794 protein-coding genes, 14 tRNA genes, 2 other RNA genes, 1 riboswitch and 1 other annotated feature are annotated in these 759586 nt (G+C 66.5%); of the genes, 397 read left to right on the top strand and 413 right to left on the bottom strand.

The features are described 5' to 3' along the window. Window positions 1–89 precede the first annotated feature (89 nt). Complete coding sequence (locus tag FOA17_RS06375) at window positions 90–284, bottom strand: hypothetical protein (RefSeq protein ID WP_149140609.1); 195 nt, start codon at window positions 282–284, stop codon at window positions 90–92. A 102-nt stretch (window positions 285–386) separates the two neighbouring features. Next, complete coding sequence (locus FOA17_RS06370; RefSeq protein WP_149140608.1) at window positions 387–2552, bottom strand: hypothetical protein; 2166 nt, start codon at window positions 2550–2552, stop codon at window positions 387–389. Window positions 2553–2888: 336 nt separating this feature from the next. On the opposite strand from FOA17_RS06370, the gene FOA17_RS06360 reads away from it, so the two are divergent. The 7 genes from FOA17_RS06360 to FOA17_RS06330 are packed head-to-tail and all read left to right on the top strand — an operon-like array spanning window position 2889 to window position 12919. Next, window positions 2889–3344: a DUF2924 domain-containing protein gene (locus FOA17_RS06360; protein ID WP_149140606.1), complete on the top strand. Its 456-nt coding sequence runs from the start codon at window positions 2889–2891 to the stop codon at window positions 3342–3344. Continuing rightward, window positions 3341–4666: a recombinase family protein gene (locus FOA17_RS06355; protein WP_149140605.1), complete on the top strand. Its 1326-nt coding sequence runs from the start codon at window positions 3341–3343 to the stop codon at window positions 4664–4666. Before FOA17_RS06360 ends, FOA17_RS06355 begins: the two co-directional genes overlap by 4 nt. Next, window positions 4663–5082 carry a hypothetical protein gene (locus tag FOA17_RS06350; protein ID WP_149140604.1) on the top strand — a complete coding sequence of 140 codons (420 nt, stop codon included), beginning with the start codon at window positions 4663–4665 and terminating at the stop codon, window positions 5080–5082. The genes FOA17_RS06355 and FOA17_RS06350 overlap by 4 nt, the downstream gene beginning before the upstream one ends. A gap of 46 nt (window positions 5083–5128) precedes the next feature. After that, complete coding sequence (locus FOA17_RS06345) at window positions 5129–7594, top strand: N-6 DNA methylase (RefSeq protein WP_149140603.1); 2466 nt, start codon at window positions 5129–5131, stop codon at window positions 7592–7594. Then, the gene (locus FOA17_RS06340) at window positions 7587–8885 is read left to right on the top strand and encodes a restriction endonuclease subunit S (protein ID WP_149140602.1); all 1299 of its coding nucleotides are present in this window, start codon (window positions 7587–7589) and stop codon (window positions 8883–8885) included. The genes FOA17_RS06345 and FOA17_RS06340 overlap by 8 nt, the downstream gene beginning before the upstream one ends. A gap of 15 nt (window positions 8886–8900) precedes the next feature. Next, the gene (locus FOA17_RS06335) at window positions 8901–12167 is read left to right on the top strand and encodes a type I restriction endonuclease subunit R (protein ID WP_149140601.1); all 3267 of its coding nucleotides are present in this window, start codon (window positions 8901–8903) and stop codon (window positions 12165–12167) included. After that, window positions 12167–12919, top strand: a complete 753-nt coding sequence (locus FOA17_RS06330; RefSeq protein WP_149140600.1) for a M48 family metallopeptidase — start codon at window positions 12167–12169, stop codon at window positions 12917–12919. Before FOA17_RS06335 ends, FOA17_RS06330 begins: the two co-directional genes overlap by 1 nt. Before the next feature lie 369 nt (window positions 12920–13288). Here the strand turns inward: FOA17_RS06330 and FOA17_RS06325 are convergent. After that, window positions 13289–13378, bottom strand: a tRNA-Ser gene (locus FOA17_RS06325). 340 nt (window positions 13379–13718) lie between these two features. Here FOA17_RS06325 and FOA17_RS06320 point away from each other — a divergent pair. The 10 genes from FOA17_RS06320 to FOA17_RS06275 all read left to right on the top strand — a co-directional run bounded on the left by FOA17_RS06320 (window position 13719) and on the right by FOA17_RS06275 (window position 23562). After that, a complete protein-coding gene (locus tag FOA17_RS06320) occupies window positions 13719–14603 on the top strand; it encodes a DUF2059 domain-containing protein (protein WP_149140599.1) in 885 nt (294 codons plus the stop codon). Window positions 14604–14672: 69 nt separating this feature from the next. Next, window positions 14673–15761 carry an AI-2E family transporter gene (locus FOA17_RS06315; RefSeq protein ID WP_149140598.1) on the top strand — a complete coding sequence of 363 codons (1089 nt, stop codon included), beginning with the start codon at window positions 14673–14675 and terminating at the stop codon, window positions 15759–15761. Further along, the gene (locus tag FOA17_RS06310; protein WP_149140597.1) at window positions 15758–16432 is read left to right on the top strand and encodes a P-loop NTPase family protein; all 675 of its coding nucleotides are present in this window, start codon (window positions 15758–15760) and stop codon (window positions 16430–16432) included. Before FOA17_RS06315 ends, FOA17_RS06310 begins: the two co-directional genes overlap by 4 nt. Window positions 16433–16486: 54 nt before the next feature. Continuing rightward, a complete protein-coding gene (locus tag FOA17_RS06305) occupies window positions 16487–18679 on the top strand; it encodes an RNA degradosome polyphosphate kinase (RefSeq protein WP_149140596.1) in 2193 nt (730 codons plus the stop codon). Between the two features lie 97 nt (window positions 18680–18776). Next, complete coding sequence (locus FOA17_RS06300) at window positions 18777–20324, top strand: Ppx/GppA family phosphatase (RefSeq protein ID WP_149140595.1); 1548 nt, start codon at window positions 18777–18779, stop codon at window positions 20322–20324. Next, complete coding sequence (locus FOA17_RS06295) at window positions 20321–20920, top strand: VOC family protein (RefSeq protein WP_149140594.1); 600 nt, start codon at window positions 20321–20323, stop codon at window positions 20918–20920. The genes FOA17_RS06300 and FOA17_RS06295 overlap by 4 nt, the downstream gene beginning before the upstream one ends. Beyond that, on the top strand, window positions 20917–21405 hold the full coding sequence (locus tag FOA17_RS06290; RefSeq protein ID WP_149140593.1) for a GNAT family N-acetyltransferase: 489 nt from the start codon (window positions 20917–20919) through the stop codon (window positions 21403–21405). Before FOA17_RS06295 ends, FOA17_RS06290 begins: the two co-directional genes overlap by 4 nt. A 31-nt stretch (window positions 21406–21436) precedes the next feature. After that, complete coding sequence (locus tag FOA17_RS06285; RefSeq protein ID WP_149140592.1) at window positions 21437–22132, top strand: molecular chaperone DjiA; 696 nt, start codon at window positions 21437–21439, stop codon at window positions 22130–22132. Continuing rightward, complete coding sequence (locus tag FOA17_RS06280; protein ID WP_149140591.1) at window positions 22129–23136, top strand: endonuclease/exonuclease/phosphatase family protein; 1008 nt, start codon at window positions 22129–22131, stop codon at window positions 23134–23136. Before FOA17_RS06285 ends, FOA17_RS06280 begins: the two co-directional genes overlap by 4 nt. 69 nt (window positions 23137–23205) lie before the next feature. Then, window positions 23206–23562, top strand: coding sequence for an AAA+ family ATPase (locus tag FOA17_RS06275; RefSeq protein WP_149140590.1), 357 nt, complete (start codon window positions 23206–23208; stop codon window positions 23560–23562). Here the strand turns inward: FOA17_RS06275 and FOA17_RS06270 are convergent. From FOA17_RS06270 to FOA17_RS06245, 6 genes are all read right to left on the bottom strand, one after another. Beyond that, window positions 23559–24812 (bottom strand): helix-turn-helix domain-containing protein, encoded by a 1254-nt coding sequence (locus FOA17_RS06270; protein ID WP_149140589.1) that lies wholly within the window; start codon window positions 24810–24812, stop codon window positions 23559–23561. The two genes, FOA17_RS06275 and FOA17_RS06270, sit on opposite strands and share 4 nt — an antisense overlap. Before the next feature lie 107 nt (window positions 24813–24919). Then, window positions 24920–25894: an ABC transporter substrate-binding protein gene (locus tag FOA17_RS06265; protein WP_149140588.1), complete on the bottom strand. Its 975-nt coding sequence runs from the start codon at window positions 25892–25894 to the stop codon at window positions 24920–24922. A 34-nt stretch (window positions 25895–25928) separates the two neighbouring features. Then, window positions 25929–26744 carry an ABC transporter permease gene (locus FOA17_RS06260; protein WP_149140660.1) on the bottom strand — a complete coding sequence of 272 codons (816 nt, stop codon included), beginning with the start codon at window positions 26742–26744 and terminating at the stop codon, window positions 25929–25931. A 59-nt stretch (window positions 26745–26803) separates the two neighbouring features. Continuing rightward, window positions 26804–27667, bottom strand: a complete 864-nt coding sequence (locus tag FOA17_RS06255; protein ID WP_149140587.1) for an ABC transporter permease — start codon at window positions 27665–27667, stop codon at window positions 26804–26806. 78 nt (window positions 27668–27745) lie between these two features. After that, window positions 27746–28555 (bottom strand): ABC transporter ATP-binding protein, encoded by an 810-nt coding sequence (locus tag FOA17_RS06250; RefSeq protein WP_238991730.1) that lies wholly within the window; start codon window positions 28553–28555, stop codon window positions 27746–27748. Beyond that, the gene (locus FOA17_RS06245; protein WP_149140586.1) at window positions 28552–29049 is read right to left on the bottom strand and encodes a hypothetical protein; all 498 of its coding nucleotides are present in this window, start codon (window positions 29047–29049) and stop codon (window positions 28552–28554) included. Before FOA17_RS06245 ends, FOA17_RS06250 begins: the two co-directional genes overlap by 4 nt. A gap of 123 nt (window positions 29050–29172) precedes the next feature. On the opposite strand from FOA17_RS06245, the gene FOA17_RS19705 reads away from it, so the two are divergent. Further along, window positions 29173–29316 carry a hypothetical protein gene (locus FOA17_RS19705; protein ID WP_162528179.1) on the top strand — a complete coding sequence of 48 codons (144 nt, stop codon included), beginning with the start codon at window positions 29173–29175 and terminating at the stop codon, window positions 29314–29316. A 9-nt stretch (window positions 29317–29325) separates the two neighbouring features. Here FOA17_RS19705 and hydA read toward each other — a convergent pair whose 3' ends face one another. Together hydA and FOA17_RS06235 are read right to left on the bottom strand one after the other, a co-directional pair. After that, window positions 29326–30780, bottom strand: coding sequence for a dihydropyrimidinase (gene hydA / locus FOA17_RS06240; protein ID WP_149140585.1), 1455 nt, complete (start codon window positions 30778–30780; stop codon window positions 29326–29328). 75 nt (window positions 30781–30855) lie between these two features. Beyond that, complete coding sequence (locus FOA17_RS06235; protein ID WP_149140584.1) at window positions 30856–32106, bottom strand: Zn-dependent hydrolase; 1251 nt, start codon at window positions 32104–32106, stop codon at window positions 30856–30858. Between the two features lie 141 nt (window positions 32107–32247). On the opposite strand from FOA17_RS06235, the gene FOA17_RS06230 reads away from it, so the two are divergent. Beyond that, a complete protein-coding gene (locus FOA17_RS06230; RefSeq protein WP_149140583.1) occupies window positions 32248–32880 on the top strand; it encodes a TetR/AcrR family transcriptional regulator in 633 nt (210 codons plus the stop codon). Between the two features lie 5 nt (window positions 32881–32885). Here FOA17_RS06230 and FOA17_RS06225 read toward each other — a convergent pair whose 3' ends face one another. The 3 genes from FOA17_RS06225 to aptA all read right to left on the bottom strand — a co-directional run bounded on the left by FOA17_RS06225 (window position 32886) and on the right by aptA (window position 35416). Beyond that, complete coding sequence (locus FOA17_RS06225) at window positions 32886–33665, bottom strand: hypothetical protein (RefSeq protein WP_149140582.1); 780 nt, start codon at window positions 33663–33665, stop codon at window positions 32886–32888. Window positions 33666–33736: 71 nt separating this feature from the next. Beyond that, window positions 33737–34036, bottom strand: a complete 300-nt coding sequence (locus tag FOA17_RS06220) for a cupin domain-containing protein (protein WP_149140581.1) — start codon at window positions 34034–34036, stop codon at window positions 33737–33739. Between the two features lie 51 nt (window positions 34037–34087). After that, a complete protein-coding gene (gene aptA, locus FOA17_RS06215) occupies window positions 34088–35416 on the bottom strand; it encodes an omega-aminotransferase AptA (RefSeq protein WP_149140580.1) in 1329 nt (442 codons plus the stop codon). Window positions 35417–35649: 233 nt separating this feature from the next. On the opposite strand from aptA, the gene FOA17_RS06210 reads away from it, so the two are divergent. The 3 genes from FOA17_RS06210 (at window position 35650) to FOA17_RS06200 (ending at window position 38779) form a co-directional block, all read left to right on the top strand. Next, window positions 35650–36288 carry a TetR family transcriptional regulator C-terminal domain-containing protein gene (locus FOA17_RS06210; protein ID WP_149140579.1) on the top strand — a complete coding sequence of 213 codons (639 nt, stop codon included), beginning with the start codon at window positions 35650–35652 and terminating at the stop codon, window positions 36286–36288. Window positions 36289–36389: 101 nt separating this feature from the next. After that, on the top strand, window positions 36390–36812 hold the full coding sequence (locus FOA17_RS06205; protein WP_149140578.1) for a hypothetical protein: 423 nt from the start codon (window positions 36390–36392) through the stop codon (window positions 36810–36812). A 77-nt stretch (window positions 36813–36889) separates the two neighbouring features. Continuing rightward, window positions 36890–38779: a potassium transporter Kup gene (locus tag FOA17_RS06200; protein WP_203232271.1), complete on the top strand. Its 1890-nt coding sequence runs from the start codon at window positions 36890–36892 to the stop codon at window positions 38777–38779. Between the two features lie 81 nt (window positions 38780–38860). Here FOA17_RS06200 and preA read toward each other — a convergent pair whose 3' ends face one another. From preA to FOA17_RS06185, 3 genes are all read right to left on the bottom strand, one after another. Beyond that, window positions 38861–40162 (bottom strand): NAD-dependent dihydropyrimidine dehydrogenase subunit PreA, encoded by a 1302-nt coding sequence (preA, locus tag FOA17_RS06195; protein ID WP_149140576.1) that lies wholly within the window; start codon window positions 40160–40162, stop codon window positions 38861–38863. A 24-nt stretch (window positions 40163–40186) separates the two neighbouring features. Next, window positions 40187–41515: an NAD(P)-dependent oxidoreductase gene (locus tag FOA17_RS06190; RefSeq protein ID WP_149140575.1), complete on the bottom strand. Its 1329-nt coding sequence runs from the start codon at window positions 41513–41515 to the stop codon at window positions 40187–40189. Between the two features lie 64 nt (window positions 41516–41579). Beyond that, window positions 41580–41780 carry a hypothetical protein gene (locus FOA17_RS06185; RefSeq protein WP_149140574.1) on the bottom strand — a complete coding sequence of 67 codons (201 nt, stop codon included), beginning with the start codon at window positions 41778–41780 and terminating at the stop codon, window positions 41580–41582. A 16-nt stretch (window positions 41781–41796) separates the two neighbouring features. Here FOA17_RS06185 and accB point away from each other — a divergent pair, with 16 nt between their 5' ends. The 3 genes from accB (at window position 41797) to aat (ending at window position 44400) form a co-directional block, all read left to right on the top strand. After that, a complete protein-coding gene (gene accB, locus FOA17_RS06180) occupies window positions 41797–42294 on the top strand; it encodes an acetyl-CoA carboxylase biotin carboxyl carrier protein (protein ID WP_149140573.1) in 498 nt (165 codons plus the stop codon). A gap of 19 nt (window positions 42295–42313) precedes the next feature. Continuing rightward, window positions 42314–43660, top strand: a complete 1347-nt coding sequence (gene accC / locus FOA17_RS06175; RefSeq protein ID WP_149140572.1) for an acetyl-CoA carboxylase biotin carboxylase subunit — start codon at window positions 42314–42316, stop codon at window positions 43658–43660. A gap of 152 nt (window positions 43661–43812) precedes the next feature. Beyond that, on the top strand, window positions 43813–44400 hold the full coding sequence (gene aat, locus FOA17_RS06170) for a leucyl/phenylalanyl-tRNA--protein transferase (protein ID WP_275259730.1): 588 nt from the start codon (window positions 43813–43815) through the stop codon (window positions 44398–44400). 5 nt (window positions 44401–44405) lie between these two features. Here the strand turns inward: aat and FOA17_RS06165 are convergent, their stop codons facing one another. The 5 genes from FOA17_RS06165 to dnaG all read right to left on the bottom strand — a co-directional run bounded on the left by FOA17_RS06165 (window position 44406) and on the right by dnaG (window position 49965). Beyond that, window positions 44406–44831, bottom strand: coding sequence for a DUF2155 domain-containing protein (locus FOA17_RS06165; RefSeq protein ID WP_149140571.1), 426 nt, complete (start codon window positions 44829–44831; stop codon window positions 44406–44408). Then, the gene (gene mlaD / locus FOA17_RS06160; protein WP_149140570.1) at window positions 44828–45289 is read right to left on the bottom strand and encodes an outer membrane lipid asymmetry maintenance protein MlaD; all 462 of its coding nucleotides are present in this window, start codon (window positions 45287–45289) and stop codon (window positions 44828–44830) included. The genes FOA17_RS06165 and mlaD overlap by 4 nt, the downstream gene beginning before the upstream one ends. A gap of 19 nt (window positions 45290–45308) precedes the next feature. Continuing rightward, window positions 45309–45683: an NADH:ubiquinone oxidoreductase subunit NDUFA12 gene (locus tag FOA17_RS06155; RefSeq protein ID WP_149140569.1), complete on the bottom strand. Its 375-nt coding sequence runs from the start codon at window positions 45681–45683 to the stop codon at window positions 45309–45311. A gap of 165 nt (window positions 45684–45848) precedes the next feature. Further along, window positions 45849–47843, bottom strand: coding sequence for an RNA polymerase sigma factor RpoD (gene rpoD / locus FOA17_RS06150; RefSeq protein WP_149140568.1), 1995 nt, complete (start codon window positions 47841–47843; stop codon window positions 45849–45851). 124 nt (window positions 47844–47967) lie between these two features. Further along, window positions 47968–49965 (bottom strand): DNA primase, encoded by a 1998-nt coding sequence (dnaG, locus tag FOA17_RS06145; RefSeq protein WP_149140567.1) that lies wholly within the window; start codon window positions 49963–49965, stop codon window positions 47968–47970. Between the two features lie 97 nt (window positions 49966–50062). On the opposite strand from dnaG, the gene FOA17_RS06140 reads away from it, so the two are divergent. Together FOA17_RS06140 and FOA17_RS06135 are read left to right on the top strand one after the other, a co-directional pair. Then, window positions 50063–51913: an ABC-F family ATP-binding cassette domain-containing protein gene (locus tag FOA17_RS06140; protein ID WP_149140566.1), complete on the top strand. Its 1851-nt coding sequence runs from the start codon at window positions 50063–50065 to the stop codon at window positions 51911–51913. Between the two features lie 117 nt (window positions 51914–52030). Beyond that, window positions 52031–52633 carry a nitroreductase family protein gene (locus tag FOA17_RS06135; RefSeq protein ID WP_149140565.1) on the top strand — a complete coding sequence of 201 codons (603 nt, stop codon included), beginning with the start codon at window positions 52031–52033 and terminating at the stop codon, window positions 52631–52633. A gap of 32 nt (window positions 52634–52665) precedes the next feature. Here FOA17_RS06135 and FOA17_RS06130 read toward each other — a convergent pair whose 3' ends face one another. After that, complete coding sequence (locus FOA17_RS06130) at window positions 52666–53757, bottom strand: amidohydrolase family protein (protein ID WP_162528176.1); 1092 nt, start codon at window positions 53755–53757, stop codon at window positions 52666–52668. A 418-nt stretch (window positions 53758–54175) separates the two neighbouring features. Next, a complete protein-coding gene (locus tag FOA17_RS06125) occupies window positions 54176–55255 on the bottom strand; it encodes an RluA family pseudouridine synthase (RefSeq protein ID WP_149140563.1) in 1080 nt (359 codons plus the stop codon). Here FOA17_RS06125 and FOA17_RS06120 point away from each other — a divergent pair. After that, on the top strand, window positions 55254–55553 hold the full coding sequence (locus FOA17_RS06120; RefSeq protein ID WP_149140562.1) for a DUF6476 family protein: 300 nt from the start codon (window positions 55254–55256) through the stop codon (window positions 55551–55553). The genes FOA17_RS06125 and FOA17_RS06120 overlap by 2 nt on opposite strands. Here the strand turns inward: FOA17_RS06120 and FOA17_RS06115 are convergent. Further along, window positions 55543–56076: an SRPBCC family protein gene (locus tag FOA17_RS06115; RefSeq protein WP_149140561.1), complete on the bottom strand. Its 534-nt coding sequence runs from the start codon at window positions 56074–56076 to the stop codon at window positions 55543–55545. The genes FOA17_RS06120 and FOA17_RS06115 overlap by 11 nt on opposite strands. A 3-nt stretch (window positions 56077–56079) precedes the next feature. Then, window positions 56080–56403 carry an ArsR/SmtB family transcription factor gene (locus FOA17_RS06110; RefSeq protein ID WP_238991729.1) on the bottom strand — a complete coding sequence of 108 codons (324 nt, stop codon included), beginning with the start codon at window positions 56401–56403 and terminating at the stop codon, window positions 56080–56082. Window positions 56404–56601: 198 nt separating this feature from the next. Here FOA17_RS06110 and FOA17_RS06105 point away from each other — a divergent pair, with 198 nt between their 5' ends. The 7 genes from FOA17_RS06105 to FOA17_RS06075 all read left to right on the top strand — a co-directional run bounded on the left by FOA17_RS06105 (window position 56602) and on the right by FOA17_RS06075 (window position 65155). Next, window positions 56602–58038: an amidase gene (locus FOA17_RS06105; RefSeq protein WP_149140559.1), complete on the top strand. Its 1437-nt coding sequence runs from the start codon at window positions 56602–56604 to the stop codon at window positions 58036–58038. 28 nt (window positions 58039–58066) lie between these two features. Further along, window positions 58067–59185, top strand: coding sequence for an ABC transporter ATP-binding protein (locus FOA17_RS06100; RefSeq protein WP_149140558.1), 1119 nt, complete (start codon window positions 58067–58069; stop codon window positions 59183–59185). Window positions 59186–59189: 4 nt separating this feature from the next. Beyond that, window positions 59190–60101, top strand: a complete 912-nt coding sequence (locus tag FOA17_RS06095) for an ABC transporter permease (protein WP_149140557.1) — start codon at window positions 59190–59192, stop codon at window positions 60099–60101. Further along, window positions 60094–60897 (top strand): ABC transporter permease, encoded by an 804-nt coding sequence (locus tag FOA17_RS06090; RefSeq protein ID WP_149140556.1) that lies wholly within the window; start codon window positions 60094–60096, stop codon window positions 60895–60897. Before FOA17_RS06095 ends, FOA17_RS06090 begins: the two co-directional genes overlap by 8 nt. Before the next feature lie 22 nt (window positions 60898–60919). Then, window positions 60920–62581 carry a calcium-binding protein gene (locus FOA17_RS06085; protein ID WP_149140555.1) on the top strand — a complete coding sequence of 554 codons (1662 nt, stop codon included), beginning with the start codon at window positions 60920–60922 and terminating at the stop codon, window positions 62579–62581. Window positions 62582–62629: 48 nt separating this feature from the next. Next, entirely contained in the window at window positions 62630–63655 is a 1026-nt protein-coding gene (locus FOA17_RS06080; RefSeq protein WP_149140554.1) for an extracellular solute-binding protein, read from the top strand. 81 nt (window positions 63656–63736) lie between these two features. Next, on the top strand, window positions 63737–65155 hold the full coding sequence (locus FOA17_RS06075; RefSeq protein ID WP_203232270.1) for an amidase: 1419 nt from the start codon (window positions 63737–63739) through the stop codon (window positions 65153–65155). On the opposite strand, the gene FOA17_RS06070 is transcribed toward FOA17_RS06075, so the two are convergent. From FOA17_RS06070 to FOA17_RS06060, 3 genes are all read right to left on the bottom strand, one after another. After that, window positions 65156–65638: a hypothetical protein gene (locus FOA17_RS06070; protein WP_149140553.1), complete on the bottom strand. Its 483-nt coding sequence runs from the start codon at window positions 65636–65638 to the stop codon at window positions 65156–65158. Then, complete coding sequence (locus FOA17_RS06065; protein WP_149140552.1) at window positions 65635–66165, bottom strand: hypothetical protein; 531 nt, start codon at window positions 66163–66165, stop codon at window positions 65635–65637. The genes FOA17_RS06070 and FOA17_RS06065 overlap by 4 nt, the downstream gene beginning before the upstream one ends. A gap of 109 nt (window positions 66166–66274) precedes the next feature. Further along, window positions 66275–67312, bottom strand: a complete 1038-nt coding sequence (locus FOA17_RS06060) for a cytochrome-c peroxidase (RefSeq protein WP_149140551.1) — start codon at window positions 67310–67312, stop codon at window positions 66275–66277. Between the two features lie 181 nt (window positions 67313–67493). Here FOA17_RS06060 and FOA17_RS06055 point away from each other — a divergent pair, with 181 nt between their 5' ends. Then, window positions 67494–68723, top strand: a complete 1230-nt coding sequence (locus tag FOA17_RS06055; protein WP_149140550.1) for a 3-deoxy-D-manno-octulosonic acid transferase — start codon at window positions 67494–67496, stop codon at window positions 68721–68723. Here the strand turns inward: FOA17_RS06055 and thpR are convergent. Both thpR and FOA17_RS06045 read right to left on the bottom strand, forming a co-directional pair. Next, window positions 68708–69250: an RNA 2',3'-cyclic phosphodiesterase gene (gene thpR / locus FOA17_RS06050; RefSeq protein ID WP_149140549.1), complete on the bottom strand. Its 543-nt coding sequence runs from the start codon at window positions 69248–69250 to the stop codon at window positions 68708–68710. The two genes, FOA17_RS06055 and thpR, sit on opposite strands and share 16 nt — an antisense overlap. Then, window positions 69247–70365, bottom strand: a complete 1119-nt coding sequence (locus FOA17_RS06045; protein ID WP_149140548.1) for an arginase family protein — start codon at window positions 70363–70365, stop codon at window positions 69247–69249. Before FOA17_RS06045 ends, thpR begins: the two co-directional genes overlap by 4 nt. Window positions 70366–70666: 301 nt before the next feature. Between FOA17_RS06045 and FOA17_RS06040 the strand changes: the two genes are divergently transcribed. After that, window positions 70667–71173 carry an NUDIX hydrolase gene (locus tag FOA17_RS06040; RefSeq protein ID WP_149140547.1) on the top strand — a complete coding sequence of 169 codons (507 nt, stop codon included), beginning with the start codon at window positions 70667–70669 and terminating at the stop codon, window positions 71171–71173. A 70-nt stretch (window positions 71174–71243) separates the two neighbouring features. Continuing rightward, entirely contained in the window at window positions 71244–71663 is a 420-nt protein-coding gene (locus tag FOA17_RS06035) for a DUF1178 family protein (RefSeq protein ID WP_149140546.1), read from the top strand. 85 nt (window positions 71664–71748) lie between these two features. On the opposite strand, the gene FOA17_RS06030 is transcribed toward FOA17_RS06035, so the two are convergent. Both FOA17_RS06030 and FOA17_RS06025 read right to left on the bottom strand, forming a co-directional pair. Then, complete coding sequence (locus FOA17_RS06030) at window positions 71749–72402, bottom strand: FG-GAP repeat domain-containing protein (protein WP_238991728.1); 654 nt, start codon at window positions 72400–72402, stop codon at window positions 71749–71751. 50 nt (window positions 72403–72452) lie between these two features. Further along, window positions 72453–72776 (bottom strand): 2Fe-2S iron-sulfur cluster-binding protein, encoded by a 324-nt coding sequence (locus FOA17_RS06025; RefSeq protein WP_149140545.1) that lies wholly within the window; start codon window positions 72774–72776, stop codon window positions 72453–72455. Window positions 72777–72946: 170 nt separating this feature from the next. On the opposite strand from FOA17_RS06025, the gene FOA17_RS06020 reads away from it, so the two are divergent. From FOA17_RS06020 to FOA17_RS06010, 3 genes are read left to right on the top strand one after another with little or no spacing between them, the layout of a single operon-like run. Further along, window positions 72947–73489: a peptidoglycan-binding domain-containing protein gene (locus tag FOA17_RS06020; protein ID WP_149140544.1), complete on the top strand. Its 543-nt coding sequence runs from the start codon at window positions 72947–72949 to the stop codon at window positions 73487–73489. Continuing rightward, complete coding sequence (locus tag FOA17_RS06015; RefSeq protein WP_149140543.1) at window positions 73486–74121, top strand: HD domain-containing protein; 636 nt, start codon at window positions 73486–73488, stop codon at window positions 74119–74121. Before FOA17_RS06020 ends, FOA17_RS06015 begins: the two co-directional genes overlap by 4 nt. Beyond that, window positions 74121–74666: a L,D-transpeptidase family protein gene (locus tag FOA17_RS06010; protein ID WP_149140542.1), complete on the top strand. Its 546-nt coding sequence runs from the start codon at window positions 74121–74123 to the stop codon at window positions 74664–74666. The genes FOA17_RS06015 and FOA17_RS06010 overlap by 1 nt, the downstream gene beginning before the upstream one ends. Window positions 74667–74754: 88 nt before the next feature. Here the strand turns inward: FOA17_RS06010 and FOA17_RS06005 are convergent, their stop codons facing one another. The 4 genes from FOA17_RS06005 to FOA17_RS05990 form a co-directional block, all read right to left on the bottom strand. Further along, window positions 74755–75144 carry an acyl-CoA thioesterase gene (locus FOA17_RS06005; RefSeq protein ID WP_149140541.1) on the bottom strand — a complete coding sequence of 130 codons (390 nt, stop codon included), beginning with the start codon at window positions 75142–75144 and terminating at the stop codon, window positions 74755–74757. A gap of 129 nt (window positions 75145–75273) precedes the next feature. Then, a complete protein-coding gene (locus tag FOA17_RS06000) occupies window positions 75274–76752 on the bottom strand; it encodes a DegQ family serine endoprotease (protein ID WP_149140540.1) in 1479 nt (492 codons plus the stop codon). A gap of 151 nt (window positions 76753–76903) precedes the next feature. Next, a complete protein-coding gene (gene trmB, locus FOA17_RS05995; protein ID WP_149140539.1) occupies window positions 76904–77617 on the bottom strand; it encodes a tRNA (guanine(46)-N(7))-methyltransferase TrmB in 714 nt (237 codons plus the stop codon). A 63-nt stretch (window positions 77618–77680) separates the two neighbouring features. Beyond that, window positions 77681–78550: a LysR family transcriptional regulator gene (locus FOA17_RS05990; RefSeq protein WP_149140538.1), complete on the bottom strand. Its 870-nt coding sequence runs from the start codon at window positions 78548–78550 to the stop codon at window positions 77681–77683. Window positions 78551–78664: 114 nt separating this feature from the next. Here FOA17_RS05990 and FOA17_RS05985 point away from each other — a divergent pair, with 114 nt between their 5' ends. Further along, window positions 78665–78886, top strand: a complete 222-nt coding sequence (locus FOA17_RS05985; protein ID WP_238991727.1) for a DUF1127 domain-containing protein — start codon at window positions 78665–78667, stop codon at window positions 78884–78886. 118 nt (window positions 78887–79004) lie between these two features. Continuing rightward, window positions 79005–79793 carry a Bax inhibitor-1/YccA family protein gene (locus FOA17_RS05980; RefSeq protein ID WP_149140537.1) on the top strand — a complete coding sequence of 263 codons (789 nt, stop codon included), beginning with the start codon at window positions 79005–79007 and terminating at the stop codon, window positions 79791–79793. A 143-nt stretch (window positions 79794–79936) separates the two neighbouring features. Here FOA17_RS05980 and rpmG read toward each other — a convergent pair whose 3' ends face one another. From rpmG to FOA17_RS05915, 13 genes are all read right to left on the bottom strand, one after another. Next, the gene (rpmG, locus tag FOA17_RS05975) at window positions 79937–80104 is read right to left on the bottom strand and encodes a 50S ribosomal protein L33 (RefSeq protein WP_011750518.1); all 168 of its coding nucleotides are present in this window, start codon (window positions 80102–80104) and stop codon (window positions 79937–79939) included. 122 nt (window positions 80105–80226) lie between these two features. Then, complete coding sequence (locus tag FOA17_RS05970; protein WP_149140536.1) at window positions 80227–80937, bottom strand: DUF533 domain-containing protein; 711 nt, start codon at window positions 80935–80937, stop codon at window positions 80227–80229. Window positions 80938–81009: 72 nt separating this feature from the next. After that, window positions 81010–81438, bottom strand: an RNA gene (rnpB, locus tag FOA17_RS05965) — RNase P RNA component class A. 12 nt (window positions 81439–81450) lie between these two features. Continuing rightward, window positions 81451–82140 (bottom strand): N-acetylmuramoyl-L-alanine amidase, encoded by a 690-nt coding sequence (locus tag FOA17_RS05960; RefSeq protein WP_238991726.1) that lies wholly within the window; start codon window positions 82138–82140, stop codon window positions 81451–81453. 2 nt (window positions 82141–82142) lie between these two features. Then, a complete protein-coding gene (locus tag FOA17_RS05955; RefSeq protein ID WP_149140535.1) occupies window positions 82143–82811 on the bottom strand; it encodes a hypothetical protein in 669 nt (222 codons plus the stop codon). Between the two features lie 68 nt (window positions 82812–82879). Beyond that, entirely contained in the window at window positions 82880–84361 is a 1482-nt protein-coding gene (gatA, locus tag FOA17_RS05950; RefSeq protein WP_149140534.1) for an Asp-tRNA(Asn)/Glu-tRNA(Gln) amidotransferase subunit GatA, read from the bottom strand. Continuing rightward, window positions 84358–84645, bottom strand: a complete 288-nt coding sequence (gatC, locus tag FOA17_RS05945) for an Asp-tRNA(Asn)/Glu-tRNA(Gln) amidotransferase subunit GatC (RefSeq protein WP_149140533.1) — start codon at window positions 84643–84645, stop codon at window positions 84358–84360. Before gatC ends, gatA begins: the two co-directional genes overlap by 4 nt. A 73-nt stretch (window positions 84646–84718) precedes the next feature. Then, the gene (locus tag FOA17_RS05940) at window positions 84719–85789 is read right to left on the bottom strand and encodes an AbrB family transcriptional regulator (protein ID WP_238991725.1); all 1071 of its coding nucleotides are present in this window, start codon (window positions 85787–85789) and stop codon (window positions 84719–84721) included. Further along, window positions 85743–86042: a DUF4387 domain-containing protein gene (locus FOA17_RS05935; RefSeq protein WP_149140532.1), complete on the bottom strand. Its 300-nt coding sequence runs from the start codon at window positions 86040–86042 to the stop codon at window positions 85743–85745. The genes FOA17_RS05940 and FOA17_RS05935 overlap by 47 nt, the downstream gene beginning before the upstream one ends. After that, complete coding sequence (locus tag FOA17_RS05930; RefSeq protein WP_149140531.1) at window positions 86039–87400, bottom strand: acyclic terpene utilization AtuA family protein; 1362 nt, start codon at window positions 87398–87400, stop codon at window positions 86039–86041. Before FOA17_RS05930 ends, FOA17_RS05935 begins: the two co-directional genes overlap by 4 nt. 1 nt (window position 87401) lies before the next feature. Then, window positions 87402–88928, bottom strand: a complete 1527-nt coding sequence (locus FOA17_RS05925) for a tripartite tricarboxylate transporter permease (RefSeq protein ID WP_149140530.1) — start codon at window positions 88926–88928, stop codon at window positions 87402–87404. 3 nt (window positions 88929–88931) lie between these two features. Next, complete coding sequence (locus FOA17_RS05920; RefSeq protein WP_149140529.1) at window positions 88932–89372, bottom strand: tripartite tricarboxylate transporter TctB family protein; 441 nt, start codon at window positions 89370–89372, stop codon at window positions 88932–88934. Next, entirely contained in the window at window positions 89372–90331 is a 960-nt protein-coding gene (locus tag FOA17_RS05915; protein ID WP_149140528.1) for a Bug family tripartite tricarboxylate transporter substrate binding protein, read from the bottom strand. The genes FOA17_RS05920 and FOA17_RS05915 overlap by 1 nt, the downstream gene beginning before the upstream one ends. A 106-nt stretch (window positions 90332–90437) precedes the next feature. Here FOA17_RS05915 and FOA17_RS05910 point away from each other — a divergent pair, with 106 nt between their 5' ends. The 3 genes from FOA17_RS05910 to FOA17_RS05900 are packed head-to-tail and all read left to right on the top strand — an operon-like array spanning window position 90438 to window position 93495. After that, complete coding sequence (locus FOA17_RS05910; protein ID WP_149140527.1) at window positions 90438–91103, top strand: response regulator transcription factor; 666 nt, start codon at window positions 90438–90440, stop codon at window positions 91101–91103. Continuing rightward, window positions 91100–92482 (top strand): sensor histidine kinase, encoded by a 1383-nt coding sequence (locus tag FOA17_RS05905; protein ID WP_149140526.1) that lies wholly within the window; start codon window positions 91100–91102, stop codon window positions 92480–92482. The genes FOA17_RS05910 and FOA17_RS05905 overlap by 4 nt, the downstream gene beginning before the upstream one ends. Further along, the gene (locus FOA17_RS05900) at window positions 92449–93495 is read left to right on the top strand and encodes an ABC transporter substrate-binding protein (RefSeq protein ID WP_149140525.1); all 1047 of its coding nucleotides are present in this window, start codon (window positions 92449–92451) and stop codon (window positions 93493–93495) included. Before FOA17_RS05905 ends, FOA17_RS05900 begins: the two co-directional genes overlap by 34 nt. On the opposite strand, the gene FOA17_RS05895 is transcribed toward FOA17_RS05900, so the two are convergent. Further along, window positions 93492–93809, bottom strand: coding sequence for a MocE family 2Fe-2S type ferredoxin (locus FOA17_RS05895; RefSeq protein ID WP_149140524.1), 318 nt, complete (start codon window positions 93807–93809; stop codon window positions 93492–93494). The genes FOA17_RS05900 and FOA17_RS05895 overlap by 4 nt on opposite strands. Window positions 93810–93819: 10 nt before the next feature. Further along, a complete protein-coding gene (locus FOA17_RS05890) occupies window positions 93820–94911 on the bottom strand; it encodes a fatty acid desaturase family protein (protein ID WP_149140523.1) in 1092 nt (363 codons plus the stop codon). A 130-nt stretch (window positions 94912–95041) separates the two neighbouring features. On the opposite strand from FOA17_RS05890, the gene FOA17_RS05885 reads away from it, so the two are divergent. Beyond that, window positions 95042–96079, top strand: a complete 1038-nt coding sequence (locus tag FOA17_RS05885; RefSeq protein WP_149140522.1) for a LacI family DNA-binding transcriptional regulator — start codon at window positions 95042–95044, stop codon at window positions 96077–96079. Between the two features lie 84 nt (window positions 96080–96163). Further along, a complete protein-coding gene (locus FOA17_RS05880) occupies window positions 96164–96970 on the top strand; it encodes a TIM barrel protein (protein WP_149140521.1) in 807 nt (268 codons plus the stop codon). Window positions 96971–97050: 80 nt separating this feature from the next. Here FOA17_RS05880 and ade read toward each other — a convergent pair whose 3' ends face one another. Beyond that, the gene (ade, locus tag FOA17_RS05875; RefSeq protein WP_149140520.1) at window positions 97051–98751 is read right to left on the bottom strand and encodes an adenine deaminase; all 1701 of its coding nucleotides are present in this window, start codon (window positions 98749–98751) and stop codon (window positions 97051–97053) included. 109 nt (window positions 98752–98860) lie between these two features. On the opposite strand from ade, the gene FOA17_RS05870 reads away from it, so the two are divergent. Then, window positions 98861–99793 (top strand): DMT family transporter, encoded by a 933-nt coding sequence (locus FOA17_RS05870; protein WP_149140519.1) that lies wholly within the window; start codon window positions 98861–98863, stop codon window positions 99791–99793. A gap of 158 nt (window positions 99794–99951) precedes the next feature. On the opposite strand, the gene FOA17_RS05865 is transcribed toward FOA17_RS05870, so the two are convergent. From FOA17_RS05865 to ubiA, 4 genes are all read right to left on the bottom strand, one after another. Then, window positions 99952–101430: an NAD-dependent succinate-semialdehyde dehydrogenase gene (locus tag FOA17_RS05865; RefSeq protein WP_149140518.1), complete on the bottom strand. Its 1479-nt coding sequence runs from the start codon at window positions 101428–101430 to the stop codon at window positions 99952–99954. A 112-nt stretch (window positions 101431–101542) separates the two neighbouring features. Beyond that, the gene (locus FOA17_RS05860; protein ID WP_149140517.1) at window positions 101543–101872 is read right to left on the bottom strand and encodes a hypothetical protein; all 330 of its coding nucleotides are present in this window, start codon (window positions 101870–101872) and stop codon (window positions 101543–101545) included. A 42-nt stretch (window positions 101873–101914) separates the two neighbouring features. Next, window positions 101915–103930 carry an OmpA family protein gene (locus FOA17_RS05855; protein ID WP_149140516.1) on the bottom strand — a complete coding sequence of 672 codons (2016 nt, stop codon included), beginning with the start codon at window positions 103928–103930 and terminating at the stop codon, window positions 101915–101917. A 63-nt stretch (window positions 103931–103993) separates the two neighbouring features. Then, a complete protein-coding gene (gene ubiA / locus FOA17_RS05850) occupies window positions 103994–104959 on the bottom strand; it encodes a 4-hydroxybenzoate octaprenyltransferase (protein ID WP_149140515.1) in 966 nt (321 codons plus the stop codon). Between the two features lie 14 nt (window positions 104960–104973). Here ubiA and FOA17_RS05845 point away from each other — a divergent pair, with 14 nt between their 5' ends. The 3 genes from FOA17_RS05845 to FOA17_RS05835 are packed head-to-tail and all read left to right on the top strand — an operon-like array spanning window position 104974 to window position 107632. Further along, window positions 104974–105699, top strand: a complete 726-nt coding sequence (locus FOA17_RS05845) for a 16S rRNA (uracil(1498)-N(3))-methyltransferase (protein WP_149140514.1) — start codon at window positions 104974–104976, stop codon at window positions 105697–105699. After that, window positions 105696–106226, top strand: a complete 531-nt coding sequence (locus tag FOA17_RS05840; RefSeq protein WP_149140513.1) for a hypothetical protein — start codon at window positions 105696–105698, stop codon at window positions 106224–106226. The genes FOA17_RS05845 and FOA17_RS05840 overlap by 4 nt, the downstream gene beginning before the upstream one ends. Before the next feature lie 59 nt (window positions 106227–106285). Then, on the top strand, window positions 106286–107632 hold the full coding sequence (locus FOA17_RS05835; protein WP_149140512.1) for a glutamate--cysteine ligase: 1347 nt from the start codon (window positions 106286–106288) through the stop codon (window positions 107630–107632). Between the two features lie 88 nt (window positions 107633–107720). Here FOA17_RS05835 and FOA17_RS05830 read toward each other — a convergent pair whose 3' ends face one another. After that, entirely contained in the window at window positions 107721–110144 is a 2424-nt protein-coding gene (locus FOA17_RS05830) for an ATP-dependent helicase (RefSeq protein ID WP_149140511.1), read from the bottom strand. 236 nt (window positions 110145–110380) lie between these two features. Here FOA17_RS05830 and FOA17_RS05825 point away from each other — a divergent pair, with 236 nt between their 5' ends. Beyond that, window positions 110381–113821, top strand: a complete 3441-nt coding sequence (locus tag FOA17_RS05825) for a pyruvate carboxylase (protein ID WP_149140510.1) — start codon at window positions 110381–110383, stop codon at window positions 113819–113821. 150 nt (window positions 113822–113971) lie between these two features. On the opposite strand, the gene FOA17_RS05820 is transcribed toward FOA17_RS05825, so the two are convergent. Beyond that, entirely contained in the window at window positions 113972–114172 is a 201-nt protein-coding gene (locus FOA17_RS05820) for a hypothetical protein (RefSeq protein WP_149140509.1), read from the bottom strand. A 171-nt stretch (window positions 114173–114343) separates the two neighbouring features. On the opposite strand from FOA17_RS05820, the gene FOA17_RS05815 reads away from it, so the two are divergent. The 5 genes from FOA17_RS05815 to FOA17_RS05795 all read left to right on the top strand — a co-directional run bounded on the left by FOA17_RS05815 (window position 114344) and on the right by FOA17_RS05795 (window position 116825). Next, a tRNA-Gly gene (locus FOA17_RS05815) sits at window positions 114344–114418 on the top strand. An 18-nt stretch (window positions 114419–114436) separates the two neighbouring features. Further along, window positions 114437–114511 (top strand) — tRNA-Gly (locus FOA17_RS05810). A 103-nt stretch (window positions 114512–114614) separates the two neighbouring features. Further along, on the top strand, window positions 114615–115202 hold the full coding sequence (gene hisB, locus FOA17_RS05805) for an imidazoleglycerol-phosphate dehydratase HisB (protein WP_149140508.1): 588 nt from the start codon (window positions 114615–114617) through the stop codon (window positions 115200–115202). 70 nt (window positions 115203–115272) lie between these two features. Next, window positions 115273–115914: an imidazole glycerol phosphate synthase subunit HisH gene (gene hisH / locus FOA17_RS05800; protein WP_149140507.1), complete on the top strand. Its 642-nt coding sequence runs from the start codon at window positions 115273–115275 to the stop codon at window positions 115912–115914. Continuing rightward, window positions 115914–116825, top strand: a complete 912-nt coding sequence (locus FOA17_RS05795) for a glutaminase (protein ID WP_149140506.1) — start codon at window positions 115914–115916, stop codon at window positions 116823–116825. Before hisH ends, FOA17_RS05795 begins: the two co-directional genes overlap by 1 nt. On the opposite strand, the gene FOA17_RS05790 is transcribed toward FOA17_RS05795, so the two are convergent. Both FOA17_RS05790 and FOA17_RS05785 read right to left on the bottom strand, forming a co-directional pair. Continuing rightward, window positions 116822–117676, bottom strand: coding sequence for a DMT family transporter (locus FOA17_RS05790; RefSeq protein WP_149140505.1), 855 nt, complete (start codon window positions 117674–117676; stop codon window positions 116822–116824). The two genes, FOA17_RS05795 and FOA17_RS05790, sit on opposite strands and share 4 nt — an antisense overlap. A gap of 103 nt (window positions 117677–117779) precedes the next feature. Continuing rightward, window positions 117780–118166: a DUF2147 domain-containing protein gene (locus FOA17_RS05785; RefSeq protein ID WP_149140504.1), complete on the bottom strand. Its 387-nt coding sequence runs from the start codon at window positions 118164–118166 to the stop codon at window positions 117780–117782. A 145-nt stretch (window positions 118167–118311) separates the two neighbouring features. Between FOA17_RS05785 and hisA the strand changes: the two genes are divergently transcribed. Further along, complete coding sequence (hisA, locus tag FOA17_RS05780; protein WP_149140503.1) at window positions 118312–119031, top strand: 1-(5-phosphoribosyl)-5-[(5-phosphoribosylamino)methylideneamino]imidazole-4-carboxamide isomerase; 720 nt, start codon at window positions 118312–118314, stop codon at window positions 119029–119031. Here the strand turns inward: hisA and FOA17_RS05775 are convergent. Beyond that, window positions 119028–119933, bottom strand: a complete 906-nt coding sequence (locus tag FOA17_RS05775; protein WP_149140502.1) for a hypothetical protein — start codon at window positions 119931–119933, stop codon at window positions 119028–119030. The two genes, hisA and FOA17_RS05775, sit on opposite strands and share 4 nt — an antisense overlap. Before the next feature lie 117 nt (window positions 119934–120050). Between FOA17_RS05775 and hisF the strand changes: the two genes are divergently transcribed. Both hisF and FOA17_RS05765 read left to right on the top strand, forming a co-directional pair. Further along, window positions 120051–120812: an imidazole glycerol phosphate synthase subunit HisF gene (gene hisF / locus FOA17_RS05770; protein WP_149140501.1), complete on the top strand. Its 762-nt coding sequence runs from the start codon at window positions 120051–120053 to the stop codon at window positions 120810–120812. Continuing rightward, window positions 120809–121120 carry a phosphoribosyl-ATP diphosphatase gene (locus FOA17_RS05765; protein ID WP_149140500.1) on the top strand — a complete coding sequence of 104 codons (312 nt, stop codon included), beginning with the start codon at window positions 120809–120811 and terminating at the stop codon, window positions 121118–121120. The genes hisF and FOA17_RS05765 overlap by 4 nt, the downstream gene beginning before the upstream one ends. A gap of 201 nt (window positions 121121–121321) precedes the next feature. Here the strand turns inward: FOA17_RS05765 and FOA17_RS05760 are convergent, their stop codons facing one another. Both FOA17_RS05760 and rlmB read right to left on the bottom strand, forming a co-directional pair. Next, complete coding sequence (locus tag FOA17_RS05760; protein WP_149140652.1) at window positions 121322–121741, bottom strand: CoA-binding protein; 420 nt, start codon at window positions 121739–121741, stop codon at window positions 121322–121324. Between the two features lie 166 nt (window positions 121742–121907). Continuing rightward, the gene (rlmB, locus tag FOA17_RS05755; RefSeq protein WP_149140499.1) at window positions 121908–122696 is read right to left on the bottom strand and encodes a 23S rRNA (guanosine(2251)-2'-O)-methyltransferase RlmB; all 789 of its coding nucleotides are present in this window, start codon (window positions 122694–122696) and stop codon (window positions 121908–121910) included. A 119-nt stretch (window positions 122697–122815) separates the two neighbouring features. Between rlmB and FOA17_RS05750 the strand changes: the two genes are divergently transcribed. After that, window positions 122816–122899: transfer RNA gene (locus FOA17_RS05750), tRNA-Tyr, on the top strand. Window positions 122900–123014: 115 nt separating this feature from the next. Then, window positions 123015–123812, top strand: a complete 798-nt coding sequence (locus tag FOA17_RS05745; RefSeq protein ID WP_149140498.1) for a dimethylarginine dimethylaminohydrolase family protein — start codon at window positions 123015–123017, stop codon at window positions 123810–123812. Between the two features lie 55 nt (window positions 123813–123867). Here FOA17_RS05745 and FOA17_RS05740 read toward each other — a convergent pair whose 3' ends face one another. After that, window positions 123868–124269 (bottom strand): hypothetical protein, encoded by a 402-nt coding sequence (locus tag FOA17_RS05740; RefSeq protein ID WP_149140497.1) that lies wholly within the window; start codon window positions 124267–124269, stop codon window positions 123868–123870. Between the two features lie 87 nt (window positions 124270–124356). On the opposite strand from FOA17_RS05740, the gene FOA17_RS05735 reads away from it, so the two are divergent. Then, window positions 124357–125370 carry a hypothetical protein gene (locus FOA17_RS05735; RefSeq protein ID WP_149140496.1) on the top strand — a complete coding sequence of 338 codons (1014 nt, stop codon included), beginning with the start codon at window positions 124357–124359 and terminating at the stop codon, window positions 125368–125370. Here the strand turns inward: FOA17_RS05735 and FOA17_RS05730 are convergent, their stop codons facing one another. After that, window positions 125371–125964: a LysE family translocator gene (locus FOA17_RS05730; RefSeq protein ID WP_149140495.1), complete on the bottom strand. Its 594-nt coding sequence runs from the start codon at window positions 125962–125964 to the stop codon at window positions 125371–125373. It lies immediately after the preceding gene. An 82-nt stretch (window positions 125965–126046) separates the two neighbouring features. On the opposite strand from FOA17_RS05730, the gene FOA17_RS05725 reads away from it, so the two are divergent. From FOA17_RS05725 to FOA17_RS05715, 3 genes are all read left to right on the top strand, one after another. After that, a complete protein-coding gene (locus FOA17_RS05725; RefSeq protein ID WP_149140494.1) occupies window positions 126047–126490 on the top strand; it encodes an Lrp/AsnC family transcriptional regulator in 444 nt (147 codons plus the stop codon). A 75-nt stretch (window positions 126491–126565) separates the two neighbouring features. Next, a complete protein-coding gene (locus FOA17_RS05720) occupies window positions 126566–127924 on the top strand; it encodes a calcium-binding protein (protein ID WP_149140493.1) in 1359 nt (452 codons plus the stop codon). 104 nt (window positions 127925–128028) lie between these two features. Next, the gene (locus FOA17_RS05715) at window positions 128029–129318 is read left to right on the top strand and encodes an O-acetylhomoserine aminocarboxypropyltransferase/cysteine synthase family protein (protein ID WP_149140492.1); all 1290 of its coding nucleotides are present in this window, start codon (window positions 128029–128031) and stop codon (window positions 129316–129318) included. A 4-nt stretch (window positions 129319–129322) separates the two neighbouring features. Here FOA17_RS05715 and FOA17_RS05710 read toward each other — a convergent pair whose 3' ends face one another. From FOA17_RS05710 to FOA17_RS05700, 3 genes are all read right to left on the bottom strand, one after another. Further along, complete coding sequence (locus FOA17_RS05710) at window positions 129323–130849, bottom strand: trimethylamine methyltransferase family protein (RefSeq protein ID WP_162528175.1); 1527 nt, start codon at window positions 130847–130849, stop codon at window positions 129323–129325. A 138-nt stretch (window positions 130850–130987) separates the two neighbouring features. Continuing rightward, on the bottom strand, window positions 130988–131674 hold the full coding sequence (locus tag FOA17_RS05705; protein ID WP_149140490.1) for an HAD family hydrolase: 687 nt from the start codon (window positions 131672–131674) through the stop codon (window positions 130988–130990). A gap of 100 nt (window positions 131675–131774) precedes the next feature. Beyond that, complete coding sequence (locus tag FOA17_RS05700) at window positions 131775–132053, bottom strand: DUF3572 domain-containing protein (protein WP_149140489.1); 279 nt, start codon at window positions 132051–132053, stop codon at window positions 131775–131777. Between the two features lie 132 nt (window positions 132054–132185). Between FOA17_RS05700 and FOA17_RS05695 the strand changes: the two genes are divergently transcribed. Next, window positions 132186–133574 (top strand): diguanylate cyclase, encoded by a 1389-nt coding sequence (locus tag FOA17_RS05695; protein ID WP_149140488.1) that lies wholly within the window; start codon window positions 132186–132188, stop codon window positions 133572–133574. 24 nt (window positions 133575–133598) lie between these two features. Here FOA17_RS05695 and FOA17_RS05690 read toward each other — a convergent pair whose 3' ends face one another. From FOA17_RS05690 to FOA17_RS05675, 4 genes are read right to left on the bottom strand one after another with little or no spacing between them, the layout of a single operon-like run. After that, window positions 133599–134099 carry a periplasmic heavy metal sensor gene (locus tag FOA17_RS05690; protein ID WP_149140487.1) on the bottom strand — a complete coding sequence of 167 codons (501 nt, stop codon included), beginning with the start codon at window positions 134097–134099 and terminating at the stop codon, window positions 133599–133601. 2 nt (window positions 134100–134101) lie between these two features. Beyond that, a complete protein-coding gene (locus FOA17_RS05685) occupies window positions 134102–134473 on the bottom strand; it encodes a dihydroorotate dehydrogenase (RefSeq protein WP_149140486.1) in 372 nt (123 codons plus the stop codon). A gap of 34 nt (window positions 134474–134507) precedes the next feature. Continuing rightward, a complete protein-coding gene (locus FOA17_RS05680) occupies window positions 134508–135113 on the bottom strand; it encodes an RNA polymerase sigma factor (protein WP_149140485.1) in 606 nt (201 codons plus the stop codon). A gap of 60 nt (window positions 135114–135173) precedes the next feature. Beyond that, window positions 135174–135800, bottom strand: a complete 627-nt coding sequence (locus tag FOA17_RS05675) for an EF-hand domain-containing protein (protein WP_149140484.1) — start codon at window positions 135798–135800, stop codon at window positions 135174–135176. A gap of 201 nt (window positions 135801–136001) precedes the next feature. Here FOA17_RS05675 and FOA17_RS05670 point away from each other — a divergent pair, with 201 nt between their 5' ends. Together FOA17_RS05670 and FOA17_RS05665 are read left to right on the top strand one after the other, a co-directional pair. Next, window positions 136002–136403: a DUF983 domain-containing protein gene (locus FOA17_RS05670; protein ID WP_149140483.1), complete on the top strand. Its 402-nt coding sequence runs from the start codon at window positions 136002–136004 to the stop codon at window positions 136401–136403. Then, the gene (locus FOA17_RS05665; protein ID WP_149140482.1) at window positions 136393–137052 is read left to right on the top strand and encodes an NUDIX hydrolase; all 660 of its coding nucleotides are present in this window, start codon (window positions 136393–136395) and stop codon (window positions 137050–137052) included. Before FOA17_RS05670 ends, FOA17_RS05665 begins: the two co-directional genes overlap by 11 nt. Here the strand turns inward: FOA17_RS05665 and FOA17_RS05660 are convergent. Genes FOA17_RS05660 through FOA17_RS05650 form a run of 3 tightly spaced genes read right to left on the bottom strand, consistent with a single transcriptional unit; the run spans window position 137049 to window position 139281 of the window. Further along, the gene (locus FOA17_RS05660; protein ID WP_149140481.1) at window positions 137049–137570 is read right to left on the bottom strand and encodes a lipocalin family protein; all 522 of its coding nucleotides are present in this window, start codon (window positions 137568–137570) and stop codon (window positions 137049–137051) included. The genes FOA17_RS05665 and FOA17_RS05660 overlap by 4 nt on opposite strands. Further along, complete coding sequence (locus tag FOA17_RS05655; RefSeq protein ID WP_149140480.1) at window positions 137558–138193, bottom strand: hypothetical protein; 636 nt, start codon at window positions 138191–138193, stop codon at window positions 137558–137560. The genes FOA17_RS05660 and FOA17_RS05655 overlap by 13 nt, the downstream gene beginning before the upstream one ends. 56 nt (window positions 138194–138249) lie before the next feature. Further along, window positions 138250–139281 carry an aldo/keto reductase gene (locus FOA17_RS05650; RefSeq protein WP_149140479.1) on the bottom strand — a complete coding sequence of 344 codons (1032 nt, stop codon included), beginning with the start codon at window positions 139279–139281 and terminating at the stop codon, window positions 138250–138252. Window positions 139282–139424: 143 nt separating this feature from the next. Between FOA17_RS05650 and FOA17_RS05645 the strand changes: the two genes are divergently transcribed. The 3 genes from FOA17_RS05645 to pth all read left to right on the top strand — a co-directional run bounded on the left by FOA17_RS05645 (window position 139425) and on the right by pth (window position 142513). After that, window positions 139425–140006, top strand: coding sequence for a YceI family protein (locus FOA17_RS05645; RefSeq protein WP_162528174.1), 582 nt, complete (start codon window positions 139425–139427; stop codon window positions 140004–140006). A gap of 71 nt (window positions 140007–140077) precedes the next feature. Next, the gene (metG, locus tag FOA17_RS05640; RefSeq protein WP_149140477.1) at window positions 140078–141796 is read left to right on the top strand and encodes a methionine--tRNA ligase; all 1719 of its coding nucleotides are present in this window, start codon (window positions 140078–140080) and stop codon (window positions 141794–141796) included. Window positions 141797–141832: 36 nt separating this feature from the next. Beyond that, on the top strand, window positions 141833–142513 hold the full coding sequence (gene pth, locus FOA17_RS05635; protein WP_149140476.1) for an aminoacyl-tRNA hydrolase: 681 nt from the start codon (window positions 141833–141835) through the stop codon (window positions 142511–142513). 50 nt (window positions 142514–142563) lie between these two features. Here the strand turns inward: pth and scpA are convergent, their stop codons facing one another. From scpA to FOA17_RS05595, 9 genes are all read right to left on the bottom strand, one after another. Continuing rightward, window positions 142564–144693, bottom strand: coding sequence for a methylmalonyl-CoA mutase (gene scpA / locus FOA17_RS05630; RefSeq protein WP_149140475.1), 2130 nt, complete (start codon window positions 144691–144693; stop codon window positions 142564–142566). Between the two features lie 99 nt (window positions 144694–144792). After that, window positions 144793–146016, bottom strand: coding sequence for a Y-family DNA polymerase (locus FOA17_RS05625; RefSeq protein WP_149140474.1), 1224 nt, complete (start codon window positions 146014–146016; stop codon window positions 144793–144795). A 98-nt stretch (window positions 146017–146114) separates the two neighbouring features. Then, complete coding sequence (locus FOA17_RS05620) at window positions 146115–148118, bottom strand: acetyl-CoA carboxylase biotin carboxylase subunit (RefSeq protein ID WP_149140473.1); 2004 nt, start codon at window positions 148116–148118, stop codon at window positions 146115–146117. 126 nt (window positions 148119–148244) lie between these two features. Continuing rightward, window positions 148245–148514, bottom strand: coding sequence for a hypothetical protein (locus tag FOA17_RS05615; protein ID WP_149140472.1), 270 nt, complete (start codon window positions 148512–148514; stop codon window positions 148245–148247). Between the two features lie 334 nt (window positions 148515–148848). After that, complete coding sequence (locus FOA17_RS05610; protein WP_149140471.1) at window positions 148849–149247, bottom strand: hypothetical protein; 399 nt, start codon at window positions 149245–149247, stop codon at window positions 148849–148851. Window positions 149248–149313: 66 nt separating this feature from the next. Next, window positions 149314–149457, bottom strand: coding sequence for a hypothetical protein (locus FOA17_RS19870; protein WP_203232268.1), 144 nt, complete (start codon window positions 149455–149457; stop codon window positions 149314–149316). Window positions 149458–149665: 208 nt separating this feature from the next. After that, on the bottom strand, window positions 149666–150064 hold the full coding sequence (locus FOA17_RS05605) for a DUF6497 family protein (protein ID WP_149140470.1): 399 nt from the start codon (window positions 150062–150064) through the stop codon (window positions 149666–149668). Then, a complete protein-coding gene (locus tag FOA17_RS05600; RefSeq protein ID WP_149140469.1) occupies window positions 150061–150822 on the bottom strand; it encodes a class I SAM-dependent methyltransferase in 762 nt (253 codons plus the stop codon). Before FOA17_RS05600 ends, FOA17_RS05605 begins: the two co-directional genes overlap by 4 nt. 28 nt (window positions 150823–150850) lie before the next feature. Further along, on the bottom strand, window positions 150851–152383 hold the full coding sequence (locus FOA17_RS05595; RefSeq protein WP_149140468.1) for an acyl-CoA carboxylase subunit beta: 1533 nt from the start codon (window positions 152381–152383) through the stop codon (window positions 150851–150853). 169 nt (window positions 152384–152552) lie between these two features. Between FOA17_RS05595 and FOA17_RS05590 the strand changes: the two genes are divergently transcribed. From FOA17_RS05590 to FOA17_RS05580, 3 genes are all read left to right on the top strand, one after another. Beyond that, window positions 152553–152903, top strand: a complete 351-nt coding sequence (locus tag FOA17_RS05590) for a DMT family protein (protein ID WP_149140467.1) — start codon at window positions 152553–152555, stop codon at window positions 152901–152903. A 48-nt stretch (window positions 152904–152951) separates the two neighbouring features. Next, window positions 152952–154172: a multidrug effflux MFS transporter gene (locus FOA17_RS05585; protein WP_149140466.1), complete on the top strand. Its 1221-nt coding sequence runs from the start codon at window positions 152952–152954 to the stop codon at window positions 154170–154172. Between the two features lie 89 nt (window positions 154173–154261). Next, window positions 154262–155659 carry a helix-turn-helix domain-containing protein gene (locus FOA17_RS05580; protein ID WP_149140465.1) on the top strand — a complete coding sequence of 466 codons (1398 nt, stop codon included), beginning with the start codon at window positions 154262–154264 and terminating at the stop codon, window positions 155657–155659. A 55-nt stretch (window positions 155660–155714) separates the two neighbouring features. Here FOA17_RS05580 and FOA17_RS05575 read toward each other — a convergent pair whose 3' ends face one another. The 6 genes from FOA17_RS05575 to FOA17_RS05550 form a co-directional block, all read right to left on the bottom strand. Continuing rightward, a complete protein-coding gene (locus FOA17_RS05575; RefSeq protein ID WP_149140464.1) occupies window positions 155715–155951 on the bottom strand; it encodes an HP1242/YdcH family protein in 237 nt (78 codons plus the stop codon). 198 nt (window positions 155952–156149) lie between these two features. Beyond that, window positions 156150–156602 (bottom strand): Hsp20 family protein, encoded by a 453-nt coding sequence (locus FOA17_RS05570; RefSeq protein ID WP_149140463.1) that lies wholly within the window; start codon window positions 156600–156602, stop codon window positions 156150–156152. A gap of 132 nt (window positions 156603–156734) precedes the next feature. Further along, window positions 156735–157565: a trypsin-like serine peptidase gene (locus tag FOA17_RS05565; RefSeq protein WP_162528173.1), complete on the bottom strand. Its 831-nt coding sequence runs from the start codon at window positions 157563–157565 to the stop codon at window positions 156735–156737. 49 nt (window positions 157566–157614) lie between these two features. Further along, complete coding sequence (glcF, locus tag FOA17_RS05560; RefSeq protein ID WP_149140462.1) at window positions 157615–158910, bottom strand: glycolate oxidase subunit GlcF; 1296 nt, start codon at window positions 158908–158910, stop codon at window positions 157615–157617. Between the two features lies 1 nt (window position 158911). Continuing rightward, window positions 158912–159976 carry an FAD-binding protein gene (locus tag FOA17_RS05555; protein WP_149140461.1) on the bottom strand — a complete coding sequence of 355 codons (1065 nt, stop codon included), beginning with the start codon at window positions 159974–159976 and terminating at the stop codon, window positions 158912–158914. Between the two features lie 78 nt (window positions 159977–160054). Next, the gene (locus FOA17_RS05550) at window positions 160055–161488 is read right to left on the bottom strand and encodes an FAD-linked oxidase C-terminal domain-containing protein (protein WP_149140460.1); all 1434 of its coding nucleotides are present in this window, start codon (window positions 161486–161488) and stop codon (window positions 160055–160057) included. Between the two features lie 82 nt (window positions 161489–161570). Between FOA17_RS05550 and FOA17_RS05545 the strand changes: the two genes are divergently transcribed. Then, window positions 161571–162278: a DUF599 domain-containing protein gene (locus FOA17_RS05545; protein ID WP_149140459.1), complete on the top strand. Its 708-nt coding sequence runs from the start codon at window positions 161571–161573 to the stop codon at window positions 162276–162278. On the opposite strand, the gene FOA17_RS05540 is transcribed toward FOA17_RS05545, so the two are convergent. The 5 genes from FOA17_RS05540 to FOA17_RS05520 all read right to left on the bottom strand — a co-directional run bounded on the left by FOA17_RS05540 (window position 162275) and on the right by FOA17_RS05520 (window position 170281). Beyond that, the gene (locus tag FOA17_RS05540) at window positions 162275–163519 is read right to left on the bottom strand and encodes a flavin monoamine oxidase family protein (RefSeq protein ID WP_149140458.1); all 1245 of its coding nucleotides are present in this window, start codon (window positions 163517–163519) and stop codon (window positions 162275–162277) included. The two genes, FOA17_RS05545 and FOA17_RS05540, sit on opposite strands and share 4 nt — an antisense overlap. 72 nt (window positions 163520–163591) lie before the next feature. Further along, window positions 163592–165664: a glutamine amidotransferase gene (locus tag FOA17_RS05535; protein WP_149140457.1), complete on the bottom strand. Its 2073-nt coding sequence runs from the start codon at window positions 165662–165664 to the stop codon at window positions 163592–163594. Beyond that, complete coding sequence (locus tag FOA17_RS05530) at window positions 165661–168414, bottom strand: DUF4159 domain-containing protein (protein ID WP_149140456.1); 2754 nt, start codon at window positions 168412–168414, stop codon at window positions 165661–165663. The genes FOA17_RS05535 and FOA17_RS05530 overlap by 4 nt, the downstream gene beginning before the upstream one ends. Next, window positions 168414–169286, bottom strand: coding sequence for a DUF58 domain-containing protein (locus FOA17_RS05525; protein WP_149140455.1), 873 nt, complete (start codon window positions 169284–169286; stop codon window positions 168414–168416). The genes FOA17_RS05530 and FOA17_RS05525 overlap by 1 nt, the downstream gene beginning before the upstream one ends. Beyond that, a complete protein-coding gene (locus FOA17_RS05520; RefSeq protein ID WP_149140454.1) occupies window positions 169283–170281 on the bottom strand; it encodes an AAA family ATPase in 999 nt (332 codons plus the stop codon). Before FOA17_RS05520 ends, FOA17_RS05525 begins: the two co-directional genes overlap by 4 nt. A gap of 85 nt (window positions 170282–170366) precedes the next feature. Here FOA17_RS05520 and FOA17_RS05515 point away from each other — a divergent pair, with 85 nt between their 5' ends. After that, window positions 170367–170918, top strand: coding sequence for a DUF1285 domain-containing protein (locus FOA17_RS05515; RefSeq protein WP_149140453.1), 552 nt, complete (start codon window positions 170367–170369; stop codon window positions 170916–170918). Window positions 170919–171019: 101 nt separating this feature from the next. Beyond that, entirely contained in the window at window positions 171020–171205 is a 186-nt protein-coding gene (locus FOA17_RS05510; protein WP_149140452.1) for a zinc-finger domain-containing protein, read from the top strand. A gap of 115 nt (window positions 171206–171320) precedes the next feature. Here the strand turns inward: FOA17_RS05510 and FOA17_RS05505 are convergent, their stop codons facing one another. The 4 genes from FOA17_RS05505 to ccrA form a co-directional block, all read right to left on the bottom strand. Beyond that, window positions 171321–171560: an Lrp/AsnC ligand binding domain-containing protein gene (locus tag FOA17_RS05505; protein ID WP_149140451.1), complete on the bottom strand. Its 240-nt coding sequence runs from the start codon at window positions 171558–171560 to the stop codon at window positions 171321–171323. A 76-nt stretch (window positions 171561–171636) separates the two neighbouring features. Further along, the gene (locus FOA17_RS05500; RefSeq protein WP_149140650.1) at window positions 171637–173169 is read right to left on the bottom strand and encodes an ATP-dependent DNA helicase; all 1533 of its coding nucleotides are present in this window, start codon (window positions 173167–173169) and stop codon (window positions 171637–171639) included. Between the two features lie 57 nt (window positions 173170–173226). Continuing rightward, window positions 173227–173412 carry a hypothetical protein gene (locus FOA17_RS05495; protein ID WP_149140450.1) on the bottom strand — a complete coding sequence of 62 codons (186 nt, stop codon included), beginning with the start codon at window positions 173410–173412 and terminating at the stop codon, window positions 173227–173229. 180 nt (window positions 173413–173592) lie between these two features. Continuing rightward, window positions 173593–174885, bottom strand: a complete 1293-nt coding sequence (gene ccrA / locus FOA17_RS05490) for a crotonyl-CoA carboxylase/reductase (protein WP_149140449.1) — start codon at window positions 174883–174885, stop codon at window positions 173593–173595. 384 nt (window positions 174886–175269) lie between these two features. Between ccrA and FOA17_RS05485 the strand changes: the two genes are divergently transcribed. Next, window positions 175270–175476 carry a cold-shock protein gene (locus FOA17_RS05485; protein ID WP_149140448.1) on the top strand — a complete coding sequence of 69 codons (207 nt, stop codon included), beginning with the start codon at window positions 175270–175272 and terminating at the stop codon, window positions 175474–175476. Window positions 175477–175550: 74 nt separating this feature from the next. Here the strand turns inward: FOA17_RS05485 and FOA17_RS05480 are convergent, their stop codons facing one another. Beyond that, window positions 175551–175988: a hypothetical protein gene (locus FOA17_RS05480; RefSeq protein ID WP_149140447.1), complete on the bottom strand. Its 438-nt coding sequence runs from the start codon at window positions 175986–175988 to the stop codon at window positions 175551–175553. A 135-nt stretch (window positions 175989–176123) separates the two neighbouring features. On the opposite strand from FOA17_RS05480, the gene FOA17_RS05475 reads away from it, so the two are divergent. Beyond that, a complete protein-coding gene (locus FOA17_RS05475; RefSeq protein WP_203232267.1) occupies window positions 176124–177014 on the top strand; it encodes an alpha/beta hydrolase in 891 nt (296 codons plus the stop codon). On the opposite strand, the gene FOA17_RS05470 is transcribed toward FOA17_RS05475, so the two are convergent. The 7 genes from FOA17_RS05470 to FOA17_RS05440 form a co-directional block, all read right to left on the bottom strand. Then, a complete protein-coding gene (locus tag FOA17_RS05470) occupies window positions 177011–177841 on the bottom strand; it encodes an alkaline phosphatase family protein (RefSeq protein ID WP_149140446.1) in 831 nt (276 codons plus the stop codon). The two genes, FOA17_RS05475 and FOA17_RS05470, sit on opposite strands and share 4 nt — an antisense overlap. 1 nt (window position 177842) lies before the next feature. Continuing rightward, the gene (locus FOA17_RS05465; RefSeq protein ID WP_149140445.1) at window positions 177843–179492 is read right to left on the bottom strand and encodes an ABC transporter ATP-binding protein; all 1650 of its coding nucleotides are present in this window, start codon (window positions 179490–179492) and stop codon (window positions 177843–177845) included. Continuing rightward, complete coding sequence (locus tag FOA17_RS05460; RefSeq protein WP_149140444.1) at window positions 179485–180303, bottom strand: ABC transporter permease; 819 nt, start codon at window positions 180301–180303, stop codon at window positions 179485–179487. The genes FOA17_RS05465 and FOA17_RS05460 overlap by 8 nt, the downstream gene beginning before the upstream one ends. Next, entirely contained in the window at window positions 180300–181259 is a 960-nt protein-coding gene (locus tag FOA17_RS05455; RefSeq protein WP_149140443.1) for an ABC transporter permease, read from the bottom strand. The genes FOA17_RS05460 and FOA17_RS05455 overlap by 4 nt, the downstream gene beginning before the upstream one ends. A gap of 3 nt (window positions 181260–181262) precedes the next feature. Continuing rightward, on the bottom strand, window positions 181263–182849 hold the full coding sequence (locus FOA17_RS05450; RefSeq protein WP_149140442.1) for an ABC transporter substrate-binding protein: 1587 nt from the start codon (window positions 182847–182849) through the stop codon (window positions 181263–181265). A gap of 99 nt (window positions 182850–182948) precedes the next feature. Beyond that, window positions 182949–184937 (bottom strand): CocE/NonD family hydrolase, encoded by a 1989-nt coding sequence (locus tag FOA17_RS05445; RefSeq protein WP_149140441.1) that lies wholly within the window; start codon window positions 184935–184937, stop codon window positions 182949–182951. 94 nt (window positions 184938–185031) lie between these two features. Then, window positions 185032–185901, bottom strand: coding sequence for a LysR substrate-binding domain-containing protein (locus FOA17_RS05440; RefSeq protein WP_149140440.1), 870 nt, complete (start codon window positions 185899–185901; stop codon window positions 185032–185034). A 93-nt stretch (window positions 185902–185994) separates the two neighbouring features. Here FOA17_RS05440 and betC point away from each other — a divergent pair, with 93 nt between their 5' ends. Next, window positions 185995–187503, top strand: a complete 1509-nt coding sequence (betC, locus tag FOA17_RS05435) for a choline-sulfatase (RefSeq protein ID WP_149140439.1) — start codon at window positions 185995–185997, stop codon at window positions 187501–187503. Window positions 187504–187911: 408 nt separating this feature from the next. Here betC and metK read toward each other — a convergent pair whose 3' ends face one another. From metK to miaB, 8 genes are all read right to left on the bottom strand, one after another. Further along, window positions 187912–189078 carry a methionine adenosyltransferase gene (gene metK / locus FOA17_RS05430; RefSeq protein WP_149140438.1) on the bottom strand — a complete coding sequence of 389 codons (1167 nt, stop codon included), beginning with the start codon at window positions 189076–189078 and terminating at the stop codon, window positions 187912–187914. Window positions 189079–189085: 7 nt separating this feature from the next. Then, a riboswitch (SAM-SAH riboswitch) is annotated at window positions 189086–189134 on the bottom strand. Between the two features lie 33 nt (window positions 189135–189167). Then, the gene (lnt, locus tag FOA17_RS05425) at window positions 189168–190640 is read right to left on the bottom strand and encodes an apolipoprotein N-acyltransferase (protein WP_149140437.1); all 1473 of its coding nucleotides are present in this window, start codon (window positions 190638–190640) and stop codon (window positions 189168–189170) included. Continuing rightward, complete coding sequence (locus FOA17_RS05420; RefSeq protein ID WP_149140436.1) at window positions 190641–191552, bottom strand: transporter associated domain-containing protein; 912 nt, start codon at window positions 191550–191552, stop codon at window positions 190641–190643. It lies immediately after the preceding gene. A 45-nt stretch (window positions 191553–191597) separates the two neighbouring features. Beyond that, window positions 191598–192101, bottom strand: a complete 504-nt coding sequence (ybeY, locus tag FOA17_RS05415) for an rRNA maturation RNase YbeY (RefSeq protein WP_149140435.1) — start codon at window positions 192099–192101, stop codon at window positions 191598–191600. Window positions 192102–192176: 75 nt separating this feature from the next. Next, window positions 192177–193187, bottom strand: coding sequence for a PhoH family protein (locus FOA17_RS05410; RefSeq protein WP_149140434.1), 1011 nt, complete (start codon window positions 193185–193187; stop codon window positions 192177–192179). A gap of 237 nt (window positions 193188–193424) precedes the next feature. Next, a complete protein-coding gene (locus FOA17_RS05405; protein ID WP_149140433.1) occupies window positions 193425–193784 on the bottom strand; it encodes a hypothetical protein in 360 nt (119 codons plus the stop codon). Between the two features lie 5 nt (window positions 193785–193789). Beyond that, window positions 193790–194353 (bottom strand): OmpA family protein, encoded by a 564-nt coding sequence (locus FOA17_RS05400; RefSeq protein ID WP_238991724.1) that lies wholly within the window; start codon window positions 194351–194353, stop codon window positions 193790–193792. 178 nt (window positions 194354–194531) lie between these two features. Then, a complete protein-coding gene (gene miaB / locus FOA17_RS05395; protein ID WP_149140431.1) occupies window positions 194532–195860 on the bottom strand; it encodes a tRNA (N6-isopentenyl adenosine(37)-C2)-methylthiotransferase MiaB in 1329 nt (442 codons plus the stop codon). A gap of 138 nt (window positions 195861–195998) precedes the next feature. Between miaB and FOA17_RS05390 the strand changes: the two genes are divergently transcribed. Continuing rightward, a complete protein-coding gene (locus FOA17_RS05390) occupies window positions 195999–196871 on the top strand; it encodes a glycosyltransferase family 2 protein (protein WP_149140430.1) in 873 nt (290 codons plus the stop codon). A gap of 21 nt (window positions 196872–196892) precedes the next feature. Here the strand turns inward: FOA17_RS05390 and pepT are convergent, their stop codons facing one another. Then, window positions 196893–198131 carry a peptidase T gene (gene pepT, locus FOA17_RS05385; protein ID WP_149140429.1) on the bottom strand — a complete coding sequence of 413 codons (1239 nt, stop codon included), beginning with the start codon at window positions 198129–198131 and terminating at the stop codon, window positions 196893–196895. A gap of 182 nt (window positions 198132–198313) precedes the next feature. On the opposite strand from pepT, the gene FOA17_RS05380 reads away from it, so the two are divergent. From FOA17_RS05380 to FOA17_RS05370, 3 genes are all read left to right on the top strand, one after another. Then, window positions 198314–199108 carry a lytic murein transglycosylase gene (locus FOA17_RS05380; RefSeq protein ID WP_149140428.1) on the top strand — a complete coding sequence of 265 codons (795 nt, stop codon included), beginning with the start codon at window positions 198314–198316 and terminating at the stop codon, window positions 199106–199108. Window positions 199109–199167: 59 nt separating this feature from the next. Continuing rightward, window positions 199168–199242: transfer RNA gene (locus FOA17_RS05375), tRNA-Glu, on the top strand. Between the two features lie 239 nt (window positions 199243–199481). Then, window positions 199482–200243 (top strand): SH3 domain-containing protein, encoded by a 762-nt coding sequence (locus tag FOA17_RS05370; RefSeq protein WP_149140427.1) that lies wholly within the window; start codon window positions 199482–199484, stop codon window positions 200241–200243. A gap of 215 nt (window positions 200244–200458) precedes the next feature. Here the strand turns inward: FOA17_RS05370 and trpA are convergent, their stop codons facing one another. Together trpA and FOA17_RS05360 are read right to left on the bottom strand one after the other, a co-directional pair. After that, complete coding sequence (trpA, locus tag FOA17_RS05365; protein WP_149140426.1) at window positions 200459–201250, bottom strand: tryptophan synthase subunit alpha; 792 nt, start codon at window positions 201248–201250, stop codon at window positions 200459–200461. 83 nt (window positions 201251–201333) lie between these two features. Then, complete coding sequence (locus tag FOA17_RS05360; RefSeq protein WP_149140425.1) at window positions 201334–201744, bottom strand: VOC family protein; 411 nt, start codon at window positions 201742–201744, stop codon at window positions 201334–201336. A gap of 127 nt (window positions 201745–201871) precedes the next feature. Here FOA17_RS05360 and ychF point away from each other — a divergent pair, with 127 nt between their 5' ends. From ychF to FOA17_RS05345, 3 genes are all read left to right on the top strand, one after another. Further along, the gene (ychF, locus tag FOA17_RS05355; protein ID WP_149140424.1) at window positions 201872–202969 is read left to right on the top strand and encodes a redox-regulated ATPase YchF; all 1098 of its coding nucleotides are present in this window, start codon (window positions 201872–201874) and stop codon (window positions 202967–202969) included. Between the two features lie 175 nt (window positions 202970–203144). Next, window positions 203145–203324, top strand: coding sequence for a CTP synthetase (locus tag FOA17_RS05350; protein ID WP_149140423.1), 180 nt, complete (start codon window positions 203145–203147; stop codon window positions 203322–203324). 75 nt (window positions 203325–203399) lie between these two features. Continuing rightward, entirely contained in the window at window positions 203400–203882 is a 483-nt protein-coding gene (locus FOA17_RS05345; RefSeq protein WP_149140422.1) for a cytochrome b, read from the top strand. Window positions 203883–203900: 18 nt separating this feature from the next. Here FOA17_RS05345 and FOA17_RS05340 read toward each other — a convergent pair whose 3' ends face one another. Next, a complete protein-coding gene (locus FOA17_RS05340) occupies window positions 203901–204686 on the bottom strand; it encodes an alpha/beta fold hydrolase (protein WP_149140421.1) in 786 nt (261 codons plus the stop codon). A 96-nt stretch (window positions 204687–204782) separates the two neighbouring features. On the opposite strand from FOA17_RS05340, the gene FOA17_RS05335 reads away from it, so the two are divergent. Continuing rightward, complete coding sequence (locus FOA17_RS05335) at window positions 204783–205154, top strand: hypothetical protein (protein WP_149140420.1); 372 nt, start codon at window positions 204783–204785, stop codon at window positions 205152–205154. A gap of 31 nt (window positions 205155–205185) precedes the next feature. Here FOA17_RS05335 and FOA17_RS05330 read toward each other — a convergent pair whose 3' ends face one another. After that, a complete protein-coding gene (locus tag FOA17_RS05330) occupies window positions 205186–205941 on the bottom strand; it encodes an NAD kinase (RefSeq protein WP_149140419.1) in 756 nt (251 codons plus the stop codon). A 157-nt stretch (window positions 205942–206098) separates the two neighbouring features. Between FOA17_RS05330 and glyA the strand changes: the two genes are divergently transcribed. The 7 genes from glyA to FOA17_RS05295 all read left to right on the top strand — a co-directional run bounded on the left by glyA (window position 206099) and on the right by FOA17_RS05295 (window position 212428). After that, a complete protein-coding gene (gene glyA, locus FOA17_RS05325; protein ID WP_149140418.1) occupies window positions 206099–207391 on the top strand; it encodes a serine hydroxymethyltransferase in 1293 nt (430 codons plus the stop codon). A gap of 192 nt (window positions 207392–207583) precedes the next feature. Then, window positions 207584–208510, top strand: a complete 927-nt coding sequence (locus FOA17_RS05320; protein WP_149140417.1) for an AEC family transporter — start codon at window positions 207584–207586, stop codon at window positions 208508–208510. 9 nt (window positions 208511–208519) lie between these two features. After that, window positions 208520–209350, top strand: a complete 831-nt coding sequence (fghA, locus tag FOA17_RS05315) for an S-formylglutathione hydrolase (protein ID WP_149140416.1) — start codon at window positions 208520–208522, stop codon at window positions 209348–209350. After that, entirely contained in the window at window positions 209343–209798 is a 456-nt protein-coding gene (locus FOA17_RS05310; protein ID WP_149140415.1) for a YaiI/YqxD family protein, read from the top strand. Before fghA ends, FOA17_RS05310 begins: the two co-directional genes overlap by 8 nt. Window positions 209799–209958: 160 nt before the next feature. After that, window positions 209959–210897: a DMT family transporter gene (locus tag FOA17_RS05305; RefSeq protein WP_149140414.1), complete on the top strand. Its 939-nt coding sequence runs from the start codon at window positions 209959–209961 to the stop codon at window positions 210895–210897. Beyond that, complete coding sequence (locus FOA17_RS05300; RefSeq protein ID WP_149140413.1) at window positions 210894–211517, top strand: HAD family hydrolase; 624 nt, start codon at window positions 210894–210896, stop codon at window positions 211515–211517. The genes FOA17_RS05305 and FOA17_RS05300 overlap by 4 nt, the downstream gene beginning before the upstream one ends. Beyond that, window positions 211514–212428, top strand: coding sequence for an ornithine cyclodeaminase family protein (locus FOA17_RS05295; protein WP_149140412.1), 915 nt, complete (start codon window positions 211514–211516; stop codon window positions 212426–212428). The genes FOA17_RS05300 and FOA17_RS05295 overlap by 4 nt, the downstream gene beginning before the upstream one ends. Window positions 212429–212452: 24 nt before the next feature. Here the strand turns inward: FOA17_RS05295 and FOA17_RS05290 are convergent, their stop codons facing one another. Both FOA17_RS05290 and dapE read right to left on the bottom strand, forming a co-directional pair. Further along, window positions 212453–212878 (bottom strand): GNAT family N-acetyltransferase, encoded by a 426-nt coding sequence (locus FOA17_RS05290; protein ID WP_149140411.1) that lies wholly within the window; start codon window positions 212876–212878, stop codon window positions 212453–212455. After that, window positions 212875–214032, bottom strand: coding sequence for a succinyl-diaminopimelate desuccinylase (dapE, locus tag FOA17_RS05285; RefSeq protein ID WP_149140410.1), 1158 nt, complete (start codon window positions 214030–214032; stop codon window positions 212875–212877). Before dapE ends, FOA17_RS05290 begins: the two co-directional genes overlap by 4 nt. A gap of 223 nt (window positions 214033–214255) precedes the next feature. Between dapE and FOA17_RS05280 the strand changes: the two genes are divergently transcribed. Then, complete coding sequence (locus FOA17_RS05280) at window positions 214256–215323, top strand: Hint domain-containing protein (RefSeq protein ID WP_149140409.1); 1068 nt, start codon at window positions 214256–214258, stop codon at window positions 215321–215323. A 13-nt stretch (window positions 215324–215336) separates the two neighbouring features. Here FOA17_RS05280 and FOA17_RS05275 read toward each other — a convergent pair whose 3' ends face one another. From FOA17_RS05275 to rnr, 8 genes are all read right to left on the bottom strand, one after another. Continuing rightward, a complete protein-coding gene (locus tag FOA17_RS05275; protein WP_149140408.1) occupies window positions 215337–215699 on the bottom strand; it encodes a hypothetical protein in 363 nt (120 codons plus the stop codon). A gap of 41 nt (window positions 215700–215740) precedes the next feature. After that, entirely contained in the window at window positions 215741–216703 is a 963-nt protein-coding gene (gene lpxK / locus FOA17_RS05270) for a tetraacyldisaccharide 4'-kinase (protein ID WP_149140407.1), read from the bottom strand. Next, window positions 216703–217890, bottom strand: coding sequence for a 3-deoxy-D-manno-octulosonic acid transferase (locus tag FOA17_RS05265; protein ID WP_149140406.1), 1188 nt, complete (start codon window positions 217888–217890; stop codon window positions 216703–216705). The genes lpxK and FOA17_RS05265 overlap by 1 nt, the downstream gene beginning before the upstream one ends. A gap of 25 nt (window positions 217891–217915) precedes the next feature. After that, a complete protein-coding gene (locus FOA17_RS05260) occupies window positions 217916–218161 on the bottom strand; it encodes a DUF4170 domain-containing protein (RefSeq protein WP_149140405.1) in 246 nt (81 codons plus the stop codon). A 102-nt stretch (window positions 218162–218263) separates the two neighbouring features. Further along, complete coding sequence (locus FOA17_RS05255; RefSeq protein ID WP_149140404.1) at window positions 218264–219391, bottom strand: CaiB/BaiF CoA transferase family protein; 1128 nt, start codon at window positions 219389–219391, stop codon at window positions 218264–218266. 1 nt (window position 219392) lies between these two features. Beyond that, a complete protein-coding gene (locus FOA17_RS05250; RefSeq protein ID WP_238991723.1) occupies window positions 219393–220082 on the bottom strand; it encodes a DsbA family protein in 690 nt (229 codons plus the stop codon). 9 nt (window positions 220083–220091) lie between these two features. After that, window positions 220092–220637 carry a DUF721 domain-containing protein gene (locus FOA17_RS05245; protein ID WP_238991722.1) on the bottom strand — a complete coding sequence of 182 codons (546 nt, stop codon included), beginning with the start codon at window positions 220635–220637 and terminating at the stop codon, window positions 220092–220094. A gap of 78 nt (window positions 220638–220715) precedes the next feature. Continuing rightward, window positions 220716–222956 (bottom strand): ribonuclease R, encoded by a 2241-nt coding sequence (rnr, locus tag FOA17_RS05240; RefSeq protein ID WP_149140403.1) that lies wholly within the window; start codon window positions 222954–222956, stop codon window positions 220716–220718. Between the two features lie 146 nt (window positions 222957–223102). On the opposite strand from rnr, the gene FOA17_RS05235 reads away from it, so the two are divergent. The 4 genes from FOA17_RS05235 (at window position 223103) to FOA17_RS05220 (ending at window position 227108) form a co-directional block, all read left to right on the top strand. Further along, window positions 223103–224368, top strand: a complete 1266-nt coding sequence (locus FOA17_RS05235; RefSeq protein WP_149140402.1) for a lytic murein transglycosylase — start codon at window positions 223103–223105, stop codon at window positions 224366–224368. A gap of 230 nt (window positions 224369–224598) precedes the next feature. After that, a complete protein-coding gene (gene mutY, locus FOA17_RS05230) occupies window positions 224599–225645 on the top strand; it encodes an A/G-specific adenine glycosylase (protein WP_420841685.1) in 1047 nt (348 codons plus the stop codon). Between the two features lie 48 nt (window positions 225646–225693). Next, on the top strand, window positions 225694–226791 hold the full coding sequence (locus FOA17_RS05225) for an alkane 1-monooxygenase (protein WP_149140401.1): 1098 nt from the start codon (window positions 225694–225696) through the stop codon (window positions 226789–226791). A 74-nt stretch (window positions 226792–226865) separates the two neighbouring features. Then, on the top strand, window positions 226866–227108 hold the full coding sequence (locus FOA17_RS05220; RefSeq protein ID WP_149140400.1) for a hypothetical protein: 243 nt from the start codon (window positions 226866–226868) through the stop codon (window positions 227106–227108). A gap of 109 nt (window positions 227109–227217) precedes the next feature. Here FOA17_RS05220 and FOA17_RS05215 read toward each other — a convergent pair whose 3' ends face one another. The 3 genes from FOA17_RS05215 to FOA17_RS05205 form a co-directional block, all read right to left on the bottom strand. After that, a complete protein-coding gene (locus FOA17_RS05215; RefSeq protein ID WP_149140399.1) occupies window positions 227218–228342 on the bottom strand; it encodes a site-specific DNA-methyltransferase in 1125 nt (374 codons plus the stop codon). A gap of 87 nt (window positions 228343–228429) precedes the next feature. Then, on the bottom strand, window positions 228430–229080 hold the full coding sequence (locus tag FOA17_RS05210) for a ribonuclease HII (protein ID WP_149140398.1): 651 nt from the start codon (window positions 229078–229080) through the stop codon (window positions 228430–228432). Between the two features lie 40 nt (window positions 229081–229120). After that, entirely contained in the window at window positions 229121–229312 is a 192-nt protein-coding gene (locus FOA17_RS05205) for a hypothetical protein (RefSeq protein WP_149140397.1), read from the bottom strand. 212 nt (window positions 229313–229524) lie between these two features. Here FOA17_RS05205 and FOA17_RS05200 point away from each other — a divergent pair, with 212 nt between their 5' ends. The 4 genes from FOA17_RS05200 to FOA17_RS05185 all read left to right on the top strand — a co-directional run bounded on the left by FOA17_RS05200 (window position 229525) and on the right by FOA17_RS05185 (window position 233036). Next, window positions 229525–229806 carry a hypothetical protein gene (locus tag FOA17_RS05200; protein ID WP_149140396.1) on the top strand — a complete coding sequence of 94 codons (282 nt, stop codon included), beginning with the start codon at window positions 229525–229527 and terminating at the stop codon, window positions 229804–229806. Then, a complete protein-coding gene (locus FOA17_RS05195) occupies window positions 229778–230482 on the top strand; it encodes a response regulator transcription factor (protein ID WP_149140645.1) in 705 nt (234 codons plus the stop codon). Before FOA17_RS05200 ends, FOA17_RS05195 begins: the two co-directional genes overlap by 29 nt. A 77-nt stretch (window positions 230483–230559) precedes the next feature. Continuing rightward, window positions 230560–231870, top strand: coding sequence for a mechanosensitive ion channel family protein (locus FOA17_RS05190; protein WP_149140395.1), 1311 nt, complete (start codon window positions 230560–230562; stop codon window positions 231868–231870). Further along, window positions 231867–233036, top strand: coding sequence for a TIGR03862 family flavoprotein (locus FOA17_RS05185; RefSeq protein WP_149140394.1), 1170 nt, complete (start codon window positions 231867–231869; stop codon window positions 233034–233036). Before FOA17_RS05190 ends, FOA17_RS05185 begins: the two co-directional genes overlap by 4 nt. On the opposite strand, the gene FOA17_RS05180 is transcribed toward FOA17_RS05185, so the two are convergent. The 3 genes from FOA17_RS05180 to FOA17_RS05170 all read right to left on the bottom strand — a co-directional run bounded on the left by FOA17_RS05180 (window position 233012) and on the right by FOA17_RS05170 (window position 234919). Beyond that, a complete protein-coding gene (locus FOA17_RS05180; protein ID WP_149140393.1) occupies window positions 233012–233596 on the bottom strand; it encodes a GNAT family N-acetyltransferase in 585 nt (194 codons plus the stop codon). The genes FOA17_RS05185 and FOA17_RS05180 overlap by 25 nt on opposite strands. After that, window positions 233593–233991: a ketosteroid isomerase-related protein gene (locus FOA17_RS05175; RefSeq protein WP_149140392.1), complete on the bottom strand. Its 399-nt coding sequence runs from the start codon at window positions 233989–233991 to the stop codon at window positions 233593–233595. Before FOA17_RS05175 ends, FOA17_RS05180 begins: the two co-directional genes overlap by 4 nt. A gap of 94 nt (window positions 233992–234085) precedes the next feature. Continuing rightward, on the bottom strand, window positions 234086–234919 hold the full coding sequence (locus FOA17_RS05170) for an NAD(P)H-binding protein (RefSeq protein ID WP_149140391.1): 834 nt from the start codon (window positions 234917–234919) through the stop codon (window positions 234086–234088). Between the two features lie 98 nt (window positions 234920–235017). Between FOA17_RS05170 and FOA17_RS05165 the strand changes: the two genes are divergently transcribed. Next, window positions 235018–235407 (top strand): winged helix-turn-helix transcriptional regulator, encoded by a 390-nt coding sequence (locus tag FOA17_RS05165; protein WP_149140390.1) that lies wholly within the window; start codon window positions 235018–235020, stop codon window positions 235405–235407. Between the two features lie 3 nt (window positions 235408–235410). Here the strand turns inward: FOA17_RS05165 and FOA17_RS05160 are convergent, their stop codons facing one another. Both FOA17_RS05160 and FOA17_RS05155 read right to left on the bottom strand, forming a co-directional pair. Beyond that, complete coding sequence (locus tag FOA17_RS05160; RefSeq protein ID WP_149140389.1) at window positions 235411–235881, bottom strand: YbaK/EbsC family protein; 471 nt, start codon at window positions 235879–235881, stop codon at window positions 235411–235413. Window positions 235882–236056: 175 nt separating this feature from the next. Beyond that, the gene (locus FOA17_RS05155) at window positions 236057–237187 is read right to left on the bottom strand and encodes an S-(hydroxymethyl)glutathione dehydrogenase/class III alcohol dehydrogenase (RefSeq protein ID WP_149140388.1); all 1131 of its coding nucleotides are present in this window, start codon (window positions 237185–237187) and stop codon (window positions 236057–236059) included. 73 nt (window positions 237188–237260) lie between these two features. On the opposite strand from FOA17_RS05155, the gene FOA17_RS05150 reads away from it, so the two are divergent. From FOA17_RS05150 to FOA17_RS05135, 4 genes are all read left to right on the top strand, one after another. Further along, the gene (locus FOA17_RS05150) at window positions 237261–237623 is read left to right on the top strand and encodes a hypothetical protein (RefSeq protein ID WP_162528172.1); all 363 of its coding nucleotides are present in this window, start codon (window positions 237261–237263) and stop codon (window positions 237621–237623) included. Between the two features lie 105 nt (window positions 237624–237728). After that, on the top strand, window positions 237729–238016 hold the full coding sequence (locus FOA17_RS05145) for an I78 family peptidase inhibitor (RefSeq protein WP_149140386.1): 288 nt from the start codon (window positions 237729–237731) through the stop codon (window positions 238014–238016). Window positions 238017–238079: 63 nt separating this feature from the next. Next, window positions 238080–238367 carry an I78 family peptidase inhibitor gene (locus tag FOA17_RS05140; protein ID WP_203232266.1) on the top strand — a complete coding sequence of 96 codons (288 nt, stop codon included), beginning with the start codon at window positions 238080–238082 and terminating at the stop codon, window positions 238365–238367. Continuing rightward, entirely contained in the window at window positions 238348–238674 is a 327-nt protein-coding gene (locus FOA17_RS05135; protein ID WP_238991720.1) for an I78 family peptidase inhibitor, read from the top strand. Before FOA17_RS05140 ends, FOA17_RS05135 begins: the two co-directional genes overlap by 20 nt. 60 nt (window positions 238675–238734) lie before the next feature. On the opposite strand, the gene FOA17_RS05130 is transcribed toward FOA17_RS05135, so the two are convergent. Continuing rightward, complete coding sequence (locus tag FOA17_RS05130) at window positions 238735–239178, bottom strand: cytochrome c (protein ID WP_149140384.1); 444 nt, start codon at window positions 239176–239178, stop codon at window positions 238735–238737. Window positions 239179–239328: 150 nt separating this feature from the next. Here FOA17_RS05130 and acuI point away from each other — a divergent pair, with 150 nt between their 5' ends. Continuing rightward, the gene (acuI, locus tag FOA17_RS05125) at window positions 239329–240321 is read left to right on the top strand and encodes an acryloyl-CoA reductase (RefSeq protein WP_149140383.1); all 993 of its coding nucleotides are present in this window, start codon (window positions 239329–239331) and stop codon (window positions 240319–240321) included. Window positions 240322–240422: 101 nt separating this feature from the next. On the opposite strand, the gene FOA17_RS05120 is transcribed toward acuI, so the two are convergent. Further along, window positions 240423–240497: transfer RNA gene (locus FOA17_RS05120), tRNA-Thr, on the bottom strand. A 145-nt stretch (window positions 240498–240642) separates the two neighbouring features. Between FOA17_RS05120 and FOA17_RS05115 the strand changes: the two genes are divergently transcribed. The 6 genes from FOA17_RS05115 to FOA17_RS05090 all read left to right on the top strand — a co-directional run bounded on the left by FOA17_RS05115 (window position 240643) and on the right by FOA17_RS05090 (window position 244970). After that, entirely contained in the window at window positions 240643–240840 is a 198-nt protein-coding gene (locus FOA17_RS05115) for a hypothetical protein (RefSeq protein ID WP_149140382.1), read from the top strand. A gap of 9 nt (window positions 240841–240849) precedes the next feature. After that, complete coding sequence (murA, locus tag FOA17_RS05110) at window positions 240850–242118, top strand: UDP-N-acetylglucosamine 1-carboxyvinyltransferase (protein ID WP_149140381.1); 1269 nt, start codon at window positions 240850–240852, stop codon at window positions 242116–242118. After that, the gene (locus FOA17_RS05105; RefSeq protein WP_149140380.1) at window positions 242118–242591 is read left to right on the top strand and encodes a DUF2948 family protein; all 474 of its coding nucleotides are present in this window, start codon (window positions 242118–242120) and stop codon (window positions 242589–242591) included. Before murA ends, FOA17_RS05105 begins: the two co-directional genes overlap by 1 nt. A 61-nt stretch (window positions 242592–242652) precedes the next feature. Continuing rightward, a complete protein-coding gene (gene hisD / locus FOA17_RS05100) occupies window positions 242653–243957 on the top strand; it encodes a histidinol dehydrogenase (protein ID WP_149140379.1) in 1305 nt (434 codons plus the stop codon). A gap of 63 nt (window positions 243958–244020) precedes the next feature. Further along, window positions 244021–244500 carry a UPF0262 family protein gene (locus FOA17_RS05095; RefSeq protein WP_149140378.1) on the top strand — a complete coding sequence of 160 codons (480 nt, stop codon included), beginning with the start codon at window positions 244021–244023 and terminating at the stop codon, window positions 244498–244500. A gap of 62 nt (window positions 244501–244562) precedes the next feature. Further along, window positions 244563–244970: an arsenate-mycothiol transferase ArsC gene (locus tag FOA17_RS05090; RefSeq protein ID WP_238991742.1), complete on the top strand. Its 408-nt coding sequence runs from the start codon at window positions 244563–244565 to the stop codon at window positions 244968–244970. Here FOA17_RS05090 and FOA17_RS05085 read toward each other — a convergent pair. The 3 genes from FOA17_RS05085 to FOA17_RS05075 all read right to left on the bottom strand — a co-directional run bounded on the left by FOA17_RS05085 (window position 244967) and on the right by FOA17_RS05075 (window position 247430). Continuing rightward, window positions 244967–245398, bottom strand: coding sequence for a PACE efflux transporter (locus FOA17_RS05085; RefSeq protein ID WP_149140376.1), 432 nt, complete (start codon window positions 245396–245398; stop codon window positions 244967–244969). The genes FOA17_RS05090 and FOA17_RS05085 overlap by 4 nt on opposite strands. A 101-nt stretch (window positions 245399–245499) precedes the next feature. Next, window positions 245500–246447 (bottom strand): NAD(P)-dependent alcohol dehydrogenase, encoded by a 948-nt coding sequence (locus tag FOA17_RS05080; protein ID WP_162528171.1) that lies wholly within the window; start codon window positions 246445–246447, stop codon window positions 245500–245502. A gap of 101 nt (window positions 246448–246548) precedes the next feature. Continuing rightward, window positions 246549–247430: a DMT family transporter gene (locus FOA17_RS05075; protein WP_162528170.1), complete on the bottom strand. Its 882-nt coding sequence runs from the start codon at window positions 247428–247430 to the stop codon at window positions 246549–246551. Between the two features lie 135 nt (window positions 247431–247565). Between FOA17_RS05075 and FOA17_RS05070 the strand changes: the two genes are divergently transcribed. Together FOA17_RS05070 and FOA17_RS05065 are read left to right on the top strand one after the other, a co-directional pair. Next, window positions 247566–248324 carry an NYN domain-containing protein gene (locus tag FOA17_RS05070; protein WP_149140373.1) on the top strand — a complete coding sequence of 253 codons (759 nt, stop codon included), beginning with the start codon at window positions 247566–247568 and terminating at the stop codon, window positions 248322–248324. A 101-nt stretch (window positions 248325–248425) separates the two neighbouring features. Continuing rightward, window positions 248426–248635 carry a hypothetical protein gene (locus FOA17_RS05065; protein ID WP_149140372.1) on the top strand — a complete coding sequence of 70 codons (210 nt, stop codon included), beginning with the start codon at window positions 248426–248428 and terminating at the stop codon, window positions 248633–248635. Here the strand turns inward: FOA17_RS05065 and FOA17_RS05060 are convergent. Further along, the gene (locus FOA17_RS05060) at window positions 248616–249323 is read right to left on the bottom strand and encodes a TetR/AcrR family transcriptional regulator (protein ID WP_149140371.1); all 708 of its coding nucleotides are present in this window, start codon (window positions 249321–249323) and stop codon (window positions 248616–248618) included. The two genes, FOA17_RS05065 and FOA17_RS05060, sit on opposite strands and share 20 nt — an antisense overlap. Before the next feature lie 47 nt (window positions 249324–249370). After that, window positions 249371–249538: a hypothetical protein gene (locus FOA17_RS19700; protein ID WP_162528169.1), complete on the bottom strand. Its 168-nt coding sequence runs from the start codon at window positions 249536–249538 to the stop codon at window positions 249371–249373. Window positions 249539–249695: 157 nt separating this feature from the next. On the opposite strand from FOA17_RS19700, the gene mbfA reads away from it, so the two are divergent. From mbfA to FOA17_RS05045, 3 genes are all read left to right on the top strand, one after another. Beyond that, complete coding sequence (mbfA, locus tag FOA17_RS05055; RefSeq protein WP_149140370.1) at window positions 249696–250673, top strand: iron exporter MbfA; 978 nt, start codon at window positions 249696–249698, stop codon at window positions 250671–250673. A gap of 135 nt (window positions 250674–250808) precedes the next feature. Then, the gene (locus FOA17_RS05050; RefSeq protein ID WP_149140369.1) at window positions 250809–251972 is read left to right on the top strand and encodes an alpha-hydroxy acid oxidase; all 1164 of its coding nucleotides are present in this window, start codon (window positions 250809–250811) and stop codon (window positions 251970–251972) included. 169 nt (window positions 251973–252141) lie between these two features. Then, complete coding sequence (locus FOA17_RS05045) at window positions 252142–252729, top strand: 50S ribosomal protein L25/general stress protein Ctc (RefSeq protein ID WP_149140368.1); 588 nt, start codon at window positions 252142–252144, stop codon at window positions 252727–252729. 52 nt (window positions 252730–252781) lie between these two features. Here FOA17_RS05045 and FOA17_RS05040 read toward each other — a convergent pair whose 3' ends face one another. Then, a complete protein-coding gene (locus tag FOA17_RS05040) occupies window positions 252782–253270 on the bottom strand; it encodes a DUF1203 domain-containing protein (protein ID WP_149140367.1) in 489 nt (162 codons plus the stop codon). Between the two features lie 131 nt (window positions 253271–253401). Beyond that, the gene (mdh, locus tag FOA17_RS05035; protein ID WP_149140366.1) at window positions 253402–254364 is read right to left on the bottom strand and encodes a malate dehydrogenase; all 963 of its coding nucleotides are present in this window, start codon (window positions 254362–254364) and stop codon (window positions 253402–253404) included. 183 nt (window positions 254365–254547) lie between these two features. Here mdh and FOA17_RS05030 point away from each other — a divergent pair, with 183 nt between their 5' ends. From FOA17_RS05030 to FOA17_RS04960, 15 genes are all read left to right on the top strand, one after another. After that, a complete protein-coding gene (locus FOA17_RS05030) occupies window positions 254548–255294 on the top strand; it encodes a sulfite exporter TauE/SafE family protein (protein WP_149140365.1) in 747 nt (248 codons plus the stop codon). Window positions 255295–255399: 105 nt separating this feature from the next. Continuing rightward, window positions 255400–256260, top strand: a complete 861-nt coding sequence (locus FOA17_RS05025) for an HpcH/HpaI aldolase/citrate lyase family protein (protein WP_149140364.1) — start codon at window positions 255400–255402, stop codon at window positions 256258–256260. Window positions 256261–256298: 38 nt separating this feature from the next. After that, on the top strand, window positions 256299–256841 hold the full coding sequence (locus FOA17_RS05020; protein WP_149140363.1) for an NnrU family protein: 543 nt from the start codon (window positions 256299–256301) through the stop codon (window positions 256839–256841). 4 nt (window positions 256842–256845) lie between these two features. Continuing rightward, window positions 256846–257049, top strand: coding sequence for a DUF1737 domain-containing protein (locus tag FOA17_RS05015; RefSeq protein WP_149140362.1), 204 nt, complete (start codon window positions 256846–256848; stop codon window positions 257047–257049). Window positions 257050–257140: 91 nt separating this feature from the next. After that, window positions 257141–258172 (top strand): MaoC family dehydratase, encoded by a 1032-nt coding sequence (locus FOA17_RS05010; protein ID WP_149140361.1) that lies wholly within the window; start codon window positions 257141–257143, stop codon window positions 258170–258172. A 238-nt stretch (window positions 258173–258410) separates the two neighbouring features. After that, window positions 258411–258794 (top strand): succinate dehydrogenase, cytochrome b556 subunit, encoded by a 384-nt coding sequence (gene sdhC, locus FOA17_RS05005; protein ID WP_149140360.1) that lies wholly within the window; start codon window positions 258411–258413, stop codon window positions 258792–258794. 11 nt (window positions 258795–258805) lie between these two features. Beyond that, window positions 258806–259177 carry a succinate dehydrogenase, hydrophobic membrane anchor protein gene (gene sdhD / locus FOA17_RS05000; protein ID WP_149140359.1) on the top strand — a complete coding sequence of 124 codons (372 nt, stop codon included), beginning with the start codon at window positions 258806–258808 and terminating at the stop codon, window positions 259175–259177. 11 nt (window positions 259178–259188) lie between these two features. Next, window positions 259189–260991 (top strand): succinate dehydrogenase flavoprotein subunit, encoded by a 1803-nt coding sequence (gene sdhA / locus FOA17_RS04995; RefSeq protein ID WP_149140358.1) that lies wholly within the window; start codon window positions 259189–259191, stop codon window positions 260989–260991. Window positions 260992–261175: 184 nt separating this feature from the next. Further along, the gene (locus tag FOA17_RS04990; RefSeq protein WP_149140357.1) at window positions 261176–261532 is read left to right on the top strand and encodes a hypothetical protein; all 357 of its coding nucleotides are present in this window, start codon (window positions 261176–261178) and stop codon (window positions 261530–261532) included. 7 nt (window positions 261533–261539) lie between these two features. Continuing rightward, window positions 261540–261866 (top strand): hypothetical protein, encoded by a 327-nt coding sequence (locus FOA17_RS04985; protein ID WP_162528168.1) that lies wholly within the window; start codon window positions 261540–261542, stop codon window positions 261864–261866. Window positions 261867–261869: 3 nt separating this feature from the next. Then, window positions 261870–262163, top strand: coding sequence for a hypothetical protein (locus tag FOA17_RS04980; RefSeq protein WP_149140356.1), 294 nt, complete (start codon window positions 261870–261872; stop codon window positions 262161–262163). A 3-nt stretch (window positions 262164–262166) separates the two neighbouring features. Further along, the gene (locus FOA17_RS04975; RefSeq protein WP_149140355.1) at window positions 262167–262943 is read left to right on the top strand and encodes a succinate dehydrogenase iron-sulfur subunit; all 777 of its coding nucleotides are present in this window, start codon (window positions 262167–262169) and stop codon (window positions 262941–262943) included. Window positions 262944–263317: 374 nt separating this feature from the next. After that, window positions 263318–264949, top strand: coding sequence for an asparagine synthetase B family protein (locus tag FOA17_RS04970; protein ID WP_149140354.1), 1632 nt, complete (start codon window positions 263318–263320; stop codon window positions 264947–264949). Then, window positions 264946–265149, top strand: coding sequence for a hypothetical protein (locus FOA17_RS04965; RefSeq protein WP_149140353.1), 204 nt, complete (start codon window positions 264946–264948; stop codon window positions 265147–265149). Before FOA17_RS04970 ends, FOA17_RS04965 begins: the two co-directional genes overlap by 4 nt. Window positions 265150–265221: 72 nt before the next feature. Further along, entirely contained in the window at window positions 265222–266085 is an 864-nt protein-coding gene (locus FOA17_RS04960; protein WP_149140352.1) for an urea carboxylase-associated family protein, read from the top strand. A gap of 39 nt (window positions 266086–266124) precedes the next feature. On the opposite strand, the gene FOA17_RS04955 is transcribed toward FOA17_RS04960, so the two are convergent. Beyond that, window positions 266125–267102, bottom strand: a complete 978-nt coding sequence (locus FOA17_RS04955; protein WP_149140351.1) for an aldo/keto reductase — start codon at window positions 267100–267102, stop codon at window positions 266125–266127. Between the two features lie 53 nt (window positions 267103–267155). Continuing rightward, complete coding sequence (locus FOA17_RS04950; protein WP_149140350.1) at window positions 267156–268475, bottom strand: serine hydroxymethyltransferase; 1320 nt, start codon at window positions 268473–268475, stop codon at window positions 267156–267158. A 95-nt stretch (window positions 268476–268570) separates the two neighbouring features. Here FOA17_RS04950 and FOA17_RS04945 point away from each other — a divergent pair, with 95 nt between their 5' ends. Next, window positions 268571–269437 carry a LysR family transcriptional regulator gene (locus FOA17_RS04945; RefSeq protein ID WP_149140349.1) on the top strand — a complete coding sequence of 289 codons (867 nt, stop codon included), beginning with the start codon at window positions 268571–268573 and terminating at the stop codon, window positions 269435–269437. Window positions 269438–269440: 3 nt separating this feature from the next. Here FOA17_RS04945 and deoD read toward each other — a convergent pair whose 3' ends face one another. From deoD to FOA17_RS04925, 4 genes are all read right to left on the bottom strand, one after another. Further along, a complete protein-coding gene (deoD, locus tag FOA17_RS04940; RefSeq protein WP_149140348.1) occupies window positions 269441–270157 on the bottom strand; it encodes a purine-nucleoside phosphorylase in 717 nt (238 codons plus the stop codon). 64 nt (window positions 270158–270221) lie between these two features. Continuing rightward, window positions 270222–270593 carry a DUF1127 domain-containing protein gene (locus FOA17_RS04935; protein WP_149140347.1) on the bottom strand — a complete coding sequence of 124 codons (372 nt, stop codon included), beginning with the start codon at window positions 270591–270593 and terminating at the stop codon, window positions 270222–270224. Between the two features lie 96 nt (window positions 270594–270689). Beyond that, on the bottom strand, window positions 270690–271334 hold the full coding sequence (locus FOA17_RS04930) for a GntR family transcriptional regulator (RefSeq protein WP_149140346.1): 645 nt from the start codon (window positions 271332–271334) through the stop codon (window positions 270690–270692). A gap of 32 nt (window positions 271335–271366) precedes the next feature. Further along, complete coding sequence (locus FOA17_RS04925) at window positions 271367–272068, bottom strand: M48 family metallopeptidase (protein ID WP_149140345.1); 702 nt, start codon at window positions 272066–272068, stop codon at window positions 271367–271369. 160 nt (window positions 272069–272228) lie between these two features. On the opposite strand from FOA17_RS04925, the gene FOA17_RS04920 reads away from it, so the two are divergent. Next, window positions 272229–272564, top strand: a complete 336-nt coding sequence (locus FOA17_RS04920; protein WP_149140642.1) for a TIGR02300 family protein — start codon at window positions 272229–272231, stop codon at window positions 272562–272564. Window positions 272565–272679: 115 nt separating this feature from the next. Next, a tRNA-Ala gene (locus tag FOA17_RS04915) sits at window positions 272680–272755 on the top strand. A gap of 200 nt (window positions 272756–272955) precedes the next feature. Here FOA17_RS04915 and FOA17_RS04910 read toward each other — a convergent pair. Next, the gene (locus FOA17_RS04910) at window positions 272956–273576 is read right to left on the bottom strand and encodes a cysteine hydrolase family protein (protein ID WP_149140344.1); all 621 of its coding nucleotides are present in this window, start codon (window positions 273574–273576) and stop codon (window positions 272956–272958) included. Continuing rightward, a complete protein-coding gene (locus tag FOA17_RS04905) occupies window positions 273573–274019 on the bottom strand; it encodes a MarR family winged helix-turn-helix transcriptional regulator (RefSeq protein ID WP_238991719.1) in 447 nt (148 codons plus the stop codon). Before FOA17_RS04905 ends, FOA17_RS04910 begins: the two co-directional genes overlap by 4 nt. Before the next feature lie 256 nt (window positions 274020–274275). On the opposite strand from FOA17_RS04905, the gene FOA17_RS04900 reads away from it, so the two are divergent. From FOA17_RS04900 to FOA17_RS04845, 12 genes are all read left to right on the top strand, one after another. Further along, window positions 274276–275055: a 23S rRNA (adenine(2030)-N(6))-methyltransferase RlmJ gene (locus FOA17_RS04900; protein ID WP_149140343.1), complete on the top strand. Its 780-nt coding sequence runs from the start codon at window positions 274276–274278 to the stop codon at window positions 275053–275055. After that, window positions 275055–275969 (top strand): PhzF family phenazine biosynthesis protein, encoded by a 915-nt coding sequence (locus FOA17_RS04895; RefSeq protein ID WP_149140342.1) that lies wholly within the window; start codon window positions 275055–275057, stop codon window positions 275967–275969. Before FOA17_RS04900 ends, FOA17_RS04895 begins: the two co-directional genes overlap by 1 nt. Before the next feature lie 37 nt (window positions 275970–276006). Continuing rightward, window positions 276007–276456 (top strand): tellurite resistance TerB family protein, encoded by a 450-nt coding sequence (locus tag FOA17_RS04890; protein ID WP_149140341.1) that lies wholly within the window; start codon window positions 276007–276009, stop codon window positions 276454–276456. Between the two features lie 111 nt (window positions 276457–276567). Next, window positions 276568–277410 (top strand): ABC transporter ATP-binding protein, encoded by an 843-nt coding sequence (locus FOA17_RS04885; protein WP_149140340.1) that lies wholly within the window; start codon window positions 276568–276570, stop codon window positions 277408–277410. A 25-nt stretch (window positions 277411–277435) separates the two neighbouring features. Beyond that, entirely contained in the window at window positions 277436–278158 is a 723-nt protein-coding gene (locus FOA17_RS04880) for a transporter substrate-binding domain-containing protein (protein ID WP_149140339.1), read from the top strand. Between the two features lie 56 nt (window positions 278159–278214). Beyond that, complete coding sequence (locus FOA17_RS04875; RefSeq protein ID WP_149140338.1) at window positions 278215–279096, top strand: ABC transporter permease; 882 nt, start codon at window positions 278215–278217, stop codon at window positions 279094–279096. Beyond that, complete coding sequence (locus tag FOA17_RS04870) at window positions 279093–279920, top strand: ABC transporter permease (protein ID WP_149140337.1); 828 nt, start codon at window positions 279093–279095, stop codon at window positions 279918–279920. Before FOA17_RS04875 ends, FOA17_RS04870 begins: the two co-directional genes overlap by 4 nt. A 204-nt stretch (window positions 279921–280124) precedes the next feature. Then, window positions 280125–281459, top strand: coding sequence for a glutamine synthetase family protein (locus FOA17_RS04865; RefSeq protein WP_149140336.1), 1335 nt, complete (start codon window positions 280125–280127; stop codon window positions 281457–281459). A gap of 69 nt (window positions 281460–281528) precedes the next feature. Beyond that, window positions 281529–282215: a type 1 glutamine amidotransferase gene (locus tag FOA17_RS04860; protein WP_149140335.1), complete on the top strand. Its 687-nt coding sequence runs from the start codon at window positions 281529–281531 to the stop codon at window positions 282213–282215. Window positions 282216–282243: 28 nt separating this feature from the next. After that, window positions 282244–283599, top strand: a complete 1356-nt coding sequence (locus tag FOA17_RS04855) for a glutamine synthetase family protein (protein WP_149140334.1) — start codon at window positions 282244–282246, stop codon at window positions 283597–283599. Window positions 283600–283606: 7 nt separating this feature from the next. After that, window positions 283607–284905, top strand: a complete 1299-nt coding sequence (locus FOA17_RS04850; protein ID WP_149140333.1) for an NAD(P)/FAD-dependent oxidoreductase — start codon at window positions 283607–283609, stop codon at window positions 284903–284905. Window positions 284906–285044: 139 nt separating this feature from the next. After that, complete coding sequence (locus FOA17_RS04845; RefSeq protein WP_149140332.1) at window positions 285045–286235, top strand: DegT/DnrJ/EryC1/StrS family aminotransferase; 1191 nt, start codon at window positions 285045–285047, stop codon at window positions 286233–286235. Here the strand turns inward: FOA17_RS04845 and FOA17_RS04840 are convergent. From FOA17_RS04840 to FOA17_RS04825, 4 genes are all read right to left on the bottom strand, one after another. Beyond that, entirely contained in the window at window positions 286222–287178 is a 957-nt protein-coding gene (locus tag FOA17_RS04840; RefSeq protein WP_149140331.1) for a LysR family transcriptional regulator, read from the bottom strand. The two genes, FOA17_RS04845 and FOA17_RS04840, sit on opposite strands and share 14 nt — an antisense overlap. A 3-nt stretch (window positions 287179–287181) precedes the next feature. Continuing rightward, window positions 287182–287742, bottom strand: a complete 561-nt coding sequence (phaR, locus tag FOA17_RS04835) for a polyhydroxyalkanoate synthesis repressor PhaR (protein WP_149140330.1) — start codon at window positions 287740–287742, stop codon at window positions 287182–287184. 145 nt (window positions 287743–287887) lie between these two features. Continuing rightward, window positions 287888–288343 (bottom strand): Phasin, encoded by a 456-nt coding sequence (locus tag FOA17_RS04830; protein ID WP_149140329.1) that lies wholly within the window; start codon window positions 288341–288343, stop codon window positions 287888–287890. A 148-nt stretch (window positions 288344–288491) separates the two neighbouring features. Beyond that, on the bottom strand, window positions 288492–290285 hold the full coding sequence (locus tag FOA17_RS04825) for a PHA/PHB synthase family protein (RefSeq protein ID WP_149140328.1): 1794 nt from the start codon (window positions 290283–290285) through the stop codon (window positions 288492–288494). Between the two features lie 110 nt (window positions 290286–290395). Here FOA17_RS04825 and phaZ point away from each other — a divergent pair, with 110 nt between their 5' ends. Continuing rightward, on the top strand, window positions 290396–291667 hold the full coding sequence (gene phaZ, locus FOA17_RS04820; protein ID WP_149140327.1) for a polyhydroxyalkanoate depolymerase: 1272 nt from the start codon (window positions 290396–290398) through the stop codon (window positions 291665–291667). Here phaZ and FOA17_RS04815 read toward each other — a convergent pair whose 3' ends face one another. The 3 genes from FOA17_RS04815 to FOA17_RS04805 form a co-directional block, all read right to left on the bottom strand. Next, the gene (locus FOA17_RS04815) at window positions 291668–292366 is read right to left on the bottom strand and encodes an alpha/beta fold hydrolase (RefSeq protein ID WP_203232265.1); all 699 of its coding nucleotides are present in this window, start codon (window positions 292364–292366) and stop codon (window positions 291668–291670) included. 254 nt (window positions 292367–292620) lie between these two features. Beyond that, entirely contained in the window at window positions 292621–293364 is a 744-nt protein-coding gene (locus FOA17_RS04810; RefSeq protein ID WP_149140325.1) for an alpha/beta fold hydrolase, read from the bottom strand. A gap of 45 nt (window positions 293365–293409) precedes the next feature. Next, window positions 293410–294078 (bottom strand): DNA-3-methyladenine glycosylase I, encoded by a 669-nt coding sequence (locus FOA17_RS04805; RefSeq protein WP_149140324.1) that lies wholly within the window; start codon window positions 294076–294078, stop codon window positions 293410–293412. A gap of 146 nt (window positions 294079–294224) precedes the next feature. Between FOA17_RS04805 and thrS the strand changes: the two genes are divergently transcribed. Next, window positions 294225–296162, top strand: a complete 1938-nt coding sequence (gene thrS / locus FOA17_RS04800; RefSeq protein ID WP_149140323.1) for a threonine--tRNA ligase — start codon at window positions 294225–294227, stop codon at window positions 296160–296162. 216 nt (window positions 296163–296378) lie between these two features. Continuing rightward, a complete protein-coding gene (locus tag FOA17_RS04795) occupies window positions 296379–296585 on the top strand; it encodes a cold-shock protein (protein ID WP_149140322.1) in 207 nt (68 codons plus the stop codon). A gap of 46 nt (window positions 296586–296631) precedes the next feature. Here FOA17_RS04795 and FOA17_RS04790 read toward each other — a convergent pair whose 3' ends face one another. The 4 genes from FOA17_RS04790 to thyX form a co-directional block, all read right to left on the bottom strand. Further along, window positions 296632–296958, bottom strand: a complete 327-nt coding sequence (locus tag FOA17_RS04790; protein ID WP_149140321.1) for an arsenate reductase family protein — start codon at window positions 296956–296958, stop codon at window positions 296632–296634. Window positions 296959–296991: 33 nt separating this feature from the next. Continuing rightward, complete coding sequence (locus tag FOA17_RS04785; RefSeq protein WP_149140320.1) at window positions 296992–297732, bottom strand: BglII/BstYI family type II restriction endonuclease; 741 nt, start codon at window positions 297730–297732, stop codon at window positions 296992–296994. A gap of 6 nt (window positions 297733–297738) precedes the next feature. Further along, the gene (locus FOA17_RS04780; RefSeq protein WP_149140319.1) at window positions 297739–298380 is read right to left on the bottom strand and encodes an MT-A70 family methyltransferase; all 642 of its coding nucleotides are present in this window, start codon (window positions 298378–298380) and stop codon (window positions 297739–297741) included. 88 nt (window positions 298381–298468) lie between these two features. Then, on the bottom strand, window positions 298469–299374 hold the full coding sequence (gene thyX, locus FOA17_RS04775; protein ID WP_149140318.1) for an FAD-dependent thymidylate synthase: 906 nt from the start codon (window positions 299372–299374) through the stop codon (window positions 298469–298471). Between the two features lie 243 nt (window positions 299375–299617). Between thyX and FOA17_RS04770 the strand changes: the two genes are divergently transcribed. From FOA17_RS04770 to FOA17_RS04745, 6 genes are all read left to right on the top strand, one after another. Beyond that, entirely contained in the window at window positions 299618–300562 is a 945-nt protein-coding gene (locus FOA17_RS04770; RefSeq protein ID WP_149140317.1) for a thymidylate synthase, read from the top strand. Next, on the top strand, window positions 300528–301946 hold the full coding sequence (locus FOA17_RS04765) for a hypothetical protein (protein ID WP_149140316.1): 1419 nt from the start codon (window positions 300528–300530) through the stop codon (window positions 301944–301946). Before FOA17_RS04770 ends, FOA17_RS04765 begins: the two co-directional genes overlap by 35 nt. Window positions 301947–302002: 56 nt before the next feature. Next, a complete protein-coding gene (locus tag FOA17_RS04760; protein ID WP_149140315.1) occupies window positions 302003–302431 on the top strand; it encodes a VOC family protein in 429 nt (142 codons plus the stop codon). Between the two features lie 53 nt (window positions 302432–302484). Next, window positions 302485–304230, top strand: a complete 1746-nt coding sequence (gene recJ / locus FOA17_RS04755) for a single-stranded-DNA-specific exonuclease RecJ (RefSeq protein WP_149140314.1) — start codon at window positions 302485–302487, stop codon at window positions 304228–304230. A gap of 68 nt (window positions 304231–304298) precedes the next feature. Continuing rightward, window positions 304299–304373: transfer RNA gene (locus tag FOA17_RS04750), tRNA-Glu, on the top strand. Between the two features lie 113 nt (window positions 304374–304486). Further along, window positions 304487–305182 (top strand): metal-dependent hydrolase, encoded by a 696-nt coding sequence (locus FOA17_RS04745; RefSeq protein ID WP_149140313.1) that lies wholly within the window; start codon window positions 304487–304489, stop codon window positions 305180–305182. Between the two features lie 12 nt (window positions 305183–305194). On the opposite strand, the gene FOA17_RS04740 is transcribed toward FOA17_RS04745, so the two are convergent. Together FOA17_RS04740 and FOA17_RS04735 are read right to left on the bottom strand one after the other, a co-directional pair. Then, a complete protein-coding gene (locus tag FOA17_RS04740; protein ID WP_149140312.1) occupies window positions 305195–305560 on the bottom strand; it encodes a hypothetical protein in 366 nt (121 codons plus the stop codon). Between the two features lie 67 nt (window positions 305561–305627). Continuing rightward, window positions 305628–306065: a nucleoside deaminase gene (locus tag FOA17_RS04735; RefSeq protein WP_149140311.1), complete on the bottom strand. Its 438-nt coding sequence runs from the start codon at window positions 306063–306065 to the stop codon at window positions 305628–305630. A gap of 141 nt (window positions 306066–306206) precedes the next feature. On the opposite strand from FOA17_RS04735, the gene FOA17_RS04730 reads away from it, so the two are divergent. The 4 genes from FOA17_RS04730 (at window position 306207) to FOA17_RS04715 (ending at window position 310830) form a co-directional block, all read left to right on the top strand. Beyond that, complete coding sequence (locus FOA17_RS04730; RefSeq protein ID WP_149140310.1) at window positions 306207–307457, top strand: pseudouridine synthase; 1251 nt, start codon at window positions 306207–306209, stop codon at window positions 307455–307457. Between the two features lie 229 nt (window positions 307458–307686). Next, window positions 307687–308598: a 5-bromo-4-chloroindolyl phosphate hydrolysis family protein gene (locus tag FOA17_RS04725; RefSeq protein WP_149140309.1), complete on the top strand. Its 912-nt coding sequence runs from the start codon at window positions 307687–307689 to the stop codon at window positions 308596–308598. Window positions 308599–308670: 72 nt separating this feature from the next. Then, window positions 308671–309855, top strand: coding sequence for a toxic anion resistance protein (locus FOA17_RS04720; RefSeq protein WP_149140308.1), 1185 nt, complete (start codon window positions 308671–308673; stop codon window positions 309853–309855). A gap of 27 nt (window positions 309856–309882) precedes the next feature. After that, window positions 309883–310830: a DUF2927 domain-containing protein gene (locus FOA17_RS04715; RefSeq protein WP_149140307.1), complete on the top strand. Its 948-nt coding sequence runs from the start codon at window positions 309883–309885 to the stop codon at window positions 310828–310830. A gap of 87 nt (window positions 310831–310917) precedes the next feature. Here FOA17_RS04715 and FOA17_RS04710 read toward each other — a convergent pair whose 3' ends face one another. Both FOA17_RS04710 and FOA17_RS04705 read right to left on the bottom strand, forming a co-directional pair. Then, window positions 310918–312021 (bottom strand): TFIIB-type zinc ribbon-containing protein, encoded by a 1104-nt coding sequence (locus tag FOA17_RS04710; protein ID WP_238991718.1) that lies wholly within the window; start codon window positions 312019–312021, stop codon window positions 310918–310920. 105 nt (window positions 312022–312126) lie between these two features. Beyond that, a complete protein-coding gene (locus FOA17_RS04705; RefSeq protein WP_149140306.1) occupies window positions 312127–313233 on the bottom strand; it encodes an SPFH domain-containing protein in 1107 nt (368 codons plus the stop codon). Between the two features lie 180 nt (window positions 313234–313413). On the opposite strand from FOA17_RS04705, the gene FOA17_RS04700 reads away from it, so the two are divergent. Beyond that, the gene (locus FOA17_RS04700; protein WP_149140305.1) at window positions 313414–313704 is read left to right on the top strand and encodes a GNAT family N-acetyltransferase; all 291 of its coding nucleotides are present in this window, start codon (window positions 313414–313416) and stop codon (window positions 313702–313704) included. 3 nt (window positions 313705–313707) lie between these two features. Here FOA17_RS04700 and FOA17_RS04695 read toward each other — a convergent pair whose 3' ends face one another. Then, window positions 313708–314703, bottom strand: coding sequence for a lytic transglycosylase domain-containing protein (locus FOA17_RS04695; RefSeq protein WP_149140304.1), 996 nt, complete (start codon window positions 314701–314703; stop codon window positions 313708–313710). A gap of 372 nt (window positions 314704–315075) precedes the next feature. On the opposite strand from FOA17_RS04695, the gene FOA17_RS04690 reads away from it, so the two are divergent. From FOA17_RS04690 to FOA17_RS04630, 13 genes are all read left to right on the top strand, one after another. Continuing rightward, on the top strand, window positions 315076–315270 hold the full coding sequence (locus tag FOA17_RS04690) for a Flp family type IVb pilin (protein ID WP_149140303.1): 195 nt from the start codon (window positions 315076–315078) through the stop codon (window positions 315268–315270). Between the two features lie 133 nt (window positions 315271–315403). Further along, entirely contained in the window at window positions 315404–315586 is a 183-nt protein-coding gene (locus FOA17_RS04685) for a hypothetical protein (RefSeq protein WP_149140302.1), read from the top strand. A gap of 51 nt (window positions 315587–315637) precedes the next feature. After that, complete coding sequence (cpaB, locus tag FOA17_RS04680) at window positions 315638–316474, top strand: Flp pilus assembly protein CpaB (protein ID WP_238991717.1); 837 nt, start codon at window positions 315638–315640, stop codon at window positions 316472–316474. A 205-nt stretch (window positions 316475–316679) separates the two neighbouring features. Next, window positions 316680–318071, top strand: a complete 1392-nt coding sequence (locus FOA17_RS04675; RefSeq protein WP_149140300.1) for a type II and III secretion system protein family protein — start codon at window positions 316680–316682, stop codon at window positions 318069–318071. A 4-nt stretch (window positions 318072–318075) separates the two neighbouring features. After that, window positions 318076–318723 carry an OmpA family protein gene (locus tag FOA17_RS04670; RefSeq protein WP_149140299.1) on the top strand — a complete coding sequence of 216 codons (648 nt, stop codon included), beginning with the start codon at window positions 318076–318078 and terminating at the stop codon, window positions 318721–318723. A 222-nt stretch (window positions 318724–318945) separates the two neighbouring features. Then, window positions 318946–320205 carry a CpaE/TadZ family protein gene (locus FOA17_RS04665; protein ID WP_149140298.1) on the top strand — a complete coding sequence of 420 codons (1260 nt, stop codon included), beginning with the start codon at window positions 318946–318948 and terminating at the stop codon, window positions 320203–320205. A 22-nt stretch (window positions 320206–320227) separates the two neighbouring features. After that, on the top strand, window positions 320228–321688 hold the full coding sequence (locus tag FOA17_RS04660; protein ID WP_149140297.1) for a TadA family conjugal transfer-associated ATPase: 1461 nt from the start codon (window positions 320228–320230) through the stop codon (window positions 321686–321688). A 10-nt stretch (window positions 321689–321698) separates the two neighbouring features. Then, entirely contained in the window at window positions 321699–322661 is a 963-nt protein-coding gene (locus FOA17_RS04655; protein WP_149140296.1) for a type II secretion system F family protein, read from the top strand. Between the two features lie 12 nt (window positions 322662–322673). Then, on the top strand, window positions 322674–323648 hold the full coding sequence (locus FOA17_RS04650; RefSeq protein ID WP_149140295.1) for a type II secretion system F family protein: 975 nt from the start codon (window positions 322674–322676) through the stop codon (window positions 323646–323648). 49 nt (window positions 323649–323697) lie between these two features. Continuing rightward, the gene (locus FOA17_RS04645; protein ID WP_420841684.1) at window positions 323698–324234 is read left to right on the top strand and encodes a tetratricopeptide repeat protein; all 537 of its coding nucleotides are present in this window, start codon (window positions 323698–323700) and stop codon (window positions 324232–324234) included. A 48-nt stretch (window positions 324235–324282) separates the two neighbouring features. Next, complete coding sequence (locus FOA17_RS04640; RefSeq protein ID WP_149140294.1) at window positions 324283–325131, top strand: tetratricopeptide repeat protein; 849 nt, start codon at window positions 324283–324285, stop codon at window positions 325129–325131. 4 nt (window positions 325132–325135) lie between these two features. Next, window positions 325136–325624 carry a prepilin peptidase gene (locus FOA17_RS04635; protein ID WP_238991715.1) on the top strand — a complete coding sequence of 163 codons (489 nt, stop codon included), beginning with the start codon at window positions 325136–325138 and terminating at the stop codon, window positions 325622–325624. Window positions 325625–325697: 73 nt separating this feature from the next. Beyond that, on the top strand, window positions 325698–327026 hold the full coding sequence (locus FOA17_RS04630; RefSeq protein WP_149140293.1) for a P-loop NTPase family protein: 1329 nt from the start codon (window positions 325698–325700) through the stop codon (window positions 327024–327026). Window positions 327027–327083: 57 nt separating this feature from the next. Here FOA17_RS04630 and FOA17_RS04625 read toward each other — a convergent pair whose 3' ends face one another. Further along, entirely contained in the window at window positions 327084–327485 is a 402-nt protein-coding gene (locus FOA17_RS04625) for a SufE family protein (RefSeq protein WP_149140292.1), read from the bottom strand. Between the two features lie 126 nt (window positions 327486–327611). Here FOA17_RS04625 and FOA17_RS04620 point away from each other — a divergent pair, with 126 nt between their 5' ends. Further along, window positions 327612–328073 carry a hypothetical protein gene (locus tag FOA17_RS04620; RefSeq protein WP_149140291.1) on the top strand — a complete coding sequence of 154 codons (462 nt, stop codon included), beginning with the start codon at window positions 327612–327614 and terminating at the stop codon, window positions 328071–328073. Between the two features lie 99 nt (window positions 328074–328172). On the opposite strand, the gene FOA17_RS04615 is transcribed toward FOA17_RS04620, so the two are convergent. From FOA17_RS04615 to FOA17_RS04605, 3 genes are all read right to left on the bottom strand, one after another. Beyond that, window positions 328173–328667, bottom strand: a complete 495-nt coding sequence (locus FOA17_RS04615) for a gluconokinase (RefSeq protein ID WP_238991714.1) — start codon at window positions 328665–328667, stop codon at window positions 328173–328175. Beyond that, the gene (gene rnd, locus FOA17_RS04610) at window positions 328664–329824 is read right to left on the bottom strand and encodes a ribonuclease D (protein ID WP_149140290.1); all 1161 of its coding nucleotides are present in this window, start codon (window positions 329822–329824) and stop codon (window positions 328664–328666) included. Before rnd ends, FOA17_RS04615 begins: the two co-directional genes overlap by 4 nt. A 117-nt stretch (window positions 329825–329941) precedes the next feature. Then, window positions 329942–331042 (bottom strand): NADH:flavin oxidoreductase, encoded by a 1101-nt coding sequence (locus FOA17_RS04605; RefSeq protein ID WP_149140289.1) that lies wholly within the window; start codon window positions 331040–331042, stop codon window positions 329942–329944. 99 nt (window positions 331043–331141) lie between these two features. On the opposite strand from FOA17_RS04605, the gene FOA17_RS04600 reads away from it, so the two are divergent. Further along, window positions 331142–331531 carry a winged helix-turn-helix transcriptional regulator gene (locus FOA17_RS04600; RefSeq protein WP_149140288.1) on the top strand — a complete coding sequence of 130 codons (390 nt, stop codon included), beginning with the start codon at window positions 331142–331144 and terminating at the stop codon, window positions 331529–331531. 69 nt (window positions 331532–331600) lie between these two features. Next, entirely contained in the window at window positions 331601–331963 is a 363-nt protein-coding gene (locus FOA17_RS04595; RefSeq protein WP_149140287.1) for a YbaN family protein, read from the top strand. Between the two features lie 112 nt (window positions 331964–332075). On the opposite strand, the gene purN is transcribed toward FOA17_RS04595, so the two are convergent. After that, window positions 332076–332663, bottom strand: a complete 588-nt coding sequence (purN, locus tag FOA17_RS04590) for a phosphoribosylglycinamide formyltransferase (protein WP_149140286.1) — start codon at window positions 332661–332663, stop codon at window positions 332076–332078. Continuing rightward, entirely contained in the window at window positions 332660–333706 is a 1047-nt protein-coding gene (purM, locus tag FOA17_RS04585; RefSeq protein ID WP_149140285.1) for a phosphoribosylformylglycinamidine cyclo-ligase, read from the bottom strand. The genes purN and purM overlap by 4 nt, the downstream gene beginning before the upstream one ends. Before the next feature lie 141 nt (window positions 333707–333847). Between purM and FOA17_RS04580 the strand changes: the two genes are divergently transcribed. Continuing rightward, window positions 333848–333923: transfer RNA gene (locus FOA17_RS04580), tRNA-Ile, on the top strand. 22 nt (window positions 333924–333945) lie between these two features. On the opposite strand, the gene rpiA is transcribed toward FOA17_RS04580, so the two are convergent. From rpiA to FOA17_RS04530, 10 genes are all read right to left on the bottom strand, one after another. After that, on the bottom strand, window positions 333946–334728 hold the full coding sequence (gene rpiA / locus FOA17_RS04575; RefSeq protein WP_149140284.1) for a ribose-5-phosphate isomerase RpiA: 783 nt from the start codon (window positions 334726–334728) through the stop codon (window positions 333946–333948). A 126-nt stretch (window positions 334729–334854) separates the two neighbouring features. Then, window positions 334855–334931, bottom strand: a tRNA-Pro gene (locus FOA17_RS04570). A gap of 65 nt (window positions 334932–334996) precedes the next feature. Next, window positions 334997–335965 (bottom strand): DMT family transporter, encoded by a 969-nt coding sequence (locus FOA17_RS04565; RefSeq protein WP_149140283.1) that lies wholly within the window; start codon window positions 335963–335965, stop codon window positions 334997–334999. A 110-nt stretch (window positions 335966–336075) separates the two neighbouring features. Beyond that, window positions 336076–337182, bottom strand: coding sequence for a 3-isopropylmalate dehydrogenase (gene leuB, locus FOA17_RS04560; RefSeq protein WP_149140282.1), 1107 nt, complete (start codon window positions 337180–337182; stop codon window positions 336076–336078). A 99-nt stretch (window positions 337183–337281) separates the two neighbouring features. Next, window positions 337282–338427 (bottom strand): endonuclease/exonuclease/phosphatase family protein, encoded by a 1146-nt coding sequence (locus FOA17_RS04555; protein ID WP_338029103.1) that lies wholly within the window; start codon window positions 338425–338427, stop codon window positions 337282–337284. After that, window positions 338319–339155: a hypothetical protein gene (locus FOA17_RS04550; protein WP_238991713.1), complete on the bottom strand. Its 837-nt coding sequence runs from the start codon at window positions 339153–339155 to the stop codon at window positions 338319–338321. The genes FOA17_RS04555 and FOA17_RS04550 overlap by 109 nt, the downstream gene beginning before the upstream one ends. 291 nt (window positions 339156–339446) lie before the next feature. Continuing rightward, the gene (gene leuD, locus FOA17_RS04545; RefSeq protein ID WP_149140280.1) at window positions 339447–340052 is read right to left on the bottom strand and encodes a 3-isopropylmalate dehydratase small subunit; all 606 of its coding nucleotides are present in this window, start codon (window positions 340050–340052) and stop codon (window positions 339447–339449) included. 12 nt (window positions 340053–340064) lie between these two features. Continuing rightward, window positions 340065–341483: a 3-isopropylmalate dehydratase large subunit gene (gene leuC / locus FOA17_RS04540; protein ID WP_149140279.1), complete on the bottom strand. Its 1419-nt coding sequence runs from the start codon at window positions 341481–341483 to the stop codon at window positions 340065–340067. Between the two features lie 218 nt (window positions 341484–341701). After that, entirely contained in the window at window positions 341702–341926 is a 225-nt protein-coding gene (locus tag FOA17_RS04535) for a helix-turn-helix domain-containing protein (protein WP_149140636.1), read from the bottom strand. 1 nt (window position 341927) lies between these two features. Next, a complete protein-coding gene (locus tag FOA17_RS04530; protein WP_149140278.1) occupies window positions 341928–342458 on the bottom strand; it encodes a DUF2975 domain-containing protein in 531 nt (176 codons plus the stop codon). A gap of 66 nt (window positions 342459–342524) precedes the next feature. Here FOA17_RS04530 and FOA17_RS04525 point away from each other — a divergent pair, with 66 nt between their 5' ends. The 7 genes from FOA17_RS04525 to FOA17_RS04495 all read left to right on the top strand — a co-directional run bounded on the left by FOA17_RS04525 (window position 342525) and on the right by FOA17_RS04495 (window position 348853). Beyond that, window positions 342525–343109 (top strand): hypothetical protein, encoded by a 585-nt coding sequence (locus tag FOA17_RS04525; RefSeq protein WP_149140277.1) that lies wholly within the window; start codon window positions 342525–342527, stop codon window positions 343107–343109. 75 nt (window positions 343110–343184) lie between these two features. Beyond that, window positions 343185–343652 carry a ribosome silencing factor gene (gene rsfS / locus FOA17_RS04520; protein ID WP_238991712.1) on the top strand — a complete coding sequence of 156 codons (468 nt, stop codon included), beginning with the start codon at window positions 343185–343187 and terminating at the stop codon, window positions 343650–343652. Window position 343653: 1 nt separating this feature from the next. Continuing rightward, window positions 343654–344124 carry a 23S rRNA (pseudouridine(1915)-N(3))-methyltransferase RlmH gene (gene rlmH / locus FOA17_RS04515; protein ID WP_149140276.1) on the top strand — a complete coding sequence of 157 codons (471 nt, stop codon included), beginning with the start codon at window positions 343654–343656 and terminating at the stop codon, window positions 344122–344124. A gap of 80 nt (window positions 344125–344204) precedes the next feature. Beyond that, window positions 344205–345725 (top strand): 2,3-bisphosphoglycerate-independent phosphoglycerate mutase, encoded by a 1521-nt coding sequence (gene gpmI / locus FOA17_RS04510; RefSeq protein WP_149140275.1) that lies wholly within the window; start codon window positions 344205–344207, stop codon window positions 345723–345725. Further along, window positions 345725–346876, top strand: coding sequence for a murein hydrolase activator EnvC family protein (locus FOA17_RS04505; RefSeq protein WP_149140274.1), 1152 nt, complete (start codon window positions 345725–345727; stop codon window positions 346874–346876). The genes gpmI and FOA17_RS04505 overlap by 1 nt, the downstream gene beginning before the upstream one ends. A gap of 62 nt (window positions 346877–346938) precedes the next feature. Next, window positions 346939–348327 (top strand): S41 family peptidase, encoded by a 1389-nt coding sequence (locus FOA17_RS04500; protein WP_149140273.1) that lies wholly within the window; start codon window positions 346939–346941, stop codon window positions 348325–348327. Window positions 348328–348367: 40 nt separating this feature from the next. Then, window positions 348368–348853 carry an RNA pyrophosphohydrolase gene (locus FOA17_RS04495; protein ID WP_149140272.1) on the top strand — a complete coding sequence of 162 codons (486 nt, stop codon included), beginning with the start codon at window positions 348368–348370 and terminating at the stop codon, window positions 348851–348853. Window positions 348854–349031: 178 nt separating this feature from the next. On the opposite strand, the gene FOA17_RS04490 is transcribed toward FOA17_RS04495, so the two are convergent. Then, the gene (locus tag FOA17_RS04490; protein WP_149140271.1) at window positions 349032–350309 is read right to left on the bottom strand and encodes a bifunctional folylpolyglutamate synthase/dihydrofolate synthase; all 1278 of its coding nucleotides are present in this window, start codon (window positions 350307–350309) and stop codon (window positions 349032–349034) included. Window positions 350310–350400: 91 nt separating this feature from the next. Continuing rightward, entirely contained in the window at window positions 350401–351315 is a 915-nt protein-coding gene (gene accD / locus FOA17_RS04485) for an acetyl-CoA carboxylase, carboxyltransferase subunit beta (RefSeq protein ID WP_149140270.1), read from the bottom strand. 163 nt (window positions 351316–351478) lie between these two features. On the opposite strand from accD, the gene FOA17_RS04480 reads away from it, so the two are divergent. The 3 genes from FOA17_RS04480 (at window position 351479) to FOA17_RS04470 (ending at window position 353377) form a co-directional block, all read left to right on the top strand. Further along, window positions 351479–352075 carry a cation transport ATPase gene (locus tag FOA17_RS04480; RefSeq protein ID WP_149140269.1) on the top strand — a complete coding sequence of 199 codons (597 nt, stop codon included), beginning with the start codon at window positions 351479–351481 and terminating at the stop codon, window positions 352073–352075. A gap of 123 nt (window positions 352076–352198) precedes the next feature. Continuing rightward, window positions 352199–352972: a DUF6478 family protein gene (locus FOA17_RS04475; RefSeq protein ID WP_203232264.1), complete on the top strand. Its 774-nt coding sequence runs from the start codon at window positions 352199–352201 to the stop codon at window positions 352970–352972. Window positions 352973–352978: 6 nt separating this feature from the next. Next, on the top strand, window positions 352979–353377 hold the full coding sequence (locus FOA17_RS04470; RefSeq protein ID WP_338029099.1) for a hypothetical protein: 399 nt from the start codon (window positions 352979–352981) through the stop codon (window positions 353375–353377). On the opposite strand, the gene FOA17_RS04465 is transcribed toward FOA17_RS04470, so the two are convergent. Both FOA17_RS04465 and FOA17_RS04460 read right to left on the bottom strand, forming a co-directional pair. Continuing rightward, entirely contained in the window at window positions 353378–354121 is a 744-nt protein-coding gene (locus FOA17_RS04465; RefSeq protein WP_149140268.1) for a metallophosphoesterase family protein, read from the bottom strand. After that, complete coding sequence (locus FOA17_RS04460; RefSeq protein ID WP_149140267.1) at window positions 354121–354816, bottom strand: glutathione S-transferase family protein; 696 nt, start codon at window positions 354814–354816, stop codon at window positions 354121–354123. The genes FOA17_RS04465 and FOA17_RS04460 overlap by 1 nt, the downstream gene beginning before the upstream one ends. 173 nt (window positions 354817–354989) lie before the next feature. Between FOA17_RS04460 and mscL the strand changes: the two genes are divergently transcribed. Next, window positions 354990–355415 (top strand): large conductance mechanosensitive channel protein MscL, encoded by a 426-nt coding sequence (gene mscL / locus FOA17_RS04455; protein ID WP_149140266.1) that lies wholly within the window; start codon window positions 354990–354992, stop codon window positions 355413–355415. Between the two features lie 42 nt (window positions 355416–355457). Here mscL and ald read toward each other — a convergent pair whose 3' ends face one another. After that, complete coding sequence (ald, locus tag FOA17_RS04450; protein ID WP_149140265.1) at window positions 355458–356576, bottom strand: alanine dehydrogenase; 1119 nt, start codon at window positions 356574–356576, stop codon at window positions 355458–355460. A 158-nt stretch (window positions 356577–356734) separates the two neighbouring features. Between ald and FOA17_RS04445 the strand changes: the two genes are divergently transcribed. After that, on the top strand, window positions 356735–357193 hold the full coding sequence (locus FOA17_RS04445; RefSeq protein ID WP_149140264.1) for an Lrp/AsnC family transcriptional regulator: 459 nt from the start codon (window positions 356735–356737) through the stop codon (window positions 357191–357193). Between the two features lie 111 nt (window positions 357194–357304). Here the strand turns inward: FOA17_RS04445 and rpsU are convergent, their stop codons facing one another. Next, window positions 357305–357511, bottom strand: a complete 207-nt coding sequence (gene rpsU, locus FOA17_RS04440) for a 30S ribosomal protein S21 (RefSeq protein ID WP_023666753.1) — start codon at window positions 357509–357511, stop codon at window positions 357305–357307. A 106-nt stretch (window positions 357512–357617) separates the two neighbouring features. Between rpsU and FOA17_RS04435 the strand changes: the two genes are divergently transcribed. From FOA17_RS04435 to FOA17_RS04425, 3 genes are all read left to right on the top strand, one after another. Then, window positions 357618–358298: a COQ9 family protein gene (locus tag FOA17_RS04435; RefSeq protein ID WP_149140263.1), complete on the top strand. Its 681-nt coding sequence runs from the start codon at window positions 357618–357620 to the stop codon at window positions 358296–358298. Further along, window positions 358295–359290 carry an NAD(P)H-quinone oxidoreductase gene (locus FOA17_RS04430; RefSeq protein WP_149140262.1) on the top strand — a complete coding sequence of 332 codons (996 nt, stop codon included), beginning with the start codon at window positions 358295–358297 and terminating at the stop codon, window positions 359288–359290. Before FOA17_RS04435 ends, FOA17_RS04430 begins: the two co-directional genes overlap by 4 nt. A 141-nt stretch (window positions 359291–359431) precedes the next feature. After that, the gene (locus FOA17_RS04425) at window positions 359432–360337 is read left to right on the top strand and encodes a LysR family transcriptional regulator (protein WP_149140261.1); all 906 of its coding nucleotides are present in this window, start codon (window positions 359432–359434) and stop codon (window positions 360335–360337) included. Between the two features lie 4 nt (window positions 360338–360341). On the opposite strand, the gene FOA17_RS04420 is transcribed toward FOA17_RS04425, so the two are convergent. Genes FOA17_RS04420 through FOA17_RS04410 form a run of 3 tightly spaced genes read right to left on the bottom strand, consistent with a single transcriptional unit; the run spans window position 360342 to window position 362718 of the window. Next, a complete protein-coding gene (locus FOA17_RS04420) occupies window positions 360342–361286 on the bottom strand; it encodes an OmpA family protein (RefSeq protein WP_149140260.1) in 945 nt (314 codons plus the stop codon). Further along, on the bottom strand, window positions 361286–361993 hold the full coding sequence (locus tag FOA17_RS04415) for a GNAT family N-acetyltransferase (protein WP_149140259.1): 708 nt from the start codon (window positions 361991–361993) through the stop codon (window positions 361286–361288). The genes FOA17_RS04420 and FOA17_RS04415 overlap by 1 nt, the downstream gene beginning before the upstream one ends. Further along, entirely contained in the window at window positions 361990–362718 is a 729-nt protein-coding gene (locus FOA17_RS04410) for a competence/damage-inducible protein A (RefSeq protein ID WP_162528165.1), read from the bottom strand. Before FOA17_RS04410 ends, FOA17_RS04415 begins: the two co-directional genes overlap by 4 nt. 120 nt (window positions 362719–362838) lie before the next feature. On the opposite strand from FOA17_RS04410, the gene map reads away from it, so the two are divergent. From map to FOA17_RS04345, 13 genes are all read left to right on the top strand, one after another. Continuing rightward, window positions 362839–363648, top strand: coding sequence for a type I methionyl aminopeptidase (gene map, locus FOA17_RS04405; RefSeq protein WP_149140257.1), 810 nt, complete (start codon window positions 362839–362841; stop codon window positions 363646–363648). A gap of 2 nt (window positions 363649–363650) precedes the next feature. After that, the gene (ttcA, locus tag FOA17_RS04400; protein WP_149140632.1) at window positions 363651–364541 is read left to right on the top strand and encodes a tRNA 2-thiocytidine(32) synthetase TtcA; all 891 of its coding nucleotides are present in this window, start codon (window positions 363651–363653) and stop codon (window positions 364539–364541) included. A 75-nt stretch (window positions 364542–364616) separates the two neighbouring features. After that, the gene (locus FOA17_RS04395; protein ID WP_149140256.1) at window positions 364617–366161 is read left to right on the top strand and encodes a putative bifunctional diguanylate cyclase/phosphodiesterase; all 1545 of its coding nucleotides are present in this window, start codon (window positions 364617–364619) and stop codon (window positions 366159–366161) included. Window positions 366162–366326: 165 nt separating this feature from the next. Beyond that, entirely contained in the window at window positions 366327–368177 is a 1851-nt protein-coding gene (gene yidC, locus FOA17_RS04390; protein ID WP_149140255.1) for a membrane protein insertase YidC, read from the top strand. Next, on the top strand, window positions 368174–368920 hold the full coding sequence (locus FOA17_RS04385; protein ID WP_149140254.1) for an MOSC domain-containing protein: 747 nt from the start codon (window positions 368174–368176) through the stop codon (window positions 368918–368920). The genes yidC and FOA17_RS04385 overlap by 4 nt, the downstream gene beginning before the upstream one ends. Beyond that, the gene (gene yihA / locus FOA17_RS04380; protein ID WP_149140253.1) at window positions 368917–369567 is read left to right on the top strand and encodes a ribosome biogenesis GTP-binding protein YihA/YsxC; all 651 of its coding nucleotides are present in this window, start codon (window positions 368917–368919) and stop codon (window positions 369565–369567) included. Before FOA17_RS04385 ends, yihA begins: the two co-directional genes overlap by 4 nt. Then, window positions 369564–369923, top strand: coding sequence for a fluoride efflux transporter CrcB (gene crcB, locus FOA17_RS04375; protein ID WP_149140252.1), 360 nt, complete (start codon window positions 369564–369566; stop codon window positions 369921–369923). The genes yihA and crcB overlap by 4 nt, the downstream gene beginning before the upstream one ends. Continuing rightward, complete coding sequence (locus tag FOA17_RS04370; RefSeq protein WP_149140251.1) at window positions 369920–370957, top strand: RluA family pseudouridine synthase; 1038 nt, start codon at window positions 369920–369922, stop codon at window positions 370955–370957. The genes crcB and FOA17_RS04370 overlap by 4 nt, the downstream gene beginning before the upstream one ends. Beyond that, window positions 370957–371661, top strand: a complete 705-nt coding sequence (locus FOA17_RS04365; protein ID WP_149140250.1) for an ATP12 family chaperone protein — start codon at window positions 370957–370959, stop codon at window positions 371659–371661. Before FOA17_RS04370 ends, FOA17_RS04365 begins: the two co-directional genes overlap by 1 nt. 244 nt (window positions 371662–371905) lie before the next feature. Beyond that, window positions 371906–372922, top strand: coding sequence for an amino acid ABC transporter substrate-binding protein (locus FOA17_RS04360; RefSeq protein WP_149140249.1), 1017 nt, complete (start codon window positions 371906–371908; stop codon window positions 372920–372922). A gap of 115 nt (window positions 372923–373037) precedes the next feature. Further along, complete coding sequence (locus FOA17_RS04355; RefSeq protein ID WP_149140248.1) at window positions 373038–374315, top strand: amino acid ABC transporter permease; 1278 nt, start codon at window positions 373038–373040, stop codon at window positions 374313–374315. A gap of 1 nt (window position 374316) precedes the next feature. Continuing rightward, a complete protein-coding gene (locus tag FOA17_RS04350; protein ID WP_149140247.1) occupies window positions 374317–375624 on the top strand; it encodes an amino acid ABC transporter permease in 1308 nt (435 codons plus the stop codon). Window positions 375625–375636: 12 nt separating this feature from the next. Then, window positions 375637–376416: an amino acid ABC transporter ATP-binding protein gene (locus FOA17_RS04345; protein ID WP_149140246.1), complete on the top strand. Its 780-nt coding sequence runs from the start codon at window positions 375637–375639 to the stop codon at window positions 376414–376416. 71 nt (window positions 376417–376487) lie between these two features. Here the strand turns inward: FOA17_RS04345 and FOA17_RS04340 are convergent, their stop codons facing one another. From FOA17_RS04340 to argB, 3 genes are all read right to left on the bottom strand, one after another. Further along, entirely contained in the window at window positions 376488–376994 is a 507-nt protein-coding gene (locus FOA17_RS04340) for a SixA phosphatase family protein (protein WP_149140245.1), read from the bottom strand. Continuing rightward, window positions 376991–377647, bottom strand: a complete 657-nt coding sequence (locus tag FOA17_RS04335; RefSeq protein WP_149140244.1) for a ferredoxin — start codon at window positions 377645–377647, stop codon at window positions 376991–376993. The genes FOA17_RS04340 and FOA17_RS04335 overlap by 4 nt, the downstream gene beginning before the upstream one ends. 64 nt (window positions 377648–377711) lie before the next feature. Continuing rightward, entirely contained in the window at window positions 377712–378590 is an 879-nt protein-coding gene (gene argB / locus FOA17_RS04330; protein WP_149140631.1) for an acetylglutamate kinase, read from the bottom strand. 127 nt (window positions 378591–378717) lie between these two features. On the opposite strand from argB, the gene FOA17_RS04325 reads away from it, so the two are divergent. After that, window positions 378718–379449: an SDR family NAD(P)-dependent oxidoreductase gene (locus FOA17_RS04325; RefSeq protein WP_149140243.1), complete on the top strand. Its 732-nt coding sequence runs from the start codon at window positions 378718–378720 to the stop codon at window positions 379447–379449. Window positions 379450–379618: 169 nt separating this feature from the next. Here FOA17_RS04325 and FOA17_RS04320 read toward each other — a convergent pair whose 3' ends face one another. The 11 genes from FOA17_RS04320 to rplO form a co-directional block, all read right to left on the bottom strand. Then, complete coding sequence (locus tag FOA17_RS04320) at window positions 379619–380932, bottom strand: replication-associated recombination protein A (protein ID WP_149140242.1); 1314 nt, start codon at window positions 380930–380932, stop codon at window positions 379619–379621. A gap of 37 nt (window positions 380933–380969) precedes the next feature. Beyond that, a complete protein-coding gene (locus FOA17_RS04315) occupies window positions 380970–382352 on the bottom strand; it encodes a trypsin-like peptidase domain-containing protein (protein WP_149140241.1) in 1383 nt (460 codons plus the stop codon). A 73-nt stretch (window positions 382353–382425) separates the two neighbouring features. Next, window positions 382426–383013 (bottom strand): acyl-homoserine-lactone synthase, encoded by a 588-nt coding sequence (locus FOA17_RS04310; protein ID WP_149140240.1) that lies wholly within the window; start codon window positions 383011–383013, stop codon window positions 382426–382428. Window positions 383014–383065: 52 nt separating this feature from the next. Next, the gene (locus FOA17_RS04305) at window positions 383066–383677 is read right to left on the bottom strand and encodes an autoinducer binding domain-containing protein (RefSeq protein ID WP_149140239.1); all 612 of its coding nucleotides are present in this window, start codon (window positions 383675–383677) and stop codon (window positions 383066–383068) included. Between the two features lie 156 nt (window positions 383678–383833). Next, entirely contained in the window at window positions 383834–384253 is a 420-nt protein-coding gene (rplQ, locus tag FOA17_RS04300; protein ID WP_149140238.1) for a 50S ribosomal protein L17, read from the bottom strand. Between the two features lie 125 nt (window positions 384254–384378). Further along, window positions 384379–385395, bottom strand: a complete 1017-nt coding sequence (locus FOA17_RS04295) for a DNA-directed RNA polymerase subunit alpha (protein WP_149140237.1) — start codon at window positions 385393–385395, stop codon at window positions 384379–384381. 114 nt (window positions 385396–385509) lie between these two features. After that, window positions 385510–385899 carry a 30S ribosomal protein S11 gene (rpsK, locus tag FOA17_RS04290; RefSeq protein ID WP_054301602.1) on the bottom strand — a complete coding sequence of 130 codons (390 nt, stop codon included), beginning with the start codon at window positions 385897–385899 and terminating at the stop codon, window positions 385510–385512. A gap of 15 nt (window positions 385900–385914) precedes the next feature. Continuing rightward, the gene (gene rpsM / locus FOA17_RS04285; RefSeq protein ID WP_149140236.1) at window positions 385915–386283 is read right to left on the bottom strand and encodes a 30S ribosomal protein S13; all 369 of its coding nucleotides are present in this window, start codon (window positions 386281–386283) and stop codon (window positions 385915–385917) included. A 213-nt stretch (window positions 386284–386496) separates the two neighbouring features. After that, window positions 386497–387081, bottom strand: coding sequence for an adenylate kinase (locus FOA17_RS04280; protein WP_149140235.1), 585 nt, complete (start codon window positions 387079–387081; stop codon window positions 386497–386499). 29 nt (window positions 387082–387110) lie between these two features. Next, complete coding sequence (gene secY / locus FOA17_RS04275) at window positions 387111–388469, bottom strand: preprotein translocase subunit SecY (protein WP_149140234.1); 1359 nt, start codon at window positions 388467–388469, stop codon at window positions 387111–387113. A gap of 99 nt (window positions 388470–388568) precedes the next feature. Further along, entirely contained in the window at window positions 388569–389039 is a 471-nt protein-coding gene (rplO, locus tag FOA17_RS04270; RefSeq protein WP_149140233.1) for a 50S ribosomal protein L15, read from the bottom strand. Window positions 389040–389250: 211 nt separating this feature from the next. Between rplO and FOA17_RS04265 the strand changes: the two genes are divergently transcribed. Beyond that, window positions 389251–389841, top strand: coding sequence for a DUF998 domain-containing protein (locus FOA17_RS04265; protein ID WP_149140232.1), 591 nt, complete (start codon window positions 389251–389253; stop codon window positions 389839–389841). Window positions 389842–389855: 14 nt separating this feature from the next. Here the strand turns inward: FOA17_RS04265 and FOA17_RS04260 are convergent, their stop codons facing one another. From FOA17_RS04260 to secE, 37 genes are all read right to left on the bottom strand, one after another. Then, window positions 389856–390296 (bottom strand): GFA family protein, encoded by a 441-nt coding sequence (locus FOA17_RS04260; RefSeq protein WP_149140231.1) that lies wholly within the window; start codon window positions 390294–390296, stop codon window positions 389856–389858. A 155-nt stretch (window positions 390297–390451) separates the two neighbouring features. Continuing rightward, window positions 390452–390643 (bottom strand): 50S ribosomal protein L30, encoded by a 192-nt coding sequence (rpmD, locus tag FOA17_RS04255; RefSeq protein WP_149140230.1) that lies wholly within the window; start codon window positions 390641–390643, stop codon window positions 390452–390454. A 2-nt stretch (window positions 390644–390645) separates the two neighbouring features. Continuing rightward, entirely contained in the window at window positions 390646–391221 is a 576-nt protein-coding gene (rpsE, locus tag FOA17_RS04250) for a 30S ribosomal protein S5 (protein WP_149140229.1), read from the bottom strand. An 11-nt stretch (window positions 391222–391232) separates the two neighbouring features. Continuing rightward, window positions 391233–391592 carry a 50S ribosomal protein L18 gene (rplR, locus tag FOA17_RS04245; RefSeq protein WP_149140228.1) on the bottom strand — a complete coding sequence of 120 codons (360 nt, stop codon included), beginning with the start codon at window positions 391590–391592 and terminating at the stop codon, window positions 391233–391235. Window positions 391593–391603: 11 nt separating this feature from the next. Then, on the bottom strand, window positions 391604–392137 hold the full coding sequence (gene rplF, locus FOA17_RS04240) for a 50S ribosomal protein L6 (protein ID WP_149140227.1): 534 nt from the start codon (window positions 392135–392137) through the stop codon (window positions 391604–391606). Window positions 392138–392147: 10 nt separating this feature from the next. Next, window positions 392148–392546 (bottom strand): 30S ribosomal protein S8, encoded by a 399-nt coding sequence (gene rpsH / locus FOA17_RS04235; protein WP_149140226.1) that lies wholly within the window; start codon window positions 392544–392546, stop codon window positions 392148–392150. A gap of 11 nt (window positions 392547–392557) precedes the next feature. Continuing rightward, on the bottom strand, window positions 392558–392863 hold the full coding sequence (gene rpsN, locus FOA17_RS04230) for a 30S ribosomal protein S14 (RefSeq protein WP_054301612.1): 306 nt from the start codon (window positions 392861–392863) through the stop codon (window positions 392558–392560). 18 nt (window positions 392864–392881) lie between these two features. After that, the gene (rplE, locus tag FOA17_RS04225; RefSeq protein ID WP_149140225.1) at window positions 392882–393442 is read right to left on the bottom strand and encodes a 50S ribosomal protein L5; all 561 of its coding nucleotides are present in this window, start codon (window positions 393440–393442) and stop codon (window positions 392882–392884) included. Next, on the bottom strand, window positions 393442–393747 hold the full coding sequence (gene rplX, locus FOA17_RS04220) for a 50S ribosomal protein L24 (RefSeq protein WP_149140224.1): 306 nt from the start codon (window positions 393745–393747) through the stop codon (window positions 393442–393444). Before rplX ends, rplE begins: the two co-directional genes overlap by 1 nt. Window position 393748: 1 nt before the next feature. Further along, a complete protein-coding gene (gene rplN, locus FOA17_RS04215) occupies window positions 393749–394117 on the bottom strand; it encodes a 50S ribosomal protein L14 (RefSeq protein WP_023666245.1) in 369 nt (122 codons plus the stop codon). Window positions 394118–394203: 86 nt separating this feature from the next. Beyond that, on the bottom strand, window positions 394204–394437 hold the full coding sequence (gene rpsQ, locus FOA17_RS04210) for a 30S ribosomal protein S17 (protein ID WP_149140223.1): 234 nt from the start codon (window positions 394435–394437) through the stop codon (window positions 394204–394206). Window positions 394438–394448: 11 nt separating this feature from the next. Further along, complete coding sequence (rpmC, locus tag FOA17_RS04205; protein WP_149140222.1) at window positions 394449–394649, bottom strand: 50S ribosomal protein L29; 201 nt, start codon at window positions 394647–394649, stop codon at window positions 394449–394451. A 245-nt stretch (window positions 394650–394894) separates the two neighbouring features. Beyond that, on the bottom strand, window positions 394895–395308 hold the full coding sequence (rplP, locus tag FOA17_RS04200) for a 50S ribosomal protein L16 (RefSeq protein ID WP_149140221.1): 414 nt from the start codon (window positions 395306–395308) through the stop codon (window positions 394895–394897). A gap of 14 nt (window positions 395309–395322) precedes the next feature. After that, complete coding sequence (gene rpsC, locus FOA17_RS04195) at window positions 395323–396033, bottom strand: 30S ribosomal protein S3 (protein WP_149140220.1); 711 nt, start codon at window positions 396031–396033, stop codon at window positions 395323–395325. Next, the gene (rplV, locus tag FOA17_RS04190) at window positions 396033–396413 is read right to left on the bottom strand and encodes a 50S ribosomal protein L22 (protein WP_149140219.1); all 381 of its coding nucleotides are present in this window, start codon (window positions 396411–396413) and stop codon (window positions 396033–396035) included. Before rplV ends, rpsC begins: the two co-directional genes overlap by 1 nt. Before the next feature lie 3 nt (window positions 396414–396416). Then, complete coding sequence (gene rpsS, locus FOA17_RS04185) at window positions 396417–396695, bottom strand: 30S ribosomal protein S19 (RefSeq protein ID WP_149140218.1); 279 nt, start codon at window positions 396693–396695, stop codon at window positions 396417–396419. A 3-nt stretch (window positions 396696–396698) separates the two neighbouring features. Then, window positions 396699–397538: a 50S ribosomal protein L2 gene (gene rplB, locus FOA17_RS04180; protein WP_054301621.1), complete on the bottom strand. Its 840-nt coding sequence runs from the start codon at window positions 397536–397538 to the stop codon at window positions 396699–396701. A gap of 173 nt (window positions 397539–397711) precedes the next feature. Next, window positions 397712–398011, bottom strand: a complete 300-nt coding sequence (locus FOA17_RS04175; protein ID WP_149140217.1) for a 50S ribosomal protein L23 — start codon at window positions 398009–398011, stop codon at window positions 397712–397714. After that, the gene (gene rplD, locus FOA17_RS04170) at window positions 398008–398628 is read right to left on the bottom strand and encodes a 50S ribosomal protein L4 (protein ID WP_149140216.1); all 621 of its coding nucleotides are present in this window, start codon (window positions 398626–398628) and stop codon (window positions 398008–398010) included. Before rplD ends, FOA17_RS04175 begins: the two co-directional genes overlap by 4 nt. Next, the gene (rplC, locus tag FOA17_RS04165) at window positions 398625–399341 is read right to left on the bottom strand and encodes a 50S ribosomal protein L3 (RefSeq protein WP_149140215.1); all 717 of its coding nucleotides are present in this window, start codon (window positions 399339–399341) and stop codon (window positions 398625–398627) included. The genes rplD and rplC overlap by 4 nt, the downstream gene beginning before the upstream one ends. A gap of 15 nt (window positions 399342–399356) precedes the next feature. Beyond that, complete coding sequence (rpsJ, locus tag FOA17_RS04160; RefSeq protein ID WP_054301625.1) at window positions 399357–399662, bottom strand: 30S ribosomal protein S10; 306 nt, start codon at window positions 399660–399662, stop codon at window positions 399357–399359. A 203-nt stretch (window positions 399663–399865) separates the two neighbouring features. Beyond that, complete coding sequence (locus FOA17_RS04155) at window positions 399866–400399, bottom strand: hypothetical protein (RefSeq protein WP_149140214.1); 534 nt, start codon at window positions 400397–400399, stop codon at window positions 399866–399868. A gap of 147 nt (window positions 400400–400546) precedes the next feature. Then, window positions 400547–401722, bottom strand: coding sequence for an elongation factor Tu (tuf, locus tag FOA17_RS04150; protein WP_149140199.1), 1176 nt, complete (start codon window positions 401720–401722; stop codon window positions 400547–400549). Between the two features lie 83 nt (window positions 401723–401805). Continuing rightward, window positions 401806–403923 carry an elongation factor G gene (gene fusA / locus FOA17_RS04145; RefSeq protein WP_149140213.1) on the bottom strand — a complete coding sequence of 706 codons (2118 nt, stop codon included), beginning with the start codon at window positions 403921–403923 and terminating at the stop codon, window positions 401806–401808. 12 nt (window positions 403924–403935) lie between these two features. Then, complete coding sequence (rpsG, locus tag FOA17_RS04140) at window positions 403936–404406, bottom strand: 30S ribosomal protein S7 (protein ID WP_054303068.1); 471 nt, start codon at window positions 404404–404406, stop codon at window positions 403936–403938. Between the two features lie 11 nt (window positions 404407–404417). Next, window positions 404418–404789: a 30S ribosomal protein S12 gene (rpsL, locus tag FOA17_RS04135; protein ID WP_091303734.1), complete on the bottom strand. Its 372-nt coding sequence runs from the start codon at window positions 404787–404789 to the stop codon at window positions 404418–404420. 252 nt (window positions 404790–405041) lie between these two features. Continuing rightward, a complete protein-coding gene (locus FOA17_RS04130; RefSeq protein ID WP_149140212.1) occupies window positions 405042–405920 on the bottom strand; it encodes a DMT family transporter in 879 nt (292 codons plus the stop codon). Beyond that, window positions 405910–406740, bottom strand: coding sequence for a glycosyltransferase (locus FOA17_RS04125; protein WP_149140211.1), 831 nt, complete (start codon window positions 406738–406740; stop codon window positions 405910–405912). Before FOA17_RS04125 ends, FOA17_RS04130 begins: the two co-directional genes overlap by 11 nt. 3 nt (window positions 406741–406743) lie before the next feature. Further along, window positions 406744–407565, bottom strand: coding sequence for a glycosyltransferase (locus tag FOA17_RS04120; RefSeq protein ID WP_149140210.1), 822 nt, complete (start codon window positions 407563–407565; stop codon window positions 406744–406746). A gap of 129 nt (window positions 407566–407694) precedes the next feature. After that, a complete protein-coding gene (gene rpoC, locus FOA17_RS04115) occupies window positions 407695–411930 on the bottom strand; it encodes a DNA-directed RNA polymerase subunit beta' (protein WP_149140209.1) in 4236 nt (1411 codons plus the stop codon). 97 nt (window positions 411931–412027) lie between these two features. Beyond that, the gene (gene rpoB / locus FOA17_RS04110; RefSeq protein ID WP_149140208.1) at window positions 412028–416161 is read right to left on the bottom strand and encodes a DNA-directed RNA polymerase subunit beta; all 4134 of its coding nucleotides are present in this window, start codon (window positions 416159–416161) and stop codon (window positions 412028–412030) included. Window positions 416162–416419: 258 nt separating this feature from the next. Next, window positions 416420–416797: a 50S ribosomal protein L7/L12 gene (rplL, locus tag FOA17_RS04105; protein ID WP_149140207.1), complete on the bottom strand. Its 378-nt coding sequence runs from the start codon at window positions 416795–416797 to the stop codon at window positions 416420–416422. A gap of 69 nt (window positions 416798–416866) precedes the next feature. Further along, complete coding sequence (rplJ, locus tag FOA17_RS04100; protein WP_149140630.1) at window positions 416867–417382, bottom strand: 50S ribosomal protein L10; 516 nt, start codon at window positions 417380–417382, stop codon at window positions 416867–416869. A gap of 251 nt (window positions 417383–417633) precedes the next feature. Then, window positions 417634–418332, bottom strand: a complete 699-nt coding sequence (gene rplA / locus FOA17_RS04095; RefSeq protein WP_149140206.1) for a 50S ribosomal protein L1 — start codon at window positions 418330–418332, stop codon at window positions 417634–417636. A 4-nt stretch (window positions 418333–418336) separates the two neighbouring features. Next, complete coding sequence (gene rplK / locus FOA17_RS04090) at window positions 418337–418789, bottom strand: 50S ribosomal protein L11 (RefSeq protein WP_149140205.1); 453 nt, start codon at window positions 418787–418789, stop codon at window positions 418337–418339. Between the two features lie 91 nt (window positions 418790–418880). Then, a complete protein-coding gene (nusG, locus tag FOA17_RS04085) occupies window positions 418881–419414 on the bottom strand; it encodes a transcription termination/antitermination protein NusG (RefSeq protein ID WP_149140204.1) in 534 nt (177 codons plus the stop codon). 204 nt (window positions 419415–419618) lie between these two features. Further along, window positions 419619–419819, bottom strand: coding sequence for a preprotein translocase subunit SecE (gene secE, locus FOA17_RS04080; protein WP_149140203.1), 201 nt, complete (start codon window positions 419817–419819; stop codon window positions 419619–419621). A gap of 197 nt (window positions 419820–420016) precedes the next feature. Between secE and FOA17_RS04075 the strand changes: the two genes are divergently transcribed. Beyond that, the gene (locus tag FOA17_RS04075; protein ID WP_149140202.1) at window positions 420017–420862 is read left to right on the top strand and encodes a hypothetical protein; all 846 of its coding nucleotides are present in this window, start codon (window positions 420017–420019) and stop codon (window positions 420860–420862) included. 58 nt (window positions 420863–420920) lie between these two features. Here the strand turns inward: FOA17_RS04075 and FOA17_RS04070 are convergent. The 5 genes from FOA17_RS04070 to FOA17_RS04050 all read right to left on the bottom strand — a co-directional run bounded on the left by FOA17_RS04070 (window position 420921) and on the right by FOA17_RS04050 (window position 424339). After that, window positions 420921–420996, bottom strand: a tRNA-Trp gene (locus FOA17_RS04070). An 81-nt stretch (window positions 420997–421077) separates the two neighbouring features. Further along, window positions 421078–421719 carry a CatB-related O-acetyltransferase gene (locus tag FOA17_RS04065; RefSeq protein WP_149140201.1) on the bottom strand — a complete coding sequence of 214 codons (642 nt, stop codon included), beginning with the start codon at window positions 421717–421719 and terminating at the stop codon, window positions 421078–421080. A gap of 131 nt (window positions 421720–421850) precedes the next feature. Then, window positions 421851–422246, bottom strand: coding sequence for a VOC family protein (locus FOA17_RS04060; protein WP_149140200.1), 396 nt, complete (start codon window positions 422244–422246; stop codon window positions 421851–421853). 234 nt (window positions 422247–422480) lie between these two features. After that, window positions 422481–423656, bottom strand: coding sequence for an elongation factor Tu (tuf, locus tag FOA17_RS04055; RefSeq protein ID WP_149140199.1), 1176 nt, complete (start codon window positions 423654–423656; stop codon window positions 422481–422483). Between the two features lie 89 nt (window positions 423657–423745). Continuing rightward, window positions 423746–424339 carry a hypothetical protein gene (locus FOA17_RS04050; RefSeq protein WP_238991711.1) on the bottom strand — a complete coding sequence of 198 codons (594 nt, stop codon included), beginning with the start codon at window positions 424337–424339 and terminating at the stop codon, window positions 423746–423748. Between the two features lie 101 nt (window positions 424340–424440). Here FOA17_RS04050 and FOA17_RS04045 point away from each other — a divergent pair, with 101 nt between their 5' ends. Then, window positions 424441–425823, top strand: a complete 1383-nt coding sequence (locus tag FOA17_RS04045; RefSeq protein ID WP_149140198.1) for a cytochrome P450 — start codon at window positions 424441–424443, stop codon at window positions 425821–425823. Between the two features lie 138 nt (window positions 425824–425961). On the opposite strand, the gene FOA17_RS04040 is transcribed toward FOA17_RS04045, so the two are convergent. Next, complete coding sequence (locus FOA17_RS04040; RefSeq protein ID WP_149140197.1) at window positions 425962–426957, bottom strand: hypothetical protein; 996 nt, start codon at window positions 426955–426957, stop codon at window positions 425962–425964. A 17-nt stretch (window positions 426958–426974) separates the two neighbouring features. Continuing rightward, window positions 426975–427445 carry a transcription elongation factor GreA gene (gene greA, locus FOA17_RS04035; protein WP_149140196.1) on the bottom strand — a complete coding sequence of 157 codons (471 nt, stop codon included), beginning with the start codon at window positions 427443–427445 and terminating at the stop codon, window positions 426975–426977. Between the two features lie 275 nt (window positions 427446–427720). Between greA and FOA17_RS04030 the strand changes: the two genes are divergently transcribed. The 3 genes from FOA17_RS04030 to FOA17_RS04020 all read left to right on the top strand — a co-directional run bounded on the left by FOA17_RS04030 (window position 427721) and on the right by FOA17_RS04020 (window position 432108). Next, complete coding sequence (locus tag FOA17_RS04030) at window positions 427721–429364, top strand: electron transfer flavoprotein-ubiquinone oxidoreductase (protein WP_149140195.1); 1644 nt, start codon at window positions 427721–427723, stop codon at window positions 429362–429364. A 106-nt stretch (window positions 429365–429470) separates the two neighbouring features. Beyond that, on the top strand, window positions 429471–431222 hold the full coding sequence (locus tag FOA17_RS04025; RefSeq protein ID WP_149140194.1) for a tetratricopeptide repeat protein: 1752 nt from the start codon (window positions 429471–429473) through the stop codon (window positions 431220–431222). Next, window positions 431215–432108, top strand: a complete 894-nt coding sequence (locus FOA17_RS04020; protein ID WP_149140629.1) for a 4-(cytidine 5'-diphospho)-2-C-methyl-D-erythritol kinase — start codon at window positions 431215–431217, stop codon at window positions 432106–432108. The genes FOA17_RS04025 and FOA17_RS04020 overlap by 8 nt, the downstream gene beginning before the upstream one ends. On the opposite strand, the gene FOA17_RS04015 is transcribed toward FOA17_RS04020, so the two are convergent. Beyond that, complete coding sequence (locus FOA17_RS04015; RefSeq protein WP_149140193.1) at window positions 432084–433085, bottom strand: polyprenyl synthetase family protein; 1002 nt, start codon at window positions 433083–433085, stop codon at window positions 432084–432086. The genes FOA17_RS04020 and FOA17_RS04015 overlap by 25 nt on opposite strands. A 56-nt stretch (window positions 433086–433141) precedes the next feature. On the opposite strand from FOA17_RS04015, the gene FOA17_RS04010 reads away from it, so the two are divergent. From FOA17_RS04010 to FOA17_RS04000, 3 genes are all read left to right on the top strand, one after another. Then, window positions 433142–433363 (top strand): putative signal transducing protein, encoded by a 222-nt coding sequence (locus tag FOA17_RS04010; protein ID WP_149140192.1) that lies wholly within the window; start codon window positions 433142–433144, stop codon window positions 433361–433363. Then, the gene (locus FOA17_RS04005; protein ID WP_149140191.1) at window positions 433363–434121 is read left to right on the top strand and encodes a tRNA1(Val) (adenine(37)-N6)-methyltransferase; all 759 of its coding nucleotides are present in this window, start codon (window positions 433363–433365) and stop codon (window positions 434119–434121) included. The genes FOA17_RS04010 and FOA17_RS04005 overlap by 1 nt, the downstream gene beginning before the upstream one ends. Window positions 434122–434219: 98 nt before the next feature. Then, window positions 434220–434387 (top strand): YdcH family protein, encoded by a 168-nt coding sequence (locus tag FOA17_RS04000; RefSeq protein WP_149140190.1) that lies wholly within the window; start codon window positions 434220–434222, stop codon window positions 434385–434387. Here the strand turns inward: FOA17_RS04000 and yddG are convergent. From yddG to FOA17_RS03980, 4 genes are all read right to left on the bottom strand, one after another. Next, window positions 434378–435244 (bottom strand): aromatic amino acid exporter YddG, encoded by an 867-nt coding sequence (gene yddG, locus FOA17_RS03995; RefSeq protein WP_149140189.1) that lies wholly within the window; start codon window positions 435242–435244, stop codon window positions 434378–434380. The two genes, FOA17_RS04000 and yddG, sit on opposite strands and share 10 nt — an antisense overlap. A 94-nt stretch (window positions 435245–435338) precedes the next feature. Further along, on the bottom strand, window positions 435339–436064 hold the full coding sequence (gene phbB, locus FOA17_RS03990) for an acetoacetyl-CoA reductase (protein ID WP_149140188.1): 726 nt from the start codon (window positions 436062–436064) through the stop codon (window positions 435339–435341). Window positions 436065–436178: 114 nt separating this feature from the next. Beyond that, a complete protein-coding gene (locus tag FOA17_RS03985) occupies window positions 436179–437354 on the bottom strand; it encodes an acetyl-CoA C-acetyltransferase (RefSeq protein WP_149140187.1) in 1176 nt (391 codons plus the stop codon). A gap of 126 nt (window positions 437355–437480) precedes the next feature. Further along, complete coding sequence (locus FOA17_RS03980) at window positions 437481–438308, bottom strand: EAL domain-containing protein (protein ID WP_149140186.1); 828 nt, start codon at window positions 438306–438308, stop codon at window positions 437481–437483. Window positions 438309–438415: 107 nt separating this feature from the next. Here FOA17_RS03980 and FOA17_RS03975 point away from each other — a divergent pair, with 107 nt between their 5' ends. Next, on the top strand, window positions 438416–438985 hold the full coding sequence (locus FOA17_RS03975; RefSeq protein WP_149140185.1) for a DNA-3-methyladenine glycosylase I: 570 nt from the start codon (window positions 438416–438418) through the stop codon (window positions 438983–438985). Between the two features lie 149 nt (window positions 438986–439134). After that, entirely contained in the window at window positions 439135–439674 is a 540-nt protein-coding gene (locus tag FOA17_RS03970; RefSeq protein WP_149140184.1) for a DUF2087 domain-containing protein, read from the top strand. A gap of 4 nt (window positions 439675–439678) precedes the next feature. On the opposite strand, the gene FOA17_RS03965 is transcribed toward FOA17_RS03970, so the two are convergent. Beyond that, the gene (locus tag FOA17_RS03965) at window positions 439679–440227 is read right to left on the bottom strand and encodes a TlpA family protein disulfide reductase (protein ID WP_149140183.1); all 549 of its coding nucleotides are present in this window, start codon (window positions 440225–440227) and stop codon (window positions 439679–439681) included. A 24-nt stretch (window positions 440228–440251) separates the two neighbouring features. On the opposite strand from FOA17_RS03965, the gene argH reads away from it, so the two are divergent. The 6 genes from argH to FOA17_RS03940 all read left to right on the top strand — a co-directional run bounded on the left by argH (window position 440252) and on the right by FOA17_RS03940 (window position 446228). After that, entirely contained in the window at window positions 440252–441670 is a 1419-nt protein-coding gene (gene argH, locus FOA17_RS03960; protein WP_149140182.1) for an argininosuccinate lyase, read from the top strand. A gap of 54 nt (window positions 441671–441724) precedes the next feature. Further along, the gene (locus tag FOA17_RS19865) at window positions 441725–441862 is read left to right on the top strand and encodes a hypothetical protein (RefSeq protein ID WP_203232263.1); all 138 of its coding nucleotides are present in this window, start codon (window positions 441725–441727) and stop codon (window positions 441860–441862) included. After that, window positions 441859–442062, top strand: a complete 204-nt coding sequence (locus tag FOA17_RS03955) for a hypothetical protein (protein ID WP_149140181.1) — start codon at window positions 441859–441861, stop codon at window positions 442060–442062. The genes FOA17_RS19865 and FOA17_RS03955 overlap by 4 nt, the downstream gene beginning before the upstream one ends. Window positions 442063–442070: 8 nt before the next feature. Beyond that, a complete protein-coding gene (locus tag FOA17_RS03950) occupies window positions 442071–442388 on the top strand; it encodes a DUF2834 domain-containing protein (protein WP_149140628.1) in 318 nt (105 codons plus the stop codon). A 68-nt stretch (window positions 442389–442456) separates the two neighbouring features. Beyond that, the gene (gene lysA, locus FOA17_RS03945) at window positions 442457–443722 is read left to right on the top strand and encodes a diaminopimelate decarboxylase (RefSeq protein WP_149140180.1); all 1266 of its coding nucleotides are present in this window, start codon (window positions 442457–442459) and stop codon (window positions 443720–443722) included. 25 nt (window positions 443723–443747) lie between these two features. Next, a complete protein-coding gene (locus FOA17_RS03940; RefSeq protein WP_149140179.1) occupies window positions 443748–446228 on the top strand; it encodes a DUF4175 domain-containing protein in 2481 nt (826 codons plus the stop codon). Between the two features lie 13 nt (window positions 446229–446241). Here the strand turns inward: FOA17_RS03940 and FOA17_RS03935 are convergent, their stop codons facing one another. After that, the gene (locus tag FOA17_RS03935; protein ID WP_149140178.1) at window positions 446242–447027 is read right to left on the bottom strand and encodes a zinc-ribbon domain-containing protein; all 786 of its coding nucleotides are present in this window, start codon (window positions 447025–447027) and stop codon (window positions 446242–446244) included. A gap of 203 nt (window positions 447028–447230) precedes the next feature. Between FOA17_RS03935 and FOA17_RS03930 the strand changes: the two genes are divergently transcribed. The 4 genes from FOA17_RS03930 to FOA17_RS03915 are packed head-to-tail and all read left to right on the top strand — an operon-like array spanning window position 447231 to window position 449861. After that, window positions 447231–447902, top strand: a complete 672-nt coding sequence (locus tag FOA17_RS03930) for a cell division ATP-binding protein FtsE (RefSeq protein ID WP_149140177.1) — start codon at window positions 447231–447233, stop codon at window positions 447900–447902. A gap of 2 nt (window positions 447903–447904) precedes the next feature. Then, entirely contained in the window at window positions 447905–448801 is an 897-nt protein-coding gene (locus tag FOA17_RS03925) for a cell division protein FtsX (protein WP_162528163.1), read from the top strand. Continuing rightward, window positions 448801–449529, top strand: a complete 729-nt coding sequence (locus tag FOA17_RS03920) for a lysophospholipid acyltransferase family protein (protein ID WP_149140175.1) — start codon at window positions 448801–448803, stop codon at window positions 449527–449529. The genes FOA17_RS03925 and FOA17_RS03920 overlap by 1 nt, the downstream gene beginning before the upstream one ends. Further along, on the top strand, window positions 449526–449861 hold the full coding sequence (locus FOA17_RS03915; protein ID WP_149140174.1) for a TfoX/Sxy family protein: 336 nt from the start codon (window positions 449526–449528) through the stop codon (window positions 449859–449861). The genes FOA17_RS03920 and FOA17_RS03915 overlap by 4 nt, the downstream gene beginning before the upstream one ends. Window positions 449862–449945: 84 nt before the next feature. On the opposite strand, the gene FOA17_RS03910 is transcribed toward FOA17_RS03915, so the two are convergent. Next, window positions 449946–450905, bottom strand: a complete 960-nt coding sequence (locus FOA17_RS03910) for an acetyl-CoA carboxylase carboxyltransferase subunit alpha (protein WP_149140173.1) — start codon at window positions 450903–450905, stop codon at window positions 449946–449948. A 284-nt stretch (window positions 450906–451189) separates the two neighbouring features. After that, entirely contained in the window at window positions 451190–452152 is a 963-nt protein-coding gene (locus FOA17_RS03905) for an L-malyl-CoA/beta-methylmalyl-CoA lyase (RefSeq protein ID WP_149140172.1), read from the bottom strand. Window positions 452153–452343: 191 nt separating this feature from the next. On the opposite strand from FOA17_RS03905, the gene FOA17_RS03900 reads away from it, so the two are divergent. Beyond that, on the top strand, window positions 452344–453204 hold the full coding sequence (locus FOA17_RS03900; protein WP_149140171.1) for a D-amino-acid transaminase: 861 nt from the start codon (window positions 452344–452346) through the stop codon (window positions 453202–453204). 33 nt (window positions 453205–453237) lie between these two features. Here FOA17_RS03900 and FOA17_RS03895 read toward each other — a convergent pair whose 3' ends face one another. Then, window positions 453238–453975 (bottom strand): N-formylglutamate amidohydrolase, encoded by a 738-nt coding sequence (locus FOA17_RS03895; RefSeq protein WP_149140170.1) that lies wholly within the window; start codon window positions 453973–453975, stop codon window positions 453238–453240. Between the two features lie 234 nt (window positions 453976–454209). Here FOA17_RS03895 and pyk point away from each other — a divergent pair, with 234 nt between their 5' ends. From pyk to pheS, 6 genes are all read left to right on the top strand, one after another. After that, window positions 454210–455655 carry a pyruvate kinase gene (pyk, locus tag FOA17_RS03890; protein ID WP_149140169.1) on the top strand — a complete coding sequence of 482 codons (1446 nt, stop codon included), beginning with the start codon at window positions 454210–454212 and terminating at the stop codon, window positions 455653–455655. A 27-nt stretch (window positions 455656–455682) separates the two neighbouring features. Next, window positions 455683–455910: a hypothetical protein gene (locus tag FOA17_RS03885; protein ID WP_338029098.1), complete on the top strand. Its 228-nt coding sequence runs from the start codon at window positions 455683–455685 to the stop codon at window positions 455908–455910. 118 nt (window positions 455911–456028) lie between these two features. Further along, complete coding sequence (gene rpmI, locus FOA17_RS03880) at window positions 456029–456229, top strand: 50S ribosomal protein L35 (protein ID WP_149140168.1); 201 nt, start codon at window positions 456029–456031, stop codon at window positions 456227–456229. A gap of 12 nt (window positions 456230–456241) precedes the next feature. Next, window positions 456242–456607: a 50S ribosomal protein L20 gene (gene rplT / locus FOA17_RS03875; protein ID WP_149140167.1), complete on the top strand. Its 366-nt coding sequence runs from the start codon at window positions 456242–456244 to the stop codon at window positions 456605–456607. A gap of 185 nt (window positions 456608–456792) precedes the next feature. Continuing rightward, window positions 456793–458205 carry an alanine/glycine:cation symporter family protein gene (locus FOA17_RS03870; RefSeq protein WP_149140166.1) on the top strand — a complete coding sequence of 471 codons (1413 nt, stop codon included), beginning with the start codon at window positions 456793–456795 and terminating at the stop codon, window positions 458203–458205. Window positions 458206–458300: 95 nt separating this feature from the next. Continuing rightward, window positions 458301–459380, top strand: a complete 1080-nt coding sequence (pheS, locus tag FOA17_RS03865) for a phenylalanine--tRNA ligase subunit alpha (protein ID WP_149140165.1) — start codon at window positions 458301–458303, stop codon at window positions 459378–459380. A 34-nt stretch (window positions 459381–459414) separates the two neighbouring features. On the opposite strand, the gene FOA17_RS20285 is transcribed toward pheS, so the two are convergent. The 3 genes from FOA17_RS20285 to FOA17_RS19695 are packed head-to-tail and all read right to left on the bottom strand — an operon-like array spanning window position 459415 to window position 462847. Then, on the bottom strand, window positions 459415–460335 hold the full coding sequence (locus FOA17_RS20285; protein WP_149140164.1) for a calcium-binding protein: 921 nt from the start codon (window positions 460333–460335) through the stop codon (window positions 459415–459417). A 59-nt stretch (window positions 460336–460394) separates the two neighbouring features. Then, window positions 460395–462701: a DNA topoisomerase IV subunit A gene (gene parC / locus FOA17_RS03855; RefSeq protein ID WP_149140163.1), complete on the bottom strand. Its 2307-nt coding sequence runs from the start codon at window positions 462699–462701 to the stop codon at window positions 460395–460397. Further along, window positions 462698–462847, bottom strand: coding sequence for a hypothetical protein (locus tag FOA17_RS19695; RefSeq protein ID WP_162528162.1), 150 nt, complete (start codon window positions 462845–462847; stop codon window positions 462698–462700). Before FOA17_RS19695 ends, parC begins: the two co-directional genes overlap by 4 nt. Here FOA17_RS19695 and FOA17_RS03850 point away from each other — a divergent pair. From FOA17_RS03850 to FOA17_RS03825, 6 genes are all read left to right on the top strand, one after another. Next, window positions 462846–463298 carry an SH3 domain-containing protein gene (locus FOA17_RS03850; RefSeq protein WP_162528161.1) on the top strand — a complete coding sequence of 151 codons (453 nt, stop codon included), beginning with the start codon at window positions 462846–462848 and terminating at the stop codon, window positions 463296–463298. The two genes, FOA17_RS19695 and FOA17_RS03850, sit on opposite strands and share 2 nt — an antisense overlap. A gap of 50 nt (window positions 463299–463348) precedes the next feature. Beyond that, window positions 463349–464182 carry an SDR family NAD(P)-dependent oxidoreductase gene (locus FOA17_RS03845; protein ID WP_149140161.1) on the top strand — a complete coding sequence of 278 codons (834 nt, stop codon included), beginning with the start codon at window positions 463349–463351 and terminating at the stop codon, window positions 464180–464182. 69 nt (window positions 464183–464251) lie between these two features. Then, entirely contained in the window at window positions 464252–464464 is a 213-nt protein-coding gene (locus FOA17_RS03840) for a twin transmembrane helix small protein (RefSeq protein ID WP_149140160.1), read from the top strand. Then, complete coding sequence (locus tag FOA17_RS03835; protein WP_149140159.1) at window positions 464464–465042, top strand: cob(I)yrinic acid a,c-diamide adenosyltransferase; 579 nt, start codon at window positions 464464–464466, stop codon at window positions 465040–465042. Before FOA17_RS03840 ends, FOA17_RS03835 begins: the two co-directional genes overlap by 1 nt. A gap of 138 nt (window positions 465043–465180) precedes the next feature. Continuing rightward, window positions 465181–465942: an electron transfer flavoprotein subunit beta/FixA family protein gene (locus FOA17_RS03830; RefSeq protein WP_149140158.1), complete on the top strand. Its 762-nt coding sequence runs from the start codon at window positions 465181–465183 to the stop codon at window positions 465940–465942. After that, window positions 465942–466868, top strand: a complete 927-nt coding sequence (locus FOA17_RS03825) for an electron transfer flavoprotein subunit alpha/FixB family protein (protein WP_149140157.1) — start codon at window positions 465942–465944, stop codon at window positions 466866–466868. Before FOA17_RS03830 ends, FOA17_RS03825 begins: the two co-directional genes overlap by 1 nt. A 50-nt stretch (window positions 466869–466918) precedes the next feature. On the opposite strand, the gene FOA17_RS03820 is transcribed toward FOA17_RS03825, so the two are convergent. Continuing rightward, a complete protein-coding gene (locus tag FOA17_RS03820; RefSeq protein ID WP_149140626.1) occupies window positions 466919–467737 on the bottom strand; it encodes a DUF6473 family protein in 819 nt (272 codons plus the stop codon). 169 nt (window positions 467738–467906) lie between these two features. On the opposite strand from FOA17_RS03820, the gene FOA17_RS03815 reads away from it, so the two are divergent. Further along, window positions 467907–468782, top strand: a complete 876-nt coding sequence (locus FOA17_RS03815; RefSeq protein WP_149140156.1) for a 3-hydroxybutyryl-CoA dehydrogenase — start codon at window positions 467907–467909, stop codon at window positions 468780–468782. A gap of 3 nt (window positions 468783–468785) precedes the next feature. Here the strand turns inward: FOA17_RS03815 and FOA17_RS03810 are convergent, their stop codons facing one another. From FOA17_RS03810 to FOA17_RS03780, 7 genes are read right to left on the bottom strand one after another with little or no spacing between them, the layout of a single operon-like run. Beyond that, window positions 468786–469637: a lysophospholipid acyltransferase family protein gene (locus FOA17_RS03810; RefSeq protein ID WP_420841680.1), complete on the bottom strand. Its 852-nt coding sequence runs from the start codon at window positions 469635–469637 to the stop codon at window positions 468786–468788. Between the two features lie 10 nt (window positions 469638–469647). Further along, the gene (locus tag FOA17_RS03805; protein ID WP_149140155.1) at window positions 469648–469917 is read right to left on the bottom strand and encodes an HPr family phosphocarrier protein; all 270 of its coding nucleotides are present in this window, start codon (window positions 469915–469917) and stop codon (window positions 469648–469650) included. After that, window positions 469914–470333, bottom strand: coding sequence for a PTS sugar transporter subunit IIA (locus tag FOA17_RS03800; protein ID WP_149140154.1), 420 nt, complete (start codon window positions 470331–470333; stop codon window positions 469914–469916). The genes FOA17_RS03805 and FOA17_RS03800 overlap by 4 nt, the downstream gene beginning before the upstream one ends. Window positions 470334–470340: 7 nt before the next feature. Continuing rightward, window positions 470341–471249: an RNase adapter RapZ gene (gene rapZ / locus FOA17_RS03795; protein ID WP_149140153.1), complete on the bottom strand. Its 909-nt coding sequence runs from the start codon at window positions 471247–471249 to the stop codon at window positions 470341–470343. Window positions 471250–471263: 14 nt separating this feature from the next. Then, window positions 471264–471701 (bottom strand): HPr kinase/phosphorylase, encoded by a 438-nt coding sequence (locus FOA17_RS03790; protein ID WP_203232262.1) that lies wholly within the window; start codon window positions 471699–471701, stop codon window positions 471264–471266. A 3-nt stretch (window positions 471702–471704) separates the two neighbouring features. Further along, window positions 471705–473393, bottom strand: coding sequence for a sensor histidine kinase (locus FOA17_RS03785; protein ID WP_149140152.1), 1689 nt, complete (start codon window positions 473391–473393; stop codon window positions 471705–471707). Window positions 473394–473402: 9 nt separating this feature from the next. After that, window positions 473403–474104: a response regulator transcription factor gene (locus FOA17_RS03780; protein WP_149140151.1), complete on the bottom strand. Its 702-nt coding sequence runs from the start codon at window positions 474102–474104 to the stop codon at window positions 473403–473405. A 364-nt stretch (window positions 474105–474468) separates the two neighbouring features. On the opposite strand from FOA17_RS03780, the gene FOA17_RS03775 reads away from it, so the two are divergent. Together FOA17_RS03775 and FOA17_RS03770 are read left to right on the top strand one after the other, a co-directional pair. Beyond that, window positions 474469–476067 (top strand): phosphoenolpyruvate carboxykinase, encoded by a 1599-nt coding sequence (locus FOA17_RS03775; RefSeq protein WP_149140150.1) that lies wholly within the window; start codon window positions 474469–474471, stop codon window positions 476065–476067. Window positions 476068–476279: 212 nt separating this feature from the next. Continuing rightward, window positions 476280–477944 (top strand): acyl-CoA dehydrogenase family protein, encoded by a 1665-nt coding sequence (locus tag FOA17_RS03770; RefSeq protein WP_149140149.1) that lies wholly within the window; start codon window positions 476280–476282, stop codon window positions 477942–477944. A gap of 41 nt (window positions 477945–477985) precedes the next feature. Here FOA17_RS03770 and FOA17_RS03765 read toward each other — a convergent pair whose 3' ends face one another. The 12 genes from FOA17_RS03765 to folK form a co-directional block, all read right to left on the bottom strand. Further along, entirely contained in the window at window positions 477986–479203 is a 1218-nt protein-coding gene (locus FOA17_RS03765) for an MFS transporter (protein ID WP_149140148.1), read from the bottom strand. 61 nt (window positions 479204–479264) lie between these two features. Further along, window positions 479265–479999: a DNA repair protein RecO gene (gene recO, locus FOA17_RS03760; RefSeq protein WP_149140147.1), complete on the bottom strand. Its 735-nt coding sequence runs from the start codon at window positions 479997–479999 to the stop codon at window positions 479265–479267. A gap of 49 nt (window positions 480000–480048) precedes the next feature. After that, window positions 480049–480381 (bottom strand): DUF1491 family protein, encoded by a 333-nt coding sequence (locus FOA17_RS03755; protein WP_149140146.1) that lies wholly within the window; start codon window positions 480379–480381, stop codon window positions 480049–480051. A 9-nt stretch (window positions 480382–480390) separates the two neighbouring features. Continuing rightward, window positions 480391–481311 (bottom strand): GTPase Era, encoded by a 921-nt coding sequence (gene era / locus FOA17_RS03750; protein ID WP_149140145.1) that lies wholly within the window; start codon window positions 481309–481311, stop codon window positions 480391–480393. Then, window positions 481304–481993: a ribonuclease III gene (gene rnc, locus FOA17_RS03745; protein WP_149140144.1), complete on the bottom strand. Its 690-nt coding sequence runs from the start codon at window positions 481991–481993 to the stop codon at window positions 481304–481306. Before rnc ends, era begins: the two co-directional genes overlap by 8 nt. Continuing rightward, window positions 481990–482778 (bottom strand): signal peptidase I, encoded by a 789-nt coding sequence (gene lepB / locus FOA17_RS03740; protein WP_149140143.1) that lies wholly within the window; start codon window positions 482776–482778, stop codon window positions 481990–481992. Before lepB ends, rnc begins: the two co-directional genes overlap by 4 nt. A gap of 72 nt (window positions 482779–482850) precedes the next feature. Further along, window positions 482851–483261, bottom strand: a complete 411-nt coding sequence (gene acpS, locus FOA17_RS03735; RefSeq protein WP_149140142.1) for a holo-ACP synthase — start codon at window positions 483259–483261, stop codon at window positions 482851–482853. Beyond that, window positions 483258–483995, bottom strand: a complete 738-nt coding sequence (locus FOA17_RS03730; RefSeq protein WP_149140141.1) for a pyridoxine 5'-phosphate synthase — start codon at window positions 483993–483995, stop codon at window positions 483258–483260. Before FOA17_RS03730 ends, acpS begins: the two co-directional genes overlap by 4 nt. A 34-nt stretch (window positions 483996–484029) precedes the next feature. Continuing rightward, the gene (locus tag FOA17_RS03725) at window positions 484030–484737 is read right to left on the bottom strand and encodes a DUF2062 domain-containing protein (protein WP_149140140.1); all 708 of its coding nucleotides are present in this window, start codon (window positions 484735–484737) and stop codon (window positions 484030–484032) included. Window positions 484738–484762: 25 nt separating this feature from the next. After that, a complete protein-coding gene (locus tag FOA17_RS03720; RefSeq protein WP_149140139.1) occupies window positions 484763–486880 on the bottom strand; it encodes a RelA/SpoT family protein in 2118 nt (705 codons plus the stop codon). Between the two features lie 18 nt (window positions 486881–486898). Continuing rightward, a complete protein-coding gene (gene rpoZ, locus FOA17_RS03715) occupies window positions 486899–487258 on the bottom strand; it encodes a DNA-directed RNA polymerase subunit omega (RefSeq protein ID WP_149140138.1) in 360 nt (119 codons plus the stop codon). 100 nt (window positions 487259–487358) lie between these two features. Beyond that, the gene (folK, locus tag FOA17_RS03710) at window positions 487359–487898 is read right to left on the bottom strand and encodes a 2-amino-4-hydroxy-6-hydroxymethyldihydropteridine diphosphokinase (RefSeq protein ID WP_420841679.1); all 540 of its coding nucleotides are present in this window, start codon (window positions 487896–487898) and stop codon (window positions 487359–487361) included. 171 nt (window positions 487899–488069) lie between these two features. Here folK and FOA17_RS03705 point away from each other — a divergent pair, with 171 nt between their 5' ends. The 8 genes from FOA17_RS03705 to FOA17_RS03670 all read left to right on the top strand — a co-directional run bounded on the left by FOA17_RS03705 (window position 488070) and on the right by FOA17_RS03670 (window position 493056). Further along, the gene (locus FOA17_RS03705; RefSeq protein ID WP_149140136.1) at window positions 488070–488648 is read left to right on the top strand and encodes a LabA-like NYN domain-containing protein; all 579 of its coding nucleotides are present in this window, start codon (window positions 488070–488072) and stop codon (window positions 488646–488648) included. 54 nt (window positions 488649–488702) lie between these two features. Next, entirely contained in the window at window positions 488703–489140 is a 438-nt protein-coding gene (locus FOA17_RS03700; RefSeq protein ID WP_149140135.1) for a YqaA family protein, read from the top strand. A 43-nt stretch (window positions 489141–489183) separates the two neighbouring features. Then, window positions 489184–490140 (top strand): 4-hydroxy-3-methylbut-2-enyl diphosphate reductase, encoded by a 957-nt coding sequence (gene ispH / locus FOA17_RS03695; protein WP_149140134.1) that lies wholly within the window; start codon window positions 489184–489186, stop codon window positions 490138–490140. Window positions 490141–490309: 169 nt separating this feature from the next. Then, window positions 490310–490927, top strand: a complete 618-nt coding sequence (locus tag FOA17_RS03690; RefSeq protein WP_149140133.1) for a LysE family translocator — start codon at window positions 490310–490312, stop codon at window positions 490925–490927. Then, complete coding sequence (locus FOA17_RS03685) at window positions 490924–491352, top strand: DUF3429 domain-containing protein (RefSeq protein ID WP_149140132.1); 429 nt, start codon at window positions 490924–490926, stop codon at window positions 491350–491352. Before FOA17_RS03690 ends, FOA17_RS03685 begins: the two co-directional genes overlap by 4 nt. A gap of 29 nt (window positions 491353–491381) precedes the next feature. Continuing rightward, a complete protein-coding gene (rnhA, locus tag FOA17_RS03680) occupies window positions 491382–491846 on the top strand; it encodes a ribonuclease HI (protein WP_149140131.1) in 465 nt (154 codons plus the stop codon). A 28-nt stretch (window positions 491847–491874) separates the two neighbouring features. Next, a complete protein-coding gene (locus FOA17_RS03675) occupies window positions 491875–492501 on the top strand; it encodes a trimeric intracellular cation channel family protein (RefSeq protein WP_149140130.1) in 627 nt (208 codons plus the stop codon). 39 nt (window positions 492502–492540) lie between these two features. Next, entirely contained in the window at window positions 492541–493056 is a 516-nt protein-coding gene (locus tag FOA17_RS03670) for a TetR family transcriptional regulator (RefSeq protein WP_149140129.1), read from the top strand. Here FOA17_RS03670 and FOA17_RS03665 read toward each other — a convergent pair. The 7 genes from FOA17_RS03665 to def (FOA17_RS03640) are packed head-to-tail and all read right to left on the bottom strand — an operon-like array spanning window position 493046 to window position 496221. Further along, window positions 493046–493282, bottom strand: a complete 237-nt coding sequence (locus tag FOA17_RS03665) for a GlsB/YeaQ/YmgE family stress response membrane protein (protein WP_149140128.1) — start codon at window positions 493280–493282, stop codon at window positions 493046–493048. The two genes, FOA17_RS03670 and FOA17_RS03665, sit on opposite strands and share 11 nt — an antisense overlap. Beyond that, window positions 493283–493465 (bottom strand): EVE domain-containing protein, encoded by a 183-nt coding sequence (locus FOA17_RS19855; RefSeq protein WP_203232261.1) that lies wholly within the window; start codon window positions 493463–493465, stop codon window positions 493283–493285. A gap of 12 nt (window positions 493466–493477) precedes the next feature. Further along, entirely contained in the window at window positions 493478–493756 is a 279-nt protein-coding gene (locus FOA17_RS19850; RefSeq protein WP_203232260.1) for an EVE domain-containing protein, read from the bottom strand. A gap of 57 nt (window positions 493757–493813) precedes the next feature. Next, window positions 493814–494710, bottom strand: coding sequence for a methionyl-tRNA formyltransferase (gene fmt, locus FOA17_RS03655; protein ID WP_149140127.1), 897 nt, complete (start codon window positions 494708–494710; stop codon window positions 493814–493816). Next, window positions 494707–495210 carry a peptide deformylase gene (gene def, locus FOA17_RS03650; RefSeq protein ID WP_149140126.1) on the bottom strand — a complete coding sequence of 168 codons (504 nt, stop codon included), beginning with the start codon at window positions 495208–495210 and terminating at the stop codon, window positions 494707–494709. Before def (FOA17_RS03650) ends, fmt begins: the two co-directional genes overlap by 4 nt. Next, window positions 495207–495701, bottom strand: a complete 495-nt coding sequence (def, locus tag FOA17_RS03645; protein ID WP_149140125.1) for a peptide deformylase — start codon at window positions 495699–495701, stop codon at window positions 495207–495209. Before def (FOA17_RS03645) ends, def (FOA17_RS03650) begins: the two co-directional genes overlap by 4 nt. 1 nt (window position 495702) lies before the next feature. Further along, on the bottom strand, window positions 495703–496221 hold the full coding sequence (gene def, locus FOA17_RS03640; RefSeq protein ID WP_149140124.1) for a peptide deformylase: 519 nt from the start codon (window positions 496219–496221) through the stop codon (window positions 495703–495705). A 277-nt stretch (window positions 496222–496498) separates the two neighbouring features. On the opposite strand from def (FOA17_RS03640), the gene FOA17_RS03635 reads away from it, so the two are divergent. Both FOA17_RS03635 and FOA17_RS03630 read left to right on the top strand, forming a co-directional pair. Next, complete coding sequence (locus tag FOA17_RS03635) at window positions 496499–497680, top strand: MalY/PatB family protein (RefSeq protein ID WP_149140123.1); 1182 nt, start codon at window positions 496499–496501, stop codon at window positions 497678–497680. Continuing rightward, entirely contained in the window at window positions 497677–498228 is a 552-nt protein-coding gene (locus FOA17_RS03630; RefSeq protein ID WP_149140122.1) for a L,D-transpeptidase family protein, read from the top strand. The genes FOA17_RS03635 and FOA17_RS03630 overlap by 4 nt, the downstream gene beginning before the upstream one ends. Before the next feature lie 4 nt (window positions 498229–498232). On the opposite strand, the gene FOA17_RS03625 is transcribed toward FOA17_RS03630, so the two are convergent. After that, window positions 498233–498580 carry a hypothetical protein gene (locus tag FOA17_RS03625; RefSeq protein WP_149140121.1) on the bottom strand — a complete coding sequence of 116 codons (348 nt, stop codon included), beginning with the start codon at window positions 498578–498580 and terminating at the stop codon, window positions 498233–498235. 203 nt (window positions 498581–498783) lie between these two features. Between FOA17_RS03625 and FOA17_RS03620 the strand changes: the two genes are divergently transcribed. The 3 genes from FOA17_RS03620 to FOA17_RS03610 are packed head-to-tail and all read left to right on the top strand — an operon-like array spanning window position 498784 to window position 501214. Beyond that, a complete protein-coding gene (locus tag FOA17_RS03620) occupies window positions 498784–499749 on the top strand; it encodes a threonine-phosphate decarboxylase (protein WP_149140120.1) in 966 nt (321 codons plus the stop codon). Then, window positions 499746–500657: an adenosylcobinamide-phosphate synthase CbiB gene (cbiB, locus tag FOA17_RS03615; RefSeq protein ID WP_149140119.1), complete on the top strand. Its 912-nt coding sequence runs from the start codon at window positions 499746–499748 to the stop codon at window positions 500655–500657. The genes FOA17_RS03620 and cbiB overlap by 4 nt, the downstream gene beginning before the upstream one ends. Beyond that, window positions 500654–501214 (top strand): hypothetical protein, encoded by a 561-nt coding sequence (locus FOA17_RS03610; RefSeq protein WP_149140118.1) that lies wholly within the window; start codon window positions 500654–500656, stop codon window positions 501212–501214. The genes cbiB and FOA17_RS03610 overlap by 4 nt, the downstream gene beginning before the upstream one ends. A 30-nt stretch (window positions 501215–501244) precedes the next feature. Here the strand turns inward: FOA17_RS03610 and FOA17_RS03605 are convergent, their stop codons facing one another. Both FOA17_RS03605 and smc read right to left on the bottom strand, forming a co-directional pair. Continuing rightward, a complete protein-coding gene (locus FOA17_RS03605) occupies window positions 501245–501595 on the bottom strand; it encodes a hypothetical protein (protein WP_149140117.1) in 351 nt (116 codons plus the stop codon). Beyond that, a complete protein-coding gene (smc, locus tag FOA17_RS03600; RefSeq protein ID WP_149140116.1) occupies window positions 501592–505047 on the bottom strand; it encodes a chromosome segregation protein SMC in 3456 nt (1151 codons plus the stop codon). Before smc ends, FOA17_RS03605 begins: the two co-directional genes overlap by 4 nt. A 148-nt stretch (window positions 505048–505195) precedes the next feature. Between smc and FOA17_RS20400 the strand changes: the two genes are divergently transcribed. The 3 genes from FOA17_RS20400 to FOA17_RS03585 all read left to right on the top strand — a co-directional run bounded on the left by FOA17_RS20400 (window position 505196) and on the right by FOA17_RS03585 (window position 507193). Next, window positions 505196–506056 carry a GFA family protein gene (locus FOA17_RS20400; protein ID WP_149140115.1) on the top strand — a complete coding sequence of 287 codons (861 nt, stop codon included), beginning with the start codon at window positions 505196–505198 and terminating at the stop codon, window positions 506054–506056. A 67-nt stretch (window positions 506057–506123) separates the two neighbouring features. Next, complete coding sequence (locus tag FOA17_RS03590; RefSeq protein ID WP_149140114.1) at window positions 506124–506480, top strand: CidA/LrgA family protein; 357 nt, start codon at window positions 506124–506126, stop codon at window positions 506478–506480. Beyond that, the gene (locus FOA17_RS03585) at window positions 506477–507193 is read left to right on the top strand and encodes an LrgB family protein (RefSeq protein WP_149140113.1); all 717 of its coding nucleotides are present in this window, start codon (window positions 506477–506479) and stop codon (window positions 507191–507193) included. Before FOA17_RS03590 ends, FOA17_RS03585 begins: the two co-directional genes overlap by 4 nt. On the opposite strand, the gene FOA17_RS03580 is transcribed toward FOA17_RS03585, so the two are convergent. Continuing rightward, window positions 507187–509481, bottom strand: a complete 2295-nt coding sequence (locus FOA17_RS03580; RefSeq protein WP_149140112.1) for a transglycosylase domain-containing protein — start codon at window positions 509479–509481, stop codon at window positions 507187–507189. The two genes, FOA17_RS03585 and FOA17_RS03580, sit on opposite strands and share 7 nt — an antisense overlap. A gap of 260 nt (window positions 509482–509741) precedes the next feature. Here FOA17_RS03580 and FOA17_RS03575 point away from each other — a divergent pair, with 260 nt between their 5' ends. Both FOA17_RS03575 and FOA17_RS03570 read left to right on the top strand, forming a co-directional pair. After that, on the top strand, window positions 509742–510080 hold the full coding sequence (locus tag FOA17_RS03575) for a P-II family nitrogen regulator (protein WP_149140111.1): 339 nt from the start codon (window positions 509742–509744) through the stop codon (window positions 510078–510080). 31 nt (window positions 510081–510111) lie between these two features. Beyond that, window positions 510112–511461 (top strand): ammonium transporter, encoded by a 1350-nt coding sequence (locus FOA17_RS03570; protein WP_149140110.1) that lies wholly within the window; start codon window positions 510112–510114, stop codon window positions 511459–511461. Between the two features lie 54 nt (window positions 511462–511515). On the opposite strand, the gene FOA17_RS03565 is transcribed toward FOA17_RS03570, so the two are convergent. From FOA17_RS03565 to FOA17_RS03555, 3 genes are all read right to left on the bottom strand, one after another. Next, window positions 511516–512193 carry a fumarylacetoacetate hydrolase family protein gene (locus FOA17_RS03565; RefSeq protein ID WP_149140623.1) on the bottom strand — a complete coding sequence of 226 codons (678 nt, stop codon included), beginning with the start codon at window positions 512191–512193 and terminating at the stop codon, window positions 511516–511518. 67 nt (window positions 512194–512260) lie between these two features. After that, entirely contained in the window at window positions 512261–513874 is a 1614-nt protein-coding gene (locus FOA17_RS03560) for a D-alanyl-D-alanine carboxypeptidase family protein (RefSeq protein WP_149140109.1), read from the bottom strand. Window positions 513875–514045: 171 nt separating this feature from the next. After that, complete coding sequence (locus tag FOA17_RS03555; protein ID WP_149140108.1) at window positions 514046–514750, bottom strand: HAD family hydrolase; 705 nt, start codon at window positions 514748–514750, stop codon at window positions 514046–514048. 132 nt (window positions 514751–514882) lie between these two features. Between FOA17_RS03555 and clpS the strand changes: the two genes are divergently transcribed. Genes clpS through hemF form a run of 4 tightly spaced genes read left to right on the top strand, consistent with a single transcriptional unit; the run spans window position 514883 to window position 517881 of the window. Continuing rightward, the gene (gene clpS / locus FOA17_RS03550) at window positions 514883–515206 is read left to right on the top strand and encodes an ATP-dependent Clp protease adapter ClpS (protein ID WP_203232259.1); all 324 of its coding nucleotides are present in this window, start codon (window positions 514883–514885) and stop codon (window positions 515204–515206) included. Window positions 515207–515233: 27 nt separating this feature from the next. Then, entirely contained in the window at window positions 515234–516217 is a 984-nt protein-coding gene (locus FOA17_RS03545) for a class I SAM-dependent methyltransferase (RefSeq protein WP_149140106.1), read from the top strand. A gap of 15 nt (window positions 516218–516232) precedes the next feature. Next, window positions 516233–517021, top strand: a complete 789-nt coding sequence (locus tag FOA17_RS03540; RefSeq protein ID WP_149140105.1) for an SDR family NAD(P)-dependent oxidoreductase — start codon at window positions 516233–516235, stop codon at window positions 517019–517021. Window positions 517022–517029: 8 nt separating this feature from the next. After that, complete coding sequence (hemF, locus tag FOA17_RS03535) at window positions 517030–517881, top strand: oxygen-dependent coproporphyrinogen oxidase (protein ID WP_162528160.1); 852 nt, start codon at window positions 517030–517032, stop codon at window positions 517879–517881. A 9-nt stretch (window positions 517882–517890) separates the two neighbouring features. On the opposite strand, the gene FOA17_RS03530 is transcribed toward hemF, so the two are convergent. From FOA17_RS03530 to FOA17_RS03505, 6 genes are all read right to left on the bottom strand, one after another. Beyond that, window positions 517891–519117, bottom strand: a complete 1227-nt coding sequence (locus FOA17_RS03530; protein WP_149140103.1) for a glycosyltransferase family 4 protein — start codon at window positions 519115–519117, stop codon at window positions 517891–517893. Beyond that, window positions 519114–520709, bottom strand: coding sequence for an ABC transporter ATP-binding protein (locus FOA17_RS03525; protein ID WP_149140102.1), 1596 nt, complete (start codon window positions 520707–520709; stop codon window positions 519114–519116). Before FOA17_RS03525 ends, FOA17_RS03530 begins: the two co-directional genes overlap by 4 nt. Beyond that, window positions 520706–521812: an ABC transporter permease gene (locus tag FOA17_RS03520; RefSeq protein ID WP_149140101.1), complete on the bottom strand. Its 1107-nt coding sequence runs from the start codon at window positions 521810–521812 to the stop codon at window positions 520706–520708. Before FOA17_RS03520 ends, FOA17_RS03525 begins: the two co-directional genes overlap by 4 nt. Window positions 521813–521815: 3 nt before the next feature. Continuing rightward, window positions 521816–522967, bottom strand: coding sequence for a microcin C ABC transporter permease YejB (locus FOA17_RS03515; protein WP_149140100.1), 1152 nt, complete (start codon window positions 522965–522967; stop codon window positions 521816–521818). A gap of 39 nt (window positions 522968–523006) precedes the next feature. Further along, window positions 523007–524941 carry an extracellular solute-binding protein gene (locus FOA17_RS03510; RefSeq protein ID WP_420841678.1) on the bottom strand — a complete coding sequence of 645 codons (1935 nt, stop codon included), beginning with the start codon at window positions 524939–524941 and terminating at the stop codon, window positions 523007–523009. A gap of 160 nt (window positions 524942–525101) precedes the next feature. Further along, on the bottom strand, window positions 525102–525626 hold the full coding sequence (locus FOA17_RS03505; protein ID WP_149140621.1) for a c-type cytochrome: 525 nt from the start codon (window positions 525624–525626) through the stop codon (window positions 525102–525104). A 121-nt stretch (window positions 525627–525747) separates the two neighbouring features. Between FOA17_RS03505 and FOA17_RS03500 the strand changes: the two genes are divergently transcribed. Beyond that, window positions 525748–526578, top strand: a complete 831-nt coding sequence (locus FOA17_RS03500; RefSeq protein ID WP_149140099.1) for a prephenate dehydratase — start codon at window positions 525748–525750, stop codon at window positions 526576–526578. 92 nt (window positions 526579–526670) lie between these two features. Beyond that, window positions 526671–527378: a VIT1/CCC1 transporter family protein gene (locus FOA17_RS03495; RefSeq protein ID WP_149140098.1), complete on the top strand. Its 708-nt coding sequence runs from the start codon at window positions 526671–526673 to the stop codon at window positions 527376–527378. A gap of 18 nt (window positions 527379–527396) precedes the next feature. On the opposite strand, the gene FOA17_RS03490 is transcribed toward FOA17_RS03495, so the two are convergent. Together FOA17_RS03490 and nudC are read right to left on the bottom strand one after the other, a co-directional pair. After that, window positions 527397–527876: an SRPBCC family protein gene (locus FOA17_RS03490; protein ID WP_149140097.1), complete on the bottom strand. Its 480-nt coding sequence runs from the start codon at window positions 527874–527876 to the stop codon at window positions 527397–527399. A gap of 39 nt (window positions 527877–527915) precedes the next feature. Continuing rightward, a complete protein-coding gene (gene nudC, locus FOA17_RS03485) occupies window positions 527916–528851 on the bottom strand; it encodes an NAD(+) diphosphatase (RefSeq protein ID WP_149140620.1) in 936 nt (311 codons plus the stop codon). Window positions 528852–529096: 245 nt separating this feature from the next. On the opposite strand from nudC, the gene FOA17_RS03480 reads away from it, so the two are divergent. The 4 genes from FOA17_RS03480 to ffs all read left to right on the top strand — a co-directional run bounded on the left by FOA17_RS03480 (window position 529097) and on the right by ffs (window position 532757). Beyond that, on the top strand, window positions 529097–530986 hold the full coding sequence (locus tag FOA17_RS03480) for a bifunctional 2',3'-cyclic-nucleotide 2'-phosphodiesterase/3'-nucleotidase (protein ID WP_149140096.1): 1890 nt from the start codon (window positions 529097–529099) through the stop codon (window positions 530984–530986). 37 nt (window positions 530987–531023) lie between these two features. Next, window positions 531024–531653, top strand: coding sequence for an HAD family hydrolase (locus FOA17_RS03475; protein WP_149140095.1), 630 nt, complete (start codon window positions 531024–531026; stop codon window positions 531651–531653). Then, window positions 531650–532603 carry an alpha/beta hydrolase family protein gene (locus FOA17_RS03470; RefSeq protein ID WP_162528159.1) on the top strand — a complete coding sequence of 318 codons (954 nt, stop codon included), beginning with the start codon at window positions 531650–531652 and terminating at the stop codon, window positions 532601–532603. Before FOA17_RS03475 ends, FOA17_RS03470 begins: the two co-directional genes overlap by 4 nt. A 57-nt stretch (window positions 532604–532660) precedes the next feature. Then, window positions 532661–532757: signal recognition particle sRNA small type (gene ffs, locus FOA17_RS03465), an RNA gene on the top strand. On the opposite strand, the gene FOA17_RS03460 is transcribed toward ffs, so the two are convergent. Next, window positions 532753–533334, bottom strand: coding sequence for an NYN domain-containing protein (locus FOA17_RS03460; RefSeq protein WP_149140093.1), 582 nt, complete (start codon window positions 533332–533334; stop codon window positions 532753–532755). The two genes, ffs and FOA17_RS03460, sit on opposite strands and share 5 nt — an antisense overlap. 102 nt (window positions 533335–533436) lie before the next feature. Here FOA17_RS03460 and FOA17_RS03455 point away from each other — a divergent pair, with 102 nt between their 5' ends. The 10 genes from FOA17_RS03455 to FOA17_RS03410 all read left to right on the top strand — a co-directional run bounded on the left by FOA17_RS03455 (window position 533437) and on the right by FOA17_RS03410 (window position 542908). Further along, the gene (locus FOA17_RS03455) at window positions 533437–534276 is read left to right on the top strand and encodes a PaaX family transcriptional regulator C-terminal domain-containing protein (RefSeq protein WP_149140092.1); all 840 of its coding nucleotides are present in this window, start codon (window positions 533437–533439) and stop codon (window positions 534274–534276) included. Window positions 534277–534432: 156 nt separating this feature from the next. Further along, window positions 534433–535638: a 3-oxoadipyl-CoA thiolase gene (gene pcaF, locus FOA17_RS03450; protein ID WP_149140091.1), complete on the top strand. Its 1206-nt coding sequence runs from the start codon at window positions 534433–534435 to the stop codon at window positions 535636–535638. Window positions 535639–535656: 18 nt separating this feature from the next. Next, window positions 535657–536655 carry a 1,2-phenylacetyl-CoA epoxidase subunit PaaA gene (gene paaA, locus FOA17_RS03445; protein WP_149140090.1) on the top strand — a complete coding sequence of 333 codons (999 nt, stop codon included), beginning with the start codon at window positions 535657–535659 and terminating at the stop codon, window positions 536653–536655. A gap of 61 nt (window positions 536656–536716) precedes the next feature. Next, on the top strand, window positions 536717–537001 hold the full coding sequence (paaB, locus tag FOA17_RS03440; protein WP_119133894.1) for a 1,2-phenylacetyl-CoA epoxidase subunit PaaB: 285 nt from the start codon (window positions 536717–536719) through the stop codon (window positions 536999–537001). Next, a complete protein-coding gene (gene paaC / locus FOA17_RS03435) occupies window positions 537001–537768 on the top strand; it encodes a 1,2-phenylacetyl-CoA epoxidase subunit PaaC (RefSeq protein WP_149140089.1) in 768 nt (255 codons plus the stop codon). Before paaB ends, paaC begins: the two co-directional genes overlap by 1 nt. Window positions 537769–537772: 4 nt before the next feature. After that, window positions 537773–538300: a 1,2-phenylacetyl-CoA epoxidase subunit PaaD gene (gene paaD, locus FOA17_RS03430; protein WP_149140088.1), complete on the top strand. Its 528-nt coding sequence runs from the start codon at window positions 537773–537775 to the stop codon at window positions 538298–538300. A 33-nt stretch (window positions 538301–538333) separates the two neighbouring features. Continuing rightward, complete coding sequence (paaE, locus tag FOA17_RS03425) at window positions 538334–539410, top strand: 1,2-phenylacetyl-CoA epoxidase subunit PaaE (protein WP_149140087.1); 1077 nt, start codon at window positions 538334–538336, stop codon at window positions 539408–539410. Between the two features lie 8 nt (window positions 539411–539418). Further along, window positions 539419–540171, top strand: a complete 753-nt coding sequence (locus FOA17_RS03420; protein WP_149140086.1) for a Phenylacetic acid catabolic protein — start codon at window positions 539419–539421, stop codon at window positions 540169–540171. Window positions 540172–540239: 68 nt separating this feature from the next. Continuing rightward, window positions 540240–542291: a phenylacetic acid degradation bifunctional protein PaaZ gene (gene paaZ / locus FOA17_RS03415; protein ID WP_149140085.1), complete on the top strand. Its 2052-nt coding sequence runs from the start codon at window positions 540240–540242 to the stop codon at window positions 542289–542291. Further along, a complete protein-coding gene (locus FOA17_RS03410) occupies window positions 542288–542908 on the top strand; it encodes an acyltransferase (RefSeq protein WP_149140084.1) in 621 nt (206 codons plus the stop codon). The genes paaZ and FOA17_RS03410 overlap by 4 nt, the downstream gene beginning before the upstream one ends. A 47-nt stretch (window positions 542909–542955) precedes the next feature. Here the strand turns inward: FOA17_RS03410 and FOA17_RS03405 are convergent, their stop codons facing one another. The 4 genes from FOA17_RS03405 to paaG all read right to left on the bottom strand — a co-directional run bounded on the left by FOA17_RS03405 (window position 542956) and on the right by paaG (window position 546253). After that, on the bottom strand, window positions 542956–543555 hold the full coding sequence (locus tag FOA17_RS03405; protein WP_149140083.1) for a TetR/AcrR family transcriptional regulator: 600 nt from the start codon (window positions 543553–543555) through the stop codon (window positions 542956–542958). A 102-nt stretch (window positions 543556–543657) separates the two neighbouring features. Then, window positions 543658–544968: a phenylacetate--CoA ligase PaaK gene (gene paaK, locus FOA17_RS03400; RefSeq protein ID WP_149140082.1), complete on the bottom strand. Its 1311-nt coding sequence runs from the start codon at window positions 544966–544968 to the stop codon at window positions 543658–543660. Between the two features lie 30 nt (window positions 544969–544998). Beyond that, on the bottom strand, window positions 544999–545430 hold the full coding sequence (paaI, locus tag FOA17_RS03395) for a hydroxyphenylacetyl-CoA thioesterase PaaI (RefSeq protein ID WP_203232275.1): 432 nt from the start codon (window positions 545428–545430) through the stop codon (window positions 544999–545001). Between the two features lie 28 nt (window positions 545431–545458). Then, on the bottom strand, window positions 545459–546253 hold the full coding sequence (gene paaG, locus FOA17_RS03390; protein ID WP_149140080.1) for a 2-(1,2-epoxy-1,2-dihydrophenyl)acetyl-CoA isomerase PaaG: 795 nt from the start codon (window positions 546251–546253) through the stop codon (window positions 545459–545461). Window positions 546254–546367: 114 nt separating this feature from the next. On the opposite strand from paaG, the gene paaN reads away from it, so the two are divergent. The 7 genes from paaN (at window position 546368) to FOA17_RS03355 (ending at window position 554514) form a co-directional block, all read left to right on the top strand. Beyond that, window positions 546368–548017, top strand: a complete 1650-nt coding sequence (gene paaN / locus FOA17_RS03385; protein ID WP_149140079.1) for a phenylacetic acid degradation protein PaaN — start codon at window positions 546368–546370, stop codon at window positions 548015–548017. 35 nt (window positions 548018–548052) lie between these two features. After that, window positions 548053–549198, top strand: a complete 1146-nt coding sequence (locus tag FOA17_RS03380) for an ABC transporter substrate-binding protein (RefSeq protein WP_149140078.1) — start codon at window positions 548053–548055, stop codon at window positions 549196–549198. An 84-nt stretch (window positions 549199–549282) separates the two neighbouring features. Continuing rightward, window positions 549283–550155: a branched-chain amino acid ABC transporter permease gene (locus tag FOA17_RS03375; protein ID WP_149140077.1), complete on the top strand. Its 873-nt coding sequence runs from the start codon at window positions 549283–549285 to the stop codon at window positions 550153–550155. A 2-nt stretch (window positions 550156–550157) separates the two neighbouring features. Then, window positions 550158–551114: a branched-chain amino acid ABC transporter permease gene (locus tag FOA17_RS03370; RefSeq protein WP_149140076.1), complete on the top strand. Its 957-nt coding sequence runs from the start codon at window positions 550158–550160 to the stop codon at window positions 551112–551114. Continuing rightward, window positions 551111–551890 (top strand): ABC transporter ATP-binding protein, encoded by a 780-nt coding sequence (locus tag FOA17_RS03365; protein ID WP_149140075.1) that lies wholly within the window; start codon window positions 551111–551113, stop codon window positions 551888–551890. The genes FOA17_RS03370 and FOA17_RS03365 overlap by 4 nt, the downstream gene beginning before the upstream one ends. Continuing rightward, the gene (locus tag FOA17_RS03360) at window positions 551877–552578 is read left to right on the top strand and encodes an ABC transporter ATP-binding protein (RefSeq protein WP_149140074.1); all 702 of its coding nucleotides are present in this window, start codon (window positions 551877–551879) and stop codon (window positions 552576–552578) included. Before FOA17_RS03365 ends, FOA17_RS03360 begins: the two co-directional genes overlap by 14 nt. Before the next feature lies 1 nt (window position 552579). Continuing rightward, entirely contained in the window at window positions 552580–554514 is a 1935-nt protein-coding gene (locus FOA17_RS03355) for a 3-hydroxyacyl-CoA dehydrogenase NAD-binding domain-containing protein (protein ID WP_149140073.1), read from the top strand. 8 nt (window positions 554515–554522) lie between these two features. Here the strand turns inward: FOA17_RS03355 and FOA17_RS03350 are convergent, their stop codons facing one another. From FOA17_RS03350 to argE, 4 genes are all read right to left on the bottom strand, one after another. Then, a complete protein-coding gene (locus tag FOA17_RS03350; RefSeq protein WP_149140072.1) occupies window positions 554523–554909 on the bottom strand; it encodes an ankyrin repeat domain-containing protein in 387 nt (128 codons plus the stop codon). 145 nt (window positions 554910–555054) lie between these two features. After that, window positions 555055–555131, bottom strand: a tRNA-Met gene (locus tag FOA17_RS03345). A 68-nt stretch (window positions 555132–555199) separates the two neighbouring features. Further along, window positions 555200–557212, bottom strand: a complete 2013-nt coding sequence (locus FOA17_RS03340; RefSeq protein ID WP_149140071.1) for a hydantoinase/oxoprolinase family protein — start codon at window positions 557210–557212, stop codon at window positions 555200–555202. Between the two features lie 99 nt (window positions 557213–557311). Continuing rightward, complete coding sequence (argE, locus tag FOA17_RS03335; protein ID WP_149140070.1) at window positions 557312–558460, bottom strand: acetylornithine deacetylase; 1149 nt, start codon at window positions 558458–558460, stop codon at window positions 557312–557314. A 149-nt stretch (window positions 558461–558609) separates the two neighbouring features. Between argE and FOA17_RS03330 the strand changes: the two genes are divergently transcribed. Further along, complete coding sequence (locus tag FOA17_RS03330) at window positions 558610–559224, top strand: hypothetical protein (RefSeq protein ID WP_149140069.1); 615 nt, start codon at window positions 558610–558612, stop codon at window positions 559222–559224. Window positions 559225–559281: 57 nt separating this feature from the next. Here the strand turns inward: FOA17_RS03330 and iolG are convergent, their stop codons facing one another. The 7 genes from iolG to FOA17_RS03295 all read right to left on the bottom strand — a co-directional run bounded on the left by iolG (window position 559282) and on the right by FOA17_RS03295 (window position 567518). Next, window positions 559282–560283: an inositol 2-dehydrogenase gene (gene iolG, locus FOA17_RS03325; RefSeq protein ID WP_149140068.1), complete on the bottom strand. Its 1002-nt coding sequence runs from the start codon at window positions 560281–560283 to the stop codon at window positions 559282–559284. 38 nt (window positions 560284–560321) lie between these two features. Beyond that, window positions 560322–561104, bottom strand: a complete 783-nt coding sequence (locus FOA17_RS03320) for an SDR family oxidoreductase (protein WP_149140067.1) — start codon at window positions 561102–561104, stop codon at window positions 560322–560324. Further along, the gene (locus FOA17_RS03315) at window positions 561097–561861 is read right to left on the bottom strand and encodes an ATP-binding cassette domain-containing protein (protein WP_149140066.1); all 765 of its coding nucleotides are present in this window, start codon (window positions 561859–561861) and stop codon (window positions 561097–561099) included. The genes FOA17_RS03320 and FOA17_RS03315 overlap by 8 nt, the downstream gene beginning before the upstream one ends. Before the next feature lie 2 nt (window positions 561862–561863). After that, window positions 561864–562937, bottom strand: a complete 1074-nt coding sequence (locus FOA17_RS03310) for an ABC transporter permease (protein ID WP_149140065.1) — start codon at window positions 562935–562937, stop codon at window positions 561864–561866. 111 nt (window positions 562938–563048) lie between these two features. Continuing rightward, window positions 563049–563987: a sugar ABC transporter substrate-binding protein gene (locus FOA17_RS03305; protein WP_149140064.1), complete on the bottom strand. Its 939-nt coding sequence runs from the start codon at window positions 563985–563987 to the stop codon at window positions 563049–563051. A 337-nt stretch (window positions 563988–564324) separates the two neighbouring features. Further along, window positions 564325–566835: an ABC transporter permease gene (locus tag FOA17_RS03300; RefSeq protein ID WP_149140063.1), complete on the bottom strand. Its 2511-nt coding sequence runs from the start codon at window positions 566833–566835 to the stop codon at window positions 564325–564327. Further along, entirely contained in the window at window positions 566832–567518 is a 687-nt protein-coding gene (locus FOA17_RS03295) for an ABC transporter ATP-binding protein (RefSeq protein WP_149140062.1), read from the bottom strand. Before FOA17_RS03295 ends, FOA17_RS03300 begins: the two co-directional genes overlap by 4 nt. Here FOA17_RS03295 and FOA17_RS03290 point away from each other — a divergent pair. Next, the gene (locus tag FOA17_RS03290; protein WP_149140061.1) at window positions 567517–568203 is read left to right on the top strand and encodes an arylesterase; all 687 of its coding nucleotides are present in this window, start codon (window positions 567517–567519) and stop codon (window positions 568201–568203) included. The genes FOA17_RS03295 and FOA17_RS03290 overlap by 2 nt on opposite strands. A 4-nt stretch (window positions 568204–568207) precedes the next feature. Here the strand turns inward: FOA17_RS03290 and FOA17_RS03285 are convergent, their stop codons facing one another. Continuing rightward, a complete protein-coding gene (locus tag FOA17_RS03285; RefSeq protein ID WP_149140060.1) occupies window positions 568208–568843 on the bottom strand; it encodes a YceI family protein in 636 nt (211 codons plus the stop codon). Window positions 568844–568956: 113 nt separating this feature from the next. Here FOA17_RS03285 and FOA17_RS03280 point away from each other — a divergent pair, with 113 nt between their 5' ends. Next, window positions 568957–570369, top strand: a complete 1413-nt coding sequence (locus FOA17_RS03280; RefSeq protein WP_149140059.1) for an FAD-binding oxidoreductase — start codon at window positions 568957–568959, stop codon at window positions 570367–570369. 59 nt (window positions 570370–570428) lie between these two features. On the opposite strand, the gene FOA17_RS03275 is transcribed toward FOA17_RS03280, so the two are convergent. From FOA17_RS03275 to smpB, 3 genes are all read right to left on the bottom strand, one after another. Beyond that, entirely contained in the window at window positions 570429–571610 is a 1182-nt protein-coding gene (locus tag FOA17_RS03275; RefSeq protein WP_149140058.1) for an amino acid aminotransferase, read from the bottom strand. 4 nt (window positions 571611–571614) lie between these two features. Then, window positions 571615–572475, bottom strand: a complete 861-nt coding sequence (gene sseA / locus FOA17_RS03270; RefSeq protein ID WP_149140057.1) for a 3-mercaptopyruvate sulfurtransferase — start codon at window positions 572473–572475, stop codon at window positions 571615–571617. Between the two features lie 141 nt (window positions 572476–572616). After that, window positions 572617–573096 carry an SsrA-binding protein SmpB gene (gene smpB / locus FOA17_RS03265; RefSeq protein WP_149140056.1) on the bottom strand — a complete coding sequence of 160 codons (480 nt, stop codon included), beginning with the start codon at window positions 573094–573096 and terminating at the stop codon, window positions 572617–572619. Window positions 573097–573178: 82 nt separating this feature from the next. Between smpB and FOA17_RS03260 the strand changes: the two genes are divergently transcribed. From FOA17_RS03260 to selD, 3 genes are read left to right on the top strand one after another with little or no spacing between them, the layout of a single operon-like run. After that, window positions 573179–573619, top strand: a complete 441-nt coding sequence (locus FOA17_RS03260; RefSeq protein WP_149140055.1) for an ion channel — start codon at window positions 573179–573181, stop codon at window positions 573617–573619. A gap of 41 nt (window positions 573620–573660) precedes the next feature. Then, on the top strand, window positions 573661–574737 hold the full coding sequence (gene mnmH / locus FOA17_RS03255) for a tRNA 2-selenouridine(34) synthase MnmH (RefSeq protein ID WP_149140054.1): 1077 nt from the start codon (window positions 573661–573663) through the stop codon (window positions 574735–574737). Then, the gene (gene selD, locus FOA17_RS03250) at window positions 574724–575773 is read left to right on the top strand and encodes a selenide, water dikinase SelD (RefSeq protein ID WP_149140053.1); all 1050 of its coding nucleotides are present in this window, start codon (window positions 574724–574726) and stop codon (window positions 575771–575773) included. The genes mnmH and selD overlap by 14 nt, the downstream gene beginning before the upstream one ends. Here the strand turns inward: selD and FOA17_RS03245 are convergent. Further along, entirely contained in the window at window positions 575763–576632 is an 870-nt protein-coding gene (locus tag FOA17_RS03245; RefSeq protein ID WP_149140052.1) for a DMT family transporter, read from the bottom strand. The two genes, selD and FOA17_RS03245, sit on opposite strands and share 11 nt — an antisense overlap. Window positions 576633–576698: 66 nt before the next feature. Then, window positions 576699–577571, bottom strand: coding sequence for a 4-hydroxy-tetrahydrodipicolinate synthase (gene dapA, locus FOA17_RS03240; protein WP_149140051.1), 873 nt, complete (start codon window positions 577569–577571; stop codon window positions 576699–576701). 154 nt (window positions 577572–577725) lie between these two features. Here dapA and FOA17_RS03235 point away from each other — a divergent pair, with 154 nt between their 5' ends. Then, a complete protein-coding gene (locus tag FOA17_RS03235; RefSeq protein ID WP_149140050.1) occupies window positions 577726–579645 on the top strand; it encodes a lytic transglycosylase domain-containing protein in 1920 nt (639 codons plus the stop codon). Between the two features lie 4 nt (window positions 579646–579649). Here FOA17_RS03235 and FOA17_RS03230 read toward each other — a convergent pair whose 3' ends face one another. From FOA17_RS03230 to FOA17_RS03195, 8 genes are all read right to left on the bottom strand, one after another. Continuing rightward, entirely contained in the window at window positions 579650–579847 is a 198-nt protein-coding gene (locus FOA17_RS03230; RefSeq protein ID WP_149140049.1) for a hypothetical protein, read from the bottom strand. Window positions 579848–580007: 160 nt separating this feature from the next. Then, a complete protein-coding gene (locus tag FOA17_RS03225) occupies window positions 580008–581222 on the bottom strand; it encodes a phenylacetate--CoA ligase family protein (RefSeq protein WP_149140619.1) in 1215 nt (404 codons plus the stop codon). A 14-nt stretch (window positions 581223–581236) separates the two neighbouring features. Continuing rightward, the gene (locus FOA17_RS03220; RefSeq protein ID WP_149140048.1) at window positions 581237–582085 is read right to left on the bottom strand and encodes an ABC transporter ATP-binding protein; all 849 of its coding nucleotides are present in this window, start codon (window positions 582083–582085) and stop codon (window positions 581237–581239) included. Window positions 582086–582157: 72 nt separating this feature from the next. Beyond that, entirely contained in the window at window positions 582158–583447 is a 1290-nt protein-coding gene (locus tag FOA17_RS03215; RefSeq protein WP_149140047.1) for an ABC transporter substrate-binding protein, read from the bottom strand. Between the two features lie 70 nt (window positions 583448–583517). Next, window positions 583518–584594, bottom strand: coding sequence for a branched-chain amino acid ABC transporter permease (locus tag FOA17_RS03210; protein ID WP_149140046.1), 1077 nt, complete (start codon window positions 584592–584594; stop codon window positions 583518–583520). A 96-nt stretch (window positions 584595–584690) separates the two neighbouring features. After that, window positions 584691–585677 (bottom strand): branched-chain amino acid ABC transporter permease, encoded by a 987-nt coding sequence (locus FOA17_RS03205; RefSeq protein WP_149140045.1) that lies wholly within the window; start codon window positions 585675–585677, stop codon window positions 584691–584693. Further along, on the bottom strand, window positions 585670–586485 hold the full coding sequence (locus FOA17_RS03200) for an ABC transporter ATP-binding protein (protein ID WP_149140044.1): 816 nt from the start codon (window positions 586483–586485) through the stop codon (window positions 585670–585672). Before FOA17_RS03200 ends, FOA17_RS03205 begins: the two co-directional genes overlap by 8 nt. Then, a complete protein-coding gene (locus FOA17_RS03195) occupies window positions 586482–588437 on the bottom strand; it encodes a long-chain fatty acid--CoA ligase (protein ID WP_149140043.1) in 1956 nt (651 codons plus the stop codon). The genes FOA17_RS03200 and FOA17_RS03195 overlap by 4 nt, the downstream gene beginning before the upstream one ends. A 217-nt stretch (window positions 588438–588654) precedes the next feature. Between FOA17_RS03195 and FOA17_RS03190 the strand changes: the two genes are divergently transcribed. Both FOA17_RS03190 and FOA17_RS03185 read left to right on the top strand, forming a co-directional pair. Further along, window positions 588655–590595, top strand: coding sequence for a PAS-domain containing protein (locus tag FOA17_RS03190; RefSeq protein ID WP_149140042.1), 1941 nt, complete (start codon window positions 588655–588657; stop codon window positions 590593–590595). Then, window positions 590592–591293 carry a response regulator transcription factor gene (locus tag FOA17_RS03185; RefSeq protein WP_149140041.1) on the top strand — a complete coding sequence of 234 codons (702 nt, stop codon included), beginning with the start codon at window positions 590592–590594 and terminating at the stop codon, window positions 591291–591293. The genes FOA17_RS03190 and FOA17_RS03185 overlap by 4 nt, the downstream gene beginning before the upstream one ends. 44 nt (window positions 591294–591337) lie before the next feature. On the opposite strand, the gene FOA17_RS03180 is transcribed toward FOA17_RS03185, so the two are convergent. Both FOA17_RS03180 and FOA17_RS03175 read right to left on the bottom strand, forming a co-directional pair. Continuing rightward, window positions 591338–591937: an MlaC/ttg2D family ABC transporter substrate-binding protein gene (locus FOA17_RS03180; RefSeq protein WP_420841677.1), complete on the bottom strand. Its 600-nt coding sequence runs from the start codon at window positions 591935–591937 to the stop codon at window positions 591338–591340. A gap of 7 nt (window positions 591938–591944) precedes the next feature. Beyond that, window positions 591945–592664, bottom strand: coding sequence for an MlaA family lipoprotein (locus tag FOA17_RS03175; protein ID WP_238991710.1), 720 nt, complete (start codon window positions 592662–592664; stop codon window positions 591945–591947). Window positions 592665–592884: 220 nt separating this feature from the next. Here FOA17_RS03175 and FOA17_RS03170 point away from each other — a divergent pair, with 220 nt between their 5' ends. From FOA17_RS03170 to FOA17_RS03140, 7 genes are all read left to right on the top strand, one after another. Then, window positions 592885–594633: a type I secretion system permease/ATPase gene (locus FOA17_RS03170; protein WP_149140038.1), complete on the top strand. Its 1749-nt coding sequence runs from the start codon at window positions 592885–592887 to the stop codon at window positions 594631–594633. A 220-nt stretch (window positions 594634–594853) separates the two neighbouring features. Beyond that, complete coding sequence (locus FOA17_RS03165; RefSeq protein WP_238991735.1) at window positions 594854–596113, top strand: HlyD family type I secretion periplasmic adaptor subunit; 1260 nt, start codon at window positions 594854–594856, stop codon at window positions 596111–596113. A gap of 88 nt (window positions 596114–596201) precedes the next feature. Continuing rightward, window positions 596202–596672, top strand: a complete 471-nt coding sequence (locus FOA17_RS03160; RefSeq protein WP_149140037.1) for a RidA family protein — start codon at window positions 596202–596204, stop codon at window positions 596670–596672. After that, window positions 596672–597445 carry a glycerophosphodiester phosphodiesterase family protein gene (locus FOA17_RS03155; protein ID WP_149140036.1) on the top strand — a complete coding sequence of 258 codons (774 nt, stop codon included), beginning with the start codon at window positions 596672–596674 and terminating at the stop codon, window positions 597443–597445. Before FOA17_RS03160 ends, FOA17_RS03155 begins: the two co-directional genes overlap by 1 nt. A gap of 35 nt (window positions 597446–597480) precedes the next feature. Continuing rightward, the gene (locus FOA17_RS03150) at window positions 597481–598632 is read left to right on the top strand and encodes a GNAT family N-acetyltransferase (protein WP_149140035.1); all 1152 of its coding nucleotides are present in this window, start codon (window positions 597481–597483) and stop codon (window positions 598630–598632) included. A 43-nt stretch (window positions 598633–598675) separates the two neighbouring features. Then, window positions 598676–599284 (top strand): glutathione S-transferase family protein, encoded by a 609-nt coding sequence (locus tag FOA17_RS03145; protein WP_149140034.1) that lies wholly within the window; start codon window positions 598676–598678, stop codon window positions 599282–599284. Further along, window positions 599281–599634: a 4a-hydroxytetrahydrobiopterin dehydratase gene (locus tag FOA17_RS03140; RefSeq protein ID WP_149140033.1), complete on the top strand. Its 354-nt coding sequence runs from the start codon at window positions 599281–599283 to the stop codon at window positions 599632–599634. The genes FOA17_RS03145 and FOA17_RS03140 overlap by 4 nt, the downstream gene beginning before the upstream one ends. 36 nt (window positions 599635–599670) lie before the next feature. On the opposite strand, the gene FOA17_RS03135 is transcribed toward FOA17_RS03140, so the two are convergent. Next, window positions 599671–600159, bottom strand: a complete 489-nt coding sequence (locus FOA17_RS03135) for a peroxiredoxin (RefSeq protein ID WP_149140032.1) — start codon at window positions 600157–600159, stop codon at window positions 599671–599673. Between the two features lie 82 nt (window positions 600160–600241). Between FOA17_RS03135 and FOA17_RS03130 the strand changes: the two genes are divergently transcribed. From FOA17_RS03130 to FOA17_RS03085, 10 genes are all read left to right on the top strand, one after another. After that, window positions 600242–601444, top strand: a complete 1203-nt coding sequence (locus FOA17_RS03130; protein ID WP_149140031.1) for an NAD(P)/FAD-dependent oxidoreductase — start codon at window positions 600242–600244, stop codon at window positions 601442–601444. Beyond that, complete coding sequence (rsmD, locus tag FOA17_RS03125) at window positions 601441–602010, top strand: 16S rRNA (guanine(966)-N(2))-methyltransferase RsmD (protein WP_149140030.1); 570 nt, start codon at window positions 601441–601443, stop codon at window positions 602008–602010. The genes FOA17_RS03130 and rsmD overlap by 4 nt, the downstream gene beginning before the upstream one ends. A 6-nt stretch (window positions 602011–602016) precedes the next feature. Continuing rightward, entirely contained in the window at window positions 602017–602679 is a 663-nt protein-coding gene (locus tag FOA17_RS03120) for an HAD family hydrolase (protein ID WP_149140029.1), read from the top strand. Between the two features lie 98 nt (window positions 602680–602777). Continuing rightward, window positions 602778–603695: a manganese-dependent inorganic pyrophosphatase gene (locus FOA17_RS03115; RefSeq protein ID WP_149140028.1), complete on the top strand. Its 918-nt coding sequence runs from the start codon at window positions 602778–602780 to the stop codon at window positions 603693–603695. Between the two features lie 114 nt (window positions 603696–603809). Continuing rightward, window positions 603810–604478, top strand: a complete 669-nt coding sequence (locus FOA17_RS03110; protein ID WP_149140027.1) for a hypothetical protein — start codon at window positions 603810–603812, stop codon at window positions 604476–604478. 40 nt (window positions 604479–604518) lie between these two features. Beyond that, complete coding sequence (locus FOA17_RS03105) at window positions 604519–605400, top strand: TIGR01459 family HAD-type hydrolase (RefSeq protein WP_149140026.1); 882 nt, start codon at window positions 604519–604521, stop codon at window positions 605398–605400. A 116-nt stretch (window positions 605401–605516) separates the two neighbouring features. After that, window positions 605517–605960: a MaoC family dehydratase gene (locus tag FOA17_RS03100; RefSeq protein ID WP_149140025.1), complete on the top strand. Its 444-nt coding sequence runs from the start codon at window positions 605517–605519 to the stop codon at window positions 605958–605960. 30 nt (window positions 605961–605990) lie between these two features. Next, window positions 605991–606914 carry a bifunctional riboflavin kinase/FAD synthetase gene (locus FOA17_RS03095; protein WP_149140024.1) on the top strand — a complete coding sequence of 308 codons (924 nt, stop codon included), beginning with the start codon at window positions 605991–605993 and terminating at the stop codon, window positions 606912–606914. Further along, window positions 606914–607357, top strand: coding sequence for a YcgN family cysteine cluster protein (locus tag FOA17_RS03090; RefSeq protein WP_149140023.1), 444 nt, complete (start codon window positions 606914–606916; stop codon window positions 607355–607357). The genes FOA17_RS03095 and FOA17_RS03090 overlap by 1 nt, the downstream gene beginning before the upstream one ends. A 1-nt stretch (window position 607358) precedes the next feature. Next, window positions 607359–608378 carry a threonine aldolase family protein gene (locus FOA17_RS03085; RefSeq protein WP_149140022.1) on the top strand — a complete coding sequence of 340 codons (1020 nt, stop codon included), beginning with the start codon at window positions 607359–607361 and terminating at the stop codon, window positions 608376–608378. On the opposite strand, the gene FOA17_RS03080 is transcribed toward FOA17_RS03085, so the two are convergent. Next, window positions 608365–609138, bottom strand: coding sequence for an alpha/beta fold hydrolase (locus FOA17_RS03080; RefSeq protein WP_162528157.1), 774 nt, complete (start codon window positions 609136–609138; stop codon window positions 608365–608367). The two genes, FOA17_RS03085 and FOA17_RS03080, sit on opposite strands and share 14 nt — an antisense overlap. Continuing rightward, window positions 609135–609731: a 2-hydroxychromene-2-carboxylate isomerase gene (locus FOA17_RS03075; protein ID WP_149140020.1), complete on the bottom strand. Its 597-nt coding sequence runs from the start codon at window positions 609729–609731 to the stop codon at window positions 609135–609137. Before FOA17_RS03075 ends, FOA17_RS03080 begins: the two co-directional genes overlap by 4 nt. A 132-nt stretch (window positions 609732–609863) precedes the next feature. On the opposite strand from FOA17_RS03075, the gene FOA17_RS03070 reads away from it, so the two are divergent. Then, on the top strand, window positions 609864–610883 hold the full coding sequence (locus tag FOA17_RS03070) for a ribose-phosphate pyrophosphokinase (protein ID WP_149140019.1): 1020 nt from the start codon (window positions 609864–609866) through the stop codon (window positions 610881–610883). A gap of 51 nt (window positions 610884–610934) precedes the next feature. On the opposite strand, the gene FOA17_RS03065 is transcribed toward FOA17_RS03070, so the two are convergent. From FOA17_RS03065 to FOA17_RS03040, 6 genes are all read right to left on the bottom strand, one after another. Beyond that, entirely contained in the window at window positions 610935–611285 is a 351-nt protein-coding gene (locus FOA17_RS03065; RefSeq protein ID WP_149140018.1) for an H-type lectin domain-containing protein, read from the bottom strand. Between the two features lie 134 nt (window positions 611286–611419). Continuing rightward, window positions 611420–611821, bottom strand: a complete 402-nt coding sequence (locus tag FOA17_RS03060; RefSeq protein ID WP_149140017.1) for a F0F1 ATP synthase subunit epsilon — start codon at window positions 611819–611821, stop codon at window positions 611420–611422. A gap of 11 nt (window positions 611822–611832) precedes the next feature. Continuing rightward, the gene (gene atpD / locus FOA17_RS03055) at window positions 611833–613257 is read right to left on the bottom strand and encodes a F0F1 ATP synthase subunit beta (RefSeq protein ID WP_149140016.1); all 1425 of its coding nucleotides are present in this window, start codon (window positions 613255–613257) and stop codon (window positions 611833–611835) included. 21 nt (window positions 613258–613278) lie between these two features. Continuing rightward, a complete protein-coding gene (locus FOA17_RS03050) occupies window positions 613279–614151 on the bottom strand; it encodes a F0F1 ATP synthase subunit gamma (protein WP_149140015.1) in 873 nt (290 codons plus the stop codon). A gap of 21 nt (window positions 614152–614172) precedes the next feature. Further along, window positions 614173–615711: a F0F1 ATP synthase subunit alpha gene (atpA, locus tag FOA17_RS03045; RefSeq protein WP_149140014.1), complete on the bottom strand. Its 1539-nt coding sequence runs from the start codon at window positions 615709–615711 to the stop codon at window positions 614173–614175. A gap of 1 nt (window position 615712) precedes the next feature. Further along, window positions 615713–616273: a F0F1 ATP synthase subunit delta gene (locus FOA17_RS03040; RefSeq protein WP_149140013.1), complete on the bottom strand. Its 561-nt coding sequence runs from the start codon at window positions 616271–616273 to the stop codon at window positions 615713–615715. Window positions 616274–616645: 372 nt separating this feature from the next. On the opposite strand from FOA17_RS03040, the gene FOA17_RS03035 reads away from it, so the two are divergent. Continuing rightward, complete coding sequence (locus FOA17_RS03035) at window positions 616646–617194, top strand: L,D-transpeptidase (protein ID WP_149140012.1); 549 nt, start codon at window positions 616646–616648, stop codon at window positions 617192–617194. A 19-nt stretch (window positions 617195–617213) separates the two neighbouring features. Here FOA17_RS03035 and FOA17_RS03030 read toward each other — a convergent pair whose 3' ends face one another. Beyond that, window positions 617214–617975: a class I SAM-dependent methyltransferase gene (locus FOA17_RS03030; protein ID WP_149140011.1), complete on the bottom strand. Its 762-nt coding sequence runs from the start codon at window positions 617973–617975 to the stop codon at window positions 617214–617216. Between the two features lie 62 nt (window positions 617976–618037). Here FOA17_RS03030 and gloB point away from each other — a divergent pair, with 62 nt between their 5' ends. The 3 genes from gloB (at window position 618038) to FOA17_RS03015 (ending at window position 622247) form a co-directional block, all read left to right on the top strand. Continuing rightward, window positions 618038–618799 (top strand): hydroxyacylglutathione hydrolase, encoded by a 762-nt coding sequence (gloB, locus tag FOA17_RS03025; protein WP_238991709.1) that lies wholly within the window; start codon window positions 618038–618040, stop codon window positions 618797–618799. A 182-nt stretch (window positions 618800–618981) separates the two neighbouring features. Next, the gene (clpA, locus tag FOA17_RS03020) at window positions 618982–621303 is read left to right on the top strand and encodes an ATP-dependent Clp protease ATP-binding subunit ClpA (protein ID WP_149140009.1); all 2322 of its coding nucleotides are present in this window, start codon (window positions 618982–618984) and stop codon (window positions 621301–621303) included. Beyond that, window positions 621300–622247 carry a M23 family metallopeptidase gene (locus FOA17_RS03015; protein ID WP_149140008.1) on the top strand — a complete coding sequence of 316 codons (948 nt, stop codon included), beginning with the start codon at window positions 621300–621302 and terminating at the stop codon, window positions 622245–622247. The genes clpA and FOA17_RS03015 overlap by 4 nt, the downstream gene beginning before the upstream one ends. Here FOA17_RS03015 and FOA17_RS03010 read toward each other — a convergent pair. Next, window positions 622239–623207, bottom strand: a complete 969-nt coding sequence (locus FOA17_RS03010; protein WP_162528156.1) for a DUF2125 domain-containing protein — start codon at window positions 623205–623207, stop codon at window positions 622239–622241. The genes FOA17_RS03015 and FOA17_RS03010 overlap by 9 nt on opposite strands. 60 nt (window positions 623208–623267) lie before the next feature. Here FOA17_RS03010 and FOA17_RS03005 point away from each other — a divergent pair, with 60 nt between their 5' ends. From FOA17_RS03005 to FOA17_RS02995, 3 genes are all read left to right on the top strand, one after another. Then, on the top strand, window positions 623268–623789 hold the full coding sequence (locus FOA17_RS03005) for a gamma-glutamylcyclotransferase (RefSeq protein WP_149140006.1): 522 nt from the start codon (window positions 623268–623270) through the stop codon (window positions 623787–623789). A gap of 64 nt (window positions 623790–623853) precedes the next feature. Beyond that, window positions 623854–625014 (top strand): biopolymer transporter ExbB, encoded by a 1161-nt coding sequence (locus FOA17_RS03000; RefSeq protein WP_149140005.1) that lies wholly within the window; start codon window positions 623854–623856, stop codon window positions 625012–625014. A 1-nt stretch (window position 625015) separates the two neighbouring features. Then, complete coding sequence (locus FOA17_RS02995; protein ID WP_149140004.1) at window positions 625016–626599, top strand: peptidoglycan -binding protein; 1584 nt, start codon at window positions 625016–625018, stop codon at window positions 626597–626599. Between the two features lie 92 nt (window positions 626600–626691). Here the strand turns inward: FOA17_RS02995 and FOA17_RS02990 are convergent, their stop codons facing one another. From FOA17_RS02990 to FOA17_RS02960, 7 genes are all read right to left on the bottom strand, one after another. Continuing rightward, window positions 626692–627612 carry an extensin-like domain-containing protein gene (locus FOA17_RS02990; RefSeq protein ID WP_149140003.1) on the bottom strand — a complete coding sequence of 307 codons (921 nt, stop codon included), beginning with the start codon at window positions 627610–627612 and terminating at the stop codon, window positions 626692–626694. Between the two features lie 35 nt (window positions 627613–627647). Then, the gene (locus FOA17_RS02985; protein ID WP_149140002.1) at window positions 627648–628571 is read right to left on the bottom strand and encodes a prephenate/arogenate dehydrogenase family protein; all 924 of its coding nucleotides are present in this window, start codon (window positions 628569–628571) and stop codon (window positions 627648–627650) included. After that, on the bottom strand, window positions 628568–629653 hold the full coding sequence (gene hisC / locus FOA17_RS02980; protein WP_149140001.1) for a histidinol-phosphate transaminase: 1086 nt from the start codon (window positions 629651–629653) through the stop codon (window positions 628568–628570). The genes FOA17_RS02985 and hisC overlap by 4 nt, the downstream gene beginning before the upstream one ends. A gap of 114 nt (window positions 629654–629767) precedes the next feature. After that, window positions 629768–630304, bottom strand: a complete 537-nt coding sequence (locus FOA17_RS02975; protein ID WP_149140000.1) for a TIGR00645 family protein — start codon at window positions 630302–630304, stop codon at window positions 629768–629770. Between the two features lie 128 nt (window positions 630305–630432). Next, window positions 630433–631053 (bottom strand): 30S ribosomal protein S4, encoded by a 621-nt coding sequence (gene rpsD, locus FOA17_RS02970; protein WP_149139999.1) that lies wholly within the window; start codon window positions 631051–631053, stop codon window positions 630433–630435. Between the two features lie 149 nt (window positions 631054–631202). Then, on the bottom strand, window positions 631203–632309 hold the full coding sequence (locus FOA17_RS02965) for a Hint domain-containing protein (protein ID WP_149139998.1): 1107 nt from the start codon (window positions 632307–632309) through the stop codon (window positions 631203–631205). A 124-nt stretch (window positions 632310–632433) separates the two neighbouring features. Then, window positions 632434–633345 (bottom strand): lipid A-modifier LpxR family protein, encoded by a 912-nt coding sequence (locus FOA17_RS02960; protein WP_149139997.1) that lies wholly within the window; start codon window positions 633343–633345, stop codon window positions 632434–632436. Window positions 633346–633585: 240 nt separating this feature from the next. On the opposite strand from FOA17_RS02960, the gene FOA17_RS19690 reads away from it, so the two are divergent. The 11 genes from FOA17_RS19690 to FOA17_RS02910 all read left to right on the top strand — a co-directional run bounded on the left by FOA17_RS19690 (window position 633586) and on the right by FOA17_RS02910 (window position 641852). Continuing rightward, a complete protein-coding gene (locus tag FOA17_RS19690) occupies window positions 633586–633729 on the top strand; it encodes a hypothetical protein (RefSeq protein WP_162528155.1) in 144 nt (47 codons plus the stop codon). Continuing rightward, window positions 633726–633893, top strand: coding sequence for a hemin uptake protein HemP (hemP, locus tag FOA17_RS02955; RefSeq protein ID WP_420841676.1), 168 nt, complete (start codon window positions 633726–633728; stop codon window positions 633891–633893). The genes FOA17_RS19690 and hemP overlap by 4 nt, the downstream gene beginning before the upstream one ends. A 29-nt stretch (window positions 633894–633922) precedes the next feature. Beyond that, window positions 633923–635191: an imelysin family protein gene (locus tag FOA17_RS02950; protein WP_149140616.1), complete on the top strand. Its 1269-nt coding sequence runs from the start codon at window positions 633923–633925 to the stop codon at window positions 635189–635191. 16 nt (window positions 635192–635207) lie between these two features. Further along, the gene (locus tag FOA17_RS02945; protein WP_149139996.1) at window positions 635208–635507 is read left to right on the top strand and encodes a (2Fe-2S)-binding protein; all 300 of its coding nucleotides are present in this window, start codon (window positions 635208–635210) and stop codon (window positions 635505–635507) included. Next, window positions 635455–635940: a bacterioferritin gene (gene bfr, locus FOA17_RS02940; protein ID WP_149139995.1), complete on the top strand. Its 486-nt coding sequence runs from the start codon at window positions 635455–635457 to the stop codon at window positions 635938–635940. Before FOA17_RS02945 ends, bfr begins: the two co-directional genes overlap by 53 nt. Window positions 635941–636021: 81 nt before the next feature. After that, complete coding sequence (locus FOA17_RS02935; RefSeq protein WP_162528154.1) at window positions 636022–636729, top strand: cytochrome c biogenesis CcdA family protein; 708 nt, start codon at window positions 636022–636024, stop codon at window positions 636727–636729. A 12-nt stretch (window positions 636730–636741) separates the two neighbouring features. After that, window positions 636742–637149: a thioredoxin family protein gene (locus FOA17_RS02930; RefSeq protein ID WP_149139993.1), complete on the top strand. Its 408-nt coding sequence runs from the start codon at window positions 636742–636744 to the stop codon at window positions 637147–637149. 84 nt (window positions 637150–637233) lie between these two features. Then, window positions 637234–638754, top strand: a complete 1521-nt coding sequence (locus tag FOA17_RS02925) for a di-heme oxidoreductase family protein (RefSeq protein ID WP_238991708.1) — start codon at window positions 637234–637236, stop codon at window positions 638752–638754. Beyond that, window positions 638754–639707: an imelysin family protein gene (locus FOA17_RS02920; RefSeq protein ID WP_149139991.1), complete on the top strand. Its 954-nt coding sequence runs from the start codon at window positions 638754–638756 to the stop codon at window positions 639705–639707. The genes FOA17_RS02925 and FOA17_RS02920 overlap by 1 nt, the downstream gene beginning before the upstream one ends. A 4-nt stretch (window positions 639708–639711) precedes the next feature. Further along, on the top strand, window positions 639712–640782 hold the full coding sequence (locus tag FOA17_RS02915; protein WP_149139990.1) for a DUF1513 domain-containing protein: 1071 nt from the start codon (window positions 639712–639714) through the stop codon (window positions 640780–640782). Between the two features lie 101 nt (window positions 640783–640883). Further along, complete coding sequence (locus FOA17_RS02910) at window positions 640884–641852, top strand: type I glyceraldehyde-3-phosphate dehydrogenase (protein ID WP_149139989.1); 969 nt, start codon at window positions 640884–640886, stop codon at window positions 641850–641852. A 76-nt stretch (window positions 641853–641928) separates the two neighbouring features. Here the strand turns inward: FOA17_RS02910 and FOA17_RS02905 are convergent, their stop codons facing one another. The 6 genes from FOA17_RS02905 to puuE form a co-directional block, all read right to left on the bottom strand. Then, window positions 641929–643215, bottom strand: a complete 1287-nt coding sequence (locus FOA17_RS02905; protein ID WP_149139988.1) for an aspartate aminotransferase family protein — start codon at window positions 643213–643215, stop codon at window positions 641929–641931. Continuing rightward, window positions 643212–644222: a phosphotransferase gene (locus tag FOA17_RS02900; RefSeq protein ID WP_149139987.1), complete on the bottom strand. Its 1011-nt coding sequence runs from the start codon at window positions 644220–644222 to the stop codon at window positions 643212–643214. Before FOA17_RS02900 ends, FOA17_RS02905 begins: the two co-directional genes overlap by 4 nt. 62 nt (window positions 644223–644284) lie before the next feature. Then, the gene (locus FOA17_RS02895; protein WP_149139986.1) at window positions 644285–645766 is read right to left on the bottom strand and encodes a nucleobase:cation symporter-2 family protein; all 1482 of its coding nucleotides are present in this window, start codon (window positions 645764–645766) and stop codon (window positions 644285–644287) included. An 88-nt stretch (window positions 645767–645854) separates the two neighbouring features. Continuing rightward, complete coding sequence (locus FOA17_RS02890; RefSeq protein WP_149139985.1) at window positions 645855–646337, bottom strand: ureidoglycolate lyase; 483 nt, start codon at window positions 646335–646337, stop codon at window positions 645855–645857. Between the two features lie 34 nt (window positions 646338–646371). After that, entirely contained in the window at window positions 646372–647208 is an 837-nt protein-coding gene (locus FOA17_RS02885) for a bifunctional allantoicase/(S)-ureidoglycine aminohydrolase (protein ID WP_149139984.1), read from the bottom strand. Beyond that, window positions 647205–648623, bottom strand: coding sequence for an allantoinase PuuE (puuE, locus tag FOA17_RS02880; RefSeq protein WP_149139983.1), 1419 nt, complete (start codon window positions 648621–648623; stop codon window positions 647205–647207). Before puuE ends, FOA17_RS02885 begins: the two co-directional genes overlap by 4 nt. 152 nt (window positions 648624–648775) lie before the next feature. On the opposite strand from puuE, the gene uraH reads away from it, so the two are divergent. After that, a complete protein-coding gene (gene uraH / locus FOA17_RS02875; protein WP_149139982.1) occupies window positions 648776–649135 on the top strand; it encodes a hydroxyisourate hydrolase in 360 nt (119 codons plus the stop codon). Here the strand turns inward: uraH and FOA17_RS02870 are convergent. From FOA17_RS02870 to FOA17_RS02855, 4 genes are read right to left on the bottom strand one after another with little or no spacing between them, the layout of a single operon-like run. Continuing rightward, complete coding sequence (locus FOA17_RS02870; protein WP_203232258.1) at window positions 649120–649788, bottom strand: hypothetical protein; 669 nt, start codon at window positions 649786–649788, stop codon at window positions 649120–649122. The genes uraH and FOA17_RS02870 overlap by 16 nt on opposite strands. Further along, on the bottom strand, window positions 649781–650548 hold the full coding sequence (locus FOA17_RS02865) for a metallophosphoesterase family protein (RefSeq protein ID WP_149139980.1): 768 nt from the start codon (window positions 650546–650548) through the stop codon (window positions 649781–649783). The genes FOA17_RS02870 and FOA17_RS02865 overlap by 8 nt, the downstream gene beginning before the upstream one ends. Continuing rightward, window positions 650545–651462: a diacylglycerol/lipid kinase family protein gene (locus tag FOA17_RS02860; RefSeq protein WP_149139979.1), complete on the bottom strand. Its 918-nt coding sequence runs from the start codon at window positions 651460–651462 to the stop codon at window positions 650545–650547. Before FOA17_RS02860 ends, FOA17_RS02865 begins: the two co-directional genes overlap by 4 nt. A gap of 28 nt (window positions 651463–651490) precedes the next feature. Next, window positions 651491–652441, bottom strand: coding sequence for a LysR family transcriptional regulator (locus tag FOA17_RS02855; RefSeq protein WP_149139978.1), 951 nt, complete (start codon window positions 652439–652441; stop codon window positions 651491–651493). A 118-nt stretch (window positions 652442–652559) separates the two neighbouring features. On the opposite strand from FOA17_RS02855, the gene FOA17_RS02850 reads away from it, so the two are divergent. Continuing rightward, a complete protein-coding gene (locus FOA17_RS02850) occupies window positions 652560–653795 on the top strand; it encodes a urate hydroxylase PuuD (protein ID WP_149139977.1) in 1236 nt (411 codons plus the stop codon). 87 nt (window positions 653796–653882) lie between these two features. Here FOA17_RS02850 and FOA17_RS02845 read toward each other — a convergent pair whose 3' ends face one another. Both FOA17_RS02845 and FOA17_RS02840 read right to left on the bottom strand, forming a co-directional pair. After that, complete coding sequence (locus FOA17_RS02845; RefSeq protein ID WP_149139976.1) at window positions 653883–654851, bottom strand: aldose epimerase family protein; 969 nt, start codon at window positions 654849–654851, stop codon at window positions 653883–653885. A gap of 60 nt (window positions 654852–654911) precedes the next feature. Then, window positions 654912–655853, bottom strand: coding sequence for a zinc ABC transporter substrate-binding protein (locus FOA17_RS02840; protein ID WP_149139975.1), 942 nt, complete (start codon window positions 655851–655853; stop codon window positions 654912–654914). Window positions 655854–655922: 69 nt separating this feature from the next. On the opposite strand from FOA17_RS02840, the gene FOA17_RS02835 reads away from it, so the two are divergent. From FOA17_RS02835 to FOA17_RS02825, 3 genes are read left to right on the top strand one after another with little or no spacing between them, the layout of a single operon-like run. Further along, entirely contained in the window at window positions 655923–656396 is a 474-nt protein-coding gene (locus tag FOA17_RS02835) for a Fur family transcriptional regulator (protein WP_149139974.1), read from the top strand. Beyond that, window positions 656393–657172: a metal ABC transporter ATP-binding protein gene (locus FOA17_RS02830; RefSeq protein ID WP_149139973.1), complete on the top strand. Its 780-nt coding sequence runs from the start codon at window positions 656393–656395 to the stop codon at window positions 657170–657172. Before FOA17_RS02835 ends, FOA17_RS02830 begins: the two co-directional genes overlap by 4 nt. After that, window positions 657165–657959 (top strand): metal ABC transporter permease, encoded by a 795-nt coding sequence (locus FOA17_RS02825; protein WP_149139972.1) that lies wholly within the window; start codon window positions 657165–657167, stop codon window positions 657957–657959. The genes FOA17_RS02830 and FOA17_RS02825 overlap by 8 nt, the downstream gene beginning before the upstream one ends. 32 nt (window positions 657960–657991) lie before the next feature. Here the strand turns inward: FOA17_RS02825 and FOA17_RS02820 are convergent, their stop codons facing one another. Continuing rightward, a complete protein-coding gene (locus FOA17_RS02820) occupies window positions 657992–658468 on the bottom strand; it encodes a PRC-barrel domain-containing protein (protein WP_149139971.1) in 477 nt (158 codons plus the stop codon). 251 nt (window positions 658469–658719) lie between these two features. On the opposite strand from FOA17_RS02820, the gene FOA17_RS02815 reads away from it, so the two are divergent. After that, window positions 658720–661221, top strand: a complete 2502-nt coding sequence (locus FOA17_RS02815; protein WP_149139970.1) for a GcvT family protein — start codon at window positions 658720–658722, stop codon at window positions 661219–661221. A 142-nt stretch (window positions 661222–661363) separates the two neighbouring features. Next, complete coding sequence (locus tag FOA17_RS02810; RefSeq protein WP_149139969.1) at window positions 661364–661768, top strand: group III truncated hemoglobin; 405 nt, start codon at window positions 661364–661366, stop codon at window positions 661766–661768. Here FOA17_RS02810 and FOA17_RS02805 read toward each other — a convergent pair. The 3 genes from FOA17_RS02805 to FOA17_RS02795 form a co-directional block, all read right to left on the bottom strand. After that, window positions 661751–664492: a DUF2339 domain-containing protein gene (locus tag FOA17_RS02805; protein WP_149139968.1), complete on the bottom strand. Its 2742-nt coding sequence runs from the start codon at window positions 664490–664492 to the stop codon at window positions 661751–661753. The genes FOA17_RS02810 and FOA17_RS02805 overlap by 18 nt on opposite strands. A gap of 65 nt (window positions 664493–664557) precedes the next feature. Beyond that, the gene (locus tag FOA17_RS02800; RefSeq protein ID WP_149139967.1) at window positions 664558–665565 is read right to left on the bottom strand and encodes a YcjF family protein; all 1008 of its coding nucleotides are present in this window, start codon (window positions 665563–665565) and stop codon (window positions 664558–664560) included. Further along, window positions 665562–666977, bottom strand: coding sequence for a YcjX family GTP-binding protein (locus tag FOA17_RS02795; RefSeq protein WP_149139966.1), 1416 nt, complete (start codon window positions 666975–666977; stop codon window positions 665562–665564). Before FOA17_RS02795 ends, FOA17_RS02800 begins: the two co-directional genes overlap by 4 nt. Window positions 666978–667093: 116 nt before the next feature. Here FOA17_RS02795 and gph point away from each other — a divergent pair, with 116 nt between their 5' ends. Then, window positions 667094–667762 (top strand): phosphoglycolate phosphatase, encoded by a 669-nt coding sequence (gene gph / locus FOA17_RS02790; RefSeq protein WP_149139965.1) that lies wholly within the window; start codon window positions 667094–667096, stop codon window positions 667760–667762. On the opposite strand, the gene FOA17_RS02785 is transcribed toward gph, so the two are convergent. Further along, on the bottom strand, window positions 667740–668966 hold the full coding sequence (locus tag FOA17_RS02785; protein WP_149139964.1) for an RsmB/NOP family class I SAM-dependent RNA methyltransferase: 1227 nt from the start codon (window positions 668964–668966) through the stop codon (window positions 667740–667742). The genes gph and FOA17_RS02785 overlap by 23 nt on opposite strands. Window positions 668967–669038: 72 nt before the next feature. Here FOA17_RS02785 and FOA17_RS02780 point away from each other — a divergent pair, with 72 nt between their 5' ends. Next, on the top strand, window positions 669039–669218 hold the full coding sequence (locus FOA17_RS02780) for a DUF1674 domain-containing protein (protein ID WP_149139963.1): 180 nt from the start codon (window positions 669039–669041) through the stop codon (window positions 669216–669218). A 99-nt stretch (window positions 669219–669317) separates the two neighbouring features. Here FOA17_RS02780 and dapB read toward each other — a convergent pair whose 3' ends face one another. Beyond that, window positions 669318–670127: a 4-hydroxy-tetrahydrodipicolinate reductase gene (gene dapB / locus FOA17_RS02775; protein WP_149139962.1), complete on the bottom strand. Its 810-nt coding sequence runs from the start codon at window positions 670125–670127 to the stop codon at window positions 669318–669320. A gap of 88 nt (window positions 670128–670215) precedes the next feature. Between dapB and rbfA the strand changes: the two genes are divergently transcribed. Genes rbfA through truB form a run of 3 tightly spaced genes read left to right on the top strand, consistent with a single transcriptional unit; the run spans window position 670216 to window position 672332 of the window. Continuing rightward, window positions 670216–670653: a 30S ribosome-binding factor RbfA gene (gene rbfA / locus FOA17_RS02770; RefSeq protein ID WP_420841675.1), complete on the top strand. Its 438-nt coding sequence runs from the start codon at window positions 670216–670218 to the stop codon at window positions 670651–670653. Then, window positions 670646–671374 carry a phosphodiester glycosidase family protein gene (locus FOA17_RS02765; RefSeq protein WP_149139960.1) on the top strand — a complete coding sequence of 243 codons (729 nt, stop codon included), beginning with the start codon at window positions 670646–670648 and terminating at the stop codon, window positions 671372–671374. Before rbfA ends, FOA17_RS02765 begins: the two co-directional genes overlap by 8 nt. A 52-nt stretch (window positions 671375–671426) precedes the next feature. Continuing rightward, entirely contained in the window at window positions 671427–672332 is a 906-nt protein-coding gene (gene truB, locus FOA17_RS02760; protein ID WP_149139959.1) for a tRNA pseudouridine(55) synthase TruB, read from the top strand. Between the two features lie 5 nt (window positions 672333–672337). Here truB and FOA17_RS02755 read toward each other — a convergent pair whose 3' ends face one another. Beyond that, a complete protein-coding gene (locus FOA17_RS02755; protein ID WP_162528153.1) occupies window positions 672338–673336 on the bottom strand; it encodes a calcium-binding protein in 999 nt (332 codons plus the stop codon). Between the two features lie 323 nt (window positions 673337–673659). Between FOA17_RS02755 and rpsO the strand changes: the two genes are divergently transcribed. Beyond that, on the top strand, window positions 673660–673929 hold the full coding sequence (gene rpsO / locus FOA17_RS02750) for a 30S ribosomal protein S15 (RefSeq protein WP_149139957.1): 270 nt from the start codon (window positions 673660–673662) through the stop codon (window positions 673927–673929). 234 nt (window positions 673930–674163) lie between these two features. After that, window positions 674164–676314: a polyribonucleotide nucleotidyltransferase gene (gene pnp, locus FOA17_RS02745; protein WP_149139956.1), complete on the top strand. Its 2151-nt coding sequence runs from the start codon at window positions 674164–674166 to the stop codon at window positions 676312–676314. Window positions 676315–676509: 195 nt separating this feature from the next. On the opposite strand, the gene FOA17_RS02740 is transcribed toward pnp, so the two are convergent. Together FOA17_RS02740 and FOA17_RS02735 are read right to left on the bottom strand one after the other, a co-directional pair. Continuing rightward, a complete protein-coding gene (locus FOA17_RS02740; protein WP_149139955.1) occupies window positions 676510–676725 on the bottom strand; it encodes a DUF1127 domain-containing protein in 216 nt (71 codons plus the stop codon). A 240-nt stretch (window positions 676726–676965) separates the two neighbouring features. Then, window positions 676966–677625, bottom strand: coding sequence for a peroxiredoxin (locus FOA17_RS02735; RefSeq protein ID WP_149139954.1), 660 nt, complete (start codon window positions 677623–677625; stop codon window positions 676966–676968). A gap of 255 nt (window positions 677626–677880) precedes the next feature. Here FOA17_RS02735 and FOA17_RS02730 point away from each other — a divergent pair, with 255 nt between their 5' ends. The 5 genes from FOA17_RS02730 (at window position 677881) to trxA (ending at window position 683512) form a co-directional block, all read left to right on the top strand. After that, a complete protein-coding gene (locus tag FOA17_RS02730; protein ID WP_162528152.1) occupies window positions 677881–678660 on the top strand; it encodes a sulfotransferase family 2 domain-containing protein in 780 nt (259 codons plus the stop codon). Window positions 678661–678729: 69 nt separating this feature from the next. Then, the gene (locus FOA17_RS02725) at window positions 678730–680175 is read left to right on the top strand and encodes an aldehyde dehydrogenase family protein (protein ID WP_149139952.1); all 1446 of its coding nucleotides are present in this window, start codon (window positions 678730–678732) and stop codon (window positions 680173–680175) included. Window positions 680176–680378: 203 nt separating this feature from the next. Further along, window positions 680379–681326 (top strand): GAF domain-containing protein, encoded by a 948-nt coding sequence (locus tag FOA17_RS02720; protein ID WP_149139951.1) that lies wholly within the window; start codon window positions 680379–680381, stop codon window positions 681324–681326. Window positions 681327–681469: 143 nt separating this feature from the next. Then, window positions 681470–682987, top strand: a complete 1518-nt coding sequence (adh, locus tag FOA17_RS02715; RefSeq protein ID WP_149139950.1) for an aldehyde dehydrogenase — start codon at window positions 681470–681472, stop codon at window positions 682985–682987. A gap of 198 nt (window positions 682988–683185) precedes the next feature. Then, window positions 683186–683512, top strand: coding sequence for a thioredoxin (gene trxA, locus FOA17_RS02710; RefSeq protein ID WP_149139949.1), 327 nt, complete (start codon window positions 683186–683188; stop codon window positions 683510–683512). A 44-nt stretch (window positions 683513–683556) separates the two neighbouring features. Here the strand turns inward: trxA and FOA17_RS02705 are convergent, their stop codons facing one another. From FOA17_RS02705 to FOA17_RS02685, 5 genes are all read right to left on the bottom strand, one after another. Further along, entirely contained in the window at window positions 683557–684438 is an 882-nt protein-coding gene (locus tag FOA17_RS02705) for a hypothetical protein (protein ID WP_149139948.1), read from the bottom strand. Further along, window positions 684431–685204 carry a 3'(2'),5'-bisphosphate nucleotidase CysQ gene (locus FOA17_RS02700; protein WP_149139946.1) on the bottom strand — a complete coding sequence of 258 codons (774 nt, stop codon included), beginning with the start codon at window positions 685202–685204 and terminating at the stop codon, window positions 684431–684433. Before FOA17_RS02700 ends, FOA17_RS02705 begins: the two co-directional genes overlap by 8 nt. Continuing rightward, window positions 685191–686531, bottom strand: coding sequence for a TldD/PmbA family protein (locus tag FOA17_RS02695; protein ID WP_149139945.1), 1341 nt, complete (start codon window positions 686529–686531; stop codon window positions 685191–685193). The genes FOA17_RS02700 and FOA17_RS02695 overlap by 14 nt, the downstream gene beginning before the upstream one ends. A 56-nt stretch (window positions 686532–686587) precedes the next feature. Then, window positions 686588–688117 (bottom strand): M24 family metallopeptidase, encoded by a 1530-nt coding sequence (locus FOA17_RS02690; protein ID WP_149139944.1) that lies wholly within the window; start codon window positions 688115–688117, stop codon window positions 686588–686590. Window positions 688118–688225: 108 nt separating this feature from the next. After that, window positions 688226–689731 (bottom strand): DUF2125 domain-containing protein, encoded by a 1506-nt coding sequence (locus FOA17_RS02685; protein ID WP_149139943.1) that lies wholly within the window; start codon window positions 689729–689731, stop codon window positions 688226–688228. Between the two features lie 149 nt (window positions 689732–689880). Between FOA17_RS02685 and FOA17_RS02680 the strand changes: the two genes are divergently transcribed. Continuing rightward, window positions 689881–690621, top strand: a complete 741-nt coding sequence (locus FOA17_RS02680) for an SDR family oxidoreductase (RefSeq protein WP_149139942.1) — start codon at window positions 689881–689883, stop codon at window positions 690619–690621. Next, window positions 690618–691241 carry an enoyl-CoA hydratase/isomerase family protein gene (locus FOA17_RS02675; RefSeq protein WP_149139941.1) on the top strand — a complete coding sequence of 208 codons (624 nt, stop codon included), beginning with the start codon at window positions 690618–690620 and terminating at the stop codon, window positions 691239–691241. The genes FOA17_RS02680 and FOA17_RS02675 overlap by 4 nt, the downstream gene beginning before the upstream one ends. 40 nt (window positions 691242–691281) lie before the next feature. Here FOA17_RS02675 and FOA17_RS02670 read toward each other — a convergent pair whose 3' ends face one another. Further along, window positions 691282–693795, bottom strand: a complete 2514-nt coding sequence (locus FOA17_RS02670; protein WP_149139940.1) for a DEAD/DEAH box helicase — start codon at window positions 693793–693795, stop codon at window positions 691282–691284. Between the two features lie 527 nt (window positions 693796–694322). On the opposite strand from FOA17_RS02670, the gene FOA17_RS19685 reads away from it, so the two are divergent. Continuing rightward, window positions 694323–694835 carry a peptidoglycan-binding domain-containing protein gene (locus FOA17_RS19685; protein ID WP_162528151.1) on the top strand — a complete coding sequence of 171 codons (513 nt, stop codon included), beginning with the start codon at window positions 694323–694325 and terminating at the stop codon, window positions 694833–694835. Between the two features lie 27 nt (window positions 694836–694862). Here FOA17_RS19685 and FOA17_RS02660 read toward each other — a convergent pair whose 3' ends face one another. Beyond that, a complete protein-coding gene (locus tag FOA17_RS02660) occupies window positions 694863–695897 on the bottom strand; it encodes a LacI family DNA-binding transcriptional regulator (RefSeq protein WP_149139937.1) in 1035 nt (344 codons plus the stop codon). 279 nt (window positions 695898–696176) lie between these two features. On the opposite strand from FOA17_RS02660, the gene FOA17_RS02655 reads away from it, so the two are divergent. Further along, window positions 696177–696253: transfer RNA gene (locus FOA17_RS02655), tRNA-Arg, on the top strand. A 323-nt stretch (window positions 696254–696576) separates the two neighbouring features. On the opposite strand, the gene FOA17_RS02650 is transcribed toward FOA17_RS02655, so the two are convergent. From FOA17_RS02650 to FOA17_RS02630, 5 genes are all read right to left on the bottom strand, one after another. Continuing rightward, a tRNA-Arg gene (locus FOA17_RS02650) sits at window positions 696577–696653 on the bottom strand. Window positions 696654–696796: 143 nt separating this feature from the next. Beyond that, window positions 696797–697258 (bottom strand): GNAT family N-acetyltransferase, encoded by a 462-nt coding sequence (locus FOA17_RS02645; RefSeq protein ID WP_149139936.1) that lies wholly within the window; start codon window positions 697256–697258, stop codon window positions 696797–696799. Then, a complete protein-coding gene (locus FOA17_RS02640; RefSeq protein WP_162528150.1) occupies window positions 697255–698712 on the bottom strand; it encodes a DUF2125 domain-containing protein in 1458 nt (485 codons plus the stop codon). The genes FOA17_RS02645 and FOA17_RS02640 overlap by 4 nt, the downstream gene beginning before the upstream one ends. Window positions 698713–698844: 132 nt before the next feature. Further along, window positions 698845–700335, bottom strand: a complete 1491-nt coding sequence (locus FOA17_RS02635) for a SulP family inorganic anion transporter (RefSeq protein WP_149139934.1) — start codon at window positions 700333–700335, stop codon at window positions 698845–698847. A gap of 93 nt (window positions 700336–700428) precedes the next feature. Continuing rightward, window positions 700429–700486: a sequence feature (sul1 is cis-regulatory element that is thought to sense ions involved in sulfur or methionine metabolism; They are found in Alphaproteobacteria), on the bottom strand. A gap of 96 nt (window positions 700487–700582) precedes the next feature. Further along, a complete protein-coding gene (locus FOA17_RS02630; RefSeq protein WP_149139933.1) occupies window positions 700583–701446 on the bottom strand; it encodes a MurR/RpiR family transcriptional regulator in 864 nt (287 codons plus the stop codon). A gap of 152 nt (window positions 701447–701598) precedes the next feature. Here FOA17_RS02630 and FOA17_RS02625 point away from each other — a divergent pair, with 152 nt between their 5' ends. From FOA17_RS02625 to FOA17_RS02585, 9 genes are all read left to right on the top strand, one after another. Beyond that, window positions 701599–702384, top strand: coding sequence for an N-formylglutamate amidohydrolase (locus FOA17_RS02625; protein WP_149139932.1), 786 nt, complete (start codon window positions 701599–701601; stop codon window positions 702382–702384). Between the two features lies 1 nt (window position 702385). Continuing rightward, window positions 702386–702931 carry a TRAP transporter small permease subunit gene (locus FOA17_RS02620; RefSeq protein WP_149139931.1) on the top strand — a complete coding sequence of 182 codons (546 nt, stop codon included), beginning with the start codon at window positions 702386–702388 and terminating at the stop codon, window positions 702929–702931. Further along, a complete protein-coding gene (locus FOA17_RS02615) occupies window positions 702932–704275 on the top strand; it encodes a TRAP transporter large permease (protein WP_149139930.1) in 1344 nt (447 codons plus the stop codon). 54 nt (window positions 704276–704329) lie between these two features. Further along, window positions 704330–705367: a TRAP transporter substrate-binding protein gene (locus tag FOA17_RS02610; RefSeq protein WP_149139929.1), complete on the top strand. Its 1038-nt coding sequence runs from the start codon at window positions 704330–704332 to the stop codon at window positions 705365–705367. Between the two features lie 201 nt (window positions 705368–705568). Further along, window positions 705569–706933 (top strand): glutamine synthetase family protein, encoded by a 1365-nt coding sequence (locus FOA17_RS02605; protein ID WP_149139928.1) that lies wholly within the window; start codon window positions 705569–705571, stop codon window positions 706931–706933. A gap of 84 nt (window positions 706934–707017) precedes the next feature. After that, entirely contained in the window at window positions 707018–708403 is a 1386-nt protein-coding gene (locus FOA17_RS02600; protein WP_149139927.1) for an aldehyde dehydrogenase family protein, read from the top strand. Continuing rightward, window positions 708400–709560: an iron-containing alcohol dehydrogenase gene (locus FOA17_RS02595; RefSeq protein ID WP_149139926.1), complete on the top strand. Its 1161-nt coding sequence runs from the start codon at window positions 708400–708402 to the stop codon at window positions 709558–709560. The genes FOA17_RS02600 and FOA17_RS02595 overlap by 4 nt, the downstream gene beginning before the upstream one ends. A 51-nt stretch (window positions 709561–709611) precedes the next feature. Then, window positions 709612–710856: an NAD(P)/FAD-dependent oxidoreductase gene (locus tag FOA17_RS02590; RefSeq protein ID WP_149139925.1), complete on the top strand. Its 1245-nt coding sequence runs from the start codon at window positions 709612–709614 to the stop codon at window positions 710854–710856. 61 nt (window positions 710857–710917) lie between these two features. After that, a complete protein-coding gene (locus FOA17_RS02585; protein WP_149139924.1) occupies window positions 710918–711922 on the top strand; it encodes an NAD-dependent epimerase/dehydratase family protein in 1005 nt (334 codons plus the stop codon). A 79-nt stretch (window positions 711923–712001) separates the two neighbouring features. Here the strand turns inward: FOA17_RS02585 and FOA17_RS02580 are convergent, their stop codons facing one another. Continuing rightward, the gene (locus tag FOA17_RS02580; protein ID WP_149139923.1) at window positions 712002–712988 is read right to left on the bottom strand and encodes a 2-hydroxyacid dehydrogenase; all 987 of its coding nucleotides are present in this window, start codon (window positions 712986–712988) and stop codon (window positions 712002–712004) included. A gap of 169 nt (window positions 712989–713157) precedes the next feature. Here FOA17_RS02580 and FOA17_RS02575 point away from each other — a divergent pair, with 169 nt between their 5' ends. The 3 genes from FOA17_RS02575 to FOA17_RS02565 are packed head-to-tail and all read left to right on the top strand — an operon-like array spanning window position 713158 to window position 715286. Continuing rightward, complete coding sequence (locus FOA17_RS02575) at window positions 713158–713751, top strand: SH3 domain-containing protein (RefSeq protein WP_420841674.1); 594 nt, start codon at window positions 713158–713160, stop codon at window positions 713749–713751. A 1-nt stretch (window position 713752) separates the two neighbouring features. Beyond that, a complete protein-coding gene (locus FOA17_RS02570) occupies window positions 713753–714655 on the top strand; it encodes a cation diffusion facilitator family transporter (RefSeq protein WP_149139921.1) in 903 nt (300 codons plus the stop codon). Further along, complete coding sequence (locus FOA17_RS02565) at window positions 714645–715286, top strand: flavin reductase family protein (RefSeq protein WP_149139920.1); 642 nt, start codon at window positions 714645–714647, stop codon at window positions 715284–715286. The genes FOA17_RS02570 and FOA17_RS02565 overlap by 11 nt, the downstream gene beginning before the upstream one ends. On the opposite strand, the gene FOA17_RS02560 is transcribed toward FOA17_RS02565, so the two are convergent. Continuing rightward, window positions 715256–715723, bottom strand: a complete 468-nt coding sequence (locus tag FOA17_RS02560; RefSeq protein ID WP_149139919.1) for an OsmC family protein — start codon at window positions 715721–715723, stop codon at window positions 715256–715258. The genes FOA17_RS02565 and FOA17_RS02560 overlap by 31 nt on opposite strands. A gap of 27 nt (window positions 715724–715750) precedes the next feature. Here FOA17_RS02560 and FOA17_RS02555 point away from each other — a divergent pair, with 27 nt between their 5' ends. After that, window positions 715751–716389: a GntR family transcriptional regulator gene (locus FOA17_RS02555; protein WP_238991707.1), complete on the top strand. Its 639-nt coding sequence runs from the start codon at window positions 715751–715753 to the stop codon at window positions 716387–716389. Here FOA17_RS02555 and FOA17_RS02550 read toward each other — a convergent pair. From FOA17_RS02550 to bcoG, 6 genes are all read right to left on the bottom strand, one after another. After that, window positions 716386–717189 (bottom strand): carnitinyl-CoA dehydratase, encoded by an 804-nt coding sequence (locus FOA17_RS02550; protein WP_238991706.1) that lies wholly within the window; start codon window positions 717187–717189, stop codon window positions 716386–716388. The two genes, FOA17_RS02555 and FOA17_RS02550, sit on opposite strands and share 4 nt — an antisense overlap. Further along, window positions 717186–719174 (bottom strand): acetate--CoA ligase family protein, encoded by a 1989-nt coding sequence (locus FOA17_RS02545; RefSeq protein WP_149139917.1) that lies wholly within the window; start codon window positions 719172–719174, stop codon window positions 717186–717188. The genes FOA17_RS02550 and FOA17_RS02545 overlap by 4 nt, the downstream gene beginning before the upstream one ends. Window positions 719175–719448: 274 nt before the next feature. Further along, window positions 719449–720612, bottom strand: a complete 1164-nt coding sequence (locus FOA17_RS02540; protein ID WP_149139916.1) for an acyl-CoA dehydrogenase family protein — start codon at window positions 720610–720612, stop codon at window positions 719449–719451. A gap of 4 nt (window positions 720613–720616) precedes the next feature. Beyond that, window positions 720617–722074, bottom strand: a complete 1458-nt coding sequence (locus FOA17_RS02535) for a carnitine 3-dehydrogenase (protein WP_149140614.1) — start codon at window positions 722072–722074, stop codon at window positions 720617–720619. A 48-nt stretch (window positions 722075–722122) separates the two neighbouring features. Further along, a complete protein-coding gene (locus FOA17_RS02530; RefSeq protein ID WP_149139915.1) occupies window positions 722123–722446 on the bottom strand; it encodes a hypothetical protein in 324 nt (107 codons plus the stop codon). A gap of 8 nt (window positions 722447–722454) precedes the next feature. Then, window positions 722455–723369: a 3-dehydrocarnitine:acetyl-CoA trimethylamine transferase BcoG gene (bcoG, locus tag FOA17_RS02525; RefSeq protein ID WP_149139914.1), complete on the bottom strand. Its 915-nt coding sequence runs from the start codon at window positions 723367–723369 to the stop codon at window positions 722455–722457. Window positions 723370–723438: 69 nt separating this feature from the next. Between bcoG and FOA17_RS02520 the strand changes: the two genes are divergently transcribed. Next, entirely contained in the window at window positions 723439–724410 is a 972-nt protein-coding gene (locus tag FOA17_RS02520) for a GlxA family transcriptional regulator (RefSeq protein WP_149139913.1), read from the top strand. Window positions 724411–724470: 60 nt separating this feature from the next. Here the strand turns inward: FOA17_RS02520 and FOA17_RS02515 are convergent, their stop codons facing one another. The 10 genes from FOA17_RS02515 to FOA17_RS02470 form a co-directional block, all read right to left on the bottom strand. Beyond that, window positions 724471–726489 (bottom strand): M3 family metallopeptidase, encoded by a 2019-nt coding sequence (locus FOA17_RS02515; protein ID WP_149139912.1) that lies wholly within the window; start codon window positions 726487–726489, stop codon window positions 724471–724473. A gap of 101 nt (window positions 726490–726590) precedes the next feature. Then, on the bottom strand, window positions 726591–727373 hold the full coding sequence (locus FOA17_RS02510) for an amino acid ABC transporter permease (protein ID WP_149139911.1): 783 nt from the start codon (window positions 727371–727373) through the stop codon (window positions 726591–726593). Between the two features lie 9 nt (window positions 727374–727382). Further along, complete coding sequence (locus tag FOA17_RS02505) at window positions 727383–728171, bottom strand: transporter substrate-binding domain-containing protein (protein WP_149139910.1); 789 nt, start codon at window positions 728169–728171, stop codon at window positions 727383–727385. A 13-nt stretch (window positions 728172–728184) separates the two neighbouring features. Beyond that, the gene (locus FOA17_RS02500) at window positions 728185–730731 is read right to left on the bottom strand and encodes an AMP-binding protein (protein WP_149139909.1); all 2547 of its coding nucleotides are present in this window, start codon (window positions 730729–730731) and stop codon (window positions 728185–728187) included. Between the two features lie 76 nt (window positions 730732–730807). Beyond that, window positions 730808–731839, bottom strand: coding sequence for a HesA/MoeB/ThiF family protein (locus tag FOA17_RS02495; RefSeq protein ID WP_149139908.1), 1032 nt, complete (start codon window positions 731837–731839; stop codon window positions 730808–730810). Then, window positions 731839–732306, bottom strand: coding sequence for a dUTP diphosphatase (gene dut / locus FOA17_RS02490; protein WP_149139907.1), 468 nt, complete (start codon window positions 732304–732306; stop codon window positions 731839–731841). The genes FOA17_RS02495 and dut overlap by 1 nt, the downstream gene beginning before the upstream one ends. A gap of 65 nt (window positions 732307–732371) precedes the next feature. Beyond that, on the bottom strand, window positions 732372–732977 hold the full coding sequence (locus FOA17_RS02485) for a nucleoside/nucleotide kinase family protein (RefSeq protein ID WP_149139906.1): 606 nt from the start codon (window positions 732975–732977) through the stop codon (window positions 732372–732374). After that, window positions 732974–733768, bottom strand: coding sequence for an ATP-binding cassette domain-containing protein (locus FOA17_RS02480; protein WP_203232256.1), 795 nt, complete (start codon window positions 733766–733768; stop codon window positions 732974–732976). The genes FOA17_RS02485 and FOA17_RS02480 overlap by 4 nt, the downstream gene beginning before the upstream one ends. After that, window positions 733765–734838: an ABC transporter permease gene (locus tag FOA17_RS02475; RefSeq protein WP_149139904.1), complete on the bottom strand. Its 1074-nt coding sequence runs from the start codon at window positions 734836–734838 to the stop codon at window positions 733765–733767. Before FOA17_RS02475 ends, FOA17_RS02480 begins: the two co-directional genes overlap by 4 nt. Window positions 734839–734960: 122 nt before the next feature. Then, window positions 734961–735983 carry a sugar ABC transporter substrate-binding protein gene (locus FOA17_RS02470; RefSeq protein ID WP_149139903.1) on the bottom strand — a complete coding sequence of 341 codons (1023 nt, stop codon included), beginning with the start codon at window positions 735981–735983 and terminating at the stop codon, window positions 734961–734963. Window positions 735984–736166: 183 nt separating this feature from the next. On the opposite strand from FOA17_RS02470, the gene FOA17_RS02465 reads away from it, so the two are divergent. From FOA17_RS02465 to FOA17_RS02375, 19 genes are all read left to right on the top strand, one after another. Further along, window positions 736167–736670 carry an RbsD/FucU family protein gene (locus FOA17_RS02465; protein WP_238991705.1) on the top strand — a complete coding sequence of 168 codons (504 nt, stop codon included), beginning with the start codon at window positions 736167–736169 and terminating at the stop codon, window positions 736668–736670. Between the two features lie 54 nt (window positions 736671–736724). Next, the gene (locus tag FOA17_RS02460) at window positions 736725–737957 is read left to right on the top strand and encodes an ROK family transcriptional regulator (RefSeq protein ID WP_420841673.1); all 1233 of its coding nucleotides are present in this window, start codon (window positions 736725–736727) and stop codon (window positions 737955–737957) included. 164 nt (window positions 737958–738121) lie between these two features. Further along, window positions 738122–740977, top strand: coding sequence for a monovalent cation/H+ antiporter subunit A (locus FOA17_RS02455; RefSeq protein ID WP_149139902.1), 2856 nt, complete (start codon window positions 738122–738124; stop codon window positions 740975–740977). Then, entirely contained in the window at window positions 740977–741312 is a 336-nt protein-coding gene (locus tag FOA17_RS02450) for a Na+/H+ antiporter subunit C (protein WP_149139901.1), read from the top strand. Before FOA17_RS02455 ends, FOA17_RS02450 begins: the two co-directional genes overlap by 1 nt. Next, window positions 741312–742820, top strand: coding sequence for a monovalent cation/H+ antiporter subunit D (locus FOA17_RS02445; protein ID WP_149140611.1), 1509 nt, complete (start codon window positions 741312–741314; stop codon window positions 742818–742820). The genes FOA17_RS02450 and FOA17_RS02445 overlap by 1 nt, the downstream gene beginning before the upstream one ends. After that, on the top strand, window positions 742820–743311 hold the full coding sequence (locus FOA17_RS02440) for a Na+/H+ antiporter subunit E (protein ID WP_149139900.1): 492 nt from the start codon (window positions 742820–742822) through the stop codon (window positions 743309–743311). Before FOA17_RS02445 ends, FOA17_RS02440 begins: the two co-directional genes overlap by 1 nt. After that, on the top strand, window positions 743308–743577 hold the full coding sequence (locus tag FOA17_RS02435) for a K+/H+ antiporter subunit F (RefSeq protein ID WP_149139899.1): 270 nt from the start codon (window positions 743308–743310) through the stop codon (window positions 743575–743577). The genes FOA17_RS02440 and FOA17_RS02435 overlap by 4 nt, the downstream gene beginning before the upstream one ends. 4 nt (window positions 743578–743581) lie before the next feature. Continuing rightward, window positions 743582–743980, top strand: a complete 399-nt coding sequence (locus tag FOA17_RS02430) for a Na+/H+ antiporter subunit G (RefSeq protein ID WP_149139898.1) — start codon at window positions 743582–743584, stop codon at window positions 743978–743980. Window positions 743981–744041: 61 nt separating this feature from the next. Then, entirely contained in the window at window positions 744042–746852 is a 2811-nt protein-coding gene (polA, locus tag FOA17_RS02425; RefSeq protein ID WP_149139897.1) for a DNA polymerase I, read from the top strand. A gap of 34 nt (window positions 746853–746886) precedes the next feature. Beyond that, on the top strand, window positions 746887–747246 hold the full coding sequence (locus tag FOA17_RS02420; protein WP_162528148.1) for an MmcQ/YjbR family DNA-binding protein: 360 nt from the start codon (window positions 746887–746889) through the stop codon (window positions 747244–747246). A 45-nt stretch (window positions 747247–747291) separates the two neighbouring features. After that, on the top strand, window positions 747292–747750 hold the full coding sequence (locus tag FOA17_RS02415) for a hypothetical protein (RefSeq protein ID WP_149139895.1): 459 nt from the start codon (window positions 747292–747294) through the stop codon (window positions 747748–747750). Further along, window positions 747747–749939, top strand: coding sequence for a NosR/NirI family protein (locus FOA17_RS02410; RefSeq protein WP_149139894.1), 2193 nt, complete (start codon window positions 747747–747749; stop codon window positions 749937–749939). The genes FOA17_RS02415 and FOA17_RS02410 overlap by 4 nt, the downstream gene beginning before the upstream one ends. A gap of 12 nt (window positions 749940–749951) precedes the next feature. Continuing rightward, the gene (gene nosZ, locus FOA17_RS02405) at window positions 749952–751901 is read left to right on the top strand and encodes a TAT-dependent nitrous-oxide reductase (RefSeq protein WP_149139893.1); all 1950 of its coding nucleotides are present in this window, start codon (window positions 749952–749954) and stop codon (window positions 751899–751901) included. Between the two features lie 2 nt (window positions 751902–751903). Beyond that, on the top strand, window positions 751904–753232 hold the full coding sequence (locus tag FOA17_RS02400) for a nitrous oxide reductase family maturation protein NosD (protein WP_149139892.1): 1329 nt from the start codon (window positions 751904–751906) through the stop codon (window positions 753230–753232). Then, the gene (locus FOA17_RS02395; RefSeq protein WP_149139891.1) at window positions 753198–754094 is read left to right on the top strand and encodes an ABC transporter ATP-binding protein; all 897 of its coding nucleotides are present in this window, start codon (window positions 753198–753200) and stop codon (window positions 754092–754094) included. Before FOA17_RS02400 ends, FOA17_RS02395 begins: the two co-directional genes overlap by 35 nt. Further along, entirely contained in the window at window positions 754091–754921 is an 831-nt protein-coding gene (locus tag FOA17_RS02390) for an ABC transporter permease (RefSeq protein ID WP_149139890.1), read from the top strand. The genes FOA17_RS02395 and FOA17_RS02390 overlap by 4 nt, the downstream gene beginning before the upstream one ends. Further along, entirely contained in the window at window positions 754918–755475 is a 558-nt protein-coding gene (locus FOA17_RS02385; RefSeq protein ID WP_149139889.1) for a nitrous oxide reductase accessory protein NosL, read from the top strand. Before FOA17_RS02390 ends, FOA17_RS02385 begins: the two co-directional genes overlap by 4 nt. 4 nt (window positions 755476–755479) lie before the next feature. Continuing rightward, the gene (locus tag FOA17_RS02380; RefSeq protein WP_149139888.1) at window positions 755480–756400 is read left to right on the top strand and encodes an FAD:protein FMN transferase; all 921 of its coding nucleotides are present in this window, start codon (window positions 755480–755482) and stop codon (window positions 756398–756400) included. Window positions 756401–756467: 67 nt separating this feature from the next. Continuing rightward, the gene (locus FOA17_RS02375) at window positions 756468–757754 is read left to right on the top strand and encodes a glycerate kinase type-2 family protein (RefSeq protein WP_420841672.1); all 1287 of its coding nucleotides are present in this window, start codon (window positions 756468–756470) and stop codon (window positions 757752–757754) included. 14 nt (window positions 757755–757768) lie between these two features. Here the strand turns inward: FOA17_RS02375 and msrA are convergent, their stop codons facing one another. Together msrA and msrB are read right to left on the bottom strand one after the other, a co-directional pair. Beyond that, window positions 757769–758272, bottom strand: a complete 504-nt coding sequence (msrA, locus tag FOA17_RS02370; RefSeq protein ID WP_149139887.1) for a peptide-methionine (S)-S-oxide reductase MsrA — start codon at window positions 758270–758272, stop codon at window positions 757769–757771. Continuing rightward, the gene (msrB, locus tag FOA17_RS02365) at window positions 758269–758709 is read right to left on the bottom strand and encodes a peptide-methionine (R)-S-oxide reductase MsrB (protein WP_149139886.1); all 441 of its coding nucleotides are present in this window, start codon (window positions 758707–758709) and stop codon (window positions 758269–758271) included. Before msrB ends, msrA begins: the two co-directional genes overlap by 4 nt. Before the next feature lie 375 nt (window positions 758710–759084). Here msrB and FOA17_RS02360 point away from each other — a divergent pair, with 375 nt between their 5' ends. Further along, entirely contained in the window at window positions 759085–759480 is a 396-nt protein-coding gene (locus FOA17_RS02360; RefSeq protein ID WP_149139885.1) for an Arm DNA-binding domain-containing protein, read from the top strand. The last annotated feature ends 106 nt before the right edge of the window (window positions 759481–759586 follow it).

The raw sequence follows: 759586 nt of genomic DNA, 5'->3' as shown, positions 1-759586 counted from the left end.
AGACGTCATCGCCCGGATCTCAGACCTGCCGGTCTCTCGACTGCCGGAATTGCTGCCGTGGCAGTGGAAGCCGTCGGAAAAAGCCAACGTCAAGGCTGCATAACCGCGGCTCTCGGCGCATGCTTACCGTAGTTATGCCGCTGCAGCCGGATATGCAGACGTGCGCCATGACGCACGCCCAGCAGTTTGCCGCATTCAACGCAGCGCCATTCGGCTGGGTCGATATTGGCGGTCCAGGCGTGGGTTGCAGGGCGATCGCGGCGGTGGTCGAACGGATAGGCCATTTGAGGCTCCTCTAGTTGTCTGAGGAGACCTGAGTGGCTGATCAAATATCGGACCGTCGCCCGCGAAAGGTCGGACCCGCGTCCGACCTCATATGTCGGCTATCAGGCGGACTTCAGACGCCACAGCCCGCGCTGAGCGTTCTCGAAGTAGACGTCAACCACCGACTTCCTGACGTTTGATTTCCAGGCATCAGCGGGGCTGCGCACGCCTGTGCCCTCGATCAGCTCGCCTGTCGCAACCCCAGGAGCGCTTGCCTTGTGTGCCTTCACCAACTTGCTCAGAATCTTGATCTGATTTGGCCCCAGTACCGGCAACGGCACCTTTCCAGGAATATAGAGCATCGCAAGGTGGTTTCCGAAGCTCATCAGCGCGACCTCGGTTCCGCCCATCGCAAGCCACCGTCCTGCTGCGAACCGTTGCCTGAGATCGGCAATTGATGCGTCGTCGAGTTTTCCGTCTGACAGAATTTCCGGTAGTGGCACAACTACGTTCGGACCCAAATGGGTCAAAGGAGTTCCGACCGCCGTAAGTACTACTCCGATGCCACCGCCCTGCCTGCTGCGAAGCATATGGTCAGACATTTGAAGACGTTCAAGTTGGTCGATCCGACGCACCAGGAACAACGGAATGTCTTGGTGATCCCCACGCCAGGTGCCGAGCGAAATCAAGTCCTCGGTCACATTCTCAATCCGACCCCTGCCGATCAGGGGACGTAGCGCGTTTAGGACGATTTCGTCGAGCCAATCGCGCTTCAGAACGTAAAGGCGGGTGTCTTCAGATACCAGTTTCCCGGATGGTTCGTGAAAAAGGTCCTCCGCTTCGACCTCTCCTTCACGTTTGCCCATCTCGACGAGAATTTCCTCGTCGCCTTGATCCGAGAGAATTCTGGATTGCCTTGCCTTGAAGGCAATGACCCCACCGTCCATCAATCGCTGCGGATCGAGGCCAAGTCGCCTGAGATGGCCCCATGAGATTTCATCTTCCGGAAGGTCATGCAGTTCCAGCAGATTCGGCAGGATCTCGGCGATTTCCTTGTATTCGAGAGGCTGCAGTCGTTTCAGGATGCCCCAGAACTGCAACAGACGATATCCGAGATCGCGATCGTCGACCGATGGCTTGCTTTGAAGATTGGACCGACGATCGCCAAAGGATATCTCCAGGGATCGCAGCCTTTCTTTGGGTGGCCGCTTGTACTTCACCGCGAGATTGACCCGGCTGAAACCCTCTACCCGCTTCAGAAGGCGACCTCCGCCGATCCAACGCTCCGCCGTATCCTCGATATCATCATCGATTGTCACTCGAAGCGACAACCTTCGAGCCCAGGTCCCGAGGCGCATCTCGATTTCGATGATCTTGGCGAGCCCTACCTCCACGTCATCCCAAGGCGGCAGCGGCAGGGTCAACGAGGAATGGAATCGCGAGAGGTCGTAATATCGCCAGCTGAGCGGCTTCTTCGAGAGGTCGGTCTTGAACACGACCTCGGCAAACGTCTCTGCCACCGACATGCGAACCTGAGGGCTCGCCCCGCAAGCCTCGATCAACCCCTCGTCAGGCGTCCAGACCAGCGAGGCCTCGTTCGACGGGCGGAAGTAGATCGTCTTTCGCTGACCACCGTCCTTGTGATGGAACACGCTGGACAAGGGTCCGGCATGGCGGACAATGACCAGGAGCGAAGGACGATGGGTTGGCGTCGCCTGAAGATGAAGAGTGCTGATGTCAACTTTCGACGGCAGGTCCAGTCTTGTCGTCAGGAGCCCGGCGAGAGTCCCGGGGTCCATCTGCTGGACGCTGGTGATCGTGGCGGCGCCCGCATCAGCTTCGAACGCATCGTACATCCTGCCATGGTCGCGGTACTGACGAACCGCATGGAAGGCCTCCGCATCCCGGAAGTCTTGCTGACGTCCAAGAAACATCCAGATGCAGCGACACAATTCGTTGGGCTGCGCATCAAACTCTTGGTATTGCTCGTGGCTCAGCCGCTCTTTCGCAACATGGGACAGTGACTTAATGCCATTGGCAGACGCGAGCTGATTGATCCGGACGCAGCGGTCTTCGATTGGGCGCAGGAACTCTATCGTCTGCTCGTCGAGAAGGGACTTTACGGATCTGCGAAACGCATCTTCGTCTTCGGAAGCCGGCCAATCCAGGTCGCGCTGATCGTCCGTTTCGTCTTCTTGCCATTCGACGATCTGCCGTAACAATTCCATGGGGGCGGTGTCGGCAATCTGCAGGGTTTCACGACCAATCCTGTTGTAGCGCTGGCCCAAATTGACCTCCTCAGCTTCTGAAAACTGGTCCGATTAAGCAGGACGTCAGTGAGTCCCGCAAGAAAGCTTGTGCCAACTGTCCCATTTCGGGCACCGGATTGGCCTTTGACTGGCAGATGCACCCGAAAGGTCTGCCATGTCCGGCCCCAATGCCTTGTCACCTTTTCTGATGTCTCCCGCCGAACGCCGCGCCGAGTTGTGCCGCATCCTGGCCCTCGGGCTGGTCCGGTTGCGCTTGAGGAAGTCAAGCGAACTCTCTGACGACATGGGAGAAACTTCGCTACACCTTCCGCCCGCAAAGAGCGTTGGTCGGCATGCAAATCACCGGAGACCCGCATGACGACGCATGATCCCATCCCCGCGCGACTGGCCGCGCTGAAATCCACCCCGACGCCCGAGCTGAAAGCGCAGTGGCGCGATCTGTTCGACAGCGAGCCGCCGCCGTTCAATCGCCGCTACCTTGAATCCCGTCTGGCCTACCGCATTCAGGAACTGGCCTATGGCGGGCTGAAGCCGGAGACGATCCGGCGGCTGGAGCGGCTCGGCGAGGAACTGGACGGCGGCGACCGGGCGAAGCGCAGCATCCGCGCCGACCGCGACCGCCCTATCACCGGCACGCGCCTCCTGCGTGAATGGCAGGGCGTCGAGCAGGTGGTCACCGTCACCGCAGACGGCTTCGAATGGCAGGGGCGGCCGTACAAGTCCCTGTCCGCCATCGCGCGTGCTATCACCGGCACGCGCTGGAACGGCTGGGTCTTCTTCGGGCTCAAGAACCACAAGGGGCGGACATGACGAAGCCGCCCGAAAAATCGAAGGTTGTCCGCAAGCTGCGATGTGCCGTCTACACCCGGAAATCCTCAGAGGAAGGACTGGAGCAGGAGTTCAACAGCCTCCACGCTCAACGCGAGGCCTGCGAGGCGTACATCGCCAGCCAGCGGTCCGAGGGTTGGGTGCTCGTCCGCGATCAGTATGACGACGGCGGCATCTCCGGCGGCACGCTGGAACGCCCCGGCCTGAAGCGGTTGATGGCCGATATCGAGGACGGGCTGGTCGATGTGGTCGTGGTCTACAAGATCGACCGCCTCAGCCGCTCGCTGGCGGATTTCGCCAAGCTGGTCGAGGTGTTCGACCGGAACGGAGTCACCTTCGTCTCGGTAACCCAGTCCTTCAACACCACCACGTCGATGGGACGGCTGACGCTGAACATCCTGCTCTCCTTCGCCCAGTTCGAGCGCGAGGTCACGGCCGAGCGCATCCGCGACAAGGTCGCCGCCAGCCGGAAAAAGGGCATGTGGATGGGTGGGGTGCCACCCTTCGGGTATCGGGTGGAAAACCGGAAGCTGCTGGTCGACGAGGACACCGCCGCGCATGTGCGCTGGATCTTTGCCAGATTCATCGAGATCGGGTCTTGCACGGAACTGGCGCGAGACGTCGGCGCTCGCGGCATCCGGACGCCGCGCGGCAACAGGATCGACAAGAAGTACCTCTATCGGATGCTTTCGAACCGCGCCTACCTCGGCGAGGCGGTCCACAAGGGCGACAGTTATCCCGGCGAACACGATGCGATCATCGACCGCCAGACTTGGGACCGCGTTCACGCCATCCTGCAGGAGAGCCCCCGCAAGAGGGCTGCCCGGACTCGCGCCGACACACCCGCGCTCCTGAAAGGACTGGTCTACGGTCCCGATGGCGCGGCCTTCTCGCCGACACACACCCGCAAGGGCGGCAGGCTCTACCGCTACTACGTCAGCCAGACGGTGCTGAAGCACGGCGCGGGGGCGTGTCCCATCGGCCGCGTCCCGGCGGGCGAGATCGAAGCCGCCGTGATCGACCAACTGCGCGTGGTGTTCCGCCAGCCGGAGATCGTGGCGGGGACGTGGAAGGCAGCGCGTGCCTATGCCGAGGACATCTCCGAGGCCGACGCACGCGCGGCCTTGCAACAGCTCGACCCGCTGTGGGACGAACTCTTCCCCGCCGAGCAGGCGCGAATAGTCACGTTGCTGGTCGAGCGCGTCGATATCGGCACGAACGGGGTCAACTTCCGGCTCCGGATGGACGGCCTCGGAGGGCTCGCGCGCGAGATGCTGTCTGGCAGCATCGGAGCAGCAGCATGACCCGCGCGACGGCGGTCCCCGAGACGGTCACAATCCACGTGCCATTCCGCATCGTGAAGCGCGGCGGACGCAAGGAGATGCAACTGCCCGACCGCGTCCGACCAGAGCGCACGCCGGACAGCACGCTGGTCAAGGCGCTGGCCCGCGCCTTCCGCTGGAAGCGGATGCTCGAGTCGGGTGAGTTCGCCACCATCGCCGAACTGGCCGAGCGAGAGGGGATCGCGCCCTCCTACATGACCCGCGTCCTGCGCCTGACGCTTCTCGCGCCCGACATCGTCGAGGCGATCCTGGACGGGAAGAAGGGGCCAGAGGTGACGCTGGTGCGTATGTTCGAGCCGTTTCCCGCGAACTGGGATAGTCAGTCAAGCGAACTGACGCGTCTGGTCACGATTCAGGAGCCACAGACATTGCCCTAGGCTGAAGGCTGGTGCACTTTGCTCAGACCTTCCAAGCGAGCAACCAATGCCTTTGACCCTGCCACAACTTGAGCGCCACCTGTTCAGCGCTGCCGATATTCTGCGCGGCAAGATGGATGCATCAGAATTCAAGGAATACATCTTCGGAATGCTATTCCTGAAACGCTGCTCCGACGTTTTCGAGCAGGCCCGGCAGGAGGTAATTGAAAAGCGCATTGGAAACGGGATCGCGCCGGATCGCGCGGCCGAGGATGCAGAAAACAAAGTCTGGTATGGTCGCAGCGGCACGTTCTGGGTTCCACCGCAGTCCCGGTTTACCTTCCTTGTTGATGAAGCCCATGAAAACATTGGCGACAAGCTGAACAAGGCCCTTGGAGGGATCGAGTCCGAAAACATCGCGCTTGAAGGCGTTCTCGACCACATCGACTTCACGCGCAAGGTTGGCCAGAGCAAAATCAGCGACCAGAAGCTGCGCCAGTTGATCACCCATTTCGGGGAAATCCGCCTTCGGAACGAGGACTTCGAATTCCCCGACCTGCTTGGCGCCGCCTACGAATACCTGATTGCCGAATTCGCTGACTCCGCTGGAAAGAAGGGCGGTGAATTCTATACGCCTCGGTCCGTAGTCCGAATGATGGTGCGCCTCCTGAAGCCGACCCTTGAACATGACATCTATGACCCCTGCTGTGGGTCGGGTGGCATGCTGATCGCGGCCAAGGACTATATCGACGAGCACGGACAGGATGGGCGCAAGGCCAACCTTTTCGGGCAGGAAAACGCGGGCACCGTCTGGTCCATCGCCAAGATGAACATGCTGCTGCACGGGATCAGCAGCGCTGACCTGCGCAACGAGGATACTCTGGGCGAGCCCCAGCATGTCGAGAACGGCGAACTCCGCCGGTTCGACCGCATCCTGACCAATCCCCCGTTCTCCCTCCCCTGGGGGTCAAAGGACAAGGACCGGTCCGGCGAATACACGTGGCAGCCCAAGTTCCCCGAACGCTTTTTCCACGAGGTTCCGCGCGGCGCCAAGAAGGCCGATCTCATGTTCCTCCAGCACATGCTGCACGTCACCCGCGACGGCGGCATGATTGCCACCGTCATGCCCCACGGGGTGCTGTTTCGCGGGGGCGACGAGGGCAAGATCCGCCAGAAGATCATCGAACAGGACCAGATCGAGGCGATCATCGGCCTCGGTCCCCAGCTGTTCTACGGCACCGGCATCCCGGCCTGCGTAATTGTCCTGCGCCAGCGCGTCCATATTGGCGCGAACCTTGTGTCTGGCAAGCCGAAGGGCCGGCAGGGCAAGATCCTCTTCATCAACGCCGACCGCGAATATTTCGAAGGCCGGGCGCAGAACCACCTGATGCCTGAGCACATCGAAAAGATCGTCACCACCTTCGAAGAATACCGCGAGATCCCCGGCTTTTCGGCCATCGTCGACATCGACACCCTGCGCGACAACGACTTCAACCTGAACATCCGCCGTTATGCCGACAACGCGCCGCCGCCCGAACCGCATGACGTGCGCGCGCATCTGGTGGGCGGCATCCCGCGAGCCGAGGTCGCGGCGAAGGCCGACCTGTTCCGCGCCCATGGGCTGAACCCGATGGACCTGCTGGTCCCCCGCGATGACCGATACCTCGACTTCGCCCCGCACCTGACCGCGAAATCCGACCTGAAACCCGCCATCGAGGCCGACGCGGGCCTGCAAGCGCGCGAGGCGGAAATCCATACCGCCTTCAACGCCTGGTGGGTCGCGCATCAGGACGGGATCGTGGCGCTGGCCGGGGCTGATCAGGCCGCCGCCCTCATCCGGCTCCGCGATGAACTTCTGTCCAGCTTCTCGGAAACGCTGGAGGGGCTGGCCATGCTTGACCCATTCACCGTGCGGGGCATCATAGCGCAGTTCTGGCAGGCCTCGCGCTTCGACTTCCTCACCCTCATGGCGCGCGACACGCGGGGCGTGGTCGATGCCTGGCGCACCTCTATCGTCACCGCGCTGGAGGACAAGGGCCACAAGGAAAGCCCGCTGGACCACAAGCTGGTCAGCTTCCTGATGGGCGGCTTCGTGCGCGAGATTGCAGAGCTGGAGGCGCGCAAGGCCGAGCTGGACGCCCAGATAAAGGCCGCGACCGCCACGCCCGAAGAGGGCGAGGAGGAGGATGACGACGCGGAACCCGTGGACGAGGCGCAGGTGAAGCGGTGGAAAAAGGAACTGGCCGAGGTCAGGAAGACGCTGAAGGCCAGGCACGCGCAGTTCACCGATGCGATCAACGGGGCCGTGGACGGGCTGACCGAGGGGGATGCGGCGGCGCTGATCCTGAAGATCCTGCATGACGACATGGAAAAGATCCTGACCCGCTACATTGCCGCACAACGTGGGCAGATCGTGGCGGCGTTTGAAACCTGGTGGGACAAGTATCGCGTGACCCTGACCGAGATCGAAGGCGCGCGGGCCGAGGCGACGGGCAAGCTGGCCGGGTTCCTGAAGGGGTTGGGGTATGTCTGAGGTGGTTACCCCGCCAGATCATTGGCGAGACATATTGTTAGGCGACGTGGCCACTTGCACGCTTGGAGGAACACCGTCGACTGAAGTTCCTCTGTTTTGGGGGGGAACCATTCCATGGATGGCATCAGGTGATGTGAACCTTAAGCGGGTCCAGGATGTTCCTGGACGCATAACCGAGGCAGGACTCGCAGCATCGAATGCGACTCTGGTCGATCCTCCGGCGGTTGCCGTTGGTCTTGCAGGACAAGGCAAAACTAGAGGAACCGTTGCGCTCACGTTATCGCGGCTTTGCACCAATCAGTCGATCGCGCTGCTAAAGGGAAGGGATGAACTTCTCACCACTTTTCTCTTCTACAACCTCGAACGGCGCTATGAAGAATTGAGGGCGCGGTCATCGGGTGGTGGTCGAGGGGGACTATCCAAGGGCATCTTGGAAAAAGTGCCACTGAACCTTCCCCCTTTGCCTGAGCAAACCAAAATCGCCGAAGTCCTTGACACGCTGGACGCGGCGATCCGGGGGACCGAGGCGGTGGTGGCGAAGCTGCAGGCGATGAAGCAGGGGCTGTTGCATGACCTGCTGACCCGCGGCATCGACGCGAACGGCGACCTCCGCCTCCCACAGCCAGAGGCCCCCCACCTCTACCACCAAACCCCACTCGGCTGGCTGCCGAAGGAGTGGGATGTAGTGCCCCTTGGGTCCCTAACATTGGACCTTGCGCAGGGTTGGAGTCCAGATTGTCCGGCAGAAGCGGCGCTTGCGCATGAGTGGGGCGTTCTGAAAACGACGGCTGTGGTCTGGTCAGGCTACAACGATCATGAGAACAAGAGACTGCCTGAGGGCATGAAGCCCCGTCCACATCTGCAAGTTGAAGCCGGCGACATTCTGATTACGCGTGCCGGCCCATCGAGCAGGGTTGCGGTCGTTGCGCACGTTTCTGCAACTCGGGACAAGCTGATGATCTCGGATAAGCTTTATCGCCTAAGGGTTGTCCTGCAGCAAAATCCGGCGTTTCTCGCGCTCGCGATGGGCTCAACATCGGTTCAGCGCGAAATCACCAAGACAATCAGCGGCATGGCAGAGTCACAGACCAACATTTCGCAGTCCACCCTTAAGCCGTTGCCTGTGCCGCGCCCTTCGCGACCCGAACAAGACGCAATCGTTCAGGCTTTGCAGGCTGAGGTGAAGAAACTGGCGACAGAAGAGCGCCTACTCGACAAACTCCGCCTCCAGAAATCCGGCCTGATGGACGACCTGCTCACCGGCCGGGTTCCCGTCACGCCCTTGCTGTAACCGAAGGGTCCGGTCATGGGTCACGAGTATGACGATGTGGAACTGCCCTTCCTCAACCAATGCCGCGCCCTGGGATGGCAGGTGCAACAGGGGTCAAAGGACGACCCCAGCCTGACCGGGCGCGTCACCTTTCGCGACACCATCGCCGAAGCCTGTCTGCGCAACCGCCTGCGCGCCATCAACCCCGGCCCCGATGGCCAGCCGTGGCTGGACGATGTCCGCCTGTCCGAGGCCGTCAGCGCGCTCACCCGCCATGGCCAGCGCGGGCTGATGGAGGCGAACCAGGCGGTGACGGAACTGCTGTTGCGCGGCCTGACAGTCGAGGGCCTGCCCGGCTGGGACGGCGGGCGCGGCCAGACCATCCGCTACATCGACTGGGACGATGTGCGGGCCAACACCTTCACCATCGCCAACCAGTTCCGCATCGATTGCCCGCCCGGCCATGACGTGGGCAAGGGCTTCATCATCCCCGACCTTGTCCTGCTGGTGAACGGCATCCCGGTGGTGGTGGTCGAGGCGAAAAGCCCCGCCATCCCCGAACCGCTGGCCGAGGCGGTCAACCAGCTGCGCCGCTATCACAACGCCCGCAAGGCCGCGCTGGAGGTGGAGGAAAACGAAGGCGCGCCTGCGCTGTTCGCCTCCGTCCAGTTGCTGATCGCCACAAGCTTCGATCAGGCGCGCGTGGGCTGCATCGGCGCGGGGCTGGAACATTACGGAAGCTGGAAAACCGTGGTCGGCCCGGATGGCACCGGGTCCGAGGATGCGGTGGCGACGGCCCTAGGCAAGAAGGCCCTGTCGGAACAAGAACGGCTGATCGCCGGGATGCTCCGGCCCGCGCATCTGCTGGATATCCTGCGGCATTACCTGTTGTTCATGAATGTGGGCGGCCAGACCATCAAGACCGTCTGCCGATATCAGCAATACCGCGCCGTGAACCGGGCTCTGGAACGGCTGCGCACCGGAAAGACCCGCGCGCAGGATGGCGAATATGACCGGCGCGGCGGCATCGTCTGGCATACCCAAGGTTCGGGCAAAAGCCTGACCATGGTGTTCATGATCCGCAAGATGCGGACGGACACGGCCTTGCGCAAGTTCAAGGTGATCATGGTGACCGACCGCCGCGATCTGCAACGGCAGTTGTCGGAGACAGCGACCCTGTCGGGCGATGTGGTGGAACTGGCGACGAATGCGGGCGCGCTGAAGCGGCTGGCGCGGCGCAAGGGGCCGGGGCTGGTCTTTGCCACGATCCAGAAATACCGGACCGAGGACGATGTGCCCGAGGTGACCAAGGGCCCGGCCTTCGAGGTGCTGAACGAGGACGAGACGATCCTTGTCGTGGTGGACGAGGCGCACCGCACCCAAGCCGGCGACCTGCACGCCAACCTGATGGCCGCGCTGCCGAACTGCGCCCGGATCGGCTTTACCGGCACGCCGATCATCATGGGTGAAAAGAAGCGGACGGCGCAGATCTTCGGCGATTTCATCGACCGGTATACGATCAAGGAGGCCGAGACCGACGGGGCGACGGTGCCGGTCCTTTATGAGGGGCGAACGGCCGAGGGCGCGGTGAAGGACGGCGCCACGCTGGACGGGTTGTTCGAGGACATGTTCCGCGACCGGACCGAGGACGAATTGGAGGCGATCCGCAAGAAATATGCGACCAAGGGCAACATCCTCGAGGCGCCCGCACTGATCGCGGAAAAGGCCCGCGACATGCTGCGGCACTATGTGACGAACCTGCTGCCCAACGGCTACAAGGCGCAGGTCGTGGCCTATAGCCGCCTCGCCGTGATCCGCTACCATGCTGCGTTTCTGGAGGCGCGGGATGAGTTGCTGGCGCAGGCGGCCGCGCTGTCTGATTACGACAAGGCAATGGACGATGAGGTGCTGTGCACCAAGCCGCCGGTGACGCAGGCCCTCGTCCAGGCTTGGCGGTATCGCGACACGCTGGCGCGGATCGAGTTTGCACCGGTGATGTCGGGCGGCAATAACGATGACCCGACCTGGCGGCAATGGACGGACGGACATGCTCAGGAAGCCTGGATCAAGCGGTTCAAGAAACCCCTGTTCCACAAGGAACCGGCCAAGACCGATCCGCTGGCGTTCCTGATCGTCAAATCCATGCTGTTGACCGGGTTCGACGCCCCCATTGAGGGGGTGATGTATCTGGACCGGTCGATCCGCGAAGCCGAACTCTTGCAGGCCATCGCCCGGGTCAACCGGACAGGCTTCGGCAAATCCTGCGGCATCGTCGTGGATTATTTCGGGGTGGCACATCACCTGAAGGCTGCGTTGGCCGCATATGCGGACGAGGATATCGAAGGCGCCCTGGTCGGGCTCAATGACCAGATTCCGGTGCTGCGGGATCGCCACATCCGGGTCATCGACATTTTCCGCAGGGCCGGCCTTGAAGACCTTTCTGATGATGAGGGCTGCCTGAAAGTCCTTGCGACCGAGAAGGCTCGGGCCGAGTTTACGGTCAAGCTCAAGGACTTCCTGACCTCGCTCGAAATCATCCTGCCACGTCCCGAAGGCCTTCCTTTCGTCAAGGATGCGAAGCGCTTGGCCTATATCCATGCCCGTGCGCGCAACCGATATCGCGATGTCATGTCGCTTGGGTCCGATGTCGGGGCAAAGGTCCGCAAGCTTATCGATGACCATGTGATCTCCTTAGGGATCGACCCGAAGATCCCGCCGGTTCAGCTGACCGATGCGAACTTTGACAACCATGTTGGGCAGACGACCGGCAGTCGTGCCAAAGCGTCGGAGATGGAGCATGCGATCCGGTCGCACATCCGCAAGAACCTTGAAGCGGACCCTGTTCGTTTCAAGAAGATGTCGGAGCGCCTGAAGCAGATCCTGGAGGGGCTCGGCCAGCAGTGGGACCAGATCATCGAACAACTCCAAGCCCTTATCGATGAGCTTCGCTCCGAAGGCGCACCCGCTGACGGGACAGCGCCTGACATCCCCGAGATTTATCTACCCTTCTTGCGGACCGTGCTTGAGGCTTGCGCAGCGGGGCCGGAAACGGACTCAGCCCAGTTGCAGGCCATCCACCAAATTACCGTAGAGATTGTTGACCGGATCATTGAGGAGGTGGGCTCCAACCGTTCCATCTGGAGCAGCTTCAAGCTTGCGGATCAGGAAAATCTGCGCTCGGAAATATTCGAGATAATCTTTGACCGGCGACTGAGCGGGTTCACGGTGGCCAATGCTGAAAGCCTTGCCGATCAGTTGATACAGCAAGCCAAGGCAAACGATGAAAGGCTCAGGACAGCGTGATGCGTCACCTTCCGCTTTCACCGATTAGAACAGGCGGCAAGCAGACTCGAACCAGTGATCACAGGCTGGAGGTCGACGGCCTTTCTTTTGAGGTGCACAGGAGTGATCGGCGCAAGACCTTGCAGATCACGGTCGAGCGGACCGGCGCGCTTTCTATCATTGCGCCATCTCAGGCCGCAGACCAGCAGTTGGTGGAGTTCGTTGAGGAAAAGCTACTCTGGGTCCACACCAAGATCGAAGAGAAGGCAAGGCTCCAACAGAGGGCTCCGATCAAGGAATTCGTTGATGGCGAGGGGTTCCTGTATTTGGGCAAAAGCTACCGGCTCAGGCTTGTGGAAAACCAACTGGTGGATCTGTCGCTTCGCAACGGACGCTTCTGCCTTCGCAAGGCATCTGTGCATCGTGGACGAGAAATCTTGGTAAGCTGGTATACCCGCCGGGCGCAGGACTGGTTTGAACGACAAGTGACCGAGCAAGCGAACCGGATGGGCGTGTCCGTCAAGGAGGTCAACGTTCAAGATCTTGGTTATCGCTGGGGATCATTCGGTAGTTGCGGCCGGGTGTCCTTTCACTGGAAGGCCATTCTGCTGCCTCCGAGGATCGCCCAGTACGTGGTGATTCATGAGCTGGCCCATGGGCTATTTCCAGACCATTCGGTCAACTTCTGGATAAAAGTCGAGCAGCATCTTCCTGACTGGCGATGGCGAAAGAGTTGGCTGGCAGAAAATGGGATTCAGGTCGAAGGGTTGTAGGCCTTACTTCTTCACTGAAACGTTCAGAGACCCGTCCCCGGCCTGCTTCTCATCGACGGCAGGCGGCGTAACCGCAACGTAGAGTAGGTGCTTGATTACAATCATAGTTCGACGTCGGTTCCGTCACAACGAGTGCGACCGACGTCGAAATGTGCAGGGCTTCTTTTGAAAAAACATCACAAGTCCAGACGCTTACAACCTGAACACCAAAACCGCGCAGTCATCAGGTCCGGAGAATATCGGCCCTGAGAGACTGCTTCCGGACCTCCTGGCGCGGGGGCCAGTGCTCAGCCCCGCCCGCATAACCCTCGAAAATAACGGAAAAATCCGGCCGCAGCCTGATCGGGAGAACGCTTTCGTGAGGGCAAGTGGCGGAGAGACAGGGATTCGAACCCTGGGTCGGCGCAAACCGACAACGGTTTTCGAGACCGCCGCATTCGACCACTCTGCCACCTCTCCGCGATCAGGGGTCGTCGTGAGGCGGGGATTTAGCGGAGCTTGGGGATGGGCGCAAGCCCCTGTCGAAAGAAAAAAGATCCGGGTCCCGGGGGTGTCCTTTCGGCGTCCTGACGGGACCGATGACGGGTCGCCCGGCGGGGCGTCGTCTGGGCATGTCACGCAGCGCAGACCTGTGGGGCGCAAGGGCCGCGAGATGCGGGTTTTGCCTGGTCGGCGCACGGGCTCGTGTTCGGGCAACCCCCTGCGATCCCTTGGCAAGCGGGGGTGCAGCGATTAGCTGTTGCACAGGACAGGCGCGGGTTGTGAGCCTGGCCGAGTCGACAAGGGTAAGGAGCGTTCGATGCACAAGGGCCAAGGGCTGCGACAGGGCCTGCGCATGCTTCTCGGGGCGGGGCTGCTGGGCCTGGCCGGCTTGGGGGCTGCGCCGCTCCGGGCCGAGGTGACGGTGCCGCCGGCGCTGACGGCCCAGGCGCGCAAACTTTCGGAAACGCTGCTGCTGCCCGGCATTGTCGATGTCATGCGCGCCGAGGGCGTCGATTACGGCAAGCAGTTGCAGGACGAGATGTTCCCCGGTCGCGGCGGCCCCGACTGGGAGGCCAGCGTGGCGCGCATCTACGATCCGGCGGTGCTGCTGCGCGATATCGAGAACCGGCTGGCGCAGGAACTGGCCGCGCATCCGCAGGCGCTGAGCGCGGCGCAGGCGTTTTTCGGATCGCCCACCGGCCAGAAGATCCTCTCGCTGGAACTGGAGGCCCGGCGCGCCCTGCTGGACGAGGCGACCGAGGCCGCCGCCCGCGAGGCCGCCGCCGATCTTGAGACCCAGGCCGCCCCCCGGGTCGAGGCGCTGCGCCGCTTTGTGGCGACCAATGACCTGATCGAGATGAATGTGATGGGCGGGCTGAACGCCAATTTCGCCTTTTACAAGGGCCTGGCCGAAGGCGGCGCGCTGGACGGGCAGATGAGCGAGGCCGACATGCTGTCGGAAGTCTGGAGCCAGGAGGCCCAGGTGCGCGCCGATGCCGAGGAATGGCTCTGGCCCTATCTGACACTGGCCTATCAGCCGCTTTCGGATGAGGAAATGCAGGCCTATCAGGCCTTTTCCGAGACCGAGGCCGGCCGGCAACTGAATGCCGCGCTGTTTGCCGCCTTTGACGCGAGCTTTGTCCGCGTCAGCCGCGATCTGGGCCGGGCGGCGGCGCGCATGGTGCAGGGCGAGGATATCTGACGCCCCTGCCCCTTGAAACCTCGGGCCGGATCGGCAATTTCTGATAACTGGTCGAGTGAAGGAGCCGTCATGGCCTTGCCGGTGCGCGTTCAACTGAAATACTGGGGCATCGCGGCCCTGGTGCTGCTGGCCTTGCTCTGGGCGCTTGGCAATGTGATCCTGCCCTTCATCGTCGGCGGGGCCATCGCCTATTTCATGGATCCGGTCGCCGACCGGCTGGAACGTGCGGGGCTCAGCCGGGCCGCTGCCACGGGCACCATCTCGGTTCTGGCGCTCTTGGTGACGATCCTGCTGGCGCTGGCGATCCTGCCCATGCTGTTCAAGCAGCTGACCGGCCTTGTGAACGAGGCGCCCGAGATTTTCCGCCGCCTGCAAACCTTCATGACCGAACGCTTTCCGCAGATGCAGGACGAAACCTCGACCCTGCGGCAGACGCTGGAAAGCATCGGCGCGGTGATCCAGTCCAAGGGCGGCGAGCTGGCCAATGCGCTGGTCGGATCGGCGATGAGCGTGATCTCGGCCATCGTGTTCATCGTCGTCGTGCCGGTGGTGGCCTTTTACCTGCTGCTGGACTGGGACCGAATGGTGGCGCGGGTGGATGACATCCTGCCGCGCGACCATGTCGGCGTGGTGCGCCGGCTGGCGCGGGAAATCGACACGGTGCTGGCGGCCTTTGTGCGCGGCCAGATCTCGGTCTGTATCGTGCTGGGCACCTTCTATTCGGTGGCGCTGATGCTGGCGGGGCTGAATTACGGGCTGATCGTCGGGGCCATTGCGGGGGCGGTGACCTTCATCCCCTATGTCGGCGCCATCATCGGCGGCGCGCTGGCCATCGGGCTGGCGCTGTTCCAGTTCTGGGGCGACTGGCTGTCGATCGGCATCGTCGCCGGCATCTTTGCGCTTGGGCAGTTTCTGGAAGGCAATGTGATCACGCCGCGCTTGGTGGGCAATTCGGTCGGGCTGCACCCGGTCTGGCTGTTGTTCGCGCTGTCGGCCTTTGGCACGCTGTTCGGTTTTGTGGGCATGCTGGTCGCGGTGCCGGTGGCGGCGGCGCTTGGCGTGCTGGCCCGCTTCGGGATCGAGCAATACAAGCTCAGCCGGCTCTATACCGGCTTGCATGACACCCCCGCCCCACCACCCGAGGGCCCCGGCGCTTGACCGCACAACTGGCCTTCGACCTGCCTGCCCGCGCCGCGCTGCGACGGGAGGATTTCTTCCCCTCGCCCGCCAATGCGCTGGCGCTCGCCACGCTGGAGGCCGGCGGCTGGCCGCAGGGCAAGTTGCTGCTGATCGGGCCGGCGGGGTCGGGCAAGACCCATCTCGCGCATATCTGGGCCGCCGCCTCGGGCGCGGCGCTGATGCAGGGCGCGGCCTTGGCCCAGGCAGATATCGAGGCCCGCAGCCAGACCCCCGTCGCGCTGGAAGATGCCGAGGCCATCGCCGGCGACCCGCGCGCCGAAGCCGCGCTGTTCCATCTGCATAACCGGCTGGCCGAACGGCGGCTGCCGCTGCTGATCACCGCCGCCAGCCCGCCACGCGACTGGGGCCTGCGCCTGCCCGACCTGATCAGCCGGCTTCAGGCCACCGCCGTCACCCGGATCGAGGCGCCCGATGATGCGCTGCTGACCGCCGTTCTGGTCAAGCAATTCGCCGACCGGCAAATCGCGGTGCCGCCCGCGCTGATCGACTGGCTGACGGCGCGGATGGATCGCAGCCTGGCCGCCGCGCGGGCGCTGGTGGCCGATCTGGACGCGGCCGCGCTGGCGCGGGGCGGGCCGGTCACGCGGGCTCTTGCCGCCGAAATCCTGCGCCTGCGGGAGAGCGATTGACGCCCCCCGCCAGACTGTCATCATGGCGTTACAACGAAGGCACAAAAGCACGTCATGACACAGGCAGATTTCCTCCGCGCACCCTTCCCCGCCCCCGTCGAACGGCCCGAGGCCGAGATCACCGGGCGGCGGCGCTATTTCAACCGTGAACTCAGCTGGCTCGCCTTCAACTGGCGCGTGCTGGAAGAGGCGGCGAACCCTGCCGTGCCGCTGCTGGAACGGCTGCGCTTCCTGTCGATTTCCGCCACCAATCTGGACGAATTCTATACGGTGCGGGTGGCGGGCCTGCGCGCGCTGGTGCGCAACGGCACGCCGACCCCGTCGGAGGATGGCCGCACCCCGGCCGAACAGTTGCGCCTGATCCATGACGATGCGCGGCGTCTGATGAAGATGCAGCAGATCACCTACAAGAAGCTCAAGCGCGAGATGGAGGCGCAGGGGATCGAGATCCTGACCCGCTCCAAGCTGACGGGCAAGGATCTGAAACATCTGGAAGATCACTTCCTGCACAAGGTGTTTCCGGTGCTGTCGCCGCTGGCGATCGACCCGGCCCACCCCTTCCCCTTCATCCCCAATACCGGCTTTACCCTGGCGCTGGAGCTGGAGCGCGAGGAGGATCACCGCATCCTTCAGGCGCTGCTGCCCATTCCGCAACAGGTGGCCCGCTTTGTCACCCTGCCGGCGGCGCCGGGCGAACATCGCTGCCTGCCGCTGGAGGAATTGCTGCTGCTGCATCTCGACATGCTGTTCCCCGGCTATGTCATGCGCGGCCATTGCGCCTTCCGCGTGCTGCGCGACAGCGATCTGGAGGTGGAGGACGAGGCAGAGGATCTGGTCCGCAGCTTTGAATCCGCGCTGAAACGCCGCCGGCGCGGCGAGGTGATCCGCATGAAGATCAGCGCCGGCGCCCCGCCGGAACTGCGCCAGTTGATCATGGAGGAGTTGCACGCCGCCCCCGACGAGGTGGTGGAGGTGCGCGGCCTGCTGGGCGTGGCCGATCTCAAGGAACTGGTGCTGTCCTCGCGCCCCGATCTGCTCTGGCCGCCCTTCACCCCGCGCGTGCCCGAACGGGTGCAGGATCACGAAGGCGACATGTTCGCCGCGATCCGGCAAAAGGACATGCTGCTGCACCATCCCTATGAAACCTTCGATCTGGTGATCCGGTTTCTGGAACAGGCGGCGCGCGACCCCAACGTGCTGGCGATCAAGCAGACGCTCTATCGCACCAGCTGGGACAGCCCGATCGTCTCGGCCCTGTGCGAGGCGGCCGAGGCGGGCAAATCGGTCACCGCGCTGGTCGAGCTCAAGGCCCGCTTCGACGAGGCCGCCAATATCCGCCAGTCGCGGCGGCTGGAACGCGCCGGGGCGCATGTCGTCTACGGCTTCATGCACCTGAAAACACACGCGAAAATCAGCACCGTCGTGCGGCGCGAAGGCGACAATCTGGTGACCTATACCCATTACGGCACCGGCAATTATCACCCGATCACCGCCCGCATCTATACTGACCTGTCGTTCTTTACCTGCGATGCGGCGCTTGGCCGCGATGCGACCAAGGTCTTCAACTACCTGTCGGGCTATGTGCAGCCGCAGGGGCTTGAAAACCTCGCCATCGCGCCGATGACGCTCAAGCCCCGGCTGCTGGAAATGATCCGCGCCGAGGCCGACCATGCCCGCGCCGGACGCCCGGCCGAGATCTGGATCAAGCTCAACAGCCTGATCGAACCCGAAGTGATCGACGCGCTTTATGCCGCCAGCCAGGCCGGGGTGAAGATCAGCCTGGTGGTGCGCGGCATCTGCGGGCTGCGCCCCGGCATCAAGGGCCTGTCGGAAAATATCCGGGTGAAATCGGTGGTGGGGCGGTTCCTGGAACACAGCCGCATCGTCTGTTTCGGCAATGGCGGCGGGCTGCCGTCCCAACAGGCGCGGGTCTTCCTGTCCTCGGCCGACTGGATGGGCCGCAACCTCAACCGCCGGGTGGAAACCCTGGTCGAGGCGCTGAACCCCACGGTCAAGAATCAGATCATGGGGCAGATCATGGCCGCCAATCTGGCGGATGAGGCGCAAAGCTGGGTCTTGCAACCCGATGGCAGCTATCAGCGGCAATTGTCCAGCGCGACGGGCGGGCCGCTGTTTTCCTGCCACCGCTTCTTCATGGACAACCCCTCGCTTTCGGGTCGCGGCACGGCGGGGGCCAAGGATGTGCCGCGTCTGGCCCGCCCGCGCGACGAGGTCGCGGCGGAATGACGCCCCCGCCCGCGGGGCCGGCGCCGCGCGATTGCGGCGCTTGACCCCGGGGGGCGTCTCGCCCATCCTCGCCGCGACCTGACGGAGCCTGCCCCCAATGCCCCTTCCCTCGCCCCCTGACCCGCATGACGAAACCGGCTTGTTCGGCCAGCCGCTGTTTGACGATCCGTCGGCCCGGGCGCTCAGTCGGGTGGGGGTGGTCGATGTCGGCTCCAACTCGGTGCGGATGGTGGTGTTTGACGGCGCGGCGCGCTCGCCTGCCTATTTCTACAACGAAAAGGTCATGGCGGGGCTGGGCAAGGGCCTGGCGGAAACCGGTCGGCTGAACCCCGAAGGCGCGCGGCGCGCGCTGATCGCGCTCAAGCGTTTTGCCCTTCTGGCCGAGGGGATGGGGATCCACACGCTCAGCGTCGTGGCCACCGCCGCCGTGCGCGAGGCCGAGGACGGCCCCGCCTTTCAGGATCAGGTGCTACGCGAGACAGGCCTGCATATCCATGTGATCGACGGCGACGAGGAGGCGCGGCTTTCGGCGCAGGGCGTGTTGCTGGGCTGGCCGGGCGCGCAGGGCATTGTCTGCGATATCGGCGGCAACTCGATGGAACTGGCCCGCATCGGCGGCGGCAAGGTCGGCAAGCGCGCCACCTCGCCGCTGGGACCGTTCCGCCTGCAACAGGTCGAGGGCGGGCCGAAACAGCGTCGCGAACATATTCGGCGCATCCTCAAGAGCTTGCAGGCCGAACTTAAGACCAAGGATGAACGGGTCTATCTGGTCGGCGGGTCGTGGCGGGTGATCGCGCGGCTGGATATGGAACGGCGCAATTACCCGCTGACCGTGCTGCATGAATATCGCATGACGCCGAAATCGCTGCTCGACACGCTGGATTGGCTGGCCACCTCGGACCTGACGCTGCTGCGCGCGCGCACCGGCACCTCGGCGGAACGCATGGAACTGGTGCCGCTGGCCTGCGAGGTGCTGCGCGAACTGGTCGATATCCTGAAACCGTCGGAAATCGACGTGTCGTCCTACGGTATCCGCGAAGGGATGCTGTATGAACAGATGCCCGAACGGCTGCGCGCCCGTGACCCGCTGATCGAGGCCGCCCGCGCCGCCGAGGCCACTCAGGCCCGCCTGCCCGGCTTTGGCAAAAAGCTCTATGCCTTCATCGCGCCGCTGTTCAAGGCCAGTTCCGAGGAACGGCACCGGCTGATCAAGGCGGCCTGCCTGCTGCATGACACGACCTGGCGCGCCCATCCCGATTACCGCGCCGAGGCCTGTTTCGACAACGCCACCCGCGCCAATCTGGGCGGGCTCGACCATCCCGGCCGGGTCTTCCTGGGGCTGGCGCTGCTGCACCGCTACAAGAACAGCCGCGCCGGCAGCCGGATGGAACCACTGTTCCGCCTGCTGAGCGACGAAGAAATCACCGAGGCCGAGGTGCTGGGCAAGGCGATGCGCTTTGGCGCCATGTTCTCGATCGACCACCCGGAACAGGCGGGCAGTCTGGTCTGGTCGCCCAAGAAGCGCGTGCTGGAATTGCGGCTGACCGAACGCGGCACCGGGCTGATGGGCGAGGTGACGCAGGCCCGGTTCAGCGCATTGGTGCAGGCGCTGCGCGCCACGCCCAAGATCACCCTGCGGGAATGACCCTCGCGCTCGATCATCTGGCGCTGTCGGCCAGATCGCTGGACGACGGCGCGGCCTTTCTGGAAGCCGCACTTGGCCTGCCGGTGGCGGGGGGCGGGCAGCATGCGCTGATGGGCACGCATAACCGGCTGCTGGGTCTGGGCGATCTCTATCTGGAGGTCATCGCCATCGACCCCGCCGCGCCGCGCCCGGCCTTTCCACGCTGGTTCGATCTGGACCGTTTCACCGGCCCGCCCCGGCTGACGACCTGGATCTGCCGGACCGACGATCTGGACCGCGCACCGCCACAGGCGGGCCGGGCGCTTGACCTGGCGCGCGGCGATCTGCGCTGGCGCATGGCGGTGCCCGACAGCGGCATCCTGCCCTTTGACGGGGTATTTCCCGCGCTGATCCAATGGCTTGGCCCATTCCACCCGACACAGCGCCTGCCCGAAAGCGGCGCGCGCCTGACCCGGCTGGAGGTCGCCCTGCCCGACCCCGCCGCCCTGCGCGACGCCCTGCCGGGGCTCGACGATCCGCGGCTTGTCCTTGTCAGCGGCGCCCCCGCCCTGCGCGCCACCATCGCCACCCCGCACGGCCCGAGGTTTCTGGAATGATCCGCCCCACCCTTGCCGCCGATCTGGAGCCAATCCGCGCCTTCTGGAACCCGATGATCCGCGACACGGCGGTCACCTTTTCATCCGAGGAAAAGACCGAACAGGGCATGCGCGACTGGTTCGCGGCGCGTCAGGCGGCGGGCCACGGCACCTTTACCGCGCTGGCCGGCGACCGGCCCGTCGGCTTTGCCTCTTACAGCCAGTTCCGGGGCGGCAATGGCTATGCGCGCAGTATGGAACATACGGTGATCCTCGCCGCCGAGGCGCATGGCCGCGGTCTGGGGCGCGCCCTGATGGCGGCGGTCGAGGGGCACGCCCGCGATGCCGGCCATCACACGATGATCGGCGGCGTGTCGGGCGGCAACCCGGCGGGGCGCGACTTTCATGCCGCGCTCGGCTATCGGCTGGTCGGCACCGTGCCCGAGGCCGGCTGGAAATTCGGCCGCTACTGGGACTTGTGGCTGATGCAAAAAATCTTGACCTGACAGCTTGGTCTTTCACCGCTATTCTATGCCCATGTCGATCTGGACCCGCATCTTCGAGGCCATTTCCGCGCTGGCCCAGGGCGAGGGGCTGGGCGCCGTCTTTGACCGGCTGCGCACCCCGCCCGAGGCCTGCCCGGAACGCACCGTTGCCTTTACCATCGCCGTGATCGCGCTTGGCGCCAAGATGGCCAAGGCCGATGGCGAAGTGACCCGCAACGAGGTGGCGGCTTTCCGCGAGGTGTTCCACGTCCCCCCCGAGGAGGAGGCGAACGCCGCCCGCGTCTTCAACCTGGCCCGGCAGGATGTCGCGGGGTTCGATCTCTATGCCCGCAAGATCCGCGCCATGTTTCAGGGCGACAACAAGGTGCTGATCGATGTGCTGGAGGGGCTGTTCCATGTCTCGGTCGCCGATGGCAGCTATCACCCGGCCGAGGATGCCTTTCTGCAAGAGGTCGCGCGCATCTTCGGCGTCGGTTCGGCCTGTTTCCGCGCCATTCGCGCGCGCCATGTGCCCGATGCCCCGCGCGATCCCTATGACGTGCTGGGCCTGCCCGCAAATGCGACGCTGGCCGATGCCCGCGCCGCCTGGAAGGCCGCGGTGCGCGACAACCACCCCGACCGGCTGATGGCCCGCGGCGTGCCGGCCGAGGCGGTCGATCTGGCGCAGGAACGGCTGATCGCCGTCAATGCCGCCTGGGAGGAAATCTCCGCCCGCGAGGCGGCATGACCCCGCGCCCGCTGCGTCTGGCAAGCTGGAATGTCGAATGGTTCAACGCCCTGTTCGACGATAATGGCCGCCCGCTGGAGGATGGCGCCCCGGCGCAGCGCCATGGCATCAGCCGGGGCGACCAGCTGGCCGCCATTGCCATCGTGATGACCGCGATGCAGGCCGACGGGATCATGATCATCGAAGCGCCCGATAGCAACAGCAAGCGCAACTCGGTGCGCGCGCTGGAACGCTTTGCCCGCCGCTATGACCTGCCCACCAGCCGCGCGGTGACAGGCTTCAAATCGGAGACCGAGCAGGAGATCAGCTTTCTCTACAATCCCGACCGGCTGACGGTGCGCCACGACCCGCGCGGCGATCCGCGCTTTGACGGCACCTTTCACTATGACCTGAACGATGATGGCCAGCCCGAACCGATCCGCCCCTCCAAGCCGCCGCTGGAACTGGCGGTCGGCTTTCGCGGCCATGCGCTGCGGCTGATCGGGGTGCATGTGAAATCCAAGGCCCCGCATGGCGCGCGCAACGCGGTCGAGGCCAAGCGCATCGCCATCGAGAACCGGCGCAAGCAACTGGCCGAATGCCTGTGGCTGCGCGTGCGCGTTGAGGAACATCTGGCGGCGGGCGACGATCTGGTCGTGCTGGGCGATTTCAACGACGGCCCGGGCCTTGATGAATTCGAGCGCCTGTTCGGCCATTCCGGTGTCGAGGTGGTGATGGGTGTGGGCTGCCCGCCCGAACGGCAATTGTTCGACCGCCATGCCGACATGGCGCTGAAAAGCCGGCTGCAACCCACCAGCGCCCGGTTCTGGAACCCCGAGGAATCGCGCTATTTCGAGGCGCTGCTGGATTTCATCATGCTGTCGCCCGCGCTGATGCAGCGCCAACCGCGCTGGCGGATCTGGCATCCGTTGAACGACCCGAAATGCTGGGACGTGCCCGAACTGCGCGACGCGCTGCTGGCGGCATCGGATCACTTTCCGGTCACGGTGGATATCGCGCTCTAGCCTTTCCCCCTTTGCAGCGGGGCGGCGCGCGCCCATATTGAAGGGGCGCCCTTGTCAAGGAGCCTGCCCATGCGCCGCCTGTCGATTGCCGCCCTCACCCTCGCGCTTGCCGCGCCTCTGCCGCTTGCCGCACAGGACCGGCCCGAGGAACCCGGCCTGATGGAACGCGGGGTGGAAATGTTCCTGCGCGGGCTGATGGAGGAGGTCGGCCCCGAAATCGGCGAGATGCGCGACACGCTGGAACAGATGAAGCCCGAATTGCAGCGACTGGTGGAGCTGATGGGCGATGTGCAGCATTACGACATGCCCGAACGCCTGCCCAATGGCGATATCCTGATCCGCCGCAAGCCCGGCGCGCCCAAGCCGCCCGACTTGCCGAAGGTCACGCCCGACAAGACGCCCGAGGGCGACGCGATCGACCTCTAGCCCAGGATCGACGCCTCGCGCCGGGCGGCGCAGGCGGCTTCGGGGCAGATGCGGCAACTGGCCCCCACCCGCAGCACCGGCGCGGCGGTGCCGGGCAATTGCGGCGACAGCAGCATCCCGGCCCGGCGCACCTCGATCCCGTCAAAGCCCGCCGGGTGTTCGGCCTCGGCCCAGGCGCGGGCGCTGAACCGCTCGCCCCGCCGGCCGGCCATCTCGATTTCCGCACGGATCGGCTGCCCCAATCGGGTGAGCGCCCGGAAAAGCGGCCAGAGCGCGCAGGCCGCGCCAAAGCGGGGCGGGCTGAACCCCGCGACCGGCTTGCGCAGGATCAGCGCCCCCGCCCCGTCGCAGATCACCAACCCCTCGGCCGCGCCGGGGCGCAGCGCGATGCGCCGCATCACCGCCAGGGCCGAAACCCCGAAACGCGCGGCAAGGCGCAAGAGATCATCGGCCTCGGCACTGCGCGCGGCGCGAAAGGCGGCATCGGGCATCCGGGCGGCATCGGCCTCGGCCTGAAGGATCAGGCCCCGCGCCATGCCGCGCGCCGCCTCGGTCGCCAGTTGGTCCAGATCGGCCGCCGCCCCGTCAAGCTGCCAGTCGCGCGCGACCAGCCATTGATCCAGTTCCTCCTCGGGCGAGCCGCTGCCGGGGGTCGCGGTCTGCTCGGCGCCCTCCAGATAGGTCACCAGCGCCTCGGCCCCCTGGGCCAGCCGCTCGCTGTCCTGATAGAGATTGGCGTGAAACCGGGCGCGCCAATCGGCGGCGATATCCTCGGTTTCGGCCAGAATCCCGGCGGTGGAGCGGACCGAACTGACCGCCGACAGCACCTCATGCAGCGCGGCCCCCAGATGCGGGTCATGCGCGATCCGGTCGTTCAGCGCGGCCACGGCGCGTTCCAGCTGACCGATCCGGGTCTGCTGCCCGGCCAGCACCGCGGCCCAGCCGGGAAAGCGGCCCAGAAATTCCTCCAGCCGGTCGATCTCGGCCGCCTCGCCGCCCGCCTCACCCGCAGCACCCCGCAGCGCCTCGGCCAGACCGGCCGCCGCGCCCTGCTGCAAGACATCTGTCGCGACGCCCAGTTCCGCCGCCAGCCGCAGCAGCACATCCCCCGCGACCCGGCGCCGGTTATGTTCGATCAGATTGAGGTATGAGGCCGAAATGCCCACGGCCTGCGCCAGTTCCGCCTGCCGCAGCCCAAGCGCCAGCCGCCTTTCACGCACGCGGCTTCCGGTCAGTTCGCTCAGCGGCATCGGCAGGCCCCGCGCAAGAATTTACATGACCTGTAAACTTTACAAGCACGCCAGCCAAAAGAAAAGGCGCGGCGAACCCCGCCGCGCCCCTGGTCGCTCCGCCGCGCTTATTGCAGCGCCTTGTCGGTGATCTGATGCGTCCACGCCCCTTCCGGCGCCTTGGTGATGACCGGATCCGACCCGCCCGACATCAGCGCATCGACCGTGCGCTGATAATCGGCCTCGTCCAGCGCGCCATTGCTGCCCGCGGTCAGCTTGGCGATCTCGCCCATCATGCGCTTTTGATGGGTTTCGGTCTGGGCGCCGGTCTCGTCGTTTTCCAGCACGATCATCGCCGCCTCATCCGGGTTTGCCTCGGCATATTTCCAGCCTTTCATGCTGGCGCGGACGAATTTCACCATCTTTTCGTCAAAGGCCGGATCGGCGAGCTTGTCTTCCATGACATAAAGCCCGTCTTCCAGCGTCGCCACGCCCTCATCCTCGTATTTGAAGGTCACGAGGTCTTCGGGCTTCACGCCCGCATCAATCACCTGCCAATATTCGTTATAGGTCATGGTGGAGATGCAGGCCGCCTGTTTCTGCAACAGCGGATCGACGTTGAAGCCCTGTTTCAGCACGGTGACATCGCTGCCATCGGTCTTCAGCCCCAGCTTGTTCATCCAGTTCAGGAACGGATATTCGTTGCCGCCGAACCAGACGCCCAGCGTCTTGCCCTTGAAATCGGCCGGGCTCGCCACACCCGATTCCTTGAGGCAGGTCAGCATCATGCCCGACGATTTGAACGGCTGCGCGATATTGACCAGCGCCAGCCCCTTTTCCCGCGCGGCCAGGGCCGAGGGCATCCAGTCCACCACCACATCGGCACCACCGCCGGCGATCACCTGGGTCGGCGCCACATCGGGGCCGCCGGGCAGGATGGTGACATTCAGCCCCTCCTCCTCGTAGAACCCCTTGTCCTTGGCCACGAAATAGCCCGCGAACTGGGCCTGGGTGACCCATTTCAACTGGAGCGTCACATCCTCGGCATGGGCCGCCCCGGCCAGAAAGGCCAGTCCCGCCGCGGTCGTCATCAGGAATTTCATTTCAAACCTCCATGTTGCCGGTTGCCCCGGTTTTTCACTGTCTTCGTCTCTGCGACGGATGCCAGAAGGTCATCCGTTTCTCGATCAGCGCGACCAGCCCGTAAAAGGCCGATCCCGCCACGGCCGCCACCGCAATCTCGGCCCAGATCATCGGCAGGCCAAGCCGCCCGATCTCGGCGGTGATGCGAAAGCCCATGCCGACGATGGGGCTGCCGAAAAATTCGGCAACGATGGCGCCGATCAACGCCAGGGTTGTGGCGATCTTCAACCCGTTGAACAGAAAGGGCAAGGCCGCCGGCAGGCGCAGTTTCAGCAATGTCTGCCAATAGCTTGCCGAATAGGTCGCCATCAGGTCGCGCTGCATGGGTTCGGTCGCCTTCAGCCCCGCCACCATGTTGACCAGCACCGGAAAGAACACCATGACCACGACCACCGCCGCCTTCGACTGCCAGTCGAACCCGAACCACATGACCATGATCGGCGCGATGCCGACGATGGGCAGGGCCGCCACGAAATTCCCCACCGGCAAGAGGCCGCGTTGCAGAAAGGGCGAACGGTCGATCACGATCGCCGTGCCGATCGCCGCGGCGCAGCCGATCACATAGCCCGACACAGCACCCTTGACGAAGGTCTGCACGAAATCGGCCCAGAGCGTCAGAATGCTGCCCATCAGTTGCGCCCAGATCTCGCTCGGCGCCGGCAGGATGACCGGGCTGATCGCATAAAGCCGCACCGCCATCTGCCACAGAACCAGCAGCGTCACGCCAAAGATCACCGGCACCAGGCGCCGCAGCGCCGGGCTGCGCGCCTCGGCCAGACCGGCATTCAAGGCCCAGGCCCCGCCCCACATCGCCAGCAGGATCCAGCCGCGCGGATCGGTCAGAACGGCCCAGATATCCGGCAAGACGCTCATCGCACCAACCCCATGCGCTGCAAGACCACCCGCTCCGCCAGCCCGATCAGCGCGACCAGCCCGGCGGCCAGCGCCGCCGCCGCAAAGAGCGCGGCCCAGATCTGCACCGTCTGCCCGTAATAGCTGCCCGAGAGCAGCCGCGAGCCCAGCCCCGCCACCGCCCCGGTCGGCAATTCGCCCACGATCGTCCCCACCAGCGAGGCCGCCACCCCGACCTTGAGCGAGGCAAAGAGATAGGGCATCGACGAGGGCAGCCGCAGCTTGGCGAAGCTCTGCCCCCCGCTGGCATTATAGGTGCGCATCAGATCCAGCTGCATCGCATCCGGGCTGCGCAGGCCCTTCACCATGCCCACCACCACCGGAAAGAACGACAGATAGGCCGAGATGATGGCCTTGGGCACGATCCCCGTCACCCCCATGCTGTTCAGCACCACGATGATCATCGGCGCGATGGCCAGGATCGGAATGGTCTGGCTGGCGATGGCCCAGGGCATCACGCTCTGATCCATCGCGCGGTTATAGACGATCCCCACGGCGAGCAGGATCCCCGCGGCCGAACCGATGACAAACCCCAGAAGCGTCGCCGAAAGCGTCACCCAGCCATGATAGATCAGACTGCGCTTCGAGGTGATGGCCTGCCCGAACAGCCCGTCATACAGCCCCTTGGCCACCTGATGCGGCGCCGGCAGCACCGGGCGCTCCTGCATCATCGTCTCGCCCAGCAGATCGACCAGAAACACCTCGCGCCCCTCGCGCGCGGCCTGATCATAGACCCAGGTCGCATTCATCCAGACCGCGGCCAGATACCACAGCCCGACAATCGCCAGCACCACCGTCAGAACGGGCAGCAGATTGCGCATCCCTGGTCCCTTCTTGTTTTCTCACATATCCGCGGGGGGCAGACGGCCCCCCGGCGACGGCCCCGCCCGCAAGCGCGCTCAGATCTCATCGCCATGCCCCGCCCGCAGCCCCTCGCGCACCCGATGGGCAATCTCGATGAACTCCCGGCTGTCGCGAATTTCCAGCGGCCTTTCGCGCGGCAGCGGGCTGTCGATGACATCGGTGATCCGCCCCGGACGCGGGCTCATCACCACGATCTTGGTCGAAAGATAGACCGCCTCGGGGATGGAATGGGTGACAAAGCCGATGGTCTTGCCGGTCCGCGCCCAAAGCTTCAGCACCTCCTCGTTCAGCCGGTCGCGCACGATCTCGTCCAGCGCGCCAAAGGGCTCGTCCATCAAGAGGAGATCGGCGTCAAAGGCCAGCGCCCGCGCGATGCTGGCGCGTTGCTGCATGCCGCCTGATAGCTGCCAGGGGAATTTCTTGCCGAACCCCTCCAGATCCACCAGCTGCAACACCTTGCGCACGCGCTGTTCCTGCTCGTCGCGGGAAAAGCCCATGATCTCCAGCGGCAGCTTGATATTGCCGGCAATGCTGCGCCAGGGATAGAGCCCCGCCGCCTGAAAGACATAGCCATAGGCCCGCTTGCGCCGCGCCTCGTCCGGCGTCATGCCGTTCACCGTCAGGCTGCCCCCGGTCGGATGTTCCAGCGCGGCGATACAGCGCAGAAAGGTTGTCTTGCCGCAGCCCGAGGGGCCGATGAAGCTGACGAATTCGCCCTTGCCAATGGTCAGGCTCACGTCCTTCAACGCCTGCACCGGCCCGTCGGCGGTCTGGAACACCAGATCCAGCCCCCTTGCCTCGATCACCGGGTCGATCACCGGGCTCATGCTGTCATTCTCCTTCATTGCAGGCTCCGGGCCCGGCCAGACTGCCAGACCGGGTGATAGATCACAAACGCCGCCACCGCCCCGGCCAGCATCGCGGCCAATGCGATGACCGACATGCCCCGCGCGGCACCTGCCGAGGCATCGCCGCCCATGCCCAGCCCGAACAGCAAGCCGAGCGTGGCACCGACCCCCGCCGCCACCCCGGCCAGGGCCGCGCGCCCAAGCTCCGGCCAGCCCCGGCGCCAGCCCAGATACCAGGCCCCCGCCCAGAGCAACAGCGCCCCCGGCAAGGTCACCGGCCAGAGCAGGATCGCGACAGGTGCCATCCCCCGGACCGACGCGCCCGTCATCTCGAAAGCAGCGCCCGCCCCCTGGTCCAGCCCGGCCCGGACGATCGCCGGAACCGCCAGCACCAGCGGCATCACAAGGCTCGACGCGACCACCGTCAGCGCCAGCCGCGCGCCGATGCCGGTCCTGGCCTCGATCCGCGCCTCATGCGCGCGCGCGGTCACACCCCGGCCCTCCGCCGCGCCAGCTCTGCCGCCTGGGATGCCGGGCAAGGCCGATCCCTCATCGCGTCATACCCCTGTCACGCGCCGGGCGCAGGATGCCCCGGCAGGCTGGAGGAGGCCCCGATGTTTCTGCCATTTTTTCCGACATTCCTTGCCGCGCAAGGCCATCCCCTTTTCAATCCGATCTTTCTGCCCGTCTGGCCTGCAACCCTGCATCTGTGCCCCGACGCCGATCCCGAAGACGACCCCGAGACCGACAGCGCCTGAAAGACGCCCTCAGACCCCCGTCGCCGGGATGCCGCTGCGCGCCACCGGGCGCGGCGCGGTCAGTTCCTTCCAGGCGCTCAGCGCGCGGTTCACGGCCGGGCGCGGCGTGCGGCCGACGAACTGGCCATGGCCCTCCTCGGTCCGCATCTCGCCATCCTGCACCACCACCTTGCCACGCGACAGGGTAAACCGCGGCAGTCCCTTCACCGCCTGCCCCTCGAACACGTTGTAATCAATGCTCGATTGCTGGCTGCCGGCCGAGATCACCTTTTCCTTCGCCGGATCCCAGACCACCAGATCGGCATCCGCGCCGACCAGAACCGCCCCCTTCTTCGGGTAAAGGTTCAGGATCTTGGCGATATTGGTCGAGGTCACGGCGACAAACTCATTCGGCGTCAGCCGCCCGGTATTCACCCCATGCGTCCAGAGCATCGGCAAACGATCCTCCAGCCCGCCGGTGCCATTCGGGATCTTGGAAAAATCGCCCACGCCAAAGCGCTTCTGCGCGGTGGTGAAGGCGCAATGATCGGTCGCCACGCAAGACAGGCTGCCCGCCTGCAACCCGGCCCAGAGGCTCGCCTGATGCGCCTTGTTGCGGAAGGGCGGCGACATGACACGCCGCGCCGCATGGTCCCAGTCGGGGTTGAAATATTCGCTCTCGTCGAGCGTCAGATGCTGGATCAGCGGCTCGCCCCAGACCCGCTTGCCCGCCTGCCGCGCCCTACGGATCGCCTCATGCGCCTCCTCGCAAGAGGTATGGACCACATAAAGCGGCACCCCCGCCATATCGGCGATCATGATGGCGCGGTTCGTGGCCTCGCCCTCCACCTGCGGCGGGCGGGAATAGGCATGCGCCTCGGGGCCGGCATTGCCCTCGGCCAGCAGCTTTGCCGTCAGTTCCGCCACCACATCGCCGTTTTCGGCATGAACCATGGCCAGCCCGCCCAGATCGCCCACCCGGCGGAACGACGCGAACAGCTCGTCATCATTCACCATCAGCGCGCCCTTGTAGGCCATGAAATGCTTGAAGGAGGTGATGCCCGCCTTCACGCTGGCCTCCATGTCCTCCCAGACCTTCTCACCCCACCAGGTGATCGCCATGTGATAGGAATAATCGCAATTCGCCCGGCCCGACTTGTTGTGCCACATCTGCGCGGCATCCATCAGCCCCTGGCCCTGCCCCGGCAGCACGAAATCCACCACCATCGTGGTGCCGCCTGCCAGCGCCGCCCGCGTGCCGCTTTCGAAATCATCGGCGGAATAGGTGCCCATGAACGGCATTTCCAGATGGGTATGCGGGTCGATCCCGCCCGGCATGATGTAACAGCCCGAGGCGTCCAGCACCGTGTCGCCGGTCAGCCCGGCGCCAATCGCGGTGATCACGCCCCCCTCGACCAGCACATCCGCCTCATAGGACAGATCCGCCGTGACAACCGTCCCGCCCTTGATCACCGTCGATGCCATCCCGGCCTCCCTGCCTTCATCTGTTCCTAAATATCCCGCGGGGGTCCGGGGGCGCGAAGCCCCCGGGGCCTGCCGTCATTCGACCACTTCGGCCACCTGCAACACCGCATGCAGCAGCACATCCGCCCCCGCCGCCGCCCATTCCGGGCTGATCTCCTCGGCCTCGTTATGGCTCAGCCCGTCCACGCAGGGGCACATGACCATGGTCGTGGGCGCCACGCGGTTGATCCAGCAGGCGTCATGCCCGGCGCCCGAGACAATATCCATATGGGAATATCCCAGCTTTTCAGCCGATTGCCGAACGATCTTCACAAGGTCGGGGTCAAAGGTGACCGGGTCGAAATGCCCGACCGGCTCGATGCTGCACCCAAGGCCCAGCTCGGCGGCAACCGCATGGGCCGCGCGCTCCACCTCGGCGCGCATGGCGTCCAGCTTGGCCTGTTCGGGGCTGCGGATATCGACCGTGAACACCACCTTGCCGGGGATCACGTTGCGCGAATTCGGATGGACGAAGACCTGCCCGACCGCCCCCACGGCATTGGGCTGGTGGCTCATCGCGATCTGATGCACCCGCTCGGTGATCCGCGCCATGCCAAGGCCCGCATTCACCCGCATATTCATCGGAGTCGATCCGGTATGCGCATCCTTGCCGGTCAGGGTGATTTCCAGCCACCACAGGCCCTGCCCATGAGTGACGACACCGATGCTGCGGCCCTCGGCCTCCAGGATCGGGCCCTGTTCGATATGCAGCTCGAACATCGCCTTCATCTTGCGCGCGCCCACGACCTCATCCCCGACCCAGCCGATGCGGGCCAGTTCGTCGCCAAAGCGTTTGCCCTCGGGGTCGGTGCGGCCATAGGCATAGTCCTGGGTATGGATACCCGCGAACACACCCGAGGCCAGCATGGCGGGGGCGAAACGCGCGCCTTCCTCATTTGTCCAGTTGGTCACCACGATCGGATGCCGGGTCTTCAGCCCCATGTCATTGATCGTGCGCACCACCTCCAGCGCGCCCAGCACGCCCAGCACGCCGTCATATTTGCCGCCCGTGGGCTGGGTATCCAGATGGCTGCCCATATAGACCGGCAGCGCGTCGGGGTCGGTGCCGGGCCGCGTCGCGAACATGTTGCCCATGGTATCGACACCCATGGTCATGCCCGCCCCCTCGCACCAGCGCTGAAACAGGTGGCGGCCCTCGCCATCGGCATCGGTCAGGGTCTGGCGGTTGCAGCCGCCCGCCACGCCGGGGCCGATCTTCGCCATTTCCATCAGGCTGTCCCACAGGCGCGCGGGGTCGATGCGAAGGTTCTCTCCGGGTGCTGGCATCAGCTTGCTCTCCCTGTCTCCGCGCCCGTCTTTTGCGGGTCTTGCGGCGAATCTGATCCTGACCGTATGGTCAAGATGAAGGCTATACCTCCTGACCAACTGGTCAACAAAAATTCGCAACCGGATCGGAGCCCGCCGCGCGTGTCAGACAGCCCCCGCCCGCATCGCCGCAACGAGATCCGCGCCCAGAACGAGGCGCTTATTTTGCAGGCGGCGGAAAAAGTCTTTGCCGAGGCGGGGTTTGGCGGTGCCACCATGCAGTTGATCGCCGATATGGCCGGGCTGCCCAAGGCCAATCTGCACTATTATTTCGCAACCAAGGAAGAACTCTATCGCCGCGTCGTCGGCAATATCTTCGAGATCTGGCTGCATGCCGCCGACAGCATGGACGGCACCGACAGCCCGGCCGAGGGGATCGGCGCCTATATCGAGGCCAAGATGGAGATCTCGCGCCGGCATCCGCATGGGTCAAAGGTCTGGGCGGCCGAGGTGATGCATGGCGCGCCGGTGATCCAGGACTATCTGGAAACCACGCTGCGAGACTGGACGGCGGGGCGCGTGGCGCTGATCCGCGCCTGGATCGCGGCGGGCAAGATGCGCCCGGTGGACCCGGAGCGTCTTCTCTACATGCTATGGGCCACCACGCAGCATTACGCCGATTTCGGCCATCAGATCGAAACGTTGAACGGCGCCACGCCGCTGAGCGATGCGCAATGGCAAGAGGCGACCGAGACGGTCAAACAGATCATCCTGCGCGGCATCGGCGCGATCTGACCCTCTCACTCTCCGGCGACGGGGGCCGGGGTGCTGGTCCCCGTGCCCGGGGTCGGAATCGGGGTCGCGGTGATGCGCGGCTCGCCTTCCGGCAGGTTGGCGCCAGGGGCCACTTCGCCGGCGCGCAGTTTCGGCACCGGGTCGGCCTCCACCGCCGCCGCCGCCGCGCCCTCGTCAGAGCAGACATAGACCGCGCCGCCCACGGCAACCGCCGTCACCGCCACCGCGCCCAGGGCGGCCCCCGCGCCCATCCCTTCGACCGCCGTGGCGCCAAGGCCCAGCAGCTTTTCCCCGATCAGCGCCGCCGGCCCCTGCACCGACATCACGCCCGAATTGTAAAGCAGCGTCTCGGTCCCGGCATCCACCGCCAGATCGCGGGCAACGCCGGTCCAGCGCGCGGCGGCCTGTTTCGACCCGTTCACCCGCTGGCAGAACTGCTTTTTCGCGGTCTTGCAGGTCAGGAACCCGTCGCGCGGCCCCAGATCATAGCCCAGATAGGTGCCGAGGCCCCGGTCCCATTGCAGGCAGAACGGCGCGCGGTCGGCATCGGTCATTTCAGGGGTAAAGACGCGCAGCGTCACCAGACCCGGGCAGGTGACCCCGTCCCCCGCAGCGCCCGCCAGCTTTTGCCGCAGGGTCAGACTGTCTTGCAGATCGGGGCTGTCGGGATCGTAGACGAAGGACACCGCCTCGCCCCGCATGGAGGTCTGGCACGGAACCAGATCGCCAGCCGCCGCCACCCCCGGCAGCAGCAGACATGGCAGAACGGCAAGAATGGCACGCATCACGAAACCCCCGGGGCGCAATCCGGCCCGAGATAGGCCCGCCCCTGACGCCCGGCAAGGCCAGGTGCCGATCACTTCAGCTCGACCTCGATAAAGCTCATGGTCTGGTCCGAGGCGTTGATCACATTGTGTTCGGTGCCCTGCGGGCGCGAATAGGCGCTGCCGGCGGGGATGAAACTTTCGCGCACCTCGCCGCCCGGCAGTTCCAGGCGCAGCGCGCAATCGGTCAGGGTGGTGATGACATAATCATGGCCATGGATATGCCAGCCGGTTTCGGCCCCCGGGGCGAAATCGTAACGCCAGACCATCACCCGGTCGGTTTCCATCAGAAGCGTTCCGGTGGCCTGCAAACGGATTTCGCTGTCGGTCATCGTGATCTCCTGCCGGGGTAAGCGGGGCGGGAGGATCCCGCCCCTGCCCCATTAGTCCAGCGTTTTCAGCACATCCGCAAGGGTGCCGATCAGCGTGTCGATTTCCGCCCTGGAGATGATGAGCGGCGGCGACATGGCGATGATGTCGCCGGTGGTGCGGATCAGGATGCCCTTTTCATAGGCCTTGAGGAAGGCGTTGAAGGCGCGCTTGGTCGGCTCGCCCGCGATCGGCTCCAGTTCCACCGCGCCGATGAGGCCCATGTTGCGGATGTCGATCACATGCGGCAGGCCACGCAGGCTGTGCAGCGCCTGTTCCCAATAGGGGGCCAGGTCATTGGCGCGCTCGAACAGCCCTTCTTCCTTGTAGGTGTCCAGCGTGGCGATGCCGGCGGCGCTGGCGATGGGGTTGCCGGAATAGGTATAGCCGTGGAACAGCTCGATCATGTGTTCCGGGCCGTTCATGAAGGCGTCATGCACCTCGGCCGTGGTCAGCACCGCGCCCATCGGAATGACGCCGTTGGTCAGGCCCTTGGCGGTGGTCATCATGTCGGGCAGCACGTCGAAATGCTGGGCCGCAAAGGCCGAACCCAGGCGCCCGAAGCCGGTGATCACCTCGTCAAAGATCAGCAGGATGCCGTGTTTTTTGGTGATGGCGCGCAGCTTTTCCAGATAGCCCTTCGGCGGCATGAGCACGCCGGTAGACCCGGCCATCGGTTCGACGATGACGGCCGCGATGGTTTCCGCGCCATGCAGCGCCACGATGCGTTCCAGATCGTCGGCCAGGTTGGCGCCATGTTCGGGCTGGCCCCTGGTAAAGGCGTTCTGCGCCGGCAGATGGGTATGCGGCAGGTGATCAACCCCGCCCAGCAGCGTGCCGAACATCTTGCGGTTATTGACGATGCCGCCGACCGAGATGCCGCCGAAATTCACCCCGTGATAGCCGCGCTCGCGCCCGATCAGCCGGGTGCGCGCGCCCTCGCCCCGCGCCCGGTGATAGGCGATGGCGATCTTCAGCGCGGTCTCGACCGACTCGGACCCCGAATTGGTGTAGAACACATGTTCGATGCCCTTGGGCGCGATGTCGATGATGCGATTGGCCAGTTCAAAGGCAATCGGATGCCCCATCTGGAAGGCCGGTGCATAATCCAGCTCCGCCGCCTGTTTCTGGATCGCCTCGGTGATCTTGGGGCGGCAATGGCCGGCATTGCAGCACCACAGGCCCGCGGTGCCATCCAGCACCTGCCGCCCGTCCGAGGTGGTGTAATGCATGTCCTTGGCCGCCACGAACATGCGCGGCGCTTTCTTGAACTGCCGGTTCGAGGTGAAGGGCATCCAGAAGGCATTGAGGTCATTCGGCGTGGGCTTGCGATCAAGCGCCATGGTGGCTCTCCCGGTTGGCCGTGTCGTCGGGCGAAACGGCTTGATTTTTTTGACCGCGCGGTCAAATTGAAGCTGTCATGCGGCAAACCCTGCGTCAAGCGCGTTACAGACGCCTGCGTCGGGGTGCCGGTTCACGAATTGCATATTGACGGCTTTGCCGGCTTCGCTCAATCGGGTTCGGCCTTGCCGGCAGTCTGATTGCGACATTTTGATCAAATGCAGGACGCGCGCCCATGCCTCGCAGCCGCCCGAAAACCCGTATCCAGCAAAAGAACTCCGAAGCGATTCTGGAGGCCGCGCTGGAGGTGTTTTCCCAGGCCGGGTTCCGGGGCGCGACTCTGGACCAGATCGCCGAACGCGCGGGCCTGTCCAAGCCCAACCTGCTGTATTACTTCCCCTCGAAAGAGGCGATCCATGCAGAGCTGATCCGCGGGCTGCTCAAGGTCTGGCTCGATCCGCTGCGCGAACTGGATGCGGCGGGCGATCCGATGGACGAGATCCTCGATTATGTGCGCCGCAAGCTGGAACTAAGCCGCGATTTTCCCCGCGAAAGCCGGCTTTTCGCCAATGAGATCCTCCAAGGCGCGCCCCGGGTGCAGGGGCCGCTGCATGACGAATTGAAGCCGCTGGTCGATGACAAGGCCGCCCTCATCGCCAGCTGGATCGCCCAGGGGCGGCTGGCGCCGGTCGATCCGCATCACCTCATCTTCTCGATCTGGGCGACGACGCAGCATTACGCCGATTTCGACGTGCAGGTGCGCGCCGTGCTGGGCCCCGGCCATGATCCCTATGCCGAGGCCGACAGCTTTCTGATGACGCTGTTTCGCAACAGCCTGACCCCGCGCGGCGCGAATGCCCCGCGGGATGCGTAGAATGCCCCGCATTTTCCCGCGCGGTTAACCCTGTCAGGGCAGGCGTGACGCCGGGCCGCGTGGCAAGATGGCTGCGGGGGTGCCTGCAAGGGATGCGTGTGATGGAAATTTCTGCAACCGGCGCGGCGGCGGCCCTGCCGCCCCTGCCCGCAAGCGAGGCGCGGCAGGATGCCCGCGCCGCCACCTCTGCCGCCGAACGCGCCACCGCCCGCCCGGAGGAGGGCACCCCCAGCGACAGCCCCGCCCCGATGCTGATCGCGCATCTCGCCGCGACCGAAATCAGCCGCCTGGCCGTGGCACAGGACAGCACCCTGCGCCAGATGCCCGGTTCCCGGGCCGAGGCCGCGCAGGTCCGCGCCGTGCGCGCCTATGAGGAAACGGCGCTGCTGCTCAATTCCGCCAAGGCGCTGATCGACCGGGTGGTTCTGCTGCCCGAAAAGGGCGACATGGCGCTGGAGGCCTCCAAGCTGCCGCCCTGGGGGCCCCCGGCCTTTGGCCCGCCGCCACGCGGCAGCGAGGGCTGAGCCCGCCGATGCCCCGCTGACAAGCGCCGCGAAGCGGGATATGCCGGGCAAAGTGCGAATCCCTCCCGGACCTCATCGTGTCGCAACCAGCCCCCGGCGCGTCCGCCCCCCACAGCCACGGCTCTCTTGCCCGGCTGACCCTTGGCGCCATTGGCGTTGTCTATGGCGATATCGGCACCAGCCCGCTGTATGCGATGCGCGAATCCCTGCATGCCGCCTCGCGCGATGGCCTTGTGCGCGAAGATGTGCTGGGCGTGATCTCGCTCTTGGTCTGGACGCTGATGCTGATCGTGACGCTGAAATATGTCACGCTCATCATGCGGGCCGACAATAACGGCGAAGGCGGCACGCTGTCGCTGATCGCGCTGGTGCAACGCGCGATGAAGTCCCGGCCCCAGGCCCTGATGGCAATCGGCGCGGTCGGTATCGCGCTGTTCTTCGGCGATTCGATGATCACCCCGGCCATGTCCGTGCTGTCGGCGGTCGAGGGCAGCACCCTGGTCGCCCCGGTCATGGGCGATTACGTCGTGCCGATCACGCTGGGCATCATCGTGGCGCTGTTCGCGGTGCAGTCGCGCGGCACCGAGACCGTCTCGGCGCTGTTCGGCCCGATCATGATCGTCTGGTTCCTGGTGATGGCGCTGCTCGGGCTGATCCATATCCGCGACGATCTGGGCATCTTCGCCGCCCTCAACCCCGCCCATGCCATCGGCTTTCTGATCGACAACGGGCTGGGCTCTTTCATCGTGCTGGGCTCGGTCTTCCTCGCGGTCACCGGGGGCGAGGCGCTTTATACCGATATGGGCCATTTCGGCCGCCGCCCCATCCGAATTGCCTGGGTGGTGCTGGTCTTTCCCGCGCTGACCCTCTCCTATCTCGGGCAGGGCGCGATGGTGCTGGCCCACCCGGAACGCGCCAGCAACCCGTTCTTCCTGCTGGCGCCGGACTGGGCCCTGCCCTGGCTGGTCTTGCTGGCCACCGCCGCCACGGTGATCGCCAGCCAGGCGGTGATCTCGGGCGCGTTTTCGGTGGCGAAACAGGCGGTGCAGATGGGGCTGCTGCCGCGCATGCAGATCCGCCACACCTCGGAAACCCAGTTCGGCCAGATCTTCATGCCGCGCATCAACACGATCCTGCTGCTTGGCGTGGTCGCGCTCGTGCTGACCTTCGGCTCCTCCACCAACCTCGCCTCGGCCTATGGCATCGCGGTGACCGGCGACATGGTGATCACCTCGATCCTCGCGATTTTCCTCTTGAACCGCGCCTGGAAATGGCCGGTCTGGCTCAGCCTCGCGGTCATGCTGCCGCTGCTCGCGCTCGAGGGGCTGTTCCTCGCCGCCAACATGACCAAGGTCGCCGATGGCGGCTATATCCCGATCCTGTTCGCGGCCTTCCTCTGCCTCGTGATGTGGACCTGGGTGCGCGGCTCGGCCCATGTGCAGCGCAAGTCGCGCGACAGCTCCATCGGCTTTGACAACCTGATCGCCATGCTGGGCAAGTCGCATCCGGTGGATGTGCCCGGCACCGCCGTCTTCCTGACCGCCGATCCCGACCGCGCGCCCCCCGCGCTGATGCACAACCTCAAGCACAACCGGGTGCTGCACCGGCTCAATTTCATCGTCACCGTGGTCGTGGCCCCGGTCCCCTTCGTCCCCGAGGAAGACCGCCTGGTCCTGCACCGCGTCAATGACCGCTTCGTCAAGGTGCGGCTGAATTTCGGCTATCTCGACGATCAGAACGTGCCCCGCGCCCTCGCCCTGGCCCGCCGGCAGGGCGAACGCTTCGACATCATGACCACCTCCTTCTTCCTCAACCATCGCAGCTATCGCTCCGCCCCGAACGAGGGGCTGCCGCGCTGGCAGGAAAGGCTGTTCATCGCCCTGTCGCGCGGCGCCACCAACGCGACCGAGTTCTACCGCCTGCCCTCGAACCGTGTGCTGGAACTCGGCCAGCAACTCACCATCTGACGAAAGAGGGGCCCGCCGGCCCCCCTTCATCTGTTCACAAATATCCTCGGGGGGCGCGGGGGGCAGACAGCCCCCCGTTCCTCACTCTGCCGCCCGCGCCAAAGGGTTGTTCGGATGCGTGGTCCAGTTGGCATAATCGCCCACCGTCCGGCCGGTGCGCGGATCGACCTGCCCCTTGGGCATCTCGACCATGGTGATGCAATTCTCCACCGGGCAGACATTGACGCACAGGTTGCAGGCCACGCATTCCTCGTCCTTGACGGTAAAGGTGCGGTCCGGCCCCATTTCGATGGCCTGATGGCTGGTATCCTCGCAGGCGATGTAGCAGCGCCCGCATTTGATGCAGTCATCCTGCGAGATATGCGCCTTGGTCACATAATTCAGGTTCAGGAACTGCCAGTCGGTGACATTCGGCACCGCACGACCCACCAGTTCGGACGTGTCGGCAAATCCCTTGCGGTCCATGTAATCCGACAGGCCCGAGATCATTTCCTGCACGACCTTGAAGCCATAGGTCATGGCGGCGGTGCAGACCTGCACATTGCCCGCGCCAAGCGCCATGAACTCCGCCGCGTCGCGCCAGGTGGTGACGCCGCCGATGCCGCTGATGGGGATACCGGCGGTTTCGCGCGACCGCGCGATTTCCGCCACCATGTTCAGCGCGATCGGCTTGACCGCCGGGCCGCAATAGCCGCCATGGGTGCCCTTGCCGTCGATGGTCGGTTCCGGCGCGAAATCGTCCAGATCGACGGCAGTGATCGAATTGATGGTGTTGATCAGGCTGACCGCATCGGCCCCGCCGCGTTTCGCCGCCTCGGCCGGTTTGCGGATATCGGTGATATTGGGGGTCAGCTTCACGATGCAGGGCATGCGGGAATATTGCTTCACCCAGCGGGTGACCATCTCGATATATTCCGGCACCTGCCCCACGGCGCTGCCCATGCCGCGTTCGGCCATGCCATGCGGGCAGCCGAAGTTCAGCTCCACCCCGTCGGCCTCGGTATCCTCGATGCGCTTGAGGATGTCCTTCCACGATTCTTCGTCGCAGGGCACCATCAGGCTTATGATCAGGGCGCGGTCGCGCCACTTGCGCTTGACCTCCTTGATCTCTTGCAGGTTCACCTCCAGCGGGCGGTCGGTGATCAGTTCGATATTGTTCAGCCCCAGCAGGCGGCGGTCGGCGCCCCAGATCGCGCCGTAGCGCGGGCCGTTGACATTGACGACCGGCGGCCCTTCCGACCCCAGCGTCTTCCAGACCACGCCGCCCCATCCCGCCTCATAGGCGCGTTCCACGTTCACCTTCTTGTCGGTGGGCGGGGCCGAGGCCAGCCAGAACGGGTTGGGGGATTTGATGCCGATGAAATTCGATGCGAGATTGGCCATATGCTTGTCTCCTGATGCGGGCGCTCAGCCCGCTGCCCCCGTCAGTGCCGCGTGGATCTCCTCGGCGGCGTCGCGGCCCTCGGCCACGGCGGTCACCGTCAGATCCTCGCCGCCCTCGGCACAGTCGCCGCCACACCAGAGCTTTGGCCCCGGATGGCGCGGCAGCTTGCCCCCCGTCACCGACAGGCTGTCCGGCACACCGGCAAGGGTCTGGCCAATGGCCTTGAACACCTGATCGGCCTTCAGGGTGAAGCCCTGATCCATCAGCCTCAGCCCCGCGGGGCCGTCTTCGGTATAGGCGAACTCCACCGCCTCGGCCCGCGCGCCGCCCGTCACCTTCACCGGCGCCGCGCCATAGATGATACGGACGCCGGTCTGCGTCGCGTGTTCCTGTTCATGGCCCGAGGCGCTCATCTTCTCGCGCCCGCGGCGATAGACGATGGTCACATTCTCGGCGCCCAGCAGTTTCGACTGCACGGCGGCATCGACCGCCGTCATGCCGCCGCCGATCACCACCACATCGCGCCCCACGGCGACGGTCGAACGGTCGCCCGCCTGCCGCAGCCCGGCGATGAAATCGACGGCATTTTCCACCCCCGGCAGATCCTCGCCCGCCGCGCGCAGGGCGTTCACCCCGGCCAGACCGATGCCAAGGAACACCGCGTCGTAATCGTTCATCAGATCGGCCAGCGCGACATCCTTGCCAAGGGTGACGCCGGTTTTCACCGTGATCCCCCCGATCTTCAGCAGCCAGTCCACCTCGCGCGCGGCGAAATCGTTGGTCGATTTATAGGTGGCGATGCCGTATTCGTTCAGACCGCCCGCCTTGGGGCGGCGTTCGAACACCGTCACCTCATGGCCCTTCATCGCCAGACGATGCGCGCAGGCCAGCCCCGAGGGCCCTGCCCCGACCACCGCCACGCGCTTGCCCGTCGCCGCCGCGCGGGTAAAGGGATGCACGTCCCTGGCCATCAGCGTATCGGTGGCATAGCGTTGCAGCCGGCCGATCTCCACCGGCTTGCCCTCGGCCACCTCGCGCACGCAGACCTCTTCGCACAGCGTTTCGGTCGGGCAGACGCGGGCGCACATGCCGCCCATGATGTTCTGCGACAGGATGGTCTTCGCCGCCGCCTCCGGCGTGCCGGTGGCGATCTGGCGGATGAACAGCGGAATGTCGATCGAGGTGGGGCACGCCGTCATGCAGGGCGCGTCATGGCAGAAATAGCAGCGATCGGCCGCCACCCGCGCCTCGTGCCGATCCAGCGGCGGTTCGTGATCGGCGAAATTCGCCTCATAGCTGGCGGCGGGCAGACGCGCGGGCACGATGCCGGGCGTGAGCTGGCTGTTGGACAAGGCGCAAACCTCCCGTTTTCGGTTTCTTGTGGTTGGGATCACTGTGCCACAGGCGAATTTTTTATCAATCGGTAAATTTTTCCGGCCCGCATTTTTTCGCAGCCCCGCCCGAACCGCCGCGCGACTGCCCGAAAATGCGGCAAATCCGCCGGAACGACGCGGCGGCACAGTCAGGCTTTTCAGCCTTGACCGCCTCGCGTATAAGGACGGCCAGCCATGGCCGGGGCTGCTTGCGCAAACACCGCGCGGCCCACAGGTCGAACAACACCAATGAGGATGGCATGAGCAAACACTCCCCCGACGCCGACGTGGCCTTCATTCAGGCGCTGGCCGAGCTTCTGAACAAGAACGACCTGACCGAGCTGTCGGTGAAGCGCGAATATGGCGAGGATGACAGCCTTGAAGTGCGCGTGGTGAAACAGGCCAATATCGTGACGACCGCGGTCGCCGCCCCCATGGCGATGGCCCCGGCGGCCGTCGCGGCCCCGGCCGCTGCAGCGCCCGCCCCCGCCGCCTCCGCCGCGCCGGAAGACCCCGCCCAGCATCCGGGCGCCGTGACCTCGCCCATGGTGGGCACCGCCTATCTGGCGGCCGAACCCGGTGCCACGCCCTTTGTCGCGGTCGGCGCGACCGTGACCGAAGGCCAGACCGTGCTGATCATCGAGGCGATGAAGACCATGAACCACATCCCCGCGCCGCGGGCTGGCACGGTGAAGCGCATTCTGGTGGGCGACGGCACGCCGGTCGAATTCGGCGCCCCGCTGCTGATCATCGAGTGAGGCCGCGCGCGTGAGCCAGATGTTCGAGAAAATCCTGATCGCCAACCGGGGAGAGATCGCGCTGCGCGTGATCCGCGCCTGCCGCGAGATGGGCATCAAATCGGTCGCGGTGCATTCCACAGCCGATGCCGATGCGATGCATGTGCGCATGGCCGATGAATCGGTCTGTATCGGCCCCGCCCCCTCGGGGCAGAGCTACCTCAACAAGGCCGCCATCATCTCGGCCTGCGAGATCACCGGCGCGCAGGCGGTGCATCCGGGCTATGGCTTCCTGTCGGAAAACGCGAGCTTCGCGCAGGCCTTGCAGGATCACGGCATCACCTTCATCGGCCCGACGGCGGAACACATCCGCATCATGGGCGACAAGATCACCGCCAAGGATACCGCCAAGGAACTGGGCATCCCGGTCGTGCCGGGGTCGGATGGCGGCGTGCCGGATTTCGAGACCGCGCTGAAAGTGGCGGCGGAAATCGAATATCCGGTGATCATCAAGGCCACCGCCGGCGGCGGCGGGCGCGGGATGAAGGTCGCGCGCAGCGCCGAGGAGCTGGAGATCGCCTTCCGCACCGCCCGGTCGGAGGCCAAGGCCGCCTTCGGCAATGACGAGGTCTATATCGAGAAATACCTCCAGAAGCCGCGGCATATCGAGATCCAGGTCTTTGGCGACGGCAAGGGCAATGCGGTCCATCTGGGCGAGCGCGACTGTTCCTTGCAGCGCCGCCACCAGAAGGTCTTTGAAGAGGCGCCCGGCCCCTGCATCACCCCCAAGATGCGCGCCGAGATTGGCGAGGTCTGCGCCAGCGCGATGCGCAAGCTGCACTATATCGGCGCCGGCACCATCGAGTTCCTCTATGAGGATGGCCGGTTCTATTTCATCGAGATGAACACCCGGCTTCAGGTGGAACATCCGGTGACCGAGGGCATCTTCGGCGTCGATCTGGTGCGCGAACAGATCCGCGTGGCCTCGGGCCTGTCGATGTCGTTCACGCAAAGCGATCTGGAGATCAACGGCCACGCGATCGAGGTGCGGATCAACGCCGAACGCCTGCCGAATTTCACCCCCTGCCCCGGCAAGGTGAAGGTGTTCCACGCCCCCGGCGGGCTGGGTGTGCGGATGGATTCGGCGCTTTATGGCGGCTATTCGATTCCGCCCTATTACGACAGCCTGATCGGCAAGCTGATCGTGCATGGCCGCGACCGGCCCGAGGCACTGGCCCGGCTGAAACGCGCGCTGAGCGAGTTGATCATCGACGGGGTGGAAACCTCGGTGCCGCTTTTCCACATGCTGCTGGCCGAGCCGGATATCCAGAACGGTGATTACAACATTCACTGGCTGGAGAAATGGCTGGCGGAGCAGTTCGCCTGAACCGATCCCCGGCGCCCTTGCAGGCAGCGCCGGGGGTTTCACACCCCCAGAGCCCCGCGCCGAGCGGACAGGTTCCGGGGGTTTCACACCCCCGGACCCCCGTGGGATATTTATGAACAGATGAAGGGGGGTCGGCGTCAGCGGAGCCCCCTTTGTCTTTCGAGATCACGCCAGAGCTGTTGTTGCGGGCCTATGCGATGGGGGTTTTCCCCATGGCCGACAGCGCCGAGGCGGCGGAGTTGCACTGGGTGGAGCCGCGGATGCGCGGCATCCTGCCGCTGGACGGGTTTCACCTTTCGCGTTCGCTGGCAAAGGAGATGCGGCGCGGCGGATTCGAGATCGTTGCCAATCGCGATTTCGCCGGCGTGCTGGCGGGCTGCGCCGACCGGCCGGAGACCTGGATCAACGGGCAGATCCGCGACCTGTATCTGGCGCTGCATGCGCGCGGCCATGCGCATTCGCTGGAGCTGTGGGAGGATGGCGCGCTGCGCGGCGGCACCTATGGGGTGACGCTGGGCCGGGCCTTCTTTGGCGAAAGCATGTTCTCGCGCCGCCGCTCGGCGTCAAAGATCGTGCTGGCGCATCTGGTGGCCCGGTTGAAGGCGCGCGGCTTTGTGTTGCTGGACACGCAATTCCTGACGCCGCATCTGGCGACCCTGGGCGGGATCGAGATCCCGCGCGCGGCCTATCAGGCGCGGCTGGCCAAGGCCTTGCAGGGGCCTCCGGCGCGGTTCGACTGAACGGATCAGCCCTCTTGCGGGGCCTCGAATTCCTCGTCGGTGGCGGGGGGCGGCTCGACCTCGAGTTCCGGCTGATCCGGCGTCAGGCAGCGCAGCACCCAGACATCGTAGCGCGGATGTTCCAGTGCCGACAGCGCCGGGCTGGAGGCCACCATCCAGCCGGAAAAGGCGGGCTGGGCCTGACCTTCTTCCATCACCGTGAGATGGGCGAAGGCATCCGAGGCGGGGTTGGCGGTCGGGTAGCGGCATTCGTCGAGCTGGATGGTCAGCCGGCCCGAGATGGCGGCCTGTCCATCGGCCAGTTCGATATCGGCGGTTTCGCCGGTGACCTTGTCGAGCCAGCGCAGGATGCCGCCGGGGGCGGCCGTCACCTGTTGCGCCGCCGCCGGACCGGCCACCAGCAGCGCGAGGGCGAGCGCCGCCACCCTCATTGGTTCAGCGCGTCTTCGGCGCTTTTGCCGACGAATTTCATCAGAAGGCCGATCAGGCTGACCGAGCCTTGGGTATCCTCGATCTCGGCGCCCGCCGGCAGATTCTCGGGCGAGCCGCCGGGGCGGATCTCGATGTAATTGCCGCCAAGCAAGCCTTCGGAGGAGACTAGCGCCGCGGAATCGTCGGGCAGCGCGATGCTGTCGCGCAGGGTCAGCGTGGCATCGGCATAAAAGGTCTGCGGGTTCAGGTCGAGCTGCGAGACCGTGCCGACCTTCACGCCGGCCAGCCGCACATCGGTGCCGACCGAGATGCCTTCGGCCGACTGGAACGAGGCGCGCAGGTCATAGCCGCTGGCGCGGGCGGTCAGGCCGGTGCCCTGCGCCGCATAGACCAGAAAACCAAGCGCCACGGCCAGAACCGCGGTGCCGGCCAGAACTTCGGTGGTGTTTTCCGACATCATGCCCTCTCTTGCGGGGTCATTCGGGCTGCCAGGCCTCGTAATCCTGGCGGGCGACCGGGGCGCCCTTGCGGATCGAGCCGGCGGGGGCATAGGCCGACAGGGTGCCGGTCAGGTTTTCCTGATGCGGGCGTTCCCAGGCCTTGTGCGGCAGCGGCGCCTGGGTCGGCGGCTGGTCCCAGGTGAAATGCAGCCAGCCATGCCAGTCGGGCGACACGCGGCTGGCCTCGGCCTCGCCGTTGAAGATCACCCAGCGGCGCTTGCCATCGCGGGTCTGGTAATAGACATTGCCCTGATCGTCCTCGCCCACCTTCACGCCCTTGCGCGCGGTAAAGATCTGGGTGCCCAGCGTCTGGCTGTTCCACCAGGTGACGAGACGCTTGAGGAAATACATCACGGACCTCCGAAAGGTGTTTGCCCCCATATGACCCATGCCCGGCCCGGCGTCCAGTGCCAGCGTGGCCCATCGGCAGAATCCGGCGGGCGCGCGCAGCAAAACGCCCCCGCAAAGGGGGGCGTTCTGTCCGTCATGTCGGGTGCAAGGCGGCGCGGCGCCCCGTCACTGGTCGAGAAAGCTGCGCAGCTTGCGCGAACGCGAGGGGTGTTTCAGCTTGCGCAGCGCCTTGGCCTCGATCTGGCGGATGCGTTCGCGGGTCACGCTGAACTGCTGGCCCACTTCCTCCAGCGTATGATCGGTGTTCATGCCGATGCCGAAGCGCATGCGCAGCACGCGCTCCTCGCGCGGGGTGAGGCTGGCCAGCACGCGGGTCGTGGTTTCCTTCAGGTTTTCCTGAATGGCCGAATCCAGCGGCAGGATCGCGTTGGTATCCTGGATGAAATCGCCCAGCTGGCTGTCTTCCTCGTCGCCGATCGGGGTCTCGAGGCTGATCGGTTCCTTGGCGATCTTCATCACCTTGCGAACCTTTTCCAACGGCATTTGCAGCTTTTCGGCCAGTTCCTCGGGCGTGGGTTCGCGGCCGATCTCGTGCAGCATCTGGCGCCCGGTCCGCACCAGCTTGTTGATCGTCTCGATCATGTGGACCGGGATACGGATCGTACGCGCCTGATCGGCGATCGAGCGGGTGATGGCCTGACGGATCCACCAGGTCGCGTAGGTGGAGAACTTGTAGCCGCGGCGGTATTCGAACTTATCGACCGCCTTCATCAGGCCGATATTGCCTTCCTGAATGAGATCAAGGAATTGCAGCCCGCGGTTGGTGTATTTCTTGGCGATGGAGATCACGAGGCGCAGGTTGGCCTCGACCATTTCCTTCTTGGCCTGACGCGCCTCTTTCTCGCCCTTTTGCACCTGGTTCACGATGCGGCGGAATTCCGAGATATCGACGCCGACATATTGGCCGATCTGCTGCATGTCGTTGCGCAGGTCTTCCAGCTTGTCGCGGCTTTTCTCGACCAGCGTCTGCCAGCCCCGGCCCGCCTTTTCGGCCATGCGGTCGATCCAGGTCGGGTCCAGCTCATAGCCCTGATATTCGTCGATGAATTCGCGGCGGTTGATGCGGGCGGCATCGGCCAGCTTCACCATGCCGGAATTGATCGACATGATGCGCTTGTTGATGCCGTAAAGCTGGTCGATCAGCGCCTCGATCCGGTTGTTGTTCAGATGCAGTTCGTTGACCAGCTGCACCACTTCGGACCGCAGCGTCTGATAGGTCGCTTCTTCATCGGCGGTGAAACGCGCGGCCTTGCCCGACATGGTCGCGCTCATCCGGCGATCCTGCATGTCGGAGAGCGTCTCATAGTCATGGGCGATGCGTTCCAGCATCTCCAGCACCTTGGGGCGCAGCGCGTTTTCCATCGCGGCCAGCGACATGTTCGAGGCGTCGTCATCCTCGTCCTCGTCCTCGCTGCGGCTGATCGGGTTGCCGTCGGCATCCAGCTCCGGTTCTGCCGAGCTGGCGCGGCGCGGCGCGGCTGCGTTGTTGGCGGACATGTCCACCTCTTCCAGCCCGCCCATCTCGTCATCGCCATCCAGCGACCGGCCAAAGGTCGCCTCAAGGTCGATCACGTCGCGCAAGAGGATCTCTTCGTTCAGAAGTTCCTCGCGCCAGATGGTGATGGCCTGAAAGGTCAGCGGGCTTTCGCACAGGCCCGCGATCATGGTGTTGCGCCCGGCCTCGATGCGCTTGGCGATCGCGATCTCGCCTTCGCGCGACAGCAGTTCGACACTGCCCATCTCGCGCAGATACATGCGCACCGGGTCATCGGTGCGGTCGAGCGTTTCGGTTTGCGCGCCGGCAATCGCCACTTCGCGCGACCCGGAGGTGGCCTCAACCAGCTCGCCGCCGGTCTCGCCTTCCTCGGCCTCTTCGTTCTCGACGACGTTGATGCCCATTTCGGACAGCATCGCCATCACATCCTCGATCTGTTCGGACGAGGCATGTTCGGGCGGCAGGGCGGCGTTCAGCTGGTCATAGGTGATATAGCCACGCTCGCGCGCGTCGGCGATCATCCGTTTGACCGCGGCCTGACTCATGTCGAGCGAGACATCGGCTTCCTGATCCTCGGGTTTGCCGTCGTCGGTGTCTTTGACCATGGGATCTCCTGAAGGCGCGTCGTGGGGCCGAATCAGCCGTATCGGGTTACGAATCAACCCTGCGAATCACGGAAGGGCAAGGGGGGTGCGTGCGCCAGTTTCGCGGCGAGCGCAACATCGGGGGTCATTTTCGGGCCTTTCCGCCCCGGGTGAAATCAATGCTGGCCCAGATTTTCTGGGCATGATCCAGTTCTTCGCGGTCCAGTTCCACGCCATTGGCCGCCACCACGCCTTCGGCGCGGGCGGTTTCGGGGCCTTTTTCGGCATCCAGCGCGGCCTTGCGGGCCTGGCTGACCCGCCAGGTCAGCCCCTCATCGGCCAGACCTTCGATATCTTCCTCGGCCTCGCGCATCTCGGCCTCGGCACTCCAATGCGCCTCGAGCTTGGCCAGCTCCATCTCCAGGCATTTCTCGGCGCAATCGGTGTCGTCGGGGCGGCGGATATGCGGCTGGATACGGATTTGGGGATGGGCAAGCAGCGTTTCAAGATCGGGCCCGGCGGCACGGATCAGCCGGGCGGCGCGGCTGCCCGGATCGGCGTCATGGGCATGGGTCAGAATCACCTGCCGCAAATGCCGGTGCAGATCGTCGCGCAGCACCATGCGTTCCACCTGCGCCTCGTGCCGGTCGATCAGTTGCGACTGGGTGCAGAGCGTGGCCAGCACGACCGAAATACGCAGATGCAGCATCGCCGCATCATCGGGGGCCGAGGCCAGCAGCGAGGCGCGGGTGGTGGCCAGCGGCTCCACCACCATGGGACGACCGGCGCCACGCGGGCCGGGGCGAAAGCCGCCCGGCGCCCCCAGCGGGCGGGCGGGGTCGCGCGCCGGGCGACGGCCCTGCCGGAACAGCGACCAGCGCAATTCCTTGATATCCTCGCCGTAATGGCTGCGGATCGAGGGATCGGCGATCTTTTGCAGCGCCGCGCGCAGCCGCTTGTCCAGCGCGGCCTTGCGTTCGGGGCTGTCAAAGACCTGGCCCTCGGTCTCGCGCCGCCAGAGCAGCGTCACCATCGGCAGCGCCTGATCCAGCACCTCTTGCAGCGCGGGGGCGCCGCGTTCCTTGAGCAGGTCGTCCGGGTCCATGCCCTGCGGCAGCACGGCAAAGCGCAGGCCCTGCCCCGCCTCCAGCATGGGCAGCGCAAGGTCGATCACCCGCAGCGCCGCGCGCTGGCCGGCGGTGTCGCCATCCAGCGTGATGACGGGCTCGGGGCTGATGCGCCACATCAGGCGCAACTGGTCTTCGGTGATGGCGGTGCCCAGCGGCGCCACGGCGGCGGGAAAGCCCGCCTCCACCATGGCGATGACATCCATATAGCCCTCGCCCACGATCAGCGGCCGGCCCTTGCCCGCCGCCTCGCGCGCGGGGCCATGGTTGAACAGGTTGCGCCCCTTGTCGAACAGCTCCGTCTCCGGGCCGTTCAGGTATTTCGCCCGCGCATTGGGGTCGAGCGACCGCCCCCCCAGACTGATCGCCCGCCCCCGCGCATCGCGGATCGGAAAGATCACCCGGGCGCGAAAGCGGTCATACAGGCTGCCATCCTCGCCCTTGGCGATCAGGCCCGAGGCGACCATCAGGTCGGCCGGCACACCCTTGCCCTTGAGCGCGGTCAGCAGCGCGTTGCGGCTGTCGGGCGCCCAGCCGATTTCCCAGCGATCCTGCGCCGGCGCCGACAGCCGGCGCTTGCCCCCCACATAGTCGCGCGCCATCTGGCCGGCGCCCGCGCGATATTGCAGGCGGTAGAACTTGACCGCCTCCTCCATCACCTCGGCCAACTGGCTGCGGCGGTCGGCCTTTTGCGCCGCCGCCGGGTCGCGGGCGGGCATCTGCATGCCGGCCTCGCGCGCCAAAAGCTCCACCGCCTCCATGAAGGACAGGTTCTCGCTCTCCTTCACAAAGCCAAGCGCGTCGCCCTTGGCGTGGCAGCCAAAGCAGTAATAAAACCCCTTGCGGTCATCGACATGGAAAGAGGCCGATTTTTCCTGGTGAAACGGGCATGGCGCCCACCAGTCGCCCTTGGCCTGGTTCGACTTGCGCATATCCCAGACGACCTTGCGCCCCACCACGCTGGAGAGCGTGACGCGGTTGCGAAGCTCGTCAAGGAATCCGGGCGGCAGGGACATGATCCCTATATCGGCCCTGCGGGCGCCGCTGTCCAGTGCGGCGCCGGCGCCTCTCTGCGGTTGACGCCCCGGCGAAAGGCGGGCAAGTCGGGGCATCATGCTGCGCATCAACGACCTCACCTATTCCATCGAAGGCCGCCCCCTGTTCGAGGGGGCCACGGCCACCATCCCCACCGGGCACAAGGTGGGGCTTGTCGGGCGCAACGGCGCGGGCAAGACCACGCTTTTCCGGTTGATCCGGGGGGAACTGGCGCTGGAGGGCGGCGAGATCGCGATCCCCGCCCGCGCCCGCATCGGCGGCGTGGCGCAAGAGGTGCCCTCGTCGGCCACCTCGCTGATCGACACGGTGCTGGCCGCCGATACCGAACGCAGCGCGCTGATGACCGAGGCCGAGACCGCGACCGACCCGCATCGCATTGCCGAGATTCAGACCCGCCTCGCCGATATCGACGCCTGGAGCGCCGAGGGCCGCGCCAGCGCGATCCTGCGCGGCCTTGGCTTCGACGCCGAGGCGCAGCTGCGCCCCTGTTCCGATTTCTCGGGCGGGTGGCGGATGCGCGTCGCGCTGGCGGGGGTTCTGTTCGCGCAGCCCGATTACCTTCTGCTGGACGAACCGACCAACTATCTCGATCTGGAAGGCGCGCTCTGGCTGGAAAGCTATCTTCAGAAATATCCCCATACCGTCATCATCATCAGCCATGACCGCGGCCTGTTGAACCGCGCCGTGCAGGGGATCCTGCATCTCGACAATCGCAAGCTGACCTATTGGCAGGGCGGCTATGACCAGTTCGCCCGCCAGATGGCCGAGCGCCGCGCCGTGCAGGCTGCCGAGGCGAAAAAGGTCGAGGCCCGGCGGGCCCATCTGCAAAGTTTCGTCGATCGTTTCAAGGCCAAGGCGACCAAGGCCGCGCAGGCGCAATCGCGCGTCAAGATGCTGGAAAAGCTGACCCCGATCACCGCGCCCGAAGAAGCGCGCAAGATGGTCTTCACCTTCCCCGAGCCCGAGGCCCTGCCGCCCCCCATCATCAACCTCGAAGGCGCGAGCGTGGGCTATGGCGACCGCGCGATCCTGCGGCGGCTGTCGCTGCGGATCGACCAGGATGACCGGATCGCGCTTCTGGGCCGCAACGGCGAGGGGAAATCGACGCTGTCCAAGCTGCTGGCGGGCAAGCTTTCGGTCATGGGCGGCGATCTGCACCGCCATTCCAAGCTGCGCATCGGCTTTTTCGCCCAGCATCAGGTCGAGGAACTCCACATCGACGAAACCCCGCTGCAACATGTGCAGCGCCTGCGCCCCGAGGAACATCAGGCGCGGCTGCGCGCGCGGCTGGCCGGGTTCGGGCTGATGGCCGAACAGGCCGAGACGGTGGTGGGGCGGCTCTCGGGCGGGCAGAAGGCCCGACTGTCGCTCTTGCTGGCCACAATCGACGCGCCGCATCTGCTGATCCTGGACGAACCGACCAACCACCTCGATATCGAAAGCCGCGAGGCCCTGGTGGAGGCGCTGACCGAATATTCCGGCGCGGTGATCCTGGTCAGCCATGACATGCACCTGCTGTCGCTGGTCGCAGACCGGCTCTGGCTGGTCAAGGGCGGCGCGGTGACGCCCTATGACAAGGATCTGGAGGCCTATCGGGCCGAGCTTCTGGCCGGGGACGAGCCTGTGAAGGACGCCCCGAAACCCGTTGAAAAGCCCCGCAAATCCAGCCGGGACGAGGTGCTTTCCCTGCGCAGCGAGGTGCGCAAATGCGAGGAGCGTCTGGCGAAACTCTCCGAGATGCGGGTGAAGCTGCAAGACAAGCTGGCCGACCCCGCGCTCTATGACGAGGCGCGCAAGGCCGATCTGGCGCAATGGACCGCCAAATTCGCCGAACTGGAACAGGCCGAAGCCAAGGCCGAGGCCCTGTGGCTGGAGGCGCAAGAACGTCTGGAGGCGGCGGCGGACTGATATTCCGCCCTGCACAGGTGAACGCCAAACCTGCGGAAATGCACAGGTTTCAAGGCTTGAACCTGATGCCGCACAGCAGCATTTTCAGGGGGAACCGCCAGAAAAGGGCCTCCTCCCATGACCAATGCCACCATCACCAGCCTGAAGAACCGTCGCACCCAATATGCGCTTGGCCGCAACTCCGACCTGTCGAATGACCAGATCGACGCGCTGATCAAGGAGGCGATCCGCCTCGCGCCGTCGTCGTTCAATTCGCAATCCTCGCGTGCCGTGATCCTGTTCGGCGCCGCCTCGGAACAGTTCTGGCAACTGACCGAAGACGCCCTGCGCGCCATCGTCCCGGCCGAGGCCTTTGCCCCGACCGAAGCCAAGATGCGCGCCTTTGCCGCCGGCCTTGGCACCGTGCTGTTCTATGAGGACCAGGACACCGTGAAGGGCCTGCAAGAGAATTTCCCGCTTTATGCCGATGCCTTCCCGACCTTCTCGGAACATTCGGCGGGCATGGCGCAGATCGCGGTGTGGAATGCGCTGGCCGATGCCGGTCTGGGTGCCTCGCTTCAGCATTACAGCCCGATCGCCGACGAACCCGCCGCCAAGGCGTTCAACGTGCCGGCCAGCTGGAAGCTGCGTGCGCAGATGCCCTTCGGCTCGCATGAGGGCGATCTGGCCGAAAAGACCTTCATCGCCGACGAAGGCCGTTTCCTGACCATCGCGGCCTGAATCCGCCCCTGAATCGCGGGCGCTTGCGCCCGTCAGGCCACCGCCGCGCGGGCCGGGCAACCGGCCTGCGCCACCCGCGCCTCGCCCAGCCATTGTTCGGGGTTGGTCTCTGCGATCTGGCGAAACAGCGCCTCGCCCAGACCCGCGCGCAGCCGCACCGCCACCGCGCGTTCCGACAGCGCCTCTTGCCGCGTCATGTAGAAATCCGACCCGAACAGGGTGCGCGCCCGGAGCGCCGGATGATCGAGGAAAAGCCGCAGGAAGGGCAGGAAGGCCTCGGACTGGAACAGGGTATAGGACACATCCGTCCAGAGATTCGGGAAATCGCCGCTTTCGATCATCTCGCGCAGCGCGATCAGGAAATTGTCGGCTTGCGCCTGCGGGTCATAGGGGTCGATCCCCTCGGCGATATAGCTTTCCCAATCGGTCTGCCCGCCCATATGCGCCAGATTGACCTGCATATGCGGAAAGGCCCGCAAGACCGGCGCAAAGGCGCGCGGATGGCTGAGGGCATCGGCCTCGGCCCGGGTCACATTGCCGGTCACGCCGCCGCGCGAACAATGTGACACCACCGCCAGCCCCCGCGCATCCAGCAGCGGATAGACCTCGCGCATCAGCAGCGGATGATCGGGCGCATAGCCGAGGCGGGGGTAGAGCTTCAGCCCGCGAAAGCCCAGATCCTCGATGCAGCGGCGCACCTCCTCGGCGGCGCCGGGCAGGCGAGGGTCGCAGGCGGCAAAGGGAATGACGATGCCGGGGCAGGCGCGGGCCAGATCGGCCAGTTCGTCATGCTGGGCCGCCAGCGTGGCGCGGCAGGCCCCCTGCCCCATGCCCGCCATCTGCATGGGCAGCACCACAAAGCGCGTGCCGCGCGGATATTGCGCGATCAGCCGTTCCAGAATGGCGGCCTGCCCCGGCGCCCGCGCCTCGGCCTGAAAGCGGTGCAGCCGGCGCAGCCCGTCGGCGGCGCCTTCATGCCCCAGCAGCCGGGCAAGGCCCGCCAGCCCGCGCACCAGCACCGGCGCGCGCTTGAAGGGCATCAGCCCCCAATGCGGGTATCGGCTGGGGATATGAGCCTCGGTAAAGGTGTGGGTGTGGCAATTGGTGATGCGGATGGGGGTCATTGGGCAGGCTCCGGTCGTCAACCGCCCCAGCCTGCCGCAAGGCGGTAAAACCCCGCCTGCACCGCCGCACGTTCCGGCTTTGTTTGCGCCATGCGGGCGGGGAATGGCACGGGTCTTCCACGCCGCAGGGCCGGACAACCAAGGGAAACCCCTTTTGGTTGGGCGTGCCCCCCCACTGCCGCACCGGGAGCAATCGGCCGCCCTCCGCGAGGCGCCAGGGGATTCTAGCCGTCTCCGCAGGCGCGGCGCCGGCGAGGGCGGTTTCGGCCAGACCATTAGCCGAAAACCTGCGTAGCCACCTGCACCAAGGGCCGCCCCCTGGGGCGGCAACGGCACCAAAAGCACAAGCACCCCGGCACCATCGGGCAGGACGCCGCACAGCGGAAGTCAACATGCCCCGCCCCGCCCTGCCGGGGCCTTACCCCGCCGACGCCTCGGCCCCCAGGCGCAACAGATCGGCCAGCGCCTGCATGTCAGGAGGCAGCGGGGCCTCGAATTGCAACTCCTCGCCGGTCACCGGATGGGTGAAGCCCAGCGTCGCGGCGTGCAGCGCCTGGCGGGGAAAGGCATTCGCCGCATCAGCCGCCGCAGGCCCCACCGATTTCGCCGCCACCCGGCGCTTGCCGCCATAGGTCTGATCCCCGATCAGCCCATGGCCCGCATGGGCCATATGCACCCGGATCTGATGGGTGCGCCCGGTTTCCAGCCAGCATTCCACCAGACTGGCCGCCTCGGGCGTGCCATAGCTTTCCAGCACGCGCACGCGGGTCACGGCATGGCGGCCTTCGTTCCAGACCACGGCCTGCCGCTGGCGGTCGGTCTTGTGACGCGCCAGATGGGTGGCGATCTTGAGAATGCCACCGGATTCGAAACTGACGCCGCGCGTGCCGCGCAGGCGCGGATCGGCGGCTGAAGGCACACCCTGCACCAGCGCCAGATAATGCCGGTTCACGCTGTGGCGTTCAAACTGCGCGGCCAGCCCGTGATGGGCGCGGTCGCTTTTCGCCACGACCAGCAGGCCCGAAGTATCCTTGTCGATGCGATGCACGATGCCGGGCCGCCGCTCGCCCCCGACACCGGAAAGCGTGTCGCCACAGTGAAACAGCAGCGCGTTGACCAGAGTGCCCGACCAAGACCCCGGCGCGGGATGCACCACCATGCCGACGGGCTTGTTCACCACGATCAGATCGGCATCCTCCCACACCACCTCCAGCGGGATGTTCTCGGGCTGGGTCTCCACCTCGGCGGCATGGCCCACGACCAGGTCGAACACCTCGCCCTCGGCCACGCGGGTCTTGGGATCGGTCACCGGCACGCCATCGCGCGTGACCTCGCCGGCGGCGATCATCTTCATCAGGCGCGAACGCGACAGCGACGCTTTCTCTGGCACCTCCCGCACGAGTGCCTTATCCAGACGGTCGGGCGGGTCTTCGCCGATCACCACGCGCAAGCGCCCCTGCGGGGCGTCGTCATCGTCATCTTCAAGGGGCCGGGTCATGGACGATACCTCGGAAAAGCTGGAACTGCCGCCCAGCCTGCGTTGGCTGAAATGGCTGGTGACGGCGCTGACCCTCACCCTGATCCTGGGCGTCATAACCATCGTGGGCCTGCTTGTCACGCGCCTGCCGCTGGGCGTGGCGCAACCCTTCCCCGAAAATCTGGCCCTGCCCGCCGGGGCGGTGCCGCAGGCGGTGACGCGCGGTCAGGGCTGGGTGGCGGTCGTCACCCAAGACAACCGCATCCTGATCTTCGACACCGCCGGCACGCTGACGCAAGAGGTGGCGATCAGCCGCTGAACTGCCGGTCGTATTCGGCCCGCAGCGCCGCCCAATGCCCCCAGAACGAGGGCGCGGCGCCCCCGTCCAGCCGGGCGCGCAGGATGTCCAGATGGCTGTGCCAGCCCGCCGCGATCATGCTGCGCGGGGCCGGATCGCCCAGGCCGGAATGGGTGATGCGCAGCAGCACCCGGTCGCCCCGGGGCAGCAGGTCAAAGGCCACCTCGCCCGTCGCGCCCCAAGCGATCACCAACCGATGCGGCGGATCGAAGGCGATCACCCGGCTGGTCATCCGCTGTTCCTCGGCAAAGCCTTCGGGGCGCGGGTCGCCGGGGGAAGACAAGCCGTCATTGCGCCATATCAGTTCCAGCGGCGCGCCCGCCCGTGGCACCATCACGCCATCGGCCAGCCAGAGCCGGCGCAGATCCGCATCGGTCAGGTAACGCCAGATCCGTTCGGCCGGACCGGGTAGCCAGCGGCTGATGACCAGCGTGTCGCCCCCGTGCAGCCGGGCGGTGTCGTCGCGGATTTCCGTGTCATCCATGGTCTATTCCCCCTCTGATGCAGGATCGGCGCCGCGCAGGATCTGCTCCAGCGTATCCAGCCGCGTGGTCCAGAAATGTTCGTAAAAGGCCAGTTCCGCCTGTGCCTGCCGCAGCGGCGCCGGCTCCAGATGGCACAGGTGCCGGCGCCACTGCACCTCGCGCCGCAAGAGGCCCGCCGCCTCCAGCACCCTGATATGTTTCGAGGCGGCGGCCAGCGTCATCGGATGCGGCGCCGCCAGCTCGCCCACCGTGCGCGGCCCCTGCGCCAGATCGCGCAGCATGGCGCGGCGGGTCGCGTCACCCAGGGCGTGAAAGATGGCGTCCATGGCTCTCCTCATTCATCCTTTTGGTATAATGAACGCGCCCCGCCCCTGAGTCAACCATCAGGTATAATGAATTGACTTTTGCCCAACCTAGCCAAGGCTGAGGCAAAACCGACGCCAGCCTGTCGCCCAAGGCATTGCCGCAACCGCCTTGCGCCGCCAACATATGATCAAATAGCACAACAGGAAGGCACGGGAATCATGCTGGAGCGTTTCGGGGCCCGTGATGCGACCGACCTCGCCGCGCTGGTGGCCCGCCGTGCCGTCAGCCCGGACGAATTGCTGGACGCAGCCCTTGAGGCCTGCGCGGCGCTGAACCCGACGCTCAATGCCGTGGTCCTGCCGCAAGAAGGCGTGGCCCGCCGCGCCATCGCCGCCGGCCTGCCGCGCGGCCCCTTTACCGGTGTGCCGTTCCTGCTGAAGGATCTGGGCTGCGAGGCGGTGGATTTCCCGTCGCATAACGGCTCGCGCCTGCTGGCACAGACCCGCTATGACCGCGACAGCGCGATCTTTGACCGGATCCGCGCGACCGGCGTGGTGACCTGGGGCCGCACCACCAGCCCCGAAGGCGGCATTGGTGCTGCGACCGAGGCGGCGGTCTATGGCGGCCCCACCCGCAACCCCTGGAACCCCGATCACACGCCCGGCGGATCGTCGGGCGGCGCCGGCGCGGCGGTGGCGGCAGGGATCGTGCCCTTTGCCCATGGCTCGGACGGGGGCGGGTCGGTGCGCATTCCGGCCGCGTGCTGCGGGCTGTTCGGCTTCAAGCCCACCCGCGCGCGCCTGCCCGACGGCCCCTATGTCGGCGAGGGCTGGGCCGGCATGGCGATCGACGGCTTCCTGACCCGCTCGGTACGCGATACCGCCGCGATGCTGGATGCCTGCGCCGGGCCGGATGCCGGCGCGCCCTATCACGCGCCCGCCTTGCAGCGCAGCCATATGGACGCGATCAGCCGCCCGCCTCCCCGCCTGCGCATCCTGCTGGTCGAGGGCACCTTTACCGGCCAGCCGATCCACCCCGAAATGCGCGCCGCCGTGCTGGACGCCGCCGCCTGGCTGGAGCGGCTGGGCCATATCGTCACCCCCGGCCTGCCGCGCGCCGATGTCGCGCGCATGATGACGGCCTGGACCGATATCGTCGGCATCGGCACCGCGCTTGGCATCCGCAAGGCGCTGAAGGGCCGCCCCCTGACCCCCGATCTGGTCGAGGGTGTCGTGCGCGGCGCGCTGGCCCATGCCGAAACCCTGCACCCGACCCGCTATCTGGAGGCCGTGGGCGAAATTCACGCCTTTGGCCGGCAGATGGCGGCGGCCTTTGCCGATTGCGACATCATCCTGTCCGCGACCCTGGCCGAACCGCCCGCCCGGATCGGGCGCTTTGCCCATGCGACCGAGGATTATGTCGGCTATCGCACCGGCCCCGACGGCATCTTTGCCTATTCCCCGTTCTGCGCGGTGTTCAACGCCAGCGGCCAGCCGGCGGCCTCGGTGCCGATGGGGCTTTCGGCCGGGGGGCTGCCGCTGGGCATCCACCTCGCCGCCCCCTTTGGCGCGGATGAGACGCTGATCGCGCTTTGTGCGGAACTGGAGAAATCCGGTGCCTGGATCACGGCACAGCCGGGCATTCGCGCGAAATGACTTGCCAGACGCGCCGGCAGGCGAAAACATGATCAAAAGTTCCGACGAGAAAAGGAACGGCACAGGGGATGGGACGCGCGTGAACGAGATTGCCATTGAAGCCCGCAATACCATCAAGGCCTTTGGTCAGGGCGGGGTTGCGGTGCGGGCGCTGGACGATGTGTCGGTGGAGATCCGCAAGGGCGAGTTCTTTACCCTGCTTGGCCCATCTGGCTGCGGCAAGACCACGCTGCTGCGGCTGATCGCCGGGTTCGAGACACCGACCTCGGGACAGATCCTGCTGCATGGCACGGACATCACCCATCTGCCGCCCAACAAGCGCCCGGTGAATACCGTATTCCAAAGCTACGCCCTGTTTCCGCATCTGACCGTGGCCGAAAACGTGGGCTTTGCGCTGAAGATGCAGGGCCGCCCCCGGGCCGAAGTGGCGCAGACCGCGCGCGAGATGCTGGAACTGGTGCGCCTCGGCCATCTCGCGGATCGCCGGATCACCCAGATGTCGGGCGGCCAGCAACAGCGCGTGGCGCTGGCCCGCGCGCTGGCGGCACGCCCGCAAGTCCTGCTGCTGGACGAGCCGCTTTCGGCGCTTGACCTCAAGCTGCGGCAGGAAATGCAGGTGGAGCTGAAGCGCCTTCAGCACGAGACCGGCATCACCTTTGTCTTTGTCACCCATGACCAGGAAGAGGCGCTGACCATGTCGGACCGGATCGGGGTGATGAGCGCGGGCAAGATCCAGCAGATCGGATCCCCGCGCGAGATCTATACCCGACCGGTGAACCGCTTTGTCGCAAGCTTCATCGGCGAGACGAATTTCCTGCCCGCCACACTCGGCCCCGAAGGCGCGCGTCTGTCTGGCGGTGAGGTGATCGAACTGGCCACGCCTGGCCCCCGTCACGGCCCCGTCACCCTGACCGTGCGCCCCGAACAGTTGCGCCTGACCCCGCCGGACGAGCCGGGCGCCCTGCCCGCCACCGTGACCGACTGGGTCTATCTCGGCACCGATACGCATGTGCATCTGCAATTGCGCGATGGCACCGCCCTGGTCGCGCGGCTGCAAAGCAACCCCTCGGGCGAAACCGACCTGACGCGCGGCGGCGCCATGGGGGTGCGCTTTGCCCCCGGCGCCGTGCAGGTGGTGGAGGATTAGGGCCATGAGCGCGCTGGAAGATCAGGCCCGGGCCCGTTCCGTCCGCAATGCCTGGGCGCTGTCGGCGCCGGCACTGGTGATCCTTGCGGTGGCGGCGGTCGGGCCGCTGCTGATCGTGCTGGTCTATTCCTTTCTGACGCCCGGCAAATACGGCAATGTGGAATGGCAGTTCAGCACCGATGGCTGGCTGGGCATCCTGTTCACCCGCGACATCTTTGACGAGACGCTGAAACTGGCCGATGCGCATCTGACAATCTGGTGGCGCTCGGTCCGGCTGTCGCTGCTGACCACGCTGTTCACCTTTGCCGTGGGCTTTCCGACCGCCTGGTTCATCGCCACCCGCCCGCCCCGCGCGCGGGGGTTCTGGCTGTTCCTGATCACCATCCCGTTCTGGACCAACCTGCTGATCCGCACCTTCGCCATCAATGAGGTGATCCGCAACGAGGGGCTGTTCAACACGGTGATGATCCGGCTGGGGTTGTTTTCCGAACCGCTGCGCATCATCAACACCGATGCGGCGGTGCTGATGGGCATGACCTATGTCTATCTGCCGCTGATGGTGCTACCGCTTTTTGCCGCGATCGACCGTTTCGACATGCGCCTGCTGGAGGCGGGCTATGACCTTTACGCGAACCGCTGGCAGGTCTTGCGCCATGTCATCCTGCCCATCGTGAAGCCGGGCATCGTGGCCGGGTCGATCCTGGTCTTCGTGCCCTCGCTGGGGGCCTATGTCACGCCGCGCGTGCTGGGCGGCGGCAAGAACATGATGATCGGCAATTTCATCGAGCTGCAATTCGGTCAGGGCCGGAACTGGCCGCTGGGCGCGGCGCTGTCGGTGACGCTGCTGCTGATTACCACGGCGGCGCTGCTGTTCTATGTGCGGGCCGCGAACAAGGGGGGCAATGGCCATGGCTGAGACCCGTTTTCAGCCTGCGCGCATTCCGGGCTTTGCCGCCATCGCCATGCTGGCCTTCGTGGCGCTTTACCTGCCGATCTTCACGCTGGTCGCCTATGCCTTCAACGGCGGCACCTCCATCGCGGTATGGGAGGGGTTGTCGCTGCACTGGTTCAGCAAGGCCTGGGCGAACGAGGCGGTGAAATCGGCGACCTTGCGGTCGCTGGTGATCGCGGCCTCGGCGGCGGCGGTGGCGACCACGGCGGCGACGCTGGCCGCCCTTGGCACCACGCGGCGCGCCGGGTTCAAGGGGCAGACCTTCATCTATGTCATGATCAACCAGCCCCTGATGGTGCCCGAGATCGTGACCGCGGTCGCGCTGCTGATCCTGTTCGGCATGGTCAAATCCTGGACCGGCTATCAGGGGCTGGGCTACCTGATCCTGGCCCATGCGGCCTTCTGCATCCCCTTTGCCTATCTGCCGATCCGCGCCCGGCTGGAGGGGATGGACCTGAGCCTGGAGACCGCGGCGGCCGATCTTTACGCCTCGCCCTGGCAGACTTTTCGCCATGTCACGCTGCCGCTGCTCGCGCCGGGGATTCTGGCCGGGGCCATGCTGGCCTTCGTCATCAGCCTCGATGACGTGGTGATCACCGAGTTTGTGAAATCCGGCGGGCAGGATACCTTGCCCACCTACATGCTGGGCCAGATGCGCCGCGCCATCACCCCCGAGGTGAACGCAATCTCCACCGGGCTGCTGGGTCTGACCGTGATCCTGCTGACCGCCTTTTTCCTGCTGACCCGAAAGAGAAACTGACCCCTCATCCCGGAGCGTCGCAATGCCCAGATATTACGTCAGGCTCGGCCTGGCCACAGTGCATGAAGACCTGCCCGGCGGGCGGAACGTCGCGCTGACCTATGCGGGGGCGGCGGTCTATTACCTGAACTCGGACGGGACGCTCGGCGCCGGCCCCTATCAGCGCTATTACGATTTCTACGACGCCACGAATGACGTTGATTACGACGAGTTGAAGGTGATCGCGGTCTATTCGGAACGGCCGGCGGGGTTCAACACCACCTGGGCAGAGGGCGCGCACTCGCTGGTGGGCGGCTGGGGCGTGATCGACACCGACGCGCCCGTGCCACAGCCGCCCGATGATGGCGGCGGCACGCCGACCACACCCACGACCCCGACCGAACCCGACCCGCCCGCCGACCGCTATATGGGCCGCTGGAGCGACCATTGGATCGACGATGCGGGCATCGTGCATTACTACCCCAGCAGCGATGGCTATGCCGCGCTTTACCCGGTGATCCACCAGCAGACGCTGGCCGCCATCGCGACCTTTCTCTCCGGCACCACCGCCGCCACGCCCGAGATTTTCGCGGCCGTCGCCGCCCTTCTGGGGATCGAAAGCTCGGCCTCGGCGATTCATCCGGCGGTGAACCGGGGGCCAAGCCAGGCCGCGGGCGACTTCGCTTCCGCCGCCGATCTGCTGGATAATGTGCTGGACCGCGCGCTGGACGTGGCCGATGCGCTGACCCAGACAGACCAGAACGGCGCCTTCAGCGGCGATTTCCGTCCGGCCTCCGCCGCGCTCTGGCAGGCGCAGATCACGGCACGCGACGGGCTTGTGCGCGCGCTGTCCGGCCAGCCGGAGCTTGCCGGCATGGCACCCGAACAGATCGACGGCCTGGCGCGGCTGCTGACCAGCCAGAAGGTCTTTGTCTCCGAAGGCTACAACCGAGACAGCATCGCCGACCGCGGCTATTTCATCGCGGTCGAGGCCGGGCGCGGGCTCAGCGTCATCTCCGACGTGCTGGCCTCGGTCATCGGTTCCGCCTGGGCCGACCGCATCGCCGCCGAGGATCGAATCGCCGCCGTGACCGGCAGCGGCGACGACACGCTGCGCCAGACCGATGGCCGCAGCGGCAGCGTCGTTCTGGCCGGGGCGGGCAATGATCGCGTGATCCTGCGCGGCGCCGATATCGCCGATCTCACCAGCCATGTGGAGGGCGGGCGCGGCGCCGACCAGTTACATGGATCGCGCTTCGACGACATGCTGGCCGGCGGCAGCGGCACCGACAGCCTGCGCGGCTGGGGCGGCAGGGACAGCCTGCGCGGGGGCAGCGGCGCCGACGACCTGGGCGGCGGTCTGGGCGCCGACATCCTGCTGGGCGGCAGCGGGCGCGACCGCCTGTCGGGCGGCGCGGGCGCCGACCGTCTGGACGGCGGGGCCGGCAGCGACCGGCTGACCGGCGGCGCCGGGGCCGACCGCTTTGTCTTTGCCAATGCCGGGGCGGCGCGCGACGTGATCACCGATTTCCAGGACGGGCTGGACCGGATCGTGATCGACCGCGACCTGGCCCGCGGCTTTGGCGCGCTTCACCTCGACCGGTTATCGGCGCAGGACTGGCTGATCGGCTGGGGCGATCAGTCGATCCGGCTGCATGGCAGCACCGCCACCACCCTGACCAGCGCCGATTTCCTGTTCACCTGATCCCGAACCGGGCCGACCGAGCCCGGATTTACCAGCAAGGAGAGACTGATGAAAAGACTGATCACCGCTACCGCGCTTCTGATGGCCACCACCGGGCTTGCCCGGGCCGAGGGGGTGCTGCAACTCTACAATTGGGGCAATTACACCAGCCCCGAACTGCTGACGAAATTCGAGGCCGAGACCGGCATCAAGGTCACGGTGACCGATTACGACAGCAACGACACCGCACTTGCCAAGATCGAGGCCGGCGGCCATGGCTTTGATCTGGTCGTGCCCTCGGCCAACTATGTGCCGATCTGGATCGAGAAGGGTCTGGTGACCGAACTGGATGCCGCCAAACTGGCCAACAAGGGCAATATCGCCCCCGAATGGCAGGATGTGAGCTGGGATCCGGGCCGCAAATTCTCGGTTCCGTGGCAATGGGGTTCGACCGGGGTCGCGGTGAATACTTCGGTCTATGGCGGCGACATCAACACCTCGTCGGTCTTTCTGGAAGTGCCGGCAGAGCTGAAGGGCAAGATCAATGTCGTGCCCGAGATGAACGACATCGTTGCCATGGCGACGATGTGGGCCGGCGGCCAGCCCTGTTCCGAAGATGCCGAAGTGCTGAAAAAGGCGCGCGACGCCCTGATCGCCGCCAAGCCCGACTGGATCAGCATGGATTACGGCGCGACCGAAAAGCTGTCGAACAATGACTGGGCGGCCAGCGTGAACTGGAACGGATCGACCATGCGGGCACGGGTCGCCAATCCGGCGGTGGCCTATGGCTATCCCAAGGAGGGCTACCCGCTGTTCATGGATTCGGTGATGCTGCTCAAGGATGCGCAGAATGTGGACGCGGCCTACAAGTTCCTCGACTTCATCATGGTGCCGGAAAATGCCGCGATGATCTCGGCCTTTGCGCGCTATGCCAATGGCATCGCCGGGTCCGAGGCCTTCATGCCGGAAGACATGAAGACCGCGCCCGAGGTGGTGATCCCCGAGGCGTTCAAGGCGGCGGGCGTGTTCCTGCCCACCTGCACCGGCAAGGCACAGGACTATGTGACCGCGATCTGGACCGAATTGCAGAAATGAACCACACGGGTTGCGCCGCCTTGCGGCGGCGCGCAGGTGGGGGGCTTTGCCCCCCACACCCCCCAGGATATTTTTGAACAGATGAAAGAGGATATCGTGCTGCTGGATCGTTCGGCCTCGGATCTGGCGCGGATGATCGCCGCGCGTGAGATAAAGCCCTCGGAGGTGATGGAGGCGCATCTGGCGCGCAGCGCGTCGGTGAACGGGGCGGTGAATGCCATCGTGTCGCCGCGCGCGCCCGAGGTGTTGATGGATGAGGCACGGGCGGCGGATGACGCGCCGGTTCGGGGCTGGCTGCATGGTCTGCCGCTGGCGGTGAAGGATCTGGTGGCGGTGAAAGGGCTGCGCACGACCTATGGGTCACCAATCTTTGCCGATCATGTGCCGGGTGCCGACGATCTGGTCGCGGCGCGGATGCGGGCGGCAGGGGCGATCCTTGTCGGCAAGACCAATACGCCGGAATGGGGCCATGGCAGCCACAGTTTGAACCCGGTCTTCGGGGTGACGCGCAACCCCTATGATCTGACGCGCACGGCGGGCGGCTCCTCGGGCGGGGCGGCGGCGGCGCTGGCGGCACGGCTGGTGCCGCTGGCCGATGGCAGCGACATGATGGGGTCGCTGCGCAATCCGGCGGCCTTTTGCAACGTCTATGGCATGCGCCCCTCTTACGGGCGGGTGCCGGGCGATGCCCTAGGCGATACCTTCATGGCGACGCTGGCGACCGAAGGCCCGATGGCGCGCACGGTCGAGGATGTCGCGCGGTTTCTGGGCGTGCTGGCGGGCGAGAACCCGACCGTGCCCTTTGGCCTGCCCGGCGGCGATTTCCTGCGCCCGCCCGCCGATCTGAAGGGGCGGCGCATCGGCTGGCTGGGCGATTGGGGCGGGGCCTATCCTTGCGAGCCCGGCATCCTGGATCTGTGTCGCGCGGGGCTTGCCGTGCTGGCCGATCAGGGCGCGGAGATCGACGAGGTGGCGCCGCCCTTTCCGGCGGAAAAGCTGTGGTGGGCCTGGCTCACGCTGCGGGCCTTTCTCAATGCCGGGGCCAAGGGGGCAATGCGCGACGATCCGGCGCAATGGGCGCAGCTCAAGCCAGAGACGCAATGGGAGATCGAACAGGGTCTGGCGGTGACCGCGGCAGAGGTGCATGCGGCCAGCGTGATCCGGTCGCGCTGGTATGCACGCGCGGCAAAGCTGTTTGCCCGATATGACGCGCTGGTGATGCCTTCGGCGCAGGTCTGGCCGTTTCCGGCCGACTGGCGTTGGCCGCAGGCGATCAATGGTCGGGCGATGGACACGTATCACCGCTGGATGGAGGTGGTGGTGCCGATCAGCCTGATCGGCCTGCCCAGTCTGGCGGTGCCTTGCGGGTTTGGCGCGACGGGCCTGCCGATGGGAATGCAGATCATCGGCCGCTTTGGCGCCGATGCCGAGGTGCTGGCAATCGGGCAGAGCTACCATGCCGCGACCGACTGGCCCGGCCGCCGCCCGCCGGCGCTGTGATCAGCCGGGCGGCAGCGGCGTGCAGCTCTGCGCCGCGCCTTCGGGCGGGGTCAGGATCAGGCCGGTTTCGGTGATCCGGCCCCGATGACCCTGCAAGGGGCCGCTGTCAAACCCGATCTCGCCCCCGCTCTGGCGGAGACTGCCGGCCCCGCCCTGCGCCAGGATGTAGAGCCCCGGCGCAAGCGCCAGAAGCCGCGCGTCCCCTGCCCCCGTGCAGCGCAGAAAGGCCGGCGGCAGCGCCGGCTCCGGCGGGCTGTCGCCCGCGGCCAGCGGCACCAGCGCGGCGGGCGGCGCCTCGAACAGACGGCCATCGGCCAGCCGCACCGCGCAATCGCCCGAGGCGGCGGTGGCCTCTACCACGCCCTCGCCCTGCCCCGGCACCGTGACAAGCGTGGCCTGCGGACAAATCGGCGTCGCCTGCGCGCCGACCGGCAGCGCCAGCATCAGCGCCACCGCCCGCCCGAAGCCGTGCAGCGCTGTCACGGTTTCAGCTTGCAGGTCAGCGCCAGCCCCTCGGGCGGGGTGATCATCAGCATGGCATTGCTGACCACCGCATGGCGGCCGTCCCAGGGCCCGCCGCTGAACAGCACGCCCAGCGGATCGTCCGGCGTGGCGGCCATGGTGCCGCCCGAACCATCCATCATGTCATAGCTGCCCGGGGCGATCAGGATGTCGAACCCCTCGCCTGCGGTGTTGGCACAGGCCCAATAGCCCTCGACCAGCGCGTCGAACCCCTCGGTCGGGGCGGCGGGGCCGCGCGGCAGGTCAACCCCCTCGGCCCGGGTCAGGGCATAGGCCGGCATCACCGTGATATCGCCCGATTGCAAATGGATCTCGCACATGCCGCCATGATCGGCCTCGATCACCCCCGGCACCGCATGACCGGGCGACATGACCGTGGCGCCGATCTCGCAGGTTTCGAGCGCAGCACCCGTGGCGGCAAGGGCGGGCGGCGCCAGCAGCGCGGCGCAGATGAAGGCAGGCAGGGAAAGCCGGAAATGCGGGATCATGAAACCTCCTGGATCGCAATGCCGGCAAGATGCCAATCCCGCCCCGCCCTGCCAAGCAAAAAGACCCCCGCGCCGGGCTGGCGCGGGGGGTGGGATGCGTCACGGCGGATCAGCGCAGTTCAGAGGTCGGGCGCGGGGTCGTCGCGGTCTCAGACGGCAGCCTGGGCAGCGTGATCGTCGGCAGCGTGCCGGTCAGGCTGTCGAGAAAGGCAACGAGCTGCGCGGTTTCTTCGGGCTTCAGCGCCTCGCCCAACTGGCTTTCGGCCATGATCTCCACCGCGACCGAGAGATCCCAGACCTTGCCGGAATGGAAATAGGGCGCGGTCAGCGCGATGTTGCGCAGGGGGGCCGCGCGGAAGACATAGGCGTCATCCGCGGTTTCGGTCACGGCAAAGCGCCCCTTGTCGCCCGGAGGCAGCACATCGGCACCGGGCTTTTCGACCAGACCGAAGGGGTAATAGCCGTGGCCGCCGACATTCACGCCGGAATGGCACGACGAACAGCCCTTGTCGATGAACAGCGCCAGCCCGGCCTGCGCCTCGGGCGTGAGGGCGTTGTCATCGCCGTTCAGCCAGGCGTCGAAGGGCGCAGGGGTGATCAGCGTCGCCTCGAAAGCCTCGATCGCGCGGGCCATGTTGTCAAAGCTGACCGGATCGGGTTCATCGGGGAAGGCGGTCGTGAACCCGGTGACATAGGCCGGCATGGATTTCAGCGTGGCCACCACATTGTCGGGCGTATTCGCCATCTCCACCCCGGCCTGCACCGGCCCCTTGGCCTGGGCCTTGAGATCCTCGGCCCGGCCATCCCAGAACTGCGCCTCGTTCAGCACGGCATTGAGCGCGGTCGGCGCGTTGCGCGGCCCCTTCTGCCAGCCATGGCCGACCGAGGTCTCCATATTGTCATCGCCGCCCGTGGTCAGGTTGTGGCAGGAATAGCAGGAAAACACCCCCGAGGCCGAGAGGCGCGGATCGAAGAACAGCGCTTTGCCCAGGTCGATCTTTGCCGGGGTGACCGGGTTGTCCTTCACCGCCGGCACGGTCGAGGGCAAGGGCTTGAAGATCTCCAGCGCGCTGTCACGCAGCGTCTGTGCCGCGGCGGCACCCGTCATTGCCGTGCTGGCCAGCACAAGGGCGGTAAGCCACTTCATCGCAATACTCCATCCTGGGTCATGCGCGTTCGGTGGCACCCTGCCCGCCGGCCTCGGGCGCCGCATTGATTTAGATCAATTCTAATTCCAATTCCAGATTATACCCGCCGCAGCGCATCCGGCTTGCGCGGCAGGGGCGCTGTGGCTATGCCGCAGGGGATCACCGCGCCGGAGGGGCATCTTGGGTCTCTATCGCCTTCTGCTCAGGCTGCTGATGCCTGTCCTGATCCTGCATGTGCTGGGGCAGCGGCTGCGCGGGCGCGTCGGGGCCGGTGCGCTGCGCGAAAGGCTGGCGCTTGGCGCGGCGGAGGGGGCCGATCTGTGGCTACATGGCGCCTCCAACGGGGAACTGACCTCGGTCCGCTGGCTGCTGGAGCGGCTGCTGGCCGAGACGCCGGGGCTGCGCATCATCGTCACCTGCAACAGCTGGACCGCGCGCGCGATGGTTGCGGGCTGGGGCCTGCCGGGGCTGCGGGTGCGGCTGGCGCCCTTTGACAGCCCCAGCGCGGTGCGGCGCTTCATCGCGGCCTGGCGCCCCCACGCGCTGATCCTGATCGAGAGCGAACTTTGGCCCGAACGCATCGCCCGCATGGCCGAACGCGGGCCGGTGATCGCGCTTGGCGCGCGCATGTCCGAAGGGTCGGCGCGCAACTGGCGGCGGGTGGCGGGCGGGCTGGCGGCGGCGATGCTGGGGCGGATCGCGCTGCTCTCGGCACAGGATGCCGGGTCGGAGACGCGGTTTCGCGCCCTCGGCCTGCCGCAGGATCGGATCGCGCCGCGGCTGATGCTCAAGGCCCGGGCCACGGGGCAGGCGGCAACCCTGCCCTTTGCCCCCCCCGCGGCGCGGGCGCGCCTCCTGCTCGCGGCCTCGACCCATGCGGGCGAAGAGGCGGTGATCCTCACGGGTTTCGCCCAGGCCCGCGAGGTCTTTGACCTGCTGATCCTCGCCCCGCGCCACCCCCGCCGCAGCGCCGAGGTGGCGGATGCGATCCGCGCCAGCGGCCTGTCCCATGCCACCCGATCCGCCGGCGAGGTGCCGGGGCCGGGCACCGCCGTCTATCTGGCCGATACGCTGGGCGAGATGGACGCGTGGTATGCAATGGCCGGCGCGACGGTGATCGGCGGCACCTTTGGCGATGCCGGCGGCCATACGCCCTATGAACCCGCCGCCCATGGCTCGGCCATCCTGCACGGTCCGGGCACCGCGAATTTCCGCGAGGTCTTTGCCCGGCTCGATGCCGCCGGCGCGGCGCTTGCCGTCACGGCAGAAACGCTGGGCCCCGCGCTGAGGGGCCTGACCCCGGCGCGGCAGGCCGCGCTGGCCGCCGCCGCCCCGGCCGTGCTGGCCCCGGCGGACGAGGCCGCGCTGCTGGCGGCGCTGCGGCCTCTGCTGCCTCAGCCCAGCGAATAGCTGGTCAGCAGGTCATAGCGCGGCCCCCGCGCCCGGGGATAAGACGCATAAAGGCCCAGTTCGGTGACCGGCCATGGCCCGGCGGAAAAGCCCTGCTGCGCCACCATCGCCGCCTCAAGCCGTGCCAGCAGATCCGGGGCGGGCGTGGGAAACCGCCCCAGCGTCACATGCGGGGTAAAGCCCGCGCTTTTCACCGCGATGCCCGCGCGCACCGCCACCTGCGCCACCTTGGCTTGCAGCCGCATCAGCGGATCCGAGGGCGCAATCCCCGCCCAGACCAGCCGCAGCTTCGCCCCGCCAAAGCCGTTCACCCCGGTCAGCCGCAGGGTGAAGGGCGGCATGTGCAGCGCCTCCAGCCCCTCATGCACCTCTTGCAGCACATGATCGGGCTGATCGCCGAGAAAGGCGAGGGTCAGGTGAAAATCCTCCGGCTCCACCCGGGCGGGCAAGGGCAGGCGCATCTGCACCAGCCGCAGGGCGGCATGCAGGTCTTCGGGCAGTCCAAGGGCGATGAAGCTTCGGGTCATCGGCGCTCCAGCAAGGCAAGGCGGTCGCGCAGTTCGGCGCGCACTGGCCCCGGGCGCGGGGCGTCGAGGAGCGTGGTGTAAAGCGGCTCGGGCGGCAAGGGGCGGCCGCCGCCGCGCCAGTCCAGCCCGCGCAGCACCGCCTCCGCTGCCGGGGGAAGCCGGTCGGGCGGCGCATGGCCCGCGATCAGCCCCCAGATCGCCGTCCACAGCCGCCCGACCGCCCAGGGGTGATAGCCGCCCCCGCCGGTCACGATCACCCGCGGCGCCAGCGGCAACAGCGCGGCCAGCGTCGCCAGATAGGCGCGGTTCGACAGAGCCAGCCGCGACAAGGGATCCTCGGCCAGCGCATCGGCGCCACACTGGATCACCAATGCCTCGGGCGCATGGGCGACAAGGCGCGGCACCAGCAGCCGGGCGCAGACCTCGGCCGCCTCGCTATCATTATAGCCGCGCGGCACCGGCAGGTTGAACACCTGCCCCGCGCCGCGATCCGCCACCCCGCCGGTAAACGGCCAGCGCCCCTCTTCATGCACCGAGATCAGCAGCACCTCGGGCGCATCGGCAAAGGCGGCCTCCACCCCGTCGCCGTGATGGGCATCAAGATCGACATAGGCCAGCCGCCGCAGCCCGGCATGCTGCAAAGCCCGCAGCCCCAGCACCAGGTCATTGAGGTAACAAAACCCCGCCGCCCGCCCGGCAAAGGCGTGATGCGTGCCCGCCCCCGGCACATGGATCACCCCGGCAGGCGCATGGGCCAGCGTCTCGGCCGCCCAGATCATGCCCCCGGCGCCGGTGGCGGGGCGGCGGAACATCTCGGGATAGGCGGGGTTCGACGGGGTGCCAAGACCAAAGCGCCGCGCCCAATCCGCCGGCAGCGCCCGGCCCGCGCGGGTCAGCGCCTCGGCCTGTTCCAGCGCGGCGATATAGGCCGGGTCATGCCAGCCCGTCAGCGCGGCGGGGCGCGCGCGGGGGCTGCTGCGATACTGCGCGGCCGGCAGCCAATCGAGCGCCCGGGCCAGATCCATCACGGTCGAGACCCGCGGCACCCGCAGCGGATGGCCCCCGCCATAGGACGAGCCGCGATAAATCTCCGATCCGAGGAACAGCGGCGTCATGCGGCGCCCGCAGACAGGAAAACCATGGGGAGTGCCGACCTTCCTTCTGCCCGGATCCGGCGCCGATCATCAACGCGCCGCGCGGGCCGGTCAACCGCCGATGCGGCGCGCCTGCCGCCCCGACGCCGCGTCTGGTCAGCATGGGGTTGAAATCCCGCGCAAAGGCTTCATACTTTGTCAATAGGACAAGGCGACACTGGGAACCAATCCAGGGCGCCGCCCGATCCGGCCAGACGCAGGCGATGCGGCACGCGGCCGGGGCGGGTTTGGTAAACGGTATCCGAAGCAGGCAGGCAGACCCGTGACTGGCCAGACATCCCCGAAGGCCCCGCCTCGCGCGGCCGAGGCGCCCGACGCCCGTGACATCCGCACGCAATATGCGGCGCTGTGCTGGCGCCCCGCGCTCAAGGGGGGCGCGGGGGTAGAGGTGCTGCTGATCACCAGCCGCGATACCGGCCGCTGGGTGATCCCGAAGGGCTGGCCGATCCGCGACCTGAACCCCGAAGCCTCGGCCGCGCGCGAGGCCTGGGAGGAGGCGGGGGTCGAGGGCGAGCCCGATCCGCATTGCCTGGGGCTTTATTCCTATGACAAGGGCCTGGGGCCGGAACGCAGCCCCCTGCCCTGCGTGGTGGCAGTCTATGCGCTCAAGGTGCGCGGGCTGGCCGACCGCTTCCCTGAAAAGAAACAGCGCCGCCGCAAATGGTTTCGCCCGGAAAAGGCCGCCCGCAAGGTGGCCGAGCCGGAACTGCGCGCGCTGCTCAGTTCGCTGGCGAACTGGCCCGGGCACGAGGCCGCAGCCCGGGGCTGAGCAACGCGGGCAGTTGCATTCCGACGCCGCAAGCGCCATGTGGAGAGAACAGCTTTCCGGCAGCACTGGCATGATCCGCTACGCCCTGACCTGCGCCGAGGGACACAGCTTTGAAAGCTGGTTCCAGTCGGCCACCGCCTTTGACACGCTGCAGGCGCGCGGCCTGGTCGCCTGCGCGATCTGCGGCAACAGCACGGTGGAAAAGGCGCTGATGGCGCCCTCGGTCGCGGCCAGGACCGAAACCGGCGCCGCGCTGCGCGACCAGAACAGCCCGCAGGAACAGGCGCTGGCCGCGCTGCGCCGCGAGATCGAGGCGAAATCGGAATATGTCGGCACGGAATTCGCCACCGAGGCCCGCCGCATGCATGAGGGCGAGGCACCGGAACGCGCCATCCATGGCGAGGCAAAGCCCGACGAGGCGCGCCGCCTGATCGAGGATGGCGTGCCGGTGCTGCCGCTGCCATTCCTGCCCGGCCGCAAGACCAACTGAGCCGGGGCAAGGGGGCTGTCTGCCCCCTCTTGGGCCTGCGGCCCAATTCACCCCCGAGGATATTTTTGAACAGATGAAGGGTGGATCAATTCGCGCAAGCCAGCGCCCGGGCCAGCCCCGCATCCGTGGCGGGCTGGTTCAGCGGGCGTGGCGGCATATCGAGGCGCAGCGCGACCAGGCGGCCCGTCGCATCGGGCAGGACAAGTTCGGCCCCCGCGCCGCAATCGCGGCTGCCGCTGAGGATGCGTTCCTCGCCGATGCGGTGATTGGCATAGCCCGGCAGGCGGGCGACCTCGGTCAGCTGCGGGCCATCAAGCCGCAGGAAGACCAGTTCCCGCCGCAGATGCGGGCGATCGACATAGGCGATCTCGATCCGGCCATCGCCGTCAAAATCGCCCGCCCCCGCCGGTGCCAGCCAGCGATGCGTCTGGCCGATCGGGGCGGTGGCGGCGAGGCGCCCCGCGGGCCCGTAGATCGCCAGCGCCGCACCGCGCGCGATGTCGGTTTCGACCACCACCGCCTCGGGGGCGCCATCGCCGGTCACATCCCACAGGCGCGGCGCGACATCCTCGAACACATGGGTTTCGGGCAGGCGAAAGCGGCGCTCCTCGGGCGCGCAATCGCCGCAGGCGCGCAGCGTCAGGACAAGCGCGCCATGGTCGCGCAGCCGCCCGAGGATGTGATGATCATAGCGCGCGACCGGCTCGGCATAGCGGGCCGCGACCAGGGTCTCTGCCACGGCGGGCCAAGCCCCCGCCGCAAGCCAGAGCCCCGCCAGCAGGGCGCGGATCAGATCTGTTTTTCCGGCAGTTGCACGACCAGCCCGTCCAACGCATCGGACACCTTGAGCTGGCAGGTCAGACGCGAGCGCAGCGGATCGGGCTGCCAGGCGAAATCGAGCATGTCCTCTTCCATCGCGTCCTTTTTCGGCAGGCGGTCCACCCAGTCGGCCGCGACATAGACATGGCAGGTCGAACAGGCGCAGGCGCCGCCGCAATCGGCCTCGATCCCCGGCACGCCATTGTCGCGCGCGCCTTCCATGACCGTCAGACCATTCGGCACGTCGATGACATGCTCTTTGCCGTTATGCTCGATATAGGTGATCTTCGCCATCGCAGCGGCCTCTTTCCAGGTTGCTCGCCGCAGACATAGGCCAAAAGCCCGGCCGCTTCCAGCCCGGGCACGACATGGCGCGGCAACATGGCGCCAACCCCTTTCCGCGCCGCAATTTTGTGTCTATGGTGCCGGGTCGAAACGGGCAGAACCCAGGGGCAGACCGACCGATGACCCTCTTGAAGACCGCCGTCCTGCTGGCCCTGCCGCTGCTTGCCGGCTGCACCGGCGGCGGCCCCGCGGCCCCCGGCACCGCCGACCTGTCAAAAGGCGTGATCCGCGTCGCCGGGACCAAGACCCCGCCCCCCCCCTCGCGTCCCGGTCGGTGCTGGACCACCGACATCACCCCCGCCGTGATCGAGACGGTTTCGGAACAGGTGGTCGTGACCCCGGCCGTGACCGATGCGGCGGGCGCGGTCGTCACCCCCGCGACCTATGCGACCTCGACCCATCAGCGCATCCTGCGCGACCGGCAGGCGATCCATATCCGCACCCCCTGCCCCGAGGAACTGACGATGGATTTCATCGCCTCGGTGCAGCGCGCGCTCAAGGCGCGGGGCTATTACCTCGCGCCGCTGACAGGGGCGATGGACGCCGCCACCCTGGACGCCGTCCGCCGTTTTCAGGAGCCGCTGGGGCTCGACAGCCCGGTCCTGTCGCTGGCGGGCGCCAAGACGCTGGGCCTTGTGAAGACGGAGTTGGACGAGCTGTGAGCCTGACCGAACGCGATTACGAGGCTGCGCTGGCCGACCTCTGGCAAGGCCAGTCGGATGCCGCGCATGATATCGGCCATCTGCGCCGGGTCTGGGCCAATTGCCGCCGCATCGCCGCGGCCGAGGGCGGCGCCGATCTGGAGGTGCTCTGCGCCGCCGCCTATCTGCATGACCTGGTGAACCTGCCCAAGGATGCGCCCAACCGGCACGAGGCCTCGGTCCTTTCGGCGCGGGCGGCGGTGGACTGGCTGCGCGAGGCCGGCTTTCCCGCGGCCAGGCTCGACGCGGTGGCCCATGCCATTGCCGCCCACAGCTTTTCCGCCGGCATCGCCCCCGAAACGGCCGAGGCGCGCATCTTGCAGGATGCCGACAGGCTGGAGGCGCTTGGCGCCATCGGCCTTGCGCGGATGTTCGCGGTCAGCGGGCTGATGGGGGGCCAGATCTATGACCCCGACGATCCGCTGGCACAGCACCGCCCGCTGGACGACCGCGCCTTCGCGCTTGACCATCTGGAGGTCAAGCTGTTTCCCATCGTCGCCACGATGCAGACCGCAACCGGCCGCGACATGGCCGAGGAACGCGCCGACTGGGTCGCCGCCTTCCGCACGCGGCTCTTGCGGGAAATCGGCTGATGCGGCGGCGCTGGTGGCTGGGCCTGCCGATCGCCCTGTTGCTGGGCCTGCCGCTTTATACCAAGGCCATGGCGCGGCTCGCCCCCGGCACACCGCCGCCGATGCGCCCGGTGGCGGAACAGGCCGACCGCATCATCGTCGAGAAATCCGCCCGGCGGATGGAGCTGTGGCGCGGCACGACCCGGATCGCCAGCTATGACATCGCGCTTGGCGGCGCGCCCGGCGATGGTCCCAAACGCCAAGAGGGCGATGAACGCACGCCCGAAGGCAGCTATGTCATCGACTGGCGCAACCCGCGCTCGGTCGCGCATCTGAGCCTGCACATCTCCTACCCCGATGCCCGCGACCGTGCGGCGGCGGCGGCGGCCGGGGTCAGCCCGGGCGGCGCGGTGATGATCCATGGTCTGCCGAACGGCTGGGGCGCGCTTGGCAGGCTGCACCGCATGGCGGACTGGACCGATGGCTGCATCGGCGTCACCAATACCGAGATGGAGGCGATCTGGGCGCGGGTGCCCGATGGCACCCCGATCGAAATCCGCCCCTGACCGCCCCCTTCATCTGTTCAAAAATATCCTGCGGGGAGGTCCGGAGGGGTGCAAAACCCCTCCGGCGCTGACCACCCCGCGCCAGGCGTCAGTCGCGCGGGATTGGCCGGGGCCGCCCCTCGGCATCCAGCGCGACAAAGGTGAAGGACGCATCCGTCACCTTGATGCTTTCCGACCCGTAGCGATCGCGTCGCCAGGCCTCGACATGGATGCGCATCGAGGTCCGCCCCATCCCCTCCAGATCGGCGTAAAGCGATACCTCATCCCCCACCTTGACCGGCTTGAGAAAGGTCATCCCCTCTACCGCGATGGTGGCCGACCGGCCGCGCGCCAGCCGGGCGGCCAGATTGCCCGCCGCCAGATCCATCTGCGCCATCAGCCAGCCGCCGAAGATGTCGCCCGAAGGGTTGGTATCGGCGGGCATGGCGATGGTGCGGATCACCGGCTCCGAGGTCGGCGGAAGAACGGGGTCTGTCATGGGCGCTCCTGTCGGTTTCGGCGCAGCATGCCGCAGCCGGGCGGGGCCGCCAAGCAAAAGCGGCGGCTGGTCGCCCCGCCGCCGCCCCGATGATTTCCGCGAACTGTCGCGCCCCTGTTCGCCGTGCGCCTATTCGACCGACAGCGCGACAAAGCGCGGATCACCCTCGCGCCGGATCAAGAGCAGGATCGACTTGCGCCCCGCCTCTTTCGCCTCGTCGATGCGCGCTTGCAGATCCTCGATCCGGGCCACCTTCTGCTGGCCGGCCTCGGTGATCAGGTCACCTTCGCGCAGCCCCTTGGTATAGGCCTCCGAGGTGCCATCGACCTTGGTCACGACAAGGCCGCCCTCATCGCCCTGAAGCCCCAGCTTCTCGCGCAGCTCGGCAGAGACCGGCTCCACCGTCAGGCCCAGCAGCTCGGCCTTGGCCGGCGCCTGCGGGGTGCCGGGTTTGGCGGCGGCGGCCTCGGTCGCCTCGGCCTCCTCGCGGCGGCCCAGCGTCACGGTCAGCGTCTCGGTCTTGCCCTCGCGCAGCACCTCGACCTTGACCGCCTCGCCCACCGGCGCATCGGCCACCCGGCGGGTCAGGTCGCGCACATCCTTGATCGGCTTGCCGTCGAACAGCGTGATCACATCGCCCGCCATCATGCCGGCCTCCTTGGCCGGGCCCTCGGGCACATCGGTGATCAGCGCGCCCACGGCGCCATCGCCCAGGCCCATGGCCTCGGCCACGTCGGGCGTCACGTCCTGGATGCGCACACCCAGCCAGCCGCGCCGCGTCTCGCCAAATTCGCGCAGCTGGTTCGTCACCTTCTGCACCACATTCGACGCCATCGAAAAGCCGATCCCGATCGAGCCGCCGGTGGGCGACAGGATCGCGGTATTCACCCCGACCACCTGCCCGTCCATGTTGAACAGCGGCCCGCCCGAATTGCCCTTGTTGATCGCGGCATCGGTTTGCAGGAAGTCGTCATAGGTGCCCTGCAATTCGCGCCCCCGCGCCGAGACGATGCCCGCGCTGACCGAAAAACCCTGGCCCAGCGGGTTGCCCATGGCCATGACCCAATCGCCCACGCGCATCAGATCGCTGTCGCCAAAGCTGACAAAGGGCAGCGCCTCGGGGCTTTCGACCTTGAGCAGCGCGATATCGGTCTTGGGATCGGTCCCGACCAGCTTGGCCGGCAGGCGCTTGTGCGAAAAGAACTCGATCTCGATCTGGTCCGCGCCCTCGATGACGTGATTGTTGGTGACGATATAGCCATCCTCCGAAATCACGAAACCGGAACCGAGCGCCTCGGACCGGCGCGGGCCGGTATCGCCGTTGCGGTTCTGGAACTGGTCGAAGAAATCCTGAAAGGGCGATCCCTCGGGCAGTTGCGGCATCGACTCGGTCGAGGCTTCGACCACCGCCGAGGTGGTGATGTTCACCACCGCCGGGCTGATCTTTTCGGCCAGATCGGCAAAGCTCTCGGGGGCGCCCCGGGCCTCGACGAAATGCGCGGGGCCCATGGCCACGGTCAGGCCCAGCAGCAGGGCCCCCATCATCCGCACCGCCCGCTGCCGCGGGGCGAGGGCCGGAACATCCAAGGAAATCGCTCTGGATTGCACCGCAGAACTCCTTTCGGTCGCAAGAACGTGCCCGGCCTCCCGCCGGGCTTGGTCACAGCAAACAGCTAGGATGCCGGGAACGCAATGCAAACCCCGGTCGCGCGCCGTCAAACGGATGTGATTCATTGTTTCAGTCGCGGCCAGCGCGGCTTCAGCCCTGCCGGCGGAAGGTCAGGTAATGCGGGTCGCGCCCCTCGCGCAGCGCCTTTTGTTCATAGCGCGTCGAAAGCCAGTCCTCCCAGGCGGCGCCCTGGCCGAAACCGGGGCCGGCCTTTTCGACCAGATCGAAGCCCGCGACCGGCACTTCCTCCAGCGTCTGACGGACATAATCGGGGATATCGGTCGCCACCCGGAATTCCGCGCCCGGCTTCAGGCTGCGCGCCAGCGGCCCGAGGTAATCGGGCGTCACGAAGCGGCGGCGGTGATGGCGCGCCTTGGGCCAGGGATCGGGGTAGTTCAGAAAGGCCTTTGACACGGTTTCGGGCGGCAGCACGTCGAACAGGTCGCGCACATCGCCCGGATGCAGCGCCAGATTGGTGACCCCGGCCGCGCGGATCTTGCCCAGCAGCATGGCAATGCCGTTCACAAAGGGCTCGCAGCCGATCAGGAACACGTCCGGGTAACGCGCCGCCATATGGACCAGATGCTCGCCGCCGCCAAAGCCGACCTCAAGCCAGAGCGGCCGCCCCCCCGTCAGCGCCGCCAGATCCAGCGGCCTGCGCCCCGGGTTCGACTGCACGGTCACACCGTCCAGGCTCAGCTTGCCCAGATCCTCGGCCAGATAGGTCTTCTGGCTGGCGCGCAGGGTCTTGCCATGGGTCCGGCCATAGAAGTTGCGGCGTTCGGGATGGGGGGCGTGGGGCATCGGTCTGTCTTTGCTCAGGCGTGGCGGCGGATCGGGTGGCCCTACCCGCCGCCCCGGCCTGCGTCAAGCCGCCTCGGCCCGCGCCGTGCCGCCATAGGCCAGCCGCAGTTCCGACAACATCGTCTCGATCGCCTCGCCGCGCGCCGTGGGGGCGGCATAGAGGCAGATCGACAGGCTGCCCAGATCGGGCAGGCCCTGCCCCGTCACCTCGGCGGTGCCGGGCGGGCAGCGCCCCTCGATCCGGGCCGAGATCGCCAGATCGGCGGCCACCATCGCCTCGGCGGCCTGTTCGCTGTCGCCCTCCAGCGCGGTTTCCCAGGGCAGGCCGGCGCGATCCAGCGCGCCCTGCGCCAGCGGGCGGAAGATGCAGGTATCCTTGAACGCCAGCCGCAGCGGGCGACGGGTGGCGGCGGCGCCATCCTGCGCGCCGATCCAGACTAGGTTCTGCCGCGACAGCACCTCGCCCTCGGGGCCGGGGCGGTCTTCGGTGGTCAGGATGATGTCGAAATCGCCGCGGGCAAACCCATCGCGCAACAGCATGGTGAAGGACGAGGCCAGATTGACCCGCAGCCGCGGGAACTGCCCGGCCAGCCGCTTCAACACCGCGGGAATCGCCGGATAGACGATGTCATGCGGCACGCCCAGCCGGATCTCGCCCTCAAAGGCGGCAAGGCCCATGCGTTCCAGCGCGGCATCGTTCAGCTCCAGCATGCGGCGCGCATAGCCCAGAAGTTGCTCGCCCTCGGCGGTGACGCTCAGCCGGCGCGCGGCGCGCAGGAACAGCTCCACCCCCAGCCCCTCCTCCAGCCGCTTGATCTGCATCGAGACCGCGCTCTGCGTGAGGTTCAGCAACCCCGCCGCCCGCGTGACCCCGCCCGCATCCACCACCGCGACGAAGGCCCGCAGGGCCGTCAGATCCAGATTGCGCGCCATATCAAGCCTCGTGATTCATGTACCAACAATCATTCATTTTCATTATTAAGCGTCGCCTGTCAATATCACCGTATCGAATGAATACCCCGCAACCCATGACGAAACGGAGTGATCATGTCCGAGATTTCGCACCTTCCCGCCCGCCCCTTCCGCCTGTCGCCGAGCGCCCTGCTGCGCGGCTGGATGGCCCGCCGCGCCTTTCGCCGGTCGCAGCGGCATCTGCTGGCACTGGACCGCCACTTGCTGCGCGACATCGGCCTGACCCGCGCCGAGGCCGAGGCGCTGGCCACCCGCACCGACTGGGACGCGCCGGGCCATTGGCGGCAAAAATCCTGATCCGGCGCAGAGATGCGCCGCACCGCCTTGAAAACCCGCCCGACGCTTCCGATATTGACCCCATAACGCGCGCGCGCAGGATCGCGCGCCATGGAACAGTCTGAACTCGGAGGCACGAATGGCTGAATATGATACCCTTCGCACGGGCACGGTCGGCGCCCGCGCGGCGCAGATCGACCAGGGCCTTCGCGCCTATATGAACAAGGTCTATGGCCTGATGTCGGTGGCCATGGTGATCACCGGCGCGGCGGCCTGGGCCATCGCGGGGCTGGCCGTCACGGGCGATGCGGCCTCAGGTGTGGTGCAGATCGGGGCGGGCGAATACCTCACCTCCTTCGGGGCCGCGCTCTATACCTCGCCGCTGAAGTGGGTGGTGATGTTCCTGCCGCTGGTCTTTGTCTTTGGCCTCAGCGCCATGATCAACCGCCTGTCGCCGGCCGCGGCGCAGCTGGCCTTCTATGCCTATGCGGTCGCCATGGGCGTGTCGCTCAGCTCGATCTTCCTGGTGTTCACCGGCGCCTCCATCGCGACGACCTTCCTTGTGACCGCGATCGCCTTTCTGGGGCTGAGCCTTTACGGCTATACCACCAAGCGCGATCTGGGGCCGATCGGCACCTTCCTCATCATGGGGGTGATCGGGCTTCTGGTGGCCTCGCTCGTCAACATGTTCTTCAACATCGACGGGCTGTCGAGCGTGATTTCCTTCCTCGGCGTGCTGATCTTTGCCGGTCTGACCGCCTATGACACGCAGCAGATCAAGGGCCAGTATCTCGCCTTCGCCCATCAGGGCGATGCGGGGGGCGAGGCCTGGATCGGCCGCTCGGCGGTGATGGGGGCGCTGAACCTCTATCTCGACTTCATCAACATGTTCATGTTCCTGCTGCAATTCCTCGGCAATCGCGACTGAACGAGAACCGCTTGAAACGACCAGAGGCCGGGCCCTGTGCCCGGCCTTTTTCATGCGCGCCCTGCCCCGCCCATGCGCCACCGCAAAAGCAAAAGGGCCGCGGCTTGCGCCACGGCCCTGCAATCCTTGCGGAGCGGCAGATCTTACTTGATCTTGCCTTCCTTGTATTCGACGTGCTTGCGCACCACCGGGTCGTATTTGTTGACCGTCATCTTTTCGGTCATGGTGCGGGCATTCTTCTTGGTCACATAGAAGTGCCCGGTGCCCGCCGTCGAGTTCAGACGGATCTTGATCGTCGTCGGCTTCGCCATAGTCGTCTCTCCTGCATCCGGGGAAACAGCGTCGCCCGGTCTAATCCTTGAAGCCTGCCTTTTACGGATGCGGGCGGCAGAGTCAACAGCGAAAACCCCTGCCGCCCTTGGTTTTTACCGCCTTACAGCGCGGGCTTGCCGGCGCCGGCGTGAATGGTCGCCACGGTGGCGTCATCCAGCCCCAGGGCGCTCGCCAAACCCTTGAGATAGGCGCGTTCCGCGTCGGTATCGACGGTGATCGCCATCAGCGCGGCCGAATAGACCTGCGCCTTGGCGTGATCGCCGACCGAGGCGGCAAAGCCCATGATATCGAGCGGCGCGTCCAGCTCGGCCTTCACGAAGGCGATTTCCTCGTCGCTGGCATCCTTGAGATGCGAGAGAATCGTCGCGCGCTCCTCGGCGTCGATCTCGCCATCGGCCTTGGCGGCCTGGATCATGGCGCGGATCATCAGCTTGGCGTTTTCTTCGGCCGCGGCGCCCAGCGGCGTGGCGCCGGTGATCGCGCCCAGCATTTCGCCCATGTTGCGCGCGCCCGCCGACGCCGCGCCCGTCATCGCCGCCATCAGGCTGCCCAGCCCGGCCTCGGCCTGTTCGGTCGCCTGCGCAGCCTGCGGGCCCAGCTTGCCCATCATGTCGCGCACACCCTGCGCACCGCCCGGGATGCCCAGCTTTTCGGCCATGGCGCCCATCTGGTCAGCCACGCCGCCCGGCGCACCGGCCCCGCGCAGGGCATCCTTCATGCCGGTCATGCCGCCGGCCTGCTGGAACTTCTGCACGCCCTTGGCGGCGGCAAAACCGACAGCAAGCGTTGCAAGGGTCTTGATGAAACTCATGGGATATCCCTCCTGAAGACCGAGTCGCCGCGAAGCATAGCGCAGGCTTGGTCGCCTTCAGGGGGAAAAATGTCGCGCGGATGGCCTGTAAGCCGGATTCTGTCCAAGGCGTCGCCGCCTCTGGATGACCATTCCTCTGCCCCCGCCCTTGCGGACGGGATCTAGCTGCCAACCCGGGCACTCTTGGGCTGAAACGTCCCTTGCGGAGGTCTCCGGCAGGGTTGCCCCTGTGGTCCCGGACCTTTCCGCGCGAGGCCCCTATTCGGCATTGCTCCGGGTGGGGCTTGCCGTGCCGTCCCGGTTGCCCGGTCCGCGGTGGGCTCTTACCCCACCGTTTCACCCTTACCATGTCCGCATCCGGCGGATGCAATCATGGCGGTATCTTCTCTGTGGCGCTTTCCCTGAGGTTACCCCCGCCGGGCGTTACCCGGCACCCTTGTTTCATGGAGTCCGGACTTTCCTCGCACGCCTTGCGGCGCACGCGGTCATCCAGCCATCCGCGCGAGGGGCGGATTACGCCCCGGCGGCGGGCGCGTCAACCGGAAAGCGCGCGGCCAGATCGGCGGCAAGGCGGGTATCGGTCGCATCCAGCGGCCCGGTCGCCCAAGGGCGGAAGCGCAGCCGAAAGGCCGCAAGCAAGGCATCCTCCGGCGCGTCGGGATAGCCAAAGACCCGCAGCGCGGCGATGAAATCGCCCGCCTCGGCGCCCGTATCGGCGCCCTGTTCGGGCCAGACCGAAAGCCCCGCCCGCGCCAGCCGGCGCCAATCGAAATGTGCCCCCGGATCGCCCTTGCGCGTGGGCGCCATGTCGGCATGACCGATCACCCGTTCCGGCGGGATCTGCCAGCGATGCAGGATATCGGCCAGCAGGCGTTCCAGCGCGGCCATCTGCGGCTCGGGGAAGGGTTCATCGCCACGATTGGCCAGTTCGATCCCGATAGAGCGCGAATTGACATCCGTGCAGCCGCCCCAGCCCCCCGCCCCGGCATGCCAGGCGCGCAACTCTTCGGGCACCAGGGCCGTCACCACGCCATCGGGGGCAATCAGGTAATGCGCCGATACTTCGGCGCCCGCATCGCAGAGCCGCGCCTCGGCCTCGGCGCAGGTCGGCATGGCGGTGTAATGGATCACCACCAGATCGGGCAGCGCGCCATGTCGGCGCGGGCCGCGATTGGGCGAAGGGTAGCTGTCGAACGCGGCCACGATTATTGCACGGCCTTGCGGAAGCGCGTCGGATCCCAGGCGCAGGCGAAACCGTCGCCATCGGGATCCAGCCCCTTGCGATCCTTCTCCGGCCCACCGGCATCCAGGAAGGCCGCCTGCGCCTGATCGGGCGAGGGATAGGCGGCGCAGGCCCGTTCGGGGTTGCGCAATTGCAGCGAGCCGCGGTCATAGATCGCCTGCCCCACGCCATTGGTGGTGCTGAGCGCGAATTGCACGATATTGGCCGAATTGCCGGCCCGGGTCGGCAGGTTGGCCACCGGCACCGCCGGCGCCAGCGGCGGCGGGGTGATCGCCGTGGCCATCGGCGCGCCCGTCAGCGGCTGGGCCATGGGATCGAGCGGCGCGCCGACACCCGGCGCAGGCGCCCCGCCTGCATTGTCGATCGCGGCACCGATCCGTTCGGCCGAAAAGCCCGAAGCCGCCGGGGCGGCCGCGCCCAGCGGTTGCCCGGTGGTGACCCCGCCGCCCATGATCGGCTGCGCCCCCGGCGCCACCATCGGCGCGCCGGTGGTCAGCGCGGCCTCGCGCTGAGCGTTGTAGCTGTCATAATCGCCAAAGCCGACGCCCGCGCCCGAATCCGGCACGGTCGGGCCACAGGCAACCAGCGCCAGCGGCGCAAGGGCAATCAGGGCAAGAGAGACGGCGCGCATCGCATATGGTCCTTCGGAAGGGGAACCGGCCCCGGATCGGGGCCGGACTGCGTCTATCGGGCGGGGCCTTACCACCATTTCGCGGGCTTGGAAACAAAGCCCGCCGCACGCTCCAGCACATAGGCGTGATTGAGCAGCGCGCCTTCCTCCCAGGGTTTGCCGATCAGTTGCAGGCCCAGCGGCAGCCCGTCGGGATCAAGCCCGACCGGCACCGACACGCCCGGCAACCCCGCCAGATTCAGCGTCACGGTGAACACGTCGTTGAGATACATCTCCACCGGATTGGCGCTGTGCATCTCGCCCAGGCCAAAGGCCGGGGTCGGCGTGGCCGGGGTCAGGATCGCGTCCACCCCGGCGGCGAAGGCCTGTTCGAAGTCGCGCTTGATCAGAGCCCGCACCTTGCGCGCGCGGTTGTAATAGGCGTCATAGAAACCGGCCGACAGCACATAGGTGCCGATCATCACGCGGCGCTGCACCTCGGCGCCGAAACCTTCGGCGCGGGTCTTTTCATACATCTCGGTGATGCCGTCGCCCGCCGCCAGTTTCGCGCGGTGGCCGTAGCGCACGCCATCATAGCGCGCCAGGTTGCTGGAGGCCTCGGCCGGGGCGATGACGTAATAGGCGGGCAGCGCATATTTCGTATGCGGCAGCGACACTTCGACGATCTCGGCCCCGGCGTCGCGCAGCATCTCGGCGCCCTTGTCCCAGATCTTCTGGATCTCGGGGCGCAGGCCCGGCAGGCGGTATTCCTTCGGAATGCCGATCTTCTTGCCGCGAATATCGCCGGTCAGGGCCGCCTCGAAATCCGGCACGGCGATTTCGGCACTGGTGCTGTCCTTCGGATCGTGCCCGGCCATGGCGCCCAGCATGATCGCGGCATCGCGCACCGATTTGGTCATCGGCCCGGCCTGATCCAGCGAGGAGGCATAGGCGATGATCCCCCAGCGGCTGACGCGGCCATAGGTGGGCTTGATCCCCACGATGCCGCAGAACGCCGCCGGCTGGCGGATCGACCCGCCGGTATCGGTGCCGGTCGCCGCGATGCACAGATCGCCCGCCACCGCGCTGGCCGACCCGCCCGACGACCCGCCCGGGGTCAGTTCGCGGTCATCGACGCGCCAGGGGTTCACCGCCGGCCCGTAGCAGGACGATTCGTTGGACGAGCCCATGGCGAATTCGTCCATGTTCAGCTTGCCCAGCATCACCGCGCCCGCATCGAACAGCTTGGACGTAACGGTGGATTCGTATTCCGGCCGGAACCCCGCAAGGATGTTCGACGCCGCCTGCGAGGGCACGCCCTTGGTGCAGAACAGATCCTTGATGCCCAGCGGAATGCCGCACAGATCGGGCGCATCGCCCGCCTTCAGCCGCAGATCGGCGGCGCGCGCCTGATCGAGCGCAAGATCCGGCGTCTTGTGGACATAGGCGCCAAGCTCGTCGCCCGCATCCATCGCGGTCAGGCAGGCCATGGTCAGGTCGGTCGCCGTCAGGTCGCCCTTGCGCAGCGCGTCACGCGCCTCGGCCAGGGTCAGTTCGTTCGCATTCGTCATTCCACCACCTTCGGCACGGCAAAGAACCCTTCGCGGGCATCGGGGGCGTTCTTCAGCACCTTGTCCTGGATATTGCCGTCGGTCACCACATCGGCCCGGCGCTTCAGCCGCATCGGCGTGACCGAGGTCATCGGCTCCACCCCTTCGACATCCACTTCGTTGAGCTGTTCCATGAAGCCCAGGATATTCGACAATTCGCCCGCCAGCGCCGGCAGGTCGCCATCATCCACCTGGATGCGCGCGAGCTTGGCCACCCGCCGCGCGGTTTCGACATCAATCGACATGGGACATGCCCCTTCTGACAGTTTGCTTCCGTTTAACGGCGCAGGCCCGGGCGTGCAAGGCGCCCGCAGGGGGCTAGGGCCGTCCGGGGCGGTCGAACAGGCGGGAAATCAGCGGCGACAGGGTGATGACGATGATGATGCGCAACAGGTGGTGGCTGACGACATAGGCCAGATCGGCACCGGCGATGATGGCGATGACCACCATCTCGGCCTGCCCCCCCGGCAGATAGGCCAGAAAGGCGTCGAGCGCGGGCGCGAGCCCCAGCCAGACGATCAGTTCGATGAAGATCAGGCTGATCCCGGCCAGCACCAGCGCATAGACCAGCCCCGCCGACACATCGACCCGCAATTCGCGCCAGGTGATGCCGGCATATTTCACCCCGACCGCGATCCCGATGAAGAATTGCGCGGCCTGGATGATCTCGGCCGGGGGGCGGTGCGTGATCAGGCCCGACAGCGACAGGACCGCGGTCAGGATCATCGGCCCCAGGATCGAGGCGCCGAACAGCCCCACTCTTTCGGCGATCTTCCAGCCAAAGAAGCCCGCCGCGACCATGACGCCCACCTCGACCGGGTCGGTGGCGCGCAGCGGCGCGCCGGGGGGCTGCGACAGATCCACGCCCCAGTAGAAGGTCATGATCAGCGGCGCCACGGTGACGATGACCAGCACCCGCGTCGCATGGATCAGCGACAGCGCCCGCACGTCGCCGCCCGCCTCCTCGCCAAAGACCAGCATATCCTGCAAGCCGCCGGGCATGGCGGCATACCAGGCAGTCGGGTGGTCAAAGCCGAAGACCCGGCGAAACAGCGGATAGCCGACCAGTGCGATGACCGCGATGAACAGCGGCACGATGGCAAGCGAGCCCGCCAGATCGGGCAATTCGGCCAGCACCGAGGGCGTGATCGACGATCCGACCGCCACCCCCAGAAAGGTGCGCATGAAGATGCCGAACTGCCCCGCGCCGGCCAGCGGGGCGCCGATCAGCGCGGCCAGCAGGCAGGCCAGCATCGGCCCCAGCAGAAACGGCAGCGGCAGCCCCGCCACCAGAAAGAGCGCCGCCCCCAGGGCGGCCAGCGCAAAGGTCAGTGCGCGGCGTCTAGACGAGGTCATGTTCTTCCAGCAGCGCCGCATATTGCGCGCCATGCATGTCACGATCCGCCGCCGAACCCTGGATCACCGGGCGCGGCAGGCTGAATTTCACCACCCGCAGATCGGGAATGTCAAAGCGCTTGAGCAATTGCTCAGGCACCTGATACAGCCCCGCGACCGTGGCCGTGGCCAATCCTTGCGTCACCCGGGCATAGGCCTCGGGCGTGTCGCAGAAGATGTCGATGGTCACCCAGAACGGCCCGGCATTCTTGGACCGCACCTTCAACACCAGATCGCCCAGTTTCATGCCATGCCCTCCGGGGTCAGGTCGGTGACGGTCAGCCGGAAGGCCGCCATCGGATCGTCGATCCGCATCACGTGGTTCAGCGCGAATTCATACAGCGCGCCGCGGTCGGTGGTGGCCGGCGAATAGGGAAAGGCGAAGGTCGGCAATTCCTCGTCATCGGTCAGCGGGTAATGCAGCACGAAGGGGTTGATCAGCTTGCCGATCTCGGCCGCGATCTCCTGGCTTTGGGCGGTGACGATGCCCAGCACGCCCACCTCGACCGGATCGCCCCGGCGGTTTTCCAGCGGGCCAAGCGCGCCATCGACGCCGATCAGGCGGAATTCCAGATCGTAGGCGTCCCTTTCCAGCCCCATGCGGCTGGCGATTTCGCCATGCAGAAAGCCGGTCAGCCGATCGACCCAGGCCCGGGCATTCGCCACATAATGCGCATTGCGCAGAATGGCGAGAATCGTGGTCTGGTAGCCCGCGACCCGCGCGCCCTCCAGCTTGACCGTATAGGGGCCGGGCACCCAGGCCGACCCTTCGACCCGCACGCGGCGCGCATCAACTGCGGTGTAGCGCGCGCCGGTCACATCCAGATGGCCGCCGGGTTCATACAGGCGGAACGGATCGGAATTTTCATACAGCATATGCGCCGAGACCGAATGCGGCGTGCAGGCCGCACCTTGGGCCAGCGGCTCAACGGTGAATCCGGCCGCGTCGAAATCGACCAGGATCACCCCCGAGGTCGGGTTGGTGGAACACAGCGCGCCGCATTCCGCGATCTTGGCGCCATGCCAGACCCCGCCGGCATGATCGCCCCGCAACAACGGCAATGCGGCGATGGTCGCGGTATCGGTGGTGCGCCCGGCAATGACGATATCGGCGCCGGTCGCCAGCGCCGCCTGAATCTGTTCGGCCCCCGCCAGCGCCACGATATTGCCCAGCCGGTCAAGGTCGATCTCGGGGGCGGGTGTCAGGGGGGCGATGCGGCTCTCGGCCAGCGCCTGGGCGATGCGCGCCTTGGGCTGACTGGAATAGAGCCGCGCAACCTTGACCTTTTGCCCCAGCTCCGCCGCCAGTTCGGCGGTGATGTCGAACATCCAGTCCACCGTGCTGTCGGTGCCGCAGGTGCCGGCGGTGCCGATGACCAGCGGCACGCCCGCGTCGGCCCGCGCCTGCATCAGCAGCCGCCATTCCGCCTTGGACGCGGCGCGCGAATATTTCGACACGCCCGCCCCAAGGCTGAAGGGCCCACTATCCGTGGACCCCCCGTCGATGCAGATGATGTCAGGCCTTGCGGCCACGCCGCGCGCCAGCGCCTTGCGGTCGAAACCCAGCCCCAACACGCCCGAAGGCACCAGAACGCGCGTCGTCATCTCAGTCCTCATTCGCCATCGGATCGGTCTGCGGCAGCGGCGGCTTTTTCAGGAAACGCCGCAGCACCAGCGGGGCAATAAAGCCCAGCACCGCCGCGATCCAGAGCCCGATCGAGATCGGCGAGGAAAACAGGATCTTCCAGTCGCCATTCGACAGGACCATCGCGCGGCGCAGGTTGTCTTCCATCGCATTGCCCAGCAGGATGCCCAGGATCACCGGCACCGTCGGCATGTCGAGCTTTTTCATCACATAGCCCAGCACGCCGAAGCCCACCATCATGAGCATGTCGAAGCCCGACCCGGTCAGCGAATAGATCCCCACAAAGGCGACCATCGTGACCCCCGGCAGCAGGATCCAGGCCGGCACCGACAGGATATGCACGAAGATCTTGACCATCGGCACGTTCATCAGCAGCAGCACGACGTTGGCGATCAGCAGCGCCGCGATCAGCGACCAGACCACCTCGGGCCGTTCGGAGAACAGCAGCGGCCCCGGCGTGATGTTGAGCGTGAGGAGCAGCGCCAGCAGCACGGCCGTGGTGCCCGAACCCGGCACACCCAGCGTCAGCATCGGCACCAGCGCCCCCCCTGCGGCGGCATTGTTGCCGGCCTCGGGTGCGGCCACGCCGCGCGGATTGCCCTTGCCAAAACTCGCCTTGTCGGACGACAGCGACTTTTCGCCCATATAGGCCAGGAACGACCCGAGCGAAGCCCCCGCCCCCGGCAGAACGCCCGCGATGAAGCCGATCCCCGTGCCGCGCAGCATCGCGCCCGAGGTCTGTTTCAGCATCTTCCACGGGATCAGGATCTTGCCCAGCTTCACCCCGATGGCGCTGTTGCTGCCATGGCTTTCGATGAAGAAGAACACCTCGACCACCGCAAACAGACCGACGATGGCGACCAGAAAGTCGATCCCGTCCATCAGGTGCAACTGCCCGAAGGTAAAGCGCGGCATGCCCGTGGTCTTGTCCAGCCCGATCATCGAGATGGCCAGACCGATGGCGGCGGCCAGCGCGGCCTTGGCCTGGTTGTTCGACCCCATGCCCCCAAGCGTGCAGAAGGCCAGCATATAGAGCGCGAAATATTCGGCCGGACCGAACTTGTAGGCCACGCCCGCCAGATAGGGCGCAAAGATCATCAGGCCGACAGTGGCCAGGAACGACCCCACGAAGGACGCCACGCCCGACACGACCAGCGCCTCGGCGGCCATGCCCTGTCGCGCCATCGGATAGCCGTCCAGCGTGGTCATCATCGCCGGTTCATCGCCGGGGATATTGAGCAGGATCGAACTGATCCGCCCGCCATACATCGCCCCGTAATAGACCGAGGTCAGCAGGACCAGCGCCGAAATGGCATCAAGCCCCAGCGAAAACGAAATCGGAATGAGCAGCGCCACCCCGTTCGACGGGCCAAGGCCCGGCAGCGCGCCGATGATGGTGCCGACAAAGGCGCCGATCACCGCCAGCAACAGCGTATAGGGCGAGGCGGCGATCTCGAACCCCATCGCGAGATTGGAAAGAATGTCCATGGCTCAGAACCCCCAGCCGGCGGGCAGGCCGCGCAGCCCCAGCCCCAGAATGATGCGGAACAGCACGAAAAGGCCGATCCCCAGGCCCAGCCCGGTCAGGGCGGCGGGCACGGGGCGGCCGCTGATCTGCCAGCTCAGCACCCCGGCAACCAGGATGGTAGGCAGGATGAAGCCCAGCGGCGTGATGAGAAAGGCATAGGCCAGCAGCATGACCAGCGCGAGGGCAAGCTGCCCCAGCACCGCGCCACTGGGCCAGTCCGCATCCGGGTCGGGTTTCAGCACCATGACCAGCGAACACAGGATCATCACGCCCGCGATCATATAGGGAAAGATCCGCGGGCCGACGGGATCGGACATGAAGCTGGTCTCGATGCCGTGGGCGCTGAGGATATACCCCAGCGCCACAACGATGATGACCAGACCGAAGATACGGTCGCCGCGCATTATTGCAGCAGCCCGATCTCTTTCGAGATCTCCTGGATCTGGGCGATGTTCTCGGTCACGAAGGTTTCGAAATCGGCGCCCAGCACGGTGTAGGGGGCCAGGCCGTTTTCGGCCATCACGGTCTTCCACTGCTCGCTTTCGCCGACCTTCTTCAGCGTATCGACCCATTTGGCATAGGCGTCATCGCTGATCCCCTTGGGCACATAGATGCCGCGCCAGTTCATCGCGACGATATCGACGCCCTGTTCCTTGGCGGTCGGCACGTCGTCAAAGCCCGGCACGCGGGCATCCGACAGCACGGCCACCGCGCGCACATCGCCCGACTTGATGAAGCCGGTGACCTCGGACAGGTCGCCCGTCATGGCCTGGGTAAAGCCGCCAACCGTCTGGGTGATCGCATCGGCGCCGCCATCGAGACCGATATACTTGACCGCGCGGGCGTCTTCGAACCCGGCCTTGTCCATGGTCATCAGGACTTTCAGGTGGTCAAACCCGCCCACGGCCGAACCGCCGGCAAAGGTCACCTTGGTCGGGTCGGCCTTCACCGCCGCGACCAGATCGTTCAGGTTCTGGAAGGGCGAATCCTTCGCGACCACGATGACGCCCGGATCACCGCCGATCGTGCCCACCCAGCGCACCTGGTCGGCGCTGGCGCCGGCAAAGGCGTTCTGCGCCAGGCGCGTCGTGGTGGCCGAAGAGGCGGCCACGAACACTTCGGCATCCTCGTTGCGGTCGGCCACGATCTGCGTGAAAGCCACGCCGCCGCCGGCGCCCGCGAGGTTGGTGACCTGCACCAGATTGGGCGTGATGCCCAGTTCGGTCATGATGCGGCCGATCTGGCGGCAGGTGAAATCCCAGCCGCCGCCGGGGTTGGCGGGGGCGATGCATTCCTCGGCCATGGCCGGCGCCGCAGCCCCCATCAGAAGTGCGGCAAGGGTCGCACGGGTCCAGATTTTCATGTTGTCCTCCCAGACGGTTATTCGCGCCGCAGCGCAGGCTTGCGGAAAACACACTTTGCTGAAAAGCTGACACGAACCTGTCATCCACTGCCGAAAATCCGGTCAAATGCGATTCCTGCTGGTCGAAGATACCGACGAACTGGCCCAAGCCGTCGCGTCGCGGCTGGCGCTTGAGGGGCATGGCGTGGACCGGGCCGCCACGCTGGCCGATGCGCGCGATCTGCTGCGCGCGGCCCCCTATGACCTGATTCTGCTCGATATCTCGATGCCCGATGGCGACGGACGCGATTTTCTGGCGCAGGACCGGGCGGCGGGCGGCAGCGTTCCGGTGATCATGATGACGGCCAGCGCCTCGGTGAATGACCGCGTGACCACGCTGGATCGCGGCGCCGATGACTACATCGTCAAACCCTTCGACTTTGCCGAATTGCTGGCGCGCTGCCGCGCCGTGCTGCGCCGCCATGCCGGCGCCGCCGACAGCCTGCGCCGCTTTGCCGGTTTCACCTATGATCCGCTGGGCGCCACCATCACCGTGGGCGACGAGACGCGCGAATTGCGCGCCCGCGAATTGCGTCTGCTGGAAATCCTGCTCAGCCGTCCCGGTCAGGCCTATTCCAAGGCGCATCTGATCGACCGGCTGTTTTCCTTTGACGAAATGGTCAGCGACAACGCGATCGAGGTCTATGTCGGCCGGCTGCGCCGCAAGCTGGAAGGATCGGGCGCGCGGCTCGAGACGCTCCGCGGTGTCGGCTACAGGTTCTTTCCCGAATGATCCCGCTCTGGCCCGGCCAGCCCTCGCTGCGGCACCGGCTGATCTGGCAGATCGTCGCGCTGTCGGCGCTGCTGGCGGCGCTTTTGTTCATCGCGGTCCGCTACAGCGCCGAGACCGCCTCCAGTGCCTCGCAGGATGCGGTGCTGGCGGCGGCGGTCAATTCCATCGCCGACGGGGTGCGCAGCGGCGATGACGGGCTGGTGCTGGATCTGCCCTATGCGACCTTCTCGATCCTGGGCGCCATGGGCGAGGAACGCATTTTCTACAGCCTGCGTCTGGGCAATGCCTTTCTCAGCGGATACGAGGGCCTGCCCGCGCCCCCCCAAATGCCCGAAGACCTGTCGCCCGTCTTTTACGATGCCGCCTATCGCGGCGCCGATCTGCGGCTGGCGGCGATCACCCGTTCCGCATTGGTGGAAAACCAGACACAGCTTGTGACGGTGGTGCTGGGCCAGACCCGCTTTGGCCAGGCCGAGATCGCCCGCCATACCGCGCGCAACGCCGCCTGGCTGGGCCTGGGCTTTCTGGTGCTGGCGCTGCCGCTGGCCATGCTGTCGGTCCGCAATGTGCTGCGCCCGGTCGAATTGCTGACAGAGGCGGTGTCGCGGCGCGGCCCGCATGATCTGCGCCCGGTGCGTCACCCTGCCCCGCGCGAATTGTCGCCGCTGCTGCGCGCGCTCAACGGCTTCATCGCGCGGCTGCGGCTGTCGCTGCAACTGGCCGAGACCTTCATCTTCGAGGCCGCGCATCGCATCCGCACCCCCCTGTCGCTGGTGCGCACCGAGGCGGAACTCGCGCTCTCCGAGGCGCAGGACGAAGCGACCCGCATGCGACTGCGCCGGATGATCCGTGCCATCGGCGAAAGCAGCCGCTCTGCCAGCCAGATCCTCGATCATGCGATGGTGCTGTATCGGTCGGATCAGTTCGAGGCGGCGGGTTTCGATCTCGCCGCCCTGGCGGCGGGCGCGTTGCGCGACATTACCCCGGTGGCGGAAATGCGCGAGATCGGCCTGCGCGCCGAGGGGCTGGAAACACCCTGCCCGCTGACCGGCGACGCCCGCATGATCGAGGTGGCGCTGCGCAACCTGCTGGACAATGCGCTGAAATATTCCGACCCCGACAGCACCGTGACCCTGCGCCTGAGCCAGACCGACGAGACCCGGCTGAGCATCTGCGATCAGGGCCGGGGCCTGCCTGCCGATGCGGGCGATCTGACCGAACGGTTCCGCCGCGGGTCGAATGCCGGCGATGTGGTGGGGTCGGGCCTGGGCCTGACCATCGTGTCAGAGGTCGCCCTCGCCCATGGCGGGCGCTTCACCCTGGAACCGGGAAAGGAGGGGGGCACATGCGCCACGCTCATCTTGCCGCGCGCCGATTGATCGGCGGCCTGCTGGCGCTCATGCTGGCCGGCCCGGCCCTGGGCTTCGAGATGGAGCTGGAGCGGGTCTTCGGCCCCGCCGACGCGCCCGAGGAAATCGCCGTCCTCTCCACCACCGATGTCGCGGCCATCGCGGGCGTGCTGGAAAGCTATGCCGCGCGCCACCCCTGGCAGCGCATCCGCTATGTGCAGGCCGCCAGCCTTGAGACCTTTCGCGCCATCGGCACCGAGGGCGCCCCCTTCGATCTGGTCATGTCCTCGGCCATGGATTTGCAGATGCGGCTGGTCAATGACGGTCTGGCCGCCGGTGTCACCCCCGATGCGACCGGCCTGCCCGCCTGGGCGCGCTGGCGCGACCAGCTGTTCGGCGTGGCACTGGAGCCGGTGGTGACGCTGGCCTCGCGGCGGGTGCTGGGCGATACCCCCCTGCCCCGGTCGCGCCGCGACCTGATCGCCATGCTGCGCGACGACCCCGCCCGCTTTGACGGCCGCGTCGCCACCTATGACCCGGCCACATCGGGCGTGGGCTATTTCCTGATTTCGCAGGATGCCCAGCAATCCGAAGGCTTCTGGCGGCTGGCCGAGGTGATGGGGCGGCTCAATGCCCGGGTGTTCTGCTGTTCGGGCGAGATGATCCGCGAATTGCGCGAGGGGCGCGTGTCGATCGCCTATAACGTCGTGGCCAGCTACACCGCCCGCTTTGCCCCCGACGACCCCGATCTGGTGAAGCTGAGCTTCGAGGATTACACCCTGGCCATCGTGCGATCGGCCTTCGTGCCGGTGCAGGCGCCCAACCCCGATGGCGGCACCGCGCTCCTGTCGCATCTGCTGTCACCCGAGGCGCAGCGGCAACTGGCGGAACTGTCGGGGGCGGCGCTGATCCCCGGCGCGGGGCCGGCACCCGCGCCCAACTTGCGGCCGATCCGGCTGGATGCGGGGCTGCTGGTCTATGGCGACCAGCTGCGCCGCACCGATACGATGAACGAATGGCGCGGCGCGATGATCCAGCCCTAGCCGCTGATACCGATAAAGACCTCGCCGCCTTCGACCTTGATCGGATAGGTGCGCAGGTTCACACAGACGGGGGCGCGTTTCGCCTCGCCGGTGCGGTAATCGAACTGGCCATTATGTTTGGGGCATTCGATCAGATGACCCATCACCAGCCCGTCGCACAGATGCACATCCTCATGCGTGCAGCGCCCGGCGGTGGCGTAGAAATCGCCCTCGGGCGAATGATAGATCGCAAAGGTCTGCGATCCGTGGTCAAAGCGGATCAGGTCCTCGGCGTCGATATCGTCGGTGGCGCAGGCGCGAATCCAGTCGGTCATGTCACTTTCCTCATGCGGCAGGGGTTACGGCGGCGTCGCCCAGGGCGGCGCGGTGAAAATCCTCGCGATAGGGTTTAGCGGTGGCGGGCAAGTCGCGCTTCAGAAAGAAATCCTCATAGACCAGCTGGCGCCGCAGCGCCGGCCACATCTCGGCAAAGGCCGCGGGGATGGAGCGGTTGGGCGCCGGCAGGTCATGCCGGATCACCGCATGCAGGCGCGGCAGCGCATGATAGGGCACCATCGGGAACATGTGATGTTCCACATGGTAATTCATGTTCCAGTAGATGAAGCGGCTGACCGGGTTCATATAGACCGTGCGGCTGTTCAGCCGGTGGTCGATCACGTTGTCGGCCAAGCCGCCATGCTGCAAGAGCCCGGTCATCACATGGTGCCAGGCGCCATAAAGCCGCGGCAGGCCGATGACCATCAGCGGCAGGATCGACCCCATCCACAGCGCCAGCGCCAGCGTCGCCAGATAGATCGCCACATAGATCCGCGCGACGCGCGTGACCTTTGCCCATTCGCTTTGCGGCACGAAGCTGCGCTCCTCGGCCGTGGGGCCCGAGACCGCGTTCACCACCATGCGCGGCAGCGCCGCCAGCACATCGAACACCCCAAAGAAATTCAGCACCAGCTTTGCAAAGGCCGGCGGGCGCATCACCGCGATTTCCGGGTCGCGCCCGACGATATAGGTGTCGGTATGGTGGCGGGCATGGCTCCAGCGCCAGGTCGCCGAATTGCGCATCATCATGAAGGACGCGATTTCATAGACCGCGTTGTTCATCCAGGGCGTCTTGAAGGCGGTGCCATGGCTGCATTCATGCCAGCGCGAATCCGAGGCGGAGCCATAGAGCACTCCATAGGCCAGCCAGAACGGCACCGACCAGACCGAAGGCCAGAGCGCGATGCCGATCCCCGCCAGCACCACCATGCTGCCCAGCCAGATCACCGTGTCGCGGATCGCCGGCTGGTCGGATCGCTGCATCAGATCCTTCATCACCTTGCGCGGCACCTCGGTATGATACCATTCGGCGGCGGCAAGGCCGGTCTCCACCGCGCGGGCGCCATCCGGCCCCAACAGGCTGTAATCGCGTTTCGTCATCCTCGTCCTCCCTGACCCGGTGGGATCGCATCCGGGGTCTTGACGAAAATAGAATACACATTCCATCATGGCGAAAGACGGCGATGCCGTATTTTCATCAAATCTCGTCATCAGGCAAAAGGGGGCGACCATGGCCAGACGGCCCGGCATGGCGGCATTGGCGGCGGCGGCAGGCGTGTCGGTCGCCACAGTGGACCGCGCGCTGAACGGGCGCGAACAGGTCGCCGCCGATACCCGCACCCGCATCGCCGAGGCCGCGCAGCGCATCGGCCACCCCGCCGCCTGGCGATTGCACGGCAGCGGCCCCGCCCCCGGCCGCACGCTGCGCTTTGGCGTCGTGCTGCACAAGCAGGGCCAGGATTTCTACCGCGCCTTCGCGCAGGAACTGGAACGCGCCATCGCCGAGATACCGGGCCTGCGCGGCGAACTGGTGCTGGAGTTTTCGGCCTCGCAGGCTCCCTCCGACATGGCCGCCAGCCTGCGCGCAATGGCCGGGCGCTGCGATGTGCTGGCCGCGACAGCGGTCAACCACCCCGAAATCACCGCCGCGGTGGAGGAATTGCGCGGCACCGGCCTGCCGGTCATCGCCCTGCTCTCGGACTTTGCCCTCGGGCTGCGCGCCGGCTATCTCGGCCTCGACAACCTCAAGATCGGGCGCAGTGCCGGCTGGATCACCGCGCTTTCCGCCCGCGCCACTGGCGCCGCACAGGGCAAGGTCATGCTGGTGGTGGGCGGTCATCGCTGGCATGGCCACGAACTGCGCGAGGCGGGCTTTCGCAGCTACCTGCGCGAGATCGCCCCTGGGCTGGAGGTGCTGCCCACCTTCGTCAATCTCGAAACCCGGCAGTTGACGCAGGATGCGGTGCGCGTGGCGCTCGCGCGCCACCCCGACCTGCGCGGCATCTATGTCGCCGGCGGCGGGATGGAGGGCGCGATCGCCGCCCTGCGTGCGCATCGCGACCCTAGCGCGGTTTCGCTGGTGGTCTCGGCCCTCACCCCCGAATCGCGGCGCGGGCTGGCGGATGGCCTCGTCACCATGGTCACCGACACCCCGCTGGAACGGCTCTGCCGCCAGTTGTTCGGCCAGATGGCCCGGCTGGTGCAGGACAATGCCGATTTCGGCGAGATCTTCCTGCTGCCCGAGATACATATCGGCGAAAGCGTCTGACGATATCCCATCATTCCCGGCGATCCGGGGCTTTGCCCACGCCCCGAACTGGAATATTCATTCCGAAAATAGCCCGAGGTCACCATGCTCCCCTTCGCCCTGAACCACATGACCGCCCCGCGCCTCGACTGGCGCGCCTTTGCCGATCTCGCGGCCACGCTGGGCTGCGTCGGCGTGGAATACCGCAATGACCTTTCCGGCCCGCTGTTCGGCGGCACCGACCCGGCCGAGGTCGGCGCCACCCTGCGCGCCCATGGCCTGCGCTTCCTCGCGCTGGCCGAGGTCAAGATGTTCAACGACTGGTCCGACACCAAGGCCGCCGAGGCCGAGGCCCTGATGCAGATCGCCGCCGCCGCCGGGGCCGAGGCGATCAGCCTCATCCCGCGCAATGACGGTGTCGCCACCGACCGCGCCGACAGCCGCCGCGTGACCGAAACCGCCCTGCGCGAGGTGCTGCCGATGCTGCGCGCCCACGGGCTGAAGGCCATGGTCGAACCGCTGGGCTTCGAGGTCTGCTCGCTGCGCTACAAGGAGGTGCTGGCCGATTGCATCGAGGCCGTGGGCGGCGCGGGCACGCTGTTCATGGTGCATGACACCTTCCACCACCACCTCGCCGGCGGCGGCACGCTTTTTCCTGACCTCACCGGCATCGTCCATGTCTCGGGCGTCACCGCGCCGGTGCAGGTGAATGCCCTGCGCGACCCGCATCGCATTCTGGTCGATGCCGATGACATGCTCGGCAATGTCGCCCAGATCCGCGCCCTGCACCGGGGCGGCTATCGCGGCCCGATCAGCTTTGAACCCTTCGCGCCCGAGATCCACGCCCTGCCCGACCCGGCAAAGGCCCTCGCCGCCTCGATGCGCTTCATCGAGGCCGGCGCCGCATCCTGATCTTCATCTGTTCACAAATATCCTGCGGGGAGGTCCGGAGGGGTGCAAAACCCCTCCGGCGCCCACCACAGGCGCCACGGTCAGGGCATGACCTCGAAACGATCCACATCGACCATACCGTGATCGGTGATCTTCAGATGCGGGATCACCGGCAGGGCCAGAAAGGCCAGTTGCAGGAACGGCTCCTCCAACACCACGCCCAGCGACCGCGCGGCGGCGCGCAGCGCGATCAGATCGTCGCGCACCACCTCAAAGGGCTCCAGGCTCATCAGCCCCGCCACCGGCAGCGCCAGTTCCGCCAGCACCCGCCCGCCCTCGGTCACCACGAAACCGCCCTCGATCTCTGACAGCCGGTTCGCCGCCAACGCCATATCGGTATAATCCGCACCCACCACCGCGATATTGTGGTGATCGTGACAGACGGTGGAGGCGATGGCCCCGCGTTGCAGGCCAAAGCCCTTGACGAAGCCGGTCGCGCGATTGCCGTTCACCCCGTGGCGCTCGATCACCGCGATCTTGATCAGGTCGCGCGCCAGATCGGGGCGCTTGTCGCCATCCTGCGGCGCGATCTCGAAGGTCAGATGTTCGGTGATGATCTTGCCGGGAATGACCCCGATCACCGGCGTTTCGCTGCGATTGCCGCCGGTGCGGAAATCGGTCGCCGCCACCCGGGGCGCCTTGACCGAATGCCGCGCGACCGGCGGCACCACCTTGCGCGCGGCAAAGGCCGCCTCGCCCGCGCGCACCCCGGCCGAGAATACCATCTCGGGCCGACACGCCGCCAGATCGGCCAGCACCACGATATCGGCGCGCTTGCCCGGCGCGATCTGGCCGCGATCCTTGAGCCCGCAGGCCTCGGCCGCCGAAAGCGAGGCCGCGCGATAGGCCGCCAGCGGCGGGCAACCAAGCGCGATCGCGGTGCGGATCAGGTAATCCAGATGGCCATGTTCCGCGATATCCAGCGGGTTGCGGTCATCGGTGCAGAAACAGCAATAGGCCGAGCTGCGTTCGGTCAGCACCGGCGCCAGCGCGTGCAGATCCTTGGAAACCGACCCCTCGCGGATCAAGACCCGCATCCCCTTGCGCAACTTCTCCCGCGCCTCCTCGGCGGTGGTCGCCTCATGCTCGGTGCGGATGCCGGCGGCGATATAGCCGTTCAGGTCGCGCCCCGACAAAAGCGGGCTGTGCCCGTCGATATGCCGGCCGCGAAACGCCTCCAGCTTGGCCATGCAGCCCGGATCGCCATGCAGCACACCGGGATAGTTCATGAACTCGGCCAGCCCGATGACGCGCGGATGATCCATCAGGGGCAGCAGATCTGCCGCCTCCAGCCGGGCGCCCGTGGTCTCCATATGGGTCGAGGGCACGCAAGACGACAGTTGCACCCGGATATCCATCACCGTATGGGCGCTCGCCTCCAGAAAATAACCGATCCCCGCCAGACCGCAGACATTGGCGATCTCATGCGGATCGCAAATGGCGGTGGTCACGCCATGGGGCAGCACACAGCGGTCGAATTCATAGGGCGTGACCAGCGAACTTTCGATATGCAGATGGGTGTCGATGAAGCCGGGCACCAGAATGCGCCCGGTCACATCCACCACCTCGCGCCCCTCGTAATCGGCACAGATCCCCACGATGACGCCGCCGCAGATCGCGACATCGCCCTCCAGCAGATCGCCGGTCACCACATCCAGCACCCGCCCGCCCCGCAAGACCAGATCGGCGGGATCCAGCCCCCGGCCCTGGCGGATCAGATCGGAAAGCGGCGGTTTCGGCATGGTCGTCTCCCTCGGCTTTGCCCCGACTGAACCCGATCCCGGCGGCCGGGTCCAGCCCCAAGGCGGCGCCCCCTTGCCAAAGCGCGGCCCAAAGGGCAGGACCAGAGCCATGCAACCCGAAACACCCCCGCAACGCCCCTTGCGCGGCATCGCGCTGAAACTCGGCTCGGTGCTGGTCTTCATCGTCATGTCGGCGCTGATCAAAGCGACCGCCGATCGCGTGCCGCCGGGCCAGGCGGTCTTTTTCCGGTCGTTCTTTGCCCTGCCGGTGATCCTGGTCTGGCTGGGACTGCGGCGCGAGTTGACCACCGGGCTGGGCACCAGGAACCCGGTGGGCCATGTCTGGCGCGGGCTGATGGGCACCGCGGCCATGGGTTTCGGCTTTGCCGGCCTCGCCTTCCTGCCGCTGCCCGAGGTGACCGCCATCGGCTATGCCGCGCCGCTGCTGACAGTGATCTTCGCCGCGATGTTCCTGGGCGAGGAGGTGCGCGCCTTCCGCATCGGCGCGGTCGGCCTGGGGCTGGCGGGGGTGCTGATCGTCGCCAGCCCGCGCCTGACGCTCAACAGCGGCGCCAGCGCGGCCGAGGCGCTTGGCGCGCTGCTGGTCCTGTTCGGCGCCGTCTTCGCCGCCCTGGCCCAAGTTTTCGTCCGAAAACTTGTGAATGGCGAAAAGACTTCGACGATCGTCTTCTGGTTTTCGGTAACGGCCTCGCTGGTCTCGTTACTGACACTGCCCTGGGGATGGGTCTGGCCGCATCCCGACGAGGCAGCGCTGATGGTCACCACCGGAATCCTCGGCGGCATCGGCCAGATCCTCCTGACCTCCAGCTACCGCGAGGCCGATGCCTCGCTCATTGCGCCTTTCGACTATGCCTCGATGCTGTTCGCGCTGCTGATCGGCTATTTCGCGTTTGGCGAGGTGCCGACCGCCACCATGCTGGCCGGGGCTGCGCTGGTGATCACGGCGGGCTGCCTGATCATCTGGCGCGAACGCCAGCTGGGTCTGAAACGCGACCGCCAGCGCAAGGCGATGACGCCATGAGAAAGGGGGGCTGTCTGCCCCCCACGCGCCTGCGGCGCTCCCCCCGAGGATATTTGTGAACAGATGAGGGCAAGGCCCGCCTTTTCATCTGTTTTCAAATATCCTCAGGGGGTGAATTTGCGCAGCAAAGAGGGGGCGCGAGCGCCCCCTGCGGCGGTTCAGATGCTCAGGCAGATATATTTCATCTCGAGGTAATCTTCCATGCCATGATGGCTGCCCTCGCGGCCGAGGCCGGATTGCTTGACCCCGCCAAAGGGCGCGACCTCGGTCGAGATCAGGCCGGTATTGACGCCGACCATGCCATATTCCAGCGCCTCCTGGACGCGGGTGATGCGGCCGATGTCGCGGGCGAAGAAATAGGAGGCAAGGCCGAAGATGGTGGCATTGGCCTTTTCGATCACCTCTTCTTCGGTCTCGAAGCGGAAGAGCGGCGCGACGGGGCCGAAGGTTTCCTCGTTCGTCACGGCCATCGCATCGGTGACGCCGGTCAGCACGGTGGGCTGGAAGAAGCTGCCTCCCAGTTCGTGCCGCGCGCCGCCCAGCAGCACCTCGGCCCCCTTGGCGCGGGCATCGGCGATATGTTCCTCAACCTTTTCGACCGCGTCCATGTTGATCAGCGGGCCGAACTGCACCGCATCCTTCAGCCCGTCGCCCACGGCGGCCTTGGCCACGGCGGCCTTCAGCCGGGCGGCGAATTCGTCATAGACCCCTGCCTGCACATAGATGCGGTTGGCGCAGACGCAGGTCTGGCCGTTATTGCGGAACTTGGAAATCATCGCCCCTTCGACCGCCTTGTCGAGATCGGCATCGTCGAACACGATGAAGGGCGCGTTGCCGCCCAGTTCCATGGAGCATTTCATCACCTGATCCGCGGCCTGACGCAGCAGGATGCGGCCAACCTCGGTCGAGCCGGTGAAGGTCAGTTTGCGCACGGCGGGGTTTTCGCAGAATTCCTTGCCGATATCCGAGGCGCGTTCCGAGGTGATGACCGCCAGCAGCCCGCCCGGCAGGCCGGCGCGTTCGGCCAGCACCGCCAGCGCCAGCGCCGAAAGCGGGGTTTCAGAGGCCGGGCGCGCGACAAAAGCGCAGCCGACGGCCAATGCCGGGCCGCATTTGCGGGTGATCATCGCATTGGGAAAGTTCCAGGGCGTGATCGAGGCGACGACGCCGATCGGCTGTTTGATCACCGTGATGCGCTTGTCGCGCTGATGGCCGGGGATGGTTTCGCCATAGACGCGCTTGGCCTCTTCGCCGAACCATTCGATGAAGCTGGCGCCATAGGCGATCTCGCCCTTGGCCTCGGCCAGGGGTTTGCCCATTTCGGCACAGAGGATGGTGCCCAGGTCGTCCTGGTTGGCCATCATCAGCTCGAACCACTTGCGCAGGATGGCGGCGCGTTCCTTGCCGGTGCGGGCGGCCCATTCCTTTTGCGCGACGACGGCGGCGGCAATGGCGCGGGCGGTCTCGGCGCGGCCCAGATTGGGGACGCGGGCGATGACATCGCCCCGGGCCGGGTTGGTGACGGCAAAGGACGTGCCGTCGTCGGCCGCGATCCATTCACCGGCGACATAGGCCTTTTCGGCCAGCAGCGACGGGTCTTTCAGCAACGAGCGCAGATCGGTGACGGAATCAAGCATGGGGGCCTCCTGCATCGGGTTGGCAGAGACAAAGCACGCGGCCCCGCCGCTGTCCAGTTCGGCGGCGCGAATTGGTCGGGATTTTGATCAAATCGCCGAATGTCGGGCCGGATCAGGCGTTGGAATGCATCCGCTCGATATAGGCGCGCATCTCCTCGGCCTCTTGCCGGGCATCGCGCAGCCCTTCCATCGCGGCGCGCAATTCGGCCTCGGTCTGCGCGATCTGGTTCGACAGTTCCGATTCGCGGCTTTCGAGATAGACCAGCGCCTGATCGCGGGTTTCCTCGGCCTCGTGCAGGGCCTGGGCCAGACGCTCCAGCTCGCCCATATCGGCGGCAGAGACGCGGCGCAGTCGCTGGATCACCAGATGCGCGAACCAGCCCAGCGTGAAGGCCAGCATCAGCACGATGGCCGTGGCAATGACAAATTCGTTGCGGTTCATGGGCGGTCCTTCGCAGGGGCGGGCATCGGCGGAAAGGGCGGATCAGGGCCGTTCCGGGCGGGGTTTCGGGCGGGTGGTGATTTCTTTCGGGGCGACCGAGGGGCTGGTATCGTCCGAGAAATCGGGGGCATGGGTCGTCGGGCCGCGCGTCACCAGCGGGGCTTGGGGCGCCTCACCATCAGCCGGGGTTTCGGGCGTGGCTGCCGCCGGGGCCTCCGGCGCGGAAAGCAGGGTGAATTCGATCCGACGATTGGCCTCGCGCCCCTCTTCGCTGCCGTTATCGGCGACGGGCACGCCCTCGCCATAGCCGCGCGCGACCAGGCCCGAGACATCGACCCGCCGGCCTTGCAGCGCCAGCACCACCGCCTCGGCCCGCGCCTGGCTGAGCGTCAGGTTCCCTTCGGTAGAGCCCTGCGCATCGGTATGGCCCGCCACCTCAAGCTTCAGCGCGGGGCAGCCGAGCAGGATCTTGGCCAGCTCATCCATCGTGGCATTGGTATCCGAGGCGATCTCGGCCGACCCCGGGGCGAAGGTGATCTTGTGTGCCGCGACCGCCGCATTCAGTTTGGCCGCGCATTCCTGCGGACTGGGCAGGGCGGCGAAAGGATCGAACGCCTCGTCATATTGCACCGACACCTTGAAGGGCATGCCCTGCCCCAGCTTGTCGGACAGGATCTGCGACACCCGCGCCCGCCCGTCCTGACGGCCGCTGACACCGCTGACCTCCACCGTATCGGCGCGCACGGTCAGGTTGCCGTGATGCAGGATCGACAGCGCCTCCAGTCCGGCCAGCACCCGCACGGGCCAGCCATCGGGCAGGGCCTCGTCAAAGCGGGTGGCGGTATAGACCTTGTCGGCGCCGAAACGCGCGCGGGCAAAGGCATCGACCGCCGATTTCAGCAGATCGTCGGTCAGCCGGCCGCGCAACTGCACCTGACCCTGGTCCGAGAGGCTGGCGGTGAACTCCGCCGGGCCGGCCAGCGCGCCATCGGTGCGGGGCGGCAGGGTGGATTTCAGCGAAAAGACCGGCGGCAGCGCGGCCTGCAATTCCCCCACCACCCGGTCAAAGGTCGCCTGCGCGGTGCCGGGATCGGCCAGCAGCGTCACATCCGCATCGGAAAAGGTGACGGAGCCGCCGCCCAGATCGGCCACGGCCTTGATCCCGGCCTCGGCCGCCTGCGCCCAACTTGGGCTGGGCACGCCAAGGCCGATGGTGCAGATCGTCGTCCCCTCCAGCCCCGCGACCTTGGCCGCCGCCAGAATACGGTCGCGCGCGGCATCGGTGTCGGCGGAACAGGCGTCAAAGCGCACCCCCTCGCCATCCTTGAGAAAGCGCAGCGTAAAGGGCGTCAGCACCGGGCGCGGCGCCGAGATCTCGATTGCCACATCCAGCCCGGCGGGCTTGAGCTTGGCCAGTTCGGTTTCAAAGCGGCGCTTCTGCGCGTCACTGTCGGAAATCGCGGTGATCGCCACCTTGTCCGCCGCGACCGAGATCTTGGAACGCGGCAACAGCTTCAGCGCCTCGGTGCCGAACGCGAGCGCGGCGTCCCAACCCTCGGGCGCGGGAAAGGCCGCGGTTTCCAGCATGTCCGACACCGGCAGGATGCCGGCCATCGCGGCGACCTCGGTCATCAGCACCTGGTCCGGCCCTTCGGGCGGCGGGGCGGCGGGGTCGGTGACGCGGGCCGCCGGCAACAGGCCGATGATCGAAAACCCGTCACTGTTGCGCAGCATCTCGACCGAAAAGCGCGGCGCCTCGATCGCGCGCACCGGCGTCACGTCCAGCCGGTCGCGCAGGCGTGCGCTATCGACCACCTCGCCCGCGACATTCACGGCGCGAAAGCGCGCGGCCTCATTCGGGGCGGTGCCCAGAAGCCGGACCTGAAGCCCCGAGGCCTTGACCTCGACCCAGGTCATGCCTTCGGTCAGCAGACGCGAGCGCACCTGCGCGACCGAGCGCCCCTCGATCAGCGCGGCCCCGGACCAGGCGGTGACGATGGCCACCAGCCCCGCCCCGACGAACATCGTGGTCTGAAGCAGTGAGGGCGGGATTCGCATCGCAAGGGGCCTTTGGAACCGGAACGTCAGGGTTTCCTTACGGCCCCGGGCGCGGCGGATCAATCAAACCATTGCGGCACCGGCAAGAAACAGCGCAAGCAGCAGCCCCGCATCGCGATTCGACCGAAACAGCCGCAGGCAGATTTCGGTGTCGGTCGTGTCGAGCCGCGCCAGTTGCCAGCGCAGGTGCCAGCCAAAGACCCAGACCCCCGCAAGGCCCAGCACCAGCGGCAGCGCCGGCCCCTCGATCAGCGCCTTGGCCACGGCAAGCCCGGCCAGCAGCAGTGCCGCCACCAGAAACCGGCGCAGCCAGCCCGGTGTCTCGGCATCGCCGAACAGGCGGGCGGTGGATTTGACGCCGATCAGCGCGTCATCCTCCTTGTCCTGATGGGCATAGATCGTGTCATAGAACAGCGTCCAGGCGATGCCCGCCAGCCAGAGCAGCACCGCCGGCCAGCCCAGACTGCCGGTATGGGCGGCCCAGCCCACCAGCGCGCCCCAGTTGAAGGCGATGCCCAGAAAGGCCTGCGGCCACCAGGTAAAGCGCTTGGCAAAGGGATAGACCAGCACCGGCAGCAGCGCCACGATCCCCAGCCCGATCGCCGCGGGCGGAAAGGTGATCAGCACCGCCCCCCCGATCAGCGCCTGCACGGCCATCCAGACCAGCGCCTGCCGCGGCGTGACCTGCCCCGAAGGCAGCGGCCGCGACCGGGTGCGCGCCACCTGCGCGTCAAAATCGCGGTCGGTATAATCGTTCCAGGTGCAGCCCGCGCCGCGCATGACAAAGGCGCCCAGCCCGCAACCGGCCGCGATCCACAGATCGAACAGCCCCGGCCCCGCCGGATCGGCGGCAATCGCCAGCGCCAGCCCCCACCAGCACGGGATCAGCAACAGCCAGGTGCCGATCGGCCGATCGGCCCGGCTCAGCCGCAGATAGGGGCGCAAGGGCGCAGGGGCGAAGCGGTCCACCCAGTTACCCGCCGGGGCGTCGGCCACCTGACCCTCTGGCAATTCGGCGCGGTCGGACATAGGTTCATCCCATCATGACAGATGCAAAGATCCGCCTCTCTGTAGACCACCCGCTTGGCCCGGGGCAATCGGTGCCTTTGACCGAGGATCAGGCGCTTTACCTGTTTTCGGTGATGCGCAAGAGCGTGGGCGAGGCGATCCTGCTGTTCAACGGGCAAGACGGCGAATGGCGCGCGACCGTGGCCCAGGCGGGGAAGCGGCGCGGCATCCTGGTCTGCGACCGGCAGACCCGGCCCTTGCAGCCGCCGCCCGACATCTGGCTGTGCTTTGCCCCGGTCAAGAAGGCCGAAACCGTCTATATCGTGGAAAAGGCGGTGGAACTGGGCGTGGCGCGGCTGTGCCCGGTGCAGACCGATTTCACCAATTCCGACCGGCTGAACCGCGACCGGATGCAGGCCAATGCCCGCGAGGCCGCCGAACAATGCGGCGCGACCGCTGTCCCGCCGGTCGAGGCGCTGCAACCGCTCGACAAACTGCTGGCGGGCTGGCCCGAGAGGCGACGCCTCTTGTGGTGCAATGAGGCGAAGGCGGGGCTGGCCACGCGGCTGGCCGGGGCGGAGCCTGGCCCCTGGGCTATCCTTATCGGCCCCGAAGGCGGGTTTTCCGACCGCGAAAAGGCCCGCCTTGCCGCCCATCCGGCGGTGGTGCAGGCGAGCCTCGGCCCGCGCATCCTGCGCGCCGAAACCGCCGCCGTCGCCGCGCTGACGCTGTGGCAGGCCGCCCTGGGGGATTGGGCATGATCCGCCCAGAGGCATTGGTCACGCTGTCACGCTATCGTGACCTCGCGCTGGCGGCGACCGTCTGCGCGGCGGGGCTCTGGCTCTTGCGGCTGGGGGGCTGGCTGTTCCTGCCGCTGGGGGCGGCGCTGCTGGCACTTGGCGCGGCGCTCGGGGTGATCGCGCTGCGGCGGCTGCGCTTTGCCCGCCCGACCGCCAGCGCCGGGCTGATCGAGGTGGACGAGGCGCAGATCGGCGTCTTCGGCCCCGAGGGCGGCGGCTTTGTCTCGTTGCGCGAAATGACCGAATTGCGCCTGTTGTCGCGCGGCCAGCGCCGGTTCTGGCGCGTCAAGCAGACCGACGGCCAGGCGCTGCTGATCCCGGTCGATGCCGCCGGGGCGGACCGGCTGTTCGACGCCTTTGCCACGCTGCCCGGCATGAACAGCCAGGCGCTTGTCGCCGCGCTCGACGCGCCCGGCGGCGCCGAAGATACGCTGGGCCCGGTGGTCTGGCGTCGCGAACGGGCGGCAACGCGTCTCGGGCCGGCTTGACTTGCGCCGCGCGCCGCGCCACCTGTTAGCGCCCGGAACCGGCCAGAACGGAGAGCCTCATGTCCATCCCCCAAAACGGCGGCGGCCCGATCGAAAGCTTCGACCAGCTGGCCGGGATGATGGAATCCGGCTGCAAGCCGCGCGCCGACTGGCGCATCGGCACCGAACACGAAAAGTTCGGCTTTCTGGAGGGCAGCCGCGCCCCCCTGCCCTATGACGGCCCGCGCTCGATCAAGGCGCTGCTGGAAGGGCTGCGCGACCGCTTCGGCTGGGCCGAGGTGCTGGAACAGGGCAAGATCATCGGCCTGTCGCGCAACGGCGCCAGCGTCAGCCTGGAACCCGGGGGCCAGTTCGAACTGTCGGGCGCGCCACTGGTCGATACACATGCCGTGAAGGCCGAACTGGAAAACCACCTGGCCGAGGTGCGCGCCGTGACCGAGGGCTGGGGCGTGGGCTTTCTGGGCCTGGGCGCCGCGCCGGAATGGCATCATGACGAAATGCCGGTCATGCCCAAGGGCCGTTACCGGCTGATGACCGATTACATGGGCCGCGTCGGCACCCATGGCACGCAGATGATGTATCGCACCTCGACCGTGCAGGTGAATCTCGACTATGCCTCCGAGGCCGACATGGTGCAGAAACTGCGCGTGGCGCTGGCCTTGCAGCCGGTGGCGACGGCGCTGTTCGCCTCCAGCCCGTTCTTCGAGGGCAAGCCCAACGGGCACAAATCCTGGCGTTCGCGCATCTGGCGCGATCTGGATGCCAGCCGCACCGGCATGCTGCCTTTTGCCTTTGAACCCGGCATGGGCTTTCAGCGCTATGTGGACTGGGTGCTGGATGTGCCGATGTATTTCGTCTATCGCGACGGCCATTACATCAATGCCCTGGGCCAGAGCTTCCGCGCCTTCCTGCGCGGCGAATTGCCCGCCCTGCCCGGCGAAAAGCCGACGCTCAGCGACTGGGCCGACCATATGACGACGGTTTTCCCCGAGGCGCGGGTGAAGAAATATATCGAGATGCGCGGCGCCGATGTGGGCGATGCGGCGCATATCGTGGCGCTGCCGGCCTTCTGGGTCGGGCTGACCTATGACCAGACCGCACTGGATGCAGCCTGGGATCTGGTCAAGGGGTTCGATGCCGCCACCCGCGAAGGCTTGCGCGTTGCCGCCTCGGTCAAGGGATTGCAGGGCGAGGCGGGCGGCGTGAAGCTGATGGATCTGGCGCGGGCGGCGGTGGCGCTGTCACAGGCCGGGCTGGTCGCGCGCGGTCTGGGCGAGGAGGTGCATCTGGCACCGCTGATGGAAAGCCTGGAGACCGGGCAGACGCAGGCCGACCGCTATCTGGCGGCCTGGCAAGGCCCGTGGAAAGGCAGCCTCGCGCCGCTTTACCAGGCCGCGCGGCTGTGACCCCGACGGGGCGCTGATGGCAGGCGCCGGAGGGGTTTTGCACCGCTCCGGACCTCCCCGCAGGATATTTTTGAACAGATGAAAAGGGTCAGAACGGCAGGTCGTCGGCCTCATGCGCGGGGGTGACGTAGCTGGCCACCACATGCTTGACCCCGGCCTTGTCAAAGGCCACTTCGAGCTTGTCGCCCTCGATCGACACGATCCGGCCATAGCCGAATTTCTGGTGGAACACCCGGTCGCCCGGTGTGTGGCGCGACACGGCCTGAAGGTCGATCACCGGCGCGCGGCTTTCGCGGGGCTGGGCAATGGGGCGGGCGGTCGCGCGGTCCTGCATCCGTTTCCAGCCGGGCGAATTGTAGACATCGGCCTTGGTCGCGCGTTCCTCGACCCGGCTGAAGCCGGATGCCGCGCCATAGCCGCCACCATGCAGCCCCGGCGGCGTCAGCACATCGACATGATCGGCGGGCAATTCGTCGATGAAGCGCGACGGAAGCTGGCTTTGCCATTGGCCATAGACCCGGCGATTGGCAGCAAAGCTGATGGTGCAGAGCCGCTCGGCCCGGGTGATGCCGACATAGGCGAGGCGGCGTTCCTCCTCCAGCCCCTTGCGGCCGCTTTCATCCATGCTGCGCTGGCTGGGGAACAGGCCATCCTCCCATCCCGGCAGGAAGACGACCGGAAATTCCAGCCCCTTGGCCGCGTGCAGGGTCATGATCGTGACCTTTTCCGCCGCATCCTCGGTTTCATTGTCCATGATCAGCGCGACATGTTCGAGAAAGCCTTGCAGGCTGTCGAACTGTTCCAGCGCCTTGACCAGTTCCTTGAGGTTTTCCAGCCGGCCCGGCGCCTCGGGCGTCTTGTCGTTCTGCCACATCGAGACATAGCCCGATTCCTCGAGAATGACCTCGGCCAGGCGGACATGGCCCAGATCGGCATGGGGGGCCGTATCGGGCAGGAGTGGTTCGATCACCGCATCGGCCAGTTGCGGGCGGGCGTTCAGGATCGCCGCGTGCCAGCGATCGACGCCTTCGACAAAGGCGCGCAGCTGGCCCGCGCCCTTGCCGCCGATGATGCCGCGCGCCAGCACCTCGCGCGCGCCTTCCAGCAGGCTGACGCCGCTGGCCCGTGCCGCGCGCTGGATTTCCTGCTGCGCCTTGTCGCCCAGGCCGCGCTTGGGCGTGTTGACCACCCGTTCAAAGGCCAGATCGTCCTCGGGGCTGACGGCGAGGCGGAAATAGGCCATGGCATCGCGGATCTCGAGCCGTTCATAGAAACGCGGGCCGCCGATGACGCGATAAGGCAGGCCGATGGTCAGGAAACGGTCCTCGAAGGCGCGCATCTGGTGGCTGGCGCGCACCAGGATCGCCTGATCGTCCAGCCCGACCGGATCGCGGCGCCCCGACCCGCGTTGCAGCGCCTCGATCTCGTCGCCGATCCAGCGCGCCTCCTCCTCGCCGTCCCAATGGCCGATCAGGCGCAGCTTCTCGCCGCCCTCGGCCTCGGTCCAGAGGGTCTTGCCCAGCCGTTCGGCGTTGCCCGCGATGATGCCCGAGGCGGCAGCAAGGATATGTTCGGTCGAGCGGTAATTCTGTTCCAGCCGCACCACCTGCGCGCCTGGAAAATCCTTTTCGAACCGCAGGATATTGCCCACTTCGGCACCGCGCCAGCCATAGATCGACTGGTCGTCATCACCCACGCAACAGATGTTGCGATGACCCTGCGCCAGCAGCCGGAGCCACAGATATTGCGCGACATTGGTATCCTGATATTCGTCCACCAGAATATAGCGCAGCCAGCGCTGATATTGCTGCAAGACATCGGGATGGGCCTGAAAGATGGTGACGCAATGCATCAGCAGGTCACCGAAATCGCAGGCATTCAGGCTGCGCAGGCGGTCCTGATATTGTTCATACAGTTCCGTCCCGCGGTTGTTGAAACCCGCCGCCTCGGACGCGGGCACCTTGGCCGGGGTCCAGGCGCGGTTCTTCCAATGGTCGATCAGCCCGGCCAGCTGCCGCGCCGGCCACCGCTTTTCATCCATGTTGGCCGCGACGATCAGCTGTTTCATCAACCGGATCTGGTCGTCGGTATCCAGAATGGTGAAGTTCGACTTCAGCCCGACCAGTTCGGCATGGCGGCGCAGGATCTTGACACTGATGGAATGGAAGGTGCCCATCCAGGGCATCCCCTCCACCTGGCCCAGCATGCGCGCCACGCGGTCCTTCATCTCGCGCGCGGCCTTGTTGGTAAAGGTCACGGCCAGGATCTCGTTCGGGCGGGCCTTGCCGGTGAACAGCAGATGCGCGATGCGGCTGGTCAGCGCCTTGGTCTTGCCGGTGCCCGCCCCTGCCAGCATCAGCACCGGCCCGTCCAGCGCCAGCACCGCGGCGCGCTGCGCCGGGTTCAGGTCATCGAGATAGGGCGCAGGGCGCGCCGCCATGGCGCGTTGCGACAGGGGCACGGCCGCCGCAAAGGCGCCCTCATCATGCTGCGAGTCGTCATATCCGGTCATGGCGCCACTGTAACCGCGCCCGACAGCCTTGGGAAGATCGCGTTCCGCGAATGTTCCCTTCTGGCTGGCCGCCCGATGTTAGCGCTAACTTCACAAAATGCCCGGAGACTGTTTGCAACTGCAAAGTTCCGCTGCATATTTCGCAAAACTTCGCAAAATGCCGCTGCGTGACCTTGCGCCGCAGTGCAGCACGCCTAAAGTGGCGCGAAATTTCAGCCACGGCCGAGGGGAAAGCCATGCCCGAGTTCCGCAAGATCCTGATCGCCAATCGCGGCGAGATCGCTATCCGCGTGATGCGGGCCGCCAATGAGATGGGCAAGAAGACCGTCGCGGTCTATGCCGAGGAGGACAAGCTCTCGCTCCACCGCTTCAAGGCGGACGAGGCCTATCTGATCGGCCAGGGCCTGTCGCCGGTGGGCGCCTATCTGTCGATCCCGGAAATCATCCGCGTCGCGAAACTGTCGGGCGCCGACGCGATCCACCCGGGCTATGGCCTGCTGTCGGAAAACCCCGATTTCGTCGAGGCCTGCGAACAGGCGGGCATCACCTTCATCGGCCCGCGCGCCGAAACCATGCGCGCCCTGGGCGACAAGGCCAGCGCCCGGCGCGTGGCCGTCGCGGCCGGCGTGCCGGTCATCCCCGCGACCGAGGTGCTGGGCAATGACTTTGACGCGATCCGCAAGGAGGCGGCCGAGATCGGCTATCCGCTGATGCTCAAGGCGTCCTGGGGCGGCGGCGGGCGCGGCATGCGCCCGATCAACACCCCGGAGGAGCTGGAGGCAAAGGTGCTGGAAGGCCGGCGCGAGGCCGAGGCCGCCTTCGGCAATGGCGAGGGCTATCTGGAAAAGATGATCCTGCGCGCCCGCCATGTGGAGGTCCAGATCCTCGGCGACAAGCAGGGCGCGATCTATCACCTCTATGAACGCGACTGCACCGTGCAGCGCCGCAACCAGAAGGTCGTCGAACGCGCCCCCGCCCCCTATCTGACCGACGCGCAGCGGACCGAGATCTGCGAACTGGGCAAGCGCATCTGCCAGCATGTGAATTACGAATGCGCCGGCACCGTCGAATTCCTGATGGATATGGACAGCGGCAAGTTCTACTTCATCGAGGTGAACCCCCGCGTGCAGGTGGAACATACCGTCACCGAACAGGTGACCGGCATCGACATCGTGCAGGCCCAGATCCTGATCGCCGAGGGCAAGCCGCTGGCAGTGGCGACCGGCGTCGCCCGGCAAGAGGATGTGCGCCTGATGGGCCACGCGCTGCAATGCCGCGTGACGACCGAAGACCCGCAAAACAACTTCATCCCCGATTACGGCCGCATCACCGCCTATCGCAGCGCCACCGGCAACGGCATCCGGCTGGATGGCGGCACCGCCTATTCCGGCGCGGTGATCACCCGCTATTACGATTCGCTGCTGGTCAAGGTCACGGCCTGGGCGCAAACCCCGCAACTGGCGATCAGCCGGATGCACCGCGCCCTGTCGGAATTCCGCATCCGCGGGGTTTCCACCAACATCGCCTTTGTCGAGAACCTGCTGAAGCACCCGACCTTCCTGGACGACACCTATACGACCAAGTTCATCGACACGACGCCCGCGCTGTTCCAGTTCAACAAGCGGCGCGACCGGGCAACCAAGATCCTGACCTATATCGCCGATATCACGGTGAACGGGCACCCCGAGACGGCGGGCCGCCCGAAACCCGCGGCCGAGGTCAAGGCGCCCAAGCCCCCCGTCCCGCGCGCCGAGCCCGCCATGGGCACGCGCAACCTGCTGGAACAGAAGGGCCCGCAGGCGGTGGCCGACTGGATGAAGGCGCAGACCAAGGTGCTGCTGACCGACACCACCATGCGCGACGGCCACCAGTCGCTCTTGGCCACGCGCATGCGCTCCATCGACATGATCCGCGTGGCGCCGGCCTATGCCGCGAACCTGCCGCAGCTGTTCAGCGTCGAATGCTGGGGCGGCGCGACCTTCGATGTCGCCTATCGCTTCTTGCAGGAATGCCCCTGGCAGCGCCTGCGCGACCTGCGGGCGGCGATGCCCAACCTGATGACGCAGATGCTGCTGCGCGCCTCCAACGGCGTGGGCTACACCAACTATCCCGACAATGTGGTTCAGGCCTTCGTCAAACAGGCGGCCGAGACCGGGGTCGATGTGTTCCGCGTCTTCGACAGCCTGAACTGGGTCGAGAACATGCGCGTCGCCATGGATGCGGTGATCGAGGCGAACAAGGTCTGCGAGGGTACGATCTGCTATACCGGCGATCTGCTCGACCCGGCCCGCGCCAAATATGACCTGAAATATTACGTCGCCATGGCGAAGGATCTGAAGGCCGCCGGCGCGCATGTGCTGGGCCTGAAGGATATGGCGGGCCTGTTGAAACCCGCCGCTGCCCGCGTGCTGGTCAAGACGCTGAAGCAGGAGGTCGGCCTGCCGATCCACTTCCACACCCATGATACCAGCGGCGCGGCGGCGGCGACGATCCTCGCCGCCTGCGATGCCGGGGTGGATGCGGTGGATGCGGCGATGGATGCGTTTTCAGGCGGCACCTCGCAGCCCTGCCTTGGCTCGATCGTCGAGGCGCTGCGTCATACCGACCGCGATACCGGCCTCGATATCGGCGCGATCCGCGAGATTTCCAACTATTGGGAACATGTGCGCGCGCAATATGCCGCCTTTGAAAGCGGCCTCGCCGCCCCGGCTTCGGAGGTATATCTGCACGAAATGCCCGGAGGCCAGTTCACCAACCTCAAGGCCCAGGCCCGGTCGCTGGGGCTGGAGGAACGCTGGCCCGAGGTGGCGCAGGCCTATGCCGATGCCAACCGGATGTTCGGCGATATTGTGAAGGTCACGCCCTCGTCCAAGGTGGTGGGCGACATGGCGCTGATGATGGTGGCGCAGGGTCTGTCGCGGGCACAGGTCGAGGATCCGGCGGTCGATGTGGCCTTCCCCGATTCGGTCGTGGACATGATGAAGGGCAATCTGGGGCAGCCCCAGGGCGGCTGGCCCGAAGGCATCCAGAAAAAGGTGCTGAAGGGCGAGGCCCCGTTGACCGCACGCCCCGGCCTGGGCATGGCCCCCGTCGATCTGGAGGCGACCCGGGCCAAACTTTCGGCCGATCTCAACGGCTTCAAGGTCGATGACGAGGATCTGAACGGGTATCTGATGTATCCCAAGGTCTTCCTCGACTATATGGGCCGTCACCGGCAATACGGCCCGGTGCGCACCCTGCCGACTCGGACCTTCTTTTACGGCATGGAACCGGGCGACGAGATCAGCTGCGAGATCGACCCCGGCAAGACGCTGGAGATCCGCCTGCAAGCCGTGGGCGAGACCGGCGATGACGGCGATTGCAAGGTGTTCTTCGAACTGAACGGCCAGCCGCGCGTGATCCGCGTGCCCAACCGCGCGGTCAAGGCCAAGACCGCCGCCCGGCCCAAGGCCGATACCGCCAACGCCAACCATATCGGCGCTCCGATGCCGGGCTCCATCGCCTCGGTCTCGGTCACGCCGGGGCAGAAGGTGCGGGCGGGCGACCTGCTGCTGACCATCGAGGCGATGAAGATGGAAACCGGCCTGCATGCCGATCGCGAAGCGACAATCAAGGCAGTGCATGTTGCGGCCGGCAGCCAGATCGACGCCAAGGATCTGCTGATCGAGCTGGAGTGACCCCCCTGCCCCGGTCTGCCGGGGCGGCAGCACGCCACCGGGCTGCGGCCCGCGTCATGCGTGAGCCACCGCCAATCGCCTTGCCACACCGCCCCACCGGGGCGGCGTTCCGCATCGCGATCCTGTCTGCGCGGCCCCGGCTTCCGCCCCTCAGGGCGGCACATGACAGAGACGGGGCGAGGTCACGCCGGCCCGGGCCAGCGGCGCGGCACCGAACTGCGCCCCGCGCCGCGCCAGCCGGCGCCGCAAGGCGAGCATATCAGCCACGGCCAGCACCCGACGCCGCACCCCAAACGCCGGCGCCCGCGCGATGGCGATCAGCAGGCGGATCAGGGTCAGACAGGGCAACATCGCAGGGCCTTTCGCAACCGTCTCTGCCCCCTATGCTGCACCCCATGTCTTAACAGTGGCTTAGCGCAGCAGGGCTTTTCGCCGCCGCAAAGATTTTTCGCCGGGCAATGCGTTTTCCCCCTTGCGGCCACCGCGCACCCGGACTAAATCCCGCTCCACCGAACCGGCAGCGCGGGCGTAGCTCAGGGGTAGAGCATAACCTTGCCAAGGTTAGGGTCGTGAGTTCGAATCTCATCGCCCGCTCCAGTTCGGACCGATTGTAGCGCGGGCGTAGCTCAGGGGTAGAGCATAACCTTGCCAAGGTTAGGGTCGTGAGTTCGAATCTCATCGCCCGCTCCAATCGAAAAGAGGCCGCCTTCGGGCGGCCTTTTTCGTTGCGCACAGGCTTCCCTCGCCCGGCGGGCCGCCCTATAAGGCGCGCATGTCCCCAGCGGAGAGCCCCATGCGCAAGGCCGAGATCACCCGCCGCACCTCGGAAACCGAGATTTCCATCGCCATCGACCTGGATGGCACCGGGCGTTACGACATGCAGTCGGGCGTGGGTTTCTTCGATCACATGATGGATCAGCTGTCGCGCCATTCGCTGGTCGACATGACCCTGCGCGCCAAGGGCGACCTGCATATCGACGACCACCACACGGTCGAGGATACCGGCATCGCGCTTGGTCAGGCACTGGTGCAGGCGCTTGGCGACAAGAAGGGCATCCGCCGCTATGGCGAATGCAGCCTGCCGATGGATGATGCACAGGTGCATTGCGCGCTCGACCTGTCGGGGCGGCCGTTCCTGGTGTGGAACGTCCCCTTTCCGAGCCAGAAGATCGGCAGCTTCGACACCGAACTGGTGCGCGAATTCTTTCAGGCCCTGGCGACCCATGGCGGCATCACGCTACATATCGACATGCGCCACGGGGTGAACAGCCACCACATCGCCGAAGCCGCCTTCAAGGCGGTGGCGCGCGCGCTGCGCATGGCGGTTGAAACCGACCCGCGCAAGGCCGACGAGATCCCCTCGACCAAGGGCGCGCTCTGACCGCAAGTCTTCGACGAAGACTTGCCCTTGCGGATTTTCGTCGAAAATCCGTCGCCGGAAAGGATGGAACATGGCCCTGACAGTGCTGGTCGATTACGACAGCGGCAACCTGCATTCGGCCGAAAAGGCGTTTCAGCGCATGGCGGCCGAGACCGGCGGCGGCGAGATTGTCGTCTCCTCCCGCCCCGAGGATGTCGCCCGCGCCGACCGGATCGTCCTGCCCGGCGACGGCGCCTTTCCGGCCTGCCGTCAGGCGCTTGGCGCCCATGGCGGGCTGTTCGAGGCGATCTCGGAGGCGGTGCGCGACCGTGGCCGGCCCTTCATGGGCATCTGCGTCGGCATGCAGATGATGGCCAGCTGGGGCCGCGAATATACCGACACGCCCGGTTTTGACTGGATCGCCGGCGAGGTCACGCGCATCGCCCCGAGCGATCCGCATCTCAAGGTGCCGCATATGGGCTGGAACGATCTGGTGATCGACCATCCGCACCCGGTGCTGGCGGGGGTCAAGACTGGCGATCACGCCTATTTCGTGCATTCCTACGCCTTTCGCGTGACCAACCCGGCCGAGCGTCTGGCCCATGTCGATTACGCGGGCGACATCACCGCGATCATCGGCGCGGGCACCATGATCGGCACCCAGTTCCACCCTGAGAAATCGCAGGCGACCGGGCTGCGCATCATCGCCAACTTCCTCACCTGGGCGCCCTGATGGATCTTCAGGCCATTCTGGACCGGATCGGGGCCGAAATGGCCGAGGCGCCCGATCGTGGCCGCGTGGCCGATTACATCCCCGAACTGGCCGATGTCTCGACAGATCATTTCGCGATGGCCGTCTGCACCGCCGACGGGCAGACCTTCACCACCGGCGATGCCGAGACGCCCTTTTCGATCCAGTCGGTGAGCAAGGTCTTCACCCTTGCCATCGCGCTTGGCCGGCTGGGCGACCAGCTCTGGTACCGGGTCGGGCGCGAGCCGTCGGGCCTGGCCTTCAATTCGATGATCCAGCTGGAGCATGAGCGCGGCATCCCGCGCAATCCCTTCATCAATGCCGGTGCCATCGTCGTGACCGATGCGATTCTGGCCGGCCACCAGCCGCGCGAATTGCTGGGCGAGATCCTGCGCTTTCTGCGCGAGGCGGCGGGGGAAGACGCGATCCACATCAACCGCGCCGTTGCCGCCTCGGAACAGGCGACGGGGCACCGCAATCTGGCGCTGGCGCATTTCATGGCGGCGCATGGCAACCTGCTGCATGCGCCCGATCTGACCTGCGGTACCTATTTCCACCAATGCGCCATCGAGATGAGCGCGCGGCAACTGGCACTGGCCGGGCGGTTCCTGATGGCGGCGCCGGGCATGCCGCGTCTGTTGTCGCCGGCACGCACGCGGCGGATCAATGCGCTGATGATGACCTGCGGCCATTATGACGGATCGGGCGAATTCGCCTATCGCGTGGGGCTGCCCGGCAAATCCGGCGTGGGGGGCGGCATTCTGGTGATCGCGCCGGGCCGCGCCTCGATCGCGGTCTGGTCGCCGGGGCTGAACGCGCAGGGCAATTCGCAACTGGGCACTCTGGCGGTGGAGCGGCTGGCACGGGCGACCGGCTGGTCGGTCTTTGGCTAGGCGCGCCGCCGCCCCGCCACCGCCCAAAGCCCGGCGACGATCAGGCCGAACCCCGCCGCCTCGCGCCAACCTACGCTTTCCCCCAGGAACAGCGCGCCCAGGGCCGCGGCCGAAACCGGGATCAGAAAGGTCACCAGCAACAGGTTCACCGCCCCGGCCGAGGCCAGCAGCCGGAAATAGAGCGCATAGGCCAGCGCGGTGGACAGCAGCGCGATGCCCGCGACCGCGCCCCAGACCGGCGCCGCCGGCAGGGGCAGCGCCCAGGGCTGGTCATGCAGCAGCCAGACCGGCGTCAGGATCAGGCTCGCCGCCATGACCTGCCCGAAGGCGGCTTGCAGTGGCGCCACGCCCAGGGCGCGGAACCGCCGCCCCCACAGCCCGGCCAGCGCATAGCTCAGCGCCGCCGCGAGGCAGGCCAGCATCGCCAGCGGCGCCCCGGCCCCGCCGCCCAGCATGGCCGCCACCCCGGCAAAGCCGATCCCGACGCCCGCCACCCGCCTCGGCGTCGCGGCTTCGGCCCCTGCCAGATGGGCGACCAGCACCCCCCAAAGCGGCGTCGTCGCATTCAGGATCGCGGCGAGCGTGCCGCTGATCTGCCCCTGCGCCAGCGCGAACAGCGAAAACGGGATCACGTTGTTCAGAACACCCATCACCGCCAGCGCCCGCCACAGACCGGCGCCGCGCGGCAGATGCCCGCGCAGCATCACCGCCAGGGCCAGCGCGCCCAGCGTGACCCGCCCCCAGACCACCGATAGCGGCGGCAGCCCGGTCAGCGCCACCTCGACAAAGAAGAACGACCCGCCCCAGAGCAGGGAAAGCAGGATCAATCGGCCCCAGTCGGACAGGGACATGACGCAGGCTCCGTTTCAGGTCGGGCCAGCCTTGCACGGCGCAAAGCCCCCGCGCGACCCGAAGCCTGCGCATAATCCGGGCGACAAGGCCGCCCGGCGCGGCTTACTTCACCCGCTTCCAGCTCTGCGCCTTGCAGATCAGACCGCCGGCGACACAGCCCGACAGTTTCATCCCGCTTCCCGCGATCTGCGCCTTGCCGACATAGATCTTGTTGTTGGACGGGCGCCAGACCTTGCCCTCATAGGCACCACCCCCGGCGGCAACCATGTCGATCACGATCTGCTTGCCGATATTGGGCGAGGCGAAGTCCTTGCCGTTCTTGAAGGTCTGCGTGATGTTGCCGCAAAAGGCGGCCCCGCAGGGCTTGATCGTGACATGGGCATAGGCGCCGTCATCCTCTTGCGTCTGCCACACCCCCTCGATCGGGTCGGCCAGCGCCGCCCCCGCCATCAACCCCAGCCCGATCACCGCCAACACCAGTTTCCGCATCGGTTTCCTCCTCCCCGCTTGCCCGGCCATCATCCGGCCCGCTGCCGGATTCCCGCAAGCGTGACGTTACGGCCCGCGCTTCGCCCTTGCCGTCACGTCGCCTGCATGCGAAACCGCCGCCAGCCAGCGACGACGGAGCCCGATCATGATCCTTTACCCCGCCATCGACCTGAAAGACGGCCAATGCGTGCGGCTCTTGCGTGGCGAGATGTCGGCGGCGACCGTCTTCGGCGACGACCCCGCCGCACAGGCCGCGAAATTCGAGGCCGCGGGCTGCGACTGGCTGCATCTCGTCGATCTGAACGGCGCCTTTGCCGGCCAGCCGGTGAACGCCGCCGCGGTGGAGGCGATCCTCGCCCGCGTCAAGGTGCCCGCCCAGCTGGGCGGCGGCATCCGCGACATGGCGACCATCGGCATGTGGCTGGAAAAGGGGCTGTCGCGCGTGATCCTCGGCACGGTGGCGGTGGAAAACCCCGCGCTGGTGCGCGAAGCCGCCCGTGCCTTCCCCGGCAAGGTCGCCGTAGGCATCGACGCCCGCAAGGGCTTTGTCGCGACCAAAGGCTGGGCCGAGGAAACCACGGTGCAGGCGACCGACCTCGCGCGCAGCTTTGAAGATGCCGGGGTGGCCGCGATCATCTATACCGATATCGACCGCGACGGCGCCATGCAGGGCCCGAATATCGAAGCGACCGAGGCGCTGGCCCGGGCGGTGTCGATCCCGGTCATCGCCAGCGGCGGGGTCAGCCGGATGGAAGACCTGATCGCGCTGCGCGACACCGGCATCATCGCCGGCGCCATTTCGGGCCGCGCGCTTTACGATGGCGCAATCGACCTCGCCTCGGCGCTGACGGCGCTCAAGGGCTAGGCGGGGCGCCAGAGCGCGCGCCACAAAAGCCAGAGCCACAGCCCGAGCCCAAGCGCCGAACTGACCAGCGCCACGGCGATATTCGTGGGCAACCCACCCAGGGCCGCCCAGCCGGGCACCGCCAGCAGCGCCACGATCAGCGGCGCCAGCGCAAAGGACAAGGCCCGCATCAGCGGCAGCGGCGGCCCGAACAGCGCCACCGCGCCGCCGCGCCGCCCCAGCCGCCGCATGACCCAGAGCGTCAGCCCCGGCATCACCAGCCCCAGCAGATGCAGCGGGCTGGGCCCCATCGCCACCTGCGCCGCCCAAAAGGCAAATACCCCCAGCGGCGCCAGCCCCATCCACCAGCGCGGCTCCGGCCAAGTGCCGCTCCGGCTCAGCCCCCAGAAGGCAAGGCCCACGCCCAACCCCGCCAGCGGCTGATAGAGCAGCATCGCTGGCAGTCCCACGGCCACCTCCTGCTCCGCCGGCCAGAACAGTGCCCAGACGGCGCCGAAAAGCCCCAGCAGAACCAGCCCCGCCGCCTGCCGCCAGACCGGCCCGCGCGGCAAGCGCAGCCCCACCGCCAGAACCCACAGCCCGCTGATCAGCGCATGCCAGGCCAGCGGCGTCCAGACCAGCTGGAACGGCACCGCGTCATAGATCGTGCCGACCACCGCCCCCTCGCCGCCATAGCCCAGCAAGGCCCCGCCCAGAAAAGCCGCGCGCCAGCCCCCCAGCCCCGACCAGATCACCGCCGACAGCGCCGCCGCCGCCAGCAGCGCATAGGTCAGCCAGGTCCAGACCAGCACCGGCAGGGTCATGTCGGCGCGCGGAAAGCTCCAGAACAGGGTCTCCGACGCCCAGAGCGCGCACCATCCGAGACAAAGCGCGGCAAGAATATAACGCAAACCCGCAGTCATCCGACACTCCGGCAGCCAATGCGGACCAGCCTAACAGAGATGCGCCGCCCCGGCATCACCATCTGGCCCTTTCGCCCCGGACGGGCTAGAAGGGGCCGGCAAGCGACAGGACCAGCCATGCTGAAAACCCGCATCATCCCCTGCCTCGACGTGGCCGATGGCCGCGTGGTCAAGGGCGTCAACTTCGTCAACCTGATCGACGCCGGCGACCCGGTAGAGGCCGCCCGCGCCTATGACGCGGCCGGCGCGGACGAACTGTGTTTTCTCGACATCCACGCCACGCATGAAAACCGTGGCACCATGTTCGATCTGGTCACCCGCACCGCCGAACAATGCTTCATGCCGCTGACCGTGGGCGGCGGCGTGCGCACGCATCACGATGTGCGGGCGCTGCTGCTGGCCGGGGCCGACAAGGTCAGCTTCAATTCCGCCGCCGTCGCCAACCCCGATGTCGTGGCCGAGGCCGCCGACCGCTTTGGCAGCCAATGCATCGTGGTGGCGATCGACGCGAAGACCGTGGAACCCGGCCGCTGGGAAATCTTTACCCATGGCGGGCGCAAACCCACCGGCATCGACGCGGTGGCATTCGCCCGCACCGTGGCGGCAAAGGGCGCGGGCGAAATCCTGCTCACCTCCATGGATCGCGACGGGACCAAGGGCGGCTACAACCTGCCGCTCACCCGCGCCATCTCTGACGCGGTGTCGATCCCTGTCATCGCAAGCGGCGGGGTCGGCACGCTCGACCACCTGGTCGAAGGCGTGACTGAAGGCGGCGCCAGCGCCGTGCTGGCCGCCTCGATCTTCCATTTCGGCACCTTCACCATCGGCGAGGCCAAGGCCCATATGGCCGCGGCCGGCATCCCCGTGAGACTGGCATGACCACGCTTTCCACCCTCGCCGCCACCATCGCCGCCCGCAAGGGCGCCGATCCCGACAGTTCCTGGACCGCCAAATTGCTGGCCAAAGGCCCCGAGAAATGCGCCGAAAAATTCGGCGAGGAGGCGGTCGAGGCCATCATCGAGGCGGTGAAGGGCGACCGCGCCCGCCTGACCTCGGAAGCCGCCGATGTGCTCTATCACCTGCTCGTCATGCTCGCTGCCCGCGACGTGACCCTGGCCGAGGTCGAGGCCGAACTGGCCCGCCGCGAAGGCATCTCCGGCATCGCCGAAAAGGCCGCGCGCGGCTGACCCAGGCGCATCGTGGGCCCCCGACCTTGCCTGAGTATTTGCACAAGGAGCAAGACCAGAACGCAAGGCGGGGCGGCCAAACGGCGCGCCCCGGTCTGTTTTGCTTCTTGCCCAAATACTCAAAAAAACCCGAGCCTCCTGCCGCAGGCAGGGGGCGAGAGGAAAGGCTTGCGCGCCGCAAGGCGCGCGCCGCATGGCAGGTCAGAGACCGAGCCGCGGGATCTCGATCGCGGGGCAGCGATCCTCGATCACCTCGACCCCGGCCGCTTCGGCCAGGCGCGCGGCCTCGGCATTGCGGATGCCCAGTTGCATCCAGACCGCCTTCACCCCCGGCAGGCGCAGCGCCTGTTCCACCACCGGCGGCACATCCTCGGATCGGCGAAAGATATCGACCAGATCGACCGGCGCGTCGATATCGGCCAGCGTGGCACGCACGGTTTCGCCCAGGGCGCTTTGCCCCGCCACGCCGGGATTGACCGGGATCACCCGATAGCCGCGCGATTTGAGAAAGGCCGCAACGCGGTGGCTGGGGCGATCGGGGTTCGGCGACCAGCCCACCACCGCAATCACCCGCGCCGCGCCCAGAATGCGGCGAATTTTCGTGTCGATATCCTGCGTCATGACCAGCCTGCGCCCGATAAAAAAGCGCCCGGGCGAACGGGCCACGGGCGCAAGGTGTGGAACGAGGGACAGTAAAGGGAAGGGACGGGGGTTCCAGACCCGCTCTCCGTTACTGTGATATGGGAATCTTTCGGAACGGTTAAAGCCCGGTCGCGATCTTGTGACCTCACCGCTGGCTGACCGCGTAAAGCGCCACCGCTGCCGCGTTGGAGACATTGAGCGACCCGAAACCGCCGCTGAACGGGATGCGCACCAGATGGTCGCAGGTCTCGCGGGTTTTCTCGCGCAGGCCGGGGCCTTCGGCGCCCATCACCAGCCCGATCGGGCGGGTGCCGGCGGCGGCCACCGCCTCGGCCACGGTCTGCTCCGCCTCGCCATCGAGGCCCAGCAGGATATAGCCCATCTCGCGCAGCTCCTCCATCGCCTCGGCCAGGTTGGTCACGCGCAGATAGGGCTGCCGCTCCAGCGCGCCGCTGGCGGTTTTCGCCAGCGCGCCGGTTTCGGGGGCCGAATGGTGACGCGGCGCGATCACCGCACGGGCGCCGAACACCTCGGCCGAGCGCAGGACCGCGCCCACATTATGCGGATCCGTCACCCGGTCGAGCAGCACGACCAGCGGCGCCCCCTGCCCCGAAATGGCGACATCGGCGAGCCGCCCCCAGTTCAGCGGCTTGACCTCCAGCGCGGCGCCCTGATGCACCGAACCTTCGTCGATCGGCACATTGAACTTGCGCGGATCGGCGATTTCGGGCTCGATCCCGGCATGTTCCACGGCATCGGCCAGCTTGTCCCAGGCGTTCTTGGTCAGCACCAGGCGCAGCTTTTCACGCGCGGGGTTCATCAGGGCATCACGCACGGCATGCAGGCCGAACAGCCAGACGGTTTCCTTTTCCGAGGCGCGCCGCGCGCGTTCCTTGTCGATCACCCAGGCCGGTTTCTTGGCGCCGCCGCTCATCGCATCATCCCTTTTGACGTGGCGCGGACAATGCGCCGGGGCGCGGGGGCGGTGCAAGTGAAAATCCTGACATTTCACCCTTGACGCCCCCGCCGCCCCCGGCTAAATCCCCCGCCAGTGGGCGACGTGCTGCAAGGTGCGGCAGCGGACTGTAACTCCGCCGAGGCGACTCGTGCCTGGTTCGATTCCAGGGTCGCCCACCATCCTTCTGAAATTGCCGGAAATTTTGCGCAAGTGCGCGCAGCGACCGCTGATGTCGCATGTGGCCTGTGCGGCGGCCCCGTTTTGCGCTACCACAGGCGCAGCAGGAGGGGCCCCATGACCGACCGTTCGTTCCGTTTCAGCCATGCCATCACCCGCAAGCCCGCGCGCTCGATCACCGAAGGGCTGCGGGCGGTGGATACCGGCGCGCCCGATCTGGCGCGGATGCAGGCGCATCATGCCGATTACATCGCCACCCTGCGCAGCACCGGCGCCACCGTGGTCGAGCTGGACGCCCTGCCCGCCTACCCGGATTCGGTCTTTGTCGAGGATACCGCGCTCTGCCTGCCGGCGGGCGCCATCGTCATGCGCCCCGGCGCGCCCAGCCGGCTGGGCGAAGCCGCCGAGATGGCACCGCATCTGGAGACGCTTTATGGCGAGGTGCGGCGGATCACGGGCGCGGACAGTTTCATCGAGGGCGGCGACATCCTGATGACCGAGACCGAGATCCTTGTCGGCCGGTCGGCCCGCACCAATGCGGCCGGCATTGCCGAACTCGCGCGGCTGACCGCCGATTGGGGCGAGGTGGTGCGCGAGGTGCATACGCCCCCCGGCGTTCTGCATTTCAAGACCGATTGTTCGCTGCTGGATGCCGAAACCATCCTGTCCACCCCGCGGCTTTCGGCCTCGGGCTGTTTCGCCAGTTACCGCGTGATCGACGTGGCCGAGGGCGAGGAGGCGGCGGCGAACACCATCCGCTTCAACGATCTGGTGCTGATGCCCGCGGGGTTCCCGCGCACCCGCGACCGGCTGCTGGCCGCGGGCTTTGACCTCCGCGAGATCGGCAACAGCGAATGCGCCAAGCTGGATGGCGGCATGTCCTGCCTGAGCCTGCGCTTCACCCCGCGCGGCTAGGCCATCTGCACGGCGCCGCCGCGCAGTCAGGCGTTTGCACGGCGGCGCCGCGCGGTCAGGGCATCAGCACGGCGGCGCGGTCAAAGCTGGCGCTGTCGGCGCTGCCATCGTCATAGACCACCATCACATCCACCCGCTGCACCTGGCCCAGCGGCTGTTCGATGAAGGGCAGATGATCGGCGGGAATGGCATTGGGCTGGGCGGTGCCCTCGGCGCAGGGGGGCAGCGGCCAATCGCTCAGCGCGCCGCCATTGATGGCGAACACCACCCGGTCCAGCCCGCAGCGCCAGCTTTCCAGATGGGTGAAATAGACCAGATCCTTGCCATCATATTCCCGCACCGCGATCCAGTTGGCGCGGGTTGCCTGCAAGATCGGCTTGACCTCGGCGGCCGTGGTAAAGGACTGGGCAAAGGCAGGCGCCGCCACAAGGCAAAGTGGAAGAAGGAAGCGCAACATCCTGAAATTCCTTTCGGAACGAAGGTTTTGACGCCGGCCGCCCCCCCCTGTAATCTGGGGAAAAGCAAGAAGGCAGGCCGTTCCATCATGTCAAAGGTATCCGCCCCGGCGCAAGCGCCCCGGCAGGCGTTCAACATTCTGGCCGTCGTGCAGGGCGGGCGGCTGCAATATGAGGCGGTTCTGCTGGCAGCCTCGCTGCGCCAGACCAACCCCGATTTCGCCGGCACGCTCTATCTGGCCGAACCGCAGCCCGGGCCGCGCTGGTCCGCCGATCCGCGCGTGACAGACCCGGCGGTGCGGGCGCTGCTGGCCGATCTGGGCGCGGTCTTCCTGCCCTTCGAGAACCGGGTGTTCGGCGAAAGCTACCCCTATGGCAACAAGATCGAGGCGCTGACCGCGCTGCCTGACGCCCCTTTCCTGTTTCTGGATACCGACACGCTGATCTGCGGCGATTTCAACTCGGTGGGCTTTGATTTCACCCGCCCCTCGGCCTCGATGAAACGCGAAGGCACCTGGCCCGAGATCGAGCTTTACGGCCCCGGCTACAGCCAGATCTGGAAATCGCTTTACGATCGTTACGGGCTGGATTTCGCCAGTTCGCTCGATCTCGGCAAGCCCGACGAATATTGGCAGCGTTATCTTTACTTCAACGCCGGCTGGTTCTTTCACGAAAGCCCCCGCGCCTTTGGCGAGCGGTTCCTGCTTTATGCCCGCGACATCCGCTGGAACGCCCCGCCGGAACTGGCCTGCCAGAGCTTCGATCCCTGGCTGGACCAGATCGCCTTGCCGCTGGTGATCCATTCCTTTGACGGCGGGCGGCCGGGGCCGGAACTGGCGGGGCTGGATGGCGATGTGACCTGCCATTACCGCAGCCTCAGCCTGCTTTATGCCCGCGAAAGCGACCGCGCGGTCGCGGCGCTGGAGGCCGCCTGCGCCCCCCAGGCGATCAAACGGGTGCTGAAGGAGAGCGAGGCCTTCAAGCGGCTGGTCTATCAGCCCAAGGGCCGCAAGGCGCGCGCGCTGTTCGACCGCGCTGCCCTGCCCCGGCGCGAACAGGTGATCCGCAACACGCTCAAGAAAGGAGGCTGCTGGTTCCGCTGATCACATCCGCAGCACCGGCAGCAGCGACAGGACCAGCAGCGCCGCCATGGTCCAGTTGAAGGCGCGCAGGCGGGACGGCCGGTCCAGCCAGCGCCGCATCCCCTGCCCCATCAGCGCCCAGAGGCTGACCGTGGGCAGGTTCACCAGGCTGAACACCACCGCGACCCAGATCAGCGCCATCAGGCTGCGATCGGCGGCATAAAGCGCGATGGCGCCAAGCGCCATGGTCCAGGCCTTCGGGTTCACCCATTGAAAGGCCGCCGCTTGCAGAAAGGTCATCGGTCGCCCGGGTGCGGCGGCGGCATCGGGTGGCGCGGCCCGGGCAATGCGGGCCGCGAGCCACAGCATATACAGCACCGAGACCAGCTTCAGCACCATTCCCGTCGCCGGCAACGCCAGCATGGCCCCGGCCACCCCCAACCCCATGGCAAAGCACATCACGCCGAAACCCAGCGAAATGCCCAGCATATGCGGCAGGGTGCGGCGAAAGCCGAAATTGGCGCCCGAGGCCATGAGCATCAGGTTATTGGGCCCCGGCGTGACCGAGGTGACGAAGGCAAAGCCCAGAAGGGCAAGAAAGACATTCTGTTCCATGCGCCGCATTCTGGCGGCTTTGCCACGCCGGCGGGTTGTTTTGATTGCAACAAATGCTCACATCATGCAACTATTGCGCATCATGGACCTGATCGACCAAAAGATATTGCGCACCCTGACCGCCGAGGGGCGCATCCCTAATCTGGAACTGGCGGCACGGGTGGGCCTGTCGCCCTCGGCCTGCCTGCGCCGCGTGCAAGAGCTGGAGCGGCAGGGCATCATCAAGGGCTATCGCGCGGTGATCGACCCCGCCCGCATCGGCATCACCTTTACCGCCTATGTCACCGTCGGGCTGAACCAGCATACCAAGGCCGCGCAAGAGGCGTTTGAACGCGCCGTCGCCCGGGCGCCGCAGGTGCGCGAATGCCATAACATCACCGGCACGGTCGAATATCTGCTGCGGGTCGAGGCCGCGGATCTGGCCGCCTACAAGCATTTCCATACCGAAATCCTCGGCGCGTTGCCGCAGGTGGACCGGCTGACCACCTATGTCGTGATGGGCAGCCCCAAGGACGACCGGGCCTGACCTGCCGTCGGAAAGGGGTGCAAGCCGGCGCAAAGCCCGTTATGGTGGCGGCGCTTGTCAGGTAACGAGGCCACGATGTCTTTGTATGTCCCTACCACCGATCTTGAGGGGCGCGGTGTCCAGATCCGGCTGGACCCGGCCGAGGATCTGCTGGTGCCGCGCGCGATCACCATCACCTCGCTGTCGGGCAGCGCGGTGACGGCGGCGGGCAACGGCCATCTGCTGCGCGTCGCGGGCGAGGTGTCGGGCACCACATTCGGCATCGAACTGGGCACCGACGCGCAAAGCAGCGGCAACCGGCTTGAGGTTTTTGCCGAAGGCAATGTGCTGGGCAGCTTCATGGCGGTGATGCTGCGCGGATCGGCCGATCTGGCCAACCGGGGCGAGATCATGGGCAGCGCCTATGGCATCGGGCTGCGCAGCGGCGCGGCCGACCATGTCTTTCTGGAAAACCATTACCGCATCGGCGGCGGCGATATCGGCATCGTGCGCCATGGCGCCCGCGATTCCGCGCGGGTCGATTTCTACAATGCCGGCTTTCTCTGGGGTGGCACCGCGGCCTATGACGGGCTGGACACCGCGCGCGGCGTCGATGCGGTGGTCAATCGCGGCCTGATCACCGGCCATGTGCTGCTGGGCGGCGGCGCCGATACGCTGGACAATCGCGGCGGCTGGATCGACGGCTGGGCGCGCGGCGAAGGCGGCAGCGACACCTTCATGCCCGGCGCACAGGCCGAACGGTTTGACGGCGGCAGCGGCTTTGACTGGCTCGATTTCTCGGACGGCGCGGCGGTGGTGGTCTCGCTCCTGCGGGGCGGGCTGGCCAGCGGGGACGCGGCTGGCGATGTCTATCGCAATTTCGAGGGGATCCGGGGTTCGGGTCAGGATGACCAGCTGACCGGCAATGCCCGCGCCAACCAGCTGGAGGGCGGCGATGGCGCCGATACCCTGCTGGGCGGCAATGGCAATGACCGGCTGACCGGCGGGGCGGGCGCCGACAGCCTGCTGGGCGGCAATGGCAGCGACCGCCTGCTGGGCGGGGCGGATGCGGACCGCCTGCTGGGCGGCAATGGCCGCGACTGGCTGGAGGGCGGCGCCGGTGCCGATACGCTGATCGGCGGCAACGCGCCTGACCGTTTCGTGTTCCGCGATCTGGCCGATGCGGGCGATGTGATCGTCGATTTCGGGCGGGGCCCCGACCGGGTCATGGTGTCGCAGGCCATCGCGGGCCTGCCCGCCGGCGCGCTGGCGGCGGCGGCCTTCAGCAGCGGCACGACCGGGCTTGCCCAGGATGCTAGCGACCGTTTCGTGTTTCGCAGCACCGATGCGACGCTGTGGTTCGACGCCGATGGCACGGGGGCGGCGGCGGCGGTCTTGCTGGCGACCTTTGCCCCCGGCACGCAACTGACGGCGCAGGATATCCTGATCTTCTGATCCGCCCCTTCTCTGGCGCGTTTTCCGGGCAGGCCGCCGCGCCTGCCCCATTGCCTGCGCGCAAGGCTGCGCCTACCCTCGCGCCAGCAACGGAGGATACCGCTATGACCGATCGCCCCCTTGGCTTTGACACGCTGGCCATTCACGCCGGCGCCAAGCCCGACCCCGCGACCGGCGCCCGTCAGGTGCCGATCTACCAGACCACCGCCTATGTGTTCCGCGATGCCGATCACGCGGCGCGGCTCTTCAACCTGCAAGAGGTGGGCTATATCTATTCGCGCCTGACCAACCCCACCGTCGCGGCCCTGGGCGACCGCGTGGCGGCGCTTGAGGGCGGCGCGGGCGCGGTCTGCTGTTCCTCGGGCCATGCGGCGCAGTTGATGGCGCTGTTCCCGCTGATGCAGCCGGGCTGCAACATCGTCGCGGCGACCCGGCTGTATGGCGGCACGATCCAGCAGTTTTCCAACACGATCCGCAAATTCGGCTGGTCGGCGAAGTTCGTCGATTTCGATGACGAGGCCGCGATCCGCGCCGCGATCGACGACAATACCCGCGCCATCTTTTGCGAAACCATCGCCAATCCGGGCGGCGTGGTCAGCGATCTGGCGATGCTGGGCAAGCTGGCCGCCGATGTCGGCCTGCCGCTGATCGTGGACAACACGACCGCGTCGCCCTGGCTGTGCCGGCCCATCGACTTTGGCGCCACGCTGGTCGTGCATTCGGCCACCAAATACCTGACCGGCAATGGCACCGTCACCGGCGGGATCGTCGTCGATTCGGGCAAGTTCGACTGGTCGGCCTCGGGCAAGTTCCCCTCGCTGGCCGCACCGGAGCCGGCCTATCACGGGCTGAACTTCCACGCGGCGCTCGGGCCGATGGCCTTTACCTTCCACTCCATCGCCGTGGGGCTGCGCGATCTGGGCATGACCATGAACCCGCAAGGCGCGCATTACACCCTGATGGGGATCGAGACGCTGGGCCTGCGCATGGCGCGCCATGTGCAGAACGCCAAGACCGTGGCGGAATGGCTGGAGGCCGACCCGCGGGTCGAGGGCGTGACCTGGGCGGGTCTGAAATCCTCGCCTTATCATGGCGTTGCCGGGCGTATCGTGCCCAAGGGCGCGGGCGCCCTGTTCACCGTGGCGGTGAAGGGCGGCTATGAGGCCTGCGTCAAGCTGGTGGACAGTCTGACCCTGTTCAGCCATGTCGCCAATCTCGGCGATACGCGCTCGCTCATCATTCACCCGGCCTCGACCACGCATCGCCAGTTGGACGAGGCGGCGCAGGTTCGCGCCGGGGCCGCGCCGAATGTCGTGCGCATCTCGATCGGGATCGAGGACGCCGCCGACATCATCGCCGATCTGGATCAGGCGCTGGCCAAGGCGACCGCCTGACCGGTCAACCCGCGAGGCGCGCGGCGACGAATGCGTCGAGCGCCTCGGCCGCCGCATGATCGAGGGCGGGGTCTTCGGCCCCCTCCAGCAGACGTGAGGCCAGACGATGCGCGCGCTCGGACGTCCAGAGCGCGCCATCCAGCTCCCAGGCCTCGTAGGACCGCAGATCGCTGAGAAATCCGCGCAGCGGGGCTGCATTGCCCTGACGGGCAAAGCCCTGCGCGCAGCCCCGGGCGATGCTGGCCGGATCCAGATCCTCGGGCGTGATCGCCGCCAGATCCGGCGCAGATGCCCGGGCCATCTGTTGCAGGATCTCGCAATCCATCAACAGCTTGTCGGGGCTGGCGGTCAGCCCGCCCTCCAGCCAGCCGGCGGCGTGATAGATCATGGCCGCCCCGGCCTGTTCCGCCCCCGACAGCGCACGCGCGGTTTCCCACATGCCCTGCCCGTCGGGAATGGCGGCGGTGCAGCCGCCCGAGGCGCGGAAGGGCAGCCCCAGCCGCCGCGCCATCTGCCCCATCATCCGCAGCGCCAGCGCGGTTTCCGGCCCGGCATAGACCGGCGCCCCGCTGGCCCCATCGGCCATGGGCATCAGTGCCCCCAGCATGACCGGCGTGCCCGGCGCCAGGAATTGCAGCAGCGCAATGGCCGACAGCGCCTCGGCCAGCGCCAGCACCACCGCGCCCCCGACCCGCGCCGGGGCATTCACCCCCGCCACCACGAACGAGGTGACGATCACCGGTTGACCTTGCCGGGCAAAGCGCAGCGCGGCCTCCAGCACCTGCCCGTCCTGGCGCAGCGGCGTGACCGGGTTGATATTGGCGAACATGCGCGGCGCGGCGGCGAATTCCGCCGGCGACAGGCCGGCGGCCAGCCGCACCAGCTCCATCGCCTCTTCGGCCTGGGCAGGGGTCAGCGCATAGGCATGGCAGACCTTGTCGCTCAGCCGCAGCACCTCGGCCATGCAGCGCAGATGCCGTTCGGCGGGCGGGATATCGGCCGGCTCCACCGGGTAGCCGCCGATGAAATGCAGGCTGTTCATCTGCTGCGCCAGCCGGATCATGTCGCGAAACGCGGCCCAGTCGCCCAGCCGCTTGCCGCGTTCGATATCCCAGACATGCGTGGCCGAAGAGACAAGGCCAAAGCTGGTCAGCCCGGTGCCGAACTGAAGCGCCCGGTCAGGGTTGCGCGGCGTGATGGTAAAGCGCCCAGGCGCGCGGGCCAGCATCTCGGTCACGAAATCGGCACCCATGCGGACCGTGGTGCCGCTGACCCGTACCCCGGCGGCGCGCAGCGCCCGGCAGAGATCGGGGCTGCCCATGTCGATGCCGGTCTCCTCCAGCAGCGTCAGCGCGGCGGTCAGGATCGCCTCTTGCTGCTCGGGCGTCAGCGGTGCGGGGGCGTCGGGCTGATGCGGCTGCTGCCAGGGGCTTTGCGGCAGGCCCTGCGCGGCAGGGCGGGCGCGCGGGCGGCGCTCGGGCGTGGCCGGATCATGGGTGTCGCTGTCGCGGCTGTCGGTCTCGCGGGCCATGGGGCGCCCCCTTCTATGACGCGCCGGCGGCCTTGCACCAACCGGGGCTTTCCGGCAGCATGGCGCAAAGCGGATTGTAATGCAGACAATATTCGCGACACAAAATGTCGCAAACATGCCGCAATACGCCCTCCACGCCTATTGCTGATCCAACCAGCCGGGCAAGGCGCCGATATCTTCCAGCACGACATCGGCATGGGGCGCCAGATCGTCATGCCCGGCGATGCCGGTCAACACCGCGACCCGTCGCATCCCGGCGGCGCGGGCGGCCTCCAGGTCATGCAGGCTGTCGCCCACCATCGCGATATGCGCGGGCGGAAGGCCGTTCGCGCGGGCAAAGGCCAGAAGCTGCCCCGGCCCGGGCTTGAAACCATGGCCGGAATCGTAACCGGCGACGAAATCGAACAGATCGCGCAGATCATGCGCCGCCAGATGCGCCTCGGCCGGCGCCTCGGTGTCGTTGGTGGCAAGACCGATCGCCAGCCCCCGCCCGCGCAGTGCCTCGAACAGCGGGCGCAGCGGCACCGCCTCGGCCATGCGGGCGGTGGCGGCCACCGCATTGATCCGGTCGATGACCTGCGCCGCGCTCAGCCCCGGCAGCAGCGGCAGCATGGCGCCCGCCACCTCGGGCGCGGTGCCGGCGATCACCGGGCTTTCGGGATGGAAATCCTGCGCCTCGGGGTCATAGCCAATCGCCGCCGCCAGCCGGCCTTGCAACGCCGGATCCGCCGTCAGTTCCTGCAAGACTCGATTGGCCCAGCCGCCCCAGCTGCGCCGGAAATCGAACAGCGTGCCGTCCTTGTCGAAGATCAGTCCCTGAATCATGCGCCCTGCCCTTTTCTGTCCTATCCTGCCATGCCCGCCGCGCGGCCGGTGGCCCATCCCCGACCCGGATTGGCCCGCCCGCGTCACCCCGGGCTGGTGTTCAGGTCCAGTGTGGCCCCGCGCCCCCGGGTAGGGCCGCCCGCGCCATCAGCGGCATTTCCGGCGCAATTCCCGCGCTTTGTGCGAAATCCAGCACCATGCCATCCTCGGTCAGCAGGAAATCCAGCACCGCCCCCAGAAAGACCGCATCCCCCGCCAGTTGCGGCAGATCCTGCGGCGCAGCCCCCGAGGCAGCGAGGAACTGCCCCAGCCGCTCGTCCTGCCCCAGCAACCATCCAAGCACCTGAAGCGCCAATGTCTCGGCGGATTCCTGCCGCATCGTCGCAAAACCCCGTTTGAGCCCTTCGATCCGCGGGCTTGATGCCCGTTGAGTTAACAAATGGAAAGCATTTCTTAACCAGTTGAGGTAAAACTGGCGGTCAAGGTAGCAAGTGGCGCGATGGACAGGGTTATGGCGGGCAGGATTCTCATCGTCGATGATGTGGCGACCAATCGCATCGTCTTCAAGGTCAAGCTCGGGGCGGCTTGCTATCACCCCCTGCTGGCGGCCGATGGCGAAACGGCGCTGCGGCTGGCCCGCGAAGGCCAGCCTGATCTGGTGCTGTTGAACATGGCGCTGCCCGACATGCCGGGCATCGAGGTGCTGCGCCAGCTCCGCGCCCATCCTGCGACGCGGGCGATCCCGGTTGTCATGGTCACCACCGGCGGCAACACCGAGGCGCGTCTTGCCGCGTTGGAGGCGGGGGCCGAGGATTGTCTGGAAAAACCCATTGATGACGGGCTGTTGCTGGCACGTCTGCGCAATCTTCTGCGCAGGCATGAGGCCCTGGCCGAGCTGGGCCAGCAGGATGGCGCGCTGCATGCGCTTGGCCTTGCGGAAAGCCCGGCAGAGTTTGACCGCCCCGGCTGCATCGCCCTGATCGCTGACCGCACCGAAACCGCGCTGCGCTGGCGCAAGGACCTGGCCGGACAGTTGCGCGACCGGATCTGCGTGCTGACCGCCGACGAGGCGCTGACCGAGGCGCCCGGCAATGATGCGGGGCTGCCCGACCTTTTCGTGATCGAGGGCGGCGGCGCCGGCACGCATGGCGGTTTGCGGCTGATGTCGGACCTGCGCTCGCGCACAAGGACGCGCCATGCCGCGATCGTGGTCCTGCAAGACCAGGCCACGCCGGCCGATCTGGCCATGGCCTATGACATGGGCGCCAGCCTCGCGCTTGGCCAGCCGGTCGCGGGGCGCGAACTGGCGCTGCGGCTGCAAGGGCTGGTGCGTCACAAGATCCGCGCCGACCGGCTGCGCGCCTCGGTGCAGGACGGGTTGCGCCTGGCGCTGATCGACCCGCTGACCGGGCTGTATAACCGCCGCTATGCCCAGCCACGGCTGACCGCCATCGCCGAACGCGCCCGGGCCGAGGGGCGCAGCTTTGCCGTCATGGCCATCGACCTCGACCGCTTCAAATCGGTGAATGACCGTTTTGGCCATGCGGCGGGCGATGCCGTGCTGATCGAGGTGGCGCGGCGGTTGACCGACAATCTGCGCCCCGCCGATCTGGTCGCCCGCATCGGTGGAGAGGAGTTTCTGGTCGCCCTGCCCGATGCCGGCATGAATTCGGCGCAGCGCACCGCCGAACGGCTGTGCCGCGCGGTGGAGGAAACGCCGTTCCGCCTGGCCGACGGGCGCGGGCTGTCGCTGACCGTGTCCATCGGGCTGGCGGTATCATCCTTCGAGGAACAGCTGCCCGAGGATATCGCGCAGGTGGTCGATCGCGCCGACCGCGCCCTGCTGACGGCCAAGGCCGGCGGGCGCAATCAGGTCATCTCGCATCACACCGCGGCCTGAACCCGCCGCCGGCGCCCGGTGAAATCAGCGCTTGTCGTCATGGCCGCCCTTGCGACCGCGCCGCGCCAGGCTTTGTTCCAGCCGGTCGGCAAAGGCGCGCCGTTCGGCCACCGTCATCGCGACCAGCCGGTCGCGCATCAGGGTCTGGCCAAGCGCCACCTGATCCGACAGGCGGCGGCTTTGCTGGGCAAGCGCGCTGTCCAGCGCCGCGCTCTGGAACGGGTCGGCCCGCAGTGCCGCCAGCACCGCCTCCATATCCTGCTTCAGCGCCGCGCGCAGCGCCTCGCCGCCGTTCACACGCTCCAGAAAGGCGCGGCGCAGCGCCTTGCGGTCGGCCTCGTCCAGCGCGCCGGCAAAGGGGCCAAAGCCCGGATCGCGGACCACGCGCCCCTCGGGCGGGCCCTTCAGGATCGCGCCCCCGACCACACCCAGGCACAGAAGATTGACCGCCAGCAGCGCCAGAAACGCCCGTTTCCAGCGCAGCGCCCGCTGTTCGGGCGACAGCGCCCCGGCCTGTTTCGCCATGATCACCCCTCCGCCAACCAGCCATCCAGGCTGGGGATCAGTTCCACCACATCATCCACCGCCGTTTCGGCCCCAAAGGCCGCCGAGACGCTGGCCACCGGGGCCGACAGCGCCGCCGGCTGCGCAAAGCCCAGCCAGATCCCGGCCAGCGTCGCCGTGGCCAGCCCCGCGGCCGCGCCGCCAAAGCCGCCGACCCAACCGGCCAGCAGCGCCAGCAGGGACCGCCCGCCGAGCCGCGTCACCGCGTCCGCGGCCGCCGTCACCGGCTGCGCGGCATAGGCATCCTCCAGCACGCGCGCCAGAAAGTCGGGGGCGGGCCGGGTTTCCGTCGCACGCGCCTCGGACAGAAGCGCATCGAGATCCTGCATTGTCATCTCGCTTCTCCTGACTGCGGGCCAAGGCTGTCTGTCATGCCTCTGCCCCTTCATCCTCATAGCCCAGGGCGGCTTTCTGCCCCGAAAGCAGGGCCGCCAGGGCGCGTTTGCCGCGCGCCGTCAGGCTTTCCACCGCCTCGACCCCGATCTCCATCACGCTGGCGATCTCGGGGTTGCTCAGGCCCTCGATATGGCGCAGCACCACCGCCTGCCGCTGCCGGTCGGGCAATTGCACCAGCGCCGCGTCCAGCGCCGCCATGCGGTCGGCCTCGATCAGCCGTGTCACGACGCCCGGGCTGCCATCGGGCACCTCCGGCGCCTCGTCCAGCCCGTTGGTGGCGCGACGTCGGCGGGCGCGCTGGCGGTCGGTCACCAGATTGGTGACCACGCGGTAAAGCCAGGTTGTCACCTGCGCCTCGCCGCTGCGCCAGTCGGGCGCGATGCGCCAGAGCCGCATCATCGCCTCCTGCGCGACGTCCTCGGCCTCGGCCCGGTCCCCCAACAGGCGCGCCGCATAGCCCAGCACGCGCGGCGACAGTCGCAAGACCAGCGCCCGTGCCGCCATGCGGTCGCCCTGCGCATAGCGCGCCAGCAGAACCTCGTCGCCAAGGTCAGAGAGATCATCAAGCGGCATCGTCATCCGGCAAGATCGTTACCCGCGGCGCCCCTGCCCGGCAAGCCCGGGCAGGGGCATGTTCAATCAGTTGGCCGGGGCCTCCGGCGGGGGCATCATCGGGGCGCCCTCCATGCCCGCCGGCCCGCGGCCTTCGCCAGGGCCATGCCCGTGGCGGCCATGCTTGCCGCCCATGCCGCCCTCGGCGCGCATCTGCTCGAACCGGGTCTTCGCCGCCTCAAGCTCGGCCTTCGACACGGCGCCATCGCCATCGGTATCCAGCCGGCGCAGCATCTTGCCGCTCAGGCCCGGGCCCGGCGCGGCCAAAAGCTCGGTCACCGTCACCGCCCCGTCGCCATCGACATCCAGCGCCTGCATCATCTCGGCCGACATCGCGCGGGCGCGTTCCTCGGCGCGTTTCATCTGCATCGCGACCAGTTCATCGGCGCTGATCTTGCCGTCGCCATCGGCATCCACGGTCTTCATCCGCTCGGCGCGGCTGACCTTGAATTCCTCGGGCGTGATCTTGCCATCCTTGTTGGCATCCATCGCGTCAAAGTCAAAGCCCGGACCGCCGAACGGACCTTCGGCCATGCCCATCATCATGCGCGCATGCCCGCCATCCCGGCCGCGATCGGCCAGGGCCGCAGACCCGAGGCCCCCGGCCAGAATGGCCGCCAGAGCCACCGAAAAGGCAATCGTGCGTTTCTGCATCGTCGTCTCCTGATCTAGAGGTCGCGGCGACCTCTGCCTGTCGCCGTCAAAGTGCAAACGGCGGGTGCGGGCAATTCCGTCGCCGGTTTTTTCCCGCGCCGTAAATTGCGGCTTTCCGGCGCATCTTTGCGCTTGGCCCTTTGCCTGCGCGCGCCGCTTGCCTATTGTCGGCCCGCAGCCCGCGACTCGGATGAGGGACAGATGAGCCAGACCACCACCAATACCCTTTCCGACGAGGATGACCGGCCGATCTGGCCTGCCCTGCTGCGCGGCTGGCGGCGCTGCTGCCCGCAATGCGGCGAAGGGCCGATGCTGCGCGGCTATCTCAAGGTGCGCGATACCTGCCCCGTCTGCGGCGAGGCGCTGCACCATCACCGCGCCGATGACGGGCCGGCCTATATCACCATCCTGATCGTCGGGCATGTGGTGGTGCCGGCGATGCTCTGGACCTTCATGGCCTGGCGGCCCGATCCGGCGATCATGCTGTCGGGTTTTTCGGTCTTTACCGTGGCGCTGACGCTGTGGCTGCTGCCGCGGGTCAAGGGCGCCTTCATCGCGCTGCAATGGTCGCGCCGGATGCACGGGTTCGGGCGTGACGACTGACCTGCCGATCCGGGCCGCCGCGACCGTCGTCCTGACCCGCCGGGGCGCCGATGGCCCCGAGGTGCTGATGGGCCAGCGCGGCGCGGGGGCGGCCTTCATGCCGTCGAAATACGTCTTTCCCGGCGGCGCGGTCGATGCCGCCGATGCGGGCGTGCCGCTGGCCGCACCGCTGCCCGCCGTCTGCACGGCGCTGCTTGCGCCCGATCAGCCCGGACCTGCGACGCTAGCCGTGGCCGCCATCCGCGAGGTGCATGAGGAAACCGGGCTGGCGCTTGGCCGTCCCGGCGCCTGGCCCGACCCGCCCCCGGGATGGGAGGGCTTTGCCCGGCGCGGGCTGCGGCCCGATGCCTCGGGGCTGCGGCTGATCTTTCGCGCCATCACCCCGCCGGGCCGCCCGCGCCGCTTTGACGCGCGGTTCTTTCTGGCCGATGCCGCCGCCATTCAGGGCGACCCCGAGGATTTCACCGACGCCGAGGACGAGCTTTCGCATCTGCACTGGATCGCGCTGTCCGAGGTGCGGCGGCTGGATCTGCCCTTCATCACCGAGGTCGTGCTGTCCGAGGTGGCGCTGATCCTGTCGGGCGGGGAACAGCCCGGCGTGCCGTTCTTTGACAATTCCGGCACGCGGCCAACCTTTCGCCGGCTCTAGAACAGCTGAAGCCGGGTCAGGTCATAGCCATTCCAGTCGAGGATCTCGCGCGCGGCGATCAGGCGGTCGCCGGGCAGCGCACCACCACGATTGAGGATGAAGCCCATCTCGCCCGTCGGGGTGCCGATGACCAGCGTGCGCAGGTCGGTATCGGCCCAGAGGATCCACCAGGGCTGGGTGATGCCCTGCGCGTTTTCGGCCTGCGGCACCAGCCGCCCCGGCGCCGGCAGCGCGGCCAGGCCCTGAAACTGCTGCCGGGTGCGGCCCAGGCACAGATCGGCGATCAACGGCACCGCCCCGCCCTGCGGCGCGCCGATCCGCACTGCGCCCGCCGCGCAACCGCCAGGCGCGGCGGCAAAGGCCGCAACCTGCCGCCAGTCGCCGGCAAGCCCCGCCGGATCCAGCACCGCATTGGAATAGATCGGTTTTTCCCGATCGCGCCAGGTCGTCCGGGTCTCGGGCGCCGGGCGTCCGCAGGCCGCCAGCAGCACAAGCAGGCCAATGATCAGTCGAGACATAGCGTCACCTGCCGGCCATCGGCCTGAAGGATGTCATTGCAGCCAAACAGCGGCTTGTAGGGCGAACAGGTCATTGACCGGGCAAGGCAGACGCCATCGCAATCACCCTCGCGCTTGCAGGCCTTGCCGCCGTCTCGGGTGCGAAAGACGCAGGCCTTGACCCCCTTGCCCGATGCGTCGAGCCATTGGCCGCGATCCCCCTCGCAGGCCAGCTGCGCGGCGGATTTGGGGGCCTCGGGCGCGGCCGGATCGGCGGGGGCGCCGGCGGATGGATCGGCGGGTTTCACAGGCTCCGTCGCGGCGGCGGCGGGCGGCGCGGGTGGCGTGCCCCGGGCCTTGATCGTGCCCGGCGGGATCGGCGCGCCCTGCGCGGGCGATGCCACGGGGGGCGCAACAGGCGCCGCCGCGGGGGCAGGCTTGGCGGTTGCGCCCGTCGTGGCGGGCTTGGCGGTTCCCGGCGCGGCGATCGCGGTGGCGGTGACCGGGGCGCCGGCAATCGCGCCGGGCGCAGCGGTCACCCCCGCCGCCGGCGCGGGCTGCGGCGCGCCCTCGCCCCTGAACGGCGCGGTCAACTGGCACCCGGCCAGCGCGACACACAAGACAAGACCGACAAGCCGACGCATTCCCACCCCTCACCCGATTGCAGACAGATGGCCGAAGGACGGCCGCTTTGGCAAGGTCAGAACGGCGCCGGATGGTCGCGCCAGACCGCCCGCAGCGCCGCCTGCACCTCATCGCCCAGCACGAGCCCGGCCGCCGCGATATTGCTCGCCAGTTGCGGCAGCGTGGTGGCGCCGATGATAGGCAGGCAGGGCCAGGGTCGGCTGCGGGTGAAGGCCAGCGCCATCTGGCAGGGGTCCAGCCCATGTTCCCGCGCCACGCCCAGATAGGCCGACACCGCCGGAAACACCTGCGGCGTCACCCGCCCGCCCAGCGTGGGGTTCACGCTGCGCCGGGTATGATCGGGGATCACATCGCCCGCATATTTGCCCGACAAAAGCCCGGTGGCCAGCGGCGACCAGGCCAGCAGCGGCATGTCCTCCATCGCCGAAAGCTCGGCCCAATCGGTGTCGAACTGCCGGCACAGCAGCGAATATTCGTTCTGGATCGTCGCCATGCGCGGCAGGTTCAGATCATCGGCCAGCCGCAGCCATTGCGCCGCCCCCCAGTCCGTTTCATTCGACAGGCCAAGCGCGCGGATCTTGCCCGCCGCCCGCGCGGTTTCGGCGGCATTCAGCACCTCGGCCATGTTGTCCAGCACCGCCTGCCGGTCGGTCTTTGGCACATAGGACCAGTTTTCGCGAAAATGATAGCTGTCGCGATTCGGCCAATGCAGTTGGTAAAGGTCGATGTAATCGGTCTGCAACCGCCGGAGCGAGGCATCGAGCGCAGCGGTGAAACTGGCCCCGGTGATGCCGCCCGGCCGCACCTCGCCATCGCCGGCGATCTTGCTGGCCAGCACGACGCGATCCCGCCCGCCCTGCGCGGCAAACCAGGCACCGATGATTTCCTCGGTGCGGCCCGCCGTCTCGACCCGCACCGGATTGACGGGGTAAAGCTCGGCCGTGTCCCAGAAATTCACGCCGTGATCCAGCGCCAGCGCGATCTGGTCATGGGCCTCGGCCTCGGTGTTCTGGGTACCCCAGGTCATCGTGCCCAGGCAGAATTCGGAAACGGTCAGGCCGGATCGGCCCAGGGGGATCTGCTTCATGTTCTGCTCCTGTTGCGGACCAGCCTAACCGCCTTGGCGGACGGCGCAAGCCGCCGCGCGGGTCAGACCAAAGTCCCCACCCGAAAGTGATGGGCGCGCGGACGATCCAGCGCTATTCTGGGCGCGCATCCCGGGGGTTTGCCATGCCGCGCCTGCCATCCCTTGCAAGCTGGATCGTCGCGCTGGCGCTGCTGCCCGGTCTGGCCCCGGCCGGCCCCCGACAATATGACCTGCTGGCCGAGACATCTTCGGTGCGGTTCCAGACCAGCCTGAATGGCGCGCCGCTGCGGGGCAGTTTCGCGATCCGCGCCGCGCATGTGGTGCTGGACATGGCGCATCTGCCCGGCAGTTCGGTCGAGGTGACGCTGGATGTCGCGGGCGCCCGCACCGGCCTGCCCTTCGCGACCGAGGCGATGCGCGGCGCCGAAGTGCTGGATGTGCGCCATTTCCCCGAGGCGCGCTTTCGGTCCACCGCGATCCGGGCGGCGCGCGGCGGGGCGCGCATCTCGGGCCTGCTGACGCTGCGCGGCGTGACGCGGCCGCTGGATCTGCGCGCCGAAATCCTGCGCCAGCATGGCCAGCCCGAGGGCGACCTGTCGCGCCTTGTCGTGCATCTGACCGGCACGCTGAGCCGCGCCGCCTTTGGTGCGACCGGCTTTCGCGACATGGTGGGCGATGCGGTCGCGCTTGACATCACGGTGCGCATCGCGGCCCATGGCGGCTGAGGCGCGGAACCCCCTTTCCCCTTGGCCCCTGCGGCGTTAAACAGCCCCCTGCACGGCAAAGGGACAGGCGCATGGCTCGGATTCTCATTACCTCGGCGATCCCCTATATCAACGGGATCAAGCATCTCGGGAATCTCGTCGGCAGCCAGTTGCCCGCCGATCTGTTCGCCCGCTACATGCGCGCGCGCGGGCATGAGGTGATGTTCATCTGCGCCACCGACGAACACGGTACCCCGGCCGAGCTGGCCGCCGCCAAGGCCGGCAAGCCGGTCGCGGAATACTGCGCCGAGATGCACACCGTTCAGGCCGATCTGGCCAAGGGCTTCCGCCTGTCCTTCGATCATTTCGGCCGGTCCTCCAGCCAGCGGAACCACAAGCTGACCCAGGCCTTTGCCGGCCGGCTGGCCGAGAACGGGCTGATCCGCGAAGTATCAGAAAAGATGATCTTTTCCATCGACGACAACCGTTTCCTGCCCGACCGCTATATCGAGGGCACCTGCCCCAATTGCGGCTATGACAGCGCGCGGGGCGATCAATGCGACAACTGCACCAAGCAGTTGGACCCGACCGACCTCATCAACCCGCATTCGACCATTTCCGGCTCTACCAATCTTGAGGTGCGGGAAACCAAGCACCTTTACCTGATGCAGCGCGCGCTGCGCGACAAGCTGGAGGCCTGGATCGACAGCAAGACCGACTGGCCGGTGCTGACCACCTCCATCGCGAAGAAATGGCTGAATGACGGCGACGGTTTGCAGGATCGGGGCATCACGCGCGATCTGCATTGGGGCATTCCGGTGATGAAGGGCGACCAGCCCTGGCCGGGGATGGAGGGCAAGGTCTTCTACGTCTGGTTCGACGCGCCCATCGAATATATCGCCGGCACGGCCGAATGGGCCGATGCCAATGGCAAGCAGGACGCCGATTGGGAACGCTGGTGGCGCACCGACAAGGGCGCCGCGGACGTGACCTATTATCAGTTCATGGGCAAGGACAACGTGCCCTTCCACACCCTGTCCTTCCCCGCCACGATCCTGGGGTCGGGAGAGCCGTGGAAGCTGGTCGATTACCTCAAGTCCTTCAATTACCTGAATTATGATGGCGGCCAATTCTCCACCTCGCGCGGGCGCGGGGTGTTCATGGATCAGGCGCTGTCGATCCTGCCTTCGGATTACTGGCGCTGGTGGCTCTTGTCTCACGCCCCCGAAAGCGCCGATAGCGAATTCACCTGGGAAAACTTCCAGGCGTCCGTGAACAAGGATCTGGCCGATGTTCTGGGCAATTTCGTCAGCCGCGTCACCAAATTCGCCAAGTCGAAACTGGGGGAAACCGTGCCTTCGGGCGGCGAGTTCGGCCCCGAGGAAACCGCGCTGATCGCCGATCTGGGCGCGCGCATCCGCGACTACGAACGCCATATGGACGCGATCGAGGTGCGCAAGGCCGCCGCCGAATTGCGGGCGATCTGGGTGATCGGCAACGAATATCTGCAAGCGGCCGCCCCGTGGAGCGCGATCAAGACCGATCCGGCCCGGGCCGAGGCGATGATCCGCCTGAGCCTGAACCTGATCCGCATCTATGCGATCCTGTCGCGGCCCTTCATCCCCGATGCGGCGCAGGCGATGATGGAGGCCATGGGCTCGGATGACTGGAGCTGGCCCGCCGACGTGCCGGCGGCCCTGCGTGCCCTGCCGCCGGGACACGCCTTTACCGTGCCGGAAAACCTGTTCCGCAAGATCACCGACGAGGAACGCGCCGACTGGCAGCAGCGTTTCGCCGGCAAGCGCGATTGATGGCGGCGCGGGTTGGCCTCTGACGGGAGGGGTGCGATGAAACTCTGGGTCGGTCTGGGCAATCCGGGCGCGAAATATGCCGGCAACCGGCACAATATCGGCTTCATGGCGCTGGACCGTATCGCCGCCGATCACGGCTTTTCCGGCTGGAAGCGCGGTTTTCAGGGGCTGGTCGCCGAAGGGCGGTTCGGGTCCGACCGCGTGCTGCTTCTGAAACCCGAAACCTTCATGAACCTCTCCGGCCAATCGGTCGGCGAGGCGATGCGCTTTCACAAGCTGACGCCCGGTGATGTGACGGTGTTTCATGACGAGCTGGACCTGGCGCCGGGCAAGATCCGCGCCAAGACCGGCGGCGGCCATGCCGGGCATAACGGGTTGCGCTCCATCCATGCCCATATCGGCGAGGCCTATCACCGCATCCGCCTGGGCATCGGCCATCCCGGCCACAAGGACGCGGTGGCGGGCTATGTGCTGCATGATTTCGCCAAGGCCGATCAGGACTGGCTGGATGATCTGATGCGCGGCATCTCTGACGGCGCGGCGGCGCTCGCCTCGGGCGACAGCGCGCGGTTTCTGAACGCGGTGGCGCTGCGGGTGGCGCCGCCCCGCCCCTCGACCGGGCAACAGGCCCCACCCCCGCGCAATGCCACGCCGCAACCCGCGCCGGCCGAAGACACCCGCACCCCCCTGCAAAAACTGGCGGACCGGTTCCGCTAAAGGAAAAGGCGGCGGGTTGCCCCGCCGCCCTGCCCTGCCCCTGCGGCCAATCAGCCCCGCGCGGCGCGGATCAGCTTGAGGATATCGCGGGCGGCATTGGGGATATTGGTCCCCGGCCCAAAGATCGCCTTCACGCCGTTCTTGTAGAGGAAATCGTAATCCTGCTGCGGGATCACCCCGCCGCAGATCACCAGAATATCCTCGGCGCCCTTGTCCTTCAGCGCCTGCACCAGTTTCGGCGCCAGCGTCTTGTGGCCGGCGGCCTGGCTGGAAATGCCGATGACATGCACGTCATTGTCCACCGCATCCTGCGCGGCTTCCTCGGGCGTCTGGAACAGCGGGCCAACATCGACGTCAAAGCCGATATCGGCAAAGGCCGTGGCGATGACCTTGGCGCCGCGGTCATGGCCATCCTGGCCCATCTTGACCACCAGCATACGCGGGCGGCGGCCCTCGGCCTCGGCAAAGGCCTCCACATCCTGCTGGATCTGGGCGAAACCGTCATCGCCCTCATAGGCGGCGCCATAGACCCCGGCGAGGGTTTTCACTTCCGCGCGGTGGCGGCCAAAGACCTTTTCCATGGCGTCCGAAATCTCCCCGACCGAGGCGCGGGCGCGCGAGGCCGCGACCGCCGCTTCCAACAGATTGCCACCCTCGGCGGCGCGACGGCCCAGCTCGGCCAGCGCGGCCTGACAGGCGGCCTCATCGCGGCTGGCGCGCATGGTGTTGAGCCGCGCGATCTGCGCCTCGCGCACCTTGACGTTGTCGATATCCAGAATGTCGATCGGGTCTTCCTTGGCCAGGCGATACTTGTTCACCCCGACGATGACCTCTTCGCCCCGGTCGATCATGGCCTGGCGCCGCGCGGCCGATTCCTCGATCCGCAGCTTGGGCATGCCGCTGGCGACCGCCTTGGTCATGCCGCCCATGGCCTCGACCTCCTCGATCAGCGCCCAGGCCTTTTCGGCCAGTTCCGCCGTCAGGCTTTCGACATAGTAAGACCCCGCCAGCGGATCGACCACCTTGGTCACGCCGGTTTCTTCCTGAAGAATCAATTGGGTGTTGCGCGCGATCCGGGCCGAAAACTCGGTCGGGAGCGCGATCGCCTCGTCCAGCGCATTGGTATGGAGCGATTGCGTGCCGCCAAGCGCCGCCGCCATCGCCTCATAGGCGGTGCGGACCACGTTGTTATAGGGGTCTTGCTCCTGCAAGGACACGCCCGAGGTCTGGCAATGGGTGCGCAGCATCAGGCTGCCGGATTTCTTGGGCGCGAACTCGCTCATGATGCGGTGCCAGAGCAGACGCGCGGCGCGCAGCTTGGCGGCCTCCATGAAGAAATTCATGCCGATGGCAAAGAAGAACGACAGCCGGCCCGCGAAATCATCGACATTCATGCCCCGCGCGATGGCGGCGCGCACATATTCGCGCCCGTCGGCCAGGGTATAGGCCAGCTCCTGCACCAGATTCGCGCCTGCCTCCTGCATGTGATAGCCGGAGATCGAGATCGAGTTGAACTTGGGCATCTCGTTCGAGGTATATTCGATGATGTCGGCGATGATACGCATCGAGGGTTCGGGCGGATAGACATAGGTATTCCGCACCATGAATTCCTTGAGGATATCGTTCTGGATGGTGCCGGACAGCACCGAACGGTCATGGCCCTGTTCCTCGCCGGTGACGATGAAATTCGCCAGGATCGGGATCACCGCGCCGTTCATCGTCATCGAGACCGAAACCTTGTCGAGCGGGATGCCGTCGAACAGGATCTTCATGTCCTCGACGCTGTCGATGGCCACGCCCGCCTTGCCGACATCGCCCACGACGCGCGGGTGATCGCTGTCATAGCCGCGATGCGTGGCCAGGTCGAAGGCGACCGAGACGCCCTGCTGCCCGGCAGCCAATGCCTTGCGGTAAAAGGCATTCGATTCCTCGGCGGTGGAAAAGCCGGCATATTGCCGGATCGTCCAGGGCCGGCCGGCATACATCGTCGCGCGCACGCCGCGGGTGAAGGGGCCGATGCCCGGCAGGCTGCCCATATGCGGCAGGCCGGCGGTATCTTCGGCGGTATAGAGCGGCTTGACCGCGATACCTTCCAGCGTCTGCCAGGTCAGGCTGTCGGGATTGCGGCCCTTGAGTTCTTTCTCGGCAAGCTTGCGCCAGGTTTCAATCGGGTCAGTCATGGCTCTCGTCCTTGGCTTCTGCCGGATGGGCACCGGCACAGGGAGTTGCGGCGCGCGCGAACGCACCGATGCAAAGCGGCCGCTGGTCGGGACCAGAGCCTATTCCAGAAAATCCTCGGCGGTCGGGATGCGCCCGAAGGCAATCTTGGCGCCGGTATAGGGCACATGATGCGGCGGCAACTGGCCATAGCGCACGGTATCCTGCCCGAAGCGCTGGTTCAGACGATCTACCACCGCGCAAAGCGCGCGCCGATCCTGCGCCGGGGCAAACAGATCCGCCGAAACCTCGGCATCCGGCACCAGCCCGCCCAGCGTGACCGAAACCGAGAGCGGCCGGTGCGGCGGCAGCGCCATCCAGTAGCGGCCCAGCACCTCCAGCAGGAAAAAGGTATCCTGCGTGGCGCGGATATCGCCGCCATGGCCGATATAGCCCGCCTCGGCGCATTTCACGCTCAGATGCAGGCTGCGGGCATGGAAACCCTCGCGCCGCAGCCGCGCCGCAGCCTTCACCAGCAGACGCCGCGCCACCAGACGCGCGCCCTCGGGCGTCTTGTTGCCGGCGGTCAGCACCTGGCCATGGCCGATCATGCCACGATGGGTTTCCGGCCAGATCACGGTTTCGCCCCGCAATTCGCGCAGGAACCGCTCGCCCGCCACACTGCCCCAGATCGCCCGCGCGCGCTTGGGGTCCAGATGGTAAAGCATGGGCACATCCGTGACGCCCGCCGCCTCCAGCCGCGCCTTCATCCGCCAGGACACGCCCGGCAGATCGTCCAGCGCCAGATGGGCCAGCCGGTCGGGCAGCACATGCGGCAACAACCAGTGCAGCCCGCCCGGCTTTTCCAGCCCGGCCGCCAGCTTGGCCAGCAACCGCGTCGGCGCCAGCCCGACCGAGCAGCGCAAGGCCGGGCTGACCCGGTCCAGCACCGCCTGTTGCAGATCGCGCCCGATCTGCATGGCCCGCGACAGTTCCTGCTGCGAGCCGGTCAACAGGCACGAACATTCGTCGATCGACCAGACCCGATGGATGGGCAGCACCGTTTCCACGGCTTGCAGGATGGCATGGTGATAGCGCACGCAGACATCGTGCTTCACCGCACGAAAGACGATGCCCGGGCAAAGCCTGCGCGCCTCGTCCTGCCTTGTGCCCATGCCGACGCCCCGGCGCTTGGCGTCGATGCTGGCCGCGATACAGGCCGCGCCCGGCGCATCCGTCGTCAGCACCCCCACCGCACGCCCCATCAGCGCCGGTTCCTCGGCCTGCGCGACCGAGGCGTAAAAGCTGTTCATGTCGAAGAACAGGGTGGAAACGCGCAGCGTCATGGCAAGACGACTCGGACAGGAATTGCGCCCCCATCATAGAACAAAATGGGAACTCAATTCCAGCCCGAAGCCGGTATGCCGTGACGCTGCGCGCCACCTTATTCGAACTCCATGATCACATCATCGACCTTGAGGCTGGCCCCGGCGCTGGCGTTGATCTTCTTCACCACGGCGCGCTTTTCGGCCTTGAGGATGTTTTCCATCTTCATCGCCTCGACCGTGGCGAGCGCCTGGCCCTCCTGCACCTCCTGGCCTTCCTCGACGCTGATCTTCACCACCAGGCCCGGCATCGGGCAGAGCAGGAAGCGCGAGGTGTCGGGCGGCAGTTTTTCCGGCATCAGCAACGCCAGATCATGCTGGCGCGGGGTGCGGACATGCACCTTGAGATCGGCGCCACGCACCCGGATGCGGAAGCCCATCGGCACCTTGCCGACCTTGAGGACCAAGGGTTCGCCATCGACCGCGATCCGCGCCAGCGGCTGCCCCGGCACCCAGTCGCTTTCGACCCGCATCGCGGCGCCATCGGCGAAGGTGACGGTGGAGCCGGCCTTGTCGGCGGCGATGGTCACCGGGAAGGCGGCGCCTTGCAGGCTGACCACCCAGCTATCGCCGACATGGCGTTCGTGATTGTCCATCGTGCCGGAGATACGGGTGCGCCGGATCTCGGCCACGCGGTTCATCGCGGCGGTCGCGGCGGCGATGCGGCGCAGCATCGTGTCATCCAGCGTCACGCCCCGGAACCCCTCGGGGTATTCCTCGGCGATGAAGGCGGTGGTGATATTGCCGCTGGCAAAGCGCGGGTGATCCATCACGGCCGAGCAGAACGGCAGGTTATGGCCGATCCCCTCCACCTCGAACGTGTCGAGCGCGAGGCGCATTTCCTCGATCGCCGCTTCGCGGGTCGGCCCCCAGGAACAGAGCTTGGCGATCATCGGGTCGTAATACATGCTGATCTCGCCGCCCTCATAGACGCCGGTATCGTTACGCACGATCCCGCCGCGCGGGGTCGCGCCTTCGACCGGCGGGCGGTAGCGGGTCAGCCGCCCGATCGAGGGCAGGAAGTTGCGATAGGGATCCTCGGCGTAAAGCCGGCTTTCCATCGCCCAGCCGTTGATCTTGAGGTCTTCCTGCTGGAAGGGCAGCGGCTCGCCATTGGCCACGCGGATCATCTGTTCGACCAGATCGACGCCGGTGATCAGTTCCGTGACCGGATGTTCCACCTGAAGGCGGGTGTTCATTTCGAGGAAGTAGAAGTTCCGCTCGCCATCGACGATGAATTCCACCGTGCCGGCCGAAGTATAGCCCACGGCCTTGGCCAGCGCGACAGCCTGTTCGCCCATGGCCTTGCGGGTGGCCTCATCAAGGAAGGGCGACGGCGCCTCTTCGATGACCTTCTGGTTCCGCCGCTGGATCGAGCATTCGCGTTCATGCAGATAGACCGCATTGCCGTGCTTGTCGGCCAGAACCTGAATTTCGATGTGCCGCGGTTGGGTCACGAATTTCTCGATGAAGATGCGGTCGTCGCCAAAGCTGTTGGCGGCCTCGTTCTTCGAAGATTCAAAGCCCTCGCGCGCTTCCTGGTCATTCCACGCGATGCGCATGCCCTTGCCGCCGCCGCCGGCGCTGGCCTTGATCATCACCGGATAGCCGATCTGGGCAGAGATCTTCACCGCCTCATCGGCATCGGCGATCAGGCCCATATAGCCGGGAACGGTGTTCACCCCGGCCTCCATCGCGATCTTCTTGGAGGTGATCTTGTCGCCCATGGCCTCGATCGCGGGGCTGGGGGGGCCGACGAAAACCACGCCCTCTTTCTCCAGCGCGGCGGCGAAGTTCATGTTTTCCGACAGGAAACCATAGCCCGGATGCACCGCCTCGGCCCCGGTCTGGCGGATCGCCTCCATGATCTTGTCGATCACGATATAAGACTGGTTGGCGGGGGGCGGCCCGATATGCACGGCCTCATCGGCCATCTTCACATGCAGCGCGTTGCGGTCGGCATCCGAATAGACGGCGACCGTCTTGATGCCCATCAGCTTGGCGGTCTTGATCACGCGGCAGGCGATCTCGCCCCGGTTGGCGATCAGGATTTTCTTGAACATCCGGTTTCCTTCCCTCAACGGCATGCGGGCCTGCATGCGCGGCTCAAATACGAAGGGCCAGCCGGGGGGATACCCCGACTGGCCCTGGTGACAGGTTGCAGCGCCGCCTTGCGGGCGGGCGTCAGATCAACGGCAGGGCGGCAGGCCCGGAACGCCGCAAGTGGCGCCACCGGCCAGCGCGCCAAGCGCGGCCCCGGCGACCATGTTTTCATCAGTCGCGTCGGCGATGGCGGCGCCGACAACGGCCCCGGCCAGCGCACGGCCGCCCTGGGTTTGCAGCGGGTTGGCAGGCGCAGGCTGATAGCCATAGCCGCCATTGTAGCCGCCGCCCGATTGCACGCAGCCGGCAGTTGCCAGCGCGAGTGCCGCGAAAAGAGTAAGGGAAGAAAGACGCATGCTCGGCCTCCGTTCAGGATTGTTCTGTGGGCCAAGTGTAGCGCATGGATCGGCGGCGAAAAGCCGTGTTCGGTGGCGGGCACGCAATCGTGCGCGGAGCCTTGCCGATCCGGGGAAAGGCGTCCGGTCCGCGCGGGACCGGACGAAGGGTCAAGGGAAGGGTCACAGGACGGGTTCACGACAAACCCCGCCCTGCGGATGGCGGACACAAGGGGACGCACCGCCTCGGACAGAAGATGGGCACGCAACCCGGCCACGGCAAAGGGAATTTCCGCCGCAAGCCATGCTTGCGCGAAAAGCCGCCCGAAGACCCCTGGGTTGCGCGGAAACATGCTCAGTCTTCCTCCTCGTCGTCCCAGTCGTCGAAGGCCGGTTCTTCGGCGTCTTCGGCAAAGACTTCGGGGAAAGAGGCCTGTGCGCGCTTGGCGTCGATGCGCAGCAGCGCGTCGTAAGAGCTGGGGTCGAACGGGTCTTCGGCGGCGACCACCTCGCGCCCGAACAGCCAGGACAGCCGCCCGGCATCCAGATTGCCGCGTTCAAAGGGTTCTTCGCCGAAATAGGCCCAGAGTGCGGCCATGAAGGCGCTGTCGGCAGCACGGTCGAGGTTCTTGCGATCCTTGAAGCGTTCACGCCGGATCAGTTTCGTCGCACCTTCCTTCACATTGGCGCGGCGGATGGTGAACTGGTAATCGGTGCCGGTCATCCGGCCGGGAAAGCCACGATGCTTCAGCATGCCGCGCCCTCCTGTCCGAAGGGGCGGGGATGGGCGGGCCGCGCCTGCGCGGCCCGCGCCGGAAGATTACTTGTATTTGCCGGTGAACACGGGCTCGTTCGAGACGGCCGGTTCATCCACATAGACGACTTCGTCCTGCTTGGCACCGCCGCAAGCGGCGAGGAAAGCCAGCGTGCAGACAGCCAGCGTGATACGGATACTGTTCGACATCCTCTGCTCCACTTTTCTTGGAGGGTCGGGGCCGGGATGCGGCCGCGCCCCCGTTTCGGGATCCGAAGCGTTTGCTTGCGCTTCGCCCCGAGAATACCGCCAAACCCGACCGATTGACACGGCGAAAGCGGCGCGCCGGCCGGCTGTGTCCGGCCTGCATCAGAATGGCCAGCACTGGAAGAACGGCCCACAACATATTGCGTTTTCATCAGAACATCTCCCAGATGCAGGTGCCGTTTTCGATGCGATAGGCCTCGAAATACTGGGTGACATCGGGGGCCGCCTCGCCAAAGGGCAAGGGCTGCGCCGCAAGCGAGATGATGACCTGCCGGGGCGCCGGACCGAATTCCGCGATGCGCGGCAGGGCATAGCTCTCGCACAGCGCCATCATGTCCTCCGAGGCGACCTCAAAGGCGATGTCGCCGCCCATGCGCGCGATGCGCGGCGCCACGAAGCGAAAACGCAGCGCAAGGCCCGCGGGGCCGGCCTCGCTCCAGATCACGTCCTGCAAGGTCACGTCCTGTCCCGACGGCACGGTAATCGCCTCGTTGCCGCCGACCAGCACGACCAGCCCGTCTTCGGGTGTGCGGAAGGGTTCGCCGGTCATGCCCTCGCCCCCTTGCGCAACAAGACGCGCCGCGCCTTGGGCGGGGCGGGAAGGTCGGTCAGGCTGCCCAGCCGGGCCAGCTTTGCCGCCTGCTCAACCGCCGTCGCCTCGCGCAAGTCAAGGATCGCGGCACCATCGGGGGCCAGCGCCTGTTCCAGGAAAGGCAGGTAAAGATCGACCGGATAGTGAAAGCCGCAAGACAGGAAGCTGACCGCCAGATCGACCGGCCCCGCCGTTTCGGGCGCGGTGTCGCGGGGGTTGAGCGTGGCGACCCGATCCGCCGGAATACCGTTATCTTCCAGCAGCTTGCGCGCAACGGCCAGGCTGGAATAGGCGGCGCCCTCCTTGGCGAAACCAAAGTGGCGCCGCTCATTCGATTCAAGGTCGATCAGCAGCAGTTCGCAGCCCAGCTCCTGCCCGAGGAACAGGTCGAACAGCGCATAGCCACAGCCGATATCGGCCACCCGCCGCGGCGCCAGGTCGCGCAAGACCGGCTCCAGCGCGCGATATTCCGCACGGATCACCCCGGCGGCACGCTGCGCGATGGTCTGGCCCATATCGTCGATCACGGCATTGATCGGCGCCTCGTCGCCCTCGTTCCAGGCCTTGATGATGCGGCCCGATTTCGGACGATCGAACATGACCTCCGACCTTTGCAGGATCAGGTTCATCAGGTCGCCGCGTGACAGGGCCGCAAAGTCCAGCGCCGCGATGACGCTGTCCCTGGCCTCTGCCCCGATGTCGATCTCCAGCCGCATGGACTACCCCCTTGTTTGCGGTAACGCGTTACAGGGGGATGTTATCGTGCTTCTTCCAGGGGTTTGCCAGCTTCTTGCCGCGCAGCGACGCAAAGGCCCGGGCGACCCGCCGGCGGGTCGAACGCGGCTGGATCACCTCGTCGATGAAGCCCCGTTCGGCCGCGACAAAGGGATTGGCGAAGCGATCTTCGTAATCCTTGGTGCGGGCGGCGATCTTGTCCTTGTCGCCCAGTTCCGAGCGATAGAGGATCTCTGTCGCGCCCTTGGCGCCCATCACCGCGATTTCCGCCGTGGGCCAGGCATAGTTGAAATCGCCGCGCAGGTGTTTCGACGCCATCACGTCATAGGCACCACCATAGGCCTTGCGGGTGATGACCGTGACCTTCGGCACCGTCGCCTCGCCATAGGCAAACAGCAGTTTCGCCCCGTGCTTGATGACGCCGCCATATTCCTGGCTGGTGCCGGGCAGGAAGCCGGGCACATCGACCAAGGTCAGGATCGGGATCTCGAACGCATCGCAAAAGCGCACGAAACGCGCGGCCTTGCGGCTGGAATCGATATCGAGACAGCCCGCCAGCACCATCGGCTGATTGGCGACGACACCCACGGTCTGCCCTTCGATGCGGACAAAGCCGGTGATGATATTCGCCGCGTAATCCTTTTGAATCTCGTAGAAATCGCCCTCATCGGCGATCTTCGCGATCAGTTCCTTCATGTCATAGGGCTGGTTCGGGTTGTCGGGGATCAGCGTATCGAGGCTGTCCTCCACCCGGGCCGGATCGTCAAAGAAGGGGCGCACCGGCGCCTTGTCGCGGTTGTTGAGCGGCAGGAAATCGACCAGACGCCGCACCTCGGCCAGCGCCTCCACGTCGTTTTCAAAGGCGCCGTCGGCCACGCTCGACTTGCGGGTATGGGTGCTGGCGCCGCCCAGCTCCTCTGCGGTGACCACCTCATTCGTCACCGTCTTCACCACATCGGGGCCGGTCACGAACATGTAAGACGTGTCCTTCACCATAAAGATGAAGTCGGTCATCGCGGGGCTGTAGACCGCGCCGCCGGCGCAGGGGCCCATGATGACGCTGATCTGCGGCACCACGCCCGAGGCCATGATGTTGCGCTGGAACACCTCGGCATAGCCGGCAAGGCTGGCCACGCCCTCCTGGATACGGGCGCCGCCGCTGTCGTTCAGCCCGATCACCGGCGCCCCGTTCTGCATCGCCATGTCCATGATCTTGCAGATCTTTTGCGCATGAGTTTCCGACAGCGAGCCGCCGAAGACGGTGAAATCCTGGCTGAACACATAGACCTGGCGGCCATTGATCGTGCCCCAGCCGGTCACCACGCCGTCACCGGCGGGGCGGTCGGCCTCCATGCCGAAATCGGTGCAGCGATGGCGCACGAACATGTCGAACTCTTCGAAGCTGCCCTCGTCCAGCAGAAGCTCGATCCGTTCGCGGGCGGTCAGCTTGCCCTTGGCATGCTGGGCCTCGACGCGGCGCTGGCCACCGCCGGCGCGGGCGACGGCGCGGCGGGTCTCAAGCTCTTGCAGGATGTCTTTCATGGCGGTCCTCCCGGGGAATCGTGCGCACAATATTCTTGCGCGGCCGCCCTGCAAAACGAAATTCCGAAAATTTGCAAATTATTGGCAGATCGCAAGTTGCAAATTGCAAACTTACGCCCCCTTGCCAAGTTCCGCGCCCCGCGCCATGCCAGCGGGAAAGGAGACCGCCATGCCCGCCCTGCCCGTTCCTGTCGTCACTATCGGCTTACTGCTCGCCTCCAACATCTTCATGACATTCGCCTGGTATGGCCACTTGAAGTTCAAGGGCGCGCCACTGATCGCGGTCATCTTCATCTCCTGGGGCATCGCGCTGTTCGAATACATGCTGATGGTGCCCGCGAACCGGATCGGCCATAGCCATTTCTCTGCCGCCGAATTGAAGACCATTCAGGAGGTCATCACGCTCTGCGTCTTCGGGGTGTTTTCGGTGTTCTTCCTGAAGGAACCGTTAACCTGGAACCATCTGGTCGGATTTTCCTTCATCGCGCTTGGCGCCTTTTTCATTTTTCACAAGTGGTAGTCGCGGACGGGATGGACAGGGCGCCCCCCACGGCCTAGCCCTGTCCCCATGTCCGATCTTCCACAGTCCCGCCTTCTGGACCCGACCACCCCGCCCACCGTGCTGACGCTGACCCTGCTGGCCGGGGTTTCGGCGCTGTCGATGAACATCTTTCTGCCCTCGCTGCCCTCGATGGCGGCCTGGTATGGCGTGCCCTATGCCACGATGCAGCTTTCGGTCGCGCTCTACCTTGCGCTGTCGGCGGGGCTTCAGGTGCTGATCGGCCCGATCTCCGACCGGTACGGGCGGCGCAAGGTGGTGCTGGGGTCGCTTTTGCTGTTTCTGATCGCGACTGTCGCGGTGCTGCTGGCCCCGACGGCGGAGACCTTTCTGATCGCCCGCATGGCACAAGCCGTCATCGCCGCCGGCATGGTGCTCAGCCGCGCCATCGTGCGCGACATGGTGTCGGATGCCCGCGCGGCCTCGATGATCGGCTATGTCACCATGGGCATGAGCCTGGTTCCGATGATCGGCCCGGTCATCGGCGGCGTGCTGGACGAGGCCCTGGGCTGGCAGGCCAGTTTCGGCTTCCTGCTGCTGGCGGGGCTGGCGGTGACCTGGCTGTGCTGGCGCGACCTGGGCGAGACCTCGCGCCCCTCGGGCCTTGGGCTGGGGGAACAGATCGCGCAATATCCGCGGCTGCTGACATCGCAGCGCTTCTGGGGCTATTGCCTGGCGGCGGCGCTGTCCTCGGGCTGCTTCTTCGCCTATCTCGGCGGCGCGCCCTATGTCGGGACCGAGGTCTTCGGCCTCGGCTCCACCCAGATCGGGCTGCTGTTCGCGCTGACCGCCGTGGGCTATGCGGGCGGCAATTTCTTTGCCGGGCGCTATTCGGTGCGGATCGGCATGAACCGGATGGTGCTGATCGGCACGCTGATCACCACGCTGGCCTGTTCGGGGCTGCTGGCCGTGTCGCTGGCCGGGGCGATGGGGCCCTTCCTGTTCTTCGGGCTGACGCTGGTCATGGGGGCCGGCAATGGCGTCTGCCTGCCCAATGCCAATGCGGGCATCCTCTCCGTGCGCCCCGATCTGTCGGGCACCGCCTCGGGGCTGGGCGGGGCGATCAATATCGGCGGCGGCGCGGCATTGGCAGCCCTGGCCGGCATCCTGCTGCCCCCCGGCGCCACCGAACGCCCGCTGGTCGCGCTGATGCTGGCGACCTCGGTCGGCTCGGTGCTGGCGATCCTGTGGGTGATCCGGCGCGCGCGGGCCCTGGGCCTGCCGGGCTGATCCCGTTTACGCGGCCTTAACCCTGTTGCGGCAGCTTGACAGGCAAGATTTGCAAAGGCGACATGCTCTTTAGCAAAGGGAGGGGCAGTATGACCACGCAAAAGCTCTATGCCGGGGTGAAGCTGCGCGAATTGCGCGGGCGGCTGGGGGTGACGCAAAAGGCCTTTGCCGACAAGCTGGGCGTGTCGCTGCCCTATCTCAACCAGATGGAAAACAACCACCGCCCGGTCTCGGCTGCGGTGGTGCTGTCGCTGGTGCAGGAATTCGGCTTTGACGTGACCGAACTGACCACAGGCGATGCCGAACGCATCGTGTCGGACATGCGCGAGGCCCTCGCCGATCCGGTATTCCAGAGCGGCAGCCCGCCTTTGGCCGATCTGCGGCTGGCCGCTTCCAACGCGCCGGCGCTGGCGCGGGCCTTTCTCGACCTGCACCGCGCCTATCGCCAAACCCATGAACGCCTGGCCTCGCTGGATGAGGCCCTGGGCCGCGAAGACGCCGCCCTCCGCCCGAGCCCGTGGGAGGAGGTGCGCGATTTCTTTCACTATTGCGACAATTATCTTGATGCGATCGACCGCGCCGCGGAACATTACGCAATGCCCGCAGGCACCCGAAAAGACCCGCTTTTCATCGCAACAGATACCCTGTCAAAGGCCGGTATCGACTTGCAGTTTTCCGACACCGGACAATTGCGCCACTTTGACCCCGCCACGCGGCGCCTTGCGGTGTCGGGCCGTGCCTCGGGGCCAACCCAGCGGTTCCAGTTGCTCTATCAGGTCGCCCTCGCCACACAGGATGACCTGCTGGAGGCGACGCTCGATCTCGCCCGTTTCGCCACGCCCGAGGCCCGCGACATCGCCAAGATCGGGCTGGCCAACTATTTCGCCGGCGCGGCCCTGCTGCCCTATCGCGCGTTTCAGCAGGCGGCACTGGACGAAAGACACGATCTGGAACGGCTGGCCGACCTGTTCGGCGCCAGTATCGAACAGGTGGCGCATCGCCTCTCCACCCTGCAACGGCCGGGGGCCAAGGGCATCCCCTTCTTCTTCGTGCGCGTCGATCAGGCCGGCACCATCACCAAACGCCACTCCGCCACGCGGCTGCAATTCGCCCGCTTCGGCGGGGCCTGCCCGCTCTGGAATGTGCATCGCGCCTTTGAAACCCCGGGGCAATTCCTGCGCCAGCTGGCCGAAACCCCCGACGGGGTGCGCTATCTCTGCCTCGCGCGCGACGTGACCAAACCCGGGGGCAGCTTCAATGCGCCGGTGCGCCGCTATGCGATCGGGCTGGGCTGCGAGGTGCAGCATGCCGATGCGCTGGTCTATGCCGACGGGCTGGACCTGCGCGGCGCCTTTGAACCGATCGGCATCTCCTGCCGCATCTGCGAACGCCGCGACTGCCACCAACGCTCGGTCCCGCCGCTGGAACGGCGGCTGCGCGTCGATCCCGATCAGCGCGGCATCCTGCCCTATCAGATCGCCGAATGACGCCATGAAAAAGGCCCGGCAGCGCCGGGCCTATTCCTGCGGAAAGGACGCGCGATCAGGCGCTGATGCGCTGCCAGATCTGGTCCTTCAGCGCGCCACGCTTCTTGCGCAGCTCCGCCTCATGCTCATCCGACACTGCCTCGACCCGGGTTTCGGCCCGATGCACGGCGCGGTTGATCTCGTGATATTCCTCGACCAACCGGGCGAAATGCGCGTCCTGTTCCTTCAGCGCGGAAATCCTGAGCGCCTGCGCCGGAAATTCCTCGGCAAGCTCATGCGGGGTGTTCGACATGCGTGTCTCCTTCGTCGTTTCGGTAAAACCCTAGCCCACCCCCGACGCCCCCACCTTGACGCGGATCAAATGGCGCAGATTCCGCACATCTTCTCGCCGCTGTCCTTCATCTGTTCAAAAATATCCTGCGGGGAGGTCCGGAGGGGTGCAAAACCCCTCCGGCGCCCGCCAAAGGGCCGCGCGTTCGGCCCTTTGCGATCAGTTCACCTTCGCATCCACCAGATCGGCGGCGCGGGCGATCTCGATCCGGCGGGGCTTCAGCGCCTCGGGCGTCTCGCGCACCAGGTCGATATGCAGCATGCCATGTTCATGGCTGGCACCAGAGACGCGCACATGATCGGCCAGGGCAAAGCGGCGCTCAAAGGCGCGGGTGGCGATGCCGCGATGCAGGAAATTGCGCTCAGCCTCGTCGGGGGCCTTGCGCGCGGTGACGAACAGCGCCCCGTCGCGCACCTCGACATTCAGTTCCTCGGGCGTGAAGCCCGCGACCGCGATCGAGATGCGATAGGCATTCTCGTCGGTCTTTTCGATATTGTAGGGCGGATAGGTCGGCTGGGCGACATCGGCGGCCAGAACGCGATCCATCAGATCGGCGATACGGTCAAAGCCCACAGTGGCACGATAGAGCGGGGCCAGGTCGAAATTACGCATGGTCATCCTCATTGAGCGATGCAATCAGGCCCCCCGCATCCGGGCGGGCCTTCGGGTTGAAGCCGGGCCCGTCATGGCGCCCGGCTCCCCTCATCTGTGCAATGGGGATCGTGGTTTCAAGGGGGAGGGCGTTCAGCCGCCGGGGCGCAGGAATTTGGCCCCGCCGCCGCCCGCCGTGCCTGCCCCCGCCGCCCCACCGCGCAACACACTGGCGCCGCTGGCGCGCAAGGGCCCCTCCTCGCGCAAGAGCGCCGCGCGCAGCACCGCCAGCGGCGCCTCCAGCGCGGTGCCAAGCGCCACCTTGCGCCCGTCCATCTCGGCCTTGGCCGACACGACCGAGACCACCCGCGCCACGCCGCCCTCCAGCGAAAAGATCGGCGCGCCGGAGGATCCGAAATCCACGTCGCAGCTCAGCATCAGCATGTCCGACCGCCGCGCCAGCACCTCGCAGACCTCTTGCAGCGACGGCGCCTCGGCGCGGTCGCGGGCATAGGACACGACGCCGACCTGCGCGCCGCGCCGCGGCTCCGGCGCGGTATCATAGGGCCGAACCGAGGGAAGCCGGATCGGCTGATCCAGATGCAACAGCGCCACGTCAAAAGGCACCCGCGCCTCCAGATCGCCGCCGCTATAGACATAGTCGGGATGCGCGACCGCGCGTTTCACCCGGCGATAGGCCACCGCCCGACCATTGCGCCAGCCGGCCAGAAACTCGATCGTCGTCGGGTCGATGCGGGCGCCGGTTTCCTTGTCGAACAGGCAATGCCCCGCCGTCAGCACCTGATCCGGCGCGATCAGAGCCCCGGTGCAAAAGCCGCGCGTGCCCAGATTGAGCCGCCCGACCGCCTCCCATCCTCGCCCCATATCGCTGGATTCCAGGCTCTTGAGCCGTGCATCCTGCGCCCCGGCCGGCAGGCCAAGGCTCAGGCAGATGGTCAGGATCAAACCGAAAACGCGCATCATCCGCCCGTATTACCCCGTTGATCCGGCAGGATTGTGGCAAATCGCGCGTTCAGGCAAGCCCCGCCGCGACCAGCGCGCGCGGCGCCGGCCCGCCTGTGGCCCAATCCAGCAATTCGACGGTATGGACGACGGGCAGCCCGGTGCCCGATCCGATCTGCATCATGCAGCCGATATTGCCCGCGGCAATCACCTGCGGCGTCTTCGCCTCCAGCGTTGCCACCTTGCGGCGTTTCAGCTCCGACGAGATCTCGGGTTGCAGCAGGTTGTAGGTGCCGGCCGAGCCGCAGCACAGATGCGGGTCGGCCGGCTCCACCACCTCGAACCCCGCCTGTTTCAGCAGATCCTTCGGCGCGGTCTTGACCTGCTGACCATGTTGCAGCGAACAGGCGGCATGATAGGCCACGCGCAGCCGGCGCCGACCCTCGGGCAGACCCAGTTTCACGAGCAGTTCTGAAATATCCATCGCCAGGCCCGACACTTCCGCTGCCGCGTCTGCCTGCGGATCGTTGCGGAACATATGGCCGTAATCCTTGACCGTGGTGCCGCAGCCCGAGGTGTTGATCACGATCGCATCCAGCCCGCCCTCGGCCTTCACCCCCATCCAGGCACCGATATTGGCCGCCGCCTGGGCATGGCTTTCGCCCTCGCGCCCCATGTGATGCGTCAGCGCCCCGCAGCAGCCCATGCCCTTGGCCACCACCACCTCGCAGCCGATGCGGCGCAGCAGCCGGATCGTGGCATCGTTGATATCGGTGTTCAGCGCCTTTTGCGCGCATCCCGTCAACAGCGCCACCCGCGCCCGCCTCGGCCCGGTCGGGGCAAAGACCTGCGGGTCGTCATTGCGGCTGACCGGCGGCACCTCCTTCGGTGCCATGGCGATCATCGCGCGCAACCGCGCATCGGGGATCAGCCGCGCAAAGGGCCGCGCCATCTTGGCCCCCAGCAACGACAGGCGAAACAGCGTCGGATGCGGGATCACTTTCGCCAGAACCCATCGCAAGGCCCGGTCATGCCAGGGCCGGCGATAGGTCTTTTCGACATAGGCCCGCGCCTGGTCGATCAGATGCATGTAATGCACCCCCGACGGGCAGGTGGACATGCAGGCCAGACAAGACAGGCAGCGGTCGATGTGCTTGACCGTCCTTTCATCCGCCGGGCGGCCGCTCTCCAGCATTTCCTTGATCAGGTAGATACGGCCGCGCGGGCTGTCCAGCTCGTCGCCCAGCACCTGATAGGTCGGGCACGTCGCGGTGCAAAAGCCGCAATGCACACAGCTGCGCAGGATCTGGTTGGCCCGCGCCAGGCCGGGATCCTGCAATTGCTCGGGGGTGAAGAAGGTCTGCATGTCAGGCTCCCGCCGGGTCGGAGAACAGGCCGCGCGGATCGAACTGCGCGCGCAAGCCCGCGGTCAACCGGGCGATTTCAGGGGATTCGGGCACCGCGTCGGGGCGGCTCAGACAGGTCGCATGACCCCGAAACGCCCCGGCCCGCGCCCGCAGATCGACGCCCGGCGCCATGCGCAGCCACACGAGCCCGCCACCCCAGTCATAGACCGCCGCCTCGGCGCCCAGCCGCGCCACCACAGCCGCCGCCTCCGAAGGCACCAGATGCAGCCGCCACAGATCGCCCGGCACCTCGGCCAGCGGCGTCACATCGCGGATCGCGCTCCAGGGCGAGGCCACCTCCGCCGCCGAGCCGAACCCCGCCAGCAGATCGCGCAGCCGCCCGGCGCGATAGCGCACCGAGCCCTCGAACCCCTCGACCCGCAGATAGGTGCCGCGCCCCAGCAGATGCGCCGCCCCCGTCACCTCCCAGGGCGAACCCAGCGCCGCCGACATCGCCGCCACCGCGCGCGCATCGTCAAGCCCGGGCAGGCACAGCGTCGCCTCTGCCTCGGGGCGCGGCAGCACCTTCAGCGCGACCTCGGTCAGCACGCCCAACTGCCCGCGGCTGCCCGCCATCAGCTTGACCAGATCATAGCCGGTGACATTCTTCATCACCCGCCCGCCATTGCGGATCACCGTGCCCCGGCCATCGACCATCCGCAGGCCCAGACAGAAATCGCGCGCCGCCCCCACGGCCACCCGCCGCGGCCCGGCCGCATTTTCGGCCACCACGCCGCCCAGGGTCGAAACGCCCGCCCGCCCCAGCACCGCCCGCAGATCCGGCACCTCGAAGGGCAAGCGCTGCCCCTCGGCCGCCAGCGCCGCGTCGATCTCGGCCAGCGGCGTCCCCGCCCCCGCCACCAGCGTCAGCGCGCCCGGTTCATAAAGCCGGATACCGGCAAGCCCTGCCGTCTCCAGCACGGCGCCTTCGCGCGCCGCTCCGCGCGTGCCGCCGCCTCGCACCCGCAAGGGCCCGGACGCGGCCCGGATCGCCTCACTCAATTCCGCTTCATCACCTGGGCGCATGTCATTCATCTGTTCAAAAATATCCTCGGGGGGAATCCTGCGCAGCAGGATGGGGGGCAGACAGCCCCCCGCGCGGTCTCAGCCGGCACGCCGGCTGGCGGTCACATGCAGCGGAAACACCTTGGCGGGGTTAAGCAGCCATTGCGGATCGAACACATCCTTGACCCGCAACTGCGCCTCCAGATCGGCGGGGCCATATTGCACCTCCATCAGGTCGCGCTTTTCGATCCCCACCCCATGCTCGCCGGTCAGACAGCCGCCCGCCTCGACGCAAAGCCGCAGGATATCGGCGCCAAGCGCCTCGCATTTCTCCTGCTCGCCCGGGGTATTGGCGTTGTAAAGGATCAGCGGATGCATGTTGCCATCGCCCGCATGGAACACATTGGCGACATCCAGCCCGTAATCCCGGCTCAATTCACCGATCCGACGCAAGACCATCGGCAGGCTGGAAACCGGGATCGTGCCATCCAGACACATGTAATCGTTGATCTGCCCCATGGCGCCAAAGGCGGATTTGCGGCCCAGCCAGATGCGCTTGGCCTGATCGGCATCCGCCGCCTCGCGCAGTTCCACCGGGTTGTGACGCCGCGCGATATCGGTGATCAGGCCAAGCTGGTGGCGGATCTCGGCCTCGGCCCCCTCCACCTCGACGATCAGCAGCGCCTCGCAATCGGGATAGCCCGCCTTGGCAAAGGCTTCGCAGGCCTTGATGCAGGGCCCGTCCATGAACTCGATCGCCACCGGCAAGACACCGGCCTTGATGATGTCCGACACGCAGGCCCCCGCCACTTCCGAGGAGTCAAAGCCGATCAGCACCGGCAATGCGCCTTCGGGCTTGGGCAGGATGCGCAGCGTGGCCTCGGTCACCACGCCCAACTGCCCTTCGGATCCGCAGACCAGCCCCAGCAGATCAAGCCCCGCCGCGTCCGACCAGGGTCCGCCGATCTCCAGCACCGTGCCATCCATCAAGACCATGGTCACGCCCAGCAGGTTGTTGGTCGTCACCCCGTATTTCAGGCAATGCGCCCCGCCGGAATTCATCGCGATATTGCCGGCGATGGCACAGGCAAGCTGGCTCGACGGATCGGGGGCGTAGAAAAAGCCCTCTTCCTCCACCGCGCCGGTCACGCTCAGATTGGTGCGGCCCGCCTCGACGCGGATATAGCGGTCGGGATAGCTCACCTCCAGCACCGCATTCATGCGGGCAATGCCCAGGATCACGCTGTCGGCCGTGGGCAGCGCCCCCCCGGCCAGCGAGGTGCCGGCGCCGCGCGGCACCACCGGCACGCCTTCGGCATGGCAGACCTTCAGCGCCGCCGCCACCTCGGCGGTGTTGCGCGGCAGGATCGCGGCCAGCGGCGGACAGCGATAGGCGGAAAGCGCATCGCATTCATAGGCGCGCAGTTCCACCCCGTCCTCGATCACGGCGTCGGCGGGCAGAACCCTGCGCAACTCGGCCACGATACGCGCCTTGCGATCCAGGATCGCGGCATTCGGAATCGGCATGTCCATCGGCGCCCCCCTGAATATTGGTAAGTTTATATATCCAATTTTTGCATTTGGCAACGCTTTCTGGTCAGGCTATGCCAAGTGGATGGACGCGCTGACACTGCTGCATCAATTCTCGACCGCCGATCTGGCCGCTGCCGGTTACACGCTGGCAGGGTCGGCCCTGCTGGGCTGGGCGATCGAAAAGCCCGACCTGCCGCGCCCTTCGGTCTCGCAGATCCTCGCCCATTACCGGCGCGACTGGATGCGCGAATTCGTCACCCGCCAGCCGCGCATCTTTGACGCCACCATTCTGGACGGCTTGCGCCAGGGGATCACCTTCTACGCCTCCTCCTGCCTGCTGGCGCTTGGCGCCGGGCTGGCGCTGCTCGCCGATACCTCGCCCTTGCAGGGCCTCGCCATGAGCTTTGAGCTGCATTCCGATCCGGCCCTGCTGATCAAGGCAAAGATCCTGTTCGTGCTGGGTTTTGTCGTCAACGCCTTTCTGAAATTCGTCTGGTCGCACCGGCTGTTCGGCTATTGTTCGGTCCTGATGGCCTCGGTGCCGAATGACCCAGACCACCCGCGCGCCCATGACCGCGCCGCCCGCGCGGCCGAGGTCAACATCACGGCCGCGCGCAATTACAATCGCGGCCTGCGCGCGGTCTATTGCGCGCTTGGCGCGCTTGGCTGGCTGGCGGGGCCCTGGGTGATGTTCCTGACCATGACCGCCACCTTTGCCACGCTGATCCGGCGCGAATTCGCCTCGCAAAGCCGCGCCGCCATCGTCGCCCGGCTGAGCGAGGACAGCTAGGCCGCCGCCAGCCGCGCCGCCACATCGCGCGCGACCGCAGCCCCCGAAAGCCGCGCGCCGGCGGCGGTCTGCATCAGCCCCGCCCCGGCCAGCGCCTCGCCCGCGAACCAGATCCGCTCGCCCACCGGATCGCGCAGCGCGGCCCGTGCCGCCGCCTTGCCCGGCCGCGCCGCCGCATAGGCGCCGCGCACCCAGCGTTCACCGCCCCAGCGGGTCATCATGCCCGGGCCGATATGGCGGCGGATATCCGATCCGAACATCTCGACCAGCCGGTCGCCCACGAAATCCAGCCCGGCCTCGACGCCCGCCGCCTCCATCTCCCAGGCGAAATCGCCACCGACAAAGCCGACCATGAGGTCAAGGTTGAAGGGAAAGCACAGGAAGAACAGGTCATGCCGGGCATGGCGTTCCATCAGCAGATCGTCGAACGGCCGAAGCCCCAGCCGCGTGCCGCTGACCGTGATGGGGATCTTGGTCAAAAGCCCCATCGGCAGATCAAAGATCGCCTCCTGATGCCGGTCGGGCAGTGCCGGGGTAAAGGCGATGCCGTCGAATTGCAGCACCCCTGTCGAGACCGTCACGATCACCGCCCGCGCGGATTGGGTGCCGCGATCGGTTTCCACGGCGACGCCCGGCCCATCCCAGCGGATGCCGCGCACCGGGGTTGCCAGATGCACCGGCACATCGGCGCCCCAGCGATGGATCAGCGCACCGAACCCCTCGCGCGTGAAATAATTGGGGTCGAGATCCGCCGCCGCCCGGAAATCCGCGATGGAGATCTCGTCATCATCCGCGCCGAAATCCATCGGCCCGGCAAAGGTCGATGAGGCGCGCAGATAGTGGCAATCGGCCAGCACCGCCGACAGCCGATCCTCGGCGCCCCGATGCGTGGCGATGCAATCGGCCATCGCGACCTCGGCCGCGCGCATCCGCGCCAGATCGTCGTCCGACGCCCGCCGCCCCCCGAAATAGAGGTGATCCAGCGTCATGTCGTGATGATAGAGCGTCCAGCCCGCCGCCTGCGCCTCGGGGAAAAACGGGTTGCGGTCGGCGGCATGAAGCCAGGCACAGCCGATATCGAAGGGCACGCCGAAATCGGTGCTGGTGGTCCAGGCGCGACCGCCGATGCGGTCCATCGCCTCCAGCACGGTAAAGCTGAGCCCCTGTTCGCGCAGTGTCTTGGCGGCGGCCAATCCCGCCGCCCCGGCCCCGACAATGACAACATCAACCGTCCCGGTCATGAACGCCTCCGTCTGAAACACTGCCTGAAACACCCCTCAAGCATGCCCCAGACCGGGGATTCGCCCAAGCGTTCAGCGCCGCGCGCCCATCCGCCCCTCGCGCAGCCAGGCAACCAGCGTCAGGCTTGCTGCCAGCAAGAGCCAGAGCCAGGGGGGCAGCACTTCGCTGATCCGCACATCCTGCGTCAGATAGGCGCCGCGCGGCGTGATGCCCAGCCAGCCGCGCCCGGCCGCCACCCGCCCCGCGCCCACGGTGCGCAGATCGGGCAGGCCCTCCTCCAGCCGGATCACCCCGCCGCCCGTCGTCTCCAGATAGGGGCGGAGCGGGTCGGCACTGGCCAGCGTCTGTTCAAATTCGCGCGGTGCCGGCGGCCCGAGCGCCACGACGGTCGCCAGATCGCCCTGTTTCAGCCGGTAAAGCCCGACCAGCGGCGCCGGCCATTCCGTGCTGAAAAGCCCGGGGCCGCGTTCGGTCAGGGTGACGCTGGCGATCTGCCCGTCCGGCCCGGTGATCTCCACCGGCGGCGGGGGCACGGCGGCCAGCGTATGCCGGGTGATGCGCAGGCTTTCCTCGCCCGGCACGGCGGCCAGCGTCTCCTCCTCCAGCTCCGGCTCTTTCAGCATCCAATGGGCCAGTCGGCGCAGCAGTTCCAGTTGCGGCCCGCCGCCCTCATAGCCGCGCCCCCAAAGCCAGGCGTGATCCGAGGCAAGAACCGCGACCCGCCCCTCGCCCTCGCGCGCCAGCACCAGCAGCGGCTTGCCCTCCAGCCCCTGCATGACCACCTGGCCCTGACCGCGCGCCGCGATCTCGATCTGGCGGAACCAGCGGCCCCAGCCGCCCTGCGGCGCCAGTTTCTCAAGGCCCTGCGTCACCGGATGGCGCTGCCCCAGATCGGTCAGGCCGGGGCGAAAGCCGCCTTCCAGCACGCGGCTGGTGGTGGTGACCGGCAATATATCGGCCAAAGGCGAACGCCACAGGCTGTCGGCGGTGCCGAATTCCGGCCCCGCCGCCACCAGCACCGTGCCACCGCGCTGCACATAATCGCGCACGTTTTCAAGGTATTGCGTGGGCAGAATGCCGCGCAGCCGGTAGCGATCAAAGATGATGAGGTCAAATTCCTCGATCTTTTCCACGAACAGTTCGCGCGTGGGAAAGGCGATCAGCGACAATTCGTCCACCGGGATCCCGTCCTGCTTTTCCGGCGGGCGCAGGATGGTGAAATGGACCAGATCGACCGAAGGGTCGGATTTCAGCAGGTTGCGCCAGACTCGCTCGCCGGCATGCGGTTCGCCCGAAACCAGCAGCACGCGCAGCCGGTCGCGCACCCCGTTGATCGTGGTGACCGAGGCATTGTTGCGGGTGGTCAATTCGCCCGGCGCCTCGGCCAGTTCGAATTGCAGGATGTTCTGCCCGCCATGCGGCAGCGTCACCGGCAGGTCCAGATCCTCGCCCACCGGCACGGCATACCATTCCGGCGCGCCCCCATCGACGGCGATGGAAATATCGGCCAGCCCCGTGACGCCGGGGGGAACCTGCCCCTCATCCTCGACCCGCAGGGTCAGCGTCACCGGCTCGCCCAGAATGGCAAAGGCGGGGGCGTTCTTGACGATCAGCCGGCGATCCCAATCGGCGCGGCGCCCCGTCAGCATCAGATGCACCGGCGCCGGGCTGGCCGGCGACAGCGCCAGATCATGCGCCCGCCCGTCTGATATGAGGAAAGCCCCGGCGATCCGGTCGCGCGGCTCTGCCGCCAATGCCTCGGTCAGGGCCGCCATCAGCGCGGTGCCGCCATCGCCGGGCGCATCGCGCAGCGTGACTTCGCGCAGTTCGGTATCGGGCAGCGCCGCCACCTCGGACCGCAGGCGCGCCAGCGCCGCCTGCGATTGCGCGGCCCGGTCACCGACCGACTGGCTGGCGCTTTCATCCACCACGGCGATCACGATATCGCTCAGGGGTTTGCGGTCTTCCTGTTGCAGCGCGGGGTTGGCCAGCGCCGCCAGCAGCGCCAGCACCGCCAGCCCGCGCCAGGGCCAGCCCGCCAGACCGCGCGCCAGGGCCAGCCCGACCAGCAGCAGCGCCACCGCCCCCAGCCCCGCCAGCAACGGCCAGGGCAGCAGCGGCGAAAAGACCAGAACCCCGCTCATTGCCCCAGCCTTTCCAGCAGCGCCGGCACATGGACCTGATCGGATTTGTAGTTGCCGGTATAGACATGCATGATCAGGTTGATCCCGAAACGGTAGGAAATCTCGCGCTGGCGTTCGCCGGTCGATCCGCGCCCCACCGGGTAAAGCGGCAGGCCCTGGTCGTTCACCGCCCAGGCGGCGGCCCAGTCATTGCCGCCGATCACCACCGGCGTCACCCCGTCATTGAGGTTGCGAAACGGCATCCCCTCTGCCGCCTCGGCGTCGGGGGGCGGCGCCTCGACCCAGATCGGGGCATTCTGCCGGCCCGGAAAATCCTGGAGCAGATAGAAGGTGCGGGTCAGCACATGATCGGGGGCAATCGGCTGCAAGGGCGGAATATCAAGCGCCGCCGCGATGAATTGCAGCCGCCGCGCCTCGGGCGAGGTGCCGCCCGCCATATCCGCGTCGCGGGTGTCGAACAGGATCATGCCGCCGGTGCGCAGAAACTGGTTCAGCTTGCCATAGGCCGCGACCGAGGGCAGCGGCTGATCGGCCGAAACCGGCCAGTAGAGGAAGGGAAAGAACGCCAGTTCGTCGCGCTCGATATCCACCGCCATGGGGGCTGCGGGTTCGATCGTGGTGCGGCCGAACAATTGCTGGCCCAGCCCGATCAGCCCGGCCTTGGACAGATCGTCCAGCCGCCGGTCGCCGGTCACCACATAGGCCAGCCGCAATTCGGTCGTGGCCTCGATGGCGAAGGCGTCGCCGGGTTGGGGCGCGTCCTGCGCCCGCGCGCCCTCGGGCTGCGGCAGGATCAAAGCCAGCGCCAGCGCCGCCGCCCCCAGGCGCAACCGCCCCGAAAGCCACAGCGCGGCAAGGCTGTCCGCCGCCAGCAGCGCCAGCGCCAGCGCCAGCAAGGCGCCTTTCAGCGGCATTTCGCGCGCGGCCTCGATCCCCTCCACCGGCACAGAGACCGGCCAGACCGCCGGGGCCAGCGTGGCCTCTGGCCCGATGACGTTCAGCGCGACGCGCCGGTCGTCGCCGGCATATAGCCCCGGCAGACGGCCCGGCCCCGGCGCCGCCCCGGCCAGATCCTCGCCCGCGATGCCGGGCAGGCCCTGCGGTTCCTGCGGCTGGCCATAGGCATCCAGCACCGTATCGGGCGTGAAGGTCTGGCCCTTGAGATCGGCCGCATCGGGCAGCGCCGGGCGGGTGGACACCGCCAGCCGCTCCAGCATCTGCACGAACAGGCCCGATAGCGGCAGCGACGACCATTCCGCATTGGCGGTGACATGGAACAGCACCACCTGCCCCTGCCCGATCGCCTTGCGCGTGACCAGGGGCGTGCCATCCTCCAGCATGGCGATGGTGCGTTCCGCCAGGGCGGGGTCGGGCTGGGCCAGCACCTGCGCCTTGATCGTCACCTCGCCCGGCACCGGTAGACCGAAGAACGGGCTTCCCTCGGGAAAGGGCGCGAGGGTGCGCGGATCGCCCCAGCTCATTGCGCCGCCCAGCGACCGCCCGCCCTCGCGCAGCCGCACCGGCAAGAGCGGGTCTTCCTCGCTGCGCGCGATGTCCGAGGCCGCCAGTTTCGGCCCGGCAAAGCGCAGTAAAAGCCCGCCGCCCTCGGCCCATTTCAACAGGCCATTGCTTTCCTCGCCGGTCAGCCGCGCGACATCGGTCAGCACGATCACATCGGGATTGGCCAGCAACACATCGGTCAGATTGCCGTCGATCAGCTCGGCCACCGGCGCCAAAGCCTGCCGCAGGTAATGCGTGGGCGACAGCAGCAACAGCCCCTCTTTCCCCGCGCCCCCCCCGATCAGCGCGACCTTGCGCCGCTTGAGGCTGTCATCGGTCAGCGTGACCGCCCCGGCGGTGCGCGTCTCGGAAATCTCGAACCGGGTCAAACGGTTGCGCAATTCGGGCGGCAGGGCCAGCGCGGTGTCGGCGCTGGTCTGGCCGGTGGCAAAGGTCAGGGTCGCGCGGGCGAGTTCACGTTCGATCCCCGCCGGGTCCAGCCCCCGCGCGGCGACCGCGATCTCGGCCTGCGCGCCGGCGGGCTGGCGCAGCGCGGTGATCTGCACCGCGCCATCCTTGAACCCCACGGGCCGCAGCGCCAGCACGGGGCGCGGCGTTTCGAACACCCGCACCGCGCCCCGCGCCTGAAGCGCGTCCAACAGCGCGTCGCGGCCCGGATGATCCAGCCCGTCGGAAATCCAGTAGCTGTCAAAGGCATCACCCGGCAGCGCCGCCGCCCAGCCCGCAAGATCCTGCGGGGCATAGGGTTCGGGCCGCGCCGCCCCCAGCCGCGCCAGCAGCGGTTGCGCCGCCTGAAATACCGGGGTCTGCGGCGGATCGGTCAGCCGCGCCAGCGCCACGGTGCGCCCGGCCCGGCCCGCCGCCTCGGCCACCGCCAAGGCGCGGTCCACCCGGCGCGGCCAGTCGCGCGCATCGGCCCAGCCCGCATCCATCACGATCAGCAGCGGCGCATCCGAGGCCGCCTCTTGCCGTGCGGGGTTCAGCACCGGCCCGGCAAACCCGATGATCGCCGCCGCCAGCGCCGCCGCCCGCAGCAACAGCAGCCAGAGCGGCGTGCGCTCGGTCTCGGTATCCTTGTCCTGAAGGCCCAGCAGCAGCGCCACCCCGGGAAAGCGCCGCCGGATCGGCGCCGGCGGCACGGCGCGCAACAGCACCCACAACAGCGGCAGCGCCACCAGCGCGGTCAGGACCAGAGGCGAGGTAAAGCCCAGCGGGCCAAGCATCCACATCAGAGCGCGGCCTCCAGCGCGGAATAAAGCCAGAGCAGCGCGGGCTGCGCCGCATCGCCGGTGTGATGGGTCGAAAGGTGCCAGCCCGAGGCCCGCGCCAGTTGCGAAAGCCGCGCCCGCCGTTCTGCCAGCCGCGCCAGATAACGCGCCCTCAGATCGCCGGCGCGCTGCGTCTCGTGCTGGAGACTGCCGCCCATGGATTCAAAGATCGTGCGCCCGTCAAAGGGAAAGCTCTCCTCGGCCGGGTCCAGCACCTGCAACAACACGCCCCGCGCGCCCCGGTCGGCGGCCGCGCCAATCGCGGCCTCCACCCCCGCCGGATCGCCCAGAAAATCCGAAATCAGCACCACCCGCCCATGCGCCGCGATGCCCTCGCTGCGCGGGCGCCCGTAATCGGCGGCATCCTCGGCGGCCAGCGCCAGCGCCAGCCGTTCGGCCTGCGCCCGCCCGCCCCGGGGCGGCGTCATCGCGCCCAGCAGGCCCACCCGTTCGCCGCCGCGCAGCAAGAGGATCGACAGCGCCAGCGCCAGCAGCCGCGCCCTGTCGATCTTGGGCGCACGCGCGCGGTCGCCCGAAAAACGCATCGCCGCCGAGGTATCGACCCAGAGCGACACGCTCTGCGCCGCCTGCCATTCGCGTTCGCGCACGAATTGCTGATCGCCCCGGGCCGAGCGGCGCCAGTCGATCATCCGCGCGCTGTCACCGGCATGGGCCTGCCGGTATTGCCAGAATTCGTCGCCCATGCCCGCGCGCCGCCGCCCGTGATCGCCCAGAGCGACCGAGGCCGCCAGATGATCGGCCGCCGCCAGGAGGGGCGGCAGGGCCTGACCCAGCCGCTCGGCCCGGGCGCGCAGGTCGGCGGGGGTGGTCACGCCGCAGCCTCCAGCCCCAGCACGCGGCCCGCCACGCGGTCGATCAGCCCCGACAGGCTGTCGCCCCGCGCCCGCGCGGCAAAGTTCAGCGCCATGCGATGCGTCAGCACCGGCCGCGCCAGCGCCGCCACATCGGCGACCGAAGGCGCCAGCCGCCCGTCAAGCAGCGCCCGCGCCCGGCAGGCCAGCATCAGCGCCTGCGCCGCGCGCGGCCCCGGGCCCCAGCTCAGACTGTCGGCCAGGGCGGCGCCCTCCGGCTCGCCCGGGCGGCAGGCGCGCACCAGATCAAGGATCGCCTCCACCACCGTCTCGCCCACCGGCATGCGGCGGATCACCTCTTGCGCGGCCATCAGCTCCGCCCCGGTCAGCACCTGATGCGCCTGCAAATCCTCGGCCCCCGTGGTGGCCAGCAGGATATCGCGTTCGGTCGCGCGGTCGGGATATTCCACGTCGATCTGGAATAGGAAACGGTCAAGCTGCGCCTCGGGCAGCGGATAGGTGCCCTCTTGCTCGATCGGGTTCTGCGTCGCCAGCACATGAAACGGCCGCCCCAGCGGGCGATGCTGGCCGGCGATGGTGACCTCGCGTTCCTGCATGGCCTGCAACAGTGCCGATTGCGTGCGCGGGCTGGCGCGGTTGATCTCGTCGGCCAGCAGCAACTGGCAGAAGATCGGCCCCTCGATGAAGCGGAAGGCGCGGCTGCCATCAGCCGCCGTCTCCAGCACCTCGGAGCCGAGGATGTCGGCCGGCATCAGGTCAGGGGTGAACTGGATGCGCCCGCCCTGCAAGCCCATGACGGTGGACAGCGTATCGACCAGCCGCGTCTTGCCCAGGCCGGGCAAGCCCACCAGCAGCGCATGCCCCCCGCACAAAAGGGCGGCCAGCACCAGATCCACCACCTTTTCCTGCCCGATGAAGCGCCGGTTGATCGAGACCCGCGCCTCTGCCAGCCGGGCCCCAAGGCTTTCGATCTGCCCAATCAACTCTTGCGCCATGACTTTTCGCCCCTTGAAGGTTTATACTGCGTATTTAAGCGGTTCGCGCCGCGCACTACAAATGACAAAAGCGAAAGGCCCGCAAATGGCTGAAACCCCCTCAATGCTGGACGAGGTGAAGCGCGCCTCGAAAAAGGGGCCGCCGCCAGTGCATCTGTGGAATCCGCCCTATTGCGGCGAGATGGACATGCGGATTGCCCGCGACGGCACCTGGTTTCACGAGGGCACCCCCATCGGCCGCGCGCCGCTGGTGCGGCTGTTCGCCTCGATCCTGAAGCTGGAAGACGGGCGTTATTACCTCGTCACCCCGGTCGAGAAGCTGGGCATCCGGGTGGAGGACGTGCCCTTCATCGCCGTCGATTTCACGCGCGACGGCACGGGGGCGGCGCAAAACCTGACCTTCACCACCAATGTCGGCGACAGCGTGACGCTTGGCCCCGACCACCCGCTGCGCATGGCCGAGGGCGCGCCCTATATCCTGATCCGCCGCGGGCTGGAGGCCCGGGTGGACCGCAAGAGCTTTTACCGCCTGATGGAGATCGGCGAGGAGGCCGAGGCGCAGGGGGAACGCTGGTTCGGCCTGCGCTCGCAGGGGGCGTTCTTTCCGGTGATCCGCGCGGCGGAACTGGCGGGGTAACCGCCTTTGCGCCTGCCCTGCCCCTTCGCTCTTGCCCCGGCGCGGCTGGCTTCGTAAAAGGACCAAAGGCGCAGCCAGTGGCCATATTCAGGAGGTCCGCCATGTCGATCGAAGCCCCGGAAACCCAGGTCGTGACCCATTGGAAAGTGGCCTGTGACGGGGGCGAGGGCGCATTGGGCCATCCGCGCGTCTGGCTGACCATCCCGCAGGATAGCGGCTTTGTCGAATGCGGCTATTGCGACAAGCGCTATGTGATCGACCGCGACCACGCCCACGACGACCACTGAGGCGCCCGGCCCGGGCGGGTATGGGGCTTTTTCAAAAGCGCCGGAAACCGCTTGGCGGGCACGGAATTGCGCTGAACGGAAGCGATTTTTCGTCGAAAAATCGCGCCGTTGCGCGTCAGAATGCCTTGAAGGTCATCGTGGTCAGCGTGCGCATGATGCCCGGGATGTCGAACAGGTTTTCCGAAAGATAATGCCCGACATCGGCCCCGTCGGGGATATAGACCTTGGCCAGAAGGTCATATTCCCCCGAGGTCGAGAACAGTTCGCTCACCACCTCGCGGTCATAGATCGCATCAGCCACCTTGTAGGTCTGGCCGGGGGTGCAACGGAACTGGACGAAGACGCAGATGGACATGGCGGGCTCCCTTTTTTGCGGCAGCTTATGCCGGGGCGCGGGCGGGGGAAAGACCCTGCCGCCCCTTCCGCGCCGCTTACTCCTCGGCGCTCAGCGCAAAGGCCGCCGGGGCCTGGGCGCGCAGATCCTCGACCCCCAGCGGGGCCTGCGGCCGGCCCAGCCGGTTGCGGATCACCCAGTGCAGCCGCTTTTCCGCGCGGGTGATCGCCACATAGGCGAGCCGTTTCCACAGCGCGATGCCGGCCTCTGACCGCCCGGCCTGCGCGGCGGCCCAAAGATCGGGGGCAAAGACCTGCACCTCGGGCCATTGCGACCCCTGCGCCTTGTGGATCGTCACCGCCGCGCCATGCAGGAAGGTGGCGCCCATGGTCGCGGCCTGCGGGATGAACGGCTCTTCCTCATCGGGCTTTTCGATCTTGATGATCGAGGCGGCGGAAAGCTGCGGCTCCTCGGCGCCGATCACATGCAGCTTGGCAAATCCAGGCCGCGTGCCGGGGCCGAGATAGATCACCTGCGCGCCCTTGATCAGACCGCGCGCCTCAAGATCAATACGTTTCTTGCGGTGCTTCAGCGGCAGTTCGATACCGTCGCAGATCAGCGGCTCGCCGGGCAAAAGCGCATCGGCCGGCGCGCCGTTCACCATGCGAAAGGCGTTGATCAGCCGGATCCGCGTCGCATTGCGCCAGACCAGCACCGGGCTGCGCGCCATCAACCCGGCATCCACCCTTTCGGCCATCACCACCCGGTCATCGCGGGCGGCAGCCTGTTCGACCATGCGCTCAAAGCGGTCAAAGCTCAGATCCGGGTCGGCCAGCGCATGCGCCAGATCGAGGATCGGGTTACCCTCGGCCTGCCGGTGGATGCGCGACAGGTGCAACTGCCGCTCGGCCCCCAGCTTGTCGAACACCATCTGCCCCGACTGGTTCACCGGCGCCAGCTGCGCCGGATCGCCAAACAGCACCAGCGTCGGAAAGATCTCGCGCAGGTCATCAAATTGTCGGTCATCCAGCATCGAGCTTTCGTCGATGAAGCCGATATCCAGCGGCTCCTCGCGCCGTTTCCAGCCCTGGATGAAATCCGACCCGCGCAGCCCCGCCGCCGCCAGCGCCCCGGGAACCGAGGCATTGCTGTCGTAAAACGCCTTGGCGCGATCAAGCGCCAGATCGGTCAGCCCCTCGACCACCGGGCGTTCGCCATTGCCCGTCAGCCAGTCGGCGATGCGTTCATATTGCGGATCATAGACCGGGGTATAGAGGATGCGGTGAATCGTCGTCGCCGGCACGCCGCGCATGCGCAGCACCGAGGCCGCCTTGTTGGTCGGCGCCAGAATCGCCAGGCTGCGGCGCTCCTTGCGGCGCTTGCCCTCGTAATCGCCCGAAATGATCTCCACCCCGGCGGCCTTCAGCGCCTTGTAGAGACTGGCAAGCAGCATGGTCTTGCCCGAACCCGCCTTGCCCATCACCCCGAGGACCGTGCTTTTACCTTCGGTCGCGGGGGTCAGGCTGCCTTCGACCAGATCGACGCCCATGCCGCGCAACTGGTCGGCCACGCGATCCCAGGCCTCGGCCTGATCGTCGGAAAAGGTCATGTCGGACGTGCGGTCGGGCATCTGCATGGCGCGCACCTTAGGCCAGCCGCCCCGGAATGGCGAGGGGCGGCGGCGCCTTCAGTTCGCGCGCCCGAGCGGCTGGTCGGGCAGCGTCGCACCGCCAAACCCTTCGGCCCGGGCGGCCAGTTCCACCTCGGCGACGCGAACGGCGGTTTCGACCTGCGCCGCGAAAGCCGGAAGCCCGTTGGCCAGCGCAAAGCTGCGCAGATCCGCCAGTAGGTCGAAAATCCAGTCATCCGCCATATGCATTGCAACCCCGCCGATTGTATATGAATCGGAAACAACCCTACCGATTACCGTGACAATATCGGGGGATAGGTCAATAGAACGTCACCAAACGCCGCGCTCCCGAATGGAAACCGCCGCCCCGGTGAACCGGAGCGGCGGAAAACTGCCTTCGCAAAGGTCAAGGCCCCTGGCGGATCAGCCCTGACGGCCGGCCTCCAGCGCGTCTTCAAAGGTGCGCAGCCCGGCGCGCGGCGCCTGCACCAGCACGGCCATGTTGCCGGGCTTGTGCTGGTTGCGCAGCATCAGCGTATGGGCCTGCGGGATCTCGGCCCAGGGGAACACCTCGGACATGCAGGGGTCGAGCCGGCGTTCGCACATCAGCTTGTTCGCCGCCGCAGCCTGTTTCAGATGCGCGAAATGCGACCCTTGCAGACGCTTCTGGTGCATCCACATGTAGCGCACGTCGAAGGTGCAGTTGAAACCCGAGGTGCCGGCGCAGATCACCACCATGCCGCCCTTCTTGCAGACCAGGGTGGAGACCGGGAAGGTCGCCTCGCCGGGGTGTTCGAAGACCATGTCCACGCTCACGCCCTTGCCGGTGATATCCCAGATCGCCTTGCCGAACTTGCGGGCCTCTTTCAGCCAGTCGTTATATTCCTCGCTGTTGACCTTGGGCAATTGGCCCCAGCATTTGAAATCCTTGCGGTTGATCACGCCCTTGGCGCCCAGCGACATGACGAAATCGCGCTTGTCCTCTTCGGAGATCACGCCGATCGCATTGGCGCCGGCCGCCGCCGCAAGCTGGATCGCATAGGAACCAAGCCCGCCCGAGGCGCCCCAGACCAGCACGTTCTGACCCGGCTTCAGGTCATGCGGCGCATGGCCGAACAGCATGCGATAGGCGGTGGCCAGCGTCAGCGTGTAGCAGGCACTTTCCTCCCAGGTCAGATGCTTGGGCCGCGGCATGAGCTGCTGGGCCTGCACGCGGGTGAACTGCGCGAAAGATCCATCATGCGTCTCATAGCCCCAGATCCGCTGCGTGGGCGAGAACATCGGGTCGCCGCCGTTGCATTCCTCGTCGTCGCCGTCGTCCTGGTTGCAATGCACCACGACCTCGTCGCCCACCTTCCAGCGCTTCACCTTGTCGCCCACGGCCCAGACGATGCCCGAGGCATCGGAACCGGCGATGTGATAGGGCTGCTTGTGGCCGTCAAACGGGCTGATCGGCACGCCGAGACCGGCCCAGACACCGTTATAGTTCACGCCCGCCGCCATCACGAGAACCAGCACTTCGTGGCTGTCCAGCGTCCAGGTCGGCACGACCTCCAGCTGCATCGCCTGTTCCGGCTCGCCATGGCGTTCACGGCGGATCGCCCAGGCATACATGTTCTTCGGCACATGGCCGAGCGGCGGCATTTCGCCGATTTCATACAAGTCCTTGATCGGCGCGTCATAAGGCGCAATCGCGGGCTGGGTATCCAGGGCCATGGGGCGCTCCTCTCTCTGTCGATGCCGCGCCGCAGAATCGGCGCGTGCCATGGGCATAGAGATACATTCGCGACGCAACATTGCAACTGTATTTAGGTCGATCTTGAAATTTTATGTCCGCCGCATTGCGGCGATAGCGCATGACTTGCGGCAGTGCAGCGGCGAAGATACCCCCCATGCCGCAGATGCAAGGCAGCGCGCGCGCGCCCTATCTGCCGCCCTCGTGCTTTATTGCTTGCCTTTATGGCCAGACGGCCCCACATTACGCGCGCGACGTTATCTCTTCTCGACCCCTGTTACCGAATCCCGGCCACAGCTCGAATGCGCTGACGATGCCGAGCCGCCGCATCCTGCGGGCGGCAGATCGAAACAGGAGTATGCACGATGGCCAAGGGCACCGTGAAATGGTTCAACGCCACCAAAGGCTATGGCTTTATTGCCCCGGAAGGCGGCAAGAAGGACATTTTCGTTCACATCACCGCGCTTGAGCGCGCCGGCATCCGCGCGCTGGCCGACGGTCAGGCCGTGACCTTCGATATCGAAGCCGGCCGTGACGGCCGCGAATCGGCGACCAATCTGGCGCTGGCCTGAGCCTTCGCCCGATCGAATGTGAAAAGGCGGGCCTCGGCCCGCCTTTTTTCATCTTCCGGGGTCGGGCCCTGCAATCAGGCGGCCGACCACAGCATCCGTTCGCGCAGCGCATGTTCAAAGCCCACCCTTAGCGACACCGCCGAAAGCGGCGCCCGCAGCAGGACAGGCTCGTCACGATGTTCGGGAAAGCTCTGCTCGGCCAGCCCCGAGGCGACCAGGATGCAGGGCACCGTGCAGCCCGCCCCGCGCAGCAGCGACACCGCCCGATGGCCGGCCTCCAGCCCGCCGAAATCGTCGCAAAGCAGCACGAAAAGCCCGTAGCCGCGCGGATCGTCCATCAGCGCCGACAGACCGGCGAAAAATTCACCCTCAAGGTCCACCTGGCCGCCCATCCCCGCCACCCGCTTCATCGCGGTATCGGTCGCCGCCGCGCCCTCTTGCGCCACAAGCAGGACACGCACGCCCCACCCGACCAGATCGGCCCCGGAAATCTCGGTTCGCAACACTTGCATCTCGTCACCCGCCACATTGCCCACGCGGTCAGGATCACCGCCGATTATGTCGGCAATATGGGCAGGGCGCGGCGTTTTTGATGCAGTGCCGCCGGGGCATTGTGGCAAGATCGCCGAAATGGACAGGGGGACGGCGTGCCGTATCAACAGCAGATCGACGCGGCGACCCGCGACTTCATCCAGCGCAGCGAAAGCTTTTACCCCCCCGATGCCGTGGACCTTTCCATCGCCGATCAGCGCGCGGTCTATGACCGGATGTGCGCGGCCTTTCGCGCCCCCCGCCCCGCCGGGCTGGAGGTCGCGGACCTGACCATCGCGGGCGTGCCTTGCCGGCGCTATGGGGCGACGGTCCCGCGGCTGCTTTATGCCCATGGCGGCGGTTTCGTGGTGGGCGGGCTGGACAGCCATGACGATGTCTGCGCCGAACTGGCCACGGCCTGCGGCGCGCAGGTGATCAGCGTCGATTACCGTCTGGTGCCGGAACACCCCCATCCCGCCGCCTATGAGGATGTGCTGGCGGTGGCGCGCGCCCTGCCCGGCCCGCTGGTGCTGGCGGGCGATTCCGCCGGGGGCGCGCTGGTCGCCTCGGTCGCGCATGCGCTGCGCGGCAAGGCCGATCTGCGCGGGCTGCTGCTGATTTATCCCGGCCTTGGCGGTGACCGCGGCAAGGGCAGCTATGTGACCCATGCGCGGGCGCCGATGCTGACCACGGCGGATGTGATCTGGTATGCCGCCGCGCGCCATGGCGGCGCCGAACCCGCGCAGCCCGATGTCACCGTGGGCGTGTTGCATGACCATGATTTCACCGGCCTGCCCCCGGTCATAGCTTTCAGCGCGGAATGCGACCCGCTGGCCGATGACGGGGCCGAGTATGTGGCGCGCATCCGGGCGGCGGGCGGCCGCGCGGAATGGCTGCTGGATACAGGGCTTGTGCATGGCTGGCTGCGCGCCCGCCATTCCGTGCCCCGCGCCCGCGCCGCGTTCGACCGCATTTGCGACCGGCTGCGCGGCCTGCTGCCAGCCTAGCGCAGGAACGGCGGCGCCCCCATCGAGGCCGGCACCGGCACGCCCAGCCGGGTCAGGATCGTCGGCGCCAGTGCCATTTGCCCGATCACCGCATCGGGCGGCGGCCCCTCGGCCGGTCCGAAATAGTAAAGCGCGGTATCACGCTGCACATCCGCCGCCCCGCCATGATGGCCGCGCATGTCCTGCCCGTGATCGGCGGTCACGATCACCTCATACCCCGCCGCGCGCCAGCGTTGCACAAAGGGCGCAAGCTGGGCATCCAGCGCATAACAGGCATGGTCCATTTCACGGCAGTCATGACCAAAGCGGTGGCCCATGCTGTCCAGAGTGCAGGTATGCAACATGCCATAGTCGATGCCGAACCTTTCACACAGCCGGGTCAGCGTGGCGAACAGGTCATGATCGGCGGGCGTGGCCTGATTGATCAGGTTATAGCCCTGCATGGTGTGAAAGCGGCCATGGGTAATCGGCCCGTCAGCCTCGTCATATTCCAGGTCGCGCACGGCATCAAAGGGCGCGCGGTTGAAGAATTCCGACCAGAAGCTGTGCGCCACCGCGCCAGTCTTGCGCCCGGCCTGCCGGCATTCGGAAAAGATGTCGGGGTGATCCAGCCGCCGCACCGCCTCATTGCCCCAGACCTGCGTCACCTGCGGCGGCAGCCCGGTATGAAGCGAAGCATAGCAACTGGCCGAGGTCGAGGGCAGCACCGACCGATGCCGCCAGACCCGGGCCGCGCCCTGCGCCACCCAGCCCTCCAGATTGCCGAACAGCCGGCGGAAATTGGCATAGGGCACACCGTCGAGGATGATCAGAAGCAGCTTTGCCACCTCAGTTCCCCGCGCTTTCCATCCGCCGCGTCTCCAGCACCTGTTCCAGCCAGCCCAGCTTCATTTCGGGCACCGAGGACAGCAGAAGGTCGGTATAGGCGTCAAAGGGCGGCGCCAACACATCGGATTTGGCGCCGTAGCGCTGCACCTGACCCTTGAACATCACCGCGATCCGGTCGGCAATCGCGCGCACCGTGGCAAGATCATGGGTGATGAACAGATAGGCCACCCCCTCGCGCGCCTGCAAATCCAGCAGCAGCTTGAGGATGCCATCCGCCACCAGCGGATCGAGCGCCGAGGTCACCTCGTCGCAGATGATGAGCTTGGGCTTCGCCGCCAGCGCCCGCGCGATGCAGACACGCTGTTTTTGCCCGCCCGACAATTCCGCCGGATAGCGGTCGGCAAACCCCTTGCCCATCTCGATCTGGTCCAGCAATTCCTGCACCCGCTTGCGCTTTTCGGCGCCTTTGAGACCGAAATAGAATTCCAGCGGCCGGCCGATGATGGTTTCCACCGTCTGCCGCGGGTTCATCGCCACATCGGCCATCTGATAGATCATCTGCAATTCGCGCAGATCGTCGCGCGACCGCCCCGCCAGATCGGCAGACAGGTCGCGCCCGTCAAAGGTGATGCGGCCCTGACTGGCCGGCAAAAGCCCGGTGATCACCCGCGCCAGCGTCGATTTGCCCGACCCGCTTTCACCCACCACCGCCAGCGTCTGCCCCGGCGGCAGATCGACCGAGACGTTTTTCAGCACGTCGAAAGCGGTGCCCTTGTAGCGCGCGGTCACGTTCTGGATGCGCAAGAGCGGCGGCGCCTCGGGCTTTTCGGCATGGTCGATCGACCGGACCGAGACCAGCGCGCGGGTATAGTCCTCGCGCGGGGCCTCGATCACCTGCTGGACGCTGCCATATTCCACCATGCGACCATGGCGCAGCACCATGATGTCATCGGCCACCTGCGCCACCACCGCCAGATCATGCGTGATATAGAGCGCGGCCACCCCGGTTTCATGGATCGCCCGCTTGATCGCCGCCAGAACGTCGATCTGCGTGGTCACATCAAGCGCGGTGGTCGGTTCGTCAAAGATCACCAGATCGGGCTTCGGGCACAGCGCCATCGCCGTCATCACCCGCTGCAACTGCCCGCCCGACACCTGATGCGGAAAGCGCTTGCCGATGGTTTCTGGGTTCGGCAGGCCCAACTGGCGGAACAGATCGACCGCCCGCGCCTCGGCGGCAGCGCGGGTCATCTGGCCACTGGCCAGCGTGGTTTCGATCACCTGTTCCATCAGCGGCTTGGCCGGGTTGAAGCTGGCGGCGGCACTTTGCGCGACATAGGTCACTTCCTTGCCGCGCAGCTTGCGCAGGCCGCCGGCGCCGATCTTCAGGATGTCGCGCCCGTTGACGATGATCTGCCCGCCGGTGATGCGCACACCGCCCCGGCCATAGGCCATCGAGGACAGCCCGATGGTGGATTTGCCGGCGCCGCTTTCGCCGATCAGGCCCAGCACCTTGCCCTTTTCCACCGCCAGCGACACGCCATGGACCAGCGTCACGGTCTTGGGCGGCTCACCGGGCGGATAGCTCGTGGCCTCCAGCACCAGATCGCGGATCTCCAGCAGGGTTTGCGGATCGGCTTTGTCAGGCACCGCGGCCTCCTTTCAGGCTGGCGGTGCGGTTCAGCACCCAGTCGGCCACGAGGTTGACGGAAATCGCCAGCGTGGCGATGGCAAAGGCCGGGATCAGCGCGGCGGGGATGCCGTAGACGATGCCCTCCTTGTTTTCCTTCACGATGCCGCCCCAATCGGCCATCGGCGGCTGCACCCCCAGCCCGAGGAACGAGAGGGTGGAGATGAACAGGACGGCAAAGATGAAGCGCAGCCCCATTTCCGCGACCAGGGGCGACAGCGCATTGGGCAGGATCTCGCGAAAGATGATCCAGGCCTGTTTCTCACCGCGCAGGCGGGCGGCCTCCACATAATCCATCACCGCGATATCCACCGCCACGGCGCGCGCCAGGCGGAAGACCCGCGTGCTGTCCAGAATGCCCATGACCAGGATCAGGATCGGCAGCGTCACCGGCATCACCGACAGCACCACCAGCGCCGAGATCAGCGAGGGGATCGACATCATCAGATCGACAAGCCGCGACAGAACCTGATCGACCCAGCCCCCGCGCACCGCGGCAAAGAAGCCCAGGATCGAGCCGAGACCAAAGGACAGGATCGTGGCACAGGCCGCGACAAAGATCGTGGTGCGCCCGCCCCAGATCATCCGCGACAGCAGATCGCGCCCGATACTGTCGGTGCCCAGCCAGAACTGGCTGGAGGACGGTTCCCAACTGTCGCCCACGATCTCGGCCATGCCATAGGGGGCGATCAGCGGCGCGAAAAGCGCCGTGGCGAAATAGGCGCCGGTGAAGGTCAGGCCGATCACGGCAGAAAGCGGCAGACGGGTCATTTCGGGTGCCTCAGTCGCGGATTGGCCAGGATGGAGACGATGTCGGCAATCAGGTTCAGCCCGATATAGACCCCGGCAAAGACCAGCCCGCAGGCCTGCACCACCGGCACGTCGCGCTTGGAGACGTGATCGACCAGATATTGCCCCATGCCGGGATAGACAAAGACCACCTCCACCACCACGACACCGACCACCAGATAGGCCAGGTTGATCATCACCACATTCACCACCGGCGCGATGGCGTTCGGAAAGGCGTGGCGCGCGATGATGGTGAACGGGCGCAGGCCCTTCAGCTCGGCCGTTTCGACATAGGCCGATTGCATGACGTTGAGGATGGCCGCCCGGGTCATCCGCATCATGTGCCCCAGCACCGCCAGCACCAGCACGATCACCGGCAGGCCGATCGCATAAAGCCGCTCGCCCAGCGTCATGCCATCATAGACCGTCGAAAGCGACGGCAGCAGACGATACTGCACCGCCAGAAAGAAGATCACGATATAGCCCAGCAGAAATTCCGGCACCGAAATGGTGGCCAGCGTCACCGCCGAGATCAGTTTGTCGGGCCAGCGGTTGCGATAGCGCACCGAGACCAGCCCCAGCAGAACCGCCAGAGGCACCGCGATCACCGCGGCACAAGAGGCGAGGAACAACGTATTGGCCAGCCGCGCGCCCAAGGCGGGGGCAATCGGCTGGCCATTTGAAAGTGCCGTGCCAAGGTCGCCATGCAAGACCCCGAAAAGCCACGAAAAATAGCGCGACACCACAGGCTCGTTCAGGCCCAGTTCGGCGCGCAGGTTGGCCAGCGTCTCGGGCGTGGCGGATTGGCCCAGAATGGCCTGCGCCACGTCACCGGGCAGGATCTGGGTGCCGATGAAGATCAGCACCGAAGCCGCGAGAAGCAACAGGAGGCCCAACGCAACGCGTTGGGCAACCAGTTTCAGGATCGGATGCGCCATGGATCAGGCGAACCAGGTCTTTGCCGAGGCAAAGCCGTTCATCTGATCCAGGTTCGGATCGTCGAGCCAGCCGGCGACGGTGTCCGACACCCCGTCGATGAAGTCGTTGAACATCGGGCAGATCACCCCGCCTTCTTCCCACAGGATATGGGCGACCTTGGAATAGATCTCCTTGCGCTTGGCCTCATCGGTTTCGGCGCGGGCCGCGACGATCAGATCATCGAACTCCTTGTTCTTGAACTTGGTGTCGTTCCAGTCGGCGGTGGAGAGATAGGCCGTGGAATACATCTGGTCCTGAACAGGACGCCCGCCCCAATAGCTTGCGCAGAAGGGTTTGACGTTCCAGACATCCGACCAATAGCCGTCATCGGGCACGCGCTTGATTTCCAGCGGGATGCCCGCCTGTTTCGCCGTGGCCTGGAACAGCGCCGCCGCATCGACCGCACCGGGGAAGGCGCCATCCGCCACGATCAGCTCGATCGGGCTGCCGTCATGGCCCGAGGCCTTGTAATGCTCGGCCGCCTTCTCGATCGAGAATTCGCGCTGCGGCAGGCTCTCGTCAAAATAGGGGTAGGACTTGTTGATCGGAATGTCGTTGCCGACCGAGCCGTAGCCGTCGAGGATCTTGTCCACCAGTTCCTGCCGGTTGATGGCGTATTTCAGCGCCAGCCGCAGATCCTTGTTGTCGAACGGCGCCTTGTCCACATGCATGATGAAGACGTAATGCCCCGGCCCGGCCACCGATTTGACCTGCACACCCGGCGCGCGCGACAGCAGTTTTGCGACCTTGGGATCCACCCGGTTGATCATATGGACCTGGCCGGATTGCAGCGCCGCCGTCCGCGCCGTGGTGTCATTGATCACCAGGAATTCGACACCATCGTAATGGCCGCGGGTGGTATCCCAATCATCGGTATTCTTTTCAAAGACATAGCGCACGCCGGGTTCGGCCGACTTGACCTTGTAGGGGCCAGTGCCGATGCCCGCGTTCACATTGTCCGCCCCGCCTTTGGGCTGCACGACAAGGTGATAGTCGGCCAGCAGGAAAGGCAGGTCGGCATTGCCGGTGGAAAGCGTGAAAACGACATTGTCACCATCGGCCTTGATATCGGAAATGCCCTGCATGATGCCATAGGCGCCGGATTTGGCGTTCTCGTCCGAATGGCGCTTGAAGGTGGCGACCACGTCATCCACCGTCATCTCGCTGCCATCGTGGAACTTCACGCCCTTGCGGATCTTGAAGGTCCAGACGGTGCTGTCATCGTTCGGGGCAAAGCTTTCGGCGAGGCGCGGCTCCACCTCCTTGGAGGGCGAGACATTGACGATCGTGTCGCCCCATTGCCGGTTCACGTTGAACGACACCGGGCCGTCGGCCAGACCGGGGTCCAGCGCATCGGTGCTTTCGCCGCCACCCAGGCCGATCTTCAGCACGCCACCCTTTTTAGGCTCTTCGGCCCGGGCCTGACCTGGCAGAAGCGAAGAGCCAAGCGCGGCCGCCAGACCAAGCGCCGAGGCCCGGCCCAGAAAGGCGCGGCGGCTCATCCCGCCGGCGTCGATCCAGTCCACCAGTTTGGCCAGTTCGTCCTTCATTTCGTCACTCCCTGTAGGTTTTTTGATGTTTGCGTTAGCATGGGGCCAAGGGCCGGCATGCGTAAACTGTTTATTTCCGCCCGCGATGTCGCAATATTCCTACACATGGTCGCGTTGGGTGTTGTCAAAATACTCGCGCGTAAAGGCCCGAGTCTCGCCTTCCCAGGCCTCAAGCCGGGCGGAATGGCGCAACACATCAGCCGCTGATTCGAGCCGCGCCTCGGCTCGCGTCCGCACCGACCAGTCGCCCCGCGACAGCCGCTGTTCATAGGTGATCTCGACCCGCGCGCTGAGCGGGTCGTCGGGATGGATGCGCCAGACCTCACGCACCGTCTCGCCCGAGACCAGCCCGTGATCGAGGTTTTCGGTATCGCCGGTATCCTCCTCCACGATCAGTTCCCACTGGCCGGTCAGGAGATCCTGCGCGATGCGGCGGGTGGAATGGCCGGGGCGCCGCACCTCATGCCGCCAGGCCGGCGCGGTCTGGGGCGGCGGCGGCACCCATTCGTCGCCGCGGCTGCCCTGATGGACGGGCAAGGTCAGCGCCCCCCCCTGCACGGTCAGGGTCGCCGCGACCGGCGCGGGCCAGACAAAGGGCCAGTAGGTCGTCGAAAGCGCCAGCCGCAGCCGGTGCCCGGGCGCCAGGCGATAGCCCGTCTCGTCCAGATCCAGCACCACGTCAAAGGCCCGGTCCACCGGCACCGGCGCGGGGTCGGCCATGCTGTCGCGATGGCGCAGGTTCAGGATGCCATGGGTGATCCGGGTCGAACTGCCGTCGGGCGCCACGTCGCAAAGCCGGGCGATCAGATGGGCAAAGGGCTGGTCGCTGCGCAGCCGCAGGTTCAGGCGCGGGCGGCCCAAGAGGTCGATCCCCTCGGGCATGTCCAGATCGAGACAGACCGACATCGCATCCTCGTCCCGCTGGTCGCCGGGCAGTTCGGCATTCATCCCCATCGGGAAATATTCGCCCGCATGCATGCCCAGATGCTGCGGCGTGCAGATCGTGCGCCCCTCCAGCCCGGCCAGATCGACCGGCCGCGCCGACCGCCGGTCGCTGTGCGGCCAGTCGGGTTCGGCCACCCAATGCCCGGCGCGAAAGGCCGGCGCTGCCGAAACCGGCTGCGAATGCAGCATGTAGGCGCGGTATCGCGGATCGGCCTCGGCGCCATTTTCGATGCCCTTGAGCCAGCGATCCCACCAGCGGATCGCCAGTTGCAGAAAGCCGATCTGCGGCCCCGGCACCGCGCTATGCGGGTATTGGTGGACCCAAGGCCCCATCAGCCCCTGCCCCACACCGCGATGATGCGCCATGACCTGCCCCAGCGTGTTCAGGTAATTGTCGGCCCAGCCGCCGATATTCAGCACCGGCACCGTCATGCGCGCCCAATCCTCGCAGATCGAGCCATGGCGCCAATAGGCGTCGCGGCTTTGATGGCTGGCCCAGCGGGGGGCGAGGAACGGCTCGGCCTCCAGCCGCGCCAGCCAGTCGTCGCGCCAGTCGGGCCGCAGCGCCGGGTCGGCCGGGCGCGACGAAAACGACAGCATGACCGCGCCCCAGCCGATGTTTTCCCCCAGCAGGCAGCCGCCCTTGAAATGGATGTCATCGGCGAAACGGTCGCTGGTCGAACAGACCGACAGCACCGCCTTCAGCGCCGGATGGCCGTTGAACGCCGCTTGCAGGCAGTTGAAGCCGCCCCAGCTTTTGCCCATCATGCCCACGGCGCCGCTGCACCAGGGCTGCGCCGCCAGCCAGCCGATGACCGACAGCGCGTCGTCCATTTCCTGCTGGCTGTATTCGTCGGTCATCAACCCTTCGCTGTCGCCATTGCCGCGCATGTCCACCCGGACGCAGGCATAGCCATGACCCGCGACATAGGGGTGCATCAGCTCATCCCGCGGCAGGGTGCCGTCGCGCTTGCGATAGGGGATGTATTCCAGCACCGCCGGCACGGGGCGGGACGGCGCATCCTCGGGCATCCAGACCCGGGCCGACAGGGTGATCCCGTCGGGCATCGGAATGCGCATATCCGCCACCTCGGTCAGGCGATGCGGCAGGTCGGACAGGGGAATGGCTGGAACGGGGGTCATGACGGCCTCTGCGGAATGGGTGCTTTCCAAGGGGTAGAAAGCGCGGCGGGCCAGATCATGTTGTTTTGCGACACGACATGTCGCGAAACATATATCACCCCGCCTCCTCGCGCAACCAGTTCGCCAAGGTGCGATGCGCGGCGGTCTCAAGCCCCGGCGCCTCCACCCAATAGCCCGATTGTTCGCGCACCATTTCCGGCCCCAGGGCGACCAGCGCGCCGCTGGCCAGATGCGGGTCGATCAGCGGGCGCCACCCCAGGGCGATGCCCTGCCCCGATAGCGCCGCCTGCACCACGAAGTCGTAGGTGTTCAGGCCCAGCTCGCCCGGCCGCCGCCCGCGGCGCAGCCCATGCGCAGCGAACCAGCCCGCCCAGGTGATCCAGCGCGCCTCGTCAGGCGCATCGAGATGCAACAGCACCTGCCCGGCGATGGTCTCGGGCGTTTCCGTCCCGCTGCGCCCGGCCAGCCAGCCGGGGCTGCAAACCGGCACCACCCGTTCCGCCAGCAAGAGCCAGCCCTCCAGATCACCCGCCCGGGCAAAGCGGATCGCCACCTCGCCCGGACGCGGGGCGCGCTGTTCCTGCGCGGCGGTGATCTGCACCTCCACCTCGGGATGGCGCGCGCGGAACCGGGCCAGCCGGGGCATCAGCCACAGGCCGGCGAACCCGAAATCGGTCAGGATGCGCAGCGCCGGCACGCGCGCCAGCGCCTGCGCCTCGGCGATGCTGGCGTCGATCTGCGCCAGCGCCGGCAGCAGACCGCGCAACAGCACCTCGCCTGCCGGGCTGGGCCGGCATCCCGCCCGCGACCGCTGAAACAGCACAAGCCCCAGATTTTCCTCGGCCCGGCGCAGCTGATAGCTGATCGCCGGTTGCGACAGGCCAAGCGCCGCCCCGGCGCGTGTCAGCGTGCCATGCCGGGCCACCGCCTCGATCACCCGCAGGGCGGCAGGATCAAGTTGCATCGAAATTGTTTATGCAAAACATCGAAATTCCCTGCCTTTTCTGAATCAGCTATCCAGTGGATCAATGGTAGCACATGCGAAAGGCGGCGAAAGATGGCGTATCGGCCCAATATCCTCATTCTGATGGTGGATCAGCTGACGGGAACCCTGTTTCCCGATGGCCCGGCCGACTGGCTGCATGCGCCCAACCTCAGACGGTTGGCCGAACGCTCGGTCCGCTTTGCCAATGCCTATACCGCCTCGCCGCTTTGCGCGCCGGCGCGGGCCAGTTTCATGTCCGGTCAACTGCCGCGCCGCACCCGGGTCTATGACAATGCCGCCGAATTCACCTCGGACATCCCGACCTTCGCCCATCACCTGCGCCGCGCCGGATACCAGACCGCCCTGTCGGGCAAGATGCATTTCGTCGGCCCCGACCAGCTCCACGGTTTTGAGGAACGGCTGACCACCGATATCTACCCCGCCGATTTCGGCTGGACCCCGGATTACCGCAAACCGGGCGAGCGGATCGACTGGTGGTATCACAACCTCGGTTCGGTCACCGGCGCCGGCGTGGCCGAGATCACCAACCAGCTGGAATATGATGACGACGTGTGCTTTCAGGCGGTGCAGAAGATCTACGGCCTGTCGCGCGGGCAGGACGGGCGGCCCTGGGCACTTTGCGCCAGTTTCACCCACCCGCATGACCCCTTTGTCGCCCGCCGCAAATACTGGGATCTCTATGAGGGCTGCCAGCACCTCGACCCGCCTGAGGCCCTCGCCTATGAGGAGATGGACCCCCATTCGCAACGCCTGATGGATGCCTGCGACTGGCGCGGGCTGGAGGTGACGCCCGACCATATCCGCCGCGCGCGGCAGGGCTATTTCGCCAATATCTCTTACGTCGATGCCAAGATCGGCGAGATCCTCGACACGCTGGAGGCGACGCGACAAGAGGCGATCATCATCTTCGTCTCGGATCACGGCGAGATGCTGGGCCGGCGCGGGCTGTGGTTCAAGATGAACTTCTTCGAAGGCTCTGCCCGCGTGCCGCTGATGATCGCCGCCCCGGGGCTGGAGCCAGGCCGGGTGGAAACCCCGGTCTGCACCATCGACGTGACGCCCACGCTGTGCGATCTGGCCGGCATCTCGATGGATGAGGTCATGCCCTGGACCGATGGCGAAAGCCTGGTGCCGCTGGCCAGGGGCTTTGACCGCACCAGCCCGGTCGCGATGGAATATGCGGCCGAGGGCAGTATCACGCCGCTGGTCTGCCTGCGCGAAGGCCGCTGGAAATATGTGCGCTGCCTCGTAGACCCGGAACTGCTGTTCGACCTGGAGACGGATGTCGAGGAACGCAGCAACCTTGCGCAAGACCCGGCACATGCCGGCACGCTTGCGCATTTCCGCGCCATGGCCGAGGCCCGCTGGGATCTGAACCGCTATGACGCCGAGGTCCGCGAAAGCCAGGCCCGCCGCTGGGTGGTCTACGAAGCACTGCGCAATGGCAGCTATTTCCCCTGGGATTACCAACCCCTGCGCGCGGCCTCGGAACGCTACATGCGCAACCATATGGACCTCAACGTGCTGGAGGAAAACAAGCGCTTCCCCCGCGGCGAATAATGCCACCAGCGCTTCTTGCAAGGAGCGCCTGCGGCGCAAGCCTTTCCTCTCGGTGCCGGGCTGCGCCCGCCCCCTCGGGCTTTGCCTCCGGCGGGAGTATTTCGGCAAGAAGCAAAGGCAAGGATGCGCCCCGGCGGCACGGGGTCTCGTTTCAACCCATGTGAGCGCTTCACACGGCGCCGGGGCGGCTTTGCTCCTTGACGGTCATCGGGGCTCCCCCCTGTACCGCACTGTCATATGACCCGGTCGAGGTTAACAAAGCGTTATGCGTCTTGCTCCTTGTGCAAATACTCACCTTGCGCCCGCGCCATATGCGAAAGGCCCGGTCGTGGTGACCGGGCCCCGTCATCCGTGGCAACGCCTTTGACGGGGGCTCGATGCCCCCGGCGAAGGCCCCTGCCATTCGGGTCACACCGCCTTTTTCAGCGCCTCGACCAGATCCGTCCGTTCCCAGCTGAAGCCGCCATCGGCTTCGGGGGCGCGGCCGAAATGGCCATAGGCGGCCGTCCGGGCGTAGATCGGGCGGTTCAGCGCCAGGTGTTCACGGATGCCGCGCGGGGTCAGGTCCATGCACTCCGCCACGGCGCGTTCGATCACGGCCTCGTCCACCTGGCCCGTGCCATGGGTATCGACATAGATCGACAGCGGTTTCGCCACGCCGATCGCATAGCTGACCTGAAGCGTGCAGCGATCCGCGAGGCCCGCGGCGACCACGTTCTTGGCCAGATAGCGCGCGGCATAGGCGGCCGAGCGGTCCACCTTGGTCGGGTCTTTCCCCGAAAACGCGCCGCCGCCATGCGGGGCCGCGCCGCCATAGGTATCGACGATGATCTTGCGCCCGGTCAGCCCGGCATCGCCATCCGGCCCGCCGATCACGAAGGTGCCGGTCGGGTTCACCCACCATTCGGTCTTGTCGGTGATCCAGCCCGAGGGCAGCACTTCGCGGATATAGGGTTCCACGATGGCGCGGATATCGTCGGAGGTCTGGCTTTCGCTTTCATGCTGGGTCGAGAGCACGATCGAGGTCACCTCGACCGGCTTGCCGCCTTCATAGCGCAGCGAGAGCTGCGATTTGGCATCCGGGCGCAGCGTCGGCTCCTGGCCGGATTTGCGCACCTCGGCCAGGCGGCGCAGGATGGCATGGGCGTATTGGATCGGCGCCGGCATCAGTTCCGGCGTCTCGCGGCAGGCGTAACCGAACATGATGCCCTGATCGCCCGCGCCATCACGATCGACGCCCTGGGCGATATGGGCCGATTGCTTGTGCAGGTGGTTCTTCACCTTCAGCGTGGCCCAGTGAAACTCGTCCTGTTCATAGCCGATATCGCGCACGCAATCGCGCACGATCTGTTCGACGCCGTCCAGCATCTCCCGCAGCTTCTTCTTGTCGGACAGCCCGACCTCGCCGCCGACGACGACACGATTGGTGGTGGCGAAGGTTTCACAGGCGACGCGGGCATTGGGTTCCTCGGTCAGGAAGGCATCCAGCACCGAATCCGAGATGCGGTCGCACACCTTGTCAGGGTGCCCCTCGGAAACGGATTCCGAGGTGAAGACGTAGTTCAGTCTGCTCATGGGGAAGTGCTCCGTTGATTGATCCCCGTCACGCCAGGAAGCCGTTGTGACGGTTCGATGGCACGGGTTACGCCCGCGCCGCGGGGAGGTCAAGCGCGGGGGCGGCGCCGGCGGCGGATCAGGGTTGCGACGAGTCCGCACAGCAACACCACAAAGGGCACCTCGCCCAGGCGGCGATAGGGGGTGGGCGGCAAGGCGCCCGGAAGGGCCGCATCCAGTGCGCCCTCGGTCCCGAAGGGCAGCGCGGCGGTGACGCGGCCCCTGGCATCGACCATCTGCGTGACGCCGGTATTGGCCACCCGCACCAGCGGCAGCCCCTGTTCCACCGCGCGCAGTCGCGCCAGCGCGGCATGCTGGAACGGGCCGGTCAGCGTGCCGAACCAGGCGTCATTGGTGATATGCAGCAGCCAGCCGGGCCGCGGTTCGGGCTGGTTCACCTCTTGCGGAAAGACCGCCTCATAGCAGATCAGCGGGAGCACCCGGCCCAGCCGCCCGAGATCGAGCCCCCGCGGCCCCGGTCCCGCCGCATAGCCAAAGCCCTGGCGGGCGGCAAAGGCGCTGATGCCGAACCAGGCATGAAGCCTTTCGCCAAAGGGCATGTATTCGCCAAAGGGCACCAGATGCGCCTTGTCATAAAGCGCGATCTGCACCCCGTCCGCGCCGATCACCGCGAGGCTGTTGAAAGCCGCCGCCCCTTCCAGCCGCTGCACGCCCATGGCCAGCGGCGCACCGCCCGCCGCCGCCACCGCGCCCGCGACCGCCTCGCCCCCCGGATCATAGAGATATGGCAGGCTGGTTTCCGGCCAGATCACCAGATCGGGCCGCGGGCCTTGCGCGGTCAGCGCGGTCAGCCGGCGATAAAGCCGTTCGGCCTGATCGGGATCCCATTTCAGGTGTTGTTCGGCATTGGGCTGCACCAGCCGGAAGGTCAGGCCCGGCGCGGCGGGCTCGGGCGCGGCCAGCCGCGCGGCGCCACCGCCCCAGACCGCCGCCAGCACCAGAACGGGCAAGACCCGCGACAGGCCCGGCAGCGCCACCACAGCCGCCGCACTATAGAGTGTCAGCAGCGTCAGCCCGTTGGCCCCGATCAGCGCCGCCGCCTGCGCGACCGGCGTGTCGATCCAGATATGGCCGGGCAGCGCCCAGGGAAAGCCGGTCAGCACCACACCCCGCAACGCCTCGGCCCCGGTCAGTGCCAGCGCAAAGGCGAACGCGCGCCGGCCCCGGCCCGCAAGCCCCCCCGCCAGCGCGCCTGCCACCGCCCAGAACAGCGCCAGCCCCCCCGCAAGGCCGATCAGCGCAAAGGGCGCCATCCAGCCATAGGTTTCAGGCTCGACCAGAAAGGGCTGCACGATCCAGCTCAGCGCCAGCGCGAAATGGCCCAGCCCCGCCGCCCAGGCCCGCGCGGCAGCCTGCCGCGCGTCGCGCGCCGCCACGACCTGCGCCACGATGCCGGCAAAGGCCGGCAGCGCCAGATACCAGGCGCCCAGCGGTGCCTGCCCCGCCGCCGCCAGCGCGCCCAGCAGCAGCGCCGGCACCAGGGATCGCAGGGCGCGGATCAATCAGGCCTCGACGGTTTCGGCCGGCAGATCGGGCAGCCGCAGCCGCAACCGCTTGATCCGGCGCGGGTCGGCATCCATCACCTCGAATTCCACCCCGCTTTCATGCGGCACGATCTCGCCCCGCGCGGGCACACGGCCGGTGCGCAGGAAGACCAGCCCGCCCAGGGTGTCGATCTCCTCGTCATCGGCATCGGTGCGCAGCTTCACGCCGATCTCGGCCTCCACCTCGTCCAGCGGGGCGGTGGATTGCATGATCCAGACGCCGGGCTTTTCCTGCTTCCACAGGTTGCCCTCCTCCTCGTCATGCTCGTCCTCGATCTCGCCGATCACGGTCTCGATCAGATCCTCGATCGTGACCAGCCCGTCCACGCCGCCATATTCGTCGATGACCAGCGCCATATGCACCCGCTCCTTCTGCATCTTTTGCAGCAGGACATGCAGCGGCATCGAGGGCGGCGCATAAAGGATCGGCCGCAGCAGCTTTTTCAGGCTGAACCGCCCGCCGCTGCCGAACCCATGTTGCAACGCCAGATCCTTGAGCAGCACCAGCCCCTGCGGGTGGTCCATCGTGCCCTTGTAGACCGGCAGGCGTGAAAAGCCCTGGGCGCGGAACACCTCGACCAGATCGTCGCGGCCGATATCCAGCGGCACGGCGGCGATATCGACCTTGGGAATCGCCACATCATCGACCCGCAGCTTGCGCAGATTGGCCAGACCCGGCAATTGCACCGGCGGCGGCGCGACCGGGGTCGCGGCGGCGGGCGCCTCGTCCGGCGGATCGGCGGAGGAAAAGGCAGAGAGAAGTCGCCCGAAAAAACCCTGTCGTGCCGCCTCGGAAGAGTCGCCCTCTCCCGGATTGGCCTCGGCTGGGCCGGCCTGCGCTGCCGGCGATCCGTCGTAACTACTGCCCATCTGTCCTTCTACCTGCGTTATCCCCGCGCCCTTTCAAGGCGTGGCCTAATATGGGTCCGCGATACCAAGCGTTTCAAGAATGCGCCGCTCGGTTTCCTCCATCAGCGCCGCATCGTCATCGTCGATGTGATCGTAGCCCAGAAGGTGCAATATGCCATGTATCAGCAAATGTGTAACGTGATCGTCAACGCTCTTGCCCTGATCGGCGGCCTCTTGCGCGCAGGTTTCCCAGGCGATGGCGATATCGCCCAGCGTCGCGGGGTCATCCTGCGTGCCGGGGGCGGGCAAGGCCGGTGCCTCGCCGGCATATTCGCTGCCGCGTTCCTCTGACGGCCAGCTCAGCACATTGGTCGGGCGCGGCTTGTCACGGAAATCGGCGTTCAGCCCGGTGATGCGGGCATCGTCGCAGCCCATGACGACGGCCTGAAACAGCGCGGGGTCAAGGCCCAGATGGCCCAAGACCGCCTGCGCCGCACGCAGCGCGCAACGCTCAAGCCCGAAGGCCAGCCAGCGGTCATCCTCGATCACGATATCGACGGTTGCGTTCATGCCCGCCTCATAGCATGGCGGCGCGGAACCGCAACGGGCTGAAAGGGCCGGGGCGCGCCCCCGGCCCGATCGCGGTCAGGCCTGCGTGTCGTCGCGGTCATAGGCCTCGATGATGCGGGCAACCAGCGGGTGCCGCACGACATCCTGCGCGGTAAAGTAGTTGAAGCTGACGCCCTTCACCCCTTTCAGGATGCGTTCGGCATCCTGCAAGCCCGAGGGCACGCCGCGCGGCAGATCGACCTGCGTGCGGTCGCCGGTGATCACCATGCGCGACCCCTCGCCCAGACGGGTGAGGAACATCTTCATCTGCATGGTCGTGGCATTCTGCGCCTCATCCAGCACGACAAAGGCATTCGACAGCGTGCGCCCGCGCATGAAGGCCAGCGGCGCGATCTCGATCCGCTTTTCCTCGATCAGCTTCTGCACCTGCTTGGCCGGCAGAAAATCGTTCAGCGCGTCATAGAGCGGCTGCATATAGGGATCGACCTTTTCTTTCATGTCGCCGGGCAGGAAGCCCAGGCGTTCGCCGGCCTCCACCGCGGGACGGGACAGGACGATCTTTTCCACCATGCCGCCGATGAACATCGTGACGCCGACCGCAACCGCCAGATAGGTCTTGCCGGTGCCGGCCGGGCCGATGCCAAAGCCCAGTTCATTGGCGAACAGGTTGGCGACATAGGCCTTTTGCGCCTCGGTCCGGGGTTCGATGGGTTTCTTGCGGGTGCGCAATTCGACCGAGGATCCGAACATCTCGATCTGTTCGCCGGCGCGGGGCGTGTCGGGCATGGGATGGCCCATGCGGATCGCGCCCTCGATATCGCCGGCCGTCACCGCGCGCCCGGCCTCCAGCCGCGCATAAAGCGCGCGCAGCACCGCTGCCGCCTGCTCCCGCGCGCCCTTGTCGCCGATCACCGCCAGCCGGTTACCCCGTCGGAGGATATGCACCCCCATCTGATGCTCGATCTGCGCCAGATTGCGGTCATACTCACCGCAGAGGTCGATCAACAGCCTGTTGTCGGGAAATTCCAAAAGGGTTTCAACGACATCCTCGGCACGGGTCGGGGGGGTCAGCGCACTGATGCCCAAGGGGTCTTCCTTTGCGGCTAGAGGGCTCCTGTCCCTTGAATCTGCGCCTCGATGGTTAAGGAAACAAGACAAAGCTGGACGATGGGAAAGGTTTTTCAGCGGATTGATCAAAAATCAGGCAAATTCGCCACATGCTTTCCACAAGATGTTGCGGCCCCGGAATCACCGCCCCCAGCCCCTTGAAAATGACACGGGCCGCGCAATGGCGCGGCCCGGGATCACAGTCTGGTGTGCGGCTCAGCGCGTGCGGCGCCCGGCATAGGGCACATAGTCGCGCAGCCCCGCATCCCGGGTCTGGTAGTTGCGCACCACCGTGCCCGGCGGATAGTGGTTGTTGCAGACCGGCAGGCCCGAAACCGGGTCGAAGCGACGGCCCGAATAGCCCTCGACGCCGTCGTCGATGATCCAGCCCTGGCAACCATCGGGGTCATAGGCGATGCCGCCGCCACCCGGCGCCAACGCGACATTGTCACGCCCGCGATCCTGCGCGGTGGCGATCACCGTATCGGGGCTTTGCACATAGGGGCTCAACCCGTCGACACAACCTGCCAGCGCGGTGACGGAAACAAGGGCGAGGCCCGGAAGAAATTTGGTCATCTGGATCACCACCGGTAGCAAACGACTTCGACACGACGATTCTTCTGCATGTTCGCAGCGGAATCATTCGGCGCGATCGGCTGGCGCTCGCCATAGCCGATCTCGCGCTCCACCATCGCGCCGACCGAACGGGCGACATCGGCCACGGCCTTGGCCCGGCGCTGCGAGAGCGACATGTTGTATTCATCCGAAGCGCGGCTGTCGGTATGGCCATAGACGGCGTAACCAAAGGCTCCGGCCTGCTGGAAGAACTGTTGCAGATAGGACCGGCCCGACGCGGTCAGCTTGTGGCTGTCGGTCGCGAACAGCGTATCGGTGTTCTGGACAAGGCAGGTATTGCGCTTGAGACAGACGGGCTTGCCGGTCTTGGGGTTGACGCGGTCCAGCATATAGCCCTCGACCCCGCCATCTGCCCACCAATGCATGCAGCCATCGTCATCGACCCAGACGCCCCAGTCGATCTTGCCCGCAACCTCGGGGGAGTTTTGTGCATTGGCCGAACACGCCAGCGCCGCCGTGACGGCAAGCCCCCCCAAAATTCCACGCACTGCCTTGGAAAACCGTTCCACGCCGCAGCTCCCTTGTTCACTCAAGTGACTTGATATGCTTTTTACGGGGTTTGACCTCACGCAAACGCGATGTAAAGCAAAATCTATGGGTATCAGCCGCTTGCGCCTACCAATTGTTGCGCATGGCGCGGCTGGGCGGAACAAAGCATGACATTGACGCAAAAGCGGAAACAGCGCCTCAGGCGCTGATTCTCTCGCCCGCCAGCGAATTGGGGGCTGCGGCCACGATCCGCACGCGCACCAGATCGCCCACCTTGCCCGCCGGATCGGCGACATGAACGGCATGAAGATGGTCCGATTTGCCCACCATCTGCCCTGGCAGCCGTCCCGGCTTTTCATACAGCACGCCAACCTCGCGCCCGACCATGGCCACCTGTGCCGCCTGCTGCTGCGCGGTGATCAGCGCCTGAAGCGCGTGCAACCGCGCATCGGCCAGATCGGCCGGCAGTTCCGGCTTTTCCGCCGCCGGCGTGCCGGGCCGCGCGGAATACTTGAAACTGAAGGCCGCGCCAAAGCCGACCGCGCGGATCAGGTCCATCGTCGCCTCGAAATCGGCATCCGTCTCGCCCGGGAAGGCCACGATGAAATCCGAACTCAGCAGGATGTCGGGCCGCGCGGCGCGGATACGTTCGATCAGCCGCAGATACTGTTCCGCCGTGTGCTTGCGGTTCATCGCCTTGAGGATGCGGTCGCTGCCCGATTGCACCGGCAGATGCAGATAGGGCATCAGCTGCGGCACCTCGGCATGAGCGGCGATCAGGTCGTCATCCATGTCATTGGGGTGGCTGGTCGTGTAGCGCAGCCGCTCCAGCCCGTCGATCGCGGCCATCTCGCGCACCAGCCGGCCCAGGCCCCAGGTGCCGCCCTCGCCCGCGCCGTGATAGCCGTTGACGTTCTGGCCCAGAAGCGTGATCTCGCGCACCCCGCGGCTGACCAGATCGCGCGCCTCGGACAAAAGCCGTGCCGCCGGGCGGCTGACCTCGGCCCCCCGCGTATAGGGCACGACGCAAAAGGCGCAGAACTTGTCGCAGCCCTCCTGCACCGTCAGAAAAGCAGTCGGGCCGCGCAGGGCCTTGCGCTGCGGCAGGTGGTCGAACTTGTCTTCCTCGGGGAAATCGGTGTCGATCACCTTGCCCTTGGCCTCCACCATCTCGGGCAGGCGGTGATAACTTTGCGGCCCCACCACCAGATCGACCAGCGGCATGCGGCGCAGGATCTCCTCGCCCTCGGCCTGGGCCACGCAGCCGGCGACACCGATCTTGAGATCGGGCTTGGCCTGTTTCAGCGGACGCAGGCGCCCCAGATCGGAATAGACCTTTTCCGCCGCCTTTTCCCGGATGTGGCAGGTATTGAGCAGAACCATGTCCGCCTCCTCCGCCACCTCGGTCGTGACATAGCCCTTGGCGCCCAGGGCCTCGGCCATGCGCTCGCTGTCATAGACGTTCATCTGGCAACCATAGGTCTTGATGAACAGCTTTTTCGGCGTGTCGGTCACGTCGTCGGTCATGGCGGTGGCCCCTTCAGGATCAGCGCGCCTTCTAGCGAAAACCGCCCGCCGCCGCAACATTGGCCGCCCGCACGCTTGCAAATGCGCGGCGGCTTGCCCAAAGCTGGCGGCGACAGAGCTGACGGTGGAGCGTGGCGGATGCGGCACAACGGGTTGGATGCCTTCCGGGATCAGGCGGCGGCGGTGCTGGCCAAGGGGCCGGTCGCGCTGATCCTGGCCGAAGACGGGGTCGAACTGGCCTCGACTCTGCGGCACCATCTGGATGCCGGATTCCGCACCGTCCTGCTGTTCGCCCATCCCGAACTTGACCTGCCCGAGACGCTGGCCGCGCTGGTGCATCGCATTGATTACGATATCCATCAGGATGACGCGCTGCCGCTGGCGGTGAATGCGGTGACCGCCCTCGCCCCGCCCGGCACCTGGATCTATTACTGCTACAACGCCGAATACCTGTTCTTCCCTTTCTGCGAGACGCGGACAGTGTTCGACCTGCTGACCTTTCAGGCCGAGGAACGGCGCGAGGCGATGCTGACCTATGTGATCGACCTCTATGCCGGCGATCTGGACAAATACCCCAATGCCGTCTCGCTGGAGGATGCGCATCTGGATCGGTCGGGCTATTATGCGCTCGCGCGCAAGGATCCCGATCGGAACTGGGCGCCCAAGGAACGCCAGCTCGATTTCTATGGCGGCCTGCGCTGGCGGTTCGAGGAACATGTTTCCTGGGCCAAGCGCAAGATCGACCGCATCTCGCTGTTCCGCGCGGCGCCGGGGCTGGAACTGCGCGCCGATCACACCTTCAACATCGAGGAATACAACACCTATTCCTGCCCCTGGCACCACAACCTGACCGCCTGCATTTGCAGCTTTCGCACCGCCAAGGCGCTGAAGACCAATCCCGGCTCGCGCTATGACATCCAGAATTTCCGCTGGCACAGTTCGACGGAATTCCTCTGGCACAGCCAGCAATTGATGGATCTGGGGCTGATGGAACCGGGCCAGTGGTTCTGACGGCCCGGCCCTGACCGCCCGTCAGGCCTGCGCCGCCTCTTGCGTCAGCCGCAGGCAGACCCGCAGCGCCCGCGCCATGTCCTGCACGCTGATCCATTCCAGCGGGCCATGGATTTCCTGCATGCCGGTAAAGATATTGGGCGTGGGCACCCCCATTTCCGTCAGGCGCGACCCGTCGGTGCCGCCGCGGATCGGCACGGAAAGCGGCTCCACCCCTTCCGCCCGGCAGGCGGCGCGGGCCAGATCGACCGGGCGCATGTCCTTTTCCAGCCAATAGCGCATGTTGCGATATTGCGGGCGGATCTCGCAGGTGATCTGCGCGCGCGGCTCGGCCGTCTGCGAGGCCGCGCAGGCGGCGCGCAGCACCTCGCCCTTCTGCGCCAGTCCGTCCAGCTCGAAATCCCGCAGGATGAAACGCAGTTCGGCCTCGGCCGCGCCGCCCCGGATATCGGTCAGATGCAGGAACCCTTCGCGCCCCTCGGTCACCTCGGGCGTCAGCGTCCCCTGCGGCAGAAAGCCGATCAGCCGCCCCGCCAGCGTGGCCGCGTTCACCATCTTGCCCTTGGCCGTGCCGGGATGGGTGGAAACCCCGATGATCCTGACCACTGCCCCGTCGGCCGAAAAGCTTTCATATTCGATCTCGCCGACGGCGCCGCCATCCAGCGTATAGGCGAAGGCCGCCCCCAGATCCTGCGCCAGTCGCGGATCGACGCCGCGGCCGATTTCCTCGTCGGGGGTAAAGGCCAGCCGGATCGTGCCGTGCGGCAGGTCGGTATGGGCCAGCAGATGCCGCGCCATGGTCATCAGGATCGCGATCCCCGCCTTGTCATCGGCCCCCAGCAGCGTGGTGCCCGAGGCGGTCACGATGTCATGCCCAAGGCGCGTGCCCAGATAGGGCGCGACCTCGGGCGACAGGACCAGCCCCGGCGCATCGGCAAAGGTGATGTCGCCGCCATTATAGCCGCGATGCACCACGGGCTTCACCCCGGTCGCATGATAGGCGGGCGCGGTGTCCATATGCGCCAGAAACCCGATGGCGGGGCCCGTCGCCGTGGCGGGAATCGTCGCCAGCACCACCCCGTAATCGGTGATCCGCACATCCGCGGCGCCGATCTCGTGCAGTTCGGCCTCCAGCATCCGCGCCAGATCAAGCTGGATCGCCGTGCTGGGCTGGGTCGGGCTGTCCTCGTCGCTCTGGCTATCCACCGCCGCATAGCGGATCAGGCGGGTTTCCAGTTCGGTGTCGAATGCGCTGCGCATGGGGCCTCCGGTCTTTTGCGGCCCGAGGGGACGCGCGGGCGCGCGCCAAGTCAAGCGCCGACTGCGGCCGGTTGGCGCCGAAGTGATCGCGCGGCGCGCAAATTCCCCCTGCCCCGCGCTTGCGCCTTGTCGGCAAGATCGTAAACTGCCGCAAACCAGATGGAGTTCTTCAGGTGTTTCAGATGAAGTCATTGGCCGCGGGTCTGGCGCTTGCCGCCTTGACCACGGGCGGCGCATTGGCCGCGCCATGCAGCAATACCGGCGGCAATTACGAATCCTGGAAGCCCGTCATGGCGCAGGAAGCCGCCGCCGCGGGCGTGGGCGAGCGCGGCATCGCGGCGCTGATGGGGTCGAGCTACGCGACCAAGACCATCGCCGCCGACCGCAACCAGAAAAGCTTCAAGTATTCGCTGCAAAAGTTCCTGTCGGTGCGCGGCGCCGATACGATCGTGGCGCAGGGCCGCAAGCGCAAGGCCGCCAGCGCCGCCTTCTATCAGGGGCTGGAGGCGCGCTATGGCGTGCCCGCCGGCGTGCTGCTGGCGATTCACGGCATGGAGACCGGCTTTGGCAGCTTCATGGGCGACAGCAATGTCGTGTCCTCGATCGCGACGCTGGCCTATGATTGCCGCCGCAGCGACTACTTCACCCCCCATCTGATCGCCGCGCTGAAGCTGGTGGATCAGGGCGTGATCTCGTCGAAATCGGTGGGCGCCAAGCATGGCGAGGTGGGCCATACCCAGTTCCTGCCGGGCAATGTGCTGCGCTATGGCGTGGATGGCGACGGCGACGGACGGGTGGACCTGACCAAACAGGCCGACGCGCTGGCCTCGACCGCGAATTTCCTGGCCTCGAAGGGCTGGCGCCCCGGTGCGGGCTACCAGGAGGGCGAGCCGAATTTCGCCGTCATCCGCGAATGGAACGCCGCCACCGTCTATCAGCAGGCCATCGCCCTGATGGGCGCAAAAATCGACCGCTGAGCGCGTTTTTCCCCCTTGCACCGGGCGGGCGGCTGACATAGACAGCCCCCACCCAGCGTGGCCCGTTCGTCTATCGGTTAGGACGTCAGGTTTTCAACCTGAAAAGAGGGGTTCGACTCCCCTACGGGCTGCCACTTATCCCCGCAAGTGTCTGTTTTTGCAGGGTAAAATTCAAACACCCCCTCTGTCTATGCATTGCTTTGCGAAGCAAAAGGCATCGAACGACCCCGCCCACTTGTGAATGATCACGAAGACCTAACCGCATTTCGCGCCCTGCGAAGTCGTGTGTCGTCAAGCTTCGCCCGTAAAACGCCACACGAACACGTTATCCGTGCTAGGGTCGCGGCATTGAACCGCTAAAGGGGATAAGGGCTTGGGCGGAAATTCTGTGGTTGTTTTGGTGTTGACGTTAGCGTCAATCGTGTCGTTGGCCGGGGTGATCTACCCATTCAAGCCGTTCAAGAGCCGTTGGGTTGCCTTGGCGTCATTCGTCGGTTGCTTCGTTCTTGTCGGCGTGACCGGACCATCACCGGAAACGGCGGACACCGCTATGCCGAAAGTGAATGAACGTCCATGGGCCGCGCCCGAAGGTGACGAACAGCTTTGGGTTACTTCCGAACGCTTGAACCGACGCACATGCCCGTCGGAAAGCTGCGGTGTGGTAGGACGATTGTTCTTCCGCGAAGGCGTGACCGTGCTTGAAGAACGCGACGGTTGGGCGCGGATAACGCAGACCTATGACGCGTCGTGCGTCGGAGGTCGCAGCGAATACGTCGATACTGGTAATGCAGCCTGCGACGATGCAAACGGCATTATTGACGGGCAGTTCGCCGAATGGGTTTCGATTAAATACCTATCAGAAACGCGTCCGCCCGATCCCGCTGCGGATGCGTCGGGGGTTGAAGAACTAGTGGCCGGGTCCGACGACTTCGCACGATACCGAACCGTGTTCGCGGAAGCGGCCCAATCACTTATCGCGCAACGCCGATGCACCGAACGCAACTTCCGCGACATGGGCGGTTGGGTGAAGTCTACAAGCCATAGCAACCAACCCGTCTACTTCACTTACTGCGGCGGTGCGACGGCCACCAACCGCCTGTATTTGAACGCCGATACGGGGGAAGTCTTCCGGTGAAAAGAACGCCTGGTGCGTCGGTGCACGCAAACCGGGGCTAGTTGCCGCTGGCAATAAACGGCTCAATGCCGAAGCACCGGCGCTGTTCGCATTATCCTACAGGACCCGTGGATAGGTTCAGCACAACGGCAACAACGGGCGCCGTTTCAGCGTCACATCGGCCGGGAGGCTGACCACGCCCCACTCCGCGCAGGTGGCAGCGACCATGCCGCCCTTCACGCGCTATGCGCGCCCGATGCCAGGTCGGCGACGCGGGCGAGGACTTCGGCGACGGATTTGCCGGCGCCCACTTCCTTCACGATGGCAGAGCCCACCACGCAGCCATCCGCGATGCCGGCGATGGCGCGGGCGTTTTCGGCGGTGTTGATGCCGAAGCCCACGATGACCGGCAGGTCGGTCGCGGCCTTGATGCGGGCCACCTCCGGCGCCACGTCGCCGGCCTCGGCGGCGGCCGATCCGGTGATGCCGGTGATCGAGACGTAATACACGAAACCGCTGGTATTCTTCAGCACCGCCGGCAGGCGCTTGTCATCGGTGGTGGGCGTCGCCAGGCGGATGAAGTTCAGCCCGGCCGCCTGGGCGGGGATGCACAGCTCGTCATCCTCCTCGGGCGGCAGGTCCACCACGATCAGCCCGTCGATCCCGGCGGCCGTCGCCTCGGACAGGAAACGGTCCACACCGCGCGCATAGATCGGGTTGTAATAGCCCATCAGCACGATCGGCGTCGTGGCATCGCCGGCGCGGAAATCGCGCACCATGGCCAGCACCTTGTCCATGGTCATGCCGCCTTCCAGCGCGCGTTGCCCGGCCAGCTGGATCGTCGGGCCATCGGCCATGGGATCGGTGAAGGGCATGCCCAGCTCGATCACATCGACCCCGGCGCCCGGCAGGCCCTTCATCACGGCCAGCGAGGTTTCGACATCGGGGTCGCCCCCCATGATATAGGCGACGAACGCCTTCTTCCCCTGCTGCCGCAGCCGCGCGAAGGTGTCGTCGATTCTGGTCATGTCCGGCCCGTCCCCTTGATCTCCCGCCCGGGTTTGCACGGGCGGGGCGGGAAAATCAATGGGGCGCGCGCGGCGGCGGCCCGTCAGCCCTGCCGCGCCGGCCCGCTGACCATCCAATGCGTGCCGAAACGGTCTTTGACCATGCCGAACCCGTCCGACCAGAAGGTCGGCGCGAAATCCTTCAGCACAGCCCCGCCATCCGACAGCGCGGTGAAGATGCGCTGCCCCTCGGCCAGATCGGCGACCGGATGGCTGACCGAGACGGCGGCCTGGGCATCGCCCTGCATCCCCGGCGGAAAATCCGACGCCATCAGCATGCGCCCGCCCGTGGTCAGGCAGGCATGCATCACGCGGGCAGACCCCTGCATCTCGGGCGGGGCGCCCGGCATCTCGCCATAGGTCATCAGCGCGAGGTCACCGCCGAACAGGCCCTGATAGAAATGCATCGCCTCGGCGCAATTGCCCTGGAAATGGATATAGGGATCATAGGCCATGAGCATCTCCTTTCCAGCGCAACGCTGACAGCGGCAGACCGTTCCCTCCAAGGGGAAATCCCGCGGCGACTTGCGCAAAGCCCCCGCCCGGCCTAGAAGCCGGGCTGAATGCGAAAAGGGGAACGCCATGGGCTTCAAGATGGGCATTGTCGGCCTGCCGAATGTGGGCAAATCGACGCTCTTCAACGCGCTGACGCGCACCGCGGCCGCGCAGGCGGCGAACTTCCCCTTCTGCACCATCGAGCCGAATGTGGGCGAGGTGGCGGTGCCCGATCCGCGGCTGGACAAGCTGGCGGCGATTGCCGGGTCGAAACAGATCATCCCCACGCGCATCACCTTTGTCGATATCGCGGGCCTGGTGCGTGGCGCGTCCAAGGGCGAGGGCCTGGGCAACCAGTTCCTCGCCAATATCCGCGAATGCGACGCCATCGCCCATGTGCTGCGCTGTTTCGAGGATGGCGACATCACCCATGTCGAGGGCCGCATCGACCCGGTTGCCGATGCCGAGACGATCGAGACGGAGCTGATGCTGGCCGATCTCGAATCGATCGAACGGCGCCGGGCCAACCTTGCCCGCAAGCTCAAGGGCGCCGACAAGGAAGCCGCTGATCAGGATCGCCTGCTGGCACTGGCGCAAGAGGCGCTGAACAACGGCCAGCCCGCCCGCACGGTCAAGGTGGCCGAGGATGACCAGAAGCAATGGCGCATCCTGCAATTGCTGACCGCGAAACCCGTGCTTTATGTCTGCAATGTCGAGGAGGCGAGCGCCGCCGAAGGCAACAGCCAGTCGGCCCGCGTGGCCGAGATGGCGGCGCGGCAGGGCGCGGCAACCGTGGTGATCTCTGCCCGGATCGAGGAAGAGATCAGCCAGTTGCCCGATGACGAAGCCACGATGTTCCTGGAGGAGATGGGCCTGCACGAGGCCGGGCTCGACCGGCTGATCCGCGCCGGCTATCAACTGCTGGGCTTGCAGACCTATTTCACCGTCGGCCCGAAAGAGGCCCGCGCCTGGACCATCACCAGCGGCACGCTGGCGCCGCAGGCGGCGGGCGTGATCCATGGCGATTTCGAAAAGGGCTTCATCCGCGCCGAAACCGTCGCCTATGACGATTACATCGCCCATAACGGCGAGGCCGGCGCCAAGGAGGCGGGCAAGTTCCGCGTCGAGGGCAAGACCTATGAGGTGAAGGACGGCGACGTCCTGCATTTCCTGTTCAACGGCTGATCCCCGGCGCGACGCGATCCGATCCTTCGTCGAAGGATCGGGCGCCCGGCCTTCAGGGGCGGGACAAGCTGTCGCAGGGCGGGGCGCGCGGTTTTGACATGGGTCAAAGTCGCAAAGGGGCGGTGCGGGCAGTCTGGCGGCGAACGCGTCTGCCCGCATGAAAGGGGTGCCCGACATGACCCGCCTGATGATGATCATCTTTTCCATGGCCTCGACCGCGCTGATGGGCGCCTTCATCGTCGCGGCGCTGACCATGGGCATGGTCACGCTCAAGCCCATTCTGGTTGCCGCCGTTCTGGGCTTTGTCGCCGCGATCCCGGTCAGCTGGTTCGTTGCGCGACAGATTTCCGGCTGATCCGGCGGGATCACGCGACGGAAGGGCCACGCCCGGACGTAGGATCTTCACGTCACATCGTAACAGGAGTGCCCCATGCCGACCGGATATTCTCGCAGCCAGATCGTGCTGCACTGGCTGACCGCCTTGGTCATCCTCTGGCAGTTTGTCGCCAATGACGCCATGGGCGCCGCCTGGCGTGCGGTGCGGCAGGGCAATACGCCCGCCTTCGACCCGCTGGTTCTGGCGCATGTCGCCGGGGGGGTGATCGTCCTGGCCTTTGCGCTGTGGCGGCTTGTCCTGCGCAAGACGCGCGGCGCGCCGCCCCCGCCCGCCGATGAGGCCCCCGCGCTCAAGCTCGCGGCGGCGGCGACGCATATCGGGCTTTATCTCGTGATGATCCTGCTGACCGTCTCGGGCGGGATGGCATGGTTCGGCGGCGTCACCTCGGCCGGCGAGGTGCATGAGGTGCTGACCACGCTGCTTCTGGTGCTGATCGGGCTGCATGTGGTGGCCGCGCTCTGGCACCAGTTCTGGCTGCGCGACGGTTTGATGGACCGGATGCGCCGCGCCGAATAAGGCGCGGCGGGGCGGGTCTCAGGCATCGAGGAAGACGCGCAGCGTCTCCTCGAATTCGCGGGGCTTGTCGGCATGAAGCCAGTGCCCCGCCCCCGCCAGCTTGGCGAAATGCGCCGCCGGAAACAGCGCGCGGATCGCCGGGCGGTTTTCGGGCCGGACATAGTTGCTCTCGCTTCCCGACAGGAACAGCGCCGGTCCGGGGAATTGCCCCTCCGGGTCGTGCCAGCCGACGATCTTTGGCATCTCTGCCTCCAGCACGTCGAAATTCAGCCGCCAGCGCGGGCCGCCCTCGGCCCGCAGATCCAGCGATTGCAGGAAAAAGGCCCGCAGCGCCGGGTCGTGCACGGTCAGCGCCAGGCGGCGATCGGCCTCGGCCCGCGCCTCCAGGCCGCGCAGATCCATCGCGCGCATGGCCTGGATATACTGGGTCTGGTCATGGCCATAGGCGACCGGCGCGATATCGGCGACAACCAGCCGCCGCACCCGTTCGGGCCAGGTCAGCGCCAGCGTCATCGCGGCCTTGCCGCCCATGGAATGCCCGATCACATCCGCGATGCCGCCCTCGGCCGCGATCACCTCGGCCAGATCGGCGGCCAGATCGGGGTAGCCATGCGTCGGCAGATGCGGGCTGCTGCCATGGTTGCGCATGTCCACCGCCAGCACGTCGCGCCGGGCCGACAGGCGCCGGGCGATGACGTTCCAGTTGCGGGCAGAGCCGTAGAGCCCATGCGCGATCAGGATCGGCGGCAGATCGGCCGAAGCGGCGTCGGGGGCGATGGCGGGGTGGCGCAGAACGGTCAGCATGCCCCCTGTGTAGCGGCTCTGCCCGCGCGCGGCCAGACCCGTTGCACCCTGACCGCCGGCTGCTTAGACTGCGCGAAAACAGCCGGGGCAGGACAGATGAGCGCGATCACGATTCAGCAGATGGCCGACCGCGTGGCAGGGCTGATGGAAGACCGGCTGCGCCTGCGCGGGGCCGGGCTGGCCGAAAAGCTGCGCAGCGGCGGGCGGCGCCTGCCGCGCAAGGTGCGGGCCGCGGCCGAGGAACTGGCCACCGCCGCGCATATGTCGCAAAACCCCAAGCTGCTGCTTCAGATCGACGAGGGCCGCGTGGCCGAGGCCTATGACATCTGCCTGCGCCACCTCGCGCCGCTGGGGGCGGCCAGCCGGCGCAAGGGGCTGATCGGATCGGTCGCGGCGCAAGTGGCCTTTGGCCTGATCGTGCTGGCCGGCGCCGTCATCCTGGTGATGAAGGCGCGCGGGCTGATGTGAGCCCCCCTGCCCCCGCCCGGCGGGCCGGGGGTCACATGAACTGTTCATGCGTCAGCCGTTCTTCAAGCCCGTGACCGGGATCGAACAGGATGCGGTGACGGATCGCGGGTTCGGAGCGGATCTCCACGCTCAGCACATCGCGGAAGGATCGGCTGTCGGCATCGGCCATGACCGGACGCTTGGCGGCCTCCAGCACGTCGAAACGCACCACCGCCGTCTTGGGCAACAGCGCGCCGCGCCAGCGCCGGGGGCGAAAGGCGGCCATCGCGGTCAGCGCCAGCACATCCGACCCCATGGGCAGGATAGGCCCATGCGCCGAATAGTTGTAGGCGGTCGATCCCGCCGGGGTGCAGACCAGCGCACCGTCGCAGACCAGTTCCGGCATGCGTTCGCGCCCGTCCACGCTGATGCGCAGCTTGGCGGCCTGCGGACCGGCGCGCAGCAGGCTGACCTCGTTGATGGCCAGCGCGTGATGCTGCCGCCCATTGGCCGACACCGCCGTCATGGCCAGCGGGTTGATCGCGGTTTCCTCGGCGGCGCGCAGCCGGTCCTCCAGCCCGTCCTCGCCATAGGCATTCATCAGAAAGCCGATCGTGCCGCAATTCATGCCATAGACCGGCAGGCCAAGGCTCTGCGTCTCGTGCAGGGTCTGCAACATGAACCCGTCGCCACCAAGCGCCACGATCGTTTCGGCCGATTTCACCGGCGCATCGCCGTAACGCGCCGAAAGCGCGGCATAGGCCGCCAGCGCGGCGGGGCTGGTGCTGGCCCGGAAACTGATGCGCATCGGCCTCTCCCTTGTCGCGTTGCCAGTCTTGGCCCCGCCCGCCGGCGAAGGCAAGAGGCGCGCCAGATTTGCCGCAGGTCGCTTTCTGCCCTTTGCAGCCGCCGCTCCCATGGTCTAAAGGTCGCGCAAACGGCCCAGCACAACAGGAGACGCCCCCATGAGCGCCAGCCGCGACCCCGGTTTCTTCACCGAAAGCCTTGCTTCCCGCGACCCGGAGCTGTTCGGCTCGATCACCGATGAGCTTGGCCGTCAGCGCCACGAGATCGAGCTGATCGCGTCGGAAAACATCGTCTCCCGCGCCGTGATGGAAGCGCAGGGTTCGGTGATGACCAACAAATATGCCGAAGGTTATCCCGGCAAGCGCTATTACGGCGGCTGCCAGTTCGTCGATGTGGCCGAGAATCTGGCCATCGAACGCGCCTGCAAGATGTTCGATTGCGGCTTTGCCAATGTGCAGCCCAATTCGGGCAGCCAGGCCAACCAGGGCGTGTTCAACGCGCTGCTGAAGCCCGGCGACACCATTCTGGGCATGAACCTTGCCTCGGGCGGTCACCTGACCCATGGCGCCGCCCCGAACCAGTCGGGCAAATGGTTCAACGCCGTGCAATATGGCGTGCGCAAACAGGATAGCCGCATCGACTATGACGAGGTCGAGGCCCTGGCCGTCGAACACCAGCCCAAGCTGATCATCGCCGGCGGCTCGGCCATTCCGCGCCAGATCGACTTTGCGAAATTCCGCGCCATTGCCGACAAGGTCGGCGCCTATCTGATGGTGGACATGGCGCATTTCGCGGGCCTCGTGGCCGGCGGGCAGCATCCCTCGCCCTTCCCCTATGCCGATGTGGCGACCACCACCACCCACAAGACCCTGCGCGGCCCGCGCGGCGGCATGATCCTCACCAATAACGAGGAGATCGCCAAGAAGGTCAATTCGGCCATCTTCCCCGGCATCCAGGGCGGCCCGCTGATGCATGTCATCGCCGCCAAGGCCGTGGCCTTTGGCGAGGCGCTGCGGCCGGAATTCAAGGCCTATGCCGCGCAGGTCGTGACCAATGCGCAGGCGCTGGCCGATCAGCTGATGAAGGGCGGGCTGGATATCGTCACCGGCGGCACCGACACCCATGTCATGCTGGTGGACCTGCGCCCGAAAGGCGTGAAGGGCAATGCGACCGAAAAGGCGCTTGGCCGGGCCAATATCACCTGCAACAAGAACGGCATCCCCTTCGACCCGGAAAAGCCGACCGTGACCTCGGGCGTGCGCCTGGGCACCCCGGCCGGCACCACCCGCGGCTTCGGTGAGACCGAGTTCCGCCAGATCGCCGACTGGATCGTCGAGGTGGTGGACGGGCTGGCCGCCAATGGCGAAGACGGCAATGGCGCCGTCGAGGCCGCCGTGCGCGCCAAGGTCGAGGCGCTGTGCGAGAAGTTCCCGCTCTATCCGACGCTGTGATCTGACACCAGGATCGGGGGCGCGCCAAATCCGCCGCGCCCCCCTTGATCGACCGCCGGAGGGGTTTTGCACCCCTCCGGACCTCCCCGCAGGATATTTTTGAACAGATGAAGCAAGGGGCGCCGCGGCGCGATTCCGCCTTGCATCCCCCTGGCGCCCGTGAAAGCCTGCGGGCAAAGGCGCGCCGTTTCGATGCTTCCCATCCTCCTCAAGACCCTGCCCTTCTTTGCCCTGATCGCGGTCGGCTACCTGGCCGGGCGGCGCAATTTCTTTCCGCCCGAAGGCGTGGCCTGGCTGACGAAATTCGTCTTCTATTTCGCGTTGTCGGCGATGCTGTTCCGCTTTGCCGCCACGCTCAGCCTGTCGGAGATCTTCGATCTGCCCTTCGTGCTGGCCTATCTGTCGGCCTCGGCGCTGCTTTATGCGCTGGTCATGATCCTGTCGCGGCTGCGCGGGCGCGGGCTGGAGGAAGCGGCGATGGAGGCGCAATGCGCGCAATCGGGCAATACCGGCTTTCTGGGCGTGCCGATGCTGGTCGTGCTGCTGGGGCCGGCGGCGGCGGGGCCGGTCCTGATGGTGCTGACGGTGGACATGGTGGTGTTTTCCTCGCTCATCACGCTGATCATCACCGGGGCGCGGGGCGGCGCGCTTGGGCTGGGCACGCTGAAGGCGCTGGCGCTTGGCTGGCTGCGGAACCCGATGGTGGTGTCGATCGTGGCGGGGCTGGTCTGGTCGGGACTGCATCTGCCGCTGCCCGGGCCGGTGAACGATTTTCTGGCGATCCTGGGCGGGGCGGCCACGCCCGGTGCGCTGTTTGCCATCGGCGCCTCGCTGGCCGGGCGCGGGCTGACGCGGCTGCCCGATGCGATCTGGCTCTCGGTCGCCAAGCTGGTGCTGCATCCGGCGCTGGTGGCCATCGCGGCCTTCCTGATCTTTCCCGTGGAGCCGGTCGCCGCCGGCGTCATGGTGGCCGCGGCCAGCCTTCCGGTGGCGGGAAATGTCTATATTCTGGCCCAGCATTATGGCGTGGCGCCGCAGCGCGTTTCGACCGCCATCCTGATTTCCACCGCGGCCAGCATCCTGACCGTGACGACGATCATCGCCTGGATCACAGGCTGAGGAGGACCGATGAAAACCATCAGCGAGAACCGCGCCTTTGGCGGCGTGCAGGGCGTCTATACCCATTCATCCGCGCTGTGCGACTGCGACATGACCTTCGGCCTGTTCCTGCCCGAACAGGCCGAAAGCGGGCCGGTGCCGGTGGTGTGGTATCTGTCGGGCCTGACCTGCACGCATGAGAATGCGATGGTGAAGGCCGGCGCGCAGAAATGGGCGGCCGAGGCGGGGCTGGCCATGGTGTTTCCCGACACCTCGCCGCGCGGGCCGGGCGTCGCCAATGACGAGGCCTATGATCTGGGTCAGGGCGCGGGTTTCTATGTAAACGCGACCGAGGCGCCCTGGGCGCCGCATTTCCGCATGTGGGATTATGTGACCGAGGAATTGCCCAATATCCTGTTCTCGGCCTTTCCTGTGGCGGAGGAGCGGCAGTCGATCATGGGGCATTCCATGGGTGGCCATGGCGCGCTGACCATCGCCATGGGCTTTCCGGGGCGGTTCCGGTCGGTTTCGGCCTTTGCGCCGATCGCCAACCCGACGGCAAGCGATTGGGGGCGCAAGCAGTTCACCGCCTATCTGGGCCCGGATGAAAGCAAATGGGCGCCGCATGACGCGACGCTTTTGATGCGCAAACGCGGTTTTGACGGGCCGATCCTGATCGACCAGGGCGCGAGCGACCAGTTCCTTGACCTGCTGAAGCCCGAGGCCCTGGCCGAAGCAATGGCGGCGCGGCGGCAGGGCGGCATCCTGCGGATGCAGAAGGGCTATGATCACAGCTATTTCTTCGTCTCGACCTTCATCGAGGATCACATCGCCTTCCATGCCGCGGCGCTTTATGACTGAGCCGCGGCTGTTCATCGACGCCGATGCCTGCCCGGTGAAATCCGAGGCCGAGACGGTGGCCACGCGCCACCGTATCCGCATGGTGCTGGTGTCGAATGGCGGGATCCGGCCCTCGGCCAATCCGCTGGTCGAAAGCGTCTTCGTGCCCGACGGGCCGGACGAGGCCGACAAATGGATCGCGGCCCAGGCCGGGCCGGGCGATGTGGTGGTGACATCGGACATTCCGCTGGCGGCGAAATGCGTGGCGGCGGGGGCCGCCGTGCTGAAACCCAATGGCGAGGCGCTGACTGCCGCGAATATCGGCATGGCCCTGGCCACGCGCGACCTGATGGCCGATCTGCGCAGCGCCGATCCGTTCCGCCAGGGCGGCGGGCGGCCGTTTTCCAGGGCCGACCGATCGCGGTTTCTGGATACGCTGGACCGGCTGTTGCGGGCGGCGCGGCGCTAGGCGGGCCTCTGCGCGGGCCTCTGCGCGGGCTCTTGACCCCGGAGGGGTTTTGCACCCCTCCGGACCTCCCCGCAGGATATTTGGGAACAGATGAAGGGGCAGCGGCATCTTATGTCGCGGGCGGGACAGATCCGGGGCCGGGCCGGCGGGATGCTGCGGCATGACCAGCCTTTCGCCCGCCCCTTCCAGCCTGAATGGCATCCTGTTTGCCGTGGCGGGCGCGGCCATCCTGTCGGTCAATGATGTGGCGATCAAGGCGCTGTCGGGATCTTATGCGCTGCACCAGGTGATCCTGACGCGGTCGGGGATCTCGCTTCTGGTGCTGCTTCTGGTCATGCGCTTGACCGGCGGATTTCACCAGTTGCGCACGCGGCGGCCGGGGGCGCATCTGATCCGGGTGTCGCTGGTGATGCTGTCGAACATCACCTATTTCCTCGGGTTGGCGGCGCTGCCGCTGGCCGATGCGGTGGCCATCGCCTTTGTCAGCCCGCTGGTGGTGACGCTGCTTTCGGTGCTGGTGCTGGGGGAAAAGGTCGGGCCGCGGCGCTGGACGGCGGTGATTGTCGGGCTGCTGGGGGTGTTGGTGATGATGCGGCCGGGCAGCGGGGTGCTGCATCCGGCGGCGGTTCTGGTGTTCCTGTCGGCCTTCACCTATGCCGCGACCCATATGATGACCCGCCGGATGCGCGACAGCGAAAGTGCTGCGACGTTGAATTTCTATGTGCAGATGGGGTTCATCCTGGTCAGCACCACGATGGGGCTGACGGTGGGGGACGGGCATCTGGCCGGATCGGCGAACCCGTCGCTTGCCTTTCTGTTTCGCGGCTGGATCTGGCCGCCGCCCGCCGACTGGCCCGCCTTTCTGGCGACCGGGCTGGCGGTCGGCATCGGTGGGCTCTGCGTGAGCCAGGCCTACCGGCTGAGCGAGGCCGCCACCATCGCGCCCTTTGAATATGCCGCGATGCCCCTTGCGATTTTCTGGGGGCTGGTGATCTTTGGGCAGGTGCCCGATGCAACGGCTTGGGCCGGTATGGCGCTGATCTGCGGCGCCGGGCTATACGTTCTGGGGCGCGAAGGCGTCTTGAGGAGACAGCGATGACGACCGAGGCGGTGATCTTCGACATCGGCAATGTGCTGATCGAATGGAACCCGGAACGCTTTTACGACTGGCAGATCGGCCGCGCCGACCGCGAGGCGCTGTTTGCCGAGGTCGATCTGCACCGCATGAACGATATCATCGACGCGGGCGGCCCGTTTCGCGAGACGATCTATGAATGGGCCGATTGCCACCCCGACTGGCGCGACGAGATCCGCATGTGGCACGACCACTGGATCGAGATGGCCTCGCCCCGGATCGACGGCTCGGTCGCGCTGTTGCGGGCGCTGCGGCTCAAGGGGGTGCCGGTCTTTGCGCTGACGAATTTCGGCATTGATTCCTTTGCCTATGCGCAAACGCAATACGATTTCCTGACCGAATTCGACCGCGCCTTCGTCTCGGGCCATATGGGGGTCACGAAACCCGCGCCGCGCATCTTTGAAATGGTCGAGGCCGATTGCGGCATCGCGCCCGGGCGGTTGCTCTTTGTCGATGACCGCCCCGACAATATCGCCGCCGCCGAGGCGCGCGGCTGGGCCTGCCACCGCTTTGACGGCTGGCAGGGCTGGGCGCGCCGGCTGGTGGCCGAGGGATTGCTGACCGAGACGGAGGCCGGGCTGTGACGATGCGGATGATCGGACCCGAGGTCGAACCCCGGCTGGACTGGCTGGCGCTATGCGCCGCCTTCGAGGCCGGCCACGCCCTGCCCCGCGCGGAAATCGCCGACAGTTTCCTGTATCGCGGCTCTGATACCATGCTGACCCGTGCGGCGATCATCGACGGGCTGGGCAGTCTGGTGAAATGCGCCACCGTCTTTCCGCGCAATGCGGCGCAGGGCCTGCCCACGATCAACGGCGCGGTCACGCTCTATGCCGACCGGACCGGCATGCTGGATGCGGTGGTCGATTTCCACCTCGTGACGAAATGGAAGACGGCGGGTGACAGCCTGCTGTCGGCGCGGCATCTGGCCCGGCCCGAGGCCCGGCAGATCCTGCTGGTCGGCGCGGGGGCGGTGGCGCGCTCCATGGTGGCGGCCTATGGCGCGGCCTTTCCCGGCGCCCGGTTCACCGTCTGGAACCGCTCCGCCCCGGCAGCCGAGGCGATGGCGCGCGATCTGGGCGTCGCCGTCGCCCCCGATCTGGCCGAGGCGGTCGCCGCGGCCGAGATCATCTGCACCTGCACCATGTCCACCGAACCGCTGATCCGCGGCGAATGGCTGCGCCCGGGCCAGCATCTCGACCTGATCGGCGCCTATCGCCCCGACATGCGCGAGGTGGACGACACCGCCCTGACCCGCGCCACCCTGTTCGTGGACAGCCGCGCCACCACCCTGCATCACATCGGCGAATTGAAAGATCCGATCGCGCGCGGCGTGATCTCCGAAGCCGATATCCAGGCCGATTTCTACGACCTGCCCGCCGGCCATTACCGCCGCCGCAGCGCCGAGGAAATCACCATCGCCAAGAATGGCGGCGGCGCGCATCTCGATCTGATGACCGCCGCCTATATCCTGCGCACGGCGCAGGCCGGCTGATCGCGCCGCCTGCGCGGGCAGAGGTCAGCGCAACGGGCGCAGCATGTCGCGATGCGGGATGCCCGCATCGTCATAGGCCGGGCCATAGGCGGCGAAACCCAGCTTTTCATAAAAGCCGATCGCATGATCCTGCGCGCTCAGCCGCACCGCGACCAGCGCGGGATCGCCCGCGAAATGCGCGATCCCCGCGCGGATCAGCGCCGCCCCCAGGCCGGTGCCCCGCGCCTCGGGCAGCACGCAGACCCGGCCGATCTTGCCGCTGTCCCCCTTGCGCAACAGCCGCGCAGTGCCGACCGGGCGCCCCGCGATCCTGGCCAGCAGATGCACCGCCTGCCCGTCAAGATCGTCAATCTCGTCCGCCTCGGCGATGCCCTGCTCGTCGATGAACACCGCGCGGCGCAGCGCGAGGCAAGTGTCGATCTCCGCCGTTTCCGCGATTTCCCAGCTCATGCGAAATAGTCCCGCAGGATGCGGCCATAGATCGCCTTCAACTGCACGATCTGCGCCACCTCCACCCGCTCATCGACCTGGTGCATGGTCTTGCCCACCAGCCCGAATTCGACGACCGGGCAATGATGCTGCACAAAGCGCGCGTCCGAGGTGCCGCCCGAGGTCGAAAGCTCGGGCACGCGGCCCGTCTCGGCCTGCACCGCGCGCGCCACCATGTCGGACCATTCCCCCGGCGGGGTCACAAAGCTTTCGCCCGAGATCTGCACCCGCATGCCGATCCTGACGCCGGTTTCGGCCTCCACCGCCTGCGCATGGTCGCGCAGCCAGTCGGTCAGGCTGGCCCCGGAATGGGCATCGTTGAAGCGGATGTTCACCGTGGCGCTGCCGCGTGCCGGGATCACATTGGTCGCCGGATTGCCGCAGTCGATCGTGGTGATGGCCAGTGTCGAGGCATCGAAATGCGCCGTGCCCGTGTCCAGCGGCTGCGCCTCCAGCCGCGTGAGCAGCCGCACCAGTGCCGACATCGGGTTGCGCGCGCGATGCGGATAGGCGCTGTGGCCCTGCACGCCCTCGGCGGTGAACCAGCAGGTCATCGACCCGCGCCGGCCGATCTTCATCATCTCGCCCATCTCGTTCGGGCAGGTCGGCTCCCCCACCAGGCAATGCGTCATCCGCTCGCCTTCGGTCGCCATCCAGTCCAGCAGCGCGACGGTGCCATGTTCGGCATCCCCCTCCTCATCGCCGGTGATGGCCAGGATCACCGCGCCTTCGGGCGGGGTCTGGCGCACGAAATCCACCGCCGCCGCGACAAAGGCCGCGACGCCCGATTTCATGTCGGTTGCGCCGCGCCCCCACAGCACGCCCTCCAGGATCTCGCCGCCAAAGGGGTCGTGCGTCCAGGCCGCCGCATCGCCCACCGGCACCACATCGGTATGGCCGTTGAAGCCGAGACTGCGATTGGCACCCTTGGCGCCCCAGCGGGCAAAGAGATTGGCGATCCCGCCGCGATCGACCCGCGTGCAGGCAAAGCCCGCCTCCGTCAACACGCGCTCCAGCAATTGCAGCGCGCCGCCTTCGGCCGGGGTGACCGAAGCGCAGCGGATCAGATCGGCCGTCAGGCGCACCGGATCCAGGGGGGCGGGGGTCGGGGTCATCGCGTCTCCTTCCGGGCAGGCGGGGTGGGCCGGGTCATCCCGGGTTGCGTCACAGGGATATGCGCTGCCGCCCGGGGCCGCAAGCGCCGAGGCTGCCCGTGTCGCCGCTGGCACCGGGCTGCGCTTTGCCGGTGGCGACGATCCAAAAGAAAGGCTACGCTGACAGAACGAGTGATGTTACAACTGTTGGGTGAGTTCATGCCGCGCAGGACGAGGAATACGGGTGGAAATCAGCCCCGGCATCCATCACGCCCGCAGCCCCGACCCGGGGCCGCAGCCGCATGACTGGCTGGCGCTGTCGGATCAGGCGCAGCCGGTGCGCGATGCCGTGCCGCAACATGGCGCCGGCACCGAACCGCTGTCCCGTGGCGCGCTGATCTGCGAGGTGGCCGCCCCCTTCGCGCCGGGCGTGGTGCTGGATCTGCGGCAGGGGGACCGGGTCTTCTCGCTATTCCTTGACCCGACGGCGGGGCTGGAGGCGCTGCTGCGGCGCGAGCGGGTATTGTCGCGCGCCAGCCTGCCCGGCCCGTTGCCCCTGGCCGGCGAGGTGGGGCGCCTGACGCTGGGCTGGAACCGCCCGATGAATCGCTGGGCGCTGCGCTATGAACGGCCCGGGCAAGAACTGCCGCCCCTGACCGCCTCGGGAGAGGGCGATCTGGCGCTGTCGCTCGACGATCTGGATCTGCTCTGCCGTCGCCCGGATCAGGCGCTGCGCAGCCCTGCCCTGCTGTGGTTCGGTGCGACACGCGGCGCGGCCCTGCCGCATTCGGCGCCCTGGATCGGCCAGCGGATGCCCGTCGCCACACCCACCGGGCTGCGCCCCGCCGGGCAGTTGCAGCGCGGCGACATGGTGCTGACGGCTGACGGGCGGGCACGGGCGCTGCGCTCGGTCCGGCAACTCGACCTGCCCAGCCGGGGCTGGCATACGCCGGTGCTGCTGCGCGCGCCCTATTACAGCCCGCAGCGCGACCTGCTGGTCAGCCCCGATCAGAAGATCCTGCTGACCGGCGGCGCGGTGGAATATCTGTTCGACCGGGACGAGGTGCTGGCCGAGGCGCGCCACATGACCGATGGCCGCGCGGCACTGTTCGATTCGCGCCGCCCCATCACGCGGACCGTCTCGCTTGATACCGGCGAGGCCGATCTGATCGCGGGGGATGGCATCGCCTTTCTGGCCGCCGATCACCGGCAAGACCGGCCCCGCCCTGCCCCGCGCCCGGTGCTGCAAAGCTATGAGGCGGTGCCGCTGTTGCGGTTGCTGGGCCGCGCCGGCGCGACAAGGCTGGACTGACGCCGCCGCGCGGTCAGTCGAAGAACGGCGTCATCTGCGCCACGATGACCGAGTTTTCGTCCAGGGCGCGCTGCATCAGGGCGCGTTCCTCGGCCTCGATCTCGTCCCCGGCCGCCTCGCGCTCCTCCAGCGCGCCATAGCCCGACACGTCCAGCGGCGCGAGATCGGCCTGTTTCAGGATGGCCACGGTCTCGCGCACGGCCTCGGCCTCGTCCACGCCGCTGGCATAGATCATCAGCGCGGCGCCCGTCGCCTTGTCGGGCAGGCCGTCGCCGGCCTTGCGCCCAACCTCGACCACCAGCGTATAGACCTGCTGGCGGCGCCGGGTCTTGCCCGGTTCGGCCGTGTTTTCGGGATGGGTTTCGTCCGTCGCCATGCGCGCCTCCGCTGTCTGCCCCTTTAATGCCCAAGCGCGGGTCAGAAGCCAAGCCCCGCCAGTGCGGCATCCAGGGGCGCCCGTTCGGTCAGGCGCAGCCGCACCGGCAGGGTCAGCACGCGGGGGCGAAAGGCCGCCGGCAGGCGCACCGCATCCTTTTCGGTGGTCACCAGCTGGGCGCCAAGCGCCAGGGCCTCGGCCTCCAGCCGGGCCAGCAAGGCCGGCGACAGCGGCTGGTGATCGTCCAGCGCCTCGGCGCGCACCAGTTCGGCGCCCAGCTCGCGCAGCGTGGCAAAGAATTTCTCGGGATGCCCGATGCCGGCAAAGGCCAGCACCCTTTCGCCCTGCCAGCCCATGCCGGTGGGCAGCGGCTCCAGCCGGCCGCGCAGGCGGGGCAGCGACACGGGCCACTGCGCATCGAATGCCGCTTGCGCCGCAGGGGCGCCGATCGACAGCAGCAGGTCGGCCCGAGCCAGCCCCGCCGCCACCGGCTCCCGCAGGGGGCCGGCGGGCAGGCACAGGCCATTGCCAAAGCCGCGCGCCGCATCGACCACGACGATGGACAGATCCTTGACCACGGCAGGATTCTGGAATCCGTCATCCAGCAGGATGACCTTCGCCCCCGCGGCCTCGGCCGCGCGCACCCCGGCGGCGCGGTCGCGCGCGACCCAAGTGGGTGCGAAGGCCGCCAGCAACAGCGGCTCGTCCCCCACCTCGGCGGCCAGATGGCGCGGCAGCACCCGCACCGGGCCTGCCAGCGTGCCGCCATGGCCCCGGCTGACGACATGCACCCCCGGCAGCCTTTCGATCAGCGCGATGGCGGTCGGCGTCTTGCCGGTGCCGCCCACATTCAGATTGCCGATGCAGATCACCGGCACCTGCGCGCGATAGCCCGGCCGGGCCACCCGCCGCGCCGTGGCAGCGGCATAAAGCGCCCCCAGCGGCGCCAGCAGGCGGGCCAAGGGCGTGGGGTCGGGCTGATACCAGAAATCGGGCGCGCGCATCATTCCTCCCCCAGCATGCGGCGGATCAGACTGTGGGCGCGCTGCGTCACCTCCACCCCTTCCGAGGCCACGCCCCAGGCCGCCTGCGCCAGCCGCGCCGCCCGGTCGGGCGACAGAAGTTCGGCCAAGGCCTCGGACAGATCGCCGCCCGAGGCGACCGAACGCGCGGCCCGCGCGGCCCCCAGCCGGCCAAAGACGGTGCCATAGGCCCCCGGTCGCGGCCCATGGATCAGCGAGGCGCCAAGCGCCGCCGCCTCCATCGGGTTGCGCAGACAGCCGGTGCCCGCGAGCGACCCGCCCAGAAAGGCGATCGGCGCCAGACGATACCACAACCCCATCTCCGAGGCATCGGCGACAAAGACCTCGGTCTCGGTCTCGGGTTCCTCGTCCAGGCTGCGCTGCGCGACGCGCCAGCCCTCTTCGTTCTCCATCCGGGTGACCAGATGCGGGATGCGGGCGGGGTCTTCCGGCACCAGGATCAGCAAGAGCCGATGCGCCAGCCGCAGCGCGGCGCGATGCGCCTCGATCACCGCGTTTTCCTCGGCCTGCGGCACGCTGACAGCCAGCCAGACCGGCCGCGCCGCCATGCCTTCGGCCAGCGATTCACGCTCGGCCTCGCTGGCGGGCAGCACGGCCGAGGGCTGTTCCATCCGCCCGCTCAGGACAAGATTGGGCGCGCCGGCCTTGCGCAGCGCCCGGACCGAGGGTTCGTCCAGCGCCAGCACCTCTTGCATGGGCGCCAGCGCCGCACGGATCAGCCCCGGATACCAGCCTTCACGCCCCTCGGGCAATGCGGGCTTGCGCGCCTCGACCATGCCCATGGGCAGGCGGCGCTCGGCGGCCAAAGTCACCAGCGTCGGCCGCAGCTCGCCCCCCGAAAACAGGATCGCGTCAGGGTGCCAGTGATCGAGAAAGGCGCGCGCCTCGTCAAGAAAATCACCCGGCGGCGGTTGCCAGATCACGCCTTCGGGCAGATCCGGCGCTGCCGGTGCGGTCAACAGCACGGGATGGCCGTCCTCCTCGCGCAGATGGCGGGCCAGTTCGACCAGCGATCCGGCCTGTTCGGCCTCGGGCGCATGCAGCCAGACCAGCCGCCCGGCCGGACGCGCAGGCCAGCCGGCCAGGGCCGCCCCCGCGACGCGGCGCCGGGTCGCCAGCTGATAGAGCGACAGGCCGATGGGCGACATGGATCAGGCGCGGGTCAAGCGGCGCTCAGGCGCCCAGTTCCTCGGTCGCGGAACCCGCCTGCCCTTCGTCGCGCAGGCGGTGGATATGGGCGATGAAATAGCGCATATGCGCATCGTCCACGGTGCGCTGTGCCTCGGCCTTCCAGGCGTTGAAGGCGCTTTGATAATTCGGGAACATGCCGACGATGTGGATTTTCGCCACATCCTTGAACACGTTCTGCGTCGGGCTGACCAATTCGCCGCCAAAGACGAGGTGAAGGCGCTGCACCATGGGAAAACTCCGTTTCTTGCTGGCGCGACGCTAGCGGAACTGCGCGGAAAGGAAAAGCCGCGACCCCGCCGCAAGGGGCCGAAATCGCGCCCTCGCCCCGATTCAGCCCAGAATTTCAGCCTGATGTTCGCCGAGCTTCGGCGCAGGCCGGTCGAGCGCCAGCTCGGCCCCGGAAAAGGTAAAGGGCGCGCGCACGCCGGGAATGCCGTCCGGGGCGATCTGCATCCCCCGCGCCACGATCTGCGGATCGGCAAAGACCTCGGCCAGATCGTTGATCGGGCCGGCGGGCACGCCTGCGCCTTCGCAGGCGGCCAGAAGATCGGCCTTGGCAAAGCGCAGCGTCGCCGCGGTCAACAGCGCGGTCAGCTCAGTCCGATGCGCGATGCGGTCGGCATTGGTCAGAAAACGCGGGTCGTCCGCCAGCGCCGCCTCGCCCAGCAGGGCGCAGAGCTTGCGATACTGGCTGTCATTGCCGGTGGCGAGGATGATCCAGCCATCGGCGCAATCGAACACCGCATAGGGCGCGAGGTTGGGATGGGCATTGCCCATCTTGCGCGGCGCGGTGCCGGTGGTGAGATAGTTCATCGACTGGTTCGCCATGATCGCGGTCGCGACATCCATCAGCGCCATGTCGATCTGCTGGCCCGCGCCGGTGACGCCGCGCTGCACCAGCGCCGCCAGAATGGCGGTGGCGGCATAGATTCCGGTGAAGACATCCGTCACCGCCACGCCCACCTTTTGCGGCTGGCCCTCGGGCTCGCCCGTCACGCTCATCAACCCGGCCATGCCCTGAATGATGAAGTCATAGCCGGCGCGATGCGCATAAGGCCCGGTCTGGCCAAAGCCGGTGATGGAGCAGTAGATCAGCCGTGGATTGACCGCGCGCAGGCTTTCATAATCCAGCCCGTATTTCGCAAGGCCGCCCACCTTGAAATTCTCGATCACCACATCGGCATCCGCCACCAGCCGGCGCACGGTTTCCTGCCCCTCGGGCGTGCGGAAATCGCAGGTGATGCCGCGCTTGCCGCGATTGGTGGCGTGGAAATAGGCCGCCGCGCGGTCGCCGTCGCGGTCGATGAAGGGGGGGCCCCAGCGGCGGGTATCGTCGCCTTCGGGGGCCTCGACCTTGATCACATCGGCGCCCAGATCGGCCAATGTCTGCCCCGCCCAGGGCCCGGCCAGAATGCGGGCAAGCTCGATGACGCGGATACCTTGCAGCGGGGCCGACATGTTACTTCGCCAGCTCCGCGTCGAGCAGCGCCTTCAGGTCTTCGTAGGACATGTTGGAATGCTTGGTGCCGTTGATGAACAGCGTGGGCGTCCCGTCAACCTGATCGGCCTCCATGTCCTTCTGGAACTTGGCGATCATCGCCTCGACGAATTTCTGGTCCTTCATGCAGGCATCCAGTTGGTCGTTCGACAGGCCCGCCGTGCGGCCGATGGTCTTGAGGTTTTCCACCACCACGGTCGGATCGTCCGAGGCCGCCCATTCCTGCTGTTTCTCGAACAGGATGCCGTTGATCCCGAAATACCGCATGTCGCCGCCGCAGCGCGCGACGATGGCGGCCCACAGGCCGTAACGGTCGAAATAGACCTCGCGATAGACGAACTTCACCTTGCCGGTATCGACATATTCCGCCTTGAAGGGCTTGAACACCGCCTCGTGGAAATGCGCGCAATGCGGGCAGGTATAGGATGCGTATTCGGTCAGCGTGACCTTGGCATCGGGGTTGCCCAGCACCAGTTCGGGCACCTCGACCGGCGCATCGGTGGCGGGCGCCTCGGCCGCGGGGGCTTCGGTCGCGGGGGCCGGCGTCGTGGCGGTGGCCTCGCCCTCGGCCCAGGCCGGCAGGCCCATGGCGGTGGCAAGGGCGGTGCCCCCGGCCAGAACCATCACATCACGACGAGTCAGTTTGATCATATCGGCCTCTCAGAATCTGCGGCGAGTTAAGATATTCTGCGCAAGGGTTTCAAGCGCCTTGCGCAACCCCTCGTCCTGCACGCCATCGGCGGTATCGCGCGCGCGGGCGACGATTTCGGGCGGGGGGGGCGGTTTTTCGGCCTTGGGGGCGGGGGCGAATTGCGCCTGCCCCTCGGCAAAGCCCATGGGCGCGGTCTGGGTCAGCACCACGCGGCCAATGGCGGCATAGCCATAGCAGGCATTCACCCTTTCGCGGATGCGCGGCAACTGCATCTGCACCATGGGCGCATCGGTCGGCTTGACCAGCAGGGTGAGCGTGGCGCCGAAGGCCCCCTTGGCATAGCCGACCTTCACCGGCCGGGTGGTGCGGGCCAGATCGGCGCCGACCACATCGGGCCAATGCGTCAGCAGCCGGGTCACGGCAAAGCCCCGGCTTTCGCCGGCATTGCGGATCCGGTCCTTGAGCAGGCCCGAGGCCGCCTCGAAGCCGCGCATGCGCCGGCCCTTGGCGGACCAGCGCGGACGGTCTTCGGAGGACGGATCTTCGGCGGCCATGCAAGCTCCCTTTCGGGGTATCCTAGCGGGCGCGGCCGGGCCAGACCAGCCGCGCGCCCATAAAGATTGCGTGACGCGTCAGCGCCGCTTGCGCACCACCTTGCGCTTGGCGATCGCCGCGCGGGCCGGCTTGCGCGGGCCGCCCCGGCCCTTGAAGCCGCCGGGTTTGCCACGCGGGCCAGGCATCGCGCCGCCCTCGATCTCCAGCAGTTCCAGCGTCAGCCCGCCGGTGACCGGAATGGCCTCGGCCAGCCGCACGGTGACCCGCGCCCCTGCCCCGATCACCATGCCGGTATCGGCGCCGGTCAGCGTCTGATGATCGGCGTCATAATAATAGAACTCGCGCCCCACCTCGCGGATGGGCACCAGCCCGTCGGCGCCGGTCTCGTCCAGCTTGACGAACAGGCCGAATTTCTGAACCCCCGACACCCGCCCGGTGAAGGTCTGCCCCACCCGATCCGACAGGTAAGACGCCAGATATCGGTCGATCGTGTCCCGCTCCGCCGCCATCGACCGCCGCTCGCTGTCGGAGATCTGCTTGGCGGTGTCGTCGAGATTCTCGATATCCCAGAGGCTGAGCCCATCCGGCCCCCAGCCGTGGCCCGCGATCAGCGCCCGATGCACGATCAGGTCGGAATAGCGCCGGATCGGCGAGGTGAAATGCGCGTAGTTGCGCAGGGCCAGCCCGAAATGGCCAAAATTCTGCGGGCTGTAATAGGCCTGCGTCATCGACCGCAGCGTGGTGATGTTGATCAGCTCATCCTGATCGCTGCCCTGCGCCTGCGCCAGCAGCCGGTTCAGGTGCTCGGTCTTCAGGACCTGCCCCTTGGCCAGAGTAAAGCCCGACGCCTCGGCCACCTCGCGCAGCGCCTCCAGCCGTTCGGGGCTGGGCTCCTCATGCACGCGGAACAGCAGCGGGCGTTTCAGGCGGACCAGTTCTTCGGCGGCGCAGACATTGGCCAGCACCATCGCCTCTTCGATCAGCTTGTGCGCGTCGAACCTTTCGCGAAAGGCGACCGACAGCACCTTGCCCTCATCCGACAGGATGATCTTGCGTTCCGGCAGTTCCAGATCCAGCGGCTGCCGCACCGCGCGGGCCTGTTTCAGCGCCGCATAGGCCGCGTAAAGCGGGCGGATCACCGGATCCATCAGCGGCTCCAGCTTCGGCTCCACCGCGCCGTCGATGGCGGCCTGCACCTGCCCGTAATGCAGCGACCCGCGCGACCGCATCAGGCCCCGGGTAAAGCGGTGGCCGATCTTGTTGCCCCGCGCGTCGATGCGGATCGCCACCGCCATGCAGGCGCGATCCACGCCTTCATGCAGCGAACACAGATCGCCCGACAGCACATCGGGCAACATCGGCACCACGCGGTCGGGGAAATAGGTGGAATTGCCGCGCCGCCGCGCCTCGCGGTCCAGCGCGGAACCGGGGGTGACGTAATGCGCCACATCGGCAATCGCGACCCAAAGGATGAACCCGCCCGGATTGCCCGGATCGGTATCGGGCAGCGCCAGCACCGCATCGTCGCGGTCGCGGGCATCGACGGGGTCGATGGTCACCAGATCCAGATGGCGCAGATCCTCGCGTTCGCCCAACGGGGCGGGTTCGGCGCGGTCGGCCTCGGCCAGCACCGCCTCGGGGAACTGGTCGGGAATGCCGTGCTGGTGAATGGCGATCAGGCTGACCGCCTTTGGCCCCGACGGGTCGCCCAGCCGCGCCACGATGCGCGCCGTGGGCAGGCCCATGCGCTTGGGCCCGGTCTGTTCGGCCTCGACCAGCTCGCCATCCTCGGCCTCCAGCGTCAGGCCGGCGGGCACCCGCCATTCCTTGTCGGCGCCCTTGTCGATGGGCAGGATCCGCCCGCCTTCGTGGCTGGCGCGGAACACCCCCAGCACATGAATGGCCGAGGTGCCCAGCTTGCGGATCAGCCGGCCCTGATAGCCGTCTTCGGTCTTGTCCAGCCGCGCCAGGATACGGTCGCCGGCGCCAAGCGCGGGATCGCCCTTTTTCGGCACCAGCTGGATGCGCGGCGCGTCCTCACCCGTCCATTCGTTCGGCAAGGCCCAGAGATCGCCCGAGGCATCGGGCGCCAGCACCCGCAGGATCGACACCGGCGGCAGTGCGCCCGCCTCGTGAAAGCGGCGCTTGCGCTTTTCGATGCCGCCCTCCTGCTCCAGCTCCTTGAGCAGGCGCTTCAACTCGATCCGCGCGGGGCCGCCCTTGATGCCAAAGGCCTTGGCGATATCGCGCTTGGAGGCGAGGGTCGGGTTGTCGGTGATCCACTGGCGGATCTGGTCTTTGCTGGGCAATTGGTCCATGCCCCTGCCTATCACGCGCCCCGCCCACCCGAAAGCGCCTTTCGGCGTGGAAATGCCCGCGCCGGGAATGCCCGCTTTCCGCCCCGCGCGGATGCCGCTAGACTGGTGCCAGAGCAGAACCAGACCATGCCGCAAAGGGCAGATTGATGCGCATTTCCAGACCGTTCCTTTCCCTCGCGCTTGTGGCCGCCCTCTCCGCCTGCGTCGGCGGCGGCAGCACCGTCTCGCAATCAGGACATAACCCGACCGTGATCAAATATGGCCGCGACCAGAACCCCGATCCCGCCAAGGTCGCCGGGCTGAATGCCTGGATCGAGGCCTTCCGCCCCCGCGCGCTGGCCAATGGCATTGCCCCCGCCACCTTTGACGCGGCCTTTCGCGAAGTGGTCTATAACCCGACGGTGATCCAGCGGTCGCAGAACCAGGCCGAATTCACGAAATCGCTCTGGGAATATCTGGAAACCACGACCTCGGACAAACGGGTCGCCACGGGGCGCGCGATGCTGGCGCAATATGCCGGCCCGCTGGCGCAGATCGAGGCGACCTATGGCGTGGACAAGGAGGTGGTCGTCGCCGTCTGGGGCATGGAATCGAGCTATGGCGAAAAGCGCGGCGACCTGCCGCTGATCGAGGCGCTGGCGACGCTTTCCTATGACGGGCGGCGGGCCGAATTCTTTCAGGGGCAGTTGCTGGCCGCGCTGAAGATCCTGCAATCGGGCGATACAGACGCCCGCCACATGATCGGCAGCTGGGCCGGCGCCATGGGCCATACCCAGTTCATCCCCACCTCCTACCTTGCCTTTGCGGTGGATTTCACCGGCGACGGCAAGCGCGACATCTGGTCGGACGATCCGACCGACGCGCTGGCCTCTACCGCCGCCTATCTGGCGCGGTCGGGCTGGCAACAGGGCCAGCCCTGGGGGATGGAAGTGACCCTGCCGCCGGGATTTGGCGCCGCCGTCTCGGGCAAGAGCGCGAAGCGCGCCGGCGCCGACTGGCGCGCCATGGGCATCACCCGGGCCGACGGGCGGCCGGTGCCGGATGGCCAGGCGGCGCTGCTGCTGCCCTCGGGCGTGAAGGGCGCGGCCTTCCTGATCTATCGCAACTTCCACGCGATCGAGCGCTATAATCAGGCCGACAGCTATGTGATCGGCGTGGGGCATCTGTCCGACCGGCTGAAGGGCGGCGGGCCGCTGCGCACCCCCTGGCCCGCCGGCGACGCCACGCTGCGCCTGGCCGAACGGGTGGAATTGCAGGAACGCCTGACCCGGATGGGCTATGACACCGGCGGCACCGATGGCAATGTCGGCCCCAAGACCTATGCTGCGGTCAAGGCGTTCCAGTCCTCGCGCGGTCTGGTGCCGGACGGCTATCCCGACCGCGAGTTGCTCGATCTGTTGCGCCGGTCCTGATCGTTGCAGGGGGGCTGTCTGCCCCCCACGCGCCTGGCGGCGCTCCCCCCGAGGATATTTTTGAACAGATGAAGGCTCATGGCGCTTTGTCAGCCTTGCCCGGGTGATAGCAGGGGACTTGATGGGTGAGCTTGAGCGGCGAAGCCCCGCAGGCAGCGTCAGGGGCGGCGCTGGCCCCTCTCGCCTTTTGCGCGCGATCGCTTATCTTGGGTCGGCCCTGCCCTAGCCGGATCCCGCCCGTGACCGACCTGCCTGCCCTGTTGCTTTCCTGGTATGACCGCCATCACCGCGTGATGCCCTGGCGCATCGCGCCAGCCGACCGGGCCGAGGGCGCGCGGCCCGATCCTTATCGTGTCTGGCTGTCCGAGGTCATGCTGCAACAGACCACGGTCGCCACGGTGCGCGACTATTTCCGCCGCTTCACCGCCCGCTGGCCAGAGGTCGGCGATCTGGCGGCGGCGGCGGATGCCGAGGTCATGGCCGAATGGGCGGGCCTGGGTTATTACGCCCGGGCGCGCAACCTGCTCAAATGCGCGCGCGCCGTGGTGGCGGAGCATGGCGGGCAATTTCCGGCGGATGAGCCGGGCCTGCGCGCGCTGCCCGGCATCGGCCCCTATACCGCGGCGGCCGTCGCGGCGATCGCCTTTGACCGCCCCGCCACGGTCGTCGATGGCAATGTGGAGCGGGTGATCACCCGGCTGCGGCGGATCGAGACGCCGCTGCCCGCCGCCCGCCCGCAGATCGCGGCCGCGGCGGCGCAGCTGACCCCCGCCCTGCGCCCCGGCGATTACGCGCAGGCGATGATGGATCTGGGGGCCACGATCTGCACGCCGCGCAACCCGGCCTGCGGGCTGTGCCCCTGGTCGGGCGCCTGCGCGGCACGGGCGGCGGGCGATGCGGCCAGTTTTCCGCGCAAGGCGCCGCGCGCCGAAAAGCCGCTGCGCCGCGGCCCGATCTGGATCGCCCGCCGCCCCGATGGCGCGGTGCTGCTGGAACAGCGGCCGCCGCGCGGCCTGTTGGGGGGGATGCCGGGCTTTCCCACCTCGGGCTGGGATGGCAGCGACCTGCCGCCCCCCGCCCCGGCCGACTGGGCCGAGGCCGGTATCGCACGCCACACCTTTACCCATTTCCATCTGGAATTGACCGTCCTTGTCGCCACGATCGGCACGCCGCCGCAGCGCGGGGCCTTTGTCGCAGCCGACAACTTCTCCCCCGCGGCGCTACCGACCGTGATGCGCAAGGCCTGGGCCGCCGCGACGACGCGCGCAGTTGAGTGAGGGCGCGCGCGCCCCTACACTCCGCCCCGACCCGGACCGGAGGACAGAATGCCCGAGATCGCCACCTTTCGCCGCGCCATGCCCTTCTGGCTGTCGCTGGGGCTTGTGCCGCTTGCGGTGATCGGGGTCACGCTGGGCGGCTGGACGGTGATCCTGATGCCGGCCTATGCTTGGACGCTGGTGACCTTGCTTGACCTGCTGCTGGGCCGCAACGAGGAAAACCCCGACCCGCAGACCGATGAGGAAGACCTGTTCTGGTATCGGCTGGTCACGCTGATCTGGCTGCCCTTGCAGGCGCTGATCATCTATGGCGCGATCTGGTGGATCACCCGCAGCGGCCATCTGAACGCCGTCGAAATCGTGGCGCTGATGTTCGGGATCGGCGTCGCCTCGGGCACGATCGGCATCGTCTACGCGCACGAGCTTTTGCACCAACGCAACAATCTGGAACGCTGGCTGGGCGATTTGCTGCTCTCGACTGTCCTTTACAGTCATTTCCGCACCGAACACCTGCTGGTGCATCACGTCCATGTCGGCACACCGCGCGACGCGGTGACCGCGCGTTATAACGAGGGGTTCCACCGCTTTTTCTGGCGCGTGCTGCGCGCCTGCCCGGCCTCGGCCTGGGCGGCGGAGCGGGCAAAGCTGGCTCGGGCGGGGCGGCCGGTCTGGCACCGCTCCAACCCGTTCTGGCGCTATGGCGCGCTTCAGGTGCTGGCGCTGCTGCTGGCCTATGCGGTCGGCGGCTGGATGGGGATCGGGCTGTTCGTGCTTCAGGCCTTCTTTGCCGTCTGGCAGCTGGAGCTGACCAATTACATCGAACATTACGGCCTGACCCGCCGCCGGCTGGACAACGGCAAATACGAACCCGTCCGCCCGCATCACAGCTGGAACGCGCCGCATCGGGCCTCGAACTGGCTGCTGATCAACCTGCAACTCCATTCCGACCACCATTACAAACCCGACCGGCGCTTTCCGCTGCTTCAGACCTATTCCGAGGAGGAGGCGCCGATGTTGCCCTTGGGCTATCCGGCCATGGGGGTGCTGGCGATGATCCCGCCGCTGTGGCGCCGGCGGATGAACCCGCGCGTGCGGGCCTGGCGGCGGAAATATTACCCCGACATCACCGACTGGTCGGCGGGCTGATCGCCGCTCGCCCGACTCGGGCAGGCAGGCTATGCTTTCGGCATGGCCATCCGGCCCTATAGGAGGACACACAGATGCGTTGCCTGCCCGTTCTTGCTGTCGCCTTCACTTTGCTTGCCGCCCCCGCCCTGGCCTTTCAATGCCCGATGGATATGGCGGCCATCGACGCGGCACTTGCCGCCAACCCGACCCTGAGCGCCGAACAACTGGCCGAGGTGACCGCCTTGCGCGCCGAAGGCGAAAGCCTGCATGCCGCCGGCGATCACGATGGTTCGGTGGCGGCTCTGGCCAAGGCAAAGGCCATTCTCGGCCTCTAGCCGCTGCGGCACCCGTCACGAAAAAGCCCCGCCATGCAAGCATGGCGGGGAGGTGTGCCCCCGGCGGAACCGGGGCACAGGCGTAAGCGTATCTGCGGGGAACGGGGCGTCAGTGGCGCTGACGCTCGTCGGCCTCCATCTCGGCGCGGATCTGCTGGCGCAGGATGTCGATCGGGATCAGCTTGCCATCCCTCTTGAAGTGCCAGTAGGTCCAGCCATTGCAGGAGGGCGCGCCTTCATAGGCGGCGCCGACCTGGTGGATCGAGCCCTTGATGTCATTGCCGACCAGCGTGCCATCGGCGCGCACCTTGGCCTTGAAACGGTTGCCGGTGGAGAACAGCTCCTCGCCCGGGCGCAGCATGCCGCGTTCGACGACCTGGCCGAAGGGCACCCGCGGCTCGGCGCGTTTGCTGCCGGTGATCTCCAGCGCGCTTGCGTCGAATTTCCGTATCTTTGCAATACGTTCCGAGGCGACCTTACGGTAAGCTTCCTCACGCTCCAGCCCGATGAAATCGCGGCCCAGCATCTTGGCCACCGCGCCCGTCGTGCCGGTGCCAAAGAACGGGTCCAGCACCACATCGCCCGGATTGGTCGTGGCGATCAGGATGCGGTGCAGCAGGCTTTCGGGTTTCTGCGTCGGATGGGCCTTGTCGCCATTGTCATCCTTCAGCCGCTCATGCCCGGTGCAGATCGGCAGAACCCAGTCGCTGCGCATCTGCACACCGTCATTCAGCGCCTTCAGCGCCTCATAGTTGAAGGTATATTTCGCGCCCTCGTCCCGGCTGGCCCAGATCAGCGTCTCATGCGCATTGGTCAGGCGTTTGCCACGGAAATTCGGCATCGGGTTCGACTTGCGCCAGACCACGTCATTCAACATCCAGTAGCCGGCATCCTGCATAGCCGCGCCGACACGGAAGATGTTGTGGTAGCTGCCAATCACCCAGATCGCGCCATTGGGCTTGAGCAGCCGCCGCGCGGCCCTGAGCCAGTCACGGGTGAACTGGTCATAGGCCGAAAAGCTGGAGAACTGGTCCCAGTGGTCATCGACCGCATCGACCTTGCTGTTGTCAGGCCGATGCAATTCGCCCTTCAACTGAAGGTTATAGGGCGGGTCGGCGAAGATCAGATCCACACTGCCGGCGGGCAGACCATTCATCAACTCGATACAGTCACCGGCAAGGATCTGGTTCAGCGGAAGGGACATGCCCCCCGCAGCGGATTTCCGTGTCGTCATTACTGCCTCTGCTTTCGGCCTCTTTGTGCCGATTTCTTGTGTCCCAAGATGAGTCAGAGGCGATTCGCAGTCAAATTCTTTTTTGAATCAACCACTTACAGAAACATCTTGATACAAGATATTGTGGACAGGCCGAAACGAACGCCTATGGTGAGGGGTCACCCCAAGATTTAGAAGCGCGGCCAGATGATCCTGTGTCGGGTAGCCTGCGTTCTTTTCCCAGCCATAGCCGGGGTGCTGTTGCGCCAAATCCACCATGATGCGATCGCGCATCACCTTGGCCACGATCGAGGCCGCGGCGATGGACAGGCTTTTCGCGTCGCCCTTCACCACCGCTCGCGCCGGGCAGGGCAGCGACGCGGGCAGGCGATTGCCATCGACCAGCACGAAACCCGGTGCGACCGGCAGCCCCGCCACCGCGCGTTCCATCGCCAGATGGCTGGCGCGCAGGATGTTCAGGCGGTCGATCTCCTCGACCGAGGCATGGGCGACACTGACCTGCGCGGTGGCGAGGATCTCGGCACACAGCCTTTCGCGGGTTGCGGCCGACAGCGCCTTGCTGTCGCCGATGCCGGCAGGGATGCGCGCCGGGTCAAGGATCACCGCCGCCGCCGTCACCGGGCCACAAAGCGGGCCGCGCCCGACCTCGTCCACCCCCGCGACGGGGCCGAGGCCCTGCGCAAGCGCTTCCTGTTCCAGACTGTCATCGGTGGCGGGGCGGGGGATGCGGCGTGTCATGCCCCATTCTGCCGCCGCGCCGGGGCGAAGAAAAGCCCGCTCAGCGCGCGGCGCAGGTGCCCGCCAGCGGCCCGCCGATCTGCATCCGGCACACCCGTGCCTCGGACGCGCCCGGCATCGAGGACAGGATCAGCCCCACCAACAGGCAAAGCGCCCCCGTCATGCCAAGCGCAAAGCGCAGCCGCGCCACGCGGGGGGTTGGCCGGAATGCCTGTTCGGGGGATTGCCGCATCTGCCTGCTCCTGTTCCGGCCGGATCGCGGTCCGGCCTGTTCTGGGATCCTTGGTCGGGGATCGTGGCAAAAGCCTGTGTCGCGGCGGTGACGCCACGCAATAACCGGGGCTTGTTATCGGATAACCGTCCCTATCCCCCCGGTATGATATTGAATTGCCAAGCCGCATTGCCCATCCTCAGCCCAACCCAAACCCGCGAGGGAATCCGCCGATGCGCCTCAGACCGATCCTTGCCGCCGCCGCGCTTGTCTGCCTTGCCGGGGCCGCACAGGCCGAGTGCTATGCCGATTACAAGGCCAAGCGCGACAATCCGCTGCGGCTCCATTACGGTGTTGCGCAGGTTTCCGCCTGCAACAAGAAGGCGGCCAAGGCCGAACTGGCCCCGCGCCTTGCGGCCGGCGGCTGGAAGTTGTTGAACGTCATCTCCACCTTCGGCCCCGAGGGCCTGAATGAAAGGCAATCGAGTGCCGGAGACTACTTCCTCCGTTTCTGACAGCCTGCGCGCGGGCAATCGCACCGTGACCTTTGGGGTCGCGGCGGTGGTGGTCATTCTGGCCGCCGCGGCGACCTTCCTGTTTCTGGCGCTGCCCGATGCCAATGCCTTCAACGCGCGCGTCGAACAGCTTTTCGTCGCCGATGACGCGCTGAAGACCTTTACCGAGATCCGGCTGCTGGAAATCATCGCGCAATCGGGCACCACCTTTCAGGAGGTGCTGGCCAGCTATCGCATGGTGATCTTTGTGCTGCTGGTGTTTTCGGCGGCGCTGCTGGTGGCCTGCCTCGTGTTCCTGCTGACCATCGTCACGCTGAACCGCCGCATCTCGGCCATTCAGCGCTCGGGGATCACCGTGTCATCGCTGATGATCAGCCGCGAGGCGCGGGCGGTCTATATCAACGATCTGGAATTCCAGTTGACCGAGGCCGCCATCGAGACGCTGTCGGTGCTGGCCGAGGCGCGGATGGATGACGAGGTGCTGAACGGCGCGCAGATCGAGGCCGTGATCTCCGGCCGGTCCGAGGCCGATTGCGAGGAAGCCGCCGGCGCGACCCGGGTCAAGCGCCTGCGCGACGCGCTTGGCAATCAACTGGTGTCGGAACTGCTGGTCAAGACGATTGCCCGTCGCGGCTATGTGCTGTCGGTGGAAAAGGACACGATCCGCATGCTGTGACGCCGGGCGCGGGCGCCCTGCCCCTTGCGCGCCGCGCCGGCCTCTGGCACCCCTCGGGCAGTGACCGAGGACTGCCGATGGACCCGACAACCGACCCGCTTGAACCGATCCGTGTCTGGCTGGACCCCGGCCTTGCCACCGCGCAGGACTGGCTGACCTCGCCTGCCGCATTGTCGCAATTCGCCCTGCTGCTGGCGGCGCTGCTGCTGGCGCGGCTTTTGGCGGCGCGGCTGTCGGGCTGGCTGACCCGGGTGCTGACCCCGGCGGGCGGCAAGGCCGGGCCGCTGGCGCAAGGCCGGCGCGGGCTGATCCGGTTGATGCCGCTGCTGCTGCCGCTGCTGGCCTTCGTCCTGACCGCGGCGGGCGAGGAACTGACGCGCAGCCTGTTCGGTTCCGGCGCGGTCATCGCCCTTGGCAAACGCGCCTTCCTGCTGCTGGCGGCGCATATCTTCGTGCATCGCGTGTTGACCGACCCCTTCCTGCGCTTTCTCGGACGGTTCGTGCTGATCCCGCTGGCGCTGCTGCATGTGTTGGGGGTGCTAGACGATCTGTCGGCCAGCCTGGATGCCACGGTGATTTCGCTGGGCAGTATCCGGTTTTCGGCGCTGGCGCTGGTGCGCGGGCTGATTGCCGGGGCGCTGTTGTTCTGGCTGGGCGGCTGGTCAAACCGGCAAAGCGCCGATTACATCCGCAAGCAACCCGACCTGCGCCCCGCCACCCGCGAACTGGCGATGAAGGCCGCCGAGGTCGCGATCTATGGCGCGGCCTTCCTGCTGCTGATGTCGATCATGGGCATCGACCTGACTGCCGTCGCGGTGCTGGGCGGCGCACTTGGCGTGGGCATCGGGCTGGGCCTGCAACAGATCGCGGCCAATTTCGTCTCGGGCATCATCCTGCTGGTCGAGGGGCAGACCACGGTCGGCGATTATGTCGAACTGGATGGCGGCGAACAGGGCACCATCGTCAAGATGACCGCCCGCGCCTGCATTCTGGAAACCTTTGACGGCAAGTGGATCGTGGTTCCGAATGAGGATTTCATCACCACCCGCGTCGTCAACTATTCCGATCAGGGCAGCGCCAACCGCTATGAGGCGGCGTTTTCGGTCAGCTATGACACCGATATCAACCGCGTGCCCGACATCATCGAAACCGCCGTTGCCGCCCTGCCCTTCGTGCTGAAAGCGCCCGATGGCCCCGATTGCGAATTGCGCGGCTTTGGCGAAAGCAGCGTGGATTTCGCGGTGGAATATTGGGTGAACGGCATCGACGACGGCAAGAACAGGTTCGGAAGCCCGGTCCTGTTCGCGATCTGGAACGCGCTGAAAGAGGCCGGGATCGAAATGCCCTATCCACATCGCGTGGTGGAGATCAAGGGGCAGCGCCCGTGACCGCATGGGTGATCGGCGCGGGGCCTGCCGGCCTGATGGCGGCCGAGGAGCTGGCCGATGCCGGCCTGCCGGTCGTGCTGGCCGAGGCCAAGCCCTCGCCCGCGCGCAAGCTGCTGATGGCGGGGAAATCCGGCCTGAACGTCACCCGGGACGAGCCGCTGGCGGATTTTGCCGCGCGCTATGATGTCGATTGGCTGGCGCCGATGTTGGCCGATTTTGGCCCCGATCAGGTCCGCGCCTTTTGCGAGGGGCTGGGCCAGCCGGTCTTTGCCGGATCGTCGGGCCGGGTCTTTCCGGTGGCGATGAAGGGCTCGCCGCTGTTGCGGGCCTGGCTGGCGCGGCTGGCGGAAAAGGGGGTGGCGCTGCGCACCCGTTGGCGCTGGACCGGGTTTGACGGCGCCGCGCTGACCTTCGACACGCCCGAGGGACGGCAGGCCGTGTCGCCCGCCGTCACCGTGCTGGCCCTGGGCGGCGCCAGTTGGCCGCGCCTTGGCTCGGATGCCGCTTGGCTGCCCTGGCTGCGCGAAAAGGGCGTGACCATCACCGATTTCGCCCCGGCCAATATGGGCTTTCAGATGAACTGGTCGCCGCATATGGCGCGACATTTCGGCCAGCCGGTCAAGGGCGCGGCGCTGATTGCCGGCCCCCGGCGCGAGCGCGGCGAATTCGTGATCTCCGAACGGGGCCTCGAGGGCGGCGGCATCTATACCGTCAGCCGCGACTTGCGGCTGGGGGCGCCGCTGGCGCTCGACCTGTTTCCCGATCTCGATCTGGCGGCGCTGCGCGCCCGTATCGCCCGGCTGAAACCCGGCGACAGCGCGGCGAACCGGCTGCGCAAGCTGGGCCTTGGCCCGGCGGCGCTGGCGCTGGTGCAGGAACTCGCCCGCCCGCTCCCCGCCGATCTGGCGCCGCTGCTCAAGCACCTGCCGGTGCCGCATCACGGCCCCCGCCCGCTGGAGGAGGCCATTTCCTCCGCCGGCGGCATCGCCCGCGCCAGCCTGACCGCGGATCTGGAACTGCGCGCCCTCCCAGGCATCTTTGCCGCCGGCGAGATGCTGGACTGGGAGGCGCCGACCGGCGGCTATCTGCTGACCGCAAGCTGGGCCACCGGGCTGCATGCCGGCCGCGCGGCGGCGCGGGCCTATAGCGCGCGCATCCAGAACTGAAGCGGCTTTTTCGTCTCGGCGGTTTCGCCGATGTCGCGCCAGGAAAATTCCGCCATCACGCCGGGCAGCACCTCATAGCCCCGCTTGCGCCAGAAGGCATCGTTGCCGCGATAGACCGACGGCTTCAGCGGATGCCCCTCGGGCCGCGTCACGCTGCAAAAGGCGACATGGCTGCGGCCAAGCGCGCGGGCGTGATCCTCGCGCGCGTCAAAGAAGCGATGCCCGATGCCCTGCCCCCGATATTCGGCCAGCAGCACGGATTCGGCGCAATAGAAGATACGCTCCAACGCGATGCCCTGCCCGGCAAAGGGCGCGGCGAATTCGCTGGCGTGATCTTCCATCGGCGTGCCGGTCGCCGCCCCCACCAGGCGCGGCCCGTCAAAGGCCCCCACCAGAATGGCGCCCGGACTGTCACGATAGGTTTGCAGATAGGCCCGCTCATAATCCAGCGAGCCATCATAGAGATAAGGCCAGTCGCGGAAGACGGCGATGCGCAGCCGCGCCACATCGTCCAGCGCGGCATCCAGCGCATCGCCCGTCAGAACCCGCGTGGCGATCATGCCGAAACCTGCGCGACCCAGTCATTCAGGTTGTAGAAGGTGGTCACCCGGGCGATCTTGCCGTCGCGCAGGTCAAAGAACGCCCCCGCCGGCAGGACATAACGCTGACAGCGGGCCTCGGGCAGACCGGGATCGGTCTTCAGATATTCGCCATGCACGACAAATTCGGCGGCGCCGCGGGTCGCATCCTCGTTCACGAAGATCACCATGTCGGCCAGCCGCTCGCGATAGCTCACGCCCATATGCGAACAGAATTCGGCGAACAGCTCCTTGCCGCGCCGGATGGCGCCCTCGTTCACGCGATGCTCGATATCATCGGTCAGACAGGCCAGCATGCCGGCGGCATCCCCGGCATTGAAGGCGGCGTAATAGGATTCGAGCGTGGCACGGCTCATCTTCGGCTCTCCTGCGGGATCATGCCGCGCCATCCTACGCAAATAGGGCGCGCCGCCAAGGCCCGGGCAGACCCTTGGCGGCGCGATTGCGACCTCAGACCAGCGCGCGGCGCAGGGTCTCGGCCATGGGCGTGGTCGGCCGGCCGATCAGACGCGACAGCGTGCGGCTGTCATCGAACAGCGCCCCCTCGCCCGCACGGGCATCGGCATCGGCCAGAATGGCGGCGAAACCGGCAGGCAGGCCGAAACCCTCCAGTGCCTTGGCATAATCGGCCTCGGGCAAATTGACATAGGCGACCGGCTTGCCGCTTTGCGCCGCCAGTTCCGCGGCCATCTCGGCCTGGTCATGCGCGGTATCGCCCGCCAATTCATAGGTCTGGCCGGCATGGGCAGCATCCAGCGCGACCACGGCGATCGCCTCGGCATAATCGGCCCGCGCGGCCGAGGCGATGCGCCCCGCCCCGCTGGACCCGATCATTGCGCCATGTTCCAGCACCGCCGGCAGGGCGCCGGTATAATTCTCGGTATACCAGCCGTTGCGCAGCAGGGTCACCGCAAGGCCCGATTGCGCCAGCGCCTGTTCCGTCGCAATATGATCTGCCGCCAGCAACAGCGGCGAGGCATCGCCCTTGAGGATCGAGGTATAGACGATCCGCCCCACGCCCGCCGCCCTGGCCGCCGCGATGACACGGCCATGCTGCCCGGCGCGATCGTTGAAATCGTTGGAGGAAATCAGCACCAGCACCTCCACCCCGGCCAGCGCGGCAGCATCCGGCGCGGCATAGTCGAAGACGCGCACCGGCACGCCCAGATCGGCGGCCCGGGCCGGGTCGCGCGCCAGCGCGATCGGCAACGCCCCCCGCGCCTTCAATGCGGCAATGGCAAGGCGGCCCAGTTGGCCGGTGGCTCCGGTCACGGCGATGGTCATGGCAAAGCTCCTGTGGATCATGGTCTGACCTCAATCTGGGGGCTTTACTTACGAAAAGGAAGTGCCTACATTTTTGTAAGTATACCGCAGAGCCGCACATGACCCCGTCAGACAATGCACAAAAGACCCTGTCGCAGCTCAGCCCCGATGTGCTGGCCGCCGAATGCCCCTCGCGCCAGATCCTCGCGCATCTGACAAGCCGCTGGGGCACGCTGGTCATGCTGGTGCTGCTTTCGGGCACACACCGCTTCTCGGCGCTGCGCCGGCGCATCGGCGGGGTCAGCGAACGCATGCTGGCCCAGACCCTGCAACAGCTGGAGGCCGACGGCCTTGTCACCCGCCGCGTGCATGACGTGGTGCCGCCGCATGTGGATTACAGCCTGACCGACCTGGGGCACGAGGCCGGCACCCATCTGGCGGCCCTGACCGGCTGGATCGAAGACAACCTGCCCCGCATCCTCGCCCGGGGGCAAGATCGCGCCGCCTGACGGTCACGCCACCAGCGCCGCCGCCCGCGCAGCCGTCACCCCCACTGCCTCTTGCGGGTCGATGCCCAGCAGCAAACCGCGCTGGCCCGCATTGATCCAGACCCGCGCATGGCCGCAGGCGGCAATCTCAAAGGCGGTCGGCACCGCGCGCTTCTGCCCAAAGGGCGAAATGCCCCCCACGCGATAGCCGGTCAGCTTTTCCGCCCTGGCCGGCAGCATCATCGCCGCCGCCTTGCCGCCAAAGGCCGCCGCCACCCGCTTCATTGACAATTGGCAATCGGCCGGGATCACGCAACAGACCGGCTTGCCGTCCAGTTCCAACATCAGGGTCTTGAGCATCTGCGCCGGCGCGATGCCAAGTGCCGCCGCCGCCTGCATCCCCACCGCATCGGCGGCGGGGTCATAGTCATAGGGATGCAGGCTGACGACAACGCCCTGCGTCTCAAGAAATTTCAGCGCCTGGGTCGCGGCCATTTCACCTTCCCGCCAAACAGACAGGGGGCGCTCGCGCCCCCTCTTGAGCCTCACGGCTCAATTCACCCCCTGAGGATATTTTTGAACAGATGAAGGGCAAAGCGCGCCCTTCCCCTTCATCTGTTCAAAAATATCCTCGGGGGTGCGGGGGCAGACAGCCCCCGCGTGCAACGGATCAATAGACCACCACGGCCCGGATCGACTTGCCCTCATGCATCAGATCGAAGGCTTCGTTGATGCGCTCCAGCGGCAGAAGATGGGTGATCATCGAGTCGATCTCGATCTTGCCATCCATATACCAGTCCACGATCTTCGGCACATCGGTCCGCCCGCGGGCGCCGCCAAAGGCGGTGCCTTTCCAGACGCGCCCGGTGACCAGCTGGAAGGGCCGGGTCTGGATCTCGGCCCCCGCCGGCGCCACGCCGATGATGATCGACTGCCCCCAGCCACGATGGGTGCATTCCAGCGCGTCCCGCATGACCTTGACATTGCCGGTGCAGTCAAAGCTGTAATCGGCGCCGCCGATCTGATCGGCCTCGGTCTTGGTCAGATCGACAATCGCCTGCACGACCGAACCTTCGATCTCTTTCGGGTTGATGAAATGGGTCATGCCGAAGCGTTCACCCCATTCCTTCTTGTCGTTGTTCAGATCGACCCCGATGATCATGTCGGCGCCGGCCATCTTGAGGCCCTGGATCACGTTGAGCCCGATGCCGCCCAGCCCGAAGACCACCGCCTTGGCGCCGATCTCCACCTTGGCGGTGTTCAGCACAGCGCCAATGCCCGTGGTCACGCCACAGCCGATATAGCAGACCTTGTCGAAGGGCGCGTCGTCGCGGATCTTGGCCAGCGCGATTTCCGGCACCACCGTATGTTGCGCAAAGGTGGAGCAGCCCATGTAGTGATGGATCGGCGTGCCATCCAGCATGGAGAACCGCGTCGTGCCATCGGGCAGCAGGCCCTGGCCCTGCGTGGCGCGGATCGCCGTGCAGAGGTTGGTCTTGCGCGACAGGCAGGACGGGCATTGCCGGCATTCCGGCGTATAAAGCGGGATGACATGGTCGCCCGGTTTCAGCGTGGTCACGCCGGGGCCGCATTCGATCACCACGCCCGCGCCCTCATGCCCGAGAATCGCGGGGAACAACCCTTCGGGATCGGCGCCCGACAGGGTGAATTCGTCTGTGTGGCAGATGCCGGTGGCCTTGATCTCCACCAGAACCTCGCCGAATTTCGGCCCTTCGAGGTTCACTTCCATGATTTCAAGCGGTTTGCCGGGGGCGACGGCGACGGCGGCACGGGTGCGCATGGGCTCCTCCCTCTGTCATTTTGCGTCAAGGTGTGCGAAGACACAGGCGAAAGCAATGCGGGAATCGGCACTTATGACGTCACTTGCGAAATCTTCGGCGCTTTTGCTGGCGCTGTTTCTGGCGGCCTGCGGATCGACCAGCGAAACCGAGCCGGTGCAGCCGGTGCAGGTCGCGCCGCCGGGCATCGACCCGGTCACGGGCCTGCCGATCGACCTGACCCCGGGCCTGAACGACCGCGAGCCCGACACCTGTCATGCCGCCGATTACCAGAGCCTTGTCGGCCAGACCGAGAATGAGGTCCGTGCCGCCGGCATCACCCGGCCCACGCGCATGGTGACGCTGACCACCATCGTCGATCAGGAGCGCTACGATTCGTTCCGCATCAATTTCCACACCGATGCCACCGGGCGGATCTACAAGATCAGCTGTGGCTGATCGACCGCGCCCGCGGATCAATCGCGCTGCGTGTAACGGGTCGCCCCTTGTCAGGGCGGCCCGTTCTGATTCACCCTGCTTGCGGGACAAGGTGGGACTGACAGCATGACCGTGCGACCCGTGCCGGGCGCGGCCCTTCTGGCCGTGTTCGGGATGATCGCCCTGGGCGAATGCCTGGCGCGACCTGCGGCCGAGCCGCCGGCAGAGCGTTGCGGTGCGACGCGCCTGCACGGCTGGATCGGCCAGCCGGTTGCCGCGCTGGATGACCAATACCTGCCCGAAACCATGCGCCTGATCCGGCCCGGCGACATGGCAAGCCCCGAGCAGAACCCGGGCCGGTTGAATGTGACCCTGGATGGTGCCGGGCGTGTGGTGGCGTTTCACTGCGGCTAGGCACCCCTCCGGGGAGGAGACAGACGAGTGCAAAGACCTTTTCTTCCGTTCATCCCGGGCCTGTTGGCCTGCGCCCTGGCCCTGGTGGGGGCCGGCTGCATCCGCCCGGCGGCACAGGCGCCGGTGTCGCGCGCCATGACGCCCGATCTCATGTTCGCCGAGCCCTGCGGCGCTGCCATGTGGCGCCCCGATCTGCTGGACCGCCGCGCGCAGGTTCTTGCCGATGCCGATCTGCCGGCCCGGCATCGCATCTTGCGCCCCGGCAGTCTGATTGCCGATGATATCGACCAGATGCGGCTGACGGTCACCGTGAATGGAAAGGGCAAGGTCGATGGGGTTTTCTGTGGATAAGGGCGCGCTTGCGCTGCTGCTGTGCCTGGGGCTGACGGGCTGCATCGGCGGCGGGGGTGAGGTCACGCCGCCCGAAATGCCCGCCGCGCCGCCCGCCGCCCCGGACGGCACCGGCGATGCCTGCGGCGCTGCCACACTTCAGCATCTGGTCGGCCAGCCGCGCGGCGCGATTTCGGGCATGCGCTTTGCCCATCCGCTCCGGGTATATGAGGAAGGCCAGCCCGTGACGATGGATTTCAGCCCCGAGCGGCTGAATGTCGAACTCAGCCCCGGCGGCGCGCGCATCCGGCGCATCAGCTGTGGCTGAACGCAAAAGACCCCCGGCGCAACCGGGGGTCTTTCCTTTTCTGCCGCGCGATGCGGTGGATCACATGCGATAGGCGGTGTGGCAGGCCTTGCAGGCGCCGCCCAGAGCGCCGCCCATGGCCGCCTTGACGCCGTCAAGCGTGGTGGCATCCATCCCCTCGGCCGCGACCTTGAGCGCGTCGGCCTTGGCGGCGAAATCATCCCAGTTCGTCCAGATCTCGGGCTTGGCCTCCGAGGCGGGGTCGCTGGCCTGCGGCTCGAACTTGGCGGGGATCTCCGCGGCGGCGGCGACCAGCGCGGCCTTGGCCGCCTCGGCCGCGGCGGCGTCGAAGGGCGCCTTGTCGCCCGCCATGCCGCCCAGCGTCTTGGCCGCGGCACCCACCCCCTCCATCAGTTCCTGACGGGCCTTGACGGTGGGGTCTTGCGCCTCACCCTCGGCCCAGACCGCCGTCGCGGCCAACGCGGTGAATGCCGCGCATGCGACAACCTTGGAAAATGCCTTCATCTTCTGGCTCCCTGCTTGAATTCTGCCGACTATAGCCAGGGTTGTAACGGCCCGGCTACGGACCAAGGTCCGATCCACCGCCAGTCACGCGATTGTGTTTCCCCGCGCGGGGTGCTTGACTGCCCCCGAACCGCAAGGAGGAGAGCGCAGATGTTCCGGGCCCTGGTGATGGAAAAGGCGGGCGAAGGCCCCGCAACGGCGCGGCTGGCCGAGCTGGACGAGACCGCCCTGCCTGCGGGCGATGTGACCGTGGCCGTCAGCCATTCGACGCTGAACTACAAGGACGGGTTGTGCCTGTCGGGCAATGGCGGCGGGCTGGTCCGGGCCTGGCCGCATGTGCCGGGCATCGACCTGGCCGGCGTGGTCGAAACCAGCGACGACCCGCGCTATGCCCCCGGCGACCGGGTGGTGCTGACCGGCTGGCGCGTCGGCGAGGTGCATTGGGGCGGTTATGCGCAAAAGGCCCGCGTCAAGGCCGACTGGCTGGTGCCCCTGCCCGAGGGGTTGACCGCGCGACAGGCCATGGCCGTCGGAACCGCGGGCTTTACCGCCATGCTGGCCGTGATGGCGCTGGAGGATCACGGTCTGACCCCCGACCGGGGCGAGGTGCTGGTGACCGGCGCCGCCGGCGGTGTGGGCTCGGTCGCGGTCGCGCTGCTGGCGCATCTGGGCTATCAGGTCGCCGCCGTCACCGGCCGACCGGAAACCGAGACCTATCTGCGCGATCTGGGCGCCAGCCGCATCGTGCCGCGCGCCGATCTGGCCGAAACCGTGAAACGCCCGCTGGAAAGCGAGACCTGGGCCGGCTGTGTCGATGCGGTCGGCGGCGCGATGCTGGCGCGGGTGCTGGGCCAGATGAAATACGGCGCCTCGGTCGCGGCGGTCGGGCTGGCGGGCGGGGCCGCACTGCCGGCGACGGTGGTCCCCTTCCTGCTGCGCGGGGTCAACCTGCTGGGCATCGATTCCGTCATGCAGCCCTTCGCTAATCGCCAGCGCGCCTGGGCCCGCATCGCGCGCGACCTGCCGATGGACCGGCTGGAGGCGATGATCCGCCCCGCCACCCTGTCGGACCTGCCGGCGCTTGGCGCCGCGATCCTCAAGGGCGAGGTGCAGGGCCGCGTCGTGGTGGATGTGAACGCCTGACCCAGCTAGCGGGGCCACAAGGCCCCGCGGCACATCAGGCCAGCGAGGCGCGCAGGTCAAACCAGACCGCGACAATTTCCGTGCATGTTCAAGGGTAAGGATGGTGCTGCAGGAGAGGATTGAACTCTCGACCTCTCCCTTACCAAGGGAGTGCTCTACCACTGAGCTACTGCAGCACGGGCGCCATTTTGCGGGTTGTTTGCCCCGTTCCGGCGGTGCTTCGGCGGTTCATCGCCGGGCGTGGCGGGGAAATAGACGTATTCGCCGGCGGGTGCAAGCGCAATCTGGACCCTTTTTTGTGGCTGCGCTAACAGAGGGGTCATGAACACGGATGCAACGCCCCCGCAGGATCCAGATACCCCCGCCCCGCGCCAGCCCCGCAAGGGCCAGGGCGCCGGCACGGGTGCCGAAACCGCGCGCGAAGACCGGCTGAAAGCCGCGCTCAAGGCCAATATGGCGCGGCGCAAGGCTCAGGCCCGGGCCCGGTCGGCGGCATCCGACAACAACGAGAAAGAGTGAGGCGGGACGATGGATTCGATTCTGGTAAAGGGTGGCGGCGCGCTGAACGGGGAGATCCCGATCGCGGGCGCCAAGAATGCGTGCCTCACATTGATGCCCGCCACGCTCTTGACCGAGGAGCCGCTGACGCTGACCAATGCGCCGCGCCTGTCGGATATCGCCACCATGACCCAGCTACTGCAATCGCTGGGCTCCGAGGTGGCGGGGCTGCAAGGCGGCAAGGTGCTGGCGATGTCGAGCTATCGCATCGGCAATCACACCGCCGATTATGACATCGTGCGCAAGATGCGCGCCTCGATCCTGGTGCTGGGGCCGATGCTGGCGCGCGATGGCCATGCGGTCGTGTCGCTGCCCGGGGGCTGTGCCATTGGCGCGCGGCCTGTCGATCTGCACCTCAAGGCGCTGGAGGCCATGGGCGCCGATCTCGACCTGCGCGACGGCTATGTGCACGCCAAGGCGCCGGGTGGGCGGCTGAAAGGCGCGGTGGTGGAGTTTCCCTTCGTCTCGGTCGGGGCGACGGAAAACGCCCTGCTGGCCGCGACGCTGGCAAAGGGCACGACCGTGCTGAAGAACGCCGCGCGCGAGCCGGAGATCGTCGATCTGGCGCAATGCCTGCGCCGCATGGGCGCCCAGATCGAAGGCGAAGGCACCGCGACCATCACCATTCAGGGCGTGGACCGGCTGGGCGGCGCCACGCATCCCGTGGTGACGGACCGGATTGAACTCGGCACCTATATGCTTGCCCCCGCGATCTGCGGCGGCGAGGTGGAATGCCTGGGCGGCCGCATGTCGCTGGTCGCAAGCTTTGCCGAAAAGCTGGATGCCGCCGGCGTTTCGGTCACCGAAACCGAACGCGGGCTGAAGGTCGCGCGCAAGAACGGCCGGGTCAAGGCCGTGGACGTGACGACCGAACCCTTCCCCGGCTTTCCGACCGACCTTCAGGCGCAGATGATGGCGCTTCTGTGCACCGCCGACGGCGTCTCGGTGCTGGAGGAGAAGATCTTTGAAAACCGCTTCATGCACGCGCCCGAGCTGATCCGCATGGGCGCGAAGATCGACGTGCATGGCGGCCATGCCACCGTGACCGGGGTCGAAAAGCTGCGCGGCGCGCCGGTCATGGCGACCGACCTGCGGGCCAGCGTCTCGCTCATCCTGGCCGGGCTGGCGGCCGAGGGCGAAACCGTGGTCAGCCGGGTCTATCACCTGGATCGCGGCTATGAACATGTCGAGGAAAAGCTGGGCGCCTGCGGGGCGAAGATCGAAAGGATCAAGGGCTGATGGCGGATGCGCGCTTCGAGGACGGGGCCGAGGCGCCGCTTTGGCTGGGGGCGGCGGATGCCGAGGATCTGAAGGTGCTGGCGGCGCTGACGCAAGATGCGGTGCTGCCGATCACCGATATGACCTTTGCCCGGGGGCGGCGCGAATTTGCCTTGCTGATCAACCGCTTCCGCTGGGAGGATCACGATGCCGCCACCCGGGCCGGGCGCCCGCCGGAACGGGTGCGCAGCATGATGCTGGTGCGCGATGTGCGTGCGGTGCAAAGCCAGGGCATCGACCGCAATGACCGTGACACCATCCTGTCGCTGCTCGATCTGGTCTGGACCCCGGGCGCGGATGGCACCGGGCGGCTGGAACTGCTGCTGGCCGGCGATGGCGCCATCGCGCTGGAGGTCGAATCGCTGGATGTGACGCTGCGCGACGTGACGCGGCCCTATCTCGCCCCGGCGGGCAAGGCGCCGGATCACGGCTGACCCGCTTGAGACGCCTGGCCTTCGCGGCTATGCAGGGCCAAACCCCTGCCGGAGGCCCGCCATGCCGCAATTCCTGACCACGTCCGACGCCGGTTTCGACGCCGCCTTCTCCGCCCTTCTGGGCATGAAGCGCGAAGACAGCCCCGATGTCGATGCGGTGGTCGCCGGGATCATCGCCGATGTGCGTGACCGCGGCGATGCGGCGGTGATCGAGCTGACCGCGCGCTTTGACCGGCTGGAACTGACGCCCGAAACTCTGGCCTTCTCAGCCGCCGAGATCGCGGCAGAGGTGGCCAAGGTCGGCCCCGAGGATCGCGCCGCGCTGGAGCTCGCGGCTGCGCGCATCCGCGCCTATCACAGCCGCCAGATGCCCGAAGATGCCAGCTGGACCGACGAAAGCGGCGCCACGCTGGGCTGGCGCTGGACGCCGGTTTCGGCGGCGGGGCTTTATGTGCCGGGCGGGCTGGCCTCCTACCCGTCCTCGGTGCTGATGAACGCCATTCCCGCCAAGGTCGCCGGGGTGGAGCGGCTGGTCATTGCCTGCCCCACGCCGGGCGGCGTGGTCAATCCGCTGGTCTTGCTGGCGGCGCAACTGGCCGGGGTGGACACCGTCTATCGCATCGGCGGCGCGCAGGCGATTGCGGCGCTGGCCCATGGCACCGCCACCATCGCGCCGGTGGACAAGATCACCGGGCCGGGCAATGCCTTTGTCGCCGCCGCCAAGCGCCGCGTCTTTGGCAAGGTCGGTATCGACATGATCGCCGGCCCGTCGGAAATTCTGGTGATCGCCGATGGCACCGCCGATCCCGACTGGATCGCGCTTGATCTGCTGAGCCAGGCCGAACATGACGAATCGGCGCAGTCGATCCTGGTCACGCCGGATGCGGCACTGGCCCGTGCCGTGGCCGCCGCGGTGGACAAGCGGCTGGAAACGCTGGAACGCCGTGCCATTGCCGGGGCAAGCTGGCGCGATTTCGGCGCGGTGATCGTGACCCGCGACCTGACCGAGGCCGCCGCCCTGTCAAATCGCGTGGCGCCCGAACATCTGGAACTTTGCGTGGCCGACCCCGAGGCGCTGTCGCAACAGATCACCCATGCCGGCGCGATCTTCCTCGGCCAATGGACGCCCGAGGCGATCGGCGATTATGTCGGCGGGCCGAACCACGTTCTGCCGACCGCGCGCTCGGCGCGGTTTTCCTCGGGCCTGTCGGTGATGGATTTCCTCAAGCGCACCACGCTGGCCCGGATGACGCCCGAGGCGCTGGCCGCCATCGGCCCCGCCGCCGAACGGCTGGCCATTTCCGAAAGCCTGGAGGCCCATGGCCTTTCGGTGCGGGCACGGCTCGACCGGCTCAATCGCAGCTAAGGCTTGATCCGCCAAGGCGGGTCGGGCATGACTGGCGGGCGCCAAGATCGGAACCTCCTCCTCATGTCCAATCGCATCTGCCATATCGAGATCGACGAAAGCGGCCTTGCCCGCCCGACGCCCCAGATCGAACAGGAACGCAAGGTCGCCATTTTCGACCTGCTGGAAGACAACAGCTTTGGCCTGCCCGCCCGCGACGGGCGCGCAGTGCCCGAAGGCCCCTATCGGCTGGCGCTTGCCATTCGCGAAGGGCGGCTGGTCTTTTCCATCGCGACCGAAGCCGCAGCCCCGGTGGGCGAATTCCACCTGAGCCTCGGGCCGTTCCGGCAGGTGGTGAAGGATTACTTCCAGATCTGCGAAAGCTATTTCGACGCGGTGAAACGCCTGCCCCCCAGCCAGATCGAGGCCATCGACATGGCGCGGCGCGGCATCCACAACGAAGGCGCCCGCGTGCTGCAAGAGCGGCTGGAGGGCAAGGCCGAGGTCGATACCGACACGGCACGCCGCCTGTTCACCCTGATCTGCGTCTTGCACTGGGGTTGATCTTGGCTGCATTCCCGTCGTCCGTCCTGTTCTGTTGCGACCATAACGCGGTGCGCTCGCCCATGGCGGAAGGCTTGATGAAGCGGCTTTATGGCCAACGCGCCTATGTGCAATCGGCGGGCGTGCATAATGACATGGAGGTGGACGGCTTTTCGGTCGCCGTCTGCCGCGAGATCGGGGTGGAGCTGGATCGCCACCGGTCGCGATCCTTTGAGGAAATGCAGGAATGGGGCGATGATCTGGGCCAGTTTGACCTGATCATCGCGCTGTCCCCCGCCAGTCAGCGCATGGCGCTGGAACTGACGCGGTTCTTCCACATGGATGTGGAATACTGGCCGATCCTCGATCCGACCGGCATCGGCGAAACCCGCGAGGCTAAGCTGGCCGCCTATCGCCAGACCCGCGACATGATCCGCGACCGGATGATCGCGCGCTTTGGCCCCGCGACCGAAGCGCCGGCCGAAGCCTAGCGCCCGGCCGCAGGCAGCGGCGGCGCCGGAAACAGCCGGTCCCAGGCCCAGTTGAAGCCAAGCGCATAGACCATGTAGAACAGCGCGAAGCCCAGATCGAGCAGCACCGCCTGCCACAGCCCCACCCCCAGCACCCAGGCGATGAACGGCGCCAGCAGGATCAGCAGCCCCGTCTCGAACAGCACCGCCTGCACGATCCGCGCCGGCCAGCCCTTCTGCGTGCTGCCGGTCAGCCGCGCCAGCGCCAGATCGAACAGCCAGTGGTAAAGCCCGGTCCAGGCCATCGCCAGCAGCGCGCTGCCGATGGTGACCAGCCAGACCTGCCCTGCCGGGTGGTGCAGCACCAGTGCCGCCAGCGGGGTGATGATCAGAAGGCCGATGATTTCAAAGGCTAGCGCATGGCGCAGCCGGTCCCGGAAGGTCCGCATGGGTCTGGTCCGTCAAGGGGCGGGCCGTCCCGCGACACTGCGTAGGGCGGGGGTCGTCCCCCGCCCGGGCAGTCTAGCACCCTGCGCAGCGGCGGGGCAAGTCAGCCGCAGCGCAGCACCACCGCGCCATGCAGGCCGCCGGCCTCGTGCCGCGCATGGGCCTCGGCCGCGCGCTCCAGCGGCAGGCAGGCGGCGACCGGCGGGCGCAACAGGCCGGCTTCGGCCCAGGCGGCCAACTGCGCCAGATCCGCCGCGCGTTCGGGGGCGGTGCCGGTCAGCACCGCGCGCCGGGTCAGCGATTGCACCATCTCGGGCAGGCCCGCCGCCAGCAGCGCCATCCGCCCACCCGGCGCCAGCAGCGGCCAGAGTGCTGCGGGCGCGGCGCCCGTCGTATCCAGAATGACATCCCAGCGGCGCCCGGTCTGCGCCAGCGCCTCCATGGCCAGCGCCTCGGCCTCCAGGTCTGCAACATGGGTCAGACTGCGCGGGCGGGCGGCGCCGGTGACTTCGGCCCCCAGGATGCGGCCGATCTGCACCGCCATCCCCCCCACCATGCCCGCGGCCCCCAGCACCAGCAGCCGCGCGCCGGGCCACAAGGCTGCGCGGTCACGCAGGAAATGGAGCGCGGTCGTGCCGCCGAATGGCAGGCTTGCGGCCTCGGCCTCGGTCAGGGTGGCAGGCATCGGCGCCAACGCCGCGCGCTCGGGCAGGCACAGATAGTCGGCATGGGCGCCCATCCGCATCCCGCTTTGCCCGATGACGCGCTGACCGGGGCGGAACTGCGTCACGCCCGGGCCGACCGCGGCGATCTCGGCGCAAAAGGCATTGCCCAGAATGGGCCGGCGCGGCCCGCGCCAGCCCAGCACCAGCCGCGCCGCAACGCCCATGCCGCGCGGAAAGTCGCCCGCCCGGATACGCCTGTCACCCGCCGTCACCGGGCTGGCGCAGATCCGCAAGAGGATGTCCTGCGCCCCCGGAACCGGGTCGGGGCAGAGCCCGGTCACCACCTGCTCCGGTCCGCCATAGGCCCGCACCATGGCTGCCCGCATATCCCTTTGCCCCGTCCTTGCCGCCTGTCGCCCGCAAGATTGCCGCCTGCGGGCGCGCCGGTCCATCCGCCCTGCGGCAGAAAGGCGGGCCTTGCGCGCCTCTAGACCGCGGGTTTAGCCGCCACCCGCCTTTCGCGCGACGAGATATAGAGCGCGCAGCCGATCAGCACGCCGACACCGACAAAGGTCCAAAGATCGGGAAAATCGCCAAAGAACCACCAGCCCGCGACCACCGCCATCACCATCTCGGTATAGGCCAGCGGCGCCAGAAGACTGGCCTCGGCGCGGTCATAGGCCATCACGATCAGCCCGTGCCCCAGCGTGGAAATCGCGCCCAGCGCCAGGAACAGCCCCCATTGCCCGGGCGTCGGGCGCTGCCACACCAGCCAGACCAGCGCGGTGACGATCAGCGCCCCCAAGAGCGAGGTGCGAAAGGTGGTGACCATGGCCGCGTCGCGCCCGGCAATCCGCCGCGTCAGCAGGAAATACAGCGCCAGCGCACAACCCGCCCCCAGCGCCAGCAACGTGCCGGGGTTGAAGGCCTGCATGCCGGGGCGGATGATGATCAGCGTGCCGATGAACCCCACCGCCACCGCCGCCCAGCGGCGCGGCCCGACATGTTCGCCCAGGATCAACGGCGACAGCGCCGTCACCACCAGCGGCTGCACGAAGAACACCGCCAGCGCATCGGCGATCGGCAGGAATTTCAGCGCGGCAAAGAACAGGAAAGTCGCCAGGATCAAGAGCGCCGCCCGCAGCCCGTGAATGCCCGCACGCTCCGGCCAGAGCCCGCGCGGCCCAGCCGCCCGCAGCGCAAGCGGTGCCGTCATCACCGCCCCCATCGCCATGCGCGCCCAGACGATCTGCAACACCGGCACGCCCTGTTCGCCCAGCGTCTTGGCCACCACATCGAGGAATGGCAGCACCGCCATCGCCCCCAGCATCAGCCCGACCCCTGCCAGACTGCCCTGCGCCTTCGCCATGCCCGCGTCTCCTGTTTCCCGCGCCGTTATCGCCGGCCCGCCCGGCCGACGCCTGCCCATCCGCGACATCGGGCGGCGATTTGGCTGGCCATCGCCCGCACAAGCTGTGACAATGCCGGAAAACAAGAGGACATCATGCCCGAACCCCGTGCCCCCCGCCTTTGCGTGCTGATCGACGCCGACAATGTGCCCGCGGGCTATGCCGAAGCCATTTTCGAGGAAATCGCCAGCCTGGGCGAAGCCAGCGTGCGCCGCATCTATGGCGACTGGTCGGCGCAGCGGCTGGGTGGCTGGGCGCGCAAGGTCGCGGCACTTGGCATGGTAGCGGATCAGCAGTTTTCCAACACCAAGGGCAAGAATGCCTCGGATATCGGTCTGGTGATCGCCGCGATGGATTTCCTGCATTCGGGTCTGTTCGACGGCTTTGTGCTGGTCAGCTCCGACAGCGATTTCACCCGCCTTGCCGCGCGGATCCGCGAACAGGGGCTTGATGTCTATGGCATCGGCGAAAAGAAGACGCCCGAGGCGTTTCGCATGGCCTGCAAACGCTTCATCTATGTCGAGAACCTGAGCGGCGATGATGCCGACGACCCCGCCCCTGCCCCCGTCGCCGCCGGCCAGCCCGGCCCCGAGCCCAAGCCGCCCACCCGGCGCGAGAAGGAGTCGCCGCAAAAGGCGATCCCGCTCATCGTCGCCGCGATGCGCGCCATCGACCCAGAGGGCGAATGGTATTCGCTGGGGCAGATCGGCCAGTTCATCACCCAGGCCAACCCCGATTTCGACACCCGCACCTATGGCAGCGCCAAATTGTCGGATCTGGTGCGCAAGATCTCCAGCCGGTTCGAGGTCAAGCCCGGCCCGGGCGGTCAGTTGCTTGCGCGCGACCTGTCCTGACGACAAAATCGCGCCGCAATGGGACGCGGCACCGGGCTTTCGCCTTGTCCATGCCCCCACCGACCAATAACGCGGCGCAAAAAAGGGCGAGCAAGGATCAGGTGCTGAAACTGGTGGGGGATGCACTGAAAAAGGCCGGGGCGCAGGGCCTTGCCGTCGCCGACCTCAACCCTTTGCTGCACCGGCAATACGGGCATGGCATCACCACTTTGGGCTTCAAGACCTGGCACGCCTTCCTAGCAGCCCATCCCGACCGCTTTGTCTGCGACCCTCGCGGCAAGGCGGCCAAGGTCAGGCTGAAGCCGGCCTGACCCCATAGCGCGCCAGGAACATCTCCACCGCGCCGCGCACCACCTGATCGGCCATCTTGGGCGGGCAGCAATCGGCGACGCCGAAGATCACCTGTTCATGCAGCGTCACCTTGCACAGCGCTGCGAACTGGTCGGCGGCAAAGGGCAGGTCATCAATCGCCAGCTCGCCCCGCGCCACGGCCTTGGCCAGATATTCCACCAGCCGCTGCTGCACCAGAAGCGGCCCGGAATGGTAGAATTCATGCCCCAGTTCGGGAAAGCGGTCTGCCTCGGCCACGCAGATGCGAAACACCTTCTGCGCGAATTCCGAGGTCAGAAAGGCCACGATCCGCCGCGCCGCCTCGGTCAGCACCTCGCGCGCGGGGGCGTTCTGGTCGATCAGCTTCACCGCTTCTTCGGCCTGCCGGGCACATTCGGCCTTGGCGACCTCCATGAACAGCAGGCGCTTGTCGGGGAAATAGGCGTAAAGCGTGGCCTTAGATACCCCGGCCTCGCGCGCGATGTCATCGACCGAGGCCCCCTCATAGCCGCGCGCCAGAAAGATGTCGCGCGCCCCGTTCAGCACCTGCTGGAACTTGCGCCCGCGCCGGATCGCGGCCTCGGCGCCCTGCAATACCCGCTCCAGCGCCTGACCGGGGCGGGTCAGGGGCGGCGTGGCGGTGGGGCGGGTGCGCGGCCGGGCAGTCATGCCCCGACCCTAGCCGAGCCGCGCCCCTGGCTGCAAGCACCCTGGCATCACTGCCCCTGCGGCACGCAGCGCGGCGCGCCCGCCGGATCCAGGCAGGATTGCGTCACCGGCGCCTCGGGCGGCGGAAAATCCAGCCGCGGCAGATCGAACGGCGCTCCCTGCGCCACCGCCAGGGTGGGGGCCAGACTGACAAGAATGACAAGAAGCGCTCGCATGGATCTTCCTCCAGAAAACTGAACGATACGGTTCAGAAATGATATTGAACCGATCAGTTCACTTTGCAAGCGATTCTGAACTCATCAGTTCATTTTTCCGCATTGCACCCCCAGAATCATCGCCGTATATTAGAACCATTCTAATAAATGGTGCCGCATGCTCTCTGCCCTGACCAGCCGCCGCCGCTTTGCCGACCTCAGCGAACAGGAGGTTCTGGCCCTCGCCATCTCCTCCGAAGAGGACGATGCCCGCATCTATCGCAGCTATGCCCAGCGCCTGCGCGACGATTACCCCGCCACCGCCGCTGTCTTTGACGGCATGGCGACCGAGGAAGACGGCCACCGCCAAAGCCTGATCGACCTGCACCGCCACCGCTTTGGCGACACGATCCCGCTGATCCGGCGCGAACATGTCGCGGGCTTTTACGCCCGCCGCCCGGTCTGGCTGCAACAGGGGCTCAGCCTGGTAACCATCCGCGCCGAGGCCGCCGGCATGGAAAAGGATGCCGAAGCGTTTTACCTGCGCGCCGCCGCCGCCACCACCGATGCCGGCACAAGGCGCCTGCTGGGCGATCTGGCCGCGGCCGAAGGCGGCCACCAACGCGCCGCCGAAGGGCTGGAGGCCGCGCATCTGGCCGGCACCGCCCGCGAGGAAGAAGACCTCACCGCCCGGCGCCAGTTCATCCTGACCTGGGTGCAACCCGGACTGGCCGGGCTGATGGATGGCTCTGTCTCCACCCTCGCGCCGATCTTTGCCACCGCCTTTGCCACCCAGAACAGCTGGACCACCTTTCTGGTCGGCCTCGCCGCCAGCGTCGGCGCCGGCATTTCGATGGGCTTCACCGAGGCCGCCCATGATGACGGCGTGCTGTCAGGCCGCGGCAGCCCCTGGAAACGCGGCCTCGCCTCGGGCGTGATGACCATGCTTGGCGGTCTCGGGCATGCGCTCCCCTATCTGATCCCGGATTTCTGGACCGCCACCGCCCTTGCCATCGCCGTGGTCTTTGTCGAGCTTTGGGCCATCGCCTGGATCCAGAACCGCTTCATGGAAACCCCGTTCCTGCGCGCGGCGCTGCAAGTGGTGCTGGGCGGCGCCCTTGTCTTTGCCGCCGGCGCGCTGATCGGCGGCGGCTGACCCGTTTTCTTTCACCAAGTATTCTTGGGGGTGCCAAAAGGGCGCATGGGGGGCAGCCTGCCCCCCGCCCACGTCCGCCTTGCGCGAATCTGTCAATATTGGTAAAAACATCATACCAATTAGCCGGAGACGCCCATGCCCGTCATCACCTGCATCGAGGATCTGAAACGCCTGCATGCCCGGCGCACGCCCCGCATGTTCTATGACTACGCGGAATCCGGCAGCTATACCGAACAGACCTTCCACGAGAATGTCAGCGATTTCAGCCGCATCCGCCTGCGTCAGAAGGTGGCGGTCGATATGTCGAACCGCTACACCGGCGGCACGATGCTGGGGCAAGAGGTGACGATGCCGGTCGCCCTCGCCCCTGTGGGTTTCACCGGGATGCAATCCGCCGATGGCGAGATCAAGGCCGCCCGCGCCGCCGAGGCCTTCGGCGTGCCCTTCACCCTTTCGACCATGTCGATCTGCTCGATCGAGGATGTGGCCGCGCATACGACCAAGCCCTTCTGGTTCCAGCTCTATGTCATGCGCGACGAGGAGTTCGTGGACAATATCATCGAACGCGCGCGCGTCGCGGGCTGTTCGGCGCTGGTCCTGACGCTCGATCTGCAAATCCTGGGCCAACGCCACAAGGATCTGAAGAACGGGCTTTCGGCCCCGCCGCGCCTGACGATCCCGAACATCCTCAACATGATGACCAAGCCGCAATGGTGCCTGGGCATGCTGGGCACCAAGCGCCGCACCTTCGGCAATATCGTGGGCCATGCCAAGGGCGTGGGCGATCTGTCCTCGCTCTCCAGCTGGACCAGCGAACAGTTCGACCCCAAGCTCGACTGGGGCAAGATCGCCCGCATCCGTGACAAATGGGGCGGCAAGCTGGTGCTGAAAGGCGTGCTGGACGAAGACGACGCCCGCAAGGCCGCCGATTTCGGCGCCGATGCGATCGTGGTCAGCAATCACGGCGGGCGGCAGCTTGACGGCGCGCTGTCCTCGATCCGCGTGCTGCCCTCCATCGCGCGGGCGATCAAGGGCCAGACCGAGATCTGGATCGACAGCGGCATCCGCTCGGGTCAGGACGTGCTGAAGGCCCGCGCGCTTGGCGCCGATGCGGCGATGATCGGGCGCGCCTATATCTATGGTCTGGGCGCCATGGGCCAGCAGGGCGTGACCAAGGCGCTTGAGGTGATCCAGAAGGAACTGGACATCACCATGGCGCTGTGCGGCGAACGCGACATCCGCAATGTCGGGCCGCACAACCTGCTTGTGCCGCAGGATTTCGAGGGTAGCTGGGCCTGACCGCGCCCCCCGCGCCTGCCCCGCCGGGGCGGGCGCCACAGCGCCGCTTTGCCGCCGGAAACCGCGCATTTTCCCCTTTCCCCACTGGCGATTCCCCGCTATAGCCCCCCGATCCGCCACGCACCCTTGGAGGGTGGCGGATTCATGCATGCTAATGATGGAGTTACCAATGGCACGCGAGATCGAAGATCTGATCGCCGAAGTGCGCGCGGGGACGGGCAAGGGGGCCGCTCGCCAGGCACGTCGGGAGGGCTTCGTGCCCGGGATCGTGTATGGCGACAGCAAAGAGCCGGTCGCGATCAAGATGAACTACAACACCCTGCTCAAGCGTCTGCGCCAGGGTCGTTTCCTCTCCACCCTGTTCAACCTGAAGGTCGAAGGCCAGCCCGACGTGCATGTCGTCTGCCGCGGCGTTCAGCGCGACGTGGTGAAAGACCTGCCGACCCATGTCGATTTCATGCGCCTGCATGACGACAGCCGCATCAACCTGTTCATTCACGTGACCTTCATCAACCACGACGCGGCCCCGGGCCTCAAGCGTGGCGGCACGCTGACCGTGGTGCGCCCCGAGGTCGAACTGGAAGTGCTGGCCTCCGACATCCCGTCGGAAATCGTGGTCGACCTGACCGGCAAGACCTTCGGCGACGTGATCCACATCAACGATGTGGTCATGCCGAACGGCGCCAAGCCGACCATCGAGCGCAACTTCGTGATTGCCAACGTCACCGCGCCCTCGGGTCTGGTGGCCGAAGAGTGATCCTTCCCCCAGGGGAAAGACCGGCGCGGCGGGGGCAACCCCGCCGCGTTTTTCATTCCGGCAGGCGGGCAGATGCGCGCAGGATCCGGGTCTGAAAACAGTTGTTGCGCGCCGAGCGCACATCGACAAAGGCGATCTCGGGCCGGGCCAGCAGGGCGCGGGCATAGGCCACCAGTTCCGCCTGCGGCACCACCCGGCCCGTGCCATAGCAAATACGCCAATCGGCGCCATAGCCCTTGAGCAGATAGTCCGGGCTGCTCCGCAGGATCGGCGGCACGCCCGGCCCGTCCCATGCGGCGCAATCCTGCGCACAAAGAAAGATCGGCCCGGTTTCCGCATAGGGCTGGGCGGCGGGAAAGGGCCGCCAGGCCAGGATCAGCATCTCCTGCCCCTCGGGGATGAAGTCGAGGCAATGCCGGCAGGGATTGCCGGCGCCTGTCGCCCGGGTCCGCTCTGCGGGCTGGCCATGGGCATCCGGCCCCCCCGCGCGCAGCGCCCGGACCGCATCGCTGGGCAGGGGCATGAAACACAGATCCGTCATGGCAGAACTCCTTATGGCTGGGATCAGTTCATCCTGCCCCCTCCCCCGCCCCGGGCCGACCCGTATCCTGCGCAAAAGGAAAAGGCGCGCCCGAGGGGGCGCGCCTTTCGATTTCGTCGATTGCGATGCGATCAGGCCAGCGACGGGTCGATGCCCTTGCAGGCGGCCACGAGGCCCTTCACCGCATCGACCGACTTGTCGAACATCACCTGTTCGTCCTTGTTCAGCTTGATGTCCACGATACGCTCGATCCCGCCGGCACCGATGATGGTCGGCACGCCGACATACATGCCGTTCAGGCCAAAGGCGCCATCCACATAGGCCGCGCAGGGCAGCAGGCGCTTCTGGTCCTTCAGATAGGCTTCGGCCATTTCGATGGCCGAGGTGGCGGGCGCATAGAAGGCCGACCCGGTCTTCAGCAGGCCCACGATCTCGGCGCCGCCATCACGGGTGCGCTGCACGATCGCATCCATCTTTTCCTGCGAGGTCCAGCCCATGCTGACCAGATCCGGCAGCGGGATGCCCGCGACGGTCGAATAGCGGACCAGCGGCACCATCGTATCGCCATGGCCGCCCAGCACGAAGGCGGTGACATCGCGCATCGACACGTTGAATTCCACCGACAGGAAGTGGCGGAAGCGCGCGGCATCCAGCACGCCGGCCATGCCGACGACCTTGTTATGCGGCAGGCCCGAGAATTCGCGCAGCGCCCAGACCATCGCGTCCAGCGGGTTGGTGATGCAGATCACAAAGGCGTTCGGCGCATGGGCCTTGATGCCCTCGCCCACCGATTTCATGACCTTGAGGTTGATGCCCAGCAGGTCGTCGCGGCTCATGCCCGGCTTGCGCGGCACACCGGCGGTGACGATGCAGACATCGGCGCCCGCGATATCCTCATAGCTGTTGGTGCCCTTCAGCACCGCGTCGAAGCCCTCGACCGGGCCGCATTGCGCCAGATCGAGCGCCTTGCCCTGCGGGGTGCCCTCGGCAATGTCGAAAACGACGATATCGCCAAGCTCCTTGGTCGCGGCGAGATGGGCGAGCGTGCCGCCGATCTGACCAGCGCCAATCAGTGCAATCTTGGGTCGTGCCATGATTCCGTCTCCGGCTGGGATTGTATGCAATGGTATGCCTTCTAGGGGCTTCCCGGCGATCACGCAAGAAACTTGCGCCGATTCCCGAAGCCGCCGCGATGCGGCATGACAGGACGGGATGGCGGGCGCAAGTTGTTTGCGCTAAACCCGGCGCAATTCAGCCGGCCACGACGGGAGAGGCGCATGCACGACTTGTGGTTCTGGCTTCTGGCCGGGTTTGCCTCGGTTCTGGTCGGCATGGGCAAGGGCGGGGTGCCGATCGTGGCCATGCTTTCCGTCCCGTTGATGAGCCTCGTGATGCCGGCGGGGATGGCGGCGGGTCTGCTGCTGCCGATCTATGTCGTGTCCGACATGTTCGGGCTTTATGCCTATCGCCATGCCTATGACCGGCGGGTGCTGGCGATCCTGGTGCCCGCGACCACGCTGGGCGTGGGGCTGGGCTGGGCCACCGCGCATCTGGTGCCGGGCTGGGTGGTTACCGGGCTGGTCGCGCTGATCGGGCTGGTCTTCGCGCTGAACCTGCTGCTGCGCAGGGGCGTCCAGGCCGATCCCCGCCCCGCCCGGGTGGCGCCGGGCCTGTTCTGGGGGGCGCTGACCGGATTCACCAGCTTTGTCAGCCATGCCGGCGCGCCGCCCTATCAGGTCTACACCATGCCGCTGGGCCTGCGCAAAGAGGTCTATGCCGGCACCGCCACCATCCTGTTTGCCTGGGTCAACGCGGTAAAGCTGATCCCCTATTGGGCGCTTGGCCAGATCAACCTCGCCAATCTGAAACTCTCGGTCCTGCTGGCGATCCCGGCATCGGTCGCGGTCTTTGCCGGGGTCTGGCTGGTGCGCCGCCTGCCGGAACGGCTGTTCTTCCAACTGGTCACCTGGGCCTTGCTGCTGCTGTCGCTCAAGCTGCTCTGGGATGTCGCGCGGGCCCTGTGACCGCCGCCGCGCACGCCTTTTTTCTGCGGCGCGGCAAATCGGGCCTTGCCCATAATGCCGTTTTCATGCTTCCTCGCGCAAGAATATTACCAGACGGAGAGACTCATGTCCCGGCCCTACCGTTCCGTGCTTTATATTCCCGGCTCCAAGGAGCGCGCGCTGGAAAAGGCGCAGGGGCTTGCCACCGACGCGATCATCTTCGATCTGGAAGATGCGGTGGCCCCCGATGAAAAACCCGCCGCGCGCAAGCTGCTGGCCCGGGTGTTGACGGATTGGGATTTCGGCCGCCGCGCCCGCATCGTGCGGATCAACGGCTTTGACACCGAATGGGGCCGCGATGACGCCAATGCCATGGACGAGGCGATTGCCCGCGGCGCCCGGATCGACGCGATCCTGATCCCCAAGGTCAATTCCGCCGCCGATCTGGATGCCGTGGCCGAGGCCGTGCCGGGCGCCGATCTCTGGGCGATGATGGAGACCTGCCGCGGCATGCTCAACGCCGCCGAAATCGCCGCCCATCCGCGCCTCAAGGGCATGGTGATGGGCACCAACGATCTGGCGAAAGAACTGAACAGCCGCTTCCGCGCCGACCGCCTGCCGATGCAGGCCGGGCTGGGCCTGTGCCTGCTGGCCGCCCGGGCCGAGGGGCTGGTGATCGTCGATGGCGTCTACAATGCCTTCAAGGACGAAGACGGGCTGCGCGCCGAATGCGATCAGGGCCGCGACATGGGCTTTGATGGCAAGACGCTGATCCACCCCGCGCAGCTTGACATCGCCAATGCCGCCTTTGCCCCGTCCGAGGCCGAGATCGACCTCGCCCGCCGGCAGATCGCCGCCTTTGACGCCGTGATGGCCAGCGGCGGCGGCGTCGCCGTGGTGGATGGCAAGATCGTGGAGAACCTGCACATCGTCACCGCCAAGGCGACGCTCGCCAAGGCAGAGGCGATTGCGGCCATGGCCGAATGATGGGAGTGTGACCCGGTTCACATGACTGGAGCCTTCCCATGACCCTGCTTGCCCTCGGCCTCATCCTCTGGATCGTGCCGCATCTGTTGAAACGCCTTGCGCCGGATCTGCGCGCGGGCTGGGGCGAGGCCGGCAAGCTGGCGATCACGCTGGCGCTATTTGCCGGGCTGGTGCTGATGGTGATCGGCTACCGGCAGGCCGAAGGCACGGTCTACTGGGGCCGCAACCCGGCGCTGGTGGGGATCAACAACCTGCTGATGCTGGTCTCGGTCTATCTGTTCGCGGCCGCGGGCATGAAGACCGCCTTGGCGCGCAAGCTGCGTCATCCGATGCTTCTGGGCGCGGTGCTGTGGTCGGTCGCGCATCTGCTGGTGAATGGCGACACGCCCTCGTTCCTGCTGTTCGGCGGCATCGGCCTCTGGGCGCTGCTGTCCATGGCGCTGATCAACCGCGCCGGTCCCTGGACCCCGCCCGCCGCCAAGCCCGCGAAATTCGAGGCGATGGCGCTGGCCGGCACGCTGCTGGTCTATGGCGCGATTGCGGGGGGGCATTACGCCCTCGGCTATCCAACCTTCGGGTGAGACGATGAAACTCTATCGGTTCCTGTCGGATGACGACACTTCGGCCTTTTGTCACAAGGTGACAGCTGCGCTGAACAAGGGCTGGGCGTTGCAGGGCGGCCCGACCTACGCCTTTGACGCGGCACGCGGCGTCATGCGCTGCGGTCAGGCCGTGGTGAAAGAGGTGCCGGGCGATTACAGCCCCGATCTGAAACTGGGCGAGCAATAGGCCCGCCCCGGGGGCGCGACAAAGGCGCCCCTTTCCCCTGCCGCGGATGGCCCCCGCCGGCACGCCCCGCCGACACGCAAGGAGTGAGAGCATGAAAACCAATCCCGGCCGATTTTTCGAGGATTACCGCATCGGCGAGGTGATCCGCCACGCCGTGCCGCGCACGGTGTCGGGCGGGGAACGCGCCCTGTATCATGCGCTGTATCCCGCGCGGCATGCGCTTTATTCCAGCGATGCCTTTGCGCAGGCTTGCGGCCTGCCCGCCAGCCCGCTGGACGATCTGGCCGCCTTTCACATCGTGTTTGGCAAGACCGTGCCCGATGTCAGCCTGAACGCGGTGGCCAATCTGGGCTATGCCGAAGGTCGCTGGCTGCGCCCGGTCTGGCCCGGCGATACGCTGCGCTCGGAATCCGAGGTCATCGGGCTGAAGGAGAATTCCAACGGCAAATCCGGCGTGGTCTATGTCCGCACCCGCGGCCTCAATCAGCGCGATGAGGTGGTGATGGACTATGTCCGCTGGGTCATGGTGCGCAAGAACCGGCTGGACGCCGCCGCCCCTGCCCCGCAGGTGCCCGATCTGAAACCGGCACTCTCCGCCGCCGATCTGGTGATCCCCGAAGGGCTGGATTTCACCGGCTATGATTTCGGCCTGGCGGGCGAGCCGCATCGCTGGGGCGATTACGCCATCGGCGAGAAGATCGACCATGTCGATGGCGTCACCATCGAAGAGGCCGAGCATATGATCGCCACGCGCCTGTGGCAGAACACCGCCAAGGTGCATTTCGACGCGACCTTCCGCGACGATGGCAAGCGGCTGATCTATGGCGGGCATGTGATCTCCATGGCGCGGGCGCTTTCGTTCAACGGCCTGGCCAATGCGCAGATGATCGTCGCGCTGAATGGCGGGGCCCATGCCAATCCCTGTTTCGCCGGCGATACCGTCAAGGCCTGGTCCGAGGTGCTGGACAAGGTCGATACCCCGGCGCCGGGCGTGGGGGCGATCCGGCTGCGGCTGGTCGCGGTCAAGCAAGGCGCCACGCCCTTTGCGCTGCGGGGCGACGATGGCAAATACGCGCCCGAAGTGCTGCTCGACCTGGATTACTGGGCGCTGATGCCGCAATGACCCGCCGCCGGGGGCTGAGTCTCGCGCCAGGCCGACGACCCCCGCCCCACCGGGAATTTGTGATCACGCGCTTAAAATTCGTGATCACAAGATTGATTTTTTCCGCCCTGATAGCGTAAACGGGGGCGGGCCTGCGGTTTTCCACAGGTGACTTGCAGAAAAAACGCGCTATTGAACAAGCAGAATTCCTGCCAGTGCGCGACCTCTGTGCCGCGCCAAGCGACAGAGGGACAACATCATGGCCGAAGCAAAGCGGGTCGAACGCCCCCTTTCCCCCCATCTGCAAATCTACCGTCCGCAACTGACCTCGATCACCTCGATCCTGACCCGCATCACCGGGAACGGGCTGATCGTCGGCACGCTGCTGGCGGTGTGGTGGCTGTTCTCGGCCGCTGTCAGCCCTGAATATTTCGCCTTCGCCGATGCGGTGGTGACCTCGTGGTTCGGGGATCTGGTGTTCTTCCTGTCGGCCTGGGCGCTGTGGTATCACTACCTCGCCGGGCTGCGGCATCTTTATTACGATGCGGGCAAGGGGCTGGATATCCCCACTGCCGAAAAATTGGGCTGGGCCTGCGTCATCGGATCGGTCCTGCTGACCGTCATCACCGTCATTCTGGTCTGAGGGGGGCAACCATGCGTTACCTGACCGCCCGCAAACGCGCCGAAGGCAAGGGCGCTTCCGGCACCGGCACCGAACATCACTGGTATATGCAGGTCTCGGCCGTGGGCCTGGCCTTCATGATCCCGGTCTGGATCTACATCTTTGGTTCGACCCTGGGCAAACCCTATAAGGAGGTGCTGGAAACCTTCTCGCATCCCTTCCCGGCGATCCTGACCGGGCTGGTGCTGTTCGTCGGCATGCGCCATTTCGCCAAGGGCGCGCAGATGATGATCGAGGACTATGCGCGCGGCAGCGCCAAGAAGGGCCTGATCATGCTGGCGATTTCGATTTCCTATGCCGTGATCGCCGTGGGCTTCTACGCCCTGGCCAAGATCGCGCTCTGAAAGGCTGACCGATGACTGCTTATCCCTATGAAGTGCATGACTACGACGTGGTCGTGGTGGGCGCCGGCGGGGCCGGTCTGCGCGCGACGCTGGGCATGGCCGAACAGGGCCTGCGCACCGCCTGCGTGACCAAGGTCTTTCCGACCCGTTCGCATACCGTGGCCGCGCAGGGCGGTATCGCCGCCAGCCTGGCCAATATGGGCCCCGACAACTGGCAGTGGCACATGTATGACACCGTCAAGGGGTCGGACTGGCTGGGCGATACCGACGCGATGGAATACCTCGCGCGCGAAGCCCCTGCGGCGGTCTATGAGCTGGAACATTACGGCGTGCCCTTCTCGCGCACCGAAGAGGGCAAGATCTACCAGCGCCCGTTTGGCGGCCACACGACCGAATTCGGCGAAGGCCCGCCGGTGCAGCGCACTTGCGCCGCCGCCGACCGCACCGGCCACGCCATCCTGCACACGCTTTATGGCCAGTCGCTGAAGAGCAACGCGGAATTCTACATCGAATATTTCGCGCTGGATCTGATCATCACCGACGGCCGCTGCACCGGCGTCGTGTGCTGGAAACTGGATGACGGCACGATCCACGTCTTCAACGCCAAGATGACCGTGCTGGCGACCGGCGGTTATGGCCGCGCCTATTTCAGCGCAACCTCGGCCCATACCTGCACCGGCGACGGCGGCGGCATGGTGGCCCGCGCCGGTCTGCCGCTGCAAGACATGGAATTCGTGCAATTCCACCCGACCGGCATCTACGGCTCCGGCTGCCTCATCACCGAAGGCGCGCGTGGCGAGGGCGGGTATCTCACCAACTCCAAGGGCGAACGCTTCATGGAGCGTTATGCGCCGCACTACAAGGATCTGGCGCCGCGCGATTACGTCAGCCGCTGCATGACGCTGGAAATCCGCGAAGGCCGCGGCGTGGGCGCCGAGGGCGACCATATCCACCTGCACCTGAACCACCTGCCGCCGGCCACCCTGGCGGAACGCCTGCCCGGCATTTCGGAATCGGCCAAGATCTTTGCCGGCGTGAACGTGAACAAGGAACCGATCCCGGTTCTGCCGACCGTGCATTACAACATGGGCGGCATTCCCACGAACTACTGGGGCGAGGTGCTGAACCCGACCGCCGACAACCCCGACGCCGTGTTCCCGGGCCTGATGGCCGTGGGCGAGGCGGGCTGTGCCTCGGTGCATGGCGCGAACCGTCTGGGGTCCAACTCGCTGATCGACCTCGTGGTCTTCGGCCGCGCCGCCGCGATCCGCGCCGGCCAGATCGTCGATCCCAAGGAACGCAACGTCCCGGTCAACAAGCCCGAGGTGGACAAGGCGCTCAGCCGCTTTGACGCGATGCGCAACGCCAACGGGTCGATCCCGACCGCCGATCTGCGGCTTGAGATGCAAAAGACCATGCAGCGCGACGCTGCCGTCTTCCGTACCGAAAAGACGCTGGCCGAAGGCGAGGTCAAGATGACCGAGATTGCCGGCAAGATGGGCGATCTCAAGGTCACCGACCGCAGCCTGGTCTGGAACAGCGACCTGATGGAGACGCTGGAACTGGCCAACCTGATGCCGAACGCGCTGGCGACGATCTATGGCGCCCATGCCCGGACCGAAAGCCGCGGCGCCCATGCGCATGAGGATCACCCGAACCGCGACGACGTGAACTGGCGCAAGCACACGCTGGCCCATGTGGATGGCAACAAGGTCGCGCTCAGCTATCGCGCGGTGCATGTCGATCCGCTGACGACCGAGGCCCAGGGCGGCATCAGCCTCAAGAAGATCGCCCCCGCCGAGCGGAAGTTCTGATGCAGACCGCCGGCGCGCCCCTCCTCCCGGCGCGGGCTTTCGCCCCGCAGGGGTGCGCGCCGGCGGTGCCTTGCCACCCGGAGCGGCCCCGCCGCAACCGAGGCTGGACGGCAGGCCGGGTTTCTGGTGCTGTAGGTGCAGCAGCCGGGGCGCCCGCAGCCCCTCTTTCGCACAGGAGTATCCGATGATGCGCGTATCCCTTTCCCGTTCCGCAAGGCTGGCCCTGATGGCGCTGGCGATCGGGCTTGTGCCCGCATCGGGCGCGATGGCGCGCAGCGGCAAGGATCTGGTCGTGGCCTGCATCCACGCCAATGGCGTGGTCGGCGCCTATGACTTCGGCGCCGATCAGGCGCTGCCGGTGGTGCGCCCGCTGCAAGGTGGCACCGCCGAGGGGGCGGCCCGCATCAATGCCTGCATCCGTAAAAGCGCGGCGCAGCAGGGCCATGTCCATCAGGCACGGGCGATGATCCAGGAATGGGCGCCCTGCCAGTTGGTGATGGTCGGCGGCACCGGCTTTGACACTTGCCACAAACCGTGGTGAGGCGCCGATGACCCTGCGCCCCGCCCTTCTCCTCCTTGCCGCGCTGCCGCTGGCAGCCGCCTGTTCGCCGCAGACGATCACCGACAATGTGACCGACCGCGCCGCGCGGTCGGTGGTGGTGCCGGTCTTGCAGAATTACATGACCGCCCCCCAGGCCGAGATCGCCGCCGATTGCGTGCTGTCCAGCGCCGCCCCCGCCGAAAAGCGCGCTCTGGCCCGCGATGTCGGCGTGCAGGCCGGATCGCTGACGGTGCAGAACGTGACGAATATCGTCCGCCGGCCCGCGACCGGCGATTGCATGCGCGCGCGCGGCGTGACGCTCGGGGGGGCCTGATCCATGTGGCGCGCCGCCCTTCTCGTGCTGCTGCCGCTGGCCGCCTGCGGGCCGGTCAGCCGCGAACAGGCCGAGCGGGATTGCTTCGCGCGCGCCCGCCTTGCGCAGCAGCCGCGCGGCGAAGTGGGTCTGGGCATGGACAGCCGCGGCCGCGCCGCCGGCAATTTCGAGATCACCGTGACCTCGGATTACATCCAGGGCCGCGACCCCGCCGCCGTCTATGACGCCTGCGTCTATCAGAAATCCGGGCAGTTGCCGTCGCAGCCGCTCTATACCCGTCCCGATTGGAGAGACTAGCCAATGGTCCAGTTCACCCTGCCAAAGAACTCCAAAATCCGCACCGGCAAGACCTGGCCGAAGCCGGAAGGCAAGAACGTGCGCAAGTTCCAGATTTATCGCTGGAACCCGGATGATGGCGAAAACCCGCGGGTCGATACCTATTTCCTCGACATGGACAAGTGCGGCCCGATGGTGCTGGACGCGCTGATCAAGATCAAGAACGAGGTCGATCCGACCCTGACCTTCCGCCGGTCCTGCCGCGAGGGGATCTGCGGGTCTTGCGCGATGAATATCGACGGGATCAACACGCTGGCCTGCATCTATGGCCTGGACGAGATCAAGGGCGATGTGAAGATCTACCCGCTGCCGCATATGCCGGTGATCAAGGATCTGATCCCCGACCTGACGCATTTCTACGCCCAGCATGCCAGCATCATGCCTTGGCTGGAAACCAAGACCAACACGCCGGCGAAGGAATGGCGCCAGTCGATCGAAGACCGCAAGAAACTGGACGGTCTTTATGAATGCGTGATGTGCGCGAGCTGCTCCACCTCCTGCCCGAGCTACTGGTGGAACGGCGACAAATACCTCGGCCCGGCCGCGCTGCTGCATGCCTATCGCTGGATCATCGACAGCCGCGACGAGGCGACGGGCGAGCGTCTGGACGGGCTGGAAGACCCGTTCAAGCTGTATCGCTGCCACACGATCATGAACTGCGCCAAGACCTGCCCCAAGGGTCTGAACCCGGCCAAGGCAATTGCCGAGATCAAGAAGATGATGCTGGAACGCGCCGTCTGATCGACGCCCCGGACAAGAATAAGGCCCCGGCACGCGCCGGGGCTTTTTTCGTTGGAGGGCGGGCATTCCTCTGCCAGTATGCCGGCCGCCATAGTGGCTTTTGCGGCCAGTAACCTGACGGTTCATGCCTGTGCTTCGTCGCGTCCTCTGCTCCACGCTTCTGGCCATCCGACCGATTCAGGCTGGCAGAAAGGGAAGCCGGACGGCGACAGGGGGCATGATCCATCGAGGGGTCAGACCTTCCCGGGGTCGCAAAGCGCATCACGCGCAGCACCGCGCACATCCCGCAACGCGGCCCGGCTGCCACCCCGCATCCACCATTGCCGCCCCGCCCGCAGCAATGCTAGATCGGCCCACTGACGACGGAGCCGATCTTGGACAGTTTGACCTTTCTGGTGGTGAACGGCTGCAATGCAAGGGGCAGGCCCCTGCCGGATGAGCTTCTGTCGGGCTATTTCTTCCATGGCGCCGATTTCGTGCTGGGCAAGGCGGGCTATGCCGCCTTTCGTGCGGCGGGCGGCCCGGCGCCGCTGGCCGAGGACGGCTGCTATATCCATGCCCTGCGCGAGGGGGACGGCTATCGCTTTGCCGCCGATTACTGCGGCTATCGCAAGATCTTCTACATCCACCGCCCCGGTTTCTGGGCGGTGTCGAACAGCCTGTGGCAAATCGCCCGCGCGATGCGCGCGGCAGGGCTGGAGCCGCGACCCGACCCGGTCGAACTGGCCGCGATGGAGGCCGAGGGAACGCTGATCCCCACCGGGCGCGGCATGTTCTTTTCGCAACTCACCACCTTTCGCACCGTGATCGAGGGCGTGTGCCTGCTGCCGCGCGACTCTGCGCTGCGGATCGGCCCCGGCGGCGCGACCGAACTGCCGCTGTGCCCCCGCCCGACGGGGCAGGATTACGCCGCCACGCTGGCCCGGGCGCTAGGCCTCTGGTCGGCGCGGATCGCCGGGCTGGTGCAGGCGGGCTGGCAACTTTCGGCCGATCTGACCGGCGGGATCGACAGCCGCTCGGTGCTGGCGCTGCTCATGGCCGGCAGTGGCGGGCAGGCGCTGTTTCCCCGGTCGAACCTGAATGACAGGGGCCGCGCCGATCTGCGCGTGGCGCAGGATCTGTGCAGGCATCTGGGCCTTGCCCATAACGCGCCGCTGCCGCAGCGCCCCCCCGCCCTGCCCGCGCCCGAGGCCTTTGCCGCCTGGCGCGACCTCTGCCTCGGCGCCTATCACCCGATCTATTTCCCCCGGCACCGGCTGACGCCCGGCATCGCCCATTTCGGCGGCGGCGGCGGTGGCAATCAGCGCAGCGTCTATGACCGCTCGGTCTGGGCGCGGCTGCGGCGGCTGGGGCGGCCTGACCGTTTCGTCGCGGCGCGCATGGCCAATCTGCGCCCGGCGGCACAACGCGCGCCCTATGGCGCCGCCCTGCGCGCAACGCTGGCGCGGATCGCCAGCACCGCCCCCGCCGGGATGGACCCGCTGCTGCTGCATTACCGCGAATTCCGCAACCGCTTTCACGCCGGGCGGACACCGCAATATCAGCTGTCGATCAACCCGCTGGCCTCGGCCCTGCTGGATGATTGTGCGGCCCTCGCCGGCGCTGCGCGGATCGAGACCGCGCAGATGTTCTATGACATGCTGGAAAGCCTGCATCCCGGCCTGGTCGATCGCCCCTTTGACAAGCGCCACAAGGCGATCGGCGCTGCCCGCCGCGCCGCGCTGACGCGCGTCACGCCGGACCCGCTGCCACCGGGCCGGGCCTTTGCCGATTGGGCGCCGCGCCCGCCCCGTGCCCAGGGCGGCCCGGGGCTGATGGAGCGGATGGCCAATCTTTACGCCCGGGCCCGGCCGCTCGCGGCGCAGCATCTGCCGGCGCGCTATCTGGCGCAGGCCGATCGCGAGTTGGAGCGCGCGCGCAAGACCGGCGCCTTTTCGCATCCCAATGCCTCCAAGCGGGTGGGCGTCGTCGCGGCCTTCGCGCTGTTTCTGGCGCCCGATCCATGATCCTGCTGCTGCCGCTTCTGGGCCTTGCGGTCGTGCTGTATCTCTGGCTGTCGCGGCGCGGATCGACACTGACACGCGACTGCCGCTGGCGCGAATATCGGGCGGAAGGGGCATGGCGCTGCGCCGCGTGCGGGGCAGAATGGCGCGGCGCGGGCACCCCGCGCGACTGCCTGCGCGAAAGGCGCCCGGCCGGCGATTGACGGCGCATCAAAGGCGACGCAGATTGGCGCAAAAACACAATCTCTCAGCACCAGCCAGGGATGCCCCGCGCCATGTCACGCCTGCCTGCCGAACACCAGCCCCCCGCCGATGCCGATGCCCGCCGCGCCATCGCGCCAGTCATCTGCTATCCGGTCGAGGCGCTGACGCCCCCCGACCTGCCCGCCTACCGCGCCGCCCGCGACGGGTGGGAACAGACCGACGAGGTGGTGATCCCCGCCCGTGACGGCAGCGCTTTCGAGGTGCCGGCAGGCCATTTCTTTCGCATCAGCAGCATCGAGGGGCCGCAGGTCGGCGATCTCAATCTCTGGAATGCCGCGAACTTGCGCGAGCGGTTCTATTCCGGCAAGACCCGCGCGCTGCACCGCACCCATCTGACGACGGGCGACCGGCTCTGGACCGCGCATCCCTATCTGCGCCCGATGGCGACGATCACCGAAGACACGCTCGACTGGTATGGCATGGATGCCTTTGGCGGCTCGGTCCATGACGTGATCGGCACGCGCTGCGACCCCTATACGCATAACCTGCTCAGCCATGGCGGGCAGTATCACCATTGCTGCCATTCCAACCTGACGCGCGCGCTGGCCGATGCCCGCGGCCTGACCCTGGCCGAGGCCGAGACCCATGTGCATGACGTGCTGAATGTCTTCATGTGCACTGGATTTACCCGCGATACAGGGCAGTATTTCATGAAGGCCTCGCCGGTGCGGCCCGGCGACTATCTGGAGTTCTTTGCCGAGATCGACCTTCTGGGCGCGCTGTCGGCCTGCCCGGGCGGCGATTGTTCGTCCGAACATTCCTCGGACAGCACGACCTGCCACCCGCTGCGGGTGCAGGTCTTCCGCCCCAAGGCGCCGCCCGCCGGCTGGATCAGCCCGCCCGTCAATGGCTATGACCGGAGCCATGGCCGCTAGGGCACCGATTTTTCGTCGAAAAATCGGATCGCGCGGGGGTCAGCAATAGCGCTCGATCGCGAGGATCTGGCCATCGCCATAGCGATCACCGGCAGCGAAACCGGCGGGCAGGATCGTTTCGATCTCGGCCCGTTCCGCGGGGCCCAACCTTGGCAGGTCCAGCCATTCGCGCAGCCGTTCCGCCCGCCGGGTGCCCGGGATCGGCACGACATGCGGCCCCGCCGCCATGACCCAGGCCAGCGCTGTGGCCGGCACCGACCAGCCGCGCGCGGCGCACCAGGCCCGGAAACGGTCGATCCGGGCAGTGTTGCGCAGGAAATTCGCGCCGGTAAAGCGCGGATTGTCGCGGCGAAACCAGTCCGTCACCGCCGCGGCCGGCAGCGGCGCATTGCCCAGCATCCCCCGCGCCAGCGGCGAGAAGGCGACAAAGCTCACCCCCAGGCGCGCGCATTCCTGCACAAGGCCAAGCTCGGGCTGCCGGCTCCAGAGCGAATATTCGTTCTGCACCGCCCGGCAGGGATGCAGCGCATGGGCCTCGCGCAGCGTTTCCGGCGCGATTTCCGACAGGCCATAGCCGCCGATCTTGCCCGCGCGTTCCAGGTCTTGCAGCGTGCCGATCACCTCGGCCAGCGGGCGGTCGGCCTCGCGGCGGTGGAGATAGAACAGGTCCACCCGCTCCACCCCCAGCCGGCGCAACGAGGCCTCCAGCTCGGCGCGCAGATAGGCGGGGCTGTTGTCGATACGCCGTGGCGGGCCGCTGACGATGCCAGCCTTGGTGGCCAGCACCATGCCCTGCGGCCGGCGGCTGGCCAGCCATCGGCCGATCACCTCTTCGCTGACGCCCATGCCATAGATATTGGCGGTGTCGATGAAGGTGATGCCGGCCTCCAGCATCGCATCGAGACAGTCAAAGCTCTCTGCCTCGGTCGTCGGGCCGAAGGTGCCGCCCAGCGACATGGCGCCAAAGCCGAGGGCCGAGATCTCCGGCCCCCGGATTCCAAGCGAACGTTTCTGCATTGCGGCATCCTTCGGTCAGGGGGATGCCATCCAACACCCGCGAATCGGAAGGATCAAGCGCGGATGTAATGCAGCCCGGTGAAACCGCGCCGCCATTCGGCCACGCGCGGCGCAAGGCTGGCGGGATCATTGCCGCGCAGGGCCTCGGCGATCAGCGCGGCCATGCGCGGGGCGTCAGCCGGGGTGACGCCGCGGCGCACCAGTTCCGGCGTGCCGATGCGCAACCCGTTCAGATCGCCCGGCACCGGGTCGATCGGCAGTCCGATGCCGCAAGCCAGGAAACCGGCCTTGCGCAGCGTCTTCGACGCCGCCTGACCGCCGCCAAAGGCCGCGGCCTCCAGGGCGAACTGGTGGCTTTGCGTCATGCCGCGCGCGGCGCCAAAGACCGGCAGGCCCAAGGCCGCCAATTCGCGCGCCAGGGCCTGCGCCAGATCGACCATGGCCTGCGCATAGGCCGCGCCATGATCGCGCCAATCCAGCAGCGACAGCGCCAGCGCCGCCGATTTCGCCGCGTCGAAATTCGCGGTCATGCCGGGAAAGGCGATGGCGTCCAGCCGTTCGGCAATCGCCGCGTCATTGGTCACGATCAGCCCGCCCGCCGGGCCGCCCAGCGATTTATAGGTGCTCATCGTCATCAGATGCGCGCCCTCGGTCAGCGGATTGGCCCAGACCCCGCCGGCGATGATGCCGCATTGATGCGCGGCATCGAACAGCACCTTGGCCCCGACGGCATCGGCAATCGCGCGCACCTCGCGCACCGGATGCGGAAACAGGTTGAGACTGCCGCCGATGGTGATGATCTTGGGGCGCACCGTCTCGGCCAGCCGTGCAAGCCCTTGCAGATCAAGGGTGTAGCCATCGGCATTCACCGGCGCCGCATGGCTTTCCAGACCATAGAGCCCGGCACAGCCCGCCTTGTGATGGGTGACATGGCCGCCCACGGCGGGGGGCGGCGCGATGATCACATCGCCCGGCTGCGCCAACGCCATGAAACCATAGAGATTGGCCAGCGCGCCCGAGGCCACGCGGATCTCGGCATGGCTGGCGCCAAAGACCTCGGCGGCGAGTTCGGCGGCGATCACCTCAATCTCCTCGATCGCCTCCAACCCCATCTCATATTTGTCACCCGGATAGCCCAGCGAGGGGCGCGACCCGAGGCCCCGGGCCAGCGCGGCCTCCGCCCTGGGGTTCATCACATTGGTCGCGGGATTGAGGTTGAAGCACTCCGCGTCATGGATGCGGGCATTCTGCACGATCAGCGCCTCGATCCGGTCGGCGACCTGATCCGACGGGGCCGCCACGGCGGCGGCAAGGGTCTGGATATGGCTTTCGCAGGCGGCGGGCACCCAGGGGCGGGCAGCAAGATGGGGCATGGCGATCACTCCTTTTCCGGCCCCATGAAACCGCAGGGCAGGCTTGCGCGCAAAGCAGATTTGCGAAAAACTAGGGTGAGAAAAATTGATCCATCATGCCCGTTGCCCCACCCCGCCCCAAGGATCTGCCGCTGACCGCGCTGCGCGCCTTTGAGGCGGCGGCGCGGCTGGGTGGCTTTGCCGCCGCCGCGGCAGAGCTGGGCGTGACCCCGGGCGCGATCACCGCCCATATCCGCCAGTTGGAAGACCGGCTGGGCGCCCCGCTATTCGAACGCGGGGCGCGGGGCGTGCGGCTGACGCCGCTGGGCGCGCGCAGCCTGCCCGCCTTCAGCGCGGCCTTCGATGCGCTTGGCCAGGCCACGCAGGCCCTGCGGGCCGAGGCGGCGCCGCGCATCGTGCATATCGCCACCCTGCCCGCGCTGGCACAGCTTTGGCTCTCGCCGCGCCTGCCGGCGCTGCGGGCGCAGATGGCGGGGGTTGAGATCTCCATCACCGCGCTGGAACGCCCGCCGAACCTGAAACGCGCGCCCCATGACCTGAGCCTGTTCTATGGCGAGGCCGGGCGGATCGTCGCGCAGGATATGCTGTTTCCGGTCTGCGCCCCCGCGCTGGCCGCGCGGCTGACCCGGCCCGAAGACCTGCGCGCCCTGCCCTGCCTGATCGACAGCAGTTGGGCCGGCGATTGGGCGGTCTGGGCGGCGACCGCCCTGCCCGGCCAGGCCTTCCAGCCGCGCGGGCCGGTCTTTTCGCTCTATGCCCTGGCGGTGGAAGAGGCGGTGAACGGTGCCGGTGTGCTGATGGCGCGCGGCGCGCTGGTGGCGCCGCAACTGGCGCGGGGAGCGCTGGTCGCGCCCCTGCCGCAGCGCGTGGGTTTCGGCCCGGCGCTGCGGCTGTGGTCGGCCCGGCCGCTGCGCCCGGGCCAGCCCGCCGAACGGGTGGCGCGCGCCCTGATGGCCGGCTGACGATCAGGCAAAGGCCGCGGTCAGCGCGATTTCCACCATGTCGCCAAAACTGGTTTCCCGCTGATCGGCGGGCAGCGCCTCATGCGTCAGGATATGGTCCGAGATGGTCAGCACCGCCAGCGCCCGGCGGCCATGGCGGGCGGCCAGGGTGTAAAGCTCGGCCGCCTCCATCTCCACCGCCAGGACGCCATGGCGCTGCATCTGCTCAGACAGGTCGGGCCGTTCGTCATAGAACGTGTCCGAGGAATAGATCGCCCCGGCATGCAGCCCGATGCCCCGTGTGTCGGCGAGGGTCTGCCCCGCCTCCCATGCGGATCTGAGCAGGCCGAAATCGGCGGTCGGGGCAAAGTTTAGTTCGCGAAAGATGGTGCGCGAGGGCGATCCGGCGGTGCAGCAGGCCTGCGCCAGCACCACGTCGCGCACCTTGACCCCGTGCTGCAATGCCCCCGCCGATCCGATACGGATCAGCGTCTGCGCGCCATAATCGCGGATCAGTTCGTTCACATAGATCGACAGCGAGGGCATGCCCATGCCGGTGCCGTGAATCGTCACCCGTTCGCCCTTCCAGGTGCCGGTATAGGCCAGCATGCCCCGCACCTCGTTGACCAGCACGGCGTCCTTGAGAAAGGTCTGCGCGGCCCAGCGGGCGCGATAGGGGTCGCCCGGCAGCAACACGGTTTCGGCGATCTCACCGGGCTTGGCTCCGATATGAACGGTCATGCGGCTTTCTCCTGTCCTCCCCGGACTATAGCCGGGAACGCGGCAAGGAAAAGACCCCGTCGGATCACGCGGCGCGGGTGGCCTTCATGGCGGCGCGGTCAGCGAAATCACGGGCATTGGGGCAGAAACCGCAATCCGCAGGCTCCGCCTGATCGGCATGTGCCAGGGTTTCGGAACACTGGCGCCGCACCCCGCAATGACCACAGGTCTGCACCATATGCAGATAGGCGTCATATTCGCGGCGCATCTCGTGCGGGGTCAGCCCGAAGATCCCTGCCATCGCGCGCATCCGCTGTTCGGTATCGGCGGGCATCATGGCAAAATCCACGATCTGTTCGCGCGACATGCCCAGATCGGCAAGGTCACGGTCCGACATGGCGTCGATTTCTTTCAGGGCGCGCCAGCGGGTGAAGAACATGTTCAGACGTTCGCGCATTCGAGCCTCCTGTCGCGGTCTGGCCCAGTGATACGTCGCGCGCCCCGGCGCCGAATTGATCGAGGTCAAGTCGTCAGCGCGCCTGACGAAATCTCGTCAGCTTGCCAGATGCCGCAGCCCCTGCGTGACATCGGTGCGGATGGCCAGCCGCAAGCCCGGCTCATCGCCGGCGCGCAGCGCCGACAGGATCATCCGGTGATGCTGCGGTGGTTCGTTCCGGCGCAGACGGGAGTAAAGCGCGCGCATCGTCGGCCCGAGTTGCAGCCAGACGGTTTCCAGAATCGCCAGCATGGCCGGCGCCTGCGCCCGCAGGTAAAGCGTGCGGTGAAATTCCAGATTGGTGCGGATATAGGCCACCGAATCCTGCCGGGCCACCGCATCGGCATTGGCGGCATTGATCACGGAAAGCCGGTCGATCAGCGCGAAATGCGCCCGCGGCAGGGCACGGCTGGCCAGTTCCGGTTCCAGCAGCGCGCGGATCGCCGCCAGTTCCTCGATCCGGTCCGGGGTCAGTTCCGGCGTCGCCACCCGCCCCGAGGATGACAGCGTCAGCGCCCCCTCGGCCACCAGCCGCCGCACCGCCTCGCGCGCGGGGGTCATCGAGACACCATATTGCTTGCCCAACCCGCGCAGCGTCAGCGCCTGTCCGGGCGCCAGTTCGCCATGCATGACCTGCGTGCGCAGGGCGCGATACAGCCGTTCATGCGCGGCAGGGTCCGAGGCGGGGCGTGTCATCGTCATGGCCCGAGCGAAACACCCGCGCGAGGGCGCGGTCAAGACCCGTCAAAGCGATAGGCGTGCAGCGCCTGCCCTTCGGTCTTGAGCCAGCGGCGCGGCGCGGCATAGCCGGGCATCAGCCGCGCCACCTCGGCCCAGAAGGCGGGGGAATGGTTCATCTGCGCCAGATGCGCCACCTCATGCGCGCAGACATAGTCCAGCACCGCCGGCGGCGCCATGATCAGCCGCCAGCTATACATCAGCCGCCCGTCATGGGTGCAACTGCCCCAGCGGGACCGGGTATCGCGCAGGGCCAGGCTGGCATAGGGCCGCCCCAACCGCGCGGCATAGTGATCCGAGGCCGCCGCCAGCCGGTCACGCGCCCGCGTCTTCAGAAAGGCCGCGACGCGCCGCCCCAGCTGCGCCGGATCGCCCGGCACCAGCAGCGCCTCGTCGGTCAGTTGCACCGCCCGCCCCTGCCCCGGCATCAGGCGGCGCATCTGCCCCTCTACCGGGATCGCGGCGCCATGGGCCAGCACCGCCTCGGCCGGCACGGCCTCCAGCGCGCGGCGCAGCCAGGCCTCTTGCCCGCGCGCGAAATCCAGCGCATCGGCCTCACGCGCGCGAAGCGGCAGCGACAGCGTGACCCGCCCGTCCAGCCGCGAGACCCGCAATGAAAACCGCCGCGCCCGGGCCGAGCGGCGCAGCGTGATCTCGATCGGCGCAAGGCCGGGGGTGGAAGGGGGCAGAAGGGGCATGTCTGGCCTTGGCAAAGCGGCGTCAGCATAGCCGCTTCGCCCGGCCCCGCAAGCGGCGAGAAAAGGCTTTGACAGTGATTGCGCGCTATGGCATGGGCCAGCATTCGCGGGCACGCCGCCCGATTCCGGCCCGTCCGGGGCCATGAGCAAGGGAACCACCATGCCCAACGAAGACTGGGGGACGAAGCGCCTCTGCCCGACCACCGGCAAACGCTTCTATGACATGAACCGTAGCCCGATCGTCAGCCCCTATACCGGCGAGATCGTGGATATCGAAAGCGCCCGGCGCAAGCTGGCCGCCTCGGTCATCTCGCGCGGCGCGCCGGAAAAGGACGATGACGTTCTGGTGGACGATATCGACACCGATGACGATCTGCTGGCCGAAGGCGTGTCGGACGATGCCGACATGGACGATGATCTGCTGGAAGACGACGCCGACGACAATGTGTCGCTCGACGATCTGGCCGATGTGGCCGGCGACGAGGAAGACGTCTGACAGGGCGCAAAAGATTGTCGCGGGGGGCCGCAGATTTCCTCTTGCACCCCCCCGCGCCATCCCCTAGATAGCCCGCATTGCCGCGCCGCACCCATATGCGCAGGCGACACCCGGTGGGGTCATAGCTCAGATGGGAGAGCGCTTGAATGGCATTCAAGAGGTCGGGAGTTCGATCCTCCCTGGCTCCACCAAATCTCTCCTGAACAACGCGCGGCAGATTTGCCATTGACGGTGGAAGTTCTCCATGCCGTCCGGTATTCTGCGCCCCTGATGACGCCACGGCCGGCCGCCATCGCCCCGCCAGCACGGCAGAAAGCGCTGCATCGAAGTCAGGCGCGGACGGCGTTGATACGGACGGAAAGGACTTCTGTTCTTGGGGATCAATGTCCGCTCAACAAACGGCCACCCCCGCTGACGACATCTGCTTTTCAGCACTTTCCGTCGAGGCGGCTGCGAGCGTTCCGTTCTTAACGACGGTAACGCCATAGCCTCGGCTTCTCGCCGCCAGCGCCGTCTTTTTCACACAATAGTTAAGGTCCAGTCCAGCGAGACGCAGCTTGCCAACCTTCAGGCGCTCCAAAAGAGCATCCAGTTCGCCGGTTTCAAATGCATCCTGCACGCGCTTTATAATGACATGTTCGGGATAGGACGCGAATTGCCCGGCAAGTTCTGTCCCCTCACTGCCTTCTATCGCCTGCCCTCGCATCATGAGCCTCGCCAGAACTTTCGTGGAAGGGATCGACCATTCCTGACGAACGGCAATGACCGGATGGCCCTGGGCCCGCGCCGCCTCTACTTCCTCAAGAATGGTGGCGGCAGCGACTGCTTTTGCAGAGTCCGAATAAGGACCGCGTTCCCAGAATACGGATTGCAGATCAATCAGCAGAAGGGCTGACCCGGTCCGGTCCGGGATCCTCGCCCCGACACTGACCGAGCCGATGCGCCTGACACCGTTGCCGAGCCAGAATATGAGGAGCAAAACCGCAGCACCCAACACAATGCCGAACGTCATTCTCTGTCTCCTGCCCGCTTTTTCAAGCTGTCCGTCACTGCGAGCACGACCTCAAGCGCCGTCGCGATGTCTTCTTTGCTCAAATTTCCGCCTATCTCCTCCACGAGTTTCATTTCCCTTGAAATGATTTCTTCGATGAGGGTGCGGCCGTGATCGGTCAACGCCAGGATGGGCGAGCGCTTGTGGCGGGGATTTGCGCGTTGCTCCGTGAAACCTGAAGCCAGCGTTTCGTTGCACATGATCTGGACATATTGCCGTTTGATTTCGAGCCTTGCCGCAATCTCCGGGACGGTCTGAGCGCCATACTTGTTCAGCATCTCCAGAACGGCGCGCATCCGGACTGTAAGGTTGGTTCCGATCAGACCAGCCTCAACGCAGGCTTCTGCGGCCTGCATCAAGGGGCGCGACATCCAGATCAGCTGGTGGAGATGTTCGGCTTTCATATTGACACTATACATGTCATTTTGACAGGCGCAATGTCGAATATTGCGAAGCCCGATTGGTGCATCTTGCTGCATCCGGTCGTATTAACTCGAAGCAAAAATTCACCGCGCGCGTCATGACAGGCTGCCGAGGACTCGACGCGGTCACGATCATGCAGCGAAGCAGCACCCCACCCGACTGCGCCACAGCACGCCGGCCCGGCATCACGGCGCCGCCGCGCTTGCATAGGGGCGGGGCTGGCGCTAGGGCTAGGGGATGCTGTCCTATCAACACATCTATCATGCGGGCAATCTGGCGGATGTGCAGAAGCATATGCTTCTGGCGCATGTGCTTGATTACCTTGCGCAAAAAGACAAGCCGCTGACCTATATCGAAACGCATGCGGGCCGGGGGCTCTATGATCTGGGCAGCGACGAGGCGCTGAAGACCGCCGAGGCCGCCAGCGGCATCGCCCTGCTGGAGCCGCGCATCCGCGCCGATCACCCCTATCGCCGCCGTCTGGCCGAGGTGCGGGCGCGGTTCGGGGCGCGGGCCTATCCGGGATCACCGCTCATCGCCGCGCTGAGCCTGCGCGACATGGACAGCCAGCATCTGAGCGAACTGCACCCGCAGGAATACGAGGCGCTGCGCCGCAACCTGCACGATTTCCCGGTGACCTTTCGCAAGGAAGACGGGTTTCAGCGCGCGCTGGCGCTGACCCCGCCGATGCCGCGCCGGGGGCTGCTGCTCTGTGATCCGTCCTATGAGGTGAAGGAGGATTACGCCACCATCCCCCGCCATTTCGCCGCCATCGCGCGCAAATGGAATGTGGGCATCCTGATGCTGTGGTATCCGATCCTGACCTCGGGCGCGCATGAGGAAATGCTGGCGATACTGGAGCGCAACCACCCCGACGCGCTGCGCCATGAGGTGCGCTTTCCCCCGGTGCGCGAGGGGCATCGCATGATCGGATCGGGCATGTTCGTGGTGAACCCGCCCTATGGGACCGAGGCCGCGCTGGCCGAGATCGACGCGCTGTTCCGGGGGGTCGTGTGATGCTGGAATTCCACACGCTCGATGTCTTTACCGACCGGCCCTTTGCCGGCAACCCGCTGGCCGTTGTGCTGGGGGCCGAGACGCTGTCGGCGGCGCAAATGCAGATCATCGCGCGTGAATTCAACCTGTCGGAAACGATCTTCGTGATGCCGCCGGTCAATCCCGCCCATACGGCGCGGGTGCGCATCTTCTTTCCCACGGCCGAGATCCCCTTTGCGGGGCACCCGACCATCGGCTGCGCCATCCTGCTGGCCTGCCGGATGCAGCCCGAGGGCGACTTCACCCGCGATCTGGTGCTGGAGGAGGAGGCCGGACCGGTGCCGGTGCGGGTCACCCGGCGCGGCACCCGCTGCGAGGCCGAATTCACCGCGCCGCTGCTGCCGACCGCCGCCCCCGGCAGCGCCCCGCGCGACCTGATCGCCCGCGCGCTGGACCTTGACCCCGGCGCGATCGGCTTTGGCCAGCATGCGCCGGGCATCTGGCAGGGCGGGCCGGCGTTTCTCTATGTGCCGGTCGCCGATCTGGCGAAGCTGGCCCGCGCCCGCCCGATCGAGCCGCATTGGTCGGCCCTGATGGACAGCGCCGGGGTGGACAGCGCCTATCTGTATACCCCCGGCACGGATTGCGATTTCCGCGCGCGGATGTTTTCGCCCACGGCCGGTATCCCCGAGGATCCCGCCACGGGATCGGCGACCGCGATCCTGGCCGCGCAGTTGCGTGCCGCCCGGGCGCTGCGCAGCGGCGTCCAGGCCTTCTCGCTGCGTCAGGGGGTCGAGATGGGGCGCCCGTCGGAACTGCGCCTGACGGTGGATTACACGCCCGAGGGCATCCGCGCGGCACATATCCGCGGCGCCGCGGTGCCGCTGTCGCAAGGGCGGATCGCATGCCCGCCCGCGGACGTGACCACCCCGTGATTGGACAGGGCCACGGCCCCGCGATAAGGTTCTTCCCATGTTCGACCAACTGCTGCGCCGCCTGCTTGCCCCCGCTCCTGCCCCGCTGCCGCTGGCCGAGGGCCGGCTGGCGCTTGCGGCGCTGATGGTGCGGGTGGCGCGGGCCGATGCCGATTACACAGAAAGCGAGGCCGCGCGCATCGACCGGGTGCTGGCGCGGATGCATGGCCTGTCCCCCTTTGAGGCCGCCTCGCTGCGAGCCGAGGCAGAGCGGCTGGAACGCGAGGCCCCCGATACCGTGCGCTTTACCCGCGCGCTGAAGGACAGCGTGCCGATCGAGGACCGCGCCGCGCTGATCGAGGCGCTGTGGTCGGTCGCGCTGGCCGATGGCAGCCGCCATGACGGCGAGGATCAGGTGATCCGGCTGACCACCGCCTTTCTGGGCCTGACCGACCGGGATTCGGCCGAGGCCCGCCAGCGTGCCGCCGGGGCCACCGGCACGACCTGACCTCTGCCCGCGATTGCCCGTTCCGTCAGGGCAGATTGCCCAAAGCGGCGGCATTTCGGATTGTTCCGGCACAATTGCCGTTGCAAGGTGATCAAAATTCCGCCCTATTTGATGGAACAGGGAAGCCTTTCGGCCAACGACAAGCGAGAAACCGTGTCTGCCAATCCATCGACCACCGCATCGGCGCGGGACGTGCCGGTTATCGAAATTCGCGATCTGCACAAGAGCTATGGCCAGCTTGAGGTTCTCAAGGGCGTGGATCTGCGTGCGCCCAAGGGGCATGTGATCTCGCTCATCGGGTCGTCCGGTTCGGGCAAATCGACGCTCTTGCGCTGCTGCAACCTGCTGGAAGACAGCCAGCAGGGCGAGATCCTGTTCGAGGGCGAGGCCGTCCACTGGAAGGGCGCCGGGCTGAACCGCCACCCCGCCGACAAGGCCCAGGTGCTGCGCATCCGCACCAATCTGTCGATGGTGTTCCAGCAATTCAACCTGTGGGCGCATCTGACCATCCTGCAAAACGTGATGGAGGCGCCGGTCACGGTGCTGAAGCGCGACCCGAAAGAAGTCGAGGCCAAGGCCCGCGAATATCTGGCCAAGGTCGGCATCGCCGACAAGGCCGACAACTGGCCCGCGCAGCTTTCGGGCGGCCAGCAACAACGCGCCGCCATTGCCCGCGCGCTCTGCATGGAGCCGCGCGCGCTGCTGTTCGATGAACCGACCTCCGCGCTCGACCCCGAGCTGGAACAGGAGGTGGTCAAGGTGATCAAGGCACTGGCCGAGGAAGGCCGCACCATGATCATCGTGACGCATGACATGAAGATGGCGAATGACGTGTCGGACCACGTCGTCTTCCTGCACCAAGGCAAGATCGAGGAGGAAGGCCCCCCCGATCGGCTGTTTGGCAACCCGCAGACCGAACGTCTGCGCGGTTTCCTGTCGGCCACCATGGCCTGAACCAATGACCAACGGGAGTATCATGATGAAAAAACTGCTGCTTGCCACCGCGCTTCTGGCGCTGACCGGCGGGGCCGCCGCCGCGCAGACCGTGCGCCTTGGCACCGAAGGCGCCTACCCGCCCTTCAACTTCATCGACGATGCCGGCAATGTCGCGGGCTATGAGCGTGAATTCGGCGACGAGGCCTGCAAGCGCGCCGGCCTGACCTGCGAATGGGTCACGAATGACTGGGATTCGATCATCCCGAACCTGCAATCGGGCAATTACGACGTGATCATTGCCGGCATGTCGATCACCGACGAGCGCGAAAAGGTTGTCGATTTCTCGGAAAACTATTTCCCGCCGGCCGACAGCGCCTATGTGGGCCTGACTGCCGATGCCGATATCAAGACCGGCGTCGTCTCGGCGCAGGTGGGCACGATCCAGGCCGGCTATGTGGCGGAATCGGGCGCGACGCTGCTGGAATTCCCCACCCCGGATGAAACCGTCGCTGCCGTGCGCAATGGCGAGGCCGCGGCGGTCTTTGCCGACAAGGACTATCTCGCGCCCTATGTCGCGGAATCGAATGGCGAGCTGGTCTTCGTCGGCGACCCCGTGTCGCTGGGCGGTGGCGTGGGCCTTGCCTTCCGCGAAAGCGATGACGAGCTGCGCGAGAAATTCAACGCCGTCATCAAGGCGATGAAGGAAGACGGCACCATCAACGCCCTGATCGAAAAGCACTTCGGGCCTGAAACCAAGAAGTTCTGAGCCCTGACGCCCCGCCCGCCCATGGGCGGGGCCCCCTCTGGCCGACAAGATCCCCCATGTTCAGCTTCTGCGCCGATCCCAAAAGCCTCGAGGGCTTCAGCTGGCTGTTTTGCTATCTGACCTCGGGCAAGCACATTGATTTCTACTGGTCGTTCCTGACCGTGCTGATCCTGCTGGCGGTCACCGCGCCCTCGGCGCTGCTGTTCGGCTTTGGCGGCGCCATGGCGGCGCGCAGTCATGTCGCGCCGCTGCGCTGGTTCGGCAAGACCTATACCGCCATGGTGCGCGGCGTGCCGGATATCGTGTTCTTCATGTTCTTCGTCATCGCGCTCGATCAGGGGATCGAGTGGATGAAGCATCAGATCGTCTGCCCCGACTGGAAGGAACCGATCCGGCAGGGGCTGGAGTTCCGGGTTTGCCCGCAGGCCAAGGTGCCGCTGGGCACCAGTTCGCAGATCTGGCACCAGCTTTATGGCTTCGCGCTGGCGGTGTTTACCTTCGCGCTGGTCTTTGGCGCCTTTGCGGCCAATGTGCTTTATGGTGCGATGAATGCCGTGCCCAAGGCGCAACTGGAAACCGCCGAAAGCTATGGCATGAGCCACGGCCAGGTCTTTCGCCGCATTCTGGTGCCGCAGATGTGGACCTACGCCCTGCCCGGCCTGTCGAACCTGTGGATGATCCTGATCAAGGCCACGCCGCTGCTGTTCCTGCTGGGGGTCAAGGATATCGTCTACTGGGCGCGCGAACTGGGCAGCGCCAAGACCCAGGCCTATGCCTATCCGCACCCGGACTGGCGGCTGTGGTATTTCCTGTTCCTGCTGGTGGCTTATCTCTGCATGACCCGCCTCTCTGAAATCGTGCTGAACCGCCTGTCGGCCCGGCTCAATCATGGCCAGGCCACCGCCGCCGGCGAAGCAATGCGGAGGGCCGCGCAATGACCTGTCTGGAAACCATCCAGGCCTATGCCTTTCGCAGCCTCGGCTTTGGCGAAAACTTGTTGCCGCGCACCGATTTCAACCTGTGCCAGCAATTCACCCTGATCGGGTCGGGGCTGATCTGGAACATCTATTTCGGGGTCATCGCGCTCAGCCTCGGGTTCTGTCTGGCGACGGGGCTGGCCATGGCCAAGGCTTCCGGTCGCAAATGGCTGCGCAAACCGGCGGAATGGTTCATCTTTGTCTTCCGCGGCTCGCCGCTGTTCATCCAGTTCTTCCTGGCCTATTCGGCACTGGTGATGCTGCCCCGCGCCGGGATCGACCTTTTCGGCCTGCATATCGCGACGTCGTGGCTCACCTCGGCCTGGGCGGGGGCGGCCTTCGTGCTGTTCCTCAACACCTCTGCCTATGCCGCCGAGATCTTTTATGGCGCGCTGATGTCGGTGCCAAAGGGCGATCTTGAGGCAGCCGAGGCCTATGGCCTGACCGGCTGGGACAAGTTCCGCCGCATCCAGTGGCCGACCATGCTGCGGCTGGCATGGCCCGCCTATACGAATGAGGCGATCTTTCTGTTCCATGCCACGACGCTGGTGTTCTTTTCCGGCTTTCCGGCGTTCCAGCAGCGCGGCGACGCGCTCTATTACGCCAACTACTTCGCCGACAAGACCTTCAACCCCTTCGTGCCCTATCCGATCGTTGCCTTCTATTTCATCCTGCTGACCTTCACGCTGATCACGATCTTTGGTCTGGTGAACAAAAGGCTCAATCGGCACCTGCCATCGAACACGCGCAGCAAAATCCGCTTGCGTCCACAGCTGATCCGGTAGTAGCCTGCATTTGATCAAATTCTTCGGGCCGTCGCCCGAACCATGGGCCCTGGGGGGCCTGTGGCGTCCCCTGCCCCGTCGGGCGGGCGTGGATGGCAAGGATCGAACAAGGGAGAAAGGGCCAAGGGCATGGCTCTCACCCCGGCGGGCGCAAGGGCCCACGACGGTGAACCGGCGCCTGCGGTCTTGAACGACGCAATGAATATGAAGGATTATCTTCGCAAACACCCCGAGGTCCGCACAATCCGTGTGGCGGCGGCGGATCTGAACGGGCAGGCCCGGGGCAAGCGGGTGCCCGCGCGCTTTGCCGAAAGCGTGGTCAAGAACGGCACGCGCTTTCCTTTCTCGGTGCTGAACCTGGATATCTGGGGCGAGGATATCGACGATAGCCCGCTGGTGTTTGAACAGGGCGATCAGGACGGGGTGCTGAAACCCACCGAACGCGGCTTCATGCCGATGCCCTGGCTGGAGGCGCCGACCGCGCTGCTGCCGATCTGGATGTTCCGTGAAAACGGCCAGCCCTATGAGGGCGACCCGCGCCACGCGCTGAACGCGGTGGTGCAGCGCTACAAGGCGCGCGGTCTGACCCCGGTCTGCGCGATGGAGCTGGAATTCTTTCTGATCGACGATTCGGGCAAGACGATGCAGGTGCCCGCCTCGCCCCGCTCGGGCAAGCGCCGCAAGGCGGCCGAGACGCTGTCGATCCGGGCGCTTGATGCCTTTGACACCTTCTTTACCGATCTCTACGACGCCTGCGAGGCGATGGACATTCCGGCCGACACCACCACGTCGGAAACCGGGCTGGGCCAGTTCGAAGTGAACCTGATGCATTGCGACGACCCGCTGCGCGCGGCCGACGATGCCTGGCTGTTCAAGATGCTGGTCAAGGGGCTGGCCCGGCGCCACGGCTTTGCCGCCAGCTTCATGGCCAAGCCCTATCTGGAATATTCCGGCTCGGGTCTGCACACCCATTTCAGCGTGATCGACGACAAGGGCGAGAACGTGTTTGACAGCGGCGGGCCGAAGGGCACCGCCATGCTGCGGCACGCGGTGGCGGGTTGCCTGAACGCGATGGCGGATTCGACGCTGATCTTTGCGCCGCATCAGAACAGCTATGAACGGCTGGTGCCGGGCAAGCACGCGCCGACCGCGATCGCCTGGGGCTATGAGAACCGCACGGCGGCCATCCGCATTCCCGCCGGCAATCCGGCGGCGCGGCGGATCGAACATCGCGTGGCGGGCGGCGACGTGAACCCCTATCTGATGCTGGCCACCATCCTGGGCGCCGCGCTTTGCGGCATCGAGGATCAGGAGGAGCCGCCGACCCCGATCAGCGGCAACGCCTATTCGCTGGACCTGCCGCAGATCCCCGATAGCTGGGAAGCGGCCATCGACGCCTTTGAAAACAGCGACATCCTCTATCGTTTCCTGCCCAAGGAGCTGATCCGCAATCTGGTGCAGACCAAGCGGCAGGAGCTGCATTATCTGGCCGAACTTTCGCCAGAGGAACGGATCGAGCTGTATCTCGATACGGTTTGACGGCACGGCCCCCTTGCCGTAGCGGGGGGGCCATTGCTACATTTTCTCTGTTGGAAACGCGGACCTCCCATGCTGATCGGCATCCTTCAAACCGGCGAGGCGCCGGAAAACCTTGCCCCTGTCTCGGGCGATTACCCCGATATGTTCCAGCGCCTGCTGGCGGATCAGGGCCTGTCCTTCCGCGTCTATCGCGTGCTGGACATGGAATTTCCCGCCTCGGTCACCGAATGCGACGGCTGGCTGATCACCGGCTCGCGCTTTGGCGCCTATGAGGGCCATGCCTTCATCCCGCCGCTCGAAACCTTCATCCGCGACGCCTATGCCAGGGCGGTGCCGATGGTCGGCATCTGCTTTGGCCATCAGATCATCGCCCAGGCGCTTGGCGGCAAGGTCGAGAAATTCGCCGGCGGCTGGTCGGTGGGACCGACAGAATACGATTTCGCGGGCCGCACCCTGCGCCTGAATGCCTGGCACCAGGATCAGGTCGTGGCCCGCCCGCCCATGGCCGAGGTCGCGGCCTGCAACGACTTCTGCGAAAATGCGGCGCTGGTCTATGGCGACCGCATCTTTACCGTGCAGGCCCATCCCGAATTCAAGACCGATTTCGTGGATGGTCTGATGAAGACCCGCGGCAAGGGCCTTGTGCCCGATACCCTGATGGAGGCCGCCGGCGCGCGCCTCGATCAGCCGGTTGACAGCCAGTTCCTCGCGCGCCGCATCGCTGACTTTTTCAAGGCGCCTCGCCACGCTGCCTGAGGCGGGGCCGAACCCAAGAGTGTGACTCATGTCCGACTGGACGACCAAGCTGCCCGAGGCAGCCCGTGCCTTCATCGCCGACCGTCGCGTGGACGAAGTGGAATGCATCATCGGCGACATTGCCGGTGTGGCACGCGGCAAGGCCATGCCCGCCGCGAAATTCGGCAAGCAGACCAGCTATTTCCTGCCGAATTCCATCTTTCTGCAAACCATCACCGGCGAATGGGCGGATAACCCCTTTGACGCCTTTACCGAACCCGACATGATCCTGGTGCCGGATTTCACCACCGCCACCGCCGCGCCCTGGACCGCCGACATCACGCTTCAGGTGATCCATGACGCGCAAGATCAGCAAGGCAAGCCGATCCCGTTCAGCCCGCGCAATGTGCTCAAGCGCATCATCGCGCTGTTCGAGGCCGAGGGGCTGCGCCCCGTCGTCGCGCCCGAGATGGAATTCTTCCTGACCGCGCGCAACATCGACCCCAATCAGCCGGTGCAACCCCCGATGGGCCGCACCGGCCGCCGCGCCGCGCAGAAACAGGCCTACAGCCTGTCGGCGGTCGATGAATATGGCAAGGTGATCGACGACATCTATGATTTCGCCGAGGCGCAGGGGCTGGAAATCGACGGCATCCTTCAGGAAGGTGGCGCCGGCCAGATCGAGCTGAACCTCGCCCATGGCGACCCGGTCCGCCTGGCCGATGATGTGTTCTTCTTCAAGCGCATGATCCGCGAGGCGGCCCTGCGGCATGACTGTTTCGCCACCTTCATGGCCAAACCCATCGCGGGCGAGCCGGGCAGCGCCATGCACATTCACCATTCCATCGTGGACATGAAGACCGGCAAGAACATCTTCTCCGACCCCGATGGCGGCGAAAGCCTGGCCTTCCTGCATTTCATTGCCGGGATGCAGAACCACATGAGCGCGGCGATTGCCGTCATGGCGCCCTATGTGAACAGCTATCGCCGCTACGTCCCGGATTTCGCGGCGCCGATCAATCTGGAATGGGGGCGCGACAACCGCACCACCGGGCTGCGGGTGCCGATCTCCGGCCCCGAGGCGCGGCGGGTCGAAAATCGCCTGCCGGGCATGGATTGCAACCCCTATCTCGGCATCGCAGCCAGCCTTGCCTGCGGCTATCTGGGCCTGAAGGAAAAGAAGATGCCGCGCGCCGAATTCTCCGGCTCGGCCTATATCGACAGCGACGACATCCCCACCAATCTGGGCGACGCGCTTGACCTTCTGGAAGAGGATGCCGGCCTGCGCGAAGTGCTGGGTCTGGAGTTCTGCACCGTCTATGACAGTGTGAAGCGCAACGAATACAAGGAGTTCCTGCAAGTCATCAGCCCGTGGGAGCGGGAACACCTGCTGCTCAACGTCTGAGGCGCGCATGAACCTGCTTTACGCCAATGACCGGCCGGGCGAATACCCGGCCAGCTACTATGCCGCGACCCGCGCCGAACTGGCCCCCTTTGCCCCCTTGCGGGGCGAGGTGCGTGCCGATGTCTGCATCGTGGGCGCCGGCTATACCGGCCTTTCCGCCGCGCTGCATCTGGCGCAGTCGGGCTTGCGCGTCGTGGTGCTGGAGGCGCACCGCGTGGGCTTTGGCGCCTCGGGGCGCAATGGCGGGCAGGTCGGCAGCGGCATGCGGCTCGATCAGGTCGCGATGGAACGGATCGCCGGGCGCGAGAATGCGCATCGCTATTGGGCGATGGCCGAAGAAGCCAAGGCCCTGGTCAAGGGCCTTATCACCGAACACGCCCTGCCCTGCACCTTTCACCCCGGCGTCGCCCATGCCTGCTGGCATGACCGCGAAGTGCGCGACACCCATGCCTATGCCGAAAAGCTGCACCGGGACTATGGCTATGACCAGCTGGAACCGCTGGACCGTGCCGGCATCCGCGCCCTGATCGGATCGGAGGCCTACAAGGGCGGCGAGATCGACCATGGCGCCGGCCATGTCCACCCGCTGAACTACGCGATCGGCCTGGCGCAGGCGGCGACGCGCGCCGGGGCGGTGCTGCATGAGGCCAGTCCCGTGCATCGCATCGACCATGGCGCGAAAGTCACCGTGGCCAGCGATCGCGGGCGGGTGGTGGCCGATCATGTGCTGCTGGCCTGCAATGGCTATCTCGGCGGGCTGGACCGGCAGGTCGCGGCCAAGGTGATGCCGATCAACAATTTCATCCTGGCGACCGAACCGCTGGTTGATCCCGCCGCGATCCTGTCGCGGCCGGTGGCGGTGGCCGATACGAAATTCGTGGTGAATTACTGGCGGCTTTCCGAGGATAACCGCCTGCTGTTCGGCGGCGGTGAAAGCTATGGCTGGAAATTCCCCGACATCGTCAAGACCGTGTCCAAGCCGATGCTGGAGGTCTATCCACAGCTGAAAGGCGTGAAGATCGACCATGCCTGGGGCGGCACGCTGGCCATTACGATGAACCGCCTGCCCTGCTTCACCCGTGTAGCGCCAAATGTGCTGTCGGCATCGGGCTATTCCGGGCATGGCGTGGCGATGGCGACCCTGGCTGGCAAGCTGATGGCCGAGGCGATCCGCGGCCAGGCTGAACGGTTCGACCTCATGGCCGCCCTGCCGCAACCGCGCTTTCCCGGCGGCGTGGCGCTGCGCTGGCCGCTTTTGGTGGCGGCGATGACCTGGTTTTCGCTGCGCGACCGGCTGGGCGTGTGATCCGATTTTTCGACGAAAAATCGGGCGCCTGATCTGGGCGGAAATTCTCCGTCCGGGCGGGCGTCATGAAGTTGTCGCTGGAAAAACCGGCGCCGGCGGTCTACAGGTTTCCTGAAGAACAGTTTCAGGAAAGCCGCAAATGGCCGCCAGCTCCGCCGCCCCGAATGTCTATGATGCCGAACCGATCCCCGAGGCCGCGCGGGCCGAGATCGAGCGGCTGCTGACCTCGGGCGACCTGTTCCGCTACACCGCGCCCGACGGCGCCCCCGTCGCCTTGCTGGAGGCCGAATTCGCAGCGCTTCTGGGCAGCCGCTACGCGCTCGCCGTCTCGTCCTGTTCGGCCGCGCTGTTCCTGTCGCTCAAGGCGCTGGACCTGCCGCGCGGGGCGCGGGTGCTGACCCCGGCCTTCACCTTTGCCGCCGTGCCCTCGGCCATCGTGCATGCCGATTGCACCCCGGTTCTGGTGGAGGTGGGCGAGAATTACCGCGTGGACATGGCCGATTTCGCGGCCAAACTACCCGGCGCCGGCGCGGTGATGATCAGCCACATGCGCGGCCATACCAGCGACATGGACGCGATCATGGCGCTGTGCAATGCCGCCGGCATTCCGGTGGTGGAGGATGCGGCCCATAGTCTTGGCACCGAATGGCATGGCCGCAAGATCGGCACCATCGGCAAGATCGGCTGTTTCAGCTTTCAGTCCTACAAGATGATCAATGCGGGCGAAGGCGGCATTCTGGTCACCGACGACCCGGAACTGGCCGCGCGCGCGGTGATCATGTCGGGCGCCTATGAACATAACTGGAAAAAGCATCCGGGCCTGCAAAACAGCTATATGTTGTGGCAGAACCGCTTGCCGCTTTACAACATGCGGATGCAGAACCTGTCGGCGGCGGTCATTCGCCCGCAATTGCCCGAACTGGCGCGCCGGGTGTCGCAGGGGCGGTTCAACCATGATCATGTCGCGGCGCTGCTGAATGCCACCCCCTTTTTCGAGGTGCCGCCGCCCCTGCCGGGCGAGGCGCGCGCGCCGGATTCGATCCAGTTCAACCTGACCGGCTTTGCCGGCGATGCGCAGGCGCTGGCCTTTCAGGCCGCCGCCAAGGCGCGCGGGGTCGCGGTGCAGATCTTCGGGCTGAGCGAGGACAATGCCCGCGCCTTCTGGAACTGGCAGTTCCTCGGGCCGCAACCCGATCTGCCGCAGACCCGCGCCATGCTGATGCGGGCCTGCGACGTGCGCCTTCCCACCCGGCTGAGCCCGGCTGATCTGGATTTCATCGCCCGCGGCCTGATCGACGCCGCGGCAGAGGTTCAGGCTAAAGCAGCCTGAACTGCCCCTTGAGCCAGGGCCAGCGCGCCAGCGACGGCGCGACCACCTGCGCCTCCAGCAGGCTGCGCAGGCGGGCGGCGATGGTTTCGGGCATGGATTGCAGCACGCCGGCCCGGGCCGAAAGCGTGATCTGACGCTCCAGCCGGCCATAGGGCATCGGCAGCACCTCCAGCGCGCCCTGGAACCGCGCGACATGATGCAGCGCCAGCGGCGTCAGGATCGCCCAGCCCTGCCCCGCCGCCACCATGGCCAGAATGGCGTGATAGCTGTCCAGCTCGAACCGGCTGGCGGGCGTCAGGTTCTGCGCGGCCAGATGCGCGGCAATCTGGCGACCCATGAAATGCCGGGTGGAATAGCGGATGAAGGGCAGGCCCGTCAGCCCGCGCGCCCTTGTGCCGGGGGGCGCCACCGCCACAAAGGGGTCAGCCAGCAGCGGATGGATTTCCAGCCCCGACTCGGGCGGCTGCGCGGCGCCCAGATCGGCCGCGACGACAAGATCCAGCGCCCGCGCCTCCAGCTGCGCGCGCAGCCGGTGGCTCGGCCCGGTTTCCAGCAGGAAATGGCAGGTGCGCAGGTCGCTGGCCAGCCCCGCCAGCAGATGGGGCGTCACATCGGCATCCAGATCCTCGATCACCCCCAGCCGCAGCGTGGTCAGCCCCGACAGGTCTGACAGCGCCAGTTCGGCCTGCGCCTCTTGCGCGGCATTGACGATGGTCTGGGCATGGCGATGCAGGATGCGCCCCGCCGGGGTCAGCCGCATCGGCCGGGTGGCGCGATCGAACAACTGGCTGCCAAGCACCGATTCCAGCCCGGCAAGCTGCTGGCTGACCGCCGAGACACTGCCCCCCACGCGCCGCGCTGCGGCAGAGATCGACCCCTCTTCCGCGATTGCCAGAAAGACCTCGATCCCCCAGAGGGTGACCCGGCCGGCCGCCTGCACCATGGATCAGAGCTTCGAGAGTTTGGCCTGAAGCTCGGCAAGCTGCTTCTTGATCGTGGCCAGATCGTCGGCCTCGGTCGCGGGCTTGTCCTCGCCCTCGGGCGCGGGGCCGGTGCTGCCCCAGGCGGGCATGCCGCCCATCATGGTTTTCATGAAGGCTTCCTGCTGCTTGCGCATCGCCTCAAATCCCGGCATCGCAGACATGGGATTGGGGAAATGCGCCAGGTTTTCCATGACCTTGGACTGACCATCGCGCAGCATCTCGAACGAGGCCGCCAGGAATTGCGGCACCACCGACTGCATGCCGGTCGTATAGGAGCGGACCAGATCGTTCAGCACATTCACCGGCAGAACGCTTTCGCCCTTGCTTTCATGCTCGGCCACGATTTGCAGCAGATATTGGCGCGTCAGGTCATCGCCGGATTTCAGATCGACGATCTGCACCTCGCGCCCGGCGCGGATGAAGCCGGCGATATCCTCCAGCGTCACATAATCGCTCGTCTCGGTATTGTAGAGGCGGCGGCTGGCGTAACGCTTGATCAGCAACGGTTTATCGGTATTTGCCATGGCGGCCCCTCCCCGGTCGTTTTGCGCTTGCAGAGAATGTTATGTGACGCCGCAGCGAAAAAGCAAAGGAAAAGAAAAGGGGCGAGCTAGGCTCGCCCCGGTGCATCCCGCCGACAGGGAGGAGTGTGCAGGGATGCGCGAAGGATTACTTCGCAGCCGCAGCGGTGGCTTTCTTGACCGCGGCGGTGGCTTCGGTCGTGGCTTTCTTGACCACGGCCTGCGCTTCTTCCGAGGCGTCCTTGCCGGCGGCCAGCATCAGCTCGACGGTTTCCATCTGCACTTTCTTGGCGACTTCGGCGAAGGCGGCCAGGTTTTCAGCAGCCAGCTCGGCAGCGGCCGAAGCGAAATCGGTCACGGCTTTCGAATATTCCGACGGATCGGCCTTGGCTTTCGACGCTTCGCCAACCTTGGCGATGGTTTCCTTGGCCCATTTCGACGAGATCTCGGTGGTCTTGTCGGCGGCTTCGAGAGCGACCTTGGTCAGCTTCTCGCCCATGGCGGCCTGGGTCTTGAACGCGTTCTGGAACGCGGTCGCATCGACCGGGAAAGCGGCCATGACGTCTTGGAAGGCTTTGGTGAAGTCGGGGGTCTTGGTGGTCATCTGAGGTCTCCGTTATGCGGGCGATCAGAGCAACGGCCCGTTTCATGAGCACAGATATAGATGCTGCGGTGCAGAAAATCAACCTTTTTTCTGCACCGCAGCAAAACGCGAGGTTGTGTCGCACCCCCGCCGCCAAGCCTCGGGAAAGTCAGGCTTTTGGCGCCGCGATGACATAGGTGCCCGGTGCGGCGGCCAATACGGGATTGCTGGAATCACCCGGCACCCGGGCCGCCACCTGCTTGCCGGAGCGACTCGCCAGCCAGTCCTTCCAGCGCGGCCACCAGCTGCCGGGATGGAAGCTCGCCCCCGCCCACCAGTCATCCGCCGTCGTCATTTCGGCCTCGTTGGTATAGTGGCCATACTTGCCCTTGGAGGGCGGGTTGACGATGCCGGCGATATGCCCGCTTTCCGACACGATGAAGGTCTTGTCCTTCGACCCCATCTTCTTGATGCCGGTAAAGCTGCCCCGCCAGGCGGCGATGTGATCGGTTTCGCAGGCAACAGCGCAGAGCGGCACCTTCACGTCGGACAGCGACACGTTCTCGCCCAGAACGGGGAAGCTGTCGGCGGCGAAGCGGTTGCTCTGGCACAGGCCGCGCAGATATTCGACGGCCATCCGCGCCGGCAGGTTGGTGCCATCGCCATTCCAGAACAGCAGGTCAAAGGCCGGCGGCGCCTCGCCCATCATGTAGCTCTTGATCGCGGGCTGATAGATCAGGTCGTTCGACCGCAGGAAGCTGAAGGTGCGCGACATGAAGAACTTGTCCAGCACGCCATCCTGCGCCACCTGCCGTTCGATCCCGTCCACGAAATCATTGTCGAGGAACACCCCCACCTCGCCCGGATCGCTGAAATCGGTCAGCGTGGTGAAGAAGGTCGCGGATTTGACCGTCTTGTCGCCCTTCTTCTGCATATGCGCCAGCGTCAGGCTCAGCGTGGTGCCGGCGATGCAATAGCCGACCGCGTTGATCTGCTTTTCGCCGGTGATGCGCTTCACCTCCTCCATCGCGGCCAGATAGCCGTCGCGGACATAGTCATCCAGCCCCACATCGCGATAGCGCGCATCGGGGTTCACCCAGCTGACCACGAACAGGGTAAAGCCCTGATCGACGATCCATTTGATCAGGCTGTTCGCGGGCTTGAGGTCAAGGATGTAGAACTTGTTGATCCAGGGCGGAAAGATCAGCAGCGGCGTCTGATAGACCTTCTCGGTGGTCGGCGTATACTGGATCAGCTCCAGCATGTGAGTGCGGAAGACGACCGAGCCGGGGGTGGTGGCGATGTTCTCGCCCACGCGGAACGCCTCCTTGTCGGCCAGGGTGACCAGCAGGTCGCCGCGGCTGGCCTCGATGTCGCGCACCAGGTTTTCCAGCCCCTTGACCAGGCTTTCGCCATCGGTCGCCACCGCGCGTTCCAGCGCGTCCGGATTGGTGCCAAGAAAATTGGTGGGCGACATCAGATCCACGATCTGCCGGGTGAAATATTCGATCCGCCGGCGGTCATGGTCCTCCAGATGGTCCAGCCCCGAAACCGCGCCGGTGATCGCGTCGGAGTTGAACAGATATTGCTGCTTGAGGAAATTGAAGAACGGATGGGTATCCCAGAGCGGATTGGCGAATCGACGATCTTTCGGGCCGGGATTTTCGGGGGCCTTCAATTCGCCCTTGGTCAGCGCCTGCTGCGCCTCCACATAATGCTTCAGCGTCTTGCCCCAGTAGCCGACCTGCTGCTCGATGATTTTCGAGGGGTTCTGCATCATTTCCGCCACATAGGCGGTCGCAGCCTTCAGATAAACCTCTTGCGAAGGGCCCGAAAGCGCCGGATCTGCCTGTTTTTTCGCTGTTAGCGCTGCCGCGAGACGCTTCGACAGATCCTCGACCCGGGCGATATTGGCATTCAGCCTTTGCAGACGCGCATCCTCATCCTTGGTCTCGGTTGTCATATGAAGAATTCCCCCCTAATCTATTTCGCACATGCAGCATTCGCCTCCTCCCTCCGGCCACCCACCCGGAACCGAGGCAAAGCCACGGCCCGGCGGGCAAGGAGACGTGTATGAAGTATATGGCGACTTATGACGTTATGGAAACTGCCCGCAACACGAATGAGTGGCTTGGCGCCACCGCGCGGGCGATGGCTTCCTACCCGGTCTTCGCCCTGGCTGCCAACCCGATCTTCCAGCTGACCGCCGCCTGGGGCGAGGTGACCGAACGCACCTTCTCCCGCATGGTCACCAAACCCGACTGGGGCATCCGCTCCATCGTCGGCCCCGATGGCACCGATCACCTGGTGGACATCAAGCCGGTGGTGGAAAAGGATTTCGGCAACCTGATCCATTTCTCGGTCCGGCGCCGCGAAAAGATGGCGCGCCAGATCCTCGTGGTGACGCCGATGTCGGGGCATTACGCCACGCTGCTGCGCCCGACTGTTGCGTCGCTGCTGCCCGATGCCGATGTCTATGTGACCGACTGGCACAATGCCCGCGACATTCCGGTTTCCGCCGGCAAGTTCGACGTGGAGGATTACGTTCTCTACCTCGTCGATTTCATGCGCCATCTCGGCCCCGACACCCATGTCGTTGCCGTGTGCCAGCCGGTGCCGCTGACGCTTGCCGCGACCGCCTATCTGGCCGCCGAAGACCCCGAGGCGCAGCCGCGCTCGCTCACCCTGATGGGGGGGCCGGTCGATCCCGACGCCGCCGCGACCGAGGTCACCGATTTCGGCCGCCGCGTCACCATGGGCCAGCTGGAACATATGGCGATCCAGCGCGTCGGCTTCAAATACAAGGGCGCCGGGCGGCTGGTCTATCCGGGTCTGCTGCAACTTGCCGGCTTCATGTCGATGAATGCCGAACGCCACGGCAAGGCGTTCCAGGAACAGATCCTGCGCGTCGCGCGGGGTGAGGCGGGCGACCATGACGCGCATAACCGCTTTTATGACGAATATCTGGCCGTCATGGACATGACCGCCGAATTCTACCTCTCCACCGTGGAGCGCATCTTCAAGAACCGCGAGATTGCCCGCAACGAATTCGTCGTGGCCGGCAAGAAGGTGGATATGGGCGCAATCACCAGCGTCGCGGTCAAGATCGTCGAGGGCGAAAAGGACGATATCTCGGCCCCCGGCCAATGCCTTGCCGCGCTCAAGCTGCTGACCAACCTGCCCGACAGCAAGAAGGCCAGCCATCTGGAGCCGGGCGCCGGCCATTACGGCATCTTCGCCGGCAAATCCTGGCGCCTGAACATCCGCCCGCTGGTGCTGAACTTCATCGACGCCAATTCGGGCAAGCCCGGCAAGGCGCCGATCAAGCTCGCCTCGTCGAACTGATCAGACCAGAAGCATCGGGCCGCGCAGGAAGGTTTCCAGCGCGGCCGTCACCGCCTCCGGCGCCTCCAGCGGCAAGAGATGGCCCGCGCCCTCCAGGATCTTCATCCGGCCAAAGGGCATCATCTTGGCCACGAATTCATGCCGGCGCGGCGGCACCAGCGTATCGCTCCCGCCGCCCATGATCAGCGCCGGCAGCATGGCGCGACGCAGGGTCTTTTGCTGATCGGGCCGGCGCTGCATGGCGCGCGATTGCGCCAGGAACACCCCCTCGCCCAGAAACTCCGCCATTTCGCGCAGCCGCGCGGTCGTGCCTTCGGGGTTGGCCATGTCGGCCGGCGGATATTCCTCGGCCAGCGCCTGCCAAAGCCGCCCGGCCCGCGCCGCAACCATCCGCGCCTCGCGCGCGGCGGCAACCTGCGGCGCCTCGGGCAAGGGGTCGGTGGACAAAAGCGCGATGCGGCTGACACGGTCCAGCCCGCGGCGCAGCACCTCCAGCGCGATGGTGCCCCCCAGCCCCAGCCCCACCAGCGCGAAACGCGACGGCGCCTGGTCCAGCAGGCTGGCCGCCATGTCGGTGGCGCTCGCGCCGGTCGGCTGCATGACCATGACCGGGCGATGTTGGCTCAGATGCAGCAACTGATGCGCCCAAAGCCGGGCGTCACACATCAGCCCAGGCAGCAGGATGACCGGCTCCGTCATGGTGATTCTGTCTCTCATGCCTCTGCCCGAAGGTCGGCGCCCGCGGGTCATTTTCCGCCATCCTACAGCCCCCGCGCGGCCGAGACCAGTGGCGGCAACCGCACCGCGCGCCGGATCGGCTTTTGCACCACAGTATCGGATTTCGGCAATTCGACCAAAGGGACCAAAGATGAAGATCCGGGCAGAACGCACTGATTTTCGTCGAAAATCAGCGGCAATTGTCGCGCTCCGAAAGTTCCAAAATTACCGCAAATTCACAAGCCCGGCAAAATTTCCTCGATCGCCCGGGTCATGCGGTCCAGGCAATCCGGCGTCGAAAAGCGGTGATCGGCACCCTTGACCAGCGTCAGCACCAGATCCGGGCTATCGGCATGGTTCAGCAGCCGCAGCGCCACGGCGGGCGGCACGTCCACATCCGCCGTGCCCTGCAACAGCCGCACCGGAAAGCGCAGCGGCAGCGGGTCGCGCAGCACCAGATGGCGTCGTCCGTCCTCGATCAGCTTGCGGGTGATGATGTAAGGCTCATCGGAATATTCCGAGGGCTGCTCCAACCGCCCGGCCATCACTGCCGCGCGCTCGGCCTCGGTGAAACCCTGCCACATCAGATCCTCGGTGAAATCCGGCGCGGCGGCGATGCCGACCAGCCCGGCCACCCGTTCGGGCATCGCCCGTGCGACCAGCAGCGCCATCCAGCCCCCCATGGAGGAGCCGACGAGGATCTGCGGCCCCTCGGTCAGGCCGGCCACCGCCGCCATCGCATCCGCGGCCCAGTCACCGATGCAGCCATCCAGAAAATCGCCTGACGACTGGCCATGGCCGGAATAGTCAAACCGCAGGAAGGCGCGGCCCTGCGCCTCGGCCCAGGCTTGCAGATGCAGGGCCTTGGTGCCGGTCATGTCGGATTTGAACCCGCCAAGGAATACCACCCCCGGCCCCTTTCCTGCCGTGCGGTGATAGGCGATGCGGCGTCCTTGCGGCGTGGTCAGAAACTCGGGCATGGCATTCTCCTTTGCCCGTGTCATAGCAGAGCCGCGCGGCGCGGCTCAACCGATGCTCTGCGCCAGAACGCGGCCGATCTCGTTGAAACTGCGCCCGCTTTCGGCGCGCCATTGGTTGAAGGCCGCCTGCACCGGCAGCAGGGCCTTCTTCGACTTCGGCGCCGCATCCACCACGCCCTCCGCCACCAGCCGCGCCACCACGTCTTGCGACAGGATGAAGCTCTCTTTCCCCAGCCAGCGCAGCATATAGGCGCCGGTATTGCCGCCCAGCCGGCTGCCGTTCTTCGTCAGCCAGTCCAGCAGGCCGACATAATCCTCAGCCGGCCAGTCGGCGATGCGGCGGGCGAAGCCGCCCTCGCTTTCATCGACCCGGCGGATGAAGGCGGCATTGTCCCGGATCGCCGCGATCTTTGGCCCGCTGCGGATGACCCGGCTATCCCCCAGCAGCGCGTCGAACCAGTCATCATCCATCATCGACACCCGCCCCACATCGAAGCCGCCAAAAGCCTCTTCGATGCCCGGCCATTTGGCATCGACCACCGTCCAGCTGATGCCCGCCTGAAAGATGCCCCGCGCCATGGTGGCAAGCCAGCGATCCCCGGGAATGGCGGCCAGCTCTGCCGCCGGTTTCACCGGCATGGCGCCGGCCAGCACCGCTTCAGTGCTGCCCTTGCGGGCGGCGGCAATCGCCAGAATCTCGTCGAAGCTGCGCATCCCTGTCTCCGTCGTCACCCCCCGGCAGCGTGGCAGAAGGCCGGCGCCCGAACAAGACTTGACGCCGCCCCGCGCAAGGCGCAAAACCGCGCCACATACCCGCAACCGGGCGTTCCGTGGGCGCCAAACCGACGAGGAGGATGGCCATGAGCCAGATTTCCCTGACATTCCCCGATGGCAACAAGCGCGATTTCGCGGCCGGCGTCACGCCCGCCGAAGTGGCCGCCGCCATTTCGACCAGCCTTGCGAAAAAGGCGATCAGCGCGACGGTGAACGGCGCGCATTGGGATCTGCAATGGCCGATCCCGGCCGATGCCACCATCGCCATCCACACGATGCAGGACGAGGCACAGGGACTGGAACTGATCCGCCACGACCTCGCGCATATCATGGCCCGCGCCGTGCAGGAGATCTGGCCCGATGTGAAGGTCACCATCGGCCCGGTGCGCGACTATGGCTGGTTCTACGATTTCGACCGGGCCGAACCCTTCACGCCCGAGGATCTCGGCCAGATCGAGGCGCGGATGAAGCAGATCATCAACGCCCGCGAACCTGTCAAAACCGAACTTTGGGAACGTGCGCGCGCCGTCGAATACTATCGCGGTCGCGGCGAACCTTTCAAACTCGAACTTCTGGACCGGATCCCCGAGGGGCAGGACATCCGCATGTACTGGCATGGCGACTGGCAGGATCTGTGCCGGGGCCCGCATCTGCAACATACCGGCCAGGTGCCGGCCGATGCCTTCAAGCTGACCCATGTCGCCGGGGCCTACTGGCTGGGCGATGCCTCGCGCCCGATGCTCCAACGCATCTACGGCGTGGCCTTCCGCAACCGCGACGATCTCAAGGCGCATCTGACCATGCTGGAGGAGGCCGCCAAACGCGACCACCGCAAGCTGGGCCGCGAGATGGATCTGTTCCACCTTCAGGAAGAAGCGCCGGGGATGATCTTCTGGCACCCGAACGGCTGGACGGTCTATCGCACACTGGAAGATTACATGCGCAAGCGGCTGCGCGCGGCGGATTACAAGGAAATCAAGACGCCGCAAGTGGTTGACCGCGTGCTGTGGGAGAAATCCGGCCATTGGGAAGCCTATCGCGAGAACATGTTCATCGTGGAGGTGGACGAGGAAGGCGCCAAGGAAAAGCGCATCAACGCGCTGAAGCCCATGAACTGCCCCTGCCATGTGCAGGTCTATAATCAGGGCCTGAAATCCTATCGCGACCTGCCGCTGCGTCTGGCGGAATTCGGGTCGTGCCACCGCTATGAAAGCTCCGGCTCCATGCACGGGCTGATGCGGGTGCGCGGCTTCACGCAGGACGACGCGCATATCTTCTGCACCGAGGACCAGATCGAGGCGGAATGCGCGGGTTTCATCGGGCTGCTGTCCTCGGTCTACCGCGACCTGGGGTTCGAGAAGTTCGACATCAAGCTTTCGACCCGCCCCGATGTGCGTGTGGGCAGCGACGAGATCTGGGACAAGGCCGAAAGCGCCCTGGAAAAGGCGATCAAGGGGCTTGGCCTGCCCTATGAGATCAACCCCGGCGACGGGGCGTTCTACGGGCCGAAGCTGGACTTCAAGCTGACCGACGCGATCGGGCGCGAATGGCAATGCGGCACCTTCCAGGCCGATTTCAACCTGCCAGTGCGGCTGGATGCGGAATATGTCGGCGAAGATGGCGCGAAACACCGCCCCGTCATGCTGCACCGCGCCGTTCTGGGCTCGTTCGAGCGGTTCATCGGCATCCTGATCGAGAACTACGCGGGCAAACTGCCATTCTGGCTGGCGCCGCGTCAGGTGGTCGTGGCCTCCATCGTCTCGGATGCCGACGCCTATGTGCATGAGGTGGTCGCGGCGCTGAAGACCGCGGGCATCCGCGCCGAGGCGGATACGCGGAACGAGAAGATCAACTACAAGGTCCGCGAACATTCGGTCGGCAAGGTGCCGGTCATTCTGGCCATCGGCATGAAAGAGGTCGAGGAGCGCACGGTTTCGGTCCGGCGTCTGGGCGAACAGCGCACCGAAACTGCCTCGCTCGAGGCCATTCTGGCCGAGCTGGGCCGTGCGGCGGAAATGCCCTGAGCATCGACCGCGATGAGGTTCTGACTGGGCGGTTCCGGGCGCATCCCGGGCCGCCCAACCAAATTTTATTGCGTTTTTCAAAAGCCATGGCATCATTTCCTGCGTGACGACAGACTTTCGACCGCCTCCTGCCGACAGGCAGCCTGAGAAGTGGAAGACCTGGCTGCACGGCCCGCGGCAATTACGCCCCGGGATGGCTGACAAAGGAGAAGCGGCATGCCGACCGGCACCGTGAAATGGTTCAACGCCACCAAGGGTTATGGTTTCATTGCCCCCGATGATGGCGGCAAGGATGTGTTCGTTCATATCTCGGCGGTGGAACGCGCCGGCCTCAAAGGCTTGAACGACAATCAGAAAATCGCGTTCGAGCTGCAATCGGGCCGCGATGGCCGGTCCTCGGCCAGCGATCTGAAACTGCTCTGAACCCGGGCGGAAATGCGTGAAGCGGCCCCCTTTTCGGGGGCCGTTTTCATGCCAGCAGCGCCGTTTGCACCGCCTCGTCCCAGCCCAGCCAGAATTGGCCGTCGGCCTCGATCACCGGGCGTTTCATCACCGTGGGCTGGGCCGCGATCTGCGCCTCAGGCTCTGATTCCCTGAGGAAATCCGAGAAAGACCGATAGGTGGTGGAGGATTTGTTGATCAGCCCCCCGCCGAATTCGGCGACCAGCCGGGCGATTTCGGCCTCGGTCAGCGGGGTCTTGCGGATATCGCGAAATTCAACGCGGCGCCCTGCCCCCTCAAGGGCCTTGAGCGCCTTCTTGCAGGTGTCACAGGTCGGGATGCCATAGAGGATCATCGAGGGCTCCTTTCAGCCAGGTCCGCGGCGCGGTCAGTCCGCGGCCACACAATGCGGGGTGATGCCGATCGCCAGCACCGGGCAGCCGCCATTGCGCCCGGCATCCAGCCGATAGAGCAGCTTGCCCATCCAGGTCGTCGAGGCGCCATATTTCTTGTGGACATCGCCGGCACCTTCGCTGCCATCCTTGGCCAGAACCTTGCCAAGGCCGCGAAAGAAATCGGTATTCATCGCAGTGCCCCGCGTGATGATGATGCCCACATCAATCGCCCCGGCCTCATAGAACGCCGAAAAGGCATAGAGATCGCGGTCATAGGTCTGGTCCTTGCTGTTCCATTCCAGATCCAGCGCGACGCGGCCTTTCACGAAATCAATCCGGTGCCCATCCAGATAGCCTTCGCGGGTATAGCTGGAAAAGGTGGCGTCGCCCTTGGGCGACATCAGCCGGACATGCAGATCCGCCGCGATCCGGGTCTCGCGCCACTCCGCGTCAAACAGCGTGTCGATATATTTCGCGATCTCGGATTTGCTGCCGCCGGGTGTGCGGATCTGGCGCCGCGTGATGCGCAGCTGGCGCAGCGCGCTGACCAGATCGTCATATTGCGCGGGAAAGCTGTGCTTCAGGATGCCCGCCGCATTGCGGTAGGAAAACACCTCATACCGCGCCAGAAGGTCGGCCGGCAGCAGCGGGGCCAGCGTCTCGGCGCGGTCGGCATTGCGGCCGGCGGAAACGTCATCCAGCCGCGCGGGCGCGTCACCCTCGTCCTGCGCCATGGCAGCTCATTCCGCCGCGCTGAGGCTGGAATTGTATTTGTAGGTCTTCCAGGTCGGTTCATAACTGTCATCGGCCTGATTGCCCCAGACCGACCAGCCCGGCCGTTCCCCCCGCGCGAACAGTTCGAGATAGGGGCCGAAAGAGCAGGATTCGATGATGCCATATTGCTCATCCGGCTTGCGCGAATGTTCGCGCTTGCGGGTCTTGAGCAGATCGCCGTCCGGCTCCTCCGCCTCCAGGAAATTCACCTGCGACCGGCCCGGGGCCAGGGTGCGGGCGTTCTTGCCGCGGGTGCCGAACAGCAGGATCTCGGTCACATTGCGGAAATAGAAACCGACGCCGCGCCCGTCTGGCCCGCCATCCTTGCGGATCTTCTGCCAGATCAGGTTGGATTTGTAGGTAAAGCCCCAGGCCGCCATCACCCGCAACCCGTCAGGCAGCAGCGCATTGGGCACCCAGAGGTAAAGATGCGCCGGATCGTCGGCCAGATCGGCCACCGGCATGGCGCAGATGTCATCCAGCGTCATGGTCACATAGCGGTTCAGCCGCTTGTGTTCGGGGGCGACCTTGCCGGTCTTGTTCTGGAACTGCCAGGGCGGGTCGGCCATGATCGTTCCGAATTTCTGGCCGTTCAACTGGTCGAACATGCTGTGCCTTTTGTGGTTCGGAGCGCCCGCTGCGCCAAAGGATGCCAGTGAAAGGTTATCGCGCGGCAAATCGCCTCTGCAAGCGGGATCAGCCCCAGACCTCGGTGAACTCGCGCCATTCGCCCTTGCTCATGCCGCTGTCCTCTTGCCCGACCACCTCGCCGGCAAGGCGGCGTTTCAGCACCGCCACGGCCTTGCCCGACAGCGTGGCGCCGCCCATGCGGTAATCCTCGAAGGCGGCAAAGGCCACCGGCACCCAATCGGCGACCACGCGGGCTATCGCCTCGGCATAGACGCGGATTTCGTATTGCGCATGGGCATCGGCACGCAGGCGCAGGAAATGGAACAGGTTGTGCAGATCGACCTTCCAATACCATTGCGTATAGATATTGGCGGGCAGGTTCATCCGCGCCAGTTCGCGCGCCAGGCCCTGCTGGCCGTCCTGGCTGAGCATTTCCTCGTAATGGTCATAGCTGCGCGCCGCGTCGGATTTCAGGATCTCCAGCACCCGCGCGGCCTCGGCCCCGGCCAGCACCGCGCCGCGGCCCTGATTGTTCACGGTCGATTGCGCCGCCAGATGTTCGGGCTGCGGGATGTAGAATTCGCGGTCCATGATCGAATAGCGCGCGCTGTATTCGTTCACATTGGCGGTGCGGTGGCGGATCCATTGCCGCGCGACAAAGATCGGCAGCTTCACATGCAGCTTCAACTCGCACATCTCGAACGGGGTCGAATGCCAGTGCCGCATCAGATAGCGGATCAGGCCGCTGTCATCGTTCACCTTCTTCGTGCCCGCGCCATAGCTGACCCGCGCCGCCTGCACGATGGCGGCATCATTGCCCATATAGTCGATCACCCGGACAAAGCCGTGATCCAGCACTTCATGCGCGCGATAGAGATGCGCCTCTGCCCCTTCGGAGACCGCCCGCAGCGTGGGGCGCGGCGTCGCGCGCAGATCTTCGATTTCGGCAAGCTGTTCGGGCGTCAGCGGCATGGGGGCGTGTCCTTGATCAGAATCACGGCACTATAACCCGGCTTGCCCCGGCATGAAACGCCAAGGCCATATATAGGGGGCGAAAAGCCGCAGATCTCCAGATACGGGGGTGCGTTGCCGGCCCAAACCCCGCGCGCGGCACAGAGGCCACGCCGGACACGAAACTGCACGCCTCACATTGACTTGAGGGGCGGTTGCAGGGACATTTGTCGCAACACGACAAAGGCAAGAGCGGGCGAGATCATGGATGCGAGAGTGACGATTGCGGCGCTGCTGCTGCTGGCTGCATGCGGCGGCAATCCCTTTCCGACGGACGGAACGGATGGCGGCACCGACGGGGGCACCGATGGCGGCACCGACAGCGTGGCGGTGCCCGAAGCGCTGGCGGCCAGCGTCAGCGCCGCGGCCTATGACGCCAGCAAGGACGAGCTGAAACTGGCGGTCACGCTGGATTCCTCGCCCAAGATGGTGACCTACAAGCGTTACAAGAAACTCGACCTTGCAGGCTACAAGGCCTTCAAGATGCAGGAAGACCCGCTTGACCGCATGTTCGTCGCGCTGACCGCGCAATCGAAAGACGGCAAGACCCGCGCCGTCACCGCCGCCGATGGCGGGCAGTTCTCGCATTACTATGGCGGCGGCTACTACGAACGCGACGGCAATTTCGACCGCCCGCCGGTCACCTCGGCCGACAAGGGCACCGGGCTTGTCAGCTATGCCGGCAAATATGTCGCGCTGCAAAACCTTGATGCGCCGGGCAATCCCGATGTGCTGCCCGTGCCGGTCGGCACCGATCCGGCGATCCTGCCCAGCCAGCCCGCGCGCGTGCGCGGCGACATCTTCCTGAACGCCGATTTCACCGACAACGCGATCAACGGCAAGATCTACAACCGCGTGATCGTGGACGGGCGCATCGCGCTCAATGACGTGATCCTGGTCCCGACCGAAATCACCGATCAGGGCACCTTCGAGGGTGAGACCGCTGCGGTGAACCAGAATCAGGACCAGATCTCGGGCAGTTATGGCGGGATCTTCGGCGGCAAGGATTCGTCCAGCGTCGCCGGGCTCGTGCATCTGGACCAGTTCCTTGACGATGCCGATCTCGAGGAAGAACACGGCGTCTTCGTGCTGACGCAATGCGGGCAAAAGGGCGATGCGGCGATCTGTGACGCGGTCGAACCCAAGTAACGGGTCGCGTCAGGGCGCGGGGCGGCTGGCCGCCCTCGCCGCAGCGCTGCTTCTGGCCGCCGCGCCCCTGCGGGCCGAGGATGTGCGCCTGCCGGTCGAAACCGTGCGCGCCGCCGCCGTGGCCGCCGTGCAGGCCGGCGCGCTGGATGATGCGCAGGCGCTGGCCCAGCGTCTGCTGCTGGTCGATGGGTCTGACCCGCTGGCGCGGCAGGTGCTGGCCATGGTCGCACTGGCGCGCGGCGATCTGCCCGCGGCCCGGCAGGCCGCCCGCGCCGCCTATGGCGCCGCCCGCAGCCCCCGGCAAAAGCATGAGGCCGCAAAGCTTGCCGCCGTCGTCGCCGCCCGCGAGGAGCGCGGGATCGCGCTGCGCTACTGGCTGCGGCAGGCGGGCGATGCCAGCCCCACCACCGCCGAGCGGCGCGAGACGGTGGCCGCGCTGAACGCGGTGCGCGACCGTTCCCCCTGGGAGGCGCGGCTGCGCTTTTCCGTCAGCCCGTCGGACAATGTGAATGGCGGCGCCGACAGCGCCTTCAACATCATCGACGGCCGCCCCGAGGTGGGGATGCTGAACGGTGACGCGCAGGCACTGGCCGGGGTGGTGGCGCAACTGGGCGCCGACCTGTCCTGGCGGCTGGCGCGCGGCGCGCGCAGCGAAACCCGCTTGACCTTCGGCCTTGATCTGGAGCGCGTGCGCCTGACCCGCGCCGCCCGGCGCCAGGCGGTGCTGCTGACCAATGGCGATCTGGCGGAAAGCGATCTGGAAATCGGCCTCGATCATCAGCGCATCGACGCCGACGGGCGCGGCAGCTGGGATTTCGGCCTGACGCTGGGGCTGGGCGACGATGGCGGCAGCGGCACGCGATCGGCCAGCCTGTCGGTCAGCCGGGCCATGATGGCGGGCAACCGCACGCGGCTGCAATTCGGTGCCGAATGGGCGGTGGAACAGGGCGCGCAAAGCGGCGCGCCGGTGCAGCGCATTCCGCGCCTGTCGCTCTCGGCGCAGCATCGGCTGGAAAGCGGGGCGCGGCTGGGCCTGTCGCTCGCCGCCTATGAGGTGCAGAGCGTCAGCCTGCAACGCGCCCGCCATGGCGGCTATGCGCAGCTGAGCTTTACCCCCGCCTCGGGCATCGGCCCCTTTGACATCAGCGGCGCCATCGGCGCGAGCTTTGCCACCTATCCCGATTACCGCGTCGGCATCATCACCCCGCCGGGCGGCCGGCAGGACCGTTCGATCTTTGGCGAGGTGACGCTGGTCGCGCGCGAGGTCAGCTGGGCCGGCTTTTCGCCGCAACTGACCCTGCGCGCCAGCCGCAACGACAGCAATATCTCGCGCTTTGACACGGTGACGACCGGGGTGCTTCTGGGGCTGCAATCGCGGTTCTGACATTGGTATCCGTGCTGCACGGCCCTATGTTGGGCCGACAAGGAAGGAGACCCGAGATGACCATCCGCTACCTGCACACCATGGTCCGCGTGCTGGACCTGGAAAAATCCATGGCCTTTTACCGCCTGCTGGGGCTGGAGGAAACGCGGCGCATCGACAATGACAAGGGCCGCTTCACCCTGGTCTTCATGGCGCCCCCCGGCCAGCCCGAATGCCCGGTCGAGCTGACCCATAACTGGGATGGCGACAGCGGCCTGCCCGCCGACAGCCGGCATTTCGGCCATCTCGCCTATGCGGTGGACGATATCTATGCCACTTGCGCGGCACTTCAGGCGCAGGGCGTGGTGATCAACCGTCCGCCGCGCGACGGGCATATGGCCTTTGTGCGCTCGCCCGACAATGTGTCGATCGAACTGCTGCAAAAGGGCGAATCGCTGCCCCCGGCCGAGCCCTGGGCCTCGATGCCCAATACCGGCCACTGGTAGGCGCCGGCACAGAAGCGCTTGCCATTGCGGCGGCGCCACGGCAGGACAGGCAGATGCAGGATCGTGCTTTCTTGAATGTCACGGCGTCGCTGACCGGGCGGCGCTGGATCGGCCCCGCCCCCGAGGCGCTGCGCCTGGCCGAGGCCATGGCGCAACAGACCCGCCTGCCGCCGGCACTGTGTCAGGTGCTGGTGGCGCGCGGCGTGACCCCTGCCGATGCGGCAGGGTTCCTTGCCCCGGCGCTGCGCGATCTCTTGCCCGATCCGCTGACGCTGCGCGACATGGCCCCGGCAGCGGCACGGCTGTTGCAGGCGGTCGCGGGGCGCGAACGCATCGCGATCTTTGCCGATTACGATGTGGATGGCGGCGCCTCGGCGGCGCTGCTGCTGGTCTGGCTGCGCGCGCTTGGCCGGCCCGCCACCCTCTATATCCCTGACCGCATCGACGAGGGCTATGGCCCCAACGAACCGGCGATGCAGGCGCTGGCCGCGCGCCATGACCTGATCATCTGCGTCGATTGCGGCACGCTCAGCCATGGCCCGATCGCCGCCGCCAAGGGCGCCGATGTCGTGGTGCTGGATCACCATCTGGGCGGCGAGACCCTGCCCCCCGCCCTGGCCGTGGTGAACCCCAACCGCCAGGACGAGGATGGCAGCCTCGCCCATCTCTGCGCCGCCTCGGTCGTGTTCCTGCTGCTGGTCGAGGCCAACCGCCGCCTGCGCACCGAGGGGCATCAGGGCCCCGATCTGATGGCGCTGCTCGATCTGGTCGCGCTGGCCACGGTGGCCGATGTCGCGCCGCTGATCGGCGTGAACCGCGCCTTCGTGCGTCAGGGCCTGCGCGTCATGGCGCGGCGCGACCGGCCGGGCCTTTGCGCGCTGGCCGATGTGGCGCGGATGGACAACGCACCCACGCCCTATGCGCTTGGCTTTCTGCTGGGGCCGCGGGTGAATGCCGGCGGGCGCATCGGCCAGGCCGATCTGGGCGCGCGGCTGCTCGCCACCGATGACCCGGCCGAGGCCGCCGCGCTGGCGGAACGGCTCGATCAGCTCAATACCGAACGGCGCGAGATCGAGGCCGCCGTGCGCGCCGCCGCTCTGGCCCAGGCTGAGGCGCGGGGCCTTGATGGCCCGCTGGTCTGGGCCGCCGGCGAAGGCTGGCATCCCGGCGTGGTCGGCATCGTCGCCGCCCGGCTGAAAGAGGCGACCAACCGCCCCGCCGTGGTGATCGGGCTGGACAAGGGCATCGGCAAGGGGTCGGCCCGGTCGGTCACCGGCGTCGATCTGGGCGCCGCCGTGCAGCGCGTGGCGTCCGAGGGGCTGCTGATCAAGGGCGGCGGGCACAAGATGGCCGCGGGCCTTACCGTGGCGCAGGACCAGCTTGAACCGGCGATGGAGCGTCTGGGCGCCCTGCTCGCCCGGCAAGGCGCCGGCACGCAAGGCCCGGCCGATCTGGCGCTGACCAGCCTTCTGGCCCCGGGGGCCGCCACGCTCGATCTGGTCGAACAGATCGAATCGGCCGGCCCCTTTGGCGCCGCCGCCCCCGCCCCGCGCTTTGCCTTTGCCGATTGCGCGGTGCAGGCGCGGCGCATCGGCGAAAACCACCTGCGACTCAGCTTTGGCGACGGCATGGGCGCGCGGCTTGAGGCCGTGGCCTTTGGCGCCTTTGACGGCCCGCTTGGCCCGGCGCTCGACAATCCCGGCCATCAGCGCTTCCACCTGGCCGGCAAGCTGGAGATCAACAGCTATGGCGGCCGCAACCGCGTGCAATTGCGCCTCGAAGACGCGGCGCGCGCCTGACATGCGCGCCTTCATTTTTCCTCTTGCAGCCCCCGCGCCGCCCGGCTAAACACCGCCTCACCCAGCGTGGCCCGTTCGTCTATCGGTTAGGACGTCAGGTTTTCAACCTGAAAAGAGGGGTTCGACTCCCCTACGGGCTGCCACATTCCCACAGGACTTTCCTCGACGCGCCCCATGGCGGCGAATTTGCGCTTTTGCAAACCGGGCCAGCGGCTTACCCTGCCTGTGCAGCAGAGGCGCAGAAAAGGGGCACCGCATGAACATCATCTGGCTCGGCCATTCCGGCTTTCGGATCGAGATCGAACAGGCGGTCCTGCTGGTCGATCCCTGGCTCGACGGCAACCCGATGTTCCCCGAGACCCGCCGCGCCGAGGCACTGCGCGGCGCGACCCATGTCCTGCTGACCCATGGCCATGGCGACCATACCGGCAGCGCCCTGTCCATCGCACGCGAATGCGACATCCCGCTGGTGGGCAGCTATGACATGGTCAGCTTCTGGCAAGAGGATGCCGAGGTAAAGGGCATCGGCTTCAACAAGGGCGGCACGGTCGATCTGGGCGGCGCCCGGGTCACGATGGTGAACGCCGCGCATTCCTCGTCGATCCAGGGCCAGCAGGGGCCGATCTATGCCGGGGGCGAGGCCGGCTTCATGATCGCGGGCGAGGGCCACACGATCTACCTCTCCGGCGATACCGACATCATGGCTGACATGGCCTGGATGGCCGAATACCACCAGCCCGATATCGGCATCCTGTCGGCCGGCGGCCATTTCACCATGGACATGCGGCGCGCGGCCTTTGCGGTGCGCAAGTATTTCAACTTCCGCATGGTGATTCCCTGCCATTACCGCACCTTCCCGCTGCTCGCGCAGGATGCGTCGGAATTGCGCGCCGGCGTGCCCGCCGGGGTGCAGGTCATCGAACCCGAGGTGCTGGTGCCGATCCAGGTCTGAGGCGCGCGCGCCTCAACCCGCGGGGGCGGCCTCGCAATCGGGGTTGCCGAATTTCGCCGTGCAGGCCCTGACGGTGCAGGCCTTGATCTGCACCTCGCGCCGGTCACGGTTCAGATCCACCGTCTCCACATCGGTATAGGGCACATCCTCCAGCCGCATCTGCGGCACACAGATGCGCTTGTCGCCCTTGCCCTTGCAGATCTCCTGCCCGGTCGGGATCTCGATATATTTCACCCGCTGCACGATGCGCTGCACATATTTCGGCGGGATCTTCTGCATCCACTCCGCCCGGCAGACCGATTGTTCGGCGCGGAATTCGGGGGTTCCGCAGGATCCCAGTAACAACAGCGCGGGCAGAACCAGGACAACGGCACGCATGATGGCTCCTTGCGAACGGGCCCGGACACGGCCCTTGCGAAAAGGGAACGCCCGGCCCGGGCCGATGTCAAGCCCCGCGCCGCCCTGCGAAGAAGTCGCGCAGCAATGCCGCCGCCTCGGCCTCGGCCAACCCGTCATAGACCTCGGGCACATGATGGCATTGCGGATGCGCAAAGACCCGCGCGCCCACGGCCACCCCGCCCGATTTGGGATCGGCAGCCCCGTAATACAGCCGCCCGATCCGCGCCGCCGCGATGGCCGCGGCGCACATCGGGCACGGCTCCAGCGTGACATAGAGGTCATGCCCGGTCAGCCGCTCCTGCCCCAACCGCGCACAGGCGGCGCGGATCGCCAGCATCTCGGCATGGGCGGTCGGGTCGTTCAGCTCCCGCGTGCGGTTGCCGGCCCGGGCCACCACCGCCCCGCCGGCATCGACGATCACCGCCCCCACCGGCACCTCGCCCCGCGCCGCGGCCGCCCGCGCCTCGTCCAGCGCCTGATCCATATATGAACGAAAACCGCGCACCGTTGCCCTTTCCGCGTTCCGACCGTAATTTGCACCTTGCCGAAATACTCTCGGGGGTCCGGGGGCAGACAGCCCCCGGGGCATCCCGCCCCGATCCCCCTTCTACATGCCGGGAAAGCCATGCCAGAACAAGACAAGCCCAAAGCGGCCCGCAAACCCGTGGCGCAACCGGCGGCGAAAACGCCCGAGGGCGAACGCATCGCCAAGGTTCTCTCGCGCGCCGGCGTCGCCTCGCGCCGCGAGGCCGAAAGGCTGATCGAGGCCGGCGAGGTCAAGGTGAACGGCCGCGTCATCACCTCGCCCGCGCTCAATATCACCGACAAGGACCGCATCACCGTCTCCGGTCAGCCGCTGGCGGAAAAGGAACCCGTCCGCGTCTGGCTCTATTACAAGCCCGAGGGGCTGGTCACGTCGGCCTCCGACGAAAAGGGCCGCGAAACCGTGTTCGACGCGCTGCCGCCCGACATGCCGCGCGTGATGTCCATCGGGCGGCTTGACCTCAATTCCGAAGGGTTGCTGCTTCTGACCAATGACGGCGGGCTGAAGCGCAAGCTGGAACTGCCCTCGACCGGCTGGCTGCGCAAATATCGCGTGCGGCTGCATGGCAACCCGACCGACGCGGATTTCGAGCCGCTCCGCAAGGGGATCGAGGTCGAGGGCGAGCGTTTCCAGCCGATGCAGGTCACGCTTGACCGGGTGCAGGGCGCGAATGCCTGGGCCACGGTGGGCCTGCGCGAAGGCAAGAACCGCGAGATCCGCCGCGCCATGTCGGCCATCGGGCTGACGGTGAACCGGCTGATCCGCATCTCCTACGGCCCCTTCCGCCTCAATGAGCTGGAGCCGGGCCAGGTCGAGGAAATCCGCCCCCGCGTGCTGCGCGACCAGCTGGGCTTTGACCCCAATGGTGACACCCCCGAGGGCGCCGCGCCCGCCCCCGCCGGCGACCGGCTGCGCAAACCCAGCCGCAGCGGCAAGATCCACCCCGAGGAGGACCGCGCGCCCCGCGCCCGGGCGACTGCCGCGAAACCCGCGCGCGGCGTCGCCGACAGCGCCGCCGACCGCCCCGCCCGCAAGGGCAGCGCCGGCGCGCGGCTCAAGGCCTCGGCCGATCGCTATCTCGACGCGATCGACACCCGTCCGCCGCGCGGCAAACCCGCCGCCGCCCGGCCCGAAGGCCCGGTGGCCCGCGGCAAGCCCGCCACCACAGACAAATCCGCCCCCCGCACCGCCGGCAAGCCCGCCACCGGCAAGCCGGAGGCCAAATCCGGCCCGAAATCCCCGGCCCGGTCCGGCACGGCCAAGCCGCGCAGCGCGGGCCCGCGCACGACGCCGCCCTCGGGCGGGTCGCGCGGCCCGTCGCGGCGCGGCTGACTTTCAGGCGTTCAAAGGGGGAGCATCGCGCGCTTTTTCCCGGTCACGGCACTGGCACGACGCCCGGGCCGTGCCTATAGTCAACCAGGGTCGCCAGACCCATTTCCCGCCCGGCCGCCCGCCGGCCCTGCCCCGGAGGCCCGATGTCCGCATCCGCCCTGCAAACCCTCAGCTTCGTGCTGTTCGTCGCCTTGGCGCTGTATACCGCCTTTGGCGGGGGGATGTGACCATGGCCCAGCGGTTCGGCGGCAAATACTCCCCGACGGGCGATGTGGGGCGCGATCACCCCGCCGCCCCCCCGGGCCAGAGCGTGCCCAATCTCTATGACAGCAAGCGCCCGGCCCCGGCCGGCGCGCGGTCGAACATCCTGTTCCTCGTGCCGTTGATCTTTGCCGCCAAGGCCTTCTTCTCCGATGCCGGGGGGCTGGTGCTGAACCTCGGCGCCGCGGCGCTGCTGCTGGGCGCCGCTCTCCTCACGCGCGAAGGGCTGCGGGCCGAGGCCGCCTATGCCCTGCGCAAGGTCGCCCGTCGCCCTGCCTTTCCGCGCAAGATCTTCGGCTCGGTCCTTGCCGGCCTCGGCATCGCCACCGGGGCCCTTGCCGCCACCGGATCGACGGCTTTCGCCGCGCTGTTCGGCCTGCTGGGCGGGGCGCTGCATCTGGGCGCCTTCGGCCCTGACCCGCTGCGCGACAAGGGCGCCGAAGGGATCGACGATTTCCAGGCCGACCGCGTCGCCCGCGCCGTGGACGAGGCCGAGGCCTATCTCGCCGCGATGAAGGACGCGATCCTGCGCGCCCGCGACCGCAGTCTGGAAACCCGGGTCGAACGCTTTGCCGCCGCCGCGCGCCAATTGTTCCGCCGGGTCGAGGATGACCCGCGCGACTTGTCGGCGGTGCGCAAATATCTGGGCGTCTACCTGATGGGTGCCCGCGACGCGACGGTGAAATTCGCCGATCTTTACGCGCAGAACCGCGACCCCAAGGCCCGCACCGATTACGAGGCGCTGCTGGCCGATCTGGAAACCAATTTCGCCGACCGATCCGCCCGGCTCCTGACCAATGACGCCTCCGCGCTCGATGTGGAGATCCAGGTGCTGCGCGAACGTCTGCAATACGAGACCCCGCCCCCGAACCGAGATTGAGAAGCCGCGCCCGCCCTGCTAAGCCGGGCCCGTAACCCGTAGCGCCGCAAGGCATGATGAGGGAGTTTGCCGATGTCCGAAACCGTCCGCGCCGCCGCCGAAGCCACCCTGGCCGAAGTCCAGGCCATTACCGCGGTCGTGCTGCCCGAACCGGGCGCCGAGATCGTGCCGCTGGACGCGGCCCCCGCCCCCCAGGCCGAGGAAATCCGCCGCCGCATGGGCGAGATCGACATGGGCAATACCCAGTCGATCATCTCTTTCGGATCGGCCGCGCAGAACGAATTGCAGGTCATCAGCCAATCCATGCTGGCCGATGTGAAGAACAAGGATGTCGGCCCCGCCGGCGACAGCCTGCGCAACATGGTCTCCACGCTCAAGGGCTTCACCGTCTCCGAACTGGATGTGCGGCGCGACCGCTCCTGGTGGGAACGTCTGCTGGGCCGCGCCGCGCCCTATTCCAAATTCGTGGCGAAATACGAGGAAGTGCAGGCCCAGATCGACCGCGTCACCGCGCAGCTTGACCAGCATGCCCATACGCTCCTGAAGGACATCAAGTCGCTCGATCAGCTTTATGCCAAGACGTTGGATTTCTACAACGAACTGGCGCTCTATATCGCTGCGGGCGAGGCGAAATTGCAGGAGTTGGACAAGTCCGACATCCCCGCGCTGGAGGCCGCCGTCACCGCCGCCCCCGAGGATGAAAAGGTCTTGCGCGCCCAGGAACTGCGCGACCTGCGCGCCGCGCGCGACGATCTGGAACGCCGGGTCCATGACCTCAAGCTGACCCGCCAGGTCACGATGCAATCGCTGCCCTCGATCCGGCTGGTGCAGGAAAACGACAAGTCGCTGGTCACCAAGATCAACTCGACGCTGGTCAATACCGTCCCGCTCTGGGAAACCCAGCTGGCCCAGGCCGTGACGATCCAGCGCTCGCGCGAGGCGGCGCAGTCGATCAAGGCCGCCAATGACCTGACCAATGAATTGCTGACCGCCAACGCGAAGAACCTGCAAGAAACCAACCGCGTCGTCCGCACCGAGATGGAACGCGGCGTCTTCGATATCGAGGCGGTGAAGCAGGCCAATGCGACGCTGATCGCCACGATCAATGAAAGCCTCGCCATCGCCGATGAAGGCAAGGCCAAGCGCGCCGCCGCCGAAGCCGATCTCGAAAAGATGGAAACCGAACTGCGCGACACGCTGGCCTCGGCCAAGGCGCGCAAGGATGGGCTGGGCACCGCGACCGGCTCGGCGGTCTGAGCGGGCCAGGGGGCAAAGGGTGGGATGATGGGCAAGAATTCACGTCTGGCCGCGTTCGGTCTGGCCGCCATGCTGGCGGCCTGTTCGGCCGCGCCCGATATCTCGCCCCGCCCGGCCCCGCGCCCCGCCCCGGCGGCGCCCGATCTGGCGCCCCCGCCTACCCCCTCGCCCGAAAGCGAGGCACTGACCGCCTATTACGCGCAGATCCAGGCCGATCTGTTGTCACAGGGCCTGCTGCGCACCGATGGCGGCGGCGCGGATACGCCTTTCACCGACACGATGCTGACCGAGAACTTCATCCGCGTCGCGCTGTTTGACGAATATACCCGCAGCCCCGCCGGCCTTGTCGCGCATGAAACCCAAAGCCGCCTGCGCCGCTGGATGGTGCCGGTGCGGGTGGATGTGACCTTCGGCCCCTCGGTCCCGCCAGAGAAACAGGCGACCGACCGCGCCCGCATCCGCTCCTATCTCGCGCGGCTCGCGGCCCTGACCGGGCACCCGATCTCCATGGTCGAAAGCGGCGGCAATTTCCACGTTCAGGTGGTGAACGAGGACGAGCGCCGCGCGCTTGGCCCGCTGATCGCGCGCACCCTGCCCGACCTCTCCCCGTCCGAGATCGGCGGCCTCACCAACCTGCCGCGCTCGACCTATTGCATCGTCTATGCCCTGTCACAAGGCTCGGCCTCCAGCTACAGCGCCGCCTTCGCGGTGATCCGCGCCGAACATCCCGACCTGCTGCGCCTGTCCTGCATCCATGAGGAAATCGCGCAGGGCCTGGGTCTGGCCAATGACAGCCCGCTCGCCCGTCCGTCGATCTTCAACGACGACGAGGAATTCGCCCTGCTCACCCGGCAGGATGAACTGATGCTGCGCATCCTCTACAATCCGCGCCTGCGCCCCGGCATGACCGCGATCGAGGCCCGCCCCATCGTGCGCGAGATCGCCGCGGGCCTGATGGGCGGCGGGCCAAGCTGACCCCCCTTCATCTGTTCATAAATATCCTGCGGGGAGGTTCGGAGGGGTGCAAAACCCCTCCGGCGGTCACCACCGGGCAGACCGATCCTAGCGGATCGCCCCCGATTGCTTCAGGTAGAACAGCCCCAGGCCAAGCGTCACGGCGGCCAGCACCGCGAAACCGATCTTCCACGCGCTCCAGGGTCGCTCGCCCTGCACCCGGCCGGTCTGGCCATTGACGATGAAGCGATAGCTCTTGCCGTTGTATTTATAGGCCGCCATCCAGATCGGCAGCAGCACATGCTTGAAGGTCTCGGCGGAATATTCGGTATCGACGCGATGCACCTTCTGCACATCGCCGCCGATATCGCGCCGCACATCGCCCTGGATCACCCCCGCCATCACCTCGCGCGCGCGGGCCCAGCCCTCTTCCAGCCCAATCGTATAGCCCTCGGCGGTAAAGCCCGACAGGTAGTCCTCGCGATAGGCCTGCAAGGCGCCCAGATCCCAGGGCGCCAGCGCATCGGTATAGCGCCGCGGCAGCGACCCCGAGGCCAGCACCAGCACATCGTCGAACACCCGGCTGACCCAGCCGCGCCGCCCGCTCCAGCGGGTTTTCTGCACCTGCCGCTGTTCCGACCGCCCGTTCACGTTCACCGTTTCGGTGACATAGTAATGGTCGCCCCGCTCGCCCACATAGGCTGACCGCGTCGCGGCATCGAAGGTCCAGTAAGGCACATAGAGCCCGTTCAGCGCCCGGCCCTTGCGGGCATATTCCACCAGCCCGTTGGGGGCGAACCACAGGCCGCCCAGCCAGGACACCATCGCCTGACGCGCGGTGCGTTCGTCCAGCGCGAAGGGCAACACCGCCTGCGGCTTGATCTGGCGATTGGTGCCGGTGCCGATCACCACCGGGGTGGCGCAGAACGGGCATTCGGTGGCGTGATCGGCGCCCTGAAACTCCACCAGCGCACCGCAGCCCGGGCAGCGGGTCGTGCGCACCTCCTCCATCGCGCCGGGGGGCAGGCTGTCGCGCAGCGCGCGGTGCAGGTCATGTTCGCCAAGCGCCAGCATGCGCCCCTCGGGGGCGGCGGGGATGTCCTGCTCATGCCCGCAATGGTCGCAGCGCAGATGGGTCTGGCCCGGCGCATATCGCAGGTCGGCGCCACAGGATTCGCAGGGGAAATGACGTTCGGCCAAAGGTTCGGTCACGGCGGGGTCGTCCTGAAAATCGTGGCGCGGGCCGGAAGGGTGGCCCGCGCAAGGGTCGTGCAACAGGCGGGGCAGCGCCGGGCGCCACCCCTCCCCCGGTTTGGCTCAGGCGCCCGGCGGCGGCGGGGGCGGCACCATCGCGAACAGGCGACCCAGCTCGGTTTCGGCGGCGGGCTTCCAACCCTCCATCCCGGCGGCCCAGACCATCGTGGCCCGCGTCAGGGCCCCCGATTGCACCAGCGCGGCCAGATCGCCTTCGCCGAACGGCCCCTTGGTGGCGCCGTTTTCCGCCAGATGCCACTGTTTCGCGGCCGGCGGCGGCGGGGGCGGCGGGGCGGCAGCGGCCGGGGTGGCCCCGGCGGGCGCCCCCCAGGGCCCCATGTTCTGCCCCATCGAAACCCCCATGCCGGCGGCCATTCCGGCCCCCATCATCGCGCCCATGCCGCTGCCGGGCTGGGCCATGCCTTCGGCCGCGTTGAACTGCATATAGCGGTTCAGATCGCCGACGATGCCCATGGAGGTGCGCTTGTCCAGCACCTTTTCCACCTCTTCGGGCAGGCTGACATTCTCGATATAGAATTCCGGCAGGACCAGCCCGTATTCGGCGATCTTGGGCGCAATGGCGGTCGCGATCAGCTTGGCCAGGTCGCCGGTATTGGCCGCCATATCCAGCACCGGAATGCCGGAGGACGCCAGAACGCGGCTCATTTCCTGCACGATCACATTGCGGATCTGGCTGGAGATTTCATCGGCGGTAAATTCGCCATCGGTGCCGACGATCTCTTTCAGGAACACCCCCGGATCGGAGACCCGCATCGAATAGGTGCCAAAGGCCCGCAGCCGCACCGGCCCGAATTCCGCGTCGCGGCACATGATCGGGTTCTTGGTGCCCCATTTCAGATCGTTGAACCGGGTCGTATTGACGAAATAGACCTCGGATTTGAAGGGTGAATTGAAGCCGTGATCCCAATGCTGAAGCGTGGTCAGGATCGGCATGTTGTTGGTTTCCAGCATGTAAAGGCCGGGGCCGAACACATCGGCCAACTGCCCCTCATGCACGAAAACCGCCGCCTGCCCCTCGCGCACGGTCAGCTTGGCGCCGTATTTGATCGCCTGGCCGCGCCGCTCGAACCGCCAGACCATCGTGTCGCGCGTATCGTCGAGCCATGAAATGACATCAATGAATTCGCCCTTGAGGAAATCGAATACCATGGCAATGGCCTTTCCGAACTGGCGGGTCTGCCCGCGATGACGCCGGGCCGCGGCCCGTTCCTGCCCCTCAACATATCGCAGCCCTCGCGTCTTTGAAGGGGGAAAGAACGAAACCCCGCGCAGGGGACTTGTCGGCGGGCGGTTTCCCGCACCAGACTGCACCGCAAAGAGGAGAACAGGATGACCGCATTCACCATCGAACGCGAGGCCGGGCCGTCCAAGGGGCGCTATGTGATCCGCAAGGATGGCGAGGAGGCGGAACTGACCTGGTCGGTCACCTCGCCCACGCTGATCATCGCCGATCATACCGGCGTGCCCGACAGCTTTCGCGGCACCGGCGCGGGGCTGGCCCTGGTCACCCGGCTGGTCGAGGACGCCCGCGCCGAGGGGTTCAAGATCATGCCGCTCTGCCCCTTTGTGAACGCGCAGCGCCGCAAGCATCCCGAATGGGCAGACGTCTTCGCGGTCTGACCGCTAGCCCCCGGCGGCGATGATGCGAAAGACGCAAGGATCGGAAAAGATCTCGGGCGGGGTCTGGCACAGGCCCTGCGCCACCTGCCAGGCGGCCAGAACCTTGGGCACATAATCGCGGGTTTCCGGGTAGGGCGGCACGCCGGCATTGGCCTCCACCGCGCCCTCGCCCGCGTTATAGGCGGCCAGCACCATCAGCGGATCGCGGTCGAACCGCTTCATCAGCCAGTCGAGATAGGCCACCCCGCCCTTGATGTTCTGCGCGGGCACCATGGCATCGGTCACGCCAAAACGCTCTGCCGTGGCCGGGATCAGCTGCATCAGCCCCTGCGCCCCGGCATGGCTGAGCGCCTCGGGGCGGCCCGCGCTTTCCACGCCGATCACGGCCAGCGCCAGCGCGGGCGACACTTCGGTGCCGATCGTGGCCTTGAGGATGTCGGTGCCGTATTTCTCGGCGATCTCCTGCATGTGCTGCATGCGCGGCGCCCGGACCTGGCTGCCGCCCGGCCCCTTGGACAGCGTCGCCAACGCCAGCGGAAAGCGGCCCTGGATCGCCTCGCGCGCGGTCGGCACGTTGTCCCAGAACCAGGTATAGGTGGCGGCGACCTTGGCCTGATCGGCGGGCACTTGCGGCGCCAGCGCCGGCGCGGCGGCATCGGCGACCGACTCCGCCTCTTTCTCGCGGTCCACCTTGGGCGAGGCGGCCAGACGGCGGGCCTGCTCCGCGGGGTCGATCTGCACGGTGATGCGCTTGCCGCCCAGACCGGGCGTATGCGCCTTCACGCGGCGAAAGGTGAAATCCTCGAATGCGGGCGGCGCGGGGGCGACGATCTTGGGCGCCGGGGTCGGTTCTGCCGCCGGCGCCGGATCGGCCTGAGTCGCCGTTTGCGGGGCATCCTGCGCGCGAACAGCCGAAAACGGTGCGCCAAGGCCCGCGACCCCGCCCGCAACCGTCAGAATCAGCCCGCTGATGCTGCCTGCTCGTGTTCCCCTGCCCATGGGGTGCCTGTCCGTTTTCCGGTTTTATGGGGAAATCCTCGCAGAAAGCGCGACTCCGATCCAGACAAAACGGCCCCTCCCCCCGTCAAACGTGGCAGTTTTGCCGCAATTCTGCCCAACTGCGCCGGTTTCGGGTGGCGGGCCGAAAGGGCGCGACAGGGTTAACAAAATTCTAATTGCTAAAAATCAATGTGTTACGAGATTTTCGCCAGTTTTTTGCGGTTTTTCCGATCGGCCCCAATGCCTCCCAACTCCCGCCACCTTTGGGGGGCTATATGAGCCCATGCCGCAACGAAGAGCGGATCGGAACAGAGGCCGGTCAGATGCAGCGGGCGGTAGTAACCGAGCAAACCGAACCAAGGGACTGAAACCATGAAACTGCTGAACTTCTTCAAAAAATTCTCCAAAGACGAGTCGGGCGCCGTGACCGTTGACTTCGTGGTTCTGACCGCGGGCATCGTGGGCCTTGGCATCCTGATCGTGCAGGCCGTGACCCCGGAAGTCCAGGCGACCGCCGACCAGATCGCTGCTGACATGCAGGAAGCCCGCACCGTCGGCCGCAACTGATCCGACACGCACGTTTCCTGTAGTGCGAACGTGACAGGCAGGCTGCGGCTCCAACGGGGTCGCAGCCTGTTGCCATGTCAGAGGTCGGGCAGAACGCAAGGCCGCACACCGACAAACGTTCAAGAGGCCAGTAATGATCAAAGCAGTAACCACCCGTTTCATCCGCGACGAAGAAGGCGCCGTGACGGTCGATTTCGTCATCTTGACCGCCGCGCTTGCCGTCATGGCATTGGGGGCAATTGCCGTGATCGTGGCCGAGGGCACGCAATATGGCGATCTGATCGCCGGCATCATTTCCAGCGTGCTGCGCTCCTGACCCGTTTTCCGGACGCGCCGCGTCCACGATAGGATGATAAACATGCAGACGATGCGGATTGGAATTCTGATGGCCGGCCTCGCCCTTGCGGGTGCGTCGGTCTACCTGGTCCAGCAATATGTGGGCCAGACCGAAGCGCAGATGCAGCGCGACCAGCAGACGCTGAAGCAGATCGGCAAGCTCACGCAGGTCTATGTCGTCAACAAGCCGCTGAACTATGGCGACACGCTGACCCCCGAAGACGTGCAGGTCATCTACTGGCCGGAAAAGGCCCTGCCCGAGGGGATCTTTACCGCCGACAGCCCGCCCTTCGACGATGCCGACAAGGAACCGCGCTATGTGCTGCGCCAGTTCGAGGCCTTTGAGCCGCTTCTGGCCGTGAAGGTGACCGCCCCGGGCGAAACCGCCGGCCTGACCAACATGCTCAAGCCCGGCCAGCGCGCCTTTACCATCAATTTCAACGACACCGCCGGTGCCTCGCGCATGTTGCAGCCGACGAACCGCGTCGATGTCTACTGGACCGGCGTGACACTGAACGGCCAGGAAAAGACCATGCTGATCGAAAGCGCGGTCGAGATCATCGCGGTGGACCGCCCCGAGGGCAAGGCCCGCGACGGCAGCGCCATGCAGGTGCCCAAGGCGATGACCGTCGCCGTCAGCCCCGAACAGGTGGCCCGCCTCGCCCAGGCGCAGACCTCGGGCAAGCTGAGCGTGTCGCTGGTCGGCCTGAACGAGACCGAACTGACCAACGCCGCGGTCGAGGTCGATACCAGCATCTTCGGCGAAAAGGCGGTCGAAGTGGTGGAGGCCCCGAAGGAAAAGGTCTGCACCGTGCGCAAGCGCGTGGGGACCGAAGTGATCGAGGATCAGATCCCCTGCACCAACTGATAGCCTGAAAAACCACGCGCGCCCCAACATCTTGTGGGCGCGCGTTTGGTTTTCAGGGCGGTCAAACTGGATTGTTGCGGTTTATCCACACGAACATCCCGCTTCAACCATTTGATTCTTGCAAAAAAATGCCACCTCCGGCATTTTAATGGGCAAAATGGGCGCAAAGACCCGGTAACGAGGCGTGATCCGAAAGGCAGGTCACATGCAGTTTAGGACTTATCTTGGCGCGGGCCTGTTGGGCCTGGCGCTGGCGACGACAGCGCTGGTTCCCGCGCAGGCGCAGAACCTGCGGGTGATGCAGGGCACGGCCTCGGCACCGCTGAACGTGCCCATGAACCGCGCGGTGGTGGTCGAAAGCGATGTTCCCTTTGCGGAACTGTCGATCGCCAATCCGGGCATCGCCGATATCTCCACCCTGTCCGACAAGTCGATCTATGTGCTGGGCAAGGCACCGGGCCGCACCACGCTCACCCTGCTGGGCGGGGACGGCAAGCTGATTTCCAACGTCGAGGTGCAGGTCGCCCCCGACGTGGCCGAATTCAAGGAACGCCTGCGCCAGATCCTGCCGGGCGAAAAGATCGAGGTCCGCACCGCCAATGACGGGATCGTGCTGTCGGGGGTGGTGTCCTCCACCGCCAAGCTCGACCGCGCGCTGGATCTGGCCGAACGCTACGCGCCGGAACGGGTTTCCAACCTGATGAGCGTGGGTGGCACCCAGCAGGTCATGCTGAAGATCCGCTTTGCCGAAATGCAGCGCTCGGTCTCCAAGAACCTGTCCTCGTCGCTGGCGATTACCGGCGGGTCCAAGGTGGGCGTGGGCGCCGAGACCGGCACCTGGCTGGAGGGCGACAACGCTCTTTCCAACACCGATATCAAGGCGCGCAGCACGGCCAATTCGGCCCTGGCGCTTGGTTTCACCGCCGGGTCGCTGCAATTCGGCGTTCTGCTGGAAGCCCTTGAATCCAAAGGTGTCGTGCGCACGCTGGCCGAACCCAACCTGACCGCCCTTTCGGGGCAGGAGGCTAAGTTCCTGGCGGGTGGGGAATATCCGATCCCGGTCGTGTCCTCGGACGGGATTGCCATCGAATACAAGCCCTTCGGCGTGGAGATGAACTTCACCCCCGTCGTGGTGGATAGCGACATCATCAACCTTCAGATCAACGCCGCGGTGTCGTCGATCGACAGCTCGATCACGCTGTCGAATGGCGGTTTCTCGGTCAACGCCTTCAAGCGGCGCGAAACCTCGACCACGGTCGAGATGCGCGACGGCGAGAGCTTTGCCATCGCAGGCCTGTTGCAGGATGACTTCCGCGACCTGAACGGCCAGGTGCCATGGCTGGGCGACATTCCGGTGCTGGGCACGCTGTTCCGCAGCGCGGAATATCAGCGCGCGCAATCCGAACTGGTCATCATCGTCACGCCGCATCTGGTCACGCCCACCCGGGGCGAGGCGCTGGCGCTGCCGACAGACCGCGTGCGCCTGCCGACCGAGAAAGAGCTGTTCCTGTTCGGCAAGGTCGCCGGGCGCAAGGGCGCGGCGGGTGAAGTGGCGCGGCAGGATTATTCCAGCCCCTACGGCTATGTGATGGAGTAAGGCGATGCGGGGGCACATGCGAACTCTTCTGACCCTGACTTCGGTGCTGGCGCTGGCCGCCTGTGGCGACATGAGCCGCGAACTGGGCGCCGAGGTGGATAGCGGCACCTTCGGCAATGCCACGATGAACAATTCGCTGGTGCAGATGGGCGCCATCGACGCGCAGAACATGCTGGCGCAACGCTTTGCGCAAGAGGTGCCCTCGACCATCACCTTCCCGTTCAACTCGTCCGAACTGACGGCCGAGGCGCGCGCGGTGCTGGATCAGCAGGCCGGCTGGATCCGCCAGTTCCCCGAACTGCGCTTCTCGGTCTATGGCCATGCCGATCTGGTGGGGGGCAATACCTATAACAAGGCGCTTGGCAAGCGGCGCGCGCAGGCGGTCGTGTCCTATTTCGCGGCGCGCGGGATTTCCACCTCGCGGCTGGAGGCGCTCGTGTCCTTCGGCGAGACGCAGCCGGTGGTCTATACCCAAAACCCCGAGGAACGGAACCGCCGCACCGTCACCCAGGTCTCGGGCTGGTCGAACCGCAAGTCCGGCCCGCTGGACGGCAAATATGCCGCCGTCGTCTATCGCGAATACATCAAGTCCGCGATCATGCCGGTCAACCCGCCGACAGAGGTGAACCAGCTGGTCATCAACGGCAACTGACGCTAGGGAAGAATCAACGGGAACGGCGGGCTTTGGCCCGCCGTTTTTTGTTCCGCATCGGCGATAATTCCCAGAAATACGAAAGTTTAGCCCCAATCTCGCCCATTTTGCCCGTCAGTTTGAGCCCAATTGAATCCAGCAGCGGGGCATTAGGCCCTGCACGTCCGGTCTGCCATGGGGGGTGTCCATGGCCTCCGGGCGGACAGAAAGGACTTGAGGCGCATGACGAGTGTGGCAAATCTTCAGCCGGAACCTGCACCGATCCTCGCGTGCACAATTTCGCGCGACGTCCAGAATTTCGAGCTTCTGATCGACGACATGGAGCAGGAACTGGGCGAGAACTGGGGCGATCTGTCCTTTGAGGACGCCCTGATCTTTCTGGAACAGCCCGACGCCGCCAGCCTGCAATTTGTGGCCGTGGCCGTGGATGCCGAGGATGAGGGCGATCTGACCCGCATCTCCGACATCATCCGCGCCGCCAAGGATCACAGCGTGCGCGTGATCCTGATCGCCGATCAGGTCAGCCCGGTGGCCCTGCATCAATTGCTGCGCCTGGGCGCCGATGATTTCGTGCCCTATCCGCTGCCCGATGGCGCGCTGCATGACGCGATCGACAAGCTGAAACAACCCGCCGCCGTCGCCCCGCCGCCCGAACCGCCGGTCGAGGAACATCACGCGCCCCGCTTCAAGGCCAAGGGCGACCGTGACGGCATCATCCTGCCGGTGCATGGCCTGGCGGGCGGGTCGGGGGCGACGACCTTTGCCACCAACCTGGCCTGGGAACTGGCCAATGCCGACAAGACCAACCCGCCGCGCGTCTGCGTGATCGACCTCGATCTGCAATTCGGCGCCGTCGCGACCTATCTCGACCTGCCCCGCCGCGAGGCGGTGTTCGAGGTGTTGCAGGATCTGGAAAACGCCGACAGCGACCTGTTCCTGCAATCCATGGTCAGCTTCAATGACCGGCTGAGCGTCTTTACCGCCCCCGCCGACATGCTGCCGCTGGATATCGTCGGCCCCGAGGAAGTGGGCAAGCTGCTGGACATGGCGCAGGCGAATTTCGATTTCGTCATCGTGGACATGCCCAAGACCATCGTCGCCTGGACCGAGGCAGTGCTGAACCGCGCCCAGGTCTATTTCGCCATGATGGAGCTGGACCTGCGGTCGGCGCAGAACGTGCTGCGGCTGGTGCGCGCGCTCAAGGCCGAGGGGCTGCCGCATGAAAAGCTGCGCTTCGTGCTGAACCGCGCGCCGAAATTCACCGACCTGACGGCGAAAAGCCGGGTGAAGCGGCTGGCGGAAAGCCTGGATATCGCGCTGGAACTGCAATTGCCGGATGGCGGCGCGCAGGTCACGCAATCCAACGATCACGGTCTGCCCCTGTCGGAGACGGCCGCCAAGAACCCGCTGCGCCGCGAGGTCGGCAAGCTTGCAAAATCGCTGTTCGATCTGAGCAAGGCCGCTGCGGCCGCCCGGACCTGAGCCCATTCAAGGGGGAATGACGATGTTTTCGCGTTTCAAGAAACCCGAGGCCGGTCCTGCCAGACCCGCCGCCACGCTGGTTCCGGTCGGCGCAGCCCAAGCCGCGCCCAAGGGCCCGGCACCCACCACGGTCAAGGCCCCCGCCCCGGCCCAGGCGCCCAAATCCGCCCCCAAGAGCCCGGCCGAGGCCGCGGCGGCGGACAAGGAGCGCAAGCGCAAGGAACGCCTTCAGGATCTGAAGGTGGAGTTGCACAAGCGCCTGCTGGAAAACCTCAATCTCGCCGCGCTGGAAAAGGCGTCGGAGACGCAGCTGAAATCCGAGATCGCCTCGATCAGCGCCGAGGCGCTGGACGAGATGTCGGTGGTGCTGTCCGGGCCGGACCGGGCGCAGCTGCATCAGGAACTGTACGACGAGGTGATGGGCCTTGGCCCGCTGGAGCCGCTGCTGAAGGATGAAACCATCAGCGATATCCTGGTGAACGGCCCGCAGCGCATCTTCGTGGAACGCAGCGGCAAGTTGCAGCTGTCGGATGTGACCTTCAAGGATGAACGTCACCTGCTGCGCATCATCGACAAGATCGTGTCGGCCGTGGGCCGGCGCGTGGACGAATCGAACCCCTATTGCGACGCGCGCCTGGCAGACGGGTCGCGCTTCAACTGCATGGTGCCGCCGGTGGCGGTGGATGGTTCGCTCGTCTCGATCCGGAAATTCAAGAAAGACAAGCTGGGCATTCAGGATCTGGTCCGCTTTGGCGCCTTTACCGAGGAAATGGCCCTCTATCTGGAGGCCGCCGTGTCAACCCGCCTGAATATCATCGTGTCCGGCGGGACGGGTTCGGGGAAAACCACCACGCTGAACGCGCTTTCGTCCTTCATCGACAACACCGAACGGGTGCTGACGATCGAGGACACGGCGGAACTTCAGCTGCAACAGATCCATGTCGGCCGGATGGAAAGCCGCCCGCCGAACGTGGAAGGAAAAGGCGCCGTGACCCAGCGGGATTGCTTGCGCAACGCCCTGCGGATGCGCCCTGACCGGATCATCGTCGGCGAAACCCGCGGCGAGGAGGTCATCGACATGTTGCAGGCGATGAACACCGGCCATGACGGGTCGATGACCACGATCCACGCCAACAACCCGCGCGACGGCATCAGCCGTCTGGAAAACATGGTCGCCATGGCCGGCATCGAGATGCCGCTGAAGGCCGTGCGCAGCCAGATCGCCAGCGCCGTCAACCTGATCGTGCAGGCCAGCCGCCTGCAAGACGGCTCGCGCCGGATGACCTCGATCACCGAAATCACCGGGATGGAGGGCGAGGTGATCTCCATGCAGGAGATCTTCCGTTACGAACGGCTGGGCCTGGCCCCCGATGGCAAGATCATCGGCCGCTTCAACGCGACCGGCGTGCGGTCGCATTATTCCGACCGGTTCAAGCAGTGGGGCTTCAACCTGCCGCCGTCGATCTACGAACCCATTCACTGAGGGACGCGCCATGGAATCCGTTCTGATCGTCTATGTCATCGTCTTTGTCGGGGTCGTGCTGCTGATCGAAGGCGTCTATCGCGTCTCATTCGGCAAATCCATCAGCCTGGACCAGCGCATGTCGCGCCGCCTGGCGCTGCTGGAAAAGCATGGCAGCAAGGAACAGGTGCTGGACCAGCTCCGCAAGGAGGCCGGCCAGCACCTCAAGGCGCAGTCGATCCCGCTGTATTCGCTGCTGGCGCGCAAGGCCCAGCAGGCCAATATCGCGTTTTCGCCGACCGCGCTGATCGGCGTCATGCTGGCGGTGACGGCGCTGGCCTTCGTGGGCCTGACCGTGGGCACCGGCGTTTCGCCCGCCGTGCGCGCGGTGATGGCGGCGGTCGCCGGCATCGGCGGCGTCTATTTCTGGGTCAACCGCAAGGCCAAGAAGCGCATGTCGCTGCTGGAGGAGCAACTGCCCGACGCGGTGGAACTGATCGTGCGCTCGCTCAGGGTGGGCCATCCGTTTTCGGCCGCGCTCGGCATCGTGGCCAAGGAAATTCCCGATCCGATCGGCACCGAATTCGGCCTGATCTCGGACGAGGCCGCCTATGGCCGCGACATCGCCGAAAGCCTGGAGGAATTCGCCGAACGGGTGGATAATCAGGACTTGCGCTTTCTCGCCGTGGCCGTGTCGATCCAGCAGCAATCGGGCGGCAACCTGGCCGAGATCCTGCAAGGTCTGTCCGACGTGATCCGGGCACGGTTCAAGCTGTTCCGCCGCGTGCGCGCCATCACCGCCGAGGCGAAATGGTCGGGCATGTTCCTGTCGGCCTTCCCGGGTCTCGCGCTTGGCATGATCCTGATGATCAAGCCCGACTATTTCGACCAGGTGAAGGAAAGCGCGCTGTTCACCCCGGTTGCCATGGGCGTGGGGGCGCTGCTGGTCGTCAACGTGATCTTCATGAAGATCATGGTCAATATCAAGGTCTGAGGAGGTTTCGACATGTCTGGGATCCTGTCTTCCGTGACCGGCACCTTCGGCCCGCTGGCGCCGGCCTTCCTCATCCTGATCGTGGCGGCGGGGCTTCTGGCCTTTGTGCTGCCCTCGATCCTGCAAAAGCGGGTCGATCCGCTGGACAAGCTCAAGGCGCTGCGCACCAGCAGCGGCGGGGGCACCGGCAACGCGCTGCGCGGCCGCAACAAGGCGGCGGCGCGGCTCGACAAATACGCGCAATACCTGGAGCCGCAGGACATGGCCACCATGTCCAAGGCGCGGCTGACCATGATGCGCGCGGGCTATCGCGACAAGAACGCGGTGCGGCTTTTCCATTTCGCGAAATTCGCGCTCGGCCTTGGGGCGCTGGTCGCGGGCGTGCTGTATACGCTGGTGCTTCAGGCCCAGCAGGGCGATCTTCCGATGAAGACCATCATCCTGCACACGCTGCTGCCCGGCGCGATCGGCTATTACCTGCCGCAATACTGGGTGCAGCGCCGCGTTCAGACCCGGCAGCAGCAGATCATCTCGGGCTTTGCCGACGCGCTCGACCTCATGCTGGTCTGCGTCGAAGCGGGCCAGTCGCTTGACCAGTCGATCAACCGTGTCGCCAAGGAAATGCGCGTGGGCTACATGGCCCTGGCCGAGGAATTCGAGATCGTCGCCCAGGAGGTGAAGGCCGGCAAGGAACGGGTGACCGTTCTGAAGGACATGTCGGAACGCATCGGCGTGCCCGATGTGTCATCCTTCATCACGACGCTGATCCAGTCGGCGACCTTCGGCACCTCGATCTCTGACGCGCTGCGGGTCTATGTGGCAGAGATGCGCGACAAGCGCGTGATGCGTGCCGAAGAAAAAGCCAATACCTTGCCGACGAAACTGTCTCTTGGCACAATGGTCTTCACCCTGCCGCCCTTGATGGTGATGCTGGTCGGACCGTCGGTCTACAGTATTGCCGTGGGGTTGAGCAGCGGGTTCAAGTGACCCCGGAGACGATTTGAGACCCTGCCCCGCGCTGCTTCTGAGCCTGATCCTGACCGCCGCCTGCACGCCGCTGGGCGGCGGTCTCAAACCTGCCGTAAACGCCCCGCCGCCCGCTGATGCGCGGGGCGAAGGGGTGGACGGGCTGTTGGTCGGCCACCGCCTGATGGCCGCGAACGAGCCCGAGCTGGCGCTCAAGGCCTATTACCGCGCGGCGGCCGAGGATGGGGTGAATGTCGATACCCTTTCGGCCATCGGGTCGGCCAATCTGGCGCTTGGCCGGCTGGGCCAGGCCGAACAGGTGCTGCGCCGCGCGCTGGAACAGGATCCGACCTTTGTGCCCGCGCTGAACAATCTGGGTTGCGTGCTGATGGAAAAGGGCGCCGTGCAAGAGGCGCGCAACGTGTTCCAGCAGGCCTATGCGCTGGACAGTGGCGCGTCGGACTCGATCCGCGAAAATCTGCGCCTGGCCATAGCCAGTTCCGAAAAACCTGACTATTCTGACCCGCAAGAACCGGCAAAAGAAGCCCCGAACCTGAAACTGGTGCGGCGCGGGCAAGGCGAATTCGTTCTGCTTTCCGCGCTGTAGCGTCAGGCGATCGGGGCCGCCCCGAGCGAGCAGTAAAAAGGACGCGAGATGCGCCATTCCCCTTTCGTCGCGCTGTGCCTGACGGGCGCCGTCGCGCTGTCGGCCTGCAACCGTGGCCCTTCGGATGCCGAGGTGCAGAAGGCGCTGAAGGATGTGAACGTCATCGACGAAAGCAACCTCAGCGATATCATGCTGACCGTGGGCGACCCGAACGAGGCCGTCGCCTATTTCACCCGCACGCTGCAACAGAACCCCGGACGCCCCGATCTTCAGCGCGGCCTGGCCAAATCGCTGATGCGGGCCGGCAAATCCGAAGACGCGGCAAAGGTCTGGGCCGGTCTGGTCAATTCGCATGAAGGCACCAATGACGACCGCGTCGGTTATGCCGAGGCGCTGATCCGGTCGAACAACTGGTCGGCCGCCGCGGCCGAACTGAACAAGATCCCCCCCACCCACGAAACCTATGACCGCTACCGGCTGGAGGCCATGGTCGCCGACAGCAACAAGCAGTGGAAAAAGGCCGACAGTTTCTATGAAATCGCCGCGGGGCTGACCACCAAACCCGCCAGCGTCTTGAACAACTGGGGTTTTTCCAAGCTCAATCGCGGCGAATATGCCGGGGCGGAAAAGCTGTTCATCGAGGCGCTGTCGAACGACCCGACGCTGTTCACCGCCAAGAACAACCTCGTTCTCGCCCGCGGCGCACAGCGCAAATACGATCTGCCGGTGGTCGAGATGACCCAGACCGAACGCGCCGAACTACTGTATACGCTGGGTCTGACGGCGGTGAAGCAGGGCGATGTCTCGGTCGGGCGCAACCTGCTGGAAGAGGCGGTGGAAACCCATCCGCAATATTTCGAGGCCGCGGCGCGCAGCCTGGAAGCGCTGAAAGGCTGATCCGATGATGTCCCTGACCTCGGCCCTGTGGCTGGCCCCCGCCTGCATTCCGCTCGCGCTCTGGATCGCGCTGACCGACATGCAGCGGATGAAGATCCCCAATCTCGCCTCCATCCTGATGGTGGCGGCCTATGCCACGCTGGGCTTCATGGCCTTTCCGCTGGAAAGCTGGCTCTGGGGCTGGGCGGTGCTGGCCATCGCGCTGGTGATCGGCATTCTGGGAAATATGGTCGGGCTGTTTGGCGCGGGCGACGCGAAATTCGCCGCCGCCATGGCGCCGGTCTTTGTCACGGGCGACCTGCGCTTCATCCTGATGCTGGTCTGCGGCTGCATGCTGGGCGCGCTGGTCACCCACCGGCTTGCCCGCAACATCCCACCGATCCGCCGCGCCACTCCCAATTGGGAAAGCTGGACGCGCAAGGATTTTCCCTTTGGTCTTGCGCTGTCGGGGACGCTGATTTTCTACGTTCTCGCCCCAATTCTGGCCAAATGATGCGGTTTGATCATCCCTGACACCGCGCCTGCCCCGCATCGGGCGCGCACATTCTTGCCAGGGACCGCCGCCGATGAACGTGCAGATCAGCCCCGCCGCGATCACGCCGACCGTGATCGCCCCGCCCGCCCCCCGCAACTTGCAGGAGACGGGCCTTTCCATGGTGATGATGCGGGATATCCTGCTCAAGACCATGTTCCGCATGAATGTGGACCTGGTCACGCAGATCTCGCGCGTGGTCTGCCTGCCGGTAACCGCCGTGCAGGAGCTGGTGGACATGGCGCGCGGCCAGCGCCTGTTGGAGGCGACCGGCACGCTGCACGCCACCAGCGGCAATGAAATGGGCTATCAGCTGACCGATGCCGGCAAGGCGCGCGCACTGGATGCGCTGGCGCAATCGGAATATTACGGCGCGATGCCGGTGCCGCTGGAGGATTACGCCGCCCAGGTGAAACGCCAGTCGGTGCGCAACATGAAACTGACGCGCGACCAGTTGCTGACCGGCATGGGGCATCTGATCCTGCCCGAGGATCTGATCGGCAATCTCGGCCCCGCGGTCGGCTCGGGCCGGTCGATCCTGATGTATGGCCCGCCGGGCAACGGGAAATCCTCGATCTCCAACGGCATTCGCGATTCGCTGGGCGACAAGATCTTCATCCCGCGGGCGGTGGAATATTCGGGCCAGGTCATCACCGTCTATGACCCGATCGTCCACAGCGCCGCCGAAGAGATCTCGGACGATCCCAACAGCCTGCGCAAGACCTCCAACCGTTTTGACCAGCGCTATGTCTATTGCCAGCGGCCTTCGGTGATCACCGGGGGTGAACTGACCCTCGACATGCTGGATCTGAACTACAATTCGGTCGCGCGCACCTATACTGCGCCGCTCCAGATGAAATCGAATGGCGGCATCTTCATCGTGGACGACCTTGGCCGTCAGGCCGATCCGCCGCAAAAGCTGGTGAACCGCTGGATCGTGCCGCTGGAAGAAAGCCGCGACATCCTGCAACTGCAATCGGGGGAAAAGTTCACCGTGCCTTTCGATACGCTGGTGATCTTTTCGACCAACTTCCACCCGAACGAGATTTTCGACGGCGCGGCGCTGCGGCGGATCTTCTTCAAGATCAAGATCGACGGGCCCAACCAGGAAAACTTCCTCAAGATCTTCGCCATGGTGGCCCGCAAGAAAAAGATGCCGATCGACCAGGCGGCGATCCTGCACTTGCTGAAGAACAAGTATCCGACGATCAACAACAATTATGCGAATTACCAACCGGTCTTCCTGATCGACCAGATGATCGCGGTCTGCGAATTCGAGGGCATCCCCTATCAGATGAGCCCCGAACTGATCGACCGGGCCTGGGCCAACATGTTCGTCAAGAACGAGGCCATCGCGCGCTGACCCCGCCGCCGGGTTTTCGTCGAAAACCCGGGGCCGATCCTTCGACGAAGGATCGGATCAGGCGGCAGTGTCGCGGATGCGCTGGACCATGGCACGAAGCCCGTTGGAGCGTTGCGACGAAAGATGTTCGTTCAGCCCCAGCCGCGCCAGTTCCGCCGGGGCATCGACGCGCGCCAGTTCGGGCAGCGTGAGCCCGGCATAAAGCGCGTGCAGCACCGCGATCAGCCCGCGCACGATCATCGCATCCGAAGTGCCCTGAAAATCGAAGCGTCCATTCTCGATCTGCGGGCGCAGCCAGACCTGGCTGGCGCAGCCCTCGACCTTGAAGGCCGGCACCTGAAAGGCAGGGTCGAGATCGGGAAAGGCTTTGCCCAGCTCGATCACATGGCGATAGCGGTCTTCCCAGTCCTCGAGGAATTCAAAGGTCTCGACGATCTCTTCAAAGGCGGGGGTGGCCATGGCGCGCTCCTTCTTTGCCCTATCGCTATGACGCGGCGGGCAAAACGTCCAGAGGGGCGCTTTTCAAATGCCGCATCTTGCGCTAGCCAAGAGGGGCGCCGCTGAACGGCCGCGAAGGGGATTGGCATGAGAAAATCGCTGCTGGCCGTCATGGCCCTGGTGCTGTTCACGTCGGCTTGCGGCGGCTTCCGTCAGTCGCGGTTCAATCCGCTGAACTGGTTTGGCGGGGCGGAGCCGGCGGCCGCGGCGGCGCCCAGCGTGGTCGATCGCGAAGACCCGCGCGCCCTGGCCGGGCAGATCACCGCGCTGAAGGTCGAGCCGATGCCCGGCGGCGCCATCGTGCGTGCAACGGCGGTGATGCCGACCCAAGGGTGGTGGGAGGCCGAGCTGGTGCCGGTGGAAAAGGAACCGGTGGACGGCAAGATGGTCTATGAATTCCGCACCTTCCCGCCGGTGACGCAGGCCGATATCTCCACCCCGCAATCGCGCAGCATCACGGCGGCGGTGTTCCTGTCGGATATCCGGCTGTCGCAGATCGCGTCGGTGACGGTGCAGGGGGCGACGAACGGGTTGACGGCACGGCGCTAGGCGGTCGGGCGCGCGCCCGGTGTCTGGCGCCGGAGGGGTTTTGCACCCCTCCGGACCTCCCCGCAGGATATTTTTGAACAGATGAAGAAGGGCCCGGGGTCAGCCGAGCGCCACAAGCGCTGCTGCGAGCAGTTGATCGGCTGGCAGGGTGCCGTCGAGTTGGTGGCCCTCGGACGCCTCCGGCGGTTCAAGGCTCGCCAATTGGCTAAGCAGCAGGCTGGGCGGCATGAAATGGCCGCGCCGATCCGCCAGGCGCCGGGCCAGGATGGGTTCGGGCAGGGCGACATGCAGCACGGTCAGGTCGGGCAGGGTCTGGCGCAGGCGGTCGCGGTAGCGGCGGCGCAGGGCGGAACAGGCCAGCACCCCGGCCGGCTCAGCGGCGAGTGCTCTGGCGCAGCGGGTGAGCCAGGGCGCGCGGTCCTGATCGTCAAGCGGATGGCCCGCGCGCATTTTCGCAATGTTTTCTGCCGGATGCAGGTCGTCACCCTCGATGAAGGCAGAGCCGAGCCGCGCTGCCAAGGCCGAGGCCAGGGTGCTTTTGCCGCTGCCGGACACGCCCATGACCAGGATGTGCCGGCGGTGCGGCAGGGTCACGGCAGGGCGACCACCTGCACCAGATTGCCCTTGGCGGTCAGCGCGATTTCACCACGGCACAGACGCAGCGCATCGTCGCCGAAGGCCTCTTGCCGCCAGCCGCGCAGTGCCGGCAGATCGCGTTCCCCGGCGGCAATCGCATCAAGTTCCGCCGTCGCCGCGATCAGCTTGGCCGCAACACCCAGGCTTTCCGATTTGGCCTTGAGCAGCACGCGCAAGAGATCGGCCAGCGCCGGATTGACCTGCAACTGTTCGCGCGACAGATCGGGTTTGGGCATGTCTTCGGGCTTCATCTCCAGCCCGGCCTTGACCGCAGCGATGATCCCGTCGGCGATGTCGCCCCGCCGCCCTTCGCGCAGCAAGAGGCGCGAGCGGCCCAGTTCCTCGTGGTTGGTGGGGCGGGTCGAGGCCACCTCCAGCAACGCATCATCCTTCATCACGCGCGACCGTGGCACATTGTTCTTCTGGGCATATTCCTCGCGGAACTGCGCCAGCGCCTTGACCATGGCCAGAAAGCGCCCCGAGGTGGTGCGGGTCTTGACGCGCTGCCAGGCCTCTTCGGGCCGGATCGTATAGGTTTCGGGATCGGTGAGCAGCGTCAGCTCCTCGGCGACCCAGGCCTCGCGCCCCGATTTGCGGATCTGTTTCGACAGGCTTTCGTAGACCACGCGCAGATGCGTCACATCGGCCAGCGCATATTCCTTTTGCGCGTCGCTCAGCGGGCGGCGCGACCAGTCGGTGAAACGTGATGTCTTGTCGAGGCTTTCGCGCGCGATCTTCTTGACCAGCGTTTCGTAGCCCACCTGTTCGCCATAGCCGCAGACCATGGCGGCGACCTGGGTATCAAACAGCGGGGTCGGGAAGACGCCGCCCTCCACGAAGAAAATCTCCAGATCCTGCCGGGCCGCGTGAAAGACCTTGACCGTGCCGGTATGGCGGAACAGATCGTAAAGCGGCGCGAGCGACATTTCCGCGCCCTCGATCGGATCGACCAGCACCGCCTCGCCCTCCTTGCCCGGCAGCGCCATCTGGATCAGGCAGAGCTTGGACCAATAGGTCCGCTCGCGCAGGAACTCGGTGTCGATGGTGACATAGGGCTGGGTCTTGGCGACCTCGCAATAGGCGGCAAGGTCTTCGGTCGTGGTGATGGTCCGCATCCGGCGTCTTTCTCTGGCTCACGGGGGCATCCCGCCCTTTCGCTATAGGGTCCAGCCTGCGGCCTGAAAACCTTTTTCGCGTCGGCGGGGCGGGAAAATCCCGCCCCGGGCGCGTTTTCACACCAGTTCGGCCAGATCGGCGGCATCAAAGCCTTTCAGATCACTGCCCGCGCGCACATGGCGCACCCAGTCCGGGTCCGAGATCAGCGCCCGTCCGACCGCGATCAGGTCGAATTCCTCACGCTCCATCCGCGCCAGCAGACCCGTCAGCGGCGAAGTGCCCGATCCCTCGCCGGCAAAGGCGCCGAAGAATTCCGAGGACAGGCCCACCGACCCGACCGAAATCGTCGGGGCGCCGGTCACCTTCTTGGCCCAGCCCGCGAAATTCAGCCCCTCCGCCCCGTCAAGCGCCGGAAACTCCGGTTCCCAGAAGCGGCGCTGCGAGGCGTGAATGATATCGACCCCAGCCGCGACCAGCGGCCCCAGCCATGCCTCCAGTTCGGCGGGATCATTGGCCAGTTTCACGCCGTAATCCTGCTGCTTCCACTGGCTGACCCGCAGGATGAGCGGCAGGTCCGGACCTATGGCCGCGCGGGTGGCGGCAACGATCTCGGCCGCGAACCGCGCGCGGTCCCGGATCGTCGCACCGCCCCAGCGATCTTCGCGCAGATTGGTGCCGGACCAGAAGAACTGGTCGATCAGATAACCATGCGCGCCGTGCAGTTCCACCACGTCAAAACCCAGTTCCCTGGCCGCGCGGGCAGAGGCCGCAAAGGCCGCGATCGTATCGGCGATATCCTCCTCGCTCATCGTTTTGCCGCGCGGTTTGCCCGGTCCGATCAGGCCCGAGGGGCTTTCGACCGGGGATTGCGGCTCCCAGGCGCCGCCGCGCGTGCTGCCGGTATGCCAGATCTGTGGCCCCATCTTGCCGCCCGCCGCATGCACCGCGTCGATCACGCCCTTCCAGCCCTCCAGCCCGGGGCCGTGAAAGAACGGGATGCCCGGCAGGTTGCGCGCGGCTGGCCGGTCGATCACCGTGCCTTCGGACAGGATCAGACCGACGCCCCCTTCGGCCCGCCGGCGATAATAATCGGCCTGCTTCTGGCCCGGAATCCCGCCCTCCGCCATGGCCCGGGTCATCGGCGCCATCACGATACGGTTGGCCAGCGTCACGCCCTTGATGGTGAAGGGACGGAAAAGCACATCGGTGGAAGTCATCACTTGCTCCTGTTCAAACCTTGCGCTCTTAGGTATATTTCAGATACCTGGTGTCAATGAGGCACCTTCAATTCACCAGGTCACCCGGAGGTAACCGCCATGAAGGACAGCGCGACGCCCACCTGCACACCACGGCAGTTTTCTGCCACCTGCCCCTCGCGTGAGCTGTTTGACCAGATCGCCGACAAATGGTCGATGATGGTCCTGACCGTGCTGGATGGCGGTCCGCAACGGTTCAACACGATCCGCCGCAGCCTTGAAGGCGTGTCGCAAAAGTCGCTGAGCCAGACCCTGCGACGGCTGGAGCGGAACGGACTGGTCACGCGCCGCGTCCTCGCCACGGCCCCCGTCGCGGTCGAATATGAAATGAGCGCGCTTGGCCGCACGCTGTTGCCGCCGTTTCGCACGCTATACCGCTGGACGCGCGACAATATTCCCGCCGTCGAAGCCGCGCGGGCCGCGTTCGACGCAGGCCATGACCCCCGATGAGACGCGGATTTGACAAGCCCCGACCGCGCGCTACTGTGGCGCCATGATGCACCCGCAAGGCCTTTTCTGATGCGCCCGCTCTGGCTTGCCGCCGGCCTTGCCTCGGTCGGGCTGGGCCTGGCCGGGATCGTGCTGCCGCTGCTGCCCACCACGCCCTTCATGATCCTTGCCGCCGCCTGCTTTGCGCGATCCTCGCCGCGCCTGCATGACTGGCTCTGGCATCACCGTATCTTCGGCCCGGCGATCCGCGACTGGCGGCAATATGGCGCCATCCCGCCACTGGCCAAACGCGCCTCGATCCTGGCCATGGCGCTAGCTTTCGGGCTGAGCCTGCTTCTGGGCCTGCGATGGGAAATCCTGCTGGTGCAGGCGGTGGTGCTGCTGACCATGGGCGGCTGGATCCTCACCCGCCCCGACACCCCGCGCGGCTGAACCCGCGTAAAAGGGCGCTTCCGCCCCCTTCATCTGTTCATAAATATCCTCGGGGGGAGGCCCGAAGGGCCGTGGGGGGCAGACAGCCCCCCTGCCACCGCCCCGCCCGGCGCTACAGCAGGACCGGCCGACGGTCGCCCGCCGCATAGCGGCGCAGCACGGCAGGATAAAGCCGGTGTTCCTGCACCAGCACCCGGGCGGCCAGACTGTCCGCGGTATCGCCCGGCAGCACCGGCACCCGCGCCTGGCCCAGCAGCGGCCCGTCATCCAGCACAGCCGTCACCTCATGCACCGTGCAGCCCGCCTCGGCATCGCCGGCGTCGATGGCGCGCTGATGGGTATGCAGGCCGGGATATTTCGGCAGCAGCGAGGGGTGGATATTCAGCATCCGCCCCTCGAACCGACGAACGAAATCCGGCGTCAGCACCCGCATGAACCCGGCTAGGCACAGGATATCCGGCGCCGCCGCCTCGAGGTGCTGCACCAGTTCCGCCTCGAAACTGGCACGATCCTTGCCGTAGGGGCGGTGATCCACCGCCGCGGTCGCAACCCCGGCCGCCGCCGCCTTGACCAGCCCGCCGGCGCCCGGATCGTTCGACGCCACCAGAACCGGCCGCGCCGGATGATCCCCGGTCATGGAGTTCAGCAGCGCCACCATATTGGAGCCACCCCCGGAAATCAGGATGGCAACGCGTTTCACAGCAGCCGGCCCTTGTAGATCACGCCCTCGCCCGGCACCACGCGCCCCAGACGGCAGACGGTCTCGCCCTCGGCCCGCAGCAGCGCCTCGATCTCGTCCGCGCAATCGTCGGCAACGACCAGCATCATGCCGATGCCGCAGTTGAAGGTCTTGAGCAGCTCCGGCTCGGTCATGCCCGCGGTTTCCGCCAGCCAGCGGAAGACCGGCGGCAGGGTCCAGGCGTCAAGGTCGATCTCGCAGGCCAGCCCCTCGGGGATGACACGCGGCGGGTTTTCGGTCAGGCCGCCGCCGGTGATATGCGCCAGCGCATGCACGCCGCCCGCCCGCACGGCCTTCAGCGCCTGTTTCACATAAAGCCGCGTCGGCGCCAGCAGCGCCTGGCCAAGTGCGCCCTCGCTGAAGGGCGAGGCCGCGTCCCAGCCAAGGCCCGAGAGTTCGACGACCTTGCGCACAAAGCTGTAGCCGTTGGAATGCACCCCGTCCGAGGCCAGCCCCAGCAGCACATCGCCCGCGCCCACGCCACGCGGCAGGTCGGCGCCGCGCTCCATCGCGCCGACCGCAAAGCCGGCCAGATCGAAATCGCCCTTGTGATACATGCCCGGCATCTCGGCCGTCTCACCGCCGATCAGCGCACAGCCCGAGCGCGCGCAGCCCTCGGCGATGCCCTCGATGATGCGGGTGGCCTGATCGACATCCAGCTTGCCGGTCGCGAAATAATCAAGGAAGAACAGCGGCTCCGCCCCCTGGCAGACCAGATCGTTCACGCACATGGCGACAAGGTCGATACCGATCGTATCGACATTGCCGGTGTCGATGGCGATGCGCAGCTTGGTGCCGACGCCATCGGTGGCGCCCACCAGGATCGGGTCGTTATAGCCCGCCGCCTTCAGATCGAACAGCGCGCCAAAGCCCCCAAGCCCCGACATGGTGCCGGCCCGGTTGGTGCGTTTCGCCGCCGGCTTGATCCGCTCCACCAGCGCGTTCCCGGCGTCGATATCCACCCCCGCATCGGCATAGGTCAAACCTGTCTTCGGCGTGGTCATCTGGCGGCTCCCGCTGGGTTTCGGAACGGTGATGCGACGGCCCGCATCCTCGGGCGACCGCATAGACGATAAACGGCGCGCAGGCAACGCCCCGCGCTTGACCCCCTGCCCCGCGCCGCATAAGCGTTGCGCAGTAGGTTCGGGCCTGTAGCTCAATGGTCAGAGCAGGGCGCTCATAACGCCTTGGTTGGGGGTTCGAGTCCCTCCGGGCCTACCATCCCCCACCCTGCGCGGCCCGATCAGAAATCGGCAAAGATGTTGTCGCTGTCGGCGAATTCGATCTGTTCGTCGAAGGTCTCGCCGGAATTGATGTCGCGGGTCACCACGCGGCCGTCGCCATGGCCGATGATGACCTTGTCGCAGATGTCGATGAACAGCCCGTTTTCCACAACACCGGGGATCTGGTTCAGCACCAGCGCCAGCTGCCGCGGGTTGCCGATGCGCTTGAGATGCAGGTCCACGATGTAATTGGCCTCGTCCGTCACCAGCGGCGCCTGGCCGTTCATGCGCAGCGTCACGTCGCGGTCCAGCACATCCATGCTGACCAGCGTTTCCTCGATCAGCGCCTTGGTGGTCTGCCAGCCGAAGGGAATCACCTCGACCGGCAGCGGAAAGGCGCCCAGTTGCGCGACCTCTTTCGCGGCATCGGTGATGACAATCATCTGGTCGCTGGCCGTCGCCACGATCTTTTCCTGCAAGAGCGCCGCCCCGCCGCCCTTGATCAGGTTCAGTTGCGGGTCGAATTCATCGGCGCCGTCGATCGTCAGATCCAGCCATTTCGCGTCGTCGAGCGACACGACCGGCACGCCCAGGCTCTGCGCCAGTTCGGCGGTGCGGGTCGAGGTCGGCACGCCCTTCACGCGCAGCCCTTCCTCGCGGATGCGTTCGGCCAGGCAGCGCACCATCCAGGCGGCGGTGGAGCCGGTGCCAAGGCCCAGTTTCATGCCATCCTCGATGAAATCCACCGCCCGGCGGGCAGCGACGAATTTGGCCTTGTCGATGGGCGAAAGCTCGGCGGGCATGGGCGACTCCTGTTGGCGGCGAGATGCGGCGCTTATAAGCCCGCCGCGCGGATTAGGCGAGTGCGGAATCCCCGTGCGATCACGCGGAACATGCTGGCTGTCAGGGGGATTTTCGGGATTTTCAACTGGTCGGAGCGAGAGGATTCGAACCTCCGACCCCCTGCTCCCGAAGCAGGTGCGCTACCAGGCTGCGCTACGCTCCGACCGTGAGCGGGGGATTACCCGCTGCCGCCGGCCTTTGCAAGAGGGGCAGGCAGATTTCTTTTGGCTAATCGCGCCCGGGTGTCGAGCGCTCAGGCCGGCGGCGCAGCAGCAGCGAGATGCGCGGCATCAGCCCGGTTTCCGGGCGCGAACGCGATTCCAGCACGGGGCGGTTTTCCGACACCTTGGCGCGCCCCTCACGCAGCACGATATAGATGCCAGAGGCCATGATGACCGCCGCCCCGATCATCGTCCATTCGTCGGGCGTCTCGTCAAAGATCAGGTAGCCGTAGAAGATCGCCCAGATCATCTGGGAATATTGCATCGGGGCGACGATCACCGCCTCGGCACGGCGATAGGCGGCGATCACCAGCAGCGTGGCGACAAAGCCGAAGGCCGCGATGATGCCCAGCATGCCCAGATGCGCGACCGGCATCGGGCGATAGACAAAGGGCAAGGCGCAGCCCAGCACCAGGAAATTCGCCACCATCGGATAAAGCAGCAGCACGGCCGAGCGTTCCTCGGCCCCGATCTTGCGCACGATCACCGAGGCGAGCGACGAACAGATCGCCGCCGTCAACGCCGCCAGATGGCCAAGGCTGAGCGGCGCCGCCCCGGGGCGCAGCACGATCAGCACGCCGATCAGCCCGATGACCACGGCCAGACCGCGCCGCAGCCCCACCTTCTCGCCCAGGACCGGGATCGCCAGCACCGTGATCAGCAGGGGCGCGGCAAACAGGATGGCGTAGGTCTGCGCCAGTTCCAGCACCGAAAAGGCGTAAAAGGCCGATACGCCGGTGATGACGGTGGACACGGTGCGCAGCGCCGTCCACCAGGGATGAACCGGGCGCAGATGGCCTTCGGTCCCGTCCTTCATCAGCATCATCGTCACCAGCGGAAAGCTGAGCAGACCGGCAAAGAAGATGATCTGGATCGCGTGGTAATCCGCGCCCAGGAATTTCACCACCACGTCATGTGTGGCATAGATGCCAAAGGCGAGAAGCGCGAAAAGCGCGCCCTGGACATTGGGGCTCATGCGGTGGACCTGCGGCTGGTGTTTGCGCTACCACTTGTCGCAAAATTTCGCCCCGCCCTCAATGGAAAAGGCCCGCCGAAGCGGGCCTTGCCAATGACTTTTCAGCCCGATCAGAGGCTGGCATCCAGCGCGGCGATCACCGCATCGCCCATGGCCGAGGTCGAAACCGGGGTGCCGCCTTCGGGGCCCATCAGATCGGCGGTGCGCACGCCATCGGCCAGCACCTTTTCGACCGCCTGTTCCAGGCGCGTCGCCTCGTCGCCCAGATCGAAGCTGTAGCGCAGCGCCATGGCGAAGGACAGGATGCAGGCGATCGGGTTGGCCTTGCCCTGACCGGCGATGTCGGGGGCCGAACCATGCACCGGCTCATACAGCGCCTTCGGGCGGCCATTGGCCATCGGCGCACCAAGGCTGGCCGAGGGCAGCATCCCCAAGGAACCCGTCAGCATCGCGGCCGCATCCGACAGCAGGTCGCCGAACAGGTTGTCGGTCACGATCACGTCGAACTGCTTGGGCCAACGGCAAAGCTGCATGGCGCCGGCATCCGCATACATGTGCGAAAGCTGGACATCCGGGTATTCCTTGTCGTGGATTTCCTGCACGACCTGGCGCCACAGAATGCCCGATTCCATCACATTGGCCTTCTCCATCGAGCAGACCTTGTTGCCCCGGCGCCGCGCCAGTTCAAAGGCCGACCGCGCGACGCGGGCGATCTCCGACTCGGTATACCGCTGGGTGTTGATGCCCACGCGCTCATTGCCTTCGGTGAAGATGCCGCGCGGCTCGCCGAAATAGACGCCCGAGGTCAGTTCGCGAACGATGACGATATCGAGCCCGGCCACGACCTCTTTCTTGAGACTGGAAAAATCGGCCAGCGCGTCAAAGCATTGGGCCGGGCGCAGGTTGGAATAGAGGTCCATTTCCTTGCGCAGGCGCAGCAGGCCGCGCTCGGGCTTCACGCTGAAATCGAGATTGTCATATTTCGGGCCGCCCACGGCGCCCAGCAGCACGGCATCCACCTCTTGCGCCTTGGCCATGGTGTCGTCGTGCAGGGGCGTGCCGTGCTTGTCATAGGCGCAGCCGCCGACAAGATCTTCGCTCACGTCAAAGGTGATGCCGCGCTTGGCGTCATACCAGCCGATGATCTTTTTCACCTCGGCCATGACTTCGGGGCCGATGCCGTCGCCGGCGAGGATGAGGATGGAAGGATTGGCCACGGAAAGGCTCCCTTGAAACTGCGAATGGGCTGGGCGGTGGCCTAGCCCGTGGGGGCAGTTGGGTCAAGCGGGCTTGGGCGGTTTCAACGGGTTTCCCCGTCAGGGCAGGTCGATATCGACCCAGACCGGCAGGTGACGCGAGGCGCGGGCCAGCGCCCCGGCCAAGGGGCCGTCCGCCGCCGACAAAAGCCCCGCCCCGGTCACCCGCAGATCGGCCGAGGGCAGGACGTAATCGACCCGCAGCCCGCCCGGCCCGTCGGGATAGACCGCGGTATCCAGCGCAGGATCGCCCTTGTGGCCGTCATCGCGACGCGGCAGCGCGCTGCGCGGCGCCGGGTCTTGCAGCCGCGCATCGGCGAGCAAGGCCCGCAGCGCCGCCGGCCGCCCGTCGCCATCGACCGGATCCAGATTGGCGTCCCCCAGCAGCACGAAAGGCGCCTCGGGCGCGGCAAAGGGCAAGGCCCCGTCCAGCAGCCGCGACCAGAAGGCCGTCTCGTCATGGTTGCGGCGGCCATTGCGATCTTCCGGCCCGTCAAAAACCGGCGGCGTGGCGGCAAAGCCCATCACCGTCAGCCGCCGCCCCGAAGGCAGGCGCAGCGGCACCAGCCAGTGATTGACCGAAGACAGCCGCTGCATGCCGCGTTCGGCCTCGGTCATGTCGGGCGGCAGCAGCGCGCCGGGCAGATCGGCCCAGAGAAAGGCGGTGAAATCCTGTGCGGCCTCCGGCTCCAGCGGCAGGCGCGACAGCAGCGCCATGCCGCCCTGCCCCTGAAACCGGCCATAGCCCATGGCGTCGCGTGCATCGCCCCGCCGGCCATTACGATCGAGATCCAGCCCCGTGGGCAGCCCGGCATTGGGCGCCTGCGCAAAGCGATAGGGATAGGCGATCCCCGCCGCCGCCAGCCGGTCGGCCAGGGCGGTCAGCGCGACCTGATCGGTGTCGAAATCCATCCCCGTGAGCAACAGCAGATCGGCATCCAGCGCCTGCACCACCTGCACCACGGCGGCGATGCCCTCATGCCCCGGGGTCAGCAGATCCTGCACCAGCAGCCCCGGCCCCTGCCGCGTCAGATCGGCGTTCCAGGTGGCCAGGCGCAGCGTCTCGGCCCCGGCCTGCGCGGCGATCAGCGTCAGGATCAGGCCGGCAAGTAATCCGAGCCTTCCTCGACCCCTTCGGTCCGCCGCCGCTCGCGGATCATCGCGGCGATCTTGCTCATGGCGATGCCGCGCATGAACAGGCTGCAAGGAAGGAAGGACCATGCCGTCATCATCCAGATCAGGGTTTGCGGAGAGGTCAGCGTCAGCGGCTCGAACCCGGACGAACCGATCTTGACGATGGCCGGGATCAGGAAGGGCAGCAGGAAACCCAGCGCCGCGTTCAGCCGCGCATCCCGTTCCAGCCGCAGCACGATATCGCCATTGGCCGTGGGATCGAAGGTCGGCAGGTTCACCCAGACGTTGAAGCCGCCATTGCGCGACGGCCAGCCGCGCAGCTTGAGCAGCAGCACGAACACCATCAGCCCGATGAGCGAAATCAGATAGGCCATGCCCGCCGCCGTCGCCACCGCCGCCATCTGCGCCTCGGAGGCGCCGTCCGCCAGCATCAGCTTGGCCAGCCGCACCGGCGAATAGGGAAAATCAAGCGCATTGCCCACCACGATGCCAAGCGCATTGATCAAGAGCGACAGCGAGGTCGGCGCGACATGGGCCTTTTCGATCACGGTCAGCAGGAAGACGGTCAGGAACAGGATCAGGAACCGCACCCGGTTGAAGGGCGGCGCATCGCGAAACTCCACCAGCCCCGGATAGGTCGTCTTGTATTCCGCAAAGGTCAGCGCGCCGGCGAACAGCGCGACCAGCGCGACCATCTGCTTGCCATCAGACCCGGTGCCGGGCAGCAGCACCGAAGGTGTGGCGACCAGCACCATCACGAAAAATGCGCGCGCGGCGGCGCCTGCCAGCCGTGAGACCACTGCCTTGCCTTCCTCGACCCGAGCGGATCCGATACTTTGCCGGACCCTTTTCCCGATGATTTCCCGCGCATTGTGGCGGGCTGCCTCAATCTTGCCCAAGTTTTGCCTTCTTTCGTTCCCAGCCGCAACGGTGGAGACGATAAGACCTGGTTAATGCGGCATTTCCTTGGTGAAACTGTCGCCAGATTGCATCAAATTGCGGATGAAAAAAGGCCGCCAAGGGATTGAAACCCTTGGCGGCCCTATATCTTGTGGCTCATGCCTCCGGGGCCACCAGGCGGCCCCGTCGCATCATACCCAGGGGCGCAGCAGGCCGGCCCTGGCCTCGAACGTGTCGATGCTCGCGGCCTTTTCCAGCGTCAGCCCGATATCGTCCAACCCGTTCAGCAGGCAGTGCTTGCGGAAGGGATCAACCTCGAAGCCAAAGCTCTGCCCTTCCGAGGTGGTCACGGTCTGCGCCTCCAGATCGACGATCATCCGGGCATTGCCGCCCTTCTGCGCGTCCTCCATCAGCACCGCGACCGCCTCTTGCGGCAGCACGATCGGCAGGATGCCGTTCTTGAAGCAGTTGTTGAAAAAGATATCGGCAAAGCTGGTGGAGATCACGCAGCGGATGCCGAAATCCAGGAGCGCCCAGGGCGCGTGTTCGCGCGACGAGCCGCAGCCGAAATTGTCGCCGGCGACGATGATCTCGGCCTTGCGATAGGGTTCGCGGTTCAGCACGAAATCGGCGATCTCGGCGCCGTCCTGCGTGTAGCGCATCTCGTCAAACAGGTTCTTGCCCAGGCCCGACCGCTGGATCGTCTTGAGGAACTGCTTGGGGATGATCATGTCGGTGTCGATATTGACCAGCGGCATGGGCGCCGCGATCCCGGTGATGGTGGTGAACTTGTCCATTGCCGTTTCTCCTCAGACCGTCTCGGCCATCATCTCGCGCACATCGGTCAGGTGGCCGGTCACCGCCGCCGCCGCCGCCATGGCGGGCGAAAGCAGGTGGGTGCGGCCACCGCGGCCCTGACGGCCCTCGAAATTGCGGTTCGAGGTCGCGGCGCAGCGTTCGCCGGGCGACAGCTGGTCGGGGTTCATGGCAAGGCACATGGAACACCCCGCCAGACGCCATTCAAAGCCCGCGTCGATGAAGATCTGCGCCAGACCTTCTTCCTCGGCCTGTGCGCGCACGAGCCCCGAGCCCGGCACCACCATCGCGCGCATCCCCGGCTTGATCTTCTTGCCCTTCAGGATGGCGGCGGCGGCGCGCAGATCCTCGATCCGGCCATTGGTGCAGGAACCGATGAACACGGTGTCGATCTTGATGTCCGACAGTTTCATGCCGGGGGTCAGGCCCATATATTCCAGCGACCGGCGCGCGGCCTCGACCTTGCCGCCGGTGAAGTCTTCGGGCGCGGGCACGGTGCCGGTGATCGGCAGCACATCTTCGGGGCTGGTGCCCCAGGTCACGACCGGGGCGATGTCTTCCCCCTTCAGCACCACCACCTTGTCGAAATGCGCGCCCTCATCGGTGAACAGCGATTTCCAATAGGTCATCGCGGCCTCCCAGGCGGCGCCTTTCGGGGCGTGGGGGCGACCCTTGATATATTCAAAGGTCTTTTCGTCCGGCGCGATGAGGCCGGCGCGCGCGCCCCCCTCGATCGCCATGTTGCAGACGGTCATGCGGCCTTCCATCGACAGGTCGCGGATTGCCTCGCCGCAATATTCGATGACATAGCCGGTGCCGCCAGCGGTGCCGGTCGCGCCGATGACCGACAGCGTGATGTCCTTGGCGGTGACACCCGGACGCAGCTTGCCGGTGATCTCCACCTTCATGTTCTTCGATTTCTTCTGGATCAGCGTTTGCGTCGCCAGAACATGCTCCACCTCGGAGGTGCCGATGCCATGCGCGAGCGAGCCGAAGGCGCCATGGGTCGCGGTGTGGCTGTCGCCGCAGACCACGGTCATGCCCGGCAGCGTCCAGCCCTGTTCGGGCCCGACGATATGCACGATGCCCTGACGGATATCCGACACCGGGTAATAGTTGATGCCGAAGTCGCGGGCATTCTTGTCGAGCGCCTCGACCTGGATACGGCTTTCCTCATTGTCGATATGGGTGTCACGGCCCGGGGTGGTGGGCACGTTGTGATCCGGCACGGCAATGGTCTTTTCCGGGGCACGGACCTTGCGGCCGGTCATGCGCAGCCCTTCAAAGGCCTGCGGGCTGGTGACTTCATGCACCAGGTGGCGGTCGATATAGAGCAGGCAGGTGCCGTCTTCGGCCTGATGGACGACATGGTCGTCCCAGATCTTGTCATACAGCGTGCGCGGAGCGGTCATGGCTCTCACCTTCATCATGGGGATGGCTGGGAAATGCGGTTGCGGGCTTTCGGGACGCGATTTTTCGTCGAAAAATCGCCCCCGGCGTCAAAGCCGCGCGAGGATGGTGCGGGTCATGCCGAAAAAGCGGGCCGGAAGCCGCGCGTGATCGGTGATGTTGAAATAGATGAACCCGTGCATGCGCGGTTCAATACTCCCGAATCCCCTTGCAAGGCAAGTCAACTCTGTGGCTGGCCCTGTGGCGCCACCGCCTCCAGCAGATCGCCGGGCTGGCATTCCAGCACCGTGCAGATCGCGGCCAGTGTCTCGAAGCGGATACCCTTGACCTTGCCGGATTTCAGCAGGCTCAGATTGGCCTCGGTGATGCCGATCCGTTCTGCCAGTTCGCGAGACCGCATCTTGCGCCGCGCCAGCATCACATCCAGCCGCACCACGATTTCCAGCTCAGACAAAGCCCCGGTTCTCCTCTGCCACGCGCGCGGCCTCGTGCATGGCCCAGCCGATCGTCACGAGCAAGCCCGCCGCGAGCGCCAGCCAGAGCATTTCCGAGGTCAGCGCAATCGACACCTCGCGGCTGCCGGGCGGGTTGTCCCAGGTCAGGACAAACCTTTGCACGCTGGGCAGCAGGATCTGGATCGCCGCCAGCACGGCGAGCCAGAGCCCGATCGCCCGGATCCGACGGGCCGAGGCCGGTGTCAGCACCTCGCCCTTCGCATAATGCGCGAAAAGCCCGCGCATCTGCCACAGCGCGGCCAGCATCGGCCCAAGCGCCAGCGCGCCGACCGCCAGGACAAGTGTCGATTTCGTCCCGCTCAGAACCGTGCCTTGCGGCAGGCCGGGAAAGGCGGTGACAAGCCAGCCGGGCGCCTGCGCACCACGCCACCCGGCCTGAATGACCACAAGCGGCAACACGGCCAGCAACAGGGTCGCAACCCATTTCAGCAGGCGGACCAGACGCAGGGCATGGGGCGGCATGATTTTCTCCTTGCACAATAATTTTTATGTAAAACAATAATTATTATCTGTCAAAGGAGATTCGACATGTTCCCCTTCCGCTCCATGGTCCGACGCGCGCACCGTGCCCTGGCCCTGGCCTTCCTGTTGCCGGCCTGCTCCAGCCTCGTGCCGTCCACCTTGCTTGATCTGCGCAGCCTTGACCCGCTCAGTGCCGATCCGGCAGAAATCGAACTGGCCCTGATCCTGCCCCCCGGGTTGATGCCCCGTCCCGATGGCGCCAGGCTGGAGATGAAGGCGACCTGTCCCGGGCATGAGGTCGCGGAAAGCTTCCTGCTGACGACACGCCCCGCGCCCGACCTGCCCCGGCCCGACGGGGCGACCCTGCTCTCCTATGGCCTTTCGCCCGAGGGGGCCACGCGGATGCGCGCCGCGCAATCGGCGATGGCCGCCTGGCCGCAGGATGGCCAGACCCACGGGATACTGGCCGCCGCGCTGGATGCCTGTCTGACCGGCGGCCCCTTGCCCGCCGAGGCAGAAGGCGCCGTGCTGATCCGCCTTGCCGCCGATGCGGAATTCCAGCCGCTTTTGCGACCGACCCCGATCGTGGCCCTGATCGGCCCAGAGGCGATGGCGACCCTCACCCCCTGCACCGACAAGCCCTTGCCCTGAGCGCACGATACCTGTAAGCGCCGGCCCCTGCCCCGCGCGGATTGAGTCGCGCGGGCTTCGGTGCTACCTTTTCGCATGACCCCGGCGCCGGGGCGTTTGGCGCGCTATCTGGAGGACGATGTCCTGTCTCATTCTGATCCTGCGACCGGGCTTCCGGTCGGACCGAGGGCCGCGCGCATGACCGACGCGGATCCCACTAGCGAAGTGCTTCTGGCCCGCATCATCGCCTCGCTGGAGGATGACAAGGCCGAAGACATCGTGCAGATCGACCTGCGCGGCCGGTCGGACATGGCCGATTACATGGTCATCTGCTCGGGCCGGTCGTCGCGGCAGGTCGCGGCCATCTCGGAAAAGCTGGTGGACCGGCTGAAGCAGGAATTCGGCCGCCTGAGCAAGATCGAGGGCAAGGAAACCGGCGACTGGGTGCTGATCGACACGGCCGATGTCATCGTCCATGTCTTCCGCCCCGAAGTGCGCGAATTCTACCAGCTTGAAAAGATGTGGCTGCCCGCCGACCAGCAACGCGGCGGCGCCAAGGCCTGACATGCGGGTGCATCTTTGCGCCGTGGGGCGGCTGCGTGCCGGCCCCGAGCGCGACCTGATCGACGATTATGTGACGCGGTTCGACCGCACGGGCCGGGCGCTCGCGCTCGGCCCGTTTCATGAACATGAGGTCGAAGACCGCAAGGGCGGCGGCATGGAGGCCGAGGCCGCGCTGCTGGAACGTGCGCTGCCCTCTGGCGCGCTGCTGGTGACGCTGGACGAACGCGGCAAGCTGCTCTCCAGCCCGGAATTCGCCGATATGCTGGCGAAATGGCGCGATGGCGGGCGGCAGGACGTGGCCTTTGTGATCGGCGGGGCCGATGGCATCGCGCCGGGGCTGCGCGCCCGCGCCGATGCCTCGATCAGTTTCGGGCGCATGGTCTGGCCGCATATGCTGGTGCGGGTCATGCTGACCGAACAATTGTATCGCGCGGCCTCGATCCTGGCCGGCGCCCCCTATCACCGGGCCTGAAGGCAAAGGCGCCGCGCCTTCCCGTTGCACAGCCGCCCGGCCCGGCGTAAAACCCCTGCAAAGCAAGGAAAGGGCCGCGCATGACCACCCCGAAACCCGTCGTTCTGTGCATTCTGGATGGCTGGGGCTATCGGGAGGACCGGACCGCGAACGCCCCTGCCTTGGCGCAGACCCCGAATTTCGACCGGATCTGGGCGGAGTGCCCGCATAACCTCCTGATCACGCATGGCCCCGATGTCGGGCTGCCCAGCGGCCAGATGGGCAATTCCGAGGTGGGCCACACCAATATCGGCGCCGGGCGCGTGGTGGCAATGGATCTGGGCCAGATCGACCTCGCGATCGAGGATGGCAGCTTCAACATCAATCCGCAACTGACGGATTTCATTGCGAAGATGCGTGAAACCGGCGGCACGGCGCATCTGATGGGCGTGATTTCCGATGGCGGGGTGCATGGCCATATCCAGCATGTGCTGGCCGCCTGCCGGGTGATTGCGGGCGCGGGCGTGCCGGTCGTGCTGCATGCGATCACCGACGGGCGCGACGTGCCGCCCTCTTCCTCGGTCAGCTTCATGCGCGAACTGACCGAGGCCCTGCCGGCTGGCGCGCGGATCGGCACTGTGATCGGTCGGTACTGGGCGATGGATCGCGACAATCGGTGGGAGCGCGTGCAACGCGCCTTTGACGCCATGGTCGCGGCAAAGGGCGAAACCGCGGCGGATGCCAATCGCGCGGTGGACATGGCCTATCAGCGCGGCGAGACCGACGAATTCATCGCCCCCACCGTGATCGGCGATTATGCCGGCGCGCGCGATGGCGACGGGTTTTTCTGCCTGAACTTCCGCGCCGACCGGGCGCGCGAAATTCTGCTGGCGCTTGGCCAACCCGGCTTTGCCGGCTTTGACGCCAGCGCCCGCCCCGCCTGGGCGGCCATGCTGGGCATGGTGGATTATTCCAAGGATCACAACGAGTTCATGACCACCTGCTATCCCAAGCAGGATATCGTGAACACGCTGGGCGAATGGGTGGCCAAGCAGGGCCGCACCCAGTTTCGTCTGGCCGAGACCGAGAAATACCCCCATGTCACCTTCTTTCTGAATGGCGGGCGCGAGGCGCCCTCGGCGGGCGAGGACCGCTTCATGCCGCTGTCGCCCAAGGTCGCGACCTATGACCTGCAACCCGAGATGAGCGAACCCGAGGTCGCGGCGCAGCTCGTGGCGGCCATCGAAAAGGGCTATGACCTGATCGTGGTGAACTTTGCCAATCCCGACATGGTCGGCCATACCGGCAGCCTGGAGGCCGCGATGAAGGCCTGCGAGGCGGTCGATGAAGGGCTGGGTCAGGCGCTGGCGGCGCTGGAAAAGGCGGGCGGCGCGATGATCGTCACCGCCGATCACGGCAATTGCGAGGTGATGGTGGACCCGGTCACCGGCGGGCCGCATACCGCGCATACCACCAATCTGGTGCCGGTCATTCTGGTCGGCGGCCCGGCGGGGGCCCGGCTGCGCGACGGCGGCCGGCTGTCGGATCTGGCGCCGACGGTGCTTCAGTTGATGAACCTGCCGCAACCCACAGAAATGACCGGGAAAAGCCTGATCTCCTGATGTTGCGCCCCGTTGCCCTTGCCCTGATTGTCGCGCTGGCCCTGCCGGGGGCTGGCGGCGCCGTGACGGTGGCCGAACAGGCCCAACAGGCCGCGGTCAGCCTGCAAAAGGCGGTCACCGCGCTGGACAAGGCGCGCGAGGCCAAGGATCGCGTCCGCGCCCTGACCCAGACGATCAGCGCCTATGAACAGGGCCTGACCGCACTGCGCGAAAGCCTGCGCCAGGCCTCGATCCGCGAAGCGACGCTGCTGTTGCAGTTTCAGGCCAAGCGTGACCGCGTGGCGCAGCTTGTGGGCGTGCTGAGCCAGCTTGAATCCGACCCTGCGCCGCTCTTGATGCTGCACCCTTCGGGGCCGCTGGGCACGGTGCGGTCGGGCATCATGATCGCCGATGTGACCCCCGCCCTTCAGGCTGAGGCCGAGGATCTGCGCCGCCAGTTGCAAGAGGTGCGCGACCTGCGCGCGCTTCAGACCTCGGCCGGCAAGACCCTGGCCGAAGGGCTGCGCGTGGCCCAAGCCGCCCGCACCGCGCTGAGCCAGGCGATATCGGACCGCACCGACCTGCCCAAACGGATCACCGAAGACCCGGAGGTGCTGAAGGGCCTGCTGGAAAGCGCCGATACGCTGGATGCCTTTGCCGCCGGGCTAGCCCTGAACGATATCGAGATCGAGGGGATCGAGGATTTCGGCTTTGGCCATGGCAAGCTGCAACTGCCCGTGCAAGGCACCCTGCTGCGCCGCCCGGACGAGGCCGACGGCGCCGGCGTGCACCGCCCCGGCATGGTGCTGGCCACCCGCAAACAGGCGCTGGTCACCGCGCCCTGGCCCGGCACCATCCGCTATCGTGGCCCCTTGCTCGATTTCGGAAACGTGATCATCCTCGAACCCGGCGCAGGCTATCTTCTCATTCTCGCCGGGCTGGAGACGGTCTATGGCGAGGTGGGCGAGGTGGTCGGCGAAGGCGCGCCGCTGGGCCTGATGGGCGGCGGCGAACCGGGGATGGAGGAATTCCTGGTTTCGGCGCAGGATGGCGGCGGTGCGCGCGACACCGAGACGCTCTATGTGGAATTGCGCCAGGGGGGGGAGCCGATCGACCCGCTGCCCTGGTTCGCGATAACCGCGCCGCTGGCCGAACGCCAGCAGGTGCCATGACAGGATGAACGGGCGGGAAACCGGCCAAACCGGCAAATGCCACGGGAAGGAATGCTGAGGCGATGAAGAAGTATGTGATGGCCGCCCTGGGCGGCACGGTGGCCGGGGTTCTGCTTTCCACCCAGGTCGCGGGCCCGCTCATTGCCCAGGAAGCGCAGAAAAGCTCCTCCGTCTATGAACAGCTTGACCTGTTCGGCGACATCTTCGAACGCATCCGCGGCCAGTATGTCGAGGAAGTGGACAGCAAGAAGCTGATGGAGGCCGCCATCAACGGCATGCTGACCTCGCTTGATCCGCATTCCAGCTATATGGCGGCCGACGATTTCAGCGACATGCAGGTGCAGACCCGTGGCCAGTTCGGCGGTCTCGGCATCGAGGTCACGCAGGAACAGGGCTTCGTCAAGGTCGTCTCGCCGATGGATGACACGCCCGCCGACAAGGCCGGCATCCAGGCCGGCGACTTCATCACCCATGTGAATGGCGAAAGCGTGCTGGGCCTGACGCTGGATCAGGCGGTGGACCTGATGCGCGGCGAGGTCGGGTCGGAAATCGTGATCACCGTGGCGCGCGAAGGCACCGAGGAGCCCTTCGATGTGTCGATCATCCGCGACACGATCAAGCTGACCGCCGCCAAGGGCCGCGTGGTGGGCAATACCGTCGTGGTGCGCCTGACCACGTTCAACGACCAGACCTATCCGGGCCTGCAAGAGGAATTCAAGAAGGCGGTGGAGGAGCTTGGTGGCATCGACAAGGTGAACGGCCTGGTGCTGGATCTGCGCAACAACCCGGGCGGGCTGCTGACCCAGGCGATCTCGGTCTCGGACGCCTTCCTCGACAAGGGCGAGATCGTCTCGACCCGCGGACGCGAACCGCAGGACAGCGAACGCTTCAACGCCGAAGCCGGCGACATGCTGCAAGGCAAGCCGATGGTCGTGCTGATCAATGGCGGCTCGGCCTCCGCCTCGGAAATCGTGTCGGGCGCGCTTCAGGACCACCGCCGCGCCATCGTGGTGGGCACCAAGAGCTTTGGCAAGGGTTCGGTCCAGTCGGTCATCCCGCTGCGCGGCGATGGCGCGATGCGGCTGACCACGGCGCGCTACTACACCCCCTCGGGCCGGTCGATCCAGGCGCTTGGCATCTCGCCCGACATCGTGGTGAACCAGCCGGTCAAGAAGGCCGGCGAGGAAGGTACCGAAGCCGCCGCGGCGGCGGCCGAGGCCGAGGCCAAGGCACGCACCGAGGCCGATCTGCGCGGCGTGCTGTCGAATGACAGCATGACCGAGGACGAAAAGCGCCAATATCGCGAGGAACAGGAACGCGCGGCCGAAACCGCCAAGCTCCGCGACGAGGATTATCAGTTGGCCTATGCAGTCGATATCCTCAAGGGCGCCGCCGCGATCGTTCCCGGCGCGGCAGATCCCGCCGCCCCGGCGGAAAAGCCCGCGAACTGACATGGAAAGGGGGGCCGGGCAACCGGCCCCGAAGCCGCGCATGAACCATCCCGACCCCGCCTCCCTGCCCTATCGCCCCTGCGTCGGCGTCATGCTGATCAACGACCGGGGCCTGATCTTCACCGGCAACCGCAAGGACAGCACCCTGCCCGCCTGGCAGATGCCGCAAGGTGGCATCGACGAGGGCGAAAAGCCCCGCAAGGCCGCACTGCGCGAATTGTGGGAAGAAACCGGCGTGACCGAGGATCTGGTGGAATTCATCGGCAAGACGGCGGATTGGGTCACCTATGATCTGCCGCCCGAATTGCTGGGCAAGGTCTGGGGCGGCAAATATCGCGGGCAAAAACAGAAATGGTTCCTGTTCCGCTATCTGGGCCGCGACGATCAGGTGAACATCGCCACCGAGCACCCGGAATTCGACCGCTGGCAATGGAGCCGGGCCGAGGAGATGATCGCCTCCATCGTGCCGTTCAAACGCGCGGTCTATGAACAGGTCGTCGCGGATTTCCGCGCCCATCTGGCGTAACCAGGGCTTATGAGAAGGAGCGCGCCTTGGGGCGCGCGCGTCTTTTGTCTCGGCATCCGCTGCCGCGGATTGCCTCGGGGCAAGATGAGTATTTGAACAAGGGGCAAAACCGCCTCGTCTTTGCTTCTTGCCCAAATACTCCCGCCGGAGGCGTCCTGTCGGCGCCGTTTGCGCAGGATCAGCCGTTTTCGCGCAGGATCGTGCCGGCAAGGTAAAGAGAGCCGCAGATCAGCACACGCGCGCGCGGGTCGGTCTGCGCAATGTCGCGCAGCGCCGCCGCGACCGAGGGCGCAACATGGGCAGGGATGCCGGCAGCGGTGGCGGCAGCGGCGGTGACCTCTGCCGGCAGGGTGTTCTGTTCCCCGGGGATCGAGACCGCGTGCAGGCTGGCGAGTTGCGGCGCCAGCGGGCGCAGGTAGCCGCTGATATCCTTGGTGTTGAGCATGCCGCAGATCGCATGGGTGGCGCGCGGTGCCATGCCGGCCAGCGTCGCCGCCACGGCCTCGCCCCCGGCGGGGTTGTGGCCGCCATCGAGCCAGAGCTCCACCCCCGGCGCGCTGTCGGGCAGTGGCCCGCGGGTCAGGCGCTGCATCCGGGCCGGCCATTCGGCGCGGGTGACAGCGGCTTCGCAGGCGGCCTCATCCGCGCCCAGATGGCGCAGGGCGGCCAGCGCGGCCCCGGCATTCTGGAGCTGGTGCGGGCCGGGCAGGTTGGGCAGGGGCAGATCCAGCAGGCCGGTTTCATCCTGATAGATCAGCCGGCCGCGTTCCGTCGTGACATGCCAGTGCTGGCCATGCACCAGCAGGGGGGCGCCCAGGCGCGCGGCCCGGGCCTCGATCACCGCAAGTCCGGCTTCGGCCTGCGGACCCACCACGCAGGGCACGCCGCGTTTCAGGATACCGGCCTTTTCGCCCGCGATCTCGGCCAGGGTTTCGCCCAGATATTGCTGATGGTCGATCGAGACCGGCGTGATGATGGTCAGCGCCGGGCGATCCACCACATTGGTCGCGTCCAGCCGCCCGCCCAGCCCGACCTCCAGCAGCGTATATTCCGCCGGCACCCGGCTGAAGGCGAGCAAAGCCGCGCAGGTGGTGATTTCAAAGAAGGTGATCGGATCCTGCCCGTTCGCCGCGATACATTCATCAAGCAGCGCGCTCAGCGCGTCCTCGGAGATCAGCGCGCCCGCCAGACGGATGCGTTCATGGAACCATGCCAGATGCGGCGAGGTATAGGCATGCACGCGCTTGCCCTGCGCCTCCAGCCCGGCGCGGATCATCGCCTGGGTGGAACCCTTGCCATTGGTGCCCGCGACATGGATCACCGGCGGCAGGCGGCGTTCGGGGTGATCCAGCGCCGCCAGCATGCGTACGACGCGGTCCAGCGTCAGGTCGATGATCTTGGGATGGAAATCCATCATCCGCTGCAAGAGCGCGTCGGAGCGGGACGTATCGGTCATCTGGGCCCTCGGAAGGCAGGGGATACGCCCGTGATGCCCCGGGCGCCGGGCCGCCGCCCGCCGGAAACCGGCAGGCCAGAGGCAGGAGGCGTCAGGCCTTGGCGGCTTGTGGCCGGGCGGGTTCGGCCGGCACGGGCAGTTCGCCATGAACCGCCGGCGATTGCCGGGTCAGCATGCGCAGGATCGTGACCAGTTCGTCGCGCAGCGCCTTGCGATGGGTCACGCGGTCCAGCATGCCGTGATCGAGCAGATATTCCGCGCGCTGGAACCCTTCGGGCAGTTTCTCGCGGATAGTCTGTTCGATGACGCGCGGGCCGGCAAAGCAGATCAGCGCATTCGGCTCGGCGATCTGCACATCGCCCAGCATGGCATAGCTGGCGGTGACGCCGCCGGTGGTCGGATGGGTCAGGACCACGATATAGGGCAGGCCCGCCTCTTTCAGCATCTGGATCGCGACGGTGGAGCGCGGCATCTGCATCAGGCTGAGAATGCCCTCTTGCATGCGCGCGCCGCCGGCGGCGGAAAACAGCACCATCGGCCGCTTGAGCTTCACTGCCCGTTCGGCGGCCGCGACGATGGCATTGCCGACATACATGCCCATCGAGCCGCCCATGAAGGCGAAATCCTGCGCGATGGCGACGATGGGGGTGCGCAGCACCTCGCCCTCTGCCACCAGCATGGCATCCTTTTCGCCCGTCGCCTTCTGCGCGGCCTTCATCCGTTCGGGATATTTCTTCTGGTCACGGAAATGCAGCGGGTCGGCGACCGGCTCGGGCACCTTGACCTCGACGAAGACGCCGCCGTCGAACAGCGCGGCAAAGCGGTCGCGCGGGGTGATCGCCATGTGATGATCGCAATGGGTGCAGACATTCAGATTGTCCGCCAGTTCGCGATGAAACAGCATGGTCCCGCATTCGGGGCATTTCGTCCACAGGTTCTCGGGCACCTCGCGGCGCGAGAACAGCGAGTTGATCTTGGGGCGGACGTAGTTGGAGATCCAGTTCATGCAGGCTGGCCCTTTAGCGGTTCGGGTCTTGGACATAAGGCCAGAGCCGGCGGAATGCAATCTTTGCCGGCGGACCGGCCTCTCTCCGCCGATCGACGCCGCGCGGGCTTGCCCGCAGACCGCAGGCGGCCTAAGCGCAAGATACCCTGCCGGAAAGCCCGCCATGCCGATTCCCGCCCTGCCCCGCCGCCCTGTCCTTGCCAGCCTCGCGCTGCTGTCGCTGCTGGCCGCCTGTGTCGTGCCGACCGGCACCAGCCTGTCGCAACAGCCGGTGCTGGCCGGGGCGATGACGCTGGCCGCCCCGCAGGGCTATTGCATCCAGCCCGGGTCGCGGCGTGAAAGCGGCGACAGCGCGCTGGCGATCCTGGGGCGCTGCGCCGGGCAGGAAACTGTGGCCCCCGCCGTGCTGACCGCCACCTTTGGCGCCGCCGGCAGTGCCGAGGGGTTGCAGGACGGTCAGGCCGTGCTGGCGGCATGGTTCCGGTCCGATCGCGGCCGCGCGGCGCTGAGCGACCGGGGACGCGCGCGCGACGTGACGGTGGACAAGGCCTTTGGTCAGGGCGGCGCGCTGTTTCTGCATGTGCGCGATACTGGGGCCAATGCCGGTGTGCAGCGCGAAAGCTGGCGCGCGGTGCTGCCGCTGCGCGGGCGGCTGGTGACGCTGACCGTGGCCGGGCCGGCGGATCAACCGCTTGCCCCCGCGGCCGGTCAGGCGCTGCTTGAGCGCTTTGTCGCCGCGCTTCGGCGTGCAAACCCCTGATTTTCCCCCTTTCCGGGATGCCGCCCCCTCTGGCCATGGCCGGAAGGACGTTGTTAATTGTATAGGAATACAAACGAATCGTTTCCGGATTGCAAACAATCGGAGGAGACGGGCAACAGGCAGATGGCAACGAAGATCGACTCATTCCTGGATCGGATCCTGCACCGGCGGTCGCTGAAACGCTGGGAACGCTGGGCATCGGTCGCCGATACGCTGAGCCTGGAGCGGCTGCGCGAGATGCGCGGGCGCGCCCGGGAATCGCGCCGGCATCTCGACAAGGTGATCCATATCGCCGAACACCGGCTGGCGCTGCCGGTCATCGGCTCCAACGCGCTGCGCCGGCCGATGGGCGCCGACTGGGTCTGGCGCCCGTCGCTGTGGAAGGGCGAATTGCCGGTGCCCGGCTTTTCCTCGGTGCCGTCGAAACAGCAGATCATCGACGGCGCCGTGGTGTTTCACGATTGCCGCCGCTCGGAACTGACCGTGCGCCAGATCCGCAACACGCGCGAGGCCGATCTTGCGCCCTTTGGCCTGCGGATGGATGTGTTCCGCTTTGACGGCTCGTTCCTGTCGCTGGTCGTCGATCTGCCCCCCGATGCGGTGCAGGGCCTCAAGCTGCGCCACATCATCCGGCTCGATGTGATCGTAGAGATGGAAAAGCCGCTGGAAATCTTTGCCCGGCTCAACATCAAGCACGGCCCGAATGTGGAACAGATCGTGCGCGAATTGCCGCTGGCCGCCGAAGAGGTGATGGTGGAATTCGACCTCGCCTATACCAAGATGAACGAAAAGCGGGTGGAACGGCTCTGGGTCGATCTGATCTTCGAGGGGCCGGAGATGAACCAGATCATCCTGCGTGACCTGACGCTGTCGCGCAGGCCAAGGGCGGATGTTTGACGGCGAATGTATGACACGGGTAGCGATGGCATGGCGGATGTGAAACTGACAAAGACCCGCGTGCGGGCGGGTGTCTGGGAAGGCGTGCTGGTCAGCGACGGGGCCAGGCCCGCGCTGGAAGTGCTGCATCTGGAACAGAAACTGCCCGGGCTGAGCGTCACCGACCTGCCCGGCCAGCCCGGCCATTACGCCGTGCGCCTGCCGATCCCCGCCGCCGTGCTGAGCGAAGGGGTGCAGACCTTCCTGTTCCGCGATGCCGGCACGGGCGAGAAGCTGGGCCATTTCACCATCATCACCGGCGTCGCGATGGAAGACGACCTGCGCGCCGAGGTCGATCTGCTGCGCGCCGAACTCGACATGCTCAAGCGCGCCTTCCGCCGGCATTGCCTGGAAACCACGGGCTGATCAGTCCGAAAGCCGCCCCGTGGCCAGCGCCCGCGCCCAATCGGCACGCCCCGCGCGCTGTGCCAGTGCCACCATCCGCGCGGGGTCATAGGCGACACTGCGAAACCGCACCTGCCACCCCGCCGGCCCCTGCTCCACCAGCGCATAGCACGCCTCGGGCGTGCCGCTTTCCATCACATGCGGCACCGGGGTATCGTCGTGATAGGCGGGCAGGCCCACCGAACCGGGATTGACGATCAGGCTGTCGCCCAGCCGCACCGCGCGCGCGACATGGGTATGGCCACAGAGGATCAGCGTCTCCGGGCAATCGCCGCGCAGGGCCGCGACCTCGGCCAGCGGACGCGGCGAGACCTGCCCCTCTGGCCCCACCTTTTCCAGCCAATAGGTCAGATCGTCGCCGGGTGTGGCATGGCAGAGCCGGACCCCGCCGCGCGCCCAGCCCGCCGGCAAGGCGCGCAGCCAGTCCAGATCGGCCGGGGTCAGCTGGGCATGGGCGGCGCGATCCGACGGCCCCATCGCTTCGGGAAGCTGCTCCACCAGCCAGCGGTCGTGATTGCCCCGGATGCAGCGCATCGGATGCGTCCGGAGCAAGGCCATCGTTTCGGCCGCGGCAAGCGGGCCGCTCAGATGATCGCCCAGATTGACGATCTCTGCCACGTCCTGCGCCGCGATATCCTTCAGCACAGCCGACAGCGCATCGGCATTGCCATGCACATCGGCGATCACCGCCAGCCGGCGCGGCATCAGCCGCGCGCCGGTATGTTCAGCCCGCGCTGCACCGCCGGGCGGGCCAGAAAGCGGCCCAGATAGGCCGGCACATGGCGCAGCGCGCCCCAACCCGCGATGTCAGCCGCCTTGTAAAAGGTCAGCAGCGTGTTCAGCCAGGGCCCGATCGCCATATCGGCAATGCTGTATTCCCCGGCGATCCAGTCCTTGCCCTCCAACGCGCCATCCAGCACCCGCAAAAGCCGTTCCGCCTCGGCGCGATAGCGCTCTTTCGGGCGCGGGTCTTCAATGTCCTTGCCGGCAAAATGGTGGAAAAAGCCAAGTTGCCCGAACATCGGCCCCAGCCCGCCCATCTGGAACATCAGCCATTGCAGAATGGTGTAGCGCTGTGCGTCGGGCAGGAACTTTCCCGATTTTTCAGCCAGATAGATCAGTATCGCGCCGCTTTCGAACAAGGGGAGCGGCACCCCGCCCGGCCCGTTCGGGTCGATGATCGCGGGGATCTTGTTGTTGGGGTTCAGACTGAGAAATTCCGGCGTCATCTGATCGTTGCGGCCGAAATCCACCAGATGCGGCTCATAGGGCAGGCCCATCTCCTCCAGGGCCACGGCCACCTTGATTCCATTTGGCGTGGGCAGCGAATAGAGCTGGATCACATCGGGCCGGGTCGCAGGCCAGCGGCGGGTGATCGGAAAATCGGCAAGAACAGTCATCATGACCCCCTGATTGCATTGGGGTGAAGGCTAGGCATGTTTTCCCCATCACAAAAGCCGCAATCTTGTGCGATAACAGCGCTGCCCCTGTGCAAAAATGAGGATCGACCCGGAAACCCGGCAATGATCCCGGCCGGGGGCACAAATGGGGGCAACCAAAGGAATCCCGAGAAATGCTTAACGAATTCAAGGCTTTCATTGCCAAGGGCAACGTCGTTGACCTTGCCGTCGGTATCATCATCGGCGCGGCCTTCACGGCCATCGTCAACTCGCTCGTGGCCGATCTCATCAACCCGATCATCGGCGTGATCACCGGCGGGATCGACTTCTCCAACCTGTTCATCAATCTGGGCGATGGCGACTACACCTCGCTGGCCGCCGCCAAGGACGCGGGCGCCCCGGTCTTTGCCTATGGCTCGTTCATCACGGCCATCATCAACTTCCTGATCATCGCCTGGGTGGTGTTCCTGATCGTCAAGGCGGTCAACCGGCTGAAAGAGGCGACCGCCCGCAAGGAAGCCGCCGCCGAAGCCGCCGCACCGGCCGGCCCGACCGAACTGGATGTCCTGCTGGAGATCCGCGACGCGCTGAAGAAATAAGCCGCCGCATCAAGGCCCCCGCAAGCGGGGGCCTTTTTTCTGTCACAGTGCCAGTGCCTCGGCCGCGGGGATCGTCGGCAGGCCAAGCGCGGTGCCCACGGCGGCATAGGTCAGCTTGCCCTTGTGGGTATTGAGCCCGTTCAGCAGATGCTTGTCCTCGGCGCAGGCGCGTTTCCAGCCCTTGTCGGCCAGCGCCAGCATGAAGGGCATGGTCGCATTGCCAAGCGCCTGGGTCGAGGTGCGCGCCACCGCGCCGGGCATGTTCGCCACGCAGTAATGCATGATTCCGTCAACTTCATAGATCGGATCCTGGTGCGTGGTGGCCCGGGATGTTTCAAAACAACCACCCTGGTCGATGGCCACATCCACCAGCGCGGCACCCGGTTTCAGCTCTTTCAACTGCGCGCGGCTGATCAGCTTGGGCGCCGCCGCACCAGGGATCAGCACCGCGCCGATGATCAGGTCGGCCTCACGCGCCAGCGCGATCGTATTGGCGGCGCTGGCATAGGCGTTCTTGAAATCGCGGCCGAACACATCGTCCAGATAGCGCAGCCGATGCACCGAACGGTCGATCACCGTGACATCCGCGCCCATGCCGGCGGCGATCTTCGCGGCATGGGTGCCCACCACCCCGCCGCCGATCACCAGCACCTTGCCCGGCAGCACGCCCGGCACGCCCCCCAGCAAGACGCCACGCCCGCCATTGGCCTTTTGCAGCGTCCAGGCACCGACCTGAGGCGCCAGCCGCCCGGCCACCTCGGACATCGGCGCCAGCAGCGGCAAGCCGCCGCGATCATCGGTCACGGTTTCATAGGCAATCGCGGTCACACCGCTTTCCAGCAGGTCGCGGGTCTGGTCCGGGTCGGGCGCCAGATGCAGATAGGTGAACAGAACCTGCCCTTCGCGCAGGCGCTTGCGCTCCACCGCCTGCGGTTCCTTGACCTTCACGATCATCTCGGCCAGGGCAAAGACCTCTTCGGCGGTGCCAAGGATGGTCGCGCCGGCGGCAATGTAATCATCATCAGAAAAACCCGCGCCGGCGCCGGCACGGGTTTCGATGACCACCTGATGACCGTGACCAACGGCCTCTTTCACCGCGTCGGGGGTCATCCCGACGCGAAATTCTTGCGGTTTGATTTCTTTCGGACAGCCGATCTTCATCTGGAACCTCCCTTGTGGCCGCACCCTCCCGCGCGGCCCTGTGGGATCAGCCTGCGGCAGAATCGGCGGCGATTTTTCGATTTTTGTGGCGCGTCGGGGCGAAGTGATCGTAGCTTCTTGCGCAGGATCGCCCATTTACCGCAGAAATCGCCCCCGCCATGGACCTTGACGCAACAGACCGCCGCATTCTGACCGTGCTGCAAAAGAACGGCCGCATCACCAATGCCGAACTGTCGGATCAGGTGAACCTCTCGGCCTCGGCCTGCCATCGCCGCGTGCAGCGGCTGGAGGAGGAGGGCTATATCGCCGGCTATGTCGCGCTGCTCGATCCGCGCCGGCTGGGCCGACCGACCACGGTCTTTGTGGAAATCACCCTGTCGGGTCAGGCCGATGATCTGCTGGACGCCTTTGAACGCGAGGTGGCGCGGGTGCCGGACATTCTGGAATGTCACCTGATGGCCGGCAGCGCGGATTACCTGCTCAAGATCGTGGCCGAGGATACCGAGGATTTCGCCCGCATCCACCGCCAGTATCTGTCGCGCCTGCCCGGCGTCGCGCAGATGCAATCCAGCTTTGCCCTGCGCACTGTGGTGAAGACCACCGCCTACGCGGTGTGAGGGGTCAAGACCACCGCCTACGCGATGAGACCCCTGCAAAGAAAAACCCCCGGCCGAAGACGGGGGTTCCTCAAGGGCGGCGGGTTGCCCCGCCCAGTGCTATGACGCGTCTCAGAGAGCGCCTTCGCGCTGCGCCTTCTTCCGTGCGAGTTTGCGCGCACGGCGGACGGCTTCGGCTTGCTCACGGGCCTTCTTGACCGAAGGCTTTTCGAAATGCTGCTTGAGCTTCATTTCGCGGAACACGCCTTCGCGCTGAAGTTTCTTCTTCAGGGCGCGGAGCGCCTGTTCGACGTTATTGTCACGAACGCTGACCTGCATGTGGTTGTCACCACCTTCCTAAGCTAGAGTTGCACTGATGTGCAGGCCCGCGCCCCATAGCAAAGCTGCGCGGACTTGTCTACCATCCGCAGGGACAGGAGGCCCGATGCAGACCGAAACCCCGCTTTCCGCCGCCCGCGACGCGATTCTGGCGGCAGCCCTGCCGCATGTGCCCTTTGATGGCTGGTCCGATGCCACGCTCAGGGCCGCGCTGGCCGATTCGGGGCAGCCGCCCGGCATGGCCGCCGCGCTGTTCCCGCGCGGGCCGGTGGATCTGGCGCTGGCCTATCACCGGCGGGGCGACGCGCGCATGGAGGCCGGGCTGGCGGAGGCCGATCTTTCGGCGCTGCGCTTTCGCGACCGGATCGCCCATGCGGTGATGGCCCGCCTCGATCTGGTGGAGGACAAGGAACTGGTGCGCCGTGGCACCGCCCTCTTTGCCCTGCCGCAACACGCGGCCGAGGGCGCCCGCGCGATCTGGGGCACCGCCGATGCGATCTGGACGGCGCTTGGCGACCGTTCCGACGATCTGAACTGGTATTCCAAACGCGCCACGCTGTCGGCGGTCTATTCCGCGACCGTGCTGTTCTGGCTGGGCGACAGCAGCGACGGCCATGCCGAGACCCGCGCCTTTCTGGACCGCCGCATCGACAATGTGATGGCCATTGAAAGCTTCAAGGCCAGCCCCCTGGGCAAGACCCTGCTCAGCCCGCTGAAACTCTTGTCCGGGTTGCGCGCACCGCACCCGGCTGTTGACCTTCCCGGCACCGTGAAAGACGACGCATGACCCTTCCGCCCCCCCATACCATGCAGGCCATCGAGATCAGCGAGCCCGGCGGCCCCGAGGTGCTGAAGCCGGTGGAGATGACGGTGCCGGTGCCCAATCACGGCGAGATCCTGATCCGCATCGCCTGGGCCGGGGTGAACCGTCCCGATGCGCTGCAACGGGCGGGGCTTTATGCGCCGCCGCCCACGGCCTCGCCCCTGCCGGGGCTGGAGGCGGCGGGCTGGGTTGCCGCTGTCGGGCCGGGGGTCACCAAATGGCAACCGGGCGACAAGGTGACCGCGCTGTTGCCGGGCGGCGGCTATGCCGAATATGCCGTGACGCCCGAGGATCACGCCCTGCCGGTGCCCGAGGGCATCACCCTGCGCGAGGCGGCCTGTCTGCCCGAGACCTGCTTTACCGTCTGGTCCAATGTGATGATCCGCGGCGGCCTGCGCGCGGGCGAGCGGTTTCTGGTTCATGGCGGCGCCTCTGGCATCGGCACGACGGCGATCCAGATGGCGCGCGCGCTTGGCGCCCGCGTCTTCGCCACCGCCGGCACGCCCGAGAAATGCGCCGCCTGCGAGGCATTGGGCGCCGAACGCGCCTTCAACTACCATCACGAGGATTTCGTCGGCGCGATGAAGGCCGAAGGCGGCGCGCATGTCATCCTCGACATGGTCGGGGGCGACTACATCCAACGCAACGTGAAATCGCTGGCCGATGAAGGGCGGCTGGTGCAGATCGCCTTCCTCAAGGGCACCCGGGCCGATCTGAACTTTGCCGAGGTGATGATGCGCCGGCTGACCATCACCGGATCGACCCTGCGCCCGCAAAGCGATCTGGCCAAGGCCCGCTATGCCCGCCACCTGGCCAAGCATGTCTGGCCCATGGTCGAACGCGGCACCCTGCGCCCGGTGATCGACAGCGAATTCCCGCTGGCCGAGGCCGCCGCCGCCCATGCGCGACTGGAAGGGAACGGCCATATCGGCAAGATCGTCCTCAAGGTCGCCTGATCCGGGGGGCTGCCCCCCGTGTTTCCGCGGCATGGACGATTCCCGGGAATTCCCCCAAACCGTCGCGCCCGTGCCGCTATCTCGCCCGATTTCACGGTCAATAAGGTCTTCAGACAGCGCTAAAGCCGCAAGAGGAAGACAATGGACCGACTGACCGAGATGGAAGCCTTTGCCACCGTGGTGGATCAGGGCGGATTTACGGATGCGGCCAAGAAGATGGGCATTTCCAAATCCGCCGTGTCCAAGCATGTCTCCGCGCTGGAGGCACGGCTGGGCGCGCGGCTGCTCAACCGAACGACGCGGCGGGTATCGCCGACAGAGATCGGTCTGGCCTATTACGACCGCGCGCGGCGGGTGCTGAACGATGCGGGCGAGGCCGATGCGCTGGTCACCTCGATGCAATCGGCGCCGTCTGGCCTGCTGCGCATCTCGGTCGCCACCGATTTCGGGGTCAATCTGCTCTCGCCGATCCTGGGGGACTTCCTTCAGGAATATCCCGATATCACCGTGAACATGGTGCTGAACAACCGTTATGTCGAACTGATCTCCGAAGGGTTCGACATGGCGATCCGGGTGGGCGAGCTGGAAGACAGCAGCCTGCGCGCCCGCAAGCTGACCGAGACCTCCAAACGGATGATCGGCGCGCCGGGCTATTTCCAGCGTTTTGGCCGGCCGATGAAGATCGACGATCTGAACGAACACAAGCTGCTGCACTATTCCAACCAGGCCAATGGCAATGTCTGGAAGGTGGTCGCGCCCTCGGGCGAAAAGCGTCAGGTGCGGTCGAATGGCTGGCTGACGGTGAATGACGGGCAATCGCTGCTCAATGCGGCCATCGCCGGTCTGGGCATCGCCTACCTGCCGTCCTTCCTTTATGCCGATGCGATGCGCGCGGGCCAGGTCGAAGAGGCGATCCCCGGCCTGCCGACCGAGACGCTGGGCATCTATGCCGTCTATCCGCCGGGCCGCTTCACGCAGCCCAAGGTGCGCGCCTTCATTGATTTCCTCGCCCGGCGGTTCCTTGAAAAAGGCCCCGACAACTGGTGATCCTTTACGGTGCGGCGTCCAACTGGGTCGAGGTGAGCATCACCTCGACCCTTCTGTTTTGCGCCCGCCCCGCCTCTGACAGGTTCGAGGCGCGCGGCGCCAGATAGCCCACGCCCTCGGCCTCGATCCGGTCGCCGGCCACGCCAAGCGCGATCAGCGCCTTGCGCACCGCCTGCGCCCGGGCGCGCGACAGGGCGATATTGCCCGCCAGCGTGCCCGAGGCATCGGTATGGCCCACCAGCGCGATCCGCGCCCGGGGCTGCGCCGCCATATAGGCGGCCAGCGTCGCAAGGCTGGGCGCATCGGCCTGCGTCAGTGTGGCCTTGCCCGAGGCAAAGGCCACATCCGGCAGGACAAGACTGCCCGCCCCCTCCAGCCGCGCGGCGAAACTGTCATCGACCGGCAGGGCGGGCTGCGACGGCGCGGGCGCCACCGGCGCGGCCGGGTCGGGTTCGACCGGCGCCGCCGCGCCCGGCGCGCTGACGGTGGTCAGTTGCACAAAGGCCGCCTCGGTGGCGCGGCTGATGGTCAGGCTGGCCAGCGCCCCGTCCCGCCGCAGCGCGACATAGCGAAAATCGCCCAGATCGACATGCATGTCGGGCTCGGTGATCAGCGGCAGCCAATAGCGAAAGTCAAAGCCCCCGCAATCGGCATCCGCGCAGGCAAAAACCTCTTGCCAGCCCGCCGCGCGCATCTGCGCCGACAGCCGTTCTGCCAGGGCGCGGGTGGTCTGGTCGGTCACGATGCGCCAGGCGGTCTGGGCCACGTCGCCCGCCCGCTCCTCACCCGGGGCGCTGCCGTCGCGCCAGGGGCCGGTCGCGATGCGAATCGTCGTATCGGGTTCGGAAAGATCGGCGGTGACCGCCGCCGCGGCCCCGAAATCGGGCACGAAGCCCTGCGCCAGCGCAGGGGCCGCCGGCAGCAGCAAAAGGGGCAGCAGGAACCGCATCAGATCACCCGGTAATGATAATGCCCGACCGCTATCATCCCCAGCCGCTCATACAAGGCCCGGGCGGCGGCATTCTGCTCGGTCACCACCAGGGCAAGGCGCGCCGCGCCCTGATCTTGCGCCCAATTGGCTGCGGCACACAGGATGTTGCGGGCGGAACCTTGCCGACGCAGATCGGGCCGCACCTCCAGCGCATGCAGCATCGCGGTATCGCCATGCAGCGCGACAAAGGCCACGCCCGAGGGCGTATCCTGGGTGCGGCCCAGAATGGCGGTCTTGGGGCCGATGACCCGCTCCATCACCGCGATGCGGGCCGGGCCGATACCGCCCTCGGCCCAGAGATCGCGGGCAATCGCCAGCGGCGGCCAATGGGCAAAGGCCGCCATCGGGCTGACCTCGCCCGCCAGCGCGGCCACCGGCGCGGCATAGGCGACCACCGGATCGTGCCGACGATACCCCCGCGCCGCCAGCGCGGCATCCAGCCGCGCCTCCCCCGCGCGCAAGACCCAGAGCCGCCCCTGCCCCAAAGCCTCCATCGCGGCCTCGGCCTGGGCAATGTCGGCCTCCTGCCAGTCGCCCTCGGCGCTGGCCGCGCTGACGCGCTGACCGCCGCCCGCGCCTTCGCGGATGCGCCAGGGCCCGACACGCCGGCTGTGGCGCGGCGGCCAGGTCGCCTCCATGGCTTCGGCCAGGGCTTCGGGCGTCATTGGCCGGCCCCGAACAGCGCCTGCAACCGCAGCATCGCCGCATCCAGCCGCCCCGGATCGGTGCCGCGGATCACCAGATTGGTGCCATAGGCGCCATTCTGGACAAAGGGATAAGACCCCATCGACAGATCGGGAAAGGCCGCCGCCAGATCGGCAAAGGGGCCGGCAATCTCGCCCTCGCCACGGTCCACCCGCAGCGACTGGCTCAGCAAGGGCGCACCGCCGGCGATGCCCGCCAGCACCCCCGCTACCATGGCCTGAAAGATGTTGGGCACCCCGGCCATGACATGCACATTGCCCAGGCTAAAGCCCGGCGCGGTGGAGATCGGGTTGTCGATCAGCCGCGCGCCCTCGGGGATGCGCGCCATACGGCGGCGGGCGGCGTTGAATTCCTGCCCCGCTCGGTCGTAATGCGCCTGCAACAGCGCCAGCGCGTCGGCCCGGTGGTCGATCGCCACGCCAAACGCCGCCGCCACCGCATCGGCGGTGATGTCATCATGCGTCGGCCCGATGCCGCCGCTGGTGAAGACATGATCCCAGCGCGCCCGCAACGCATTCAGCGCGGCCACGATCTCGGCCTGGTCATCGGGGACCACGCGCGCCTCCATCAGGCGGATTCCACGCGCCGTCAGCTCCCCAGCAAGGTAATGCGTATTGCCGTCGCGCGTGCGCCCGCTGAGGATTTCATCGCCGATCACCAGCATTGCGGCGGTTGGGTTCGTCATCACGGCCTCCCTCATTGCGGCGCAGGCTAGCGCGGCGGCGGGCGGGGATCAAATCCCTGCCTCTGGTCTTTTGTCCCTTCAGCCTTTATCTACTGGCCGAAATCAAGGAAAGGGCATCCCGTGAACGAATTGCGCGGCCGCATCACCAAGGACGGAATCCGCATCTATGAGGACGCGGATTTCGCCGGCATGCGCGCGGCGGGTCAGGTCGCGGCCGAGATCCTCGATGCCGTGGCGCCGCTGGTCAAGCCGGGCGCGACCACGGCCGAGCTTGACGCCTTCATCACCGCTGAGGTGACGCGCCGCGGCGTCATTTCGGCCACCATCGGCTACAAGGGGTATCAGCACGCCTCCTGCATCAGTGTGAACCATGTGGTCTGTCACGGCATTCCGGGCGGCAAGGTTCTGGCCGATGGCGATATCCTGAACATCGACGTGACGGTGATCGTGGATGGCTGGTATGGCGACACCAGCCGCATGTTCGCCGCCGGCACCCTGCCGCGCAAGGCCGAACGCCTGATCGAGGTCACGCATGAAGCGCTGATGCGCGGCATCGCCGCCGTGAAACCCGGCAATACTTTCGGCGATATCGGCTTTGCCATTCAGGCCTATGTCGAGGCCAACCGCATGAGCGTGGTGCGCGATTTCTGCGGCCACGGCCTTGGCCGGGTGTTCCATGCGCCGCCGAACGTGCTGCATTACGGCCGCGCGGGATCTGGCCCGGTGCTGGAAGAGGGCATGTTTTTCACCATCGAACCCATGGTCAATCTGGGCCGCCCCGAGACCAAGGTTCTGGCCGATGACTGGACCGCCGTCACCCGCGACAAGTCGCTTTCGGCGCAATACGAACATTCGATCGGCGTCACCGCGACGGGCTGCGAGATTTTCACCCTGTCGCCGGCGGACAAGTTCTTTCGCACCTGGGAATGACCATGGACGATCTGGCCGATATCGGGGATGACATCCATCCGCTGTTCCACGGCGCCCCGACCGGCACCGAATTCCGCAAGCTGCGCAAGCGGCTGGTGCGCGAGGTGCGCGAGGCGATCGACCATTACGGCATGATCGAACGCGGCGCGCGCTGGCTGGTCTGCCTGTCGGGCGGGAAGGACAGCTATACCTTGCTCGCCGTGCTGCATGAATTGCAGTGGCGCGGCCTGTTGCCGGTCGATCTGCTGGCCTGCAACCTCGATCAGGGGCAGCCGAACTTTCCCGCCACGGTCCTGCCGGAATTCCTGTCGCGGATGGGCGTCACGCATCGCATCGAATACCAGGACACCTATTCGGTCGTGATGGACAAGATCGGCCCGGGCAAGACGATGTGCAGCCTGTGTTCGCGGCTGCGGCGCGGCAATCTTTACCGAATCGCCCGCGAGGAAGGGTGTTCCGCCGTGGTGCTGGGGCATCACCGCGACGACATTCTCGAAACATTTTTCATGAACCTGTTCCACGGGGGCCGGCTGGCGACGATGCCGCCCAAGCTGTTGAACGAAGAGGGCGACCTGTTCGTCTATCGCCCGCTGGCCTTCGTGGCCGAGGCCGATTGCGACCGTTTCGCCCGGGCGATGAACTATCCCATCATCCCCTGCGATCTCTGCGGCAGCCAGGAAGGTTTGCAGCGCCAGCAGGTCAAGCAATTACTGGATGGCTGGGAGGCACGCAGCCCCGGGCGGCGGCAGGTCATGTTCCGCGCGCTGATGAATGCACGCCCTTCGCATCTGCTCGATCCGTCGATCTTTGATTTCGCCGGGCTGATGCGCGGCGCCGCTCCCGAAACCGGAACAATTAGCGAAAATCTTAGGAACTTGCGCGAGGCGCATTAACTTCCCGTTCCGGATGAGTCGCTTAGCGTGCCCTCATCCGGGTGCTGCGTGCCCGGCTTCGGCAGGAGGCATGAAATGGGCGGTTGGGCGCGACGGCTGGACCTGTGGCAGGGGTTGTGGCACCTGTTGGGGCGGCGGGAAATCTGGGCGGCCTTGCCGGCCCTGATGCTGGCTGCCTTCTGGCTGTTCGGGGAAGGCGCGCTGCTGGTCGTGGCGCTGCTGGCGCCGCTGGTGCTGATGCTGGGCCAGGGCAACCCGCGGGAGGAATCCGGCATTTCTGCCCATCTGCCTGATTTCGAGGCCGGCCTCGCCCTGCGACCGCAACTGCTCAGCGCGATGGATCGCATCCTGCGCGACCTCCCCGTCTCGGGGCTGCAAACCGGCTGTCTGGTCATCCAGTTCGACGAGGCAGAGACGCTGCTCGATCGCCATGGCCGCGCAACCCAGGCCGAAATCCTGTCGCGCAGCGCCGAACGGCTATGCGCCGCGCTGCGCGGCGGCGATGTCGTCGCCCGGCTGGAGGGCGGGGGGCTGGCCGTGGTGCTGGCCCCGCAGAAACGGCTCGATCTGGAAACGCTGGTGCAATTGGCGGCACGGTTGCAGGCCAGCCTCTCAGCGCCGATCAGCCTCAACGCGGCGCGAATCTATGTCACCTGTTCCATCGGATTCTGCCTGGGCAGCGCGGCGCCCGATGCCACGGGCCATGCCCTGCTGAACGCCGCCCAGATCGCCGCGGACGAGGCCTTGCGCAACGGCCCCGGCGCAATCCGGGTCTGGTCGCCCGACATGCCATCGAAGCGCGCGGAACGCGATGCGATGCGTGCGACGCTGGAATCTGCCCTGGATGAAGGCCAGATCCTTGCGCATTTCCAGCCTCAGATCGACGCCCGCACGGGCGCCGTTACCGGGTTCGAGGCCCTGGCGCGCTGGCATCACCCCGAACGCGGCATCATCCCCCCCGGCGAATTCCTGCCCGCAATCGGTGATGCCGGCCTGTCGGAGCGGCTGGCCGAGATCATGCTGTTTCATGCGCTGACCGCACTGACCCGTTGGGATCGCGCCGGGCTGCCGGTGGGCACGATCGGCGTCAACTTCTCGGCCGCGGAACTGCGCAATCCGCGCCTGGTGGAAAAGCTGCAATGGGAACTTGATCGTTTCGATCTGCCGCCGTCGCGGCTCTGCGTGGAGATTCTGGAAAGCGTGATCGCCGCCTCGGATGACGATATCCTGGTGCGCAATATCGCGGCGCTGTCGCGGCTGGGCTGCGGCATCGACCTTGACGATTTCGGCACCGGTCACGCCTCGATCACCAATATCCGCCGCTTTGCCGTGCGGCGGCTGAAGATCGACCGCAGCTTTGTCAGCCATGTGGACAGTGACCGCGAACAGCAACGCATCGTCGGCGCCATCCTGTCGATGGCCGAGAAATTCGATCTCGAAACCCTGGCCGAAGGGGTGGAAACGCCCGCGGAACTGGCGCAGTTGCAGACCATGGGCTGCGGTCAGGTGCAGGGATTCGGCATCGCGAAACCGATGACCTTCGACCAGGCCTCGGAATGGATGCTGGCCCGCCGCAGCGGCGCGGGCAGCAAGCTGCGCCGCGCCAGCCGCCTTGCCTGAGGGTGCCGCGCAGCGCGCCGCCCGGCCCCGCCACGCCATTTCCCGCCCGCAGCGGGCCGAACCCGCCCGCCCGGGATGCGAAAGCGCTTGACCTTTGCGCCCCCCTTCTGTTGAACCACGCCTGACCCGAAGACGGGCAAGCTCCAAATAACGGCGGGCATGCGGATGGAAGATCAGAACAAGAATCTCATTCTGGCAACCGTGCTCAGTTTCCTTGTGATCCTGGGCTGGTTCTGGCTGTTCCCGCCGCCGGAACCCTCGGTTGACCCGAACGCACCCGCCGCGCAAGTTCAGCCCGTGACCCCGGCCCCGACGACCGCACCGGCCACCGCTGCCGTCGCCGCCGTGCCGCAGGCACCGCGCCTCGCGATCGACACGCCGCGGCTCGAAGGTTCCATCTCGCTGCTGGGCGGGCGGATCGACGATCTGAAACTGAAAGGCTACAAGGTCAGCCTCGACGCCAATGCCGAGACCGTGCGCCTGCTGTCCCCGGTCGGCGAAGATCACGCCTATTATGCGCTTTACGGCTGGTCGGCGGGCGGCACGCTGGAGGCGACCGACGCCCCCGGCGCCGCGACCGAATGGACCCAGGTCGAGGGCAGCACCTTGGCCCCGGGCCAGCCGGTCAAGCTGCAATGGCAGAATGGCAAGGGCCTGACCTTTACCCGCACCCTGACGATCGACGACCATTACATGTTCGCCATCACCGACGCGGTGCAGAATGACGGCGCCGCCCCGGTGACGCTGCAACCCTATGGCGTCGTCGCCCGCCACGGCAAACCCGCCGATCTGCAAAACTTCTATGTGCTGCATGAGGGCGTCGTGGGCCGTGTGGACGGCACGCTGCAAGAGGTGAAATACAAGGCGCTGGACGAGCTGCCGCTGGTGGAGCGCGAGGGCGCGCAGGCCGAGGTGCTGGAGGCCGGCAAGGACGGCTGGCTGGGCTTTACCGACAAATACTGGATGACCGTGCTGGTGCCCGAACAGGGCAAACCCTTCACCGCGGTCATGAAATACGATCCGCGCTCGTCGATCTACCAAACCGAGACGCGCCTGCCGGCGCTGACCGTCGCCCCCGGCGCCAGCGCCGAGGTGACCTCGCAGCTGTTCGCCGGCGCGAAGGAATGGGAAACCATCCGCAACTACCAGAACGACCCCAGCCTGCTGGAGGGCCTGTTCGGCATGAAGGCCGACCCGGCGCGCCCGCAGATTGGCGGTTTCATCGACTCGATCGACTGGGGCTGGTTCTTCTTCTTCACCAAACCGATCTTCTGGGTGCTGCACCTGCTGCATGGCTGGATCGGCAATATGGGCCTCGCGATCATCGCGCTGACCTTCGTGCTGAAGCTGATCGTGCTGCCGCTCGCCTACAAATCCTATGTCTCCATGGCCCGGATGAAAGAGCTTCAGCCCGAGATGGAGGCGCTGAAGGAACGCGCGGGGGACGACAAGGCCAAGCTGCAAAAGGAAATGATGCAGCTTTACAAGGACAAGAAGGTCAACCCGGCTGCGGGCTGTCTGCCGATCTTCCTGCAAATTCCGATCTTCTTCAGCCTTTACAAGGTGATCTTCGTCACGCTCGAACTGCGCCAGGCGCCGTTCTTCGGCTGGCTGCGCGACCTGTCTGCGCCCGATCCCTCGTCGCTGTTCAACCTGTTCGGCCTGCTGCCCTGGGCGGCGCCGGCGCATCCCTCGCTGATGGCCACCATCTTCATCGGGCTGCTGCCGATCCTGCTCGGCATCTCGATGTGGCTGCAACAAAAGCTGAACCCCGCGCCCACCGACCCGGCGCAGGCCATGGTCTTTGCCTGGATGCCCTGGGTCTTCATGTTCATGCTGGGCAGTTTCGCCAGCGGGCTGGTGCTGTACTGGATCACCAACAACACCATCACCTTCATCCAGCAATATGCCATCATGCGCAGCCACGGGCACCGGCCGGATATCTTTGGCAATATCAAGGCGGGGTTCGGCAAGAAGCCTGCCGCCGCCAAGGCCCCGGTGAAAGGCAAGAAATGACGGCACGGCTTTCCCTGATCTGCCGTCACCCGATCAAGAGCCACGGACGCGAAGACCTCGCGTCCGTTCGGCTTTTGGCGGGCGAGGGCCTGCCCTGGGACAGGGCCTGGGCCGTCGCACATGAGGCTGCAAAGCTGCGCGAGGGCTGGAGCCCCTGCGTCAACTTCGCCCGGGGGGCCAAGGCCCCTGCCCTGATGGCGATCACCTGCACCCTGGACGAGGAAGCGCGCCGCGTCACGCTGCGCCACCCCGAACGTGGCGAGATCACGATCCGCCCCGACGCCGCCGAAGACCTGCCGCGCTTTCTGGATTGGGTCACGCCGCTGAACCCGCCCGAACGCGCGCAGCCCGCGCGCATCGTCAGTGCCGATCGCGCCATGACCGACAGCGCCTGGCCCTCGGTCTCGGTGCTGAACCTGGCCTCGCTGGGCGATCTTTCGGCGCGGATGGGCCTGCCGCTGTCGCCGCACCGTTTCCGCGGCAATCTCTGGGTCGAGGGCTGGGCGCCCTGGGCCGAATGGGAGATGCTGGGCCGCCGCGTGCGGATTGGCGCGACGGTGCTGGAACTGCGCGAACGCATCACCCGCTGCAAGGCGACGACGGTGGATGTCGAAACCGGCCTGCCGCGCGGCGATACGCTCGCTGCGCTGGAAACCGGCTATGGGCATCAGGATTTCGGGCTTTACGCCGAGGTCATCGAAGGGGGCGAGATCGCCCTCGGACAAGAGGTTGAACTGCTATGAGCCTTCCCTTCCCCCTGGCGCCCGAGCCTGACGAATTCGCCCGCGAACGCGGGCGGCTGATGTTCGCGGGCCCGGTGGATTTCGTCAAAGGCGTGGTCGCCATGTCGGGCCTGCCGCCGGCGGACCGGATCGAGGTCTGCTTCGCCGGCCGGTCAAATGTCGGAAAATCCAGCCTGATCAATGCGCTGACCACGCGCAAGAACCTCGCGCGCGCCTCCAACACACCGGGGCGCACACAAGAGATCAACTATTTCTCACTGGGCGAAAGCCGCTATCTGGTGGACCTGCCTGGCTATGGCTTCGCAGAGGCGCCGGTCGCCACGGTGCAGAAATGGCAGGCCCTGCTGAAACAGTATCTGCAAGGCCGCCAGACGCTGCGGAGGGCCTTCGTGCTGATCGATTCGCGCCATGGCGTGAAGGCCGTCGATGACGAGATCCTGACCCTGCTCGACAAATCCGCCGTCACCTTTCAGGTCGTGATGACCAAGATGGACAAGCTGTCGCGTCCTGAACGGGAAAAGAACCTGGATCAAGTGCGCGCGGCGCTGGCGAAACACCCGGCCGCCTATCCGGAAATCGTGATGACGAGTTCCGAAAAGGGCGACGGGATCGAGACGCTGCGCGCCATCATCGCGGGGCTGGAATGAGCCTGGTGCAGGTGGCCCTGGGCGGCGCGATTGGCGCCAGCCTGCGCTACGGCGTGAACCTGACGCTGTCGCGCGGCGGGTTTCCGTGGCATACGCTGGTGGTGAACATCCTTGGCTCGGCGCTGATGGGGGCGCTGATGGTCTGGCTGGCGCATCGCGGGCACCAGGCCCTCGCCCCCCTGCTGATGACCGGCTGCCTGGGCGGATTTACCACCTTTTCCGCCTTTTCAATGGACACCATGGCGCTGATGCAGCGCGGCCAGACGGTGCAGGCGGTGCTGTATGTCGGGGCCTCGGTCCTGCTGTCCCTTGCGGCCTTTGCGCTGGCCGCCCAACTGACCCGGAGCCTGACATGAGCGGCGTGAAACTTCTGACGGTCTCGGCGGATGAGGGCGAGCAGCGGCTCGACCGCTGGTTCAAGCGCCGCTTTCCGCAGGTGACCCAGGGCGCGGTGGAAAAGATGTGCCGCACCGGCCAGGTGCGTGTCGATGGCGCCCGCGCCAAGGCCGCCGATCGCGTCGCCCCCGGCATGGTGATCCGCGTCCCTCCCCTGCCCGAGGCCGAGGCCCCCAGCCGCCCGCGCGCCGATGGCGTCAGCGCGGCCGATGCCAGGATGATCCAGAACTGCATCATCTTCAAAGACGAACACATGATCGTGCTGAACAAGCCGCCGGGCCTGCCCTCGCAAGGGGGCTCGGGTCAGGGCGACCGGCATGTCGATGGCCTGACCGAGGCGCTGAAATTCGGCTACAAGGACCGGCCCAAACTGGTGCATCGGCTGGATAAGGATACCTCGGGCGTGCTGGTTCTTGCGCGCACCGATCGCGTCGCCCGCGCCCTGTCCGAGGCATTCCGCCACCGCAACACCCGCAAGATCTATTGGGCGGTGGTCGCGGGCGTGCCGCAGCCGAAACAGGGCAGCATCAAATATGGTCTGATGAAGGGCGGCGGGCGCGGCGATCAGGAAAAGATGATCTGCATCCACCCCGCCAAGATGGCCGATCACCCCGATGCCAAGCGAGCCCAGACCGATTATTTCACGCTCTGGTTCCTCGGCAGCCGGCTGAGCTGGATGGCGCTGGAGCCGATCACCGGCCGCACCCACCAGCTGCGCGCGCATATGGCGGAACTGGGACATCCCATTCTGGGCGACGGCAAATATGGCGGGTCGAACAGCGAGAATCTGGGCGATGGCTGGGGCGCCGGCACCGGGGGCGATCTGTCGCGCAAGCTGCATCTGCACGCGCGCCGCCTGACCGTGGAACACCCGATCCTCAAGACCGAAATGACCTTCACCGCCCCCCTGCCCGAACATATGGCCCGCACCTGGAAACTGCTCGACTGGAACGAGCGGGACGTGCCCGAAGACCCGTTCGAGAAGCTGCACTGATGTCTGACTGGAAGCCGAAACGATTCTGGAAATCCGCCACTGTCGCCCCGGTCGAGGGCGGCTTTGCGGTGTTGCTGGATGGCCGCGCGGTCAAGACCCCGGCCAAGGCCGCGCTTGTCCTGCCGACCGAAGCCATGGCCCGCGCCGTTGCCGCCGAATGGGATGCGCAGGAAAAAGTGGTGGCGCCCGAAACCATGCCCGCCACCCGAGCCGCCAATTCCGCCATCGACAAGGTCGGCGTCCAGTTTGAAGAAGTCGCTGAAATGCTTGCGGAATATGCGGGCACCGATCTGCTGTGCTATCGTGCCGAGGGGCCCGAGGCGCTGATCGCGCGGCAGGCGGCGGGCTGGGATCCGCTGCTCGATTGGGCGCGCCAGCGCTTTGCCGCGCCGCTGGTCGCGACGGCGGGCGTGATGTTCATTGCCCAGCCCCCCGGCAGCCTCGCCGCCCTGCGGGCCGAGCTGCTGCGCCAGACCCCCTTCCAGTTGGCCGCGCTGCATGACCTGATCGCCATCACCGGGTCGCTGGTTCTGGGCCTTGCCGTGGCCGAGGGCCGGCTGAGCGCGGACGAAGCCTTTGCGCTGAGCCGAATCGATGAACATTGGCAGATCGAGCAATGGGGCGAGGATGAAGAGGCCGCCGCGCTCGAAGCCGCCAAGCATGCCGCGCTGCACGACGCCGCGCGATTCTACGGATTGTGCTGATAACAATCTTGCCCAAAGGCCGCGCAAGTCATCCGCAAATTGCGCCATGCTGCGGGCAGATCGGTCCTGAACACGACGTTAGCGCTAACGCAAGGGTTTCACTTGACCTGTCAAAGCGCTTTGCATGAAACTGAGCGGCACTGAGGGGGGCTGCCACCAGCGTTTCCCCCTTTGTCAAACGCCCCGCGCAGGGGATTTTATAATCGCCGTCCGAAAACGGACGGGAACTCAGGAAGAGGTACGCATGAAAAAATCCGTATTCCTTGGCACGCTGTCGGCCGCCGCATTGTTCGCGGGCATCGCCGGGGCGGGCACGCTGGAAGATGTGAAGGCGCGCGGCGTTCTGAACTGCGGTGTGAACGTCGGCCTGACCGGCTTTGGCGCCCCCGATGCCAATGGCAACTATCAGGGCTTTGACGTGTCGCTGTGCAAGGCGCTGGCGGCGGCTGTCCTGGGCGACGCGACCAAGGTGAAATACGCGCCGACCACCGGCGAGACCCGCTTTACCGCGCTGGCCTCGGGCGAAGTGGACGTGCTGATCCGCAACTCCACCTGGACCTTCTCGCGCGATGTGGACCTGAAGTTCGACTTCGTCGCGGTGAACTACTATGACGGCCAGGGCTTCATGGTGAAGAAAGACCTCGGCGTGTCTTCCGCCAAGGAACTGGACGGCGCCACCGTCTGCATCCAGACCGGCACCACGACCGAACTGAACCTGGCCGACTTCTTCAAGGCCAACAACATGAGCTACACCCCGGTCAATGTCGGCGACGACACCGAGGCGCAGCGTCAATATCTGGCCGGTGCCTGCGACGCCTATACCACCGATGCCTCGGGCCTCGCCGCCTCGCGCGCGACCATGCCGGATGCCGACAATCACATCATCCTGCCGGAAATCATCTCGAAAGAGCCGCTCGGCCCGCTGGTCCGCCATGGCGACAACGTCTGGGGCGATGTGGTCCGCTGGACCTATTTCGCGCTGGTTGCCGCCGAGGAATACGGCGTGACCTCGGCCAATATCGAGGAAATGGCCTCGACCACCACCAACCCCGAGATCAAGCGCCTGCTGGGCACCGAAGGCGATCTGGGCGCGATGCTGGGGCTCGACAAGGAATGGGGCAAGCGCGCCATTGCCGCCTCGGGCAACTATGGCGAGATCTTCGAGGCCAATATCGGCTCGGCCACCCCGATCAAGCTGGCCCGCGGCCTGAACGCACTGTGGACCCAGGGCGGTCTGCAATACGCGCCGCCGTTCCGCTGAGACGGATGGAAACCGACAGGGGCGCAATCGCGCCCCTGTCCACATAAGGACTGACATCCTGTCCCGATGAAAGCCCCGACAGAATGGGCAGGGCAGGATCAGGGGGTACACTCACATGGCTTTTGTCCAAGACACGCCGAAAGATTCCTTTCGGCTGGGAATGCTTATTTACGATACGCGCTACAGGTCCATCACGATCCAGGTGATCGTGCTGGTGCTGTTTCTCGCGTTTCTGTCGTGGCTCGTGAACAACACGATCGAAAACCTCGCCGCGAAGGATCGCACCTTCGATTTCGGCTTTCTCTGGTCGCGCGCGGGCTATGACATCAACCAGACGCTCATCCCGTATACCAATGACAGCACGCATATGCGCGCCGCCATGGTCGGGCTGCTGAACACGCTGCTTTCGGCCTTTGTCGGCTGCATCATCGCCACCTTTCTGGGGGTGTTCATCGGCGTGCTGCGCCTGTCGAAGAACTGGCTCGTCAGCCGTCTGATGACGGTCTATGTCGAGGTGTTCCGCAACGTGCCGGTGCTGCTGTGGATCCTGCTGGCCTCGACCGTCCTGTCCGAGACCACGCCCGCGCCGTCGGATTTCCGTGTGACCGAGGCGATGCAGGCCGCGGGCGAACAGCCCAAGGCGCATATGCTGTTCAACGGCAGCGTCGCCATCACCAATCGCAGCATGAACCTGCCCGCCCCGCTGGTGGAACATGGCCTGCCGCGGCTGGAATTCCTGGGCCTGTCGCTCAACAGCAATGTGCTGGCCTTCCTGATCGTATTCGGCGCCAGCATCTATGCCAATCACCTGCTGCGCAGCAATGCGCGACGCGTGCAGGAACAGACCGGCCGCCGCCCGGTGACCTGGTGGAAAAGCCTCGCGATCCTGCTGATCCCTTCGGCGGCTCTGTTGTTCGCACTTGGCTTTCACCTCGATTATCCGGTGATGACCAAGTTCAACTTCCGCGGCGGGATGGAGCTGTTGCATTCCTTCACCGCGCTGACACTGGCGCTGGCGCTCTATACCGCGGCCTTCATCGCGGAAATCGTGCGCGCCGGCATCATGGCGATTTCGCGCGGCCAGCACGAGGCCGCCGCCGCCCTGGGCCTGCGCCCGGGCCGCACCATGAGCCTGGTGATCCTGCCGCAGGCGCTGCGGGTGATCATCCCGCCGCTGATCTCGCAATATCTGAACCTGACCAAGAACACCTCGCTGGCCATCGCGGTGTCCTACATGGACCTGCGCGGCACGCTGGGCGGCATCACGCTGAACCAGACCGGCAAGGAGCTGGAATGCATGCTGCTGATGATGGCGATCTATCTCACGATCAGCCTGCTCATCTCGTCGCTGATGAACCTGTTCAACCGCGCCGTGAAGCTGAAGGAGCGTTGAGATGACCGAGTTCACTCCCTTTGTCCGCACGGACATGCTGGAACAGCGCGAGCCCCCCGCCGGGCAGCGCGGCATCATCCTCTGGGCACGCGAGAACCTGTTCTCCGGCCCGATGAACACGGCGCTCAGCCTGATCGGGCTGGTCGTCATCCTGTGGCTGGCCTCGCATATGGTGCCCTGGCTGCTGCATGGCGTCTGGAACGCCAATTCGCTGACCGAATGCCGCGAAATCATCACCGCGACCTGGGGACCGGATGCAACCGGCGCCTGCTGGGCCATGGTGCGCGAACGCTGGCACCAATATGTCTTCGGCTTCTACCCGATGGACCTCTACTGGCGCCCGACGCTGGCCTTCGTGCTGATGCTGGTGGCCATCGCGCCGATCCTCTATCAGTCGCTGCCGCGGCAGATGATGTGGTTCACCGCGCTTTATCCCTTTGTCTGCTACTGGCTGCTCTGGGGGGGCACGATCTGGGCGCCGGTGGTGGTGCTGATGGGCTTTGGCCTGTTCGCGCTGGTGTTCCGGCTGCTGGTCTCGGGTCTGGGCGTGCCGGTTTCGGCCGGTCTTGGCCTGGTAGCCGCGGCGGCCTGGTGGCTCCTGGTGCAGACCCCGCTCAGCGCCGCGATCCATTCGGTGCTGCCGGTCGGCCTGCGCAGCGTCGACAGCGACCAGTTCGGCGGCTTCCTGCTGTCGATCGTGATCGGCGTCACCGCCATTGCCGCGTCGCTGCCGATGGGCATCCTGCTGGCACTTGGCCGCAAGTCGGACATGATGCTGGTGCGCACCCTGTCGGTGGGCTTCATCGAGTTCATCCGCGGCGTGCCGCTGATCACGCTGCTGTTCACCGCCTCGCTCCTGCTGCAATACTTCCTGCCGCCCGAGACGAATTTCGACATCATCCTGCGCGTCATCATCCTGGTGACCCTGTTCGCCGCGGCCTATATCGCCGAGGTGATCCGGGGCGGCCTCGCGGCCCTGCCGCGCGGCCAGTATGAGGCGGCGGATGCGCTCGGGCTCGATTACTGGCAGGCGCAGCGGCTGATCATCATGCCGCAGGCGCTCAAGATCTCGATCCCCGGCATCGTGTCGTCCTTCATCGGACTGTTCAAGGATACCACGCTGGTCGCCTTTGTCGGCTTGCAGGATCCGCTCAAGGGCATCACCGCCGTCGTGCGCGCCGACATCAACTGGAAGGGCATCTACTGGGAGCCCTACATCTTTGCCGGCGTCATCTTCTTCCTCATCTGCTTCGGCATGTCGCGCTACTCCATGTGGCTCGAACGCAAGCTGAAGACCGACCACCGTTAAGGAGCCACAGTCATGGCCGAACAAGCAATCGACCGCAGCAAGATGATGGTCTCGGACGAGGTCGCCATCCAGATCAACAACATGAACAAGTGGTATGGTCAGTTCCATGTGCTGCGCGATGTGAACATGACCGTCTACAAGGGCGAACGCATCGTGATCTGCGGCCCTTCGGGGTCGGGCAAATCGACGCTGATCCGCTGCATCAATCGGCTGGAGGAACATCAGGCCGGCCAGATCGTCGTGGACGGGACCGAGCTGACCAATGACCTGAAGAACATCGACAAGGTGCGCTCCGAGGTCGGCATGGTGTTCCAGCACTTCAACCTGTTCCCGCATCTGACGATCCTGGAAAACTGCACCCTCGCACCGATCTGGGTCCGCAAGATCCCGAAACGCGAGGCCGAGGAAACCGCGATGCACTTCCTCTCCAAGGTCAAGATCCCCGACCAGGCCCATAAATACCCGGGCCAGCTGTCGGGCGGCCAGCAGCAGCGTGTGGCCATCGCCCGCTCGCTCTGCATGAAGCCGCGCATCATGCTGTTCGACGAACCGACCTCGGCGCTCGACCCCGAGATGATCAAGGAGGTGCTCGACACCATGATCGAACTGGCGGAGGAAGGGATGACCATGCTCTGCGTGACGCATGAAATGGGTTTTGCCCAGGCCGTCGCGAACCGCGTGATCTTCATGGACAAGGGCCAGATCGTCGAACAGAACGAACCGCGCGAGTTCTTCAACAACCCGCAATCGGAACGGACCAAACTGTTCCTGAGCCAGATCCTGGGGCACTGATCCCGGGGTTCGCCCCCCGGGTTTTCGTCGAAAACCCGAAAAAAGGCGCCCCGGGGGGCGCCTTTTTGCTGTCACACCGCCAATTCGCGCGGCACGATGAAATCATCCACCGATCCCGTGCCCCAACCGACCTCGGCCCAGCTTTCGACCGCAAAGTCGCAGACCAGCGTCGCGCCGGTCGGATAGCGGTGGAAATCCGCATTGGCCGGCGCCCGAGCCACGATCCGGCTGGCGAATTCGGCGATGCCGGGATTGTGGCCGATGATCATCACCGTCGGCGCCGTCGCATGGCGCAACACCGCAAGCATCACATCCGGCCCGGCATGATACAGCGTCGGCTTCAGATCGACGATCGGCGTCCCCGGCAGGGCTGGCGCAATTCCCGACCAGGTCTTGCGCGTGCGCAGCGCATCGGAACACAGAACCTGCTCCGGCACATAGCCGCGCGAGGCCAGCCATTCCCCCAGATCGGCGGCGGCGGCCTTGCCCCGCTCGTTCAGAGGGCGGTCATGGTCGCTCATCAGCGGGTCGTCCCAGCTGGATTTTGCGTGGCGGGTCAGGATCAGCCGCAGGGTCATTTGTGGAACTGCCTCATGTGATAGGCGGAATGTTCCGGCAGTCTTGCATAGAGGCGGGATCGCGGGCAAGCGCGACGCACAAGACAGCCCCCTTCCATGCAGTCGCGGCCCCCGGGTTGATCGAGCAGCGCGTGACAGGCAGGCAGGTCATAGCCGGCCCCGGTCAGGGCGCCGGCCGGGCAGGCGCTGAGGCAGGGTGCGTCGCAACTGTCACAAGGGCGCGCCGGTGGCGGCGGCAGGTCCAGCCGCACCCGCAACGCGAGCGCGCCCCGAAAACTGACCAGAAGCCCCTGCCCCGCATGGACCAGCAGCCGCACCGGGCTGTCCCAGACCGCGCCGCTGCGCAACGCCCATTGATAGAACGGATGCCAGGGCGGCCCGCCAAAGGGAAACAGCGCCTTGGCCCCCAGATCGCAGGCCAGCCGCCCGATCACCCGGCGCGACCAGCGGTCCACCGGATCGGCCTCGCCATCCTGCCATTCGGGCCCCGCAGTCAGATGCCGCCAATAGCCCGGCTCCGCCGGCCCGAGCAACAGCATCGTCTGCGTGCCGGGCGGCAGGCCGGGTTCCTCCGCCTCGGGGTGAAACCCGCCCAGAATCTCCAGTCGCTCTGCCGCCAGCCGCGTGGCGATGGTCTCCAGCGTCACGGTCATGGCTTGCTCCTTGCCAAATACTCCCGCCGGAGGCGTCCGCCCGCGCCGCAACGCCGCCCTTCGATCAGCGCCGAACCCGGGGGGTCACCCGCGGCACGGTCGAACGGATCTGGCTGCCCGCACCGTGATCGGTAAACAGCTCCAACAGACAGGCATTCGGCAACCGCCCGTCCAGAATGGTCACCGCCCGCACGCCCTGATCCAGCGCCAGCAGCGCGGTCTCGGTCTTGGGAATCATGCCGCCGGCGATCACGCCATCGGCGGTCATCTGGCGCACCTCCTCGGGGGTGATCTGCGTCATCACCTCACCCGCGGCATTCTTCACCCCCGACACATCGGTCAGCAGCAACAGACGATCGGCCTGCAATGCGCCGGCAATCGCCCCCGCGGCAGTGTCGCCATTAACGTTGAAGGTCTCGTTATCCTCCATCCCGGTCGCCACCGGCGCCACCACGGGGATGATCCCGGCATTATAGAGATCGCGCAGCACCTGCACGTTCATCTCCACCGGCTTGCCGACGAAACCCAGCTCCGGGTCATCGGCCACGCAGACCATCAGATCGTCATCCTTGCCCGAGATCCCGACCGCCCGACCGCCCTGATCGTTGATCGCCTGCACGATCCGCTTGTTCACGAGACCCGACAGGATCATCTCCACCACCTCGACCGTGGCCTTGTCGGTGACCCGCTTGCCGCGCACGAATTCCGACTTGATGCCCAGCTTGTTGAGCATGTCGTTGATCATCGGCCCGCCGCCATGCACCACGACCGGGTTCACCCCAACCTGCCGCATCAGCACGATGTCGCGGGCGAACTCGGCCATGGCATCATCGTCGCCCATGGCATTGCCGCCGAATTTCACGACGACCACGGCACCGGAATAGCGTTGCAGATAGGGCAAGGCCTCGGACAGGGTTTTCGCGGTGGCGATGGAATCTTGCATGCTGCGCATCTGCTTTTTCATGATGGGCCCTCGGATGTCGCGCTTTTGGTAACGCCTTTGCGCGGCCCTGCCAAGCTTGCAAATCCCCTCGCGCCGCGTAGGGTGGCGGCAAAGCGCGGAGGCTGCGATGAGCGAACAGAAGGTGATGGTGCTGACCGGGGCCAGCCGGGGCATCGGCCATGCCACGGTCAAACGCTTTGGCGCCGAGGGCTGGCGCGTGCTGACCTGTTCGCGCCAGCCCTTCGACCCGCGCTGCCCCTGGCCTGGCGGCGAAGCGAGCCATATCCAGATCGACCTCGCCTCGCCCGATGCCACCATCGCCGCCATCGCCTCGATCAAGGCCCGGATCGGCGGGCGCCTTGATGCACTGGTCAACAATGCCGGGATCAGCCCCAAGGGGCCGGGCGGTGCACGGCTGAACACGCTGGAAACCGATCTGCGGACCTGGGGCCATGTCTTCCATGTGAACTTCTTTGCCTCGATCGTGCTGGCGCGCGGGCTGAAGGACGAACTGTCGGCCGCGCGGGGCGCGGTGGTCAACGTGACTTCGATCGCGGGCAGCCGGGTTCACCCCTTTGCCGGCGCCGCCTATGCCACCTCCAAGGCCGCACTGGCCGCGCTGACCCGCGAAATGGCCCATGATTTCGGCCCGCTCGGCGTGCGCGTCAACGCCATCGCCCCGGGCGAGATCGAGACCTCGATCCTGTCGCCCGGCACCGAAAAGATCGTGGAGGGCCTGCCGATGCGCCGCCTCGGCCAACCGCGCGAAGTGGCCGACGCGATCTGGTTCCTCTGTTCGGATCAGGCCAGCTACATTTCGGGCGCCGAGATCGAGGTCAATGGCGCCCAGCATGTCTAAGGCAGCGCGGCCGGCGGACCTTGTCTGAGTATTTGGACAAGGAGCAAGGCAGCAAACAGCCAAGGGGGCGGAGAACGGCTTGATCCGCGCGCCGTTTTCCGGCCCCGCCGCGCGTTCCGGTCTTGCTCCTTGCCCAAATACTCGTCTTCGCGGGCCAGTGGCGCCCCGGTCAGGCCCCGGCACCGCGTCGTCTGGCGCGCAGGCCGGCGAAATATTCCACCCGTTTCTTCAGCTCGCGTTCAAAGCCGCGTTCGGGCGGCGCGTAGAAGACCGGGCGCTTCATGCCTTCGGGAAAGTAATCCTGCCCGGAAAAGCCGTCTTCGGCGTCATGGTCATAGGCATAGCCCGCGCCATAGCCGATCTCTTTCATCAGCTTGGTCGGGGCGTTCCGGATATGCAGGGGCGGCGGTTGGCTGCCGGTCTCGCGCGCGGCGGCGCGGGCGGCCTTGTAGGCCACATAGGCGCCGTTCGATTTGGGCGCCAGCGCCAGATAGATCACCGCATTGGCCAGCGCGAGTTCGCCCTCGGGGCTGCCCAGCCGTTCATAGGTCTGCCAGGCGTCGAGGCAGACCGCCTGCGCCTGCGGATCGGCGAGGCCGATATCCTCCACCGCCATGCGGGTCAGGCGGCGGGCCAGAAAGCGCGGGTCTTCGCCGCCTTCCAGCATCCGCGCGAACCAGTAAAGCGCGGCATCCGGGTCGGATCCGCGCACCGATTTGTGCAGCGCAGAGATGAGGTTGTAATGTTCCTCGCCGGATTTGTCATATTTCGTCGCCCGTCGCATCAGGCGCTGCGCAAGTTGATCGCGCGTGAGCGGCGCGCCCTTGTGGGCCATGACCTGCTCGATCAGGTTCAGCAATGCGCGCCCGTCGCCATCGGCCATTTCCAGCAGGCTGTCGCGCGCCTCGGGCTTCAGCGGCAGCGCCTGGCCCAGTTCCTGTTCCGCCCGCTGGGCCAGGCGTTCCAGATCGGCGAGGTTCAGCCGCTCCAGCACGATGACCTGTGCGCGGCTCAGCACGGCGGCATTCAGTTCAAAGGACGGGTTTTCTGTGGTGGCGCCGACCAGAAGGATGGTGCCATCCTCCATATGCGGCAGGAACCCGTCCTGCTGGGCCTTGTTGAAGCGGTGGATTTCGTCCACGAACAGCAACGTCCCCTGCCCGTTCTGCCGCCGGATGCGGGCCTGTTCGAACACTTTGCGCAGCTCCGGCACGCCGGTAAAGATCGCGCTGATCTGCACGAAGGCAAGTTGCGTCTGGTCGGCCAGCAGCCGGGCGATGGTGGTCTTGCCCACCCCCGGCGGCCCCCAGAGGATGAGCGAGGACAGGCTGCCCGCCGCAAGCATCGCGCCCAATGGTCCGTCGGGGCCAAGGACATGTCCCTGACCGATCACCTCGGACAGGGTGCGCGGGCGCAGCCGGTCTGCCAGCGGGCGCGGCGCGTCCGGGCGGGCGGCATGCGGGGTGTCGAACAGGTCGGCCATGCGGTGATCCTATGCCCTGAAAGGTGGCGGCGAAAGGTCAGATGCGAAAGCGCAACAGCATCTGCCGGCCCTCGCGCAGCACCTCGATCCCCCAGCGACGCGCGGTCGGTGCGCTGAGCCGTTCGGCATCGCCGGGGCTTGCGACGGGCGTCCCGTTGATCGCGAGCAGGATATCACCGGGCCGCAGCCCGACCCGCGCCGCCAGCCCCTCGGCCCCGGTGACCACCACCCCGTCGGTGATCGTGGCGGGCAGGTCCATCTCGGCGGCGACGGCGGGGTTGATGCGGGCGAGGCTCAGCCCGTGCAGCACCGAATCGCCGCCCAGCGTGCGGGCCTCGCGCGGGGGGCTGTCCGGCGGGGCGACCAGCGTCACCCGCGCCTCGGCCTCGGCGCCGCGCCGAAGGTAGCGCACGCGCACCTCCTTGCCGATGCCGATCGCGGCGAGGCGGAACATCACCTCTTGCGGGCTGTCGGTCGGTTCGTCATCCAGCGTCAGGATCACATCGCCGGTTTGCAGCCCGGCGGCGCGGAACGGGCTTTCGGCATGCAGGCCGGACAGCACGACGCCTTCGGGGCGCGGCAGGCCCATGGCCTCGGCCAGCGCGGCATCCATCGCCTGCCCCTGCACCCCCGCCCAGGGCCGCTGGAACCGGGTGCCACCGGCCTCGGCCTGGTCAATGAAGTTCTGCACGAGATTCGCCGGAATCGCAAAGCCGATGCCGTTCGACCCGCCGCCCCGCGTCAGGATCGCGGTATTGATGCCGATCAGGCGGCCCTGCACATCGACCAGCGCGCCGCCGGAATTGCCCGGGTTGATCGCGGCATCGGTCTGGATGAAATAGCCCCGGCCCGACCCGATCGCGAGGGTAGAGCGCCCCAGCCCCGAGATGATGCCCGAGGAGACGGTCTGCCCGACGCCAAAGGGGTTGCCGATGGCCAGCGCCAGTTCGCCCACCTCGACCTCGTCGGAATTGCGCAGGGTCAGCGCCGGCAGATCGGCCGCGCCCTCCAGTTGCAGCACTGCCAGATCGGCCTCTTCATCCGCCAGCAGGACATGGGCGCGGAACTCTCGCCGGTCTGCCAGTTCGACCCGGATCTCGGTCGCTTTGCCGACGACGTGGAAATTCGACACCACGATGCCGCCCGGGCTGACGATCACGCCCGAGCCGAGCGCGTTTTCCACCCGCGGCGTGCGCCGCCCCATGCCCTGAAAGAACTGTTCAAAGAACGGATCGCCCGCAAAGGGGTTTTCGCGCTGTTCGACCACGACGGTCGCGTAGATATTCACCACCGCCGGCGCCGCCGCGCGCACCACCGGCGCGAAGCTGAGCGAGATTTCGGCGGGCGATGTGGGCACGGTTTCCGCCCGCAGCGGCAGGGCAGTCAGCAGGCAGAGAAGCGGAAGGGACAGGCGGATCATGGGCAAACCGGATCATCGCGGCCCCGACGGCCGCCCCTCCGATATGGAAGGGCGGCCGGGATGTTGCAAGAAATCAGTGCAGTCGTTCCGCCAAGTTGATCGACACGCACTGGCTGTCATAGCCGTCGAATTCCAGCACGCGGCCGGCGGCGGCGATTTCCAGCCCGCAGCGGCTGGCCCAGCGGGGCCAGTTCGACGGGATGATGCCCAGCACCAGCTTGGCGCCCAGATCGCGGGCAGAGCGCGTCATTTCGGTAATCAGAAGCGCATGCACCCGGCGGCGGATCGCCATCGGCGTATCCTGCGCGACGAAGACCCGGCTCGATTCCCAGATATCGGGGTGAACCGGGGCCTCGAAATTCAGGAGGTCGTCGGGGATCGTGTCGAGAAGCCCGTTCTGCGCATCGCGGATCATGTAGCTGTAGATGCCGCAACGCGCAGTGGTCGGGGTCAGGCGGATGCCCGCGAGGATTTGCAACCCGTCATGCACCGCGATCCAGCGGCTTGCCGGGGTGTCATACTGGTCATATTCCATGCCAAGCGCCTCGGGCAGTTCCCATTGGTTGCGCAGGATGAAGCTTTGCCGCCGCGCGCGAAAGAGGTTCGCCATAAGCTCGCCATGGTTGTGCATGTTGGCAAAGGAAAGGGTAGTCGTCTGCATCGGTATCTCCGGCATGAGGAAACCCTGCGTCCCGCAGGGCAAGGCCGGCGCGTCAGATCAGACGGTAATCCTTGGCTCGCTGTATGGCTTCGGGGGTCGTTCGGGCCAGAAGCCGCGCCCGGGCCGAATTGAGCCGCACTTTCAGGGCGCTTTCCGAGATCCCGAGCTTTGCCGCCGCCGCCGCGTGACGATGCCCCGCGGCGATCAGGCGCAGCGCGTCGATCTGCGCGTCGGTCAGGTGATCCGGGGGTTGGGTCACGTCATGCAGGCGGTCGATGATGACAAGTGCCTCGGCGATCTCGGGATCGGTGAATTCGCGATCCGATCGAGCCAGCCCGGAAATGGTGCGCGAGGAAACCGGGCCGCAGGCCACGACCAGCCCATAGGCCAGCCCGTGTTGCGCGGCCTCAGCCATGATGCCGAAACTGTCGGGGATGGTGATCTCGCTCCAGCGCGTCGCGCCCAGGGCGGAAAAACCCCAGGCGATCATCGGATCGCGCATGGCATAGCCACGTTCGGTATAATGGTCGGTCCAGGCCTGCGGATAGGTCTGGAACGTCATGAGCGGCGAGGTGAAGCGGATATGCAGCCCGACGAAATAGCCCGCAGGCGACAACCGCGCGAGGTGTCGCAGATCCTTGTCCAGATTTTGCAGGGCAGACATTCGTAAAGACAAACCGGCAAGAGAATCGTGAATATGCAACCATAAGGCGCAACACCAGCGCAAGTCCATCACCAGCGCGCGAAATTTCGGCCTGTCGTAACGTCAATGAAAAAGGCCCGCCAGAACGGCGGGCCCAGCAGATGCCAGTCGAAAGACTCAGTCTTCCGCGGCTTCTTCCGCTTCGACGCGCGCACGGTCGGCGGCGCCTTTGGCGGCGGGATCACGATCCACGAATTCGATGATCGCCATCGGGGCCATGTCGCCATAGCGGAAACCGGCCTTCAGGATGCGGACATAGCCGCCGGCGCGGGTCGCATAGCGCGGGCCGAGGATTTCGAACAGCCGGGCGACGTGCTTTTCGTCGTTGAGCTGCGCCGAAGCCTGACGGCGGGCATGCAGGTCACCGCGCTTGGCCAGCGTGATCAGCTTTTCGACGATCGGACGCAGTTCCTTGGCTTTCGGAAGCGTGGTCTTGATCTGCTCGTGCTCGATCAGCGAGCCGGCCATGTTGGCAAACAGGGCCTTGCGGTGTTCGTGGGTGCGGTTCAGACGGCGGTAGCCGCGAGCGTGACGCATGGTGGTCTCCTAAGGTTTTGCTTTGTGTTGCAGCCCTGCGTTGGGGCCACGTCGTTGGGGCGGAATTGCCCGGGTCTTCCCCGCAAAGGCGGGCATTGCGGGGGGCGTCACCGCCCCCCGATCTCTCAGAACTGGTCTTCGAAGCGCTTGGCCAGATCTTCGATGTTTTCCGGCGGCCAGTCCTCGACATCCATACCGAGATGCAGGCCCATGCCCGAAAGCACTTCCTTGATCTCGTTCAGCGACTTGCGGCCGAAGTTCGGAGTGCGCAGCATCTCGGCTTCGGTTTTCTGGATCAGGTCGCCGATATAGACGATGTTGTCGTTCTTCAGGCAGTTGGCCGAACGCACCGAAAGCTCCAGCTCGTCCACCTTCTTGAGCAGAAGCGGGTTGAACTCCAGCCCGGTATCCAGTTCGGCCTTGATCGCCGATTCCGGCTCGTCGAAATTGACGAAGATCGCCAGCTGGTCCTGAAGGATGCGCGCGGCATAGGCCACGGCGTCTTCCGGGGTCAGCGCGCCATTCGTCTCGATCTTCATGGTCAGCTTGTCATAGTCCAGCACCTGGCCCTCGCGGGTCGGGGTGACTTCGTAGCTGACCTTCTTGACCGGCGAGAAGATGGCGTCGATGGCGATCAGGCCGATCGGCGCGTCTTCCGGCTTGTTCTTGTCGGCCGAGACATAGCCCTTGCCGGTATTCACCGTCAGTTCCATGTAGACATCGGCGCCGTCATCCAGGTGGCAAACGACGTGGTCCTTGTTCAGAACCTCGATCCCGTTCGATTCCGAAATGTCACCGGCGGTCACGACACCCGGCCCCTTGGCCGAAATCGACAGACGCTTCGGCCCTTCGACTTCCATCTTCAGGGCGACGCCCTTGAGGTTCAGCACGATGTCGGTCACGTCCTCACGGACGCCGGCAACGCTGGAGAATTCGTGCAGCACATTGTCGATCTGCACCGAGGTGATCGCCCCGCCTTGCAGCGACGACATCAGTACGCGGCGCAGCGCGTTGCCCAGGGTCAGGCCGAACCCGCGCTCCAGCGGTTCCGCGACAACGGTCGCCACACGCGACGGGTCGGCACCCGGCTTCACGACCAGCTGCATCGGCTTGATCAGCTCTGCCCAATTCTTGTGGATCATGCTTTCGCCTCCATACTTGTCCCCTGCCCATGTCCCGAAGCAGGGAACGCCCGAGGTTCAGAAATGCGTGAACGGGCCGCGCATTTTCAGCGCGGCCCGATCGGAAATCATGCGTCAGACGCGGCGACGCTTCGGCGGACGGCAGCCGTTATGGGCCAGCGGCGTCACGTCGCGGATCGAGGTGATGGTCAGGCCAACCGCGGCCAGCGCGCGCAGCGCCGATTCGCGGCCCGAACCCGGACCCTGCACTTCGACTTCGACGGTCTTCATGCCGTGTTCCTGCGCCTTGCGGGCAGCGTCCTCGGCGGCCATCTGGGCGGCGTAGGGGGTCGATTTGCGCGAACCCTTGAAGCCCATCGTGCCCGACGACGACCAGGAGATCGCGTTGCCCTGCACGTCCGAGATCAGGATCTTGGTGTTGTTGAACGAGGAGTTCACATGAACGACGCCGGCGGCGATGTTCTTGCGCTCTTTCCGCTTCATGCGGGTCTTGTCACGAGCCATATCTGAACCCTCCCCTTACTTCTTCTTGCCAGCGATCGGCTTGGCCGGGCCCTTGCGGGTGCGGGCATTGGTGTGGGTGCGCTGACCGCGAACCGGCAGGTTCCGGCGGTGACGCAGGCCGCGGTAGCAGCCGAGGTCCATCAGGCGCTTGATGTTCATCGACACTTCACGGCGCAGGTCGCCTTCCACGGTGAAGTTCGCGTCGATATATTCGCGGATCGCCAGCACTTCGGCATCCGAGAGCTGGTTGACGCGGCGGGTGCGGTCGATGTTCAGAGCTTCGCAGATCTGCTCGGCGAAATGGGCGCCGATGCCATGGATATACTGCAGAGAAATCGGAACCCGTTTCCCGGTCGGGATGTTGACGCCAGCAATACGTGCCACGCGTATCTTCCTTCATTGTTGCGGTTCCGTAATGCCAGAACCTTTTTTCACAACCCCGGCACGGCGTGGAGAATTGCATTAGACGCCGCCCGGATCGAACATCCCCGGAAACGAATCCCCTTGCGGGAAAACGAAAGCCACGGACGATTCCCTTTCGGGACGCCGTGGCTTAGGGGGTTTTGCGTCACCCGTCAAGGGCGCGGCGCGCAAGTTTCACTTGCTGTCAAGAAGTTTCGCAATCGCCGCGCCGACATCCGCCATGGGGGCCATGCCATCCACCTGCTTCAGGTCGCCCTTGGCATAGTAATACCCGGTCAGCGGCGCGGTCTTCTTGTAATATTCGCGCAGACGGCCGGCAAAGACCTCGGGATTGTCATCGGCGCGCACGGTCTGACCGGCGGCGGCGGCCTCCTCGGCCCGGCGCACGATGCGGGCGACCAGCGCCTCGTCATCGACCACCAGCTCGATCACCGCATCCAGCTTTTGCCCGGTCCGCGCCAGAAGCGCGCCCAGGGCATCGGCTTGCGCCAGCGTGCGCGGGAAACCGTCAAAGATGAAGCCGCCGCCCGCGGGCCCGGCCATCTTTTCCTCGATCAGCCCGATCACGATCTCGTCGGTAACCAACTGGCCCTTGTCCATCACCTCGGCGACGCGCTTGCCCATTTCGGTGCCCGAGGATTTGGCCTCGCGCAGCATGTCGCCGGTGGAAAGCTGAACCATGTTCCGCTCATCGACGAGCCGCTTCGCTTGCGTTCCCTTGCCAGCGCCGGGCGGTCCGAGAAGGATGATATTGGTCATGGGTCAGTCTCTCTCCCTTGCGAACTGGCTCAGCGACGTGTCGGTGCCTTGCTGCCCGAACGCTTGCGTCCGCGCAACTGCGACTTTTCGATCAGGCCCTCATATTGATGGGCCAGAAGATGCGACTGGATCTGGTTGATCGTGTCCATCGTCACCGAGACCACGATCAGAACCGAGGTGCCGCCGAAATAGAACGGGATCGCCAGCTGGTTGCGGATGATCTCGGGCAGCAGGCAGACGAAGGCCAGATAGGCCGCGCCGATCACCAGCACCCGGTTCACCACATATTCCAGATATTCCTCGGTCTTCTTGCCGGGACGGATGCCCGGAACGAAGCCGCCCTGGTTCTTCAGGTTGTCCGCCACCTCATCGACCTTGAAGGCGACGTTATGAGTGTAGAAATAGGCGAAGAACACGATCATGGCCGCGAAGAACAGCAGATAGAGCATCTGCCCCGGCCCGAAATAGGCGAGGATCGTGGACATGATCGGGCCGCTTTGCGTATGCGAGAAGGCCGCGATCGTGGTCGGCAACAGCAAGAGCGACGAGGCAAAGATCGCCGGGATCACGCCCGCCGGGTTCACCTTGATCGGCAGGTGGCTGGAGCCGCCATCATAGATCTTCATCCCCACCTGGCGGCGCGGATACTGGATATGGATCTTGCGCAGGGCGCGTTCCATGAACACGACAAAGGCGATCACCACCACGACCATGACGATCACGCCGATGATCACGGCCGGCGAGATTGCCCCCGAACGTCCCTGGCTGAAGAACTGCGCCAGTGCGGCGGGGATCTCGGCCACGATGCCGACAAAGATGATGAGCGAGGTGCCGTTGCCGATGCCGCGCGCGGTGATCTGTTCACCCAGCCACATCAGGAACATGGTCCCGCCGACCAGCGTCACCACCACCGAAAGCTTGAAGAACAGCCCCGGCTCATGCGCCAGGTCGCCCGCTTCCAGGCTGACCGCGATACCCCAGGCCTGAAACAGCGCCAGCGCCACGGTGCCGTAGCGCGTATACTGGTTCATCTTCTTGCGGCCCTGCTCGCCTTCCTTCTTCATCTGCTCCAGCGACGGCACCATGGAGGCCAGAAGCTGCACGATGATCGAGGCGGAGATATAGGGCATGATGCCGAGGGCAAAGATGCCCATCCGGCTGATCGCGCCGCCCGTGAACATGTTGAGGATGCCGCCAAGACCGGCCGACACATCCGACATGAAGTTGCGTAGCGCCGCGCCGTCGATGCCGGGAACCGGAATATAGGTGCCCAGGCGATAGACGATCAGCAGCCCGATGGTAAAGAAGATGCGTTGGCGAAGGTCGGTCGCCTTGCCAAGGGCGCCCCAGCTCAGGTTCGCCGCCATTTGCTCTGCAGCAGATGCCATGCCGATGCTCTTTCATGCGAGCGCCGCCGAACCGTCTTCCGGGTCGGCGGCGCGGGAAAACTTGATCCCATGTAAGCGGTCTTGCGACCGCTCACAACATCATTCCGCAGCTGCCTGCGCCACGTTCAGTTTGCCGCCCGCCTTCTCCACGGCCTCGATGGCCGATTTGGAGGCGCCGGTGACGGTCAGGGTGATCTTCGAGGTGATCTCGCCCTTGGCCAGCACGCGGATGCCGTCATGTTTGCCCTTGGTCACGCCGGCCGCGATCAGCGCGTCCTCGGTGATCTCGGCTTTCGCGTCCAGCTTGCCGGCGGCGATGAATTTCTCGATCAGGCCCAGATTGACGACCGCGTATTCCTTGGCGTTCGGCTTGTTGAAGCCGCGCTTCGGCAGACGACGGTAGAGCGGCATCTGGCCGCCTTCGTAGCCGCCGATGGCGACGCCCGAACGCGATTTCTGGCCCTTGATACCACGGCCGGCGGTCTTGCCCTTGCCCGAACCGGGACCACGCGCCACGCGCTTCTGCTTGCGGGCCGCGCCGTCGTTGTCGCGAAGTTCATTCAGTTTCATGTCGCTTCTCCTTGGCCGGAAATGCCCCCACAAGCGACAGAGGGACACACACGGCGTTTCTTGGTGATTCTTGTGGCGAGCCGCCACCGGGGGCGTATAGCCGCCGCCGCCATGCAACGCAAGTCTCGGAACTGGCCCGGGCGCGTGCCCAGGCTTGACCTTTGGCCGCGCCGCCCCTTTCCTGTCACAAGCCACGGCCCGGAGAGAAAGGATGACCGCGCTCTATCTGTCATCGGCGCTGGCATATCTGGCGGTGCTGGCCCTGTTCGCTGCCCTGCATCTGCGCGGCGAATACAGCCCGATCCGCCAGGCACTGAGCGATTATGCCCTGGGCGCCTCGCAGCTTCTGTTCCTGCGCTACGCCGTGGCGGGGATCGTGGCAAGCACCCTGCTGGCCGCAGCACTGCTGGTGGATGGGCGGTTCAGCCTGCGGGCGGGGCTTTGCCTGCTGGGCATGGCCGCGCTGCCGCTGGGCGTGATCGTCTATCCCACCGATCTGGAGGGCAGGCCGCACAGCCGCACCGGCCGCTTGCACCTGGCCTTCGCGGTGGCGAATTTCGCACTGGCCTATATCGCGGTGGATGACCTGCTGCCCGATGCGCGCCTCTTGCCGCCGCCCGGTTTCCGCACGGTGCTGGGCGCGCTTTACTGGCTGGTCACCGCCTCGCTTCTGGGCGTAGCGATAAGCCTGGTCCACGCGCTGCGCCACCGTATGTTCGGCCTGCTGGAGCGGGTCTATCTGGCCAGTTCGGCGCTCTGGCTCGGTCTGTTCGCCCTCGGCATGGCCTGGCCGCGGCTCTGATCCCCCTGCCCCGGCTAGCGCGAAGGGGGCCAGGCGAATTCCGGCCGCAACCCCGCAAAGACCGGGCGCCCGTCATCGGGTTTGGCATAGCCCTTTGTCTCGTCCCAGAAGGCGTGATAGCTGGCTTGCGGGAAATGCCCCACATCATAGCCCATCACATTGGGCACCGCGACACGGATGCGGTGCTGCCGGTCATCCAGCAGGATCGCCGCGCCACATTCCTTGCAGGTGCAAAGCTCCAGCGGACCGTCGGGATTGGCCGCGTTGAACGGCTGGCGCGCCAGCAATTCCGGGTGATCCACCGTCAGATCGCCATAGTCAAAGAAAGCGACATGCGTGGTCTGCTGGCCGGTCACGGCCTTGCATACATTGCAATGGCAGACATGGTTGTCGATCGGTTCCTTGTCGGCTGTCACATGCACATGCGCACAGCCGCCTTCGTATTTCGCGCCCATCTTCGCAGCCCCCTTTTCGCCGGACCGGGGCGAAGGGCCCCTCCGGGCAGGGTCATGCTACCACGGCGCGGGCCAAACGCAAAACGCCCCGCGACATCTCGCGGGGCGTTCTGATTTCGGGCTGCCGGGTGCGTGCCGGGCACGCACCGCCGCAATCAGCCGCGCTCTTCGATGATCTTCACAAGATGCGAGATCTTGTTGACCATACCACGGACCGAAGGGGTATCCTCCAGCTCACGGGTGCGGCGCAGCTTGTTCAGGCCCAGGCCCTTGAGCGTCGCGGTCTGGATCGCGGGGCGACGGGCCGCCGAGGCGACCTGCTGAACGACGATGGTTTTCTTCGCCATGATCAGGCCTCCACGCTTTCAGCTTCGGGCTTTTTCAGGATCTCGGCCACTTTCTTGCCGCGACGCTGCGCGACCGAACGGGGCGAGGCCTCATGCTTCAGGCCGTCGATGGTGGCCCGGATCATGTTGTAGGGGTTTTGCGACCCCAGCGATTTGGCCACGATGTCCTGGATGCCGACCATCTCGAACACGGCGCGCATCGGACCACCGGCGATGATCCCGGTGCCCGGCACGGCCGAGCGCATGACGACCTTGCCGGCGCCATGACGGCCTTCCATGTCGTGATGCAGGGTGCGGCTGTCCTTCAGCGGCACGCGGATCAGCGAGCGCTTGGCCTGTTCAGTGGCCTTACGGATCGCCTCCGGCACCTCTTTCGCCTTGCCCTTGCCGAAGCCCACGCGACCGCGCTGGTCGCCGACCACCACGAGCGCGGCAAAGCCAAAGCGTTTGCCGCCCTTCACGGTTTTCGACACGCGGTTGATGGCCACCAGACGATCGGCGAATTCCGGGGTTTCTTCCCGGGCATCGCTGCGACGGTCATCGCGACGGCCTTCACGACGGTTTTCACGTTCTGCCATTTTTCAACTCCTCAGAACTTCAGGCCGCCTTCACGGGCAGCATCGGCCAAAGCCTTGATCTTCCCGTGAAAGAGGAAACCGCCACGGTCGAAGTAGCACTCTTCGACACCGGCCTTTTTCGCGCGTTCCGCAATCGTGGCGCCCACCTTGGCGGCGGCCTCCAGATTGTTCTTGCCGACGAAGCCCAGATCTTTCTCCAGCGTGGACGCCGCGGCGAGGGTGACCCCGCGCACGTCGTCGATCAGCTGGACGCTGATGTTCTTCGACGACCGATGCACCGACAGACGCGCACGCCCGGCAGACATCGATTTCAGTTTGTTCCGGACGCGCAGGCGGCGCTTGAGGAACAGCTCTCTCTTGTTGTTCGCCATCTTCGCTATCCTTACTTCTTCTTACCTTCCTTGCGGAAGACGAACTCGTCCTTGTAGCGGATGCCTTTGCCCTTGTAGGGCTCGGGGCGCTTCCACTCGCGGATGTTCGCGGCGACCTGACCAACGAGCTGCTGGTCGATCCCTTCCACAACGATTTCGGTCTGCTTCGGGGACGTGACAGTCACGCCCTTCGGCACTTCGAAGTTCACTTCATGCGAATAGCCGAGCGACAGTTTCAGAACATTGCCCTGCATCGCGGCGCGGTAACCCACACCCTGAATTTCGAGCTCTTTCTTGAAGCCGTCGGTCACGCCGATGACGAGATTTTCGACCATCGAGCGGGCCATGCCCCATTGCTGGCGGGCGCGCTTGGAGGTGCCACGCGGGGTCACCTTCACCGAGCCCTCTTCCAGCGTCAGGGTCACGTCGTCGGTCGCGGTGAAGGAACGGGTGCCTTTCGGCCCCTTCACTTCGATCGACTGGCCTTTGATTTCGGCCGAGACGCCCTTGGGAAGTGCGACGGGTTTTTTGCCGATACGAGACATCTAACCCTCCTCAGAACACGGTGCAGAGCACTTCGCCGCCGACATTGGCGGAGCGTGCAGCTGCATCGGACATCACGCCCTTCGGGGTCGAAACGATGGAAACGCCCAGGCCATTGCGGACCGACGGGATTTCCTTGACGCCCATATAGACGCGGCGGCCGGGTTTCGACACGCGCTTCAGTTCACGGATGACGGGCTCGCCTTCATAGTATTTCAGCGAGATCACCAGCTCGCCCTGACCATTGTCGGTCGAGGCGCGCTCGTAGCCACGGATATAGCCTTCCGAGGCCAGCACATCCAGAACCCAGGCACGCAGCTTGGAGGCCGGGGTGGAGACGGTCGATTTACCGCGCGCCTGAGCGTTGCGGATGCGGGTCAGCATATCGCCGAGAGGATCGTTCACAGACATGTCGGTCCTCCTTACCAGCTCGACTTGACCATGCCCGGGATCTGGCCGAACGAGGCCAGTTCACGCAGCATGATCCGCGACAGTTTCAGCTTACGGTAGTAAGCATGGGGACGGCCGGTGAGCTGGCAGCGGTTGTGCAGCCGGGTCGCCGACGAGTTGCGGGGCAGTTGGGCCAGCTTTTGCGCGGCGGCGAAACGCTCCGCGACGGGCAGGTCCTGGTTCGAGATGATCTCTTTGAGAGCAGCGCGCTTGGCGGCGTACACGTCCACCAGGTGCTGACGCTTCTTCTCGCGTTCGATCATGGATTTCTTGGCCATAATGATTTCCTCGCGCGATCAGCTGGAGAACGGCATGTTGAAGTGCTTGAGCAGCGACTTCGCTTCAGCGTCGGTCTTGGCGTTGGTGCAGATGATGATGTCCATGCCCAGAACGTCGTCGATCTTGTCGAAGTCGATCTCGGGGAACACGATCTGCTCTTTCAGCCCCATGGCATAGTTGCCACGGCCATCGAACGACGTGCCCTTGACGCCGCGGAAGTCGCGGACGCGCGGCAGCGCGACGTTGATGAGACGGTCGAGGAATTCATACATCCGGTCGCCACGCAGGGTCACCTTGCAGCCCAGCGGCATCTCTTCCCGCACGCGGAAGCCGGCGATCGACTTCTTGGCGTGGGTGATGACAGCCTTCTGACCCGCGATGGCGGTCAGCTGCTCGGCGGCAGCCTTCACCTTCTTGGTGTCCTTCACGGCTTCGCCAACGCCCATGTTGATCACGATCTTGTCCAGACGCGGGATCTGCATGTCGTTCTTGTAGGCGAACTCTTCTTTCAGAGCGGCGCGGATGGCGGCCTTGTAGGTGGCCTTCAGACGCGGGGTGTAGTCAGCAGCGTCGAGCATCAGATCACGTCCCCCGTGGTCTTGGCGAAACGCACCTTCTTGTCACCTTCCATGCGGAAGCCGACGCGGGTGGCCTTGCCGTTCTTGTCCAGGATCGCCAGGTTCGACAGGTCGATCGGCATCGCCTTGGCGACGCGGCCGCCCTGTGCGGTCTGCGATTGCTTGGTGTGGCGGATCGCGATGTTCACGCCTTCGACAACGGCTTTGTTCGCCGACGGATTCACCGAGGTGATCTCGCCTTGCTTGCCCTTGTCCTTGCCGGCCAGAACGACGACCTTGTCGCCTTTTTTCAGTTTCGCAGCCATATCACAGCACCTCCGGCGCCAGCGAGATGATCTTCATGAAGTTCTTGGCACGCAGCTCGCGCACGACCGGCCCGAAGATACGGGTGCCGACCGGTTCGCCCTGGTTGTTCAGGATGACGGCGGCATTGCGGTCAAAGCGGATCGAGGTGCCGTCTTCACGACGCACTTCTTTCGCGGTGCGAACGACGACGGCCTTGCGGACATCACCCTTCTTCACGCGACCTTTCGGAATCGCCTCCTTGACCGACACCACGATGATGTCGCCCACGGATGCGTAGCGGCGATGCGAGCCGCCCAGAACCTTGATGCACTGAACCCGGCGAGCGCCAGAGTTGTCAGCAACATCCAGATTGGTCTGCATCTGGATCATTTGGTTTCTCCCGACCTTTGGAGCGGCTGATCAGCACCACCCCAGGGTTTCGTTCAGATACTGAACGTCGGGATCGAAGGGCCTTTTCAGGCTTCGATCACGACGGTCCAGCGCTTGGTCTTCGAGATCGGCGCGCATTCTTCGATACGCACGGTGTCACCGACCTTGAATTTGTTCTCCGCGTCATGGGCGCGGTATTTCTTCGACTTCCGCACGGTCTTTTGCAGGAGCGGGTGCTTAAAGCGGCGCTCGACCAGAACGGTGATGGTCTGTTCGTTCTTGTCCGAGGTGACGACACCTTGCAGGATACGCTTGGGCATGGGTCTTCTCCTCAGTTCGCAGCAGCAGCGGCTTGCTGGTTCAGAACCGTCTTGATACGGGCCACTTCCTTGCGGACGGCACGCATGCGGGCGGTGTTCTCAAGCTGGCCGGTCGCTTGCTGGAAGCGCAGATTGAACGCCTCCTTCTTGAGCGCCACGAGCTGATCACGCAGCTCGGCCGGCGTCTTGGCCTTCAGTTCCTTGGCGGACATGCGCCTTTTCCTTTCACAATCGCCAGCAGGCCCCTGGGTTCAGGGTGACCGATGATCTGGCGGATCAATGATATACCGACGAATCCGAGTCGCCCCGGAGCCGCAGATGCGCCCGTTTACGGGGGGTGGCCCGGAAAGGCAAGCAGATTCTGCCCCCGTTGCCGCCCCCCTGCCCCGCCGAGCGCGCAAAGCAAAACCCCCGCCCTGTCGGGCGGGGGTTCCGGTCTCGGGCAAGCCCGTAAACCTTACCAGTCTTCGCGGGCCACGATGCGGGTGGTGACCGGCAGTTTCATCGCGCCGAGGCGCAGCGCTTCACGGGCGATCGTCTCGCCCACGCCGTCGATCTCGAACATGATGCGGCCCGGCTTCACCTTGCACGCCCAGTAATCGACCGAACCCTTACCTTTACCCATACGGACTTCGGTGGGTTTCGACGAAACCGGAACATCCGGGAAAATCCGGATCCAGACCCGGCCCTGACGTTTCATGTGGCGGGTGATCGCACGGCGCGCGGCCTCGATCTGGCGCGCGGTGACGCGCTCCGGCTCGGTGGCCTTCAGGGCGAACGAGCCGAAGTTCAGGGCGAAACCGCCCTTGGCTTCGCCGTGGATCCGGCCCTTGTGCTGTTTGCGGAACTTCGTCCGTTTCGGTTGCAGCATCTTTTTCTACTCCCTTACGCGCGCTCGCGCTCGCGGCGCTGCGGACGCGGAGACGGGGTCTCCTCCGACAGACGACGGTCATGCGCTTGCGGATCGTGCTCGAGGATCTCGCCTTTGAAGACCCACACTTTCACGCCGATGATCCCGTAGGGGGTCTTGGCTTCCGACAGCGCATAGTCGATGTCGGCGCGGAGCGTGTGCAGCGGCACACGGCCTTCGCGATACCACTCGGTCCGGGCGATCTCGGCGCCGCCGAGACGGCCCGAAACGTTGACACGGATGCCCAGGGCGCCCAGACGCATCGCGTTCTGCACGCCGCGCTTCATGGCGCGACGGAAGGACACGCGGCGCTCCATCTGCTGGGCGATCGACTCGGCCACCAGCTGGGCGTCAAGCTCGGGCTTGCGCACTTCGACGATGTTCAGGTGCAGTTCCGACGCGGTGAATTTCGCGAGCTTCTTGCGAAGGCCCTCGATATCCGCGCCTTTCTTGCCGATGATCACGCCCGGACGCGCGGTGTGAATGGTCACACGGCACTTCTTGTGCGGACGCTCGATGATCACCTTGGACACGCCGGCCTGCTTGCATTCTTCATGCACGAACTCGCGGATCTTCAGATCCTCGAGCAGCAGGTTGCCATAGTCCTTCGAGTCGGCGAACCAGCGGCTGTCCCAGGTGCGGTTGACCTGGAGACGCATCCCGATGGGGTTGACCTTCTGACCCATTACGCAGTCTCCCCTTGCTGACGCACCTTGATGGTGATTTCCGAGAACGGCTTCATGATCTTGCCGAACCGGCCACGGGCACGCGGACGGCCGCGCTTCATCACCAGGTTCTTGCCGCACCAGGCTTCCGCAACCACCAGCTCGTCAACGTCGAGACCGTGGTTGTTTTCGGCATTGGCGATGGCCGATTGCAGGCACTTCAGCACGTCTTGCGCGATCCGCTTCTTGGAGAAGGTCAGATCGGCAATCGCCTTGTCCACCTTCTTGCCGCGGATCAGGCCGGCGACGAGGTTCAGCTTCTGCGGCGAGGTGCGAAGCATGCGGGCTTTCGCCAGCGCTTCATTGTCCGCCACGCGGCGCGGATTCTTTTCCTTACCCATGGCTTACTTCCTCTTGGCTTTCTTGTCGGCGGCGTGACCGTAATAGGTCCGGGTCGGCGAATATTCACCGAACTTCTGGCCGATCATTTCTTCGGTCACAGCAACCGGGATGTGCTTCTTGCCGTTGTAGACGGCGAAGGTCAGACCCACGAAATGCGGCAGGATGGTCGAACGACGCGACCAGATCTTGATCACTTCCGATTTGCCCGACTCGCGCGCCTTTTCTGCTTTCTTCAGCAGATAGGCATCGACGAAGGGGCCTTTCCAGATAGAACGTGCCATGGATCAGCGCCCCTTCTTCTTGGCGTGGCGCGACCGGACAATATACTTGTCGGTCTGCTTGTTCGAACGGGTGCGGTTGCCCTTGGTGCCCTTGCCCCACGGGGTGACCGGGTGACGGCCGCCCGAGGTCCGGCCTTCACCACCACCATGCGGGTGGTCGATCGGGTTCATCGCGACGCCGCGGACCGTCGGACGCACGCCCTTGTGGCGCATACGACCGGCTTTACCGAAGTTCTGGTTCGAGTTGTCGGGGTTCGACACGGCACCAACGGTCGCCATGCATTCCTGACGCACCATGCGCAGTTCGCCCGAGGACAGGCGGATCTGGGCATAGCCACCGTCACGGCCGACGAACTGGGCATAGGTGCCGGCGGCGCGGGCCAGCTGGCCGCCCTTGCCGGGCTTCAGTTCGACGTTGTGGACGATCGTGCCGATCGGCATGCCCGAGAAGGGCATCGCATTGCCCGGCTTCACGTCGGTCTTGGCGCCGGCGACAACGGTGTCACCCACGGCCAGACGCTGCGGCGCCAGGATGTAAGCCAGTTCGCCATCGTTGTATTTCACGAGAGCGATGAAGGCGGTGCGGTTCGGATCGTATTCGATCCGCTCGACGACCGCCGGAACGTCGAACTTGCGACGCTTGAAGTCAACGACGCGGTAGAGACGCTTCGCGCCACCACCCTTGTGCCACATCGTGACGCGTCCGGTGTTGTTACGGCCACCCGTCTTGGTCAGACCCTCGGTGAGGGCTTTGACCGGACGGCCTTTGAACAGCTCCGAACGGTCGATCAGAACCAGCCCACGCTGGCCAGGCGTCGTCGGTTTATACGACTTGAGTGCCATGCTTTCTGTCTTCCGTCTGCTTGCGCATAACGCCCCCCTACCCTTGCGGATGTCGGGTCGCCTTCGCGCGGTTGAAGGGCTCCGAAGATCCCCGGTGAGCTGCGGAACCGTGATTCCGCAAAAAACCCGCGGCCCCGGTTATCCCGGGGCCGCGCGATTCGTGGGGCCTTCTATCAGAGGCCCGAAGCCACGTCGATAGTGTTCCCCTCTTCGAGGATCACATAGGCTTTCTTCTTGTCGCTCCGCTCGCCGGGACGGCCGCGGAAGCGCTTGACCTTGCCCTTCGCGATGACGGTGTTCACGGCCTTCACCTTCACACCAAAGACCGCCTCGACGGCTTCCTTGATCTGGGGTTTGGTCGCGTCCATCGCCACGAGGAAGGTCGCCGCATTCGAGGTTTCGGCCGCAAGGGTCGATTTCTCGGTGATGATCGGCTTCTTGATCAGGTCGTAATGTTCGGGCTTGGCGGTCATTTCAGACGAGCCTCCAGAGCTTCGATCCCGGCCTTGGTGATGACCAGTTGGTCACGGCGCAGGATGTCATAGACGTTGGCGCCCATCGACGGCAGCACATCAATGGTCTCGATGTTACGGGCAGCCTTGGCGAAGTTTTCGTTCACTTCGGCGCCGTCGATGATCAGAACGCGCTTCCAGCCCAGTTCCTTCGCGGCCTTCGCCAGCTGCGCGGTCTTGGCTTCCGCCAGGGCCAGCGTATCGACGATGATCAGTTCACCCGCCTTGGCTTTCGCCGAGAGCGCATGACGCAGACCGAGCGCGCGGAACTTCTTCGGCAGGTCATGGGCGTGCGACCGCGGGGTCGGGCCCTTGTAGACGCCACCGTGACGGAAGATCGGGGCCTTCTTGGAACCGTGGCGGGCGCCGCCGGTGCCTTTCTGGCGATAGATCTTCTTGGTCGAGTAGGAGACTTCCGACTTGCCCAGAACCGAATGCGTGCCGGCTTGCGCTTTCGCGCGCTGCCAGCGCACCACACGGTGCAGGATGTCGGCGCGCGGCTCGAGGCCGAACAGCGCTTCGTCCAAGTCGATGGAACCGGCCTTGCCGCCGTCCAGCTTGATCACATCAAGTTTCATGCTTCACCCCCTTCGACGGCGGCTTCAGCAGCCGGAGCGGCCGAACGCACGGCAGCCGGCAGCGGCAGACCGGCCGGAGCCGCTTTCTTCACCGCATCCTTGATGGTGACCCAGCCACCCTTGGAACCGGGCACGGCGCCCTTCACCAGGATGAGGCCGCGATCGGCATCGGTCTTCACGACTTGCAGGTTCTGCGTGGTGACGCGAACGGCACCCAGATGACCCGCCATCTTCTTGCCCTTGAACACCTTGCCGGGGTCCTGGCACTGGCCGGTCGAACCATGCGAACGGTGCGAGATCGACACACCGTGCGAGGCCCGCAGACCGCCGAAGTTGTGACGCTTCATCGCACCGGCAAAGCCTTTACCGATCGAGGTGCCGGCGATGTCAACGAACTGACCCGCGAGATAGTGGTCGGCGGTGATTTCCGCGCCCACATCAATCAGGTTTTCCGCCGAAACGCGGAACTCGGCCACTTTGCGCTTCGGCGCCACATTCGCTTTCGCGAAATGGCCACGCTGCGCGGCGGTCGTGTTCTTGGCCTTGGCATTGCCCGCGCCCAGCTGGACGGCGGTGTAGCCATCCTTGTCGGCGGTGCGTTGCGCGACGACCTGAAGGGCGTCGAGCTGGAGGACGGTCACAGGAACCTGCTTGCCGTCTTCGAGGAACAGCCGGGTCATGCCCAGCTTCTTGGCGATAACACCAGAACGCATCGGTTTCGCCTCCCCTTACACTTTGATCTCGACATCCACGCCAGCGGCGAGGTCGAGCTTCATCAGCGCGTCCACGGTCTGGGGGGTCGGATCGACGATGTCGAGAAGACGCTTATGCGTGCGGATTTCCCACTGGTCGCGCGACTTCTTGTCGATGTGCGGACCACGGAGAACCGTGAATTTCTCGATCTTGTTCGGCAGCGGGATCGGGCCGCGCACTTGCGCGCCGGTCCGCTTGGCCGTGTTCACGATTTCCTGCGTCGAGGCATCCAGGACGCGGTAATCGAAGGCTTTGAGCCTGATGCGGATGGTCTGAGACATATGTGCCCCTTGGGCTCGGCGGGAAGCTTCGGGCCGGCGCACCGCCCCCAAACCCCTCTTCCGTAGGTTTCTTGCATAGGGATGAAAGAAACGAGTCGGCCCCGAAAGGCCGACCCGTTCACATCGAGGGGGCGTTTAGACCGCCTGCGCCCGTAAAGCAAGGGGGGAATCGCGGATCGTGCGATTTCAGGCGCGCGGACGGCCTAAAGATCGTCCACTATATCGAGCAGGCGCACCGGCCCGCGCCTGCGGCCGCTCAGCCGCAGCGGCAATTCCCGCACCGGGAACCCGTGCGCGATCATCACCGCCTCTATCAGCAATGCAGCGCCCAAGGGCTGTAACAGCAATCCCAGCCACAGCGTCATGCCGATACGCACGCGGCTGCGCATCTCGCCGGTGGTCGGATCATAGCGCCCGGGCAGGATCTCCCCCTGCCTCGGCGGGTTGCCCTTGAGCCATACCTGGCCGACATATTCGACGCGCGGTGGCGGGGCGTCGGCCAGTGCAAATGTTGGCCGATAGAGCGGCTCGTCACCTTCCCGCCCGATCTTTTGCACGTCAACGACGAGCAGTTGCGCGGGATCAGAGCGCAGAAAGAAGCCCGGTCCGTCGCCCATCAAGTGATAACCGAGAAAGATGCCCGCGGCGCCAGACAGCGCATAAACGAATGTAAACCAGACGATACCAAGAAGACGCATGACGCAAGGCCCCAGAACCAGAGCGCCGATTTCGCCCATCACTGCGGCCAGATTATGTCACCCCGCCCCCCCCCCCCGATCCTTCGTCGAAGGATCGGCTGTTGCGCGGGGGGGGAATGGAAAAGGCCGCCCCCGGGGGGGGGGCGGCCTTTCTGTCCGATGACCTTGCGGGTCACCTGAACATCATCACTCGATGATCTTCGACACGACGCCGGCGCCGACGGTGCGGCCGCCTTCGCGGATGGCGAAGCGCAGCTTCTCTTCCATCGCGATCGGCGCGATCAGCGACACGTTGAACTTCAGGTTGTCGCCCGGCATCACCATCTCGGTGCCTTCCGGCAGCTCAACGGTCCCGGTCACGTCGGTCGTGCGGAAGTAGAACTGCGGACGGTAGTTCGCGAAGAACGGGGTGTGACGGCCGCCTTCTTCCTTGGTCAGGATATAGGCCTCGGCCTCGAACTTCGTGTGCGGCTTCACCGAGCCGGGCTTGCACAGCACCTGGCCGCGCTCGATCCCGTCACGGTCCACGCCACGCAGCAGCAGACCCACGTTGTCGCCCGCTTCGCCCTGATCCAGCAGCTTGCGGAACATCTCGACGCCGGTGCAGACGGTTTTCTTCGACGGACGGATGCCGACGATTTCCAGTTCTTCACCAACCTTCACCACGCCGCGCTCGATACGGCCGGTCGCCACGGTGCCACGACCCGAGATCGAGAACACGTCCTCGACCGGCATCAGGAAGGGCTGATCCACGGCGCGCGCCGGGGTCGGGATGTATTCGTCCACCGCCGCGATCAGCGCGCGGATCGCGTCCTCGCCGATTTCCTTGTCGGTGCCGTTCATCGCCGCCAGGGCCGAGCCCTTGATGATCGGAATGTCATCGCCCGGGTAGTCGTAGGACGACAGCAGTTCGCGGATTTCCATTTCCACGAGTTCCAGCAGCTCCGGGTCATCGACCTGGTCCACCTTGTTCATGAACACCACCATGTAGGGGATGCCCACCTGGCGACCCAGCAGGATGTGCTCGCGGGTTTGCGGCATCGGGCCGTCAGCGGCCGAAACCACCAGGATCGCGCCGTCCATCTGCGCGGCACCCGTGATCATGTTCTTCACATAGTCCGCGTGGCCGGGGCAGTCGACATGCGCATAGTGGCGCGATTCCGACTCGTATTCCACGTGGGCGGTCGAGATCGTGATGCCACGAGCACGCTCTTCCGGCGCGCCGTCGATCTGGTCATAGGCGCGGAATTCGCCGAAATACTTCGTGATCGCCGCCGTCAGCGTCGTCTTCCCGTGGTCAACGTGGCCGATCGTGCCAATGTTGACGTGCGGTTTGTTCCGTTCAAACTTTGCCTTTGCCATTTGGCAAACTCCTCATTGGTTCAGATGCGCCGGGCAAGCCCGGCCTACAGGGTGGTAGGGCGGGGTTGCCCCCGCCGCACCGATCAGGCGTATTTCTTCTGGATTTCCTGCGAGATGTTCTCGGGGACGGCGTCATAATGATCGAAGATCATGGTGAACACCGCGCGGCCCGACGACATGGAGCGCAGGTTGTTGATGTAGCCGAACATGTTTGCCAGCGGCACCATCGCGTTGATCACGTTGGCATTGCCGCGGGTGTCCTGCCCCTGCACCATGCCCCGACGCGAGGTCAGGTCGCCGATGATGGAACCGGTATATTCTTCCGGCGTCACCACTTCGACTTTCATGATGGGCTCCAGCAGTTTCGCGCCGGCCTTTTTCAGACCTTCGCGCATGGCGGCACGCGAGGCGATTTCAAAGGCCAGAACCGACGAGTCGACGTCGTGGAACGCACCGTCCACCAGCGCGACCTTGAAGTCGATGACCGGGAAGCCGGCCAGCGGGCCCGAATCCATGACCGACTTGATGCCCTTTTCGACGCCGGGGATATATTCCTTCGGCACCGCACCACCCACGATCTTCGATTCGAACGAATAGCCTTCGCCCGGCTCGGTCGGGGTGATCTGGAGCTTCACGCGCGCGAACTGGCCGGTACCACCGGTCTGTTTCTTGTGCGTATAGTCGATTTCATGCGCCTGCGAGATGGTCTCGCGATAGGCCACCTGCGGGGCACCGATATTCGCCTCGACCTTGAACTCGCGACGCATGCGGTCCACGAGGATGTCGAGGTGAAGTTCGCCCATGCCCTTCATGATGGTCTGGCCGGATTCGAAGTTGGTCTCGACGCGGAAGGACGGGTCTTCGGCGGCCAGACGCGCGAGGGCGAGGCCCATCTTCTCCTGGTCGGCTTTCGACTTCGGCTCCACCGCGATCTCGATCACCGGCTCCGGGAAGGTCATGGTTTCCAGAACAACCGGGTTGTTCGGGTCACACAGGGTATCCCCGGTGGTGGTCTCTTTCAGACCGGCCAGCGCGATGATGTCGCCCGCGAAGGCTTCTTCGATTTCCTCGCGGTTGATGGCGTGCATCATCATCATGCGGCCCACGCGCTCGCGCTTGCCCTTGGTCGCGTTCAGCATCTGGTCGCCCTTCTTGAGGACGCCGGAATAGATGCGCGTGAAGGTCAGCGAGCCGACGAAGGGGTCGTTCATGATCTTGAACGCCAGCGCGGCATAGGGCTGCGCGTCATCGGCCGAACGGGCGATGTCGCGGGTTTCGCTTTCGTCGCCCGGTTTGAAGCCCATATAGGCGGGCACGTCCAGCGGCGAGGGCAGATAGTCGATGACCGAGTTCAGAACCGGCTGCACGCCCTTGTTCTTGAACGCCGAACCGGCGGTGACCGGCACGAAGGCCATTGCCAGCGTGCCCTTGCGGATCAGCTTGCGCAGCGTTTCCACATCGGGCTCGTTGCCTTCCAGGTAGGCTTCCATGGCGTCGTCGTCTTGCTCGACCGCCAGTTCGACCAGCTTGCCGCGCCATTCCTCGGCTTCCGCCTTGAGGCTGTCACGGATATCCTGGATGACCCAGGACGCGCCCAGGTCTTCGCCTTGGTAGACCCATTCCTGCATCGTCACGAGGTCGATGATGCCTTCCAGCTTGTCCTCGGCGCCGATCGGCAGAGCGATCGGGGCGGGGGTCGCGCCGGTGCGGTCCTTGATCATGTGGACGCACTTGAAGAAGTCGGCACCGATCTTGTCCATCTTGTTGACGAACACGATGCGCGGCACCTTGTAGCGGTCAGCCTGACGCCACACGGTTTCGGTTTGCGGCTCCACGCCGGCATTGGCGTCGAGCAGACAGACCGCACCGTCCAGAACGGCCAGCGAACGTTCCACCTCGATGGTGAAGTCCACGTGGCCGGGGGTGTCGATGATGTTGAAGCGGTGCTTCGGGCTCAGCGGGGTGGAGCCATCTTCGGTGCGTTCCCAGAAAGTGGTGGTCGCAGCCGAGGTGATGGTGATCCCGCGCTCTTGCTCCTGCTCCATCCAGTCCATCGTCGCGGCGCCGTCATGGACTTCGCCGATCTTGTGGGACTTGCCGGTGTAATACAGGATGCGCTCGGTCGTCGTGGTTTTACCCGCGTCGATATGCGCCATGATCCCGAAGTTGCGGTAGAGGTTCAGCGGATATTCGCGTGCCATGATGGCGACCCCTTACCAGCGGTAATGGCTGAACGCTTTGTTCGCGTCGGCCATCTTGTGGGTGTCTTCGCGCTTTTTCACGGCGGTGCCGCGGTTGTTCACCGCGTCAGCCAGTTCGGCGGCCAGACGTTCTTCCATGGTGTTTTCGTTGCGCTTGCGGGCCGCGGTGATGACCCAGCGGATCGCCAGGGCTTCGCGGCGCTCGGTGCGCACTTCGACCGGAACCTGATAGGTCGCACCGCCCACACGGCGGGAACGGACCTCGACGGCCGGCTTGACGTTGTCCAGGGCTTCATGGAAAGCCTGAACCGGCTCGCGCTTGAGGCGCTTTTCCATGCGCTCCAGCGCGCCATAGACGATCGATTCGGCGACGGATTTCTTGCCGTCGATCATCAGGTTGTTCATGAACTTGCTCAGCACGCGATCGCCATATTTGGCGTCGGGCAGGATTTCGCGCTTTTCGGCGGCGTGACGACGGGACATCTCTCAGTTCCTCACTTCGGACGCTTCGCGCCGTATTTCGAACGACGCTGACGACGGTCTTTGACGCCCTGGGTATCCAGAACGCCGCGCAGGATGTGGTAACGCACACCGGGAAGGTCTTTCACGCGGCCGCCACGGATCAGAACCACCGAGTGCTCCTGAAGGTTGTGCTTTTCGCCGGGAATGTAGCTGATGACCTCGAAACCGTTGGTCAGGCGCACCTTGGCGACCTTCCGCATAGCGGAGTTCGGCTTTTTCGGGGTCGTGGTGTACACGCGGGTACACACGCCGCGCTTCTGGGGGCAGGACTCCAAGTGCTGCGACTTGGACCGCGTCTTCCGTGCTTCCCGCGGCTTGCGGATCAGCTGTTGGATCGTCGGCATTAAACTAGCCTCTATCTTGCAACCCGTTCAATCACCGCTCGTCAACGGCGTTTCCGGGGGCATTTCTTCAAGATGTGCCCTGCGCGTCCGCAAAACACGAAAACCGCACGCGCCCCTTGCCTGGGGCCGACGCGGTGGAATTTCAGAGGATCGAGGCCGGGGCCCGGATCTTGTCCACATCCATACGAATACCCCGCCCTGCGCCGGGCGCAGATCGAGGTAGGCGGCGTATAGGGGGAGTCGCCGGGGTTGTCAACTGGCGCCACGGCGGCGCAAACGGCCCTCGCGCAGCAGGGTGAACAGCCCCGCCAGCACCACGATCGCCGCCCCGATCCAGGTCAGCCGGTCGGGCCAGGTGCCAAAGATCGACCAGCCCAGCAGCAGCGCCCACAAGAGCGCCATATAGCGGAAGGGCGCCACGGTGGCCATGTCGCCGCCACGCATCGCCATGACGATAGTCAGGTATCCCACGATCAGCGCGGCGCTGGCGCAAAGGATGAGCAGCGCCTCGGCCGGTCCGACGGGCGCCCAGCCGGTGAAGGCCATGCCGACCAGCCCCAGCACGGTGACAGCGCCCCCTGCCCAGACCGCGACCGCCACCGAAGGCACCCGCGGATCAAGCCCGCGCGTCGCCAGATCGCGCACCACCACCGCCGCGACCGACAGAAGGCCCAGCACCGACCAGCGGTCGAACCCCGCCGTGCCCGGCTGCACGATCAACAAGACCCCGACGAAGCCCAGCAGGATGGCCATGGTCCGGCGCCAGCCGATGCGGTCGCCAAAGACCAGCGCCGCGCCCAGTGTCACCGCCAGCGGCAGCGACTGCATGATCGCCGAGAGGGTAGCAAGCGGCATCTGGGTCAGCGCGGTCAGAAAGGTGACGGTCGCGGCGACCTCGGCCAGGGTGCGCATCGCGACGATCCGCCGGTCGCGCGGCGCGAGATCCAGCACCCGCACCCCCTTTGCCCGCGCCACCAGCCACAGCGTCAGCGTGCTGGTCACCCCGCGCAACACGATCGCCTGATAGAGCGGCAGGCTCTGCGTCACCAGCTTCATGCAGGTGTCGTTGATCGTGAAGGCCAGCATGGCGACATTCATCAGCGCCACCGCCCGCAAGGTGTCAGCGCCCATCACGCCCCTCTTCTGCCGCGGCAAGGGCGGCGGCAAAACCATCGAGGTCGATGGCAAACCGCTCGGCCAGCAGGCGCGGAATCTCCTCTTGCGGCACCCGAAATCCGCGTTCGACCCGCAGGATACGGCTGTCATTGCCGTCATGCGCGCCGCGCACGAACATGATCTGGTCCACCAGCGACAGAACCGGCATGCGTTTCCAGATCTGGTGATGCGGGTAATCCAGCACGAAACGCCCGCCGTCGCGCGGCAGGGCCAGCACCAGCCCCGGCGCCCAGTTCTGCGCCAGCACCGGCGCGGCCGTCAAGCGCCCGCCTTCGTCGCGGATCAGGAACCCCTTGGCATAATCCAGCGCCAGCGCGCCATGCCGGCCCTGCACCCGCTCTGCCAACGCCAGATCGCGGCGGATGCGTTGCACGAAATTGCGGCTGATCGCATCGTCATCGTCGAGCCGGAACTGCGCGACGATCTGCGCCGCCGGATCGACAAGCGGTCGCATCGCCGCCGCACAGATCGCGCGATGTTCGCCGGGCGCGGTCGCCACGACCCGGATCTGCGGCAGGTCCGCGACCAGACGCCGCAACCGTCCCTGCCACGGCTCGGGCAGATCCGCGCCGATCAGCAGGACCAGCGTGAAATCCGGGTCGGTTTGCAGCGCGAGGCCCGGCAGCGCCACATGTTCAAACCAGGCCAGCCGCCGCGCCAGCCGCCGCGGATCATACAGCGCCGCGCGGCGCGCGCCGATCTCCTCGGGCATCGACTGAAAGGCGCCGAGGCTTGGCACCGAAAACCGGCACAGGCCCATCACCTGCACGGTCATCGCCTAGAACCCCCGCAGAAAATCGGCAGTAAAGGGGAAATGCGCCTCCAGTTGCGGCGCCACCTCCTCCCAACGGCTTTTCTCGATCCGGCCCGAGGCATGGGGGTCGCTGTCATTATCGGCATGGACCGTGCGGATGAAGGCCGGCGCCTCCGCATCGGTGAAGGTATTGTAGAACTGGCCGCAAAATCGGTGATTGCGGCGAAAGATGTTCTCGCTGACCCCGCGCGGCGTGGTCATGGCCAGGCCCAGCCCGATGGGGGTCTTTTCCACCACCTCATAGATCTCGTTGCCGCCCGCCTTGCGCTCCAGAAAGAAGCCGCGATTGCAGCCGGTCACCAGCGGCACCTCCTGCCCCACCACCGGCAGCAGCGCCGCGACCACGCGGCGCATCCGGGCGATATGGTCGATATCCAGCGCATCGTCATCGTCCAGCCGAAAGCCGGTGACATGGCTGGCCGCCTCCGACGTCGCCAGGGCAAAGGCCTTGCGGATCGCAAGGTAATGCTGCATCGGCGCCAGCGCCGCGACACGCGCGCCCTTCAAGGGCGCAATCGCATCATTCAGCCGGTCGCGCCATGGCGCCGGCAGGCTGCGGCCGATCAGAAAAACCATGCGGAAATCGCCATCCGACTGCGCCAGAAGCGCCGTCATGGCCAGCTTTTCGAACAGTTGGAACCGGCGCTCCAGCCGGGCGGGATCATAGAGCCGCGCCTCGAGCGCCGCGATATCCGGCGCCTCCTGGGCAAAGCCGCCGATCGACGGATAGGAAAACCGCATCAATCCGATGATCTGCGGGCGAATGCCGTCCTTGACCGCTGCCACGTCCTGCTCCCTGCACTATGGCGCGAGGATGGCCGCGAAGCCCGGCCCTGTCAAACCGGCGCGCTGCACAAACCGCACAAGCAAAAGCCCCCGCCACGGGGGCGGGGGCTTTCGATCTTTCAGAACCGATCAATCGCGGCTTTCGACCGTATCGACCAGACCGCTGTCGCTGTCATTCTCCATCACGTCGAAGGAGGGCGCGGTCAGCACGGCCGAGGCCTCGCTGCGACGCTCTTCGATGACGGCATGGTCGCGCTCATGCGCGATCTTCTTCACACGGCTGGTGGCACCGCCGGTGCCGGCCGGGATCAGACGACCCACGATGACGTTTTCCTTCAGGCCGACCAGCTTGTCGCGCTTGCCCTGAACCGAAGCCTCGGTCAGCACGCGGGTGGTTTCCTGGAAGGACGCCGCCGAGATGAAGCTGCGGGTTTGCAACGACGCCTTGGTGATGCCCAGCAGGATCGGCTCGGCATGCGCCTCACGCAGACCATGGGCGCGCGCCTTCTCGTTCACCTCGTCCAGCTCGGCCTTGTCAACATGCTCACCTTTCAGAAGCGTCGTCTCGCCCGAGTCCAGAATCTCGTATTTCTGGAGCATCTGGCGCACGATCACTTCGATGTGCTTGTCGTTGATCTTCACGCCTTGCAGGCGATAGACGTCCTGCACTTCGTCGATCATGTAGTTGGCCAGCGCCTCGACACCCATGATGCGCAGGATGTCATGCGGCGCGGGGTTGCCGTCCATGATGTAGTCGCCCTTCTGGACGAAATCGCCTTCCTGCACCGGAATATGTTTCCCCTTGGGGATCATGTATTCCATCGGCTGCAAGGTCTCGTCCACCGGCTCGATGGTGATGCGGCGCTTGGACTTGTAGTCCTTGCCAAAGCGCACATAGCCATCGTTTTCGGCGATGATCGCGTGATCCTTCGGACGACGGGCCTCGAACAGTTCCGCCACGCGGGGCAGACCCCCGGTGATGTCCTTGGTCTTGGCGCCTTCGCGCGGGATCCGCGCCACCACGTCACCGGCCTTCAGTTCCTGCCCGTCCTCGATCGACAGAATGGCATCGACCGACATCGGATAGGTGATCGGGTTGCCCTGATCGTTGCGCATCGGCTCGCCCGTGGCGGGGTTGACGATGATGATCTCGGGCTTGAGATCGCTGCCCTTGGGCGCCGACCGCCAGTCCGACACGATCTTCTGCGTCATCCCGGTCGCGTCGTCGGTATCGTCGCGCACCGAGATGCCCGAGATGAGGTCCACGAACTTTGCCACACCGGCCTTTTCGGCGATGATCGGCAGGGTATAGGGATCCCATTCGAACAGCTTGGTGCCGCGCTTGACCTGCGCGCCTTCCTTGATGTGCAGCTTGGAGCCGTAGCCCAGCTTGTGAACCGCGCGCTCGCCGCCACTCTCGTCGATGATGGCGATGGACATGTTGCGGCCCATCACGATCTGTTCGCCGCGGTCATTCGTCAGAGTGTTGCCGTTGCGGAACTCGATCTTGCCCTCTTGCGAGGCTTCAAGGAACGACTGCTGGCCGCCCTGCGCCACGCCGCCGATGTGGAAGGTCCGCATCGTCAGCTGGGTGCCCGGTTCGCCGATGGACTGGGCGGCGATGATGCCGACCGCCTCGCCGATATTGACCAGCGTGCCACGGGCCAGGTCACGGCCATAGCACATCGCGCAGACGCCTTCCTCGGCGTCGCAGGTCAGCGGGCTGCGGATGCGGCAATGCTGCACGCCATGGGTGGCGATGGCATCGGCCTTGCGCTCGTCGATCAGCTCGCCTGCCTTGACGATGACCTCCTCGGTGCCGGGCACCAAGATGTCATCGGCCGCGACACGGCCCAGCACGCGCTCGGACAGCGAGGCGACGACCTCACCGTCATTGACCGCGGCCTCGGCATTGATCGCACGCTCGGTGCCGCAATCGTGCAGACGCACGATGCAGTCCTGCGCCACGTCCACCAGACGGCGGGTCAGGTAGCCCGAGTTCGCCGTCTTCAGCGCGGTATCCGACAGACCCTTCCGGGCGCCGTGGGTCGAGTTGAAGTATTCAAGAACGGTCAGACCTTCCTTGAAGTTCGAGATGATCGGCGTCTCGATGATCTCGCCGTTCGGCTTGGCCATCAGGCCGCGCATCGCGCCCAGCTGCTTCATCTGCGTGACCGAACCCCGGGCACCGGAGTGGGCCATCATATAGACCGAGTTCGGCTCTTTCTCGGCGCCGTTCTCTTCGTATTTCGACGCCGAGATGGTGGCCATCATGGCCTCGGTCACCTTGTCGTTGCACTTCGACCAGGCGTCCACGACCTTGTTGTACTTCTCGCCCTGGGTGATCAGACCATCCAGATATTGCTGCTCGAAGCCGGCAACCTGATCCTTCACCTCATTGACGATCTCCCACTTGTTGTCGGGGATCACCATGTCGTCCTTGCCGAAGGAAATCCCGGCGCGGAAGGCCTCGCGGAATCCCAGACCCATGATCTGATCGCAGAAGATGACCGACTCTTTCTGGCCGCAATAGCGGTAGACGGTGTCGATGACGGTCTGCACGTCCTTCTTGCGGAGCAGGCGGTTGACCAGCTCGAAGGGCGCCTTGGCGTTCAGCGGCAGCAGGTTGCCCAGCCGCAGGCGGCCGGGGGTCGTCTCATAGCGCTTCCAGACGATGTTGCCTTCGTCATCGACCTGACGCAGACGCGCGGTGATCTTGGCGTGCAGATGCACGGCGCCACCGGCCAGCGCGTGTTCGACTTCCTCGATGTCGCGGAAGATCTTGCCTTCGCCGACCATGCCCTTGCGTTCCATGGTGACGTAGTAAAGACCCAGCACCATGTCCTGCGACGGCACGATGATCGGCGCGCCGTTGGCGGGCGACAGCACGTTGTTCGTGGACATCATCAGAACGCGCGCCTCAAGCTGGGCTTCCAGCGAGAGGGGGACGTGGACCGCCATCTGGTCACCGTCAAAGTCGGCGTTGAAGGCCGAGCAGACCAGCGGGTGAAGCTGGATCGCCTTGCCCTCGATCAGGATCGGTTCAAACGCCTGGATGCCCAGACGGTGCAGCGTCGGCGCGCGGTTCAGCAGCACCGGATGTTCGCGGATCACCTCATCCAGGATATCCCAGACCTCGGGACGCTCTTTTTCGACCAGCTTCTTCGCCTGTTTCACGGTCGAGGACAGGCCCTTGGCCTCCAGCCGCGAATAGATGAAGGGCTTGAACAGTTCGAGCGCCATCTTCTTGGGCAGGCCGCATTGATGCAGCTTCAGCTCCGGCCCGGTCACGATGACCGAACGACCCGAGAAGTCCACCCGTTTGCCGAGCAGGTTCTGACGGAACCGGCCCTGCTTGCCCTTGAGCATGTCGGACAGCGATTTCAGCGGGCGCTTGTTGGTGCCCGTGATCACGCGGCCACGGCGGCCGTTATCGAACAGCGCGTCCACCGCCTCTTGCAGCATGCGCTTTTCGTTGCGCACGATGATATCAGGCGCACGCAGTTCGATCAGCCGCTTCAGGCGGTTGTTCCGATTGATGACGCGACGATACAGGTCGTTCAGGTCAGAGGTCGCAAAGCGGCCCCCGTCCAGCGGCACCAGCGGACGCAGTTCCGGCGGAATCACCGGCAGCACGGTCAGGATCATCCATTCCGGGCGGTTGTTCGATTCGAGGAAGCTTTCCACGATCTTCAGCCGCTTGATGATCTTCTTCGGCTTCAGCTCGCCCGTGGCTTCCTTCAGCTCCTCGCGCAGCGTCTCGGCGGTCTGCTCCAGGTCGATCGCCGACAGCATGTCACGGATCGCCTCGGCGCCGATATTGGCGGTGAAGGCGTCGGCGCCATACTGGTCCTGCGCGTCGAGGAACTCTTCCTCGGTCATCAGCTGGCCATAGGTCAGGTCGGTCAGACCCGGCTCGATGACGACATAGTTTTCAAAATAGAGGATCCGCTCCAGATCGCGCAGCGTCATGTCGAGCATGAGGCCGATCCGGCTGGGCAGCGATTTCAGGAACCAGATATGGGCAACGGGGGCGGCCAGTTCGATATGGCCCATCCGCTCGCGCCGCACCTTCTGGAGCGTGACTTCGACGCCGCATTTCTCGCAGACGACGCCGCGATATTTCATGCGCTTGTATTTGCCGCACAGGCATTCGTAATCCTTGATCGGGCCAAAGATACGCGCGCAGAACAGACCGTCACGCTCCGGCTTGAACGTGCGGTAGTTGATGGTTTCCGGCTTCTTGATCTCGCCATAGGACCAAGACAGGATCCGCTCAGGCGAAGCGAGAGAGATCTTGATCTCGTCAAAGGTCTTGGCGGGCGCCACCGGGTTGAACGGGTTGGTGCTGAGTTCCTGGTTCATTTTCAAATCCTTGAAAGGGCGCGGGGGGCGAAGCGGGGAGACCGCAATTCTTCGACGAAGAATTGCGATCCCGGGTTTTCAGTGAAAACCCGTTCCCTCACTCCTCCTCCGCATCCAGGAGTTCCATATTCAGGCCGAGGCCGCGGACTTCCTTCACGAGCACGTTGAAGCTCTCGGGAACGCCCGCCTCGAAATTGTCCTCGCCCTTCACGATCGACTCGTAGACCTTGGTCCGGCCGGCCACGTCGTCCGACTTCACCGTCAGCATCTCTTGCAGGGTATAGGCGGCGCCATAGGCTTCCAGAGCCCAGACCTCCATCTCCCCCAGACGCTGACCACCGAACTGCGCCTTGCCGCCCAGCGGTTGCTGGGTCACGAGACTGTACGGCCCGGTCGAACGCGCGTGCAGCTTGTCATCGACCAAGTGGTGCAGCTTGAGCATGTATTTCACGCCCACCGTGACCTTGCGCTGGAACTTCTCGCCGGTGCGGCCGTCGAACACCTCGGATTGGCCCGACTTGTCAAAGCCCGCGCGGATCAGCGCGTCATTGACATCGGCTTCCTTGGCGCCGTCGAAGACCGGCGTGGCGATCGGCACGCCGCGACGCACCGCATCCGCGCTTTCGATCAGCGCCGCGTCATCGGCACCGCCAAAGGCCTCGTCAAAGGTCTCGTCGCCATAGGCAAAGCGCATGGCTTCCTTGACCGGGGTCAGGTCGCCCGAGCGGCGATAGTCTTGCAGCGCCTCGTCGATCTTCAGGCCCAGACCGCGCGCGGCCCAGCCCATATGGGTCTCGAGGATCTGCCCGACATTCATCCGCGACGGCACGCCAAGCGGGTTCAGCACAAGATCGACCGGGGTGCCATCCGCGAGGAACGGCATGTCTTCCATCGGCACGACCTTGGAGATGACGCCCTTGTTGCCGTGACGGCCGGCCATCTTGTCGCCCGGTTGCAGCTTGCGCTTCACCGCGACAAAGACCTTGACCATCTTCATCACGCCCGGGGGCAGATCGTCGCCACGGCGGACCTTCTCCACCTTGTCCTCGAAGCGCAGATCCAGCGCGCGGCGTTGTGCCTCGAACTGGTCGTGCAGCGCCTCGACTTCCTTGGCCAGATCCTCCTCGCCGACGGCAAGCTGCCACCACAGGCCGCGCGACAGCGTGCCCAGCAGTTCGTCGTCGATGGTCGAACCGGCCTTGATGCCTTTCGGCCCCTTGACCGCCACCTTGCCGAGGATCAGCGATTTCAGGCGCGCATAGATGTTGCGCTCCAGGATCGCCAGCTCGTCGTCGCGGTCGCGCGACAGGCGTTCGACTTCCTCACGCTCGATCTGAAGCGCGCGCTCGTCCTTGTCCACACCGTGACGGTTGAAGACACGGACCTCTACGATGGTGCCATAGGCCCCCGGCGGCAGGCGCAGCGAGGTGTCGCGCACGTCCGACGCCTTTTCACCGAAGATGGCGCGCAGAAGCTTTTCTTCCGGCGTCATCGGGCTTTCGCCCTTGGGGGTGATCTTGCCGACCAGAATGTCGCCCGGCTGCACTTCGGCCCCGATATAGACGATGCCGGCCTCGTCGAGGTTGCGCAGCGCCTCTTCACCGACATTCGGGATGTCGCGGGTGATTTCTTCCGGGCCCAGCTTGGTATCGCGGGCGGCGACCTCGTATTCCTCGATATGGATCGAGGTGAAGACGTCATCGCGCAGGATGCGTTCGCTGATCAGGATCGAGTCTTCGTAGTTGTAGCCGTTCCACGGCATGAAGGCCACGATCACGTTCCGGCCAAGCGCCAGTTCGCCCATGTCGGTGCAGGGGCCGTCGGCCACCACCTCGCCACGCGCGACCACATCGCCCACCTTCACCAGCGGACGCTGGTTGATGCAGGACGACTGGTTCGACCGCTTGAACTTGCGCAGACGATAGATGTCCACGCCCGGCTCGCCAGGCTCCAGCATCTCGGTCGCGCGGATAACGATCCGGGTCGCATCGACCTGGTCGATCACGCCCGCCCGGCGCGCCATGATCGCGGCGCCGGAATCGCGGGCCACCACGGCCTCGATCCCGGTGCCCACAAAGGGCGCGTCGGATTGCAGCAGCGGCACGGCCTGACGCTGCATGTTCGACCCCATCAGCGCGCGGTTGGCGTCGTCATTCTCCAGGAAGGGAATGAGCGAGGCCGCGACCGACACAAGCTGCTTGGGCGACACGTCGATCAGGTCGATCGCGTCGGGGGTGTTGAGCATGAATTCCCCGGCCTTGCGGCTGGAGATCAGGTCATCCTGGAAGCGGCCTTCACCATCCTGCGCGGCGTTGGCCTGGGCGACGGTGTGGCGCATCTCTTCGGTCGCCGACATGTAGACCACATCGTCGGTCACCTTGCCGTCCACCACCTTGCGGTAGGGGGTTTCGATGAAGCCATACTTGTTCACCCGCGCGAAGGTCGCGAGGCTGTTGATCAGACCGATGTTCTGGCCTTCGGGCGTTTCGATCGGGCACATCCGGCCATAATGGGTCGGGTGAACGTCGCGCACCTCGAAGCCCGCGCGTTCACGGGTCAGACCGCCCGGCCCAAGCGCCGAAAGACGCCGCTTGTGCGTCACTTCGGACAGCGGGTTGGTCTGGTCCATGAATTGCGACAGCTGCGACGAGCCGAAGAATTCACGCACCGCCGCCGCCGCCGGTTTGGCGTTGATCAGGTCTTGCGGCATGATCGTGTCGATTTCCACCGACGACATGCGCTCCTTGATCGCGCGCTCCATCCGCAGCAGACCGACGCGATACTGGTTCTCCATCAGCTCGCCGACCGAGCGCACCCGGCGGTTGCCGAGGTGGTCGATATCGTCGATCTCACCCTTGCCGTCGCGCAGTTCGACCAGCGCCTTGATGCAGGCCACGATATCCTCGCGGTCCAGCGTGCGCTGCGTGTCGGGCTTGCCCAGATCCAGACGCATGTTCATCTTGACCCGGCCCACGGCCGACAGGTCATAGCGCTCGCTGTCGAAGAACAGCGTGTCGAACAGGGTCGAGGCGGCCTCGACGGTCGGCGGCTCGCCCGGACGCATCACGCGATAGATGTCCATCAGCGCGGTTTCGCGGTTCCAGTTCTTGTCCGCCGCCATGGTGTTGCGGATATAGGGACCGACGTTGATATTGTCGATATCCAGCACCGGAATCTCGGCAATGCCTTGATCCAGCAGGGTTTTCAGGCTGCCACCCTTGACGTCGCCGTCACGGTCGTAATCCAGCGTGATCTCGTCGCCGGCTTCGGCCCAGATCTCGCCATTGCTTTCATTGATCAGATCGCGCGCGACATAGCGACCCAGGATGTGATCGAAGGGCACCAGCAATTCGGTGATCTGGCCCTCGTCGATCCATTTCTTGACCATGCGCGGCGTGGCCTTTTCGCCGGCCTTGAGGATGACCTCACCGCTGGCGGCATCCACCAGATCGTAGCTCGGCCGGGTGCCGCGCACGCGATCGGGGAAGAAGCGGGTGACCCAGCCCTTGTTCTTCACATGCTTGAAGGTGACCGTGTCGTAATAGGACGACATGATCGTGTCCTGATCCATGCCAAGCGCATAGAGCAGCGTCGTCACCGGCAGTTTGCGGCGACGGTCGATACGGGCGAACACGATATCCTTGGCGTCGAACTCGAAGTCCAGCCAGCTGCCGCGATACGGGATGATGCGGCAGGCGAACAGCAGTTTGCCCGAGGAATGGGTCTTGCCCTTGTCATGGTCGAAGAACACGCCGGGCGAACGGTGCATCTGGCTGACGATCACGCGCTCGGTGCCGTTCACGATGAACGTGCCGTTCGCGGTCATCAGGGGCATGTCGCCCATGTAGACGTCCTGTTCCTTGATGTCCTTGACCGAGCGGGCCCCGGTGGTCTCATCGACATCGAACACGATCAGGCGCAGCGTCACCTTCAGCGGCGCGGCATAGGTCATGTCGCGCTGCTGGCATTCGTCCACGTCGTATTTGGGCTTTTCCAGCTCGTATTTCACGAATTCCAGAACGGCCGTCTCGTTGAAATCCTTGATCGGGAACACCGACTGGAAGACGCCCTGAATGCCCTCGCCATCTGCCGCCTTCGGGCCGTCGCCCGATTTCAGGAACAGATCGTAAGAGGATTTCTGAACCTCGATGAGGTTCGGCATTTCAAGGACTTCACGGATCTTGCCATAGTAGCGGCGGACCCGCTTCTGGCCAACGTAGCTCTGAGCCATGCTCATCGTCACCTTTCTGTTTCGCCGGCGCGCCACCTGTCGGGGTTCAGGCGCGCACCGAATGCGAGGTCAGGGGGGAGGTTCCATTCATGCGGCCCCTCCCGAAGGGCCGCTCCCGAACCTCTGAACCGCGCCTGGGAAGGGGCTGCGCGCAGCCGCTTCCGAACCGGGTTCCCGAGACGGCGCAAGCTGGGCCTGACCAAAGGTCAGACCCAGCCCGGACCGTAAACCTTGCGGCGCCCGAGGGCACCGAAGGAATTACTTCAGCTCGACCTTGGCGCCAGCCTCTTCGAGCTTCTTCTTCATCGCTTCGGCGTCGGCTTTCGAGACAGCCTCTTTCACCTTGCCGCCAGCTTCGACGAGGTCTTTGGCTTCTTTCAGGCCCAGACCGGTGATGCCGCGCACTTCCTTGATCACGTTGATCTTGTTGGCGCCGGCGTCGGTCAGGACGACGTCGAATTCAGTCTTTTCTTCTTCGGCGGCAGCAGCCGGGCCAGCGGCCGGGCCAGCAACCATCACGGCGCCGCCAGCGGCGGGCTCGATGCCGTATTCATCCTTCAGGATGGTTTTCAGTTCCTGCGCTTGCAGGAGGGTCAGACCGACGATTTGTTCGGCAAGAGCTTTCAGATCAGCCATTTTACACTTCCGTTCAGTTGAGATGGGTTCCAACGAGATTGGATCGACCCACGCAGAGTATCCCGAGGATCAGGCCGCAGCCTTTTCCTCGATGGTTTTCAGGATGCCAGCGATGTTCGAAGCAGGCGCGCCAATGGCACCGGCGATGCTGGAGGCGGGCGCACCAATCATCGACACGATCTGAGCAATCAGCTCTTCGCGCGACGGCATGGCGGCCACGGCTTTCACACCGGCCGAGTCCAGGACCGTGTCGCCCATAGCCCCGCCCAGCAGAACGAACTTGTCGTTCTTCTTGGCATAGGCCTCGCAGACCTTCGCCGCAGCGACGGGGTCTTCCGAGAAGGACAGCACAGTCATGCCCGTGAGGAGATCACCCATCTTTGCAGCGGGGTGGCCCTCGAGGGCGATCTTGGCGAGCTTGTTCTTGGCAACGCGCACGGAACCGCCGACGGCGCGCATTTGCGCCCGGAGGTCCTGCATCTCGGCAACCGTGATACCTGCGTAATGTGCAACCACAACCACGCCAGAGCTTGCGAAGATCTGGCCGAGTTCCTCGACCACTTTCTCTTTCTGGGCTCTATCCACAGTTTCACTCCAAGTTTGGGGGTTTCCCCCCGGCTCGTCATTGCCCCTGTTGCCAGGAGCGTTCGGGTCCGCTTGGGTCCCGGCCAGGATCGCCAAAGGCGTCTCAAGTCCCGTTCCCCATCTCAGGCTGGATATTAAGGCGTTTGCGCGCCACCCGCCGTCTCGGACAGGACGGGGCGAATTCGCCCCGCCATCCCCCTGTCACCAGAGGGAATTCATCGGGCAAGGGGCGCCGCCCCCTGCCCCGCGCCTCAGTTGCCCGAGGCCGAAGCCAGGTCCAGCGACACGCCCGGACCCATGGTCGAGGACAGCGAGACCTTCTTCAGATAGGTGCCCTTGGCGCCGGTCGGCTTGGCCTTGGTCACGGCGTCCACGAAGGCGCGCACGTTCTCGGCCAGTTTGTCATCGGTGAAGGAGACCTTGCCGATACCGGCATGGATCACACCGGCCTTTTCGACCTTGAACTGCACTTCGCCGCCCTTCGCCGCTTCGACAGCCGTTTTCACGTCCATCGTCACGGTGCCGACTTTCGGGTTCGGCATCAGGTTGCGCGGGCCCAGGATTTTACCCAGGCGACCGACCAGCGGCATCAGATCCGGGGTGGCGATGCAGCGATCGAATTCGATCTTGCCGCCCTGGATGGTTTCCAGCAGGTCTTCGGCGCCCACGATGTCGGCGCCGGCGGCCTTGGCTTCGTCAGCCTTGGCGCCACGGGCGAACACCGCCACGCGCACGGTCTTGCCGGTGCCGTTCGGCAGTTGCACGACGCCCCGGACCATCTGGTCGGCGTGACGCGGGTCAACGCCCAGGTTCATCGCGATTTCAAGGGTTTCGTCGAATTTCGCCGTGGCGGCCGACTTGATCAGCTTCACCGCGTCTTCGACCGAGACCAGTTCCTTGCCAGCGAAGGCTTCGCGGGCGGCTTTGGTGCGTTTACCGAGTTTCGCCATGATCTCAGCCCTTCACTTCGATGCCGCAGGACTTGGCCGAGCCAAGGATGATCTGCATCGCGGCCTCGACCGAGTTCGCGTTCAGGTCTTTCATCTTGGTTTCGGCGATCTGGCGGATCTGCGCCGCGGTCACCTTGCCAGCCACTTCACGGCCCGGCTTGGTCGAACCTTTCGGGCGGTTCCGCTTGCCGACGGCCGGCAGACCGGCGGCGACCTTCAGCAGATACGAGGCCGGCGGGGTCTTCAGGTCGAGCGAGAAGGACTTGTCCTGATAGTAGGTGATCACGACCGGCACGGGGGTGCCCGGCGTGTAATCAGCCGACTTCGCGTTGAATTCCTTCACGAAGGCCATGATGTTCAGGCCACGCTGACCGAGGGCGGGGCCCACCGGCGGCGACGGGTTGGCCTGCTGGGCCTTCACTTGCAGCTTGAGGCTGCCGATAATCTTCTTGGCCATTGGCCATCTCCTTTGTCACCGCACCCCGATCGGGGCGCATGGTTTAGTGGTCCGGTCCGGGGTTACCCCCTCGCCTCCCACGCGAAACACATCAGATCTCTTTCGAGACCTGCGTGAATTCCAGTTCGACCGGGGTCGCGCGGCCAAAGATCGACACGGTCACCTTCAGGCGGCTGTGTTCTTCGTCCACGCCCTCGACCATGCCGTCGAAACCCTCGAACGGGCCGTCGGTCACTTTCACCTTCTCGCCGATGTCGAAGCGAATCAGCGTGCGCGGCGCGGCCTCGCCTTCCTCGACCCGGTTGAGGATCGCGTTCACCTCGGCGTCGCGCATCGGCATCGGCTTGCCCTGCGGCCCCAGGAAACCCGTCACGCGGTTGATCGACGAGATCAGGTGATAGCCGCGATTCGTCATCTCCATGCGCACCAGCACATAGCCCGGCATGAAGCGGCGCTCGCTCGACACTTTTTTGCCACGACGGACCTCGATCACCTCTTCGGTGGGCACGAGAACTTCCTCGATTTCTTCCTCGAGGCCGTTTTCCGTCACGGCTTGCTTGATCTGCTCGGCGACCTTCTTCTCGAAATTCGAGAGGACGCTCACCGAATACCAACGCTTGGCCATGCTTGCCGCCTTCACATTCCTGCCGGACCGAGGCCCGGAAATTCTTTCATTTTCAGGGCCTTGCCGCCCAGATCCGAACAAAAAACAGCGCGCGACACGAATCGCCGCGCGCCGGTTCCCGTTCTTTGAGCGCGGGAATAGCCCGCAACGCCCATGAATTCAAGGGAAAACGCCGCGCCGGGGCCGCCCCCGGCAAAGTCCGGCTCAGGCGCCCAGACCGCCCACGATCGCCGACAGGCCGGCGCGGATGCCGAAATCCACCAGGCTGAAGAAGGTCGCCGCCAGTGCCGCCATGACAAAGACCATGACCGTGGTCAGCATCACCTCGCGGCGCGTCGGCCAGTGAACCTTGCCCACCTCGGTGCGCACCTGCTGGATGAACTGGAGGGGGGTGACCTTCGCCATGTCTTTACGTCCTGATCATGCGCCTGACGCGCTTTCAGTCGGCGGAAATAAGGCCTCGCCCCCGGAAATTCAAGCCATTCCGGCCATGGCGGGTCAAGTCGCGCCGCATGGCCACCGCCCTGCCGCAAATCCGCCGCGCTTTTGCCCGGCCGGCAAGGCAGGCTGCGCCCCGAGGCAATCATCGGGGGCACAGGATCATGCACGAAGATTTCGCGGCGCGCGCGGCCCGCCTGGCAGAGCGTCACGCCCAGCCCGGCCACCCGCAGAACCCCGATCAGGGCGCCGGCAGCGGACGCGGCGGCGGCATGGTGATGGGGCTGATCCTGGGGCTGGTGGGGGTCTGCGGCGCGCAGGTCGCGCGCTATCACTTCTTTCCCGACACGATGACCGGCATCAGTGCCGATGCCGATCTGGGCCTCGCGCTTGGCGGGGGGCTTGTGCTGTCGCTGGCTCTGGCGCTGGTGCTCGGCATCGGCGGCAAGGGCGCGCTGCTGACGCAGCTCATGGGTGCGGCGCTGATGGCCGCCAGTTTCCACAACGTGTTTCACTGGCTGCCCGGCCCGATGGCCGCGGCATTTTCGCCCGAATATGCCGCAACGATCCAGGCCCAGACTCAGGTCAACACGCTCCGCTTCCGCGACCGCAGCTATCCGCTGCTGCCGGTGCGGGGCGACACCGCCGCGCCCGGCCCGCAAGCCACGCATGAGGAACCGAGCATGGGCAAGCTGGCCATGGCCGCGCTCAGCCTGATGGACGGCAGCGCCGGTCTGGGCAGCCCCTCGGCCAACTCTCCCGAGGCGCAGGCCGTCGCGGCCGCGATGGCCCAGGCGATCACCGGCGGCGATATGGGCGGGCTGCATCCCGACATGCAAAAGGCGCTCCAGGCCATGCCGGCGGCCGCGCTCGCCAATGCAGTCCCTACCACCGGGGCCGCAGAAACCGACTGCGCCACGGGCGAGGACAGCACCCTACCCCGCCGGTTGGAGTTGGATTCGCACAAGAAGACCGGAAAGCCCGCCAGTGCACGCTGCGCCAATCGCTGAGGCCACCCGACGGCGTGGCCGAGGGCGGATCAACCTGCGACGATGTGATGGAAGGTCCTGGCAGGGGCAGCAGGACTCGAACCCGCGACCCTCGGTTTTGGAGACCGATGCTCTACCAACTGAGCTATACCCCTAGGCCTGCGGGGGAGTTACGGCACCCGACGGGGGAAATCAAGGGGCAACCTGCCAGAGATCCGCCGAATTTTCCGCCCCCCTCAACAGTGCTGCAAAGCCGCCAGATCCGCCCCGGCCAGGGCGGGGAGGGCCGCCTCGATCCGCGCTACCGGCCAATCCCACCACCGCAGCGCCAAAAGCGCCTCGATCACCTCGGGGGCAAAGCGTCTTCGCAGGATCCGCGCCGGATTGCCCGCGACGATACAATAGGGCGGCACCTCGCCCGCAACGACCGCGCCCGCCCCGACGATGACACCGGCCCCCAGACGCGCGCCCGGCAGGATCAGGGCACCATGGCCGATCCAGACATCGGCGCCGATCACCGTATCGGGCAAGGGGCCGCCCCCCTCCATCATCACCGCGAGCCGCGCGGGATCGAAGATATCAAACGGATAGGTGCTGATCCCCGTCATGGCGTGATTGGCCGACGCGGTGATGAAACGCACACCATGGGCAATCTGGCAGAACGGCCCCAGCTCCAACCGCTCCGGCGCGCCCGGGTATAGATAGGGCGCAAGACGCGCCGCCCAATCCTGCGGCGGATCGAAATCATTGGCGTAGGAGTGGCGCCCGACCGTGATATTGGGGTGGTCGATCACCGCCGCCAGATGGACGATGGACGGATTGCTGGCGCCCGTGGCAAAGCGCATGGGGTGCCGCAGCGCGGCGTTCAGAAACGGCATGACAAGACCCTGTGCTGGAAACCTGGATGAATCGGTTCAGACGGTCCTGTTCATGCGCTCCTCCCCTGAAAGCCCGGTCAGGGTGACACAGGCCGCGCGTCCGGGCAAGGGCCGGTTGCGGGCAAGACGCCTCAGCGAAACCGCCCGCCGCGTTCGATCACCTCGATCTGATACCCGTCGGGATCGGCGATGAAGAAAAACCGCGCCACCGCCGCCTCGCCCCGCCGGAAATCCACGATGTCGCGCGGCGCCAGCCCCGCGGCGCGCAGCCGCGCATGTTCGGCGGCGAAATCCGCCACGGTCAGCGCCAGATGGCCATAGCCATCGCCCAGATCATACGGCGCGCTGCGGCCCTTGTTCACCGTCAACTCCAGCTCAAACCCGGTTTCGGCATTGGCCAGATAGATCAGGGTAAAGCTGTCGAAATCGAGCCGGTCGGCAACCTCCAGCCCGAAGGCCTGCCGGTAAAAACCGACCGAGCGCGCCTCATCCAGCACGCGGATCATCGAATGCACCATTTTTGCCATGTCCAGCCCCGTCTTCCTGATGACGCAACCGTCCTAGCACCGGATCGCAACCGGGTCACCCCGCCCCCCCCCCCCGATCCTTCGTCGAAGGATCGGCTGTTGCGCGGGGGGGAATGGAAAAGGCCGCCCCGGGGGGCGGCCTTTCCTTTCACGCGGGACACACCTTTGCTGGCGTGTCTCGGGATCATCATTCGATGATCTTCGACACACCGTTGCGGGCGCGTCTCGGGATCATCACTCGATGATCTTCGACACGACGCCGGCGCCGACGGTGCGGCCGCCTTCGCGGATGGCGAAGCGCAGCTTCTCTTCCATTGCGATCGGCGCGATCAGCGACACGTTGAACTTCAGGTTGTCGCCCGGCATCACCATCTCGGTGCCTTCCGGCAGCTCAACGGTCCCGGTCACGTCGGTCGTGCGGAAGTAGAACTGCGGACGGTAGTTCGCGAAGAACGGGGTGTGACGGCCGCCTTCTTCCTTGGTCAGGATATAGGCCTCGGCCTCGAACTTCGTGTGCGGCTTCACCGAACCGGGCTTGCACAGCACCTGGCCGCGCTCGATCCCGTCACGGTCCACGCCGCGCAGCAGCAGACCCACGTTGTCGCCCGCTTCGCCCTGATCCAGCAGCTTGCGGAACATCTCGACGCCGGTGCAGACGGTCTTCTTCGACGGACGGATGCCGACGATTTCCAGTTCTTCACCAACCTTCACCACGCCGCGCTCGATACGGCCGGTCGCCACGGTGCCACGACCCGAGATCGAGAACACGTCCTCGACCGGCATCAGGAAGGGCTGGTCAACGGCGCGCGCCGGGGTCGGGATGTATTCGTCCACCGCCGCGATCAGCGCGCGGATCGCGTCCTCGCCGATTTCCTTGTCGGTGCCGTTCATCGCCGCCAGGGCCGAACCCTTGATGATCGGAATGTCATCGCCCGGGTAGTCGTAGGACGACAGCAGTTCGCGGATTTCCATTTCCACGAGTTCCAGCAGCTCCGGGTCATCGACCTGGTCCACCTTGTTCATGAACACCACCATGTAGGGGATGCCCACCTGGCGACCCAGCAGGATGTGCTCGCGGGTTTGCGGCATCGGGCCGTCAGCGGCCGAAACCACCAGGATCGCGCCGTCCATCTGCGCGGCACCCGTGATCATGTTCTTCACATAGTCCGCGTGGCCGGGGCAGTCGACATGCGCATAGTGACGCGATTCCGACTCGTATTCCACGTGGGCGGTCGAGATCGTGATGCCACGAGCACGCTCTTCCGGCGCGCCGTCGATCTGGTCATAGGCGCGGAATTCGCCGAAATACTTCGTGATCGCCGCCGTCAGCGTCGTCTTCCCGTGGTCAACGTGGCCGATCGTGCCAATGTTGACGTGCGGTTTGTTCCGTTCAAACTTTGCCTTTGCCATCGTGGCCCTCGCGGATTGGGGGGCCCGGCACGCCCGGACCCTATCTAGACAGGGCGCGACTTAGCCATGAAATCGGGGAAAATCAAGCCTCACTTCGCCGCCGCCGCGAGTTCGGCCGCCTCCGGCACGGCCCCGGCTTTGACCGCCGCGCCCGCCGCCGGCAGGCCGAACCAGTCGGGATGTTTACGCAGCCAGCCCTCCACCGCCTTCACCGCGTTGAAGGACAGCGCCTCCATCTGCTGCTCGCGCGTCTTGGTCAGCCCCGAGCCGATCACATTCGCCCCATCGAGATTTTCAAAGACGGTGAACTGCTCGCCCGTTTCATTGAGCTTTTGCTGCCGCGCGTCGTCCCAGAGGTTCGCAGTCACCACCAGCACCGATTTCGGCGCCGCGATCACCGGAATGCCCGGCGGCGCCAGCGCATAGGCATCGACCGAAATCCCGAGATTGTAGATGCGATTCCCGTCATAGCGCCCGAAACGGTCATCCACCGCCTTGCGCATCGCCGCCTCCCATTCGTCGGGCGTCGCACTGCGCGAGATCGGCACCTTCTGCGCCTTGTCGGCCACCACCACATTATGCCCCAGCACGAAATCCCCCAGATCGGCGGGCGGATCGGCCAGATCGTTGCGCCCGCAGGCGGCCAGCAGCGGCAAAAGGCAGATCAGGGCAAGGCGGCGCATCGGCGGGCTCCCGTAACTCGACCGCCCAGCCATAGCCGCCCCGTCGGCGCCGCGCAATCATCCCCCCTTGCCCGACGCCACCGCCGCGCTATCGTGGCAGGATGGACAAGGCCCCCGCCCTTCCCGCCCGCTGCCCCGTGCGGGTGCCGTTGGCCACCGCGCCGCTCGGCCTTTTGGGCTCGCTGCGCGCGGGCCGACGCAATGTGCTGGAGCTGATCCCCGAAATCGCCACCCATGCGCCGATCCTCTCCGGTCGCACTGGCCGCCGCTGGCATATGGTGATGAACCCCGAAGCCCTGCACCGCGTGCTGCGCGAAAACGTGGACGCCTACCCCAAATCGCTGGCAACACGGCTGATCCTGGAACCCGCCATCGGCGACAGCCTGTTCGTGGCCGAGGGCGCGCATTGGCGCTGGCAGCGTCGCGCCGCGGCGCCGGCCTTCGCGCAACGCCATGTCGCGGCGCTCGGCCCGGTGATGACGGCGGCGGCCGAACGCGCGGCAGAGCGGGTGGCCGCCGCCGGCCCGCGCGCGATCAACCTCTTTGACGAGATGGTCGCCACGACCTTCGAGGTCATCTCCGATGTCACCCTTGCGGGCACCGGCGCCGGCGCGGATCGCACCACATTCGACCGCGCTGCGGTGCATCGCGCGATTGACGCCTATATCGCCGGCACCGCCCGGCTCTCGCTGCTCGATCTGCTGGGGCTGCCGGGCTGGGTGCCGCGTCCGGGCCGCCTGTTCGGCGGGCAGGGGATCAAGGCGATGCAACACATGGCCGATGCGGCGATCGAACGCCGCCGCGCCGCCGGGCCCAGCCCCCTCCCCGACCTGCTCGATCTGCTGCTGGCCGGCGAAGACCCCGAAACCCGCCGCCGCATGTCCACCTCGGAACTGCGCGACAACCTGCTGACCTTCATAGTCGCCGGGCACGAGACCACCGCGCTGACCCTTGCCTGGGCGCTCTATCTCTGCGCCTTCGACCCAGCCGAACAGGAACGCGCCCGGCACGAGGCCCGGGCCGTGCTGCACAGCCGCGCCGCCACCGCCGCCGACCTGCCCGCCTTGCCGATCTGCCGCGCGCTGATCGAGGAAACCCTGCGCCTCTACCCGCCCGCCGCCTTTCTCTCGCGCAGCGCCACCACCGAAGACCGGCTCTGCGGCCGCGAGGTGCGCCGCGGCGATACCGTGATCCTGCCGATCTACGCCCTGCATCGCCACCATGCGTATTGGCCCGATCCTGATCGCTTTCGCCCCGATCGCTTTCTCGGCCCCCGCCCGGCGCGCTACACTTGGCTTCCCTTCGGCGACGGCCCCCGTATCTGCATCGGCGCCCAGTTCGCCCTGCAAGAGGCGGTGATCATCCTCGCCACCCTGCTGGCCCGCTTCCGCTTCACCGCCCTGCCCGGGCGCGATCCGAAACCCGTGATGATCCTGACCCTGCGCCCCGAAGGCGGCGTCTGGCTGACCGCCGAACCCGTCTGATCCCGGCCTTGCTTCTTGCCCGAAATACTCCCGCCGGAGGCAGACCCGAGGGCTTTCCCGCCAGGGAAAGACCGAGAGGAAAGACCCGCGCGCGCCAGCGCGCTCCGCTTCAAAAGCCCTGCAAGGCAGCGCGGCGGCTCAGTCGAACACCCCGGCCACGCGGCCAAACAGCATGAAGGCCCGCGCCGTGCGGCTGTCGGCCAGCGCGATCAGCTCCGCATCGCTCGCATTCTTCTCGAACTCGGCAAAGGTCTTGTCGAAGGTGCGCAGGAAGTGATGCGCCGCATCGCGAAACACCGGATCCTCGCGCATCCGCCCCGCCGTCAGCGCCAGCGAGGACCGGTCGCGAATACCGCCCAGCCCCGACACCGCCCCGCCCCGCGCGCCTTCGGCGAAGCTGCGCCACAATTCGGGCCGGGCGCGATCGGGCTTGAGGTCATCCATATAGATGCCCTCCTGCGCCAGCAGCGTCAGCACGTCCTGCGCGGCCCGGATCAGCTTGGCAACCTTGCGGTCCTCCAGCGCCAGCCGCAACGCGCGAAACCCTTCCTTGTCTTCGGGGCTTTCGGGGAATTGCAGCGCGCGCACGAAATCCGCGATCGACAGCGGCGGGCGCAGGTCTTCGGCCGGGGTGCCCAGGGCCAGCGCCGGCTGGTCATCCACCGTCGCCGGCCGGCCCGCCAGCGCGGGCTTGCGCTCGCCCCCCGCCGCCAGCGAGGTATCGCGCCGCGAGGTAAATGTCGCCAGAACCGTCTCGGTCGTCCGGGCCGAGCGCTCGATCTCCTCCAGCTTCTTCTCGACCGAGGGCTGCACCTGACTCTGCACCCAGGTCGCGCGCATCGTCTCCACCGTCGATTGCAGCCGCGCGGCCTCGGCCCGCAGCTCCTGCACCGACCGCAGCGTGGTCACCGCCACCCAGATCACCGCAATGGGCAGGAACACCATCATCAGCGTCATCACCAGGCCCAGCGTGCCCACGCCCTCGGGCGCGACAAAGATATAGGCCGCCACCGCCACCAGCCAGATCACGCTGAGCGCCGAGGCGACCATTTCGGTCCGGCTCGACCGCAATTCCGGCTGCGCCGGCGGCGAAGCCTGCGGCGTCACGATCTTGCCTTGCTGAGAATCGGGCATGGCGGCCTCCTCTCGCGTCAGATGTAGCGAATGCTCAACACTTCGAAACTGCGATCCCCGCCGGGGGTCTTCACCTCGACACTGTCACCCTCGTCCTTGCCGATCAGCGCCCGCGCCAGCGGCGACTTGATGTTGAGCAGCCCGCGCTCCAGATCGGCCTCGACCTCGCCGACGATCTGATAGGTCTTTTCCTCGTCGGTATCCTCGTCCACCAGCGTCACCGTGGCGCCGAACTTGATCGGCCCCGACAGGCGTTCGGGGTCGATCACCTCGGCCAGCGACAGGATGCCTTCCAGTTCCTTGATGCGCCCCTCGATGAAGCTCTGCTTCTCGCGCGCCGAATGGTATTCCGCGTTTTCCGACAGGTCGCCCAGTTCGCGCGCCTCGGCAATGGCCTGGATCACGGCGGGACGTTCCACCGATTTCAGGCGCTTCAGCTCTTCATCCAGCGAGACATGGCCCGCACGGGTCATCGGAATCTTTTCCATCGGTCTTCCACGAAAAAAGCAAAGCCACGGCCCGCGGGGACCATGACTTTCGTGCATGTTTCCCGCAACTGACCCGAGAGCCCGCATAATTGCAAGGGGGCGTGGTGCCAAAACGGCATCTTGCCGCCTGCCAGCGGCATGATGCCCGAAAGAATATTACGCCTATGCCGCAATGCGGCGTTTTGATGTTGCGTCATGATTGACGCCGGGCTTCCCTTGCGGCACAGAACTTGCGCACCCAGCAGCGCGCGGCAAGGCAGGAAAAGGATCAAGGGATGAGCGGGATCGAACGCGAGAGCATGGAATATGATGTCGTGATCGTGGGCGGGGGGCCTGCGGGTCTCTCCGCAGCGATCCGCCTGAAACAGCTCGACCCCGATCTGAACGTCGTGCTGCTGGAAAAGGGCTCCGAGGTCGGCGCACATATCCTTTCCGGGGCGGTGCTGGATACCTGCGGCCTGGACGCACTGCTGCCGGACTGGCGGTCGATGGACGCGCCGGTCAAGACCGAGGTGAAGGAGGACAATTTCTATGTCCTCGGCCCGGCCGGGCAGATGCGCATCCCGAACTGGCCGATGCCGCCCTTCATGAACAATCACGGCAAATACATCGTCTCCATGGCGAATGTCTGCCGCTGGATGGCGGGCGTGGCCGAGGGGCTGGGGGTCGAGATTTTCCCCGGCATGTCCTGTTCGCAACTGGTCTATGAGGGCGACCGGGTGGTCGGCGTCGTCGCCGGCGAATTCGGCCTGGGCGAGGATGGCCAGCCCGGCCCGGCCTATGAACCGGGGATGGAACTGCGCGGCAAGTATGTCTTCCTGGCCGAGGGCGTGCGCGGGTCGCTGTCGAAAGAGGTGATCGCGAAATACGATCTGTCGAAGGGTCATTGCCCGCAGAAATTCGGCATCGGCATGAAAGAGATCTGGGAGATCGACCCCGCCAAGCACCGCGAGGGCACGGTGACCCATACGATGGGCTGGCCGCTGGGCAGCAATGCCGGGGGTGGCTCGTTCATTTACCATCTGGAAGGGAATCAGGTCTATGTTGGCTTCGTGGTTCACCTGAACTACGAAAACCCGCATCTCTATCCCTATATGGAGTTTCAGCGCTTCAAGCATCATCCGATGGTGGCGGAACTTCTGGCAGGCGGCAAACGCGTGGCCTATGGCGCAAGGGCGATCAGCGAGGGCGGCTGGCAGTCCATGCCCAAGATGGTTGCGCCGGGCGTGGCGCTTCTGGGCTGTTCGGTCGGCATGGTGAACGTGCCCCGGATCAAGGGCAACCATAACGCCATGCTCTCGGGCAAGGCGGCAGCCGAAGCCGCGTTCGAGGCCATCCAGGCGGGCCGCGAGGGCGACGAACTTTCGACCTACGAAACCGAAGTGCGCGAGGGGGCGATCGGCAAGGATCTGAAGAAGGTCCGCAACGTCAAGCCGCTCTGGTCGAAATTCGGCCTCGTCGCCTCGCTGATGGGCGGCGGCGCCGACATGTGGCTGAACACGATCGGGCTGACGCTGTTCGGCACGCTGAAACATGGCAAGACCGATGCGGCGGCAACCGGCAAGGCCAAGGACTTCAAGAAGATCGACTATCCCAAACCCGACGGGAAGCTGTCCTTCGACCGGCTGACCAACGTCGCTTTCAGCTTTACCAACCATGATGAAAACCAGCCGGCGCATCTGAAGCTGAAAGACCCGACACTGCCGATCCGCGTCAACCTTCCCGAATATGACGAACCGGCGCAACGCTACTGCCCCGCCGGCGTCTACGAAGTGCTGGGCGAAGGCCAGGATGCGACCTTCCGCATCAACTTCCAGAACTGCGTCCACTGCAAGACCTGCGACATCAAGGATCCGTCGCAGAACATCAACTGGACCACGCCCCAGGGCGGCGACGGGCCGAACTACCCCAACATGTGATAAACTCTGCGCGACAACGTGCCCAGGCGGGGCGTCCTTCGGGGCGCCCCGCATTGCGTTGCGCCAGTGCCGCCTTTAGGGTGCGGGAACACCGCAGGAGAACCCCATGCCGCGCATCCGCCCCGCCCTCGCCCTTGGTCTGGCGCTCAACCTGCTGCCGCCGCTGGCCTGGGCCGAAGAGGCCGCCCGCGACATGACCGCGGAAAGCGTCGCTGTGTCCGAACCGATGAATGCCGGCGCCTATCTTGCCGCGCGCATCGCCGCCGCGAATGGCGATTACCGCGCCGCTGCGCATTGGTTCACCGAGGCGCTGAAGGCCGACCCGGCCAACCCGCGCCTGCTGGAGGGCGCGACGGTCAGCGCCATGGGGCTCGGCGATTTCACCGCCGCCGCGGTGACCGCGCGCGGTCTGGCCGATCTGGGCGACAAGAGCCAGGTCGGCGCGCTCGCCCTGCTGACCGATGCGGCCGGGCGCAAGGATTACGCCGGGATCAAGCAGCTTCTGGCCGAAGGGCGCAGCGGCGGCGCGCTGCTGGATGCGCTGGTCACCGCCTGGGCCGAGGCCGGCGAGGGGCAGGTCAGCGAGGCGGTTGCCGCCTTTGACAAGATCGCCAAGACCCCCGGCCGCGAGATTTTCGGCGCCTATCACCAGGCGCTCGCCCTCGGCATGGCCGGCGATTTCGAGGGCGCCGACAAGGCACTAAGCAGCGACAAGGCCAAGGCCGCCCGCGTGCTGCGCCGCGTCGTGCTGGCCCATGTCCAGATCCTCAGCCAACTGGAGCGCAACCCCGAAGCGCTGGCCCTGCTGGACGAGGTATTTGCCCCCGGTCAGGATGTCGCGGTCGAGGAGCTTCGCACCCGGCTGCAAAATGGCGAAACCCTGCCCTGGACCATGGTGCAGACCCCCGAACAGGGCATGGCCGAGGTGTTCTACACCTTGGCCTCCGCCACGCGGGGCGAGGCCGATAGCGGCTATACGCTGCTGCTCAGCCGCGCGACCGCCTTTCTGCGCCCCGATCACACCGAGGCGCTGCTGACGGCGGCAGCGCTGCTGAATGGCGACGGCCAGCCGGATCTCGCGGCCGAAACCTATGCCCAGGTCTCCAGCGAGGCGCCGGAACATTACCTGGCGGAGCTGGGCCGGGCCGAGACACTGGTCGCCGCCGGCAAGCCCGATGCCGCGCTGGAGGTGATGCAGGCGCTGTCCAAGGCCTATCCGAAGCTGCGGGTCGTGCATGTCACCTATGGCGACATGCTGCGCCGGCAGGACCGTTTCGAGGATGCGACCAAGGCCTATGACGCCGCGATCGCGCTGATCGACACGCCCAATGCGGATGACTGGCGCCTGTTTTTCAGCCGCGGCATCTGCCATGAACGCCAGAAACGCTGGGATCTGGCCGAGGCCGACCTGCGCAAGGCGCTGGAGCTGAGCCCGGATCAGCCGCAGGCGCTCAATTACCTCGGCTACAGCTATCTGGAACTGAACCGCAACCTGGACGAGGCGCTCAAGCTCATTGAACGCGCAGTGGAGGTGGAGCCCAATTCCGGCGCCATCACCGACAGCCTGGCCTGGGCCTATTTCCGCATGGGCCGCTATGCCGACGCGGTGGAGCCGATGGAACGCGCCTCGATGATGGAGCCGGTGGACCCGGTGGTGACCGATCATCTGGGCGACATCTACTGGGCCGTCGGCCGCCAGCTCGAGGCGCGGTTCCAGTGGCGCCGCGCCCTGTCCTACGGCCCCGAGGAAAAGGACGCCACCCGCATCCGCCGCAAGCTGGAACTGGGCCTCGACAAGGTGCTGGCCGAAGAAGGCGCCGCCCCGCTGGAAACCCGGAATGCTGAAAACGATCACTGAATTCGCGCATGCGAAGATCAACCTCTGCCTGCATGTGACCGGGCAGCGCGACGATGGCTATCACTTGCTTGATTCGCTTGTGGTCTTCGCCGGCATCGGTGACGGGCTGCGCGCGACCGAAGCGCCCGCGATGGCGCTGGCGGTGGACGGGCCCTTTGGCGACGGGGTGCCGGGCGGCGACGACAATCTGGTGCTGCGCGCGGCGCGGCTGGTCGCGGGCGACCGGGCCTATGCGCTGGAACTGACGAAACGCCTGCCCCCCGCCAGCGGGATCGGTGGCGGATCGGCCGATGCCGCCGCCGCCATCCGGGCGGTGCTGCGGCTTCAGGCCATGGCCGGGCGCATCGCGCCGATGTCCCTAGATGCGGCGCGGCAGATTGCGGCGCTTGGGGCGGATGTGCCGGTCTGCCTTGCCTCGCATCCGACCCGGATGCGCGGGATCGGCGAACAGCTCGACTGGCTGGCGCCACTGCCCGAACTGCATGTCGTGCTGGCCAATCCAGGGGTGGAGGTGCCGACACCTGCTGTCTTCAAGGCCTTGGCGCAAAAGGAAAACCCGCCTTTGCCCGAGGCCCTGCCCGGCTGGATCGACGCCGCCGCCCTGGCCGACTGGCTCCGCGAAACCCGCAACGATCTGGAGCCGCCGGCCCTGACGCTGCAACCCGTGATCGGGCAGGTGATCGCCGCCTTGACGGCGCTTCCCGGCGCGTTGTTTGCCCGCATGTCCGGCTCTGGCGCGACCTGTTTTGCGCTTTTCGCAAAAGAGGCCGAGGGCGAAGCCGCGGCCGAGACCCTGCGCGCGGAATATCCCGGCTGGTGGGTCGCGGCAGGGCTGATCTATCCCGGCCGCGCCGATATGGCTCAGCTGATCCGCGAGACGACGTAGGCCGCAAGTTCCGACAGCATGCCGCGGATCGGATGGTCGGGCAGCGCCTCCAGCGCATGACGCGCGGTATCGGCCCAGGCCAGCGCATCGGCACGGGCGGCCTCCATCGCGCCATGCCGCGCCATGATCGCCAGCGCCTGCTCCAGATCGCCCTCGGCCTGATGGCCCTTGGCAATCGTGCGTTCCCAGAAGGCGCGCTCCTCGGGGGTGGCATGGGCGACGGCCTTGATCACCGGCAGGGTCAGCTTGCGCTCGCGGAAATCGTCGCCGACATTCTTGCCGATCGTCGCGCTGCTGCCACCGTAATCCAGCAGGTCATCGGCGATCTGAAAGGCGACGCCAAGCGCGTCGCCATAGGTGTAAAGCGCGCGCACCTGCGCCGCATCGGCCCCGGCAATCACGCCGCCCACCTCGGTCGCCGCCGAGAAAAGCGCCGCCGTCTTGCCGCGCACGACTTGCAGATAGATCGCCTCGGTCGTCGCCAGATCCTGCGCGGCGGTCAGTTGCAGCACCTCGCCCTCGGCGATGGTGGCGCTGGCATTCGACAGGATCTCCATCACCCGCATCGAGCCGGTCTCGGTCATCAGCTGAAAGCTGCGCGCGAACAGATAATCGCCGACCAGAACCGAAGACTTGTTGTCCCACAACAGGTTGGCCGTCGGGCGGCCCCGGCGTTGGCGGCTCTCATCCACCACGTCATCATGCAAAAGCGTCGCGGTATGGATGAATTCGACCGTCGCGGCGAGGTGGATGTGAAAGGGGCCGTCATAGCCGCAAAGCCGTGCGGCAGCGAGGGTCAGCAGCGGGCGCAGACGCTTGCCCCCCGCCTCGACCAGATGGGCGGTCACCTGCGGGATGCGCGGCGCATGTTCCGAGGCCATGCGGTCGCGGATCATGACATTCACCGCTTCCATATCGGCCGCCAGCCACGCCATCAGGCGCTCATGCGGTTTCCGCGCCACCTCGTCCAATCCCATCTGCCCCTCGCGTCATCCCCTCGACAACCCCGGGGATTGCCGACATGTCTAGCCAAATGAAAGAGATTCTCCGCAGCACCGACCCCACGGTCATCGCCTTTGCCACAGCCCTTCTTGAGGGCGAGGGTATAACGGTGTTTCGGCTGGACGTCCACATGAGCATCCTTGAAGGCGGCATCGGTTTGTGGCCCCAGCGGCTGATGGTCGCGGAGCGGGACGCCTTTCTGGCCGCTGCCATCCTGCGCGACAACGAGATTGATCCCGGGCGGAGCGGCTGATGTTTACCGAAGATCAACTTTCGGATGACAAGTTCCTCTGCGGGCGGTTGCGATTGTGGCAGCCGGTGCAGGGCTATCGCGCGGCGACCGATCCGGTGTTGCTCGCCGCGGCCTGTCCGGCGCAAGGCGGGGAAAGCGTGCTGGATCTCGGTTGCGGGGCCGGGGCGGCGGCGCTGTGCCTCGGGCGGCGTGTGCCGGGGCTCGCCTTGGCAGGGCTGGAACTGCAACCGGGCTATGCCGCGCTGGCCCGACGCAATGCCGCGCGCAACGGCATCGCGCTGGACGTGGTTGAGGGCGATCTGCGCGCCATGCCAGCGGCGCTGCGACGCGACTTTGACCATGTGATCTGCAACCCGCCCTTCTATCCGGCGGGCGGCACGCCCTCGCCCGTTGCGATCCGCGCCACCGCGATGCAGGTGGATGCGGTGCCGCTGACCGAATGGGTGCAGGTGGCCGCGCGCCGTCTGCGGCCGGGGGGCTGGCTGACCCTGATCGCCGGCGCAGATGCGCTGCCTGAACTGCTGTCCGGGTTGGGCAAGCTCGGTTCGGCAGCCGTCTTGCCGCTGGCCGCGCGCGAGGGACGTGCGGCGAAACGGGTGATTCTGCGCGCCCGCAAGGGCGGAAAGGCGGCGTTCCGGCTGCTCGCACCCTTTGTTCTGCATCACGGCGCATCACATGACGGCGACCGTGAGAGCTATACGCCCGCCGCCAGCGCGATCTTGCGCGACGGCGGCGACCTATCAGCGCAGTTTGGCTGAATGCCCTGCAATTGCTGCGCTGCGGCGGTGACATTTTGATGACAGAGGCGCGAATCCGTGCTGCAATCAACCTACCGAACAGAGCACAGGAGGTTTGGATGACCGTCGCTTCGCATATTGTCGAACTGAAAAAGAAGCACGAACACCTGTCCGACATGGTCGAGAAAGCGCAGCGCGCGCCCGGCAGCAGCGATCTGGAAATCGCCAGCCTGAAAAAGCAGAAGCTGAAGATCAAGGAGGAGATCGAGCGTCTGACTCACGCCTGATTTTTTCGCGCGCTGGCCCAGGCGGCCAGCGCGGCCCCCCCGGCGATGAGGAGCGCCGCGACAAGGAGGAGCAGCGAAGGGGGCGCGATCCCGGCCAGCACCAGCGCCAGCGTGGAGAGGAGCGGCGCAGCATAGGAGGCGACACCGAGCAACTGGATGTCGCCTTTTTTCATGCCGATATCCCAGGTGAAAAAGGCGAGGCCGACCGGCCCCACCCCAAGCGCGAGGGTGGCCGCCCAGCCCAGCCCGGTTTCCGGCCAGCGCGTTTCCTCCAGCAGGGCATGAGACAGCAGCGACAAGAGCGCGGTAGCCAGGCAATAGACCGTGACCGCGACCGTCGGCACCTGCCCCAGCCGGCGCGAGGCGACCGAATAGACCGCCCAGGTCACCGCACAGCCAAAGGCCAGCGCCAGACCCAGGGCATTTGCCTCGCCGCCCTCACGCCCCAGCACGATCAGGGCAGCACCGCCAAAGGCAATCAGCGCGCCCAGGACATGCGCGACGCTCAGCCGCTCTCCCGGCAGCAGGCCCGAAAGCAGCACGATGAACAGCGGCCAGAGATAGGCGATCAGCCCGGTCTCCGCGCTTGGTGCGATGCGAAAGGCGGTGAAATACAGAAAATGATAGCCGAAAAGCCCAGCCGTGCCAAAAAGATAGACCTGGACGGGCACACGCCGCAGCGCCGCCACCTGCCCCGTGGCCAGCGTCCAGATCAGCCCGACCCCCCCGCCGATGGCAAAGCAGATCGCGTTCAGCTGAAACGCCGGCACGGGGGCCGAGCCGATGGTGAACAGGGCCAGCAGCGCCCAGAGCAGGACTGCCGTAAAGCCGATCAAGGTAGCGCGTGCGCGGGTCATCCGATCCTCCGGTCGCGGCACCTTGCCGCTGCCGACGCCCCCTCGCAAGCAGAAAGGCCCGCCGAAGCGGGCCTTTCGCGGCATGTCGGATCGGTCAGACGAAGAACTGGCCGCCATTCGCGCTGATGGTCGAACCGGTGATGAAACCGGCCTCGTCCGAGGCGAGGAACACGACGCAGCGGGCGATCTCCTCCGGTTCGCCCAGACGGCCGACCGGAATTTGCGGAATGATGCGCTCATTCAGCACTTTTTCATCAATGGCGCGCACCATCTCGGTGCCGATATAGCCCGGGCAGATCGCGTTGACGGTGATGCCGGCGCGCGCGCCCTCCTGCGCCAGGGCCTTGGTAAAGCCCAGATCGCCCGATTTCGCGGCGGAATAGTTGGCCTGACCGGCCTGCCCCTTCTGGCCGTTGATCGAGCTGATATTGACGATGCGCCCGAACTTGCGGTCGCGCATCCCCGACCAGAGCGGGTGGGTCATGTTGAAGAGCCCGGTCAGGTTGGTGTCGATCACCTCTTTCCACTGCGCGGGCGTCATCTTGTGGAACATCGCATCGCGGGTGATGCCGGCATTGTTGACCAGCACGGCGACCGGGCCCAGATCAGCCTCGACCTGCGCGATCCCGGCGGCACAGGCGTCATAGTCGGCGACCGACCATTTATAGGTCTTGATGCCGGTCTCGGCCGTGAATTTCGCGGCGGCCTCATCATTGCCGGCATAATTGGCGGCAACGGTATAGCCCGCATTTTTCAGCGCGATCGAGATGGCAGCACCGATGCCACGCGACCCGCCGGTGACCAAAGCAACTTTCGACATGATTCCTCCTCCGGAATAAGACCTTTGAAATCTAGCTATCGAATAAGAAAAGAGGGCGCAACATTGTTGCGCCCTCTTTTTTGCTTTTGCAGCAATATTACGCACACATGACAATCAGGCGCGTTCGAGGCACATGGCCACGCCCATGCCGCCGCCGATACACAGCGTGGCAAGGCCCTTGCGGGCACCCGAACGGCCCATTTCGAACAGCAGCGTGTTCAGGATACGGCAACCCGAGGCACCGATCGGATGGCCGATGGCAATCGCGCCGCCGTTCACGTTCACCTTGGCCGGATCCCAACCCATGTCCTTGTTGACCGCGCAGGCCTGCGCGGCAAAAGCCTCGTTCGCCTCGATCAGGTCCAGATCGGCGACCGACCAGCCGGCCTTTTGCAGCGCCTTGCGGCTGGCATGGATCGGGCCAACGCCCATGATCGACGGATCAAGACCCGCCGTCGCATAAGAGGCGATGCGCGCCAGCGGCGTCAGACCGCGCCGCGCCGCCTCGGCCTCGGTCATCAGCACGACCGCCGCCGCACCGTCATTGATGCCCGACGCATTGCCCGCGGTCACCGACCCGTCCTTCGCGAAGGCGGGCTTCAGCTTTTGCATCGCCTCGATCGTGGCGCCGAGACGGATATATTCGTCGATGTCCACGATCACATCGCCCTTGCGGGTCTTGATGGTGAAGGGAATGATCTCGTCCTTGAACTTGCCGGCCTTCTGGGCGGCCTCGGCCTTGTTCTGGCTGGCCAGCGCGAATTCATCCTGCGTTTCGCGGCTGATCTGCCATTGCGTCGCCACGTTTTCGGCGGTCTGGCCCATGTGATAGCCGTTGAAGGCATCCCACAGACCGTCCTTGATCATCGAGTCGATGAACTTCATGTCGCCCATCTTCTGTCCCGCGCGCAGATGCGCGACATGGGGGCTGAGCGACATGCTTTCCTGGCCGCCGGCCACGACGATCTCGGCATCGCCGAGTTGCACATGCTGCGCCCCGAGCGCGACCGCCCGCAGGCCTGAGCCGCAAACCTGGTTCAGCGACCAGGCGGACGCTTCCTTTGCGAGGCCGGCCAGAATATGCGCCTGGCGGGCCGGGTTCTGGCCCTGACCGGCGGTCAGCACCTGGCCCAGAATGGTTTCCGACACCTCGGCCTTGTCGATGCCGGCGCGGGCGACCACCGCGTCGATCACCGCGGCGCCCAGTTCATGCGCAGGCGTATTTGCGAAAGCCCCGTTGAAGCTGCCAACCGCCGTGCGGCCCGCAGATACGATAACGACATTGGTCATGGCTGGTCCTTTCCCTTGGCCGAGGCGGCGACATGCGCCGCGCGTCAGCAGCATGGGTAGGCCGGAACCCGACGTCACGCAAGAAAATTGCGCAACCTGCGCGGTCTGCTTTGCACATATCCGCCGTCACGCGCGTCGCCGCCGTTCCTCGGGCAGGAAAGCCGGGCGCAAGCTGGGGGCGCCGAACAGATAGCCTTGCAGGCAATCCATGCCGATGGATTGCAGAAAGGCCGCCTCTTCGGGGGTTTCGACCGCTTCGGCCACGCAGAACATCTCGAACTGGCGCGCGATGGACAACAGCGCCCGGGTCAGCACCTGATTATCGGGGTCGCGATGGATGTTGCGGATGAACTGGCCGTCGATCTTGATGATGTCAAAGAAGAAATCCTTGAAATGCCGAAAGGCGGTATAGCCCGCACCGAAATCGTCAAGCGCGAAGGCGATCCCCTCGCGTTGCAGATCGTCCATGAAGGCGGTCACCACCTCGGGCACCAGAATGGCAGAGCTTTCGGTGATTTCGAGGATCAGCCGCTCCCCTATGGTGGGCGAGGTCTGCAAGCCCTTTTTCAGGATGCGCATCCAGCGCGGATAACCGATGGAGCGCGCCGACATGTTGACCGACAGCCGCACATCGCTGTGCCGCGCCAGCGTCGTCAGGGCCTGGCCCAGTGCCGCGCAGTCGATCAGCCGGCCGAGTTCGGTATTTTCGATGACGGGCATGAAGTCGCGGGCCGGGATCACCCGCCCCTTGGGATCCAGCACGCGCACCAGCCCTTCCCAAAAGGCAGTGCGATCAGGGCTTTGCGCCAGCACGACGGGCTGAAAGGCCAGCCGCACGCGGCTTTCGGCCAAGGCGGCCTGCACCATATCCAGCGTCTGCCGGTCCTGTTCGGAGATCACGAAAGCCAGCGGGCTACCCGAAACCCCTGCCCTTTCCTGCCCTTGCCCCGCCATCCGATCGTCCTTTCATGCCCCGCATGTCTCGACAGACTGCGCCGCGAAAGGTAAAGACGGGGTGAAAGTTCACATTTAGTTCCAGTTTTACGCATTTGGAGGTTCCCGTGGAACAGCGTTGCACCTGGTGTGGTTCGGACCCGCTTTATGTCGCCTATCACGACCATGAATGGGGCGTGCCGGAACGCGACGGCCGTGCCCTGTTCGAGAAGCTGATTCTCGATGGTTTTCAGGCCGGGCTGAGCTGGATCACCATCCTGCGCAAGCGCGAGGCCTTTCGCGCGGCCTTTGCCGGATTTCGCCCCGAGATTATCGCAACCTGGGGCGAGGCCGAGGTGCAGCGCCTGCTGGGCGATGCCGGCATCGTGCGCCATCGCGGCAAGATCGAGGGCACCATCGCCGGCGCGCAGGCCTATCTGCGCATCGAGGCGCGCGAGGGATTCGCGCCCTTCTTGTGGCGCTTTGTCGGCGGAAACCCGATCCAGAACTGCTTTGCCAGCATGGCCGAGGTGCCGACCGAAACCGCACAATCGCGCGCCATGTCCAAGGCGCTGAAGGCCGAGGGGTTCAAGTTCTGCGGGCCGACCATCGTCTATGCCTTCATGCAGGCCACCGGCATGGTGAATGACCACATGACCCATTGCCCCTGTCACGCGCGGCTTGCGGCGCGGGCCTGACGGGCCTAGATTGACCGAAGGGTCGGCAGTTCACCCAGGCGTCACCAGCCGCAAGGCCAGCTAAACCTGCTTGCGATCCGCGCCATGGTTCCCTCCATGCCAGCGCGCCAAGGGTGACCCGCGCTGATCCGGGCTGACATGAGGTTGCCATGACACGCCTTGCCCTGCCCTATCGGGCGGATGACATCTCTCGCCTTGCGCGCCACCTGAAGACCGAACTGGCCGCAGACGCGGCGACCCCCGGACATCTGAGCCTGATGAACATGCTTGCACGCGGGGCGGGATACCGCAATTTCCAGCATTTCCGCGCCCAGGCCACGGCGGCCGAAAGGCTGGCGGCGCCCCTGCCCGCGCCGCCTGCGGTCGATCTGAAAGAGGTCGCGCGGGTGCGGCGCTATTTTGACGCCGAGGCGCGGTTGAAAAGCTGGCCCGCCAAGACCGGCGCGCAGCATCTGGCGCTTTGGGGCCTGTGGGCGCAACTGCCACGCGGCACGGTCTGGACGGAACGCGGCTTCAACGCGGCGCTGCATGACCTGCATCTGTTCGGCGACCCGGCGATCCTGCGACGCAGCATGGCGCAGCGCGGGCTGATCTGGCGCACCGCCGACGGCCGCGCCTATCGCCGCATCGAACAGGCCCCGCCGGCCGAGGCACAGGCCCTGATCCGGGCCCTGCACCCCTCTGGCTGAGCCGTCAGTTCATCAGCGCCGAAAGCACCGCATGGGCCTCGGCGCTGTTCCAGTCGGCATCGCCGATCAGCCGCCCGACCTCCTGCCCCTCTGGGTTCAGGATCACCGTCACCGGCAGGCCGGCGATGCCGATACTGCGCGCCAGCGTCGATTTCGGATCGCGCAGGGCGGTCAGATGCGTCACGCCGGTTTCGGCGAAAAACTCCTCGATCGCGGGCACGGCATTGCGCCCGGTGGCCACGGTCACCACCTCGAACCGGTCACTGCCAAGCGCGGTCTGCAAGGCACCGAGCGAGGGCATCTCGTGGCGGCAGGGCGGGCACCAGGTGGCCCAGAAATTCAGCACCACCCATTTGCCGCGAAACTCCGACAGCGTGCGCGGCGCATCATCCAGCCCCACAAGCCCGATTTCCGGCAAGGCCTGCGCCTCGGCGAAGTTCAGTTTCTGCATGTCGCCCGCCCGCAGGGCATCGGCGGCTGCCAGATCGGCGGCTGCCGGGTTTGCACCGAACATCAAGGCCGTATAAAGAACGGCGGCACGGAAAGTCAGCATATCCCCTCCAAAGGCAGGCCCGCGATGAGCGCAGAAGACAAGACCCCGACCGCCAGTGCCCAGACGGCGAATGCCATGTGGGGCGGGCGCTTCCAGACCGGGCCGGATGCCATCATGCAGGCCATCAATGCCTCCATCGGTTTCGACCAGCGGCTTTACGCGCAGGATATTGCAGGTTCCCGCGCCCATGCCGCGATGCTCGCGGCACAGGGCATCCTGACGGATAAAGATGCCGAGGCCATTCGGGAAGGCCTGCTCACGGTGTTGTCAGAGATCGAGGCCGGAAATTTCGTGTTCCGGGTCGAACAGGAAGACATCCATATGGCGGTCGAAAGCCGCCTGACCGAAATCGTGGGCGAGGCCGGCAAGCGTCTGCACACGGCGCGGTCGCGCAACGATCAGGTCGCGGTGGATTTCCGGCTTTGGGTGCGCGACCAATGCGATGCGGCGATTGCCGGGCTGACCGCGCTGATGCAGGCCTTTCTGGCCCAGGCCGAGGCCGGCGCCGACTGGATCATGCCGGGCTTCACCCATCTGCAAACCGCCCAGCCCGTCACCTGGGGCCATCACATGCTGGCCTATGTCGAAATGCTGGCCCGCGACCGGAGCCGGTTCGAGGATGCGCGGCGGCGCATGAACGAATGCCCGCTGGGCGCGGCGGCGCTGGCCGGCACCGGCTTTGCCATCGACCGCCACATGACGGCGGCGGCGCTTGGCTTTGACCGGCCGACGGCCAACAGCCTCGACAGCGTGTCGGACCGCGATTTCGCGCTGGAATTCCTGTCGGCCGCGTCGATCTGCGCCATGCACCTGTCGCGCTTTGCCGAGGAACTGGTGATCTGGTCCAGCGCGCAATTCCGCTTCGTGCGGCTGAGCGACAAATGGACGACCGGATCGTCGATCATGCCGCAAAAGAAGAACCCCGACGCGGCCGAACTGCTGCGCGCCAAGCTGGGGCGCATCCTGGGGGCGACGGTGGCGCTGTTCACGGTGATGAAGGGCCTGCCGCTGACCTATTCCAAGGATATGCAGGAAGACAAGGAACAGGTCTTTGACGCCGCCGATACGCTGATGCTGGGGCTGGCCGCGATGACCGGCATGGTCAGCGACATGGTTCCGCAGATCCAGACGCTGCGCGCGGCGGCGGCCAGCGGCTTTTCTACCGCGACCGATCTGGCCGACTGGCTGGTGCGCGAACTGGGGCTGCCCTTCCGCGAGGCGCATCATGTCACCGGCACGCTGGTCGCGCTGGCCGAGAAAAAGGGCTGCGACCTGCCCGAACTAACCATGCCCGAGATGCAATCGGTTCACCCCGGCATAAACCAGAGTGTATATTCGGTGCTGGGCGTGGAGAATTCCGTAAACTCCCGGCAGTCTTACGGCGGAACTTCGCCGGTGCAGGTTGCGGCGCAGATTGCCCGCTGGAAGGCGCAACTCGGCTAAGGCAGCCTGAGCGCGGGTCGCAGGTTTCGGCCCGCGTCACACAAGGATCATTGCATGCGTATCACCCTTTCGCTTTGTCTTCTGGCCCTGCTGGCGGCCTGCGGTGCCGATGGCGCGCCCGAGGCCCCCGGCGCCACGCCCGGCGTTTCCGTCTCGGGCGATGCGCGCATCGGCGTGGTGGGCACGCTGTGATCCGGCTGGCGGCGCTGGCATTGCTGCTGGCGGCCTGCGCGGCGCCGGAGCCGCATGTCGGTGTCGGCGTCTCCCCCGCCGGGGTCGCGGTCACCCCTTCGGTCGGGACCAGGGCCGGGCCGCTGCGGCTGGGCGTGACGCCGCATGGCGCGCGCATCGGCGCGGGCTTCGGCCCGCTGGGCATCGGGCTCGCGCTGTGACGGGCCGGCTGTCGGTGCTGCGCGCGATGTATCTGGGGCTGGCGCTCTGGGGGGCGGTGCATCCAATGCTGTGGTTCTGGCGGCATATGGAGGCCACGGGCGGCGGGCTGAAGGATGTGGTCGCCGCCTGGTCGGCCAATGCCGCCACCATCGGCCTGACCTGGGATCTGGTGATCGCCGCCTGCGCGCTCAGCCTCTGGGTCATTGCCGAAACCTGGGTGCGGCGGAACTGGATCGCGCTGCTGGTCCTGCCCGCCACCTGGGGCATCGGCCTTGCCTGTGGCCTGCCGCTTTATCTCTATCTGCGCACCGCCCCGATCCGCTGACCCGGTCGCGGATTGCGTGGCCTTGTGCTTCTGCTATTAGGCGGGACAACAGGGTTCAGGAGCCGCGCATGGATCATTTCCTCTATCGCAATGGCAGCTTGCATGCCGAGGATGTCGCGCTGAGCGAAATCGCGGCCAGTGTCGGCACGCCGTTCTACTGCTATTCCGCCGCCACGCTGACCCGCCATTACCAGCTGTTCAAAGAGGCGCTGTCGCCGCTCGACAATCTGGTCTGCTTTGCGATCAAGTCGCTGTCCAATGTCGCGGTGCTGAAGCTGCTGGGCGATCTGGGCGCCGGCATGGATGTGGTTTCGGTCGGGGAATATCTGCGCGCCAGGGCCGCCGGCGTGCCGGGCGAGCGGATCGTGTTCTCCGGCGTCGGCAAGACGCGCGAGGAAATGCGCACAGCCCTTGAGGGCGGCATCCGCCAGTTCAACCTGGAAAGCGAACCCGAGATGCGGGCGCTGTCCGAGGTGGCGGCCTCGATGGGCCTGCGCGCGCCGGTCACGGTGCGGGTGAACCCCGATGTCGATGCCAAGACCCATGAAAAGATCGCGACCGGCAAAAGCGAAAACAAGTTCGGCATCCCGATCGCCCGCGCACGCGAGGTCTATGCCGAAATCGCCCGCCTTCCGGGGCTGGAGGCCGTGGGCATCGACGTGCATATCGGCAGCCAGTTGACCGAACTGGAGCCCTTTGGCCAGGCCTTTGACAAGGTGGCCGACCTGACCGCCGCGCTGCGCGCCGATGGCCACACCATCCGCCGGCTCGATCTGGGCGGCGGGCTGGGCATCCCCTATACCCGCTCCAACGAGGCCCCGCCCCTGCCGCTGGATTACGGCGCGCTGATCAAGGAAAAGCTCGGCCATCTGGGCTGCGAGATCGAGATCGAGCCGGGGCGGCTGATTTCCGGCAATTCCGGCGTGCTGGTCAGCCGGGTGATCTATGTCAAGAACGGCGAGGGTCGCGATTTCCTGATCCTGGACGCCGCCATGAACGATCTGGTGCGCCCCTCGATGTATGGCGCGCATCACGACATCGTCGCGGTGGCCGAACCCGCCCCGGGCGCCCCTACCCAGCCCTTCGACGTGGTCGGGCCGATCTGTGAAACCGGCGATACCTTTGCCAAGGCGCGCGATCTTCCGCTGCTGGCCGAGGGCGATCTGGTGGCTTTCCGCTCGGCCGGGGCCTATGGCGCGGTCATGGCCAACGAATACAACTCGCGCCCCCTTGTGCCCGAGGTGCTTGTGCGCGACGATCACTTCGCGGTCATCCGCGCGCGTCCCGACTATGACGAGATGCTGAAACGCGATATCGTGCCGGAATGGCTGTGACACGGCCGGAAATGTGACGGAGGGCATGGAGCAGGCGACGACCCCCGAAGTGCTGCGGCGCATCCGTTGGCCCTTGCGGCTGACCTGGGCCGGGCTTTGGGCGGAGCGCCTGTCGCGGGCCTTCTGGCCGCTCTGGTCGCTGCTGATCACGACGCTCGCGCTCCTGTCATTTGGTCTGCCGGACCTTCTGCCGCTGGAGGCCGCATGGACAGCGCTGGTCGCGGTGCTGCTGGGGCTGGTCTGGGCGCTGGTCAGCGGCCTGCGCCGCTTTCGCCCGCCGCAGCGGACCGAGGCGCTGGCGCGTCTGGATGCGTCCTTGCCAGGGCAGCCGCTGTCGGCGCTGGCCGATGATCTGGCGATCGGCGGCAACGATCCCGCCGCCCGCGCGGTCTGGCAGGCGCATCGCGCCCGCATGGCCGCCCGCGCCGCCGGGGCGAAACCCGTGCGCCCCGATCTGCGGCTGGCAACGCGCGACCCGTTCGGGCTGCGCTATCTGGCGCTGACCGCGCTGGTCATGGCACTGGCCTTCGGGTCGCTCTGGCGGGTGGTCGCGGTCACCGGGCTGGCACCGGGCGCGGCCGAGGCGATGATGAACGGCCCCACATGGGAAGGCTGGGCGCAGCCGCCGCTGCATACCGGCAAGCCCGCGCTTTACCTCAATGACATTGCCGCCGGCCCGCTGGATCTGCCGCGCGGCACGCGGGTGCAGGTGCGGCTTTACGGCGAGGTCGGCACGCTCACGCTCAGCGAAACCGTCTCAGGCGCCACCACGCCGCCGCCTGCCTCGGATCTGTCGCAGAATTTCGAGGTGATGCAGGACGGCGCGATTGCGATCAACGGCCCGGGTGGGCGCGAATGGCAGGTCGTCGCGCTGAAGGATGCCGCCCCCAGCGTGCGCGTCACCGGCGAGGCCAGCCGCGAACGCGATGGCAAGATGAAGCTGCCCTTCGCGGCCGAAGACGATTTCGGCATCACCGGCGGCACGGCCACCATCACGCTGCATCTGGCGCAGGTGGACCGCCGCTACGGGCTGGCCGCCGACCCCGAACCGCGCGCCGATCTGGTGCTGGACCTGCCGCTGCCGATCAGCGGCAACCGCGCCGCCTTTGAGGATGCGCTGCGCGAGGATGTGTCGGAACATGCCTTTGCCAACCTGCCCGTGCAGGTGCGGCTGGAGGTGAAGGATGCCCAGGGGCAGACCGGCACCACGCCCCCCCTGCCGATGATCCTGCCCGGCAAACGCTTTTTCGACCCGCTGGCCGCCGCCATCATCGAGATGCGGCGCGATTTGTTGTGGAACCGCGGCAATGCCCCGCGCGCCACCCAGATCTTCAAGGCGGTCACCCATCTGCCCGATGACCTGATCCGCGACCAGAAGACCTTTGCCCGGTTGAAACAGGCCATCGCCAAGCTGGACGCCGCGCGCGCCGACCTGACGCCCGCGCTGCGTGACGAACTGGCCAAGGAGCTGTGGGAGATTGCGCTTCTGGTCGAGGAAGGCGATCTCGCCTCGGCCCGCGAACGCCTGCAACGCGCGCAGGATCGTCTGAACGAGGCGATCCGCAATGGCGCCGATATGGCGGAAATTCAGAGTCTGATGGATGAATTGCGCGCCGCGACCGAGGATTACATGCGCCTTCTGGCCGAGGAGGCCGAGCGCAACCCCGATGGCGCGCAAGGCGATCAGGGCGAGCAGATGCAGATCACCGGCGACCAGATCCAGAAGATGATGGATGAGATCCAGCGTCTGATGGAGGAGGGCAAGATGGCCGAAGCCGCCGAGGCGATGGCCATGTTGCAGCAGCTGTTGCAGAACCTTCAGATGACCGAAGGCGGCGGCGGATCGGGCGGGCCGCAGATGCCCGGCATGAAGGGCTTGCAGGAAACGCTGCGCGACCAGCAGGGCCTGTCGGACGAGGCGTTCCGCGATCTTCAGCAGGGCGATCAGGGCCAGCAGCCGGGCGAGCAAGGCCAGCCGCAGGATCAGCCGGGCGAAGGTCAGGACGGTCAGTCGCTGGCCGATCGTCAGCAGGCGTTGCGCGACCGCCTGGATCGGCTCAATCAGGGGCAATTGCCCGGTGCCGGCACCGAACGCGGCCGCGAGGGGCGTGACGCGCTGGACGAGGCCGAGCGCCGCATGCAGGAGGCCGAACGCGCCCTGCGCGACCGCGACCTGTCGGGCGCACTGGACCGGCAGGCCGAGGCGATGGATGCCATGCGTCAGGGCATGCGTGCCCTGGGCGAGGCGCAGGCCGAGGCCGACCGCCAGCAGCAGGACGGCAGCGGCGAACCCTTTGCGCAGCGCGACCCCAATGGCCAGCGCGATCCGCTGGGCCGCGAAACCGGCAATGCCGGGCGCATCGGATCGGACCGCAACCTGCTGACCGAACAGGAAGTGCAGCGCCGCGCGCAGGATTTGCTGGATGAGATCCGCCGCCGTGCCGGCGAACAGCAGCGCGCCGATTCCGAACGCGATTACCTCAAGCGGTTGCTGGAACTGTTCTGACCGGCGGCGCGGTTCAGCCCTGCACCGCCGAAACCGCGGACTGGATCATCGCATCCAGCTTCAGCCGCAGCCCGTCGATCAGAACGACATAGCTTTCCATCGGGCCCGCCAGCGCCGGCACGCTCTGCGCCAGTTTCGGGGCCGCGACGTAAAGTCCAACCAGGAGCAGCGCCAGGATCAGCATCAACCCGAAACCCAGCCGGAACCCGCTGCCGCGCCGGCCTTGCAGGACCGGGCCGTCGCCCTCGGGCTCTTCCTCGATCGCGGCGGGGCTGAGGGTGGAATTGATCTCCTCGATATCGGGCAGCAGGTCGCGCCCCTTGGAGGCCCGGGCCAGCGGCTCGGCATGTTCCTCGGCCTCATCGCTTTTCATCTGGGCGATACGGCGGGCGGCGGCCGAAGGGGCCGCCATTTCCAGCCCGAGATCGCCCTGCATTTCCAGCGCGGCACCTTCGCGGGCGCGGGCCTGTTCCTCGCGCTCGGCCTCCTCGCGCAGGACCGCCATCACCGACTCGTCCAGATTGCGCTGCGGCATTGCCGGGGCCGGCGGCGGCGCCTCGGTTGCGGGCTCGGCCCAGGCCGGCTCCTCCTCCGGCAGGCTCACTTCGGGGGGCGGCGGGGCGACCGGCTCGGGCGGGTCGAACAGCGCGGCCTCTGCGGCCTGACGCGCCAGCGCCTCGGGCGAAAGCTGATACCAGGCATGGCCGCAGGCCGAACATTGCACATCGCGCCCCTCATCGGGGATCGCATCGTCCGCCACCTCATATTGCGCATCGCAATTGGGGCATATCAGGCGCATGGGGACCGCTCCTGCCGTTCAACGGCTTGTGACTTTTGCGCGAGTCTAGCAACGATATGTTTCCGATCCAAGCCTGAGACCGGCAGGAATTTCCGTTTTGCGATGGCGGACCGTTGAATCCGCCGGGCATCCGCGCGATTGTGCGCCAAAACCGAACGGGCGCGACGGGCGCGGCCGGACGGACGGGCCGGAAGGGGTGGACCGTGATCTCGTTTGAAAATGTCGCCTACAGCTATGGCGGCGGCGAATTGCTGTCGGAAATCTCGCTGCGTCTGGCGCCGGGGTCGTTCCATTTCCTGACCGGGCCATCGGGCGCCGGCAAATCGACCTTTCTCAAGCTTTGCTATGCAGAGCTGCTGCCGACCTCTGGCCATGTCACGATCTTTGACCGCGAAGTGCGCAGCCTCAGCCGCGACGAGGTGGCGCAGACCCGCCGGCGCGTCGGCGTCGTGCATCAGAACTGCCAGTTCCTAGATCATCTGCCGCTGGCGGCCAATGTCACCCTGCCGCTGACCGTCGCCGCGCGCGAGGTGCGCAATGACGATCTGGGCGACCTGCTGACCTGGGTCGGGCTGCGGCATCTGGCCGATGCGCTGCCCCCCTCGCTGTCGGGCGGGGAACGGCAGCGCGCGGCCCTGGCCCGCGCCGTCATCATGGACCCCGAGGTGATCCTCGCGGACGAACCGACCGGCAACCTCGACTGGGAAATGTCGCTGCGGCTGCTGACCCTGCTGGTGGAGCTGAACCGCATGGGCAAGACCATCGTCATCGCTACCCATGACCTGAACCTGATCCGCCAGGCCAAGGCCCAGGTCGCCGCCCGGGTGCTGCGCATCCGCAACCGGCGCATCCAGCTGGCGGGGGCGGATCTGTGATGATGAAGCAGCTTCTCTCGCGCCTGCTGCAAGGCGACCGCCAGGCCGATCGCGTGGTGCCGCCCTCGGGACATACCGCCTGGCTCACCTCGTTCACCGCCGGGGCCATGACCTTTCTCGCGGTCTTTGCGCTGGCGCTGTCGCTCGCGGCGGGGCGCATGGCCGACCGCTGGTCCGAGGCACTGGCCCGCACCGCGACGGTGCGCATCTCGGCCCCGCCCGAACAGTTGGACCTGCAAACCCGAGTGGTGCTGGATGTCCTCTCCACCACCCCCGGTGTCGAAAGCGCCCGCGCCCTGACCGATGAGGAACAGCGCAAGCTGCTGGAGCCGTGGTTCGGCCCCGACCTGCCGGTGGAGGCGCTGCCGATTCCCCGCCTGATCGAACTGACCGAGGCGTCAGACGGCTACGATGCCGAAGGGCTGCGCCAAAGGCTCGCGGCCGAGGCACCGGGCGCGGTGCTGGATGACCATACCCGCTGGCGTCGTCCGCTGGTCAGCGCGGCGGGGCGGCTGCGGCTGCTGGGGCTGATGTCGATCCTGCTCATCGGTGGCACCATGGCCGCGATGATCACGCTGGCCGCCAATGCCGCCCTCGCCGCCAATGCGCAGGTGATCGAGGTGCTGCGCCTGGTCGGGGCGCGCGACAGCTATATCGCCCGCGCCTTCGTGCGCCGCTTTACCCTGCGCGCGCTTGGTGGCGCGCTGGCCGGGGCACTGGCGGGCATGATCGGCGTGGCGCTGCTCCCCTCGGCCGAGGCTGCGGGCGGCTTTCTTACCGGGCTGGGCTTTACCGGGGCGGGCTGGCTGCTACCGCTGCTCCTGCCCGTGATCGCCGCCGCCGTGGCCTATGCCGCCACGCGCCGCGCCGCCAATGTCAAACTGCGGGAGCTGACCTGATGCGCCAAATCCTGCCCCTGCAATGGCTGCTGTCGCTGATCTTCATCGTGCAGATGTATCTGGCGATGCTGGTGATCGGCGTGGTCTTCCTGATCCCGGCGCTGCTCGACCGCCGCCATGCCCATACCGCCTGCCGCAGCTTCTGTGCCTGGGTGCGCCTGTCGCTGGGCGCGCTCTGCGGCCTGCGGACCGAGGTGCGCGGCACCGTCCCGCAGACCGAAGTGCTGATCGCCGCCAAACACCAGAGCTTTCTCGACATCATCCTGATCTTCGGGGCGGTGCCGCGCGGCAAGTTCATCATGAAAAAGGAACTGGTCTGGGCGCCGATCCTGGGCTGGTATGCAATGCGCATCGGCTGCGTGCCGGTCGATCGCGGCAAGCGGGGTGCCGCGATCACCCGCATGATGGCCGATGTGAAATCCGGCGCCAGCCTGCCGGGCCAGTTGATCATCTACCCGCAGGGCACGCGGGTCGCGCCGGGCGTCAAGGCCCCCTACAAGGTTGGCACGGCGCTGCTTTATCAACAGCTTGGCCAGGATTGCGTGCCGGTCGCCACCAATGTCGGACTGTTCTGGCCCAAGCGCGGCATCCTGCGCCGCCCCGGCAATGCGGTGGTGGAATTCCTGCCCGCCATCGCCCACGGCCTCGACAATGCCGCCTTCATGCAGCGGCTGGAAAGCGCGGTGGAAACCGCCTCCGACCGGCTGATGGCGGAAACCGCGCGATGACCACCAGCAAGGCCACCATTGCCGCCCTGCTGGACGGTCTGGCCGAAGCCGGGCCGCTACGCGCCCGGGCGATGTTCGGGGAATATGCGCTCTATCTGGAGGACAAGGTGGTGGCGCTGGTCTGCGATGACCTGCTCTGGCTCAAGCTGCTGCCCGAAGCGCGCGCGCTGCTGCCCGATCACCCGCTGGGCGCGCCCTATCCCGGCGCGCGGCCGCATATCTGCCTGGAGGATGCGCTGGATCAGCCCGATCTGGCCGCCACGGCCCTGCGCCGCGTCGCCGCCGCATTGCCGCCCCCCAAACCGCGCAAACCGCGCCGCCGTCCCGCCTGAGGGTGCGGCCCGCAAAGGCCGGACCCGAGGCATGGCGCGCGGGCGGGGCCACCGGCCCCGGCCGCTCCGCAAGACGGGCCGCGATCAGGCCGCGAGGCCCTTGGACCCCATGTCGAGGAATTTTTGCCGCCGGTCCTTGACCAGGGCGTCGGGCTTTTTACCCGACAGTTCTTTCAGCATGGTTTCCAATGCCTTGCCGACCGCGTCGATGGTTTCCTTGCGGCCGCGCTGCGCGCCGCCCAGCGGCTCTTTCACGATGCGGTCGATCACGCCCAGCTTCTGCAAATCCTGCGCGGTCAGGCGCAGCGCCTCGGCGGCCTCGCGCATCTTCTCGGCGTCCTTCCACAGGATCGAGGCACAGCCCTCGGGCGAGATCACAGAATAGACGCTGTGTTCCAGCATGGCGATGCGGTTCGCCGTAGCAAAGGCCACCGCCCCGCCCGAACCGCCCTCGCCGATGATGATCGAGATCAGCGGCACGCCGATTTGCAGGCATTTCTCGGTGGACCGCGCGATGGCCTCGGCCTGGCCGCGCTCCTCGGCGCCCTTGCCGGGATAGGCGCCGGGCGTATCGACCAGCGTCACCACCGGCAGGCCGAAACGGTCGGCCATGTCCATCAGACGGATCGCCTTGCGATAGCCTTCGGGCCGCGCCATGCCGAAATTGCGTTCGATCCGGCTTTTGGTGTCATTGCCCTTTTCATGGCCGATGATCACGACCGGCTGGTCGTTGAACCGCGCCAGCCCGCCCATGATCGCATGATCGTCGGCAAAGGCGCGGTCGCCCGCCAGGGGGGTGTATTCGCTGAACAGCGCGTCGATGTAATCCTTGCAATGCGGCCGGTCGGGGTGCCGCGCGACCTGGCATTTCCGCCAGGGCGTCAGATCCTTGTAGAGATCGCGCAGCAGGGTTTCCGCCTTGCGGTCCAGCGCGGCGGCCTCTTTCTCGACATCCATTTCCGCATTGGAGCGGGCCATCGCCCGAAGCTCCTCGGCCTTGCCCTCGATCTCGGCCAGCGGCTTTTCGAATTCGAGATAATTCATCGGCAACTCCTCAACAGGCGCGGGTGCGGGCGCGTGGCGCCAGACGGCTTCCTATATGGCCGCCGCGCGACAAAGATGCAACTCGGCATGATGGCAGGGCAGCGACAGGCCGCGCCGGAAACGGCAACGCCCCGCAGTTTGGGCTGCGGGGCGTGCTCCTCCCGTGATGCCGCCGGGGGCCTCCTCTCCCCGCTGGCGGCGCGGGTATCGTTTCGAGAACGATCAATTTTCGTGCTATCGCCCCTGAAGCCTGCGCCTTTGCCGGGCAATCTGTCAACGAATATTTACACGCCCGCCGCAATCATCTCGGCCTGACGGACGATGACTTCGGCCTGCTTGATCGAGGCGATATCGACCAGACGCCCCTTGTAGACCGTCGCCCCCTCGCCCCGGGCCTTGGCGGCCTCCATGGCGGCGAGGATCTCGCGCGCCTCGGCCACGGCGGCGTCGGAAGGGGTGAAGACCTCATTGGCCAGCGCGATCTGCTTGGGATGGATCGCCCATTTGCCCACCATGCCCAGCGTGGCCGAGCGGCGGGCCTGGGCGCGATAGCCCTCATCGTCGCTGAAATCGCCGAAGGGGCCATCGACCGGCAGCACGCCATGGGTGCGGCAGGCTGCGACGATGGCCGCCTGCGCCCAATGCCACGGGTCGGACCAGTGCTTCACGCCCTCGCGCAGCATGTAGTAGTTTTCCTGCGTGCCGCCGATGCCGGTGGTCTGCATCCCCATGCTGGCCGCGAAATCGGCGGCGCCCAGGCTCATCGCCTGCAAGCGCAGGCTGGAGGCGGCGATTTCCTCGACATGGGCGATGCCGGCAGCCGATTCGATGATGACCTCGAAACTGATCGGTTTCGCCCGTCCCTTGGCGCGCTCGATCGCCGTCACCAGCGCATCCACCGCATAGACATCGGCGGCGCAGCCCACCTTGGGGATCATGATCTGGTCCAGCCGGTCGCCGGTCTGTTCCAGCAGATCGACGACATCGCGATACCAGAACGGGGTGTCCAGCCCGTTGATCCGCACCGAAAGGGTCTTGCGACCCCAATCCAGCGTGTTCACCGCCTCGATGATATTGGCGCGCGCCTGATCCTTGTCGGAGGGCGCCACCGAATCCTCCAGATCGAGGTTGATGACATCCGCCGCCGAGGCCGCCATCTTTTCAAACAGCGCGGGGCGCGAGCCGGGGCCAAACAGTTGGCAACGGTTCGGGCGGGCGGGGGCGGCAGGCTGGATACGGAAGCTCATCGGCGTCTCTCGGCAAGGAAATTTCAGCGATTGCTGCGATTGCGATATTATGTTGCGCACGCGAAATCAAGCGCGATTTGCACCCGCAGCATGGCTGCTGCGCGGCAGAAACACCCCATTGCCGCTTGACGCGCCCGCCCCGCTGCCGCAAACCGCCTTGCAATCAAGGGCTGCGCAAAGGGGATCGCGTGATGAGCCGCACCGTTTATGTCAATGGCGACTGGCTGCCGGAAGCCGAAGCGAAGGTGTCGGTCTTTGACCGCGGCTTCCTGATGGCCGATGGCGTCTATGAGGTGACCAGCGTGCTGGACGGCAAGCTGATCGACTTTGCCGGCCATTGCACCCGCCTGGACCGCAGCCTGTCCGAGCTGGAAATGACCAACCCCCATTCCGATGACGAATGGCTGGAGATTTTTCGCCAGATCGTCGCCAGGAACGCGATCAGCGACGGCATGGTCTATCTGCAAGTCACCCGCGGCAATCCGGGCGACCGCGATTTCGCCTATCCGCCGGCCGACCTTCCGCCGACCGTGGTGCTGTTTACCCAGTCGAAGCCCGGCCTGGCCGACAGCCCGGCGGCCAAGACCGGCTGGCGCGTGATCTCGGTGCCCGATATCCGCTGGCACCGCCGCGACATCAAGACGGTGCAGTTGCTTTATCCCTCCATGGCCAAGATGGCGGCCAAGAAGGCCGGTGTCGATGATGCCTGGCTGGTCGAGGACGGGTTCGTGACCGAGGGCACCTCGAACAACGCCTATATCGTCAAGGGCAACAAGATCATCACCCGCGCGCTGTCGTCGGACATCCTGCACGGCATCACCCGCGCCTCGGTGCTGCGTTTCGCCAAGGAAGCGCAGATGGAGGTCGAGGAGCGCAATTTCACCATCGCCGAAGCGCAAGCCGCCGACGAGGCCTTCATTACCTCGGCCAGCGCCTTTGTCATGCCGGTGGTGGAGATTGACGGCACCGCTCTTTCGGACGGCAAGGTCGGCCGCGTCGCCACCCGGATGCGCGAGATCTATCTGGACGAGATGCGCAAGGCCGCGCTCTGACGCCCCGCCGGGCGCCCGGGACCGGGCGCCCGCCTACAGCCCCGCCAGCACCTCTTGCAGCATCGGCGCCAGGCGCAGCGCCCAGGCCTCTTGCTGGGCCTCGGTCGCGATCAGGTCGTTGCGCAATTCGATCAGCGTATTGTGTCGCCCCGGCTGCAAAGCGTGCCGGTCGATGGCATCACCCGGCAAATGGCCGGAATAGGGCTGGTTATCCCCCACGCACAAATCCGCTTCGGCCTGAAGCCGCGCAATCAGCGGGCGCGAAAGCCGCTCATCCAGATGGCTATAGAGGATGCCGATCTGCCAGGGCCGTGGCCGGCGCCCGCGCAGGCAGGGGGTAAAGCTGTGAATCGCCACGATCACCGTATCGTCGCGCCGCGCCGCCAGTTCGGTCAGCGCGCGGTGATAGGGATGATAGAGCATCGCCATGCGGCGATCCCGCTCCGCCGCGTCGGCATGGCGATTGCCGGGGATGATCGTGCCGTCATACAGCTTCATCAGCAGGGTCGGATCGTCCTCGCCCCGGTTCGGGTCGATCACCAGACGCGAGAAATCGGAACAGATGACCGGGCTGTCCAGCGCGCGCCCGAGCGCCCGCGCCACCCCCGCCGCCCCCGGATCCCAGGCGATATGGCGGGCCATGTCGGCCGGGTCGATGCCCAGCGTGCCGCCATTCACCTCGGGCGGGACACGGTTCGTCGCGTGGTCACAGGTCACCAGCCAGCGGCCCGGCCGGTCGGCCCCGTCGATCTGCAAGGGGGGATGTGTCATCAGCGCGTCACCTTTTGCCCGAAGTGTTAGGCCATGACCGGACCGAACGGAATCCTGAAAACCACGATATCGGACAAAGACCGCCGTTTTCCCGCTTTGCCGCTGGACGCAGGGGGGTAAAAACGCGTATGTTACCGCTAACACCGTTATCGCTAACGCCGCGCAGATTGCCGCAGGGTCCGATATCGGCCATAAGGGCGCTGGCCCGCCAGACACGAGACAAGGAACCGCAGCATGAGACGGATGCGCAACGTAAAGATCGTGGCCACGCTTGGCCCGGCCTCCTCGGATTATGCCATGATCCGCGGGCTGTTCGAGGCGGGGGCCGATGTGTTCCGCCTGAACATGAGCCACGGCACCCATGAGGATATCCGCGCCCGGCACGAGATCATCCGCAAGGTCGAGGCCGATCTGGACCGCCCGATCGCGATTCTGGCCGACCTTCAGGGGCCGAAACTGCGCGTCGGCACCTTTGCCGCCGGCGCCGCCGACCTGGAAGAAGGCCAGAGCTTCCGCTTTGACCTCGACCCGACCCCGGGCGAAGGCCATCGCGTGAACCTGCCGCACCCCGAGATTTTCGCGGCCCTCGAGGCCGGCTCCACCCTGCTGGTCAATGACGGCAAGCTGCGCCTGCGCGTCGATAGCTGCGGCAAGGATTTCGCCGATTGCACCGTGATCGTGGGTGGCACCATCTCCAACCGCAAGGGCGTGAACGTGCCCGACGTGCTGCTGCCGCTGGCCGCGCTGTCGCAAAAAGACCGGGTCGATCTGGAATTTGCCTGCCAACTGGGCGTGGACTGGCTGGCGCTCAGCTTCGTGCAGCGCCCCGAGGATGTGATCGAGGCCCGCGCCCTGGCCAATGGCCGCGCCGCGATTCTGGCCAAGATCGAGAAACCCGCCGCCGTGAAGACTTATGATGCCATCCTGGCCGTGGCGGACGGGATCATGGTCGCGCGTGGCGATCTGGGGGTGGAGCTGCCAGTCCATGCTGTGCCGCCGATCCAGAAGCAACTGGTGCGCAAGGCGCGCGCCGCGGCCAAGCCGGTGATCGTGGCGACGCAGATGCTCGAATCCATGATCGAAAGCCCGGTGCCCACCCGGGCCGAGGTGTCGGACGTGGCGACCGCGATCTATGAAGGCGCCGATGCGGTGATGCTCTCGGCCGAAAGCGCCGCGGGCAAATTCCCGATCGAGGCCGTGAACACCATGAACAACGTGGCGATCAGCGTCGAAAGCGATGCGACCTATCGCGACATCATCGAGGCCAGCCGCCGCGTGACGCGCAAGACCGTGGCCGACGGCATCGTCGCCGCCGCGCGCGAAATCGCCGAGGCCGCCGATATCAAGGCGATCTGCTGCTTCAGCCAGTCGGGCACCACGGTCAGCCTGGTCGCCCGCGAACGGCCACGCGTGCCGATCATCGGCCTGACGCCGCTGCAATCGACCGCGCGTCGGCTCTGCCTGACCTGGGGCGCCCATTGCGCCATCACCGAGGAGCAGGAACGCTTCAAGGGCGCCGTCATCTCGGCCGTGCGCGCCGCGCGCACCTATGGCTTTGCCGAAGCGACGGATCAGATCGTGGTCACCGCGGGCGTGCCGTTCAACGTGCCGGGCACGACGAACATCCTGCGCGTCGCCCCCTGTGACGAGCGGTTGATTCACCGCGCCGAAGCGGAGTAACCTTACCCCGGGGCAAGCGGGGGGCGCGTGGTGAATACCGATCTCTATCTGGTCTTCGGCATCATCCTGTGCGGATTGGCCGTGCCTTCGGTGTTGTCGGCCATCATCGATTCCCGCGCGCCCCGGGCCGCCGCCATCGTCGCCATGATCGGCGTGGGCCTTGTGGCCATCGCCTATCAGAAAAAGCCCGGCGGCTATGAATTGCGCGATATTCCCAATGCCTTCTACCGGGTGATCGGGAATATCCGCCTCTAGGCCCTGAACCGGGCTTGCACTTTTCCCAAAGCGGCCCTATACGGCCCGCTCTATCCCCGCGCGACCGGCCGGTGTGGCATTGCCGAGTCGCGCGTTCACCCTCAACGAGGAGATGGAAATGCCCAAGATGAAGACCAAATCGGCAGCCAAGAAGCGTTTCAGCTTCACGGCTTCCGGTCGTGTGAAGGCCGGCCCGGCGGGCAAGCGTCACGGCATGATCAAGCGCACGACGAAATTCGTCCGCGACGCATCGGGTGCGATGATCCTGTGCGAAAGCGACGCGAAGATCGTCAAGAAATACATGCCCTACGACCGCTGAGGAGCCTGAAACATGTCCCGCGTCAAATCCGGTAAGGTGACCCACGCCCGTCACCGCAAGGTGATCAAGCAGGCGAAAGGCTACTATGCCGCCCGCTCGACCAATTTCCGCACCGCCACGCAGGCGGTGGACAAGGCGAACCAATACGCCACCCGCGACCGCAAGACCCGCAAGCGCAACTTCCGCGCCCTGTGGATCCAGCGGATCAACGCGGCCGTGCGTCTGTTCGACCTGGAACTGACCTATTCGCGTTTCATCAACGGTCTGGCGAAAGCCGGCATCGAGGTGGACCGCAAGGTTCTGGCCGACCTGGCCGTACACGAGCCCGAGGCGTTCAACGCCATCGCCGCGCAGGCCAAGGCCGCGCTGGCCGCCTGATCCGTCAGGCACGAACTGCCCAAAGGCCCCGCTTCGGCGGGGCCTTTTGCTTTGTCCAGGCCCGATGTTATCGCAAACATGCACTTTCCCTTTGCCCTGACCGTCGTTTCGATGCATCGCAGGGTTGAGAGCCTCATGGATCGCTGCATTGGCCCTGCCCGATCCGCCAGCCAGAGGGACAAGGCATGACAGCACTGATCGGATTTCTGAACACAATCTTCTGGGGCTATGTCCTCATATACGGGCTGCTGGCCGTCGGCGCCTATTTCACCATCCGCCTTGGCTTTGTGCAGTTTCGCCACTTCCCCGAAATGTTCCGCTGCGTGATCGGCTCTGGCGCGCAGGATCGTGCCGGGATCTCGCCATTTCAGGCGCTGACGGTCAGCCTCGCCTCGCGCGTGGGCACCGGCAATATCGCGGGCGTCGCGGTCGCGCTGTATCTGGGCGGGCCGGGCGCGATTTTCTGGATGTGGATGGTGGCGCTGGTCGGCATGGCGACCGCCTATGCCGAAAGCACGCTGGCCCAGCTTTACAAGACCCATGGCGAGGGCGGCATCTATCGCGGCGGCCCGGCCTTCTACATCGCGCGCGGCCTGGGCCTGCCCTGGCTGGGTGCCATCTTTTCGGTCTGTCTGATCCTGTCCTTCGGGCTGGTCTTCAACGCCGTGCAGGCCAATTCCATCGCCGATGCGTTCCAGGGCGCCTTCGGCGTGCCGAAGCTGGCGACCGGCCTCGGCCTTGCTGTGCTGACCGGCATCGTGATCTTTGGCGGTATCCGCCAGATCGCCCGCGTCGCGGAATATGTCGTGCCCTTCATGGCCGGCGCCTATCTGCTGCTGGCAATCTGGGTGCTGCTGACCAATATCGCCGCCGTGCCGGGCGTTCTAGCCACGATATTTGCCAGCGCCTTCGGCTTTGGTCCTGCGGCGGGGGGCGTGGCGGGCGGCATCGCCGCGGCGGCGCTGAACGGCATCAAGCGCGGCCTTTTCTCGAACGAGGCCGGCATGGGCTCGGCGCCCAATATCGCGGCCACCGCCAGCCCCGACCCGCACCACCCGTCCAGCCAGGGCTTCGTGCAGGCGCTTGGCGTCTTTATCGACACGCTGCTGGTCTGCACGGCGACCGCGATCATGATCCTGCTTTCGGGCGTGCTGGACCCGACCAATGGCGTCACCGGCACCGCACTGACCCAGGCGGCGCTGACCCATCACTTCGGCAGCTTCGGCGCGACCTTCGTGGCGATCGCGATCTTCTTCTTCGCCTTCACCTCGATCATCGGCAATTACGCCTATTGCGAAAGCGCGATGGACTTTCTGGGTCTGGGCAAACGCGGCCCGATCACCGGGTTGCGCAGCCTTGTGCTGCTGATGGTGATCTGGGGCGCCTTGCAGGCCGTGGCGACGGTCTTTGACTTTGCCGATGCCTCGATGGGGCTGATGGCCACGATCAACCTGATCGCCATCGTCGCGCTTTCGGGTATCGTCGTCACGCTGACCCGCGATTATGTCGCACAGCGCAAGGCCGGCAAGCTGCCGCACTTCCACATTGCGCAGCATCCGGGCCTGGCCAAGGGTGTCGAGGCGGAAATCTGGAAATGACCGCGGGGGGCCTTCGGGCCCCCTGCCCCCCCTCTGCGCTTGCAAATCCGCCCCCGCGCGGCTAGCTACCGGGACCAGACGACCGGAGGCGCGAGATGGAACTGACCGAACTGCGTGGCAAGTATATCGAGGCCGTGGCCAAGGCCGCCGACGAGAGCGCACTGGAAGAGGTGCGGATCGCCGCCCTGGGCAAGAAAGGCGAGATTTCCGCGCTGATGGCGACGCTGGGCAAGATGGAGCCCGAGGCCCGCAAGGCCGCCGGCGCCGCGATGAACGTGGTCAAGGACGAGATCGACGCCGCGCTGCGCGCCCGCAAGGTGGCGCTGGCCGATGCGGCCCTGGACGAGCGTCTGAAATCCGAATGGCTGGATGTCACGCTGCCCGGCCGGCCCCGCCGCATGGGCACCATCCACCCGGTTTCGCAGGTGATGGATGAACTGACCGCGATCTTTGCCGATATGGGCTTTGCGGTGGCCGAAGGCCCGCAGGTCGAAAGCGACTGGTATAATTTCGACGCGCTGAACATCCCGCCCGAACATCCGGCGCGGCAGGAACATGACACCTTCTTCATGCACCGCGCCGAGGGCGACGCCCGCCCGCCGCATGTGCTGCGCACCCATACCAGCCCGGTGCAGATCCGCGCCATGACCGAACAGGGTGCCCCGATCCGCGTCATCGCGCCGGGCCGCGTCTATCGCATGGACATGGACCAGACCCATACCCCGATGTTCCATCAGGTCGAGGGGCTGGCGATCGACCGCGATATTTCCATGGCCAACCTGAAATGGACGCTGGAGGAATTCTGCCGCGCGTTCTTTGAGGTGGACAAGGTGGAGCTGCGCTTCCGCGCCAGCCACTTCCCCTTTACCGAACCCTCGGCCGAGGTGGATATCCGCTATTCCAATGTCGGCGGCCAGTTGAAGATCGGCGAGGGCGACAAGTGGATGGAGATCCTCGGTTCCGGCATGGTGCATCCCAAGGTGTTGGCCGCCGCCGGGGTGAACCCGGATCAATGGCAGGGCTTTGCCTTTGGCATGGGCATCGACCGCATCGCCATGCTGAAATACGGCATCCCCGACCTGCGCGCCTTCTTCGAGGCCGATCTGCGCTGGCTGCGCCATTACGGCTTTGCCGCGCTTGACCTGCCCGATCTGGCAGGTGGCCTGAGCCGCTGATGCGAAAGGGCGCCCGCGGGCGCCCTTTTCCATTTCAGATGATGAAGATATCGGCCGCTGTCAGTGCCGCGCCATCGCGCAGGTCGGCGACCAGCATCTTGGACGCCGCCCCGGTGCCATCGGCATCATACCAGAGCCGCCCGGTGGATTGCTGATAGATCAACCGGTCGCCGGCATCCTGTGCCGCAGTGCCGGTGACGAACTGCGCCTTGCGCAGCGCGCCGGTATAGGCAAAGCCGGTGAAGGCGTCATTGTCGAAATGCAGCGCATCGGCACGCGCGTCGAAATCCTTGATCACATCGCGATTCGTGCTGCCGCGCGCGACAAAGACAAAGATATCGGCCCCGGCGCCGCCGGCCAGCGTGTCGATCCCGGTGCCGCCAATCAGCACATCGGCCCCGCCGCCGCCATTGATGCTGTCGGCCCCCGCCTCGCCCAGCAGCCGGTCATTGCCGGTATCGCCGTTCAGCCGATCCTGCCCCAGCCCGCCAAAAAGCGTGTCATTGCCCGCGCCGCCGCTGATCGTGTCCGACCCGGCATAGCCGCGCACCAGATCGGCGCCGGCAAAGGCATTCACCCGGTCGGTGCCATCGGTCGCACTGATCTGGTCATTCCCGCCCAGCATCAGCCGGTTCAGCAGCGTCCAGTTGCTCTGGAACACCGCGTTGGCCAGATCGGGGGCGCCAACGGACAGCTTGCTCCAGTCCAGCATGGTGGCGCCGTTGAAGGTGATGGTGATGCGGCTGACCGTGCCCGCCGTGACGCCGGTCAGCACCCCGCCGGAAAAGCTGTAGCTCAACCCCGAGCCGAAAAAGGTGACCACATCGCCCTCGTCCCGAAAGGCGAGCCGCGTGCTGCTTGAGGTGACGATGTCAAAGTCGAAAAGTTCCGAAAAGGCCGAAGTCGAAACCATTTCGACCCCATCCACGCCGCGTGCAAATTTGATGACAGACATATAATTACCTTATCTTTCATACAGTTGAACAGGAACGCACGCCGCGGTCACGGCTGGCGTCAATCGGTAAAGCGGTTGTCGCGCGGAAAGCCGCGCGGCGCCATGGCCCCCGCCCCGGCCCGGGCCCCTTGCCATTGCGCCAGGTCGGTTTCCAGCCGGGTGCGCCCGGCCGGGTCTTTCCAGGACAGGCCATTGGCAAGGGTAAAGGTCGTGGCGTCCGACAGGCCGCCATCCTTGTATTTCTGCAAGCGCACGCCCTTGCCCTTGGCCATTTCCGGCAGTTCCGCCACCGGAAAGACCAGAAGCTTGCGGTTCTCGCCGACCACGGCGACGTGATCGCCGCTGACGCGGCGGCACAGCGCGGTCCTGACCCCTTCGCGGAAGGTCAGCACCTGTTTGCCCGCGCGGGTCTGCGCCACGACCTCCTCCGAAGGCACGACAAAGCCGTCGCCCGCGGTCGAGGCGACCAGCAGCTTTTCGCCGGCGCGCCAGATCAGCATATCGGTGATCTCGGCATCGTTGGGCAGGTCGATCATCAGGCGCACCGGTTCACCCATGCCGCGCCCGCCGGGCAGGTTGGCGCCCAGCAGCGTGTAGAACCGCCCGTTCGCCCCCACGACCAGAATCCGGTCGGTGGTTTCGGCATGGAAGATGAAGCGCCCCTCATCGCCATCCTTGAACTTCACATCGGTATCCAGCGGCTGATGCCCTTTCATCGCGCGGATCCAGCCCATGCGGGAACAGATCACGGTGATCGGCTCGCGCTCGATCATGGCTTCCAGCGGCACTTCCTCCACATCGGCCATGTCCGCAAAATCGGTGCGGCGCTTGCCGATGACGGTCGCCTTGCCGAACTGGCCCTGCACCTCGGCCAGATCGCGGCCGATCCGCGCCCATTGCAGCCCCGCATCGCCCATCAGCGCCAGCAGATCCTCACGCTCCGCGCGCAGCTCGTCGCGCTCCGCGATCAGCTCCAGCTCCTCCAGCTTGCGCAGGCTGCGCAGCCGCATGTTCAGGATCGCCTCGGCCTGCACCTCGGACAATTCGCCCTTGCCGGGCTTGGGCGGAACGTAATCCTCCTCCGACAGGGCGCGCTTGTGCTTCTTGCCCCAGACCTCGGCCATCAGGGCGGCCTTGGGGTCGGTGTCGTAGCGGATGATGTCGATCACCCGGTCGAGGTTCAGGAAGGTCAGGATGAACCCGTCGAGGATCTCCAGCCGGTGTTCGATCTTTTCGATCCGGTGGCGGGTGCGGCGGCCCAGAACATCGCGGCGATGATCGAGAAAGGCCCGCAGCACCTCTTTCAGCGAACAGACCTTGGGCACCTTGCCGTCGATCAGCACGTTCATGTTCAGGCTGAAGCGAATCTCCAGATCGGAGTTCTTGAACAGCATCCCCATCAGCATGTCGGGGTCGATCGTGCGGGCGCGCGGTTCCAGCACGATGCGCACATCCTCGGCGCTTTCGTCGCGCACATCGGCCAGCGCCGGCACCTTCTTGGTCTGGATCACCTCGGCCAGACGCTCGATCAGCTTGGATTTCTGCACCTGATAGGGGATCTCGGTGACGACGATCTGCCATTGACCGCGGCCCAGATCCTCCACCGACCAGCGCGACCGCAGACGAAAGGCGCCGCGGCCGGTGCGATAGGCCTCCAGAATGTTCTCGCGCGGCTCCACGATCACGCCGCCGGTCGGGAAATCGGGGCCGGGCACCAGCTTGACCAGTTCCTCGTCCGTGACCTCGGGATCCTGGATCATCGCCTGACAGGCGTCGATCAGTTCATGCAGGTTGTGCGGCGGGATATTCGTCGCCATGCCGACCGCGATCCCGCTGGAGCCATTGGCCAACAGGTTGGGAAACGCCGCCGGCATCACCACGGGTTCTTCCAGCGTGCCGTCGTAATTGGGGCGGAAATCGACCGCGTTCTCGGTCAGCCCCTCCATCAGCAATTCCGCGATATGGGTCAGCCGCGCCTCGGTGTAGCGGCTGGCGGCGGGGTTGTCGCCGTCGATATTGCCAAAATTCCCCTGCCCGTCCACCAGCGGGTAGCGCACCGCGAAGTCCTGAGCCAGACGCGCCATGGCGTCATAGATCGCGGCATCGCCATGCGGGTGATAGTTGCCCATCACATCGCCCGAGATCTTGGCCGATTTGCGGAAGCCCCCGGTCGGTGACAGCCGCAGCTCGCGCATCGCATACATGATGCGCCGATGCACCGGCTTCAGCCCGTCGCGCGCATCGGGCAGCGCGCGGTGCATGATGGTGGACAGCGCATAGGTCAGATAGCGCTCACCGATGGCACGGCGCAGCGGCTCCGAATGGGTTGCGGGCTCGATCTGGGGGACGGCGGGTTCTTCGGTCATGGATGTTGTGTAATCTCTGGTCCTGCGCCGGTCCAGCCGGATTTCCCGAAGCGGGGAATTCGGGAACCTTTTTCCACCTCGGCGGTTAAACTTTCGTGATAAAAGATCACAGTTTCGAGTGATTCAGGGCCTGTCATGATACGCATGCTGCTTCTTCTCTGTGCCGCCATCTTTGTGGTTCTCGCGCTCTGGGGCGGGGAGGATGCGCCGCGGCGCGTGGCCGCCACCCCCGCGGCCGCACCGGCCGCCGAGCCGATGGTCGTGCAGGCCAGCTATATCAGCGAGGCACCCGCCCCCACCGGCCCCGTCGTGCCGCTGGTCCTGCCGCTGGTGCGCAGCGACGCCGCGGTGGTCGAGGCGCTGAGCGACGCGCCTGCCCCTGCCGAGACCGAGGCCGAAATCCGCTACATCACCGCCAGCTCGGTGAATGTCCGCGAGGGGCCCTCGACCGAATTCCCGGTGGTCGGCAAGCTGAGCCGGGGGGAGGCCGCGCGCCTGCTCTGGACCGAGGAAAACGGTTGGGCGCGCATTATTCTTGAAGGCGACGGGATGACCGGCTTTGTCTCGGGCGACTTCCTGTCAGACAGCGCACCCTGATTGCACCCTCGCGGTTTTGCGCCTATCCCGACAGAAAACCGGAGCAGCCCATGACCGCCCCCCGCCACGTCCTGATCACCGGATGTTCCTCCGGCATCGGCCTCGATGCCGCCCGCACCCTGCATGCCCGGGGCTGGCGCGTCTTTGCCACCTGCCGGCAAGAGGCCGATTGCGACCGCCTGCGCGCCGAGGGACTGGAGAGCTTTCGCCTCGATTACGCCGATGAGGACAGCATCGCCACCGCCCTGGACGAGGCGCTGCACCGCAGCGGCGGCCGGCTTGAGGCGCTGTATAACAACGGCGCCTTTGCCTGCCCCGGCGCCGCCGAAGACCTGCCGCGCGGCGCCCTGCGCGAGATTTTCGAGGTCAACCTGTTCGGCTGCCACGACCTGACGCGCCGGGTGATCCCGGTCATGCGGGCGCAGGGCGGCGGCCGGATCGTCAATTGCTCCTCGGTGCTGGGGCTGGTCGGCATGCGCTGGCGCGCGGCCTATGTCAGTACGAAATTCGCGCTCGAGGGCCTGACCGATGTGCTGCGGGTCGAGATGCGGGGCACCGGCATCCATGTCTGCCTGCTGGAACCCGGCCCGATCCCGACCCGAATCCGCGAAAACTCCATCCCGCATTTCGAACGCTGGATCGACTGGGAAAATTCGGCCCGCGCCGCAGAATATCGCGCGCTGCTGCATCGTCTTTATGAACCCAAACAGGGGCCAGACCTGTTCGAACTGCCCTGTTCCGCCGTCACCGCCAAGCTGATCCACGCGCTTGAAAGCCCGCGCCCGCGCGGCCGCTATCACATCACCCGCGCGACACAGCTGATGGGTCTGGCGCGGCGCATCCTGCCCACCCCCGCGCTTGACTGGCTGATCGCGCGGGCCTGAAAAGGCAATTCCCTCTCGCCTTTCGTGGCCAAAGCGCTATGTCTCGGGCAGCTACAGGAAAGGGTGCCCATGCTCCTGCAAGATCCGCTGTTCCTCCTGGCCGCCCTGGCCTGCCTTGTCGTCGTCATCATCCTGACCATCGGCATCGGCGCCTTCGGCAAGGGGGGCGAATTCAACCGCCGCCACGCCAATCGCCTGATGCGTTATCGCATCATCGGGCAGGCGGTGGCGGTGATTCTGATCGTCATCTTCGCCTGGCTGCGCAGCAAGGGGGGGCAGTGATGGTTGTCCTGTCAAAGATCTATACCCGCACCGGTGACAAGGGCGATACCGCGCTTGGCAATGGCGCGCGCGTGCCCAAATTCTCCGCCCGGGTGACTGCCTATGGAACGGTGGACGAGGTGAACGCCACGCTTGGCCTTGCGCGGCTGCATGCCGAGGGCGATCTGGCCGCCGCGATCGCGCGCATCCAGAATGATCTCTTCGATCTGGGCGCCGACCTCTGCACCCCTGACCGCGACCAGGATGCAGAGGCCAAATACCCGCCCTTGCGCATGATTTCCGCGCAGGTGGACCGGCTGGAGGCTGAAATCGACGCCATGAACAGCCATCTCACGCCCCTGCGCAGCTTCATCCTGCCCGGCGGGTCGGCGCTGGCCGCCCATCTGCATCTGTCGCGCACCGTCGCCCGCCGCGCCGAACGCGAGACCGTGCACCTCGCCACGACCGAGGATGTGAACCCCGAGGCGATCAAGTATCTGAATCGCCTGTCGGATTGGCTGTTTGTCGCCAGCCGCATCGCCAACGATGCGGGCAAGGCGGATGTTCTCTGGGTTCCCGGGCTGACCCGGGACACATGACGCTGCGTTAATAACGCGGCGTCGCGACGCCGCGGCGCGTCGCTTTTGGATTGTTTTTGCACTCCCCCCCGGGCTAACAACGCAGCGGAGAGCTTGGACGGGCCCCTGACCGGGCCGAAACCTGGGAGATTGCCGCCGATGAAGGTATTGGTACCTGTCAAACGCGTGATTGACTACAACGTTAAGGTTCGCGTGAAGGCGGACGGTAGCGGTGTCGATCTTGCGAATGTGAAGATGTCGATGAACCCGTTTGACGAGATTGCGGTGGAAGAAGCGATCCGTCTGAAGGAAAAGGGTGTGGCGTCGGAGATCGTGGTTGTCTCGATCGGCGTGAAACAGGCGCAAGAGACGCTGCGGACGGCGCTTGCGATGGGTGCGGACCGTGCGATCCTGATCGAGGCTGCGTCGGACGTGCATACGGATATCGAACCCCTTGCGGTGGCGAAGCTTCTGGCGGCGGTGGTTGGGGCCGAGGCGCCCGGGCTGGTTCTGGCCGGCAAGCAGGCGATCGACAATGACATGAACGCGACCGGGCAGATGCTGTCGGCGCTGCTGGGCTGGTCCCAGGCGACCTTTGCCAGCGAGCTCTCGGTCGCGGGCGACAGCGCGACGGTGACGCGCGAGGTGGATGGCGGGCTTCAGACCATCACGGTGAAGCTGCCTGCGGTTGTGACGGTGGATCTGCGGCTGAACGAGCCGCGCTATGCCTCGCTTCCGAACATCATGAAGGCCAAGAAGAAGCCGCTGGAGGAGAAGACCGCCGCCGATTATGGCGTCGATGTCACCCCGCGTCTGACCGTAGTGAAGACCAGCGAGCCTGCCGGGCGGAAGGCGGGCGTGAAGGTCGCCTCGGTGGACGAGCTGATTGCGAAACTGAAAGACGAAGCGGGGGTTCTGTGATGGCTGTTCTCCTTCTGGCCGATGTGAATGGTGGTCAGCTTGCCACCGATTCGGTTGCGAAAACGTTGACGGCGGTGGCCGGTCTTGGCGAAATCCACGTCCTTGTGGCGGGTCAGGGCGGCGATGCGGCGGCGGCCGAAGCGGCGGGTCTTGCGGGTGTGAGCAAGGTTCTGTTCGCCGACGGGCACGATTATTGTCACGGCATGGCCGAGGCGACGGCGGCACTGGTTGTGGGTCTGGCCAGTAGCTACACCCATATCTGCGCCCCGGCGACGGCGGCGGCCAAGAATGTGCTGCCGCGTGTGGCGGCGCTTCTGGATGTGATGGTGCTGTCGGATGTGACGGCCGTTATCGATTCCGAAACCTTTGAACGGCCAATCTATGCCGGGAACGCGATCCAGACGGTGAAGTCGGGCGACAAGGTGAAGGTGTTCACCGTGCGCACGGCGGCCTTTGCGGCGGCGGGCACGGGCGGTGCGGCCGCGTTGGAAAAGGTGACCGGCGCGACGGCCGAGGGGCTGTCGTCCTGGGTGGAAGACAAGGTGGCGGCGTCGGACCGCCCGGAACTGACCTCGGCGAAGATCGTCGTGTCGGGCGGCCGTGGCGTGGGCTCCGAGGCCGACTTCGCGCTGATCGAGGCACTGGCCGACAAGCTGGGCGCCGCCGTCGGCGCGTCGCGCGCGGCGGTGGATTCGGGCTTTGCGCCGAATGACTGGCAGGTCGGCCAGACCGGCAAGGTCGTGGCCCCCGCGCTCTATGTCGCCATCGGCATTTCGGGCGCCATCCAGCACCTCGCCGGCATGAAGGACAGCAAGGTCATCGTCGCCATCAACAAGGACGAAGAGGCCCCCATCTTCCAGATCGCCGATTACGGCCTCGTGGCAGACCTCTTCCAGGCCGTCCCCGAGATGACCCAGAAGGTCTGAGCAAACAAAGACACCAGAAAAATCAGACCCGCGCCACCGCGCGGGTCTTTTCATTTCAACATCTGGCTCAGGGCCATTTGCAACCGTGCCGCAACCTCGGCATGCGCCGCACGACCGGGCAAGGACAGCGCTGCCGTGCGCTCCAGATCGGGAACCAGAAGCGCCTGCACCGGATCATCGGTGGCGATCACCTCCTGATAAGAACGCACCTGCGGACGCAGTTGCAGGATCATCTCCGCATCCACCAGCAGCGGATCGCGATGCAGATCAGCGGCCCGTCCGGCCCGCGGTGGCCGATGGCCCGCAAAATACAGCAGCACCGTCCGGTCCGGCGCAAGCGCCAGCAAAGCCGCCATCCGTCGCAACCAGACATTGCGCAGCTCGGTCGCCACCTCCTCGAACCGCTCAGCCGAGCTGCGCTGCAAGGCCTGCAACATATGGCGCGTAAAGCTGAAATCGGTGAAATCAACCTCGGGGAACAGCTGCCGCAAAGCCGCTGTGGCACCCAGAAATCGGTCATTCCGCCGCCGATGCACGCGGTAGAACCGGTTCGACAGATTCTGCGCGCCCATCACCTGAACGACCACAGCCTCTGCGCCCGCGACAATCCCGCGCAGCGCGCTATCCTCCAGAAACAGGTCGGGGCCGGCATTGACCGCGCCCAGATTGACCACCTGGCAACAGCCCTTCGCCTCCAACAGCGCCGGAAACGGCTCCGGCACGAATTTCCCATAGGTCTCGATCCCGCCGAGGACCGCGACATAGGGCTTTTCCAGATCGCGCGCCGGTCCGCGAAAGACCGCGCGCGACGCGCCATATCGACATGGCGCATAATCCAGGGCGACCCCGCCCTGATAGACATAGGCCATCATACCCACCCAATTTCATCTCACCCATGCCCAGCTTGCGCCCAACCCCTTTCCAAATCGCTAAATACGGCATTTCCCTCAAATTTCCGGTATTTGACACGGCGTTTTCCACCCTTGCGCTTTCGCCCCCGCGCCGCATACTCTGACGCGGACAGTGTGGAGAAAACGCATGGCAATCGAGACGGTGGGCGTCATCGGCGCAGGGCAGATGGGCAACGGCATCGCGCATGTCTTCGCGCTGGCGGGCTATGATGTGCTGCTGAACGACCTGAACGAAGACAGTCTCGTCAAGGCCATCGGCACCATCGACAAGAATCTGGAACGTCAGGTCAGCCGCGGCAAGATCAGCGCCGAAGAAAAGGCGACCGCGCTTGGCCGCATCCGCACCACGCTCAACCTGCCCGATCTCGGCCAGACCGATCTGGTGATCGAGGCCGCGACCGAGAACGAACCCGTCAAGCAGAAGATCTTTGACGCGCTGCTGCCGCATCTGAAACCGACAACGATCCTGACCTCCAACACCTCGTCGATCTCGATCACGCGGCTGGCCTCGCGCACCGACCGGCCGGAAAAGTTCATGGGTTTCCACTTCATGAACCCGGTGCCGGTGATGCAGTTGGTGGAACTGATCCGCGGCATCGCGACCGACCAGCCCACCTATGAGGCGCTGCATGAGGTGGTGCGCAATCTTGGCAAGACCGCCGCCAGCGCCGAAGATTTTCCGGCCTTCATCGTGAACCGCATCCTGATTCCGATGATCAACGAGGCGGTCTATACGCTGTATGAGGGCGTCGGTTCGGTGAAAAGCATCGACGAATCGATGAAGCTGGGCGCCAATCACCCGATGGGTCCGCTGGAGCTTGCGGATTTCATCGGGCTCGACACCTGTCTCGCGATCATGAATGTGCTGTATGACGGGCTGGCCGATACCAAATATCGCCCCTGCCCGCTGCTCACCAAATATGTCGAAGCCGGCTGGCTGGGCCGCAAGGCGGGCCGTGGCTTTTACGACTATCGCGGCGAAACCCCGGTGCCGACGCGCTGAGCCTCAGCGGCCAAGCGCGAGGGTGTGTTCCCGGATCCAGGCGAGGAAGCCACGCGGGTTGCCCTCCCATGGCTTCAGCGCCTCGGGCAGGATCGGCTCACCGATGAAGGGGCGCTGCGGCTTGAACAAGGCGCGCTTGATTTCATAAAGCAAAAGCCCCTGCCGCAGTGTCGCCGACAGCTTGTCCGCGATCTGATAGGCGCGGCTGTTCTGCCCGGTGAAGTGGATCGGCACCACCGTCGCGCCCGACCGCATGATCATCTTGTGGGTAAAGGGGTTCCATTCCGGCTCCACCGCCGGGCCGAACCACCCCTCGGCCACCGCGACCTTGCCGGCGGGGAACAGGATGATCAAGCCGCCCTGCTTCAGATGCGCCATGGTCTGATTCCGCATCTCCAACCCCAGTTCGCGCGCATTTTCCTCATGCGGGAACGGCACCGGGATCATGAATTCCTCGATCTCGGGGATGCCGGTCAGGAGCGAGCGGGTCAGGATCTTGAAATCGGGCCGCACCCGCGCGACCATTTCGGCCATGACCATGCCATCGACCAGCCCATGCGGATGGTTCGCCACCACCACCACCGGCCCGGTCGCGGGAATGCGCGCGATTTCGGCCGGCGGGGTCTGGATGTCGATCCCCATCGTGCGGATCGCCTTGGGCCAGAACGGCGCCCCGAACGGCGCACCCGATGCCTCGAACTGGCGGATCAGCCGCAGCAGCGTGACCTTGGCCGTCAGCCATTCGATCGCGCGAATGGTGCCGGCCTTGAAAGGGTTGGTAAAGGTGCCGGCATAAGACAGGCGCCGCATGTCATATTGGCGCTCGGGCACGGTGGCGGGTCTGTCGCTGGTCACGATCGGCGCCTTACTGATCTTCACCAAAGCGATTGGCCACCAGACGCTCCAGCGCGTCGGCCAGATCGGCGGCCTGGCTGCCCATGGTCGTGATGTCGATGAACGTCCCGCGCGACGCGCCCAACATGAGCAGCCCCATGATGGAATCGCCCGAGACCGTCATGCCGTCCTTGCTCACCTCGGCCTGGGCATCGAACCCCTCGACACATTCGACGAACTTGGCCGAGGCCCGCGCATGCAGGCCCTTTTCGTTGACGATCTTCAGTTGCCGGTTGGTCATTTCAGCTCTCCCTCGCCGGGCGGAACGTCGCCGCCCAGATCAAGGCTGTTGATATACTTGCGACCGGCGTCCAGTGCGAGGCCGACCGCTTCGGCCAGCGGAAGTTCGCGCGACTTGGTCAGTTTGATCAGCATGGGCAGGTTCGCCCCGTAAAGAATGCGGCGATTGCGCGCGGTGCAGGCCGGCAGCGACAGGTTGGAGGGCGAGCCGCCGAACATGTCGGTCACCACAACCACGCCCTCGCCCCGATCCACCGCATCGGCGGCGGCCGAGATCTCGGCCGATTTGCGGCCGCGATCGTGGTCATCCTCGATGGAAATCGCGCTCATCGCATCCTGCGGGCCCACGACATGCTCCACCGCGGCGAGGTATTCCTTCGCCAAACCGCCATGCGCAACGATCACAATCCCGATCAAGCCCAGATCACCCAGCTGCAATAGGCCGACCGGCGGTCAGCCTGCGTTCCAGTTCCCTGTGACGTTTTGACACCGACCAGCCGGCTTCTGCAAGCGCATTGCCCATGATTTCTGCGACAGCAACCGAGCGGTGTTGCCCGCCGGTGCATCCAAAGCCGATGGCAAGATGCGACTTGCCTTCGGCCAGATGCGCCGGAAGGAGAAAGAGCAAAAGCTCACGCAGCCTTTGCGAGAATTCCGGGAACCGGGAATCAGCCGTCACATAGGCCGCCACCGCCGCATCGCGCCCGTCGAGCGGTCGCAACTCAGCCACCCAATGCGGATTGTTCAGAAAGCGGCAGTCAAAGATCATGTCCAGCCCGCGCGGCACCCCCCGCTTGTAGCTGAAGCTCTGCACCGAAACCGCGAGCCCGGGCGCACCGTCATGGCCAAACCGGTCGCCCAATTCACGGCGCAGGTCATGCGGCGACATGTCGGTCGTGTCGATCAAGTGGTCGGCGCGCACGCGGATCGGCGCCAGAAGGTCGATTTCGCGCGCGATGCCATCGGCCGGCGTCTCGCCAGGCGCCAGCGGATGACGCCGCCGCGTCTCGCCATAGCGCCGGATCAGCTCGTTCACGCCGCAATCCAGAAACAACAGCGACAGATGCACGCGCTGGTCGCGGGTCAGCCGGTCCACCAGTTCGATCAGCGCGGTCGCGTTGAATTCACGGTTGCGCACATCGAGGCCAAGCGCGACGGGCCGGTCCAGCGGCGGACCGTCGATCAGCCGCGGCACCAGGCTTAGCGGCAGATTGTCGATCGCCTCGAAACCCAGATCCTCCAGGGCCTGAATGGCGGTGGAGCGACCAGCGCCCGAAGGCCCGGTGACCAGCACCAGTTCATGTTCGGCCGAGGGGTCACGGGCGGGGGGCATTGCATCCTTCATCGTCAAGCGGCGCGTCCGGCGCGCAGATATTGCAGCAGCGCAGGCGCAAGATGATGCGCATCCCGGCCAAGGACAAGGGGCAACGGGCATCCCAGCAGCACGATCTCGCGACGCGGGGGCAGGCGATCAGGCTCCGGACGGTCCAGATCCACGACAAGCGCGAGCGGCACCTCAGGCAGGTGATCGGCGCGCAACAGCCCGACCCCCCGCGCCTCGATCAAACCGGCGATCCGATCAGGGCAGCGGGCGTGCAGCGCGCGCCCGGCACGATGAAGCCACACCTGATCATCGGCCACGAGTTGCGCGCCAAGCGCCATCAGCCGCAGCGCCAGCCCCGACTTGCCCGCCCCCGACGCGCCGGTAATCAACAGCCCCCGCCCGTGCAGCGCCACGCAAGAGGCGTGATGCAGTTCCGGCGCCTCGGGGGCTGCGCTGACCACCGCTCAGACCGGCAGACCGACGACAAAGCGCGCGCCCAGCGGCTCCGACGTGATGTCGGCCTGGGTCGGACGGATGTTCTCGGCCCAGATCACGCCGCCATGCGCCTCGATGATCTGCTTGGAAATCGCAAGGCCGAGCCCGGAATGATTACCGAAATCGCCCTGTGGCCGCTCGGAATAGAAGCGCTTGAACACCTTGGTCAGCGCCTGTTCGGGGATGCCGGGGCCCGTATCCTCCACCACGACCAGCACGCGATTGTCGCGGCGCCGCGCCCAGACGCGCACGGCATCGCCCTCTTCGCAGAACGAGATCGCATTGGTGATGAGGTTCACGAAAACCTGCGCCAGCCGGCCTTCCAGCCCGCGGATCATGATCGGCTCCTGCGGCAGGTCGGTGATGAATTCCACCCCCTTCTCCCCCGCCTGCTGACCCAGATATTCGGTCAGATTGGCGATGGTTTTCAGCAGGTTGAACTCTTCTTCCTCCTCCTTCACCAATTCGCTGTCCAGACGTGAGGCGTTGGAGATATCGCTGACCAGACGGTCCAGCCGGCGCACGTCATGGTCGATCACCTCCAGCAGGCGGCTGCGTTGGTCGTCACGCTTGGCCAGATGCAGCGAGGCGACGGCAGAGCGCAGCGAGGCGAGCGGGTTCTTGATTTCATGCGACACGTCGGCGGCGAATTGTTCATTCGCGTCGATCCGGTCATAGAGCGCTGCCACCATGCCGCGCATGGCGACCGACAGGCGGCCGATCTCGTCGGGGCGGGCGGTCAGGTCGGGGATACGCACCCGGCCCGGTGCCATCTTGCGGGCGTCGCGGTCACGGCCCAGCTCCGCCGCGGCGGCCAGATCGGAAAGCGGGTTGGCAATGGTCGAGGCCAGCACGAGGCTGAGACCGATCGACACCAGCAATGCGATGACGAACATCTGCAATACCTGCTCGCGCTCATAGCGCACCAGGCGGTCGATCTCCCCCTCGGCCGAGGTCATGGCGACCACGCCGACCACCGCACCGCCGACATGGATCGGGGTCGCGACGGAAAACACCGTGCCCCCCTCGGGCGTGCGGTCGGTCGTCGCAGCCGTCTCGCCCGCCTGCGCGGCGGGCAGCAGATCACGCGCCAACAGCGCCGCGTCAGGCCCGTTACCGGGCGTTTCGCCGCCCGAAAGCAGACCCGAAACCCCCTCCCAGATCGCGTTCAGGAAATCGGTGATCAGGGTGGAGCGTTCGCGTTGCAGGCTGGGTCGGGCATTGCCGCGCCCTGCGGCAACCATCTGCCCCGTGGCATCATAGACCCGCAGTTCCACCCCCGGGCCAAGCGCTGCATGGTTCAGGATCGCCGGCGCATCGGTCATGCCTTCTGCCCCGGCCAGCCGCGCCTCGAAGATCCCGGCGACCAGCTCTGCCTCGGTCACCAGGCCCTGTTCACGCTGGATGACCAGGCTGTCGCGAAACGGGTTGAGAAACAGCACCCCGGCCACCATGACGACGATCGCCATCATGTTGAAGATCACGATCTTGCGCGCCAGCGGCGAATGGTTCAGCGCGACCAGACCGCGCCGCGACTTGCCCGCGCGCAATTCCTGTTCGGCCAGCGCCTCGGGGCTGACCCAATCCTCACCCAGCACCACCTCGCCCTTGCGGACGGGTTGGGCACCTTCGGTCCTGATGCGTTGCGCCAGGGTCATCGGGGGCACTTATTCTTCGTTGTAGCGATAGCCGATGCCATAAAGCGTTTCGATGGCCGAGAAATCGGGGTCGGCCGTCCGCATCTTCTTGCGCAACCGCTTGATATGGCTGTCGATCGTGCGATCATCGACATAGACCTGATCGTCATAGGCCACATCCATCAGCTGATCGCGGCTTTTCACGATGCCAGGGCGCTGCGCCAAGGCCTGCAACAGCAGGAATTCGGTCACGGTGAGCGAGACATCGGCGCCCTTCCAGGCCACGGCATGCCGCAGCGGATCCATCCGCAGATGGCCACGCTCCATGATCTTGGTTTCTTCGGTGACGGCGGTTTCGCCGGAAACCATCGCCTCCTGCCGGCGCAGCAGGGCGCGGATACGCTCCACCAGCAGGCGCTGGCTGAACGGCTTCTTGACGTAGTCGTCAGCGCCCATCCGCAGGCCCAGAACCTCGTCGATCTCGTCATCCTTCGAGGTCAGGAAGATCACCGGCATGCTGGTCTTTTGCCGCAGGCGTTGCAGCAGATCCATGCCATCCATCCGCGGCATCTTGATATCCAGCACCGCCATGTCGGGCAGGCGCCGGTTGAACGCATCAAGCGCCGACTGGCCGTCATTATAGGTGTCAACCTCGAAGCCTTCGGCCTCAAGAGTCATTGATACCGACGTCAGGATATTCCTGTCGTCGTCCACGAGGGCGATCCTGGACATGTCCTGCTTTTCCTGTGCTGCTCTTATTGTGCTTTTTTAGACATAGTCGGTTTTCCTCCTGCAAGAATCAACAGCAAACTGCGAATCACCCCCGCCCGCCGTTCCATGAGACGCAAAATTCCTCAAGGAATGGCTAATTTGTCTCACCTCGCGGGCCCGACAAAGGGGCCGCGCAAGATGATTGCGCTAAATGCCTCTCTGGTTGCGCTAACTGACAAAAAGGTCGCTATTCTTTCCCGAAAGCGACGTGGTATAGCGCCCGTGTCGGCTCCGTCGTCCGGAGCGCGACCGGTAGTCAACTGGCCCCGACTGCCGACTTGAACCGAAAGACGCCGCGCCAGACGCGGCACCGGAGAGCAAGCACATGACGCATGGACGCGTGAACCCCCGCCAAACCCTCGAAACCCAGGGCATCAGCGGACTGGGCAACGTCTATTACAACCTGATCGAACCGTCGCTGGTGGAGGCGGCGGTGCAGCGCGGCGAAGGGCGCCTCGGGCGCGGTGGCGCCTTCCTCTGCACGACCGGGCAATTTACCGGCCGCTCTCCCAAGGACAAGTTCGTGGTCCGCACCCCCGCGGTGGAAAACACGATCTGGTGGGAAAACAACGCCCCGATGGAGGCCGACGCCTTCGACCGGCTGCATGGCGACATGCTGGCCCATATGAAGGGCCGCGATTATTTCGTGCAGGATCTCTATGCCGGCGCCGATGCGGAACACCGCCTCGACGTGCGCGTGATCACGGAGCTGGCCTGGCACGGGCTGTTCATCCGCCACCTGCTGCGCCGCCCGGCCCGCGAGGAACTGGACAGCTTTGCCCCGGAATTCACCATCATCAACTGCCCCAGCTTCAAGGCCGATCCGGCCCGGCATGGCTGCCGCACGGAAACGGTGATCGCGCTCAATTTCGACAAGAAGCTGATCCTGATCGCCAATACCCAATATGCGGGCGAGAACAAGAAATCGGTCTTCACGCTGCTGAACTACATCCTGCCCGGCAAGGGCGTCATGGCGATGCACTGCTCGGCCAACCATGCCATCGGCAACCCGGCGGACGCCGCGGTGTTCTTCGGCCTGTCGGGCACCGGCAAGACCACGCTCTCGGCCGACCCGTCGCGCATCCTGATCGGCGATGACGAACATGGCTGGTCCGACAAGGGCATCTTCAACTTTGAAGGCGGCTGCTACGCCAAGACGATCAACCTGTCGGCCGAGGCCGAGCCGGAGATCTATGGCACCACCTCCAAATTCGGCACCGTGATCGAGAACATGGTCTACGATCCCGAGACGCTGGAGCTGGATTTCGACGATGCAAGCCTGACGCAGAACATGCGCTGCGCCTACCCGCTCGATTACATCTCCAATGCCTCGGAAAACGGGCTGGGCGGCGAGCCGAAGAATGTGATCATGCTGACCTGCGACGCCTTTGGCGTGCTGCCGCCGATCGCGCGGCTGAGCCCGGCGCAGGCGATGTATCACTTCCTGTCCGGCTTCACCTCCAAGACCCCGGGCACCGAGCGCGGCGTGACCGAGCCGACGCCGACCTTCTCCACCTGCTTTGGCGCGCCCTTCATGCCGCGCCGCCCCGAGGTCTATGGCAAGCTGTTGCAGGAAAAGATCGCCGCGACCGGCGCCGAATGCTGGCTGGTGAATACCGGCTGGACCGGCGGCAAGCATGGCGTGGGCAAGCGGATGCCGATCAAGGCGACCCGCGCGCTGCTGACCGCCGCCCTGGACGGGTCGCTGTCGAAGGTCGAGTTCCGCAAGGATCCGAATTTCGGCTTTGAAGTGCCGGTTTCGGTGCCGGGCGTCGATGCGACCCTGCTGAACCCGCGCGACACCTGGGCCGACAAGGCCGCCTATGACGCGCAGGCACAAAAGCTGGTCACCATGTTCGCCGACAATTTCGGCCAATATGTGCCCTTCATCGACGCCGATGTGAAGGCCGCCGCGATCGGCTGAGCCGCAGCGGGGGTTCTGCCGCCAGAGGCCCGGAATATTTGGAACTGAAGAAAGGCCCCGGCATTGTCCGGGGCCTTTTGCCTATGGGGAAGACAGGAGAATCCATTGACAGGACATAATCTTGTAGGTTGACGGCGCGAAATTGAATTTTTCTTGCGCTGCAACTGCGAAGGGATTACCAATCTCGCAACCGCAGAATTCGAGGAATCGCCATGCCGCATGATGGACAGACCGCGCCCGCTTCGCCCGTTTTGCCGGACCTCACCGCCCTTACCGCCGCCGCCCTGCCCGAAGTCGAGGCGCTGTTCGTTGCCGGGCGCGAGGCGCTGCGCGCGCGGGTCTCGACCAATGGCAAGATCTCCGGCGCCGCACTGGAGACCGAGCAATATGCTGCCCATGCGCTGAGCTGGCTGGCAACCTATACCGAGGCGCTGCGCCAACTGAACGCCTGGGCCGGTCGGCTGGCCGAACAGGGCAATCTGGGCGCGATGGAGGCGCTGATCCTTCAGATCGGCTTTGGCGAATATCTGGCGCAGATCGCCGGCGGCATCCCGATGTCGCAGAACGAAACTGCGCGCCTTGCGGATCTTGACCAGAGCTGGACCCCCGGCCCCGCCGCCGCCACGCTGATTGCACAGGGCAACAGCCCCGCCGCGCGTGCAGCGCTCGTGGCACTGATGCGGGATAATCACGGCCGCGCGACCTTTGGCGCCACCGGGCTCGACGAAGAGCTGGAGATGATCCGCGACCAGTTCCGCCGCTTTGCCGATGAGCGGGTAATCCCCTTCGCGCATGACTGGCACCTGAAGGACGAGCTGATCCCGATGGAGATCATCGAGTCGCTGTCGGAAATGGGCGTGTTCGGCCTGACCATCCCCGAGGAATTCGGTGGCTTCGGCCTGTCCAAAGCCTCGATGGTGGTGGTGAGCGAGGAGCTGTCGCGCGGCTATATCGGCGTCGGCAGCCTGGGCACCCGCAGCGAGATCGCCGCGGAACTGATCCTGTGCGGCGGCACGCCCGAGCAAAAGGCCGAATGGCTGCCCAAGCTGGCCAGCGGCGAGATCCTTCCGACCGCCGTCTTCACCGAGCCGAATACCGGCTCCGATCTAGGCAGCCTGCGCACCCGCGCGGTCAAGGTCGGCGACGATTGGGAGGTGACGGGCAACAAGACCTGGATCACCCATGCCGCGCGGACCCATGTCATGACGCTGCTGGCGCGCACCGACCCCGACACGACAGACTGGCGCGGCCTGTCGATGTTCCTGGCCGAAAAGACCCCGGGCACCGATGAGGTTCCCTTCCCGACCCCCGGCATGACCGGCGGCGAGATCGAGGTGCTGGGCTATCGCGGCATGAAGGAATACGAACTGGGCTTTGACGGGTTCAAGGTGAAGGGCGCCAACCTGCTGGGCGGCGTCGCCGGTCAGGGCTTCAAACAGCTGATGCAGACCTTTGAAAGCGCCCGCATCCAGACCGGCGCCCGCGCCATCGGCGTGGCGCAATCGGCGCTGGAAACCGGCATGGGCTATGCCGAGGATCGCAAGCAATTCGGCAAATCGCTGATCGAATTTCCGCGCATCGCCTCCAAGCTGGCGATGATGGCGGTGGAGATCATGATCGCGCGCCAGCTGACCTATTTCAGCGCCTGGCAAAAGGATCATGACAAGCGCTGTGATCTGGAGGCCGGCATGGCCAAGCTGCTGGGCGCCCGCGTCGCCTGGGCCTGCGCCGACAACGCGCTGCAAATCCATGGCGGCAACGGCTTTGCGCTGGAATATCGCATCAGCCGCATCCTCTGCGACGCCCGCATTCTCAATATCTTTGAGGGGGCGGCCGAAATTCAGGCGCAGGTCATCGCCCGCCGCCTGCTGGACTGACCCCTGTTGAGAGCGGTCTGCCGGATGGCCCCCGGCAGACCTCAGGCCCCGCCCCGGGATGGCCGCGCCACCCCGAGGCGGGGATGCAATCGCCCCGCCACCACGAATGCCGCGACAAAGCCCAGGCCGCTCGCCAGAAACACCGCGGCGATCGGCGCGACCAGCAGCACGCTCCAGGCGACGCCGGGGGTGAGAATGCCCGACACGTCGCGAAAACTCGAATAGACCGCCGCCATCTCCACCCGTTCCGACGGCTTGACCGACATCATGAAGGGCAGCCCGCCCGCAGTATCAAGCATGATCAGCCCGACCGAGGCCAGCATCAGGCAGGCGACGGTCAGCCAGGGCAGGGCTGACAGCGCGGCGGCGGCGCAAAACAGCACCATGCACCAGGCCATCGCCCCGCGCACCACGCGCCGCACCGAATGGCGATAGACCAGCCGCAACAGGACGGGCGTCAGGAACAGTGTCGCATTCGACACCGACAGGGCAAAGCCCCCCACCTTGTCGCCCAACCCGGCCTCGATGCAAAAGATCGGCAGGTAGACGATATAGACCCACCAGCCGCAGCTGCGCACCACCGCGAACATCCAGCCCGCGATCAGCCGGGGCTGGCGCAGGAAACGCCCCAGATAGGCCAGCGGGTTGATCGCGGGGCCGCGCGCGCGCTGGATCTGCTTGCCATTGCCCAGCCGCAGCACCCAGAAGGTTGTCAGCAGCAGCAGCGCGAACAGCGCCGCGACGACAAAGGGCAACGGCGCCCAGAGGCCGCGCAACCAGACCCCGGTCATCGGCCCGATCGCCCAGGGTGCAGCGGCGTAAAACATCTGGAGGCTCTGCGTGCGGCCCAGATCGGCGCGGGCGACATAATCCAGCACATAGGCGTTGAAACAGACAAAGCAGGTCGCCGTCGCCAGCACCATCGACAGCAGCGCGACCGGCATCAGCAGCGGCGGGCCGAACCAGGCCAGCGCCATCGCCAGCAGATAAAGGCAGCAACCCAGCGTATACATCCAGCGGCGCGGGATATAGCGGGTCAGCCAGGGCACCAGCAAACCCCAGCAGAGCGAGGCCAACCCGACCAGGAAATAGACCTGGCTGACCGTCGCCGCATCGCGCAGCGCGTCATACATGGTCAGTGGCATGACCGAGATCAGCACGCCGCGCACTGCGGCCTCCAATCCGGCAAGCGTCGCAAAGGACTGGATCCTCGGCGTAGGCGAATGCTGCAAGAACAGCGGTATGTATCTGGTGGCCATCAGCGTCTCCGCCCGCATTTGGCGACAAGTCACGCCGCCGGTCTGCGTCAGGATCGACATTTCATGTCGGTTCGGGTCGATCCCGCCGGTTCAGCCGGTCGATCAGCCGCGCCCGCGCCTCGGGCAGCGGCAGGCCCGGATCCAGCTGCGCCAGTTCCCGCCCGAGGAAATGCCCGGTAATCGCAAGGCCCTCGCGCAGTTCCTGCCCCGTCAGCGGACCCTGTCCCAGCATCCCTTGCGGCAAGGGAAACAGCCGCGCGGCCCAGTCGCCCGCGCCCTGCCGGCTGACCGCCCGCCCGGTTTTCGGGCTGACAAAGGCCAGATCGTCACGCGCCCCCGTCACCGCGCAGCGCGACAGATCCAGCCCGAAGCCCAGATCCTCCAGCAGCGCCAGTTCCCATCGCAGATAGTCGGGCGGCCAGTCCGCCCCCTCCATCCCCGCCAGAAGCGCCTGCGTGCGTCGGTAAAGGTCTGGATGTGCCTCCCGCTCCGCCAGGGCGAAGCGCAGCATGGCGCAGACCGCGTTCAAGCCGGCCAAAGCCAGCGGATCGCCCATCAATACCGCGCGGCTGCGCAGGGGTTCGACGGTGAAGACGCCCAGATGATCGTCCAGCCGCGCCCGCCAGGCCACTGCAACCTGGCTGCCCGGTTGCAGCACAGCCGCCACCTTGCGCGAGGCGCCGCCCCGCACCACGCCCGCATGGCGCCCGTGCAGCGCCGTGAATACCTCGATGATTGCCGATGTCTCGCCGAACGGGCGCGAGGCGATCAGCGTGCCTTCATCCGTCCACTCCATGCCGCACTATCCGATGACGGCAATCTGGCGGCAAGCCATGAAGGAAGCCCTAACGCAGCCCATCTTCATCCAGCAGGGTGCGGCCCGCGCGATCCTCGATCTCGATCACCCAGAGGTCGGGATCGGACCGCCGCGCGCGGTCGATCGCGGCATCGACCTCGGGTTCCGGCCCCTCGGCCAGAACCATCCAGACCCTTGCATCGGCCTGAAAATCATAGCTGCGCTGATAGGCGCGCGCGCGTCCATCCAGCAGGGCGCATTTCACCACCACGGCGCCCGCCTGATCGTCGCCCCGCGCCGTCACATAGACCGGAATATCGGCCAGCCGTAGCCGGGTCAGATATGCCGAGACCCAGACGCCACTGGCCAGACGCGCGCCCATGGCCCGGCCTCAGTCGCCATCCTTGAAATCAAGGCCCATTTCGGAATAGCGATCCGGCTCATCCAGCCAGTTCGGCCGCACCTTGACCTGAAGGAACAGATGCACGGGCCGATCCAGAAATTCCATCAGATCGGCGCGGGCGGCCTGACCGATGGCCTTGACCGTCTCGCCCTTGTGGCCCAGCACGATGCCCTTGTGCCCGTCGCGCGCGACATAGATCACCTGGTCGATCCGGGTCGATCCATCGGGCCGGTCTTCCCATTTCTCGGTCTCGACCGTCAGCTGATAGGGAAGTTCCTCATGCAGGCGCAGGGTCAGCTTTTCGCGCGTGACTTCGGCCGCAATCATCCGCATCGGCAGATCGGCGATCTGATCCTCGGGGTAGAACCACGGCCCGTCGGGCAGCTGGCTGGCCAGCCAGGCGCGCAGCTTGTCCACGCCATAGCCGCGCTCGGCCGAAATCATGAAGGTCTCGGCGAAGGGATAGGCCTCGTTCAGGGTCTGGCTCAGCGCGAGCAGGCTTTCGGCCTTGACCCGGTCGATCTTGTTGATGGCGAGCGCGACGGTCTGGCTGGCCGCGCGATCCTTCAGGGCGTCCAGAATGGATTGCACGCCTTCGGTCAGGCCGCGCTGCGCCTCGATCAGCAGCACCACGATATCGGCATCCGCCGCCCCGCCCCAGGCCGCCGCGACCATGGCCCGGTCCAGCCGGCGGCGCGGGCGGAACAGGCCCGGCGTATCGACAAAGACGATCTGCGCCGCGCCTTCCATGCAGACGCCGCGAATACGCGCCCGCGTGGTCTGCACCTTATGCGTGACGATCGACACTTTCGCCCCGACCATGCGGTTGAGAAGCGTGGATTTTCCGGCGTTCGGCTCTCCGATCAGGGCAACGAAGCCCGCCTTCTGCCCTTGGTTCTGATCAGCCATTCCGGCCCTCCATCCGCGCCAGAAGCGCCTTGGCAGCGGTCTGCTCCGCCGCCCGTTTCGTTCCGGCCTGCGCCTGTTCGGCCTCGCCCGAGGCCAGCCGCACCTCGACGGTGAAGACCGGCTCATGATCCGGCCCCGCGCGGCCAAGCGCGGTATAGACCGGCGGGGTCTGCCCCCGGGCCTGCGCCCATTCCTGAAGCGAGGTCTTGGCGTCGCGGGCATCGGCCTCGACGGCGCCGATCCGCCCGCCCCACAGCCGCAGCACCAGCGCGCGCGCGGCCTCCAGCCCGGCATCCAGATAGACGGCGGCGATCACCGCCTCCATCGCGTCGCCCAGCAGCGCATCCTTGCGCCGACCGCCCGACATCATCTCTGACCGGCCCAGTTTCAGCACATCGCCCAGACCGATGCCGCGCGCCACATCGGCGCAGGTTTCCTTGCGCACCAGCGCGTTGAAGCGCGGCGCAAGCAACCCTTCGGCCGCCCCCCGGTCGGCCGCCATCAGCGCCTCGGCCATGACAAGGCCCAGCACCCGGTCGCCCAGAAATTCCAGCCGCTGATTGTCGGACCGGGTCGGCGAGGAAAACGACGAATGCGTCACCGCGCGCGACAGCAGATCCGGCCGGGCAAAATCATGTCCCAGCCGGGTCTGAAAATCACGGAGATCCGCCGACAGTTTCACTCGATCGCCTTGAAATAGCGGTCAGACCGCCAGGTCCAGAAGAACAGCATCGACCGCCCCGCCGAGGAAAAGATGATCCGGTCGGCACGGCCGATCAGATATTCCGCCGGCAGCATGCCCACGCCGCCCACGGCCTGACTATAGCGGCTGTCGGTGGAATTGTCGCGGTTGTCACCCATGAAGAAGTAATGCCCCGGCGGCACGGTAAAGACATCGGTATTGTCGCCATAGCCGTTGCTGTCGATGTTCAGCACATGATGGCTGCGCCCTTCCGGCAGCGTCTCGACAAAGCGCGAACGGGTGCAGATGCCGCCCTGCCCCACCGGGCCATTCTCGCAGCGCGGCAGGTTGCCCATCGGGCCCTGCGGCTCATAGATTTCCTCGAACTGGCCATCGGGCACCTGCGGCACCTCTTGCCCGTTCAGCCAGAGCACGCCGTTCTTCATCTGGATGGTATCGCCCGGCAGGCCGATCAGCCGCTTGATGAAATCCGACCCGTTGACCGGATGCCGAAACACCACGACATCGCCGCGCTGCGGTTCGCTGCCCAGGATGCGGCCAGTGATCGGGCACATCGAAAAGGGGCAGGAATATTTCGAATAGCCATAGGCCATCTTGTTCACAAAGACGAAGTCGCCGATCAGCAGCGTGTCCTTCATCGATTCCGACGGAATCCAGAACGGCTGGAACAGCAGCGTGCGGAACAGCCCCGCGATGACAAGCGCCCATGCGATCGTCTTGCCCCAGTCGGCAATGCTCTCGCCCGACTTTTCCTTGCTTGCCATTGCTGCCTCATTTCTGGTTCCGGCGGCTTCATGCGCGCGCGGGGGCGCGGAGTCAAGTTTGCAAGGCCACCTTCACGCCGCCGTGCGGGGCCGGGCCTCTATGACGACAAAGGCCTGCGCCCAGGGGTGATCGTCGGTCAGCGTCAGATGCAGCACGGCCTCATGGCCCGGCGGGGTCATGGCGGCCAGACGTTCGGCCGCCCAGCCGCTCAGATGCAGGGTCGGCTGGCCGCTGGGCAGATTGGTGACCGCCATGTCGCGCCAGGAAATCCCCATGCGCAACCCGGTGCCAAGCGCCTTGGAACAGGCCTCTTTCGCGGCCCAGCGTTTCGCATAGGTGGCCGCGACCGCGCGGCTGCGGCTTTCGGCCTTGGCCTGTTCGACCGGCGTGAAGACGCGGTTACGGAAACGGTCGCCATGCCGTTCCAGCACGGCGGCGATCCGGTCGATATTGGCAAGATCGGTGCCGATACCGAGGATCATCGCGCCGCATCCATGCGGCGGCGCATTTCCTCGATCGCGGGGCCAAGACCCAGATAGATCGCCTCGCCGATCAGGAAATGCCCGATATTCAGCTCGTGCAGTTCCGGGATCGCGGCGACGGGGGCCACGTTTTCATAGGTCAGACCATGGCCCGCATGTACCTCCAGCCCGAGCGAGGCCGCAAGCCGCGCGCCCGCGCGCAGGGCGTCCAGCTCGGCCTCGGCCTCGGCCTGGCGGCCTTCGGCATGCAGGTCGGAATAATGGCCGGTATGCAGTTCGACCACCGCCGCGCCGATCCGGGCCGAGGCCTCGATCTGGCGCGGGTCATGGCCGATGAACATCGACACCCGGCAGCCCGCCGCGCGCAGGGGCGCGATGTAATCGGTCAGCCGCGCCTGGTCGCCCGCGACATCCAGCCCGCCCTCGGTGGTGCGTTCCTCGCGCCGTTCGGGCACCAGACAGACGGCATGGGGCCGCAGGCGCAGCACGATATCGGCCATTTCATCGGTCGCGGCGCATTCGAAATTCAGCGGAATGCCGATCCCGGCCTTAAGCGCCTCCATATCGGCATCGCGGATATGGCGGCGGTCTTCGCGCAGATGGGCGGTGATGCCGTCGGCACCGGCGGCTTCGGCCAGCAGCGCCGCGCGCAGCGGGTCAGGCCAGGCCGAGCCGCGCGCATTGCGCACCGTCGCCACATGGTCGATGTTCACGCCCAGCCGCAATTTCTGCATCGCCCTCTCCCTGTCGCAGTGTCGCGCGCCGACCTTACGGCGCGCCGGGCGCGTCGTCACCCCCCGACGCGGCCTTGCGGCCATTCGCGGCGGCGCCACCACCATGCGCCGCATTCAGCCGCGCCCGCAGCGCCCGCCGCTTTTCCGCCCTTTCGGAAAACCGCGCCGCGCGCAGCTTCTGATAGGCATGAACCAGCGGGATCGTCATGTAATAGGTCGCGATGCTGGCCAGAATGCCCGGAATGATGGACCCGATCGTATAGGGCCAGAACAGATACCAGAAAAAGTCGATCAGCTTGTCCCAATGCGCGACATCGTCGGTGAACATGGCGGTGAAATTGTGCCAGAGCTGCCAGCCCGCATCGGTAAAGGCCGCCAGCACCTCGCCAAAGGTCAGCGGGCGTTCGATCCCCAGCATCCAGTGCCCGAGCTTGAGCGACCCCATCGCGATGAAGGGCGTGGTCAACGGGTTGGAGATGAAGGTGGCCAGCAGCGCCGCCAGCACATTGCCGCGCATCACGAAGGCCAGCGCCGCCGCCGACAGCATCTGCACCCCGTAGACCGGGGGGAAGTTCACGAAAGTGCCCGCCGCCACCCCGCGCGCGATGCGATGCGGCTGGTCGGGCAGGCGGCGCATGCGGTGCAGCACATACATGACCGCGCGCCGGATCCCGCCCTTGGGATAGACGAGTTCCCGGGCAAGCCGGGCATAGCTGCGTTTGTCGCGCCGTTTGAAAACCACGTCGTTCTTCCCAGACAGGCCGCGATCAGGGCTTGCGGCTCAGGTCACGATGGCGCGCAATCTGCGCCACATCGGTTTCCGCCTCAAGCGCCGTCATGACCAGATGCAGATGCTCCAGATCCCGCAGATCGACATCAATCACCAGTTTGTAAAAGTCTGGCTTGCGATCGACGAAATTCAGGTTCGAGATATTGGCCTTCTGCTCGCCGATCAAGGTGCAGATCCGCCCCAGCACCCCCGCATCGTTGGAAATGGTCAGCATCAGGCTCACCGTATGCACGGCGGCGTGCTGCCCGGCCTGCCAGCGCAGATCGACCCAGCGTTCGGGCTGTTCCTCGTATTCGGCCAGCGCGGGGCAGTCGATCGCATGGGCGACCACGCCCTTTCCGCGATGGGTGATGCCCACGATCCGCTCGCCCGGCACGGGCTGGCAGCAGGGCGCGCGGCTGAAATGCTGTTCGGCCGTCAGACCCAGAACCGGGCGCTGCGCATCCACCACCTCGGGCAGGCCGACCTGCAATTCCGGGTAAAGCGTCTCGATGATCTTGCGGGCGTTCAGTTCGGCCGAGCCGAGCTGGGCCAGCAACTCCATCTCGTCGGGCAGGCCCAGCATGCGCGCGGCGGTGCGCAGCGCCTTGTCGCTGGCCTTCTTGCCGGCGTGATCAAAGGCCGCGCGGGCCAGTTCCTGCCCCAGCTTGATGAAGCGGCCCCGGTCCTCCTCGCGCAGGCTGCGCCGGATCGCGGCCTTGGCGCGCCCGGTCACCACGATATCCACCCAGCTCGCCTGCGGGCGCTGGCCTTCGGCCGTGATGATCTCGATCGACTGGCCGTTCTTCAGCCGGGTCCAGAGCGGCACGCGAATGCCATCGACCTTGGCCGAAACGGTGGAATTGCCGATGCGGGTATGGATCGCATAGGCGAAATCCAGCGGCGTCGCGCCGCGCGGCAACTGGATCACATCGCCCTTGGGGGTGAAGCAGAACACCTGATCGGTGTACATTTCCAGCTTCACATTCTCCATGAAGTCGTCGGTATCTTCGTCGCCCAGCCTTTCGTTCAGACTGCTCAGCCATTTGGCCGGGTCGATGGCAAAGGGGTTCTGCACCCGCACGCCCTCGCGATAGGACCAATGCGCCGCGACGCCGGATTCGTTCACCTCATGCATCTGGCGGGTGCGCACCTGCACCTCCACCCGCTTGCCGTCGCGCCCCGAAACGGTGGTGTGGATCGACCGATAGCCGTTCGATTTCGGCTGGCTGATGTAATCCTTGAACCGCCCCGGCACCGCCCGCCAGCGTTGATGGATCACCCCCAGCACGCGGTAGCAATCGGCGACATTGGCGGTGATCACGCGAAAGCCGTAGATGTCGGACAGGCGCGAAAAGGCCAGATCCTTTTCCTGCATCTTGCGCCAGACGCTGTAGGGCTTTTTCGCGCGGCCATAGACATCGGCGTCGATCCCGGCCTTTTCCAGCTCGTGCCGGATGTCGGCGGTGATCTTGTGGACCACATCGCCCGCCTCGCGTTGCAGCGTGATGAAGCGGCGGATGATGGAATTGCGCGCCTCGGGGTTCAGCACGCGGAAGGCCAGATCCTCCAGCTCCTCGCGCATCCACTGCATCCCCATGCGGCCGGCCAGCGGCGCATAGATCTCCATCGTCTCGCGGGCCTTCTGGGCCTGCTTTTCCGGGCGCATCGACTTGATCGTGCGCATGTTGTGCAGCCGGTCGGCCAGCTTGACCAGAATGACCCGTAGGTCTTTCGACATCGCGACGAACAGCTTGCGGAAGTTCTCCGCCTGCTTCGATTCGGTGGAGGTGAGCTGAAGGTTGGTCAGCTTGGTGACCCCATCGACCAGCTCCGCCACCTCCTCGCCGAATTCGCGGGCAACGTCAGAGTAATTGGCCTTGGTATCCTCGATCGTGTCATGCAGCAGCGCGGTGACCAGCGTCGCGTCATCAAGCCGCTGTTCGGTCAGGATCGCCGCCACCGCGACAGGATGCGTGAAATAGGGCTCGCCCGATTTGCGGAACTGCCCCTCATGCATCTGCTTGCCATAGGCATAGGCCCGACGAATCAGGTCTGCATTGGTTCGCGGGTTGTAATTGCGAACAAGGGCGACGAGGTCTTCGACGTCGATCATTCCCCGCCGCCTGCCGCCTTAGCGGTCGCCCTGTGCTTCCATCAGCGCGCGCAGCAGCTTTTCTTCCGACATGTCGTCGGTCGCCGGCCGGTCCACCGCATCGCCATTGCCCATCAGAAGCGCCATCTGGTCTTCCTCGGGTTCGTCCACCTCGATCTGCGTCTGGTAGCTTTCGATCATCCGCTCGCGCAGGACATCGGTGGACTGGCTTTCCTCGGCGATCTCGCGCAGGGCGACGACCGGGTTCTTGTCGTTGTCACGGTCCACCGTCAGGGCCGAACCCGAAGCGATCTCGCGCGCACGATGGGCGGCAAGCATCACCAGTTCGAAACGGTTGGGCACCTTGTCAACGCAATCTTCGACCGTCACGCGGGCCATGGGATACTCCAGTGGTGGATGGGCATGGAAACGCCTCTCTAACGCCCGACAAGAGGCTTGACAAGGGCGGAATCCGTTGCAAGCGCCGCAGCGGCACCGTTCACAGGGGTTTGACCGCCGCCACATCCGCCGCCGGCAGCGCGGCCAGCAGCTCTGCCACGGTCTGCCCCAGCACCGGATGGCGCCAGTCGGGCGCCACTTCGGCCAGCGGCACCAGCACGAAGGCGCGGTCTTGCAGGCGCGGATGCGGCATGATCAGCCGGTCGGGCGCCTCTTGCGCCTGCCGGTCGGGCGGCAAGTCGCGCCAGGCAGCGTATCCCGCCAAATCGGGCAAGACCCGCGCGCCCGCCGCCAGCAGGTCGAGGTCGAGCGTCCGCCCCGCCCAGCGGGCCTGCCGCGCCCGGCCAAACCGCGCCTCGACCGCATGAAGCGCGGCCAGAACCGCCTCGGGCCCGCGCCCGTCATCCGCCAGCACCGCCGCAGCGTTCACATAATCGGGACCGGCCCCTGCGGGAAAGCAGGGCGTGACATATATTCTGCTCATCCGCAGCGGGAGTAGCCCCTCTGCGGCCAGGGCCTGCACCGCCAGCCGCAACACGTCGGCGGGTGCCTGCCCGTCATGCGGCAAATTCGCGCCCAAGGCGACAAGTAGGGGATTTCCAGCGCTCATCGAAGGTGGCACTCTCCAAAGTAGGGGTTGTGTTCATTGTCAGCAGATTGATATCCAACGGCCTTCCGTAACCGGTTTGGCAAAAAGGGGGCCACCACTCCCGCCGCGACAGGTGCGGATCGGAATTTGAGGGGATGTGTTATGTTTTACAAGGACGAACGGCTCGCGCTGTTCATCGACGGTTCCAACCTTTACGCAGCAGCAAAAGCACTCGGCTTCGATATCGATTACAAGCTGCTGCGTCAGGAGTTCATGCGCCGCGGCAAACTTTTGCGCGCTTTCTATTACACCGCTCTGCTTGAAAACGACGATTACTCGCCGATTCGTCCTCTGGTTGACTGGCTGCATTACAATGGCTTTACCATGGTGACCAAGCCGGCCAAGGAATATACCGACAGCCAGGGCCGCCGTAAGGTCAAAGGCAACATGGATATCGAACTGACGGTGAACGCCATGGAACTGGCGCCGCGTCTGGATCATATCGTGCTGTTCTCGGGCGATGGCGATTTCCGGCCGCTGGTGGAAAGCCTGCAACGTCAGGGCGTGCGCGTCTCGGTCGTCTCGACCATCCGCAGCCAGCCGCCGATGATCGCGGACGAGCTGCGCCGTCAGGCCGACAACTTCATCGAACTGGACGAGCTGCGCGAAGTCATCGGCCGCCCGCCCCGCGAACCGCGCCCCGAGCGCGATGAGGCCGCACCGCAGGTTCATGCGAAGTAAGGGCCGCCCCGGGGCCGGATCGCCCCTTGCCCGCGCCAGGGTCGCGCGGGACTGATGCTGGCCGCGCTGATCGGTCTTGCCTCGGCGGCCTTTCTGGCCGCGACGCCGCTTCCCATGCAGTCGGAGGCGGTTTTTGTCGCCCTGCAACTCGCCGGCGCCGCGCCGGTCTGGCTGCTGGTCGCGGTCGCGGGTCTGGCCAATACCGCCGGGTCGGTCGTCACCTGGGCCATGGGCCGGGGCCTGCGCGGGCTGGAGGGGTGCTTTGCCGCCGCCGAGGCCAGCCTCGCCCGGGCCGAGGCGCTGTTTGGCCGCTGGGGCAAATGGAGCCTTCTGCTCAGCTGGGCGCCGCTGGGGGACGTAATCTGCTTCATCGCCGGCGCGCTGCATGTGCCGCTGTGGCAATTCGCGGCCATCGTGGGCTTTGCGAAAACCGCGCGCTATGCCGTGCTGGCGGCCGTCACCTCGGGCGCGGCCGCTTGGCTCTGGACGTGACCGGCCCGAGGCACTACCTCTGGGCCACGCGAACGAGGCCCCGATGACCCAACCCCTTCCCCCCCTGACCCTGTATCTCGCCGCACCGCGCGGCTTTTGCGCCGGCGTGGACCGCGCGATCAAGATCGTGGAAATGGCGATCCAGAAATGGGGCGCGCCGGTCTATGTGCGGCACGAGATCGTGCATAACAAATTCGTCGTGGACGGGCTCAAGGCGCAGGGCGCGGTCTTTGTCGAGGAACTGGACGAGGTGCCCGACGACCGCCCGGTGATCTTTTCCGCCCATGGCGTGCCGAAATCGGTGCCGGCGGCGGCCGAGGCGCGGCGCATGGTCTTTGTCGATGCGACCTGCCCCTTGGTCAGCAAGGTGCATATCGAGGCCGAGCGCCATTCCGAGAACGGCTTGCAGATGGTGATGATCGGCCATGCCGGCCACCCCGAAACCATCGGCACGATGGGGCAATTGCCGGCGGGCGAGGTGCTGCTGGTGGAAACCGTCGCCGATGTGGCGCGGGTGACGCCGCGCGATCCGGCGCAGCTTGCCTTCATCACCCAGACCACGCTGTCGGTCGATGACACCGCGGATATCGTCGCCGCGCTGAAGGCGCGCTTTCCCGCGATCGTCGGGCCGCACAAGGAAGACATCTGCTATGCCACCACCAACCGCCAGGCGGCGGTCAAGGCGATTGCCGGGCGGATCGACGCACTGCTGGTGATCGGGGCGCCCAATTCCTCGAATTCGCGCCGTCTGGTCGAGGTGGGCCGCGCCAATGGCTGCGCCTATGCGCAACTGGTGCAGCGGGCCACCGATATCGACTGGCGCGCGCTGGAGGGCATCCGCGCCGTGGGCATCACCGCCGGCGCCAGCGCGCCCGAAGTGCTGGTGAACGAGGTCATCGACGCCTTCCGCGCGCGGTTCGACACCAGGGTGGAGCGGGTCGAGACCGCGACCGAGGACGTGGAATTCAAGGTGCCGCGCATCCTGCGCGCCGCGCAATAGCGCAGCCCGGACAGCGCGCGCGGGCGGCACCCCCGGAGGGGTTTTGCACCCCTCCGGACCTCCCCGCAGGATATTTGGGAACAGATGAAGGGGGCGCCGGTCAGGAAGCCCGCTTGCGGCACCAGGGGAAACTGGCCTAGGCTTGAATGTCCGCTTGCCAAGGTGCCCCATGTCGTCGCTATCGCCCGAATTCCTGCTGACCGCCTTCATCGTCTGCATCTCGCCGGGGATCGGCGTGGTCTATACCCTGTCGATGACGCTGGGGGGCGGCTTTCGCGCCGGGCTCTGGGCGGCACTAGGCTGCACGCTGGCCACCATCCTGCATATGGTCGTGGCGCTGGCGGGACTGGCCGCCGTGCTGCTGGCCAGCGCGCTGCTGTTCCAGACGGTCAAATATGCCGGGGTCGCCTATCTGCTCTGGATGGCCTGGGCTGTGCTGAAGGGGCGCGGCGGCCTTGACATCGCGCCTGCGGCGCCCGCGCCGGTCGGGCAGGTGGTGTGGCGCGGGGTGTTGCTCAATATCCTCAACCCCAAGCTGCCGCTGTTCTTCGTGGCCTTCCTGCCGCAATTCCTGCCCAGCCAGGGGGCGACGGTGGCGCAGATGGCGGAACTTGGTCTGGCCTTCGCCGCGATGACCTTTCTGACCTTCGTGATCTATGCGGGGCTGGCGGCCTCGGGACGGCGGGCGCTGCTGGGGTCAGAGCGGGTGATGACCTGGCTGCGCCGCGCCTTTGCCGCCTCTTTCGCGGCGCTTGGGCTGCGCCTTGCGCTGGAGCGCGCGGCATGATCCCCCGGATCGCGGCGATCTGCGGCATCCTGGCGGTGGTGCCCTTTCTGGCCGGCGCGTCGCTGGCGCGCTGGACGACCGAGGATGCCGCGCTGAACGCGCTGGCGGCGGATAACTGGCTGCTGGTGCATTACGGCACAGTGATGCTGTGTTTTCTGGCGGGGGTTCTATGGGGTTTCGCCACCCGCGCCGAGGGGGCGGAGGCGGTGCTGGCCTATACGCTGGCCACGCTGCCCGCCTTGTTCGCGGCCACCGCGCTGCTGCCCCTGCACAGCTTTCGCATCGAATTGCTGCTGGCGGCCTATATCGCGCTTTTGGCACTGGATTTCTGGTTCTGGAACGAGGGGCTGGCGCCGGGCTGGTGGATGCGGTTGCGGGCGCTGATGTCGGTGGTTGTGCTGGTATCGCTCGGCTCGGCGCTGTAAAGCGCGGGCGAGACTGGAAGGGAGCGACCATGCCCGAGCTTTTCGCCTATACTGACGGCGCCTGTTCCGGCAATCCCGGCCCGGGGGGCTGGGGGGTGCTGCTGCTGGCGCGCGAGGGCGACGCGGTGGTGAAGGAGCGCACGCTGAACGGCGGCGAGGCCGACACGACCAATAACCGGATGGAGCTGCTGGCCGCCATCTCTGCGCTGGAGGCGCTGAGCCGCGCCTCGGACATCACCGTGGTCACCGACAGCGCCTATGTGAAGAACGGCGTGACCGGCTGGATCCATGGCTGGAAGCGCAATGGCTGGCGCACCGCCGACCGCAAGCCGGTCAAGAATGTCGATCTGTGGCAGCGGCTGGATGCGGCGCAGGCGCGCCACCGCGTGATCTGGAAATGGATCAAGGGCCATGCCGGTCATGCCGAGAACGAACGCGCCGACGAGTTGGCGCGCGAGGGGATGGCCCCGTTCAAGAAAAAGGGCGCGGCATGAGCGCGCCGGGCAAGAAAAAGGGCGCGGCATGACGCTGCTTTCCGCGCTCGATTACGCATCCGTCGCGGTTTTCGCGCTGACCGGCGCGCTGGTGGCCAGCCGGGCGCAGCTGGATATCGTGGGTTTCGTCTTCATCGCCTGCCTGACCGCCGTCGGCGGCGGCACGGTGCGCGATGTGCTGATCAACCGCGATCCGGTGTTCTGGATCGGCCAGCCCGCCTACCTGGCGGTGGCGGGGGCGGCGGCGATCCTCGTGTTTTTCTGGGCGCCGCGTCTGGAGAGCCGGTATCGCACGCTTTTGTGGCTGGATGCCTGCGCGCTGGCCGTGGCGGTGCCCGCCGGCGTGGGCGTGGCGCTGGCCGCGGGGCTGGGCTGGCCGGTGGTGCTGGTCATGGGCATGGCGACGGGCTGTCTGGGCGGCCTGATGCGCGATGTGGTCTGCAACGAGGTGCCGCTGGTGCTGAAGGCGGGCGAGATCTATGTCACCGCCGCCTTTGCCGGCGCGCTGGCCGCCGTGCTGCTGGAAGAAGCGGGCCAGGGCGGCGCGCTTCTGGCCTGCGCGGCGGTGACCTTTGGCCTGCGCGCGGGGTCGGTCGCCTTTGGCTGGCGGCTGCCGGTCTATCGCGCGCGCCCGCCGCGCGACGGACGTCGCTGACCCCCTTTCCGTCGCCGCAGAACCCGCTACAAATGGGGAATGCCGCGCCCGAGGATTATCCCTGACCTGACCGTCTTTGCCGAGACCCGCCGCCTGCTGGCCGCCGGCGGCGACAAGGCGGTGTCCTTTGCCACTGTCGCGCAGGCGACCGGGCTGGCGCCGCCGACGCTGGTGCAGCGTTTTGGCAGCCGCGATGCCATGGTGAGCGCCGCATTGCACGCCGCCTGGGCCGCGATCGAGGCCCGCACCACCGAGGCCGAGGCCGAGGCGCCGCTTGGCGCCAAGGGCGCGCTGGCGCTGCTCAAGACGCTTGGGCCCGAGGCGCCCGACCTGGCATTGCTGGCCGCCGATTTCCGCGACCCCGCGCTGCGCGAACGCGCCGCGAACTGGCGCGCCCGGGTGGAGGCCGCGCTGGCCTTGCGGCTGGGGGGCGGCGACAAGGGGCGGGACATCGCGGCGCTGCTGTTTGCCGCCTGGCAGGGCCAGATGCTCTGGCATCCCGCCGGGGGCAAGGCGTTCCGGCTGAAGGACGCGCTGCGCCGGTTCAGCGCCTGAAGGTGGTTTTCCACAGCCAGATCAGGGCCATGGCCCCCAGGATCGCGCCGATGAACATCAGCCCCGACCCCATGATCCGCGCCACCAGCCGCAGCACCATCCATGACACTGCCGCCCCCGCCATGCCCAGCAGGACCGTGGTCACCACATCCAGTTGAACCCGCATGAAACGGGTGGCCAGAAACCCCGCCGCCGCGCCAATGATCAGGATCAGAAGAAAGGTCATTCACGCCTCGCGCATACTTGCCCCGCCAGTCTGCCCCAGAGGCGCGGCGCTGTCCATCGCCGCCGCGATGCGGGTGAAATCCGCCTCGGTCAGCGCGCGCAGGCCAAAGCGGAAGGCCATGCCCCACTGTGCCTCGCCGCGCGTGAGGTCGAGCACCGGCAGCAGCGGCCGGATCGGCGCCATCCGCGCCGGCGATCAATGAACCGCGCGGCGGAACGGGCGAAAGCCGCCTGCCATGTCTGCCTGCCAGCCCCGGTCATCGGCCACGAGGCCCAGGGCGACAAAGGCCTGCAAGGGGCGGCCACCGACAAAGCGGTCGCGCGGGGCATAGATCATCACGCCATCGCCCGCCCGCATCCGGCGCAGCGGGGCGGATTTGCCATGGCAGGCCTGCACCATGCCCAACTCCTGCCCCACCCGGGCATGATCGGCCGAGGTGGTGACAACCCAGTATCGCGGAATGTGTATCGACATGAGACGGCTCCCTTCGTCGCCGTCATGCCATGGCCCTGCTGACAGATTCTGTCAGCGTCAGCTCAGCCGGTCGGGTAGCGCGAAACCGCGCAGGAAATCGCTGGGCACCATGGCGCGTTTGCCCTCGCGCTGCGCCAGGGTGATCTCGATCGCGCCGGTGCCGCAGGCCACGCGCAAGCCACCCAGCACCTGCCCCGGCGCGCCCTGCCCCTCAACCAGACGCGAGGCCAGCAGTTTCACCCGCTCCTCGCCCGCCAGACACCAGGCGCCGGGAAAGGGCGACAGGCCACGGATCAGCCGATCCACCTCGGCGGCGGGGGCGGACCAGTCGATGCGCGCCTCGGCCTTGTCGATCTTGGCGGCATAGGTCACGCCGGTCTCGGGCTGCGGCGCGGGCACCAGATCGGGCAGACGCGACAGTGCCGACAGGATCAGCCGCGCGCCCATCCCGCTCAGCCGGTCATGCAGCGCGCCGGTGGTTTCCTCGGGCCCGATGCGCGTCGCCTCGCGCAGCAACACCGGGCCGGTATCGAGACCCGCCTCCATCTGCATGATGCAGATGCCGGTTTCGGCGTCGCCCGCCATGATCGCCCGATGGATCGGCGCCGCCCCACGCCAGCGCGGCAAGAGCGAGGCATGGATGTTCAGGCAACCATGGCGCGGCGCGTCCAGCACCGGCTGCGGCAGGATCAGCCCATAGGCCACCACCACCGCCACATCGGCCTTCAACGCCGCGAATTCGGCCTGGGCCTCGGGGCTGCGCAGGCGGGTCGGGTGGCGCACAGGCAGGCCAAGCGCCTCGGCCCGGGCCTGCACCGGCGAGGGGCGATCCTTCTTGCCCCGCCCGGCAGGGCGCGGCGGCTGGCTGTAGACGCAAACCACCTCATGCGCGGCGGCCAGCGCCTCCAGCACCGGAACCGCGAAATCCGGCGTGCCCATGAAGACGACCCTCACGCGCGCCTCCGCAGCTTTTCTGCCTTCTGGATCAGCATCTTGCGCTTCAAGGGCTTCAGATGGTCGAAAAACATCCGGCCATTCAGATGGTCGATCTGATGCTGCACCGAGGTCGCCCAGAGGTTCACGAAATCGCGTTCCTCGATCCCCCCGTCGGCGTTCAGAAACCGCACCGTCACCGCGCGCGGGCGGCTGATCACGGCAGAGACGCCGGGCAGGTTGGGGCTGGCCTCCTCATGCTCGCGGAACTGCACGCTGGCATGCAGCACCTCCGGGTTGGCCATCAGCACGGCCTTGCCGCGCTCCTCGCTGCAATCGACAACGGCAAGGCGCTGCATCACCCCGATCTGCGGCGCACCGAGGCCATAGCCCGGCATCGCCTCCATCGTGTCCACCATGTCGCGCCAGATCGCGCGCACCTCATCGGTGATCGCCTCGACCGGCGCGGCGGGGGTTTGCAGCCGCTTGTCGGGCCACAAGAGACAGGGGCGCGGGCTCATGCGCGATACTCCGCTTCGGCGCGGGCGCGGGCCTCGGGCAACAGGCGCCGCAGGGTCACGATCCCGTCGAGATGATCGAATTCATGCTGGGCACAGATGGCGGCAAAGCCGGTCATGTCTTCCTCGCGGGTCACGCCGTCCAGCCCGGTCCAGCGCAGCCGGATCGCGCGGGCGCGGCTGACCTCGGCGGTGATCCCGGGGATTGAAAGACACCCCTCCGGGCCGGTCGCGCGCTCGTCCGACATCCAGAGGATATCGGGGTTGATGCAGACCAGCGGGCTGCGCGGCCCGTCCTTCCAGGTCACATCCATCACGAAGACCCGTTGCAGGGCGCCGACCTGTGGCGCGGCCAGACCCCGCCCCGGCGCGGCATACATCGTATCGAGCATGTCAGCCGCCAGGCGTCCGATCTCCTCGGTGATTTCGGCCACCTCGGCACAGCGCATCGACAGCCGGGCATCGGGCCACAGGACGATCGGCAAGACCGCCATGTCAGGCCTGCCGCGCGCGTTCGCGCTTCAGCTTTTCCATCTTGCGGGTGATCATCTGACGCTTGAGCGGCCCGAGGAAATCAATGAACAGCTTGCCGTTCAGGTGGTCGATTTCATGCTGAACGCAGGTCGCCCAAAGCCCGGCGAACTGTTCCTCCTGCACGCTGCCATCCATCGCGGTCCAGCGCACCCGCACCTCGGCCGGGCGTTCGACCGGGGCGTATTGATCGGGGATCGACAGGCACCCTTCCTCATAAGAGGACAGATCCTCGGAGGACCAGAGGATTTCCGGGTTGATCATCACCAGCGGGCGCTGCGGCTCCGGCTCCTTGCTGCAATCCAGCACGATCAGGCGCTTGGTCACGCCGATCTGCGGCGCGGCAAGCCCGACGCCCGGCGCGTCATACATGGTTTCCAGCATGTCCTCGGCCAGCTTCACGATCTCGGGCGTCACTTCGGCCACGGGATCGCAGAGCTTTTTCAGCCGCGGGTCGGGATGGATCAGGATAGGGCGTATCATGGCAATGATTTACGCGCTTGCCCGCCCGCGCGCAATGCCGCCACGCCGGTGGGAAAGCTGTTGGCGGGTGCGGGGGAACAGGGGCGTTGCGGGAAACATTATCTCAGAATTATCTTAAACTCCGCCAGAATATCCCATCATATCACGCTTTATCGTGGTATTTCCGACACAAGACCGGCAATCTTGCACCAGATAGGCCCGCCGCCTACCCTTGCCGCGCCGGGCCTTGCGGCCCATGGCCAACCCGCTAGGCTTGCCGCGAACAGGAAGGACAATCATGACTGCGCCCAATTTCGACGAAACGATCGACCGCATCGGCACCCATTCGGTGAAATGGGACATGATGGAAAAGCTCTATGGCGTTTCCGCGCGGGATGGCATCGCGATGTGGGTCGCCGACATGGAGTTCCGCCCCCCCACCTGCGTGCAACAGGCGGTGGAGAAGATGGCCGCCCATGGCATCTATGGCTATTACGGCGATGACGCCGAATATCTGGCCGCCGTGCAATGGTGGATGAAGACCCGCCATGGCTGGGATGTGCCGGCCGAGGCGATCTTTACCACGCATGGCCTGGTGAACGGCACGGCGATGTGCGTCGATGCCTTCACCCAGCCCGGCGATGGCGTGATCCTGATGACCCCGGTTTACCATGCCTTTGCCCGCGTCATCCGCGGCGCCGGGCGCGAGGTGATCGAATGCCCGCTTTCCGTCACCGAGGGCCGCTATACCTTTGATACGTCGGAATGGGAGGCCAAGGTCACCCCCACCACCCGGATGCTGATCCTCTGCTCGCCGCACAATCCCGGCGGCAGGGTCTGGAGCCTGGCGGAACTGCGCGAGGTCGCCGATTTCTGCCGCAAACACGATCTGATCCTGGTGTCGGACGAGATCCACCACGACCTCGTCTTTCCGGGCGCCAAACACACCGTCATGCCGCTGGCGGCACCCGAAATCGCCGACCGGCTGGTGGTGATGTCGGCCACGACCAAGACCTTCAACATCGCCGGCAGCCATTCGGGCAATGTCATCATCCTCGACCCTGCCTTGCGGGCGCGCTTTGCCGCGCGGATGAACGCGCTTGGCATTTCGGCCAATTCCTTTGGCCTGTTCATGGCGACGGCGGCCTACAGCCCCGAAGGCGCGGCCTGGGTGGATGCGCTGGTGGACTATCTCGACGGCAATCGCCGGCTGTTCGACGCGGGCGTGAACGCCATTCCGGGCCTGCGGTCCATGCCGCTTGAGGCGACCTATCTGGCCTGGGTCGATGGCAGCGGCACCGGCATGGCGACGGCCGAATTCATCGACCGGGTGCAAAAGGGCGCCAGAATCGCGGTGAACCACGGCGCGAGCTTCGGTCTGGGCGGCGAAAGCTTCCTGCGCTTCAACCTTGCCGCGCCGCGCGCCCAGGTGGCCGAGGCCGTGGCCCGGCTGCAAGACGCCTTCCGCGACCTGCAATGACGGCAGGGCGGCGGCGGCCCCGGCAGGTCTGGCTTCTGGCGCTGCTGGCCGCTCTGGCGGCGGCGGCGCTGTTCTGGCCGCCCGCGCCCCGCCCGTCGCAGCCGCCCCCGCCCGACATTGCGCTGCAAGGCCCGGTGGACCGCATCCTGATCGAGAAATCCGCCCGCCGCATGACGGTGTTCCGCGACGGGCGCGCGCTCAAGACCTATCGCATCGCGCTTGGCTTTGCCCCAGAGGGCGACAAGACCCGCCAGGGCGATGGCCGCACCCCCGAGGGGCGGTTCCGCATCGACCGCCGCAATGCGAACAGCGCCTATCACCTGTCGCTCGGCCTCGATTACCCGCAGCCCGAGGACGTGGCGCGCGCGCGTGCCGGCGGCTATAGCCCGGGCGGCGACATCTTCATCCATGGCCAGCCGAATGGCCGCAAGGGCCAGCCGGTGCTGCGCCGCGACTGGACCGCTGGCTGCATCGCGGTTTCGGACCCCGAGATCGAGGAACTGTGGCGCGCCGTCGCAATCGGCACAGAGGTCGAGCTGCGCCCCTGACGGATCAGTGGCGCGGCAACAACCCTGCCGGCGCATCGGGGTCGCGCGCATAATCCAGCGGCGGATGGTCGGAAATCAGCGTGCTGCGCTTGAAATGGCAGATCATCCGGCCATTTTCCGATTCCGACGCCACGATCAGCGCCTGAAGGATATGGCGCGCGCCATCATAGACATCGACCAGCCCGCGCAGGCGCGGCACCCTGTCGGCGTCAAAGGTCAGCGTCGAGTCGGTGAGCCCGATCACCGGAAACACCGCCTCGCCGATCTGCACGCGCAAGCGCGAGCGACGCAGGCGGCGCGCCAGCGCAAGTTTCAGGCCTTCCCGCACGTCTTCCGGCAGATGTTCCAGCATGGCCTATCCTCCGCTTGCCCTGCTTTGACCAAGTCTCGGGCAGAATGGATTAAAATCAAGTCAACGCTGCGACACTCTGCCGCCGCTTCACGACAGGTGCATGAATGTGACATGACTGTTGCACGAATGCGACGCGCAGCCCCGGTTGCCTTTGCCGTGCGGATCGGCAATCTGGCAGCGAAGACAAGGCTCGGGGGGCGCGGGTGGAAAAAGCCGATCACGGTGGCGGGATTGACGCGGCGGCGGCCCGATTCGGCGGCAGCCGGGCGGAGTGGATCGACCTTTCGACCGGCATCAACCCCGAAGCCTGGCCCGTTCCGCCCCTGCCGGCCGAGGCCTGGACCGCCCTGCCCGATCACGGCGCGCAGGCCGCGTTGCTGGCGGCCGCGCGGGAATTCTGGCGCGTGCCCGACGGGGCCGAGATCGTAGCGGCGGCCGGCGCCTCGGCGCTGATTGCGCGGATGCCGGCACTCAGCCCGACGGCGGCCAGCATCCCCGGCCCGACCTATAACGAACATGCCCGCGCCTTTCGCGCCGCCGGCCTGACCGTCGGCGACGGCCCCGCCCCGGCGCGGGTCATCGTGCATCCCAACAACCCCGACGGGCGGCTCTGGCCCGCCACCGAAACCGCCCCGCGCCTGCTGGTGATCGACGAAAGCTTTTGCGACGTGACGCCAGAGGCAAGCCAGATCGCCCGCGCGGCGGAACCGGGCGTGGTGATCCTGAAAAGCTTTGGCAAGTTCTGGGGCCTTGCGGGGGCGCGGCTGGGCTTTGCCATCGCGCGGCGCGACACGCTGACCGGCCCCTCGGGGCATCTGGCGGATCTGCTCGGGCCCTGGGCGGTCTCTGGCCCCGCGCTGCATATCGGCGCGCAGGCGCTGCGCGACACCGCCTGGGCCGAGGCAACCCGCCGCCGCCTGGCACAAGACAGCGCGCGGCTGGATACGCTGATGACCGCACAGGGCGCGGCCCTCGCGGGCGGCACGACGCTGTTCCGGCTGTATGAGGTCGAGGACGCCGCGCGCTGGCAAACCCATCTGGCGCGCCACCGGATCTGGAGCCGCATCTTCCCCTATTCGACCCGCTGGCTGCGTCTTGGCCTGCCGCCCGCGCAGGGCTGGGCGCGGCTTGAGGCCGCCCTTGCCACCACGCCGGAGCCCGCCGCATGAGCGCGGCGATCCTCTTGCCCGCCATGCTGCTGGATGCCGCCCTGGGCGAGCCGAAATGGCTCTGGGATCGGTTTCCGCATCCGGCGGTGCTGATGGGGCGGGTGGTCGCGTTCTGTGACCGCCAGCTGAACCGCGGCCCGGCGCGACGCCTGCGCGGGGTGCTGGCCATGGCGCTGATGGGGGGCGGGGCCTTGTTGCTGGGCGCCGCGATCCATGCCTTGCCGGATTTCGGCCTGCTGGAACTGCTGGTGGTGGCGATCCTGCTCGCGCAGCGCAGCCTGGTCGATCACGTCGCCGCCGTGGCGCGCGGCCAGCGCGACAGCCTGCCCGAGGCCCGGCGTATGGTGGCCCGTATCGTCGGCCGCGACACCGCCACAATGGAAGGCCCGGCCATCGCCCGCGCCGCGATCGAAAGTGCCGCGGAAAACCTGTCGGACGGGGTGATCGCACCGCTGTTCTGGTATCTGCTCGGCGGCCTGCCGGGGCTGATGCTCTACAAGATCACCAATACCGCCGACAGCATGATCGGCCACCGCACCCCGCGGCACGAGGAATTCGGCTGGGCGGCCGCCCGCTTTGACGACCTGCTGAACCTGATCCCCGCGCGCCTGACCGCGCTATTGCTGGCTGTGGCACATGGCCGCTTCGATGCCGCGCGCATCATCCTGCGCGATGCCCCCCTGCACCGCTCCCCCAATGCCGGCTGGCCCGAGGCCGCGATGGCCGTGGTGCTGGGTGTGGCACTGTCCGGCCCGCGCAGCTATCATGGCGAACGGCGCGAATTTCCCTGGGTCTTCCCCGAAGGCCGGCGCGAGATCGGCGCGCCCGAGGTGGAGGCCGCCTGCCGCGCGCTCTGGCGGGCCTGGGGGGCGATGCTCGTCCTGACCCTTTTGCTGGTGCTGACATGACAAACCCGGATTTCGTGACGATGGAAAGCCTGATGCAGGCGCTGCCCGATGTGCTGGCGGCCCCCCGGACCGCGACTCCGGTCCTGCAACTGTGCTTTCGGCCCGGCTTCAACCAGCGCAGCTTTCCCGACAGCCTGAACCTGACCCGCGACGCGGGCGTGCCGGGCGAAAGGTTCACCACCGCGCCCTGGCTCAAGGGTCCCGATGGGCGCGGCGATCCGCGCATCCAGGTGTCGATCCTGCCGCGCCGGGTGATGGATCTGGTCTGGCGCGACCGCATAGCCACGCCGCACCCCGGCGACACGATCATCGCCGATCTGGAAACGTCAGAGGCCAACCTGCCCGCCGGCACCCTGTTGGGCATCGGCAGCGCGGTGATCCGCGTAAGCGACGTGTTCAACGATGGCTGCGTCAAGTGGAAGGCGCGCTATGGCAGGGATGCAAAGGACTGGATCACCGCCCCCGGCCACCCGCCGCTGCGGCTGCGCGGCATCCTCTGTTCGGTGGAACAGGATGGCGTGATCGCCTGCGGCGACCTCATTCACAAGCTGGACTGACGCCGCAAAAAGGCGGGGCAAAGGCGGGTGTCACATCCCCTCGGCCGGGCGCCGCGCCCGGCGCCAGCGGATGAAATGCGCCTCCGCCTCGGCCGCCAGCGCCGCCCATTGCGCCAAATCCTCGGGCCAAGGCAAGACCAGCGCCGCCTCGCCCGCGATGACCTGCATCCGGGCAGAGCCCATGCGGCTGTTCCAATCGTCCATCGCGGCGGCAGGTGGGCGCACGTTCCAGGGCAGCACCAGCCGCCAGCCGGCCTCGGTCGCCTCGGCCCTGAACTCCGGCGCCTGTGCGGCGATGCGGGCATAGATCACGCCCGCCTCGGCCTCGATCCCGCAAAATCCGGCCGCCCTCAGCGCGGCCTCTGCCTCGTCATCCGTCATGCCACCAATGCCTCGGCCTTCTTCAGATCGACCGAGACAAGCTGGCTGACCCCCTGTTCCTGCATCGTCACCCCGAACAGCCGATCCATCCGCGCCATGGTCACGGCATGGTGGGTGATGATCAGGAAACGGGTCTCGGTCCGCCGCGTCATCTCGTCCAGAAGGTCGCAAAAGCGCGTCACATTGGCGTCGTCCAGCGGGGCATCCACCTCGTCCAGCACGCAGATCGGCGCGGGGTTCGCCAGGAACACCGCAAAGATCAGCGACAGCGCGGTCAGCGTCTGCTCGCCCCCGGACAGCAGCGACAGGGTAGAGAGTTTCTTGCCCGGCGGCTGGCACATGATTTCCAGCCCGGCCTCCAGCGGATCGTCGGATTCGACCAGCACCAGCCGCGCCTCGCCGCCACCGAACAGATGGGTGAACAGCGCACCGAAAGACCCGTTCACCTGCTCGAACGCGGTCAAAAGCCGCTCGCGCCCCTCGCGGTTCAGGCCCTGGATGCCGGCGCGCAACTTCTTGATCGCCTCCTCCAGGTCGATCTTTTCCTGCGCCAGCGTGTCATGTTCGACCTGCACCGCCTTGGCATCCTCCTCGGCACGCAGGTTGACGGCGCCAAGCGCCTCGCGCTGGCGTTTCAGGCGGTTCACATCGGTTTCCAGCGCCTCGGCCCCCGGCATCGCCTCAGGATCGACGGCCAGCCGCTCCAGAAGTTGCGCAGGCGAAACCTCCATCTCCTCGCGGATCCGCTCGGCGCAGGCGGTCACCGCCAGACGCGCGGCCTCGGCCCGGGCATCGGCGCGGGCGCGGGCCTCGCGGGCCTCACCCGCCAGCCGTTCGGCCTCGCGCTCCGCGATCTGCGCCTCGCGCAGGGCGGTTTCAGCGACGGTCAGCGCCTGCTGCGCGCGGGCGCGCCGCGCTTCGGCGCCCTCGATCGCCTCGGCCAGATCCTCGCGCCGGATCGCGATTTCCTCGGGCAGTTCAAGCGCTTCGACCAGTTCCGCCTCGGTCTCCGCCTTGCGCCCGGCCAGTTCGGCGCTGCGCTTCTCGGCGGTCTCCAGCCGGTGCTTCCAGCCCGACAGCTCCTTCTGCACCTCTTGCCGGCGGCGGATGCGGGCCTCGCCCTCGCGCCGCACCTCATCCTGCCCGGCGCGGGCCGACATCATGGTGATGCGCGCGGCCTCGACCGCCATCTTGAGCTGCTCGACCGCGCTGCGCGCGCCGTCCAGATCGGGCAACGCCACCGCCCCGGCCTCGGCCTCGGCCAGCCGGCGGCGGGCGGCAAGGCTTTCATCCTCGAACCGGGTGACCGACAGGCGCGCCGCCTCCAGCCGCCCGCCTGCCAGCGCGCGGTCGGCCTCGGCCCGGGCCAAGGCCCGCCCGGCCTCGGTCAGCCGCGCATCGGCCGAGCGGCGGGCCTCACGCGCCATCTGATCGGCACGGTTGAGGTCGGAAAGCCGCGCCTGCAACGCCTCATGCGCCTGCCGCGCGCCCTCGGCCCGGGCGGCCACCTCCTCCAGATCGCGCTTGAGCTGCACCAGACGATTGAGCTGCCGCAGCCGCAGCGCCGCGGCCGAGGGCGCATCCTCGGCCCCGGCGCGGAAACCGTCCCATCGCCACAGATCGCCCTCCAGGCTGACCAGCCGCTGCCCCGGGCGCAAGGCCGATTGCAACGCATCCCCAGCCGCGCGGGAGACCAGCCCGATCTGCGCGATGCGCCGGCGCAGCACGGCGGGCACGGTGACATGATCGGCCAAGGGCGCCACGCCGGCGGGCAGCGGTTGGTCGGCGTCGTAATCGGGCAGTCGTGCCCAGCCCGACCGCGCCGCCCCCGCCAGTTCCGGCGCGCGCAGATCGTCCGACAGCGCCGCCCCAAGCGCCGCCTCATGGCCGGGCGTCACCGTGACCTGATCCAGCACCTGCGTCCCGGCGCTCGCCTCACGCTCCACCAGCCGCGCCAGCGCCGCCACCTCGGCCCGCAGCGCATTGGCCTCGCCCTCGGCGCCCGAGCGCGCGGCGCGGGCCTCGGCCTCGCGGGTCTGGGCGCTGGCGCGGGCTTCTTCGGCGGCGGCCAGCGTCTCTTCGGCGGCGATGGCCAGTTCGGCGGCCTCCTCCTGCGCGATGGCGGCGGCCTCCTGCGCCTCGGCGGCCACTTCCTGCGCCTCGGTCGCAGCCTGCACCGCCTCCCGCGCGCGCGAAGCCTCGGCCTCGGCCCGGTCCAGCGTCACCCGCCCTTCGGCCAGCAGGCGTTGCGCCGACTGGTGCCGCGCCGACAGCCGCGCCACATCTTCGGTGCGTTCGCTCAGCTGCGCCTCGCGATCGGTGAGGATGGCGCCGGCCTCGCGCGCGATCTCGGTCGCCTCGGCCAGCTTGTCGTCATGACCCTCATGCGCGCGCAGAAGCTGCGCCAGTTCCCAATCCAGCCGCGCGATGGTCTCGCCCGCATCGCGGTTCAACCCGGCCTCGCGCTCCATGTCGCGGACCAGTTGCGCGATACGGCCATTCAGCGTCTCGATCACCTGCCGGGCGCGGGTTTCCTGATCGGTCAGCGCATCACGCTCCACCACCAGCCGTTGCAGGATGGCGCCGGCAATGGCCTCCTCCTCGCGATGCGGGGGCATGGCGGCCTCGGCCGCCTCGCGCGTGGTCTGGGCGGCGCGGGCCGCCTTCTCGGCTGCTGCCGCCGCCAGCAGCCTTTCGCGCAGGCCGCCCTCGGCCTCGGCCCGGGCCTGATCTGCCTCGCGCCAGCGGCGATAGAGCAGCATCCCCTCGCTGCGGCGCAGATCCTCGCCGATCTCGCGATACCGCGCGGCCTGCCGGGCCTGACGGGCCAGCGTGGCCAGTTGCGTCGCCAGTTGCTCCAGCACGTCATCGACGCGCGACAGGTTCTGCTCGGTCGCCGAAAGCCGCAGCTCCGCCTCGTGCCGGCGCTGATACAGGCCGCTGATCCCCGCGGCCTCCTCCAGGATCCGGCGCCGCGCCTTGGGCTTGGCGTTGATCAGTTCGGAAATCTGCCCCTGCCGCACCAGTGCAGGCGACTGTGCCCCGGTCGAGGCATCGGCGAACAGCATCTGCACATCACGCGCCCGCACATCCTTGCCATTGGCCTTGTAGGCGCTGCCGGCATCCTTGGTGATGCGGCGCACGATTTCCAGCGTATCGGCCTCGTTGAAGCCCGAGGGCGCCAGCCTGTCCGCGTTGTCGATGATCAGCCCGACCTCGGCGAAATGGCGCGCGCCCCGCGTGGCGGCGCCGGCAAAGATCACATCCTCCATCCCGCCGCCACGCATCGCCGTGGGGCGGTTTTCGCCCATCACCCATCGCAGCGCCTCCAGCAGGTTGGACTTGCCGCAACCATTCGGCCCCACGACGCCGGTCAGCCCGTCATGGATCACTAGCTCCGTCGGATCGACGAAGCTTTTGAAACCGTTGAGGCGCAGGCGGGTGAACCGCAAGGGAATCTCCTGTCAGGGGGGCGTATGGTCAGGCGTTTGGGGCGTGAAAGTCAATGACCTTACCCCAAATCCTTGCTGGGCTGCGGGCGGTTATCCACAAGATGTTGCCCCTCTTGACCGCGTGCGGCGCCTGTCGTGTCATCGGTCGATGACCCTTGAACCGCCCCTCTCCGGCGCCTGCCTCTGTGGCGCCACCCGCTATGAACTGACCGCGCCGCCGCTCTGGACGGCGCATTGCCATTGCCGGTCCTGCCGCAAGGCGACCGGCGCCGGTTTCGCCAGCTATCTGGGCGCGCCAGAAGCGGCGCTGCACTGGCACGGCCCGCCACGCCAGAGCCATTCGACCAGCCCGGGCACCTTCTGGGATCGCTGCGGCATCTGCGGCAGCCCGCTGGCCTATCGCGCCGCCCGCTTCCCGGGCGAGGTTCACCTGCATGCCGCCACGCTGGACCGCGCCGCCGATTTCCGGGCGGAAACGCAGGTTCACATGCAGGATCACCTGCCCTGGACCGCACTGGCCGACCCGCCGCCGCACCGGATGCGCCCCGAGGATGACGCCGCCCCGGTGCTGGCGCTGATCCGCGCGGCCTTTGCCGATATGGAGGGGCGGATCGACCCGCCCTCGTCAATGCAGCGCCTGACCGAAGACGATATCCGCAGGCAGGCCCGTGACGGCGAGGTCTGGCTGATCGGCCCCGAACCGCGCGCCTGCGTGTTTTTCACGCTCAAACCCGGCGCGCTGTATATCGGCAAGCTTGCCACCGCCGGTTCTGCCCGGCGGCGCGGGCTGGCGCGGCGGCTGATTGATCTGGCCGCGCGCCGGGCGCAGGATCTGGGCCTGCCGGAGCTGGAGCTGCAAAGCCGGGTGGAGTTGGTGGAAAACCACGCGGCCTTCCGCGCCATGGGCTTTGCCCAGATCGGCGAAACCCGCCATCCCGGCTTTGACCGCACGACCAGCCTGACCTTCCGCCGGCCAGCCGGAATGTCGAACCTGAACAATCGCACCTGACCGGCACGGCGGGGGCTTCCGGTCCCGCACGGTTGCGGGCATCCTGCGCACGATTTCAGGAGGCCCCATGATCCCCGCATTGCTGACCCTGCTTGCCGCGCAACTGGCGGGCGAAACCCTCACCCGCCTGACCGGGGCACCCCTGCCCGGCCCCGTCACCGGCATGCTGATCCTGCTGCTGGGCTTTGCCCTGTTCCCCCGTCTGGTCGAGGTGCTGCGCCCGCTGGCGACCGGCATCCTGGGCAACCTGTCGCTGCTTTTCGTGCCGGCGGGCACCGGGGTCGTGGGGCATCTGGACAAGATCGTGGCTTACGGCCCCGCGCTGGTGGTGGTGCTGTTCGTCTCGACCCTGGCCGCCATTGCCGCCGGGGCGCTGGCCTTTGCCGCCGTGGCCCGCCTGACCGGAACGGAGTTCGAGCAATGACCGATTTCGCCGAGATCTGGTCCTATCTCGCGCAAGGGCCGCTTCTGTGGCTGACCGCAACGCTGGCCGCCTATGCCATCGGCGCTGCCTGCTTTCAGGCGGCCGGGCGGCGGCCCTGGGTGAACCCGGTACTGATCGCGGTGGTCTTGCTGGCCAGTCTGCTGGCGCTGACCGGCACCCCCTATCCGGTCTATTTCGAGGGCGCGCAATTCGTGCATTTCCTGCTGGGCCCCGCCACGGTCGCGCTGGCGCTGCCGCTATGGGACAATCTGGGCCATGTAAAACGCGCGGCGCTGCCCTTGCTGGCCGCGCTGCTGGCGGGATCGTCGGTGGCGGTGCTGTCCGCGCTTGGGCTGGCGGTCGCCTTTGGCATCGACGGCGAGGTGCTGGCCTCGCTCGCGCCGAAATCGGCCACGGCGCCGGTCGCGCTTGGCATTTCAGACCGGCTGGGCGGGTCGCCCACGCTGACGGCGGTGCTGGTGATCCTGACCGGGATCATCGGGGCGATCTGCACCACGCCGCTGCTCAATGCGCTGCGCATCCGCGACTGGCGGGCGCGGGGCTTTGCCACCGGCGTGGCGGCGCATGGCATCGGCACCGCCCGCGCCTTTCAGGTGCATCCGACAGCGGGCGCCTTTGCCGGGCTGGGCATGGGGCTGAACGCGGTGCTGACGGCGTTTCTGGCGCCGCTCGCGCTGCGGCTGTTTCAGTAAAGCCCGCCGGTCGCGCCAAGCGCCTCTTTCAGCGCATCCTGAAGCGGGTCGCCGCCCGAGGGGGGCGCGGCCTGCGGCACCTCGCCATTGGTCCAGGCGCCGGGCACATTGCCCGAACTGGCCCCCGCCCCACCCTGCGGCAGACTGCCCGCCGGGATCGCCGCCCCGACCCCCGATTGCGCCGCCAGATTGCCCCGGCGCGGTTGCGGCGGCAGCATGGGCAGCGGCGTGGCCGGCACCCCCTTGTGGATGCGCGCCATCACCTCTTTCCAGATCTCGGCCGGCAGACCGCCGCCCGTCACCCCGGCCAGCTTGCGATTGTCGTCATAGCCCATCCAGACCCCCACGACATAATGCGCCGAAAAGCCGATGAACCAGGCGTCGCGCGCGCCATTGGTGGTGCCCGTCTTGCCCGCGACCGGATGATCGCCCAGCCGCGCGCGGGTGCCGGTGCCGCGTTCGACCACCTGATTGAGCATGTAGATCAACTGCTCCGCCGCCTCGGTCTGGATCACGCGCTCGCCGATACCGCCGCCCTGGCCGATCAGATCGGTATCCTCGCCCTGCAATTGCAGGCTGATCAGGCCATAAGGCGTGACCGACGACCCGCCGTTCAGGATGCCGGCATAGGCGCCCGTCATCTCCAGCAGCGTGCTTTCCGAGGCGCCAAGCGCCAGCGCCGGCCCCGCCGCCAGATCGGATTTCAGGCCGAATTGCGACGCGACCTGCCGCACCACATCGCGGCCCACGGCCTCTGACACCTTCACGGCGGGGATGTTGCGGCTTTCGGCCAGGGCCTGCAACAGCGTCACCGGCCCCTTGAACTTCTTGTCGTAATTCTCGGGCGTCCAGGCGCCAGAGCCCTTGATATTCATCGTCAGCGGGCTGTCATCCACGATGTCGAGCGGGCTGTATCCCAGATCGAGCGCGGCTGCATAGACAAAGGGCTTGAAGGTCGATCCGGTCTGGCGCAGCGCCTGGGTCGCGCGGTTGAAGCTGCCCGCCCCTTGCGTCTTGCGCCCGCCGACCATGGCGCGCACGGCGCCATCCGCGCTCATCACCACGATCGCGGCCTGGGCCTCGGACCCGGCCTTGACCTTGGTGTCAAAGATCGCGGCCAACCCCGCCTCGGCCTGCCGCTGGATCCCCTGATCCAGCGTGGTGCGGATGATCACATCCTCGGTGGTTTCCTTGGTCAGGAAGGTCGGGCCGGATTCCATCACCCAATCGGCAAAGAAACCGCCCGCATTCTTGGCCGCCGCCTCGGACAGTTGCGCGGGGCGGCTGCGGGCATCATCGGCCTCGGCCTTGGTCAGATAGCCCTGTTCCTGCATCAGACCGATGATGACATTCGCCCGATCCTGCGCGCGTTGCAGGTTCGAGGTGGGCGCATAGCGCGACGGCGCTTTCAGAAGCCCCGCCAGCATCGCCGCCTCGGACGCATTCACATTGGCCGCCGATTTGCCGAAATAGCGCTGCGAGGCGGCCTCGAAGCCGCGCGCCCCGGCGCCCAGATAGGCGCGGTTGAAATAGATCGTCAGGATCTCGGCCTTGGAATAGCGGGCCTCCATCGCCAGCGCGAAGGGGATTTCCTTGACCTTGCGCCAGACGCCGCCGGCGCGGCAATCCTCCTCGTAATCGGCTTCGGATTTCCAGGCCTTCGGGTCATATTCCACCCCAAGGCAAAGCAGCTTTGCCACCTGCTGCGTGATGGTAGAGCCGCCATTGCCCGAAAGCGGCCCCCGCCCCTCGGCCAGGTTGATGCGGATGGCCGAGGCGATGCCGCGCGGGCTGATACCGAAATGCTGGTAATAGCGCTTGTCCTCAGTCGCGACGACGGCCTCGCGCAGGTATTTCGATACATGATCCGAGGTGATCATGCCGCCAAAGGTTTCGCCGCGCCAGGCAAAGACCTGGCCATCGCGGTCCAGCATGGTGACCGATCCGCGCGCGCGGGCATCCACCAGATCGGTGACCGGCGGCAGTTGCTGATAGAAATAGAACGACGCGCCCAGCACGATCAGCCCGATCAGCGCGGTGACACGCCAGCCGATGCCCCAGACCACCCGCCAGACCAGCGAAACCAGCCCGAGGATGAGCGACATCACGATGCCATGCTTGCGCGGGCTGCGCCGGGGCTTGCGCGGCGCGGCTTTCTTGGGGGCCGGCTTGCGCGGCGCACCGCCCCGCCCGCCCGTGCCACCAGACCCGCCGGCGCCGCCACGCCCGGAAGCCCCGTATCGACGGTCCGCCACCAGCGGCGCACGCCACTTTCCCGCTCCACTCATCCGCATACGCCTGCATTGCTTTTTTGCTTGGGCGGAATCCTAACCCGCCACGCCGGAAATGTGGAGTGGCCAGCGACACGATTCGGAAACCGATTTCGCCCATTTTTCAGGCATACCCCTCGAATTGTGCAAATAATGTGCAACTTCACCCGGCAAGGCCCGGTCAAACCCGGCTGATTTCTTGTGCAGTTGCAGCAAGCCCCGCCTTCTATCCCTCGCAAGGCCCCTCAAAGGGCCGCCTGCCAGAGAAGGGGACGCACGTGAAACTGATCATCGCAGCAATCAAGCCGTTCAAGCTGGAGGAGGTGCGCGAGGCGCTGACCACCATCGGTGTGCGCGGCATGATGGTGACCGAAATCAAGGGCTTCGGTTCGCAGTCCGGCCATACGGAAATCTATCGCGGGGCAGAATATGCCGTGAACTTCGTGCCGAAGATCCGGCTGGAGATCGTGGTGACCGACAGCCTGGCCGATCAGGTGGTGGATACGATCCGCACCACGGCCCGCACCGACAAGATCGGTGACGGCAAGATTTTCGTCCTCGATGTGCAACAGGCCGTGCGAGTGCGCACCGGCGAAACCGACGATGACGCGCTCTGAGCGAATACGGGTGGAAGGGGAAGACAACACCATGAAAAACCTGACGAAACTTTCCGGCCTGACGGCGCTTGGCGCGCTGACGGCCCTGCCGCTCTGGGCGCAGGAAGCCACGACCGCCGCGACCGAGGTGGTGGCCGAGGCCGCCCCCGTCATGGACAAGGGCGACGTGTCCTGGATGATGATCTCGACCGTGCTGGTGCTGTTCATGATCCTGCCGGGCCTCGCGCTGTTCTATGGCGGCCTGGTGCGGACCAAGAACATGCTGTCGGTGCTGATGCAGACGACGCTGATCGCCGCGATCATGATGATCATCTGGGTGATCTACGGCTATTCCTTCTCGTTCGGGGGCAGTGAATCGGCCTTCTGGGGCGGCACGGCCAAGCTGTTCCTCGCCGGTGTGACCATGGAAAGCATGTCGGCCACCTTCTCGGCCGATTATGTGATACCGGAATTCGTGTTCATCTCGTTCCAGATGACCTTCGCGGCGATCACGCCCGCGCTGATCATCGGCGCCTTCGCGGAACGGGTGAAATTCTCGTCCGTGCTGGTGTTCATGATCCTCTGGGCGACCTTCTGCTACTTCCCGATGGCCCATATGGTCTGGGATGCCAACGGCCTGCTCTACAAGCACGGCGCGATCGACTTTGCCGGCGGCACCGTGGTGCATATCAACGCGGGTGTGGCCGCGCTGGTCGGTTGCCTCGTGATCGGCAAGCGCGTGGGCTATGGCAAGGAAAACATGGCCCCGCATTCGATGGTGATGACCATGATCGGCGCCTCGATGCTGTGGGTCGGCTGGTTCGGCTTCAACGTCGGCTCCAACCTCGAAGCCAATGGCAATGCCGGCCTCGCGATGATCAACACCTTTGTCGCCACCGCCGCCGCCACCGTCGCCTGGACGCTGCTGGAAGGCGTGCTGCGCGGCAAGGCCTCGATGCTGGGCGCGGTGTCGGGCATGGTGGCCGGCCTTGTGGCGATCACCCCGGCCTGTGGCACCATCGGTCCGATGGGCGCGATCATCCTGGGCGTCGTGGCCGCGGCGGTCTGCTACTTCTTCGTGACCGTGATCAAGATCAAGATGGGCTATGACGACAGCCTGGACGTGTTCGGCATCCATGGCATCGGCGGCATGATCGGCGCGATCCTGACCGGCGTCTTCTCGGCGGCCTCGCTGGGCGGCGTCAAGGGCGACGACTATTCGATCGGCGCCCAGACCTGGATCCAGATCGAATCGGTTGCGCTGACGATCGTGTGGACCGGCGTCATCTCCTTCCTGCTCTACAAGCTGGTGGACATGACCATGGGCCTGCGCGTGGACAGCGACAGCGAGCGTCAGGGCCTCGACCAGACCTCGCATGGCGAAAGCGCCTATCACGGCTGATCCCGGCCGCAAGACAGGAAAGGCCCGGGCACCCCGCCCGGGTCTTTTCGCATTTCAGACCAGCGTCACGGTCGCGGGGGCCAGACCGTCGATTTCCACCACGCAGGTTTCCCCCCGCAGGATCGGCCCCACCCCGGCAGGCGTGCCGGTCATCACCAGATCGCCCGGCTCCAGCCGCACCAGCCGCGACAGATGCGCGATGATATCGGCGACCGGCCAGATCATGTCCGACAGCCGCGCCTCTTGCCGCAGTGCCCCACCGACAACACAGCGGATCGCGCCATCGGGAAGCCCGGCCCCGGGCCGGATCGCCCCGATCACCGCCGAATGGTCAAAGCCCTTGGCCATGTCCCAGGGTCGCCGCGCCGCCTTGGCCGCCGCTTGCAGATCGCGCCGGGTCAGATCGTTGCCGGCGGCATGGCCGAAGACATGATCCAGCGCGCGCTCCGGTGCGATATCGGCGCCGCCTGTGCCGATGGCGACCACCAGCTCCGCCTCGTGGTGCAGGTCAGCGGTCTGCGGCGGATAGGGCACCCGCGCACCCGATGGCACCAGCGCATCCCCCGGCTTGCTGAAAAAGAACGGCGGTTCGCGGTCGGGGTCATGACCCATTTCGCGGGCATGGTCGGCATAGTTGCGCCCGACGCAATAGATGCGCCGCACGGGAAAACGCGCCGTGCTGCCCTCGACAGGCAGGCTGGGGCGTTCGGGCGGGGGAAAGACGTGGTCCATCAAGGCGAAACCTCCGGGTCAGGGGGTCACCCTGCCCGGAGGCCTGCCGCACCGCAAGGGGCCTGGATCAGGGCCCGATGGCAAAGCACTGGGTGCCGCGCGCCTGAAGACGCAGGCAGGCCAGTTCCGCCTGTTTCTGGCTGAGCCCCATGAAATTCGCGTCATAGCCGCTGGAGCGCTGCACGATCTTGCGCAGCGATTCGTTCAGCGTGGCGCTTTCCTCCAGCATGGTCTTGGTCAGGGCGCGTTCGGCGGCCACCCGGCTGGGGAAGCGGCCGATATTCACCCCCCAATGCCGCCCGCCCGAGGTGGAGATGCGGGTGACCACCTCGACCGGGGTGGGTTCGACCGCGGCCAGTTCCACCACCTGCCCGACCGGGGTCGAGGTATGGATGACCACCGGCACATGCGCGGGCTCCGGCTCGGGTTCCGGCATCGCGGCGGGGGCGGCAGCGGCCAGCGCGACGACGCTGCCATCATCCAGCGGCGGCATCCCCGGCACCGTGGCGCCCATGGAGGCCGGCGCTTCGCCCGTGGCCTCGGCCAACGCGCCAAAGATATCGTCCTGCATCGCGTTCACCGCGACCTCGGCCGCGATCATCTCGGCCATCGGATCGTCGCCCGCACCCGCTTCGGGGATCGCGGCCAGTTGCACCGGCTCGGCCGCGATGACCGGACGGGCGCGCGGCCGCGGCGAGGCGGCAACGGCGCTGCTCACCCGCAGGGTCTTGGCCCCCACGACGCGCGTGCCTTCGCCGGTGGCCTCGGCCACCAGGGCCGGGTCTTCGACCGGGGCGGCGGGCGCGGCCTCATAGACCGGCGGCGCCGGCGGCACGGCCTTCTTGCCGGGTTTCACCCGCGAAAAGCCCAGATCCAGCAGCTCTGCCATCTTGGCATTGCGCTGCGCGGTCGAAGTGCCGCCAAACACCGTCGCGATGATCCGCACCCCGTTGCGTTCCGCCGAGGCGGTCAGGTTGAACCCCGCCGCATTGGTGAAGCCGGTCTTGATCCCATCCGCGCCCTTGTACATGTCGAGGAACTTGCGGTTGGTGGACACGACATCGGTCACGCCGGCATCGGTCTCGCGGCGCGAGAAGATGTTGTAATATTGCGGGAAATCGTAGAACAGCCGGCGGCCCAGCGTGGACATGTCGCGCGCGCTGGACAGGTGGCCCTTGCGCGTCAGGCCATTGGCGTTCTGAAAGGTGGAATGCGTCATGCCGATCGCCTTGGCGGTGCGGTTCATCCGCTGGGCGAACTTGTCCTCCGACCCGCCGATGGCCTCGCCGATGGCGGTGGCGGCGTCATTGGCCGATTTGATCGCGGCGGCCCGGATCAGGTGGCGCAGGGCGATGCGCTGCCCGGGCTTCAGCCCCAGCCGCGAGGGCGGCTCCGCCGCGGCATGTTTGCTGATCGTGACCATCGTATCCAGGCTGATCTCACCGCGTTCGATCGCCTCGAAGGCGATATAAAGCGTCATCATCTTGGTCAACGAGGCCGGATGCAGCCGCGCATCGGCATTCGTTTCATAGATCGTTTCGCCCGTACGGGCATCCATGACATAGGCCGCATAGGGCGCGGCCCCCGACGGGGTCGGTCTGGATGCCGAACAGGCTGCGATGACCACGAATGTAGCCAGCAATGCGAAATTGCGGACGAACTGCCCAAGTCGCGAAACCACGTCGCTTCCCCTTGCCTTCGTTTCTGCCTCGTCGCCCCTGTTTCCGGGGCTTTGACAGAAACTCTAGCACAGGGTCGATGGGTCCAAAACCCCATAAATTCGGCACAGTTAGCCTGTGGCATTCCTGCATTCCACCAGATATGGAGGGTCGAAGCCGTGTCCGACACAAGATCAGGTGGAAAGCCGCGCCAAAAGCCCCGGCAGGCCCGACAGATCGGCGATTGCCGCAAAGCGCGGATTTCCGCGCGGCGCCTCGGCATGTTCCAGCGCCCATGTCAGCGGATGGGGCACATGCACGCCCCAACCGCCGGTTTCGATCACCGGGATCACGTCGGATTTCAACGAATTGCCCAGCATCATCGCCGCTTCGGGGCGCACGCCATGGCGGTCGAACAGCCGGGCATAGACGGCGGCGCGCTTGTCGCTGACAATTTCCACCCCGTCGAACAGATCGCCCAAGCCCGATTGCGCCAGCTTGCGTTCCTGATCCAGCAGGTCGCCCTTGGTGATCAGCACGACCTTGGCGCCATGGGCGGCCGCCACCTCCACCGCCTCGCGCGCATGGGGCAAGAGGTGGATCGGATGGGCCAGCATCTCGCGCCCCGCCGCCATCAGCTCCGCGATGACACTGGCGGGCACCCGGCCCTCTGTCACCTCGATCGCGGTTTCGATCATCGACAGCACAAAGCCCTTCACCCCGAAACCATACTGCCCGACATTGCGCCGCTCGGCCGCCAGAAGCCGGTCATGCAGGTGATCGGCGGCGGCATAATCGGCCAGCAGTGTTTCAAACCTGTCCTGCGTCAGCCGGAAAAAGGTCTCGTTCTGCCAGAGCGTGTCGTCGGCATCAAAGCCGATAAAGGTGATCGCGGTCATGGCGGCACCCTGCCGGATGTGGCGGATTTGCGCCACCCCCTTTTCGTTCCGGCCAAGCGCGCTATAATAGTGGCCCTGACCTGTCCCGATTCCGCTGCCAACCGGAGGCTGCACTTGCCCCTTCGCCCGATGATGACTTCGGAGAACGACAATGGCACGGGATCGGATCCTTCGATCCTGACCAAGGCCAAACCGCGCACGCAACGCCCGCCTCTTTACAAGGTGTTGCTGCTGAACGACGATTACACCCCGATGGAATTCGTCGTGCATATCCTGGAGCGGTTCTTCGGCATGAACCACGCCCAGGCGTTCGAGATCATGCTGACCGTCCACAAGAAGGGCCTTGCCGTTGTCGGCGTGTTTTCCTTTGAGGTCGCCGAGACCAAGGTCGCGCAGGTGATGGATTTCGCCCGCCGCCACCAGCACCCCCTGCAATGCACCATGGAGAAAGAGTGACCGGCGCGCCCGGCACTCGTCGCTGACATGCGCGCCGCCCGCCTCTCCTTCGCGCTGGACAGTGGCGCCTTTGACCTGCCGCCCGAGGGGCGGATCGTGGTCATGCGGCCGCAATCGGGCGATGATCTTTCGGTATTGCCGCGCGACCGGCTGCTGGTCGTCACCGGCTTTCGCCCGGATTTCGATCATTTCGCCGCCCGCGGCCTGACCTGCGCCGAGACGATGCCCGACAGTGCGGCGGCGGTGATCGTCTGCCTGCCGCGCGCCAAACCGCTGGCTCGCGCCATGCTGGCTGCGGCCTGTGCCGCCCTGCCCCCCGGCGGGCTGGTCGTGGTGGACGGACAAAAGACCGATGGCGTGGATGCCGTCTTCAAGGAACTGCGCGCCCGCGTCCCGCTGGGCGAGGCGCTGGCCAAGGCCCATGGCAAGATCGCGGCCTTTCCCGCCAGCGACGCCCTGGCCGATTGGGCGGCGCGGCCCTTGACGACCGAAGGTTTCACCACCCTGCCCGGCGTGTTTTCCGCCGATGGACCAGATCGGGGATCGGCGCTGCTGGCGGCGGTGCTGCCGGCAAAGCTGCCCTCGCGCGTGGTCGATCTGGGGGCGGGCTGGGGCTATCTGTCCCGCGCGATCCTGACCCGCGCCGGGGTCAAGGAACTGCATCTGGTCGAGGCCGAAAAGACCGCGCTCGATTGCGCGCGGATCAATATCGACGATGCGCGCGCCCAGTTTCACTGGGCCGATGCGACCACCTGGCAGGTGCCGCACCTGGCCGGGGCGGTGGTCTGCAACCCGCCCTTCCATGCGGGCCGCGACGCCGATCCGGCGCTTGGCCTTGCATTCCTGCGCGCCGCCGCAAGGATGCTGGCGCCCGATGGCACGCTCTGGCTCGTGGCGAACCGGCACCTGCCCTATGACGCGGCGCTCAAGGCCGCCTTCCGCGAGGTCGAGGAAATCGGGGGCGACAACGCCTTTCGCCTGACCCGCGCCGCCCATCCCAACCGCCGCTGAGGCAGAGAGGCCGCCATGTCACTTTCCATTCAGGGCAAGACCGCCATCGTCACCGGCGCGGCGCGCGGCCTCGGCCTCGCCATTGCGCGGCATTTCGTGGACAAGGGCGCCAATGTGATGTTCGCCGACATGGACGAATCCCGGCTGGAGGTCGAGATCGGCGACGAGGCCCGGACCGAAGGCCCGGTGCGCATGTTCGCGGGCGACCTGCGGCAGAAACTGGCCATCACCAACCTGCTCTCGGCCACGATGGATGCCTTTGAACGGGTGGATATCCTGGTCAATGCCTCGCGCCAGGTCGTGATGTCGGACCCGCTCTGCATCGAGGATGACGCGGTGGAGGTCATGCTGCAGCAGAACCTGTTCACCAGCCTGCGCCTCAGCCAGCTGGCCGCCAAGCGCATGATCGCACAGGGCGAAGGCGGCGGCACCATCATCAACCTGTCCTCCATCGCCGCACGCCAGACCCGGCCGGAACTGCTGGGCTATTCGGTTTCCTGCGCGGCCATCGAACAGATGACCCGCGCCATGGCACTGTCGCTGGCGCCCAAGGGCATTCGCGTGAACGCCGTCGCCTTTGGCTCGGTCATGAGCGCCAGCCTGCAAGGCATTCTCAAGGACAACCCCGATTACCGCGGCGCCATCAGCGAGGGCACGCCGCTGGGCCGCATCGCCGCCGCCTCCGAAGTGGTGGAGACGGTGCAGTTCCTGGCCTCGGATGCCTCTGCCTTCATGACCGGCCAGATCGTCACGCTGGATGGCGGGCGCAGCCTGCTCGATGTCGTGCCCGCCCCTGCACATTGAGGCCCCCGATGGACGACCAGAAAACCCGCGCCGCCGCCTGGTTCCGCAGCCTGCGCGACGAGATCGTGACCGCCTTTGAGGCGCTCGAGAGCCGTTTCGGCGGCGACCGCGCCGGCAGGTTCGAGGTGACGCCCACGCAGCGCGACAATGACGGCGGCGGCGGCCTGATGAGCGTGATGCGCGGCGGTGCGGTGTTTGAAAAGGTCGGGGTCAATGTCTCGACCGTGCATGGCGTGCTGGGCGATCGGGCGCAGAAATCCATGGCCGCGCGCGGCGTGCCCGGCATGGCAGAGGATCCGCGCTTCTGGGCCAGCGGCATCAGCCTGGTCGCCCATATGCAGAACCCGCATACGCCGGCGGTCCACATGAACACCCGCATGTTCTGGACGCCTCATGCCTGGTGGTTCGGCGGCGGGGCCGACCTGAACCCCTGCCTCGAATATCCCGAAGATACCGCGCATTTCCACGCCCGCTTGCAGGCGGCCTGCGATGCCCATGCGCCCGATTATTACCCCCGCTTCAAGGCCTGGGCGGACGAGTATTTCTTTGTCCCGCATCGCGGGCGGGCGCGCGGTGTGGGCGGCATCTTCTATGACGATCTGAATACCGGCGACTGGGAGGCCGATTTCGCCTTTACCTGCGATGTCGGCCGCGCCTTCCTGCCGGCGTTCCTGCCTGTGACCGAGCGTCGGCTGGGCACGCCCGCCAGCGCGGACGACCGCGAGGCACAGCTGCGCCATCGTGGTCTCTATGCCGAATATAATCTGGTCTATGATCGCGGCACCAAATTCGGGCTGGAAACCGGCCATAATGCCGATGCCGTGCTGATGAGCCTGCCGCCCGTAGCCAAATGGTATTGACCGCGCGGTTCAGCCCTTCGGGCCGAACCCCTCCACCCAGTCGATCATCCGGGGCAGGCAGACCGTCTTGAGGTCATAGCGCGTGCGGATCGTCTCGCGCGCCGCGCGGCGCAGATCGTCAAAGCGGTCGGGCCGGGCCAGCGCGCGGCTGATCAGATGCGACCAGCCCGCCACGTCAAAGAAATCGACCAGCCGGCCATTCACCCCGTCCTCGATCAGTTCCTGCACCGGCGCGGTGCGCGACCCGATCACCAGACAGCCCGCGCTCATCGCCTCCAGCATCGACCAGCTGAGGACGAAGGGATAGGTCAGATAGGCATGGACGCGGCTGACCTGCATCATGCTGACAAAGGTCGGATAGGGCACCTTGCCCATGAAATGCACGCGGTTCAGATCCAGCCGGCCCTGCACCTCGGACAGGAAGATTTCCTTCCAGGTCTTGCCCTGCGGCGCGGCGCGGCCATAGCTCACGTCATCGCCGCCCACGATCACTACCTGCGCCTCGGGGCGGGCGTCCAGAATGGCGGGCAGCGCGCGCAGAAAGACGTGATAGCCGCGATAGGGTTCCAGATTGCGGTTGACGAAGGTCAGCACCTCATCCCCCGCCCGCAGCACCTGCCCATTCGGCAGGGCCAGTTCGGCCTGCGGGTTGGGCACCATCACATCGGTATCGACCCCGTCAAAGATCACCTCGATGCGGTCGCGCAGCACCGGCGGATGGGTGCTGGCCTGCCAGCGCGTCGGGCTGAGCCCGGCATCGGCATGCACCAGCGCCTGCCCCAGATGCGCCGCCCGCCCCTGCGAGATCATCGCCTGATCAAAGCTCGGCGCGTCGAATTCGGGGTCGAACCCCACATCGGCGCCACGGCCCTTGTAATAGAATTCCGAATAGACCAGCAGCTTTGCTTCGGGCCAGACTTCCTTGAGGAACAGCGTCTCGCCCCAGCCGGAATGGCCAAAGATCACATCGGGCACATAGCCCTTTTCGCGCAGTTGCAGGCAGGCCCGGGCGACGGTCACGCCCCGGTCGCTCATCTGCGTGTAATTGCGGCCCAGGCGGCAGGCGGCGGGATCGGGCGCCGTGGCGCTGTGGCGGTATTTCACCACCGGGATCGTCGCGGCGCGATTGTTGCCCGCATCGGTCAGCGCCAGACAATCATGCCCTCGCGCCTTGAGCGCCGGCGCCAGATGCAGGAACTGCCCCGGGAAATTCTGGTGAATGAACAGGATCTTCATGCCGCCCCCCCCTGACCGAAGGCCGCCGCCAGCAGGGCGCGGGTATATTCCTCGCGCGGGGCGTCAAAGACCTGCGTGCCCTCGCCCGCCTCGATCACATCGCCGGCGCGCATCACGATCACCTTGTGCGACAGCGCCCGCACCACGCGCAGGTCATGGCTGATGAACAGATAGGCCAGCCCCCATTTGCGTTGCAGATCGCGCAACAGCTCCACGATCTGCACCTGCACCGTCATGTCCAGCGCACTGGTCGGCTCGTCCAGCACTACCAGCTTGGGTCGCAGGATCATCGCGCGCGCAATCGCGATGCGCTGCCGTTGCCCGCCGGAAAATTCATGCGGATAACGCCCCATCATCGCGGGGTCGAGGCCGACCTCGGCCATGATCGCGGCGACCATCTCGTGCTTGTTCTGCCCCGGCGCCACGCCATGCACGCCCAGCCCCTCGGCGATGATCTCCTCCACCGTCATGCGCGGCGAAAGCGAGCCATAGGGATCCTGGAACACGATCTGCAAGTCGCGCCGCAGATCGCGCAAGGCGCCGGCCCGTGCCCCCGCGATGTCGCGCCCCAGAAAGACGATGCGCCCGTCCGAATGGATCAGCCGCAGGATCGCCAGCGCCAGCGTGGTCTTGCCCGACCCGCTTTCGCCCACGATGCCCAGCGTCTCGCCGGCGCGGACCGTCAGCGTGGCGTCGTTCACCGCCTTCACATGGCCGGTCACCCGCCGCATCAGCCCGGTCTTGATCGGGAACCAGACGCGCAGATGTTCGGTTTCGGCCACCACCGGCGCGCCTTCGGGCACCGGATCGGGGCGCCCCTTCGGTTCGGCCGCCAACAGCTTTTGCGTATAGGGGTGCTGCGGGGCGGCAAAGATCTCGGCCGTCGGCCCTTGTTCGACGATCTCGCCATCCTTCATCACGCAGACCCGGTCGGCAATGCGCCGCACAATGCCCAGATCATGCGTGATGAACAGCATCGACAGCCCTTCGCGGGCTTTCAGATCGGCCAGAACCTCCAGGATTTGCGCCTGAATCGTCACATCAAGGGCGGTGGTCGGCTCGTCGGCGATCAACAGTTCCGGCCCATTGGCCAGCGCCATGGCGATCATCACCCTTTGCCGCTGCCCGCCTGACAATTCATGCGGATAGGCGCTCAGCCTCGTTTCGGCGTCGCGGATGCCGACCTTGGTCAGCAATTCCACGATCCGCGCCCGCGCGGCCTGCCCCCGCAGCCCCTGATGCAGCGCCAGGCTTTCCGCGATCTGCTTTTCGATCGTGTGCAGCGGGTTGAGCGAGGTCATCGGCTCCTGAAAGATGAAGCTGATATCATTGCCGCGAATGGCGCGCAGATCGGCCTCGGGCGCGCCGGATATTTCGCGCCCCTGATAGGCGATCCGCCCCTCGACCGCCGCGCTGTCGGGCAACAGCCGCACGGTGGACAGCGCCGTGACCGACTTGCCCGAGCCGCTTTCACCGACCAAGGCGACCGTCTCGCCCTTGTTCACCGCGAAACTGACGCCCCGCACCGCATGGATCACGCGGCCATCCTGCCGAAAGCGGATATTCAGATTCTCGACCGAAAGCACAGTCATCGGAAGGTCTTTCTCGGGTCGAAGGCGTCGCGGATGCCTTCAAAGACAAAGACCAGCAGCGACAGCATCAGCGCAAAGGTGAAAAAGGCGGTAAAGGCCAGCCAGGGCGCCTGAAGGTTTTCCTTGGCCTGTTGCGTCAGCTCCCCCAGCGAGGGCGCCGAGGCCGGCAGGCCAAAGCCCAGGAAATCCAGCATGGCCAGCGTGCCGATCGTGCCAGTGACGATGAAGGGCAGCATGGTCAGCGTGGCGACCATGGCATTGGGCAGCACATGGCGGAACATGATCACCCGATCCTTCACGCCAAGTGCCCGCGCCGCGCGCACATATTCGAAATTGCGCGCCCGCAGGAATTCGGCCCGCACCACCCCGATCAGCGAGGTCCAGCCGAACATCACCATCAGCGCGACCAGCAGCCAGAAATTCATTCGCCAGATCGCGGCCACGATGATGATGACGTAAAGCGTGGGTGTGGCGCCCCAGATCTCGATCAGCCGTTGAAAGACCAGATCGACCCAGCCGCCGAAATAGCCCTGCACCGCCCCCGCCGCGATGCCCACGACCGAGGTCAGCACGGTCACGATCAGCGCGAACAGGATCGACAGGCGAAAACCATAGATCACCCGCGCCAGCACGTCGCGCGCGGTATCGTCGGTGCCCAGCCAATGCTGCGCATCCGGCGGCGAGGGCGCGGCGCGGCCCAGATCGTTGATTGTGGTATAGCTGTAGGGGATCGGCGCCCAGAGGATCCAGCCCGGGTCAACCGGCTGCCCCTCCACGGTGCCGGCCTTTGCCTCGGCCAGCACGCCCTCGGGGTCATCCCAGCAGGCCTCGGCCCCCTGCGCCACGATCAGGCATTGCACCTCAGGGTCGCGATAGGCGGCCTCGGTGCGGAAATCGCCGCCAAAGGCGGTTTCGGGGTAGAATTTCAGAAAGGGCGTATAAAGCTCGCCCTTGTGGCTGACCAGCAGCGGCTTGTCATTGGCCAGCACCTCGGCGAACAGCGACAGGCCGAACAGCGCGGTGAACAGGATCAGCGACCAGAAGGCCCGGCGATTGGCCTTGAAATTGCGCCAGCGACGCTGGTTGAGCGGGGAAAGCGCCATGCCCTAGCCCCGCTTTTCAAAGTCGATGCGCGGATCGACAAAGACATACATCAGATCCGACAGGATGCCGACCAGCAGCCCCAGCAGCGAAAAGGCGTAAAGCGTGCCGAACAGCACCGGATAGTTGCGCTTCACCGCCGCCTCGAACCCCAGCCGCCCCAGCCCGTCGAGCGAGAAGATGGTTTCGATGATCATCGACCCGCCAAAGAACACCGCGACGAACAGCGCCGGGAACCCCGCGATCACGATCAGCATCGCATTGCGGAAGACATGGCCATACAGAACCCGCGCCTCCGACAGGCCCTTGGCGCGGGCGGTCATCACATATTGTTTGCGGATCTCGTCGAGAAAGCTGTTCTTGGTCAGCAGCGTCATGGTGGCAAAGCTGGAAATGGTGGAGGCGGTGATCGGCAGCACCATATGCCACAGATAATCGGTGATCTTGCCCCAGAGGCTCAGGCTTTCCCAATTGTCCGACACCAGCCCGCGCAGCGGAAACCACTGGAAATAGGTGCCGCCGGCAAAGACCACCATCAGCAGCACCGCGAACAGGAAACCCGGGATCGCATAACCCACGATGATCACGCCCGAGGTCCAGGTATCAAAGGCCGACCCGTCCCGCACCGCCTTGCGGATACCCAGCGGGATGGAGATCAGATAGGCGATCAGCGTGGACCACAGCCCGAGCGAGATCGAGACCGGCATCTTTTCCACCACCAGTTCGATCACGCCCTTGGAATGGAAATAGCTCTGCCCGAAGTCAAAGCGCAGGTAATTGCCCATCATGATCCAGAACCGTTCCGCCGCGCCGATCTTTTCCTTGGCGCACTCGGGCGATTTCAGGTTGGGTGTGCCGGTAAAGCCTTCGGCGCAGGTGATGCGGGCAAAGCCGAACTGCACCTCCAACTGGTCGATGAATTCGGGCGGCAGGCCCCGCGCGCCGATATAATCGGCATTGCCGGCGCCCTGATCCTCGATCCCCGCATCATTGCCGCCAGAGACGGACTGAAACGCATCCTTGTTGCCGTCAAGCTGGGCCAGAACCTGTTCGATCGGCCCGCCGGGCACGAATTGCGTCAGCCCGAAATTGATCAGCATGATGCCGAACAGGGTCGGGATGATCAGTGCCAACCTGCGTAGTATATAGGCGCCCATCGGCTGCGTTCCGCCTGTCTTGTTCTGCCCGGCCGGGATTTATCGGATCGCGCCTGCGGCCTTCAGCTGCGCGGCCTTTTCGGCGTCATACCACCAGAAATCCATCTCGCCCAGCCCATAGGGCGGCAGGGATTCGGGGTGGCCGAACATGTCGTAATAGGCGACGGTAAAGGTGTTCTTGTACCATTGCGGCACCCAGAACCGTTCCGCCCGCAGCACGCGGTCCAGCGCCATGGTGGCATGGGTCAGCTCGTCGCGGGTCTTGGCGGCGATCACGACATCGACCAGCCGGTCCACCGCCGGGCTTTTCAGCCCCATCAGGTTGAAGGCCGATTGATCGGCCGTCGCACCGCCGTAATACTGCTTGAGTTCGGAGCCCGAGAAATAACCCGACCGCGCGCTGCCGGAGATCACGTCGAAATCATATTGCGGCGGGCGGGTGCGGTTCTCGAACTGGGCGGGATCGACCTTCACATTCGTCGCATCAATGCCCAGCGCGCGCAGGTTTTCGACAAAGGGATTGATGATCCGATCGAAAGACGGATCGTCATTGAGGATCTCCAGCGTCAGCACCTCGCCCTTGGCGTTGCGGCGCAGCCCGTCATTGCCGACCTCCCATCCCGCCTCGTCCAGCAGGGCCGAGGCCCGGCGCAGATTGCCGCGATCCAGCTGGCGCGTGCCCGAAACCGGCGCCATGACCGCCTCATCCGTCAGGATGGCCGCGGGCAGCAGCCCCTCATCCACCAAGGGCTTGAGCAGCGCGGTTTCCTCTGGCCCCGGCACGCCCTGCGCCTGAAGCCAGCTGTTTTCCCAGACCGAGTTGATGCGGCTGTAAAGGCTGTAGAACAGCGTCTCGTTCGACCATTCGAAATTGAACATCAGCCCGACCGCCTCGCGCAGGCGGGGATCCTGGAATTTGGCGCGGCGCAGGTTCATTAGGAAGGCCTGACCATTGGCCTTGGCGCCGCTGGGCAGTTCGACCTTGACCGCATGGCCCTTGGTGATCGCCGGAAAGTCGTATCCGGTGGCCCATTGCTTTGACGAATTCTCGGTGCGGAAGGTGTAGACGCCCGATTTGAACGCCTCGAAGGCCGCCGAACTGTCAGCGAAATATTCGATGCGCAGATGATCGAAATTGTTGCGGCCCACATTGATAGGCAGGCTGGCGCCCCAGTAATCAGGGTTGCGCTTGTAGACCAGCGTGCGCCCGACCTCCATCCGGTCGAACATATAGGGGCCGGTGCCGATGAACGGCGTCAGGGTGGCTTCCTCAAGATCCAGCTTGTCACGCTCGAACTGCGCTTTCGACAGGATCGGCAGCCCGCCGACATCCTGGATCAGGTCACGCTTGGGGAAATCGGCCTTGAAGGTGAACTTCACCTGATGCGGCCCCAGAATCTCGGCCTTTTCGACCTGCTGGGCCAGCACGGTGCGGAAATCCGACAGGCCCTTGGCGAGGAAGGTTTCATAGGAAAACAGCACATCCTCGGCCGTCATCGGCGTCCCGTCCGAGAATGTCACCTCGGGGCGCAGGTTGAAGATCGCCCAGCTGCGATCCTCGGGGTATTCGATGCTTTCGCAAAGCAGGCAATAGGCCGCGCCGATCTCGTCCGAGGTGCCGGTCAGGATCGGCTCCAGCATGACGGTGGAAAGCGCGCCGGCCAGCCCCTTGACGGTAAAGGGGTTCATGCTGTCGAACCCGCCCATCGTCCACTCGCTGATCTCGCCGCCCTTGGGCGCGTCGGGGTTCACATAATCCAGATGCGCAAAATCGGGCCCGTATTTCAGATCGCCAAAGGTCGAGATGCCATGCGCGGTGATCGTCGCGCCCTCGGCCCGGGCCATCGTCGCCGCGCCTGCCAGCACCAGAAGCCCCAGCCCGAGGCCGATCGCCAGCCCCCAGGCGGGGCGCGGCAGCGCGCGGGCGACGGGCAGGGCGGATGGGCGGGCGGGTCGGCGGGCGGTCTGGTGCAAGGGGCACTCCTGTCTGGGGCGGCGCGGCCGTTCTTGATGCGGCAGCCTGCCGGTCAGACTAGCGGAAAATCCCGCCCCCTCAAGGCGCGATTCCGTGAAAGCCCGTGAAAAGCAAAGGCCGCCCACGGGGGGCGGCCCATCTTCGGCGATCTGCCGATACTCAGTTCAGCGTGGCCAGCCAGGCGATCAGGTTGGCGCGATCCTCGACCTTGGGCAGACCCGCGAAGGACATCTTGTTGCCCGGGGCAAAGCCCTTGGGGTTTTCCAGCCAATGCGACAGCTCTTCCGGGCTCCAGGGTTTGCCGGCATGGGCCTTCATCGCATCCGAATAGCCAAAGCCCGCGACGCCGGCGATTTCGCGGCCGACAACGCCGTTCAGATGCGGGCCGGTGCCGTCAGCGCCGTCAACCTTGTGGCAGGCCTTGCACTTGGCAAAGACCTTTTCACCCTTGGCCGGATCGGCCGCGGCATAGACCTCCTCGAACGAGGGGCCTTCCGCAGCAGCCGCTTCGCCGCCGCCTGCCGCTTCGACGGGAATCGTGTAGGCTTGGGCTTCCTCACCCTCGCCATGGCCGCCGGCCGACATGGTATAGAGGCCATCGCCCGCCCAGCTGAACAGCAGGAACACGAGCAGCGACCCGCAGACCGCGCCCAGACCTTTGGTGATTGTCATCGTGTCGAACATGTCGCGTCCCGTCTTTGGCATGAAGCTGAGGGGCTTCTATCCGCTTCCTCCCCCGCTTTTCAAGGTGTAGTAGCGCGGCGATGAATGCAAATGCGGCGATTTGACCGTGGAGTGTGACAAGATGGCAGGACGGATCGCGTTTCAGGGGGAACTTGGGGCCTATTCGCATCAGGCCTGCGCCCAGGCGCGGCCCGATTTCACCCCGGTGCCCTGCACCACCTTTGAAGACGTGGTTGAGATGACCCGGTCGGGCGAGGTCGATCTGGGGATGCTCGCGGTCGAGAATTCCACCTATGGCCGCGTGGCCGATGTGCACAGCCTGCTGCCCAAGGCCGGGCTGCATATCGTGGACGAGGCCTTTGTGCGGGTGCATGTCAACCTGCTGGGCGTGCCGGGCGCCCGGCTCGACCAGGTGCGCGAGGCGCATGGCCATGTGGTGATCCTGCCGCAATGCGCGCTGTTCCTGCGCGAACATGGCATCAAGGGCGTGGTCAGCAGCGACAATGCCCGCGCCGCGCGCGAGACCGCCGAGGCCGCCAACCCCGCCCGGGCCGCCTTGGCCAGCGAACTGGCGGCCGAGATCTACGGGCTCGACGTGCTGGCGCGCCATATCGAGGATCAGGCCAACAACACCACGCGCTTTCTGGTGATGAGCCGCAGCCCCGATCACAGCCGCCGCGCCGATCAGATGATCACCACCTTCACCTTCCGGGTGCGCAACATCCCCGCCGCGCTCTACAAGGCGCTTGGCGGTTTCGCGACCAATGGCGTGAACATGACCAAGCTGGAAAGCTACATGGTCGGCGGCAGCTTCACCGCGACCGAGTTCTATGCCGATATCGAGGGCCACCCCGACGATGCGCATGTCGCCCGCGCGCTGGAGGAGCTGGGCTATTTCACCACGCAGCTCAATATCCTCGGCGTCTATCCGGCGGATCGTCAGCGCGACTGAAGGTCGCAGGGGCAAGGGCGGCGTTCGTCAGCGGGGCGTAAGGTTGGCGCGCCACAAGGGCGCCGCCTGCCGAACCGCCCAAAGGACCGATCATGACCGCCAGCTACGAATCCGCCCATGAAGCCCCGCATTTCATCAACCGCGCCGGATGGTTGCGCGCGGCGGTGCTGGGGGCCAATGACGGTATCGTCTCGGTCGCTTCGCTGATCGTGGGGGTGGCGGCGGCCGATCCCTCGCCGGCGGCGGTGCTGATCGCCGGCACGGCCGGACTGGCTGCCGGGGCCATGTCGATGGCGGCGGGGGAATATGTCTCGGTCAGTTCGCAGGCCGATGTGGAACGCGCCGATATCGCCCGCGAAAGCCACGCCCTGCGCACCATGCCCGAAGAAGAGGAACGCGAACTGGCCTCGATCTTCGAGGGGCGCGGCCTCAGCCCCGCCACCGCCGCGCTGGTCGCGCGCGAATTGACCGAAAAGGATGCCCTGACCGCCCATGTGCGCGAGGAACTGGGGCTGAGCGAGGTGCATGCCGCCAACCCGCTTCAGGCGGCGCTGGCCTCGGGGCTGACCTTTTCGGTGGCGGCGGCTCTGCCCCTGCTGGCGGCGCTGCTGGCGCCCGAGGGGCAGATCATTCCGGTCGTGGTCGCGGCGACGCTGCTTTGCCTTGCCGCCCTCGGGGCGCTTGGCGCCCAGGCAGGCGGGGCGCCCAAGGGCCGCGCCACGTTGCGGGTGCTGTTCTGGGGGGTCATGGCCATGGCGATCACCGCCGGGGTGGGCCATTTCTTCGGCGTCAGCGTCTGACCGCCGCCGCCCGGCCGTTCAGCGCGCCTTGGCGACCGAGAGGCGATAGCGTTCCTCGATCTCGTTGCACAGGGCGCCGACGCGGGCCTCGTATTTGCGGTCGAGCTTGCCGCGCGCAAGCTTCATGGATTGCAGGAAGACCCGCGCCGCCAGGGTGCGGGGCTTGATCTCGGTGCCCAACGTGACCCGGGTGCGCCGGGCCGAAAGCTCCACGAAATCCACCTGCACCGTCACGTCGGCCATGCTGCCAAAGCCCTGAAATGTCAGGCTGTTGGGCCTGTCCACCGCCGCCAGCTTGACCGAGGCGCGCCGCATCTTGCCGCGAAAGGTAAAGCCCAGGTTCCAGGCCATGCCGGGGCCAAAGCCCTGCACACGGTCGGTCCGCGTCACCTCGGCCCCGCGCCGCATCGCCGCGCGTTCCCAACCTTCGGTATCGGCAAACGTGTCGAACACAAAGGCCAGCGGTGCCTCGATATCTTCGCGGGTGCTGAGTTTCATGCGCCTGTTCCTGTGCAGTCTGACGCGACTGTTTTCCCCTCAATCCCCGCGATCCGCAAGCCAGTTCAGGATCAGATAATGGGCAATTGCCCCTTTTCGCGCCATGCTGAGATCCGGCCGTTCGCCCGCCACGACCGCCAGCACCTCCTCGCGGGTGAGCCACATCGCGTGGTCCAGCTCCGCCGGGTCATGGGTGATCGTCTCGGTTTCGGCCTCGGCCACACAGCCGATCATCAGCGAGGCGGGAAAGGGCCAGGGCTGGCTGGCGACCGGGCGCACGGCGCCGATGCGGATGCCGGCCTCCTCCATCACCTCGCGGCGGACCGCCGTCTCGATCGTCTCGCCGGGTTCGACAAAACCCGCCAGACAGGAATACATCCCCTCGGGCCAGCCGGGCGACCGGCCCAGCAGCACGCGGTTGCCGCGCGTCACCAGCATGATGACCACCGGATCGGTGCGCGGGAAATGCTGCGCCCCGCAGGCCGGGCAATTGCGCTGCCAGCCCGCCATGGCCAGATCCGAGGCCGCGCCGCAGGTGGCGCAGAAACCGTGGCTGCGATGCCAGTGCAGGATCGCCCGCGCCGTGGCGGCAAGGCTGGCCTCATCGGGCGCAAGCCGGGTCATCACCGCGCGCAATTCGTGAAAACCGGCCTCGGGCGGCAAGGCCGGATGGGTCTGGACGCTGGCATCCAGAAAGCCCTGTTGCACCGCCTCGGCCCCGGCTTCGGGTGTCCAGTCGGAAATGTCTTGCGTGAACCAGCCGGTTTCGCCGCTCAGCCCCAGAAAGACCGGCGCCCGGCCATGGGCCAGCACCGGATGGCCCTGCGGCAGCCAGCCCAAACCACCCGACGCCGACAAGAGCGGCTTGCCCCGCCACATCGGCAGGATGCGCCCTGTTTCCAGCAACCGCGCCAGCGCCGCCGCATCGCCGCGCAGATGCGCCGCGCGATCCGGTCCCGGCGCGGTGAAAGTCATCGTTGCGTCCATCCGGCATATCCCCCTCGCAGGCTGCACAGCCTCTATAGGCCCGCGCGGGACGGCTCGCAATTCTCCGCGTTGGCACCATAAAAACAACCACAGGAAGATTATTCGCGCGCATGTGATTGACTTTGCGCGCATTACCGCGCCTTATTGACGGGTCCGCGCGTTGTAAAAGCCCGGGTCGATGCGATCACAGACGTTTCCCGTGCCGTTATGTGCCCCGCCGCCCAGAGGTTCCCTTGCTACAGTCCCGCCCCGCACCCGCGCCCCCCGTCACAGATACCACCGCACGGCTGCGCGTGCTGGCCACCACCGACATCCATGTTCACCTGCTCAGCTATGATTATTACGCCGATGGCCCCGACGATCATGTGGGTCTTGCCCGCACCGCCAGCCTGATCGCCGAGGCGCGGCGGGAATGCCCCAATTGCCTGCTTCTGGACAATGGCGACTTTCTTCAGGGCAATCCGATGGGCGATCATTCGGTGCGCGCGCTGGAACGCGGGGCGGCCTGTCCGATCCATCCGGCGCTGCGGGCGATGAACCGGCTGCGCTATGACGCGGCCACGCTGGGCAATCACGAATTCAACTATGGCCTGCCCGTGCTGGAGGCGCTGCTGCCCGGCGCGGGCTTTCCCATCGTGTCGGCCAATGTGGCGCGGCGGCTGGGGGCGCAGCCGCTGCTCGATACGCCCTTTCTGCCGCCCTATGCGCTGCTTGACCGGCTGATGACCACCGACGAAGGCGCGCTGCTGCCGCTGCGCATCGGCATCATCGGCTTTGCCCCGCCGCAGATCGTGCAATGGGATCGCGCGCTGCTGGAAGGGGTGCTGCACAGCCGCGGCATCGTCGAGACGGCGCAGGCCTGGGTGCCGCGCCTGCGCGCCGCCGGGGCCGAAATCGTGATCGCCCTTTCGCATTCCGGCATCGGCACGGTCGAGGAAGGGCCCTGGGCAGAAAATGCCAGTTCGGCCCTGTCGCTGGTGCCGGGAATCGACGCGATCGTGGCCGGGCACAGCCATCTGCTGTTCCCCTCGCATGTCTTCGCCGAAACCGAGGGCGCCGACATCGCGCAAGGAAAGCTGCACGGCAAGGCCGCGGTCATGGCAGGGTTTCACGGCTCACACCTGGGGGTGATCGACCTGCAATTGCGCCATGCCACCGGGGCATGGCAGGTCACCGGCAGCCAGGGCAGCCTGCGTGCCATCACCCCGCAAACCCCGCCCGCGCCCGAGATCCTGGCCGAGGTGCGCCCGGATCACGAGGCGACGGTGGCCTTTGCCCGCCGCCCGGTCGGGCAAAGCCTGATCCGCCTGCACAGCCATTTCGCCACCATCGCCCCCTGTTCCGCCCTGGGTCTGGTGGCCGAGGCGCAAGCCAATTTCGTCGCGCGCGAACTGGCGGGCCGCCCCGAGGGCGCGCTGCCCATCCTGTCGGCCGTGTCGCCCTTCAAGGCGGGCGGGCGCAGCGGGCCGGGGCATTACATCGACATTCCGCCGGGCGAACTGGCCATGCGCCATATCTCGGATCTCTATATCTTTCCCAACACCATCGCGGCGCTGCGCCTGACCGGCGCCGAACTGGCCGACTGGCTGGAACTCTCGATGGGGCTTTACCGACAGATCCGGCCGGGCAGTCGCGACGGGTTCCTGATCGACGACGATTTCCCCTGCTACAACCATGACCGCATCATCGGGCTGAAGGTGGAGATCGACCTCTCCTCTCCCGCCCGCTATGATCGCCACGGCGTGCTGCGCAACCCCGCGGCGCAGCGCGTGCGGGCGCTGCACTGGAACGGGCATCCCGTCGATCCGGCGGCGGAATTCGTGCTGGTGACCAACAGCTATCGCGCGGCCGGCAGCGGCGGCTATCACCACGCCCGGCCCGAGCGGCTGATCGACGTGGGGCGCCAGCCCGTCCGCGACATCCTGCTGCGCCATGTGCCGGCAGCCTCGCCCATCCGCTCCTACGCCGATGACAGCTATCGCTTCATGCGCATGCCGGGCACGACCGTCCTGTTCGACAGCGCCCCGCTTGCGCCTGAAACCTGCGCCAAGATCGCGCATCTGCGCCCCGAACTGCTTGGCCCCACACCCGAGGGCTTTGCCCGCTTCCGTCTGCATCTTTGATCCGCTAACAGGGACGCGGACAGCAACGGGGGCCCGCATGTTCGACGCCGTGATCTTCGATCTGGATGGCACATTGCTTGATACCGAGGCGGTGGCGCTGCGCCTTGGCCATGACTGCCTGCGCGAGATGGGCCAGACCCCCGACATGGCGGTGTTTCACGCGATGATCGGCAAGGATGCCCCGACCAGCGACCTGATCCTGCAAGCCGCCTATCCGACGCTCGACATCGCCGCCTTTTCGACGCTCTGGCGCGGCGGGTTCGAGGCCGCACTGGAACACGACCTGCCGCTGAAGCCCGGCGCGCATGACATTCTGTCGGCCATCGCGCTACCCAAGGCGATCTGCACCTCGTCGCGGCGCGACAGCGCGCTGCGCAAGCTCGATCTGGCGGGGCTGGCCGGGCATTTCACCGCCGTCGTGTCGCTTGACGACGTAAGCCGCGCGAAACCCCATCCCGAACCCTATCTGACCGCCGCCGCATGGCTGGGCGTCAACCCGGACCGCTGTCTGGTGTTCGAAGACAGCGAGACCGGCGCCGCCTCGGCCCGGCAGGCGGGCTGCACCGTGGTTCAGGTGCCCGACATGCTGCCCGCGACGGGCGATCACGCCCATCACGTCGCCGCCACGCTGCTGGAGGGCGCACGCCGCGCCGGGGTGCTGGCATGATCCCGCTGCGGTCACGCTGGCCCCGCCGCATCGCCATCGGGCTGGCGGTGCTGGCCTGTCTTGCGGTGGTGTTTTCCACCTGGTTCAGCCACCGCCTGATGAGCGAGGTTCTCTCTGGCCGCGCCTTTGCCGAACCCGAGGCCGGCATCACCGATCCGATGATCCTTGGCTATCGCGGCACCCCGGAACAGGCGCTTGGCCTCCCGTTCGAGGAGATCAGCCTTGACACCCCGCTGGGCCGCGCCCCGGCGTGGCTGGTGCCCGGCGCCCCCGGCGCGCGCATGGGCGCGATCATCGTGCATGGCATCGGCGGCGCGCGCGAGGATGGCTATCCCTATCTGCCGGCGCTGCATGCGGCGGGCCTGCCCGTGCTGATGATGACCTATCGCAACGATGCCGGCGCGCCAAAGGCGCCCGAGGGACTGCGCCTGTTCGGCCTGACCGAATGGGAGGATCTGGAGACCGCGATGGCCACCATGCAGGCGCGCGGTATTGACCGGGTCGTGCTGGTCGGCGCCTCGATGGGCGGGGCGATCGTGGGGCAATTCCTGGGCCGGTCCAGCCGGGCCGATCGTGTGGCCGGGCTGATCCTCGACGCGCCGGCGCTGGATTTCCCGGCGGTGCTGCGCCATGTCACCGACCGCCTCGGCCTGCCGCTGCGCAGCATCGGCGCGCGGCTGGCCCTGCCCGCCTTCGCCCTGACCCATGGCGAGAACATGGGACAGGCCACGGTGATTCCCGTGATCGCGGCGTTCAAGGGGCCGGTGCTGCTGTTCCATGGCCGCGCCGACCGCATCGTGCCCGCCACGACCAGCCTTGCCCTGCTGGACCAGCGCAATGGCGGCACCACCCTGTTGATGACCGAGGGCGACCATCTGCAAAGCCACCGCGCCGAGCCGCGGCGCTTTGCCAGCCTGATGCGCGATTTCCTGGCCGATCTGGCGCCATGACCGGATCGGGCGCGCAGGGGCTTGCAGAATCCGCACGCCTGCCCTATCTGCACGCTTGAGAGGTTGGCGCGGGCAGGCACCTCGCCAACCCGGTCAGGTCCGGAAGGAAGCAGCCGTAACGAGCCCCGCTTGGGTCGTTGTCCAGCCTCTCACCCCTTCCCCCGTCTTTTGCCGCCCCCGCGCGGGCGCCGCAGGTCCAGCGTGACCACGCCATCGGCATAGCGGCCCGGGATCAGGGTGCCGGGGCGGCGCACCTCGGGGAACTCCGACATCCAGTCGCGATAGCGGTCATTCGTGACAATCGGCGCCTTTAGGTCGCGCGCGGTGCGCAGGATCGTCGGATCGGCCGGCTGGCCCGAGGGCACCAGCGCCACCTGCCGCGGCGGCAGGTCAAGCAGACGCGCCAAGGCCACATCGCCCATATGCCGACCGGCGATCTTGAACCCGGCATTCGCGTCAAAGATCACCACCGGCTTCCGACCCTTGCGCCGCAAGGTGGCCAGCACCGCGCGCAGCGGCGCAGGATCAGGGCGGTTGTCGCGCCAGTGCAGCACATTGGACCCATCCACCACCACCCAATGAATCCGGTTTCGCCAAGCCCGGACCAGCAGCCACAGGCTCGCCAGCAGCGCAGACAGGGCGACGACATCCCATCCCTGGCCGAAGGGGTGAAGAGCCGCGGCGACAAGCCCGGCAAGGCACAGGATCGAGAGCAGGACAGGCACAACCATATGGCGACCATCGCGCGCCACCGAGCAGCCGTCAAGCCGACCCGCGATTTGACAGCGGCAGGAAACATGCCTACCCCGGCATATCGCCCGCAATCAGATGCCATGTTGACACCCGATCCGATCCGCCCCCTGCTTGACGATCTGCCGATGACGGCGGCCTCGTTCATTGTCACCATCTATGGCGATGTCGTGGTGCCGCGCGGCGGGGTCTTGTGGATGGGCAGCCTGATCGAGATTTGCGGCCGCGTCGGCATCCGCGAAAATCTGGTGCGCACCGCCGTTTCGCGGCTGGTCGCGGCCGGGCGCCTGACCGGCGAACGCAAGGGGCGGCGCAGCTTTTACCGCCTGACACCCGACACCCAGGCCGAATTCAGCCGCGTCGCGGGGCAACTTTATGCCCGCTCCATCGCGACCGAGGGCTGGTTCCTGCTGCAAGGCGCCCCCCCGGCCGACGATGTGCAGCGCCGCTTGCGCATGGCGCGGCTGGGCGGCGATGTCTGGCTTTGCCCCGATCTGGGCGAGGCCCCGCCCGCCCCCGCCCTGCGCCTGCCGCTGCAAGACGCCCCGCCCGAGGCGCTGCGCGGCTTTGCCGCCGCCTGGAACCTGGAGGAGGTGCAGGCGCGTTATGACCGGATGCTCGCGCGCTTTGCCCCCTTTCAGGCGGCGATGCAGACCGGCACCCTGCCCGACGGGTTTTCGGCGCTGATCGCGCGGCTTTTACTGGTGCATGTGTTCCGCGCAGTGCTGCTGCGTGACCCCTGCCTGCCGCCGCAGGCCCTGCCACCCGGCTGGTCAGGCACAGGCGCGCGACAGCTGTTCCGCACGCTCTACCCGCCGCTTTCCGCCCCGGCAGAGCAGGTGATCGGCAGTTTGCTGGAGGGGCCGGACGGCCATCTTCCGGCCCGAACCAGCGAAAGCGACCGCAGGCTCCGCCAACTCTGACAAGAAAGAATCCATGTTTTTCAGAAGCATGGACACAAACATTACACGATTCTAAAAAAATCATTTGATTGCGTAATGTTTCAGTCTATAAATCGACCAATCGGTCGATGAATTGGGAGAGTCGTCGGCCCCTCTGCAAAAATCTGGGAGAGCGGAATGCGCGACGCCTTCATCTGCGATGCGGTCAGGACACCCGTTGGACGCTATGGCGGGGCGCTGGCCTCGGTCCGGGCCGACGACCTTGCGGCGCTGCCGCTCAAGGCCCTGATGGCGCGCAACCCCGACGTTGACTGGTCGGCGGTCGATGACCTGATCTATGGCTGCGCCAATCAGGCGGGCGAGGATAATCGCAATGTGGGCCGCATGGCGGTGCTGCTGGCGGGCATGCCCATCGGCGTGCCGGGCACCACGGTCAACCGGCTTTGCGGGTCCGGCATGGATGCGGTCGGCATGGCCGCGCGCGCCATCAAGGCGGGCGATTGCGATTTCGTGCTGGCCGGTGGCGTCGAAAGCATGAGCCGCGCCCCCTTTGTCATGCCCAAGGCCGAAAGCGCCTTTTCGCGGTCGAATGCGGTCTATGACACGACGATCGGCTGGCGCTTCGTCAACCCCTTGATGAAAAAGCTGTTCGGCGTGGACAGCATGCCGCAGACCGCCGATAACGTGGCCGCCGATTTCGCCGTGAGCCGCGCCGATCAGGATGCCTTTGCCGCCCGGTCGCAGGCCCGCTGGGCCGCCGCACAAGAAGCCGGGATCTTTGCCGATGAAATCGTGCCGGTGACGATCCCGCAGCGCAAGGGCGACCCGCTGGTCGTGTCGATGGACGAACACCCGCGCCCCGGCACCACGGCCGAGACGCTGGCGAAGCTCAAGGGCGTGAACGGCCCGGATCTGAGCGTCACCGCCGGCAATGCCTCGGGCGTCAACGACGGCGCCGCGGCGCTGGCGATCCTGTCGGGCGCCGCAGCCGAGCGGCAGGGCCTGACGCCCAAGGCCCGCATCGTCGCCATGGCGGCGGCGGGGGTGGAGCCGCGCATCATGGGCATCGGCCCGGCGCCGGCGGCAAAAAAGGTGCTGGCCCGCGCCGGCCTGACCATCGACCAGATGGATGTCATCGAACTGAACGAGGCTTTCGCCAGCCAGGCCCTTGCCACGCTGCGCGACCTGGGCCTGCCCGACGATGCCGCGCATGTGAACCCCAATGGCGGGGCCATCGCGCTTGGCCATCCGCTGGGCATGTCGGGGGCCCGGCTTGTCACCACCGCGATGTACCAGCTTCACCGCACCGGCGGGCGCTATGCGCTTTGCACCATGTGCATCGGGGTGGGCCAGGGCATCGCCATCATCATCGAACGTGTCTGAACAGGGAGGGATCGGCCCATGTATGCACAGATGGTCAAATCCGAGGGGATGAAACCCCGCGAGGAGATGACGCCCGAGGAAATCGCGTTTCAGGAACGCATTGACCGGGGCGAGAAGATCGAACCGAAGGAATGGATGCCCGAGGGCTATCGCAAGACGCTGATCCGCCAGATCGGCCAGCATGCGCATAGCGAGATCGTGGGGCAGCTGCCCGAAGGCAACTGGATCACCCGCGCCCCCACGCTGGAACGCAAGGCGATCCTGCTGGCCAAGGTGCAGGACGAGGCGGGGCATGGCCTTTACCTCTATAGCGCCGCCGAAACGCTGGGCGTGAGCCGCGACGAGCTGCTGGACGCGCTCCATGCCGGCAAGATGAAATATTCCTCGATCTTCAACTATCCGACGCTGAACTGGGCCGATATCGGCGCGGTCGGCTGGCTGGTCGATGGCGCGGCGATCATGAACCAGGTGCCGCTGCAACGCACCTCTTACGGCCCCTACAGCCGCGCGATGATCCGCATCTGCAAGGAGGAAAGCTTCCACCAGCGGCAGGGCTACGACATCATGATGAAGATGGCCGCCGGCACCCCGGAACAGAAGGAAATGGCGCAGGATGCGCTCAACCGCTTCTGGTATCCGGCGCTGATGATGTTCGGCCCGTCCGACAAGGATTCGGTCCATTCGGCGCAGTCGATGGCGTGGAAGATCAAGATCAACACCAATGACGAACTGCGCCAGAAATTCGTCGATCAGACCGTGCCGCAGGCGCATTACCTTGGCCTGACCATCCCCGACGAGGGGCTGGCCTGGAACGAGGAAAAGGGCGGCTGGGATTTCAGCGAACCGGACTGGAGCGAGTTCTTCGCCGTCATCGCCGGCAATGGCCCCTGCAATACCGAACGGCTGGAGGCCCGCGTGACCGCCTGGGAGGACGGCGCCTGGTTCCGTGACGGGCTGATGGCGCATGCCAAAAAGGCCGATGCCCGCCGCGCCGCGGCCCGCATGGCCGCAGAATAATCATCGAACACAGGGGGGCGCTTGCCCCCCACAGCCAGACACCCATCACCGGGAGGAACCCATGTCCAGCGAATGGCCCCTTTGGGAAGTTTTCATCCGTGGCCAGCACGGCCTCAACCATCGTCACGTCGGCAGCCTGCATGCGCCGGATGCCGAAATGGCGATCCGCAACGCCCGCGACGTCTATACCCGCCGCAACGAGGGCGTCTCGATCTGGGTGGTGAAGTCGAATGACATCACCGCCTCCAGCCCCTCGGACAAGGGGCCGCTGTTCGAGCCGTCGAATAGCAAGGTCTATCGTCACCCGACCTTCTTCGACATCCCGGCCGAAGTGGGGCATATGTGATGGGCAGCGCAGTCAATCAGGCCGCCTTCTTTGAATGGCTGTGCCGGGTCGGCGACAATTGCCTGATCCTTGGCCACCGGGTTTCGGAATGGTGCGGGCATTCGCCCGTGCTGGAGGAAGACATCGCGCTGGCCAATCAGGCGCTTGACCTGATCGGGCAGACGCAGTTCTGGCTTGGCCTCGCCGCCGAGGTGGAGGGCAAGGGCCGCAGCGCCGACCAGCTTGCCTATCTGCGTGATGCGGCGGCCTTCCGCAACGTGCTGCTGGTGGAACGTCCGAACGGCGATTTCGGCCATACGCTGATGCGGCAATTCCTGTTCGACGCCTGGCATATCGAATTGCTGCGCGCGCTGGAAAAATCCTCCGATGCCCGGGTGGCGGAGATTGCCGCCAAGGCGGTGAAGGAAGTGGCCTATCATCTGGAACGCTCCGCCGATCTGGTGATCCGGCTGGGCGACGGGACCGAGGAAAGCCGCGCGCGGATGCAAAAGGCGCTGGACACGCTCTACCCTTATACGGGCGAGCTGTTCATGGCTGACGCCTCGGACGAGGCCGTGGTCGCGGCGGGTATCGCGCCCGCACCGGCCAGCCTCAAGGCCGCCTGGGATGCCACGGTCTCGCAGGTTCTGGCCGAGGCCACGCTGACCCATCCGGGCGAGACCTACCAGCACAAGGGCGGCCGCAAGGGCGTGCATTCGGAACATCTGGGCTTCATCCTGGCCGAGATGCAGTTCCTGCAACGCGCCTATCCCGGCGCGACCTGGTAACGCCATGCAGCGGGGGGAGGAACGCCCGGGCATCGCGGAAATCCGGGGCTGGCTGTCAGAGGTGCCAGACCCGGAGATCCCCGTGATCAGCCTGACCGATCTGGGCATCATCCGCGATGTGGCCTGGCAGGGAGAGACGCTGGTTGTCACCGTGACGCCCACCTATTCGGGCTGCCCGGCGACCGGGGTCATCAACCTCGACATTGAAAAGGCGCTGCGCGACCGGGGCATCTCTGATCTGCGGCTGGAGCGGCAGTTGTCGCCGCCCTGGACAACCGACTGGATCACCGCCGAAGGGCGCGAGAAGTTGCGCGCCTATGGCATCGCCCCCCCGATCGACGGCACCGCCGCCGACGGGCGGCTGGCGGGCAGGATCGCGCGGCTTTCGGGCATGTCGAACCTGACCATCGCCTGCCCGCGCTGCGGCTCCACCCAGACCCGCAAAGTCAGCCAGTTCGGCTCGACCCCCTGCAAGGCCAGTTACGTCTGCAACGACTGTCTGGAACCCTTCGACTATTTCAAATGCATCTGACGATGCGCCCGACCCCATAGGCAGGAGCCCATCATGGCACGCTTCCATTCCCTGAAGGTCACCGAGGTCCGCCGCGAGACGCGCGACGCCGTGGTGGTGACCCTCGCCCCGCGCGACGAGGACCGCGCCCTGTTCGACTTTACCCAAGGCCAGTATCTGACTTTCCGCCGCGATTTCGACGGCGAGGAACTGCGCCGCAGCTATTCCATCTGCGCCGGCACCGATGAGGGCGTCTTGCGCGTCGGCATCAAGCGCGTCGATGGCGGCGCCTTCAGCACCTGGGCGAACGAAAACCTCGCCCCCGGCGATGAAATCGACGCCATGCCGCCGATGGGCAAGTTCTTTACCGCCATCGAACCCGGGGCGGCAAAGCACTATCTTGGCTTTGCGGGCGGGTCCGGCATCACGCCGCTTCTGTCGATCATCAAGACCGTGCTGGCGCGCGAACCCGCCAGCCGTTTCACGCTGGTCTATGCCAATCGCCAGATCAGCACGATCATGTTCCGCGAGGAACTGGAGGATCTGAAGAACCTCTATCTGGGTCGCCTCTCGGTCCTGCATGTGCTGGAGGCCGAGGCGCAGGAGATTGACCTGTTCACTGGCCGGGTGGACGGCGAAAAGATGACCGCGCTGTTCGACCACTGGATCGACGCGAAATCGGTGGATACCGCCTTCATCTGCGGCCCCGAACCGATGATGCTGGCCATCGCCGCCAGCCTGCGTGACCACGGGCTGAGCGACAGCCAGATCAAGTTCGAGCTGTTCGCCAGCGGCCAGCCGGGCCGGGCGCGCGCCAAGGCCGTGTCCAGGGTCGCGGTGACGCCGGGCAGCGGCACGCAGGCCACCGTCACGCTGGACGGCGCCACCCGCAGCTTCGAGATGCCGCGCGAAGGCCAGTCGATCCTGGATGCCGCCATCGCCGCACAGATGGACGCGCCCTATTCCTGCAAGGCCGGCGTCTGTTCGACCTGCCGCTGCAAGGTGCTGGAGGGCGAGGTGGAAATGGCCGTGAACCACGCGCTTGAGGATTACGAGGTCCGCGCCGGCTATGTGCTGTCCTGCCAGGCGATCCCGCTCAGCGACCGTGTGGTCGTGACCTATGATGAATGAGGTCTGAAATGTCTGACACGATGAATATCGAAGACTATCTCGCCCAGGGCGGCATTCTGACCGCGCCGGGCAATGTGCCGGCCCGCTATCGCGGCGAGCTGATGCGGCTGATGGGGTCTTTCGTGGACAGCGAACTGGCCGGGTCGGCGGGTTTCGCAGCCGCGATCAACTTTGCCCCAGGCATCAAGGAACGCATCAGCGCCAGCCGCATCACGCTGGAAAAGGCCGATCATGCGGAACGTGTGCTGGAGGTGATGGGCAGTTTTGGCACCGATACCGCGCGCTATCAGGGCCAGCATGACTGGGCCGCCCGCGTGGCACGGGACGCCGATCTGGGCGCCGCGCGGCAAGCCGGCGACATGCGGCTGTCGGTGTTCCATTACCCGATCACCGGCTGGACCGATGCGGTGGCGATGAATGTGCTGATGGGCCTCGCGACCGGGGTGCAGATGACCGAACTGACCCGCATCTCCTATGCGCCGCTGGCCGAGGTATTCCGCGAGATCGCCCCGCGCGAGGCGCGCCATGCCGAACTGGGGCTGGAGGGGCTGGAGCGTATCGCCGCGACCGATGCGGGCCGCGCCGAGGCCGGGGCCGCCATCGCCTATTGGCGCCCGCGCGTCGCCGCGACCTTTGGCGTCGCGGGCTCTGCCCGGCATGACACCTTGCGCAAGTTCGGCCTGCGCCACAGCCCGAACGAGGCCCTGCTTTCCCGGTGGGAGGCGCTGGTGGCCGAGAAACTGGCCCCGCTGGGCCTCTGACACACTCTCTGCGGGCGCGGGGGAACAGGCCGCGCCCGTCACTGACCGACATTCTCGAAGGAAACGCCATGACCGCCGCGCCGCGCCGTCTTGAAAGCTATCTCTGTGGCCGCTGGATGGCCGGGCAGGCCGAGGGGCAGACGCTGCTCGACGCCGCGACCGGCGCCCCGGTGGCGATGATCGATTCCACCGGCCTCGATTTCGCGGGCGCGCTGGATTACGGCCGCCGCGTGGCCGGCCCGCGCCTGCGCGCCATGTCCTTCCACGACCGCGCCGGGATGCTCAAGGCGCTTGGGCTCAAGCTGATGGAGTGGAAGGAGGAGTTCTACACCGAAAGCTTCCGCACCGGCGCCACCCGCACCGATGGCTGGATTGACATCGAGGGCGGCATCGGCACGATGCTGACCTTCGCGTCGAAAGGCCGGCGCGAATTGCCCAATACCCGCGTGCTGACCGATGGCGAGGTGGAGGTGCTGTCGAAGGATGGCAGCTTTGTCGCGCAACATATCCTGTCGCCGCTGACCGGCGTCGCGGTGCATATCAACGCCTTCAACTTCCCCATCTGGGGGATGCTGGAAAAGATCGCCCCCACCCTGCTGGCCGGGGTGCCCTGCATCGTGAAACCCGCAAGCCAGACCGCCTATCTGACCGAACTGATGGTGCGCCGCATTGTCGAAACCGGCATCCTGCCCGATGGTGCGCTGCAACTGGTTTGCGGCTCGGTCGGGGATCTGCTGGATCATGTGACGGGGCAGGATGCCGTCACCTTCACCGGGTCGGCCTGGACCGGGCGCAAGCTGAAATCGCACAAGGCGGTGGTGGAAAACTCGGTCCGCTTCACGATGGAGGCCGACAGCCTGAACGCCTCGATCCTTGGCCCCGATGCCGGGCCGGGCACGCCGGAATTTGACCTGTTCGTCAAGGAGGTTTCGCGCGAGATGACGGCGAAGGCCGGGCAGAAATGCACCGCCATCCGCCGCGTCATCGCCCCCCGCGCCCATGTTCAGGCGTTGCTAGAGGCGCTGCGCGACCGGCTGGGCAAGACCCTGCCGGGCCTGCCGGGCGACGAGACCACCCGCATGGGCGCACTGGCGAGCCTCGACCAGCGCGACGAGGTCCGCGCCCGCATCCGCGACCTGCAAGCCGATGCCGAGATCGTGGCCGGCAACCCCGACGAGGTGCGCGTTGCCTCGGGCGATGCCGCCACGGGCGCCTTCCTCAACCCCGTTGTGATGTATTGCGACCGCCCCTTCACCGCCACCGCGGTGCATGAGGTGGAGGCCTTCGGGCCGGTATCCACCATCATGCCCTATGACGACCCGGCCGAGGCGGCGGAACTGGCCGCCATGGGCAAGGGCTCGCTGGTGTCCTCGGTCTTCACCGATGATCCGAAAGTGGCCGAGGAGGTCGTTCTGGGCCTTGCCCCGTTCCATGGCCGCGTGCTGATCGGCAACCGTGCTTCGGCGAAAACCTCCACCGGGCATGGCTCGCCGCTGGCGCCGCTGGTCCATGGCGGCCCGGGTCGCGCCGGCGGCGGCGAGGAGATGGGCGGCATTCGCGGCGTCAAGCATTACATGCAGCGCAGCGCCGTCCAGGGCAGCCCGCGCCTGCTGTCGGCGGTGACGGGCCGTTGGATCGACGGCGCGCCGGTCGCCCATGACATCCACCCCTTCCGCAAATCGCTGGCCGAACTGCGGATCGGCGACCAATTGGTCACCGCCAGCCGTCAGGTGACGCAAGAGGATGTGGAGCATTTCGCCCATTTCACCGGCGACACCTTCTATGCCCATATGAACAGCGAGGCCGCCAAGGCAAACCCGTTCTTCGACGACCGCGTGGCGCATGGCTATCTGATCGCGAGCTTCGCGGCGGGGCTGTTCGTGGAACCGAATCCCGGCCCCGTTCTGGCCAATTACGGGGTGGATAACCTGCGCTTCCTGACCCCGGTCTATTTCGGTGACACGTTGCAAGTGCGGCTGACCTGCAAGGAAATCAACCCGCGCGCCAATGCCGAACATGGCGAGGTCCGCTGGGATTGTCAGGTGACCAACCAGAACGGCGCGGTGGTCGCGCAATATGACGTGCTGACCATGGTCGCGAAGCACTGGCCCGCCGCATGAGCCGCGTCTACGCCTATGACGGCGTGGTGCCGGTGATCGACCCCATGGCCTTTGTCCACCCCGAGGCGGTGGTGATCGGCGATGTCATCATCGGCCCGGCCGTCTATGTCGGCCCCGGCGCGGTGCTGCGCGGCGATTTCGGCCGCATCGTGCTGGAGCGGGGCTGCAATGTGCAGGAAACCTGCGTGGTGCATTCCTTCCCCGGCAAGGATGTGGTGGTGGAGGAAAGCGGCCATATCGGCCATGGCGCGGTGCTGCATGGCTGCCATATCGGCAAGAACGCCATGGTCGGCATGAATGCCGTGGTGATGGATGAGGCGGTGGTGGGCGAAAACACCATCATCGCCGCCATGGCCTTCGTGAAGGCCGGCGCCCGGATCCCGCCCAACAGCCTTGCCGTCGGATCGCCCGCGAAAGTGGTGCGGGAACTCAGCCCCGAGGAAATCGCCTGGAAACCGCAGGGCACCGGCGTCTATCAGCGCCTGGCGCTGGAGGCGCGCGACAAGCTGCGCCCGGCCGTGGCGCTGACCGAAGTGGAACCCGACCGCCGCCGCACGAAGGCGCCGGATTACGACCCGCTCGTGCTGGCGCGGGCGGGGTTCTCTGGCGGGGCCTGATCGACCGGCGCGGGCTGGATGCGCCAGCGCCGCGACATCGTCCCCCCTTACCTTACCGCCTTGATCCCTTCCAGGATCAGGGTCGTCGCGACATCGGCGTAATCGTCGCGGCTGATGCGGCCGCCATCGCGGAACCACATGTAGACCCAGTTCATCATGCCGAAAAGCGACATGGTCACCGGCATCAGCAGCGGGCGTTCGCGGCTGTCGAGGCCGGGGTTGATCTGATCCAGCACCACCGAGAAATGCTTTACGATGCGGCGTTCCAGCGCGGTGATTTCGGCCTTCTGGTCGTCCGACAGGGCGGCGGTGGCATTGAGCTGCACCTTGTGTTCGTTATCGGCGCCGCGATAGTTTTCCAGCACCGCCCCGACCAGCCCGCGCAACCGCTGTTCCGGCACCAGCCCCGGGTCGTCGGCCTGGGCGATGGCGGCTTCCAGCCCCTCCAGATGGGTCATGATGATCGCAAAGATCAGCGCGTCCTTGCTGGGATAGTAGTGATAGAGCAGCGCCTTCGACACCTGCGCATGGGCGGCGATCTGCGACATGGAGGCCTTCTCCATGCCCTGTTCGGCAAAAACCGCGGCGGCATTGTCCAGAATGCCGCGCTGCTTCTCCTCGAAATCCTGTGCCCTTGTCCGTGCCATATCCGTATCTTCCTTCGCAGGCTCTGCAAAAAAGGGGGGCTCGCGCCTCCCTTCCCTTAGCGGTCGATCCCGCGCAAGTCACCACCCTTGCGCGGATTTGCCTCATTCCTTGGGGCGGTTGTCCACCACGCGCTTGGCCTTGCCCTCGGATCGGGCAACGGTGTTCGGATCCGCAACCTCGATCCTGGTCGAAACGCCGACGATCGCCTTGATGTGATGCGCCAGTTCCTTGGCCGATTTCGCCCGCGCGTCCTGATCGGTGAAGGCCGGGTCGCATTCGACATGGACGGTCAGGTTGTCCATCCGCCCGGCGCGGGTCAGTTCCAGCTGGAAATGCGGGGCAAGGCCGCGGCATTTCAGGATCTGCTCCTCGATCTGGGTCGGGAAGACATTGACCCCGCGCAGGATGATCATGTCATCGCTGCGCCCGGTGATCTTTTCGATCCGCCGCATGGTGCGCGCCGTGCCGGGCAGCAGGCGGGTCAGGTCGCGGGTGCGATAGCGCACCATCGGCAGACCTTCCTTGGTCAGCGTGGTAAAGACCAGCTCGCCCATCTCGCCATCGGGCAGCACTTCGCCCGTCACCGGGTCGATGATTTCCGGGTAGAAGTGGTCTTCCCAGATATGCAGCCCGTCCTTGGTTTCCACGCATTCCATGGCGACGCCGGGGCCCATCACCTCGGACAGGCCATAGATATCGACCGCGTGCATATCGAAGGCTTCCTCGATTTCCTCGCGCATGGCATTGGTCCAGGGCTCGGCGCCGAAGATGCCGACCTTGAGCGAGGATTGCCGCGGGTCAAGACCCTGGCGGCGGAACTCGTCCAGGATCGACAGCATGTAGCTGGGCGTCACCATGATGATGCGCGGCTGGAAATCGGTGATCAGCGTGACCTGCCGTTCGGTCTGCCCGCCCGAGATCGGCACGACCGTGCAGCCCAGCCGCTCGGCGCCGTAATGCGCGCCCAGGCCGCCGGTGAACAGGCCATAGCCATAGGCATTGTGCAGCATGTCGCCCGGCCGCCCGCCGCCCGCCCGGATCGACCGCGCGATCAGGTTGGCCCAGACGTCGATATCGCTGGCGGTATAGCCGACGACGGTCGGCTTGCCCGTGGTGCCCGACGATCCGTGAATCCGCACCAGCTTGGTCTGCGGCACGGCGAACATGCCGAAGGGGTAGGTCTCACGCAGATCCTGCTTGGTCGTGAAGGGGAATTTCGCGATATCCTTCAGCGACTTCAGATCCTCGGGATGCACATCCGCCGCGATGAAGCGGTTGCGATAGAAGGGCGAGTTTTCATAGGCATGCTTCAGCGACCGCTTCATGCGGTGGAATTGCAGCGCCTCGATTTCGTCGCGCGAGGCGATCTCGATCGGGTCGAGATCCTTGGGGTTCGGGGTCAGGTCTTCCACGGTCTCTCCTCCCTTGGAAATGCGGTGCGGTCAGGATTCGACCGGCAGATGGGTGCCCTTGACGGTGCGCGAATGGCCGCGGAATTCGGCCACATGCGCGCCCTCCTGATTGGTGATGCGGATGTCATAGATGCCCGACCGGCCGCGCCGCGACACCTCGGTTGCCGTGGCGGTCAGCCGGTCGCCGATGCGCCCGGGGATCAGATAGGTGATCGAACAGTGCTGCGCGACCGTCACCTGATTGTAGCTGTTGCAGGCAAAGGCAAAGGTGCTGTCGGCCAGCGTGAAGATATAGCCGCCATGGCAATTGCCGTGGCCATTCGACATGGCCTCGGTCACGGTCATCGACAGGGTCGCGGCGCCCGGCGCGATCTTCTCCAGCACCATGTCGAGCCGCTGGCTCGTGCTGTCATCGTTCCACATGGCGCGGGCCGATGCCTCGGCCAGTTCCTGCGGCGTCATTTCGGATACGGGTTTCATCGCCATTGCCTCAGTTGCCCTTGAAGGCGGGTTTGCGCTTTTCCAGAAAGGCGGTGACGCCCTCGGCGTAATCGGCGCTGCTCCCGGCCTGTTGCTGGCAATCGCGCTCCAGATCCAGTTGCGCGTCAAGGCTGTTGGTCGCGGCGGCCTGGATCAGCCGCTTGGTCAGGCCCAGCCCCAGCGTCGGCCCGGCGGCCAGCGATGCCGCCAGCGCGCCCGCCTCGGCCATCAGATCGGCATCCGGCACGGCGCGCCAGATCAGACCCCAATCGGCGGCGGTTTCCGCCGGCAGGGGCGCGGCGGTCAGCGCCAGCGCCTTGGCGCGCGGCTCACCCAGAATGCGGGTCAGGCTCCAGCTGCCGCCGGCATCGGGCACCAGCCCGATCTTGGAAAACGCCTGGATGAATCTGGCCGATTGCGCCGCCAGCACGATGTCGCAGGCAAAGGCGATATTCGCCCCCGCCCCGGCGGCCACGCCGTTCACCGCGCAGACCACCGGCTTTTCCAGCGCGCGGATCAGGCGCAGGGTCGGATTGTAGAAGGTTTCGATCGTATGCCCCAGATCGGGGGCCGGTCCGCCCTTGCGCGGATCGCGGTCGCCCAGATCCTGCCCGGCACAAAAGCCGCGCCCCGCCCCGGTCAGCAGCACCGCCCGCACCGCCGCATCGTCACGGGCGCGTTCGAATCCGGCGCGCAGCGCCAGATGCATTTCCTCGTTGAAGGAATTGAGCTTGTCGGGCCGGTTCAGCGTCAGCGTCAGCACGCCATCGGCCAGCGCCGTCAGCACGGTGTCGGATTCGGTCATCTCTGTCTCTCCCCCGGGGCAAATTCTGGCCCCGCTCAAAAATCATGTTGCATAAACCGACCGGCCGGTCAATGATAATCCTCGCCGGAAGGGGAGCCCGGCCAGGAGGACGCCATGACCGCATTTTTCGACCGCCATCGCCCGATGCTCGACGCCGCCGTCGCCGCGATAGAGACGCGCGGATTCTGGTCGCCTTTCCCGGAGGTTCCCAGCGGCAAGGTCTATGGCGAGACCGCGCGCGACGACGGGCAGGCGGCCTATGACGCGCTGCTGAACCAGCCCTTCGCGCTGCCCGGTCACCCCGAATCGCAGCGCCTGGGGGCCGAGACCTCGCCCTTTGGCCCGGCGCTTGGCGTCACCTATCCGGCGGCGTCCCCCGCGGTGCTGATCGCCGCCGCCCAGGCTGCGGCCCCGGCGCTGGCCGCCGCGCGCGTCGAATCGCGGATCGGCGTCTGTCTGGAAATCCTTGCCCGGTTGAACCGGAACAGTTTCTTGCTGGCCCATGCGACGCAGCATACCACCGGGCAGGCCTTTGCCATGGCCTTTCAGGCGGGTGGCCCCCATGCGCAGGATCGCGGGCTGGAGGCGGTGGCGCTGGCCTGGCAGGAAATGACCCGCTTTCCCGCCGCCGCGCTTTGGGAAAAGCCGCAGGGCAAGGCCGCGCCGCTGGTGCTGGAAAAGCACTGGACGCTGGTCCCCGCCGGCATCGCGCTGACCATCGGCTGCAACACCTTTCCGACTTGGAACAGCTATCCCGGGCTGTTTGCCAGCCTCGCCACAGGCAATCCGGTGATCGTGAAGCCCCACCCCGCCGCCATCCTGCCGCTGGCGCTGACCGTGCGCATCGCGCGCGAGGTGCTGGCCGAGGCCGGCCTGCCCGCCGATGCGGTGCTGCTGGCCGTCGATGCGCCGGGGGCCGAGGTGACCAAGGCGCTGGCCACCGATCCGGCGGTGCGGCTGATCGACTATACCGGCTCGGGCGCCTTTGGCGGCTGGCTGCGCGACCATGCCCGGCAGGCCCATCTGTTCACCGAAGAGGCCGGGGTCAATTCGGTCGTCATCGCCGCCACCCCGGATCTGGAGGGGATGTGCGCCAACCTCGCCTTCTCGCTCGCGCTTTATTCCGGGCAGATGTGCACTGCGCCGCAGAACATCTATATCCCCCGGGACGGGATCGAGACCGATCAGGGTCATCTGGGCTTTGACGCCGTCGCCGCAGCACTGACCGCCGCGCTGGACGGCCTGCTGGCCGACCCGGCCCGCGCCGCCGGGGTCTGCGGCGCCATCGCCAACCCCGCCACGCTGGACCGCATCGCGGCGCTGCGCGGCACAGGCCGGGTGCTGCGCGACAGCGCGCCCCTGGCCGAGGGGCGCAGCGCCACGCCGCTGCTGCTGGCCGTCAGCGCCGACGATCCGCTGGCCGAGGCCGAATGTTTTGGCCCCGTAGCACTTCTGGTCGCGGTGGACAGCGCCGAGGACGGCATCGCCCGCGCCGCCGCTCTGGCCCGGCAAAAGGGGGCGATCACCGCCGCGCTTTACGACACCGACGAGGCCCGCATCACCCGCGCCATCGCCGCCTTTGCCGGCGCCGGGGTGAACCTGTCGATCAACCTGACCGGCAATATCTTTGTCAATCAGTCGGCGGCCTTCAGCGATTTTCACGTCACCGGCGCCAATCCCGCCGGCAATGCCAGCCTGACCGACCCCGCCTTCATCGCCCCCCGTTTTCGCCGCGCCATGTGGCGGCGACAGCGGGCGGCCTGAGCCTGTTCATCCGCAATTCTCTGGGAGGAGACATGATGAAACTGACCAAGACCACCACCGCCCTCGCCACGCTGGCCCTGCTGGGCCTCGCTGGCCCCGCCCTGGCCGAGATCCGCATCGGCGCCACGCTGTCGGCCACCGGCCCGGCCTCGTTCCTGGGCGACCCCGAGGCGAAAACCCTGGAAATGCTGGTGGAGGAAGTGAACGCCGCCGGCGGCATCAATGGCGAACAGGTCGAACTGGTGCTGTATGACGATGGCGGCGACCCGAACAAGGCGCGCACCTTCGCCACCCGCCTGGTCGAGGATGACGAGGTTTCGGCCATCATCGGCGGCACCACCACCGGCACCACCATGTCGATCATCGCCGTGGCCGAAGATGCCGAGATCCCGTTCATCTCGCTCGCCGGTGCGGTCGATATCATCGACCCGGTGAAACCCTATACCTTCAAGACCCCGCATACCGACCGCATGGCCTGCCAGAAGATCTTTGAAGACATGCAGAAGCGTGGCTTCAGCAAGATCGGCATGATCTCGGGCACCGACGGTTTCGGCGCCTCGATGCAGGCGCAGTGCAAATCGGTGGCGGGCGAGTACGCGATCGAGATCGTGGCGGATGAAACCTACGATCCGAAAGACGCCGACATGACGGCGCAGCTGACCAAGATCAAGGGCGCCGAGGGCATTCAGGCCGTGCTGAACCCGGGCTTCGGTCAGGGCCCCTCCATCGTGACGCGCAACTACAAGCAGCTCGCCATCGGCCTGCCGCTGTATCAATCACATGGCGTGGCCTCGGACGGGTTCATCGACCTCGCCGGCGCCGATGCGGCCGAGGGCGTGCGCCTGCCGGGCACCGCGCTGCTGATCGCCGGCATCCTGCCGGACAGCGACCCGCAAAAGCCGGTCGTCACCGCCTACAAGACCGCCTTCGAGACCCGCACCGGCACCCCGGTCGGCACCTTTGGCGGCTATGCGCATGACGCCTTCCTGATCCTCAAGGACGCGATCACCCGCGCCGGCAGCACCGAACCGGCGGCGATCCGCGACGCGATCGAGGCGACCTCGGGTCTGGTCGGCACCACCGGCACCTACACCATGTCGCCCGAGAACCACCTCGGCCTCGACCTGTCGGCCTTCCGCATGCTGGAAATCAAGGGCGGCACCTGGTCCATGGCGGAGTGACGCGCCCCTGAACGACCCGGGCGGCCCCGTGCCGCCCGGGCCTCGCGCGCCCCTTCCCGCCCCCAGATCACGGAACCTCGATCCATGTCGGAACTCCTGCAATTCCTCCTGTCGGGGGTGACGGTCGGCGCGGTCTATGCGCTTGTCGCGCTCGGCTTCACGATCATCTTCAACGCATCAGACGTGGTGAATTTCGCGCAAGGCGAATTCGTCATGCTGGGCGGCATGACCACGGTCTTTGCCCATGCGGCGGGGCTGCCACTGCCGCTGGCGGCACTTGTAGCCATTCTGGCGACGGCGGCCATCGGTGTGGCGCTGAACAAGCTGGCCATCGAACCCGCGCGCGGCGCGCCGGTCGTGTCGCTGATCATCATCACCATCGGCGCCTCGATCTTCATCAGGGGCGCGGCGCAACTGGTCTTCGACAAGCAGATCCACAAGCTGCCGGCCTTTTCCGGCGACGATCCGATCGTCCTTCTGGGCGCGACGATCCTGCCGCAAAGCCTGTGGGTGATCTGCGGCGCGCTGGTGGTCTTTGCGGGCCTGTGGTTCTTTTTCACCCGCACCCTGCTGGGGCGGGCGGTGCTGGCCACCTCGAACAACCGGCTGGCGGCGCAACTGGTGGGGATCAACACCAATTTCGTGATGACGCTGTCCTTTGCGCTCTCGGCAGGGATCGGCGCGCTGGCCGGCGTTCTGGTCACGCCGATCACGCTGACCTCGTATGACGTGGGCCTTGGCCTCGCGCTCAAGGGCTTTGCCGGGGCGATGCTGGGCGGCATGGGCAACCCGAAAGGGGCGCTGGCGGGTGGTTTCCTGCTGGGTCTGCTGGAGGCGCTGACGGCGGGTTATCTGAGTTCGCAATACAAGGATGCCGCCGCCTTTGTGGTGATCCTCGCGGTGCTGTTCTTCATGCCGCAGGGCCTGTTCGGCCGCAAATCGACGGATCGGGTGTGACCATGAAACTGACCCCGAAACAAGCCACCCTTCTGGTTCTGGCGGCGCTGATCGCGCTGACCCCGTTCTTTTTCCCCTCGGGCTATTACTACCGCGTGGGCGCGCTGATCTTTGTCAACGGGCTGGCGGTCACGGGCATCGTGATCCTGACCGGCTATGCCGGACAGGTCAGCCTGGGCCATGCGGGTTTTGCCGGGATCGGCGCCTATGCCTGTGCGCTGGCCCCGGTGCATCTGGGCCTGCATCCGGCGCTGGCCGCCGTGCTGGGCGCCATCCTGTCGGGCTGCATGGCCTGGCTGGTGGGCCGGCCGATCCTGCGGCTCAAGGGCTATTACCTGGCCGTGGCCACACTGGGCTTCGGCATTCTGGTGTCGATGGTGCTGAACAACGAACGCTGGCTGACCCGGGGCCCCGACGGCATCGACGTGCCCGATCTGGGCCTGCGCGGGCTGCTCAAGGGCTGGGGCCTCGATCTGTCGAATGGCGAGTTCTGGTATTTCTTCAGCGGCCTCTGCCTGCTGGTCGGCGCCTGGCTGGCGCTCAACCTTTATGACAGCCCGACCGGCCGCGCCCTGCGCGCCCTGCACGGGTCGGAAATCGCGGCGCGCGTGGTGGGCGTCGATGTGGCGCGGGCCAAGTTGCAGGCCTTTGTCATCTCGGCGGTCTATGCCTCGTTCTCCGGCTCATTGCTGGCGCTGCAAAACAAGTTCGTCACCCCCGATGTTGCGGGCTTCATGCATTCGATCGAGATGGTGACCATGGCCGTGCTGGGCGGCGTCGGTTCGGTGCTGGGGGCGATCTTTGGTGCCGGCATCCTGACGCTGCTGCCGCAGGCGCTGACCGTCTTTGCGGAATATGAGCAGCTCTTGCTGGGGCTGGTGATGATGCTGGTGATGATCTTCCTGCGCGAAGGGCTGCTGCCCTCGATCCTGCGCAAGATCCGGGGGACGGGCGAATGAGCGCTTTGCTGTCGATCGAAGGGCTGGGCATCACCTTTGGCGGGTTGAAGGCCGTGCATGATGTGGGCTTCAGCGTCCGCGAGGGCGAGATTGTCTCGGTCATCGGGCCGAATGGCGCGGGCAAGACCACGCTGTTCAACATGATCTCGGGCGTCTATCAGCCCGGCGCGGGCCGCGTGAGCCTGTCGGGCGAGGATGTGACGGGCATGCGCCCCGATCTGCTGGCCCGGCGCGGCCTGTCGCGCACCTTCCAGAACCTGCAAATCTTTCAAAGCATGACGGTGCTGGAAAACGCGATTGCCGGCTATCACCTGCGGGAAAGCGGGTCGGTGCTCGCCGATCTGCTGGGCCTGCCGGCCTCGCGCCGTCGGGCGCTGACCGCGCGCGAGGGCGCCCGCGCCCTGCTGGCGCGGGTGGGCCTTGACCGCGCCGCCGAACGCGAGGCGGGCAACCTCTGCTATGGGGCGCTGAAACGGCTGGAGATTGCCCGCGCGCTGGCGCTGAACCCCAAGGTTCTGTTGCTGGATGAACCCGCCGCCGGCTGCAACGCGGTGGAAACCGAGGAAATCGACCACCTGATCGCCGAGGTCGCGGCCTCGGGCGTGGCGATCCTGCTGGTGGAACATGACATGAAGATGGTCATGCGGATTTCCAATCATATCGTCGTGCTGGATCACGGCGAAAAGATCGCCGAGGGCGACCCGGCGACGGTCAGCCGCGATCCGGCGGTGATCGCGGCCTATCTGGGAACGGAGGCGGACCATGCTGACGGTTGAGGGGCTGCGCTCGCGCTATGGGCGCATCGAGGTGCTGCATGGCATTGACCTGCATGTGGACAGCGGCGAGATCGTGACCGTGGTCGGCGCCAATGGCGCGGGCAAGACCACGCTTTTGCGCTGCCTGTCGGGCGTGCAGCCGGTGACGGGGGGCGCCATCACCTTTCGCGGCGAGGTGCTGACCCCGGTGCCGGCCTATAAACGGCTGAAACGCGGCCTTGCCCAATCGCCCGAGGGGCGGCAGATCTTCACCAATCTGACGGTCGAGGAAAACCTGCGGCTTGGCGCGTTCCTGTTCTCGGATGACCGGGTGGAAAAGGACATGGAAGACGCCTTCCAGATGTTCCCGATCCTGCGCGAAAAGCGCAATCTGGCGGCGGGGGGCCTGTCAGGCGGGCAACAGCAGATGCTTGCCATGGCGCGGGCGCTGATGGGGCGGCCGTCCTGCCTGCTGCTGGACGAGCCGTCGATGGGTCTGGCCCCCATCGTGGTGCAGCAGATCTTTGACGTGGTGAAGGGGTTGAAGGCGCTGAATGTGACCGTGCTTCTGGTCGAACAGAACGCCTTTGGCGCGCTCAAGATCGCCGATCGCGGCTATGTCATGGAAACGGGCCACATCACCATGAGCGGGCCCGCCGCCGAACTGATCGCCGATCCGCGCATCCGCGAAGCCTATCTGGGGATTTGACATGACCATGGTTTCCATCGACCGCGACGGCGAGATTGCCGTCGTCACCGTGAACAACCCGCCGGTCAATGCGCTTGGCCAGGCGCTGCGGCAGGGGCTGTGGGATGCGGTCGCCACGCTGGACGCCGACCCCGCGGTGCGGGCGGTGGTGTTGATCTGCGCCGGGCGCACCTTCATCGCCGGCGCCGATGTGCGCGAATTCGGCCTGCCACCCAGCGAACCGCACCTGCCCGATCTGGTGAACCGGATCGAGGCTGCGACGAAACCCTGGATCGCGGCGATCCACGGCGCGGCGCTTGGCGGCGGGTTCGAGGTGGCGCTTGGCTGCCGGTTCCGCGTGGCGCTCGATACCGCCTCGGTCGGCTTGCCAGAGGTAACCCTTGGCATCGTGCCCGGTGCCTCGGGCACCGTGCGCACCCCGCGTGTCGCGGGCGTGGCGGCGGCGGTCGATCTGGTGACGACGGGCAAGCCCGCCCGCGCCGCCAAGGCGCAGGCCATCGGGCTGGTCGATGCCGTGCTGACCGGCGATCTGCGCGCGGGCGCCATCGCCTTTGCCCGCGCCGCGCTGACCGCCCCCCTGCCCCTGCCGGCGTCACAACGCCCCGTCACCGATCCGGGGCCGGATTTCTGGGCCGAACAGCAGGCCGCCGTGTCGAAACGCGCCCGGGGCGAGGTCGCGCCGCTGCGCGCGCTGGCCTGCGTGCAAAAGGCCGCACAGGCGCCCTTTGACGCGGCCCTGGCCTTTGAACGCGCGACATTCCTAGAACTCCGCGCCTCGGATCAGGCCGCCGCGCTGCGCCATGTGTTCTTTGCCGAACGCGCCGCGCCGCGCCCGCCGCATCTGGGCGAGACCCAGCCCCTGCCGCTGCGCCGCGCCGGCGTCATCGGCGGCGGCACCATGGGGGCAGGCATCGCCGCCGCCCTGCGCGACGCGGGCCTGCCCGTGGTGCTGATCGAACGCGACGCCGAGGCGCTTGCCCGCGGGATCGCCAATCTGCAAGCCATCTTTGACGGCGGGGTAAAGCGCGGCAAGCTGACCCCCGACCAGGCGGCGGCACGCATGGCCGGCATCACCGGCGCCACCGATTACGCGGCCCTGGCCGACAGCGATCTGGTGATCGAGGCGGTGTTCGAGGAAATCGGCGTGAAACGCGCGGTCTTTGCCGAACTCGCCCGCCATTGCCGGGCCGATGCGGTGCTGGCCACCAATACCTCCTACCTCGACCCGCGCGCGATTGCCGAAGGATTGCCCGATCCCGGACGCTTCATCGGGCTGCATTTCTTCAGCCCCGCCAATGTGATGAAATTGCTGGAAATCGTGCCGACGCCCGACACCGCGCCCGCCACGCTGGCCACCGGATTTGCGCTCGCCCGGGCGCTTGGAAAAATTCCCGTGCAGGCCGGCATCTGCGAAGGATTCATCGGCAACCGCATCCTCAAACGCTATCGCGCCGCCGCCGAGGCGCTGCTGCGTCAGGGCGTGGCGATTGCCGAGATCGACGCCGCGATGCGCGGCTATGGCTTTGCCATGGGCCCGTTCGAGGCGCAGGATCTGGGCGGGCTGGACATCGCCTTTCTGCAACGCGAAGGCGCCCGCGCCGCCGGGCAGAACGTGCCGGAAACGCTGGGCGACATTCTCGTCCGCGCCGGTCGCAAGGGCCAGAAGACCGGCGGCGGCTGGTATGATTACGCCCCCGGCCAACGCCAGCCGCAGCCCTCGGACACGGTGGCGGCCCTGCTGGCCGGGCAGATCACACCCAAGGCGCCGCCGGCCGATATCGCCGCGCATCTGGTGGGCGAAATGGCCGCTGAGGGCGCGGCGATCCTGGCCGAGGGCATCGCGCTGAACGCCGCCGATATCGACCTGGTCGAAATCCACGGCTACGGCTTTCCGCGCTGGCGCGGCGGCCCGATCTTCGCCACCACACCGCGCTGAGCGCCGGCTCAGCGTGCCGTCAGCAACCTGCGAAACGCACCGCCGAGGACCAGCGCCAGATCCCTCGGCGATTGCCCGAATTCCGAAACGCGGTCCGTCTCGGCCCCCGCCCGCAGCAACAACTCTGCGGCGGCCAGATCTTTGCGCCGCAAGGCGACATGCAGCGGCGTCTCCGACATGTCGCCCACGGCGTTGACATCGGCGCCGGCCTCAACAAGGCATTGAACTGCATATGTATTTCCGCGCCACACCATCACATGAAGCGGCGTATCGCCATCGGCGCCGCGGCTCTGGGGCGTGACCGGCGCCTTGCCGCATTCCGCCGGGAATAAAGTGTCAGAGCAAGAGGCCAATATGTCTTGCAGCGAAAGACGGGTCTTGGGCTTTCGGGACATCGGATCAGACTCCGCGCAGCCAGGATGCGCCAAGGCTAACGCGCGCGGGGAGCAGGGTCCAGCCGATCGGGGCAACGGCAGCGTCAAGGCGCGACCGCGCCCGACCATTGCCGGCCGAACCACTGCGTCACTTGAAGGTTATGAGTGGTGGCGAGGGGGGGATTTGAACCCCCGACCCCACGATTATGAGTCGTGTGCTCTAACCAACTGAGCTACCTAGCCACTGGCGCGGTAACTAGGGGACCGCGCGGAGGAGGTCAAGCGCGAATCGCACCTAATTCGCACCTCTTTCAGATCGCCGCAGCATGGGCCACGCGGGGGCGGCCGGCGGCGGTGGCGGTCACCATGGCCTCGATGAACATGCGCTGGCCCTCGACCTCGGCCTCGCGGATCTCGCGCGTCAGCGTCACGCCCATATCGGCGGCGCCGGCCTGTTCCGCCCGTGCCCGCGCGGCGGCGGCCAGCGCGGTTTCCAGCGCGGCCAGCGCGGTTTCCGCGTCGGAAAACAGCCGGTTGCCCTCGGGCAGATGCGCGACGAAGCGGCCCTCGCCGGGGCTGCTGACCAGACCCGAGACGCGCTGACGCACCTGCCCCACCACCGCGCCGATGGCATTGGCGACACCGGCATGGGCCGGCAGCACCATGCGCGCGCCCAGCCTTTCGCCGACCGCCCCGTAATAGGACGGCGCCGAGGCGCCCAGCCCGATCACCGGCACCCCCAGCGCCAGGTCGATCTGCACCACGCCGCGATGCCTGGTCAGGCCGCGCCGCGCCAGCAGATGCCGCGCCAGCCCCTCGGGCGCCTCGTCGCCAAAGGCACCGTCTTCGGCAAAGGCGGCCTCCAGCAGGCAATCCACCGTCTGCGCGGTCAACTGGTCGATGATGCGCTGCGCCAGATCGGCGGGGTCGGTCGCGAAACGCTCGCCCCGGCCGGTGCGGCGGCGGCCCATCAGGGTCAGCGCCTTGCGCGCCGCCCCGGCATCCCAGCTGTTCAGCCGGCCCAGAACGTGACTGGCATCCGAAGGCGTGACGCCCGCGATCATCACTAGCCCGCGCGCCACCAGCCGGTCCATCGCCGCCACCTCCAGCCGCGAGGTGATGGGCCGCGCCAGCGGCATCGGCGCGTCGATCCGCGCCAGCAGCGCCGCCTCGCGCGCATTCAGGCCGCCCGCATTGCCGCCCATCGGAATGACGAAGCGCCCGTCGAATTCGCCCGCGACCGTCGCCGACAGCGCGCGGTCCAGCGCCTCATGCACCATGGCGCCATGATCGACCGCCAGAAGCGAAACCGGCACCAGCCGGCGCGGGCCAAGCCGCAACCCGCCCTCCAGCCCCGACTGGATCAGATGCGCCTCGCTGTCGCCGCCCAGGCCGGTGGTGCGCATCGCCACCGCCTCGACCATGGTGCGGAAGCCGCCGACGCGCGCGCCTTCGGGGTCGATCTCGGGCAGGCCATCGCGCAGCAATGCGACATCGGTGGTGGTGCCGCCGATATCCGACACCAGCGCATCGGCCTCGCCCGTCAGCCACCGCGCGCCGACGATGCTGGCGGCGGGGCCGGAAAGGATGGTCTCGATCGGGCGTTCGCGCACCATGGCCGCCGAAATCAGCGCCCCGTCGCCCCGCACCACCATCAGGGGAGCGGCGATCCCCAGCCGGGTCAGATGCACCTCGCAGGCCGTCACCAGCCGGTCGATCATGCCGATCAGCCGCGCATTCAGCACCGCCGTCAGCGCCCGTTTCGGCCCGTTCAACCCGGCCGACAGCTCGTGCGAGCAGGTGACAGGCCGGCCCGTCGCGGCCCGGATCGCGGCCCGCGCAGCCACCTCATGCGCCGCGTTGCGGGTGGCAAAGCGCGCGGCGACGGCAAATCCCATGACATCGGGCGCCAGACGGCGCACCTCGGCCTCCAGCGCGGCCAGATCGAGCGGCGCGGTCTCGGCGCCGGAATGTTCGTGCCCGCCCGCCAGCCGGATCACCGGATCGCCACCCAGGGCCTCGGTCAGCCCGCCGCGCTCCAGATCGGCGGCATCGAAGCCGATGAAGACCAGCGCGACACGCCCGCCCTGCCCCTCGACCAGCGCATTGGTGGCCAGCGTGGTCGAAAGCGACACCATGGCGATATCGCCCGCGCCCAGGCCCGATTGCGCCAGCGCGGCATCCACCGCGCGCCCGATGCCCAGAGACAGGTCGCCCCGCGTGGTCAGCGACTTGGCGCTGCCGATCACCTGATTGGCGCCCTCATCCAGGATCACCGCATCGGTATAGGTGCCGCCGGTATCGACGCCCAGAAAATATGCCATGCCTGCCTCCGTTCGCGCGCCCCCTGAATAGGCGCGGCGCGGCGCGGCGTCACCCCCGCCCGCGACACGGAAACGGGAAAAGGCGGCAAAATCAGCGCGTCAGAACCCGGCCTCCAGCCGGTCGAGCAGCGCGGCCAGCATGGCCTCGCCCCGGGCCATCTGTTCCAGCGTCACAAATTCGTCCGGCTTGTGCCCCTGCGCCATGGAACCTGGGCCACAGATTACCGTCGGCACGCCGACATCGCGCGAGAACAGCCCGCCTTCGGTGCCGAAGGCCACCTTGATCGTGCCATTCGCACCGGTCAGCCCCTTGACGAAATTCACCACCGCCGCCTCGGACGGCGTGCCAAGCCCGGGGTAATCCCACAGCCGTTCCACGCGGATCGCGGCCTCGGGAAATTCGGCGCGCAGGGGGGCCACGATCGCCTCGGCCCGGGCGCGCATCTCGTCGATCAGCGCGGCGGGGTCATCCTCGGCCAGGCTGCGGATCTCGAAATCCAGCGTGGCCTGGTTGGGCACGATATTGACCTGCACCCCGCCCTGCATCTTGCCGACATGGATCGTGGTATAGGGCACGTCATAATCGCCGTCCCGCGCGCCGGTGGCGGCGATCTCGGCCTGCATGGCGCGCAAGGCGCCCATGAAATCCGCCGCCAGATGCAGGGCATTGAGCGCGAGCGGCGCCAGCGCCGAATGCCCCTCGCGGCCGATACAGGTTGCCCGCAGCGCCACCTTGCCCTTGTGCCCCGTGGCCACCTGCATGCCGGTCGGCTCACCCACGATGCAAAAGCGCGGCCTGACCGGCGCCTGCGCCAGCGCCGCCACCAGACTGCGCACGCCCATGCAGCCGATCTCCTCGTCATAGGACAGCGCCAGATGCAGCGGCACCTTCAGCGGACGCGTGGCGGCCTTCAGCATGGCGTCGATGGCCAGCGCGCAAAAGCCCTTCATGTCGGCCGCGCCGCGCCCGTAAAGCCGGCCCTCCGCCTCGGTCAGCGCAAACGGCGGCTTCGTCCAGGCCTGCCCCTCGACCGGCACGACATCGGTATGGCCCGACAGCATGACCCCGCCCACACCCTCGGGGCCGGTCGTGGCAAAGAGGTTGGCCTTTTGCCCGGTGGCATCGGGGATCAATGTCACCGCGATGCCCGCCGCCTCGAGCCGCGCCTTGACCCAGAGCATGAGGTCCATGTTGGGCTTTGCGCTGACCGTATCGAACTGCATCAGCCGGTCGAAGATCTCGCGCATCGGGCGGCTCCTGTCTTGCCGGGGATTTGTCTGCACATATACGCGCCCCCCCCCGCGCCCGAAAGCCCCCTTCGGCGAAGCCGGGCTTCGGGCTTTCCTTTCCCCGCCGCGCCTGCCACTCTGGCCGCCGCAACCGACCGGACACTGCCATGCGCCCCTTGCCCCTGATCCTTGCCGCCCTGCTTTGCGCCCCCGCCGCCCGGGCAGAGGCCCCCGCCCCCGGCGCGGTGGAACAGTATCTGCTGGCGCACCGCCTGTTCGCCGCCGGCCAGTCCGCGCGTGACGGGCTGGACCAGATCGCCGGCGCCCGCATGGCCGCCGCCCTGACGCTGCGGCCGCTCGACCTTGCCCCCGAGGTGGCGGGCAAGGGCAAGGCCGGCGCTGCCGCCCCCCTGCCCGATGCGGCGCAGATGCTGGCCGCCGCCGCTCAGGCGGTCGAAACGGACGAGACGCTGTCCATCCTTCTGGGCAGCGCCACGATGACCGCCGATCTGCTGCCCAAGGCCACGCTGCGCAGCGTGGCCGGCGCGTTGGCCCCGGGGCAAAGCCACCGTTACCGCCTGCCCGTCGATGGCGGCGCCGCGACCGAGATCGGCCTTCTGGCCGACAGCCCCGCGCTGCTGCTGGAAATCGCCACCGAGAGCGGGCTGCTCTGCAAGGGTCAGGCGCTGTGCCGCGTGACCCTGCCCGAAAGTGGCTTTCTGGCGGTCACGGTGCAGAATGGCGGCGACAGCGCCGCACCCTATCACCTGCTGACCAACTGAAAGACCGCGCGAGGAACCCCGCGCGGTCGCCCTGCCCCGGAGGAGGGAAGGGAGAGGTCAGAGAACCTCGCTCACCAGAACGGTGCGCTTTTCCGCCACCGCCTTGACCGCCGCATCGGCCAGCGCCAGCGCGATCAGCCCGTCCTCGCCCGACGGCGACGCGCTGCCCTTACCGGCAAGCGCTGCGATGAAGCTGGCGATTTCAGCCGCATAGGCCTCGGTATAGCGGGTCATGAAGAAATCATGCAGCGGCGGGCGGGTATAGCCCTTGCCATTGGCGACCCCAATCGACACCGGGCGCTGGTTTTCGGCGAAAACCAGCCCCTCCGACCCATGCACCTCGATGCGTTGATCGTAGCCATAAGTCGCGCGGCGCGAGTTGGAGATCATCGCCTGCTTGCCGCTGGCGGTTTTCAGCATGACCTGCACGCTGTCGAAATCGCCCGCCGCACCGATGGCCGGATCGACCAGCACGGCGGCGGTGGCGGCGACCTCGGTCACCTCTTCGCCCAGCAGGAAACGGGCCATGTCGAAATCATGGATCGTCATGTCGCGGAAGATGCCGCCCGAGCGTTTGATATAGTCCACCGGCGGGGCGCCGGGGTCGCGGCTGGTGATCACCACCATTTCCACCGCACCGATGGCGCCGGCGTCGATCTGGTCGCGCACCGCGCGGAAATGCGGGTCGAAGCGGCGGTTGAAGCCCACCATCAGCGTGCCTTTCTCGGCGCGCACGACCTCCAGGCATTGCTTCACCCGCGCCAGCGACAGGTCGATGGGCTTTTCGCAGAACACCGCCTTGCCGGCCTTCACGAAACGCTCGATCAGGTCGGCATGGGTGTCGGTGGGGGTGCAGATCACCACCGCGTCGATATCCTTGGCGGCCTCGATCGCCTCGATCGAACGCACCTCGCAGCCATATTGATCGGCAATCGCCTGCGCGGCCGCCGGAAAGGCATCTGCCACCGCGACCAGCCGCGCCTGCGCGTCGCCCGTCACGGCCTTGGCATGCACCTTGCCGATGCGTCCCGCGCCCAGAAGCCCGAAATTCACAGTCATGTCGTCCTCATATGGGGCATTTCATCCCCGTTTGGTTGTCACTCCGGGTAGGCCCCGGCGATCTGCTGATCGAAATCCACCAAAGCGCCAGTCATCACCCCCGACGCCTCCGACAGCATGAAGCTGGCAAGCTCTGCCACATGCGGCGGCTTGAGCAGCATGCCCATCGGCTGTTTCGCCTCGGCCCGCGCCAGCCAGTCGTCGCCGCCGCCGTGATACTTGCGCTGGATCATGTCTTCGCCCGGCGTATCCATCCAGCCGCAATTGATGCCGTTCACCCGGATGCGGTCATGGCGCAGCGTCAGCGCCGCATTCTTGGTGATATTGGCCAGCGCCGCCTTGGACGCCGAATAGGGCGCCAGAAAGGTCTGTCCGCAATGGATCACCATCGACAGGATGTTCACTGCCTGCGCCGGATGGCCGTTCTGGATCGCCAGTTGCGCAAAGCGCTGCAAGGCAAAGAAGGCCCCGCGCGTGTTCACCGCAAAGATATGGTCGAACCGCTCCGGCGTGGTATCGAGGATCGAGCCGCGATCCGTGGCCGCCGCCGAATTGACCAGCGCCGTCAGGCGGCCAAAGCGGGCGGCGGCCTGATCGACCAGCCCCGTCACATCAGGCACCGAGGCCATGTCGGCCGCGATAAAGGCCACGTCGGCACCGCTGGCCCGCAGCGCCGTCGCAGCGGCCTCGCCCCGGGCCACATCCCGGCCCGAGACGACGATCCGCCGACATCCGTCGGCCAAAAGCCGTTCGGCGATGGCAAGGCCCAGGCCCTGCGTTCCGCCGATGATCAGCGCGGTGGTCCGGGAATGATCACGCATCGGCCGTTTCCGCTCCTTTGACGCCGGTGATATAGCTGACGATATCGTTGCCGTCGGTTTCGTGCTTGTTCAGGCTGGCAACGATGCGGCCGCGCCGGAACACCACGATACGGTCCACCAGATCGAAGACCTGCCGCAGATTGTGCGAGATCAGGATCATCGGGATACCGCGTTCCTTGAGCCCGCGGATGATGTTTTCGACCTGCGCGGTTTCCTGCACGCCAAGCGCCGCGGTCGGTTCATCCATGATCACCAGCTTTGACGCAAAGGCCGCCGTCCGCGCGATGGAGACGCATTGCCGCTGCCCGCCCGACATGTTGCGGATCGGATTGTCAACATTGGGGATCTTGACCGCCGTGGTCTTGAGCGCCTCCAGCGTGCGATCACGCATCGCCTTGCGGTCCAGGATCGAGAACGGCCCCATGCGGAACTTGTAGAGCTCGCGCCCCAGAAACAGGTTCGACGGCACATCGAGATCGTCCGCCAGCGCAAGCGTCTGGAACACCGTCTCGATCCCGGCCTCGCGCGCCTCCAGCGGGCCGGTGAAGTTCACTTCCTTGCCGTCAAAGAACACCTGCCCGGCGCTGCGCTGTTCGACCGCCGTCACCTGCCGCACGAAGGTCGATTTGCCGGCGCCGTTATCGCCCACCACCGCCACATGTTCGCCCGCGCGCAGGGTGAAATTGGCATCCTCCAGCGCATGCACCCCGCCATAGCGTTTGCTCAGCCCGCGCGTTTCCAGAATGATATCGCTCATGATTACCCCCGCGCCCGGCCTTTTTGCCGCCATTGATCCAGCACCACGGCCGCGACGATGATCACGCCCTTCACCATCTCCTGATAATAGGCATCCAGCTTGAGGAAGGTGAAACCCGAGATGATGACGCCAAAGATCAGCGCGCCCAGCACCGTGCCGATGATCGAGCCGCGCCCGCCTTGCAGCGACACCCCGCCGATCACCGCCATGGCGATGGCGTCGAGTTCATACATCACCCCCATGCCGGCCTGCGCGGTCAGGTTCTTGGACGACAGCACGATGGCCGCCAGCGCCGACAGAAGCCCCGCGATGACATAGATCAGCACCTTCATCTTTTCGACATTGATCCCCGACATGCGCATGGCCTGTTCGTTCGACCCGATGCCGTAGCAATGCTTGCCATAGCGCGTATAGGTCAGGATCAGGTGGAACAGCACCGCAAGGCTGACAAAGATGATGACCGGCATCATGCCCTTGCCGATGGCGGCATAGGCGTCGGTCGGGAAGGAAATCGGGTTGCCCTTCGACCACCATTTCGCGATGCCGCGCGCGGTGACCATCATGCCCAGCGTCGCGATAAAGGGCGGGATGCGGGTATAGGCGACCAGCGCGCCATTGATCATCCCCGCCGCCGCGCCGCAGGCCAGGCCCACCAGCACCGGCACGATCACCGGCAGATCCATCCAGCCCTGCGCGGCAAAGATCGCCTTGGGGTTGGGGTTGCCGTTCACCATCGCGACCTGCGCAAAGCTCATGGCGACCATCGCCGTCGCCCCGACGATGGAGCCCGAGGAAAGGTCGATCCCGCCCGAGATGATGACCTGCGTCACGCCCAGTGCGATGATCCCGGTGATGGAGACCTGAAGGATGATGATCTGAAGCCGCTGCTCGTTGAACAGCGTGTCCACATTGGCCCGCGTGTTGAACAGGAAGCTGTCGCCCATGAACACCCGGCCGACCAGTTCAAAGATCAGGATGATGCCGACCAGGGCAAAAAAGACGTTCCATTCCGGCGCGCGCGCCCGTCTGCTCGGGTCGTATTTCAGCCCGCCCAGGCCATGCGTCGTGGTGGCCATGCCGAACCCCTCCCGCGATATGTCATGCGAAAAATACTGCGCCCGCGCCCCGCGCCGCGCAAGAGTGATGGGGCGGCGGCCTGGCGCCGCCCCGGATCGCCTGGCGGCCGATCAGTTCTTCTTCAGGAAATCGCCGATATTGGCCGGGGTCACCAGCTGGAACGGGATATAGACCTTCTGGTCCACCGCCTCGCCCTTGGCCAGCTTGATAGCGGCATCCAGCGCGCCCGCGCCCTGGCCGGCGGCATCCTGGAACACCGTCACGTCCAGATCGCCCGCCTGCATCGAGGCCAGCGCGTCCTGCGTCGCGTCGATACCGGCCACCACGACCGAGGCCATGTCGGTGCCCGAGGCTTTCATCGCCTGGATCGCGCCGATGGCGCTTTCGTCATTGTTGGCGATCACGCCGTCAAAGGCCGCGCCGGTGGACAGCCAGTTGGTCATCAGGTTCTGCGCCTGGTCGCGCGCCCAGTTGGAGGTCTGCTCATCAATGATATTGACCTTCACGCCGCAATCGGCGCCGCCGATCACGTCATGGATATCCTTGGTGCGCATGACGGCGGCCTGGTTCGAAAGCTCGCCCATGATGACATAGATATTGGCTTCGGCCTTGCCCGCTTCCTTGAATAGCCGGCAGACTTCCTTGGTTTGCAGCGTGCCAGAATCCATCTCGTTCGAGGCGACGAAGGCCTGGTTGTCGGGCAGCGTGTCCACGTTCACCGGCTCGCGGTTGACATAGACCAGCGGCACGCCCGCCGCGGCGGCCGCGTCGCTCATCGCCTGGGTGGCCGAGGTATCGACCGGGTTCACGATGATCGCCGAAACGCCCGAAGCGATGAAATTGTTGATCTGGTCCAGCTGCTTGGCCACGTCGTTCTGTGCGTCCTCGACCTGAAGTTCGACCCCCAGCGTCTTGCCCTGTTCGATCATGCCATTGCGCAGAACGGTCAGAAAGTTGTCATCGAACAGCGCCATCGACACGCCGATATTCTCTGCCATCGCGGTGGTGCCCAGCAGCGAGACCACGCCTGCGAGAACGATCTTTTTCATTGTCTTTCCTCCACTACGGGTGTCCGGCGCACCCGTTTCCCTGCCGGACCGCCCCTCCCAAGGGCGGAATGCGCATCGTGGCGGGGCCCGGATCGGCGCAGCGCGGCTGGCATTGCCAGTTTCCGCTTCCCTGTGCCGCAACGATTCTCCGATCTCGACCCCACCTGAGTAATGGAATTGATATTCCATTTTCAGATTCATTCAACTGAAAAGTTCCAGAATCTGAGGGTTTCTCGTGGCCCCTTGCCGGGCGAAGGCCGCGTGGCACATGAAATACCCCCCCGAAGGCCGCGCTCCGGGGGGGTATGTGGAATTTTCATTCCATTTCTGGCGCAGCCTATTCGCTGTCGCGCAGCACGCCGGCCGGGCGCAGGCGCAGCGGGCGCCAGGCAAAGGCCAGCCCCGCCGCCAGCGTCGCCAGCCCGCCGCCCGCCACGATGGCCAGGGCCGAAAGCGGCTCGAACAGGTAGCTGCTCTCCATCACCCAGACCAAGACGGCCCAGCCCGCCGCCGCGCCGGCGGCGATGGCCACCACCCCTGCCGCCATGCCCATCAGCGCCGAACGCAGCGCGAAACTGCCAAGGATCTGGCCGCGCGTCGCGCCCAGCACCTTGAGGATCGCGGCCTCATAGATGCGCGAGCGTTCGCCCGCCGCCGCCGCGCCGATCAGCACCACCAGCCCCGTCGCCAGCACCGCCGCCGCCGCCCAGGCGGTCGCCGTGGCGATGGCGTCCAGGGCCTCGGTCACGCGGTCGATGGCGTCCCGCACCCGGATCGCGGTGATGTTGGGCCAGGTGCCGGCCAGATCGCGCAGGATGCGCGCCTCGGCCTCGGGCGGGGCATAGATCGTGGCGATGTGGCTATGCGGCGCGGCTTGCAGGGCGGCGGCGTTCAGCACCATGACAAACCCCATGCCGCCGGTCGCGAAATCCACCTCGCGCAGCGAGGTGATGCGCGCGGTGATGTCGCGGCCCAGCACATTCAACGTCACGCTGTCGCCCAGCTTCAGCCCGATCTCCTCGGCCTCGGCGGCGGAAAAGCTGACCTGCGGCTCGCCCTGCCAGCCCGCAGGCCACCATTCGCCCGCCACGATCCGCGTGCCTTCGGGCAGTGCATCGGCATAGGAAACGCCCCGGTCGCCGCGCACCACCCAGTGATCGCCGGCCACCTCAGCGGCGGGGCGGTCGTTGATCCGGCTCAGCACGGCGCGCAGCATCGGCGCGCTGTCCACCCGGCTGATCGCCGGATCGGCCTTCACCCGATCCAGAAAGGGGTCGATCTGGTCAGGCTGGATATCGACAAAGAAATAAGCCGGCGCCCGGGTCGGCAGGTCGCGGTCGATGGCGGCGCGCAGATTGGCGTCGATCTGCCCGACCGCCGCCAGCACCGAAAGTCCCAGCCCCAGCGACAGCACGACCGAGGCCGCCTCGCCGCGTTCGGCCGCGATGGCGCCAAGCGCCGCGCGCAACGGCACCCCGCCGCGCAGGCCCCGCGCCAGCCGCCGCGCCAGACGGCGCAGACCAAAGGCCGCCAGCGCCAGCACCGCCAGCGCCCCCAGCACCCCCGCCGCCGTGCCAAGCGCCAGCGTCCAGGCCCCCGACAGCAGCACCGCGCCCCCCACCAGCGCCACCGCCAGCCCCGCAATGGCCAGCAGCCGCACCGGCCTGGGCACCCCCCGCCGCCCCGCCCCGCGATAAAGCGCGGCGGCGCGCAGCCGCTCCACCTGGCCCAGCGGCCAGAGCGTGAAGACCAGCGCCGTCAGCACGCCATAGAACGCGGCTTCGGCCATCGGGCGGGGATAGATCGCAAAGGCCACCGGAAAGGGCAGCGCCTGCGCGATCAGCGGCCCGGCCAGCACCGGCACCAGCGCCGCCAGCACCAACCCGAGCGCCACGCCCAGCCCCGCCAGCGCCGCAACCTGGATCAGATAGACCCGAAAGATCAGCCGGCTTTCCGCGCCCAGCACCTTGAGCGTGGCGATCACCGGCACCTTGCCCTCCAGCCAGGCATGCACCGCACTGGAAACCCCGACCCCGCCCACGGCCAGCCCGGCAAGCCCCACCAGCGTCAGAAAGGCGCCCAGCCGGTCCACAAACCGCTCCACCCCCGGGGCTGCGCGGCGGCTGTCACGCCACTGCATCCCCGCATCGGCAAAGCGCGCCTCGGCCGCGGCCTCCAGCGCGCTCAGATCGGCACCTTCGGGCAGATCCATCCGGTATTCGGTTTCAAACAGCGACCCCGGCACCAACAGCCCCGATTGCGCCAGATCGCGTGTCAGCACCAGCGTCGGCGGGCCAAGCCCAAAGCCGCCGGTCGCACTGTCAGGCTGGCGGATCAGCGCGGCGCCGATGCGGAATTCCTGCAAACCCAGCTTCACGCGGTCGCCCGGCGCGACGCCCAGCCGGTCCATCAGCACCCGGTCCAGCACCACGCCGGGCAGCCCCCCCTGCGGCGCCAGCGCCTGCGCCAGCGGCAGGCCTGGCTCCAGCTCCACCGCGCCCATCAGCGGATAAAGGTCATCGACCGCCGTGACCTGGGTCAGCGCCCGATCCTCGCCCGCCACGACCATGGAGCGGAAATCCACCACCTCCGACACGCGGTCGGCGATCTCGTCCATATAGGCGCGCTCGGCCGCGTCGGCGAAGCGATAGGTGAATTCCATTTGCGCATCGCCGCCCAGCAGCACCGCGCCCTGTTCGGTCAACCCCGCCTCGATGGCCGCGCGCACCTGGCCCACGGCGGCAATCGCCGCCACGCCAAGCGCGATACAGGCCAGAAAGATGCGAAAGCCGCGCAGGCCGCCCCGCATCTCGCGCCGCGCGAGCCGCGCCGCCAGTGCCCAGTTCATGCCGCCACCTGCGCCACGTCCACCCGGCCATCCACCAGCCGCACCACCCTGTCACACCGCGCCGCCAGATCCGGCGCATGGGTCACCAGCACCAGCGTCGCCCCGTGGCGGTCGCGCAGCCCGAACAGCATGTCCATGATCGCCGCACCATTGGCGCCATCCAGATTGCCCGTCGGCTCATCCGCCAGCAGGATCGCCGGGCGGGGTGCCGCGGCGCGGGCCAGCGCCACGCGCTGCTGTTCACCCCCCGACATCTGCGCCGGGTAATGATCCAGCCGATGCCCCAGCCCCACGGCGCGCAGTTCGACCTCGGCGCGCGCAAAGGCATCGCGGGCGCCGGCCAGTTCCAGCGGCACCGCCACATTTTCCAGCGCGGTCATGGTGGGGATCAGGTGAAAGCTCTGGAACACCACCCCCATATTGGCGCGGCGAAACCGGGCCAGCGCGTCTTCGTCCAGCGCACCCAGATCCTGCCCAAGCGCCATGACCCGCCCGCCTGTCGCGCGTTCCAGCCCGCCCATCAGCATCAGCGCCGATGACTTGCCCGACCCCGACGGCCCGATCAGCCCCACGGTCTGCCCGCGTTCAACGCTGAGTGAGATGCCCTTCAAAATCTCGACCGGCCCGGCATTTCCCGCCAATGTCAGTTCCGCAGCTTCCAATGCCAGAATCGGTTCACCCATGCCTCATGCCTTTCGTCGTCTTGTTGCCCTTGGATATGGGGCGCGGCGCGCCCTCGGCAAAGCCTTCATAACGCTGATTTTCCCGCTTTCCGTCGCCAGCGCCGCCGTTTCGGCCGAACTGCCCGAGATTGTGGCGCTTGGCGACAGCCTGACCGCCGGTTATGGCCTGGCCGAGGGCGAGGGCTTTGTGCCACAGCTTCAGGCCTGGCTCGATGCGCAGGGCGTGCCGGCGCATGTGGTGAATGCGGGCGTGTCGGGCGACACCTCGGCCGGGGGGCTGGCGCGGCTCGACTGGTCGCTGACACCAGAGACGGACGCGCTGATCGTGACGCTGGGGGGCAATGACCTGCTGCGCGGGCTGGATCCGGCCACCACCCGCGCCAGCCTGGAGGCGATCTTGCAAAAGGCCGCCGCACGCCAATTGCCGGTGCTGCTGATCGGCCTGCCGGGGCCGGCGAATTTCGGCCCTGACTGGAAGGCCGAATTCGACGCGATCTTTCCTGATCTTGCCGCGAAATATGGCGTGATGATGGAGCCGAATTTCTTTGCCGGCCTTGGCACCAGCGACCCTGCCGCCACAGCGCCGCTGATGCAGGCCGACCGCATCCACCCCAACCCCGAAGGGGTGAAGCGCATCGTGGCCTATCTGGGCCCCCGCGTGCAGGCCCTGCTGAAGGCGCCCTGAGCGGTCAGGGCTTTGGCGCGTCGGGATTGGTGAATTCGGCCTCGATCTCGATCTTGACCACATCGCCCACGCCCAGCCTGCTGCCCGGCGCGGGCAGGCCAAAGCCCATGCCGAATTCCGACCGGCGCAGGCTGCCCGTCGCGGAAAAGCCGACCCGCGCCCCGCCCGGATCCATCGGATGCCCGGCCCAGCCGCCATTATAGGTCACATCCAGCGTCACCGGCCGCGTCACCCCATGCAGCGTCAGATCGCCCGTCACCGCCGCCCTGCGGTCGCCGGTCAGCGCGATGGCCGTGCTTTGAAAGGTGATTTCGGGGAATTGCGCGGCGTCCAGAAACTCTGCCCCCGCGATCACCGCGTTGAAATCCAGCGCCGGGTCCGGGTAGAGCGTCTCGACCGACCCGGCCTGCACCACGGCGCGGACCTGCATCTGCGCGGGGGCCGCGGGGTCGAACCGCAGATCCGCCGCGAAGTCGCGGAAAAAGGCGGTATAGGTGGAAAAGCCCAGATGGTTGACCTTGAAGGTCAGCCGCCCATGCGCGAGTTCAAGCCGGTAATTCCCGGCGGGCGGGTTGGGGTCGATTTCCTGCGCGGAAACCGGGCTGGCCAGCAGGGCCAGGGCAAACAGGGCCACCTTCATCGTCGCCTCCGTCACTTAGCGTTTCAGCTAACTGTGCGCTTTCGCCGCGCCAGCGTCAACCGGCTCTGGCATCCCGCCGCGCTTTCTCGCAGGATCGCGGCGAGGAGAGCGCCATGACCCACCCGATCCTGCCCGAACTCGTCGCCCTGCTGGGCGCGGCCCATGTGCTGACCGGCCCCGACCGCGCGCCATGGCAATCTGACTGGACCGGGCATTACCCGACCGATCCGCTGGCGGTGATCCGCCCCGCCGATACCACAGGGGTGGCCGAGGCGGTGCGCATCGCCGCGCGCCATGGCGTGCCGGTGGTGCCTACCTCGGGTCGGACCGGGCTTGTGGGGGGCTGCGCCACGCAAGGCGGGCTGTTGCTCTCGGTCGAACGGCTGAACCGGATCCAGGCGATCAACCCCGCCACGCGCAGCGCCACGGTCGGCGCCGGGGTGATCCTGTCGGCCCTGCATGACGCGGCCGAGGCGCAGGGGCTTTATTTCCCGCTCTGGTTCGGGGCGCGCGGATCGGCGATGATCGGCGGCGCGCTATCGACCAATGCGGGAGGGTCGAATGTGCTGCGCTATGGCTCGACCCGGGCGCTGTGCCTGGGGCTGGAGGTGGTGCTGGCCGACGGGCGGGTGCTGAACCTGATGGGCGCGCTGCACAAGGACAATTCGGGCTATGACCTGAAAGACCTGTTCATCGGCGCCGAAGGCACGCTGGGCATCATCACCGCCGCCGTGATGAAACTGGTGCCCGCCCCCCACGCCCATGCCACCGCCACGCTGGCCGCGCGCAGCCTGCCTGACGCGCTGGTGCTGCTCAACCGCCTGCAAGAGGCGACAGGCGGGCTCGTCGAGGCGTTTGAATACATGCCCGCCTCGTACATGCGCCGCCTGTCCGAGGCGCGGCCGGATGTGGCAGAGCCGTTCTCGCCCCGCCCAGAGGTCACGATCCTGGTCGAACTGGGCGCCACCGCGCCACGCGATTGCACGCCAGCGCCGGATGGCAGCCTGCCGCTGACCACGCTGTTGCAAGACACGCTGGCCGCGCTGATGGAAGACGGCCTCGTGCTGGATGCGCAGATCGCCCAGACCGAGGCGCAGCGCCGCGCCATGTGGCAGCGCCGCGAACTGGCGGCCGAGATCACCTTTGCCCGCCAGCCGCTGATCGACACCGATATCGCCCTGCCGCTGGATGCCGTGGCGCCGCTGCTGGCGGCGTTCGAGGCGCGGCTGCCCGCGCTCGATCCGGGGGCGGAAACGCTGGCCGTGGCGCATCTGGGCGACGGGAATATCCACCTGACCATCTTTCCCACCCGCGCCGATGCCGCGCTGGCCGACCGCATGGTCGAGACGCTGGAGGAAGAGGTGCTGCGCCTGGGCGGCACCTTCAGCGCCGAACATGGCGTCGGCCTGTCGAAAAAGCCGTCGATGGCACGGCGCAAGGATCCGGTCGCGCTGGCGGTGATGCGCCAGATCAAGGCGGCGCTCGATCCGCACAACCTGATGAACCCCGGCAAGGTGCTGCCCTGACCAACGGCATGAAAAAGGGCGGGTTGCCCCGCCCTTTCCGCATCCGATGATGTCGCCGGTTACAGGACCGCCGCCACGGCGCGGGCCAGGATCGGCACGGTCTTGCTGTTCAGACCGGCGATGTTGATCCGCGAATCGCTGACCATGTAGATGCCGAATTCGTCGCGCAGGCGCGTGACCTGCGCCTCGGTCAGGCCCAGCAACGAGAACATGCCGCGATGGCGCGCCACGAAATCGAAACGGTCGGAATTGGTTTCCTGCCGCAGCGCATCGGCCAGCGCGCTGCGCAGACCCAGCATGCCGTTGCGGGTGTCTTCCAGTTCGGCCTTCCAGTCAGCTTCCAACGCCGCATCCTCCAGCACCGTCATCACGGTGCGCGTGCCGTGATCGGGCGGAAAGCTGTAGGTCTGGCGGTTGAGGAAGTTCAGGTTGCCCTGGGTGATCTTTGCCTGTTCCGCATCAGCGGAGATGGAGATCAGGATCCCCGCACGATCACGATACACCCCGAAATTCTTGGAGCAGGAGGCCGCGATCAGCACCTCGGGGAACGAGGTCGCGATCAGCCGCGTGGCCTCCGCGTCCTGATCCAGCCCGTCGCCAAAGCCCTGATAGGCCAGATCGACCATCGGGAAGGCACCCTTGGCCTGCATCAGCGCGATCACCTCGCGCCACTGGTCCATGGTGAGGTTGGCGCCGGTCGGGTTGTGGCAGCAGCCATGCAGCAGCACCACATCGCCCGCCTTGACGCGGCCCAGATCCTCCAGCAGCGCCGGGAAATCCACCTCGCCCGCCGCCGCGTCGAAGTAACGGTATTCGGCAACCGGCAGGCCCACGAACTTGATGATCGAGATATGATTGCCCCAGGTGGGTTTCGACACCCAGACCGTCGCGCCCGGATTGGCCATCTTGGCGAGATCAATGCCCAGACGCACCGCGCCGGTGCCGCCCGGCGTCGCGATCGACGACAGCCGCGCCTCCGCCACCACACCCGCAAGGATCAGCTTGCGCATGGCGCTGTTATAGCCCGGCTCGCCGGTCAGCGCGGTATAGGTCTTGGTGTCCTGGGTGTCCCAGACCTTTTTCTCGGCGGCCTTGACCGCGCGCATCACCGGGGTCAGGCCGGTCGCATCCTTGTAGACGCCCACGCCCAGGTCGATCTTGTCCGACCGGGGATCATCCTTGAACATCTGGATGAGTTGCAGGATCTTGTCCTGCGGCTGCGCCTTCAACGCCTCGAACATCGCCTTACCCTTTCGCGACCTTCAGATCTTCATACATGCCCCATTCGGCCCAGGAGCCGTCATAGAGCGCCCAATTGCGGTGGCCCACCCGCTCCAGCGCCAGGGCCAGAACGGCGGCGGTGACGCCCGAGCCGCAGGTGGTGATGGCGGGCTTGGCCAGATCGACCCCCGCCGCCTCGAACACGGCGCGCAGGGCGGCCGGATCCTTCATCGTGCCATCGGGGTTCAGCACCTCGCCAAAGGGCACATTGCGCGAGCCGGGAATATGGCCGGCGCGCAGCCCGGGGCGCGGCTCCTCCGCCTCGCCGCGAAAGCGGGGGGCGGGGCGGGCGTCGATGATCTCGGCCAGGCCCAGCTTGGAGGCATGCGCGACCTGCGTCACGTCCTTGACCAGCCCGGCCTGCCGGCTGACCGTCATGTGGCGGTCGCGGACGATCGGCGCCATGTCTTCCAGATCGCGGCCCTCGGCCTTCCATTTCGGCAGACCGCCATCCAGCACAGCGACATCGGTCTTGCCCATCAGGCGGAAGGTCCACCAGACCCGCGCCGCCGAGAACAGGCCCTGCCCGTCATAGACCACGACCTGATGCCCGTCGCCCACACCCATGGCGCGCATCCGGGCAATGAATTTCTCGACCGGCGGCGCCATATGCGGCAGTTCCGACCGCTGGTCGCTGATCTCGTCGATATCGAAGAACCGCGCGCCGGGGATATGCCCGGCGGCATATTCCGCCTTCGCGTCGCGGTTCATGGCGGGCAGATACCAGCTCGCATCCAGAATGCGCAGATCGGGGTCGCGCATATGGGCGGCCAGCCAGTCGGTCGAGACCAGCGTCTTCGGATCGTCCTTGGGGGGGGAAGTCATCGGCGGCTCCTCCTGTGATCGGGAACCGCTTTACCACAGGCGGAAGGCCAGACAAGCGCCAAGGTCATGTCCGGCGCTAACAGGATGGGCAGAACGGCAGGGCCCGGGTCGCGATTTTTCGACGAAAAATCGCCGCGCGCCCTATTCCCGGGCGCCGTGTTTCAGCAGGCGCTGCTTCTGGCGGCCCCAGTCGCGCTGCGCGCTGGTCTCGCGCTTGTCGGCCAGCTTCTTGCCCTTGGCCACGCCCAGCTTGATCTTCACGATGCCGCGTTCGTTGAAATACCATTTCATCGGCACGATGGTCATGCCCTCGCGCGCGGTGGCGTTCCACAGGCGCGCCAGTTCCCGCTTGGACACCAGCAGCTTGCGCTTGCGCCGCTCCTCATGGCCCCAGGTCTTTGCCTCGCGATAGGGGGCGACATAGCTGTTGATCAGCCACAGTTCCCCGCCCTCCACGCTGGCATAGCTTTCGCCCAGATTGGACCCGCCCTGCCGCAGCGACTTGACCTCGGATCCCAGCAGCATGACCCCCGCCTCAAGGTCGCTTTCGATATGATAATCAAAGCGCGCCCGGCGGTTTTCGGCGATCAGTCTGGAATTGGGGTCGGATTTTTCGGCCATGGTCGCGCAGAGATAGGGCCTGTCCGGCGAAAAGTCCAGATCGGGTGCTTTTCCTGCGCCGCACTGCATGGCACAAGGCGGCATGTTCCTGCAAATCGCCCTCGGCTCGGCCCTGCTGACCACCACGATCCTGATCGGCGCCGCCTCGGCCATGGGGGTGGAGCTTGCGCTTGCCTCGATGCGCGACTGGCTGCGCGCGCCGCCACACCGGCCCAAGCTGCTGCTGGTCATCGCAGCGGTCCTGCTCTGGGTGCTGGGCACGATCACCGTCGGGGTCTGGCTCTGGGCCTTTGCCTTTCACCTGCTGGGGGTCTTTGCCACGCTGGAACAATCGGTCTATTTCGCGCTGGTCACCTTTACCACCCTGGGCTTTGGCGATCTGCTGCTTCCGCTGGAATGGCGGCTGCTGGGGGGCATGGCGGCGGCGAATGGCTTTCTCAGCTTCGGCCTGCTGACCGCGCTGCTGGTCGAGGCGCTGCGCCAGGTGCGCATCGACCAGACCTCGGGCGCCGACCGGGCGTAAAGCCCCTTTCCGGCCGCGGGTCGTCGGGCTAAGCCTTGCAGATGGCCATCACGTTGCACCAGTTGACCGATCTTGCCGCGCAGGGCTTCGATGACATCATCGACGCCCGCGCCCCCGCCGAATATGCCGAAGACCACCTGCCCGGCGCGATCAGCCTGCCGGTGCTGGACGATGCCGAACGCGCCCGGGTGGGCACGATCTACAAGCAGGTCTCGCCGTTCTCGGCCCGCAAGATCGGTGGCGCGCTGGTGGCGCAGAATGTCGCGCGGCATTTGCAGGGGCCGCTGGCCGACAAGCCGGGCGGCTGGCGGCCGCTGGTCTATTGCTGGCGCGGCGGGCAAAGATCGGGGTCTTTCGCGACGATCCTGTCGCAGATCGGCTGGCGGGTCGAAACGCTGGCCGGTGGCTACAAGGCCTGGCGCGGGCTGGTGGTGAAGGCGCTGTATGACGATCCGCTGCCGGCGCCGGTCGTATTGCTGGACGGCAATACCGGCACGGCCAAGACCGAGCTTCTGGGCCTGTTGGCCGCGCGCGGCGTGCAGGTGATCGACCTGGAGGGGCTGGCCCATCATCGCGGGTCGCTGTTCGGCCAGAGGGGCGCGCAGCCCGGGCAACGCGGCTTTGAGGGGCGGCTGGCGCTGGCGCTGGCCGGGCTTGACCCCAGGCGCCCCGTGGTGATCGAGGCCGAAAGCGCCAAGGTCGGCCAGTGCCGCCTGCCGCCCCGGCTCTGGCGCGCCATGGTGGCGGCACCGCGGCTGGAGATCCGCGCCCCCGTCGCGGCCCGCGCCACCTATCTGGCGCGCACCTATGCCGATCTGACCGCCGATCCCGCGCGGCTGGTCGCCACGATCGACCTCTTGCGCCCTTTGCATGCCGCCAGCCGGATCGAGGAATGGCAGGCCATGGCCGCCACCGGCGCCTTCGTGCCGCTGGCCGAGGCGCTGATCACCGCGCATTACGATCCGCGCTATTCCCGGCACCGCGCCCGGACCACCGCGCCGGCCACCACATTCGACACCGATGACCTGACCCCGCCGCATCTGGCCGCGCTGGCCGACCGGCTGGCCGCCACCCTGCGCGACATGCCCCTGACAGGAACCCACCATGACCCAGACTGAACCGCGTCTCACCTCGCTGTCGCATGGCGGCGGCTGCGGCTGCAAGATTGCGCCGGGCGTACTGTCGGGCATCCTGCGCGGCACGGCGGCGCTGCCGATCCCCGAGGCACTGCTGGTGGGCATCGAAACCGCCGATGACGCGGCGGTTTACCGGCTGAACGACCGGCAGGCCCTGGTCGCCACCACCGATTTCTTCATGCCAATCGTGGACGATCCCGGCCATTTCGGCCAGATCGCCGCGACAAATGCGATTTCGGATGTCTATGCCATGGGCGGCCAGCCGATCATGGCGCTGGCCCTGGTGGGGATGCCGATCAATACGCTGTCGGTGGACACGATCGGCCGCATTCTGGAAGGGGGCGCCACCGCCTGCCGCGCGGCCGGCATTCCGATTGCGGGCGGCCATACCATCGATTCGGTCGAACCGATCTACGGGCTGGTGGCGCTTGGGCTGCTGGACCCGGCGCATCTGAAGCGCAATGCCGATGCGCGGCCGGGCGATCTGCTGGTGCTGGGCAAGCCGCTGGGCGTGGGGCTGATGTCCGCCGCGCTGAAAAAGGGCGCGCTGACGGCCGAAGGCTATGACCGGATGATCGCCACCACCACGCGGCTCAATACCCCCGGCCCCGATCTGGCGGCCTTGCCGGGGGTGCATGCGATGACCGATGTCACCGGCTTTGGCCTTGCCGGGCATGCGCTGGAAATGGCGCGCGGCGCGGGGCTGAGCCTGCAACTGGACTGGGACGCCATCCCCGCCCTGCCCGGCGTGCTGGATCTGGCGCGGGCGGGCCATGTGACCGGCGCCTCGGGGCGCAACTGGGCCAGCTACGGCGCCGAGGTGGCCCTGCCCGAGGGCTTTGCCCCCGAGGCCCGCGCCCTGCTGACCGACCCGCAAACGAGCGGCGGTCTGCTGGTGGCCTGCGCGCCCGAGACCCTGCCCGAGGTCATGGCGATCTTTGCCCGCCACGGCTTTGCCGAGGCGGCGGTGATCGGTCAGGCGATGGCCGGGGGTGCGGCGCCGCTGGTCATCCGTTGACCTTGCGTGACCGCAGCAAGGTATAGACCCCGGCCGCCACCACGATGGCCGACCCGATCAGCGTCGCGGCATCGGGGCGTTCGGCAAAAACCAGCGCGCCAAGGATCAGCGCGAAGACCAGCCTCGTGTAGCGGAAGGGGGTGACCACGCTCACCTCGCCCGTGCGCATGGCAACGGTCAGCGCCCAATAGGCAAAGACCCCGACCGCCACGGCCAGGCCCAGTTGCAAGGCCATCATCCCGTCCGGCCGCACCGCCCCGCCCTGCCACATCAGCAGCGCAGCCCCGGTCGGCACCATGGCCAGAAATCCATAGATGCCCAGCTGGAAATTCGACAGCACACGCGGCGCCGCCCGGGTCGCCAGATCGCGCCCGGCAAAGCCGATCAGCCCCGCCACCGCCAGTAGCGACAGCGCGCTGAACCCCTCCAGCCCCGGGCGCAGGATCACCAGCACCCCGGCCAGCCCGATCAGGATCGCCGACCAGCGCCGCCAGCCCACCCTTTCGCCAAAGATCAGCGCCGCGCCGGCCACCACCACCAGCGGCGTCGCCTGCAAGATGGCCGAGGCACTGGACAGCGGCGTAAAGGCGATGGCCAGCGTGTAGAACAGCCGCCCCATCACCTCGAACCCGGCCTTGAGCAGCATGCGCGGCTGCACCACCGCCGGATGCCAGATGCGTTGACCCTGCATCCGCGTCAGCGCGGCAAAGGCCAGACAGCCACCCCCGCCGAACAGGATCAGCACCTGCCCGACCGGCATCCCCGCCGCCGCCACCCGCTTGAGCAGCATGTCCTCGATGGCAAAGCCGAGCATGGCCAGAACCATGAACAGGCTGCCGCGCAGATTGTCGGTCATCATGCCCTTCCACAATGGCAAAGGGCCCCGCCAGACGGGGCCCGATGGCAAATCCGGCGCGGGGGCCGGTTACAGAACGCCCGCGTGCTGCATCGCCGCCTTGATGCGCGCCTTGGTCGCATCGGTCAGCCCGACCAGCGGCAGGCGCACCTCGTCGCGGCACAGGCCCAGCAGCGACAGGCCATATTTCGCCCCCGCCAGCCCAGGCTCCAGGAAGATCGCCTCGTGCAGCGGCATCAGCCGATCCTGGTATTCCAGGGCCTTGGCGAAATCGCCGCGCAGCGTGGCTTCCTGGAATTCGGCGCAGAGGCGCGGCGCCACATTGGCCGTGACCGAGATGCAGCCCACGCCACCATGGGCGTTGAAGCCAAGCGCCGTGGCATCCTCGCCCGAAAGCTGGATGAAATCCGCGCCGCAGGTCGCACGCTGCATCGACACGCGCTCGATCTTGCCGGTGGCATCCTTCACCCCCACGATGCGCGGCAGCTTTGCCAGCGTGCCCATCGTTTCCGGCGTCATGTCCACGACCGACCGGCCCGGGATGTTGTAGATCACGATCGGCAGGTCGCTCGCATCATGCAGCGCGGTGTAATGCGCGATCATCCCGGCCTGGGTCGGCTTGTTGTAATAGGGCGTCACCACCAGCGCGGCATCGGCGCCGGCCTTTTGCGCATGACGGATCAGGCCCACCCCCTCGGCGGTGGAATTCGACCCGGCCCCGGCGATCACCGGCACGCGGCCCGCCACGGTTTCGACCACGATCTCGATCACCCGGCCATGTTCCTCATGGCTCAACGTCGGGCTTTCGCCGGTGGTGCCGACCGGCACGATGGCATGGCTGCCCTCGGCGATCTGCCATTCCACCAGTTTCTTGAGCGTGTCCACATCCAGCTCGCCGTTCTTGAACGGCGTGACCAGGGCAGGCATGGACCCTTTGAACATGACACGCATCTCCGTTTGGCTGGGGCGGGACTCGCCCGGTTAACGCCCTTCCTCTAGCGGGCGATGCGGCCCTTGCCAAGCCGCGTCACGCAAGGGCGGGCGGTTGGCGGGGATGTGAGTTGCCCCCGCCGCGCACATGCGGCAGGTTTCGCGCATGAAGATACTGCGCCCCCTCCTGATCTGTCTCGCCCTTGCCACCCCCGCCACGGCCCAGACCGATGCCGCCGGGGCGCTGCGCCTGGCCCTGAACGAGGCGGGGCGCAAGAACTGGCCCGAGGCTGCGCGGCTGGCCGCCGCCTCGTCCGCCGTGGGGGCGGATATCATCGAATGGCAGCGCCTGCGCGCGGGCGACGGCACGCTGACCGAATATGAGGCCTTTCTGGCACGCCGCCCTGATTGGCCCGGCCTGCCCCTGCTGCGCGAAAAGGGCGAGGTAGCGGTGGCGCGATCGGCGACGCCCGCACGGATCCTCGCCTGGTTCGGCCGCGACCTGCCGCGCACCGGCACCGGGTCGCTGGCGGTGATCGGCGCGCTGCGCGCCACCGGCCGTCTGGCCGAGGCCGAGGCCGAGGCCCGCCGGGCCTGGACCGACCTGCCGATGACGCCCGAGGATCAGGCGGCGCTTTTCGCGCTCTATCCCGGCCTGTCCAGCCTGACCGGCGCCCGGCTGACCCGCCTGCTGTGGGAGGGCGAAAGCGGCGAGGCGCGGCGGCTCTTGCCGCAGTTGCCCGCCGATCTTCAGGCACTGGCCCGCGCCCGACTGGCGCTGCTGGACCGCGCCGACGGGGTGGATACGCTGGTCGCCGCCGTGCCCGGCCCGCTGGCGCGCAGCCCGCTGCTGGCCCATGCCCGGATGGATTACCGCATCTTCCGCGATCTGTGGACCGATGCCGCCAGCCTGATGCTGGATCAGGCCGATGACCTGGGCCAGCCCGAGGCCTGGGCGCGGCGCCGCGCGCAACTGGCACGGCAATTGCTGCGCGACGGGCAGCCGCAATCGGCCTATCGCGTGGCGGCCCGCCACGGGCTGAGCGCGGGCGCCGACTACGCCGATCTGGAATTTCTCGCGGGCTTCATCGCGCTGCGCAAACTGGGCGACGCGCCGACCGCGCTGAAACATTTTCGGCATCTGGGCGCGGCGGTGGTCACGCCCATCTCCACCTCGCGCGCCTATTACTGGCAGGCCCGCGCCCTGGAGGCGCAGGGCGACCCCGGTGCGACGGCGGCCTATCGGCAGGCCGCGCAGTATCAGACCGCCTATTACGGGCTGCTGGCCGCCGAAAAGCTGGGGCAAAGCCTTGATCCCGCCTTGCTGGCGCCGCTGCGCGCGCCCGACTGGCGCAACCGGCCCTTCGCCCGTTCCTCGGTGCTGGAGGCGGCGCTGCTGCTGCTGACCGCCGGCGACCGCATACAGGCCAAGCGGTTCCTGCTGCATCTGGCCGAAACCCAGACGCCCGAGGATCTGGCCAGCATGGCCGCCATGGCCTTGCAATTGAACGAGCCGCATATCGCGGTGCTGCTGGCCAAACAGGGGGCGGAACGCGGCGTGATCCTGCCCGAAGCCTATTTCCCGGTGCCCGACCTGATCCCGTCCGAGGGGCTGGCGGTCTCGCGCGCCTTTGCACTGGCCATCGCGCGGCGCGAAAGCGAATTCGACATCGCGGCACAAAGCCGGGTGGGCGCGCGGGGCTTGATGCAGCTGATGCCGGAAACCGCCGAACGCACCGCCAAATCGCTCGGCATGGATTTCACGCTGTCGCGCCTGACCACCGACCCGACCTATAACGCCACGCTGGGCAGCGCCTTTCTGGCGAAACTGGTGGAGGAGTTCGGCCCCTCGGTCGCGCTGGTCGCCTCGGGCTACAATGCCGGGCCGGGGCGCCCGCGCCGCTGGATCACCGAAATGGGCGACCCGCGCAGCGCCAGCGTCGATGTGGTCGATTGGGTCGAGATGATCCCGCTGTCGGAAACCCGCACCTATGTGATGCGGGTCGCGGAATCGCTGGTGATCTATCGCGCCAAGCTGCGTGGCAGCGTCGGGCCGGTGCGGCTGACGGCAGAGTTGAAGGGCTGACCCGTCACGCCCGCAAGGGCGGCAGGCCGCCGCGCGACAGTTTCAGCCAGGCCACCATGCCGGTGAAGAACCCGATCGCGGCCAGCAGCGCGGCCGTCACCATCTGCCCGGTATCGGCCACGCCGGCCGACAGCGCCAGATAGCCGAAAGCCCAGAAGCCGGACCAGCTGATCACGCAGATCAGGGCGACGATCTTGTTCATGCGGTTCCTCCCAAAACCTGATGACGCGCGCGGGGTGAAGATGGGACAGAATGTCGCAGCATGCCAGCGAAATCGTTGCGCCGCCGGCACAATTCCGGCCACGAAAAAGGCCGCGCCCCTTGCGGAACGCGGCAGGTTTCAGGGGGAAGGAACGCTGCGCTCAGCCATAGCTGCGGCGGTCTTCGATGACCTTGCCGTCATTGGGCAGACTGCCCGGCGCCACGATCTCGATCCGGCCGCGCAGTTTCAGCGTTTCCAGCACCGAGCCTTCATAGAGCGCGGGGTTGGAGGCGCGGCTTTCCACCTGCACGGTCATCGCGTCCATCTCGCCCTCGCGCGTGGCGATGACGCGGGCGCGGCTGACCTCCTCGTGCCGGGCGACGAATTCGGCCACCTGTTCGGGGCGCACGAACATGCCCTTGATCTTGGTGGTCTGGTCGGCGCGACCCAGCCAGCCGCGTATGCGCAGATTGGTGCGCCCGCAGGGCGAAACCCCCGGCATCAGCGCCGACAGATCGCCGGTGGCAAAGCGCACCAGCGGGTAGTCGCGGTTCAGCGTGGTCACCACCACCTCGCCCACCTCGCCCAGCGGGACCGGATCGCCGGTGCCGGGGCGCACGATCTCCACGATCACGCCTTCGTCCAGGATCATGCCTTCCTGCGCGGGGCTTTCATAGGCGATATTGCCCAGATCGGCGGTGGCATAGCATTGCAGGCACAGGATGCCGCGATCGGCATATTCCTGGCGCAGCGACGGAAACAGCGCCCCGCCCCCGACAGCGGCGCGGGTGATCTTCAGCCGCTCGCCCATCTCATCCGCACGGTCGAGGATGACCTTGAGGTAATCGGGCGTGCCGGCATAGGCCGTGGTGCCAATATCGGCGGCCGCGCGCACCTGAAGGTCGGTCTGGCCGGTGCCGGCGGGCAAGACCGCCGCCCCCACGGCCCGCACGCCGCTTTCAAAGATCATCCCCGCCGGCGTCAGGTGATAGCCAAAGCAGTTCTGCACGATATCGCCCGGCCCCACGCCACAGGCATGCAGGAACCGCCCCATGCGCCACCAGTCGGCACTGGTCCGACCGATTTCATAGATCGGCCCCGGCGACTGGAACACATGGTCGAAGCCGCCACCCGCCGGCAAAAAGCCCCCCAGCGGCGGCGCGGCCTTTTGCGCGCCCGACAGATCGGCCTTGCGGATCACCGGCAAGGCCGCCAGCGCGGCCAGGCTGGTGATCGCGCGCGGATCGACGCCGGCAAGGCTTGCCGCCATGGCAGGCGCGGTCTGCGCATGGGCGATCAGCGCCGGCAGGTCGCGCGCCAGATCGGCGGCGCGCTGATCGGCGGATCGGGTTTCCAGGGCATCGAAATGCGACATCGCGGTTTCCCCCTTCATGCCAGCCACCGCTTGCGGCGGCGATAGCTGCGCACGTCGCGGAAGGACTTGCGCCCCTTGTCGGACATGCCGAGGTAGAATTCCTTCACATCGGGATTCTCGCGCAGATCCTGGGCGCTGCCCTCCATCACCACGCGGCCGCTTTCCAGGATATAGCCGGTATGGGCATAGCGCAGCGCGACATTGGTGTTCTGTTCGGCCAGCAGGAAGGTCACCCCTTCGCCGGCATTCACCGCCTTCACGATCTCGAAGATCTGTTCCACCAGTTGCGGCGCCAGACCCATCGAAGGTTCGTCCAGCAGGATCATCTCGGGCCGCGACATCAGCGCGCGCCCCATGGCGACCATCTGCTGTTCCCCGCCCGAGGTATAGCCCGCCTGCGATTTGCGGCGTTCCTTGAGGCGCGGAAAGTAAGTGTAGACCATTTCCAGATCGGCATTGATCGCGCCGGCACCATCGCCGCGCGTATAGGCGCCGGTCAGCAGGTTTTCCTCCACCGTCAGGTGTTCAAAGCAATGCCGCCCTTCCATCACCTGAATGACGCCGCGCTTGACCAGCTCGGCCGGGTTCAGCGCCTGCACGCTTTGCCCGCGATACAGGATCTGGCCCTTGGTCACCTCGCCGCGTTCGGAATGCAGCAGGTTGGAAATCGCCTTGAGCGTGGTGGTCTTGCCCGCGCCATTACCGCCCAGAAGCGCGGTGATGCCGCCCTTGGGCACCAAAAGGCTGACGCCTTTCAGCACGAGGATGACGTGATTGTAGATCACCTCGATATTGTTCACCTCAAGCAGCGTCTCGCCGGTGGCGGGCTGGGTCACGGGGGCGGTCTGGGTCACGTCGAGCATGGCTGTGGCCTTCGGACAGGATGGCGAAAACTTGGATGGGCGGGGCGCCCCGCAAGGCGCCCCGCACCCGGATCAGTTGCAGCGTTCCGCGATGTTGTTCTCGGCCGCGAAAGCCGCCGAATCTTCGGCCACCAGCGGGTCAAGCACCTCGTGATCCGGCTCGATGAAGCCCGAGATCAGGTTCCATTTCTTCGCCGCCGCATCCCATTGCTGCACCATCGCACCACCGGCGCCGCCGTGATCGCCGCAGGACGCCGCGAAGGCCTGACCAAAGCCTTTCAGCCCCAGTTCTTCCAGACGCGCATCGGTGATTTCCAGCGCCTCGAACCCGTCACGCACCTGCGCGGCATTCACCTTGGGCGTGCCAGCCAGTTCCTGCGCCTTGCGGATCGCCTCGGAGATGATGACCGCAGCATACATGCCCCGCGAATAGATCACCGAGCCGCTCTGGTCGCCCGCGCCGCTAGCCTTGCCGGCGTCGAAGACGTATTTCTTGAGGTCGGCATAGACCGGATAATCGCCGCCCACGCCGTTGAAGGTCAGCGCCTTGTAGCCATTGGCGCCATCGCCCGCCGGCAGCACGTCATTTTCCGACCCCGACCACCAGATGCCGATGAAGTTCTCCATCGGGAAGCGGATATTCGCGGCCTCTTGCACGGCGACCGAGTTCATCACGCCCCAGCCCCAGAACAGCACATAATCCGGCTTGTCGCGGCGCACTTGCAGCCACTGGCTTTTCTGCTCCTGGCCGGGGCTGTCGATCGGGATCTCGCTCAGCGTGAAGCCATGCTTCTTGGACAGCTCTTGCAGGGTGCGGATCGGCTCCTTGCCATAGGCGGAGTTGTGGTAGAGCAGCGCGATCTTCTTGCCTTCCAGATTGCCGCCGTTCTGATCCAGCAGATGCTTGACCGCCACGCTGGCGCCATCCCAGTAATTCGCCGGGTAATTGAACACCCATTGGAAGATCTTGCCGTTGGCGGCCGAGGTGCGGCCATAGCCGGGGGTGTAAAGCGGGATACCATCGGCCGAGACCTTGGGGATCAGCTGATAGGTGATGCCGGTCGAAAGCGGGTTGTAGACCAGCGCGCCCTGGCCCTTGGTCGCCTCATAGCATTCCACGCCCTTTTCGGTGTTATAGGCGGTCTCGCATTCCGGCACGACGACCTTCTCACCGCCGATGCCGCCATCGCGTTCGTTCAGCAGGGTGAAATAGTCGTTGAAGCCGTCGGCATAGGGGATCCCGCCCGCCGCAAAGGGGCCGGTGCGGTAGCTCAGGTTCGGCACCACCAGATCGGCCAGTGCCGGGGCCGCCGTGGTGGCCGCGATCGCCGCCGCCGCCAGCATGGTGAAGGTCTTTTTCATATGGTTCTCTCCCGGTTGATATGTCCCGGCGCCTCCCCGCGCCGGGGTCTTTTGTCTGGCCCGCCCCGCCTCAGTGCGGGAAGGGCCAAAGGCGCAGCTTCTCCTTCGCGACCCGCCAGAGCTGGGCCAGCCCGTGCGGCTCCAGGATCAGGAAGACGATGATGAGGCCGCCCACGATCATCAGTTCGATATGGGCCGCCAGATCGGTGGGCCAGCCAAGGCCCCCCACCAGCACGTTCTTGAGCAGCACCGGCAGCAGCACCAGAAAGGCCGCCCCGGCAAACGAGCCGAACATCGAGCCAAGGCCGCCGATGATGACCATGAACAGGATCAGAAAGCTCTTGTTGATGCCGAAGGCCTCGCCCACCTCGGCCGCGCCCAGATAGACGGCAAAGAACAGCGCCCCGGACACCCCGATGAAGAAGGACGACACGGCAAAGGCCGACAGCTTGGTGGTCAGCGGGTTCACCCCGATGATCTCGGCCGCGATGTCCATGTCACGGATCGCCATCCATTTGCGCCCGATCATGCCGCGCGTCAGGTTCCGCGCCAGCCAGGCCAGCGCCACCAAAATCACGAGGCAGAACAGATATTTGGCCCAGGCCGGCGTGCTGGCCCCGGTGACGGCGATGCCGAACATCGTGCGTTCCGGCGCGGTGATCTGCCCCGAGGCGGAATAGTTGTAGAACCACGGCACCTTGTTGAACAGCCAGACCAGAAAGAACTGCGCGGCCAGCGTCGCCACCGCCAGGTAGAACCCCTTGATCCGCAGCGAAGGCAAACCGAACAGCACGCCCACAATGGCCGTGACGCCTCCCGCCAGCAGCACATGGATCAGGATCGGCACATCGGGAAAGGTGGTCATCAGCTTGTAGACCGCATAGGCGCCGACGGCCATGAAACCGCCGGTCCCCAGGCTCACCTGACCGCAATAGCCGGTCAGGATGTTCAGCCCGATCGCCGCGATCGCATAGATCAGGAAGGGCACGAAAACCGCATTCGCCCAGTAGTCGTTGATCAGAAAGGGCACCACGCCAAAGGCCACCGCCAGCAGGGCGAAATAGGCCATCCGGTCCGCCTTGATCGGAAAGGTCTGGCTATCCTTGACATAGCTGGTCTTGAAATCGCCGGCTTCACGATACAGCATTGGTCACGCCCTCCCTTTTTCCGCTTTCGTCTTTTTCCAGATATCCCGGGGGTTTGGGGGCTGGCCCCCGAAACACGATCCTCGCAGGGCGCATGGCTAGACCCTCTCGATGATCTTCTCGCCGAACAGGCCCTGCGGCCGGAAGACGAGGAACAGAAGCGCCAGCACATAGGCGAACCAGTTTTCGGTCGCGCCGCCGATCAGCGGGCCGGCGAAGAACTCGAACAGCTTTTCGCCCATGCCGATGATCAGGCCGCCCACGATGGCGCCGGGGATCGAGGTGAAGCCGCCCAGCATCAGCACCGGCAGCGCCTTGAGCGCGATCAGCGAGAGCGAGAACTGCACCCCGGACTTGGACCCCCACATGATGCCCGCGACCAGCGCGACAAAGCCCGCAATCGACCAGACCAGCACCCAGATGAATCGCAGCGAGATGCCGACCGACAGCGCCGCCTGGTGATCGTCGGCCACCGCCCGCAGCGCGCGGCCATATTTGGTGTATTGGCTGAACAGCGTCAGGCTCAGCACCAGCGCCGCCGCGACGAAGGCCGCGATGATGTCGAGATTGTCGATGAAGAAGCCATAGCCGAAGGCGTTGAAGGTCACGGCGTCAATCGTTTCGTTGATGCCCTGCGGCAGACCGACATCCAGCTTCTTGATATCGGCGCCCCACATCACATCGCCCAGCCCTTCCAGGAAATAGGCAAGGCCGATGGTCGCCATGAACAGGATGATAGGCTCCTGGTTGACCAGATGTTTCAGCACCAGCCTTTCGATCAGCCAGGCCATGCCCACCATTACCAGCGCGGTCAGCGCGATGGCGACGACCGAAGGCAGCGTCCAGCCAAAGCTGTGCAGATCGGTGCCGAAGATCGCGTTGATGACATGCGAGAACGGGATCTGCCCCTGTTGCAGCCCGACCAGCGTCAAGGCCGCAAACAGCGCCAGCACGCCCTGCGCATAGTTGAAGATGCCGCTGGCCTTGAAGATCAGCACGAAGCCAAGTGCGACAAGGGAATACATGATCCCCGCCATGAGGCCATTGAGCGAGACCTCGATCGCGTAAAGCAGTTGATCAGGCATGTTCCACCCCCAGATAGGCCCGGATCACCTCCGGGTTGGCGCGCACTTCCTCGGGCGGGCCGTCGCCGATCTTCTTGCCGTAATCCATCACGACCACGCGGTCGCTCAGATCCATCACCACGCCCATGTCATGTTCGATCAGCGCGATGGTGGTGCCGAATTCGTCATTCACATCCAGGATGAAGCGGCACATGTCCTCCTTCTCCTCGACGTTCATCCCGGCCATCGGCTCGTCCAGCAGCAGAAGCTTCGGCTCCGCCGCCAGCGCGCGCGCCAGCTCGACACGTTTTTTCAGACCGTAGGGCAGGCGCCCGACCGGGGTCTTGCGGATATGCTGGATTTCCAGAAAGTCGATGATCTTCTCGACCTTTTCGCGATGCGCGGTTTCCTCGCGCTGCGCCGCCCCCCACCAGAGCGCCTGCGACGCCAGCCCCGCCTGCATCAGCGTCAGCCGGCCGGTCATGATATTGTCCAGCACCGACATGCCCTCGAACAGGGCGATGTTCTGGAAGGTGCGGGCGATGCCCTGGCGTGCCACCTCATAGGGTTTCATCGGCGCGCGCTTCTTGCCGCGGAACCAGACCTCGCCCTCTTGCGGGACATAGAAGCCCGAGATGACATTGAGCATCGAGGATTTGCCGGCCCCGTTCGGGCCGATGATCGCGCGGATCTCGCCCTCGCGGATGTCAAAGCTGATATCGGTGATCGCCTTCACACCGCCAAAGCGCAGCGTGATGTTCTTCATCTCCATCAGCACGCCGCCGATCTTGCGGCCATCGGCGGTCATGTAGCCTTCGTCGGTCGTCATGCCGCCCTCCGCTGTGCCGGCGCGACAGTGGCCGCATCCATCATCTTGACGGTCGCCCGGATCGCGCCCTTGCGGCCGTCCTCATAGGTGACCTCGGTTTCGGTATGGACGCTGTCCGAGCCGTCATAGAGACCGGCGATCAGATCGGCGTATTTCTGTTCGATGATGTTGCGGCGCACCTTGCGGGTGCGGGTCATCTCGCCATCATCGGCATCCAGTTCCTTGTGCAGGATGCAGAAACGATGCACCTGGCACCCCGACAGCATCGGATCTTCGGCGACCGCGCGGTTCACCTCCTCCACATGGGCCTTGATCGCCTCATAGACCCGGGGATGGCCCGCCAGTTCCTGATAGCTGGAATAGGCGATGTTGTTGCGCTCGGCCCAGTTGCCGACCGCCGTCAGGTCGATATTGATGAAGGCGGTGCAGCGGTCGCGGCCATTGCCGAAGACCACGGCCTCCAGGATATTGGGGTAGAATTTCAGCTTGTTTTCCACATATTTGGGCGCGAACAGGCTGCCATCGGCCATCTTGCCCACATCCTTGGCGCGGTCGATGATGCGCAGATGCCCCGATTTTTCTTCGAAAAATCCCGCATCCCCCGTGGCGACCCAGCCTTCGGCATCCTTGGTCGAGGCGGTGCTTTCGGGGTTCTTGTAGTAAGACATGAAGGTGCCCGGGCTGCGGTAGAACACCTCGCCATTCTCGGCGATCTTCACCTCGACGCCCGGCGAGGGCACGCCCACCGTATCCGACCGCACCTGCCCGTCGGGCTGCTGGGTGATGAAGACCGAGGCCTCGGTCTGGCCGTAAAGCTGTTTGAGATTGATGCCGAGCGAGCGGTAGAAATCAAAGATCTCCGGCCCGATCGCCTCGCCCGCCGTATAGCCCACGCGCACGCGGCTGAAGCCCAGCGTGTTCTTCAGCGGCCCGTAAACCAGCTTGTCGCCGATCCAGTAGGCCAGACGATCGCCCAGCCCGACGGGCTGACCGTCCAGAATGGCGGGGCCGACGCGGCGCGCCACCGCCATGTAGTGATCGAAGATCCGCTTCTTGAAGCGGCCCGCATCCTCCATGCGGATCATGACCTGGGTCAACTGCCCCTCGAACACGCGCGGAGGGGCGAAGAAATAGGTCGGCCCGATCTCGCGCAGGTCGGTCATCATGGTGGCGGCCGATTCCGGGCAGTTCACGCAGAAGCCGGTCCACATCGCCTGCCCGACCGAAAAGATGAAATCGCCGACCCAGGCCATCGGCAGATAGGCCAGCACGTCGTCACCCGGGCGCAGCTTGTCAAAGCCTGACGAATTCTTGGAGGTTTCGATGATGTTGCGGTTCGACAGGACCACGCCCTTGGGCTTGCCCGTGGTGCCCGAGGTATAGAGCATGACACAGGTGCTGTCGTAATCCAGTTCGGCGATGCGGGCATCCAGATCGGCGTCAAAGCGGAAATGCCCCGCCTTGCCCTCGGCCGCCACATCGGCCAGCGCGTTCATCCGGCTGTGGTCGTATTTGCGCATCCCGCGCTTGTCCACATAGATGACCTGCTCGATGTGGTGGATCTGCTCCTGCACCTCGATGACCTTGTCCACCTGCTCCTGATCGCCGCAGACGACAAAGCGCGCGCCGCAGTGATCCAGCACATAGGCCATCTCTTCGGCCACGGCGTCCTGATAGAGCGGGACCGGCACCGCGCCGCACATCTGCGCCGCCACCATCGACCAGTAGAGCGAGGGGCGGTTGCGCCCGATCACCGCGACATGGTCGCCCCGGTTCAGACCCAGCGCCAGAAAGCCCTGCGCAATCGCGCGGATCTCTGCCGCGCCCTCTGCCCAGGTCCAGCTTTGCCAGATGCCGAATTCCTTTTCGCGCCAGGCCGGTCGCGCCCCGTAAAGCCTTACGTTGCGTGCCAGCAGCGCCGGAATCGAGATCAACTCGTCCGTGGCCGCCATAGATGTTCCTCCCTCTGGCCCGGCATGTCGTGCCGGGCGCCCCCTCTCCTCAAGGGCTGTATCCCCGGGCGAATCTGCCGCGCGCCCTGGGGACGGGTGCAGATTTGCCGCCAATGGTTACGCGACTTTTTCGCAAACCTTGCGAATTGTAACAGCGCCGATTTCCCTCTTTCCGGCGGCGGCGGCAGGGTGTTAGCCATGTCCGGCGGAGGGACGAATGGCAAGCGAGGACGAACAGGCCGGCATGATGCGGGCGGGGCTGAACCTGATCCAGCAGGCGTTGTCGATCTATGACCGCGACCTGCGGCTGGTGGTGTGGAACCGGCGGTTTCAGGAAATGTTTGCCCTGCCCGAACATCTGGTGACCCCCGGCGCGGGTTTCGAGGAGACCATTCAATACCTGGTGCAGCGCGGCGAATATGGCCCGGTCGAAGACCCCGACGCGGCCGTGCAGGCACGGGTGCGCGCCGCCCGCACCTTCCTGCCGCATTACATGGAACGCGAGCGACCGGGCGGGCGCTGGATCTCGGTCGAAGGCGCCCCCCTGCCGCAGGGCGGCTGGGTCACGGTCTATACCGACATCACCGAGGTCAAGGTTCAGGAACGCATGCTGCGCGACCGTTCGGCCGAACTCTCGGACGAGGTTCTGGCCAAGGCCGAGCGGCTGGCCCAAGCCAACCGGGCGCTGGCCTCGACCAATACCCGGCTGGAGGCGGCGCGGCGCGATCTGGCCGATATGGAGGCCCGCATCCGCCTGACGACCGAGATGATGCCGGCCCATATCGCGCATGTGGATCGCAACCTGCGCTACAGCTATTCCAACCGCCGCCTGGGCGCGGTGATGCCGGGCCGCCCCTCCGAAATCATCGGCCTGACCGGACGCGAGGCCCTGGGCGAGGCGAATTTCGCCCGCATCCAGCCCTATCTCGACAAGGCCCTGGCGGGCGAGGCATCGGTTTTCGAATTTTCCGATGACGAGACCGGCCGCCGCATCCGCGCGGCCTTCACCCCCGACCGGCTGGGCGAGGGGCCGGTGAACGGCGTCTATATCCTGTCGATGGATGTGACCGCCGAGGCGCAGGCCCGTGCCGCCCTGACCCAGACCCGCAAGCGCGAACTGGCGGTGCAGCTGACCTCGGGCGTGGCGCATGATTTTGCCAATCTGCTGACCATCATCATGGGGCTGCAAAGCCGGATGGAGCGGCTGGCGCTGCCCGACGATGCCCGCGCGCTGGTCACGGGCACGCTGGCGGCGGCGCGGCGCGGCGGGGTCTTGCTGGATCGTATCGCCTCGGTCTCGGGGCGGCCCTCGCTCAAGCTGGGGCCGACCGACCTGCCGGCACTGCTTGATGACCTGCGCCTGCTGGCCACGCCCACCCTGCCGCCGCAAACCCGGCTGGAGGTGCATCTGGGCGGGCCGCTGCCGCGCCTGATGCTGGATGCCGGCGCCTTGCAGGATGCGCTGCTGAACCTGATCCTGAACGCACGCGACGCGATGGCGGCGGCGGGCGGTCTGATCCGCATCTGCGCCCGCAGCCTGCGCGACACCTGGATCGAGATAAGGGTCGAGGATGACGGCCCCGGCTTTTCCCCCGAGGCGCTGGAACATGCGCTGGACCCGTTCTTTACCACCAAGGGCGGCGAGGGGTCGGGCCTCGGCCTGTCGATGGTCTATGATCAGGTCTCGCTCGCCGGGGGGTCGGTCCGGCTGATCAATCGCGAGGGCGGCGGGGCGACCGTCTCGCTCCGCCTGCCCTATCGCCCGGTGGCCGAAGCGCAGACGCCGCTGGTGGCGCTTCTGGTCGAGGATGACGCCGATATCCGCGAGGCGGTGCGCGACCTGTTGCGCAGCCTGGGTCATGCGGTGATCGAGGCCGCCAGCGCGACCGAGGCGGCGATGCTGACCGGCGTGCCGGGGATCGGGCTTGTGCTGTCGGATATCCAGCTTGGCGCCGAAAGCGGTGTCGCGCTGGTCGAACGGCTGATCGCCGAGGGCCATCCCGCGCGGCTCTTGCTGATGAGCGCGCTGCCCCCCGGCGACCCTCGCCGCGCCGGCGCGCCGGTGCCGGTGCTCGGCAAACCCTTTGACGCCGTCGCCCTGGCCGCCGCCATCGCCGCCGCCCCCGTTGGCGGTCCCTCTACAGGAACTCCCGCATGACCGCCCATATCGCCATCCTGGACGACGAACCCGAGATCCGCCGCATGTTGGCCGACGCGCTGGAGGAGGCGGGGTTCAAGGTCACCACCCATGGCCGCGCCACCGAATTCGAGGCCGCGCTGAAACGGATGACGCCCGATGTCTGCCTTGTCGATCTGGGTCTGCCCGACCGCGACGGGCTGGCGCTGGTGCATCGGCTGGCACTGGAATCGGGGGCGGCGATCATCATCATCTCGGGGCGCGCGCAGGTGCAGGACCGGGTGACCGGGCTGGAACTGGGCGCCGATGACTACATTATCAAACCCTTCGACCCGGCCGAGGTCGTGGCCCGCGTCCGCGTCCGCCTGCGCAAGACCCGGTCAGAGCCCGAACGCGGCGGGCAGACCGCGCGCTTCAACGGCTGGACCGCGCATTTCGACCGCTATCCGCTGGTCTCAGACGACGGCGCCGAGGTGGCCTTCAGCCATGCCGAGGGCGAGGTGCTGCGCCTGTTCCTGGAAAGCCCGCGCCGGCTGATCTCGCGTGCGCAGATGCAGGAATCGCTGGGTGGCGTGGCGGGGGAGAGTTTCGACCGCGCGATGGATGTGCGCATCTCGCGGTTACGCACCAAACTGGGCGAGGATCCGAAGAACCCGACCCTGATCAAGACGATCTATGGCGCGGGCTATATCTTTCTGGGGGATGTGGTCTGGCAATAGGCCGGATGCGGCGCGCACGGGGCGCGCCGCCCGCTGAGGCGGTGTCAGGCGGAGGCCAGCGCGCCGATCAGGGCGTTGATGTCGCCCTTTTGCTGCTTGAGCATGGCGCCGATTTCCTCGCGCTCCGATGCCAGCATGTTGACGCCTTCGATGATGATGTTGAAGAACAGGTCGCGCCCCGACTTGTTCGACACATGCCAGCGCAGGTCAAAGGGCGACTCGCCCTGAAGATGCGCGACCGAGATCACCTCGAAATAGCTTTTCAGCGGCTTGGCATCCACGACCTCGATCTTGCCACCGATGAATTCGCGGAAACGGCGGCCGTATTTGCGGCTGATATAGGCCTGATAGGTCTTGGTGAAGGTCTTCATCTGCGCCGCGCTGGCGGTGCGGGCCGCCGGGCCCAGCGCCGAACGCGCAATGGCCGCGACATCGGCGTATTTCGCGAAGATCCGCTCGAAATCGCCATACATCGCCTTTTCGGACTTGCCCGAATTGATCACCGAATTGACCTCACCGATGGCGCGGTCGATCAGCGCCCGGGCCGAATTGAGGTCAAGCGCCTGCGCGCCGCGCGGCAGGGTGGTGGCGGCGGCACCGGCCAACAGCGTGGCCCCGAAGGTCCGGCGGGAAATCTGGAACATGTAACCGTCACTCCTCATAGGGGTCGATGAAGCTGTCCTCGCCACCCGCCTCGGTCTGCCCCAGCTCGAACCGGCGGTTCTGGAGATAGAGCAGTCGCGTCTGCGCATAGCTGTCGGCGCTATCATATAGGACGGAGTCGATGGTTTCGGAATAGCGGTCCCGATCACCAAGTTTTGATCCCACCTTGGCAACAGTGGCGTAATAGCTCTCGGGCGTCGGCAGCGCCAGGCTGACCGGGTTGGCCGCGATATCGACCGCGGTGCCGATCACGTCGCGCACGGTCGAAGGCCCGATTCCCGGCAATTCGACATAGGGCCCCTCGCCCACGCCCCAGACGTGCAGGGTCTGGCCGAAATCGGTCTTGTCCTGATCCAGCCCAAAGGACTTCGCCGGGTCGAACAGGCCGCCCACCCCCAGCGTGGAGTTGATGGCAAAGCGGAAGAAGTTCCGCCCGAAGCCGTTGATATTGCCTTGCAAAAGGCCGTTCACCATATCGCCGGGCAGATCGAGGTTGGTGGCGAAATTCGCGACCCCCGTCTTGACCGGCCGCGGCAGAATGGCGCCATAGGCCTTGGCCCCCGGCCGCACCAGCATCCGGTCGAAGCCCAGATTGACCTTGTGCATCACACGGTTCGTCTGCTCGTAGGGGTCATTGGGCTGTGCAGGCGGGGGCGGTGCGGCACAGGCGCCCAGCACCCCGAGCGCGAGGACGGAAACACCCGCCAATTTGCCATAATTTTGCAACAATGCTGAATTCAATGGAAACGCCATCGTCCTGCCGCCTACTGACTTGCGATCTCCGGCGCTATCCATAGCGAGACAGGCCAGAGTGCAAGCCTTAAGCGGTCAGGCCGCCCATGACAATTCAAGACCGTGACATTGCAGTGACGAAAGCGGTATCAAGCCGACAAAGCCCGCCAAACGGGCATCCGAGGAGAGAGCAGAAATGAGCCGCAACGAAATCGGCCTGAACGTGACGCCGGGCCTGACCGAATTGCGCGCGGCGCGACGCGAGGCGAACGGGCTGCTGTTCTCGGTCTTTCTGTTCAGCGTGGTGGTGAACCTGCTGATGCTGACCGGGCCGCTTTACATGCTTCAGGTCTATGACCGGGTGCTGGGGTCGCGGTCGGAACCGACGCTGTTCGCGCTGACCGCGCTGATCATCTTCCTGTTCCTGATCATGGGCATTCTCGATCACGTCCGCGGCCGCGTCATGGCGCGGGTGGGCGCGGCATTTCAAGCCCGGCTGGACCGGCGCACCTTTGAGGCGGCGCTGAAACGCGCACAGGTTGCGCCTTCGGATCCCGCCGCCGCCGCCGCGCAGCGCGATCTGGAATCGATACAGCGGCTCTGGGCCTCGCCGGTGTTGCTGGCGGTGTTCGACATTCCGTGGGTGCCGCTCTTTCTGGGCGCGATCTTCATCTTTCACCCGATGATGGGCTGGCTGTCGATTGCCGGCGGCATCATTCTGGTCGCGGTGACGGTGCTGAACCAGCGCGCGACCAAGGTGCCGCTGCAACGCGCCAACAGCACCACGATGCAGGCCGAACGCATCGCCGACACGCTGAAGGCGGAATCCGAGGTGGTGCAGGCCCTGGGCATGCGCGAGGCCGGGTTCAGCCGCTGGCAGAAGGCGCGCGAGGCTTCGCTGACCGAAAGCATCGCGGCGGCCGATCTGGGCGGCGGCTATTCGACGCTGACCAAGACCTTCCGGCAATTCCTGCAATCGGCCATGCTCGGCCTTGCCGCCTGGCTGGTGCTGAAGGGCGAACTGTCCTCGGGCGCGATGATCGCCGGGTCGATCCTGATGGGGCGCGCCCTGTCGCCGATCGAAACCGCAGTGACGCAATGGGCGGTGGTGCAGCGCGCGCAAGAAGCCTGGCATCGCCTGTCGGAACTTTATTCCCGCGTGCCGGTCGAGGGCGGGCGCACCGCCCTGCCCCGCCCCCGCGCGCTGCTTGAGGCGCAGAACCTGACCGTGGTGCCGCCGGGCGAAAGCTATGCCACGCTGCGCATGGTGAATTTCGTGCTGCAACCGGGCCAGGCGCTTGGCGTCATCGGGCCGTCGGGATCGGGCAAATCCACGCTGGCGCGGGCGCTGATCGGCGCCTGGAAACCCGCGGGGGGCAAGGTGCGGCTGGATGGCGCCTCGCTCGATCAATACGACCCGGATGTGCTGGGCAGCTATGTCGGCTATCTGCCGCAGCGCGTGACCCTGTTCGAAGGCACGATCGCCGAGAATATCGCCCGTCTGCAAGGCAGCCCCGACGGGCTGAAAGTGGTGGAGGCCGCCAAGAAGGCCGCCGCCCATGACATGATCCTGCGCCTGCCCGAAGGCTATGACACCCGCGTCTCCGCGCTTGGCGGGCGGCTCTCGGGCGGTCAGATCCAGCGCATCGGCCTGGCGCGCGCGCTTTATGGCGACCCGGTGATCATCGTGCTGGACGAGCCGAATTCCAACCTCGACAACGAGGGGTCGGTGGCGCTGAACGAAGCGATCAAGCAGATGAAGGCCGCGGGCTGCGCCATCCTGATCATGGCGCACCGCCCGGCCGCCATTCAGGAATGCGACCTGCTGCTGGTGATCGAGGACGGCACCCGCCGCGCCTTTGGCCCGCGCGACCAGGTGCTGCGCGAGATGGTCAAGAACCATGGCGAGATCAACCGCAGCGCCGGACCGGGTGGCGTGACCTGAGGCCCCGCGCCTCAGCCCTGCCACGCCCAGAACCGGAGAGCCCGAGATGACCGAACCCAATGCCAAGCCCGATCCGCAGCTTCCCGTGCCCGAAGCCGCCGCGAAAATGCCCGCCCCGACCGACAGCGGCACCAAGGCACTGACCCGGCCCGCCCCCGTCGTGGTGCAGCCCCCGCCGCCCAGCCAGCCGCGCGGCTGGTCGGCCCGGCGCCATATCCTCATGGGCTATGTCACCATGGCGGTGCTGATCGGCGGTTTCGGGGTCTGGAGCGTGACCTCCAACATCGCCGGCGCCGTTGTCGCCTCGGGTCAGATCGAGGTGGAAAGCCACCGCCAGGTGGTGCAGCACCCCGATGGCGGCGTGGTCGAGGCGATCTTCGTCACCGAAGGCCAGACCGTGAAGGCCGGCGATGTGCTGCTCAAACTGGACGGGGCGACCCGGCGGTCGGAACTGGCCATCGTCGAGGGCCAGTTGTTCGAACTGATGGCCCGCCGCGCCCGGCTGACCGCCGAACGCGACGACCAGACCAGCATCACCTTCCCGCCGGAACTGGTGGAAACCGCCAAGGCCCGGCCCGAGGTCGCCGAACAGATGGAAGGCCAGGTGCATCTTTTTGCCGCCCGGGCCGAGACGCTGGCCAAGCAGACCGCGCAGATGGCCGAACGCCGCGCCCAGATCGAATCCCGCATCCAGGGCGTCGATGCGCAGGCCAAGGCGCTGACGGTGCAGCTTGACCTGATCAACAAGGAACTGGCCGATCAGCAAAGCCTGCTGGACAAGGGGCTGGCCCAGGCCACCCGCGTTCTGGCCCTGCAACGCGAGGCCGCCCGGCTGGAAGGTCAGGTGGGCGAACTTGCCGCCTCGCGCGCGCAGGCCGAGGAAAACATCTCCGAGATTGATCTGGAGGTGCTGCGCCTTGCCGCCGCGCATCGCGAAGAGGCGAACACCCAGTTGCGCGATATCGGCAGCCAGGAGCTTGAGCTGGCCGAACGCCGCCGCGCGCTGACCGAACAGGTCACCCGGCTGGAGATCCGCGCCCCCGTCTCGGGCGTGGTGCTGGGGCTTCAGGTCACCACACCGCGGTCGGTGATCCGCCCCGCCGACCCGGTTCTGTATCTGATCCCGCAGGATCGCCCGCTGGTCATCGCCGCGCAGGTCTCGCCGATCCATGTCGATGAGGTCTATCCCGGGCAGGAGGCCAAGCTGCATTTCTCGGCCTTTTCGTCGCGCACCACGCCGGAACTGACCGGGCATGTCACCGTGGTATCAGCCGATGCGCTGGTCGATCAGCGCACGCAGGCGCCCTATTACCGGATCGAGATCGTGCCCGACCCGGGCGAGCTGACCAAGCTGGGCGGCCAGACCCTGTTGCCGGGCATGCCGGTCGAAAGCTTCATCCGCACCGGCGACCGCACGCCGCTGGCCTATCTGGTGAAGCCCTTCATGGATTACTTCAACCGCGCCTTCCGCGAACAGTGACGCAACTTGCCTGCGCGGCGTCGGGGGCGGCCTTGCCGCCCCTTTCGCTTGCCGCTAGCCTGCCCCCGAACCGTTACAGGAGACCGCCATGTCGAACACCGCCGCCATCGAAGCCCGCCTAGCCGATCTTGGCGTGACGCTCAGCGATCCGCCCAGCCCCGTCGCGAATTATGTGGGCTTTGTCGTCACCGGCAATCTGGTGCATGTCTCGGGGCAGATCAGCGCCGATGCGAATGGCCCGATCAAGGGCAAGCTGGGCGCCGATCTGACCGTGGAACAGGGCGCCGCCGCCGCGCGGGCCTGCGCCATCTCGTTGTTGTCGCAGGTGAAAAAGGCCTGTGACGGCGATCTGGGCCGCGTGGTGCGGCTGGTGAAACTGGGTGGCTTTGTGAATTCCACCCCCGATTTCGTCGATCAGCCCAAGGTCATCAACGGCGCGTCGGATCTGATGGTCGCCGTGCTGGGCGATGCCGGGCGCCATGCCCGCGCCGCCGTCTCGGCCCCGTCGCTGCCGCTGGGCGTGGCGGTAGAGATCGACGCCATTTTCGAGATCGCCTGATGCCCACCGGCCCGGCCCTGCCCGCCGCCTTTCTGGCCGCGCCGCTGGCGCATCGCGCGCTGCATGACCGTGCGCAGGGCCGGCCGGAAAACAGCCGCGCAGCGATCCGCGCGGCCATCGCCGCCGGTTACGGGATCGAGATCGACCTGCAATTGTCGGCCGACGGGCAGGCGATGGTCTTTCACGACGAGGGGCTGGAGCGGCTGACCGCCGCGACCGGCTGGGTCAAGGATCGCAGCGCCGCCGAACTGGGCGCCATCGCCCTGCGCGACAGCGATGAGGGGATCCCGACGCTGGCCGAGGTGCTGGCGATCGTGGCGGGGCGCGTGCCGCTGCTGATCGAGGTCAAGGACCAGATGCTGACGCCGGGGGGCCGCATCGGCCCGCTGGAACAGGCAACGGTGGCGGCCCTGCGCGGCTATGCCGGGCCGGTCGCGCTGATGTCCTTCAACCCCGATGCCGTGGCCGAACTGGCGCGGTTGGCGCCCGATCTGCCGCGCGGCCTGACCACCGGCAGTTTCGATCCGGTCGAATATGCCCCGCTGCCGCCCGATCTCTGCGCCCGCCTGCGCGAGATCCCCGATTATGACCGGGTCGGCGCCGGCTTCATCAGCCATGAAGCCGCCGATCTGAACCGCGCGCGTGTCCTTGCGCTCAAGGCTGCCGGGGCGCGCATCCTGTGCTGGACCATCACCTCGCCCGAGGCCGAGGCCCGCGCCCGCCGCGTGGCCGAGAACATCACCTTCGAGGGTTATCAGGCGCCGCGCACCTGACCGCGCACCGCCTATCGCAATGACCGGGGGGCCGCATGGCCGAGACCACCGCCACACTGGCCGACAGTTTCGCCGACATCCCCGCCGCGGAATGGGATGCGCTGACCGATCCGCGCGACCCGTTCACCACCCATCGCTTTCTGTGGGCGCTGGAAAGTTCCGGCTCGGTCGGGCCCGGCACCGGATGGGAGCCGCACCCCCTGCTGATCCGCCATGACGGCCGGCTGATCGCCGCCGCGCCGCTGTTTGCCAAGGCGCATTCGCAGGGCGAATACATCTTCGATCACGGCTGGGCCGAGGCCTATGAACGCGCGGGCGGGCGCTATTACCCCAAGCTGCAAATCGCCGTGCCCTTTACCCCCGTGACCGGCCCGCGCCTTCTGACCCTGCCGGGCGTTGCGGGGGCCCGCGCCGCCCTGATCGAGGCCGCGCGCGGGGTGATGGACGGCAACGCCCTGTCCTCGCTGCACATCACCTTCTGCACCGCCGAGGAGGCCGCACTTGGCGCCGAGGCCGGGCTGCTGCACCGCGTCACCCAGCAATTCCACTGGGTCAATGACGGCTATGGCAGCTATGACGATTTCCTGGCCACGCTCGCCTCGCGCAAACGCAAGGCGCTGCGCCGCGAACGCCAGATCGCCAATGGCCACGGGCTGCGCATCGAAACCCTGACAGCGGACGCGCTGCGCCCCGATCACTGGGATGCCTTCTGGGATTTCTATCAGGATACCGGCAGTCGCAAATGGGGCCGCCCCTACCTGACCCGCGGTTTTTTCGACGCGCTGCACGCGACCATGCGCGATGACATCCTGCTGGTCATGGCGTTTGACGGCACCCGCCCGGTGGCCGGGGCGCTGAATTTCATCGGGTCCGAGGCGCTGTTCGGCCGCTATTGGGGCTGCGTGGCCGATTACCCCAGCCTGCATTTCGAACTTTGCTACCATCGCGCGATCGACTGGGCGATTGCCCATGGCCTGCGCCGGGTCGAGGCCGGGGCGCAGGGGGAACACAAGCTGGCGCGCGGCTATCTGCCGGTCGAAACCCATTCCCTGCATGCGCTGCGCGATCCGGGCTTTGCCCGTGCGGTGGCCGATTACCTGGACCGCGAACGCGCCGCCATCGGCGAGGAGATCGAGGTCTTGACCGCCTATGGCCCCTTCCGCCGCGGCCCGGTGCAAGACGACTGACAAGCCGCCCGCCCCGTGCCATGCTGGCATTGCAGGAGGCCCGATGAACAAGCTGACCCTTTACACCCACCCGATGTCGCGCGGCCGTATCGCCCGCTGGATGATGGAGGAGCTGGGCCAGCCCTATGACACCGTCCTGCTCGATTATGGCACCACGATGAAAGCGCCCGAATACCTGCGCCTCAACCCGATGGGCAAGGTGCCGACCGTGACCCATGGCGACCGGGTCATCACCGAATGCGCCGCGATCTGCACCTATCTGGCCGATGCCTTTCCTCAGGCCGGGCTGATGCCGGCCGATCGGGCGGCCTTTTACCGCTGGATGTTCTTTGGCGCCGGCCCGCTGGAGGCGGCGGTGGTCAACCGCTCGCTGGGCGTGGAGATCACGGCGGAACAGAAAGGCCGCGTCGGCTATGGTTGTTTCGACGATGTGGTGGCGGCGCTGAAGGGCCAGCTGGCCCAACACGATTTCATCGCCGGCCCCGCCTTTTCGGCGGCGGATGTCTATGTCGGGTCGCAGATCGGCTGGGGGCTGCAATTCGGCACCCTGCCGGCCGAACCGGAATTCGCCGCCTATGCCGCCCGCTTGCGCGACCGCCCCGCCGCCCGGCGCGCCAGCCAGATCGACGACGCGGCCAGAGGCACGCCATGACCCCACGCCTGTCCGACACCGCCCGCGCCGAGGCGCTGACCCAACTGGCCGAAACCGGCTGGCAGCCCGTCACAGGCCGCGACGCGATTCGCAAAGTGCTGAAATTCCGCAACTTTTCTGAGGCGTGGGGCTTCATGTCCCGGCTGGCGCTGGTGGCGGAAAAGCTCAATCACCACCCGGAATGGACCAATGTCTTCAATCTGGTGGACATCACACTGACCACCCATGATTGCGACGGATTGTCGGATCTGGATGTGAAACTGGCCCGCGCCGCGGACCGGCTTTCGGCCGGGGCCGAGACGCTGGGGCCAGAGGATCCGCTGGTCTGCGCCTGCATGAACGGGGGCTGACCCCGGGCGGCGCACCGCCCGGGACAAGGCGCGATCTCAGATCGCGTCCAGCAGCGATTCGCCCGCCGAAACGGTGCATTGGCCGGGGCTGTCCTCGACTTGCAGCACCTTGACCACGCCGTCTTCGGCATAAAGCGCATAGCGCTTGGACCGGTCGATCAGCCCGGCCGGCGGGGCGGAAAATTCCAGCCCGATCGCCTTGGTAAAGCCTGCATCGGCATCGCCCAGCATGGTGATGCCGGCGCCGGTGGCCCCGGTCGCCTCGCCCCAGGCCTTCATCACGAAGGGGTCGTTGACCGACACGCAGATGATTTCATCCACGCCCTTGGCGGCGAACTTGTCGCGGGTGCGGATGAAGCTGGGCACATGGGCGGTGGTGCAGGTGCCGGTATAGGCGCCCGGCAGACCGAAAATCACCACCTTGCGGCCCTTGAGGCGTTCGCCCAGATCCACGGCTTCAGGCCCTGCCTCGCCCATGCGCAGCAGTTTGGCCCCGGGCAGCACCGCCCCCTCAGAAATCGTCATTGTCCATCCCTCGCGCGTTGCGTTTCCACTGCCTCCGGTTATAGGGTCCAGCCCGGTGCAGGACCAGAGGGGGGGCACGGAAATGGCGCATTTCGTGGTGGTAGGGGCCGGGCAGGCCGGCGCGGCCCTGGTGGCGAAGCTGCGTGCCGACGGGTTTGATGGCCGCATCACCCTGATCGGCGACGAACCCGCCCCGCCCTATCAGCGCCCGCCGCTGTCCAAGGCCTATCTGCTGGGCGAGATGGGGCTGGACCGGCTCTATCTCCGCCCCGAGGAATTCTATGCCGACAAGGGCATCACGCTGCGCCTTGGGCAAAAGGTGACGGGCATCGAACCCGCCGCGCGGCAGATCCGGCTGGGCGACGAGGTGCTGGATTATGACGAACTGGCGCTGACCACCGGGTCGGTGCCGCGTCGCCTGCCGGCGGCCATCGGCGGCGATCTGGCGGGCGTCTTTACCGTGCGCACCCTGGCCGATGTGGATGCGATGCGCGCCGAATTCCGTGCCGGCGCCCGCGTCGTCATCATCGGCGGCGGCTATATCGGGCTGGAGGCAGCGGCGGTGGCCGCCAAGCTGGGCCTGATCGTGACCGTGGTCGAAATGGCGCCGCGCATCCTGCAACGGGTGGCCGCGCCCGAAACCGCGGATTACTTCCGCGACCTGCATGCCGCGCATGGCGTGCGCATCCTGGAGGCCACCGGGCTGGAGCGGCTGCTGGCCCGCGATGGCCGCGTCAGCGCCGCCCGTCTGACCTCGGGCGAGGAAATCGCCTGCGATTTCGTGATCGCGGGGGTGGGTATCCTGCCCGTCACCGACCTGGCCGAGGCCGCGGGCTGCGCCCTTGAAAACGGCATCCGCACCGATGCGCAGGGCCGCACCTCGGTTGCCCATATCTGGGCGGCGGGGGATTGCGCCTCGTTCCCGCATGGCGAGGGGCGGTTGCGGCTGGAATCGGTCGGCAATGCCATTGATCAGGCCGAACTGGTGGCCGCCAACATGATGGGTGGCAACGCGGCCTATGCGGCAAAGCCGTGGTTCTGGTCGGACCAATACGAATGCAAGTTGCAGATCGCCGGGCTGAACAGCGGCTATGACCGCATCGTCACCCGGCGCGGCGAGGGCGCGGTGTCCTTCTGGTATTATCAGGGCGACCGGCTGCTGGCGGTGGATGCGATGAACGACCCGCGCGCCTATATGGTGGGCAAGCGGCTGATCGAGGCCGGGCGGTCGCCCGACCCGGCGGCGGTCGAAACCCTGCCCGACCTCAAGGCCCTGCTGAAATGAGGATCATCGGCGGCGCCGCGCGCGGGCTGAAGCTGGCCGATGTCGGCGAGGGCGACCCCGAGGCGCATCTGCGCCCGACCTCGGACCGCGTGCGCGAGGCGATCTTCAACCTGCTGGTCAATGGCCGGGTGGCGCAATCGGGCGATCCGGTGGGGGGCGCCCGGGTGCTGGATCTGTTCGCCGGCACCGGCGCGCTTGGGCTGGAGGCGCTGAGCCGGGGCGCCGCGCGGGTGGCCTTTGTCGATGACGGGACGGCGGCGCGGGCGCTGTTGCGGCGCAATATCGAGTTGATGCGCGCCATGGGCGCGACCGATGTCTGGCGCCGCGACGCAACCCGGATGGGCCCCAATCGCGGCTCGGCCTATACGCTGGTCTTTCTGGACCCGCCCTATGGCAAGGGCCTGGGCGAACGGGCGCTTGCCTCTTGCATCGAAGGCGGCTGGCTGGCCCCCGGCGCCCTGATCGTGTGGGAGGAAAGCACGCCGCCCGCCCTGCCCGAAGGCTTTGACCTCATCGACCAGCGCAGCTATGGCGGCACGGTGATCACCCTTGCCCGAAAGCGCTGACCCGTCATGACCCTGCCCCCCGCCCGTCCCGCCGCCGTGCTGTTCGATTGCGATGGCGTCGTGGTGGACAGCGAACCCGCCACCTTTGAATTGCTGGCCGAGGATCTGGCCGCGCGCGGGCTGGTCATGACCCATGCCGAGATGGAGCGCCGCTTTCTGGGCGGCACGATCGAGCGTTGCGGCCGCATCGCCGCCGAACTGGGCGCCGATATTCCCGAAGACTGGGTCGAAGGTTTTTATCAGGCGCTCTATGCCCGGCTGGCGGCGGGCACCGCGCTGATCCCGGGCGTGATGGCAGTGTTTGACGCACTGGACGCGGCCCGGATCCCCTATGCGATCGGGTCGAACGGCACCGCACACAAGATGGAGGTGACGCTGGGCCAGCACCCCGATCTGGCGGCACGGCTGGGGGGGCATGTCTATTCCGGTCGCGATCTGGATATGCTGAAACCGGCGCCCGATCTCTATCTGCACGCGGCTGCGCAACTGGGCGCGCCCCCCGCGCAATGCGTGGTGATCGAGGACAGCCCGACCGGCGCGCGGGCGGCGCGGGCGGCGGGCATGCGCTGCCTTGGCTTTGCCACCCCGGCAACCGAGGCCGCCCTGCGCGCCGAAGGGGCCGAACCCTTTGCCGACATGGCCGCGCTGCCGGGTCTGCTGGGCCTCTGACCCTGCGGCCCGGGGCCACGGCCACGCAGCCGTGACAAAGCCGGTTTCCTTGCCTATAACGCGCGCGAACCCTTCACGCCCTGCCCGAGAGAGCAATCATGATCAAGGTCTTCGGCCATAAATCCCCCGACACCGATTCCACCGGCTCGCCCATTGCCTGGGCCTGGTATCTGACCGAAGTGAAAGGCACCCCGGCCCAGGCCGTGCTGCTGGGTGAACCCAATACCGAAGCCGCCTTCATGCTGAAACATTGGGGCCTGGAAAAGCCCGCCATCATCGCCGATGTCGCCGCCGGCGACGAAGTGGTGATCGTGGACACCAACAACCCGGCGGAGCTGGTGCCCTCGATCAATGACGCGAAGATCCTCGGCATCATCGACCATCACATGCTGGTGGGCGGGCTGAAGACCAAGACGCCGATCGACATCACCATCCGCCCGCTGGCCTGCACCGCCACGCTGATGTTCGACCTGATGGGCGAGGCCGTGGACCGTGCGCCGCGTGGCGTGAAAGGCGCGATGCTGTCCTGCATCCTGTCCGACACGCTGGAATTCCGCAGCCCGACCACCACCGACCATGACCGCGCCGTGGCCGAGAAACTGGCCGCCGATCTGGGCGTGTCGATCCCGGAATTCGCCGCCGCCCTGTTCGAGGCGAAATCCGATGTCTCGGCCTTTTCGGATGTGGAATTGCTGCGGATGGACAGCAAGGAATACAACGTCGCCGGCAAGGAATTGCGGGTGTCGGTGCTGGAAACCACCGCGCCCAAGCTGCTGCTGGACCGCAAGGCCAGCCTGATGGCCGCGATGCCGGGCGTGGCGCAGGAAGACGGCGCCGATCAGGTATTGCTGTTCGTCGTGGATATCCTGCGCGAAGAAGCGACGCTGCTGGTGCCCAACGATCTGGTGAAGCAACTGGCCGAAGCCAGCTTTGGCGTCAGCGTCAGCGGCGACAGCGTGGTTCTGCCGGGCGTGATGAGCCGCAAGAAGCAGATCATCCCCTCGCTGAAACTGTAAGCCGCGCGCCTTTGGCGACCGCCGGAGGGGTTTTGCACCCCTCCGGACCTCCCCGCAGGATATTTTTGAACAGATGAAGGCAGAGACGAGGGTCTGTGCCGGGGGTCGGCGGATATGGATGTGACGCGCAAGGCCGGTCTGGCGGCGGCGATCCTGGTATTGCTGGGTCTGGGCGGCGATACGCTGGGCCTTGTGCGGGTGGGCGCGCCGCTCTGGCTGAGCGGGCCGGCGCTGGCGCTGCCGGTGCTGCCCCTGCTGGGCGCGGTCTGGCCGCGGCGGGCGGCGGGCTTGGCGACGCTGAGCGGGGTTCTGGCGCTGCCGCTGCTGGTTGCCGCGGGCCTTGCCGGGCCGGGGCTGCCATTCTTGTTCCTGTTCCTGCTGGGCTGTCTGGCCGCGATCTGGGCACAGACCGGGGTGCGGCTGCGGCGCGCGGCGCTGCTGATCGCCTGCGCGATCGGCCTGTGGTCGCTGGCCGGCCTGGGCGCGGCATTGATCCAGATCCGCCAGCTGAGCGCGGGGGCGCCCTGGTGTGTCGCGCGGCAGGGGATGTTTACCGCCCGCCTGTCCGACCTGCGCGCGGCCGCGCTGTTCACCACCGCCACCGGGTTCAAGGACAGCAGCCGCTGGTATTTCCATGGCGTGCTGCGGACGCCAGACCGGGTCTGGATCTGGTCGCCGCGCGGGCTGCGCTTTGACCCGCTGCCCGATGCGGGACGGATGGCCGTCGATCCGCGTCTGGCCTGTGATCCCGTGCCGGGGCGGCTGGTCCCGCCGCTGTTTTGAGGCTATCAAGGCGCCCTGTCCCCTTGCCACAGGTGCCCCCATGACCGAACTGATCACCGGCCTTGCGCAAATCTCCGGCCGCTATCGCGCGGTGTTCTGCGATCTCTGGGGGTGTCTGCACAATGGCAAGACCGCCTTTCCGGCGGCCGTTGCGGCGTTGCGGGCCTTTCGCGCGCAGGGTGGCATCGTGGTGCTGATGACCAACGCGCCGCGGCCCTTCGGTTCGGTGGCGGCGCAATTGGCGCGGATCGGTGTGCCGGATGATTGCCATGACCTGATCGTGTCCTCGGGCGATGCCGCGCAGCAGGCGTTGGTCAGTGGCGCCGTCGGCCGCCGCGTGGCCTTTATCGGCGCCGAGAAGGACATGCCCTTCTTCACCGACCTGCCGCCCGAATTGCAGGGCCGCGAACCGATCAGCTTTGTGCCGATGGCCGAGGCCGAGGGCATCGTCTGCACCGGCCTGCGCGATGACCTGACCGAGACGCCCGAGGACTATCGCGGCGAATTGCTGCTGGGCAAGACGCGCGGCCTGACCATGCTCTGTGCCAATCCCGATATCGTGGTGGATATGGGCGAAAAGCGGGTCTATTGCGCCGGCGCCCTGGCCCAGGCCTATGAGGAGCGCGGCGGCGAGGTGCTGTATTTCGGCAAGCCGCATCCGCCGATCTATGACCTGGCCCGCCGCAAGCTGGCCGAACGGTTCGAGCCGGTCGGCAATGACGAGATCCTGTGTATCGGCGATGGTCCCTGGACCGATATTCTGGGCGGCCAGAATGAGGGGATGGACACGCTGTTCATCACGGGCGGCATTGCGGCGCACCATTTCGGCCCCGATACCGAGCGCCCCGCCCCCGCCCTGCTGGAGGCCTGGCTGGCCGAACAGGGTCTGGCGCCGACCTGTGCAATGGCGAAACTGGCGTAACGCGCAAGCAACAAAGTTACACCTTTCGTCGCAGCAGCGTTAAAATCTTGCGCAGCCGATTGCGCCGCAATGCAGCATTTGCTATATTGCAGCGCAGAAACCGGAGGAATCGCGAGATGCTGGACAACATGCCGCGCGGGACGATCTGTATCGAAGACATCGAAATCGGGATGAGCCGCCATCTGCGGAAGACGGTCACCGATCGCGACATCGAACTGTTTGCCGAGGTCTCGACCGACCGCAATCCGGTGCATCTGGATGATGCCTATGCGCAGGACACCATCTTTCAGGGGCGCATCGCGCATGGGATGCTGACCGCCGGGCTGATCTCGGCGGTGATTGGGGAACAATTGCCCGGCCATGGCACGGTCTATCTGGGCCAGAGCCTGAAATTCATGGCCCCCGTGCGCCCCGGCGATACGGTCTATGCCGAGGTCAAGGTGACCGCGATCGACCATGCCAAACGCCGCGTGACCCTTGAAACCCACTGCGCCGTGGGACATACCGTGGTGCTGAAGGGCGAGGCGCTGGTTCTGGCACCAAGCCGCAAGTTCGACTGACCGGGGGCCGCGCCCCCTGCACGGGGCCGCATGAAGATCATCTCGCACTGGCATGGGGTTGATGCCGCCGACCGGGGCGCCTCGGTTGCCATGGGCAATTTCGATGGCGTGCATCTGGGCCACCGCTCGGTGATCGAGGCCGCGGCGGCGGCGGGGCCGCTGGGCGTGCTGACCTTCGAGCCGCATCCGCGCGAATATTTCGCCCCCGACGCGCCGCCCTTTCGGTTGATGAATGCCGAGGCGCGCGCCAACCGTCTGGCCAAGCTGGGGGTGGAGCGGCTGTTCGAACTGCCTTTCGGCCCCGAAATGGCCGGTTTCACCCCCGAGGAATTCGCCCGTATCGTGCTGGCCGAGGGGCTGGGCGTGGCCCATGTCACCGTCGGGCGCGATTTCTGCTTTGGCAAGGGGCGCAAGGGCACGGTGGACGACCTGCAATCGCTGGGCGCGCAGCTGGGTTTTGGCGTTACCGTCGCGCCGCTTTTGCGGGTGGGCGGCAAGGAGATCTCGTCCACCGCGATCCGCAACGCGCTGAGCGAGGGGCGCGCCCGCGATGCCGCCACCATGCTGGGCCACCTGCACCGGATTGAGGGCGCGGTGCTGCATGGCGAAAAGCGCGGCCGCGAACTGGGCTTTCCGACCGCGAACATGAGCGTGGCGGGCCTGCATCTGCCACGATTGGGCGTCTATGCGGTGAAGGTGGATGTGCTGACCGGCCCGCATCAGGGCAGCTATGGCGGCGCGGCCAGCCTGGGCGTGCGCCCGATGTTCGGCGAGAACACCCCGAACCTGGAAACCTTCCTGTTCGACTTTTCCGGCGATCTGTACGGCCAGCACCTGTCGGTCGCATTGGTCGATTACCTGCGCCCCGAGATGCGCTTTGACGGCCTGCCCGCGCTGGTCGCGCAGATGCAGGCCGATTGCGACCGCGCCCGCAGCATTCTGGCGGACGCGTGATGCGCCCGCGTTTCTGGGAAACCGTCAAGCTCGACAAGATGACCCCCGAGGAATGGGAGGCGCTTTGCGATGGCTGCGGCAAGTGCTGTCTGAACAAGATCGAATATGAGGATACCGGCGAGGTGGAATTCACCCGCGTCGCCTGCCGCCTGCTGGATGGCGAGACCTGCCGCTGCACGCAATACCCGATCCGCAAGCAATTCGTGCCCGATTGCGTCAGCCTGACGCCCAAGCGCCTGCCCGAGGTCGCCTATTGGATGCCGCAGACCTGCGCCTATCGGCTGCTTTTCGAAGGCAAGCCGCTGTTCGACTGGCATCCGCTGGTTTCGGGCGACCCGGAAACGGTCCATAGCGCCGGCGTCTCGGTCCGCGGCTGGACCGTGCCGGAATTCGAGGTCAGCGAAGACGACTGGGACGATTACATCATCGAAGGCGGGTTGTGACATGTGGTTCACCTCGGACAATGCCGCCCCGGTGCCGCCTGCGGTTCTGGCCGCCCTGGCCCGGGCGAATGAGGGCTTTACCCCCGGCTATGGCGCCGACGCGCTGACCCTTCAGGTGCAGGATCGCCTGCGCCATCTGTTCGAGGCGCCCGAGGCCGTGGTGCATCTGGTGACCACCGGCACGGCGGCCAATGCGCTGGCGCTTGGCACGCTTTGCCCGCCCTGGGGCGCGGTGTTCTGCCAGACCGAGGCGCATGTCGCGGTGGATGAATGCGGCGCGCCGGAGTTTTTCACCCATGGCGCCAAGCTGGTGCTGGTCGATGGGCCGCAGGGCCGCATGTCGCCCGAGGCGCTGCGCGCCACCATCGCCGCCAGCGGCCAGAGCCTGCACAATGTGCAGCGCGGCGCGGTGTCGATCACAAATGTGACCGAGGCCGGCACCGTCCATTCCGCCGCCGAAACCGCCTTGCTTTGCGCGGTGGCGCGGGATTTCGGCCTGCCGGTGCATCTGGATGGCGCGCGGTTCTGCAATGCCGTCGCCGCGACCGGCGCCACGCCCGCCGCGCTGACCTGGCGGGCGGGGGTCGATGTGCTGTCCTTTGGCGGCACCAAGAACGGGCTGATGGGGGTCGAGGCGGTGATCTTCTTCGACCCCGCAAAGGCCCGGGAATTCGAGCTGCGCCGCAAGCGTGGCGGGCATCTTCTGTCCAAGGGCCGCTATCTGGCGGCGCAGATGCTGGCCATGCTGGAGGATCACCGCTGGCTGGACTGGGCCGCCCATGCCAATGGCATGGCGGCACGGCTGGCGCATGGGCTGGCGGCCAAAGGCATCGCCCTGCGCCATCCGGTCGAGGCGAATATCCTGTTTCCGATCTGGCCCGAGGGGCAATCCGCCCGTCTCCGCGCCGCGGGCGCCGCCTTTTACGACATGCCCGCCCCCGCCGGGCATGAGGGCGCGCGGCTGGTCACAAGCTGGGCCACGACCGAGTCCGAGGTCGCGGCCTTCCTCAAGCTGTTCTGAGAAAATCCGCCATCGCGGCGGCCACCTCGCCCGGATGGGTGATCGGCACCATATGCGCGGCACCGGGCACCACGACCCGCCGCACCTGCGGCAAGCGTGCCGCCAGCGCCTGCTGGATGCCGGCGATCACCGGCGGGCTGTCTGCACCTTCGACCAGCAGCACCGGCAGGGCCAATGCCTCCAGCCGCCCGGGCGTGACAAGCCCGGGGCGATCGTCCAGCAGGACCGGGTTCTGCGCCCGCACCAGCGGCATACGGTCGCTCATGTAGCGGCGCTGCAAGGCCGGCAGGCGGTCGAAGGCGCCCTGCCCCCAGACACCATGGAACAGCGCCGCCGCCCCGGCCGGGTCGGCATCCATCGCGGCATCGACCGCGCCATAGCCCAGGGCAAAGGCATCATAGGCCGCGCTGCCCCGCAGGATCGAGAACAGAACCGGCTCGATCAGCGTCAGGCTGCGCACCAGCGCGGGCCGTTCCAGCGCGATCCGCAGCGCAACCGTGCCGCCAAAGCTGTGGCCGATCAGATCGACCGGCGGCCCGGCCTGCGCGATGGCGGCAAGGCCGATGGCCACCGCCGCATCATGCAGATCCTGCCCCGGGGCCAGCGGCGGGGCATGGCCATGCCCCGGCAGATCGGGCGCGGTCAGCGCCAGTTGCGGCAGGGCCGCGGCCAGCCCCGACCAGGCCCCTGCATGGGCCAGCGAGCAATGCAGCGCCACCGCCGCCCGCCCGCCGGCATGCCATTGACGATAGCCGCTCACAGCTTGCCAGACAGATGCAGATCCAGATCCTCGATCCGATCCTGGCCCCAGAACAGCTGATCGCCGGTAATGTAGAACGGCACGCCAAAGGCACCCCGGCTGACCGCCTCTTCCAGGTTCACGCCATAGGTTTCGGCGGCGGCCAGCAGCCCCCGATCCGCGATCGCCGGATCAAACCCCGCCGCCGCAAGACAATCGCGGATCACCGCATCATCCGCGATATCGCGGTTCTCGGCCCAGCAGGCGCGCGCCAGACCATGCGCCAGCGCGCCCAGATCGCCACCGCCCGCCGCCTGCGCGGCAATGATCGCATAGCCCGAGGGCGCCGGGTTCACCGGCCAGAAGGCCGGATGAAGCTGAAGCGGCAGGCGCCGCTTGCGCGATTGCCGCGTCAACTCTTGCAGACGATAGGCCTTGCGGCTCTCATGGCGCTGCGCCAGCGGCTGCCCGCCGGTCCGCGCGAAAAGCTGCGCCGGGTCCAGCGGCCGATAGGTGATCGTCGCGCCGTGGCGCCGCGCCACCTCCTCCAGCCTTTGCCCTGCCAGATAGACATAGGGCGACACAGCGGAGAAAAAATAGTCGATATGTGCCATGGCAGGCCCTTTCCTGTTGCGCTCGCGGTTTGCGGAGACCCTAACCCGGTGCTAAGCGGTGTCAACGTCCCCGGGGCCGAGCGAATCCCGCGGGCGTCTCCACGGCCCCACGGATGACAGGACGAGAGAGAGATGGCTGCCATGACCGAACCGAAGCTGATTTCGGGTAACGCGAACCGAAGCCTTGCCAAAAACATCGCGCGGCGCATGTCGATGCATCGCGGCATGCAGGTCGGGCTGGTCGATGCCCGGGTAGAGCGGTTCAACGACGGCGAGATCTTCGTCGAAGTGTTCGAGAATGTGCGCGGCGAGGATATGTATATCGTCCAGCCGACCTCGCGCCCGGCCAATGACAACCTGATGGAACTGTTGATCATCGCCGATGCGCTGCGCCGCTCCTCGGCCGATCGCATCACCGCCGTCATCCCCTATTTCGGCTATGCCCGCCAGGACCGCCGCGCCAAGGCCCGCACGCCGATCAGCGCCAAGCTGGTCGCGAACCTGCTGACCGAAGCCGGCATCGACCGCATCCTGACGCTGGACCTGCACGCCGCGCAGATTCAGGGCTTTTTCGACATTCCGGTGGACAACCTCTATGCCAGCCCGATCTTCGCGCTGGATATCGAACACCATTTCAAGGGCCAGCTGGACGATGTGATGATCGTCTCTCCCGATGTGGGCGGCGTGGCGCGGGCGCGCGAACTGGCCAAGCGGATCAACGCGCCGCTGTCGATCGTGGACAAGCGCCGCGAAAAGGCCGGCGAAGTGGCCGGCATGACGGTGATCGGCGACGTGAAGGGCTATAAATGCATCATCGTCGATGACATCTGCGATACGGCCGGCACGCTGTGCAAGGCCGCCGAGGTGCTGATGGAAAACGGCGCGACCGAGGTCCACAGCTATATCACCCATGGCGTGCTGTCCGGCCCGGCGGTAGAGCGGGTGCAGAATTCGGTGATGAAATCGCTGGTCATCACCGATTCGATCGAACCGACCGAGGCGGTGAAGAACTGCCCCAATATCCGCATCGTGCCGACCGCGCCAATGTTCGCCCAGGCGATCCTGAACACCTGGCATGGCACCAGCGTCTCGTCGCTGTTCGAGACCGATACGCTCGTGCCGATCTATGAAGGCATCTATCAGCGCAGCTGAGCCGCGCACGAATTTTCGACGAAAATTCGGGGCCGCCTTCGGGCGGCCTTTCTATTCCAGCACCCAGTCATCCTCACTGCGCACCGGGCCGATCGCGGTCCAGTCGGCGCGAATGCGGGCGACGCGGGTATCGCCCCAGGTGCGGAAGACGATGTGAAAGCCCTTTTCGGTCACCGCATCGGCGCTGATATCGGCGCGGGAATTGTGCTTGTTGTCCATGTCCCACATGGAAATGCCCACCATGACCACCGGCGGGTCCAGGAACGGTTCCTTGAAGCTGACGATGAACCGGCTTTCGCGCGGGCCCTGGCCCGTCCACATCGAGCCGCCATCCGCGAAATCGCTGAACAGCACGCGACTGCCCTGCTCAATCCCGAAGGAACTGGTCGTGATCCGTTTCATGCGGCCCTCTCCGCGCCGGCAGGCGACTTCGCCCTCATGCGGCCAAGTATGAATCGAAATTTCGGCAAAATTTGGCTCTCAATGCAGAAGGCCCCGGCATGCGCGGGGCCTTCCGTTCGATCAGCGGCGGCGGATCAGTGATGCGCCGCGTCATTGCGCAGGGCGAGCAGATCGTGAACGATCTTCTCGGCCGCATCCTTCTGGTCTGCCGGCGCGATGGCGGCCAGATCACGGGCTTCCTGGACCATGTCGTCCAGGATGGTGCCCGACAGATCCTCGACCGGGATCGCGCGCTCCGCGAGGACGGTCACGCCCGCCGCGGTGATCTCGGCGAAACCGCCGGTCACGGCGAAGGCCTGCGTCCCTTGCGGCGACACCGCCTTGAGGATGCCCGGGCGCAGCGTGGTGATGGTGGCCGCGTGGCCTTCCATCGCCGTCAGGTCGCCGTCGGCCCCCGGGATCTGCACCTCGGTGGCCTGAACGGAAGCGAGCTTCCGTTCGGGCGACACCAGGTCGAATTGCAGGGTGTTGGCCATGCTCAGCCCCCTTACGCCGCGGCTGCGGACAGTTTGGCAGCCTTGGCTTTCACTTCCTCGATGTCACCGACCATGTAGAAGGCGGCTTCCGGCAGGTGGTCGTATTCGCCATTCACCACGGCCTTGAACGACGCGATGGTCTTGTCGAGCGGCACCTGCACGCCATCCGAGCCGGTGAAGACCTTCGCCACGTCGAAGGGCTGCGACAGGAAGCGCTGGATCTTGCGGGCGCGGGCCACGGTCAGCTTGTCCTCTTCCGACAGTTCGTCCATCCCGAGGATGGCGATGATGTCCTGAAGCGACTTGTAGCGCTGAAGGATGCCCTGCACCTGACGGGCCACGTCATAGTGCTCTTGCCCGACGATTTGGGGGTCGAGCATGCGCGAGGTCGAGTCGAGCGGGTCAACGGCCGGGTAGATACCCAGTTCCGAGATCGCGCGCGACAGAACCGTGGTGGCGTCGAGGTGGGCGAACGAGGTCGCCGGCGCCGGGTCGGTCAGGTCGTCGGCCGGAACGTAGATCGCCTGCACCGAGGTGATCGAGCCGTTCTTGGTCGAGGTGATGCGCTCTTGCAGGGCGCCCATGTCGGTGGCCAGCGTCGGCTGATAGCCCACGGCCGAAGGAATACGGCCCAGCAGAGCCGACACTTCCGAACCGGCCTGGGTGAAGCGGAAGATGTTGTCCACGAAGAACAGCACGTCCGTCCCCGACTGGTCGCGGAACTGTTCGGCCAGGGTCAGGCCGGTCAGCGCCACGCGGGCACGGGCCCCCGGGGGTTCGTTCATCTGGCCGTAAACCAGCGCCACTTTCGACGACGACAGATCGTCGATCTTGATGACGCCCGATTCGATCATCTCGTGATAGAGGTCGTTGCCTTCACGGGTCCGCTCGCCCACACCGGCGAAGACCGAGAAGCCCGAGTGCACCTTGGCGATGTTGTTGATCAGTTCCATGATGAGAACCGTCTTGCCCACGCCGGCGCCGCCGAACAGGCCGATCTTGCCGCCCTTGGCATAGGGCGCCAGCAGGTCGATCACCTTGATGCCGGTCACCAGAACCTGGCTGTCGGTCGCCTGTTCGGCGAATTCCGGGGCCTTCTGGTGGATGGCGCGCTTTTCGGTCGCGATGACCGGGCCCTTTTCGTCCACCGGCTCGCCGATGACGTTCAGGATGCGGCCCAGGGTCGCGTCGCCCACCGGCACCGAGATCGGCGCGCCGGTATCCGTCACCTTGGCGCCACGGACCAGACCTTCGGTCGCGTCCATCGCGATGGTGCGGACGGTGTTTTCACCCAGATGCTGGGCGACTTCCAGAACCAGCGGCTTGCCGTTGTTCTCGGTTTCGAGGGCGTTCAGAATGGCCGGCAGGGCGCCATCGAACTGAACGTCCACAACGGCGCCGATGACCTGCGTCACTTTGCCTTGTGCTTGTGCCATGTCGTTTCTCCGTTCGGGTCGTCAGAGCGCCTCGGCGCCCGAGATGATTTCGATAAGCTCTTTGGTGATCGCGGCCTGACGGCTCCGGTTATACTGGATCGTCAGTTTGTTGATCATGTCGCCCGCGTTGCGGGTCGCATTGTCCATCGCGCTCATCCGGGCACCCTGTTCGGACGCCCCGTTTTCCAGAAGTGCGGTGAAGATCTGGGTCGCCACGCCACGCGGCAGCAGATCGGCCAGAATGGCCTCCTCGCTGGGCTCGTAATCGTAGAGCGCCGCGCTGTCGGCCGCAGTTTCAACCGGCTGGGCCGGAATGATCTGCTGCGCCGTCGGCACCTGGCTGATGACCGACTGGAAGCGGTTGAAGAAGATCGTCGCGATGTCGAATTCGCCGGCCTCGTAACGGGCCAGGATATCGCGGGCGATCTCATGCGCATTGGCATAGCCCACGCGCTTCACTTCCGACAGGTCAACGTGACCCACGAACTTGTCGCCAAGATCGCGGCGCAGCTGTTCGCGGCCCTTCTTGCCGACGGTGAGGATCTTCACGGTCTTGCCTTGCGCCAGCAGCTCATTCGCACGGGCGCGGGCAAGCCGCACGATCGTGGTGTTGAAGCCGCCGCAAAGGCCGCGTTCCGCCGTCATCACGACCAGAAGATGCACCTGATCGCGGCCCGTCCCGGCCAGAAGCCGGGGCGCGCCATCCGAACCGCCGACCGACGCCGCCAGCCCCGCGATGACCGCATTCATGCGGTCAGCATAGGGGCGCGCGGCCTCGGCAGCCTCTTGCGCGCGGCGCAGTTTCGCCGCGGCCACCATCTGCATGGCCTTCGTGATCTTCCGCGTGTTCTTGACGCTTCCGATCCGGTTTTTGAGGTCCTTAAGGCTGGGCATATCCCTGTCCTTTCAGGCCGCTCAAGCGAAGGTCTTGGCGAAATCGGCGATCGCGTCTTTCAGCTTCTGCTCATCCGCGCCCTTGATCTTCGGGTCGGCGGTGGTCAGCCAGTCCAGGATGTCCTTGCGCTGGCCGCGCAGGTAGGACAGCAGCCCGGCTTCGAACCGGCCCACATCCTTCACCGCCACCTTGTCGAGGAAGCCCGCGGTGCCGGCATAGATCACGCAGACGATTTCCGCGTTGGTCAGCGGCGAATATTGCGGCTGCTTCATCAGCTCGGTCAGGCGCGCACCGCGGTTCAGCAGCGCTTGCGTCGCGGCGTCGAGGTCCGAACCGAACTGGGCAAAGGCCGCCATCTCGCGGTATTGCGCCAGCGACAGTTTCACCGGGCCGGCCACGGTCTTCATGGCGTTGGTCTGCGCCGACGAACCCACGCGCGACACCGACAGACCGGTGTTCACGGCCGGGCGGATGCCCTGGTAGAACAGTTCGGTTTCCAGGAAGATCTGGCCGTCGGTGATCGAGATCACGTTGGTCGGAATGAAGGCCGACACGTCGCCGCCCTGGGTTTCGATGATCGGCAGCGCGGTCAGCGAGCCGGCGCCGAAATCCTCGTTCAGCTTGGCCGAACGCTCCAGCAGACGCGAGTGGAGATAGAACACGTCGCCCGGATAGGCTTCACGCCCCGGCGGACGGCGCAGCAGCAGCGACATCTGACGGTAGGACACGGCCTGCTTCGACAGGTCATCATAGATGATCAGGGCGTGACGGCCGTTGTCGCGGAAATATTCCGCCATGGCGGTCGCCGAATAGGGCGCCAGGAACTGCATCGGCGCCGGGTCCGAGGCGGTCGCGGCCACGACGATCGTGTATTCGATCGCGCCGGTTTCTTCCAGCTTCTTCACCAGCTGCGCCACGGTCGAACGCTTCTGGCCGACGGCGACGTAGATGCAGTAGAGCTTTTTCGATTCGTCCGAACCAGCCGCTTCGTTATACGACTTCTGGTTCAGGATCGCGTCCAGCGCCACGGCGGTCTTGCCGGTCTGACGGTCGCCGATGATCAGCTCGCGCTGGCCACGGCCGATCGGGATCATGGCGTCCACGGCCTTGAGGCCGGTGGCCATCGGCTCATGCACCGATTTGCGCGGGATGATGCCCGGGGCCTTGACGTCGGCCACGCGACGCTCGGTCGCGGCGATCGGGCCCTTGCCGTCGATCGGGTTGCCCAGACCATCGACCACGCGGCCCAGCAGGGCCTCGCCCGCCGGCACGTCCACGATGGACTTGGTGCGCTTGACGGTGTCGCCTTCCTTGATGTCCTGGTCGGAACCGAAGATCACGACGCCGACGTTATCGACTTCGAGGTTCAGCGCCATCCCGCGGATGCCGCCGGGGAATTCCACCATTTCGCCGGCCTGGACATTGTCCAGCCCGTGAACGCGCGCAATCCCGTCCCCGACCGACAGCACGCGGCCGACTTCGGCGACAGCGGCGTCCTTGCCGAAGTTCTTGATCTGCTCCTTGAGGATCGCAGAGATCTCAGCAGCCTGGATTCCCATCTCACCCAACCTCTTTCATTGCATTCTGGAGAGCCGCGAGCTTCGAGCGGATCGACGTGTCGATCATGGTCGAGCCCAGCTTGACGACAAGACCGCCGATGAGGCTTTCATCGACGGCAACATTCACTTTCACGTCCTTGCCGACACGCGCCTTCAGCGTCTCGGCCAGCTTGGCCGATTGTTCGGCCGAAAGCGCGGTGGCGGCGGTCACCTCGGCGGTCACCTCGCCCTTTTCGGCGGCGATGCGCGCGCGCAGGTCCGACAGCAGCTGCGGCAGCACGAACAGGCGGCGCTTTTGCGCCATCAGTGCCAGCGTGTTGGCGGTCAGGGCCGACAGGCCCGCCTTGGCGGCCACGGCCGCAATGGCATTGCCCTGATCCTCACGCGAATAGACCGGCGAGGAAATCAGGTCGCGCAGATCGGCAGAAGACGAAAGGGCGGCGTCGAGCGCATCGACATCCCCTTCCAGTGCCTTCAGGCCCTTCGACTCTTTGGCGAGATCGAAAAGGGCAGTTGCGTAGCGCGCGGCAATGCCGGAGGAGATCGAAGCTGTTTCGGACACGACAACCCTTCCGCTGTTTGCCTTGGTTCCGCGCGACCCGGCCTGAACCGACGCGCAGGCCAGAGGCCATTGTTGGCGCATGAAGCCCATGCGTCTCAAATTCGAGGCGTCTCTAGCAGACGCGCCGTAATGCCGCAACCGTGAACAGGCGCGAAAAGCAGGCTGTCTGCCGCAAACATTTGCCCCATTGCGGGCCGGATCGCGCCATGGCTGGACATGCCGCCGAAATCGGCGCCATTGCGCGGGAATCGGCCCGCGGGCCCGGCTCACGGCGGTTCACCTTCGCGTCAACCGGGTCAGCCGCGGTTGCCGCCCCCGACCGCTGCGGGCAGGATGGCGGCGGCAACGAGCAAAGAACGAACAGGAGCCCCCATGCAGACCCGTCGCAGCGCCCTTTCGCTGGGCCTGGCCGCCACCGCCAGCCTTGGCCTGCCCTCGCTGGCGCGCGCCAGCACCGGCGTCCGCGCCAATGCCTCCGGCTTTTCCATGCAGGACTGGCGCGACCATTTCACCAGCCTCGGCAAAGGGGCGATCGTCGCCGACACCGTCTCGCGCGCGCTGCATTTCTGGAGCGCGGATGCCGGGACCTATCGCATCTACCCGACATCGGTGCCCAAGTCGGACGAACTGACCAAGCGCGGCTATACCGAGATCGTGCGCAAGAAGGTCGGGCCCAGCTGGACGCCGACCCCGTCGCAGATGCAGCGTTTCCCCGACTGGAAGCCGATCGGCCCGGGGCCGGAGAACCCGCTGGGCACCCATGCGATGTATCTGGGCTGGCCGGCCTATATCATCCACGGCACCCATGACACCCGCAAGATCGGCCGCAAATCCTCGGATGGCTGCATCGGTCTCTATAACGAGATGATCGAGGATCTGTTCGCGCTGGCACCCATTGGCACCCAGGTGCGGATCATCTGATACCGGGCGGCGCGCAGGGTCAGGGCCGCCGGTTCAGCGCAGGTTCCGGCGCGCCCTGGCCGATGCCCTCCAGCACTTTCAAGGGCTTGCGCACCACTGCCCCCAACCCGCCCCGGGTGGGGGCATAGACCTGCTTGCTGGCCTCGATCATCAAGACCCCGCCGGCGATCCAGGGTGCAAAGCGCCGCCCCGCGCGTTCCCAGAACGCCGCCGTGCGCAGCCAGAACCGCTGCGACGAGGGCGGGGCATAGAGCGCCGCGACATGGCGTTCGGGGGTAAAGCCGTGGCGGCGCAATTGCGCCTCAAGCTGGCCCAGCGAATAGGGCCGGCCAAAGCCGAAGGGCGTGCCATCGCCCCGCGCCCAGAGGCCAGAACGGTTCGGCACCACGAACAGCGCCTTGCCCCCCGGCCCCAGCACGCGATGCGCCTCCTCCAGCACGACCGAGGGCTGTTCCGAGGTTTCCAGCCCGTGCATCAGCACCAGCCGGTCCACGAAGCCGGTCGAAAGCGGCCAGGCGGTTTCCTCGCACAGCACGCTGACATTCTCCATTCCGGCGGGCCAGGGCATCACGCCCTGCGGCCCGGGCATCAGCCCGATGACGCGCCGCGCCTCGGGCAGATAGGGGCGCAGCAGCGGCACGGCAAAGCCGAAACCAGCCACCGTCTGCCCCGCCATGGGCGGCCACATCGCGACCAGCTGGTCGCGGATCGCACGCTGCGCCACACGCCCGAGCTGCGTGCGATAATAGAAGTTGCGCAGATCCAGCACGTCGAGATGCATTGCAGCTGCTTCCGCTTGCCCCCAAATTCAGGGCCACCATAGCCGACATGTCAGGAAACGCCATGCTGCACCTCGTCACCATCCCCTGCCTCAAGGATAATTACGCCTTTCTGATCCATGATGCGGCAACCGGCGCGACCGGCCTGGTCGATGTGCCCGAGGCCGCGCCGATCCGGGCGGAGCTGGCGGCACGGGGCTGGACGCTCAGCCATGTCTTTCTGACGCATCACCATTGGGACCATGTCGATGGCCTGCCCGATCTGGCCATCGGCCCCGAGGTCGCGGTGTTCGGCGCCGCCGCCGATGCCCATCGGCTGCCCGCTTTGACGCAGGCCGTGGCCCCGGGCGACCGCATCGCCTTTGGCAGCACCGAGGCCGAGGTGATCGACGTGTCGGGCCATACCGTCGGGCATGTCGCCTACTGGTTTGCCCAGGCGGGGCTGGCCTTCACCGGCGACAGCCTGATGGCCATGGGCTGCGGCCGCCTGTTCGAGGGCACGCCCGGCCAGATGTGGCAAAGCCTGTCGCGGCTGCGCGCGCTGCCGCCCGAGACGCTGATCTGTTCGGGCCATGAATATACCGAAAGCAATGCCCGCTTTGCCCTGACGCTGGATCAGCCGCCCGCGCTGGTCGAGCGGCTGGACCGCATCGCCCGCGCCCGCGCCGCCGGCCAGCCCACCGTGCCCTCGACCCTGGCCGAGGAAGTGGCGACCAACCCGATGCTGCGCGCCGCCGACCCCGCGATGAAGGCCGCCCTTGGCCTGCCCGATGCATCGGATGCCGAGGTTTTCGCCACGATCCGGGCCTTGAAGGACAAATTCTGAGGCTTAGGTGAATCCAAAGGATCACATTTTGTGACTGATGATCAGCAAATGGGCAAATCTGCGAATTGGGGCTTGAAGCGGCGGCCAGAAAACCGAACTTTAACCCTATGAGGCCAAGGTCGGCATCGAGGCCAAGCCCCGTCAGCGTGGCCCCGCCGTCCAGAAGGAAGGAGCACCGCATCGTGCCATCGTTTTCGACCACCCTTGAACAGGCCATCCACGCCGCGCTGGCTCTTGCCAATGCGCGCCGCCACGAACTTGCCACGCTGGAGCATCTGCTGCTCGCCCTGATCGACGAGCCGGACGCCGCCCGCGTGATGCGCGCCTGCTCGGTCGATCTCGATGACCTGCGCAAGACGCTCACCGATTTCATCGACGACGATCTTTCGACGCTGATCACCGATGTCGAAGGGTCCGAGGCCGTGCCGACCGCCGCTTTTCAGCGGGTGATCCAGCGCGCCGCGATCCATGTGCAATCCTCGGGGCGGAACGAGGTGACCGGCGCCAATGTGCTGGTCGCGATCTTTGCCGAACGCGAATCGAACGCCGCCTATTTCCTCCAGGAACAGGACATGACGCGCTATGACGCGGTGAATTTCATCGCGCATGGCGTGGCCAAGGATCCGAGCTTTGGGGAAAGCCGCCCGATCACCGGGTCGGAGGACAGCCAGCATGAGACGCCCAAGGGCGAGGCGGGCGAGGCCAAGGAATCGGCGCTGTCGAAATATTGCGTCGATCTGAACGTGAAGGCCCGCAAGGGCGAGGTGGACCCGCTGATCGGCCGCGAATCCGAGGTGGAGCGCGCGATCCAGGTCCTGTGCCGCCGCCGCAAGAACAACCCGCTGCTGGTGGGCGACCCCGGCGTGGGCAAGACCGCCATCGCCGAAGGTCTGGCCAAGAAGATCGTCGATGGCGAAACGCCCGAGATCCTTTCGGGCGCCACGATCTACAGCCTCGACATGGGCGCGCTGCTGGCCGGCACCCGCTATCGCGGCGATTTCGAGGAACGTCTGAAAGCCGTGGTGAAGGAGATGGAGGATCACCCCGACGCGATCCTGTTCATCGACGAGATCCATACCGTGATCGGCGCCGGCGCCACCTCGGGCGGCGCGATGGATGCGTCAAACCTGCTGAAACCCGCGCTGCAAGGTGGCAAGTTGCGCTGCATGGGCTCGACCACCTACAAGGAATATCGCCAGCATTTCGAAAAGGACCGCGCGCTCAGCCGTCGGTTCCAGAAGATCGACGTGAACGAACCCTCGGTGCCCGATGCGATCAAGATCCTGCAAGGGCTGAAGCCGAATTTCGAGGAACATCACGACCTGCGCTATACCAATGAGGCGATCAAGTCGGCGGTGGAACTGGCCGCGCGCTACATCAACGACCGCAAGCTGCCCGACAGCGCCATAGACGTGATCGACGAGGCCGGCGCCGCGCAGCATCTGCTGCCTGCCGCCAAGCGCCGCAAGACCATCGGCACCAAGGAGATCGAGGCCGTGGTGGCCAAGATCGCCCGCATTCCGCCGAAATCGGTCTCCAAGGACGATGCGGAGATCCTGCGCGATCTGGAAAAATCGCTCAAGCGCGTGGTCTTTGGCCAGGACAAGGCGATCGAGGCGCTGTCGGCCTCGATCAAGCTGGCCCGCGCCGGCCTGCGCGAACCCGAAAAACCCATCGGCAACTACCTGTTCGCCGGCCCCACCGGCGTCGGCAAGACCGAGGTGGCCAAGCAACTGGCCAATACGCTGGGGGTGGAGCTGCTGCGCTTCGACATGTCGGAATACATGGAGAAACACGCGGTCTCGCGGCTGATCGGCGCCCCGCCCGGCTATGTCGGTTTCGATCAGGGCGGCATGCTGACCGATGGCGTGGACCAGCATCCGCATTGCGTGCTGCTGCTGGACGAGATCGAAAAGGCGCACCCGGATGTCTACAACATCCTGTTGCAGGTGATGGATCACGGCAAGCTGACCGATCACAACGGGCGGCAGGTCGATTTCCGCAACGTGATCCTGATCATGACCACCAATGCCGGCGCGTCGGACATGCAGAAGGCCGCCATCGGCTTTGGCCGCGACAGGCGCACGGGCGAGGATACGGCGGCGATCGAACGCACCTTCACGCCGGAATTCCGCAACCGTCTGGATGCGGTCGTGGCCTTCGCGCCGCTGTCGAAGGACACGATCATGCAGGTGGTCGAAAAGTTCGTCTTGCAGCTTGAGGCGCAGCTGATGGACCGTAACGTCCATATCGAACTGTCGGACGACGCCGCGCGCTGGCTGGGCGACAAGGGCTATGACGACAAGATGGGTGCGCGTCCGCTGGGCCGGGTGATTCAGGAAAACCTGAAAAAGCCGCTGGCGGAGGAACTGCTGTTCGGCAAGCTGCAAAAGGGTGGCGTGGTGCGGGTCGGTGTCAAGGACGACAAGATCGACCTCATCATCGAGGAACCGGGCAAGCCGCGCCTGACCGGCCAGAAGCCGCCGCTGCTGACCGCCGAATGAAAAAGGCGCTGCTGGCGCTGATCCTGGCCCCCGCCCCGGCGGGGGCCTTTGACTTGGCGTTGCCGCTGGATTGCGTGCCGGGCGACAGCTGCTTCATCCAGCATTACCCCGATCACGATCCCGGCCCCGGCCGACAGGATTTCGCCTGCGGCACCATCACCTATGACGGCCATGACGGCACCGATTTCGCCCTGCCCTCGCTGGCGGCGATGGCGGCGGGGGTCACGGTGCGCGCCGCCGCGCCGGGCGTGGTGCGCGCCGCGCGCGATGGCATGCCGGACGTGATCCATGGCAGCGCCGGCGCGCCCGATACCGAAGGGCGCGATTGCGGCAATGGCGTGCTGATCCGACACGCCGATGGCTGGGAAACCCAGTATTGCCACCTGAAACAGGGCAGCATCACGGTGCGGCCGGGCGATCCGGTCGCCCTCGGCACGCCTTTGGGGCAGGTCGGGCTGTCGGGCCGAACCCAGTTCCCGCATCTGCACCTGACGCTGCGACGGCAGGGCCGCTGGATCGACCCCTTCGCGCCCGAGGGCGCCGATCGCTGCGGCACACCCGCGCAAGACCTCTGGGCACAGGATCTGCCGCTTTCGCGCGGCGGCATCATCGGGGCCGGCTTCGCCCCGGACATCCCCGCCTTCGACCGGATCAAGGCCGGAGATGTGCCCGCCCCGGCGGCCGAGGCCCCGGCACTGGTGCTTTGGGCCTATCTTTACGGCACGCAAGAGGGGGATCGCCTGACCCTGACCCTGACCGGACCGCAAGGCGCGGTGGCAGCGCAGGATCTGGCGTTGGAACGGACGCAGGCGCAAAGCTTCCGCGCCATCGGCCGCCAGCGTCGCGATCCGGCCTGGCCGGCGGGGCAGTATCACGGCAGCGCAGAACTGCGGCGCGGGGGCGAAATCCTCGACCGGATCGCGGTCACGCTGACCCTACCGTAGCTGCGGCGCCGGGCCGAGCGGGATCGGCCCGAACATCATGCGCCCATTGGCCAGCACCAGCGGCAGTTTCAGCACACCCGGCTCATCCGATTGCGCGGCCAGGCTTTCCAGCAGCGACCGCAGCGCGGTGCGATACTGTTGCGGCACCAGACCCGAGGCCTCCAGCCCGGCCAGCCCGGCCTGCCAGCCCTCGATCCGCAGATCGACCGTGCCCTCGGCCTGCCCCTGGGGATCGGCGACCAGATCGCCCGCCGCCATGGCCTTGAGCGGCCCCCAGACCAGATGCGCCTCGCGCAGTGACACCCGGCTGATTGCGGGCGGCGCGCCGCGCAGCGCCAGCGGCGCCTCCAGCGTCAGATCGGCCAACAGGTCCACCCGCTCCAGCGTGGCGGGCAGCGCGCCGTTCAGTGCCGCGACAAGCCGCTGATCGGGCACCAGATCCAGCATGCGGAACGCCGCCTGCGCCGTGCCGCCCTCGCCCGCGATCAGGCTGGCATTGGCCGACCCGAAGCCAAGCGCCCAGCCGGCATCGGACCGCAGGCTCGTCCCCTCGGCCACGGCATCGAACCGATCCAGCGGCAGATCGCTGCGCGGCGTCAGGAACAGCGAGGCCTGCATCCGCGTCGATCCGATGGCAACAGTCTGGCCCATGGCGGTCAGCGACTGTTCGTTGGGCAGCGCCGCGATCAGATCCCACGGCTTGTAGCTGAGCGCGAGGATCTGCGCGAAAGGGGCCTGCCAGGCAAGGCCGCCGGCCGTCACGCGCGGCTCGGTCAGCGTCAGGTCGAAACGGCTGGGAAATCCGGCCACCGACAGGCCCTGATGCCGCACCTCCACCCCGCGACGGGCGGCCTCGGCCAGGGCCTCGGTCGCGCCGCGTTCGGCTGCGCGCGCGCCCACGAACCAGTAGCCGCCGTAAAGGGCGGTCAACAGCACCACGATCCAGGCCAATGCGCGCATTCCCGCCCCTTTTCCTTTGTTCGCCACCTCTTTACTAAGACCGGGAAGGGAGGGCCAGAGATGTGGGTCTTCGGTTACGGTTCCTTGATCTGGCATCCGGGCTTTCCGGTGGCCGAACGGCGCATCGGCCGCGCCCATGGCTGGCATCGCAGTTTCTGCATGCGGTCGATCCACCATCGCGGCACCGAAACCGCGCCGGGGCTGGTGCTGGCGCTTGACCGCGCCGCGGGCGCCTGTTGCGACGGCGTGGCCTTTCGGGTGACCCCGGGCGCCGAGGCCGCGACGCTGGCCGAATTGCGCGAACGCGAGCTGGTATCCTCGGCCTATCTGGAACAGCATCTGCCGGTGCAATGCGGCGATGAGCTGCTGGATTGCCTGACCTATGTGATCGACCCCGATCACGTCCAGTATTGCGGCGGGCTGGCGCTGGAGGAACAGGCGCAGATCATCGCCGGTGCCACGGGCGGGCGCGGGCCGAACCGCGATTACCTGTGGAACACCGCGGCGCATCTGGCGGAACTGGGGATCGGCGATGCCGATCTGGAATGGCTGTCGGAACGGGTGCGTGAGCTGACCGCCTAAACGCTTGGCAGACGGGGCCGCCGGGCCTATCCTGCCCCAAAAGCCCCGAGCAGCAGGCCCCCTTATGACCCGACTGGCCCCGAGCGCCACGCCCGTCTTTGCCCAGCCGATCCGGCAAGTCACCCTCATGCTGATCGTCATCAGCCTGGTCGCCGCCGGGGCCTGGGTCATGCTGCCGGTGCTGCGCGGGGTGTTCGCGGCGAACCCCTTGCTCAACGGCTTCATCGCGGCGGTGTTCCTGCTGGGGGTGCTGACCTGTTTCTGGCAGGTCTGGCAACTGGTGCAATCGGTCAGCTGGATCGACGCCTTCGTGCAGGATCGCCCGGGGGCCGAGGCCAAGGCCGCACCCCGCATCCTGGCGCCGCTCGCCGCCCTTTTGGGCGCACGCACCGCGCGGATGCAGATCTCGTCCAGCTCGTCACGCTCCATCCTCGATTCGGTGGCGACCCGCATCGACGAAGCACGCGACATCACGCGATACCTTGCCAACCTGCTGATTTTCCTGGGCCTTCTGGGCACCTTCTACGGGCTGGCCACCACGGTGCCGGCAATTGTGGAAACCATCCGGTCACTGGCACCGCAAGAGGGCGAGTCTAGCCTCGATATCTTTGGCAAGCTGATGGGCGGGCTGGAAAGCCAGCTTGGCGGCATGGGCACGGCATTTTCCTCCTCGCTGCTGGGGCTGGCCGGGTCACTGGTGATCGGGCTGCTGGAACTGTTCGCCGGCCATGGCCAGAACCGCTTTTTCCGCGAGCTGGAGGAATGGCTGTCCTCGATCACCCGCATCGGGTTCGAGGGCGGCGAGGGCGACAGCGGCATGGGCCAGTTGGCGCATGTGCTGGATAGTCTGGGCAGCCAGATCGACAATCTGCAAATGATGTTCACCGAGGCCGATGTCAGCCGCAATGTGGCCGATGACCGGATGGGGGAACTGGCCGTGGCCATCACCCGGCTGGCCGCCCGGCTGGAGGCGCAAGAGACGCAATCCACCCTGCTATTGCGCATCGCCGAGGGCCAGGACCGCATCGCCGCCGCCCTGAGCGGCGAGGAGGGCGGGCCGCATATCGACGCCGAAAGCCGGATGCGGCTGCGCTCGATCGACGTGCAGCTCTTGCGGATCCTTGAGGAGATTTCGGCCGGGCGGCAGGAAAGCCTGGCCGACCTGCGCGGCGATCTCTCGGCGCTGACGCAATCTGTGCGGCAGCTTTTGCGGGCGCGGGGCTGAGATGGGCCTGTCGCGTCGCGGATCGGTGCGCAATTCCGACGGGATGGTCTGGCCCGGTTTCGTCGATGCGGTGACGACGCTGCTGATGGTGCTGATGTTCGTGCTGACCATCTTTACCGTCATGCAATCAGTGCTGCGCCAGACCATCGACACGCAGGGGAACGAGTTGGACGCGCTTTCGGCGCAGGTGGCGCAACTGGCCGATGCGCTTGGGCTGGAACGCAAACGCGCGCAGGGCTTGCAGGCCGAGGTCGGCAGCCTGACCGCAAGCCTCGCCGAGGCCCGCGCCAAGGGCGAGGAACAGGCCGACCTGATCGCGACGCTGGGTGCGCAACTCTCCACAGCGCAGGGCGCGCTGAGCGCGGCGCAGGGCCGCATCGCCAGTTTCGAGGCGCAGGTGGCCAGCCTTCTGGCCGAACGCGACGCCGCGCGCGGCGAGGTGACCACCCTGACCGCCTCGGTCGCGGATCTGAAGGCCGCGCAGGACAAGCTGATCTCCGAGCAGGAGGCGCTGAACCTCGCGCTGGCCAAGGCGCGCGAGGAGGTGGACGCCGAGAAAGAGGCCGCGCGCCTGGCCGCCGCCCGCGCCGATGCGGTGGCAGCGCTGGCCGAAAAGCTGCGCGCAGACAATGCCGCGCAGGGCGTGGCGCTGTCTGAGGCCGAAGCCGCGCGGCTGGTCGATGCGGCCGCCTTGCAGGATTTGCGCGACAAGCTCAAGGCGTCGGATACCGAACTCGCGGCGCTGACCCTCTCGCTGGAGGAACAGCGCAAGCAGGCCGAGGAAACGCTGACCCTGCTGGCCGCTGCGCAGGGGGTGGAGGCGCCCGGCGCGTCCCTTTTGGACACCGCCCGCGCCCTGCTGGAGCAGCAAAAGGGCCGATCGACCGAGGCCGACCGGCGCGTCGCACTGCTGAACGAACAGATCGGCGCGCTGCGCGGGCAGCTGGGCACGCTTCAGGCGCTGCTCGATGCCGCCGAAGCCCGCGATGCAGAGGCCAGGGTGCAGTTGGAAAATCTGGGCGGGCAGCTCAATTCCGCGCTGGCGCAGGTCGCGGCGGAGCAAAAACGCCGGGCCGAACTGGAGGAAGCCGAACGCAAGCGGCTGGAGGCCGAGAATGCCGATCTGGCAAAGTTTCGGTCGGAATTCTTTGGCGAGTTGCGGCAGGTGTTGACCGGGCGCGAGGGCGTGCGCATCGTCGGCGACCGTTTCGTGTTTTCGTCCGAGGTGCTGTTCACCCCGGGATCCGCCGATCTGGCGCCCGAGGGCCGGTCGCAGATCGCGGGCGTCGTGGCGACCTTGCAGGATATTGCCGGCCAGATCCCGCCCGGCATCGACTGGATCATCCGGGTCGATGGCCATACCGATGACGTGCCGCTGTCAGGCACCGGCGAGTTCCGCGACAATTGGGAGCTGAGCCAGGCGCGCGCGCTGTCGGTGGTGCGCTACATGCAGGATCAGCTGGGCTTTCCGCCCAACCGGCTGGCCGCGACCGGCTTTGGCGAATGGCAGCCGGTGGCGCCGGGCACCAGCGCGGAGGCGCGGGCACAGAACCGCCGGATCGAGCTGAAGCTGACCGAGCGCTGACCCAGCGCCGTGCGCGGGAAGGCAGACCCCGGAGGGGTTTTGCACCCCTCCGGAACACCCCGCAGGATATTTTTGAACAGATGAAGGGGCGGTCAGCGGCAGTAGGTGCGGTTGCGATAGCTCACGATATCGACGTGAAGGTGATCTTCGTGATGCCCGTCGGAGCCGGGCCCCAGTGTAGTGCCGAAGGGGCCGCAGGCGGCCTTGTGCGCCGCCTTCATCGCCTTTGACTTGCGGTAGCTGCCCTGCACCGACAGCGCGGTGCCATCGGCCAGCACGAAGGCCGCGACATCGAGCGCGCGGCCCCGGCCATGTTCCGACACTTTGGCGCCCTTGATGCCGTTGCGCGGGCGGCAGACATAGCTGCCGGCAATTTGCAGTTTCACCACCTGACCTGCGAAGGCCGGTTGCACGCCGCGTTCGATCCAGGTTTTCGCGGCGCGGGCGGTATCGCAGGTGATGGTGGCGGGGATGGAGAATTTGACCCCGGCGATTTCGGTGACCTTGACCGGATCGTCGATGCCGCAGCCCTTGACCCGGCTGGTGATCGGCGCGATCGCCTCGCCGCGGATCGAGGGGTCGCCACAGACCGAGCCCTTTTTCGGCAGCACCGCCGTCTTGCCCGGCAACACGCGGACGGCGGCGGCCTTGAACAGTTTGGCGCCGCCAGGGCCGGCCTCGCCGCTTGTATCGAGGGCGCGCGGGCGCGCCTTCGGGCGCAGCAGTGGGCGCACCGGCGTGGTGGCGGCCAGTTCGACGACGCTTTCCGGGTCGATCCTGGGGGCGGCGAGGTCTTCGATTACCCGGGCATAGCGTTCGGCCAGCCCGTCGGGGCGGGGCAGCGGCCGGGCCAGCGGCACGATGGCATTGGCGGTGGAGACGGTGGCCAGCACCATGACGGCGGGCAGATCAGGGCGTGGTTTCGGCATGGGAGAGGTGGTGACCCCCTCGGCCCGCGCCGTTCCGGCGCAGAACAGAGATGCGGCGACCAGCGCCCAAGCAGCCTTTTTCATGCCCGATCCCCCGACCCGTTCACACAATGGCACCCTTACGCGGGCGGTTGGCCCCGCCCGAAATCCGGGGCGGCCGTATCCTGCCCCGCTTCGATGATCCCCCGCCGGATCGCGCGTGTCCGGGTGAAATAGGCGTGAAGATGATCGCCATCCCCCAGCCGGATCGCCCTTTGCAGCGCGAAAAGCTCTTCGGTGAACCGTCCGAGAATATCCAGCGTCGCCTCCTTGTTCGTCAAGAACACATCGCGCCACATGGTGGGGTCACTGGCGGCAATCCGCGTAAAGTCGCGGAAACCCGCCGCCGAATACTGGATCACCTCGCTGTCGGTCACGCGGCGCAGGTCATCGGCGACGCCCACCATCGTATAGGCGATGAGGTGCGGCGTATGCGAGGTGACGGCAAGGACGAGATCGTGATGAGGGGCCTCCATCTCATCGACCTTGGCGCCCATGGCCTCGTAGCACTGGCGCAGGTGGCGCGTCGCCTCGGGGTCGCTGCCGGGCACCGGGGTCAGCAGCCACCAGCGGTTGCGGAACAGCGTGGCAAAGCCCGAACGCGGGCCGGAATGTTCGGTGCCCGCGATCGGGTGGCCGGGGATGAAATGCACGCCTTCGGGGATATGCGGCGCCACCGCCTCGATCACCGCCTGCTTGACCGAGCCGACATCGGTGACCGTGGCACCGGGCGCCAGATGCGGGCCGATCTCGGCGGCGATGGCCCCCATGGCGCCCACCGGCACCGCCAGCACGACCAGATCGGCCCCCTGCACCGCCGCGGCGGCGGTTTCGGTCACCCGGTTGACAAAGCCGATCTCAAGCGCCGTGGCGCGGGTTTCCGGCGATTTGGCAAAGCCCACGATCTCGGTCGCGAGCCCGTATTCCCGCATCGCATGTGCCATGGACGAGGCGATCAGCCCCAGCCCGATCAGCGCGACCCGATTGTAGATCGGCGCGGTCATTTGACCCCCTTGAACTGACCGATCGCATGGGCCACCCGGCGGCACGACGCCTCGTCGCCCACGGTGATGCGCAGGCAATGCGGCAGCTTGTAGCCGGAGACGCGCCGCACGATCAGGCCCTGTTCCTGAAGGAAGGTATCGCAGGCCTCGGCCTCGTCGGGGCTGGCAAAGCGTGCCAGCACGAAATTGGCCATCGACGTGTCCGAGGGCACACCGAGCGCTGCCAGCGCCTCGGCCAGCCAATGCCGCAGGCGGGCGTTTTCCGACCGGCAGCGCGCGACGTAATCCTGATCGCGCACCGCGGCCTCGGCGGTTTCAAGCTGGGTGTTCGACAGGTTGAACGGGCCGCGAATGCGGTTCAGCACGTCGATGATGGCCTTGGGGCCATAGCCCCAGCCGATGCGCAACCCGCCCAGCCCGTAGATCTTGGAGAAGGTGCGCGTCATCACCACATTCGGCATCGCCTCGATCAGCGACAGCCCGGCGTCAAAGCCCTCCACATATTCGGCATAGGCACCGTCCAGCACCAGAATGGCCTGCGGCGGCAGGCCGCGCGCCAGCCGCGCCACCTCGCCGGCGGAAATCATCGTGCCGGTGGGGTTGTTGGGGTTGGCGATGAACACGAGCTTGGTGCGGTCGGTGCAGGCGGCCAGCAGCGCATCCACATCGGTGGTGCGTTCACGCTCGGGCACCTCGACCGGGGTCGCGCCGGCCGCCAGCGCCGAGATGCGATACATCAGAAAGCCGTGTTCGGTATACAGCACCTCGTCGCCCGGCCCGGCATAGGCCTGGTTCAGAAAGTGGATGATCTCGTCCGAACCGACGCCGCAGATGATGCGCGCGGCATCCAGACCATGCGTATCGGCAATGGCCTGACGCAGCGCGGCGTGGTCGGTCGAGGGGTAGCGATGGAGTTGATGCACCGATTTGGCGAAGGCTTCCTTCGCCTTGTCCGACGGCCCGAACGGGTTTTCGTTCGAGCTGAGCTTCACCACATTGCTCACGCCCGCGACATGGGCCTTGCCACCTTCGTAAAGGGCAATTTCCATGATCCCGGGTTGCGGGCGAATGGCCTCGGTCATCGCTGTCTCCATTGGCTTGCCCGGCCCGTTTAGCCGCCGCCCCGGCACTTTGCCAGCCTGATCTTGGTGGCAGATGCGCGAAAGGGCCGCGACTGCGGCCCTTCTGCGTCTGGGTCAGTGTTTGCTGGTGCGCGCCGCCAGCCAATCCATCAGGGCCAGCAGCACGCCCGAGACGACGAAGGTCAGGTGGATCACCACCAGCCAGAGCAGCTTTTCACCGTTCAGCGCCGCATCGCCCGACTGTTTGCCGACCTCCATGAAGACCTTGAGCAGATGGATCCCCGAAATCGCCACGATCGAGGCAATGAGCTTCATCTTCAGCCCCGAGAAATCGACCTTGCCCATCCAGCTGGGCCGGTCGCGCTGATCGCCCAGGTCGAGCTTGGAGACAAAGTTCTCATAGCCGGAAAACAGCACGATCAGCAGCAGGTTCGCCGCCAGCGACAGGTCGATCAGCGTGAGGATCGCCAGGATCGCCTGATCGGCGGTCAGGGTAAAGGTCTTGGCCGCGTAATAGACCAGTTCCTTGGTAAAGACGATCGTCAGCATGCCAAGGCTGACCACCAGCCCCAGATACATCGGTGCCATCAGCCAGCGCGAGGCGAAAAGCCCCTGTTCAAACCGGCCCTCTATACTGTTCCTGTCAGCCATTCCCGCGTCCTGTCCGCTTGTTTCTGCACCTGCGAGATAGGCCGCGCCCCGGCGGATGGGAAGGGGCCGCCATGAAAAAGGGCCCGCGAAACGCGAGCCCTTCCCCAAAGCACAAGTGACGCGAAGGATCAGTTCTTCGCGTAGTATTCGACGACGAGGTTCGGCTCCATCACGACCGGATAGGGCACATCGCCCAGCGAGGGCGTGCGCACGAATTTCGCGGTCATCTTGGAGTGGTCCACCTCGATATAGTCCGGCACGTCACGCTCGGTCAGGGCGACGGCTTCCAGCACGATGGCCAGTTGCTTCGACTTCTGACGCACTTCCACCACGTCGCCTTCCTTGACGCGGTAGGACGCGATGTTGACGCGCTTGCCGTTGACCAGGACGTGACCGTGGTTCACGAACTGACGGGCGGCAAAGACGGTCGGCACGAACTTGGCGCGGTAGACCACCGCGTCCAGGCGGCGCTCCAGCAGGCCAACCAGCATCTCGCCGGTGTCACCGCGCACGCGCTCGGCTTCGGCATAGATCTTGCGGAACTGCTTTTCGGTCAGGTCGCCATAGTAGCCTTTCAGCTTCTGCTTGGCGCGCAGCTGGGTGCCGAAATCCGACAGCTTGTTCTTGCGGCGCTGGCCGTGCTGGCCCGGGCCATATTCGCGCTTGTTCAGCGGCGACTTGGCGCGGCCCCAGATGTTTTCGCCCATGCGGCGGTCGATCTTGTACTTGGCAGCGGTGCGTTTGGTCATCGCTGATCTCCTTCCAACTGTGAAGGGCGTTGTCCTTTCCCGGAGACCGGGCGACAGGCATCCCCTTGCGGGGGCCACCAACACCAATGAAAAGCCCCGGAATCGCTTCCGGGACCATGGCGGGGCTTATACAGGCAAACGCCCTGCGGTCAATGCGCAATCGACGGCGGCGCAAGGGCCGGGCGGACCTGCATCTCGTGGCGCATGATCGCCGCCTCCGAGGCCGACAGGTTGCGCCTTGCATAGTCGCCATAGCGGTCGGGATCGGCGTCGATATCGGGCAGGATCGCCAGCAGGGCGGCACGCTGCCCCTCCTCGATCATGTCGAGCGCGGTATTCGCCGGGTGGAAGCTTTCGGTCTCCAGCCCGTTGGCGAACAGGATGTTGTGCCGCTCCAGCAGCAGGTGAACATAGGTCACCTCGCGCAGGGCCTGATCCACCAGAATGGAATGGTCGTTCAGCAGATCCTCGGCCGCGACCAGCACCTCGTCGCTGTTGAACAGCGCCCGCGCGGCGGCGCCCTTGACCAGCATCCGGTGCTGGGGCGAGACCAGCAGGTCATCCTCGGGGCGCCCCGTGCCCAGGGCGCCGGCGCGCAACCGGATCGGCCGCAGATGCGGCATGGCGTAAAGCCGCGCCCCGGTCATGCGGCGATGGCCGGTCCACAGGATATCCTGCGCCCCGTTATCCTTGGTCTGGACCCGGTCGCCGGGGCGCAGATCCTGCACCAGGCGCGGACCATCGGGCGTGGCGATCCGCGTGCCGGGGGTAAAGCAGATCACCCCGCCCGCATGACGCGCCCCCGCACCGCGATGCGTGCGGTCGATCGAGACCCGCACCACCCACATGTCGCGCCCCTCGGGCGGCAATTCGCCCAGGAACATCGCCAGCCGCGCGCCGGTATCGGGCACGTCGATCAGCGTCACGGCATGGGACTGGTGCCCGTCGGTGACGATAAAGCCCTGCTCCGGCTCGTCCATTTCGGGCGGTGCCGGTTCGGGTTGGGCCAGCGATTGCCGGCCAAGCGATGCGCCGACCAGGCGGCGCACCATGCGCGCCGCACGCCGGCGGAGTTCCGCTGCCCCCTCGGCCCCATCCAGAATCAGGACATTCTGCGGCCCATCGACCCGCACGGGCACACCCGTCCAGCGCCAGGCGGCGCCGACTGCCAGCATGTCCGGCGATGCCCCGGGCACCCCGTCCGTTTCCGTCTGTGACCAAGAAATGACAAACGTGCCACGAGAGCCCGTTTTCATATGCCTGTATGCCTGCTCGTTTTCTTTTTATGAGCAAAGGTTAACAGGCGATGATTCGCTTGGCTATGACCAATCGGCAACAATGCGCCGAAAGCCATCGCATGACGCTGAGGAAGGTTGCAGGTCAGAACCGCAGATTCACCCGCAGCGACCCGACGACCTGTCCTTCGTCCTGGCGTTCATATTCCTTGCCCAGCCAGGTCACGCCATAGAACGCCTCGGCCTTTTCGCCCTGCCAATGCAGCCCCGCGCGCAGCCGGCTGCGCTGTGCCCTGGCGTCGGCCGGGCCGCTGGCGGGCAGATAGGCGCTGCCGAAGACATGGGCGACATCGCCGCCCAGCGTCAGGCTCAGCCCCGGTTCGGCGGTGCCCGCGATGCCCAGCACCCGGTGGCCCGTCACCGTGTCGCGGGTGAACAGCCCCTCATGCCCGAACCGCCCCAGCACCATGTCGCCCCCCAGGCGCACATAATCCTCGACCCCGGCCTGCGCCTCGGCAAAGGGGCGCAGCACCACGCGGTCCGACAGCGCAAAGCTGCGGCCCAGTTCAAGGTTCAGCGTCGGATGCACACCATCGGGGATCTGCGAGCCCAGCACCGAAGGCCGGTCCAGCCCCATCAGCTGATGCACCTCGCGCTGAAAGGCGCCGACCTTGGTCTGCGGGCCGGTAAAGACCAGCTCGGCCCCCAGCCGCGCCTCCAGCCCCCACAGCGCCCAATGCGTCGCCAGACCCGGCGCGATGACCCCGGCATAACGGCGGTCGGGGTTGGCGGTGGTCAGGCTTTCGGGCGCGATGATCTCGCTACGCAGGCGCTGTTCCAGAATCGCGCCAAAGCTGTCGGGCAGCGCGCCACCCCAGCGGTCGCCGCGAAACCGGCTGACGGAATAGGCGCCGGTGCGCCAGCGGTCATGCGTATCGCCAAGGGCATCATTGGTGAACAGTCGCGCAAAACCCAGCGTCACACGCTCTTGCGCCGTGGCCACAGAGGCGATCGACAGGCCGACGCCCAGCGTCAGCAATTGGAGAACCCGTTTCATCCGTCTTCCGTGCTTCAGGCCCCCCAGCCTGCGCCAAGCCTAGGCGCTGCCCCGCCCTGCGGCAAGGGGCGACAGGCCGGGCGCGGCCCGGATCGCGCGGCCGGTGCAGCCCGGCCACACCCCAAATTTCCAAGTAAAAGAATCAGGCTTTACAAAACCTATTCTTTTTGTCACCTTTTGCCTGTCCAAGCCAACCCGCCTCGGGTCAGCCGGATAAGACCCGCAATTCCCGAGGTTCCGATGATCGCGAAAGATACTGCCCCTTGGCGCGCGCCGCCCCTTGAACCGACCCTGACCGAAATGCTGCGGCAGGCGCTTAACGGGCTGATCCCGCCGACGCCGGACTTCATGGCCCTTTTCGACCGGATGGAGACGCCCCGATGAACATGCAAGTCGATCCCCGCAGCCTGATGCCGCTGACCGACAACACCCCCTGCCACGATGCCGAAAGCCTGACCGGCGGCGGCAATCTGGCGCGGATCGTGTTGCAGGGGCAGGTCTATTCGCTGCGCATCACCCGGGCGGGCAAGCTGATCCTGACCAAATGACCCGTCACATGACCGCGAAGAAAGACCCCATGCCCCGCCTGACCCTGACCGCCCTTCTGGCCACCGCCGCCCTGCCCGTCCTTGCCCCTGCCGCCCATGCGGTGACAGAGGCAGAGGTGGTGCAGACCTATGCCGATCTTGCCCAGGCGGGCTATGGCGACAGCCTGACCACCGCCCGCGACCTGCAAGCGGCGGTGGCCGCGCTGGTCGCCGCGCCCTCGGCGCAAACCCTTGATGCCGCGCGCAGCGCCTGGAAGGCCGCGCGCGTGCCCTATCAGCAGACCGAGGCATTCCGCTTTGGCAACCCGATCGTGGATGACTGGGAGGGCCGGGTGAATGCCTGGCCGCTGGACGAGGGGCTGATCGACTATGTCGATCCCGGCTATGGCCAGTCGGAGGAAAACCCGCTCTCCACGCTCAATGTCATCGCCAGCCCGCAGATCACCATCGGCAGCCGCCAGATCGACGCGACGCAGATCACCCCCGCGCTGATCCGCGACAGCCTGCACGAGGCCGACGGGATCGAGGCGAATGTCGCCTCGGGCTATCACGCCATCGAATTCCTGCTTTGGGGTCAGGATCTGAACGGCACCGGCCCCGGCGCCGGGAACCGCCCCTTTACCGATTTCGCCCCGGGCACCGATTGCACCGGCGGCAATTGCGACCGCCGCGCCGCCTATCTGACCGCCGCGACAGAGCTTCTGGTCAGCGACCTGGAGGAAATGGCCGCACACTGGGCCGCCGATGGCGCCGCACGCAAGGCCGTCACCGATGACCCCGCCCGCGGCATCCGCGCCATGCTGACCGGCATGGGCAGCCTGTCCTATGGCGAACAGGCCGGTGAGCGGATGAAGCTCGGCCTCATGCTCAATGACCCCGAGGAAGAGCATGACTGTTTTTCCGACAACACCCAGAACAGCCATTTCTATGATGGCCTGGGCATCCGCAACGTCTATCTCGGCAGCTATACCCGGCCCGATGGCAGCACGATCTCCGGCCCTTCGCTGTCGGAACTGGTGGCGGAACGCGACGGCGCGCTGGATACCCGGCTGCGGGCCGAACTCGACGCCTCGGTCGCGGCGCTTCAGGCGTTGAAGGACGCGGCCGATGGCGGCTTTGCCTATGACCAGATGCTTGAGGCCGGCAACCAGAAGGGCGCCGCGCTGATCATGGGGGCGGTCGATGCGCTGGTGACGCAGACCGCCTCGATCGAACGCGCGGTGACGCTGATGGGCATGACCGATGTCTCGTTCGAGGGGTCCGACAGTCTCGACAACCCCTCGGCCGTGTTCCAGTGACCTGGGGGCCGCGCGCATGATCGTCTGCCACTGCATGTCCATCTCCGATCGTGACATCCGGGCCGCCGTGGACTGGATGCGCGCGGCCGATCCCGAAACGCTGATCACCCCGGGCAAGGTCTATCACGCGCTTGGCAAGCGCGCCGATTGCGGCGGCTGCATGCCGCTTTTTCTGGACACGATGCGGCAATGTGCCAATCTCGAAGTCCCCATCCACCTGCGCGGCCTGAAACGCCGCGCCCCAGAGACAGGGAAAATTTCCGATGAAGGGCGACCCCAAGGTCATCGACTATCTGAACGCCGCGCTGCGGTCTGAATTGACGGCGGTCAGCCAGTATTGGCTGCATTACCGCTTGCAGGAAGATTGGGGCTTTGGCCATCTCGCCGACAAGTCGCGCGCCGAAAGCATCGAGGAAATGGGCCATGCCGACCGGCTGATCGCCCGGATCATCTTTCTGGAGGGGCATCCGAACCTGCAAAAGCTCGATCCGCTGCGCATCGGCCAGACCGTGCGCGAAACGCTGGAATGCGACCTTGCCGGCGAACATGACGCCCGCACGCTGTATATCGAGGCGCGGCGCCATTGCGATGCCGTAGGCGATTATGTCAGCCGCGCCCTGTTCGACGCGCTGATCACTGACGAGGAAGGCCATATCGACTTTCTCGAAACCCAGATCGGCCTGTTCGACAAGCTGGGCGAGGAACGCTACGGGCTGCTCAATGCCAAGCCCGCCAGTCAGGCCGAATGACCCACACATCGGCGTGAGCGGCGCATCGCGGCTGTAACACCGGCGCGAATGCTGCGAAATGTCTTCGGAAGGAGACGTTTCATGGACCTGATCCTCGGCTATCTGGCCGGCGTGGCGACGCTGCTCAACCCTTGCGTCCTGCCGATCCTGCCCATCCTCGCCGCCGGCGCCTTGCAGGAGGACCGGCGCGCGCCGCTCTGGCTGGCGCTCGGGCTGGCGGGGGCCTCGACGCTGGTGGGGTTCGGGCTGACGGTGCTGGGCCGGGTCGCCGGGTTCGGGCCGGAAAGCCTTGCACGGTTCGGCGGCTACGCGCTTGTGGTCTTTGCCATCCTGATGCTGCTGCCCGCGCGCTATTCACCCTTTCACCTGCTGGCCCCGGTGGCCGGACAGGCGGCCGACCGTTCCGCCCGGCTGGGCGGATCGGCACCCGCGCATCTGGCGGGCGGCGCGCTGCTGGGGCTTGCCTGGTCGCCCTGCATCGGGCCGACCATGGGCGCGGCGGTGGCGCTGGCCTCGACCGGCAGCCGGCTTCTGTGGTCCTTTCTCATCATGACGGCCTATGGCGCGGGGCTGGTCACCATCCTTGTGCTGCTGGCTTATGGCGGGCGCGCCGTCATCCAGCGGCGCAAGGCCTGGCTTGCGCGCCTTGCCGCGATTGCCCCGCGCATCATGGGGGCAACGCTGCTGCTGGTCGGCCTCGGCCTCAGCTTCAACCTGCACAAGACGGCCGAGATCTGGTTGCTGGATCATCTGCCCGACGCCTTTCTTTCCCTGTCCACCCGTATCTGACCGGAGGTTCCCATGATCCTGATGCGCCGCAGCCTGATCGCCCTTGCCCTGCTGGCCCCCGTGGCCGCCTTTGCCGCGGGTTTTGACACCGTGAAACCCGCCACCCCCGCCGATGTGCAGGCGGCACAGGCGCGGGGCGAGGCGGTCTTTGTCGATTTCAAGGCCAGCTGGTGTTCCACCTGTCGCGCCCAGGAAAAGGTGATCGGCGCCTTGCTGGAGGAAGACCCGAGCCTTGCGCAGAAGATCACCTTTCTGTCGCTCGACTGGGATCAGTTCGCCGATGACCCCTTTACCACCGGGCTGAACGTGCCGCGCCGGTCCACCCTGATCGCCTTCAAGGGCGATACCGAACAGGGCCGCATCATCGCCGGCACCGACCGGGACGAGATCAAGGCGCTGATCCACAGCCTGCTGCCCTGATCGACAAAGACGAAAGTGACGCATTGCGCTGGCCGGCAAATTTCCGATAAATACACTCGGAAAATAACCGGCCAGATGACTCGCATGATCTTTCGCTCCGCCCTGCTCCTGACCCTTTCGCCTCTGGCCGCCGGACTGGCGGTTGCACAGACGCTGGATGACCGCCACCTGCCCGTGATGCCGCGCAGCCAGGCCGAAGCCGCCCGCATCGCCGGGGTGCTGGCCCCGCCCGAGGATTTCAGCCGCCCCGAACCCTTTGAGGACAAGCCCGGCGGTGCCGCCACCGTGCGCGCGACCGATACGGCCGACGCCTTTTCCCACAGTTCGGCCAATATGCCCTTCGCCCGCGAGATGGATTTCAAGCTGGGCAACGGGCTGTTCCGCAAGACCTGGGTCGCGGCGCCGGCCTCAACCAAGGCTTCTGACGGGCTGGGGCCGCTATACAACGCCCGCGCCTGTCAGGATTGCCACCTGAAGGACGGGCGCGGCCATACGCCCGAGGGGCCGGACGACCCGCGCGTGTCGATCTTTCTGCGGCTGTCGATCCCGGGCGGCGATCCGGTGCCCGGCATCGAAGACTGGCTCGCCACCCTGCCCGAGCCGGTCTATGGCGGCCAGTTGCAGGATTTCGGCGCCCCCGGCCATGCGCCCGAAGGCCAGATGCGGATCGACTGGCACGAGGTGCCGGTAACGCTGGCGGATGGCAGCGTGGTCAGCCTGCGCGCGCCCACTTATGCGGTGACGGATGCGGGCTATGGCGCGCTGCATCCCGACACGATGCTGTCGCCGCGCGTGGCGCCCCAGATGATCGGGCTGGGCCTGCTGGAGGCCATTCCCGCCGCCGATATCCTGGCCCATGCCGACCCCGACGATGCCAATGGCGACGGGATCTCCGGCCGCGCCAATATCGTGCCCAGCGTGGAATATGGCGTGCCGATGCTGGGCCGGTTCGGCCACAAGGCCGGCAATCCCACTGTGCGCGAACAAAGCGCCGGGGCGTTTTCCGGCGATATGGGCCTGTCGAACCCCTTGCACCCCGCGCCCTGGGGCGAATGCAGCGACGGCCAGACCGCCTGCCGGGGTGCCGAACACGGGCAGGAACCCGGCCTGCGCGACGGGCTGGAGGTGGATGGCAAGAGCCTCGATCTGGTCACCTTCTATTCCCGCAACCTCGCCGTGCCCGAACGGCGCGGGCTGGACGACCCAACAGTGCTGCGCGGCAAGGCGCTGTTCCATCAGGCGCAATGTGCCGCCTGCCATGTGCCGAAATTCGTGACCAACCGCCTGAAAGACCAGCCGGAACAAAGTTTTCAGCTGATCTGGCCCTTCACCGACCTGCTCTTGCATGACATGGGCGAAGGGCTGGCCGACAACCGCCCCGAGGGGCGCGCGACGGGCCGCGAATGGCGCACCGCGCCGCTCTGGGGCATCGGGATGACCGAACAGGTTTCGGGACATAGGCAATTCCTGCATGACGGCCGCGCGCGTTCCCTGCTGGAGGCGATCCTGTGGCATGGCGGCGAGGCCGAGGCCGCCCGCGATACCGTGGCCGCGATGCCGGCCGAAGACCGCGCCGCCCTGATCGCCTATCTGGAAAGCCTGTGATGAAACGCCTTTGCCTGATTCTGTGCCTGGCCGCCGCGGCCCCCGCCCATGCCGATGTGGCCGAGGCCGTGCGCGACCATGCCCTGCCGGGGCTGACCCGCTTTGCCACCGCCACCGCAGCGCTGGCGGCGGAAACCACCTGCGACGCCGCGCCCTTGCAGGCTCGCTGGAACGATGCCTTTGACGCCTGGCTGGGCATCGCCCATCTGCGCCTTGGCCCGGTGGAGGAGGAGGGCCGCGCGCTGGCCATCGCCTTCTGGCCCGACCCCAAGGGGATCGGCGCCCGCCAGACCGAGGCGCTGCGCCGCGCCGCCGATCCGGCGGTGCTGGCCCCGGCCAGCATGGCGGAACAATCGGTCGCGCTGCGCGGGCTGTTCGGGCTGGAACGGCTGCTTTACGCAGAGGCCGCGCCGCAGGGCTATGACTGCGATCTGATCCATGCGCTGTCGCGCGATCTGGCGCGCATGGCCGCGGAAACCCGCGCGGGCTGGCAGGACGGCTTTGCCGCGGCGCTGCTGCATCCCGGCCCCGGCGGGCGCTACCTGACCGAAACCGAGACCCGGCAGGCGCTGCTGACCGCATTGATCACCGGGCTGGAATTCAACGCCGACACCCGCATCGGCCGACCGCTGGGCACCTTCGACACCCCGCGACCGGAACGGGCGGAGGCCCGCGCCTCGGGCCGGTCGGCGCGCAATATCGCGCTGTCGCTCGCGGCGCTGCGCGATCTGGCAGCCCGGTTGCACCAGCCGATCCCGCAGACCGAAGCCGCGTTTGACCGTGCCATCGCGCAGGCAGGCGCGGTCGATCTGGCCCGTCTGGCCGAACCGCAGATGTGGCTCAAGGCCGATATCCTGGCGCAATCCATCCGTGCCGCCCGCGATGCGGCGCTGGCAGAGCTTGCCCCTGCCCTGGGGGCGGGCGTGGGCTTCAACGCCGCGGACGGGGATTGAGCCGATGCAGCGCCGCGGTTTCCTCACCAGCCTTCTGGCGGCGACGGCCGCGCCCGGCCTGACCTGGGCCGATGCCGGCAGCCCCGCCTATCTTGCCGCCGCCCAGACCAATGCGGGGGGCTTTGCCCTGCACGGGCTGACCACCGGCGGCGACAGCCTGTTCGCCCTGCCCCTGCCCGCGCGCGGCCATGCCGCCACCGCCCATCCGCGCCGCCCGCTGGCCGTGGCCTTTGCCCGCCGCCCCGGCCTTTACGCGCTGGTGATCGACTGCGCGCGCGGCACGGTGCAGGCCCGCCTGACCCCGCCCGAGGGGCGGCAGTTCAACGGGCATGGCACCTTTTCCGCCGATGGCGCGGTGCTTTACACCGCCGAGCAGCGGGCCGACACCTCCGAAGGGCGGATCGGGCTGTGGGACAGCACCAGCTGGCAGCGGCTGGACGAGATTGCCAGCCACGGCATCGGCCCGCATGACCTGCGCCGCCTGCCGTTTTCCGACGATCTGCTGGTCGCCAATGGCGGCATCGCCACCGAATCGACCGACCGTAGCAAGCTGAACATCCCGACCATGCGGCCCAATCTGGCGCGCCTGACGCCCGAGGGGCGGCTGGTATCGCTGGCCGAACCGCCCGAGGCGTTGCGGCAGAACTCGCTCCGCCACCTGGCGCTCTTGCCCGATGGCCGCGCCGCCTGCGCCCTGCAATGGGAGGGCGACCCGGCCGAGATGCCGCCCCTGCTCGCGCTGTGGAACGACGGCCGGCTGAGCTTTCACGCCCCGCCGCTGGAACTGGGCGACGCGATGCGCAACTATGCGGGGTCCATCGCCTATGGCCGCGCGACGGGCGAGATCGCGCTGACCTCGCCCAAGGGCGGCACGGTGCAGGTGTTTGACGACCGGGGCAGCTTCCTGCGCAACCTGCGCCGCGCCGATGCCTGCGGCGTGGCCGACGGGCCGGGCGGCTTTGTGGTGACCGATGGCAATGGCGCGCTGTCGCGGCTGACGCGGGACGGGCTGGCGCCGCTGACCGCGCTGCCCTTGCAGTGGGACAATCACCTGATCGCACTAGAACGCGCCTGAAATCACCCCGCGGGCTTGTATCGGTCACAATTTGATCAAATAAATCAATTGCATCCCGGCGCGCGCCGTGGTCAATCTGCGGCAGGAAACAGGAGGCCGGGATGCGCGTCTTCATCAATGGCTTTGGCCGGATCGGGCGGTCGGTGCTGCGCGCCTGGGCCGAGGGTGCCGCGCCGGGGATCGAGATCTGCGGCATCAACGACATCGCCACCCCGGAAATGTGCGCCTATCTGTTTGAATATGACAGCGTCTTTGGCCCGTTTCGCGGCAGTGTCGCGCTGGAGACCGGGGCGCTGATCGTCAATGGCCGCGCCATCGCGCTGCACCGCACGCCCGATCTTTCGACGCTGGATCTGCATGCCACCGATCTGGTGATGGAATGCACGGGTCGTGCCGATGCGCGCGAGGTGGCCGAACGCGGTCTGCGGGCCGGGGCGCGGCGGGTGCTGATCTCTGGCCCGTCCAAGGCCGCCGATTTTACGGTGGTGCTGGGCGCCAATGAGGCCGGGCTGACCGATCAGCCCATCGTGTCGAATGCCTCTTGCACCACCAATGCGCTGGCGCCGCTGGCGCGGCTTTTGCATCGCGAATGGGGCATCGTGACCGGGTCGATGACCACGATCCACTGTTATACCGGCAGCCAGCCCACGGTAGACGCCCCCGCCGCGGATTTCGCCCGGTCTCGTGCGGCGGCGCTGTCGATGGTGCCCACGACGACATCGGCGCAGCGGCTGGTCGATCTGGTGCTGCCGGAACTGGCCGGGCGGCTGGAGGGGTCGGCGGTGCGGGTGCCGACGGCCAGCGTCTCGGCGGTGGATCTCTGCGTGATGACCGAACGCCCGGCGACGGTGGCGGCGGTGAACGCGGCCTTTCGTGCCGAGGGCGGCGTGATCGGCGCGACCGAACGCGCGCTGGTCTCGACCGATCTGCGGGCGCGGCCCGAAAGCATCGTCATGGCCTGCCCGGAGACCCGCGTGACCCGGGGCGGCATGCTACGGGTCTTTGGCTGGTATGACAATGAATGGGGCTTTTCCAACCGTATGCTGGATGTGGCGCGGCTGATGGGCTGAGGCGCCTGTGGCACCTGCGGACCGGGGCGCTGCCCCGGACCCCGGAGTATTTCGGCAAGAAGCAAAGGCAAGAGCGTCAGCCGATGCGGCGCAGCACCCGCTCCAGCCGGTCGAGGAAGAAGGCCACATTCTCGGGGCTGAAGGTCAGCGGCGGGCGGATTTTCAGCACATGGCCCTTCGGCCCGGTGGCCGAGATCAGCACGCCTTCGTCGCGCATGGCATTGACGATACGGCCCGCCCGGGCGGCATCTGGCGTGCCGTCGGTAGTGATATCCTGTCCGAGGAACAACCCTTCGGCACGCAGCGCGCCGAGTGCGGCATGGCGGCTAGCCAGATCGCGCAGCCCGGTGGCGAAGGCCGCGCCGACATCGCGGGCATTGGCGATCAGCCTCTCATCCTCGATCACGTCCAGCACGGCATTGCCGACCGCCGCCGCCACCGCATTGCCACCGAACGTGTTGAAATAGCGTGCATGGGCGCCGAATTCGGCGATGACCTCGGGGCGCAGCGCGAGGCCGGCCAGCGGATAGCCATTGCCCATCGGCTTGCCCATCGAGACCATGTCCGGCATGACCCCGTGCCGGGCAAAGCCCCACATGCCCCGGCCCAGCCGTCCGAAACCGGGCTGCACCTCATCGGCGATGAACAGCCCGCCCGCGGCGCGGATGGCGGCGACCGCGGGGGCAAGGATCGTCGGATCGACAATCACCCCGTCCGAGGAAAACACCGTATCGGCGATCAGCACGGCGGGCTTGATGCCGTGGCGCATCAGGTCGTCGATGGCGGCCTGCACATCGGCGGCGAAGTCGCGCCCCATCGGCGCCGGCACCGCGCGCACATGCGGATCAAGCGGCACCCCCGGCCCGAGCGAGGGCGAAAACCCCGCCACCGCCGCCGTGACCCCGTGATAGGCGTTTTCGGTGACGATGATGCCGCTGCCCCCTGTCGCCGCCCGCGCGATGCGCAGCGCGAGGTCATTGGCCTCTGACCCGGTGCAGGTGAACATCATGTGGCCGATCTCGGGCGGCAGGGTCGCCAGCAGCCGTTCGGCCAGCCGCAACACGCCGTCATGCAGATAGCGGGTATGGCTGGCAAAAGTCGCCGCCTGATCGGCCATGGCCTGCACGATGCGCGGGTGGCAATGCCCGCAGGAGGCCACGTTGTTATAGGTGTCGAGATAGGCCCGCCCCTCGGCATCGTGAAGCCAGACGCCTTGGCCGCGCACCAGATGCAGCGGGCGTTCATAGAACAGCCGATAGGCCGGGCCAAGCGCTGCCTGCCGCCGGGCGACCAGCGCGGCCTCGGCCGGGGGCAGGTCAACCGCACCGGCGCGGAAGGCATTGGGCATGGTGTCGCGGGTCATGGCATCGGTCCTTGGGTCAGGTCATCAGGGGCCGGCGGCAGGGCCAGAAGCCCCGCCTCGGCCGAGGGGAAATTGCGCAGGATATAGACGGCATTGTCGGGCCAGCGCGCGGCGCGGTGGCTGGTCAGGGCCAGCGTGGTGACCATGCGCAGCGCCGTCAGGCCGGGCAGCAGCGCGGCCTCGTCCGGCGTCAGCGGCAGGATCGCGGCCCAGCCCGCCGTCACCTCGGCCAGCGAGGCCAGCCCGGCGCCGGGCTGCACATGATAGGCCGCCGCCACCGCCAGATCGCAGATGCGCGGCGTGCGCACCATATCGCCGAAATCCAGCACGCCGGCGATGCGGTCGGGATCGTCCGGCGCGCAAAGCACGTTATGCGGGTTGAGATCGGCATGAACGACCTGCCAGGGCAGGCGATCAAGCCGGGGGCGGACCCTGTCGAACCAGTCGAGCCAGCCGCCACAACGCGCGCGCAGCCCGGCATCGGCAATGGCGGGCAAGAGCGGGCGCAGGCCGGCGGCCTGTTTCAGATCCCATTGCAGTTCATGGTTGGCCGCGGGGTGGTCAAACCCCTCCAGCGCGCGGGTCAGCCGCGCCGCCATCGCCCCCAGAACGCGCCGCTGCGCCGGGCTGGAGGCAGTCAGGTGCATCGGCACCCCGTCAACCCAGCTCAGCAGCCGCAGCAGGCTGCCATCGGGAAGTGTCACATCGGGCGCGCCGGTCAGGCTGCGGATCACCCGGGGCACCGGCAGGGCCGGATCGCGCGCCGCGACATGATCCAGCGCGCCGTTCTGGAACCGCGTCACCGCCGGATCCTCGGCCGCATTGGCGAATTTCAGCACGAAGCGCCCCTCTGGCGACGTCACCCGCCAGTTCAGATCCCGCTCGGATGTCAGCCGATCCAGCCGGCCTGTCAGGCCCCAATGCCGGGTCAGCAGGTCAAGGCTGTCTTCCGCCGTATGGCCGGGCGGCGCCGCGCTGAGGATCGGGGCAAGGCTTGTATCGGTCATACCCCGACCCAACAGCAAATCGCCCCCGGCGGCAAGGCCGGGGGCGACATCGCATGTCGGGTTCAGTGATCGGCCTTCGCCGCCGCCGCCCGCGCATCCTCCATGCTGCCCGAGGCGCCGTTGAAGAAGGCATTGAGCAGCACCGCCGCGATCGAGGCCAGCAGGATGCCGCTTTCGATCAGCGGGTGAATGCCATGCGGCATCCATTGCTTGAAATTCGGCGCGATGAGCGGGATCATCCCGAAGCCGAGGCTGACCGCCACGATGAAAAGGTTGTTGCGATTGGTGGTGAAGTTCACCCCCGCCAGGATGCGCACCCCGGTCGCCGCCACCATGCCGAACATCACAAGGCCCGCGCCGCCCAGCACCATGGTCGGGATGCTTTCGACCAGCGCCCCCATCTTGGGGATCAGCCCCAGCACGATCAGGATCACCCCGCCCGCGACGCAGACAAAGCGGCTCTTGATGCCCGTCACGCCGACAAGCCCGACATTCTGGCTGAACGAGGTATAGGGGAAGGTGTTGAAGATACCGCCGATCAGCGTGCCCAGACCATCGGTGCGCAGCCCGGCGGAAAGCGCCGCCTGATCGACCTTCTTGCCGGTCATGTCGCCAAGCGCGAGGAACATGCCGGTCGATTCGATCATCACGACGATCATGACCAGAACCATGGTCACGATCATCACCGGATCAAAGCTCGGCATGCCGAAATGGAACGGCGTGATCAGGGCAAAGGCCTTGGCCTCGGCCACCTTGCCAAAGGTCATGGCGCCGGTCGCGATGGCGACAAGACAGCCGATGACGATGCCCAGCAGCACCGAGATATTGGCGATGAACCCCTTGACAAAGCGCGCGATCATGAGAATCGACACCAGCACGATGGCCGAAACGCCGATATTGCCCAGGGGGGCGTAGGCCGGGTTCGGCATCGTCGGCGCCGCCGCCAGTTTCGCCGGCACCTCGGGCAGCCCTGCGGCCACCGCGCCCTCGGTCGCGGCCTTGAGCCAGTCGGCATGGGCGGGATCGACGATCATCGGCGCGGTCGGCCCGACGGGGTTGCCGAAGATCCAGTTGATGCCGATCCGCATCAGGCTGACCCCGATCACCAGGATGATCGTGCCCGTCACCACCGGCGGAAAGAAGCGCAGCATGCGCGACACCAGCGGCGCGATCAGCATGGAGATGATGCCCGCCGCGATGATGGCGCCAAAGATCGCCCGCGCGCCCTCGGGCCCGCCATTGGCATTGGCCATGGCGACCATCGGCCCCACGGCGGCGAAGGTCACGCCCATCATCACCGGCAGGCGGATGCCGAACCATTGCGTCGCGCCCAGCGACTGAATGAGCGTCGCGATACCGCAGACGAACAGATCGGCCGAGATCAGAAAGGCCACATCGGCCGGTTCCAGCTTGAGCGCGCGTCCCACGATCAGCGGCACCGCAACGGCGCCGGCATACATCACCAGCACATGTTGCAGCCCCAGCGTGAACAGCTTTTGCGGTGGCAGGATCTCGTCCACCGGATGCACGGAGGAGGTTGTCATCAATATCCCTTTCCTGCGGGGGATGTTGTTTTTTCGCGCCGTCTCCGCGCCTCCCCCGAGGGTCGCGGTCCGGTTAGAACCGCCGCCTTCAGGGCGGAGGGATCGTGAAGGGCTGCGCGTAGCGATGCTCTTCCAGATTGGGGGTGGGGCCGATGCGGTCGATCACGGCAAACAGCCCCGGCGCGTGCAGGGGCGTCAGCACCCCATGCCAGGTGCCCCGGTGAAAGTTGATGCCCTGGGCGCCATCGGTGACAAAGGCCAGCGGCGTGCCGGGCCGGCCGCCCTCATCCGGGGCAACGATCACCAGGAACGGGTCATCCGACATCGGCACGAAGGCCTGGCTGCCCTCGGGGTGACGCTCCACCAGATCAAAGACATAGGGCAGGACACGCGGCACCGCCTTGAAGATGGAGATGCCCGCCCGGCCGCCGGGGCCGAAATCCAGCTTTGCCCGGTCATGGTGGCGCTGGCAGAACCCCTCGTTGATCAGCCGGAAATCGCCCGTCGCCGCCAGCACGTCGCCAAAGGGCGCAAAGGCCGCGGCGGTCAGCGGTTGCGCCACGATCACCATCCCGCACCCCCGCATTTTCGACGAAAATGCGCGCTCATCGCCCAAAGGCCCCCGGCCCGCGCAGCTTGGCGTGGCGGTTCACATCCTTGTAGAGCAGATAGCGGAACGGCCCCGGCCCGGCGGCATAGCAGGCCTGCGGGCAATAGGCGCGCAGCCACATGAAATCGCCTGCCTCCACCTCGACCCAGTCCTGGTTCAGCTTGTAGACAGCCTTCCCCTCCAGCACATAAAGCCCGTGCTCCATCACATGCGTTTCCTCGAAGGGGATCACGCCGCCGGGGCGGAAGGTCACGATGTTCACATGGGCATCGTGGCGCAGGTCTTCGGGTTCGACAAAGCGGGTCGTGCCCCAGCGTTCGCCGGTATCGGGCATCCAGCGCACCGGCACGTCACGCTCATTGATCACGATCGCCTCGGGCATCGCGACGCCCGGCGCGGGTTCGTAAAGCTTGCGCAGCCAGTGGAACCGCGCCGGCGCCGCGCCTTCGGCCAGCAGTGTCCAGCGCGCGCCGGGGGGGATATAGGCATAGCCGCCGGCATCCATCTCATATCCCGCGCCGTCGATGGTCAGCGTGGCGAGGCCAGCGGTGAAGAACAGCCAGTGTTCGGCGCCGTTTTCGGCATCGGGCGCGTCCGACCCGCCGCCGGGCGCCACCTCCATCACATATTGGCTGAAGGTCTCGGCAAAGCCGGTCATCGGCCGCGCGATCAGCCAGAGCCGGGTCTTCGTCCAGCCCGGCAGATAGCTGGTGACGATATCGGAAAAGCAGCCCTTCGGGATAAAGGCATAGGCCTCGGTGAACACGGCGCGCTGCGTCATCAGCGCGGTTTGCGGCGGCAGGCCGCCGGGCGGGGCGTAATAGCCGGTCATGGCAGCAAATCCTTCAGCCGCAGCGCGGCGATGCGTTCGACCTGGGCGCAGGCCGTGGCGAATTCGGTTTCGGTATCGTTGCCGATGCGGGTGTCGAAGGCCGCAAGGATGCTGGCCTTGGAGTTGTCCCGCACCGCGATGATGAAGGGAAAGCCGTGCTTGGCGACATAATCGGCATTCAGCCGGGTAAAGGTCGCGCGTTCGTCATCGGTCAGCGCGTCAAGCGCGGCGCTCGCCTGTTCGGCGGTGCTTTCCGCCGTCAGCCGCTTTGCCTGCGCCAGCTTGCCCGCCAGATCGGGGTGGGCACGCAAGACGCCCAGCCGCTCTTCCGCGCTGGCCGAACGGAACATCCGCGCCAAGGCATTGTGCAACCCCGTGGCGCTGTCATGCGCGGGCCCCAGCTCCAAGTCGAACGCGCGTTCCGCGATCCAGGGCGAATGTTCGAAAATGCCGCCAAAGCGCGCCACGAAGCGCGCACGATCCATCTGCGAGGGCCGCTCGAACCGGCGATGCGGATGGGTGGCCGCCCAGTGCCGCGCGATGTCGATCCGGCGCGGGAACCACACCCCCTCATGCGATTGCGCATAATCGAGAAACTGAGCCAGCCCCGCCATCTTGCCCGGCCGGCCGATCAGCCGGTTATGCAACCCGATCGAGAACATCTTGGCCCGCCCCGCCTGCCCTTCGGCATAAAGCGTGTCGAAACTGTCCTTCAGATACTGAAAGAATTGCGCTCCGGTGACATAGCCCGGCGCGGTGGCGAAACGCATGTCATTCGCCTCCAGCGTATAGGGGATGACCAGCTGGTCGCGGTCGCCCACCTCGCGCCAATAGGGCAGATCGTCGTCATAAGTGTCGGAAATCCAGGCCAGTTGCCCGGTCTCGGCGGTCAGCCGCACGGTGTTCATCGAACAGCGCCCGGTATACCAGCCTTGCGGCGGGGAGCCCACGACCTCGGTATGCAGGCGAAAGGCCTCGGCGATCTGGCGCGCCTCCTCCTCCGGGGACATGTCGCGATGTTCGACCCATTTCAACCCGTGGCTCGCGATTTCCCAGCCGGCGGCCTTCATCGACTCGACCTGTTCGGGGTTGCGGGCCAGCGCGGTCGCCACGCCATAGATCGTGACGGGAATCGACTTTTCGACGAAAAGTCGATGCAGGCGCCAGAAACCGGCCCGGGCGCCATAATCGTAGAGCGATTCCATGTTCCAGTGCCGCTGCCCCGGCCAGGGCGCCGCGCCGGCGATATCGGACAGGAAGGCCTCCGACTGCGCATCGCCATGCAGAAGGCAGTTCTCGCCGCCCTCCTCATAGTTCAGCACGACGGAAATCGCGATCTTCGCGCCTCCCGGCCATTGCGCGTCGGGCGGGTTCGGCCCATGGCCGCGAAAATCTCGGGGATAACGGTCAGGCATGGGGCACCTCTTGCTTGCCGATAGATTAGGCGCGGTCTGCGCAAAGTTTTTTCAAAAAATCGCGGAAAGAGTTTTGCTGCATCTGCGCGGTCGCCAGAGCGGCAAATCCGGGGCAGGATGCGGCCAAAGACAGCAGCGAAAGGAAAAGGCGAATGGCCGGCGGACGTTTGACGACCCATGTTCTCGATACGGCGCGCGGCAAGCCTGCGGCGGGGGTGCGCATCGCGCTTTTCCGGCTGGGTGCCGATGGTTATCGCAAGATCGCCGAGACGGTGACCAATGCCGATGGCCGCACCGATCAGCCCATGCTCTCGGGCGATGCAATGGCGCCGGGGCGCTATGAGCTGGTGTTTCAGGCGGGCGATTATCTGCGCGCCAGCGGTCAGGCGGGGGCGGGTGAGCTGTTTCTGGACGAGATCCCGATTCGCTTTGGCATTCCCGATGCGGGGCAGCACTACCATGTGCCGCTGCTGATTTCGCCCTTTGCCTATTCCACCTATCGCGGCAGCTGACGCCGCGCGCCGCCTGCCGCCGTGGCGATGCGCAACAGGCGGCGGCGGTCGCCTTCGGCCAGCGCATCGACCATGCCTTGCAGCCCGTGGCGTTTCAGATGCGGGGCAAGGCTGGCATGGCCCTGACCGGCAAAGAGCAAATGATCGACGCCCTTGCGCGGCGCAAAACCGGCGGCCTGTCCGGCATCGTCTTGCAGGCCATGGGCCAACACGATCCATGGCCCTTGCGGCAGCGGACAGGGCGGGATCGCCTGCCGCGCCGTCCAGGCCCGCCAGCGCGCGTCACCGCTGGCATCGCTTTGCGGGCCGATGGCCAGCACCGCCGCCACCGGCAGCAGGTCGGCCGCGCGCAAGGCGGCGACCGCGCCCATCGACACGCCCAGCGTGACGATCCGTGCGAAGCGCTGGTGTGCGGCGGCGGCGGCGACCGCCTGTTGCAGCGCCTCTGCCCAGCCCGGCGCGCTGGCCCAGCTACGGTCTGCGTCGCGAAAGAACAGCGCCGGGCGATCCGTGCCGGGGGCGATGCGGCGAAACTCGGGTTCCGGCATGCGGTCGGGGTCATGCCCGATCGAGGAAAAGGCGATGACCAGCGTCTCGGACGTGCCGGGCCGCAGGCTGGCGGCATAGGGCGCCGGCAGCGGCAGATCAGCCAAGGGCGAAGTCACGCGCCGCCCCCATCACGTCGAAATCCCCCTCGGCATCGGCCAGAATGGTCTGCACCCGCGCCCGGCCCGGCGTCAGGTCAATCAGGTTGAAGGCATTGGCCTCGGCCCGCCGGCGATGCGACAGGCCGGTGCCCGCCTGCACGAACAAGAGGCCCGGCGCGGCGGTAAAGGGGCCGGCATGGCTGACATGGACATGGCCCGACAGCACGATCTGCGCCCCGATCTGCGGCAGCACGCGCAGCGCCCGCGCCGCCCCCTGCATCAGCCATTGCCGTTCGCCCGGCAGATGTTCCAGCGGATGATGCAGGAACACGACCCGCGCGCGGTCCCCCGCCCCGGCAAAGACCCGCCCGAGGTGATCGAGCTGCCGGTCAGTGATGCGACCCTGTTTCCAGGCCAGCGGATTGGCGCTGTTGATACCGGCCACCACCGCGTGATCGCCCTGCCAGACCGGCTCCAGATCCGGCGACCAGCCATGGCGATAGGCCCGGAACGGCCAGAAGACCCGCGCCAGCAGGTTGTAAAGCGGGATGTCGTGATTGCCGGGCACCGCGACGACCGGCGGGCCCAGCCCGTGCAGAAAGGCCCGCGCCGCCGCGAATTGCCCGGCCCGCGCCCGCTGTGTCAGATCGCCCGAAACGATGACGAGATCCGGCGCCAGCGCGCGGATGCGGGCGCGCAAAGGCGGCTCCAGCCCCGGCGAAAGGGCACCGAAATGCAGATCCGACAGATGCACGATCCGCGTCATGCGACCACCCGGTCGGCGGCGTCGGGCACGATGATCGACAGCGCGGCCTCTTTGATCCGAAAGGCCAGCGGCGCGCGCATCTTGCGCTTTTCGCCGTCAAAGGCCACGCGCGGGCGGCGCTTGGCGGTCACGATGTCGATCTCATGCGCGGTCAGCAATTCTACGTCGCGCCCGATCTGCACCCGCCGGAGTGCCAGCCGCAGCGCCAGCTTGATCAGATGCCAGCGCGTGCCGCCGCGCGCCAGAAACAGCACGAACTTGTCGTCGCTGATCGCCTGCCCGCCCGCCAGCCCGAAATTCGCGAGCTGATAGGCCGAGCGCGCGATGAACACGAGCGGGGTCTTGAGCGTGAGCGCCGCGCCATCGGCCTTGATCTCCATCCGCAGGGGGCGCTGAAACCGCAGCAGCGTGCGCAGCACCGACCAATGCGCCAGCAGCCGCGAGCGGCCCATCCGGGCATAGATATCCTCGCGCGCCTGAAGAATGGTGGGATAAATCCCGATACTGGCATTGTTGAGAAACAGCTGGCCGTTCACCGTGCCCACCGACACGCGGCGCGGATGGCCGGCCAGAATGGCGCGCGCCGCCGCTTCGGGGTCTTGCGGCAGGCCAAGGCCGCGCGCGAAATAGTTGAAGGTGCCCAGCGGCAGCACCGCCAGATGCGCGTCGCGACCCAGAAGGGCGTGGGCCACGCCCATCACCGTGCCATCGCCCCCCGCCGCGACGATGGTCGAAAACCCGTCCGCCACCGCCTGCTGCACAAAGGCATCCAGATCGGCGCCCTTGCGCCAGCGGCGCAACGTCACCTGCGGGCCAAAGGCCGCCATGGCGCGGTCGATCGCCGCACGGTCGCGGCTGTTGCGCCCCGATCCCGGATTGGCCACCACACAGATCGTCGCCGGATCGACTGTCACGTCATGCCCCTGTTCGCATTCCCCGCGATCAAACGCCGCCGGCAGAACCCGGTTCCAGCACCAGATCCTTCATCCGTGCCGCCATGTCGGCCTTGATGCGCTGGATGATGAAATCGACGAACAGCCGGATCTTCGGGTCGCGAAAACGCCGGTGCTGGCTGAGGCAGGACAACTGCGTGGGCAGGGGGGGCGTCGCGCGCGCAACCAGGACCAGCCGCCCGTCGCGCAGATATTCCGCCACCTCGAAGATCGGCTTCATCACGATGCCCCGCCCGTCCAGCGCCCATCCCGTCAGCACATCGCCATCGTCGCTTTCAAAAGGGCCGCCGATGTCAAAGCGGCGCGGGCCTTCGGGGGTTTGCAGCGTCCACTGGAATTCGCGCGCCCCGGGAAAGCGCAGATTCAGGCAATCATGCCGATCCTCGACCAGCGCCGCGCCATCGACCGGATCGCCGCGCCGGGCGATGTAATCGGGCGCCGCGCACAAGACGCGCGGGCAATCGGCCACCAACCGGACCTTGAGCGTGCTGTCCTCCAGCAGGCCCAGATGAAAGGCCACGTCCAGCCCCTCGGCCGTCACGTCCACATTGCGGTCGGAGAGGCGCAGCCGCACGTCGATCTGCGGATAGAGATCCTTGAAGGCCGGCACATGCGGCGCGATGAAGCGCCGCCCGATGCCCAGCGGCGCCGCGACATAGATCGTGCCGCGCGGGTTCTGCGTCACATCGACCACCGCCGCTTCGGCCTCGTCGATGGCCTCCAGCACCTTGCGGGCGCCCTCATAGAAGATGCGGCCATTCTCGGTCGGTTGCAGGCTGCGCGTGGTGCGGTTGAACAGCCGCACGCCCAGATGCTTTTCCAGTTCCGAGATTCGCGCCGAGGCGACGGCGGGCGAGGTGCGCTGATCGCGGGCCGCCGCACTCATGCTGCCCAATTCATAGACACGCACGAACATCTTTATATTGTTGACGTAAGACATGCGCCCGGCGCCCCATTTTCTGCGGGCTTTTGAAAGTGATCCCGCATTTGATGGAATTATCCGAAAAGCAGTGCCTCGGTATACCTTTTTCAACAGCAGGCCATGGGAGAGCCCACCGATGTATGATTTCGTCGTCATCTGGGAATGGATCGAATTCGCGGTCCGCTGGACCCATGTGATCACCGCGATCGCCTGGATCGGGTCGAGCTTCTATTTCATCGCACTGGATCTGGGCCTGCATCGCGACCGCAACCTGGCCTCGGGGGCCGATGGCGAGGAGTGGCAGGTCCATGGCGGGGGATTCTATCATATCCAGAAATATCTGGTCGCCCCGGCCGCGATGCCCGATCACCTGATCTGGTTCAAATGGGAAAGCTACATGACCTGGGTCAGCGGCTTTACCATGCTGGTGCTGGTCTATTACCTGGGGGCGGAGTTCTATCTGGTCGATCCGGCGGTGATGGCGCTTGCCACCTGGCAGGCGGTGCTGATCTCCATGGCGTCGCTGGCCTTTGGCTGGATCGCCTACAATACCATCTGCAAGACCTTTGTGAACGCGAACCAGACGCTTGTCATGGTGGCGCTGTTCGCGGTGCTGGTGGGGATGAGCTGGTTCTACACCCATGTCTTTTCGGGCCGCGCGGCGCTGCTGCATCTGGGGGCCTTCACCGCCAGCATCATGACGGCCAATGTGTTCTTCATCATCATGCCGAACCAGCGCATCGTGGTGGCCGACCTGAAGGCCGGGCGCAAGCCCGACCCGAAATACGGCAAGATCGCCAAGCAGCGCAGCACGCATAACAACTATCTCACCTTGCCGGTGCTGTTCCTGATGCTGTCGAACCATTATCCGCTGGCCTTCGCGACCCAGTATAACTGGATCATCGCCAGCCTCGTCTTCCTGATGGGGGTCACGATCCGGCACTGGTTCAACACCCAGCATGCCCGCAAGGGCGCGCCCTACTGGACCTGGGCCGCGACGGTGGTGCTGATGATCCTGATCGCCTGGCTGTCCTCAATCCGTCCGGCGGCGGTAGAGGGGGAACAGGCCGCGCTGAAGGGGCAGGCGCTGGTCTATGCCAGCGCGCCGGGCTTTGAGGATGTGACCTCGATCGTGCAGGGGCGCTGTTCGATGTGCCATGCGGCGGAACCCTCCTGGGAGGGGATGTATTGGGCGCCCAAGGGGGTGATGCTGGAAACCCCCGAACAGATCGCGCATGAGGCGCGGCGCATCTATGTGCTGGCCGGGCTGACCCATGCCATGCCGCCCGCGAACCTGAGTTTCATCGAACCGGCAGAGCGCCAGCAGATCGTGGACTGGTTTGAAAATGCCGGGCGGGGCGCGGGGATCTGAGCCGCGCAGAAGGGGGCTATCTGCCCCCTCTTGGGCCTGCGGCCCAATTCACCCCCGAGGATATTTTTGAACAGATGAAAGGCCGGATCAGCGCGTGAAGCGCCATTCGGTGATCTGGTCACGCCTTGCCCCCGCCGCGAGGAGGATCGAGGGGAAACCCGGCTGATGCGGCGCGTCGGGCCAATGCTGCGGCTCGATGGCGAGGCCCTCATGCGGGGCGGCACCCGGGCGCAGCGGCACGCGATTGTCGTAGACCTGCACGCCGGGTTCGGTGGTGGCCAGAGCAAGGCGCAGCCCGGTTTGCCCGGTCAGCCACAGCACCTCACGCAGCGGGCGGGGCGTGTCGGAGAGGCAGAAATTCGTGTCCAGCACCGGATCGCCGGGACGGATCGCCCGCCCCACCCTGAGATCGAGCGGCGTGCCCGCGACCTCGGGCAGGTGGCCGGTGGGGATCAGATCGGCATCGACCTCGGTCACGCGGTCGGCGGCGATGCGCAGATGGTGGCCGGACCAGTCGCGCGCGCCATCAAGGTTCCAATAGGAGTGGTTGGTGAAGTTCACCAGTGTCGCGGCGTCGGTCTCGGTCCGGATCGTCAGGCGCAATGTCGCCGGCGGCAGCGCCTGCCAGAGCGCGGTGATGCGGCGATGGCCGGGAAAGCCGCCCTCGCCATCGGCCAGATCCAGCGTGAGGGTCAGGTGATCGGGGCCGGCGGCGGCGATCTGCCAGGGTCGGGCATGGCTGCCGCTGCGGCCGGAATGCAGGCAGTGGCGCCCGCCTTCATTCGCCTCGAACCGGCAATCGCGGGCGCCGACCTGCGCGCGGGCGCCCGAGATGCGGTTCGCCACCGGCCCGACGATGGGCCCGTGATAGCACATCGGCCCCAGATAATCGGCCATGCGATCCGACCCGAGGGTGAGGCCGTGATCCACCCCCTCCAGCCGCAGATCCTGCAAGATCGCGCCATGGGTCAGCACCCTGGCCCGCAGCCCCCCGGCGCCAAAGCTGATCGCCTGCACGCCCGCGCCCTGCGCATCCTTGCCAAAGTCCCGGATCATCGGCTTGCCCTCCCTGCCCCGGCGCATGAAGGACGCCGGGGCAGGCGGCGTCAAGCCACGTCACGCGCCAGAAAGACAGGCGGCCAGGGTATCGGCCAGGGCCTCCAGCGTGCCGGTATAGGCGCCGGCGCCACCGCCCTGTGCCATGCCCTCGGGGTCCAGCGCGCCGCCCAGACGCAGGCCCGTCGTCTCGGCCATCTGCACCAGCAGCTTGGGGTCATGCACGGTTTCCGGGAACAGGCAGCGCGCCGAGGCCCCGGCCTGATCCTGCAAGGCGCGCAGATGCGCCGCCCCCGGCGCCGTGGCATCGCCAAGCGAGACCGACCCCGCCACCGTCAGCCCGTAATGCGCCGCGAAATAGCCATAGGCATCGTGAAAGACGACAAAGGGCTGGCCCTGCACCGGCCCGAGCCGCGCCGCGATACGGGCATCCGCGGCGGCGATCTCTGCGCGGCCCCGGGCGGCATTGGCGGCGTAATCTGCGGCGTGATCGGGGTCGAGCCGCGCAAGTTCGGTCGCGATGGCATCGAGCCAGAGCGCACCATTCGACGGATCGAGCCAGGCATGGGGGTCAAGCCCCTCATGCGCGTGGTCGTCATGGTCGTCATGGTCGTCGCCCGCGGGGGCGGGATCATGGTCATGATCGTGGTCATGCGCGGCGGTATCGCCGAAATCCTGAAGATGGGTGCCCGGCACATCAAGCAGCCGCATCTGCCGCAGATCGCCAAAGCCGGTCAGCACACGGTCGAGCCAGGGCGACATGCGCGGCCCGATCCAGACGACCAGATCGGCGTCTTGCAGGCTGGCCGACTGGCTGGGGCGCAACTGGAAATCATGCGCATTCGCGCCCTGGCCCAGCAGCATCTCGGGCTGCCCCAGATCGCCCATCACCGTGGCGACCAGCCCGGCCGCCGGGGCGAAATCGGTCACCACACGCGGCACTTCGGCCTGGGCCGGCAGTGCCAGCAGAGTAGCCACGGCCGAAGTAATGATATAACGCATCGCGATGCCCCTTTCGTTTTCGGATGCCGGCATCTAGTATGTAATATCATAACACGTCAAGAGGCGGCCATGCACCCGACCTTTGAACATCACGACCACAGCCATTGCTGCGGTGACAGCCTGACCCGGGCCGAGGCCCTGATGGCCGAACGCGGCGCCCGGCTGACCCCGGTGCGGCGGCGCGTGCTGGAACTGTTGCTGGAATCGCATCGCGCCCTGGGCGCGTATGACGTGCTGGAGCGGCTGAGCGCCGAGGGCTTTGGCAACCAGCCGCCAGTGGCCTATCGCGCGCTGGATTTCCTGGTGGAACAGGGGCTGGCGCATCGCATCCAGCGGCTCAATGCCTTTACCGCCTGCATGCATGCCGGCGAGGCCCATGCGCCCGCCTTTCTGATCTGCCGCGCCTGCGACACCGTGGCCGAGGCCCCTGTCGCCCCGGTGCGGGCCGCATTGGACACCGCCGCGGCCGAACTGGGCTTTGTCGTCGAACGCGCCAGCATCGAGGCGCTTGGCCTTTGCCCCAATTGCCAGGGTGCCGCATGACCGCCGCCCTGATCGAGGCGCGGCACATCTGCGTGCAACTGGGCACGCAAGAGGTGCTGCACGACATTTCGCTTCAGGTCGCGCCGGGTGAGATCGTCACCATTCTGGGCCCGAACGGGTCGGGCAAATCGACGCTGCTGCGCGCGCTGCTGGGGATTGTGCCGATCACCCGTGGCAAGGTGATGCGGCGCGCGGGGCTGCGGCTGGGCTATATGCCGCAAAAGCTCCATATCGACCGGACGATGCCGCTGACCGCGCGGCGTTTCCTGTCGCTGCCCCTGCGCCACGACCGGGCCGATACCGACGCCATGCTGGCCCGTGTCGGCGTGCCCGAGGTGGCAGAGCGGCCGATGACCGGCCTGTCGGGCGGGCAGTTGCAGCGCGTCCTGCTGGCCCGCGCCCTGCTGACCCGGCCCGATCTTCTGGTGCTGGACGAGCCGACCCAGGGCCTTGACCAGCCCGGCGAGGCAGCCTTTTACCAGCTGATCGACGAGGTGCGCCGCGACAGCGGCGCGGCCGTGCTGATGGTCAGCCATGACCTTCATGTGGTGATGAGCGCGTCGGACCGGGTGATCTGCCTCAACGGTCATATCTGCTGCGAAGGCACACCGCGCGTGGTGTCCTCGGCGCCGGAATACCGGGCGCTGTTCGGGCTGGGCACCAAAGGGGCGCTGGCGCTGTATCAGCACGATCATGACCACGATCACACGCATGACCACGGGCACAGCCATGGGCACGACCACCCCCATCATGATCACGAGCAGGACCATGTTTGACGATTTCCTGATCCGGGCCGCGCTGGCGGGCATCGGCGTGGCGCTGGCGGCGGGTCCGCTGGGGTCTTTCGTGGTGTGGCGGCGCATGGCCTATTTCGGCGACGCCACCTCGCATGCCGCCATTCTGGGCGTGGCGCTGGCACTGGCGCTGGACCTGCCGGTGGGGCTCGGCACACTGGCCGTCGCGCTGGCGATGGCGGTCACGGTCGCGACGCTGGCGGCGCGCGGCTGGGCGATGGATACCACGCTGGGCGTGCTGGCCCATGCCGCGCTGGCGGTCGGCCTCGTGGCGGTCAGCTTTGTTCCCGGCGCGCGGGGCGATCTGTCGACCTGGCTGTTCGGCGATATTCTGGCGGTCTCGAAGGCCGATCTGGCCTTCATCTGGGGCGGTGCCGCGCTGGTGCTGGGCCTGATACTGTGGCGCTGGTCGGCGCTGCTGACCGCCACGCTGAACGAGGATCTGGCCGCCGCATCTGGCCTCAACCCGGATCGGGAGCGGCTGATCCTCACCCTGGCGCTGGCGCTGACCGTGGCGGTGGCGCTGAAGGTGGTGGGCGCGTTGCTGATCGCGGCGATGCTGATCATCCCGGCCGCAACCGCGCGCGGCCTGGCCCGCAGCCCCGAAACCATGGCAGTGCTGGCCGCGCTGGTCGGCGCTGCGGCGGTGCTGGGTGGGCTGGGCCTGTCGCTGGGCGCCGACACGCCGGCCGGCCCGTCGATCGTCGCGGTGGCGGCGCTGGCCTTCGCGCTGTCGGTCAGCCTCGGGGCATTGCGCCGGGGCGGCTGAACCGCCCCGGCCCGTCACGCAGTTTGCGCCTGTTAGCCCTGATGTTCAGGCAGCGCCTTGAGCTGGTCTTCGGTCATGCTGACCTTCAGCACATGGCCCTTGCCATCTGCATCGGGGGTGACCGTCACGTCATCGGCGCCAAGGGCAACCGGCTTTTCACCAATCCCCAGAAAGCCGCCCACGTCGATCACCACCGACGCCACGGCGCCCGAGGCATCCAGCGTCACATCGCTCACTTCGCCGACATCCTCGCCCTGCGCGCCCTGCACGCGGGTGCCGATCAGCTCCTCGCCGGTCAGGCTGGCGAGGGTGGTCATCTGCCCGGCGGCAGGAGCCGTCTCGGCCGGCACTTCGGCGGTCGCCCCGGGCATCGGGGTGGCACTGGTTTCCGGCTGCATCGCCGGGGCCTCGGGCGTGGCGGGCATCACCGGCGTGTCGGTCGAGGTCTGCGCGGCAGCGGCCACGGAAAGGCCCAGGAGCAGCGCGGTCGAGGTCAGAAGGGTTTTCATCGGTCAGTCCTTTCTTCCATCGGGCAGGCGGGGCGCATCGGCGCCATCCCCTGCGGTACGGGATGGAAACACCGCCGCCGACCAGTTGTTCCCGACGCACCCGTCACGTTAAATTCAGGCCCGCCGGCGGGAACCCGCCTTCCCGCGCAAGCGCATGTCGTTTTTCGCCACATTGCGTCGGGCAACCTTGGTTGTCGGGCCGCATTAGTGGCATTCATGGGCGAAAGCATCAGCGCGCGAGGGAGTCGCCCATGAAAACCCATGTCAAAGCCCTTGTGGTCGGCGGCGGCGCCGTCGGGAATGGTATCGCCTATCATTTGGCCAAGGCTGGCTGGGACACCATGCTGGTGGAACGCGACGAGCTGACCTCGGGCTCCACCTGGCATGCGGCGGGCCTGCTGCCGCTGTTCAACATGTCCTTCGCCACCACGCATATTCACAAATATTCGGTGGATTTCTACAAGTCGCTGGAGGCCGAAACCGGCCTGAACGCGGGCTTTTCGATCTGCGGCAACCTGCGCATGGCGCAGACCGATGCGCGGATGGATGAATACATGCTCTATTCCTCGGTCGCGGAAACCGCCGGGGTCTACCATGAATTCCTGACCCCCGCGCAGATGAAGGAACGCTGGCCGCTGCTGCGCACCGACGATCTGAAGGGCGCGCTGTTCCACCCGCAGGACGGCTATATCAACCCCGCCGACGTGACGCAGGCCATGGCCAAGGGCGCCCGCCAGCATGGCGCGCATATCGAGCGCAAGATCCAGGTCGATGCCTATCGCTGGACCGGATCTGAATGGGTCGTGTCCTGCACCCGCATGGTGGAAAAGGGCGGCATGCTGGTCGCCGGCGAGGAAAAGTTCGATATCATCGCCGAACATGTGGTCACCGCGACTGGCAACCACGCACAGCGCACCGCGCGCCTTCTGGGCGTGAAGATCCCGGCGATTCCGGTCGAACACCAGTATATCGTGACCGAGCCCGACCCGGCGCTTGTCGCCTGGCGCAAGGCCGGCAACCCCGAACACCCGGTGCTGCGCGATGCCGACGCCAAATGGTATGTCCGCGAGGAACGCGGCGGCTGGATCCTCGGCCCCTATGAACGCAACGCCCCGGCCCGCTTCCTCTATGACGTGCCGGAATCGTTCCGCGCTGACCTGTTCCCGCTCGATCTGGAACGGATCGAGGAAGAATACATGTCGATGATCCATCGCCTGCCGACCTCGGAAACCGTGGGTCTGAAGGACGATTTCAACGGCCCGATCTGCTATACCCCCGATGGCAACCCGCTGGTCGGCCCGGTGCCGGGCCTGCGCAACATGTGGATCGCCGAGGGCTTCAGCTTTGGCATCACCGCCGCCGGCGGCACGGGCTATTACCTCGCGCAGATGATGGTCAATGGCGAGGCCGAGATCGACATGGCGAGCCTTGATCCCAAGCGCTACGGCCAGTGGATGACCACCGAATATGCCGCGCGCAAGAACGAGGAATGCTACGAACACGTCTTCATCCTGCACCACCCGGACGAAGAGCGCGAGGCCTGCCGCCCGCTGCGCACCGCCCCCGCCTATGACCGGCAAAAGGAAATGGGCGCACAATTCGGCCAGGTGAACGGCTGGGATCGCCCGAACTATTATGGCCCGAAAGACGCGCCCGCCTCTTTCGACCATGACAGCCGGTCGTTCCGTCGCGGCGCCTGGTGGCCCTATGCCAAGGCCGAGGCCGAGGCCGTGCGCAATACCGTCGGCATCATCGACGCCTCGGCCTTTACCAAGCATCTGGTGCGGGGCCCCGGCGCGACGGCGTTCCTCGATCATTTCACCTGCAACAAGCTGCCCACGGTGGGCCGGATCAACCTGACCTATGCGCTGACCGATGCGGGCACCACCCGCACGGAATACACGATCGTCCGGCTGAAAGAGAATGAATACTACATCATCTCCGCCGGCGCCTGGACCTCGTATGACAGCGATTTCCTGCTGAAATCGGCCGAAGATTTCATGGGCAATGGCGGCGGCTATATCGACATTCACGACGTGACGACCCAATGGGGCGTCTATGCGCTGGCCGGGCCGAATGCCCGCGCCCTGCTGCGCGAGATCGTCAAGGATGCCGACCCCGATACCGTGCTGTCGAACAAGCGCTTCCCCTGGCTCAGCTATCGCGACATCGAGCTGGGCATGTGCCCGGTCCGCGCCGTGCGCGTGGCCTATACGGGCGAACTGGGCTGGGAATTGCATTACCCGATCGAGTTCGGCCGCTACCTGTGGGATCTGATCTGGTCGGTGGGCGAAAAGCACGGGCTCAAGGGCGTGGGCGCACGGGCGCAGAACTGGCTGCGTCAGGAAAAATCCTACCGCGCCTTCGGCAACGAACTGGGCCGCGACGCCACCCCGCTGGAGGCCGCGCTGGACCGCTTTGTCGATCTGACCAAGGATTTCCGCGGCAAACAGGCGATGCTCGACACCGGCATCCGGTCGAAATGCGTCACCCTGCTGATCGACGGGCCGGACGACACCGATCCCTGGGGCAAGGAAGCCATCCTGAAAGACGGCGTGAAGGTCGGCCGTCTGACCTCGGGCGGCTATTCGGTGGCCTTCGGCAAGCAGATCGGCATGGGCTATGTCAGCCCCGAACTGGCCGAGGTCGGCACCAAGCTGAAGGTGAAGATGCTGCTCAAGGAATGGGACGCGGTGGTGGTGGAAGACAGCCCCTTCGACCCGAAGAACGAACGCATCCGCGTCAACGGCTGATCCTGCCAACTTCCCTGAAAGGCGCGCCCCACGGCGCGCCTTTTGCTATGTCGCGCGGTTTCCTTTGCGCCGCGTCACCCTGCCACCTTGGCGGCGCCGCGCCAAAGCTGCATCCTGCCGTCAGCTTTTCAGGATGCCGCCGATGACCGCCTTTCCCGCCGCCTTTGCCATCACCCCCGACCAGATCGACGCGCAGGTCGCGGCCTTTTACGCCGAGGTTCGCCGCGACCCGATTCTGGGCCCGGTCTTTGCCAATCATGTGCGCGACTGGCCGGAACATGAGGCTAAGATCGGCCGGTTCTGGCGCAACGCCATTCTGCGCGAACGGGTCTATGACGGCTCGCCCATGCTGGCACACCGGCAGGCGGGCGATGTGGCGCCCGATCATTTTCCGCGCTGGCTCGCGCTGTTCGATGACGTTCTGGCCCGGACCCAGACGCCCGATGCCGCCGCGGCCTGGTCGGCCATGGCGCATCGCATCGGCCGGGCGCTGTCGATGGGCGTGACCGAGGCGCGGCGCCCCGAAGGATCAGTCCCGCGGTTCTGACATCGTGCGCCCGGCCCATTGGTTCAGCCAGGCCAGCCCCGCCAGCGCCAGACCGAGGCCCGCAAAGCTCAGCACCCGCACGAGGCCGGACAGGCCCGAGGCATCCCACAGGAACACCTTGACCACCGTCAGCGCGATCACCGCCATCGCCACCCGACGCAACAGGGGCGACCGCCGCGCCAGTGCCTGCCACAGCAGCACCGCCCCGGTCAGCATCAGCGCGACGGTATAGCTGTAAAGCTCGCCCTGCATGACGCCCGGCCCGCCGATCCAGTGCCCCTGCCACAGGCGCCGGATCTCCTCGGCCACATAGACGACCGCGAAACCCAGCCCCAACAGCCGCAGCGCCAGCCGCAGCCGCGCCGGCAGCACCACAAGGCGCGGCGCGGCCAGGATCAGCAGCAGGCCCGGCACCCCATAGGCCAGGAACAGGCTGTCGATCAGCACCGGCCCGCGCACCCATCCCAGCGGATCCTCGGCCCAGCCGGCGAATAGCGGGTTGAGCGGCAGCAGCGCCGCGAACAGCCCCGCCCCCGCCAACGCCCCGGCCACCGCCGCGATGCCCAGCCGCAGAAGTCGCGCCAGACCCGAGGCCACGCCCGCGCGCCAGAGCTGCGACAGCGCCAGCAACAGCCAGGGCAGCGCATGCAGCACCACGCCCCAATGCGTGTCGTTCAGGCTGGCGCTGTAACTGCCATCGGCCTGCAACTCGGCCTGCAATTGCCGCAGGATCAGCACATTGACCAGCAGTGCGCCCGAAGACAGGCCCAGGCTTTCCAGCACCGCGCGCGGCAAGACCCGCCCTTCGGGCATCAGCCGCAGCGCAGCCAGACAGGCCGCCGCCACCCCCAGATAGGACAGCACCACCGGCACCAGCGGTGCCTGCTGCGCCCAGTCGATGCCGGGATCGGCCACCAGCCGCCAGGACAGCAGCGCCGCCCCCGCCTGCACGAACCAGGTCATCTCCGGCAGGTCAAAGCGGCGATCCAGCGCCACCGCCGCCACCAGCAGCACCGCCAGCGCCAGCGTCAGCGCCGCCGCCGAGGTGAGGATGAACAGCGACAGGGCGATCAGCGACAGCGCCGAAAGCGTGGCCCAGGCGCTGCGACGGCCCGGCGCGCCATCGGCGCGTTCAAAGACCAGCGCCACCGCCACCGCACCCGCGGCCAGGGCCATCACATGCAGCGCCCAGAGCCAGGGCCCCAGCACCTCTGCCGGCTGCCACAACGCCTCCAGCAACAGCGCCGAAACCGGCGCGGCCAGCACCGCCAGCAGGGCGGCCATCAGGCTGCCCCCGCGCAGCGACCGCCAGGTCGCCGCCGCCGACAGTGCGGCCGCCAGCACCACAAGCAGCGTGACCGTGCCCGGCGCGGCGGTTTCCGGCGCGCGCAGAACCAGGGCCTGCCTGCGGAAGGCCGCGATCATGCCCTCGGCCAGGCCCAGTTTGGCCCAGAATCCCAGCACCACCAGCCCCGGCAGATCCCGCAAACCCCGCGCCCCCTCGGCCCATAGCAGCATCATCAGCCCCAGCAGGGTCAGCAACAGAAATCCCAGAAGCCCGAGGCTTCCGCCCCCGTGCAGCAGCACCAGCGCGCCGACGACGACAACCATGTTCCCCGTCGCCAGCCGGACCGGAAAGCTCGGCATAGCCGTCTTCCGCCGCCGCGATCGCTGCACCAGCGCCCGTAGGACCGAAGGGCCGGGGTGATCGGGCAGCAGCGCACGCTGCGGCAGGATGATGGTGACGAGGGCCAGCGCGACAAGCATCCAGGCCCAGACAGCCTCCTCGGCGCCCGATGCCACCATCGCGAACATCCCCAGATGCCCAAGCACCAGCGCCAGCACCGAGATCCAGCCCCAGCGGCGCCAGGCATCCACCGCCAGCCCGACCGCGCTCAGCGCAAGGTAATAGCCCAGCAGCCAGGCGGGCGCCGCGCCGCCGCCATCCACCAGAAACGGCGTCAGCGCCGCGCCCAGCAGGCCGATCGCCGTCAGGAACGGCCCGTGCCGCCAGCCCAGCCAGACCGCCCCGGCGGCTACCAGCAGCAGGCCCGAAAAGGTCAGGCCCGGGCCATAAAGCCCATACATCAGCCGCCCGGCGGTGATGCCCGCAAACAGCGCGACCAGCCCCGCCCCGCTGAAAACCGAAGGCAGATAGCCCACCGGGCCGTCCTCGCCCCAGCGACGCCGCAACCATTCCCCGGCACCAATCAGCGCACCGCCGAAGGCCAGCGCGGCCAGCACCCGCAAGGGCGGCGGCAGCAGACCCTGTTCGATGCCATATTGCACGAAGAACACCCCGGCCAGCGACAGCGACAAGGCCGCCACCGCATAAACCCAGTTGTCGCGCAGCCAGCCCATCAGCCCCGCCAGCCGGTCCGGCCCGGCCACCGGCGGCAAGGCCGGATCGGCCGCCACCGGCGACAGTTCGATCACCGGCGGCGCGCGTTCCGACGTCACGACGGCGGGCTGCGCGAGGGGCGCGGGGCGCAGCGGCTCGGCCATGGCGGGGGCCACGGGCGGTGTCTGGGCGGGCTCGGCCGCCGTGCCGGCCCGGTCGCGCAGGCGCCGCACCTCGGCAATCAGCTGTTCCGACACATCCTCCAGCCGGGCGATCCGGCCGCGCGCGCCAGACAGTTGCACAAACAGGACGATGACCAGGATCGGCAGCGCCAATACCACCAGCACCGCCAGAATGCCCAACAGGATCAGTTCGTCATCCATGGCCACCCTCTTTTGGCGCGGTATGCAGCGGCCAGAAGTATATCAGGCGCCAAGACGTTGAACAGTCAGGTTTTCTGCCCTGCCCCGCCCCGGTCGAACAGGCCCGCCAAAGCGCGGCTCACCAGCGCCGAAACGCCGGGCCGCCCGGCCAGATGGAACGGCAGGGGGCGGCACAGCTCCATCGCGGCGACGCCGATGCGTGCGGTGAGGGCGCCGTTCACCACCCCTTCGCCAAAGCGGCGCGACAGTTTCGACAATACCCCGCCCCCCGCGACCGAGCCGATCAGATCATCGGTCAGCGCCACCGCGCCGGTCGCCACCAGATAGGCGAAGACCCGCCGCAACAGCCCCAGCGAAGCAAAGCCACCCGACCGGCCGCCGTAAATCTCGGCGATGCGGCGGATCATGCGCAGATTGGCAAACAGCGCCGTCGCCACATCGGCCAGCGCCATCGGCACCAGCGCGGTAACGGTCGCGACCTGCCGCGCGGCGGCCTCCACCTCGGCGCGGGCGCGGGCATCCAGCGGCAGGATCAGCAATTGCTCGGCCTGATCGACGATGCCGTCGGCATCCATCATCTCGGTGCTGCGGGCGGCGAGACGGGCGCGCGCCTCGGTCAGTTCGGGGCGCCCGGCATAAAGCGCGGCCACCCGCGCCACCACCGCCCGGGCCGCGCGGGTATCGCCGGCCCCGCGCGCGCGCAGCGCCTCGGCCCGCAGATGCTCCAGCCGGCCCAGCCGCAGAAAGGCCGCCCATTCCCGCAGCGCCGCGATCAGCGCCAGCCCCACGGCCAGCACAGTCAGGCCAAGCGCCAGATAGCCCAGCACGGCATTGCGCGCGATCAACCCCATGACGAAATCATAGGCCGCCACCGACAGGACAAAGGTGAACAGCGCCGAAAACGCCCAGAGCAGCGCCCGCATCAGCGGCGAGGCCGGGCGCGCCGCCGCCCGCGCCACCGTTTGCAGCGGCGTCGGGCCATCCAGCACCAGCGGCGCCGCGCCGGGATCGGCGGTCTCGTCGCTTTCGATCACCAGCGGGCCGCGCAGGGCGGGACGGTCATCCTCGGTCACAGCTTGTCTCCGATCAGGAATTCGGCGGCGCGGTCCAGCCGGATATGCGGCGGCCCCTCGCCGGGGCGCAGCGAAAGGCGCGCGGGGTCAAAGGCCATCAGCGCGAAATCGGCATCCAGCCAGCGCGCCGCCCCCTGCCGCGCCGGCGACAAGAGCCGCGCGGGGTCAAGCGGCAATTCCCCGGCATACATCGCCGCGGTCTTGCCGCTCTGGGCCAATCGCCCGCGCACCATGGGCAATTCGGCACCGTCGCGCGTCACCACCTCCTCGACCGTGGCGCGCAGACCGGCCAGCGACATCGCCGCCACCTCGGCCCCGGAAAAGGCCGCGCGGTCGCGCGCCTCACGCACCAGCGCCTCGGTGATCGCGGTCAGCGCGGCATGCTGCGCCTGATGCAGATGGTCGGCCTTGGTCGCGGCGAACAGCACCTTTTCCACCCGCCGCCCCAGCAAAATCTCCGACAGAAAGCCGTTTCGGCCCGGGCGGAAGGCGGTCAGGATCTCGGCCATGGTCTGCCGCAGATCCTCCAGCGCCTGCGGCCCGGCATGGATCGCGCCCAGCACATCGACCAGCACCACCTGCCGGTCGATCCGGGCGAAATGGGCGCGGAAGAACGGCTTGACCACCTTGGCCTTGTAGGCCTCATAGCGGCGCTCCATCTCGCGCCAGAGACTGCCGCGCCCGGCACTGGCGGGTTCGGGGATCGGCGCGAAGGTCAGGACCGGGCTGCCGGCCAGTTCACCGGGCAACAGAAACCGCCCCGGCGTGCAATCCGACCAGCCCGCTGCCCGCGCGGCCAGAAGATAGGCGGTGAACTCGGCCGCCAGCGCCTGCGCGCGCATCTCGTCATGTTTCAGCGCGCCATCCTCGGCCCGGGCCTGCGCCAGACAGGCGGCCCCCTCGGGGCGTCGGGCCATGCGGGTCAGCGTGTCATCGGCCCATTGCGCATAGCTCTTGTCCAGCAGCGCCAGATCGAGCAGCCATTCGCCGGGATAATCGACGATATCGACATGCACGACCTGACTGTCGCGCAGCGCGCCCAGCAGGCCACGCGGCTTGACCCGGAACGACAGCCGCAGTTCCGACACCGCGCGGGTGCTTTCGGGCCAATGCGGATTGTCACCGGTCAGCGCGGCCAGATGGGTTTCAAAATCGAACCGCGCCACGGTATCATCGGGCTGGGGTTGCAGATAGGCCGCCTCGATCCGCCGCGCGCCCTCGGCCCGCAATTGCGGCATCCGGCCCCGATCCAGCAGATTGGCGACCAGCCCGGTGATGAACACCGTCTTGCCCGCCCGCGACAGGCCGGTCACCCCCAGCCGCACCACGGTATCGGAAAACGGATCGGTCACGGTAGAGACCAGCCCCTCAAGGCTGCGGCCCAATTGCTCGGTAAGGTCACTGATCGCCACGGCACCATCCTTTTGATCGCGCTCAACATAGGCGTTGGCGCGGCGCCTGTGTAGGGGCCGGGCTGGACGCGCGGCGCGCAATGGGTCAGGGTGCCGGCGCGAACAGGGGGAATGACATGCAGCCTGCGGTGATCTTCGATCTGGACGGCACGCTGATCGACAGCGCGCCCGACATCCACGCGGCGGCGAATGCGGTCTTTGCCGCCCATGGTCACAGCTTTACCCGGGCCGAGGTGCAGGGCTTTGTCGGGCGCGGGGCGCCCAATCTGGTGGCGCGGCTGGCCGAGGCGCGGGGACTGCCCGCCACGGGGCCAGATTTCGACGCGCTGCTGGCGCGGTTCCTGCATGTCTATGAGGGCGCGCAGGGCCTGACCACGCTGTATCCCGGTGTCCGCCCGGCGCTGGAGACATTGGCGGCGCGGGGGCTGCGGCTGGCGATCTGCACCAACAAGCCGCTGGCCCCCACCCGCGCCGTGCTGCGCCATTTCGGGCTGGCGGGGCTGTTTCCCGTCGTCATCGGCGGCGACAGTCTGGCGGTGAAAAAGCCCGACCCGGCGCCGTTGCGGGCGGCCTTGGCACAAGCGGGCGGTGGCCAGGCGCTGTTCGTGGGCGATAGCGAGGTGGATGCCGAAACGGCCCAGGCGGCGGGGCTGCCCTTCCTGCTGTTCACCGAAGGTTACCGCAAGACCCCGGTCGCGGCCCTGCCGCATGACGCGGCCTTTGCCGATTTCGCGGCGCTGCCCGATCTGGTCGCCGCGCGGGTCAGTGCGTCAGCCGCACCATGAAGAACCCGTCCATCCCGCCCCGGTCAGCCCAGTAATCGGGGCGCAGCCGCAGGCCGCCTTCGGGCGTGATCCAGTCGGGCGCCACGCCTTGCAGCGCCGGCCGTTCCACCCGCAGGCCGGGATGGCGCGCCAATGCGGCGGCCAATTGGCCCTCGCCCTCGTCCGGCAAAAGCGAACAGGTGCAATAGACCAGCCGCCCGCCGGGTTTCAGCCAGCCAAGCGCGCAGTCGATCAGCGCAGCCTGCAAGGCCACCAACCCCGCCAGCTCGGACCCGTCCTTGACAAAGGGCAGGTCAGGGTGGCGGCGGATGGTGCCGGTGGCCGAACATGGCGCATCCAGCAGGATCGCATCAAAGGGCGCCTCGGGCTGCCATTCCAGCGCATCTGCCGCGACGACCCGTGCCCGCAACCCCGTGCGATCAAGATTTTCGCGCAGCCGCGCAAGCCGCGCCTCGGAGATATCGAGCGCGGTCACCTCGGCCCCGGCCGCGGCGAGTTGCAGCGTCTTGCCCCCGGGCGCCGCGCAGAGATCCAGCACCGTCTCGCCCCTGCGCGGCGCCAGTAGCGGCACCGCCAGCCCGGCGGCGGCATCCTGCACCCACCAGCCGCCGGTGGCGTAGCCCGGCAGGGCCGAAACCTGCGTGCCGGGCGGCAGGCGCAGGCTGCCGGTGGGCAGCGGATCGCCCTGAAGCCCCGCGCCATCGCGCAGGGTCAGGTCGATCGGCGCCGGGCGGGCTTGGACCGCCTCCATGGCCGTGACGGCCTCGCGCCCCCAGGCATCGACCAGGGGCTTGCGCAGCCAATAGGGCAGGCGCTGCGGCGGCAGTTTGGCAAAGGGCGCCTCTTGCGCGGCGACCTTGCGCAGCACGGCATTGACCAGCCCCGACAGGGCGGCATGTTTGCGATAGCCCCGGATCAGCCCCACGGCCTCGTTCACCACGCCATGCGCGGCCTCGCCCAGGGCCAGTTCCACCGTGCCCAGCCTCAGGACGTTCAGCACCGTCAGCGGCGGCGCCTTGCGCAGATGGGGTTTCAGCACGCGGTCGGCCTGTTCGACATGGCGCAAGACCTGCGCCGCCAGCCGCTGCGCGCGCGCCCGGTCGGCCGCCCCCAGCCCCGCAAGCGGCGCCTCGGCCTGGCTGAGCAATTGCCCCTCGCCCAGCACCGCATCCAGCATCCGCACCGCCGCTGCCCTTGCCGTCATCGCCCTGCCCGCCCTTGTTGCCAATGCCCCGCGCCGTATATCATGACAGGAAAGCCTGCAAGGAATGCCGCCATGAGCGATGAGACCCCCGCCGACCTGCCGCCCGAAGCCCGCCGTGCCCTGGCCGAGGCAGAAGCCCGCCGCAAGGCCGCGGCGCCGCTGGATCTGCCCCCCGAACTGGGCGGGCGCGACGGGCCGGAGGCCGTGCGCTTTGGCGATTGGGAAAAGAAGGGCATCGCCGTCGATTTCTGACGCTATCCCCCGGCGCCGCGCGGGATGGCCGGCGCCGGAATTTGAGTATTTGGGCAAGAAGCAAAGGCAGGATGCGACGCGCCCTGCCCCCCTTTGGGATCAGAGGCCCAGCACATCCATCATGTCATAGGCGCCGGGCGCGCGATCCTGGCCCCAGAGGGCGGCCTTGAGCGCGCCGCGGGCAAAGATCGCGCGGTCGGTCGCGACATGGCGCAGGATGATGCGTTCGCCCGCCGTGGCAAAGATCACGTCATGTTCCCCGACGATATCGCCGCCGCGAATGGCGCTGAAGCCGATGGCGCCGGAGGCCCGCGCCCCGGTGATGCCGTCGCGCCCCGAATCGCGCATCTGCGCCAGCGAGACGCCGCGCCCCTCGGCCGCGGCCTCGCCCAGCATCAGCGCGGTGCCCGAGGGCGCATCGACCTTCTTGTTGTGATGGGCCTCGACGATCTCGATATCCCAATCGGCGTCCAGTGCCTGCGCGACCTTCTGGGTCAGGCGGGTCAGCAGGTTGACGCCCAGGCTCATGTTGCCGGCGCGCACGATCACCGCGTGGCGGGCGGCGGCGGCAAGCTGGGTGAGATGGCTTTCCTCCATGCCCGTCGTGCCGATCACATGCACCGCGCGGGCCTGCGCCGCCAGCGCCGCGAATTCGACCGTGGCGGCGGGGGCGGTGAAGTCGATCACCGCTTGCGCCCGGGCAAAGGCCGAAAGCGCGTCATCGGTGACGGTGACGCCTATCGGCTGGCCGCCCAGCATCACGCCGACATCCTGGCCGACATGCGGGTTGCCCGCACGTTCGACCGCGCCAACCAGGCGGCACTTGTCCGAAGCCAGCACCGTGCGCAGCAGCATTTGCCCCATGCGCCCCGAGGCGCCCGTGATCACGATACCCGGCAGGTCGGTCATGCCCATCTCCCTTGTGCTTTGCTGCCGTTTAACGTGCCGCCGCCCGGCAGGAAAGCCCGCCGTTGCGGGGGCGGGGCAAAAGGCATAGATGGGGGGCATGGCAAAGAACCGTTTTTCCCAGGGCGATGGCCCCTCGCAGCGGCAGCTTCGCGTCGGCGAACTGATCCGGCGCACCCTGTCTGACGTGCTGAACCGGGCCGAGATCCACGACCCAGACCTGAACCGCATGTCCATCACCGTGGGCGAGGTGCGCTGTTCGCCCGATCTCAAGGTGGCGACGGTCTATGTCATGCCGCTGATGGGATCGGTGAAGGTCGAGGAGGCGATTGCCGCGCTGGCCCGCAACAAGGCCGAGCTGCGCCGCCATGTCGGCGGGCAGTTGACGCTGAAATACGCCCCCGACCTGCGGTTCCGCCCCGATGGCACCTTTGACCAGCTGGACGAGACGCGGCGGCTGTTTTGCGATGAAAAGGTGCGCCGCGATCTGGACGCAGCGGACGATGACGACGAAGCCGACGATGCGTAAGGCATTGGTAGCTCTGGCCTTTCTGGCCGGCCCTGCCGCGGGTGCGACCTGCACCGAAACGACGTTCGAGGGCGTGGATTTCACGCTGTGCGAGGCGCGGGCGGATCAGGATCTGCGGCTGTTCCATTCCGATGCCTCGGGCGCGCTTCTGGGCAGTTTCGGCGCGGTGAACGACATGCTGGCGCCCGAGGGCAAGCAACTGGCCTTCGCGATGAATGCCGGGATGTATCACCCCGACCGCGCGCCGGTGGGCCTCTATGTTGAGAATGGCGTGCAGCGCCATGACATCGTGCTGCCGGCGTCGAAGGGCAATTTCGGGCTGCTGCCCAACGGGGTCTTCTGCATCGGCGAGGGCCGGCTGGCGGTGATCGAATCGCATGCCTATGCGGCCGCGCCGCCCGCCTGCCGCCATGCCACGCAATCGGGGCCGATGCTGGTGATCGGCGGCAAGCTGCATCCGCGCTTCATTCCGGGGGGCGACAGCCGCTATATCCGCAATGGCGTCGGGGTCAGCGCCGACGGCCAGCGCGCTGTCTTTGCGATTTCCGAGGATGCGGTGAATTTCGACACTTTCGGGCGGCTCTACCGCGATGTGCTGCGCCTGCCCGATGCGCTGTATTTCGATGGCAAGGTGTCGCGGCTTTATGATGCCGGGACCGGGCGGTCGGATCTGGGCTTTGCCATGGGGCCGATTGTCGGGCTGGTGGTGCCGCAGCCTTGACGCGCGGGGCGCCGCCGGATAGCAGGCGGCGCTTGCGGATCAGGAGGCAGCAATGGCGCGCACGAAAAAGGGCCGGGCGGTTTCGGGCTGGGTCGTGATCGACAAGCCGGCGGGGGTCACCTCGACCGCCGTGGTGAACAAGGTGAAATGGGCGTTTCAGGCGCAGAAGGCGGGCCATGCCGGCACGCTTGACCCCGCGGCGACCGGCGTTCTGGCCGTGGCCCTAGGCGAGGCGACCAAGACCGTGCCCTATATCACCGATGCGCTGAAATGCTATCGCTTCCGCGTGACGCTGGGCGCGGCCACCACCACCGACGATGCCGAAGGCGCGGTGATCGAAACCCGCGACAGCCGCCCAGACGACGCGGCGATTGCCGCCGCACTGGCCGGTTTTCAGGGCGACATCATGCAGGTGCCGCCGCAATTCTCGGCCGTGAAGGTGGAGGGCGAGCGCGCCTATGATCTTGCCCGCGACGGGGTGGAGATGGACCTGGCCGCCCGCCCCCTGTGGGTGGAGCGGCTGGAGATGATCGGCCGCCCCGATGCCGATCATGTCGATCTGGAAATGGTCTGCGGCAAGGGCGGCTATGTGCGGTCGATCGCGCGGGATCTGGGGCAGGCGCTTGGCTGTCTGGGACATGTGGCCTGGCTGCGCCGGGTCTGGTCCGGCCCGTTCGACGCCGACAAGGGCACCAGCCTGGAGGAGATCGACCGCCTGGCCCGCACGCCCGAAATCGACGCGCTGTTGCAGCCGCTGGAGCTGGGCCTGACCGATCTGCCACGCGTGGAGGCGACGCCCGAAGGCGCGACGCGGCTGCGCAACGGCAATCCCGGCATGGTGCTGGCGCATCTGGCCTTTGGCGACGAGGCCTGGGCCAGCTATCAGGGCAAGCCCGTCGCCGTGGGGCAATATCGCGCGGGTGAATTGCACCCCAGCCGGGTCTTCAACTTGCCCTGACGGGATCAGGCCGCGCGCAGCTTGATCGCCGCCAGTTCGAGGCCCGAACCGTTCTGCACCAGCGCCAGCGGCATGCCATCCAGATGCAGCGCCATGTCGTCGCTGTCATCGACCTTGTGCAGGCTCAGCACCGGGTCGGGATGGGCCTCGGCGTCATAGACGACCTCCAGCGTATCCTGCCGCGCGTCGAAATCCAAGATGCGCGATTGGTCCCCTTCGGTCAGCCAGTCGCCCAGCTGAAAGGTATCGGCCCCGTCGCCGCCGGTCAGGATATCGCCCTGCCCCGCGACCAGCAGATCGTCACCGCCGCCGCCATTCAGGAAATCGGCGATATGGTCATCGCCCTCGGGGCCGTGGCCGATCAGGGTGTCATTGCCGAAATCGCCATCCAGCGTATCGGCCCCGGCACCGCCGAACAGGCTGTCGTCATCATAGCCGCCATTGAGCCAGTCATCCCCGGTGCCGCCGCGCAGCGTGTCATCGCCGCTGCCGCCCAGCAGACTGTCATCGCCGGCATTGCCGAACAGCCGGTCATCGCCATTCTCGCCCGCCAGTTCATCCGCACCGCCGCCGCCGCTCAGCCGGTCGGCGCCATCGCCACCGGCCAGCCGGTCGGCGCCCGCACGGCCGAACAACTGGTCGCGACCGGCCTCGCCCTCCAGCCGGTCAAGACCCTGTCCGCCATCCAGCCGATCATTGCCGCCGCGCCCGACCAACTGGTCATCGCCGCCATACCCGTGCATGTCGTCGCGTCCGGCGCTGCCGCCGATGCGGTCATCGGCGTCGGTGCCTTCGGGCACCTCGTCGTGATCGGGGGCCGCGGCGGCGCCATCCTCGCGCGTGATGAGGTCAAGCATGTCGGGGCGGTCGGCCTCGGCCGCGTCCTCCGGCTCGGGCGCCTTGTCGCCCTGATCCTCATCGTCACCGTGATCGGGGCGCCCCAGCATCCCGTCCACCAGAAATCCGGCGCCCAGCACGCCCAGCAACCCCAATAATCCCAACACCGCGTCACCCTCCGCAGACCAGCCCGACCCAGACCCGGCAGCGTTAACCATATTTTCACGCAAGCCATTGCCATTGCTGACAATTTCAACGCCCATCATGGCACAAAGGCGGCATCCGCGCCACGGCGTCGCGGCAAATCTTTCGGATTTGGTTAAAAAGCCCGGCATCGCAGCGCCAGCCCCCCCGCGCGATCAGGCTTTGCAAAGCCCGGCTTTTGGCCTATACGCGCGCATCCGGCGGGATCATCCGATTCCGGCGGAAGGGCCCTGCTGGACGACATCCCGGCTTGTGCCGTCACCCAAACCCGAAAAAGGAGATCCCGATGTCGATCACCGTGGAAGAAAAGACCCGCCTGATCAAGGAATACGCGACCAAGGAAGGCGACACCGGTTCGCCCGAGGTTCAGGTTGCGATCCTGTCGTCGCGCATCGCGACGCTGACCGAGCATTTCAAGACCCACAAGAAAGACAACCACTCGCGTCGCGGTCTGCTGATGCTGGTGGCGCAACGCCGCAAGCTGCTGGACTACCTCAAGGGCAAGGACGAAGGCCGCTATGCCGCGCTGATCGCCCGCCTGGGCCTGCGTCGCTAAGCCTTTCACAAGGTTTTGCCGGGACGCCCGTGCCGCAAGGCGCGGGCGTTCTGCTTTTGGCGCCTGCCGCGCCTCCCCACTTCCCAAACGCCATGTTTTCCTGTATGGCCCGCCCATCTGAGACGTGAGGCCCTGCCCCCGGGCCGCATGCGCAGGATTGGGGGCGGCGGCAATGGGGCCGCCATAAACGGGAGACACGGGATGGGCCCGTGACAGCTCCCATGAGGATGACAGATGTTCCATATCACGAAAAAATCCATCCAGTGGGGCGATGAGACGCTCACGCTGGAAACGGGCAAGGTTGCGCGTCAGGCCGACGGTTCGGTCATCGCCACGCTGGGCGAAACCAGCGTCATGGCGAACGTGACCTTCGCCAAGCAGCCCAAGCCGGGTCAGGACTTCTTTCCGCTGACCGTGCATTATCAGGAAAAATACTATGCCGCCGGCAAGATCCCGGGCGGCTTCTTCAAGCGCGAGGCGCGCCCGTCCGAGAAAGAGACGCTGGTGTCGCGTCTGATCGACCGGCCCTGCCGCCCGCTGTTCGTCGAAGGCTTCAAGAACGAAGTGCTGGTCATGGCCACCGTTCTGTCCTGTGACCTGGAAAACGACCCCGATATCGTCGCGATGATCGCCGCCTCGGCCGCGCTGACCATTTCGGGCGTGCCCTTCATGGGCCCGATCGGCGCCGCCCGCGTCGGCTTTGTCGATGGGCAATATGTGCTGAACCCGTCGATGGACGACATGACGCAGCTGCGCAACAAGCCGGAGCAGCGTCTGGATCTGGTCATCGCCGGCACCAAGACCGCCGTGATGATGGTGGAATCGGAAGCCTATGAGCTGACCGAGGAAGAAATGCTCGGCGCCGTGAAATTCGGCCATGACGCGATGCAGCCGGTGATCGACCTGATCATCGACTTCGCGGAAGAATCCGCGAAAGAGCCCTTCAACTTTGCCGCGCCCGACCTGACCGCGATCTATGGCAAGGTGAAAGCGGCGGGCGAAGCGCAGATGCGCGCGGCCTTCGCGATCAAGGACAAGCAGGAACGCACCTCGGCCATTTCCGCCGCGGTGGACGCCATCAAGGCCGCCCTGTCGGAAGAAGACCTGGCCGATATCAACCTCGGCTCGGCCATCAAGAAGCTGGAATCGTCGATCCTGCGCGGCGACGTGGTGAATAACGGCGTCCGTATCGACGGCCGCGACACCAAGACCGTGCGCCCGATCGTCTGCGAAACCGGCGTTCTGACCCGCGCCCATGGCTCGGCGCTGTTCACCCGCGGCGAGACGCAGGGCTTGGTCGTGACCACGCTCGGCACCGGCGAGGATGAGCAGATCATCGACGCGCTGAACGGCAATTACCGCTCGAACTTCCTGCTGCACTACAACTTCCCGCCCTATTCGGTCGGCGAGGTTGGCCGCGTGGGTTCGCCCGGCCGCCGCGAGATCGGCCATGGCAAGCTGGCCTGGCGCGCGCTGCAAGCCGTGCTGCCCGCCGCCACCGATTTCCCCTACACCATTCGCGTGGTGTCGGAGATCACCGAATCGAACGGTTCTTCGTCCATGGCTTCGGTCTGCGGCGGGTCGCTGTCGATGATGGATGCGGGCGTGCCGCTGAAGGCGCCGGTCGCCGGTGTGGCCATGGGTCTGATCCTGGAAGATGACGGCAAATGGGCCGTGCTGACCGACATCCTGGGCGACGAGGATCACCTCGGCGACATGGATTTCAAGGTCGCGGGCACCGAAAACGGCATCACCTCGCTGCAAATGGACATCAAGGTCGCGGGTATTACCCCCGAGATCATGCAGCAGGCGCTGGCTCAGGCCAAGGACGGCCGGATGCACATCCTGGACGAGATGAACAAGGCGCTGTCGGCCCCGCAGGGCTTCAGCGAATACGCCCCCAAGATCGAGACGCTGACCATCCCGACAGACAAGATCCGCGAAGTGATCGGTTCGGGCGGCAAGGTCATCCGCGAGATCGTGGAGACCTCGGGCGCCAAGGTCGATATCAACGATGACGGCGTGATCAAGATCGCCTCCTCCTCGGCCGATGCGATCAAGCGCGCCTATGACATGATCTGGTCGATCGTGGCAGAGCCGGAAGAGGGCCAGATCTACACCGGCAAGGTGGTCAAGCTGGTCGATTTCGGCGCCTTCGTGAACTTCTTTGGCAAGCGCGACGGTCTGGTCCATGTGAGCCAGATCGCCAACAAGCGCCTGAACCACCCGAACGAAGTGCTGAAGGAAGGCCAGGAAGTGAAGGTCAAGCTGCTCGGCTTTGACGATCGCGGCAAGGTGCGCCTCGGCATGAAGATGGTCGATCAGGAAACCGGCGCCGAAATCGCGCCCGAGAAGAAAGAGAAAGAGGAAGCCGCCGAAGGCTGATCCCTTCTGCGCCCTGTTTCAGAAAGGCCCCGGTTTCGCCGGGGCCTTTTTTCATGGCCTTTCAAGGCCCGACAGGCGGGCAGCAAAAAGGCCCGCAGCCGGGGCTGCGGGCCTGAAAAGGCGGTGGAGCAAGGGAGGAGGAGTGCCCCACCAGAACCGGCATCAGGGAGGAGGAGGATGCCGGTCTTTCGCGAATTACTTGCCGTAGGCCGCTTCATGGGCCAGATCGGCCACCTGCGCGCGGACCACGCCCAGATCGGCCAGATCACGATCGCTCAGCGCGTTCAGCTCGGCCAGGGTGCGGGTATAGACGGCGCGACGCGCCAGAGCCGCTTTGACGTTGGCGACGGTGTTCGCCGCGAACTCCACCAGCGAGAAGCCGGAAACGCGATTGGAAACCACATAAGCCATGTCAGAACCTCATCATCTTCTTCGGTTCGGCGCGGGCCGGATTGCCCTTTGCCGTTGACGCTAACATGGGGCAAATGCTGCACCCGCACAATCCGCCCTCTGCCCAAAGCCGCCATGCGTTTCCTGCATGGCTCGGGTTTCGGCCAAAAACGGGGGACTCAAAGCGGTTTCATACGCGATCCGACATGAAAAAATCCCGTGCGAGACGCACGGGATTTCTGCAAGTGCAAAATCGACGACTTACTTCGTCGGGGCCTTGGCAAAGCGCAGATAGGGCAGCTTGATGTCGAGCTGGCCGTATTTCTCGGCCGCCTGATCGTTGTTCAGGCTCAGCGCGACGATCACATCCTGACCCGGCACCCAGTTGGCCGGCGTGGCCAGCGGCACGCCATCAGTGGCCTGCACCGCGTCCAGCGCGCGCAGGATCTCGGCGAAGTTGCGGCCGACCGACATCGGATAGGTCATGGTCAGGCGCACCTTCTTGTCGGGGCCGACGATATAGACCGTGCGCACGGTGGCAGTATTCGCCGGGGTGCGCCCTTCGCTGGGCAGGTAATATTCGGCCGGCAGCATGTCATAGGCCTTGGCCACCGTCAGCGAGGTGTCGTCGATGATCGGGAAATCGGCCGGGCTGCCGGCAAAGGCCTCGATGTCGCGCTTCCATTTGCCGTGATCCTCGACCGAATCCACCGAAACGCCGATCACCTTGGTATTGCGCTTGGCGAATTCGCCGGCCAGTTGCGCCACGGCGCCGAATTCGGTGGTGCAGACCGGGGTGAAATCGCGCGGATGCGAGAACACGATCCCGTAGCTGTCGCCCAGCCATTCGTGGAACCGGATGGTGCCGGCGGTCGAGTCGGCGGTGAAATCGGGGGCGATATCGTTGATGCGAACGGACATTGCTTGGCTCCTGCAAGGAATTCGCAGGCAACATAATCCCCCGCGCCGCGGAATCCAGCCCGGAAAGCCCCGGCGCGGCAAAGAAGACCGCCGGCAGGCGAAAGCGGCCGGGGCGCGGGACGTTGTCTTTCCCGCCGCCGCTGGATAGGGTCCGATCGTCCGCGAATGGGGGCCAGATGCAGACCGATATCACCGATGCGCTTGCCCGGCCCCATGGCCCGGCACCAGCCCAGCCCAAGCGGAGGGGCTAGGCGCATGCTGTGGCCCAATCGACATTTCAGCCCGTTCAAGCTGTTCCTGCATCGCGAAAGCCATACCGCGCTGATGCTGAACCCCAAGGTGCTGACCACCTTCACCCGCGCCCTGCTGGCCGAGGGCTATCGCCTGCATCTGGGGCAGGACGACCCCTCGGGCGGACGCTGGCCCATGCTGAACGTGGCGCGCCGCTTTCCACTGGCGCGCAGCGGCGATTACCTCGATTACCTGCGCCGCCCCGATGCCTGGGCCACCCATGCCTTTGTCCGCAACCCCTATGGGCGGCTGGCCTCGGCCTGGAAGAACAAGTTCTTTGACGGGCATCATCGCTCGCCACAGGGGCTCGACAGTGCCTATGCCCGGTCGATCCGCAAATACCGGCTGGCGCCGCTGCGCGCCTTTGCGCGGTCGCGGGGGCTGGAAGGCGGGGCACCCAATACGCTGGTGCCCTTTGACACCTTCCTGCATTGGGTCGCCGCCACGCCCGAGGGTCGCCGCGACCACCATTGGGAACCGCAATCGCGGGTGCTGATGACCGACCGCATCCGCTATGCCGCGCTGTGGCGGATCGAGGATCAGTTGCAAGACGGCTTTCTGGCGGTCACAGCGCCGCTGGGCTTTCCGCCGGACTGGGTGATCGACCGTCTGGCGCAGCCGCGCAATTCCAGCAAGACCCGCGCCCGCGCCTACACGCCGGAAACCGCCGCGCTGGCCCGCCCGCTTTGCGGGCAGGATCTGGCGGATTTCGGCTATGACCCGGAAAGCTGGACTGCCTATTAATTTGATCAAATTTTGCTTGCCCTCGGTCTGCGCCCCTGCCAGACTGCGCGCGACCGCATGGAGGCCCGAATGATCGAGAAACGCGACTTTTACATCAATGGCGCCTGGGTCGCCCCGCTGGCGCCGCGCGATTGCGCGGTGATCGACCCCTCGACCGAGGAGCCCTGCGCGGTGATCTCGCTGGGCACGGCGGCGGATTGCGACCGCGCGGTGGCCGCGGCCAAGGCCGCCTTCCCGGGCTGGGCCGCTACCCCACCGGAAACCCGCCGCGCCCATGTCGTGAGAATCCTGGAACAATATGAGGCGCGGGCCGAGGAAATGGCCCGGGCGATCAGCCTGGAAATGGGCGCCCCGATCAAACTGGCGCGCGAAAGCCAGGCGCCTTGCCTGCCCTGGCATCTGAAGAATTTTCTGACCGCTTTCGATCAGATCGAATGGGTGCGCCCGCTGGGCCCCCATGCGCCCAATGACCGCATCGCGCTGGAGCCCATCGGCGTGGTCGGACTGATCACGCCCTGGAACTGGCCGATGAACCAGGTGACGCTCAAGGTGATTCCCGCGCTGCTGGCCGGATGCCCCTGCGTGCTGAAACCGTCGGAGGAGGCGCCGCTGTCCTCGATCCTGTTCGCTGAATTCTGCCACGATGCCGGGCTGCCGCCGGGCGTGTTCAATCTGGTGAATGGCGATGGCGCCGGCGTCGGCACGCGCCTGTCGGAACACCCGGATGTGGAGATGATCTCGTTCACCGGCTCGACCCGGGCCGGGCGCGCGATCAGCAAGGCCGCCGCCGAGACGCTGAAGCGCGTGACGCTGGAACTAGGGGGCAAGGGCGCCAACCTGATCTTTGCCGATGCCGATGAGCGCGCGGTGGAACGCGGCGTGCGCCACATGATGAACAATTCGGGCCAGAGCTGCAACGCGCCCTCGCGCATGCTGGTGGAACGGTCGATCTATGACCAGACCGTTGAAAAGGCCGCACAAATTGCTGCCTCCATCGAGGTCGGCCCGGCCTCGGCCGAAGGGCCGCATATCGGCCCGGTGGTGAATGAGCGGCAATGGAACCAGATCCAGTCCTATATCCAGAAAGGGATCGAGGAAGGCGCGCGGCTGGTGGCGGGCGGGCTTGGCCGGCCTGAACACCTCAATCGCGGCTTCTATGTGAAGCCCACGGTCTTTGCCGATGTCACCCCCGGGATGACCATCGAACGCGAGGAAATCTTTGGCCCCGTCCTGTCGATCATCCCTTTCGACACCGAGGCAGAGGCGGTGCGCATCGCCAATGACACGCCCTATGGCCTGACCAATTATGTGCAGAGCCAGGACGGCGCGCGGCGCAATCGGCTGGCGCGGCAATTGCGCGCAGGCATGGTGGAGATGAACGGCAAATCCCGCGCCGCCGGCAGCCCCTTTGGCGGCATCAAGGCCTCGGGCCGCGCCCGCGAAGGCGGACATTGGGGGATCGAGGAATTTCTGGAGGTCAAGGCGATCTCCGGTTGGGACAGCGCGCAGGACTGAGCGCGGCAGGGGGGCGCTCGCGCCCCCCGTCTCCTGCGGAGACTCCCCCCTGAGGATATTTTGGAACAGATGAAAGGGCGCCGAAGGGTGCCCTTTCAGGCCCGGTCTTGCCCGGGCGCGGCGGCGGATTAGACCAATGTCGCACAGACAGCGCGGCGCGTTTCTCTAGCATGGGCACATCCATGCGGCTCGGGGAGGAACGCATGCCTTGCAGCGAAACTTATCATCACGCCGCCCGGATCGAGGCCGCGCTGACCACCGGCGAGGCCGCGCGGTCGCCCATCGCGGCATCCTGGTCGCGTTCGGCCCGGATGCACGGGCTGGATCCCGGCGCCGGGCGCAAGACGCCCCGCCTGACCGAGGGCGAGCTGGCGGCGCTGCGCGCGGGGATGGAGCCCACGATCCGCGCCGCCGCCCCCACGATGGACCGGCTGTTCCGTGCCGTTGGCGGGCTGGGCACCTGTGTCGTGCTGACCGATCGCGACGGCGTGCCGGTGGACCGGCGCGGCAATCCGGGCGAGGACGACGATTTTGCCCGGGCGGGGCTGTGGACCGGCACGATCTGGTCCGAGCGCGCGGCGGGGACCAATGGCATCGGCACCTGCATTGTCGAGCGCCGGCCCCTGACCATCCTGCGCGATCAGCATTTCATGGCCGCCCATACCGGGCTGAGCTGTTCCTCGGCGCCGATTCATGATGCGGAGGGCCAGTTGACCGCCGTTCTGGATGTGTCTTCGGCCAGTGCGGCCTGTTCGGAGGCGGTGATGCAGCTGGTCGCCCATTCGGTGACCGAGGCGGCCCGGCGGATCGAGGGCGATCTGTTCCGCACCGCATTCCCGCAGGCGCGGCTGCTGGTGGTGCCCGGCACCGAACGCGGCGCCGGCGCGCTGCTGGCCGTGGACGCCGACGAGCTGGTGATCGGCGCCACCCGCGCCGCGCGGCTGCATCTGGGGCTGAGCGGCGATCTGCGCCGCGCCCCGCGCCCGGCGGCCGATCTTCTGGGTCTCGAATCGCATGGCACGCTGGAGGGCGGCGAACGCGCCGTCATCGCCCGGGCACTGGCGCGCGCCCAGGGCAATGCCTCGGCCGCGGCGCGCAGCCTGGGCATCAGCCGGGCCACGTTTCACCGCAAGGTCGCCACGCGACATTGACGCCATCGCCGGGGGCGCAACCTGTCTCAGAACTGAGACAACCCGCGCCCCCGACCTGACCGGACCGGGGTGACCGGCATCGCAATCACCCGCAGACTGAAACCACACCGCCGCAGGGAGGCGGCGCAGAGGAGGAACAGACCATGACGAAACTCGAAACTTTCGACCTGACGAAAGCGCCCTTCAAGACCCGCTACGACAACTTCATCGGCGGCGAATGGGTGGCCCCGAAATCCGGCCGCTACATGGACAACATCTCGCCGGTGACCGGCGCGGTGGTCTGCCAGGTGGCCCGCTCCGACGCCGCCGATATCGAGCGCGCGCTGGATGCCGCCCATGCCGCCCGCAAGAAATGGGGCGAGACCTCGGTCACCGAGCGGTCGAACATCCTGCTCAAGATCGCCGACCGGATCGAGCAGAACCTGGAGGCGATCGCCGTCGCCGAGACCTGGGACAATGGCAAGCCGCTGCGCGAGACGATGGCCGCCGACATCCCGCTGACCATCGACCATTTCCGCTATTTCGCCGGCGCGATCCGCGCGCAGGAAGGCTCGATCGGGCAGATCGACAATGACACCGTGGCCTATCACTTCCACGAGCCGCTGGGCGTTGTCGGGCAGATCATCCCGTGGAACTTCCCCATCCTGATGGCGGCGTGGAAACTGGCACCTGCGCTGGCCGCCGGCAACTGCGTGGTGCTGAAGCCCGCCGAACAGACCCCGGCCTCGATCCTCTATCTCATGCAGTTCATCGAAGACCTGCTGCCGCCGGGCGTTCTGAACATCGTGAACGGCATCGGCGAAGAGGCGGGCGCCGCCCTGTCCTCGTCCAAGCGCATCGCCAAGATCGCCTTCACCGGCTCCACCCCGGTCGGCAAGATGATCATGAAGGCGGCCGCCGACAACCTGACCAACATCACGCTGGAACTGGGTGGCAAATCCCCCAACGTGTTCTTTGCCGATGTGATGAACGAGGATGACGAATTCCTCGACAAGGCGCTGGAAGGCTTCGCGATGTTCGCGCTGAACCAGGGCGAGATCTGCACCTGCCCCAGCCGCGCGCTGGTGCATGAATCGATCTATGACCGCTTCATGGAAAAGGCGCTGGCGCGAGTGAACGCGATCGTCGCCGGCGACCCGCGTGCCACCGCGACCATGATCGGCGCGCAGGCCAGCCAGGAGCAATATGACAAGATCAGCGCCTATCTGGAAATCGGCCGCAAGGAAGGCGCCAAGGTGCTGACCGGCGGGTCGGTGAACAAGTTCAACGGCGATCTGTCGAATGGCTTCTACATCCAGCCGACCGTCTTTGAAGGTCACAACAAGATGCGGGTCTTCCAGGAGGAAATCTTCGGGCCGGTCGTGTCGGTGACCACCTTCAAGACGCTGGAAGAAGCGCTGGAGATCTCCAATGACACCGTGTTCGGTCTGGGCGCGGGCGTCTGGAGCCGCGACACCAACACCGCCTATCGCGCCGGTCGCGGCATCGAGGCGGGTCGGGTCTGGACCAACTGCTATCACGCCTACCCGGCCGGCGCGGCCTTCGGGGGCTACAAGCAGTCCGGTATCGGGCGCGAGACCCACAAGATGATGCTCGACCATTATCAGGAAACCAAGAACCTGCTGGTCAGCTACAACCCCAACAAGCTGGGCTTCTTCTGATCCGGCTTCCCGACAGGCGGGCCGCCTCCCGGCCCGTCAACTCCCTGTGTCGGGCAGGAAAGGCCCGGTGCGTCCCCACGCACCGGGCCTTTTGCCATGCGACAATTGGGGGTCGGCCTTGCGTCAGCCGCAAGTTCTTGACGTCGGGCGGTGCGATCCTTACGTTCTGTGCCCGACAGATTCCCTTGGAGAATGATCATGGGCGCCGCCACCGTTGCCGTTACCGATGCCACCTTCGACGCCGAAGTGCGCCAGTCGCCGATCCCGGTCGTCGTGGATTTCTGGGCCGAATGGTGCGGCCCCTGCCGCCAGATCGGCCCGGCGCTGGAAGAACTCGCGACCGAATATGCCGGCAAGGTCAAGATCGTGAAGGTGAATGTGGACGAAAATCCCGACAGCCCGGCCGTTCTGGGCGTGCGCGGCATTCCGGCCCTGTTCCTGTTCAAGGATGGCCAGGTCGTGTCGAACAAGGTCGGCGCCGCGCCCAAGGCCGCGCTGGCCAACTGGATCGCCTCGGCGATCTGATCGCGGTGTCTGCGATGCGAAAGGCGGCCTTCGGGCCGCCTTTTTCATTCCGGCCAGCCCTGCGCCGTCAGGATCGCGCGAATGTGACCGGGGGCATCCGGGGCCTGGGCGTCGATGGCCTCTTGCTTGAAGAACCACCAAAGGTATTCCGTCATCCGCTGCGGCGGCGCCTGGCCGATCTCGAGCGCGCGGGTCAGACCGTCGCGCGGCACCGATCCGGCAGGGTGGTGAAAGTCGATCCCCGCGAACAGCACCGCCCCCTTGCCGGCGACCATGGCATGCAGCGCCACCGACGAATTCTGGCAGGCCACGAAATCGCAACCGGCAATCAGGTCGGCGGCCGGCGCCGTCACCAGTTGAAAGCGCGGGTGCCGCGCCAGACGGGCCAGGGCGGCGTGATCCTCGGGGGCATAATCCTCGGCCGGGTGCAGCGTCGCGCGCAGCGGCAGGGGCTGGCGCTCCAGCAACGTCTCGATCATCGCGACCGGGCTCATGCTTTGAAAGCTGCGATGCCGGGTCAGGCGACCTTGCAGCGGCACGAAGACGAACCCCTCGCGCGTCAGCGCCCGCCCCGCCAGCACACGGTCACGCAGCCGGGCGTGAAAGGCGGCGGCGCGGGGCGGCACGTGGGACGCATCGGGCAGCTTGCCCGCCACCGCGAAATTCCACCGCTCATTCGTCGGCTCGATGCGCCAGAACGGATACCAATAGGCGCGGCGCAGGCACAGCACGCCGGGGCGGCGCGGCTCTTGCATATGGGTCAGGGCAAAGCCGTCGCGCGCGGGGTTGGCGCCCTCGGCCTCGGGTCGGTAGCAGATCTCCCAGCCCGGCAGGGCCTCGATCACGCGCGACAGGATATTGGTCTGGCAGGCCTCATGCCCCGCCCGCAGATGATCGGGCAGATAGAGCGTCAGCCGCCTATCCACCCAGCCGCTCCCGCAGGGCGGCATGCAACGAGGCGGGCGCGGCGATCACGCCCTCGGCCTGCGGATCGGGCCGGTTCAGCACCAACGAGGCCCCGTGGCGGTCACTGACCTGCACGCCCGCGCGTTCGGCGATCAGGGCGCCCGCCGCGATATCCCATTCCCAGGCCGGGCGCAGCGTCAGCATGGCGTCGAACCGCCCCTCGGCCACCAGACACAGCCGCCAGGCCAGCGAGGCGCGGAAGCTGCGCTTCAGGTCCGGCACACCGCCCGGCCAATGCTCGGGCGCCATCATATGCCCCGTGGTCAGGACCGAGGCCCCCGTCAGCTCCACCCGGTCCGAGGCGCGGATCGGCTGGCCGTCGCGCAGCGCCGGCCCCTGCGCCGCAGCGGAATACAGCCGGTCATGCGCCGGCAGATAGACCACCGCCGCAATGGGCCGCCCGTCCTCCACCACCGCCAGCGACACCGCGAAACTTTCCTCGCCCGCGATGAAGGCGCGGGTGCCGTCGATCGGATCCAGCACAAAGACCCGCCGCGCCGACAGACGCTCTGCCCCGTCGGGGTCTTCCTCCGACAGCCAGCCGTAATCGGGCCGCGCCCCGCGCAAGACCGCGCGCAGATGGGCGTTCACCGCCAGATCGGCCTCTGTCACCGGGCCGAGACCCGGCTTTTCCCAGACCTGCGGCGATTGCCGCCAGAAGCCGAGCGCGATTGCCCCACCCTGCCGCGCCGCCTCGATCAACAGGGAGTGGTCACTTTCCGGCAAGCGTCATCCCCTCGATCAGGATCGACGGCACGCGGGTCGCCAGATGCGGGCGCGCGTCATTGGCCGCCACGAAATCGCGCAGCATCTCGCGCAGGTTGCCGGCGATGGTGCATTCATTCACCGGATAGGCGATTTCGCCATCCTCGACCCAGAACCCGCTGGCGCCGCGCGAATAATCGCCCGTGGTCGGGTTGATCGTCGATCCGATCATCGAGGTGACCAGAAGCCCGGTGCCCATCTGCCCGATCAACTGCCGCCGCGTCGCGGTGCCCGGCGTCAGGTCGATATTCGACGTGGCGGGCGAGGGCGGCGAGGTGGTGCCGCGCGCGGCATTGGCGGTGCTTTCCATGCCCAGCTTGCGCGCCGTCGCCAGATCGAGCGTCCAGCCCGTCAGCACGCCATTCTCCACGATCAGGCGCCGCCGCGTGGCCAGCCCCTCGGCATCGAAGGGGCGCGAGCCCGAAATGCGCGGGCGATGCGGGTCTTCGATCACCGAAAACCCCTTGGGCAGCACCTGTTCGCCAAGCGCGTCGCGCAGCCAGCTTGACCCGCGCGCGACCGAGGCCCCGTTCACCGCCGCCAGCAGATGCCCGATCAGGCTTTGCGAGATGCGTTCGTCGAACAGAACCGGAAAGTTGCCGGTGGCCGGCTTGCGCGCGCCCAGCCGGGCCAGCGCGCGTTCGGCCGCCAGCGCACCGATGCTTTCGGGCGTGGGCATGTCGGCGGCATAGACACGGGATTCACCGGCATAGTCGCGTTCCATCCCGGTGCCTTCGCCGGTAAAGGCCACGGCCGACAGCGACAGCGAACTGCGGGCATAGCCGCCCTGAAAGCCGTTGGTCGCGCTCAGCACCATTTCGCGGCGGCCATAGCCGGCAGCGGCCTGCACCTGGGTAATGCCGGACACGGCCATGGCGGCGGCCTCGACCGCGCGGGCGCCGTCTTCCAGCGCCTGCGCCGTGGGTTCGGGCGCCTCCTCGACCAGATCGAAGGCCGCCAGATCCCAGTCGCGGGCGATCTGGCCCGGATCGGCCAGCCCGGCATAGGGATCCGCCGGCGCCTCGCGCGCCATCGCGACGGCGCGTTCCGCCACATCGGCCAGCGTCCGCGCCGAGGTGTCAGAGACCGAAACGCAGGCCTGCCGCCCGCCGATCAGCACGCGCAGGCCCAGTTCGATGTCTTCGGCGCGTTCAGCCTGTTCCAGCGCGCCCTGCCGGATGTCGATCGACACCGAACTGCCCTGCACCGCCAGCGCATCGGCAGACTCCGCCCCCGCCTTGCGGGCAGCGTCAAGCAGGGCTTCGGTCAGGCGGGCAAGATCGGTCATGGAACATCCTTCCTTTGAATGAAGGAGCTAAGTTGCCCGACCGCTTTAGGCAAGCCTTATGCGACATGCACCGCGCGCGACAGGGTGGAAAGGATCTCGCAGCCGGTTTCGGTCACCACCGCCACCTCCTCCAGCCGGATGCCAAAGCGGCCGGGCAGATAGATGCCGGGTTCGATCGTGAAGACCATGCCGGGTTCCAGCACCACCTCGGACACGCCGGTCAGATAGGGCGGCTCGTGAATCTCCTGCCCCAGCCCGTGCCCGGTGCGATGGGTGAAAAAGGCACCATAGCCCGCCGCCGTGATGACGCCCCGCGCCGCCGCGTCGATGTCGCGCGCGCGGATGCCGGGGCGGATGGCGGCCAGCGCGGCCTGAACCGCGGCCTCGACCACGGCATGCACCTCGGCATAGCTTTCGGGCGGGGTGACGCAGCAGGCCATGCGGGTAATGTCCGAATAATAGCCGTCCTTGCGCCCGCCGATATCGCAGACGATGGCATCGCCGGCGCGGATCACGGTTTCGCCGGTATGGTGATGCGGAAAGGCGCTGTTGGCCCCCGCGCCGACAATGGTGAACTCCGGCACCGCCCCTTCGGCGCGGAAAGCGGCCTTTGCGGCCTCGGCCAGGTCGCGTTCGGTCACGCCGGGGCGGATCGCGGCGCGCAGCGCGGCCTGTGCCAGATCGGCGATGCGGGCATTCTCGCGCAGCGCGGCGATTTCGGCGGGTTCCTTGCGCAGCCGCAGATGGCCTACGGTTTCCGCCGCAAAGCCGCGCCGGGCGCCGGGCAGCGCATCAAGCAGCAGCATCGCATGATCGGCGCGCATGGTCTCATCCAGCGACACCCCGCCCACCGGGCCAAGCGCCGCCAGCGCAGCCGCCAGCGCGCCACCCGGCCCCTGATCGTCGCCCCATTCCCAGAACGGCCAGTCGCTGTGCTGGCGCATGTCGGCGGCATTCAGCGCGGGCATCAGGAACCCCGCGCCGCGATGCCCGATCAGGGCAAGGCAGGGCCGTTCATCGGCAAAGGGCGCCGCCCCGGTCAGCCAGGCAAGATGCGCCCCCGGCGCCAGCGCGACCAGATCGACCCCGGCCTCGACCATGCGCACCCGCAGCCGGGCCAGCCGTGCCTCATGCACATCGCCCGCCCCCGCGGCCGCACGCATCGCCGGCGCAAGTTCGGCCAGATGCGCCGCGATCACCCGGTGCAGCGTCGCCACACGGTCAGGTGTGAAATATCCCTCCACATCCAGCACATTGACGGTGCCCAGCACCTCGCCTGCGACGATCACAGGCGCATTCACCGCCGCATGCAGGCCCAGCCGGTTGATCAGCGCATGGTCAAAGAAATAGGGGGCGAATTCGGCGGTGGTATTGGCGACAAAGGTCTCGCCCCGCAGCAGAACCATGCGGCTCCAGTCATCATGCTGGATCGGCTTGGGCACCGAGGTCGGATAGTTTTCCGGGTCGGAACTATAGGCCCGCCGCGCCAGCCCCGCCGCGGGATCCTGCACCGACACGGTGAACAGCCGCCCGCCGATCTCGGCCTGCACCGCCCTGTGAAGCCGCCCGAATATCTCTGCCGTCATCCGCCCTCTCCGAAATGGAAGGGCCGCCCGGCGGGCGGCCCTTGTCGTCTGCTGCCGGGGTCAGACTAGCAAAGCGCCGCTGCCCCGCATGTCGAAACGCGACATGCCTTATTGCAACTGCATGCCGTTGACGAAGAAGTGCTTGTCCTTGAACTCGATATTGGAGGTCATGGTGTCAGGCTCGCCCTCGACGACCTTGGCGAACATGCCCAGCATCATCCGCGCGCCCATCATCTGATCCTCGGGCACGAGACCCATCGCCATCAGCTTGTCCAGCAGACCGTTCAGCCCGACCGCCTTGAGGTTCACCGTGCCGGTCGGTGCCGGGGCCCCGCCGAAGGTGGTCATGTCGGTATTGTCAAAGGTCAGCGCGCCGGCGCCGGTGACATCGGCACCCGCCAGCTTGACCTGAAGCGCGTTGATGTTCAGCGATTGCAATTCGCCCGGTGCGCCTTGCAGCGCGGCCATCGCGGCCTCGTCCATCAGATCGGTCGTCAGCTTGACGGTGCCCTTGGTATCCAGATGCACGGTCATCGGATCACGCGGCAACTGCGCGGTCGGGTCGATCATGCCCCAGATCTCGTCGGAAATGGTCAGGTCGGCCAGCTTCATCATGAAGGCGAAATCGGCGGGCGTATCGCTTTTCGACACCGGGGCCACCAGATTGAACGCGCCCTCCTTATAGGCCAGATTGACCTGCGGGAACGGGATCTGCCCACCCGAGATGGTAAAGTTCGCGTCCTTCGCCGTGCCACCATAGGCCAGCTTGGCCGCATCCAGCGCAAAGGTCAGATCGCCGCCGGCATTGGTGCCCTGCGCCTTGGTCTCGCCGCTCTGGTCCGTGACCGTCATGTCAAAACTGGCGCTTTGATAGGCGACCGAACCGTCCATCCGCGCGCCGGCCTTCAGCGCCGCCGCGATATTCGCCATATCGCCCAGGATCGCGGAATTCGACATGGCGGTGATGCCCGCCACATTGACCACCGCGTTGATCTTGCTGCCATCCTCGGGGTTGGAGCCGGCAATGGTGATCGCCGCGCCATCCAGCGTCGCATTGCTCGACAACGCCTTGCTGTCCCCGCCCGCGACCAGATAGTTGCCTTTAAGCCCGGTCAGGACCGCCTCGGCCTTCATGTCCGGCGGCACGTCCTTGCCGCCTTCGATCCCGTCCAGCTTGATCGTCACGGACGGGCCGGTGAAATCATAGCGCATTTCCTCGGGGCTGCCCGAGACCAGCACGCTCATGCCCGGATTCAGCACCGAGACATGGGTCGTCGTTTCTGCCATCTCGCCGCTGGCGGGGGTCTTGATGGTGACCTTGGACCCGTCGCTCATGGTCATTTCGACGGTGCCATCGCCCTTGTCGGTCAGCGTCAGCTGATCCATCGACACGACCGCCTCGGCCCCATCCTGCGCCGAGGTGACGGCGATGCCCTTGACCACCAGCGCATCGCCCTCGCGCGCCTCGCTGGTGGTGGTCAGCGTCTGGCCATAAGAACCGCTCAGCGATTTCCAGTTTTCCCAGACCTGCTCAGGCGTCACATCGGCCAGGGCGGCATTGCCGGCGACAAGGGCGACAAAGGCGGTCGAACACATGAATTTCCACTTGGTCATAATAAATCCTTCCCTGCTGCAAATGATGCCAGAGCATCTGCCATGCCCGGTGCGCTGCTCAACCCGATCCGACAGTGGACGTCAGGGGTTTCCCGCACCTTCCCGCATGAGGTAACAAGCTTTGGATAGCGATGGAAGGAGGGAAACGGATGCGTGATCAGGTCGTGGCCATCACGGGGGCCAGCCGGGGCATCGGCGCCGCCGCCGCACGGATTTTCGCCGAGGCAGGGGCGCGGGTCGCGCTGCTCGCACGCAGCAAGGCCGACATCGCCGCGCTGGCTGCCGAAATCGGCGATGCGGCGCTGGCAGTGCCCTGCGACGTGGCGGATTGGGAATCGGTTCAGGCCGCCATCGGCGCGGTGGTGGTGGAATGGGGCCGCCTTGACGTGCTGATCAACAATGCCGGCGTGATCGAGCCGATCGCCCGCCTGTCAGAGGCCAGCCCCGCCGCTTGGGCGCATCTGATCGACATCAACCTGACCGGGGTCTTTCACGGCATGCGCGCCGCGCTGCCGGTGATGCAACGCCAGGGATCGGGCACCATCCTGACCATTTCCTCGGGCGCCGCGCATCGCCCGCTGGAGGGCTGGAGCGCCTATTGCGCCTCCAAGGCCGGGGCGGCCATGCTGACCCGCGCCCTGCACGAGGAAGAAGGCCAGTGGCTGCGCGTCATGGGCCTGTCGCCCGGCACGGTGGCAACCGAAATGCAGGTGCAGATCAAGGCCTCGGGCATCAATCCGGTCAGCCAGCTGTCCTTCAGCGACCATATCCCCGCCGAATGGCCGGCGCGCACGCTGCTATGGATGTGCGGCGACGCGGCCGAGGCCTGGCGCGGTCAGGAAATCTCGCTCCGGGATGAGGCGATCCGCCGCGCGGTGGGGCTGGCATGATCGAGATCACCCGCGATGGCGGCCGCTGGACTGTCACGCTCGACCGCCCCGACAAGGCCAATTCCCTGACCCGCGCCATGCTGACCACGCTGGCCGAAACCGCCGAGGCTGCGGCCGCCGACAGCGATTGCCGCGTCTTCGTGCTGACCGGGCGGGGCAAGGTCTTTTCCGCCGGCGCCGATCTGGACGAGGCGCGGGCGGGGCTGGCCACCGATCCGGTCTGGGAGCGTCTTTCGGGCGCAATCGCCGCCCTGCCCTGCCTGACCATCGCCGCCCTGAACGGCACGCTGGCCGGTGGCGCCATGGGCATGGCGCTGGCCTGCGATCTGCGGCTGGCCGTCCCGGGCAGCAAGGTGTTTTACCCGGTGATGAAGCTGGGCTTTCTGCCGCAACCCTCGGACCCGCCGCGCCTGGCGGCGCTGGTCGGGCCGGCGCGGGCCCGGATGATCCTGATGGCCGGCGCCCGGATCGAGGCCGAGGAGGCGCGTGACTGGGGCCTGATCGACCGCATCGTCGCGCCCGAGGCCTTGGAGGCGGCGGTGGCGGCCCTTGCAGCCGATGCGCTGGCGGCCAGCCCCGCCCATGTCGCGGGCATCAAGGCGCTGATCCCCGCGCGCTGATGCAAAAAGGCCCCGCGCAGGTGGCGGGGCCTTTCCGGGGTCATTTCTTCTTCGGCGGCACGAAACGCTTGGAGGTGTCGCGCGCATCGGCGGGCTTGGGCGCCGGCTTGCCCTTGGCGGGGCGGGCCGCAAAGGTCTTGCCCTCGGCCTTGTGCGACTTGGTGCCGGCGGCGCGGGCGGGCTTGTCCTTGCCGCCGCCATGCGACTTGAACCCCGCCGATTTCGACGCCGGACGATCGCCGGTCTTGCCCGCGCGATCCCCGGAACGGTCACTGGCCGACCAGCGCGGCTTGCGCTCGCCACCCTCCGGGCCTTCGCCGCGTGCCGCATAGGGCTTGCGCGGGGCGGCATCATCCTTGCCATAAGCCTCGCGCTTCACATAGGGCTTGCGGTCGCCATCCTCGCGCTTGGCATAGGGCTTGCGCTCCGCAGCATCCCGCGGCGCATAGGGTTTGCGATCCCCGTCTTCACGCTTGGCATAGGGCTTGCGCTCAGCCCCGTCGCGCGGCGCGTAGGGTTTGCGATCCCCCTCCTCGCGCCGGGCATAAGGCTTGCGATCCCCATCCTCACGCTTGGCATAGGGCTTGCGCTCGGCCCCGTCGCGCGGGGCATAGGGTTTGCGATCCCCATCCTCGCGGCGGGCATAGGGCTTGCGCTCGCCATCCTCGCGCGGGGCATAGGGCTTGCGCGGCGCATCGGCATCGCGCTCACGGGCCGGATTGAACTCGCGCGGCTTGTAGACCCGCTTTTCGGTCTCCGCCGCCTCGGGACGGGCCGGATAGTCGCGCTCGCGCTTGGCATAGGGCGGGCGCGGCGCGGCCTCGCCCTCATCCTCGACAAAGCGCGAGGGCTTGGGCGCATAGGCGGGCTTGTCGCGACGCGGACGATCCTCGCTGCGCTCCGGGCGCGGCGCCCGATTTTTCGCCGAAAAATCGGCACGGGCCGGGCGTTCGGGGCGACCGAATTGCGGCTCGCCCTCCACGCGGTGCAGGGTCAGGCCCGGCTCCAGCTCCATACCGTCGGTGATGCGCCCGGCCGAGGCCTTGGCGATCTGCACGAAGGTCACGGTCTGCTGCACCCGGATGGCGCCGATCTCGTTCTTGGTGATGCCCACACCGTCGCAGATCTTCGGCAGCAGCCAGCGCGCTTCGGCGCGGCCCTCATGCCCGACCGAAAGCAAGAACCATTCGGCCTCGCCAAAGGCGTTGCGGTCACGCGGTGCCGAAGGCGCGGCCTGCGAGGGCGGCGTGGCATCCTGCAACTCCTCGGGGGCGGAACGCGCCTCGCGCCACAGCCGCACAAAGGCCGCCGCCATATGTTCGGCGCCATAGCGCTCGATCAGGTCGCGGGCCAGCGCGGCCTCATCGCCCGGGCGGTCGGCCAGCAAGGGCAGTTCCAGCAGCCGCGCATCGTCCCGCGCCTGAACCTCGTCGGCCGAGGGGGCCTTGGCCCATTCCGCCACCACCTTGGCACCTTGCAGCAGCCGGGTCGCCTTGCGGAATTCCGACGGCGGCACGATCAGGACCGACGTGCCCTTGTTGCCCGCGCGCCCCGTCCGCCCCGAGCGGTGCAGCAGGGTTTCGCTGTTCGACGGCAGATCGGCATGGATCACCAGTTCCAGCCCCGGCAGGTCGATGCCGCGCGCCGCGACATCGGTCGCGATGCAGACCCGCGCCCGGCCGTCGCGCAGCGCCTGAAGCGCGTGCATCCGTTCCGATTGCGACAGCTCGCCCGACAGCGCGACCACCTGAAAGCCGCGATTGCCCATCCGCGCCAGCAGATGATTGACGTTCATCCGCGTCTTGCAGAACACGATGGCCGTCTTCGCCTCATAGAAGCGCAGCACGTTGAAGATCGCGTGTTCGCGGTCACGCGGCGTGATGTTGATGGCGCGATAGTCGATATCGCCGTGCTGGCGCGCCTCGCCGGCGGTTTGCAGACGCACCGCATCGCGCTGGAAGGTGCCGGCCAGCTTTTCGATCTCTTTCGGCACGGTGGCCGAGAACATCAGCGTGCGGCGGTTTTCCGGCGCGGCACCCAGAATGAATTCCAGATCCTCGGCAAAGCCCAGATCCAGCATCTCGTCGGCCTCGTCCAGCACCGCGACATGCAGAAGCGACATGTCGAGGCTGCCGCGTTCGATATGGTCGCGCAGACGGCCGGGCGTGCCGACGACGATATGGGCGCCGAAGGACAGCGCGCGGCGCTCGGTGCGATAGTCCATGCCGCCAACGCAGGTGGCGATCTGCGCGCCGGCCTTGGCATAGAGCCATTCCAGCTCGCGCGCGACCTGCTGCGCCAGTTCGCGCGTCGGCGCGATGATCAGCGCCAGCGGCGCCTCGGCGGGTTTCAGGATGTCATCGCCACCCAGCACCTCGGGCGCCATGGCCAGGCCAAAGGCCACGGTCTTGCCCGAGCCGGTCTGCGCCGAAACCAGCGCGTCGCGACCGGACAGTTCGGGGGCCAGCACGGCCTGTTGCACGGGGGTAAGGCTTTCATAGCCCTTTTCGGCAAGCGCCGCTGCCAGCGGTGCCGCAATATTCAGGTCGGTCATGTCTGTTCCAAAGAAGGGGCGTGGGCGCCCGTGACGGCCCACCCTTCCCCTTGGCGCCGGGCCTCCCTGCCCTGGGCGCATCCGGAATCATCGGAGCCTCGGCGCTGCGCCTATCCGAAATCGGGCCTCAGGTATAGTCAGAAAGCGTCGGCCATGGTCGCGAGGGTCGAAGAACATGCGCGCCGCACCGACCGCCAGCGGCGGCAAGGATGCATTGCCCGGGGATTCGCGGTCGGTTGAAAGCCGCCCCTGCGATTGACCGCAACCTTGCCACCGCCCGCCACGGCGACCGGCGAACAGCCCCCGTTGAGGGCGGCGCCTGTCCATTGGTGGCGCCACGACCGGATTCGCCTTTCGCGCACCGTCATCAGCCGACTCCCACCAAAAAACCGCGCATCAGGACGGCAAAGGCGGCACCGCGCCAGACCGAAAGGGGCATGTTATCCGATATCAAGGCGCCGTTTTTGCCTGTCATCCGGCCTTGGCCCATCTCAGACGCCATGAAACCGCATCCGAAAGGACAAGACATGCTGCCTGTCATCTCCTCCGCCGCCAAGACCACGATCCTGGGCGCCCTCGCGCTCAGCATCGGCCTGACCGCCGCCGCGCCGGCCCAGGCGCTTGGCAAGAACGAACGCAAATTTCTGGAAGGCGTCGCCGCCGCGATGATCGTGGACCGCATCCTTGACGATGCCCGCCGCCGCAACCAGCCGCGCCAGCAGCCTGTGCCGCAATACTATGTGCCGCAGCAGCAATATTACGTTCAGCCGCGCCCGACGCATCGCAAGCCGGCCCACACCTATCGCAGCAGCATCTATGCGACGCCGGTGGCGCAGGCCTTCAACTCCTACACCTCGGCCGACCGCAAGCGCATCCAGCAACGGCTGGCGGCGCAGGGCTATTACCGCAGCGGGATCGACGGCTCGTTCGGGCCGGGCACCTATAACGCGATCGTCGGCTATGCCAATGACCGCGGCCAGAGCAACGGCCTGCGCAATACCTCCGGGGTCTATGGCATCTTTGACGGCCTGATCTACTGATCCGGCATCACGCCCCCTGGCCCGGCGTCACGCTTTGCGGATCGTGTCGCCGGGTTGCAGCGTGGGGAACAGCTCGATCCGTTCCCCGCCGATCACCCCGGAAGGACGCTTGCCCGCGATGATCTCGGCCGCATGGATACCGATCTCGCGCCGGCAGGCATCCATCGTCGCCAGACGGCGCGGCAGGCCATCCAGCAGCTCCACCCCGTTGAAGCCGGCAAGACCCAGCCGCCCGGGCACGTCGATGCCCTGCGCCAGACACCACAAAAGCCCGCCCGCCCCGATCATATCGTTGGAATAATACAGGAAATCGAGGTCGGGCGTTCGCGTCAGGATCGCCTCTGTCATCTCGCGCCCCTTCTGGAGCGCGGACCCCCCGGCATAATATTCCTCATCCGCCAGGGTGATGCCGGCGCGGCCCAGCCCCTCGCGGAATCCCTCCAGCCGTTTGCGGGCGCGGTGGTCGTCGGGCATCTTGGTGCCCAGAAACCCGATGCGGCGATATCCGGCCGCGATGATCGCCTCGGCCATCTGCAACCCGGCGCGGCGATGCGAGATGCCGACCGCGCTGTCCACCGGATCGCCGTCGATATCCATGATCTCCACGATCGGGATTCCGGCGGTTTCCAGCATGGCCCGCGCGGCCTCGGTATGTTCGAGCCCCGCGATGATCACGCCGGAGGGGCGCCAGCTGAGCATCTCATACAGCACAGATTCCTCACGCTCGGGCAGGTAATTGGTGATGCCGACCACAGGTTGCAGGCCGGTATCCTCCAACGTTTCGGAAATGCCCATCATCACCTCGGGGAACACCATGTTCGACATCGAGGGGATGATCACGCCCACCAGGTTGACCCGCTGCGAGGCCAGCGCCCCGGCGATCTTGTTGGGCACATAGCCCAGCCGCCGCGCTGCCTGAAGCACCCGCTCGCGCGTGGTTTCCGACACGTCGCCGCGGTTGCGCAACACGCGGCTCACCGTCATCTCACTGACGCCCGAGGCTTCGGAGACGTCGCGAAGGGTAAGGGTGCGGCGCGGATCGGGGGGGGTGGGCTTGGTCACGGGATCTGTCCTTGGACGAGTACAGAATCATTGTTAGCGCCAAAAGAACCCCTTGTCCAAGGCATGATCCCCTGCTAATGTTAGCGCTATCAGGATTGTCCAGCGCGCCCGCAAGCTCTCAACTGGCGCGACGGATCCGCGGAGGGGACGTTGGGCCAAATTTCGGCCCCTCCGCACCTGATACCCCCCCTGCTACCCCCCGCGCGATCCGACCGGAAATGGTTGCACATTCCCCCATTTGCCCGCATGAAGGGCGCATGCCCTCCGCGTGACGGTAACGGCCCCGTGGCTCAACTGGATAGAGCAGCCCCCTCCTAAGGGGCAGGTTACAGGTTCAAGTCCTGTCGGGGTCACCACCCTCTGCCGCTGCCGGAAATGCATCAACACCCACAAGCGCCCTGCGGCTCACGCGACTCGCCGCGCACGATCAATGCGCTCCGATTTGAGTGGCCGTGCCAGAGATGCGGTCGCCGGCTTGCCCGCACGACCAGAGGTGCGAACCCACCAAACGCCAGCATCCCGTCCGGCCACCACGCTGAGCGACGCGGATGCGTCAAGCGAAGTGGATCGCCACAATAACCCGCGCGATGCCGGGATCAGGCCCGTCCCCTGCAAACCAGCCGGACCAAAACTGTAAACTCTGATTTTTCCGTTATCCATCAATTCGATAGATTGAGGATGGCGACCCCGGGAGGACTCGAACCCCCGGCCAGCCGCTTAGAAGGCGGCTGCTCTATCCAGCTGAGCTACGGGGCCACGGATTCGACGTTTAACCCCTCGGTCGCGCTTGGGCAAGGCGCACGACGGCGCGCGGCGTTTTTCGACATCGTCCTGTGATGTGCCAGGCTTTTGCCGGCGCCTGACTGGCCAACAGATGCAGATCCGCTTTAACGCCAGTCTCACAAGTTGCGGGTCATGAAATAGCTGTTGGGGTCTTCCCAATAGCCTTCGAACGGGCCGCAGACCGCAAAGCCCGCGCGGGTATAGAGCGCGCGGGCGGGGGCGAAGACTTCCTCGACGCCGGTCTCCAGGCTGAGCCGCCGATAGCCGAGCGCGCGGGCCTCCTCCATCAGCCGGTCGAGCAGCTGCACCGCCAGGCCGCGGCCGCGGGCCTCGGCCACGACATGCATCGACTTGATCTCGGCATGGTCGTCGCGGATGCGCTTGATCGCCCCCATGCCCAGCACCGCCGCCCCTTCGCGCAGGGTAAAGAAGGCGACCCCGGGCGCGGCCAGTTCAGCGGGGTCAAGCGCATGCACGCTTTCGGGCGGCGAGGCGGCCCACATCATCTCCAGATGGCGCTGCAACAGCGGCAGCACATCGGGGGCAAGCGGGGTATCGCGGCGAATTTCGAGCGTCATTTCGGAGCCCTTCGTGAGAGGTCGAGCCCGTTGACCAGCACGGTCCCAGGGCGGGTTTCGGCGTCGATATCCCAGACCAGCCCGCGCCCATCCGGCGCGGCGCGGCCCAGCCCACCGATCAGGGCCAGCGCGGCGTTGGCCTTCGGGCGATCGGCCTCGGGCAGGGCCTCCAGCGCCTTGGCGATACGGTCCCAGCCCTCGACCGTGATGGCGCCCCGCCCGGTGGGCGGCGTCGCGCCATCGGTGAAATGCATCGCCCCGCTGCCCTGCGCCAGATAGGCCGGCGCGCGCAGTTCCAGCGCCTGCACCGTCAGATCCAGCCCCTCGGGCGCCAGCAGCGGCCAGAGCCGCTGGCGCAGATCGGCCGGCAGTCGCGGCACCGCCCCGGCATCAAAGGCCCCGATGATCAGCCGCAACGGCGCGGCCGGGTGAAAGCCGCCCAGCTGAATGTCGAGCCGCAGCCGATCCGGCAGCAGCGGCCCCGCCCAGGCGGGGATGAGCAAGGGCGCCTCGGGCTTGATCCCCTCGATCAGCCAGGATTGCCGCGCGTTCGCCGTTTCGGACAGGCCCTCGGCCTCCATCGTCAGGGTCGCCCGATCCAGCGCCAGCGTCAGACCGCCGCTCTGGATCGACACCTTGCTGTGGATCGCCTTGTGGCTGATCCGTTCCACCCCGGGCACCAGCGCGAGCAGACGCTGGCGCAGCCCCTCCTGCTGGGCGGGCAGGGTGGCGGGGGTGACATTGGCGACCATGAACCGCACGAGATCATGCAGCGCCTCGGTGCGCAGGCCGGTCAGGCTGCGTTCGGTCTGGATCCGGTCCAGACGCAGATCGAGTGTGAAGGGGGGCGCCCCCACCGGCGCAATGCTGAGCGAGTTGCTGACCCCGATCATCTCGGTCCGGTCGGTGACATCGGCGCCGGTGCTGCCGGCAATCGCCTGGGCGCGCCAGGCAATGTCCTGGATCGCCGAAACGTGCCGCATGACCTCGCCCGTGGCGGCATCGCTCCGCGTCTCGTCGTTGGCGACCTTGCGGATGGCGACCTGCGCCTCGCGGAACAGGCCCAGCTTTGCGTCATAGATGCCGCTGGCCAGCACCCGGTCCACCGTCAGGGTCAGGCTGTGGCGCGGCGCGTCGGTATAGCGCAGGCTCAGCGGCTGGTCCTGCTTGACCGCCCACAGCCCCTCGCCCTTTGCGGTGACAGACAGGCGCAGCGGTGTCAGCTCCACCTTTGCGCGCAGATCGGGCGGCAAAAGCGGCGTCGGATCGAGGGTGACGGCATAGGCCTTGCCCTCTGGGTTGACCTGCACGACGCCCGGCGTCTTGCCGAAATAGCGTTGCAAATCAGCCTCGATCGTCGCGGCGGCGCTGTCGGTCACGGGCTGCGCCGGGGCAGGCGCGGCCACAAGGCCCATAAAAAGGGCGGCAATCAGGGCGCGAGACCGAAACGACATGCAAATTCCTGACAAGACAACAGAACCTGCCTTAGTTCACCACTCTGCACGACCAAGCGCAACCCATCCTTGCACGCAGCAAAGGCGCACAGGTCGCCCCCGCCGGCAGATCCGACCAAGGCGACCCGTGCCTCAATGCGCCGTCAGCGCGCCCCGCTTGCCCGGCTTGTCATGCAGGCCCAGCCGATCCACGATGGTCTCCGACGCGGCATTCAGGCCGACGACCTCCACGCTGACGCCCAGACGGCGGAATTTCAGCACCGCCGAATCCAGCGCCTGCACCGACGAGATGTCCCAGATATGTGCCGCGCTCACGTCGATGGTCACCCGATCCAGGCTTTCGCGGAAATCGAAGGCGCGCAGGAATTCCTCGACCGAGGCAAAGAACAACTGACCCGAGACGACATAGATGCGCCCCCGCCCATCCGCGCTTGCGGTCGAGGTGACGCGGAACAGGCGCGCGATCTTGCCGGCAAAGAAGATGCCCGACAACAGCACCCCGACCAGCACCCCGATGGCAAGGTTATGGGTCCAGACCACCGCCACCACCGTCGCCAGCATCACCACCGAAGACGAACGCGGATTGGTCCTGAGCGCCGCCAGCGACGACCAGGAGAAGGTGCCGATACTGACCATGATCATGATCGAGACCAACGCGGGCATCGGGATCCGCGCCACCCATTCCCCCAGAAAGACCACCAGAATCAGCAGCACCAGCCCGGCGGTAAAGGATGACAGCCTGCCCCGCCCGCCGGATTTCACGTTGATCATGCTTTGCCCGATCATGGCACAGCCCGCCATGCCCCCGATAAAGCCGGTCGCGGCATTCGCGATGCCCTGGCCGATACATTCCTGATTGCGGCTTGAACGGGTGTCGGTCAGCTCATCCACCAGGTTCTGCGTCATCAGGCTTTCCAGCAGGCCGACCACGGCAATCGCCAGCGCATAGGGCAGGATGATCGACAGCGTCTCCAGCGTCAGGGGAACCTGCGGGATCAGAAACACCGGCAGCGTATCGGGCAAGGCGCCCATGTCGCCCACCATGCGCACATCCCAGCCAAAGACCATGCACAGCCCCGTCAGCACCACGATGGTCACCAGCGGCGACGGCACGGCGCGCGACAGGCGCGGGAACAGATAGATGATGGCCAGCCCCGCCGCCACCAGCACATAGGTCAGCGGGGTGACGCGCGCAGGATCCAGCTCTGGCAATTGCGCCAGAAAGATCAGTATCGCCAGCGCATTGACAAAGCCGGTCATCACCGATTTCGACACAAAGCGCATGACAAAGCCCAGCCGCAGCACCCCCATGGCGATCTGGATCAACCCGGTCAACACGGTCGCGGCCAGCAGGTAGTGCAGCCCGTGGTCGCGCACCAGCGTCACCATCAGCACCGCCGTCGCCGCGGTCGCGGCCGAGATCATGCCCGGCCGCCCGCCGGTGATCGCCGTCAGCACCGCGATCGAGAAACTGGCATAAAGCCCGACCTTGGGATCGACTCCCGCGATGATCGAAAAGGCAATCGCCTCGGGGATCAGCGCCAGCGCGACGACCAGCCCCGACAACAGGTCAGCCCGGATGTTGCCGAACCATTCGGCCCGGTAGGTTTCAAACGAAAACATGTCATTTCCTGAACGGCCCCGCATTACGATCAGGACCATCATCCGGATCAATGCCGGGCCCCCGGAAAGGGTGGCCAGCGCGGCGTCCGGTAGGGTTGTCCGGCGGATCGGCGGCCGGAAGAGCCAGCCGGGGCTTGCACCCGGCTCCTTGTTCGCTGCGCCCCCATAGCCGCATCGACCGCGAAAGCCAAGCGCCCGTCGCGGGGCCGCCGGGCCGGGGCGCGGCGCACCCGTCACACCGCACCTGTCATCGGGCCCGGCGGAAAAAGCGCGAACGGTCGTAAAGCGCCTCAAGCCGCTTCAGACGGGCCTCGGTCTCGGACCAGCTCAGGGTCTGGACGGCAGCCAGCAGCGTTTCGACCAGCACCGTGATGGACACCATGCTGTCCCAGGCGCTCGGGGCCTCGATATGGGCGGCAAGGGTGTGGCGGGCATGGGCGGCGGCGGGGCTGACCCAGCGGTCGGTGATCAGCACCACCTCGGCGCCCTGCTCCACCGCCAGTTCCACCAGTTGCAGCACCGAGTTTTCGTAGCGCCGGATGTCGAACACCACCAGCACATCGCCGCGCTTCATGTCCAGCAGCGCCGGCGGCCAGGTGTTCGACAGGCCCGACAGCAGCGTGACCTCGCGCCGCACCACCTTCATCAGGGTGACAAAGTAATCGGCCTGCGCATGGGTGATGCGCCCGCCAATGGCAAAGACCGCCCGCCCGGGATCGGCCAGCAGCGCCGCGGCGGCATCGAATTCGGCATGGTCGATCTGGCCCAGCGTGGCTTGCAGATTGCCCACCACCGCATCGGCAAAACGGTTCAGGATATGCGTATCCGGCGCCCCGCCCGCCCAGCGGTCATGCTTGGCCAGCGGCGAGACCAGCATCGCCTCCACCTCGCCGCGCAGGGCGTGCTGGTAATCGGGATAGCCCTTGAAACCCAGCTTCTGACACAGCCGCACCACCGTCGGCGTGGACACTTCGGATGCCTTGGCCAGCGCGGTGATGGAGCCGAGCGCCGCCACCGGATAATTCTTGAGGATATGCGTCGCGAGCTGCCGTTCCGCCCGCGTCAGATCGGGCAATGCACTGCGCATCTGGTCTTCGATCGTCATCTGCATGCCCGCCCCCATGGCGCGAATCCCTGCGCCTTTGGCACAGTCTGCGCCGCATTTGGAAAATTTTGTAACAGAAAATGTGCAGAAGAAAAATTCTTGACAGAGGCGCCCCGCCCGAAGGACGCTTGGCGCAACAACAGGGATGAATCGCAGCAATGACTGCACCGATTGCCGATACCGACGGGCGCTTTGCGCCCGTGATCGAGGGGCGCGACCGCAAGGGCGACGTGATCCTGGTCTGCGACCATGCCGCCAATGCCTTTCCGCCGCCCTGGGGTGACCTGGGCCTGACGGCTGACCAGCGGCAGGCGCATATCGCCTGGGATCCGGGCGCGCTTGGCCTGATGCGCGGGCTGGCCGCACGGCTGGAGGCGGCCTGCGTCGCCGCCACGGTCAGCCGGCTGATCTATGACTGCAACCGCGCGCCCGACATGCCCGGCGCGATGCCCGCGCAATCGGAGCTGCACCAGATCCCCGGCAATGCCGCCATCACGCCCGAGGCGCGGCTGGCGCGCGCCCGCGCCGTCTATCTGCCGTTTCAGACCGCGCTGCATGATCTGATCGCCGAACGCATCGCGCTTGGCCGCCGGCCGGCAATCATCACCATTCACAGCTTTACCCCGGTCTATTTCGGCAAGCCCCGCGCGGTGGAATTCGGCGTGATCCATGACGCCGATCCACGCCTTGCCGTCGCCATTCTGGAGGAGGCGCGCCGCCGCTCCACGCTGAATTGCGGGCTCAACGCGCCCTATTCGGCGGCGGATGACGTGACCCATACCCTGCGCCTGCAAGCCACGCCCTATGGCCTGCCCAATGCCATGCTGGAGATCCGCAACGACCTGATCGCCACGCCCGAGGCCGAGGACACCATGGCCGCGACGCTGGCGCCGGTGCTGGCGGCCGCACTGGCCCGGCTTGGCCCCCCGCGGAAGGAACCCTGAGATGCCGCGCTGGTCCATCGCCTTTGTCCGTCTTGTCGATCGGCTGAATTACGGCGTCGGCCGCATGGCCATGTATCTGCTCTTCGTGCTGATGGCCGTGCTGATGTGGTCCGCCGCGACCAAGCTTTATGGCCGCCCCTCGCTCTGGACGCTGGAAATGGCGCAATTCGTGATGGTCGCCTATTACATTCTGGGCGGCCCCTATTCGATGCAACTTGGCAGCCATGTGCGCATGGATCTGTTCTATGCCCGCTGGACGATCCGGCAAAAGGCCTGGACGGATGCCTTCACCGTGCTGGCGCTGATGATCTATCTGGGCGTGATGATCTGGGGTGCCTGGGACAGCCTCGCCTATTCGCTGACGCTGAAATGGCCCGATGGCGCCCTGCTGCCCGAGATCGGACGGCTGGAGCGCAGCCCGACCGCCTGGCGGCCCTTTCTGTGGCCGATCAAGGGGGTGCTGTTCCTCGGCTTCGTGCTGATGTTCCTGCAATCGCTCACCTATCTGATCCGCGACATCGCCATTCTGCGCGGGGAGGAGATCTGAATGCCGCAGGAAATGATCGCCCTTCTGATGTTCTCGACCATGCTGGTGCTGATGATCACAGGCCAGCGTGTCTTTGGCATCATCGGCGTGGTGGGCGTGGTGGCGGCGCTGGCGCTTTGGGGCACCGGCGGGCAGGCCATGGGGTTTTCGGCGTCGATGAAGCTGATGAAATGGTATCCCATGCTGACGCTGCCGATGTTCGTCTTCATGGGCTATGTCATGAGCGAGACACGCCTGGCCGAAGACCTCTACAAGATGTTCCATGTCTGGTTCGGCCCGGTGCCCGGCGGCCTTGCCATCGGAACGATCCTGCTGATGGTGCTGATCTCGGCGATGAACGGGCTCAGCGTGGCCGGCATGGCGATCGGATCGACCATCGCCCTGCCCGAACTGCTGCGCCGGGGCTATGACAAGCGCATGGTGACCGGCGTCATTCAAGCCGGGTCGAGCCTTGGCATCCTGATCCCGCCTTCGGTCGTTCTGGTGCTTTACGCGATGATCGCCCGCGCGCCGGTCAGCCAGTTGTGGCTGGCGGGGCTGATGCCGGGTCTGGTGATGGCCGGGCTGTTCATCGCCTATATCGCGCTGCGCAGCGCGCTGAACCCCAGGCTTGCCCCGCCGCTGCCGCCTGAGGAACGCGCGGCCTATACCCGTGCCGAAAAGATGCGCCTGCTGGGCGCGGGCCTGCTGCCGCTGGCGATCTTTGCCGCGATGATGGGGCCGTTCATCTATGGCGTCACCTCGCTGGTGGAGGCCTCGGTTGTGGGGGTCGGCGTCACGGTGCTGGCCGCATTGGCCAAGCGCCGCTTCACCCGCCAGGTGTTCGAGGTCGCCACGCGCGAAACCCTCGCCATCTCCTGCATGTTCATGTGGATCATCCTCGCCGCGCTGTCCTTCGGGGCGGTGTTCGACGGGCTGGGCGCGGTCAAGGCGATCGAAAACCTGTTCGTCGGCCAGTTGCACCTGAACCCCTGGACGATCCTGATCCTGATGCAGCTTTCCTTCCTGGTCATGGGGATGTTCCTTGATGACACGGCGATGCTGGTCATCGTGGCGCCGCTTTATGTGCCGCTGGTGGCGCGGCTCGATCTGGGTCTGCCGCCCGATCAGGTGCTGATCTGGTATGGCGTGCTGTATACGATCACCTGCCAGATCGCCTATCTGACCCCGCCCTTCGGCTATAATCTGTTCCTGATGCGGGCCTTTGCGCCGCCGGAAATCAGCATGGGCGACATCTACAAATCGGTCACCCCTTTCGTGCTGCTGATGGCGGCGGCGCTGGCGCTGGTGATGCTGTTTCCCGAAATTGCGCTGTGGCTGCCACAGACGCTGCAAGTGAAGTGACAACCCGCTGAGGGGCGGCGCGAACCGCCCCCGCCCAACCAACGGAGGTTCAAGATGACGACCAGACGGAAGTTTCTGACGACCGGCGCGCTTGGCGGCGCCGCTGCCGCCCTTGCCGCACCGACGGTGCTGCGCGCGCAGGCCCCGATCAAGTGGCGGATGCAGACCTATGCCGGTGCCGCCCTGGGCGAGCATGTGGTGAAGCCGGCGGTGGAGGCGTTCAACACCATCGCCCAAGGCCAGATGGAGATCGAGCTTTACTATTCCGACCAGCTTGTCCCCACGGCCGAACTGTTCCAGGCCATGCAGGCCGGCACCATTGACTGCGTGCAGTCGGATGACGATTCCATGGCTTCGCCGACCGAGGTCACGGTGTTCGGCGGCTATTTCCCGCTGGCGCTGCGCTACAGCCTCGATGTGCCGGCGCTGTTCAGCAAATACGGGCTGAAACAGATCTGGGAAGAGGAATATGCCGCCGTTGGCGTCAAGCACATCTCGGCCGGGTCGTGGGATCCCTGCAACTTCTCCACCAAGAAGCCGATCAACAGCCTCAAGGATCTGGAAGGGCTGCGCATCTTCACCTTCCCGACCGCCGGGCGCTTCCTCACCCAGTTCGGCGTCGTGCCCGTCACCCTGCCCTGGGAGGATGTGGAGGTCGCGCTGCAAACCGGCGAACTGGACGGCCTTGCCTGGTCGGGCATCACCGAGGTCTATACGGTCGGCTGGGCCAATGTGACCGACTATTTCCTGACCAACAACATCTCGGGCGCCTGGATCGGCCATTTCTTCGCGAACATGGACCGCTGGAACGCCCTGCCCCCGCATCTGCAAAAGCTGCTGGAGACCTGTTTCGAACAGTCGCACTACTATCGCCAGCACTGGTATTGGGCGGGCGAGGCCGATCTGCGGATCAATGGCGGCAAGCTCAAGCTGACCACCATCCCCGACGAGGAATGGCAGACCGTGCAGGATGCCGCGGTGAAGTTCTGGGACGAGATCGCCGCCGAAAGCGAGACCAAGGCCAAGGTTGTCGAGATCATCAAGAAATACAACGACACCATGGTTCAGGCCGGCCCCCCCTACCGCTACTGACGCCCGGGCCGGGGGCGCCATTGCGCGCCCCCGCGCCGCAATATATGATCAAATTATGCCGCAAGCCCTGCGGCACCCGGAGGAAAGACATGGCCCGCGCCCTGCGCCCTTGTTGCTGGCCCAGAAAGCCCGAGTTCGGCGGCGGATCCTTCCGCGCCCGCCTGAACCCTTTCCCCCATTCCTGAGAACAAGAGGCCAGACATGCCCGCCAATCTCACCTTCGACGCCCTGAAAGCCGCCGTCGCGGCCGGCGAAATCGACACCGTTGCCGTCTGCCTGGTGGATATGCAGGGCCGCCTGATGGGCAAGCGCTTTGTAGCGCAGCATTTCATCGACGGCGCCCATGAAGAAACGCATTGCTGCAACTACCTGCTCGCCACCGATATGGAGATGTATACGGTGCCGGGCTATGAAAGCACCTCCTGGGCGGCGGGCTATGGCGATTACGTCATGAAGCCCGACCTTGCGACCCTGCGCCGCCTGCCCTGGGCGCCCGGCACCGCCATGGTGATGTGCGATGTGCTGGATCACCACACCCATCAGCCGGTGCCGCATTCCCCGCGCGCCATCCTGAAACGCCAGGTCGAACGCGCCCGCGCCATGGGCTTTGAGGTGATGATGGCGACGGAACTGGAATTCTTCCTGTTCGACGAAAGCTTTGCCGATCTCTTTGATCGCGGCCACCCGCTACCCACGCCGAAGGCGCGCCACAATGTCGATTATTCGATCTGGGGCACCTCGGCCGATGAACCGATCATGCGCGACATCCGCAACAAGCTGTGGGGCGCGGGCATTCCGATCGAATGTTCCAAGGGCGAGGCCGATGCCGGGCAAGAGGAGGTGAACGCGAAATATTCCGACGCGCTCGACACCTCGGACATGCACGCGATCATCAAGCTGGGGGTCAAGCAGATCGCGCTGCAACATGGCGCCAGCGTCACCTTCATGGCCAAGTATGACCACCGCAAGGCCGGGTCGAGCAGCCATATCCACCAGTCGCTGTGGAAGGACGGCAAGCCCGCCTTCCTCGACCAGGCCGACAGCCACGGCATGAGCGCGCTGATGAAGCAGTATATGGCCGGGCAACTGGCCCATGCCGAGGAAATCACCTGTTTCCTCGCGCCCTGCATCAACAGCTACAAGCGCTTTGTCGTCGGCATGTTCGCCCCCACCAAGGCGGTCTGGTCCTGCGACAACCGCACCGCCGGCTTCCGCGTCTGCGGCGAGAATACCAAGGCCGTGCGGGTGGAATGCCGCATTGGCGGCGCCGATCTGAACCCCTATCTCGCCTGTGCCGCGCTGCTGGCGGCGGGTCTGGCCGGGATCGAGGGCAAGATGGAGCTGGAGCCCGAGATGAAGGGCGACATGTATGGCGCGGCCGGCGTGCGCGAGATTCCGAAAACGCTGGGCGCGGCGGCGGCGGCGCTGAAAGGATCCGCCATGCTGCGCGCGGCCTTTGGCGATGCGGTGGTCGATCACTATGTCCATGCGGCCGAGTGGGAAATCGCCGAACAGAACCGCGTCGTGACCGATTGGGAACGCAGCCGCGGCTTTGACCGGGCCTGAGCGACAGAACGAACAGGGCAGCGCGGCCCGCCGGGCGCGCGTTGCCGGGTTAACCGGCCCCCCGGGGCCATGAGGATGACGAAGATGAAACCCATTCAACTGATTTCGCCGGTGGACGGCTCGGTCTGGCTGGAGCGCACCCCGCTGGACCGTGACGCCGCCTTTGCCGCCGCCGCCCGCGCCAAGGCCGCGCAAAAGGCCTGGGCCGCGCGCCCGCTGGCCGAACGCATCGCGCTGGTCAAGGCCGGTGTCGCCAAACTGCTGGAAGGCAAGGACGAACTGGTTGCCGAACTGGCCTGGCAGATGGGCCGCCCCACCCGCTTTGGCGGCGAATGGGGGCCGCTGAATGCCCGCGTCGATTACATGTCGGAAATCGCGGAAAAGACCCTTGCCCCCGAGGTGGTCGAGGATGGCGCGACCTTCACCCGCTATCTGGCGCGCGAACCCGTCGGCGTGATCTTCATCATCGCGCCGTGGAACTATCCGTTCATCACAACGATCAACACGCTGGCCCCGGGGCTGATCGCCGGCAATACGGTCATGCTCAAGCATTCCAGCCAGACGCTGAAAGTGGGCGAGCGGCTGGCCGAGGCGTTCCATGCCGCGGGCGTGCCGGAGGATGTGTTCCAGAACGTCGTGCTGGACCACCCGACGACCGAGGCGCTGATCGCCGCGCGCAGCTTTGGCTTCGTGAACTTCACCGGCTCGGTCGGGGGGGGCGCGGCGATTGAAAAGGCCGCCGCTGGCACCTTTACCGCCACGGGGCTGGAACTGGGCGGCAAGGATCCGGGCTATGTCCGTGCCGATGCCGATCTGGATGCGGCAGTGGACAGCCTGATGGACGGCGCCATGTACAATGCCGGGCAATGCTGCTGCGGCATCGAGCGGGTCTATGTCCATGAATCGCTTTACGATGCCTTTGTGGAAAAGGCGGTGAAATGGGTGAACGGGCTGAAGCTTGGCAATCCCTTTGATCCCGAAAGCACGCTGGGGCCGATGGCGAACAAGCGCTTCGCCGCCGTGGTGCGCGGCCAGATCGCCGAGGCAATCGCCGCCGGCGCCAAGCCGCTGATCGACCCCGCGCATTTCCCCGCCGATGACGGCGGCGCCTATCTCGCGCCGCAGGTCCTTGTGAATGTCGATCATTCGATGCGCGTGATGATGGAGGAATCCTTCGGTCCGGTCGTCGGCATCATGAAAGTGTCGGGCGACGCCGAGGCCATCAAGCTGATGAATGACAGCCCCTATGGCCTGACCGCCTCGATCTGGACCGCCGATGCCCAGGCCGCCGCAGAGATCGGCGCGCAGATCGAAACCGGCACCATCTTCATGAACCGCTGCGATTATCTGGACCCGGCGCTGTGCTGGACCGGCTGCAAGGATACCGGGCGCGGCGGCTCGCTTTCCTATCTCGGCTTCCATTCGGTCACGCGGCCGAAATCCTACCATCTCAAGAAGGTGACGAAATGACCCATAACGTTCCGAACCGGAACTGGTCTTACCCGACGGCGATCAAGTTCGGCGTGGGCCGCATCGCGGAACTGGCCGATCACTGCAAGGCGGCGGGCATCGCCAAGCCGCTGCTGGTGACCGACAAGGCGCTGGCCGCGCTGCCGATCACCGCGCAGGCGCTGGACATTCTGGATGCCGCCGGGCTGGGCCGCGCGGTGTTTTCCGAGGTGGACCCGAACCCGAACGAGCAGAACATGGCCGACGGGATCAAGGTCTATCGCGCCGGCGGCCATGATGGCGTCATCGCCTTTGGCGGCGGCTCGGGCCTTGATCTGGGCAAGATGATCGCCCTGATGGCGCATCAGCGCGACGGGCTTTCGGTCTGGGATCTGGAGGATATCGACGACTGGTATACCCGTGCCGATGCCGACAAGATCGCCCCGGTGATCGCCGTGCCCACCACCGCCGGCACCGGGTCCGAGGTCGGGCGTGCCGGCGTGCTGACCAACAGCGCGACCCACAAGAAGAAGATCATCTTCCACCCCAGGCTGATGCCCGTCGTCACGATCTGCGACCCGGCGCTGACCGTCGGCATGCCGCGCTTCATCACCGCCGGCACCGGCATGGACGCGCTGGCGCATTGCCTGGAGGCCTATTGCAGCCCCTTCTACCACCCGATGTCGCAGGGCATCGCGCTGGAGGGCATGCGGCTGGTCTTCGAGAACCTGCCCGAGGTCTATGACACCCCCACCGATCTGGACGCCCGCGCCCATATGATGAGCGCGGCCGCCATGGGCGCGGTCGCCTTCCAGAAGGGGCTGGGCGCGATCCACAGCCTCAGCCACCCGATCGGCGCGGTCTACAACACCCATCACGGCACAACCAATGCGGTGGTCATGCCCATGGTGCTGGATTTCAACCGCCCCGCGATCGAGGACCGTATCGAAAAGGCCGCCGCCTATCTGGGCATCGCGGGCGGTTTCGACGGCTTCCGCGCGGCGATCATGGATCTGCGCGCCAAGCTGGGCATTCCGGCCAATCTGACCGCCATGGGGGTTGACCCCGCGCGGCTGGACGAACTGACCGAAATGGCGCTGGAAGACCCGTCCTGCGGCGGCAACCCGATCGAGATGACGCGCGAGAATACCCGTGCGCTTTTCGCCGCCTGCATGTAATCCCGGACAGGCCCCGCCATCCTTTCGGCGGGGCCTTCCTGGGGGTGGACCGTGACCGAACATCTGACCACCGAAATTGCCGTGATCGGCGCCGGCGTCATCGGCATGGCCTGCGCCCTGCGCCTGCGGGCCGAGGGGCGGCAGGTGGTGATCGTCGATCCCGAGGCGCCGGGTTCGGGCGCCTCCTACGGCAATGCGGGCACGGTGGCCGATTACGCGGTGCAACCCGTCGGCACGCCGGATGTGCTGAAATCGCTGCCCTCGCTGCTGTTCGACCGCAATTCGCCGCTGGCGATCCGACGCGCGGCCCTGCCTGCGCTGGCGCCCTGGCTTGCGCGTTTCGCGCGGCAAAGCCTGCCCGCCGCCGCCCGCCGCAATGCGCAGGCGATTGCCGCCCTGCTCGCGCAGGCGACCGCCGACTGGCAGAGCTTCGCGGCCGAGATCGGCGGCAGCGCATTGCTGCAACCGCGTGGCTGTCTCTATCTCTATGAAAGCGCCGCCGCCTTTCGCGCCGCCAGCCGCGACATGGCCTTTCGTCAAAGCCTGGGCATCACCGTCGAATTGCTCCGCCCCGAGGCCCTGGCCACGCTGGAACCCACGCTCCCCGCGCTGGAGGGGGGGGCGGCCTTCTTTCCCAAAGCCATCTTTCTGTCCGACCCCGGCGCGATGATGGCGCGGCTGGCCGCGACGCTGACCGCGCGCGGCGTGCCGCATGTGGCCCGGCGCGTCACGCGGCTGGAACGGCGGCTGGACGGCGTGATGATCACCGGCCCCGACCTGCATCTGCATGCGCGTCAGGTGGTGCTGGCGGCAGGCGCGCATTCGCGCGCGCTGGCCGCGCAGGCGGGGGACCGCATCCCGCTGGATACCGAACGCGGTTATCATGTGGAATGGGCGATGGAGCGCCCGCGGCTGACGCGCCCGGCCTGCCCCACCACGCGGGGCTTCTACCTCTGTCCCATGGCGGGGCGGCTGCGGGTGGCCGGCACGGTGGAGCTGGGCGGGCTGACCGCGCCCCCCTCACCGCATCGCATCGACCGGCTGGTGGAGGGGGCGCGGGCGATCTTTCCCGATCTGGGCGAACCCACCCGGCACTGGATGGGCTTTCGCCCGTCATTGCCCGACAGCCTGCCGGTCATCGCGCCCTCTGGCGGCGGGGCCGATGTGATCCATGCCTTTGGTCATGGCCATATCGGGTTGACACTGGCGCCGGTCACGGCACGGATTGTCGCCGATCTGGTCGCGGGGCGGGCGGCGGAACTCGACCTCGCGCCTTATGCGGCCACGCGGTTCTGACGGCGCCCCCGGGGCGCTGCCCCGGACCCCGGAGTATTTGGACAAGAAGCAAAGGGCAGTCATGGCAGGCAAGGCATTCGTCACCGGATCGGCGGGATTCATCGGCTATCATCTGTGCCAGCGCCTGCTGGCCGAGGGTTGGCAGGTGTTGGGGCTGGATGGCATGTCGGACTATTACGACGTGCGACTGAAGCAGCGCCGCCATGCCATGCTGGCGCAGCATGAGGGGTTTCGCGCGGTCGAGGGTTTGCTGGAGACGCCGGGGCTGGTGCGGGAACTGGTATCCGGGTTCCAGCCCGATGTGATCGTGCATCTGGCCGCACAGGCCGGGGTGCGCCATTCGATCGACGCGCCGCGCGCCTATGTCGATGCCAATCTGATCGGCACATTCGAGGTGCTGGAGGCCGCCCGTGCCTCGCCGCCGCGCCATATGCTGCTGGCCTCTACCAGTTCGGTCTTCGGGGCCAATCCCGACATGCCTTATGCCGAAACGCAGAAGGCCGATCTTCAGATGAGCTTTTACGCCGCGACCAAGAAGGCGACCGAGGCGATGGCGCATAGCTATGCCCATCTTTACGCGCTGCCCACGACGATGTTCCGCTTTTTCACCGTCTATGGCCCCTGGGGGCGGCCCGACATGGCGCTGTTCAAGTTCACCAGGGCGATCCTGAGCGATGAGCCGATCGACATCTACAACCACGGCGACATGCGGCGCGACTTTACTTATATCGACGATCTGGTGACCGGGATCCGCGGCCTGATCGACGCGGTGCCGGGCACGGTGCCGGTAGGCGCCTGTGACAGCCTGTCGCCCGTGGCGCCCTGGCGCGTGGTGAATATCGGCAATGGCGCGCCGGTGCCCCTGCTGGATTTCGTGGCCGCGATCGAAGCCGCGACCGGCCGCAAGGCGCGCAAGAACCTGCTGCCGATGCAGCCCGGCGATGTGCCGGCGACCTGGGCCGACGCGACGCTGATCGAGACGCTGACCGGCGCCCTGCCGCGCACCGATATCCGCGAGGGGGTCGAACGCTTCGTGCGCTGGTATCGCGATTACTATGCCGTCTGAGCCCGCCTGAGAGCCGCGGGCGCAGCCCGCGGTTCGAGGCAAAAGACTTGCGCCCCGCAAGGGGCGCGCCGCCTGGCGGTCAGAGCATGCCGGGCACGACCTGATCCGGCGGGCGATGACCATCGGCAAAGGTCTTGATATTGATCAGCACCTTTTCGCCCATCTCGATCCGGCCCTCATGCGTGGCCGATCCCATATGCGGCAGCAGCACGACATTGGGCAGCTCGCGCAGGCGCGGGTTGATCTCGTGCCCATGCTCGAACACATCAAGCCCGGCCCCCGCGATCTCGCCCGCGCGCAGCCCCCGGGTGAGGGCGTTCTCGTCGATCACCTCGCCGCGAGAGGTGTTGATCACCACCGCCGAGGGTTTCAGCAGCTTCAGCCGCCGCGCATTCAGCAGGTGAAAGGTCGAGGGCGTATGCGGGCAGTTGACCGAGACGATGTCCATCCGGGCGATCATCTGATCCAGGCTTTCCCAATAGGTCGCGTCCAGCTCCTGCTCGATATCGGCATGAACGCGGCGGCGGTTGTGGTAATGGATCTGCATGCCGAAGGCCCGCGCCCGGCGCGCCACGGCCTGACCGATGCGCCCCATGCCCAGAATGCCCAGCCGGCGCCCGCCGATGCGGCCGCCCAGATGGTCCATGGGCGCCCAGCCCGACCAGCGGCCGGCCTGCATCTCGGCCATGCCTTCGGGCAGGCGGCGCACCACGCCGAGGATCAGCGCCATCACCATATCGGCGGTATCTTCGGCCCCCACGCCCGGCGTGTTCGATACCAGGATCCCGCGCGACCGGGCGGTGCCCACGTCGATATGATCCACCCCCGCGCCGTAATTCGCGATGAGCTTGAGCCGCGGCCCCGCCTGCCCCAGCACCCCCGCGTCGATCTGATCGGTCACGCAGGGCACCAGCACGTCGCAGCGTTTCACCGCATCGACCAGTTCGTCGCGTGTCATCTTCACATCGGGGTCACGCAGTTCGACGTTGAACAGCTCCTTGAGCCGCGTTTCCACGGGCTCCGGCAAGCGGCGGGTCACAATGACGTCAAGGCGCTGAGCGGGCATGCCCTTCCTCCTGAATTCTGGCGACCGGGACCCTTCCAAATCGGGCCGGTTTCCGGCAAAGTGCCGACTTGCGGGGCAAGGCACAAGACCCCACGCAACAATGTTGCGCGCAAACATGCGCTTTGGACGGTTTTTTCCTGCCAGGGCGACCGAAGGCTTGGATATGGGCATGACTCTGACGCATTTCTTGCGGTTTTCGCTGCTGCTGGCCTGTTTCGCGGCACCCGTCGCGGCCCAGACAGAAGCGCCCGTGACCGACCCGCCGGTGAGCGAGGCTGAAACCGGCGGCACCGCGACGACCGAGTCGCCCGGCCCGGCGATTGCACGCGACCCCTCGCGCGGGCAGGTCACCAACCTGCCGCTGCCGCGTTTCGTCACGCTCAAGACCGGCGAGGGCAATGCCCGGCGCGGGCCCGGCCTGACGCATCGCATCGACTGGGTCTTTACCCGCGCGGGCATGCCGCTCAAGGTGACCGCCGAATACGAGAACTGGCGCCGCGTCGAAGATCAGGAAGGTCTGGGCGGCTGGGTGCATTATTCGCTGCTCTCCGGGGTGCGGTCGGTGCTGATCTCGGCCGAGCTGGCCGACTTCCGCGCCTCGCCCGATACCGATGCCGAGGTGGTGCTGCGCGCCGAACGCGGTGTGATTGCGCGGGTGCTGCAATGCACCGAGGATTGGTGCCGCCTCTCGGTCGAGGGTGAGCGGGGCTGGGTGTCAAAGGCGGCGTTCTGGGGCGTCGATCCCGGCGAGGTGATCGAATAGCATGGTCTTCGACGCGCAGACCCGCATGAAGCTTTCGGCCGGGGCGGCCTCGGTTCTGGTGGCCGGGCTGCTGGTCGGGCTCAAGCTCTGGGCGCTTGGCCAGACCGGCGCGCTGTCGATTGCGGCGTCGCTGGCCGACAGCGCGATGGATCTCTTGATGAGCCTGGGCGCCATGGGGGCGCTGTTCTATGCCGCCAAACCCGCCGATGACGACCATAATTTCGGCCATACCTCGGTCGAGGATCTGACTGCGCTGGCGCAGGCGGTGCTGGTGGGCGTCTCGGGCGTGCTGATCGGCTGGACCGCCATCTGGCGCCTGATCGCGCCGTCGGAAACCGCGCTGCGCGCCGAAAATGCCGGAATCGCGGTCATGGTGATTTCCATGCTGCTGACCGTGGCGCTGGTCTGGTGGCAGGGCAGGGTCGCCCGGCGCACCGCCAGCCGCGTGGTCGCGGCGGACCGGCTGCATTATCTGGGCGACCTGCTGCCCGCCTGCGGGGCAATCCTGTCGCTGATCGCCTCGTCCTGGTTCGGGATCGGGCAGGTGGACAGCATCGTGGCGCTGGCCGCCGCCGCCGTGCTGGGGGTTGGCGCGCTGCGCATCTTCAAGGGCGCCTGGGATGCGCTGATGGATCGTCAGGCCCCGCCCGAGGTGATCGAGGGCATCGCCACGCTGGCGCGCAACTGGCCGGGCGTGCGGGGGTTTCACGATCTCAAGACCCGCACCGCTGGCAGCCGCATCTTCGTGAACCTGCATATCGAACTGGATGGCGACCTGCCCCTGCGCGAGGCGCATGACATCGGCGCCGGGCTGCGCCGCACCATTCTGCTGGCCTATCCGCAGGCCGATGTGATCATCCACAAGGATGTCGCCCGACCGGAGACTTCCCCCCATGCGCTTTGACACGGACGCCTTTCCCGCCAACCAGATTTACAAGCTGCTGACGGCGACAGTGGTGCCGCGCCCGATTGCCTGGGTCTCCACCCGTTCCGCCTCTGATGTGGCCAATCTTGCGCCCTTCAGCTTTTTCAATGTGATGGGGGATGAACCGCCGATTCTGGCGGTTGGCATCAATCGCGGCGCGCGCGGCATGAAGGATACCGCACGCAATATCATCGACACCGGCGCATTCGTGGTGAATCTGGTGCCCTTCGATCTGGCCCAGGCGATGAACCTGACGGCGATCGACGCGCCGCCCGGCGTGTCGGAGTTCGATCTGGCCGGGCTGACCGCCGCCCCCGCGCAGCATGTCACGGCGCCGCTTCTGGCCGAAAGCCCGGTCCATTTCGAATGCGTGACACATGCCTCGCTCGTCACCGGGCCGGAGCAGATCCTGGCGGTCGGACGCATTCTGGCTGTTCATGTGGACGACCGCTTTATCAAGGATGCGGCGCGTGGTCATGTGGACAGCGTCGCGCTCGACCTGATCGGCCGTGGTGGCGGCACAGCCTATCTGCGCGGCAGCGACTGGTTCAGCATGACCCGCCCGACATGGGCCGAGCATCAGGCCGAAAGCGCGAATTCCGGCGCGTAATCGACTGGAAAATTCACCGATCGTGCGATGAAACAGACCTTGTGAATGCGGTGGTGGATCGCCTCGGCCTGCGCCAGATCGGTGCCGGCGGGCAGGGTGATCCGGGGGCGCAGCGTGACATGGGTGAACCGGCCGGCGCCGCCCGGCCCCATCTCGGCCCGGCCCAGCGGGCTGTCTTCGTAGGCCTGCACCGCAATGCCCGCATCGCTGGCATAATGCAGATACCACAGCATATGACAGGCCGAGAGCGCGGAAAGCAGCAGGTCTTCGGGGTTCATCTTGCCGGGATCGCCGCCCAGCAGAGGGTCATTGGAACAGGCGATGACAGGCTTGCCCGGCACGGCGATGTTCCAGGTTCGGTCATAGGCGCGGTAATCCTCCGTGCCCGCGCCGCGGTTTCCGGTCCAGACGATGTGGCTCGTATAGTCATGCGGCATTGCAGCCCCCTTCAGCATTGTGTATACATGTATACACAACAGAAGAACCGGCGCAACATGACCCTGACAGAAACTCTGCGGCACGAAATCCTGACCGGGCGCCTGCCCCCCGGCACGCTGCTGTTGCAGACCGAACTGGCCGCGCGCCACGGGGTCAGCCGCATTCCCGTGCGCGATGCCTTGCAGCGGCTGGCGGCGGATCGGCTGGTGACGGTGATCCCCGGCAAGGGCGCGCAGGTCGTGGCGCTGACCCATGCCGAACTGGCCGAGGTGTTTGACCTGCGCCTGTTGCTGGAGGGCGACCTGATCCACCACGCCGCGCGCGCGGCCACCCCCGAAGATCACGCCGAGGCGCTATACCAGCTGCGCAAATCGGATCTGGAGGCCGGGCGCCCCGGCTGGGTCGCGGGCGATTGGGATTTTCACCGCGCCCTCTATGCCCCGGCGCGGCGGCCCCGACATCTGGCACTGATCGCCGAATTGCGCGACACCTGCGCGATCCATGCGGCGCGCTATGACAGCCTGACCAGCGAAACCGCGCGCTGGCTGGCCGATCATCAGGCGATTTACGACGCCTGGGCGCAGGGTCAGGCCACCGTCGCGGCCGCCCTGCTGACCCAGCACCTGCAAGACGCCCGCGATCACTTGCTGGCCCGGATGCCTTAGCGCCCCTTCCAGACCGGATCGCGCTTTTCGGCAAAGGCCCGTGCGCCTTCCAGTTGATCCTCGCTGGAATAGAGCCGGTCCACCGTCGGTATCTGCCGCTTGGTGATGCGGTTCAGCGCGTCCTGGAACCGCATCGCCTCGGCCTCGCGCACCACTTCCTTGATCGCGGCATAGACCAGCGGCGGGCCCGAGGCGAGCAGCCGCGCCAGTTCCCATGCCTTGTCCAGCAGCGCCTCAGAGGTCGTGATCTCTTTCAAAAGGCCCCAACGCAGCGCCTCATCGGCATCGAACCAGCGCCCCGTCAGCAAGAGATCCATCGCCACATGATAGGGAATGCGCTTGGGCAGCTTGATCGAGGCCGCATCCGCCACCGTGCCCGACCGGATTTCCGGCAGGGCAAAGGTCGCATTTTCCGAGGCAAGGATCAGATCGCAAGACAGCGCCAGTTCCAGCCCGCCACCGCAGCAGATGCCGTTCACCGCCGCGATGACCGGCTTGTTCAGGTTCGGCAATTCCTGCAACCCGCCAAAGCCGCCGACCCCGTAATCGCCATCCACCGCGTCGCCCTCCGCCGCAGCCTTGAGATCCCAGCCGGGGCAAAAGAACTTGTCCCCCTCGGCCCGCAGGATCGCCACGCGCAGGCTGTCATCATCGCGAAACGCCCGAAAGGCCAGACCCATGATGCGGCTGGTCTTGAGGTCGATCGCATTGGCCTTGGGACGGTCGAGCGTCAGTTCCAGGATCGGGCCGTCACGCCGGGTGCGGAACGGCCCCTCGGTCAGCATGGTCATTTCGGTCATTCCACCCTCCGTATCAAGGCATCCACCGCCACCGCCCCGCTTTCGCACAGCAGCACCGGGTTGATTTCGATTTCCTCCAGCCTGGCATCCGCCGCCATCAGGGCCCCCAGCCGCAACGCCATATCGGCAAAGGCGGCGAGATCGGGGCGCGGTCGCCCGCGATAGCCGTCCAGCAGCGGCCAGAGCCGCAGGCCCCGCAGCGCCCCGTCGATCTGCGCGGCCGTCACCGGCCAGACCAGCGTCGCGGTATCGGCCAGCACCTCGGCCGTGATGCCGCCCATGCCGAGCGTCAGCGTCACCCCGTAAACCGGGTCGCGCCGCAGCCCGAGCAGCATCTCGGCCCGGGCGCCGGTCACCATCTCCTCCAGCAGATAGCCGGTGGCACCGGGCATCTCGGCCTGCCCGTCCAGCGTGGTCAGCCCCAGCCGCACCGCCCCCGCCTCGGTCTTGTGCGCAAAACCCAGCCCCTTGAGCGCGAAGGGCGGGGTCAGCCCCGCAGGCCGCAGCGCGGCAAGGTCGGGCGCGGTCACCGCGCGCGGCACCGAAACGCCAGCGGCGGCCAGGGCCGCCTTGCCCTCGGCCTCGTCCAGCAGGCGCGCCGCGCCGGCGGGCACCGCCACCAGCGGTCGCCAGCCCGGCTCCCCCGCCGGCACCTGCGCCGCCTTCAAGGCCGCAAGCGCGGTCTCCAGCCCCATCAACGGCACCAGCCCCTCCGCCATGAAGCGCGCCGCCTGCCCCTCATCGAAATTCTCGGGCAAGGAGGCGACGGGAAAGGCCGGGCGCCCGGTCGTCCGCTGCGCCGCGGCAATCGCCTCCAGCGCGGGGCCATAGCTCGACGGGTCGCAGCGATCGGGTCGCGGCGGGTCGATGATATAGATCCCGGCATCATAGGCGGCCAGCATCGTGGTAAAGACATCCGTGGTGCGCGGCCCGTCACCCCAGATGAAGGTGTGATAATCCAATGGGTTGGCAATAGTGACGATCGGTCCGAGGATCTCGGCCAGGCGGGCCTCGGTGGGCGCGGGCACCGGCGGAAAGCCGATCCCCGCCGGCGCGGCCAGATCAGCCACCAACCCCGCCTCACCGCCCGAACAGGACAGAGAACAGATCCGCGCGCCCAGACCCGGACCATGCACATGCAGAATCTTCAACGTCTCGATCAGCGCGGGCAGCGTCTCCACCTCGGCCACGCCGCATTGCCGCAGAAAGGCCGAAGACGCCGCCCCGCCCCCCGCCAGTGACGCGGTATGCGAGGCCGCCGCCGCGCGCGACAGCTCGGTCTTGCCCGACTTGATCGCGACGATCCCCTTGCCCGCCGCCCGCGCGGCTTCGGCCAGGGCGGCAAAGGCCGGCGCATCGTCGATCCCCTCGACATAAAGGCCAAGCGCCGTCACTCGCTCATCCGCCAGCAGCGCGCCGGCCAGTTCCGCCAGCCCCACCTGCGCGGCGTTGCCCAGACAGGCCACATAGGCCACCGGCAAGGCACGGGCCTGCATGGTCAGGTTGATCACGATATTCGACGACTGGCTGAGCAGCGCGACACCGCGCTCCACCCGCTGCCCGCCATGCTGATCGGGCCAGAGCAGCGCACCGTCGAGATAGTTGATCACCCCATAGCAGTTCGGCCCAAGGATCGGCATCGCGCCCGCCGCCGCGACCAAGTCGGCCTGAAGCCCGGCCTCACCGGCCTCTTCCCAGCCGCTCGCAAAACAGATGGCGCCGCCCGCCCCCATGGCCGCCAGTTCGCGCACCACATCCAGCGTGGCGAAGCGGTTGACCCCGATAAAGGTCGCATCCGGCACACCGGGCAGATCGGCCAGCCGCGCATAGGCGCGCAGCCCACCCACCGTGGCGCGCTTGGGATGAACCGGCCAGATCGGGCCGTCAAACCCCATCCGGTGACATTGCTCGATCACGTTCTCGGCCCAGCCGGCGCCCAGAACGGCGATGGAACGCGGGCGCAGCAGGCGGTGCAGATCGCTCATGCCCAGCCCCGCGCCATTTGGCCCGCGCCGGGGGCTGTCTGCCCCCGGGCCCCCGAGGATATTTTTGAACAGATGAAGGCGTGGGGCAGACGCCCTGCCTCCAGCCAAGGAGGCAGGGAATCTTCACCTGTTACGGCCATCGGCGTCCCCGCCTGTTCCGCAAGATCAGTAGTCACAGATTCGGTTAACATCGGGTTATTCATCTGTTCAAAAATATCCTCGGGGGGAGGCCCCGAAGGGGCCGTGGGGGGCAGACAGCCCCCCTTGCGACGGATCAGCCGCCGACCGCGCGGAGCAATTCGCGGCTGATGATATGGCGCTGGATCTCCGAAGTGCCTTCCCAGATCCGCTCCACCCGCGCGTCGCGCCAGATGCGTTCCAGCGGCAGGTCATCCATCAATCCCATGCCGCCATGGATCTGGATCGCCTCATCGGCGACCATGGCCAGCACTTCGGTCGCCTTCAGCTTGGCCATGCTCATATCCGCCTCGGTCACCGTGCCCTGGTCGAATTTCCACGCCGCTTCCCAGGTCAGCAGTTCCGCCGCCTTCAGCTCCATCGCCATATCGGCCAGCTTGAAGCTGACGCCCTGGAACTTGCCGATCTGCTGCCCGAATTGCCGACGCTCGGCCGCATAACCGATCGCGTGTTGCAACGCCCGGTCGGCGCGGCCGAGGCAGGTGGAGGCGACTTGCAGGCGCGTCGCCCCCAGCCAGGTATTCGCGACCTCGAACCCCTTATGCGCCTCGCCCAGAACCGCGCTGTCGGGCAGGCGGACATTGTCGAAATCCAGCACGCAATTGGTGTAGCCGCGGTGGCTGACATTGCGATAGCCCTCGCGCACCGAAAAGCCGGGCGTCCCCTTGTCCACGAAGAAGGCGGTGATCAGCTTTTTCTTGCCGCGCGGGGTATCTTCCTCGCCGCTGGCCATGAAGACGATGGCGAAATCGGCCAGGTCGGCATGGCTGATGAAATGTTTGGTGCCGTTCAGCACCCAGTCGCCCCCCTCGCGCCGGGCGCTGGCGGTCATGCCGCGCAGATCGGATCCGGCGCCGGGTTCGGTCATGGCCAGGCAATCCCATTTCTCGCCGCGAATGCAGGGAAAGAGGTATCTCTCGCGCTGTTCCGGGGTGCCCGCCAGCAGGATGTTCGAGGGCCGCGCGACGCAGGTCCAGTGCAGGGCGTAATTCGCCCGGCCCAGTTCGCGTTCATAGAGCAGCCAGCTCAGCGTATCGAGGCCGGCGCCGCCGACATCTTCGGGCATGTTGGCGGCGTAAAGCCCTGCTTCCATGGCCTTTTTCTGGATCTCGCGGATCAGGTCGGGCCGCAGATGGCCCGTGCGCTCCACCTCGGCCTCATGCGGATAAAGTTCCGCCTCCACGAAGGCGCGGGTGGTTTCGACAATCATCTTCTGTTCGTCGGTCATGCCAAAGAACATGCGCCTACCCTTTCCGCTGGCCGGTGAAACGCCCGGCCGCCTCGGGGCGGGGCAGGGCCTGATGCGCCCGGGCAATCGGCATCAGTCGATCCAGCACCTGCGCGGCGGCGGGCACGCTGCGCCCGGCCTTCATATCCACATGCAACAGCATCTGTTCGATGGTTGCCACCGGCGCATCCCCCTTGAGGATGCGGATGAAGATGTGCAGGCGCTTTTCATCCGCCGCCAGAACCTGAAGCGTGCCGGTCAGCCGGTCGCCCAGCCTGGCCTCGCCCAGATGCATGATATGGCTCTCGGCGGTGTAATAGCTGAACCCGCTGGCGACATAATCCATGTCGGACCCGATCAGCCGCAGAAAGGCGTCCGAGGTTTCCGAGGCCGCGAACAGATAGCGGCTTTCGGTCATGTGGCCGTTATAGTCGATCCAGCCGGGCAGCACCTGCATCTGTGCCATGACCAGCGGCGCGCCTGTCGCCTCGGCCTCGCGAAACGCGGTGCGGCGGCGTTCGTCATGGTCGCGCAGCACGCGACCCGCGCCCCAGTTGCGATCCTTGAGCGCGCGCAGGAAGCCGATCAGGTTGCCGTCGCGGATCCGCTCCAGCTCGCGGATCGTATAGGCGCCCGATTGCGCGTCGGACTGGCCGGCGATCAGATCGACCAGTTCGTCGTTGAATTCCGGCACATCGGTCAGCTTGGTCCAGGGCCATTGCAGGCAGGGGCCGAACTGCGCCATGAAATGCTTCATGCCGGCCTCGCCGCCCGCCACGCGATAGGTCTCGAACAGGCCCATCTGGCCCCAGCGGAGGCCAAAGCCCATGCGGATCGCCTCGTCGATTTCCTCGGTGGTGGCGATGCCGTCCTTGACCAGCCAGAGCGCCTCGCGCCAGACGGCCTCAAGAAAGCGGTCGGCGATATGGGCGTCGATCTCCTTGCGGACATGAAGCGGGAACATCCCGATTTCGCGCAGGATTTCCTTGGCTTTTTCAATGGCCTCTGGCGGGTTGGCCGGGCTGGGCACCACCTCGGCCAGGGGCAGCAGATAGACCGGGTTGAACGGGTGGGCGACAAAGATCATCCCCGGATCAGGGGCGTTTTCCTGCAATTGCGACGGCTTGAAACCGCTGGTCGAAGACCCGATCAACACGCCCGGCGCGACCTGCTGGATCTGCGCGAACACGCGGTGCTTCAGGTCCAGCCGCTCGCTGACGCTTTCCTGGATATAGCTCGCGCCCTCCACCGCCTCGGTGACGGTGCCCGCGAAGGAAAGCCGCCCCTCGGCCGGCATCGGCACATCCGACAGCGCCGGAAGCGCCGCGCGGGCGTTTGCCAAAACCTCGCCGATCTTGCGTTCGGCCTGCGGGTCGGGGTCGAACACCGCCACATCCCAGCCATTGAGCAGGAACCGCGCGGCCCAGCCGCCGCCGATCACCCCGCCGCCGATGATTGCCGCCTTGCGCGCCATCGTCATTCCTTCCAGCATTTTCAATCGGTTGGGCACGATCCGCGCCGCTCAGTCAACACAGATGGACAGGTTCTGCCCGGTCTCGTCCAGAAAGGCGAAACAGCCGAATTGCGGCGCAACAGGTGAACAGGTCCGGCTGTCGGCCATGCAATGCCCGCTGCAATCGGTGGCCCGGGTGCAGGCCTTGCCCGCGTCGGATGTCGGGCGAAAGCAGACCTCGCCGGGCAAAATCCCGCCGCGACCCACCCGGCCGCCCGCCGCCAGACATTCGGCCCGCGCCGTGGCGCCCAGCTTTTGACCCGGCGGCCCGGCGGGCGCCTCGGGCTGGCAAGCCGCCAGCAGGATCAGCAGCGATAGCCAGACAGCACGCATCGCAGCCCTCACTTCGCCATCGGCGCCCGCTTTTCCAGCTTCAGTTTGGCGCGCACCTCGGCCGGGGTCAGCACCCGCGCCCCCAGATTGGAGATGATGCCGACCGCGCGCTCCACCAGTTGCGCATTGGTGGCCAGAACGCCCTTGTCGAGCCAGAGATTATCCTCCAGCCCCACCCGCACATTGCCGCCCGCCAGCACCGCCGCCGCCGCATAGGGCATCTGGTTGCGCCCGATGGAAAACGCGCTCCAGTGCCAGTGGGCCGGCACGTTGTTCACCATGGCCAGAAAGGTGTTCAGATCGTCGGGCGCCCCCCATGGCACGCCCATGCACAGTTGCACCAGCACCGGGTCGGGAATGATGCCTTCGGCCGCCAGTTGCTTGGCGAACCACAAATGGCCGGTGTCAAAGGCCTCGATCTCGATCCGCACACCGCTGGCCACCATGCGCGCCGCCATGTCGCGCAGCATGCCGGGGGTGTTGACCATCACATAATCGGCCTCGGCAAAGTTCATCGTGCCGCAATCGAGCGTGCAGATCTCCGGCCGGCATTCGACGACATGCGCCACCCGCTCCGCCGCCCCGGCCATGTCGCTGCGCGGCGACATGCGCGTCATCGCCTCGGTGCCGTCGAACAGGAGATCGCCGCCCATCCCGGCGGTCAGGTTCAGCACGACATCGGTCGCGCTGTCACGGATCCGCTCGGTCACCTCGCGATAGAGCGCCGGGTCGCGGGCGGGCTTGCCGGTTTCGGGGTCGCGCACATGGCAATGCACCACCGCCGCGCCCGCCTTGGCCGCCGCGATGGCGCTTTCGGCGATCTGGGCCGGGCTGCGCGGCACATGCGGGCTTTTGTCCTGCGTGCCGCCCGATCCGGTCACGGCGCAGGTGATGAAAACTTCACGGTTCATGGCAAGGGGCATCGGCTTCTCCTGTCTTGGGGCCAGATTAGCGGGCTTGCGGCGCCTCGCTTTGCGATTTACGAAATAAACATGGCAAAAAGCGCAACGATCTTCGCCGCATCGCAGCAGGTTCTGACCCTCGCCCTGCTGGTCCTGCCGCAAGCCTCGATCCTTGAGGTGGCGGCCACACTCGACCCGCTGCGCGCCGCCAACCGCCATCTCGGGCGCGAGGCCTATCGCTGGCGCGTGGTCAGCCCGGATGGCGGGCCGGTGCCGCTGACCTGCGGGATCGAACTGCCCTCCTCCGGCCCGCTGGCGGCGGCCGAGGGCGCTGACGGGCTGATCGTGATCGCGGGCTATCGCCAGTCAGAGGTGGCGACCAAACCGCTTTTGCGCGATCTGCGGCGCCTTGCCCCCAGGTTTCGCGCCCTGGGCGGCATCGACGCCGGCGGCTGGGTGCTGGCCCGGGCGGGGCTGCTCGCCGGTCAGCGCGCCACCGTGCATTGGGAGGATCTGGAGGATTTTGCCACCCATCACCCGGAAATCGACGTGGTCCCCGATCGCTTTGCCCTGTCGGATCGCTTTTTCACCGCCGGCGGCGCGGCCCCGGCAACCGATCTGATGCTGCACCTGATCCGCAGCCGCCAGGGCGCGGCGCTGGCGCATCAGGTGGCGGCCAGTTTCGTGACCACCCCGCGCCCGGCGGCCGAACCGCAGATCACCGCGCGCCGCCCCGACCCCCGGCTGGATCCGCGCCTCGCCCAGGCCATCGCCCGGATGGAGGCGCGGCTGGATGCGCCCGAAACCGCCGCGCAGATCGCCGCCGCCCTTCATCTGTCGCCCCGGCGGCTGGAGCAGTTGTTCCGCGCGGAACTCGGCCTCAGCCCTGCGGCGCACGCCCTTGGCCTGCGCCTGCAAGCCGCGCGGCGCCTGCTGACCGATACCAGGCACCCGCTGGCCGAAATAGCGCTGCGCACCGGGTTTTCCAGCGCCGCCACCCTGACCCGCGCCTTCACCCGCCGCTTCGGCGCCCCGCCCAGCACCCTGCGCAAGACCCGCTGACGCCCCTCGGCCTCAGCGGGTCTTGCTCCTTGTCCAAATACTCAGGAACCTTTGCCGCTCTCAGGCCGCGTCCAGAAGTCCGCGCCCCTTGAGCAAGGCTTCCACCCCCGGCATGCGGCCCCGGAATTCCAGATACAGGTCTTCGGGCGGGCGCGATCCGCCGGCCGACAGGATGAACCGCTCCAGCCGTGCCGCCGTTTCGGGGTCAAAGGCATCGCCGGTTTCCTCGAACGCCGCAAAGGCATCGGCATCCATCACCTCGGACCACATGTAGCTGTAATAGCCCGAGGAATAGCCGTCGCCCGAAAACACATGCGCGAAATGCGGGGTGGCGTGGCGCATGCGGATTGCGTGGGGCATCCCCAGTTCCGCCAGAACCTCGGCCTGTTTCTGCATCGGATCGGCGGGCGCCGCGCCCTCGTGAAACGCCAGATCGACCATGGCCGAGGCCACGAATTCCACCGTGGCAAAGCCCTGATCGTAGGTGCCGGCATCCAGCAAGCGCCGCAACATATCTGCCGGCATCGCCTCGCCGGTCTGCCAATGCTTCGCATGGGCCTCCAGCACCTCGGGCACCTCCAGCCAGTGTTCGTAAAGCTGGCTCGGCAGTTCCACGAAATCGCGCGCCACGCTGGTGCCGCTGATGAACCCATAGGTCACATCCGACAGCATCTGATGCAGGGCATGGCCGAATTCATGGAACAGCGTGCGCGCATCGTCATAGGACAGCAGCGCCGGGTCGCCCTTGGCGAAGTTGCAGATATTCACCACGATCGGCCGCACATCGCGCCCCAGTCGCTTCTGGCTGCGCATCGCCGAACACCAGGCGCCCGAGCGTTTCGACCCGCGCGCGAAATAATCGCCGATGAACACCGCGATGTGCTGGCCCTGGCGCGTCACCTCCCAGGCGCGGGCATCGGGGTGATACATCGGCACGTCCAGCGCCCGAAATTCCAGCCCGAACAGGCGGTTGGCACAATCGAAACAGGCCGCGATCATCGCCTCCAGCCCCAGATAGGGCTTGAGCGCCGCCTCATCCAGGTCATGCTCGGCCTTGCGGCGCTTTTCGGAATAGTAACGCCAGTCCCAGGGCTCCAGCGGGCCGGCGATGCCATCGGCATGCAGCATCGCCTCCAGCACCTTGGCATCCGCTTCGGCCTTGGCGCGCGCGGGCGCCCAGACCCGCAGCAGCAGGTCACGCACCGCCGCCGGGGTCTTGGCCATTTCCGGTTCCAGCTTGAAATCGGCAAAGCTCGCATAGCCCAGCAGATGCGCCCGCTCCTCGCGCAGTTTCAGGATTTCCGCCGCGATGGCGCGGTTGTCATGATCATTGCCATTGGCGCCGCGCGCCACCCAGGCCTCATAGGCCTTTTCGCGCAAGGCCCGGCGCGGCGAGAATTGCAGGAACGGCACGATGAGCGAGCGGCTGGTGGTGATGACCGGCCCAACCACCCCCTTTTCCGCCCCAGCCGCCCGCGCGGCGGCAATGGCGAAATCGGGCAGACCTTCCAGATCTTCCTCGGCCAGTTCCATGAACCAGGTGCGTTCCTCGGCCAGAATGTTCTGGCTGAACTCGGTGCCCAGCACGGCCAGCCGCGATTTGACCGCCGTCAGCCGCTCGGCCTCCGCGCCCTCCAGCAGCGCGCCCGAGCGCACGAACATCTGGCGGTAAAGCTCCAGCACCCGGGCCTGTTCGGCCGTGAGGCCCAAGCTTTCACGGCCCTGCCACAGCGCCTCGATCTTGGCAAACAGCGCCTTGTTATTGGTGATTTCCGAAGAAAACGCGCTCATCTTCGGCGCCAGATCGCGCATCAGCGCCTCGCGCGCGTCGGTGCTGTCGGCGCCGGCAAGGTTGTAGAACACCCCCGCCACCCGGTCGAGCGTGGCCTCTGCCTGCTCCAACGCCTCGATCACATTGGCAAAGCTCGGGATCTCGGCGCTGTCGGCAATCGCGGCCACCGCCGCCCGCGCCTCGGCCAGCCCCGCGTCAAAGGCGGGCGCGAAATCGGCATCGCGGATCGCGTCGAAAGGCGGCAGTTCAAACGGGCCCTCCCAGGGCGCCAGCAGCGGATTGGTCATCGGCAAATCTCCTTTGCGGCAAAGCCTAGCAGCCGCATCCGCAAGGTCCAGCCCCCCTTGTTCTTTTCCAGAATATCCGGGGGGGGGCGCGACCCCGCCGCCTAGCGCCGCTCTGGCCCGCGCAGATGCCGCTCCAGCCGCCGCAGCGCCAGCGAGGCGCCCACCGTCAGCGTCAGATAGATCAGCGCCGCCATGTTATAGGTCTCGAAATAGCGGAAATTCCCGGCCGCCGTCACCTTGGCCAGTTGCGTGACATCGGCCACCCCCAGCACGCTGACCAGCGAGCTGTCCTTGACCATGGCCACGAAATCATTGCCCAGCGGCGGCAGGATGGTGCGGATCGCCTGCGGAAACACGATCAGGCGAAAGCGCAGCCAGCGCGACAGGCCCAGGGCCTCGGCCGCCTCGATCTGCCCGCGATCGACTGAGGCGATGCCGGCGCGAAACACCTCGGCCAGAAAGGCGGAATAGGCGATGCTCAGCGCAATGACCGCCCGCCACAACAGGCTGACATCGCGCGCCCTGACCTCGGGCAGGCCAGTCGCGTTCCACAGCCAGACCGCCGCCGGGGTGGCGGCGAAGGCGACATAGAGCAGCAGCACGATGATCGGCACGCCGCGCACGATTTCCACATACAGCCGCACCGCCTGGCGGATGACGATGAACCGCGACCCCGCGCCGATGGCCAGCGCCAGCCCCAGAAACGCGGCGGCGGTAAAGGCGACCGCCGTCACCATCAGGGTGATCCCCACCCCCTTGGCCAGCTTTTGCAGGATCTGCGCATAGATCGGGCTGGCCCAGACCTCGTAGAACAGCCAAAGGCCCGCCGCGCCCAGCACGACGAGCCACCAGGGAAAATCCTCATCCGGGGTCTTGGCGGCCATCAGGGGCGCTTATTGCCCCATCTTGTAGTCAAGGAACCACCGCTTATCGAGCGCGGCCAGCGTGCCGTCCCCCTTCATCGCGGCGATGGCGGCATTGACCGGCGCCACCAGATCCGACCCTTTGGGGAAGATGAAGCCGAAATCCTCGGCCCCCAGCTTTTCACCCACGATCTTCAACCCGCCCTCGGAGGCGGCGACATAGCCCTGCCCGCTGGTCCCGTCGGTCAGCACCAGATCGACATCGCCGGCCTTCAGCGCCTCGACCCCGGCGCCAAAGGTTTCAAACATCTTGATGCGCGGATTGGCCTCGTTGCCGTCCAGCACCTCATAGACCCCGACATAGAAGGGCGTCGTGCCGGGCTGGGCGGCCATCAACAGGTCTTCGCTGGCGGCAAAGGATTTGGCATCGCTAAAGCGCGCCTCGTCGCCGCGCACCATCATCACCATTTCCGACCGCATATAGGGGTCAGAGAAATCGACCTGTTCCTTGCGGTCGTCGCGGATGGTGATGCCGGTCATGCCGATATCATATTGACCGCCCGACACGGCGGGGATCATCGCATCCCAACTGGTGTTCTCGTATTTCACCACCATGTTCAGGCGTTTGGCGATCTCGGCCATGGCATCGTATTCCCAGCCGACGGCCTTGCCCCCGGCGTCGATGAACTGAAGCGGCGGATAGGCGTTTTCGGTCACGACGACGACTTCGCGCCCGGCCAGATCGGGCAGGCCCTCGGCCAGGGCCATCGGGGCGGAACAGGCGAAGGCAAGCCCGGCAAGGGCGGCGGTCAGCTTCATCTTTGGCTCCCTGTCACAGAGTTGTGGCGGGACTATGACGCCCGGCCCGCGTGCTGGCAAGCCTTGCCCCCAGCCGACGCAACCCGCGCTGCCCCGCCGCGACGGCAAGGCCAAGCGCCACGCCCCCGAGGATGGCGATCAGATCGACCGGCCAGCCGCCATGGCGCCAGTCGATCCCCGGCGCGAGATGCGGCAAGATCACCTCGGGCACCCAGCGATGCGTCAGGTAGACGAAGAACGCCCCCTGTGCCAGCCAGACCGCCCCGCGCCCCAGACCGGCGGGCAGTCGCAGCACCGGCGCCCAGATCAGCAGCAGCGCCGCCGCGCCCAGGGCGCCGTATTTCAGCCAGGCGCCCCACCAGAGCCCGCCCGCCGCCACCGCCACCAGCATGGCGGCCAGGCTCAGCGCGCTGACAACCGCGCGCTCTGCCCGGGTGGTGGCGGTCGCGATGCACCAGCCAAGCGCGCAAAGCCAGAACACCCAGGGCAGCGCAAAGATCTGCCGCCCGCCCAGGTTCATCAGCGGCGGCGCGGCCAGCCGCAGCGCCTCGGTCGCGGCAAGGAAGACGAGGCCTAGCGCAAAGGGCCGCGCCGCCGCCATGCGCCGCGTGGCGGGCAGGCAGAACACCGCGGCGATGACCAGCATCATCTGGGTCCATGCCTCGACGAACCAATAGAGATAGGGCAGCATCAAGCCGGTCTCGGGCACGGTCAGCGCGAAATTCCCGATCAGCAGCACCGAAACCCAGGGCACCTGCCCGCTGGCCAGCGCATAGACCGCGATCACCGCGTAATAGGCGCCCAGAACCTGCGCCGCCGGGCGGAACACCCGGCGCCAGTCGCCCGCCACCAGTGCGGCCCGGCCAAACCGGCCCAGACTATAGCCCATCAGCAGCACCGTCGCCGCCGCGCCGCCCCAGACCGGCCAGCCGGTCTGGTGCTGCACCACCACCGCCAGAATGGCCAGCGCGCGCAAGACCACGTCGCTGCCCAGCCCCGCCCGGACCGGCGCCGCCGTCCCCGGCGCGGCCAGCGACAAGAGCGGCAGCCTCTCCCACCCCTGTGGGACACGGCCCAGATGCTGTTCCAGCGCCAGCAGCACCTCGACATGGCGCAGGCTGTCGCCACCCAACCCCTCGAACGTGTCCTGCGGGCCAAGGGGGTGCGGGTGAAAGATGTCGCGAAGCGCCTGAATCAGACCCTGATCCGGCGGGACGGCGCGGTCGCGCAAGGCGGCATAATCGGTCTTGCCATTGCGCAGGCGCGGCAGGGCCGGCAGCGCCACACAGCGCAGATGCCGCCGCCCCAGCCCCGAGGCAGACCGGGCCAGAGCCTCGACCTCTGGCCCCGCCTCGTGCCAGACCGTCACGCCCCGGTCATCGCCGGTCACGGCGGCGCTGATCCCCTTGGCCGCCAGCGCTGCCTCCAGCGCGTCATGACCCAGCCGCACCCCGCCAATCTTGGAAAACCGCGCCTTGCGGCCCCGGATATACCACAGCCCCGCCGCATCGCGCGCCGCCAGATCGCCGGTCGCTAGCTCGGCCAGTTCGGCGCCGCGCGCCAGATCGGCGGCATTCTCGGCATAGCCCATCATCACATTGGGGCCACGATAGACCAGCTCGCCCACCTCGCCCGCGGTGGTGATCTCGTGCCCGCGGGCATCGCGCAGGCTGAAGGCGCCACCGGCTACCGGCCGCCCGATCGCATCAGGATGCGCCAGGGCCAGATCGGGGGGCAGCACCGCCATGCGCGCCACCGCCTCGGTCTGGCCATACATCACCGCGAAATCGCCGCCTGTGGCCGCCTGACGCGCGGCCCAGCGGCGCACCTCTGCCGGCTCCATCCGGCCGCCCGCCACGGTCATCAGCCGCAGGGGCGGCAGGTCGCCCCCCTGATCAAGCAGGCGATAGCTGTGCGGCACGCCGGAAAAAACGGTGCACCCGGCGGCGCGCATCGCGGCGGCAAAGCCCGGCGCGCGCACGCTGTCAGGGTGCAGCCAGACCGACCCGCCAATGGCAAGCTGGCTGTTCAGCACCGAAAGCCCATAGGAATAATGCAGCGGCAGCACCAGCGCCGCCCGATCCTCGGGGCGCAGGTCCAGCGCGGTGGCGATCTGCGCCGCATTGGCCTGCAAGGCCGCGCCCGACAACCGCACCCCCTTGCCCGCCCCGGTGCTGCCCGAAGTCAGCATCAGCGCCGCGAGATCCGGGTGCGGTCGGGCCTCGGGCGCGGCACCCGCGCGCAGTTCCCAGCCCCCCGGCCCGCGCGCATAAACGCACTGCGCGCCAAAGCGCCGCTCGGCCTGCGCCATGGCGGCCGGATCATCGGCCGGCAGCAGCGCCACCGCATGCCCGGCGCGCAGGGCGCCCAGCCAGGCGGCCACCATCTCCGGCTCCGACGCGGCCTCAAGCGCCATCAGGATCTTGCCCGCCGGCAGGCGCGCGGCAAAGGCATCGGCCCGCGCGGCCAGTTCGGCATAGCTCAGCACGGCGCCATCGACCCCGCACAAGGCCGGACGCGGGCCGTATTGTTCCAGGCTGCGCGCGAAGGTGGGAATCATGAGATGGGTTGCATGGTAGGGACGGGATTGCGAGCGCGCCTACGCTTTCCGACGAAAACAGTCAAGAAAATTGCAGCTACGCGCCACCGCCGCAGACCGGACAGGCGGCGCGCCGCCGAAGGGTGATCACCCGCGTCTCGGTATGCAGCGCGTCATGGATCATCAGCCGCCCCGCCAGGGTCTCACCCGCGCCGGTCAGATGTTTCACCGCCTCCATCGCCATCATGGCACCGATGATGCCGGGCAAGGGCGCGGCCACGCCGGCCTCGGCACAGGCGGGCACCATGCCGGGCGCCGGGCGGTCGGGAAAGACGCAGGCATAGCAGGGCGTCCCCGCCGCCGGATGGAACAGCGACACCTGCCCCTCCCATTGCGTCAGGGCGCCCGAAACCAGCGGCTTGCCCAGCCGGGCCGCCACGGCGTTCACCAGATAGCGCGTGTCGAAATTGTCGGTGCCGTCCAGCACCAGATCATGCGCGGCAATCAGCGCCTCGGCGCTGTCGGCCTCCAGCCGGACCGGATGCGGGGTCACGGTGATGAACGGGTTGAGGCCGCGCATCGCCTCGGCGGCGGAATGCACCTTCATCGCACCGATCGACTGGTCGCGATGGATGACCTGGCGTTGCAGGTTGGAACTTTCCACCCGGTCGCCATCGACCACGCCGATATGACCGACGCCCGCCGCCGCCAGATAGAGGCAGGCCGGGCTGCCCAGCCCGCCGGCGCCGATCACCAGCACCCGTGCCGATTTCAGCCTAGCCTGCCCCGGCCCGCCGATCTCACGCAAGAGGATATGCCGGGCGTAGCGGTTCAGCTCCGCCTCGCGGAAGGGGCCGGTTTGTGCAGCCGGCATCGGCACGGCGCGGGCGCGCAGGGCGCGCAGCCCCATGCGATAGGCCAGCACCAGCGCCGCGATGCCGCCCAGCACCAGCCAGGGCCGCACATCGCCGCCAAGCGCCTGCCTTAAGCCCCCCTCGGGCAGCACCAGCAGCGACAGCACCACCAGCGACCAGAGCGCGACGCTCAGCCCCAGCCGCAGCCGGAAGGACAGCGCAAAGACCCAGCCAAAGATCCAGATCGCGGCAAAGCCCGCCAGAACGGCCAGCATCAGCGCTTGCCGGTAGAGCCAAAGCCGCCGCTGCCGCGCGCGGTCTCGGACAGGTGTTCCACCACGGCAAAGCGCACCTGCACCACCGGGGCCACGATCATCTGCGCGATCCGGTCGCCATGCTGGACGGTATAGGGCTCGGCCCCCAGATTGATCAGCGCCACGCCCAGCGGGCCGCGATAATCACTGTCGATGGTGCCGGGGGTATTGGGCAGGGTGATGCCATGCTTCAGCGCCAGCCCCGACCGGGGGCGCACCTGCATCTCGTATCCGGCCGGGATCTCCACCCGGATGCCGGTCGGCACGATCCGCCGCTCCATCGGGGCCAGGGTGACCCCGCTCGCACGGTCGGGTTCGGGCAGGTTGGCGCGCAGGTCGGCCCCTGCCGCGCCGGGCGTTTCATAGCTGGGCAGCGGCAGGGCGCGATCGGCCCAGTCTTCCCACAGAACCCGCAATTCCGGTGTCATGGTGCCCCCTTTCCGCTTGTCCCTTCATGCGGCGACAGGCGACCGATGGCAAGGGGCGCACGCGGTCAGTGGCGGATCACGATCTCGGCCGGGCCGCTGTCCCGCAGCACGCGGCGGGCATTGGGAATGTCGTTCGACAGCGCCTTGTCGCGGGCCTGATCGGGGGCGAAGCCGTGATCCAGCCAGCGGCGGATCAACCGGCGTTCCAGTTCGGCCTCGGGCACGTCAAGCGCCACGGTCAGGTCATAGACCGCCCGCCCGTCCCGCCAGGGCGCGGCATCGAGCAGCAGGTAATTGCCCTCGACCACCAGAAGGCGATCCTCGGCGCGGACCACATCGCCGCCCGCGCGGGCAAGATCCAGGTGGCGGTCAAAGACCGGGATCGCCACCTCTGCCTCGTGTCGCAGACGGTGGAGCAGATGCACGAACCCCGCCGCGTCGAAACTTTCGGGGCATCCCTTGCGCGCCAGAATCCCGCGCGCGGCCAGCACCGGATTGTCCAGGTGGAACCCGTCCATCGGCACGACCCGCGCGCCCGGCCCAAGCGCCGCGACCACCGCCGCGGCGAGGGTGGATTTGCCCGCGCCCGGCGGGCCGGCAAGGGCGGTGATGAACCGCCCCTGCCCCGCAGCCCTCCGGCGGATTTCCTCTGCCAGGGCCTCGGGTGTCATGCGTCTTCCGTCACGCCTTCGGGCAGCTTGGCCCCGGTCATGAAGGCCACCGCGTCGGACATCGAATAATCGCCCGGCTTGATGACACAAAGCCGCTTGCCCAGCCGGTGAATGTGGATGCGGTCGGCGACCTCGAACACATGCGGCATGTTGTGGCTGATCAGGATGATCGGGATCCCGCGCGACCGCACATCGCGGATCAGTTCCAGCACGCGGCGGCTTTCCTTGACGCCAAGCGCCGCCGTCGGCTCGTCCAGGATCACCACCTTGGACCCGAAGGCCGCCGCCCGCGCCACCGCCACGCCCTGCCGCTGCCCGCCCGAAAGCGTCTCGACCGGCTGGTTGATGTTCTGGATCGTCATCAGGCCCAGCTCGTTCAGCTTTTCCCGCGCGAATTTCTCCATCGCGGGGCGGTCAAGCTGGCGGAACAGGCTGCCCATGACCCCGGGCTTGCGCAATTCGCGGCCCATGAACATGTTGTCGGCGATCGACAGGGCGGGCGACATGGCCAGCGTCTGATAGACGCATTCGATGCCATAGGCGCGCGCCTCCAGCGGGCTGCCGAAATGCACCGGCTTGCCCTCCAGCGTGATCTCGCCCTCATCCGGTTGCACGGCCCCCGACAGCGCCTTGATGAGCGAGGATTTGCCGGCGCCATTGTCGCCGATCACCGCCAGGATCTCGCCCGGATAGAGATCGAAATCACAATGGTCGAGTGCGGTGACCTTGCCATAGCGCTTGACCAGACCGCGGCCCTTGAGGATGGGTTCCCCCGAATACTGAACGGTCATGCCGATGCCTTTCTGATCCATTGATCCACCGCCACGGCGAGGATGATGAGCAGGCCGATGAGGAAGAAGGTCCATTGCGGGTCGGTGCCGACCATCTTGAGGCCCATTTCAAAGACGCCCACGATCAGCGCGCCAAAGAACATCCCCACGATGGAACCGCGCCCGCCGAACAGGCTGATCCCGCCGATCACCACCGCGGTGATGGACTGGATATTGCCCAGTTGCCCGGTCGAGGCCGTCGGCGAGACCGAGCCGAAGCGGCCGATCATCACCCAGCCCGCGATGGCGCAGAACAGGCCGGCCAGCGCATAGACCTGGATCAGGATGCGTTTGGTCTGCACCCCCGCCAGTTCCGCCGCATCGGGATCGTCGCCCACGGCATAGACGTGGCGGCCCCAGGCGGTCTGGCGCAGCACATAGGCCATGATCGCCACCAGCGCGACCATGAGGAACACCGCATACAGCACCTTGACCCCGCCCGGCTGGATGGCGTTGCCCCAGAATTGCAGCGCCGGCGCCTGGGCGGCGATGTCGGAGGACCGGATGGTTTCGTTCGCCGAAAAGATGAAGTTCGAGGCCAGCAGGATCTGCCAGGTGCCCAGCGTCACGATGAAGGGGGGCAATTTGACCTTGGCCACCAGCCAGCCATTGATAAAGCCCATGGCCGTGCCCAGCCCCAGCCCGATCAGGATCGAGAGCGGCGCCGGAATGCCATAGCGAAAGGTCATCTGCCCCATCAGCACCGACGAGAAGACCGCGATCGCGCCCACCGACAGGTCGATCCCCGCGGTCAGCACCACGATCGACTGCGCACAGCCGATGATGCCCACGATGGCGATCTGTTGCAGGATGGTCGAAAGCGTGGTCGCCTTGAAGAAGTTGGGCGACAGCAGACCAAAGATGATCAGCGCCACGACCAGCACGATCATCGGCACGGCCGAAGGCGTCTGGTGCAGCCAGTGTTGCAGGCGCTTCAGCGCGCCCTTGTCTTCATGAAATTCGGCGACCTTTTCAGAGGCGCCCTTAAGCCCCTCTTCGAAACTGGTCGCGGCCTTGGTGTCAGATGCCATGGTCACATTCCCCCGATCTCGGCAGGCACCGCGCATGCTGGCACTGCCGCTTGTGACAAGGGCGGCGCGATGGCCGCCCTTGATGCAGGATTTGTCAGTTTGGTTCCGCAATCAAGCGCGGATCAGCCCCAGCACAGTTCGGTGCCCTTGGCGGTGTCGATCGACTCCACCCCGGCGGCCGGCTTGTCGGTGATCAGCGCGACGCCGGTGTCGAAGAAGGCCTTGCCTTCGGTCGGGGCCGGCTTGGTGCCGTCCTTGGCGTAGGCGGCGATCGCCTCGATGCCCTTCGACGCCATCAGCAGCGGATATTGCTGCGAGGTGGCACCGATCACGCCGTCCTTCACATTGGCAACGCCCGGGCAGCCGCCATCGACCGACACGATCAGCACGTCCTTTTCGCGGCCCACGGCCTTGAGCGCCTCAAAGGCACCGGCGGCCGACGGTTCGTTGATCGTGTAGACCAGATTGATCTCGGGATCCTTGGCCAGCAGGGTTTCCATTGCCTTCAGGCCGCCTTCCTCGTTGCCCGAGGTGACTTCGTTGCCGACGATGCGCGGATCGGTCTCGTCGCCCCATTTGTTCGGGTCGGCCAGATCGACGCCAAAGCCCTGGAGGAAGCCCTGGTCGCGCATCACATCGACCGAGGGCTGCGAAATGGCAAGGTCAAGCAGCGCGATCTTGGCATTGGCCGCCGCGTCGCCCATCGTGGCCTTGGCCCATTGGCCGATCAGCAGACCCGCCTGGAAGTTGTCGGTGGCAAAGGTCGCGTCGGCGGCGTCGATCGGATCCAGCGGGGTATCCAGTGCGATCACCAGCAGGCCGGCATCGCGGGCGGCCTTGACCGAATCGACGATGGCCTTGGTGTCCGACGCGGTCAGCAGGATGCCCTTGGCGCCATCGGCGATGCAGGCCTCGATCGCGGCCACTTGCGATTCATGGTCGCCGTCGATCTTGCCGGCATAGGATTTCAGCGTGACACCCAGTTCGGCCGCCTTGGCCTCGGCACCTTCCTTCATCTTGACGAAGAAGGGGTTGGTGTCGGTCTTGGTGATCAGGCAGGCCGAAACGCCCTCCGCCATCGCCGGAGCCGCCGAAAGCAGCGCAAGACCAGCCACGCCCACCAGGGCTTTCGCTTTCAGTTTCATGTGTTCCTCCCAAGGAAACCGGGGCCATCGCCCCTGTGTCGCTGTTGTGTCGCAAAGCAACCGCGCCGCCTCTCCCGTCGCGATTGACGATACAGAAACCCGATTCCCGGCCTCACGTCAAGATAAATAAATCAGTCTGAATTATTATTGACAGACTCGCCGACGCGCCGCAATCTGACCGCCATGTTTTCGCGGATCGCCCGAATAATGGGCGGCACCCCCTTCCTGAAAGGCAAGATCATGCTGATCGGCATCCCGCCGCTGCTTGGCCCCGAATTTCTCTTTGCCCTGCGCGCGATGGGGCATGGCGACGAAATCGCGCTGGTCGATGGCAACTACCCTGCCCAGGCCCATGCCCGGCGGCTGATCCGCGCCGATGGCCATGGCGTCATCGCGGTGCTGGAGGCCGTGCTGGCCGTGCTGCCGCTGGATGAGGACGTGCCCGCCCCGGTGATGCGCGCCAGCCTGAACAACGATCCGGCACAGCGCGGCCCGTTCCATGACCGGATCGACGCGCTCTGTGCCGCGCGCGGCATCGGGGTGCGGCCGCTGGCGGGGGCCGATCTCTATCCGCGCATTCAGGCCGCCCATACCATCGTGGCGACCAGCGAGATGGCGCTGTTTGGCAATCTGGTGTTGCGCAAGGGTGTCATCCGGGGCGAAAGCCCCGGCGCCCCTCCGGGCTGAGCTTGCCGCGACAGCCGCAAAACGCCAAGGCAGGCAGAGGAAGGGGAGGAAACCTTGCGCAGTGCCGAAGACAGTCTGGACCGTTCCGTCGCCGAAACCGGCGCCGCGCTGGCCGCGCGCGGATCGAACCAGTCCGGCATGCGCGCCCATAACGAACGCCTTGTCCTGACTTTGGTGCGGCAGCACGGCGCGCTGGCCAAATCCGATATCGCACGGATGACCGGGCTTTCGGCGCAGACCGTTTCGGTCATCATGCGGGCACTGGAACAGGACGGGCTGCTGACCAAGGGCGAACCGCAGCGCGGCCGCATCGGCCAACCCTCGGTGCCGATGTCGCTGGCCGCCGATGGCGCGTTCTTTCTGGGGCTCAAGATCGGGCGGCGCTCGGTCGATCTGAGCCTGGTGGATTTCACCGGCGCGATGCGCGCGACGCGGCGGCAGGTCTATCGCTACCCCACGCCCGACGCGGTGCTGGCCTTTGTATCCGACGCCCTGCCTGCCCTGACCGCCACCCTGCCCCCCGCCCTGCGCGACCGCATCGCCGGCATGGGCGTGGCGATGCCGTTTCAGCTGTGGAACTGGGTGCAGTATATCGGTGCCCCCCAGGCCGAGATGGACGCCTGGCGCACACGCGACATTCAGACAGAACTTTCGGCCATCGCCGGCATGCCGGTCACCGTGCAGAACGACGCCACCGCCGCCTGCGGGGCGGAACTGGTCTTCGGCACCGGCGAAAAGCCCAAGGATTTCCTGTATTTCTACTGCGGCACCTTCATCGGGGGCGGGCTGGTGCTGAATGGCCAGCTGTTCACCGGCCGCACGGGCAATGCCGCGGGCGTGGGGCCGATGCCGGTGCCCGGCCCGGACGGGCAGATGCGGCGCCTGATCAGCATCGCCTCGCTGGCGACGCTGGCCGATGCGATGGATGCGGCGGGCGAACCCTCGGACGGGCTATGGGAAACCCCGACCCGCTGGCAGGCAAGCGAGGCCGTGCTGGAACGCTGGATGACCGATGCGGCCAACGGGCTGGCCGCCGCCATCCTCTCGGCCAGTTCGCTGCTGGAACTGGGCGCGGTGCTGATCGACGGCTGGATGCCGGTCGAAATGCGCGCCCGCTTGACCGCGCATGTGATCGAGGCGTTCCACAAGCTCGACCTCGCCGGCATCGACGCCCCGCTGATCCGCGAGGGCACGATCGGCGCCGAGGCGCGCAGCCTGGGCGCGGCGGCGGTGCCGCTGGCGCAGCGCTTTCTGCTGGAACAAGGCTCGGTCCTGACCGCGGGTTAGCGCAAACGCTGCCATATCCGCCGGGGGCGCGGCCTGTAACCGCTTGACAGGCCGAGCAGTCTTGACCCACGAAGGGAAGGCCCCATATGGGACCAGACCGCCCCGACCAGCAGATCGCCGCCCCGCCCCGGAAGCCGGCCATAACACACGGATAAGCCCCCGGTATGTCCCCTGCCCTGATCGCCGCGCTGCCCTTTCTCGGCGCCCTACTTCCCGGCTTGCTGATCCGGGTCAGCCGCACCGCCTGCGCCACCGTGACCGGATCGGTCACCCTGCTGGCCCTGATCGGACTGGGCCTGCACATCCCCGCCGTGCTGCGCGGCGAGGTGATCACCGCGCGGTTCGACTGGCTGCCGATGCTGGGCCTGAACGCGACCTTTTTCCTCGACGGGCTGGGCCTGCTGTTCGCCGGGCTGATCCTGGGGATCGGGCTTCTCATCATCCTCTATGCCCGGTTCTACCTGTCGGACCGCGATCCGATGGGACAGTTCTACACCTATCTGATGCTGTTTCAGGGCGCGATGGTGGGGATCGTGCTGTCGGACAACATCCTGCTGCTGCTGGTGTTCTGGGAACTGACCTCGCTGTCGTCCTTTCTGCTGATCGGCTACTGGAAACACCTGCCCGAGGGGCGCCAGGGCGCGCGCATGGCGCTGACCGTCACCGGGGGCGGCGGGCTGGCGATGATCGCGGGGATGCTGATCCTGGGTCAGATCGCCGGCAGCTTTGACCTGACGGTGATCCTGCAACACAAGGCCGAGATTCAGGCAAGCGATTGGTATCTGCCGGCGCTGATCCTGATCCTGCTGGGCGCCTTTACCAAATCGGCGCAGTTCCCGTTCCATTTCTGGCTGCCACATGCCATGGCCGCCCCCACCCCGGTTTCGGCCTATCTGCATTCGGCCACCATGGTGAAGGCCGGCATCTTTCTGATGGCGCGCATGTGGCCGGTGCTGGCGGGCACGCCGGAATGGTTCTGGATCGTGACCTCGGCGGGGCTGTTCACCATGGTCATGGCCGCCAAGATCGCCTTCTTCAAGGATGACCTCAAGGCGCTGCTGGCGTTTTCGACCGTCTCGCATCTGGGCCTGATCACCATGCTGCTGGGCTTTGGCACCAAGGCGGCGGCGACGGTGGCGGTGTTTCACATCATCAACCACGCCACCTTCAAGGCGGCGCTGTTCATGAGCGCGGGCATCGTCGATCACGAGGCCCATACCCGCGACATCAAGCGGCTGGGCGGGCTGCGGCACCTGATGCCGATCACCTTTACCATCGCCACGGTGGCGGGGCTTTCGATGGCGGGCATTCCGCCCTTCAACGGCTTTCTCTCCAAGGAAATGATGCTGGAAGAGGCCGCCCATACCGCCCCCTGGGTCATCCCGGCGCTGGCGGTGATCGGGGCGCTGTTCTCGGTCGCCTATTCGTTCCGGCTGGTGGCGCATACCTTCCTGGGGCCGGTGCGCGACGATTACCCGCACAAACCCCATGACCCCGGCTTCGGCATGTGGGCCTCGCCGGCGCTGCTGGCGGTGCTGGTCGTGCTGATCGGGCTGATGCCGATGACCTTTGCCGGCTGGCTGGTCGATGCCGCCGCCGGCGCGGTGACGGGCGACACCGTGCATGCCCATATCAAGCACTGGCACGGGCTGGAAAGCCCGGCGCTGTGGATGTCGCTTTTCGCCATTGGCGGCGGCCTTGTGCTGCTGGGCCTGCATGCCCCATTCGACCGCATCTGGCTGGCCTTCCCGCGCCCCGAGGCGAAACGCATCTTCGATACGGTGATCGAGGCTTTTGCGGCGCTGACCGCGCGGGTGAACCGCCGCCTGCATTCCGGCGCGCTTGGCCAATACCTTGCCGTCGCGACGCTGGCCATTCTGGCGGGCGGGGTCTGGGCCTTTCAGACCGGCACCCACAGCCCCGGCACCCGCAGCTTGCAAGAGATCGAGCCCGTGGCCGCCGCGGGCTGGTTCGCGCTGATGGTCGCCTCTTTCGGGGTGGCGCTGATGCACCGCCAGCGCCTGCTGACGCTGGTGCTGATCGGGGTGATCGGGCTGATCGTCTCGGTCGGTTTTGCCTATCTTTCGGCCCCCGATCTGGCACTGACCCAGATCTCGGTCGAGGTGGCGACGGTGATCCTGATGCTGCTGTCGCTGAACTTCCTGCCGAAATACACCCCCGCCGTCAGCTCCACCGCGCGCAAGACCCGCGACTGGATCATCGCCGGCGCCGGCGGGCTGGGGGTGGGCACGCTGATCTATGCGCTGATGTTGCGCGATTTCGCCTTTCCGACCATTGCCGATTATCACCTGGCCAATGCCAAGGCGCTGGGCGGCGGCACCAATGTGGTGAACGTGATCCTGGTGGACTTCCGCGGCTACGATACCTTTGGCGAGATCACCGTGCTGGGCATCGCCGCAACGCTGATCTTCGCGCTGACCGAAACCATCCTGCGGCCCGGCCCGGCCAATGACCGGCTGCGCAACTGGAAAAGTGATACGCCCGATGCGGGCGACCGCCACCCGCTGATGATGGTGGTCGCGACGCGGATGATGCTGCCGATCGCGCTCCTTGTCGGGATCTACATCTTCCTGCGCGGCCATAACGTGCCGGGCGGCGGCTTCATCGCCGGGCTGGTCGTGGCCATTGCGCTGGTCATGCAATACATGGCCTCGGGCTTTGGCTGGACCGCCGCGCGCCAGAAGATCGACTATCACGGCCTGATCGGCGCGGGCGTGCTGATCGCCGCGGCCACGGGGATCGGTTCCTGGTTTGCCGGGCGGCCCTTCATGACCTCGAATTACGGCTATTTCCACATCGGCCCGCTGGAGGAATTCGAGCTGGCCACCGCGGCCCTATTCGATCTGGGCGTCTTCCTGACCGTGCTGGGCGCGGTGATGCTGGCGCTGTCGTCGCTGACCCGGATCGCCGTGCGCGCGGGCCAGACCACCAATATCGAAGCCTTTGACATGCAAGACAAACTGGAACCTGGCCCTGGCGCCGAAGCGGAGGTCAAGTGATGGAGCTGCTTGTCGCCTCTGCCGTCGGCGTGATGACCACAGTCGGCCTTTATCTGATCCTGCGGCTGCGGGCCTTTCCGGTCATTGTCGGGCTGACCATGATTTCTTACGCCTGCAACGTCTTCATCTTTGCCTCAGGGCGGGTGGTGGCGGGGCTGCCGCCGATCCTGTCCAAGACGGCCACGGGCTATACCGACCCGATGCCGCAGGCGCTGGTGCTGACCGCGATCGTGATTTCCTTCGGCATGACCGCCGTGCTGGTCATGCTGGCGCTTGGCGCCTTTTTCGAGGCCGGCGATGACCGGGTGGACCTCGATGAGGAGGGCCGGGAATGATCGGTCACTGGATCATCGCGCCGGTGGTGCTGCCCGCCGTCATGGGCGCCTTCACCCTGCTGGTGCTGCGCAATACGCTGCCGGTGGCGCGGGTATTTTCCACCGCCGCGACCGCCCTTTTGCTGGCCATCGCGCTGCGCCTGCTCTGGGGGGCGACGCATGAGGGGCCAGAGGTCTATTTCTTGGGCAACTGGCCCGCGCCCTTTGGCATCGTGCTGGTGCTGGACCGGCTGTCGGCGCTGATGGTGGCGCTGACCGCGTTTCTGGCGCTGGTGGTGCAGCTTTACGCCATCGGCACCGGATGGGATACGCGCGGGCGGCATTTCCACGCGCTCTGGCAGTTTCAGCTGATGGGGGTGTGCGGCGCCTTTCTGACCGGCGACGCCTTCAACCTGTTCGTCTTCTTCGAGGTGCTGCTGATCGCCAGCTATGGCCTGATGATCCATGGCGGCGGCAAGGACCGGCTGAAGGCGGGCGTGCAATATGTGGCCTATAACCTGGTCGGATCGACCCTGTTCCTGTTCGGGCTGGCCACGATCTATTCCGTCACCGGCACGCTGAACATGGCCGATCTGGCGGCCAAGCTGCCCGGCCTGCCCGAGGGCGACGCCGCGCTGATCCGGCTGGCCGGGGTGATGTTGCTGATGGTCTTTGCCATCAAGGGCGCGCTGGTGCCGCTGCATGTCTGGCTGCCCGCGACCTATGCCCAGGCCCCCGGGCCGGTTTCGGCGCTGTTTGCGGTGATGACCAAGGTCGGCGCCTATGCGGTGATCCGCATCTATACGCTGGTCTTCCCGACCGACCTGCCGGCGACCGGCACGCTTTATGCCGATCTGCTGCTGCCGGCCGCGCTGGTGACCATGGCCGTGGGCGCCGTGGGGGTGATGGGTGCGCGCAAGGTGCAGGGGCTGGTGGCCTTTACCGCCGTCACCTCGATGGGCACGCTGTTTGCCGCCGTGGCGCAATTCACCCCCGGCGCCACCGCCGCCGCGCTGTATTATGCGCTGCATTCCACGCTGGCCGCCGCCGCGCTGTTCCTGATTGCCGATCTGGTCATGGCCCGGCGCATCGACGGCACCCTGACCGAGGCCCGCCCCGCCATCGCGCAACAGGGGCTGGTCGCGGGCCTGTTCATGGCCGGCGCCATCGCCGCCGCCGGGATGCCGCCGCTGTCGGGCTTTCTGGGCAAGCTGATGATCCTTGATGCCACGCGCGGCCTGGCTCAGCCGCTGATCTGGGCGACGATCCTGGGATCGTCCTTCGTCGTCATCATCGGCCTGTCGCGGGCAGGCTCGCTCCTGTTCTGGAAGTCGCATGCCGCGCAGGCGACGCCGGTGCCGCATCCGGCGCAGCCGCTGGCCTTTGTCGCCACCGGCGCGCTGATCGCGGGGCTGGTCGGGCTGACGCTGGCGGCCGGGCCGGTCAGCACCTGGCTGGCCGAGACGGCGGCCGAACTGCATGACCCCGCCGCCTATATCGCGGCGAACAAGCTGGGGGAGGAGCATTGATGCTGCGCAAACTGGTGCCTCATCCGGGTCTGACCCTGCTGCTGATCGTGACCTGGCTGATGCTGGTCAACGAATTCAAATGGGGCAGCCTGGTCTTTGCGGCGATCATGGGCATCATCCTGCCCATCCTGACCGCCCCCTACTGGCCCGACCGCCCGCTGATCCGCAACTGGCCAGCGGCGGTGGAATATGTGGGGATCGTGTTCTGGGACATCATCAAGTCCAACATCACCGTCGCGATGATCGTGCTGTTCCGCCCCGCGGCCAAGCTGAACCCCGCCTGGGTGACCGTGCCGCTGGACGTGACCTCGCCCGAGGCGATCACGGTGCTGGCCGGCACGATCACCATGACCCCCGGCACCGTCACCGCCGATCTGTCGGCCGATGGCAAGGCCCTGCTGGTGCATTGCCTTGATGCCACCGACCCCGACGCGGTGCGCGATGACATCAAGGCGCGCTACGAATCCCGGCTGAAAAGGATCTTCGCATGATCGAAATGGCCATGACATTCGCCTTTGCCTGTTTCGGGCTGGGCCTGCTGATCTGCCTGTGGCGGGTGATGTTCGCCCCCACCATCCCCGACCGCATCCTTGCGCTGGATACGATGGTGGTGAACATGATCGCGCTGATCGTGCTGTATGGCATGCACCACAAATCGGGCCTCTATTTCGAGGCGTCGATGCTGTTCGCGATGACCGGCTTTGTGTCCTCGGTGGCCTATGCCAAGTTCATCCTGCGCGGCGATATCATCGAGTAGGGCCATGATCGCAGACATCCTCATCTCCGTTCTTCTGGTCATCGGCGGCGTCTTCGGGCTGGTGGGTTCCTACGGGCTGGTGAAACTGCCCGACCTGATGACGCGGCTGCACGCCCCCACCAAGGCCAGCACGCTGGGCGTGGGCGGGGTGCTGCTGGCCTCCATGGGGTATGCGCTGGTCAATGGCGGGGTGAGCTGGCACGAATTGCTGATCACGCTGTTCCTGTTCCTGACCGCGCCGATCACCGCCAACTTCATCGCAAAGGCCTGGATGGCGCGCCATGTCACTGCCGCCGACCTGCCGCCGACGGGCGGCGAACGGACCTGGGCCACGCTGGACCTGAGCGACCTGCCGATGCAGCCGGAACTGACCCCGCCCCCGCCCCCCGGCCGCCCGACCTGAGCGGGTGGCACCCCGCGGCGCTTTCTGCCATATCTGGGCAAAACGCGCGAAGGGGGATGACATGAATTTCGGCAAGGGCTGCCATCTGCACCTGATCGACGGGTCGGCCTTCATCTTTCGCGCCTATCACGCGCTGCCGCCCTTGACCCGCAAGACCGATGGCCTGCCGATCGGCGCGGTGGCCGGGTTCTGCAACATGCTGTTCCGCTACATCGAGGGGAACAAGTCGGGCGACGCGCCGACCCATGTCGCGGTGATCTTCGATCATTCGTCGAAAACCTTTCGCAACGAGATCTTTCCGGCCTACAAGGCCAACCGCCCCGAACTGCCCGAGGATCTGCGCCCGCAATTCCCCCTGACGCGCGAGGCGACCCGCGCCTTCAACATCGCCTGTATCGAGACCGAGGGCTATGAGGCCGATGACATCATCGCCACCCTGTCCTGTCAGGCGCGCGATGCCGGCGGGCGGGTGACGATCATTTCCTCTGACAAGGATCTGATGCAGTTGATCGGCGATGGTGTCGTGATGTTTGATGCCATGAAGAACAAGACCATCGACCGCGACGAGGTATTCGAGAAATTCGGCGTCGCGCCCGACCGGGTGGTCGATGTGCAGTCGCTGGCGGGCGACAGTGTGGATAACGTGCCCGGCGCGCCGGGGATCGGCATCAAGACGGCGGCGCTGCTCATTCAGGAATATGGCGATCTGGAAACCCTGCTCGCCCGGGCCAGCGAGATCAAGCAACCGAAGCGCCGCGAGACTCTGGTGAATTTCGCCGACCAGATCCGGGTCTCCAAGGAGTTGGTCACGCTGAAATGCGACACTCCGCTGGATTTCACGCTGGAAAGCCTTGAGGTGCGCGAACCGGAACCCGAGACGTTGATGACCTTTCTCAACGCGATGGAGTTTCGCACCCTGACCAAACGCGTGGCCGACAAGCTTGACATCACGCCGCCGCCCGCCCCCACGGCCGCCCCGGCCGAAGACAGCCCTGCCCCCGTGGCGCTGCCCTTCGATCATGACGGTTATGAAAGCGTCACCACGCCCGAGGCGCTGGCCGATTGGATCGCCCGCATTCGCGCGGCGGGTCATGTGGCCTTTGACACCGAGACCACCAGCCTTGACGAAATGCGCGCCGATCTGGTGGGCCTGTCGCTGGCGGTAGAGGCGGGCCGAGCCTGTTACATCCCGGTCGGGCATCGTCAGGGTGGCGGCGACCTGTTCGCCAGCGACGCGCTGGTCGAAGGGCAATTGCCGCTCGACACCGTGCTGGCCGCGCTGAAGCCGGTGCTGGAGGATGCGGCCATCCTCAAGATCGGGCAGAACATCAAGTATGATTTCAAGATCATGGCGCGGCATGGCATCCGCATGGCCCCGATCGCGGACACCATGCTGCAAAGCTATGCGCTGCATGGCGGACTGCATAATCACGGCATGGACGAACTGTCGGACCGCTATCTGGGCCATAGCCCGATCCCGATCAAGACCCTGCTGGGCAGCGGCAAATCGGCCATCACCTTTGATCAGGTCGGCATCACGGACGCGGTGAAATACGCGGCCGAGGATGCGGATGTGACGCTGCGCCTGTGGCAGCGTTTCAGCCCGCAACTGCACCGCGCCCGCGTGACCACGGTGTATGAGACGCTGGAACGTCCGCTGGTGCCAGTGCTGGCCGATATGGAAATGGCCGGCGTCAAGGTGGATCGCGACGTGCTGGCGCGCATGTCCAATGCCTTCGCGCAAAAGCTGGTGCAGCTGGAGGAGGAAATCCACGACATCGCCGGCTCGAAGTTCAACGTGGGCAGCCCCAAGCAACTGGGCGAGATCCTGTTTGACCAGATGCAGGTGCCCGGCGGCGAAAAGGGCAAGACCGGCGCCTATGCCACCGGCGCCGATGTGCTGGAGGATGTGACCACGCTGGAAGACAGCCACCCGCAAGGGGCGCGGCTGGCGGCGCGGGTGCTGGACTGGCGGCAGATCGCCAAGCTGAAATCCACCTATACCGACACGCTGCAAGACCATATCCACCCCGAAACCGGGCGGGTGCATACCTCTTATTCCATCGCCGGGGCGAATACCGGGCGGCTCGCCTCGACCGATCCGAACCTGCAAAACATCCCCGTCCGCACCGAAGAAGGCCGTCGCATCCGCGAGGCTTTCGTGGCGCCCGAGGGCCGGGTGCTGGTCAGCCTCGATTACAGCCAGATCGAGCTGCGCATCCTCGCCCATATCGCCGACATCCCGGCGCTGAAACAGGCTTTCCGCGACGGGCTGGACATTCACGCCATGACCGCCTCCGAAATGTTCGGCGTGCCGGTCGAGGGGATGGACCCGATGGTGCGCCGGCAGGCCAAGGCGATCAATTTCGGCGTGATCTACGGCATTTCCGGCTTTGGTCTGGCGCGCAACCTGCGCATTCCCCGGGCCGAGGCGCAGGGCTTCATCGACCGCTACTTTGAACGTTTCCCCGGCATCCGCGCCTATATGGATGACACCGTGGCCTTCGCCAAGGCTAACGGATTTGTGCAGACCCTGTTCGGCCGCAAGATCCACACGCCCGAAATCAACGCCAAGGGCCCCGGCGCCGGCTTTGCCAAACGCGCCGCGATCAACGCGCCGATCCAGGGCACCGCGGCCGATGTAATCCGCCGCGCGATGATCCGCATGCCCGCGGCCATCGCGGGGATCGACGCAAAGATGCTGCTTCAGGTGCATGACGAATTGCTGTTCGAGGTGGCCGAGGATCAGGCCGACCGCCTGATTTCCACCGCCCGCGACGTGATGGAAGGCGCCAGCGAACCGGCTGTGAAACTGTCGGTTCACCTGCGGGCCGATGCCGGGCGCGGCGCCACTTGGGCGGCGGCGCATTGAGCCTGCCACTGCCGCCCGGCGGAGCCATGGCGCCATGATTGCCACCTGGCCCGAGTTGAAGGCGCTTGCCCTGTCGCTCTGCCTGCCCGGGGTGACCGAGGCCCGGCCCTGGGGGCATGAGGTGCTCAAGTCCCATGGCAAGATGTGGTGCTGGTGGTCGCCCTATGAGGATGCGGCCGTGTTCAAGGCGGGGTTCGACGAACGCGAGATGCTGATGCAAGCCGACCCTGACCGCTTTTTCCTGCATCCCCATTATGCGCGCAGCGCGCTGGTGCTGGTGCGGGCGGGACAGATCGACCCGGATTGGGCGCGCCACCGGCTGATCGCCGACTGGCGGGCGATGGCGCCAAAGCGGCTGCTGAAGGAATGGGATGCCGGCCAGCACGGCGCTTGATTTAAGTCATAGAAGCGCAGCACGACGCGGGCTACACTCGCCGGGATGCACAACGCCCGGTTTTGCCTTGCCCTGATCCTGACACTTGCGCTGGCCCTGGTCGGCGCGGGTGCGGCACCTGTTGCCGGATCGGCTGGCCTGACGGAACTGGTGATCTGCGCCGAAGGCGGGCCCGCGCGCATCCTGCTGGATGATCAGGGCCGCCCCGCCCCCCTGTCAGAGCGCTGCTGCACCTGCATCGCCTGTGCCGCACTGCATGGCTATGTGCCGCCCGCGGCGCCCCTGGCCACACCCGCCCGCCTTGCGCGCCGGGCCGACCCGGCCCGCCCCGCCTGCGTCACCCCCTGGCTGCGCGCGCAGCGCACCGCCTGGCCGCGCGCGCCCCCGCTGCCCCCCGCATCCGCAAGATTTTTCGTCACAGGATCGGCGACGCTTGAGTTTGGTCAAGAATCGTCGCGCGGCGGCATGGCAAGCAACGGGCGCATCCAAGAGGTTGCCCGATGATTCCGTTTTGCCTTCGCCTTGCCGGCATCCTGCTGGCCCTTGTCCTCTCGCTCAGCGGCGCGCATGCCGACACCGTGCTGGGGGGCTACCTGTCCAAGATCAGTGCCGCCGATCTGGTGCCCGGCGCCGAGGGCTTTGGCCCCGAACGGGCCGATCTGGCCGTAGCGCCGGTGCTGAAAGGCGGGCAGACGATCGGCTGGGCCTTCGTCACCAGCGATTTCGTCGGCACCACCGGCTATTCCGGCAAGCCCATTCACACCATGGTCGCCGTCGATGACAGCGCCCATGTGATCGGGCTTCAACTGCTCAAGCATTCCGAACCGATCGTGCTAATCGGCATCCCGGATGCCAAGATCAAGGCGCTGGCCGCAGCCTATATCGGTCTTGATCTGGTGGCCGAGGCGCAATCGGGTGGCACCGCGCATGACGTGGACATCATCTCGGGCGCGACGGTCACCGTGATGGTGATCGACGATTCCATCGTGCGTTCGGGGCTCAAGGTCGCGCGGGCGCTTGGTCTGGGCGGGCTGAAGGCCGAGGCCGCCGATATCGGCCCGAAGCTGGAGATCGACCCCGAGGCCAAGGCCCCCGCCGACTGGTCGGCGATGGAGGGCGACGGCACGCTGCGCCGTCTGTCGCTGGATGTGGGGCAGGTCAACGCGGCCTTCGCCACGCTGGACGACCCGCGCGCCGCCGAACGCGCGCTGACCGAGGCCCCGGCCACCCCCTTCATCGAGATGCAGGCGGCGCTTGTCTCGGTGCCCGGCATCGGCCGTGCCCTGCTGGGCGAACAGGATTACACCAACCTTGCTGGCTGGCTGCAACCGGGCGACAGCGCGCTGTTGCTGGCCGGGCGCGGCATCTACAGCTTCAAGGGGTCGGGCTATGTGCGCGGCGGCATCTTTGACCGGATCGTGCTGATCCAGGACGATGTCTCGGTCCGCTTCCGCGACAAGATGCACCGCCGCATCGTGGCGCTTGGCGCCGAGGGCGCGCCCGACATGACCGAGATGGACCTGTTCCGCATCCCCGCCGAGACCGGCTTTGACCCGACCCGGCCGTTCCGCGTGCAATTGCTGGTGCAGCGTGAGGTCGGGCCGATCGAAAAGGTCTTTACCACCTTCGATCTGGGCTATCAGCTGCCGCAGACCTATCTCAAGGCGCAGCCCGTCGCCCCGCAGCCCGAGGCCGCGACCACCATCGCCACGCAAGACGAAGGCGCCGCCCAGGCAGATCTGTGGAAAAAGATCTGGCGCGGCAGCCAGACCGAAATCGTCGTGCTGGCCGTGATGCTGTTCGTGCTGACGGCGATGTTCTTCTTCCAGTCCTGGGCCACCCGGCGGGCGCGGGCCTTCCTGTGGTTCCGCATGGGTTTTCTGACGGTGACGCTGGTGTTTCTGGGCTTTTACGCCAATGCCCAGCTTTCGGTCGTCAACCTGATGGCGCTGTTCGGCGCGCTGGTCTCGGGGTTCAGCTGGCAGGCCTTTCTGCTGGATCCGCTGACCTTCATCCTGTGGTTCGCGGTGGCGGCGGCGCTGCTGTTCTGGGGGCGCGGCGCCTATTGCGGCTGGCTCTGCCCCTTTGGCGCGCTGCAAGAGCTGACCAACCGCATCGCCCGCGCCCTGCATGTGCCGCAATGGACCCTGCCCTGGGGCCTGCATGAACGGCTTTGGCCGCTGAAATACATGATCTTCCTCGGGCTGTTCGGCGTTTCGCTGATGAGCATCGAACAGGCCGAACATCTGGCCGAGGTGGAACCGTTCAAGACCGCGATCATCCTGAAATTCGTGCGCGCCTGGCCTTTCGTGGCCTATGCGGCGGCGCTGCTGATCGCGGGGCTGTTCGTGGAGCGGTTCTACTGCCGCTATCTCTGCCCGCTGGGCGCGGCGCTGGCGATCCCGGCCCGGATGCGCATGTTCGACTGGCTGAAGCGCTACAAGGAATGCGGCAACCCCTGCCAGAGCTGCGCGAACCATTGCCCGGTTCAGGCCATCCACCCGACGGGCGAGATCAACCCGAATGAATGCGTGAACTGCCTGCATTGCCAGGTGCTTTACCAGTCCGAGACCACCTGCCCGGTCGTCATCAAGCGGCTGAAACGCCGCGCGTCGGTCGGCACGGCGCCCGCGCCGCTGGGGGCACCCCCGGCCGGGCACCCCAACGCAACACGGCATGAGCCGTCGATCTGAGAGGAGATCATCATGGACCATGATCAGAAACACGGGCTGAGCCGCCGCGCCCTGCTGGGCGCCACGGCCGGCGGGGCGGCCCTTGCGGGCGGTCTGGGCGGGCGCCTTGCGCTTGGCCCGACCGTGGCAGGGCTGGGCGCCGCCGGGATCGCCACCGCCGCCACCACCGGCGCGGCCCAGGCCGCCGGGTTCGAGGTGGCACCCGGCCAGCTGGACGAATATTACGGCTTCTGGTCCTCGGGTCAGACCGGCGAGATGCGCATCCTCGGCATTCCGTCGATGCGCGAACTGATGCGGGTGCCGGTGTTCAACCGCTGCTCGGCGACCGGCTGGGGCCAGACCAATGAATCGATCCGCATCCACCAGCGGACCATGACCGAAAAGACCAAGGCGCAGCTGGCCGCCAATGGCAAGAAGATCCATGACAATGGCGACCTGCACCACGTCCACATGTCCTATACCGAGGGCAAGTATGACGGTCGCTATCTCTATATGAACGACAAGGCCAATACCCGCGTGGCGCGGGTGCGCGGCGATGTGATGAAATGCGACGCCATCCTGGAGATCCCGAACGCCAAGGGCATCCACGGCATGCGCCCGCAGAAATGGCCGCGCTCCAACTATGTCTTCTGCAACGGCGAGGACGAGGCGCCGCTGGTCAATGACGGCAGCACGATGAAGGATGTGACGACCTATGTGAACGTCTTCACCGCCGTCGATGCCGACAAATGGGATGTCGCCTGGCAGGTGCTGGTGTCCGGCAACCTGGACAATTGCGATGCCGATTACGAAGGCAAATGGGCCTTCTCGACCAGCTATAACAGCGAAATGGGCATGACCCTGGCGGATATGACCGCCAGCGAGATGGACCATGTCGTCGTCTTCAACATCGCCGAGATCGAAAAGGCCGTCGCCGAAGGCAAGTTCGAGGAGGTGAACGGCGTCAAGGTGCTGGATGGCCGGAAAGACGCCAACAGCCAGTTCACCCGCTATATCCCCATCGCGAACAACCCGCATGGCTGCAACATGGCGCCCGACAAGAAGCACCTCTGCATCGGCGGCAAGCTCAGCCCGACGGTGACGGTGATTGATGTCACGCTGCTGGATGCGGTCTTTGCCGGCGCCGACCCGCGGTCCTGCGTGGTGGCGGAACCCGAACTGGGCCTTGGCCCGCTGCACAACGCCTTTGACGGGCAGGGCAACGTCTATACCTCGCTGTTCCTCGACAGCCAGGTGGTGAAGTGGAACATCGAAAAGGCGATTGCCGCCTACAAGGGTGAAAAGGTCGATCCGATCCTCGACAAGCTCGATGTGCAATACCAGCCGGGCCACCTGAAGACCTCGATGGGCGAAACGCTGGAGGCCGACGGCAAATGGATGGTCTGCCTGTGCAAGTTCTCCAAGGACCGCTTCCTGAATGTCGGGCCGCTGAAGCCTGAAAACGATCAGCTGATCGACATTTCGGGCGACAAGATGGTGGTGATCCATGACGGCCCGAACTTTGCCGAGCCGCATGACGCCATCGCCGTGCATGCCAGCAAGATGACCAACATCAAGTCGGTCTGGGATCGGCAGGATCCGATGTGGGCCGAAACCCGCAAACAGGCCGAGGCCGATGGCGTGAACCTGGACGAATACCAGGACACGGTGATCCGCGACGGCAACAAGGTGCGGGTCTACATGTCCAGCCAGGCCCCGCAATTCGCGCTGGAGGAATTCACCGTCAAGGAAGGCGACGAGGTGACGGTGATCGTCACCAACCTCGACGATATCGACGACCTGACCCACGGCTTCACCATGGGCAACCACGGCGTCGCGATGGAAATCGGGCCGCAGGCGACGGCCTCGGTCACCTTTGTCGCGGCCAATGCCGGGGTTTACTGGTATTATTGCCAGTGGTTCTGCCACGCCCTCCATATGGAGATGCGCGGCCGGATGTTCGTCGAACCGAAAGGCGCCTGATCATGCGGCGCGCCCTGATCCTGCTGCTGGCCTGCCTTGCCACGCCCCTTCGGGCGGCGGAGGTGCAGGTCATGCCCGGGCCGGGCGCGCTGCAACAGGCCATCGCCGAGGCCCGCCCCGGCGATGTGCTGCACCTGACCGACGGGGCCTATCCGGGCCCCGTCACCATCGACCGCAAGCTGACCCTGACCGGCCCGCGCGGCGCTGTGATCGACGGCATGGGGCGCGGCACCGTTGTCACCATCACCGCCCCGGACGTGACGCTGACAGGCTTTTCCGTCACCGGATCGGGCACGCAGAACAGCGATCTCGACGCCGGGGTGAAGATCGTGAAGGGCGCCGACCGCGCCCGGATCGAGGGGCTTTCGCTGCGCGGCAACATGCACGGGATCGACGTGCATGGCGGCCGCGACGCCCTAGTGCGCGGCAACGATATCACCGGCAGCCAGGATGCGCGCATGAACCAGCGTGGCAATGGCATCTATGTCTGGAACAGCCCCGGCGCGGTGATCGAGGGCAACAGCGTGCGCTTTGGGCGCGACGGCATTTTCTCCAACACCTCGCGCAAGGGGATCTACCGCAACAACCTGTTCCGCGACCTGCGTTTCGCTGTCCACTATATGTATACCCACGATTCCGAAGTGTCGGGCAATACCTCGATCGGCAATCACCTGGGCTTTGCCATCATGTTTTCCGATCGCGTGGCGCTGAAAGACAATCTCAGCCTCGGCGACCGTGAACATGGCATCATGCTGAACTATGCCAACAGCGCCGATGTCTCGGGCAATCTGGTGCGCGGCGGCACGAAGAAATGCCTGTTCATCTACAATGCCCACAAGAACCTGATCTACGACAACCGCTTTCAGGATTGCGGGATCGGCCTGCATTTCACCGCCGGATCGGAACGCAATGTGCTGACCGGCAATGCCTTCATCACCAATCGCGAACAGGTGAAATATGTCGGCACCCGGTATATGGAATGGAGCTTTGAGGGGCGTGGCAATTTCTGGTCGGATCATCCGGCCTATGACCTGAACGGCGACGGCATCGCCGATGGCGTGTTCCGCCCCAATGACCTGATGGACCACATCCTGTGGTCGCAACCCGCTGCCGCGCTTCTGACCGGGGCGCCGGCGGTGCAACTGATCCGCTGGTCGCAATCCAGCTTTCCGGCCACCCTGCCCGGAGGGGTGCAGGACAGCCATCCGCTGATGCGACCGCTTGAGATTTCCGTCCCCGACGACATCGCCGCGCAGGAACGCGCGGTGGCCGGTCGCTGGGCGAAAGGCGATTATGATGACCTCGACCCTGAAAATCTCGGCACTCACTAAGCGCTTTGGCGATGTCGCCGCCCTCAGCGATGTGTCGCTGGCGATCCAGCCGGGCGAAAGGGTGGCCCTGCTGGGCCATAATGGCGCCGGCAAATCGACGATGATGAAGATCATCCTTGGCCTGATCCCCGCCACATCGGGCCGGGTCGAGGTGTGCGGCGCCATGCCCGGCTCGGCCACGGCCCGGGCGCAGGTGGCCTATCTACCGGAAAACGCGGCCTTTCATCCGGCGCTGACCGGGCTGGAACAGTTGCGCCACTATCTTTCGCTGCGCAGCGAAGATCCGGGTCAGGCGCAACAATTGCTGGATCAGGTCGGACTTGGCGCGGCGGCGCGGCGGCGGATCGGCACCTATTCCAAGGGGATGCGCCAGCGCGTCGGGCTGGCGCAGGCGCTGATCGGGGCGCCGCGCCTTCTGGTGCTGGACGAACCGACCAGCGGGTTGGACCCGGTCTCGCGGCGCGATTTCTATGCGCTGCTGGATCAGTTCGCCGCGCGCGGCACCGCGATCCTGCTGTCAAGCCATGCCCTGACCGAGGTCGAGGCCCGCACCGACCGGATCGTCATCCTGTCGGGTGGGCATCTGGTGGCCGAAGGCAGCCTGCCCGCCCTGCGCCGCCTGGCCGATCTGCCCGTGGCGCTGCATGTCACCGCCCGCAACGGCTATGCCCCCGCGCTGATGGATGCGCTGCCCGGCGCGATCCTCGTGGGCGGGGCGCTGCACATGGCCTGCCCGCAATCGGAAAAGCTGGCCTTGCTGGGCCGCATTGCCGGGCTGGGCGACAAGGTCGCCGATCTGGAGGTGCTGCCCCCCAGCCTCGAAGACATCTACAGCCATTTCAGCCGGAGGGACGGGCAATGATCACCCCGCGCCGCATCCTCGCCACCGCCGCGACCGAATTCCGCATCGCGCGGCGCAACCGCTGGGTCATCATCGCCATGGCGCTGATGGCGCTGTTCGCGCTGGTTCTGACCGCCGCCGGTTCCGCGCCCACCGGCGGGCTGGGGGTGGACCGGCTCTCGGTCACGGTGGCCTCGCTCACCTCGCTCGCCGTCTATCTGGTGCCACTGCTGGCGCTGCTGATGAGCTTTGACGCCATCGCCGGCGAGGTAGAGCGTGGCACCCTACCGCTGGTTCTCACCTATCCGGTCTCGCGCGCCGAAATCCTGCTGGGCAAGCTGTTGGCACATCTGGCAGTGCTGGGGCTGGCGGTCGGGGCGGGCTATGGCGTGGCGGCGCTGGCAGCACTACTGACCGATGCCGGGTCGCTGGCGGGGATGCCCGCGCTCTGGCGGCTCTTGTGGTCGTCGCTGGCGCTTGGCGCAACCTTTCTGGGCGCGGGCTATGCGCTGTCTTCGCTGGCGCGGCGGCCTTCGGGTGCGGCGGGGCTGGCGATCGGGCTGTGGCTGGGGCTGGTGGTCCTGTATGATCTGGGCCTGCTGGCGGCAGTGGTCGCCGACAACGGCGGCTGGTTCACCACCAGCGCCTTTCCGGTGGCCCTGCTGGCAAACCCCGCCGATGCGTTCCGGCTGTTCAACCTTTCCGCCTCGGCCGCTACCGCCGCAGCCTCGGGCGTGGGCGGGGCGGCGGCGGTGATCCCGCTCTGGCAATCGCTGGTCTCGGTGCTGGTCTGGCCGCTGGTCGCGCTGGCGCTGGCCCATGCCGCCTTTCGCCGGGTGATCCCATGAAACGCGCGCTGCTTTTGATCCTGCTGGCACTGGCGGCTTGCCGCGACGAGGTGGCGCAATCGGTCACCCCCGTCGCCCTGACGGCCGAGGCCGTCGGCCATTACTGCCAGATGAACCTGATCGAACATCCCGGCCCCAAGGCACAGATCCATCTGGAGGGGCTGCCCGGCGCGCCGCTGTTCTTCAGCCAGGTGCGCGACGCCATCGCCTATGCCCGCCTGCCCGAACAAAGCCACCGGATTCTGGCGATCTGGGTCAATGACATGGGCGCCCCCGGCGCGACATGGGATCAGCCCGGCACCGAAAACTGGATCGACGCGGGCGCCGCGCATTATGTCGTCGGCGCGGCGGTCGAGGGCGGCATGGGCGCGCCCGAACTGGTGCCCTTTGCCGATGCGGCCCGCGCCCGCGCCTTTGCCGCCGATCATGGCGGGGTGGTCATGGCGCTGCCCGCCATTCCCGATACGCAGGTGATGGCGCCCGTGGCCGACACGGCCGACGATGCCGATTTCACGCGCCGCCTGCGCGATCTTTCCCAGCGGACCGGAGGATGATCCGATGCTGAAACGCCGCCGTTTCCTGACCCTGACCGCCTGCGCCCTGGGCGCGGGCCTGCCCGCCGGCATGGCGCGGGCCGGTGGCGGGCTGCATGTGGCGCATGGCCAGGCGCTTGGCGCCCGGGTCACGCTGCGCCTGCGCCACCCGGATGCACCCGCCATCGCCGACCGCGCCCTGACCGAAATCGCCCGGCTGGAACAGATCTTCAGTCTCTATCGCCGTGATTCCGCGCTGATGCGGCTGAATGCCGACGGGCAGCTGGCTCATCCGCCCTTTGAGCTGCTGGAATGCCTGTCGCTGGCCGGGCGGGTGCACGAGGCCAGCGGCGGGTTGTTCGATCCGACGGTGCAACCGCTCTGGGCCGCCTATGCCGAAACCGCAAGCCGCGGCGCAACCCTGTCAGACGCCGCACGCGCGGCGGCGCTGGCGCGCACCGGCTGGGCGCGGGTCGCCCTGTCCGAGACGCGGATCGGGCTGGCACCCGGCATGGCGCTGACGCTGAACGGCATCGCGCAGGGCTACATTGCCGACCGCATCGCCGCCCTGCTGACCGCCGAGGGGCTGGACGACCTGCTGATCGACACGGGTGAATTGCGCGCGCTTGGCGGCCATCCCGATGGCGGCGACTGGCCGGTGACGCTGGCGCAGGGTGACAAGCTGATGCTGCGTCAAAGGGCGCTGGCCAGCTCTGCCCCGCTGGGCACGACCTTTGACGCGGCGGGGCGGCTGGGTCACATCCTGAACCCGCGTGACGGCCAGACCGCCCCGCCCCGCTGGCGCACGGTCAGCGTCTCGGCCCCCGGGGCGGGGTTGGCCGATGCGCTTTCTACCGCGCTGTGCCTGGCCGCCTCGGCCGCAGAGGCGCAGCGCATCTGCGCCGCCTTCCCCAAGGCCCGGATCGAGGCGCTGCACGCCGCCTGACCGTCCGGGGCTTGCCGACCCGCAGCAAAGCCGTCACCCTCTGCGCAAAACCGGAGGGGTTGGAGACATGGCGGATCACGGACGCGCGCCGGGCATGACCGAGGCGGATCGCAGCTTTCTGCGCAGCCTGTTCGACGCGGCGGTCGCGGCGGCGGATCCGCGCCGGGCGCTGGCGGCGCATCTGCCGGCGGCACCGCGGGGGCGGACCGTGGTGATTGGTGCGGGCAAAGGCGCCGCACAACTGGCGGCCGCGTTCGAGGCGCTCTGGCCCGGCCCGCTGGAGGGGGTGGTGGTCACCCGCTACGGCTATGGCTGCGCGACGCAACGCATCCGCGTGCTGGAGGCCGCGCATCCGGTGCCCGATGCCGCCGGCCTTGCGGCCTCGGCGGCGCTGTTTCAGGCGGTGCATGGCCTGACCGCCGACGATCTGGTGGTGGCGCTGGTCTGCGGCGGCGGCTCGGCGCTGCTGCCCTGCCCGCCCGGCGATCTGACGCTGGAGGATGAGGCCGCGCTGAACCGCGCGCTTCTCGCCTCGGGGGCGCCGATCTCGGTCATGAACGCGATCCGCAAGCAGGTGTCCCGCATCAAGGGCGGGCGATTGGCCGCGGCCTGCGCCCCGGCACGGGTGGTCAGCCTGATCGTGTCGGACGTGCCGGGCGACGACCCCGCACAGGTCGCGAGCGGCCCGACCGTTCCCGACAGGATGACCCGCACTGACGCGCGCGCGCTGGTGCAAAGCTGGCGCATCGCCCTGCCGCCGCGCGTGGCGGACTGGCTGGCGGGCACGGAAGGCGAGGCGCCCGATCCCGCCGATCCGGTCTTTGCCGGGCATGAGGTGCGGGTCATCGCCTCGGCCCGCCTGTCGCTGGAGGCCGCGGCGACCCTCGCGGCAGCGCAGGGCGTGCCGGCGGTGATCCTGTCGGATGCAATCGAGGGCGAGGCCCGCGACGTGGCCCGCGTCCATGCCGCCATCGCGCGCGAGGTCGCGCTGCGCGACCGGCCCTTCCCGCGGCCCGTGGTGATCCTGTCGGGCGGCGAGACCACGGTCACGCTGCGCGGCAAGGGTCGGGGCGGGCGCAACAGCGAATTCCTGCTGGCGCTATCGCTCGCGGCGGAAGGCGTGCCCTTTGCCGCGCTTGCCGCCGATACCGACGGCATCGACGGGTCCGAAGACAATGCCGGCGCCTTTGCCACCGGCGACAGCGCCGCCCGCCTGCGCGCCGCCGGGCATGACCCCGCGGCGTTCCTGGCCGGGAACGATGCCTATAGCGCCTTCGCGGCACTGGACGATCTGTTCGCCCCCGGCCCCACCGGCACCAATGTCAACGACTTCCGCGCCATCCTGATCCGCTAGGCGGGCTGGCCGCCCTATTCCGCCGCGCGGCGGGGCAGCACCCAGTTCGGGCGCGCGAAATGGCAGGTATAGCCGTCGGGCCGCCGCTCCAGATAATCCTGATGCTCGGGCTCGGCCTCCCAGAAATCGCCGACGGGCTTAACCTCGGTCACCACCTTGCCGGGCCAGAGCCCGGAGGCATCGACATCCGCGATCGTGTCCAGCGCGACCGCCTTTTGCGCATCAGAGCCGTAATAGATGCCAGAACGGTAGGAACTGCCCAGATCATTGCCCTGGCGGTTCGGCGTGGTCGGGTCATGGATCTGGAAAAAGAATTCCAGCAGTTGCCGATAGCTGATCCGCGCGGGATCAAAGATGATCTCGATCGCCTCGGCATGGCTGCCATGGTTGCGATAGGTCGCGTGGGCCACATCGCCCCCGCTATAGCCCACGCGGGTCGAGATCACCCCGGGCAGCTTGCGGATCAGATCCTGCATGCCCCAGAAACAGCCCCCGGCCAGAACGGCGCGTTCGGTCATCGGTCTTCCTCCACCTGATCCAGATAGTCTTCATAGCCCTGCGCCGCCATCTCGGCGCGGGGCACGAAACGCAGGCTGGCCGAATTGATGCAATAGCGCAGCCCGCCCATGTCGCGCGGCCCGTCGGGAAAGACATGGCCCAGATGACTGTCGCCATGTTTCGACCGCACCTCGACCCGGCGCATGCCATGCGACAGGTCGGCATGTTCGGTCACATTGTCGATCGGCCGCGCAAAGGCCGGCCAGCCACAGCCCGAGTCGAACTTGGCCGACGAGGCGAAAAGCGGCTCGCCCGTCACGACATCGACATAGATACCGGGCGCGAAATGGTGATCGTATGCGCCGCTGAACGGGCGTTCGGTGCCATTCTGCTGGGTGACGCGGTATTGTTCGGGCGTCAGGCGCGCAATGGCGTCTTCGGATTTGCGATAGGTCATCAGTCCTCCCCCGGTTCGTCACATCGAGGGAAGATGGGCTGCTTTGACAGGAATTGCCAAGCCCCCGCGTTCATATTTTCGTCAGCCAAGCTGCGCCGACCGCCCGCCAGATACTTGCGCCCCACCGGAAAAGACACGCCGACACGCCCGGCATGCCTGAGGGTCGTCATCTGCCACAGTCTTCGAATGTCAGGAGAATTTGGAGGCGGGTACCGCCGCCGCATTGATGTAGCGGGTGATCGTACGCAATCGTAATTAGTTGCGAAAAATCATAAGGTTATTCGATCATGTGGGCGGTGTGGCGCGTATCGCGTTGCATGGCGTCGCGTCACGTCTTATTGTTTTTGGTGGGTTGTATGGAGGGTTAAAGCTGCCATGCCTAAGCGCACCAAAGAGCTATCTGCGTTAGAGGTCAAGCGTCTGCCGCAAGGCGTCCATGCCGTTGGCGGGGTCGCAGGGCTCTGCCTTCAAGTCGTCGGTACCGCTCGCTCGTGGATCTTGCGTTCTGTAGTTGGCGAGCGTCGGCGCGCCATTGGCTTGGGTGCATATCCAGAGGTAACGCTCGCAATCGCTCGGGAAAAGGCGGCGAAGGCGCGCGAACTGATCCGGCAAGGGATTGATCCAGTCGAGCAGCGCAAAGCTGCAAAGTCGTCTTTGCTTGCAGAGCAGAAGCGGGGCCTGCTCTTCTCGGATGCGGTGGGAATGTTCGTGCCAGTAAAGTCTGCTGAGTTGTCCCAAGGGAAGTACCGGGGTAATCCCCCCCGAAAGTAAGGGGCTGCATAAGTAGAATTTTCTCGGCAAGATGAACGAGGAGATTCTGAATGAAGACAAGCAGATACACTGAAGCGCAGATCCTTGCTATCCTGCGCCAGGCCGA

Origin of the sequence: Gemmobacter caeruleus (assembly GCF_008271655.1) — a bacterium.
In the GTDB taxonomy this organism is placed as follows: Bacteria; Pseudomonadota; Alphaproteobacteria; order Rhodobacterales; family Rhodobacteraceae; genus Gemmobacter; species Gemmobacter caeruleus.
The sequence above is the reverse complement of the archived record's forward strand: the minus strand, read 5'-3'. Positions and strand labels throughout refer to the sequence as shown.

What these genes read in the sequence shown, in the direction of transcription:
- FOA17_RS04765 (WP_149140316.1), top strand. Translation starts at nt 300,528, where the DNA reads ATGCGGCGATCTGTGACGCGGTCGAACCCAAGTAACGGGTCGCGTCAG.
- FOA17_RS03095 (WP_149140024.1), top strand. Translation starts at nt 605,991, where the DNA reads ATGAAGATCATCTCGCACTGGCATGGGGTTGATGCCGCCGACCGGGGC.
- FOA17_RS04805 (WP_149140324.1), bottom strand. Translation starts at nt 294,078, where the DNA reads ATGCGCAGCTTCGACGAGATTCTGGCGATTGCCGCCGCCCGCAAGGGC.
- FOA17_RS05175 (WP_149140392.1), bottom strand. Translation starts at nt 233,991, where the DNA reads ATGAGCCGTGCCACGCTCGAATCCTATTACGCCGCCTTCAATGCCGGG.
- FOA17_RS04685 (WP_149140302.1), top strand. Translation starts at nt 315,404, where the DNA reads ATGATCAAAGCAGTAACCACCCGTTTCATCCGCGACGAAGAAGGCGCC.
- FOA17_RS03180 (WP_420841677.1), bottom strand. Translation starts at nt 591,937, where the DNA reads ATGTTCCAGATTTCCCGCCGGACCTTCGGGGCCACGCTGTTGGCCGGT.
- FOA17_RS02990 (WP_149140003.1), bottom strand. Translation starts at nt 627,612, where the DNA reads ATGAAAAAGGCTGCTTGGGCGCTGGTCGCCGCATCTCTGTTCTGCGCC.
- FOA17_RS02570 (WP_149139921.1), top strand. Translation starts at nt 713,753, where the DNA reads ATGGTCTTCGACGCGCAGACCCGCATGAAGCTTTCGGCCGGGGCGGCC.
- FOA17_RS03830 (WP_149140158.1), top strand. Translation starts at nt 465,181, where the DNA reads ATGAAGGTATTGGTACCTGTCAAACGCGTGATTGACTACAACGTTAAG.
- FOA17_RS05345 (WP_149140422.1), top strand. Translation starts at nt 203,400, where the DNA reads ATGCCGACCGGATATTCTCGCAGCCAGATCGTGCTGCACTGGCTGACC.
- FOA17_RS02920 (WP_149139991.1), top strand. Translation starts at nt 638,754, where the DNA reads ATGAAACGCCTTTGCCTGATTCTGTGCCTGGCCGCCGCGGCCCCCGCC.
- FOA17_RS06105 (WP_149140559.1), top strand. Translation starts at nt 56,602, where the DNA reads ATGCTGGAGCGTTTCGGGGCCCGTGATGCGACCGACCTCGCCGCGCTG.
- rpsJ (WP_054301625.1), bottom strand. Translation starts at nt 399,662, where the DNA reads ATGTCTCAGACCATCCGCATCAGGCTCAAAGCCTTCGATTACCGCGTC.
- FOA17_RS05095 (WP_149140378.1), top strand. Translation starts at nt 244,021, where the DNA reads ATGTCCAATCGCATCTGCCATATCGAGATCGACGAAAGCGGCCTTGCC.
- FOA17_RS06165 (WP_149140571.1), bottom strand. Translation starts at nt 44,831, where the DNA reads ATGAGGGTGGCGGCGCTCGCCCTCGCGCTGCTGGTGGCCGGTCCGGCG.
- FOA17_RS03720 (WP_149140139.1), bottom strand. Translation starts at nt 486,880, where the DNA reads ATGATCGACGTCGAAGACCTCGTCGCCCTTGTTCGCAATTACAACCCG.
- FOA17_RS04415 (WP_149140259.1), bottom strand. Translation starts at nt 361,993, where the DNA reads ATGACGCCCGAAGCCCTGGCCGAAGCCATGGAGGCGACCTGGCCGCCG.
- secY (WP_149140234.1), bottom strand. Translation starts at nt 388,469, where the DNA reads ATGGCATCTGCTGCAGAGCAAATGGCGGCGAACCTGAGCTGGGGCGCC.
- FOA17_RS03195 (WP_149140043.1), bottom strand. Translation starts at nt 588,437, where the DNA reads ATGGCGGCCACGGACGAGTTGATCTCGATTCCGGCGCTGCTGGCACGC.
- FOA17_RS03215 (WP_149140047.1), bottom strand. Translation starts at nt 583,447, where the DNA reads ATGAAAAAGACCTTCACCATGCTGGCGGCGGCGGCGATCGCGGCCACC.
- fusA (WP_149140213.1), bottom strand. Translation starts at nt 403,923, where the DNA reads ATGGCACGCGAATATCCGCTGAACCTCTACCGCAACTTCGGGATCATG.
- FOA17_RS05045 (WP_149140368.1), top strand. Translation starts at nt 252,142, where the DNA reads ATGGCACGCGAGATCGAAGATCTGATCGCCGAAGTGCGCGCGGGGACG.
- FOA17_RS06080 (WP_149140554.1), top strand. Translation starts at nt 62,630, where the DNA reads ATGAAAAGACTGATCACCGCTACCGCGCTTCTGATGGCCACCACCGGG.
- FOA17_RS04280 (WP_149140235.1), bottom strand. Translation starts at nt 387,081, where the DNA reads ATGACCAATATCATCCTTCTCGGACCGCCCGGCGCTGGCAAGGGAACG.
- FOA17_RS03835 (WP_149140159.1), top strand. Translation starts at nt 464,464, where the DNA reads ATGGTTGTCCTGTCAAAGATCTATACCCGCACCGGTGACAAGGGCGAT.
- FOA17_RS03030 (WP_149140011.1), bottom strand. Translation starts at nt 617,975, where the DNA reads ATGCATCTCGACGTGCTGGATCTGCGCAACTTCTATTATCGCACGCAG.
- FOA17_RS04465 (WP_149140268.1), bottom strand. Translation starts at nt 354,121, where the DNA reads ATGCCGCGCCGGCTGGCGGTGATCGCCGATGTGCATGGCAATGCCGAT.
- FOA17_RS02470 (WP_149139903.1), bottom strand. Translation starts at nt 735,983, where the DNA reads ATGAAACTGAAAGCGAAAGCCCTGGTGGGCGTGGCTGGTCTTGCGCTG.
- FOA17_RS06375 (WP_149140609.1), bottom strand. Translation starts at nt 284, where the DNA reads ATGGCCTATCCGTTCGACCACCGCCGCGATCGCCCTGCAACCCACGCC.
- FOA17_RS05840 (WP_149140513.1), top strand. Translation starts at nt 105,696, where the DNA reads ATGATCCGCCCAGAGGCATTGGTCACGCTGTCACGCTATCGTGACCTC.
- FOA17_RS03460 (WP_149140093.1), bottom strand. Translation starts at nt 533,334, where the DNA reads ATGGTTGTGCCTGTCCTGCTCTCGATCCTGTGCCTTGCCGGGCTTGTC.
- FOA17_RS04630 (WP_149140293.1), top strand. Translation starts at nt 325,698, where the DNA reads ATGAACGTGCAGATCAGCCCCGCCGCGATCACGCCGACCGTGATCGCC.
- FOA17_RS03245 (WP_149140052.1), bottom strand. Translation starts at nt 576,632, where the DNA reads ATGATGACCGACAATCTGCGCGGCAGCCTGTTCATGGTTCTGGCCATG.
- FOA17_RS03360 (WP_149140074.1), top strand. Translation starts at nt 551,877, where the DNA reads ATGCTGACGGTTGAGGGGCTGCGCTCGCGCTATGGGCGCATCGAGGTG.
- FOA17_RS04320 (WP_149140242.1), bottom strand. Translation starts at nt 380,932, where the DNA reads ATGGCCGACCTGTTCGACACCCCGCATGCCGCCCGCCCGGACGCGCCG.
- rpoZ (WP_149140138.1), bottom strand. Translation starts at nt 487,258, where the DNA reads ATGGCCCGCGTGACGGTCGAAGATTGCGTTGACAAGGTGCCCAACCGT.
- FOA17_RS05695 (WP_149140488.1), top strand. Translation starts at nt 132,186, where the DNA reads ATGGCGGGCAGGATTCTCATCGTCGATGATGTGGCGACCAATCGCATC.
- FOA17_RS04460 (WP_149140267.1), bottom strand. Translation starts at nt 354,816, where the DNA reads ATGACTGTTCTTGCCGATTTTCCGATCACCCGCCGCTGGCCTGCGACC.
- greA (WP_149140196.1), bottom strand. Translation starts at nt 427,445, where the DNA reads ATGGAAAAGATTCCGATGACCCGTGCGGGCCATGTCTCGCTGGATGAA.
- FOA17_RS02410 (WP_149139894.1), top strand. Translation starts at nt 747,747, where the DNA reads ATGATTCCGTTTTGCCTTCGCCTTGCCGGCATCCTGCTGGCCCTTGTC.
- FOA17_RS19695 (WP_162528162.1), bottom strand. Translation starts at nt 462,847, where the DNA reads ATGCGTATCATGACAGGCCCTGAATCACTCGAAACTGTGATCTTTTAT.
- FOA17_RS04435 (WP_149140263.1), top strand. Translation starts at nt 357,618, where the DNA reads ATGCAGACCGAAACCCCGCTTTCCGCCGCCCGCGACGCGATTCTGGCG.
- FOA17_RS03050 (WP_149140015.1), bottom strand. Translation starts at nt 614,151, where the DNA reads ATGCCCAGCCTTAAGGACCTCAAAAACCGGATCGGAAGCGTCAAGAAC.
- murA (WP_149140381.1), top strand. Translation starts at nt 240,850, where the DNA reads ATGGATTCGATTCTGGTAAAGGGTGGCGGCGCGCTGAACGGGGAGATC.
- gpmI (WP_149140275.1), top strand. Translation starts at nt 344,205, where the DNA reads ATGACCACCCCGAAACCCGTCGTTCTGTGCATTCTGGATGGCTGGGGC.
- FOA17_RS04890 (WP_149140341.1), top strand. Translation starts at nt 276,007, where the DNA reads ATGTTCGACCAACTGCTGCGCCGCCTGCTTGCCCCCGCTCCTGCCCCG.
- FOA17_RS04795 (WP_149140322.1), top strand. Translation starts at nt 296,379, where the DNA reads ATGCCGACCGGCACCGTGAAATGGTTCAACGCCACCAAGGGTTATGGT.
- FOA17_RS06135 (WP_149140565.1), top strand. Translation starts at nt 52,031, where the DNA reads ATGACCAATGCCACCATCACCAGCCTGAAGAACCGTCGCACCCAATAT.
- FOA17_RS02455 (WP_149139902.1), top strand. Translation starts at nt 738,122, where the DNA reads ATGTCCCCTGCCCTGATCGCCGCGCTGCCCTTTCTCGGCGCCCTACTT.
- FOA17_RS06315 (WP_149140598.1), top strand. Translation starts at nt 14,673, where the DNA reads ATGGCCTTGCCGGTGCGCGTTCAACTGAAATACTGGGGCATCGCGGCC.
- FOA17_RS03850 (WP_162528161.1), top strand. Translation starts at nt 462,846, where the DNA reads ATGCTGCTTCTTCTCTGTGCCGCCATCTTTGTGGTTCTCGCGCTCTGG.
- FOA17_RS03100 (WP_149140025.1), top strand. Translation starts at nt 605,517, where the DNA reads ATGCTGGACAACATGCCGCGCGGGACGATCTGTATCGAAGACATCGAA.
- FOA17_RS04665 (WP_149140298.1), top strand. Translation starts at nt 318,946, where the DNA reads ATGACGAGTGTGGCAAATCTTCAGCCGGAACCTGCACCGATCCTCGCG.
- FOA17_RS06110 (WP_238991729.1), bottom strand. Translation starts at nt 56,403, where the DNA reads ATGGACGCCATCTTTCACGCCCTGGGTGACGCGACCCGCCGCGCCATG.
- FOA17_RS02960 (WP_149139997.1), bottom strand. Translation starts at nt 633,345, where the DNA reads ATGAAACGGGTTCTCCAATTGCTGACGCTGGGCGTCGGCCTGTCGATC.
- FOA17_RS04705 (WP_149140306.1), bottom strand. Translation starts at nt 313,233, where the DNA reads ATGGTATTCGATTTCCTCAAGGGCGAATTCATTGATGTCATTTCATGG.
- FOA17_RS04960 (WP_149140352.1), top strand. Translation starts at nt 265,222, where the DNA reads ATGTCACGCCTGCCTGCCGAACACCAGCCCCCCGCCGATGCCGATGCC.
- FOA17_RS04490 (WP_149140271.1), bottom strand. Translation starts at nt 350,309, where the DNA reads ATGACCGATACGTCCCGCTCCGACGCGCTCTTGCAGCGGATGATGGAT.
- crcB (WP_149140252.1), top strand. Translation starts at nt 369,564, where the DNA reads ATGAGCCTGGTGCAGGTGGCCCTGGGCGGCGCGATTGGCGCCAGCCTG.
- FOA17_RS03350 (WP_149140072.1), bottom strand. Translation starts at nt 554,909, where the DNA reads ATGTCCCGAAAGCCCAAGACCCGTCTTTCGCTGCAAGACATATTGGCC.
- FOA17_RS05845 (WP_149140514.1), top strand. Translation starts at nt 104,974, where the DNA reads ATGACAGATGCAAAGATCCGCCTCTCTGTAGACCACCCGCTTGGCCCG.
- FOA17_RS04900 (WP_149140343.1), top strand. Translation starts at nt 274,276, where the DNA reads ATGCTGTCCTATCAACACATCTATCATGCGGGCAATCTGGCGGATGTG.
- rnhA (WP_149140131.1), top strand. Translation starts at nt 491,382, where the DNA reads ATGCCCGAGCTTTTCGCCTATACTGACGGCGCCTGTTCCGGCAATCCC.
- FOA17_RS06275 (WP_149140590.1), top strand. Translation starts at nt 23,206, where the DNA reads ATGCGCCGCCTGTCGATTGCCGCCCTCACCCTCGCGCTTGCCGCGCCT.
- FOA17_RS06095 (WP_149140557.1), top strand. Translation starts at nt 59,190, where the DNA reads ATGAGCGCGCTGGAAGATCAGGCCCGGGCCCGTTCCGTCCGCAATGCC.
- FOA17_RS04005 (WP_149140191.1), top strand. Translation starts at nt 433,363, where the DNA reads ATGTTTACCGAAGATCAACTTTCGGATGACAAGTTCCTCTGCGGGCGG.
- FOA17_RS04525 (WP_149140277.1), top strand. Translation starts at nt 342,525, where the DNA reads ATGTTCCCCTTCCGCTCCATGGTCCGACGCGCGCACCGTGCCCTGGCC.
- FOA17_RS02625 (WP_149139932.1), top strand. Translation starts at nt 701,599, where the DNA reads ATGACTGCACCGATTGCCGATACCGACGGGCGCTTTGCGCCCGTGATC.
- FOA17_RS04065 (WP_149140201.1), bottom strand. Translation starts at nt 421,719, where the DNA reads ATGCCGTTTCTGAACGCCGCGCTGCGGCACCCCATGCGCTTTGCCACG.
- FOA17_RS02565 (WP_149139920.1), top strand. Translation starts at nt 714,645, where the DNA reads ATGCGCTTTGACACGGACGCCTTTCCCGCCAACCAGATTTACAAGCTG.
- phaZ (WP_149140327.1), top strand. Translation starts at nt 290,396, where the DNA reads ATGAAGTATATGGCGACTTATGACGTTATGGAAACTGCCCGCAACACG.
- rpsS (WP_149140218.1), bottom strand. Translation starts at nt 396,695, where the DNA reads ATGGCACGTTCTATCTGGAAAGGCCCCTTCGTCGATGCCTATCTGCTG.
- rpsO (WP_149139957.1), top strand. Translation starts at nt 673,660, where the DNA reads ATGTCGATCACCGTGGAAGAAAAGACCCGCCTGATCAAGGAATACGCG.
- FOA17_RS05645 (WP_162528174.1), top strand. Translation starts at nt 139,425, where the DNA reads ATGCCGCGCCTGCCATCCCTTGCAAGCTGGATCGTCGCGCTGGCGCTG.
- FOA17_RS03780 (WP_149140151.1), bottom strand. Translation starts at nt 474,104, where the DNA reads ATGTCCAGGATCGCCCTCGTGGACGACGACAGGAATATCCTGACGTCG.
- FOA17_RS05115 (WP_149140382.1), top strand. Translation starts at nt 240,643, where the DNA reads ATGAACACGGATGCAACGCCCCCGCAGGATCCAGATACCCCCGCCCCG.
- FOA17_RS04310 (WP_149140240.1), bottom strand. Translation starts at nt 383,013, where the DNA reads ATGCAGACGACTACCCTTTCCTTTGCCAACATGCACAACCATGGCGAG.
- FOA17_RS04885 (WP_149140340.1), top strand. Translation starts at nt 276,568, where the DNA reads ATGGAACAGGGAAGCCTTTCGGCCAACGACAAGCGAGAAACCGTGTCT.
- FOA17_RS05060 (WP_149140371.1), bottom strand. Translation starts at nt 249,323, where the DNA reads ATGACTGCCCGGCCGCGCACCCGCCCCACCGCCACGCCGCCCCTGACC.
- FOA17_RS03625 (WP_149140121.1), bottom strand. Translation starts at nt 498,580, where the DNA reads ATGCTGGAACATCTGCCGGAAGACGTGCGGGAAGGCCTGAAACTTGCG.
- rpsU (WP_023666753.1), bottom strand. Translation starts at nt 357,511, where the DNA reads ATGCAGGTCAGCGTTCGTGACAATAACGTCGAACAGGCGCTCCGCGCC.
- FOA17_RS04730 (WP_149140310.1), top strand. Translation starts at nt 306,207, where the DNA reads ATGCCAGAACAAGACAAGCCCAAAGCGGCCCGCAAACCCGTGGCGCAA.
- FOA17_RS03515 (WP_149140100.1), bottom strand. Translation starts at nt 522,967, where the DNA reads ATGGGCGCCTATATACTACGCAGGTTGGCACTGATCATCCCGACCCTG.
- FOA17_RS03015 (WP_149140008.1), top strand. Translation starts at nt 621,300, where the DNA reads ATGAAAAAGGCGCTGCTGGCGCTGATCCTGGCCCCCGCCCCGGCGGGG.
- FOA17_RS03105 (WP_149140026.1), top strand. Translation starts at nt 604,519, where the DNA reads ATGACCGAACTGATCACCGGCCTTGCGCAAATCTCCGGCCGCTATCGC.
- FOA17_RS06320 (WP_149140599.1), top strand. Translation starts at nt 13,719, where the DNA reads ATGCACAAGGGCCAAGGGCTGCGACAGGGCCTGCGCATGCTTCTCGGG.
- FOA17_RS04345 (WP_149140246.1), top strand. Translation starts at nt 375,637, where the DNA reads ATGGCCGAACAAGCAATCGACCGCAGCAAGATGATGGTCTCGGACGAG.
- FOA17_RS03500 (WP_149140099.1), top strand. Translation starts at nt 525,748, where the DNA reads ATGGCAGGACGGATCGCGTTTCAGGGGGAACTTGGGGCCTATTCGCAT.
- FOA17_RS03110 (WP_149140027.1), top strand. Translation starts at nt 603,810, where the DNA reads ATGGATGTGACGCGCAAGGCCGGTCTGGCGGCGGCGATCCTGGTATTG.
- FOA17_RS03455 (WP_149140092.1), top strand. Translation starts at nt 533,437, where the DNA reads ATGTTGACACCCGATCCGATCCGCCCCCTGCTTGACGATCTGCCGATG.
- ccrA (WP_149140449.1), bottom strand. Translation starts at nt 174,885, where the DNA reads ATGGCCCTGGATACCCAGCCCGCGATTGCGCCTTATGACGCGCCGATC.
- hemF (WP_162528160.1), top strand. Translation starts at nt 517,030, where the DNA reads ATGGACGACCAGAAAACCCGCGCCGCCGCCTGGTTCCGCAGCCTGCGC.
- FOA17_RS03375 (WP_149140077.1), top strand. Translation starts at nt 549,283, where the DNA reads ATGTCGGAACTCCTGCAATTCCTCCTGTCGGGGGTGACGGTCGGCGCG.
- FOA17_RS05605 (WP_149140470.1), bottom strand. Translation starts at nt 150,064, where the DNA reads ATGACCGGCGAACCCTTCCGCACACCCGAAGACGGGCTGGTCGTGCTG.
- paaB (WP_119133894.1), top strand. Translation starts at nt 536,717, where the DNA reads ATGTCCAGCGAATGGCCCCTTTGGGAAGTTTTCATCCGTGGCCAGCAC.
- pepT (WP_149140429.1), bottom strand. Translation starts at nt 198,131, where the DNA reads ATGCGCAGCGCATTCGACACCGAACTGGAAACCCGCCTGATCCGCTAT.
- FOA17_RS03965 (WP_149140183.1), bottom strand. Translation starts at nt 440,227, where the DNA reads ATGCTGACTTTCCGTGCCGCCGTTCTTTATACGGCCTTGATGTTCGGT.
- FOA17_RS04920 (WP_149140642.1), top strand. Translation starts at nt 272,229, where the DNA reads ATGCCCAACGAAGACTGGGGGACGAAGCGCCTCTGCCCGACCACCGGC.
- FOA17_RS06205 (WP_149140578.1), top strand. Translation starts at nt 36,390, where the DNA reads ATGGAAATTTCTGCAACCGGCGCGGCGGCGGCCCTGCCGCCCCTGCCC.
- FOA17_RS04050 (WP_238991711.1), bottom strand. Translation starts at nt 424,339, where the DNA reads ATGCGCCGCCTTGCCCTGATCTGCCTTTTGCCGCTGCTGGCCGCCTGC.
- FOA17_RS04025 (WP_149140194.1), top strand. Translation starts at nt 429,471, where the DNA reads ATGCCGCGCATCCGCCCCGCCCTCGCCCTTGGTCTGGCGCTCAACCTG.
- sdhD (WP_149140359.1), top strand. Translation starts at nt 258,806, where the DNA reads ATGCGTTACCTGACCGCCCGCAAACGCGCCGAAGGCAAGGGCGCTTCC.
- FOA17_RS05330 (WP_149140419.1), bottom strand. Translation starts at nt 205,941, where the DNA reads ATGCGCATCAGTTTCCGGGCCAGCACCAGCCCCGCCGCGCTGGCGGCC.
- FOA17_RS03905 (WP_149140172.1), bottom strand. Translation starts at nt 452,152, where the DNA reads ATGAGCTTCCGTATCCAGCCTGCCGCCCCCGCCCGCCCGAACCGTTGC.
- era (WP_149140145.1), bottom strand. Translation starts at nt 481,311, where the DNA reads ATGGCTGATCAGAACCAAGGGCAGAAGGCGGGCTTCGTTGCCCTGATC.
- FOA17_RS05380 (WP_149140428.1), top strand. Translation starts at nt 198,314, where the DNA reads ATGAAGTCATTGGCCGCGGGTCTGGCGCTTGCCGCCTTGACCACGGGC.
- FOA17_RS04565 (WP_149140283.1), bottom strand. Translation starts at nt 335,965, where the DNA reads ATGAGCCCCAATGTCCAGGGCGCGCTTTTCGCGCTTCTCGCCTTTGGC.
- rpsL (WP_091303734.1), bottom strand. Translation starts at nt 404,789, where the DNA reads ATGCCGACGATCCAACAGCTGATCCGCAAGCCGCGGGAAGCACGGAAG.
- phbB (WP_149140188.1), bottom strand. Translation starts at nt 436,064, where the DNA reads ATGTCGAAAGTTGCTTTGGTCACCGGCGGGTCGCGTGGCATCGGTGCT.
- FOA17_RS03525 (WP_149140102.1), bottom strand. Translation starts at nt 520,709, where the DNA reads ATGACTGTGCTTTCGGTCGAGAATCTGAATATCCGCTTTCGGCAGGAT.
- FOA17_RS05925 (WP_149140530.1), bottom strand. Translation starts at nt 88,928, where the DNA reads ATGGACATTCTTTCCAATCTCGCGATGGGGTTCGAGATCGCCGCCTCG.
- FOA17_RS05545 (WP_149140459.1), top strand. Translation starts at nt 161,571, where the DNA reads ATGGACGCGCTGACACTGCTGCATCAATTCTCGACCGCCGATCTGGCC.
- FOA17_RS05505 (WP_149140451.1), bottom strand. Translation starts at nt 171,560, where the DNA reads ATGTCCATCTGCGTCTTCGTCCAGTTCCGTTGCACCCCCGGCCAGACC.
- FOA17_RS05255 (WP_149140404.1), bottom strand. Translation starts at nt 219,391, where the DNA reads ATGTCGGCCCCGCTGCAAGGTATCCGCGTCATCGAGCTTGCCCGCATT.
- FOA17_RS05775 (WP_149140502.1), bottom strand. Translation starts at nt 119,933, where the DNA reads ATGACTGCGGGTTTGCGTTATATTCTTGCCGCGCTTTGTCTCGGATGG.
- FOA17_RS04790 (WP_149140321.1), bottom strand. Translation starts at nt 296,958, where the DNA reads ATGATCCTCTATGGCATCCCGACCTGTGACACCTGCAAGAAGGCGCTC.
- FOA17_RS03285 (WP_149140060.1), bottom strand. Translation starts at nt 568,843, where the DNA reads ATGAAGGTGGCCCTGTTTGCCCTGGCCCTGCTGGCCAGCCCGGTTTCC.
- betC (WP_149140439.1), top strand. Translation starts at nt 185,995, where the DNA reads ATGGCGTATCGGCCCAATATCCTCATTCTGATGGTGGATCAGCTGACG.
- FOA17_RS02720 (WP_149139951.1), top strand. Translation starts at nt 680,379, where the DNA reads ATGCCTTGCAGCGAAACTTATCATCACGCCGCCCGGATCGAGGCCGCG.
- FOA17_RS02550 (WP_238991706.1), bottom strand. Translation starts at nt 717,189, where the DNA reads ATGACCGAAATGACCATGCTGACCGAGGGGCCGTTCCGCACCCGGCGT.
- FOA17_RS05880 (WP_149140521.1), top strand. Translation starts at nt 96,164, where the DNA reads ATGCTCCCCTTCGCCCTGAACCACATGACCGCCCCGCGCCTCGACTGG.
- rpsC (WP_149140220.1), bottom strand. Translation starts at nt 396,033, where the DNA reads ATGGGTCAGAAGGTCAACCCCATCGGGATGCGTCTCCAGGTCAACCGC.
- FOA17_RS03275 (WP_149140058.1), bottom strand. Translation starts at nt 571,610, where the DNA reads ATGTTCGAGGCGTTGAAGGCGCAGCCGCAGGACAAGATCCTGCAACTC.
- FOA17_RS03145 (WP_149140034.1), top strand. Translation starts at nt 598,676, where the DNA reads ATGAACAAGCTGACCCTTTACACCCACCCGATGTCGCGCGGCCGTATC.
- FOA17_RS03290 (WP_149140061.1), top strand. Translation starts at nt 567,517, where the DNA reads ATGCCTCATGCCTTTCGTCGTCTTGTTGCCCTTGGATATGGGGCGCGG.
- preA (WP_149140576.1), bottom strand. Translation starts at nt 40,162, where the DNA reads ATGGCCAATCTCGCATCGAATTTCATCGGCATCAAATCCCCCAACCCG.
- FOA17_RS05835 (WP_149140512.1), top strand. Translation starts at nt 106,286, where the DNA reads ATGTCCATCCCCCAAAACGGCGGCGGCCCGATCGAAAGCTTCGACCAG.
- paaZ (WP_149140085.1), top strand. Translation starts at nt 540,240, where the DNA reads ATGACCGCCGCGCCGCGCCGTCTTGAAAGCTATCTCTGTGGCCGCTGG.
- FOA17_RS19690 (WP_162528155.1), top strand. Translation starts at nt 633,586, where the DNA reads ATGATCGCGAAAGATACTGCCCCTTGGCGCGCGCCGCCCCTTGAACCG.
- deoD (WP_149140348.1), bottom strand. Translation starts at nt 270,157, where the DNA reads ATGACCGTTCATATCGGAGCCAAGCCCGGTGAGATCGCCGAAACCGTG.
- FOA17_RS06035 (WP_149140546.1), top strand. Translation starts at nt 71,244, where the DNA reads ATGATCCGCTACGCCCTGACCTGCGCCGAGGGACACAGCTTTGAAAGC.
- FOA17_RS04910 (WP_149140344.1), bottom strand. Translation starts at nt 273,576, where the DNA reads ATGACGTTCGGCATTGTGTTGGGTGCTGCGGTTTTGCTCCTCATATTC.
- FOA17_RS05150 (WP_162528172.1), top strand. Translation starts at nt 237,261, where the DNA reads ATGACGTCACTTGCGAAATCTTCGGCGCTTTTGCTGGCGCTGTTTCTG.
- FOA17_RS03675 (WP_149140130.1), top strand. Translation starts at nt 491,875, where the DNA reads ATGACGCTGCTTTCCGCGCTCGATTACGCATCCGTCGCGGTTTTCGCG.
- FOA17_RS03160 (WP_149140037.1), top strand. Translation starts at nt 596,202, where the DNA reads ATGTCGAACACCGCCGCCATCGAAGCCCGCCTAGCCGATCTTGGCGTG.
- FOA17_RS05260 (WP_149140405.1), bottom strand. Translation starts at nt 218,161, where the DNA reads ATGGTGCAGCGCCTTCACCTCGTCTTTGGCGGCGAATTGGTCAGCCCG.
- FOA17_RS05040 (WP_149140367.1), bottom strand. Translation starts at nt 253,270, where the DNA reads ATGACGGATCTGTGTTTCATGCCCCTGCCCAGCGATGCGGTCCGGGCG.
- FOA17_RS04635 (WP_238991715.1), top strand. Translation starts at nt 325,136, where the DNA reads ATGATGTCCCTGACCTCGGCCCTGTGGCTGGCCCCCGCCTGCATTCCG.
- FOA17_RS04015 (WP_149140193.1), bottom strand. Translation starts at nt 433,085, where the DNA reads ATGGGATTGGACGAGGTGGCGCGGAAACCGCATGAGCGCCTGATGGCG.
- FOA17_RS06220 (WP_149140581.1), bottom strand. Translation starts at nt 34,036, where the DNA reads ATGACCGACAGCGAAATCCGTTTGCAGGCCACCGGAACGCTTCTGATG.
- FOA17_RS02690 (WP_149139944.1), bottom strand. Translation starts at nt 688,117, where the DNA reads ATGACGGCAGAGATATTCGGGCGGCTTCACAGGGCGGTGCAGGCCGAG.
- FOA17_RS05145 (WP_149140386.1), top strand. Translation starts at nt 237,729, where the DNA reads ATGACCGTGCGACCCGTGCCGGGCGCGGCCCTTCTGGCCGTGTTCGGG.
- rpmD (WP_149140230.1), bottom strand. Translation starts at nt 390,643, where the DNA reads ATGGCGAAGAAAACCATCGTCGTTCAGCAGGTCGCCTCGGCGGCCCGT.
- FOA17_RS04905 (WP_238991719.1), bottom strand. Translation starts at nt 274,019, where the DNA reads ATGAAAGCCGAACATCTCCACCAGCTGATCTGGATGTCGCGCCCCTTG.
- FOA17_RS05615 (WP_149140472.1), bottom strand. Translation starts at nt 148,514, where the DNA reads ATGCGTCTTTCTTCCCTTACTCTTTTCGCGGCACTCGCGCTGGCAACT.
- FOA17_RS05570 (WP_149140463.1), bottom strand. Translation starts at nt 156,602, where the DNA reads ATGCGTAATTTCGACCTGGCCCCGCTCTATCGTGCCACTGTGGGCTTT.
- rpoB (WP_149140208.1), bottom strand. Translation starts at nt 416,161, where the DNA reads ATGGCTCAGAGCTACGTTGGCCAGAAGCGGGTCCGCCGCTACTATGGC.
- msrB (WP_149139886.1), bottom strand. Translation starts at nt 758,709, where the DNA reads ATGACCTATCGCAAATCCGAAGACGCCATTGCGCGCCTGACGCCCGAA.
- FOA17_RS03555 (WP_149140108.1), bottom strand. Translation starts at nt 514,750, where the DNA reads ATGACCGCGATCACCTTTATCGGCTTTGATGCCGACGACACGCTCTGG.
- miaB (WP_149140431.1), bottom strand. Translation starts at nt 195,860, where the DNA reads ATGACCGACGACGTGACCGACACGCCGAAAAAGCTGTTCATCAAGACC.
- rplV (WP_149140219.1), bottom strand. Translation starts at nt 396,413, where the DNA reads ATGGGTAAGGAAAAGAATCCGCGCCGCGTGGCGGACAATGAAGCGCTG.
- FOA17_RS04860 (WP_149140335.1), top strand. Translation starts at nt 281,529, where the DNA reads ATGCTGATCGGCATCCTTCAAACCGGCGAGGCGCCGGAAAACCTTGCC.
- FOA17_RS02595 (WP_149139926.1), top strand. Translation starts at nt 708,400, where the DNA reads ATGACCCATAACGTTCCGAACCGGAACTGGTCTTACCCGACGGCGATC.
- FOA17_RS03840 (WP_149140160.1), top strand. Translation starts at nt 464,252, where the DNA reads ATGCTCCTGCAAGATCCGCTGTTCCTCCTGGCCGCCCTGGCCTGCCTT.
- nudC (WP_149140620.1), bottom strand. Translation starts at nt 528,851, where the DNA reads ATGACTTTCACCGCGCCGGGACCGGATCGCGCGGCGCATCTGCGCGGC.
- FOA17_RS02725 (WP_149139952.1), top strand. Translation starts at nt 678,730, where the DNA reads ATGATCGAGAAACGCGACTTTTACATCAATGGCGCCTGGGTCGCCCCG.
- FOA17_RS04985 (WP_162528168.1), top strand. Translation starts at nt 261,540, where the DNA reads ATGACCCTGCGCCCCGCCCTTCTCCTCCTTGCCGCGCTGCCGCTGGCA.
- FOA17_RS05940 (WP_238991725.1), bottom strand. Translation starts at nt 85,789, where the DNA reads ATGGCGCGCAATATGCGGCGCTGCTGGAAGAACATGACCTCGTCTAGA.
- FOA17_RS02560 (WP_149139919.1), bottom strand. Translation starts at nt 715,723, where the DNA reads ATGCCGCATGACTATACGAGCCACATCGTCTGGACCGGAAACCGCGGC.
- FOA17_RS04725 (WP_149140309.1), top strand. Translation starts at nt 307,687, where the DNA reads ATGGCCCAGCGGTTCGGCGGCAAATACTCCCCGACGGGCGATGTGGGG.
- FOA17_RS03135 (WP_149140032.1), bottom strand. Translation starts at nt 600,159, where the DNA reads ATGACGATTTCTGAGGGGGCGGTGCTGCCCGGGGCCAAACTGCTGCGC.
- FOA17_RS04365 (WP_149140250.1), top strand. Translation starts at nt 370,957, where the DNA reads ATGTCTGACTGGAAGCCGAAACGATTCTGGAAATCCGCCACTGTCGCC.
- FOA17_RS03220 (WP_149140048.1), bottom strand. Translation starts at nt 582,085, where the DNA reads ATGCTCGACGTGACCCAGACCGCCCCCGTGACCCAGCCCGCCACCGGC.
- FOA17_RS05685 (WP_149140486.1), bottom strand. Translation starts at nt 134,473, where the DNA reads ATGACAATGCAGGATCTCGATGCGCTTCTGTCCGAGGCGCGTGCGACG.
- trxA (WP_149139949.1), top strand. Translation starts at nt 683,186, where the DNA reads ATGGGCGCCGCCACCGTTGCCGTTACCGATGCCACCTTCGACGCCGAA.
- thrS (WP_149140323.1), top strand. Translation starts at nt 294,225, where the DNA reads ATGAGCCAGATTTCCCTGACATTCCCCGATGGCAACAAGCGCGATTTC.
- FOA17_RS06265 (WP_149140588.1), bottom strand. Translation starts at nt 25,894, where the DNA reads ATGAAATTCCTGATGACGACCGCGGCGGGACTGGCCTTTCTGGCCGGG.
- FOA17_RS05795 (WP_149140506.1), top strand. Translation starts at nt 115,914, where the DNA reads ATGGATCTTCAGGCCATTCTGGACCGGATCGGGGCCGAAATGGCCGAG.
- rplX (WP_149140224.1), bottom strand. Translation starts at nt 393,747, where the DNA reads ATGGCTGCGAAACTGAAAAAAGGCGACAAGGTCGTCGTTCTGGCCGGC.
- FOA17_RS06125 (WP_149140563.1), bottom strand. Translation starts at nt 55,255, where the DNA reads ATGACCCGGCCCCTTGAAGATGACGATGACGACGCCCCGCAGGGGCGC.
- paaC (WP_149140089.1), top strand. Translation starts at nt 537,001, where the DNA reads ATGGGCAGCGCAGTCAATCAGGCCGCCTTCTTTGAATGGCTGTGCCGG.
- FOA17_RS03005 (WP_149140006.1), top strand. Translation starts at nt 623,268, where the DNA reads ATGTGGGTCTTCGGTTACGGTTCCTTGATCTGGCATCCGGGCTTTCCG.
- FOA17_RS04950 (WP_149140350.1), bottom strand. Translation starts at nt 268,475, where the DNA reads ATGCCCCATCTTGCTGCCCGCCCCTGGGTGCCCGCCGCCTGCGAAAGC.
- dapB (WP_149139962.1), bottom strand. Translation starts at nt 670,127, where the DNA reads ATGACCGACCTGCCGGGTATCGTGATCACGGGCGCCTCGGGGCGCATG.
- rplE (WP_149140225.1), bottom strand. Translation starts at nt 393,442, where the DNA reads ATGCTCGACGCTGCTGACTACACCCCGCGTCTGAAGGCCACCTACAAG.
- FOA17_RS06100 (WP_149140558.1), top strand. Translation starts at nt 58,067, where the DNA reads ATGATCAAAAGTTCCGACGAGAAAAGGAACGGCACAGGGGATGGGACG.
- FOA17_RS04945 (WP_149140349.1), top strand. Translation starts at nt 268,571, where the DNA reads ATGCCCGTTGCCCCACCCCGCCCCAAGGATCTGCCGCTGACCGCGCTG.
- FOA17_RS06270 (WP_149140589.1), bottom strand. Translation starts at nt 24,812, where the DNA reads ATGCCGCTGAGCGAACTGACCGGAAGCCGCGTGCGTGAAAGGCGGCTG.
- FOA17_RS04010 (WP_149140192.1), top strand. Translation starts at nt 433,142, where the DNA reads ATGAAAGAGATTCTCCGCAGCACCGACCCCACGGTCATCGCCTTTGCC.
- FOA17_RS05740 (WP_149140497.1), bottom strand. Translation starts at nt 124,269, where the DNA reads ATGTTGCGCTTCCTTCTTCCACTTTGCCTTGTGGCGGCGCCTGCCTTT.
- FOA17_RS02685 (WP_149139943.1), bottom strand. Translation starts at nt 689,731, where the DNA reads ATGACCAAGTGGAAATTCATGTGTTCGACCGCCTTTGTCGCCCTTGTC.
- FOA17_RS03870 (WP_149140166.1), top strand. Translation starts at nt 456,793, where the DNA reads ATGACAGCACTGATCGGATTTCTGAACACAATCTTCTGGGGCTATGTC.
- FOA17_RS02495 (WP_149139908.1), bottom strand. Translation starts at nt 731,839, where the DNA reads ATGCTGGCCGTTCTGGCGGGCTTTGCCGCGATCTGGATCTTTGGCTGG.
- FOA17_RS03310 (WP_149140065.1), bottom strand. Translation starts at nt 562,937, where the DNA reads ATGGCCACCACGACGCATGGCCTGGGCGGGCTGAAATACGACCCGAGC.
- FOA17_RS03130 (WP_149140031.1), top strand. Translation starts at nt 600,242, where the DNA reads ATGGCGCATTTCGTGGTGGTAGGGGCCGGGCAGGCCGGCGCGGCCCTG.
- FOA17_RS02515 (WP_149139912.1), bottom strand. Translation starts at nt 726,489, where the DNA reads ATGACCAATCCGCTGCTGGCGCCCTGGGAGGGCCCGTTTGAACTGCCG.
- FOA17_RS05955 (WP_149140535.1), bottom strand. Translation starts at nt 82,811, where the DNA reads ATGCGCGCCGTCTCTCTTGCCCTGATTGCCCTTGCGCCGCTGGCGCTG.
- rplT (WP_149140167.1), top strand. Translation starts at nt 456,242, where the DNA reads ATGTCCCGCGTCAAATCCGGTAAGGTGACCCACGCCCGTCACCGCAAG.
- FOA17_RS05930 (WP_149140531.1), bottom strand. Translation starts at nt 87,400, where the DNA reads ATGACGACGCGCGTTCTGGTGCCTTCGGGCGTGTTGGGGCTGGGTTTC.
- FOA17_RS05170 (WP_149140391.1), bottom strand. Translation starts at nt 234,919, where the DNA reads ATGACCATCGCCGTGACCGGAGCCACCGGCCAACTGGGCCGCCTTGCC.
- FOA17_RS03300 (WP_149140063.1), bottom strand. Translation starts at nt 566,835, where the DNA reads ATGAACTGGGCACTGGCGGCGCGGCTCGCGCGGCGCGAGATGCGGGGC.
- FOA17_RS03370 (WP_149140076.1), top strand. Translation starts at nt 550,158, where the DNA reads ATGAAACTGACCCCGAAACAAGCCACCCTTCTGGTTCTGGCGGCGCTG.
- FOA17_RS02390 (WP_149139890.1), top strand. Translation starts at nt 754,091, where the DNA reads ATGATCACCCCGCGCCGCATCCTCGCCACCGCCGCGACCGAATTCCGC.
- FOA17_RS04335 (WP_149140244.1), bottom strand. Translation starts at nt 377,647, where the DNA reads ATGACCGTGACGCTGGAGACCATCGCCACGCGGCTGGCGGCAGAGCGA.
- FOA17_RS02400 (WP_149139892.1), top strand. Translation starts at nt 751,904, where the DNA reads ATGCGGCGCGCCCTGATCCTGCTGCTGGCCTGCCTTGCCACGCCCCTT.
- FOA17_RS02785 (WP_149139964.1), bottom strand. Translation starts at nt 668,966, where the DNA reads ATGACGGCAAGGGCAGCGGCGGTGCGGATGCTGGATGCGGTGCTGGGC.
- FOA17_RS05660 (WP_149140481.1), bottom strand. Translation starts at nt 137,570, where the DNA reads ATGTCTCGACTGATCATTGGCCTGCTTGTGCTGCTGGCGGCCTGCGGA.
- FOA17_RS02910 (WP_149139989.1), top strand. Translation starts at nt 640,884, where the DNA reads ATGCGCGTCTTCATCAATGGCTTTGGCCGGATCGGGCGGTCGGTGCTG.
- bfr (WP_149139995.1), top strand. Translation starts at nt 635,455, where the DNA reads ATGAAGGGCGACCCCAAGGTCATCGACTATCTGAACGCCGCGCTGCGG.
- FOA17_RS04830 (WP_149140329.1), bottom strand. Translation starts at nt 288,343, where the DNA reads ATGACCACCAAGACCCCCGACTTCACCAAAGCCTTCCAAGACGTCATG.
- FOA17_RS04850 (WP_149140333.1), top strand. Translation starts at nt 283,607, where the DNA reads ATGAACCTGCTTTACGCCAATGACCGGCCGGGCGAATACCCGGCCAGC.
- FOA17_RS04675 (WP_149140300.1), top strand. Translation starts at nt 316,680, where the DNA reads ATGCAGTTTAGGACTTATCTTGGCGCGGGCCTGTTGGGCCTGGCGCTG.
- FOA17_RS05860 (WP_149140517.1), bottom strand. Translation starts at nt 101,872, where the DNA reads ATGAACCGCAACGAATTTGTCATTGCCACGGCCATCGTGCTGATGCTG.
- FOA17_RS05935 (WP_149140532.1), bottom strand. Translation starts at nt 86,042, where the DNA reads ATGAAACTGGGCGATCTGGTGTTGAAGGTGCGGTCCAAGAATGCCGGG.
- rplK (WP_149140205.1), bottom strand. Translation starts at nt 418,789, where the DNA reads ATGGCCAAGAAGATTATCGGCAGCCTCAAGCTGCAAGTGAAGGCCCAG.
- FOA17_RS06340 (WP_149140602.1), top strand. Translation starts at nt 7,587, where the DNA reads ATGTCTGAGGTGGTTACCCCGCCAGATCATTGGCGAGACATATTGTTA.
- FOA17_RS04425 (WP_149140261.1), top strand. Translation starts at nt 359,432, where the DNA reads ATGGACCGACTGACCGAGATGGAAGCCTTTGCCACCGTGGTGGATCAG.
- FOA17_RS02630 (WP_149139933.1), bottom strand. Translation starts at nt 701,446, where the DNA reads ATGCAGATGACGATCGAAGACCAGATGCGCAGTGCATTGCCCGATCTG.
- rpsG (WP_054303068.1), bottom strand. Translation starts at nt 404,406, where the DNA reads ATGTCCCGTCGTCACGCCGCCGAAAAGCGCGAAATCCTGCCCGACGCC.
- FOA17_RS04475 (WP_203232264.1), top strand. Translation starts at nt 352,199, where the DNA reads ATGGCAACGAAGATCGACTCATTCCTGGATCGGATCCTGCACCGGCGG.
- FOA17_RS02580 (WP_149139923.1), bottom strand. Translation starts at nt 712,988, where the DNA reads ATGCCCGCTCAGCGCCTTGACGTCATTGTGACCCGCCGCTTGCCGGAG.
- gph (WP_149139965.1), top strand. Translation starts at nt 667,094, where the DNA reads ATGCAGCCTGCGGTGATCTTCGATCTGGACGGCACGCTGATCGACAGC.
- FOA17_RS03980 (WP_149140186.1), bottom strand. Translation starts at nt 438,308, where the DNA reads ATGGCGGGGCAAGGGCAGGAAAGGGCAGGGGTTTCGGGTAGCCCGCTG.
- FOA17_RS02395 (WP_149139891.1), top strand. Translation starts at nt 753,198, where the DNA reads ATGACCTCGACCCTGAAAATCTCGGCACTCACTAAGCGCTTTGGCGAT.
- FOA17_RS05210 (WP_149140398.1), bottom strand. Translation starts at nt 229,080, where the DNA reads ATGACACGCCGCATCCCCCGCCCCGCCACCGATGACAGTCTGGAACAG.
- FOA17_RS04670 (WP_149140299.1), top strand. Translation starts at nt 318,076, where the DNA reads ATGCGGGGGCACATGCGAACTCTTCTGACCCTGACTTCGGTGCTGGCG.
- FOA17_RS05580 (WP_149140465.1), top strand. Translation starts at nt 154,262, where the DNA reads ATGACCACGCAAAAGCTCTATGCCGGGGTGAAGCTGCGCGAATTGCGC.
- accD (WP_149140270.1), bottom strand. Translation starts at nt 351,315, where the DNA reads ATGAACTGGATCTCCAACTACGTCCGCCCCAAGATCAACTCGCTGTTC.
- FOA17_RS04355 (WP_149140248.1), top strand. Translation starts at nt 373,038, where the DNA reads ATGGCTTTTGTCCAAGACACGCCGAAAGATTCCTTTCGGCTGGGAATG.
- uraH (WP_149139982.1), top strand. Translation starts at nt 648,776, where the DNA reads ATGGCCGGCGGACGTTTGACGACCCATGTTCTCGATACGGCGCGCGGC.
- FOA17_RS05025 (WP_149140364.1), top strand. Translation starts at nt 255,400, where the DNA reads ATGTCCCGGCCCTACCGTTCCGTGCTTTATATTCCCGGCTCCAAGGAG.
- FOA17_RS04740 (WP_149140312.1), bottom strand. Translation starts at nt 305,560, where the DNA reads ATGCGTGCCGTTGTCCTGGTTCTGCCCGCGCTGTTGTTACTGGGATCC.
- hemP (WP_420841676.1), top strand. Translation starts at nt 633,726, where the DNA reads ATGAACATGCAAGTCGATCCCCGCAGCCTGATGCCGCTGACCGACAAC.
- FOA17_RS03120 (WP_149140029.1), top strand. Translation starts at nt 602,017, where the DNA reads ATGACCCTGCCCCCCGCCCGTCCCGCCGCCGTGCTGTTCGATTGCGAT.
- FOA17_RS05915 (WP_149140528.1), bottom strand. Translation starts at nt 90,331, where the DNA reads ATGAAAATCTGGACCCGTGCGACCCTTGCCGCACTTCTGATGGGGGCT.
- paaG (WP_149140080.1), bottom strand. Translation starts at nt 546,253, where the DNA reads ATGACCGAATCCGACACCGTGCTGACGGCGCTGGCCGATGGCGTGCTG.
- FOA17_RS05655 (WP_149140480.1), bottom strand. Translation starts at nt 138,193, where the DNA reads ATGCGTCGGCTTGTCGGTCTTGTCTTGTGTGTCGCGCTGGCCGGGTGC.
- acpS (WP_149140142.1), bottom strand. Translation starts at nt 483,261, where the DNA reads ATGATCCTCGGTATCGGCACCGATCTTGCCAATATCGACCGGATCGCC.
- FOA17_RS03280 (WP_149140059.1), top strand. Translation starts at nt 568,957, where the DNA reads ATGACCCACCCGATCCTGCCCGAACTCGTCGCCCTGCTGGGCGCGGCC.
- FOA17_RS05190 (WP_149140395.1), top strand. Translation starts at nt 230,560, where the DNA reads ATGGACCCGACAACCGACCCGCTTGAACCGATCCGTGTCTGGCTGGAC.
- FOA17_RS03730 (WP_149140141.1), bottom strand. Translation starts at nt 483,995, where the DNA reads ATGCAGAAATTGCGGCTGGGCGTGAACATCGACCATGTGGCGACGGTG.
- rsmD (WP_149140030.1), top strand. Translation starts at nt 601,441, where the DNA reads ATGAGGATCATCGGCGGCGCCGCGCGCGGGCTGAAGCTGGCCGATGTC.
- rplO (WP_149140233.1), bottom strand. Translation starts at nt 389,039, where the DNA reads ATGAAACTGAATGAACTTCGCGACAACGACGGCGCGGCCCGCAAGCAG.
- FOA17_RS03075 (WP_149140020.1), bottom strand. Translation starts at nt 609,731, where the DNA reads ATGGCACATATCGACTATTTTTTCTCCGCTGTGTCGCCCTATGTCTAT.
- hisF (WP_149140501.1), top strand. Translation starts at nt 120,051, where the DNA reads ATGCTGAAAACCCGCATCATCCCCTGCCTCGACGTGGCCGATGGCCGC.
- FOA17_RS03365 (WP_149140075.1), top strand. Translation starts at nt 551,111, where the DNA reads ATGAGCGCTTTGCTGTCGATCGAAGGGCTGGGCATCACCTTTGGCGGG.
- FOA17_RS04955 (WP_149140351.1), bottom strand. Translation starts at nt 267,102, where the DNA reads ATGCAGAAACGTTCGCTTGGAATCCGGGGGCCGGAGATCTCGGCCCTC.
- FOA17_RS04410 (WP_162528165.1), bottom strand. Translation starts at nt 362,718, where the DNA reads ATGACGAACCCAACCGCCGCAATGCTGGTGATCGGCGATGAAATCCTC.
- FOA17_RS04810 (WP_149140325.1), bottom strand. Translation starts at nt 293,364, where the DNA reads ATGCCCGAGTTTCTGACCACGCCGCAAGGACGCCGCATCGCCTATCAC.
- ybeY (WP_149140435.1), bottom strand. Translation starts at nt 192,101, where the DNA reads ATGAACGCAACCGTCGATATCGTGATCGAGGATGACCGCTGGCTGGCC.
- FOA17_RS02380 (WP_149139888.1), top strand. Translation starts at nt 755,480, where the DNA reads ATGCTGAAACGCCGCCGTTTCCTGACCCTGACCGCCTGCGCCCTGGGC.
- FOA17_RS04935 (WP_149140347.1), bottom strand. Translation starts at nt 270,593, where the DNA reads ATGCGCGAACGTCTGAACATGTTCTTCACCCGCTGGCGCGCCCTGAAA.
- FOA17_RS05015 (WP_149140362.1), top strand. Translation starts at nt 256,846, where the DNA reads ATGAAACTCTATCGGTTCCTGTCGGATGACGACACTTCGGCCTTTTGT.
- FOA17_RS05495 (WP_149140450.1), bottom strand. Translation starts at nt 173,412, where the DNA reads ATGGCGGATGACTGGATTTTCGACCTACTGGCGGATCTGCGCAGCTTT.
- FOA17_RS03665 (WP_149140128.1), bottom strand. Translation starts at nt 493,282, where the DNA reads ATGACCTTTCTTCTGATCCTGATCATTGGCGCGGCGGCGGGGTTTCTG.
- FOA17_RS03970 (WP_149140184.1), top strand. Translation starts at nt 439,135, where the DNA reads ATGACACGCCTTGCCCTGCCCTATCGGGCGGATGACATCTCTCGCCTT.
- FOA17_RS03895 (WP_149140170.1), bottom strand. Translation starts at nt 453,975, where the DNA reads ATGACACATCCCCCCTTGCAGATCGACGGGGCCGACCGGCCGGGCCGC.
- FOA17_RS06060 (WP_149140551.1), bottom strand. Translation starts at nt 67,312, where the DNA reads ATGAAGTGGCTTACCGCCCTTGTGCTGGCCAGCACGGCAATGACGGGT.
- FOA17_RS02385 (WP_149139889.1), top strand. Translation starts at nt 754,918, where the DNA reads ATGAAACGCGCGCTGCTTTTGATCCTGCTGGCACTGGCGGCTTGCCGC.
- leuC (WP_149140279.1), bottom strand. Translation starts at nt 341,483, where the DNA reads ATGACCGCTCCGCGCACGCTGTATGACAAGATCTGGGACGACCATGTC.
- FOA17_RS02890 (WP_149139985.1), bottom strand. Translation starts at nt 646,337, where the DNA reads ATGGTGATCGTGGCGCAACCGCTGACCGCCGCGGCCTTTGCGCCCTTT.
- FOA17_RS03140 (WP_149140033.1), top strand. Translation starts at nt 599,281, where the DNA reads ATGACCCCACGCCTGTCCGACACCGCCCGCGCCGAGGCGCTGACCCAA.
- FOA17_RS06295 (WP_149140594.1), top strand. Translation starts at nt 20,321, where the DNA reads ATGACCCTCGCGCTCGATCATCTGGCGCTGTCGGCCAGATCGCTGGAC.
- FOA17_RS04075 (WP_149140202.1), top strand. Translation starts at nt 420,017, where the DNA reads ATGCACGAAGATTTCGCGGCGCGCGCGGCCCGCCTGGCAGAGCGTCAC.
- FOA17_RS06330 (WP_149140600.1), top strand. Translation starts at nt 12,167, where the DNA reads ATGCGTCACCTTCCGCTTTCACCGATTAGAACAGGCGGCAAGCAGACT.
- FOA17_RS03540 (WP_149140105.1), top strand. Translation starts at nt 516,233, where the DNA reads ATGTCACTTTCCATTCAGGGCAAGACCGCCATCGTCACCGGCGCGGCG.
- FOA17_RS02815 (WP_149139970.1), top strand. Translation starts at nt 658,720, where the DNA reads ATGAAAACCCATGTCAAAGCCCTTGTGGTCGGCGGCGGCGCCGTCGGG.
- FOA17_RS02735 (WP_149139954.1), bottom strand. Translation starts at nt 677,625, where the DNA reads ATGTCCGTTCGCATCAACGATATCGCCCCCGATTTCACCGCCGACTCG.
- FOA17_RS06235 (WP_149140584.1), bottom strand. Translation starts at nt 32,106, where the DNA reads ATGCCAGCACCCGGAGAGAACCTTCGCATCGACCCCGCGCGCCTGTGG.
- FOA17_RS03230 (WP_149140049.1), bottom strand. Translation starts at nt 579,847, where the DNA reads ATGAACAAGATCGTCGCCCTGATCTGCGTGATCAGCTGGTCCGGCTTC.
- FOA17_RS05550 (WP_149140460.1), bottom strand. Translation starts at nt 161,488, where the DNA reads ATGGACATGCCGATTCCGAATGCCGCGATCCTGGATCGCAAGGCGCGT.
- truB (WP_149139959.1), top strand. Translation starts at nt 671,427, where the DNA reads ATGGCGCGCACGAAAAAGGGCCGGGCGGTTTCGGGCTGGGTCGTGATC.
- FOA17_RS06355 (WP_149140605.1), top strand. Translation starts at nt 3,341, where the DNA reads ATGACGAAGCCGCCCGAAAAATCGAAGGTTGTCCGCAAGCTGCGATGT.
- bcoG (WP_149139914.1), bottom strand. Translation starts at nt 723,369, where the DNA reads ATGCCCCTTGCCATGAACCGTGAAGTTTTCATCACCTGCGCCGTGACC.
- FOA17_RS05390 (WP_149140430.1), top strand. Translation starts at nt 195,999, where the DNA reads ATGCGGCACAACGGGTTGGATGCCTTCCGGGATCAGGCGGCGGCGGTG.
- FOA17_RS04690 (WP_149140303.1), top strand. Translation starts at nt 315,076, where the DNA reads ATGAAACTGCTGAACTTCTTCAAAAAATTCTCCAAAGACGAGTCGGGC.
- acuI (WP_149140383.1), top strand. Translation starts at nt 239,329, where the DNA reads ATGTTCCGGGCCCTGGTGATGGAAAAGGCGGGCGAAGGCCCCGCAACG.
- FOA17_RS05980 (WP_149140537.1), top strand. Translation starts at nt 79,005, where the DNA reads ATGGCTGAATATGATACCCTTCGCACGGGCACGGTCGGCGCCCGCGCG.
- pnp (WP_149139956.1), top strand. Translation starts at nt 674,164, where the DNA reads ATGTTCCATATCACGAAAAAATCCATCCAGTGGGGCGATGAGACGCTC.
- FOA17_RS05920 (WP_149140529.1), bottom strand. Translation starts at nt 89,372, where the DNA reads ATGCGCGGCGACCGTATCTTCGGTCTGGTCATCATCGTTGTGGCGCTG.
- FOA17_RS05620 (WP_149140473.1), bottom strand. Translation starts at nt 148,118, where the DNA reads ATGTTCAAGAAAATCCTGATCGCCAACCGGGGCGAGATCGCCTGCCGC.
- FOA17_RS19705 (WP_162528179.1), top strand. Translation starts at nt 29,173, where the DNA reads ATGTTTCTGCCATTTTTTCCGACATTCCTTGCCGCGCAAGGCCATCCC.
- FOA17_RS03090 (WP_149140023.1), top strand. Translation starts at nt 606,914, where the DNA reads ATGCGCCCGCGTTTCTGGGAAACCGTCAAGCTCGACAAGATGACCCCC.
- FOA17_RS05670 (WP_149140483.1), top strand. Translation starts at nt 136,002, where the DNA reads ATGAGCCAGACCACCACCAATACCCTTTCCGACGAGGATGACCGGCCG.
- tuf (WP_149140199.1), bottom strand. Translation starts at nt 401,722, where the DNA reads ATGGCAAAGGCAAAGTTTGAACGGAACAAACCGCACGTCAACATTGGC.
- FOA17_RS06285 (WP_149140592.1), top strand. Translation starts at nt 21,437, where the DNA reads ATGTCGATCTGGACCCGCATCTTCGAGGCCATTTCCGCGCTGGCCCAG.
- FOA17_RS02945 (WP_149139996.1), top strand. Translation starts at nt 635,208, where the DNA reads ATGATCGTCTGCCACTGCATGTCCATCTCCGATCGTGACATCCGGGCC.
- pcaF (WP_149140091.1), top strand. Translation starts at nt 534,433, where the DNA reads ATGCGCGACGCCTTCATCTGCGATGCGGTCAGGACACCCGTTGGACGC.
- FOA17_RS04695 (WP_149140304.1), bottom strand. Translation starts at nt 314,703, where the DNA reads ATGGGCAGGGGAACACGAGCAGGCAGCATCAGCGGGCTGATTCTGACG.
- FOA17_RS04655 (WP_149140296.1), top strand. Translation starts at nt 321,699, where the DNA reads ATGGAATCCGTTCTGATCGTCTATGTCATCGTCTTTGTCGGGGTCGTG.
- FOA17_RS03320 (WP_149140067.1), bottom strand. Translation starts at nt 561,104, where the DNA reads ATGCGTGATCATTCCCGGACCACCGCGCTGATCATCGGCGGAACGCAG.
- FOA17_RS06140 (WP_149140566.1), top strand. Translation starts at nt 50,063, where the DNA reads ATGCTGCGCATCAACGACCTCACCTATTCCATCGAAGGCCGCCCCCTG.
- FOA17_RS05075 (WP_162528170.1), bottom strand. Translation starts at nt 247,430, where the DNA reads ATGGCGAAGGCGCAGGGCAGTCTGGCAGGGGTCGGGCTGATGCTGGGG.
- FOA17_RS03570 (WP_149140110.1), top strand. Translation starts at nt 510,112, where the DNA reads ATGAAAAACCTGACGAAACTTTCCGGCCTGACGGCGCTTGGCGCGCTG.
- FOA17_RS05320 (WP_149140417.1), top strand. Translation starts at nt 207,584, where the DNA reads ATGCTTCCCATCCTCCTCAAGACCCTGCCCTTCTTTGCCCTGATCGCG.
- FOA17_RS03225 (WP_149140619.1), bottom strand. Translation starts at nt 581,222, where the DNA reads ATGTCGCATTTCGATGCCCTGGAAACCCGATCCGCCGATCAGCGCGCC.
- FOA17_RS04700 (WP_149140305.1), top strand. Translation starts at nt 313,414, where the DNA reads ATGACCGCATTCACCATCGAACGCGAGGCCGGGCCGTCCAAGGGGCGC.
- mscL (WP_149140266.1), top strand. Translation starts at nt 354,990, where the DNA reads ATGCTTAACGAATTCAAGGCTTTCATTGCCAAGGGCAACGTCGTTGAC.
- FOA17_RS02865 (WP_149139980.1), bottom strand. Translation starts at nt 650,548, where the DNA reads ATGACGCGGATCGTGCATCTGTCGGATCTGCATTTCGGTGCCCTTTCG.
- FOA17_RS02475 (WP_149139904.1), bottom strand. Translation starts at nt 734,838, where the DNA reads ATGGCATCTGACACCAAGGCCGCGACCAGTTTCGAAGAGGGGCTTAAG.
- FOA17_RS06115 (WP_149140561.1), bottom strand. Translation starts at nt 56,076, where the DNA reads ATGGATGACACGGAAATCCGCGACGACACCGCCCGGCTGCACGGGGGC.
- FOA17_RS05200 (WP_149140396.1), top strand. Translation starts at nt 229,525, where the DNA reads ATGCGCCTCAGACCGATCCTTGCCGCCGCCGCGCTTGTCTGCCTTGCC.
- rplN (WP_023666245.1), bottom strand. Translation starts at nt 394,117, where the DNA reads ATGATCCAGATGCAGACCAATCTGGATGTTGCTGACAACTCTGGCGCT.
- paaA (WP_149140090.1), top strand. Translation starts at nt 535,657, where the DNA reads ATGTATGCACAGATGGTCAAATCCGAGGGGATGAAACCCCGCGAGGAG.
- tuf (WP_149140199.1), bottom strand. Translation starts at nt 423,656, where the DNA reads ATGGCAAAGGCAAAGTTTGAACGGAACAAACCGCACGTCAACATTGGC.
- FOA17_RS03010 (WP_162528156.1), bottom strand. Translation starts at nt 623,207, where the DNA reads ATGCGCGCATTGGCCTGGATCGTGGTGCTGTTGACCGCCCTTTACGGC.
- FOA17_RS06350 (WP_149140604.1), top strand. Translation starts at nt 4,663, where the DNA reads ATGACCCGCGCGACGGCGGTCCCCGAGACGGTCACAATCCACGTGCCA.
- FOA17_RS04430 (WP_149140262.1), top strand. Translation starts at nt 358,295, where the DNA reads ATGACCCTTCCGCCCCCCCATACCATGCAGGCCATCGAGATCAGCGAG.
- FOA17_RS02965 (WP_149139998.1), bottom strand. Translation starts at nt 632,309, where the DNA reads ATGAAAACGGGCTCTCGTGGCACGTTTGTCATTTCTTGGTCACAGACG.
- FOA17_RS03705 (WP_149140136.1), top strand. Translation starts at nt 488,070, where the DNA reads ATGTTTTACAAGGACGAACGGCTCGCGCTGTTCATCGACGGTTCCAAC.
- rsfS (WP_238991712.1), top strand. Translation starts at nt 343,185, where the DNA reads ATGACCCCGGCGCCGGGGCGTTTGGCGCGCTATCTGGAGGACGATGTC.
- FOA17_RS20285 (WP_149140164.1), bottom strand. Translation starts at nt 460,335, where the DNA reads ATGTCTGTCATCAAATTTGCACGCGGCGTGGATGGGGTCGAAATGGTT.
- FOA17_RS04650 (WP_149140295.1), top strand. Translation starts at nt 322,674, where the DNA reads ATGTCTGGGATCCTGTCTTCCGTGACCGGCACCTTCGGCCCGCTGGCG.
- FOA17_RS04305 (WP_149140239.1), bottom strand. Translation starts at nt 383,677, where the DNA reads ATGTCTGCCCTGCAAAATCTGGACAAGGATCTGCGACACCTCGCGCGG.
- ubiA (WP_149140515.1), bottom strand. Translation starts at nt 104,959, where the DNA reads ATGTCCGACCGCGCCGAATTGCCAGAGGGTCAGGTGGCCGACGCCCCG.
- FOA17_RS03000 (WP_149140005.1), top strand. Translation starts at nt 623,854, where the DNA reads ATGACCCGACTGGCCCCGAGCGCCACGCCCGTCTTTGCCCAGCCGATC.
- FOA17_RS05085 (WP_149140376.1), bottom strand. Translation starts at nt 245,398, where the DNA reads ATGCGGACCTTCCGGGACCGGCTGCGCCATGCGCTAGCCTTTGAAATC.
- trmB (WP_149140539.1), bottom strand. Translation starts at nt 77,617, where the DNA reads ATGCCCCACGCCCCCCATCCCGAACGCCGCAACTTCTATGGCCGGACC.
- FOA17_RS04975 (WP_149140355.1), top strand. Translation starts at nt 262,167, where the DNA reads ATGGTCCAGTTCACCCTGCCAAAGAACTCCAAAATCCGCACCGGCAAG.
- msrA (WP_149139887.1), bottom strand. Translation starts at nt 758,272, where the DNA reads ATGACCGAACGCGCCGTTCTGGCCGGGGGCTGTTTCTGGGGCATGCAG.
- FOA17_RS06155 (WP_149140569.1), bottom strand. Translation starts at nt 45,683, where the DNA reads ATGTATTTCCTCAAGCGTCTCGTCACCTGGTGGAACAGCCAGACGCTG.
- FOA17_RS06300 (WP_149140595.1), top strand. Translation starts at nt 18,777, where the DNA reads ATGCCCCTTCCCTCGCCCCCTGACCCGCATGACGAAACCGGCTTGTTC.
- FOA17_RS02615 (WP_149139930.1), top strand. Translation starts at nt 702,932, where the DNA reads ATGCCGCAGGAAATGATCGCCCTTCTGATGTTCTCGACCATGCTGGTG.
- FOA17_RS03545 (WP_149140106.1), top strand. Translation starts at nt 515,234, where the DNA reads ATGCGCGCCGCCCGCCTCTCCTTCGCGCTGGACAGTGGCGCCTTTGAC.
- FOA17_RS06025 (WP_149140545.1), bottom strand. Translation starts at nt 72,776, where the DNA reads ATGGCGAAGATCACCTATATCGAGCATAACGGCAAAGAGCATGTCATC.
- FOA17_RS04855 (WP_149140334.1), top strand. Translation starts at nt 282,244, where the DNA reads ATGTCCGACTGGACGACCAAGCTGCCCGAGGCAGCCCGTGCCTTCATC.
- FOA17_RS04660 (WP_149140297.1), top strand. Translation starts at nt 320,228, where the DNA reads ATGTTTTCGCGTTTCAAGAAACCCGAGGCCGGTCCTGCCAGACCCGCC.
- FOA17_RS02950 (WP_149140616.1), top strand. Translation starts at nt 633,923, where the DNA reads ATGCCCCGCCTGACCCTGACCGCCCTTCTGGCCACCGCCGCCCTGCCC.
- FOA17_RS04030 (WP_149140195.1), top strand. Translation starts at nt 427,721, where the DNA reads ATGAGCGGGATCGAACGCGAGAGCATGGAATATGATGTCGTGATCGTG.
- FOA17_RS05990 (WP_149140538.1), bottom strand. Translation starts at nt 78,550, where the DNA reads ATGGCGCGCAATCTGGATCTGACGGCCCTGCGGGCCTTCGTCGCGGTG.
- FOA17_RS04715 (WP_149140307.1), top strand. Translation starts at nt 309,883, where the DNA reads ATGGGCAAGAATTCACGTCTGGCCGCGTTCGGTCTGGCCGCCATGCTG.
- FOA17_RS03940 (WP_149140179.1), top strand. Translation starts at nt 443,748, where the DNA reads ATGGAGCAGGCGACGACCCCCGAAGTGCTGCGGCGCATCCGTTGGCCC.
- FOA17_RS02360 (WP_149139885.1), top strand. Translation starts at nt 759,085, where the DNA reads ATGCCTAAGCGCACCAAAGAGCTATCTGCGTTAGAGGTCAAGCGTCTG.
- rpoD (WP_149140568.1), bottom strand. Translation starts at nt 47,843, where the DNA reads ATGGTCAAAGACACCGACGACGGCAAACCCGAGGATCAGGAAGCCGAT.
- rlmB (WP_149140499.1), bottom strand. Translation starts at nt 122,696, where the DNA reads ATGAGCGGCGGCGCCAAGAAACCGGCCTGGGTGATCGACAAGGAACGC.
- FOA17_RS03685 (WP_149140132.1), top strand. Translation starts at nt 490,924, where the DNA reads ATGATCCCCCGGATCGCGGCGATCTGCGGCATCCTGGCGGTGGTGCCC.
- FOA17_RS03920 (WP_149140175.1), top strand. Translation starts at nt 448,801, where the DNA reads ATGCGCCAAATCCTGCCCCTGCAATGGCTGCTGTCGCTGATCTTCATC.
- FOA17_RS19850 (WP_203232260.1), bottom strand. Translation starts at nt 493,756, where the DNA reads ATGTCGATACACATTCCGCGATACTGGGTTGTCACCACCTCGGCCGAT.
- FOA17_RS05830 (WP_149140511.1), bottom strand. Translation starts at nt 110,144, where the DNA reads ATGACCGGATATGACGACTCGCAGCATGATGAGGGCGCCTTTGCGGCG.
- FOA17_RS04495 (WP_149140272.1), top strand. Translation starts at nt 348,368, where the DNA reads ATGAACCATCCCGACCCCGCCTCCCTGCCCTATCGCCCCTGCGTCGGC.
- accB (WP_149140573.1), top strand. Translation starts at nt 41,797, where the DNA reads ATGAGCAAACACTCCCCCGACGCCGACGTGGCCTTCATTCAGGCGCTG.
- FOA17_RS05160 (WP_149140389.1), bottom strand. Translation starts at nt 235,881, where the DNA reads ATGGCCGCGACCCAGGCGCTGAAATTTCTTGAGACGCAGGGCGTTGTC.
- def (WP_149140125.1), bottom strand. Translation starts at nt 495,701, where the DNA reads ATGGCGGTCTTGCCGATCGTCCTGTGGCCCGATGCCCGGCTGTCGATG.
- FOA17_RS04000 (WP_149140190.1), top strand. Translation starts at nt 434,220, where the DNA reads ATGACCGTCGCTTCGCATATTGTCGAACTGAAAAAGAAGCACGAACAC.
- FOA17_RS05050 (WP_149140369.1), top strand. Translation starts at nt 250,809, where the DNA reads ATGCCCGTCATCACCTGCATCGAGGATCTGAAACGCCTGCATGCCCGG.
- FOA17_RS03210 (WP_149140046.1), bottom strand. Translation starts at nt 584,594, where the DNA reads ATGCTGTATCGTGAAGCCGGCGATTTCAAGACCAGCTATGTCAAGGAT.
- FOA17_RS02670 (WP_149139940.1), bottom strand. Translation starts at nt 693,795, where the DNA reads ATGACCGACCTGAATATTGCGGCACCGCTGGCAGCGGCGCTTGCCGAA.
- FOA17_RS02835 (WP_149139974.1), top strand. Translation starts at nt 655,923, where the DNA reads ATGCACCCGACCTTTGAACATCACGACCACAGCCATTGCTGCGGTGAC.
- FOA17_RS06130 (WP_162528176.1), bottom strand. Translation starts at nt 53,757, where the DNA reads ATGACCCCCATCCGCATCACCAATTGCCACACCCACACCTTTACCGAG.
- FOA17_RS03490 (WP_149140097.1), bottom strand. Translation starts at nt 527,876, where the DNA reads ATGAAACTCAGCACCCGCGAAGATATCGAGGCACCGCTGGCCTTTGTG.
- FOA17_RS03825 (WP_149140157.1), top strand. Translation starts at nt 465,942, where the DNA reads ATGGCTGTTCTCCTTCTGGCCGATGTGAATGGTGGTCAGCTTGCCACC.
- FOA17_RS02635 (WP_149139934.1), bottom strand. Translation starts at nt 700,335, where the DNA reads ATGTTTTCGTTTGAAACCTACCGGGCCGAATGGTTCGGCAACATCCGG.
- FOA17_RS03475 (WP_149140095.1), top strand. Translation starts at nt 531,024, where the DNA reads ATGTTCGACGCCGTGATCTTCGATCTGGATGGCACATTGCTTGATACC.
- yihA (WP_149140253.1), top strand. Translation starts at nt 368,917, where the DNA reads ATGAGCCTTCCCTTCCCCCTGGCGCCCGAGCCTGACGAATTCGCCCGC.
- FOA17_RS05440 (WP_149140440.1), bottom strand. Translation starts at nt 185,901, where the DNA reads ATGCAACTTGATCCTGCCGCCCTGCGGGTGATCGAGGCGGTGGCCCGG.
- rpsE (WP_149140229.1), bottom strand. Translation starts at nt 391,221, where the DNA reads ATGGCAGAACGTGAAAACCGTCGTGAAGGCCGTCGCGATGACCGTCGC.
- rpmG (WP_011750518.1), bottom strand. Translation starts at nt 80,104, where the DNA reads ATGGCGAAGCCGACGACGATCAAGATCCGTCTGAACTCGACGGCGGGC.
- FOA17_RS02765 (WP_149139960.1), top strand. Translation starts at nt 670,646, where the DNA reads ATGCGTAAGGCATTGGTAGCTCTGGCCTTTCTGGCCGGCCCTGCCGCG.
- FOA17_RS05625 (WP_149140474.1), bottom strand. Translation starts at nt 146,016, where the DNA reads ATGACGCTGCGCGTTTCCACCCTGTTCTTCGACATGAACAGCTTTTAC.
- FOA17_RS02820 (WP_149139971.1), bottom strand. Translation starts at nt 658,468, where the DNA reads ATGAAAACCCTTCTGACCTCGACCGCGCTGCTCCTGGGCCTTTCCGTG.
- accC (WP_149140572.1), top strand. Translation starts at nt 42,314, where the DNA reads ATGTTCGAGAAAATCCTGATCGCCAACCGGGGAGAGATCGCGCTGCGC.
- FOA17_RS19855 (WP_203232261.1), bottom strand. Translation starts at nt 493,465, where the DNA reads ATGGCGCCGATCCGGCCGCTGCTGCCGGTGCTCGACCTCACGCGCGGC.
- nusG (WP_149140204.1), bottom strand. Translation starts at nt 419,414, where the DNA reads ATGGCCAAGCGTTGGTATTCGGTGAGCGTCCTCTCGAATTTCGAGAAG.
- FOA17_RS02915 (WP_149139990.1), top strand. Translation starts at nt 639,712, where the DNA reads ATGCAGCGCCGCGGTTTCCTCACCAGCCTTCTGGCGGCGACGGCCGCG.
- FOA17_RS03755 (WP_149140146.1), bottom strand. Translation starts at nt 480,381, where the DNA reads ATGGGCGCGCGTCTGGCCAGTGGCGTCTGGGTCTCGGCATATCTGACC.
- FOA17_RS05155 (WP_149140388.1), bottom strand. Translation starts at nt 237,187, where the DNA reads ATGCGCACCCGTGCCGCCGTCGCCGTCGCCCCCGGCAAACCGCTTGAA.
- FOA17_RS05575 (WP_149140464.1), bottom strand. Translation starts at nt 155,951, where the DNA reads ATGTCGAACACCCCGCATGAGCTTGCCGAGGAATTTCCGGCGCAGGCG.
- FOA17_RS05540 (WP_149140458.1), bottom strand. Translation starts at nt 163,519, where the DNA reads ATGACCGGGACGGTTGATGTTGTCATTGTCGGGGCCGGGGCGGCGGGA.
- FOA17_RS05290 (WP_149140411.1), bottom strand. Translation starts at nt 212,878, where the DNA reads ATGAGCTGGGAAATCGCGGAAACGGCGGAGATCGACACTTGCCTCGCG.
- FOA17_RS04595 (WP_149140287.1), top strand. Translation starts at nt 331,601, where the DNA reads ATGCGCCCGCTCTGGCTTGCCGCCGGCCTTGCCTCGGTCGGGCTGGGC.
- iolG (WP_149140068.1), bottom strand. Translation starts at nt 560,283, where the DNA reads ATGACTGTGAATTTCGGGCTTCTGGGCGCGGGACGCATCGGCAAGGTG.
- rplA (WP_149140206.1), bottom strand. Translation starts at nt 418,332, where the DNA reads ATGGCGAAACTCGGTAAACGCACCAAAGCCGCCCGCGAAGCCTTCGCT.
- FOA17_RS02440 (WP_149139900.1), top strand. Translation starts at nt 742,820, where the DNA reads ATGCTGCGCAAACTGGTGCCTCATCCGGGTCTGACCCTGCTGCTGATC.
- FOA17_RS05900 (WP_149140525.1), top strand. Translation starts at nt 92,449, where the DNA reads ATGCGCCACGCTCATCTTGCCGCGCGCCGATTGATCGGCGGCCTGCTG.
- FOA17_RS04500 (WP_149140273.1), top strand. Translation starts at nt 346,939, where the DNA reads ATGAAGAAGTATGTGATGGCCGCCCTGGGCGGCACGGTGGCCGGGGTT.
- FOA17_RS19865 (WP_203232263.1), top strand. Translation starts at nt 441,725, where the DNA reads ATGCGTATCACCCTTTCGCTTTGTCTTCTGGCCCTGCTGGCGGCCTGC.
- ttcA (WP_149140632.1), top strand. Translation starts at nt 363,651, where the DNA reads ATGGACGATCTGGCCGATATCGGGGATGACATCCATCCGCTGTTCCAC.
- rnd (WP_149140290.1), bottom strand. Translation starts at nt 329,824, where the DNA reads ATGCGGACCATCACCACGACCGAAGACCTTGCCGCCTATTGCGAGGTC.
- FOA17_RS02740 (WP_149139955.1), bottom strand. Translation starts at nt 676,725, where the DNA reads ATGGCTTATGTGGTTTCCAATCGCGTTTCCGGCTTCTCGCTGGTGGAG.
- FOA17_RS02465 (WP_238991705.1), top strand. Translation starts at nt 736,167, where the DNA reads ATGTTTTCGCGGATCGCCCGAATAATGGGCGGCACCCCCTTCCTGAAA.
- FOA17_RS03170 (WP_149140038.1), top strand. Translation starts at nt 592,885, where the DNA reads ATGAGCCGCAACGAAATCGGCCTGAACGTGACGCCGGGCCTGACCGAA.
- fghA (WP_149140416.1), top strand. Translation starts at nt 208,520, where the DNA reads ATGAAAACCATCAGCGAGAACCGCGCCTTTGGCGGCGTGCAGGGCGTC.
- FOA17_RS04155 (WP_149140214.1), bottom strand. Translation starts at nt 400,399, where the DNA reads ATGGGCGAAATCGGCGCTCTGGTTCTGGGGCCTTGCGTCATGCGTCTT.
- FOA17_RS02450 (WP_149139901.1), top strand. Translation starts at nt 740,977, where the DNA reads ATGGAGCTGCTTGTCGCCTCTGCCGTCGGCGTGATGACCACAGTCGGC.
- FOA17_RS04130 (WP_149140212.1), bottom strand. Translation starts at nt 405,920, where the DNA reads ATGGGCGCTGACACCTTGCGGGCGGTGGCGCTGATGAATGTCGCCATG.
- FOA17_RS05705 (WP_149140490.1), bottom strand. Translation starts at nt 131,674, where the DNA reads ATGATTCAGGGACTGATCTTCGACAAGGACGGCACGCTGTTCGATTTC.
- FOA17_RS03155 (WP_149140036.1), top strand. Translation starts at nt 596,672, where the DNA reads ATGCCCACCGGCCCGGCCCTGCCCGCCGCCTTTCTGGCCGCGCCGCTG.
- mnmH (WP_149140054.1), top strand. Translation starts at nt 573,661, where the DNA reads ATGGCCATCACGTTGCACCAGTTGACCGATCTTGCCGCGCAGGGCTTC.
- FOA17_RS06360 (WP_149140606.1), top strand. Translation starts at nt 2,889, where the DNA reads ATGACGACGCATGATCCCATCCCCGCGCGACTGGCCGCGCTGAAATCC.
- FOA17_RS05600 (WP_149140469.1), bottom strand. Translation starts at nt 150,822, where the DNA reads ATGCGGCTGGAGATCGACATCGGGGCAGAGGCCAGGGACAGCGTCATC.
- FOA17_RS04625 (WP_149140292.1), bottom strand. Translation starts at nt 327,485, where the DNA reads ATGGCCACCCCCGCCTTTGAAGAGATCGTCGAGACCTTTGAATTCCTC.
- FOA17_RS02575 (WP_420841674.1), top strand. Translation starts at nt 713,158, where the DNA reads ATGACTCTGACGCATTTCTTGCGGTTTTCGCTGCTGCTGGCCTGTTTC.
- ald (WP_149140265.1), bottom strand. Translation starts at nt 356,576, where the DNA reads ATGAAGATCGGCTGTCCGAAAGAAATCAAACCGCAAGAATTTCGCGTC.
- FOA17_RS05450 (WP_149140442.1), bottom strand. Translation starts at nt 182,849, where the DNA reads ATGAAGGACGAACTGGCCAAACTGGTGGACTGGATCGACGCCGGCGGG.
- dapA (WP_149140051.1), bottom strand. Translation starts at nt 577,571, where the DNA reads ATGTTCAAAGGGTCCATGCCTGCCCTGGTCACGCCGTTCAAGAACGGC.
- nosZ (WP_149139893.1), top strand. Translation starts at nt 749,952, where the DNA reads ATGGACCATGATCAGAAACACGGGCTGAGCCGCCGCGCCCTGCTGGGC.
- FOA17_RS03295 (WP_149140062.1), bottom strand. Translation starts at nt 567,518, where the DNA reads ATGGGTGAACCGATTCTGGCATTGGAAGCTGCGGAACTGACATTGGCG.
- FOA17_RS06120 (WP_149140562.1), top strand. Translation starts at nt 55,254, where the DNA reads ATGGACGATACCTCGGAAAAGCTGGAACTGCCGCCCAGCCTGCGTTGG.
- pheS (WP_149140165.1), top strand. Translation starts at nt 458,301, where the DNA reads ATGGAACTGACCGAACTGCGTGGCAAGTATATCGAGGCCGTGGCCAAG.
- gatA (WP_149140534.1), bottom strand. Translation starts at nt 84,361, where the DNA reads ATGACGAATGCGAACGAACTGACCCTGGCCGAGGCGCGTGACGCGCTG.
- FOA17_RS05500 (WP_149140650.1), bottom strand. Translation starts at nt 173,169, where the DNA reads ATGCCCGACCGCACGTCCGACATGACCTTTTCCGACGATCAGGCCGAG.
- def (WP_149140124.1), bottom strand. Translation starts at nt 496,221, where the DNA reads ATGATACGCCCTATCCTGATCCATCCCGACCCGCGGCTGAAAAAGCTC.
- sseA (WP_149140057.1), bottom strand. Translation starts at nt 572,475, where the DNA reads ATGACTTCCCCCCCCAAGGACGATCCGAAGACGCTGGTCTCGACCGAC.
- FOA17_RS05610 (WP_149140471.1), bottom strand. Translation starts at nt 149,247, where the DNA reads ATGCTGAAGCATCGTGGCTTTCCCGGCCGGATGACCGGCACCGATTAC.
- rpsQ (WP_149140223.1), bottom strand. Translation starts at nt 394,437, where the DNA reads ATGCCCAAGCGTATCCTGCAAGGTGTCGTCACCTCGGACAAGAACGAA.
- rpsH (WP_149140226.1), bottom strand. Translation starts at nt 392,546, where the DNA reads ATGTCTGTGAACGATCCTCTCGGCGATATGCTGACCCGCATCCGCAAC.
- hisH (WP_149140507.1), top strand. Translation starts at nt 115,273, where the DNA reads ATGGCCCTGACAGTGCTGGTCGATTACGACAGCGGCAACCTGCATTCG.
- FOA17_RS03150 (WP_149140035.1), top strand. Translation starts at nt 597,481, where the DNA reads ATGGCCGAGACCACCGCCACACTGGCCGACAGTTTCGCCGACATCCCC.
- FOA17_RS03590 (WP_149140114.1), top strand. Translation starts at nt 506,124, where the DNA reads ATGATCCCCGCATTGCTGACCCTGCTTGCCGCGCAACTGGCGGGCGAA.
- FOA17_RS05865 (WP_149140518.1), bottom strand. Translation starts at nt 101,430, where the DNA reads ATGCTTGATTCCGTCACCGATCTGCGCTCGTTGCTGAAAGACCCGTCG.
- FOA17_RS04395 (WP_149140256.1), top strand. Translation starts at nt 364,617, where the DNA reads ATGGGCGGTTGGGCGCGACGGCTGGACCTGTGGCAGGGGTTGTGGCAC.
- FOA17_RS04640 (WP_149140294.1), top strand. Translation starts at nt 324,283, where the DNA reads ATGCGCCATTCCCCTTTCGTCGCGCTGTGCCTGACGGGCGCCGTCGCG.
- atpA (WP_149140014.1), bottom strand. Translation starts at nt 615,711, where the DNA reads ATGGGAATCCAGGCTGCTGAGATCTCTGCGATCCTCAAGGAGCAGATC.
- FOA17_RS05105 (WP_149140380.1), top strand. Translation starts at nt 242,118, where the DNA reads ATGGCGGATGCGCGCTTCGAGGACGGGGCCGAGGCGCCGCTTTGGCTG.
- FOA17_RS04990 (WP_149140357.1), top strand. Translation starts at nt 261,176, where the DNA reads ATGATGCGCGTATCCCTTTCCCGTTCCGCAAGGCTGGCCCTGATGGCG.
- FOA17_RS03845 (WP_149140161.1), top strand. Translation starts at nt 463,349, where the DNA reads ATGACCGCCCCCCGCCACGTCCTGATCACCGGATGTTCCTCCGGCATC.
- FOA17_RS03690 (WP_149140133.1), top strand. Translation starts at nt 490,310, where the DNA reads ATGTCGTCGCTATCGCCCGAATTCCTGCTGACCGCCTTCATCGTCTGC.
- FOA17_RS03260 (WP_149140055.1), top strand. Translation starts at nt 573,179, where the DNA reads ATGTTCCTGCAAATCGCCCTCGGCTCGGCCCTGCTGACCACCACGATC.
- argE (WP_149140070.1), bottom strand. Translation starts at nt 558,460, where the DNA reads ATGCGCGAGATCTTCGACCGGCTGATGCAGTTCGATACGGTCAGCGCA.
- FOA17_RS05485 (WP_149140448.1), top strand. Translation starts at nt 175,270, where the DNA reads ATGGCCAAGGGCACCGTGAAATGGTTCAACGCCACCAAAGGCTATGGC.
- FOA17_RS02505 (WP_149139910.1), bottom strand. Translation starts at nt 728,171, where the DNA reads ATGAAGCTGACCGCCGCCCTTGCCGGGCTTGCCTTCGCCTGTTCCGCC.
- FOA17_RS05010 (WP_149140361.1), top strand. Translation starts at nt 257,141, where the DNA reads ATGAAAACCAATCCCGGCCGATTTTTCGAGGATTACCGCATCGGCGAG.
- FOA17_RS02985 (WP_149140002.1), bottom strand. Translation starts at nt 628,571, where the DNA reads ATGACCGCGCCGATCTACAATCGGGTCGCGCTGATCGGGCTGGGGCTG.
- FOA17_RS03190 (WP_149140042.1), top strand. Translation starts at nt 588,655, where the DNA reads ATGGCAAGCGAGGACGAACAGGCCGGCATGATGCGGGCGGGGCTGAAC.
- FOA17_RS05730 (WP_149140495.1), bottom strand. Translation starts at nt 125,964, where the DNA reads ATGGAACAGAATGTCTTTCTTGCCCTTCTGGGCTTTGCCTTCGTCACC.
- FOA17_RS04445 (WP_149140264.1), top strand. Translation starts at nt 356,735, where the DNA reads ATGGACCTTGACGCAACAGACCGCCGCATTCTGACCGTGCTGCAAAAG.
- FOA17_RS03495 (WP_149140098.1), top strand. Translation starts at nt 526,671, where the DNA reads ATGACCGCCAGCTACGAATCCGCCCATGAAGCCCCGCATTTCATCAAC.
- FOA17_RS02840 (WP_149139975.1), bottom strand. Translation starts at nt 655,853, where the DNA reads ATGCGTTATATCATTACTTCGGCCGTGGCTACTCTGCTGGCACTGCCG.
- FOA17_RS02530 (WP_149139915.1), bottom strand. Translation starts at nt 722,446, where the DNA reads ATGCGTGCTGTCTGGCTATCGCTGCTGATCCTGCTGGCGGCTTGCCAG.
- FOA17_RS03820 (WP_149140626.1), bottom strand. Translation starts at nt 467,737, where the DNA reads ATGGCCTATGTCTATCAGGGCGGGGTCGCCCTGGATTATGCGCCATGT.
- FOA17_RS03065 (WP_149140018.1), bottom strand. Translation starts at nt 611,285, where the DNA reads ATGAAACGGATCACGACCAGTTCCTTCGGGATTGAGCAGGGCAGTCGC.
- selD (WP_149140053.1), top strand. Translation starts at nt 574,724, where the DNA reads ATGACCCAGACTGAACCGCGTCTCACCTCGCTGTCGCATGGCGGCGGC.
- FOA17_RS06255 (WP_149140587.1), bottom strand. Translation starts at nt 27,667, where the DNA reads ATGCGCAATCTGCTGCCCGTTCTGACGGTGGTGCTGGCGATTGTCGGG.
- scpA (WP_149140475.1), bottom strand. Translation starts at nt 144,693, where the DNA reads ATGACTGACCCGATTGAAACCTGGCGCAAGCTTGCCGAGAAAGAACTC.
- aptA (WP_149140580.1), bottom strand. Translation starts at nt 35,416, where the DNA reads ATGGCGCTTGATCGCAAGCCCACGCCGAATGACCTCAATGCCTTCTGG.
- purM (WP_149140285.1), bottom strand. Translation starts at nt 333,706, where the DNA reads ATGACCACGCCGAAGACAGGTTTGACCTATGCCGATGCGGGGGTGGAT.
- FOA17_RS02895 (WP_149139986.1), bottom strand. Translation starts at nt 645,766, where the DNA reads ATGACAACCTCCTCCGTGCATCCGGTGGACGAGATCCTGCCACCGCAA.
- rplB (WP_054301621.1), bottom strand. Translation starts at nt 397,538, where the DNA reads ATGGCACTCAAGTCGTATAAACCGACGACGCCTGGCCAGCGTGGGCTG.
- FOA17_RS02850 (WP_149139977.1), top strand. Translation starts at nt 652,560, where the DNA reads ATGTATGATTTCGTCGTCATCTGGGAATGGATCGAATTCGCGGTCCGC.
- argH (WP_149140182.1), top strand. Translation starts at nt 440,252, where the DNA reads ATGAGCGCAGAAGACAAGACCCCGACCGCCAGTGCCCAGACGGCGAAT.
- cpaB (WP_238991717.1), top strand. Translation starts at nt 315,638, where the DNA reads ATGCGGATTGGAATTCTGATGGCCGGCCTCGCCCTTGCGGGTGCGTCG.
- FOA17_RS05555 (WP_149140461.1), bottom strand. Translation starts at nt 159,976, where the DNA reads ATGCGCCCAGGTGATGAAGCGGAATTGAGTGAGGCGATCCGGGCCGCG.
- yidC (WP_149140255.1), top strand. Translation starts at nt 366,327, where the DNA reads ATGGAAGATCAGAACAAGAATCTCATTCTGGCAACCGTGCTCAGTTTC.
- hisC (WP_149140001.1), bottom strand. Translation starts at nt 629,653, where the DNA reads ATGACCGAGGCCATTCGCCCGCAACCCGGGATCATGGAAATTGCCCTT.
- trpA (WP_149140426.1), bottom strand. Translation starts at nt 201,250, where the DNA reads ATGACCAGAATCGACGACACCTTCGCGCGGCTGCGGCAGCAGGGGAAG.
- FOA17_RS05205 (WP_149140397.1), bottom strand. Translation starts at nt 229,312, where the DNA reads ATGCGGCAATCCCCCGAACAGGCATTCCGGCCAACCCCCCGCGTGGCG.
- FOA17_RS05725 (WP_149140494.1), top strand. Translation starts at nt 126,047, where the DNA reads ATGGACCTGATCGACCAAAAGATATTGCGCACCCTGACCGCCGAGGGG.
- FOA17_RS03355 (WP_149140073.1), top strand. Translation starts at nt 552,580, where the DNA reads ATGACCATGGTTTCCATCGACCGCGACGGCGAGATTGCCGTCGTCACC.
- polA (WP_149139897.1), top strand. Translation starts at nt 744,042, where the DNA reads ATGAATTTCGGCAAGGGCTGCCATCTGCACCTGATCGACGGGTCGGCC.
- FOA17_RS04325 (WP_149140243.1), top strand. Translation starts at nt 378,718, where the DNA reads ATGAGCGAACAGAAGGTGATGGTGCTGACCGGGGCCAGCCGGGGCATC.
- FOA17_RS03610 (WP_149140118.1), top strand. Translation starts at nt 500,654, where the DNA reads ATGACAAACCCGGATTTCGTGACGATGGAAAGCCTGATGCAGGCGCTG.
- FOA17_RS02855 (WP_149139978.1), bottom strand. Translation starts at nt 652,441, where the DNA reads ATGTCTTACGTCAACAATATAAAGATGTTCGTGCGTGTCTATGAATTG.
- FOA17_RS03420 (WP_149140086.1), top strand. Translation starts at nt 539,419, where the DNA reads ATGTCTGACACGATGAATATCGAAGACTATCTCGCCCAGGGCGGCATT.
- FOA17_RS05520 (WP_149140454.1), bottom strand. Translation starts at nt 170,281, where the DNA reads ATGGCGCAAGAGTTGATTGGGCAGATCGAAAGCCTTGGGGCCCGGCTG.
- FOA17_RS05090 (WP_238991742.1), top strand. Translation starts at nt 244,563, where the DNA reads ATGGCGGAAGGCTTGATGAAGCGGCTTTATGGCCAACGCGCCTATGTG.
- rpsK (WP_054301602.1), bottom strand. Translation starts at nt 385,899, where the DNA reads ATGGCTCGTGACAAGACCCGCATGAAGCGGAAAGAGCGCAAGAACATC.
- secE (WP_149140203.1), bottom strand. Translation starts at nt 419,819, where the DNA reads ATGGCGAAGGTCACCCCCCTCCAGTTCATCCAGCAGGTGCGCACCGAG.
- FOA17_RS05275 (WP_149140408.1), bottom strand. Translation starts at nt 215,699, where the DNA reads ATGGCGACGGACGAAACCCATCCCGAAAACACGGCCGAACCGGGCAAG.
- FOA17_RS05405 (WP_149140433.1), bottom strand. Translation starts at nt 193,784, where the DNA reads ATGACCAAATTTCTTCCGGGCCTCGCCCTTGTTTCCGTCACCGCGCTG.
- FOA17_RS04840 (WP_149140331.1), bottom strand. Translation starts at nt 287,178, where the DNA reads ATGGTGCAGGCGGCCGGCCGGGTCACCCTCTGGGGGATCGAGGTCTTT.
- FOA17_RS04420 (WP_149140260.1), bottom strand. Translation starts at nt 361,286, where the DNA reads ATGCGGTTCCTGCTGCCCCTTTTGCTGCTGCCGGCGGCCCCTGCGCTG.
- rplD (WP_149140216.1), bottom strand. Translation starts at nt 398,628, where the DNA reads ATGAAACTTGATGTGATCAAGCTGGACGGCGGCAAGGCCGGTTCCATC.
- FOA17_RS04505 (WP_149140274.1), top strand. Translation starts at nt 345,725, where the DNA reads ATGTTGCGCCCCGTTGCCCTTGCCCTGATTGTCGCGCTGGCCCTGCCG.
- FOA17_RS03520 (WP_149140101.1), bottom strand. Translation starts at nt 521,812, where the DNA reads ATGGCGCTTTCCCCGCTCAACCAGCGTCGCTGGCGCAATTTCAAGGCC.
- glyA (WP_149140418.1), top strand. Translation starts at nt 206,099, where the DNA reads ATGAGCGCCAGCCGCGACCCCGGTTTCTTCACCGAAAGCCTTGCTTCC.
- FOA17_RS04870 (WP_149140337.1), top strand. Translation starts at nt 279,093, where the DNA reads ATGACCTGTCTGGAAACCATCCAGGCCTATGCCTTTCGCAGCCTCGGC.
- FOA17_RS04045 (WP_149140198.1), top strand. Translation starts at nt 424,441, where the DNA reads ATGGACAAGGCCCCCGCCCTTCCCGCCCGCTGCCCCGTGCGGGTGCCG.
- FOA17_RS04965 (WP_149140353.1), top strand. Translation starts at nt 264,946, where the DNA reads ATGATCCTGCTGCTGCCGCTTCTGGGCCTTGCGGTCGTGCTGTATCTC.
- mdh (WP_149140366.1), bottom strand. Translation starts at nt 254,364, where the DNA reads ATGGCACGACCCAAGATTGCACTGATTGGCGCTGGTCAGATCGGCGGC.
- FOA17_RS05680 (WP_149140485.1), bottom strand. Translation starts at nt 135,113, where the DNA reads ATGACGATGCCGCTTGATGATCTCTCTGACCTTGGCGACGAGGTTCTG.
- recJ (WP_149140314.1), top strand. Translation starts at nt 302,485, where the DNA reads ATGCAGGATCGTGCTTTCTTGAATGTCACGGCGTCGCTGACCGGGCGG.
- ispH (WP_149140134.1), top strand. Translation starts at nt 489,184, where the DNA reads ATGACCCAACCCCTTCCCCCCCTGACCCTGTATCTCGCCGCACCGCGC.
- dut (WP_149139907.1), bottom strand. Translation starts at nt 732,306, where the DNA reads ATGACACCGGAATTGCGGGTTCTGTGGGAAGACTGGGCCGATCGCGCC.
- FOA17_RS05245 (WP_238991722.1), bottom strand. Translation starts at nt 220,637, where the DNA reads ATGGCCGCCGAAGATCCGTCCTCCGAAGACCGTCCGCGCTGGTCCGCC.
- smpB (WP_149140056.1), bottom strand. Translation starts at nt 573,096, where the DNA reads ATGGCCGAAAAATCCGACCCCAATTCCAGACTGATCGCCGAAAACCGC.
- paaI (WP_203232275.1), bottom strand. Translation starts at nt 545,430, where the DNA reads ATGACGCCGCAGGAACTGGCCGAGGCATCGGCCCGCGCCATGTGGAAC.
- FOA17_RS04760 (WP_149140315.1), top strand. Translation starts at nt 302,003, where the DNA reads ATGACCATCCGCTACCTGCACACCATGGTCCGCGTGCTGGACCTGGAA.
- FOA17_RS05565 (WP_162528173.1), bottom strand. Translation starts at nt 157,565, where the DNA reads ATGATGCGCGTTTTCGGTTTGATCCTGACCATCTGCCTGAGCCTTGGC.
- FOA17_RS04880 (WP_149140339.1), top strand. Translation starts at nt 277,436, where the DNA reads ATGAAAAAACTGCTGCTTGCCACCGCGCTTCTGGCGCTGACCGGCGGG.
- FOA17_RS03165 (WP_238991735.1), top strand. Translation starts at nt 594,854, where the DNA reads ATGGGCTATGTCACCATGGCGGTGCTGATCGGCGGTTTCGGGGTCTGG.
- FOA17_RS04865 (WP_149140336.1), top strand. Translation starts at nt 280,125, where the DNA reads ATGAAGGATTATCTTCGCAAACACCCCGAGGTCCGCACAATCCGTGTG.
- FOA17_RS05790 (WP_149140505.1), bottom strand. Translation starts at nt 117,676, where the DNA reads ATGTCCCTGTCCGACTGGGGCCGATTGATCCTGCTTTCCCTGCTCTGG.
- FOA17_RS02555 (WP_238991707.1), top strand. Translation starts at nt 715,751, where the DNA reads ATGTATACACAACAGAAGAACCGGCGCAACATGACCCTGACAGAAACT.
- FOA17_RS05715 (WP_149140492.1), top strand. Translation starts at nt 128,029, where the DNA reads ATGACCGATCGCCCCCTTGGCTTTGACACGCTGGCCATTCACGCCGGC.
- FOA17_RS04340 (WP_149140245.1), bottom strand. Translation starts at nt 376,994, where the DNA reads ATGACCCTGCGGCTGATCCTGACCCGCCACGCAAAATCCAGCTGGGAC.
- FOA17_RS02640 (WP_162528150.1), bottom strand. Translation starts at nt 698,712, where the DNA reads ATGTCGTTTCGGTCTCGCGCCCTGATTGCCGCCCTTTTTATGGGCCTT.
- FOA17_RS03900 (WP_149140171.1), top strand. Translation starts at nt 452,344, where the DNA reads ATGAGCCGCACCGTTTATGTCAATGGCGACTGGCTGCCGGAAGCCGAA.
- FOA17_RS02415 (WP_149139895.1), top strand. Translation starts at nt 747,292, where the DNA reads ATGCACAACGCCCGGTTTTGCCTTGCCCTGATCCTGACACTTGCGCTG.
- FOA17_RS04260 (WP_149140231.1), bottom strand. Translation starts at nt 390,296, where the DNA reads ATGGGCGCGAAATACGAAGGCGGCTGTGCGCATGTGCATGTGACAGCC.
- FOA17_RS04265 (WP_149140232.1), top strand. Translation starts at nt 389,251, where the DNA reads ATGACCGCGCTCTATCTGTCATCGGCGCTGGCATATCTGGCGGTGCTG.
- FOA17_RS02540 (WP_149139916.1), bottom strand. Translation starts at nt 720,612, where the DNA reads ATGTTCTTTGGCATGACCGACGAACAGAAGATGATTGTCGAAACCACC.
- rpoC (WP_149140209.1), bottom strand. Translation starts at nt 411,930, where the DNA reads ATGAACCAGGAACTCAGCACCAACCCGTTCAACCCGGTGGCGCCCGCC.
- FOA17_RS03330 (WP_149140069.1), top strand. Translation starts at nt 558,610, where the DNA reads ATGCGCCCCTTGCCCCTGATCCTTGCCGCCCTGCTTTGCGCCCCCGCC.
- FOA17_RS03410 (WP_149140084.1), top strand. Translation starts at nt 542,288, where the DNA reads ATGAGCCGCGTCTACGCCTATGACGGCGTGGTGCCGGTGATCGACCCC.
- FOA17_RS03315 (WP_149140066.1), bottom strand. Translation starts at nt 561,861, where the DNA reads ATGAGCGATATCATTCTGGAAACGCGCGGGCTGAGCAAACGCTATGGC.
- rpmC (WP_149140222.1), bottom strand. Translation starts at nt 394,649, where the DNA reads ATGTCCGCCAAGGAACTGAAGGCCAAGACGCCGGCCGAGCTGCGTGAT.
- FOA17_RS04385 (WP_149140254.1), top strand. Translation starts at nt 368,174, where the DNA reads ATGACGGCACGGCTTTCCCTGATCTGCCGTCACCCGATCAAGAGCCAC.
- FOA17_RS05530 (WP_149140456.1), bottom strand. Translation starts at nt 168,414, where the DNA reads ATGTGGATGCTTGGCCCGCTGGGCTTTACCTCGCCTCTGGTCCTGACC.
- FOA17_RS02805 (WP_149139968.1), bottom strand. Translation starts at nt 664,492, where the DNA reads ATGGATGACGAACTGATCCTGTTGGGCATTCTGGCGGTGCTGGTGGTA.
- FOA17_RS03060 (WP_149140017.1), bottom strand. Translation starts at nt 611,821, where the DNA reads ATGGCCAACACCCTGCAATTCGACCTGGTGTCGCCCGAACGGAAGCTC.
- FOA17_RS05745 (WP_149140498.1), top strand. Translation starts at nt 123,015, where the DNA reads ATGACCGACCGTTCGTTCCGTTTCAGCCATGCCATCACCCGCAAGCCC.
- hisB (WP_149140508.1), top strand. Translation starts at nt 114,615, where the DNA reads ATGCGCAAGGCCGAGATCACCCGCCGCACCTCGGAAACCGAGATTTCC.
- FOA17_RS04295 (WP_149140237.1), bottom strand. Translation starts at nt 385,395, where the DNA reads ATGATCCACAAGAATTGGGCAGAGCTGATCAAGCCGATGCAGCTGGTC.
- FOA17_RS05820 (WP_149140509.1), bottom strand. Translation starts at nt 114,172, where the DNA reads ATGTTGCCCTGTCTGACCCTGATCCGCCTGCTGATCGCCATCGCGCGG.
- FOA17_RS04845 (WP_149140332.1), top strand. Translation starts at nt 285,045, where the DNA reads ATGGCCGCCAGCTCCGCCGCCCCGAATGTCTATGATGCCGAACCGATC.
- FOA17_RS05265 (WP_149140406.1), bottom strand. Translation starts at nt 217,890, where the DNA reads ATGTCGCCCATCGGCCTGTCGCTCTATCAGCTGGCGACCCGGCGCCGC.
- rbfA (WP_420841675.1), top strand. Translation starts at nt 670,216, where the DNA reads ATGGGGGGCATGGCAAAGAACCGTTTTTCCCAGGGCGATGGCCCCTCG.
- FOA17_RS03700 (WP_149140135.1), top strand. Translation starts at nt 488,703, where the DNA reads ATGCTGGCCGCGCTGATCGGTCTTGCCTCGGCGGCCTTTCTGGCCGCG.
- FOA17_RS06085 (WP_149140555.1), top strand. Translation starts at nt 60,920, where the DNA reads ATGCCCAGATATTACGTCAGGCTCGGCCTGGCCACAGTGCATGAAGAC.
- FOA17_RS06020 (WP_149140544.1), top strand. Translation starts at nt 72,947, where the DNA reads ATGACCCTCTTGAAGACCGCCGTCCTGCTGGCCCTGCCGCTGCTTGCC.
- clpS (WP_203232259.1), top strand. Translation starts at nt 514,883, where the DNA reads ATGACTTCGGAGAACGACAATGGCACGGGATCGGATCCTTCGATCCTG.
- FOA17_RS02500 (WP_149139909.1), bottom strand. Translation starts at nt 730,731, where the DNA reads ATGATTCCCACCTTCGCGCGCAGCCTGGAACAATACGGCCCGCGTCCG.
- FOA17_RS05675 (WP_149140484.1), bottom strand. Translation starts at nt 135,800, where the DNA reads ATGCAGAAACGCACGATTGCCTTTTCGGTGGCTCTGGCGGCCATTCTG.
- atpD (WP_149140016.1), bottom strand. Translation starts at nt 613,257, where the DNA reads ATGGCACAAGCACAAGGCAAAGTGACGCAGGTCATCGGCGCCGTTGTG.
- FOA17_RS02830 (WP_149139973.1), top strand. Translation starts at nt 656,393, where the DNA reads ATGACCGCCGCCCTGATCGAGGCGCGGCACATCTGCGTGCAACTGGGC.
- FOA17_RS03505 (WP_149140621.1), bottom strand. Translation starts at nt 525,626, where the DNA reads ATGTTCGACACGATGACAATCACCAAAGGTCTGGGCGCGGTCTGCGGG.
- FOA17_RS03585 (WP_149140113.1), top strand. Translation starts at nt 506,477, where the DNA reads ATGACCGATTTCGCCGAGATCTGGTCCTATCTCGCGCAAGGGCCGCTT.
- leuD (WP_149140280.1), bottom strand. Translation starts at nt 340,052, where the DNA reads ATGGACAAGTTCACCACCATCACCGGGATCGCGGCGCCCATGCCGCTG.
- rpiA (WP_149140284.1), bottom strand. Translation starts at nt 334,728, where the DNA reads ATGCCCGCCGAGCTTTCGCCCATCGACAAGGCCAAATTCGTCGCTGCC.
- ade (WP_149140520.1), bottom strand. Translation starts at nt 98,751, where the DNA reads ATGCCGAAACCGCCGCTTTCCGATCTGATCCGCCAGGGCCGGGGGCTG.
- FOA17_RS05710 (WP_162528175.1), bottom strand. Translation starts at nt 130,849, where the DNA reads ATGGCCCGCGAGACCGACAGCCGCGACAGCGACACCCATGATCCGGCC.
- FOA17_RS06045 (WP_149140548.1), bottom strand. Translation starts at nt 70,365, where the DNA reads ATGACGCCGCTGTTCCTCGGATCGGAGATTTATCGCGGCTCGTCCTAT.
- paaD (WP_149140088.1), top strand. Translation starts at nt 537,773, where the DNA reads ATGCAGCGGGGGGAGGAACGCCCGGGCATCGCGGAAATCCGGGGCTGG.
- FOA17_RS02905 (WP_149139988.1), bottom strand. Translation starts at nt 643,215, where the DNA reads ATGACCCGCGACACCATGCCCAATGCCTTCCGCGCCGGTGCGGTTGAC.
- FOA17_RS02610 (WP_149139929.1), top strand. Translation starts at nt 704,330, where the DNA reads ATGACGACCAGACGGAAGTTTCTGACGACCGGCGCGCTTGGCGGCGCC.
- FOA17_RS06305 (WP_149140596.1), top strand. Translation starts at nt 16,487, where the DNA reads ATGACACAGGCAGATTTCCTCCGCGCACCCTTCCCCGCCCCCGTCGAA.
- FOA17_RS02900 (WP_149139987.1), bottom strand. Translation starts at nt 644,222, where the DNA reads ATGACCGATACAAGCCTTGCCCCGATCCTCAGCGCGGCGCCGCCCGGC.
- FOA17_RS04370 (WP_149140251.1), top strand. Translation starts at nt 369,920, where the DNA reads ATGAGCGGCGTGAAACTTCTGACGGTCTCGGCGGATGAGGGCGAGCAG.
- FOA17_RS02430 (WP_149139898.1), top strand. Translation starts at nt 743,582, where the DNA reads ATGATCGCAGACATCCTCATCTCCGTTCTTCTGGTCATCGGCGGCGTC.
- FOA17_RS04925 (WP_149140345.1), bottom strand. Translation starts at nt 272,068, where the DNA reads ATGCCCCTTCTGCCCCCTTCCACCCCCGGCCTTGCGCCGATCGAGATC.
- FOA17_RS05910 (WP_149140527.1), top strand. Translation starts at nt 90,438, where the DNA reads ATGCGATTCCTGCTGGTCGAAGATACCGACGAACTGGCCCAAGCCGTC.
- pth (WP_149140476.1), top strand. Translation starts at nt 141,833, where the DNA reads ATGAAACTCTGGGTCGGTCTGGGCAATCCGGGCGCGAAATATGCCGGC.
- FOA17_RS03235 (WP_149140050.1), top strand. Translation starts at nt 577,726, where the DNA reads ATGAAGATACTGCGCCCCCTCCTGATCTGTCTCGCCCTTGCCACCCCC.
- FOA17_RS03305 (WP_149140064.1), bottom strand. Translation starts at nt 563,987, where the DNA reads ATGAAAAAGATCGTTCTCGCAGGCGTGGTCTCGCTGCTGGGCACCACC.
- FOA17_RS02605 (WP_149139928.1), top strand. Translation starts at nt 705,569, where the DNA reads ATGCCCGCCAATCTCACCTTCGACGCCCTGAAAGCCGCCGTCGCGGCC.
- rnr (WP_149140403.1), bottom strand. Translation starts at nt 222,956, where the DNA reads ATGGACCAATTGCCCAGCAAAGACCAGATCCGCCAGTGGATCACCGAC.
- FOA17_RS05300 (WP_149140413.1), top strand. Translation starts at nt 210,894, where the DNA reads ATGACGACCGAGGCGGTGATCTTCGACATCGGCAATGTGCTGATCGAA.
- FOA17_RS05350 (WP_149140423.1), top strand. Translation starts at nt 203,145, where the DNA reads ATGACCCGCCTGATGATGATCATCTTTTCCATGGCCTCGACCGCGCTG.
- FOA17_RS03635 (WP_149140123.1), top strand. Translation starts at nt 496,499, where the DNA reads ATGACTGCGCCCAATTTCGACGAAACGATCGACCGCATCGGCACCCAT.
- yddG (WP_149140189.1), bottom strand. Translation starts at nt 435,244, where the DNA reads ATGACCCGCGCACGCGCTACCTTGATCGGCTTTACGGCAGTCCTGCTC.
- FOA17_RS05215 (WP_149140399.1), bottom strand. Translation starts at nt 228,342, where the DNA reads ATGACGACACGGAAATCCGCTGCGGGGGGCATGTCCCTTCCGCTGAAC.
- FOA17_RS06225 (WP_149140582.1), bottom strand. Translation starts at nt 33,665, where the DNA reads ATGCGTGCCATTCTTGCCGTTCTGCCATGTCTGCTGCTGCCGGGGGTG.
- FOA17_RS04060 (WP_149140200.1), bottom strand. Translation starts at nt 422,246, where the DNA reads ATGGCAAAAATGGTGCATTCGATGATCCGCGTGCTGGATGAGGCGCGC.
- FOA17_RS05225 (WP_149140401.1), top strand. Translation starts at nt 225,694, where the DNA reads ATGCCCGAGATCGCCACCTTTCGCCGCGCCATGCCCTTCTGGCTGTCG.
- hydA (WP_149140585.1), bottom strand. Translation starts at nt 30,780, where the DNA reads ATGGCATCGACGGTGATCAAGGGCGGGACGGTTGTCACGGCGGATCTG.
- FOA17_RS02535 (WP_149140614.1), bottom strand. Translation starts at nt 722,074, where the DNA reads ATGGCGCGCAAGGCGGCAATCATCGGCGGCGGGGTGATCGGCGGCGGC.
- FOA17_RS04605 (WP_149140289.1), bottom strand. Translation starts at nt 331,042, where the DNA reads ATGACTTCCACCGATGTGCTTTTCCGTCCCTTCACCATCAAGGGCGTG.
- rpsD (WP_149139999.1), bottom strand. Translation starts at nt 631,053, where the DNA reads ATGACCAAACGCACCGCTGCCAAGTACAAGATCGACCGCCGCATGGGC.
- FOA17_RS05455 (WP_149140443.1), bottom strand. Translation starts at nt 181,259, where the DNA reads ATGGCGCATCCGATCCTGAAACTGGTTGCCCAACGCGTTGCGTTGGGC.
- FOA17_RS05855 (WP_149140516.1), bottom strand. Translation starts at nt 103,930, where the DNA reads ATGCGAATCCCGCCCTCACTGCTTCAGACCACGATGTTCGTCGGGGCG.
- FOA17_RS05700 (WP_149140489.1), bottom strand. Translation starts at nt 132,053, where the DNA reads ATGCGGCAGGAATCCGCCGAGACATTGGCGCTTCAGGTGCTTGGATGG.
- FOA17_RS05420 (WP_149140436.1), bottom strand. Translation starts at nt 191,552, where the DNA reads ATGGGCAGTAGTTACGACGGATCGCCGGCAGCGCAGGCCGGCCCAGCC.
- FOA17_RS04470 (WP_338029099.1), top strand. Translation starts at nt 352,979, where the DNA reads ATGTATGACACGGGTAGCGATGGCATGGCGGATGTGAAACTGACAAAG.
- FOA17_RS02420 (WP_162528148.1), top strand. Translation starts at nt 746,887, where the DNA reads ATGATTGCCACCTGGCCCGAGTTGAAGGCGCTTGCCCTGTCGCTCTGC.
- FOA17_RS04600 (WP_149140288.1), top strand. Translation starts at nt 331,142, where the DNA reads ATGAAGGACAGCGCGACGCCCACCTGCACACCACGGCAGTTTTCTGCC.
- pyk (WP_149140169.1), top strand. Translation starts at nt 454,210, where the DNA reads ATGAGACGGATGCGCAACGTAAAGATCGTGGCCACGCTTGGCCCGGCC.
- FOA17_RS04770 (WP_149140317.1), top strand. Translation starts at nt 299,618, where the DNA reads ATGGATGCGAGAGTGACGATTGCGGCGCTGCTGCTGCTGGCTGCATGC.
- FOA17_RS06075 (WP_203232270.1), top strand. Translation starts at nt 63,737, where the DNA reads ATGAAAGAGGATATCGTGCTGCTGGATCGTTCGGCCTCGGATCTGGCG.
- paaE (WP_149140087.1), top strand. Translation starts at nt 538,334, where the DNA reads ATGGCACGCTTCCATTCCCTGAAGGTCACCGAGGTCCGCCGCGAGACG.
- FOA17_RS02675 (WP_149139941.1), top strand. Translation starts at nt 690,618, where the DNA reads ATGATCGAGATCACCCGCGATGGCGGCCGCTGGACTGTCACGCTCGAC.
- FOA17_RS02520 (WP_149139913.1), top strand. Translation starts at nt 723,439, where the DNA reads ATGGCAAAAAGCGCAACGATCTTCGCCGCATCGCAGCAGGTTCTGACC.
- FOA17_RS05305 (WP_149140414.1), top strand. Translation starts at nt 209,959, where the DNA reads ATGACCAGCCTTTCGCCCGCCCCTTCCAGCCTGAATGGCATCCTGTTT.
- FOA17_RS05870 (WP_149140519.1), top strand. Translation starts at nt 98,861, where the DNA reads ATGCAACCCGAAACACCCCCGCAACGCCCCTTGCGCGGCATCGCGCTG.
- FOA17_RS02780 (WP_149139963.1), top strand. Translation starts at nt 669,039, where the DNA reads ATGAGCGATGAGACCCCCGCCGACCTGCCGCCCGAAGCCCGCCGTGCC.
- FOA17_RS03815 (WP_149140156.1), top strand. Translation starts at nt 467,907, where the DNA reads ATGGCAATCGAGACGGTGGGCGTCATCGGCGCAGGGCAGATGGGCAAC.
- FOA17_RS05585 (WP_149140466.1), top strand. Translation starts at nt 152,952, where the DNA reads ATGTCCGATCTTCCACAGTCCCGCCTTCTGGACCCGACCACCCCGCCC.
- lysA (WP_149140180.1), top strand. Translation starts at nt 442,457, where the DNA reads ATGGATCATTTCCTCTATCGCAATGGCAGCTTGCATGCCGAGGATGTC.
- FOA17_RS05720 (WP_149140493.1), top strand. Translation starts at nt 126,566, where the DNA reads ATGTCTTTGTATGTCCCTACCACCGATCTTGAGGGGCGCGGTGTCCAG.
- FOA17_RS06290 (WP_149140593.1), top strand. Translation starts at nt 20,917, where the DNA reads ATGATCCGCCCCACCCTTGCCGCCGATCTGGAGCCAATCCGCGCCTTC.
- FOA17_RS03200 (WP_149140044.1), bottom strand. Translation starts at nt 586,485, where the DNA reads ATGACGACCGACGAAGGCTACATGACCGCCGATGGCCGCAAGATCGGC.
- FOA17_RS04780 (WP_149140319.1), bottom strand. Translation starts at nt 298,380, where the DNA reads ATGTTCGACCAGTTGAACGGCCAGAAATTCGGAACGATCATGGCCGAC.
- FOA17_RS03580 (WP_149140112.1), bottom strand. Translation starts at nt 509,481, where the DNA reads ATGAGTGGAGCGGGAAAGTGGCGTGCGCCGCTGGTGGCGGACCGTCGA.
- FOA17_RS05070 (WP_149140373.1), top strand. Translation starts at nt 247,566, where the DNA reads ATGCCCGAACCCCGTGCCCCCCGCCTTTGCGTGCTGATCGACGCCGAC.
- FOA17_RS02680 (WP_149139942.1), top strand. Translation starts at nt 689,881, where the DNA reads ATGCGTGATCAGGTCGTGGCCATCACGGGGGCCAGCCGGGGCATCGGC.
- FOA17_RS19870 (WP_203232268.1), bottom strand. Translation starts at nt 149,457, where the DNA reads ATGTCGAACAGTATCCGTATCACGCTGGCTGTCTGCACGCTGGCTTTC.
- FOA17_RS04745 (WP_149140313.1), top strand. Translation starts at nt 304,487, where the DNA reads ATGAACATCATCTGGCTCGGCCATTCCGGCTTTCGGATCGAGATCGAA.
- FOA17_RS03785 (WP_149140152.1), bottom strand. Translation starts at nt 473,393, where the DNA reads ATGACCCTGGCGCAACGCATCAGGACCGAAGGTGCCCAACCCGTCCGC.
- FOA17_RS05340 (WP_149140421.1), bottom strand. Translation starts at nt 204,686, where the DNA reads ATGCTGACCGTTCTGCGCCACCCCGCCATCGCCCCCGACGCCGCTTCG.
- rpsN (WP_054301612.1), bottom strand. Translation starts at nt 392,863, where the DNA reads ATGGCCAAGAAATCCATGATCGAACGCGAGAAGAAGCGTCAGCACCTG.
- FOA17_RS02695 (WP_149139945.1), bottom strand. Translation starts at nt 686,531, where the DNA reads ATGACCGATCTTGCCCGCCTGACCGAAGCCCTGCTTGACGCTGCCCGC.
- FOA17_RS05165 (WP_149140390.1), top strand. Translation starts at nt 235,018, where the DNA reads ATGACCCCGTCAGACAATGCACAAAAGACCCTGTCGCAGCTCAGCCCC.
- FOA17_RS02730 (WP_162528152.1), top strand. Translation starts at nt 677,881, where the DNA reads ATGCTGTGGCCCAATCGACATTTCAGCCCGTTCAAGCTGTTCCTGCAT.
- FOA17_RS03910 (WP_149140173.1), bottom strand. Translation starts at nt 450,905, where the DNA reads ATGAATTATCTCGAATTCGAAAAGCCGCTGGCCGAGATCGAGGGCAAG.
- gloB (WP_238991709.1), top strand. Translation starts at nt 618,038, where the DNA reads ATGCTGCACCTCGTCACCATCCCCTGCCTCAAGGATAATTACGCCTTT.
- mbfA (WP_149140370.1), top strand. Translation starts at nt 249,696, where the DNA reads ATGCTCTCTGCCCTGACCAGCCGCCGCCGCTTTGCCGACCTCAGCGAA.
- adh (WP_149139950.1), top strand. Translation starts at nt 681,470, where the DNA reads ATGACGAAACTCGAAACTTTCGACCTGACGAAAGCGCCCTTCAAGACC.
- FOA17_RS02845 (WP_149139976.1), bottom strand. Translation starts at nt 654,851, where the DNA reads ATGATCCGGGACTTTGGCAAGGATGCGCAGGGCGCGGGCGTGCAGGCG.
- glcF (WP_149140462.1), bottom strand. Translation starts at nt 158,910, where the DNA reads ATGCAGACCTTCTTCACCCCCGAGCAATTGCAGGATCCCGGCCTGGCG.
- rplF (WP_149140227.1), bottom strand. Translation starts at nt 392,137, where the DNA reads ATGTCTCGTATCGGCAAAAAACCCGTCGCACTTCCCAAGGGCGTCTCG.
- FOA17_RS02375 (WP_420841672.1), top strand. Translation starts at nt 756,468, where the DNA reads ATGGCGGATCACGGACGCGCGCCGGGCATGACCGAGGCGGATCGCAGC.
- gatC (WP_149140533.1), bottom strand. Translation starts at nt 84,645, where the DNA reads ATGTCGATTGATGTCGAAACCGCGCGGCGGGTGGCCAAGCTCGCGCGC.
- FOA17_RS05985 (WP_238991727.1), top strand. Translation starts at nt 78,665, where the DNA reads ATGTCCGAGATTTCGCACCTTCCCGCCCGCCCCTTCCGCCTGTCGCCG.
- FOA17_RS03470 (WP_162528159.1), top strand. Translation starts at nt 531,650, where the DNA reads ATGATCCCGCTGCGGTCACGCTGGCCCCGCCGCATCGCCATCGGGCTG.
- FOA17_RS04530 (WP_149140278.1), bottom strand. Translation starts at nt 342,458, where the DNA reads ATGCCGCCCCATGCCCTGCGTCTGGTCCGCCTGCTGAAATGGGTTGCG.
- hisA (WP_149140503.1), top strand. Translation starts at nt 118,312, where the DNA reads ATGATCCTTTACCCCGCCATCGACCTGAAAGACGGCCAATGCGTGCGG.
- FOA17_RS02485 (WP_149139906.1), bottom strand. Translation starts at nt 732,977, where the DNA reads ATGACACCCGAGGCCCTGGCAGAGGAAATCCGCCGGAGGGCTGCGGGG.
- FOA17_RS05180 (WP_149140393.1), bottom strand. Translation starts at nt 233,596, where the DNA reads ATGATCGCCACGCGGGTTCTGACGGGCGATGCGCTGGATGCCGCGCTG.
- FOA17_RS02995 (WP_149140004.1), top strand. Translation starts at nt 625,016, where the DNA reads ATGGGCCTGTCGCGTCGCGGATCGGTGCGCAATTCCGACGGGATGGTC.
- FOA17_RS05690 (WP_149140487.1), bottom strand. Translation starts at nt 134,099, where the DNA reads ATGGCGAAACAGGCCGGGGCGCTGTCGCCCGAACAGCGGGCGCTGCGC.
- FOA17_RS03565 (WP_149140623.1), bottom strand. Translation starts at nt 512,193, where the DNA reads ATGGACCACGTCTTTCCCCCGCCCGAACGCCCCAGCCTGCCTGTCGAG.
- FOA17_RS04315 (WP_149140241.1), bottom strand. Translation starts at nt 382,352, where the DNA reads ATGATCCGCCTGTCCCTTCCGCTTCTCTGCCTGCTGACTGCCCTGCCG.
- FOA17_RS06210 (WP_149140579.1), top strand. Translation starts at nt 35,650, where the DNA reads ATGCCTCGCAGCCGCCCGAAAACCCGTATCCAGCAAAAGAACTCCGAA.
- FOA17_RS06335 (WP_149140601.1), top strand. Translation starts at nt 8,901, where the DNA reads ATGGGTCACGAGTATGACGATGTGGAACTGCCCTTCCTCAACCAATGC.
- rplR (WP_149140228.1), bottom strand. Translation starts at nt 391,592, where the DNA reads ATGGCGAACAACAAGAGAGAGCTGTTCCTCAAGCGCCGCCTGCGCGTC.
- FOA17_RS03765 (WP_149140148.1), bottom strand. Translation starts at nt 479,203, where the DNA reads ATGGCCACCAGATACATACCGCTGTTCTTGCAGCATTCGCCTACGCCG.
- FOA17_RS02545 (WP_149139917.1), bottom strand. Translation starts at nt 719,174, where the DNA reads ATGAGCGATCTGCACCGCCTGCTGCGCCCGCGTTCCATCGCCGTTCTG.
- FOA17_RS05445 (WP_149140441.1), bottom strand. Translation starts at nt 184,937, where the DNA reads ATGACCCCCGTTCCAGCCATTCCCCTGTCCGACCTGCCGCATCGCCTG.
- FOA17_RS05885 (WP_149140522.1), top strand. Translation starts at nt 95,042, where the DNA reads ATGGCCAGACGGCCCGGCATGGCGGCATTGGCGGCGGCGGCAGGCGTG.
- FOA17_RS02480 (WP_203232256.1), bottom strand. Translation starts at nt 733,768, where the DNA reads ATGACCGTTCAGTATTCGGGGGAACCCATCCTCAAGGGCCGCGGTCTG.
- hisD (WP_149140379.1), top strand. Translation starts at nt 242,653, where the DNA reads ATGCCGCAATTCCTGACCACGTCCGACGCCGGTTTCGACGCCGCCTTC.
- FOA17_RS05030 (WP_149140365.1), top strand. Translation starts at nt 254,548, where the DNA reads ATGCACGACTTGTGGTTCTGGCTTCTGGCCGGGTTTGCCTCGGTTCTG.
- FOA17_RS06005 (WP_149140541.1), bottom strand. Translation starts at nt 75,144, where the DNA reads ATGACAGACCCCGTTCTTCCGCCGACCTCGGAGCCGGTGATCCGCACC.
- FOA17_RS02600 (WP_149139927.1), top strand. Translation starts at nt 707,018, where the DNA reads ATGAAACCCATTCAACTGATTTCGCCGGTGGACGGCTCGGTCTGGCTG.
- FOA17_RS05480 (WP_149140447.1), bottom strand. Translation starts at nt 175,988, where the DNA reads ATGCAAGTGTTGCGAACCGAGATTTCCGGGGCCGATCTGGTCGGGTGG.
- metG (WP_149140477.1), top strand. Translation starts at nt 140,078, where the DNA reads ATGGCTCGGATTCTCATTACCTCGGCGATCCCCTATATCAACGGGATC.
- FOA17_RS05335 (WP_149140420.1), top strand. Translation starts at nt 204,783, where the DNA reads ATGAGCGCGATCACGATTCAGCAGATGGCCGACCGCGTGGCAGGGCTG.
- FOA17_RS02930 (WP_149139993.1), top strand. Translation starts at nt 636,742, where the DNA reads ATGATCCTGATGCGCCGCAGCCTGATCGCCCTTGCCCTGCTGGCCCCC.
- FOA17_RS03035 (WP_149140012.1), top strand. Translation starts at nt 616,646, where the DNA reads ATGCAGACCCGTCGCAGCGCCCTTTCGCTGGGCCTGGCCGCCACCGCC.
- FOA17_RS04350 (WP_149140247.1), top strand. Translation starts at nt 374,317, where the DNA reads ATGACCGAGTTCACTCCCTTTGTCCGCACGGACATGCTGGAACAGCGC.
- FOA17_RS05595 (WP_149140468.1), bottom strand. Translation starts at nt 152,383, where the DNA reads ATGAAAGACATCCTGCAAGAGCTTGAGACCCGCCGCGCCGTCGCCCGC.
- FOA17_RS05310 (WP_149140415.1), top strand. Translation starts at nt 209,343, where the DNA reads ATGACTGAGCCGCGGCTGTTCATCGACGCCGATGCCTGCCCGGTGAAA.
- lepB (WP_149140143.1), bottom strand. Translation starts at nt 482,778, where the DNA reads ATGGCAAGCAAGGAAAAGTCGGGCGAGAGCATTGCCGACTGGGGCAAG.
- FOA17_RS05970 (WP_149140536.1), bottom strand. Translation starts at nt 80,937, where the DNA reads ATGAGTTTCATCAAGACCCTTGCAACGCTTGCTGTCGGTTTTGCCGCC.
- FOA17_RS04125 (WP_149140211.1), bottom strand. Translation starts at nt 406,740, where the DNA reads ATGACCGTGCAGGTGATGGGCCTGTGCCGGTTTTCGGTGCCAAGCCTC.
- FOA17_RS02885 (WP_149139984.1), bottom strand. Translation starts at nt 647,208, where the DNA reads ATGACCGGCTATTACGCCCCGCCCGGCGGCCTGCCGCCGCAAACCGCG.
- FOA17_RS06280 (WP_149140591.1), top strand. Translation starts at nt 22,129, where the DNA reads ATGACCCCGCGCCCGCTGCGTCTGGCAAGCTGGAATGTCGAATGGTTC.
- FOA17_RS05905 (WP_149140526.1), top strand. Translation starts at nt 91,100, where the DNA reads ATGATCCCGCTCTGGCCCGGCCAGCCCTCGCTGCGGCACCGGCTGATC.
- FOA17_RS03605 (WP_149140117.1), bottom strand. Translation starts at nt 501,595, where the DNA reads ATGACGGATGACGAGGCAGAGGCCGCGCTGAGGGCGGCCGGATTTTGC.
- sdhC (WP_149140360.1), top strand. Translation starts at nt 258,411, where the DNA reads ATGGCCGAAGCAAAGCGGGTCGAACGCCCCCTTTCCCCCCATCTGCAA.
- FOA17_RS06090 (WP_149140556.1), top strand. Translation starts at nt 60,094, where the DNA reads ATGGCTGAGACCCGTTTTCAGCCTGCGCGCATTCCGGGCTTTGCCGCC.
- dnaG (WP_149140567.1), bottom strand. Translation starts at nt 49,965, where the DNA reads ATGTCCCTGCCGCCCGGATTCCTTGACGAGCTTCGCAACCGCGTCACG.
- FOA17_RS02810 (WP_149139969.1), top strand. Translation starts at nt 661,364, where the DNA reads ATGACCGCCTTTCCCGCCGCCTTTGCCATCACCCCCGACCAGATCGAC.
- FOA17_RS03935 (WP_149140178.1), bottom strand. Translation starts at nt 447,027, where the DNA reads ATGCGCCTGATATGCCCCAATTGCGATGCGCAATATGAGGTGGCGGAC.
- FOA17_RS05890 (WP_149140523.1), bottom strand. Translation starts at nt 94,911, where the DNA reads ATGACGAAACGCGATTACAGCCTGTTGGGGCCGGATGGCGCCCGCGCG.
- FOA17_RS02620 (WP_149139931.1), top strand. Translation starts at nt 702,386, where the DNA reads ATGCCGCGCTGGTCCATCGCCTTTGTCCGTCTTGTCGATCGGCTGAAT.
- FOA17_RS05130 (WP_149140384.1), bottom strand. Translation starts at nt 239,178, where the DNA reads ATGAAGGCATTTTCCAAGGTTGTCGCATGCGCGGCATTCACCGCGTTG.
- sdhA (WP_149140358.1), top strand. Translation starts at nt 259,189, where the DNA reads ATGACTGCTTATCCCTATGAAGTGCATGACTACGACGTGGTCGTGGTG.
- FOA17_RS05515 (WP_149140453.1), top strand. Translation starts at nt 170,367, where the DNA reads ATGGCTGAAACCCCCTCAATGCTGGACGAGGTGAAGCGCGCCTCGAAA.
- FOA17_RS05760 (WP_149140652.1), bottom strand. Translation starts at nt 121,741, where the DNA reads ATGACGCAGGATATCGACACGAAAATTCGCCGCATTCTGGGCGCGGCG.
- FOA17_RS03805 (WP_149140155.1), bottom strand. Translation starts at nt 469,917, where the DNA reads ATGACCAACCGGCAACTGAAGATCGTCAACGAAAAGGGCCTGCATGCG.
- FOA17_RS03070 (WP_149140019.1), top strand. Translation starts at nt 609,864, where the DNA reads ATGGCTGCCATGACCGAACCGAAGCTGATTTCGGGTAACGCGAACCGA.
- FOA17_RS05785 (WP_149140504.1), bottom strand. Translation starts at nt 118,166, where the DNA reads ATGCGGAAACTGGTGTTGGCGGTGATCGGGCTGGGGTTGATGGCGGGG.
- FOA17_RS19700 (WP_162528169.1), bottom strand. Translation starts at nt 249,538, where the DNA reads ATGCGAGCGCTTCTTGTCATTCTTGTCAGTCTGGCCCCCACCCTGGCG.
- paaN (WP_149140079.1), top strand. Translation starts at nt 546,368, where the DNA reads ATGACCGCATTTTTCGACCGCCATCGCCCGATGCTCGACGCCGCCGTC.
- FOA17_RS05360 (WP_149140425.1), bottom strand. Translation starts at nt 201,744, where the DNA reads ATGGCCTATGATCCCTATATCCATTTCCAGGGCAATTGCGCCGAGGCG.
- phaR (WP_149140330.1), bottom strand. Translation starts at nt 287,742, where the DNA reads ATGGCAAATACCGATAAACCGTTGCTGATCAAGCGTTACGCCAGCCGC.
- FOA17_RS05765 (WP_149140500.1), top strand. Translation starts at nt 120,809, where the DNA reads ATGACCACGCTTTCCACCCTCGCCGCCACCATCGCCGCCCGCAAGGGC.
- metK (WP_149140438.1), bottom strand. Translation starts at nt 189,078, where the DNA reads ATGAGCAGACTGAACTACGTCTTCACCTCGGAATCCGTTTCCGAGGGG.
- FOA17_RS02435 (WP_149139899.1), top strand. Translation starts at nt 743,308, where the DNA reads ATGATCGAAATGGCCATGACATTCGCCTTTGCCTGTTTCGGGCTGGGC.
- FOA17_RS05220 (WP_149140400.1), top strand. Translation starts at nt 226,866, where the DNA reads ATGCGTTGCCTGCCCGTTCTTGCTGTCGCCTTCACTTTGCTTGCCGCC.
- FOA17_RS02645 (WP_149139936.1), bottom strand. Translation starts at nt 697,258, where the DNA reads ATGACGCTCGAAATTCGCCGCGATACCCCGCTTGCCCCCGATGTGCTG.
- FOA17_RS03925 (WP_162528163.1), top strand. Translation starts at nt 447,905, where the DNA reads ATGAAGCAGCTTCTCTCGCGCCTGCTGCAAGGCGACCGCCAGGCCGAT.
- thpR (WP_149140549.1), bottom strand. Translation starts at nt 69,250, where the DNA reads ATGACCCGAAGCTTCATCGCCCTTGGACTGCCCGAAGACCTGCATGCC.
- FOA17_RS03630 (WP_149140122.1), top strand. Translation starts at nt 497,677, where the DNA reads ATGACGGCAGGGCGGCGGCGGCCCCGGCAGGTCTGGCTTCTGGCGCTG.
- FOA17_RS04825 (WP_149140328.1), bottom strand. Translation starts at nt 290,285, where the DNA reads ATGACAACCGAGACCAAGGATGAGGATGCGCGTCTGCAAAGGCTGAAT.
- argB (WP_149140631.1), bottom strand. Translation starts at nt 378,590, where the DNA reads ATGCAAGATTCCATCGCCACCGCGAAAACCCTGTCCGAGGCCTTGCCC.
- FOA17_RS05735 (WP_149140496.1), top strand. Translation starts at nt 124,357, where the DNA reads ATGTCAAAGGTATCCGCCCCGGCGCAAGCGCCCCGGCAGGCGTTCAAC.
- FOA17_RS04980 (WP_149140356.1), top strand. Translation starts at nt 261,870, where the DNA reads ATGTGGCGCGCCGCCCTTCTCGTGCTGCTGCCGCTGGCCGCCTGCGGG.
- rapZ (WP_149140153.1), bottom strand. Translation starts at nt 471,249, where the DNA reads ATGCCCCCCGCCCGTGACCCCTCGGCCGAACATGAACTGGTGCTGGTC.
- FOA17_RS02585 (WP_149139924.1), top strand. Translation starts at nt 710,918, where the DNA reads ATGGCAGGCAAGGCATTCGTCACCGGATCGGCGGGATTCATCGGCTAT.
- FOA17_RS04720 (WP_149140308.1), top strand. Translation starts at nt 308,671, where the DNA reads ATGTCCGAAACCGTCCGCGCCGCCGCCGAAGCCACCCTGGCCGAAGTC.
- parC (WP_149140163.1), bottom strand. Translation starts at nt 462,701, where the DNA reads ATGACCGAAGAACCCGCCGTCCCCCAGATCGAGCCCGCAACCCATTCG.
- FOA17_RS06010 (WP_149140542.1), top strand. Translation starts at nt 74,121, where the DNA reads ATGCGGCGGCGCTGGTGGCTGGGCCTGCCGATCGCCCTGTTGCTGGGC.
- FOA17_RS04175 (WP_149140217.1), bottom strand. Translation starts at nt 398,011, where the DNA reads ATGACCGCCAAGCCCGAACATTACGACCTGATCAAGAAGCCGATCATC.
- rpmI (WP_149140168.1), top strand. Translation starts at nt 456,029, where the DNA reads ATGCCCAAGATGAAGACCAAATCGGCAGCCAAGAAGCGTTTCAGCTTC.
- FOA17_RS03915 (WP_149140174.1), top strand. Translation starts at nt 449,526, where the DNA reads ATGACCACCAGCAAGGCCACCATTGCCGCCCTGCTGGACGGTCTGGCC.
- FOA17_RS05895 (WP_149140524.1), bottom strand. Translation starts at nt 93,809, where the DNA reads ATGACCGACTGGATTCGCGCCTGCGCCACCGACGATATCGACGCCGAG.
- rplP (WP_149140221.1), bottom strand. Translation starts at nt 395,308, where the DNA reads ATGCTGCAACCGAAACGGACGAAGTTCCGCAAACAGCACAAGGGCCGG.
- def (WP_149140126.1), bottom strand. Translation starts at nt 495,210, where the DNA reads ATGAGCCCGCGCCCCTGTCTCTTGTGGCCCGACAAGCGGCTGCAAACC.
- FOA17_RS04480 (WP_149140269.1), top strand. Translation starts at nt 351,479, where the DNA reads ATGCCGATTCCCGCCCTGCCCCGCCGCCCTGTCCTTGCCAGCCTCGCG.
- FOA17_RS03405 (WP_149140083.1), bottom strand. Translation starts at nt 543,555, where the DNA reads ATGGCACGGACAAGGGCACAGGATTTCGAGGAGAAGCAGCGCGGCATT.
- puuE (WP_149139983.1), bottom strand. Translation starts at nt 648,623, where the DNA reads ATGCCTGACCGTTATCCCCGAGATTTTCGCGGCCATGGGCCGAACCCG.
- FOA17_RS04620 (WP_149140291.1), top strand. Translation starts at nt 327,612, where the DNA reads ATGAGAAAATCGCTGCTGGCCGTCATGGCCCTGGTGCTGTTCACGTCG.
- FOA17_RS04040 (WP_149140197.1), bottom strand. Translation starts at nt 426,957, where the DNA reads ATGCCCGATTCTCAGCAAGGCAAGATCGTGACGCCGCAGGCTTCGCCG.
- FOA17_RS02825 (WP_149139972.1), top strand. Translation starts at nt 657,165, where the DNA reads ATGTTTGACGATTTCCTGATCCGGGCCGCGCTGGCGGGCATCGGCGTG.
- FOA17_RS05650 (WP_149140479.1), bottom strand. Translation starts at nt 139,281, where the DNA reads ATGAAGCAGATCCCCCTGGGCCGATCCGGCCTGACCGTTTCCGAATTC.
- FOA17_RS03085 (WP_149140022.1), top strand. Translation starts at nt 607,359, where the DNA reads ATGTGGTTCACCTCGGACAATGCCGCCCCGGTGCCGCCTGCGGTTCTG.
- FOA17_RS04735 (WP_149140311.1), bottom strand. Translation starts at nt 306,065, where the DNA reads ATGGATCAGGCGCTGGACGAGGCGCGGGCGGCCGCGGCGCGGGGCGAG.
- FOA17_RS04930 (WP_149140346.1), bottom strand. Translation starts at nt 271,334, where the DNA reads ATGACGATGACACGCCCCGCCTCGGACCCTGCCGCGCATGAACGGCTG.
- rlmH (WP_149140276.1), top strand. Translation starts at nt 343,654, where the DNA reads ATGCGGGTGCATCTTTGCGCCGTGGGGCGGCTGCGTGCCGGCCCCGAG.
- FOA17_RS06250 (WP_238991730.1), bottom strand. Translation starts at nt 28,555, where the DNA reads ATGAAGGAGAATGACAGCATGAGCCCGGTGATCGACCCGGTGATCGAG.
- FOA17_RS03115 (WP_149140028.1), top strand. Translation starts at nt 602,778, where the DNA reads ATGATCAAGGTCTTCGGCCATAAATCCCCCGACACCGATTCCACCGGC.
- FOA17_RS02935 (WP_162528154.1), top strand. Translation starts at nt 636,022, where the DNA reads ATGGACCTGATCCTCGGCTATCTGGCCGGCGTGGCGACGCTGCTCAAC.
- FOA17_RS20400 (WP_149140115.1), top strand. Translation starts at nt 505,196, where the DNA reads ATGACCCTTGAACCGCCCCTCTCCGGCGCCTGCCTCTGTGGCGCCACC.
- FOA17_RS05510 (WP_149140452.1), top strand. Translation starts at nt 171,020, where the DNA reads ATGTCGATCGAAGCCCCGGAAACCCAGGTCGTGACCCATTGGAAAGTG.
- FOA17_RS03530 (WP_149140103.1), bottom strand. Translation starts at nt 519,117, where the DNA reads ATGAAGATCCTGTTCATTCACCAGAATTTCCCGGGGCAGTTCCTGCAT.
- FOA17_RS03670 (WP_149140129.1), top strand. Translation starts at nt 492,541, where the DNA reads ATGCCGCGCCCGAGGATTATCCCTGACCTGACCGTCTTTGCCGAGACC.
- lpxK (WP_149140407.1), bottom strand. Translation starts at nt 216,703, where the DNA reads ATGCGCGCGCCCGATTTCTGGTATCAGCCCGACCCCACGCCCTTGGCC.
- FOA17_RS05825 (WP_149140510.1), top strand. Translation starts at nt 110,381, where the DNA reads ATGCCCGAGTTCCGCAAGATCCTGATCGCCAATCGCGGCGAGATCGCT.
- FOA17_RS04875 (WP_149140338.1), top strand. Translation starts at nt 278,215, where the DNA reads ATGTTCAGCTTCTGCGCCGATCCCAAAAGCCTCGAGGGCTTCAGCTGG.
- mlaD (WP_149140570.1), bottom strand. Translation starts at nt 45,289, where the DNA reads ATGTCGGAAAACACCACCGAAGTTCTGGCCGGCACCGCGGTTCTGGCC.
- FOA17_RS05235 (WP_149140402.1), top strand. Translation starts at nt 223,103, where the DNA reads ATGCGCATTTCCAGACCGTTCCTTTCCCTCGCGCTTGTGGCCGCCCTC.
- FOA17_RS04785 (WP_149140320.1), bottom strand. Translation starts at nt 297,732, where the DNA reads ATGGCGCAGGACGAGGGTGACGCGCCCGCGCGGCTGGATGACGTTTCC.
- FOA17_RS03340 (WP_149140071.1), bottom strand. Translation starts at nt 557,212, where the DNA reads ATGGCATATTTTCTGGGCGTCGATACCGGCGGCACCTATACCGATGCG.
- rplC (WP_149140215.1), bottom strand. Translation starts at nt 399,341, where the DNA reads ATGCGTTCTGGTGTTATCGCCAAGAAGCTGGGCATGACCCGGCTGTTC.
- FOA17_RS03380 (WP_149140078.1), top strand. Translation starts at nt 548,053, where the DNA reads ATGAAACTGACCAAGACCACCACCGCCCTCGCCACGCTGGCCCTGCTG.
- FOA17_RS03770 (WP_149140149.1), top strand. Translation starts at nt 476,280, where the DNA reads ATGCCGCATGATGGACAGACCGCGCCCGCTTCGCCCGTTTTGCCGGAC.
- FOA17_RS03205 (WP_149140045.1), bottom strand. Translation starts at nt 585,677, where the DNA reads ATGCCTGATCAACTGCTTTACGCGATCGAGGTCTCGCTCAATGGCCTC.
- FOA17_RS05135 (WP_238991720.1), top strand. Translation starts at nt 238,348, where the DNA reads ATGGGGTTTTCTGTGGATAAGGGCGCGCTTGCGCTGCTGCTGTGCCTG.
- FOA17_RS03775 (WP_149140150.1), top strand. Translation starts at nt 474,469, where the DNA reads ATGACGCATGGACGCGTGAACCCCCGCCAAACCCTCGAAACCCAGGGC.
- FOA17_RS19685 (WP_162528151.1), top strand. Translation starts at nt 694,323, where the DNA reads ATGCTGCCTGTCATCTCCTCCGCCGCCAAGACCACGATCCTGGGCGCC.
- FOA17_RS05250 (WP_238991723.1), bottom strand. Translation starts at nt 220,082, where the DNA reads ATGATCAAACTGACTCGTCGTGATGTGATGGTTCTGGCCGGGGGCACC.
- FOA17_RS02510 (WP_149139911.1), bottom strand. Translation starts at nt 727,373, where the DNA reads ATGGCCGCCAAGACCCCGGATGAGGATTTTCCCTGGTGGCTCGTCGTG.
- FOA17_RS06260 (WP_149140660.1), bottom strand. Translation starts at nt 26,744, where the DNA reads ATGTGGGGCGGGGCCTGGGCCTTGAATGCCGGTCTGGCCGAGGCGCGC.
- FOA17_RS03185 (WP_149140041.1), top strand. Translation starts at nt 590,592, where the DNA reads ATGACCGCCCATATCGCCATCCTGGACGACGAACCCGAGATCCGCCGC.
- FOA17_RS04360 (WP_149140249.1), top strand. Translation starts at nt 371,906, where the DNA reads ATGAAAAAATCCGTATTCCTTGGCACGCTGTCGGCCGCCGCATTGTTC.
- FOA17_RS02925 (WP_238991708.1), top strand. Translation starts at nt 637,234, where the DNA reads ATGATCTTTCGCTCCGCCCTGCTCCTGACCCTTTCGCCTCTGGCCGCC.
- cbiB (WP_149140119.1), top strand. Translation starts at nt 499,746, where the DNA reads ATGAGCGCGGCGATCCTCTTGCCCGCCATGCTGCTGGATGCCGCCCTG.
- rplL (WP_149140207.1), bottom strand. Translation starts at nt 416,797, where the DNA reads ATGGCTGATCTGAAAGCTCTTGCCGAACAAATCGTCGGTCTGACCCTC.
- FOA17_RS05460 (WP_149140444.1), bottom strand. Translation starts at nt 180,303, where the DNA reads ATGACCCGTCTGCCGCTTTCTGCCGTGATCGGCCTGACCTTCACCGGC.
- FOA17_RS05590 (WP_149140467.1), top strand. Translation starts at nt 152,553, where the DNA reads ATGCCCGCCCTGCCCGTTCCTGTCGTCACTATCGGCTTACTGCTCGCC.
- FOA17_RS04815 (WP_203232265.1), bottom strand. Translation starts at nt 292,366, where the DNA reads ATGACGGAGCCGGTCATCCTGCTGCCTGGGCTGATGTGTGACGCCCGG.
- ychF (WP_149140424.1), top strand. Translation starts at nt 201,872, where the DNA reads ATGGGCTTCAAGATGGGCATTGTCGGCCTGCCGAATGTGGGCAAATCG.
- FOA17_RS05080 (WP_162528171.1), bottom strand. Translation starts at nt 246,447, where the DNA reads ATGCGGGCAGCCATGGTGCGGGCCTATGGCGGACCGGAGCAGGTGGTG.
- FOA17_RS03985 (WP_149140187.1), bottom strand. Translation starts at nt 437,354, where the DNA reads ATGACCAATGTCGTTATCGTATCTGCGGGCCGCACGGCGGTTGGCAGC.
- FOA17_RS06345 (WP_149140603.1), top strand. Translation starts at nt 5,129, where the DNA reads ATGCCTTTGACCCTGCCACAACTTGAGCGCCACCTGTTCAGCGCTGCC.
- thyX (WP_149140318.1), bottom strand. Translation starts at nt 299,374, where the DNA reads ATGCCGCTGACGCCCGAACAGCTTGCCGAAATCGAAGATCTGCGCGCG.
- FOA17_RS02975 (WP_149140000.1), bottom strand. Translation starts at nt 630,304, where the DNA reads ATGGCTGACAGGAACAGTATAGAGGGCCGGTTTGAACAGGGGCTTTTC.
- FOA17_RS05535 (WP_149140457.1), bottom strand. Translation starts at nt 165,664, where the DNA reads ATGAGCGGGGTTCTGGTCTTTTCGCCGCTGCTGCCCTGGCCGTTGCTG.
- recO (WP_149140147.1), bottom strand. Translation starts at nt 479,999, where the DNA reads ATGGAGTGGACGGATGAAGGCACGCTGATCGCCTCGCGCCCGTTCGGC.
- FOA17_RS04895 (WP_149140342.1), top strand. Translation starts at nt 275,055, where the DNA reads ATGCTGGAATTCCACACGCTCGATGTCTTTACCGACCGGCCCTTTGCC.
- rplQ (WP_149140238.1), bottom strand. Translation starts at nt 384,253, where the DNA reads ATGCGTCACGCTCGCGGCTACCGCCGTCTGAACCGCACCCACGAACAC.
- dapE (WP_149140410.1), bottom strand. Translation starts at nt 214,032, where the DNA reads ATGACCCCGACCCCCGCCCCCCTGGATCCGGTGCGCCTGACGGCCGAT.
- FOA17_RS06065 (WP_149140552.1), bottom strand. Translation starts at nt 66,165, where the DNA reads ATGATCCCGCATTTCCGGCTTTCCCTGCCTGCCTTCATCTGCGCCGCG.
- FOA17_RS05020 (WP_149140363.1), top strand. Translation starts at nt 256,299, where the DNA reads ATGACCCTGCTTGCCCTCGGCCTCATCCTCTGGATCGTGCCGCATCTG.